Annotated in this window: 818 protein-coding genes, 6 tRNA genes, 1 other RNA gene, 15 pseudogenes and 2 riboswitches (1 of these 842 only partly in view); of the genes and pseudogenes, 449 read left to right on the forward strand and 391 right to left on the reverse strand. The window is 63.6% G+C overall.

Annotated features, from left to right (window positions below; all coding sequences use genetic code 11):
• Positions 1-38, forward strand: the final stretch of a protein-coding gene (locus tag P6U30_RS02140) for an ROK family protein (RefSeq protein ID WP_407167905.1). The gene continues 1105 nt to the left of window position 1, outside the view; only the last 38 of its 1143 coding nucleotides appear in the window; its start codon lies beyond the left edge, outside the window; the stop codon is at positions 36-38.
• A 214-nt stretch (positions 39-252) separates the two neighbouring features.
• Here P6U30_RS02140 and P6U30_RS02145 read toward each other — a convergent pair whose 3' ends face one another.
• Complete coding sequence (locus P6U30_RS02145) at positions 253-1116, reverse strand: alpha/beta fold hydrolase (RefSeq protein WP_407167906.1); 864 nt, start codon at positions 1114-1116, stop codon at positions 253-255.
• Between the two features lie 214 nt (positions 1117-1330).
• On the opposite strand from P6U30_RS02145, the gene P6U30_RS02150 reads away from it, so the two are divergent.
• Positions 1331-1420 (forward strand) — tRNA-Ser (locus P6U30_RS02150).
• A gap of 156 nt (positions 1421-1576) precedes the next feature.
• Here the strand turns inward: P6U30_RS02150 and P6U30_RS02155 are convergent.
• The 5 genes from P6U30_RS02155 to P6U30_RS02175 all read right to left on the reverse strand — a co-directional run bounded on the left by P6U30_RS02155 (position 1577) and on the right by P6U30_RS02175 (position 4459).
• The gene (locus P6U30_RS02155; protein ID WP_407167907.1) at positions 1577-2260 is read right to left on the reverse strand and encodes a hypothetical protein; all 684 of its coding nucleotides are present in this window, start codon (positions 2258-2260) and stop codon (positions 1577-1579) included.
• 140 nt (positions 2261-2400) lie between these two features.
• Positions 2401-2700, reverse strand: coding sequence for a hypothetical protein (locus P6U30_RS02160; protein WP_407167908.1), 300 nt, complete (start codon positions 2698-2700; stop codon positions 2401-2403).
• Positions 2697-3071, reverse strand: a complete 375-nt coding sequence (locus tag P6U30_RS02165; protein ID WP_407167909.1) for a hypothetical protein — start codon at positions 3069-3071, stop codon at positions 2697-2699. Before P6U30_RS02165 ends, P6U30_RS02160 begins: the two co-directional genes overlap by 4 nt.
• Before the next feature lie 16 nt (positions 3072-3087).
• Positions 3088-3849 carry a PP2C family protein-serine/threonine phosphatase gene (locus P6U30_RS02170; RefSeq protein WP_407167910.1) on the reverse strand — a complete coding sequence of 254 codons (762 nt, stop codon included), beginning with the start codon at positions 3847-3849 and terminating at the stop codon, positions 3088-3090.
• Between the two features lie 16 nt (positions 3850-3865).
• The gene (locus P6U30_RS02175) at positions 3866-4459 is read right to left on the reverse strand and encodes a DUF4339 domain-containing protein (protein ID WP_407167911.1); all 594 of its coding nucleotides are present in this window, start codon (positions 4457-4459) and stop codon (positions 3866-3868) included.
• Positions 4460-4606: 147 nt separating this feature from the next.
• On the opposite strand from P6U30_RS02175, the gene P6U30_RS02180 reads away from it, so the two are divergent.
• The 4 genes from P6U30_RS02180 (at position 4607) to P6U30_RS02195 (ending at position 6669) form a co-directional block, all read left to right on the forward strand.
• The gene (locus P6U30_RS02180) at positions 4607-4867 is read left to right on the forward strand and encodes a helix-turn-helix domain-containing protein (RefSeq protein ID WP_407167912.1); all 261 of its coding nucleotides are present in this window, start codon (positions 4607-4609) and stop codon (positions 4865-4867) included.
• 203 nt (positions 4868-5070) lie between these two features.
• Positions 5071-5430 carry a hypothetical protein gene (locus P6U30_RS02185; protein WP_407167913.1) on the forward strand — a complete coding sequence of 120 codons (360 nt, stop codon included), beginning with the start codon at positions 5071-5073 and terminating at the stop codon, positions 5428-5430.
• 106 nt (positions 5431-5536) lie between these two features.
• Positions 5537-5920 (forward strand): hypothetical protein, encoded by a 384-nt coding sequence (locus tag P6U30_RS02190; protein ID WP_407167914.1) that lies wholly within the window; start codon positions 5537-5539, stop codon positions 5918-5920.
• A 233-nt stretch (positions 5921-6153) separates the two neighbouring features.
• Positions 6154-6669 carry a pentapeptide repeat-containing protein gene (locus P6U30_RS02195; protein ID WP_407167915.1) on the forward strand — a complete coding sequence of 172 codons (516 nt, stop codon included), beginning with the start codon at positions 6154-6156 and terminating at the stop codon, positions 6667-6669.
• Between the two features lie 239 nt (positions 6670-6908).
• On the opposite strand, the gene P6U30_RS02200 is transcribed toward P6U30_RS02195, so the two are convergent.
• Both P6U30_RS02200 and P6U30_RS02205 read right to left on the reverse strand, forming a co-directional pair.
• Positions 6909-7250, reverse strand: coding sequence for a DUF2958 domain-containing protein (locus P6U30_RS02200; RefSeq protein ID WP_407167916.1), 342 nt, complete (start codon positions 7248-7250; stop codon positions 6909-6911).
• Positions 7250-8668, reverse strand: a complete 1419-nt coding sequence (locus tag P6U30_RS02205) for a PGN_0703 family putative restriction endonuclease (protein ID WP_407167917.1) — start codon at positions 8666-8668, stop codon at positions 7250-7252. The genes P6U30_RS02200 and P6U30_RS02205 overlap by 1 nt, the downstream gene beginning before the upstream one ends.
• A gap of 18 nt (positions 8669-8686) precedes the next feature.
• On the opposite strand from P6U30_RS02205, the gene P6U30_RS02210 reads away from it, so the two are divergent.
• A complete protein-coding gene (locus P6U30_RS02210) occupies positions 8687-8911 on the forward strand; it encodes a hypothetical protein (protein WP_407167918.1) in 225 nt (74 codons plus the stop codon).
• 82 nt (positions 8912-8993) lie between these two features.
• On the forward strand, positions 8994-9998 hold the full coding sequence (locus tag P6U30_RS02215; protein WP_407167919.1) for a hypothetical protein: 1005 nt from the start codon (positions 8994-8996) through the stop codon (positions 9996-9998).
• A gap of 430 nt (positions 9999-10428) precedes the next feature.
• Here the strand turns inward: P6U30_RS02215 and P6U30_RS02220 are convergent, their stop codons facing one another.
• The 3 genes from P6U30_RS02220 to P6U30_RS02230 form a co-directional block, all read right to left on the reverse strand.
• Entirely contained in the window at positions 10429-10866 is a 438-nt protein-coding gene (locus tag P6U30_RS02220; RefSeq protein ID WP_407167920.1) for a hypothetical protein, read from the reverse strand.
• A gap of 11 nt (positions 10867-10877) precedes the next feature.
• A complete protein-coding gene (locus P6U30_RS02225; protein ID WP_407167921.1) occupies positions 10878-11105 on the reverse strand; it encodes a hypothetical protein in 228 nt (75 codons plus the stop codon).
• 129 nt (positions 11106-11234) lie between these two features.
• A complete protein-coding gene (locus P6U30_RS02230; RefSeq protein ID WP_407167922.1) occupies positions 11235-12440 on the reverse strand; it encodes a tyrosine-type recombinase/integrase in 1206 nt (401 codons plus the stop codon).
• Positions 12441-12540: 100 nt separating this feature from the next.
• Between P6U30_RS02230 and P6U30_RS02235 the strand changes: the two genes are divergently transcribed.
• The 5 genes from P6U30_RS02235 (at position 12541) to P6U30_RS02255 (ending at position 19405) form a co-directional block, all read left to right on the forward strand.
• Positions 12541-12984 carry a hypothetical protein gene (locus P6U30_RS02235; protein WP_407167923.1) on the forward strand — a complete coding sequence of 148 codons (444 nt, stop codon included), beginning with the start codon at positions 12541-12543 and terminating at the stop codon, positions 12982-12984.
• Positions 12985-13565: 581 nt separating this feature from the next.
• Positions 13566-13826 carry a hypothetical protein gene (locus P6U30_RS02240; RefSeq protein WP_407167924.1) on the forward strand — a complete coding sequence of 87 codons (261 nt, stop codon included), beginning with the start codon at positions 13566-13568 and terminating at the stop codon, positions 13824-13826.
• Positions 13827-13853: 27 nt separating this feature from the next.
• Positions 13854-16385, forward strand: coding sequence for a hypothetical protein (locus P6U30_RS02245; RefSeq protein WP_407167925.1), 2532 nt, complete (start codon positions 13854-13856; stop codon positions 16383-16385).
• Between the two features lie 117 nt (positions 16386-16502).
• Complete coding sequence (locus tag P6U30_RS02250; RefSeq protein ID WP_407167926.1) at positions 16503-17564, forward strand: hypothetical protein; 1062 nt, start codon at positions 16503-16505, stop codon at positions 17562-17564.
• A gap of 11 nt (positions 17565-17575) precedes the next feature.
• Positions 17576-19405 (forward strand): hypothetical protein, encoded by a 1830-nt coding sequence (locus tag P6U30_RS02255; RefSeq protein WP_407167927.1) that lies wholly within the window; start codon positions 17576-17578, stop codon positions 19403-19405.
• Here the strand turns inward: P6U30_RS02255 and P6U30_RS02260 are convergent.
• The 5 genes from P6U30_RS02260 to P6U30_RS02280 all read right to left on the reverse strand — a co-directional run bounded on the left by P6U30_RS02260 (position 19377) and on the right by P6U30_RS02280 (position 30464).
• Complete coding sequence (locus tag P6U30_RS02260) at positions 19377-20630, reverse strand: DNA methyltransferase (RefSeq protein ID WP_407167928.1); 1254 nt, start codon at positions 20628-20630, stop codon at positions 19377-19379. The genes P6U30_RS02255 and P6U30_RS02260 overlap by 29 nt on opposite strands.
• Positions 20631-21710: 1080 nt before the next feature.
• A complete protein-coding gene (locus tag P6U30_RS02265; RefSeq protein WP_407167929.1) occupies positions 21711-24329 on the reverse strand; it encodes an MASE1 domain-containing protein in 2619 nt (872 codons plus the stop codon).
• Between the two features lie 249 nt (positions 24330-24578).
• Positions 24579-26171: an ABC-F family ATP-binding cassette domain-containing protein gene (locus tag P6U30_RS02270; RefSeq protein ID WP_407167930.1), complete on the reverse strand. Its 1593-nt coding sequence runs from the start codon at positions 26169-26171 to the stop codon at positions 24579-24581.
• A 138-nt stretch (positions 26172-26309) separates the two neighbouring features.
• A complete protein-coding gene (locus tag P6U30_RS02275; protein ID WP_407167931.1) occupies positions 26310-27629 on the reverse strand; it encodes an Hsp70 family protein in 1320 nt (439 codons plus the stop codon).
• A gap of 459 nt (positions 27630-28088) precedes the next feature.
• A complete protein-coding gene (locus P6U30_RS02280; protein ID WP_407167932.1) occupies positions 28089-30464 on the reverse strand; it encodes a glucose/quinate/shikimate family membrane-bound PQQ-dependent dehydrogenase in 2376 nt (791 codons plus the stop codon).
• A gap of 264 nt (positions 30465-30728) precedes the next feature.
• On the opposite strand from P6U30_RS02280, the gene P6U30_RS02285 reads away from it, so the two are divergent.
• Complete coding sequence (locus P6U30_RS02285) at positions 30729-31478, forward strand: class I SAM-dependent methyltransferase (protein ID WP_407167933.1); 750 nt, start codon at positions 30729-30731, stop codon at positions 31476-31478.
• Here the strand turns inward: P6U30_RS02285 and P6U30_RS02290 are convergent.
• Both P6U30_RS02290 and P6U30_RS02295 read right to left on the reverse strand, forming a co-directional pair.
• Positions 31475-32032: an SRPBCC family protein gene (locus P6U30_RS02290; protein WP_407167934.1), complete on the reverse strand. Its 558-nt coding sequence runs from the start codon at positions 32030-32032 to the stop codon at positions 31475-31477. The genes P6U30_RS02285 and P6U30_RS02290 overlap by 4 nt on opposite strands.
• Positions 31992-32948, reverse strand: a complete 957-nt coding sequence (locus P6U30_RS02295) for a LysR family transcriptional regulator (RefSeq protein WP_407167935.1) — start codon at positions 32946-32948, stop codon at positions 31992-31994. Before P6U30_RS02295 ends, P6U30_RS02290 begins: the two co-directional genes overlap by 41 nt.
• Before the next feature lie 103 nt (positions 32949-33051).
• Between P6U30_RS02295 and P6U30_RS02300 the strand changes: the two genes are divergently transcribed.
• Together P6U30_RS02300 and P6U30_RS02305 are read left to right on the forward strand one after the other, a co-directional pair.
• Complete coding sequence (locus P6U30_RS02300; protein ID WP_407167936.1) at positions 33052-34233, forward strand: MFS transporter; 1182 nt, start codon at positions 33052-33054, stop codon at positions 34231-34233.
• Positions 34234-34256: 23 nt separating this feature from the next.
• Positions 34257-35291, forward strand: a complete 1035-nt coding sequence (locus P6U30_RS02305) for an aldo/keto reductase (protein ID WP_407167937.1) — start codon at positions 34257-34259, stop codon at positions 35289-35291.
• Positions 35292-35584: 293 nt separating this feature from the next.
• Here the strand turns inward: P6U30_RS02305 and P6U30_RS02310 are convergent, their stop codons facing one another.
• The gene (locus P6U30_RS02310) at positions 35585-36955 is read right to left on the reverse strand and encodes a sensor histidine kinase (RefSeq protein ID WP_407170661.1); all 1371 of its coding nucleotides are present in this window, start codon (positions 36953-36955) and stop codon (positions 35585-35587) included.
• A gap of 5 nt (positions 36956-36960) precedes the next feature.
• On the reverse strand, positions 36961-37635 hold the full coding sequence (locus tag P6U30_RS02315) for a response regulator transcription factor (RefSeq protein WP_407167938.1): 675 nt from the start codon (positions 37633-37635) through the stop codon (positions 36961-36963).
• A gap of 332 nt (positions 37636-37967) precedes the next feature.
• Between P6U30_RS02315 and P6U30_RS02320 the strand changes: the two genes are divergently transcribed.
• The 4 genes from P6U30_RS02320 (at position 37968) to P6U30_RS02335 (ending at position 41396) form a co-directional block, all read left to right on the forward strand.
• Positions 37968-38546, forward strand: a complete 579-nt coding sequence (locus P6U30_RS02320) for a class I SAM-dependent methyltransferase (RefSeq protein ID WP_407167939.1) — start codon at positions 37968-37970, stop codon at positions 38544-38546.
• Between the two features lie 11 nt (positions 38547-38557).
• Complete coding sequence (locus P6U30_RS02325) at positions 38558-39217, forward strand: DedA family protein (protein WP_407167940.1); 660 nt, start codon at positions 38558-38560, stop codon at positions 39215-39217.
• A 284-nt stretch (positions 39218-39501) separates the two neighbouring features.
• A complete protein-coding gene (locus tag P6U30_RS02330; RefSeq protein ID WP_407170662.1) occupies positions 39502-40344 on the forward strand; it encodes a UDP-2,3-diacylglucosamine diphosphatase in 843 nt (280 codons plus the stop codon).
• Entirely contained in the window at positions 40344-41396 is a 1053-nt protein-coding gene (locus P6U30_RS02335) for a glycosyltransferase family 4 protein (protein WP_407167941.1), read from the forward strand. Before P6U30_RS02330 ends, P6U30_RS02335 begins: the two co-directional genes overlap by 1 nt.
• 15 nt (positions 41397-41411) lie before the next feature.
• Here P6U30_RS02335 and P6U30_RS02340 read toward each other — a convergent pair whose 3' ends face one another.
• Genes P6U30_RS02340 through P6U30_RS02350 form a run of 3 tightly spaced genes read right to left on the reverse strand, consistent with a single transcriptional unit; the run spans position 41412 to position 45154 of the window.
• On the reverse strand, positions 41412-42686 hold the full coding sequence (locus P6U30_RS02340; protein ID WP_407167942.1) for an MFS transporter: 1275 nt from the start codon (positions 42684-42686) through the stop codon (positions 41412-41414).
• 33 nt (positions 42687-42719) lie between these two features.
• Entirely contained in the window at positions 42720-44177 is a 1458-nt protein-coding gene (locus P6U30_RS02345; RefSeq protein ID WP_407167943.1) for an NAD(P)-binding domain-containing protein, read from the reverse strand.
• The gene (locus P6U30_RS02350; RefSeq protein ID WP_407167944.1) at positions 44174-45154 is read right to left on the reverse strand and encodes a LysR family transcriptional regulator; all 981 of its coding nucleotides are present in this window, start codon (positions 45152-45154) and stop codon (positions 44174-44176) included. The genes P6U30_RS02345 and P6U30_RS02350 overlap by 4 nt, the downstream gene beginning before the upstream one ends.
• Positions 45155-45247: 93 nt before the next feature.
• On the opposite strand from P6U30_RS02350, the gene P6U30_RS02355 reads away from it, so the two are divergent.
• The 3 genes from P6U30_RS02355 to P6U30_RS02365 are packed head-to-tail and all read left to right on the forward strand — an operon-like array spanning position 45248 to position 47447.
• Positions 45248-46396, forward strand: coding sequence for a PLP-dependent cysteine synthase family protein (locus P6U30_RS02355; RefSeq protein ID WP_407167945.1), 1149 nt, complete (start codon positions 45248-45250; stop codon positions 46394-46396).
• Positions 46393-46878: a CMD domain-containing protein gene (locus P6U30_RS02360; protein WP_407167946.1), complete on the forward strand. Its 486-nt coding sequence runs from the start codon at positions 46393-46395 to the stop codon at positions 46876-46878. Before P6U30_RS02355 ends, P6U30_RS02360 begins: the two co-directional genes overlap by 4 nt.
• Positions 46875-47447, forward strand: a complete 573-nt coding sequence (locus P6U30_RS02365) for a peroxidase-related enzyme (protein ID WP_407167947.1) — start codon at positions 46875-46877, stop codon at positions 47445-47447. Before P6U30_RS02360 ends, P6U30_RS02365 begins: the two co-directional genes overlap by 4 nt.
• A 492-nt stretch (positions 47448-47939) precedes the next feature.
• Here the strand turns inward: P6U30_RS02365 and P6U30_RS02370 are convergent, their stop codons facing one another.
• The gene (locus tag P6U30_RS02370; RefSeq protein ID WP_407167948.1) at positions 47940-48842 is read right to left on the reverse strand and encodes a helix-turn-helix transcriptional regulator; all 903 of its coding nucleotides are present in this window, start codon (positions 48840-48842) and stop codon (positions 47940-47942) included.
• A gap of 336 nt (positions 48843-49178) precedes the next feature.
• On the opposite strand from P6U30_RS02370, the gene P6U30_RS02375 reads away from it, so the two are divergent.
• Together P6U30_RS02375 and P6U30_RS02380 are read left to right on the forward strand one after the other, a co-directional pair.
• Entirely contained in the window at positions 49179-50819 is a 1641-nt protein-coding gene (locus tag P6U30_RS02375; RefSeq protein WP_407167949.1) for a flavin-containing monooxygenase, read from the forward strand.
• Positions 50820-50986: 167 nt separating this feature from the next.
• On the forward strand, positions 50987-52243 hold the full coding sequence (locus tag P6U30_RS02380; protein WP_407167950.1) for a serine hydrolase domain-containing protein: 1257 nt from the start codon (positions 50987-50989) through the stop codon (positions 52241-52243).
• 118 nt (positions 52244-52361) lie between these two features.
• Here the strand turns inward: P6U30_RS02380 and P6U30_RS02385 are convergent, their stop codons facing one another.
• Complete coding sequence (locus tag P6U30_RS02385) at positions 52362-53489, reverse strand: pyridoxal-phosphate dependent enzyme (RefSeq protein ID WP_407167951.1); 1128 nt, start codon at positions 53487-53489, stop codon at positions 52362-52364.
• Between the two features lie 43 nt (positions 53490-53532).
• The gene (locus P6U30_RS02390) at positions 53533-55578 is read right to left on the reverse strand and encodes an acetoacetate--CoA ligase (RefSeq protein WP_407167952.1); all 2046 of its coding nucleotides are present in this window, start codon (positions 55576-55578) and stop codon (positions 53533-53535) included.
• Positions 55579-55743: 165 nt separating this feature from the next.
• Here P6U30_RS02390 and P6U30_RS02395 point away from each other — a divergent pair, with 165 nt between their 5' ends.
• The gene (locus P6U30_RS02395; RefSeq protein ID WP_407167953.1) at positions 55744-56751 is read left to right on the forward strand and encodes a glycoside hydrolase family 3 N-terminal domain-containing protein; all 1008 of its coding nucleotides are present in this window, start codon (positions 55744-55746) and stop codon (positions 56749-56751) included.
• A 95-nt stretch (positions 56752-56846) separates the two neighbouring features.
• Positions 56847-57029 carry a hypothetical protein gene (locus tag P6U30_RS02400; protein ID WP_407167954.1) on the forward strand — a complete coding sequence of 61 codons (183 nt, stop codon included), beginning with the start codon at positions 56847-56849 and terminating at the stop codon, positions 57027-57029.
• Between the two features lie 96 nt (positions 57030-57125).
• Here P6U30_RS02400 and P6U30_RS02405 read toward each other — a convergent pair whose 3' ends face one another.
• Positions 57126-57518, reverse strand: a complete 393-nt coding sequence (locus tag P6U30_RS02405; RefSeq protein ID WP_407167955.1) for a hypothetical protein — start codon at positions 57516-57518, stop codon at positions 57126-57128.
• Positions 57519-57908: 390 nt separating this feature from the next.
• Between P6U30_RS02405 and P6U30_RS02410 the strand changes: the two genes are divergently transcribed.
• On the forward strand, positions 57909-58514 hold the full coding sequence (locus P6U30_RS02410) for a helix-turn-helix transcriptional regulator (protein WP_407167956.1): 606 nt from the start codon (positions 57909-57911) through the stop codon (positions 58512-58514).
• 103 nt (positions 58515-58617) lie between these two features.
• Here the strand turns inward: P6U30_RS02410 and P6U30_RS02415 are convergent, their stop codons facing one another.
• From P6U30_RS02415 to P6U30_RS02425, 3 genes are all read right to left on the reverse strand, one after another.
• Positions 58618-58866, reverse strand: coding sequence for a hypothetical protein (locus tag P6U30_RS02415; protein WP_407167957.1), 249 nt, complete (start codon positions 58864-58866; stop codon positions 58618-58620).
• 92 nt (positions 58867-58958) lie between these two features.
• A complete protein-coding gene (locus tag P6U30_RS02420) occupies positions 58959-59681 on the reverse strand; it encodes a Crp/Fnr family transcriptional regulator (RefSeq protein ID WP_407167958.1) in 723 nt (240 codons plus the stop codon).
• A 162-nt stretch (positions 59682-59843) separates the two neighbouring features.
• A complete protein-coding gene (locus tag P6U30_RS02425) occupies positions 59844-60554 on the reverse strand; it encodes a Crp/Fnr family transcriptional regulator (RefSeq protein WP_407167959.1) in 711 nt (236 codons plus the stop codon).
• 543 nt (positions 60555-61097) lie between these two features.
• On the opposite strand from P6U30_RS02425, the gene P6U30_RS02430 reads away from it, so the two are divergent.
• From P6U30_RS02430 to P6U30_RS02455, 6 genes are all read left to right on the forward strand, one after another.
• On the forward strand, positions 61098-62696 hold the full coding sequence (locus tag P6U30_RS02430; protein WP_407167960.1) for a flagellin: 1599 nt from the start codon (positions 61098-61100) through the stop codon (positions 62694-62696).
• Between the two features lie 366 nt (positions 62697-63062).
• The gene (locus P6U30_RS02435; protein ID WP_407167961.1) at positions 63063-65783 is read left to right on the forward strand and encodes a chemotaxis protein CheW; all 2721 of its coding nucleotides are present in this window, start codon (positions 63063-63065) and stop codon (positions 65781-65783) included.
• A gap of 95 nt (positions 65784-65878) precedes the next feature.
• Entirely contained in the window at positions 65879-66352 is a 474-nt protein-coding gene (locus P6U30_RS02440; RefSeq protein WP_407167962.1) for a chemotaxis protein CheW, read from the forward strand.
• A 43-nt stretch (positions 66353-66395) separates the two neighbouring features.
• The gene (locus tag P6U30_RS02445) at positions 66396-66785 is read left to right on the forward strand and encodes a PleD family two-component system response regulator (protein WP_407167963.1); all 390 of its coding nucleotides are present in this window, start codon (positions 66396-66398) and stop codon (positions 66783-66785) included.
• Positions 66786-66821: 36 nt separating this feature from the next.
• Positions 66822-67691 carry a CheR family methyltransferase gene (locus P6U30_RS02450; RefSeq protein ID WP_407167964.1) on the forward strand — a complete coding sequence of 290 codons (870 nt, stop codon included), beginning with the start codon at positions 66822-66824 and terminating at the stop codon, positions 67689-67691.
• Between the two features lie 2 nt (positions 67692-67693).
• Entirely contained in the window at positions 67694-68014 is a 321-nt protein-coding gene (locus P6U30_RS02455; protein ID WP_407167965.1) for a PilZ domain-containing protein, read from the forward strand.
• Positions 68015-68134: 120 nt separating this feature from the next.
• Here the strand turns inward: P6U30_RS02455 and P6U30_RS02460 are convergent, their stop codons facing one another.
• Entirely contained in the window at positions 68135-68320 is a 186-nt protein-coding gene (locus P6U30_RS02460) for a hypothetical protein (protein WP_407167966.1), read from the reverse strand.
• Positions 68321-68468: 148 nt separating this feature from the next.
• On the opposite strand from P6U30_RS02460, the gene P6U30_RS02465 reads away from it, so the two are divergent.
• Positions 68469-69104 (forward strand): response regulator transcription factor, encoded by a 636-nt coding sequence (locus P6U30_RS02465; protein ID WP_407167967.1) that lies wholly within the window; start codon positions 68469-68471, stop codon positions 69102-69104.
• A gap of 54 nt (positions 69105-69158) precedes the next feature.
• On the opposite strand, the gene P6U30_RS02470 is transcribed toward P6U30_RS02465, so the two are convergent.
• A complete protein-coding gene (locus tag P6U30_RS02470) occupies positions 69159-72293 on the reverse strand; it encodes a PAS domain S-box protein (protein WP_407167968.1) in 3135 nt (1044 codons plus the stop codon).
• Between the two features lie 231 nt (positions 72294-72524).
• Between P6U30_RS02470 and araD the strand changes: the two genes are divergently transcribed.
• Complete coding sequence (gene araD / locus P6U30_RS02475) at positions 72525-74267, forward strand: L-arabinonate dehydratase (protein ID WP_407167969.1); 1743 nt, start codon at positions 72525-72527, stop codon at positions 74265-74267.
• 102 nt (positions 74268-74369) lie between these two features.
• Positions 74370-75089 carry a ribonuclease activity regulator RraA gene (locus tag P6U30_RS02480; RefSeq protein WP_407167970.1) on the forward strand — a complete coding sequence of 240 codons (720 nt, stop codon included), beginning with the start codon at positions 74370-74372 and terminating at the stop codon, positions 75087-75089.
• 191 nt (positions 75090-75280) lie between these two features.
• Here the strand turns inward: P6U30_RS02480 and P6U30_RS02485 are convergent, their stop codons facing one another.
• From P6U30_RS02485 to P6U30_RS02520, 8 genes are all read right to left on the reverse strand, one after another.
• Positions 75281-77401: a S9 family peptidase gene (locus tag P6U30_RS02485; protein WP_407167971.1), complete on the reverse strand. Its 2121-nt coding sequence runs from the start codon at positions 77399-77401 to the stop codon at positions 75281-75283.
• Between the two features lie 200 nt (positions 77402-77601).
• A complete protein-coding gene (locus tag P6U30_RS02490; protein WP_407167972.1) occupies positions 77602-79317 on the reverse strand; it encodes an ABC transporter permease in 1716 nt (571 codons plus the stop codon).
• 149 nt (positions 79318-79466) lie between these two features.
• Positions 79467-80519 (reverse strand): ABC transporter ATP-binding protein, encoded by a 1053-nt coding sequence (locus tag P6U30_RS02495; RefSeq protein WP_407170663.1) that lies wholly within the window; start codon positions 80517-80519, stop codon positions 79467-79469.
• 267 nt (positions 80520-80786) lie between these two features.
• Complete coding sequence (locus tag P6U30_RS02500; protein WP_407167973.1) at positions 80787-81104, reverse strand: GIY-YIG nuclease family protein; 318 nt, start codon at positions 81102-81104, stop codon at positions 80787-80789.
• Positions 81105-81384: 280 nt separating this feature from the next.
• Positions 81385-82569 (reverse strand): pyridoxal-phosphate-dependent aminotransferase family protein, encoded by a 1185-nt coding sequence (locus tag P6U30_RS02505; protein ID WP_407167974.1) that lies wholly within the window; start codon positions 82567-82569, stop codon positions 81385-81387.
• A gap of 134 nt (positions 82570-82703) precedes the next feature.
• Positions 82704-83537, reverse strand: coding sequence for an LssY C-terminal domain-containing protein (locus tag P6U30_RS02510; RefSeq protein WP_407167975.1), 834 nt, complete (start codon positions 83535-83537; stop codon positions 82704-82706).
• Positions 83538-83622: 85 nt separating this feature from the next.
• On the reverse strand, positions 83623-84348 hold the full coding sequence (locus tag P6U30_RS02515; RefSeq protein WP_407167976.1) for a thermonuclease family protein: 726 nt from the start codon (positions 84346-84348) through the stop codon (positions 83623-83625).
• A gap of 236 nt (positions 84349-84584) precedes the next feature.
• Complete coding sequence (locus P6U30_RS02520; RefSeq protein ID WP_407167977.1) at positions 84585-86312, reverse strand: hypothetical protein; 1728 nt, start codon at positions 86310-86312, stop codon at positions 84585-84587.
• A 360-nt stretch (positions 86313-86672) separates the two neighbouring features.
• Here P6U30_RS02520 and P6U30_RS02525 point away from each other — a divergent pair, with 360 nt between their 5' ends.
• Positions 86673-87515, forward strand: a complete 843-nt coding sequence (locus P6U30_RS02525; RefSeq protein WP_407167978.1) for a caspase domain-containing protein — start codon at positions 86673-86675, stop codon at positions 87513-87515.
• A gap of 418 nt (positions 87516-87933) precedes the next feature.
• Here P6U30_RS02525 and P6U30_RS02530 read toward each other — a convergent pair whose 3' ends face one another.
• The 4 genes from P6U30_RS02530 to P6U30_RS02545 form a co-directional block, all read right to left on the reverse strand.
• Positions 87934-88806 (reverse strand): efflux RND transporter periplasmic adaptor subunit, encoded by an 873-nt coding sequence (locus P6U30_RS02530; protein ID WP_407167979.1) that lies wholly within the window; start codon positions 88804-88806, stop codon positions 87934-87936.
• 572 nt (positions 88807-89378) lie between these two features.
• Entirely contained in the window at positions 89379-89624 is a 246-nt protein-coding gene (locus P6U30_RS02535) for a hypothetical protein (RefSeq protein ID WP_407167980.1), read from the reverse strand.
• Positions 89625-89904: 280 nt separating this feature from the next.
• Positions 89905-90114, reverse strand: coding sequence for a cold-shock protein (locus tag P6U30_RS02540; protein WP_407149829.1), 210 nt, complete (start codon positions 90112-90114; stop codon positions 89905-89907).
• Positions 90115-90373: 259 nt separating this feature from the next.
• On the reverse strand, positions 90374-92353 hold the full coding sequence (locus P6U30_RS02545; RefSeq protein WP_407167981.1) for an AsmA family protein: 1980 nt from the start codon (positions 92351-92353) through the stop codon (positions 90374-90376).
• Positions 92354-92573: 220 nt separating this feature from the next.
• Here P6U30_RS02545 and P6U30_RS02550 point away from each other — a divergent pair, with 220 nt between their 5' ends.
• Positions 92574-93248, forward strand: coding sequence for a Crp/Fnr family transcriptional regulator (locus tag P6U30_RS02550; protein WP_407167982.1), 675 nt, complete (start codon positions 92574-92576; stop codon positions 93246-93248).
• 175 nt (positions 93249-93423) lie between these two features.
• Here the strand turns inward: P6U30_RS02550 and P6U30_RS02555 are convergent, their stop codons facing one another.
• The 3 genes from P6U30_RS02555 to P6U30_RS02565 all read right to left on the reverse strand — a co-directional run bounded on the left by P6U30_RS02555 (position 93424) and on the right by P6U30_RS02565 (position 99288).
• Positions 93424-96570, reverse strand: coding sequence for an efflux RND transporter permease subunit (locus tag P6U30_RS02555; RefSeq protein ID WP_407167983.1), 3147 nt, complete (start codon positions 96568-96570; stop codon positions 93424-93426).
• The gene (locus P6U30_RS02560) at positions 96570-97487 is read right to left on the reverse strand and encodes an efflux RND transporter periplasmic adaptor subunit (RefSeq protein ID WP_407167984.1); all 918 of its coding nucleotides are present in this window, start codon (positions 97485-97487) and stop codon (positions 96570-96572) included. Before P6U30_RS02560 ends, P6U30_RS02555 begins: the two co-directional genes overlap by 1 nt.
• A 289-nt stretch (positions 97488-97776) precedes the next feature.
• Positions 97777-99288, reverse strand: a complete 1512-nt coding sequence (locus P6U30_RS02565) for a caspase family protein (RefSeq protein ID WP_407167985.1) — start codon at positions 99286-99288, stop codon at positions 97777-97779.
• Between P6U30_RS02565 and P6U30_RS02570 the strand changes: the two genes are divergently transcribed.
• Positions 99287-99424 carry a hypothetical protein gene (locus tag P6U30_RS02570; RefSeq protein WP_407167986.1) on the forward strand — a complete coding sequence of 46 codons (138 nt, stop codon included), beginning with the start codon at positions 99287-99289 and terminating at the stop codon, positions 99422-99424. The genes P6U30_RS02565 and P6U30_RS02570 overlap by 2 nt on opposite strands.
• 217 nt (positions 99425-99641) lie before the next feature.
• Positions 99642-100448 (forward strand): N-acyl homoserine lactonase family protein, encoded by an 807-nt coding sequence (locus P6U30_RS02575; RefSeq protein WP_407167987.1) that lies wholly within the window; start codon positions 99642-99644, stop codon positions 100446-100448.
• A 169-nt stretch (positions 100449-100617) separates the two neighbouring features.
• Here the strand turns inward: P6U30_RS02575 and P6U30_RS02580 are convergent, their stop codons facing one another.
• On the reverse strand, positions 100618-101130 hold the full coding sequence (locus tag P6U30_RS02580; RefSeq protein ID WP_407167988.1) for a MarR family winged helix-turn-helix transcriptional regulator: 513 nt from the start codon (positions 101128-101130) through the stop codon (positions 100618-100620).
• 200 nt (positions 101131-101330) lie between these two features.
• Here P6U30_RS02580 and P6U30_RS02585 point away from each other — a divergent pair, with 200 nt between their 5' ends.
• The 5 genes from P6U30_RS02585 (at position 101331) to fahA (ending at position 106906) form a co-directional block, all read left to right on the forward strand.
• Complete coding sequence (locus P6U30_RS02585) at positions 101331-102959, forward strand: FAD-dependent oxidoreductase (RefSeq protein ID WP_407167989.1); 1629 nt, start codon at positions 101331-101333, stop codon at positions 102957-102959.
• 10 nt (positions 102960-102969) lie between these two features.
• A complete protein-coding gene (locus P6U30_RS02590) occupies positions 102970-103197 on the forward strand; it encodes a DUF2783 domain-containing protein (RefSeq protein WP_407167990.1) in 228 nt (75 codons plus the stop codon).
• Positions 103198-103224: 27 nt separating this feature from the next.
• Positions 103225-104181 carry an MBL fold metallo-hydrolase gene (locus P6U30_RS02595; protein ID WP_407167991.1) on the forward strand — a complete coding sequence of 319 codons (957 nt, stop codon included), beginning with the start codon at positions 103225-103227 and terminating at the stop codon, positions 104179-104181.
• 2 nt (positions 104182-104183) lie between these two features.
• The gene (hmgA, locus tag P6U30_RS02600) at positions 104184-105530 is read left to right on the forward strand and encodes a homogentisate 1,2-dioxygenase (protein WP_407167992.1); all 1347 of its coding nucleotides are present in this window, start codon (positions 104184-104186) and stop codon (positions 105528-105530) included.
• 107 nt (positions 105531-105637) lie between these two features.
• On the forward strand, positions 105638-106906 hold the full coding sequence (gene fahA, locus P6U30_RS02605) for a fumarylacetoacetase (RefSeq protein WP_407167993.1): 1269 nt from the start codon (positions 105638-105640) through the stop codon (positions 106904-106906).
• 171 nt (positions 106907-107077) lie between these two features.
• Here the strand turns inward: fahA and P6U30_RS02610 are convergent, their stop codons facing one another.
• Both P6U30_RS02610 and P6U30_RS02615 read right to left on the reverse strand, forming a co-directional pair.
• Positions 107078-107389: a DUF1272 domain-containing protein gene (locus tag P6U30_RS02610; protein WP_407167994.1), complete on the reverse strand. Its 312-nt coding sequence runs from the start codon at positions 107387-107389 to the stop codon at positions 107078-107080.
• An 86-nt stretch (positions 107390-107475) separates the two neighbouring features.
• Positions 107476-107952: an Lrp/AsnC family transcriptional regulator gene (locus P6U30_RS02615; RefSeq protein WP_407167995.1), complete on the reverse strand. Its 477-nt coding sequence runs from the start codon at positions 107950-107952 to the stop codon at positions 107476-107478.
• Between the two features lie 123 nt (positions 107953-108075).
• Between P6U30_RS02615 and hppD the strand changes: the two genes are divergently transcribed.
• Positions 108076-109194 (forward strand): 4-hydroxyphenylpyruvate dioxygenase, encoded by a 1119-nt coding sequence (gene hppD, locus P6U30_RS02620; RefSeq protein WP_407167996.1) that lies wholly within the window; start codon positions 108076-108078, stop codon positions 109192-109194.
• A 185-nt stretch (positions 109195-109379) separates the two neighbouring features.
• Here the strand turns inward: hppD and P6U30_RS02625 are convergent, their stop codons facing one another.
• From P6U30_RS02625 to P6U30_RS02640, 4 genes are all read right to left on the reverse strand, one after another.
• The gene (locus tag P6U30_RS02625) at positions 109380-110492 is read right to left on the reverse strand and encodes a CaiB/BaiF CoA transferase family protein (RefSeq protein WP_407167997.1); all 1113 of its coding nucleotides are present in this window, start codon (positions 110490-110492) and stop codon (positions 109380-109382) included.
• Positions 110493-110778: 286 nt separating this feature from the next.
• Entirely contained in the window at positions 110779-111579 is an 801-nt protein-coding gene (locus P6U30_RS02630) for an FAD binding domain-containing protein (protein ID WP_407167998.1), read from the reverse strand.
• 13 nt (positions 111580-111592) lie between these two features.
• The gene (locus P6U30_RS02635; protein ID WP_407167999.1) at positions 111593-113932 is read right to left on the reverse strand and encodes a xanthine dehydrogenase family protein molybdopterin-binding subunit; all 2340 of its coding nucleotides are present in this window, start codon (positions 113930-113932) and stop codon (positions 111593-111595) included.
• A gap of 91 nt (positions 113933-114023) precedes the next feature.
• Positions 114024-114509, reverse strand: coding sequence for a (2Fe-2S)-binding protein (locus P6U30_RS02640; RefSeq protein WP_407168000.1), 486 nt, complete (start codon positions 114507-114509; stop codon positions 114024-114026).
• A 194-nt stretch (positions 114510-114703) separates the two neighbouring features.
• On the opposite strand from P6U30_RS02640, the gene P6U30_RS02645 reads away from it, so the two are divergent.
• From P6U30_RS02645 to P6U30_RS02665, 5 genes are all read left to right on the forward strand, one after another.
• Positions 114704-114847 (forward strand): hypothetical protein, encoded by a 144-nt coding sequence (locus P6U30_RS02645; RefSeq protein ID WP_407168001.1) that lies wholly within the window; start codon positions 114704-114706, stop codon positions 114845-114847.
• A gap of 65 nt (positions 114848-114912) precedes the next feature.
• The gene (locus P6U30_RS02650) at positions 114913-116628 is read left to right on the forward strand and encodes a PQQ-dependent methanol/ethanol family dehydrogenase (protein WP_407168002.1); all 1716 of its coding nucleotides are present in this window, start codon (positions 114913-114915) and stop codon (positions 116626-116628) included.
• 101 nt (positions 116629-116729) lie between these two features.
• Positions 116730-117836, forward strand: a complete 1107-nt coding sequence (locus P6U30_RS02655; RefSeq protein WP_407168003.1) for a c-type cytochrome — start codon at positions 116730-116732, stop codon at positions 117834-117836.
• A gap of 137 nt (positions 117837-117973) precedes the next feature.
• Positions 117974-118654, forward strand: a complete 681-nt coding sequence (locus tag P6U30_RS02660; RefSeq protein WP_407168004.1) for a response regulator — start codon at positions 117974-117976, stop codon at positions 118652-118654.
• Between the two features lie 115 nt (positions 118655-118769).
• Positions 118770-119510: a LuxR C-terminal-related transcriptional regulator gene (locus P6U30_RS02665; protein ID WP_407168005.1), complete on the forward strand. Its 741-nt coding sequence runs from the start codon at positions 118770-118772 to the stop codon at positions 119508-119510.
• Here the strand turns inward: P6U30_RS02665 and P6U30_RS02670 are convergent.
• Together P6U30_RS02670 and P6U30_RS02675 are read right to left on the reverse strand one after the other, a co-directional pair.
• The gene (locus P6U30_RS02670) at positions 119505-120878 is read right to left on the reverse strand and encodes a hybrid sensor histidine kinase/response regulator (RefSeq protein ID WP_407168006.1); all 1374 of its coding nucleotides are present in this window, start codon (positions 120876-120878) and stop codon (positions 119505-119507) included. The two genes, P6U30_RS02665 and P6U30_RS02670, sit on opposite strands and share 6 nt — an antisense overlap.
• Positions 120875-122047: an FIST N-terminal domain-containing protein gene (locus P6U30_RS02675; RefSeq protein ID WP_407168007.1), complete on the reverse strand. Its 1173-nt coding sequence runs from the start codon at positions 122045-122047 to the stop codon at positions 120875-120877. Before P6U30_RS02675 ends, P6U30_RS02670 begins: the two co-directional genes overlap by 4 nt.
• A gap of 519 nt (positions 122048-122566) precedes the next feature.
• Between P6U30_RS02675 and P6U30_RS02680 the strand changes: the two genes are divergently transcribed.
• Positions 122567-124600, forward strand: coding sequence for a methyl-accepting chemotaxis protein (locus P6U30_RS02680; protein WP_407170664.1), 2034 nt, complete (start codon positions 122567-122569; stop codon positions 124598-124600).
• A gap of 40 nt (positions 124601-124640) precedes the next feature.
• On the opposite strand, the gene P6U30_RS02685 is transcribed toward P6U30_RS02680, so the two are convergent.
• Positions 124641-125009 (reverse strand): DUF3175 domain-containing protein, encoded by a 369-nt coding sequence (locus P6U30_RS02685; protein WP_407168008.1) that lies wholly within the window; start codon positions 125007-125009, stop codon positions 124641-124643.
• Between the two features lie 182 nt (positions 125010-125191).
• On the opposite strand from P6U30_RS02685, the gene P6U30_RS02690 reads away from it, so the two are divergent.
• The 6 genes from P6U30_RS02690 (at position 125192) to P6U30_RS02715 (ending at position 131889) form a co-directional block, all read left to right on the forward strand.
• Positions 125192-126682, forward strand: coding sequence for an MFS transporter (locus P6U30_RS02690; protein WP_407168009.1), 1491 nt, complete (start codon positions 125192-125194; stop codon positions 126680-126682).
• A gap of 6 nt (positions 126683-126688) precedes the next feature.
• Positions 126689-127504: a trehalose-phosphatase gene (gene otsB, locus P6U30_RS02695; RefSeq protein WP_407168010.1), complete on the forward strand. Its 816-nt coding sequence runs from the start codon at positions 126689-126691 to the stop codon at positions 127502-127504.
• 299 nt (positions 127505-127803) lie between these two features.
• Positions 127804-129255, forward strand: coding sequence for a trehalose-6-phosphate synthase (locus P6U30_RS02700; protein WP_407168011.1), 1452 nt, complete (start codon positions 127804-127806; stop codon positions 129253-129255).
• A gap of 630 nt (positions 129256-129885) precedes the next feature.
• Positions 129886-129975: transfer RNA gene (locus P6U30_RS02705), tRNA-Ser, on the forward strand.
• Between the two features lie 322 nt (positions 129976-130297).
• Positions 130298-130852 (forward strand): hypothetical protein, encoded by a 555-nt coding sequence (locus P6U30_RS02710; RefSeq protein WP_407168012.1) that lies wholly within the window; start codon positions 130298-130300, stop codon positions 130850-130852.
• A gap of 146 nt (positions 130853-130998) precedes the next feature.
• Complete coding sequence (locus P6U30_RS02715) at positions 130999-131889, forward strand: alpha/beta fold hydrolase (RefSeq protein WP_407168013.1); 891 nt, start codon at positions 130999-131001, stop codon at positions 131887-131889.
• Between the two features lie 50 nt (positions 131890-131939).
• On the opposite strand, the gene P6U30_RS02720 is transcribed toward P6U30_RS02715, so the two are convergent.
• From P6U30_RS02720 to P6U30_RS02765, 10 genes are all read right to left on the reverse strand, one after another.
• Positions 131940-132497 carry a winged helix-turn-helix transcriptional regulator gene (locus P6U30_RS02720; protein ID WP_407168014.1) on the reverse strand — a complete coding sequence of 186 codons (558 nt, stop codon included), beginning with the start codon at positions 132495-132497 and terminating at the stop codon, positions 131940-131942.
• 168 nt (positions 132498-132665) lie between these two features.
• Positions 132666-132974, reverse strand: coding sequence for a YciI family protein (locus tag P6U30_RS02725; RefSeq protein ID WP_407168015.1), 309 nt, complete (start codon positions 132972-132974; stop codon positions 132666-132668).
• 13 nt (positions 132975-132987) lie between these two features.
• On the reverse strand, positions 132988-133422 hold the full coding sequence (locus tag P6U30_RS02730) for a hypothetical protein (RefSeq protein WP_407168016.1): 435 nt from the start codon (positions 133420-133422) through the stop codon (positions 132988-132990).
• Between the two features lie 48 nt (positions 133423-133470).
• Complete coding sequence (locus P6U30_RS02735) at positions 133471-133758, reverse strand: GFA family protein (RefSeq protein WP_407168017.1); 288 nt, start codon at positions 133756-133758, stop codon at positions 133471-133473.
• Positions 133759-134122: 364 nt separating this feature from the next.
• Complete coding sequence (locus P6U30_RS02740) at positions 134123-134956, reverse strand: MFS transporter (protein WP_407168018.1); 834 nt, start codon at positions 134954-134956, stop codon at positions 134123-134125.
• Between the two features lie 127 nt (positions 134957-135083).
• Complete coding sequence (gene pta, locus P6U30_RS02745) at positions 135084-136091, reverse strand: phosphate acetyltransferase (RefSeq protein WP_407168019.1); 1008 nt, start codon at positions 136089-136091, stop codon at positions 135084-135086.
• Between the two features lie 14 nt (positions 136092-136105).
• Complete coding sequence (xsc, locus tag P6U30_RS02750; RefSeq protein WP_407168020.1) at positions 136106-137881, reverse strand: sulfoacetaldehyde acetyltransferase; 1776 nt, start codon at positions 137879-137881, stop codon at positions 136106-136108.
• 54 nt (positions 137882-137935) lie between these two features.
• Positions 137936-139330, reverse strand: coding sequence for an NAD(P)/FAD-dependent oxidoreductase (locus tag P6U30_RS02755; RefSeq protein ID WP_407168021.1), 1395 nt, complete (start codon positions 139328-139330; stop codon positions 137936-137938).
• Entirely contained in the window at positions 139327-139746 is a 420-nt protein-coding gene (locus P6U30_RS02760; RefSeq protein WP_407168022.1) for a nuclear transport factor 2 family protein, read from the reverse strand. Before P6U30_RS02760 ends, P6U30_RS02755 begins: the two co-directional genes overlap by 4 nt.
• 339 nt (positions 139747-140085) lie before the next feature.
• The gene (locus P6U30_RS02765) at positions 140086-141603 is read right to left on the reverse strand and encodes a PLP-dependent aminotransferase family protein (RefSeq protein ID WP_407170665.1); all 1518 of its coding nucleotides are present in this window, start codon (positions 141601-141603) and stop codon (positions 140086-140088) included.
• 266 nt (positions 141604-141869) lie between these two features.
• Here P6U30_RS02765 and P6U30_RS02770 point away from each other — a divergent pair, with 266 nt between their 5' ends.
• The 8 genes from P6U30_RS02770 to P6U30_RS02805 all read left to right on the forward strand — a co-directional run bounded on the left by P6U30_RS02770 (position 141870) and on the right by P6U30_RS02805 (position 151973).
• On the forward strand, positions 141870-143465 hold the full coding sequence (locus tag P6U30_RS02770; RefSeq protein WP_407170666.1) for an amidohydrolase: 1596 nt from the start codon (positions 141870-141872) through the stop codon (positions 143463-143465).
• Positions 143462-144412 carry a CobW family GTP-binding protein gene (locus tag P6U30_RS02775; RefSeq protein ID WP_407168023.1) on the forward strand — a complete coding sequence of 317 codons (951 nt, stop codon included), beginning with the start codon at positions 143462-143464 and terminating at the stop codon, positions 144410-144412. The genes P6U30_RS02770 and P6U30_RS02775 overlap by 4 nt, the downstream gene beginning before the upstream one ends.
• Positions 144413-144497: 85 nt before the next feature.
• The gene (locus P6U30_RS02780; RefSeq protein ID WP_407168024.1) at positions 144498-146090 is read left to right on the forward strand and encodes an ABC transporter substrate-binding protein; all 1593 of its coding nucleotides are present in this window, start codon (positions 144498-144500) and stop codon (positions 146088-146090) included.
• A 27-nt stretch (positions 146091-146117) separates the two neighbouring features.
• Positions 146118-147098, forward strand: coding sequence for an ABC transporter permease (locus P6U30_RS02785; protein ID WP_407168025.1), 981 nt, complete (start codon positions 146118-146120; stop codon positions 147096-147098).
• Positions 147095-148006 (forward strand): ABC transporter permease, encoded by a 912-nt coding sequence (locus P6U30_RS02790; protein WP_407168026.1) that lies wholly within the window; start codon positions 147095-147097, stop codon positions 148004-148006. Before P6U30_RS02785 ends, P6U30_RS02790 begins: the two co-directional genes overlap by 4 nt.
• Positions 148006-149004, forward strand: a complete 999-nt coding sequence (locus P6U30_RS02795) for an ABC transporter ATP-binding protein (RefSeq protein WP_407168027.1) — start codon at positions 148006-148008, stop codon at positions 149002-149004. The genes P6U30_RS02790 and P6U30_RS02795 overlap by 1 nt, the downstream gene beginning before the upstream one ends.
• A complete protein-coding gene (locus P6U30_RS02800; RefSeq protein ID WP_407168028.1) occupies positions 149001-150065 on the forward strand; it encodes an ABC transporter ATP-binding protein in 1065 nt (354 codons plus the stop codon). The genes P6U30_RS02795 and P6U30_RS02800 overlap by 4 nt, the downstream gene beginning before the upstream one ends.
• A gap of 378 nt (positions 150066-150443) precedes the next feature.
• Positions 150444-151973 carry an MFS transporter gene (locus P6U30_RS02805; RefSeq protein ID WP_407168029.1) on the forward strand — a complete coding sequence of 510 codons (1530 nt, stop codon included), beginning with the start codon at positions 150444-150446 and terminating at the stop codon, positions 151971-151973.
• 50 nt (positions 151974-152023) lie between these two features.
• Here P6U30_RS02805 and P6U30_RS02810 read toward each other — a convergent pair whose 3' ends face one another.
• The gene (locus tag P6U30_RS02810; protein WP_407168030.1) at positions 152024-153271 is read right to left on the reverse strand and encodes a cytochrome P450; all 1248 of its coding nucleotides are present in this window, start codon (positions 153269-153271) and stop codon (positions 152024-152026) included.
• Positions 153272-153380: 109 nt separating this feature from the next.
• On the opposite strand from P6U30_RS02810, the gene P6U30_RS02815 reads away from it, so the two are divergent.
• Both P6U30_RS02815 and P6U30_RS02820 read left to right on the forward strand, forming a co-directional pair.
• Positions 153381-154646: an alpha/beta fold hydrolase gene (locus P6U30_RS02815; protein ID WP_407168031.1), complete on the forward strand. Its 1266-nt coding sequence runs from the start codon at positions 153381-153383 to the stop codon at positions 154644-154646.
• 173 nt (positions 154647-154819) lie between these two features.
• Positions 154820-155611: an FkbM family methyltransferase gene (locus P6U30_RS02820; protein WP_407168032.1), complete on the forward strand. Its 792-nt coding sequence runs from the start codon at positions 154820-154822 to the stop codon at positions 155609-155611.
• 78 nt (positions 155612-155689) lie between these two features.
• Here the strand turns inward: P6U30_RS02820 and P6U30_RS02825 are convergent, their stop codons facing one another.
• Both P6U30_RS02825 and P6U30_RS02830 read right to left on the reverse strand, forming a co-directional pair.
• Positions 155690-155998, reverse strand: a complete 309-nt coding sequence (locus P6U30_RS02825) for a hypothetical protein (protein WP_407168033.1) — start codon at positions 155996-155998, stop codon at positions 155690-155692.
• A 376-nt stretch (positions 155999-156374) separates the two neighbouring features.
• Positions 156375-159506: a multidrug efflux RND transporter permease subunit gene (locus tag P6U30_RS02830; protein ID WP_407168034.1), complete on the reverse strand. Its 3132-nt coding sequence runs from the start codon at positions 159504-159506 to the stop codon at positions 156375-156377.
• Positions 159507-160421: 915 nt separating this feature from the next.
• Here P6U30_RS02830 and minC point away from each other — a divergent pair.
• From minC to P6U30_RS02850, 4 genes are read left to right on the forward strand one after another with little or no spacing between them, the layout of a single operon-like run.
• Positions 160422-161114, forward strand: a complete 693-nt coding sequence (minC, locus tag P6U30_RS02835) for a septum site-determining protein MinC (protein ID WP_407168035.1) — start codon at positions 160422-160424, stop codon at positions 161112-161114.
• 20 nt (positions 161115-161134) lie between these two features.
• Positions 161135-161950, forward strand: coding sequence for a septum site-determining protein MinD (minD, locus tag P6U30_RS02840; protein ID WP_280975113.1), 816 nt, complete (start codon positions 161135-161137; stop codon positions 161948-161950).
• On the forward strand, positions 161950-162228 hold the full coding sequence (gene minE, locus P6U30_RS02845) for a cell division topological specificity factor MinE (RefSeq protein WP_280978347.1): 279 nt from the start codon (positions 161950-161952) through the stop codon (positions 162226-162228). Before minD ends, minE begins: the two co-directional genes overlap by 1 nt.
• The gene (locus tag P6U30_RS02850) at positions 162225-162527 is read left to right on the forward strand and encodes a hypothetical protein (protein ID WP_407168036.1); all 303 of its coding nucleotides are present in this window, start codon (positions 162225-162227) and stop codon (positions 162525-162527) included. The genes minE and P6U30_RS02850 overlap by 4 nt, the downstream gene beginning before the upstream one ends.
• A 108-nt stretch (positions 162528-162635) precedes the next feature.
• On the opposite strand, the gene P6U30_RS02855 is transcribed toward P6U30_RS02850, so the two are convergent.
• The 4 genes from P6U30_RS02855 to P6U30_RS02870 form a co-directional block, all read right to left on the reverse strand.
• Positions 162636-163439: an NAD-dependent protein deacetylase gene (locus tag P6U30_RS02855; protein ID WP_407168037.1), complete on the reverse strand. Its 804-nt coding sequence runs from the start codon at positions 163437-163439 to the stop codon at positions 162636-162638.
• A 106-nt stretch (positions 163440-163545) separates the two neighbouring features.
• On the reverse strand, positions 163546-164517 hold the full coding sequence (locus P6U30_RS02860) for an amidohydrolase family protein (RefSeq protein WP_407168038.1): 972 nt from the start codon (positions 164515-164517) through the stop codon (positions 163546-163548).
• A 389-nt stretch (positions 164518-164906) separates the two neighbouring features.
• On the reverse strand, positions 164907-165833 hold the full coding sequence (locus P6U30_RS02865) for a LysM peptidoglycan-binding domain-containing protein (protein WP_407168039.1): 927 nt from the start codon (positions 165831-165833) through the stop codon (positions 164907-164909).
• 167 nt (positions 165834-166000) lie between these two features.
• Positions 166001-166465 (reverse strand): Lrp/AsnC family transcriptional regulator, encoded by a 465-nt coding sequence (locus P6U30_RS02870; protein WP_407168040.1) that lies wholly within the window; start codon positions 166463-166465, stop codon positions 166001-166003.
• 160 nt (positions 166466-166625) lie between these two features.
• Between P6U30_RS02870 and P6U30_RS02875 the strand changes: the two genes are divergently transcribed.
• From P6U30_RS02875 to P6U30_RS02885, 3 genes are all read left to right on the forward strand, one after another.
• Positions 166626-167639: a 1-aminocyclopropane-1-carboxylate deaminase gene (locus P6U30_RS02875; protein WP_407168041.1), complete on the forward strand. Its 1014-nt coding sequence runs from the start codon at positions 166626-166628 to the stop codon at positions 167637-167639.
• A gap of 166 nt (positions 167640-167805) precedes the next feature.
• Positions 167806-168015, forward strand: a complete 210-nt coding sequence (locus tag P6U30_RS02880) for a hypothetical protein (RefSeq protein WP_407170667.1) — start codon at positions 167806-167808, stop codon at positions 168013-168015.
• Positions 168016-168242: 227 nt separating this feature from the next.
• Positions 168243-169508: a S1C family serine protease gene (locus P6U30_RS02885; protein WP_407168042.1), complete on the forward strand. Its 1266-nt coding sequence runs from the start codon at positions 168243-168245 to the stop codon at positions 169506-169508.
• A 57-nt stretch (positions 169509-169565) separates the two neighbouring features.
• On the opposite strand, the gene P6U30_RS02890 is transcribed toward P6U30_RS02885, so the two are convergent.
• Positions 169566-170507 (reverse strand): metallophosphoesterase, encoded by a 942-nt coding sequence (locus P6U30_RS02890; protein ID WP_407168043.1) that lies wholly within the window; start codon positions 170505-170507, stop codon positions 169566-169568.
• Between the two features lie 72 nt (positions 170508-170579).
• A complete protein-coding gene (locus P6U30_RS02895; protein WP_407168044.1) occupies positions 170580-172328 on the reverse strand; it encodes a flavin-containing monooxygenase in 1749 nt (582 codons plus the stop codon).
• A 188-nt stretch (positions 172329-172516) separates the two neighbouring features.
• On the opposite strand from P6U30_RS02895, the gene P6U30_RS02900 reads away from it, so the two are divergent.
• Complete coding sequence (locus tag P6U30_RS02900) at positions 172517-172717, forward strand: hypothetical protein (RefSeq protein ID WP_407168045.1); 201 nt, start codon at positions 172517-172519, stop codon at positions 172715-172717.
• A gap of 446 nt (positions 172718-173163) precedes the next feature.
• On the opposite strand, the gene recQ is transcribed toward P6U30_RS02900, so the two are convergent.
• The gene (gene recQ, locus P6U30_RS02905; RefSeq protein WP_407168046.1) at positions 173164-175032 is read right to left on the reverse strand and encodes a DNA helicase RecQ; all 1869 of its coding nucleotides are present in this window, start codon (positions 175030-175032) and stop codon (positions 173164-173166) included.
• A 98-nt stretch (positions 175033-175130) separates the two neighbouring features.
• On the opposite strand from recQ, the gene P6U30_RS02910 reads away from it, so the two are divergent.
• From P6U30_RS02910 to P6U30_RS02920, 3 genes are read left to right on the forward strand one after another with little or no spacing between them, the layout of a single operon-like run.
• The gene (locus tag P6U30_RS02910; RefSeq protein WP_407168047.1) at positions 175131-176474 is read left to right on the forward strand and encodes a c-type cytochrome; all 1344 of its coding nucleotides are present in this window, start codon (positions 175131-175133) and stop codon (positions 176472-176474) included.
• A complete protein-coding gene (locus P6U30_RS02915; RefSeq protein WP_407168048.1) occupies positions 176471-176962 on the forward strand; it encodes a (2Fe-2S)-binding protein in 492 nt (163 codons plus the stop codon). The genes P6U30_RS02910 and P6U30_RS02915 overlap by 4 nt, the downstream gene beginning before the upstream one ends.
• Complete coding sequence (locus P6U30_RS02920; RefSeq protein ID WP_407168049.1) at positions 176959-179184, forward strand: molybdopterin cofactor-binding domain-containing protein; 2226 nt, start codon at positions 176959-176961, stop codon at positions 179182-179184. The genes P6U30_RS02915 and P6U30_RS02920 overlap by 4 nt, the downstream gene beginning before the upstream one ends.
• Positions 179185-179513: 329 nt before the next feature.
• On the opposite strand, the gene P6U30_RS02925 is transcribed toward P6U30_RS02920, so the two are convergent.
• The 4 genes from P6U30_RS02925 to P6U30_RS02940 all read right to left on the reverse strand — a co-directional run bounded on the left by P6U30_RS02925 (position 179514) and on the right by P6U30_RS02940 (position 184500).
• The gene (locus P6U30_RS02925; protein WP_407168050.1) at positions 179514-180734 is read right to left on the reverse strand and encodes a DUF2235 domain-containing protein; all 1221 of its coding nucleotides are present in this window, start codon (positions 180732-180734) and stop codon (positions 179514-179516) included.
• Between the two features lie 378 nt (positions 180735-181112).
• Positions 181113-182492: a vWA domain-containing protein gene (locus P6U30_RS02930; protein ID WP_407168051.1), complete on the reverse strand. Its 1380-nt coding sequence runs from the start codon at positions 182490-182492 to the stop codon at positions 181113-181115.
• A gap of 207 nt (positions 182493-182699) precedes the next feature.
• On the reverse strand, positions 182700-183647 hold the full coding sequence (locus P6U30_RS02935; protein WP_407168052.1) for an AAA family ATPase: 948 nt from the start codon (positions 183645-183647) through the stop codon (positions 182700-182702).
• 220 nt (positions 183648-183867) lie between these two features.
• Positions 183868-184500, reverse strand: a complete 633-nt coding sequence (locus P6U30_RS02940) for an HAD-IA family hydrolase (protein ID WP_407168053.1) — start codon at positions 184498-184500, stop codon at positions 183868-183870.
• A gap of 110 nt (positions 184501-184610) precedes the next feature.
• On the opposite strand from P6U30_RS02940, the gene P6U30_RS02945 reads away from it, so the two are divergent.
• Together P6U30_RS02945 and P6U30_RS02950 are read left to right on the forward strand one after the other, a co-directional pair.
• Positions 184611-185372 (forward strand): S1 family peptidase, encoded by a 762-nt coding sequence (locus tag P6U30_RS02945; protein WP_407168054.1) that lies wholly within the window; start codon positions 184611-184613, stop codon positions 185370-185372.
• 217 nt (positions 185373-185589) lie between these two features.
• Positions 185590-186921 carry an IS1182 family transposase gene (locus P6U30_RS02950; RefSeq protein ID WP_407165344.1) on the forward strand — a complete coding sequence of 444 codons (1332 nt, stop codon included), beginning with the start codon at positions 185590-185592 and terminating at the stop codon, positions 186919-186921.
• A 285-nt stretch (positions 186922-187206) separates the two neighbouring features.
• Here P6U30_RS02950 and P6U30_RS02955 read toward each other — a convergent pair whose 3' ends face one another.
• The 3 genes from P6U30_RS02955 to P6U30_RS02965 all read right to left on the reverse strand — a co-directional run bounded on the left by P6U30_RS02955 (position 187207) and on the right by P6U30_RS02965 (position 192543).
• On the reverse strand, positions 187207-189435 hold the full coding sequence (locus P6U30_RS02955; RefSeq protein ID WP_407168055.1) for an acetate--CoA ligase family protein: 2229 nt from the start codon (positions 189433-189435) through the stop codon (positions 187207-187209).
• Between the two features lie 180 nt (positions 189436-189615).
• Complete coding sequence (locus P6U30_RS02960; protein WP_407168056.1) at positions 189616-190185, reverse strand: class GN sortase; 570 nt, start codon at positions 190183-190185, stop codon at positions 189616-189618.
• A gap of 138 nt (positions 190186-190323) precedes the next feature.
• Positions 190324-192543 carry a marine proteobacterial sortase target protein gene (locus tag P6U30_RS02965; protein ID WP_407170668.1) on the reverse strand — a complete coding sequence of 740 codons (2220 nt, stop codon included), beginning with the start codon at positions 192541-192543 and terminating at the stop codon, positions 190324-190326.
• Positions 192544-192795: 252 nt separating this feature from the next.
• Between P6U30_RS02965 and P6U30_RS02970 the strand changes: the two genes are divergently transcribed.
• Positions 192796-193566 carry a multiprotein-bridging factor 1 family protein gene (locus P6U30_RS02970; protein WP_407168057.1) on the forward strand — a complete coding sequence of 257 codons (771 nt, stop codon included), beginning with the start codon at positions 192796-192798 and terminating at the stop codon, positions 193564-193566.
• A gap of 316 nt (positions 193567-193882) precedes the next feature.
• On the opposite strand, the gene P6U30_RS02975 is transcribed toward P6U30_RS02970, so the two are convergent.
• From P6U30_RS02975 to P6U30_RS02985, 3 genes are all read right to left on the reverse strand, one after another.
• Positions 193883-194593 (reverse strand): DUF1614 domain-containing protein, encoded by a 711-nt coding sequence (locus P6U30_RS02975; protein WP_407168058.1) that lies wholly within the window; start codon positions 194591-194593, stop codon positions 193883-193885.
• Positions 194594-195126: 533 nt separating this feature from the next.
• Positions 195127-196347 carry an ABC transporter substrate-binding protein gene (locus tag P6U30_RS02980; protein ID WP_407168059.1) on the reverse strand — a complete coding sequence of 407 codons (1221 nt, stop codon included), beginning with the start codon at positions 196345-196347 and terminating at the stop codon, positions 195127-195129.
• Positions 196348-196443: 96 nt separating this feature from the next.
• Positions 196444-197985: an acyl-CoA synthetase gene (locus tag P6U30_RS02985; protein ID WP_407168060.1), complete on the reverse strand. Its 1542-nt coding sequence runs from the start codon at positions 197983-197985 to the stop codon at positions 196444-196446.
• A gap of 216 nt (positions 197986-198201) precedes the next feature.
• Here P6U30_RS02985 and P6U30_RS02990 point away from each other — a divergent pair, with 216 nt between their 5' ends.
• The 3 genes from P6U30_RS02990 to P6U30_RS03000 all read left to right on the forward strand — a co-directional run bounded on the left by P6U30_RS02990 (position 198202) and on the right by P6U30_RS03000 (position 201220).
• Complete coding sequence (locus tag P6U30_RS02990; RefSeq protein WP_407168061.1) at positions 198202-199338, forward strand: acyl-CoA dehydrogenase family protein; 1137 nt, start codon at positions 198202-198204, stop codon at positions 199336-199338.
• A 223-nt stretch (positions 199339-199561) separates the two neighbouring features.
• Positions 199562-200218: a glutathione S-transferase family protein gene (locus tag P6U30_RS02995; protein WP_407168062.1), complete on the forward strand. Its 657-nt coding sequence runs from the start codon at positions 199562-199564 to the stop codon at positions 200216-200218.
• A gap of 183 nt (positions 200219-200401) precedes the next feature.
• A complete protein-coding gene (locus P6U30_RS03000) occupies positions 200402-201220 on the forward strand; it encodes a helix-turn-helix domain-containing protein (RefSeq protein ID WP_407168063.1) in 819 nt (272 codons plus the stop codon).
• A 197-nt stretch (positions 201221-201417) separates the two neighbouring features.
• On the opposite strand, the gene P6U30_RS03005 is transcribed toward P6U30_RS03000, so the two are convergent.
• Positions 201418-202641: an ABC transporter substrate-binding protein gene (locus P6U30_RS03005; RefSeq protein WP_407168065.1), complete on the reverse strand. Its 1224-nt coding sequence runs from the start codon at positions 202639-202641 to the stop codon at positions 201418-201420.
• A gap of 216 nt (positions 202642-202857) precedes the next feature.
• Here P6U30_RS03005 and P6U30_RS03010 point away from each other — a divergent pair, with 216 nt between their 5' ends.
• From P6U30_RS03010 to P6U30_RS03020, 3 genes are all read left to right on the forward strand, one after another.
• Positions 202858-203724: a 3-keto-5-aminohexanoate cleavage protein gene (locus tag P6U30_RS03010; RefSeq protein ID WP_407168066.1), complete on the forward strand. Its 867-nt coding sequence runs from the start codon at positions 202858-202860 to the stop codon at positions 203722-203724.
• A gap of 154 nt (positions 203725-203878) precedes the next feature.
• Positions 203879-205507: an acyl-CoA carboxylase subunit beta gene (locus tag P6U30_RS03015; protein WP_407168067.1), complete on the forward strand. Its 1629-nt coding sequence runs from the start codon at positions 203879-203881 to the stop codon at positions 205505-205507.
• Positions 205504-207492, forward strand: a complete 1989-nt coding sequence (locus tag P6U30_RS03020) for an acetyl/propionyl/methylcrotonyl-CoA carboxylase subunit alpha (protein ID WP_407168068.1) — start codon at positions 205504-205506, stop codon at positions 207490-207492. The genes P6U30_RS03015 and P6U30_RS03020 overlap by 4 nt, the downstream gene beginning before the upstream one ends.
• 132 nt (positions 207493-207624) lie before the next feature.
• Here P6U30_RS03020 and P6U30_RS03025 read toward each other — a convergent pair whose 3' ends face one another.
• The 9 genes from P6U30_RS03025 to P6U30_RS03065 form a co-directional block, all read right to left on the reverse strand.
• On the reverse strand, positions 207625-208620 hold the full coding sequence (locus P6U30_RS03025; protein WP_407168069.1) for an ABC transporter ATP-binding protein: 996 nt from the start codon (positions 208618-208620) through the stop codon (positions 207625-207627).
• Entirely contained in the window at positions 208617-209618 is a 1002-nt protein-coding gene (locus P6U30_RS03030; RefSeq protein ID WP_407168070.1) for an ABC transporter ATP-binding protein, read from the reverse strand. The genes P6U30_RS03025 and P6U30_RS03030 overlap by 4 nt, the downstream gene beginning before the upstream one ends.
• 11 nt (positions 209619-209629) lie before the next feature.
• Positions 209630-210523 (reverse strand): ABC transporter permease, encoded by an 894-nt coding sequence (locus P6U30_RS03035; RefSeq protein WP_407168071.1) that lies wholly within the window; start codon positions 210521-210523, stop codon positions 209630-209632.
• A 61-nt stretch (positions 210524-210584) separates the two neighbouring features.
• The gene (locus tag P6U30_RS03040) at positions 210585-211532 is read right to left on the reverse strand and encodes an ABC transporter permease (protein ID WP_407149929.1); all 948 of its coding nucleotides are present in this window, start codon (positions 211530-211532) and stop codon (positions 210585-210587) included.
• A gap of 473 nt (positions 211533-212005) precedes the next feature.
• Positions 212006-213601 (reverse strand): ABC transporter substrate-binding protein, encoded by a 1596-nt coding sequence (locus P6U30_RS03045; protein WP_407168072.1) that lies wholly within the window; start codon positions 213599-213601, stop codon positions 212006-212008.
• Between the two features lie 321 nt (positions 213602-213922).
• Entirely contained in the window at positions 213923-214810 is an 888-nt protein-coding gene (locus tag P6U30_RS03050; protein WP_407168073.1) for a TauD/TfdA dioxygenase family protein, read from the reverse strand.
• A gap of 142 nt (positions 214811-214952) precedes the next feature.
• On the reverse strand, positions 214953-215651 hold the full coding sequence (locus P6U30_RS03055) for a DUF2270 domain-containing protein (protein WP_407168074.1): 699 nt from the start codon (positions 215649-215651) through the stop codon (positions 214953-214955).
• 123 nt (positions 215652-215774) lie between these two features.
• On the reverse strand, positions 215775-217325 hold the full coding sequence (locus P6U30_RS03060; protein ID WP_407168075.1) for an AMP-binding protein: 1551 nt from the start codon (positions 217323-217325) through the stop codon (positions 215775-215777).
• A gap of 77 nt (positions 217326-217402) precedes the next feature.
• Positions 217403-218557, reverse strand: a complete 1155-nt coding sequence (locus P6U30_RS03065; RefSeq protein WP_407168076.1) for an iron-containing alcohol dehydrogenase — start codon at positions 218555-218557, stop codon at positions 217403-217405.
• 507 nt (positions 218558-219064) lie between these two features.
• Here P6U30_RS03065 and P6U30_RS03070 point away from each other — a divergent pair.
• From P6U30_RS03070 to P6U30_RS03080, 3 genes are all read left to right on the forward strand, one after another.
• A complete protein-coding gene (locus P6U30_RS03070) occupies positions 219065-220267 on the forward strand; it encodes an efflux RND transporter periplasmic adaptor subunit (RefSeq protein WP_407170669.1) in 1203 nt (400 codons plus the stop codon).
• Positions 220264-223434, forward strand: coding sequence for an efflux RND transporter permease subunit (locus P6U30_RS03075; protein ID WP_407168077.1), 3171 nt, complete (start codon positions 220264-220266; stop codon positions 223432-223434). Before P6U30_RS03070 ends, P6U30_RS03075 begins: the two co-directional genes overlap by 4 nt.
• 266 nt (positions 223435-223700) lie before the next feature.
• Positions 223701-224891 (forward strand): ABC transporter substrate-binding protein, encoded by a 1191-nt coding sequence (locus tag P6U30_RS03080; protein WP_407168078.1) that lies wholly within the window; start codon positions 223701-223703, stop codon positions 224889-224891.
• 157 nt (positions 224892-225048) lie between these two features.
• Here the strand turns inward: P6U30_RS03080 and P6U30_RS03085 are convergent, their stop codons facing one another.
• The 5 genes from P6U30_RS03085 to P6U30_RS03105 form a co-directional block, all read right to left on the reverse strand.
• The gene (locus tag P6U30_RS03085; protein WP_407168079.1) at positions 225049-225441 is read right to left on the reverse strand and encodes an MAPEG family protein; all 393 of its coding nucleotides are present in this window, start codon (positions 225439-225441) and stop codon (positions 225049-225051) included.
• Positions 225442-225577: 136 nt separating this feature from the next.
• Complete coding sequence (locus tag P6U30_RS03090; RefSeq protein WP_407168080.1) at positions 225578-226687, reverse strand: lipocalin-like domain-containing protein; 1110 nt, start codon at positions 226685-226687, stop codon at positions 225578-225580.
• 177 nt (positions 226688-226864) lie between these two features.
• Complete coding sequence (locus P6U30_RS03095; protein WP_407170670.1) at positions 226865-229267, reverse strand: FtsX-like permease family protein; 2403 nt, start codon at positions 229265-229267, stop codon at positions 226865-226867.
• Positions 229268-229422: 155 nt separating this feature from the next.
• A complete protein-coding gene (locus P6U30_RS03100) occupies positions 229423-230076 on the reverse strand; it encodes an ABC transporter ATP-binding protein (protein WP_407170671.1) in 654 nt (217 codons plus the stop codon).
• A 36-nt stretch (positions 230077-230112) separates the two neighbouring features.
• Positions 230113-230877 (reverse strand): class I SAM-dependent methyltransferase, encoded by a 765-nt coding sequence (locus P6U30_RS03105; RefSeq protein WP_407168081.1) that lies wholly within the window; start codon positions 230875-230877, stop codon positions 230113-230115.
• A gap of 243 nt (positions 230878-231120) precedes the next feature.
• Here P6U30_RS03105 and P6U30_RS03110 point away from each other — a divergent pair, with 243 nt between their 5' ends.
• A complete protein-coding gene (locus tag P6U30_RS03110) occupies positions 231121-232449 on the forward strand; it encodes an MFS transporter (protein WP_407168082.1) in 1329 nt (442 codons plus the stop codon).
• Between the two features lie 197 nt (positions 232450-232646).
• Here P6U30_RS03110 and P6U30_RS03115 read toward each other — a convergent pair whose 3' ends face one another.
• Together P6U30_RS03115 and P6U30_RS03120 are read right to left on the reverse strand one after the other, a co-directional pair.
• Positions 232647-234365: an amidohydrolase family protein gene (locus P6U30_RS03115; protein ID WP_407168083.1), complete on the reverse strand. Its 1719-nt coding sequence runs from the start codon at positions 234363-234365 to the stop codon at positions 232647-232649.
• A 190-nt stretch (positions 234366-234555) separates the two neighbouring features.
• A complete protein-coding gene (locus P6U30_RS03120; RefSeq protein WP_407168084.1) occupies positions 234556-236340 on the reverse strand; it encodes a chloride channel protein in 1785 nt (594 codons plus the stop codon).
• 82 nt (positions 236341-236422) lie between these two features.
• On the opposite strand from P6U30_RS03120, the gene P6U30_RS03125 reads away from it, so the two are divergent.
• A complete protein-coding gene (locus P6U30_RS03125) occupies positions 236423-236875 on the forward strand; it encodes a MarR family winged helix-turn-helix transcriptional regulator (protein WP_407168085.1) in 453 nt (150 codons plus the stop codon).
• A 9-nt stretch (positions 236876-236884) separates the two neighbouring features.
• Here P6U30_RS03125 and P6U30_RS03130 read toward each other — a convergent pair whose 3' ends face one another.
• The gene (locus P6U30_RS03130) at positions 236885-238123 is read right to left on the reverse strand and encodes an MFS transporter (protein WP_407168086.1); all 1239 of its coding nucleotides are present in this window, start codon (positions 238121-238123) and stop codon (positions 236885-236887) included.
• A 171-nt stretch (positions 238124-238294) separates the two neighbouring features.
• Between P6U30_RS03130 and P6U30_RS03135 the strand changes: the two genes are divergently transcribed.
• The gene (locus tag P6U30_RS03135; protein WP_407168087.1) at positions 238295-239542 is read left to right on the forward strand and encodes a hypothetical protein; all 1248 of its coding nucleotides are present in this window, start codon (positions 238295-238297) and stop codon (positions 239540-239542) included.
• 158 nt (positions 239543-239700) lie between these two features.
• On the opposite strand, the gene P6U30_RS03140 is transcribed toward P6U30_RS03135, so the two are convergent.
• Together P6U30_RS03140 and P6U30_RS03145 are read right to left on the reverse strand one after the other, a co-directional pair.
• Positions 239701-239862, reverse strand: a complete 162-nt coding sequence (locus P6U30_RS03140) for a hypothetical protein (RefSeq protein ID WP_407168088.1) — start codon at positions 239860-239862, stop codon at positions 239701-239703.
• A gap of 110 nt (positions 239863-239972) precedes the next feature.
• Complete coding sequence (locus tag P6U30_RS03145) at positions 239973-242249, reverse strand: TonB-dependent receptor (RefSeq protein WP_407168089.1); 2277 nt, start codon at positions 242247-242249, stop codon at positions 239973-239975.
• 111 nt (positions 242250-242360) lie between these two features.
• A riboswitch (cobalamin riboswitch) is annotated at positions 242361-242559 on the reverse strand.
• Positions 242560-242670: 111 nt separating this feature from the next.
• Between P6U30_RS03145 and P6U30_RS03150 the strand changes: the two genes are divergently transcribed.
• The 3 genes from P6U30_RS03150 to P6U30_RS03160 all read left to right on the forward strand — a co-directional run bounded on the left by P6U30_RS03150 (position 242671) and on the right by P6U30_RS03160 (position 245718).
• Positions 242671-243714, forward strand: coding sequence for a FecCD family ABC transporter permease (locus tag P6U30_RS03150; RefSeq protein WP_407168090.1), 1044 nt, complete (start codon positions 242671-242673; stop codon positions 243712-243714).
• A gap of 2 nt (positions 243715-243716) precedes the next feature.
• Positions 243717-244484, forward strand: a complete 768-nt coding sequence (locus tag P6U30_RS03155; RefSeq protein ID WP_407170339.1) for an ABC transporter ATP-binding protein — start codon at positions 243717-243719, stop codon at positions 244482-244484.
• 427 nt (positions 244485-244911) lie between these two features.
• Complete coding sequence (locus P6U30_RS03160; RefSeq protein WP_407168091.1) at positions 244912-245718, forward strand: ABC transporter substrate-binding protein; 807 nt, start codon at positions 244912-244914, stop codon at positions 245716-245718.
• Between the two features lie 158 nt (positions 245719-245876).
• Here the strand turns inward: P6U30_RS03160 and P6U30_RS03165 are convergent, their stop codons facing one another.
• The 8 genes from P6U30_RS03165 to soxX form a co-directional block, all read right to left on the reverse strand.
• Positions 245877-246917 carry an MBL fold metallo-hydrolase gene (locus P6U30_RS03165; protein ID WP_407168092.1) on the reverse strand — a complete coding sequence of 347 codons (1041 nt, stop codon included), beginning with the start codon at positions 246915-246917 and terminating at the stop codon, positions 245877-245879.
• Between the two features lie 157 nt (positions 246918-247074).
• Entirely contained in the window at positions 247075-247533 is a 459-nt protein-coding gene (locus tag P6U30_RS03170; RefSeq protein WP_407168093.1) for a hypothetical protein, read from the reverse strand.
• Positions 247530-249284, reverse strand: a complete 1755-nt coding sequence (soxB, locus tag P6U30_RS03175) for a thiosulfohydrolase SoxB (protein ID WP_407168094.1) — start codon at positions 249282-249284, stop codon at positions 247530-247532. Before soxB ends, P6U30_RS03170 begins: the two co-directional genes overlap by 4 nt.
• 187 nt (positions 249285-249471) lie before the next feature.
• Positions 249472-249777: a hypothetical protein gene (locus P6U30_RS03180; RefSeq protein ID WP_407168095.1), complete on the reverse strand. Its 306-nt coding sequence runs from the start codon at positions 249775-249777 to the stop codon at positions 249472-249474.
• On the reverse strand, positions 249774-250634 hold the full coding sequence (gene soxA, locus P6U30_RS03185; RefSeq protein ID WP_407168096.1) for a sulfur oxidation c-type cytochrome SoxA: 861 nt from the start codon (positions 250632-250634) through the stop codon (positions 249774-249776). The genes P6U30_RS03180 and soxA overlap by 4 nt, the downstream gene beginning before the upstream one ends.
• On the reverse strand, positions 250631-250942 hold the full coding sequence (gene soxZ, locus P6U30_RS03190; RefSeq protein ID WP_407168097.1) for a thiosulfate oxidation carrier complex protein SoxZ: 312 nt from the start codon (positions 250940-250942) through the stop codon (positions 250631-250633). Before soxZ ends, soxA begins: the two co-directional genes overlap by 4 nt.
• Before the next feature lie 225 nt (positions 250943-251167).
• Positions 251168-251659, reverse strand: coding sequence for a thiosulfate oxidation carrier protein SoxY (gene soxY / locus P6U30_RS03195; protein ID WP_407168098.1), 492 nt, complete (start codon positions 251657-251659; stop codon positions 251168-251170).
• A gap of 33 nt (positions 251660-251692) precedes the next feature.
• Positions 251693-251983 (reverse strand): sulfur oxidation c-type cytochrome SoxX, encoded by a 291-nt coding sequence (gene soxX, locus P6U30_RS03200; RefSeq protein ID WP_407170340.1) that lies wholly within the window; start codon positions 251981-251983, stop codon positions 251693-251695.
• A gap of 373 nt (positions 251984-252356) precedes the next feature.
• Between soxX and P6U30_RS03205 the strand changes: the two genes are divergently transcribed.
• The 4 genes from P6U30_RS03205 to P6U30_RS03220 all read left to right on the forward strand — a co-directional run bounded on the left by P6U30_RS03205 (position 252357) and on the right by P6U30_RS03220 (position 256846).
• Complete coding sequence (locus P6U30_RS03205; RefSeq protein ID WP_407168099.1) at positions 252357-253031, forward strand: DUF938 domain-containing protein; 675 nt, start codon at positions 252357-252359, stop codon at positions 253029-253031.
• A gap of 432 nt (positions 253032-253463) precedes the next feature.
• Positions 253464-253961 (forward strand): type II toxin-antitoxin system HicB family antitoxin, encoded by a 498-nt coding sequence (locus P6U30_RS03210; RefSeq protein WP_407168100.1) that lies wholly within the window; start codon positions 253464-253466, stop codon positions 253959-253961.
• A gap of 293 nt (positions 253962-254254) precedes the next feature.
• Positions 254255-255499: an MFS transporter gene (locus P6U30_RS03215; protein WP_407170341.1), complete on the forward strand. Its 1245-nt coding sequence runs from the start codon at positions 254255-254257 to the stop codon at positions 255497-255499.
• 132 nt (positions 255500-255631) lie between these two features.
• On the forward strand, positions 255632-256846 hold the full coding sequence (locus P6U30_RS03220; RefSeq protein ID WP_407168101.1) for an MFS transporter: 1215 nt from the start codon (positions 255632-255634) through the stop codon (positions 256844-256846).
• A gap of 355 nt (positions 256847-257201) precedes the next feature.
• Here P6U30_RS03220 and P6U30_RS03225 read toward each other — a convergent pair whose 3' ends face one another.
• On the reverse strand, positions 257202-257636 hold the full coding sequence (locus P6U30_RS03225) for a helix-turn-helix domain-containing protein (RefSeq protein ID WP_407168102.1): 435 nt from the start codon (positions 257634-257636) through the stop codon (positions 257202-257204).
• Positions 257637-257742: 106 nt separating this feature from the next.
• Between P6U30_RS03225 and P6U30_RS03230 the strand changes: the two genes are divergently transcribed.
• A complete protein-coding gene (locus P6U30_RS03230; RefSeq protein ID WP_407168103.1) occupies positions 257743-258246 on the forward strand; it encodes a DUF2938 domain-containing protein in 504 nt (167 codons plus the stop codon).
• A 216-nt stretch (positions 258247-258462) separates the two neighbouring features.
• On the opposite strand, the gene P6U30_RS03235 is transcribed toward P6U30_RS03230, so the two are convergent.
• Complete coding sequence (locus P6U30_RS03235) at positions 258463-258957, reverse strand: VOC family protein (protein ID WP_407168104.1); 495 nt, start codon at positions 258955-258957, stop codon at positions 258463-258465.
• 136 nt (positions 258958-259093) lie between these two features.
• A complete protein-coding gene (locus P6U30_RS03240; protein WP_407168105.1) occupies positions 259094-259639 on the reverse strand; it encodes a carboxymuconolactone decarboxylase family protein in 546 nt (181 codons plus the stop codon).
• Positions 259640-259804: 165 nt separating this feature from the next.
• Here P6U30_RS03240 and P6U30_RS03245 point away from each other — a divergent pair, with 165 nt between their 5' ends.
• Together P6U30_RS03245 and P6U30_RS03250 are read left to right on the forward strand one after the other, a co-directional pair.
• A complete protein-coding gene (locus P6U30_RS03245; RefSeq protein ID WP_407168106.1) occupies positions 259805-260989 on the forward strand; it encodes an acyl-CoA dehydrogenase family protein in 1185 nt (394 codons plus the stop codon).
• A gap of 154 nt (positions 260990-261143) precedes the next feature.
• Positions 261144-262283, forward strand: a complete 1140-nt coding sequence (locus P6U30_RS03250; RefSeq protein ID WP_407168107.1) for an acyl-CoA dehydrogenase family protein — start codon at positions 261144-261146, stop codon at positions 262281-262283.
• Between the two features lie 233 nt (positions 262284-262516).
• Here P6U30_RS03250 and P6U30_RS03255 read toward each other — a convergent pair whose 3' ends face one another.
• The 9 genes from P6U30_RS03255 to P6U30_RS03295 form a co-directional block, all read right to left on the reverse strand.
• Entirely contained in the window at positions 262517-263554 is a 1038-nt protein-coding gene (locus tag P6U30_RS03255) for an amino acid ABC transporter substrate-binding protein (RefSeq protein WP_407168108.1), read from the reverse strand.
• A 55-nt stretch (positions 263555-263609) separates the two neighbouring features.
• Positions 263610-264203, reverse strand: coding sequence for a L,D-transpeptidase (locus tag P6U30_RS03260; protein ID WP_407168109.1), 594 nt, complete (start codon positions 264201-264203; stop codon positions 263610-263612).
• A 162-nt stretch (positions 264204-264365) separates the two neighbouring features.
• Positions 264366-264494, reverse strand: a complete 129-nt coding sequence (locus P6U30_RS03265) for a DUF2474 domain-containing protein (RefSeq protein ID WP_407168110.1) — start codon at positions 264492-264494, stop codon at positions 264366-264368.
• Complete coding sequence (cydB, locus tag P6U30_RS03270) at positions 264494-265504, reverse strand: cytochrome d ubiquinol oxidase subunit II (protein ID WP_407168111.1); 1011 nt, start codon at positions 265502-265504, stop codon at positions 264494-264496. The genes P6U30_RS03265 and cydB overlap by 1 nt, the downstream gene beginning before the upstream one ends.
• Entirely contained in the window at positions 265501-266907 is a 1407-nt protein-coding gene (locus P6U30_RS03275) for a cytochrome ubiquinol oxidase subunit I (protein ID WP_407168112.1), read from the reverse strand. The genes cydB and P6U30_RS03275 overlap by 4 nt, the downstream gene beginning before the upstream one ends.
• Before the next feature lie 232 nt (positions 266908-267139).
• Complete coding sequence (locus P6U30_RS03280) at positions 267140-267718, reverse strand: redoxin domain-containing protein (RefSeq protein ID WP_407168113.1); 579 nt, start codon at positions 267716-267718, stop codon at positions 267140-267142.
• Between the two features lie 19 nt (positions 267719-267737).
• A complete protein-coding gene (locus P6U30_RS03285) occupies positions 267738-268436 on the reverse strand; it encodes a cytochrome c biogenesis CcdA family protein (RefSeq protein ID WP_407168114.1) in 699 nt (232 codons plus the stop codon).
• A gap of 457 nt (positions 268437-268893) precedes the next feature.
• Positions 268894-269505: a sigma-70 family RNA polymerase sigma factor gene (locus P6U30_RS03290; protein WP_407149978.1), complete on the reverse strand. Its 612-nt coding sequence runs from the start codon at positions 269503-269505 to the stop codon at positions 268894-268896.
• Between the two features lie 244 nt (positions 269506-269749).
• The gene (locus P6U30_RS03295; protein WP_407168115.1) at positions 269750-270817 is read right to left on the reverse strand and encodes an acyltransferase family protein; all 1068 of its coding nucleotides are present in this window, start codon (positions 270815-270817) and stop codon (positions 269750-269752) included.
• Positions 270818-270994: 177 nt separating this feature from the next.
• Here P6U30_RS03295 and P6U30_RS03300 point away from each other — a divergent pair, with 177 nt between their 5' ends.
• From P6U30_RS03300 to P6U30_RS03315, 4 genes are all read left to right on the forward strand, one after another.
• Positions 270995-272314: a UDP-glucose dehydrogenase family protein gene (locus P6U30_RS03300; RefSeq protein WP_407168116.1), complete on the forward strand. Its 1320-nt coding sequence runs from the start codon at positions 270995-270997 to the stop codon at positions 272312-272314.
• Positions 272315-272434: 120 nt separating this feature from the next.
• Positions 272435-274972 carry an ATP-dependent helicase HrpB gene (hrpB, locus tag P6U30_RS03305; protein ID WP_407168117.1) on the forward strand — a complete coding sequence of 846 codons (2538 nt, stop codon included), beginning with the start codon at positions 272435-272437 and terminating at the stop codon, positions 274970-274972.
• Positions 274973-275261: 289 nt separating this feature from the next.
• Positions 275262-276713, forward strand: a complete 1452-nt coding sequence (locus P6U30_RS03310) for an NCS1 family nucleobase:cation symporter-1 (RefSeq protein ID WP_407168118.1) — start codon at positions 275262-275264, stop codon at positions 276711-276713.
• Between the two features lie 188 nt (positions 276714-276901).
• A complete protein-coding gene (locus P6U30_RS03315; protein WP_407149985.1) occupies positions 276902-277417 on the forward strand; it encodes a TIGR02281 family clan AA aspartic protease in 516 nt (171 codons plus the stop codon).
• Between the two features lie 278 nt (positions 277418-277695).
• Here P6U30_RS03315 and P6U30_RS03320 read toward each other — a convergent pair whose 3' ends face one another.
• From P6U30_RS03320 to P6U30_RS03335, 4 genes and pseudogenes are all read right to left on the reverse strand, one after another.
• On the reverse strand, positions 277696-278181 hold the full coding sequence (locus tag P6U30_RS03320; protein WP_407168119.1) for a hypothetical protein: 486 nt from the start codon (positions 278179-278181) through the stop codon (positions 277696-277698).
• Between the two features lie 349 nt (positions 278182-278530).
• A complete protein-coding gene (locus P6U30_RS03325; protein ID WP_407168120.1) occupies positions 278531-278923 on the reverse strand; it encodes a hypothetical protein in 393 nt (130 codons plus the stop codon).
• A gap of 235 nt (positions 278924-279158) precedes the next feature.
• Positions 279159-279592, reverse strand: a pseudogene (locus P6U30_RS03330) (IS701 family transposase); the annotation flags it as partial.
• Between the two features lie 12 nt (positions 279593-279604).
• Positions 279605-280210 carry a hypothetical protein gene (locus P6U30_RS03335; RefSeq protein WP_407168121.1) on the reverse strand — a complete coding sequence of 202 codons (606 nt, stop codon included), beginning with the start codon at positions 280208-280210 and terminating at the stop codon, positions 279605-279607.
• A gap of 643 nt (positions 280211-280853) precedes the next feature.
• Between P6U30_RS03335 and P6U30_RS03340 the strand changes: the two genes are divergently transcribed.
• On the forward strand, positions 280854-282353 hold the full coding sequence (locus P6U30_RS03340; protein ID WP_407168122.1) for a phosphomannomutase/phosphoglucomutase: 1500 nt from the start codon (positions 280854-280856) through the stop codon (positions 282351-282353).
• A gap of 184 nt (positions 282354-282537) precedes the next feature.
• On the opposite strand, the gene P6U30_RS03345 is transcribed toward P6U30_RS03340, so the two are convergent.
• The 6 genes from P6U30_RS03345 to P6U30_RS03370 all read right to left on the reverse strand — a co-directional run bounded on the left by P6U30_RS03345 (position 282538) and on the right by P6U30_RS03370 (position 287637).
• A complete protein-coding gene (locus tag P6U30_RS03345; RefSeq protein ID WP_407168123.1) occupies positions 282538-284004 on the reverse strand; it encodes a methyl-accepting chemotaxis protein in 1467 nt (488 codons plus the stop codon).
• Complete coding sequence (locus P6U30_RS03350; protein WP_407168124.1) at positions 283985-284296, reverse strand: hypothetical protein; 312 nt, start codon at positions 284294-284296, stop codon at positions 283985-283987. Before P6U30_RS03350 ends, P6U30_RS03345 begins: the two co-directional genes overlap by 20 nt.
• A 155-nt stretch (positions 284297-284451) precedes the next feature.
• Positions 284452-284952 (reverse strand): Lrp/AsnC family transcriptional regulator, encoded by a 501-nt coding sequence (locus P6U30_RS03355; protein WP_407168125.1) that lies wholly within the window; start codon positions 284950-284952, stop codon positions 284452-284454.
• Positions 284953-285028: 76 nt separating this feature from the next.
• A complete protein-coding gene (locus tag P6U30_RS03360) occupies positions 285029-285979 on the reverse strand; it encodes a sugar kinase (RefSeq protein WP_407168126.1) in 951 nt (316 codons plus the stop codon).
• A gap of 286 nt (positions 285980-286265) precedes the next feature.
• Positions 286266-287216, reverse strand: a complete 951-nt coding sequence (nudC, locus tag P6U30_RS03365) for an NAD(+) diphosphatase (RefSeq protein ID WP_407168127.1) — start codon at positions 287214-287216, stop codon at positions 286266-286268.
• Position 287217: 1 nt separating this feature from the next.
• The gene (locus P6U30_RS03370; protein WP_407168128.1) at positions 287218-287637 is read right to left on the reverse strand and encodes an HIT domain-containing protein; all 420 of its coding nucleotides are present in this window, start codon (positions 287635-287637) and stop codon (positions 287218-287220) included.
• 111 nt (positions 287638-287748) lie between these two features.
• On the opposite strand from P6U30_RS03370, the gene ffs reads away from it, so the two are divergent.
• The 5 genes from ffs (at position 287749) to P6U30_RS03395 (ending at position 291446) form a co-directional block, all read left to right on the forward strand.
• An RNA gene (gene ffs, locus P6U30_RS03375) (signal recognition particle sRNA small type) lies at positions 287749-287845 on the forward strand.
• Positions 287846-287955: 110 nt separating this feature from the next.
• On the forward strand, positions 287956-289800 hold the full coding sequence (locus P6U30_RS03380; RefSeq protein ID WP_407168129.1) for a DNA polymerase III subunit gamma/tau: 1845 nt from the start codon (positions 287956-287958) through the stop codon (positions 289798-289800).
• 20 nt (positions 289801-289820) lie between these two features.
• Positions 289821-290141 (forward strand): YbaB/EbfC family nucleoid-associated protein, encoded by a 321-nt coding sequence (locus tag P6U30_RS03385; protein ID WP_407168130.1) that lies wholly within the window; start codon positions 289821-289823, stop codon positions 290139-290141.
• Between the two features lie 127 nt (positions 290142-290268).
• The gene (recR, locus tag P6U30_RS03390; RefSeq protein WP_407149998.1) at positions 290269-290874 is read left to right on the forward strand and encodes a recombination mediator RecR; all 606 of its coding nucleotides are present in this window, start codon (positions 290269-290271) and stop codon (positions 290872-290874) included.
• Positions 290875-291017: 143 nt separating this feature from the next.
• On the forward strand, positions 291018-291446 hold the full coding sequence (locus P6U30_RS03395) for a hypothetical protein (RefSeq protein ID WP_407168131.1): 429 nt from the start codon (positions 291018-291020) through the stop codon (positions 291444-291446).
• A 177-nt stretch (positions 291447-291623) separates the two neighbouring features.
• On the opposite strand, the gene P6U30_RS03400 is transcribed toward P6U30_RS03395, so the two are convergent.
• From P6U30_RS03400 to P6U30_RS03415, 4 genes are all read right to left on the reverse strand, one after another.
• Entirely contained in the window at positions 291624-292997 is a 1374-nt protein-coding gene (locus tag P6U30_RS03400; protein WP_407168132.1) for an AmpG family muropeptide MFS transporter, read from the reverse strand.
• 374 nt (positions 292998-293371) lie between these two features.
• On the reverse strand, positions 293372-293677 hold the full coding sequence (locus P6U30_RS03405) for a GIY-YIG nuclease family protein (protein WP_407168133.1): 306 nt from the start codon (positions 293675-293677) through the stop codon (positions 293372-293374).
• 38 nt (positions 293678-293715) lie between these two features.
• On the reverse strand, positions 293716-294891 hold the full coding sequence (locus tag P6U30_RS03410; RefSeq protein WP_407164520.1) for an IS481 family transposase: 1176 nt from the start codon (positions 294889-294891) through the stop codon (positions 293716-293718).
• A gap of 138 nt (positions 294892-295029) precedes the next feature.
• A complete protein-coding gene (locus tag P6U30_RS03415) occupies positions 295030-296238 on the reverse strand; it encodes a DNA recombination protein RmuC (protein ID WP_407168134.1) in 1209 nt (402 codons plus the stop codon).
• 170 nt (positions 296239-296408) lie between these two features.
• Between P6U30_RS03415 and def the strand changes: the two genes are divergently transcribed.
• The 3 genes from def to truA all read left to right on the forward strand — a co-directional run bounded on the left by def (position 296409) and on the right by truA (position 299061).
• Entirely contained in the window at positions 296409-296936 is a 528-nt protein-coding gene (def, locus tag P6U30_RS03420; RefSeq protein WP_407150003.1) for a peptide deformylase, read from the forward strand.
• A gap of 366 nt (positions 296937-297302) precedes the next feature.
• Positions 297303-298238, forward strand: a complete 936-nt coding sequence (gene fmt, locus P6U30_RS03425) for a methionyl-tRNA formyltransferase (RefSeq protein ID WP_407170342.1) — start codon at positions 297303-297305, stop codon at positions 298236-298238.
• Positions 298239-298323: 85 nt separating this feature from the next.
• Entirely contained in the window at positions 298324-299061 is a 738-nt protein-coding gene (gene truA, locus P6U30_RS03430; protein WP_407168135.1) for a tRNA pseudouridine(38-40) synthase TruA, read from the forward strand.
• A 259-nt stretch (positions 299062-299320) separates the two neighbouring features.
• Here the strand turns inward: truA and dapE are convergent, their stop codons facing one another.
• From dapE to rpmH, 10 genes are all read right to left on the reverse strand, one after another.
• Positions 299321-300487, reverse strand: a complete 1167-nt coding sequence (gene dapE, locus P6U30_RS03435; RefSeq protein WP_407168136.1) for a succinyl-diaminopimelate desuccinylase — start codon at positions 300485-300487, stop codon at positions 299321-299323.
• 105 nt (positions 300488-300592) lie between these two features.
• Positions 300593-301438, reverse strand: coding sequence for a 2,3,4,5-tetrahydropyridine-2,6-dicarboxylate N-succinyltransferase (dapD, locus tag P6U30_RS03440; protein WP_407168137.1), 846 nt, complete (start codon positions 301436-301438; stop codon positions 300593-300595).
• A 153-nt stretch (positions 301439-301591) separates the two neighbouring features.
• Positions 301592-302290, reverse strand: a complete 699-nt coding sequence (locus P6U30_RS03445) for a pyrimidine 5'-nucleotidase (RefSeq protein WP_407168138.1) — start codon at positions 302288-302290, stop codon at positions 301592-301594.
• A gap of 162 nt (positions 302291-302452) precedes the next feature.
• Positions 302453-303439, reverse strand: coding sequence for a DUF1036 domain-containing protein (locus tag P6U30_RS03450; protein WP_407170343.1), 987 nt, complete (start codon positions 303437-303439; stop codon positions 302453-302455).
• A gap of 152 nt (positions 303440-303591) precedes the next feature.
• Positions 303592-304485 carry an acetylglutamate kinase gene (argB, locus tag P6U30_RS03455; RefSeq protein ID WP_407168140.1) on the reverse strand — a complete coding sequence of 298 codons (894 nt, stop codon included), beginning with the start codon at positions 304483-304485 and terminating at the stop codon, positions 303592-303594.
• Positions 304486-304687: 202 nt separating this feature from the next.
• Positions 304688-305056: a DUF423 domain-containing protein gene (locus P6U30_RS03460; RefSeq protein WP_407168141.1), complete on the reverse strand. Its 369-nt coding sequence runs from the start codon at positions 305054-305056 to the stop codon at positions 304688-304690.
• Positions 305053-305706 (reverse strand): ribosome biogenesis GTP-binding protein YihA/YsxC, encoded by a 654-nt coding sequence (gene yihA / locus P6U30_RS03465; protein WP_407168142.1) that lies wholly within the window; start codon positions 305704-305706, stop codon positions 305053-305055. The genes P6U30_RS03460 and yihA overlap by 4 nt, the downstream gene beginning before the upstream one ends.
• A gap of 128 nt (positions 305707-305834) precedes the next feature.
• Positions 305835-307685 carry a membrane protein insertase YidC gene (gene yidC / locus P6U30_RS03470; protein WP_407168143.1) on the reverse strand — a complete coding sequence of 617 codons (1851 nt, stop codon included), beginning with the start codon at positions 307683-307685 and terminating at the stop codon, positions 305835-305837.
• Between the two features lie 3 nt (positions 307686-307688).
• A complete protein-coding gene (gene rnpA / locus P6U30_RS03475) occupies positions 307689-308066 on the reverse strand; it encodes a ribonuclease P protein component (RefSeq protein ID WP_407168144.1) in 378 nt (125 codons plus the stop codon).
• A gap of 30 nt (positions 308067-308096) precedes the next feature.
• The gene (gene rpmH / locus P6U30_RS03480; protein WP_008542748.1) at positions 308097-308231 is read right to left on the reverse strand and encodes a 50S ribosomal protein L34; all 135 of its coding nucleotides are present in this window, start codon (positions 308229-308231) and stop codon (positions 308097-308099) included.
• A gap of 364 nt (positions 308232-308595) precedes the next feature.
• Between rpmH and P6U30_RS03485 the strand changes: the two genes are divergently transcribed.
• From P6U30_RS03485 to P6U30_RS03495, 3 genes are all read left to right on the forward strand, one after another.
• Positions 308596-310068, forward strand: a complete 1473-nt coding sequence (locus tag P6U30_RS03485) for a sensor histidine kinase (protein WP_407168145.1) — start codon at positions 308596-308598, stop codon at positions 310066-310068.
• A 268-nt stretch (positions 310069-310336) separates the two neighbouring features.
• Positions 310337-310413: transfer RNA gene (locus P6U30_RS03490), tRNA-Arg, on the forward strand.
• A gap of 228 nt (positions 310414-310641) precedes the next feature.
• Positions 310642-313488, forward strand: a complete 2847-nt coding sequence (locus tag P6U30_RS03495) for an autotransporter-associated beta strand repeat-containing protein (protein ID WP_407168146.1) — start codon at positions 310642-310644, stop codon at positions 313486-313488.
• A 74-nt stretch (positions 313489-313562) separates the two neighbouring features.
• Here P6U30_RS03495 and aspT read toward each other — a convergent pair whose 3' ends face one another.
• Complete coding sequence (aspT, locus tag P6U30_RS03500; RefSeq protein WP_407168147.1) at positions 313563-315236, reverse strand: aspartate-alanine antiporter; 1674 nt, start codon at positions 315234-315236, stop codon at positions 313563-313565.
• A 289-nt stretch (positions 315237-315525) separates the two neighbouring features.
• Between aspT and P6U30_RS03505 the strand changes: the two genes are divergently transcribed.
• Positions 315526-315903, forward strand: a complete 378-nt coding sequence (locus tag P6U30_RS03505; protein WP_407168148.1) for a hypothetical protein — start codon at positions 315526-315528, stop codon at positions 315901-315903.
• A 77-nt stretch (positions 315904-315980) separates the two neighbouring features.
• Here the strand turns inward: P6U30_RS03505 and P6U30_RS03510 are convergent, their stop codons facing one another.
• The 12 genes from P6U30_RS03510 to P6U30_RS03565 all read right to left on the reverse strand — a co-directional run bounded on the left by P6U30_RS03510 (position 315981) and on the right by P6U30_RS03565 (position 327815).
• The gene (locus tag P6U30_RS03510) at positions 315981-317477 is read right to left on the reverse strand and encodes a sugar ABC transporter ATP-binding protein (protein WP_407168149.1); all 1497 of its coding nucleotides are present in this window, start codon (positions 317475-317477) and stop codon (positions 315981-315983) included.
• Positions 317474-318571, reverse strand: a complete 1098-nt coding sequence (locus P6U30_RS03515; RefSeq protein ID WP_407168150.1) for a hypothetical protein — start codon at positions 318569-318571, stop codon at positions 317474-317476. The genes P6U30_RS03510 and P6U30_RS03515 overlap by 4 nt, the downstream gene beginning before the upstream one ends.
• Positions 318568-320691: an ABC transporter permease gene (locus P6U30_RS03520; RefSeq protein WP_407168151.1), complete on the reverse strand. Its 2124-nt coding sequence runs from the start codon at positions 320689-320691 to the stop codon at positions 318568-318570. The genes P6U30_RS03515 and P6U30_RS03520 overlap by 4 nt, the downstream gene beginning before the upstream one ends.
• A gap of 66 nt (positions 320692-320757) precedes the next feature.
• Entirely contained in the window at positions 320758-321774 is a 1017-nt protein-coding gene (locus P6U30_RS03525) for a sugar ABC transporter substrate-binding protein (RefSeq protein ID WP_407168152.1), read from the reverse strand.
• Between the two features lie 35 nt (positions 321775-321809).
• A complete protein-coding gene (locus tag P6U30_RS03530; protein WP_407168153.1) occupies positions 321810-322781 on the reverse strand; it encodes an ABC transporter permease in 972 nt (323 codons plus the stop codon).
• Positions 322782-322800: 19 nt separating this feature from the next.
• Positions 322801-323508 carry a TetR/AcrR family transcriptional regulator gene (locus tag P6U30_RS03535; RefSeq protein ID WP_407170344.1) on the reverse strand — a complete coding sequence of 236 codons (708 nt, stop codon included), beginning with the start codon at positions 323506-323508 and terminating at the stop codon, positions 322801-322803.
• A 331-nt stretch (positions 323509-323839) separates the two neighbouring features.
• The gene (locus tag P6U30_RS03540) at positions 323840-325078 is read right to left on the reverse strand and encodes an MFS transporter (RefSeq protein WP_407168154.1); all 1239 of its coding nucleotides are present in this window, start codon (positions 325076-325078) and stop codon (positions 323840-323842) included.
• On the reverse strand, positions 325075-325404 hold the full coding sequence (locus P6U30_RS03545) for a hypothetical protein (RefSeq protein ID WP_407168155.1): 330 nt from the start codon (positions 325402-325404) through the stop codon (positions 325075-325077). Before P6U30_RS03545 ends, P6U30_RS03540 begins: the two co-directional genes overlap by 4 nt.
• Entirely contained in the window at positions 325391-325969 is a 579-nt protein-coding gene (locus tag P6U30_RS03550; protein WP_407168156.1) for an isochorismatase family protein, read from the reverse strand. Before P6U30_RS03550 ends, P6U30_RS03545 begins: the two co-directional genes overlap by 14 nt.
• Positions 325970-326012: 43 nt before the next feature.
• Positions 326013-326465, reverse strand: a complete 453-nt coding sequence (locus P6U30_RS03555) for a MarR family winged helix-turn-helix transcriptional regulator (RefSeq protein ID WP_407168157.1) — start codon at positions 326463-326465, stop codon at positions 326013-326015.
• A 248-nt stretch (positions 326466-326713) separates the two neighbouring features.
• Positions 326714-327319 carry a hypothetical protein gene (locus P6U30_RS03560; RefSeq protein WP_407168158.1) on the reverse strand — a complete coding sequence of 202 codons (606 nt, stop codon included), beginning with the start codon at positions 327317-327319 and terminating at the stop codon, positions 326714-326716.
• A 184-nt stretch (positions 327320-327503) separates the two neighbouring features.
• Positions 327504-327815, reverse strand: a complete 312-nt coding sequence (locus P6U30_RS03565) for a hypothetical protein (protein ID WP_407168159.1) — start codon at positions 327813-327815, stop codon at positions 327504-327506.
• Between P6U30_RS03565 and P6U30_RS03570 the strand changes: the two genes are divergently transcribed.
• The 11 genes from P6U30_RS03570 to P6U30_RS03620 all read left to right on the forward strand — a co-directional run bounded on the left by P6U30_RS03570 (position 327805) and on the right by P6U30_RS03620 (position 334797).
• Positions 327805-328089, forward strand: coding sequence for a hypothetical protein (locus P6U30_RS03570; protein WP_407168160.1), 285 nt, complete (start codon positions 327805-327807; stop codon positions 328087-328089). The genes P6U30_RS03565 and P6U30_RS03570 overlap by 11 nt on opposite strands.
• Before the next feature lie 12 nt (positions 328090-328101).
• Complete coding sequence (locus tag P6U30_RS03575) at positions 328102-329172, forward strand: sensor histidine kinase (protein WP_407168161.1); 1071 nt, start codon at positions 328102-328104, stop codon at positions 329170-329172.
• A gap of 57 nt (positions 329173-329229) precedes the next feature.
• Entirely contained in the window at positions 329230-329886 is a 657-nt protein-coding gene (locus P6U30_RS03580; protein ID WP_407168162.1) for a response regulator, read from the forward strand.
• Positions 329887-330046: 160 nt separating this feature from the next.
• The gene (locus P6U30_RS03585; protein WP_407168163.1) at positions 330047-330412 is read left to right on the forward strand and encodes a hypothetical protein; all 366 of its coding nucleotides are present in this window, start codon (positions 330047-330049) and stop codon (positions 330410-330412) included.
• Between the two features lies 1 nt (position 330413).
• On the forward strand, positions 330414-332165 hold the full coding sequence (locus P6U30_RS03590; protein ID WP_407168164.1) for an OmpA family protein: 1752 nt from the start codon (positions 330414-330416) through the stop codon (positions 332163-332165).
• Complete coding sequence (locus tag P6U30_RS03595) at positions 332165-332665, forward strand: Rab family GTPase (protein ID WP_407168165.1); 501 nt, start codon at positions 332165-332167, stop codon at positions 332663-332665. The genes P6U30_RS03590 and P6U30_RS03595 overlap by 1 nt, the downstream gene beginning before the upstream one ends.
• Before the next feature lie 319 nt (positions 332666-332984).
• Complete coding sequence (locus P6U30_RS03600; RefSeq protein WP_407168166.1) at positions 332985-333383, forward strand: DUF3597 domain-containing protein; 399 nt, start codon at positions 332985-332987, stop codon at positions 333381-333383.
• Between the two features lie 72 nt (positions 333384-333455).
• Entirely contained in the window at positions 333456-333680 is a 225-nt protein-coding gene (locus tag P6U30_RS03605) for a hypothetical protein (RefSeq protein ID WP_407168167.1), read from the forward strand.
• A gap of 104 nt (positions 333681-333784) precedes the next feature.
• On the forward strand, positions 333785-334048 hold the full coding sequence (locus P6U30_RS03610; RefSeq protein ID WP_407168168.1) for a hypothetical protein: 264 nt from the start codon (positions 333785-333787) through the stop codon (positions 334046-334048).
• Positions 334049-334099: 51 nt separating this feature from the next.
• A complete protein-coding gene (mscL, locus tag P6U30_RS03615) occupies positions 334100-334519 on the forward strand; it encodes a large conductance mechanosensitive channel protein MscL (RefSeq protein WP_407168169.1) in 420 nt (139 codons plus the stop codon).
• Positions 334520-334569: 50 nt separating this feature from the next.
• A complete protein-coding gene (locus P6U30_RS03620) occupies positions 334570-334797 on the forward strand; it encodes a hypothetical protein (RefSeq protein WP_407168170.1) in 228 nt (75 codons plus the stop codon).
• 33 nt (positions 334798-334830) lie between these two features.
• Here the strand turns inward: P6U30_RS03620 and P6U30_RS03625 are convergent, their stop codons facing one another.
• Positions 334831-335793 carry a DUF2380 domain-containing protein gene (locus P6U30_RS03625; RefSeq protein WP_407168171.1) on the reverse strand — a complete coding sequence of 321 codons (963 nt, stop codon included), beginning with the start codon at positions 335791-335793 and terminating at the stop codon, positions 334831-334833.
• A 227-nt stretch (positions 335794-336020) separates the two neighbouring features.
• Here P6U30_RS03625 and P6U30_RS03630 point away from each other — a divergent pair, with 227 nt between their 5' ends.
• Positions 336021-337442, forward strand: a complete 1422-nt coding sequence (locus tag P6U30_RS03630; RefSeq protein ID WP_407168172.1) for a HAMP domain-containing sensor histidine kinase — start codon at positions 336021-336023, stop codon at positions 337440-337442.
• The gene (locus P6U30_RS03635; protein ID WP_407168173.1) at positions 337439-338101 is read left to right on the forward strand and encodes a response regulator; all 663 of its coding nucleotides are present in this window, start codon (positions 337439-337441) and stop codon (positions 338099-338101) included. The genes P6U30_RS03630 and P6U30_RS03635 overlap by 4 nt, the downstream gene beginning before the upstream one ends.
• 10 nt (positions 338102-338111) lie before the next feature.
• Here the strand turns inward: P6U30_RS03635 and P6U30_RS03640 are convergent, their stop codons facing one another.
• The 5 genes from P6U30_RS03640 to P6U30_RS03660 form a co-directional block, all read right to left on the reverse strand.
• On the reverse strand, positions 338112-338933 hold the full coding sequence (locus P6U30_RS03640; protein WP_407168174.1) for a class I SAM-dependent methyltransferase: 822 nt from the start codon (positions 338931-338933) through the stop codon (positions 338112-338114).
• Positions 338920-339384 carry an Rrf2 family transcriptional regulator gene (locus P6U30_RS03645; protein WP_407168175.1) on the reverse strand — a complete coding sequence of 155 codons (465 nt, stop codon included), beginning with the start codon at positions 339382-339384 and terminating at the stop codon, positions 338920-338922. The genes P6U30_RS03640 and P6U30_RS03645 overlap by 14 nt, the downstream gene beginning before the upstream one ends.
• Before the next feature lie 423 nt (positions 339385-339807).
• Complete coding sequence (locus tag P6U30_RS03650; protein ID WP_407168176.1) at positions 339808-340089, reverse strand: multiprotein-bridging factor 1 family protein; 282 nt, start codon at positions 340087-340089, stop codon at positions 339808-339810.
• A complete protein-coding gene (locus tag P6U30_RS03655; RefSeq protein ID WP_407168177.1) occupies positions 340086-340409 on the reverse strand; it encodes a type II toxin-antitoxin system RelE/ParE family toxin in 324 nt (107 codons plus the stop codon). The genes P6U30_RS03650 and P6U30_RS03655 overlap by 4 nt, the downstream gene beginning before the upstream one ends.
• Positions 340410-340472: 63 nt before the next feature.
• Positions 340473-342206 (reverse strand): ATP-dependent Clp protease adaptor ClpS, encoded by a 1734-nt coding sequence (locus P6U30_RS03660; RefSeq protein ID WP_407168178.1) that lies wholly within the window; start codon positions 342204-342206, stop codon positions 340473-340475.
• Positions 342207-342526: 320 nt separating this feature from the next.
• Between P6U30_RS03660 and P6U30_RS03665 the strand changes: the two genes are divergently transcribed.
• From P6U30_RS03665 to P6U30_RS03680, 4 genes are all read left to right on the forward strand, one after another.
• Entirely contained in the window at positions 342527-344869 is a 2343-nt protein-coding gene (locus P6U30_RS03665) for a mechanosensitive ion channel domain-containing protein (RefSeq protein WP_407168179.1), read from the forward strand.
• 424 nt (positions 344870-345293) lie between these two features.
• Positions 345294-346394, forward strand: coding sequence for an LLM class flavin-dependent oxidoreductase (locus P6U30_RS03670; RefSeq protein ID WP_407168180.1), 1101 nt, complete (start codon positions 345294-345296; stop codon positions 346392-346394).
• 83 nt (positions 346395-346477) lie between these two features.
• Positions 346478-347032 (forward strand): flavin reductase family protein, encoded by a 555-nt coding sequence (locus P6U30_RS03675; protein WP_407170345.1) that lies wholly within the window; start codon positions 346478-346480, stop codon positions 347030-347032.
• Positions 347033-347303: 271 nt separating this feature from the next.
• The gene (locus P6U30_RS03680; protein ID WP_407168181.1) at positions 347304-348053 is read left to right on the forward strand and encodes an SDR family oxidoreductase; all 750 of its coding nucleotides are present in this window, start codon (positions 347304-347306) and stop codon (positions 348051-348053) included.
• A gap of 16 nt (positions 348054-348069) precedes the next feature.
• On the opposite strand, the gene P6U30_RS03685 is transcribed toward P6U30_RS03680, so the two are convergent.
• The 3 genes from P6U30_RS03685 to P6U30_RS03695 form a co-directional block, all read right to left on the reverse strand.
• Positions 348070-349935 (reverse strand): sigma-54-dependent Fis family transcriptional regulator, encoded by a 1866-nt coding sequence (locus P6U30_RS03685; RefSeq protein ID WP_407168182.1) that lies wholly within the window; start codon positions 349933-349935, stop codon positions 348070-348072.
• A 411-nt stretch (positions 349936-350346) separates the two neighbouring features.
• Positions 350347-352461, reverse strand: a complete 2115-nt coding sequence (glgX, locus tag P6U30_RS03690) for a glycogen debranching protein GlgX (RefSeq protein WP_407168183.1) — start codon at positions 352459-352461, stop codon at positions 350347-350349.
• Between the two features lie 541 nt (positions 352462-353002).
• A complete protein-coding gene (locus P6U30_RS03695; RefSeq protein ID WP_407170346.1) occupies positions 353003-353692 on the reverse strand; it encodes a hypothetical protein in 690 nt (229 codons plus the stop codon).
• Positions 353693-354023: 331 nt separating this feature from the next.
• Here P6U30_RS03695 and P6U30_RS03700 point away from each other — a divergent pair, with 331 nt between their 5' ends.
• Complete coding sequence (locus tag P6U30_RS03700) at positions 354024-355568, forward strand: aspartate ammonia-lyase (protein ID WP_407168184.1); 1545 nt, start codon at positions 354024-354026, stop codon at positions 355566-355568.
• A gap of 288 nt (positions 355569-355856) precedes the next feature.
• Here the strand turns inward: P6U30_RS03700 and P6U30_RS03705 are convergent, their stop codons facing one another.
• On the reverse strand, positions 355857-357692 hold the full coding sequence (locus P6U30_RS03705; protein ID WP_407168185.1) for a di-heme-cytochrome C peroxidase: 1836 nt from the start codon (positions 357690-357692) through the stop codon (positions 355857-355859).
• 241 nt (positions 357693-357933) lie between these two features.
• On the opposite strand from P6U30_RS03705, the gene P6U30_RS03710 reads away from it, so the two are divergent.
• The 4 genes from P6U30_RS03710 (at position 357934) to P6U30_RS03725 (ending at position 360765) form a co-directional block, all read left to right on the forward strand.
• Complete coding sequence (locus P6U30_RS03710; protein ID WP_407168186.1) at positions 357934-358614, forward strand: alpha/beta family hydrolase; 681 nt, start codon at positions 357934-357936, stop codon at positions 358612-358614.
• Between the two features lie 302 nt (positions 358615-358916).
• Positions 358917-359624, forward strand: a complete 708-nt coding sequence (locus P6U30_RS03715; protein ID WP_407168187.1) for a hypothetical protein — start codon at positions 358917-358919, stop codon at positions 359622-359624.
• Positions 359625-359962: 338 nt separating this feature from the next.
• Complete coding sequence (locus tag P6U30_RS03720; protein ID WP_407168188.1) at positions 359963-360517, forward strand: hypothetical protein; 555 nt, start codon at positions 359963-359965, stop codon at positions 360515-360517.
• The gene (locus tag P6U30_RS03725) at positions 360514-360765 is read left to right on the forward strand and encodes a hypothetical protein (RefSeq protein WP_407168189.1); all 252 of its coding nucleotides are present in this window, start codon (positions 360514-360516) and stop codon (positions 360763-360765) included. Before P6U30_RS03720 ends, P6U30_RS03725 begins: the two co-directional genes overlap by 4 nt.
• A gap of 87 nt (positions 360766-360852) precedes the next feature.
• On the opposite strand, the gene P6U30_RS03730 is transcribed toward P6U30_RS03725, so the two are convergent.
• Complete coding sequence (locus P6U30_RS03730) at positions 360853-361119, reverse strand: hypothetical protein (RefSeq protein ID WP_407168190.1); 267 nt, start codon at positions 361117-361119, stop codon at positions 360853-360855.
• A 733-nt stretch (positions 361120-361852) separates the two neighbouring features.
• Between P6U30_RS03730 and P6U30_RS03735 the strand changes: the two genes are divergently transcribed.
• Entirely contained in the window at positions 361853-363283 is a 1431-nt protein-coding gene (locus P6U30_RS03735; RefSeq protein ID WP_407168191.1) for a hypothetical protein, read from the forward strand.
• A 508-nt stretch (positions 363284-363791) separates the two neighbouring features.
• On the opposite strand, the gene P6U30_RS03740 is transcribed toward P6U30_RS03735, so the two are convergent.
• Both P6U30_RS03740 and P6U30_RS03745 read right to left on the reverse strand, forming a co-directional pair.
• On the reverse strand, positions 363792-364571 hold the full coding sequence (locus P6U30_RS03740) for an SDR family oxidoreductase (protein WP_407168192.1): 780 nt from the start codon (positions 364569-364571) through the stop codon (positions 363792-363794).
• Positions 364572-364611: 40 nt separating this feature from the next.
• Positions 364612-365586, reverse strand: coding sequence for a ketopantoate reductase family protein (locus P6U30_RS03745; RefSeq protein ID WP_407168193.1), 975 nt, complete (start codon positions 365584-365586; stop codon positions 364612-364614).
• 154 nt (positions 365587-365740) lie between these two features.
• Between P6U30_RS03745 and P6U30_RS03750 the strand changes: the two genes are divergently transcribed.
• Positions 365741-366541, forward strand: coding sequence for an enoyl-CoA hydratase-related protein (locus P6U30_RS03750; RefSeq protein WP_407168194.1), 801 nt, complete (start codon positions 365741-365743; stop codon positions 366539-366541).
• Positions 366542-366559: 18 nt separating this feature from the next.
• Here P6U30_RS03750 and P6U30_RS03755 read toward each other — a convergent pair whose 3' ends face one another.
• Complete coding sequence (locus tag P6U30_RS03755) at positions 366560-367444, reverse strand: LysR family transcriptional regulator (RefSeq protein WP_407168195.1); 885 nt, start codon at positions 367442-367444, stop codon at positions 366560-366562.
• A 104-nt stretch (positions 367445-367548) separates the two neighbouring features.
• Between P6U30_RS03755 and P6U30_RS03760 the strand changes: the two genes are divergently transcribed.
• From P6U30_RS03760 to P6U30_RS03775, 4 genes are all read left to right on the forward strand, one after another.
• Positions 367549-368910 carry an FAD-dependent oxidoreductase gene (locus tag P6U30_RS03760; RefSeq protein WP_407168196.1) on the forward strand — a complete coding sequence of 454 codons (1362 nt, stop codon included), beginning with the start codon at positions 367549-367551 and terminating at the stop codon, positions 368908-368910.
• A 54-nt stretch (positions 368911-368964) separates the two neighbouring features.
• Positions 368965-369969, forward strand: coding sequence for an ABC transporter substrate-binding protein (locus P6U30_RS03765; RefSeq protein ID WP_407168197.1), 1005 nt, complete (start codon positions 368965-368967; stop codon positions 369967-369969).
• Positions 369970-370132: 163 nt separating this feature from the next.
• Complete coding sequence (locus P6U30_RS03770; RefSeq protein ID WP_407168198.1) at positions 370133-370906, forward strand: ABC transporter ATP-binding protein; 774 nt, start codon at positions 370133-370135, stop codon at positions 370904-370906.
• Positions 370899-371723: an ABC transporter permease gene (locus P6U30_RS03775; protein ID WP_407168199.1), complete on the forward strand. Its 825-nt coding sequence runs from the start codon at positions 370899-370901 to the stop codon at positions 371721-371723. Before P6U30_RS03770 ends, P6U30_RS03775 begins: the two co-directional genes overlap by 8 nt.
• Positions 371724-371924: 201 nt before the next feature.
• Here P6U30_RS03775 and gtdA read toward each other — a convergent pair whose 3' ends face one another.
• A complete protein-coding gene (gene gtdA, locus P6U30_RS03780; protein ID WP_407168200.1) occupies positions 371925-372965 on the reverse strand; it encodes a gentisate 1,2-dioxygenase in 1041 nt (346 codons plus the stop codon).
• 104 nt (positions 372966-373069) lie between these two features.
• Here gtdA and maiA point away from each other — a divergent pair, with 104 nt between their 5' ends.
• The 3 genes from maiA to P6U30_RS03795 are packed head-to-tail and all read left to right on the forward strand — an operon-like array spanning position 373070 to position 375388.
• Entirely contained in the window at positions 373070-373702 is a 633-nt protein-coding gene (maiA, locus tag P6U30_RS03785) for a maleylacetoacetate isomerase (RefSeq protein WP_407168201.1), read from the forward strand.
• Positions 373692-374204 (forward strand): MarR family winged helix-turn-helix transcriptional regulator, encoded by a 513-nt coding sequence (locus P6U30_RS03790; protein WP_407168202.1) that lies wholly within the window; start codon positions 373692-373694, stop codon positions 374202-374204. The genes maiA and P6U30_RS03790 overlap by 11 nt, the downstream gene beginning before the upstream one ends.
• Positions 374204-375388 (forward strand): 3-hydroxybenzoate 6-monooxygenase, encoded by a 1185-nt coding sequence (locus P6U30_RS03795; RefSeq protein WP_407168203.1) that lies wholly within the window; start codon positions 374204-374206, stop codon positions 375386-375388. Before P6U30_RS03790 ends, P6U30_RS03795 begins: the two co-directional genes overlap by 1 nt.
• Positions 375389-375579: 191 nt before the next feature.
• Here the strand turns inward: P6U30_RS03795 and P6U30_RS03800 are convergent, their stop codons facing one another.
• The 3 genes from P6U30_RS03800 to P6U30_RS03810 all read right to left on the reverse strand — a co-directional run bounded on the left by P6U30_RS03800 (position 375580) and on the right by P6U30_RS03810 (position 379392).
• Positions 375580-377193, reverse strand: a complete 1614-nt coding sequence (locus tag P6U30_RS03800; protein WP_407168204.1) for a benzoate-CoA ligase family protein — start codon at positions 377191-377193, stop codon at positions 375580-375582.
• Complete coding sequence (locus P6U30_RS03805) at positions 377190-378320, reverse strand: FAD-dependent monooxygenase (protein ID WP_407168205.1); 1131 nt, start codon at positions 378318-378320, stop codon at positions 377190-377192. The genes P6U30_RS03800 and P6U30_RS03805 overlap by 4 nt, the downstream gene beginning before the upstream one ends.
• 247 nt (positions 378321-378567) lie before the next feature.
• A complete protein-coding gene (locus tag P6U30_RS03810) occupies positions 378568-379392 on the reverse strand; it encodes a hypothetical protein (RefSeq protein ID WP_407168206.1) in 825 nt (274 codons plus the stop codon).
• Between the two features lie 202 nt (positions 379393-379594).
• Between P6U30_RS03810 and P6U30_RS03815 the strand changes: the two genes are divergently transcribed.
• Entirely contained in the window at positions 379595-380794 is a 1200-nt protein-coding gene (locus P6U30_RS03815; RefSeq protein ID WP_407168207.1) for an efflux RND transporter periplasmic adaptor subunit, read from the forward strand.
• A gap of 9 nt (positions 380795-380803) precedes the next feature.
• A complete protein-coding gene (locus P6U30_RS03820; RefSeq protein ID WP_407168208.1) occupies positions 380804-383974 on the forward strand; it encodes an efflux RND transporter permease subunit in 3171 nt (1056 codons plus the stop codon).
• A gap of 165 nt (positions 383975-384139) precedes the next feature.
• Here the strand turns inward: P6U30_RS03820 and P6U30_RS03825 are convergent, their stop codons facing one another.
• Positions 384140-385141, reverse strand: a complete 1002-nt coding sequence (locus tag P6U30_RS03825) for an NADP-dependent oxidoreductase (protein ID WP_407168209.1) — start codon at positions 385139-385141, stop codon at positions 384140-384142.
• 213 nt (positions 385142-385354) lie between these two features.
• Here P6U30_RS03825 and P6U30_RS03830 point away from each other — a divergent pair, with 213 nt between their 5' ends.
• Entirely contained in the window at positions 385355-386644 is a 1290-nt protein-coding gene (locus tag P6U30_RS03830; protein WP_407168210.1) for a dicarboxylate/amino acid:cation symporter, read from the forward strand.
• 75 nt (positions 386645-386719) lie between these two features.
• Positions 386720-387601 (forward strand): amino acid ABC transporter substrate-binding protein, encoded by an 882-nt coding sequence (locus P6U30_RS03835; protein WP_407170347.1) that lies wholly within the window; start codon positions 386720-386722, stop codon positions 387599-387601.
• A 107-nt stretch (positions 387602-387708) separates the two neighbouring features.
• On the opposite strand, the gene P6U30_RS03840 is transcribed toward P6U30_RS03835, so the two are convergent.
• Complete coding sequence (locus P6U30_RS03840) at positions 387709-388677, reverse strand: RimK family alpha-L-glutamate ligase (RefSeq protein ID WP_407168211.1); 969 nt, start codon at positions 388675-388677, stop codon at positions 387709-387711.
• A 297-nt stretch (positions 388678-388974) separates the two neighbouring features.
• On the opposite strand from P6U30_RS03840, the gene P6U30_RS03845 reads away from it, so the two are divergent.
• Positions 388975-389748, forward strand: coding sequence for a ferredoxin--NADP reductase (locus P6U30_RS03845; protein WP_407168212.1), 774 nt, complete (start codon positions 388975-388977; stop codon positions 389746-389748).
• 294 nt (positions 389749-390042) lie between these two features.
• Here P6U30_RS03845 and P6U30_RS03850 read toward each other — a convergent pair whose 3' ends face one another.
• Positions 390043-391374 carry an IS1182 family transposase gene (locus P6U30_RS03850; RefSeq protein WP_407168213.1) on the reverse strand — a complete coding sequence of 444 codons (1332 nt, stop codon included), beginning with the start codon at positions 391372-391374 and terminating at the stop codon, positions 390043-390045.
• 401 nt (positions 391375-391775) lie between these two features.
• Here P6U30_RS03850 and P6U30_RS03855 point away from each other — a divergent pair, with 401 nt between their 5' ends.
• Entirely contained in the window at positions 391776-393407 is a 1632-nt protein-coding gene (locus P6U30_RS03855; protein ID WP_407168214.1) for an FMN-binding glutamate synthase family protein, read from the forward strand.
• 190 nt (positions 393408-393597) lie between these two features.
• Here P6U30_RS03855 and P6U30_RS03860 read toward each other — a convergent pair whose 3' ends face one another.
• From P6U30_RS03860 to P6U30_RS03870, 3 genes are all read right to left on the reverse strand, one after another.
• A complete protein-coding gene (locus P6U30_RS03860; protein ID WP_407168215.1) occupies positions 393598-395070 on the reverse strand; it encodes an FAD-dependent monooxygenase in 1473 nt (490 codons plus the stop codon).
• A 376-nt stretch (positions 395071-395446) separates the two neighbouring features.
• Complete coding sequence (locus P6U30_RS03865; protein WP_407168216.1) at positions 395447-397438, reverse strand: carbohydrate porin; 1992 nt, start codon at positions 397436-397438, stop codon at positions 395447-395449.
• Between the two features lie 279 nt (positions 397439-397717).
• Complete coding sequence (locus P6U30_RS03870) at positions 397718-398008, reverse strand: hypothetical protein (RefSeq protein WP_407168217.1); 291 nt, start codon at positions 398006-398008, stop codon at positions 397718-397720.
• A gap of 330 nt (positions 398009-398338) precedes the next feature.
• On the opposite strand from P6U30_RS03870, the gene P6U30_RS03875 reads away from it, so the two are divergent.
• Complete coding sequence (locus tag P6U30_RS03875; RefSeq protein WP_407168218.1) at positions 398339-398608, forward strand: metal-sensing transcriptional repressor; 270 nt, start codon at positions 398339-398341, stop codon at positions 398606-398608.
• 37 nt (positions 398609-398645) lie between these two features.
• Here P6U30_RS03875 and P6U30_RS03880 read toward each other — a convergent pair whose 3' ends face one another.
• Positions 398646-399470 (reverse strand): creatininase family protein, encoded by an 825-nt coding sequence (locus P6U30_RS03880; RefSeq protein ID WP_407168219.1) that lies wholly within the window; start codon positions 399468-399470, stop codon positions 398646-398648.
• A 172-nt stretch (positions 399471-399642) separates the two neighbouring features.
• On the opposite strand from P6U30_RS03880, the gene P6U30_RS03885 reads away from it, so the two are divergent.
• From P6U30_RS03885 to P6U30_RS03925, 9 genes are all read left to right on the forward strand, one after another.
• Entirely contained in the window at positions 399643-400662 is a 1020-nt protein-coding gene (locus P6U30_RS03885; RefSeq protein ID WP_407168220.1) for an ABC transporter substrate-binding protein, read from the forward strand.
• A gap of 240 nt (positions 400663-400902) precedes the next feature.
• Positions 400903-401700 (forward strand): ABC transporter ATP-binding protein, encoded by a 798-nt coding sequence (locus P6U30_RS03890; protein WP_407168222.1) that lies wholly within the window; start codon positions 400903-400905, stop codon positions 401698-401700.
• Positions 401697-402485, forward strand: a complete 789-nt coding sequence (locus P6U30_RS03895) for an ABC transporter permease (RefSeq protein ID WP_407168223.1) — start codon at positions 401697-401699, stop codon at positions 402483-402485. Before P6U30_RS03890 ends, P6U30_RS03895 begins: the two co-directional genes overlap by 4 nt.
• Positions 402485-403468 carry a 2-hydroxyacid dehydrogenase gene (locus tag P6U30_RS03900; protein ID WP_407168224.1) on the forward strand — a complete coding sequence of 328 codons (984 nt, stop codon included), beginning with the start codon at positions 402485-402487 and terminating at the stop codon, positions 403466-403468. Before P6U30_RS03895 ends, P6U30_RS03900 begins: the two co-directional genes overlap by 1 nt.
• Complete coding sequence (locus P6U30_RS03905; RefSeq protein ID WP_407168225.1) at positions 403468-404163, forward strand: AprI/Inh family metalloprotease inhibitor; 696 nt, start codon at positions 403468-403470, stop codon at positions 404161-404163. Before P6U30_RS03900 ends, P6U30_RS03905 begins: the two co-directional genes overlap by 1 nt.
• A 270-nt stretch (positions 404164-404433) precedes the next feature.
• On the forward strand, positions 404434-404829 hold the full coding sequence (locus P6U30_RS03910; protein ID WP_407168226.1) for a YciI family protein: 396 nt from the start codon (positions 404434-404436) through the stop codon (positions 404827-404829).
• A 31-nt stretch (positions 404830-404860) separates the two neighbouring features.
• Positions 404861-406141 (forward strand): RNA polymerase sigma factor, encoded by a 1281-nt coding sequence (locus P6U30_RS03915; RefSeq protein WP_407170348.1) that lies wholly within the window; start codon positions 404861-404863, stop codon positions 406139-406141.
• A gap of 62 nt (positions 406142-406203) precedes the next feature.
• Positions 406204-406596 carry a hypothetical protein gene (locus P6U30_RS03920; RefSeq protein ID WP_407168227.1) on the forward strand — a complete coding sequence of 131 codons (393 nt, stop codon included), beginning with the start codon at positions 406204-406206 and terminating at the stop codon, positions 406594-406596.
• 384 nt (positions 406597-406980) lie between these two features.
• Positions 406981-407922, forward strand: coding sequence for an IS110 family transposase (locus P6U30_RS03925; RefSeq protein WP_407168228.1), 942 nt, complete (start codon positions 406981-406983; stop codon positions 407920-407922).
• A 78-nt stretch (positions 407923-408000) separates the two neighbouring features.
• Here P6U30_RS03925 and P6U30_RS03930 read toward each other — a convergent pair whose 3' ends face one another.
• Positions 408001-409707, reverse strand: coding sequence for a Na/Pi cotransporter family protein (locus tag P6U30_RS03930; RefSeq protein WP_407168229.1), 1707 nt, complete (start codon positions 409705-409707; stop codon positions 408001-408003).
• Between the two features lie 225 nt (positions 409708-409932).
• Between P6U30_RS03930 and P6U30_RS03935 the strand changes: the two genes are divergently transcribed.
• From P6U30_RS03935 to P6U30_RS03945, 3 genes are all read left to right on the forward strand, one after another.
• Positions 409933-411771 carry a methyltransferase domain-containing protein gene (locus P6U30_RS03935; RefSeq protein WP_407168230.1) on the forward strand — a complete coding sequence of 613 codons (1839 nt, stop codon included), beginning with the start codon at positions 409933-409935 and terminating at the stop codon, positions 411769-411771.
• 235 nt (positions 411772-412006) lie between these two features.
• On the forward strand, positions 412007-413671 hold the full coding sequence (locus P6U30_RS03940; RefSeq protein WP_407168231.1) for a thiamine pyrophosphate-binding protein: 1665 nt from the start codon (positions 412007-412009) through the stop codon (positions 413669-413671).
• A 20-nt stretch (positions 413672-413691) separates the two neighbouring features.
• Positions 413692-414462 carry an SDR family NAD(P)-dependent oxidoreductase gene (locus P6U30_RS03945; protein ID WP_407168232.1) on the forward strand — a complete coding sequence of 257 codons (771 nt, stop codon included), beginning with the start codon at positions 413692-413694 and terminating at the stop codon, positions 414460-414462.
• Positions 414463-414827: 365 nt separating this feature from the next.
• On the opposite strand, the gene P6U30_RS03950 is transcribed toward P6U30_RS03945, so the two are convergent.
• Entirely contained in the window at positions 414828-415004 is a 177-nt protein-coding gene (locus P6U30_RS03950; RefSeq protein WP_407168233.1) for a hypothetical protein, read from the reverse strand.
• Positions 415005-415343: 339 nt separating this feature from the next.
• Between P6U30_RS03950 and P6U30_RS03955 the strand changes: the two genes are divergently transcribed.
• From P6U30_RS03955 to P6U30_RS03965, 3 genes are all read left to right on the forward strand, one after another.
• The gene (locus tag P6U30_RS03955; protein WP_407150097.1) at positions 415344-415472 is read left to right on the forward strand and encodes a hypothetical protein; all 129 of its coding nucleotides are present in this window, start codon (positions 415344-415346) and stop codon (positions 415470-415472) included.
• Positions 415473-415777: 305 nt separating this feature from the next.
• On the forward strand, positions 415778-417139 hold the full coding sequence (locus tag P6U30_RS03960) for an adenylosuccinate lyase family protein (RefSeq protein WP_407168234.1): 1362 nt from the start codon (positions 415778-415780) through the stop codon (positions 417137-417139).
• Between the two features lie 114 nt (positions 417140-417253).
• Positions 417254-418510 carry an aminopeptidase gene (locus P6U30_RS03965; RefSeq protein ID WP_407168235.1) on the forward strand — a complete coding sequence of 419 codons (1257 nt, stop codon included), beginning with the start codon at positions 417254-417256 and terminating at the stop codon, positions 418508-418510.
• Between the two features lie 7 nt (positions 418511-418517).
• Here P6U30_RS03965 and P6U30_RS03970 read toward each other — a convergent pair whose 3' ends face one another.
• From P6U30_RS03970 to P6U30_RS03995, 6 genes are all read right to left on the reverse strand, one after another.
• Positions 418518-419450, reverse strand: coding sequence for a GNAT family N-acetyltransferase (locus P6U30_RS03970; protein ID WP_407168236.1), 933 nt, complete (start codon positions 419448-419450; stop codon positions 418518-418520).
• Positions 419451-419461: 11 nt separating this feature from the next.
• Positions 419462-420511, reverse strand: a complete 1050-nt coding sequence (locus tag P6U30_RS03975; protein ID WP_407168237.1) for an amidohydrolase family protein — start codon at positions 420509-420511, stop codon at positions 419462-419464.
• Positions 420512-420592: 81 nt separating this feature from the next.
• Positions 420593-421981 carry an MFS transporter gene (locus P6U30_RS03980; protein WP_407168238.1) on the reverse strand — a complete coding sequence of 463 codons (1389 nt, stop codon included), beginning with the start codon at positions 421979-421981 and terminating at the stop codon, positions 420593-420595.
• Between the two features lie 140 nt (positions 421982-422121).
• Entirely contained in the window at positions 422122-422586 is a 465-nt protein-coding gene (locus P6U30_RS03985) for a MerR family transcriptional regulator (protein WP_407168239.1), read from the reverse strand.
• Positions 422583-423578, reverse strand: coding sequence for an aldo/keto reductase (locus P6U30_RS03990; protein WP_407168240.1), 996 nt, complete (start codon positions 423576-423578; stop codon positions 422583-422585). Before P6U30_RS03990 ends, P6U30_RS03985 begins: the two co-directional genes overlap by 4 nt.
• Positions 423579-423763: 185 nt before the next feature.
• Positions 423764-424579, reverse strand: a complete 816-nt coding sequence (locus P6U30_RS03995; RefSeq protein WP_407168241.1) for an MBL fold metallo-hydrolase — start codon at positions 424577-424579, stop codon at positions 423764-423766.
• Between the two features lie 175 nt (positions 424580-424754).
• Here P6U30_RS03995 and P6U30_RS04000 point away from each other — a divergent pair, with 175 nt between their 5' ends.
• Positions 424755-425693, forward strand: a complete 939-nt coding sequence (locus tag P6U30_RS04000; RefSeq protein WP_407168242.1) for an alpha/beta fold hydrolase — start codon at positions 424755-424757, stop codon at positions 425691-425693.
• 4 nt (positions 425694-425697) lie between these two features.
• Here P6U30_RS04000 and P6U30_RS04005 read toward each other — a convergent pair whose 3' ends face one another.
• Both P6U30_RS04005 and P6U30_RS04010 read right to left on the reverse strand, forming a co-directional pair.
• Positions 425698-427218: a permease gene (locus P6U30_RS04005; RefSeq protein ID WP_407168243.1), complete on the reverse strand. Its 1521-nt coding sequence runs from the start codon at positions 427216-427218 to the stop codon at positions 425698-425700.
• Complete coding sequence (locus P6U30_RS04010) at positions 427215-427967, reverse strand: ABC transporter ATP-binding protein (RefSeq protein ID WP_407168244.1); 753 nt, start codon at positions 427965-427967, stop codon at positions 427215-427217. The genes P6U30_RS04005 and P6U30_RS04010 overlap by 4 nt, the downstream gene beginning before the upstream one ends.
• 293 nt (positions 427968-428260) lie before the next feature.
• On the opposite strand from P6U30_RS04010, the gene P6U30_RS04015 reads away from it, so the two are divergent.
• From P6U30_RS04015 to P6U30_RS04040, 6 genes are all read left to right on the forward strand, one after another.
• Positions 428261-429136: a branched-chain amino acid ABC transporter permease gene (locus tag P6U30_RS04015; RefSeq protein ID WP_407168245.1), complete on the forward strand. Its 876-nt coding sequence runs from the start codon at positions 428261-428263 to the stop codon at positions 429134-429136.
• Between the two features lie 133 nt (positions 429137-429269).
• Positions 429270-430421 carry a branched-chain amino acid ABC transporter permease gene (locus P6U30_RS04020; RefSeq protein WP_407168246.1) on the forward strand — a complete coding sequence of 384 codons (1152 nt, stop codon included), beginning with the start codon at positions 429270-429272 and terminating at the stop codon, positions 430419-430421.
• Positions 430418-431176: an ABC transporter ATP-binding protein gene (locus P6U30_RS04025; RefSeq protein ID WP_407168247.1), complete on the forward strand. Its 759-nt coding sequence runs from the start codon at positions 430418-430420 to the stop codon at positions 431174-431176. The genes P6U30_RS04020 and P6U30_RS04025 overlap by 4 nt, the downstream gene beginning before the upstream one ends.
• Before the next feature lie 10 nt (positions 431177-431186).
• The gene (locus tag P6U30_RS04030) at positions 431187-431966 is read left to right on the forward strand and encodes an ABC transporter ATP-binding protein (RefSeq protein ID WP_407168248.1); all 780 of its coding nucleotides are present in this window, start codon (positions 431187-431189) and stop codon (positions 431964-431966) included.
• Positions 431967-432056: 90 nt separating this feature from the next.
• A complete protein-coding gene (locus tag P6U30_RS04035; RefSeq protein WP_407168249.1) occupies positions 432057-433928 on the forward strand; it encodes an AMP-dependent synthetase/ligase in 1872 nt (623 codons plus the stop codon).
• A gap of 50 nt (positions 433929-433978) precedes the next feature.
• The gene (locus P6U30_RS04040) at positions 433979-435178 is read left to right on the forward strand and encodes an ABC transporter substrate-binding protein (RefSeq protein ID WP_407168250.1); all 1200 of its coding nucleotides are present in this window, start codon (positions 433979-433981) and stop codon (positions 435176-435178) included.
• A gap of 174 nt (positions 435179-435352) precedes the next feature.
• On the opposite strand, the gene P6U30_RS04045 is transcribed toward P6U30_RS04040, so the two are convergent.
• Positions 435353-436105: a transglutaminase-like cysteine peptidase gene (locus P6U30_RS04045; RefSeq protein WP_407168251.1), complete on the reverse strand. Its 753-nt coding sequence runs from the start codon at positions 436103-436105 to the stop codon at positions 435353-435355.
• Positions 436106-436694: 589 nt separating this feature from the next.
• Here P6U30_RS04045 and P6U30_RS04050 point away from each other — a divergent pair.
• Both P6U30_RS04050 and P6U30_RS04055 read left to right on the forward strand, forming a co-directional pair.
• Positions 436695-440840 (forward strand): VCBS domain-containing protein, encoded by a 4146-nt coding sequence (locus P6U30_RS04050; RefSeq protein WP_407168252.1) that lies wholly within the window; start codon positions 436695-436697, stop codon positions 440838-440840.
• A gap of 104 nt (positions 440841-440944) precedes the next feature.
• A complete protein-coding gene (locus P6U30_RS04055) occupies positions 440945-443179 on the forward strand; it encodes a CHASE2 domain-containing protein (protein WP_407168253.1) in 2235 nt (744 codons plus the stop codon).
• Positions 443180-443325: 146 nt separating this feature from the next.
• Here the strand turns inward: P6U30_RS04055 and P6U30_RS04060 are convergent, their stop codons facing one another.
• Positions 443326-444933: an ABC transporter substrate-binding protein gene (locus tag P6U30_RS04060; RefSeq protein ID WP_407168254.1), complete on the reverse strand. Its 1608-nt coding sequence runs from the start codon at positions 444931-444933 to the stop codon at positions 443326-443328.
• Positions 444934-445135: 202 nt separating this feature from the next.
• On the opposite strand from P6U30_RS04060, the gene P6U30_RS04065 reads away from it, so the two are divergent.
• From P6U30_RS04065 to P6U30_RS04105, 9 genes are all read left to right on the forward strand, one after another.
• Entirely contained in the window at positions 445136-446791 is a 1656-nt protein-coding gene (locus P6U30_RS04065) for an ABC transporter substrate-binding protein (RefSeq protein ID WP_407168255.1), read from the forward strand.
• Positions 446792-446993: 202 nt separating this feature from the next.
• Positions 446994-447947 (forward strand): ABC transporter permease, encoded by a 954-nt coding sequence (locus tag P6U30_RS04070; RefSeq protein WP_407168256.1) that lies wholly within the window; start codon positions 446994-446996, stop codon positions 447945-447947.
• Between the two features lie 3 nt (positions 447948-447950).
• Positions 447951-448838: an ABC transporter permease gene (locus tag P6U30_RS04075; protein WP_407168257.1), complete on the forward strand. Its 888-nt coding sequence runs from the start codon at positions 447951-447953 to the stop codon at positions 448836-448838.
• A gap of 4 nt (positions 448839-448842) precedes the next feature.
• Positions 448843-449922, forward strand: coding sequence for an ABC transporter ATP-binding protein (locus P6U30_RS04080; protein WP_407168258.1), 1080 nt, complete (start codon positions 448843-448845; stop codon positions 449920-449922).
• The gene (locus P6U30_RS04085; RefSeq protein ID WP_407168259.1) at positions 449919-450128 is read left to right on the forward strand and encodes a hypothetical protein; all 210 of its coding nucleotides are present in this window, start codon (positions 449919-449921) and stop codon (positions 450126-450128) included. Before P6U30_RS04080 ends, P6U30_RS04085 begins: the two co-directional genes overlap by 4 nt.
• Complete coding sequence (locus P6U30_RS04090) at positions 450125-451537, forward strand: amidase (RefSeq protein WP_407168260.1); 1413 nt, start codon at positions 450125-450127, stop codon at positions 451535-451537. Before P6U30_RS04085 ends, P6U30_RS04090 begins: the two co-directional genes overlap by 4 nt.
• Positions 451534-452511, forward strand: coding sequence for an ABC transporter ATP-binding protein (locus tag P6U30_RS04095; RefSeq protein ID WP_407168261.1), 978 nt, complete (start codon positions 451534-451536; stop codon positions 452509-452511). The genes P6U30_RS04090 and P6U30_RS04095 overlap by 4 nt, the downstream gene beginning before the upstream one ends.
• A gap of 521 nt (positions 452512-453032) precedes the next feature.
• Positions 453033-454778, forward strand: coding sequence for a type I secretion system permease/ATPase (locus P6U30_RS04100; RefSeq protein WP_407168262.1), 1746 nt, complete (start codon positions 453033-453035; stop codon positions 454776-454778).
• A complete protein-coding gene (locus tag P6U30_RS04105) occupies positions 454775-456085 on the forward strand; it encodes an HlyD family type I secretion periplasmic adaptor subunit (RefSeq protein ID WP_407168263.1) in 1311 nt (436 codons plus the stop codon). The genes P6U30_RS04100 and P6U30_RS04105 overlap by 4 nt, the downstream gene beginning before the upstream one ends.
• Before the next feature lie 186 nt (positions 456086-456271).
• Here P6U30_RS04105 and P6U30_RS04110 read toward each other — a convergent pair whose 3' ends face one another.
• Positions 456272-456754 carry a CinA family protein gene (locus P6U30_RS04110; RefSeq protein WP_407168264.1) on the reverse strand — a complete coding sequence of 161 codons (483 nt, stop codon included), beginning with the start codon at positions 456752-456754 and terminating at the stop codon, positions 456272-456274.
• Between the two features lie 159 nt (positions 456755-456913).
• Between P6U30_RS04110 and P6U30_RS04115 the strand changes: the two genes are divergently transcribed.
• From P6U30_RS04115 to P6U30_RS04130, 4 genes are all read left to right on the forward strand, one after another.
• Positions 456914-457990 (forward strand): amidohydrolase family protein, encoded by a 1077-nt coding sequence (locus P6U30_RS04115; RefSeq protein WP_407168265.1) that lies wholly within the window; start codon positions 456914-456916, stop codon positions 457988-457990.
• Positions 457987-459096, forward strand: a complete 1110-nt coding sequence (locus tag P6U30_RS04120) for an amidohydrolase family protein (RefSeq protein ID WP_407168266.1) — start codon at positions 457987-457989, stop codon at positions 459094-459096. The genes P6U30_RS04115 and P6U30_RS04120 overlap by 4 nt, the downstream gene beginning before the upstream one ends.
• Positions 459097-459510, forward strand: a complete 414-nt coding sequence (locus P6U30_RS04125; RefSeq protein ID WP_407168267.1) for a Rieske (2Fe-2S) protein — start codon at positions 459097-459099, stop codon at positions 459508-459510.
• Between the two features lie 67 nt (positions 459511-459577).
• Positions 459578-460129 (forward strand): class I SAM-dependent methyltransferase, encoded by a 552-nt coding sequence (locus P6U30_RS04130; RefSeq protein WP_407168268.1) that lies wholly within the window; start codon positions 459578-459580, stop codon positions 460127-460129.
• A gap of 16 nt (positions 460130-460145) precedes the next feature.
• Here P6U30_RS04130 and tcuB read toward each other — a convergent pair whose 3' ends face one another.
• The 5 genes from tcuB to P6U30_RS04155 form a co-directional block, all read right to left on the reverse strand.
• Positions 460146-461261, reverse strand: a complete 1116-nt coding sequence (gene tcuB / locus P6U30_RS04135) for a tricarballylate utilization 4Fe-4S protein TcuB (RefSeq protein ID WP_407168269.1) — start codon at positions 461259-461261, stop codon at positions 460146-460148.
• Positions 461262-461277: 16 nt separating this feature from the next.
• The gene (locus tag P6U30_RS04140; protein ID WP_407168270.1) at positions 461278-462312 is read right to left on the reverse strand and encodes an esterase; all 1035 of its coding nucleotides are present in this window, start codon (positions 462310-462312) and stop codon (positions 461278-461280) included.
• A 187-nt stretch (positions 462313-462499) separates the two neighbouring features.
• Positions 462500-463900, reverse strand: coding sequence for an FAD-dependent tricarballylate dehydrogenase TcuA (gene tcuA, locus P6U30_RS04145; protein ID WP_407168271.1), 1401 nt, complete (start codon positions 463898-463900; stop codon positions 462500-462502).
• Positions 463901-463979: 79 nt separating this feature from the next.
• Positions 463980-465290: an MFS transporter gene (locus P6U30_RS04150; protein WP_407150141.1), complete on the reverse strand. Its 1311-nt coding sequence runs from the start codon at positions 465288-465290 to the stop codon at positions 463980-463982.
• A gap of 176 nt (positions 465291-465466) precedes the next feature.
• Entirely contained in the window at positions 465467-466366 is a 900-nt protein-coding gene (locus P6U30_RS04155) for a transcriptional regulator GcvA (protein WP_407168272.1), read from the reverse strand.
• Between the two features lie 114 nt (positions 466367-466480).
• Here P6U30_RS04155 and P6U30_RS04160 point away from each other — a divergent pair, with 114 nt between their 5' ends.
• A complete protein-coding gene (locus P6U30_RS04160) occupies positions 466481-466684 on the forward strand; it encodes a DUF1127 domain-containing protein (protein ID WP_407168273.1) in 204 nt (67 codons plus the stop codon).
• A gap of 70 nt (positions 466685-466754) precedes the next feature.
• Complete coding sequence (locus tag P6U30_RS04165; RefSeq protein ID WP_407168274.1) at positions 466755-467378, forward strand: GNAT family N-acetyltransferase; 624 nt, start codon at positions 466755-466757, stop codon at positions 467376-467378.
• A gap of 229 nt (positions 467379-467607) precedes the next feature.
• Here the strand turns inward: P6U30_RS04165 and P6U30_RS04170 are convergent, their stop codons facing one another.
• Positions 467608-468438 (reverse strand): enoyl-CoA hydratase, encoded by an 831-nt coding sequence (locus P6U30_RS04170; RefSeq protein WP_407168275.1) that lies wholly within the window; start codon positions 468436-468438, stop codon positions 467608-467610.
• A 161-nt stretch (positions 468439-468599) separates the two neighbouring features.
• Positions 468600-469301, reverse strand: coding sequence for an SDR family NAD(P)-dependent oxidoreductase (locus tag P6U30_RS04175; RefSeq protein ID WP_407168276.1), 702 nt, complete (start codon positions 469299-469301; stop codon positions 468600-468602).
• Between the two features lie 70 nt (positions 469302-469371).
• On the opposite strand from P6U30_RS04175, the gene P6U30_RS04180 reads away from it, so the two are divergent.
• Positions 469372-471153: an acyl-CoA dehydrogenase family protein gene (locus P6U30_RS04180; RefSeq protein ID WP_407168277.1), complete on the forward strand. Its 1782-nt coding sequence runs from the start codon at positions 469372-469374 to the stop codon at positions 471151-471153.
• A gap of 196 nt (positions 471154-471349) precedes the next feature.
• Positions 471350-472438, forward strand: coding sequence for a Zn-dependent alcohol dehydrogenase (locus P6U30_RS04185; protein WP_407168278.1), 1089 nt, complete (start codon positions 471350-471352; stop codon positions 472436-472438).
• Positions 472439-472579: 141 nt separating this feature from the next.
• On the opposite strand, the gene P6U30_RS04190 is transcribed toward P6U30_RS04185, so the two are convergent.
• The 8 genes from P6U30_RS04190 to P6U30_RS04225 all read right to left on the reverse strand — a co-directional run bounded on the left by P6U30_RS04190 (position 472580) and on the right by P6U30_RS04225 (position 481455).
• A complete protein-coding gene (locus tag P6U30_RS04190) occupies positions 472580-472933 on the reverse strand; it encodes a nuclear transport factor 2 family protein (RefSeq protein ID WP_407168279.1) in 354 nt (117 codons plus the stop codon).
• Between the two features lie 118 nt (positions 472934-473051).
• Positions 473052-474524, reverse strand: a complete 1473-nt coding sequence (locus P6U30_RS04195; RefSeq protein ID WP_407168280.1) for an amidase — start codon at positions 474522-474524, stop codon at positions 473052-473054.
• A 305-nt stretch (positions 474525-474829) separates the two neighbouring features.
• Positions 474830-475402 (reverse strand): CAP domain-containing protein, encoded by a 573-nt coding sequence (locus tag P6U30_RS04200; protein WP_407168281.1) that lies wholly within the window; start codon positions 475400-475402, stop codon positions 474830-474832.
• A 158-nt stretch (positions 475403-475560) separates the two neighbouring features.
• A complete protein-coding gene (locus tag P6U30_RS04205) occupies positions 475561-476088 on the reverse strand; it encodes a cytochrome b (RefSeq protein ID WP_407168282.1) in 528 nt (175 codons plus the stop codon).
• Between the two features lie 37 nt (positions 476089-476125).
• Entirely contained in the window at positions 476126-477097 is a 972-nt protein-coding gene (mbfA, locus tag P6U30_RS04210; RefSeq protein WP_407168283.1) for an iron exporter MbfA, read from the reverse strand.
• A gap of 161 nt (positions 477098-477258) precedes the next feature.
• Positions 477259-478422, reverse strand: a complete 1164-nt coding sequence (locus P6U30_RS04215) for an alpha/beta fold hydrolase (protein ID WP_407168284.1) — start codon at positions 478420-478422, stop codon at positions 477259-477261.
• A 147-nt stretch (positions 478423-478569) separates the two neighbouring features.
• Positions 478570-480108: an acyl-CoA synthetase gene (locus P6U30_RS04220; protein ID WP_407168285.1), complete on the reverse strand. Its 1539-nt coding sequence runs from the start codon at positions 480106-480108 to the stop codon at positions 478570-478572.
• Between the two features lie 174 nt (positions 480109-480282).
• Complete coding sequence (locus tag P6U30_RS04225; protein ID WP_407168286.1) at positions 480283-481455, reverse strand: acetyl-CoA C-acetyltransferase; 1173 nt, start codon at positions 481453-481455, stop codon at positions 480283-480285.
• Positions 481456-481575: 120 nt separating this feature from the next.
• Here P6U30_RS04225 and P6U30_RS04230 point away from each other — a divergent pair, with 120 nt between their 5' ends.
• The 8 genes from P6U30_RS04230 (at position 481576) to P6U30_RS04265 (ending at position 490726) form a co-directional block, all read left to right on the forward strand.
• Positions 481576-482283 (forward strand): TetR family transcriptional regulator, encoded by a 708-nt coding sequence (locus P6U30_RS04230; RefSeq protein ID WP_407168287.1) that lies wholly within the window; start codon positions 481576-481578, stop codon positions 482281-482283.
• A gap of 100 nt (positions 482284-482383) precedes the next feature.
• Complete coding sequence (locus P6U30_RS04235; RefSeq protein WP_407168288.1) at positions 482384-483142, forward strand: SDR family NAD(P)-dependent oxidoreductase; 759 nt, start codon at positions 482384-482386, stop codon at positions 483140-483142.
• Positions 483143-483297: 155 nt separating this feature from the next.
• Positions 483298-484104, forward strand: a complete 807-nt coding sequence (locus P6U30_RS04240) for an enoyl-CoA hydratase/isomerase family protein (RefSeq protein ID WP_407168289.1) — start codon at positions 483298-483300, stop codon at positions 484102-484104.
• 41 nt (positions 484105-484145) lie between these two features.
• Positions 484146-486017 (forward strand): AMP-binding protein, encoded by a 1872-nt coding sequence (locus tag P6U30_RS04245; protein ID WP_407168290.1) that lies wholly within the window; start codon positions 484146-484148, stop codon positions 486015-486017.
• A gap of 117 nt (positions 486018-486134) precedes the next feature.
• Entirely contained in the window at positions 486135-487262 is a 1128-nt protein-coding gene (locus tag P6U30_RS04250) for an acyl-CoA dehydrogenase family protein (protein WP_407168291.1), read from the forward strand.
• 119 nt (positions 487263-487381) lie between these two features.
• Positions 487382-488629, forward strand: a complete 1248-nt coding sequence (locus tag P6U30_RS04255) for an acyl-CoA dehydrogenase (RefSeq protein WP_407168292.1) — start codon at positions 487382-487384, stop codon at positions 488627-488629.
• A gap of 139 nt (positions 488630-488768) precedes the next feature.
• The gene (locus P6U30_RS04260; RefSeq protein ID WP_407168293.1) at positions 488769-490013 is read left to right on the forward strand and encodes an acyl-CoA dehydrogenase; all 1245 of its coding nucleotides are present in this window, start codon (positions 488769-488771) and stop codon (positions 490011-490013) included.
• 2 nt (positions 490014-490015) lie between these two features.
• Positions 490016-490726 carry a nitroreductase gene (locus tag P6U30_RS04265; protein ID WP_407168294.1) on the forward strand — a complete coding sequence of 237 codons (711 nt, stop codon included), beginning with the start codon at positions 490016-490018 and terminating at the stop codon, positions 490724-490726.
• Positions 490727-490731: 5 nt separating this feature from the next.
• On the opposite strand, the gene P6U30_RS04270 is transcribed toward P6U30_RS04265, so the two are convergent.
• Complete coding sequence (locus tag P6U30_RS04270; RefSeq protein WP_407168295.1) at positions 490732-491736, reverse strand: helix-turn-helix transcriptional regulator; 1005 nt, start codon at positions 491734-491736, stop codon at positions 490732-490734.
• 81 nt (positions 491737-491817) lie between these two features.
• On the opposite strand from P6U30_RS04270, the gene P6U30_RS04275 reads away from it, so the two are divergent.
• Together P6U30_RS04275 and P6U30_RS04280 are read left to right on the forward strand one after the other, a co-directional pair.
• A complete protein-coding gene (locus P6U30_RS04275) occupies positions 491818-492462 on the forward strand; it encodes a glutathione S-transferase family protein (protein ID WP_407168296.1) in 645 nt (214 codons plus the stop codon).
• Between the two features lie 13 nt (positions 492463-492475).
• Entirely contained in the window at positions 492476-492907 is a 432-nt protein-coding gene (locus tag P6U30_RS04280; RefSeq protein WP_407168297.1) for a DUF6157 family protein, read from the forward strand.
• 290 nt (positions 492908-493197) lie between these two features.
• Here P6U30_RS04280 and P6U30_RS04285 read toward each other — a convergent pair whose 3' ends face one another.
• On the reverse strand, positions 493198-493983 hold the full coding sequence (locus tag P6U30_RS04285) for an enoyl-CoA hydratase/isomerase family protein (RefSeq protein WP_407168298.1): 786 nt from the start codon (positions 493981-493983) through the stop codon (positions 493198-493200).
• 14 nt (positions 493984-493997) lie between these two features.
• Complete coding sequence (locus tag P6U30_RS04290) at positions 493998-495110, reverse strand: cyclic nucleotide-gated ion channel (protein ID WP_407168299.1); 1113 nt, start codon at positions 495108-495110, stop codon at positions 493998-494000.
• Positions 495111-495425: 315 nt separating this feature from the next.
• On the opposite strand from P6U30_RS04290, the gene P6U30_RS04295 reads away from it, so the two are divergent.
• Positions 495426-496094: a Crp/Fnr family transcriptional regulator gene (locus tag P6U30_RS04295; RefSeq protein ID WP_407168300.1), complete on the forward strand. Its 669-nt coding sequence runs from the start codon at positions 495426-495428 to the stop codon at positions 496092-496094.
• Positions 496095-496125: 31 nt separating this feature from the next.
• Entirely contained in the window at positions 496126-497004 is an 879-nt protein-coding gene (locus P6U30_RS04300) for a DUF6537 domain-containing protein (protein WP_407170349.1), read from the forward strand.
• Positions 497005-497338: 334 nt separating this feature from the next.
• Here the strand turns inward: P6U30_RS04300 and P6U30_RS04305 are convergent, their stop codons facing one another.
• The 3 genes from P6U30_RS04305 to P6U30_RS04315 are packed head-to-tail and all read right to left on the reverse strand — an operon-like array spanning position 497339 to position 498050.
• A complete protein-coding gene (locus P6U30_RS04305; protein WP_407168301.1) occupies positions 497339-497560 on the reverse strand; it encodes a hypothetical protein in 222 nt (73 codons plus the stop codon).
• 51 nt (positions 497561-497611) lie between these two features.
• Positions 497612-497827 carry a hypothetical protein gene (locus P6U30_RS04310; protein ID WP_407168302.1) on the reverse strand — a complete coding sequence of 72 codons (216 nt, stop codon included), beginning with the start codon at positions 497825-497827 and terminating at the stop codon, positions 497612-497614.
• 34 nt (positions 497828-497861) lie between these two features.
• Positions 497862-498050 (reverse strand): hypothetical protein, encoded by a 189-nt coding sequence (locus P6U30_RS04315; RefSeq protein WP_407168303.1) that lies wholly within the window; start codon positions 498048-498050, stop codon positions 497862-497864.
• Between the two features lie 301 nt (positions 498051-498351).
• Here P6U30_RS04315 and P6U30_RS04320 point away from each other — a divergent pair, with 301 nt between their 5' ends.
• From P6U30_RS04320 to P6U30_RS04335, 4 genes are all read left to right on the forward strand, one after another.
• Positions 498352-498711 (forward strand): PRC-barrel domain-containing protein, encoded by a 360-nt coding sequence (locus P6U30_RS04320; protein ID WP_407150177.1) that lies wholly within the window; start codon positions 498352-498354, stop codon positions 498709-498711.
• 267 nt (positions 498712-498978) lie between these two features.
• Positions 498979-499740 (forward strand): Crp/Fnr family transcriptional regulator, encoded by a 762-nt coding sequence (locus tag P6U30_RS04325; RefSeq protein ID WP_407168304.1) that lies wholly within the window; start codon positions 498979-498981, stop codon positions 499738-499740.
• A 268-nt stretch (positions 499741-500008) separates the two neighbouring features.
• On the forward strand, positions 500009-500995 hold the full coding sequence (locus P6U30_RS04330; RefSeq protein ID WP_407168305.1) for a cysteine synthase A: 987 nt from the start codon (positions 500009-500011) through the stop codon (positions 500993-500995).
• A gap of 191 nt (positions 500996-501186) precedes the next feature.
• Positions 501187-501885, forward strand: coding sequence for an ABC transporter permease (locus tag P6U30_RS04335; protein ID WP_407168306.1), 699 nt, complete (start codon positions 501187-501189; stop codon positions 501883-501885).
• Here P6U30_RS04335 and P6U30_RS04340 read toward each other — a convergent pair.
• Entirely contained in the window at positions 501859-502671 is an 813-nt protein-coding gene (locus P6U30_RS04340) for an extracellular solute-binding protein (protein ID WP_407168307.1), read from the reverse strand. The genes P6U30_RS04335 and P6U30_RS04340 overlap by 27 nt on opposite strands.
• A gap of 140 nt (positions 502672-502811) precedes the next feature.
• Here P6U30_RS04340 and chrA point away from each other — a divergent pair, with 140 nt between their 5' ends.
• The 3 genes from chrA to P6U30_RS04355 all read left to right on the forward strand — a co-directional run bounded on the left by chrA (position 502812) and on the right by P6U30_RS04355 (position 505957).
• Positions 502812-504011, forward strand: coding sequence for a chromate efflux transporter (chrA, locus tag P6U30_RS04345; RefSeq protein WP_407168308.1), 1200 nt, complete (start codon positions 502812-502814; stop codon positions 504009-504011).
• 1016 nt (positions 504012-505027) lie between these two features.
• Positions 505028-505381 (forward strand): DUF3307 domain-containing protein, encoded by a 354-nt coding sequence (locus tag P6U30_RS04350; RefSeq protein ID WP_407168309.1) that lies wholly within the window; start codon positions 505028-505030, stop codon positions 505379-505381.
• A gap of 171 nt (positions 505382-505552) precedes the next feature.
• Entirely contained in the window at positions 505553-505957 is a 405-nt protein-coding gene (locus P6U30_RS04355; RefSeq protein ID WP_407168310.1) for a hypothetical protein, read from the forward strand.
• Between the two features lie 13 nt (positions 505958-505970).
• On the opposite strand, the gene P6U30_RS04360 is transcribed toward P6U30_RS04355, so the two are convergent.
• Positions 505971-506288 carry a YkgJ family cysteine cluster protein gene (locus tag P6U30_RS04360; RefSeq protein WP_407168311.1) on the reverse strand — a complete coding sequence of 106 codons (318 nt, stop codon included), beginning with the start codon at positions 506286-506288 and terminating at the stop codon, positions 505971-505973.
• Positions 506288-506981: pseudogene (locus tag P6U30_RS04365) on the reverse strand (helix-turn-helix transcriptional regulator). Before P6U30_RS04365 ends, P6U30_RS04360 begins: the two are co-directional and overlap by 1 nt.
• Positions 506982-507135: 154 nt before the next feature.
• Between P6U30_RS04365 and P6U30_RS04370 the strand changes: the two are divergent.
• The gene (locus tag P6U30_RS04370; RefSeq protein ID WP_407168312.1) at positions 507136-507369 is read left to right on the forward strand and encodes a hypothetical protein; all 234 of its coding nucleotides are present in this window, start codon (positions 507136-507138) and stop codon (positions 507367-507369) included.
• A 62-nt stretch (positions 507370-507431) separates the two neighbouring features.
• Entirely contained in the window at positions 507432-508160 is a 729-nt protein-coding gene (locus tag P6U30_RS04375) for a glutathione S-transferase family protein (protein ID WP_407168313.1), read from the forward strand.
• Here the strand turns inward: P6U30_RS04375 and P6U30_RS04380 are convergent.
• Positions 508157-508792, reverse strand: a complete 636-nt coding sequence (locus P6U30_RS04380; RefSeq protein ID WP_407168314.1) for a pyridoxamine 5'-phosphate oxidase family protein — start codon at positions 508790-508792, stop codon at positions 508157-508159. The two genes, P6U30_RS04375 and P6U30_RS04380, sit on opposite strands and share 4 nt — an antisense overlap.
• 118 nt (positions 508793-508910) lie before the next feature.
• Between P6U30_RS04380 and P6U30_RS04385 the strand changes: the two genes are divergently transcribed.
• The gene (locus P6U30_RS04385) at positions 508911-509804 is read left to right on the forward strand and encodes a LysR family transcriptional regulator (RefSeq protein WP_407168315.1); all 894 of its coding nucleotides are present in this window, start codon (positions 508911-508913) and stop codon (positions 509802-509804) included.
• Positions 509805-509891: 87 nt separating this feature from the next.
• Here the strand turns inward: P6U30_RS04385 and P6U30_RS04390 are convergent, their stop codons facing one another.
• Entirely contained in the window at positions 509892-510344 is a 453-nt protein-coding gene (locus tag P6U30_RS04390) for a PaaI family thioesterase (protein ID WP_407168316.1), read from the reverse strand.
• 398 nt (positions 510345-510742) lie between these two features.
• A complete protein-coding gene (gene pobA, locus P6U30_RS04395) occupies positions 510743-511912 on the reverse strand; it encodes a 4-hydroxybenzoate 3-monooxygenase (protein WP_407168317.1) in 1170 nt (389 codons plus the stop codon).
• Positions 511913-512196: 284 nt separating this feature from the next.
• On the opposite strand from pobA, the gene P6U30_RS04400 reads away from it, so the two are divergent.
• The 9 genes from P6U30_RS04400 to P6U30_RS04440 all read left to right on the forward strand — a co-directional run bounded on the left by P6U30_RS04400 (position 512197) and on the right by P6U30_RS04440 (position 521416).
• Positions 512197-513219: a TRAP transporter substrate-binding protein gene (locus tag P6U30_RS04400; protein ID WP_407168318.1), complete on the forward strand. Its 1023-nt coding sequence runs from the start codon at positions 512197-512199 to the stop codon at positions 513217-513219.
• 127 nt (positions 513220-513346) lie between these two features.
• On the forward strand, positions 513347-513913 hold the full coding sequence (locus P6U30_RS04405; RefSeq protein ID WP_280974078.1) for a TRAP transporter small permease: 567 nt from the start codon (positions 513347-513349) through the stop codon (positions 513911-513913).
• A 6-nt stretch (positions 513914-513919) separates the two neighbouring features.
• A complete protein-coding gene (locus P6U30_RS04410; RefSeq protein ID WP_407168319.1) occupies positions 513920-515224 on the forward strand; it encodes a TRAP transporter large permease in 1305 nt (434 codons plus the stop codon).
• Positions 515225-515228: 4 nt separating this feature from the next.
• Entirely contained in the window at positions 515229-515690 is a 462-nt protein-coding gene (locus P6U30_RS04415) for a DUF3237 domain-containing protein (protein ID WP_407168320.1), read from the forward strand.
• A 570-nt stretch (positions 515691-516260) separates the two neighbouring features.
• Complete coding sequence (locus P6U30_RS04420) at positions 516261-517055, forward strand: crotonase/enoyl-CoA hydratase family protein (protein ID WP_407168321.1); 795 nt, start codon at positions 516261-516263, stop codon at positions 517053-517055.
• Entirely contained in the window at positions 517052-518929 is a 1878-nt protein-coding gene (locus tag P6U30_RS04425) for a feruloyl-CoA synthase (protein WP_407168322.1), read from the forward strand. The genes P6U30_RS04420 and P6U30_RS04425 overlap by 4 nt, the downstream gene beginning before the upstream one ends.
• A 20-nt stretch (positions 518930-518949) precedes the next feature.
• Complete coding sequence (locus tag P6U30_RS04430) at positions 518950-519711, forward strand: SDR family NAD(P)-dependent oxidoreductase (RefSeq protein ID WP_407168323.1); 762 nt, start codon at positions 518950-518952, stop codon at positions 519709-519711.
• 47 nt (positions 519712-519758) lie between these two features.
• Positions 519759-520178 (forward strand): acyl-CoA thioesterase, encoded by a 420-nt coding sequence (locus P6U30_RS04435; protein ID WP_407168324.1) that lies wholly within the window; start codon positions 519759-519761, stop codon positions 520176-520178.
• Positions 520179-520264: 86 nt separating this feature from the next.
• Entirely contained in the window at positions 520265-521416 is a 1152-nt protein-coding gene (locus tag P6U30_RS04440) for an ABC transporter substrate-binding protein (RefSeq protein ID WP_407168325.1), read from the forward strand.
• A 72-nt stretch (positions 521417-521488) separates the two neighbouring features.
• Here the strand turns inward: P6U30_RS04440 and P6U30_RS04445 are convergent, their stop codons facing one another.
• From P6U30_RS04445 to P6U30_RS04455, 3 genes are read right to left on the reverse strand one after another with little or no spacing between them, the layout of a single operon-like run.
• Positions 521489-522220 (reverse strand): ABC transporter ATP-binding protein, encoded by a 732-nt coding sequence (locus P6U30_RS04445; RefSeq protein WP_407168326.1) that lies wholly within the window; start codon positions 522218-522220, stop codon positions 521489-521491.
• Entirely contained in the window at positions 522217-523986 is a 1770-nt protein-coding gene (locus P6U30_RS04450) for an ABC transporter permease subunit (protein WP_407168327.1), read from the reverse strand. The genes P6U30_RS04445 and P6U30_RS04450 overlap by 4 nt, the downstream gene beginning before the upstream one ends.
• A gap of 5 nt (positions 523987-523991) precedes the next feature.
• Positions 523992-525032: a branched-chain amino acid ABC transporter permease gene (locus P6U30_RS04455; protein ID WP_407168328.1), complete on the reverse strand. Its 1041-nt coding sequence runs from the start codon at positions 525030-525032 to the stop codon at positions 523992-523994.
• 179 nt (positions 525033-525211) lie between these two features.
• Between P6U30_RS04455 and P6U30_RS04460 the strand changes: the two genes are divergently transcribed.
• Positions 525212-525730, forward strand: a complete 519-nt coding sequence (locus tag P6U30_RS04460; protein WP_407168329.1) for a MarR family winged helix-turn-helix transcriptional regulator — start codon at positions 525212-525214, stop codon at positions 525728-525730.
• Positions 525731-525921: 191 nt separating this feature from the next.
• Here P6U30_RS04460 and P6U30_RS04465 read toward each other — a convergent pair whose 3' ends face one another.
• From P6U30_RS04465 to P6U30_RS04515, 11 genes are all read right to left on the reverse strand, one after another.
• Positions 525922-527205, reverse strand: a complete 1284-nt coding sequence (locus tag P6U30_RS04465) for a glycerate kinase (RefSeq protein ID WP_407168330.1) — start codon at positions 527203-527205, stop codon at positions 525922-525924.
• Between the two features lie 226 nt (positions 527206-527431).
• Positions 527432-528664, reverse strand: coding sequence for an ABC transporter substrate-binding protein (locus tag P6U30_RS04470; protein ID WP_407168331.1), 1233 nt, complete (start codon positions 528662-528664; stop codon positions 527432-527434).
• 211 nt (positions 528665-528875) lie between these two features.
• Complete coding sequence (locus P6U30_RS04475) at positions 528876-530102, reverse strand: ABC transporter substrate-binding protein (RefSeq protein ID WP_407168332.1); 1227 nt, start codon at positions 530100-530102, stop codon at positions 528876-528878.
• A 157-nt stretch (positions 530103-530259) separates the two neighbouring features.
• Complete coding sequence (locus P6U30_RS04480; RefSeq protein WP_407168333.1) at positions 530260-531489, reverse strand: ABC transporter substrate-binding protein; 1230 nt, start codon at positions 531487-531489, stop codon at positions 530260-530262.
• 414 nt (positions 531490-531903) lie between these two features.
• Positions 531904-533130, reverse strand: coding sequence for an ABC transporter substrate-binding protein (locus P6U30_RS04485; protein WP_407168334.1), 1227 nt, complete (start codon positions 533128-533130; stop codon positions 531904-531906).
• A 117-nt stretch (positions 533131-533247) separates the two neighbouring features.
• Complete coding sequence (locus P6U30_RS04490) at positions 533248-534477, reverse strand: ABC transporter substrate-binding protein (RefSeq protein WP_407168335.1); 1230 nt, start codon at positions 534475-534477, stop codon at positions 533248-533250.
• A gap of 31 nt (positions 534478-534508) precedes the next feature.
• A complete protein-coding gene (locus P6U30_RS04495) occupies positions 534509-535552 on the reverse strand; it encodes a branched-chain amino acid ABC transporter permease (RefSeq protein WP_407168336.1) in 1044 nt (347 codons plus the stop codon).
• Between the two features lie 2 nt (positions 535553-535554).
• Entirely contained in the window at positions 535555-536433 is an 879-nt protein-coding gene (locus P6U30_RS04500) for a branched-chain amino acid ABC transporter permease (protein ID WP_407150210.1), read from the reverse strand.
• Between the two features lie 13 nt (positions 536434-536446).
• A complete protein-coding gene (locus tag P6U30_RS04505; RefSeq protein ID WP_407168337.1) occupies positions 536447-537160 on the reverse strand; it encodes an ABC transporter ATP-binding protein in 714 nt (237 codons plus the stop codon).
• A complete protein-coding gene (locus P6U30_RS04510; protein ID WP_407168338.1) occupies positions 537157-537954 on the reverse strand; it encodes an ABC transporter ATP-binding protein in 798 nt (265 codons plus the stop codon). The genes P6U30_RS04505 and P6U30_RS04510 overlap by 4 nt, the downstream gene beginning before the upstream one ends.
• Positions 537955-538023: 69 nt before the next feature.
• The gene (locus P6U30_RS04515) at positions 538024-538890 is read right to left on the reverse strand and encodes an IclR family transcriptional regulator (RefSeq protein ID WP_407168339.1); all 867 of its coding nucleotides are present in this window, start codon (positions 538888-538890) and stop codon (positions 538024-538026) included.
• Between the two features lie 170 nt (positions 538891-539060).
• Between P6U30_RS04515 and P6U30_RS04520 the strand changes: the two genes are divergently transcribed.
• From P6U30_RS04520 to P6U30_RS04545, 6 genes are all read left to right on the forward strand, one after another.
• Entirely contained in the window at positions 539061-541157 is a 2097-nt protein-coding gene (locus P6U30_RS04520) for a 3-hydroxyacyl-CoA dehydrogenase NAD-binding domain-containing protein (RefSeq protein WP_407168340.1), read from the forward strand.
• 167 nt (positions 541158-541324) lie between these two features.
• Positions 541325-543004 (forward strand): dicarboxylate--CoA ligase PimA, encoded by a 1680-nt coding sequence (pimA, locus tag P6U30_RS04525; RefSeq protein ID WP_407168341.1) that lies wholly within the window; start codon positions 541325-541327, stop codon positions 543002-543004.
• A 204-nt stretch (positions 543005-543208) separates the two neighbouring features.
• The gene (gene pimC, locus P6U30_RS04530) at positions 543209-544399 is read left to right on the forward strand and encodes a pimeloyl-CoA dehydrogenase large subunit (protein ID WP_407168342.1); all 1191 of its coding nucleotides are present in this window, start codon (positions 543209-543211) and stop codon (positions 544397-544399) included.
• A gap of 185 nt (positions 544400-544584) precedes the next feature.
• Positions 544585-545730, forward strand: coding sequence for a pimeloyl-CoA dehydrogenase small subunit (pimD, locus tag P6U30_RS04535; protein WP_407168343.1), 1146 nt, complete (start codon positions 544585-544587; stop codon positions 545728-545730).
• 107 nt (positions 545731-545837) lie between these two features.
• Entirely contained in the window at positions 545838-546611 is a 774-nt protein-coding gene (locus P6U30_RS04540; protein WP_407168344.1) for an SDR family NAD(P)-dependent oxidoreductase, read from the forward strand.
• A 46-nt stretch (positions 546612-546657) separates the two neighbouring features.
• Positions 546658-547014 carry an iron chaperone gene (locus P6U30_RS04545; RefSeq protein ID WP_407168345.1) on the forward strand — a complete coding sequence of 119 codons (357 nt, stop codon included), beginning with the start codon at positions 546658-546660 and terminating at the stop codon, positions 547012-547014.
• A gap of 92 nt (positions 547015-547106) precedes the next feature.
• Here the strand turns inward: P6U30_RS04545 and P6U30_RS04550 are convergent, their stop codons facing one another.
• Positions 547107-548300: an O-succinylhomoserine sulfhydrylase gene (locus P6U30_RS04550; protein WP_407168346.1), complete on the reverse strand. Its 1194-nt coding sequence runs from the start codon at positions 548298-548300 to the stop codon at positions 547107-547109.
• Between the two features lie 76 nt (positions 548301-548376).
• Positions 548377-548456: riboswitch (SAM riboswitch) on the reverse strand.
• Between the two features lie 171 nt (positions 548457-548627).
• Here P6U30_RS04550 and P6U30_RS04555 point away from each other — a divergent pair.
• Positions 548628-549686, forward strand: a complete 1059-nt coding sequence (locus P6U30_RS04555; protein ID WP_407170350.1) for a 2'-deoxycytidine 5'-triphosphate deaminase — start codon at positions 548628-548630, stop codon at positions 549684-549686.
• A gap of 255 nt (positions 549687-549941) precedes the next feature.
• Positions 549942-551384, forward strand: a complete 1443-nt coding sequence (locus P6U30_RS04560) for an MATE family efflux transporter (RefSeq protein WP_407168347.1) — start codon at positions 549942-549944, stop codon at positions 551382-551384.
• A 40-nt stretch (positions 551385-551424) separates the two neighbouring features.
• On the opposite strand, the gene P6U30_RS04565 is transcribed toward P6U30_RS04560, so the two are convergent.
• The 3 genes from P6U30_RS04565 to P6U30_RS04575 are packed head-to-tail and all read right to left on the reverse strand — an operon-like array spanning position 551425 to position 553109.
• Complete coding sequence (locus P6U30_RS04565) at positions 551425-551841, reverse strand: SRPBCC family protein (RefSeq protein ID WP_407168348.1); 417 nt, start codon at positions 551839-551841, stop codon at positions 551425-551427.
• Positions 551842-551855: 14 nt separating this feature from the next.
• A complete protein-coding gene (locus P6U30_RS04570; protein WP_407168349.1) occupies positions 551856-552215 on the reverse strand; it encodes a VOC family protein in 360 nt (119 codons plus the stop codon).
• 54 nt (positions 552216-552269) lie between these two features.
• Complete coding sequence (locus P6U30_RS04575) at positions 552270-553109, reverse strand: helix-turn-helix transcriptional regulator (protein ID WP_407168350.1); 840 nt, start codon at positions 553107-553109, stop codon at positions 552270-552272.
• Between the two features lie 247 nt (positions 553110-553356).
• Here P6U30_RS04575 and P6U30_RS04580 point away from each other — a divergent pair.
• Positions 553357-553430, forward strand: a tRNA-Gly gene (locus P6U30_RS04580).
• A gap of 100 nt (positions 553431-553530) precedes the next feature.
• Here the strand turns inward: P6U30_RS04580 and P6U30_RS04585 are convergent.
• Positions 553531-554550, reverse strand: a complete 1020-nt coding sequence (locus tag P6U30_RS04585; RefSeq protein WP_407168351.1) for an LLM class flavin-dependent oxidoreductase — start codon at positions 554548-554550, stop codon at positions 553531-553533.
• Between the two features lie 247 nt (positions 554551-554797).
• Here P6U30_RS04585 and P6U30_RS04590 point away from each other — a divergent pair, with 247 nt between their 5' ends.
• Both P6U30_RS04590 and P6U30_RS04595 read left to right on the forward strand, forming a co-directional pair.
• Complete coding sequence (locus P6U30_RS04590) at positions 554798-555964, forward strand: NADH:flavin oxidoreductase/NADH oxidase (protein ID WP_407168352.1); 1167 nt, start codon at positions 554798-554800, stop codon at positions 555962-555964.
• Between the two features lie 23 nt (positions 555965-555987).
• Positions 555988-556917 (forward strand): dihydrodipicolinate synthase family protein, encoded by a 930-nt coding sequence (locus P6U30_RS04595; RefSeq protein ID WP_407168353.1) that lies wholly within the window; start codon positions 555988-555990, stop codon positions 556915-556917.
• A gap of 16 nt (positions 556918-556933) precedes the next feature.
• On the opposite strand, the gene P6U30_RS04600 is transcribed toward P6U30_RS04595, so the two are convergent.
• From P6U30_RS04600 to P6U30_RS04630, 7 genes are all read right to left on the reverse strand, one after another.
• Positions 556934-558103, reverse strand: a complete 1170-nt coding sequence (locus P6U30_RS04600; protein ID WP_407168354.1) for a cytochrome P450 — start codon at positions 558101-558103, stop codon at positions 556934-556936.
• Positions 558104-558201: 98 nt separating this feature from the next.
• Positions 558202-558996, reverse strand: a complete 795-nt coding sequence (locus P6U30_RS04605; RefSeq protein ID WP_407168355.1) for a helix-turn-helix transcriptional regulator — start codon at positions 558994-558996, stop codon at positions 558202-558204.
• A 362-nt stretch (positions 558997-559358) separates the two neighbouring features.
• A complete protein-coding gene (locus P6U30_RS04610; RefSeq protein ID WP_407168356.1) occupies positions 559359-559721 on the reverse strand; it encodes a nuclear transport factor 2 family protein in 363 nt (120 codons plus the stop codon).
• Between the two features lie 94 nt (positions 559722-559815).
• On the reverse strand, positions 559816-560136 hold the full coding sequence (locus tag P6U30_RS04615) for a cupredoxin family copper-binding protein (RefSeq protein ID WP_407168357.1): 321 nt from the start codon (positions 560134-560136) through the stop codon (positions 559816-559818).
• A 12-nt stretch (positions 560137-560148) separates the two neighbouring features.
• Positions 560149-560670, reverse strand: coding sequence for a DUF4142 domain-containing protein (locus P6U30_RS04620; RefSeq protein ID WP_407168358.1), 522 nt, complete (start codon positions 560668-560670; stop codon positions 560149-560151).
• Positions 560671-560761: 91 nt separating this feature from the next.
• Entirely contained in the window at positions 560762-561451 is a 690-nt protein-coding gene (locus tag P6U30_RS04625) for an RNA polymerase sigma factor (protein WP_407168359.1), read from the reverse strand.
• Between the two features lie 100 nt (positions 561452-561551).
• Positions 561552-562460: a LysR family transcriptional regulator gene (locus P6U30_RS04630; protein ID WP_407168360.1), complete on the reverse strand. Its 909-nt coding sequence runs from the start codon at positions 562458-562460 to the stop codon at positions 561552-561554.
• A gap of 107 nt (positions 562461-562567) precedes the next feature.
• On the opposite strand from P6U30_RS04630, the gene P6U30_RS04635 reads away from it, so the two are divergent.
• Positions 562568-563635, forward strand: a complete 1068-nt coding sequence (locus P6U30_RS04635; protein ID WP_407168362.1) for a Rieske 2Fe-2S domain-containing protein — start codon at positions 562568-562570, stop codon at positions 563633-563635.
• 59 nt (positions 563636-563694) lie between these two features.
• Here P6U30_RS04635 and P6U30_RS04640 read toward each other — a convergent pair whose 3' ends face one another.
• A complete protein-coding gene (locus P6U30_RS04640) occupies positions 563695-564045 on the reverse strand; it encodes a RidA family protein (RefSeq protein WP_407150241.1) in 351 nt (116 codons plus the stop codon).
• A 651-nt stretch (positions 564046-564696) separates the two neighbouring features.
• On the reverse strand, positions 564697-566148 hold the full coding sequence (locus tag P6U30_RS04645) for a CDGSH iron-sulfur domain-containing protein (RefSeq protein ID WP_407168363.1): 1452 nt from the start codon (positions 566146-566148) through the stop codon (positions 564697-564699).
• Positions 566149-566249: 101 nt separating this feature from the next.
• Between P6U30_RS04645 and P6U30_RS04650 the strand changes: the two genes are divergently transcribed.
• Positions 566250-566603, forward strand: a complete 354-nt coding sequence (locus P6U30_RS04650; protein ID WP_407168364.1) for a winged helix-turn-helix transcriptional regulator — start codon at positions 566250-566252, stop codon at positions 566601-566603.
• Positions 566604-566890: 287 nt separating this feature from the next.
• Positions 566891-567121 carry a hypothetical protein gene (locus P6U30_RS04655; RefSeq protein ID WP_407168365.1) on the forward strand — a complete coding sequence of 77 codons (231 nt, stop codon included), beginning with the start codon at positions 566891-566893 and terminating at the stop codon, positions 567119-567121.
• Here P6U30_RS04655 and P6U30_RS04660 read toward each other — a convergent pair whose 3' ends face one another.
• Both P6U30_RS04660 and P6U30_RS04665 read right to left on the reverse strand, forming a co-directional pair.
• Positions 567122-567355: a hypothetical protein gene (locus tag P6U30_RS04660; protein WP_407168366.1), complete on the reverse strand. Its 234-nt coding sequence runs from the start codon at positions 567353-567355 to the stop codon at positions 567122-567124. It abuts the gene before it with no gap.
• Positions 567324-568304, reverse strand: a complete 981-nt coding sequence (locus P6U30_RS04665) for a LysR family transcriptional regulator (RefSeq protein WP_407168367.1) — start codon at positions 568302-568304, stop codon at positions 567324-567326. Before P6U30_RS04665 ends, P6U30_RS04660 begins: the two co-directional genes overlap by 32 nt.
• A 161-nt stretch (positions 568305-568465) precedes the next feature.
• On the opposite strand from P6U30_RS04665, the gene P6U30_RS04670 reads away from it, so the two are divergent.
• Positions 568466-568942, forward strand: coding sequence for an MOSC domain-containing protein (locus P6U30_RS04670; RefSeq protein WP_407168368.1), 477 nt, complete (start codon positions 568466-568468; stop codon positions 568940-568942).
• A 219-nt stretch (positions 568943-569161) separates the two neighbouring features.
• Here P6U30_RS04670 and P6U30_RS04675 read toward each other — a convergent pair whose 3' ends face one another.
• Positions 569162-570820, reverse strand: a complete 1659-nt coding sequence (locus P6U30_RS04675) for an FAD-binding dehydrogenase (protein WP_407168369.1) — start codon at positions 570818-570820, stop codon at positions 569162-569164.
• 276 nt (positions 570821-571096) lie between these two features.
• Here P6U30_RS04675 and P6U30_RS04680 point away from each other — a divergent pair, with 276 nt between their 5' ends.
• The 5 genes from P6U30_RS04680 to P6U30_RS04700 all read left to right on the forward strand — a co-directional run bounded on the left by P6U30_RS04680 (position 571097) and on the right by P6U30_RS04700 (position 575586).
• Positions 571097-571567, forward strand: a complete 471-nt coding sequence (locus P6U30_RS04680; RefSeq protein ID WP_407168370.1) for a hypothetical protein — start codon at positions 571097-571099, stop codon at positions 571565-571567.
• Positions 571568-571674: 107 nt separating this feature from the next.
• The gene (locus P6U30_RS04685) at positions 571675-571926 is read left to right on the forward strand and encodes a hypothetical protein (protein WP_407168371.1); all 252 of its coding nucleotides are present in this window, start codon (positions 571675-571677) and stop codon (positions 571924-571926) included.
• A gap of 18 nt (positions 571927-571944) precedes the next feature.
• On the forward strand, positions 571945-572535 hold the full coding sequence (locus P6U30_RS04690; protein ID WP_407150251.1) for an SCO family protein: 591 nt from the start codon (positions 571945-571947) through the stop codon (positions 572533-572535).
• 148 nt (positions 572536-572683) lie between these two features.
• Positions 572684-573706: a transporter substrate-binding domain-containing protein gene (locus P6U30_RS04695; protein ID WP_407168372.1), complete on the forward strand. Its 1023-nt coding sequence runs from the start codon at positions 572684-572686 to the stop codon at positions 573704-573706.
• A 239-nt stretch (positions 573707-573945) separates the two neighbouring features.
• Positions 573946-575586 (forward strand): lysine--tRNA ligase, encoded by a 1641-nt coding sequence (locus P6U30_RS04700; protein WP_407168373.1) that lies wholly within the window; start codon positions 573946-573948, stop codon positions 575584-575586.
• A 158-nt stretch (positions 575587-575744) separates the two neighbouring features.
• Here P6U30_RS04700 and P6U30_RS04705 read toward each other — a convergent pair whose 3' ends face one another.
• Entirely contained in the window at positions 575745-576230 is a 486-nt protein-coding gene (locus P6U30_RS04705; protein ID WP_407168374.1) for a cupin domain-containing protein, read from the reverse strand.
• A 243-nt stretch (positions 576231-576473) separates the two neighbouring features.
• Between P6U30_RS04705 and P6U30_RS04710 the strand changes: the two genes are divergently transcribed.
• Positions 576474-577259 (forward strand): class II aldolase/adducin family protein, encoded by a 786-nt coding sequence (locus P6U30_RS04710; protein ID WP_407168375.1) that lies wholly within the window; start codon positions 576474-576476, stop codon positions 577257-577259.
• 86 nt (positions 577260-577345) lie between these two features.
• On the opposite strand, the gene P6U30_RS04715 is transcribed toward P6U30_RS04710, so the two are convergent.
• Positions 577346-578002, reverse strand: coding sequence for a S24 family peptidase (locus P6U30_RS04715; protein WP_407168376.1), 657 nt, complete (start codon positions 578000-578002; stop codon positions 577346-577348).
• 202 nt (positions 578003-578204) lie between these two features.
• Between P6U30_RS04715 and P6U30_RS04720 the strand changes: the two genes are divergently transcribed.
• Positions 578205-578549: a DUF952 domain-containing protein gene (locus P6U30_RS04720; RefSeq protein WP_407150259.1), complete on the forward strand. Its 345-nt coding sequence runs from the start codon at positions 578205-578207 to the stop codon at positions 578547-578549.
• Positions 578546-579643 carry a quinone-dependent dihydroorotate dehydrogenase gene (locus P6U30_RS04725; protein ID WP_407168377.1) on the forward strand — a complete coding sequence of 366 codons (1098 nt, stop codon included), beginning with the start codon at positions 578546-578548 and terminating at the stop codon, positions 579641-579643. Before P6U30_RS04720 ends, P6U30_RS04725 begins: the two co-directional genes overlap by 4 nt.
• A gap of 91 nt (positions 579644-579734) precedes the next feature.
• Here the strand turns inward: P6U30_RS04725 and P6U30_RS04730 are convergent, their stop codons facing one another.
• The 5 genes from P6U30_RS04730 to P6U30_RS04750 all read right to left on the reverse strand — a co-directional run bounded on the left by P6U30_RS04730 (position 579735) and on the right by P6U30_RS04750 (position 585127).
• A complete protein-coding gene (locus P6U30_RS04730) occupies positions 579735-581060 on the reverse strand; it encodes an MATE family efflux transporter (protein WP_407168378.1) in 1326 nt (441 codons plus the stop codon).
• 2 nt (positions 581061-581062) lie between these two features.
• Positions 581063-581797, reverse strand: a complete 735-nt coding sequence (locus P6U30_RS04735; protein ID WP_407168379.1) for an MBL fold metallo-hydrolase — start codon at positions 581795-581797, stop codon at positions 581063-581065.
• A 23-nt stretch (positions 581798-581820) separates the two neighbouring features.
• Positions 581821-582126 (reverse strand): DUF6460 domain-containing protein, encoded by a 306-nt coding sequence (locus tag P6U30_RS04740; RefSeq protein WP_407150263.1) that lies wholly within the window; start codon positions 582124-582126, stop codon positions 581821-581823.
• Positions 582127-582224: 98 nt separating this feature from the next.
• On the reverse strand, positions 582225-584072 hold the full coding sequence (locus tag P6U30_RS04745) for a cisplatin damage response ATP-dependent DNA ligase (protein ID WP_407168380.1): 1848 nt from the start codon (positions 584070-584072) through the stop codon (positions 582225-582227).
• Positions 584069-585127, reverse strand: coding sequence for a ligase-associated DNA damage response exonuclease (locus P6U30_RS04750; protein WP_407168381.1), 1059 nt, complete (start codon positions 585125-585127; stop codon positions 584069-584071). The genes P6U30_RS04745 and P6U30_RS04750 overlap by 4 nt, the downstream gene beginning before the upstream one ends.
• A gap of 162 nt (positions 585128-585289) precedes the next feature.
• Between P6U30_RS04750 and P6U30_RS04755 the strand changes: the two genes are divergently transcribed.
• The 4 genes from P6U30_RS04755 to pdeM all read left to right on the forward strand — a co-directional run bounded on the left by P6U30_RS04755 (position 585290) and on the right by pdeM (position 591613).
• A complete protein-coding gene (locus P6U30_RS04755) occupies positions 585290-586216 on the forward strand; it encodes a methyltransferase domain-containing protein (RefSeq protein WP_407170351.1) in 927 nt (308 codons plus the stop codon).
• Positions 586217-586505: 289 nt separating this feature from the next.
• A complete protein-coding gene (locus tag P6U30_RS04760) occupies positions 586506-587732 on the forward strand; it encodes an ABC transporter substrate-binding protein (protein WP_407168382.1) in 1227 nt (408 codons plus the stop codon).
• 252 nt (positions 587733-587984) lie between these two features.
• A complete protein-coding gene (locus P6U30_RS04765) occupies positions 587985-590765 on the forward strand; it encodes a ligase-associated DNA damage response DEXH box helicase (protein WP_407168383.1) in 2781 nt (926 codons plus the stop codon).
• 176 nt (positions 590766-590941) lie between these two features.
• Entirely contained in the window at positions 590942-591613 is a 672-nt protein-coding gene (gene pdeM, locus P6U30_RS04770) for a ligase-associated DNA damage response endonuclease PdeM (protein WP_407168384.1), read from the forward strand.
• 298 nt (positions 591614-591911) lie between these two features.
• On the opposite strand, the gene P6U30_RS04775 is transcribed toward pdeM, so the two are convergent.
• Complete coding sequence (locus tag P6U30_RS04775) at positions 591912-592775, reverse strand: LysR family transcriptional regulator (RefSeq protein WP_407168385.1); 864 nt, start codon at positions 592773-592775, stop codon at positions 591912-591914.
• Between the two features lie 96 nt (positions 592776-592871).
• On the opposite strand from P6U30_RS04775, the gene P6U30_RS04780 reads away from it, so the two are divergent.
• The 3 genes from P6U30_RS04780 to P6U30_RS04790 all read left to right on the forward strand — a co-directional run bounded on the left by P6U30_RS04780 (position 592872) and on the right by P6U30_RS04790 (position 595964).
• Positions 592872-593795 carry a DMT family transporter gene (locus tag P6U30_RS04780; protein ID WP_407168386.1) on the forward strand — a complete coding sequence of 308 codons (924 nt, stop codon included), beginning with the start codon at positions 592872-592874 and terminating at the stop codon, positions 593793-593795.
• Between the two features lies 1 nt (position 593796).
• Positions 593797-594564, forward strand: coding sequence for an MBL fold metallo-hydrolase (locus P6U30_RS04785; RefSeq protein WP_407168387.1), 768 nt, complete (start codon positions 593797-593799; stop codon positions 594562-594564).
• A 62-nt stretch (positions 594565-594626) separates the two neighbouring features.
• Entirely contained in the window at positions 594627-595964 is a 1338-nt protein-coding gene (locus P6U30_RS04790; RefSeq protein WP_407168388.1) for an NRAMP family divalent metal transporter, read from the forward strand.
• Here the strand turns inward: P6U30_RS04790 and P6U30_RS04795 are convergent.
• The 5 genes from P6U30_RS04795 to P6U30_RS04815 form a co-directional block, all read right to left on the reverse strand.
• Positions 595961-596743, reverse strand: a complete 783-nt coding sequence (locus P6U30_RS04795; protein ID WP_407168389.1) for a TIGR02186 family protein — start codon at positions 596741-596743, stop codon at positions 595961-595963. The genes P6U30_RS04790 and P6U30_RS04795 overlap by 4 nt on opposite strands.
• Positions 596740-597669, reverse strand: a complete 930-nt coding sequence (locus P6U30_RS04800) for a sulfite exporter TauE/SafE family protein (protein WP_407168390.1) — start codon at positions 597667-597669, stop codon at positions 596740-596742. The genes P6U30_RS04795 and P6U30_RS04800 overlap by 4 nt, the downstream gene beginning before the upstream one ends.
• A 258-nt stretch (positions 597670-597927) precedes the next feature.
• Complete coding sequence (locus tag P6U30_RS04805) at positions 597928-598752, reverse strand: hypothetical protein (protein WP_407168391.1); 825 nt, start codon at positions 598750-598752, stop codon at positions 597928-597930.
• Between the two features lie 110 nt (positions 598753-598862).
• Positions 598863-602297 carry a hypothetical protein gene (locus P6U30_RS04810; protein WP_407168392.1) on the reverse strand — a complete coding sequence of 1145 codons (3435 nt, stop codon included), beginning with the start codon at positions 602295-602297 and terminating at the stop codon, positions 598863-598865.
• A 689-nt stretch (positions 602298-602986) separates the two neighbouring features.
• On the reverse strand, positions 602987-603574 hold the full coding sequence (locus P6U30_RS04815; protein ID WP_407168393.1) for a PadR family transcriptional regulator: 588 nt from the start codon (positions 603572-603574) through the stop codon (positions 602987-602989).
• A gap of 155 nt (positions 603575-603729) precedes the next feature.
• Between P6U30_RS04815 and P6U30_RS04820 the strand changes: the two genes are divergently transcribed.
• From P6U30_RS04820 to P6U30_RS04835, 4 genes are all read left to right on the forward strand, one after another.
• The gene (locus P6U30_RS04820) at positions 603730-604146 is read left to right on the forward strand and encodes a nuclear transport factor 2 family protein (protein ID WP_407168394.1); all 417 of its coding nucleotides are present in this window, start codon (positions 603730-603732) and stop codon (positions 604144-604146) included.
• A 94-nt stretch (positions 604147-604240) separates the two neighbouring features.
• The gene (locus P6U30_RS04825) at positions 604241-606031 is read left to right on the forward strand and encodes an acyl-CoA dehydrogenase C-terminal domain-containing protein (protein ID WP_407168395.1); all 1791 of its coding nucleotides are present in this window, start codon (positions 604241-604243) and stop codon (positions 606029-606031) included.
• A gap of 137 nt (positions 606032-606168) precedes the next feature.
• Positions 606169-607377, forward strand: a complete 1209-nt coding sequence (locus P6U30_RS04830; protein ID WP_407150280.1) for an acetyl-CoA C-acetyltransferase — start codon at positions 606169-606171, stop codon at positions 607375-607377.
• A gap of 18 nt (positions 607378-607395) precedes the next feature.
• Complete coding sequence (locus tag P6U30_RS04835) at positions 607396-609621, forward strand: FAD-dependent oxidoreductase (RefSeq protein WP_407168396.1); 2226 nt, start codon at positions 607396-607398, stop codon at positions 609619-609621.
• Between the two features lie 244 nt (positions 609622-609865).
• Here the strand turns inward: P6U30_RS04835 and gstA are convergent, their stop codons facing one another.
• The gene (gstA, locus tag P6U30_RS04840; RefSeq protein ID WP_407168397.1) at positions 609866-610483 is read right to left on the reverse strand and encodes a glutathione transferase GstA; all 618 of its coding nucleotides are present in this window, start codon (positions 610481-610483) and stop codon (positions 609866-609868) included.
• 128 nt (positions 610484-610611) lie between these two features.
• On the opposite strand from gstA, the gene P6U30_RS04845 reads away from it, so the two are divergent.
• The 3 genes from P6U30_RS04845 (at position 610612) to P6U30_RS04855 (ending at position 613297) form a co-directional block, all read left to right on the forward strand.
• Positions 610612-611136, forward strand: coding sequence for a MarR family winged helix-turn-helix transcriptional regulator (locus tag P6U30_RS04845; RefSeq protein ID WP_407168398.1), 525 nt, complete (start codon positions 610612-610614; stop codon positions 611134-611136).
• A 90-nt stretch (positions 611137-611226) separates the two neighbouring features.
• Positions 611227-612597 (forward strand): glutamate--cysteine ligase, encoded by a 1371-nt coding sequence (locus P6U30_RS04850; protein WP_407168399.1) that lies wholly within the window; start codon positions 611227-611229, stop codon positions 612595-612597.
• 175 nt (positions 612598-612772) lie between these two features.
• On the forward strand, positions 612773-613297 hold the full coding sequence (locus tag P6U30_RS04855) for a PAN domain-containing protein (protein ID WP_407168400.1): 525 nt from the start codon (positions 612773-612775) through the stop codon (positions 613295-613297).
• Here the strand turns inward: P6U30_RS04855 and P6U30_RS04860 are convergent.
• The 4 genes from P6U30_RS04860 to P6U30_RS04875 form a co-directional block, all read right to left on the reverse strand.
• Positions 613275-613886, reverse strand: a complete 612-nt coding sequence (locus P6U30_RS04860; protein WP_407168401.1) for a nucleotidyltransferase family protein — start codon at positions 613884-613886, stop codon at positions 613275-613277. The genes P6U30_RS04855 and P6U30_RS04860 overlap by 23 nt on opposite strands.
• Before the next feature lie 206 nt (positions 613887-614092).
• Positions 614093-614863: a signal peptidase I gene (gene lepB / locus P6U30_RS04865; protein ID WP_407150286.1), complete on the reverse strand. Its 771-nt coding sequence runs from the start codon at positions 614861-614863 to the stop codon at positions 614093-614095.
• Positions 614863-616287 (reverse strand): metalloprotease TldD, encoded by a 1425-nt coding sequence (tldD, locus tag P6U30_RS04870; RefSeq protein WP_407150287.1) that lies wholly within the window; start codon positions 616285-616287, stop codon positions 614863-614865. Before tldD ends, lepB begins: the two co-directional genes overlap by 1 nt.
• 231 nt (positions 616288-616518) lie before the next feature.
• The gene (locus tag P6U30_RS04875) at positions 616519-617055 is read right to left on the reverse strand and encodes an invasion associated locus B family protein (protein WP_407150288.1); all 537 of its coding nucleotides are present in this window, start codon (positions 617053-617055) and stop codon (positions 616519-616521) included.
• A gap of 488 nt (positions 617056-617543) precedes the next feature.
• Here P6U30_RS04875 and coxB point away from each other — a divergent pair, with 488 nt between their 5' ends.
• From coxB to P6U30_RS04925, 10 genes are all read left to right on the forward strand, one after another.
• Entirely contained in the window at positions 617544-618383 is an 840-nt protein-coding gene (gene coxB / locus P6U30_RS04880) for a cytochrome c oxidase subunit II (protein WP_407168402.1), read from the forward strand.
• Positions 618384-618464: 81 nt separating this feature from the next.
• On the forward strand, positions 618465-620081 hold the full coding sequence (gene ctaD, locus P6U30_RS04885; RefSeq protein WP_407168403.1) for a cytochrome c oxidase subunit I: 1617 nt from the start codon (positions 618465-618467) through the stop codon (positions 620079-620081).
• Positions 620082-620143: 62 nt separating this feature from the next.
• Positions 620144-621082, forward strand: a complete 939-nt coding sequence (locus P6U30_RS04890; protein ID WP_407168404.1) for a heme o synthase — start codon at positions 620144-620146, stop codon at positions 621080-621082.
• Positions 621083-621110: 28 nt separating this feature from the next.
• Positions 621111-621275: a CoxF protein gene (locus P6U30_RS04895; protein WP_066512975.1), complete on the forward strand. Its 165-nt coding sequence runs from the start codon at positions 621111-621113 to the stop codon at positions 621273-621275.
• A 5-nt stretch (positions 621276-621280) separates the two neighbouring features.
• Positions 621281-621919, forward strand: a complete 639-nt coding sequence (locus P6U30_RS04900; RefSeq protein WP_407170352.1) for a cytochrome c oxidase assembly protein — start codon at positions 621281-621283, stop codon at positions 621917-621919.
• A gap of 58 nt (positions 621920-621977) precedes the next feature.
• Positions 621978-622874: a cytochrome c oxidase subunit 3 gene (locus tag P6U30_RS04905; RefSeq protein ID WP_407150292.1), complete on the forward strand. Its 897-nt coding sequence runs from the start codon at positions 621978-621980 to the stop codon at positions 622872-622874.
• 189 nt (positions 622875-623063) lie between these two features.
• A complete protein-coding gene (locus tag P6U30_RS04910) occupies positions 623064-623450 on the forward strand; it encodes a DUF983 domain-containing protein (RefSeq protein ID WP_407168405.1) in 387 nt (128 codons plus the stop codon).
• Complete coding sequence (locus P6U30_RS04915; protein ID WP_407168406.1) at positions 623447-624208, forward strand: SURF1 family protein; 762 nt, start codon at positions 623447-623449, stop codon at positions 624206-624208. Before P6U30_RS04910 ends, P6U30_RS04915 begins: the two co-directional genes overlap by 4 nt.
• 60 nt (positions 624209-624268) lie before the next feature.
• A complete protein-coding gene (locus tag P6U30_RS04920; RefSeq protein ID WP_407168407.1) occupies positions 624269-624520 on the forward strand; it encodes a type II toxin-antitoxin system prevent-host-death family antitoxin in 252 nt (83 codons plus the stop codon).
• Positions 624517-624933: a hypothetical protein gene (locus P6U30_RS04925; protein ID WP_407168408.1), complete on the forward strand. Its 417-nt coding sequence runs from the start codon at positions 624517-624519 to the stop codon at positions 624931-624933. The genes P6U30_RS04920 and P6U30_RS04925 overlap by 4 nt, the downstream gene beginning before the upstream one ends.
• Positions 624934-624976: 43 nt before the next feature.
• Here the strand turns inward: P6U30_RS04925 and P6U30_RS04930 are convergent, their stop codons facing one another.
• A complete protein-coding gene (locus P6U30_RS04930; RefSeq protein ID WP_407168409.1) occupies positions 624977-626566 on the reverse strand; it encodes a DHA2 family efflux MFS transporter permease subunit in 1590 nt (529 codons plus the stop codon).
• On the reverse strand, positions 626563-627849 hold the full coding sequence (locus tag P6U30_RS04935) for an HlyD family secretion protein (protein ID WP_407168410.1): 1287 nt from the start codon (positions 627847-627849) through the stop codon (positions 626563-626565). The genes P6U30_RS04930 and P6U30_RS04935 overlap by 4 nt, the downstream gene beginning before the upstream one ends.
• Before the next feature lie 211 nt (positions 627850-628060).
• Here P6U30_RS04935 and P6U30_RS04940 point away from each other — a divergent pair, with 211 nt between their 5' ends.
• A complete protein-coding gene (locus P6U30_RS04940; RefSeq protein WP_407168411.1) occupies positions 628061-628768 on the forward strand; it encodes a TetR/AcrR family transcriptional regulator in 708 nt (235 codons plus the stop codon).
• A 2-nt stretch (positions 628769-628770) separates the two neighbouring features.
• Here P6U30_RS04940 and P6U30_RS04945 read toward each other — a convergent pair whose 3' ends face one another.
• Complete coding sequence (locus P6U30_RS04945; protein ID WP_407168412.1) at positions 628771-629487, reverse strand: dihydrofolate reductase family protein; 717 nt, start codon at positions 629485-629487, stop codon at positions 628771-628773.
• 362 nt (positions 629488-629849) lie between these two features.
• Here P6U30_RS04945 and P6U30_RS04950 point away from each other — a divergent pair, with 362 nt between their 5' ends.
• From P6U30_RS04950 to P6U30_RS04970, 5 genes are all read left to right on the forward strand, one after another.
• Positions 629850-631412, forward strand: coding sequence for a beta-(1-6) glucans synthase (locus P6U30_RS04950; protein WP_407170353.1), 1563 nt, complete (start codon positions 629850-629852; stop codon positions 631410-631412).
• A gap of 1052 nt (positions 631413-632464) precedes the next feature.
• Positions 632465-633883: a threonine synthase gene (gene thrC, locus P6U30_RS04955; RefSeq protein ID WP_407168413.1), complete on the forward strand. Its 1419-nt coding sequence runs from the start codon at positions 632465-632467 to the stop codon at positions 633881-633883.
• Positions 633880-635169 (forward strand): M16 family metallopeptidase, encoded by a 1290-nt coding sequence (locus P6U30_RS04960; RefSeq protein ID WP_407168414.1) that lies wholly within the window; start codon positions 633880-633882, stop codon positions 635167-635169. The genes thrC and P6U30_RS04960 overlap by 4 nt, the downstream gene beginning before the upstream one ends.
• Positions 635170-635337: 168 nt before the next feature.
• Positions 635338-635925 carry a GNAT family N-acetyltransferase gene (locus tag P6U30_RS04965; RefSeq protein ID WP_407150301.1) on the forward strand — a complete coding sequence of 196 codons (588 nt, stop codon included), beginning with the start codon at positions 635338-635340 and terminating at the stop codon, positions 635923-635925.
• A gap of 124 nt (positions 635926-636049) precedes the next feature.
• Positions 636050-636694, forward strand: a complete 645-nt coding sequence (locus tag P6U30_RS04970) for a hypothetical protein (RefSeq protein ID WP_407168415.1) — start codon at positions 636050-636052, stop codon at positions 636692-636694.
• An 86-nt stretch (positions 636695-636780) separates the two neighbouring features.
• Here P6U30_RS04970 and P6U30_RS04975 read toward each other — a convergent pair whose 3' ends face one another.
• The 5 genes from P6U30_RS04975 to P6U30_RS04995 all read right to left on the reverse strand — a co-directional run bounded on the left by P6U30_RS04975 (position 636781) and on the right by P6U30_RS04995 (position 639374).
• Positions 636781-637266, reverse strand: a complete 486-nt coding sequence (locus tag P6U30_RS04975; RefSeq protein ID WP_407168416.1) for an ATP F0F1 synthase subunit B — start codon at positions 637264-637266, stop codon at positions 636781-636783.
• 4 nt (positions 637267-637270) lie between these two features.
• Complete coding sequence (locus P6U30_RS04980; protein WP_407168417.1) at positions 637271-637837, reverse strand: F0F1 ATP synthase subunit B; 567 nt, start codon at positions 637835-637837, stop codon at positions 637271-637273.
• Positions 637838-637894: 57 nt separating this feature from the next.
• Entirely contained in the window at positions 637895-638125 is a 231-nt protein-coding gene (locus P6U30_RS04985) for a F0F1 ATP synthase subunit C (protein ID WP_016847054.1), read from the reverse strand.
• A gap of 55 nt (positions 638126-638180) precedes the next feature.
• Positions 638181-638930, reverse strand: a complete 750-nt coding sequence (locus tag P6U30_RS04990; RefSeq protein ID WP_407168418.1) for a F0F1 ATP synthase subunit A — start codon at positions 638928-638930, stop codon at positions 638181-638183.
• Between the two features lie 72 nt (positions 638931-639002).
• Positions 639003-639374: an AtpZ/AtpI family protein gene (locus P6U30_RS04995; protein WP_407168419.1), complete on the reverse strand. Its 372-nt coding sequence runs from the start codon at positions 639372-639374 to the stop codon at positions 639003-639005.
• A 275-nt stretch (positions 639375-639649) separates the two neighbouring features.
• Between P6U30_RS04995 and P6U30_RS05000 the strand changes: the two genes are divergently transcribed.
• The 3 genes from P6U30_RS05000 to P6U30_RS05010 all read left to right on the forward strand — a co-directional run bounded on the left by P6U30_RS05000 (position 639650) and on the right by P6U30_RS05010 (position 641509).
• Entirely contained in the window at positions 639650-640279 is a 630-nt protein-coding gene (locus P6U30_RS05000; protein WP_407168420.1) for a 2-hydroxychromene-2-carboxylate isomerase, read from the forward strand.
• Positions 640280-640354: 75 nt separating this feature from the next.
• Entirely contained in the window at positions 640355-640876 is a 522-nt protein-coding gene (locus P6U30_RS05005) for a hypothetical protein (RefSeq protein ID WP_407168421.1), read from the forward strand.
• A gap of 156 nt (positions 640877-641032) precedes the next feature.
• Positions 641033-641509 (forward strand): secondary thiamine-phosphate synthase enzyme YjbQ, encoded by a 477-nt coding sequence (locus P6U30_RS05010; protein ID WP_407168422.1) that lies wholly within the window; start codon positions 641033-641035, stop codon positions 641507-641509.
• A gap of 99 nt (positions 641510-641608) precedes the next feature.
• Here P6U30_RS05010 and P6U30_RS05015 read toward each other — a convergent pair whose 3' ends face one another.
• On the reverse strand, positions 641609-643234 hold the full coding sequence (locus tag P6U30_RS05015; RefSeq protein WP_407170354.1) for an MFS transporter: 1626 nt from the start codon (positions 643232-643234) through the stop codon (positions 641609-641611).
• Between the two features lie 354 nt (positions 643235-643588).
• On the opposite strand from P6U30_RS05015, the gene P6U30_RS05020 reads away from it, so the two are divergent.
• Together P6U30_RS05020 and P6U30_RS05025 are read left to right on the forward strand one after the other, a co-directional pair.
• Positions 643589-644263, forward strand: a complete 675-nt coding sequence (locus P6U30_RS05020; protein ID WP_280982854.1) for a response regulator transcription factor — start codon at positions 643589-643591, stop codon at positions 644261-644263.
• Positions 644264-644448: 185 nt separating this feature from the next.
• Positions 644449-645627 (forward strand): YncE family protein, encoded by a 1179-nt coding sequence (locus P6U30_RS05025; RefSeq protein WP_407168423.1) that lies wholly within the window; start codon positions 644449-644451, stop codon positions 645625-645627.
• Positions 645628-645747: 120 nt separating this feature from the next.
• Here P6U30_RS05025 and P6U30_RS05030 read toward each other — a convergent pair whose 3' ends face one another.
• The 6 genes from P6U30_RS05030 to P6U30_RS05055 form a co-directional block, all read right to left on the reverse strand.
• Positions 645748-649257, reverse strand: coding sequence for a NahK/ErcS family hybrid sensor histidine kinase/response regulator (locus P6U30_RS05030; protein ID WP_407170355.1), 3510 nt, complete (start codon positions 649255-649257; stop codon positions 645748-645750).
• Between the two features lie 115 nt (positions 649258-649372).
• On the reverse strand, positions 649373-650602 hold the full coding sequence (gene hemA, locus P6U30_RS05035; RefSeq protein ID WP_407168424.1) for a 5-aminolevulinate synthase: 1230 nt from the start codon (positions 650600-650602) through the stop codon (positions 649373-649375).
• 185 nt (positions 650603-650787) lie between these two features.
• Positions 650788-651849: an MBL fold metallo-hydrolase gene (locus P6U30_RS05040; RefSeq protein ID WP_407150313.1), complete on the reverse strand. Its 1062-nt coding sequence runs from the start codon at positions 651847-651849 to the stop codon at positions 650788-650790.
• A 202-nt stretch (positions 651850-652051) separates the two neighbouring features.
• The gene (locus P6U30_RS05045) at positions 652052-654196 is read right to left on the reverse strand and encodes a methyl-accepting chemotaxis protein (protein WP_407168425.1); all 2145 of its coding nucleotides are present in this window, start codon (positions 654194-654196) and stop codon (positions 652052-652054) included.
• Between the two features lie 222 nt (positions 654197-654418).
• Positions 654419-655156, reverse strand: a complete 738-nt coding sequence (locus tag P6U30_RS05050; RefSeq protein ID WP_407168426.1) for an outer membrane beta-barrel protein — start codon at positions 655154-655156, stop codon at positions 654419-654421.
• Positions 655157-655391: 235 nt separating this feature from the next.
• Entirely contained in the window at positions 655392-655712 is a 321-nt protein-coding gene (locus P6U30_RS05055; RefSeq protein ID WP_407168427.1) for a hypothetical protein, read from the reverse strand.
• A 275-nt stretch (positions 655713-655987) separates the two neighbouring features.
• Here P6U30_RS05055 and P6U30_RS05060 point away from each other — a divergent pair, with 275 nt between their 5' ends.
• From P6U30_RS05060 to P6U30_RS05085, 6 genes are read left to right on the forward strand one after another with little or no spacing between them, the layout of a single operon-like run.
• Positions 655988-656350, forward strand: coding sequence for a DUF2282 domain-containing protein (locus P6U30_RS05060; RefSeq protein WP_407168428.1), 363 nt, complete (start codon positions 655988-655990; stop codon positions 656348-656350).
• A gap of 58 nt (positions 656351-656408) precedes the next feature.
• On the forward strand, positions 656409-657296 hold the full coding sequence (locus P6U30_RS05065) for a DUF692 domain-containing protein (RefSeq protein ID WP_407168429.1): 888 nt from the start codon (positions 656409-656411) through the stop codon (positions 657294-657296).
• Positions 657280-658062, forward strand: a complete 783-nt coding sequence (locus P6U30_RS05070; RefSeq protein WP_407168430.1) for a DUF2063 domain-containing protein — start codon at positions 657280-657282, stop codon at positions 658060-658062. Before P6U30_RS05065 ends, P6U30_RS05070 begins: the two co-directional genes overlap by 17 nt.
• A 41-nt stretch (positions 658063-658103) precedes the next feature.
• Positions 658104-658574: a DoxX family protein gene (locus P6U30_RS05075; RefSeq protein WP_407170356.1), complete on the forward strand. Its 471-nt coding sequence runs from the start codon at positions 658104-658106 to the stop codon at positions 658572-658574.
• A 28-nt stretch (positions 658575-658602) separates the two neighbouring features.
• Positions 658603-659193 (forward strand): sigma-70 family RNA polymerase sigma factor, encoded by a 591-nt coding sequence (locus P6U30_RS05080; RefSeq protein ID WP_407170357.1) that lies wholly within the window; start codon positions 658603-658605, stop codon positions 659191-659193.
• A complete protein-coding gene (locus P6U30_RS05085) occupies positions 659190-659861 on the forward strand; it encodes an NrsF family protein (protein ID WP_407168431.1) in 672 nt (223 codons plus the stop codon). Before P6U30_RS05080 ends, P6U30_RS05085 begins: the two co-directional genes overlap by 4 nt.
• A 41-nt stretch (positions 659862-659902) precedes the next feature.
• Here the strand turns inward: P6U30_RS05085 and P6U30_RS05090 are convergent.
• Positions 659903-659977: transfer RNA gene (locus P6U30_RS05090), tRNA-Thr, on the reverse strand.
• A 306-nt stretch (positions 659978-660283) separates the two neighbouring features.
• On the opposite strand from P6U30_RS05090, the gene P6U30_RS05095 reads away from it, so the two are divergent.
• The 9 genes from P6U30_RS05095 to P6U30_RS05135 all read left to right on the forward strand — a co-directional run bounded on the left by P6U30_RS05095 (position 660284) and on the right by P6U30_RS05135 (position 666887).
• Entirely contained in the window at positions 660284-660511 is a 228-nt protein-coding gene (locus P6U30_RS05095) for a hypothetical protein (RefSeq protein WP_407168432.1), read from the forward strand.
• 98 nt (positions 660512-660609) lie between these two features.
• Entirely contained in the window at positions 660610-662307 is a 1698-nt protein-coding gene (locus tag P6U30_RS05100) for an FAD-dependent oxidoreductase (RefSeq protein WP_407168433.1), read from the forward strand.
• A 362-nt stretch (positions 662308-662669) separates the two neighbouring features.
• A complete protein-coding gene (locus tag P6U30_RS05105; RefSeq protein WP_407168434.1) occupies positions 662670-663098 on the forward strand; it encodes a DUF2948 family protein in 429 nt (142 codons plus the stop codon).
• Between the two features lie 144 nt (positions 663099-663242).
• On the forward strand, positions 663243-664538 hold the full coding sequence (gene hisD, locus P6U30_RS05110) for a histidinol dehydrogenase (RefSeq protein ID WP_407168435.1): 1296 nt from the start codon (positions 663243-663245) through the stop codon (positions 664536-664538).
• A complete protein-coding gene (locus tag P6U30_RS05115) occupies positions 664535-665038 on the forward strand; it encodes a UPF0262 family protein (protein WP_280982872.1) in 504 nt (167 codons plus the stop codon). The genes hisD and P6U30_RS05115 overlap by 4 nt, the downstream gene beginning before the upstream one ends.
• A gap of 54 nt (positions 665039-665092) precedes the next feature.
• Positions 665093-665557 (forward strand): low molecular weight phosphatase family protein, encoded by a 465-nt coding sequence (locus P6U30_RS05120; RefSeq protein ID WP_407168436.1) that lies wholly within the window; start codon positions 665093-665095, stop codon positions 665555-665557.
• A 228-nt stretch (positions 665558-665785) separates the two neighbouring features.
• Positions 665786-666415, forward strand: a complete 630-nt coding sequence (locus P6U30_RS05125; RefSeq protein WP_407168437.1) for a Maf-like protein — start codon at positions 665786-665788, stop codon at positions 666413-666415.
• Between the two features lie 71 nt (positions 666416-666486).
• Positions 666487-666669 (forward strand): DNA gyrase inhibitor YacG, encoded by a 183-nt coding sequence (gene yacG / locus P6U30_RS05130; protein WP_407150330.1) that lies wholly within the window; start codon positions 666487-666489, stop codon positions 666667-666669.
• A 142-nt stretch (positions 666670-666811) separates the two neighbouring features.
• A tRNA-Phe gene (locus P6U30_RS05135) sits at positions 666812-666887 on the forward strand.
• Positions 666888-667050: 163 nt separating this feature from the next.
• Here the strand turns inward: P6U30_RS05135 and P6U30_RS05140 are convergent.
• Positions 667051-667803: a hypothetical protein gene (locus P6U30_RS05140; protein WP_407168438.1), complete on the reverse strand. Its 753-nt coding sequence runs from the start codon at positions 667801-667803 to the stop codon at positions 667051-667053.
• Positions 667804-668860: 1057 nt separating this feature from the next.
• Here P6U30_RS05140 and P6U30_RS05145 point away from each other — a divergent pair.
• Positions 668861-675604 (forward strand): autotransporter-associated beta strand repeat-containing protein, encoded by a 6744-nt coding sequence (locus P6U30_RS05145; protein ID WP_407168439.1) that lies wholly within the window; start codon positions 668861-668863, stop codon positions 675602-675604.
• Positions 675605-675902: 298 nt separating this feature from the next.
• Here P6U30_RS05145 and P6U30_RS05150 read toward each other — a convergent pair whose 3' ends face one another.
• Together P6U30_RS05150 and P6U30_RS05155 are read right to left on the reverse strand one after the other, a co-directional pair.
• On the reverse strand, positions 675903-676214 hold the full coding sequence (locus P6U30_RS05150; protein ID WP_407168440.1) for a DUF1127 domain-containing protein: 312 nt from the start codon (positions 676212-676214) through the stop codon (positions 675903-675905).
• A 21-nt stretch (positions 676215-676235) separates the two neighbouring features.
• Positions 676236-677651, reverse strand: a complete 1416-nt coding sequence (locus tag P6U30_RS05155) for an MFS transporter (protein WP_407168441.1) — start codon at positions 677649-677651, stop codon at positions 676236-676238.
• Positions 677652-677904: 253 nt separating this feature from the next.
• On the opposite strand from P6U30_RS05155, the gene P6U30_RS05160 reads away from it, so the two are divergent.
• Entirely contained in the window at positions 677905-678684 is a 780-nt protein-coding gene (locus P6U30_RS05160) for an ArsR/SmtB family transcription factor (protein WP_407168442.1), read from the forward strand.
• 369 nt (positions 678685-679053) lie between these two features.
• On the opposite strand, the gene P6U30_RS05165 is transcribed toward P6U30_RS05160, so the two are convergent.
• The 6 genes from P6U30_RS05165 to P6U30_RS05190 form a co-directional block, all read right to left on the reverse strand.
• A complete protein-coding gene (locus P6U30_RS05165) occupies positions 679054-680010 on the reverse strand; it encodes an MBL fold metallo-hydrolase (RefSeq protein WP_407168443.1) in 957 nt (318 codons plus the stop codon).
• Between the two features lie 286 nt (positions 680011-680296).
• Positions 680297-681109 carry an SDR family NAD(P)-dependent oxidoreductase gene (locus P6U30_RS05170; RefSeq protein ID WP_407168444.1) on the reverse strand — a complete coding sequence of 271 codons (813 nt, stop codon included), beginning with the start codon at positions 681107-681109 and terminating at the stop codon, positions 680297-680299.
• 27 nt (positions 681110-681136) lie between these two features.
• On the reverse strand, positions 681137-682342 hold the full coding sequence (locus P6U30_RS05175) for an NAD(P)/FAD-dependent oxidoreductase (protein ID WP_407168445.1): 1206 nt from the start codon (positions 682340-682342) through the stop codon (positions 681137-681139).
• Between the two features lie 43 nt (positions 682343-682385).
• Positions 682386-683216, reverse strand: coding sequence for an alpha/beta fold hydrolase (locus tag P6U30_RS05180; protein ID WP_407170358.1), 831 nt, complete (start codon positions 683214-683216; stop codon positions 682386-682388).
• Positions 683217-683474: 258 nt separating this feature from the next.
• Positions 683475-684428 carry a helix-turn-helix domain-containing protein gene (locus P6U30_RS05185; RefSeq protein ID WP_407168446.1) on the reverse strand — a complete coding sequence of 318 codons (954 nt, stop codon included), beginning with the start codon at positions 684426-684428 and terminating at the stop codon, positions 683475-683477.
• Positions 684429-684490: 62 nt separating this feature from the next.
• On the reverse strand, positions 684491-685240 hold the full coding sequence (locus P6U30_RS05190) for an SDR family oxidoreductase (RefSeq protein ID WP_407168447.1): 750 nt from the start codon (positions 685238-685240) through the stop codon (positions 684491-684493).
• Positions 685241-685384: 144 nt separating this feature from the next.
• Here P6U30_RS05190 and P6U30_RS05195 point away from each other — a divergent pair, with 144 nt between their 5' ends.
• Positions 685385-686962, forward strand: a complete 1578-nt coding sequence (locus P6U30_RS05195; RefSeq protein WP_407168448.1) for a winged helix-turn-helix domain-containing tetratricopeptide repeat protein — start codon at positions 685385-685387, stop codon at positions 686960-686962.
• Positions 686963-687060: 98 nt separating this feature from the next.
• On the opposite strand, the gene P6U30_RS05200 is transcribed toward P6U30_RS05195, so the two are convergent.
• A complete protein-coding gene (locus P6U30_RS05200; RefSeq protein ID WP_407168449.1) occupies positions 687061-688092 on the reverse strand; it encodes a helix-turn-helix domain-containing protein in 1032 nt (343 codons plus the stop codon).
• A gap of 367 nt (positions 688093-688459) precedes the next feature.
• Here P6U30_RS05200 and P6U30_RS05205 point away from each other — a divergent pair, with 367 nt between their 5' ends.
• The 4 genes from P6U30_RS05205 to P6U30_RS05220 all read left to right on the forward strand — a co-directional run bounded on the left by P6U30_RS05205 (position 688460) and on the right by P6U30_RS05220 (position 692401).
• The gene (locus P6U30_RS05205) at positions 688460-688705 is read left to right on the forward strand and encodes a helix-turn-helix domain-containing protein (protein WP_407170359.1); all 246 of its coding nucleotides are present in this window, start codon (positions 688460-688462) and stop codon (positions 688703-688705) included.
• Between the two features lie 200 nt (positions 688706-688905).
• Entirely contained in the window at positions 688906-689577 is a 672-nt protein-coding gene (locus P6U30_RS05210) for a hypothetical protein (protein ID WP_407168450.1), read from the forward strand.
• Positions 689578-689736: 159 nt separating this feature from the next.
• The gene (locus tag P6U30_RS05215; RefSeq protein ID WP_407168451.1) at positions 689737-691170 is read left to right on the forward strand and encodes a DUF1254 domain-containing protein; all 1434 of its coding nucleotides are present in this window, start codon (positions 689737-689739) and stop codon (positions 691168-691170) included.
• Positions 691171-691390: 220 nt separating this feature from the next.
• Positions 691391-692401 carry a transporter gene (locus P6U30_RS05220; RefSeq protein ID WP_407168452.1) on the forward strand — a complete coding sequence of 337 codons (1011 nt, stop codon included), beginning with the start codon at positions 691391-691393 and terminating at the stop codon, positions 692399-692401.
• Positions 692402-692464: 63 nt separating this feature from the next.
• On the opposite strand, the gene P6U30_RS05225 is transcribed toward P6U30_RS05220, so the two are convergent.
• Positions 692465-693712, reverse strand: coding sequence for a class I SAM-dependent methyltransferase (locus tag P6U30_RS05225; protein WP_407170360.1), 1248 nt, complete (start codon positions 693710-693712; stop codon positions 692465-692467).
• A gap of 152 nt (positions 693713-693864) precedes the next feature.
• Between P6U30_RS05225 and P6U30_RS05230 the strand changes: the two genes are divergently transcribed.
• Both P6U30_RS05230 and P6U30_RS05235 read left to right on the forward strand, forming a co-directional pair.
• Positions 693865-694074, forward strand: coding sequence for a DUF2945 domain-containing protein (locus tag P6U30_RS05230; RefSeq protein ID WP_407150352.1), 210 nt, complete (start codon positions 693865-693867; stop codon positions 694072-694074).
• A gap of 12 nt (positions 694075-694086) precedes the next feature.
• The gene (locus P6U30_RS05235) at positions 694087-694635 is read left to right on the forward strand and encodes a DUF488 family protein (RefSeq protein WP_407168453.1); all 549 of its coding nucleotides are present in this window, start codon (positions 694087-694089) and stop codon (positions 694633-694635) included.
• 70 nt (positions 694636-694705) lie between these two features.
• Here P6U30_RS05235 and P6U30_RS05240 read toward each other — a convergent pair whose 3' ends face one another.
• Positions 694706-695764 carry a class I SAM-dependent methyltransferase gene (locus P6U30_RS05240; protein WP_407168454.1) on the reverse strand — a complete coding sequence of 353 codons (1059 nt, stop codon included), beginning with the start codon at positions 695762-695764 and terminating at the stop codon, positions 694706-694708.
• 67 nt (positions 695765-695831) lie between these two features.
• On the opposite strand from P6U30_RS05240, the gene P6U30_RS05245 reads away from it, so the two are divergent.
• Both P6U30_RS05245 and P6U30_RS05250 read left to right on the forward strand, forming a co-directional pair.
• A complete protein-coding gene (locus P6U30_RS05245; RefSeq protein ID WP_407168455.1) occupies positions 695832-696014 on the forward strand; it encodes a hypothetical protein in 183 nt (60 codons plus the stop codon).
• Between the two features lie 58 nt (positions 696015-696072).
• Positions 696073-697332 carry a serine hydrolase domain-containing protein gene (locus tag P6U30_RS05250; protein ID WP_407168456.1) on the forward strand — a complete coding sequence of 420 codons (1260 nt, stop codon included), beginning with the start codon at positions 696073-696075 and terminating at the stop codon, positions 697330-697332.
• A gap of 91 nt (positions 697333-697423) precedes the next feature.
• Here the strand turns inward: P6U30_RS05250 and P6U30_RS05255 are convergent, their stop codons facing one another.
• Together P6U30_RS05255 and P6U30_RS05260 are read right to left on the reverse strand one after the other, a co-directional pair.
• Positions 697424-697717, reverse strand: a complete 294-nt coding sequence (locus tag P6U30_RS05255; protein ID WP_407168457.1) for a hypothetical protein — start codon at positions 697715-697717, stop codon at positions 697424-697426.
• Between the two features lie 158 nt (positions 697718-697875).
• Positions 697876-698100, reverse strand: a complete 225-nt coding sequence (locus tag P6U30_RS05260) for a hypothetical protein (RefSeq protein ID WP_407168458.1) — start codon at positions 698098-698100, stop codon at positions 697876-697878.
• On the opposite strand from P6U30_RS05260, the gene P6U30_RS05265 reads away from it, so the two are divergent.
• Positions 698093-699394: a PQQ-dependent sugar dehydrogenase gene (locus P6U30_RS05265; RefSeq protein WP_407168459.1), complete on the forward strand. Its 1302-nt coding sequence runs from the start codon at positions 698093-698095 to the stop codon at positions 699392-699394. The genes P6U30_RS05260 and P6U30_RS05265 overlap by 8 nt on opposite strands.
• 629 nt (positions 699395-700023) lie before the next feature.
• Here P6U30_RS05265 and P6U30_RS05270 read toward each other — a convergent pair.
• Positions 700024-700977, reverse strand: a complete 954-nt coding sequence (locus P6U30_RS05270; RefSeq protein ID WP_407168460.1) for a LysR substrate-binding domain-containing protein — start codon at positions 700975-700977, stop codon at positions 700024-700026.
• 118 nt (positions 700978-701095) lie between these two features.
• Between P6U30_RS05270 and katG the strand changes: the two genes are divergently transcribed.
• Positions 701096-703273: a catalase/peroxidase HPI gene (katG, locus tag P6U30_RS05275; RefSeq protein WP_407168461.1), complete on the forward strand. Its 2178-nt coding sequence runs from the start codon at positions 701096-701098 to the stop codon at positions 703271-703273.
• A gap of 118 nt (positions 703274-703391) precedes the next feature.
• On the opposite strand, the gene P6U30_RS05280 is transcribed toward katG, so the two are convergent.
• From P6U30_RS05280 to P6U30_RS05290, 3 genes are all read right to left on the reverse strand, one after another.
• On the reverse strand, positions 703392-703559 hold the full coding sequence (locus P6U30_RS05280; protein WP_407168462.1) for a hypothetical protein: 168 nt from the start codon (positions 703557-703559) through the stop codon (positions 703392-703394).
• A gap of 337 nt (positions 703560-703896) precedes the next feature.
• Positions 703897-704916: an aldo/keto reductase gene (locus tag P6U30_RS05285; RefSeq protein ID WP_407168463.1), complete on the reverse strand. Its 1020-nt coding sequence runs from the start codon at positions 704914-704916 to the stop codon at positions 703897-703899.
• Positions 704917-705016: 100 nt separating this feature from the next.
• Positions 705017-705442 (reverse strand): PaaI family thioesterase, encoded by a 426-nt coding sequence (locus tag P6U30_RS05290; RefSeq protein WP_407168464.1) that lies wholly within the window; start codon positions 705440-705442, stop codon positions 705017-705019.
• 79 nt (positions 705443-705521) lie between these two features.
• Between P6U30_RS05290 and P6U30_RS05295 the strand changes: the two genes are divergently transcribed.
• Both P6U30_RS05295 and P6U30_RS05300 read left to right on the forward strand, forming a co-directional pair.
• A complete protein-coding gene (locus P6U30_RS05295; protein WP_407168465.1) occupies positions 705522-706151 on the forward strand; it encodes an NUDIX hydrolase in 630 nt (209 codons plus the stop codon).
• A 176-nt stretch (positions 706152-706327) separates the two neighbouring features.
• Positions 706328-707527 (forward strand): hypothetical protein, encoded by a 1200-nt coding sequence (locus P6U30_RS05300; protein WP_407168466.1) that lies wholly within the window; start codon positions 706328-706330, stop codon positions 707525-707527.
• A gap of 40 nt (positions 707528-707567) precedes the next feature.
• On the opposite strand, the gene P6U30_RS05305 is transcribed toward P6U30_RS05300, so the two are convergent.
• Positions 707568-707867 (reverse strand): hypothetical protein, encoded by a 300-nt coding sequence (locus tag P6U30_RS05305; protein ID WP_407168467.1) that lies wholly within the window; start codon positions 707865-707867, stop codon positions 707568-707570.
• Positions 707868-708061: 194 nt separating this feature from the next.
• Between P6U30_RS05305 and P6U30_RS05310 the strand changes: the two genes are divergently transcribed.
• Positions 708062-708541: a hypothetical protein gene (locus P6U30_RS05310; protein WP_407168468.1), complete on the forward strand. Its 480-nt coding sequence runs from the start codon at positions 708062-708064 to the stop codon at positions 708539-708541.
• 139 nt (positions 708542-708680) lie between these two features.
• On the opposite strand, the gene P6U30_RS05315 is transcribed toward P6U30_RS05310, so the two are convergent.
• The gene (locus P6U30_RS05315) at positions 708681-709898 is read right to left on the reverse strand and encodes an EAL domain-containing protein (protein WP_407168469.1); all 1218 of its coding nucleotides are present in this window, start codon (positions 709896-709898) and stop codon (positions 708681-708683) included.
• Between the two features lie 779 nt (positions 709899-710677).
• On the opposite strand from P6U30_RS05315, the gene P6U30_RS05320 reads away from it, so the two are divergent.
• The 4 genes from P6U30_RS05320 (at position 710678) to P6U30_RS05335 (ending at position 715210) form a co-directional block, all read left to right on the forward strand.
• Entirely contained in the window at positions 710678-711625 is a 948-nt protein-coding gene (locus P6U30_RS05320; RefSeq protein WP_407168470.1) for a TAXI family TRAP transporter solute-binding subunit, read from the forward strand.
• Positions 711626-711821: 196 nt separating this feature from the next.
• On the forward strand, positions 711822-713933 hold the full coding sequence (locus P6U30_RS05325) for a TRAP transporter permease (protein WP_407168471.1): 2112 nt from the start codon (positions 711822-711824) through the stop codon (positions 713931-713933).
• Positions 713930-714307, forward strand: a complete 378-nt coding sequence (locus P6U30_RS05330; protein WP_407168472.1) for a DUF1850 domain-containing protein — start codon at positions 713930-713932, stop codon at positions 714305-714307. Before P6U30_RS05325 ends, P6U30_RS05330 begins: the two co-directional genes overlap by 4 nt.
• Positions 714308-714403: 96 nt before the next feature.
• Complete coding sequence (locus P6U30_RS05335) at positions 714404-715210, forward strand: SDR family NAD(P)-dependent oxidoreductase (protein WP_407168473.1); 807 nt, start codon at positions 714404-714406, stop codon at positions 715208-715210.
• A gap of 23 nt (positions 715211-715233) precedes the next feature.
• Here P6U30_RS05335 and P6U30_RS05340 read toward each other — a convergent pair whose 3' ends face one another.
• Complete coding sequence (locus P6U30_RS05340; protein WP_407168474.1) at positions 715234-716778, reverse strand: cation:proton antiporter; 1545 nt, start codon at positions 716776-716778, stop codon at positions 715234-715236.
• Between the two features lie 134 nt (positions 716779-716912).
• On the opposite strand from P6U30_RS05340, the gene P6U30_RS05345 reads away from it, so the two are divergent.
• Positions 716913-717680: a lysozyme inhibitor LprI family protein gene (locus P6U30_RS05345; protein WP_407168475.1), complete on the forward strand. Its 768-nt coding sequence runs from the start codon at positions 716913-716915 to the stop codon at positions 717678-717680.
• A gap of 181 nt (positions 717681-717861) precedes the next feature.
• Positions 717862-719772, forward strand: a complete 1911-nt coding sequence (locus P6U30_RS05350) for a propionyl-CoA synthetase (RefSeq protein ID WP_407168476.1) — start codon at positions 717862-717864, stop codon at positions 719770-719772.
• A 271-nt stretch (positions 719773-720043) separates the two neighbouring features.
• Here the strand turns inward: P6U30_RS05350 and P6U30_RS05355 are convergent, their stop codons facing one another.
• Complete coding sequence (locus P6U30_RS05355; protein ID WP_407168228.1) at positions 720044-720985, reverse strand: IS110 family transposase; 942 nt, start codon at positions 720983-720985, stop codon at positions 720044-720046.
• Between the two features lie 345 nt (positions 720986-721330).
• Here P6U30_RS05355 and P6U30_RS05360 point away from each other — a divergent pair, with 345 nt between their 5' ends.
• Together P6U30_RS05360 and P6U30_RS05365 are read left to right on the forward strand one after the other, a co-directional pair.
• Entirely contained in the window at positions 721331-721603 is a 273-nt protein-coding gene (locus tag P6U30_RS05360) for a hypothetical protein (protein ID WP_407168477.1), read from the forward strand.
• Positions 721604-721622: 19 nt separating this feature from the next.
• Positions 721623-721829, forward strand: a complete 207-nt coding sequence (locus P6U30_RS05365) for a DUF6494 family protein (RefSeq protein ID WP_407168478.1) — start codon at positions 721623-721625, stop codon at positions 721827-721829.
• A gap of 110 nt (positions 721830-721939) precedes the next feature.
• Here the strand turns inward: P6U30_RS05365 and P6U30_RS05370 are convergent, their stop codons facing one another.
• Positions 721940-722638, reverse strand: coding sequence for a DUF1013 domain-containing protein (locus P6U30_RS05370; protein ID WP_407150379.1), 699 nt, complete (start codon positions 722636-722638; stop codon positions 721940-721942).
• A gap of 217 nt (positions 722639-722855) precedes the next feature.
• Here P6U30_RS05370 and ispH point away from each other — a divergent pair, with 217 nt between their 5' ends.
• Genes ispH through rnhA form a run of 3 tightly spaced genes read left to right on the forward strand, consistent with a single transcriptional unit; the run spans position 722856 to position 725268 of the window.
• A complete protein-coding gene (gene ispH / locus P6U30_RS05375) occupies positions 722856-723830 on the forward strand; it encodes a 4-hydroxy-3-methylbut-2-enyl diphosphate reductase (RefSeq protein WP_407168479.1) in 975 nt (324 codons plus the stop codon).
• 5 nt (positions 723831-723835) lie between these two features.
• Positions 723836-724816, forward strand: a complete 981-nt coding sequence (locus P6U30_RS05380) for a homoserine kinase (RefSeq protein WP_407168480.1) — start codon at positions 723836-723838, stop codon at positions 724814-724816.
• Positions 724804-725268: a ribonuclease HI gene (gene rnhA, locus P6U30_RS05385; protein WP_407168481.1), complete on the forward strand. Its 465-nt coding sequence runs from the start codon at positions 724804-724806 to the stop codon at positions 725266-725268. Before P6U30_RS05380 ends, rnhA begins: the two co-directional genes overlap by 13 nt.
• A 153-nt stretch (positions 725269-725421) precedes the next feature.
• On the opposite strand, the gene P6U30_RS05390 is transcribed toward rnhA, so the two are convergent.
• The 7 genes from P6U30_RS05390 to P6U30_RS05420 all read right to left on the reverse strand — a co-directional run bounded on the left by P6U30_RS05390 (position 725422) and on the right by P6U30_RS05420 (position 734638).
• Complete coding sequence (locus tag P6U30_RS05390; protein WP_407164520.1) at positions 725422-726597, reverse strand: IS481 family transposase; 1176 nt, start codon at positions 726595-726597, stop codon at positions 725422-725424.
• A gap of 265 nt (positions 726598-726862) precedes the next feature.
• On the reverse strand, positions 726863-727348 hold the full coding sequence (locus tag P6U30_RS05395) for a peroxiredoxin (protein ID WP_407168482.1): 486 nt from the start codon (positions 727346-727348) through the stop codon (positions 726863-726865).
• A 108-nt stretch (positions 727349-727456) separates the two neighbouring features.
• Positions 727457-728014: a DUF924 family protein gene (locus P6U30_RS05400; protein WP_407168483.1), complete on the reverse strand. Its 558-nt coding sequence runs from the start codon at positions 728012-728014 to the stop codon at positions 727457-727459.
• Positions 728015-728039: 25 nt separating this feature from the next.
• The gene (locus P6U30_RS05405) at positions 728040-729722 is read right to left on the reverse strand and encodes a long-chain fatty acid--CoA ligase (protein WP_407170361.1); all 1683 of its coding nucleotides are present in this window, start codon (positions 729720-729722) and stop codon (positions 728040-728042) included.
• 160 nt (positions 729723-729882) lie between these two features.
• The gene (locus P6U30_RS05410) at positions 729883-731370 is read right to left on the reverse strand and encodes a serine hydrolase (protein ID WP_407168484.1); all 1488 of its coding nucleotides are present in this window, start codon (positions 731368-731370) and stop codon (positions 729883-729885) included.
• 202 nt (positions 731371-731572) lie between these two features.
• On the reverse strand, positions 731573-733351 hold the full coding sequence (locus P6U30_RS05415) for a glucan ABC transporter ATP-binding protein/ permease (protein ID WP_407168485.1): 1779 nt from the start codon (positions 733349-733351) through the stop codon (positions 731573-731575).
• A gap of 228 nt (positions 733352-733579) precedes the next feature.
• A complete protein-coding gene (locus tag P6U30_RS05420; RefSeq protein WP_407168486.1) occupies positions 733580-734638 on the reverse strand; it encodes an ABC transporter substrate-binding protein in 1059 nt (352 codons plus the stop codon).
• 247 nt (positions 734639-734885) lie between these two features.
• Here P6U30_RS05420 and P6U30_RS05425 point away from each other — a divergent pair, with 247 nt between their 5' ends.
• The 7 genes and pseudogenes from P6U30_RS05425 to P6U30_RS05455 all read left to right on the forward strand — a co-directional run bounded on the left by P6U30_RS05425 (position 734886) and on the right by P6U30_RS05455 (position 741531).
• Entirely contained in the window at positions 734886-735308 is a 423-nt protein-coding gene (locus P6U30_RS05425) for a hypothetical protein (RefSeq protein WP_407168487.1), read from the forward strand.
• A gap of 131 nt (positions 735309-735439) precedes the next feature.
• Positions 735440-735841 carry a phosphoribosyl-ATP diphosphatase gene (gene hisE / locus P6U30_RS05430; protein ID WP_407150391.1) on the forward strand — a complete coding sequence of 134 codons (402 nt, stop codon included), beginning with the start codon at positions 735440-735442 and terminating at the stop codon, positions 735839-735841.
• Positions 735842-735906: 65 nt separating this feature from the next.
• Positions 735907-736488, forward strand: coding sequence for a YqaA family protein (locus P6U30_RS05435; RefSeq protein WP_407150392.1), 582 nt, complete (start codon positions 735907-735909; stop codon positions 736486-736488).
• A gap of 48 nt (positions 736489-736536) precedes the next feature.
• Positions 736537-737109, forward strand: a complete 573-nt coding sequence (locus P6U30_RS05440; RefSeq protein ID WP_407168488.1) for a hypothetical protein — start codon at positions 736537-736539, stop codon at positions 737107-737109.
• Between the two features lie 191 nt (positions 737110-737300).
• On the forward strand, positions 737301-738272 hold the full coding sequence (locus tag P6U30_RS05445; RefSeq protein ID WP_407168489.1) for an NAD(P)H-dependent flavin oxidoreductase: 972 nt from the start codon (positions 737301-737303) through the stop codon (positions 738270-738272).
• Between the two features lie 119 nt (positions 738273-738391).
• Positions 738392-739164, forward strand: a pseudogene (locus P6U30_RS05450) (thioesterase family protein).
• Positions 739165-739407: 243 nt separating this feature from the next.
• The gene (locus tag P6U30_RS05455; protein ID WP_407168490.1) at positions 739408-741531 is read left to right on the forward strand and encodes an ATP-binding protein; all 2124 of its coding nucleotides are present in this window, start codon (positions 739408-739410) and stop codon (positions 741529-741531) included.
• Between the two features lie 289 nt (positions 741532-741820).
• On the opposite strand, the gene P6U30_RS05460 is transcribed toward P6U30_RS05455, so the two are convergent.
• Positions 741821-743383, reverse strand: coding sequence for an AMP-binding protein (locus P6U30_RS05460; protein ID WP_407168491.1), 1563 nt, complete (start codon positions 743381-743383; stop codon positions 741821-741823).
• Positions 743384-743449: 66 nt separating this feature from the next.
• Here P6U30_RS05460 and P6U30_RS05465 point away from each other — a divergent pair, with 66 nt between their 5' ends.
• The 6 genes from P6U30_RS05465 (at position 743450) to P6U30_RS05490 (ending at position 747603) form a co-directional block, all read left to right on the forward strand.
• On the forward strand, positions 743450-744454 hold the full coding sequence (locus P6U30_RS05465) for an NAD(P)H-dependent flavin oxidoreductase (protein ID WP_407168492.1): 1005 nt from the start codon (positions 743450-743452) through the stop codon (positions 744452-744454).
• Positions 744455-744561: 107 nt separating this feature from the next.
• Positions 744562-744807 carry a hypothetical protein gene (locus P6U30_RS05470; protein WP_407168493.1) on the forward strand — a complete coding sequence of 82 codons (246 nt, stop codon included), beginning with the start codon at positions 744562-744564 and terminating at the stop codon, positions 744805-744807.
• Between the two features lie 119 nt (positions 744808-744926).
• Positions 744927-745745 carry a hypothetical protein gene (locus tag P6U30_RS05475; protein WP_407168494.1) on the forward strand — a complete coding sequence of 273 codons (819 nt, stop codon included), beginning with the start codon at positions 744927-744929 and terminating at the stop codon, positions 745743-745745.
• A gap of 4 nt (positions 745746-745749) precedes the next feature.
• Complete coding sequence (locus P6U30_RS05480) at positions 745750-745989, forward strand: hypothetical protein (RefSeq protein ID WP_407168495.1); 240 nt, start codon at positions 745750-745752, stop codon at positions 745987-745989.
• A gap of 130 nt (positions 745990-746119) precedes the next feature.
• Complete coding sequence (locus P6U30_RS05485) at positions 746120-746575, forward strand: hypothetical protein (RefSeq protein ID WP_407168496.1); 456 nt, start codon at positions 746120-746122, stop codon at positions 746573-746575.
• An 821-nt stretch (positions 746576-747396) separates the two neighbouring features.
• Positions 747397-747603, forward strand: coding sequence for a hypothetical protein (locus P6U30_RS05490; protein ID WP_407168497.1), 207 nt, complete (start codon positions 747397-747399; stop codon positions 747601-747603).
• Positions 747604-747751: 148 nt separating this feature from the next.
• Here the strand turns inward: P6U30_RS05490 and P6U30_RS05495 are convergent, their stop codons facing one another.
• From P6U30_RS05495 to P6U30_RS05505, 3 genes are all read right to left on the reverse strand, one after another.
• On the reverse strand, positions 747752-747961 hold the full coding sequence (locus P6U30_RS05495; RefSeq protein WP_407168498.1) for a hypothetical protein: 210 nt from the start codon (positions 747959-747961) through the stop codon (positions 747752-747754).
• 635 nt (positions 747962-748596) lie between these two features.
• The gene (locus P6U30_RS05500; protein ID WP_407168499.1) at positions 748597-749832 is read right to left on the reverse strand and encodes a hypothetical protein; all 1236 of its coding nucleotides are present in this window, start codon (positions 749830-749832) and stop codon (positions 748597-748599) included.
• Positions 749816-751057 (reverse strand): hypothetical protein, encoded by a 1242-nt coding sequence (locus P6U30_RS05505; protein ID WP_407168500.1) that lies wholly within the window; start codon positions 751055-751057, stop codon positions 749816-749818. Before P6U30_RS05505 ends, P6U30_RS05500 begins: the two co-directional genes overlap by 17 nt.
• A 159-nt stretch (positions 751058-751216) precedes the next feature.
• Here P6U30_RS05505 and P6U30_RS05510 point away from each other — a divergent pair, with 159 nt between their 5' ends.
• From P6U30_RS05510 to P6U30_RS05525, 4 genes are all read left to right on the forward strand, one after another.
• Entirely contained in the window at positions 751217-754630 is a 3414-nt protein-coding gene (locus P6U30_RS05510) for a TM0106 family RecB-like putative nuclease (RefSeq protein ID WP_407168501.1), read from the forward strand.
• 317 nt (positions 754631-754947) lie between these two features.
• Entirely contained in the window at positions 754948-758625 is a 3678-nt protein-coding gene (locus tag P6U30_RS05515; protein WP_407168502.1) for a DEAD/DEAH box helicase, read from the forward strand.
• A 35-nt stretch (positions 758626-758660) separates the two neighbouring features.
• On the forward strand, positions 758661-759215 hold the full coding sequence (locus P6U30_RS05520) for a hypothetical protein (RefSeq protein ID WP_407168503.1): 555 nt from the start codon (positions 758661-758663) through the stop codon (positions 759213-759215).
• 17 nt (positions 759216-759232) lie between these two features.
• Positions 759233-760540, forward strand: a complete 1308-nt coding sequence (locus P6U30_RS05525; protein WP_407168504.1) for a hypothetical protein — start codon at positions 759233-759235, stop codon at positions 760538-760540.
• Positions 760541-760689: 149 nt separating this feature from the next.
• Here the strand turns inward: P6U30_RS05525 and P6U30_RS05530 are convergent, their stop codons facing one another.
• The 6 genes from P6U30_RS05530 to P6U30_RS05555 all read right to left on the reverse strand — a co-directional run bounded on the left by P6U30_RS05530 (position 760690) and on the right by P6U30_RS05555 (position 766618).
• The gene (locus P6U30_RS05530) at positions 760690-762912 is read right to left on the reverse strand and encodes a S8 family peptidase (RefSeq protein ID WP_407168505.1); all 2223 of its coding nucleotides are present in this window, start codon (positions 762910-762912) and stop codon (positions 760690-760692) included.
• On the reverse strand, positions 762909-764051 hold the full coding sequence (locus P6U30_RS05535; RefSeq protein ID WP_407168506.1) for an AAA family ATPase: 1143 nt from the start codon (positions 764049-764051) through the stop codon (positions 762909-762911). Before P6U30_RS05535 ends, P6U30_RS05530 begins: the two co-directional genes overlap by 4 nt.
• A gap of 131 nt (positions 764052-764182) precedes the next feature.
• Positions 764183-765082 (reverse strand): HesA/MoeB/ThiF family protein, encoded by a 900-nt coding sequence (locus tag P6U30_RS05540; protein WP_407168507.1) that lies wholly within the window; start codon positions 765080-765082, stop codon positions 764183-764185.
• Positions 765079-765582 (reverse strand): hypothetical protein, encoded by a 504-nt coding sequence (locus tag P6U30_RS05545; protein ID WP_407168508.1) that lies wholly within the window; start codon positions 765580-765582, stop codon positions 765079-765081. Before P6U30_RS05545 ends, P6U30_RS05540 begins: the two co-directional genes overlap by 4 nt.
• Positions 765579-765911, reverse strand: coding sequence for a hypothetical protein (locus P6U30_RS05550; RefSeq protein WP_407168509.1), 333 nt, complete (start codon positions 765909-765911; stop codon positions 765579-765581). The genes P6U30_RS05545 and P6U30_RS05550 overlap by 4 nt, the downstream gene beginning before the upstream one ends.
• On the reverse strand, positions 765908-766618 hold the full coding sequence (locus P6U30_RS05555; protein WP_407168510.1) for a multiubiquitin domain-containing protein: 711 nt from the start codon (positions 766616-766618) through the stop codon (positions 765908-765910). Before P6U30_RS05555 ends, P6U30_RS05550 begins: the two co-directional genes overlap by 4 nt.
• Before the next feature lie 158 nt (positions 766619-766776).
• Between P6U30_RS05555 and P6U30_RS05560 the strand changes: the two genes are divergently transcribed.
• Entirely contained in the window at positions 766777-767166 is a 390-nt protein-coding gene (locus P6U30_RS05560) for a helix-turn-helix domain-containing protein (protein WP_018318206.1), read from the forward strand.
• The gene (locus P6U30_RS05565) at positions 767156-768064 is read left to right on the forward strand and encodes an ImmA/IrrE family metallo-endopeptidase (protein WP_407168511.1); all 909 of its coding nucleotides are present in this window, start codon (positions 767156-767158) and stop codon (positions 768062-768064) included. Before P6U30_RS05560 ends, P6U30_RS05565 begins: the two co-directional genes overlap by 11 nt.
• Positions 768065-768202: 138 nt before the next feature.
• Here P6U30_RS05565 and P6U30_RS05570 read toward each other — a convergent pair.
• The 3 pseudogenes from P6U30_RS05570 to P6U30_RS05580 form a co-directional block, all read right to left on the reverse strand.
• Positions 768203-768687: pseudogene (locus tag P6U30_RS05570) on the reverse strand (DNA polymerase IV); the annotation flags it as partial.
• 56 nt (positions 768688-768743) lie between these two features.
• Positions 768744-769451, reverse strand: a pseudogene (locus P6U30_RS05575) (SOS response-associated peptidase); the annotation flags it as partial.
• Positions 769452-769461: 10 nt separating this feature from the next.
• Positions 769462-769674, reverse strand: a pseudogene (locus tag P6U30_RS05580) (hypothetical protein); the annotation flags it as partial.
• Positions 769675-770001: 327 nt separating this feature from the next.
• Between P6U30_RS05580 and P6U30_RS05585 the strand changes: the two are divergent.
• The 3 genes from P6U30_RS05585 (at position 770002) to P6U30_RS05595 (ending at position 772184) form a co-directional block, all read left to right on the forward strand.
• Positions 770002-770934 carry a Ku protein gene (locus P6U30_RS05585; RefSeq protein WP_407168512.1) on the forward strand — a complete coding sequence of 311 codons (933 nt, stop codon included), beginning with the start codon at positions 770002-770004 and terminating at the stop codon, positions 770932-770934.
• 285 nt (positions 770935-771219) lie between these two features.
• Positions 771220-771723, forward strand: a complete 504-nt coding sequence (locus P6U30_RS05590) for an NUDIX domain-containing protein (RefSeq protein ID WP_407168513.1) — start codon at positions 771220-771222, stop codon at positions 771721-771723.
• Complete coding sequence (locus P6U30_RS05595) at positions 771720-772184, forward strand: metallophosphoesterase family protein (protein ID WP_407168514.1); 465 nt, start codon at positions 771720-771722, stop codon at positions 772182-772184. Before P6U30_RS05590 ends, P6U30_RS05595 begins: the two co-directional genes overlap by 4 nt.
• Before the next feature lie 70 nt (positions 772185-772254).
• Here the strand turns inward: P6U30_RS05595 and ligD (P6U30_RS05600) are convergent, their stop codons facing one another.
• Positions 772255-773202, reverse strand: a complete 948-nt coding sequence (ligD, locus tag P6U30_RS05600; protein WP_407170362.1) for a non-homologous end-joining DNA ligase — start codon at positions 773200-773202, stop codon at positions 772255-772257.
• A gap of 143 nt (positions 773203-773345) precedes the next feature.
• Here ligD (P6U30_RS05600) and P6U30_RS05605 point away from each other — a divergent pair, with 143 nt between their 5' ends.
• Entirely contained in the window at positions 773346-773948 is a 603-nt protein-coding gene (locus P6U30_RS05605; protein WP_407168515.1) for a cell envelope biogenesis protein TolA, read from the forward strand.
• A gap of 91 nt (positions 773949-774039) precedes the next feature.
• On the opposite strand, the gene P6U30_RS05610 is transcribed toward P6U30_RS05605, so the two are convergent.
• The 3 genes from P6U30_RS05610 to ligD (P6U30_RS05620) all read right to left on the reverse strand — a co-directional run bounded on the left by P6U30_RS05610 (position 774040) and on the right by ligD (P6U30_RS05620) (position 775480).
• On the reverse strand, positions 774040-774243 hold the full coding sequence (locus P6U30_RS05610; RefSeq protein WP_407168516.1) for a hypothetical protein: 204 nt from the start codon (positions 774241-774243) through the stop codon (positions 774040-774042).
• A gap of 182 nt (positions 774244-774425) precedes the next feature.
• On the reverse strand, positions 774426-774590 hold the full coding sequence (locus P6U30_RS05615; RefSeq protein ID WP_407168517.1) for a hypothetical protein: 165 nt from the start codon (positions 774588-774590) through the stop codon (positions 774426-774428).
• Complete coding sequence (ligD, locus tag P6U30_RS05620) at positions 774590-775480, reverse strand: non-homologous end-joining DNA ligase (protein WP_407170363.1); 891 nt, start codon at positions 775478-775480, stop codon at positions 774590-774592. Before ligD (P6U30_RS05620) ends, P6U30_RS05615 begins: the two co-directional genes overlap by 1 nt.
• A 131-nt stretch (positions 775481-775611) precedes the next feature.
• Here ligD (P6U30_RS05620) and P6U30_RS05625 point away from each other — a divergent pair, with 131 nt between their 5' ends.
• Complete coding sequence (locus P6U30_RS05625) at positions 775612-775800, forward strand: DUF3606 domain-containing protein (RefSeq protein WP_407168518.1); 189 nt, start codon at positions 775612-775614, stop codon at positions 775798-775800.
• A gap of 23 nt (positions 775801-775823) precedes the next feature.
• Here the strand turns inward: P6U30_RS05625 and P6U30_RS05630 are convergent, their stop codons facing one another.
• Positions 775824-776102 (reverse strand): hypothetical protein, encoded by a 279-nt coding sequence (locus tag P6U30_RS05630; RefSeq protein ID WP_407168519.1) that lies wholly within the window; start codon positions 776100-776102, stop codon positions 775824-775826.
• Between the two features lie 584 nt (positions 776103-776686).
• Here P6U30_RS05630 and P6U30_RS05635 point away from each other — a divergent pair.
• From P6U30_RS05635 to P6U30_RS05665, 7 genes and pseudogenes are all read left to right on the forward strand, one after another.
• Positions 776687-777100, forward strand: a pseudogene (locus P6U30_RS05635) (ArdC-like ssDNA-binding domain-containing protein); the annotation flags it as partial.
• 52 nt (positions 777101-777152) lie between these two features.
• Complete coding sequence (locus P6U30_RS05640) at positions 777153-780146, forward strand: strawberry notch family protein (protein ID WP_407168520.1); 2994 nt, start codon at positions 777153-777155, stop codon at positions 780144-780146.
• On the forward strand, positions 780146-781207 hold the full coding sequence (locus P6U30_RS05645; RefSeq protein ID WP_407168521.1) for a toprim domain-containing protein: 1062 nt from the start codon (positions 780146-780148) through the stop codon (positions 781205-781207). The genes P6U30_RS05640 and P6U30_RS05645 overlap by 1 nt, the downstream gene beginning before the upstream one ends.
• Positions 781208-781575: 368 nt before the next feature.
• Positions 781576-782499, forward strand: coding sequence for a DUF2493 domain-containing protein (locus P6U30_RS05650; RefSeq protein ID WP_407168522.1), 924 nt, complete (start codon positions 781576-781578; stop codon positions 782497-782499).
• Positions 782500-782640: 141 nt separating this feature from the next.
• On the forward strand, positions 782641-783090 hold the full coding sequence (locus tag P6U30_RS05655; protein ID WP_407168523.1) for a hypothetical protein: 450 nt from the start codon (positions 782641-782643) through the stop codon (positions 783088-783090).
• 579 nt (positions 783091-783669) lie between these two features.
• Complete coding sequence (locus P6U30_RS05660; protein WP_006018714.1) at positions 783670-783990, forward strand: DUF736 domain-containing protein; 321 nt, start codon at positions 783670-783672, stop codon at positions 783988-783990.
• 528 nt (positions 783991-784518) lie between these two features.
• Positions 784519-784653: a hypothetical protein gene (locus tag P6U30_RS05665; protein ID WP_407168524.1), complete on the forward strand. Its 135-nt coding sequence runs from the start codon at positions 784519-784521 to the stop codon at positions 784651-784653.
• Between the two features lie 182 nt (positions 784654-784835).
• On the opposite strand, the gene P6U30_RS05670 is transcribed toward P6U30_RS05665, so the two are convergent.
• On the reverse strand, positions 784836-785117 hold the full coding sequence (locus tag P6U30_RS05670; protein ID WP_407168525.1) for a helix-turn-helix domain-containing protein: 282 nt from the start codon (positions 785115-785117) through the stop codon (positions 784836-784838).
• 99 nt (positions 785118-785216) lie between these two features.
• On the opposite strand from P6U30_RS05670, the gene P6U30_RS05675 reads away from it, so the two are divergent.
• The 8 genes from P6U30_RS05675 to P6U30_RS05710 all read left to right on the forward strand — a co-directional run bounded on the left by P6U30_RS05675 (position 785217) and on the right by P6U30_RS05710 (position 789904).
• Positions 785217-785489 carry a DUF2285 domain-containing protein gene (locus P6U30_RS05675; protein WP_407168526.1) on the forward strand — a complete coding sequence of 91 codons (273 nt, stop codon included), beginning with the start codon at positions 785217-785219 and terminating at the stop codon, positions 785487-785489.
• Positions 785490-785654: 165 nt separating this feature from the next.
• Positions 785655-785849, forward strand: a complete 195-nt coding sequence (locus P6U30_RS05680) for a transcriptional regulator domain-containing protein (RefSeq protein ID WP_407168527.1) — start codon at positions 785655-785657, stop codon at positions 785847-785849.
• A gap of 136 nt (positions 785850-785985) precedes the next feature.
• Positions 785986-786426 (forward strand): DUF2285 domain-containing protein, encoded by a 441-nt coding sequence (locus tag P6U30_RS05685; RefSeq protein WP_407168528.1) that lies wholly within the window; start codon positions 785986-785988, stop codon positions 786424-786426.
• 133 nt (positions 786427-786559) lie between these two features.
• Positions 786560-786841, forward strand: a complete 282-nt coding sequence (locus tag P6U30_RS05690) for an AlpA family transcriptional regulator (protein WP_008561544.1) — start codon at positions 786560-786562, stop codon at positions 786839-786841.
• Positions 786842-786863: 22 nt separating this feature from the next.
• On the forward strand, positions 786864-787745 hold the full coding sequence (locus tag P6U30_RS05695) for a replication initiator protein A (RefSeq protein WP_407168529.1): 882 nt from the start codon (positions 786864-786866) through the stop codon (positions 787743-787745).
• Positions 787746-788034: 289 nt separating this feature from the next.
• Positions 788035-788499: a DUF2840 domain-containing protein gene (locus P6U30_RS05700; protein WP_407168530.1), complete on the forward strand. Its 465-nt coding sequence runs from the start codon at positions 788035-788037 to the stop codon at positions 788497-788499.
• Entirely contained in the window at positions 788496-789008 is a 513-nt protein-coding gene (locus tag P6U30_RS05705; RefSeq protein WP_407168531.1) for a S26 family signal peptidase, read from the forward strand. Before P6U30_RS05700 ends, P6U30_RS05705 begins: the two co-directional genes overlap by 4 nt.
• Before the next feature lie 209 nt (positions 789009-789217).
• Positions 789218-789904 carry a lytic transglycosylase domain-containing protein gene (locus tag P6U30_RS05710; RefSeq protein WP_407168532.1) on the forward strand — a complete coding sequence of 229 codons (687 nt, stop codon included), beginning with the start codon at positions 789218-789220 and terminating at the stop codon, positions 789902-789904.
• Between the two features lie 281 nt (positions 789905-790185).
• Here the strand turns inward: P6U30_RS05710 and tnpC are convergent, their stop codons facing one another.
• The 3 genes from tnpC to tnpA form a co-directional block, all read right to left on the reverse strand.
• Positions 790186-791721: an IS66 family transposase gene (gene tnpC / locus P6U30_RS05715; protein ID WP_407168533.1), complete on the reverse strand. Its 1536-nt coding sequence runs from the start codon at positions 791719-791721 to the stop codon at positions 790186-790188.
• Between the two features lie 72 nt (positions 791722-791793).
• Complete coding sequence (gene tnpB, locus P6U30_RS05720; RefSeq protein WP_130231741.1) at positions 791794-792147, reverse strand: IS66 family insertion sequence element accessory protein TnpB; 354 nt, start codon at positions 792145-792147, stop codon at positions 791794-791796.
• Positions 792147-793019: an IS66 family insertion sequence element accessory protein TnpA gene (gene tnpA, locus P6U30_RS05725; protein WP_407168534.1), complete on the reverse strand. Its 873-nt coding sequence runs from the start codon at positions 793017-793019 to the stop codon at positions 792147-792149. Before tnpA ends, tnpB begins: the two co-directional genes overlap by 1 nt.
• Positions 793020-793281: 262 nt before the next feature.
• On the opposite strand from tnpA, the gene P6U30_RS05730 reads away from it, so the two are divergent.
• The 18 genes and pseudogenes from P6U30_RS05730 (at position 793282) to P6U30_RS05815 (ending at position 815908) form a co-directional block, all read left to right on the forward strand.
• Positions 793282-795045 (forward strand): relaxase/mobilization nuclease domain-containing protein, encoded by a 1764-nt coding sequence (locus tag P6U30_RS05730; RefSeq protein WP_407168535.1) that lies wholly within the window; start codon positions 793282-793284, stop codon positions 795043-795045.
• 36 nt (positions 795046-795081) lie between these two features.
• A complete protein-coding gene (locus tag P6U30_RS05735; RefSeq protein WP_407168536.1) occupies positions 795082-797070 on the forward strand; it encodes a conjugal transfer protein TraG in 1989 nt (662 codons plus the stop codon).
• 6 nt (positions 797071-797076) lie between these two features.
• Entirely contained in the window at positions 797077-797502 is a 426-nt protein-coding gene (locus tag P6U30_RS05740) for a CopG family transcriptional regulator (RefSeq protein WP_407168537.1), read from the forward strand.
• Between the two features lie 1332 nt (positions 797503-798834).
• Positions 798835-801699, forward strand: a pseudogene (locus tag P6U30_RS05745) (beta strand repeat-containing protein); the annotation flags it as partial.
• A 9-nt stretch (positions 801700-801708) separates the two neighbouring features.
• Positions 801709-802023 (forward strand): annotated as a pseudogene (locus P6U30_RS05750) (hypothetical protein); the annotation flags it as partial.
• 570 nt (positions 802024-802593) lie between these two features.
• Positions 802594-804435: pseudogene (locus tag P6U30_RS05755) on the forward strand (autotransporter outer membrane beta-barrel domain-containing protein); the annotation flags it as partial.
• 369 nt (positions 804436-804804) lie between these two features.
• Complete coding sequence (locus tag P6U30_RS05760; RefSeq protein ID WP_407168538.1) at positions 804805-806139, forward strand: nitrate/nitrite transporter; 1335 nt, start codon at positions 804805-804807, stop codon at positions 806137-806139.
• Positions 806140-806367: 228 nt separating this feature from the next.
• On the forward strand, positions 806368-807282 hold the full coding sequence (gene trbB / locus P6U30_RS05765) for a P-type conjugative transfer ATPase TrbB (RefSeq protein ID WP_407168539.1): 915 nt from the start codon (positions 806368-806370) through the stop codon (positions 807280-807282).
• A 1-nt stretch (position 807283) separates the two neighbouring features.
• On the forward strand, positions 807284-807607 hold the full coding sequence (locus P6U30_RS05770; protein WP_407168540.1) for a TrbC/VirB2 family protein: 324 nt from the start codon (positions 807284-807286) through the stop codon (positions 807605-807607).
• Positions 807607-807870 carry a VirB3 family type IV secretion system protein gene (locus tag P6U30_RS05775; protein ID WP_407168541.1) on the forward strand — a complete coding sequence of 88 codons (264 nt, stop codon included), beginning with the start codon at positions 807607-807609 and terminating at the stop codon, positions 807868-807870. Before P6U30_RS05770 ends, P6U30_RS05775 begins: the two co-directional genes overlap by 1 nt.
• 10 nt (positions 807871-807880) lie before the next feature.
• Positions 807881-810322: a conjugal transfer protein TrbE gene (trbE, locus tag P6U30_RS05780; RefSeq protein WP_407168542.1), complete on the forward strand. Its 2442-nt coding sequence runs from the start codon at positions 807881-807883 to the stop codon at positions 810320-810322.
• Positions 810319-811047 carry a P-type conjugative transfer protein TrbJ gene (gene trbJ, locus P6U30_RS05785; RefSeq protein WP_407168543.1) on the forward strand — a complete coding sequence of 243 codons (729 nt, stop codon included), beginning with the start codon at positions 810319-810321 and terminating at the stop codon, positions 811045-811047. Before trbE ends, trbJ begins: the two co-directional genes overlap by 4 nt.
• Positions 811047-811415, forward strand: a complete 369-nt coding sequence (gene trbK-alt, locus P6U30_RS05790) for a putative entry exclusion protein TrbK-alt (RefSeq protein ID WP_407168544.1) — start codon at positions 811047-811049, stop codon at positions 811413-811415. The genes trbJ and trbK-alt overlap by 1 nt, the downstream gene beginning before the upstream one ends.
• The gene (gene trbL / locus P6U30_RS05795; protein WP_407168545.1) at positions 811412-812641 is read left to right on the forward strand and encodes a P-type conjugative transfer protein TrbL; all 1230 of its coding nucleotides are present in this window, start codon (positions 811412-811414) and stop codon (positions 812639-812641) included. The genes trbK-alt and trbL overlap by 4 nt, the downstream gene beginning before the upstream one ends.
• A 94-nt stretch (positions 812642-812735) precedes the next feature.
• On the forward strand, positions 812736-813419 hold the full coding sequence (gene trbF / locus P6U30_RS05800) for a conjugal transfer protein TrbF (RefSeq protein WP_407168546.1): 684 nt from the start codon (positions 812736-812738) through the stop codon (positions 813417-813419).
• Positions 813416-814450 (forward strand): P-type conjugative transfer protein TrbG, encoded by a 1035-nt coding sequence (gene trbG / locus P6U30_RS05805; RefSeq protein ID WP_407168547.1) that lies wholly within the window; start codon positions 813416-813418, stop codon positions 814448-814450. Before trbF ends, trbG begins: the two co-directional genes overlap by 4 nt.
• Positions 814447-815658, forward strand: coding sequence for a TrbI/VirB10 family protein (locus tag P6U30_RS05810; RefSeq protein WP_407168548.1), 1212 nt, complete (start codon positions 814447-814449; stop codon positions 815656-815658). Before trbG ends, P6U30_RS05810 begins: the two co-directional genes overlap by 4 nt.
• A 4-nt stretch (positions 815659-815662) precedes the next feature.
• Entirely contained in the window at positions 815663-815908 is a 246-nt protein-coding gene (locus P6U30_RS05815; RefSeq protein ID WP_407168549.1) for a DUF2274 domain-containing protein, read from the forward strand.
• On the opposite strand, the gene P6U30_RS05820 is transcribed toward P6U30_RS05815, so the two are convergent.
• From P6U30_RS05820 to P6U30_RS05855, 8 genes are all read right to left on the reverse strand, one after another.
• Complete coding sequence (locus tag P6U30_RS05820) at positions 815875-816834, reverse strand: LysR family transcriptional regulator (RefSeq protein WP_407168550.1); 960 nt, start codon at positions 816832-816834, stop codon at positions 815875-815877. The genes P6U30_RS05815 and P6U30_RS05820 overlap by 34 nt on opposite strands.
• Before the next feature lie 83 nt (positions 816835-816917).
• A complete protein-coding gene (locus P6U30_RS05825; protein WP_407170364.1) occupies positions 816918-817550 on the reverse strand; it encodes an acyl-homoserine-lactone synthase in 633 nt (210 codons plus the stop codon).
• 84 nt (positions 817551-817634) lie between these two features.
• Complete coding sequence (locus tag P6U30_RS05830; RefSeq protein ID WP_407168551.1) at positions 817635-818363, reverse strand: LuxR family transcriptional regulator; 729 nt, start codon at positions 818361-818363, stop codon at positions 817635-817637.
• A 214-nt stretch (positions 818364-818577) separates the two neighbouring features.
• Complete coding sequence (locus tag P6U30_RS05835; RefSeq protein WP_407168552.1) at positions 818578-819741, reverse strand: epoxyalkane--coenzyme M transferase; 1164 nt, start codon at positions 819739-819741, stop codon at positions 818578-818580.
• A 93-nt stretch (positions 819742-819834) separates the two neighbouring features.
• Positions 819835-820611 carry a cyclase family protein gene (locus P6U30_RS05840; RefSeq protein ID WP_407170365.1) on the reverse strand — a complete coding sequence of 259 codons (777 nt, stop codon included), beginning with the start codon at positions 820609-820611 and terminating at the stop codon, positions 819835-819837.
• 44 nt (positions 820612-820655) lie between these two features.
• A complete protein-coding gene (locus P6U30_RS05845; protein WP_407168553.1) occupies positions 820656-821639 on the reverse strand; it encodes a fumarylacetoacetate hydrolase family protein in 984 nt (327 codons plus the stop codon).
• Positions 821640-821733: 94 nt separating this feature from the next.
• Positions 821734-823158, reverse strand: a complete 1425-nt coding sequence (locus P6U30_RS05850) for an amidohydrolase family protein (protein ID WP_407168554.1) — start codon at positions 823156-823158, stop codon at positions 821734-821736.
• Between the two features lie 111 nt (positions 823159-823269).
• Positions 823270-823959: a TetR/AcrR family transcriptional regulator gene (locus P6U30_RS05855; RefSeq protein WP_407168555.1), complete on the reverse strand. Its 690-nt coding sequence runs from the start codon at positions 823957-823959 to the stop codon at positions 823270-823272.
• Positions 823960-824219: 260 nt separating this feature from the next.
• Here P6U30_RS05855 and P6U30_RS05860 point away from each other — a divergent pair, with 260 nt between their 5' ends.
• The 10 genes from P6U30_RS05860 to P6U30_RS05905 all read left to right on the forward strand — a co-directional run bounded on the left by P6U30_RS05860 (position 824220) and on the right by P6U30_RS05905 (position 836084).
• A complete protein-coding gene (locus tag P6U30_RS05860) occupies positions 824220-825431 on the forward strand; it encodes an ABC transporter substrate-binding protein (protein ID WP_407170366.1) in 1212 nt (403 codons plus the stop codon).
• 440 nt (positions 825432-825871) lie between these two features.
• Entirely contained in the window at positions 825872-826585 is a 714-nt protein-coding gene (locus P6U30_RS05865) for a Crp/Fnr family transcriptional regulator (protein WP_407168556.1), read from the forward strand.
• Positions 826586-827074: 489 nt separating this feature from the next.
• Positions 827075-828664 carry a porin gene (locus P6U30_RS05870; protein ID WP_407168557.1) on the forward strand — a complete coding sequence of 530 codons (1590 nt, stop codon included), beginning with the start codon at positions 827075-827077 and terminating at the stop codon, positions 828662-828664.
• A gap of 553 nt (positions 828665-829217) precedes the next feature.
• Positions 829218-829946, forward strand: coding sequence for a helix-turn-helix domain-containing protein (locus tag P6U30_RS05875; protein ID WP_407168558.1), 729 nt, complete (start codon positions 829218-829220; stop codon positions 829944-829946).
• 209 nt (positions 829947-830155) lie between these two features.
• Positions 830156-831295, forward strand: coding sequence for a CaiB/BaiF CoA transferase family protein (locus P6U30_RS05880; RefSeq protein ID WP_407168559.1), 1140 nt, complete (start codon positions 830156-830158; stop codon positions 831293-831295).
• 148 nt (positions 831296-831443) lie between these two features.
• The gene (locus P6U30_RS05885; RefSeq protein ID WP_407170367.1) at positions 831444-832238 is read left to right on the forward strand and encodes an ABC transporter ATP-binding protein; all 795 of its coding nucleotides are present in this window, start codon (positions 831444-831446) and stop codon (positions 832236-832238) included.
• On the forward strand, positions 832235-832948 hold the full coding sequence (locus P6U30_RS05890) for an ABC transporter ATP-binding protein (RefSeq protein WP_407168560.1): 714 nt from the start codon (positions 832235-832237) through the stop codon (positions 832946-832948). The genes P6U30_RS05885 and P6U30_RS05890 overlap by 4 nt, the downstream gene beginning before the upstream one ends.
• 14 nt (positions 832949-832962) lie before the next feature.
• Entirely contained in the window at positions 832963-833841 is an 879-nt protein-coding gene (locus tag P6U30_RS05895; RefSeq protein WP_407168561.1) for a branched-chain amino acid ABC transporter permease, read from the forward strand.
• A 2-nt stretch (positions 833842-833843) separates the two neighbouring features.
• A complete protein-coding gene (locus P6U30_RS05900) occupies positions 833844-834833 on the forward strand; it encodes a branched-chain amino acid ABC transporter permease (protein WP_407168562.1) in 990 nt (329 codons plus the stop codon).
• Positions 834834-835073: 240 nt separating this feature from the next.
• On the forward strand, positions 835074-836084 hold the full coding sequence (locus P6U30_RS05905; protein ID WP_407168563.1) for an acyl-CoA dehydrogenase family protein: 1011 nt from the start codon (positions 835074-835076) through the stop codon (positions 836082-836084).
• Between the two features lie 316 nt (positions 836085-836400).
• On the opposite strand, the gene P6U30_RS05910 is transcribed toward P6U30_RS05905, so the two are convergent.
• The 4 genes from P6U30_RS05910 to P6U30_RS05925 form a co-directional block, all read right to left on the reverse strand.
• The gene (locus P6U30_RS05910; RefSeq protein WP_407168564.1) at positions 836401-837615 is read right to left on the reverse strand and encodes a PLP-dependent aminotransferase family protein; all 1215 of its coding nucleotides are present in this window, start codon (positions 837613-837615) and stop codon (positions 836401-836403) included.
• 209 nt (positions 837616-837824) lie between these two features.
• The gene (gene gcvA / locus P6U30_RS05915; protein ID WP_407168565.1) at positions 837825-838838 is read right to left on the reverse strand and encodes a transcriptional regulator GcvA; all 1014 of its coding nucleotides are present in this window, start codon (positions 838836-838838) and stop codon (positions 837825-837827) included.
• On the reverse strand, positions 838835-839596 hold the full coding sequence (locus P6U30_RS05920; RefSeq protein WP_407168566.1) for an enoyl-CoA hydratase-related protein: 762 nt from the start codon (positions 839594-839596) through the stop codon (positions 838835-838837). Before P6U30_RS05920 ends, gcvA begins: the two co-directional genes overlap by 4 nt.
• A 27-nt stretch (positions 839597-839623) precedes the next feature.
• Complete coding sequence (locus tag P6U30_RS05925; protein ID WP_407168567.1) at positions 839624-840082, reverse strand: PaaI family thioesterase; 459 nt, start codon at positions 840080-840082, stop codon at positions 839624-839626.
• 321 nt (positions 840083-840403) lie between these two features.
• Between P6U30_RS05925 and P6U30_RS05930 the strand changes: the two genes are divergently transcribed.
• From P6U30_RS05930 to P6U30_RS05960, 7 genes and pseudogenes are all read left to right on the forward strand, one after another.
• Positions 840404-841243: a LysR family transcriptional regulator gene (locus P6U30_RS05930; protein WP_407168568.1), complete on the forward strand. Its 840-nt coding sequence runs from the start codon at positions 840404-840406 to the stop codon at positions 841241-841243.
• Positions 841244-841517: 274 nt separating this feature from the next.
• A pseudogene (locus P6U30_RS05935) lies at positions 841518-842618 on the forward strand (IS5 family transposase).
• A complete protein-coding gene (locus tag P6U30_RS05940; RefSeq protein ID WP_407168569.1) occupies positions 842615-842929 on the forward strand; it encodes a hypothetical protein in 315 nt (104 codons plus the stop codon). Before P6U30_RS05935 ends, P6U30_RS05940 begins: the two are co-directional and overlap by 4 nt.
• A gap of 298 nt (positions 842930-843227) precedes the next feature.
• The gene (locus P6U30_RS05945; protein WP_407168570.1) at positions 843228-843785 is read left to right on the forward strand and encodes a hypothetical protein; all 558 of its coding nucleotides are present in this window, start codon (positions 843228-843230) and stop codon (positions 843783-843785) included.
• The gene (locus P6U30_RS05950) at positions 843778-844323 is read left to right on the forward strand and encodes a hypothetical protein (RefSeq protein ID WP_407168571.1); all 546 of its coding nucleotides are present in this window, start codon (positions 843778-843780) and stop codon (positions 844321-844323) included. The genes P6U30_RS05945 and P6U30_RS05950 overlap by 8 nt, the downstream gene beginning before the upstream one ends.
• A 220-nt stretch (positions 844324-844543) precedes the next feature.
• Positions 844544-844888: a hypothetical protein gene (locus tag P6U30_RS05955; protein ID WP_407168572.1), complete on the forward strand. Its 345-nt coding sequence runs from the start codon at positions 844544-844546 to the stop codon at positions 844886-844888.
• 3 nt (positions 844889-844891) lie between these two features.
• Positions 844892-845425 (forward strand): cupin domain-containing protein, encoded by a 534-nt coding sequence (locus tag P6U30_RS05960; protein ID WP_407168573.1) that lies wholly within the window; start codon positions 844892-844894, stop codon positions 845423-845425.
• A gap of 877 nt (positions 845426-846302) precedes the next feature.
• Here P6U30_RS05960 and P6U30_RS05965 read toward each other — a convergent pair.
• The 7 genes and pseudogenes from P6U30_RS05965 to P6U30_RS05995 form a co-directional block, all read right to left on the reverse strand.
• A complete protein-coding gene (locus P6U30_RS05965; RefSeq protein WP_407168574.1) occupies positions 846303-848384 on the reverse strand; it encodes a DUF4387 family protein in 2082 nt (693 codons plus the stop codon).
• Positions 848385-848587: 203 nt separating this feature from the next.
• The gene (locus tag P6U30_RS05970; protein ID WP_407168575.1) at positions 848588-849853 is read right to left on the reverse strand and encodes an alpha-keto acid decarboxylase family protein; all 1266 of its coding nucleotides are present in this window, start codon (positions 849851-849853) and stop codon (positions 848588-848590) included.
• A gap of 117 nt (positions 849854-849970) precedes the next feature.
• A pseudogene (locus P6U30_RS05975) lies at positions 849971-850045 on the reverse strand (hypothetical protein); the annotation flags it as partial.
• Between the two features lie 54 nt (positions 850046-850099).
• On the reverse strand, positions 850100-850231 hold the full coding sequence (locus tag P6U30_RS05980) for a hypothetical protein (RefSeq protein ID WP_407168576.1): 132 nt from the start codon (positions 850229-850231) through the stop codon (positions 850100-850102).
• Positions 850228-851091, reverse strand: coding sequence for a hypothetical protein (locus P6U30_RS05985; RefSeq protein WP_407168577.1), 864 nt, complete (start codon positions 851089-851091; stop codon positions 850228-850230). Before P6U30_RS05985 ends, P6U30_RS05980 begins: the two co-directional genes overlap by 4 nt.
• Before the next feature lie 318 nt (positions 851092-851409).
• A complete protein-coding gene (locus tag P6U30_RS05990; protein WP_407168578.1) occupies positions 851410-852372 on the reverse strand; it encodes an alpha/beta hydrolase family protein in 963 nt (320 codons plus the stop codon).
• Positions 852317-852586, reverse strand: a complete 270-nt coding sequence (locus P6U30_RS05995; protein ID WP_407168579.1) for a hypothetical protein — start codon at positions 852584-852586, stop codon at positions 852317-852319. Before P6U30_RS05995 ends, P6U30_RS05990 begins: the two co-directional genes overlap by 56 nt.
• Before the next feature lie 288 nt (positions 852587-852874).
• Here P6U30_RS05995 and P6U30_RS06000 point away from each other — a divergent pair, with 288 nt between their 5' ends.
• Together P6U30_RS06000 and P6U30_RS06005 are read left to right on the forward strand one after the other, a co-directional pair.
• Positions 852875-853384: a TetR/AcrR family transcriptional regulator gene (locus P6U30_RS06000; RefSeq protein ID WP_407168580.1), complete on the forward strand. Its 510-nt coding sequence runs from the start codon at positions 852875-852877 to the stop codon at positions 853382-853384.
• A gap of 126 nt (positions 853385-853510) precedes the next feature.
• Complete coding sequence (locus tag P6U30_RS06005; RefSeq protein WP_407168581.1) at positions 853511-854437, forward strand: LysR substrate-binding domain-containing protein; 927 nt, start codon at positions 853511-853513, stop codon at positions 854435-854437.
• A 42-nt stretch (positions 854438-854479) separates the two neighbouring features.
• Here the strand turns inward: P6U30_RS06005 and P6U30_RS06010 are convergent, their stop codons facing one another.
• Entirely contained in the window at positions 854480-854764 is a 285-nt protein-coding gene (locus P6U30_RS06010) for a hypothetical protein (RefSeq protein WP_407168582.1), read from the reverse strand.
• A gap of 571 nt (positions 854765-855335) precedes the next feature.
• Between P6U30_RS06010 and P6U30_RS06015 the strand changes: the two genes are divergently transcribed.
• From P6U30_RS06015 to P6U30_RS06035, 5 genes are all read left to right on the forward strand, one after another.
• Entirely contained in the window at positions 855336-855665 is a 330-nt protein-coding gene (locus tag P6U30_RS06015; protein WP_407168583.1) for a hypothetical protein, read from the forward strand.
• Between the two features lie 108 nt (positions 855666-855773).
• Positions 855774-855965: a hypothetical protein gene (locus tag P6U30_RS06020; protein ID WP_407168584.1), complete on the forward strand. Its 192-nt coding sequence runs from the start codon at positions 855774-855776 to the stop codon at positions 855963-855965.
• Positions 855966-856143: 178 nt separating this feature from the next.
• Complete coding sequence (locus tag P6U30_RS06025; protein ID WP_407168585.1) at positions 856144-857337, forward strand: alpha/beta fold hydrolase; 1194 nt, start codon at positions 856144-856146, stop codon at positions 857335-857337.
• A 13-nt stretch (positions 857338-857350) separates the two neighbouring features.
• The gene (locus tag P6U30_RS06030) at positions 857351-859144 is read left to right on the forward strand and encodes an ABC transporter ATP-binding protein (protein ID WP_407168586.1); all 1794 of its coding nucleotides are present in this window, start codon (positions 857351-857353) and stop codon (positions 859142-859144) included.
• 33 nt (positions 859145-859177) lie between these two features.
• On the forward strand, positions 859178-860167 hold the full coding sequence (locus tag P6U30_RS06035; protein ID WP_407170368.1) for a phospholipase D-like domain-containing protein: 990 nt from the start codon (positions 859178-859180) through the stop codon (positions 860165-860167).
• Positions 860168-860200: 33 nt separating this feature from the next.
• Here P6U30_RS06035 and P6U30_RS06040 read toward each other — a convergent pair whose 3' ends face one another.
• Positions 860201-861127 (reverse strand): LysR substrate-binding domain-containing protein, encoded by a 927-nt coding sequence (locus P6U30_RS06040; RefSeq protein WP_407168587.1) that lies wholly within the window; start codon positions 861125-861127, stop codon positions 860201-860203.
• A gap of 410 nt (positions 861128-861537) precedes the next feature.
• Between P6U30_RS06040 and P6U30_RS06045 the strand changes: the two genes are divergently transcribed.
• The 11 genes and pseudogenes from P6U30_RS06045 (at position 861538) to P6U30_RS06095 (ending at position 877432) form a co-directional block, all read left to right on the forward strand.
• The gene (locus P6U30_RS06045) at positions 861538-861822 is read left to right on the forward strand and encodes a hypothetical protein (protein ID WP_280969714.1); all 285 of its coding nucleotides are present in this window, start codon (positions 861538-861540) and stop codon (positions 861820-861822) included.
• A gap of 61 nt (positions 861823-861883) precedes the next feature.
• Entirely contained in the window at positions 861884-863161 is a 1278-nt protein-coding gene (locus P6U30_RS06050; protein ID WP_407168588.1) for a DUF3300 domain-containing protein, read from the forward strand.
• 53 nt (positions 863162-863214) lie between these two features.
• Positions 863215-864651, forward strand: coding sequence for a DUF4403 family protein (locus tag P6U30_RS06055; RefSeq protein ID WP_407168589.1), 1437 nt, complete (start codon positions 863215-863217; stop codon positions 864649-864651).
• A gap of 291 nt (positions 864652-864942) precedes the next feature.
• A complete protein-coding gene (locus P6U30_RS06060; RefSeq protein ID WP_407170369.1) occupies positions 864943-866070 on the forward strand; it encodes an MFS transporter in 1128 nt (375 codons plus the stop codon).
• 346 nt (positions 866071-866416) lie between these two features.
• A complete protein-coding gene (locus P6U30_RS06065) occupies positions 866417-867736 on the forward strand; it encodes a DUF1254 domain-containing protein (RefSeq protein WP_407168590.1) in 1320 nt (439 codons plus the stop codon).
• A gap of 539 nt (positions 867737-868275) precedes the next feature.
• A complete protein-coding gene (locus P6U30_RS06070) occupies positions 868276-868494 on the forward strand; it encodes a rubredoxin (protein ID WP_407150509.1) in 219 nt (72 codons plus the stop codon).
• 25 nt (positions 868495-868519) lie between these two features.
• Positions 868520-869323 carry a pirin family protein gene (locus P6U30_RS06075; RefSeq protein WP_407150510.1) on the forward strand — a complete coding sequence of 268 codons (804 nt, stop codon included), beginning with the start codon at positions 868520-868522 and terminating at the stop codon, positions 869321-869323.
• Between the two features lie 81 nt (positions 869324-869404).
• Complete coding sequence (locus P6U30_RS06080; protein ID WP_407150511.1) at positions 869405-870052, forward strand: tautomerase family protein; 648 nt, start codon at positions 869405-869407, stop codon at positions 870050-870052.
• 43 nt (positions 870053-870095) lie between these two features.
• Positions 870096-870563, forward strand: coding sequence for a VOC family protein (locus P6U30_RS06085; protein WP_407168591.1), 468 nt, complete (start codon positions 870096-870098; stop codon positions 870561-870563).
• A gap of 752 nt (positions 870564-871315) precedes the next feature.
• Positions 871316-871877 (forward strand): annotated as a pseudogene (locus P6U30_RS06090) (helix-turn-helix domain-containing protein); the annotation flags it as partial.
• 665 nt (positions 871878-872542) lie between these two features.
• Complete coding sequence (locus tag P6U30_RS06095) at positions 872543-877432, forward strand: autotransporter outer membrane beta-barrel domain-containing protein (protein ID WP_407168592.1); 4890 nt, start codon at positions 872543-872545, stop codon at positions 877430-877432.
• A gap of 474 nt (positions 877433-877906) precedes the next feature.
• Here P6U30_RS06095 and P6U30_RS06100 read toward each other — a convergent pair whose 3' ends face one another.
• The gene (locus tag P6U30_RS06100) at positions 877907-878215 is read right to left on the reverse strand and encodes a hypothetical protein (protein WP_407168593.1); all 309 of its coding nucleotides are present in this window, start codon (positions 878213-878215) and stop codon (positions 877907-877909) included.
• A 39-nt stretch (positions 878216-878254) separates the two neighbouring features.
• Here P6U30_RS06100 and P6U30_RS06105 point away from each other — a divergent pair, with 39 nt between their 5' ends.
• The 4 genes from P6U30_RS06105 to P6U30_RS06120 all read left to right on the forward strand — a co-directional run bounded on the left by P6U30_RS06105 (position 878255) and on the right by P6U30_RS06120 (position 880364).
• On the forward strand, positions 878255-878476 hold the full coding sequence (locus P6U30_RS06105; RefSeq protein WP_407150517.1) for a hypothetical protein: 222 nt from the start codon (positions 878255-878257) through the stop codon (positions 878474-878476).
• A gap of 24 nt (positions 878477-878500) precedes the next feature.
• Positions 878501-878902 carry a hypothetical protein gene (locus P6U30_RS06110; RefSeq protein WP_407168594.1) on the forward strand — a complete coding sequence of 134 codons (402 nt, stop codon included), beginning with the start codon at positions 878501-878503 and terminating at the stop codon, positions 878900-878902.
• A 503-nt stretch (positions 878903-879405) separates the two neighbouring features.
• The gene (locus P6U30_RS06115) at positions 879406-879906 is read left to right on the forward strand and encodes a hypothetical protein (protein ID WP_407168595.1); all 501 of its coding nucleotides are present in this window, start codon (positions 879406-879408) and stop codon (positions 879904-879906) included.
• Positions 879907-879956: 50 nt separating this feature from the next.
• Complete coding sequence (locus P6U30_RS06120; RefSeq protein WP_407168596.1) at positions 879957-880364, forward strand: hypothetical protein; 408 nt, start codon at positions 879957-879959, stop codon at positions 880362-880364.
• A 603-nt stretch (positions 880365-880967) separates the two neighbouring features.
• Here P6U30_RS06120 and P6U30_RS06125 read toward each other — a convergent pair.
• Both P6U30_RS06125 and P6U30_RS06130 read right to left on the reverse strand, forming a co-directional pair.
• On the reverse strand, positions 880968-881135 hold the full coding sequence (locus tag P6U30_RS06125) for a hypothetical protein (RefSeq protein WP_407150522.1): 168 nt from the start codon (positions 881133-881135) through the stop codon (positions 880968-880970).
• A gap of 602 nt (positions 881136-881737) precedes the next feature.
• Positions 881738-882178 (reverse strand): hypothetical protein, encoded by a 441-nt coding sequence (locus tag P6U30_RS06130; protein ID WP_407168597.1) that lies wholly within the window; start codon positions 882176-882178, stop codon positions 881738-881740.
• Between the two features lie 44 nt (positions 882179-882222).
• Between P6U30_RS06130 and P6U30_RS06135 the strand changes: the two genes are divergently transcribed.
• Positions 882223-882468 carry a hypothetical protein gene (locus tag P6U30_RS06135; protein WP_407168598.1) on the forward strand — a complete coding sequence of 82 codons (246 nt, stop codon included), beginning with the start codon at positions 882223-882225 and terminating at the stop codon, positions 882466-882468.
• Between the two features lie 20 nt (positions 882469-882488).
• Here the strand turns inward: P6U30_RS06135 and P6U30_RS06140 are convergent, their stop codons facing one another.
• The 6 genes from P6U30_RS06140 to P6U30_RS06165 all read right to left on the reverse strand — a co-directional run bounded on the left by P6U30_RS06140 (position 882489) and on the right by P6U30_RS06165 (position 889284).
• Positions 882489-882731 (reverse strand): hypothetical protein, encoded by a 243-nt coding sequence (locus P6U30_RS06140; RefSeq protein WP_407168599.1) that lies wholly within the window; start codon positions 882729-882731, stop codon positions 882489-882491.
• Positions 882732-884852: 2121 nt separating this feature from the next.
• A complete protein-coding gene (locus P6U30_RS06145; protein WP_407168600.1) occupies positions 884853-885299 on the reverse strand; it encodes an amidase family protein in 447 nt (148 codons plus the stop codon).
• A 3-nt stretch (positions 885300-885302) separates the two neighbouring features.
• Positions 885303-885500 carry a hypothetical protein gene (locus tag P6U30_RS06150; protein WP_407168601.1) on the reverse strand — a complete coding sequence of 66 codons (198 nt, stop codon included), beginning with the start codon at positions 885498-885500 and terminating at the stop codon, positions 885303-885305.
• A 583-nt stretch (positions 885501-886083) separates the two neighbouring features.
• Positions 886084-886293: a hypothetical protein gene (locus P6U30_RS06155; protein ID WP_407150528.1), complete on the reverse strand. Its 210-nt coding sequence runs from the start codon at positions 886291-886293 to the stop codon at positions 886084-886086.
• Between the two features lie 387 nt (positions 886294-886680).
• The gene (locus tag P6U30_RS06160; RefSeq protein WP_407150529.1) at positions 886681-886848 is read right to left on the reverse strand and encodes a DUF2934 domain-containing protein; all 168 of its coding nucleotides are present in this window, start codon (positions 886846-886848) and stop codon (positions 886681-886683) included.
• A gap of 294 nt (positions 886849-887142) precedes the next feature.
• Positions 887143-889284, reverse strand: coding sequence for an autotransporter domain-containing protein (locus P6U30_RS06165; RefSeq protein ID WP_407168602.1), 2142 nt, complete (start codon positions 889282-889284; stop codon positions 887143-887145).
• 43 nt (positions 889285-889327) lie between these two features.
• Between P6U30_RS06165 and P6U30_RS06170 the strand changes: the two genes are divergently transcribed.
• Positions 889328-889738 carry a hypothetical protein gene (locus tag P6U30_RS06170; protein WP_407168603.1) on the forward strand — a complete coding sequence of 137 codons (411 nt, stop codon included), beginning with the start codon at positions 889328-889330 and terminating at the stop codon, positions 889736-889738.
• 940 nt (positions 889739-890678) lie between these two features.
• On the forward strand, positions 890679-890855 hold the full coding sequence (locus P6U30_RS06175) for a hypothetical protein (RefSeq protein ID WP_407150532.1): 177 nt from the start codon (positions 890679-890681) through the stop codon (positions 890853-890855).
• A gap of 9 nt (positions 890856-890864) precedes the next feature.
• Here P6U30_RS06175 and P6U30_RS06180 read toward each other — a convergent pair whose 3' ends face one another.
• The 3 genes and pseudogenes from P6U30_RS06180 to P6U30_RS06190 all read right to left on the reverse strand — a co-directional run bounded on the left by P6U30_RS06180 (position 890865) and on the right by P6U30_RS06190 (position 891752).
• On the reverse strand, positions 890865-891155 hold the full coding sequence (locus P6U30_RS06180) for a hypothetical protein (protein ID WP_407168604.1): 291 nt from the start codon (positions 891153-891155) through the stop codon (positions 890865-890867).
• A 185-nt stretch (positions 891156-891340) separates the two neighbouring features.
• A pseudogene (locus P6U30_RS06185) lies at positions 891341-891493 on the reverse strand (hypothetical protein); the annotation flags it as partial.
• Complete coding sequence (locus P6U30_RS06190; protein WP_407168605.1) at positions 891426-891752, reverse strand: phage portal protein; 327 nt, start codon at positions 891750-891752, stop codon at positions 891426-891428. The pseudogene P6U30_RS06185 and the gene P6U30_RS06190, both read right to left, overlap by 68 nt.
• A gap of 309 nt (positions 891753-892061) precedes the next feature.
• On the opposite strand from P6U30_RS06190, the gene P6U30_RS06195 reads away from it, so the two are divergent.
• Together P6U30_RS06195 and P6U30_RS06200 are read left to right on the forward strand one after the other, a co-directional pair.
• On the forward strand, positions 892062-892412 hold the full coding sequence (locus tag P6U30_RS06195) for a DUF6876 family protein (RefSeq protein WP_407168606.1): 351 nt from the start codon (positions 892062-892064) through the stop codon (positions 892410-892412).
• A 29-nt stretch (positions 892413-892441) separates the two neighbouring features.
• Positions 892442-892696: a hypothetical protein gene (locus P6U30_RS06200; RefSeq protein WP_407168607.1), complete on the forward strand. Its 255-nt coding sequence runs from the start codon at positions 892442-892444 to the stop codon at positions 892694-892696.
• A 67-nt stretch (positions 892697-892763) separates the two neighbouring features.
• On the opposite strand, the gene P6U30_RS06205 is transcribed toward P6U30_RS06200, so the two are convergent.
• From P6U30_RS06205 to P6U30_RS06215, 3 genes are all read right to left on the reverse strand, one after another.
• The gene (locus P6U30_RS06205; protein WP_407168608.1) at positions 892764-894689 is read right to left on the reverse strand and encodes a potassium transporter Kup; all 1926 of its coding nucleotides are present in this window, start codon (positions 894687-894689) and stop codon (positions 892764-892766) included.
• Between the two features lie 60 nt (positions 894690-894749).
• Positions 894750-895136, reverse strand: a complete 387-nt coding sequence (locus tag P6U30_RS06210; protein WP_407168609.1) for a hypothetical protein — start codon at positions 895134-895136, stop codon at positions 894750-894752.
• Between the two features lie 310 nt (positions 895137-895446).
• Positions 895447-896184, reverse strand: a complete 738-nt coding sequence (locus P6U30_RS06215) for a hypothetical protein (RefSeq protein ID WP_407168610.1) — start codon at positions 896182-896184, stop codon at positions 895447-895449.
• 408 nt (positions 896185-896592) lie between these two features.
• On the opposite strand from P6U30_RS06215, the gene P6U30_RS06220 reads away from it, so the two are divergent.
• Positions 896593-896766, forward strand: a complete 174-nt coding sequence (locus P6U30_RS06220; RefSeq protein WP_407150538.1) for a hypothetical protein — start codon at positions 896593-896595, stop codon at positions 896764-896766.
• A gap of 545 nt (positions 896767-897311) precedes the next feature.
• On the opposite strand, the gene P6U30_RS06225 is transcribed toward P6U30_RS06220, so the two are convergent.
• Both P6U30_RS06225 and P6U30_RS06230 read right to left on the reverse strand, forming a co-directional pair.
• Positions 897312-897629, reverse strand: a complete 318-nt coding sequence (locus P6U30_RS06225; protein ID WP_407150539.1) for a hypothetical protein — start codon at positions 897627-897629, stop codon at positions 897312-897314.
• Positions 897590-897931, reverse strand: coding sequence for a ParB/Srx family N-terminal domain-containing protein (locus tag P6U30_RS06230; RefSeq protein ID WP_407150540.1), 342 nt, complete (start codon positions 897929-897931; stop codon positions 897590-897592). Before P6U30_RS06230 ends, P6U30_RS06225 begins: the two co-directional genes overlap by 40 nt.
• 148 nt (positions 897932-898079) lie before the next feature.
• On the opposite strand from P6U30_RS06230, the gene P6U30_RS06235 reads away from it, so the two are divergent.
• From P6U30_RS06235 to P6U30_RS06245, 3 genes are all read left to right on the forward strand, one after another.
• Entirely contained in the window at positions 898080-898772 is a 693-nt protein-coding gene (locus tag P6U30_RS06235; protein WP_407168611.1) for a winged helix-turn-helix transcriptional regulator, read from the forward strand.
• 106 nt (positions 898773-898878) lie between these two features.
• Positions 898879-899325, forward strand: a complete 447-nt coding sequence (locus P6U30_RS06240; RefSeq protein WP_407168612.1) for a YybH family protein — start codon at positions 898879-898881, stop codon at positions 899323-899325.
• 226 nt (positions 899326-899551) lie between these two features.
• Positions 899552-899824, forward strand: coding sequence for a hypothetical protein (locus P6U30_RS06245; RefSeq protein WP_407168613.1), 273 nt, complete (start codon positions 899552-899554; stop codon positions 899822-899824).
• Here the strand turns inward: P6U30_RS06245 and P6U30_RS06250 are convergent.
• A pseudogene (locus P6U30_RS06250) lies at positions 899773-900018 on the reverse strand (class I SAM-dependent methyltransferase); the annotation flags it as partial. The gene P6U30_RS06245 and the pseudogene P6U30_RS06250 overlap by 52 nt on opposite strands.
• Between P6U30_RS06250 and P6U30_RS06255 the strand changes: the two are divergent.
• Positions 899995-900324, forward strand: a complete 330-nt coding sequence (locus P6U30_RS06255) for a hypothetical protein (protein ID WP_407170678.1) — start codon at positions 899995-899997, stop codon at positions 900322-900324. The pseudogene P6U30_RS06250 and the gene P6U30_RS06255 overlap by 24 nt on opposite strands.
• A 326-nt stretch (positions 900325-900650) precedes the next feature.
• Here P6U30_RS06255 and P6U30_RS06260 read toward each other — a convergent pair whose 3' ends face one another.
• Both P6U30_RS06260 and P6U30_RS06265 read right to left on the reverse strand, forming a co-directional pair.
• The gene (locus tag P6U30_RS06260; protein ID WP_407150544.1) at positions 900651-901145 is read right to left on the reverse strand and encodes an Hsp20/alpha crystallin family protein; all 495 of its coding nucleotides are present in this window, start codon (positions 901143-901145) and stop codon (positions 900651-900653) included.
• 82 nt (positions 901146-901227) lie between these two features.
• Positions 901228-901683 (reverse strand): Hsp20 family protein, encoded by a 456-nt coding sequence (locus P6U30_RS06265; RefSeq protein WP_407150545.1) that lies wholly within the window; start codon positions 901681-901683, stop codon positions 901228-901230.
• 863 nt (positions 901684-902546) lie between these two features.
• On the opposite strand from P6U30_RS06265, the gene rpoH reads away from it, so the two are divergent.
• From rpoH to P6U30_RS06295, 6 genes are all read left to right on the forward strand, one after another.
• A complete protein-coding gene (gene rpoH / locus P6U30_RS06270; protein WP_407168614.1) occupies positions 902547-903557 on the forward strand; it encodes an RNA polymerase sigma factor RpoH in 1011 nt (336 codons plus the stop codon).
• Positions 903558-904566: 1009 nt separating this feature from the next.
• Entirely contained in the window at positions 904567-904881 is a 315-nt protein-coding gene (gene groES, locus P6U30_RS06275; protein ID WP_407150547.1) for a co-chaperone GroES, read from the forward strand.
• Between the two features lie 47 nt (positions 904882-904928).
• Complete coding sequence (groL, locus tag P6U30_RS06280; protein WP_407168615.1) at positions 904929-906554, forward strand: chaperonin GroEL; 1626 nt, start codon at positions 904929-904931, stop codon at positions 906552-906554.
• 958 nt (positions 906555-907512) lie between these two features.
• Positions 907513-907962, forward strand: a complete 450-nt coding sequence (locus tag P6U30_RS06285; RefSeq protein WP_407152434.1) for an Hsp20 family protein — start codon at positions 907513-907515, stop codon at positions 907960-907962.
• Positions 907963-908054: 92 nt separating this feature from the next.
• Positions 908055-908573 carry a hypothetical protein gene (locus P6U30_RS06290; RefSeq protein WP_407168616.1) on the forward strand — a complete coding sequence of 173 codons (519 nt, stop codon included), beginning with the start codon at positions 908055-908057 and terminating at the stop codon, positions 908571-908573.
• Positions 908574-909107: 534 nt separating this feature from the next.
• Positions 909108-909326: a Lar family restriction alleviation protein gene (locus P6U30_RS06295; RefSeq protein ID WP_407168617.1), complete on the forward strand. Its 219-nt coding sequence runs from the start codon at positions 909108-909110 to the stop codon at positions 909324-909326.
• 264 nt (positions 909327-909590) lie between these two features.
• Here the strand turns inward: P6U30_RS06295 and P6U30_RS06300 are convergent, their stop codons facing one another.
• The 4 genes from P6U30_RS06300 to P6U30_RS06315 all read right to left on the reverse strand — a co-directional run bounded on the left by P6U30_RS06300 (position 909591) and on the right by P6U30_RS06315 (position 913265).
• Complete coding sequence (locus P6U30_RS06300) at positions 909591-910358, reverse strand: SDR family NAD(P)-dependent oxidoreductase (RefSeq protein ID WP_407168618.1); 768 nt, start codon at positions 910356-910358, stop codon at positions 909591-909593.
• A 24-nt stretch (positions 910359-910382) separates the two neighbouring features.
• Positions 910383-910661, reverse strand: coding sequence for a hypothetical protein (locus P6U30_RS06305; RefSeq protein ID WP_407150556.1), 279 nt, complete (start codon positions 910659-910661; stop codon positions 910383-910385).
• 116 nt (positions 910662-910777) lie between these two features.
• Positions 910778-911053, reverse strand: coding sequence for a hypothetical protein (locus tag P6U30_RS06310; RefSeq protein ID WP_407168619.1), 276 nt, complete (start codon positions 911051-911053; stop codon positions 910778-910780).
• A 1627-nt stretch (positions 911054-912680) separates the two neighbouring features.
• Positions 912681-913265 carry a LysE family translocator gene (locus P6U30_RS06315; protein ID WP_407168620.1) on the reverse strand — a complete coding sequence of 195 codons (585 nt, stop codon included), beginning with the start codon at positions 913263-913265 and terminating at the stop codon, positions 912681-912683.
• A 799-nt stretch (positions 913266-914064) separates the two neighbouring features.
• On the opposite strand from P6U30_RS06315, the gene P6U30_RS06320 reads away from it, so the two are divergent.
• The 4 genes from P6U30_RS06320 to P6U30_RS06335 all read left to right on the forward strand — a co-directional run bounded on the left by P6U30_RS06320 (position 914065) and on the right by P6U30_RS06335 (position 917580).
• Positions 914065-915000, forward strand: a complete 936-nt coding sequence (locus P6U30_RS06320; RefSeq protein WP_407170370.1) for an NADP-dependent oxidoreductase — start codon at positions 914065-914067, stop codon at positions 914998-915000.
• Positions 915001-915075: 75 nt separating this feature from the next.
• Complete coding sequence (locus tag P6U30_RS06325; RefSeq protein ID WP_407168621.1) at positions 915076-915747, forward strand: HD domain-containing protein; 672 nt, start codon at positions 915076-915078, stop codon at positions 915745-915747.
• Positions 915740-916969: an MFS transporter gene (locus P6U30_RS06330; RefSeq protein ID WP_407150562.1), complete on the forward strand. Its 1230-nt coding sequence runs from the start codon at positions 915740-915742 to the stop codon at positions 916967-916969. The genes P6U30_RS06325 and P6U30_RS06330 overlap by 8 nt, the downstream gene beginning before the upstream one ends.
• A 188-nt stretch (positions 916970-917157) precedes the next feature.
• On the forward strand, positions 917158-917580 hold the full coding sequence (locus P6U30_RS06335; protein ID WP_407152436.1) for a cupin domain-containing protein: 423 nt from the start codon (positions 917158-917160) through the stop codon (positions 917578-917580).
• Positions 917581-917753 lie beyond the last annotated feature (173 nt).

A 917753-nucleotide genomic window follows, 5' to 3' on the forward strand; every position in this document is an offset into this window, starting at 1 on the left:
AAAAGCGCGACAAGAAGGCCAAAAAGGCCAAAGTTTGAGGTCCGCGGTCAGCCTCGGCTCTGGGCGCCTGGCGCGGTAAGGTTGATGGGTTAGGTTAAGATCGGCTTCGCGTTGCCGATCCCGGGCCGCTTGCTACCGTTCGTCTGTCGCTCGCGCTGGCTAGCGAAGCCGCACTTCCAGGCCGGCGATTTTTCAAGCAGCGGCAAGGGACCGCCAGTATTTTTTGTCGCGTCTGGCGGTCCCACCCGTCTTCTACCTCCAATTGATTCGCTCGAAGAACCCTGCGATCTCGGAGGCCGCGCGGTCCGGATCCTCACGATGCGGGAAATGCCCGACGTCGGGAAACACCTTCAGGTCGAGATCGGTGAAGGTCTCGCCCAGCCGGTCGGTCCAGGCATAGGGAAACAGCGGGTCGTGCTCTGCCCAGCGGATGCAGGTCGGCACCGCGATCGCAGGCAGTGCCGGGGCCTCGCCCTGCATCATCTTCACCCGCGCCGCATGCGCTGCGCGGTAATACGCGAAGCCGCCGGCGAGGTTGCCGGGCTTGAAGAAGTTGTCGGTGAAGGCCTCGATCGCGTCGTCGAATGGGGCCTTGCGATGCGACCAGTTGCGCAGGAAATGCCCGATATAGCTGCGGCAATTCTCCCGCGTCGCGCCGATCAGCGCGGGCGCCATCTCCATCTGGTGAAACGACTGATACCAGATCTGATTCAGCCGATCGGGCGCGGCCATGCGCGGCCCGATCCCGGGATAGACGAAATCGAACAAGAACAGGCCGGCCAGCCGCTCCGGCGCCTTGCGGGCCAAGGGCTGCATCACCGCACCGCCGACGTCGTGGCCGACGACCCCGGCCCTCTCGATGCCGAGCGCGTCGAGCAATGCCAGCATGTCGTCGGCATGTTGATCGGAGCCGTAAGGACCATCGGGCTTGTCGCTGTCGCCAAAGCCGCGCAGGTCGGGGGCAATCAGCGTGAAGCGGTCGGCGAGGCGGGTCATCACCGGCTCCCAGGTCAGCCAGAATTCCGGCCAGCCGTGCAGCAGCAGCAGTGGCCGGCCGCTCCCGGTCCTCGCCACGTGGAACGCCGCGCCATTGGCTCGAATCGTCACATGCTCCATCGCCCGCTCCCGTTCTGCCAAGCGCGACGCGGCGCTGGCCTGACCAGAACCGCGGCGCTAGCGCTTTGTTTCCCCGCGGTTTCTTCGGCCGCGCCGATGGTCGCCGTGGCTCGACATCGCCGTGACGGAAATATTATTGCAGCGCCTTGTCTGGCTCGCCAACCTCGCCTAGAACACGCCCCGACCGCGGGTGGCGCAAATCACCCGGGCCACTGGAGAGGTGGCAGAGTGGTTGAATGCACCGCACTCGAAATGCGGCATAGGTGCAAGCCTATCGGGGGTTCGAATCCCTCCCTCTCCGCCATACAGGTCGAAAAGCCCTTATCTTTCAGTGCTTCCTGAAGCGGGCCGTTCAATGGCCCATATCTCGGCCCATACTTTTGATCTGACGGCGAATGATCTTTTTTGGTCCCGCCTCGCGGTGTATCCGCTTCGCAACGGACAACCGCTCCGTTGGTGATTATTGCGCCCTATGCGTCAAGCCAATCTGACGGGAGATATCAAGAAAGAATGCAGCTTTGTCGTTGGTCTCTGCTGAGCGCCTCAGATACTTGCCGACCTCATCCCATTGTTCGACATGTCGCTTCTGCTCTGAGTACGCGCGAAATCTTTCCCAAATGAACCCAATGATGTGATCCCAGGTGAGCTGAAGCACCTCCGGATAGCGTTCCCTTAGTTCTGCACTCTCATTGCCCCCAACGGCGACCAGCCGGATCCTCGTTCGTCCGAACACGGCGACACCGTCCTCGTAAATGCACTCAGCAGCCTCTGAAATGCTGGCACGGGACAGACAACCGATGGCCGCTATAACCCGCTGCACGTTCCGTCGATCCGGGTCGGTCCACGGTCCATTCAGCGTACATGGCTGGTTTCGCTTCACCTCAACGATCACAATATCATCGAGGCGAGGAGAGAAACAAAGGCGCGCATCATCCGCCATTGGTGTGTGATCATCAAAGATGAATTCCGCGCGATGTCTGAAACGTACGCCCAGTAAGTCCGCATCGGTTCGCTGACTACCGCGTCGCTCCGGATGTACGACGAAATTTTCGATTTGAAGGAAGCCATTGAGGCGAAAATACCAATAGGCGATCTTTTCGGTACCAAGTGTTTGCGCTACGTGATGGATGGGCTCACGGCTCATTGGTCTTCCTTATCGGCTTAGGCCACGGCATTAGTCTGCCGCCGACTCTGTGGGCTGGTTGTGCCCAACCGCACATACCTTTCCCGATTGTATGCGGATAACGGAGGCGTCGATCATACGGGTCAGGTGAAACAAGACGCTTATCGCCGCTTCAAGTCGCATGGAATTTCGATGCCATTCTGTTCAATGCCGGCGTAGCCCTTCGTGGCCGTACAGAAATTGAAAGAAGCGCCGTCCTTCTCAGCGCGCCAACCAAATTTGGCGCAATCCTCGTTTTCTTTAATTTTGTAGGTGGTCCCTTTCCATTCCAGGGTGTTTTGCGCGTCGTCCACCTTCAGCGGAAAAGACTTCCCGTGGTCCTTGCAAACATAGTTGTAGGTGTTTGCCTGTGCTGAATTGGCGGAAATCGCGATGAGGGCGCTGATGACAATGCGTTTCACTTCTTTGATTTCCCCTTCTTAACCCAGACGATTTTGTCGTCTTCGAAAATGCACACGTCGTCACACTCTCCCTCTGCCGCTGATTTCTTAAGGCGCCGAGCATCTACCTCGACTTTCACTGAGCAGTCAGCCTTCAAATTGCAGACGGACAATATCCTCTTAGCGTTCTCGCTCGATGCATTTCTGATCGAGCATTGACGAATCCCATGCCCAATTTCGAGCCATGTAGGGCCGGCTGAATCGGTCGAAATGTTCCAGAGGTCACCCGAGCAGGTAAGGGTCTTAACTTCTGCCGCTGGGCTGCTTGAGCAGTTGATGGCGGTGTAGATCATCACGACGCAGCAGGTCTTGAAGAAGTGTACCAGTCCCATCCAATCATTCCTTTTGCTACGATTCAGGCGCGTCCAAACAGCGTGCGATCAGCAAGGAGACGTTGTCTCGTGCTCCAGCGCTAAACGCCTCGGCGGCTAGCTTCTTCGCGGCCTGAAGCGGGGTCTTGGTGATTCTGAACAAGTCGCTGATGGCTTGGTCGCTGACCATGTCGGTGAGGCCGTCGCTGCAAAGAAGTAGAGTCTCGCCGGGTGCAAGCGGCGCGTCGATTGAGGTGTGAGGCTCGACGACAAGAGGAAAAGAGGAGCCGCCGAGTGCCTGAGTGAGCGCGTGGGATCGGCGGGGACCGAAGGGGTTCTTCTCGCCTTCGGGTACATCGTCGTGGCTGAGCTGCACCAGTCGGCCTCTGCTGAACAGGTAGCAGCGACTATCGCCAACGTTGAATGTGAGGAGTTGACCGGCCGTCAGAACGGCGCCCACGAGCGTCGAGCCCATGCCGAGCGCTTCCTCGTGCTCGTGCATGAGCTCATAGAGATGTTGATTGGCTTCCTCAATCGCTTGAGCGCAAGAGGCCGGATTTGAAAGCCGAGCGACAGCAGCAACCAGATAATCGAGGACCGCTCGGCTGGCCATCGCGCCGTGCGCGTGGCCACCCATGCCGTCCGCGATCATCAGGAGGCAGCAATCGCTCGGTATCGTCATGCCTGCTGGCGCCGCCATATCGCCAGTGAAGATGCGGCTATCGACCGCGAGTGCATCCTCATTGTCTGGCCGTACGCGGCCGGGATGAGTGAATGCGGCTATGGTCCAGTTAGGCATGGCGCGGGACAGTGCCCTATCGCAGGAAAAAGCCACCCGGGATCGACATCAATAACGAAATGATGAAGCAGACGACCCACACGATCCCGTAGCTCGGAAATTGCCGTAAGCGTTTCGCGCGTAGAAACAAGTAGACTGGAGCCAGAAGAATTCCAAACAGAGTAAGCCACCTATCGGCATAGCCTGCGCGCTTCAGTTGCCGTTCGTCGAGAAGACAGAGCGCGGCATTCAAGACCAGTGGAACTCCAAGGGCGACCAACTGGGCCAAGGAGTGATCCGCGTAGGGATCCTCCATGATTTCAGCATCGCGCCATCCTGTAAGGATTGCATAACCGATGGGCGCAATCGCCAATATCCAGACCAGGCTGTTGTTCACATGAGTCGGGGCGACGGGCGGCGGGGTGTCCTGAAGATACGTGCCAAGATCGGTGGTCCGCAGGGCTTGCCAGTCAGCAAAGCCTTTGCGCCAAACAAGAGTATCGCCGCTGATTTTTTCTGCTTCCAACAGCTCCAACAGATCGGCCCTGGTTACGGGGCCTCTACGCGCTCCGTTCTCGGTGAAATACCAATTGCCGGTGCTTACCTCGCCGGCTTCTATCGTATCGCTCATTCCTGCCCCCGCTTCCTCTTCGGCTCCCAAGGAATGTCGTTGATTCTTCCAAGGTGAGCTGATCTTTCGCCTCAGCCCGAAGCGAATCTCGCAATAGGTGACTTATAGTCCGTGTTTTAACGGGCCGCAAAGCCGTCTGTTCTGCCTATGAAGGCGACGGCTCTGGTGGCTTGGAATCTCAGGCGGCTTCGCGTGAAGCGCGCTCTGTCTCAGGAAGCATTGGCGGTGGACGCCGGTGTTGACCGTTCCTACGTCGGGCGCATCGAGCGCGGGGTCGAAAATCCAACCGTCGAAACCCTGGACCGGCTCGCTGCCGCCTTGGATGTCGCGGTAGCTGAATTGCTGCTGGTGCCCAAGCACGGTGAAAAGCCTCCTGCGACCCTTCGAAAGGGACGCAAGAAGAAGTGACGATTGCGATAGCGAGGCACGGTGTCGTCGTTTGGATCGACGGGCATCGGAGACCCGAGGGTAACTCAACCAGCGATTAATTTTCTGCGGGGCGGCCGCGAGCTGCACTGATTCTTCCTGGAGTCCTTACCAAGAGAATATCCCTTGTTGACCAACAAGGCATTTTGTGACAATAAGGCCTCATATTCAATCGGAGTAGCCGGATGAGCCTCGCAAGATCTTTCGTTCAATATGCGTTGGGTGGCCTTTACGAGAGAAGAAAAGCTGCCAACCCGAAGAAGAAGCTTTGGGTGATCAAGAAGTCCGACCTACAGAAGGTGCTCGGCACGAGCCGCATCGGTTATGCGCAGCGAGAGGAGCTGCGCGAAACCGCCATGAGAGAGGGGATCGGCATGGCTGAGCTTCCCGATCGCTTCTACTTCTTCAATCCAGACGACGTTGAGGAGCTGTCGTTCAACATGACGTCGAAGGAAGTGGCTGAACTTAAGAAATGGACGTCCGACTACGATCGACTAAAAAAAGTCGAAGCTGATCGCGAATGGGAAGCTGAATTCGGATCGTAAAAATCTTGCCGCTGGTCCATCGGTCGGCAATGCTCGCGCTTATATTTCCTGCCGTCCACGCGTTGCGTTCGCTGCCTATTCTTCAATCATTTTCTCGGAGATACCCATGAAGTCGGATCGAAAGCTTCTTTGCGTGAAAGTTCGTGAGCGCCATCCTCTCAAAGGCGACACTCCCGAGGCGGCGATACTGCACGTTCTCTGTGACCGAGAGAACAGACCCCTATCGAATGTGATGATCTTGGGAGTGGGTGGTGAACTTCAGGACTCGGGTAGAGCGCCTCTCGTGATTTTCAAGGATGGGCGCGGGGACTATGGCTCGTTCAACACGGGGGCCGGTCGCTTCTTCCACACCAATCTACGGGACAGAGTAATGCGGCGCGGCGAGCTTTTCTCGGTAGATTACCGCGACGAAGATCGACCCGCGCACGAGGAGGCGATGACTTTTGAGATCACCGAAGTCGTTCCTTTGATTTCGGGCGCCGCAGTATGACCTTGTTGGATAGGCGAGCATTCTTCGGTGCTGCCTTTGCGATCATGGACCCGCCACTGTCTGTGCGCGCTACGTCTCGAACGGAGCTGCGGCGGGTATCGCAAAGAGAGTACGATCGAGCCATTGCCCAGCATGCTGATTGGCTCAGGAACGTGGGGCGGGGCCGACGAGCGGTTTTTTGTCATAGCGACCTATCCGGATTGGTTCTTTCCCGAGACGGGGAAGACGTCGACTTGACCGGTGCAGATTTTACCGGCTGCTCTCTCAGGGGCTGCGTTGCTGATGGGCTGAAGTTTGTGAGTGCGAGTGTCCAGGATTGTGATCTGTCTGGATCACGGTTCAAAAAGCCCGTCTTCGCCAAGTCATCCTTGCGCCGCGCCAACTGCTCCAACATCGTTTGGGGCGCGAGCGACGCTCGGCTCGGATCGACCGCTACAGACGCGGATAGTGCGTCTTTCATGGATTGTTACGCGGGGTTCGCCTGCTTCAATCAAGCCCGGATTGCAGGCTATTTCTTCAATACGACCTTTCACGACAGTGAATTTCTGTACGCGAACTTGTCCGACTCGCACATTGCCGGAAACGGGGTGGGTACCCGCGTTTCTTTCGCTGGTTGCGATTTGACCAGGGCGGATTTCTCGCGTTGTCGGATAAGTGGAACGAGCTTCAGCAATGCCACTCTTGATGGAACGAACTTTTCAGATTGCGACGTGGGCGCCTCGGTCCGTGGGCTCGATCAAATTAGCTGAGGCATTCGCTCTTGGCCCTGAACTGAACAACGAGCCGTCCGCGCCAGTTTCCAAGAGCTTGGCGTGCGGTACGGCCGTCTCGCGCAGCGGACAAGGAAAAGAGCCCCCGATCGAGGGGGGCTCTCGGACTTTCGCACCTTGCGAGTCATCAGGCTACGGAACGCTTTCGCAGTCCCTCACGTGCCGGTACCCCTCGTCGCTGCTCTGGGAAGATTCGCACGAAAGTCGTTGGGTTCGGATCAAGCGACAATGCGTCCTTTGATCCGAGCTTCTTCGGCATACCCGGATAGCGGTTTGTCCGCGACGAAGTGAAGGTCCCGTTCGACGGGAAGGCCCAATCGCCCTCTGACCTCCATGATTTCCGCGAGGCTGACATACCCAAGCTCGGGGTGACCGAGGCCCAAATCGCACAGGCCGAACAACCGATCCGGATTTTCGATATCCGCCTCGGAAATCAGCCACGTCGCGCCGGCATCCGGAGTAAACAGCTTGAGGACCGGAAAGGTATTGGGTTCATCGGCCAGGGCGTTGGCGAACAAGCGAATGCGATCCTCGTCGGTGATGAGTTCTGAGCTGGTCATCACGCTTCCACCTGTTTCGCTGTACCCAGCGTCCGCTTCGCAGGTGAGGACGCCCGGCTCGTTCCGTGTCGGTTGGACTGCCGGAGTGAGCGCCGTGCTGGCGGAAGCGCGCGCCTGTTCGTCGCCCTTGTGTACTGCGGCTGCACGGACGATGAAGCGTTTTCGGCGCCGGCAAGCTCCTGAATCGACAGGCGATAGACCTGATCGAAGTCGCAGTAGCGCCCCCAGAGCGCGTGAGCCGGCTCCAAGGCTCCCGCTGCCGCGATCGCCTCGACCACGGCCTCCAGTGTCAGAGGCGCAAATGCGACTCGATCAGGTTCACGTCGATCGGCATCGATCAATTCGGCTTCATAGAGGCGGAAGGCGGCTTGGACGCGGCGATTGAGGCGCGGGCCGATAGCCATGAAGATGGCACGCGGCGTGACACCATTCTCGACCGCTAGCTGCGCCAGCATGTGTTCGCGCCAAAGCTGTTCGAGCGCGACCGATCGCAACGATGCACTGTCGGCGTCGCGATAGAGGCGAACCTGCTTCGATGCCTCATTGTAGCGGTCGCGCATCCGGGCGGCCGGGCCTTCCATGCTCTCTGAGTATTTCGTCTCGATGAACACAGTGGCCTGTTCGCCATCCGGCGTGATGACTCGCACGGCGAGATCGAAGGCGGTGCGATCGGCGAGGAAGCGGTCATCGCGGCGGCCGGGTGAATGCTCGAAGATGATCCGCTCGACGCTGTGAACGAAGTTAGGAAGCAGGCGACGGAAGACGGCGGTGGCAAGCTCGCGGTCGAGCGCAAGCGGTCCGAAGAGATTAAAGACCAGCGGCATCGAGGACAGCGCATTGCCGAAGAGCCGCTCCTCGTCGATGGCGGCATCGTCTTCGCACAACAGCCATTCCTGAAGTGCGAGACGATGAATGTCGGGATGGAGGAAGTTCTTGCCGGCGTTGGCGGCATCGGCGCTCAGGGTCGAGCCGAACGACGAATGTGCGCTGGCCGCGCTGTGATCGTCGGATGCGGCGGTCGTGATGCCCTGCGCTTTAAGCCAGATGCATTGCAGGGTCCTTGCGCAGGCCCGGAAGCGTGTATCGATGGTGCAATAGGCCCCATGACGCTTGAGCACGGCTTCGGGGACAAGCGGTGTCCGGGAAAGCTGCTTGAAGGTAGGAGCGGATGAAGAGGGGTGATCGGCGGGAAGACGGGTCGTCGAGTCGTTGGGCATCTGAATGTCCGCATTGATGAAGTGCAGAAGATTCAGGGATGGCGGAGCGATGTTGACGGCGTGATCGACGCTCTTCCGGGCGCACGGCGCGATGTTGAGCGGGCCCAGGCATGAAGAATACGCAGGTAAGCCATGCGATAGGTGCATAAATCTCGGCCCTATATAATGGGGGTGCGAGACACATTCCGTGGATCGGCCCATAACTTTGAGGCCGATACTATGTCGAATCTCGATAATCCAAATGAAAACAATGAATTAGCGGAATCGCCGCTCGATCCGGCCATCGCCGGGGACGGTGGTGGTTTCGACGATGAAACGCTGGCTGACTACCTCGCCCGGACCGGCAAGTCTCCGGTCCGCGAGGTGTCGATCTTCGCCGGCGCGAAGAAGCCGAAGCGCCGCAAGCCGACGTTCGTCTTTCCGCGCGTCCCGCCGCTGCTCTGAAAAACCTCCCCGCTCAGGCCCATCGCGTCAGCGCGGTGGGCTTCTTTGCGTCTCCTCAATCACCCCCATCTGGAAATAAACAATGACCAAGCTCTCCGTGCCGAAAGACAACTTCGATCAGAATCTCGCTAGGTTCTTTCACGAACAGGAGAAGATGAAGCTTCTGTCCCCCGCCGATCTCAGAAAGTATCTCAGTAAGAAGGAGGCGATGTTCCGGAAGAACAATCCGTTTCATCAGTCCCGGCAGAAGGCATCCGCGCTGACCGTGGAGGTGCCGCGCCTGTACGCGGCGGTGGCCTACGCGATGTGGCAGTACGGCGTGGTGATGAACACGCATCTGATCATTTGCTGGCGGCTGCTCGGCATCACGCACCATGCCAAGGCTGCGGAGTTGCTGAGTCTCTACAATCATGAAGCGGCGAAGTGGCTCGATGTCGGAACGGGTGACGGCGTTGAACGGCGTCGGGTTACGCGCCGGGCGTCGGGGACGAGTGCGCCGCATGTGTTCGTGTACGTGCACGAGAATGCGCAGGAGAAGGGTTTTCATACACACGAATTGATGGGTCTTCCGGTCAGCAGGGCGCAGGCGTTCGCGGACTGGAGCCGGGATTGTCTCGCCCGGCTCGCCGGGAAGTCCAAGGTTGATGAAGCTGCGGTGTACTTTTCGCCGGCCAGCGCGAAGCTGAAGCGGTTCAAGCCCTATGGAGGGGCGCGGGAGAATTTTCCGATCGAACGGCAATGGACCTGGTTCCGGTATATTACGAAGAGCCTGCACCCCGATCATATGGAGCGTTCGCCTGATGGCGGATTGCGTCCGGCCCGTGAAATCTTCGGGATGACGGATCCGTTTATGGAGACGCCACCGGTCACCTGCACGAAGCTCGCCGGCTATTCGGAGAACATCGGCCCCGGGATGCAGCGTCGCGCGGGCTTCAAGTCGAAGTTCGAGAGCGGAGATTGGGCCAATCTCTACAACGGGTCCGAACTGGATGATTTCAGGGAATGCGTGGCAGAGATCCTGAAGGAGGCGCGCGAAGCGGCGAGGCAGGCGGAAATGAACGCCGTGCTCGATCGCATCACGATCTAGGCGCGGGTATTGGCTAATGTCCCCTTCCAAGTTGGCGACACTGAACTTGGAAGGGGATGGCGGTGTTGTTGGAAATTGAATTTTGCAAGTGATTGAATCTAGGAGGAAATGAGGGTGCGGGTCGGATACTGCGCAAATTTCGGAGGATGAGACCAAACCGGCTTCCCCGGCCCGCCATCGACACGATCGATCAGAACCAAGATGCCGGCCGAGGCGCACGACCTTCGCCGAAAATGAAAGAGGTCACCCGCTGCCGGGTGACCTCAAAACATTCGACCTGTTCACAGCCCTCAGCCGGAAAGCGGCGGGGCAATGTAGGGCGGGTTCTTGGGGAGGCGGGGAGGTCTGACGTTTACATAAGCCTGCGTCAAGACATGTGCAATTTCATTGAGCCGTCATGGTCCCACCAATGCAGGTGATTCGTGAACGGTCACTCCAGCGCATCATCATCCCAGCTATCCGACGGAATGGCGTCGTAGTCTTCCGGCAGGTCCGAATTGTCGAGGCCGATCCAGAAAACCGGAGCCGCCGATGAGGACGAGCTGCCAGAGGTGTCAGAGGTGTTCGCCTCTGCATCTTCATTCCTGCCACGGCGCTTCGGGTATCGCTCGTCCAGCAATGCCAATAGCGCCTGCGCGCCTTTCGCGGGGTGCCGGCCTTCGCCGTCGATGGAGATCGTGCCGGTCGAGGGCCAGAAGTTCACGTCGCGCACCTTGATGTGATATTTCGACTCGCGCCGGACGTAGCGCTTTCGTTTGATCAGCTCCCAGATCAGCTCGCGGACGAAGTCCTGGTCGTCCCGGTAGTAGAGTGGCTTCTTGCCGCTGTTATCGAATCTGGAGCTCTCGTTGTGAGGTGACGTTGTCATGGTGGCCACTCCTATTTGGCGATTGGGGATGGCTGCGCGTTCGGCGCGGGAAGCTGGGGCCGTGTGGCAAGCCAGTTCTCGGCATCTGCGAAGCGGATGATGGTGCGGGCGCTGACCTTGACCGCGCGAAGGTGACCCTCGCGGATTTCCTTCCATGCGCTGGTGCGTCCGATGCCAGCCCAGATTGCGAAGTCGTTGACCGACATCGCGCCCCGGGGCTTTTCGAGTTGTGGTGACATTTGATTCCTCAATGTTCGAAATTCGGAAGCTTTCGGCTTCCGGGCGGATATGGATTGGATGCGGACGGGAGCGGACGGCTGCGCATCGTCTTGATGCGCGGAAGGGCGAGCGTTGCCGAGGGAAAACTATCAGGGCTTGGATAGTGCAGTTCCGCCGCAGAACGTGGCCCATGCTTCCGCAAGCTGACGGCGCTTTTCGAACAGATCGCCGCGCCGATAGGCGGCCTCGACCTTGTTGCTTATGGTGTGGGCTAGCGCCATCTCGACGACTTCGCTCGGGAAGTCGGTTCGCTCCGCTGCCCAGTCTCGGAAGGTCGAGCGGAAGCCGTGGGCGGTGATGCCATCGCATTTGAGGCGGCGCAGCAGCATCAGGAAAGCCATCGAGCTGAGCGGGCGTTCCTGCTTGCCTCCGGGAAACACGAAGTCGCTGGTGCGGATGTCCTGCATCTCGACAAGAATGAGCTGGGATCGTTTGGCAAGTGGGATGCGGTGATCGCGGCCGGCCTTCATGCGGGCGGCGGGCACGGTCCAGAGCTGCGCCTTTTCATCATACTCGGTCCAGCGCATACCCATCGTCTCATTGGTGCGAGTGGCGTTGAGGATGCAGAACTCGAACGCACGGGCGACGACTGTTTCTTCCCGCCGTAGAATCTGGATGAAGGCGGGCGTCTCGTCGATCGGCAGGGCGGCGTGATGGTTGACGGTTGCCACCCGCGAGCGCCTGGGCAGAAGATGGGCGAGATGCCCCTTCCATCGCGCCGGATTGTCGCCGGTGCGGTACTTCATGGTGCGAGCCCAATCGAGAATGCGTTCGATCCGGCCCCGGACGCGGGCGGCCGTCTCGGTCTTCTCCTTCCAGATCGGCTGCAACACCTTTAGCACAAGCGCATCGTCGATCGCGGCGACTGGCCTGTCCTTGAAGATGGGATAGACATACGCCTGAAGCGTCGAGGTCCACTGCTCGGCGTGCTTGCTGTTCTTCCAGCCGTCCTTATGGGCGGCGATGTAGGTCTCGGCGCACTTCTCGAAGGTGACGGTCTCGGCCGCTTCAATGCTCTTTGCTTGCTGCTCTTTGTGGCGTTCTTCCAGCGGATCGAGGCCCTTGAACCGCATCGCCCGGCAGATCTCCGCCTTCTCGCGCGCTTCGGCCAGCGACACGGTGTGAAACGGGCCAAGTCCCATGTCCCGCAGCTTGCCGCCGGTGCGATACCGGAAAATCCAGCTCTTGGCGTTGCCGTCGCGGACCTTCAGGTAAAGCCCGAGTCCGTCGGCATACATTCCCGGTTTGAGATTCTGTCTGATCTTGAGTGCGGTCAGCACTCGTATGCGAGCCATTGCGAAACTTCCGTGTCGTGTCCGAGTCCATATGGAAGGCTGGGTTCGGTCGACGGCCGGAGATGTTTCGAGTGGTGTAGCCGATCGGAGGAGAAGCGCGATGCCGCGTGACGCAAAGAAAAAGACATCGCTGAAACTGCCAGACGTAAGGCCGGGCAACTGGCGCGGTGAAATCCTTGGAGGCTGCACGGTCAATTTCGGGCAGGTCGTCCAGCCCGGCCCACCGAGGCAGTCCGTTGAATTCACCTACATGATAATGCCCGCTGCCTTCACCATGCCGGAGGCGCGCTTCACCTGGCCCGGCGTCATCATGATTATGACGCCGACCCCGATGAAGACGGAGTTTCCGGACGCCGGTCATCTCCTCAAGGCCGAGCACCTTCCGACATTGCACCTCTCGCTTGAGGTTACGCGAGGGCAGTTTTCGGACATGCTGAGGATGCTAGAGGCGAAGCGCCTGAAGGATTTTCATTTCACCGTCGAGGATGCCGCCGATGGCTCATGGCCGGTCTATAGCTGGGGAATGTCGGCGACTTTGAATTAGCAAGTTGCATTCCCGGCATGAGATGTCGCTCTGCATGGACCAAGTTCAGAGCGCGACGCTTCCGCGAAGATCGCTACGTCTTTGAAGTTCGTTTGGGCGAGCGGCGGTCAACGCGCGGTGATCTGTTGTGCGGCGTCTCATTGCAGATGATGTTCCGCCCACCCTGTCCGATCACATCCAGCACCTCCTGGTGAGTGGCTGCGACTGTGGCCGTGTCTGTTTTCCCCCGTTGGTCTGAATGTCCGCGAACTGGTCCGTTGCGCGCATCTGCGCGGACCACGCAGAGCGCGGATCGCGGCGGCCTGAACATCCGCTATTCCCGCATCCGAAAGCAGCTCCTTATGAAATTCACTCGACACAAATTTCTCCGCAAAGGGTGAGCAAGGCGTCGAATCATGTCGCAAGTAATTGAAATTGTTCGATAATAATTGTGCGATCCGAGCAGTCTCGCCCGCAGATGCGCTTCTGCACGAAAAATCCCCTCCATTTCGTGAGATTCTTCTGGACTCAAAATTTCTTGTAATTTAGAAGAAATCCTATCGCCAAATTTGGATCATGTGCGTGATAAGAGGAGCCTAGAAATGCTTGATCAGACAACAAAGGAGGCCCATGTAGCGAAAGCCTCAAAGCGCCAAAAGTTTATTGAATTGGCCGAAAGTCGGACTGTGAATGCCATCAAAGCTATCCGTATAATCGGCAAGCTAGGCAACAAAAACGCGTATCAGTTCGACGATTCGGACGTCCAGAAGATCGTCCGGGCACTCAATAAGGAGGTCGAAGCGCTTAAGGCGCGGATGTCCTCGACGGGTGCCAAAGAGTCGATCGATTTCAAATTGGATTGATAATTCAAACGGGTAGGGGGCGAGGAGATGACGAACGGCCAAATCAGGGACCTGTGCATCGCGCTTCTTCATGCCGAGTCCGAGCAGGCCGCCATGGATGTCCTGAAGGAAGCGGGGTACTGGGACAAGCCCGGCCTCTGGCGGCATTACGGGGACCTTGAAAACAATTGGGGAACAAGCGGCAACCAGCAGAGCCTTGCAGAGGCCGCTCTCGCCGAGAAGCTCGTCAATTCGGTTGACGCCCGGCTTATCAACGAGTGCATGGTCCGCGGCATCAACCCAAAGGACAAGGAAAAGGCGCCGCAGACCATCAGCGCAGCCGTGGCGATGTTCTTCGAGGAGCCGGGAAAAAAGCAGACCAGCGGCCTCCTTGAGAATTGGACCGACGAGCGTATCCGTAAAGTCGCGCAAGGGATCACGCTTACCGCCACCGGCAATCGCCCGACGTTAAACCTCACGATCGCCGACATTGGCGAGGGTCAGACCCCTCGTAGGCTTCCGAGCACGATCCTCTCGCTGAGCCGCTCCAACAAGAACTACATCCCATTCGTCCAGGGCCAGTTCAATCAGGGCGGCACCGGGGCACTGCGTTTCTGCGGCGTGCGTAATCTTCAGCTCGTGATTAGCCGCCGCAATCCAGCCCTCCTTGGGACTGATCCTGACGACACGGATACGCAGTGGGGCTTCACCATCGTCCGCCGCGAGCGGGCATCCGAGGCCACGGATGGCCGCAAGACCTCGGTCTACACGTTCCTCGCGCCGGTCGGCGTCGGTAAGCAGCACGAGCCGCGGCATGGCGAAGTGCTTTCGTTCTCTGCCGCGACGATGCCCCTCTTCCCGAACGATGATGTCCCCTACGGCCGCGAGACCGAGTACGGTACCGCGATTAAGTTGTATGAGTACCAGTATGTCGGTGAGCGCTCAAACATTATCCGCGGCAAGCAGGTTATCCTGCGGCGTCTGGAACTGTTGCTTCCCGAAATCGCACTGCCGGTGCGACTCCACGAGTTCAGGAAGAACGCTGCCGGCAAAATTCTCGCGAAAGGCAGTCGTGAAAACACCCTCGTCGGGCTGCGTCGCCGGCTGATCGATAACGAGAATGTCGAGGATGGCTTCCCGATCTCGATCAACTTTTCGCCCAAGGGTGAGAAGCTGATCGCCGATGTCTTCGTCTTCAAGCCCGAAGGCACCGAGCGCGACGACGATGACGAGGATGATGATGGCAAGGAGCGCAAGAAGCTCGGAGGTATCAAGTCGTACCGCAAGCGCGAAGGTGTTGTCTTTGTCCGCAACGGTCAGACCCAGGGGAGCCTGCCTCGCGATTATTTCAAGCGTGATACGCTCAAGCTCAAGCCGCTCGCCGAAGACATGCTCGTGTTCGTCGATTGCGACAACATGGACCCCGATGTGCGGGAAGACTTGTTTATGCCCTCACGCGACCGCCTCGCCGGCAACGCGTTCAAAGATGAACTGATAGATGCACTGGACCAGGCACTGAAGTCGGACGACACGCTCAAGCAGCTTCGCAATAAGCGGCAACAGGAGCGCGTCAACGAGCAAATGAAGAACGACCGTCCGCTGGATGACGTGCTCCAGAATCTGATCAAGAGCTCGCCCAATCTCACGCAGCTCTTGCAGCTCGGCCAGCGCATCTCCGCGCCCTTCAATACGGTGATGGTGACCAGCGCGCCAGAGGAGCCGTTCAGGGGCGAAATCTACCCGACGTTCTTCAAGATCAAGAATGTCGAATATGGCGAAGTCTACAAGCGCAACGCGCCGATCAACCAGCGCATGCGTCTTACATTCGAGACGGATGCCCGAGACGACTACTTCCGTCGCCGCATCGAGCGGGGCGGCTTCTCGCTGGTGTACCTCGACGAAGCCGGCAATGAACACGACTGCTCCTACGTCGGTCCGAACCTGAAGAGCGGAATCGCGAGCGTTACGGCGAACCTGCCGGATGATTGTGAGATTGGCGACGTAATCAAGCTGATCGCCCGCACCGACGACACACAGCGCAGCTTCGAGAGTGTCGTCGAGGCGACTGTCAAGCCGCCGGCAGAGTCGCACGGTGGCGGCTCAGGCGAGCGTAAGCCACCTCAGAACAAGCCGGGACACGATCGCGAGGCGCCGCGGCAGCTCTCACGGCCCAAGATCGAGCGTGTCTTCCGCGAAGACTGGGAGAAGCAAAAGCCGCCCTTCGATGAGTTTACTGGCATGCGAGCGGAAGTGATCGGATACGACGAGTCTGAGAACGAGATCTACGAATTCAGGGTGAACATGGATAACACGCCCCTGTTGAACGAGATTAAGCTGCGTCGCCTGGAGGACGTCACGGCGCGGAATCAATTCCTATATGCCAATGTCTTGATCGGGCTGTCGTTGCTGCTCCACCAAAAGCAGAATCCAGCCAAGAAAGATCAGGCCCCGATGGTTGACGAGAAAATCGAGGAGACGACGCGGGCGCTGGCGCCGTTCCTCCTTGCTCTCACAACTCTGTCTCAGCAGGACCTATCGGATAGCGAAGACCTTGATGGACTGGAGGCCGCAACGGGTTAGCCGCCGCTGCCCTCACGCAGAGTTCGATACCCAAAAATTTCCCATGTTGCAGGCCGGCTCAACGGACCCTGTGAATTTTACTTTGTGAGGCTCGGCCTCGCATACAAGGAGATTTGAATGCCGCTGAATACTCCCGATCTCTTGCCCCGGCTCCTGAACGCGCGGACCACCGCTCAGACTGAGGCCATCATGGTTGCGCTGCCGATCGTGCCACCTGAGGAATACCAGTGGATTTCCGCGGACGAGCGGTCCGGGACGTGGCAGCCGGGCAAGCTTCATTGGGTGCCAGTAGGGCGTGATCGGGGCAACGGCGGGCGCATCAAGCTGGCCGGCGAGCCGATGAACCCGCTTGCGGAGCGCCTGGTCAACGGCATGGAGGCCCTGATCGAGCTTGAGCGTATTCGGGAGGTCAAGAAGGACCCGAACAAGCCGATGCCGCCGAATCCGCGCGATGCGGTCCTGCGGTATTTCGGCTTCCCGAGGCTCGATCAGATCGAGCGTCTTGAAGATGACGAACGGAAGGTGAAATCTGCGCTAGCCGATAAGGTGCGCAAGAACCTCTCGATCACGCTGGACTTTGAGAAGAAGTCCAAGGAGTTCGCCGTGACGGTGCGCGATCACGGCATGGGCCAAGCGCCGGAGTACGTGCATCGTACGCTCCTGTCGCTTGGCCGCACGGAGAAGGCCGACAAGCCATACCTCATCGGGGTGTTCGGCCAGGGCGGCTCTTCCGCCTTCTCGATCGCGAAGTATTCCGTCGTTATTGCGCGCCGCGCGCCTGACATTCGCAAGCAGGGCGAAGGTGCTGGGGTGGGTTGGACCATCGTCCGCGAGATTCAGCCAAAGGGCCGCCGCGATCCCTATTACGCGTATCTCGCCGCAGCGGAGGACGGCAGCGTGCCGAGCATCGACCCGACGCACGCCGAAAAATTCGGTCAGGGCGCGCAGTTCTGCCATATCGCCTACGACTTCGGCGCGTCCGACTCGTCGATCGCGCGGTTGATGTACCAGTCGCTCAACCACGTTCTGTTCAACCCGGTCATGCCATACGAACTCTACGCCCTAAAGGACACGCCCGATCCGATGAAAGGGAGCGCCCAGCGTCTCGCCCAGCGCGTGCGCCGGTTCGGTCCGGGCGTCGCGCTCGACAAGTCCTTTGCACAGTTGCCGGTGGTCTGAGGGGGAACGTCATGGCCGAAACAGCAGTCAAAGTTGAGCCGCTTCTTTTCGACGATTTGCCCATCGAAGACCTCGGCACAATCTCCATCCGCGTTTTTGTTTTGCCGCCTAAGCCGAAGAAGGGCGCTGAGAAGCAGGCGGCGCTGCCTCTGGACGTAGAGGCGGGCGAGGAGTTCATGCTGGAGTCACAGGGCGCGACCCCAGTCAGCAGCTACCTCGAAGCAAGCCGCGGCAAGCGGTGTGTCGTATATCTGGTCAACGGTCAGCGCCAGGAGTTCGACGACAATACCTTCATCGTGCAGGAGTTGGGTTTTCGCTATCTCCGCTCACGCATGATGATCATGATTGACGTTGATGGCCTTGCGCAGGAAGCGATTGGTCGTCTTATGCAAGGTTCACGGCAGGGCTTCTATCGCGGTGCCGTGCGCGAAGCGATTACAAAGCGTATTGTCTCGACCTTGAAGGGTGACCCCGATCTCGTGCGCCTCGAACAGGAAGCGGAAGAGGCTGTTTCTGAGCTTTCCGCCGGCGACGAGAAGGTCAAGCAAACCCTCGACCAGCTCATTGAGTCGCACCACGACAAGGGGTACTCTTTCGTGGAGGGCATCGGCGCTGCCGGCGACACGCACGGCGGTGATGAACTCGGCTTCAAGACCGTGGTGAAGGGCGGAGTGGTGACACTGTTGCCGCCCGACGTCGGCCAGGCATCAGACTATCCGGTGCTCACGTCTCAGCCGGCGGCGTCGATCATCCGCCTCCGCCCCAATGCGCCACGCGAGATCGCCATCAAGTCGATCCCGTCCGGGCACTGGGCGGCGATCTCGCAGTTCACTGTCGAAGACGATTCCAAGGTTCTCGAACTCAAGGTGAAGCATGAGCGCTTGGAAGATCACGGCAAACTGACGCTCACGTTCAACGAGCCGGAAGACTTCGATAAGGACGAATATCCGGTCCGCGCCACGATCAAGGTTACTGCACGCTTCAACGGTATCGCGGAGCCGCGACGCCTCGAGCTTTCGGTTCTTGTGAAACCCGACGTGGACAAGCCGGACCCGAAGCTCGTTGACGAGCCCATCAAGCTGAAGGTCACATCGCGCCAGCCGGTGCAGATCCGTCGCGGCGAAACCGACTCGCATATCCGCATGAGGTGGGACGGCAAGGACCGCTTGATCACGGATGACGCCGCACCGTGGAAGTTCGCGGCCAAGCTGCTCGGGACCGGCGCGCAGCCGGACATTCACTTCTCTGATCCCGCTGCCGGACGCTTCACGATGTTGGTCTCACCTCTGCCCAAATGGCAGGCGGGTCAGCGCCTGACCTTTGAGGTCACCGCAACCGGCCCGAAGGGCCGCCAGCTCGTGACGTCTTTCGACGCCGACGTGGTCGATCCGCCCGAGCCGACGGTGAAGGACCCGAAGGCGCCGCGGTTGGTCGATAGCGAGTTCAAGACCGGTTCGATGCGCCGGCCGCCCTACGAGCTCAAGACGATAACGCGCGACGAATACGATCAGCCATGCTGGAACGCCGAGGAGTGGACGGACGAGGACGCCGGCGCCTTCCTGAAGCCGACCGAGCGCGCGCCACTCATCCTGATCATCAACCAGGATATGGCAGTGCTGCGGGAGCTCCGGCAGGCCCTCGCGAAGCGCAACACCGAGCAGGACGTGCAGCGCAAGCTGAACAAGTACACGTCGCACATCGCCTTCCACCTGTACCAGATGTATCAGGAGACCATTGGGAAGAAGGACGAGGACGTTGATGCGGCCGACGCAGCCCGTCGCAATGAAGTGCGGCGCGTCGCGATGACAATGATCAAGCTGATGGACGTGGCTGAAAAGTAGCTTCGGCGGCGCGGTAGTCGATCCGGCGGCGGTGGAAAAGTACTACTTCCTGGCTGCCGGGCGTCGTGCCTCGCTGCGCGCTGTACCATCTGCGCCCGGGGACGCTGCGCCAGAGGCGTCCGTCGCGCTCGCCCTTGAGGGATGGCAGGAAAAGTTCGGTCAAACCGGCCTCTTCCATGGCTTCGAGATACCGCGGAAGCTGCCAGTCCGGCGCCGAAAAGGCGACCATTTGGACGACGATGGTATCGCGATCAGCGAGCGCCGCGACGGAGGACATTGAGCCCCTGATGTTGTTGAAATAGGTTTTGAGTCCTGGATACTTGCGGTCGCCCATCGTGTAGTAGCTCAGGCCGGAGCCATCGAGCTTGTTGGCGATCATGAATGGCACGGGCGCCTCTTTGCGGCCGTCTACCTGCCAACGGTGATACAGAACGTGTACGCCGGGATATGGTGGCGATGTCACTACTAGGCGCGGCGGGCGCATCCCGGTCAACTTCTCTTCCTCGTCGATGCCAATCGCACTCCGGCGGAGGATCGTCACGGGCTGGCGCCCGTGTGCCTTGACCAAGGCCCGGAACTCGCGGGCGCCCATCACCATGTCTTGGGCTGTTTCGGTGAGCGTGCGACGGAAGCCTCCCACCGTGGCCTGCTTGCTGCGGCCGTCAAGCGCCCACTGGGCTGTCCGAAGCACAACGCAGCGGCCGAATGCTTCAAGGCGCGGCGTGCCGAGTGACACTGCGCTTGCAACCGATTGTTCAATGGCCTTGCGAAGCCGCCAGCGCGATCGATGGTCCAGGTGCTTGTAGTAGCCCATGTTCTCGTAGTCGGCGATCGGCTTGGACGGTTTGTGAATATCGACGGCGCGGGCCACGCAACCCGACCAGCGCTCAAGGGCATCTAGCTCTGCTTCGGAATACACTGAGCACTTCACCGTCGCGATGAATTCGGCCAGCGAGCTGATGTCCACACCGATAGCTTCGCGACCTGAGGCAAGGGCCTCTACCAGCGTCGTCCCGCCGCCGACGTGCGGATCGAGGACCAGATCGCCAGGTTGGGTGAATGTCTTGATGACGGCGTTGGCAAAAACCGGCGAGAAGCGCGCTGGATATTTGTAGAAGCCGTGCGTCAAACCGCGCACAGGCGAGGTGTCGCGCGCAGCGGCAACAAGCGCTGCTTGCGCTTCCTCCGGCAGATCGAGGTAAGGCTTCTTAATGGATTCATACATCGGTAACGATAAACAGCAGTTTTGGTTAATATTGGCTTACCGGATTCGTCAGAGCGCCTGCGAAGTTTCGGCGGAAGTGCATGGGTGACCAACGAACCTGATTCGGGAGTCGAAATAAGGCCGAGCGCTCTCGGGCCTGGGTAAAGCCTTGGATAGGGCAGGCTCGTTTTCGCGAGGTGATTGTCTGGCTGCGCGCGTCTGCACCGCACTTCGCAGCGAGCTAGCCGGCGAGGTCATGCACGCTGTGGTTACCCTGGATGGAAGGCTCATCGTGAGTAAGGACGGGCCGCACAAGTTCGACATTACTTCGGTGCGAGACCTGATCGAAACGCTGCGAGGGACGATCGTCGCGGAGCATTGGGGCACTCGACTCTCCGGTGGGGGATTCTCTGGCCGATGCCCGGGATGGGTGCCGGCGTTGCCGATTGTAGAACAAAACATGAACATTTGCAATTCATGGTCTGTTTGGCCGGGACAGCTCCCAGCGACGGGGGCCGGTCGAGCTAGATGGAAGCATCACGGGACAGGCGGACTATCGTTCACTAGCGCCGTCATGCGCATGCGCGAACAGAACCGGCTGATAGGCAGGCCCTTGCCTTGTCGAGCTGTCGGCAGCACAACTGCTCCTGAAGGGCCTGGAGGCGGAAGCGGCCGTCATCATGGACGCCGGCTCGTCGATGCGCGCAACCTGTATGTCGCCATGACACGCGGATCGAAATCTGACGGATCCGCCTCGGTGAGCGCGGGCCAAACGCTGAGGTCGCCTATTTACTCACTAGATTATTCCAGCCAACCCCAACCGTCCGTCGAACGTCCTTGCCCATACTCCGGCCCATATTTCCCTGGAGATTGCACATGAATTGGGACGAAGGCGCCTGAGGCTCGGCGCACAGCTTGCACCTTTGGCGCAAGTGTTTCTTGAATGTCGGCGATCATATGCGAATGAGGGCGATACGTGCTAATTTTGTCTCCCTCTCCGCCATTTGGTAGCTGTGCAGCCCGGACATATAGGTGACAGGTTGTACCTGACAGATGGGTGACAACCTCGTGCCGAACGGGTTGTCGAGGGGCTGCCGCTCCTCACGCGAGCGGTGCGCCGGATGATCTCGCTGATCGCGGAGGCGCAATATCCTGGATAAAATCCCTGAGCGCCTCGGTATCGAACGGCTTGCGGAGTATCTTCAGATTTGGTGGGGCTGCCTTGGCAGCATCGCTGTAGCCGGTCGTAAGGGCCACGGGCAGACTGGGATACCGCGACCGGATTTCTCTCGCCAGCCCGACGCCATCGATGGTTCCTGGCATGACGATGTCGCTGAAGACGAGGTCGATCTTTGTGCCGGCTTCGAGCAGCTTTAATGCCGCTTCGGCCGAATCCCGATAAACGGTCTCATAGCCGAGATGCTCGAACAGCGAGGATGTCACATCCGCCACATCAGCGCTGTCGTCGACAACGAGAACCGTCTGCCGCTGCGGATGCTGTGCTCTGGTTCTGGCCGCGGCGAGGGCTTTGCTGGTGATCTGCTCCTCTGCACAGGACGGCAAATAGATCGTGATCGTCGTTCCCTGTCCGACCTTGCTGTCTGCGGTCACCGTTCCGCCGGCCTGATGCGCAAAGCCATAGACTTGAGATAGACCGAGCCCCGTGCCTTTGCCGACCTCTTTCGTCGTGAAGAACGGGTCGAACATCTTGGACAGAAGGTTCGGCGGAATGCCGGTGCCCGTATCGCTGAGCGCGATCGCAAAGAACACCTTCCCACGGCGATCGTCGCCGGTTTTCCGGTCTACAGTTACGGCATGAACGGATAACGTGAACGTGCCGCCGTTCATCATCGCGTCGCGCGCATTGACGGCAACGTTGACGATCGCAAGCTCGAGCTCGGCGAGGTCCACCTTGACTGGCGCAACGTCGCCGCCGACGTTTTCGTTGTACACAATATTCCCGCGCAATGAGCTCTCGATCATGGTCCGCATGTTCTTGATCGACGCATTCAGATCGACGACCGTCGGGCTGAGATGCTGATGGCGAGAGAATGTCAACAGTTGGCGCGTGAGGCTTTCCCCGCGCTTGGCTGCGGTCTGGATGGCTTCGATCGCTCTCGGTAACTTTGGATCGAGCAGGCGTGCAAAGATCTGGGCGCTGCCCCCAATGATCATCAATAGATTGTTGAAGTCGTGTGCAATGCCACCGGTCAGTTTGCCGATTGCCTCCATCTTTTGAGACATCGCGAGCTGTTCGCGCGCTTGCACCAGCTTCTCCTCCGCGTCGCGTCGCTCGGTTGCGTCCCGGAGGATGCTGATAAAACCGATCAACTCGCCTGCGCTATCGCGGCTCGACGAGACTGAGCCGGTGATGAAGAACGGCGTGCCATTTTTTCTGATGCGCCACCCCTCGACGTCGTGCTTGCCTTCTTGAATTGCCAATTCCAGCGCGTGGGCTGGTGAACCGGCGCGGCGTTCATCCGGCCGATAAAAGATCCCGAAATGCTTGCCTATGATCTCTTCCGGGGTGTAGCCGATGATTTTTTGAGCGGTGCTGTTCCAGCTCGTCACGTGCCCTTCTTTATCAAGGGCAAAGATGGCGTAGTCGACAACGCCTTCGATTAGGCTTTGGAAGTGGCGCCTCACGTTGTCGAGCGCCAAGGCTTTCCGTTCAACTTGACGGTTCAGTTGGTCTTGGACAGCCCGCAAATGGGCTTCCGCGGTCTGGTGCGTCGCAATCGCCGCAGCCAAGGCAAGAGGCGGCATCGATGCGCTGATCGAGAGCACGAGCAACGATAATAGTGCTCCATTCAGATCGGCTTTCGGAAATGGATCGTTGCCTAGCGAGAAGCCCCACAGGGCCATTCCGATGAAAACGAGTGCGGCGGTCGCGACGTTGCATCGATTGCCGCGCAACCCAGCCCACATCAAGGGCACCAAGACCAGAAAGCCCAGAAGGCTCCGATGCGGCAGCAGCGTGTTGAGGTCGTTGCCGATGAGGTCACCGCCGATGAGCGGGCCGTAAGCAGCGATCCCGATCACGCTTACCAGAGCGCAGACTGCGATCGTTTCCAATAGAATCCGTTCAAACGACATGCGTAAGGGCATCATTGCCCAGAGCACGACGACCGGAGCAATCACCAAAGTCCCGGCTGCGTCTGCAAGCCACCAGGTTAACCAGGTGACGACGGAATCGGAAACGCCTGGTTCGCCGGCGAGAATGGACCCGGCCACGGCAATGGTTGAACTGATCACCGTGGTCGGCGCAAAGGAAACGATCGCAAACTTCGCGATGCTGGAGGGGCTCGAAAACGTCTGCTGACCGTTCGCCCAGCGACCGATCAGCCATGCTCCGGCAAATGCGGCAAGGAGAGTGCCGATCCCGACCGCGCCAAACTCGAGGATCGATCGGTCGGACATGAGATAAGGAGAAACGGCCCCCACCAGGATCGCGGGCCAAATCCGGTAGCCGCGCAGCATGACCAGCGCGAGCGCAACCCCGGTCGGTGGCCACAACGGTGTCGCGGCCGGGTTTATTGCGGGCAGGAATTGCGCGGACGCGGCGAGGCCAGCGTAAATCGCGGCGACTACCAGAAGTTCCGCCAGGTAGCTTGCAGCGCCCCACGCGCCGCCAAGAGCGAAAAGATCTGCTTTACCAAGCCCTGCGCTTTCCATCACAAGCCTTTGCGGTGGGCCGTCTAAAATGCGCTGGGGACCCATCCGCTGTCCATGTTAGCCCAAGCAGGGCGATCGCGTTTCCAGCACGTCGATACCGCCAAACTCGCAATGCAGTTTTGACCAAAGCATGGCCGCACGATGATCGCTGGAGGGACAGCTTGCAAGTTCGAAACCAACCGCTCGGGCAGAACCGTTGACCTAACGGGCTAACCGCGACCGGCAATGCCCTGTCCGCCGCTGTGGCGAAGCGGCTGGGTCTTTGATCCCGTAGGGAGATTCCGCTGATCTCACTTATCTATCGGGCGTAGGTAGATCGAACCTGCGGGTGACGGCAATGGCCGTGAGAAAGGCCTCATCGTGGCTCACCACCAGCAGCGCCCCGTCATAGGCGCGCAATCCGGCCTCGATCGCTTCCATGGATTCGATGTCGAGATGGTTGGTCGGCTCGTCGAGGATCAAAAGCGGTGGTGGTGCCGCGCCGCCAAGGACACAGGCGAGGCCCGCCCGGAGCAACTGCCCACCGCTGAGGCTGGAGACGGTCTGTAGCGCCGCATCGGCCCGGAACATGAAGCGCGCCAACGCCGCCCGGCACTCGTTCTCCCCGGTATCCGTATTGATGCGCTGGAAGTTGTCCAGGATCGAGGCCGACGCGTCCAGCAGGCTGACCGCTTGATCGAACATCGCAAAACCGTTCGCGACCTGCACCTTACCGCGCGATGGCATCAGGTCGCCGCTGATCAGCTTGAGCAACGTCGTCTTGCCCGCCCCGTTAGGCCCGACGATCGCGACACGCTCCGGTCCGGCGATGGAGAAGGTGAGGCCCCGCAGGACCGGCTTCTCGGCGGTGTAGCCGACATCGGCGGCCTCGATGCTGAGCACCATCCTGCCGATGGGCAGATGTGTCGGCGGCAGTTGCACCGAGAACTGCTGAAGGACCTCGATGCGTTGGCGTGCTGCGGTCGCGTGGTCGAGCGCCTTCATCCGCCTGCGCTCAGCGAGGCGGGCGTTCTCGCCGCCCGTGTCCTCGCTGCGGTCCTTGCGCAGGCCCGCGGCAATGCGCGGCATGTCGCCCTTTGCGCGCTTGCGCTGGCCTGCGCCGTCCTTGCGCGCTTTCCGTTCGATCGTCTCCCGTTCCTTGCGGTCGATCTCGGCCAGGCGCTTGTCGGCGCTCGCCAGGTCATGCCGGGCCGCGGCAAGCTCGATCGCCTTGCGTTCGCGATAGTGGCTCCAATTGCCGCCGTAGCGTCGGGCCTCCAGCGAAGTCAGTTCGACAATTGCATCCATGCTCTCCAGCAGCGCGCGATCGTGGCTGACAATGATCGCGCCACGGTGCCAGCCGATGAGCAGGTCGAGCACAGCCCCGCGTCCCTCGCGATCCAGATTGTTCGTAGGTTCGTCCAGCAACAGGAAGTCGGGCTCTGCGAAAATGAGCGCGGCGAGACGTGCTCTTGTGGCTTGTCCGCCGGACAGTCGCGCCATGGGTGCTTCGAGAACATCTCCCAATCCGACCCGGCCGAGTGCGGATGCAATGCGGACGTCCAGCGTCCAGTCGATATCAGCAAGCTCCTCGGTGGTCGCACGCCCCTGTTCCGCGCGGCGCAGCGCGCCAAGCGCATGGCGAGCCCCGAACAGATCGATGACGCATTCATCCGGCTGCATCTGGACCGTCTGATGCAGCAGTCCGACGCGTCCGCGGACCGAGACCGTGCCGGATTGTGGCGCACGTTCGCCGGCGATCAAAGCAAGCAGCGTCGTTTTCCCGGTGCCGTTGCGGCCGACAAGGCCGGTCCGTTCGGGTCCGAAGCTGAGGTCGATGTTGGAGAGAAGGATCCGGCCGTCAGGCGCGGACAGGGTCAAATTCGAGAGCGTGATCGATGCTGGCATGGCGATGGATGTCTCCGTGGGCAAGGCTGATGGGCGTTGCTGTCCGGATGAAATCCATGGCCGTCGGCATCCTCTCGGATTGATGATGCAGTTGATGTAGTCGCCTATGCACTCAGGATCAAGGCGGGAAATGAAGCGTCACGCCGCCGCGATCACGGTCCAGCGATCGGGGTCCGGCGTGTGGCCGATCAAAGCGAGGCCGTAGGCGATCGATTCGAACTGGTCGGCCGAGGTCAGCCGCGCTTCGCCAAAGCGCTCGGCGAACAGACGCTGCACGGCCGGCACGAACGATGTGCCGCCGGTCAAAAAGACTTTCTCCACATCGCGCGCGGTGATGCCGGCCTTGGCCAGGGCTTCGTCGACCGTGGCTCCCAGCCGTTCGATGTCGTCGGCGATCCAGGCCTCGAAGTCGGCGCGCGTGACGGTCGCGGCAATGTCGATGCCTTCGCGCGCAAAGCGGAACTCGACGCTGTCGCGGCTCGACAGCGCGACCTTGGTATCCGACACCGCGCGATAGAGCGCAAAGCCGAGATCGTGGTCGACGATGGTGATGAAATCATGCAGCGGGGCGGGATCGAGCGCGGTGCGCGCAAGCTGCTGCAGCTCGCGCAAATCGCCGTTGCCCTTCATCATCGCGAGCTGATGCCAGCGGGCGAGGCTCGAATAATAGTGATTGGGAATCGGCAGCACCTTGTCGAACGACCGGTAATTGGTGCCCTTGCCCAGTCGCGGCGAGACGATATGGTCGACGATGCGATAGTCGAACGTGTCGCCGGCGATCCCGATGCCGGCGTGTCCCAGCGGTTCGGCGCGCAGCACGCCGCCCACGCGTGAGAAGCGCATGATCGAGAAGTCGCTGGTGCCGCCGCCGAAATCGGCGACCAGCACGGTCGCATCGTGATCGAGGCTGCGCGCAAAGGCGAACGCGGCGCCGACCGGTTCGTAGACATAGCGCGCGTGGCCGGCCCCGAGCCGGTCAAACGCGGCCCTGTAGCGCTGCATGGCGAGCTCGTCATTGGGATTGCCGCCGGCAAACCGCACCGGCCGCCCGACCATGATGGTCGGTGCGCCGAGATCGAAGCCTCCGCCGGCATGGCGCGCCAGCGTGCGCAGGAACGCCGCCAGCAGGTCCTCGAACTTGTAGCGTTGCCGGAAGATCTGCGTGGTGTTGAATGCCGAGCTTGCGGCAAACGTCTTGAACGACTGGATGAAGCGGTGAATGGTGCGCCCCTCCAGGAACTGCTCGATCGCCCACGGGCCGCCCTCGGCGCGCGGATGCAGGCCGCTGCCCGGCCGCTCCTCCCAGAAGCACAGCGCCGACACAAAGACATTATGTGTGCGGCCGCCATGGTCGAAACGGATCGCTTCGACGCGGCCGTCGCCGTCGGACAATGCGACCACGGTGTTGCTGGTGCCAAAATCGACGCCGATCGAGACGGCGGGCGAGGCGCTCGACATGTCATACTCTGATAGTGGGATGTGAAAGGGGGCGGACGTTTTGCGGCTTTGGCCGCGCTTGCCAACCCGTTTGGACGCTATCCGAGTTGGGCCGGCTGCACCTCCCCTTGCAAAGGGGAGGTCGCTTTGCTCGCCAGAGCAAAGCGGGTGGGGATCCACTCTCTCCGCAGAACGCATCGCCCGCGGGCTGATCCCGACCTTCCCTCTTTCAGGGTAGGGCAATCGCATTTGGGAGCAAACCGCCCTGCGGCATCCTTCGAGACGCCCGCCTTTGGCGGGCTCCTTAAGGATGAGGTCTTGTGTTGCGGCACAATAGTAGACCCTCATGGTGAGGAGCGCCGCTTGCGGCGCGCCTCGAACCACGAGGCCGAGTATGTGCGCAGCCGCCCAAGGCGGCATATGCGATAGCCCTGCCTTTCAGGGGGAAGGGGAAGAAAGATTACGGCCCGATGACGTGGTTCAATCCTTCAAGACGTAGGCGATCACATAATCGCCACGCTTGGTGCCGAACGAGCCGTGGCCGCCGGCTGCGGTGACGACATATTGTTTGCCGTCGGCCTCGTAGCTCATCGGCGTCGATTGGGCGCCGGCGGGCAAGCGATCTTCCCAGACCACCTTGCCGTTACGCACGTCGTAAGCGCGGATCGTGTATTCATAGGTCCCGGTGTAGAACGCGACGCCGCCGGCGGTGGTGATCGGTCCACCCAGCATCGGCACGCCCATCTTGAAGGGGAGCGGCAGCGGCGTGGTGTCCCGGATCGTGCCGTTGGGATGCTGCCAGATGATCTTCATCGTCTTGAGATCGATCGCGGCCATCGAGCCCCACGGCGGCCGGTAGCACGGCACGGCGAGCGGGGAGAGGAAGTTCGAGATATCCACCCCGAACGGCGTGCCGTACATCGGCTGCACTCCGGCCTCGCTGCCGACAGGCTTTTCGGCCGTCGGCGCCGGAGGATTTTGCGGGCCGCGCGGAATGAGCCTCGACACGAACGGCAGCGACATCGGATTGGCGATCGCGATCTGCCTCACAGGATCGATCGCGATGCCGCCCCATTCGAACATGCCGAGATTGCCCGGGAAGACCAGCGTGCCCTGAAGCGACGGCGGCGTGAACGTGCCTTCGTAACGCAACCGATGGAACATGATCCGGCACAGCAACTGGTCGAAGATCGTGCCGCCCCACATGTCCGCGCCGGTCAGTTTTGCCTCCGGGCGGAATGTCAACTCGGAGAACGGCTGCGTCGGTGCAGAGTGGTCGCCGGGCGCGGCGCCCTGCGGCACCGGACGCTCCGGCGCCGGCACGATCAGTTCGCCGTTTCTGCGGTCGAGCACGAAGATGTTGCCCACCTTTGTGGGCTGGATGATCGCGGGCACCACGCCCTTGGCCGTCGTGATGTCGACCAGGCTCGGCTGCGAGGGGACGTCCATGTCCCAGAGGTCGTGATGCACGGTCTGGTACGACCAGGCGCGCTTGCCGGTGTTGATATCGAGCGCAACGATGGAGCTCGAATAGCGCTCGACCAGCGCGTTGCGATTGCCGCCCCAGATATCCGGTCCATTGTTGCCGGTGGGGATGTAGACCAGGTTCAGTTTCGGATCGAATGACGCCGTGATCCAGGAATTCGGCGAACCGTTGGTGTAGTGCCGCGTCGGCGAAGGCAGCGCATTCTCGTCCGCCGCGGCCGAGTCCCAGGCCCAAACCAGCTTGCCGGTGTAGACATCGAAACCGCGCACCACGCCCGAAGGCACGTCGACGCCATAATTGTCGATCACGGCGGCGGCGACGACCAGGATCCTGTCACTCACGACGGGCGGGGACGTCGGCTCGAAGAAGCCGGCCGTCTTGTCGCCCATTCCCTGCTGCAGGTCGAGGATGCCGTGATCGGCAAAGCTCTCGCAGGGTTTGCCACTGTCAGCATCGAGCGCGATCATGCGGCCGTCATTGACAGGCAGGAAGATCCGGCGGGGACATTCGGCGGGCGCAGGACTGCCGCTGCTGTCGACGGCGCCAGGCACGGTCTCATGGTAGGAGACCCCGCGGCAGGTCATGTGCTGGAACGTCTTGTTGAATGTCAGCTTGGGATCGTATCGCCAGCGCTCCGTGCCGGTCTTGGCGTCGAGCGCAAACAGGATCTGGTGCTGCGAGCAGAGATAGAGCGTATCGCGCACCTTGATCGGGGTGACCTCGAAGGTGGTCTCGCCGGAATCGTTTGGTGTCGGCATGTCGCCGGTGCGGAAGGTCCAGGCGACCTTGAGGTTGCCGACATTGTCCGGCGTGATCTGCTTCAGCGGCGAATAGCGCTGTCCGAATTGCGTGCGTCCATAGGCACGCCAATCACCATCCGGTTGCGGATCGGCTTCGCTTTGCGGCACGGGGGAGCCGGCCTCGGCAATCGTGCCGTTGATATCGTGATAGCTGGACAGCAGCCCGACCACGAGCACGGCCGCAGCCGCCACCACTCCGACCCAAAGTGGGGCTGTTGCGCGCGCGTACGATACCGGCTCGCTTCGCACCAGTCCGCGAACGATTATCGGCGTGAGCAGCCACAGCGCCATCGGGAAGATGACGTCGCCGCGCGCCGCGAGCGGCCACCAGTCAAATCGCACCTCATAGACGGCCCACGCCAGCGTGCCGATCAGCACGATCGCAAACAGCCAGAGTGCCGAACGGCGTTGCGCCAGCAACAACGCAGCCGTGGCGATAATGCCGGCGCCGAGGAAAACGTAGAAGATGGATCCACCCAATGCGGCGAGCCAAATGCCGCCGCCCGCCAGGACCAGGCCTATCAAGGCGTAGATGATACCCGTGACGAAGACGGCCCTGGATCGTGGCATGGTTGCTCCGCTGCGGAAGGGGACCGGACCTGTCCGGCGCAAGCGCAACTGACTCCGTCCGCTTTCAAGAAGCTTGGTCCAAATCGCCCATGGCTGGCAACCACAAATTGCGGCACGAACTCCCGTCGCGCGACGCAGTGACGCAAAGGTGACGTATATCAGCGAAACTTGAATCGACACGCTCTTCCAGTTCGGCGTGTCCGCTGCTCTATACCGTCCGGCGAGACTTCACGGCACACAGCAGGCTTACAGGAAGGCGCGGAAATGACACTGAATCCCACGGCTGAAAATTATCGTGTCGCGGTCAACGCTTACGAAACTGGTCGGCCCAGCTATCCGGCCGAGATCGTGGCCGCGCTGCCGCTTCAGGCCGCACATTGCGTCGTTGATCTCGGCGCCGGAACCGGCAAGTTCACCCGCCTCCTGCTTGCGCATTTGTCTTCGACCGCCCGCCTGATCGCCGTCGAGCCCGTGCCGGAGATGTCGGCCAAGCTGGCGAAGGAAGCGATCGTCGAGGTCATCAACGCGCGTGCCGATGCAATCGGCCTGGAAACGGGCAGTGTCGATCTCGTCACCTGCGCCCAGGCCTTCCATTGGTTCGACAACGAGCCGTCCGTCGCCGAGATCGCGCGGCTGCTGCGCCCCGGCGGAACGCTGGCGCTGGTCTGGAACAACAGGGATGACCGCGCGCCATGGGTCGATGCGTTGTCCCGTATGATCGAACACTACGCGGGAGACACGCCCCGGCAACGGACGGGCCGCTGGCGATGGATCCTGAACGATCCGCGCTTCGTGCTCGAGAAGGAAATCGTGCAGGAGCATCCGCATCGGATGCCGCGGCAGGATGTCTTCCAGCGCGTCGCATCGACGAGCTACGTCGCCAACCTTCCGGACACCGCGAAGGCGACCCTTCGTGCAAAGACGGACGACATCCTGCGCGAGGCCGGTCTCGGCGACGCCGACGAGGTGGTGTTTCCTTACGTCACGCACCTCTATTTGCTGAAGCGGGTCTAGATCGGCCCCCGCTCTGGCGAACGCGTGGCAAGCCTTTCCTCAACGATCCGCTTCAGGCGCGGCAGCGCCATGCGCCAGTAGAACGCGGCATGCTTTGCACCGGACTCGGCGCCGATCTCCCACCCGTCCCCGCGGCGTGGCGGTGACGGCGGCACGTGCTGGGTAACCGTCAGCACCGTCTCGTTGCCGTCGGCCGCAAGCGCCATGGTAATCGTCGAATAGGACTCGGGAATATCCGGCAGACCGGACACCCGCGACCAATAGCTGTACGCGAGCCGCGACGGTGGTTCGACGTCGATGACGCGTCCCTTGTCGCGGTAACGCTTTGCGCCAATCACCGCTTCGATCTCGATGGCCGCACCAATGCTCCAATCGGTCTTGAAATAGGCGTTGCGCCAGGTCTCGCCCGCGCAGGGATCGACGATCGCGTTCCAGACATGTATCGGCTCTGCCGCGATGCGGATCGATTCAGTGACCGACTGAAGTGCAGAGGAAACGTCCTTCATTGAATGCTTACCGGCCGGGTATGATCTTCCACTTTCCGTCTGCGCCATGGCGCAGTGCCGGGTCGCCGATGCGGACGTGTTGGGCGAGGAAATCGATGAAGGCCCGCACGCGCGCCGGCAACGGCCCGGCATGGCCGACATAGACCGCGTGGATGTCCTCGCGGTCGCCGGGATTGAGAGTCTGCAATACCGGCACCAGGCGGCCGGCCTCGATGTCGGGGCCGATATGGAATAGCGCCAGCCGTGCGAGCCCGATGCCGCCGAGCGTGAGCTGGCGTGCGGTCTCGCCGTCGCTGGCGCGTGCGACCGGCGGCGGCAGGGCCTCCTCGATCCGCTCACCGCGGCGGAACGGCCAGCCGCGGATGCTGCGTGGAAAGGTCCAGCCGATGCCGCGATGAGCGGCGAGATCGGCCGGCGTCTTCGGCGTGCCGAAGCGGGCGAGATAGGAGGGGGCGGCGACAACGGCCATGCGGCTCGTACCGAGCTTGCGCGCGATCAACCGCGAGGCGCCGAGCGGTCCGACGCGGATCGCGATGTCAGCGCGCTCCTGCATCAGGTCGACCAACGTGTCGGTCAGCACGAAGTCCAGCGTGATGTCGGGATGCTCGCTCATGAAGCGCGGCAATAGCGGCATCACGTGCAGCATGCCGAACGGGATGTTGCTGTTGACGGTGAGGTGGCCGCGCGGCACGCAGGAGGCGGCCTCGCGCTCCGCCTCATCGATGTCGGCGAGGATGCGCTGGGCGCGCTGGTAGAAGGCCTGCCCTTCCTCGGTGAGCTGAAGCTTGCGCGTGGTGCGGTTGACAAGCCGGGTGCCGAGCCGCGTCTCGAGCCGGGAGACCAGCTTGCTGACGCCCGAGGGCGTCAGGCGCAGGCTGTTCGCGGCGGCGGTGAAGCCGCCGAGATCGACGACGCGGACGAAGACATCCATCTCGCCGGAGCGGTTGGTATCGAGGCGAGCCATATTGAATTCATGTCACAAATGATCGGATTGAGGCCATTCTAATCCTTTTGGAGCCGGACCGCTATGTCGCATCCCGGAAATCCCGTTCGTTCCGGAGCGACCCATGCCTGCTGCTGTACTTGCCCTGACCGCCGGTGCCTTCGGCATCGGCACCACCGAATTCCTCATCATGGGGCTGTTGTTGCAGGTCGCCGCCGACATGCAGGTCTCGGTCTCTGCGGCGGGGCTCCTGATCTCCGGTTACGCGCTCGGCGTGTTCGTCGGCGCACCGATCCTCACGCTGGCGACGCGGCGGATGCCGCGCAAGACGGTGCTGCTGGCGCTGATGGCGATCTTCACGCTGGGCAACGCGGCCTGCGCGCTGGCGCCGAGCTATGCGCTGCTGATGGCGGCGCGCATCCTCACCTCGCTGGCGCACGGCACGTTCTTCGGCGTCGGCTCGGTGGTGGCAACGAGCCTCGTCGCCGAAGACAAGCGCGCATCCGCGATCGCGACAATGTTCATCGGCCTGACCGTGGCGACGCTGCTGGGCGTGCCGTTCGGCGCCTGGTTCGGCCTGATGCTCGGATGGCGCGCCGCGTTCTGGGCGGTGGCGGCGATCGGCGTCATCGCCTTCGTCGTGCTGGCCGTGCTGGTCCCCGGCCATGTCGGAGCCAAGGACAAGCCGGCGCCGCTGCGCGAGGAACTTGCCGTGCTGGGGCGTCCGCAGGTCCTGCTCGGGCTGGCGATGACGGTGTTCGGTTTCGGCGGCCTGTTCGCGGTGTTCACCTATGTGCAGCCGATTTTGACGCGGCTCACCGGATTCTCGGATGCCGCGGTCTCGCCGATCTTGCTGGTGTTCGGCGCCGGCCTTGCGATCGGCAATGTCGCGGGCGGACGGCTCGCCGACAAGGGGCTCGCACGTGCGCTGATCGTGACGCTCGGCGGCCTTGCCGTCGTTCTCGTGGCGCTCGCTGCTGTCGTCTCGATCAAGGCAATGGCCGTGACGCTGTTGTTCGTGCTCGGCATCGCCGCGTTTGCGACCGTCGCGCCGCTGCAGCTTCGCGTGCTCGAAGCCGCCGGCGCGGAAGGGCGCACATTGGCGTCGAGCCTCAACATCGCGGCCTTCAATCTCGGCAATGCGCTCGGCGCCTGGGCCGGTGGCGTGACGATCGATCGCGGTCTCGGCCTCAGCGCGCTGCCGCTGGTGGCCGCGCTCATCACCGCGGTCGGACTGCTGCTCGCGTTGTTGAGCCTGCGCCTCGATCGTCCCGCCGTTCTGGCGGCGCAGTGCCCAGCGGAATGAACCGGATCAGAAGGAGTTAAGTCATGAAATATCGCAATCTCGGCGCTTCCGGCCTGAAAGTACCGGTGCTCAGCTTCGGCACCGGCACGTTCGGCGGCGAGGGCCCGCTGTTCTCGGCATGGGGGCGGAGCGGCGTTGACGAGGCACGCCGATTGATCGACATCTGCCTCGACGCCGGCGTCAACCTGTTCGACACCGCCGATGTGTATTCCAACGGCGCGTCCGAGGAAATTCTCGGCGCCGCCATCAAGGGTCGCCGCGACAAGGTGCTGATCTCCACCAAGACCGGCCTGCCGATGGGCGACGGCCCGCTCGATGCTGGCACATCGCGGCATCGTCTCGTTGCCGCTGTCGACGCGGCCCTCCGGCGGCTGGGCACCGACTATATCGATCTGCTGCAACTTCATGCCTTCGACGCCTCCACGCCGATCGACGAGGTGCTGTCGACGCTCGATGCGCTCGTGCGCGCCGGCAAGCTGCGCTATGTCGGCGCCTCGAATTTCTCCGGCTGGCAGTTGATGAAGTCGCTGGCCATCGCTGACCATCATGGCTGGCCACGCTACGCGGCGCATCAGGTCTATTACTCGCTGGCCGGCCGCGACTACGAATCCGAGCTGATGCCGCTCGCGCTCGATCAGGGCGTCGGCGCGCTGGTCTGGAGTCCGCTCGGCTGGGGCCGGCTCACCGGCAAGATCAGGCGCGGCCAGCCGCTGCCGAAGCAAAGTCGCCTGCATGAGACCGCACAGTTCGGGCCGCCGGTCGACGACGAGAAGCTCTATGCGATCGTCGATGCGCTGGACGCGGTCGCTGCGGAGAGCGGGCGCAGCGTGCCGCAGATCGCCATCGCCTGGCTGCTCACGCGGCCCAGCGTGTCGTCGGTGATCATAGGCGCGCGCAACGAGGCGCAGCTCCGCGACAATCTCGGTGCGGTCGGGTGGTCGCTGACACCGGATCAGATCGCGCGTCTCGACAAAGCAAGCGCAGTGATGCCGGGCTATCCATATTACCCCTATCGCATCCAGGAGGGCTTTGCGCGGCTGAACCCGCCGCCGGTCTGACAGCCGAAGACGTTCCACGGATCGGGGGGCAATGCGACAGCCCTGCTCCCCGTATCACGGGTGATGGTAGCGGCGCACGTTTGGCCATCGCTAGAGCAAGATGACTTGAAATGGAATCAGCTCGACCGCAAAGGCGGTTCACCTCTCCCCGACGGGGAGAGGTCGATTTGCGCAGCAAATCGGGTGAGGGGCCGCGGCTCCAATGAGGGACCGTAACCCCTCACCCGGCGCTACGCGCCGAGCTCTCCCAAGGGAGAGGTGAATCGTTGCCGCTCTCGTTCAATCCCATCTCATCACGCCTTAGACGGGCGAACCACCGGAAACACCATTCGCATGCAGGCGCCGCCGGACGGCGCCTCGTCGACCTCGATCCGGCCGCCATGCAGGCCCATGATGGTCTGCACCAGATCGAGGCCGAGGCCGGCGCCGCGTCCGCCCGGATGCAGGCGGTGGAACGGTTCGAATATTTGCTCGCGTTCTTCCCTCGGGATGCCGTTGCCGTCGTCTGAGACCTCGATCCGGCCGGCCTTCATCACCCGGACCAGGATCGTGCCGCGCTGTTGCCCGTGGTCGATGGCGTTTTGCACCAGGTTGGTGAGCGCGCGTTCGAGCGAGGTGTGATCCCCCGTCACGACAATCGACTCGTCCTCGTGCTCAAAGGACATTTCATAACCCGCCGCGAAGGCGAGCGGCGCCAGGTCGAGAACGACCTGCCGAGCGACGCCGACGAGATCGACTGCCGCGAACGTGTCGGTTCGCTGATCGAGCCGTTGCAGATCCAGAAGCTGGCCGGCCATGACGTTGAGGCGGGTCGCGTCCTCGAGCAGACGGGTCTTCTCGGGCCCGGCCTGCAGCGAGGCGACCCGCGTCGACAGGATGGCGATCGGAGTCCGGAGCTCGTGCGCGGCGTCGGCAAGGAAACGGCGATGACGCTCATGGCCTTTGTCGAGGCGGCCGAGGGCCGCATTGATCGCCTTCACCAGCGGAGCAATTTCGATCGGCACCTTGTCGAGCGGCAACTGCACGCCGCGTTGGTCGATGTCGATGCGCTCGGCTTCCGCGGCGGCGTGCTCAAGTCCCGTCATGGTCCGTCGCACCACGAACGGGGTTGCGACCAGCGTGGCCAGCGTCATCAGCACGATGATCGGGAGGATCATGTTCAGGAACACCAGCGGTGTGCTTTCCACCGCGCGCCATATCGATAGTTGGCCATAGGTTCCGGTCAGGATCTGCACCCGCCCTGCCGTTGTATCGACCGATTTGACCAGCCCCGAAGGCGGCCCGCCTTCGGCGGCGTCCCATTTTAGCCGTGCCTCGCTCACCTGACCGAGCACCGAAGCGATCGGCGCAAACCGCGGCGGCACCGTGCCTTCGGAGAGCCGGTGCCCGTCGGCGTCGCGGATGACGAACCAGAGATCGGCATGCTCGGCGCGCAGCGCCGTCAGTTCCGGCGTCTGCCGCAGGATCAATTGGCCCGCAGCATCGCGGGCGATCGCGTCGCGCAGCGCATCGAGCGTGCTGCCCTCGTACTCGCCGATCAGCAGCCCGGCCCGCAGCAGGCCGATCGCGACCAGCCCGATCAGCAGAATCAGGAGGGTCAGCATCACGGCTTGCAACCCTGCGAGTCGTCCGACCAGGCGCCAAGTGAGCGAACGTGGTCGCAGCACGCTCACGGCGTCTCCCGCAGGACGTAGCCGAGGCCGCGCACGCCGTTGATGGTCACGCCGGCATCGGCATCTGCGAGCCGACGGCGCAACCGCGACACGTGGGTGTCCAGCGCATTGGGCTGAACCTCGTCGTCGAGGCCATAAACCGCCTCCATCAACGCGGCGCGCAGCACCATGCGCCCCATGCGGTGCAGCAGCGTTTCAAGCACCAGCCGTTCACGCCGCGGCATCTCCAGGGCATGCTCGCCGACGCTCGCCTCACGATGAGTGAAGTCGAACGACAGGCGGCCGATCCGCGCAACACGGTTCTGCACATTGGCCGGCCGGCGCAACAGCGCGCGGAGCCGCGCCAGCAGCTCCTCGAACGCAAACGGCTTGCCGAGATAATCGTCCGCGCCGCTGTCGAGGCCGGTGACCCGCTCCGCGAGCTCGCCGCGTGCGGTGAGCACCAGCACCGGCACCGCGTTGCCGCTCCCGCGCAACTTCGGGATCAGCGACAGGCCGTCGCCATCCGGCAGTTGGCGATCGAGCACGATCGCGTCGTAGTTGCCTTCCGCTGCGATCGCCTCGGCTTCGGAGAGATCCGGCGCGTGATCGACCAGCATGTCGTGGCGCGCGAGCGCTGCGCGCAGCGCCGCGACCATGTCCGGCTGATCTTCCACCAACAGCACTCGCATTCGCCGCCTTCATCCTTGCATCGGTTCGTTTCCGCCGACTTTACGCCCTCTTCATTGCGGCAACCTTGCGGCTCTCGCCAATCGAATCTGTTGTCGGTCCGCCTTTTTCCGGCGTTCGCGGCCTCGCGACAGGCTCGCGCAAGCTTCGCGTGCGAATCAAGCGGTCGTCCGGGCCAGCGCAGTCGCCATGTTGCCGACGGACTCTGGTCAACCCGGCGGGTGTCTTCCGATCTCGATCGTGGATACGCGCAACGCGAAAGACATGTGAATGGCCTTGTTAACGAATTGCCGCCGCGAGACCGGCACTGCTCTCATCGCGAGGAGATGCCAGCATGTCGGCGGCTGACATCCTGCCGTTCTTCCGCGCATGGGTGCGCAATCCGTTGCAGGTCGCGGCGGTCGCCCCGTCCGGGCCGGCTGTGTCGTCGCTGATGGCGCAGGAGATCACGGCCGACACCGGCCCCGTCCTCGAGCTTGGCCCCGGCACCGGCGTATTCACGCGCGCGTTGCTTCGTCGCGGCGTGCGGCAGCGCGACTTGACGCTGATCGAGTATGGCTCCGAATTCATCCCGCTGCTGCAGCGGCGCTTCCCGGGAGCGCGGGTGCTGTGGATGGACGCGGCCTGGCTGCGGAAGGAGAGACTGTTCGAGGGCGCGTCAGTCGGCGCCGTCGTCAGCGGGCTCGGTCTTCTTGCCATGCCGCAGGAAAAGGTTCGGGCTATCCTCGACGGCGCGTTCGGCTATCTCCGCCACGACGGCGCGTTCTATCAAATTACCTATGGCCCGCGCTGTCCCGTCGCAGGCGCAGTCCTGGATCGCCTTGACCTGCAGGCGAGCTGCATCGGCCAGACCTTTCGCAACCTGCCTCCAGCCTCGGTGTACCGGATCAGCCGGCGCCACCCCAACGCCTGATCGAGAGCGCCATGGATACGTCGAGTACGATCGCAATGTTTCTGCAGTTCGGCCTGCTGGGCGTGGGCTGCTTGGCCCTCGCCGAGAAGTTCGTGCCGCTGCTGCCGTCCTATGTTCTGCTGATGCTGATCGGCCTGACGATTTCCGACGGCACGATGCTGGTCATGACCATCCTGGCGACGAGCGTCGGATCGGTCGTCGGTGCCATCGGCTGGTACGGGCTCGGGCGCGCGCTCGGCTCGCAACGCATCGAGAGCCTGGTGACGCGCTTTGGAAAGTTCGTGTTCCTGCGGCTATCGCTCTACCGCCAGCTCACCGATGCCTATCGCGGCAATCATTTCTGGGTCACGCTGATCGGTCAGACCTTGCCGACAGTTCGGATTTATCTGGCCTTGCCCGCCGGCGTGCTGAGGCTTGAGCCGCGCGCGTTCGTGGCGGCGACCGCGATCGGCACGTTGATCTGGAACATGCCGTTCCTCAGTTTGGGCTATGCGCTGCGCGGCAGCGGCCATGATCCAGTCAGCATCGGCTTCTGGGTGGTCGCCATCCTGATCACCGTGGAGGTCGCGATCGTCCTGGGCATTCGCCTCTACCGCCGCGCGATGGCACCGCCTTGCCTAGCGCCGCCGCGCGCGATGTCGTCGCGCCTGCCCCTGAAGGAAGGCGCATGAGACTATCCCGCTTGACGCCCGGCTCGTATGTCCTCGAGCGCGCTACCGCGGCAGTGCTGACGCTGTTCGCGAGCTATCAGTTTGGTGTCGCGGCGTCCGACGGGCGGCATCGCAGCGCGGAGGTCGCGCTGTTGGTCCTTGCCGCAGGCATTTACTGGCACCGCTCGATCTTAAGGCGATGCGCCAACCGCGATGCGACGAAGGTCGTTGCGGACTTGGCTCAGGCCGTCACGTCAGCATTTGAAGGCAGCAAATGTGGTTGGGACGGCGAGGCCGCGCCATCCATGGCGGATGCACAACGTCGCCCGCATCAGCCGCGCCCCCCCTCGCCGGATGTCGTCAAGGTCAGGAGCCTTTTCATCTCCGACGTCCATCTCGGCACCAGGGGCTGTCAGTCCGAGCAGTTGATCGACTTCCTGCGCCACCACGATGCCGAAACCTTGTTTCTGGTCGGCGATATCATCGACGGCTGGCGCCTGCGTTCGAGCTGGCACTGGCCGAAGACGCATAATGCCGTCGTGCAGGAGCTGGTCGAACTCGCGCGCCAAGGTCGCCGGCTGGTCTACGTCCCCGGCAATCACGACGAATTCCTGCGCGACTACGCCGGTGCAATGTTCGCCGGCATTGAGGTGGTTGAGCGCGCGATCCATCGCGGCCTCGACGGCCGTGACTATCTCGTCGTTCATGGCGATCATTTCGATGTCGTCGTGCGGCACGCGCGGTGGCTCGCTCTGCTCGGTGATGCCGGCTATCGCGCGGCGCTGGCCTGCAACGTCTGGCTCAACTGGATCAGGGCCCGGTTCGGCCTTGCCTATTGGTCGTTCTCATCCTGGGCGAAGCTGCGCGTCAAGAATGCGGTCAATCACATCGGCCAGTTCGAGCAAGTGTTGTCGTCGGAAGCGCGGCAGCACGGCGTGCAGGGCGTGATTTGCGGCCACATCCACCACGCGGCGATCCATGATCAGTTCGGCGTCCGCTACATCAACACCGGGGACTGGGTGGAATCCTGCACCGGTGTGGTCGAGCGCTACGACGGCCAGTTCGAGATCATCCGATGGGTCGACGCGCAACGACGCAGGACATCGGCCGAGTCGGATCTGGTCCCCTTCGTTAAGGCGGTCGCCTGATGCGGGTGCTGATCGCAACCGACGCCTGGCGGCCGCAGATCAACGGGGTGGTTCGCTCGCTGGAATATCTCGCCAGCGAGGCGCCCGCGTTCGGCGCGAACCTTGCGTTCATCACGCCGGGCGATTTCCGCACCGTGCCGCTGCCGGGCTACCGCGAGATTCGCCTTGCGTTCGCATCGATCAGACGCATCGAGCGCGCGATCGCCGCCGCGCGTCCCGACTCCGTGCATATTGCGACCGAGGGGCCGATCGGCTGGATCACCCGGCATGTGTGCCGGAAGCGCGGCTATCCGTTCACGACCAGCTATCACACCCGCTTCCCCGAATATCTGGCGGCGCGGCTGCCGGTGCCGCTGCGGTGGAGCTATGCGGCGTTGCGCCGCTTTCACAACGGCGGCGACGGCACCATGGTTGGCTCTCCATCGCTGGAGCAGGCGTTGAAGGCGCATGGATTCCGCAATCTGATGCCGTGGACGCGCGGTGTCGATGCCGATCTGTTCCGGCCCCGCGCCCGGCGGCCGCTCAATTTCCCGGAGCCGGTGTTTCTTTATGTCGGGCGGGTTGCGGTCGAGAAGAACCTCGAGGCCTTTCTCGCTCTCGATCTGCCGGGCTCGAAAGTCGTGGTCGGAGACGGGCCATTGCGTGGCTGCCTGCAATCGCGATTTCCGCACGCGCATTTTCTCGGCACGCGGACGGGCAGGGCGCTCGCGGATGTCTACGCGTCGGCCGATGTCATGGTGTTCCCCAGCCTGACCGATACGTTCGGAATGGTGCTCCTCGAAGCGCTGGCGTGCGGTCTGCCGGTCGCCGCCTTTCCGGTGATGGGTCCGCGCGACGTCATCGGCGAATCAGGCTGCGGCTGCCTCGATCCCGACCTGCGTCGCGCCGCGCTTGGCGCGCTGCTTGTGCCACGCGAGAAATGCCGCGCCTACGCCCTGACGTTCACCTGGCGTGAGAGCGTGCGGCAATTCCTCGACAATATCGGTCGGGCGCATGGGACGCCACGGTGCAACGACGACCGGCCGGCCGCGGCGGCCAGCGCGGCCACGTAGCGCAGCGCAAATCGCTCATCGTGGCTTGGCGTCAGTAGGCCGCATCGCGAGCACGGAGATCAGGCCGAGGCCCACACCGATCATCACGTAGAAGATCGGTGCCAACGGCGAGGCCGTGAGCGCAATCAGCCAGGTGACGAAGAACTGGGCGAAGCCGCCGGAGATCAGCACCGCGACATTGTTGACGATCGACAGCGAGGTCGAACGGATCCGAACCGGAAACAGCTCCACAAGCGTAGTGCAGTAGACGCCGAGGAAGAACGCGCTGAAGAACCCGATCACGACCTGGGCGGCCAGCAGCTTGAGGATCGTGGGCTCGGCAATCACCCAACTGTACAGCGGGTAGAGCGATACAAAATAGCCGATCAGTGATACCAGCAGGAGCGGCTTGCGCGGATAGCGGTCGGAGACCGCGCCGGCGATCGGGACGACGATCACCATCACGATCGCCGCGATCATCTGCACCAGGAAGCTCTGCATCAACGGCAGCTTCAGCACCTCCTTGGCGTAGGTCACCGTGTATCCGAAGGTGACGTAGAAGGAGACCGCGCTCGCGACCACCATTCCCATCCCGATCAGGTAGTTGCGGCCGGGGCTCTTGAGGTCGTTCGCGAAGGCGGCATTCTGCGCGGTCGCCCGATCCTTGCGAAGCGCATCGGGCTCGACGAGCCTGGCGCGCATGTAGAGCAGGATCGGGACGATCGCGAGGCCGACGAAGAACGGGATCCGCCATGCGCCGGCGATCAACTGCTGCTGCGTGAACAGGAGCGTCAGGCCGGCGCCGAGCGTTGCGCCGAGCACGTTCGCCATCAGTTGCCCCGTGATCTGCCACGAGCCGTAGAAGCCGGTGCGGCCCGGCGGAGCGGCCTCGATCAGGTAGGCGGTGGAGGTGCCGAACTCTCCTCCGACCGAGAAGCCTTGCAGGAGGCGGGCAACCAGCACGATGAGCGGTGCCGCGATTCCGGCGGTGGCGTAGGTTGGCGCCAGCGCCAGCATCGCGACCGCCAGCGCCATCAACGCCATGCCGAGCGTCATCGCCGCCTTGCGCCCTTTGCGATCGCCGAAATAGCCGAGCACGAGGCCGCCGATCGGCCGCATCACAAAGCCGGCGCCAAACAATGCAGTCGTCAGCAACAGCGCGTTGAGGTCGCTACCGGGAATGTTCGGATCGACCGGAAAGAACAGGTTCTTGATGACCGGGGTCATCAGGGCAAAGATCGTGAAGTCGTACCATTCCATCGCATTGCCGGCGATCGCGGCCACGATGGCATTCCTCTTGGTCGTCTGCATTTGCGCTCCCCCGTTCGTTGCTGAATCCGGTCTCTATTCGGCCGGTTGTGTTGCGTCGGCATCGGTCCATTCGTCGCCGAGGATTTCTGGCGTCGCGAACGCCTTGAGGTTCTCGAAATGGCGTTCGCGATCTTCAACGAAGAGCCGGCGAACGAGCCCGCGCGCGAGGCGATCGGCGCCCTCGCTGATCGCCGGGATATCGCCGCTGAGCTTGCCGTGGCTCAGGGTTGCCGGATAGTTGAAGCAGTGCAGGCGTGACAATGCCGGACAGGCACCCGGCACTTTCTCCAGGAACTCGAAGCTGTCGCCGAGATCGGGCGAGGATTCCAGCTCCGGATTGGCCATTCCTTCGGGGGTTGCGAAGCGATCGGACCACAGGCGGATGTGGGGCGCGAATTCGGACAGCTCCGGGCGCAGGCCGAGGTCGACCTTGAAGCCGGTGCCGAAGATGATGAAGTCGGTCGCGTAACGGCCCTTGGGCGTGGTCACCACGAGGTGGTCGTTCTCGACCGCGAGATCGGTGATCGGGCTCGCCAGATGAAAACGCGCCTGCTTATGAGCCGAGATGCGCAGCACGCTCGGCCGCGGCGGCGGCGTCTGCGCCTTCAGCGTGTGATCGAGGAAGCGCCACTTCCAATCGTCGGGCAAGCCGGCAAAGCCGTGCACGACGCCCTGGCTGCCGATTCCGGTGAACTTGTTGATGCGTGGAATGTCCGGTCGCCGGATGAAGAGGTCGAGCCTGGCGGCCCCGGCCTCGAGCGCAGTCGCCGCATTGTCCATCGCGGAGGCGCCGGCGCCCACCACGGCGACGCGCTTGCCGCGCAGGCGCGCGAAGTCGATCGCCTCGGCCGAATGCGCCCAGAAGCGCTTGTCGATGTGATCCGTGATCGGCGGGACATAGGGGCCGCCGAGGCCGTCGCGCCCGGTCGCCAGCACAACATGGCGCGCGAGAAGCTGTCGCGTGCGGCCATCTTCGCGGATGTCGAGCGCCAGCAGATCGTCGGGCCGGGCGTGAATATGTTCGACCGAAACCTCGTTGCGCACAGGCAGGTCGAGCACCTTGCGATACCAGATGAGGTAATCCATCCACATCGGGCGCGGTGCGCGGTCGAGGGCCTTCCACGCCGCCTCGCCGTATTGGGCCTCGTAGAACGCGCGGAAGGTCAGCGCCGGCAGGCCCATCGCCGGACCCGTCAGCTCCTTCGGCGAACGCAGCGTTCGCATCCGCGCAAAGGTGACCCACGGTCCTTCGCGCCCGGCCGGTGCGCGGTCCAGCAAAAGGTGGTTTTCGACGCCAAGGCGCTTCAGCAGGCCTGAGGTGACGAGGCCCGCCATTCCGGCGCCGACGATCACGACGTCAACGACGTCTTGCCCATCGACCACACGGCGCGGCACCCAGGATTTCGACGGGAGCTCGAGCCAGGCGAGATCCTGCTTCAGGCGCGCTTCGAGCGCGGCTAGTCCGATTGCCCCGGCCGCGGTCACTGTCATGAACGTTCTCTCTCGAATGCCTCGGGTGCGCCGGCGGGTTCGGACAGCGCGGCTTCGCCGCCGTGCAGCTTCGCCCCGGGCATCAGCGTGACCGCCGTGCGCAGCGCATCGTTGATTGCCGCGACCGTCGGCGTCAGCTCGCGCCCGGTCGGTGAAACCGCGGCGAACAGGAAAGGAATGGCGATGTCGAGCGGGCGCGTGACGACACCTTCCATCGCAAGGCTCGAGGTCAGCACCGGCTCGACGATCGCAATCCCGAGCGACTGCTTCGCCATAGCGATCGCCGTCAGCGAGGAGTTGGTGTCGATGATCTCCGCCGGCGCAGCGCCGGCCCGCGCGATCGCCTCGTCGACGCGGCGGCGAAGCCGATACGGGTTCGCCATGGTCAGGAGCCGGCGGCCGTCGAGATCCTTCAGGCGGATCACCTTGCGCCGGGCGAGCGGATGATCCGCGGCAAGGCACGCCACGCAGGGCACCTCGCAGACCCATTGCACGTCAAGGCCCGGGTGCTGCACCGGCAGGCTCGCGAGCCCGAAATCCACGGATTGCGACAACACCGACTGCACCACGTTCTCGGCCGAGAGCGCCTGCACGTGGACTTGCCGCGGCAGCAGCGTGTGCTCCACCGTCGCCAGTGCGATCGGCACGATGCCGCCCGCAAGCGCCGGGATCGCGGCGAGGCTGAGCACCGGCAGCGCGCCGGCGCCGATCGCGGCCGCACGATCGCGAATGTGCTTCAGCCCGAGCAGCAGGCGTTCGACTTCGGCGTGGAACAGGATGCCCTTCGGCGTCGGGCTGATGCGCGGCCCGTTCCTGGAAAACAGCAGATAGCCGACGTCGGTCTCCAGATCCTGGATCTGCCGCGTCACCACCGGTTGCGACCGGCCCAGCAGCCGCGCCGCGCCGGTGATGCTGCCGGCCGACATCACGGCGGCGAAGGCCTCCAGCAGGCGGATATCGATCACATCGTCTTGCATGAGCGGATTCTGTATCATCTTATTTTAGAATGATAGAAGATTCTTGATGCAAGATACGAATTATGATTGCATGGCGTCATGTCGAACGGGTTCATGTCCCCCCGCCAATCCGCTTCGGCCGGGCCGAGCTATCGGCGCGGCTGGGTTGACGACGCCGTCGCGGCGATCGAGGCCGATCAGTGCCGGACCGCCGACACGCACCTGATGCGGCTGATCGTGCCGGCGCTCTCGGGTATCGACATCTATCTGAAGGACGAATCGACCCACCCGACCGGCAGCCTCAAGCATCGGCTCGCGCGCTCGCTGTTCCTCTACGCGCTGTGCAATGGGCACATCCGCGAAGGCACCGCGGTTGTGGAGGCATCGTCCGGCTCGACCGCGGTCTCGGAGGCCTACTTTGCCCAGATGATCGGCGTGCCGTTCTACGCGGTGATGCCGCGCACGACCTCGGCCGAGAAGATCGCTGCGATCGAGCATTACGGCGGCAATTGTCATCTGATCGACGACGGCCGGGCGCTCTACGCGGAGGCCGCCGCGCTGGCGGCGCGTCTCGGCGGTCACTACATCGACCAGTTCACCTTCGCGGAGCGTGCCACCGATTGGCGCGGCAACAACAACATCGCCGAGTCGATTTTCACCCAGCTCAAAGGCGAGCAACGCCCGCTGCCTGAATGGATCGTGATGGGCGCCGGCACCGGCGGCACCTCGGCGACGATCGGACGCTATCTGCGCTATCGCCAGTTTCCGACCCGGCTCTGCGTCGCCGATGTCGAGCATTCTGCCTTCTTCGACTGCTTCCGCACCCAGGACCACTCCCATGTCTGCGAGCGGCCCTCGCTGATCGAAGGCGTCGGCCGGCCGCGCTGCGAGCCGTCGTTCGTGCCTGGCGTCGTGGATCGGATGATGAAGATCCCGGACGTCGCATCGATTGCGGCGATGAATGTGCTGTCGCGCCTGTTGCGCCGCGCGGTCGGCGGCTCGACCGGCACCAATTTCCTGGCGCTCTGCCGCCTGGCGTCGGAGATGCGCGACGCGGGCAAGACCGGATCGCTGGTCACGTTGATCTGCGACTCCGGCGAGCGCTACCGCCAGACCTATTATGACCCCACGTGGCTTGCCGCGCGCGGCCTCGATCCGGCCCCGTATGAAGCTGCATTGAATGCGTTCTTCGGCGGTATGCAGCCTCTTGGCGTTGCGGTCGAGGATGTTCCGAACCCACGTGACCCTCGAGAGGCCGCATGACGACGCTGATCGAAACCTTTGCCGGCATCCCGGCCGCCTCGAAGCTTGCTGACGCGCTCAAGATGCGGGCTGAGATCCTGCGCCTCAGCGAAGCCGCCCACGACGCGGTCCTGCTGCCGCGCGATCCCGGCGGGTTGAGCCACGCCCTGCGGGCCGCGCTCGCGGCGCGGATGTGCCGCCACGTCGGCAACGACGAGCTGGCGGGGCATTACGATACTTACCTGGCCCATTCCGGCGATCTCGACGTCGCGCCGCTGGCGCAGCCCGATGGCACCTGCGGCGAGCCGCGGCTGGATGCGGTGGCGCGCCACGCCGATCTCTTGACCGTCGCGCCGCGCGAGGCGACGCGTCAGGACATCGAGCGGCTCAAGGCGGCCGGCGTTGCCGAGCCCGACATCGTGCGGCTCGCCGAGCTCGCGGCCTTTGTCAATTATCAGCTTCGGGTGGTCGCCGGCCTGAAGGTCCTGAAAGGCGTGCAATGAGTGAAGCTGTCCATCACTTCACCGCCAAGGTCCCGACCTGGGTACCCTATGTGAAACCGGTCGATCTGGCGACCGCGACGCCCGAGCAACTCAAGGCGATGAAGGTGACGCCGTCGAACACAGGGTTCTCGCCCTACGTCCTCACGCTCGCGCATGATCCGGAATCGCTCGAGGTACGCTCGCCGCTGTTCAACCAGATCATGTACGGCAAGGACGGACTGTCGTCGGCGGAGCGGGAGCTCGGCGCCGTCGGCGCGTCGGTCGTCAATCGCTGCGTCTATTGCGCCGCCGTGCACGCCTCGCGCTTCATCGGCATCACCCGCCGCACCGACGTCATTGAAACCATCTTCGCCGACGAACGCGCCGCCAGGCTGCCGCCGCGCGACCAGGCGCTGTTCGATTTCGCGACCAAGCTCTCGACCACGCCGGTCGAGATCGGCGCCGAGGATGCCAAGGCGCTCGCGGACGCCGGATTGAGCGAGCTCGAACAGCTCGACCTGGTGCTGTCGGCGGCGCTGTTCGGCTGGGCCAACCGCCTGATGCACACACTCGGCGAGCCGCGCGCTTAACCTCCCCTTGAAAAGGGGAGGTCGCTTTGCTCGTCGGAGCAAAGCGGGCGGGGATCTGGTCTCTCCGCGTGGAGCGTCGCCTGTGGCTGACCCCCATCCCGACCTTCCCCTTTCAGGGCAGGGCTATCGCATATGCCGCCTCGGGCGGCTGCGCACGTACTCGGCCTCGTGGTTCGAGACGCGTCGCAAGCGGCGCTCCTCACCATGAGGGTCTACTATTGTGCCGCAACACAAGACGTCATCCTGAGGAGCCCGCCAAAGGCGGGCGTCTCGAAGGATGGCCGCAGGGCGCTTTTCTCCCAAATGCGATTGCCCTACCTTTCAGGGGGAAGGAGAAGAGGCAAACTCGAAGCGTAATCCGGGACGGTGCATCCACTGGTGAGAAAGCCCCGGATTGCGCGGAGCCTGTCATCGGCCCGCGCATTCGCGCGACCCGTTGGCTTCATCGGGGCTACGCCTCTGCCTCCGCATATGATGGCGCGCGGTTCGGCCTCAGGCGTCGATCGTCGTCCCACACACCTGCCGGCGATATTCCGCCGGCGTCACGTTCATGTGCTGGCGGAAGACGCGGTTGAGATGGCTCTGATCGGCGAAGCCGGCCAGCAGCGCGATCTCCTTCAGCGCCACGCGGTCCCTGCGCAGATGCCGGCACGCATGCTCCACCTTGCGTCGCAAGACATAGGTGTGCGGCCGCATGCCGTAGTGCACGCGGAACTTGCGCGCGAACTGCACTGGTGAGCAGTGACAGACATTCGCCAGCTCCTCCAGCGTGATGTTCCTGAAGATGTTCTGTTCGATATAGTCCTCGATCATCCGGGCATGTGCCGGGCGGAATCGCCCCTGCGCGCAGGGTGTCTTGAACTCGATTGCCGCGTATTTCCGCAGGATGTGCACGCTCGCCTGCAGCGCCAGCGCGTCGTAGCAAAGCCGTCCGCCCGGGCCGCCTGCGGCGATCTCCTGAATCATTTGATCGTTGATCCAGGTGAGGATCGGATCCTCGGCTCCGAGCAGATCGTGCAGCTCGATGGCTTCGGCGTCGCGGTCGAATGCCTCGCCCGCTGTTTTCGTCATCAGGGCCGGCGCAATGTAGAAATGACTGACCTCGATGTCGTTCTTCCATTGCCAGCTTGACGGCTCGGCGCGGGTCAAGAGCGACGTGACCCCGCGACCAACCTGATTCTGTTTCCACGCGCCGGCGACGCGGCGGTTCATTGATGTCGTGCCGTCGCGATAGACCACGAGGAGGAAGTTTTCCGATGGCGGAACCCAGATGTCCGACGGCCCATAGCGGAAGATGCGCAGCCGGAAATCCTTCCGGCCGACCGACAGGCTATCCAATTTCAGCTCGCCGGGAGCGTAGCGCGGCAGTTCCTCGACCGTGATCAACTGGCCCATCGCGCGAGCCTCCTCCCTGGAATCCCCTGGACATCTCTAGGCGCGATTGATCGCTGCTTTTTCTTGGACGGACAACGGGACGTAGAATAGGCCGCTTTCGCGGTTTGCCAAGCGGACCGCCGGCCGGCAACGGCTCCTGGACGGCTGCGTTCAAGAGATTGTCGGTTTCATCCAAGCCCCGCAGATGCGGGTCCTCCTAGCCTCTCCTGCGTCCCGGCGGAATCCGGCCGAAACATAGGCCGGCGCTTCCGGACGGGACCATTTTGACGCAACGCACCGTCACACCGCCGCAGGGCGGATGACAAAGGGCGTGCGAGATCAACACAGGAGGAAGCCATGGGTGAGACCGCCACACGGTCCAATGGAAGCAATGGTGCGCATGCAACGGACAAGCGCGACGCCGTGGTCGTCGGTGCCGGCGTTGCCGGTCTCTACCAGTTGTTCCGCCTGCGCGAGCTGGGGCTGAACGTGAAGGCGATCGATGCCGCATCCGGCGTCGGCGGCACCTGGTACTGGAATCGCTATCCCGGCGCGCGTTTCGATTCCGAGGGCCATACCTATCAGTATTTGTTCTCCGAGAAGCTCTACAAGGACTGGAGTTGGAGCGAGCGGTTCCCCGGTCAGCCGGAGATCGAGCGCTGGCTGAACTACGTCGCCGATCGCCTCGACCTGAAAAAGGACATCCAGTTCGGCACCACGGTGAAGAGCGCGCATTTCAATGAGGCGACGCAACGCTGGCTGGTGACGACGGACAAGGGCGACGTGATCGACACCCAGTTCCTGGTCACCTGCTGCGGCATGCTCTCGGCCCCGCACGTCTCCTTCCGGGGACAGGAAACATTCAAGGGCAAGCTGTTCCACACCGCGCGCTGGCCCAAGGGACCGGTCGAGCTTGCCGGCAAGCGCGTCGGCGTGGTCGGCAATGGCGCGACCGGGATTCAGGTGATCCAGTCGATCGCAGGCGAAGTCGGCAATCTCAAAGTTTTCATTCGCACGCCGCAATACATCATCCCGATGAAGAACCCGAGATGGGACGCTGCGGATGCGGAGGCCTATAAATCGAAATTCAAATTCCTCACCGAACGGCTGCCGAAGACATTCACCGGATTCGAGTTCGACTTCGAGCACGCGTGGGCCGACCTGACGCCGAAGCAGCGCCGCCAGGTGGTCGAGGACTGCTGGAACGACGGTTCGCTGAAATTGTGGGTTTCGTCCTTTGCCGAGCTGTTCTTCGACGAATCCGTCAACGCCGAGATCACCGAGTTCGTGCGCTCCAAGATGCGCGAGCGGATCAGGGATCCCAAGCTGTGCGAGCTACTGATCCCGTCCGACTACGGCTTTGGCACGCACCGCGTGCCGCTGGAACAGAATTTCCTCGAGGCCTTCCACCGGCCCAATGTCGAGATCATCAGCGTCAAGGACAATCCGATCGCGGGCATCACGCCTGACGGCATCCAGACCGCCGATGGCACCGTGTACGAGCTCGACGTCATCATCCTGGCGACGGGCTTCGACGCAGGCACCGGCGCGCTGACGCGGATCGACATCCGCGGCCGCGATGGACGCTCGCTCAGGGAAGACTGGGGCCGGGACATCCGCACCACCATGGGCCTGCAGGTCCACGGCTATCCGAACCTGTTCACGACCGCCGTGCCGCTCGCCCCCTCGGCCGCGCTCTGCAACATGACCACCTGCCTGCAGCAGCAGGTCGAGTGGATCACCGATTGCATCAGATATATGCGCGACAAGAGCCTGAACGTCATCGAGCCGCGCCGGGACACCGAAGATCAGTGGGTGGCGCATCACGATGAAACGGCAAACGCAACGCTGATCGCGAAGACCAATTCCTGGTACCTCGGCTCGAACGTCGCGGGCAAGCCGCGCCGCGTGCTGTCGTATTGCGGTGGCGTCGGCACCTACCGCCAGAAATGCGACGAGGTCGCCGCGAGCGGCTATCGCGGCTTCGCGATGCAATAGGCGCCCGATCAAACCCGTAGCCCGGATGGAGCCAACGGGTCGCGCGAATGCGCGCCCGACGACGGGCTCCGCGCAATCCGGGACCGGTGACGCCACGCTGCATCAGCCCCGGATTTCGCTTCGCTCCATCCGGGCTACGCAGGTCAACAAAACATGGGAGGAACACAATGAGCACGAACTTCACCGCAGCCGCAGATGCAATCCTCGACGGTGTCGTGACGTCCGACCCGCGCGTCCCCGGGGTCGTGGCGATGGTGACCGACCGTCATCGCAACATCTACGAGGGCGCCGCCGGCAAGCGCCGCCTCGACCAGGCCGCCGACATGACGACGGACAGCGTGTTCGCCATCTTCTCGACGACCAAGGCGATCACCGGGACGGCGATCCTGCAACTCGTCGAGGAAGGCAAGCTCGATCTCGACGCGCCGGCCAAGGCTTACGCGCCCGACATCGGCAAGCTCCAGGTCATCGAGGGTTTTGACGACAAGGGCGAGCCGCGGCTCCGGGCCCCGAAGCGCGACATCACCACGCGCATGCTGATGGTCCACTCCGCCGGCCTCGGCTACGATTTCATCAACCACACCTACAACCGGCTCGCGCAGGAGAAGGGGCAGCCGAGCGTCATCACGGCGTCCAAGGCGTCGCTGATGACGCCGCTGCTGTTCGATCCGGGCGAGCGCTGGGAGTATGGCACCAACATGGATTGGTGCGGCCAGATCGTCGAGGCGATCACCGCCGATAGGCTCGGCGAGGTCTTCAGGACGCGCATCTTCGAGCCGCTCGGCATCGAGGACACGACCTTCGAGCTCACCGACGCGATGCGTCGCAGGCTCGCCGGAATCCACGCGCGTAACGCCGACGGCTCGCTGACGCCGATGGATTTCGAACTGCCGGCCAATCCCGAGATCCACATGGGCGGCCACGGGCTCTACGGCACCATCGGCGATTACATGCGGTTCATCCGCATGTGGCTGAATGACGGCGCCGGCGAGAACGGCCGTGTCCTGAAGGCCGAGACCGTGCGGATGGCGGAGAAGAACCACCTCGGCAACAACAAGGTCACGGCGATCACCGGCGTGATCACCTCGCTTGCCAATGATGCCGAGTTCTTCCCCGGCCAGTCGAAATCCTGGGCGCTGAGCTTCATGATCAATGACGAGCAAGCCCCGACCGGCCGCCCCGCCGGCGCGCTGGGCTGGGCCGGACTTGCCAACCTGTTCTACTGGATCGACCGCCGGAACGGCTTTGGCGGATACTGGGCCACCCAGATCCTGCCATTCGGCGATCCGACGTCGTTCATCGGCTACATCAACTTCGAAACGGCCTTCTACGACGCCCTGAAGCTGCGCAAGGCCGGTTGGGGCGGTTATCCCAGCACCCGGTCAAGGAGACCGATCTCTGCGAGTAGAGATCGGTCTCCTTGACGACGACGGTGCGCCTGCCGCCGGCTACTTTGCATGGGGTTGTTTTCGACATTTTTGGCCGTGCGCCCTGCGACGGCAGGTCATCGCATGGGGCGACGTGAAGCTAGCCCGCTCATCGCTACGCCAGCAGCTCGGTGATCGCCCCCGCAGCCTTGATGCCGGTCCCGCTGATGATGACCACGGTGCGCTCATTTGGCCGGATCGCGCCGCGCTCCTTCAGCACGTCGAGGGCGGCTGCGGCCGAGGCCGAGGTCGGCTCGACGAACAGGCCGGTGCGTGCCATCCGCTTCAGCGCGGCGATGATTGCATCCTCGGGAATCGCGACCGTGCCGCCACCGCTCTCCTTCAGCGCCGCGAGGATCTGTTTCAGGCGCAGCGGATGCTTGATCGCGGTGCCTTCGGCGATGGTCTTCTTCACCTCGCGATCGACCGGCGTGTCGACGCCGACGGCGAAGGAGGCATCGACCGGCGAGCAGTTGAGCGGTTGCGCGGCAAACAGGCGCGGCAGCCGCGTGATCTGTCCGGCGGCGAGCAGCTCCTTGAATCCGATGTAGCAGCCGAGCAGGCTGCTGCCGGCGCCGACCGGCATGATGATGTTGTCGGGCGCGGCGAAGTTGAAGTCTTCCCAGATCTCATAGGCAAAGGACTTGGTCCCCTGCAGGAAGAACGGCTGCCAGTTGTGGCTGGAATAGAAGGTTTGCTTCGACTGGCGGATCGCTTCCGCCTCCGATTCCTCGCGCGGACCTTCCACGAGCTGGACTTCGGCGCCGAACGCATGCATCTGCGCGACCTTCATCGGCGATGTGGTGGCGGGTGCGAGAATCTTGACCCGCATCCCGCCAGCGGCGCCGTATGCCGAAACGGACGCGCCGCCATTGCCGGAGCTGTCCTCCAGCACGGCATCGACGCCGAGCTGGCGCAGGAACGACAGCATCACCGTGGTGCCGCGATCCTTGAAGCTTGCCGTCGGATTGAACCATTCCAGCTTGAAGTGAGGTCGCAACTCGCCCCACGCCTTCTCGACGACAGGCGTGCAGCCTTCGCCCATCGTGATTGGCTTGCTGATCTCGAGGGGGAGCGAGGCCCGGTAGCGCCACAGTGACCGCGTCCCGCGATCGATCTCGTCGCGCGAGATGCCTGGGAGCGGCGTCACCAGCAGCGGCGTGCCCTCGTCGGAGCACCAGCGCGGCACATCCAGCGAATAGTGCTTTCCGTTGAGCGGATCGATGTAGCTGGGTGACGGCATGACGTTGAGTCCTGAATGCGGCAGGGTCGATCGGGCGGTGGAATTACGCCGCGCCAGCCTGCTTGGCCAGATAGCTCCTTGCAAAGTCGAGATACCAGCCGAGGCATCCCGGATTGGCCATCGCGTCCTTGTTGATGACCTTCTCCAGGGGGTGACCGAGCAGCAGCTTCTTGATCGGCAGCTCCTGTTTTTTGCCGGACAGCGTGCGCGGGATTTCGGCCACCGCGAAGATGTCGTTCGGCAGGAAGCGGCGCGACAATCCGGCTTCGATCGCCCTGTTGATCTTCGTCTTCATCGCAGCGTCCAGCGCAATGCCTTCGCGCAGCACCACGAACAGCGGCATGTAGCTGTCGCGGCCGAGATATTCGAGGTCGACGACCAGGGAATCCAGCACCTCGGGCAACGCCTCGATCGCCGAATAGAGCTCGCTGGTGCCCATGCGCAGGCCGTGGCGGTTGATGGTGGCGTCGCTGCGGCCATAGATCACGCAGGAGCCGTTGCTGTTGATCTTCAGCCAATCGCCGTGCCGCCACACCGGGCCGCGGCCAGAACCATCGAAGTTGTCCGGATAGGTCTCGAAATAGCTGGCGCGATAGCGCACGTCGTCGGGATCATTCCAGAACCGCAGCGGCATTGACGGCAGCGGCTCGGTGCAGACGAGCTCGCCGACCTCGTCGATCACGGCGCGGCCCTGCTCATCGAAGGCTTCCACCGCGCAACCGAGCAGGCGACACTGCATGGTGCCCGGCATCTGCGGCAGCTCGCGATTGCCGCCGATGAAGGCGCCGGCGAAATCGGTGCCGCCGGAGATGTTCGCCCACCACATGTCGGCTTGTGCGGCGTTGCCGTTGCGTTTCGCGAGCGCGGCAAAGCGGTCGTTGAACCAGGCCTGCGTGTCGGCGCTGAGCGGCGATCCGGTCGAGCCCAACGTGCGCAGGGCGGAGAGGTCGCCGACCGCGGCAAGATCGATCTCCGCCTTGGTGCAATTGGCAAAGAACGCCGCACCCGCGCCGAAGAACGTCGCCTTGGCCCTGGCGACGAAGCGCCACAGCGCGGTCCAGTCCGGCTTGTCCTTGGCGACGCCGGGGCTGCCGTCGAAGATGCAGCAGGTGGTGCCGTTGAGCAGGCCGTTGGCCTGGCAGTTCCACATGATCCAGCCGGTCGAAGAGTACCAGTGGAAGCGTTCGCCGAACGAGTTCTCGTGATAGCTGCAGCCGATGTCGTTATGCAGCGTCGAGAGCGGCAGCGCCACGACGATCACGCCGCCATGGCTGTGCAGGATCGGTTTCGGCAATCCCGTGGTGCCTGACGAATAGACGATCCAGAGCGGATGATCGAACGGCAGCCATTCCGGCTCGAACGCATCGATCTCGGCGCTCTCGCCTGCGAGGATGGACGACAATTGCGTCTCGGTGGACGCCGTCTCGCTGTGCAGGATGACATGCTGCACGGTCGGCAGCGCGCGCCGCAATTCGTCGATCACGCCGCGCCGGTCATGGCGGCGGCCGGCATAGGTCACGGCGTCGCAGGCGATCAGCACCTTCGGCTCGATCTGCTTGAAGCGGTCGATCACCGCCGGCGCAGCCATGTCGGGTGCGCAGAGGCTCCAGATCGCACCGAGGCTCGCGGTCGCAAGAAGCGCGATGATGGTCTCCGGGATGTTCGGCAGGTAGGCGGCGACGCGATCGCCGCGTTGCACGCCCTCGGCCTTCAGGTGCAGAGCCAGCGCGGCCGCCTTGCGCCGCAGCTCCGGCCAGCTCGTCTCGGCAAGCTTGCCGTCTTCGTCGCTCGAGACGAGAGCGGGCAGGCCCGCGGCATGCGCGGGTCCGACGTGGCGAAACACCTGGCGCGCATAGTTCACAGAGGCGCCGGGAAACCACACCGCGCCAGGCATCTTGCGGCTCGCGAGCACGGCGGAATGGGGCGTCGGCGATTCGATGCCGAAATAGTCCCAGATGCTTTGCCAGAAGCCGTCGATGTCGGTGACCGACCAGCGCCGCATCTCCTCGAAGTCGGCAAACGCAAGGCCGCGCGTCTGCTTCAGCCATTGGCGGTAAAGGGCCATTTGCGGGACGTAAGGTGGTGTCATGAGCGTTTCCGGGTCTTCTTTCTTGCTGTCGTGTCGCGTGCGGCAGCTCTAGCATAGGCGCGCGAGTGCGGGGAACGCCGTTCCGGCCGTGTGGTGCGCCAGCATATTCTTACCGCTCTTTCTGCGTACCATGCCGCACCTGATTCAGCGTGCAGGACCCAGCTCATGCAGATGTCCGTCGGCGAACTCTTCATCCTCGGCTTTTACGGCAAGGTCATCCCGGCCTGGCTGAACGACTTTGCGGCACGGTTCGGGCTCGGCGGGGTGATCCTGTTCGATTATTCCTGCCAGACCCGGCAATACGACAACAACATCGCCTCGCCCGCACAGGTTCAGGCGCTCAGCGCCGAGATCGCGGCGCTGCCCTCGCGCCCGCTGGTCTTCATCGATCAGGAAGGGGGTCTGGTGCGCCGGCTCAAGGAGGGCCTCGGCTTTCAGCCGCTGCCGAGTGCGAAGGATTTCAATCTGCTCGCGATCGAGGCGAAGCAGCAAATCCTGGCCGCAAGCTATGCGGAATTGCGCCGGCTCGGCATCAGCTACAATTTCGCGCCGGTCATCGACGTCGATTACAACCCTGACAATCCAAATATCGGTCGCATCAAGCGGTCGTACTCGGCCGACATTCGCGAGGTCGCGGCCAATGCGCGCCTCGTCGACGCTGCGGCGCGGCAAGCGCGGGTCGGCCTCTGCCTGAAGCATTTTCCGGGGATCGGAGGCGCGAACGTCGATTCGCATCTGGAGTTCATGGACATTTCCGACGCGCTGCGGCCAGAGCAGGAGGAGCTGTTCTACGCCCTGGCGCCGCAGACCCACGGCGACGCCGTGCTGGTCAGCCACGCGATCGTCCGGCCGTGGGATGCTGATAACCCGATGACGCTGTCATCCGCCGGGATCGGCCGCCTACGCCGCCGCCTGCCCGAGACGCTCCTGATCACCGACGACATGCAGATGCAGGGATTGCAGAAGGCGCTCGGCACCCACGCCGCCAGCCTGCAGGCGATCGGCGCCGGCATGGATATGATCTGCATCGGCAACAATCTGTTTGATCAGGAACGGGAGATGGCCGCCATTGCGGAGGCGATCGTGGCCCACCTTGCTGATGGCACGCTCGATCAGGTCGGCATCACCCGGTCCATTGAGCGGGTGCGAAAGCGCAAGGCCCTGCTCACCTGATTGAGGCCCTGAAAATCAGCGGAGGCGTCCGCAGGACGCGGAACCAATCTTCCTTACCGCGATTTAACGTAGACGCTCATTGGGGCTCAACAACCATGAAGATGCTCAAGCGTCTCTTCGGATTGATTTGGCTACGCCACATCGCGCGCGAATCGGCCGACCTCCCGCCTGCTTCCATCGATCCCGACGAATTCACGCGCCTGCTGTGCAGCGGGCGCACCGAGGATCTGCGGATTCTGGCCAGAAAGCTCAGCCAACGCTCGCGGGCGCACGCATAGCAAACGGGTCACGCCCGGCTGCGGAAGCTGGCTCTGATCGATCAGGGCCAGCAAATCCGACGCGCGGCCCTTCGCAGTTGAGCGGAGGAATCACCCTCACTTCGCTTTCTCGTGGTTTTCCATCCCGACCGCCTTGTAGTCATAGGTCGGATAAAACTCGGTGTGATAAGCGCCCCAGGCGTTGTTCTCGATGACGCGGTTGACCTCGCGCAGCCGTGCGGCCGGCAGCCGGAGTGTCACGACCTGGCCAATTCCCATCATCACGTACCAGCTAACGACCTCGATGCCTTCGGGCGGAAACGCCTTGTAGAAGCCCTGTCGCTCGAGTTGGGCATTCAATTCGCTCAGCGGCCGCGACTGGTCATGCTTGAAGAAGATGGTGATCATGACCGCGTTGTCGGGCGTCGGCGGCGCATTGGCGCTTGGCGGGCTCTGGGCCTGCACGTCGGCCCCCAATGCCAGCGCCGCGGCCAGTGCCACGATGGCCATCCAGGATCTGCGTCGTGTTCGCATCGTCGCGGCCTCCTTGTTGAGGTCTTGCGGGCTATCCGAGGCGGCGGATCATCGCGGCGGCCCGTGGGGCTGTAAATTGACAATCGCCCAACTCAGTTCCTCCCAGCGAACCGCAATCGCTCGGGGCGGATCGAATGCCGTGTTCCGGGAGGGTAAATGCGGGCCCGTGAAATTACGGGGATGGAGAGGTGCGCCGTCCCGTAAGAATACTGTAACTCGACTCAAATATGCGGGATTCATTGCCAAATCAGCGGCAATCTGTGCCTGCTGGGTTCATCGGTGCGCCAGATCACAGTTGCGTCACCCGTAATTCTACGGGCCTCCGCGTTAACGCAGTCACAAGTTCACCTTCGGTAAACCATATTTATGACGCAACACGACAATCGAGCCGAAGCCCGCCTTCCGACCTGGATCGACGAAGCCACGCCGCTTGAGACCCCCCGGTTTGAGGTCCAGGACGTCGCCCCGCGACCGCAGGTTACGGAGGAGGCTGGTGCCGCGATCGTCCGCCAGTTCAATGGACCCGTGACGGCGCTGCTGCTCTATATGAATGAGCTCAAGCAGCACAGTCATCAGTTCGCGCAGGCACCCGGCAACGGCATTTACCTGCGACAGGTCATCGAGAACGCGCTCGAGCAGACCGAGCGCGTGTCCGCGATGCTGAAGCAGATTTCCGAGCTTTATCCGAGTGCCATTCCGGTCGCCGACTTCAGGCCGCTCCGGGATGACAAGCCGGTCCGGTCCCATTCGCCCGAGGTGATGTTCGCGCCGCAGGCCGGGCGCAAGCCATTGACGAAGCGCGAGCGCGAAGTGCTCAGCCTGATCAGCGACGGCTATTCCAACAAGCAGGGGGCGCTTCACATGAATATCAGCCCGCGCACCTTCGAGAGCCACCGCGCCGAAGCCATGCGCAAGCTCGGTGCGCGCAACACCGCCGACCTCGTGCGCAAGGCTCTGCTCTATACTGCCTGACCCGCCTTTCGCCGGCACAGACGCCGAAAAACGGCTCGCATGCTCCGGCTTGCCTGCGCGCGCGCCGGCTGTCCTGATGGTTGCTGCGGCGGCGGCTGACGTCTCAGAGATAGTCCTCCGCCGCAATGTGCATCCGCGGCGTCAACCGCGTCTTCGATGCGGCCGGCGGGCGCTCTTCGGGAATGATCGTGATCACCCACATCGCCGAGACGCCGGGCTTGCCTTCGACGATCGACCGCACGCGGCCGGTGATCGTCTCGCCGCCGGAGTGAACGGTGGCGGATCTGCCGTTGAACTGCGCAATGCGAAGCCGCCTGGCTTCCTTGTGGTCGGTCGTTTGGTACGTGAACATCGGCCCCCCTCGCGCGTCCACGCAAGTTTGTGAGGTCAACGTTATCCGACGGTGAAAATCATGAGCCGTAGAAGTACGGCTCGAGTGGGCGGTCAGTTGTTGGCGGCTTCCTGTCGCTGAAGCAACTGTGCGTACCGCGCCTTGACCGTGGCGTAGCACTCGCATGTGGTCTTGGTCAGCCCGTCCAGATTGACGATCTCGATGTGACCGCGGCTGTAGTGAATGAAGTTCGCCTGCTGCAACGTGTGTGCGACCAGCGATACGCTGTTGCGTCGCGCGCCGATCATCTGCGCCATTGCTTCCTGCGTCAGGACGAACTTGTTGCTGCGGGCGAGGTCACGCGTTTGCAGCAGGCATCGCGCCAGCCGCGCTTCGACGGTGTGAGCCGCGTTGCAGCCGGCAGTCTGCTGGATCTGTGCGTAGACCGCGAGCCCGTGCCGCGCCAGCGCCGCGCGAAATGTCGGGCTCAGCCCGGCCGCCTTGCGCAACGCCTCGACCTCGATCGTCGAGGCGACGCCCGGCACCAGCACCACCGCGCTGTTCAGCGTGGGAGCCTCGCCAAGTCCGGCGAACGCACCGAAGATGCTGTCGCGGCCGACCATCGCGACCTGCACGTGCTCGCCGCGGGCCAGCTTGACCACCAGCGAGATCACGCCCTTGTGCGGCAGATATGCGCGCTTGAGCAACTCGTCGGCTTCGCTCAGCACCATATCCGCAACCAGATCGACGGTTTGCAGGTGCTGGCGGATCAATTCGAAATCGTTCGCCGACAGTGACGACAGGAAGCCGTTAGGTGACCGCGAAACCGTATCCAAAGCAACCTCCAGCCTACCGGCAAAGCTGTCTCTGGCACCTCGGCCGACGCGTGCAGCCGTACGTCCTTGCAATCTATCTTGCCACGTCTTGAGCTTAATAAAAATAGGTCTATTGCCGCACGCTGTTGATCGCTCCGGTCCGGCGTGCGGGCTCGCGCGCGATCAATCCTCGGACTCAACCCATTGCGCGGCATATGCCTTGACCGTCGCGTAGCACTCGCAGGCAGCCTTCTGCAAAGCGTCGACATCGGTGATTTCGATATGCCCGCGGCTGTAGCGGAGAATGCCGGCCTGCTGAAATCCATGCGCGACGATCGACACGGCATTACGCCGGACGCCGATCATCTGCGCCAGCAACTCCTGGGTCAGTGGCAATGCCTCGCTGCCGCACAGGTCGCGCGCGCGCAGCAGCCACCGCGACAGCCGCGCTTCGACCGCATGCGAAACGTTGCACGCCACCGACTGCTGCGCCTGCGCCATCAACGCCTGCTCATAGAGAGCGACCAGGGCTCGAAACGCGGTGCTGCGCTCGACCGCCGCACGGAAATCCTCCGCCCGTAGCACCGAGGCCGTCCCCGGGACCACGACGATCGCGTCGGTGAGCGGCGAGCGGCTGTAAAGCGCGGCGGATGCGCCGACGACGCCGTCGACGCCAATCGTGGCGATCTCGACAGATTGCCCGTCGGATAGATTGATCATCATCGAGATGATGCCGCCGTGCGGGAAATAGACCCGTTGCACCGGGGCGCCGCTGTTGGCCAGCACCGCGTCCTTGGTCAGTTCGACAGTTTCAAGCAACGGATGGAGGTGCGCGAGCTCTGCCGCCGGCAGCGCTTGCAACAAACGATTGGACGGACGCGGTACCGCAGACATTGAATCTCCTGCCGAGGGCGGGAGCACTACGGTCTCACATCACCTACTCTTGGCGCTTGGCAGCAGCGAACATAACCGCCCTGTTCAATTGCACAAGAGTTGCGGCATTCACATTATACACTCTAGAGGGCAGACAGTCTCGATTGGTTCCCGATTTGCGCAGAATGCGTAGCCGGGGCTGTGATGGAGCTCGCCATTTCGGAGCATCGTTGATTTTCTATTAACGCCGAGCGCGGGCGGACATCGCCTGGTGTCCGCGACTTGAATCCGATCGCGCTCCGATCGATCGGCCCGATAGCGCGCGAAAGCTTGTACGCAGCGCGCGATGTCCGGTGACTTCGCACATGAATGCGATCGCCACATGGACGGCCTTGTGTGACCGCGGCACCGACTCTTCCAGGATGACCTCGCGAGCGCTGTTCTGAGTATTAGTACGGAGAAGCTCCTTAACGAACGGGTAGCGCGGACAGCCCAGTGTGGCACGGTCGCCGTGTGAAATTTGCGGCGTCGCGTCAATCGTGTTCATCCAGAAGGGTATCCAGTATGTCCGGCATCGTCCTTTCGGCTTCGGTCCGCCAGAATCTGCTTTCGCTGCAGTCGACCGCCGATCTGCTCGCCACCACGCAGAACCGCCTCGCCACCGGCAAGAAGGTCAACTCTGCGCTCGACAATCCGACCAACTTCTTCACCGCGCAGTCGCTCGACAACCGCGCCAGCGACATCAACAACCTGCTCGACGGCATCAGCAACGGCGTGCAGGTGCTGCAGGCCGCCAACACCGGCATCACCTCGCTGCAGAAGCTGGTCGACAGCGCCAAGTCGGTCGCCAACCAGGCGCTGCAGGCCGCCGTCGGCTATTCCCAGAAGTCTCAGGTGACGACCGCCGCGATCAGCGGCGCAACGGCCGACAACCTGCTCGGCACCACCACCTACAGCAACGCCCAGCTCACCGGCACCGTCGTCAACAACAACCTCGGCACGCCCGCTCCGATCACGGCGGCCACCAAGCTCGTCACCGCGGCCACCTCCGACACCCTGGCGGCGACGCCGACCGGCGTCCTCACCGTCAACGGCAAGACGATCACGTTCTCGACCGGGCAGACCACCTCGACCACCGATGCGTCGGGCAATGTCACCCTCGGCACCGGCGCAGGCAGCACGCTGACCGTCGGCGACCTGCTCACCGCGATCGACGGCATCACGGGGGCGACCACCGCCTCCTCGGTGTCGGGCGGCAAGCTGCAGATCAGCACCGGCACCACCCAGGACCTGGTGATCTCCGGCACCGGCACCGCGCTGACCGCGTTCGGCCTCACCGCCGGCACCACCGCGCGCACCGGGGCCACCGCGCTCGGCGGCCTGACGCTGACGATCGGCGCGACCGGCAACGGCACCGCCACCAACATCACCTTCGGCACCGGCGCCGGCCAGGTGAAGTCGCTCAACGACCTCAACACCCAGCTTGCCGCCAACAACCTGCAGGCCTCGCTCTCCTCGACCGGGGCGCTCACCATCAGCACCACCAACGACGCCGCCTCGGCGACCCTCGGCACGATCGGCGGCACCGCGGCCGGCGCCGGCAAGCTGTTCAACGGCCTCGCCGGCAGCGCCCCGGTGCAGGATCCGACCGCGCTCGCCAACCGCGCCAACCTGGTCGACCAGTACAACAACATCCTGGATCAGATCACCACGACCGCCCAGGACGCCTCGTACAACGGCATCAACCTGCTCAACGGCGATCAGCTCAAGCTGACCTTCAACGAGACCGGGTCCTCGACGCTGAAGATCCAGGGCGTGACCTTCAATGCCGCCGGTCTCAACCTCACCAAGCTGACCGAGGGAACCGACTTCCTGGACAACGCCTCGGCCAACGCCACGCTGAAGACGCTCAACACCGCGAGCGGGCTGCTGCGGACCCAGGCCTCGACCCTCGGCTCGAACCTGTCGATCGTGCAGATCCGCCAGGACTTCTCCAAGAACCTGATCAACGTGCTGCAGACCGGCTCGTCCAACCTGACGCTCGCCGACACCAACGAGGAAGCGGCCAACAGCCAGGCGCTGTCGACCCGCCAGTCGATCGCGGTGTCCGCGCTGGCGCTCGCCAACCAGAGCCAGCAGAGCGTGCTCCAACTGCTCCGCTAAGCGCAGCTTCGACAGGCATCAATATGAAGGCGGCGGAGGAAACTCCGCCGCCTTTGTCTTGCGCGCCGTCCATCTGAAGCGAGGTCCGGATCTCCTGCACGTCATGACATACTGCGAGGCAGGCTTAACCGTCGCTCGCTGCAATTTGATTCAATCCACGGTCTTCACCGGACGCCGTGCTACCTGCGCGGGCACTAAGTGCCTGTTCTTTCGAGCGTCGCCGCCGTCACAGAATGCATCGTCCAACTCTTTGAAATGCCTCATCATCCGTATTTGCACGGACCCCAAAATTAACGTCGCCGTGAAGCCGGCGAGGTTATCGGGAGGAGGCGACCGTTCCGTAGCACTTTGAGGGGGCCGATTCCGATGGACGATCTGTTGCGCGAGTTCCTGACGGAGAGCAGCGAGAGCCTGGACACGGTCGACAACCAGTTGGTGCAGTTCGAGCAGGATCCGAACAACGCCAAGATCCTGGATAACATCTTCCGCCTGGTGCACACGATCAAGGGGACCTGCGGCTTCCTCGGGCTGCCGCGGCTGGAGGCGCTGGCGCATGCCGGCGAGACCTTGATGGGCAAGTTCCGCGACGGCATGCCGGTGACCGCGGAGGCGGTGACGCTGATCCTGTCCTCGATCGACCGCATCAAGGAGATTTTGGCCGGGCTCGAGGCCACCGAGGCCGAGCCCGACGGCACCGACCGCGATCTGATCGATCAGCTCGAAGCGATGGTCGCGCGCGGCATGGCGGCGATGGCTGCCGGAGAGGGCGCTGCCGACGCTACGGCGGTGCCGGTGGTGGAGGCGCCCCCGGTGCAGCCGGCGCTCGCCACGGGCACGCTGGTGGCGCAGACATTGGAGCGGCCGTTGCGCCCGGGCGAGGTCTCGCTCGACGAGCTCGAGCGCGCCTTCCGCGAGACCGCAACCGAGGTGGTGGCGCCGGTCGCCAGGCCCGCCGCGGCGCCTGCCGCCGCCCCCGCCGCCGAGGGCGCGAAGCGGCCGGCGCGCCGGAGCGCCATCGAGGCCGAGACCGAGGCCGGCGACAAGATCGCCAACCAGTCGATCCGGGTCAATGTCGACACCCTCGAGCACCTGATGACCATGGTCTCCGAGCTGGTCTTGACCCGCAACCAGCTCCTGGAGATCTCAAGGCGCAACGAGGACACCGAGTTCAAGGTGCCGCTGCAGCGGCTCTCCAACGTCACCGCCGAGCTGCAGGAGGGCGTCATGAAGACGCGGATGCAGCCGATCGGCAATGCCTGGCAGAAGCTGCCGCGCATCGTCCGCGACCTCTCCGGCGAGCTCGGCAAGCAGATCGAACTCGAGATGCACGGCGCCGACACCGAGCTCGACCGCCAGGTGCTCGACCTGATCAAGGATCCGCTCACCCACATGGTGCGCAACTCCGCCGACCATGGCCTCGAGACCCCGGCCGAGCGGCTCGCGAGCGGCAAGCCCGAGCAGGGCACCATTCGGCTGTCCGCCTATCACGAGGGCGGCCACATCATCATCTGCATCGCCGACAATGGCCGCGGCCTCAACACCGAGCGGATCAAGGCCAAGGCGCTCTCGAACGGCCTCGTCACCGAGGCCGAGCTGGAGAAGATGACGGAAGCGCAGGTCCACAAGTTCATCTTCGCGCCGGGCTTCTCCACCGCCGCGCAGGTCACCTCGGTGTCCGGCCGCGGCGTCGGCATGGATGTGGTGCGCACCAATATCGACCAGATCGGCGGCACCATCGACATCAAGAGCGTGGCCGGCGAGGGCGCCAGCGTCACCATCAAGATCCCGCTGACGCTGGCGATCGTCTCCGCCCTGATCGTCGAGGCCGCCGGCGACCGTTTCGCGATCCCGCAATTGTCGGTGGTCGAATTGGTGCGGGCCCGCGCCAACTCCGAGCACCGCATCGAGCGCATCAAGGACACCGCGGTCTTGCGGCTGCGCAACAAGCTGTTGCCGCTGATCCACCTGAAGAAGCTCCTGCAGATCGACGACGGCGCGGCCGCCGCGGCCGAGAACGGCTTCATCGTGGTGACGCAGGTCGGCAGCCAGACCTTCGGCATCGTGGTCGACGGCGTGTTCCACACCGAGGAGATCGTGGTCAAGCCGATGTCGACCAAGCTGCGCCACATCGACATGTTCTCCGGCAACACCATCCTCGGCGACGGCGCGGTGATCATGATCATCGACCCCAACGGCATCGCCAAGGCGCTCGGCGCCTCCGGCGCCGCGGCCCATGAGCTGGCCGAGGACACCGCCGCCGCCCATGCCGCAAGCGGCGAGCAACTGACCTCGCTCTTGGTGTTCCGCGCCGGCACCTCGCAGCCCAAGGCGGTGCCGCTCGGCCTCGTCACCCGGCTCGAGGAGATCGCCGCCGACAAGATCGAGCTCTCTAACGGCCGCCACATGGTGCAGTACCGCGAGCAGCTGATGCCGCTGGTGCAGATGGCGGGCGTCGAGGTGCAGCGCCAGGGCGCGCAGCCGATCCTGGTGTTCTCCGACGACGGCCGCTCGATGGGGCTGGTGGTCGACGAGATCATCGACATCGTCGAGGAGCGGCTCAACATCGAGGTCGCGGGCTCCCAGGACGGCATTCTGGGCTCGGCGGTGATCAAGGGCCAGGCCACCGAGGTGATCGACGTCGGCCACTTCCTGCCGATGGCGTTTGCCGACTGGTTCGCGCGCAAGGAGATGCGCCCGTCGGCCAGCGCGCAGTCGGTGCTGCTGGTCGATGATAGCGCGTTCTTCCGCAACATGCTGGCGCCGGTCTTGAAGGCCGCCGGCTACAGGGTGCGCACCGCGGGCGGCGCGCAGGAGGGGCTCGCGGCGCTGCGCTCGGGGCAGGCCTTCGACGTGGTGCTGACCGACATCGAGATGCCGGAGATGAACGGCTTCGAGTTCGCCGAGGTGATCCGCGCCGACGGCAACCTGACCGGGCTGCCGATCATCGCGCTGTCGGCGATGGTGTCGCCGGCGGCGATCGAGCGCGGCCGGCAGGCCGGCTTCCACGACTACGTCGCCAAGTTCGACCGTCCCGGGCTGATCGCGGCGCTCAAGGAGCAGACCGCCGAACTGCGCAAGGCGGCGTAGAGCATGATCCGGACCCAAAGGGCCGCGTTAGCGAAAGGGAACCGGTTTTCCGATCAGATCATGCTCAAAACAAGGGGCTTGAAGGACCAGATGCGATGACCAGCACGAGCGAGATCAGCGACGGCGCGATGGCCGAATACGTCACCGCTGTGATCGGCGGGCAATTGTTCGGGCTGCCGATCTCGCGGGTGCAGGACGTGTTCATGCCGGAGCGGCTGACCCGGGTGCCGCTGGCCTCCGGCGAGATCGCCGGCGTGCTCAACTTGCGCGGCCGCATCGTCACCGTGATCGACATGCGCGCCCGGCTCGGCCTGCCCAAGGCCGACAGCGGCCAGGTGATGATGGCGGTCGGCGTCGACCTGCGCGGGGAATCCTACGGCCTCCTGATCGACCAGATCGGCGAGGTGCTGCGGCTGCCCGAGGCGAGCCGCGAGGACAATCCGGTCAACCTCGATCCCCGCATGGCCAAGCTCGCCGGCGGCGTCCACCGCCTCGACGGCCAGCTCATGGTCGTCCTCGACGTCGATCGCGTGCTCGAATTGATGCCCAAGGCGGCCGCTGCTGCGTAAATCCCAGACCGAAAGACGACTGGTTCAACAAGGAGGCAAATACATGAAGACATGTCTTGTCGTCGACGATTCCGGCGTGGTGCGGAAGATCGCCCGCCGCATCCTCGAAGGAATGGAATTCACCGTCACCGAGGCCGAGGACGGCGAGAAGGCGCTCGAGGTTTGCAAGCGCGGAATGCCGGACGCGGTTTTGCTCGACTGGAACATGCCCGTGATGGATGGCTACGAATTTCTCGGCAATCTGCGGCGCATGCCGGGCGGCGATCAGCCCAAGGTGGTGTTCTGCACCACCGAGAACGGTATCGACCATATCTCGCGCGCGCTGCATGCCGGCGCCAACGAGTACATCATGAAGCCGTTCGACAAGGAGATCGTCACCGCGAAGTTCCAGGAAGTGGGGCTGCTTGCACTCGATCTGCCCACCGAAGCCTGAAGCCAGTCTCATCTTTTTTGTCCTTGCGAGGCTCCAGTGACGCCCCTCGACTACGAGTATCTGTGCAAGCTCCTGAAGGATCATTCAGGGCTCGACCTGTCCGCAGACAAGCAGTACCTGATCGAAAGCCGCCTGCTTCCGCTGGCGCGCAAACACGGTCTGTCAGGGATCCCCGACCTGGTGACGAAGATGAGGGGCGGTTCGCCCTCGCTCATCGTCCAGGTGGTCGAGGCCATGACCACCAACGAAACCTTCTTCTTTCGCGACAAGCTGCCGTTCGATCAATTCCGCGACACGATCATGCCGGAGCTGCTGAAGGCGCGTGCGGCACGCAAGAGCATCCGGATCTGGTGCGCCGCGGGATCGACCGGCCAGGAGCCCTATTCGCTCGCGATGTGCCTGAAGGAGATGGGCGCAGCGCTTGCGGGCTGGCGGGTCGAGATCATCGCGACCGACCTGTCGCAGGAGGTGCTGGAGAAATCGAAGGCCGGTATCTACAGCCAGTTCGAGGTACAGCGTGGATTGCCGATCCAGATGCTGGTCAAGTACTTCAAGCAATCGGGCGAGTTCTGGCAGATCAACCCTGAGTTGCGATCGATGGTGCAGCATCGCCAGCTCAACCTGCTGCACGATTTCTCCCAGCTCGGCACCTTCGATGTAATTTTCTGCCGCAACGTGCTGATCTATTTTGATCAGGACACCAAGATCAACGTCTTCAACCGCCTTGCCAGATCGATGGAAGCCGATGGCTTCCTGGTGCTGGGCGCCGCCGAAACCGTGGTCGGCCTGACGGACGGCTTCAAGCCGTTCCCCGAGCGGCGCGGCCTGTATCGGCCGAGCGCGGCGCGGACATTGGCGGCGGGGGCCGTTCTGCCGAGGGTTGCCGCCATGGCAGCGAGACTTTGACCATGACGGATGACGGCAAACTCGTTGAACGCGTGACGTTCAGCAGGGGCTTCGATGTCTGCATCATGGCGATCGACGGCACTTGGCGGCGCGACTGCCGGCTCAACGCCATCTCCGACACCGATGCGGCTCTGACAGTGGAAGGTTCCATTCAGGGGCTCAATCTGAAGGAGTTCTTCCTGCTGCTGTCGTCGACCGGGCTCGCCTATCGCCGCTGCGAACTGATCCGTGTCAACGGCACCGAGATGGACGTCGGCTTCCTCAAGGGCAAGCCGAGCAAGAAGCGATCAGCCGCCGGCGAAGGCGACCGGGCCGGGGTCTGACCCGGTCTCGCCTCCGCTTAGATCCGCCGCCATCCCGGAGTGTGCGGAACAGATCGCGATCTCATGTGTTGGAGCGTGACAATCGCGGTCCGCAGAATCGGCAGTTTCCGGGCCTGCGGATCAATTCAAGGTGCGTATCGGGGGTTCGGAACTGAGCATCCGGTCAAGCGCGGCACTGTCGCCAATGTCGCTGCTCGGCTGCACATACCCGATCAACGCAACCAAGTCCGCCAAAATGACATTATAGGGATCATCGCTTTCGTTCGAGCGCGTCGCGGCGTCGTCCGCCGCTGCATTTCCATGCATGTTTCTCCACCGCCCCCACCTTCAGGGAATGCGGTGCTACTTGTGCGTTAAGCGGGCGTCCCGTACAAATACGGGTCCATTGATCGATATGCTCGAGAGAGTTCTTGTGCGGCCAAGCACCACGTGTCACCACTGATGGACGATGCATATGACTGAGAATGGCGCTCCCCGTGGGGAGATTTTCGTAGTCGACGACGATCCTGCCGTTCGCGAGACGCTGTCCGTGGTTCTGTCGACAGCCGGTTACAAGGTGATCTGCTTTGCGGACGGAGCCGCGCTGCTTTCCGTTGCGCGAAGCCGGACGCCGGCCTGCATTCTGCTCGACGTGCACATTCCAGGAAAATCCGGTCTCGACATCCTGAAGGAACTGCACGGCGAGGATTATCCGGCGCCGATCTTCATGATCTCGGGGCAGGGCGATATCGCGATGGCGGTGAGCGCCATCAAGAACGGCGCGCTGGATTTCATCGAGAAGCCGTTCCGCGGCAACGAGATCGTTGCCCGGCTGAACGAGGCGATCGAGGCCTACACCAGGCGCCGCTCGGAGAGTTCGGCGTCGCGCGTCGCCTCGCTGCATTTTCCGGGACGCGAGCCGCTGACCCGCCGCGAGCGCGAGGTGCTCGAGCAGTTCACCTCCGGCGCGTCCAACAAGGAGGCCGGGCGTCATCTCGGCATCAGCCCGCGCACCATCGAGGATCACCGCGCCAACATCATGAAGAAGCTCGGCGCGCGCAATGCCGCCGACCTCGTTCGCATCGTGATGACGGCGCAGCGCCAGGCCTGATTTCCCCGCGGCCCGAGTTGCCGCGTGGAATTCGGAGCCGGTGTTCGCGAGCGTCTAGTCGGCGAGCGCCTTGCGGATCATCGCCGCGAGTTCCGACTTGCGATAGGGCTTGGGCAGCAGCAGCACGCCTTCGTCGAGCCGGCCGTGATGGATGATTGCATTCTCGGTGTAGCCCGAGGTGTACAGCACCTTGAGGTCGGGCTTCATCCTGAAAATCCGTTCGGCAAGCTGGCGGCCGTTGAGCCCGGGCATGATCACGTCGGTGAATAGCAGATCGAACGGCGTGCCGGCCTCGACGATCGCGAGCGCTTCGTTGGCAGTCGCGGCGGCCAGCGTCACGTAGCCGAGCCCGTGCAGTTGCGCCAGCACGTAGTCGCGCACCAGCTTGTCGTCCTCGACAACCAGGATGGTCTCGTGGCCACCTTCGAGCTCCAGCGCCGTCGCCTCCTCGGCCGCGATCGCGGTGCCTGAAGCCGCCGGCAGGTACATCCGGATCGTCGTTCCGTACCCTTGCTCGCTGTAGATCTTGATGTGCCCCGCGGACTGCTTGACGAAGCCATAGACCATGCTGAGGCCGAGCCCGGTGCCCTTGCCCGGCCCCTTCGAGGTGAAGAAGGGATCGAACACCTTGTCGAGCATATCGGCGGCAATTCCCATCCCCGTATCGCTCACGGCGATCATGGCGTACGGACCCGGCCGCACGTCGCCGTGCGAGCCGGCATAACTCTCATCGAGCACGACGGATGCCGTTTCGATCGTCAGCCGGCCGCCTTGCGGCATGGCATCCCGGGCGTTGAGCGAGAGGTTGAGCAGGGCGTTGGCCAGCCGATTGGGATCGACCACCGCCAGGCATGTCTTGTCCTCGAAGGTCGATCGGATCTCGACTTGCTCGCCGAGCGTCCGGCGCAGCAGCTTGGTGGTGTCGATGATCAGCGCGTTGACGTCGATCTCGCGCGGCTCGAGCGGCTGTCTGCGAGCGAACGCCAGCAGTTGCTGGGTGAGATCGGCGCCGCGCGACGCGGCCTCGTCGATCATCCGGGTGATCGCCGCGAGCTGCGGCTGGTCCTTTACGGCATCGCCCAGAATCTCGATCGTGCCGGTGATGACGGTGAGGATATTGTTGAAGTCGTGCGCGATGCCGCCGGTGAGCTGGCCGACCGCTTCCATCTTCTCCGACTGTCGGATTCGATCCTCGGCGGCGATCTTTTCGGTCAGGTCGCGGATGAAGCCGTTGAAAAGAAGTCCATCGCGGGTCTTCAGCGCCGAGATGCTCAACTCGGCGGTGAATTCGCTGCCGTCGCGCCGCCGGATCTGCGCCTCGCGGCGGGGCTCGCGCACGCGGTCGCCGCCGGAGCTCAGAAATCCGGCGAGCGCCGTGGCGAGCGGGCCGCCCGGCCGGCCCATCAGCTCGAACGCGTTGCGGCCGATCGCCTCCTCACGGCTCCAGCCGAAGATCGTTTCCGCCTGCGTGTTCCAGTCGCGGATGATGCCGAACTGGTTGATCTGCACAAAGGCATCGAGCGAACCGTCGATGATGCCCCTCGCGAGCTGCGCGCTTTCGCGCAGGCTTTCCTCCGACTTGCGGCTCTCGGTCATGTCGTAGGTCGACTTGGCGATGCCGGTGACGGCGCCCGACAGCGCCTTGATCGGCGTCATCGAGAGCGACACGTCGACCGTGCTGCCGTCCTTGCGCAGGCGCACGGTTTCGTTCTGCTCGATCCGTTCGCCCCGGCCGATCCTGCGAATGATCTCGTCGATCTCGGCGCGCCGGTCCGGCGGCACGATCAGGGCGATGTGTCGGCCGACCGCCTCGTCGGCGCTATATCCATACAAGCGCTCGGCAGCCGGATTCCAACCCGTGATGATCCCTTCGAGCGACATCGTGATGATGGCGTCGCTGGAGGATTCGACGGCTGCTGCGAACAGGCGCTCGCGCTCTGCATGGTGGTCGCGCGCCGCCTCGGTGCGGCGATGCTCGGCGATCTCGCGCTCGAGCGCCACCGTCTTGGCGTTGGCCTCGTCCATCACGCGGGCGAACGCGCGCGCCAGCACGCCGGTCTCGCCGCCGGCGTTGACCGGAATGGCGGCGGTGCCCTTTTCGCCGACGCGCTCCACGGCGGCGGTCAATTGCGTGATCGGCCGGGTCAGCGATCGGGCGATCAGCCAGGCCAGGACGCCCGCGCCGAGCACGGCCAGCAGACCGACCAGGATTGAGCTGTTGCGGATCGCCATCGCCGGCGCCATGAACACGGCGTTGGGCACGATGTCGATCACGGCGACCCATTGATGTGCCGCCAGCAGCGTCGGCGCCAGCGCGACAACGCAGTCCTCCTGTCCGGCCTGACCGACGACGATCTTCGCGACGCCTTGTGTGGTGCCGAGCGCGGCCGCCAGATTGGGCATGTCGCGTTGCCAGTTCGTCGGCTTGCCGAGCTGCGCGCCGAATTCGCGCCCGCGGTCGGGGTTGACGAGATAATTGCCGCCGGCGTCCACCACGTAGACCCGTTCGCCGGGACGCGCCGATGCGCGGACGCTTTCGAGCGTCGGTCGCATGTCGGCATTGATGATGACGATCCCGAACGGCTTGCCGTCTTGTGTCATGACCGGCTTCGCGACCATCATGGTCGCGACATGCGGCGTCTCGACGGCGCCATTCTCCTCGTCCAGGCCGATCGGCGAGACGTAGATGCCGTCCGGTGGCAGATTGATCGTATTGCGGAAATAGGCGACATCGCCGACCTGTTTCAGCTCCGGCTCGGGCACGATTCGCACCGCGCCGTTGGGGCCGGATCGGTCGACCCGCGCGAGTTCGCGATGATTGTCCGCGACGCCGATGAAGCGCAGCGAGTAGGCCGGCTTGAACGCCATCTGCGCGGCCAACTGGGCCTCCAGCCGCTGACGCCAGACCGCTTCCGTGATGCCGTCAACGGGGTCGACCCCACCATTGAGCCGCGCCCGCATCAGCCCGCCGACCGCCGGCAGAACCTGGAAGGTCGTGATGTCGCCGGGTGTCGCACGGGCGCGGGCCTCGAGGACCGAGGCAGCAAAGCGAACTTGGGTTTCGATTCGGTCGAGCACGCGCGGGGCGAGCGCGCGCTCAAGGCTGCGATAGCTGAGCCATCCGACCGCGGAAACCGCGATCGCGACCAGCGCAATCATCGCGATGGCAAGCCTGGTCGTCAGCGTCATCGGTCCATTCGCAACTTTCCGCCGGCCCTGGCGGTCGAGCTGACCGGCCAGCCGATGTTCATTCGAATCCGCGGCCAGTTGCAACGCCGTTTTCGGCCTCCGGACGCGCCGGTCCGCTTGTCCTGGGTTCCTGGAGGCGGGAGGTGAGGCTGAACTTGACTGCCATGTTCAAGCGATCCAGAAACGGAAACACCGGCGTATGCAAGCAATTTCGAGAGCGATGGGGCCTCCATGACAACCCAGAAGACCAAGACCCCCGATCAACTGCGCAGCGCGCGCTGGTTCGCGCCCGACGATTTGCGTGCCTTCGGCCATCGCTCGCGCGCGATGCAGATGGGCTACGCGCCGGAAGAATGGCGCGATCGGCCCGTGATCGCGATCATCAACACCTGGTCGGACGCGCAGCCCTGCCACATGCACTTCAAGAGCCGGGTCGATGACGTCAAGCGCGGCGTGCTGATGGCCGGCGGATTTCCGATGGAGCTGCCGGCGCTGTCACTGTCGGAATCGCTGTTGAAGCCGACCACGATGCTCTATCGCAACATGCTGGCGATGGATGCCGAGGAGCTGCTGCGCGGCCATCCCGTCGACGGCGTGGTGCTGATGGGCGGCTGCGACAAGACCACGCCGGCGCTGCTGCTCGGGGCCACCAGCATGAACCTGCCCGCGATCTATCTGCCGGCCGGCCCGATGCTGCGCGGCAACTGGAAAGGCAAGGCGCTGGGCTCAGGCTCGGATGCCTGGAAATACTGGGACGAGCGCCGCGCCGGCAAGATTTCCGACAGGGATTGGCTCGACATGGAGGCCGGCATCGCCCGCAGCTACGGCACCTGCATGACCATGGGCACGGCCTCGACCATGACCGCGATCGCGGAGGCGATCGGCATGACGCTGCCGGGCGCCTCGTCGATCCCGGCGGCCGATGCCAACCACATCCGCATGAGCTCGGAAGCCGGCCGCCGCATCGTCGAGATGGTGTGGGAGGATCTCACTCCGCAGAAGATCCAGACACGACGAGCTTTCGAGAACGCGATCGCGGTCGCGATGGCGATGGGCTGCTCCACCAATGCCATCATTCATCTGATCGCGCAGGCGCGCCGCGCCGGGCAGGACATCTCCCTCGACGATTTCGAGACGGCGAGCCGTAAGGTGCCCGTGATTGCCAATGTGCGGCCGAGCGGCGACCGCTATCTGATGGAGGATTTCTTCTACGCCGGCGGGCTTCCCGGTCTGATGAGCCGGATCAGGGAGCACCTGCACCTCGACTGCATCACCGTCACGGGCAAGACGCTCGGCGAGAACATCGCCGATGCCGAGGTCTATCATGACGATGTCATCCGCACCGTCGCGAACCCGATCTACAAGGAGGGCGCGCTCGCGGTCCTGAAGGGCAATCTTGCGCCCGACGGCTGCGTGATCAAGCCTTCCGCCTGCGATCCGCGCTTCCTCAAGCACACCGGACCCGCGCTGGTGTTCGACGATTATCCGTCGATGAAGAAGGCGGTCGATGATCCCGATCTCGACGTCACCGCGGACCACGTGTTGATCCTGCGCAATGCCGGCCCGCAGGGCGGCCCGGGCATGCCGGAATGGGGCATGCTGCCGATCCCGACCAAGCTCGTGAAGCAGGGCGTGCGCGACATGGTGCGGCTGTCGGATGCGCGGATGAGCGGCACCAGCTATGGCGCCTGCATCCTGCACGTCTCGCCGGAATCCTATATCGGCGGCCCGCTGGCGCTGGTCAGGAACGGCGACCTCATCACGCTCGACGTCGCCGCGCGCACCATCAATCTCGATGTGCCGGAGGCGGAGCTGGCAAAGCGTCGCGCGGAATGGACGCAGCCCGAACGGCGCTTCGAACGCGGCTATGGCTGGATGTTTTCCAAGCACATCAAGCAGGCCAATGAAGGCTGCGATTTCGATTTCCTCGAGACCGGTTTTGGCAAGCCGGTGGGCGAGCCTTCGATCTATTAACTCCTGTCGTTCCGGGGCGATGCGGAGCATCGAACCCGGAACCTCGAGATCCCGGGTCTGGTCCTTCGGACCATCCCGGAATGACAACCGGGACAAAGCACCATGTCAAAACTCAGCGACACCACCCGCAACAAGCTGAAATCCGTCTCCACCGCGACGGTGGCGACCGCGCTGTTCAAGCGCGGCTTTCGCATCCAGGCCATCCAGGATGTCCGCCCGCTGAGCCCCGATCAGCCGACCATGGTCGGCGAAGCCTTCACGTTGCGCTACATGCCGGCGCGCGAAGACCTCAACAAGATCGAGGTGTTCCGCGATCGCTCGCATCCGCAGCGCAAGGCGATCGAGGATTGCCCTGCAGGCGCCGTGCTGGTGATGGACAGCCGCAAGGACGCGCGCGCCGCATCCGCCGGTGCGATCCTGGTGACGCGGCTGATGAAGCGCGGCTGTGCCGGCGTCGTCACCGACGGCGGCTTCCGCGACGCCGCCGAGATCGCCAGGCTCGGCTTCCCGGCGTTCCATCATCGGCCGAGCGCGCCGACCAATCTCACGCTGCATCAGGCGATCGAAATCAATGTGCCGATCGGTTGCGGCGATGCGCCGGTGTTTCCCGGCGACGTGATCCTCGGCGACAGCGACGGCGTCATCGTGATCCCCGCGCATCTCGCCGACGAGATCGCCGATGAAACCTTCGAGATGACCGCATTCGAGGATTTCGTGACCGAGGAAGTCCGCAACGGCCGCGGCATTTTCGGGCTCTATCCCGCGACCGACGAGCAGACGCTGAAGGATTTCGCGGTCTGGCGCAAGGCGAAGGGGAGGTAGGTCTCCCCCGATTCTCCCGTCGTCCTGGCGAAAGCCAGGACCCATAACCACAGGGAGGAGTTTGACGAAGACTGGTCGTGAACCCGTTGTAGCGTGGGACGCGCAGGGTGCGTCACCGATAGATCACGCGGTATGGGTCCTGGCTTTCGCCAGGACGACGATGGAACCGCGGCAGATCGGGCTACGATGTCCTACGCCTCAGCCTTCTCCGCGATCCCCACCGCCCACAGCGCGAATGCGTAGACGATCGCGACTTCGTCGAGGCGGTCGAAGCGGCCGGAGGCGCCGCCGTGGCCGGCGCCCATGTTGGTGCGCAGCAGCACCGGTCCGCCGCCTGTCATGGTGGCGCGCAGCCGCGCAATCCATTTCGCCGGCTCCCAATAGGTGACGCGCGGATCGGTCAGCCCGCCCATCGCGAGGATCGCGGGATAGTGCGTCGCCGCGACGTTGTCGTAGGGCGAATAGGACAGGATGGTGCGGAAGTCCTGTTCGCTTGCGATCGGGTTGCCCCACTCCGGCCATTCCGGCGGGGTCAGCGGCAGCGTGTCGTCGAGCATGGTGTTGAGCACGTCGACGAACGGCACTTCGGCGACGATGCCGGCGAACAGGTCTCCGGCGCGGTTGGCGACCGCGCCCATCAGCATGCCGCCGGCCGAGCCGCCATGGCCGACGATGCGCTTCTCACTGGTGTAGTTTGCCTCGATCAGTGCGCGTCCGGCGGCGGCAAAGTCGTCGAACGTGTTGGTCTTCTTCTCGCGCTTGCCATCGAGATACCAGCCCCAGCCCTTGTCGGCGCCGCCGCGGATATGCGCGATGGCGTAGACGAAGCCGCGGTCGACCAGCGACAGCCGGTTGGCGGCAAACGATGCCGGCATCGCCATGCCGTAGGAGCCGTAGCCGTAGAGCAGCAGGGGCGCCTTGCCGTCGCGGACAAAGTTCTTGCGGTGCAGGATCGAGACCGGAACCTGCGCGCCGTCATGCGAGGTCGCCATGATACGTGTGGTGACATAGTCGGCCGGGTTGTGACCGGACGGAATCTCCTGCCGCTTGCGCAGCACCCGCGTCCGCTTCGACATGTCGTAATCATACACCTCCGAGGGCGTTGTCATCGACGAATAGGAGAAGCGCAGGTTGGTGGTGTCGAACTCGTAGCTGCCCATCGTGTCGAGCGAATAGGCGGCTTCGTCGAAGGCGATCGCGTGCTCGTCGCCGCTTCCGAGATCGCGGATGACGATCGCCGGCAGCGCGTTGGCGCGCTCCAGCCGCACCATGTGGCCGGCATAGAGCTCGACATCGAGCACGTAGACGCCTTCGCGATACGGGATCAGGTCGCGCCAGTTGGCCCGCTCGGGGGCGGCGAGCGGCGCGGTCACCACCTTGAAGTCGATGGCGTCGTCGGCATTGGTCAGGATGTAGAGCTGGTCGCCGCGGTCGGCGATCGAATATTGCACGCCTTCCTCGCGCGCAGCGACGAGGCGGGGCGGCGCATCGGGATTGGCGAGGTCGATCAGCCGCTGCTCCGAGGTCTCGTGGTCACCTCCCGCGATCACGCAGAACCGGCCGCTCGAGCTTTCGTGCAGGTGGGTGAACCAGCCGGGATCCTGCTCCTCATAGATCAGCGTGTCGTCCGCCTGCGGGGTGCCGAGCCTGTGTCGCCACACCTGCATCGGGCGGTGATTGTCGTCGAGCTTGACGTAGAAGAAGCTCTTCGAATCCTTGGCCCACACCACGCTGCCATCGGTCTCCTCGACGCAATCGTCGAGATCGATGCCATCAGCCCAGTCGCGCACGCGGATGGAAAAATACTCGGAGCCCTTGGTGTCTGCGCTCCAGGCGTGCAGCTTGTGATCATCGGAATGCCGGCTGCCGCCGAACTTGAAATATTTGTGGTCTTTGGCCAGCGCGTCGCCGTCGAGCACGACATGCGTGTCGCCACCGTCGCGCGGCATGCGGCAGAACAGTTCATGTTGGCCGCCTTCGCGGAACTTGCGGAAATAAGCGAACGGGCCGTCGGGTGATGGCACGCTGGAATCGTCTTCCTTGATTCGCCCGCGCATCTCCTTGACGAGCCGCTTCTGCAAGCCACTCGTGTGGCCCAGCAGGGTCTCGGTATAGTTGTTCTCTTCTTCCAGATATTTGCGGATATCGGGATCGAGGATCGAAGGATCGCGCAGCACCTCCTGCCACTTCGGATCCTTGATCCACGCATAGTCGTCCGTCACCGCGATGCCGTGGGTGGTGAAAGCGTGCGGCCGGCGCGGCGCGACGGGCGGGACGTGAACGGCAGCGGTCTTGGTGGCGGATTTGGTCACACGATCCTCATTGTGCAGGGGGCATCGCTTTATATCGGGATGAATGTGGCGATTGCCAGATGGGCGGTGGGCGTTAGTCCGGTAGGGTGGGCAAAGGCGCGGAGCGCCGTGCCTACCATCAAGCGCTGCGCTCGCAATGGTGGGCACGCTTCGCTTTGCCCACCCTACGTGTCACCTCGCAATGACGGGGATGGACGTCGCTACCCGTTCCTCAGCCGCGCAGCGGCATTGCCGCCGGAGATCGGGATCTGGTTCACCGCGAGCACCACCGCGAAGGTGATGATCAGCATCGCGATGCCGAGCACCGCGATCGCGGCGAGATCGCCGCCTTCGTTGAGGTCGTAGATCAGGACCGACAGCACCTTAGTCTGCGAGGTGAACAGCACGATCGCGGCCGACAGTTCCCGCATCACGCCGATGAAGATGAAGCACCAAGTGGCGATCACGCCGGTGCGCAGCAAAGGCGCGGTGATCTGGCGCAGCGCCTGCAGCCGCGTCGCGCCGAGGATGCGGCTCGCTTCTTCCAGCTCGGGATGGATGGTTGCGAACGCGGCCTGCAATTGCTGATAGGCCGACGGCAAGTTGATGGTGAGGAACGCGAGCAACAGGATCCACAGCGTGCCGTAGAGCACGAAGGGCGGCCGCGTATAGCTCAGGAACAGGCCGACACCGAGCACGATGCCGGGCACCGCGACCGGCGCGGTGGCGAGAAAGGCGAGCACGCGATGGCCCGCGATCACCCGCCGCGTCGTGACATAGGCGATCACCAGCGCGAGGATGGTGCCGATCGTCGCAGTCGCGGTGCCGAGGATCACGGTGTTCTTCAGCGCAAGCTGGGTCGACGACAGCTCCGTGAACACGAAGATGATGTTGTGCAGCGTCAGCGTCGACGGCGTCACCAGCGTGGTGGCGTTCGGCGAGAACGCGGCGTTGAGCAATGCAAGATAGGGCAGGAACACCGGATTGAGCAGCACCACGAGGCAGAAGCCGAGCGCAGCATAGCGCCAGCCGCGCAATTCCACCCGGCGCGGCGCGCCATATTTGCCGCCGACCACCGAATAGCTGCGGCGACCGAGCAGCGTCTTTTGCCCCTGCAGCAGCAGGATGGTCAGCAGCAGCAGTGGCACCGCGGCGGCCGCTGCCAATTCCAGTTTCGGCGGATATTGGAACAGGCTCCAGATCTTGGTGGTCATGGTGTGGAAGCCGGCCGGCAGGGCAAGGATCGCTGGCGAGCCGAACAGCGTCATCGCCTGCAGGAACGCGATCAACGCGCCCGCGACCAGGGCGGGCAGGGCGAGCGGGATCGTCACGCGTCGCGCCGTGATCCAGGCGTTGCCGCCGAGGATCGACGAGGCGTCCTCCAGTTCACCCGGCATGGTGTCGAGCGCATTGGCCACCAGCACGAAGACGAACGGAAAGGTGTAGCAGGAGATCACGAAGATGATCCCGGTCAGCGAATAGATGTTGAACAGTGCGTCTGCGTCTTCGCCGGCGAACAGCCGGTAGAGCTGGTTCAGCAGGCCTGAGTTCGGCGCCGCCAGCAGCTCCCAGGCGATCGCGCCGAGGAACGGCGGCGTCACGAAGGACGCCGTCACCAGCGCGCGGATGATCTGCCGGCCCGGCATGTCGCTCCGCGACACCAGCCAGCCGATCGGAGCCGCGACGGCGCAGCAGATCAGTGACGACGTGACCGCGATGATCGCGGTCGTCAGTAGCGGATCGAGGAAATCAGGATTGCTGAACAAGGTCGCGAAGTTCGCAAGCGTGAGATGGCGATCCTTGTCGGTGAAAGCGAACACCGCAAGCCAGGACAGCGGCAGCAGGATCAACAACATCAGCACGGCGGCGAACAGCCAGAGGACGGGCCGCGTCCAGTCGATGCGGGGTTCGGCGGGTGAGGCGGTGGTTGCTGTCATGCTGATCCGGACCGAGCTGTTTCGGCGCCCTCTCCGCGCAAGCGGGGCGAGGCAAAGAAACGCGTCGGCACTGCCGAGCGCGAGCATGGCCCGGCCTTCAGGACATCGCGTCTGGAAGCTGGCTTCCGCATCGCGTCCTCCATTTCTTGCTATCGGCTGAGCGCCCGGCAGCGCTCCGGCGGTAAGGTGAGCCAGACCTCGCTGCCCTTGTCGACCGCCGTCCCGGTCGGCGTGGTGACGCGCAGCGACGTGCCGTCCTCCGTCTCCACCATGTAGTCGCGGTTGATGCCGAGATAGACCTGCCGCGTCACAATGGCCTTCACCGTGTTCTGCTGCGCCGCAGGCGCTTGCGTCGAGAGCTGGATCTCATGCTGACGGATCGCGACCGGCGCACTCTGGCCTGCGACGAGCCTGGCGCCGACCACTTGCAGCGTCGTGCCGGCAAACGCGACATGGCTCTCGTCCCGCGCGGTGCCCTTGATCACATTGGCCGCGCCGATGAAGCGTGCGACGAACTCGGACTCAGGACGCGCATAGATGTCTTCGGGCGTGCCGAGCTGGTCGATCTTGCCGGCGTTCATCACCGCGATCAGGTCGGCGGTGGTCATCGCCTCCGACTGGTCGTGGGTGACGTAGACCGTGGTGTAGCGATATTCGTCGTGCAGCCGGCGGATTTCGAAGCGCATCTCCTCGCGCAAATTGGCGTCGAGGTTGGACAGCGGCTCGTCGAGCAGCAGGGTCTCGGGGCCAACGATCAGTGCGCGCGCCAGCGCGACGCGCTGCTGCTGGCCGCCGGAGAGCTCGCCGGGATAGCGCTGCGCCAGTGCTTCGAGCTTGGTCGTCGCCAGGATCGCGGCGAGCTTCCTTGTGATCGTCGCGCGATCGACCTTGCGTAGCCGCAGGCCGTAGACGATGTTCTCGGCCACCGTCATGTGCGGCCACAGCGCGTAGCTCTGGAAGATCATCGACATGTTGCGCTGCTCGGGCGGCAGGGTGCGCGCCTTGGAGGAGACCACGCGATCGCCGACGCGGATCTCGCCGTCGGACGGCTCGAGGAAACCCGCGATCAGCCGCAGCGTCGTGGTCTTGCCGCAGCCGGACGGCCCGAGCAGGCAGACCAGCCGACCGTGATTGATCGTGAGGGACACATCATCGACCGCGACAAACGAGCCGAATCGCTTGACCAGGCCGTGCAACTCCACCGACGCCAAGCACTCCCTCCATTCTCGTTATTTCGCAGGGATCAGTGCCCGGCTGTTGCCGGCAGTAAAGCGGAAAACGGCGGTGACGAAAAGTGTTGGTGCCGAATTAGCAATGCGTGGCACATGTGCAGCCCGTCATCCGCGCGCTCTTGCGTGCGTCTCGAATGACGCACGGCCCGGATGTCTCTACTTGTCTGTTGTAACAGCGTGGCCGTCGATCCTTCGAGACGGCCGCTCCGCGGCCTCCTCAGGATGACGGGGATGGGATCACTGTGCGTCAGGTGTAACTTGCGCCGCGCCACCGCGACGACGGGCCAGCCGGCTGACGGTGTCCCAATCCGATCGGATCAGCGCTTCCTTCTTCGCTCGGCTCCAGCCTTTGAGCTGCCGTTCCGCGGCGATTCCGTCAGTCACGCGATCGAAGTATTCTGACCAGACGAGGACCACGGGTCGGCGGTTGTAGGTATAGCCTGGAAATGCTCCTGCATTATGCTGTTCGATACGCGGCGCGAGATCGTCGCCCGTGGCGCTGCCGACATAGAACGAGTTGTCGGCGCAGCGAAGCATGTAAACGTGGATACCCATGACGATGATCCCATGTGTACAACGCGGATTGATCATCGAGTAAATTTAGCTGTGGTCAAGCGTCCCATCGGCGTATCGCCATCCTGCGACCCATGACCCGTCATCCTGAGGAGCGCGGAACGCGCGTCTCGAAGGATGCACGGCCCGGGTATTTCCGCGCGTTCAGAGCCGCTCACGGTGACAGCGTGGCCGTCGATCCTTCGAGACGGCCGCTTCGCGGCCTCCTCAGGATGACGGGTCAAGCATGTGCGTCCGCGGCGTTGGACCCGCGCCTCGCCCCCTACGCCTTCACGTTCTCGCCGAGCCACTGCACTGCGGCGTCGGTTCCGCCCTTGCCGTGCGGAATCCCGAGCGCGGTGAGCGCGACCTCGACGACGCCGAGCGTGCCGAGGATCATCGGGGCGTTGACGTGGCCCATATGCGCGATGCGGAAAGCTTGTCCGTGCAGGTCGCCGATGCCGGTGCCGAGCACGACGCCACACTTCTCCTTGGCGTAGCGCTGGATCGCGGCGGGGTCGGCACCCTTCACGGTCACCGTCGTCACGGTGTTGGAGCGCTCGGCGGGCTCGGCGATGTTGAAGCCGAGCACCTGTCCCTCGCCCCAGACCGCGACCGCGCGGCGCACCGCTTCACCGAGCAGCCGATGACGCAGATGCGCATTCTCCAGTCCCTCGGCGTGCAGCATGTTGATTGCCTCGCGCAGCGCGAACAGCAGGTGCACGGGCGCGGTGCCGGCATATTTGCGGTAGTGCTCCGAGCCCTCGCGTTCGGTCCAGTCCCAATAGGGCGTGCGCAAGTTCGCCTTCTTGTGCACCTCCCAGGCGCGGTCGTTGGCGGCGACGAAGCCGAGACCGGGCGGCGTCATCAGCCCTTTCTGCGAGCCGCTCATCGCGACGTCGATGCCCCATTTGTCCATCTCGAACGGCATGCAGCCGAGCGAGGCCACGGTGTCGACCATGAACAGCGCGGGATGGTCCGCGGCCCTGATCGCCTTGCCGATCGCCTCGATGTCGTTATAGGCGCCGGATGCGGTGTCGACCTGCACCGCGAGGATCGCCTTGATGCTGTGCTCCCTGTCGCGCCGCAGCCGTGCCTCGACCTCGGCCGGGCGGATGGCGCGGCGCCAGTCGCCCTTCAGCACCTCGACCTCGGCGCCCATCGCAGCCGCGGCCTGGCCCCAGCCGATCGCGAAGCGGCCGCTCTCCAGCACCAGCACCTTGTCGCCGCGCGACAGCACGTTGGAGAGCGTCGCCTCCCAGGCGCCATGGCCGTTGGAGATGTAGATGTAGGATTTGCCCCTGGTGGCGAACAGCTTCGAGAGATCGCGCAGCAGGCCTTCGGTCAGTTCGACCATCTCGGTGGAGTAGATGTCCAGCGCCGGGCGATGCATCGCCTGCAGCACCTGATCCGGCATCGTGGTGGGCCCGGGGATGGCCAGAAATTCCCGGCCCGCGCGAACGGTCATCTTCTTGGTCCTTATGGGTAAAACGCGCAAATCAAGCGTGTGAGGGGTCAAGCAGGAAGGATATGCGATCGGGCCCGTGATTGCGAGCATGGCGGAGCAATCCAGGGCTTCAAAAACTGCGGGACACGGCTGCCTTATTTGCCGATCGCCTCGACCACGGCGTGCCAGACCTGGTCCTTGAATGCGGTCGCGGCCGGGCTCGGGATCTGCTCGACCGGGCCCTCATGCTTCTTGCAGGCTTCGACCAGGCGCAGCACCCAGATTTCGCCGTCGGTGTAATAGAGATCACCGCCGCCATTGCGGCCGGCGAGCGTGGGACCGATCCCGGTGACCTGATATTTCGCGGTGACCATGCCGGCGGCTTCCAGATCGGTGGCGAGCAGCGCGCGCTCGGCGTCGAGGTCGGGCGCGATGTGATGGGTCACCGCGCCGGTGTAGTGGCTGACGCCGACGCTGCGGTCCAGTGTCGCGGCGCCGAGCCACACCGGGCGCTTCTCCTCGCCTGAATCGAGCACCTTCCAGAAGCGCACATGATTGCGGCGGTCCGCGCTCGATCCGACCGGCTTCTCGAAGGCGAGGTCCTCGCGCCGGCCGAGATAGAACAGGTTGCTGACCGGTGCGTCCCGGTAGGGGCGATCGAGCAGCACGCTGCCGACGATCTCGATCGAGGACTTCAACGTGATCCGATCGGCCGGATACCAGCCGGCCTGATGCATCGCGCAGACCACGTCAGTGAGATCGCCGATCAGGCCGACGTTCATGGGATCGCCGGGGATGCCCTGCGCGGTGCGCGTCACCATCGGCAGGTCAGCGAGGCCCTTCTGGTGCTCGTAGTGCTTCCAGAGCTCCGGCAGCAGCAGATAGGCCGCGATCAAATACGTCGCCACGACGAACAGCAGCGCCATCGCGATGCGCCGGATGCGATGGCGCCTGCGTGCCGCATGCGGATCGGCCGAGGTGCTAGTCACAGCGTTCGGCCGGCTCTCACCTCCCCCGCAAGCGGGAGAGGGGGTGCGCTGCCGATGCCGCAATCGAGCGTCATTCTATGCGTTGTCAGCGTCGCGTCTCGCGGCAGCCGGCGGCCTCGGCGTCCTCGACCGAGCAGAACCAGCGCGTGCCCTTGCTGATCTTCATCTCGATCCGCGCATACCAGCGGCTGGTCGGCTTGTGATAGATGCACTCACCGGAGCGGTTGACGTTGCCCTTGATGGTGCAGTCGGGCGAGGGCGCGACCGGCCCGGAGGCCGACGCGAGCAGGATGGCATGCGCGCTGTCCGGCACCTTGGCCGCGCCGAGCACCGGCGTCTTCTTGTTGCGCACGCGCCAGTCCCATGGTGCGATGAACGCGCCCTGCCACATCCCGACCTTGGCCTCGCGCGCCGCCTTCTGGTCCGCCTCGTAGTCGTGCGACAGGCGGGTATAGGCCAATGCCCAGCCGCTGCCGACCAGCCATTTCTGGATGTCCTCGCCGTCGACCAGGCAGCGCGCGATGGTCCGGCCGTGGCGATCGACCGAGCGGGCGTGGCAGGTCCAGCTCTTGCCGCCGGCATGCTTGATCAGCTCGTCGCGCGCGGCGACGCCGCAGGTCCAGCGCTCGCCCTTGGTGTTGAGGCAGAGCTGGTCGGTCGACGGTGCGTCGATGCCGCCGAGCCGGATGCGGACGCTGCCGATCTGGACCTGGTCGCCGTCGCGGATCTTCGGCACGCCGGTGATGTCGGCGGCGTGCGCCAGCGTCGAGAGCGACAACAGCAGGCCAGCGGTGAGCAACGTCTTGAGCATTGGCAATCCCGGCGCGAACGAAAGCCATTTCTAGTGCCCACAGATTGTGCGGGCAATTGGGCATCGGGGCCAGTGGCGTTGTGTTGCAGGTGATTTCAACTTCGCGTCATTCTCGGTTCTGTAGCATTCGCCATTCGCTTTTTCGTCAGTCCGTAGGATGGGTAGAGCGCAGCGAAACCCATCAGCTGTCCCGGTGTACCGATGGGTTTCGCTTCGCTCTACCCATCCCACGCATTCTACGCATTCGCCATTCGCTTTCGCGCCAGCGCCAGGGCCATCAGCACGAAGGCCGACGTCACCTCCGGCCCGCCGACCAGGATGCGCGTCGGCGTCTTCATCTTGTTCCACTCATAGGCCCTGTAGGGGCCGCGGCGGCCGCCTTCGCCGAAGGTCTGCACGATGCAGTGCAGCGCCGGCGTGAAGCTTGCGACCTCGGCGCCAAGATGCGCCAGCGCCATCAGCGCCAGCGCGGCGTCGAACGGGTTCATCTCATGGCTGATCAGCTCGTTCATGACGTAGCCGAGCACGCGGGCGCGGATCAGCGCGAATACGTTGCCGGGATCGATGATGCGCTGCGCTGTGAGCGGCAGCGCGATGAAGGCGGCGTAGCAGCGGCCGAAATAAGCCGAATAGAGCTCGGGCAGATAGTAGATGTGCGAGCGCGGATTCCTGAACGCGCCGCTCTCGACCAGCCTCTTCTGGAACGCGATGATGCGATGCACGGTCTGAAGCCGCTCTGGCGTCTCGATGACCTTCCAGCGCGCAAGGTTGCGGAACGAGACCTCGAGGATGTCGAGGTTCAAGGTCGGATCGAGGTCGTTGCCATAGGGCCGGTCGCCATCGAGATTGTCGATCCAGGTGACGACGCCGCCCTCATAGTCGATGTTATCGTTGAGCGGCACCGTGACGCGCGGCTCGTTGGCGCCGGCTTGCACCTGATAGCCGCGATAGAAATCGACGAGCGGCTGGGCGAGGATCGGATCGTCGGAGCCGGCCTGCGTCGCCGCCGAGAACGAGCACGCGGTGGTGTCGCAGTCCGGCACGTAGATGCCGAAGCCGAGATCCTGCTTGATCTGGGCGAAGAAGCGCGAGAAGCGCGGATGCCGTCCCGGCGCCAGCGCGGTGATCACCTTCACCAAGGAGCCGTCATGCGATGGCACCTGCTCGGCACTGGTCGTCAGGCAGAACTCCACCATGTCGGCGATCGCGCGCCGCGCGGCAGCGGTCTGATCCGATGACGCGAGCCCGCTCTCGATGAAGCCGAGCAGCGCCTCGGTGAAGAACGCGTCGTAATAGGCCGAACGATGGCGGATCTGCACCGGCTCCCACATCGGCTCGGCGATGCCGCGCCACGGCGGATTGATCAGCGCGCGCGCCGGCGAATGCGCGATGAAGATGCGCGCCAGCGAGAACAGCAGCGTCGAGTTCTTGTAGCCGCGCGCGTTGAGGCCGGTGAGCGCCATCAGCATCTCGCGCCCGCCGATGTCGGCATCGCCGAGCAGGTTGAACGCGGCATAGGTCGGGATGAAGCTGTTCTTCGCGAAAGCGCGCAGCAGATGCGCCCCGCAGGTGCCGATCACCCGGTCGAGCTCGGCCGGCGCCGGCGCGCGGCCGGGCACGGTTGCGGCCGGCGGCTGCGGATGGCGAACGTCGATATCATCCATCAGCTCGGCGACGGGCGCGCCGATCGCGGCCCAGTCCGGGGCGACCTCGTCGCGGGCCGCGATCAGCGCCGCGCGCAGCCGGTCGAGCCGCGCAACATCCTTCAGCGCAGGGACGCCGGTGCGGCGGAGTAGCGTGCGCAGCGCCGGATTGCCGAGCGCGGTCCGGTAGAACTGTCCGAGATGGGGATCGCCGCCTTGGTAGCTCAGCAGCAGCGGATCGCAGACGTCGTACAGCGACGGCCCGTCCTTCTTGGCCGTCAGCGCCCGGCAGACCGTTCCCGCGATCCCGTGAAAGCCCATGAAACCCTTTCCCAAGGAACCGGTTAACGCCGTCAGCCCGGACGATGTTTCGGCGCTCCGCCCCAAGATCTCGCAACCCTTTGGGAAGGCTATATGAATCCGCGGGAAACACAAATGTGATTGGGGTCACATAACGGGTGCTCAACACCGTCAAGAGGCGCGTTCGATCGGCCTCATGCGCCAAACGGGTTGCTCCCGGCGCCCGCTCGGGTTAATGGTTTGTTTGTTGCGATGCCGCAAATAGAGCTGAACTCACCGGCACACACGTAAGCAACCCCATTAAACCCGACCGGATCGAACGCGACTAACTGGCGCGGCCATGTTGAGCGCCTTGAGATAACGACTGGGACTAGGAACGCCATGAACCTTAGGCAGCTTCGCATTTCCCGCCGCACCATTGCGGTCGCCGTGGCGCTGGCCGGCACGGTGTCGCTGGCGATCGGCGCCCATGCCGCGCTGAACAAGCGTTCGCTCGACGCCGGCAAGGCCGTCGCCACCGAGCAGGCCACCGGCGTCGTCAATACCGGCGCGTCCCATCTCGCGCTGATCATCGGCAACGGCCATTATCCGGACGCCTCCGCGCCGCTGGCGCAGCCGATCAACGACGCCCGCACGCTGTCGGCCGCGCTGCGCCATGACGGCTTCGATGTTGACGTCGTCGAGGATGCGACCCGCGACGACATGGTCCGCGCGGTCGAGCGGATGAAGGCGAAGATCCGCCCCGGCACCGTCGTGATGCTGTTCTTCGGCGGCTACGGCGTGCAGGTGGGCCGCGAGAGCTACATGATCCCGGTCGACGCCGCGATCTGGAAGGAAGCCGACGTCAAGCGCACAGGCGTCAGCATCGAGTCCGTGCTCGATGCGATGAACGAGCAGGGCGCCAGCACCAAGCTCGTGGTGCTCGATGCCTCCAGGCGCAATCCGTATGAGCGCCGCTTCCGCGCCTATTCCCACGGCCTTGCCCCGATCAGCCCGCCGGAGAACACGCTGGTCCTGACCTCGGCCGCACCGGGCAAGGTCGCCGACGATTCCATGACCGCGAACAGCGTGCTGGTGTCGGAGCTCCTGACCAATCTCAACACCCAGGCCGGCGTCGAGGCCGCCTTCAACAAGACCCGCGCCGCCGTGTCCCGCGTCAGCGAAGGCGAGCAGGTGCCGCAGGTGTCGTCGTCGCTGCTGGAAGACGTCAAGCTCGGCGGGTGATCCAGCGCGTCACGCGCGGGCGCGCATCCGTATCGCATACGCGATCCGGGTGAGGATCGTGATCCTTTGATACTGAACTGCTTGCGGAGAGAACCCCTCTCCCCAACCCTCCCCCGCAAGGGGGGAGGGAGCTTGAGACGCGTGCCCGCCTCACATGGCGCGGCGGCACTTCATCCCGCATATCGGCCCGGCAATCTCGGCACGTCTACGAAGATCACTGTCTCAGCAACTCGCGTGAGGGAGCCGCCAGCGTCGGCAGCTTGCGTGAGGCAGGCACCGGCGGACGGGTTCCCTCCCCCCTTGCGGGGGAGGGTTAGGGAGAGGGGTGCCGCTTGCCGTGCTGCCTGACGGGAGACGACGTGCGCCAAATTGTCGACGATGTCACTGCTTGAACGGTATGAGGCGTTGATCACACCCCCTACTTCGCGTCGGCATTCTCACCCACCGGCCGCACCGGGTCGCCCTCGCGCAGCAGCGCGCCGGCGCGGGCGACCACGATCTCGCCCTCCTGCACGCCGTCGCGGATCTCGACCTGTCCGGCCGACATCAGCCCGGTCTCCACCCGCCGCGTCTCGATGCGGTCGCGCCGCACCACCTGCACCACGGTGCCGGCGGTGGAATAGAGGATCGCGGTCAGCGGCACCGCGACGCCGCAGCTCTGCCCGGTCTTGATCCGCGCGCGGCCGGATGAATTCACCAGCAGCCGCCGGTCGGTTGTGAGCGCGATGAACACCTGGCCGAGCTGGCTGTTCGGCTCCACCGTCGGCGCGACCAGCCGCACCTTGCCGTCGATCTCGCCGGCGCCGAGCACCGCAACCCGCGCCGTCTGGTCGGCCTTCACCTTGGTGACGTCGCGGGTCGGCACCATGCCGACCAGATCGTACTCGCTTCTGGTGATGATCGTGAACAGCGCCTCGCCCTTGGCGGACGCCGGCGCGCCGACGATCGCCGTGGAGGCCGAGATCGTGCCAGCCACCGGCGCGGTGACGTTGATCGCATTGGCACCGTCCGTCAGCCGCGCAAGCGGCTGCCCCGCGGTGACGGCATCGCCGGGATCGGCCATCACCTGCGCCACCTTCAGCCCGAACCGATCAGGCCGAACCTGCCGCTCATCCCGCGCCATCACGACGCCCGAGACCTCGACGATATTGTCGAAGCAGGATTTCGCAGCCTTCAGCACGGTGACGGCGGCGCCTTTGGGCTGAGCATCGGTGTTGTCAGCGGCAAGTGCCGGCCGCGCCACGAGGAGGAATAGCGCGGCGGCGGTGAGGGTCGAAGAGCGTGGCGGCATCAGCGGACATTTCCAAGATATGCGCTCCCCTGATTAGCAGACGGAGAGCCGAGCAACCAGCGCAGAGCGCTGCTGCTGTGGCGGCTCGCTTTCGTGTCAGTGCGACGTCTCCTGCATGATCCCGGTCAGTTGCGCGATTATTGTTGCGTATCTCACGGAACGCTCGCGCCACTCGTGAGTCAATTTTCAGCATTTCGATTTTCAGAATTCTTCTTGACTCACAACTCAGCTCTACAACTCACCCCGTCACGCCCGGCAAGACGGGCGTATCGCGATCGTCACGAACGTGCGGCGGGATGCGATGGACGCTGGCGGTGCGATCGACGAAGCGCGTAGGCTGGCGGACGGTGAAGTCGGGTGGTTCGGGCGCCCCAGTGGCAGGTGCCCCGTCTGCTTGACGCGAACGCGTCGCGCGGGGGCGGTGACAAGCAAGCCTAGCTGCCCCGCACAACTCGGGCGCAACGCGCGTCGCGAGACCGCGGGCGCACATCCTCGCGCTGTTTGACAATGTTGATCCGCACCAGCCGTCATCGCGGGCCGCCGCGAGTGGCAGTCGCTGAGGCGACGCGGAGCTACCGCACGACGCGTTTGATCCGCTTGATTGCGTTGGCAGCGGGTTGTGCCGGGGCCGCGCTGGCCCGGGCCGCTTCGGCGTCGCGTGCCTCGCGCAAGGCGCGCAGCCGCTCCATGTTCTTGCGCACGGCGAGCGCCTCGCGCTCGACCTCGGCCATCGCTCGCGCACCTTCCTCGGCCGCAATCCGCTGACGGTCGGCTCGCGCGAGGCTCGTGGGTGATAGTTGCTGTGGCTTCGTGGCCATGGCGATCGAACCTCCAAATGCGCCGAAGTCCGCCCGATCCTTTAAGGGATCGGGCAAACTCGACGTCATCCCAGTACATCCGTGGAATGACGACATGGCATGATCCGGAAAAGCAGGTTGCGTTTCCGCGCGACAAACGCGACGCGTTTGCGCAGAGATCATGCCCAAGCAAGAGCATGTTCGGTGCTGATTGAATCAGAACCGAAGCTCTGGATTCACGTTCCGACGCGTTCTCCTGGCGCGGAGTGGCATCCGCGTCGCCTGAAAACGCTGCAGCGTCTTAAACGAGCTGAAGATTCTCGGCGCTGGTCTTGCCACGCATCTTGTCCGTCTTCAGCTCGAACGAGACCTTCTGTCCCTCGGCGAGGCCGGAGAGACCGGCCCGCTCGACGGCGCTGATGTGAACGAACACATCCTTGCTGCCGTCGCTCGGCTCGATGAAACCAAAGCCCTTCTGGCCGTTGAACCACTTCACAGTACCTGTCGCCATTTCTCTTCTCCAAACGCGCATATGCGCATGTTTTGCGCAAAGCTGCGCGTCGACGATTCAACTGATGTTCTTTGGAAAAGGGCCGCTTTGACCATTCAACAAGGCACAACGGCTAATCGAATGGTATGAACATACACATCTTTTCCGCGAATACAAGGTGCGGTCCGGTCTAGGTTCCCGCCGGGAGGAGCGGCGGCGCGATCTCTCGTCGCTCCGCGGCCAGGATCGGGTGATTAAAACTGTTCGGTGTGCGGCACCTTCAGCGGTTGAACAGTTGCCGCAGGATGTCGTTCATCGCCGGATTGTGGTCTTGCTGCGACGGATCGGGCGGCGAGGGTGGCGGTGCGGCTTGATCGGTGCCGCGGCCTTGAGTCGATCCTTGCGTCGAGTCCTGACTCCCCCGCTTCGCATTGCCTTGGTTCAGGGTGGAGAGGCCTTGCTGCAGCAGCTTGCCGATGGTCTCGCCGAGCTGTCCGCCGAGCGAATTGTCCTGGCTCGCGCCGCTGCCTTGGGCCTTGCCGTCGCCGCCAGGCCCGAACAGGCCCTTGCCCATCTCCTTGAGCTTGGCATAGGCCGCCTCGGGGTTGTCGAAGATGCCCTGGATCTCCGGATAGATCCGCGGGTCCGCCCACGGCCCCTCGATCATCACGGGAATGCCGAAGCCGACCGGATTGCCGGCGCGGCCCTGGCCCTCGGTGGTCATCACGAGCTGCGGCTCGACGCGGAAGCCGATCTGCCTGGTGTTGAGGTCGACGGTGCCGGCCCCGGTCATCTTCACCAGCGGACCGACGAGGTCGAGGTCGGTGGTTGTGGCCTGGCCGCGGTCGATCTTGAAGGAGGCCGAGAGCTGACTGAGATCGGTCGAGAGTTCCGCGCTCTCCTGCCAGCCGGACAATGGGCTAGTGGTGAGGTTGCGGATCATCTGCGCGAGGTTGAGGCCGATGATCTTGCCGTCCTGGAATGCGGCGAGCGCGGTGCCGCCGAGGCCGGCGACGATGGCGCGTTCGCTGGTGCCTTGCGAATGCAGGTCGAGCCTGGCCTGCATGCGGCCGTCGAGCTTGTCGAACCCGGCAAGCGTCTTCAGCACCGGCAGTGCGCGGACGCCATTGAGATCGAGCCGCAGTGCATAGGTGGGCGTGTCGCTGCTGGCGTCGATGGTGAGCTCGCCATTGGCATTGCCGTCATAGGCGCCGAGATTGTCGAGCCGGCCCTTCACGACGCCGCTTGTGAGCGAGGCATCGATCGCGGCCGGCGCGAAGCGGCCGTCGCCGATCATAAGCTCCGCCGCCGAGATACGGGCCTGCGCGTCGACATAGTTGAGCAGCTTGAGGTCGATCGGCGCGTTGCTCCAGGTGTTGGTGCCCGCAGGCTGCGCCTCGGCGTTCGGTTGGCTCGGCGTCGCGGCGATGGAGATTCGGCGGAAGTCGAGATCACACTTCACCAGCGGCTTGTTGCTGGCGAAATCGACCGAGGCCCAGCCGGTGAAGCCGCCGTCGCCGAGCGTGCCGGACACGCCGTTGAACATCAGGACGGTGCCGTTCAGCCGCACCTCGGCATTGGCCTTGAGCGCGGCGGGCAACAGGCCGGGGGCATCGATATTGAATTCGGTCGGCGCGTTCTGCCGCTGCGTTGGCGGCGCGGCGGCGCGGATCTCGAACTTCACCGGGTTGTCGCGGGCGCGCGCGTTGCCCGTGACGACGATGCTGCGATCGGCGCCGACCGTCACGTCGGCATTGACCGTCTCGATCCGGTCCTCGACGCGGTCGCGCGGATTGGCGAGCACGATGGTGCCGCCACTGATGCCGACGTGCCTGACCGACATGGTGCTTGGGTTGCCGGGCGAGGCGGATTGCGCCGGCGGATTGTTGTCGCGGGTGCGCTCGCGCTGCAGCGGCAGGTTGACCACGGGCTTGATGATCACGAGGTCGGTGATCTCGGGCCGGCCCGACCACAGGCTCGACAGCGTCGTCTCGGCCTCGATGCTGTCGGCGGTGAAGCGGTTGTCGACCTCGCGCTGCGTCGGGGCCTGCAGCACGACATCGCTCAGCGTGATGTGGACCGTCGGCCAAAGCACGATCCTGCCGCTGCCATTGATCGCAACCTTGTAGCCGGTCTCGCGCTCGACCCGCTCGGCGATCGCCGACGTCAGGACGCCAGCCGGGATGCCGAACGCCCCGAGCAGCGCGATGATCACGGCCACCGCAGCGATCGCGGCTCCTGCAAGTTTCAGTGCTCTCATATCGTCGTTCCAACCGGGCAAACGGCATCGGGTTCGGTTGCGTCGCGGACGGGCAGGGCCGACCAGTCGGGATTATCCCGGAAACGGCAGTTGGCTCCAACCACGGGAAAAATAATCCGTTACCAGCATGAACTTATGTGACCTCTGACACACTCCATTGAGGGTGAATCTTGCTAACCGGCGTTGCGGGACCGCTGGGATTGATCTGGAAGGCAGTACCATGAGCAAACAGGCCGAATTTGCGGTCATTTTGAGGATGAACCCGATGTTCGCGGATCTCGGCGCGGACGAATTGCAGCGGCTTGCGGGCCTTTGCCACACCCGGCAACTCGCGGCCGGTGAGGTGCTGTTCCAGAAAGGCGATCCCGGCGATGCCCTGTTCGGAGTCCGCAGCGGCCAGATCCGGCTCGAGACCGGCGGCTCCGACGGCAACCGGGCGACGGTGAGCTTCATGGGGCCCGGCGATCTCTTCGGCGAGATCGCGGTGCTCGACGGCCAGGACCGCATCGCGGAGGCGACCGCGGGCGAGCCCAGCGAGTTGTTCGTGCTGCGGCGGGGAGATTTCCTCGGCTTCCTTGCGCGCGAGCCGAAGGTCGCAGTGCGGCTGATCGAGCTGCTCTCTCAGCGCATCCGCCGGCAGAGCGAGCGGATGGAAGACTCCGTGCTGCAGCCGCTGCCGGTGCGGCTGGCGCGGCGGCTGTGCGCGCTGGCGGAGGATTTCGGCTCCGAGGTGCACATCTCGCAGGAACAGCTCGGCATCTTCGTCGGCGCGGCGCGCGAAAGCGTCAACCGTCAGCTCCAGAGCTGGCGCAGGGACGGCATTCTCGATCTGCAGCGCGGCCGCATCCTGTTGCACAACATGCCGAAGCTGACCGCGGTGGCGCGCAACGACTAATCGCCATCGCCCAAAAGATGTGCTTGCAGGAACCGGTCGCGGCCGCTTTCATTGCTAGCGCGGGTCCTTGGGGTGACACCCAGCCTTGCTGGCCTCACGCCATCCATCTGCAAACCCCTGCGGTCCTCCCGTTGACCGCAGGGGTTTCGCGTTCAGCGCCGCCGCGATTGCGCCTTCATTCCGCCGCAGGCGACATCGTGTCGGGCGGCCCCTTGGATGGAGGCTTGGATTGACGCTCGTTCGGGGCAAGCTCGTGGTCGGCGTGCGAGACCACCAGGCGCTTGCTGAAGCGCCAGATCAGGGCGCCGATGTCGTCCATCACCATGAACATCGCCGGCACGAACACCAGCGACAGCAGCGTTGAGAACAGCAGGCCGCCGATCACTGCGAGCGCCATCGGCGAACGGAACTCGCCGCCGGCACCGAAGGCGAGGGCCGACGGCGTCATGCCGGCGACCATCGCGATCGTGGTCATCACGATCGGGCGCGCGCGCTTCATGCCGGCGTCGATCATCGCCTCTTCGCGCGTCTTGCCGCCGCGGATCGCCTCGATGGCGAATTCGACCAGCATGATCGCATTCTTGGTGACGATGCCCATCAGCATCAGGATGCCGATCCACACCGGGGTCGTGAGCTGCTTGCCGGTCAGTAGCAGCGCCCCGATCGCACCGCCGATCGAGAGCGGCAGCGAGAACAGGATGGTGATCGGCTGCAGGAAGGTGCCGAATAGCAGCACCAGCACCGCATAGACCATCATCAAGCCGGCGGTGATCGCGGTCGTGAAACCGTCGGACAGCTCGTTGAGGCTTTCGGCATCGCCCGACGGGCTGACCTTCACCCCCTTGGGCAGGCTCTTCATCACCGGCAGGTCGTAGATCAGCTTGGTGGCATCGCCGAGCGCGGCATTGCCGACGAGGTCGGCGGCGACGGTGGCCTGCCGTTCGCGGTCGTAGCGGTTGATGCTGGTCGGCCCCTGGTCGAGCTGGATGTCGGCGACGACAGACAGCGGCACGCCGCCCTTCTCGCCGTGCGAGCCGAGCGGCACCCGAAGCTGCTGCAGCATCTTCAGGTCGCCGCGCGCGGTGTCCTCGAGCTGCACGCGGATCGGCACCTGGCGGTCGCCAGCATCGAACTTGGCCAGCGCCGGGCCGACGTCGCCGATGGTGGCGACGCGGATGGTCTGCGACAGGCTCTCGGTCGAGACGCCGAGCCTCGCGGCGAGTTCCGCGCGTGGGTGGATGCGCAGCTCGGGCCGGTCGAGCGCGGTCTCCGAGATCACATTGGCGATGATCGGGATCCGCTTCATCTGCGTCGCCAACTCGCTGGCGACATTGTTGACGATGTTGCTGTCGGTGCCGGTGACGACAAGCGAGATCGCGCGCAGGCCGTTCTCGTCGAGGAACCAGAACCGGATATCCGGCACGTTCTCGAGCTCCCTGCTGATCGAGAGCTCGAGCTGGCGCTGGGTGATCTTGCGATCGGCCTTTGGCGTGTAGTTGATGATCAGCGCGGCGCGGCGCACCTCCTGGGTGCCCGGCGGCACGCGGCCGCCGTCGACGAACACGCTCCTCACTTCAGGCCGCTTGCGCAGCCGCGCCACGATCTCCTCGGTGACCTTCTCGGTATACGCAAGCTGCGAGCCCGGCGGCAGCTCCATGGCAAGCAGCGAGCGCGCGGTGTCCTGCGCCGGCAGGAAGCCCTGCGGCAGCAGCGTGATGCTCCAGATCGATGCCGCGAAGATCGCAAAGCCGATCAGCACGGTGACATAGTGATGCTTCACCGACCAGGTGACGAGGCTATGATAGCCGCGCAGGATGCGGCCCGGCGGCGGCTCGTCCTGCGAGTGATGCTTGAGGAAGTAGGCGGCCAGCATCGGCGTGACGAAGCGCGCGGCGAGCAGCGAGAAGAACACCTGCACCGAGACGGTAATGCCGAATTGCTTGAAGAACTGCCCGGCGATGCCGGACATGAAGCTTGCGGGCGCGAAGATCGCGATGATCGTCAGCGAGATCGCGATCACCGCGAGGCCGATCTCGTCGGCAGCTTCAAGCGCGGCGCGATAGGGCGTCTTGCCCATCCGCATGTGACGGACGATGTTCTCGATCTCGACGATGGCGTCGTCGACCAGAATGCCGGTCGACAGCGTGATGGCGAGGAACGAGACCAGATTGAGCGAGAAGCCGAGGAGGTCCATCGCCCAGAACGCCGGAAAGATCGACAAAGGCAGCGAGACCGCGGCGATGATCGTGGCTCTGATATCGCGCAGGAACAGCAGCACGATGATGACGGCGAGGATCGCGCCCTCGAACAGGGTCGAGATCGCGGCTTCGTAGTTGCCCTTGGTGAATTGCACCGAAGTGTCGATCAGTTTGAGATCGACGTCGGGATAGGCCGCCTTCAGGGCGTCGATGCGCTTCTGCACGGCGGCCGCGACCACCACGTCGCTCGCGCCCTTGGAGCGCTTGATGCCGAGCGCCACCACCGGCTCGCCATTGAAGCGGGCGAAGGTGCGACGATCGGCGATGGTGTCGGTGACGGTGCCGAGGTCGTCGAGCCGCACCTCGCCGCCGCCGAACAGCGGGATCATGGTGCCGGCGAGCTCGTTCACGGTCTTGGCGCCCGCCAATGTGCGGATCGCCTGGTCGTTCTTGCCGATCTCGGCGCGGCCGCCGGCGAGGTCGACATTGCTGCCGCGCAGGATCTGGCTGACATTGACGGCGGTGAGGCCGACGGCCTGTAGCTTGTCCGGATCGAGCGAGACCAGGATCTCGCGCTCGACACCGCCGATGCGCTCCACCTGCGCGACGCCGCGCACGCCCTGCAGCGCGCGCTTGACCACGTCGTCGACGAAGTAGGAGAGCTGCTCCGGCGTCTTGCCGGGCGAGATCGCGGCATAGGTCACGATTGGCAGGCCGATCACGTCGACGCGCTGGATCAACGGCTCGGTGACGTTCTGCGGCAGGTTGGCGCGCACCCGCGTCGCCGCATCCTTGACGTCGTTCAGCGCGCGGTCGGTGTTGGTCTCCAGCGCAAACTGGATCGTGGTGACGGAGAGCCCGTCGGTGATCGACGATGAAATGTGGCGCACGCCTTCGACGCCGGAGACGCCGTCCTCGATCGTCTTGGTGACTTGCGATTCAAGTTCCGAAGGAGCCGCGCCGAACTGCGAGACCGCAACCGAGATCACCGGAATGTCGGCGCTGGGCAGCCGTGTCACCGCCAGCTTGGTGAACGACACCCAGCCCAGCACGAGCAGGATGATCGAGAAGACGATCGAGGGAAGCGGGTTCCGGATCGACCATGCCGAGATGTTCAAAGCCATTAGCGTGTCCGCGTGCGATCGAGGTCTTCGGCAAACATCGTCTTGATCTGGTCGCCATCATGCAGCGAGGTGCCGGCGTCGGCCACGACGATTTCGCCGACATCGAGGCCTTCAACGATTTCAGTCAAGGTATCGGACGTCAGCCCAACCCGGACCCTGCGCGTTTCGACCGTATTGCCCTTCACGACCTGCAGCGTCTGGCGGTCGATCGCGGTGCGCGGCACCGCAACGCCGCAGGAGCGCTTGGCGTCGATATTGGCACGAGCAAACATGCCGACCTTGAGCGTGGGATTGTTGTTCAGGGTGATGCGGATATGTCCGAGCTGGGTGGTGCGGTCGATCTGCGGTGAGATCAGGCGGACCTTGCCGACCATGTCGGGCGCATCGTCGCGGCTGATCCGCACGGTGGCGCCCGGATTGAGCTTCAGGAGCTGGAAGCCCGGCACCTCGGCGTCGAGCTCGATTTCGTTGTTGACGGAGATCTTGAACATCGGAGGAGCCTGCGGCGACGCCGGCGCGCCAACCGCGGTGCGTACCTCGGTGATGAGCCCGGCTGCCGGCGCACGCAGCACGATCGGCTTGGTGTTGCCCTGCGCGGCCTGCTGCGGCGGCGGAGTAAGCCGGGCGAGTTCCTGGCCTTCGGTGACGCTGTCGCCTTCGCGGACAAGGACGTCGGTGACCTTGGACCCCTCCTGGTCAACGTTCACCTGCGCCTCGCGGCGCGGCACAATGAAACCCGTGACGCGGACCATGTCGGAGAAACAGGCGTTGGTCGATTTCGTCACAACAACCAGCGCCTCGCCCGTTGTTTCCTTTGCTTCGGGGTGGGAGCGGTGCTCGAACGAATAATAGGCGATGCCAAGGGCCACAAGGACGACTGTTCCGAGCGCTGGCTTGAGGTACTGAGGAAGGTTCATCGCTGGATCAATCCAGGACATGGCGCGTCGCAAGTGCTTGCCGAAAATCTCATCTCGCTCGCCACCCTGTTGTCCAGGCCCATGCAGGCCTGGTCTCCATTCTTTCACGCTCTGACGTCATGTGAGGCGGGTCACTGAGGTTTCCCGTCACGGTTGCCCCTTCGTTTGCCTTGGGCTTGCCCCAAATGCAAATGCGTCCCGCCGGGGTGCGGAACGCATTGTAGCCTCAAAAATATGGCATGCCACGTTCATCACCTGGCGGGATGTCCGGACGGCTCGATTTGCCTCGTCACTTCACGCCGTACTCGGCGAACTCCTTGACGATATTCGGGTCCATCGCCTTGGCGTTGGCGATGTCGAGATCGCCCTCCGCGGCCGCGCCGTTGCGTTTCTTGGCAAGACCGCGTCCGTATAGCGAGGACGTCAGCCGCGGATTGATCTTCAGCGCTGCGTCGAAATCGGCGATCGCATTCTTGTTCTGTCCGCCCTTCAGGTTCATCAGGCCGCGGCTGTCGAGCGCATCGACGAAGTTCGGGCGGAGTCGCAGCGCCTCGTTGCAGTCCTTCAGTGCGGCTTGCAGGTCGCCGATCACGGTGCGGACCCAGCAGCGGTTGTTATAGGCCTCGACGTCCTTCGGATTGAGCCGCAGCGAATTGGTGAAGTCGTTGATTGCGAGCTGGTAGGCACCCTTGCTGGCATAGACCTGGCCGCGGCGATACAGCGCCGCCGCATCGTCCGGGTTCTTGTCCAGTCGGTCGCTCAGGCCCTTGATTGTTGGATCGTCAGCAAGCGCGAGTGCTGCTGGACTGGTCGGTGTCGGCGAGGGCTCGATCACCGTCGGCGCCTGAGGGGGCGGTGGCGGCAGGGTGATCTCGGCCTGCTTCGGCGGCGTCGGTGGTGGTGCCGATGGCGGCGGCGGAGTTGGCGCTGTCGCCGTCTGAACGGGCGGTGCCGACGGAGCCTGTGTGGGCTGCGGTGCTGGCGTGGGCTGCGGCGCCGCCGCCTCCGCTGCGGGCGCGGCAGCCGGTGCGTTCGCAGGCTGCGGCGCGCCGGCAGGAATGAAGGAGAAATCCTCCGCCAGCGACGATGAAATCCACGGCACCTGCTCCTGGCGCGAGGCGCGCGTGACACCGACCCGGGTGCGGTTGAGCGTTTCCTCAGCCATCAGGTCGGGGGTACGGATTTCCTTCAGCAATTCCCGCACGAACAGGCTGTGATCGCTGCCGTTGTCGGAGATGACCGACGACAGCGCGGCCGAATACATCACCAACGTGCCGTTGGGGGCGATCACCGGGGCGAGGCCTGCCGAAAAGCTGCGGAAGCGGCGCTCGAACGGATTGCGCCTGGAGGCGTCGATCAGGGCGATCTTGACGCCGGCGCCGCGGCTGTTGATCTCGCCAAGCGCCGTTTCGAGGCTGACGCCGTCGCGGCGAACGTCGGACTCGGCCCAGATTTGCGCATCGACCGGGATCATGTAGCTCTGCCGGTTCGACTGGATGCCGTAGCCCGAGAAGAAGATCAGCGCCACCGAGCCCGGCTTGATCTTGGCGTAGAGCTTGTCGAAAGCGCGGCGCATGCCGTCGCCGGTCAGGTTCTCGCCGATCTCGACCGTAAAGCCGTCGCGCTTGAGCTCGTCGGCCACATCGCGCGCGTCGTTGATCGGCTCCTTCAGCGGCGCATCGGCGTCGGGATATTTGGCGTTGCCGATGACCAGTGCGAAACGGTCACCGGCGGCGAGGGTTGGGATGGGCGAGGCGATCGAAAAAATCAACGTGGCGAGCAAGGCAAGGCGGATTTTCATGATCGCGGCAATCCAGATCGCGGCATTGCAAATGAAATGGCGCCGACCAGTTCGCGGCGCGGCGCCGTCACTCTACGGAAAGATCATTATCAAACCAGCACCCAATCCCGTCAACGCCTTGCCGCAGCGTCGTTGATCGCGACAGGGGTGCAGGTCGGAACGCAATCGCCGCGGTCATGGCGCCATCGTCATCTGAGCATGGTGCAAGTTCCCGCGAGCGGATATCGTGATAGCTCTCACAGGGGGCCGGCCGCCCGGTCATGCGCCTGTCACCGTGCCTGCGGGGGTTTGACCTTTGCGCCGGGTGATGGCTTTGTGCAGGACGGCAAGCCATTCAAACAAGAGCGAAACCGATGGGAAACGCCTACGAGATCTATGCCCTGCGCTACGCGACGATGTCGCCGCGCACCCCCACCATGAACTTCCTGGCGCCTGATCCGCACGACACCACCGCGCAGGATCTGGATTACTTCGTCTGGCTGATTCGCGGCCACGGCCGTGACATCCTGGTCGACACCGGCTTCAACGCCGAGGAGGCCAAGGCGCGCGCCCGCAAGCTGACGCTCAACCCGGTCGATGCGCTGGCCGGCTTCGGTGTAGCCGCCGATACGATCCGCGACGTCATCGTCACGCATCTGCACTACGATCACGCGGGCAATCTCGACCGCTTCCCCAACGCCCGCTTCCATCTGCAGGAGCGCGAGATGGGCTACGCGACCGGCCGCTGCATGTGCAACGGCATGCTGCGCCATCCATTCTCGGTCGAGCATGTCACGCAGATGGTGCGCCATGTCTATGGCGAACGGGTCACCTTCCATTCCGGCGACGGCGAGATCGCGTCCGGCATCACCGTGCATCGGGTCGGCGGCCACTCCGACGGTTTGCAGGTGGTGCGGGTGGAGACCGCGCGCGGCCCCGTCGTGCTGGCGTCCGACGCCGCGCATTACTACGCGAACCTGCACAGACGCAGCCCGTTCCCGATCGTCTACAATGTCGGCGACATGGCGCAGGGCTGGGAGATCGTCGAGCGGCTCGCCGGCCATCCGGATCGCTTCATCCCCGGGCACGATCCGATCGTGAGCGAGATCTACCCGCGCGCCAGCGACAACGTCGATGCCTTCGCCTTGCACCTCGCGCCGTCGCGCTCATTTGCGAAGTAGGCCAGGCGTGGGCGCAGCCACAAATTCGGTGTCGTCCCGGGCTTGACCCGGGACCCATAACCACGACTGCGAATTGTCGTGCGACGTTGGAGCAATAGCTCGCTTCCGCCACACAACGCTGTGATTACGGGTCCTGCTTTCGCCGGGACGACAGTTGGAGAGAGCGTTGCTAATACGATTGCTTAGCGTCGGCTTCTTCGCTGGTCTGTACCAGTTCGAGGCTCTGCTCGATCTTGCCGAGCAGGCGGCCGAGGTCGCGACGTTCCTGGACTGAGAGGCAGGAGAGGATCTCCTGCTCCTTGCGTAGCAGGCGCGGGATCAGCTCCTCGTACAGCGCCTGGCCCTTCTTCGTCAGTTGCAGCCGGAATTCGCGGCGGTCATCCTCGTTCTCGACGCGCTCCACGATCTCGCGCTCCATCAACGCCGAGACGGCGCGGCTGATGGTGGATTTGTGCGTGCGGGTGCAGTGCGCGATGTATTGTGCGCTGCAGGCGTCGGCGCGAAAACCAAGCGTCGCGAGCACGCGCCACTCCGGAATGTCGAGGCCGTAGCGCGCCTGATATTCGCTCGACAGCGCCGAAGAGACCTCGGCCGAAAGCCGGTTCAACCGGAACGGCACGAAGTGGAACAGATCAAGCCGCTTTTTGCCCGGCGCGGCGTCGTCGCGCAGATCGCCGTCCACCGCGCGTGCGCGCGCTGGAGGCTGGCTTGCAGAGGTTCTGGCCAAAAATCCCTCCAATTTGAGTTGACGACGGGCCCGACAGGGAGTTTAAGATAGTTGCAAGTGAGACTAATTTAGCAAGGTCGCGCGCTGGCCGCAAGCTTGTCGTAGGAGTCCGCGGCTGAAGGCCGGCGCGGAAGGGAAACATCCAGGGTCACGCAATGGCACAAGCCGATTCGGCACAGGCCAAAACGCAGTTCGGCTATCGCCGTCATCCCGACCAGGACCGGTCGGGGGCCAATCTGGCGGAGCACCCTGTCGTTGTCGTCGGCGCCGGCCCGGTTGGGCTGTCGCTGGCGATCGATCTGGCGCAACGCGGCCAGCGCGTGGTGCTGCTCGACGATGCCGACCGGATCGGCGAGGGCTCGCGCGCGATCTGCTTCTCGAAACGCTCGCTGGAGTTCTGGGATCGGCTCGGCGTCGGCGACCGCATGGTCGACAAGGGCGTGGTGTGGAGCGTCGGCAAGATCTTCCACGGCGACGCGCAGCTCTACCAGTTCAATCTGCTGCCCGAGGAGGGCCACAAGCGGCCGGCCTTCATCAACCTGCAGCAGTTCTATGCCGAGGCCTATCTGGTCGATCGCGCCGGGCAACTGCCGGAGATCGATCTGCGCTGGCGCAACAAGGTGATCGCGCTCGAGAGCCGCAACGATGGCGTCGTGCTGACGATCGCAACACCCGACGGTTCGTATCAGGTGCGCGCGACTTTTGTCATTGCCTGCGACGGCGCGCGCTCGTCGCTGCGGCAGATGGTCGGCGCTGAGTTCGTAGGCCAGGTGTTCGAGGACCAGTTCCTGATCGCCGACGTCAAGATGACCGCGGCCTTCCCGACCGAGCGCTGGTTCTGGTTCGACCCGCCGTTCCATGCCGGGCGCTCGGCGCTGTTGCACAAGCAGCCGGACGACATCTGGCGGATCGATCTGCAGCTCAACCCGGACGCCGATCCGGTCGCGGAGAAGCGGCCGGAAAATGTGCGGCCACGCATAGCGCGCATGCTCGGGCATGACAAGTTCGATTTCGAGTGGATCTCGCTCTACAAGTTCCAGTGCCGGCGGATGGCCAAGTTCATCCATGGCCGGGTGATCTTCGCAGGCGATTCCGCGCACCAGGTCTCGCCATTCGGCGCGCGCGGCGCCAATTCCGGGCTGGAGGACGCCGAAAACCTGGCGTGGAAGCTCGATCGCGTGCTGCGCGGGCGCTCGCCGGAAGGATTGCTCGAGAGCTATCACATCGAGCGCAGCGCGGCAGCGGACGAGAATATCCGCGAATCGACGCGCTCGACCGACTTCATGGCGCCGGCGACCCGGCAGGAGGCGCGGCTGCGCCAGGCGGTGCTGTCGCTCGCCAAGGAAACCGAATTCGGCAAGCGCATGGTCAATGGCGGCCGGCTGTCGGTGCCGTCGGTCTACGACACGCCGCTGTCGACGGAGGATCGCGACGAATGGCGTGGCGGGCCGCGGCCAGGGGCTTCGATGCTGGATGCGCCCGTTGCTGACCGCGACGGCAAGTCCAGCTTCCTGACCGAGGCCTTCATCAAGCAGGGAACACGATTCACGCTGCTGGCGTTTGGCAATGGAGCGGTCGCCGACGTCCCCGAGGGTGTCGGCAGGATCCAGGTCGGCGGCGAGGGCGGCCTGGTCGATGCCCAGGGTCTTGCCGCCAAGCGCTACGACGCCGCGCCCGAGACGGCCTATCTGTTGCGGCCCGACGGCTATGTCGCGGCGCGCTTCCGCAAGGCACAGCGGCCGGCGCTCGATGCGGCGCTTTCGCGCGCATCCGGCCTGAATTGAGGTGTCGCCGATGACGCTCTCGACCAGCTCGAACTTCGCAAGGCCCGACGATGCCTTCCGCGCCATCGTCGAGGCGCATCGCGGCCTCACCGAAGCCCAGAGCGCCGATTTCGATGCCGCGCTGGTTCTGGTGCTCGCCAACCACATCGGCGACATCGATGTGCTGCGCGAGGCGATCGCGCTCGCGAAGCGACGGACACTGGATGCGAACCAGCAGCAGCAACAGCAACAACAATAGCTCTGATCAACGAACAGGATTGAACTGATGGCCAAAGGTTTCGCCTCAACCACCGACCTCGCGGAGAAGAAGATCACCTTCTCCGAGATCGGCACCGATCTCTATGCCTTCACCGCCGAGGGCGATCCCAACACTGCCGTGATCGTCGGTGACGACGGCTGTCTGGTGTTCGACGCGCAGGCGACGCCGGCGATGGCCAACAAGGTCATCGAGCGGGTCAAGACCGTCACCGACAAGCCGATCAAATATGTCGTGCTGTCGCACTATCATGCTGTGCGCGTGCTCGGTGCGTCCGCCTATCGCGCGCAGGGCATCGTCGCTTCGCAAGAGACTTATCGGCTGATCCAGGAGCGCGGCCAGCAGGATTGGGATTCCGAATACGGCCGTTTCCCGCGGCTGTTCCAGGATGCCGCGAGCATTCCCGGCCTGACTTGGCCGACCCTGACCTTCGAAGGCGAGATGTCGATCTATCTGGGAAAACGCGAGGTGCGCCTGATGCAGCTCGGCGCCGGCCATACCTCCGGCGACATCGTCGCCTGGGTGCCCGATGCCGAGGTGATGTTCTCCGGCGATCTCATCGAATACCACTCGGCATGCTATTGTGGCGACGCGCATTTGCGCGAATGGCCGATGACGCTGAACGAGATCCGCGCCTTCAATCCGAAAGCGATCGCGCCGGGCCGCGGCGATGCGCTGACCGGCCTGTCCACCACGCGCGATGCGATCGCGATGACCCGCGACTTCGTCACCACTCTCTATGGTGCCGCCGAAAGCTCCGTCGCCAAGGGCCGCACGCTGAAGGACTCAATGGCCGCGACGCGCGAGGTGATGGATCCGAAGTTCGCAAGCTTCGCGATCTACGAGCACTGCCTACCGTTCAACGTCTCCCGCGCCTATGACGAGGCCTCGGGAATCGACGATCCCGTGATCTGGACCGACAAGCGCGACCAGGAAATGTGGGCCGCCCTGCAAGGAGGAGGATGACCATGAATATCAACACCTCGCCTGATCAGATCGTGCGCAGCACCGCGCAGGTGACGCCGGGCTACATGTCCGGCTTCGGCAACAGTTTTGAAACCGAGGCATTGCCCGGCGCGCTGCCGATGGGGCGCAACTCGCCGCAGCGCTGCGCCTACGGGCTCTATGCCGAGCAGCTTTCCGGCTCGCCGTTCACGGCACCGCGCGGCACCAACGAGCGCTCCTGGCTCTATCGCATCCGGCCGTCAGTCAAGCATTCCGGCCGCTTCGCCAAGGTCGATGCCGGGCTGTGGCGCACCGCACCGTGCCATGAACACGACATGCCGATCGCGCAACTCCGCTGGGACCCGGCGCCGATCCCGAAGCAGGACCAGACCTTCCTGCAGGGCGTGCAGACCATGACCACGGCGGGCGATGCTAGCACGCAAGCCGGCATGGCCGCGCATGTCTATCTCATCACCCAATCGATGGTGGACCAGCATTTCTACAATGCCGACGGCGAGATGCTGTTCGTGCTGCAGCAGGGCAATTTGCGCCTGGTCACCGAGTTCGGCCACATCGATGCCGAGCCCGGCGAGATCGTGGTGATCCCGCGCGGCGTCAAGTTCCGCGTCGAGATTCCGAACGGGCCGGCGCGCGGCTATCTCTGCGAGAATTACGGTGGCGCGTTCACGCTGCCGGAGCGTGGCCCGATCGGCGCCAACTGCCTCGCCAATTCGCGCGATTTCCTGACGCCGGTGGCGGCTTACGAAGACAAGGACACGCCGACCGAGCTCTACGTGAAATGGGGCGGCTCGCTATTCAAGACCACGCTGCCGCATTCGCCGATCGATGTGGTCGCCTGGCACGGCAACTATGCGCCCTACAAATATGACCTGCGCACCTTCTCGCCGGTCGGCGCGATCTCGTTCGATCATCCCGATCCGTCGATCTTCACGGTGTTGACCTCGCCATCGGAGACCGCAGGCACTGCGAATATCGATTTCGTGATCTTCCCCGAGCGCTGGTTGGTGGCCGACAACACCTTCCGTCCGCCGTGGTATCATATGAACATCATGTCGGAGTTCATGGGCCTGATCTACGGCGTCTACGACGCCAAGCCGCAAGGCTTCGTGCCCGGCGGCATCAGTCTGCACAACTGCATGCTGCCGCATGGCCCCGACCGTGAAGCCTTCGAGCATGCCAGCAACGGCGAGCTGAAGCCGGTGAAACTGACCGGCACCATGGCCTTCATGTTCGAAACCCGTTTTCCTCAGCGCGTGACCAAACATGCGGCGACGTCGTCGACGCTGCAGGACGATTATTCGGATTGCTGGAAGGGACTCGAGAAGAAGTTCGATCCGAGCAAGCGGTAGAATTCACGTCGTCATGGCCGGGCTTGACCCGGCCATCCATCTTTTCAAAGAGCGATGGATCGCCGGGTCAAGCCCGGCGATGACAAGTTAGTCACCGGAGAAGCATCTTGCCCCACCCCAACGACCCCAAACTCCGCTCCTTCATCGACGTCGCGCCGACCTCCGACTTCCCGATCCAGAATCTCCCTTACGGTGTGTTCTCGGCGAACGGATTGGCCCCGCGCGTCGGCGTCGCGATCGGCGACTATGTGCTCGATCTCTGGGAGCTCGAGCAGGACTCGCGGCTCGATGTGGGACCACTCGGCGTGTTCGCGCAACCGTCGCTCAACGCCTTCATGGCGCTGGGGCCGAAAGTGTGGTCGGCGACGCGGGCGCGGATCAGTGAGTTGTTGCGCTCCGATCATCCGGAGCTGCGCGATAACAGGGACTTGCGGGCGCGGGCGCTGGTGCCGATGGCCAATGTGAGGCTGCACATGCCGTTCACGGTCGCGGGCTACACCGATTTCTATTCGTCGAAGGAGCACGCCACCAATGTCGGCGTCATGTTCCGCGGCAAGGACAACGCGCTGCAGCCGAACTGGCTGCACATGCCGATCGGCTACAATGGCCGCGCCTCGACCGTGGTCGTGAGCGGGACCAAGGTGCGCCGGCCACGCGGCCAGCTCAAGCCGCCCACCGCCGACGTGCCGAGCTTCGGCCCGTGCAAGCGGCTCGATTTCGAGCTGGAGATGGGCGTGGTGGTCGGGCAAGCCTCGCCGATGGGCCAGATGCTGACCGAGAAGCAGGCCGAAGAGATGATCTTCGGCTTCGTCATCCTCAATGACTGGAGCGCGCGCGACATCCAGCAGTGGGAGTATGTGCCGCTCGGGCCATTCCAGGCCAAGGCGTTCGCGACCTCGATCAGCCCATGGGTGGTGACACGCGAAGCGTTGGAGCCGTTCCGCGTGCAGGGCCCGGCGCAGCAGCCGGAGCCGCTCGCTTATCTGAAGCAGACGCAGCCGAACAATTACGACATGCAGCTCGATGTTGCGTTGCGCGCCGGATCGATGAACGAAGCGAAGACGATCTGCAGCACCAATTTCAAGTATATGTACTGGTCGTCGGTGCAGCAGCTCGTGCACCACGCCTCCAGCGGCTGCGCCATGAATGTCGGCGATCTCTTAGGCAGCGGCACGATCTCCGGCCCCCAGAAGCACCAGCGCGGCAGCCTGCTCGAGATTAGCTGGAACGGCACCGAGCCGGTCGAGCTTGCTAGCGGCCTCAAGCGCTCGTTCCTCGAAGACGGCGACTCGCTCATCATGCGCGGCTGGTGCCAGGGCGACGGCTATCGGGTCGGCTTTGGCGAGGTCGAGGGGACAATCGTCGCGGCGGAGTGAGACGCGCATCCCGTTGCTTCACCTCCCCTTGAAAAGGGGAGGTCGGTCTGCGCTACAAACGCAAGCCGGGTGGGGATCTCCTCTCTCCACGAGCGCCGGCGTCCGCGGCTTGACCCCCCACCCCGCCCTCCCCCTTGCAGGGGGAGGGGAACGAGAGAGCGGAGCCAAGCATCACCGTTCCTCTGGGCGAATATCCCTCAGCCGTTTCGAATGCGCTGCGACGTCGTCGAGGCTGTATTTCAGATGCACCCGCTTGTCTGACGGCGGCTGCTTTGCCGTGCACACGCCCGGCCGCCACTCCTTCGCGGGCCGGATCGGCCGCGGCGCGAAGCCGCCGCCGCAGTTCGGGCAGACATTGCCGAGCTTGCTGTCGACACAATCCGCGCAGAACGTGCATTCATAGGAACAGATCCGCGCGTCGGTCGCGTTCGGCGGCAAGTCCTTGTCGCAGTATTCGCAGTTCGGTCGCATCTGCAGTGCCATGGTCGTCTCTCGTGCCGGATGGTGAAGGGATGGTCGCAAATCAACCCGCAAAATCGAATGTCGTATTTCCCTCGATTTGCGCCATCTCAACCCCGCAACGCCTGCAGCGGCAGCTTTGAGCTCTCCTTCAGGCGGTCGAGCACGATCGAGGAGCGCACATGGGCGACGCTCTGGTGCGGCATCAGCACGTTGTTGACGATGTCGGACAGGCTCTTCAGGTCGCGCAGCATCACTTTCAGCACGTAGTCAGCATCGCCCGTCAGCGCATAGGCCTCCTGGATGTCGTCGACGCGGTTGACCAGCTCGCGAAACCGCTTGGCGTTGTCGGGCGAATGGGTCGCCAGGGTGATATGGATGAAGGCGATCAGGCCGAAGCCGAGCGCTTCGCCGGCAAGATCGGCGTGATAGCCGGCGATGACCTTTTCCTCCTCCAGCCGCATCCGCCGCCGCGAGCATTGCGAGGCCGACAGCCCGACGAGGTCGGCGAGCTGCTGGTTGGTCAGCCGGCCGTCGTCCTGCAAGGCGGCGAGCATTTTGAGGTCGAAGGCGTCGACTTCAGTCATGCGCGAAATCCCATTTCCTTGCACAGACCATGCGCAATTCTAGCAATTCATGGGTCATTATGCACGCACTTTGCGCAGCAAATGGCGAAAATTCGTCTCCAGACAAATTAAGGAGGTTCCGCCATGGGTCCGTTCCCGCACGATGCGCCGCCGGCCGAGATCAGCGCCGACAACCCGATGGGCACCGACGGCTTCGAGTTCGTCGAATATGCCCATCCCAATCCGGACGAGCTGCACGCGCTGTTCAGGCTAATGGGCTTCGTCGCCGTCGCCCGCCACAAGACCAAGAACATCACGGTCTATCGCCAAGGCGACATCAACTACCTCGTCAATGAGGAGCCCGGCACCCACGGCTTCAACTTCGTCGCGGCGCACGGTCCGTGCGCGCCGTCAATGGCCTTCCGTGTGGTCGATGCCAGGCGGGCCTATGAGCGCGCGCTCTCGCTCGGCGCCGAGCCGGCGGATGCCTCATCCGCGCAGAAGACGCTGGATGTGCCCGCGATCAAGGGCATTGGTGGCAGCCTGCTCTATTTCGTCGACCGCTACGACGCCAAGGGCTCGGCCTATGAGGCCGAGTTCGAGTGGCTCGGCGCGGAGAATCCGCGGCCTGCGGGCTCGGGCCTCTATTACGTCGATCACCTCACCCACAACGTCCATCGCGGCCGCATGGACGTCTGGACCGGCTTCTACGCAAAACTGTTCAACTTCCGCCAGATCCGCTTCTTCGACATTGAGGGCCGCGCATCGGGCCTGTTCTCCCGCGCGCTGACCAGCCCGGACGGCAAGATCAGGATTCCGATCAACGAGGATGCCGGCGATTCCGGGCAGATCGAAGAATATCTCAACGTCTATCGCGGCGAGGGCATCCAGCACATCGCCTGCGGCGCGCGCGACATCCATTCGACGGTCGAGACGCTGCGCGCAGCCGGCCTGCCGTTCATGCCGTCACCACCCGACACCTATTTCGAGCGGATCGATGCCCGCCTGCCGAAGCACGGCGAGGACGTCGCGCGGCTGCGGACAAACGGCATCCTGATCGACGGCGAGGGCGTGGTCGACGGCGGCCAGACCAAGGTGTTGCTGCAGATCTTCTCGGCCAACGCCATCGGCCCGATCTTCTTCGAATTCATCCAGCGCAAGGGCGACGACGGCTTCGGCGAAGGCAACTTCAAGGCGCTGTTCGAATCGATTGAGGAGGACCAGATCCGCCGCGGCGTGCTGAAGGTCGACCACGCGGCGTGAAGACGTTGTAGTGGGCCGCGCTCGCGGACAGCCATAGGTGTCGTCCCTGCGAAAGCAGGGACCCATACCGCGGAATCTATCAGGTGTGTCGCGTAGTAGTCCCGCGGAAAAAGCCCCGCGACACACGACGTCTCGTGGTTATGGGTCCCGGCTCGCGCTTCGCTTGGCCGGGACGACTGCGGGATTTATCTCTCCGCCCTCCACGCGCTGGTCACGTCGCCGAGATCAGCCACCTCCGGCTCTCGGATCGCCGACGGGGTCCGCGAGAAGCGCGGGGCCGGGGCGGGCTGGGTGACGCCGTGGCGCTCCACGAACACCTGGCGCGCTGCCATGTGCGGATGCTTCGGTGCCTCCGCCATGGTGAGCACAGGCGCAAAGCAGATGTCGGTGCCTTCCATGATCTTGCACCAGTCCGCACGGGTCTTGCTCTTGAAGACCCTTGTCAGCTTCTCCTTCAGTGCCGGCCACGCCTTGCGATCCATCTGCGCGTCGAAATCGGCGTCGGTCAGGTCGGCATGCTTGCGCAACAGTGCATAGAACTGCGGTTCGATCGAGCCGATCGAGATGAAGTTGCCGCAGGAGCATTCGTAGACGCCGTAGAAGTGCGCGCCGCCGTCCAGGAAGTTCTGGTCGCGGCCGCCGCTCCAGCGGCCCTGCGCGGCCATGTCGTAGAACATCGACATCAGCGATGCCGCGCCGTCGCACATCGCGGTGTCGACCACCTGGCCCTTGCCGGACTTTTGCGCTTCTAGCAGCGCGGCGAGCACGCCGACGACGAGATAGAGCGCACCGCCGCCGAAATCGCCGACCAGGTTGAGCGGCGGCACCGGCTTCTCCTTAGGTCCGATCGCGGCCAGTGCGCCTGTGATCGAGATGTAGTTGATGTCGTGGCCGGCGGCCTGCGCCAGCGGGCCTTCCTGGCCCCAGCCGGTCATGCGCCCATAGACCAGCTTCGGATTGCGCGCCAGCACGACGTCGGGGCCGAGCCCGAGGCGCTCCATCACGCCAGGACGAAAACCTTCGATCAGTGCATCGGCATGGCTCAGCACCTCGAGCACCTCCGCGATCGCGGCCTTGTTCTTTAGGTCGAGCTCGATCACCTTGCGGCCACGGGTGGCGACCGCCTTCAGGTTCTTGCCGGCGCCGACGCGATCGAGGGTGATGACCTCGGCGCCCATGTCGGCGAGCAGCATGCAGGCGAACGGGCCGGGGCCGATGCCGGCGAATTCGACGATGCGGAAGCCGGCGAGCGGGCCGGTGGTGCGGGTGGCGGTTTGGGAGGCAGATTTATCGAGCACGTTGGTGGTCCGTTGTTGCGGGGTGTTATGAGCCGGCGGAAGTCCGTTGGTCGTGGCGGTCGGGGACGCTGAGCGTCACCTTGGCCGCGACAACTGGTGCTGGCAGGAAATTCGGATGGGCATGCGTTCTCCCGGGCCGTCCGTGCGACGGTATTTTTAATTAGCTGATTAGCTAAATTGTCCCGCCGAACGCGCCGTATGGCAAGCCTCTTTTGCTGGGAAGCGGCGGTAAAAGGCAAACGGCGCGCATCGCTGCGCGCCGTTCCGAACTTGTGTTTAGGCGCTATCAGCCCGCGGCGGTGACCGCGCGCTGTCCCATCACCTTGATCAGGTTGGCACGATAGTCCGCCGAGCCGTGGATATCGGCGAGCAGCCCGTTCGACGGAATTTTGACGCTGTCGAGCGCACTGGGCGACCAATTCGCCTTCAGCGCGCCCTCGATCGCCGGGACCCGCATGACGCCGCTCTGCGATGCGCCCGTCGCCGCGGCACGAACGTCGCCGGCCTTGGTCTGGGCGACGAACACGCCGGTCAGGGCAAAGCGCGAGGCCGGGTTCGGAAACTTCGCATAGCCCGCCTTCGCCGGAATCGGGAACGAGACCGCGGTGATGATCTCGCCATCCTCAAGCGCGGTTGCGAACAGGCCCTGGAAGAAGTCTTCCGCTGATATCGACCGCTTGTTGGTCTTGATCGTCGCGCCGAGCGCCAGCACCGCTGCCGGATAGTCCGCCGCCGGGTCATTGTTGGCGAGCGAGCCGCCGATCGTGCCGCGATAGCGCACGGCGGGATCGCCGATCGTCGACGCCAGATTGGCAAGGGCCGGGATCGCCTTCTTGACCGTGTCGCTTTGCGCCACATCGTAATGCGGCGTTGCGGCCTTGATGGTGACGGTGTCGCCGGACACCTCGATGCCGATCATCTCCTGAACCTTGGAGAGATCGATCACGTCGGACGGCGCGGCGAGACGCTGCTTCATCACGGGGAGCAGGGTCTGTCCGCCGGCAAGGAATTTTGGCTCCTTGCCCTTGGCGAAGGTCGCTGCGGCGTCAGCGACCGAGGAAGCGCGGTGATAGGTTGTCTCGTACATGGCTCTTCCTCCCTCAACCGTGAATAGCGCGCCAGACGCGATCGGGCGTCGCCGGCATTTCCAGTCTGTTGTTGCCGATGGCGTCCGTGATCGCGTTGATCACGGCAGCCGAGGCGCCGATCGCGCCGGCCTCGCCGCAGCCCTTGACGCCGAGCGGGTTGCCCGGACACAGCGTCGTGGTGTGGGAGAGCTGGAACGACGGCAGGTCGTCTGCGCGCGGCATGGTGTAGTCCATGAATGACGCGGTCACGAGCTGACCGTTGCCGTCATAGACCACGCCTTCGAGCAGGGCTTGGCCGATGCCTTGCGCCAGGCCGCCATGGACCTGACCTTCGACGATCATCGGGTTGATCAGCCGGCCGAAGTCGTCGGCCGCCACGAAGTTGACGAACGAGGTCTTGCCCGTGGTGGGCTCGACCTCGAGCTCGCAGATATAGGCGCCGGCCGGGAAGGTGAAGTTGGTCGGGTCGTAGAACGCCGTCTCCTTCAGGCCGGGCTCCATCCCTTCGGGCAGGTTGTGCGCGGTGTAGGCCGCGAGCGCGACCATCGGCAGCGCGATCGACTTGTCGGTGCCGGCGACCTTGAACTCGCCGTTCTCGATCACGATGTCGCTTTCGGCGGCTTCGAGCGCGTGCGCCGCGATCTTCTTGGCCTTGGCCTCGACCTTCTCCATCGCCTTCACGATCGCGGTGCCGCCGACTGCGAGCGAGCGCGAGCCATAGGTGCCCATGCCGAACTGCACCTTGTCGGTGTCGCCATGGACGATCGAGACTTGGCTCAGCGGCACGCCGAGACGCTCTGCGATGATCTGGCAGAACGTCGTCTCGTGACCCTGGCCGTGGCTGTGCGAGCCGGTGAGGACCTCGATGGTGCCGACCGGGTTGACGCGGATCTCCGCGGATTCCCACAGGCCGACGCCGGCGCCGAGACTGCCGACCGCCTTCGACGGGGCGATGCCGCAGGCTTCGATGTAGCAGGAGACGCCGATGCCGCGCAGCTTGCCGTCGGCTTTCGCCTTGGCCTTGCGGGCCGGGAAGCCGGCGTAATCGATCGCCTTCATCGCGGCGTCGATCGAGGCGTGGAAGTCGCCGACGTCATACGCCATGATGACGGGCGTCTGATACGGGAACTGGGTGATGAAGTTTCTCTTGCGCAGCTCGGCCGGATCGACTTTCAACTGCCGCGCCGCGGTCTCCATCATCCGCTCGATCAGGTAGCTGGCCTCGGGACGGCCGGCGCCGCGATAGGCATCGACCGGCGTGGTGTTGGTGTAGACGCCCATCACCTCGGCGTAGATCGCCGGGATCACATACTGGCCCGACAATAGCGTCGCATAGAGATAGGTCGGCACCGCCGACGAGAACAGCGACATGTAGGCGCCGAAATTGGCGTGGGTCTTCACCCTGAGCCCAAGGATCTTGTTGTCCTTGTCGAAGGCCATCTCCGCCTTCGAGACATGGTCGCGGCCGTGCGCGTCGGTGAGGAAGGCTTCGGAGCGGTCACCGGTCCACTTCACCGGGCGACCCACCTTCTTCGACGCCCACAGCGCCACCATCTCTTCCGGATAGATGTAGATCTTCGAGCCGAAGCCGCCGCCGACGTCGGGTGCGATCACGCGCAGCTTGTTCTCCGGCGCGATGTTGTAGAACGCCGACAGCACCAAGCGGGCGACGTGCGGGTTCTGCGACGTGGTGTAGAGCGTGTAGTGTTCGTCGGCCTGATCGTAATGCGCGATCGCCGCGCGCGGCTCCATCGCGTTCGGCACCAGGCGATTGTTGGTGAGCTCGAGCGTCACCACGTTGGCGGCCCTGCTGAAGGCTTCCTTCACCGCGGCTTCGTCGCCGAGATGCCAGTCATACACGACGTTGCCGGGAGCTTCAGGATGAAGCTGCGGCGCATCGGGCTTGATCGCCGCCTTTATGTCGGGCACCGCCGGAAGCTCTTCGTAGTTGACGATCACGGCTTCGGCCGCGTCCCTGGCCTGGTTCTTGGTTTCGGCGATCACGACCGCGACTGCCTGCCCGACGAAGCGCACGGTCTCCGGCGCCATCGCCGGCCACGCGCCCATTTTCATCGGCGAACCGTCCTTCGAGGTGATCGCCCAGCCGCAGATCAGGTTGCCGACCTTGTCGTCGACGAGCTGCTGCCCGGTCAGCACTGCGATTACGCCGGGCATCTTCATGGCCTCGGCCGAATCGATGCCCTTGACCTTGGCATGCGCGTGCGGGCTACGAATGAAGTGAGCATAGCTCATGCCCACCATCTTGATGTCGTCGACGTAACGTCCCTGTCCGGTGATGAACCGGCGGTCTTCCTTGCGCACGACACGTGCGCCAATTCCTTCAACACCCATGGTCTAACCCTCCCGACCGGAGATTTCGATTTGCCGCCGTTTCCATCGAGACCGGCGGTGATGAGCCTGATCGTGCGCGGTCCGCGCGCTGCTATTCGGCGGCCTGCGCGACCTTCATGCGGCCGGCTGCGTCGAGCACCGCCTTGACGATGTTGTGGTAGCCGGTGCAGCGGCAGATATTGCCTTCGAGCTCATGGCGGACCGTTTCCTCGTCGAGCTGGCCTCCGTGGCGATGCACGATGTCGATCGCGGCCATGATCATGCCGGGGGTGCAGTAACCGCACTGCAGGCCGTGATTGTCGCGAAAGGCCGCCTGCATCGGGTGCAGCTCGTCGCCCTTGGCGAGACCCTCGACCGTGGTGACATTCGAGCCCGCCGCCTGGCCCGCCAGCATGGTGCAGGATTTCACCGCCCGTCCGTCGACATGGACAACGCAAGCACCACACTGGCTGGTATCGCAGCCGACATGGGTGCCGGTCAGGTTCAGATTTTCGCGCAAGAGATGCACGAGGAGGGTCCGGTCCTCGACGTCGACCGAGACCGCCCTGCCGTTTACCGTCAGTTTGACTGTAGACACGCGTTCCTCCCAAGTCTCAATTATTGGCCCAGTAGAGCACGCTTCATGGGGGGCGTAACCGCGATCAAAGTCGTAGTCGCGACCCTGTCATGAAGGGTGCCGGGCCTGTGCTTCGATCCTAGCAGGCCGTCTGTGGATGGGCAATTTACAAGCCCGCTCCGATGGTCCCGCGCACATCTGATGCGCCCGCTTCCATGGCGCTTGCGATCGCCAACCTGTCGATCGCTGTGCGCCGTGAAGCGCCGCCGCGATGGCTACTACCTTCCGCCTATAACGACCAAAAAACGTTGCTGTCATTTTCATCGGCGATGCAGCGACGAAAGATCGCGCGTTCATGAATTGGTTAGAGAGCCGCGCCCGCGACGCACCCGTCGCGGCTACGAAACCACATTGGAGGAAACAGATGAAGCTGAGGAGCGGGACTTTCTTTGCCGGCGTGTCGCTGGCCGCCATGCTGATGGCGAGTGTCGGCGTGTCGAGGGCGAATGATTCCGTCGTGAAAGCGGCATCGGATCCCAACGGGTGGGCGATCGCAGGCCACGACTACGGCAACACGCGCTTCAGCCCCTTGAAGCAAATCAACACCGAGAACGTCGGCAAGCTGCAACTGGCCTATTCGATGTCGCTGGCCTCGCTCCGGTCCAACGAGTCCTCGCCGATCGTGATCGGCAAGACCCTCTACGTCTCGACCTCGTGGGGGCCGAAATACGTCTATGCGATCGATGCCGCGACCGGCGCGCGCAAATGGACCTATCAGCCCGATATCCCCGACGACGTGCTTCAATACGCCTGCTGCGACGTCAACAATCGTGGCGTGTCCTACGCCGACGGCAAGATCTTCGTCGGCCGGCTCGACGGCAAGCTGACCGCGCTCGATGCCGAGACCGGCAAGGAACTCTGGACCTCGACGGTCGTCGACTACAAGCAGGGCTCGGTCATCACCTCGCCGCCGCTCGTGGTCCGCGACAAGGTCATCACCGGTTTCGGCGGCGGCGAGTACGGCGTCCGCGGTGCGCTGCAGGCGTTCGACCTCAAGAGTGGCAAGCTGCTCTGGCAGACCTACACGGTGCCGGCGCCGGGCGAGCCCGGCAGCGAGACCTGGAAGGGTGACACCGGTCTGCATGGCGGCGGCGCGGCCTGGCTGGTCGGCTCCTACGATGCCAAAACTGACACAGTCTATTGGGGCACCAGCAATCCGGGCCCCTGGAACACCGGCGTGCGCTCCACCGGAGACGGCAATTTCGGCAAGCTGACCAACCTGTACACCGCGTCCACGCTCGCGATCGATCCCAACACCGGCAAGATCAAGTGGCATATCCAGGGTACGCCGGCCGATGCCTGGGATTATGACGGCGTCAACGAGCTCGTGCTCGGTAACCTGAAGATCAAGGGCGCCGAGACGCCGGTGCTGATGAAGGCGGACCGCAACGGCTTCTTCTTCGTCGCGAACCGCGAAACCGGCAGGGTAATCTCGGCCGAGAAATACGTCTTCGCGAACTGGGCCAAGAAGTGGGACGTCAATACGATGCGGGCCGAAGAGGACGCGGACAAGCGGCCCGGCCCCGGCCATCCCGCCAAGGACATCTGCCCGAACCTGATCGGCGGCAAGAATTGGCAGCCGATGTCGTTCAACCCGCAGACCGGCCTCGTCTACATCCCGACCAACAATGTCTGCATGGACTGGTCGGTCAGTGACGTGAACTACAAGCGTGGCGTGTTCTACCTCGGCGCCGAATTCCCGACCAAGGCGGGCCCCGGTGGGTTCCTCGGCGAACTCGTGGCCTGGGATCCCGTCGCCAACAAGAAGGTGTGGGGTCTCAAGGAAGACCTGCCGTTCAATGGCGGTACGCTGACGACGGCCGGCAACCTGGTGTTCTCCGGCAATCTGCATGGCGACTTCCGCGCCATCGACGCCAAGAACGGCAAGGTGCTGTGGAGCAAGAACCTCGGCAGCGGCATCGGCGCTGGCCCGGTGACCTATTCGGTCGACGGCAAACAGTATGTCGCGATCGTGGTCGGGCGCACGGCGTCGATCCCGGCCTTCCTCGGCGACATCGGCAAGAAGATGACCGCCGCGGCGCCCGAGGGCGGCTCGCTGTTCGTGTTCACCGTGCAGTAACGATCGTCGAGAACGGAGGCAGCATGTCCGTGTTCAGCATGACCCGAAACGAAGTGCGCAGACGTTCGCGTGACGCGCGATTGGGACAGGCGATCCGAGCCGTGCTGCTCTCTGCCATATTGCTGGCGCCGGCCATGTCGGCCGGCGCCGAAGAGACCAAGCCGCTGCGGCTCTGCGCCGATCCGACCAACCTGCCGTTCTCGAGCGATGATCCGGGCAAGCCCGGGCTGTATCTCGAGATCGGCCAGGCGGTGGCCGAGAAACTCGGCCGAGCCGTGAGCTACAACTGGTACAAGTCCTATTTCGGCAAGCGCACGGTTCGCGAAACGCTGCTCAGCAAGCAATGCGATGCCATGGTCGGCCTGCCGCTGGTCGACGATTTCATGGGGCCGGCGGTGATCTTCTCCAAGCCGATCGCCCATGAAGGCTATGCGCTGGTTGGCGCCAGGGATCGCAAGCTCACCGGCATCGACGATCTCAAGGGTTTGCAGGTCGCGGTGCAGTACGAATCGGTGCCACAAAACCTGCTCGCGTCGCGCGACGACATCCAGAAGACCACCGTGCTCAGCCCAGACGAGGGCATGGCGGCGCTCGCGGCAGGCAAGGTGGACGTTGCCTTCATCTGGGCGCCGGTGGCGGGCTGGCTCAACAAGACCAGCTATGGCGACAAATACCAAGTCGTGTCGACCGAAGGCGACGGCCTGCTCTGGAAGACCGCGATCGGCTTTGCCAAGGCGTCCGACGCCCTGCGCAATGAGGTCGATGCCGTGCTGCCGTCCCTGCAGTCCGACATCGATGCCCTGTTCGCCAAATATGGCGTGCCGAACGGCACGCCGGTGAAGTTCGGCCAGGCGGCGACGTTGTCCAGCGGAGCGAGCGAACCCACCACCGTGGGGCAGGCGGCCGCAACCGACAAGCCGGTCCAGACCGCAGCAGTCACCGGGGATATCAAGGCCGGGCGGGAAACCTTCAACGGCACCTGCGCGCATTGCCACGGCCCGGACGCAGTGCAAAGCGAACGGCGCATCGATCTGCGCCTCCTGAAGAAGCGCTACGGTGAGGATATGGAAGCGACCTTCTGGAAGACGGTCCATGAGGGCCGCCCGTCTAAGGGAATGCCGGCGTGGAAGGACGTTTTTAGCGACGACGAGCTCAGAAACGTATATGCCTATTTGCAGACACTGCAGGACTCCAGCTCGTCGAACTAAAGCGCTTTCGAGCGAGGTGGGCGGCGGTTCGCGTGAAGGAAGCGCGTCACCACCGGAACCTGGAGCTTCGGTTCCGATCGGTCAGAGCCGAAAATGCTCCGGAGCCCCACGACGGCAACATCGGTACGAGACCCTTCATGATGGGCTTCCTGATCATCGACGATCACCCATTATTCGGCGAAGCGCTTGGCAACGCCATTCGCATCTCGCATCCGGATGCGCGCATCTACGAGGCGACCTCGATCAAGGGCGCGCTTGGTATCCTTGCCAGCGAGCCGAACATCGACCTGGCGTTGCTCGATTTGCTGCTGCCTGACGTCGTCGGCTTCTCCGGGTTCCAGAAGATCCGGGACCGCTATCCGCGGCTTCCGATCGCCATCGTGTCGAGCGAGGAGGACAAGCATACGATCCGCGAGGCGCTGGAGATGGGCGCGGTCGGCTATCTGCCGAAGTCGACCTCGCTCGGCGAGCTGTCGCAGGCGATCGCGCGGGTGCTGAGCGGTTCGGTTTCGGCGCCGCGAGATTTCGTCGCGGCCGGCGCGTTGGAGCAGTCAGAGACGGCGCGCACGTTGCAGGAACGGATTCAGAAATTGACGCCGCAACAGATTCGTGTGCTGCACCTGATTACCCGCGGCTTGCAGAACCGCGAGATTGCCGCAGAGCTCAAGCTCGCGGAGTCCACGGTGAAGGCGCATGTGACCGAGATACTGCGCAAGCTGAAGCTGTTCAGCCGCAACAAGGCGATCATCGAGCTCGGCAAGGTCCCGCTTCCGATTCCGGAAGCCTGCGCGGGTCCAAAGCCCGAGAAGAGCCCATAGGGTTGCTGCGCTGCAAGACGAGGGCATCGAACGTTCTATAGGCTGCATCCCGGCTTTGAGATAACGTCGTGCCGCAATGCCAGTCATGAGCGACCGGGGAGGAGACGGCGCAGCTTTGACCACAACCGCGCCCCTGGACGAGCCGCCCGTCAACAAGGCGGGTGCCCCTCGGCTACTCATTGTCGAGGATCACCCGCTGTTTCGTGCCGCCCTGGTCGGTGTCATCGAAGCCGAATTTCCCGACGCCGAAGTGCTGCAGGCGACGTCGATCGACGGCGCGCTCGATGTCATTTCGGCCCGCAACGGCCTTGATCTGATCCTGCTCGATCTGTCGATGCCTGGGACAACGGGGCTGTTGGGAGCCTATCGGGTGCGTGCTGCCGTGCCGCGCAGTGCTCTTGTCATCGTATCGGCGCATGACGATTCCCGGATCATCGGCAGCGCGATCTCGCTCGGCATTTCCGGCTATATTCCGAAATCCACGCCGAAGGTCGAGTTGGCGCGTCTGTTGCGCGGCATCCTCGAAGGCGCAGTATGCTTGCCGACGCGTTTCCGCGATGCGGCCGCTGCCCGGAAAGGCCAGGCCGACGCGCGGGAGCTGATCCAGCAGCTTAGCCAGTTCACGTCACAGCAGCTTCGGGTGCTCGACATGATCTGCCGCGGCCTGCAGAACAAGCACATCGCCTATCAGCTCGGTATCTCGGTGACGACCGTGAAGGTGCACGTCTCGGAGATTCTGCGCAAGCTCAACGTGCGCAGCCGCACCGAGGCGATCATCGCGTTGTCGAAGCTCGATTTCGGCAAGCACGATCACGCGCCGATCGCAGCCGCGCCGTCGCGCGACAGTCACTCATAGCCGTGCCGCCGGCTGCTCGGCGGCCAGCAGGAACGACAGCAGTGAGCGCATCTCGGCGGGCTTGATCGGCTTCTTCAACAGCTCGTGGCCGAACGCCGAGACATCGGAGGCCGCCTTGGCGGAGTAGTCGGCGGTGACAATGATCGCCGGAACGCCGGACTTGATTTCATTGCGGATCACGTCGACGGCCTCGATCCCGGTCTCGCCGTTGTCGAGGTGAAGGTCCGCGATGATGGCGTCCGGAATTCCGTCCAGCGCCCGGATGCGCTCGAGCGCTTCGGTCTTGGAGATCGTCACGGCGACGTCGCAACCCCATTTTTCCAGCAGGCTGGCGAGGCCCTCGGCGCTCGACAGATCGTTTTCGATCAGCAGGATCTTGGCGCCTTCCATGCCGCCATATCGGTAATCGACGCTGGCCTGCTCGCGCGCAGGAATTGCGACGGGGTCGGCGGAGCGTGGGAGCGTGACCGAGAACACCGAGCCCTTGCCGGGGCGCGACGTCAGCCTGATGTCATGGCCCAGCACGTCGGCAAAGCGGCGCACGATCGAGAGGCCGAGCCCGATGCCGGCCTTGTCGCCGGCGCTGGTCTCGCCGCGCTGAAACTCGACGAAGATCGCCTCGCGCTGCGTTTCCGGGATTCCGGGACCGGTATCGTGCACCTCAATGCAGATATGGTCCCCGCTGTTACGGCAACCCATCAGCACGCTGCCGCGCTGGGTGTAGCGCAACGCATTGGCCAGCAGGTTCTGCAGGATCCGGCGCAGCATCAACGGGTCCGAGCGGACCGCGCCTGACGACGGCATGATCCGAAGCGCGAGGTTGCGCTTGGCCGCGACCGGGCTGAATTCCTGCTGCAACGGTTCGAACAGTGAAGCGATCGCGACCGGCCCGAACTCCGGCTTGAGCACGCCGGCATCGAGCTTGGAAATGTCGAGCAGCGTGCGCAGCATGTCCTCGAGCGTCGCCAGCGAGCGGTCGATCTGGTCGGTCAGGGCGACACCCTTGGGCTCGGTCGCCATTTCGGTCAGTGCCGACAGCGTCAGCCGCGCTGCGTTCAGTGGTTGCAGCAGATCGTGGGTGACGGAGACCAGCACGGACGATTTCAACGAGCTCGCCGCCTCCGCCTGCTGCTTTGCCTGCAGCAGCCGGCCATTGGTCTTTTCCAGCGACTGCAGCACCTGCTTGAGCTGCTGGGTGCGGTCGCGAACCTGCTGGTCGAGCGCAATCGCCGTCTCGAACAGCGAGAACGCATTGAGCTGCTGGTCGGTCGAACGTTCGACGCGCGACATCAGTGCCGCGTTGATCTTGCGCAGCTTCTCAGCCTCACGCTCGAGCGCTGCAATGCGATTGGTGCCGGCATCAGTCATTGCGGAGCAATGGCCCGCTTGCCGATGGCGACGCCGGTCAGCGTCTGATTTACATGCATGGAGCGATACTGCTCGCCATAGGTCTGGAAGCCGATCACATTGTTGCGGCGGTAGAGCTCCGACATCTCCCGCGACAGTTGGTGCTGCTCGACGTCGAGCCGGCGCAGCACGCATTCGAAACCGATGAAGACCGAGACCTCGCCAAGGTCGTGGGCGATCTCCTCGAACGCGTCCCTCGTCGCATCGATCGGATCGCGCTCGCGCGCCACCGTCAGCACCATTCCCTCGTCGATGGCGCAGAAGAACTGCAATGACCCGTCCGCATTGGTGCGCTGGATCGAGCGTGCGTAGTAGGCGCCGCCGACCCGGACCAGCAAGGGGTGAGCGGCGAAGGAAAACAGTTCGAGCTTGCTGTCGCTGAGGCCGACCGCGCGCGAATATTCCAGCGCCGCCGGCTCGGCATTGATCTCCTTCACGATCCGCCGCTCGATGTCGGCCTCGGTCACGACCATCTTGGTCGCGGTCGGCTCGAAGTGATCGCATTTGAACAGGCGGAACGGCAGCCGGGTCCTGATCAGGATCACCACGGCGGCGTCGGTGTAGGCTTTGCCATTGTGGAAAACCCAGGACTTCTCGAAGCGCAAGCCGTCGCCGGCGGAGCCACCGACGATCGGAATGTCCCCCAGCGAGGCGTAAATCGCCGACATGATGGTCTCTTCGCGCTGGCACATTCCGTCGATGAACAGTAGCCCGAACGAGTCATCGGCAGGGTCGCATTGCTCGGTGCGTTGCGCGAACTCCTGTTGCAGCTCGGTGCAGATCGAGCGGCCGCGATCGACCCGAAAGGTGGAAAGGTCGAGCAGCGGGCGGGCCGCGATCACGAAGTCGGCCGCATCGAAGCCCATTGCGACCACGCTGTCCTCGTCCCAGCCGGCCGGTGAGAGCTCGCCGGCGGTCGTGCAGCCGAAGATCGGGGTGTCCGGCATCCGGCGCGATAGCTCGGCGATGAAGATCTCGGGATCGTAGAACGGCGAGACGAACACCGTGACCATCGCGAGATTGGCACTTGCCAATTGGCGCGCGATCTCGTCCGCGGCTTCCCGCGGTCCGTCGGTCTTCGCCTGTGCCACGACAATACTGTCGGCGGCACCGTTGTGCTTCTCCGCCAAGGGCTCTCTCCCAAACCAGGTCATTTTATTTTTCTTGGCGCAGGTGCTCCCGCGCATATCGCCGCCGGCTCAGGCCGGACGCGATCGAGGTACCCTGGGGCACCGAAATGGAGGGGGAGACATCATTGGCCGACTGAGCTGCCGGCACGCCCGATTGGCGCAGGCGCTGATCGCGCCATCCGCAGCAATGACATGGGACGCCTCCCGATATGTTTGTCCCGATCGCGGGCAGCGGCCGGGACCTGCTTATAACAAGTCTAAACTAAAGGGACCGGCTTTCCCGTCAATCGCGAATGCGGGGGACGAAGGTCGTAGAGGCGCACCCGGCCCGTCTGGAATGCCAGCGGTCGGTGCCCCGCCTGCGGGTCAGGAAACCGACGCCCTCCGTCATTCCCTGTGCTCCGGGACGCATCTGCGTTTACGCAGCTTTATCGATTCTGCCCTAGGTTGCGCGCCGGGTTCGGGGGCCGGGGCGCCGCCGGACGCCGCATGGTTTTCAGAATGAAGACGGGGGCTGGGATGCAGGGGCTTAAGCGATCGCGTTCGATCAAATTCCCAACCCTCAGATTCCGCGCCAAGATCATGCTCGGCTTTGCCGTGACGCTGGCGATTTCCGCGGCCAGCATGGGCTTTGCCTATATGGGGTTCGAGCGGGTCTCGGCCGGCGTCGCCTCCTACCGCCAGAGCGTCGCGGAAGCCGATCTTGCCCGCAACATCGACCGCGAGTTGATCTCCTACGGTTCGCTGGCGCGGTATTTCGTGGTCACCGGCAAGGAGGACGATGCCAAGGCGGCGCTTGCAGCCGAAGCCAGCCTGAAGGATGCCATCCTGGCCGCGATGAAGGGCACTACCAACCCGGCGCGGCTCGATCAGGTCACAAAGCTCGAGCGCGAATTCCGCGCCTTTGCCAAGATTTTCGCCGACATCGTCAAGTTGAAGGACGAGAACACGCGAATCGCGCAGAACAATCTCAATCGCAGCGCAAACTCGATGCGCTACAAGCTCGACGACCTCCCGAGCAATGCCGACGATTCCGAGCTGCAATCGATCCAGTTCGGTGCCAAGAAGGTCTCGGACCAGTTCCAGGCAGCGACCTCGCTCGCCAACATGTTCGTCGTCAATGCCGACAAGTCCGTCGCGACCAGCGCGATGGCGCGGCTGAAGTTCGTGGAGAACTCGCTGCACGCGCTCTCCTCGAAGAACGAGCGGATCAATCAGGGGCTGAAGGAGGTCGCCGGGCTGCTCGACGAGTACCGGCAATCGCTCGCGAAGTTGATCGAGAATTCGAAGTCGATCGATGAGCTGACGGTCGAGATGACGGAATCCGCCACCGCCATCAGCCAGGGCTCGGCCGCGATGAAGTCCGATCTGCTCGCCGACCAGAAGCGGCTTGAGAACGAATCCCATGCCACGATCGGCGCGACCGAGCGGCTGATCCTGATGCTTGCCGCCGGCGGCTTCGTGCTGGGCCTCGCCTGGGCGTTCCTGCTCGGCAAGGGCATTTCCCGGCCGATCGCCGCGATGTGTGCCGCGATGCGCGAGCTCGCCGCCGGCAATTTCGACGTCGTACTGCCCGGCCTCGGCCGGCGCGACGAGCTCGGCGAGATGGCGGGTGCAGTGGAGGAGTTCAAGGTTCAGGCGATCGCCAAGGCCGAGCGCGATGCCGCGACCCAGGAAGCGCAGAACAAGGCGAGCGCCGCCGCGCGGCGCACCGAGCTGATCCGCTTCGCCGACGAATTCGAATCCGCCGTCGGCGCGATCGTCTCCAACGTGTCGGCGTCCGCCGTGCAGCTCGAATCGGCGGCCGGCACGCTGACGCGGACCGCGGAGACCACGCAGAATCTGTCGAGCCAGGTCGCCGGCGCTTCCGAAGAAGCGTCGAGCAACATGCAGTCGGTGGCGTCCGCCACCGAGGAGCTGTCCGCTTCCGTCGACGAGATCGGCCGCCGCGCCAAGGAATCGAGCCAGATCGCCGATTCCGCCGTGCGCCAGGCCGAGCAGACCGATGCGCGGATCGGCAAGCTGTCGCGTGCCGCGCAGGAGATCGGCGACGTGGTCAAGCTGATCACGGCGATCGCCGAACAGACCAACCTGTTGGCGCTGAATGCCACCATCGAGGCCGCGCGCGCCGGCGATGCCGGCCGCGGCTTCGCCGTGGTCGCATCCGAGGTGAAGTCGCTGGCGAGCCAGACCGCGCGGGCGACCGAGGACATCTCCAATCACATCTCGGGCATGCAGGCGGCAACGCAGGAATCGGTCGCCGCGATCAAGGAGATCGGCGGGACCATCTCCCAGATCTCCGGCATCGCCACCAACATCGCAAGCTCGGTCGAGCAGCAGAGCGCGGCGACGCAGGAGATCGCCCGCAGCGTGCAGAATGTTGCGCAGGGCACGCAGGAAGCCGCCGCCAGCGTCACCCAGGTCAACCGGGGCGCGACCGAGACCGGTGCAGCGTCCGAAGAGGTGTTGAACTCGGCCCGCTCGCTGTCGGTCGAGAGCACGCGGCTGCGGGAGGAGCTCGACCGCTTCATGGCAAACATCCGCGCGGCGTAACCACACCGCACGCGTTGCGGCGAAGGTGAGGCCGGCCGAGCTAATCGCGGCCGAACTGGTGCTTCAACTCGACCTTGGCGCGTTCGAGCCGCGCCCGCTGAGCCTGCGGCAGCCCCTTGCCGGCGCGGTTGATGTAGAAGGTCAGCATCGACAACGCGGACCGATAGGCGCCGCTCTTGCGCCGCTTGCTGTGTTCGGCCGACCGCTTCAGCGATGTCGCAATCTTCTTGGCGCTGGTCAGCTTGAACACGCCGCGCTTGAGATCGAGCGCGTCGCTCTCTCGTGTCACGCGCTGTGACCAGCGGCCGGACGAGGTTTTTCGCGTGCCGGTCTTGCGCCGTGCCGTGCCGGTCTTCCGTGTCGCGGACTTTGGTGCCGATTTCCGGGTGGCTCGCTTGTGTGCCGCCATTGTTGGCTCCTTGATCTTTTGCGGGCAACAACGGCCGCCGTGTTCCGTTCCTGTGCACCGAAGCGGGAACCTCTGCGCGACGCGGGCGTTGTCGCCACGTGGCGGGCATCCGGTTTGCCGCAATCCGGGAGTGAGGGCCTTGGAGCGTTTCGTTCCGGGGTTTTTCCCATTAGTCAGGCACGATGACTCTGCAGCAGACACAGCTCAGCACTGCGACAACGGGCGAGGCGGCGGCGCCGGCCGCGGAGGCTGATGACCGCATCATCGAGACCTCGATTCCGCTTCGGCTCGACAATCTGCACTGGAGCGGATTCCACACCCGCGTGGTGCTGGCACTCGGCATAACCTGGATTCTCGACGGGCTCGAGGTGACGCTCGCCGGCGCATTGTCGGGCGCGCTGAAGGACAGCCCGGCGATGCGGTTCTCGAACGCCGATGTCGGCTTTGCCAGCAGCGCCTATCTCGCCGGCGCGGTGCTCGGCGCGCTCGGATTCGGCTGGCTGACCGACCGCATCGGGCGCAAGAAGCTGTTCTTCATCACGCTCGCGCTGTACCTCTCGGCCACCGCCGCGACCGCGCTGTCGTGGAATGTCGCGAGCTACGCACTGTTTCGTTTTTTGACCGGTGCCGGCATCGGCGGCGAATACACCGCGATCAATTCGACCATCCAGGAGCTGGTGCCGGCGCGCTATCGCGGCTGGACCGATCTCGTCATCAATGGCAGCTTCTGGATCGGCGCCGCGATCGGCGCATCCAGCGCGATCTTCCTGCTCGACCCCGCCGTGCTGGCGCCGGATCACGGCTGGCGGATCGCCTATTTCACCGGCGCGGTGCTTGGTCTCGTCGTGCTCTTCATGCGGATGTGGATCCCCGAGAGCCCGCGTTGGCTGATGATCCACGGCCGGCCCGACGAGGCGCACCGGATCGTCGACGGCATTGAGGCTTCCGTCCTCGGCCACACCCAGTCGAGCGGCGATTTTGACAAGATCAGGATCCGGATGCGCGACCACACGCCGCTGCGCGAGGTCGCAACCACATTGTTCTCCACCTATCGGCAGCGTTCGCTGGTCGGGTTGGTGCTGATGGCCGCGCAGGCGTTCTTCTACAATGCGATCTTCTTCACCTTCGCCCTTGTTCTGACCGACTTCTTCGGCATCCCCGCCAATGATGTTGGTTGGTACATCCTGCCCTTTGCCGCCGGCAATTTCCTCGGACCGCTGCTGCTCGGCCGGCTGTTCGACACCCTCGGCCGCCGCACCATGATCACGCTGACCTATGGCGTGTCTGGCGTGCTGCTGGCGCTGTCCGGCTATCTGTTCTCGATCGGCGCGCTGAGCGCGCAGAGCCAGACCATTGCCTGGATGGTGATCTTCTTCTTTGCCTCGCCGGCGGCGAGCGCGGCCTACCTCACCGTCAGCGAGAACTTTCCGCTGGAGGTCCGCGCGCTCGCGATCGCCGCGTTCTATGCGATCGGCACCGGCATCGGCGGCGTGGTGGGACCCGCGTTGTTCGGCGTGCTGATCGACACCGGATCGCGCAACAGTGTCTTTGCCGGCTACCTTCTGGGGGCGGCGCTCATGGTCGTGGCCGCAGTGGTCGCATGGCGTTACGCCGTCGCGGCCGAGCGAAAATCGCTCGAATCTGTTGCGCGACCGCTGGCAGTTGTGGAGTAGAATGACATGAAGCATGACGTAGCCGAAATGCCCTTGGATGATGACATCGCCCCTGGTAGTGCAGCGCCGGGCAGTTCGCCGGCGCCGGCGTCGTTGATTCCGCCGCTGACCGAGACCGCCGTGCTGCTCGATGTTGACGGCACCCTGCTCGATTTCGCACCGACGCCGCGCGAGGTGTGGGTGCCGCCGGATCTGGCGGAGACCATGAGGGGCCTGCACAAGCGCACCGGCGGCGCGCTGGCGCTGGTCAGCGGCCGTTCGCTCAACGACATCGATCTGATCTTCGCGCCGGATCTGTTTCCCGCGATCGGCGGCCACGGTGCCGAGATGCGATTGCAGCCCGACAGCGACGAAGCGGTCGCCGCGCATTCCCCGCCGCTGGACAAGGAGTTGAAGCGCCGCCTTGCCGCGATCGCCAAGCTCAGCCCCGGAATTCTGCTCGAGGACAAGGGTTACTCGCTGGCGCTGCACTATAGGCTCGCGCCGCATGCGGAGAAGGCGATCTACGAAGCTGTATCGCTGATCCGCGCCGATCTGCCGGATGCACCGATCGAGGTGCTGCCGGGCAAGAGCGTGTGCGAGATCAAGATGGCAGGCTTCACCAAGGCGAGCGGCGTGCTCGAACTGATGACCCACGAGCCGTTCAAGGGACGGCGCCCGTTCTTCATCGGCGACGACGTCACCGACGAGAGCGTGTTCGAGATCATGCCCGACTATCACGGCCTGGCCTTCTCCGTAGGCCGTCGCGCGGCCGGCGTCGACGGGTATTTCGGCACACCGACCGACGTGCGCGAATTCCTCGCGCAATTGCTCAACCGGTGACGAAAGGCATGTGAGCCTGTCCTAAAGCGCGATGATCCTTGTTTGCGCATGATCTCCGTGCCAGCGCGGCGCGCTTGTCGCGAGGGAAGACCGTTCCGCACTTTCCGATCGCCGCCTCCGAATCGAATGCGGTGCTTTTGCGTCGCGAGCCATGCCTCGCGCGCATTTTTCTTTTCGCGAGTTCCCGCGAGTTCCGTGCGTCTTCGCCAGAATTTGGTTTCATTTGGGAGATTCCTTGATGAGGAACCATCTTGATGAATGGTTGTTAATACGCGAGTTGACCAATAGGAGGGGACCTGGTGAACCTCGTCGTCGTTTCGAACCGCTTGGCGCGCGGAAAACCTAATGAACCCATGACGGGGGGGCTGGCAGCGGCATTATTGCCGGTGGTGGAAAAGACAGGGGCGATATGGGTTGGTTCCAGCGGCCGGGTCCGCGACGGGAGCCTGAAGGAACCATTTGCAGAGGTTGAAGCGCTCGGCGCCGGTGCGCTGGCGATGCTCGACCTGCCGGCCGCGCACTACGGCGGCTACTACGAAGGCTTCGCCAATTCTGCGCTGTGGCCGGCCCTGCATTCGCGCGCCGATCTGATTCGCGCGTCGCGAGACGATTACACGAGCTATCGCGAAGTGAACGCCTTCATGGCGCGCGCGCTGCTGCGATTCCGCAAGCCCGATTCCGTGTTCTGGATCCAGGACTATCATTTCCTCGCGCTCGGTGCGGAATTGCGCGCGCTCGGCGTTGCACAGCCGATCGGCTTCTTCCTGCATACGCCGTGGCCCACGCGCGCCGTGATCTCCGGCGTACCGAACCATCGCGAGCTGATCGAGGCGATGCTCGCTTATGACCTGATCGGCTTCCAGACCGAAGAGGATTGCGAGAACTTCCTCGCCTATGTGCAGGACGATCTCGATCTCGCGGTTCGGGATGGCGTGGTCACGTCGTCGTCCGGCCGCGCGCGCGCTGCGGTGTTCCCGATCGGCATCGATCCCGAGAGGTTCATGCAGCAGGCGGCCAAGGCGATGACGCATCCCGACGTGACGCGGCTGCGGCGCAGCCTCAACGGCGAGAAGCTCGCGATCGGCGTCGACCGGCTCGACTACTCCAAGGGCCTTGGCAATCGCATCAAGGCGTTCGACAAGATGTGGACGCTCTATCCGCACCTCAAGCGCTCGGTGTCGTTGCTGCAGATCGCAACCCCCTCGCGCGGCGCGATCGAAGCCTATGGCAATTTGCAGAGTGAGATCGCCAAGCTCGTCACCGACGTCAACGGCACCCATGGCGAGGTGGACTGGACGCCGATCCGCTATCTCAACAAGGGATTTGGTCAGGGCGTGCTGGCGGGACTCTATCGCACCGCGCAGGTCGGCGTGGTGACACCGCTGCAGGACGGCATGAATCTCGTCGCCAAGGAATATGTCGCGGCTCAAAGCCCGGCCGATCCTGGCGTGCTGGTGCTGTCGAAATTCGCCGGTGCCGCCAACGAGCTCGACGCCGCGCTCCTGGTCAATCCGCATGACATCGATGGCATGGCGCGCACGATCGCCTCGGCGCTGACGATGCCGCTGACCGAGCGGCGGACGCGTTGGGAAGCGATGATGACGAAGCTCAACACGCACACCATCCAGCAATGGTTCGCCGACTTCATTGACGCGTTGCAGGCCACGCACGACACGGGCGACACCGTGCTGCCCGAGCCGCCAACCGTTTGGCCGCGCCGCGCATCGGATGTCGCGGCGCGGTATCACTGAGCGGCCGCCGTCGTCGCTGGACGGGCAGGCCGCAATCACACTCGCTCACTCCGACGGAATGGAGCCTCCGTCGTTCCCGCGCAACAGCCGGGCTGTTGCAGCCCATTGGCGCGGACCGCGCGTCGCGAGGCATGCGTGTCGCGGCGCGTGGTCATCGTAATCCGGATAGCCGCGTTGTTACCGTCCTCGCCGGTGTGATGGCGGCCAGCCTGATACACAGGTCAAACAGCCGATCTTGCGCCGTCGCCACCCGCCAAGGCGGGTGACCCAGTATTCCAGAGATGCCCGTGCTTGAGCCGAGAGGCCGCAGCGTACTGGATGCCCGCATGCGCGGGCATGACCTAACTCGGTGATTGACGTCAGCACGCATTGGCAAATGGTTTCCGCTCCGCCTGCGGGCGGACCGCGTTGGCAGGCTTGGAGCGATGGGATTACCCGTGAGTCGCGCGCCTCAGCGGTGATCCACGCCGCTCTCCCCCAATCGCGGCCAAAACCTCGCCCATGGCGCCAGCTAAGGCACGACCCCAAGACGGAATTATCCAGCAATCCCAGTAACTTGAGGAAATCTCGCAACCGCGGCCCCACACTCCCTTGCAAAATCCGCCTCGTCCCTTCAAGAGAGGGCCTCCCGGAGAGATGGCCGAGTGGCTTAAGGCGCACGCTTGGAAAGCGTGTGTGCGGGAAACCGTACCGTGGGTTCGAATCCCACTCTCTCCGCCATATCATTGATTCTAATATCAGTTCTCGATTTTTGCCCTCCGGATCCACGGCGATCCGATGCGCGTCACAAAACGCGATATCGGGCGAGCAAACAGACCCTCTGAGAGGGAGCTGACAAACTCTCGCTCCTTCGGAGATCAACGATAAGCTCCGCCTTCTGACGGCCCGAAGCATCAGCCGGCCAATCGTCGCGAATGGCGCCTGACGCGCACGAAGCTGCCAAGGCTTTGCCGTAGCATCTCAACAGGCCTGCCAACCTGCGCAGCGTTCGTGAGCTCTCCTCGAATCCATCTTCGCCAGGCCGATACCTGAAACCTGATCCGTGCGGGAACGTTTTGTTGCAATGACCTCTCGAAGCGCCTTCCTTGATGCACTCGCATGCTCGCGGCGGTCATCCGAACTGGACCACGTCGATGACCTCTTCGGCTTTCTGATCGGAAGCTGGGACATCGACGCGACGATCCACGGCGCTGATGGGCAAGTGCGCCGCACGCGGGGTGAGGTCCACGCATCATGGGTGCTGGAAGGACGCGCCATCCAGGACCTCTTCATATTTCCTCGACCGGCCGACCGGACATCGGGCGGGTCAGCACCAGGAGACCGATACGCCACGACGATACGAACCTACGATCGCGAACGCGCCGCCTGGCGCGTCCTATTCATCAATCCGGCGGCGGTCGAGACAAATGCAGAGCTCACCGCGCGTCGAAATGGACAGGCCATCGCGATGGAAGGACATCTCGCGGATCGCACTCCGATTCGGTGGCGCTACGAAGACGTGACTGAGAAATCGTTCCACTACTCGGCTCACCGGCTCAGTGGTGATGGCCGAACCTGGCAAATGTACTTGGAGATCTTCGGAAGGCGTGTCGGTTAGCGCGAGAGAAAGCAGCGCGGCTGGGCGGGGAAGCGTAGTGGAGGAAAGTGATGACGCCATTGCAGGCATGTGGCGACGACCCTCGACCGCACGTGGGACGCCAAAACCTCAGTCGCCGTAACCTTTTCAAGGCTGGCGCTGTCGCGGTGGCCGGGCCGGCGATCGCCGCCGAGGCAATCGCTGCGCCACAGTCTGCCACTCCATCCGATCTGCCGTCGAAATCGATCAGGGCCGGAGCGTTCAATCAGAACGTCGTGGACGTCGGCTCCGGCCCCGCGGTGCTGATGCTTCACGGCTTTCCCAATGACTCGACCGATTGGCGTCATCAGATTCCCGAGTTGGTCAAGGCGGGCTACCGAGTGATCGCGCCTGACCTTCTCGGCCTCGGGCGATCCGACAAACCACTCGCGCCGGAGAATTACACCACCGCCAAAGATGCCGAACGGGCGCTGGCCCTGCTGGCGTCGCTGGGCATCGAACGAGCGCGGATCGTGGGGCACGATCGCGGCGGCGGAGCTGCCTGGTACATCACGGCGCATCATCCCGATCGCGTCGAGCAGCTCGTCGCGCTCACCGTCGGCCACCCGAACGGCGGGCGAAATCCGACAATCGAGCAGATGGAAAAGAGCTGGTACATGCTTCTGTTCCAGTTTCCCGAAGCCGAGGAGATGCTGAAGAAGGACAACTGGCGTCTATTCCGCAACTGGATGCGAAATCATCCCGACACTGACAGATGGATCGCGGGTTTGGCGCCCGACGGTGCGCTGACTGCGGGCCTTGGATGGTATCGCGCGAACCGCCGGCCCGGCGCGCCACCTGCGCCGCCCCTGCCTGACGTCACCGTTCCGGCTCTGGGGCTTTGGACCGTGGAGGATCACTATCTTCTGCCCGACTACATGCTGGAGACGTATCGTTATATGCGAGCCCCTTGGCGGACCGAGCGCATCGATGGCGCGTCGCATTTCATGATGCTCGATCAACCGCAACGCGTCACGAAGCTTATCCTGGAGTTTTTCGGGGAAGCCAACACCAAATAAGAGAGGGGAACATCACGATGGCTGTCCCGGACCTGAGAGGATGTGTGCGATCAGCGCCTTGCGGTCGCAAGCTCAAACAGGCTCGGCAACCTGCGGAGTGTTTGTGAGCTCCCCTCGATCTTGGCCGCTCCGCTTGCGACGGCCTCGTCGAGTGGCAGATGTCGTCCCAAGATCTGGAGCAGAACGTCGAACTGCGCCTCGATTGCGGCGATGCCCGAACTTTGGCCTTTGGAAACGCGGGTTCCTTCGGAGCCGCCCTCGATGATGAATCCGGCGCTTCCACCCGGATACGGAATACGCAAGCCGATCCGGCATTGCGGCACAGCCGTGCGGCGCGCGATGGCTTCGAGGGCGAGCAACACCCAGTCGGGCTCGAAGGCTTCGCCCTTGCGCATGGGAAAGAGAAAGCGCCCGCCCCAGCGGATCAACTCGCGAATCGCGGGCTGGATCGCGCGGCCGGTTTCGGTGAGCTCATAGACCTGGGCGTTGAAAGGGGCCGGCAGGACCGCACGCTGCACAACACCCGCCTCGATCAAGGCGTTGAGCCGGTCCGTCAATAGCGCTGGACTGACGTCGCCGAGCCGCTCGCGAAGATCGCCGAAGCGCATCGGCGCGAGCAACAGCTCACGGATGATCAGCAGCGTCCAGCGCTCACCGACGATCTCGGCTGCGCGCGCTAGCGCACAAAACTGATTGTAGCGGGTTCCGCTCATTCAGATGACATGACCGCTCCATTCGGACGGGTCAACCGGCTGATCGCGGCGTTCCACTGGTCTTCAGTGCATTTCGATCGCTTCGGCGACTTCGATCGTGCCGATCTCGAGGAAGGGACAGGCTCGCGCGATTTCGAGTGCCGCGTCCATGTCGTCGGCGAGCACGATGGAAAATCCGGTCAGATGGTTCGGCCCGCGTTCTGACAGGCCGTCCATGGTTACGAGCTTTCCCTGCCCCAGCGGCGTGCCAGGGTTGGCCATGCGGTGGCCTAGCCCATCGACCCAGGCCTTCCATTTGGCCATATGCGCGGCCCGCGCTTCCGCGGTCGCCGCTTGCTTGCCGCCGAGATAGGCGATGACATATTTCGGCATCTCGCTCTTCCTCTCACCTTCGGTGGGCAAGCGCCATCAGCGGCCCGACGATTGCGAACTGCAGCACTGTAAATCCTGTCTCCAGCAGCATGTAGGTCGGGACAGAGCTCATCAAGTTCTTCGCGGCGACGGCGAGTGTCGTGAAGGACCACGACAACGCCGCAAGCGCGAATCCGTACGAAAGCCCGGGTTTGAAGATGGCGCTACCGCGCCCGGGAAGCAGCCGCGGGTAGGCCCAGGAGAAAATGACGCCCTGAATGACCATCGAGGCGAAGCCGAACGGAATGATGGGATCAGGGCGATAGATGTCCAGCGCGTCGTAGGCCGGCGCGAACAACACCAAGTGCCAGACATAGGCAATCGGGAATGTCGGCACGAGATAGGCTGCAACGCCCAGCCAGAAGTTGCTCCTGGACACGACACCGCCGCCGGCTTCAGTTATCGCCATCATCTCCTCCTTCGATTAGAGCGCGTTCAGACCTTTCCGGACCTCGCTCTAGTTGCCGAGTGGTGCCTCGGCAAAGGCGGGCAGATGCGAAGGCACGACATCCCAGGCCGGGGCACGGGCGGCCCACACCGCAAGTTGAGGCGTGTACAACGAGGTGTCGTCGAGCGCGGATGCGCGCAGGAAGATGAAATGCGGCATGCCGGCGGTCAGCGAATAAATGCCCGAGCCGCAGGTCGGGCAGAACGCGCGGACGATGTCGTTGCCGCTGTCGGCCTTGGACGTAAATTCTCGCGCACCCGGCGTGATCCGGATCGCGCCGTCGGCAAATCCCATCATCGCGGCGTGACCGGCTCCGCTGGTTCGCCGGCAATCCGTGCAGTAACACGCCACCTGAAACCGTGGCTCGCAGTCCCCTTCGAACCGAATCGCCCCGCACAGGCACCCGCCCGTGACGCGCATGGCGCTTCTCCGTCGATTACTATAAATACGATAGTATCAACTTCATATTATGAAGTAAAGCGCATTTGCGATGGGCTGACGGTTTCTCGTCGTCATGGACCGAGCCCGGCGTAACCTGGAGCAGATCCGGAACAGTGTGCAGCGGCTTTCCCTCGCGGCAAGTGCAGAACGTGTTTGCGCGGAGATCTGCTCAAGCAAGGAGCTAAAGCGCGATGACGATTCTGCTCAATCCGATCGCGCTCTAGCCGCGAGGCTTGGCTCGCCGGTGCAATTGCCGCAGCGACAGCGCGTGCAGCAGGACGGAGCTTGGCACCACGAAAGCAGGGGTCAGCACATCCGGGTAGACGCCGGCGCCGATGCTCGGCACATCCGGAACGATGAGCTGGAAGGGACCGGGCGAGGTGATCGCGCCCATGGCAATCGCGACCGCGAAATCAGCGAGGCCGAAGATATTCCAGGTGATCGCAGCTCTGCGGCCTCGAGCCGTACCGGTCGCTACCGCGATGGCAACCGGTAGGGCGAACAGACCGGTCAGGATGTCGCCGGTGCCCGCCGGCCACGCGAGCAAGCCGGGCAGGGCTCCGCGCAGTCCGGCAACGAGCGCCCAGCTCCCGAAGACCCGGTAGAGCTGAACGGCGACGAGCCACGTCGCCGGCATGGCATCGAGCACCTGTCCCATACGCTTCGACAACAAGAGCAGCGGGACGCCGATGACCATCGGCAGCCAAACCGCCAACAGAAATATTGGCGGTGTGGCGCCCGCGCGGAGGGCGCCATTGATCGCGCCACTCCAGGCGACGGCGAACCAGAGAGTGTAGGGGATCATGACCGTCAGCCAGGTCGTGCGACGCTGGTCCGGCGTCAGCTCGGTGCCTTCGAGGCCAAGCCACAGGCCGACCGCGATAAGCCCGTGCGCTGCCAACTGGTGCACCGTGGTCGGAACACCGCTGGTCTGGATGATCGGCTGCCAGTAGATCGATGCGATCCACAGTGCCGTCGCCGGCGCAAGCCACAGCAGACTGCGCCATTCCTGGGGTGTGGAGCCGGTGTCGGCGTGAACGACCGAGACTGTCATGTTGTCGTCTCCTCGTGCATTGGCGAGCGCGGCCTCTACGAGCCGCTACGTGCAACCGACGATACAGCAGCTTCAGCGGGCGACTATTCGTGCTAATGTTGATGGGGTATGAAGCGGAACTTCACAGTCAGGCACGGGCTGCCCGGCTGGCCTGGACGACCGTCACGGCAATCATGTGATAGACGTCGTCAACGCTGCAACCTCGCGAGAGATCGTTCGCCGGCATGGCAAGGCCCTGCAGAATCGGCCCGATAGCGGTCGCACCGCCGATGCGTTCGGCGATCTTGTAGCCGATATTGGCGGCATCAAGGTTGGGGAAGACGAACACGTTGGCTTCCCCGTTCAGCACCGACCCAGGGGCCTTGGAAGCGCAGACCGCTTCCACGAATGCTGCATCGAATTGCAGTTCTCCATCGATGACAAGCTCCGGATTGGCCTCGCGAGCAAGCCGTGTCGCTTCGGCAACCCTGGCGACACGCTCGTGGGCTGCGCTGCCGCTTGTCGAGAAAGAAAGCATCGCCACCCTGGCCGGCGCTCCCGCGAGCATCTCATAGGATCGTGCAGACATGCATGCGATGTTGGCCATGGTGGCGGCATCGGGCTCGACGACGAGACCACAGTCGGAGAAGACGACAGCTCCCTTCTTCAAATGATGCGGTTGGCACAGCAGCATCAGGAAGAAGCTCGAGACGAGTTGCGAGCCGGGCGCCTTGCCGATCGTCTGCAATGCGACCCGCACGGTTTCAGCCGTCGTTGCGACCGCGCCGCCCACAGTGCCATCGGCTTCGCCCTCTCGCACCATCATAGCCGCGAAGACCAGTGGCCTACGAAGCGCCTCGCATGCGGTTGCGGCATCGACGCCTTTGGCCCTGCGTATGTCGTGAAACGCGGCAGCGAGCCGCGCGGCCAAGGGCGAGGTCATGGGGTCCTCGACGCGAATGGAATTCGGAATCGCGCCGACCATCTTGAGTTTCTCGCCGACAACCTGACGATTGCCGACCAGGATGCTCTCCGCCAAGCCATCACGCTTGGCACGCACCGCTGCCTCGACGATCCGGATGTCTTCTCCCTCCGGCAACACGATCCGCCGGGGCGCTTGCCGGGCGGCCTCAATGATGCGGTTCAGCGGCTTCATCGAGCCTTCCGCCGTTAGGCTGGTTGCTGCGGGCACATATCGGCGCGGCTGATGCCGGCGACCACGACGGGCTTCTTCATGGCGTCGCGACGGAATGGTTCGCCGAGCTCCTGGTTCAGGATCACCTCGATGAAGGTCGTGATCCCCTTTGACTGCTGCTCGACGGCGGCGCGCAGCGCTGCGGTCAATTCAGCCTGGGCGCTAACGGCCACTCCCCTCAATCCGCAGCCTTCGGCGACCTTGGCGTAGCTGAGGTTGGGGTTAAGCTCGGTACCGACAAAATTGTTGTCGTACCACAGCGTGGTGTTGCGCTTTTCCGCGCCCCATTGGTAATTTCGGAAGATCACCATGGTGATCGCGGGCCATCCGTCGCGGCCGATCGACCCCATCTCGTTCATCGAGATGCCGAATGCGCCGTCGCCTGCAAAACCCACCACCGGGACATCCGGGCACCCAATCTTGGCGCCGACGATGGATGGGAAGCCGTAGCCGCACGGACCGAACATGCCCGGTGCGAGATATTTTCGGCCATGCTCGAAAGTCGGATAGGCATTTCCGATGGCGCAGTTGTTACCGATATCGGTGGAGATGATTGCGTTCTTGGGCAATGCCGCCTGGATCGCTCGCCAGGCCTGGCGCGGCGACATGCGATCGGGCTCGCGTCGGCGGACGCCCGCGTTCCACTCGGTCCCGGGATCGTCGTCTTCGTGATCCATCGAGGAAAGCTGCTGCAGCCAAGCCGACCGGGTTTGATGGACGAGCGCGGCACGATCGTCGCGCCCCTTGTCTCCCGCCGATGCCGACAACCGTTCGAGGATTTGACGAGCCACCTGCTTGGCGTCGCCACAGATGCCTACGCTCACTTTCTTGGTCAGTCCGATCCGGTCGGGATTGATATCGACCTGGATGATGCTGGCGCTTCTGGGCCAATAGTCGATGCCATAGCCCGGCAGCGTCGAGAACGGATTGAGGCGTGTGCCGAGCGCGAGTACCACATCGGCTCTGGCGATCAGCTCCATCGCGGCCTTGGACCCGTTGTAGCCCAGCGGCCCCACGGCGAGCCGATGGCTTCCGGGGAAAGCGTCATTGTGCTGGTAGCCGCAGCACACCGGCGCATCGAGGCGTTCGGCCAGCGCGATTGATTCCGGAATGGCTCCGCCGATGACAACGCCGCCGCCGTTGAGGATGACGGGGAAAGTGGCTTTGGAGAGCAGCCTCGCCGCCTCGGCGATCGCATTGGACCCGCCCGCCGGCCGCTCGAGTCGAACAATGCTGGGCAATTCGACGTCGATGACGTGGGTCCAGTAGTCGCGCGGCACATTGATTTGCGCCGGTGCACAGCGGCGCCAGGCCTTTTCGATCACGCGGTTAAGTACTTCCGGAATTCGGGTCGGATCGCGCACCTCCTCCTGATAGCAGACCATTTCCTCGAACATCGCCATCTGATCGACTTCCTGAAAGCCGCCTTGGCCGATCGTCTTATTGGCCGCTTGTGGAGTGACGACGAGCATCGGGGTGTGATTCCAGAACGCGGTCTTGACCGCGGTGATAAAGCCCGTCACGCCCGGCCCATTCTGGGCAATGGCCATCGCCATCCTGCCGGTAGCACGGCTGTAGCCGTCGCACATCAATCCGGCGTTGGTTTCATGAGCACAGTCCCAGAAGGTAATGCCTGCGGTGGGAAAGAGATCAGAGACCGGCATCATCGCTGAGCCGATAATGCCGAACGCATGCTCGATACCATGCATCTGAAGCACTTTGACGAAGGCTTCTTCCGTTGTCATTTTCATCGCAGGTCCTCCCTCAACTGACACTTTCTGGTTGGCAGCAACCGTGCGCGGCCGTTAGGCCACTTCGTCGCGCAGGTGATACCAATGATAGAGCATGCGCTGGCCGAGACGACGGAACGGCGCCAGCGGATGGCCCGGCAGCGGCGACGTAAATATCGGCAGGTCGTCGCCTTTGAAATTGCGACGCGCGATCATCTGCGCCATGCGTCGGCCGGCCTGCGTCGAGTACGATACGCCGTTGCCGCCGTAACCGAGCGCGTAGACGAGATCGGCTTTCGGCTCGGGTCGAAAGATGCGCGGCATCATGTCGTGACTGACATCGACCCAGCCCCACCACGAGTAATCGATCTCGATTCCCTCGAGCGGTGGAAACTTGCGATGCAGGCCGTCGATCAGTAGCTGGAGATGGCGTTCGTGAGCCGCGTCGGCACCGGTGATTGCGCTCCGGCTGCCGATCTGCACCCTGTTGTCGGGAAGCCTTCGGTAGTAGAAGCGCAAGGTGCGGGTGTCGGTGATGACCTGCGTGGTGCGAAAGCCGGTCGCGTCAAGCTCGGCCGCCGTCAGTGGGCGGGTGACGATCGAATTCGAAAGGATCGGCATGCAGCGCCCGCGGAGGTGCGGCGTCAGGCCGGGCGCCGTATACGCGCCGGTGGCGATGCCGACCGCCCGCGCACGCACCGTGCCGCCGGGCGTGCGGAGCCGAAAAATGCCGTTGCGGCTCTCGATTTGCTCGACCGGGCTCGCGGTGTGGATGCGCACGCCGAGCGCGCGGGCCATGCGCTGATAGCCAAACGCAAGCTTCGCCGGGTGAACACCGATGCCGAGCGGTTCATGCACCGCGCCGACCGCTTCCGCTTCATCGACGAAATCGCGCCGCAGCTCGTCTCGAGAGATAATCCTGCTGGCATAGCCAAAGACGTTGTTCAACACATTCGATTCGGCGGCGATCTTTTTGAGATGGCGTTGCCGGTGCGCGATATAGAGATGGCCACCACGCTGTGGCTCGCAGTCGATGGCACCGCTGCGGATGAGTTCATCGAAGGTTTCAAAGCCGTCCTGCACCTCGGCATGCAGCCGCAGCGCCACGTCGCGGCCGTAGCGCGCGATCCATTCCGAGCGGCTGAGACGGCCGGCGGCATTCTGTGCCTGGCCACCGTTGCGGGTGCTGCAACCCCAAGCCACCTGATTGGCCTCAAGCACCAATGCCTTGATGCCAAATTCGCGCGCAAGAAAGATCGCGCAGGCGAGCCCTGTATAGCCGGAGCCGACGATCGCAACATCGGCATCGACATCGCGCGTGATCGGACCATCGGCCGGAGGTGGGTCGCCCGCGGTCGCCAGCCAATATGTCGGCGCGTAAGCGCGGTCCCGTCCCGGCCCGTCGGACACCAGCGGGTCGTAGCGCGGGTCATACTCGGCCGCCGGCGAAAATGTCGATTGAACGTTCATGAACGGACCGGGTCCTTCGGTTGAACGGCAGTCTGCAGCGGTCTTTCCTTGCGAAAGGCGCTCTTGACGCAGATCTTGTCGCCGGAAAACTGGAACAGATCGCAACCCTGGGCTTCGATGCGGCTGCCGTCCTTGGTGGTCGCGCGGAAAATCCATTCCGACAAAGCGCGATTGCCGAACACGGCATGGCGTGTGCACTGCCAGCTCGCATCTGGCATGTCCGCAAACGTCCGCTCGAACGCAGCACGAACGTCCATCGCGCCCGTGATCCGCCGGCCGCACATCTCCGGCCCAGCGGCGGCATCGAAGATGACGTCATCGGTCATGCAAGCCATTACGCCGCCGCTGTCGTGACGGTTAAAGGCCGCGAACAATTGTTGAAGAAGCGCCTGCCGGAACGCATGAAGGTCGGACAATAAAGGGCTCCGATTGGTCTAGCGTGCATGGCGGGGCAGCCCAGCACGGTGGCGCGGGTCCCAGCCTCACCACAACCATGGCACGGGACACGCGCAGCACCTTAGAACCAGACGCCATCATGTCTGTGGCCAGTCGTAGCTCTCCTTGTTGTTCGGGACTGAATACGTGACCGCAACCAGACCTTCCTCCAGTGGCCCGGGCACGCTGATGCGGCCCATTCGACGACATCGGTTTTTGCGAATGGCGTCGGCTCTGCTATCTGCCGGGCATGCGTCGCAAGCCCCGCCGCGATGGTCGTCGGCGGTGCCGCCAAGGGCAGCGAAGTTATCTGAGCCAGATCATCCCGTCTGGGTGATGACCTTGCCAAGCCGCTCGACGCCAGCTTCGATCCGCTCGGTGCGGATCGACGAGAAGCCGAGCCTGAAGCAGTGACGGGCGGAGCCTTCATCGATCGAGAACACATCACCCGGCTCGATCACCACGCCCTGAGCACGGGCGAGCTCAGCGAGCTTCACCGTGTCGGTTCCAGGCCGACACGATACCCAATAATGGGTGCTGCCTGCGCCCCGCGACCAAGTGCAATGCGGCAGATGCTGCGGCAGCAGCCGGTCAAGGATGCGTGCCCGCTCAAGCAGCACGGACCCTACCCGCGCAAGATGCGAACGATAGTGGCCGAGCCCGATGAACAGCGCGGCGACACGCTGGTTGTTGAGCGGTGGATGCCGCAGCATCAACCGACGCAGCGCACGCAATTCGCGGATGACCGGGGCCGGGGCCACCACATAACCGAGCCGCAGGCCCGGTGCCAGCGCCTTGGAGAGCGAGCCGACGTAGAGCACGCTGCTGCCGCGATCGAGGCTCATCAATGGGGGTAGTTCGCCCTCTTCCGGCATTAGCTCCCCGTCGTAATCGTCCTCTATCAGAATGATACCGTGCGACTGCGCCGCCTGCAGAAGCGCATGCCGCCGCGCGAGGGGCATCACCACAGCCGTCGGGCATTGATGACTTGCGGTAACGTGCACCAGCGAGCAATTTTCGAACTCGTCGCCGAGCACCAGGCCGCCGCTGTCGACCCGCAGCGGCACCACATTCGGCGTCAGCAGGCCAAAGATGTTGCGCGCATCGGGATAGCCGGGCTCCTCCACTCCGATTCGCGTGGTCGGAGTGATGAACAGCTTCGCGATGAGATAGAGCGCGTGCTGGGCCCCGATCGTGATCATGATCTCATCGGAGCGCGCGCGGATGCCGCGGCGTGGCAACACTTGAAGCTGAAGTTGCTCGATGAGGGCCGGATCATCGCCGTCGATCAGATCCCGCGCCCAGTTGTTGATTTCCGGTACGCTGAGCGCGGCACGCGCACTCTCCCGCCAGTCGTTGGTTGGAAACAGCCCGGGATCGAACTGCCCGAAGATGAATGGGTACGGATGGGCCTGCCAGTCGAGCGGCTTGACGATGTTGCGGTACGTCGAGGGCCGGTGCGCAAACCGGCTGGTCCAACGACCGTCGTCGCGGGTCGCTCCGCCCGGCTCGCGGGCGGCCGCACCGATGTGCTTGGGCAGACCGGCAACGAAATAGCCGGTGCGTTCGCGCGCGATCAGGAAGTTCTGATCGATGAGCTGCTCGTATGCGATGACAATGGTATTGCGAGAGACCTTGAGCACGGCGGCAAGATCGCGGCTTGAAGGCATGCGGGCGCCCAGCGGCAGCCGGCCGTTTTCGATGGCCGAGACGATGATCTGTCGGATCTGCAACTGCAAGAACGACCCCTCGCGGTCGAGGTCGCGGAACAGTGATCCCCAGAATAGCGCGTCGGTCCCACCGCCTGGTGTCAGGCGACCATCGGCATCCGATTGCATTGGGTCAGCAATTCTTCCCATCGATCCAAAGAGTTCTACTCTTCCAAAGTATTCCCCATCGGACGTTGCGCTGCGGGGGCCTGTCAAGAAAAAATCGTGAAGGGCCGGGCTTCCCCCGCGTCTCTGGCCCCATGCGCACCCCGCATCTGGCGCTGGTCCAATCCTGTCCCGCGCTGCAGGCTCGACCGCAAAGAAATTTGGGAGCGGTGAGCGTGAGCCAGGACAGCAAAGACACAGTCGTCTTTTCGACCCGTTGCATCGTGACAATGAACCCATCCCGGCCGGCGGCGACCCACGTCGCTGTACGCGAAGGCCGCATCGTGGCAGTCGGCACCAGTGAGGAGCTGAACTCCATCCAGGGCACGCGTGACGATCGGTTCCAGGACAAGGTGCTGCTGCCCGGCTTCGTCGAAGGCCACAGCCACATCATGGAAGGCGTCGTGTGGTCGCAACCTTACGTCGGCGCCGGCGATCGCCGTTCGCCGGAAGGCCGCCTGGTGCCTGGTGTTCGCGACATCGATGCGATCATTGCACGGCTGAGGGAGGCCGAGGCCGCGATGACCGACCCGAACGCGACGCTGTTCGCGTGGGGGTTCGATCCCCTGCATATCGGCGGGCGGATGCTTACCCGGCAGCAGCTTGACCAAGTGTCAACGACGCGCCCGATCATGGTCATCCACGCGAGCTTCCATATCATCAATGTCAATACGTTGGTGCTGGAGCGTGCAGAGCTTTTGGCCGCGACCGACATTTCCGGCGTGGTCGCGGGCCGCGACGGGCTCGCGAGCGGCGAATTGCAAGGTATCGCCGCACGCTTCAAGGTATTTCGGGTGTTCGGCAATCCGCTGTCCGGCAACATCACGTCAGCCGACGTCGAACGCTATGCGGCGTCGGCCTGCGTCCAGGGCGTCACCACAATCACCGACCTGCACAACGACCTGAGCGATCAGACGGTCGAGCTTTATCGCGCGGCCACGGCCCGCGACAGTTTCGGTCTTCGGCTGGTTCCGGCGCTGTCGTCCGCTTCACATGCGCCGGACCGGGGCATCGCCAAGATTACGGCGCTGCGTCAGGGCAACAACGAAAAGCTGCATTATGGCATCGTCAAGCTCGTCGTCGACGGCTCGATACAGGGCTTCACGGCCCGGCTCCGATGGCCTGGCTATCACAACGGTGCGCCCAACGGCCTATGGTACATCGCTCCCGAAGAGTTGCCGCGACTCGTAGACGCCTACCACCGAGCCGGCATCCAGCTTCACATCCACACCAACGGCGACGAGGCGACCGCCCTGGCGCTCGACGCGATCGAGGCGGCTCAGACGGCCATGCCGCGTCCAGACCATCGCCACACCCTGCAGCACTGCCAGATGGCCGACGCGGCACAGTTCCGGCGGATGAAGGCACTCGGTGTCTGCGTCAACCTGTTTGCCAACCACGTCTATTATTGGGGCGACTCCCACTACGAGCTGACGATGGGACCCGAGCGCGCGGGTCGACTGGACGCCACCGGCACGGCGCACCGTCTCGGAGTGCCTTACGCGATCCACTCGGATGCCCCGGTCACGCCACTTGCGCCGCTGTTCACCGCGTGGTGCGCCGTCAACCGCACCTCGTCCGGTGGGCGCCAACTCGGACGCGAGACCGAAGCGCTCAGCGTCGAACAAGCGCTCGCCGCCGTAACCATCGGGGCCGCCTACACCCTGAAGCTCGATCATCTCGTCGGCAGTATCGAGACCGGAAAGCTGGCCGATTTCGCTGTGCTCGACGACAATCCGCTCACGGTCAGCCCAGAAAAATTGAAAGACGTGCCGGTCTGGGGAACGGTGGTCGGGGGCCGCGTTCACCGAGCGCCGCGAGCATGACGGCCTCGGCGATCATACCGGTCACCGTGATTGGCGGCTTCCTCGGCGCCGGCAAGACCACGTTCCTCAACCATCTGCTCGCGACAAGCACTACGCGTACGGCCGTTCTGATCAACGATTTCGGCGAGATCAACGTCGACGCAGCCCTGATCGCTGATCACGACGGCACCACCATGACGCTGACCAACGGGTGCATCTGTTGCAGCGCCGGCGATGGCTTTCTCGACACGCTCGGGCGACTTATCGACAACGCAACCACATTCGATCACATCGTGGTCGAGGCGAGCGGGGTCGGCGATCCTTGGCGCATCGCCGAGATCGCGCTGGTGGAACGGGCATTGCGGCTGGATCGCGTCATCGTGCTCGCGGATGCTTCGCGCGTCGCGGAGCTTTCGATCGATGTTCGCGTCGGTGACACCGTCCGCAATCAGTTCGCCCGTGCCGACGTCATTCTTCTCAACAAGAGCGACCTCGTCGACGCCGAAGGCCTCGAGACCGCACGGCGCGCAATCAGCGCGATCCGGCCCGGCGTTCCCGTGCTTGCGACCTCGCGCGACGCGCTGCCGCTGCTCACCTCGATATCGATGCCGTCAGGTTGTCACGGTTTCCGCGCCGATGCGATCGAGCGCGACGTCACGGCTCATGAGTCGGAATTCCGGCGCTGGGCCTATCGCCGCGATGGCGCCTTCGATCGCGTCCGCCTGGCGGATGCAATCGCATCTTTGCCGCCGCAGCTTCTCCGTTTGAAGGGATCATGTCGACTTGTTGGCGAGCGTGCTCCCGCGGTGTTCCAGATGATCGGGAAGTCATGGTCGCTATCCGCGACAAGCACCTCGTTGGCGGAGGAGGGAGACATCATTCTGATCGGCGTCGGCACGCGCGATCTGCCGCCGACAGAAGAATTAGACATCATACTTGATGGCGCGCTTGCCCGGGCTCGAGGGTGAGCCTGGACGCTGATTTCGTTCGACAACGGCGGCAAAGAAACGCCGGATTACACCAAGTCACCATTCCAGGTATGGAGGTTTTCTTATGCGGCTTAATCGGGCAATTCTCCTCACAGCCATCGGCATCCTTGCCACGTATGCAACGCCGCAACGATCGCTTGCGCAGTCTCCCGGCGGGACCGTGGTCATCGCCACCACGCAGGTGCCTCGGCATTTCAATGGCGCCGTACAGTCCGGCGTCGCGACCGCGGTACCAGGCGCGCAGATTTTTGCTAGTCCGTTGCGCTACGACGATAACTGGAATCCGCAGCCATATCTCGCCCAATCCTGGGAGACGTCCCAGGATGGCCTGTCCGTGACATTGCATCTGGTCAGGAACGCGGTGTTTCACGACGGTCACCCCGTCACTTCCGAAGATGTCGCGTTCTCGATCATGGCGATCAAGGCCAATCATCCCTTCCAGAACATGTTGGCAGTGGTCGACAAGGTCGAGACGCCTGATCCGTATACCGCGGTGATTCGCCTGTCGCATCCGCACCCGGCGCTTCTTCTCGCCATGTCGCCGGCGCTCATGCCCATTTTGCCCAAGCACATCTACGGCGACGGCCAGGACTTGAAGACGCATCCCGCCAACCTGAAACCGATCGGTTCGGGGCCGTTCAAGCTGACGGAGTACAAGCAGGGTGAATACATCACGCTTGAGAAATTCCATCGGTTCTTTATTCCAGACCGGCCGAAACTCGACAAGATCGTGTTGCGCATCATGTCGGATCCGAACGCTGCGCTGGTGTCGGCGGAACGTGGCGAGACCAATATCCTTCCATTTGTCACTGGTATTCGCGATATCGAGCGCCTGCAGAGGGCGTCAAATCTCGTTGTCACCAACAAGGGCTACACGGGCATCGGTGCCTTGAATTGGCTCGCCTTCAACACCAAGAAGAAGCCCCTCGACGACGTCAGGGTGCGTCAGGCCATCGCTTATGCCGCCAACCGCGATTTCATCGTCAACAAGCTGATGGGCGGCAAGGCGCAGCCCGCGACAGGACCGGTCGCGCCCGGTTCGTTGCTCGAGGAAAAGAACGTCGAGACCTACAAATTCGATCTCGCCAAGGCGCAGTCATTGCTTGACGCGGCGGGCTATCCCAAGCGGGCGGACGGTTCGCGCTTGTCTTTGACGATCGACTATATCCCAGGTGCGGATGAGCAGCAGCGCAACATCGCCGAGTACCTGCGTTCGCAGCTGAAGCGCGCCGGCATCAACCTGGAGGTCCGCGCCGCTCCCGACTTCCCGACCTGGGCGCAGCGCATCTCGAATCATGATTTCGACCTGACCATGGACACGGTCTTCAATTGGGGCGATCCGGTGATCGGAGTCGATCGCACCTATCTCTCTTCGAACATTCGTAAGGGCGTCATCTGGTCGAACACACAACAATACAGCAACCCCAAGGTCGACGAACTCCTGGCTGCCGCAGCGAAAGAAACTTCGCCGGAGAGACGAAAGGAACTCTATTCCGAGTTCCAGAAGATCGTTGTCTCGGAGGTGCCGATCTATTTCATCGACGTGGTGCCGTACTACTCCGCGTTCAGCAAGGGGCTGGAGCATCTTCCAAACACGATCTGGGGCGTAATGTCGCCGCTCGACGAATTGTCCTGGGCGTCACCGCCGAAGACTTGATCCACCCGGTCGAGGCAGGTCCGTACCATGACCCTCACTGTGCATCTATTTCAGCGGCTAGCCAACGCTGTCGCATTGCTGCTGGCGGTGATCGTCCTGAACTTCTGCCTAATCCATCTTGCGCCAGGTGATCCGGTGCAGGTGATCGCAGGGGAGATGGGTGGCGCCTCCGCGGAGGTGGTGGCGGCGCTGCGGGCGAAATACGGCCTGGACCACAGCCTCCTCGAGCAGCTTGTCACTTATCTCGGCAAAATTGCGACGGGGGATTTCGGCTACTCGTATTATTTCAACGAGCCGGTCCTCAGCCTGATTCAGCAGCGGATACCGGCGACCCTGCTGCTTGCATTCGCGGCCCTCGTCCTCGCCGTCCTGATCGGGACCACGCTCGGCATCATCAGCGCGCGGCGGCCAAACGGCTTGGTCAGCCATGCCGTCACCTTGCTATCGCTCGCCGGCTACTCTGCCCCGATCTTCTGGACCGGGTTGATGCTGTTGCTGTTGTTCGGATCGATTTGGCCCATCCTTCCAGTGTCCGGGATGACCGATGTCGTCAATCCGAAAACCGGTCTCGCCTATCTGGTGGATGTACTACAGCACCTCGTGCTGCCGTCGCTGACGCTCGCCCTGGTTTTTATGGCGCAGTATAGCCGTCTCGCCCGCGTCAACATGATTGACGTGCTGTCGGCAGACTACATTCGGACTGCACGGGCCAAGGGTCTCTCCGAAACGGTCGTGGTGTTCAAGCACGCTCTGCGAAACGCGCTGATTCCCATTGTCACCATCATCGGACTGCAGTTCGGCAACCTGTTTGCTGGCGCCGTTGTCGTCGAAACGGTGTTTAGCTGGCCAGGCATGGGCCGCCTGGTGTTCGATTCCATCCTCCGGCGCGACTATCCGACACTGATGGCAGTGCTATTCTTTTCCGCGTTGATGGTGATGGTCTCGAACATCGTGACCGACCTGGTCTATCGCCTGATCGATCCTCGTATCCGTGTGGGGACAAAATGACCACGCTCGAGACCGGATCATCCCTGATCGCGGCACCGGCCCCCGCAATTCTGCCGTCGCGCCCTGCCGCCTCGCCCGCCAGGGTGGCGCTGCAGCAATTCTCGAAGAGCCCGTCCGGCGTCGTGGGCGCCTTGCTGCTGATTGCTCTGGTGCTCTGCACCATCCTTGGTCCCTTGCTCTATCCGGTCGATCCGCTGGATATCGCTGGCGCGCCGTTCACGCCTCCGTCGGCTGACGCATGGCTCGGGACGGACTACCTTGGCCGCGATGTGTTGGCCGGACTGATCTACGGCGGCCGCGCCACGTTGACAGTCGGCACCGTCGCGGCGTTGATCACCATCATGATCGGGGTCAGCGTAGGCTCGCTGAGCGGCTATTTCGGTGGCGTCATCGACACCACGCTCGTCAAGATCACCGAGTTTTTCCAAATCCTGCCGCCACTGCTGTTTGCCATGGTGCTGGTCACCCTGTTCGGCCAGAAGCTGACCACGATTACGGTCGCGATCGGTGCGGTGAGCTGGACCACGGCGGCACGATTGACCCGCGCTGAGTTCATGCGGCTCCGCAACCTCGATTTCATCAAGGCGTCGCGTGCGGCAGGAGCCGGCAATGTTCATCTTATCCTTCGCGTCATCCTGCCCAACGCGTTGCCGCCGATTATCATCTCCGCGACGCTCGCGATCGGTGTCGCTATCCTGTTTGAAGGCGGTCTCAGTTTTCTTGGCCTCGGCGATCCCAACACCATGAGTTGGGGGCTCATGCTCGGCCAGAATCGCAACTACGTGCTCGACGCCTGGTGGACTGTGACCTTCCCCGGCGCTGCAATCTTCCTGGCTGTCCTGGCAGTCAGCCTTGTCGGCGACGGTGTCAACGATGCGATCAACCCGCGGCTGCGGCGGAGGACCTGATGATTCCGGTATTGGATATCGACCACCTCGGCGTGGCGATCGAGAGCGGCACGGGCAGCTCGGTTCCGGTGCTTGAGGACCTGTCGTTCAAGGTCAATCAAGGCCGGACCATGGCGCTGGTCGGCGAGTCCGGTTGTGGCAAGAGCATGACCGCGCTCGCGATCATGGGGCTATTGCCTCCAGGTTTCGTGGTCACCGGAGGCCGCATCCTGCTCGCCGGCGAGGACGTCTTGGCTGCATCGCCCAAGCGGCTGCGAGCGCTACGCGGCAACGCGATGTCGATGATCTTCCAAGAACCGATGACCGCGCTCAACCCACTCTACACGGTCGGCGACCAGATCGCCGAGGTGTTACGAGCCCACCGTGGACTTGGCCGTGCGGATGCCACCGAGCTGGCCATCGAATTCCTGCGGGCAGTGCAGATTCCCGCGGCGGAGCAACGCGTCAATGCCTATCCACACCAACTGTCCGGCGGCATGCGACAGCGCGTCATGATCGCGATGGCGCTTGCCGGCAAGCCGAAGCTCCTGATTGCTGACGAGCCGACCACGGCGCTGGACGTGACAGTGCAAGCGCAGATCTTTGACCTCCTGGCGCGACTGCAGCAGGAGACCGAGACCGCGATCGTGCTCATCACCCACGACCTCGGCGCGGTTGCCGAGCTTGCCGACGATGTGGCCGTGCTCTACGCGGGACGCTGCATCGAGGCGGGCCCGGCGAAGCGCGTCATCGCACAGCCGCGTCATCCCTATACTCGCGGTCTGCTCGCCTGTGTGCCGCATCTGTCGCTTGGCCACGCGCGGTCAGGCGCCTGGGTCGAGCTTGCCGAGATTCCCGGCATGGTTCCGCCGTTAGGTGCTCGTGGAGAAGACTGCGCCTTCCTCGCACGTTGCACCAACGCCGGTGATATATGCCGCGCACGACGGCAACCGCCGCTCGACCAAGTCGAAACGGGACATGTCGTGTCGTGCTGGCGCCAGGCAGAGATTGCAGCATGAACATGATGACGACGGCCAAGGCTACCGAAATGGCCTACGAAGCCGGGTCTCCGTTGCTCGACGTGAGCGAGCTCGTCGTGCATTTCCCGGCCGGACGCAAGCGCATGTTTGCACGACCATCCCTCGTGCACGCGGTCGACGGCGTCAGCTTCCGGGTTCGTCGCGGCACGACCTTCGGAATCGTGGGGGAGAGCGGCTCCGGAAAATCGACCACCGCGCAGGCGGTGATGCGGTTGGTTCCAGCGACGTCGGGAAAGATCGTATTTGATGGCGAGAACATCATGCAACTCGCGGGTGAGCCGCTGCGACAGTTACGACGCCATCTGCAGATCGTATTCCAGGATCCCTTTTCGGCACTCGATCCACGGCGGCGCGCTGGCGATCAGGTGCGCGAGCCGCTCGATCTTTTGCAGATCGGGAGCAGGAGCGAGCGTGACGAGCGGGTGCGGGCTCTGCTCGCCGAGGTGGGATTGCCGCCGCAGGCCGCCGACCTCTTCCCGCATCAGTTCTCCGGCGGTCAACGTCAGCGCTTGTGCATCGCGCGTGCGCTCGCGCCCGAACCCGACATGATCGTCTGCGACGAGGCCGTCTCCGCCCTCGACGTCGCAATCCAGGCACAGATTCTCAATCTCTTGAAGAAGCTGCAGCGTGAGCGTGGTCTGACCTACATCTTCATCTCGCACGACCTCGGTGTCATCCAGCAGTTCTGCGACGAGATCGCGGTCATGTACCTCGGCAAGATCGTCGAGCTGGCTCCGGCATCGGCGCTGTTCAGCGAGCCACGCCATCCCTACGCTTGGTCGTTGATTGCAGCCGCCGCACCGGCCGGCCCGCTCCGCGACGCGCTAAAGCAACGCTACCTGGTCAAGGGCGATCCGCCGAGCCCGGTCGACCCGCCGCCCGGTTGCCGCTTTGCGCAACGCTGTCCGTTCGCTGTTGAGCGTTGCCGGCAGGCACTGCCGCAGCTCGAAGCGATCGGCTCTGGTCACAGTGTCGCCTGCCATCGCGCCGGTCAGATCGAGGCGCCGGATTTCGGCTCCGCGGCGATTGGTCCGGGATAACGCGGGGCCGCTAGCACGGCGCCAGCGGGCGTCCGCATACAGTTGGGACGATCAAGCAAGGATTTGCGCCGAAAGAACGCCATCCTGTCAGGGAACGTCCAGCGCCTGGCTGTTCCCATCGCTTTAGCAACTGCCGATGGCGGTAACGGGCGAGAATCCGCGGGCGCCGACGGCACATCCGGAGCAGCCCGGGTTTGGGTTTGAGAGTTGACGTCTCGCGGCGACGAGGCCCTTCCGGCCTCGGATATTCGGAACCAGCCGGCTGGCACGAGCTTATTACGGTTCGCCACGAGATCAGACGCGGCGACCCAGGCGGGCCGGCGTTGCCAACGATGGACACGAGCCTGACCTGCGGCAACCGTCCTTCTCGAGCATCCAATGGTTGGATTTACACGGCCGCCCTGCGATGCGGGGCTGATCCAGGCGACAGTCTATTTTGATGCGGACCCGTCGCAACTCCGCAAGCGGCTGACGCTGGCGGCGACCATAGTCGGGTCGAGCATGGCGTTTCTCGACAGCTCGGTCGTGAACATCGCGCTGCCCGCAATCCAGCACAAGCTCCATTCGGATGCGGCAGCAACACAGTGGATCGTCAACGCCTATATGCTGCTGCTGAGCGCGCTCGTGCTGATCGGTGGCTCCGCGGCCGATCTCTATGGTCGACGCCGGATTTTTGTTCTGGGCATCGCGGTCTTCGCGGCGGCGTCCATCGCTTGCGGGCTCTCGCCAAATATTGAAACGCTTATCGTCAGCCGCGCCGTCCAAGGTGTTGGCGCCGCCTTGTTGACGCCGTCCAGTCTCGCCATGTTAGGCGCGACTTTCGACGAGCACGAGCGCAGCCAGGCCATCGGAATCTGGGCAGGCGCAGGTGCACTGATGTTGGCGGCAGGTCCGCCGCTGGGCGGCTGGCTGGTCGATCAAGTCTCATGGCGGGCGATCTTCCTGTTGAACGTTCCACTCGCGCTTGCGGCGGCCGGGCTTGCGCTTCGCTTCGCTTGCGAGAGCAGCGATCCCCACGCAAAGCAACTCGACTGGAGCGGCGCCGTCACCGTCGCGATTGGCCTCGCAGCGATCACGTGGGGTCTCAGTGCCATTCCGGCGGCGGGCGTTCGCGACAAGACGGTGCTCGCCGCCCTCGGAGCGGGAACCGGGTTTGTTGCCTTGTTCGTCGCGATCGAGGCCCGGCTCCACGAATGGGCGATGATGCCGCTGGGGCTCTACCGATCGCGGAATTTTTCCACAACCAATGCGCTGACGCTGTTGCTCTACTTCGCACTCGGCGGCGCGCTCTACTATCTGCCGTTCGGGTTGATCCGGCTCGGGGGCTACTCCGCGACACAGGCTGGATCGGCATTGCTGCCGTTTGCGCTGATCATGGGGTTCGGCGCATCGTTCGCGGGCTCGCTCACCGACCGTTTAGGCCCGCGGTTGTTGCTCACGATCGGTCCCATCATTGCGGGCTGCGGCTTGGCTTTGCTTGCTGTTGTCGATCTCAGGCAATCGTTTTGGGTCGGCGTGCTTCCGTCGATCGTCCTGCTGGGCGTCGGCATGTCGACCACCGTCCCGCCGCTAACATCGACGGTGATGGCTGCTGCCGGCAAAGTCCACGCCGGCATTGCTTCGGGCGTCAACAATGCAGTCGCGCGGATCGCTGGTCTGCTCGCGGTCGCAGCGCTCGGGGCGGTATTGTTTGCAAGCTTTTCGCATGAACTTGTTGGGACAACGCCCTCGCAGGCCAACGAAGCCATGAATGCCGTGATGTCAGGGCAGTCCGGCGTTCAAGAACAGGCGGCTGCCGCATTCGAGCGCGCGCTGCATACGGTCATGCTCGTCACCGCGGCTTGCGCCGCACTCGCCGGCCTGATCGGTTGGCTGGGAATCGAGCCGAACGGCGCGGCTGGAAGCTGAGATGCTTCAACGAAGCTTTCGATAGCCCGTCCGCGGAGCAGAGGCGCCAACTAGTGCAGGCTCTTCACGTCGATGACAAAGCCGCTCTTCGGCGCGGCTGGAATGCGTGACAGGTCGACTGTGAGGTCCTGCTCCGGCACCTCGTATTCGATCTCGCGCACCAGCGTGCACATCAGCGATGTCATCACGGCAATCGTCAGCCATTCCCCCGCGCAGCGATGGCCGCCAAAATCGCCCCCGCCTTGTGGGATCATCGTGAACGCATTGCCACGCCAGCCGATGAAGCGCTCAGGACGAAACGCTTCGGGATCGTCCCATGCCCGGGGGTCGCGATTGGTGCCGTAGAGATCCAGCGCGAAACGGTCGCCTTTGCTGAACCGGTAGTCGCGCCAGTCGAAGTCTTCGCGGGCGATTCCTGCGACCACCGGAAAGAACGGGGTTAGCCGGCGCACCTCCTGTACGAACGGCTCCAGAAAAGCGTCGTCGCTGCGGAGTTGTGCGTGAGCCGCCGAATGCTGATGTAGCGCGAGTGCGGCGAAGGTCATGAAACGTGAGATCGCGACGATCGGGCGCAGGACGTTGAGCAGTTCGACAGCGCAGATTTCAGGCGCGAGCAACTGGCCATTCGGCTCGCGGTGTGATGCGATGATTTCGAGCCCGCTGCCTCCGCGCGGCACGAGCGATCCGGCCCGAACCCGTTCGACCTGCTGCCGCAGAAGCTGTTCTGAATGCCAGCGCCTGATCCGCGCGGTCCAGTTTGCCGGGCCGATCGTTCCGGCATTGTCGATCATTGCGCCGAGCTCGCCGGTTAGCCTTTGTAGCTCGGAGCGCTCCAGCCGGATGTCGATCCAGCGGCAGGCAGCATCGCACAGCACGCCGCGCAAGGCCTGATCGAGGTTGATGACGCCGCCATTCTGGCTTCGCTGGTCGGCGGCGGCATCGAGCAACACCTCGGAAGCGAGCTGCGCGAAGGCCCGCAGGTGCTCCGGCGTCATCAAGGACAGAAACATCTGCTTGCGCTGAGCGTGCGCCTCCGCGTCCAGCACCGCGACGCTGCCTTCATCCTGCAGCAGTTTCAAGGTCGAGCTTGGAAGGGCGCCCTGCCGCGTAAATCGATCCGGCTCATAGAACATCCGTGCGGCATCCTCGCCAAAAACGCAGTTGTAGGTCTTGCCGAGCAGCTTCGCCTGAAAGATGTCCGTGTGAAATTGCCGATGCCGATGGCGAAAAAACTCGTACCCTTCGCGGTAGAAGGCCAGGGAGCTATCCAGGGCATTGTCTTGCGCGATTTGCGGCATCCCTCCTCCTCTTCCCGCCTCCTCTTCGCCAATGAAGCAAAACGCGCTTCAGGTCGCGGTGGTTTCTAGCCATTCAGCGACGACTATCAGACGATCATCAAACGAGAGCGTGCCTGATCTGATCCTGGGTAGCCTGCCGAACGCGCCTTCGAGCGAGGTGGCTGGTTCCATCGCCATCGATGATGCAGCGGAGTTGCTTGGCCATCGCCAACGGTTGACGGCATCCCGCGTCGCGATCAGCGCGGCTGCGTCCACGCCAAAGGGTAGCCGGAAAAGGAACCGAAATACCCTATCGGCGTTCGGCTCGATTGGCACCGAACCGGAGAGGGCCTGTCCGATGCGCAAGACACGAGCCGGTCTTCATCTCATGGCGATTGCGGCCGCTTTGATCTCAGCGGGCGGCGTTTTATCCGCGCTCGCGCAACAGTTGCCCGAAGCGGATGAAATCGACTCCGCGGTCACATCGACCGTCCCCACTGGTCTTCCGGCCGGCTTTCAAGGCAAATTTCATGACGGCTTTGCCCAAGCCAATGGTGTGCGACTGCACTACGTGATTGGCGGGCCCGACAATGCTCCGCTTCTGGTGCTGCTGCACGGCTGGCCGCAGACCTGGTACACTTGGCGCAAAGTGATGCCGTCGCTTGCCCAAGCAGGCTTCCGGGTGGTGGCGATCGACTACCGCGGCGCCGGCGAGTCAGACAAGCCCGCCGGAGGGTACGACAAGGCGACGATGGCGGCGGATATTCGCGCGCTCGTCCACGAGCTCGGGGCAGGCCCTGTGAACCTCGTCGGCCGCGATATCGGCGTGATGATCGCCTATGCCTATGCGTCGCAATGGCCGGGCGAAGTCAAGACGCTCACGATGCTCGACGTCCCGCTCCCCGCGACGAGCGCATGGAACGAAGCAAAGTCAAAGGCTGATCCCGACATATGGCATTTTGGGCTATTCCAGCAGCGCGATATTGCCGAGATGCTCGTCGCAGGACACGAATATCCCTTCATTCGCGACTTCTACAAGAAGCGGGCCTTTCGGCCGATCGCCGACGAGGACATTGCCGTCTATGCAAGAGCCTACGCGGCGCCTGGAGGTTTGCGCGCTGGATTTGAGCTTTACCGCGCGTTTCCGGAAGACGAACGCCGCTTTGCACAGTTCGAAAGCCACAAATTGCCGATGCCGGTGCTTGCCCTCGCCGGCGACAAGAGCAATGGCATGGTTGAAGTGACAATGGCGAAACAGGTTGCCAGCGATGTCCGCGGCGGCGTTGCGCCCGACACCGGTCATTGGCTGCCGGACGAGAACCCGGAGTTTTTGACCGCCCAGCTTCTGACGTTTCTGCAGGGATCGAGCCGTACCCAGGGGCAATCCAACCGGTAACATCGCGAACGCGCTTCCGCCTCAAAAAGGCCACTGGGCCGATCCAAAACCGCTACGCTAATAATGCGTCGGGAATGATCAACGGTTGCAATGGCGGGCAGAGCCGAGCGGCGCTTCGTTGACCGCAGCGATACGCCTGTCTTCAAAGGTGCTCCTTCCGGGAGGAGTGGAACGTGGCTGCTAGCGATCTGATCTATGATGTCGGCGTGAATGACGGCGCCGATTCCGCTTATTATCTCTCGCGGGGATACCGAGTGCTCGGCATCGAGGCGAGTCCGGTGCTGGCTGAAAAGCTGAGGGAGAAGTTCGAGCCGGAGATGCGGGACGGTCGCTACACTCTGTTGGAAGTCGGAGTGGCGGATGACGATGGTACAGCAGAATTCTGGATGTCTGACGTCACCGAGTGGTCATCATTCAACAAGAGTGTGGCGTCGCGCGGGGGGACGCCGCATCGTGCAGTGCAGATCGCAACCAGAAGGTTCTCGTCGATCGTCGCGGAGTTCGGAGTTCCGTTTTACTGCAAGGTGGATATCGAAGGTAATGATCGGTGTTGTGTGAGAGGTTTGACCTCGGACACGGCGCCTCCTTACCTGTCGATCGAAATGTCACATAAGGATGGCGGCGTAGATCTCAATCTGCTCAACGCGCTGGGATATCGGCACTTCAAAATCATCAGCCAGGTGACGCGCGCTCAGCCGGTTCCGTCGTTGATGAAGATTGACGGGTTGCTGTCGGGATTTCCCAAGAAGGCCTTAAGGGCAGCGATCAAGCGGACGTTGGGTGTGCGGTCCTTCCAGGGTCGGAAATTTCCTTTGGGCTCATCCGGTCCATTTGCCGAGGGCACTCCCGGCCGCTGGCGCTCGGTTGGCGAAGTCAAGGAGCTTTGGGCATTCCTGAGGGATTTCGACGAACGCGCGGGCAAGAACCGTCTCGGCGAGTGGTTTGACTTTCACGCCAAGCGATAGATGCCGCCTCTCGCGTTGAGGACGTGACCGGCGCGGTGCCCGTGCGACATGCCACCCGCAACGGCGACCTCCTGCCGCCTATCCCTGCCGGCCGGTCGTACGCATACGCCGATAGTCGCCCGGCATGAACATCGCAAACGTTTCCCTAACGCGCGCGGCGGGCGTCATCGCCGCAGGCGTCGCATGAACTGCATTTGTGGTTAAGCGAAATTCGCCGATGTCCGGCCAGCGGAGCGCGATCACTCCGGTCGGAGACATCAGGTCGTGATCGTGGCCGAAGCAGGCATCGTAAACAAACAACGAAGCAAGTACCAAGGATGAGGGAATAAGCGAATATCGAACGATGGGCATAATGATTTGCGCCTTCCTGGCTGTCTCAATCGACATTGACCAGGCCGCGCTGAACCACGCGTTTAATGCTCGGATCGATCTTTCAACACCGTTCCCGGCGCGTGAATTGGGTTCCAGCTTCTCGACGTGAGCCGTAAACCTCTCGCTCACCAACGCCGTAAAGCTCGCGACAACCAGCTTCTCTCACCTGATGGAAATGAGTCTCTGTCAGGTTGAGGTAAAGACGAGAACAAGAGGGAAGCGCATGTTCGTCGCACTCAGGATCATGATGTTGATCGCCATTGCCTATGCCGGCTCTGCCGTTGCCGGAATGCAGTTCGCGCCGCTGCCGAGCTCTGCGGTTACGTCCCAGCCATAAACCCAACTCGCGCGATCGCGCCGGCGCCATTACCCATGGCTTGGCGCGATCCCACTACTCTGCGGCATCCTTCATCCGATTACGCGTTTCTTCGCGCGGCTTGCCCTGTATCCTGTCCGACAGGAAATTGGAGAGGCGGTCGAGATAGAGATAGACGACGGGCGTCGTGAACAGCGTCAGCGCCTGGCTGACCAGAAGGCCGCCGACCATGGCGTAGCCCAGCGGCTGACGAATCTCGGCGCCGGTTCCTGTGCCGAGCATCAGCGGCACGCCGCCGAGCAGGGCTGCCATCGTCGTCATCATGATCGGGCGGAAGCGGAGCAGCGCGGCTTCGCGGATCGATTGCCGCGGCGTCAGATGCCGTTCACGCTCTGCGGCGATGGCAAAGTCCACCATCATGATGCCGTTCTTCTTGACGATCCCGATCAAGAGGATGATTCCGATCAGCGCGATCAGGCTGAAATCGAATCCGAAGGCCATCAGGATCGCGATCGCGCCGACGCCGGCGGACGGCAGCGTGGAGAGAATGGTCAGCGGATGGATGTAGCTCTCGTAGAGCACGCCGAGGATCAGATACACTACGATCAGCGCCGCAACGATCAGCATCGGCACCGTGCTGAGCGATTGCTGGAACGCCTGCGCCGTGCCCTGGAAGCTCGTCGCCAGCGTGCCCGGCACGCCCATCTCGGCCACGGCGCTTTGCACCGCATTGGTGGCCTGCCCCAGCGCCACGTCCTGGGCGAGGTTGAAGCTGATTGTCACGGCCGGAAACTGTCCCTGATGGGCGATCGCGAGCGGGCGCACCGGGACATCGGTCCATTTGCAGAACACGGACAGCGGCACCTGGTCGCCGGTCGACGGTGACTTGATGTAGATCTTGTCCAGCGTGTCGATCTTGCCTTGCAGCTCGGGCGTGATCTCCAGGATCACGTGATAGCTGTTCACCTGCGTGAAATACTGTGCGACCTGGCGCTGTCCGAAGGCGTCATAGAGCGTATCGTCGATCAATTGCGGCTGGATGCCGAAACGCGAGGCGATGTCGCGATTGATCGTGAGCTGGAGGGTGGTGCCTTCGGTCTGCTGGTCGGTGGCGACGTCGCGCAGTTGCGGCAGCGTCTTCATCTTGGTCAGGATCTTCGGCGCCCAGTCGTTCAGCTCATCGAGATTGGCGTCCTGCAGGGTATATTCGAACTGCGTCCGCGTCGCCCGGCCGCCCAGCCGCACGTCCTGCGAGGCCTGCATGAACAGCCGCGCGCCGATCACCTTGTCGAGCTTGGGGCGCAGCCGCGCGATGATCTGCTGCGCGTCGACATTACGCTCCTCGCGCGGTTTCAGGGTGATGTACATGCGGCCCGAATTCAGCGCCGTGCCGCCGCCGCCGATGAACATCGCGATCGAGGAGACCGCGGGGTCGGCCTGGACGATCTGGCTGAGCTCTTCCTGCCGCCGCTTCATCTCGGCAAACGAGATATCCTGTGGCATCTCGGAGACCGCGGTGAGGAAGCCGTTGTCCTGCTGCGGAAAGAACCCCTTGGGAATGATGACGAAGAGGTAGACCGAGAGCGCGACGGTTGCAAAGAAGACACAGAGCGTGATGAAGCTGTGGCGCAGCGCTCGATCGAGGCCGCGCTCATAAGTGTGGAGCAGGCTGTTGAACATCCGCTCGCTCCACTGATAGAAGCGGCCGTGCCTGACCTCGTGATCGGCGCGCAGGAAGCGCGAGGCCATCATCGGCGTCAGTGACAGCGAGACCACCAGCGACACGAAGATCGCCATCGACAGCGTGACCGCGAATTCGCGGAACAGTCGTCCGATGATGCCGCCCATCAGCAGGAGCGGGATCAGCACCGCGACCAGCGAGACGCTGATCGAGACGATGGTGAAGCCGATCTCGCTGGCGCCCTTGTAGGCGGCGGCCATCGGCTGCTCGCCCTTCTCGACGTAGCGCGTGATGTTTTCCAGCATCACGATCGCATCGTCCACCACGAAGCCGACCGCGATCGTCAGCGCCATCAGCGAGAGATTGTCCAGCGAATAGCCGAACACCCACATCAAAGAACAGGCGCCGAGCAGCGCCAGCGGCACGGTGATGCTCGGAATGATGGTCGCCCAGAAGCTGCGCAGGAAAATGAAGATCACCATCACGACCAGCGCAATGGTGATCAGAAGCGTGATCTGCACATCCTCCACCGCAGCCCGGATCGTCAGCGTGCGGTCGCTGATGATCTTGATCTTGATGGTCGGCGGGATCGAGGCGATTAGCCGCGGCAACTGCGCCTTGATGCGGTCGACGGTATCGATCACGTTGGCGCCGGGCTGCTTGAAGATGACGAGGAACACGCCGCGCTGGCCGTCGGCCCAGGCCGCGGTCTTCATGTCCTCCGGGCCTGCCACCGCCTGGCCGATGTCGCGGACCCGCAGCGGCGCGCCGCTGCGATAGGCGATGATGACGTCGTTCCAGTCTTTCGCCTGCATCAGTTGGTCATTGGCGTAGATCGTGAACGCGTGGCGCTCACCGTCGATATTGCCTTTCGGGCTGTCGGTGGTCGCGATCGCGATCTGGGCGCGGACGTCCTCCAGCGACAGGCCCTTGGCGACGAGCTTCGCCGGATCGACCTGGACGCGGATCGAAGGTTTCTGCTGGCCGCCGACAAAGACCTGGGCGACGCCGGAGATCTGGCTGATCTGCTGCGCAAGCTCGGCATCGGTGCGGTCGCTCACGGTCGTCAGCGGCAGCGTGTCGGAAGTCGCCGACAGGATCATGATCGGCGAATCCGCCGGGTTGACCTTGCGATAGGTCGGCGGCGACGGCAGGTTCTTCGGCAACTGTCCGCCGGCGGCGTTGATCGCGGCCTGAACGTCGCCGGCGGCTGCATCGATCTTGCGCTCGAGGTCGAACTGGATGGTGACCGAAGTCGAGCCGAGCGAGCTCGTCGACGTCATCTGCGCGATGCCGGGGATCTGCGCGAACTGGCGCTCCAGCGGCTGGGCGACGGAGGAGGCCATCGTCTCCGGGCTGCCGCCCGGCAGGCTCGCGGAAACCTGGATGGTCGGAAAGTCGACCTGCGGCAGCGGCGCGACCGGCAACAGCGGATACGCGACCAGCCCCACGAACAGGATGCCCGCCATCAGCAGCGAGGTGCCGATCGGATAGCGAATGAACAGAGAAGAGATGCTGTTCTGCATGCCCTGAAACCATCGGGTGGCCAGCGCATCTTCTCCGCCAAACAATGGCAGCCGCGCTCGTGCGAGCGCGAATGTGCGTTTCCCTGAAGACCGTGAATGTGTTTTTGCGTCCCCGGGACCTTCGATGGTCCCGAGGACGGCGTTGTTATCGCTAAGCTTAGTCAGTTTGCGGTCGGGTGCGAACGGAAAGCCGGGGACCCGAATTAGACCTTTGTCCAACGCGTATCTTCGCGGCCGCGAAATGACACGCGCAGGGACGAATAGGTCGCGTCTTGAGGCTCAGCAGGGCGTCGTGGATTGCCACGATCCAATCCGCCCGGCGTCAGCTATGACGATTTCGCCGAGCTGTTTCGTTTGCTCGATCGGATGTCCTCGCGGGTATCGGAATCGGGCTGCTCCAGCGCGCGTTTCAAGCGCGCTCGGTCCGAACCGCATTGCATCCATAGCAACGAAAAATGCGAATGGCCTCGTGCTTTGCCGTCCTCGGCAGAGCGGCCAGCAAGGTCATGTGATTTCCGCAGGCCTCGCACGAATACGTCGCGGCCTCCGGAGATGGTTTGGCATCCGCCGGCACAACGCACTCCAACCCCTTTTGTCCCGAAGCGGAGTGTGCGCCGCGCAATGGGGCGTAAGCATGATCGTGGTTCCCGTAAGAGTACGGAGACGTGCGCAATTGGTGGTGCCCGTGGCGTTTGCGTCGTGGCCGCTGCAGCACGGAACGCACGATCGGCTGATTCGCAATCATTCGAGACGGCTTTCCGTCCAAACCACGGCTCACAGCCCGGGCCGCGCCGGCCTTCACCCGCTCGGAGGACACGCCCGGTGCAAATCCGTGAAAACCCTGACGGTATTAACCTTTGATTAACCATGCGGACCGATTGTTAACCATTCGAAAAGACAACTGAGTCAGGGGCGATGGACGCTACTCAACAGCCAGCACGTCAGCAGGTTCGCATGCGCGGCCGTTCCTATGTCGCGTTCGTGTTCACCCCTGTCGTCCCGATCGTGTCCTGGCTGGAGGAGATCGACCAGATGCTGGCGCGCTCGCCTGGCTTTTTCACCGGCAAGCCGGTGGTGCTCGATCTGGCGTCCGTGGACCTCAGCGCCGCCGCGATCGCCCACCTTGTCGGCAGCCTGGACCAGCGCAACATCCGCGTGCTCGGCATCGAAGGCGTCGACGAATCAAAGCTCGGCGCCAATTTGCCGCCGCTTCTGACCGGCGGCCGGGCCTGCGCCATCACCCACGTCAACCCGCCGCCGCAACCGAAGTCCAAGGCCAAGTCGCCGTCGCTGCTGCTAGAAAATCCGGTCCGCTCCGGTCAATCGATATTTGCCGAGGGTGACGTCACCGTGCTCGGCTCGGTCGGCTCCGGCGCCGAGATCGTGGCCGGCGGCTCGATTCATGTCTACGGTACGCTGCGCGGCCGCGCGATGGCCGGTATCAACGGCAACTCGTCGGCGCGGATCTTCTGCCAGAGGATCGAGGCCGAGCTGCTCGCCATCGACGGCTACTACCAGACTGCGGAACAGATCTCTGACAGCTTGCGCAACCGGCCCGCCCAGGCGTGGCTCGAGGGCGAAATGCTGCGAATCACAGCTTTGAACTGATCGACCAGAAGGAGAAGAGAATGGCCAAAGTCTTGGTCGTGACGTCCGGCAAAGGCGGGGTCGGCAAGACCACATCCACCGCCGCACTTGGTGCTGCGCTCGCGCAGATGGGACAGAACGTCGTGGTCATCGACTTCGACGTCGGCTTGCGTAACCTCGACCTGGTGATGGGCGCGGAGCGCCGGGTCGTGTTCGATCTCATCAACGTCGTCCAGGGCGTTGCGAAGCTCCCGCAGGCGCTGATCCGCGACAAGCGGCTCGAGAACCTCTGGCTGCTGCCGGCGTCGCAGACCCGCGACAAGGACGCGCTGACGGAAGAGGGGGTCAAGCGGGTGATCGCCGATCTCAGGACCAAGTTCGACTGGATCCTGTGCGACAGCCCGGCCGGCATCGAGCGCGGCGCCACGCTGGCGATGCGCTACGCCGACGAGGCCATCATCGTCACCAATCCGGAAGTGTCCTCGGTGCGCGACTCCGACCGCATCATCGGCATGCTGGATTCCAAAACGGTGCGCGCCGAGCGCGGCGAGCGGGTCGAGAAGCATCTGCTGGTCACCCGCTACGACGCCGCGCGCGCCGCACGTGGCGAGATGCTGTCGATCGACGATATTCTGGAGATCCTGGCGACACCGCTGCTCGGCATCGTGCCGGAAAGCCAGGATGTGTTGAAGGCCTCCAACGTTGGAAGCCCGGTGACGTTGAACAACGCAAACAGTGCGCCGGCCCGGGCCTATATCGACGCCGTGCGCCGCCTGATGGGCGAGACGGTGACGATGACCGTGCCGGTCGAGCGCAAGGGGCTGATGGATCGGTTGCTGCGACGGAGGGCTGCATGATGAACCTGATGCGGCTTTTTGGCGGCCGCGCCGGCTCCGCGCCTGTGGCGCGGGAGCGGCTGCAGATCCTGCTCGCGCATGAGCGTGGCCGGACCGGTGGTCCCGACCTTCTCGAAGTTCTCCGTGCCGAAATCCTCGGCGTGGTGTCCAAGCATGTCGATCTCGACCCCGACAAGGTCGTGGTCAAGATGGACAGGGGCAAGTTCGTCTCGATGCTCGAGGTCGATATCGAGGTGCCCAACGGCGTGCAACGATCAATGATGGTGGCGGCCACATGACAGCAGACAGCAACAGTCACATTGCCTGGCAGCGCGCGCAGCTCAGGAAGCATCGCGCGGCCTTGAAGGCGCTCGAAGTCGACCAGCTCAGGGATCCCACCTGCGGCACCAGCCGGCGGATGCAAAAGACGATCGCCGACTTGGAGCGCAAGATCTGGGAGTCGGGCCGCTGCATCGCCGAATATGAGCGCCGGACCCGGCGTCCGCTGGCAACCGACCGCGGCAGCCTCGCCAGCGTGAGCTGGACGCACTGGAGCACCAGCCCGGTGAATGCCCGGCCGCACCGGCATCGGGCGTAAGGCGCGACGAATCTAGAATTCGTCATTGCGACACGTTGGCTCGCATGACGCGCTGGTACGATGCACGTCACCGCCTGCCAGTGATGCAGCCGGCCACGGTTGTGTCATCTACAGCAGAAACGACAGCGCGGTCTCGCACTGCTCCTCGACCTTGAGCGCGAGCAGCTCATCGGCGCGGGTGCGGCCGAGATTGACCGCGGCAATCGGCAGCCCGCGCTGCTCCGCCATGCGGACGAAGCGGTAGCCCGAGTAGACCATCAGCGAGGAGCCGACGATCAGCATGGCGTCGGCCTGCTCGAGATGCGCTTGCGCTGAAGCAACGACATCCCGCGGCACGTGTTCGCCGAAGAACACCACGTCGGGCTTGAGCACGCCGCCGCACGCTTCGCAAGGCGGCACGCTGAAGGACGAAAAGTCTTGGTCGAGATCGGCATCGCCGTCCGGCGCGTCAGCGGCATCGAACGCAAGCCACGCCGAATTGAGCCGCGCCAGTTCGTCCTGGAATTGCTCACGCGGCATCGTCGCGGCGCAGCCAAGGCAGCGGACCACGTCGAGACGGCCATGCAGGTCGATCACGCGCCGGCTGCCGGCCGCCTGATGCAACCGGTCGACATTCTGGGTGAGCAGCAATTCGCATCTGCCTTGCTCTTCCAGCTTTGCCAGCGCGCGATGGGCGCCGTTCGGCGCGGCACGGCCGAAGCGCCGCCAGCCGACCATGCTGCGCGCCCAATAACGTTGCCGCGTGCCGGCCTCGCCGAGGAAGGCCTGGATCGTGACCGGCCGCGTCCGCTTCCAGTTGCCGTTGCTGTCGCGATAGTCAGGAATGCCGGAATTGGTGCTGCAGCCGGCCCCGGTGAGGATAAACAGGCGCTGGTGACGCGCGACGAATTGTTCCAGGGCGTGCTGCTGCATGCGGGCACATCTAGTGGCTCCGGCACCGCTGCGCCAGACCGGAAAGGCGAAGCCGGCTCCGGCAGATCGGCGCCGCTCGCAGGCCGCGCGGTCGATCCAGGAACGCTCACAGCCCGAGCAATTTCTCGGCGTTGCCATGCGCGATCAGCGCACGGTCGGTGGCGGAGACCGGAATCTGCTCGAGGAACGCACGCGCCTTGGCCATCGAGGCGTAGGGATAGTCGGCCGAGAACATGATGCGGCTGACGCCGATCTCAAGCAGCAGATCGAGGAACGTCGGCGGGAAATTAAAGCCGGCGAAGGTATAGTGCAGATTATCGCGCAGATAGGCGCTGACGGGACGCTTGAGCTTCGTCAGTTCGACCGGCATCACGTCGACCCGTTGCATGAAGAACGGCAGGCCTTCGCCCATGTGGCCGATCACGATCTGAAGCCTGGGGAAGCGGTCGAACACACCGCCCAGCACCATGCGCAGCACATGCACTGCGGTCTCGATGTGCCAGCCGAAGCCGGGGCCGGCCAGCATCTCGGTGACGAGTGGTGCAAAGCCGCCGAACGAGGCGTCGATCACCGGCTTGGGCGGTCTGGTCGGATGCAGATAGATCGGTGCGCCCAGCGATTCGGCGGCCTCCAGCACCGGCCAGAAGAATTTGTCGTCGAGATAGCGTCCGCGCTGATGGCCGTTGATGACAGCGCCCGCGAAGCCCTCCTTGCCGAGGCGACGTTCGAGCTCCCTGGCCGCGTCGTCCGGTGCCGCGATCGGCAGCGCGGCGAAGCCGGACAATCTCGCCGGATGCCTTGCGATCGCTTCGGCCAGCGCGTCATTGGTGTCGCGCGCGAGCGCCACCGCATCACTCGTGTCCAGTTGCTCGAGGCCCGGTGCCGTCAGCGAGAGCACCTGCATGTCGATGCCGGCGGCGTCCATCTGGGCGATCCGGCCTTCGCCGAGGTCACAGAGGTCGCGCATCAGTTGCTCGGCGCGGCTGCCGATCTGGCGCGCCTGCTCCTTGAGCTCGCGGCCCGGACCATCGAGAAAATCGGGCGTGGCGAAATGCTCTTCAAGCGTGATGGTGCGCATGATCTTGCTGCTCCGCTGCCGCCAGATGTCATCGTGACCGGGGTCTCGCCGGTTGCCTGAATCCTCGTGACGAATGTTGGCGATTTTCCGGGCGCGCTCTTCACGACAGCTCGACGCCGTCAGTGCAACCCAAGGGGCTGTCGCATATGCCGCCTTGGGCGGCTGCACACGTCCTCGGCCTCGTGGTTCGAGACGCGCCGCAAGCGGCGCTCCTCACCATGAGGGTCTACTATTGTGCCGCAACACAAGACCTCATCCTTAAGGAGCCCGCCAAAGGCGGGCGTCTCGAAGGATGGCCGCAGGGCGCTTTTCTCCCAAATGCAATTGCCCTACGCGCAGCCCGTTGCAGCGTCGCAAGCCATGGCGGGGTCAGCCGAGAGCGTCCCGCCTCACCGCGACGGCATCACAAAAACCTGGCCGGGGTAGATCAAGTTGGGATTGCGGATGTGCATCTTGTTTGCACGGTAGATGCCGACGTAGCGCGGGCCCGCGCCGAGGGCGCGCTGACTGATGCGCCACAGGCTGTCGCCGCGGGACACGGTGGTCGTTGTGGTCTTCGGCGCGGCCCCCGATGACGGCGAAGGTTTGTCCCGGGTCAGGGCCGCGTCGACGGCTGCCAGTCGCGGCTGCGGGGCGACGGGCGCTGCCGCTTGGCTCGATGCCGGCAATCGATTCGGCACGGCACTGGTCGCCTCGACGACCGCCTTGGCGGCGGCAGGTTCGGACGTCGGAGGTGTGGGCGGAGCCTGGGTCGGCCTATCAGGGCTCATCAGCGCAACGGTCGGCCGCTCGCTCGGTGTGGGGGCGACCGCGACCGGCACGCTGTGGCGGGACACGATCTCCTGGCCGTCGGCTTGCCGCACGCGCAAGGTCAGGTCGTAATTCCCGGGCGGCAGCGCGGGCGGGATCATGGCGAATTGGCCGGCTTGATCGGCGACAACCCGATCGTGCGGCTCGCCATTGCGCAATAATTCCACGGTGGCGCCCGGTGCGGCGCGACCGGCGATCACGGCCTCGCCGTTCGGCTCGACGCGAACGATATCGAATGCGGGTAACGGGTCGCCACCCGGCGTTGGAGGGGCAAGCGCCGCCGAAAGCTGGTCGGCTTCCGACTGTGCCGCAGCGGTGTCGGCCGTGCCCTGATCGCGCGCGCCCGCTGCCGGCGCTGCGGCTGCAGCGTGCTTTGCATCGAGAGCCGCCACATTGGCCGCCGGCTCCTGCATGGAGTGGGGGACGGCAAACATCAATGCCACGCCGCCACCCACCACGAGCGCGATGAACGGCACAATCATTCGCATGATCGATACGGTGGCCATGATTTACGTCCGTTGACGGGCTCGCGCGGCTGTCGAAGGGCGCAGCGGTTCGACCTCCTGTCAAACAGTGCTCCGATTTGGTCGGTCCATCAAGCTCTACTGAATGGGTAGACCTTCGGTCAGTCCAATTGACGCATTGCGGCACAGGCGCCGCGTCCGGCCAGCGCTCAGAACTCCAGCACGGCGTTGTCTACCACCTCCTTCATCACGAAGAAGGTGCGGGTCTGGCGCACGCCGGGCAGCGCGATCAGTTGGTCGCCATGGATGCGGTTGAAGTCCTCCATGTCGCCGACGCGGATCTTGAGGAAATAATCGAAGTCGCCGGCGACGAGATGGCAGTCGAGCACGCATTTCAGTTTCGCCACCGCCTGCTCGAAGCTCGCAAAGCTCTCCGGCGTCGAACGATCCAGTACCACGCCGACCATCACCAGCGTGCCCTTGCCGACCTTGCGCGGCGCAACCATGGCGCGGACGCTGCTGACGAAGCCTTCGTCGAACAGCGCCTGGGTGCGGCGGTGACAAGTGGCGGGGCTGACCCCGACCTGATCGGCCAGCTCGGCATTGCTGAGCCGGCCGTTCTTCTGCAGCAATCTCAACATCTTGAGGTCGATACGGTCGAGTCGGGCGGACATGAAAGAATCTTTCAGATAGAGCCGATTTGGCGAGAGGAAAGATAACAGTGACCGACGCAGATGCAACTTCGCTGGAAAACTCGGTCCGAGTTAGGGAGCACCTTTCGCATCCGGGGTGATAGGTGTTTCGCCGTTTCGAGACATCAACGGGGATGCCAGCATGCTGGAAAAATTCGCGCGCTATCCGCTCACCTTCGGGCCGACCCATATCGAGAAGCTCGATCGCCTCTCCAAACATCTCGGCGGCAAGGTTGAGCTCTATGCCAAGCGCGAGGACTGCAACTCGGGCCTCGCCTTCGGCGGCAACAAGCTGCGCAAGCTCGAATACATCATTCCCGATGCGATCGCCTCCAACGCCGACACGCTGGTCTCGATCGGCGGCGTGCAGTCCAACCACACCCGCATGGTCGCGGCGGTCGCCGCGAAAGTCGGCATGAAGTGCCGGCTGGTACAGGAAAGCTGGGTGCCGCACGAGGACGCCATCTATGACCGTGTCGGCAACATCCTGCTCTCGCGCGTGATGGGCGCCGACGTCCGCCTGGTCGACGAAGGGTTCGACATCGGGATCCGCAAGAGCTGGGAGCAGGCGATCGAGGAGGTCAAGGCCGCGGGCGGCAAGCCCTATGCAATCCCGGCCGGTGCGTCGGTGCACAAATTCGGCGGGCTCGGCTATGTCGGCTTCGCCGAAGAGATGCGCGCCCAGGAAAGAGAGCTCGGCTTCAAGTTCGATTACATCGTTGTCTGCACCGTGACCGGCTCGACCCATGCCGGCATGCTGGTCGGCTTTGCCGCGGACGGGCGTGCGCGCAACGTGATCGGCATCGACGGCTCGTTCACCCCGGATCAGACCAAGGCGCAAGTGCTGTCGATCGCGCAGAACACCGCGAAACTGGTCGAGCTCGGCCGCGATATCGTCGAGGACGATGTCGTGCTGATCGAGGATTACGCCTATCCGGCCTATGGCGTGCCGTCGGAGGCGACCAAGGAGGCGATCCGTCTCAGTGCGCGGCTCGAAGGCATGATCACCGATCCCGTCTACGAGGGGAAATCGATGCAGGGCATGATCGATCTCGTGCAGAAGGGCTTCTTCCCGGCCGGATCGAAGGTGCTCTACGCCCATCTCGGCGGCGCGCCGGCGATCAATGGCTATGCCTACGCATTCAGAAACGGCTGAGCGAGCGGACTTGGTGGCTTCGTTGCCCGGAGCGAAATCCGCGAAACGAAGAGGCCCCGGGGTGACGCTGCGCTCCCTCCGGGCTACACTTCCTCCACGTAAGGTTGGCGTCAGGTTTGCCCGGTAGCTTGGTTCCGCCGGGCGAGTCGGGAGACATCAGGTGTGGATGATGAATGCGTTCGGCCGGGCCATTGCCGCCCTGGCCGCCGGCATCATCGCGGTCGGGCATTGGTTCTGGGCCTGCAACGGCCATCCGTGCCTGTTGCATGGCAGGGTATGGGAGTTCGAACTCTATGCCGGCATCTTCCTGATCGGGGTCGGCGTGCACGCGCTGGCCTCCTGGTACTGGTTCGTCCATCTCAAGCGTCCAAATTAGGCTGCGTCATCGGCTCGGGAGCCGAACGATGGCCCGCCATGACCATGTGTCCGGCTTGACATCGATCGAACAAAATAGGAACTTGCCGCTGTAACCAGAGGATGTGGCGATTGCCTCATCCGCGGCGGTGTGGCGCTGAGCGCCGAGCCCAGCAATGGGTTCGCACTACCTGCGGGTGAATCTTCACGCCCCTCCTGTGGTCGGCGCTGGGCTGGGGAGTGGTGTAGATGAGAGGTGCGATCTGGACGGTCGTCGCGGCCGCGTGGCTGATTGTATCCGCGACACCGTCGCACGCGCGTGGTCCGTATGGATCGATCAGCGTCGGCAACTGGAAGGGCGGCGCCTATACCAACGACCAGAGCGGCGCCTTCACTCATTGCGCTGCGGGCAGCTCCTATCAGAGCGGCATCTATTTCATGGTCTCGATCGGTGCGAACGGCAGTTGGCGGCTGGGCTTTTCGCATGAAAGCTGGCGGCTGACGCCGGGTGAAGCCTTCCCGCTCGCGTTGACCTTCGACGGTCAACCGGCGTTCAACGTCTATGGCATGCCGATTGGGGCTCAGCTCGTGAGTGTCGAGCTGCCGGTGAACTCGGCGCTGGTCAACCAGTTCCGCAAGGCGCGGCAGATGACGGCGTTCGCGCAGGGGCAGTTGTTTCAGTTCAACCTGAATCAAACCGCACAGTTGCTGCCCGCACTGCTCAATTGCGTGATGTCGGTCAAGAAGAACGGCGTCGCCAACGCCGGCGAGTTCGCGGTCACCGCAAAGCCCGCGGCCGCGCCGCCGCAGGCCGCGTCGGCCGCGCCGCCCAAGCAGGGCAAGTCCGGGACGCAGACCGGCACTGGTTTCGTGGTCAGCAGCAACGGTCACGTCGTGACCAATCATCACGTCATCGACGGCTGCGGCGAGATCACCGGCAATCTGAGCGGCGAGGCGCCGGTCAAGCTGCGGCTGGTGTCCGCCGACGAGACCAATGATCTGGCGCTGCTGCAAGCGCCAAGCCCGTTCAAGGACGTCGCGAGCATCCGGCAAAACGCCATCCAGGTCGGCAATGGCGTGGTGGCGATCGGCTTTCCCTATCACGGATTGCTGACGTCGGATTTCACCGTGACCACGGGCATCGTCAGTTCGCTGAGCGGCATCGTCAACGACACCCGGTTTCTGCAGATCAGCGCCGCGGTGCAGCCGGGCAACAGCGGCGGACCGCTGTTCGATCTCACCGGCGCCGTGGTCGGGGTGGTGGCGGCCAAGCTCGATGCGGTCAAGGTTGCGCGGGCAACCGGGACCATCCCGGAGAACATCAACTTCGCGATCAAGACCGGCGCACTGCGGGATTTCCTCGACAACAGCGCGGTGGCGTACCGCACCGCCGAGTGGCGCGACGAGATGAAGAAGGAAACCGCCGAGATCGCCAAGAACGCGCGCGGCTATACGCTGTTGATCACCTGCACGGTGAACGAACAAAGCGCGAGCGCAAAGCGGCCGGGCAATTGAAGCGCCGTCTCCTCTCCCCGCACGCAGCGGGGCGAGGAGAGTATCGGGGCCGCATGGTCAGCCCGGGCGCCTCAGCGTATGCACCGTGATCTCGGCCGGACAGTTGAGCCGCACCGGTGCCAGGCTGGTGCCGACGCCCACCGATGTGTATCCGGCGAGTTTGTCGAAGTGCCAGGCGCCGGCGCCCATCCGGCGCGGCAGCCGCGCTTCCAGCTTGATCGCAATGCCGCCGGGCAGGCACAACTGGCCGCCATGGGTGTGGCCGCTCAGCATGAGATCGAAGCCAGCCTTTGCCGCTTCGCGATATGATTCCGGGGTGTGCGCGAGCAGGAGCGAGAACGCTTCGCGCGGGATCGCCGCCGCGGCCTTTGCAATGTCGTCGGTGCGATAGAAATGGGCATCGTCGATCCCGGCGAGATGGATCGTCTCGCCACCGCGCTCGATCGTCTCGGATTCATTGAACAGCATCCGGATGCCCATCGCTTCCAGCGCCGGGGTCATCCGGATGCTGTCGTGATTGCCGAGGATGCCGTAGAGCGGCCGTTTGATCCGCGCGCAGAGATCCTGCATCGCGGCGAGGCTGGCTTCGATCGGACCGAAGGTCCTGCCGCGATAGTCTCCGGTCAGCACGCAGATGTCGCAGGCGACGTTGTGCACGATGTCCATCAGGTGCCGCATCGCCCCGAGGCTGATATCGGCATGGAGATCGCTGAGCTGAAGGATGGTGAAGCCGTCGAAGGCCGCCGGCAGGCGTGCCGAGATCACGCGGTTGCGCCGCTCGCTGACCCGGTCGGCATTGCGTCGCGCGCGGCCATAGAGGCCGGTGGCCTTCAGCGCGGCCTCGACCAATCTGGGAGCGCGCTTCCAGTTCTCGACATTGACCAGCAGCGTGCCCTGGCCGAATAGCTGTGCCTCATGCCTGGTCTCGACCGCCAGCCGGCGCGCGACATGGTCGGCGCCGATCCGATCGATCAGTTCCTGCAAGTCGGTGTCGATCATCGCCCTCGGTCTGAAACGCGGCGGGTTCGGCGTGATGCTAGCACGCCGGCGCGCGCAAATCGTCGGGATCTCTCAAACCACCGGCACGCGCCTCGCGGCAACGGCGGCCGGCGAGATCACTTCGATGTCGAGTGGCACCTGCCAGCGTTCGGTGAAGCGCACCTGGGGCGCCGCGTTGCCGCCCTGCGCGCCCTGCAGCACGAAGCCGTCATAGCCCGAATTCATCACCTCGTTGCACTTCTGCACATAGACCGGGAAGCCGCCAATATAGGGCATGAACACGCGCGGACGGCCGGGGATGTTGGCCCCGACATACCAGGAGCTGCAGGTCGAGCGTAGCGAGACCGTCGAGACGTCATTGACATGGGCGACCCAGGCGTCCTCGTCGTCGCGGAGCGGCTCGATCGTCCCGGCGCCGACATCGCGCATATGGCCGAGGCAATCCGCCAGCCAGTCGACATGCTGCTCGATCGCCTGGATCATGCTCGCCAGCACCGACGGGCTGCCGGGCCCGGTGATCATGAACAGGTTCGGGAATCCTTCCGAAGCGAGGCCGAGATAGGCGCGCGGACCGGCTCGCCCTTTCTCGGCGAGGGTCCGGCCGCCGCGGCCGGTGATCGCGATTCTGTCGAACGAGCCGGTCATCGCGGCAAAGCCGGTTGCCGAGACGATCGCGTCGACCTCGTATGCGGTGCCGTCGACCACGATGGCATCACGCGTGAAGCGCTCGATCGGCGTCTTCGAGACGTCGACCAGCTTCACGTGGGGCAGATTGTAGGTCTCGAAATAGTTGGTGTCGACGCACAGCCGCTTGCAGCCGAACACGTTCTGCGGACACAGCAGCTCGGCGGTCGCCGGGTCCTTGACGATGCTGCGGATCTTGTTCCGCGCGAAATCGGCGATGGTGTCGTTGGCGGCTTTCTCGAACAGGAGGTCGCCGAATGCGCCGAGGAAGGGCAGGCCGCCGCGCTGCCAGGCTTCCTCATATTGCCGTTCACGCTCCGCCGCGCTCGCTTGCAATGCGGGCTGGGCGTTGAACGGGAAATAAAACCCGGTCGGGCGAGCGCGCGCCTTGGCGCGCAATTCAGGATAATGCGCCTTGGCCTCCTTCAGATACTCCGCCGACAGTGCCTCGTTCCAGGCCGGCACCGACCACGTCGCGGTGCGCTGGAATACGGTGAGTTGCGAGGCCTGCTGCGCGATGATCGGGATCGACTGGATCGCCGACGAGCCGGTGCCGATCACGCCGACGCGCAAGCCGGTGAAATCGACGCCCTCATGCGGCCATTCGCCAGTGTGGTAGATCGGCCCGCGGAAATCGCTCATTCCGGCAAAGGCCGGACGGTTCGGCGCCGACAGGCAGCCGACCGCCATGATGCAGAATCGTGCCGTGACCTTGTCGCCGCGATCGGTCTCCACCGTCCATGTGCCCGCAGCCTCGTCGAAGGTTGCCGCGGTCACGCGGGTGTCGAACACGATCTGGCTGCGCAGGTCGAAACGGTCGGCAACGTGGTTGGCGTAGGCGAGGATCTCGGGCTGCGGCGAATATTTCTCCGACCAGCTCCATTCCTGGTCGAGTTCCTCGGAGAACGAGAAGGAGTATTGCATGCTCTCGACATCGCAGCGCGCGCCGGGATAGCGATTCCAGTACCAGGTGCCGCCGACGCCGCCCCCCGCCTCATACACGCGCGCGGTGAAGCCGAGCCCGCGCAGCCGGTGCAACATGTACATGCCGGCGAAGCCCGCGCCGACCACCACGGCATCGAACGTTCCAGTTTCGGCAGGGCGCGCATTGCCGCGCGCGGCGCTCTCCAGAGCCATGGCCGTCTCTTCCCCTGTGCTTCATTGTCTTGGCTGCGCCTCGTTGGACGCGGCAGCCAAAAGATTAGGGCTGATGCGGCGCGGCCCGCAAGCAAGCGCCTTGCCGCGCAGCGAATGGCACCTATGCCGCGGCGGCGAGCGCTGCGGTATCGGGGCGCTGCCTCAGTTGCTCGACTTTGAGCAGCAACGTGAACAGTTTCATCCAGAGCAACTTCATCCAGGGCGGCGCCACGAAGACTGTGCCGATGCCCGGTCATTTGGGGGGCAAGGTCGACAATATCTGCGGTTTGGAAGCCTCGAAATCTGCCCTGCTGAGAAAGCTCGTGGCTGAAGGACCCGACCGCAGATGCATGGGCTACAAGCTGTTGACGTCGAACGATCCTCGCTGAGACAATACGATCGTAGCCCAACTTGAGAAAGTACGATGAAGCTCGGATGGCGACCGCAAAAATGGCTGGAAAAGAAGAGCAAGGTAGGTTTTCGTGGCTATCCGGTCGGGACTGTCGCGTTTTATGGACCGGATAGCTTGCGCGCCAGCAAGGTTGCCGTGTCCGTGATCACCGCGCCGGACGCTCCGCCGTTCGCGTTGCAAAGGTGGTTTAGCGAGAGCGGAGACGTGCGTAGCGAGTCGGCTACGCTTGAGCAGGTCGCCATCTTCTTGCGAAGTCACGATGTGCGCTCTGTTGCGTTGACGTCGGAGATTATCGGATGTCCGCACGAAGAGGGGATCGATTATCCTCAAGGTGAAGTCTGTCCCCTTTGCCCATATTGGGCTAACCGGGAACGCCCCTTACCTTAGGGAGACAATTAGTCCGCTTTGTTATGCCTGTGATTGCTATCCCTCCGACGCCTTTACCAGCCTGATCAGGTCGTTGCCGTAATGCTCCAGCTTCTTGTCGCCGATCCCGGCGATGTTGCGGAGATCGCCCAGGGTATCCGGCCGCATCGCGGCGATCCCGTCGATAGTCGAATCGTGCAGCACGACATAGGCCGGCACGCCGCGTTGTCGCGCGATCTCCGCGCGCCAGGCGCGGAGTGCCGCATGCAGCTCGGGGTTGGCGGCGGCGCCCTTGCCGTCGGCCGCGGGCGCAAGCTCGCCGCGCCGCGACTTGCCGCGGATCGCGCGATTGCGCGCGCCTTCCGGCTGCTCGCGCAGCATCACCGCGGTCTCGCCCTTCAGCACGCCGCGTGCACTTTCGGTCAGCTTCAGCGCGCCATAGGCGTCGCTGTCGGCGCGCAGATGGCCCATCGCCACGAGCTGGCGCAGCACCGCGCGCCATTGCTTCTCGTTGAGCTCGCGGCCGATGCCGAACACCGACAATTGGTCGTGATTGAACTGCTTGACGCGCTCAGTCAGCCGGCCGACCAGCACGTCGATCAGGTGCATGGCGCCGAAACGCTGCCCGGTACGGTAGACGCAGGACAACAGCTTCTGCGCCAGCACCTTTCCGTCGCGCATGCGCGGCGGCGTCAGGCAGTTGTCGCAATTGCCGCAGCTCTCGCCGGCGCGCGTCTCGCCGAAATAGCCGAGCAGGCGCTGCCGGCGGCAATGCGCGGTTTCGGCGAGCGCAACCAGCGCATCGAGCTTGCCGATCGAGACGCGCTTGAAGGCGTCGGAGCCGTTGGACTCGTCAATCATGCGACGCTGCTGCACGATGTCGGACAGGCCGTAGGCCATCCATGCGGTGGACGGCTTGCCGTCACGGCCGGCGCGGCCGGTCTCCTGGTAGTAGGCCTCGACGCTCTTGGGCAGGTCGAGATGCGCGACGAAGCGCACGTCCGGCTTGTCGATGCCCATGCCGAACGCAATCGTGGCGACGATCACGACGCCGTCTTCGTTGATGAAGCGATCCTGGTGCCGGGCGCGCATGGCAGCATCCAGCCCGGCATGATAGGGCAGCGCCGGAATGCCGGCGGCGCTCAGCGACGCCGCGACGTCCTCGACCTTGGCGCGCGACAGGCAATAGACCACGCCGGCCTCGCCGGCATGCCGGTCCTTGATGAAATTCTTCAGTTGCGTGATCGCATTCTGCTTGTCGACGATCTCGTAGCGGATATTGGGGCGGTCGAAGCTCGCGACGAATTGCGGCGCATCCGTAAGCTGCAGCCGTTCGGCGATCTCCTTGCGCGTCAGCGCATCCGCGGTCGCTGTCAACGCAATGCGCGGTATATCGGGAAAGCGCTCGGCGAGCACCGAGAGGCCGATATATTCGGGCCGGAAGTCGTGGCCCCATTGCGAGACGCAATGCGCCTCGTCGATCGCGAACAGCGCGATCTGCGCCTGGCCGAGCAGATTGAGGCAGCGCTGTGTCAGCAGCCGCTCGGGCGCGACATAGAGCAGGTCGAGATCGCCCGCGATCAGCCGCCGCTCGACCTCGGAGGCTTCCTCGTAAGTCAGCGTCGAGTTCAGCACCGCGGCATTGACGCCGGCCTCGGTGAGGCCCGCGACCTGGTCGCGCATCAGGGCAATCAGCGGCGACACCACGATGCCGCAGCCGTCGCGCAGCAGCGACGGCAACTGGTAGCAGAGCGACTTGCCGCCGCCCGTCGGCATCAGCACCAGGCAATTGCCGCCGTCGGTGACGTGGCGGATGATCTTTTCCTGCGCGCCGCGAAAGCCCTGTAGCCCAAACACGGAATTGAGCATGGACAGCGCATCGCGGGGCTCGGCAGGTGCGCGATCGAGGGCTGGCTGGGCGGTCATGGTCCGAGGGTCAAGAGGCGGTGATCGAAGGCGTGGGCGCCGAACGATCCCGGAGAAGATATGTTATTACACGCGCCAACCATAAACTCGATTCAGGCATGGCCGGTCAATCGCGGATCGTCGCAGGCGTCGTTGTTGTCGTGCTGGTCGTCGCGGCCGCAGGCTTTGCCGTGGCCTGGCGGCCCTCGATCGCGGCCGTTGCGCCGCCGCGCCCGGATACGTTCGATCCTGAAATCGTCAAGCGCGGCCGTGATCTTGCCCTGATCGGCAACTGCAACACCTGCCATACCGTGCGCGGGTCGGCGAATTATGCCGGTGGCGTTCCGGTTCCCACATCGTTCGGAACCGTGTTTTCGTCCAACATCACGCCCGACACCGAGACCGGCATCGGGGGGTGGTCGGAAGAGGCGTTCGTCCGTGCGATGGGATCGGGCGTCAGCCGCGACGGCCACCATCTCTACCCGACTTTCCCCTATGACCACTTCACGCATGTTTCCGATGCGGACGATCGGGCGCTCTACGCGTTCCTGATGACCCGGGAGCCGGTTCGTGCCTCGCCGCCGAAGAACGAGCTGTCCTTTCCTTTCAACTATCGGCCGCTGCTTGCCGGATGGAAGCTGCTGTACCTTCGCAGCGCCGAGGTTCGCCCTGATGCATCGAAGAGCGCGGAATGGAACCGCGGCGCCTACCTGGTCGAAGGACTCGCGCATTGCGGCGCCTGCCACACGCCGCGCAACGCGCTCGGCGCCGAGCGCGTCAATGCGCAGTTCGCCGGCGGCGAGGTCGACAATTGGCACGCTTATGCGCTGAACGATGCGTCGCATGCGCCGGTGCGCTGGGACGCCGACGCGCTGTACGCCTATTTGCGCCGCGGCTGGCACGCCGACCACGGCACCGCGCGCGGACCGATGGCCGAGGTCGTCAGCAATCTGTCATCGGTCGCCGACAGCGACGTGCGCGCCATCGCCGTCTATATGGCCGACATCTCGGGCGCGCCGGCGCCGGATCGTACGCGTCCTGCCGGCGATGTGGTGGCGCCATCGTCATCGGCGGACGCGACGCAGGCGAATGCGGGAGGTGCTGCGATCTATGCCGCGGCCTGCGCCTCATGCCATGAGGGCAGCCGGCCGCTGCCCTTTGGCGGCGTCAATCTCGCGCTCTCGACCGCAATCGCGAGCCCCGATCCGCGCAACCTGATCAACATCGTGTTGTCGGGCGTCCCGGCCGTCGCGGGCGAAGCGAGCCCGATCATGCCGGGCTTTGCCGCCAACATGGATGACGCGCAGATGGTCGCCCTGCTGAGCTATCTGCGCGCCCGCTTCGGCAAGCAGCCGGCGTGGGACGATCTCGACAAGGCCGTGCGCGATGCGCGCGCCAGCCAGACCGCGTCGCTCACGCCACGCGACGCGTCGGCCGACCCCAAACCGGGAGGCAAGCCATGATGACGTTGAAGGTCAATGGCGCGGATCACCAGGTCGATGCCGACCCGGATACGCCGCTGCTTTACGTGCTGCGCGACGATCTCGGGCTGAACGCGGCCAAGTTCGGCTGCGGCCTCGGGCAATGCGGCTCCTGCACGGTGATCGTCGATGGCAAGGCGGTGCTGTCCTGCGTCACGCCGCTGCTTCTGCTCGAGGGCAAGCAGGTGACGACGCTCGAAGGGCTCGGCACCGTCGCCGCGCCGGCGCCGATCCAGCGGGCCTTCATGGAAGAGCAGGCCGCACAATGCGGCTACTGCATCGCCGGGATGATGATGCGTGCACAGGCGCTGCTGCTGCGCAATCCGAAGCCGTCGGATGCGCAGATCCGCGCCGAGCTGGAGCCGAATCTCTGCCGCTGCGGCACCCATATGCGCATTCTGCGCGCCGTGCACCGCGCAATCAGCCTGATGGATACGGCTGATGCCACGAGCGACAGGAGCCGGCGATGAGCGCGCCCGTGGTCCTCGATCGTCGCAGCGTGCTGGCCGGCGGTGGCGCGCTGATCATCAGCTTTGCGCTCCGCCCCGCGATCGCGCAGGAGCAGAAAGCGGGTGAAGGACCGAAGCTGCCGGGCAGCCTCGCGACCTCACCCTATCTGGATTCCTGGATTCGCATTGATGCCGACGGCCGTATCACTGTTTTCACCGGCAAGGCCGAGCTTGGTCAGGGCTTCAAGACCGCGTTCCAGCAGATCGCGGCCGAGCAGCTCGACATCCCCTTCTATGCGTTGACGGTCATCACCGCCGACACCAAGCTCACGGCGAACGAGGGCTACACCGCCGGCAGTCACTCGATGCAGGACAGCGGCACTGCGATCCTGAACGCTGCCGCGCAGGCGCGCGCGCTGCTGGTCGCAGAGGCCGCAAAGCGCTTCGGGCTTCCGGCTGACGGGTTGCGCACGGAGAATGCGGCGGTCGTCGCGCCCGACGGCCGGCGCCTGAGCTATGGCGAGCTTGTTGCCGCTGACATCCTGCACGTCCGGGCAGAGCCGGCGTCGCGTCTGAAGGATCCGGCGAGCTTCAAGGTGATGGGCCAACCGGTGCCGCGGGTCGATATTCCGGCCAAGGTCACCGGCGGCGCGGCCTATGTGCAGGACATGCGGCTTCCCGGCATGGTGCATGCGCGCGTGGTGCGACCGGCGAGTTACGGCGCCCAACTGACCGAATGCGACACCTCCGCAATCGAGAAGATGCCCGGCGTGGTGCGCGTGGTGCGCGACGGCAGCTTCCTCGCCGTGGTGGCGGAGAAGGAATTTCTGGCAGTCAAGGCGATGCAGGCGTTGGCAGGCGCAGCGAAGTGGCAGGAGACGGCAAAGCTCCCGGACCGGAACGATATGGCGAGCGTGCTGACGGCGCTGCCGTCGCAGGATTCCGTGATCCTGCAGCGCCACGATCCCTCGGTCACGGGCACGAAGGCGCTTCAAGCCACCTACACGCGGCCCTATCAGTCGCACGGCTCGATCGGGCCATCCTGCGCGGTCGCGCAGTTCGTCGATGGCGCCATGACGGTGTGGACACACACGCAGGGCGTCTATCCCGACCGGCAGGCGATCGCCGAGATGCTCGGTCTGCCGCAGGACAGCGTTCGCTTGATCCACACCGAAGGCTCCGGCTGCTACGGCCACAACGGCGCCGACGATGCCGCGGCCGATGCCGCCCTGATCGCGCGGGCGATCCCCGGGCGTCCGGTGCGACTGCAGTGGATGCGCGAGCAGGAACATGGCTGGGAGCCGTATGGTCCGGCGATGGTGACCAAGCTGAGCGCCTCGCTGGATGCGAGCGGCAAGATCGCCGACTGGAATTTCGCGGTGTGGAGCAACACCCATTCGATGCGGCCCGGCGGCGCCGGCGCGCTGCTCGCGGCCCAGCACATGGCGCGAGCCTTCGCGGTGCCCGCGCCGAAGCCGTTGCCGCTGCCGGAAGGCGGCGGCGATCGCAATGCGATCCCGCTCTACAACTTCCCGAACGCGCATGTGGTCCATCACTTTATCCCGTCGATGCCGCTGCGGATCTCGGCGCTGCGCGCGCTCGGCGCCTATCACAATGTGTTCTCGCTGGAGAGCTTCATGGATGAAATGGCCGGTCTCGCCGGAGCGGACCCGGTCGAATTCCGCCTGAAGCATCTCGACGACCCGCGCGGCCGCGAGGTGATCGAGAAGGCGGCCGACGGGTTCGGCTGGAAGAGTGGCCAGACGGCAGCGCCGAATCGCGGCTACGGCTTTGCGTTCGCGCGCTACAAGAATCTCGCGGCCTACTGCGCCATCGCCTCCGAGGTGGAGGTCGATCGCGAGACCGGGCGTGCACGGCTGGTGCGTGCGGTCGCTGCCGTCGATGCCGGGCAGGTGGTCAATCCGGACGGGCTCACCAATCAGATCGAAGGCGCGATCGTGCAGTCGGCGAGCTGGACGCTGTATGAAAGCGTCAGCTTCGACGCGAGCAGGATCACCAGTATCGACTGGCAGACCTATCCGATCCTGCGCTTCAGTGCGGTCCCTGACCGCATCGACGTCCACATCATCAACCGCCCCGGCCAGCCGTTCCTCGGCAGCGGCGAGACCGGGCAGGGGCCGACGGCCGCGTCGCTTGCCAACGCGATTGCCCATGCGACGGGTAAGCGGCTGCGTGACCTGCCGCTCAGCCGCAAGCGCATCAAGGACGCGATCGACGCCTAAAGCGTGATGAGATGCGATTGAACTAGAGCGGCAACGGAGATTCACCTCTCCCCGTCGGGCAGGGCAATCGCATATGCCGCCTTGGATGGCTGCGCACGTACTCGGCCTCGTGGTTCGAGACGCGCCGCAAGCGGCGCTCCTCACCATGAGGGTCTACTATTGTGCCGCAAAACAAGACTTCATCCTGAGGAGCCCGCCAAAGGCGGGCGTCTCGAAGGATGGCCACAGGGCGTTTTTTTCCCAAATGCGATTGCCCTACCCCGTCGGGGAGAGGTGAACCGCCTTTGCGGTCGAGCTGATTTCATCCTAGCCCATCTTGCTCCAGCCCGTCAGGCGATCGGAGCGGGTGACGCGGGCGGCGGCGTCAATGGTTCGACCTGGTAGGTCTTCGGCAGGTTGGTCGGCCGATAGGTCGCATCCTTCTCCATGCGCTCCAGCACCGAAGCATGGATGGTCGCCCCTTCCGGAATCGGCCGCGGCTCGCCGCGCGGCAAGTAGAAGCCAAGGAAGGATCTTCGTTCCGGCCATTCCTTCCACTTGTCGCGTTTCGGGATCCACTCAAGGATCTCCCAGGCCGCCGTCAGAGAGTTGTGCAACGGCGCCGTCGCGCTCGGCGCCACGTATTCGTGCGTGTGCGGCGGCAGAGGCAGCCCCCACGCGAGATGATCGATCAGTGCTTGATCCATGACGAGCCCGGCAGCTTTGGCCTGCTCCAGCATCCATATCAGCGGAAACTTCGACGGTCCGCTCTGATCTTCCGGATAGCCGCCGCCGATGTCGGAGTGGACGCCGGCGAACCAGACCTGATGGATGTCCTGGTCCACTTCGGTTGCCGGATCGAATGGATTCGCGCGGTATTTCTGCGGCTCGATCCAGCGGTTGAGGCGGAACATGCGCCGCTGCTCGTCGATTGAGATCGCCTGGCGAAACCGCTTGACGCTCGAATTGGTCCGGGTGAACAGCAGGGTCTGCAGGTCGAACAGGAAGTTGTCCTGCCGCGGCACGATGATCGAGGCCACCGTGTCCCAGACCCCGACGAATTCGATGTCGATGGTGCGTCCGCCGGCGATCTGGCTGAAATGCCAGGCCTCCTTCAAGGGCTCCGGGTCGAAGGTGCCATCGGATTTCTGGCTGTCCGAGCTCGCCTTCTTGTAGGAGCTGAACGCGTAGCCGGCGAGACCGAGCTGATCGACCGGCAGCAGTCCCATCACATGGACGAAGGCGGCCAGCACCCGCACCGTGTAGGCGCCGCGGCTGAAGCCGAACAGCCAGACCCGGTCGCCCGGCTCCCAGGTCCTGCACAAAAAGACGTAGGCACCGAGCGTATCCTCATCGAGGCCGGCGCCGGTGGCAAGCCCGAGCACGCCGCGCACCTGCTGCTTGAAGCGGCCCCAGGTGCTCTGCAGGCCGATCGTGCCGAGACCGGGATGATAGTAGATCCGCTGTCGGTCGCTCTTCTCGGTGACGCGAAACAGCTTCAGCACATTGGAAATATTGGCGCCGATCTCGTTGCCGGTGCCGTCGCAACAAATCACAACATCCTTCGGCATCCGTAGCCCCTGCGGTCGCCGTGAAGTCTCGCGCCTATGTAAGTCAGGATATGATCGGGGTTCAATCCTTAATTGAAGATCGCCGTGCTACACGGGCGGAACGTTGCTCTGCTGAATCCCAAAGCTCCGTCACCTAGTCGGCGCTCGGTCTAGAGCGAGATGAGATTAGGTTGAGCTGGATCGGCAGTGCTTCACCTCTCCCTTGGGAGAGGTCGATTTGCGCAGCAAATCGGGTGAGGGGTTACGGTCTATCGAGAGCGCAAGGCCCATCACCCGGATTGCATCTGACGATGCCATCCGACCTCTCCCCGACCGGAGAGGTAGGCCGAAGCTGCCGCGAGTCGATTCAAACTCATCGCGCTTTGGACGACCGCAGGCCTACTGATATGTCGCAACGATGTCGGAAACGGCGCGTTCGAGCTGCTTGGCGGTGGAGCATTGGCGCACCACGCTACAGAACGTGGCATAGCGTGGCATCTCCGAATCCCCGAAGCCCCAGGTCATGCGGCCCTCGGGATTGAGCCACACCAGCCGCTTGGAGCGTTCGCCGATGCGGCGCAGGATGTCGGCGCGCGGATCGAGATTGTTGCTGCGGGCGTCGCCGAGCACGATCACGGTCGTTTGTGGTGTCACCGTGCTCATCCATTCGTCCTCGAAATCGGCGAATGAGTTGCCGTAGTCGGACGAGCCGAAGCCGACCTTGGCCATGATCTCCTTCATCGCCTCTTCCGGCGACTTAGTTTCGAGAATGCGGCTGACCTCGATCAGGTGGCCGGAGAAAGCGAACGAGCGGACGTCGTCGACGACCTCGTGCAGGCTATGGATCAACAGCAGAAAGAAGTCTGAAACCCGCGCCACCGAGCCGGAGACGTCGCACAGCGCCACGATCTTCGGCCGATCGCGGTGCTTGCGTTTCCAGGCGGTGAGGAAGGGGACGCCGCCCCAGGCCGCGTTCCGCCGCAGCGTGCGGCGGACGTCGAGATGGCCGCGGCGCTGGCGCTTGCGCGGCTTCGAATAGCGCTCGCGCAGGCGGCGCGCGATCTGGCGGATCAGCGCGCGCATCTGCTCGACCTGACGCGGCTCGATCCGCGCCAGCGGCGCGTTGCGCAGGATCTCGTTGCGCAGGTTCTCCGCCTCCTCGCGGCCGTAGAGCAGGAGCGCCTGCGAGACGGCGTCGCGCACGGTGCCGCGCAGGCCGTTGAGCGCGTCCTGCAACCGCTCGGCGAGCGCGGGATTGCTCGCGGTCAGTTCGTCGATGTCGTCGCGCAGGCGCTGGATGCCCATCGCATCGAGGATGCGGGTCTGGAAGATGCCGCGCTGGGTGAAATAGCGGATGTCGGGCAGCGATGCCGCGCCGGAGGCGTTGGCAACGGCGGTCGAGATCGCGCTGCGGTCCTGCGACAGCAGCATCTGCGCCAGCGGCCCGATATTCTCGTTCTCTGCGCCGCCGCCGCTGATGTCGCCATGGGCGTCGGCCGACCGATTTGCGCCGGACGTGTCCGCGTCGTCGGACTTCTGTTGCTCAGAGGCGTCCCGCTGCGGTTCGGGCTGGCTGAAGAACAGGTCGAAGCAGTCGCCAAGCGCGCGCTTCTCGTCCTGGGTCTTGGCGAGCGTCAGCAGGAAGGTGTCGCGCAGGACCGCGCGGTCGGCAAAGCCGACCTTGGCCACCGCGCGCATCGCATCGATGCTTTCGGCAGGCGAGACCCGGACCCCGGCTCCTCGCGCCGCACGAAAGAAGCGATGCAGGTTCTCGCGCATCTTGCTAAATCTGAATCGATCGGACGGCAGGCTCGCTGCACCTCTCCCGCTTGCGGGGGAGGTCGCATCGCATCGAATGATGCGATGCGGGTGGGGGCTCTCTCCACGGTAGGACTCGCGGTGAGACCCCCACCCCGGCCCTCCCCCGCAAGCGGGAGAGGGGGCGGAGCTCGTTCGCGGCTATGGTTCGAACGAAGCGCATCTTGCCTAGCTGAACACGCCTTGCCGCGACGCCTTGGCGATGAAGGTCGAGATCTGGGGCGTCGCGGCCTCTATGTCGGCCTCGTATTTCAGGAGCACGTTGAGGGTGTCCTTGACAATCTCATGATTGAGCTCGTTCGCCTCCAGCAGCACCAGCACGCGCGCCCAGTCGATCGCCTCGCTGACCGAGGGCAGCTTCTTCAGGTCGAGGCTGCGGATCTCATGGATGAAGCCGATCATCTGCTTGCGCAGCGTCTGCGAGATGCCGGGCACGCGGCTCTCGACGATGCGCTCCTCCAGCTTCTGCTCGGGGAAGCCGATATGCAGATGCAGGCAGCGCCGCTTCAAGGCGTCGCCGAGATCGCGCTCGCTGTTCGAGGTCAGGATCACGGTCGGCGGCGCGACCGCCGACACCGTGCCGAGCTCGGGGATGGTGACCTGGAAGTCCGAGAGGATTTCCAAGAGCAGCGATTCGAACTCCGCGTCGGACTTGTCGATCTCGTCGATCAGGAGCACGCAGCCGGCGGGCTGCTCCAGCGCCTGCAACAACGGGCGCGGCTCGACGAACTCCTTGGAGAAGAACACGTCGCCGAAGGTGTGGAGCTGGTCGAGCGCTGCGTGCAGCGTCTGCGCGCCGCCGAGCACTTCGCCGAGCTTGTCCTTCAGGATCTGGGTGTAGAGCAGTTGCTTGGCGTACTTCCACTCGTACAGCGCCTTGGCCTCGTCGAGCCCCTCATAGCATTGCAGGCGGATCATCTTCATGCCGCGCCAGGCGGCGATCGCCTTGGCCAGCTCGGTCTTGCCGACGCCGGCGGGACCCTCGACCAGGATCGGCTTCTCGATCTGCTGGGACAGATAGACGGCGGTCGCGATCTGCCGGCTTGCAATATAGCCTTGCGCGGCGAGGCCGCTTTCCACGGCCTCGATCGAGGCGGTGGGCCTGGTGTCAGCCACGAGGATCAGCTCCGGATTTGCCTTGAACTCGGAGCTGTTCTGCTCCCGTTACGGGCAAAGCACAAGGCTCGTCTGGCCCGCAACGGTGCCGCGTTGGCGCATGGTTCCGGCGTATTCCACTGAGCGCAATACGGTCTTGAGCCTGGTCCGAACGGTCGTGCCAGACCAGGAAGGGCCGACAATTGGGAGCGAGCGTCTGAATGCGCGGTGAATGTGTGCCTTACCTCAGCGTGAGGCCGGTCGCGGCCTCGAGCTCGCCGATCGCCTGCGGCGCATTCACCACCTTGATCGTCGTCATGCCCATCTCCCGCGCCGGCTTCAGGTTGACGCCGAGGTCGTCGAGATAGACGCAGTTCTTCGGGTTCACCTGCAACGTCTCCACCATCATCCGGTAGATGCGCGGATCGGGCTTGCGCAGGCCGATCTTCGCGGACTCGATCACGTGGTCGAACAGCGCCATCACCTCGGCGACATAGAGCGTGCGCCCGCTGTGGCTGCCGATCGCGTTCGACGGCAGATTGTTGGTGATGCATCCGGTCTTGAACTTCGCCTTGATGCGCTTCAACGCTTCGACCATTTCGGGACGCAGGTCGCCGGAGAGCAGCGGCAACACGTCTCTGCCCCGCACCTCGGCGCCGAGTGCCTTCGATTCCACGGCAAACAGTTTGTCAAAGGTCTCGACATCGATCTCGGCACGCTCGAACTTGGCCCAGGCGTTCTCGAGGTGATTGGCGGCGTTGGTGCGGCGGATGATGTCGATCGGCAACCCGCGCTCGGTCTCGTAGCGCGCGAACGCCTCGAACGGCGAGGTGGTCAAGACGCCGCCGAAATCCCAGATCACTGCTTCAATCATCGCTTTCCTGCCCAATGTTGCATGGCTTGGGCAGCGGCTAACACGGATCGGGGATCGGGACCAGCCCGACCCGGCTTGGCGACGAGGACGGCTCAGGCTATTGCTGCGGCATGAAAGTCCGTCGCTTGATTCTCGCGGCCATGGTGTCGCTTGTGTCCGCTCCCGCGTTCGCGATCGTCGGGGGCGGCGCACCGTCGACTGACGGCGTCGCACGCGCCGTCCTCACCATCGTCGGCTCGCGGGGCAATTTCTGCACCGGTGCCTTGATCGCGCCGAAGGTCGTGCTCACCGCGGCGCATTGCGTGCAGCCCGGCGCCGATTACAAGATCGTCGAGTATGGCCCGGACCGGCAGCCGAAACTGCAGGATGTCAAGACCGTCGCGATCCATCCGGGATTTCGGATGCAGGCGATGCTCAATCATGTCGCGACCGCCGACGTCGCATTGCTGCAGCTCGCGGCGCCGGTGGCCGGCAAGGCCCCGGCCGCGCTCGGCATGCCCAACATCCCGATCCAGGTCGGCGGCCGCTTCACCATCGCCGGCGTCGGCGTCACCGTGCGCGGCGACGGCAAGAGCGGCGGCACCATCCGTGTCGCCGGGCTGATCGCGAGCGGCAAGCCCGGCACGCTGCAGATCCGCCTGGTCGATCCGGTCGGGCAGGGCATGCGCGACGGGCTCGGCGCCTGCACCGGCGATTCCGGCGCGCCGGTGTTCGAGGACAAGCAGAGCGGGCCCGCGATCGTCGGCGTGGTGAGCTGGTCGACCGGGCCGAACGGCGCGGCCGGCTGCGGTGGCATCACCGGCGTCACGCCGCTGACGATCTATCGCGACTGGGTGCTGCAGACCGCGCGGCAATGGGGGGCGAGCTTCTAGCGCGCATCGCAGGCCGAGCCCTCTGACACTCCAGATTCCGTCATCCTGAGGAGCGCGGTACGCGCGTCTCGAAGGATGCACGGCCACCGGCTGGGCCGTCGCCCTTCGAGACGGCCGCGTTGCGGCCTCCTCAGAGCCTGTGAATCTTTGTGCAGATTTTGATTGAGTTTGCACGCTTGCAGTGATTCCTGATTGTGGACACTGGAGAGGTGCAACGATGTCCGGCGATGAACTCTTTTCGGATCTTCCGCAGCAGACACGAGCACGTGCGAACGATGCGGGCGAGCCGCGGATGCGAGAGCCGGTGCGCGATCAGATCGAACTTCGGGCGGTCGATCTAGAGGCATTGGTGGCTGCCGACCACCCGGTGCGGGTGATCTGGGCCTACGTTGAGAAACTTGATCTGCAGGAGCTTGAAGAGGCGATCAGAGCCCGCACCCACACGCCGGGACAGGCGCCGGCGAGCCCGCGGCTTTTGCTGGCGCTATGGCTTTATGCGACGAGCGAGGGCGTTGGCAGCGCGCGGGCGCTGGCGCGGTTATGTGAGAGCCACGACGTCTATCGGTGGCTGTGCGGCGGGGTCAGCGTCAACTATCACGGCTTGGCCGACTTCCGCACGGCGCATCCGGAGCTTCTGGATCGGCTGTTGAGCGACACTGTCGCCAGCCTGTCGGTGGCCGGGGTCATCGACCTGGATGAGGTGGCACAGGACGGGGTCCGGGTGCGTGCGTCGGCTGGGACCAAATCGTTCCGTCGCCGCAAGAAGCTTCACAAAGAGCTGCGCAAGGCGCAACGGCTGATCCGCCAGTTGAAGGAAGAAGCCACTGACGATCCGCAAGCCAGCAACCGGCGGATCGTTGCGGCCGAGGAACGGGCCGCACGTGAACGCGAGGCGCGTGTGGCCTCGGCGCTGAAGAAGCTGGCCGAGATCGAGGCCGAGCGCGAACGGCGCAGCACGACCAACAAGAAGCAGGTCGAGAAGCAGAAGGAACCGCGCGCCTCCACCACTGATCCCGATGCTCGCGTCATGAAGATGGCCGATGGTGGCTTCCGTCCCGCCTACAATTGCCAGCTCTCCACTGCCGCCGGTGGTCAGATCGTGCTCGTCACCGACGTCACAACGGTCGGTTCCGACCGCGGCCTGGCCCGGCCGATGCTGGACAAGATCAACCGCCGCTATGGCCGATGGCCGAAGCGCCATCTGGTCGATGGCGGCTTCAACAAGAATGACGATACCGAGTGGGCGGCTGGCCGCGGGATCAAAATCTACGGGCCACCTTCACGCAGCAAGCATCGGCGCGATCCCTATCAGCCGAGCGACAGGGATGGACCGGGTGTCGCCGCCTGGCGCGTCCGCATGAGAAGCCCGCACGGCAAGTCAGTCTACAGGCGTCGCGTCCAGGCAGAGTGCATCAACGCCCGCTTCCGCAACTGGGGCCTGCAGCGGTTTATGGTCCGCGGCCTCGAAAAGGTCCAAACGGTGCTGCGCTGGTTCGCCCTCACCAACAACATCCTGGCCGGACACCGCCTGCTGCAGGCCGCCGCCTAATCAAACAATCACCGCTAGCCTCTGCCCGCCGCAGTCCCTCTCCGCTAAAGCTGCCAACCTTCAATTAGATTCACAGCCTCTCAGGGTGACGGTGATAGAGTGCGCGTGCTTTTGCTACTTGTGAGTCGTAGGGTGGGCAAAGCGAAGCGTGCCCACCATCACGAGCCGTGCAAGGATGGTGGGCACGGCGCAAGAGCGCCTTTGCCCACCCTACGATCTATCCCCTTCGAGACAGCCGCTCTGCGGCCTCCTCAAGGTGACGGTGATGGAGTGCGCGTGCTTTTGCTACTTGTGAGCCACCGCCGCCTTCTTCGCCGCGGCGTTGTTCAGCACGATCAGGCCGTCGACGGCGACGCCGAGCTTGGCATTGATCAGGAAGGGGTTGACGTCGATCGAGGCGATCCGGCCATCGGCATCCGCCATCAGATTGGAGAGGCCGACCAGTGCCTTCACCGCCGACGCTTCGTGCAGCGCCGGCTTGCCGCGATAGCCCCTCAGCTTGATACCGGCCTTGGTCTTCGCGATCAGCTCTTTGGCTTCGGCCGCATCGAGCGGTGCGCCGGCGAGCGCGACGTCCTTCATCAGCTCGATATCGACGCCGCCGGTCCCGAACAGCACCACGGGCCCCATTTCGGCATCGAGCGAGGCGCCAACCACGAGCTCGAGGTCGGCCTTGACCTGCTGCGCGATCAGGACGCCTTCAAGCTTCGGCTTGCCCTTGAGCTTCTTGACCCGCGCCGTGATGTCGTTGAAGGCCTGCTTCACCTCGGCTGCGCTGTTGAGGTTGAGCACCACGCCGCCGACGTCTGACTTATGCAGGATGTCCGGGCTGACCACCTTTGCGACCACCGGAAAGCCGATCGTCTTGGCGATCTTTGCGGCCTCCGCCGCGGTCTGCGCGACCTCTTCCCTGGAGATCGGAATGCCGTAGGCCTTGAGCAGCTTCTTCGAGGCGACCTCGTCGAGCGCGGCGGCGCCGTCGGCGGCCTTCAGCGTCTTCTCCAGCAGAGCACGCGCCGCAGGCTTCGAGCTCGACACGATGTCGGGCACCTCCTTGCGCAGGCCGGCATAGTCGATCAGCGACTTGATGGCGCCGACGGCGCGGTCGAGGCCCTGCAGCACCGCGATATTGGGCAGGCTCTTGCGCAGCCCCTTGGTGAAGTCGGTGAAGCCGATCGACATCGCGCTGATATAGATCACAGGCTTGTTGGCCTGGCCCGCCATCTCATTGACAATGCGCAAATTGCGCTCGCGCAATTCGTGCGGCGCCTTCGGCAGCTCGGCATCGATGATGACGATATCGGTGTCGGGATCATCGATCATGATCTTGATCGACTTCATGTAGACGGACGGATCGACCACCGCGGCGAAGCCGGCATCCAGCGGGTTGCCGACAATGCTGCCGGGGCCGAGCATCCTGGCGAGCTGTTCCGACGCGTGCGGGCTCAGGGCCGCAAAATTTAGGCCGGCGGAATAGAAGGCGTCGATCAAGAGGCCGCGCTTGCCGCCCGACAGGGACACCGCGGCAAGGCGATTGCCCTTCGGTGGATCGGCATGCACGAAGCATTCCGTGGTCTCGATCAACTCGTCCAGCCCGCGCACGCGGATCACGCCTTCGCGGGTCGAGATCGCATCGAAGGTCTCGATCGATCCGGCGAGCGCCCCGGTATGCGCCATCGCGGCGGCCCGGCCGCCTTCGGACGCGCCGAGCTTGAGCGCGATCACCGGCTTGCCCGCCGCGCGCGCCGCCTTGCAGGCGTCGCGGAACACCTTCGTATTCCGGACGCCTTCGAGATACACCACGATGACGCGGATGCTCGGATCGGCGGCGAAATAGGCCATCAGGTCGGGCGTCTCCAGCCCGGATTCGTTGCCCGTCGTGACCATGTAGCCGACGCCGACGCCGCGATCCTCCAGCGCCTGGCGGATCGCCATCACGATCGCGCCGGACTGACCGGCGACGGCGACCGGGCCCTGCGCCATGGTGACGATGCGGTCGTCGATATTGGTGAACAAATTCTCGCCGGCGCTTAAGTTGCCGAGGCAATTCGGGCCGGTGACCGCAAGCCCGGTCTCCTTGATCGCCTGCTTCAGCTCGACCGCAAGCCGCTGGCTCTCCTCGTCCTGCAATTCGCTGAAGCCTGATGTGACGATGGTCGCCGATCGCGCGCCGGCGGCGGCCGCGTCGCGGATCACCTGCACGGCAAAGCGCGCCGGCACCAGCACCAGCACGTGGTCGGGCTTTTCGGGCAGGCTGGCAAAGTCCTTGTAGCAGGTGACGCCCCAGATCGTTTCGCGCTTGGCGTTCATCGGGAACAAGCCGCCCGCATACTTGTACTTGATCAGGTTGTTCCAGATCCGCTCGGCGTAGTTGCCGGGCTTGTCGGTGGCGCCGACCAGCACGATGTTGCGCGGGTGCAGCATCGCGTGAATGCTCTTGACGATGTCGCTGGCATCAAAGGGCGGCGTCCATTTGGAGGAGGGATGAGACGCGGTGCTTGCGAGAGCTTCCATGGAGCCTGCCCTTATCCTTGTCTTTGTTGTCTTTGTTTCCTCTGGCCGACGGTCGATCGCCGTTGGTCCCGATTGTCATTGTTTTTATGGCGCAGGAAAGAGGGGCGTGACAACTCACGCCGGCGCACATCAGGGCATCGCATCGCGATATCCCGGCTGGCGCAAAATTCATGGACTGGATCAGGAACCCGGTTCGATCAGGGTGGCATGCAGCAGATAGCGGTCCGGGCCGGATGTCAGCGCGTCGAACGGCCAGCAGGTCGACAGCACCAGCTCATGCTGATCCGTCAGGGGATCGATCCCGGATTGATCGAAGCGGACGACGGCGCTGCGATCGGCCCGATAGCGGAATGTCCTGCCGTCGCTTCGCGTGACATCGATCTCGTCGCCAATAGCGACATCCTTCAGGAAGCGAAAATGGGTGTCGCGATGCGCGGAGTAGACCGCGACGCCGCGCTCGCCGGCATCGACCGTCTGCTCGAGGTGGCCAGGACCGAAGGCCAGCGCCTGGCCGCTGCTGCCGGCCAGCGCGATCGCGGAGGCGTGGAGGCGCTTCACCTCGATCCGGGCGACCGGCCAGGTATCGGCCCAACTCCACGGCTTCACGGGATGTCCGGTGGCGATGGTTGTTTCGAATGCGCGCTCCAGCAGCACCTGCGCGAGCAGCGCCTTGGCATGGATGTAGGCGCCCTGGCCGAACAGGATCAGGCCGATGAGCGCGAAGACGAGGGAAGGGATGAAGCGGGGCATCCGTGAAGCTCCTCGTCATTGCTTCGCTCGCAATGACGGCTGGAGAGAATGACTGCGCGCGCGGCCCTTGGGGACGGGTGAAGGCCGCGCGCGCTCTTGAAGGAGGAGGTCGGGGGCGCCTCCTCCTTTCATCCGACGTCAGTTGGGCGACATCTGACGCCGGTTGAACACCAGCATGAACAGGCTGACCATGAGCAGGATCACGCCCGCGATCATTTTCAGCTCGGCATCGGTTGCAGTCTTCGGGAGCTGGACCGTGGGGGCAGCAGTGACCACCGGCATCGGCCGCTTCAGCGCCGCAACCTGCACCTTGCCATCGCTTGCGTCGGCGCGGCGTTCGGTCGGGGCGAGCGGAGCGTGCGGACGCTCGCCGAACACCTTGGCGAAGTCCCAGCCGGCGGGCAGGTTGAGCGGCAGGTCGGCGAGCTTCAGCGGCTCATCCTCGGGACGGCTCGGTGTCTTGTCGACGGCGACGAGGCTGGTGAGCCTTGTCACGAGTTGATGCTCCAGCGCGAGCGCCAGGATCGTCTTGTCGGCGTCCTCGGGACTCACTTGGCGCGTGGTGCGCGCGACCTCGGCATCCGCGATCTTGCGGCGCGCCCACAGTTTCGAGAGGCTCTTGCCTTCGGCGGCATTCGCGAGCGGCAGCGTGACGCTCCAGGGACGGTCGCCGATGCGGCCCTTGATCTCGACCGAGCCGGCGAGCCTGTCGAGCTTGGCGGCAAGGACCAGCGGCTCGTCGCGATAGACGTCCGGGATCGCCGAGGGCGTCAGATCGGCGGTCGCCTCGGAGAATTTTGCGGAGAGGTTCGTGATTGCCGGGTTCTCCAGCTTGGCGAACAGGCTGCGCATGCGCTCCTCGACCTGCTCGACCGACCCGATATGGGTGAAGGTGCCGCGGCCGAGCTCGGCGGCGCGCGTCATCAGATAGGTGTTGGGCGCCGAGCCGATCCCGACCATGAACACCCGCGAGCGGCCGCGCAGCGCGCTGATGGTCTCGAACAATTGCTGCTCGTTGCCGACGGCGCCGTCGGTCAGGAACACGACCTGGCGGACGTAGCCGGCATCGTCATGGTTGGTGTCGGATAGCGCCGCGCGCATCGCCGGCAGCATCTCCGTGCCGCCGCGGGCCTGCAACGCGCTGACAAACGACGTCGCGTTGGCGACGTTGCCGCTCGTTGCCGCAACAGGCGTCGGAAACAGCACATCCATGGTGTCGTCGAAGCGGATCACGTTGAAGCGATCGGTCGGCTGCAAGCGGCCGAGCGCGTAAGTGAGGCTCGCCTTGGCCTGGATGATCGAAGTGCCGCCCATCGAGCCGGAATTGTCGATCACGAAGATCACCTCGCGCGGCAGCGGCTTCTCGCTCGCCTGCTCGACCGAAGGCGGGGTGACGAAGGCGAGCAGGTAGTCCGAATTGCCGACATGCTCGCGGAACAGTCCGACCGACGGCGCCGTTTCGGCGGCCGGCTTCCAGGTCAGCTCGAAGTCACGATCCGCGGGCACCGGGCCTTCGGCCAGCTTGATGATGCGCGTGGCGCTGTCGGGGCTCTCGATGTTGACCTTGTGAAAAGCGCTTCTCACCTCGCCGAGCGGAAAGCCTGCCTGCAAATGCACCGTGATGTTGGTCGGATTGATCGGGGCACTCTCGGCGGGATCGAGCACCGGCGGCGAGATGCGGTCGCGATCCGGGACGGGATCGGTCGCAGTGGTGCCCCAGCCATGGCCACCCGCGCGCAGGTCGACGCTCTGCACCACCGGCTGCGGATTGTAGCGCGGGCCGACCACCATCGGCACCCGCAGCGAGAACTCGTTGCCGTTCTGCTGTACCGGCTGCTGATATTCGATCTGCACCAGCACGGTCTCGCCGGGGCCGATATTGGCGACCGAGTTGGTGAAGATGTTCGGCCGTTCCTGTTCGGTGAGCGCGGCTTTCTGACCGTTCTGCTTGGCCTGCTCGTAGATGGCGCGGGCTTGCTGCCGCTCCTTGATGTCGCCGACCACGACGTGGTTGCCGACCACCATCTTCAGCGTGTCTACGGCGCTGCCGGCCGGCAGCGGATAGACATAGGTCGCCTCCATCCAGTGCTGCGTCGGGTTGCGGAAGAGCTGGGTGACGCGGGCGCGCACCGTCGGGCCCGACACCGTGAGATCGACATCGACGCCGAGCCGCATTGCCTCGGCATAGCCGTCGTCGGTCTTGAGCAGCAGCGAGCCGGAGCGTGCATCGGCCGGCCGCAACACGGCCTGCTGCGGCTGTTCCGCCGACCACACCGGATCGAAGCTCAGGAACAGCGCCGCAAAGCCGATCACCAGCGCGGCGACGCCTTCGACCAGGAAGAACAGCAGGATGCGCATCCGGCGCGACAGCCGCATCCGCCGGCTGCTCTGACTTACATCGCAAATCGTCATTTTCATCACTCCCGAGCGAGGTGTTCGCTGCCTCGCAATCATGGAGAGCCGCCGCTTTGGCGCGAGCAGAATGATCGGCAATGATTGGCCGCGGCCCGGCGCGGTCAGCCGGCGGTCGCGACGGGTTTGTGCGGTTTTGTGATGGCTTGTCCGGTCTGCTAGACTGGGACAATCGATCAGGGAATCGAAGGGAATTCGATGTCGACGCCGGACAAGCAGCTTTCTGCCGAGCAAAGCCGGCAAGTGGCGGAGACCATTCGGGAAGAAATCGCGCGCCGCCGCATATCGCGGCAGACGCTGGCCGAAGAGGCAAAGCTCAGCCTCTCCACCCTGGAAAAGGTGCTCGGCGGCCGCCGCCCGTTCACGCTCGCGACCACCGTGCGGCTGGAGCAGGCGCTCGGCGTCTCCCTGCGCAAGCTGCCGGCGGCCAGTGCTCCAGCCCCCATCGTCGAAGCGAATGGCGAGATCGCGCCGGATGCGCTGGGAGCCTATGCGCGCCGCGCGGTCACCTGGATCGAGGGCGTCTACGTCACGGTGCGCCCGTCCTTCGGCGAGAAGGACGCCGTCTATGCCTATCGCACCGAGATCGCCTGGGACGCCGCGGTGTCATCGCTGACCTTCCGCGAGGGCGAGCGCCTCGATGCCACCTACGCGCAGTTCGGCGAGGTCGCCGTCCCGAACCAGTCGGGCTTCATCTATCTCGTCACCAACCGGCACGGCCAGCATCGCCTGATCACGGTGTCCCGTCCGCGCATCACCGGCGAGATGTACGGCATCATCACGACATTGCTTGCTGGCCGCGGTTCGCTGCTGACGCCGATTGCGGCGCCGATCGCGTTCCTGCCGGCGAACAACGTGCCCAATCCAAGCGTCGGCCGGGTCTCGGCCGGCGATCCGAATTACGACGTCTATCGCGAGCATCTGCGGCGGACGATCGATGAGCCGTTTGCGATCTTCATGCCGGGATAAAGGATCGAGCCCAGCGACGGTGGATGGCGCGAGGCTGGAGCGGGATGAGTTTGGGTTGAATCGACTCGCGGCGGCTTCGGTCGACCTCTCCCCGTCGGGGAGAGGTCGGATTGCATCGTCAGATGCAATCCGGGTGAGGGCCCTTGCGCTCTCGATAGACCGTAACCCCTCACCCGATTTGCTGCGCAAATCGACCTCTCCCAAGGGAGAGGTGACCTCCGCCGCTGTTTCAGATCGAGCTAGTCCCATCATGCTTTAAAGCGCGATGAGAGGTGAAGCACCACCCCGCTCCGGCTTAATCGTATCTCATCACGCTTTAGGCCGGCCGCGGGCTCGTCGGTGCGACGATCCCGGCGAGCAGCACGGCCAAGATACCGGTCAGAAAAATGCCGTCGAACGTGCCGGCCCCGCCGATCGAGGCGATCGGCGCGCCGAGGCTGCCGATCTTGCCGAGGTTCAGGAGGTCGGCGCCGAGTAGCGTTCCCATCGAGCCGCCAATATAGGCGAGCGGCGCGGCGTATTCGCGTGACAGCAGCAAGGCGAGGATTGCAGTCGCGATGACGGGAACGAACACGGGCACGGCGATCCCGATTCCCTGCACCGGCGTCGCGCTGACATGCACGATGAACGCAATGACCGCTACGGCGATCGCTGCCCTGAGCCAGAGCTGATAGCGAAGCACGAGATAGGTGGACATCACGGTGGGAATCACCGCGCCGCCGACATTCACGGCGAGGATCGTGCTGGGTGACATCACATAGGGCACGACATAGCGCATGCCGAAGAAGTCGACGATCTCGCCCGATCGCACCGGCGGTCCGGGCAGCACCGTGATCGGAATGTTGAAATAGCTGCCGATCAACGAACCGAACAGCAGCAACAATGCGACCCCCGGACCGACGCCGAGACGCATATAGGCATATCTGAGGATGCGAAGCTGGATCAGGATCACCAGCGCCACGGCCACCAACACCAGGATCGAGAAGAATCCCGGCGTCAGTGGTAGATACTGAACGTTCGAATCCATCGGCTTTGACCGTTGGTCTTGACTTTCTCTGTGTTCTTAGTTGGGAACTCCAACAGCGGATCACAAGGACAGGTCAGAGTCCCGTCATCCTGAGGAGGCGCAGCGCCGTCTCGTAGGATGGACGGCCCCGATGCGTCGACCGGGAGAGAGCCGGGCCGTCGACCCTTCGAGACGGCCGCTACGCGGCCTCCTCAAGGTGACGGGTCTATGTTCGTCATTGCGAGCCAACGGGTCGTGCGAATGCGCGCCGGATGACAGGCTCTCCGCGAAGCAATCCATCGTGCTGCGTATGCGGACGAATGGATTGCTTCGTCGCTTCAGCGCAAAATTGCTTTGCAATTTTGTCGCGAGCTCCTCGCAACGACGGGCTGCAAAGATTCACAGCCTCTCAGGGTGACGGTGAGAGAGCGTCGCTGCGTGGCCATGGCGGCCTAGCCTCAAGCCGCGGCATTACGGGGAGCTCGACAAGAACGAAGCCGCCCGGATAGGCGGCTTCGCGACACTCCGACGTTTGGTCGTTGACCGAATGGCCCCTAGCCGCCGGTCTCCGCGCTGATGATGTCGCCGAACAGCTCCCACTGCCCGTTCTTGAACCGCATCATCTTGAGCTGCTCGATCGGGGCGAAGTCGGTGGCGCTGGTGTTGACCCTGATGCCGGGGATCAGCGTGTCGGGCGTGAAGTCCTTCAGGCTCGCGGCCTGCTTCATCACGTTCTCCCGTGTGAGATTGTCGCCGCACTGCTTCAGCACCTGCACCATGGTCTGCGCCGCGGCGTAGCCATAGACCAGGTTGGCATCGGAGATGTTGGCGCCCGGCATGTACTTCTCGATGAAGGCCATGAACTTCTTCATGCCCGCATCATCCTTCCATTGCGGGTCGGAGGCATCCTTCAGATAGCCGGCCGACAGCACGCCTTCGGATGCCTCGAGGCCGGCGGGCTTCATCACCGCGCCGATCGAGATCGACACGTCGGTCATCACCTGCATCGGCTTCCACTGCAACTCGGCGATCTTCTTGATCGCCTGCGCGGCGAATTTCGGCGTCGAGATGTTGACGAACACGTCGGCGCCGGTCTCCTTCAGCTTGACGATGTGGGAATCGATCGACGGTTCGGTGGTCTCGTAGCTTTCCTCGGCGACGATCTTGGCGGACGACTTGCCGAGAACCTCCTTGAGGCCGGCCAGGTAGTCCTTGCCGAAATCGTCATTGGCATAGAAGATCGCGATCTTGGCGTCCGGCTTGGCCTGGAGGATGTACTTCCCGAAGATCCGCGCTTCGACGCGATAGCTCGGCTGGAAGCCCATGGTCCACGGGAATTCCTTCGGATCGTTCCACTTGCTGGCGCCCGTGGCGAGGAAGAGTTGCGGCACCTTCTTGGCGTTATGATACTTCTGCACCGCGGTCTGGGTTGGCGTGCCCAGTGCATTGAACACCAGGAACACCTCGTCGCTTTCGATCAGCTTGCGGATCTGCTCCACCGTCTTCGGCGGCGAGTAGCCGTCGTCATAGGAGATCCAGTTGATCTTGCGGCCGTTGATGCCGCCCTGATCGTTGATCATCTTGAAATAGGCTTCCTCGGTCTTGCCGATGATGCCGTAGGCGGAAGCCGGACCGCTATAAGCCTCGACATTGCCGATCTTGATCTCGGTGTCGGAGGCGCCGGTGTCGTATTTCTTTTGTGCGAAAGCGGCCTGGGTCGAGAGCAGGCACAGCGCCGTAGCGGCCGCAAGCAGCGACAGTTTCTTGGTTATCATAAAGGCATTTTCCTCGATTTGATTTTGGTTGGGGACTTACGCAACTCGCCCGTGACCGGTCCCGATCGACGGTTACGGGGCAACTCGTTTGCGGGATCATGCCGCCGTATCGGTCGGCTTCGGCTGGCTGAACTGCTGCCGGAGCGTCGGCTTATGGATTTTGCCCGTCGCATTGCGCGGCAGGGCGTCAATGAATTCGATCAGGCGCGGGCATTTGAAGCGCGCCAGATTGGCCTGGCAATGGGCGTGAACCTCGGCCGGTGTCAGCGAATGGCCGGGCTTCACGGCAATGATCGCCATCCCGACCTCGCCCCATTGCTCGTTCGGGATGCCGATCACCGCGGCTTCGGCCACGGCCGACAATTGATGCAGCACGCTCTCGACCTCGGCCGGATAGACGTTCTCGCCGCCGGAGATGTACATGTCCTTCCAGCGATCGACGATGTAGTAGAAGCCATCCTCATCCATCCGCGTGGCGTCGCCGGTATGCAGCCAGCCGTCGGTGAAGGAGGAGGCGTTGGCGTCCGGCCTGTTCCAGTAGCCCGGCGTGATGTTCGGTCCCTTGACCCAGAGTTCGCCGAGCTCGCCAACCGCTGCGTCGGCGCCGTCGGGCCGCACTATTCGCACTTCCGTGTGGAGCACCGGCTTGCCGGACGAGCCGGCCTTGCGTGCAGCATCCTCGCGGTCGAGCACCATCACGGCCGGCGAGGTCTCGGTCATGCCGTAGCCTTGCTGCAACGCGACGCCGCGCACTTCCCAGGTCTTCAGGAGCGGCACCGGCATCGGCGCGCCGCCAACCCCGCCGACGATCAGGCGGCTGAAGTCCGTGGTCGCGAACGCCGGATGCTGCGCCATGAACTGGTAGATCGAGGGCACGCCGAAGAACACGTTGATGCCCTGCGCGGGATCGCTGATCAGCCTGAGTGCCTCACCCGGATCGAACACGCGCATGATCAGCACGGTGCCGCCGGCATGCAGCACCGGATTGGTGTAGCAGTTCAGCCCGCCGGTGTGGAACAGCGGCAGCACCGTGAGCAGCACGGACGACGGCGAGATATAGGCCGGGCCGCCGAGATTGACGCAATTCCAGAACGTCATCCCGTGCGTGATGATCGCACCCTTCGGCTGGCCTGTGGTGCCGGAGGTGTACATGATGGTCGAGATGTCATCGAGCATCACCTCCTCGAACCGCGCGAGCGGCGTCGCTGCTGCGATGCCGGCCTCATACGACCCGCCCGGTCCGAGTCGCAGCGTCGACGTCACATTGCAGAGCTTCGCCACCGCAAGCGCGGTCTCGGCGAGATCGTCGTCGTGGATCATCACCTTCGGCGAGGCGTCGCCGACGATATAGTGCAGCTCGGGGACGGTGAGGCGGGTGTTGAGCGGCAGGAAGATCGCGCCGATCCGGAAGCAGGCGAACTGCACCTCCAGCGTATCGGTGGTGTTCAGCGCGAGCACCGCGACACGGTCGCCGCTGGTGACCTTGAGTTCGTCGCGCAAATGGCCGGCCAGGCGCGAGACGCGCATGTCGAGCTCGGCATAGCCAAAGCGGCGCCCGCTGGCGAGATCGACAAGCGCGATCTTCTCCGGCGTGCGCCTGCAATGATGCGCGATCCAGTCGTAATAACGAACCGGCACGTTTCCCTCCTCCCGGAACGGCAGTCTTGCGCCGCCTGTTCCTGGCCCAATTGATGGCATGGATCGGCAGTGGAGGGGGCTTGGCCGGATACTGTCTTGCGTTTAGTGGCTGGAGATGGCCAGGCTGGCCTCGGCCGTGCCGGGACAGCCACTCGACGCAAGTTAGCGATGAGAAATCCGGACATCGTCGGCTGCGAGAATCAACGGAGCGCGCGGATGGCAAACCCGTTCTATACCAGCGAGCACGAGGCCTTTCGCGAGGTGATGCGCCGCTTCGTGGCGAAGGAGATCGAGCCTTTCGCCCATCAATGGGACGAGGCGGGTGAGTTTCCCCGGGAGCTCTATGCCAAGGCTTCCGAGATCGGGCTGCTCGGCCTCGGTTTTCCGGAGGAATATGGCGGGGTAGCCGCCGATCAATTCATGAAGATCGTGGCCTCGCAGGAGCTCGCGCGTGCCGGCGCCGGCGGCGTCAGCGCGAGCCTGATGAGCCACACCATCGGCTCGCCGCCGATCGCGCGTGCCGCGCGGCCCGAGGTGAAGGCCCGGGTGCTGCCCGAGGTGCTGGCGGGCCGGAAGATCTCCGCGCTCGCGATCACCGAGCCGAGCGGCGGCTCCGATGTCGCCAATTTGCGCACCAGGGCGCGGCGCGAGGGCGATCATTACATCGTCAGCGGCGAGAAGACCTTCATCACCTCAGGGATGCGTGCCGACTATCTGACGGTCGCGGTGCGCACCGGCGGCGAGGGCGCCGGCGGCGTCAGCCTGCTCTTGATCGAGGGCGATACGCCGGGCCTCTCCCGCACCAAGCTGAAGAAGATGGGTTGGTGGGCCTCCGACACCGCGACCTTGCATTTCGACGCATGCCGGGTGCCGGTGGAGAACCTGATCGGCGAGGAAGGCCAGGGTTTCAAGATCATCATGCAGAACTTCAACAGCGAGCGCATGGGCATGGCGGCGGGCTGCACGGCCTTTGCCCGCGTCTGCGTCGACGAGGCGATCGCCTACGCCAAGGAACGCAAGACCTTCGGCAAGCCGATCGCCCAGCATCAGGTGATCCGTCACAAGATCGTCGACATGGCGCAGAGGGTCGCGGCCTCGCAGGCGATGCTGGAGATGCTGGCATGGCGGCTCGGCCAGGGCGAAAGCCCGGTCGCGGAGATCTGCATGATGAAGAACCAGGCGACGCAGACCATGGCTTACTGCGCTTCCGAGGCGGTGCAGATCTTCGGCGGCGCCGGCTTCATGCGCGGCGCCAAGGTCGAGCGCATCTATCGCGAGGTCAAGGTCAACGCCATCGGCGGCGGCACCGAGGAGATCATGAAGGATCTGGCCTCGAGGCAGATGGGATTGTGATCTTTGCGGCCGCGGAACTGCGAGCGAGCGGCTTCCTCCCTGAAAGGCAGCTCGTTCGGCCGCCATCGGCTACTTTGCATGGGGTTGTTTTCGATATTTTTCAGCGCGCCCTGCCCTTTCGGGGGAGCGCGCCTAGGAATGACGAAGGAGAGAGCGTATCACCTCCGGCCATGGACATCCTGCACGCCGGCTTGCGGGGTATGAAGCGAAGGGGGAATGCCTGATGATCACGCTGTACCACTGCGACGCCGCGCGCTCATTCCGCCCGTTGTGGATGCTGGAAGAGCTCGGGCTGCCCTATGAGTTGAAGATGCTGCCGTTCCCGCCGCGCGTCTTCGCCAAGGACTATCTCGGCATCAATCCGCTCGGCACCATCCCCTTCATGATCGACGGCGAGACCAGGATGACGGAATCCTCCGGCATCTGCCATTACCTCGGCACCAAATATGGACCCTCGCCGCTGATCGTCGGCATCGACGAGCCGGCCTATGGCGCCTTTCTGAACTGGATGTATTTCTCCGACGCCACGCTTACCTTCCCGCAGACGCTGGTGCTGCGTTACAGCCAGCTCGAGCCGGAGGAGCGGCGCAATCCACAGGTCTCGGGCGACTATGCAAAATGGTTCCTCGGGCGCCTGCGTGCGGTCGAGGCTGCTGCGGCGAATTCCGAATTCCTCTGCGCGGGACGCTTCACCGCCGCCGATATCGCCAACGGCTATGCACTCAGGCTCGCCAGCAATATCGGGCTTGCCAAGGATTTCGGGCCGAATGTCGTGGCCTACTGGGCCCGGCTGCAGCAGCGCGACGGCTATAAAAGGGCGGTGGCTGCGGAGCAAAAAGCCGGGGTCGAACAGAACGTTGCACCAAGGGTGCGGCCCTGATCCTCACCCCCGTCATTGCGAGGAGCCAACGGGTCGCGCGAATGCGCGCCCTTCTGGCTCGCAATGGCGACATCTCGTATTGGCTCCGTTTCCGGAATTATCTCCTCCAGTGACAGACCTCGAATTTGCGCTATGGTAGCCGCCGTCGCAGTGGCCAAAAGAGCCGCGCGAGGAGGAACCGCCATGGACGCCACCGTGCACGCGAAACACCAAGACTCCGGTCACCGGATGCTGATCACGCCGGAACGGGTGTTCTACGCCGGCCTGCTCGGCCGTCCGCGCGAGCGCTGCCCGGGCGCATTCTATGTTTATGTCGCGATCCGTGACGGCCTACATTTGTCGACCAGCGACGGCCGCCAGTTTCATGGTGAGCTCGCCGTGACCATGCCGAACCTGCGCCACACCATCACCAGCGAATACCGCTCCGCGATCGCCGTGGTGATCGAGCCGGAAAGCGTACCCGACGGGACCCTCGAAGCTGTCGCTCGTCGGCTGCAAGGGCCGGACTCCGGCCTGTTCGCGAGTCGTATCCGCGCTGCCTATGCGACGCTCGCCGAGATGCAATATCGCGATGCGATCTCGAACGCCGAGTTCGACACCATGTGCTTCGGCGACGCGCTGCCGCAGCGCGCGCTCGATCCGCGCGTCGTGCGCGCGATCGCCCGCATCGGCCGGTTTTCCGGCGAGCCGGTGACCGCGGCGGGCTGTGCGGCGGAAGCGGGGCTATCGCCGTCGCGCTTCCTGCATCTCTTCAAGGAGGAGACCGGCATCTCGTTCCGCTCTTTCCGCGCCTGGAAGCGCGCGCGGCATCTGCTGCACTTCGCCAACCAGGACATCAACCTCGCGCACCTCGCACAGGACATCGGCTATCCTGACTCGACCCATTTCAGCCACTCGATCCGCCGCTTCTACGGCCTGAAGCCGCGCGCGATCTTCTCCGGCTCGCGCGATCTCGCGATCTATCGCACCGGGCAGGTGGTGAGCGAACCGGTATTGACTTAGGCCTCCCGCGGCATCCGCTTGCGCAGTCCCGCCTCTCCCCTTGTGGGAGAGGCCGGATTGCATCGTCAGATGCAATCCGGGTGAGGGGTTGCGGTCTATCGAGGGACCTGAACCCCTCACCCGGATTTTCCGCTGGCGCGCAAAATCCGACCTCTCCCACAAGGGGAGAGGTGAAGAGAGCCGCTAACTCGCATTTTTCACAAATTCGCGCCCTCGATCACCTCGCCGAACCGCAGCCATCCGTCGCCCTCGATGCGCTGCAACTGGAGCTGCCGCAGCGGGTGGTGGTTAGTCGGGCTGGTGTTGACGCGGATGCCGGGCAGCAGCGTCGGCACCTCGATATCCTTCAAGCTGTTCGCCTGCGCCATGATGTTGTCGCGGCTGAAGTTGCCCCTGCATTGCTCGAGCACGATCTTGAGCACCTGCGCCACCGTGTAGGCATAGAGGTTATAGCCTTCCTTCGGATTGCCGTCGGCAAAGTACTTCGCCATGAACGCGAGGAAATCCTTCACGCCGGGGTCATTGGCCCAGGCCGGATCGGCCACGTCCTTCACATAGGCCGACGAAATCGTGCCCTGCGCCTTGTCGAAGCCGACCGGTGCGATGGTCGACGAGATCGAGGCGGCGCCGCTGGCGATGAAGTGCATCGTCTTCCAGCCGAGCTCGTGGATCTTGCGGATCGACTGCGCGGCGAATTTCGCTGTCGTGCCCGAGATCAGCACGTCGGGATTGGCGCCGCGCAGGCTGACGATCTGGGAATCGATCGTGGGATCGGTGACCTCGTGCGAGGCCACGACGGCCGAGCTTGCGAACCGCTCGCCCAGCACGTCCTTGGCGCCAGCGACGAAATCCTTGCCAAGATCGTCGTTCTGATAGAGCACTGCGAATTTCGCGTCCTTGTTGCGGCTCAGCGCATATTTGACGAACACCTGCGCCTCGGTACGCGCGCTCGGCGCAAAGCCCATGGTCCAGGGATAGGTCTTGTAGTCGCCCCACTTGTCGCCGTTCACCGACAGGAACAGATGCGGGACCTTGGCGGCATTGATGTATTTGACGACAGCCGAATTCGGCGCGGTGCCGAGCATGTTGAACAGGAAGGCGACATTGTCGCTTTCGATCAGGCGGCGCACCTGCTCGACCGTCTTCGCCGGATTGAACGCGTCGTCGTAATAGATGTAGGTGATCTGCCGGCCGGCGATGCCGCCCTGCTCGTTCAGCATCCTGAAATAGGCTTCCTGGCAGCGCGCCTGCACGCCGAGCGCCGACACCGGTCCGCTGAGTGACGTCGTGCTGCCGATCCTGATCTCCGTCGCGGTGACGCCCGGCGTGTCGTCGGCGAAGGAGGGGCGGAGGCCGGTGAATGCAGTGAGGCTGGTGCCTGCCGCGCCTGCGAGCCATGTGCGCCGGTTGATCGAGACCATGACGTCCTCCCCGCGATGCCGGCTTGTCGTGCCGGGCTTTTGCTCGCCGCAAATCTAACGCGCTGCGTTGCTGTCCGTCTTGTGTTGACCGGCTGGTGACGTGTCGCCGCGCGAGCGCATCGGATTAGCCAGTCAACGCAAGAACGCGCGGAGACAAATTTCTCATCATGAGGAAATCAGCAGCACGCGTGCGCTGCAACCTGGACAAGCGACATCATGAGCGACAAGGCCGTCATCACCTGCGCGCTGAACGGCGTGCTGACCGATCCGAAGCAGCATAACGTTCCGGTGACGCCGGAACAGATGGCGCGCGAGGCGAAGGCCGCGTTCAACGCCGGCGCCAGCATCATGCACATCCATCTGCGCCAGCAGGAGCCGAACAAGGGTCACCTGCCGTCGTGGGAGGTTGGTGTCAGCAAGGAGATCCAGCAGGCGATCCGCGAGGCCTGCCCCGGCGTGATCATCAACCACACCACCGGCACCTCGGGTCCGAACTATCAGGGCGCGCTCAACTGCGTGCGCGAGACCCGGCCCGAGATCGCTGCCTGCAACGCGGGCTCGTTGAACTATCTGAAGGTGAAGGCCGACAACACCTGGGCCTGGCCGCCGATGATGTTCGACAATGCAGTCGAGAAGGTGCAGGATTATCTCGATGTCATGCACGAGGTCGGCACCATCCCCGAATTCGAGTGCTTCGATGTCGGTATCGTGCGCTGCGTCGGGATGTACCGGCAGACCGGCATGTATTCCGGTCCGCTTGAATATAATTTCGTGATGGGCGTCGCCTCCGGCATGCCGGCCGATGCCGAACTGCTGCCGATCCTGCTCAAGTTGAAGGCGCCGGAAGCGCATTGGCAGGTTACGGCGATCGGCCGCGCCGAGATCTGGCCGCTGCACCAGCGCGCTGCCGATCTCGGCGGCCATCTGCGCAGCGGGCTGGAGGACACGTTCTATCTCGGCGATGGCACGAAGGTGACGTCGAACGGACAACTCGTGGAGGCGCTGGCTGGGTGTGCGAGGCGCGCTGGCCGCGATATTGCGAGCCCGGCCGAAGCGCGACAGATTTTTGGGGTCCGGCACTAGCTCTAGGCCGTCGTCATTGCGAGCCAACGGGTCGGGCGAACGTGCGCCCCATGACAGGCTCAGCGAGGTAATCCATCTTGCCGTACGAGGAAAAGAGTGGATTGCTTCGTCGCTGCGCAATGACCGGAACAAGAGGCGCCACGGAGCAAACTTAATGGCCATTATCGAGAACACCATCGCAACCGGCAGTGCCGCCTTCCAGGCCAACCGCGACGGCATGCTGGCGCTGATCGCGCGGATGCGTTCGCTGGAGGAGCGGACGCGCACCGCGTCTGCCGCAGCAAAGGAGCGCTTCCACAAGCGCGGCCAGCTCCTGCCGCGCGAGCGCGTTGCGCTGGTGCTCGATCCCGGCTCACCCTTCCTCGAACTGTCGACACTCGCCGGCTACATGTTCGACGTATCAGATGCCGACAAGAGCGTGCCGGGCGGCGGGCTGATCGCCGGCATCGGCTTCGTCTCCGGCATCCGCTGCATGGTCAGCGCCAACGATGCCGGCATCGATGCAGGCGCGCTGCAACCCTATGGCCTCGACAAGACGCTGCGGGTGCAGGAGCTCGCGCTGGAGAACAAGTTGCCCTATGTGCAGCTCGTCGAGAGCGCGGGCGCCAATCTGCTGCGCTACCGGGTCGAGGATTTCGTCCGCGGCGGCAACATCTTTCGCAATCTGGCGCGGCTGTCGGCGGCGGGGCTTCCGGTCGTCACTGTCACCCATGGCTCATCGACGGCCGGCGGCGCCTATCAGACCGGCCTGTCCGACTACATCGTGATGGTACGTGGCCGCACCCGCGCGTTCCTCGCCGGGCCGCCTTTGCTGAAGGCCGCCACCGGCGAGATCGCCACGGAGGAGGAGCTCGGCGGCGCCGAGATGCACACCTCGATCTCGGGCCTCGGCGACTACCTCGCCGAAGACGATCGCGATGCACTTCGCATCGCGCGCGACATCATGGCCAAGCTGCCTTGGGACCGACCTCGGGACCGTCCGAAGCCGGAACCAGCCGCGGGCAAGCCGCCGCGCTATGAGGCGGAGGAGCTGCTCGGCATCATGCCGATGGATCACAAGCGTCCCGTCGACATGCGCCAGGCGCTCGCCCGCTTCATCGACGATTCCGACTTCACTGAGTTCGGTGCCAATTATGGCCCGGCGACAGTCTGCGGCCACGCCCGAATCGAGGGCCACGCCATTGGGATCATCACCAACAACGGCCCGCTCGATGTGCCCGGCGCCAACAAGGCGACGCATTTCATCCAGGCCTGCTGCCAGTCGCGCACGCCGATCCTCTATATGAACAACACGACCGGCTACATGGTCGGCAAGGCCTATGAAGAGGCCGGCATGATCAAGCACGGCTCGAAGATGATCCAGGCGGTGACCTCGGCGACGGTGCCGCAGATCACGCTCTATTGCGGCGCGTCGTTTGGCGCGGGCAATTACGGCATGTGCGGCCGTGGCTTCCATCCGCGCTTCTGCTTCTCCTGGCCGAATGCCAAGACGGCCGTGATGGGCGGCGAGCAGGCCGCCGAGACCATGGCGATCGTCACCGAGGCGGCCGCCGCGCGGCGCGGCAAGCCGATCGAGAAGGAGAAGCTCGACGCGATGAAGGCGCAGATCACGGGTGTGTTCGACAGCCAGATGGACGTGTTCTCGACCAGCGCGCGCGTGCTCGACGACGGCGTGATCGATCCCCGCGATACAAGGAGTGTGCTCGCCGAGGTGCTCTCGATCTGCCGCGAGGCGGAGGCGCGCAAGCCGCAGCGCATGCAGTTCTCGGTGGCGCGGCCGTGAGCGGGGCAGCAGTGAAGCGGACGCCGTTCTTCAAGATCCTGATTGCCAATCGTGGCGAGATCGCGCTGCGCATCATGCGTAGCGCGCGCCGGCTCGGTTATGGCGTGGTTGCAGTCTATTCGGATGCCGATCGCGATGCGCTGCATGTGCGCGAGGCCGATCAGGCGGTGCGAATCGGCGCGGCACTGCCAGCGCAGTCCTATCTCAAGATTGATGCGATCATCGCCGCGGCGAAGGCGAGTGGCGCCAGTGCCGTGCATCCGGGTTACGGCTTCCTTGCCGAGAACGAAGAGTTCGCGCGGGCCTGCCGCGACGCCGGGCTCGTCTTCATCGGCCCGTCGCCGGAGGCGATCCGGGCGATGGGCAACAAGGCCGGCGCCAAAGCGATCATGCGAGAGGCCGGCGTGCCCTGCGTGCCGGGCTATCAGGGCGCCGACCAGAGCGAAGCCGCCATGCTGGCGGAAGCCAAGGCGATCGGCTTCCCTGTCATGATCAAGGCGGTGGCCGGTGGTGGCGGGCGCGGCATGCGGCTGGTGGCGGATGCCGCGGCGTTCCCGGATGCGCTGCGCAGCGCGCGCTCGGAAGCGCAGGGCGCGTTCGGCGATCCGACCGTGATCCTGGAACGTGCGATCGTCGACCCGCGCCACATCGAAATCCAGGTGTTCGGCGACCGCTACGGCAACGCGATCCACCTCGGCGAGCGCGATTGCTCGGTGCAGCGGCGGCACCAGAAGCTGATCGAGGAGGCGCCGTCGCCGGCCGTGACGCAAGAGCTGCGCGCGCGGATGGGCGCGGTCGCCGTGCAGGCGGTGAAGGCGATCGGCTATGAAGGCGCCGGTACGCTGGAGTTCCTGCTCGATCGCGATGGAAGTTTTTATTTCATGGAGATGAACACGCGGTTGCAGGTCGAGCACCCCGTGACCGAGGCGATCACCGGGCTTGACCTGGTCGAGCTGCAGCTTCGCATCGCGAGTGGCGAGCCGCTCGGCCTGGGGCAAGAGAACATCACCTTCACCGGCCATGCCATCGAGGTGCGGCTCTGTTCGGAGGACGCCGAGCACGATTTCATGCCGCAATCCGGTACGATGGCTTTGTGGCAGGTGCCGGGCGACGCCCGCGTCGAGCACGCGCTGCAGTCGGGCGCGGAGATTCCGCCCTTCTATGATTCGATGATCGCGAAGATCATCAGCCACGGCACCACCCGCGACGAGGCGCGGGGCAAGCTGATCTGCGCGCTGGAGCAGGTCGCGGCGTTCGGCGTCACCACCAACCAGGGCTTCCTGATCGACTGCCTGCGCCATCCGGTCTTCGCCAGGGGCGAGGTGACCACCGCCTTCATCAGCCAGAACCGCGACGCGCTGCTGGTGCCGCGCGCCGATCAAGGCCGCGACGTCGCGCTTGCGGCGCTGCTGCTCTACGTCACCAACCCGCACGCGCCGCCCTGGCAGCGCGGCCGGTCGCTCGCCGCGACCTTTCCGCTCGGCTTGCGGATCGATCTCGGCCACGGGGTGCAGGAGATCGAGATCGTGCGCGAGCGTGACGGCAGCTACGTCGCGAGCCGCAACGGTGATCGCTTCGGCTTCGAGATCGATGAGCTCGGGCCGGACAGCATCCGGTACCGCCGCAACAGGTTGATGGAATCAGCAAGATTCCTGCGGGATGGCGATCGGCTCTTTATCCTGCATCGCGGCGTCACATTGTCGGTCCGCGACCTCACGCTGGCGCCGCCCGAGAGCGCTGCGGCCGCCGGCGGTGACGGCAAGGTCCGCGCCGCCATGAACGGCCGTGTCGTGTCGGTGCTGGTGAAGGCCGGCGACAAGGTCGCCGCCGGCCAGCCGGTGATGACGCTGGAGGCGATGAAGATGGAGCATGTGCACACAGCCGGTGTCGCGGGCACGGTGTCGTCAATCGACGTCGCCGAGGGCGAGCAGGTGACGACAGGGAAGATTGTGGTGGAGATAGAGGCGGCGGAGGCGGCGGCATAAAGATCGTCGTCCCGGCGAAGGCCGGGACCCATACTCTGCGGCTGGCGTTGTGAACGGGACTCGTCGTTCCAGCGGTATGTAGCAATCAACATCGGTGGTTATGGGTCCCGGCTTTCGCCGGAACGACACTGATCATGAGGCCGCACGCCCCGTCCCGTCATTGAGCCAGCACGCCACCTGGTGGCCGGTGCCGGCCTCCTTCAACGCCGGACGCTCGGTCTTGCAGCGGTCGATGGCGAAACGGCAGCGGGTGTGGAAGGCGCAGCCGGAGGGCGGATTGATCGGGCTCGGCACGTCGCCTTCGATCATGGGCGCCAGCCGCTTGGACTTGGGATCGGCGATCGGCACCGAGGCAAGCAATGCCTGGGTGTAGGGATGGCGCGGGTTGGCGAACAATTCGTGCTTGTCCGATATCTCGACGATGCGGCCAAGATACATCACCGCGACGCGATGGCTGATATGGGCGACCACCGCAAGATCGTGGGCGATGAAGAGGTAGGAGAAGTTCTGCTTGCGTTGCAGGTCGATCAAGAGATTGATCACCTGCGCCTGGATCGAGACGTCAAGGGCCGAGACCGGTTCGTCGCAGACGATCAGGCGCGGACCGAGCGATAGCGCCCGCGCGATGCAGATGCGTTGGCGCTGGCCGCCGGAGAACTGATGCGGAAAGTTCTTCATCTGGTCGGGCCGTAAGCCCACCTGCTGGAACAATTCCGCGACGCGTTCCTGCTTTTTCTTTCCGGTCGCGAGGCCGTGCACGGTCAAGGGCTCGCCGACAATGTCGCCCGCCGTCATGCGCGGGTTGAGGGACGCAAACGGATCCTGGAACACGATCTGCATCGAGCGGCGATACGGCCGCAGCGCGGTCTTGCTGAGCGGCGCGATATCCTCGCCATCGAGCTTGATCGCACCGCCGGTCGGCTCGATCAGCCGGAGCACGGTGCGCGCTACGGTGGACTTGCCGCAGCCGGATTCGCCGACCAGGCCGAGCGTCTCGCCCGCGCCAAGCGAGAAGCTGACGCCGTCGACCGCATGCACGGTGCCGATTTGCCGGCGCAGGACGCCGCCGCGCACCGCGTAGTGCTTGACGAGATCGGTGACCTCCAGGAGCGGACGCTGCTCGGTCATGATGCCTCCGCCATCTCGCCGGCGCGCCAGCATGCCGCCCAGTGATTGGGCCTTGCCTCCTCGAGCGGCGGATAGGCCTGGCGGCAGCGATCGATCGCGAGCTTGCAGCGCGGCGCGAAGGCGCAGCCGGGCGGCAGCTTGGTCAGCGACGGCACCATGCCGGGGATTTCGGTCAGCCGCGCCTCGGTCTTTGCGCCGAGCCCAATCACCGCCGGCATGGAGGCCATCAGTCCGCGCGTATAGGGATGCAGCGGTGTTTCGAACAGCGCCTCCACGGTCGCTTCCTCGACCTTCTTGCCGGCATACATCACGATCACGCGCTGCGCGGTCTGCGCGACGACGCCGAGATCATGCGTGATCAGGATCAAGCCTGTGCCGAGCCGCTTCTGCAGATCGACGATCAGGGCCAGGATCTGCGCCTGGATGGTGACGTCGAGCGCGGTGGTCGGCTCGTCCGCGATCAGCAGCGCCGGCCGGCAGGCGAGCGCCATCGCGATCATCGCGCGCTGGCGCATGCCGCCGGAGAGCTGGTGCGGATATTCCTGCGCGCGGCGCTCCGGCTCGGGAATCCGCACCAGGCGGAGCATGTCGACGGCCTGCTTCCAGGCTTCCTTGTGGCTCGCCTTCTGATGCAGGCGCACCGCTTCGATGATCTGGTCACCGATCCGCATCACCGGATTGAGCGAGGTCATCGGCTCCTGGAAGATCATGGAGATGCGATTGCCCCTGATGTCGCGCATCGCGGCCTCATCGAGGGTCAAGAGGTCGGTGCCTTCCAGCGTCACCGAGCCGCCGATGATGCGGCCGGGCGGATCCGGCACCAGGCGCATGATCGACAACGCGCTGACGCTCTTGCCGCAACCGGATTCGCCGACGATCGCCAAGGTCTCGCCGCGGCGGACGGAAAACGAGACGTCGTCGACCGCGCGGAACAGCCCGGAATTGGTGAAGAACACCGTCTGCAGGTTCTTTACGTCGAGAACCGTCTCTGTCGCCATTGGCTCGCTCATCAGCCGCGCTGCCTCGGATCGAGGATGTCGCGTAGGGCATCGCCGAACAGATTGGTGCCGAACACCGCAAGGCTGATCGCAATGCCGGGGAAGATCACGAGCCACGGCGCGGTGCGGACATATTCGGCGGCGGATTCAGACAGCATGCGGCCCCAGGATGGGTAGGGCTCGGGAATACCGAGCCCGAGGAACGACAGCGACGCCTCGGTGAGAATGGTCGAGCCGAGCTGGGCGGTGGCGAGCACGATCAGCGGCGCGATCGTGTTCGGCAGCACGTGCCGCAGCGCGATCCGCATCTCGCTCATGCCGATCGACTTGGCGGCTTCGACGAAGGGCTGCTCGCGCAACGCCAGCGTGTTGGCGCGGATCACGCGGGCGACGGTCGGGATCAGCGGGATCGCGATCGCCAGGATCACGTTCGGCAGCGACGGGCCGAGCGCCGCGGTCATGACCAGCGCGAGCACCAGGAGCGGCAGCGATTGCAGGATGTCGGTGACGCGCTGGAACACCAGATCGACCCAGCCGGAGAGGTAGCCGGAGGCAAGGCCAACCATCACGCCGAGCGACGCGCCCAGCGCCGTCGAGCCGATGCCGACCGCAAGCGAGATCCGCGCGCCGTGGATGATGCGGCTCCAGACGTCGCGGCCGAAGGAGTCGGTGCCGAACCAGTGCAGCGCGGAGGGGGCGGCGAGGCGGTGGGCAGAATCGACACTGAGCGGGTCGTAGCGCGAGATCAGGTCGGCGAACAGCGCCATCCACACGAACATCAGCATGATGGCGAGACCGATCGTGCCGAGCATGTAACGTTGCGCGAGGAAGACCAGCCGGCGCCAGCCGCCGGTGGCGTTGGCGCCGGCGCGTCGCAATTCGGCTTCAAAGTTGATCGTCGCCACGTTGTCTCTCTAGTTGAGCATGATCTTTTCGGAACGCCGGTTCCCACTTTTCCGGATCATGCTAGTCTCCGAACCGGATGCGCGGGTCGATCGCCGCATAGAGCATGTCGACGATGAAATTCACCATCACGACGACGACGGCGATCAGCATCACCAGGTTCTGCACGATCGGATAATCCCGCCAGCGCAGCGCCTCGACCAGGAAGCGGGCGATGCCGGGGATGTTGAACACGGTCTCGGTGACGATCAGGCCGCCGATCAGGAACGCGGCCTCGATGCCGATCACGGTGATGACCGGCAGCACCGCGTTCTTCAGCGCGTGATGGTAGTTGACGGAGGCTTCCGACGCACCCTTGGCGCGGGCAGTGCGGATGTAGTCCTGGCGCAGGATCTCCAGCATCGAGGAGCGGGTGATGCGCATGGTCAGCGCCGCGCTGCGGAAGCCGACCGCCATCGCCGGTACGGCATAGATGGTGAACGCCTCGACCCAGGTCCTCGGGTTCGGATTGAAGATCGGCATGGTGCCGAACATCGAGACCGAGGCCATCAGGATCAACAGACCGAGCCAGAACGCCGGCAGTGACAGGCCGCTCAGGCTGACGACGCGCAAGGTGTAGTCGAGCCGAGAACCCTGATGTACGGCGCTGATCACGCCGAGCGGAATGCCGATCGCGGCGGAGAACAGCAGCGCCAGCCCTGCGAGCCGCGCCGTGATCGGAATCCGGGGCAGGATCTCCTCAAGCGCCGGCTTCTCCGAGACATAGGAATAGCCGAGGTCGCCATGCAGCAGGCCGCCGATCCAGTGCAGATATTGGATCACGATCGGCTGGCTCAGCCCGAGCTCGTGCTCGATATTGGCCTTGTCGGCGGGATCAACGAAGCCCGCGGCGTCGAACAGGATGTCGACGATATTGCCGGGCACCACCCGCAGCAGCACGAAGATGATCACCGAGATCCCGAACAGGGTCACGAGCATCAGGAACAGGCGCCGGACGATATAGGCAAACACCCTTGGATCTCTCCTTTAGTTGCCGACGCGTTACAAGATGACGTTTGCTTGAATTGACACGGACGAGGTCTCCACATCTCCCCAGCGGCGGCAGGGCAATCGCATATGGCGTCTGCGGAGGTTGTCCGCGGGCTCCCTTCGCCTCTCCCGCTTGCGGGGGAGGCCGACGCGTGCGCAGCGCGCGGCGGGTGGGGGCTCTTTCCACGAGACGACTCGCGGAGAGAGCCCCCACCCCAACCCTCCCCCGCAAGCGGGAGAGGGAGCCGACTGCCGATGCCGTTGCGACTCGAATCTCATATGAGATTGCCGCTGCGAGCGGGGAGAGGTCGGCGCAAAGCGCCGGGTGAGGGACCGCAGCTTCCACCGTCGAGCGTAACGCCTCGCCCGCGCCTTCGGCGCGACCTCTCCCGATGGGAGAGGTGCAACACGTCGCACGCCGGGCCGACCAATTCTCATCTCGCCTGTGCTTTGCCTCACTTGTCGAGCCAGACGTCTTCGTAACGATAGCCGTTATAGGAGCTGTTGGACATGACCGTGATGTTCTTCACATAAGGCTGCCAGCAGGTGCCGGTGCGCGCGTGGAAGATGATCGGACGCGCGACGTCCTCCTGCAGCTTCTTGTCGATTTCCCAGACCAGCTTCTTGCGCTTGTTGATGTCGGTCTCGGCCGACTGCTGGTCGAACAGCTTCTCGATGTCCTTGTTGCAGTAGTTGGTGTAGTTCCGCTCCGAGCCGCAGGCGTAGTTCTCGTAGAAGGATTGATCGGGATCGTCGACGGCATTGCCGGTCAGGTTGAGTCCGAGCGTGTAATCCTTGCGCGCGACCTTCGGGAACCACTGCGCGGTGTCGACGACGTCGAGCTCGGCATCGATATAGATGCTCTTGAGCTGGTCGATCAGAATGATGGCCGGATCGCGATAGACCGCGATGTTGCGCGTCGACACCTTGATCTGCAGGTGCTTGTCCGGGCCATAGCCCGCCTTCTGCATCAGCTTGCGCGCTTCCTCGCGATTCTTCTCGATGTCGGGGCCGTAGCCGGGGATCGACTCCAGCATCTCCTTCGGCATCGCCCACAGCCCGGCCGGGGCCGGCTCCATGGTGCCGCCGATGTCGCCCTGGCCCTCGAACATGATCTGGATGAAGGCCTTGCGGTCGAGCGCCAGCGCCAGCGCGCGGCGGACGTCGATATTGTCGAACGGCGGCGCGCTGGAATTGACGATGATGTTGGTGGAGACGTTGTTCGGTTCCACCACACACACCGCATTCGGCGCCTGCGACTTGACGTCCTTGAGCAGCGGGATCGACACCTCGGTCGGGAACGTCATGTCGAACTTGCCGGAGACGAAGCCCAGGATCGCGGTCGAGCGGTTCGGGATGATGGTGAACTCGATGCCGTCGAGATAGGGCAGACCCTTCTTGAAGTAATCGGGGTTCTTGACGAGCTTGATCGACTCGTTGGCCTTGAACTCGACGAACTTGAACGGCCCGGTTCCGATCGGCTTTGTGCGCATCTCCGCCGGAGAGACGTGGCAGGGATAGATCGGCGTGTAGCCGGAGGCGAGCAGCGACAGCAGCGCCGGCTGCGGCCGCTTCAGGTTGAACGAGGCCTCATAGTCGCCGTTGGTGCTGACGTCGTTGACCTGCTCGTACCAGGCCTTGCGCGGGTTCTGCCGGAACTTGTGCGGCGATTTGCCCATCAGCATGTCGAAGGTGCATTTGACGTCGGCCGAGGTGAACGGCTTGCCGTCGTGCCACTTCACGTCCTTGCGCAGCTTGAAGGTCAGCGTCTTGTTGTCGCTGCTCCAGGCCCAGCTTTCCGCGAGCTCGGGCCGGATGGTGTCGACGCTGTTCTGGGCGATGTGCTGATCGAAGATGACGAGATTGCTGAAGATCGGCATGAACGGCACGTTGACCGAATAGGTTGCGCCCTCGTGGATCGAGGCGCTGCCGGGGCTGTCGCGGTGATAGATCCTGAGAATGCCGCCCGATTTCGGCTCGCCGGCATGTGACACGCCGCTGATCGCCAGAACAGACAACACCGCGACGGCCAGCGCTTGCACGCTCCGCATGGTCCCCTCCACAAATTTCGGTCTCAATGGCCGATTGGCATTGACGATACCATGGTGAGGCTGTCGGGCAACCGGCGAGGGACGTGTGGGAATTGGCAATTCGGATGACGCCCTGACATTAAAATTTCCATGGACCGGGAATACTGGCGCCGACGCACCGCGTTTGCGGCTTGTTTGGCCATGCAGCGGTGAATTTCCTTTCGGTTCCTGCGCAAGGCATCGCTGCGCATTGAATGATGTCGCATGCGATCAGCGACAGTTTGTCGCCGAGCTGAATCTTCAACACCGGTCACGGTACCGTCATCAATCTCATTCTTGTCCTCACTCCGCCGCCTGCGACGTCGGCAGGCGCATAGCGGGCACGCCGTCGGCATCGGTTGCCGAGATCGTGGTGCGGATCATCAGGCGGCCCTCATGCGCCGGCCATGGGCGGCCGCGATGCATGGTGGCGCGGTTGTCCCACATCACGACGTCGCCTTGCTTCCATTGATGCAGATAGCTGACGCCGGGCGCCGTCGCGGCTTCGGTCAATTGCTCGATCAGCGCCTTGCCGGCTTCGGCATCCATGCCCTCGACGCCATAGGCATGGGAGGCGAGATAGAGTGCGCCGCGGCCATTGACGGGATTGCGCCAGACCATGCGCCAGCACACCGGCGGCAGCGCATCGACCTCCTCGGATGTTGCGAGGCCCGCGGCGACCTTGCCGCGCGAATGCGCATAGGAGTGCCAGGCGAACGAGTTTTCCAGCCGCTTGGCGAGATCCTTGTCGAGCCGCTCGAAGGCCAGGCGCGTGGAGACGAATTCGGTCTCGCCGCCATGCTCGGGAATGATGCGCGCCGAGAGGATCGAGGTCAGCGCCGGCACGCGCTTGAAGGAAGAATCGGTGTGCCAGAGCTGGTTGGCTTTGGCGCGCAATTGTTGCCGGTGATCCGCCGGCACCACGTTGCCGTCGGGGCCGAAAGTCGAGAGGATCACGAAATGCGAGCCGGTGCCCATCGAGCCGACCTTGGTCACCTCGGGCGGGCCGAAGCGGCGCGAGAACGCAAGCTGGATCTCGTCATCGACCTCCTGGCCGCGGAACACCAGCACCGAATGTTCCTCGAACGCCGCGCGCACCGCCGCATAGGCGGTATCGCTGCTTGCGACATCGGCAAGCGTGACGCCGCGCAGTTCGGCGCCGAAGCCGGCCTCCAGAGGGATCACATCCATCGGCACATCCTCCCTTTTGTTGTTATGGCGAGCCTAGGGGAAAGGCCGGGGCCCGACAATGCGCGCGCCGGTCGGGTCTGGTTTGCAGCGAGCTTGGTGGGTTGCGGCCTGCACTGCCTCCGGCGAAACGCAGCCCGGCGTCTCACCCCAGCGCGATCAATCCGTGCCGCGTGCGACGGTCGGCGATCTCGATGCGATGGGTGATGAATGCGAACAGCGCCCAGCTCGAATGGAACGCGACGCCGGCCAGCACGACGACAGGTCCGGGAATCGGGCCGATCGCGGCGCGATCCCAGATCTCGCTCATCGCGGTGAGCGGCGAGGGGTGGATCGCCAGCTTGCCGTAATAGGCAATGGCCTGGATCGCGAAGATCCAGCCGTAGGTCCGTCGCAGTCGCCGTCCGATCGCTCTGATATAGCTGATGTGGTAGCTGGGGTTGCGGTAATCGTTGGCCAGCAACTCGGTCCAGCCCGAGTTCGGCGAGGGACCTTCGCCCCGGATCATCGGCGCATAGAAATCGGTTTCGAGCAGCCGCGCGCGGGCGCGCCAGACGTTGAAGTAGCGGTAGCGGCGCGCCTCGAACAGCAGGAAGACGGTGACGAGCAGGCCGACCAGCACCATCGGCAGCGGCGATGCTTCCGTGCTGCTGTAGGTCGCCGACAGCGCGATCCCGGTGGTGACCACGGCCCAGTTGGTCGAGCTGTCGAGGCGGGTGCGCCACACCGTGCTGCGGTAGACCTCGCCGCGATAGAGGTGGGCGAGCGCGCCGATCTCGGCGGCGGTGAATTCGAGCCTTCCGGCCTGTAACGGCTCCGGCTCGCGCGGCTGGGGCGACGGCATGGCGGCCTCCGGCGAAGCTGGCTTGCGATTGCAGAGCATAGCCCGAAATCCGCGCGAGGGGCGAGTCCGTTGCGCGCCGCCTTCTGCCCGATCGCATCGGTTGGCTCCGCCGCGCCCCCTTGGTCACACGATCCGCGAGGTCTTGTTGCCCCAATAGCGGTCGCGCAGCAGGCGCTTGTACAGCTTGCCGGTCGGCAGCCGCGGCAGCTCGGCCTCGAAATCGACTGAGCGCGGCACCTTCTGCCGCGACAGCGATTGGGCGCAGAATGCGATCAGCTCCTCCGCCAAGTCTGGTCCGGGCGTAATGCCCTCGATCGGCTGCACTACCGCCTTCACCTCTTCGCCGAGGTCGACATTGGGTACGCCGAACACGGCGGCGTCGGCGACCTTGGGATGGGTGATCAAGAGGTTCTCACACTCCTGCGGATAGATGTTCACCCCGCCCGAGATGATCATGAAGGTGGCGCGGTCGGTGAGATAAAGGAAGTTGTCATCGTCGACATAGCCGACGTCACCGACCGTGCTCATGCTGCCGTCCGCCGACCGTGCCTCGCTGGTCTTGGCGGGATCGTTGAAATATTCGAACGGCGTTGCGGTCTTGAACCACACCGTGCCGGCGGTGCCCTTCGGGCAGGGCTGCATGTTCTCGTCGAGGATGTGCAGGTCGCCGAGCAGCACCTTGCCGACGGTGCCGCGATGCGCGAGCCACTCCTCGCTGTTGCACGCGGTGAAGCCGAGCCCCTCGGTCGCGCCGTAATATTCGTGGATGATCGGGCCCCACCATTTGATCATGTCGTCCTTCACCAGCGCCGGGCAAGGCGCGGCGGCATGGATCGCAACCTCCAGCGATGACAGATCGTAGCGGCTGCGGACCTCCTCCGGCAGTTTCAGCATCCGCGAGAACATGGTCGGCACGAGCTGGCTGTGGGTGATGCCCCATTTTTCGATCAGCGCGAGGTAGCGCTCGGGATCGAAGCTCTCCATGATGACGGCGGTGCCGCCCATGCGGATGGTGAGATTGACCGCCGCCTGCGGCGCCGAATGATAGAGCGGCGCCGGCGACAGGTAGACCATGCCTTCGCGGTAGTGCCAGAGCTTGATCAGGAAATCGAACAGCGGCAGGTTCTCTGACGGCGGCTGCTCCGGCAGCGGCCGCAGGATGCCCTTCGGCCGGCCCGTTGTGCCGGAGGAATAGAGCATCGCCGTTCCCGCATATTCGTCCGCGATCGGCGTGATCGGCAGGCCGGCCGTGGCCTCCTGCAAGCCGACGATGCGCTCGCTTTCGCTTTCGCCATCGACGACGATGCAGAGCTCGAGCTGCGGACATTCCTTCAGCGCCTCGCGCGCGACCTCGAGCTTCAGCTTCGAGGTGATCAGGATGCGCGACTGGCTGTTGGTGAGGATGTAGGCGAGCTCACCCGCGGTGAGGAAGGAATTGACGCAGGTGAAGTAGAGGCCGGAGCGTTCTCCCGCGCCGCAGGCCTCGAGGTAGCGGTTGTTGTTCTCCATGAAGATCGAGTAGTGGTCGAGCCGCCTCAAGCCGCGGTTGCGGAACAGGTGCGCGAGCCGGTTGCTGCGCGCCTCCAGCTCGCGATAGGTGACGGTCTCGCCGGTCCCGGCCATGATGAAGGCGGGTTGCAGCGGGCGCAGGTAAGCGTGCTTGCCGGTGTACATCGAACTCCCAATCCCCCGTCGTGCTCTACATTCTGACGCGTTCTCGTCACTCCAGCTTGCTCGAAAACGCGCTAGCGTTAGGCGGCCATCACCAGAATCTCGCGGACCTGGGACGCACCGTCGATCTTGCGCGGATTGCGCGGTACCCAGGGTGTTCGCATCGCCTGTGCGGCGATGTTGTCGAAATGCTCGGGACCGACGTGAACCTCGCGCAGGCTGCGCGGCATGCCAAGGTCGCGGATGAAGCGGTCGAGCACATCGCCGGCGTCCTCGCCCGGATGACCCATCGTGGCCGCGACCAGCGCCTGGCGGTCGGCGTTGTCGCGCTTGTTCCAGCGCATGACGGCCGGTAGCATCACGCAGGACGTGTAGCCGTGCGGCACGTCGTGCACGGCGCCGAGCACGTAGCCGATGCCGTGGCTCGCGCCCATCGGCACGCCGGAGGCGAGCGGGCCGGTCGACAGCCAGGTGCCGATCTGGCAATCCATCCGCGCCTCGATGTCCCGCGGATTGGCCTTCACCCGCGGCAGACCGCGGGCCAGCATCTCGAGGCCCTTGATCGCCTGCGCATCGCCGTAGGGATGTGCCTCGCGCGAGCAGATCCCCTCGACGCAATGGTCGACCGCGCGGACGCCGGTCGAGAGGAACAGCCAATCCGGCGTGTGCACCGATAGTTCCGGATCGAGGATGGTGGCGCGCGGCATCACCAGCGGATGGCTCAGCATCTCCTTTTGCCGCTTGGCCTCATTGGTAACGCCGGCGATCGAGGAGTACTCGCCGCCGGCGATCGTGGTCGGCACGCTGATCTGGCGCACGGCCGGGGCCTTCATCTCCGGCGAAACGCCGCGGCGGGTGCGGATCCGGTCGATGCCGTCCGACGTGGTGACGTTGTTGGCAAGGCAAAGTTGCACCGCCTTGGCGCCGTCGGTGATCGAGCCGCCGCCGACGGTAACGATGAGGTCGGCCTTCGCGGCGCGCGCCTGTTCGGTTGCCGCGATCACGGCGGCGCGCGGCGTGTGCGCCGGCATCTTGTCAAAAACGCCGACGCAGCGCGGTCCCAGCGCGTTCCGGATCCTCTCGATCTCGTCGGTTTCGCGGTGCAGCGTGCCGGATACCATCAGAAAGGCGCGCCGCGCGCCAAGCCGGTCCAACTGCTCGACGATGGCCTCGCGGGCCGGGCGCCCGAACACCACCTCGTCCATGGCGCCGAATACGACACGGCCTCGATGCACGCGCCTGTCCTCCCTGGAGAGGCCGCCTCTGATGGCGGCTGTTGGCGGCAGGTTAGCGGACCAAATTGCGATCGTCATCAGGGACGGCGAATGGTGTCATCCGATCTGGCGGGGGCGATCTCCGTCGTCCCTTGCGAAAGCGGGGACCCATAACCACGAGCTGTGGCCCCAGCGCCGCACTACAGCGAACATTTGTGGCTATCGGTCCCGGCTCAAGGCCGGGACGACAGCGAGTATGTGGAGCCGTCTCTGAGCCACACGCCCTGCCCATTCGGCTAGTGTCGCAAAGCGTTCAGAATACGCCACTATTTTGCTTGATCCGGCCGCCATCTTGAACAGACTGGGAAGCAGCTACATCTGAGGCGTCCGCCGCGACGACGTCACGGCAATCCACTTTCGTCGAATCACAGCAATTTCATTTGCAACGTTCGAGTCCTTGGGGAGACGGAATTGAGTGCGACTGACAGAGCGGAGCGCCCAGCTCCGGCGACCGGCCGTGAGCGCCGTTTGTTTCAACGCGCGGCACGGCGCAGGCTTGCGCCGATCGGCTTGCTGCTGGCGCTGACGCTCGGAGGCTGCGATGACAAGGCGCAATCGCAGGCGGCGGCGCCTCCGCCGCCGCCGGTGACGGTCGCACAGCCGGCCAAACGCATCGTCACCGACTGGGATGAGTTCACCGGCCGCTTCGAGGCGATGGAGGAGGTTCAGGTCCGCGCCCGTGTCGGCGGCTTCGTCAACAGCGTCGAGTTCAAGGATGGTGCGATCGTCCATGCCGGTGATCTGCTCTACACCATCGACCCGCGCCCGTTCGAGGCGGTCGCGCTGCAGGCGGAGGGGCAGCTTTCCGATGCGCGCGCCAAGGCCGAGCTTGCCAAGCGCGAGCTCGACCGCGGGCTGAGTCTGGTGCAGACCAATGCAGTTTCCGAACAAGTCGTCGACCAGCGCCGTCAAGCCTTGCAGGCGGCGCGCGCCGCCGAGACCCAGGCCGAGGGCGTGCTGAAGGCCGCGCAGCTCAACATCGAATTCACCCACGTGCTGGCGCCGATCACCGGCCGCGTCAGCCGCCATCTCGTGACCCCCGGCAACCTCGTGCAGGGCAGCGAGGGCGGTGCGACGCTGCTCACCTCGATCGTGTCGCTCGATCCGATCTACATCTATTTCGACGTCGACGAGGCGACCTATCAGCGCAACAGCAAGCTCTGGTTCGAAGGCAAGCGGCCGAGCTCGCGCGACACGCCGAACCCGGTGCAGGTGGCGCTGACCGGCGAGACCAAGCCCTCGCACGAGGGCAAGATGGACTTCCTCGACAACCGCCTCGACGTCTCGACTGCGACGCTGCGGAGCCGCGCCATCATCCCGAACAAGGATCTCTCGATCCTGCCCGGGCAGTTCGGCCGCGTCCGGATCATCGGTTCGTCGCCCTACGAGGCGTTGCTGATTCCCGATGCTGCCGTCGTCACCGACCAGTCGCGCAAGATCGTGTTCGTGGTCAAGGACGACGACACGGTGGAGGCAAGGCCGGTCGTGCTCGGGCCGCTCGATGAAGGCCTGCGGGTGATCCGCGAGGGTCTCAAGGCGGAAGATCGCGTCATCGTCGACGGCATCCAGCGCGCCCGCGTCGGCGCCAAGGTGACCCCGCAAACCGCAAAAGCGGCTGACGCCGCCAAGCCCTCTGCAGGTGCCAAGCCCCCGGCAGGTGCGAAGCCATGAATCTCGGCAGGCTTTCCATCAACCAGCCCATCCTCGCGATGGTGCTGTCGATCGTGCTCCTGATCGTGGGCGCGATCGCCTATACCACCCTGCCGGTCTCGGAATATCCGCAGGTGGTGCCGCCGACCGTCACGGTCACCACGCAATATCCGGGCGCCTCCGCGCAGACCGTGTCCGACACCGTCGCCGCCCCGATCGAGCAGGAGATCAACGGCGTCGAGGACATGCTGTACATGTACAGCCAGGCGACCTCGAACGGCCAGCTCACCATCACGGTCACCTTCAAGCTCGGCACCGATCTCGACAAGGCCCAGGTGCTGGTGCAGAACCGCGTCGCGATCGCGCAGCCGCGCCTGCCCGAGGAGGTGCAGCGCAACGGTGTCGTCACCCGCAAGAATTCACCCGACATCCTGCTCGTCGTGTTCATGCTGTCGCCGGACGACACGTTCGACCAGCTCTACATCTCGAACTACGCCTTGTTGCAGGTGCGCGACCAACTGCTGCGGCTCGACGGCGTCGGCGACATCCAGATGTTCGGCGCCCGCGACTACTCGATGCGGCTTTGGCTCGATCCCGACAAGATCGCCAATCTCGGCATGACCTCGAGCGACGTCATCGCGGCGGTCAGGGCTCAGAACCTGCAGATCGCCGGCGGCCAGATCGCGGAGCCGCCGATCGCCGACCGCGCCTTCTCGCCCAATCTCGCCTTCACCGGCCGCCTCAAGGACATCTCGCAATTCGAGGACATCGTGGTCAAGGCGGGCGGCGACGGCCGCACGGTGCGGCTGCGCGACGTCGCCCGCGTCGAGCTCGGCGCGCTGGCCTACACCACCAACAGCTTCCTCCTGAAGAAGTCCGCGGTGGCGTTGCTGGTGACGCAGCGGCCGGGCTCCAATGCGCTGGCGACCGCCAAGCACATCTACGACACCATGGCGCAGCTCAAGACGAGCTTCCCCAAGGGCCTCGACTACAACATCGGCTACAACCCGACCGAGTTCATCGCCCAGTCGGTGCACGAGCTGATCAAGACCATCTATGAGGCGATGATCCTGGTGGTCGTCGTGGTGCTGGTGTTCCTGCAGGGCTGGCGGCCCTCGGTCATCCCGATCATCGCGATCCCGGTGTCGCTGGTCGGCACCTTCGCGGCAATGGCCGCGCTCGGCTTCGGCATCAACAACCTGACGCTGTTCGGCCTAGTGCTCGCGGTCGGCATCGTGGTCGACGACGCGATCGTGGTGGTCGAGAATGTCGAGCGGCATCTCGAGCACGGCTTGAGCCGGCGCGATGCGGCGCTCAAGACCATGGAGGAGGTCGGCGGCGCGCTGGTCTCGATCGCGCTCGTGCTGTGCGCGGTGTTCGTGCCGACCGCCTTCCTCGGCGGCATCTCGGGACAGTTCTTCCAGCAGTTCGCGGTCACGATCGCGGTTGCAACCGCGATTTCCTGCTTCTGTTCGCTGACGCTGTCACCGGCGCTGGCCTCGCAGATCCTGGTGCCGCATGAAGCGAAGCGGCCGCCGGCGCGCTGGAACGTGATCGCACGCGGCTGGTCGGCCTTCACCGGCGTCTTCAATCGGGTGTTCGACCGGCTGTCGCATGGCTATGCGGCGGCGGCGGCCTTCGTGATCCGGCACTCGGTGGTGATGCTACTGGTCTATGTGGCGCTGATCGGCAGCGCCGGATGGCTGCTCGCCACCACGCCGCAAGGCTTCATCCCGGCGCAGGACCGCGGCTATGTCATCGTTTCCGTGCAATTGCCGGGCGCGGCATCGCTCCAGCGCACCACGGAAGTCGTGCGCGAGATCGAGCGGATTGCGCTCGAGGTGCCCGGGATCGTGCGCGTGCCGTCGTTCGCCGGCTTCTCCGGCGCGACCCGAACCCAGGCGAGCAACGCCGCGGCGCTGTTCCCGGTATTCGACGAACCGGAAGAGCGGGCCAAGAAGGGAGAGACCGCGACCAAGATCACCAACGAGCTGCGCAAGCGCCTCGCCTCGATCCAGGGCGCATTCATCATCGTGATCCCGCCGCCCGCGGTGCCCGGCATCGGCACCGGCGGCGGCTTCACGATGCGCATCCAGGACCGCCAGGGCAGGGGCGCGCAACTGCTCGCCTCGGCCACCGACGAACTCGTCGGGGCCGCGCGCAAGGCGCCCGGGCTGACATCGGTGTTCTCGCCCTTCACCGCCAACACGCCGCAGGTGTTCGTCGATATCGACCGCGTCAAGGCGCAGAAGCTCGGCGTTCCCATCGCCAACGTCACCGACACGATCGAGACCTATTTCGGCTCGACCTATGTCAACGACTTCAACCTGTTCGGGCGCACCTATCACGTCACCGCGCAGGCCGATCTGCCGTTCCGCAAGGAGACCACCGACCTCGCCAGACTGCGCACCCGCAATGCAGCCGGCGACATGGTGATGCTCGGCAGCGTCGTGGACTTCAAGGACATCTCGGGTCCCGACCGCGTCGCACGCTACAATCTCTATCCGGCCTCCGAATTGCAGGGCGACACCTTGCCCGGCACCAGCTCGGCGACCGCGATCGACATCATGAAGAAGCTCGCGGCCGAGACGCTCCCGTCGGGCTTCTCATACGAGTGGACCGACCTGTCCTACCAGCAGGTCAACGGCGCCAGTGCGGGCCTCTACGTGTTCCCGATCTGCGTGCTGTTCGTCTACCTGGTGCTGGCCGCGCAATACGGCAGTTGGACGCTGCCCTTTGCCGTGATCCTGATCGTGCCGATGTGCCTGTTCGCGGCCACCATCGGCGTGCGCATCATGGGCCAGGACGTCAACATCCTGACCCAGATCGGCTTCGTGGTGCTGGTGGGGTTGGCGGCCAAGAACGCGATCCTGATCGTCGAGTTCGCGCGTGACATCGAGCTCGAGGGCCGGACGCGGCTGGAGGCGGTGATCGAGGCGTGCCGGTTGCGTCTGCGGCCGATCCTGATGACGTCGTTCGCCTTCATCCTCGGCGTGCTGCCGCTGGTGGTGTCGACCGGCTCGGGCTCGGAGATGCGCCAGGCGGTCGGTGTTGCCGTGTTCTTCGGCATGCTCGGCGTCACGCTGTTCGGCCTGATCTTCACCCCCATCTTCTACATGGTGGTGCGCAACCTCGCGGAAGGGAAGAACGAGGGCAAGCCGAAGCAACCAGCGGCTGTGGTGGGGTAGGCGGCGTATTGGTGCGCTATCGCGCCGAGGCCAGCCCCGTCATCCTGAGGAGCGCGGAACGCGCGTCTCGAAGGATGCACGGCCCTGCTGGTGGCCGTTCGCCCTTCGAGGCTCGCTGCGCTCGCACCTCAGGGTGACGGGTCAAAGACTATGCGCAACTGCCACGAGCCCATACTATTGGCTGAGCCGAAACCGATGGGCAGCAGCCAGGTTATAAAATAATGTCGCGCCGATTTTCCTGATAGAAACTGCTGGGAGAGCATTCAATGAAGTCCGGATTTTTGGCTGCGGTTGCGGTTTGCGGTCTGATGCTTGCGGCGCCGGCATCGGCGCAGGGCGTCAAGATCGGCATCCTGAACGATCAGTCCGGCGTCTATGCCGACTATGGCGGCAAATATTCGATCGAGGCGGCGCGGATGGCGGTCGAGGACTTCGGCGGCGAGGTGCTGGGCCAGAAGATCGAGATCGTCACCGCCGACCATCAGAACAAACCCGACCTCGCAACCGCGATCGCGCGGCGCTGGTACGAGGTCGAGAACGTCGACATGATCACGGAGCTCACCACCTCGTCGGTGGCGCTCGCGGTGCAGGAGCTGTCAAAGGAAAAGAAGAAGATCGATATCGTGGTCGGCGCAGCGACCTCCCGCATCACCGGCGATGCCTGCACGCCCTACAGCTTCCATTGGGCCTATGACACCCGTGCGCTCGCGGTCGGCACCGGCGGCGCACTGACGGAAGCCGGCGGCAACACCTGGTTCTTCCTGACCGCCGACTACGCCTTCGGCTATGCGCTGGAAAAGGACACCAGCGACATCGTCGCCTCAAAGGGCGGCAAGGTGGTCGGCTCGGTTCGTGTGCCGCTCAACTCGTCGGACTTCTCGTCCTTCCTGCTGCAGGCGCAGAGCTCGAAGGCCAAGATCATCGGGCTCGCCAATGCCGGCCTCGACACCACCAACTCGATCAAGCAGGCCGCCGAATTCGGCATCGTCAAGGGCGGTCAGAAGCTTGCCGGCCTGCTGATGACGCTGTCGGAGGTGCACGGCCTCGGGCTCGAGGCCGCCCAGGGCCTTGTCCTCACCGAAGGGTTCTACTGGGATCACGACGACGCTTCGCGCGCCTTCAGCGAGCGCTTCTTCAAGCGCACCGGTCACATGCCGAGCATGATCCATGCCGGCACCTATTCGGCGACGCTGAGCTATCTGAAGGCCGTGAAGGCGGCCGGCACCAAGGACAGCGATGCGGTCGCCAAGAAGCTGAAGGAGTTGCCCGTCGACGACGCCTTCGCCAAGGGCAAAGTGCTCGAGAACGGCCGCATGGTCCACGACATGTATCTGTTCGAGGTCAAGAAGCCCTCGGAATCGAAGAAGCCGTGGGACTACTACAAGCAGCTCGCCGTGGTGCCGGGCGACAAGGCGTTCTTCACGGCCAAGGAAAGCGGCTGTCCGCTGACCAAGTGACGCTAGTATCCAAAGGTGATGTCGTCCTGGCGAAAGCCAGGACCCATTACCCCGATCAGTTGTTGTTGTACCATGTCGTAACCATCAGATTGCCCATGACTACGGCCTGTGGTTATGGGTCCCGGCGTTCGCCGGGACGACAGCGGAATGTGTGGCGTCAGCCGTGAATCACACGCCACACCGCGCCGCCGAACGCGCCGACCCATAGAATGATCGCCGAGATCGCCTGGATGGCGAAGCCGGGGGTGCGCTTGGCCACCGCCTCGCGATAGCCGATGAAGTACACGATGCGGCCGATCACCCAGATCGCGCCGACGGCCGCGGCTGCGGCATCGCCGACATAGATCGCAAACAGCCACAGCGACGGCAGGAAGATCGGCATCCATTCCAGTGTGTTCATCTGGATGCGATAGATGCGCTCGAAATCCGGGTCACCCATGATCGCCGGTAGCTTGACGCCGTAGCGGATGCGGGCGCGTGCGACCTGGGTGGCAAAGAAGAAGTGCAGCGCAACGGCCAGGCAGGTGACGATGGCTGTGTAGTGGTACATGTCGGGCATTTCCTCTCATTCCGTTGGCCCCATAGCATGACGCGGCAGCGGGGGACTGTGTGACAGCGGAATCCATTTTTTGCTTCGACGGTCGCGAGAGCATCGTTTTCGAACAGCCGCGCCGCAACCGCCGATCCTAGTAGCCGGTCATCTCGAGATAGCCCAGCCCGGCGTGGCTGCCCGCAAAGCGGATCGGCCCCTCCCAATAGGGAAAGCTGGTTCCCATCCAGCTCTTCGGATTGAGCGGCGTGGTATCGATGGCGAGCCCATGGGCGGGAAGGGTGACGCGCCACGAGGTCGGCAGGGTGCGGCCGCCGATCTCGGTCGTGACGGTCGGAGTGATGCTGTTGCCGGCGGCGGCGATCTCGGCGGAGCGGCTGTCGGATGTGATCCAGTTGCCGAGCAGGTTTTCACGGCCGTCCTTCTGCCGCAGCCGGTACAGCATCAGTTTCTCGTTGCCGGGCAAATGCAGCGAGAACCAGTCCCAGCCGGTCTGGTCGGATGCCAATGGCTGGCTGCTCCATTCTCGGTCCATCCAGGCCTGCCCGGTGACGTCGATCGGCTTGCCGTCGATGGTGATGGTGCCTGATACGGTGAAGAACGGCTGGCTGTAATAGTAGGAGGCCTGGCCGCGATCCGATTTCCGGCTGTAGCCGTGGTCGCCCTGCAGCACCAGCGGCCGGTCGGCCTGCAGCCGCAGCGCGTAGCTGAAATCGTTGGCCGCAGCCTTCACTTCGAGCGGTGCCACGGTCTGCGCATCGAAGCCGTCGAGCCCGCGCATCTGCCAGGCGTCGATCCAGGCCTGAAACGGCGTCGCCTCGACATTGGCCTGGCCGATGCCGCCGCGGGCAAAGCTTTCGCCGAAGCGATGCGTCGCGGCGCTGGTCACCGCCGCGTGGCCCATCCAGACCTGCTGATTGGCCCAGCCCTCGATTGGTCCGCCCGGCTTCATGGCCTGGCGAAACAAGGTCCACTGCACGCCATAGCCTGCGCCGCTCGTATCCGACAGGTTTGCGGTCACATACCACCACTCGATCCGGAACTCCGGATGCGGTCCGTGGTCGGCCGGGAATATGAACCGCTTGCCCGGCGTGACCGCGGCAAATCCATCAGCGCTCTCGCCGAGTCCGGCAAAGCCCTGCGCCAGGCTCGTGCCGCTAAGGCCGAGCGCCAGCGCGCCGCCGGCAAAGGCGCGGCGTGTGACGGCGCGGTTAGCGATGACTCTATGTCGAATGAATCGGCGCATCCGCAATCTCGCTTCGCCTCTCCCGCTTGCGGGGAGGCCGTATCGCATCGAAGATGCGATACGGGTGGGGGCTCTCTCCACAATATCACTCGTGGTGAGACCCCCACCCTGACCCTCCCCCGCAAGCGGGAGAGGGAACATAGCCTCCTCGCGGCCGCAACCTGCTCTCATCCGATCTCAGCGCTCATTGACGAAGATCCTGATCAGGCTCGCCGGCTGCATGCGCGCCAGTCTAGCGACCGGCAGCGCCGCGGCACAGAGCGCCGCGGCCAGCGCCACCGCCAGCAGCTCGATGAGTTGCAGCGGGAACACGTGGAACGGCAGCCGCCAGCCGAACGCCTTGACGTTGACGATCGCAAGCAGGCACCAAGCCACCAATAGCCCGAGCGGCAGCGCGAACAGCGCGGTGATCAGCGCCACCGCCATGGTCTTCAACAGTTCGAGTGCCGCCAGCCGTCGCCGCGTCAGGCCGATCGCCCACAGCGGGGCGAGTTGCGGCAGCCGCGAATTGGCAAGCGTGAGCAGGCTGGTCAACAGCGCCACGCCGGCGACTCCGAGCGTGAAGGCGTTGAGCGCCGCGGTCACCGAGAAGGTGCGGTTGAAGATCCGTTTTGATTCCGCCTTCATCGTCGCCTGGTCGGCGACGTTGCGGTCGTCGAGGCCGAACGTCTGCTGTAGTGCTGCAATCAGCGGCGCGATCTTGCCCGGCGCGACGCGCAGGCCGATGCGGGTCATCGGAATCTGCGGGAAGTGCCGCGTCAATGCGGCGAAGTTGAGCGCGATCTGGCCCTTGGGATTGCCGTAGTCGGCATAGACGCCGACGATCTCGAGCGGCCAGTCGCCGCCGGGGGCGGGCACCGAGATCCGGTCGCCGATCGCCAGCTTCATCCGCCGTGATAGCTGCTCGCTGACGAGGCAGGCGTCGCCGGGACGCAATCGGATCCATGCATTCGCCGTGCTCTCAAGCAGCGGCCAGTTGTCGCGATAGGTCGCGTGGTCGGGCAGGCCGAGCACCTCGATCGGCGCGCCGCCGAACTGGGTGTCGGCGCGGCCGCCGGGCAGGATCGCCTCCACCTCGGGACGGTCGCGCAGCCAGGCCTTGATCTTGGCCGCCTGCGTATCGCTTGCGGCATTGATGTAGACGTCGGCCGCGAGCCGGCCGTCGAGCCAGACCAGGAAGGTACGGCTGAAGCTCTCCACCATGGTGCCGACGCCGACATTGACCGCGAGCGCGAGCAGCAGCGCCATCAAGGCCAGCGACAGTCCCGACAATTGCTGGCGGCTGTCGGCCCAGAACCAGATGCCGACCGGGCGCCGCGCGCTGCGCTCGCCAAGGGAGAGCGCGATCTCCAGGATCATCGGCAGGATCAGCGCAGCGCCGAGCATCAGCGCGGCGAGCACGGCAAAGCCCGCGAGCAGGGAATCGCCGAACCAGATCAGGCCGCCGGCCACCGCAAACACCGCGATCGCCGCTGCGCTCTGGAGCATGAGCCAGCGCCGCTGCGCCTGCCGCCAGGCCTGCGGTTGCGCCGACGCAAGCACCGGCATCCGGATCGCCTTGGTCAGGCTCGCGGCGGCCGCGGCCAGCGCGCCCAGAATGCTGATCGCGATGCCGGCGAGCCACCAAACCGGCTTGAGCGAGAGCTGGCCCGGGATCTGCGCGCCATAGAGCCCGCGCAGGGAAGCGGCGACGTCGGGCAATAGCGCGGCGGCGATGAAATAGCCGCAGATCAGGCCGATCAGGCCGGCGGCCAGCGCAAGCGACACCAGCTCGACGACCAGCACGGTGTTGAGCATCCGCGCCGACACCCCGCAGGCGCGCAGCGTGCGCAGCATCGGTAGCCGCTGCTCGAAGGCGAGCCCGATCGCGGAGTTGACGATGAACAGGCCGACGAAGAACGACAGCAGGCCGAAGGCGGTGAGGTTGAGGTGGAAGCTGTCGGTCAGCCGTTCGAGATCGGTCTCCGCGTTTGGCTCGACCAGCTTGAGCTTGTCACCGGTGACGCTCTGCAGCGCCGCGTGTGGCATCGTGAACTTGCCGACCAACAACCGCGAGACCTGATCCGGCATCTTCAGGATCTCCTGCGCGATTCCGATATCGACGACCAGCACGCCGGGCGCGAGCTCCGGCTGCACGCGTAACGGCGGCAAGCTCATGCCGTTCGCTTGCGGCCGCACGCCCTCGGTCAAGTCAAGGTCGCGCAATGTCTCCGGCGCCACCAGCATCTCGCCGGGCGGGGTGACGAACGATTGCAGGCTGGCCTTGCCCACGGCCGGCGCGTTGCCGACCTCGGCAGGCAAGGTCACCGGCTCGACGCCGAGCAGGCGATAGCTGCGTCCGTCGATCTGGACGCGGCCCTCCAGCATCGGCGACACCGGCCAGCCGGCGCGGCGCAAATCGACGAACAGCTTCTGCGGGAATGTCGCGCTGTCGTTGCCGACCAGCGTTGCGGTGCGCGAGCCGCCGAAGGTCGCTGCGGCGCGGTCATAAGCGTTGCGCGCCTGCTGGTTCAGCGCCTGCACGCCACTCCATAGTGCGGTCGCTGCGATCAACCCGATCAGCAAGGTCGCGAGCTGCATCGGATGCCGTCGCCAGTGGCTGAGCAGCACGGCGAGGATCCACAGCCCGCGGGAGCCTTTTCCGTTCCGATTGAATCGGAACGGGGCTCCAGGGCCTTGCCTCGACGCGTTTTCTTCACGCGAACCGGTACCCGCTTCGCTTGAAAACGCTCTGGTCATGCGATCACCCCGGCGTGCAAGGTGACCTGGCGGTCCAGCGTGGCGGCGAGCCGCGCGCTGTGGGTGACCATCAGGAAGCCGCAGCCGGTGCGACCAACGAGATCGCGCGCCAGCGCGAGCACTTCGTCGGCCGTCTCCTCGTCGAGATTGCCGGTCGGCTCGTCGGCGAGCAGCAACAGCGGCTTCGGCGCCAGCGCCCGGCCGATCGCGACGCGCTGCTGCTGACCGCCGGACAATTGCTCCGGATAACGCCTGAGCAGGGATTTCAGGCCGAGCCGCTCGACCAGCTCCTCGTGCCATGCCGCGTCGTGGCGCCCGGCGATGCGCGACTGGAACACGAGATTATCGGCAACCGTCAGGCTCGGGATCAGGTTGTATTGTTGGAACACGAGGCCGAGCCGGTCGCGGCGCAGCGCGGCGCGGCCGGCATCGTTGAGCCCGGAGACCACCGTGTCGGCGAGCCTGATCTCGCCACTGTCGGCGGCATCGAGCCCCGCGATCAGATGCAGCAGCGTGCTCTTGCCGCTACCGGATTCGCCTGATAGCGCGACGCTCTCGCCGGTCGCCACCGCCAGATCGACGCCGCGGAGCACAGCGACGTTCTCGCTCGTCGTGCGATAGCTCTTGGTCAGTCCGCTGACGCGGAGCAGCCCGGTGGTCTTTTGGGGCGGAGCGATGGCCGTGCCTCATTGCGGCTTCTGGTACTTCAGGACGAACTCGTCGATCGGCACCGACGCCTTGAAGACGGGCATGTTCCTGGGGTCTTCGGCATGATGCAGGAAATCGCCCTCGGCGACCAGTTTGAAGCCGGCAGCTTCGATCTCCTGCTTCAACGTGCCCTCCTCGATCCGGTGCAGCGTCTTGCCGACGCTCGCGCCGTCGCCCGACTTGGCCGAATGATCCGCGATCACGAGCAAGCCGCCGGGCTTCAGCGCGGCGAACATCTTCTTGTTCATGACGGCACGGTCGACCGGCATGTAGGTCATGTCGTGATAGGAAAAGAAGAAGGTGATCATGTCGAGGTTCGAGACCTCGGGCGGGATCGGGTCGTCATAGTTGCGTACGACATGCACGACGTTCTTCATCGCCGGCTTCTGGGCGCGGGTGTCAAACTTGTCCTTCACATGCTGCGCGATCACGTCGGCCGAGTCCTGCGCGTAGATCTTGCCGGTGGGGCCGACGGTGCGTGCCAGCAGCTCGGTGCTGTAGCCCGCGCTCGCCTCCATGTCGAGGATCGTCATGCCGGGCTTGACCCCGGCGAAGGCGAGCATCTTGGCGGGCTGCCGGCGCTGATCGGTCAGGCGGTCCGCATCCGTGCGATCGGGCGCGGCGACGATCGCAGCATAATCCGGGCTCGGGACGTCTCCCGCGCGGGCAACTTGCGCAATGAGCAGTGCGGCAGCCGCGAGCGCGGTGTTGACGGCGGTGCGGCGGAGGATCGATCCGTTCATGGCATGACCTCGGGTTGGTTGTGGCGAGCATAGCAGCCGCCCCATGACAGATCACCGGTGCAATCGGGCGGCGACGCGATCGTGATCGATGTCCGGACGTGACAGGTGGGCCGCGGACCGTCACGTCGCGCGGGTTACAGCTCCCGCGCAAATGCGGTGTTGCGTTGTCCGGCGAGGCATGGCTAGCATCTTCCGCAGAGGCCGATCTTACGAAGCCGACAAACGAAATACGGGGAGCCAGACATGACGATGCAACCGACGCCCAAGGGAATATCAAAGGGGATATCAAAGGATACGCCCAAGGGCGCCTGGAAAATCACCTTCCTTCTGTTCCTGTTCATGGTGGTGAACTTTGCGGACAAGATCGTGGTCGGGCTTGCCGGCGTGCCGATCAAGACCGACATGGGCCTCACCCAGGAGCAGTTCGGCACCCTCGGGTCATCCTTCTTTCTGCTGTTCTCGATCTCGGCGATCGTGGTCGGCTTCATCGTCAACCGTGCTCCGACGCGCTGGGTGCTGCTCATCCTGGCCGTGATCTGGGCCCTGGCGCAGTTTCCGATGATCGGGACCGTCAGCTTCACGACGCTGGTGATCTGCCGCATCATCCTCGGCGCCGGCGAGGGGCCGGCCTTCTCGGTCGCCGCTCACGCCATCTACAAATGGTTTCCGGATGAGAAGCGCACACTGCCGACCGCGATCCTGTCGCAAGGCTCCGCGTTCGGCGTGATCCTCGCGGTGCCGGCGCTGAACTGGATCATCGTCAATCACAGTTGGCATCACGCTTTCGGTGCGCTCGGCATCGTCGGCCTGCTGTGGGCCGTTGCCTGGTTCGCGCTCGGCAAGGAGGGGCCGCTGGTGTCGACCGCCGCGGTGGCCGCCAACGAGCCGCGGATTTCCTACTGGAAGCTGCTGACGTCGCGCACCTTCGTCGGCTGCGTCATCGCCACCTTCGGCGCCTATTGGGCACTGTCGCTCGGGCTCACCTGGTTCACCTCCTTCATCATCGAGGGGCTCGGCTTCTCGCAGCAGCAGGCCGGCTTCATCTCGATCCTGCCCTGGATCTTCGGCGCGACGATCGTGATCCTCACCGGGTGGATCTCGCAATTGATGCTGGCGCGCGGCTTCACCACCCGAGGCGCGCGCGGCGTGCTGGGTTCGGTGCCGCTGGTCGTCGGCGGCTGCATCCTCGCCTTGCTGCCTCATGTCGCGCCCGGCGCGTTGATGATTGCGCTTCTGGTCGTCGGCTCCGGTCTATGCGGGTCGATCTACGTGGTTTGCCCGCCGATGCTCGGCGAGTTCACGCCGGTGTCACAGCGCGGCGCCGTGATCGCGATCTACGGCGCGCTGTACACGATCTCGGGTATCCTGGCGCCGATGGTGATGGGCAACGTGATCCAGCACTCCGGCGCCGCGCTGGCCGGCTACATGACAGGCTTCACCATCAATGCCGCGATCATGGCCGGCTCCGGCGTGCTCGGGCTGCTGCTGTTGTGGCCGAACACCGAGCGTGCCCGGCTCACGGGCTCGTCTCAGCCGGCGGGCGCGATCAAGGGCGCGGTGTCGCCGACGTAAGCGGCGTCGCGTCCTCCGCAAATGTGTCAGGAATTCGTCTTCTCCTTCCCCCTGAAAGGGGGAAGGTCGGGATGGGGGTCAGCCGCAGGCGACGCTTGCATGTGGAGAGAGCAGATCCCCACCCGCTTTGCTCTGGCGAGCAAAGCGACCTCCCCTTTTTAAGGGGAGGTCAGGGTACGCGCTGATCTCCGCTGCGATCAATTCAAACCCTGCGCGCCGCGCACGAGCTTGCCGGGGCGGGCGCCGGTGGCCTTGCCGTCGCGCCGCGTGATGACGCCAGAGATAATGGTGGCGTCGTAGCCGTCGACCTGCTGCATCAGGCGGCGGCCGCCGACCGGCAGATCGTAATGCACCTTCGGCGGGTGCAGATGCAGCCGGTCGTAGTCGATCACGTTGACGTCGGCCTTGAAGCCGGGCGCGATCACGCCGCGGTCGTGGAGGCCGACCGACAGCGCGGTCTTGCGCGACTGCGCCGCGACCACGAACGGGATCGACAGCTTCTCGCCGCGGCTGCGATCCCTCGTCCAGTGCGTCAGCAGGTAGGTCGGGAAGCTGGCGTCGCAGATGATGCCGCAATGCGCGCCGCCGTCACTCAATCCCGGCACGGCGCTGGGTTCACGCAGCATCTCATGCACGGCATCGAGATTGCCGTCGGCATAGTTCAGGAACGGCACATAGAGCATGCCGCGGCCGTCGTCCGTCAGCATCGCGTCATAAGCGAGTTCTTCCGGCTGTCGGCCCTGTCGGCGTGCCTGCGGGCCAAGCGCGTTCTCCGGCGGCTGCTCGTAGTCCGGCGGATTGCCCAACAGATACATCTTGTCGTAGTTCGGCCGGAAGAACAGCGGATCGTCGGTCGCCGTCGCGCTTTCGCTCAGGATCGCCGCGCGCACCTCGGGCCGGCGCAGATGCGTGAGCCGCTCGGTCAGCGGCAGCTTGGCGATCTCGCGGTAGCTTGGATGGGTCTGGAACGGGTTGCGCGACAATTCCAACCCGAGCAGCAGGCCGACAGGCCGCGCGGCGATCTGGGTGGTGATCGACAGGCCGCGGGCGGCGGCTTCATTGATGGTGTCCATCGTCTGTCGCCAGCGCCGCGGCGCCTTGTCGGCCTGGGCGACGGAAAACGAGATCGGGCATCTGGTCTTTTCGGCGACCCGCAGCATCATCGGCAGATCTTCGTGAACCGTGCTCTGGTCGAGCACGAATTGCAGCACGCTGCGGCCGACGCCGTGCATCGCGCCGGCGATCGCGGTCAATTCATCCTCGCCCGCCTTCAGCGTCGGCGTGTAGTCGCCGGTCGAGGTGCGGTGGTTGAGCGTGCGCGAGGTCGAGAAGCCGAGCGCGCCTGCGCGCACCGCATCGCCGGCAAGCGCCGCCATCGCCTTGTTGTCCTCAGCCGTTGCGGGATCACGGCGCGCGCCGCGCTCGCCCATCACGTAGACGCGCAGCGCGGCATGCGGAAGCTGCGCGCCGATGTCCATGTCGAAATTGCGCTTCGACAGCCAGTCCATGTAGTCGGGGAAGCTCTCCCATTCCCAGGGAATGCCGGCGCTCAGCACCGGCTCCGGGATATCCTCGACGCCTTCCATCAACTGGATCAGCCTGGTGTGATCGCTCGGCCGGCACGGCGCAAAGCCGACGCCGCAATTGCCCATGATCGCGGTGGTGACGCCGTTCTGCGACGACGGCGTGATGTCCTGGCTCCAGGTCACCTGACCGTCGTAATGGGTGTGGACATCGACGAAACCGGGTGTCACCAGCTTGCCCTTGGCGTCGATCTCCTCCTTGCCCTTGGCCTGCACCGTGCCGACTTCGGCGATGCGGCCGCCGGTGATGGCGACATCGGCCTCGTAGAGATCGCCGCCCTTGCCGTCGGCGATGGTCCCGCCGCGGATCACGAGGTCAGGGGTCGAGGTCATGGCATTTCATCCCGTGGCTGTTTTTGATTAGCCGGCATCATGGGTGACCCCCCGATGCTGTCAACCGCTGCCGATGAAGCTCTGGGATGCGCTGGCGGGGTTTTGCCAGCGAAGATCGCGCGAGACCGTGCGACGGAAATTTGTTCCGCGGCGGCAGCGGACGCCCTCCGCCGCGGACGCTGGTACAGACCTATCGTGCGCCGAAGAAGGCTGTCTTCTGGGTCTCTTCCGCCTGCAGCCTGGCGCGCACCCGCATCAAATCCTTCCAGCCGATGTAGCCGACAAGCCGCTGATCCTCGCGCGAGATCACCGGCAGGTGCGAGACGTTGACCTGCATCAGGCGGTCGGCGAGCCGATCAAGATATTCATCGGGATAGGCGACGCTGATCTTGCTTCCCGCCAGGAGCTCCTTGAGCGTCGCGGTGCGATGCTTGCCGGCGCGGCGCCAGCGCAGCACGGATGGCGGGTCGATCACCCCGAGCACGTGATGGTTGGCATCGACGACGGGAAAGCTCGGGTGTCCGGTCTTCGGATTGGTCAGGAAGGCGGCGGCGCCGTGCAGGGTCATCGTGTCCGAGACGGTCTCGACTGCGCTGGTCATCACGTCGCGAACACGTGTCAGCGCGAAGGGATCGACGCGATACTCGCGCACCAGATGATGGCCGCGCCGCGCCACCTTCTCGGTCAGGATCGAGCGCCGCATCAGCAGCACCGTCACGCCATGGGCGGTGCCGCAGGCCGCGATCAGCGGCAGCAGCACGTGGGTGTTGCCGGTGAGCTCGACGGCGAAGAAGGTCGCGGTTAGCGGCGAGCGCATGGTGCCGCCCATCGTCGCTGCCATCGCCAGCAGCGCCCAGAAGCCGGGACTTGCGGCTGGCAGATAGCCGCTCAGCACGGTGCCCATCGCGCCGCCCATGATGAGCAGCGGCGCCAGCACGCCACCCGACGTGCCCGAGCCGAGCGCGACCGACCAGATGACCGCCTTCACCACGAGCAGCAGCAACGCGGCCTTCAGCACCACATCGCCGCGCAGCATGGCGGCAAGATTGTCATAGCCGACGCCGAGCGCCTGCGGCTCGATCAGGCCGCCGAGGCCGACGACCAGGCCGCCAATCATCGGCCACCACATCCAGTGGATCGGCAGCTTCAGGAAGAAATCCTCGCAGCCGTAGACGAGCTGGGTGAGCACGCCCGACAAGAGCCCGGCGAGAATACCGATCAGCATCCAGGCGCCGAGCTGGATCACCGAAATGTCGACGCTGCCGGTGAACGGGAACAGCGGTGCGGGCATGTGGAGGAAGGTGCGTCCGACCGCCGCGACCACGGCGGCGACGGTGACGGGAATGAAGCTGCGCGGCGTCCATTCGAACAGCAACAGTTCGACCGCGAGCATGATGGCGGCGATCGGCGTGCCGAACACGGTGGTCATGCCGGCGGCGGCGCCCGCCACCAGCAGGGTCTTGCGCTCGTTGTCGCTGACGGGGAGCATCTGCGCGATCAGGGAGCCGATCGCCCCGCCGGTCATGATGATCGGGCCCTCGGCGCCGAACGGGCCACCAGTGCCGATCGACACTGCCGAGGACAACGGCTTCAGGATGGCGACTTTGGGGTCCAGCCGGGAGCGGCCGAGCAGGATGGCCTCGATCGCCTCGGGAATGCCGTGTCCGCGGATTTTCTCGCTGCCGAAACGCGCCATCAGGCCGATGATGAGCGCGCCCGCGACCGGCACCAGCACGGCCCAGAGACCGAGCGGCGAGTCCTGCAGCTTCAGGTCGGCGAAGCTGAACTGGCCAAAATAGGCGATATTGGTGGCAAGCCTGATCAGTTGCAGCAGCCCGACACCGGCGATCACGCCGGCACAGGCAACAACGACGGCGATGGCCGAGATCACCACGACGCGCGGGTCGGTGGTGAAGTCACCGAGACGGTGAGCGGTCTTGGCGGGGACGGTCGATTTGGCGGAAAGAACGCTCATGGACGGCGGAAGGCTCGGATCAGTTTTGACAATGGGCGGCCTCATATCGCATTGCGATATAATTACAAGCGGGAGAAATGGAATGGCAGCGTCGAAAAATCCGCCGAAATCGGCTGTCCGGACCCGAAAACGGGTTCCGAGCCAGGCCGATTACGAGGCGCTGTCGCAATTTCGCTACCTGATCCGGTGCTTTCTGGAATTCAGTCAGGAGGCGGCGAAGGCCGAAGGCCTGACGCCACGGCAGCACCAGGCCTTGCTGGCGATCAGGGGTTATCCGGGCGGCGGACCGGTGGCGATCGGCGATCTGGCCGAACGGCTGCGGCTCCGTCACCACACCACGGTCGAGCTTGTCGACCGGCTTTCCGAGGCAGGGCTGGTCGAGCGCGTGCTCGATCCGGCCGATCAGCGGCGGGTGCTATTGAAGCTCACCGGCCTGGCGGCCGGGCACCTCGCCAAACTGTCCGCCGCTCACCTGGACGAGCTGTCGCGGATCGAGCCGCTCTTGAAGCAGGTGCTGTCGCGGCAATCGGAGTGAATGCGTCGCTCAGGCGCGCGGGCTCGTCGCCTCGGCGGCATATTCCGAGGGTTGCGGCTTGCGCTCGGTGACCAGCGCCAGCAGCACGGTCAGCACCATGAACACCACGGAGGCGCCGAACACCCAGTGCGGCATGTGCTGATCCATGATCCAGCCGAACAGCAGCGGGCTCACGATGCCGCCGAAGTTGAAGCCGGTGGAGACGATGCCGAACGCGCGGCCTGCGGCGCCTGATGGTGCGGCGTTGCGCACCATCATGTCGCGGGACGGCGCAATCACGCCGCCGAGGAAGCCGGCAAGCCCCATCGCCAGTGTCAGCAGCGCCGAGGGCATGTTCACCAGCGCGATCAGCAGTACCAGCGCAGCATTGACCGCGAAGCAGGCCGCGGCGACCTGGCTGTGGCGGTGGGTCCAGTCGGCGAGGTAGCCGCCCGCGAGCACGCCCGCGGCGCTGGCGCCGAGGAATGCGGTCAGGGCGACATTGGCGGTCGAGAACGATGCGCCATAGCCGCCCATCAGCGCGACAACGCCGAAATTGTTGATGCCTGATGTCGACAGGCTGAGCAGCGTGAAGAAGACGGTGAGCACGATCAGCGCCGGCGTGATCACGCTGGCTTGTGGCGCGGCGTCGTCCTTGATCTTGTTCTTGTTCGCGCGTGCGTCGGGGATGCCGAGCACGATCAGAAACAACGCCACCAGCGGGCCGACCGCGCCGGCGACGATCAAGGCGCCAAGGCCGCCGATCGATGCGACCAGTGCAGCCATGATCGCCGGTGCCACCGCGCCGCCGAGGAAGCCGGCAAACGTATGGATCGAGAACGCCCGGCCCATCCGCGCCTCGTCCATGTGCGCCGAGAGGATGGCGTAGTCGGCGGGATGATAGACGCTGTTGGCAAGGCCGAGCAGCACGGCGCAGACGATCAGCGCGGAATAGCTGAGGTGCAGGCCGAGCCCGATCAGCGCGCAGCCGCCGACGGTCAGCCCGATCAGCAGGATCTTGCGCGCCCCGATATGGTCGGCGAGATAGCCGATCGGCGCCTGGGTCAGACCGGAAACCACCGCGAACACCGTCAGCGCGAAGCCGAGCTCGACATAGCCGACGCCAAGTTGTTCCTTCAGGAACGGAAACAGCATCGGCAGCACGAAGATATGGAAATGGCTGACCCAGTGGGCGACCGAGATGCCCGTCAGCGTGCGGAGCGCGCTATCGGCTTTCGCTTGCTGCGGTGCGGCCAGAACGTCGACCATCTCAAAGAAAATCCCATTGTGTGACTGCCCGGCAGGGCGTGCTGAAAATAGACATTGACCGATAATTGTCCATGAACGCGGCTGCATGGCTGCCCTCGGGAGCGGGCGCCGGATCGACACATGCGGCATTAAAGGTGGCGACAAAGTGCGGCGGTACGGCGATGATCGGACATGATCGACGCCAGAAAGCCGCTCCGGGTGCTCGTGTCAGAGGGGTCCAGCACCTCTGGCCGTGAGGCGGTCACAATCCTGGGCGCGGCCGGCCATCACGTCGAGGTCTGCGACCCCTCGCGCTGGTGCCTGGCGCGCTACTCCCGCTTTGTCCGCAAATTCCATCACTGTCCCGGCCTGCGCACCGATCCGGCCGGTTTCCTGCGCTTCGTCGAGGGTTTGTTGGCATCGCAGCATTTCGACGTGCTGCTGCCGACCCATGAGCAGGGCTTCCTGTTCACGCGGGCCGAGGCCCGACTAAAGCCGCGCGTTGGGTTCGCGCTGCCGGACTTCTCCAGCTACCGCGCGGTGCACAGCAAGGCGGGTTTCAGCCGGCTGCTCGATCGGCTCGGCCTGCCGCAGCCGCCGACCCGGATCGTGGCCTCGCTCGACGAACTGCGCGAGGCGACGCGGTTTCCGTCCGTGGTCAAGACATCGATCGGCACCGCGAGCCGCGGCGTCTGGATCGTGCGTGATGTGGGCGATCTCAATCTTGCGCTCTACGATCTCCAAGCAAGCGGGGACATTGGTGGCGAACTATTGGTGCAGGACCTCATCACTGGTACCACCGAGAAGGCGCAGTCGGTGTTTTGCCGCGGCGAGCTGCTCGGCTTCCATGCCTATCGGCAGGTCAGTGCCGGTGTCGGCGGTGGCGAGGCGGTCAAGGAGAGCGTCAGCCGGCCGGCGATCCGCGGCTATCTTGAGGCGATCGGCGCGCATCTCAATTGGCACGGCGCGCTGTCGGTCGATGTCATCATGCCGCTCGACAGCGCCACTCCGCTTCTGATCGACTGCAATCCGCGGCTGGTCGAGCCGATGAATGCGTATTGCGCCGGTACCGATCTGGTCGAGCTGCTGCTGCGCCTGTCGCTCGGCGAGACGCCGGCGCCGCTTGCCGAGAGCCGGGCCGGCGTGCGGACCCATCTTGCGCTGCAGGCGCTGCTCGGCAGCGCCTCACGCGACGGCACGCGACGCGACGTCATCAGGGAATGCGGCCGCATCGCCGCGGGCAAGGACCCCTATCAGGGCAGCACCGAGGAGCTGACGCCGATGCGACTCGATTGGCCCGGCGCCGTGCCGCTGGCGATGACGGCTGCGCTGCTGCTGGTCTCGCCGCAGTTCGCATCGTCGCTGGCGCGCGGCGGCTTCGGCGCGCATCTGCTCGACGCGGCGAGCATCCGAATGATCGAGAGTGAGGGGTTTTGCTAAGTCGTCGTCCCGGGCAAGCGAAGCGCGACCCGGGACCCATAACCACCGATGCCTATTGATCTAGCCAGATGGGGGCCACAGCCTTTATCAACGATTGACAGTGGTGGTTATGGGTCCCGGCCCTCGCCAGGACGACGTCTGGATCGACGTGGACCGTCCTACAACGGCTCGTCATCATTGCCGTAGCGGTCGAGCTTCGGCGTGGCGATGTCGCCATCCTCGTAATATTCGTCATCCTGCTGCGATGGGGACGGCGGAGGCTTTTTGGGCGGCTCGCTGGCCTTGGTGGGTGCCTTGCCCTTCTTTCCCGCTTTGCCCATGCATGTCCTCCGCAATCGATGGTCACCGGAAATTCTACCCCAGTTGGCAGGCGCTTGAAATGCGAGGAGAGGACGCAACCGGACGGAGGGCCCCGCCGCGCCGGAGCAGGTCAGAACGTCGCTCCGGCCCGCACCATGTAGGTCCGGCCCGGCAGCGGATAGGCCGAGAAGCGGTCCGCGGTGAACGAGCTCGCGATGGCGTAGTCGTAGTAAAGCGCGTTGAATAGGTTGTTCACGGCGACCGACCAGAAGAAGCGGTCGTATTGTCCGCTGAGCTTGATATCGGCCGTCGCATTGCCGGGAATGCGGCTCTGGCTGTTGGCCTGGTCGTTGTCCATGATGCGCGAGCTCCAGGCGCGGAGCGTAGCGTCGAACACGAGGTAGTTCTGCCAGATGTTCCAGGTGACGCCGACATTGCCGGTATAGCGGGAGACCAGTGGCACATCGTTGCCGGCCCAGATGCCTTCGCGGAAGACGGCGCGGGTGTAGGCCATGCCGCCGCGCAGCGTCACGGTGTCGCTGACGCGCAGCGAGGCATTGGTCTCGCTGCCGTAGCGGCGGGTCGGATCGAGATTGACGTTGTAGAATAGCACTGGGTTGAAGTGAATCTCGTTGTCGAGATCCATCAGGTAGACGCTTGTCTGCACCTGGAAGCGGTTGGTCCTGATCCGGACGCCGCCCTCGACGTCTTGCGAGGTCTGGGTCTTGAGCTGGAAGCTCTGCGGGATTGGCGCGAACGTCAGCGGATCGAATGATGGGCCCGAGGCGACGCGTTCATCGACATCGGGCGTGCGGAACGCGCGCGCAGCACGGCCAAATACCGAGAAGACGTCGGTGAAGCGATGTTCGACGCCGGCATGCAACGCATATTGCGTTTCGTTGCTGTTGAGCGGGGAAGCCTGGATGTCAGAGCCGGGGAATGTGCCCGGCGCCGTGGGATCGTAGCGGTCGGTTGCGTTCACGGCGGTCTTCTGGATGCGCGCCCCATAGGAGAAATCAGTCGTCGGCAGCAGGCCGATGGTGTGCTGCCAGTAGCCGGCAAGTGTCTGCTGTGAGATGTCGTAGGTGTGGATCGGCGCATACCCCTGGAACTGGCTGCGCGCTTCCCGGAATGTCGAATCATAGTAGTCGATCCCGGTCAGGATCGTGGACGGCAGCCCGAGCATCGCGCTCTTGATGTTGAGGCGTGGCGTGATCGACCACGTTTGCAGCGCAGCGTCATTGTAGGTCGAGGCAAAGCTTGGGGTCGGCACCGTGCCGAAGAAGCCGCTCTGCGTGTCCCGCTGCCGCCAGCCGCCGTCGATGATCAGGTCAACGCCGTTCATCAGGGTCTTGGTGAAGCCGGTGGTGACGCTCGCGGTCTGTTGAGTGGCATAATCGTATGGGGTAGCCGCGCCCCTGCGATCGGTCAGCAGCTCATTGACACCGATCGACGGGTCCACGATCCGGCCACCGGGAAGGCCGAGCTTCTGGTCGCTCCCGGTGACGGTCAGGAACGCGGTGAGGTCCGGCGTGGTGTAGCTGATGTTGCCGACACCGTTGCGCTGGTCGAGCGCATTGTTGACGCGATAGCCGTCGGACTTGATGCCGTTGCCGTAGAACGACGTCGACCACGGCCCCGAATTCACCGCGGCGGAGACCGCGGCCATGCGTTGGTTGAACGAGCCGAAGCCGGTTTCAGACTTCACGGAAACCGGCGGTCCGCCGACGCCGGTCTTGGTGACGATATTGACGACGCCGCCGACTGCGTTGTCGCCATAGAGCACGGCGCCGCTGTTGCCGCGCGTGATCTCGATGCGCTCGATCGAATCGATCGGGATGGTGGTGAGGTCGAAGCCGGCCTTGTCGATGTCGTTGAGGCGGCGGCCGTTGAGCAGGAACAGCGTATTGTTGGAGGCGAATGCGCCGAAGCCGCGCAGGTCGACCGAGGTCTTGGCGCCGTTCACGCCGCCATAGAGAGATTCCAACTGCACGCCCGGCACCTGCGCGAGGATTTCGGGCAGCGTCTGCACCGGCGAATGCGCGATGTCATCGGCCGTGATCACCGTCGACGATGCGCCGACGATGCCCGCGAACTGATGCCCGCCGCCGGCGGTCCCGCCGGTCGCGGTTCCGACCGATGGGGCATTCGATCCGGTCCCGGACCCGGTGCTGTTGCTCTGCGTGTTGCCCGGGGCCGGGCGGCGCGGTGCGTGGGACTCGTCGACACTGCCCGGCTTGGCGCGGGTGACGTTCTGGTCACCGGGCTTGGTGACCTCGATGGGCGGAAGCACCTCCGCAGCAGGCGACTGCTGAGCCTGCGCGGCCGAAGCACAGAGCGATGGCGCCGATATTGCGGACGCGAGCAGCAGCGCGCGGCGCAGTCGGATTGAAGCAAGGGACAACATGGGCGAGACTTCGGTAACGTCAGTGGCACGTCACCGCGAACCCAGTCTCACCCCTTGCGCGACGGCACTTCGGGTGAAGCCAATGTCTGTACTCCCCGACCGACATCGTCGCGTGTGACCACGGCTGACGGCAGGTCTCCTGGCTCGCGGGTCGTTACCCTTCGTCGCCTTCCCAGGACCGAGAGTCCCAGTGGCCTGTGACGAAGGATTCACCGCCTACAGTTGCGGGGGCAGCCGCGGCGTTGGGGCAGTTTCCCCGTACCGCATTCCCTTTTCATCTCATGAAAGAACCGTCATGGTCACTAGGGTTCGGTCGGCGACCAAAGTCAATCCCGGCGGAACCAGGGCAGCGGCCGGACGGGTATGGTTTTCACCGAGTGTCGCTTGTCTGCCACGGCGATCGCTGTAAGAGCATGATCCGATGAGTGTGCAGGATTTCGCCTTGGCGGCCGAGGTCGCAGCGCGGCGCCGCCTGGGTGCGACCATAGCGCTCACGGCGCTCGTGGTCTTGCTCGTGCTGATCTCGCTCGGCATCGGGCCGGTGCGGCTGTCACCGCTCAGGGTGATCGCGGCGCTGTTCGGCGGCGGCACCGACGTGGCGCAGGTGATCGTGCGCGAGATTCGCCTGCCGCGAACCATCCTGGCGTTTGCGATCGGCGGCATTTTGGGATTGTCGGGTGCGGCGCTGCAGGGGCTGTTGCGCAATCCGCTGGCCTCGCCGTCGTTGTTCGGCGCGCCGCAGGCCGCCGCGTTCGGTGCGGTGCTGGTGATCGCGCTCGGGCTGGCCGATGTACGCTCGTTCGCGCTGCCGGTCGCGGCGATCATCGCGGCGTTCGGCTCCGTGTTCGCCCTGCTTGCGATCGCCGGGCGCAATGCGGGGCTGTTGATCCTGATCCTGTCGGGGCTTGCGATCTCCAGTTTCGCAGGCGCTGCAACGGCGCTGGTGATGAATCTCTCCAGCAACCCCTTCGTGGCGCTGGAGATCGCGTTCTGGCTGCTCGGCTCGCTCGAGGACCGCAGCTTCCAGCATGTGACGATTGCGCTGCCCTTCATTATCGCCGGCACCGTCATCCTGCTCAGCCAGGCAAGCAGCTTCCGCGCGCTGACACTCGGCGAGGAGGCCGCACAGAGCCTCGGGGTCGATGTCGGGCGGTTGCGGCTGTTCGTCATCTCGGGCGTTGCGCTCGGTGTCGGCGGGGCGGTCGCCGTGACAGGCACGATCGGCTTCATCGGCCTGGTCGCGCCGCATCTGATGCGGCCGGTAATCGGCCACGATCCGGCGCGGCTGCTGGTGCCGAGCGCGCTCACCGGCTCGGCGCTGCTGCTGGCGGCCGATGTCGCGGTGCGCGTCATCCCCTCGACCTCCGACATCAAGGTCGGCGTGCTGACCTCGATCACCGGCGTGCCATTCTTTCTCTATCTGATCATGCGCGAACGCCGCGCGCTCGGCGGAGGCGTGGCGTGACGATGCTGTCCACAACCAACCTCGACGCGTCGCTGGGCAGTCGGAATGTGCTGCACGACATCTCGCTGCAGCTTGCATCAGGGCATCTGGTTGCGCTGGTTGGTCCGAACGGCGCAGGCAAGACCACGCTGCTGCGTGCGCTGGCCGGGCTGATCCCCTCCCGCGGTGACATCAGGATCGGCGGCGATGTGCTGTCGTCGCTGTCGTTGCGCGAACGCGCCAAACGCTTTGCCTATCTGCCGCAGGGGCACATGGTGCACTGGCCGCTGCCGGCCCGCGACATCGTCGCGCTCGGCCGCTATCCGCACGGCGCGACCGATCCCGCCAGGCTGTCGCCCGACGATATGGCGGCAGTGCTGCGGGCGATGCAGGCGGTCGACGTCACCGCGTTCAGCGACCGCCGCGTCACCGAGCTCTCCGGCGGCGAGCGCAGCCGCGTTGCGCTGGCCCGCGTGCTCGCGGTGGAGGCGCCGGTCATCCTGGCTGACGAGCCGACCGCGTCGCTCGATCCGCGCCATCAGATCGATGTGATGCAGCGGCTGCGCGGCGTTGCCGACACGGGCGTGCTGGTCGTCGTGGTAACGCATGATCTCGGCCTGGCCGCGCGCTTTGCCGACCAGGTGCTGGTGCTCTCCGAAGGACGATTGGCGTCGCAGGGCGCGCCTGTCGAAGCATTGTCGGAAGCGGTGATGGCGGAGGTGTTCCGGATCAGCGCCTATCGCGCCGAGTATCAGCGCGAGGCGGTGATCGTACCCTGGGCCGACGTGTGATGTGCGGGTCCGTCTATAGGCAGCGCCGAAGTATCCGCGAGCTCGCTGCACCTCTCCCGCTTGCGGGTGGGGGCTTTCTCCACGATATGATTTGCAGCGATACCCCCACCCCAACCCTCCCCCGCAAGCGCAGGGGCAATCGCATATGAGATTCGAGTCGCAACGGCATCGGCAGTCGGCTCCCTCTCCCGCTTGCGGGGGAGGGTTGGGGTGGGGGTTCTCTCCGCGAGTCGTCTCGTGGAAAGAGCCCCCACCCGCCGCGCGCTGCGCGCGCGTCGGCCTCCCCCGCAAGCGGGAGAGGCGAAGGGAGCCCGCGGACAACCTCCGCAGACGCCATATGCGATTGCCCTGCCCGCGAGCGGGAGAGGGGGCGCAGTTTTCTCGCGGCGGCTATCTCACTTCCAGATATCTCATCGCGATACTCTCGATGCTGTCGTGGGCAATCTCGCCCAGCACCTCCCTCGCCGCCGGGCCGCGCGTCGTCTCGATGAATGTCTGTAGCGACCAGCTCGTGCTGTCGCTGGCCGATCCGGATCAGATCCTCGGTCTCAGCCCGTTTGCGCGCGATGGGTGGCAATCCTGGGCGGCCGAGGCGGCGCGGCGCTATCCCGTGCTGTCTGGCGGGGCCGAGGATGTGCTGGTGCTGAAGCCGGATGTTGTTGTCGCCAGCCGGTTCGACAAGCGCGAGACGCGCGAGCTGCTGAAGGCCAATGGCCTTCGTCTCGTCGAATTCACCGTGCCGCGCACGCTCGACGAGGTGAAGGCGCAAATCCGACAGATGGGCGATGTCGTGCAGCATGCGGATCGCGCCAGCGCTGCGATCGCACGGCTTGATGCTGCGATCGCTCGCGCGCGGGCCGCGGTGACCGCGCATCATTATCGCGTGCTGCCGCTGGAGCGACGCGGCTGGGTGTCGGGAGAGAACAGCCTGGTCAGTGCATTGCTGACGGAGGTCGGACTCGTCAACGCCGCCGGCGAGCTCGGCTTTGAGGCCGGCGGATTTGCCTCGCTGGAGGCGATCGTGAAGTTGCGGCCGGATTTTATCCTGGTGTCGGAAGCCGGCGATCGCGCCGAGGACGAGGGCCGCGCCTTCCTGCTGCATCCCGCGCTGGAGCGCTTCTATCCGCCGGACAAGCGCATCGTGCTGCCCGAGCGGCTCACCGTATGCGGCGGCGTGATGCTCGCCGACGCGCTGGAGCGGTTGACTGCGGAATTGAAGCGGGTGACCCGATAGTCCAAACGCTGTAGGTTCCGTCATCCTGAGGAGCGCGCAGCGCGTCTCGAAGGATGCACGGCCCGGATGCTTCCAAGTGCGGAAATAGCGGGGCCGTCGCCCTTCGAGACGCGCGTTCCGCGCTCCTCAGGGTGACGGTCGTTATATTTACTGCGCTGTCACCCCATCATCACCGGACCGCCGGCCTTCTTCCAGGCGTCGATGCCGCCTTCGATGTGGGCGGTGTTCGCAAGTCCCGCCTTCTTCGCGGCGGCCACCGCCATCGCCGAGCGTTCGCCGAAGGCGCAGAAGAACACGACGCGGCGGCCGGTGGCGGCCGCGACCTCGCGCAGCATCCCGCCGGGCTGCAGGTTCTCGCAGATCCCGGGGTAGGGCGCGTGCATCGCGCCGGGAAGGGTGCCGTGCTTGGCCCGTTCGCCATTCTCGCGCAGATCGACCAGCAAAATGTCAGTCCGGCCGAGGCTCGCGATGGCGTCGCGCGCGGTGAGCGCGAGCCCCTGTTTGGCGAGTTCGTCCTGGTGCAGGCCGACATGCATGTTGGCGGGCACCGCGACGTCCATCATCTTCGGATTCGGCAGATGGAGATTGTTCATCAGCTCGACATAGTCGTCGACCGATTTCACCTGCAGGCGGGGATTGTAGCGCTTCTCCTCGCCGATGGTGGAGACGGTATCGCCCTTGTAGTCATGCGCGGGGAACACCATCGTCTCGTCGGGCAGCTTCAAGAGGCGATTGAAGATCGAGTCGTATTGCTCCCGCGCGCTGCCGTTCTGGAAATCGGTGCGGCCGGTGCCGCGGATCAACAGCGTGTCGCCGGTGAAGACGCGGTCGCCCATCAGATAGCTGTAGGAATCGTCGGTGTGGCCGGGCGTGTACATCGCCTCGAGGCAGAGGCCCTCGATCGTGACCCTGTCGCCATCGGCGACGCGCATCGACACCACGTCGGCTTTGCTCTGCTCACCCATGATGGTGATGCACTGGGTGCGGTCCCGCAGCTCGGCGAGACCGGTGACGTGGTCGGCGTGCAGGTGGGTGTCGACGGCCTTGACCAGCCGCAGGTCGAGTTCCTGCAGCAGCTTGCAGTAGCGGTCGGCTTTTTCCAGCACCGGATCCAGGATCAGCGCCTCGCCGCCGGCGCGGCTGGCGAGCAGATAGCTGTAGGTGCCGGACACGCTGTCGAAGAGCTGGCGAAAGATCATGACGGCTTACCCATTCTCCAGGTCGAGTCTCAAGGAGGAGATTATTCCAAAGATAGGGTGTGTTCAAAGCAAATCCATCCCCATCCGGAAACCTGCGACAAAGCATGGAAGCCTGTCATCGCGCGTTCGCGCGAGCCGTCGGCTCGCAATGACGGCTTCAGGGACGAACCAGCGTGTATCCGTTCTCGGTCAGCCGCAGGATCTGCGCGACGCCGACCTGCACCGGCGTGGCGACGGGGAGGTAGTCCGGCCGCTTGCCGGTCTCGCGCTCGATCGTATCGACGGTGTTGAGGCAGATATCGACCCGCACGCCCTGAGCGACCAGGCTCTCGACCAGCTTGCGGTTCGGATTGTCGGGCTTCAGCAGGTCGATGCCGGGGCCGAAGGCGACGATCTCGATCGCGATCTTGTCGGGATCGTAGCGCTTCATCAGGTTGTTGGCGACGCTGATCACGAGGCCCTGCTTCTTCGGATCGTTGTCGGAGAGCTGCAGCACGATCTTGTGCTCGGCAAACGGCTTGTCCTGCAGCGGAGGCTCCTGCTGGGCGTGCACCACTGGTGCCGCAAGGGCGATCAGCGCGAGGCAAAGCATCGTGGTGATCGCCCGCCGCATCATTGTCCCTTCCTGGCAATACCCGGATTGTCGTCGACCCCCTTCAGCGTCACGCCCGGCGCGTCGCGGTTCGGCGGCCGGCCGGCGCGCAGGTGGTTTGCGACGACATCCCAGATCGGCGGGCCCTTCTGCTCATTGACTGAGGCCCAGCCCGCCACCTTGTAGCTCTTGCGGGCTTCGAGATGCTTGCCGTTGGCGAGCTTCAGTTCGGAGATGCGCTTGCCGACGGTTTCCGTCGGCGCGCAGGTGTAGGCGAGGCCGCCGATGCGGACCATGTCGCCGCCTTGCTGATGATAGGGATCGGCGTTGAACAAATTGTCGCAGATGTCTTCCAGCACATCCTTGATCTGGCTGCCGGTCATGGTCGCGACGTAGGTCTCGGGATAGGTGATCGCGGTTTCCGACAGCACGTCTTCCATGGTCAGCGGCTGGCCGGCGAGCATGGTGAGGCCCCAGCGGAAGCCCGGCGACAGCGCGATCTCGGCATTGAGCTCGTTCAACATCGCGTCGCAGATCAATTGATCGACCGTGCCGGAGAAATTGCCGCGGCGGTACAGCAGGCGGTCGGCGGCGGCGAGCTTGTCGCCCCATTCGCCGACATACGGCTCGCGCACCCGGTCGATCAGCCCCTGCATCGCAGGGTCCGGCTTCAACAGCTCCGAGAACACCGGCAGCAGCCGGTAGCGCACATTGGCGACCTTGCCCTTGGCGAGATCGAGATCGAGCACGCCCAGGAACTTGCCGTTCGAGCCGGCATTGGTGACCAACGTGATGCCGCCACCATTGGTCACCGTGATCGGCAACGGGATCGCATCATGGGTGTGACCGCCGAGAATGACGTCGATGCCGGTGACGCGGCTCGCAAGCTTGAGATCGACATCCATGCCGTTGTGCGACAGCAGGATCACTGCCTCGACCTTGTCGTTGTTGCGGTGAAAGTCGACAAGTCTCTGCAATTCCTCTTCGCGGATGCCGAAGGTCCAGTCCGGCGTGAAGCGCCTGGGATGGGCGATCGGCACATAGGGAAATGCCTGCCCGATGATCGCGATGCGGTGGCTGCCGATCTCCCTGACGACCGACGGTTTGAAGACGCGTCCCGAGGCCGGGTCGAATGCCTTGGCGTCGTTGAAGGCGGCTTCCTCGGTCAGGAACACGTTCTGCGCCAGGAACTCGCCCTTGAAGCGGGCGAGATTGTCGCGCAGCACCTGCTCACCATAGGTGAATTCCCAATGGCCGGTCATCGCCTCGACGCCGAGCAGGTTGGCAGCCTCGACCATGTCGGCGCCCTTCACGGCGTTGGCAAGCCCGGTGCCCTGCCAAAGGTCGCCGCCGTCGAGCAGAATCGAACGGCCATGGCCGACATCGGCGCGCAGCTTGTCGATCAGCGTCTTCAGATGCGCAAAGCCGCCCAGCCTGCCGAAGCGGCCAGCCGCCTTCTCGAACTCGATGCAGGTGAAGGCATAGGCGTCGGCGCTGTCGGGCCGGATGCCGAAGCGGTCGAGAAAAGCCTTGCCGACCAGATGCGGCGGCTGGCCGGCCATCGCGCCGACGCCGAGATTGACGCTGGGTTCGCGAAAGAACACCGGCCGGAGCTGCGCATGCGTATCCGTCATGTGCAGGATGCGCGCATTGCCGAAGCGTTCGAGATCGTAGACGCTGGCCGTGTCGGCACTGCGCGCAAGGCGCGCCGGCAGGCCGGCGGTCAGCGTTGCGGCGGCCGAAGCTTTCAGGAATTCCCGGCGGCGGATGATCATGATTGTCTCCGCCCGACCTTCTTTACCTCTCCCCGTCGGGGAGAGGTCGGCGCGCAGCGCCGGGTGAGGGGGCGCGGACCCCACGGGAGAGTGTAACCCCTCACCCGCGCCTTTGGCGCGACCTCTCCCAAAGGGAGAGGTGCGGCACCGTCGATGCGGAATGAGTTCGTTGTCATCTCAACATACGTCAGCGAATTTCTAGGTCCTTCCAGCGTTCCTTCTCGCTGGTGGCCTGGAAGATCGAGGCCTTTGCCAGTGCTTCCGCTTCCTTGGCTTGCGTGACCGCGGTGTCGAAGTCGCCGGCATCGGCGGCCTTTTTCGCCGCTGCCAGCGTCGCGGCGGTGGTGGTCCACTGGTTGCGCAGGCTGCCCGCTTCCGTGTTGGCGGCTTCGGCTGCGGCATAGGCTGCCTTGTAGTCGGCCTCGGATGCAGCGAAGGCGCTCGCGCCGTTTGCGATCAGCAGCACGGTTGCGAGGATCGTCGTCGTTCTCATGGCCGCGCTCCGGGACCCGAGATCGGCAGACCGTTGCTGACATAGGACAGATAGTATTCGAGGTTGCGATACTCGTCGTCCTGCGGGTTGAGCGGCACGGCGCGGGTCTGGCTGTTGCATGTCGTGAAGCGGCGGCTGGTCGTGCCCATGCCGCTCCATTCCGAGCGATAGATCGGCATCGCGTTCAGGATGCCGAGCGCCGGCGCCAGGACCTCGGCGCGGATCCGCTCGCCCGGGCTCTGCACGTGGCAGGTCGCGCAGGAGAAATTGAGTTGGCCGCGGCGGGTGTAGAAATATTCCTTGCCCTTCTGATAGGCCTCGAGCGCGCGCGGATCGTTCGGGATCTTGATGTCCATCGGCTTGCCGCGCGAGGTGAAGGCCATGTAGGCGGTGAGCGCCGCCATGTCGTCCTTCACATAGGACAACGGCGCCTCGCCGTTGGCCTCGCGGCAGCGATTGAGCGCGAGCTCGAGCGTGACGACCTTGCCTTCCTTCTCGTCGAAATAGGGATAGTTCTGGCGCACGCCGATGCCCTTGTTCGGGAAGCAGTCGGCGTAGCTCTTGCCGTTCTTGAACGGCTTCGAAAACATCTCCTTGCCGGCCTCGAGCGAGAACTCGTAGGGCGGAAACTCTTCCTTTTCTTCCCACTGCTTGTGCAGGTCCTCATTCATCGAATAGGGACCGTTGACGAAATCCTCCAGCTTCAGCTTGGGGAATTTGGTGGTGAAGTAGTTCTGGAAGGCAGCCTTGTCGGCCGCGGGATCGACCTTGTCCGCCGCGTGCGCCGAAGGCGCGAGCGCCAGCACGCCCAGCGCAAGCGCTGCGGTTGCGACATGAACAGGAAGACGCCGCGTCATTGAATCTTCGCCGTGGTGCTGTCGGTCGCGCCCTTGTTGTCGACCCAACTGATCTTGAGATCGTCGCCCTTGTTGCCGCCCTTGAAGGCGAACTTGACATAGGGGTCTTTGGAGACGCCGCCGCCCCAGTCGGCGATGAACACCGGCTTGCCGTCATGCTCGAAGGTGAGCTGCTGGATGAAATGCGGCGGTATGATCTCGCCCTTGGCGTCCTTGACGAAGCCGGAATCCATCGGATGCTGGATCAGCGCCTGCACTTCGGTGGTCTCACCGTTTGATGTGGCGCGCACGCGAATGCTCGATGCCATCGGATTATTCCTCGATGTCTGTTGTCGAAACAGCCTGGCCGCAGGCTCGCTTCACCTCTCCCGCTTGCGGGGGAGGTCGGATCGCATCGAATGATGCGATCCGGGTGGGGGCTCTCTCCAAATGAAGAGTGTCCATCGTGGCGATACCCCCACCCCGACCCTCTCCCGCAGGCGGGAGAGGGGGCGCAGCGAGTTCGCGGGCTCGATCGACGCTCATCATGCCTACTACCCGCCGCAGCCGCCGACGGTGACCTTGACCTCCTTGGCGGCGCTGTAGAGCTTGCCACCGGCCTCGACGATCACGATCACGTTGCTGGTCTTCGCCATCTTGATGCGGTTGGCGACGCTCGGCAGCGTGCCTGCCGGAATTTTGTAGGAGGCGACCAGCGCGATCGGGTTCTCGCTAACCAGGAACGAGATCGAGGTGACGTCGGCGAGCGTCGTGGTGGCCGAGATCGGCACCACCGCGCCGTTCTCGGCGATCTCAGGCGCGTCCATCTTCACCTTGTCGGACGGCTCGGCGGTCTTGCCATAGAGCGCCTTGATCGCGTCGGCCTCGTTCTTCTGCTTGAACGCTTCCGTGGGATAGGGGTCGTTGGCGGCTGCGAGCGCCTGCCGTCCGAACGGGATGACGCCGAGCCCGATCAGCGCGGCGACACCGGCGCCCTTCAGCACCAGGCGGCGCGTCCCGGAAAATTCGTTGGTCGTGATGCTCATCCCAAAAATACTCCTAAAGCAATCGTCGCAGAGTCACAGCGTCTGCAGAAAATCCACCACCGCGCTGATCTCCTTCTCGTTCAAGATCCGGTTTCGTCCGAACGGAGGCATCACGGTCAGCGGATTGCGCTTGGTCTCGTCTGATACGATCGCGGTCAGCTCGTCGCGGCTGTATTTCTTGTTGAGGCCGGTCAGCTCGGGGCCGATCGTGCCGGGCAGATCGCCGCCCTTGATGACATGGCAGGTCAGGCAGTTGCCCTTGCCGCGATCGAAGGCGAGCTTCTGGCCCTCGGCGGCGGACTGGGCCTGTGCGGGCGCAGCCACTGCCGCGCCCGCCAGCAGCGCCAGTACGAGGGCCGGCTTGGAGAAGTTGGCGATCAAGGGTGTTTCCCGGGCTTCAATCTCGATGATCCCATCGCAATATAGAGAGTGGAAAGCACAAAGGCCATCGGCTGGCAACTCGGAGAATGGGCGCGTTGTGACGGGGTTAAGGTCTTACGGATGACATCAGCTCCGTCACACTGAACTGCGAGCGGAGCGAGCCTCGAAGGGCGGACGGCCCGACTGTGGCCGTGCATTCATCGAGGCTCGCTCCGCTCGCGGCTCAGTGTGACGGGGAGGCAACGACGGCGCCTTGCGGTTCCGCTTTTGCCGGTTGCGGTGGCACGGTTTACATACGGCCAAGGGGAGAGGCGCGGTGGCAGGATATGTCGCGGAGTTCGGCAAGAATGGCCGGCCGGTGGAGGCGGACGGGCGGCTCGATGCGGCGGCGTTCCATCGCAACCATCAGCCGATCTGGGCCGTCCTGAAGGATTATCTCGCCGGCCAGTCCGGTGACGTGCTGGAAGTCGGCAGCGGCACCGGCCAGCATGTCGTCTATTTCGCAGGCCGGACGCCCGACATCACCTGGTGGCCGAGCGACCTTCATGCCGCCCATCTGCGCAGTATCGAGGCTTGGCGCACGCATGCCGGCCTTGCCAACATCCAGCCGCCGCAGCCGATCGACCTGTCCGATCCGGCCTGGTCGCCGGCGCCATCGGCAGCCAAAGGTCCGGACAAGCTGCTCGCGATCTTCTGTGCCAACGTGATCCACATTGCGCCCTGGTGCGTCGCCGAGGGGCTGTTTGCCGGCGCCGCCAGGCACCTACGCTCCGGCGGGAAACTGTTCCTCTATGGTCCGTTCAAGCGCGGCGGCAAGCACACAGCGCTCAGCAATGCGGTGTTCGACACCTCCTTGCGCGAGCGCGACGCGGAATGGGGCGTGCGCGATATCGCCGACCTTGAAAAGCTCGCCGACAGCGTCGGGCTGAAGTTGGCCGAGACGTTCGAGATGCCGGCCAACAACATGATCCTGGTGTTTTCCAAGGACTAAGGCGTGATGAGATGAGATTGAGCTGGAGCGGCGGCGGTGCTTCACCTCTCCCTTGGGAGAGGCATAGGCCGCCTTCGGCGGCCGTCCCTAGGAGAACGCCGAAGCGCTGCTTCGGCTACGGCGCAGCGCCGGGTGAGGGATTACGGTCTCTCGTTAGTACCGCGGCCCCTCACCCGATTGGCTGCGCCAATCGACCTCTCCCCGTCGGGGAGAGGTGAACCGAACGCGTGGCTAAAACCTATTCGATCTAAATTCATCGCGCTTTAGCTGCGTTCATCGGTCGCCATCGATCCAGCCGGTCGCTGTGCTTCAGGAGCACGTAGCCATAGGCAGCGCGGATAATACGAAGCTCGGATCGCTGTCGGCCCAGATATGTGTCATTTGACACACCGCTGTGTGTTAAGTAGCATACTCCCACCACGGAGGGCCAGAATGAAGAGGCGGCTTTATCCGGCCGTGCTGGAGCGCGGCCCGCGGGGCGCGTTCGGCGCATGGTTTCCCGATTTTCCGGGCTGCGTGGCCGGAGGCAGATCGCAGGAAGAGGCGATCGAGCGCGCCGAGCATGCACTGGCCCAGGCGGTCGACGGCTGGGTCGAGCAGGGGCGCGCGCTGCCGGAGCCGACGGCGATCGAGCGCATCGTCCCGCCCAAAGGCTCCGACGTCGCCGCGTTCTTTATGGTCGGCGTCGACCCGCCCGATCCGTCCGAGCGCGTCAATGTCTATCTGCCGAAAAGCCTGATCGCGCGGATCGACAAGCGTGCCGCTGAACTCGGCATGAGCCGTTCCAGCTATTTCGGCTTCGCGAGCTCGCTGGCACTCGAATGGCCCGGCGGATTTCCGCGTGGCGCTCCCATCACGCCGCGATCGAAGGTGCACAAGACCGGCGCACTGCGTGCCGAGAGGCGACCGGGCAAGAAACCCGCGCGGTAGGAGACATGCGATGCCGTGCATGTGACGTCGTCCTGGCGAAAGCCAGGACCCATTGCCCCGAATGCCCGTTATTGAGCTTAGCTGGGGCCACGATCCCTCTCGAATAAGGTCCGTTGGTTATGGGTCCTGGCTTTCGCCAGGACGACGCCAGAGTGTGAGTTGTTCGACCCGGCCATCCCTCGTGCGTCTCCCGCATGGCCTACGTCTGTTTGCGTCGGTTGATCGTCCTGAGTCCGCTCTCCATAGTGCCCGCGATTGGAGGCTCCCGCCGGGGCTTCGATGCGGGAATGCCGATGATCGACGTGACAGTTTTGGACGAGGCGGCCGACGATGCGCGGGCGCGCGGCAACGTATTGCGGCTCGCTGCGGCGCAGGCGCTGACCGGCGCCAATTCGGCCGTGATCTTCGCCACCGGCTCGATCGTCGGCGCCACGCTGGCACCTAACATCTCGCTCGCGACCGTGCCGCTCTCGATGTATGTGCTCGGGCTTGCCGCGGGCACGCTGCCGACCGGCGCGATCTCCCGCGCCTATGGCCGCCGCATCGCCTTCATCGTCGGCACCGGTTGCGGCACGCTCACCGGCTTGCTCGGTGCCTGGGCTATCCTGCATTCGTCATTCTGGCTGTTCTGCGCCGCGACCTTCCTCGGTGGCCTCTATGGCGCCGTGGCGCAATCGTATCGCTTCGCCGCGGCCGATGGCGCGAGCGCTGCGTTTCGGCCCAAGGCGGTGTCGTGGGTGATGGCGGGCGGCGTGTTCGCCGGCGTGCTCGGCCCGCAGCTCGTGCAGTGGACCATGGACGTGTGGCCGCCCTATCTGTTCGCCTTCTCCTTCGTGATGCAGGCGCTGGTCGCGCTGGTTGCGATGGCGGTGCTGTCCGGCGTCGACGCGCCGAAGCCCGCCGCGGCGGACCTGCATGGCGGCCGTCCGCTGCTCGAGATCGCGAAGCAGCCGCGCTTCATCGCCGCCGCGCTGTGCGGCGCGATCGCCTATCCGATGATGAACCTCGTGATGACCTCGGCGCCGCTCGCCATGAAGATGTGCGGGCTCACGGTGAGCGATTCCAATTTCGGCATTCAATGGCATATCGTGGCGATGTACGGACCGAGCTTCTTCACCGGCTCCCTGATCGCGCGATTCGGCGCGCCTGTGATCGTGGCGCTCGGCCTCGTCCTCGAAGCGGTGGCCGCGATGATCGGGCTGTCCGGCATCACCGCGCCGCACTTCTGGGCGACGCTGATCGTGCTCGGGCTCGGCTGGAATTTCGCTTTCGTCGGCGCTTCCGCGCTGGTGCTGGAAACGCACTGGCCGCAGGAACGCAACAAGGTGCAAGCCTTCAACGATTTCCTTGTCTTCGGCATGATGGCGATCGGCTCGTTCTCCTCCGGCCAGTTGCTCGCCCATTACGGCTGGAATGCCGTCAACATGGTGGTCTTCCCGCCGGTGGTGCTCGGGCTCGCGGTGCTGTCGCTCGCCTCGGTCGCAAAGCGCCGGGCGCGATTGCGGGCGGGAGACGAGATCCCGGGTCCCATCGGCTAGGCATGAACGCGGTTCCCCGCCGCCAATTGCTGACACTTCGATCTGAATCGAAGTGATTGCCTTGCATGGCTATTTACATCGTCAGAACCGACGATTCCCTGTCATGACGGCGTGAGAAGCAAGAGCAACAAGATGGACGCATCCTCATACGCCCCGCCCGATGAGACTTCGCTGCGCTACGAGGGTTGGCGCATCGTCGTCGTCTGCTTCCTGCTTGCGACCTTCGGCTGGGGGCTCGGCTTCTACGGTCAGAGCGTCTATGTCGCCGAGCTGCAGCGGCTGCACGGCTGGCCGGCCTCACTGATCTCCTCGGGCACCACCTTCTTCTATTTGTTCGGCGCCGCGCTCGTTGCCTTCGTCAGCGAGGCGATCAAGGCGTTCGGTCCACGCAAATGCCTGATCGCGGGCACGCTTGCGATGGCCGCCGCTTCGGTTGCGATCGGCGAGGTGCGCGAGCCCTGGCAGCTCTATCTCGCGGACGCCTTGCTCGCCTTCGGTTGGGCCGGCACCAGCCTCGCCATCATCACCAATACGCTCGGCCTGTGGTTCGACAGGAAGCGCGGCATGGCGATCAGCCTCGCGCTCAATGGCGCGAGCTTCGGCGGCATTGTCGGCGTACCGCTGCTGGTGGCGGGCATCGGGGCGTTCGGCTTTTCCGGCGCGATGATCGCAGCCAGCGCGCTGCTCATCGTGGTGATGGTGCCGGTGATCTTGATCCTTGTCGGCCAGCCGCCGGCGCACCTCCGCGCAGTCTCCTTGGCCGCCGCCGACGCGCCGTCGGCCACGCAGCTCCGTGCCCGCGCGCTGCGCGATATCAACTTCCTGTCGGTCTCGGTTGCATTCGCCCTGGTGCTGTTTGCCCAGGTCGGCTTCATCGTCCACCTGATCGCATTCCTGGATCAGACGATCGGGCGCGAGCGCGCCACGATCGCGATCGCGCTGTTGACCGCGATGGCGGTGGTCGGCCGCGTCTCGTTCTCCTTCGTGATCGACAGGCTGAACCAGCGGCTGGCATCGGCGCTGTCCTTCGCCAGCCAGGCGGTCGCGCTGCTCGTCATCATCAATCTGGACAACGATGTCGCACAGATCGCGGCCTGCGGGCTGTTCGGCTTCTCCGTCGGGAACCTGATCACGCTGCCGTCGCTGATCATTCAGCGCGAGTTCGATCCGCGGGCCTTCGGTGTGCTCGTCAGCCTGCTCACGGCCATCAACCAGGTGACCTATTCCTTCGGCCCGGGCGTGATCGGATTGCTGCACGACCTTTCCGGCAGCTACACATTGCCGTTCTATGGCTGCATCGCTCTCGAGCTGATCGCGGCTGTTGTGATCATGATGAAGAGGACTTAGCTCCGGATAGAGCGAAGCTAATTTCCACCTCCCCTTGAAAAGGGGAGGTCGCTTTGCTCGCCAGAGCAAAGCGGGTGGGGATCCACTCTCTCCGCATGCAGCGTCGCTCGCGGCTGACCCCCATCCCGACCTTCCCCCTTTTTCAGGGTAGGGCAATCGCATTTGGGAGAAAAGCGCCCTGCGGCCATCCTTCGAGACGCCGCTCCGCGGCTCCTCAGGATGAGGTCTTGTGTTGCGGCACAATAGTAGACCCTCATGGTGAGGAGCGCCGCTTGCGGCGCGTCTCGAACCACGAGGCCGAGTATGTGCGCAGCCGCCCAAGGCGGCACATGCGATAGACCTGCCTTTCAGGGGGCTACGATCGCTGTCGTGATTTCCGCACCTTCTTCTCGCCGATCTTGCCGGCCGCCGCAACACGCAGCAGGCGACGGAAGGTCGGGCATTCCATGTGGCTCGGCGCGGGGCAGGCGGCGGCGTGGCGCAAGCCGTCGCGCATGGCGTTGAGCTTGCGAATGGTCCGGTCGAGCTCCTCCGCCTTGGCTGCCAGCTTGCGGCGATCGATCCGTGGCCGGCCATCCGGCGCAAACATCGTCCCGATCTCGTCGAGCGAGAAGCCGGCGGCGCGGCCGAGCGCGATCAGCGAAAGCCGATCCAGCACGGCCGGGTCGAACAGGCGGCGCAGTCCCCGCCGTCCATGCGAAGCGATCAGCCCCTTCTCCTCATAGAAGCGCAGGGTCGAGGCGCGCACTCCCGACATTTGCGCGAGCTCGGCGATATCGATGTCCCTCACGGCCTTGACCTCAAGTTAACTTGAACTGGCAGAGTGCAGCCATCCGCTTGCTCCAGGCAAGCATCACGACGGGCAAGAACGCAAGAAGACATCATGGATGACGTGCATGGCTGAGGCCGCAGAGTATTTGACAGCCGCGGTGCTGATCGGGGCGGGGGCTACGGCCGTGATGGACGTCTGGGGGATCATCCGCGAGCGGCTGCTCGGTATCCGATCTCTGGACTATGCGCTGGTCGGCCGCTGGCTCGGCCATCTCGTGCGCGGGCGCCTCTGTCACGACCGGATCGCCGCCTCACCCGCGATCGCCGGCGAGCGATCGATCGGATGGATCGCGCATTATCTGATCGGGATCGGCTTGGCGGGCCTGTTGCTTGCGATCGTCGGTCTCGATTGGGCGCGTTGTCCAACGCTTGCCCCGGCGCTGATCGTCGGAATTGCCAGTGTGGCCGCGCCGTTCCTGGTGATGCAGCCCGCCATGGGCGCCGGCATCGCCGCGAGCCGGACGCCTGATCCGACCGCCGCGCGGCTGCACAGCCTCGTGACGCATGCGGTGTTCGGCGCCGGGCTCTACATCGCGGCCTGGCTGGCGCGTCCGTTGTTGGCGCCGTAGCCCCGGAGGGAGCCCACGGGTCGCGCGAACGCGCGCCCGCGGACAGGCTCCGCGTAATCCGAACCCCCTTTTTCACCTCCCCTTGAAAAGGAGAGGTCGCTTTGCTCGCCGAGCAAAGCGGGTGGGGATCTGCTCTCTCCTCAAACAGCATCGTTCGCGGCTGACCCCCATCCCGACCTTCCCCCTTTCAGGGGGAAGGGGAAGCCGGCCACGAAGCTAGATCGCGCGCTGCTTCAGGAGATCCTCGAGGTCGAGCCGCCTGGTGAACATCGCGAGCTTGCCGTCGGCCGTGCGCGGCCATTCGGCCTCGGGCCGGTCCCAGTAGAGCTCGACGCCGTTCTCGTCGGGATCGCGCAGGTACAATGCCTGGCTGACACCGTGATCGCTGGCGCCGTCGAGTGGAATGCCGGCGGTGAGCACGCGATGCAGCGCGTCGGCGAGCGCCGCGCGGGTTGGATAGAGGATGGCGGTGTGGAACAGGCCGGTGGTTCCGGGTGGCGGCGGATGGCCGCCCTTGCTCTCCCAGGTGTTGAGGCCGATGTGGTGGTGATAGCCGCCGGCCGAGATGAAGGCGGCGCCGGAGCCCATGCGCTGCTGCAGCTCGAAGCCGAGCACGCCGCAATAGAAGCCGAGCGCGCGATCGAGGTCGGCGACTTTGAGGTGGACATGCCCGATCCGGGTGCCCACGATGATGGGAGGGGTCTGCGACACGTTCCGGCTCCGCTGGCGTACGGCTTCCCGGCCGCGGGAAGCCTTTCAATCTGATATAGTCAGAATCCGCGGATCGTAGAGCGGTCGATCCGGAAACCCAAGGTTTCCGGAAGCGTCTCAGTTGCGGGCCGAAGACTTACGCCAACTCCGACAGTTCGCCGCCGGGCACCTCGAACTCGAACGTGTTCAGCGTCATCGACACCATGGTGTAGTAGCCGCACAACCCGATGATCTCGACCACGCCGCGCAGGCTCAGCAGTTCGACCGCCTCGTCGTACAGCGGCTTGGCCACGCCGTGGCCCTCGTGCAGCGACTTGGCGAGCTCGTAGATCATCTTGGCCTTGGGATCGTCGAAGGTCGGGACGCGCCGCACCCGGATGTCTTCGATGATCTTCGGATCGAGGCCGCCTTTCAGCGCCAGGCGCTTGTGCGCATACCACTCGTAATGCGCGGTCCAGTGCCGGGCGGTGACCAGGATCGCGATCTCCGACAGCTTTGCCGGAAACACCGTGTCGAAACGCAGCACTTCGCCAAGGCGCGTGGCGTGCCGCGCCATCTCCGGGCTGTTGAGCCAGGCCATCATCGGCGCCGGCGGGGCCCCGCGCTTGCCGGCGATAGACTCGTCATAGGTTTCCTTCTGGGCGGCGTTCATTTCGCCAGGCGAAAGGAGTTTGAGCCGCATGTCCGTTTCCTCTTGTTTTTCAATCGTTACCCCATCTCGCGCATACACCCGATCGGGCGGAGTGACCAGCGACGGCTGCGCATGGCGCGCTCGCAAGACATATTGAATTCCACGGGGCGCTGGCTAAGGTCGATTCAATTCATCGATTTTGACCGGAAACGCACCATGGCTGACCTCGAGAAATTCCGCAGTGAGACCCGCGCCTGGCTGGAGCAGAATTGCCCGCCGGAGATGCGCAAGCCGATGACGTCGGATGGCGATACGTTCTGGGGCGGGCGTAACGCCAAGTTCTCCTCCGAGCCGCAGCGCGTCTGGTTCGAGCGCATGCGCGACAAGGGCTGGACCGTGCCGCACTGGCCGACGGAGTATGGCGGCGGCGGCCTCGACGGCGAGGAAGCCAAGATCGTCCGCCAGGAGATGGCAGCAATCGGCGCGCGACAGCCGCTCACCTCGTTCGGCATCTCCATGCTCGGGCCGGCGCTGCTGAAATACGGCACCGAGGAACAGAAGAAGGAACATCTGCCTGACATCACCGCGGGCCTGATCCGCTGGTGTCAGGGCTATTCCGAACCGAACGCCGGTTCCGATCTCGCCTCGCTGCAGACCCGAGCCGAGAGCGACGGCGACGACTACATCATCAATGGCCAGAAGATCTGGACCTCCTACGCCAACTATGCCGACTGGATCTTCTGCCTGGTCCGCACCGATCCGGCGGCGAAGAAGCACGACGGCATCAGCTTCATCCTGTTCGACATGACGTCGAAGGGCGTGTCCACCAAGCCGATCCTGCTGATCTCAGGCTATTCGCCGTTCTGCGAAACCTTCTTCGACAATGTGCGGGTGCCGAAGTCGCACGTCGTGGGTCAGGTCAACCGTGGCTGGGACGTCGCCAAGTATCTGCTGCAGCACGAGCGCGCGATGATCTCGGGGATGGGCGAGCGCGGCGTCGGCCGTCCGCTCGGCCAGATCGCGGCCGATTCCGTCGGCGCGGACGCGCAAGGCAAGCTCGACGATGCGCAGTTGCGCAGCCAGATCGCGACCTTCGAAGTCGACGAGGCGGCGCTCGCCGCCGCCGCGGAACGCGCGGTCGATCTCGCCAAGGCCGGGCAATCGCATCCGGCGTTCTCGTCGGCGATGAAATATTATGGCACCGAGCTCAACAAGCGCCGCTACGAGATCCTGATGTCGGCGGGCGGCATCGACGCGCTGGAGTGGGAAAGCGAGCGCTCCAGGGGCGGCGCCCGGCCGCGCGCCTGGCTGCGCACCAAGGCGAACTCGATCGAGGGCGGCACGAGCGAGGTGATGCTCGGCATCGTCGCCAAGCGCATCCTCGATTTGCCGGGGGCGTGATTGCAAATTCCTCATCCTGAGGAGCGCGGAACGCGCGTCTCGAAGGATGAGGCCCCGATATCGGCCTCATGGTTCGAGACGGCGCCAGAGCGCCTCCTCACCATGAGGGGCAACAGTGAAAATCAATCGAAGATATCTAGAGCGGAATCCACCAATGGCCCTCGTCCTCACCGAAGAACAATCCATGCTGCGCGACAGCGCGCGCGGCCTCATCAGCGACAAGGCGCCGGTATCGCATCTGCGCAGCTTGCGCGACTCCAAGGATGCCACCGGCTTCTCCCGCGAGCTCTGGAAGACCTTTGCCGAGATGGGCTTCTCCGGTCTCCTGGTGCCGGAAAAATTCGGCGGCAGCGGGCTCGGCTGCGTCGAGGCCGGCATCGTGATGGAGGAGATCGGCCGCACCTTGATGCCCTCGCCGTTTCTGGCGACATCAGTGGTGGCGGCATCGGCGCTGTCGCGCGGCGGCAGCGAGGCGCAGAAGGCGCAGCACCTGCCGAAGATTTCCGACGGCTCATTGCTCGCTGCGCTCGCCATCGACGAGGGCGCCAAGCATCGCCCGCTGCAGACCAAGCTGCAGGCGGCGCGTTCCGGCAACGGCTTCAATCTCTCGGGCGACAAGGCGTTCGTGGTCGACGGCCACACCGCTGATCTGCTGATCGTCGCGGCGCGCACGGCGGGCGCCGCCGGCGACAAGAACGGGCTGACACTGTTCCTGGTCGATCCCAAGGCGAAGGGCCTCGCGGTCGAACGTACCGCGATGGTCGATTCGCATAATGCGGCGCGCATCGTGTTCGACAATGTCGAGGTCAATGCCGGCAGCGTGCTCGGTGAGGTCGATCAGGGAAGTGGGCTGCTCGAGGGCGTGCTCAATGTCGGCCGCGGCGCGGTCGCCTCCGAAATGGTCGGCCTGAGCGAAGAGGTGTTCGGCCGCACGGTGACCTACCTCAAGGAGCGCAAGCAGTTCGGCAAGGCGATCGGTGAATTCCAGGCGCTGCAGCACCGGGCTGCCCAACTTTATATCGAGATCGAGATCACCCGTGCCGCTGTGCTGAAGGCGCTGCAGGCGCTCGATGCCGACATCGACAAGGCCGGCACCGCGGTCGCGGTCGCCAAGGCGCGCGCGGGCACCACGGCGACGCAGGCCGTGCAGGAAGGCGTGCAGATGCATGGCGGCATGGGCATGACCGACCAGTTCGACATCGGCTTCTTCATGAAGCGCGCCCGGGTTTGCCAGGAGCTGTTCGGCGACAGCAATTTCCACGCCGATCAATTGGCGCGCTGCAAGGGGTATTGAGGGCAGGTGTCTCGCCGCACACTACACTGTCATCGCCCGGCTTGCCGCCTCCGCTAAAGCTTCGGCGGGCCTGAATCGCAGGCCTCGTCGAAGCCTTGGTGGAGACGGGACCGGGCGACCCAGTATTCCAGAGACGCCAGCACTCGAATCGAGAGGCCGCGGCGTACTGGATCACCCGCTTTCGCGGGTGATGACAGTTGAGGCTGTGGCAGAGCGCGTCCGCTAAACCGTCGTCACCGGATCGGCGGCGCGTATTGGACGCCGCCGGCGTTCCAGAGCTGGTTCATGCCACGCGGGATCTTCAGGTTGGAGCCGCTGCCGACGTTGCGGTCGTAGACCTCGCCATAATTGCCGACGTGGCGGATGATGCGCACGGCCCAGTCCTTGGTCAGGCCGAGATCCTCGCCATAGCTGCCCTCGGTGCCGACCAGCCGCATCACCTCGGGCTTCTTCGACTTGAGCGCCTCGTCGATGTTCTTGGAGGTAATGCCGAGCTCCTCGGCGTTGATCATGGCATACAGCGTCCATTTCACGATCATCATCCAGTCGTCGTCGCGCAACCGCACCACCGGCGCAAGCGGCTCCTTTGAGATGATGTCGGCCAGGATGACCTGGTCGTTAGGCTTGGAAAGGTTGAGCCGCAGCGCGTAGAGCTGCGAGGCGTCCGACGTCAGGGTGTCGCACTGGCCGGAGTCGTAGGCCTTCACGACGTCGTCCAGCTTGTCGAACTTCATCTCCGTGTACTTCATGTTGTTGGCACGGAAGTAGTCGGCAAGGTTGAGCTGGGTCGTGGTGTTGGCCTGCACGCAGACCTTGCTGCCGTCCAGGTCGAGCGCGGAATCGATGTTGCGCGCACGCGGGATCATGAAGCCCTGGCCGTCATAGTAGGCGACCGCTGGGAAATAGAGGTCGTAATTGGTCTCGCGCGACATGCTCCAGGTCGAGTTGCGGGAGAGGATGTCGACCTTGCGGTCCTGCAACTCCTTGAAGCGTTCGCTGGCGTCGAGCGGGACGAACTTCGCCTTCGACGGATCGTCGAAGATGGCTGACGCCACCGCGCGGCAGAAGTCGACATCGAAGCCGGTCCAATTGCCCTTGTCGTCGGGAATCGAGAAGCCCGGCAGGCCCTTGTTGACGCCGCACAGCACCTCGCCGCGGCGCTGCGTGCGCTTCAGCGTGCGGGTGTCGTAGCGCTCGTAGGTGATGGCGGCGGCCGCGACCAGCACGGCGATCGCGAGCCCGATCGTCAGGCCGCCTCGAAATGTACGCATGGATGTATCTCGCCAATGAGGGAAAGTGAGTGGGCTGATGAAGGCGGGCTGGAGGCTAGAGTTGGGGCTTCTGCCGGACGATCACCTTGGTGCCGACCGGGACGCGGCCGTACAAATCCATGACGTCGGCGTTGACGAGGCGGAAGCAGCCCGAGGAGATCGCGGTGCCGATCGTGTCGGGCTGGTTGGTGCCGTGGATGCGGTAGACCGTGGTGCCGAGATACATCGCGCGCGCCCCGAGCGGATTGCCGGGGCCGCCCGCCATGAAACGCGGCAGGTAGGGCTGGCGTGCGATCATCTCCGGCGGAGGCGTCCAGTCCGGCCATTCCGCTTTGCGGGTGATGTTCAGAAGGCCCTGCCACTGGAAGCCTTCGCGGCCGACACCGATGCCGTAGCGCAGTGCGCGGCCGTTGCCCTGGACGAGATAAAGATGACGCTCGGCGGTGGAGATGATGATGGTGCCCGGTGCCTCGTTGGTGCGGTAGTACACGACCTGCTTCTGCCACTCCGGATCGAGCTGGTAGTTTTCGTCGGGGACCAGGCCGGGCTCGTCGACGTCGGGGCGGCTTTGCGCAAAGCCTTGCGACGTCGATAGCACCAGACCGACCACGGCGGTCACCATCCAGACCAGGTGGCGAAGTTTCGTCATGCAAAGCTCCCCTTCTCGGCGCAGGCCAACTGCCTGCGCCACTCAAATCGCGCGAACATCAAATCTCAGTGACAGCTTGATGGCAAGCTTGGGGCACGCACAGGTGGTATCCCGCTGTAATGCTTCCCGTTTTTGGATCGCCGCGTCACCGCTCGACCGAGCTCATCTCGGCGCGATCCAGAGTCGCAGGGCGAAGGAGACCAAGGCGACCGTGCCAACACCGCCGAGCCAAAGCGCAGCGAACCACAGGAGGCGCCGGCCGAGCGGGCGCGGGACAGGATCCGGCGGCATCAGTGGTACCCGTGTCCGGGCCGCACCTTGCCGCGGAATACCCAGTAGGCCCAGCCGGTGTAGCCGAGGATCAGCGGGATCAGCACCGCGACGCCGACCAGCATGAAGATCTGGCTGTTTTCCGGCGCAGCCGCCTGCCAGATCGTGATGCTCTGCGGCACGATATACGGGTACATGCTGATGCCGAGCCCGGCATAGGACAGCGCGAACAGCGCCAGCGACAGGAAGAACGGCTGGTAGTCGTACTTGTTGGTCAGCGCGCGCAGCAGCAGCACGGCAACGGCGGCGACCGCGATCGGCACCGGCGCGGTCAGGATGATATTCGGCCAGGCGAACCAGCGATGGGTGTATTGCACGTGCAGGAACGGCGTCGCGATGCTGACGGCGCCGATCGCGCAAAGCATCGCGATCAGAAGCACCCAACTCAAATGGTAAGCGCGGTCGCGCAAATTGCCTTCGGTCTTCATCACAAGCCAGGTGGCGCCCAGCAGCGCATAGCCGATCACCAGCGCCACGCCGGTCAGGATGCTGAACGGCGTCAGCCAGTCCCACCAGCCGCCGGCATATTGCCGTCCCTCGACATGGATGCCTTGCAGGATCGCGCCGAGCGCAATCCCCTGCGCCAGCGCCGCGAGCAGCGAGCCGCCGGCGAAGGCGATATCCCACTTGTTGCGCGCCTTCTGCGTCCGCCAGCGGAATTCGAACGCGACGCCGCGGAACACTAGGCCAAGCAACATCGCAATGACAGGCGTGTAGAGCGCCGGCATCAGCACCGCATAGGCCAGCGGAAACGCCGCCATCATGCCGCCGCCGCCGAGCACCAGCCAGGTCTCGTTGCCGTCCCATACCGGCGCCACGCTGTTCATGATCACGTCGCGGTCGGCCTTCTGCGGAAACAGCGGAAACAGGATGCCGAGGCCGAGGTCGAAGCCGTCCATCACGACGTAGACGAACACGGCGAAGGCGATGATGAAGGCCCAGATCGTGGCGAGGTCGGCGGCGAAGCTCATCGTGCGCCCTCCACGGCAGCGCCTGCGGCCGGCGTGATGCCGGCGGCGCGCGCCGGCAGGTCATGCGACGGGCCTTGCTCGCCATGATGCGGCGGCTGCGCCATCAGCCGCAGGATGTAGACCACGCCGGCGACGAACACGGCGAAATAGACGATGATGAAGGCGATCAGCGAGGAGCCGACCGCGGGCGCGGCGAGCGGCGAGACCGCATCGGCCGTTCGCAACAGTCCATAGACGGTGAATGGCTGCCGGCCGGTCTCGGTGGTGATCCAGCCGGCGAGCACGGCAATGAAGCCGGCCGGTCCCATCGCGATCGCGAACAGGTGCAGCAGCCGCGTCTCGTACATCTTTCCGCGCAGGCGCATCACGAGGCTGAACAGGCCGAGGCCCAAGATCAGGAAGCCGAGCCCGACCATGACGCGGAACGCCCAGAAGGTGATCGGCACCGGCGGCCAGTTCTCGCGCGGCACGGTGTCGAGGCCGGCCAGCGGAGCGTCGAGCGAGTGCTTCAGGATTAGCGACGACAGCTTCGGCACCTCGATCGCGTATTTCACCCTGGCATCGGCCATGTCGGGCCAGCCGAACAGCACCAGCGGCGCGCCGTCCTTGTGGCTCTGGAAGTGGCCTTCCATCGCCATCACCTTGGCGGGCTGATGCTCGAGCGTGTTGAGGCCGTGCTGGTCGCCGGCGAGGATCTGGATCGGCGCCACCAGCGTCGCCATCCACATCGCCATCGAGAACATCACGCGCGGGCCGGCGAGATGCTGGTCGCGCAGCAGATGAAAGGCGCCGACCGCACCGACCACGAGCGAGGTGGTGAGATACGCCGCCAGCACCATGTGCACGAGCCGGTAGGGGAATGACGGATTGAAGATCACCTTCAGCCAGTCGGCGGCGACGAACTGCCCGTCGGCATTGACGGTATAACCGGCCGGCGTCTGCATCCAGGAGTTGGCCGACAGGATCCAGAACGCCGAGATCAGCGTGCCGATCGCGACCATCAGCGTCGCGATAAAATGCAGCCTGTGGCCGACGCGTTCGAGCCCGAACAGCATCACGCCGAGGAAGCCCGCCTCGAGGAAGAACGCGGTCAGCACCTCATAGGCCATCATCGGGCCGATCACCGGGCCGGTCTTGTCCGCGAACGCCGACCAGTTGGTGCCGAACTGGTAGGACATCACGATGCCCGACACCACGCCCATGCCGAAAGCGACCGCGAAGATCTTCAGCCAGTAATTGAACAGGTTGATGTAGACATCGCGTCCGGTGGCAAGCCACAGCGCTTCCAGCACCGCGAGGTAGCTCGCAAGCCCGATCGAGAAAGCGGGGAACACGATGTGGAACGACATCGTGAAAGCAAACTGTGCGCGCGCGAGTACAACCGCATCCCAGCCTTCGAACATGACGCACCGTCCGTCGTCCATTCGGAGCGCAATCTGTCCGAAGACCGTCTTCCAGGTTTCGGGAGCGCGCCCACTCTGGAAGAACCCTAGCACGGCGGGGATGACCGACAATACGGGGCGGATTGTCCGAGGACGGCGATGCGATGGATACCATCGCATCGCCACCTCATCTCATTGTTCGGGCTCGATCTTTGCGGAAAAAACCATTCCGGTTTGCGCGGATTCAGCCCTCCTAGGCGCCGGCGTTGAGCAGCCGCGCGATGGTGCGGTCGATCTGCTCATACTGCCCTTCGCCGTCATGCTGGAAAACGATCTTGCCGTTCTGGTCGATGATGTACTGCGCCGGCCAATACTGATTGCGATAGGCGTTCCAGGTCTGCGAATTGTTGTCCTGCGCCACCGGATAGAGGATGCCGTGCCGCTTCAACGCCGCCTGCACATTCGAGGCGGAGCGCTCGAACGGGAATTCCGGCGTGTGGACCCCGATCACGACCAGGCCGCGATCCCGATACTTTGAATAAAGTTCGGTGACGTGCGGCAGGGTGTTGACGCAGTTGACGCAGCCATAGGTCCAGAAATCCACCAGCACGACCTTGCCGCGCAGATCGGCGAGCTTCAGCGGCTGTGAATTGAACCAGTTGCTGATGCCGACGAACTCGGGCGCGGTCCGGCTCTGCTCGGCCACCATGGCTGCGGTCATCGCAATGGGCCGCGCCGGCGCATCGGCCTCCGTGCACAGGCCGGGAATGACGGCGCCGCCCAGGCCAAGGCCGGCCACCAGCGCGGACACGGCAATCAAGCGCAGGGACATCGAGATCTCCTTTCGAGACTTACAGGCCAATCTGGCCGTTGGGATAAAAGCGGGTCAGCCACGCCACGATCAGCGTGTCGTATTGCAGGTATGAGAGTGCAGCGAATGCGACGATCACGACGCCGAAGCCCTGCTGCAGGCGCGGCGAAATCCGCGCGATGCTGCGCACGCGGCTGGTAACGGCCTGCCCGCCATAGGCGATTGCAAGCATCGGAATCGCCGCGCCGATCGCATAGGTAACGAGCTGCAGTCTCGCCCACGCGGTGTCATTTGCGGTCGCGATGATGGTGAGGATCGAGCCGAGCACCGGTCCAGCGCAGGGCGTCCACACCAGGCCAAGCGTGCCGCCGAGCAGAAAGCCGCCGAACAGCCCCTGTGACGGGACAGTGCCGGCGAGGTTGCCGCCGGTAGGGCCGGCCAGCCGGATCGACAGCCATTCGAACGGCGCCGGCCAGATCATGAGCAGACCGAAGCCGGCAAGCAGGATCGCAGCTCCCGTCCGCAGCACGTTCGGATCGAAATCGAAGGCGCGCGTGATCGCGCTCAGCAGCAACGCCACGATTGAGAATGACATCACGAAGCCGAGTGCGATCATCGCCGGCCGCGCCTTGCGGGTCTGGCCTATCGATACCCCGAGCAGGATTGGCAGCATCGGCAGGGTGCAAGGCGCGGCGACGGTCGCGACACCGGCGAGCAGCGCGAGAGCGAGACTGAGCATCGTGGTCCATCCGTCAGCAGTCCCGGCCTATCGAACAGTGCCGGGGACCCATGATGCTGTTCGCGGCAATGACTCACGGCGTTACGCGCTTCGCTCGCGCGCGCCGTCACGTCCATGTGAGACCAGCCGCGCTCGGCTTCACGAAGCCGCGCCGGAAGCTTCGTCGGATCCTGACCTGAGGGATCGACCCGCCAGACATAGAGCGACCCGGCAGGGGGGCATCCCGGCCGGGTCGTTGGAGGTCACTTGGGAGGTTAGCTTGGGAGGTTAACTTGGAAAGTCTCGAACCTGATTCACTAGATGGTGGCGTTGCGTCGTTGTTTAAGAGCGTAGCGATCGAATTTTTCGGGCCGATGTCGTGGTGTGTTTCAATTGTTTCGTCGCTGAACTTTTTCGGTTTCCCGGGCCGTCGGTCCGGCCCGCGTGATATTCATCTAATGTATTGAACTTGCTTTATTTACGCAGCGACGCTGTCGACGCCGGCACCCCTGAGGAGATCGGCGAGCTGCTTGCGGGCATAGAACATCCGGGTCTTCACCGTGCTCTGCGGGATCCCGATGATCAGCCCGGCCTCTTCGACCGACTTCTCATGATAGTAGACGAGGTTGATGATCTCGCGGTGGGCCGGCGACAGCTTGGCGACGCAGGCCCGCAGGATCTCACTGGTGGTGGTGCGATCGAGCGAGGTTTCCGGCGTGTCGGCGCCATCGGCGATTTCAAGCACGTCTTCCTGATCGATGTCTTCGTGCTTGCGCTGGCGCAGTGCGGTCAGCGCCTTGAAACGGGCGATCGACAGCAGCCAGGTCGAAACCTGCGAACGGCCCTCGAACTGCGAGGCGGTGCGCCAGACATCCAGGAACACCTGGCTGACCAGGTCTTCGGCGATCGTGCTGTCCCGCACCATGCGCAGCACGAAGCGGTAGACCCGAACGTTGTGACGGGAATACAGGACGTGCATCGCGGTGCGGTCACCGTTGGCGATGCTGGCGAGCAGCATTTCATCCGAGGTCGTGCGGGCAGCGGCAATATGCTTCTTGGCTGCGGCGTTGATGGCGATGACGTTCGGCATGACAGGCTCCCAATTCGCCGTTTGGCGGCGGTTCGTTGGGAGAATTGTTAGTGACTGCCCGTTTCCGGATGTCTGCGCGAAAAGGGGAAAATGGTTTCGTGAGCGGGAGAATTGTTTCGTCGGGCGCTCTGCGACGAAACATTCGGGACCAAAAGGCCAATCATTTCAATATGCGGAAAATTCGATCGGCCGGAGACCGCCCGTTTGGAACGAATCCGGCCGTGACTTTCAGCACTACCGGGACTTATCCGGCCGCTTGCAGCGCGGGCGCGGCCTTTTTTGGCGCAATCCAGAACGCATCGGGCCGCTCGAACAGGAAATTGGCCCGTGCCGCCAGCGCCAGGCGCCAGATCAGGAGGGAGCCGGCCACGCCGGCGGCGGTCACGATCAGCGAGATCAGGCCGATGTCGTGGATCACGTCGATCCGCAGCAGGGCCGTCCGCGTCGCGGCCATCGGCAGGAAGAAGGCGAGGTAGATGACGATGGAGTGCTCACCACAGAAGCGCAGGAAATCGAGCCGATGCGCACGCGCCAAGAGCGTACCGATCACGATGATCGCACAGGCGCCGGAGAGGCCGAGCGCCAACGAGAGAAGCGGCCATTCGCTCACGTCGAGCGCGACTAGCCCGCCATTGACGAGCGCCCAGAGCCCCAGCCCGAGAAGCGCAAGCAAAGGCCGCGCCCGGGCGCGGTCCGACAACGCGAACACATAATCGGCGAGGATGTAGCCGGTGAAGAAATAGACGAAGCGCGCGCAGAACTCGTCGATCGCCGTCCAGCCCGTCGTCAGATGCGTCATCTCGAGCGCCGCGGCGATCAGCCAGATGACAAGCGGGTGAACATTGCGTGTCAGTTTGGTGACGACGAAGAAGATCGGCAGCAGATAGATGAACCACAGCGTGCCGAACGGCTCGATGAAGGATTCGAGATACAGCAGTCCAACCTGACCCCAGCCCGTTTCGGCAGCGAGCGACGGTGCCTTGAAGCCGAACTGGATCGTCACCCACAGCACATAGAAATAAGCGAAGTGCATCACCTTGCGGTCGAGATAGGTGCGCCAATCGCGATCGATCACGACCGACAGGAACAGCCCGGAAATCAGGAAGAAGTCGGGCATCCGGAACGGCTTCGCGAACATCACCACATAATGCATGAAGCCGGTCTGATCGGCGGCTTTCTCCACGCCCAGCACCGAGTGCATCATCACGACCATGACGATGCAGATACCCTTGGCATAGTCGACCCAGTCGACGCGCCCGCCGGCGCCCCTCGTGGAACGGTCTGTCGCAGCGGCTGTGCCGTTTATGGTCATCTTTGTCCTGTTTCGGCGTGATCGGGTGCATCATCGGCCCGATCGGTTGCTTTCTCCTTTATTCATACAAATGACATGCCGCGGGGCCGGTGCTTTTCCACGTTTCCCTTGGCCGGTAAATGTTCTAAGAGGCGCACGAATCCCAGGGGTCGTTAACCATAGAAAGCGGGTTGTTTCATGCGCATTGCCATGATTGGCACGGGGTATGTGGGGCTGGTGTCGGGCGCCTGTTTTGCGGATTTCGGCCACCAGGTGACGTGCGTGGACAAGGATGCCAGCAAGATCGCGGCGCTCCATCGGGGCGAAATCCCGATCTTCGAGCCCGGTCTCGACGCGCTGGTCGCGGCCAATGTGAAGGCCAGGCGGCTCGAATTCACCACTGATCTGGCGGCGCCGGTTGCGGAGGCGGATGCGGTCTTCATCGCGGTCGGCACGCCGTCGCGGCGCGGCGATGGTCACGCCGACCTCACCTATGTCTATGGCGCGGCGCGCGAGATCGCAGCGGCGCTGAAGGGTTTCACCGTCGTCGTCACCAAGTCGACCGTGCCGGTCGGCACCGGTGATGAGGTGGAGCGACTGATCCACGAGGCCAACCCCGCGGCCGACGTCGTCGTCGCCTCCAATCCCGAATTCCTGCGCGAGGGCGCCGCGATCCGCGACTTCAAGTTCCCCGATCGCATCGTGGTCGGCACATCAGATGAACGCGGCCGCAAGGTGCTCGGCGACATCTACCGGCCGCTGTCGCTCAACCAGGCGCCGCTGATGTTCACGGCACGGCGCACGGCCGAGCTGATCAAATACGCCGCCAACGCGTTCCTCGCGACCAAGATCACCTTCATCAACGAGATCGCCGATCTCTCCGAAAAGGTCGGCGCCGACGTGCAGGAGGTCGCGCGCGGCATCGGTCTCGACAACCGCATCGGCTCAAAGTTCCTGCACGCGGGGCCGGGCTTCGGCGGCTCCTGCTTCCCGAAGGATACCCGTGCGCTGATCAAGATCGCGCAGGACCACGACGTGCAGTTGCGCATCGTCGAGGCGGTGCTCGGCGTCAACGACAATCGCAAGCGTGCCATGGCACGCAAGGTTGCGAGCCTCTCCGGCGGCAGCCTGCGCGGCAAGACCATCGCGGTGCTCGGTCTCACCTTCAAGCCCGACACTGACGACATGCGCGAGGCGCCGTCGATCCCGCTCGTCACCGGCCTGCTCGACATGGGCGCCAAGGTGCGGGCGCATGATCCGGTCGGCATGGAGCAGGCACGCAAGGAGCTGCCTGATATCGAGTATTGCGACGATCCCTATGCGTGCGCGAAGGGTGCCGACGCCATGGTCGTCGTCACCGAATGGGTGCAGTACCGCACGCTCGACCTCGATCGGCTCAAGGCGGAGCTGAGGCAGCCGGTCGTGATCGATCTGCGCAACATCTATCGCCCCGAGGATATGGCTGCCCACGGCTTTGCCTACGACAGCGTCGGCCGCGCGCCGTTGCCGCGGGCTTAACCTCAATGCCACTGTCATCCCCGCCTTAGGCGGGGTATCCAGTAGGCCCGGTCTTTGCGGCCGGGCACGACGGTGGTTACTGGATCACCCGCCTGCGCGGGTGATGACGGATGATTGGTTTTGCCGCGCAAGTTTGATACGCCGCTTCCCATCGATGCCGTGCTCGATGAGCTCGACCGCACGCTCGCCGGCCACAACGCCGCGGTGCTGGTCGCTCCGCCCGGCGCCGGCAAGACCACGCGCGTGCCGCTCGCGCTGCTGGATGCGTCCTGGGCGAAGGGCAAGAAGATCATCGTGCTGGAGCCGCGCCGCATCGCCGCGCGCGCCAGTGCCGAGCGGATGGCGAAGACGCTCGGCGAACGCGCAGGCGAGACGGTCGGTTATCGCGTCCGCTTCGGCTCGAAGGTGTCGCGCACGACGCGGATCGAGGTCGTGACCGAAGGCATCTTCTCGCGGCAGATCCTCGACGATCCCGAGCTCAACGGTGTGGCCGCCGTGCTGTTCGACGAATTTCACGAGCGTTCGCTCGACGCCGATCTCGGGCTCGCGCTGGCGCGCGACGCGCAGACCGGCCTGCGCGAAGACCTGCGCATCCTCGTGATGTCGGCGACCCTCGACGGCGCGCGCGTCGCGAAGCTGCTCGGCGATGCACCGGTGGTCGAAAGCGAGGGCCGCGCCTTTCCGGTCGAGACCCGCTATCTCGGTCGCAAGGTCGATGTGCCGCTGGAGCGCCAGATGGCGGACGCGATCGCTACTGCACTGCGTGCCGATGCCGGTTCGGTGCTCGCCTTCCTGCCGGGTGCGGCCGAAATCCGCCGCACCCAGGCCTTGCTCGCCGAGCGTGTGCAGGATCCTTCGGTCGAGATCGTGCCGCTGTTCGGCGCGCTCGAGGCCGGCGTGCAGGACCGCGCCATCGCGCCGGCGCCCAAGGGCATCCGCAAGGTGGTGCTCGCGACGTCGATCGCCGAGACGTCGCTGACCATCGAGGGGGTCCGCATCGTGGTTGACTCCGGGATGGCGCGGGTGCCGCGCTACGAGCCTGATATTGCGCTGACGCGGCTGGAAACCGTTCGCGCCTCGCGCGCAGCGGTCGACCAGCGGCGCGGCCGTGCCGGCCGCATCGAGCCCGGCGTGTGCTACCGACTGTGGGACGAGCCGCAAACCGCGTCGCTCCCGGCCTATACCGCGCCCGAAATCCTGTCCGCCGACCTGTCGTCGCTGGTGCTCGACCTCGCGCAATGGGGCGTCAGCGATCCTGCCGGCCTTGCCTTCCTTGATCCGCCGCCGGCGCCGGCGCTGAAGGAGGCGAAATCGCTGCTGAGCGAGCTCGGCGCGCTCGATCGCGACGGCCGCATCACCGCGGAGGGCAACAGCCTGCGCGCGCTGGCGCTGCCGCCGCGGCTGGCGCGCATGATCGTGGATTCGGCGCGGTTCGGCGCAGCCGAAGAGGCGGCGATGATCGCGGCCGTCCTGACCGAGCGCGGCCTCGGCGGCGACAGCGTCGATCTCGATGTCAGGCTGGATCAGTTCCGCCGCGACCGTTCGCAGCGTGCAACGAGCGCGCGCAGCATGGCGCAGCGTTGGGCCGCGCAGGTCGAACGATCTGAAACACGTCCCTCTTCTCCCTCCCCCCTTGCGGGGGAGGGCCGGGGAGGGGGGCCCACAAAGGCGGCAGCGATTGATGAAGGAGATCTCTCCACCGGCGTGATGCTGGCCTTCGCTTTCCCGGATCGCGTCGCGAAGAATCGCGGCAATGGCAGCTTCGTGCTCGCCAATGGCCGCGGTGCCGCTGTCGAGCAGACCGCGGCGCTGGCGCGGGCACCTTACATTGCCGTCGCCGAGCTGACCGGCACGGCCGCCAGCGGCCGCATCCTGCTGGCGGCGCCGATCACCCAGGACGAGATCGAGCAACGCTTCGCCGACCAGATCGAAGCGATCGAAGAGGTGACCTTCGATCGCAGCGCGATGGCGCTGCGTGCGCGCCGCAGGCGTTCGCTGCATGCGATCACGCTGTCGGAAGCGCCGATGTCGCTGTCGCCATCGGCTGAGACCGCGCGGATCTTCGCCGATGGGCTGATTGCCGCGGGGCTCGACCGGCTGCCCTGGTCGAAACAGGCCAAGCAATGGCGCGACCGCGTCATGTTCCTGCGCAAGGCCGAGGGCGAGAGCTGGCCCGATCTGTCCGATGCCGCGCTTGCTGCCCGCGCCGACGACTGGCTGGCGCCGGCGCTGTACGACAAGATCGCGCTGAAGGATCTCTCCGCCGGCGACCTGTCGGATGCGCTGATGGCGCTGCTGCCATGGGAGCTGCGGGCCCGGCTCGATCGCGAGGCGCCGACGCATTTCGAGGCGCCGACCGGCACGCAGCTTGCGATCGACTATGAGGCCGAGCAGGGGCCGACAATCGCGGTGCGGTTGCAGGAGCTGTTCGGGCTCAACACCCATCCCTCGATCGCGAAGGGCGCGGTGCCGCTGGTGCTGGAGCTGCTGTCGCCGGCACAGCGGCCGGTGCAGGTGACGCGCGACCTGCCGGGTTTTTGGCGCGGCAGTTACGCCGCCGTGCGATCCGATCTGCGCGGCCGCTATCCACGCCACCCCTGGCCAGAGGATCCCGCCAACGCGATGCCGACCCGGCGGGTGAAACCGCGCGGCACTTAGTCTTACTGCGTCACAAACCCCGTAACCCTCATGGTGAGGAGCGCGGAACGCGCGTCTCGAACCATAAGGCCCCATCTGTGGCCTACATCCTTCGAGACGCCCGCTTCGCGGTCCCCCCAGGATGAGGAGATACAACATCTGCAACGCAGTAAGATTAGACCGTGAACTGACGGACCTGCTGCCCCCACTTTTCCTGATCATTCCCGGTTGTGGCGCTGGCGGGCGTCGGCAAACGGTGGTTAGATTTGCGCGTCGGGATCACAGGCTTGCACTTTGTGGGGAGGCTGCCTTGGAGATCAAGAACGCATCGCCGTCGCTTTACAATGAGGATCTGGCGCCGGCCAGGGAGCGCAACTGGGGCGCCTTCAGCATCTTCAACGTCTGGACCTCTGACGTCCACAGCCTCTGGGGCTACTATCTCGCGGCCAGCCTGTTCCTGCTCTGCGGCAGCTTCGTCAACTTCATCCTGGCGATCGGCGTCGGCTCGCTGGTGATCTTTTTCCTGATGAGTCTGATCGGCAATGCCGGCGTGAAGACCGGCGTGCCCTATCCGGTGCTGGCGCGCGCCTCGTTCGGCGTATGGGGCGCCAATATCCCGGCGCTGGTGCGCGCCATCGTTGCCTGCTTCTGGTACGGCGCGCAGACGGCGGCGGCATCGGGCGCGATCGTCGCGCTGCTCACCCGCATCGATGGCTTCAAGTCGTTCCATCAGTCCACCCATGTGCTCGGCCATTCCGGCTTGGAGGTCATCTGCTTCGTCGTGATCTGGGCGCTGCAGCTCCTGATCATCCAGCGCGGCATGGAGACGGTGCGTCGCTTCCAGGACTGGGCGGGCCCGGCCGTGTGGCTCATGATGCTGATCCTCGCGATCTATCTCTGCATCATGGCCGGCGGCATCTCGCTCACCGCACCGATCCCGCAGGACGTGCTGCTGGAGAAGACCAAGGACGCCGGCGTGCCCGGCGAGCCCGGCACGTGGCCCGCGCTGTGCGCGGTCGCCGCGACCTGGATCACCTATTTCGCGGCACTGTATCTCAACTTCTGCGACTTCTCGCGTTACGCGCCTGACGCGGCCGCGCTGCGCAAGGGCAATATCTGGGGCCTGCCGGTCAACCTGATCCTGTTCTCGCTGGTCGCCGGCGTCACCACCATCGCGGCGTTCAATGTCTATCACGAGGTGCTGCTGCATCCCGACCAGATCTCGGCGAAGTTCGATAGCTGGTTCCTGGCGCTGCTGGCCGCGATCACTTTTGCGGTGGCGACGCTCGGCATTAACGTCGTCGCCAATTTCGTCTCGCCCGCATTCGATTTCTCCAACGTGTTCCCGCGGCAGATCGACTTCAAGAAGGGCGGCTATATCGCGGCGCTGATTGCGCTCGTGCTCTATCCCTTCGCGCCCTGGGAGGGCAGCGCAGCCTCGTTCGTCGGGCTGATCGGCGCGACGATGGGGCCGATCTTCGGGATCATGATGGTCGACTATTATCTGATCGCGAAGGGCAGGGTGAACGTGCCGGCGTTGTACCAGGAAGACGGCGAATACCGCTTCCAGAACGGCTGGAACGTCAGTGCACTGGTCGCCGCAGCGGTCGGCGCGCTGTTCTCGTCGATCCTGCCGAACTTCACCTCGCTGTTGCCGTCCTGGTGGGCGGTCTATGGCTGGTTCTTCGGTGTCGGGATTGCCGGTGCGGTCTACTACGCGCTGCGTACGGCGATGCCGAGCCCGGTCGCCAGGACCGCCTGAGACGATGGCAGCGGACGCCGGATCAGGCGGTCGATGCCGGTCGGCCGTCCTGAGCGAGCTTTCCACTGGTTCGCATTAACCCTTCGCTCATCCTTTTCATCAAAATGACAGGCTCGGTCCCATGGCGTCGCTCGCGGCGGGATGTCCGGCGTGGTCAAATTGCATTTTCGGTTTTCCGAGTTGGTGTCATGCGTAACCTGATGATTTTCGCGGCCATCATGATCGGGCTGGGCACGTTCATGGCACAGATGGCCAGCAAGATGACACCAGCCGCGGCGACCACAGCACAAGCGAAGGCTGCAGCCCCCACCCTTACCGTGGCGCAAGCCAGCGCCCGCACGCTGACGATCCCGCCGGACGCCCGCGGTCACTTCGCGACCGACGGCCGCATCGATGGCCAGCGCATCGGCTTCATGGTCGACACCGGCGCATCGGTGGTTGCGCTGAACGAGACCTCCGCGGCACGCTTCGGCCTGCGTCCCGTGCCGGGCGATTACACCGCGCGCGTCACCACCGCCAACGGCACCATCAAGGCGGCGCGCACCCGCATCGCCATGATCGAGCTCGGCGGCCTCATCGTGCGCGACGTCGATGCCATGGTGCTGCCCGACGAGGCGCTGTCGGAAAACCTGCTCGGCCTGTCCTTCCTGTCGAAGCTGAAGCGTTTCGAATACGCCAACGGCAGGCTCGTGCTGGAGCAGTAAGGCCGATTGGCATCAAAGCCCTATCCAAGTCTTCCGCTGGATGTCTTTCTCCGTGATGCGGATGGTCTCCTCAGAACGGCAGAAAATTCGGCCGAAACAGAGCAGGGCGGACATCCAAGTAGCCTCGCGGGAGTTCAGAGCGCTGCTTGTTCACATTTTGGGAATGAGAGGGTAACCGAGTCGATCTTCGCGACGGCGCGGCATTTGCGCCAGACGTTCGCGAGCAACACCAGACCTGAAGCGCTCGCGCAGAGTGTCGAGCCGGTCTCCCGGCGCACCTACTGTAAGTCCCTATTGTACTCCCTAATTTCGTGATCCTGATCGTCGACATTCGGATAGCGCTCTACCTTATAGCAGTAAATCCTGTCACCCAATTTGTATATCGAGCGTTTTACACGCTCGTCGTTGTCCGGCGATTTTCCAATAAGAGATATGCCCAGACCGCGATCGTCACCCTCCAGCGCCAGCCTATCCATCGCAAAAGAAAAACCGGATAGACACGCTGTCGGCACGTCAGTCCATTGCCCATTGTGTTCGATGCGCATCGAGCGTTCAAAGTTTGCTCCAAACCCTTCCTTTTCCGGGTTACGATCGCAAACCGGTTTGAGGGAACGAAGCTCGATCCTTGCAAGATCTTGACCTTTGTAATTTTTGAAACTCAAGATCGCAACATCCGCCGCACACCAGGGACTAGAGTTCGCCATACATAACGTTGAACTGGCAAATAGAAGCAATATAGCTCCGGCGAGCGCGATCGCCTTCATCGACATGACTCAATATTTGTATCGATTCCAATCCGGCATCCGCCCTGCCGTTGGCTTGCCGTTATGCCAATACAACCTGCTCCCATACCAAGTTCCGACCCACGCTTTATAACCTGGAGTTTTCTGAGAATAAGCCTCCGCATTTCTTAGATCTCTCTCACTTTCTCGCTGATCTTCCCAGTGCATATGCCCCCGTGCGACCGCACCGTTATCGCCAAGTCCCACGCCACCGCCGAGCGCTCCGTCTTGGAATCCGCGCGCTATCTGATCGTAGTAATATAGTCCGCCTCGCTTATGAATTTCCACGCCCAACTCGGGCCTGGGCCAGCTTGGCATTTTTCGTAAATGTCTATTGCGGAGTCACCTCTACGCACTGACCAGGGTCTGAAATACAGAACTCAGTTTTCCCGGTAGTCTGATCGATTTTCCAAGAGCCTAACACGGGCAATCCCCCAAAAATGTTTGAAATCCCTCCCTGTACGTTAAGTCCTTCGCCGGTCGATTTATCCGGAAAGCCGGGCCTCTCGGTGCATTGACCGGTTAATTGCTTAGTCTCGGCGTCGAGGACTGCTGTGCAGTGGTGAAGCTTCTGGTTCTTGTGGTCGAGGCGTTCGACAGCATAATGGTTTACCCCAGTCTCCACAGTCGCAAACTCAGCGAAAATTTCGTAATCCGCAGCCAGCCCAACGGTCGCCGTCACGGTTAGCGAAAGTGCGAGTATCCCGGTCTTCAGAAGCTTCATGAGACCTCTCCATGTCTTCCCCTGTGATGCGGACCATGTCCCCATTTCGGCAGAAATTCGGACCACGTCCACTATTGCGTCGAAAGCGAAAGAAGATTCGTCGCGCTAAAGGCCGTGCCGCGGACCATTTGATGGCGCTTCCAGAAGCGTGATCCAAGTTCCAGAACGAAGCCTCGAATCATGCGCTCCGAACTTAGCTATTTGAATGGACCGCCATCACCCCCGATGCTTGCCCGGCAAGGTGCGAGTACTGGAGGAATGGGTACGCGATCAAGGCCATAAGAGCATGATGATGGAGGCCTTTCCGGGACCGTCCCTCGAAGTGATCGGGCCCCGTTCCTCTTTCAACTGCTGATAGGCCCATCCATCGGGCTTTGATCGTGGCGCTAACGTGCGCAGGTCCGATTTGGTCGGCAGATCGGCGAGATACTTCTTCTCTCCCGACGCCCTGTGTTCACCGATGAGGCAGGCTTCGTCCCCCAGAAGATGCTGCTGGCCCATGTCCTTGATCCGCTGAGGAGGTCCATCAGCGAGCGGTCTGCGCGCGAACCGCGGCGAAGCGAGCTTCCAGCCGGCCCTTGGTCCCGTTTCGCCAACTCGCATTTGCCACTCGGCATTGGCCAGCGTGTCTTCGGCCGCCGTCGACAATACATCGGGGATGTGTCGCTCGACTGCGGTTATCTAGTAGCCCTTATACTCTCTGACACTCAGGAGGTTTGGATTACCCTCAACCGGGGTCGCCACTAACAAACCAGTTGGGTCGGCAGCGGTGATTGTTCTCAAATTATTGCTACCGGGTTCTGAGAACGTTAGCGTATGTCCATAAACCCCACCGAAATTCGTAGGTTTGGCATTGTCAGTGGCAGTGATTGTGAGATTGCGGTTGGCAGTAGTAACCTGCGGGCCTTCTGGCGGGGTGCCAGTCGAGTTTTTTGCGTAAAAATAGCTGTCAACTTTACCATGTTCAAGCAAGGGAATTGCGCCACGGTGTGATGGAAGAGAGTCTGTTGGCGTCGGATTAGCGTGGCCGCTAAATGGAGCAGCTTTGGCTGCGCCTTGATCCGAACCGCTGGGATCGCCGCCTGCAGCCGGCGCATCGGCATCGGGCTGACCGGCTCCCGTTGCTGGCTGTCGCTGCGGCGGGCCTTGCGGCTGGGACTGAGCCAGTTGAATCTGCGCCTGTTGAGTTACGCCATCCGCGGCAAACGGATCGTGGTCAACGGGAACGAGCGAGTAGTCATCGAAATCCGGCTGATGGTCCACCGGCACCAGAGAGTAATCAGGCATGGTCATCACCTACAGATATTGCGTATTGCGGACACGTTCGGGTGAGCCCGTGCGTGACCGCACCTCGCGGAGAGGGCTGGGTTGGCTTTCGGTGTTTGAAGGCAAGTGCTTGAAGGATGGCTTGCGCGATGGCGCGGAAGTGTCGCTTCCGGTTCGGCTTGCCCACCGTCTTCGCCGGGCGCCCGTCTATCGGCGGGGTCGGCCCTGGCTGTCGTCACCGGTTCGGTTCGCTGCGGCGGCCAATTTCGGCGCGCTCGGCAGTGCATTGGCCGACAGCGTCTTGTCCGATTCAAAAAGCCCGCAGCGGATTTTCCGGTGCGGGCTTAATTGTTGCGACGATGAAAATGTACCGGTGAGTTGCCCGACGTGTCAACTATTCGACGCGCAGATTGCAGAGCGCCGGCAATACCCGTCCTTGCCTGGCGCCACCCCTGCAGAAACCATGCTGGGTCGGAGCGATTAGCGGTCAAGCAGCTCGTAGGGCGCAACAGCGCGGCGTATTGCGCCGGCGGGCAAGTATTTCGCCGACGCCAAATCTGCCGCAATTATTGGCCAAAAGCCGTCAATCCTGCCTTCCGCTGCGGCGATGCATTCGCTAAAGCCAGCGGCATTGTTCCTCCGCACTCCCACGAGGCCATTCCTGATGTTCCCCAAGCCGAAAGCCGCGCTGGTTCCGAATACCTATGCCTTCGAATCCGAGCCGATGGTGAAGTCGACCGGGTTTCGCGAATACGATGCGCGCTGGCTGTTCAACAAGGAAATCAACCTGATGGGCGTGCAGGCGCTGGGCATGGGGCTCGGCGCGCTGATCGCGGAGCTCGGCGTCCGCCAGGAGATCGTCACCGGCCACGATTTCCGCGGCTATTCGGCCTCGATCAAATACGCGCTGATCTCGGGCCTGATGGCGGCGGGTTGCAAGGTGCACGACATCGGGCTTGCGGTCACGCCGATGTCATACTTCGCGCAGTTCGATCTCGATGTGCCCTGCGTCGCGATGGTCACCGCCTCGCATAACGACAATGGCTGGACCGGGGTGAAGATGGGTGCCAACCGGCCGCTCACTTTCGGCCCGGACGAGATGACGCGGCTGAAGGAGATCGTGCTCAACGCCGAGTTCAGGAACAAGGCGGGCGGCTCCTACCAATTCCACGAGAACTATCCGGCGCGTTACATCGCCGACCTCACCAACCGGCCGAAGCTGAAGCGGAAGCTGAAGGTCGTGGCGGCCTGCGGCAACGGCACCGCGGGCGCATTCGCGCCGCAGGTGCTGGAGGCGATCGGCTGCGAGGTGATCCCGCTCGACACCGAGCTCGACCACACCTTCCCGAAATACAATCCGAATCCCGAAGACATGGAGATGCTGCACGCGATCCGCGATGCGGTGCTGGCGCACAAGGCGGATGTGGGCCTGGGCTTCGACGGCGACGGCGATCGCTGCGGCGTGGTCGACAATACCGGCGAGGAAATCTTCGCCGACAAGGTCGGCGTGATGCTGGCGCGCGACATGTCGGCGATCCACCAGAACGCGCAGTTCGTCGTCGACGTGAAGTCGACGGGACTGTTCGTCACCGACCCCGTACTGCAAAAGCAGGGCGCGACGACGGTCTATTGGAAGACCGGCCATTCCTACATGAAGCGCCGCACCAACGAATTGGGCGCGCTCGCCGGTTTCGAGAAGTCCGGCCACTTCTTCTTCAACAAGCCGTTCGGTCGCGGCTATGACGACGGCCTCGTCTCGGCGATCGCGATCTGCGAGATGCTCGACCGCGCGCCCGGCAAGTCGATGGCCGACCTCAAGAACGCGCTGCCCAAGACGTGGTCGTCGCCGACCATGTCACCGCATTGTGCCGATGAGGCGAAGTATGGCGTCGTCGATGCGGTGGTGAAGCACTTCGAGGCGTTGCAGCAGAAGGGCGGCGAGGTCGCAGGCCAGCCGATCCGCGATCTCGTCACCGTCAACGGCGTGCGCGTCACGGTCGCGGACGGCAGTTGGGGCCTGGTGCGCGCATCCTCGAACAAGCCGGAGCTGGTGGTCGTCGTCGAAAGCCCCGTCAGCGAGCAGCGCATGCGCGACATGTTCGAAGCGATGGATTCCGTGCTGCGCACGCATCCCGAGGTCGGCGAGTACAATCAGAAGATCTGAACGGAATTGCCGCATACAAGCCTGTCATCACCCGCGCATGCGGGTGATCTAGTACGCCGCGGCCCCCGGTCGAAAAACGACCGCCTCTGGAATACTGGGTCGCCCGCCGGAGCCTGTCATCGGGCGCGCGTTCGCGCGACCCGGTGGCGGGCGACGACAGTTGAGTGGATTGGCGACAGGCTCGTCACGCCGCCCGCAGCGAGCCGAGGAAACCGTCGAGCTCGGCCTTCAGCCACTCCGACTGCGACGACAGGCCGTTGGCTGCGTCGAGCAGTTGCGCGGTCGCTTGGCCGGCCTGTTCGGACGCCTGGTTGACGCTCAGGATGCCTTTGTTCACCTCCCTGGTGCGGTCGGCGGCCTGCTGCAGGTTTCCGGAGATCTCGCGAGTCGCGACGCCTTGCTGGTCGACGGCCGCGGCGATCTCGCCGGAGATCTGGTCGATCTCGGCGATGGTGCCGCCGATCGCCTCGATGGCATTGACGGCCTCCGCAGTCGCGGTCTGGATATCCTGAATCTGCGCGGCGATTTCCTCGGTCGCCTTGGCGGTCTGGTTGGCGAGCGCCTTGACCTCGCTCGCGACCACTGCAAATCCCCGTCCGTGCTCGCCGGCACGAGCTGCCTCGATCGTCGCGTTCAGCGCCAGCAGGTTGGTTTGGCTGGCGATGCTCTGGATCAGCGTCACCACCTCGCCGATCTTCTGCGTGCCGGCGGCGAGGCCGTCGACCACGGTATTGGTGCGCCGCGCGTCCCCGGCGGCTTTGGCGGCGATCCGCGTGGAGCGGGTCACCTGCTCGGCGATGTTGTTGATCGAAGCGGTCAGCTCTTCCGTCGCCGACGCCACCGTTTCCACATTGGTCGATGCCAGCGCGGATGCGGAGGCGGCTGCCGTGGCTTGGCGCATGGTTTCCGCGTTGCTGCCGTTCATAGATGCCGACAGGGCCTGCATTGCGCTCGCTGCCGCCGCAACGGCCTCGACGACGCCGGCAATCTTGCGCTCGAAGGCCGCGGCGAGTTCGCCCCTCGCCGCATCACGGTCTCGCTTCGCCTGCTCGGCCTCGAGACGAGTCACGTTGGCGCGCGCCTCCGCAGCACTGGCTGCTTCGGCCTCCGCCGCTTTCTCGGCCGCCGTCGCGAACAGGCGGGCGAGCGTGTGCGCAAGCCAGATCAGAACCCCGGCCTCGATCAGGAGAATGGCGGCATGGAGAACGACGCGGCCAAGGTCGCCGCCGCCCGGGTAGATGGCGGCCGGCAGAATGAAGTTCAGGGTCAGATGATGCAGCGCGACGGCCACCGTGCCCGCGACGATGGGCCGATAGTCGCAATAGGCGACCAGGCATGCCAGCGCGGCAAAGAAGTACATGTGCATGTCGACCTGCCAGGCGTGGCCGACGAACTGGAACACGAACATCGAGACGCCGGCCATCAAGGCCACGGCAACGATCATCTGGGTCGCGGCGCCGCTTCCTGACATGCGCCAGGATATTGTCGCCGACAGCGCCATCGCCACCATGAAGACGGTCGGCGTGAGCCAGTCGGCATGAAGCGAGACGCCGATGAGGGCCGCGATCGGAACATGCAGCCACAGCACTGCGAGCAGTATCCTGCTGGCGGTCTCGCGCAGGGCGGCCATGTCATCGCCTTCGAAGGTCATCCCCAACCCCCACACCGTCATCGGCCTTGATGCAGGCAGCGACCGCCTGCGGGTCAATGGTCAGCCAGGCTCCGGCCTCGTACAGTCGGTTCAGCCCGCCATCGCGGTCGGGCCGCACCACCAGCAGCGTCGGAACGGCCGTCATCCGGACGATCGACGCATGGGCGGATGCGGCGGCCAGAAGCGTGCGCTCCGCCCCCCACCATGGTGGAAAGGCCACGGCGATCACTTCGGCTCCTGCACGGACTTGCAACGACAGTGCTGTGACCGCGATCCAACTCGCGATCAGCAACGCAACCGCCCCCAGCCATGCCGGCCATCGCGTCGTCGGGATGATGTCCCCCGGCTCCATGGCGCGATGATACCGCCGGCGGAACTAACTTCAGGTTAAATGCACTGCCGGACAACTACCTGGGAGCGTGCCGTGGTCGCGGCGAGTGTCGGCGATTACGCCGCCGGCACCGGCAACGCTGTGACCGACTTGATCTTCTCCATCGCGAAGCGCGAGGTGACGTTCTTCAGCGGCACGGCGCTGATCAGCTTCTTGTAGAAGATGTCATAGCTCTGCATGTCGGCGACCACGACGCGCAGCATGTAGTCGACATCGCCGGCCATCCGGTAGAACTCCATCACCTCGGGCATCGCGCTCACAGCGTCGGCGAATTTGCGCAGCCAGGCATCCGAATGGTCGGCGCTTTCGACCGACACGAACACGGAGATGCCGAGCCCGATCTTGTTCTGGTCGACAAGCGCCACCCGGCGCAGGATCACGCCGTCGGCTTCCAGGCGCTGGATGCGCTTCCAGCACGGCGTCGACGACAGCCCGACCCGGTCGCCGATCTCGGCGACGGAGAGCGAGGCATCTTCCTGCAGGACGGTCAGGATCTTGCGATCGATCGCGTCGAGGCGGCGGCTATCCTGGTGAATCGGAACGGCGACGTCTGTCATAGAAGAAAGTTCCATATGATCGGTTGATATCCGTCATATATAGAAAAATCTTCTCAAGCAAGTGGTTCCTCGTCCCCTAAGCCGGCCGTGCGTCCTGCTGCTCCGCCAAAAATCCTTCAACTTCAGCACGTTGCGGTGCGGCATAAGCGCCCCCGAAGCGGGTGCACTTCAGCGCTGCGGCGGCGGAGGCGAATCGCAGCGCCTGCCGCAGCTCCTGCTGCTCGGTGATGGCGAGCGTAAACGCACCATGGAAGATGTCCCCGGCGCCGAGTGTGTCGACGGCGTGGACCGGAAAGGCGCAGGTCTCTTCCAGCTCCCCCTTCTCGTTCAGCCAGATCGTGCCCCGCGGGCCGCGCGTGGCGGCGAGAAAGGATGCGCTGAGCCTGGCTATTTTCCGGAGCGCGGCGCCGTCATCGGTGACGCCGGCCGTCTCTTGCAGCGGTCCGCTGGAGAAGATCAGGTGGGACGAGGCGGACAACAGCCCGTCCTCCAGCGACATCACGCGGTCGACGTCGACGATCACGGGGATCCCGCGCCTGTTCGCCTCGGCGCAAAGCTCCGTGCAGAACGGCGCGCAGCGGCTCTCGGTCAGGATCGCCGCGCAATCCTCCAGCAATAGCTCGGTCGGCGGCAGTTTCACGTTCCACAGCCCGGGATCGCGGAAGGTGACGTTGGTGCGCTCGCCGCCCGAATCGATCATGACGGTCGTGATCGGAGTGGCCAGATCGGGCACGTGCACGATGTGCGTGGTCTCGACGCCCTCCTCGGCGAGCTTGTCGAAGATGAAGCGGCTCGAGGTCTCCAGCGAATCGCCCATCGGCCCGCACAGCGAGGCGCGGCCCCCGAGCCGCACGATGCCGATCGCGGCGTTGAGCCCGTTGCCGCCGCAGATCTCTTCGAAATGCGTGGCGCGCGCCTTCGACCCGCGCGGAGGCACGCCGCTGACGCGGAAGGTGAGGTCTCGCACCGGCATGCCGATGCAGAGAATGCGCGGCGGAGTTTTCGGCGCGCCGGTCTGAAAGTTCATGCGGGGTACGTCATGACGGCTCTGCCAAACCCTGCGTCCGGATCCAATCTAAAGCGCGATGAGATGAAGTTGAACGAGAGCGGCACCGGAGATTCACCTCTCCCTTGGGAGAGGTCGGCGCGTAGCGCCGGGTGAGGGGTTACTGTCTCTCATTGGAGCCGCGGCCCCTCACCCGATTTGCTGCGCAAATCGACCTCTCCCCGTCGGGGAGAGGTGAACCGCCTTTGCGGTCGAGCTGATTCCATCTTAACTCATCTTGCTCTGGCGAGATGATGTCCCGTTTCCGTTATTTGCCGGAAGCATCTCCGTGATGCACCCATCGTCCGAGCAGGTGATGGGCAATCGCAAACGGATGCGGGCCGGCGAGACCCTCGGGATGCTGCCGCTTGATCATCAGCGTCGCTTCGTCGCGGTTGAACCAGCGGGCGTCCTCCAGCTCCGTGCGGTCGACCACGATGTCCTCGTTGGTGGCGCGCGCGGTGCAGCCGATCATCAGGGACGACGGATAGGGCCAGGGCTGCGTCATGTAGTAATTGACGTCGGTGCAGCGGATGCCCGATTCTTCGAAAATCTCGCGCCGCACCGCGTCCTCGATGGTCTCGGCGGCTTCGACAAAGCCGGCGAGGCAGGAATACATGCCGGGCATGAACTGCTTCTGCCGGCCCAGCAGCACCCTGTCACCGTAGGTGACCAGCATGATCACGACCGGGTCGGTGCGCGGGAAATGCTCGGTCTTGCAGCTCGGGCATTCGCGCTTCCAGCCGCCGTCTCGCATCGCGGTGCGGGTGCCGCAGTTCGGGCAGAAGCCGTGGCGCTGATGCCAGGTCACCATCGACTTCGCCATGGCGATCGCCGAAAGCTGCTCGGCCGGGACAGCGCCCTGCATCGCCATGCCGCGCAGCTCGGTCACGGTGACGTCGCTGCGGCCGACCAGCTTCTCGGCTGCCTGGGGCGCGATGCCCATGCCGAAGATCGGCGCGCCGTCGCGCAGACCCAAAAAGATCGTGCCGGGGTTGGCGCCGAAGGTTCGCGCCTCCTCGAACGACAGCAGCGCACGGGGGCCGTCGGCGTCCTGCTTCACGACAAGGGAGTCGCGATAGATCACATAGGCGCGGGCTTCACGGTGGCCTTCGAGCGCGAACAGCTTCTCGTCGCTGGTGCGCAGATGCGCTGCGCGATCCAAGACGTGTGTGACGAAGGCCGGTTGCCCGAGTGGAAACTTGTCGAATGCTGACATCTCAACCCAACCAGATCTTGCGGCGAAGCGCGTTGATGAAATTTTGCACTTCCTCGGCGTCATGCGCCAGCGGCGGCATCACGCCCCAAACGGGACGCGGCCATGCAGCATCGCTCGTACGGCGGGCGATGACATGGACGTGAAGCTGCGGCACCAGGTTGCCGAGGGCCGCAATATTCAGCTTGTCGCACTTGGTGATCTCTTTCAGGGCCCGCGCGACCCGCGAGGTCTCCGTCATCAGTTGCGCCTGCTCGACCTCGTCGAGGTCGATGATCTCGACCGCGCCCTCGCGTCGCGGCACCAGCAGGAGCCAGGGATAATGCGCGTCCTTGATGACGAGCACCTTGCACAGCGGCAGATCGCCGATGTCGATGGTGTCTTTCTTGAGCTGCGAATGCAGCGTCCAGTTGGCGGCGGGCATGAGGGCGAAATAATGCCTTTCCGTGTTCCCTTACAAGTCCCACAAAGCCAGCCTTACAAAGCCGGGTCAGGCCGCTTGCTTTCCGGCTCTTTTGGCCCCAAATAGGGACCGGGAGATTGGCGGTGGACGAGCCACTCGCCAACCGGGTCAGGTCCGGAAGGAAGCAGCCCTAACGAGGTCCGGATCGGGTCGCTCGTCAGTCTCCTACCTGTTTTTCCGAGCGAATCGCGCTGGAATGGCGGTCTCCGCGCCCGGCGCTCGATTTCGGCTCCTATCCGCACGCCGGCTGCAAGAGAAATCCAAGTTGCGGATCGACGCATGAACGACGCTGGCGCCCCCTCCCATCTGCCCGACGGCGCAGGCCAAGCGAGCCTCGACGGCGGCTTTGACCTCGGCGGTGCGCCCGACGCCGCCAAGCCCTACCGTGTGCTCGCCCGCAAATACCGCCCCTCCAGTTTCGAGGACCTGATCGGCCAGGAGGCGATGGTGCGCACCGTCTCGAATGCGTTCGAGACCGGGCGGATTCCGCAAGCCTGGATCCTGACCGGCGTGCGCGGGGTCGGCAAGACCACCACCGCCCGCATCCTCGCCCGTGCTTTGAACTATGAGAAGCCGGACGGTTCGGTGAAGGGGCCGACCATCCACATGCCCGACCTCGGCATCCACTGCCAGGCGATCATGGAAAGCCGGCACATGGACGTGCTGGAGATGGACGCCGCGTCCCACACCGGCGTCGACGATGTGCGCCAGATCAACGACAGCGTGCGTTATGCGCCGGCCAGCGCGCGCTACAAGGTCTACATCATCGACGAAGTCCACATGCTGTCGACCGCGGCCTTCAACGCCTTCCTGAAGACGCTGGAGGAGCCGCCGGAGCACGCCAAGTTCGTGTTCGCCACCACCGAAATCCGCAAGGTTCCGATCACGGTGCTGTCGCGCTGCCAGCGCTTCGACCTGCGCCGCGTCGAAGCCGACGTGCTGATGAAGCACCTCGGCAACATCGCGGCCAAGGAACGCGTCGAGGTCGAGCCGGAGGCGCTCGGCATCATCGCCCGCGCCGCCGAAGGCTCGGTGCGCGATTCGCTCTCGCTGTTCGACCAGGCCATCGCGCACGCCGCAGGCGAGGTGAAAGCCGATGCGGTCAGGCAGATGCTCGGGCTTGCCGACCGCACCCGCGTCATCGATCTCTTCGAGTCGCTGGCGCGCGGCGATATCGCCAGCGCCTTCGCCGAGTTCCGTGCGCAGTACGACGTCGGTGCCGATCCGGTCGTGGTGCTGTCCGACCTTGCCGAATTCGTCAATTTCGTCACCCGCGTGAAGGTCGTGCCGGCCACCGCCGACAACGTCGCATTCGGCGAGACCGAGCGCGTGCGCGCGCGTGAGTTTGCCGCGAAACTCTCGATGCGCGTGCTGTCGCGGATGTGGCAGATGCTGCTCAAGGGCATCACCGAGGTGCAGGCCGCGACGCGTCCGGCCGCCGCCGCCGAGATGGTGCTGGTGCGGATCGCTTATGTCGCCGACCTGCCGACCCCGGACGAGGTGATCCGGATGATCGAGCAGAACGGCGGCGGCGCTGCGCCCGCGACGTCGGGCGCTTCGGCATCCTCCCGTGGCGCACCGACTTCGGCGATATCAGCGATGCCGTCCGCTCCGGTCCGCGCACCCCAGGCAGCGCCGCGTGCCGATTTGGCTGCGCGTCCGCAGATGGCCGCGCCGGCTGCTGACGCTGCGCCCGTGCTGCGGATCGCGAGCTTCCCGCAACTGATCGCACTCGCCGGCGAGAAGCGCGACCTGATGACCAAGAGCGCGCTGGAGGCCGATGTGCGGCTGGTCCGCATCGAGGATGGACAGCTCGAGATCGCGCTCGAGCCGAAGGCCTCGCGCGGCCTCGTCACCGACCTCTCGCGCAAGCTCGAACTATGGACCGGGCGGCGCTGGACCGTGATCATCTCCAACGAGGCCGGCCAGCCCACCGTGCGCTCGCAGAACGAGCTGGCGCGGAACGAGCACCAGCGCGCCGCCGAGGCTGATCCGCGCGTGCAAGAGGTGCTGGCACGCTTCCCAGGCACGCGGGTGGTCGAGGTGCGTCGCCTCGCTGCGGAGCCGCCGGCGTCGGATATGATCGAGGATCCGATTGAAACTTCCGACAGTGACGACGGTTGATCTGATGACAGGATGCTCGCATGGCTGATTTCCTTGGCATGATGAAACAGGCAGCGCAGCTGCAATCCAAGATGCAGGCGATGCAGGACGAGCTCGGCAATGTCGAAGTCGAAGGCATTTCCGGCGGCGGTCTGGTCGCGGTGCGCATGACCGCGAAGATGGAAGTGAAGGGCGTCAGGATCGATCCCTCGCTGATGAAGCCGGAGGAGCGCGAGGTGCTCGAGGACCTGCTCGTCACCGCGCATGGCGATGCCCGCCGCAAGGCCGAGGCCGCCATGCAGGAGAAAATGGCGGCGCTGACCGGTGGGCTCGGCCTGCCGCCGGGACTTGGTCTGACTTGAAGCGCGGCGAGATTAAGATGAAGCATCATCGTGCTCTGGCTCCTTGTTTGAGCATGATCTCCGCGCAAACGCCTTTGGCGTTTGCCGCGAGGGAAAACCGCTTCACACTTTTCCGGATCATGCTGTAATGGCTGCAAGCGTCGCCGGCCCTGAGATTGAGCGCCTGATCCAGTTGCTGGCGCGGCTGCCCGGGCTTGGGCCGCGTTCGGCGCGCCGCGCCGCGCTGCATCTGATCAAGAAGCGCGAAGCGCTGATGACGCCGCTCACTGCGGCCTTGCAGGTCGCGATCGACAAGATTCAGGTCTGCAAGACCTGCGGAAACATCGATACACAAAATCCCTGCACGGTGTGCACCGATCCGCGCCGCGATCCCTCGATCATCGTGGTGGTTGCCGATGTCGCCGATCTCTGGGCTTTGGAACGGGCGAATGCGACCAACGGCCGCTATCACGTGCTGGGCGCGACGCTGTCGCCGCTCGACGGGGTCGGCCCGCAGGATCTCACGATCGATCAATTGGTGGCGCGCGCGCATGCGCCTGAGGTCAGCGAGATCATCCTGGCGCTCAACGCCACCGTCGATGGTCAGACCACCGCGCATTACATCACCGACCTTCTGACAGACGCCAATGTGCGGGTGACGCGGCTGGCGCATGGCGTGCCGGTTGGCGGCGAGCTTGATTACCTCGATGAAGGTACGCTATCCGCTGCCATGCGGCAGCGGACGCTGTTCTAAAACAAGATTCAAACGAGCGCCGCGGCATCGCCATGCGATCAGCGCGGTCGGCAAAGATCGCACTGAAACGACGTGATAGGGTTGGATGACGATTCGGGGACGGTCATTCACGCTCTGACGAATCAGATACGGAACCACTGGACATGACGACACACCGATTTGGCGTAGGCCTGGGCTTTGCGCTTCTGGCTGCGGTCTTGCTCGCGCCCTGTGCCGGGGCGCAGCCGAGCGACGCGCCGCAGAAGCCCGGCAAGCTGATCAGGGCGGGTGATGTGCTGTCGGGCGAACTCAACGCCATGCGGGTGCGCGACGCCAAGAACGGCGGCAAGCGCGTCGCAACCTACCAGATCACCAGCGAGCCGCGCCGCCTGCCGCCGCCGAACGGTCTATGCAACCTCGAGACCGGGCCGGAGACGTTCCAACTGGTCACGACCAGCCAAGCCCAGGCCGCGCAACTCAGGAGCCTCGCCGGCAAGGAAATCTCGGTCAAGGTCGATGAGATCGCCTGCGCGGAGGATGCCGGCCAGATGAGCGAAGCCATCGTCACGAAATGGAGCGTGGTGACGAAGTAAGGTTGTGCCGCAACTTCGGTGTCATCGCCCGGCTCGTCCGGGCGATCCAGTACGCCGCGGCTTCTCTACGAACAACTATCGTAGCCCGGATGGAGCGCAGCGAAATCCGGGACGCTTATCCAAAGCTCAAACGATTCCCGGATTGCGCTTCGCTCCATCCGGGCTACAGACGGTAAACTAAACCCTCACCGGCCCCAGCTCCTCAAAATGCTTGCGCCGCTGCAGCCAGGCGAGCAGCAACAGGCTCGGGATCGCGACCAGCACGCAGATCACGAAGAACACCGGCCAGCCCACGGCCTTGGCCACATAACCCGCGCCTGACGACAGATAGGTGCGGCCGACCGCGGCCAGCGCGGTCAGCAGGGCATACTGGGTCGCGGTGTGCAGCGGGTTGCGGCACAGCGCCGAGAGGTAGGCGACGAAGATCACGGTGCCGATGGCGCTGGTGAAGTTCTCCGCCGTGATCGCCAGCGCCAGCGCCCATTGATTGACGCCGACATGCGCGAGCCAGGAGAACGCGAGATTGGCGATCGCTTGCAGCACGCCGCCGATCCAGAGGCTGGTCGCGAGCGAATAGCGCCGCGCCACGAAGCCGCCGGCAAAGCCGCCGATCAGCGTTGCGGCAAGCCCGACGCCTTTCACGATCGCCGCATAATCGACCTTGGAAAAGCCGATATCGATCACGAACGGCGCGGTCATGGTGCCGGAAAATGCGTCGGTGAACTTGAACAGAACCACGAAGGCCAGCGCCGCGAAGGCGTCCTTGCGGCCGAGGAATTCGGAGAATGCGCCAAGCGCTGCGCGGAGCACGCGCTGGAGCGCAGTCTGCGCATGCGTCGCCGCTTCGGCGTTCCTGGATTGCGTGGGCTCGGTAGCGGCCAGCGCGGTGATGGTGCCGATCAGGATCAGCGCGGCCATCACCACATAGCCCCACATCCAGGCGGATGTGCGTGCGAGCCCGCCCGATTCAAAGCCGCTGACGATGAACAGCGCGCCGGCGGTCGAAACCAGCATGCCGACGCGGTAGGCCGCGACGTAGGATGCCATGCCGGCGGCTTGCTCGGGCTCAGGCAGGCTCTCGACGCGGAACGCGTCGACCACGATGTCCTGTGTCGACGAGGCCGTCGCGACCAGAAGTGCGGCGAACGCCGCAAACCACGGCGATCGCGCCGGATCGGCCATCGCCAGCACGAGGATCGCGGCGATCAACAGCAATTGCGAGAACACCAGCCAGCCGCGGCGGCGCCCGAAGACTTGCGTGAACAGCGGAACGTGCAGCGCGTCGACCAGGGGCGCCCAGAGGAACTTCAGCGTGTAGGGCGTGCCGATCAGCGCGAGCAGCCCGATGGTGCCGAGATCGACCCCGGCCTCCTTCATCCAGACCTGCAAGGTCGAGCCCGACAGCGCCAGCGGCAGGCCCGAGGAGAAGCCGAGCAGCATCACGATCAGCACGCGCGGCTGCAGATACACGGCGAGGCTGTCGCGCCAGGAGACGGCGCTGGGAGCGGATGGCTTGGCGGACGCGTCTGACGAGGTTTCAGGTGCGGTCATAGGCAAGTTGTTACCAGATTCGGCCCCAAAAAGACTGTCATCGCCCGGCGGGGATGCCGCATCAAATTCGGTGTCGTCCCTGCGAAAGCAGGGACCCATAACCACGAATAGTGGTTGGTGGGCGATGTCGGAACAACGAGCTCCTCAACAATGAAAGCCGCGGCGTATGGGTCCCTGCTTTCGCAGGAACGACAAGTGGAGACAATCTCGTTCCCACCCCGTCTTTGGAATACTGGATCGCCCGGTTCACGCCGGGCGATGACACCAAATATGCGGTCACAACCGCGTCCAATACCACTCTCCAGCCTGCGGCTTGCGGCCCAAAAAAGACTGTCATCGCCCGGCTTGACCGGGCGACCCAGTATTCCAGAGGCCTATCCGCCGCCCGCGGCAATCTCCGGGTAAAGATCAATCCAGTCCGGATTATCCTTCTCGATCAGCGAAACCTTCCACGCACGGGGCCACTTCTTCAGCCGCTTCTCGCGCTTAATCGCCTGTTCGATATCTTCGAAGGCCTCGAAATAGACCAGCCGATTGACGTCGTACTGCTTGGTGAAACCCTCGACGAGCTTCAGTTTGTGCTCGCCCACGCGGCGTATGAGGTCATTTGTCACACCGATGTAGAGCGTGCCGCCGATCTGGCTGGCGAGGATGTAGACGTAGTAGCTGCGTGATCCCAACTGCGCCCTCTGGGATACTGGATCGCCCGGTCAAGTGTTTAGCCCGAAGACATGGCTGACACCTGTTCGGACACATCACTGACAGGTTGGCCATCGGTCAAGTCGATTGATGCGATTTGCCAACTGGCGAAGAAGATTCCGTAGTGGCCGTCGCGATCGAGCGGCCGGATAGCAAGACGCTCGCCGAAGAAGGCCTGCGGAACTTTCCAGAACCGTCCCTTGAAGGAGATGTAGCTTCGGGTCGACGAGACGGTCCGAACCGTCTCGCCGACGTCGTATTGCACCTGCGGAAGACGCGCCGGCATCGCGCGTGAACTCGGCCGAAAGCGATCGGCGGGCACCTGCATAGCGAGCCCCTCGTGAGGCCGCTCCAGATTGTAGATCATGCGCCAGGCGTCGAGCGCGCGTTGGACCTCCGGCAAGGTGCGGAAGAGATGCATGGCAAACACTTCCGCGTTGAGGGTGCGATGGAAGCGCTCGTTCTTGCCGCGGCCCTGCGGGTGACACGGTCTGGCATGCACCACCCGGATGCCGAGCTTGAGCAGCCACACCTTCAATCCGGTCCAGCGCACGCCGGATGTGTCGCCCCAAGGTGAGCCATTATCGATATAGAAGGCGTCGGGCAGCCCATAGCGGCGGAACGTGGCCGTCAGATGCTCCTGCACCATGGGTCGCTGCTCGTTCGCACATGCCTTCAGGCACGGGACATAGCGCGAGTGATCGTCGACCACCGTCAGCGGATGGCAACGCATCCCGTTGGCGAGCGGTATGTGGCCTTTGAAGTCCATCTGCCACAATTGATTGGGAGCTTCCTTCTCGAACCGATGTCCAGGGTTGGGCGGCGCATTCTCGCTCGGCTTGATTCTGTCGTTCCGACACAGGATCCGATGCACGGTGGACGGGACAGGCACAGCCTGCCCGCCACGCTTGAGGCAATGGGCGATCTTGCGTGCTCCCCAAGCCGGATGCTTGTCGCGGACGGCGACAACTTCCGCTTCCACCACAGCGGCGCTGCGCTTGGGCATCCTCTTCGGACGGCGCGACTGATCCGCCAACTCCCGATCTCCGGCCTGCCAGCGCCTCAGCCATTTGTAGCCGACGTCAGGGCTGATCCCGAACCGGCGGCATAGCTCCCGCCGGTTCGCTCCTTCCTGCATCGCAAGACGCACGAACTCGCGTCGCTGATCCATGACTGACACCTCGCTCCACGGCATGGACGGCCTCCCGAATCGGACCAATCCAGCCATTCTTGATGTGTCAGCTATGTCTCCGAACACCTGTCAGTGATCTGTCCAGACTAAACATCAAGCCGGGCGATGACAGCGATTATGTGGTGGAATCAGCGCCTCATACTACTCCCCCGCCTGCAGCTTGCGCGGGGCGGGGAACAGCTCGGGCGGCGCGCCTTTGACGAAGCGGGGGACTTCGATCGGGGCCTCGGACTTGCTGAAGTCCAGTTCTTCGATGCGGCCGGCGCGCTTCTCGATCTTGTCGGCGGAGATCAGGATCTGCCTGACGTCCTCGTTCACCTGGCCGAAGTGGTTTTGCAGCTTCACCACACGCTCGCGCAGGCGGGCCAGATCGTCGCCGAGATGCATCACCTCGTTGCGGATCTGGTCGGCGGCGTCGCGGATCCGCGCGTCCTTCAAGATCTGCTGCATCACCTGGATCGCCAGCATCAACAGCGACGGCGATACCAGCACGACACGGGCGCGATAGGCCTTCTGGATCACGTCGTCGAAGCCGTCATGGATCTCGGCATAGACCGACTCCGACGGCACGAACATCAGCGCGGTGTCCTGGGTCTCGCCGGGGATCAGGTATTTTTCGGCGATATCGCTGACATGTTTGAGTACGTCGCTGCGCAGCCGCTGGCTGGCGAATTTGCGTTCCTCGTCGCTGCGCGCGTCGTGCAGCGCGGTCATCGCCTCCAGCGGAAACTTCGCGTCGATGCAAAGCGGCCGCTGGTCGGGCAGGTACACCACGCAATCCGGCCGCTTGCCCGATGTCAGCGTGTGCTGGAACTCGTAGGAGCCCTTCGGCAGGCCGTCCTGGACTATCGCCTCCATCCGCGCCTGGCCGAAGGCGCCGCGGGACTGCTTGTTGGCGAGCACGTCGCGCAGCGTCGTCACCTGGGTGGTGAGCTCGTTGAGGTTCTTGTGGGCATGGTCGATGATGCCGAGCCGCTCGTGCAGCATGCGCAGTGAATCCATCGTGTTGCGCGTCGATTGTTCCATCGACTGGCCGACGCGGTGGGTGACCGAATCCAGCCGCTCGTTGACGGCGCGCGCCATCTCGGCCTGCCTGCCGGCGAGCGCCTGGGCCATGGCGTCGACCCGGCCCGAAGCCTCGCTCTGGGCGCGCAGCATGTCGGCGAGCCGCTCCTCCAACTCGTCGGCGCGGATGGTCTGGGCCATCGCGAGTTCCGCGCCGCGTCGGCTCGCCCGCGCGATCACCAGGGCGATGGTCAGCAGCAGGGCCAGCGCCAGCACGCCAAGGGCGAGCAGCGCGTCGGAGACGCGGATGGGCAGGTCGCCGATGGTCAGGAGGATCTCGTTCATATCAGCAGTTGTAGCCGATTCGCCGGCGAGCGCGAACGAAGAGGGAACGCTTATGGTTAATCGTTCGTTGATTTTCTTGGTTAACCCGAGCTGAAGAAACGTGGTTAAGGCCGCCTTAACCGGTTCCGCAGCGCATTGACCCCCGCAGATCAGCGGCTTAAATCGCGCGCATGGCTATCAGAGAAATCATCATCCTGCCGGACAAGCAGTTGCGGCTGGTGTCGAAACCTGTCGAGAAGGTGACGCCGGAGATCCGCAAGCTCGCCGACGACATGTTCGAGACCATGTATGACGCGCCCGGCATCGGGCTGGCGGCAATCCAGGTCGCGCAGCCGCTGCGGCTGATCACCATGGACCTCGCCAAGCGCGACGAGAACGGCGAGACGACGCCGAAGCCGCGCGTCTTCATCAATCCGGAGATCATCGCACGTTCGGAGGAACTCTCGGTCTACGAAGAGGGCTGCTTGTCGATCCCCGAATATTACGAGGAGGTCGAGCGTCCGGCGCGCGTCCGCGTCCGCTTCCTGGATCTTGACGGCAAGCTGCACGAAGAGGACGCCGAAGGGCTCTATGCCACCTGCATCCAGCACGAGATCGACCATCTCAACGGCGTGCTGTTCGTCGACTATCTGTCCAAGCTCAAGCGCGACCGCGTCCTGAAGAAGTTCACCAAGGCCGCCAAGCGCGTGGCGGAGTAGATCTGGCGTGAAGGGCGTTTTCGCTTGCGCGATATGCCCTCTCCCCCCTTGTGGGGGAGAGCTGGAGAGGTGGGTAGCCGCAAGCACCGCCGTTGCGGCTACCTCCCTCCCTAACCCTCCCCCGCAAGGCAGGGCTATCGCATATGCCGCCGTGGATGGCTGCGCACGTCCTCGGCCTCGCGGTTCGAGACGCGCCGCAAGCGGCGCTCCTCACCATGAGGGTCTACTAGCGTGCCGCAAAACAAGACTTCATCCTGAGGAGCCCGCCAAAGGCGGGCGTCTCGAAGGATGGGCCACAGGGCGTTTTTTTCCCAAATGCGATTGCCCTCCCCCGCAAGGGGGGAGGGAACGCAGCGAGTGCTGGTGATGCCTCTCCGCCTGATCTTCATGGGCACGCCCGATTTCGCCGTGCCGACGCTGCTAGAGCTGGTGGCGCACGGCCATGAGGTCGCAGCGGTCTACACCCGCGCGCCGAAGCCGGGCGGGCGGCGCGGCCTGCAATTGCAGCCGACGCCGGTCGAGCGCGAGGCGCGGCGGCTCGGCATTCCCGTGTTGACGCCGAAGACGCTGAAGACGCCGGAGGCGCTCGAAGAATTCCGCGCGCATGATGTGGATGCGGCGGTCGTGGTGGCCTATGGCATGATCCTGCCGCAGGCCATTCTCGACGCGCCGAAATTCGGCTGCTTCAACCTGCATGCTTCGCTGCTGCCGCGCTGGCGCGGCGCCGCTCCGATCAATCGCGCCATCATGGCCGGCGATGCCGAGAGCGGCGTGATGGTGATGAAGATGGATGTCGGCCTCGACACCGGCGACGTCGCGATGGCCGAGCGGCTCGCCATCACAGACACCATGACGGCATCCGATCTCCACGATGCGCTGGCGCCGCTCGGCGCCGATCTGATGGTGCGTGCGATGGGCGGGCTGGAGCGCGGGGGTTTGCAGCTCACGAAGCAGAGCGAGGACGGCGTCACCTATGCCGCCAAGATCGAGAAGGCCGAGGCGAAGATCGACTGGAGCAAGCCGGCGCGCGCGGTGCTACGGCACATTCATGGGCTGTCGCCGTTCCCGGGTGCGTGGACGGAACTGGATGATGGCGGCACGCCAGTGCGCCTGAAGCTTCTGCGCTGCGAACTGGCCAGCGGCTCGGGCGCTCCCGGCGATGTGCTCGACGACAACCTCGCGATCGCCTGTGGCGACGGCGCGGTCCGCCTGCTCGAGCTGCAGCGTGAAGGCAAGGCCCGGATGCAGGCGGCGGACTTCCTGCGCGGCACGCCGCTGAAGCCGGGGGCGAGGCTTTCGTGAGATCGTCATGCGCGGGCTTGACCCGCGCATCCATCTCGAAAAAAAGCTTGTCCTGAAGACAATGACGGCTCAACCAGATCGAACAATGCCCCGCTACAAGCTCACCATCGAATATGACGGCACGCCGTTTTCCGGCTGGCAGATCCAGGAGACCGCGCCGACGGTGCAAGGCGCGCTGGAGGCGGCGGTCAAGGCGATCTGCGGTGAAGACGTCCGCGTCCACGGTGCCGGCCGCACCGATGCCGGCGTGCATGCGCGCGGCCAAGTCGCGCATTGCGACATTGCCAAGAGCTTTCCGCCGGGCCGTTTACGCGACGGACTGAACGCGCATCTGCGTCCGCATCCGATTGCGATCCTTGCGGCCGATATCGTGCCTGACGATTTCGAGGCGCGGTTCTCGGCAACGAGGCGGCACTATCTCTATCGCATCGTCAATACCCGCGCGAACCTCGCGCTCGACATTGGGCGCGTCTGGCGCGTGCCACGCGCACTCGACGCTGCGGCCATGCACACGGCCGCGCAGCGGCTGCTCGGCAAGCATGATTTCACGACCTTCCGTGATACCGAATGCCAGGCCAGATCGCCGGAGAAGACGCTCGATCAGCTCGACGTCACGCGCGACGGCGATGCCGTGAACATCGTGACCTCGGCGCGCTCGTTCCTGCACAGCCAGGTGCGCTCGATGGTGGGATCGCTGGTCTGGGTCGGCGAGGGCCGCTGGAGCGCGGATGATCTTTCCGCAGCGCTCGCCGCCCGCGATCGCGCCGCCTGCGGCCCGGTCGCGCCGCCGGAGGGACTCTATCTGATGCGGGTGGATTATTAGAGCGGGATGAGTTTGGTCTGAATCGACTCGCGACGGCTTCGGTTGACCTCTGCCCGTCGGGGAGAGGTGACCTCCGCGGCCGGTTCAGTCGTAGGATGGGTAGAGCGAAGCGAAACCCATCACTTTCGAATCCGCGGCGCACATGATGGGTTTCGTTGCGCTCTACCCATCCCGCGGATTGATGCCGGTGGAATACGAGCCCCCAATCCCTACTGTGCATGGGGTTGTTTTCGATGTTTTGTCCAGCCGAGCGGCTGGATTACGCAAAATATCTGTCCAACACGCCCCGATATATCCGCGTCAGCTTCTCCAGGTCGGCCACCGGCGTGCGCTCGTCGATCTGGTGCATGGTCTGGCCGACCAGGCCGAACTCGATCACCGGGCAGTAGCTGGAGATGAAACGCGCGTCCGACGTGCCGCCTGAGGTGGAGAGCTCAGGCCTCCGGCCGGTGACCTCCTCGATCGCGGCGACGGCAAGGTCGGTGAACGGGCCGGGCTTGGTGACGAACACGTTGGAGTTCGACGGCAGCCATTCGATGTGGGCGCGGATGCGGTTGCCGCAGGCTTTTGCCAGACGTTCGTCGACCAACTGCCGCAGGCTCTCCTGGGTGTGGTTGTCGTTGTAGCGGATGTTGAACCTGGCGCGGGCCTGGCCGGGGATCACGTTGCTCGCGCTGTTGCCGACGTCGACGGAAGTGAATTCGAGGTTCGAGGCCTGGAATTGCGCGCTGCCGTGATCGAGCGGCTCGTCGCTCAGCGCCACGATCAGCCGCGAAATGTCCGGCACCGGGTTCGAGGCGCGGTGCGGATAGGCGACATGGCCCTGCACGCCATCGACGACAAGTGTGCCGGATTGCGAGCCGCGGCGGCCGATCTTGATCATGTCGCCGAGCACCTCGACATTCGAGGGCTCGCCCAGCACGCAATGATCGAACTTTTCGCCGCGCTCGGCGCACCACTTCAGGAGCTTGACGGTGCCGTTGATCGAGACGTCTTCCTCGTCGCCGGTGATCAGGAATGAGATCGAGCCGTTGCCGCTTTCGTGCGGCTTGCCGCCATGGTCCTTCAGATATTGTAGCACCGCGGCGACGCTGCAGGCGATGCCGCCCTTCATGTCGACCGCGCCGCGGCCATAGAGGTAGCCGTCCTTCACCTCGCCGGAGAACGCGCCGACGGTCCATGCGGACTCATCGCCGGGCGGCACCACGTCGGTGTGGCCGGCGAAGGTGAGATGCGGCGCCGCGCGGCCGATGCGGGCATAGAGATTGTCGATGTCGGCGGTGCCGGGCTCGGAGAAGGTCACGCGATGGACCTCGAAGCCTGCGGCCTTCAGCAGATTTTCCAAAACGCTGAGCGCGCCGGCATCGGCCGGCGTTACCGAAGGGCAGCGAACGAGATCGCGCGTGATCGAGATGGCGTCAGTCATGCCATCCGCTTAACACGCATGCCCGGCGGCGGGCTAGAGCTTCGGTTCCGATCGAATCAGAACCGAAGCTTTAGATTCAAGTTTGAAGTCTTTGCCGGATGCGGATCAGTCGCGCAGCAGTTCGTTGATGCTGGTCTTGGCGCGGGTGCGCTCGTCGACGCGCTTGACGATCACGGCGCAGGCGGTGGCCGGGCCGGGCTGGCCGTTCTTGAGCGGCTTGGCCGGCAGCGTGCCGGGCACCACGACCGCATATTCCGGGACCTCGCCGAGGAAGGTCTCGCCGGTCTCGCGATCGACGATCTTGGTGGAGGCGCCGAGGAAGACGCCCATCGCCAGCACCGCGCCCTTGCGCACGATCACGCCTTCGGCGACCTCGCTGCGCGCACCGATGAAGCAATCGTCCTCCACGATCACCGGCTCGGCCTGCAGCGGCTCGAGCACGCCGCCGATGCCGACGCCGCCGGAGATGTGCACGCGCTTGCCGATCTGGGCGCAGGAGCCGACGGTCGACCAGGTGTCGATCATGGTCGATTCATCGACATAGGCGCCGAGATTGACGAAGGAGGGCATCAGCACGACGTTGCGCGCGATGAAGGCCGAGCGGCGGACGATCGCGCCGGGCACCGCGCGGAAGCCGGCGTCGCGGAAGCGGTTCTCGCCCCAGCCCTCGAACTTCGAGGGCACCTTGTCCCACCACGAGGCCTTGCCCGGGCCACCGGGAATCTGGCCCATGTCGTTGAGGCGGAACGACAGCAGCACCGCCTTCTTCAGCCATTGATTGACCTTCCACTTGCCGCTGGCCTCGCGCTCGGCAACGCGGGCCTCGCCCTTGTCGAGCAGCTCCAGCGCGTGATCCACGGCGTCGCGGACCTCACCCTTGGTCGAGGTCGAAATGCCTTCGCGGGCGTCGAACGCGGCGTTGACGGTCGATTCAAGGGCGGAGAGGGACATTGGGATATCCTTGGACGTATCGGGAGTATGACGGGAGTTGAGGGGCTTTTTCGGAATTTGCAGCCGCGGAGTCAAGGCAGACCCTTCTCCAGCCGGGGTAGAGTTCTTTCCTCCGTCGTCCCGGCTTTCGCTGGGGCGACGCCTGTTGAGAGACTACGGGTTTGTAACGAGCCGTTGCAAGAATCCGGTCAGATCGTCGGTGACATGATCGACATGGGTGGCATCGCGGCCTTCTAGCTCCCAGGTCTCGCGCACCACCTCCCGGCTGCCGTCGGGCACCACCAGCACGGTGATCATGCCGAGCGCGTGCGGCACCACCAGGTTGCGCGCGAGATCCTCGAACATCGCAGCCTTCATGGGATCGACGTCATGAAGCTTCAGGAACCTCTGGTAAGTCTGCGGTGCGGGCTTCGGCTCGAGTTCGGCGGCGATGATGTCGAAGACGCCTTGGAAATGGTGACCGATGCCGAGCCGGCCAAGCACCGCATCGACATGGTCGGTCGAGCCGTTGGTCAGGATCAGCTTGCGCCCGGGCAGCCTTGCGATCGCTGCCCCCATCGCCGGATTGGGTTCGAGCGGCGAGTGGTCGATCTTGTGCACATAAGCGAGAAAATCGTCTGCGCGCACGCCGTGCTCGGTCATCATGCCGCGCATGGTGGTGCCGTAGCGCAGGTAGTAGTCCTTCTGGATCCGTCGCGCTTCTTCCGGCGTGACGCCCAGCCAGTTGCTGACGAACTCGCCGATCCGAGCATCGACCTGCTGCCACAGATTGACGTGATGCGGGTACAGCGTGTTGTCGAGGTCGAACACCCAGGTGTCGATGTGGCCGAAATCGCGGGGAGTTTTAGTCATGGTTTTCTCCGCGGGTCGTCCCTGCGAAAGCAGGGACCCATCCGCCGTGTCCGCTATTGTTGAGCAAGGTGGGAGTAACCTTCCCTTCGGGATATAGACAACTGCAAAACATCGGCCTGTGGTTATGGGTCCCTGCTTTCGCAGGGACGACGGAGGAAATGATCACGGTATCGCAAAGCGCAGCGTCTTGCCGCCGCTGGTCATGTCGACCGGCGCGAAGCCGATCGCGGTGAGGCCGCGGTTGGCGCAGTCGCCCTGATCGTTGACCTCGAACTTGCTGTCGCGGGTGCAAAGCTCCTGGGTGCCGCCCCAGCTCAGCGGCTTGCCCTTGATGCGGATGGTGCGGTTGTCGCCGTCGACGGCTTCGGCGAAGGAGTAGATCTGCTTCGGTGTGCCCGACACGTCGGGATGCAGGCACTTGCCGGGATCGATGCGATACCAGCCGCGGCTGGTCACCACCTTGCCGTCTTCGGTTGCAACCGCCGCCATCACCCTGTGCGGCGTGTCGTTGCACCATGTCAGTCCCGTTGGCGACGGCTTCTGCACGGCATCGATCATGGTGGCAAAGAAAGTTGGCGACTGCACGACGTCGCTTGCGAGTCCGCGGCTCTTGAGAAATGCGGAGAGCGCAGCCTGTGTCTTCGGGCCGTCGACGCCGTCGATCGGCGCGGCGTCGTAGCCTGCGATCACCAGCAGGCGCTGGATGCCGGCGAGCCGCGCCTGCTCGTCGTCATACTCGCTGTCCTCGGCAAGATACGCGACCAGGTTGCCGTCGTCGGTCTGCGTCGGCTTGATCTGGGTGAACTGCGCCGGCGTCTGGCCCGAACGGCACTGACGGGCAGCCGCGATCACGAAATTGTCCTGCGCCACGCAGAGCGTATCGGTGCCGCTCTGCGGGATCGGCGAGGCGCCGTAGACGCCGAGCGCGCGGGCATTGAGCAACATGCGGTCGGCCGTCAGCGCGCCCTGCATGACGACGCGGCAAGTCGCGGGATCGATACGAAACCAGCCCCGCGTCGCGGTCGCGGCCTTGTCGTCGATGCCGATCGCGGCCTCGATCACGTAGCTCATGCGGTTGCAGAGCTTCAGGTCGGCATGTGCCGGAGCCGAGGAGAACAGCAGCGAAACGATCGCGGCCGGGAGCGACATCATCAGCCGCGCGAGCGGCGATCGCCGCTGCGATCGCGTCAGCGCCGCCGCGATCCGGGCATAGGGCGATGTCTGGCGCTCGCTGCGCAGGCCTGTCATGGCCGGGACAAACCCGGCCGTGATGGCCCTCGATCGCTTGGCCGCGCCCGGCATCACTTGTGGATCAGCGTGCCGGTCCCCTGGTTGGTGAAGAGTTCGAGCAGCACGGCATGCTGCATCTTGCCGTCGATGATCACGACGCCCTGCACGCCCTGTTCGAGCGCGTAGATGCAGGTCTCGACCTTCGGAATCATGCCGCCGGAAATGGTGCCGTCGGCAATGAGCTTGCGGGCGTCCTTGATCGACAGGTCGGGGATCAGCTTCTTGGACTTGTCGAGCACGCCGGGCACGTCGGTCAGCAGCAGGAGGCGCTTGGCCTTCAGCGCGCCCGCGATCGCGCCGGCAAAGGTATCGGCGTTGATGTTCAGCGTCTGGCCGTCCTTCGAGGTCGCCAGCGGTGCCAGCACCGGGATCAGGTCGTAGCCGATCAGTTGGTTGAGCAGCGTGAGGTCGACTTTTTCGGGGTCGCCGACGAAACCGAGATCGATCGCTTTCTCGATATTGGAGCCCGGATCGATCATGGTCCGGGTCGTCTTCGACGCCTTCACCATGTTGCCGTCCTTGCCGGAGAGGCCCACCGCCTTGCCGCCGGCCTCGTTGATGTAGCCGACGATCTGCTTGTTGACCGACCCGGCCAGTACCATCTCGACGATCTCGATTGTCGCGGCGTCGGTGATACGCAGGCCGGCTGCGAACTCGGATTGGATGCCGAGGCGCTGCAGCATGGTCGCGATCTGGGGACCGCCGCCATGCACGACCACCGGATTGATCGCGGTCTGCTCGAGCAGCACGATGTCACGCGCAAAGGCCTTCGCGGTGTCCTCGGCACCCATGGCGTGGCCGCCATATTTGATGACGATGGTCTCTTCGTCATACTGCTGCATGTGCGGCAGCGCTTCGGACAGGATGCGGGCCTGATCGAACGGGCTGATGGGCTGGTCGGTCATGGAGCTGGTCTCGTCGTCGGCGGAGGGGTGGGCGCGGTTCTATCTGATTGCCGGGCAGGGCGTAAAGCGGTGGAGCTATTCGTGGCCTGGATGGAGCGAAGCACAATCCGGGATTGCCGGCCGCGACAGGCTTCCCGGATCTCGTGGAGCCTGTCATCGGGCGCGCATTCGCGCGACCCGTTGGCTCGATCCGGGCTACGGATCAACGTCGTGGCCAGATAGCCGCGAGCGTCAGCACCAGCCAGCTCAGGATCAGCAATGTCCCGCCGGTCGGAGCGGCCATCGGAAACAGGCCGTGGCCGGCATATTGGCGTGCCGTCAGGTCGCCCGCGAACAATGACGCCGCGATGACGAAGCCGCAGGCGGCCACGACCCCGATCCGCGCATGAACGATGGCGCGGTCAGCCAGCGCAACGGTCGCGAGCGCGGCGGTAGCATGAAACAGCAGCATCGAGGACGCGGCGCCCAGCCGCGAGGCGTCCGGCAGATGGGCTGCGGCCGCCGCCAGCATGACGCCGCAGGCGCCCATGACGGCGGCAAGGCCGATCAGGAGACGGTGCAGGCCGTTCATCGGCGCCGTTCCTCGATCAGGCGCACCATTGCGGCGCGCAGCTCCGGCATGCCGTCGCCGGTGCGCGACGACGTCACCAGCACCTCGGGGAACGCTGCGGGATGCCTTGCCAGCGCCGCCGTGGTGTCGGCGATGACGGTCTTCAGCTCGCCGGCCTTGACCTGGTCGGCCTTGGTCAACACCACCTGATAGCTGACCGCGGACTTGTCGAGCGTCTTCAGCACGTCGAGATCGACATCCTTGATGCCGTGGCGGGCATCGATCAGCACGTAGACCCGCGCCAGCGTCGCTCGCCCGAGCAGGAATTTGTGGATCAGCTCGGTCCACGACGCGACCTTGGTCTTGGGAGCCGAGGCGTAACCATAGCCGGGCATGTCGACCAGTCTAACGCCGGCCTTTTCGGGCCCCTCGAAGAAGATCAGCTCCTGGGTCCGCCCCGGCGTGTGCGAGGTGCGCGCCAGATTGCTGCGGCCGGTCAGCGCGTTGATCAGGCTCGACTTGCCGACATTGGAGCGGCCGGCAAAGGCAACCTCCAGCCCCGCCATCGGCGGCAGCGTTGCGATCGAGGGCGACGCCCAGATGAAACGCCAGTCACCGGCGAACAGCTTCCGGCCCTGCTCGATCAGCTTTGCATCGATGTCATCAGTCATGGATGCCAAGCCCGCTTGCAATCCTCATGGTGAGGAGGCGCAGTGCGCCGTCTCGAACCATGAGGCCTGGCCGGTGGCCTCATCCCTCGAGACGCGCTTTGCGCTCCTCGGGATGAGGGGAGGATGAGCTACGTCGCCTTCCTGACGAACGTGGCCTTGAGATTGTCGAACAACTCCACCTTCACGCCGTTGCGGCGCATGATGAAGCTCTGCTGCAGCACCGACAGCGTGTTGTTCCAGGCCCAGTAGATCACGAGGCCCGCCGGGAAGCCCGCCAGCATGAAGGTGAAGATCAGCGGCATCCAGTCGAAGATGATCTTCTGCGTCGGATCCGGCGGCGTCGGATTGAGCTTCATCTGGAACCACATCGTGATGCCCATGATGATCGGCCAGATGCCGAGCGCCAGATAATGACCGAAGATCGGAAGTTGCGTCGGATCGTAGTGCAGCAGGCCGAACAGCGTGAACAGGTTGGTCGGATCGGGTGCCGAGAGGTCCTTGATCCAGCCGAAGAACGGCGCATGCCGCATTTCGATGGTGACGAACAGCACCTTGTAGAGCGAGAAGAACACCGGGATCTGCAGCGCGACGGGAAGACAACCGGCGATCGGGTTGATCTTCTCCTTCTTGTAGATCTCCATCATCTCCTGCTGCTGCTTCACGCGGTCGTCGGGATAGCGCTCCTTCAGCGCCTGCAGTTGCGGCTGCACCGACTTCATCTTCGCCATCGAGGCGTAGGACTTGTTGGCGAGCGGGAAGAACAACAGCTTCACGATCACGGTGACGAGCAGAATCGAGACGCCGAAGTTTCCGAACAGGCGATAGAACCAGTCGAGCGCCAGGAACATCGGCTTGGTAATGAAGTAGAACCAGCCCCAGTCGATCAGCAGATCGAAATGGTTCAGCCCGAGCTCCTTGTTGTAGCCGCCGAAGCCGACCAGCGGGAAGTTGATGCCGACCACGCTGGCTTCCTTGGCGCCGGCGAACAGCCGCGCATTGGCGCTGATGGTGCCGCCGGCCGGCAGCGTCTGCGCTGCCAGCAGATAGTCGGTCTGGTAGTTGTGGGAGTTGCCTACCGCTTCCGACGAAAAGCGTACATGCAGCTTGGCCGTGGTGTCGGGCAGCAGCGCCGACGCCCAGTACTTGTCGGTCATGCCGAGCCAGCCATTGGTGGCGTCGAAGGTGAGCGACTTGGCTTCGTCGATCTTCTTGTAGGCGAACTCCTGCAGGCCGTGCTCGCCGAGATAGCCGATCAGGCCCTCATGCAGGATGTAGTAGCCGGAGACCTGCGGCGTGCCGTGGCGGGAGATCAGCGCGAACGGATAGAGCGTGACCGGCGCGTTGCCGGCATTGCTGACCTCGTCCTTGACGCTGAAGAGATAGCGGTCGTCGATCGAGATGGTGCGGCGGAAGGTCAGGCCCTCGCCATTGTCATATTTCAGCGTCACCGGCGTCGTCGGGGTCAGGCTGCCGGAGCCCTCCTGCTGCCACACCGTGTTCTGGTCGGGAAGGCGTGTGGTCGATCCGGTCGCGGGCACCCAGCCGAACTCCGCGTAATAGGGCGCCGCGGTCTGCGACGGCGAGAACAACACGATCGGCGGCGAATGCGGATCGACCGTCTCGCGGAACTTGACCAGCGCGATGTCGTCGATGCGGGCGCCCTTCAGCGAGATGCTGCCGGTGACGAGCGGGGTGTCGATCTTGACGCGCGGGCCCGCGGCCAGCGCCGCCTCGCGGCTGATGACAGGCCCGGCTGCGGCAGTCGACGGTGTCGTGGTGGGCGTGGCGCTGGCGGACGGTGAGGGAGTCGCGGTGGGCTGGCCCGGGGTCGCATTGGGTGCCGGTTTCTGCAACTCGGCCTGCCGTTGCTGCTCCGCGCGCTGCTTCTCCATCTGCGGCACGTTGTAGAAATATTGCCAGGCGATCAGGACGAGGCCGGACAGAATGACGGCAAGGATCGTGTTGCGGTTGTCGGACATCTCTTAAGGTCTCGTCATTCCGTTCGGATTACGCGCCTTGTTAGGTATCTTGGGCGCAGGCCGGTCGAGGCGGCGCAGCGCCGACCGCAGATCGTCAAGCATGGTCGCAAAGTCACGGGTCAGCGCGTCACGGCGGCCGACTAGCACATAATCATGGTGCGGTCGCATCGATATGACGTCGACACGCTTCACCAGTTCGCGAAGCCGGCGGCGGATGCGGTTGCGCTCGGTCGCGGTGCCGTTTTTCTTGGTGACGGTGAAGCCGACGCGGATCGGGCCATCATCGTCGCGGCGGCGTCCCTGCAGCACAAAGCCTGCGCTGTTCGTCCGCGCGCCATTGGCAACGGCGAGGAAGTCCGCCCGCTGCCTTAGCCGATCCATAAAGAATCTCCGGAGAGGAGATGTCCGGGCTCAGGCGCTCAGGCGCTTGCGGCCACGCGCGCGGCGCGCAGCGAGAACCTTACGGCCGCCGGCCGTGGCGAGACGGGCGCGGAAGCCGTGACGGCGCTTGCGCACCAGTTTGCTGGGTTGATAAGTCCGCTTCACGGGTAATTCTCCGCTGACCGGGCAATTTGCCGTTGAATTGAGATGAAGTCCGGTGATGCCGGCGGGCCCAAAACGGGCCGCTTACGGCCCAAATGAGCCGCCCCCGGTCAAGAACCGGGCCATCGCGGACAGTTGGCGCGGCTTATAAGGGAGTGCCCCGTTTTCGTCAATGTCACAGGGTGACGCAAAAGGCCTTCTTCGAAACGTCGCATTTGCGGCGAATATATCTGTTTTCGCGGGGTTTTTCATGGGGGAGCGGTTGCGGTATCCTGCGGGAACCGGCCGACATTAGCGATCCGTAATTTGACCGGCTTGGGGGCCGGGCCGCATCTTCCGACCCCTGAGCCAAGCAAGGCTTTATCTTGTGGCTGTAACTGACGATCAGGCAACCCCGCTGAAGCAGCGGCCGACGCCGCCTCTGCGGCTCGGGCTGTCCGGCAAGCTTCTGCTGCTGACGATCCCCCTGGTGATGATCGCCGGGCTCCTGATCTATGTGCCGGCAATCGCCAACTTCCGCATGAACCGGCTCAACGACCGCCTCGCAGCCGCCAATACCGCCGCGCTGGTGCTGGATGCGGCGCCCTCCGGCATGGTGCCGGATTCGCTGGCGCGGCAGATCCTGACCAGCATCGGTGCCCGCGCCGTCGCCATCAAGATGGGGCAGCAGCGCCGTCTGCTCGCCAGCGCCGACCTGCCGGCCGCGATCGACCACGACGTCGACATGCGCACCATGACGGTGTGGTCGGCGATCGTCGATGCCTTCGAGCTGATGCTGGAGCACGGCGACCAGACCATCCGCGTGGTCGGGCCGGCTCCCGGCCAGGCGCAGTTCATCGAGGTCGTGATCGACGAAAAGCCGCTGCGGCAGGCGATGTACCGCTTCTCGCGCAACGTGCTGGTCGTCGCGCTGCTGATCGCCGGCCTGACCGCCGGCCTGGTCTATCTTGCGCTCCACTACCTGTTCGTCCGGCCGATGCGGCGGCTGACCGCGAGCCTGGTCGGCTTCCACGAAAATCCGGAAAGCTCGGCGCGAATCATCGTGCCGAGCCAGCGCGGCGACGAGATCGGCGTTGCCGAGCGCGAGCTGTCGGACATGCAGCGGGACCTCGTCTCGATGCTGCACCAGAAGAGCCGGCTCGCCGCGCTCGGACTGGCCGTCTCCAAGATCAACCACGACCTGCGCAACCTGTTGGCATCATCGCAGCTCTTGTCGGACCAGCTCGCCAGTGTGCCCGATCCGCGGGTGCAGCGCTTTGCGCCGAAGCTGTTGCGCTCGCTCGAGCGCGCCATCGCGTTCTGCCAGTCGACGCTGTCCTATGGCCGCGCGCAGGAGGCGGCGCCCGACCGCCGCGTGATGCTGGTCGAGCCGGCGGTGGCGGAGGTGCGGGAATCCGCAGGCCTTGCGACGGACGCCTCGATCACCTGGATCAGTGCGATCGAGCGCGGCCTCACCATCGACGCCGATCCGGACCAGTTGTTCCGGGTGCTGCTCAACCTGGTCCGCAATGCCGTGCAGGCGCTGGAGAGCCATCCCGATGCCTCAACCATGCAGATCCGCATCACCGGCCGCCGCGAGGGCACGGTGGCGATCATCGAAGTCTCCGACACCGGCCCCGGTGTGCCGGCGAAGGCGCGCGAACATCTGTTCGAGGCCTTCCAGACCTCGGGCCGCCCCGGTGGCAGCGGGCTCGGTCTTGCCATCGCCGCCGAGCTGATCCGCGCCCATGGCGGCGCCATCCATCTGGTCGAGGGCACCATCGGCGCCACCTTCCGGATCTCGATCCCGGACCGCCCGGTGGAACTGCTGTCGGTGCGCAACGAGCGGGCCCGGGCGTAAGCCGGGACCTCTCATCGTCATTCCTGATCTCGTTGGCAAATCAGTGCGGGAATCCATGATCGCGGCGTTTCCGGACACCGTCCCGGGCCCCGGAACAACGGAAAAGGCCGCTTCGGGCGTCGCTTTCGGCCTTTCCCCGTCAAATCGATGGTTCGAACATGCCTGCCAGACCTTGCCAACCGGGCCGGGACCCTGTAGCTAAAGCGCTCTTTCGCGACGGTCCGGGCTTTCCCGGTCCTGTGCGGGCCCTAAGCCCTGCCGCGAAAATGCGCCCGTAGCTCAGCTGGATAGAGCATCAGACTACGAATCTGAGGGTCGGACGTTCGAATCGTTCCGGGCGCGCCAGCCTTTTCAAGGATTACATCTGGCTATCTCGATCTCGTCGCTCCGTTTGGAGCAGGACGGGTAAGCGGCCAATCTCACGATCCGAAACATCACTGGCGACGCAGTCGCGCCGAGCGGTCGATCGCGATCGTCATGAAAGCCTCCGCCGCGACGGCGGGCGGGTATGTTGAAGTTCGGCGATGAAACGGAAGCTATGGCATCGAACGTTGCGCCGATCGTCTGCCTTCGGTGAAGCACACCTTCGATGTCCGTCGTCGCGACAAGATCGAGCCACCGCTCGAACGCAACGACCGGGGATGTCAGGCGCGCAGTGGCTCGGATGGCGCGGCCGCCGCGAGAGGGCCCGCCGCACCACGTGTCGTGGTCGCGACGTCGCCATCGATGATTCCGCGAGGGTCGATCCTGGCGCGGAGGATGACCGCGGTCTCTCGTCTGAATCTTATTCGATGTAGAGGACAATTCACTCGATGTCGTTACCTGCTCGGACACCAAAGCATCGAAAGTCCGCGAACTGGGTTGTTGAGAACTCTCCTTCCCGAAAACCGCGCTCGCTTTCGCATATATATTATGCGCAAAGTTCAACCCCAGCGAGATATCGATCGGGAGGAAACTATGCGGCGGATCAGACGGAATCTTCGCGCGGCCGGTCTCGAGCCAATCCCCGCCGGGCTAGAGGCGGGGTTGAGCGACAAGGTCACCACCACGCCGCTGCTTGTTCAGGACGGCTTCGGCTACGGCGGCGCAGAGCTCCCGGCCGATGGCCTGAGCTATTGCGGGCCGACCGCCGCTGCGATGTCGCTGCTTTGGTTGGGCAAGAACGGCTGGCGCCAGATCGGCCCCGCCGCCCCGACGCAGACGGATGCGCTCGACCTCGACCTTCTGCTCGCGGGCCTGGCCGATACCTCTGCCTTAGGCGGCACCTATACCGACAACCTGCAGAATGCGGTTGCGACTTACCTTAACGCTGGTGGAATTGCGTCGAGCGCATTCACCTATCCGACCGGGACCAATCAGCCCTCCGTCGATCTCATCGCCGGGCTCAACCAAAGCCAGACCGTCGTGACCCTGCTGCTTGGCTGGTACACACCGGTCAGCGCCGGCAGCAGCACATATCAGCGTGTCGGCGGCCATTTCGTCGCCATCCTCGGGCAGCAACAACCCAATCCCGAGGATCTCATCATCGGCAACCCGTGCCCGAGCTCTCTCAAATCGGTGCCGGACCTGCCGAAATTCGCCCGCCAGACGCTGCCGACCTCGAATTTCACCGGCACGAGCGCGGACCTTCCCGCTCCACCCGTCCCGGGCACGTATTATCTCCAGTTTCCCGACGTGACCTGGTCCGGCTCGACGCAAGCGGTCACGCCTGTGCTGGAGACCGTCGTTGCGCTGACCGTCGCGATGTCCGAGCAGTCGCGCAACCGGCCCACCCCGGCGTCGTGGAGCCCGACGGCCGCGCAGACCATCGACACCAATGGCGCACCGTTCAGAGTCCTCGCCCCGCTTGCCGGGACGGGCGGCCTCATCAAGCAGGGGGATGGCGCCCTCACGCTGTGCGCGTCCAACGCCACCACAGGTCCGAACCAGATCGCCGGAGGCTCGCTTGCTTCGGCCGAGACCTCAAGCGCGTTCGGCGCTGGCGGCATCGCGATGAGCGGCGGGGCGCTCGTGGCCGATCCCAGCGGGTCGGGAGCCGAGGTCGCACTGGCCGTGGCGGGCGGCCAGAATGCTCAGTTCTCATTCAGCGGCTCGACCGCACTCCAGCTTGTGATCGGCGAGAATGCGAGCCTCGCCGTGACGCTCGGTGGCCCGGCGTCCGGAGATGGCCCCGGGCTCGTGCAGGCCGGTCCCGGCGCACTCGTGATTTCCGTCGATGCCGGCGCCGCTGCGCTCGGTGCCGCCTGCACGTTGTCGGTCCCTGCCGGAATCGGAAACCTCGCGTCGTCCCCGATCGTTGCGCCGTCGATCGTCGCTCAAAGTCCGCAGTCGGCCGGCGCCGTCGATTTCCTCAGCTATGGCGAGAGCGGCTTTGTCCTTCCGAGCTACACGTCATCGACCGAGACAAACATCAACTCCGCTTCCGCGTCGGACGTCTATTCCGTCGATGATGCACAGACCCTCGAAGGCAGCGCGACAGCTTCCGTCTTCGCGCTGAAGGCGGGCCCATACGACGTCGACGCGGCGGGCGCGAGTGCTGTCTTGAAGGTCGGCCCGCAGCAGGCCGGCCAGACGGCGGGCGTGATCCTCAACGGAGCCACCCTTACGGGTTTCGAGCTCGATCTCGGCGCATCGGACGCAGCCGTCTATGCGAGCGGGAGCGCTCTCGTGGGAGCTGTGATCTCGGGCTCCGGTCAGCTCAACTTCTTCGGCCCCGGCACGCTCAATCTGACCGGCGCGAATGCAGGCACCGGCGACGTCCTCGTGCTGTCCGGCACCCTCGGGGTGAATAACCTCGAGGGGTCGGGGACCGGTACCGGATCGGTGACGGTGCAGGGCACCGGAATTCTAAACCTCGAGGGGACCGTGTCCGGAGCAATCTCCGCCGAGAACGGCGCGTCCGTCATCCTGCAATCCGGAACGGCGGCGAGCAGCCTCGATGTCGACGACCAATCAACCCTTGCAGGCGTAGGTTATGTCGCCGGCTCCGCGACCATCGACGGCCAGATCCTTGCCGGATCGTCGCCGGGATCGATCGAGTTTCAAGGCGACGTCACCATGACCGGGACGACCATGTTTGCCTGGACGCTGTTCGCTCTCGAGGACGACTCAACCGTCGGGCAGGATCCTCAGTGGAATTCTCTCGCCTTCACCGGCAATACGCTGAACCTTGGCCAAAAAAACAACGGGGTCGCCGTCATCCTCGACATGACCAAGCTCGGCCCCCGAGATCCCAACTCGGATCACGAGTTCTGGACGTCGTCTCACACCTGGACGCTGTTCCACTCTGAAAACACCGCGTTCGACAGTCTGTGGTACGAGCTTCTCCAGCCCCAATTCAAGGCGGGCTACTTCTCCCTCACGAACGACCCCAATTTCCAATTCATGTATCTGACTTTCACGCCCTCCGTCGTCGGTTGATCGGGAATTGCGAGAACCACGGGGCGTGCGTTCGGCGGTCGCGGCGTGAAGAACTGACAGGCTGCGATCGTGCGTTACGGCGCCAAAGCTCGCGCCATCGCAACCACGATGGAGCCCATCAGCGGCAACAGAACGTTGGAGATGGCATAGGTCACCGTATAGCCGATGACGGGGATCGAATTTCCCGCCTGTGAGACCAGCGCGCTGATTGTCGGCGTGCTGCAGTGCTGCCCGGCAATGATCCCGAGAAGGATGGGGGTCTCGATCTTCATCAGCTTCGAACCAACCAGGAGCGAGACCAGAGCCGGGACAAAGGACACGAGCAGGCCGAGCCCGGGTAGGATCAAGCCATATTGCGTGATGAGCTTGATGGCGTCGGGACCTGCGCCAAGTCCGATCGCGGCGATGAAGATGGCAAGGCCAAAGTCCTTGGCAAACTCGGCAGCCGCATTGGGAAGACTGCCATGGCTCGGGTTGCGCATGTGCAGCCATCCGAAGAAAAGCCCGGAAATCAGCGCGCCGCCGCCGGAGCCGAGCGTCAATTCCATCGCGCCGATCTTGACACTGAGATGTCCGATCAAGAGGCCGACCACGACGCCCAGCCCCAGGAAAATGAAGTCGGTCTTGTCTCCCGGGGGAAGCGCGTTGCCGAGCTGCTGCGCCGCGCGCGCAACAGCCTTTTCGGGCCCGTAGAGCGTCACGACGTCGCCCTGCTGTAGCACCGTGCCGGAGAGCGCGGGGATGTTTTGCCCCATGCGGCGGATGCGGGAAATGAAGATGCCTCGCTGCACATTTGGCGCTGCCATCTGCCTGAGGTCGCGCACCTGGTGACCGAACACGCTCCTCCTGACGAGCACCACATCGCGCGTGGCGAGGGCAAATCCGGTCCCCTGCGGGACCGGGACCTCGTCGCCCAGCTGGTCCGTCACCGCGATCACCGCGTTGCGACGTCCCCTCACGAAAACGATGTCCCCACGCTGCAGAGCAAAAGCCGGCGTTGTTTCGAGAAGCTCGGAGCCACGCTGCACCCGCTCGATGGCGACCGCCCAGTTGCGGCTTTGCTCAAATTCGCCGACCGTCTGGCCGGCTGCCGGGCCCACGTCAAAGGCGCGTCCGACGACCAGAGGAAGGCCTTCCTCTTCTTCCTCGTCGTCATCGGTGGAGCCGAGCGCACGCGCCAGCGCCTGGGCTTCCTTCCGCAGGTCCGCCGCAAGGATCAGGGGCGCAATCTGCGTCGTGAAGATCACGATTGCGATGAGGCCGAACAGATAGGTCAGGCTGTAAGCGGTGGCGATGTTGGCCTGCATCTGGACCATATCGCTGTTCGGCAGGTCCAGCTTTGAGATGGCCTCGGCGGCAGTGCCGATGACAGCGGATTCCGTCGCCGATCCGGCAAACAGCCCGGCCGCCGTACCCGCATCAAAGCCGAACGTCAGAACGGCGGCGGCCAACAGCAATAGCACCGTCACGATTTCGATGATCGAGAAGATGCCGTAGCGCCAACCGCCGCGAATGTTGGCGAAGAACTGCGGTCCCGCCGTGAAGCCGAGCGCGAAGATGAACAGCGCGAACGCGGTGTTCTTGAGGTCAGGGCTGACCCGAACCCCCAACTGCCCGAGCGCGAGGGCTATGAGGAGGGTGCCGCAGATGCCGCCGAGCTGGACAGGCCCGACCCGCAGTTGGCCGATGAAATAGCCGAGAGCCAAGGAGAGGAGGACGGCAACCACAGGGTCGGTGAGAAATGACATGACCGGCTCGGATGTCGGAATGACCGCGACGAAATAGCATCGTGCAAGTTAATTTACAGGAACTGAAAGCGCTGGAGCGGAGATGTTGCTGCGGGCCACAGGAAGAGCGCCCGGCGCCGCGGTCCCGTGGCAGAGGGCCGCGAGCGCCGCTTATGGTCAAGTCCGCAATGCCGCCGCGGCCTGTTCGACATGGTAATTTCGTCGCATCGTCAGAACGTGTGTCCTATGATCGCGACAAACGCCTGAAGGCGACGCTGATCGACGACAGGGCGATCCGGGAGTTGAAATGATGTCAGACAAAGCCATCCTCGCCTGCATCGTCTGCAGTGCCATGATCCTGAGTTCGCTGGGCGCCTCCGTGCGCGCGCAGACGCCGTCGAATTGCAAGGAGCCGCATGCGGGCGCCAGGAATGCGCCCATGTTGTCGCCACCGCTCGCCAGCGTGGTGACGGGGACGAGACGGCTGCAGTTCTATTCGGCGCCGAACCTGCACTGTCCGGTCAGCGGTGTCTTCGTCATTCCGAAGGATGAACTCGTCACCTACGCGCAAACCCGTGATGGCTGGTCGTCCGTGATGTACGTAAATCCCAAGACCGGCGACAACGTCTCGGGCTGGGTGAGGTCGGCGCGGTTGAAGCAAACCGGGACCGTCGGCCCGAAGCAATAGCCTGGCCGCACGATCATGTCCCGCCGCGGACCGGCGAGCCGTTCGAAGCGCGCCGACTCCTGATGCGATATCGACCCTCAATGGATCGCGGCGTACATGATCTTCTCTTCCGTCGCCTCGATGGCGGAGAACTCCTCGACGACCTTGCCCTGGCGCGACACCAGGATGCGATCGGAGAGCGCCATGATCTCGGGCAGGTAGGATGAGATCACGACCACCGCCTTGCCCTCGTCGGCGAGATGGTTGATCAGCTCGTGGATTTCGACGATGGCGCCGACGTCGACGCCGCGCGTCGGTTCGTCGAAGATGATCAGATCGGGCTCCTGCACGAGCGACTTGGCGATCACGACCTTCTGCTGGTTGCCGCCTGACAGCTCGACCACCTTGGCCTCGTCGCCGATGGCGCGAACCTTCAGCCGCTCGGTCCAGGTCTTGCCGGCCGCGTTGGTCTCGCGCCGCGACAGGATCATCCGGCCCTTGGGAAACTTGGAGAGCAGGCCGAGATAGATGTTGCGGGCGATCGAGGCGGTTTCGAAGAAGCCCTCGACCTTGCGGTCCTCGGTCACATAGGCGATGCCGGCTTTGACGGCCGGCGCCGGCACCCGATAACGCACCGGCTTATCGTGCAGCAGGATCTCGCCGCCGTGGAAGAAGTCGCGCTTCAGCACGCCGGAGACGATCTTGAAGGTTTCGGTGCGGCCTGCGCCGACCAGGCCGAACACGCCGGTGATCTGCCCGGCGAACACCGACAGCGAATTGTTCTTCACCATCGGCGCCATCTTGAGGTTCTGCACCGTGAGGACGCGGGCTCCGGCCGGCCGCACGGTTTTCTTCTTCGCGCCGTAAAGCGTGTTGGAAAGATCGCGTCCGACCATCGCCTGCACGATCGCCGCGCGGTCGAACTTCGCGGCATCGTCGGTGACGACGTGCTTGCCGTCGCGCAGCACGGTGATGCGATCGGCAAGCAGCAGGGCCTCCTCCAACGCGTGCGAGATGAAGATGATCGAGACGCCGCGCTTCTTCAGGTCGCGGACGAGGTCGAAGAAATATTTCTTCTCCTCCGGTGTCAGGGTGGCGGTCGGCTCGTCGAAGATGATGACCTTGGCCTTGTGCAGGACGGCGCGGGCGATTTCCACCATCTGCTTTTTGGCGGCACCGAGCCCGCCCACGGTCGCGGTCGGCGTCACGTCGAAATTGAGCGATTGCAGGAACTGTTGCGCGGCGATGTAGATGCCGCGCAGCCGATTGTAGAACTTCTCCTGCCCGAGGAAGAGGTTTTGCGCGACCGTCATGGTCGGCACCAGGCTGTTCTCCTGGAACACCATGGCGATGCCGAGGTTGCGGGCCTCGAGCGGTGTGCGCGGCGCGACGTCGGCGCCGTCGACCATCATGGTGCCCGAGGTCAGCGTCACGACGCCGGCCATCACCTTCGTCAGCGTCGATTTGCCGGCGCCGTTCTCGCCGACCAGCGCGTGGATCTCGCCGCGGCGGAGATCGAAGTCGACGTCCTCGATGGCGGGCACGCCGGCATAGAGTTTGGTCGCCTTGCGCAGCGAAAGCACGGTATCGGTCATGCGCCGAACTCCTCCGCAAGGCTGGCCAGCGGCAGTTTCAGGACGCGGCCCGGCCCCTTGGCGATCAGCAGGAGATCGCCGCCCATCTCCACCGCCGCGACCACGCCGTGGTTGATGCCGTCGACCCGGCTGTGCAGCGAATAGAGCGGATTGCCGTCCGCGCTCAGGCGGATCACGAGCCCGTAGGAGCGCGGCGGCGCCCATGGCTTGATCACGCCCATCGTCTTGATGTGCGCGCCCTGCATCGGCTCCTTGAACGAGAAGCCGGAGCGCAGGCGCGGCGCGACCCAGTAGGCCGGATCGATCTCGGCCATCATGCGCCGCCGGTAGGCCGGCTCGCGGAGCACGAACTCGATGAGCTGGGTGCGTGCGGTGAACGCCGTGAGCCAATAGCCGCCTCCGGCAGCCTTCGACAGCCGCGACGGGTAGACGGGCAGGCGGCCGAGCACGACCCGCGGCGCTTGTCCATTCCTGATCAGGATCAGGCGATGGCGCCAGCTCTCGCTGACCAAAACGCCGTCGCTGTGTGCGCAGGCGCCGAAGGCGTAGCCGAGCCTCGAGGCCAATGGCGTGACCGATCGGGCCTTGGGGTCGAGCCGGAAGGCGCGGCCGCTGCGATTGAGCTGCATCAGGTCGCGCGCCCAGTCGTCGACGCCGCAGGTCGTCGAGCCGTCGGTTGCGACCAGGCTCCCGTCGCCGGCCTGCGCCAGGGCGTTGACCGCGTTGAAGGCGGCGTCGTTGAAGGAGAGGCTTGGTTCGCTCGAGGACGCGTCCGGATAAAGGCGCACCTCGCGCCCGCCGAGCGCAACCGCGATGCCGCCATCCTTCAGCGCGCAGAGAGCCGAGATTGGCTGCTCGAAGCTGCGCAGCTCGGTGGCGATGCTGCCCTCAAGTCGCAACAGGCGACGGCCGTCCGCGACATAGAGGTTGCGGCCGTCGGTCGCGAGGTCCTCTGGCGCCTCGCATTCCAGCACCGTCGTTGCGGCCTCCAGCTTCTGGTTCGGCTTCAGCGCGCCGTCGAACGACGGCACGGTGATGGTGGCTTCGCCGCGCCCAAGGAAGCGGTTGGTGAATTCCCTGACGGCCGCAATCACGACAGCTTCCCCCAGCGCTTGTCATACTGCACGAAGTTCGGATCGGCGTTCTCGAGCTTGTAGCGGCCGATCCGGTTGTTGGCGATGCCGCCGAGATAGAGATAGCCGCGATGCTCGCGCATCGAGGTGATCATCGGATGGTTCTCGCCGCGAAGGTCCCAGAACGATTCGAGGATCTTGCCCTGCTCGTTGAACTTGACGACGCAGCCGGTGTTGATGTTCGGGAACAGCCATTCGTCGACCGGCACCCGCTTGGCCATGCGGCGGCGGAAGCCGGGCATCTTCCAGGCGAGGTCGAGCGAGGGGCTACGCATGCCGACCAGCGCCAGCCAGTAGTTGCCGTCGGAGGCGAGGTTGATGTTGTCGGGGTAGCCCGGCAAATTGTCCATCACGACCTCGACCCTGCCCTTGTTCGGTCCCGCGAACCAATAGCGCTTGATCGAGCAGCCGAAGGTCTCGGCGAACAGGATCGACTGGCCGTCGCTGGCAACGCAGATGCCGTTGGGAAATTTCAGGCCGCGCAGCGCCGTGTGCGTGGCGCCGGTCTTGGTGTCGTAGCAGATGATGCGGCCGTTGCCGCGTGCCTCCAGTCCGTCGATCGGCCATTCGTCCATCTCGTAGCGCACGGTCGCTTCGGAGAAGAAGATCAGGCCGTCGTCGGTGATGTCGAGGTCGTCGGCGAGCCGCAGGCGGCTGTCGTCGTTGACCGAATGCATGCTGCGGTTGGTTTCGTCGGTGGCCTTCTCGACCGTGCCGTCCGGCTTGATGCGATAGAGCCCCATGCCGCCGATGCAGACATAGAGATTGTCCTGCCGGTCGAACGCCATGCCGAGCGGCTGGCCGCCGATATGGGCGAACACCTCCATCCTCTCGTAGTCGGGGGCGAGGAAGCGGATGATGTCGCCGTGGCGCGAGCCGGCATAGAGATTGTCGTTGCGATCGAGGATCACGTCCTCGGGCGCCTCGATGCGGCCGAGGCCGATCAACTGGACGTCGCGCAGCTTGTCGTTCTGCTCGAACGGCCCGCCCTGGCCGATCTCGGTCGGCGGAGGCGGCGGCAGTGCGTGATAGGTCGGCGCGACATAGACCTTGCTGATGATCCGGGTGCGGTTCTTCTGCCAGCGGATGTCGACCATCGCGGCCACCAGCAGGATCCCGGCGAGGGCCATGCGATTGATGCCGCCGCGCGCGTTCAGCGTGGTCAGGCCGTTGGTGATCAGGAGCACGATCAGCACGCCGACCAGCGACTTGGCGACCGAGCCTTTGCCGCCGCCGAGCGTGATGCCGCCGAGCACGGTCGCCGTCAGCACGATCACCTCGAGGCCGACGCCGATGTCGCCGCCGACGGTGCCGAGGCGGGCGGCGAAGAACAGCGCGCCGATGCTGGTGAGCACGCCGCTTGCGACGTAACAGAGCGCGATGGTGCGGCGAACCGGGATGCCGGAGTTGTAGGCCGAGCGGCGCGAGCCGCCGATCGCGGTGATGTGCCAGCCCGGGCGCAACCGCGTCATGAAGATATGGCCGAAGATCGCGATCGCGATATAGACCAGCGCGACGCTCGGAATGCCGAACACGTCGCCGCCGCCGATGAAATTCCAGGACGGGATGTCGGGGAAGGCGGCGGCGATGTCGTTGGAATAGCGCTGGATCAGCAGATCGAAGGTCGAACGGTAGATGATTAGGGTGATCAGCGTGGTGATGAAGGCGCGCAGCCGCAGATAGCCGATCAGGACGCCGTTGACGGCGCCGAGCAGCGCGCCGCAGAGCAGGGTGGCCGCCACCACCGCCGGCACCGGCCATCCCAGCACGTCGAGCAGATAGAGCGCGCAGAAATCGGTCAGCGCGAAGATCGATCCGACCGAAAGGTCGATGCCGCCGACGATGACGACGAGCGCCATGCCGAGCGCGATGAAGCCGATCTCGCCGGCCTGGCGCGCGGTGTCGGCAAGGCTCGACGGCGACAGGAAGTGATCGATGGAGCGGCTGAGCGCGAAGCCGACGATCAGCAGCAGGATCACCGGGATTGCGGTCTCGGTCCACCGCTTGGACAGGATCTCGCCGAGGAGATGGTCCGGCCAATAGCGATAACGCAGGCTCGTCAGGGTGTCGCGCATCGGCATTCCAGCAGGTGTTGGAGTCTGGAGAACGACGCCCCGGGTTCGTCACCCGGGACGTGGCCAATCGAGCTATTTTTTGAGGTCGCTGAGATTCCAGCATGCGGTCTGGCTGTCCGCATTCTCCTTGGTGATCGGGATCAGCGTCGTGTATTCGGAGCCCTTCACCGAGCCGGGCTTGGCGCCGGACGACAGCAGCCACTTGATCGTGCCGGCCATCTGCGCCGCCTGCGTCGGGACGTCGTAGCTGAGGTTGAGGTCGAAGGCGCCGGACTTCACCAGCTCGCAGGCGCCCTTGCGCTCGCCGCCGCCGGAGGTCGCAACGAACACTTTCCCGGTGAGGCCGGCTTCCTTCACCGCCGCCGCGGTGCCGATGTCCATGCCGTCCCAGAAGCCGACGATGCCGCAGAGATCGGGATTCTGCTTCAGCACTGTCTGCGTAATCGCTTTGGCCTTCGCTGCATCCCAATCGGCGGCCTGGCTCGACACCACCTTGATCTCCGGATGCTTGGCGAGAACGTTCTCGACGCCCTTGAGCGTATAGGCACTGGCGGCCGCGGAGAGCGCGCCTTGCACGATGGCGATCTTGTTGGACTTGCCCTGGCAGGCCTTGACTACCGCCTCGGTGTCCTTCTCGCCGATCTCGATCCAGTTGGCGCCGACGAAGGCCGAAGAGCGATAGGCCGAACCCATGTTGATCTGGATGACGTAGATGCCTTCGTTCTCGGCGCGTTGCAGCAGCTTGGCATAGGTCTGCACGTCCGGATTGTGGATCACCATCACGGCGGGCTTCTCAGAGATCAGCGAGGTCACCGCCTGCGCGCCGGCATTGGTGTTCCAGTTGGGATCGCGGATCTCGAACTTCACGCCGAAGGGCTCGAGCTCCTTCTTCAGGCCGGCGTACCAGCCTTCGGTGAGGTCGAAGTTCATGGCGACCGGAACGTAGGCCACCGTCTTGCCGGTCAGGGCTTCCTTGAACGGCTTCTGAAACGGCTCGTCGAGGCCCTTTTGAGCCAGCGCCGGTCCAGCGATGGCCGCAAGCCCGAGCGTGGCAACGAGTATCTTTGCAGTATGGATCACGCGCTTCACTGCTTCCTCCTTGGTTGGTGTCGTTGTCGTTTCACTCATATGTCGCCCTGTTGCGCCGTTTCTTCGTTGCGCGGATTCAGGAAGGAGTCCGTGATGACGGCGAGCAGCAGGACCACACCCTTGATGAGGTTCTGCCCGGCATAGGAAATATCCATGATGGTCATGCCGTTGAGCATCGTGCCGATCAGCAGCGTGCCGATGATCACGTTCATCACGCCGCCGCGGCCGCCGGAGAGCCCGATGCCGCCGAGCACCACGACCAGGATGACGTCGTAGATCAGGGTCGAGTTGAAGATGCGGGTCGGCATCGAATTGACGGAGGCGGCCATCACGAGACCGGCAAAGCAGCCGATCAGCGCCGCGACGACATATTGCAGCACGATGATCGGGCGCGAGGGGATGCCGGTGACGCGTGCGGCGTAGGGATTGTCGCCGATCGCGTAGATATAGGCGCCCCAGCGCGTCCGGCGCAGCAGGAACGCGACCACGATGCAGGCGATCGCGAACATCACGATCGAGCTCGGAATGCCGAGGATGTTGCCTTGCCCGAGCCGCTCGAACCCGGCCATGCCGTCGCTCCACTGCACGACGTCGAGCTGAAACAGCGCAGCCTGGCCGAGCCCGGCGAGCAGCAGGCCGGTTGCCAGCGTCGCAAACAGCGACGGCACCTCGGCGTAGGCGATCAGCCAGCCATTGACCAGGCCGAAGACGACCGTGAGCAGAACGGCGGTCAGCAGCGACGCCGTCAGCGAGTGGCCGTCCTGCACCATCTGCAGCACCAGGCCGGGCGGCACCGCCAGCGCTGCGATCAGCGAGATGTCGATGCCGCGCCCGATCACGACGATCGCCATGGCGAGCCCGAGGATGCCGAGCACGGCGACGTTCTGCAGCAGCGTCAGCATGTTCTCCGGCGTGAGAAAGCCGCGCAGGAAGATCGAGAACGCGAGGAAGAGCACGGCGAAGACGACGAAGACGATCTCCTGCTGATTGAATCGGAATCGCTTCATTGCCGGATCCTTCCTCGGGCTATGAGTGCGCCATCTGTTTCGGTTTGGAGCGGGAACTGGCCGCCATGCGGCCGGGTCGGCTTCGTGCCGACAAGGCAGCATCGATGAAGGTCGTGACGCCGTTGATGTAGGCCTCGATCGAGGTGCCGCGGGTGCGGTACTTGGCGCGTTTGACGTACCAGTCCTGCAGCAGCGGCTTGATCAGCGACGCCGAGAGCGTGACCTGGTCGATCGCGAAGACTCCGCTGGCGACGCCCTGCCTCAGCACGTTGGCGATGATCTTCTCGGTCATGACCTCCATGTCTTTGGCGCGTTGACGCTCCGCCGGGGGAAACGATTTCGCCTCCATGAAAGCGAACACGAACCAGGGCTGCATCGTCTCGCTCATCCGGACATGGGTCGCGATGATCCAGTGCAGATGCTTGCGCGCATCCTCCTTCACGTCGTCGGGGGGCGCGGTGAGAACCTCGGAGACGGTCTCGGCGACCTCGCCGAGGATCATCGAGAGCAGCGTCGGCTTGCTGTCGAAGTAGGTATAGAGCCCGCCCATGCTGAGGCCGGAGGCTTCCGCGAGCTGGCGCAGCGTGGTGGCATGAAAGCCGTGCTTGTTCGACAGCGTCAGCGTAGCGCCGATGATGCGTGTGAGGTTCGGAACGGCGAGATGCGGCTTCTGGACCTTGATGGAATCGCGGTGGCGCTCGAGGATGCGTGCGCACAGCACGTCCATCGAGAACGCATTCGTCCCCGGCCGCTGGCGCGCGAGACGCAACGTTGCCTCCTCCCAATGTAACCCCGACCCTCTTGTGTCGTTGTCGGTCAGGGGCGGGCTCTCGGCCCTTGCATAATTCCTAGCGCAGAGACCGGTCGTCGGAAAAGGGGGGCGATCAAATTTTCTGAGAGAGCGCTCGCTCGTTTTTCCGGGCCCAAGGTCGGGGTTGACGAATGCGTCTCCGTGAGGGCGTCGCGCCGGCACAGGATCGCCGCGGTGTGGCCTCGACGACGAGCCCGGCATCTTCCGGCGAGGACAAGGCCACGGTTCGGCGAGCCGCGGTGACGGATCACTCCGCCGCGTGAGGCACGCCGTCTCGCGTGGCGTTCACCTTGCCTTGAGACAGTGCGGCGATGGCGACGATCGCGGCGGCAAAGCCGGCAGCCGCGCCGACGCCGAGTGCCCAGCGTGGACCGAGATGATCGGCGACCCATCCGACGATCGGCGCGCCGATCGGGGTGCCGCCCAGTGCGACGCCGAGTCGGAGCGCCATCACCCGTCCGCGCATCGCGGGTTCGGTCGAGAGCTGCATCAGCGCGTTCGAGGTGTTGGTGACAGTGAGTGCGGCGACGCCGATTACGACCAGCGCGGCGGCGAACAGCCAGTAGTTCGGCGCCAGCGCCGCCAGCGTGCAGCCCAGCCCGAAGATGGCCGCCCCGAGCAACAGCGCGCCGAAACGTGGCCGGTCGCGGCCCGCGGCGAGCAGCGCGCCGGACATCGTGCCGACGGCCATCATCGACGACAACAGGCCAAAGCCGCGCGCATCGGTGTGAAAGACGCCGACCGCCATGGTCGAGATGAAGATCGGGAAGTTCAGTCCGAAGGTGCCGATCAGGAACAGCATCACCAGGGTCGTCCTGAGGTCGGGGCGCGACCAGACATAATGAAATCCCTGCATGACGCTGCCCTTGGTGCGATGGGCGCGCGCATTCGGGCGAAGCTCGGACTTGCGGAGCAGCGACAGCGACGCCAGCACCGCCAGGAAGGACGCGCCATTGAACAGGAAGGCCCAGCCGGTGCCGACGGAGGCGATGATGAGGCCGGCGACCGCGGGCCCGATCATCCGCGCGGCGTTGAACGAGGTCGAATTCAGTGCAATCGCATTCGACAGATCCCGGTCACCGACCAGCTCGGCGACGAATGTCTGGCGCACCGGGGCATCCAGCGCCGCGCTGCAGCCGAACAGGAACGCAAACATGTAGACATGCCAGAGCTGCACCAGTCCGGTGACGGTGAGAACCCCAAGCACGAGTGCGAGCACGCCCATTGCCGCCTGCGTGGCCATCAACAGCCGGCGCTGGTTGAAGTGGTCGGCGGCAAACCCCGACCATGGCATCAGCAGAAGCTGCGGCCCGAACTGCAGCGCCATGACGATGCCGACGGCGGATGCGCTGTGGTTCGTGAGTTGGGTGAGAACCAGCCAATCCTGCGCGGCGCGCTGCATCCAGGTGCCGACATTGGATACCAGCGCGCCCGCGGCCCAGACCCGGTAGTTGAAGCTCCGTAGTGATCGAAACACACGCCTCATGATTGCTCTTCTGCATTGCCGCCGTGAAACCGTCCGAACCGCCGCGCCAGGAAAAGGCCGAGCAGAAGTCCGCCAAGGCCGAGCGCGGCGACGTGGCTCGTGGTCCGCAGGCCGAATTCACCGACCCGGCAGATCAGCAGATATCCGACGAGCAGGTTGAAGAAGCCCCACAGGATGTTGACCGTCGATGTCGACAATCCCTCGCCCGGTGGCTTCGCGAACGGGCTCTGGAACGGTTCTCCCATCGCGCCGGCCACGACATGGGGAATTGCGTTGGTGAGGAAGGCGCCGCCGAAGAAGTAGGCGATGAGCTCAAGCCAGTTCATGCGCGTGCGTCCTGTCAAGGAGGTCGATGATCGATTGCGTTGACCCGGTCTCTCCCAGTCGAGGGAAGACGTTGGCGAGGCTGTAATCATGCGCTTCCGGCCGGATGTCGGTCATCGCATCGGCGGCGAGCGTGACGTTGAACCCCGCCTCATAGGCCTGCCGCGCTGTCGCTTCGACGCCGGTGCCCGTGGCGACGCCCGTGATCACGACTTGCGTGACGCCGCGCTCCTTGAGCCGGCGCTCGAGATCGGTGCTCGCGAAGGCGCCCCAGGTTCGCTTGGTCACCACGATGTCGCTTGCCTGCCGGTCAAGCTCAGGGAGAAGGTCGGTCCATCCATCCGGAAGCGGACCGCTATGGCGCGGCGCCCGCTCGGTTCGCCCCGGCGCGCTGCCGTCGACATTAACCAGCGCGACCGGCAGGCCGCGCCGGCGAAATGCGGCTGCGAGGGCGCTCGCGCGCGCCACGACTTCTGCGATCGGATGGATGAAGGATGAGCCGAGCAGGCCGTTTTGCAGATCGACTACGATGAGGGCCGTGATCGGATCAAGCGTCGTGAGGGCCATGATCATTTCCTTCCAGCCGGAGGTTGATGTGGCGAAGCCCGCGTCAATCGTCGATGAGCCGCTTCAGGAGCCTGACGGCGGCGGCGAGCTCGTCCTGCTCTTGTGGCGACAGTCGTGCGGTGATGGTGCGCGACAGCCAGTCCTGGCGCGCGGCACGCCCGGCCTGGATCCACTCGCGGCAGGCGTCCGTGAGAGACATGAGGGTTTGCCGGCCATCGCCCGGATCAGGCCGGCCCGTGACGAGGCCGGCCGCCTCGAGTGCGGCGACCGCCGAGCTCATCGATTGCGGACGCATCCCTTCGGCTCGCGCCAGGCTCGAAACCGTCGCGGGTCCGTCCTTCTCGAGCCGAAGCAGCACCGCGACCTGGGACGGCGGCAGGTCTCCGCGGTCGCTCTGCTCGCGCAGCCTGCGCTTCAGTCTTCCGATTAGCAGGCGCAGGTCCTCGGCCAGCGCCGGGACCCGCGCTTGCGGGTGGGATTCCGATGAATTGCTCATGCGGATTTAGTAGATATATACAGGTAAGCTGTAAAGATAGACTGCGCAGTTTATCTGCAGAGCTGGTCTGCTTGCGGCGATGAGCGAACGCACGGCCGGCGTTGGACTGCGATCAAGTTGCGGGCGTATGCGACGACGGCAAACGCGCAAGGTTCGGCAGCCCGGCGCGATCGCGTGAACTCTGAAGAACGACAAAAGAGCAGTGCGCCGGCCCCGAGCCGCGCGCCGGTTCGACGGCGTGCCGGCGGTCAGGCCGAACGTTGGCCGGCCGATGCGTCCTCGTCGTCTTCGGGAAGGGCGGCGAGACGGGCCCGCAGCTCGTCGATCGATGCGAACTCCAGCGTTCGCCCCGGGAGCATCGCAACGATGGTCCCGTCGGCGCGCAATTGGTAGTCCATGTTGTTGACGGTGCCGGAGTGAACGACGGTGGATGCCTGCCGGGCTTCCCTTGCGGGCGTCCTGCGCACGGGCGAAGCGGGCCGGTCGGGCCGCGACGAGCGGCCCATGCGGCGAGGCGTGGTCTCCTGTGATGCGGCCGCGGCGCCGTCCGGCGCGGCGACGTCCTGCTCCGCCGGTCGTTTCGCGTCCTTCGGCCGAAGCGGAGAAGGACGTTCCATCGTCGCGGTCGCAATGGCTGGAACGGGTTCAGCCGGTTCGGCAAGCGCCAGCTCTGCACCGGTCTCGATCGCCATCCGCAGCCCGTCGAGGTGGCGGACCACGAAGCCGAGAGCTGCGATCATGACCCCGGAGGCGATGAGGATCAGTCCGCTGCCGAACAGCGCGCTGCCGAACGGCGTTTCGAGCGAGCTGACACCGAACAGGAGCGCGGCGAGGCCGCTGCCGACGAACGCCAACCCAATGATCCAGAGCGCGAGCATGCATCCTCGTTTCTGTTGCAGCCATTTGTCGCGCAACTTAACGGCGATGGCCGCCATCGCGTTCCGGGTCATTCTACCACTCGTCGCCCGCGAGGGACATACGGTGCCTTTACCCGCGCTTTATTCGCCGGTGGCTCCGCTGCCGGACGTGGTATCCGCCTCAAAAATGATCGCCGGCAGGGTGTCTCGCAACCTGCGGGCCGGCCTGCTCACCGGCTCCGCCGGCCATCGTGCCCGACAACATCTCGCGCGCACGCCTGGTTGCCGAGGCATAACGCATGGTGGCGCTGATGTTGATCAGGCCGGCGCGCGCAAGCCCGAGGACGGCGCGGCGCGAGTGGAATGGGCCCGTCTTGCTTGTGGCATATCCGCGCGGGAAGAGCTGCAAACGACCGGCGAGCGCCGCGTGCAGCGCTGCCTTCTGTGTCGCGCTGAGGCGGCGGCGTTTGGCGGGCTTGGCTGTGTCGCCCAAACTGCGCGGCTCCGTGCGCGACGATTTTCGTGGCGCGACCCTCATCCGTCAGCTCACTCCGGTCGAATGGCGCGGCCTGCCTGAGGCGCGGCCTTTCTGGCATCGCCACGTGCACCCGCATGTGGCACACCGCGGCTTGCACGATTTCACCAACCAGAAACCGTATTTCGGGAGGCGGCGGCATCTGACGAAAGTCAGGATCGATCGTGACGAAAGTCATATTCGTTTGCGGCCGCCGCGGGCTTACGCCAAAGTGGGCGGCTCGCTGAGCTGATTTGGGCAACGAATGATCGACCTGAGCGCGGACCTGCTTCCAGCCGCAAAAGCCGACGTCATCGGCCTCGCCGTCATCGGCGCCGACAGAAAAATGGTGCGGAAGATCGGACGCCTCGTCGAATGGCTTCCCGCGGTAGGCGTTGATTGCTGCGAATGCATGTTGCTGGTCGGGATGGAATCCGAATTGGCGGCGCTCGCGGCGGGAGAGCGCGACACGATCGCGCTTGCCGGCGTTCGCGGCGCGTCGCCGGGGATGGCGCAGCCGGTCACCGCCGTGGTGCTGTGGAATGGCGAGCAGTCGCACTACTTCGTCATCGCGATGCCCGACTTCGCGGCGCGCCAGGTCGAAACGCTGCTCGGCAGCGAGCGTCGGGCGCGCCGGCTGATGGAGCAGCAACTCGAGGCGGCGAGCGCCGAAGTGCGCTTCGCCTCGCTGGCGCGCACCCGCCTTCGCCTGGCGCGCGACCTGCACGATACGCTGGTGCACTCGATCGTGGCGCTGCTGACCCAGATCAGGTTGATCCGGCACTACCTGTCGACCGATCCGGCGCGCGTGGCGGACGGACTTGCGACCGCGGAAGACGCGGCGGCGAGCGGACTTTCGCGCGCCCGCGAGGCGATCGCGCGCCTGCGCATGCCCGACGATCTCGAGCTCGATCTCGACGTTGAAGGATTGCTCGCCGACTTCGCGGACCGCAGCGGGATCGCGGTCTCGACCGACATCGATGACCGCGCGCGCGGCGGATTGCGCGATTGCGCCTTGACCGTGCAACGCATCCTCAGCGAGGCGCTGCGCAACATCCAGGCGCATGCCAAGGCGCGCAATGTCCGGTTTCGTGCGTTCGAGGAGCCCGCCGCGGTCGGCCGCAAGCTGATCGTGGAGATCCGCGACGACGGCCGTGGCTTTGATCCGGCGGTGCCGAAGCCCGGACATTTCGGATTGATCGGAATGGCCGAATTTGCTGAACTTGTCGGCGGAGATTGCGCGGTGGAAAGCGCGCCGGGGCAGGGTACACTGGTCCGGATATCGCTGCCCGTGGGGGTGCCGCCGGCGGCATCGGCGGGCGTGCTGGCCGAGTGAGCAGCCGGTCGCGGCATTGATGATCGTGAGGCTTTCGAGAGAACGATGGAATCGCCCGTGAGTAAGGTCGAGAAAGTGCGGGTGCTGATCGCCGAGGACCAGGCGCTGATCCGCGAAGGCATCGCCACGCTTCTTGCGCAGCAGAACGATGATTTCGATTTGCTTCCTGGCGCGGCCGACGGCGAGCAGGCCATCGAGTTCGCACGGCGATACCGGCCCGACGTCATCCTGATGGATTTGCAGATGCCGCGCGTCGGCGGCATTGCGGCGACCCAGCGAATCCTGCGCGAGCTTCCGAATACTCACATCGTCGTCCTGACGACATTCGAGACCAACGATCTGATCTTCGAGGCGGTGAGCGCGGGCGCGAAGGCCTATCTGCTGAAGGACGCCAGGATGGAGGAGATCGCAGACACGATCCGCGCGGTGATGAACGGCCAGTCCGGGCTGTCACCGGGCGTGGCCGCGCGCATCCTCGACGAGTTCAAGCGCCTGCGCGGCCCGCGCGTTTCGGCGAAGCTGCCGGTTCGCGACGGGTTGACGGCGCGAGAGAATGAAATTCTCACGCTGATCGTCGAGGGCAAGAGCAACACCGAGATCGGCGAGCGGCTGCATCTGGCCGAGGGAACCGTGAAAAACTACGTCAGCACCATCCTGGAAAAATGCCAGGTCAAGAACCGTACAGAACTCGCAATAAAGGCAATAACTTATTAGAAATAATTGCGCGTGAGCGCACGCTGTGCGGCTTCATCCCCTTCTGATTGCTCGCCTTGCTCTGTGCCGAGCCAACGAAATTGGCTATAGGATTGTTCTGGATTTGCTTTTTACAGCAAAGCCGGATTTTGCGTAGCTTCGGACGAGCGGGATTACGACGATGAAGGGCAGCGAGCGCCAGATTAAGGACACGGATGGAGCCGCCAATGCCGCGGCCGCGGGAAACGGCGCGGATGCGGCGGCGCATGCCGCGGCGACGATCGATCAGGTCCGTGACCTCCTGTTTGGCGGCGCACAGCGCTCGATCGAAAGCAATCTGGCCGGCCTGCGCGAGGAGATGCAGGCGTCGCTGAAGCAGATGCAGGCGGACTTCGCCAACGAGATTGCCGCCGTCCAGGCCCGCGTCTCCGACCTCGAGCGCGACACCGAGCAGAAGCGGCTCGACTCGCTGAAGGATATCGGCGCCGCCATCTCGCAGCTCGGCGCGGCGATCAGCGGATTGGGATCCGGCCGCACGGGAAAATAGCATGGCAGCCGCTGCCGGCCAGAACCGCGAGATCGAGCAGCTCAAGACATTGCTGTTTCAGCCCGAGGCGACGCGCCTGCAGTCGCTGGAAGCCGACCTCACCTCGCTGCAGCAATATGTCGGCTCCGCCGATCGTCTCGAGGCCGCAACCGCCGACATCCTGGTCGCGGCCCTCGAGCGTGCCGAGGTCAATCGGCCGCGCGAGCTCGCCAACGCGATTGCGCCCACCGTGGTCTCCGCGATCCGGAGCGAGATCAGGAATTCGCGCGAGCTGATGGTCGAGGCGCTCTATCCGATCGTCGGTCGGCTGGTCAGCGCCGCGGTGGCAAACTCGTTCCGGGAATTGGTCGCCTCGCTCGAGCACCGCATCAATGCGCTGACCTCCACCGAGCTTTGGATGGGGCGTATCAAGTCGCTGGTGACGGGGCGTCCGATCAGCGAGTTCGTGCTGGCCGACAATCCGCCGCGGGTGAACCGCCTGCTGATCATCGAACGCGGCAATGGGCGTCTGGTCGCGGACTGGAAGCGCGACGAAACGCCCGACGAGCGCGCCGACCTGCTCAGCGCGATGGTCGCGGCGATCCTGGAGTTTTCGGTTCAGGCGCTCGCCGGCGAAGGCAATCTGCAGACGCTCGATTTCGGCGGACGGCAGCTCGCGCTGCGCGCTTCGCCGCGCTTCATCCTCGCGGCGGAGTGTCTCGGTCCGCTGCGCCCTGCCGACAATGCCCGGATCAATTCGCTGTTCTTCGATTCGATCGAACGCATCGACCGCGGAGCGAAATGCGATGCCGCGATGCTTGCCTCGCTGGCGGCATCAATCGAAACCGACGACATGCCGCGCAAGGCCACGGGCCGGCGCGGCAAGGTCATTCTGTTCGGCCTGCTCGCGGCCGCGGCCGCCGTGCTGGTCTGGTTTGCGGCGGTATCGGTGAGCCGGAGCCTCGTGGAGCGGCGCACCCATGCGGCGCTGGAGCAGCTCGCCGCGAAGCAGCCGTCGCTTGCCACGTTTCCGCTTCGGCTCGACTTTGATCATCAGAGCCGAACCGTCGCGGTGTCGGGCATCGAGCCGAGCCAGGTGGCGACCGCGCCCTTGATCGATGCGCTCGCCGCGGCCGCATCACCGTACCGGATCGTCGATCGGATCGGCCTCGTGTCCGCACCCGAGCAACTCGCGGCATCGCAGGCCGGGATCAGCAGCCTGCAGCAGAGCCTGACGCGCCTGCAGGCGAGTGTCGACCAGATGCGCGAGGCGATCGCCGAGCAGTCGAAGGCAAGCGAGCGGAAATCCGCCGCGCTGAGCGCGCAATATGACAAGCTCGCCGAGCAGTCCGCGAAATTGGGCGAGCAATATGCCGGGCTGCAGTCGGTCGTCGACGGTCCGGCCGCGCGGCTCGACCGCTTCATCGCCTCAACGGCGGTGTTCTTCGCCAACAATTCCGACGAATTCCTCGATAGCGATCAGGCCGAGCAGCAGATCCATCAGCTCGCCGGATTGCTGGCGGACAACGATTTCAGGGTTCGCGTCGTCGGATATGCTGACCAGAGTGGCACCGAAGGCACCAACAGGACGCTAGCGCGCAAGCGCGCCGAGCAGGTGACGCGGAGACTGACCGCGCTCGGGATCGATCCGTCACGGCTGATCCTGGTGTCGCGCGCCGCGACCATGCCGATCACCGACCGGATCGACACGACGATCGGCGGCAACCGCCGGGTGTCATTCGAAAACGTCTATCGAGCCGAACTGGCGCGCTGATGCTTACCGCAAAGGTCATGCTGCTCGGCGATATGGGTGTCGGCAAGACGTCGATCCTGTACCGGCTGGTCTACGACCGGTTCGAGGGGCAGTACAAGTCGACGCTCGGCGTCGAGATTCTGAGCCATGACGTCGCGCCCGCCGACGGCGGCGAGCCGATGCGTCTGGTGTTGTGGGACACCGACGGCGATTTCGGCACGCAGATATTCGACACCGTCTACGTCACCGGCGCGTCCGCCGCGATCATCGTGTCCGATGTCACGCGACCGCAGACGGTGACCCGCATGGTCGAACTGGTCCGTGGTTTCGAGACCAGGTTTCCGGGCCGGCCCTATCGCGCGCTGTTGAACAAGATCGACCTTCCGGAAGCCGCAGGCAGCGCAAGCGCGATCGCCGAGCTCGCAAGATCGAGCGTCAAGTCGGTGAGCGCAAAGACCGGCGCGGGCATCGCGGAAAGCTTTGCCGAGCTCGCCCAGACCATTCGCCGCCGCCAGCTTTAGTCTCTGCATCAAGTCATTTGGCAGTCACAACCGGCTTCACGCGAAGCGCGCGACCGTGTCAGCCGTCCCGACTTCTCGGGGCTGGCGAATCGGGCCGGGACGGCTGACTTCATCGCACGTGGGGCGTGCGATGAAAGGCGTCGCGACATGCGGCTTGCTTGGTCGCCGCACGCTTGACCGCCGACTTGCAGCACGGGGCCCGTCCTTCTGAAAGTGACGAAGGTCATCTTCCGCCGCCCCGGCGGGCTCCCTATCGTTCGCCCCGTCATGCGATCCAGGAACGAGACAAAGCTGTCTCAGGCGAGCGGAGTGAAAGATCATGAGCATTTTTGGAAGCATCATGGGTGCAATCTTCGGCCACGGTTCGGCCCAGGCCCCGCCGACCGCAACGGCTGGGACGCCCGCGGCGGCGCCGCCGGCTTCGGCTGCGCCCGTAACCGGCGGCGCGTCGACGCCGCCGACGGTCGACGTCGCTGCGATTGTCGACAAGGCCGCGGCCGCCAAGGGCGAGCGGCTCGATTGGCGGACCTCGATCGTCGACCTGATGAAGGCGCTCGGCCTCGATAGCAGCCTGGCCGCGCGCAAGGAGCTGGCGAAGGAATTGAATTACACCGGCGACACCAACAACTCCGCCGCCATGAACATCTGGCTGCACCAGCAGGTGATGGCCAAGCTCGCCGCCAACGGCGGCAAGCTTCCAAGTGACATGAAGGTCTGACGCCGTTCCGGACCAGCACATAGCGGTTTTCGGAACGTTCACGCGCTGCAATGACACACGGGAGAGCGGGAAATGGCAAAGGCACGCACGAAGACACGCAAGAGTCTCGATGGCCGTCATCGCGACAAGAACGGCAGGATCGAAAAGAAGCACGGCAACACCACAGTCGCCGCGCTGCGCAAGAAATACGGCGAGAGCTTTGCCGAAGGGCGCCGGAAGGACATGATGCTCAAGACCCTTCTCAAGGAGACGGATTCGGGCTCACTGCACGAATACCTGCGGCATCACCACCGATAGCGCTGCCGGAAGCCTTGAAGCGAAAGCGGGCTTTGCTGTGAACCGTCGCGCACGCATGCGCGTGTCGCGGGAGTCTTGTATTGATTGCGTGAGGAACAGTTGCCATGGCGCCACGTCACGTCGTCGCGACAAGCAGGCTGTTGTCGGCCGTCTCACTCAGGCTCGCCGTGGCCGCCGTGGCGCTCGCCGCCCGTGCGCCGATCGCGCATGCGGATGAGATGGATAGCAGGGCGCGGCCATCGGATCCGCATGTCCAGCGCACCGCGCAGAATCCGCCGCCGGCCCGTGTCATCCTGCCTGCACCATGGGAGCCCGCAGCGCCCGAAAGGTCGGCCGCCGCGCCGGCCGGGCCGACGGATCACAAATAGCCTAGCCATCCCGTCACGACACCATCAGCGTCCACCTTCGGAGGAGATCACATGCTGAAGGAATTCAGGGAATTCGCCATGAAGGGCAACGTCGTCGATCTCGCCGTCGGCGTGATCATCGGCGCGGCCTTTGGTGCCATCGTCAGCTCGATGGTTGTCGACATCATCATGCCGATCATCGGCGCGATCACCGGCGGTCTCGATTTCTCGAACCATTTCACCGCGCTGTCGAAGTCGGTGACGGCGACCAATCTGGCGGATGCCAAGAAACAGGGCGCGGTGCTCGCCTGGGGCAACTTCCTGACGTTGACGTTGAACTTCCTCATCGTCGCGCTCGTGCTCTTCATCGTGGTGCGGCTGATGAACCAGCTCAAGCGCGAGGCGCCCGCCGCGCCGGCCGAGCCGCCGAAGCCGACCCGGGATCAAGAGCTGCTCACCGAGATCCGCGACCTCCTGAAGGCGCGCGCCTAACCGGCACGATCGACGGGGGCAATCTGCGTCACCAGCTCTGGAGGCTTATCATGCCAGAACGGGTCAAGTTGCCCCGCAAGCTCTCTCAGGAACCAGGCGCGCCGCCGCCGCAACGGCCGAGCCATCAGCGGATCATCGAGGAGCTCGACGACTGGGCCAACAGCCCCGGCCTGCAGCCGCCCACGGACGGTGAAGATAAGAAGCCCGACGACAGGAAGGCGCGCTCGCGAGCGGGACGGAAAGCGGTGATGGCGGGCCCGGACGCAGCCCGGTGTTGAGAACGTCGGCGCTGCACCCGACGTCCCCTGTGCTCAGCGCGAGGCCGGCGTGAGCTGAGGTGCAGGCTCCAGCAGCTTGTCACGGATCAGTCGCGTCGCGCCGCGGCTCCATGAATAATTGGCACCCATTCGCAGCCCGCTGTCGCCCGCAGCGATGACGTTGCCGGTGCCGGTGTCGTGCAGTTGAAATCGCACCAGATATTCGGTGCGGCTGATCCGCCTGATCACGCCGATCAGCGACTGGTCCGCGCCGAAGTTCCGGGCGATCTCCACGTCGCATCCGCCGCAGTCGTGGACGGCGCGCGGCTTCGCGGCATCCGTCTCGGTGCCGCTGACAGATACCAGCGCATAACGCCCGGACTGCTCCAGCATGTGCCTGACGGCGTCGGTCGTATTGGCAAGCTCGGCGCCATCGCTCGCGGTCTCCGAGCCGGCGGCGCTGGCATCCTCGAGCTCGAAATTGAACAATGCGAGCTTGATTGGTGCGCTTGCCGCAACCGGCTGTGGCGGTGCCAGCGCCTCGCGAATCTCGCGGGCCACGAATGTCTCGGCCCGTTGCCACGCCTCGTCATTGTCACCGCGGAACGTATACAGTTTCTCGAAAAGAACCTGATTTCGGTCGAGATCGACGGCGCGAACGCGCGCCCATTGCACCAGCGTGCTCATCTTCTGAACCAGGCCGACGATCAGAACGTTGGCGCCAGCTTGCGCGGCGGCGCGCAGCCGTTCTTCCATCAGGGGCGTATTGGCATCGCAGCTCGAATCGCAGGAGGAGAGGACGACGCGATAGAGCGCGCCGGCCGCCACGTCGCGCCTGAGCGCCGCCATGAAGGCCTGCAGGCGCTGCTGGTGGGAGACGCTCTGGTCGGTGGGCTCGCCCGAAGTATCGAGATAGCCGAAGTCCCGAATTTCCACGCCCACCGGCTGCGCCGCGTGCGCGCCGGAGCAGACGTGGCCGACGCCAAGGAGAAATCCGGCGAGAACTGATGTTTGCAACCTGGAGCGGGAGCGGAGCATGGCAACGGACCTGTCGTGGTGGGGGCGCACGATCGGGCGAGCCTAGCCAGAACCGACGGCTGATCGAAGCCGATCCCGTCACGTGCGGGACCGGGAAATTTTCACGACGTCGCCAAGCCGGAGCCGCGGCGCTTCCCGTCGGGGCGGTTCGGCCGCTAGATTGGCGCGGCGATGTCTCAGGGGCAGCCGAGCAAGGACGGCCACCGATGCAGATGTTTCCCGGAAGCGATCTGAAACTCCGCCTGACGTTGCGGGTGATCGCCGCGTCGGCGTTTTGCTTCGCCGCCATATCGGCCTTCTTCCTGGTCGACGGTGATCGATCGGTGCATGCCAGGCTGGACATGATCGCCTCGATCACGGCGCGGACCCTCGAGCTGCAGCAGAACAAGATGCAATGGATCAACCAGCCGCGCTCCAGCTTTCCCGATCTTCAGGAGATCGCCGGATCGGTGATGACGCCGGGTCTGTGCATCGCCTATCGCGATCAGAGCGGCGCGATGGTGCAGCGCGTCTGCGGCGGACCGCGAGGCGAGGCGGCCGACGCGCCATATGCGTTCGCCATATTCCATCGCAAGCTGTTCGATCCCGAGCGCGAAACGGTCCGGCCAGTGTTCTCGCGCGGCAGCAGGGTCGGCGACGTCGTCGTCTCGGTCGATCCGGCGACGCTTGCCTCGGAGGCCTGGCAGGGCGCCGGCCGCGTGATGGCCGCGCTGGCGCTGGCGCTGCCGCTGCTCGGCGCGCTCGTCTATATGGCGCTGGCGCGCGCACTTCGTCCCACGGGCTTGATCCGCAACGGCCTGGAACGGATCGCGACAGGTGACCTTGCGGCTCGCCTGCCGCCGTTCGACCTCGCCGAGCTCTCCGCCATCCGCGACGTCTTCAACCATCTCGCCGAGCGCCTCGGCACCACGCTTGCCGAACGCAACGAATTGACCCGCCGCCTGATCGCGCTGCAGGATGACGAGCGCATGCACCTTGCGCGCGAGCTTCACGACGAATTCGGGCAGTCGCTGGCGGCGATCCGGGCGCTGGCGGCATCGGCCCGGCAGGGCGCGGCGCAGAACTGCCCCGCCATCCTGCCGGAATGCGACGGCATCGCGCGGACGGCGGCCGAGATGATGGAGCGGCTGCGCGGCGCGTTGTTCCGGTTGCGGCCGCCCGACGTCGAGCAGCTCGGCCTCACTGCAAGCCTGGAAGGCCTGATCGCCGGATGGAACAGCCGCAGCCGCGGGCAGACCCGGTTCGAGATCAGCCTGTCCGGGATCTGCGATACCCTGCCGGCGGAGTTGGCGGCCAATCTCTATCGCATCGCGCAGGAGGCGATCACCAACGCGGCCAAGCACGCGGGCGCAAGCCGGATCAGCCTCGCGATCGCGGTGCGCGATCCGCAGGGCGATTCCGGTGGCGACATCGAGCTTATCGTGGAGGATGATGGTCAAGCGTGCGATCGTCCGGCCGGATCCGGCATGGGCCTGCTCGGCATGCGCGAGCGCGTGGCGGCACTCGGCGGCAAGTTCAGCTTCGCCACGCGGCAGGGCGGCGGCTCCGGTCTGCGCGCCGTGATCCCGATCGTGGGGACGATGGATCGGCCTGATGTTGGCAGCATGGTGACGGAGCACGCGGCGTGAACGACGCTGTCGCGACAGTCATGCTGGTCGACGACCACGCCGTCGTCCGCGAGGGCTATCGCGCCGTGTTGCAGAAGCAACCGGGACTGCGGGTCGTCGCGGAGGCCGCCGACGGCGTCGAGGCGTATCGGTTGTTCAAGGAGATCAATCCCGACCTTGTCATCATGGACCTTGCGATGCCCGGCATCGGCGGCATCGAAGCGATCAGGCGCATCCGGCAATGGGATCGCAATGCGCAGGTGCTGGTCTTCACCATGCACCAGAATGCGGCCTTCGCCGTGCAGGCGATCCGCGCCGGTGCGCGCGGCTACGTCACCAAGACCAGTCCACCCGAGACGCTGGTGCAGGCCGCGATGGATGTCCTGTCCGGCCGGATCGCAATCAGCCCGGATATCGAGCATGAGCTGGCGCTGAGCAAGCTGGCCGGTGAGGTCGTCGCCGCCGACGTGTTGTCGCCGAGGGAGTTCGAGGTGCTGCGCATGCTGCTCGCCGAACGGACCAGCGACGAGATCGCCGACACGCTCCACATCAGTCCCAAGACTGTCGCCAATCTCCACTATCTAATCAAAACCAAGCTCGGCGTCGGCTCCGATATCGAGCTGGTGCGGCTCGCGTTGCGGCAAGGGATTCTGTCGCAGCGCGATTGGGGCGAGGCGTGATCTTGCGCTCTCACGATGGTCGCCGCGCTGTTGTGATCAGCGCCGTTGACGGAATCAGGAAGACATTGCCGCTGCGTCCGCGCTCGACCTCCATTGCGAATTCGCGCGCGACAGCCGCGCGCTGCGCCTCGTTCAGCGTTTGCCATTGCGGGCCGAATTCGAACAGACGATCGGCCCCATGGTCATCTGCGACATCAAGAACGAAGTCGTGGGTGACTTCTGTGATCTTGGGATCGACGAAGCCAGCGGCAATGACGGCGGCGGCAAAGCGGCGGGGATCGGCCAGCGCGGTCAGGCCCGTCGCTGGCGATTGGCCGGCTAGGTCCGGATAGAGCGTCCGGATGATCCGCGACACCATGAGATGCACCGCTGCGCCGTCCGGGCTCTTCCAGACCGCGATGGCTGCCGATCCACCCGGCCGCGTCACCCGCGCCATCTCGCGCAGTCCGGCGCGCCAGTCCACAAACAACATCACGCCGAACACCGACGTCACGGCATCGAACGCGGCGTCCGGCAGATCGAGCGCTTGACCGTCCATCTGCCGTGCCTCGATATTTGCGACACCGTGCGCGCGGACCCGCTGCACCATCCCGGCGGAGAAGTCGATCGCGGTGACCTGCGCCCCGGTGCGGGCGGCGGCCAGCGCGGCGACGCCGGTGCCGGTCGCGACGTCGAGCACCTTCGATGACGGGCCGATCGCGAGCGTCGCTACCGCGGCTTCGGCGAAATGCGCGGTAAACGGCTGCGACTGCGCGTCGTAGGTCGCGGCCATCTTGTCCCAACGTCTGGGGTCGCTGAACGGCAGATGGCCGGTCTGCTCACCGTGCTGCATGAACCTGCTCCTCGAGTGACTGCTTGTGTTTGGCCAGTCGGCGCTTGAAATCCTTGGCCAGCGCGTCGAGCGTGACGGCACCGAGCCGTGTCAGGAAGATCGCTTCGACCTCACGAAACGTATCTCCCAGCGCGTCGTTGACGGCTTGCTCGACCAGGCAGCCGGGGTTTTCCGAGCGATGGCTCATGGCGATGATCGTCGGTGCGCCGACCGCGCGATAGATGTCCGCGAGCGTGATGTCGGATGGTTCGCGCGCCAGCGTCCAGCCGCCGCCATGCCCCTTCTCGGAGTGGACGAGGCCTTGCTCGCGCAGGCCGGCCATGACGCGGCGGACCACGACCGGGTTGGTCGCCATCGCCCGGGCAAGCTGGTCCGATGTTACCGGCTCGGCCGCTCCGATCATGTGGAGAAGCCCGTGCAGCACACTCGATAAACGGCTATCGCGTATCATGTAACATTACATGTTACATGATGGCGACTGTGTCAAGTGCGAGCTCCAAAATCGGTCTCCGCGGAAATTGGCGTGACCGAAACAGTGCGGCCGTCCGTTTAACCCGCATCGAGGTTCTGACGGCGGGCGACCGCCGGCGCTCGCTGGCGAGGAACGCGAGCTGCTATTGCCAACGCAGCAGCGATCCGTTTGTCGTTAGGACGTTCGGCTCAAGCAAGATGAGTGTGAATCGAGTTGGTCTGGCCGCGGACTCCCTTCACCTCTCTCCGATGGGGAGAGGTCGAAGCAAATCGGGTGAGAGGCCACAGTCTTGACGATAGACCATAACCCTCACCAGGCGCCACGCGCCGACTTCTCCCTTGGCAGAGGTGAACTCCGCCGCCGCTCGGGCTCAACCAATCTCATCACGCTCCAGGCAAGGCCTTACGCTGCCGAGAGCCGTATCCGGAATTTGCTGCCGGTTGCCTTGGCAAACCGCAGGAGAGTCTTGGTACTGGGAAGCGTATGTCCGCTTTCGAGGCGGGCGATGGTCGACTGACTCGTTCCCATTCGGGCCGCCAGCTCGGATTGCGAAAGGCCGGCTCGCTGGCGCGCCTTAAGCAACTCGGCGGCGATCTCGAACTCAGGCGCAAGCGCCTCGTATTCCGCCATGACCTTGGGATTGGCGAGCAGGCGGATCTTGAGCTTTTCGAACGGAATGGTCACGTGATCCCCCTTGCTCTCAGCAATGCCAACTCGATCTCACCTGACGGCGTCTTCTGGGATTTTTTCACGAATGCTCGGACGACCACAACGCGGCGGCCAGAGGCTGTCACGTAGAGCGCTCGCACGATTCCGTCGCGCCCGCTCAGTCGTAACTCCCAAAGCTTGCCTATCAAGTGCTTGACATGCGGCTCACCTAAGCTTTCCAGCCCAGTGGCGATAATGCGTTCTGAGAGACGGATGAAACGGGCCTGCATGTCGACCGGCAACGCCGCGATTTGCTTTGCAACGACCTCGTTGAGGATTTCGACGCGCCAAGGCATCGCCTAATTATCCCATTTTTGAGATGATTGGAAGCGGTAAATGCGCCGGGACGCGCTATGCTATTATCGCTGCGTGCTCATGGTCTGTGCGCCGCCGAGCAGTTTGACGTTGAGGTGGCCGCCGTCGAATAGCATCTCGTTCAGCGCTCCCTCGATATCGGCCGACGTGACCCTCTGGCCGCCGTCGCGGGCGATGCTGGCCTGGGCGAGGCGGCGCATCAGTTCCTTGATGAAGGCCGCGCTGACGCCCTCGGTGCGCCGCACGGCGTCGTCGATGACTCCCTGGTCGAGCGGCAGGCCCTTGCCGTAGAGCCGGACCAGCTTGCCGCGGCCGATCTCGTCGGGCAGCGGCACCTCGATCGCCTGGTCGATGCGGCCGGGCCGGCCGGCCAGCGCACTTTCCAGCTCTTCCGGCCGGTTGGTGGTCAGCACGAACAGGATGTCACAGTCCTCCTTCAAGCCGTCCATCTCATTGAGCAGCTTGTTGAGCAGCGATTCCTCGCAAGGGCCGCCCATCTCCTCACGGCTGCGCGCGATCAAATCGACGTCTTCGATCACCACCATGCTTGGCTGCAGTAGGCGCGCAAGACTCATATAGGCGCCGAGCAGGCCGACCTGCTCGGCGGTGATGATCAGCGTCGTGTGACCTGGCAGGTTGGTGGCGAGATAGCGGATGGTGTGGGTCTTGCCGGTGCCGGGCGGGCCGTAGAGCAGAATGCCCTTGCGGGTCGATTGGCCGAGCTTGCGCAGCAGTTCACGGCTTCCGACGAAATCGAGCACGTTGCGCTCGAGCAGCCGCAGCGTCCGGTCCGGCAGGATCACGGCGTCACGATCGACCGTCGGCAGGCGATGCACGGTGACGCCGCGCGAGCGTCCGCGGTAGTCGGCGTCGCCGTCGAGCGAGAGGATCTTGCCGCGATAGGAGCGCGCGGCATGCACCGCCGCTTCCAGCTCGGCAAGGGTCCGTTGCACGAGGGCATTGCCGGCGGCGCCGGCGGGCACCGCGAGTTCGATGCGCAAGGTCGGCTCGTAACCGTACTCGCGATGGAAGCTGAGCAGCACGGCGTAGCGCAGCTCTCCGGTTCGGCACAGCCACAATCCATTGACGAGGCACTTCACCGGTTCGGCCTCGCCGACATCGACGTCGTGATATTGCGGCGGCGCGATTGCCGGCGCATCGCGGCTGTCCTTCATCAGCGCTGCGAACTCGATGGTCTCGTAGCGAGAGGCTTCGTGGATGCCGAAGAAGTGGAGCGGCGTGGTGAACAGCCTGTCGATCGCAATCTGGACGTCGGCGCGCATATGACCCGGAAACTTCCGCGACCGTGTCAGGATCTGGTTGCGCGGTATTCCGGCGAAATGCCATTCGAGCGCGACGAAGGCGTATCTGAACTCGTCGCTCGGCAATTCCTCCGAGCTGCGGCGTGCGGCGAGCAGGCAGTCGCTGCACAGCGAGGCTGTCGTGCCCGACAGAAATATCTCTTTAACCGCCCTCGGCGCTTCGCAGAGATCGCAGGGACGGCTGGCGTCGGCGGATTCGGCGGTGATGAGCAACGGTTGGCCCTTGGAGCGGATCAACCACTTCGCGCTCGTGAGCAATGCACGCGCGACCGGCGCGGGATAGGGACCGCACGGAATTGCGCCGTTGGCCTCGATCAACGCAGCGGAGGCGATCGCATCTTGCTGAGATTTGCCGAACACCGTGCGCAACAAGTCCTGCACGAATTCCAGTGGCGTCTCGCCGTCGTCGTGAATGAAGAGCTGTACCGGACCATCGTCGGCAAAGACGTCGTGCATGAGACCCCCAAACAACCGAAATAAAGGAACAAAATAAGAACATCATAGAGGGCCCAGCGCGTCAAGCGAAAGATTGCCCCACTTCAGCCCTGGCGTGTGGCGAGCCGCTCGGCCGGCGTGCCCACAACGCATCCCGCATGCGTAAACGCGGCTCAACACTTATGACGATTGTGTTGCGGCAAATGCCAAGAGATCGCCGTCACGGCGGCAAACTTCCGACACATCATCAAGGCGAAAAGGATCGATCCGACATGACGCGAGCGCGAGGGCAGATTCCAGGCCTGGGATTTGCTGTCGCGCAATTATTTTAAGAGGCTCTCGTGTCGCACAAACTTCGTTTTGCGATCCTTCTCGTCCTCGCCCTGTTCGTTTCTCCCGCCGTCGCGCAGCCCAGCGCCAAACCGGCACCGCCGCAGCAGCAGGCCAATACCGGCGATACGCTGACGCCGGAGCAGGCCAAGCGCGCGCTCGAGACGCTGCAGGACGACAAGAAGCGCGGCGAGATCATCAACACGCTGCGCGCGATCGCCAATGCCTCGCCGCAGGCGGCGCAGCCCGAGCCGGAGCACCACTCCCCGATCCCGCTCACCGCCGACAGCCTCGGCGCGCAGCTCCTGCTGATGGTGTCGGAGCAGGTCACCGATATGTCGCGCGAGGTCGCCGACATCGCGCGGACGCTGACGCATTTCCCGGCGTTCTATTACTGGTTCGTGCGCACCGCCAATGATCCGGCGGCCTATGGTCTCCTGATCGACATCGCCTGGAAGCTTGCGCTGGTGCTCGGCTGTGCGCTGGCCGTCGAATGGGTGGCGTTCCGCCTGATCAAGCGGCCGGTGGCGTTTTTGGAATCGCGCCTGCCGCAGACCGCGCGCGTGCCGGTGCAGGCGCTCGCGGTCGCCGCTCCGCCGTCCTCGGTCGCCGACGTCACGCCGGAGCCAGAGTTGCAGCGCCGCCGGCTCAGCCTGGCGCGAGCCTGGCAATCTGTGGTCCGGCTGCCTTTCGTGCTGGGGCGCCTGCTGCTCGAACTGCTGCCGGTGGTCGTGTTCGTCGGCGTCGCCACCGCGCTGCTCGGCACCGAGATCGGCGACCAGTCGACCACACGGCTGGTGATCCTCGCCGTCGTCAACGCCTATGCCTTCTCGCGCGTCCTGATCTGCGCAGTGCGGGCGCTGGCCGGGCCGTTCGGCCTGTTCCGCATCCGCGCCGAGACCGCGGCCTATATCGAGATCTGGACCCGGCGCATCGTCGCCGTCGGTGTCTCCGGCGTCTGCTTTGCCAATGTCGCGCTACTGCTCGGCCTGCATCGCGCCGGCTATGCTGCGCTGCTGCGGCTCGTGATGCTGATCGTGCATCTCTTCCTCGTCGTCATCATCCTGCAGTGCCGCCGCCAGGTGGCGGACGCCATCCGCGCCCCGGCCGATCGCGTCGGCCTTGCCGCGCGGATCCGCAACCGCGTCGCCGGCCTCTGGCATGTCTTGGCGATCGCGCTCGACCTCGCGTTGTGGGCGGTGTGGGCGCTCAACATCCGCAACGGCTATTCGCTGCTGCTGCAATATTTCGTCGGCACCATCGCGGTGCTGCTGGTGACGCGCCTCATCACCATGGTGGTGCTGAGCCTGATCGATCGCGGATTCCGCATCAGCCCGGAGCTGCTGCAGCGCTTCCCGGGACTGGAGATTCGCGCCAACCGCTATCTGCCGCTGCTGCGCAAGATCGTCTCGGCGGTGATCGCCTTCATCGGCTTCGTCGCATTGCTCGAGGTGTGGGGCGTCGACGCCATCGTCTGGTTCTATGGCGGCCAGATCGGCAGCCGGCTGATCTCGGCGCTGGTGACGATCGGCATCGCCGCGCTCGCCGCCGCCGTGATCTGGGAGGTCGCCAACGCGCTGATGGACCGGCAGATCAACACGCTGTCGCGCGAGGGACATTTTGCCCGGGCGGCGCGGCTGCGCACCTTCCAGCCGATGCTGCGCACCGCGCTGTTGTGCCTGATCGTCGCGGTGGTCGGGCTGACCGCGCTGAGCGAGATCGGCGTCAATGTCGCCCCGCTGCTCGCCGGCGCCGGCATCGTCGGCATCGCGATCGGCTTCGGCTCGCAGAAGCTGGTGCAGGACCTTATCACCGGGCTGTTTCTGCTGCTGGAGAACACGGTGCAGGTCGGCGACGCGGTGACGGTGTCGGGGCTGTCCGGTGTGGTCGAGAACGTCTCGATCCGCACCATGCGGCTGCGCGCGGGCGACGGCTCGGTGCACGTCGTGCCGTTCAGCGCGGTGACGACCATCACCAATGCGAGCCGCGGTGCCGGCAATGCCGCGGTCAGCGTCAACGTCGCCTTCAAGGAAGACACCGACCGCGCCGGCGAGATCCTGAAGGATATCGTCGCCGAGATGCGCCGCGAGTCCACCTATCGCCCGTTGATCCGCGGCGACCTGGAATTGTGGGGCGTCGACAAGGTCGATGGCTCGGTGGTGACGATCGTCGGCCAGATCCGTTGCACCGATGGCGGCCGTTGGCCGGTGCAGCGCGAATTCAATCGCCGCATGAAGCGGCGCTTCCAGGAGGAGGGAATCGAGATCGCCTCCGCCAGCCAGACCTTCCTGATGCAGATTCCGGCACCGACCGAACCCGAAGCCAACGCGTCGCCGCGCCGCGCGACGGGGTAGGCCGCCAGTTCTGCGTGCATCAATCGCGCAGCGCGGGCTTCGTTTCACCTCGCCCCGCCTGCGGGGAGAGGTCGAAACGCACCGTTAGATGCGTTCCGGGTGCGGGGAGATTCCGCGAACGCATCTATCAGTGAGTATGCGGACGCACCCCCTCACCCCAACCCTCTCCCCGTAAGAACGGGGCGAGGAGTAAACTGCCGGAGCTGAACGCCGGCGGCCCGTCTCACGGCTGCGACACCGTCTCGCGACTCTGAGACGGCCCGCGCATCCCTGTGCCCACACATCGACCGCACCCGGTCGAAAACCCGGCCTTCCCTCGCATTATCGGCGATTCCCGTGCTGGCACGGCGCTTGCTCACTTCGCTTTTCGAATGCGCGGCAAGACGCATTGCACCACTGAATTTCCAGAGAGAAGGAACACGCCATGGAGCTTGGATATTTCACCATGCCCTCGCATCCGCCGGAGTGCGGATTGAAGGAGGGCCACGATTGGGACCTGCAGACGCTGCGCTGGCTCGATGAGCTCGGCTATCAGGAGGCCTGGATCGGCGAGCATCATACCGCGCCGTGGGAGCCGCATCCGTCGCCCGACCTGTTGATCGCGCAGGCGCTCTTGCAGACCAAGACCATCCGCATCGGGCCCGGCGGCTTCCTGCTGCCCTATCATCACCCCGCCGAGCTCGCCAACCGCGTCGCGGTGCTCGATCACCTGTCGAACGGACGGCTCAACTTCGGCGTCGCCGCGAGCGGCCTGCCGAGCGACTGGGCGATGTTCAATGTCGACGGCATGTCGGGCCAGAACCGCGACATGACCCGCGAGGCGCTCGAGATCATCCTGAAGATGTGGACCGATCCGGCGCCGTGGACCCACAAGGGCAAGTACTGGACGGTGACCAAGCCGGACACGATGTTCGACTTCCTCAAGCCGCACATCAAGCCGGTGCAGGCGCCGTATCCGCCGATCGGGGTTGCCGGCCTGTCGAAGAACTCAGATACGCTGAAGCTCGCCGGCGAGCGCGGCTTCATCCCGATGAGCCTCAACCTCAACCCGGCCTATGTCGGCAGCCACTGGGAGTCGGTCGAGGCCGGCGCCGCCAAGACCGGCCGCAAGCCGAGCCGCAAGGACTGGCGAATGGTGCGCGAGGTGTTCGTCGCCGACACCGACGAGGAGGCCTGGAAGCTTTCGGTCGGCGACATGATGGGCCGGATGATGAGCGAATACTTCCTGCCGTTGCTCGGTCATTTCGGCTTCAAGGACTATCTGAAGCACGCGCCCGACGTGCCCGACAGCGACGTTACGGTTGAATATTGCGCGCGCCGGAATTGGATCGTCGGCTCGCCGGCGACCGTCACCGAGAAGATCGAGAAGATCTATCAGGAGGTCGGCGGCTTCGGCGTGCTGTTGGTGTTCGGCTTCGATTACAAGCACAAGCCGGAGGCCTGGCGGCGCTCGCTGGAATTGCTCAAGAACGAGGTGATGCCGCGCCTGAAGCATCTCGGCGCCGAGTTCGAGAAGGCTGCATGACTGGTGCGCAGGGTGCGGGGCTTGCCTCGCACCCTGCGTCGCATATCTTGATGCGAGGTATTTTCGACACCGGGGTTCGCGGCATGACCGTCGATGCACAGAGTTTCAAGCAGGCCATGCGCCATTGCGCCGGCGCCGTCGCGCTGGTGACGGTCGGCTCCGAGCCCGGACGGCGCACCGGCCTCACCGTGACCTCGGCCTGCTCGCTCTCGGACAATCCGCCCTCGGTCCTGGTCTGCGTGAACCGCAATGCCAGCGCGCATGAACGTATCCGCGAGGAGCGGCACTTCGTCGTGAACTTCCTGAACGAGGAGCATGCACTGCTGGCGCTGACCTTCTCCGGCCAGAAAGGCGTCAACGGCGATGACCGGTTTGCGTTTGGGCGCTGGACCATCGGCGCCACCGGAGCCCCCGTGCTGGAAGATGCGGTCGCCGCCTTCGACTGCGTGCTGACGCAGGAGCTCGAGACCAAGACCCATTCGGTCTTCATCGGCGAGGTCCAGCATGTCCGCGCCGCGACCGCGGTCGATCCGCTGGTCTATCTGCGCAGCGGCTTCCACAGCGTCCGCGACATCCGCGATCCCGTCACGCTCGGCGACCTCGACGCGCGGCGCGTGAGCTGGAACGAGTTTTCCTGAAGGTGATATCCCGGCAGCGGCTGACGCTTTCGGTACCCCAGCATACTGGCCGGGACGCACCCGTCAGTCTGCGCGACGGCAAAAGCTTCAGCAAGCGTAGCTCCGGATGAGCCAACGGGTCGATCAAATACACGCCCGATGACAGGTTCCGCGACGTCAGAGCCGCCCGTCGCATGCTACGGTGTGATTGCGTGCGAGGGATCGACGAGACGGTGCGAGGTCACCAATCCTTCTCCGCACGACACCTCGCCACCGACAAGGAGCATCATCCATGAAGATCGTTGTGATCGGCGGTACCGGACTGATCGGCTCGAAGACCACAGCCATTCTGAGTCAGCGCGGCCACGAGGTCGTCGCTGCTTCTCCCAAGAACGGCATCAACGCCATCACCGGCGAGGGGCTCAAGGAAGCCGTGGCCGGCGCGGCGGTCGTGATCGATCTGGCAAATTCGCCCTCCTTCGAGGACAAGGCGGTGATGGCGTTCTTCGAAACCTCCGGCCGCAATCTGCTTGCGGCGGAGTCGGCGGCTGGCGTCGGGCATCATGTCGCGCTTTCGATCGTCGGCACCGACCGCACGCCTGACAATGGCTACTTCCGTGCCAAGGTGGCGCAGGAGAAACTGATCGTGGCTTCCGGCATTCCCTACACCATCATCCGCGCGACGCAGTTCATGGAATTCATCGGCGCCATTGCGAATGCGAGTGCGGATGGAAATACAATTAAGCTCTCGCCGGGCCTGTTCCAACCCATCGCGGCCGAAGACGTTTCCGCCTTCGTTGCCGATGTGGCGCTCGAGCCGCCGCACAACGGCATCGTCGAGATCGCCGGCCCGGAACGCGCGCCGTTCAACGAATTCATATCCCGCTACCTGAAGGCAACCGGGGACCCGCGTGACGTCGTGAGAGACCCTGAGGCCCTCTATTGGGGCGGCCGGGTCGAGGAGCATTCGCTGGTGCCGCTGGGCGAGGCGCGCCTCGGCCGCATCGATCTGAACGAATGGCTGCGCCGCTCACGGGCTTGAGCCTGAACAGGTGACCTCAGTCATCCGGGCCGATCTTCAGCGTCTTGATCTTCCGGTACAGCGTCGCGCGGCTCAGCTTCAACGCTTTCGCCGCCTCCGTCACGCGGCCGCCGCTCGCGCGCAACGCCTCGACGATCGTCGCGCGCTTGCGCGCCGCATGATCGGTCTCGGCGACCCGCGCGCCAAGCGGTGGCAGATCGAGATCTGCCTCGGCGATGACGCCGTTCTCGGCGGTGCAGCCGGCGAGCCGCAGCACGTGGCGGAGCTGGCGCATGTTGCCGGGGAAGGGATAGGACATCAGCCGCGCCCAGGCGGGTTGTGAGATGCGGCAGTTCGGCGCTTCCTCGGCCGCGATCTGCGCGATCACCTCCTGCTTGTCCGCCCGCTCGCGCAGAGCAGGCAACCGCACCTCCATGCCGCGCAGCCGGTAGTAGAGGTCGGAGCGGAAGCTGCCGTCGTCCGCCATCTGCGCGAGGTCGCGATGGGTGGCGCTGATCAGGCGGATGTCGACCGGCACCGGCTTGAGCGCGCCGAGCGGCCAGACCTCGCGGTTCTCCAGCACGCGCAGCAGCCGCGTCTGCAGCGCCAGCGGCATGTCGCCGATCTCGTCGAGGAACAGCGTGCCACCGCTTGCCTGCACGATCAGCCCCTTCGATCCCTCGCGGCGCGCGCCGGTGAAGGCGCCGGCCTCGTAGCCGAACAGCTCGGCGTCGATCAGGCTCTCCGGCATCGCCGCGCAGTTCAGCGCGACATAGTTGTTGCGGGCACGATTGCTTGCCGCATGGATCGCGCGTGCGAACACGTCCTTGCCGGCGCCGGTCTCGCCGTGCAGCAGGATCGGCAGGTCGAGATTGCCGACTGTCATCAGCCGCTTCACGCTTTTCAGCAGCACGGGATCGCCCCCTGCCAGCCGATACAGGCCGTTGAATGGTCCCCCCGACGTGTCGCGCGGCGGCGCAGGTACCGGGCGCGGCGAGCGCGTGCGAAGCGGCGGCGCGACGCGGCCATGTCCCCACGGCGCGCCGTCGGCACGGCGCAGCGCGACGGCCTCTTCGGCGGTCCGCGCCGCGCGATCGTCGAGCTGGATCAGATGCGACAGGTCAATGCCGCCGGATATCATCGCATCGGTCAATCCGAACGCAGCGCGGGCGTGGCGGCAAGCGCCGACGACGCGGCGGTCATCGTCATAGGCGAGCATGCCGTGCCCGTCGCCGGGCAGGGTTGCGATCCAGGAGGCGCGATAGCGCCGGCGAAAGAACGCGCGCTCGATCCGCCGCGTCGCATCTGTGGTCACGGCGAGCGCCAGCTCGTGGGCGCCGCGGCCGAGATCGCTGCGGCACGAGGTGATGTTGACGGCGCCGGCGAGCCGCCCGGCATGATCGAACAGCGGCGACACTGCGCAGGTGAACATGTGCCACTGCTCGCGGAAATGCTCGTCGCCATGCACGAGGATCGGCCGCTGCTCGGCGAGCGCGGTACCGAGCCCGTTGGTGCCCTCGAAGGTCTCGGCGAAGTTCGAGCCGGTGTAGATCTTCCATTCCAGGAACATCCGCGCGTAGTCGCCCTCGGGCAGGCGGCTCACCAGCATGGTGGCGTTGGGGTCGGCGAGATTGACGCAGTAGCCGGAGTCACGCAGCACGCGCGCGAGGTCTTCCAGTTCCGGGATCGCGACCTGGATCAGGTCTTCCATGGGCTCGGCGATGTGCCGGACCTCGGCTTCGGTCAGGGTCTGCGGCGGGCCGCGGCGCGCTGGATCGAGCTTGTGATTGACCAGGCAGCGCCGCCAGGACGTCGCAATGCGCGATTCAGTGTCGACGCCGGCCCCTTGATTGGCCGTCGACAAAACACGGGCGACATGATTCGAGGCCGCAAGATTGGCCATCCGGAGGTCTCCACCCTGTATTTTCGCCGAAGTCTGGCAGCCGGCCCGCGAATGTCAATTGGCGGGCAGGGTCGCAGGGGAGGGGACCTTGGGAGTGAGGCAGGCCCTTTACCCGATCTCCTTCGCCAAGCGACGTGCACGGCTCCAACCTCCCCTTGAAAAGGGGAGGTCGCTTTGCTCGCCAGAGCAAAGCGGGTGGGGATCTTCCTTCTCCGCATGCAGCGTCGCTTGCGGCTGACCCCCATCCCGACCTTCCTCCTTTCAGGGGGAAGGAGAAGAGAGACCTGTAGCGCGGATGGATCCAAATGGGTCGCGTGAACGCGCGCCCGATGACAGGCTCCGCGAATCCAGGACCGCACGATCAATTGGCAATCGCCCTCGGATTGCGCTTCGCTCATCCGGGCGACATGACTACTTCGCCTCACCCGCCGTGAAGAGCACGAACGAACGTCCGGCAGCCCTGTACGTGCTGTCGAACGCAAACTGTGCGCCCGCCGGCTGCTCCGGCGCGTTGGTGTCCAGCAGCAGCGACCAGTGCGGGCCGGCCGAGGTGTGCGGCAGCGTGAAATCGACCTCGCCCTCGTAGCTGTTGAGCACCATCAGCACGGTATCGTCCTCACCCTGGCGCGCGATTGCGGTCTTGCGCGCGCGTCCGTCCAGCACCGCGCCGAAACACCTGATCCAGCCGGTGGTCCAGTCGGATTGAGTCATTTCCGCGCCCGAAGCGTTGATCCAGACCACGTCGCGGACGTCGAGCTGGGGGTCGCGGTCGCCGCTGAGGAAGCGGCTGCGGCGCAGGATCGGATAGTCGCGTCGGAGCTTGATCATGCGCTTGGTGAAGGCCAGCAGCTTCTCGCGGTCGCCGGTGACGTTCCAATCGAGCCAGGAGATGTCGTTGTCCTGGCAATAGGCGTTGTTGTTGCCGTGCTGGGTGCGGCCAAACTCATCGCCGCCGAGCAGCATCGGCGTGCCCTGCGCGGCCAGCAAGGTCGCCAGCATGTTGCGCTTCTGCCGTTCGCGCAGCGCGATGATGTCGGGATTGTCGGTCGGACCTTCGGCGCCGCAATTCCAGGAGTGATTGTCGGACGAGCCGTCGTTGTTGTTCTCGCCGTTGGCCTCGTTGTGCTTGTTGTCGTAGCTCGCCCAGTCGTTCAGCGTGAAGCCGTCATGGGCGGTGATGAAGTTGATGCTGGCCCAGGTGCGCCGTCCCTCGCGGTTGAATACGTCATGCGAGCCGAGCAGGCGCGGCGCCAACGCGGCGGGTGAGGCCTCGGCGCGCCAGAAGTCGCGCACCGTGTTGCGGAATTTGTCGTTCCACTCGGCCCAGCCTGCGGGGAAGCCGCCGACTTGGTAGCCACCGGGCCCGCAATCCCAAGGCTCGGCGATCAGCTTGACGGTTGCGAGCAGCGGGTCCTGGTTCATGGCCTTCAGGAAGCCGGACTGCTCGTCGAAGCCATAGACCTCGCGCGCCAGGATGGTGCCGAGGTCGAACCGGAAGCCGTCGACATGCATGTGGCCGGCCCAGTAGCGCAGGCTGTCCATCACCATCTGGATCACCCGGGGATGCGACAGGTTCACGGTGTTGCCGGTGCCGGTGTCGTTGATGTAGTAGCGCCGCTTGTCCGGCAGCAGCCGGTAGTAGCTCGCATTGTCGATGCCCTTGAACGACAGCGTCGGGCCGCGCTCATTGCCCTCCGCGGTGTGGTTGTAGACGACGTCGAGGATCACCTCGAGACCGGCGCCATGCAGCCGCGACACCATCTCCTTGAACTCGCGCAGGCTGTTCGGCACATCGGAAGCGTAGCGCGGGTCAGGCGCGAAGAAGCCGATCGTGTTGTAGCCCCAGTAGTTGGTGAGGTGCTTTTCCAGCAGGCTGCTGTCGTTGATGAAGGAATGCACCGGCAGCAGCTCCACCGAGGTGATGCCGAGCGCCGTGAGATGGTCGATCGCCGGCTGCGCGCCGAAGCCGGCATAGGTGCCGCGCAGGTGTTCGGGAATGCCGGGATGCTGTTTGGTGAATCCCTTGACGTGAGTCTCGTAGACGACGGTCTCGTCCCAGTGCACGTTTTGTCGCTGCGCCTCCTGGGTCCAGTCGAAGCCGGGATCGACCACCACGCATTTCGGCATGAACGGCGCGCTGTCGCGCTCGTCGAAGGTTAGGTCGTCGCCGGTCTCCATCTTGTAGCCGAACACCGCCGGATTCCAGATGAGATCGCCGGCGTGCGCGCAGGCGTAGGGGTCGAGCAGCAGCTTGTTCGGATTGAACCGGTGGCCGCCGTCGGGCTGGTAGGGGCCGTAGACGCGGTAGCCGTAGAATGTCCCGGGCTGCACGCCGTTGATGAAGCCGTGAAACACCTGGTCGGTATATTCGGGCAACTCGAAGCGGTGGGTCTCGCGCTCGCCATCGAACAGGCAAACCTCGACCTTAGTGGCGTTGGCGGAAAACACCGCGAAATTGGTGCCGTGGCCGCTCCAATGGGCGCCGAGCGGATAAGGCAGCCCTTCTTCGACGAGGTAATCGGACATCGCGTCCCCCTGCCATCAGGTCAACCTGCAACAAACGCCGCTGCGCGGCAAACGTTGCATTGGCCCATTCTAGGTGCGGCGTCCGATGGGCCGTATGACGTGGCCGTGTCATTCTTTCAGCCGTCATTCCGGTGGGCCGTGCCCCCGAGGCCTGCGAAGCGCGGCCCGACAGCTTCCGCATACGCAGTTGCAAGACCCTCGTGCGGATTGCCCGTCGCCTCGCCCCTCGCAATGACGGTGTTCAGACATCGAGTGAGAACCATCCCCAACGTCGTCCCGGCCTAGTGCGCAATTGCGCACGGGGGCCGGGACCCATTACCCCAAATGTCAGTTGTCGCGCGACGCTGGGGTCATATTCCGTTCATCCGCAACTGCGGTGGCAATGGGTCGCGGCCTGCGCTGGGACGACGGCGGTGGATGCGGCTCTGGCTTTCGAAAGGACGACCGAGGGTCTCGCCTGCGATCTGCCGCCGCGGAGTATGGGGCTGTGACCGCTACCTGCAATCGCCCGCCGCGGGTTACGGACCGGCGAAACGCCGAGCTATGTCCGGAACTGCCGGCGATAGAGTCCGGGTTCGCGCGGAATCTTCTTGGTTAGCTCCCGCACTCGTTCCGTTTCCTCCGCCGTCATCGGCGCGGTCCGAGCCACCCACTTGTCCCGCTTCACCGGAATGCACTGCGCGACCGGCGTGCCCCTGGGCAGGACGCCACTGAAGTTGGTGTCGTGCCAGCGCGCCGGGAAGTGAATCCAGCTATCATGGAAGAGATCGCAGTCGACGAGGCCGGTCAGCGTGGTGAACGGCAGGTCGAACCGGTTGACGGGATGGGTGAAGAATACGGAATAGCCTTCCGGCGCCTCGATGGTCCACAGATTGTGAAACTTGATCACATAGCGATCGGGTTCGAACAACGGCGTGCCCGTCACCTGACTCTCGTCATGAAAGCCGATCGGCGATCGCGGGAATTCGAGCACCCTGGACGGAAGGTCATTGTCCCAGGTGATGGCGCCGTTCTCGACCTTGAGATCGCAGATCAGCGGCAGCAGGAATCCGCTGGTCATGGCGTCGACGAAGGGCGGACAGCGCTTGATCGTATCCTCGTCACGCATGTTGGCCGTGTTGAAGGCCTGCGTCGGCATCGCCTTGAGCCAGCCCGGAAGGCCCAGGGTCGCCGGGACCGGCGGCGGAATCTTGCCCTCGAGCTCCGCCGGGCAGCGGAAGGTGAGGGTCATCGGCTCGTTGGAGTTGGTCACCGCTTTCGCCTTGCTTTGTCGTGCGTCGGCGCAGCCTCGCTGCCCGTCGATCGCTGATCTAGCACGCGCCGAGGCCCCCGAGAAAGCCGCTGGCGGACGTGTCGCCGGCTGGAACAATAAGCTCTTGTTATCAGGATGAATAAGACCATGTCCCGATGACGGAATCCTGAAGGCGCAATTCACCGTATCCTCGTGTCACGGTCGCCGTTCGGTGCAAGATTTTGGCGATTGGCATTGGCTTTCGACCACCGCCGGGCGCATCATGTTCGGTGTCGGCAGCGACAGAGCTTCAAGGTGCAGGGAGGGAGCAATGACCGAATCCAAGGTTGAGACCGCCAACGCGGCAGGCGCCGCATTGCCACAAGGCGAGAGCGGCGGCCGCAGCGAGCTCGCGGTCGCGACCGTGCGCACCGTGCCGATCGATAAAGCGAAGGCGCAGTCGCGCACCGAGCACGACCTGCTCGGCGAGGACGATGTGCCGGCCAACGCACTATGGGGCATTCACACCAAGCGCGCGGTAATGAATTTTCCGATCACCGGCGTGCCGGTCGGCCACTTCCCGGAGTTCGTCCGCGCGCTGGCACTGGTCAAGCAGGCGGCGGCGCGCGCCAACAGGCGGCTCGGCTATCTCTCGGCCGAGAAGGCCGACGCGATCGAGGCGGCCTGCACGCAGATCGCAACCGACAAGACCTATGCGGAATCCTTCGTCGTCGATGCGATCCAGGGCGGTGCCGGCACCTCGACCAACATGAACGCCAACGAGGTAATCGCCAATGTCGCGTTGCGGCTGATGGGCCGCAAGCCCGGCGACTACCACGCGCTGCATCCGAACGACGACGTCAATATGGCGCAGTCGACCAATGACGCTTATCCGACCGCGTTGCGGCTCGGCGTGATCTTCGCGACCCAGCCGCTGGTGCGCGCGCTGAGCGATCTCGCCTACGCGCTCAAGGGCAAGGCGGTGGAGTTCGCCGACGTCCTGAAGATGGGCCGCACCCAGCTTCAGGATGCCGTGCCGATGACGCTCGGCCAGGAGTTCGACGCCTTCCACGTCACCGTGAAGGAAGACGTCGCGCGGCTGAACGAGATCGTCAGCCTGTTCCGCGAGGTCAATCTCGGCGCGACCGCGATCGGCACCGGCATCAATGCCGACCCGCGCTACGCCGCGCTCGCGGTCGAGGAGTTGTCGCGGTTGTCGGGCCAGCCGATGGTGCTGGCCTCCAACCTGATCGAGGCGACCTCGGATCTCGGTGCCTTCGTGTTGTTCTCCGGCGTGCTCAAGCGCGTCGCGGTCAAGCTGTCGAAGATCTGCAACGATCTGCGACTGTTGTCGTCGGGGCCGCGCACCGGCATCGGCGAGATCCGCCTGCCTGCGGTGCAGGCCGGCTCATCGATCATGCCCGGCAAGGTCAACCCGGTGATTCCCGAGGTGGTCAATCAGGTCGCCTTCCTGGTGATCGGGCATGATCTCACCGTGACGATGTGCGCCGAAGGCGGCCAGCTCCAGCTCAACGCCTTCGAGCCGACCATCGGCTATTGCGTGCTGAGCTCGCTGCGGATGCTGACCGCCGCAATCGACACGCTGACCAAGCGCTGCGTCGAGGGCATCGAGGCCGACCGCGAGCGTTGCCGCAGTCTGGTGCAGGGCTCGATCGGCCTGATCACGGCACTGGCGCCGACACTGGGCTATGAAGCAAGCTCGCGCGTCGCACGCCGCGCGCTGAAGGAGAATCGCTCGGTCGCCGACATCGTGCTGGAGGAGAAGCTGCTGACGGAAGCAGAGCTCAACCAGCTCCTCGAGCTCGAGGCGATGACGCGTCCGGCGCGCAGGCAGGGGCCGGCGCCGAAGTCGTGAGGGCGCCACGGCGGAATTGCGTTTCCTCTCCCGCTTGCGAGGGAGGGCTATCGCATATGCCGCCTTGGTGGCTGCGCACATACTCGGCCTCGTGGTTCGAGACGCGCCGCAAGCGGCGCTCCTCACCATGAGGGTCTACTAGTGTGCCGCAAATGTGCCGCAAACGAGACCTCATCCCTAAGGAGCCCGCCAAAGGCGGGCGTCTCGAAGGATGGCCGCAGGGCGCTTTTCTCTCGAATGCAATTGTCCCTACCCGCCAGCGGGAGGGGTGCAGTCGCTCGACCGATCTCAAAGTGTCTTGATGAACTCGATCAGCGCGCGCCGCTCGTCTTCCTTCAGCTCCGGCCCGATCACGCCCGGGCGCTTCTCGTTGGAGAATTCGTGTCCGGCATTGGAATTGCCGCGCTTGGAGGTATCGAGCAGGAAGCCGTTCTTGATCTGGTCCTTCCAGACATAGCCGAGGTCCTTGGCATCATACTCCCGGCTACCAAGCCAGAAGGTCTTCGGGCGATCCTTCACCGGCGACAGCAGCGCGTAGATCGTCGGCACTGAACCGTTGTGCAAGTAGGGCGGCGTCGCCCAGATGCCGTTGAGCGGGCGAACCTTATAGGCCAGCGGCGCCTGGATCTTGTTGGGCCGATAGCCATTGATGCGTTGCTGATCCGCAGGCGAGGTCTTGTTCTGGTCGTACCAATAATCAACGGTCTTCTCGACCAGCTCGCCCAGCGCCGGACCGAACGCGCTGTCCTTGATGTTCAGATTGGCCGGCGTCTCGACGGTGCGCGTCGCAAGACCTTCGGCTTGCGCAGGATCGGTGCCGATATGGCTGATCGGTACCAGCTCGACGTCGAGCAGCGGCTGGCCGGCATCGTTCTTGGTCCACCACGCCTTGTTCTTGAACAGCGCAAAGGCTTCGCTCGCGGGCAGCGCCTTGCTGTCGATCGCCGGGCGATGGCACTCCTGGCAATGCGTCTTGTAGAGCTCGGCGCCTCTCTTCGCGAGGTCCATGTTGATGGGCGGCAGCACGTTCTCCGGCCATTTCGGCGAGGCCAGGCCGCCAAAGCCCTTGTCCTCGCTCGGCGGGTCGCCGGCGAGCATGCGCTCCATCTCGTGCAGCACGTCGATCCGGGCGCTCGACTTGAACAGGCCCTTCGACTCGTCGAGCAAATTGAGGTCGGCGCTGACGCCGAGCGCCTCGCCGGCGTTGCGCACCATCGGCTGCATGATCGAGCCGTCATACTGCACCCAGCTAAACCACGGCGCGTTCCAGATCCGCGGGAAATGCACCGGCGCCGAATGCGAGGCATAGTTGCTCGGATTCTTCAGGTCGAGCGCGAACACCTGATTGCCGATCCGGTTCAGGGCGTCGAGCCGCGCGTAGCCTTCCTCGACGCTGTTGGCGGCAACCTTGGTCTCGAGCGCGTTGATCTCCGCATATTGCTTGAGCACCAGGTCGAGCTGGCCGCGCAGCGCCATGCGTTCGTCGAGGCTCGCGTCCTTGCCGAGAATCTCGTCGGCGAAGCGGGCGAAGCGGCCCGGCCAGAACCGCGTCAGCAGCAGCGACAGCCCAACGCTCTTCTGGAATTCGAACAAGTTGGTATTGGCCGGGCCGCCGTCGACCACGACCTCGGTGCCGCGATAGGTGAAGCTGCCGGTGTGGCAGGCGGCGCAGGTCAGGCCGATCCCGGTCATGTCGGCCTTGCTGTGCGGATTGCGCCACGGTGCGCCGTTCGCATCTAGCATCGGGCCGCCTTGCGCGAAGCCGATCGGCAGCGGATCGGGTTTGCCCGGAATCACCGTATCCGGGATGAAGCCGAAGCGGCCGAGATAGTCTGTGTCGCTGAGGCGCGGTGCGGCGGTGAACGGTGGCCAGACCGTCGGCTGCTCCAGCGCCATGAACCATTCATGGGGAACGCCGAAGGTCCGGGTGCCCTGATCAGCGTGGTAGAACCAGCGCAGCCGCTCGGTGCTGACATTCTGGTCCAGCCACACCGTCTTTGCCGCCGGCTGGTAGTCGACAGCCTTGACGTGGAAGCTGCTTACGAGCGTCTCGATATCATCCTTGAAGTAGAACACGCCCGCGACAATCAACAGGCCGATGAGAACGATCGTCTTGCGAGGCATGCCCCGTCCCCCAATTCGCGGTTGCCGCGTGATATTCATCAGATGTTAAAATTCGCCGAAAACCGGTTCGCGTCTGGCGTGTGTCAAGTAACGCGCGATCCTATAATCGCGGCGCTCGGTCTAACAACGGAAATGTGGATCGGCTGTGAGCCAGTTCACTTTCGGCAGCAGGATGGGCGGCATTTGCGCGCATCGCGGTGGAAAGCTAGAAACGACGGATCAATTTGTCTGGAGGCAACGCGTGAACGCGGCCGGCGCGCAACAGCTCACCATCGCAGTCTCCGACGGCCACGCGGTGTCCGCGCTGCTGCTGCGGCCGCCGCGGGCGCGCGCGGCTTACGTGTTCGCGCACGGCGCGGGCGCGGGCATGAGGCATCCGTCGATGGAAACCGTTGCGACGGGCCTTTCCGAGCGCGGCATCGCGACGCTGCGTTATCAGTTTCCCTACATGGAGAAGGGCAGCAAGCGGCCCGATCCGCCCGCTCTCGCTCAAGCCACGGTGCGAGCGGCGGTGGCGGAGGCCGCGCGCCTTTGCGGCGATCTGCCGCTGTTCGCTGGCGGCAAATCGTTCGGCGGACGCATGACCTCGCAGGCCCAGGCGAAGGCGCCGCTCGCAAGCGTGCGCGGGCTGGTGTTCCTCGGCTTTCCCTTGCATGCCGCGGGCAAGCCGTCGAGCGAGCGGGCCAAGCATCTGGCCGACGTGAAGATTCCGATGCTGTTCCTGCAGGGGACGCGCGATGCGCTGGCCGAGCTCGGTCTGCTGGAGCCCATGGTGAAGGGCTTGGGTGGGCGCGCGACGCTGCATCTGGTGCACGAGGCCGATCACTCCTTCCATGTGCTCAAGCGCTCGGGCCGCAATGATGCCGAGGTGATGGCCGAGGTGCTCGATGCATTCGCGGCATGGGTCGAGCAGCATTCGTAGCCGGATGGAGCGCAGCGCAATCCCGGGTACCATTCTCCGCTTGTGACACCCGTCCCGGATTTCGCTGCGTTCCATCCGGGCTCTCATCCGAGGGAATCTCTAGATCGGCTACCCCGGGGGGCGTCATCACCTTCTGCACGGCTCCCGGTTGGACGCAGCAATTTAGGCTGCCCGCAATTATTGACTGGCGCTACATATGCCTCGCGCGATGGGTATTGACGACCTTGGGTTGTGTATGCAGAATTGGCAGGTTTCTTATGTAAATTTGCCTTCTAGTTCATTGTCAGTGAGAGCTACTGAACATGGGACGTTTTTTCTTTTTTTTAGCGACTCTATTCATACTTGGTCCGGCAATCGCGCAAGAGTCTAATGTGCGCGTCTTCCGCTTAGATGGCAGTCTCCAGTGCGGGATGGGGAAGGCGAGGACCTTGGCCGAAGATCGGCAAGCGCTTGAGCAGCTTGGGGCTAAAGTCATCAGCGAAGAAAAGCGCGTCGTTCCCACGGCTATCATTGCCGTTTGCGGCGCTCCGACCGGTACGGCAAATACCTACCTAATCTCAGCCGGTGACTGGTCCAAAATCTTACGGAGCTTTGTCGGACCGGCTGGGTTTGCGTTGTGGGATCCTGGTGCCAGCAATGCTGTGTATGTCTACAAGTACGACGGGTCTGTGCAATGTGGCGGTACAGAGCCGATCTCATTGGACGTTATGGGGAAAGAGCTTACAGACGCGGGCGTCAAGGTCACTTCGCAGCGCAAGGGCACGGACGGACTGATGCATTCGTTCGTCTGCGGCGCAACAACTGGCGCGATCAACGTCTATGAAATTGATAGCGCTGACCTTCAAAAGGCGCGCGACCGCAATTTCAGTGTCCTTCAAGTGAGCGGCCCGACGGGTCCCTCGCGCACAACCTCGGCTTCGGCGATGCGCGTGCAAGCGGCAGATGGACTACCGGTACCTTGGCCATTTCCCTGGGTTGCGGCGCAGTATCCCTGGCCATGGCCTTGGTAGATCATCTTTCAAGGAGTGCAACGGCTATCAAGCCATCGGGAGAAGCTCCATGAGACTACTAGCTGCCACGGGACTATGCTTTACCGTCCTCTTGACGTGCTGGAGTGCAGCGTCGCAAGCCCAACAAGCTCGAACACGAGTTGCACAATCAAAAGAATGTGCCCAAGTGATATCTTGTGGGACGAAGGACGGCAAACGGAAGGAATACCCGACCCCCTGCGATGCCGAAAAAGACGGGGCTACGGATATCAAGCCAAAAACCGGTCCCACATGCGAACAATCTCGGTGAATAGGCGCATTTTTACTGCGCAACGAGCAGCAGAAGCCGAGGAGAGCCAATGCCTAGTGGCGACGCGCTAGTAGCTCTAGTTACGCTGCTGCTTGTCATAGTGACTGTGGCTTCAATCATAGCGACTTGGAAAATCGCAAAGGGCCAGGAATCCCTTCAACGACGTCTTGCAGAAGATCAAAGGCAGATGCAGGAGAGGATTTCTCATGAGACCGTTGAGCGTCATGTTGAGCAGCGACGATTCGAACAACGCGCTCAGCTCATTCCGATCTGGGAGTACATGGCGAGCTTGCGTGAAATTGACCCGACGGACCCCATTACGCCTCAAGTAGTAAAGACGGTTAACACGCTAGAGCTTGTTGCCCTGTGCAAGGAGGCGGAGATCGTTGACGGCGCCGTCATATTGAGAGCCTTCCGAGACAAATACGTTGAGCTCTATGGGGCGGTGAAGAAGTGCGGCCCCCTTAAGGGTTATCCTCGTCGCACCACCGGCGAGGACCTACTTGCTGAAAATCATGCAGCGACCGAGCTTTACAACTGTCTTATTGACGAACGAAATAAGCGAGACAGACCACCTTCGCTGAGGAGGGAGCAAGCTCCATGACACCAGAGAAACGCGCGGAACGAATCGCCTCTGAGCTGACGTATCTAATGCTCACAAATCCCGGAAAATTCAGCGAGTTCGCTTTTGACTTCAAGGGGCAGAAGGCAATTGTGCGAGTTGAGCCTGTGGGTATAGAGGGGGCGAACAAGGCCTATATCAGCCTCGATCCTCCGGGAGAGACATGTGGATGTTGTGATGGGACGGGAGTTCAGGAACGGAAAATAACGCCGCCGTCCGCCGCGATGTGAGGTGGTGACGCCTCAGGAGCGTTGAGCTAGGCGAAGCTTTGGTGGGCCAGACGGCGCAAGTCATGGTGACTACCCTCCTAGCTATAATCAGTTGAGCCGCTGCATCGGAATTGGCGACTTTTCTCGTGTCGTGAGCCGCAGCATGCTTGCCTTGAAAGGCTCCTGCAGCGTCGAGGGTAGTCCTTTTCGCGCGCCAATCCATAGAGGCTCATCGGTGAATCTACGCGGTACAAGTTTCAGTGGTCCCGATTCAACCCTCGTCCCGTTGATCAGCGCAATGGCCTTTTTCTCTATTTCCGACCACCCGGTTTCGCTCATACGATCTTGAGCGTCTGCGCGAATGATCTGCTTCAAGGCGGTAGCGGAGCCGTTCCTGCCCCCAATTCCAGCGATCAAGATTCCGGCAAATATGCTCTCGCTCCGGGACCCAGCCGTGATGTCGATCCCGGACCGGTTCGGCCCAATCCGAACCCGCTGGCCGCGGCCGGGTCAGGAGCAGGTTGCAGCACGCGGTGCACATACCAAGTCCCTGACTCAAGTTGGCGAGTCGCAGCGGCCGTTGGGAATCGGACGGCATGCGCTGTCGGATCAGGCCATTTTGCACGGTGGTGGAGGTACAGCTCGACAGTTGTAACGGGCCATTGATATCGGCCATCACAGTAATCGAGATTATGACCAAGCAGGATCGACCGGGCTGCCTCAATAAAGCGGCCTTGAATATCGGCGAAGTCCCTCACGCCCGCAAAATTCGGAACTGGGGAGGCAATGGAGGATGACCGAATCAACGAGATACTCGGACAGGCGATCGGGAAGCCATAGAAATTCTGAATCTACGTGGCAGTTGCCAACCCGCATTCCTCCTGATCAGGGTCCCGCTCAATGCCCCGCGGCGTGGTCCGCAGATTGAGTACCTAGCCAAGACCTGACGCCCCACGGGGCGTCCAGCGCTTGAAGCAGACGTTGCGACCCATCGACCGATGCGGAGATGTCCGTTACTCATGCGCCACCCCTAAGTTGAAGGATCATAAGTTAGCGTTGAAAGAAACCTATTTTTATAGTTCAGTCTCCCCGGGAGACAGGATTTCCAATGAAAATCATAGTTCGGACGGTGGCCATTATTGCGGTCACATCACTTTGTGCCTGTGTGAAAGTCCCCGCAAACGAGGGGGCTTCTGACGTGCGCTTCAACGAGGTTGTGAAGCGCGTCAAGTGCGAGGTTGTCTACGCCATAGGTCGCAAGCTCGATGAAGACCGGCATAGGTTCGGCTTTCTCTCGCAATGGTCGGCGAAGGTCCATATGACGTTGATCGTCGACGATACTGCCACGGTAAATCCCGGCGTGTCTGTTGTATCACCGCTTTCCGTAGCCGGTACGACTTTTACCTTCGGCGCCGGCGGATCGTTCAGCGGCCAGGCAACCAGGCAGGAGGATTATGAGTTTTTCCTTTCATTCCCAACGGCAATCGATGAACTAACAAGGAATCCCGAGAGAACGTCGGTCGCTTACGATGATTGCCGCTTTCAGCCTGGACTTTTGCTTGAGAGCAGTCTCGGTATCGATTCTATTCTGGAGCGCGCCGTCTCACCCATCCGCGCCGGGACACTTTACACCGGGCATCAGGTCGGCCCGGGTTCAAGTTCATCGCCGGCCGTCCCCGCAAATGAGGCTGCAAATATAAACACGGCCTTCAATGAGCTCAAAAAGCTCGCAAAGCCTGAGGATACTGACGCCAAAAAACTCGTCACGAGCGCGGCCGCGCCAGCTCAAAAAAATTTCATGATCGTTTTGGACCATGTTCCGGGACAGTTTCAGCTACAAGCGCAGTCTCAACGCAATCCAATTCAATTCCTCGACGACAAGAAAGACGAGGTCGCCAGGGCAATCAAGAACGCACCAAAGTTCGAGCATGACACGCAACTTGTGATCAAAACGGTCGTTACACCGGTCTATGATCTTGCTAATACCATCAAGCTGCCGGCCAAATGCCTGTCCGACATGCTCAGCAACCAGATCACTGCCGTCGGCAAGAACGCAGAAGTCACCATTAATAAGGTGAAGATCGACGAAGAGATTGCCAATGCGAAGCCCGGAGACGCGAACCCGAATGGCGATCCTGTAAAGATTTTGGATTATTATGGCAAGGAAACTACAGCCAAAAATGCAGCCTTCGCGGCTGCGGACGCTATGTTGAAATCCTTGAACACGTGCAAGATTCCGCCCGCCAAGCCGCTTGGCCCCGTGCAGCCCTTGTATGACCCGATCGACTTGATCCAGGAAACGGTCAACTTCTACATCACGACGTCCGGGAACATAACGCCTTCATGGAAGCTGGTTCGCGTCACGGCGCCCACGGCCTCACCATTCCTTTCCGGGCAGATTAAGAACACAGACACCATTATTATCACCATGGGTCGGCCGGTGGAGGAAAACGGCAAGATCGTTGCTTCGACCCCAATGATCCTTAGTCAGCAAGCCGCGCTACTCAGTCAAGCCATCAACCAGCGGCTTGTGCCGTAGACCGCGCTTTTCTGGTTAGAACCGTCCATACGATGCTTGGACGGTTCGAGTTCATGAATGGCTGCTGAGCGGCTTCGGCCCAAGCCGCCCCATACGCAGCGAACTGAAAGTGGCACATCGGGCCATTCGCTCTCCGTCTACGTTCTGCTCGATGTAGCGTTGAGTGGTCCCTAGTCTAGGTTCGGGTGGCCAGCTAAGGCTTGTACGTCCCTCAGCGAGCCGCCGACCATCGATATCGTCTGAGCGACTCTTGTGATGACGGTGCTGCGCCCGCAAGGCTTGAGCGTCCGACGAATCCCAGATGCCGGTACTGTCTCTGGAATATGTTCGCGATGGCTTGGGCCGAAGTGGACAGTCCGCGTTTCGTACTGATGACGAGCGGGTCCCACAAAGTGCATCACTTTGGCTCGATATTCGATGAGTGTGCTCGAATATCCGCGTTCAGCGGGATCATCCTGCCCGAGTTGCTCTTGCCCGCTACGTCCTAGAAGCAAATCTGGTAGCGGAGTCAGCTCGGAGCCGCGCCATAGATCCGGTCGCGCAGGCGGCGCATTCCGGCCAGCCAGCGGTCGCGATTGGCCGCCTTGCGCTGCAAGTATTCCTGCACCTGAGGATGCGACAGGATCATGAAGCGCTCCTCGGCCATCGCCTCGATCACCATGCGCGCGACCTCGGCCGGCTGCAGCACGCCGTCGACCCGGGCAGCGCTCGGGCCCGGCGTCGTCATGCCGGTTTGCACCGACTGCGGGCAGAGCACGGAGACGCGGATGCCGCGATCGCCATATTGGATGGCGAGATGCTCGGCGAGCGCGACCGCGGCGTTCTTGGTGACGCCATAAGGCATCGAGTTCAGCGACGCCAACAGTCCCGCGGCCGACGCGGTGTTGAGCAGGTAGCCCGAGCCGCGCGCCAGCATGCCGGGCACGAGCGCGCGGGCTGCGAACACATGGCTCATCACATGCACGCGCCAGCTCACGTCCCAATCGGCATCGGAGGCTGTCTCCTGTCCCTTGCGCGACAGGCCGGCGTTGGAGAAAAACACGTCGACCGGGCCGTATTTGTCCTCGGCGGCGGCGATCAGCGCCTTGACGTCCTCTTCCAGCCCGACATCGGCGGTTACTGCGAGTCCGTCGATCGCGCCGGCGACGCTGGCAAGCCGGTCGCGCGAGGTCTTGAGGTCGGCGACCACGACGCCGCGTGCGCCGGCCTCGGCATACGCCCGTGCCACCGCTTCGCCGATGCCGCTGGCGCCGCCGGTGACGACGCAGACCTTGTCCCTGACTTGCATGATTCGATGTTCCTGCTTGTTGTCGGCCCCGCCCGGATTGTCAGCCCGGATACAGCGCCTTGTCACGCGCCTTCTGGATCGCGAGCGCGGCCATCAGATCCAGCATCGGCGTGGAAAGGCCCGCGGCGCGGGCAAACGCCGCCGGCGCGCGGACCAGCACGTCGATCTCCATGGCGCGGCCGAGCTCGTAGTCCTGCAGGATCGAGGGCTTGTGGTCCGGCGCGGGGCCCGAGCGGGTGACGCGCTTGACCTCGGGGATAAAGCGGGTCGCCACCGCATTGGCCTCGTCGAGCAGGCGCGGGATCACGTCTCGCATCGACGGGTCGTCGCGCACCGCGCGCGCGGTCAGGCCGGTCAGCAGGCAGAGCACCGACAATAACATGTTAGTCAGCAGCTTCGACCAGATCGCCTCGCGAACTTGCTTTACCTCGGGCGAGTCGATCGCCGCGTCGCTCAGCGCATTGCGCAGCCGGGTGATGCGTTCGCTCTGGCGGTCGTCGCACTCTCCGATCAACAGGCGATTGCGGTCCAGCGAGAGATTCGCCACTACGCCGGGCCTGATCACCTCGTTGGAGGAGAAGATCACGCCGCCGATAATGCGCTCCTTCGGTATGGCAGCGCGCAACTGCCCGCCGGGATCAAGGAAGCCGAGATCGGGAATTCTGGGGTGATCGGCCGGCAGGCCGAGATCGTACCACCAGGGAATGCCATTCTGCGCGAACACGACCGCGGTGTCGTCTTTGAGCAGCGGCGCCAGTCCGGTGGCGAGTGCGCCGATGCCGGTCGCCTTCAAGGTGCTGATCACGACGTCCTGTGGCCCCAGCTCGGCCGGATCGGAGGAGGCCTTCACCCGCGCGGTGACGTTGGTGTCTCCAACCTTCAGCGTCAGACCGCCTGTCTTGACCGCGTCGAGATGCGGCCCGCGCATCACGCAGGCTACGTCGTGGCCAGCGCGCGCCAACCGGACCGCAAAATGGCTACCGACGGCGCCCGCGCCGAAAATGCAAATGCGCATGAATGGAACACGTCCCTTGAGTGTCGCGCAAGTTTCCATGAGCACGCGACTTCGCGCAACCGGTCATGCGCGCGGCGCGGCCGCAAAGTGATGGATCAACGTTGGCGCCCGCCATAGTGTGCGCGTCACGAGATGCCGATGAAGGAGAATGTCCATGGCCGCCAGCCCAGTCCTGTGGAGCCTCGATGCACGCGGGGTCGCGACTGTCACGCTGAATCGTCCCGAGGTCAACAACGCCTATGACGGCGCGCTGATCCAGGGGGTGCTCGCGGCAATGGACGATCTTTCCACGAAGCCGGTGCGCGTCGTCGTGCTCAAGGGGAATGGCAAGCACTTCCAGGCCGGTGCCGACCTGAAATGGATCAACGGCGTGCGGCCGAAGTCGTTCGAGGAGAATGAGGCGGCATCGCGCGCGACCTTCGAGGCGGTGCAACGGCTCAATACGCTGCCGGTTCCGACGGTGGCGTTGGTGCAAGGCGGCTGTTTCGGCGGCGGCACCGGCGTGATCGCGGCCTGCGACATCGTGATCGCCGCCGACAATGCGCTGTTCTCGATCACCGAGGTGCGCTGGGGCCTCACGGCCGCGATCATCATCCCGCAGCTTTGCGACGCTATCGGCGTCCGCCAGGTGCGCCGCTACGCGCTGACCGGTGAGCGCTTCGGCGCCGAAGACGCGCGCCGCATCGGCCTCGTCCATGAGGTGGTGCCGCTCGCCGAGCTCGAGAGCGCAGGCACCAGGTTCGTGGAGCAATTGCTGGCCAATGCGCCAGACGCGCTGACGGAAACCAAGCAACTGGCGATGGAGAGCTCGTTCGGCGGCATGGCGGTCGACGATGAAGCCTACAAGCGCCTCGTTCGCCTGCACTCGGCCAAGCGGCAAACCGAGGAGGCCGCTGAGGGCCTTGCGTCCTTCGCCGAGAAGCGCGCAGGCCGTTGGGGTGCCGGCAAGGCGTAGCAGCAAGGCAGCATCACATCACAGTGATTGTGACAGCGACGTCTTCAGCGTCTTCAACAGCGCCTGCACAGCGGCCGCGTCGATGCGGCGCTCGGGAACGGCGGCTTTCACCCACAGTTCGGGAATCGGAAACTCCGTGAGCACCGGCTGTAACGCACCGTCGTGCAGCGCATCCTCGATGAGGTAGTGCGAGATCAGCGTGATGCCGTTGCCGGCGATTGCACTCTGCTTCAGCACGCGGCCCTCGTTCGAGCTGAGACACGGCCGCACCTGGACATCGATGCGTCCGCGCGGTCCCTCGAACGGCCATTCCGGTCCAGTCGGCAAAAAGCTGAGGCAGCGGTGGTCGACCAGGTCGCGCGGATGTTTGGGTGTGCCATGTTTCCGAAGATATGCCGGCGAGGCGCACACCAGCCGCGGCAGCCGGCACAGCGGCTCATCGACGACGCCACCGAAGGAATGCGGAAAGGCGCCGATCGCGATGTCGAACCCTTCGGTCACCGGATCGACCGGGCGATCGATCATCACGATCTCGAGCCTGACGCTCGGGTTCTGGGCCTGGAACGCGGTAAAGGCATCGGCGAGCCGCGCGACGGTGAGCGATGTCGGCGCCTTGATCCGCAGATGATCGGTGAGGTCGCGATGCTTCTCGCCCATTCGCGACAAGAGATCGCCGACATCGGCGACCACGCCGCGGGCGCGGTGGACATATTGCTGCCCGGCTTCGGTGAGCCGCAATTGGCGGGTCGAGCGGTGAAACAGCGCGGCGCCGATCCGGTCCTCGAGCTGGGTGACGCGCTTGGCCACCACCGACGTCGCGACATTGAGCTTGCGCGCGGCGGCGGAGAAGCCGCCGGTATCGGCGGTGGCGAGGAAGGCTTCCAGGTTGACCAGCGTATCCATTGGCCTTTCTCGATTCGAGAAAGCTGATTACATAATTTGATGGATTGTAGTCCAATTCGCATCAATTCATAGTCTGAGCAATCAACTTGTTCAGGGCGGAAATGATGCGGGCAAACGCCATCGAAGAACCTGCGCGGCAGGTCCCGGTCTACGGCGAATATGATGTGGTGGTGCTCGGCGGCGGACCGGCCGGCATCACGGCCGCGGTTGCCGCAGCGCGCGCCGGGCGGCGGACACTGCTGATCGAGCGCTACGGCTTTCTCGGCGGCATGGGCACCGCGGCCGGGGTGACGAATTTCTGCGGGTTGCACGCCAATGTCTTCGGCGAGATGCATCGGGTGGTGCAGGGCATCGCCACCGATCTGCTGGCGCGGATCGATCGGCTCGGCGGGCTCAATGCGCCGCATTTGATCCTCGGCAAGATTCTCGCGCAGGCCTACGACACCGCGGCCTATAAGATCGCGGCCGACGATCTGCTCGCGCATCACAAGGTCGACATCCTGTTCCACGCGCTCGGCGCCGGCGTCGTGATGGAGGGTCCCCGCATCCGCGCGCTGATGGTGGAGACCAAGGCGGGCCGGCAGGCGGTGCTGGCCGGCATCTTCATCGATTGCTCCGGCGACGGCGATCTCGCGGTGTGGGCCGGTGCGTCTTACGAAGTCGGCGACAATGCCGGCAGCATGCTCTATCCTTCGATGATGTTCCGCCTCAACGGCATCGACCCCGCCAAAGCGGGCGATGCGTGGCGGACCATTCCGGAGCGGATGGCACAGGCGGAAGCAGCCGGCACGCATAAATTCCCGCGCAAGGCCGCGATCGTGCGGCCGCAGAAATCGCAGATCGAGTGGCGGGTCAATTTCACCCAGCTCGCACGCAGCGACGGCAGCGCGATCTCCGGCATCGATCCTGATGACATGACCCGCGGCGAGATCGAGGGCCGCCGCCAGGCGGTCGAGGCGTTCGCGTTCCTGCGCACACTGCCCGGCTTCGAAAATTCCTACATCGTCGATCTGCCGCCGCAGCTCGGCATTCGCGAGACCCGGCGCGTGATCGGCGGCTATATGCTCTCCGGCGAGGACGTGCTCGGCTGCGCCTCGTTCGAGGATTCGATCGGCGTCAACGGCTGGCCCAAGGAATCCCACGTTCCGGGCGATGTCGTGTTCGAGTTTCCGCCGATCCCGCAATCCCGCGGCTACAACGAATTGCCCTATCGCATGCTGGTGCCCGAGGGCGTCGATAACCTGCTGATGGCCGGCCGTTGCGCCTCGATGACCCATGAGGGCCAATCCGCCGCGCGCGTCTCCGGGGCCTGCTTCGTGATGGGTGAGGCGGCGGGAACCGCGGCGGCGCTAGCTCTCTCGGGCAATACGATTCCACGCGACATTTCGGTCGAAAAGTTGCAACAACAGCTCACGACGCAGGGCGCCTTCATCGGCCGCGATCAGGCGGTCCCTGCGGGGCTTTAATTTAATATTCGCACATCCGTGGCTTGCGGACGGCGCCGAGGCGGAGGGACGGGAATGAAAGTGTGGGCGCGGCTCGCGGTGGCGGGGGTGCTGGCGTTGTCCGCAAACGGGATCGGGCGGGCCGATGATCTCCTGAAGGCCAAGATCGGCGTGCTGCGCCTGTCGTCCTCGGCGCCGGTCTTCATCGCGCAGGACAAGGGCTATTTCCGCGACGCCGGTCTCGACGTCGAGCTGAAATTCTTCGATGCGGCGCAGCCGATCGCGGTCGCGACCACGTCCGGCGATGTCGATGTCGGCATCACCGCGTTCACCGCGGGGCTCTACAATCTCGCCGGTAAGGGCACGCTGAAGGTGATCGGCGGCATGAGCCGCGAGAAGGCCGGCTATCCGTTGATCGGCTATTTCGCCAGCAACAACGCCTATGCCGCCGGCCTCAAGTCGCCGAAGGATCTGGCCGGTAAGCGAGTGGCGGTGACCCAGGTCGGCTCCAGCTTCCACTATTCGCTCGGCCTGCTCGCCGACAAATACGGCTTCAAGCTGTCCGATGTGAAGATTGTGCCGTTACAGTCGCTGTCGAATGCGGCGGCGGCGCTGAAGGGCGAGACGGTCGACGCTGCATTGCTGCCGGTCTCGACGGCGCGGACGCTGATGGATTCCAACGGCGCGAAGTTCCTCGGCTGGGTCGGCGACGAGACGCCGTGGCAGCTCGGGGCGGTGTTCGCCTCGCCGAAGACGCTCGCCAATACGCCGCTGGTGACCAAGCTGCTCGCCGCACTCGTTCGGGCCGATCACGAATATCACGACGTGATCCTGACCTCGATCAAGGACGAGGTTGTTCCGATCAACGACAAGACAAAGCCGCTGCTCGAGATCATCGCCAAATACACCAACCTGCCGGTCGCGCAGGTGGTCGGCAATTGCGCCTATATCGATCCGGACGGCAAGCTCGACGTGAAGAACGTCGACAACCAGATCAAGTGGCTGCAGGAGCAGGGCTTCGTCGACAAGGGCTTCGATGCGAATGCGATCATCGCCAAGGATTATGTGAAGGCGGATTGATGCTACCTCCAGCGCGCCACTCCTTGCCCGTCATCCTGAGGAGCGCGCAGTTGCGCGCGTCTCGAAGGATGCCCGGCCGAGCTGCTGCATCCGGGCCGTCGATCCTTCGAGACGCGCTTCGCGCTCCTCAGGATGACGGATCGACAGTGGAAAGTGCAGCGGCATGGACCTGATCGCCGACCATATCAGCCATCGCTTCGGCGCGCTCGACGTGCTCGACGATGTCTCCTTCACGGTTCGCGCCGGCGAGGTGGTTGCGATCGTCGGCCCGTCCGGTTGCGGCAAGAGCACGCTGTTGTCGATCCTCGGCGGCCTGCTGCGGCCAGCTAAGGGTGCGGCCGAGCTGCGCGGCGCGCCACCGGCCGACAGCCTCAATCCGCTGACCTTCGTATTCCAGGATTTCGCGTTGCTGCCGTGGAATACCGTGGAGGAAAACGTCGCGTTTCCGCTGCTGCATGCCGGCTTGAGCGCCGGTGATCGCCGCGCCGTGATCGACGATGCGCTGCGTCGTACGGGGCTATCTGATTTCCGCACCACCTATCCGAAGCAGCTTTCCGGCGGCATGCGCCAGCGCGTCGGCATCGCGCGGGCGCTCGCGGTGCGGCCCGCGATCCTGTTGATGGACGAGCCGCTGTCGGCGCTGGATTCGCAGACCCGCGAGCTGCTGATGGAAGATTTCGTCCGTCTGCTCGCCGACGGCGCGATGGGCGCGGTCTATGTCACGCATAATCTCGAGGAAGCGGTGCGGCTCGCCGACCGCGTCGTGGTGCTGTCGCGCCGTCCAGGCCGCATCAGGGAGATCGTGACCGTTACAATGACCCGCGCCGAGCGCGGGCTTTCTGATGCGCGCGGTCATTTGGCGGCGCTGCAGGGCGATCTGTGGTCGCTGATCCGGAAAGAGGCGATCGATGCCGAGCGCGAGGTCCAGCATGCTTGATCGCGCGACGACGGAGACAGCGCAATCCACGGAGGCGTCGCGGCCAGTCGCGTTTCGCGGCGCCGGCTTCATCCCGTCGGGAAGCCGTCATGCCGGGTGGGTTGCGCTCGCGATCGTGATCTCAGCCTGGCAGCTCGCCGGCAGCGCCGGTTGGGTCAATCCGCTGTTTCTGCCGGCACCATCGGCGATTGCGGTGGCGATCTACAAGCTCGCCACCTCAGGCGCGCTGTGGCAGCATCTCTCCTGGTCGATCATGCGGATCGGCACCGGCTGGATCATCGGCACGGTCGCCGGCGTCATCGTCGGCTTTGCGATCGGGCTGTCGACCATGGCGCGTGGGGTCGGCATCACCTTCATCTCCGCGCTGTTTCCGATTCCGAAGATCGCGCTGTTGCCGCTCTTGATCCTGTGGCTCGGGATCGGCGAGGAGCCGAAGATCGCAACCATTGCGCTCGGTGTATTCTTCTCGACCGCGATCTCGGTCTATAGCGGCGTCGATGCGGTGCCGCGCAACCTGATCCGGATGGCGCAGAGCTTCAACGTGCCGTTCCATGCCATTGTTCGCCGCGTGATCTGGCCGGGTGCGCTGCCGTCGATCCTCGCCGGCTTCCGCATCACCGCATCGATCGCGCTACTGCTCGTGGTCAGCGCGGAGATGATCGGCGCGCAATACGGCATCGGCGCCTTCGTGCTGCAGGCCGGCAATCTGATGCAGACCGATCAACTGCTCGCCGGCGTCGTGATCCTGTCGCTGTTCGGGCTTGCGGTGGGAAAGTTGATCAATTGGATGGAAGCGCGTTTGCTGCACTGGCGGTGAATGCGCGCTGCTTACCACAAAAGCGCGCTGTCGTCCCGGCCTTGAGCCGGGACCCATAACCACAGCGTTTGGTTATTGGAAACGGCTGCGGCCCTTGCGCCTCTAGCAACCAAGGCCGGTGGTTATGGGTCCCGGGTCGCGCGAAGCCTGTCATCGGGCGCGCGTTTGCGCGACCCGTTGGCTTGCCCGGGACAACAATACCTACGCGTTCCCCCGATCCTCGCGGAACAGATCGAGCTTCTGCTGCACCGGCCGATCGGAGAACGAGAACAGCACCGAGTCGGTGTCGGCCTCATGCGTAACCCAGTGCCAGCTCGGCACCACGAACAGATCGCGCGGTCCCCATTCGAAGGTCTGGTCGCCGACCCTGGTGCGGCCCTTGCCTTCGATCGCCGCGAACACGGTGGCGTCGGTTGCGCGATAGCGCGCGGTCTTGAAGCCCTTGGGCAAGAGCTGGATGAAGGTGCCGATGGTCGGCATTGCGTAGTCGCCGGTTTCGGGGTTGGAGAATTTCAGCTTGAGGCCGTGGCAGGCGTCCCATTCGTCGCGGGCCCTGGCCTTTTCCAGCGTCTCGCGGGTGTATTCATAGGGGTAGTTGAAGATCGGCGAGGTCTTCGACGCCCGCCTCTGATCGACCGGCAGCAGGTTGCGGCCGTAGCGCGCGAAGCTGTCGCCGGCGGGTTTTGATATCTTCTGCTGATCTTCCTTGGCGCCCTCCGCGAAGGAGCAATCGAAGAACTGCACCATCGGGATGTCGAGCCCGTCGAGCCAGAACATCGGCTCATTGGTCTCGTTGGAATGATCGTGCCAGGTCATCGACGGCGTGATGACGAAGTCGCCCGGCGCCATCGCCGTGCGCTCGCCATCGACGGCGGTATAGGCGCCCTTGCCCTCGAGCACGAAGCGCAGCGCCGACTGGGTGTGGCGATGGGCGGGCGCGATGTCGCCCGGCACCACCATCTGCACGCCGGCGAACAGCGACGTCGTGATCCTGGACTGGCCGCGCAGGCCGGGATTCTCCAGCACCAGCACGCGGCGCTCGGCCTCCTTGGCCGTGATCAGCTTACCGGCCTCGTTCATGTAGTCGCGGATATGGTCGAACTTCCACAGATGCGGGCGGCAGGCGCTCCGCGGTTCTGATGTGACCAGATCGCCCAGCACGTTCCACAGCGCCGAGAGGTTTTCGCCGTCGATCTTCTTGTAGAACGCCTCGCGCTCAGGGGTCTTCTGCACGGCTTCCATGGAGGGCCTCCCATGATTATCGTTGAGATTGACAGCATACTGACAATATGGATAGCGTCAACGTCACGCACGAAATCGAACGAGAAAATTGCAGGGAGGTTCCGATGAAGCTGCATGGCTATTTCCGCAGCAGCGCGTCCTACCGGGTCCGGATCGCGCTTAATCTGAAGGGCCTGACGCCCGAGCACCTGCCGCATCACCTTCGCAAGGGCGAACAATGCGCGCCGAATTATCTCGCGATCAACCCGCAGGGGCTGGTGCCGACGCTGGAGAATGACGCCGGCGCGATCCTCACCCAGTCGCTTGCGATCATCGAATGGCTGGACGAGACCTATCCCAATCCGCCGCTATTGCCGCAGGATCCGCTGCGACGCGCCAAGGTGCGCGCCTTCGCACAGGCGATCGCCTGCGACACCCATCCGGTGCAGAACCTGAAGGTGCTGGCGCGGCTGCGTCAGCTTGGCCTAGCCGAGGAGAAGGTGACGGAGTGGGCGGCCTGGGCCAATCGCGAGGGACTGTCGGCCTGCGAGATCCTGATCGCAGAGGAGGCCGGGCCGTTCTGCTTTGGTGATACACCGACGCTCGCCGATCTCTGCCTGGTGCCGCAGCTCGCCAACGCACGACGCTTCGGCGTCGACGTCGCGGCCTATCCGCGCCTGCTGAAGGCCGAGGCCGCGGCCAGGCAGGTGAAGGCCTTCGCCGATGCCGCCCCGGACAAGCAGCCCGATGCCGAATAACAAGTCATCACCGGTCACGATGGACGCGGTCTACACCGCGCCCGGTTACCTGTTCCGGCGCATGCAGCAGATCGCGGTCGCGCTGTTCGTCGAGGAGTGCAAGGCGTTCGACCTGACGCCGGTGCAATATGCAGCGCTGATCGCGATCTCGACCCATCCCGGAATCGACGCCACCCGGCTCTCCGCCGTGATCGCGTTCGACCGCTCCACGCTCGGCAGCGTGATCGAGCGGCTGGAGGCCAAGGACTTCATCGAGCGCAAGCCGGCGCCCGAGGACAAGCGCGTCAAGCTGCTCTATCTGACGCGCGCGGGCGCGGCAGTGCTGCGCGACATCATGCCTTCGGTCGACAAGGCGCAGGCGCGGATGTTGCAGCCGTTGAAGCCGGCCGACCGCAAGACGCTGCTGGCGCTGCTAACCCAGCTCGTCGATCTCAACAACGAGGCGTCGCGCGTGCCGCTGCGCGCCGAGGACGCGCTCGAGCATCTCGGAAAGCAGGGTTGATGGCGGAGACGAAACCAGTCCTGATCGCGGGCGGCGGCATCGGCGGCCTCGCGGTGGCGCTCGGGTTGGCGCAGAAAGGCATCCGCTCGATCCTGTTGGAAAAGGCCGCCGCGCTCGGCGAGATCGGCGCCGGCATCCAGCTCGGGCCGAACGCGTTCCACGCCTTCGACTATCTCGGTGTCGGCGAGGACGCGCGCAACATGGCGGTCTATATCGATCAGCTCCGGCTGATGGATGCGCTCACAGCCGACGAGATCACCCACATCGATCTCGGCGATGCCTTCCGCGCCCGGTTCGGCAATCCCTATGCCGTGGTGCATCGCGGGGACCTGCATGGCGTGTTCCTGCGCGCCTGCCAGGCCCACGCGCTGATCGAATTGCGCGTCTCTAGCGAGGTGATTGGCTACGAGCAGGATGGTTCATCGGTGACCGCGCAGCTCGCCGGTGGCGAGCATGTCGCCGGACGACTCCTGATCGGCGCCGACGGATTGTGGTCGAACATCCGCAAGCAGGTGACCGCGGACGGCCCGCCACGGGTCTCCGGCCACACCACCTATCGCTCGGTGATTCCGACCGAGCAGATGCCGGAGGATCTGCGCTGGAATGCGGCGACGCTGTGGGCCGGCCCGAAATGCCACATCGTGCATTATCCGCTGTCAGGCTGGAAGGTGTTCAATCTGGTCGTCACCTATCACAACGACGCTCCGGAGCCGGTCGCAGGAAAGCCGGTGTCGGAACAGGAGGTGATGAAGGGCTTCGTCCACGTCCACGAGCGCGCCCAGAACATCATCCGTCACGGCACCAACTGGAAGCTCTGGGTGCTGTGCGACCGCGATCCCACCGAGCGCTGGATCGACGGCCGCGTCGCGCTGCTCGGCGATGCCGCGCATCCGATGCTGCAATATTTCGCGCAAGGCGCCTGTCAGGCGATGGAGGATGCCGTCTGTCTGTCCCACATGCTGGCCAACCACGACGATGAGGCCGCTGCGCTCGAAGCGTACCGTATCAGGCGTTTCCCGCGCACCGCGCGCGTGCAGTTGATGTCGCGCGCGATCGGCGAGCACATCTATCACCCCGCCGGCGACCATGCCCGCATCCGCAACGCGATCATGAGCGCGAAGTCGCAGAACGAGTGGTGCGACGATATCGCGTGGCTGTATGGCGGGACGGGACTGGGCGAGTAGCTGCCGCAACACCGCTCGTCGTCCCGGACAAGCGAGCGGAGCGAGCGCGATCCGGGACCCATAACCACGAATGGCTGTTGTTGCTGCAAGCTGGGGCCCCAGTCTTTGCACCACAAGCATTTGTGGTTATGGGTCCCGGCTTTCGCCGGGACGACGACACTGAGGTTGTGGCGCCGCGTCCGTTCGCAGCTTCACGACATCCGCATCACTGCCTGCCGGTCGATCTTGCCCGTTCCCGTTTTCGGCAGCTCGTCGATGAATTTCACCTCGCGCGGATATTTGTAGGGCAGGAGCTTGGTCTTGACGTAGTCCTGCAGCATCCGCGTCGCCTGATCGGTGTCGAAGCCGGACCGGTTCATCACCACCACCGCTTTCAGCGTCATGCGGCGGTCCGGCAGTTCAGCGGCGTACACCGCGCACTCACGGACATCGGGATGGTCGGCGAGGCAGAGCTCGACCTCCAGCGGATAGACCCACTGGCCGGAGATCTTCACCAAGTCGTCGGCCCGGCCGCGGAAGAAGTGGAAGCCGTCGCTGTCGCGCATGAAGCGGTCGCCGGTGTAGATCCAGCCCTCTTCGCGCACGGTCTCGGCGGTCTTGTCCGGCCGGTTCCAGTACAAAGGCGTCGCGGAATCGCCGCGCACCCAGAGGATGCCTTCCTCGTTGTCGCCGACTGCGCGGCCGTCGCTGTCGCGCAGCATGATCTCGTAGCCGGGCACGCGCAGACCGGCGGCGCCGAGCTTCTTGTTTTCCGCGCGATTGCAGAGATAGATGTGCAGCACCTCGGTGGAGCCGAGGCCCTCGATGATCTCGAGCCCGGTGAGCCGCTTCCAGCCGTTGAAGACATCGGCCGACAGCACCTCCGCCGCCGAGATCGCCATCCGGAGCGAGGAGAAATCGGTTCGCTCCGCACCCTCGGCCTTGGTGAGCGTGATGTAAAGCGTCGGCAAGCCGAAGAATACGGTCGGGCGATAGCTCTCGATCGCCGCAAAGATTGCGGCCGGCTTCGGCTGCCCCGGCAGCAGCAGCGTGGCGGCGCCGACCGAGAACGGGAAGGTGATCGAGTTGCCGAACCCGTAAGCGAAGAAGATCTTCGGCACCGAGAAACAGATGTCGTCGGGCGAAAGCTTGAGCACGCTGCGGGCGAAGGCGCGCTCGCTATAGGCCATGTCGTGTTGCAGATGCACGATGCCCTTGGGGCGGCCGGTCGAGCCCGACGAGTACATCCAGAACGCCATCTCGTTGCGATGGGTGTCGGCTTCCTCGAGCTCGCCGGGAAATCCCGGCAGCCATTCGTCGGCGTTGCGCGCATCCGCCACCGCGTGATCGCCGGCGACGCCATTGACCACGATCAGCGTGCGCAGCGGCGTGTCCTTGCAGGCTTCGCCGTTGAAGCGCGCGCAGAACTCGGCATCGGTGACGGCGACCTGCGCGCCGGCGTCGGACAGATAGAATTGCAGCAGCTCCGGCGTCGTCAGCGTATTGATCAGGAGCGGCACGAAGCCCGCCCGCACCGCGCCGAAGAACGCGGCCGGATAGGCCGGCGTGTCGTCGAGAAACAGCAGGATACGATCGCCGCGCTGTAGCCCCAGCGACAAGAACGTATGTCCCCAGCGCGCGGCGTCAGCGCAGAGCTCGCGATAGCTGCGCGTGCCGGCCGGGCCGGTCAGCGCCATGCGCTCGGCATTTCCGTTCGCGAGATTGTCGAACAGGATGCGGCTCGCATTGTAGCGCTCGGGAACCGCGAAGCCGATTTCGCGCGCGCCGGGATTCTCCACAGGAACCTGGTCGGCGATCTCGGTCATGTCTGTCCTTTCGCAGCTTCGTAGCGCGCCATGAAGGCCGGCGACATCGCGCGCAGCCGCGCGTCGTCGATCCGGCCGGAGCGGGTGATGTAGCTAAAGGCGAAATCCATCAGATCGAGCTTCATGTGCTCGGTGAAATGCTCATACCAGTCGGCGCTGGTGCGCGCGGCGGTCACGAGCTTCTTCACGATCGGCTTGCGCTCGCTCTCGTAGCGTGTCAGCGCGGCGGCAAGGCCGCTCTCTCCCTCCAGCGCCTTGGTCAGCGCGATCGCGTCCTCGATCGCAAGCCGCGTGCCCGAACCGATCGAGAAGTGCGCAGAATGCAGCGCGTCACCGATCAGCACCATATTGCCGTGCGACCAGCGCTCGTTCCAGATCCAGGGGAAATTGCGCCATACCGACTTGTTGGAGATCAGCCGGTGGCCGTCCAGCGTTGCGGCAAACACCTGTTCGCAGATCGCCTGCGATTCTTCGATCGTCTTGTCGGCGAAGCCGTAAGCCGCCCAGGTCGCCGCATCGCACTCGACCAGGAAGGTGCTCATGTCGTTGGCGTAGCGATAGTGATGGGCGTTGAATGTGCCGCGCTCAGTCTCGACGAAGGTCTGTGACAGCGTCGCGAAGGGCTTCGTCGTGCCATACCAGGCGAACTTGTTGGTCGAATGCGAGACGGACGCGCCGAACGCGCTCTCGAAGCTGCGGCGGACCAGCGAGTTCAGTCCGTCGGCGGCGACGATCAGGTCGTAGCCTTCGAGCTGGTCGATCGATGCGACCGCAGTATCGAAGCGCGGCGCGACGCCGACGCTCCGCACCCGCTGCTGCAGGATCGTCAAAAGCGCCAGCCGGCCGATCGAGGAGAAGCCGACGCCGTCGATCTCGACGCTTTCGCCGCGCAGATTGAGCGTGATGTTCTTCCAGCTCTCCATCCGCGGCGCGATCACATCGACCGTGTCGGGGTCGTCGGCGCGCAGAAAGTCCAGCGCCTGCTCGGAGAACACCACGCCGAAGCCCCAGGTCGCATCGGCGGCGTTCTGTTCGAACAGGTCGATCTCGGCGTCCGGATGACGCTTCTTCCAGAGATAGGCGAAGTAAAGCCCGCCGGGCCCTCCGCCGATCACGGCGATCCGCAACGTCTGCCTCCCAGATTGACAGTGTACTTACTATTTGGGGCAGACTAGCCGCCCTCCGGCGGGAACGCCAGAGGGAAAATTGTCATCCCGCACGGCGGGCAGCCTGCGGACCCGCGCAGGCAGGGACCGATGACAGCGATCAAATCATGCGGCTCTGTCCGCCGACTACGTCCTTCGAGACGCCCGCTTGGCGCGCTCCGCAGGACGAGGACCCAGGTCGTGGCATCGTGGCCGTGCTTGGCGTCGCTCAACGTGCCGCAAACGGCGCCAGGACGTCCCGGCAGGCCGGCGAGAGCGATCCGGCGTTGGCTGCGAGGCATCTTGCGATCCGTCCGCCGCCGGGCCCGACGCCGCCGCAGATTGAACGGACGTCGGCCCCGCACGCCGAGCGCAGCACGAACAGTTCCTCGCGTGGCCGCAGTGGCCGGAGCGCCATCGCGGTCGGGGCGGCCGCAGGCGCCGCGGCCGGCGCGGCGGCTTCGGTCGGCGCGGCACCGGCCGGCGTCGCGCCAGCGCCGCCTGCGGCAGCAACCGCCTTGCCGCAAGCCGGCGAAAGCCTCGGCTGGTTCTTCATCAGGCACTGCAGCGCCGGGGCCCCGCCGGTCGGCACACCCGCGCAGACCTTGGTATAATCGGAGCGGCATGCGGTGCGGATCGCGGAGGTCTGCGCGCCGCTCGGCTTCTTGGCCGTCACCGTCGGCGGCGTGGCTGCCGCCGTGGCGGGCTTGGCCGTCGTGGCGGCCGGCGTCGCGTCCGGCTTCGCCGCGGCAGGAACAGGCTCGGTCTTTGGCGCGGCCTCCGCCTTTGGCGCTGCCGGCGCCTCGACGGCACGCACCGCGGTTGCGCAGCCCGGGGCCAGGCTACCCATGTTCTTCTGCAGGCATTGCAGCGACGCTTCGCCACCGGGCGATACGCTGGAGCAATGCGCGATATAGTCGTTGCGGCATTGCGCCTTGATGGCATCGCGTTGGGCCTGGGTGGGCGCCTGCGACAAAGCCGGCCCGAAGCTCATGAAAGTGGCCAGCGCAAGCAATGTCGAAAGCATTGCCGCGCGTGTCAGCGTGGTGCTCATCGAACCAAATCCTCTTGTTGACGCCCGAAGTCGCGTTCAACCGAAATGACGTCTGAATAAATCTTCTATTAACAACCCTGGCGAGCGCCATCATTGGCGCTTTCGCGTCTCGCCGCAAGCGGATTGTTACCCGGCGCGCACCAAGCTAATCTTCTCTCGATACGTCGCCTTCTTCGAATGCATTTGAGATCGAGGTTCGGACATGACGCATGCACGCACTGCACACTCCAGGTCGAGCATCGTCGTGCGGCTACGAACCCCGACATTGGCCCGGATCGGTCTCGCAGCGGCAGCCTTGGCCGGCTTAACGGCCTGCGAGCAAAACAGCTTCGTTCAGCCGCCACCGCCGAAGGTCGACGTGGCGTTGCCGGTGCAGCGCGCCGTCACGCGCTACCTGGAAGTCACTGGCAACACCGCACCGATCAAGAGCGTCGATCTGGTTGCACGTGTGCAGGGCTTCCTGCAGTCGATCGGTTATCAGGACGGCGCGTTTGTGAAGGAGGGAACGACCCTGTTCACGATCGAGCCCGAGACCTACAAGTTGAAGCTCGAGCAGGCGCAAGCCGCCGAAGTCGGCGCCCAGGCGACGCTCAAGCAGGCCGAGACCGACTACAAGCGTCAGGTCGATCTGGTGCAGCGGCAGGCCGTATCGCAGGCGACCCTCGATACATCTACCGCCAATCGCGACAACGCACAGGCCAATCTGCAGCAGGCGCAAGCCAATACCAGCATCGCACAGGTCAATTACGGCTACACCAACGTCACCGCGCCCTTCGACGGTATCGTCAGCAACCATCTCGTTTCCGTCGGCGAACTCGTCGGCGTGGCCTCGCCGACGCAACTTGCGACCATCGTGGCGCTCGATCCGATCTACGTGAATTTCAACGTCAACGAACAGGACGTGCAGCGGATTCGCGACGAAGCGCGCAGGCGCGGCCTGACCCCGAACGATCTCAAGCAGTTCCCGGTCGAGGTGGGCCTGCAGACCGAAACCGGCTACCCGCACAAGGGCAAGCTGGACTACGCGTCTCCGACCATGAACCAGTCGACCGGAACGCTGGCGGTGCGCGGCATATTGCCAAACCCTGACCGGGTCCTGCTGCCGGGCTTTTACGTCCGCGTGCGCGTGCCCTTCGACAAGCAGCAGGATGCGTTGCTCGTTCCCGACGTCGCGCTCGGCAGCGACCAGGCCGGACGCTACGTTCTGGTCGTGGGCGCGGAGAACGTGGTCGAACAGCGCAAGGTGACGACGGGACCTCTTGATGGCGATTTGCGGGTGATCGAGAGCGGGCTGAAGCCGGACGACCGTGTCGTCACCGCCGGCCTGTTGCGTGCGATCCCCGGGCAGAAGGTCGATCCGCAATTGCAGAAGAGCGAAGCGGCAGCGACACCGGCCAAGTAGGGGCGCGCCATGATATCAAAATTCTTCATCGAGCGGCCTGTTCTTTCCAACGTCATCGCGATCCTGATGATCCTGATCGGCGGGGTGGCGCTGTTCAACCTCGCGGTCGCGCAATATCCCGACGTGGTGCCGCCGACCGTCCAGGTGACGACGCGCTATCCGGGCGCATCGGCAAAGACCGTGGTTGACACCGTGGCGCGACCGATCGAGCAACAGGTCAACGGTGTCGAGGACATGCTTTACATGCAGTCCTATAGCGGCGCCGACGGCACCTACACGCTGACAGTCACCTTCAAGATCGGCACCGACCTCAACTTCGCGCAGGTGCTGGTGCAGAACCGCGTCTCCAGCGCGCTGTCGCAGTTGCCGAGCGCCGTGCAGAGCCAGGGCGTCACGGTCCAGAAGATGTCGACCTCGATCCTCTTGTTCGTGACGCTGACCTCGCCGAACAAAACCTACGACAGCCTGTTCCTTTCCAACTACGCCACCATCAACATCCGTGACGAGCTGTCGCGGGTACCGGGCGTCGGCAGCGTCACCGTGTTCGGCGCCGGGCAATATTCCATGCGAGTCTGGCTCGACCCGAACAAGCTGCAGGTGCGCGGGTTGATGCCGCAAGACGTCATCCAGGCGATCCAGCAGCAGAGCCAGCAGGTCACTGCCGGCCAGGTCGGGGCGCCGCCGACGCCGCCGGGACAGGCGTTCCAGTACACGCTGAACGTCAACGGCCGTCTCAGCGACCCCATCCAGTTCGAAGACATCATCGTCAAGTCAGGCGGCGTCGGTGACGTCACCCGTATCCGCGATGTCGGCCGGGTGGAACTGGGCGCGCAGACCTACAGCCAGATCTTCTCGCTCAACCAGAAGCCCGCGACGGGCATCGGCGTGTTCCAGTCGCCCGGCGCCAATGCGCTCCAGGTCGAAAGGGCCGTCGAGAGGAAGATGGCGGAGTTGGCCAAGCAGTTCCCACAGGATGTCAAATACGAAACGCCGTTCGACACCACCAAATTCGTTCAGGCCTCGATCGACGAAGTCTACAAAACGCTGATTGAGGCTGGCCTCCTCGTGCTGATCGTGATCCTGGTGTTCCTGCAGGACTGGCGGGCGATGCTGGTGCCGGCGACGACCGTCCCGGTCACCATCATCGGCGCGTTCGCGGCGATGGCCGCGCTCGGCTTCACCATCAACCTGTCGACGCTGTTTGCGATCGTGCTGGCGATCGGCATCGTGGTCGATGACGCGATCGTCGTGGTCGAGGGCGCGGCGCACAATATCGAGCGCGGCATGTCCGGCCACGACTCCGCGATCAAGGCGATGGACGAGTTGTTCGCGCCGATCATCGGCATTACCCTGGTCCTGATCTCGGTATTCCTGCCGGCCGCCTTTCTGCCGGGGCTGACCGGGCGGATGTACGCGCAATTCGCGCTTGTCATCGCGGCGACCGCGCTACTCAGCGCGGTCAACGCGGCGACATTGAAACCGACGCAGTGCGCGCTGTGGCTGCGCCGTCCGGTACCGCCGGAGCAGCGCAACTTCTTCTATCGCGGCTTCAACGCGGTCTATGACCGGATCGAGCGCGGCTATGCAAGGATAATCGGCGGCATCGCCGGTCACGCCAAGACTGCGGTCGTCATCGCGCTGCTCCTGATCGGGCTCGCCGGCTATGGACTGTCGCGGGTGCCGACCGGCTTTATCCCGATCGAGGACCAAGGCTATCTGTTGGCCGCCGTGCAGTTGCCGGATGGCGCTGCGATCGACCGTACCCAGCGCGTGCTCGACCAGGTCGCCGAGATCGCGGGCAAGACGCCGGGCGTCGATCAGGTGACGACCGTCGCCGGCATCTCCGCGCTCGACAATTCGTCGAGCCTTGCCAATGCCGGCGTCGCCTATCTGACGCTGAAGGACTGGAACGCGCGCGGCCCCGGGGAGGATTTGCGCTCGCTGGTCTATGGCCTCAACGACAAGCTCGCGGTGATCCCACAAGCGCGCATCCTGGTGATCCCGCCGCCGCCAATCCAGGGCATCGGCAACGCCGCAGGCTTCGCCATGCAGGTCGAGCTGCGCGACGGCAACGCTGACTACGGCAAGCTGCAGGCGGTCACCGGCGCCGTCGCTGCCAATGCGCAGACGCAGAGCGCGCTGCAGCGGGTCTCCTCGTCGTTCCGCTCGATGGTGCCGCAGTATGACGTCGAGGTCGACCGCATCAAAACCCAGACCCTGCACGTCACCACCGACCAGATCTTCTCGACGCTGTCGTCCTATCTCGGCGCGAGCTACGTCAACCAGTTCAACAAGTTCGGCCGCACCTTCCAGGTCTACGCCCAAGCCGACGCGACGTACCGCCTGACCCTGCGCGACATCGAGAACCTGATGGTCCGCAACAGCAATGGCGACATGATCCCGCTCGGCACGGTCGCGAAGATCACGCCGTCGGTCGGCCCGTCGCTGATCAGTCTCTACAACCTCTATCCGTCCGCGGCCATCATCGGCCTGCCGGCGCAGGGCTACTCGTCCGGCCAATCGATGAAGCTGATGGAGGAGATCGCGGCGAAGACGTTGCCGCCGGGGACCGGCTATGAGTGGACGGCGATGTCGTACCAGGAAAAGGCGGTCGGCGGCCAGCTCTACTATGTGTTTGCGCTGGCGTTACTGCTCGTCTACCTCGTGCTGGCCGGACAATATGAGAGCTGGTATGCGCCGATCTCGGTGATCCTGGCGGTGCCGTTGTCACTGCTCGGCCCGACGCTGGTGCTGACGTCGTTGCGGATCGAGAACAATCTCTACACGCAGATCGGCATCATTCTACTGATCGCGCTGTCGGCCAAGAACGCGATCCTGATCGTCGAGGTCGCGCTGGAGCGACATTTGCGCGACGGCCGCTCGGTGCTGGAGTCTGCTGTTGATGCCGCGCGCGCCCGGTTCCGGCCGATCCTGATGACCTCGTTCGCCTTCATCCTCGGTGTGCTGCCGCTGGTGTTCGCGACCGGCGCCGGCGCCAACGCCCGCAAGTCGATCGGCATCACCGTGTCCTCCGGCATGATCGCTTCGACCTGCCTCGCCGTGCTGTTCGTTCCGGCGTTCTTTGTCGTCGTGCAGAACTTCGAGAACTGGCGCAAGGCGAGGCAGGAAAAGGCGGTAGAATCGAAGCCGGCACCGCAGGCATCAGGCACGGCGCATTAAGCCCGCACACTGCCAATCTATTCCCGTGACTCTGAGGAGGCCGCGAAGCGGCCGTCTCGAAGGGCGAACGGCCCAGCTTTCGCCGCGGCCAGCAGCCGGGCCCGGCATCCTTCGAGGCTCGCTTCGCGAGCGCCTCAGGATGACGGGATCGATAGCGCCCTGACACTATACCTTCACCATACGCTTGCCGCGGTTCTCGCCGGCGAGCAGCCCGATCAGCGCCTGCGGGGTGTTCTCGAGGCCGTCGATCACGTCCTCCTGCACCTTCAGCGTGCCTGAGGCGACCCAGGACTGCAGATCGGCGAGCGCAGCGTCGCGCTGGTCCATGTAGTCCATCACGATGAAGCCCTGCATGACCAGCCGCTTCACCACGATCAGGCCGGGCACGCCGCGCGGGCCGTGCGCGGAGGGGACCCCGTCGTATTGCGAGATCGCGCCGCAGCAGGCGATCCGGCCGCGGTTGTTCATCTGCGCCAAGCAGGCTTCCAGGATGTCGCCGCCGACATTGTCGAAATAGACATCGACACCCTTCGGCGCCGCTGCGCGCAGCGCCTTGTAGGTGGCGCCGTCCTTGTAGTCGACCGCGGCGTCGAAGCCGAGCTCGCTGGTCAGCCAGTGGCATTTGTCCTTGCCGCCGGCGATGCCGACGACCCGGCAGCCCTTGATCTTGGCGATCTGGCCGACGATCGAGCCGACCGATCCGGCGGCCGCGGACACCACGACCGTCTCGCCTTCCCGCGGCTTGCCGACATGGAGCAGGCCGAAATAGGCGGTCAGCCCGGCAATGCCAAAGACGCTGAGCAGATGCGTCATCGGCTCCAGCTTCGGCATCTTCGACAGATGCTTGGCGAGCACCGCGGCATAATCCTGCCAGCCGGTGTCGCCGAACACGATATCGCCCGGCTTCAAGCTCGGGTCCTTCGACGACACCACCTCTGCGATGCTGCCGCCGGCCATCACGGTGTTGGCTTCGACCGCGGCGCGGTAGGTGGCGCCGTGCATCCAGGCGCGGTTGGCGGCATCGAGCGAGATGTAGCGCGTGCGCACCAGCGCCTCGCCGTCCTTCGGCGCGGGGATCTCGCCCTTGGTCAGACGAAAATGCTCGGCACCAAGTTTGCCGGTCGGCTTTTCGACCAGCAGGATCTGGCGATTGATGGCGTCGGTCATGGCGATGTCTCCCCTCGGTTTGATCGTTCGTCAGGCAACTGACTGCGCCGTAGGCGCGTCGTTGCACGGATTGTGCGCTGCGTGAACGCTAGTCCGCGCGCTGGCATTCCACAACGGGAACATTCCGGCAAAGTCCCGCCCAACGCGAAGCGTGTTGCAAGGGTGCGTAAATCTGCCACACTCGCCGTAGCCGGAAACCGACGGGGGTAGAAAATGTCCAACAGGTTTACGCAGTACATCCTGTTTGCGATGGTCCTTGGCATCGCGATGGGGACCATCGTCTTCAATTATTTTCCCGACAGCCGAGCCGAAATCGCCGCTGACGTCAATCTGATCGCGATGCTGTTCCTGCGGCTGATCAAGATGATCATCGCGCCGCTGGTGTTCGCGACCCTCGTCGGCGGCATTGCCCACATGGGAAGCGGCGCGCGGCTCGGACGCATCTTCGCCAAGACCATGGGCTGGTTCGTCTCCGCCTCGTTCGTCTCGCTGCTGCTCGGCCTCGTCATGGTCAACCTGCTGCAGCCCGGCGCCAACTTCCCGGGCACGCTGCCCGACAAGGCGCAGTCGACGGGCCTGCCGGTGTCGGCCTTCTCGCTCGAAAAATTCCTGATCCATCTCGTGCCGACCTCGATCGCGGACGCAATGGCGCAGAACGAGATCCTGCAGATCGTGGTGTTCGCGGTGTTCTTCGCGGTGGCGCTCGGCGCCATGCCTGAACGGGCGAAGCCGATCATGAGCCTGATCGACGATCTCGCCCACATCATGCTGAAGGTCACGAGCTACGTGATGTTCTTCGCTCCGCTTGCGGTGTGGGCGGCTATCATGGCCACCGTCTCGAAGAACGGCCTCGGCGTGCTCTGGAAGCTGATCGTCTTCATGGGCGGCTTCTATCTGTCGCTGATGATCCTGTGGGGCATCCTGGTCATGGTCGGCTTCATCGCGATCGGGCCGCGCTACAGCCATCTGCTGCGGCTGATCCGCGAGCCGCTGATGATTGCGTTCTCGACCGCCTCCTCGGAAGCGGCCTATCCGAAGACGCTGGAGGGGCTGAACAGGTTCGGCGCCTCGTCGCGGATCTCGGCCTTCGTGCTACCGCTCGGCTACTCGTTCAATCTCGACGGCACGATGATGTACTGCACCTTCGCCAGCATCTTCATCGCGCAGTCCTATCACATCGAGATGTCACTCGGGACGCAGTTCGCGATGCTGGCGACGCTGATGATCACCTCGAAGGGCGTCGCCGGCGTGCCGCGCGCCTCCCTCGTTGTGATCGCCTCGACGCTCAGCCAGTTCAACATCCCGGAGGCGGGCCTGTTGATGGTGATGGGCATCGACACCTTCCTCGACATGGGCCGCAGCGCCACCAACGTGATCGGAAACTCGTTGGCGACCGCCGTGGTCGCGAAGTGGGAGGGCGAGCTGAAGGCCGAGCATGGGCTCGGCCCCGACGACGCCGTGCCGTCGGATGCGGTGCCCGGCGCCGTGATGGCAGGCCATTGACGGGAGGGATGCATGCATCGCGCCCGATGGCGGCCGACACGGGCTGAGCGCCCAGCGCTGTCGGCCTGTCTGCTGATGGCAAATCTGCTGACGGCTGGTCTGCTGGCAACGCCGGCCGCGGCGCAGACGGCCGGCGAGGGGCTCAGCCCCACGCTAGCCAATATCAAGGCCACCCACACCGTGCGGCTCGGCTATCGCGAGAGCTCGCCGCCGTTCTCGTTCCTCGATCACTCCAACCGGCCGATCGGCTATAGCCTCGAACTCTGCGATGCCATTGTCGACGAGATCGGCGTCGAGGTCGACGACGCCAATCTCAAGGTCGAATACGTCAAGGTGACCTCCGACGATCGCATCCCGGCGGTGGTCGACAAGTCAATCGATCTCGAATGCGGATCGACCACGGCGAATGCCGAGCGCAGCAAGCTCGTCGCGTTCTCGCCGCTGATGTTCGTGGCCGGCACCAAGCTGATGGTGCCGAAGGGCTCCGGCGTCACCCAGGTCGCCGACCTCAAGGGCAAGACCGTGGTGGTCACCAAAGGCACCACCAACGAGCTGGCGATGCATAATGTCGACGCCAAGCAGTCGCTCGGGCTCAAGATCGTCACCGCCGAGGATCACGAGCAGTCCTACCAGATGCTGGCGGACGGCAAGGCCGATGCGTTTGCGACCGACGACATCCTGCTCTACGGCCTGATCGCGCGGCACAAGTCGCAGGACAAGTTTCGCGTCACCGGCGATTACCTGTCCTATGATCCCTACGGCATCATGTATCGCAAGGGCGAGCCGCAGATGAAGGACGTGGTCGAGCGCGCATTCCGCAAGCTCGCCACCAACCACGACATCATCCCGCTTTACAACAAGTGGTTCACGGCCCGCCTGCCGACCGGCGAGAAGCTCAACGTCGCGCTCTCGCCGCAGCTCGAAGAGGCGTTCAAGGTGCTCGACGAGAATCAGTAGGGCGGCCCCGCCCTCCACCGTCGTCCCGGCGAAGGCCGGGACCCATACGCCGCGGCCTCTTGAGTGAGGTGGTGGGAGTAACCTTCCGTAACAATAGACCTTTGTGGTTATGGGTCCCGGCCTTCGCCGGGACGACGAGATTGTGCAAACACTTCGTCCAGCGCCGCCCAGTACGCGGCCTCGACCAGCTCCGGATGCCGCCGGCCCAGCGCTTCCATCTTCACCCCGGAATTGACCTCGAGGATCTGCCACGCGCCGTCGGCGCGCACGACATCGATCGAGGCGAAGCGGATGCGCAGCGCCTGCGCGGCCGTGACAGCGAGCGCGATGCAGGTCTCGCGCGTCTCGCCGTCTTCAAGCAGCACCGGTGAGGCACCGGAATCGAGATTGTGCCGCCAGTTGACGATGCGCCGCTCGCCGGCGGCCGGGACAGTGTCGAGCTCGGCGGCATCGAAGTCGTCGGCGATGGTCCTGAGCTGTTCGGCAGTCAAGCCGCCGCGCGCCAACTCGCGCAGCGAATGAACGCCGTCGCCCGTCACCTGCGGGCGGGTCTTACCGTAGACGATAAGCGCGCGCTCATCGAGCAAGACGACGCGAACCTCGTCCTCGATCTCGACATAGGGCGAGATGGCAAGGCTCGGGTGCGCGGCCAGGATGCGCGCGACCGCCTGCTCCAGTTGCGTGTTGGTCGTGACGCGGAGCACCAGCTCGCCCGACGTGCCTTCATTGGGCTTGACCACGAGGCCGCGCGGATGGGCATCGAGCAGCCGCAGCATCGCCGCCATCGATCCCGATCCCGGGATATGCGGGCTGAGCCGCGCGCCGAGAAACAGGGTGTGCGGAATCGCGGCGACGCCGGCCGATGCCAGCACCTCGGCGCAGGCCGACTTGTCGTTGGCGACCTGATGCGCAACCGCGCTGTTCAGCCCGACGTCGTAGCCGATCACAAGCCGCCGCTCCGCGCCCCGCTGCAGGATCACGAGCCAGCCGCCCGATCTGATCTCGATCGCGATATTGTGCGCGAGACAATATTTTTTGATGGTTTCCAGAAAAAGACGCTGGCTGATGAGGATCACTAAATCATTTTCCCTTCGCCGCGGTTTTCGTAGCAATTATTTGCCAGATCAGCGGCGATCGCAGCAAGTAAATTGCGTGGATCACGACGCGTTAACGCTGTCGTCGCTGAACCTATCCGCGAAATCGAGCGACTGCCATTCTGAGATCGCAATTGCACGCCAGGTGATCTTGACTATGTGATGCATCGGCGCGATGGAAACGCGAGATCTTCAATGATTTCGGCCACTTCCGCGCCGTCGCGGGCAGCCTAAAAATCAAACCATTCTAAATCTGGTCAATCGAGAAAACGAAAACACATGAGCGCGTTCTATCGAGAGAAGGTTCTTTCCGTTCGCCATTGGACCGATACGCTTTTCAGCTTCCGAGCCACCCGCGATTCCGGTTTCCGCTTCCAGAATGGCCAGTTCGCCATGATCGGCCTCGAGGTCGATGGCCGGCCGCTGCTGCGCGCCTATTCGATGGCGAGCGCCAATCACGAGGAGGAGCTCGAGTTCTTCTCGATCAAGGTGCAGGACGGCCCGCTCACCTCGAAGCTGCAGAAGATCCGCGAGGGCGACATCATCCTGGTCGGCCGCAAGGCGACCGGCACGTTGATCACCGACAATCTGATCCCCGGCAAGCGGCTGATGCTGCTGTCGACCGGCACCGGCCTCGCGCCGTTCGCGAGCCTGATCAAGGACCCCGAGGTCTATGACCGCTACGACTCGATCGTGCTGGTGCACGGCTGCCGCCAGGTCTCCGAGCTCGCCTATGGCGAGGAACTGGTCGCCAAGCTGCGCGACGACGAGCTGTTCGGCCCGATGCTGTCGGAGAAGCTGCTCTACTATCCGACCGTGACGCGCGAGCCGTTCCGCAACCGCGGCCGCATCACCGACCTCATCACCTCCAACCAGCTCTTCACCGACCTGCATCAGGGCCCGCTCGACATCGAAACGGACCGGATCATGATGTGCGGCAGCCCGGCGATGTTGGAAGACCTCAAGCAGCTATTCGAAACCCGCGGCTTCAAGGAAGGCAGCGGCAACACGCCCGGCCACTTTGTGATCGAGAAGGCGTTCGTCGAGCGCTGACGCTGTCCTCCCGCCGAAGCCGGGACCCATCGCTACCGTTCTCGCTTTTTAAGGCTGGTGCCGCATCGGGCACCAGCCTTTTGCATTTCGCGCCATGTGATATGCCGCCTTGGGCGCGCGCACGTACTCGGCCTCGTGGTTCGAGACGCGCCGCAAGCGGCGCTCCTCACCATGAGGGTCTCCTATTGTGCCGCAACACAAGACCTCATCCTGAGAGGCTGTGAATCTAATTGAAGGTTGGCAGCTTTAGCGGAGAGGGACTGCGGCGGGCAGAGGCTAGCGGTGATTGTTTGATTAGGCGGCGGCCTGCAGCAGGCGGTGTCCGGCCAGGATGTTGTTGGTGAGGGCGAACCAGCGCAGCACCGTTTGGACCTTTTCGAGGCCGCGGACCATAAACCGCTGCAGGCCCCAGTTGCGGAAGCGGGCGTTGATGCACTCTGCCTGGACGCGACGCCTGTAGACTGACTTGCCGTGCGGGCTTCTCATGCGGACGCGCCAGGCGGCGACACCCGGTCCATCCCTGTCGCTCGGCTGATAGGGATCGCGCCGATGCTTGCTGCGTGAAGGTGGCCCGTAGATTTTGATCCCGCGGCCAGCCGCCCACTCGGTATCGTCATTCTTGTTGAAGCCGCCATCGACCAGATGGCGCTTCGGCCATCGGCCATAGCGGCGGTTGATCTTGTCCAGCATCGGCCGGGCCAGGCCGCGGTCGGAACCGACCGTTGTGACGTCGGTGACGAGCACGATCTGACCACCGGCGGCAGTGGAGAGCTGGCAATTGTAGGCGGGACGGAAGCCACCATCGGCCATCTTCATGACGCGAGCATCGGGATCAGTGGTGGAGGCGCGCGGTTCCTTCTGCTTCTCGACCTGCTTCTTGTTGGTCGTGCTGCGCCGTTCGCGCTCGGCCTCGATCTCGGCCAGCTTCTTCAGCGCCGAGGCCACACGCGCCTCGCGTTCACGTGCGGCCCGTTCCTCGGCCGCAACGATCCGCCGGTTGCTGGCTTGCGGATCGTCAGTGGCTTCTTCCTTCAACTGGCGGATCAGCCGTTGCGCCTTGCGCAGCTCTTTGTGAAGCTTCTTGCGGCGACGGAACGATTTGGTCCCAGCCGACGCACGCACCCGGACCCCGTCCTGTGCCACCTCATCCAGGTCGATGACCCCGGCCACCGACAGGCTGGCGACAGTGTCGCTCAACAGCCGATCCAGAAGCTCCGGATGCGCCGTGCGGAAGTCGGCCAAGCCGTGATAGTTGACGCTGACCCCGCCGCACAGCCACCGATAGACGTCGTGGCTCTCACATAACCGCGCCAGCGCCCGCGCGCTGCCAACGCCCTCGCTCGTCGCATAAAGCCATAGCGCCAGCAAAAGCCGCGGGCTCGCCGGCGCCTGTCCCGGCGTGTGGGTGCGGGCTCTGATCGCCTCTTCAAGCTCCTGCAGATCAAGTTTCTCAACGTAGGCCCAGATCACCCGCACCGGGTGGTCGGCAGCCACCAATGCCTCCAGATCGACCGCCCGAAGTTCGATCTGATCGCGCACCGGCTCTCGCATCCGCGGGTCGCCCGCATCGTTCGCACGTGCTCGTGTCTGCCGCGGAAGATCCGAAAAGAGTTCATCGCCGGACATCGTTGCACCTCTCCAGTGTCCACAATCAGGAATCACTGCAAGCGTGCAAACTCAATCAAAATCTGCACAAAGATTCACAGGCTCTGAGGAGCCCGCCAGAGGCGGGCGTCTCGAAGGATGGCCGCAGGGGCGCTTTTCTCCCATATGCGATTGCCCTACGCTTGCGGGGAGGGAACGCAGGTTGCTCGCGGTCGCCGCGTAAGCCCTAAAGCCTCGTCGCGCGCCTACGTTGCATTGCAAAAAAGCGGGCTCAACTTGAGCGATTACGACAGCAATACCGCCCATTCGGGCGGTTGTCATATCTGTGACCGTTCGGCGCTATAACCGTGTGGGACTTGATCCGCGAGTTGGATTAGGCTCACGGCCGACAAGGTGGCCTTGCTGATTGGCTGAGGGGTTCTATGGAAACGCTGCTGCTGCCGTTCTCCCCGCGCTTCATCGTGCTAACGACTTGCGCCGTGGTGACGGCGCTGCTGCTGGCGATCGGCGTGTTCGATCACAATCCGAAAATCTGGAATGTGGTCATGGTGCCGCTGCTGACCTTCGGTGCGCTGACATTGCTCGGCATCCGCGATCTCGTGCAGAAGAACCACGCGGTGCTGCGCAACTATCCGATCTCGGCGCATGTGCGCTTCCTGCTCGAGGAAATCCGCCCGGAGATGCGGCAGTATTTCTTCGAAAGCGAGAAGGACGGCATGCCGTTTTCCCGCGACACCCGCGCGGTGGTCTATCAGCGCGCAAAGGCGGTGCTCGACAAGCGGCCGTTCGGCACCCAGGAGGACGTCTATCGCGAGGGCTATGAGTGGATGCACCACTCGGTGGCGCCGAAACCGCGAGCCGATGAGAAGTTCCGCATCACCATCGGCGGTCCCGATTGCACCAAGCCCTATTCGGCCTCGGTGTTCAACATCTCGGCGATGAGCTTCGGCGCGCTGAGCCCGAATGCGGTGCGCGCGCTCAACGCCGGCGCCAGGAAGGGCGGTTTCGCGCACGACACCGGCGAGGGTGGCGTCAGCCCCTATCACCGCGAGATGGGCGGCGATATCATCTGGGAGATCGGCTCCGGCTATTTCGGTTGCCGCAACCGCGACGGCACCTTTAACCCGGACGAATTCGCCCGCGTCGCGGGCGAAGACCAGATCAAGATGGTCGAGCTCAAGATCAGCCAGGGCGCCAAGCCCGGCCATGGTGGTGTGCTGCCGGCCGCAAAGGTCTCCGAGGAGATTTCCAAAATCCGCGGCGTGCCGCTCGGCGAGGATTGCATCTCGCCGGCCTATCATAAGGCCTTCTCGACGCCGCTGCAGATGATGGAATTCATCGCGAAGATGCGACAACTGTCCGGCGGCAAGCCGGCCGGCTTCAAGATGTGCATCGGCCATCCCTGGGAGTTCCTGGCGATCTGCAAGGCGATGAAGGAGAGCGGGCTCTACCCGGACTTCATCGTGGTCGACGGCAATGAAGGCGGCACTGGTGCCGCGCCGCTCGAGTTCATGGATCATCTGGGCATGCCGATGCGCGAGGGCGTCAACTTCGTCCACAACGCGCTGGTCGGCATCAACGCGCGCGATCGCATCAAGATCGGCGCCTCCGGCAAGATCGCGACCGCCTTTGACATGGCGCGCGCGATGGCGATCGGGGCCGACTGGTGCAATTCGGCGCGCGGTTTCATGTTCGCGCTCGGCTGCATCCAGTCCTTGAGCTGCCATACCGACCGCTGCCCGACCGGCGTCACCTCGCAGGATCCGATCCGCAACCGCGCGCTCTATGTGCCGGACAAGATCGAGCGGGTGTATAATTATCACCACTCGACCCTGCACGCGCTGACCGAACTGCTCGCCGCCGCCGGCCTCGAGCATACCCAGGAGCTGCGGCCGATCCACTTCTCGCAGCGGAGCTCGACCACCGAAGTCTGCTCCTTTGCCGAGCTTTACCCGGCACTACGGCCCGGCGAATTGCTGGAGGGCACGCAGGACCGCCGCTTCCGCGACGCCTGGGCGATGGCGCGCGCGGATTCGTTCCAGCCGGCGGGGTAGGAGTTGCCGCCGCAAAGGCGCGCTGCACTCCCTCTCCCGCTTGCGGGGGAGGGCTGGGGTGGGGGCTCTCTCCGCGAGTCATATTGTAGAGAGAGCCCCCACCCGCCGCGCTCCGCGCGACGACCTCCCCCGCAAGCGGGAGAGGTGAAGCAAGCCTGCGGACAGACCGACTGACCAAGACCATCGCGCCTTAGCTCCGCCATGCCGCGGCTGGTGCGCCGAACCATCTGGTCAGCGCTGCCGTGAGTCCCGGCTCGGCCGCCCCTCCCGCCCATGCTACATATCCGTCGGGCCTGATCAGCACGGCGCGGGGAGCAGGGACCGTGCCGAGCACCGGCAACTCCCACGCGCCGTTGTATCTTGCATCGATCAACTGAACGCGGCCCGCCCACGGCGTGATCTCGATGCCGCCGGGTTCAGCGAGATTGAGCAGCAGGGGCCGGGCATCGTGCAGCAAGGTGAAGACCCGGATCGGCCCGCCCGCCGTGACGAGGTCGAGATCAGGCATGCGGCGTCCGAGCAGCGGATGTCCGTCGCCGATGTCGTAGTGAACGTCGAGGCCGGAGATCATGCCGGCGACGCGTTTGCGCGGCTCGTCGATGTCGAGCAACTCGGACACGATCTCACTTAGGGCCTTGGTGCGATCATCGTTACGACGAAGCGCGACCTGCGCCATCGTGTTGCGCAGCACCCGCGCCGCCACCGGATGGCGTTCGGCATGGTAGCTGTCCAGCAGGCTTTCCGGCGAAATGCCCTTGATCACCTGGGCGAGCTTCCATCCGAGATTCACCGCGTCCTGCACGCCAATATTGAGGCCCTGTCCGCCCATCGGAGGATGGATATGCGCGGCGTCGCCGGCCAGCAGGATGCGTCGTTCGTGGTAGGCTGCGGCCTGACGCGTCACGTCGGTGAACCGGGAGATCCAGGTCGGACTGTGGACGCCAAAGTCGGTTCCGTAGACGGCGACGAGTGCCTCGCTCACCTCGCGCAAGGTCGGCTCGCTTCCCTCGCGTAGGTGCTGCTCGGTCAGCACGATCCGCGCCCGCCCGTCATCGATCCTGCCGATCCCATGGATGCCGGTGGCGTCGTGGCGAAAGCCCCATTCCGCCTCGTCGGATATCCGGGCTTCCGCGATCAACCAACTCGTCGTCGCATTCCAGCCGAGAAAATCGATGCCGGCAACCTTGCGGACCAGGCTACGTCCGCCGTCACAACCGACGAGATATTGCGCGCGCAGCATCTGTCCGTCGGACAGCGCGACGTTCACGCCCGTGTGGTCCTGCGTGAAATCACTGACGTCGCGTGCCCGATAGATCGGCACCGCGAGGTCATGGATCCATCCGGCCAGAATGCGCTCGATGTGGTTCTGCCACAGCGCAAGCACATAGTTGTGCCGGGTAGGGAAGTCGCCGATGTCGAGAGATATCCGGTGGAAATGCAGGACCTTGTGCAACTGTCCCTGTGAGACGAAGCGGTCGGCGATGCCGCGCTGATCGAGCACCTCAATGGTGCGCGCATGCAACCCGCCCGCGCGCGAGCCGACCAGCTCCTGGCTGGCGCGCCGCTCGACGATGGCAACGTCGATACCTGCCAGCTTCAATTCGCCCGCCAGCATCAGCCCCGTCGGACCTCCGCCGGCAATCACCACCGCATGTCCACGCATCCCGCACGCCCTCCGTTTGATCGATTGGGCGCGCGTTCTACGCGATGACCCCGGACTTGCCGCAAGCCCGGGGGGTCTCCATATATCTAAGTGGGGAGAGGCTGCGGGCGTGGTTGCCGTGCCTGTACCAATCGTCCAAGTCGTCATTGCGAGGAGCCAACGGGTCGCGCGAACGCGCGCCCGATGACAGGCTCCGCGACGAAGCAATCCATGCTTCGGCATGCGCGAAGCGATGGATTGCTCGCAGTGGCGTCAAAAGGCTGAGAGCTCGATGGCGCTTCGTAGCCCGGATGGAGCGAAGCGCAATCCGGGATTCACTTGTGCACCGGTAGAGCGCTCCCGGATTTCGCTACGCTCCATCCGGGCTACGTCAGCATCAGAACTCTCCGTGCACCCGGCCGGCGAAGATGTGCACCGGGCCGCGGTCGGCGTTATAGGCGGGGTTGGCGATGAACTGGTAGTCCGCGGTCAGCGTCAGGTGCTTGTTCACCGAGTAGGCGTAGTAGCTCTCGAAGATGCCTTCATTGCGGTAGTTGAGCGCGCCGTCGCCGATCAGCAGGCCGAGGCCGCCGGCCGCGAGGAAATCGCGATGCGAGGCGGAGAGTCCGTTGATCGCGCCGCCGATGCCGATCGTGTCGTCCGGCCGTCCCCAGGTGCTGCCCTTCACCGACACGCCGCCCGAGAGGCTGCGGTCGGCGTCGGTGAATGAGAGGATCTCGTTGCGGCCGTCGTTCCAACTCAGGCGGCCGAACAGGCCGACGTCCTTGGCGATCTGCTGCTCGGCATTGACGTAGAATCCGTACTTCAGATTGTCCTTGCGAATGCTGTGCATCACGCTGTTGATGTCGAGTGAAGGGTCGGTGCCTTCGATCGCCAGCGCCTGGCTGTAATTGCCGGTGTTGCCGCGATTGGCGAATACGCCGACGCGCAGCTTGCCGGGCTGGTCGAAGATCGAGTAGCGACCCTCGAATTCGACGACGGCACCGCCGGTCTTGAAGGTCAGGATGTCGCTGTTCGGCGCATCCGGTACCTGGAACAGGCCGGCGCGCACTGCCCAATCCTTGCGGTTGAGCTCGACCACGGCCCCACGCGTATAGCCGGGGAGGTCGGCAGGGAAATCGTAGGCGGCGGATGCCCACATCGCCCAGTTCATGAAATCAGAGCGCGGATCCTTCGCATAGGAATTGCCGTCGAAGAAATCGCCGACCGCGAAACGACCGACAACCACCGTCAGGCGATCGATGTCGCGCTTGCCGGCCACTTGGTTGGGGCCATCGGAGACGTCTTCCTGCTCGCCACCGAAGCCGAATGTCTGCTTGAAGTAGTAGCGTTGCGGCCGGATCCGCGGATATGCAGCGCCGGCCTTCTGGGCTTCACCGTTCGAGAAACCGGCAAGGCCGAGCGTGCCGTTGAGGCCGAAGCCCTGCGCGGTTTCGGGGTTGAAGTAGAACTCGCCGCCCTCCCACAGCCGCACGCCGAGGAACGCCGTGGTGGTCCAGGTCTGTTGCGCCTGCCCGCCGGGCGGCAGGCTGTTGGTGCCGCTATAGGCGGCGCGAAATGACGGGTAGCCTTGTCCGATCAGCGTCGTCTGCGCATGGACCGACCAATTGTCCGATTCCGGCAATTGCGGCTTGGTTGGCGTTGCCGACCATGGCGAATCGCCCAACTGGTAGTTCAGGCCGAATTTCAGGAGATGCAGGCGCGGCTCGATGGTGACGCCAGGCATGCCGAAGTCGGCAAGGCCGAGGGTCCGCCGCGACACGTCGATGTAGTCGTATTCGATCTTGGCGGTCCAGTTGCCACTCAATGCAAACTCGGCGCCGGCGCCGACGGTCCAGCCGGTCTGGTACTGGCCCGGCTCGGACACGACCTCGCCTGCCGCGTCGTTCACCCTGACCTGCGTACGTCCCCAGGCAAAGCCGCCGGTGACATAAGGCATCCAGCCGCCGAACGCGTAGCCGGCCCGGCCGCGGACGGTGCCGACATAGTCGATCGAGCTGTTGAACGGGCCCGGCGTCCGCCGCACCTGGTCGATGGGACTGACGAAGGTTGCGTCAGCCTCGATGCCGAGCACGAAGCGATTGGCGAACTCGCGATTGTATCCGACCTGGAAGCCGCCGATCCCACCCGTGATGGTGTGCGGAAAGAACACGCCCTGCAGCGGAAGCGGATTGGTGCCGGGCCCAAGACTGCCGTCGCCGTAACCGACATGTCCGCCGACGTAAAAGCCGGTCCAGTTGTAAATCGTACTCATGGCGGGCGATTTGACCGCCATGTCGGCTGCGGCCGCCGGCGCGCCGAAAGCGGCGGCACCGAGCGTCGCCGCACCGGCGGCGATCTGCACCCGGAAGAGGCGGAGGCAGGTCATGACGTGGCGTTGCCCCGCGAGCGGTTGGAGGTATTGCCTGCCATCACTGCAGATTTGGCAGCCACTCGCCACCCCCAGATTTGAAGTCATCGCCCGCCGTCCCCGGTTCCGATCTGTATTGGTTCAACAGAGCCAGATCGGCAGCCTGACACCAGCCTTATTGCAAATGGTTCGCAATTGCAACTGAAGGCCGCCACCTACCCCCTCCGATTTGCACGTCGCGATGACAGCCATGCAACAGCGGGCGGGGCGACCAGGTCCTTCGTCCGTGTCGGCCGCCTAAGCCGGCAACCGCAGCTTCGATGCGGCACGCGCCGCGGTGGCGTGCGGGCAGGAAGGTGAGCCTGCACGCCATCGACGATCGAGATCGCCACTGGTGTCCTCGAGGGTCCACCGGCATTCCAGGTGACCGTCGATCAGGATCCAATGACATGCCGGCGCCGGGGTTGGACGGCGGCGCCGGCCTTCAGGGCGGCGAAAACCCGGAACGTTGTCGTTGGCATAGGGAATCGTCCACGGCGTCATCGGCCGCGGCGCGAACGGCCGAAATTTTGCGAGCTTTTCGAACATCGCTCACCTCCACATCCGCTGGTCGTGCGGCAGGCCGGTGAGGAGCGGACGGTCAGCTAAGGCGCGACCATCCATCCACGCAGCGGGAGCCTGCGCGATCAGTCTTGCTGTCGTGCGGCGGCAGGTGTCCCGTCATCGTCGGGGTACTGTCGCCTGAGTTGCTACTGCCCATTTGCCTTCTATGTTGGCTCGTGGTCGGGGCGGTTGCCCCGGTGCGGAACGGATGTTCCGACGATCGGCCACTACGCCCCGTACAGTGGGCTGTCAAGCCGATTTCTCTATCCCCCAGGGAGGATCGTGCTTATCCTGCCGGGAGGATAGGAGAACCGAATGCCCGACGATCACCCCCACGCCGCCATTGCCCGGCGCCTGAAGCGCGCCAATGGCCATCTCGAGACCATCGTCGAGATGATCGAGCACGGCCGCCCGTGCGCGCAGATCGCCCAGCAATTGCAGGCCGTGGAGGGCGCGATCGAGAGCGCCAAGAAGGCCCTGATCCACGACCATATCGGCCACAGCCTGGAGGATACGCTGAAGGCTGCGGGCCCGAAGGGCCGCGCCGTGCTGAAGGATTTCAGGCTGGTCGCGAAATATCTCTGACCGGCCGCCTGCGGCCGCCGGCTTCCCGCCGATCGCGCTATGGGGCCGGCCAGCGCGGCGTCGCTGTCAGCGCGCTCATGTCGAATTTGTCGACGTCTTCCAGCAGCTCGCAGAATGCGCGCGCGCCGTGGTCGAGCAGCGCCTCACCCTTCTCGGCGGAGGCCTTGGTGGCGTCGCCGATCGCGCCGCTCGGGTGCAGGTCCTGCGCCTGCCAGGCGAACGGCGCCGGCCGTTGTGTCGAGAGATGGCGGTGGTGTTTTTCAATTTGCACGCTCGCAGGGCGGAAGTCCGCGATCGCGCCCTTGCGCACGGCTTGCGGATATTTCGCCAGCATGATCGAGGTCTCGACCGCCCCGCCATGGATGCCGTGACGCAGTTCGGCTGCCTCGAACAATCCGTCCGGTACGCCGAAGCGTGACCAGCTCGTGGTGATCGCGAGCATCCCGTGGCGCGCGCGCAGGTCCTGCGCCACCAGCGACATCGCTGCGGAATTGCCGCCATGGCTTGTCACCATCACGAGCTTTTTCACGCCGGCGCGCGCCACGCACTCGCCGAGCGCGGTCCAGGTGTTGAGCGCGACCTCGTTCGACAAGGTCAGCGTGCCCGGAAAATCGACGTGCTCGGTGGAGATGCCGACCGGCTGCAGCGGCAGAAACGTCACCGGTGCGGCCGCCGGCAGCAGCTCGCGCACCCGCGCCAGGTAGGCTTCGCCGATCATGACGTCGGTTCCAACAGGCAGGTGCGGCCCGTGCTGTTCGGTCGCGGCCAGCGGCAGCACCGCGATCCAGCGCGAGGACGCTGATTTGGCGATGTCGGGCCAGTGGATGGCGGTCCAGTCGCGGGGCGGAAGCTGAGAAGTCATCAAGCGAAGCGTTTCATTGGATGAATTTGCAGGTTAGTTTGTCGATCTTTCGCGGGGATGTGAATCATGCCTCCGGGCGATCCACGCGCCTGGGGCGCGGCTCGGTCCCCGGGGCGCGGTCCACGTCCTCCACCCCTCCATCATGGGCCAGAATGAGCGACGGAGTCCAACCATGAACCCGGCCTTTTTGCCGCGAGCGTTAACCATAGGCCTGCTTGCCGTCCTCACGGTGCTGACCCCGGCGCGCGCACAGACCCTGGACAAGGTTTCGTTCGGCACCAACTGGGTCGCCGAGGGCGAGCATGGCGGGTTCTTCCAGGCGGTGGCCGACGGCACCTACAAACAATATGGCCTCGACGTCACCATCGTGCCCGGCGGTCCCAACGAGAACAACCGCATGCTCCTGATCGCGGGCAAGCTCGACTTCTTCATGAGTGCGAACTCGCTGCAGACCTTCGACGCCGTCACCAACAAGGTGCCGCTGGTCGCGGTCGCCGCCATCTTCCAGAAGGACCCGCAGGTCTTCCTGACCCATCCCGAGGCCAAGGTCAGCAAGATCGAGGACCTTAAGCCGCTGACGCTGCTGGTCTCGAAGGAGGGCATCGCCAGCTACTTCCAATGGATGAAATCCAAATACGGCTTCAGCGAAAGCAAGGTGAAGCCCTATACCTCCAACGCACAACCCTTCCTCGTCAACAAGCAGGTCGCGATGGAAGGCTACGTCACCTCGGAGCCCTACGCGGTGGAGAAGACCGCCGGCTTCAAGCCGAATGTCCTCTTGATCGCCGACTACGGCTTTAGCGCCTATTCGACCCTGATCGAGACCCGCCGCGACCTCGTCGACAAGAAGCCGGACCTGGTGCAGCGCTTCGTCGATGCCTCTATTGTCGGCTGGTATCATTATCTCTACGGGGATAATTCAGCCGGCAATGCGATGATCAAGAAGCTCAACCCGGACATGACCGACGAGCTGTTGGCCTATTCGGTTGCCCAGATGAAGGAGCACGGCATCGTCGATTCCGGCGATACCTTGAAGAACGGCATCGGCGCCATGACCGACGAGCGGATGGCGAGCTTCTTCGAGGCGATGGCCGCCGCCGGTGTGGTCAAGAGCACGGTCGACTATCGCCAGGGCTACACGCTGCGTTTCGTCAACAAGGCGGTCGGGCTCGAGCTCAGGCCGAAGAACTGAGCGGCCCGGAACACGAGTGGTGCGATTGGCTCGAGATATCGCCGCATCGGCGGCCCACCTCTCCCTGCCGGGGAGAGGTCGCGCCGGAGGCGCGGGTGAGGGGGCGCGGGTCCCACGAGAGGGCGTAACCCCTCCCCCGGATCGCATCGTGCGATGCGATCCGACCTCTCCCACAAGGGGAGAGGTCGTGCTCGCGGCACGGCCGCGCGCATCAATGCCGAATTGCGGACGGTAGCCGGCATGGCCGCGCCAGAACCGAATGCCGCCGGCCCTGCCGTTCGCCTGCACGGCGTCACCAAGGTCTATGACAGCGGCGTGACGGCGCTCGGGCCGCTCGATCTCGATGTCGGGCGTGGCGAGTTCGTCTCGCTCCTTGGGCCCTCGGGCTGCGGCAAGTCCACCGCCCTGCGCCTGATCGCGGGGCTATCGGCACCGAGCGCGGGCACGGTCGAGCTGTCGCACCATGACGCGGTCCGGCGCGGCAGCCACCCGATCGGCTTCGTGTTCCAGGAGCCGACGCTGATGCCCTGGGCCACGGTGCGCGACAATGTCCGCCTGCCGCTGAAGCTTGCGCATGCGCCGAGCGCCGAGGCCGAGGGGCGGGTCGACCAGGCGCTCGCGCAGGTCGGGCTTGCGGAATTCACTGATGCCTATCCGCGCGAATTGTCCGGCGGCATGAAGATGCGGGTGTCGCTGGCGCGTGCGCTCGTCACCGATCCCGATATCCTGTTGATGGACGAGCCGTTCGCCGCGCTCGACGAGATCACGCGCTTCCGCCTCAACAACGATCTGCTGTCGCTGTGGCGCAACCTGCACAAGACCGTCATCTTCGTGACGCATTCGGTGTTCGAGTCGGTCTATCTGTCGCAGCGCGTGATCGTGATGACGGCGCGGCCCGGCCGCATCGGCGCCGAGTTTCGTATCGCTGCGGCGGAGCCGCGCGGCGAGGAGTTCCGCACGTCGGCCGAATATGCCGGCTTCTGTCGCGAAGTCTCGAAAGCGTTGGCGCCGTCTTATGCAGGGCAGGCCGGCGCATGAAATCTGCGCAACAGATCGTCCGCTTCGTGCTGCCGGCCGTGGTGTTCGCCGGCGGCCTTGTGCTCTGGGAGATGATCGTCGATGTCAACGACATCCAGCCCTATGTGTTGCCGAGCCCCCTGTTGGTGTTGAAGACGCTGGTGCACGACTGGCCGATCCTGTCGCAATCGCTCGGCGTCACGCTGCTCACGACGCTCGAAGGCTTCGTCGCGGCCGCGCTCGGCGGTGTCGCGCTGGCGCTGCTGTTCAACCAGTCGAAATGGCTGGAATACTCGCTGTTTCCCTATGCGGTCATCCTGCAGGTCACGCCGGTCATCGCGATCGCGCCGCTGCTGCTGATCTATCTGCAGCAGCAGACCGCGGTGATCGTCTGCGCCTGGATCGTCGCATTCTTCCCGGTGCTATCCAACACCACGCTCGGCCTCAACTCGGTCGACCGCAACCTTGCGGGTCTGTTTCAGCTCTATGGCGCCTCGCGACTGCAGAAGCTGATGCTGCTGCAACTGCCCGCTGCATTGCCCTACATCCTCGGCGGCTTGCGCATCGCCGGCGGGCTGTCGCTGATCGGCGCCGTCGTCGCCGAGATCGCGGCGGGCAGCGCGGGCGCCGGCTCGGGCCTCGCGTTCCGCATCGCTGAATCAGGTTATCGCCTGAATATTCCCCGCATGTTCGCAGCGCTGTTGCTGCTGTCATTAGCCGGGATTGTCATCTATGGGTTGCTGGCGCTAATTTCATACCTCTTGCTGCGACGCTGGCACGAAAGTGCGCTTGGAAAGGAAAGCTGATGGCCCCGATGTCTTCCGAAAAGATCGATCTGCTGGTTTACGGACCGATCCGGCCAATCCTTGAGAACGGCTTTCCCGATCAATATGTGCTGCACCGCGCGGAAAGCCGCGGCGATCTTGAGCGGCTGACACCTGAGGTCGCGGGCAAGATCCGCGGCATCGCCGTCACCTATCACACGATGGCGACCGACAAGACCGCGATGGCGCGCTTTCCCAAGCTCGAGATCGTGGCGAGCTTCGGCGTCGGCTACGATCACGTCGATTCCGCCTATGCGCGCGATCACGATATCGTGGTCACCAATACGCCCGACGTGCTGACCGAGGAAGTCGCCGACGTTGCGATGGGGCTGTTGATCGCGACCTTGCGCGAATTCGTCAAGGCCGACCGCTATGTGCGCACCGGTCTGTGGCAGACCCAGAACTATCCGCTCAGCGTCGGCTCGCTGCGCGATCGCAAGGTCGGCATCGTCGGCATGGGCCGAATCGGTCAGGCGGTCGCGCGCCGCCTCGATGCCTCGCGCGTGCCGGTGTGCTATCACTCGCGCAAGCCTGCCGCCGATGTCTCCCACCCGCATTATCCTGACCTGATCGAGATGGCGAAGGCGGTCGATACGCTGATCGTGATCGTGCCCGGCGGCGCCGCGACGGCGAAGATGATCAATGCCGACGTGCTGAAGGCCCTCGGGCCCAGGGGCGTGCTGATCAATGTCGCGCGCGGCTCCGTGGTCGATGAGCCGGCGCTGGTCGCCGCGCTGAAATCGGGCACCATCCTCGCCGCCGGCCTCGACGTGTTCGCGGCCGAGCCGAACGTGCCGGACGAGCTGAAGGCGATGCAGAACGTCGTGCTGCTGCCGCATATCGGCTCGGCCTCCGTGGTCACGCGCAACGCGATGGATCAGCTCGTGGTCGACAACATCAGGAACTGGTTCGCGGGCAAGCCGCCGCTGACGCCGGTGGCAGAGACTCCGGTGAAGGGCCGCTGATGTCGCCGGTCCGCTTCAGCGCCGTGCTCGTTTTGCTGCTCGCCGGCGTGCTGCCGGCGCGGGCGCAGGACGTCACGACGTTGAAGAAGGACATGATCGGGCAGTGGGAGCTTGCCACCACCGACCGCAGCAAGACCTGCGTCGTGACGTTGAAGAGCGATACGACGCCGCAAGGTTTCAAACTCGAGCTCGAGCCGTCCTGCGCCGCCGCGCTGCCCTTCACCAAGGACATCGTCGGCTGGAGCATCAAGGGACTGGGCGACATCGTGCGGCTGCAAAACGCAACCGGCGAGGCCGTGATCGATTTCTCCGAGGTCGAGACCGGCATCTTCGAGGGGCTGCGCACCAATGAAGGCGTCTACATCCTGCAGAACCTCGCCGCCGCCCGCTCGCTCGCCAAGTCGATGGACCAGATGATCGGCGACTGGTCGATGGTCCGCGGCAACGGCCAGGCGATCTGCGGCCTGACGCTGACCAACAACGATGCCGGCAATGACAATTTCCAGGTTTTCCTGAAGCCGAAATGCGACCCCGCGGTCGCGGCCTTCAACCCGACGCAGTGGCGGCTCGACCACGGCCAGATGATCCTGATGTCGGCCAAGGGCGAGACCTGGCAGTTCGAAGCCGACGACAACGCGCAGTGGCGCCGGGTTCCCGACAGCGCCGATCCGCTGATCATGCTGCGCGAGCAGTAGGCTCTCCACACGGCTGCCCACCGCTCCCGCTTGCGGGGGAGGTCGTATCGCATTGAAGATGCGATACGCGTTTGCGGTGATACCCCCACCCCAACCCTCCCCCGCAAGCGGGAGAGGGGGGCCGTACTGGGCTGCGGCCGCATTTGGAGGCTCCTCAACACAAAAATTTCCCCGCTCCATGTCGATCCGGCGCGTCGCGGATCGTCGTCCCCTGTAGCGAGCCGGTCTTGCGGCGATCATCGCCGCGTCTCGCCCAACAGGAGTTTTCCGATGCGGTTCATGTATATCGTCACCTCCCCGCAACCCCCGCGGCCGCCGACTCCGGCCTTGATGGAGGCCATGGGCAAGCTTGCCGAGCGGGAAATCAAGGCGGGCCGCATGATCGACAACGGCGGCCTGCTGCCGGTTGCGATGGGCGCCCAGGTCCGCATCACCGACGGCAAGCTCAACGTCATCGACGGGCCTTTCGTCGAGACCAAGGAGATGATCGGCGGCTACGCGATCTTCGAGCTCCGCAACAAGGAGGAGGCCGTCGCCGCCGCCGTGGAGTTCATGCAACTCCACAAGGAGCATATGCCCGGCTGGGATGGAACCTGCGAGGTCCGTCAATTTGCGACCATGGGTGTCGACGGCGCCTGTCAGATCGATGTCCCCGCCGGCGCTTGATGCGCAGCGCGATGATCTCGGGTCGGCGGCGATGACGGCCGCCGACATCCAGGCCACCATTCTCGCCGTGTGGCGCATCGAGCAACCGCGGCTGATCACCAGCCTGTCGCGGATGCTGCGCGACGTGCCGCTCGCCGAGGACCTGACCCAGGACGCGTTGATCGCGGCGCTCGAGCACTGGCCCGCCAGCGGCGTGCCGGAAAAGCCGGGCGCCTGGCTGATGGCGACCGCAAAGCGGCGCGCGCTCGATCATCTGCGCCGCATCAGCGTGCTCACCCGGACGCACGGCATGCTGGCGCATGATCTGGCGCGAGAGCAGGAAACTATGCCCGATTTCGACGCCGCGCTCGACGACGACATCGGCGACGAGCTATTGCGGCTGATCTTCACCGCCTGCCACCCGCTGCTGTCGCGCGAGGCGCGCGCAGCGCTGGCGCTCAAGATGATCTGCGGCCTCACCACCGAGGAGATCGCACGCGCCTTCCTGCAAGCCGAGGCGACCATCGCCCAGCGCATCGTGCGCGCCAAGCGCACGCTGTCGGAGTCCGGCCTCGGTTACGAGACGCCGCGCGGCGAGGCGCTGTCCGAGCGGCTCGCCTCCGTGCTTGAGGTGGTCTACCTCATCTTCAACGAAGGCTACACCGCCGCGCGCGGCGAGGAATGGCTGCGGCCGCAGCTCTGCAACGAGGCGCTGCGCATGGGCCGCGTGCTGGCCGCGATCGCGCCGCGGGAGCCGGAGGCACATGGGCTGCTCGCACTGATGGAACTCAACGCCTCGCGGATGGCGGCGCGCACCGATGCGGCCGGCGATCCCATCCTGCTGATGGAGCAGAACCGCGCGCTGTGGGATCGCCTGCAGATCCGCCGTGGGCAATTGGCGCTGGCGCGCGCCCGCGAGCTCGGCGGCGCCGGCGGCTTCTATGCGTTGCAAGCCGCGATCGTCGCCTGTCACGCCGAAGCCGATATCCCGGATGCGACGGACTGGCCGCGGATCGCTTCGCTCTACGGCGATCTCGCCGCATTGGTGCAGTCGCCGGTGATCGAGCTCAACCGCGCGGTCGCGATCGGCATGGCGGAAGGGCCGCAGGCCGCGCTTGCGATCGTCGATGGCCTCGCCCACGAGCCCGCATTGAAATCCTATCATTTGCTGCCGGGCGTGCGCGGCGACCTCTTGCAGAAGCTCGGCCGCCACGGCGAGGCGTGCGCGGCGTTCGAGGCGGCCGCCAAGCTTGCCGGCAACACCCGCGAGCGCGATCTTATGCAACGCCGCGTGGCGGCGGCGCGTGCGGCGCGGGATCGCGATCGCGATTGACGCGCTCGTGATTTCGACTCAAATGGGCGGCAATCGACGCTGATTGAGCCGGGAGTGTGATCATGACGAAGCCATCCGTGCTGGCGATCGGCCTCGATCCTGCCTTCGTCGATCTCTCCGCCTTTCCGCAATACACACCGGAGATCGTGCGCGGCTACATCGAGTCGCAGCTCGAAGGTTTGCGCACGCTCGGCTATGAGGTGGAGAGCTGTTTCACCGATCTCGGTGAAACGGCCGAGGCGGTGGCGACGGCGGCACTGACGGCGAAGCGCTACGATTGTGTCATGATCGGCGCGGGCCTGCGCGAGCCGCCGGAGCGGCTGCTGTTGTTCGAGAAAATCCTCAATCTGGTGCACCGGCTCGCCCCGGATGCTTGCATCTGCTTCAACACCAGCCCGGCCGACAGCGCTGCCGCCGTGCAGCGCTGGCTCACGCCTGCGGACACGAACCGATAAGGGCCGAGTGTCGCGGCTGAGCCGCGACCATCATTGCGAACGAGATCAAGAGAGCATCCCTGGTGGGATGAGTTTGGGTTGAAGCGGCCCGCGGCGGCTTCGATCACCTCTCCCCGTCGGGGAGAGGTCGGATTGCATCGTCAGATGCAATCCGGGTGAGGGCCTTGCGTTCTCGAAAGAGCGTAACCCCTTGTATCTGCACGGCCATGATTTGTGCGATGGAAGCGACTTGCGCTTTGGCCGGTGGCCACCGGCCAAAGCGCGTGGCGATGTCGCCCGTTTGCCCCTCCGGCTACAACCGTGGGTGAGCTCTGGGATCTTCGCCATGTCACGCACGACCGAACAGTCGCTTGAGTTCCGATCGCATGGACAAGGCAGGTTACCGTGAAGAAGACGATTTGTGGAGTGGACGTTTCGAAGGCCAGGCTCGATGCCTGTATCGAACCCGGACAACGGTTTGCGAGCTTCGATAATGATGCCGCAGGCATTGCCAAGCTGGCCGCGTTCTGTCGCGAGCACGCCGTCACGTTGGCGGTGATGGAGGCCAGTGGCGGTTACGAGCGAGGGGTGTTCGTCGGGCTCTGGGAGGAGGGGATCAGTTGCGCGCTGACCAATCCCCGCAGCGTCCGGCGCTATGCCGAGGCGATGGGCATTCTGGAGAAGACCGACCGGATCGATTCCTCGGTGATTGCCCGCTTCGCCCATGCCAAGAACTTGGCAGCGACCCCGCTGCCAAGCGAAGCCCAGCAGCGGCTGAAGGCCCTGGTGACAAGGCTCAGACAGGTCACCGACGATCTGACCGTCCAGAAGCAGCGCCGCGCCAGCATGTTCGACAACGGCGAGATGCGTGCGAGCATTGACGAGGTGATCGTCCTGCTGAAGCGCCAATCCCTCTCGCTCGAAGGGGAGATCGCTTCGATGATCGATGACGACCCGCTGTGGGCAAAGCTCGCCGAGACCTGGCGCGAGATGAAGGGCGTTGCCGGACGGACCGTCGCCCGCCTCCATGCCGAGCTGCCGGAGATCGGCACGGTGTCCAACAAGGCCATTGCCAAGCTTGCCGGTCTCGCCCCGATCGCCAATGACAGTGGCAAGCGCAGGGGTAAGCGACCCACCCGCGGCGGCCGCGCCGGCGTCCGCTCCATCCTCTTCCTCGTCGCGGCCATCGCCGCCCGCTACGACAACAGCCTCGGCGAGTTCCGCGACCGGCTGCTCAAGGCTGGCAAGGAGAAAATGGTCGTGCGCATTGCGCTCGCCCGCAAGCTCCTAGTCCGCCTCAACGCCAAAGCACGCGATGCGCGTGCCGCTTACCCCAATGCAACTTGACAATCCAGATAGTCGCTCACCCGATTTGCTGCGCAAATCGACCTCTCCCAAAGGGAGAGGTGACCTCAGGCGTCAATCTCATCCCGTCGTCGTGCGCTCGCCGCGACCGACCAGATGCGCGGCGGACCGCCACGCATGATGCGACAGTGCGTCGAGGCTCCGGACCATCTCGACGCGAACCAGCGCCGCGTCGGCGGTGAGCGTTCCATTGGCCGCCGCTCCCAGCGTTGCGCTGCGGTGGATGGGCAGCATGGCATCGAGTTGGGTCACGCAGCGCTTGAGTTCGGCGATCGCTTCGTCGGCCGGTATCGCGCGCGGACCGGCCAGGGCGTCGGCGCCCTGCGAGGCGGGAATCACCAGCGACGAGCCGGTGTCGCGCGCCGGCGCCACCACACCGCGCGCGATCGCGGCCGCGCTCCGCATCGCCTCCGCACAGAGCTCCGTGGCGCGAATGTCCTCCGGTCCGCCTCCCGGCACATTGAGGCTGATGTCTCCATTCGCCATTTCGGCCAGCCGGGACGCGTGATCGAGTGCGTGCAGCGTGCTTGTCAGGCGCTGCTGGCCGTCTTCGCTGTCAGGCGGTCCGGCCACGTCCGACAGGAATGTCTGGGTCCGACGCAGGGCATCTGCCGCCTCGGGCACCGATACGGCGTCCTTGCCGAGGCGGATCGCGGTCGCACGGCCGGCCAGTGCCGTCTCGATGGAACAGCATAGGGTTGCGAGCGCGCGCGCAATCGTCCGCCGCGCGGCTTCCACCGCCACGATCGGGGTCGCGAGCGCGGAGGGATCGAGGCAGCGGGTGAGCGGCGAGCCGCGTTCGGGCAGAATGCGCTCGACCAGTCGCGCGAACGGGTTGATCAAAGGCAGCAAGACTGCGACGCCGACGACATTGTAGGCGGTGTGATACGCGGCCAGCAAGGTGACGCCGTCGACGGTGTTGGAAGCATGCACGAGCGAAGGGACGACGAAGGGAAACAACACGATCGCAATCAGGGCGGCGATCAGCTTGAACAGGACGTAGGCGATCGCCAGTCGCTTGGCGGTGATGCTCGCCCCGATCGCGGCCAGGGCGGAGCTGGTCGCTGTTCCAATGTTCTGGCCGATGATCAGAGCACAGGCCTGATCGAGCCCGAACGCACCGGCGAAGTAGCCGGACAAGGTGACCGCGATGGCGGCCGTCGACGACTGCATCAGCGTCGTCATCGCCAATCCGACCACGACGAGGGCCAGCACGCCGAACAGCGCCGACCACCACCACATATCCGCACCGGCGAGAACGGCGGGCAGATCCGCCGGGTGCAATCGCTCGGCCAGTCCGCCCATGCCTTGCTGCAGGGTGGTCAGCCCGAACAGCACCAGTCCGAACCCGGCAAGCGCAGCGCCGGCCCCCGAGACGCGCCCGCTTGCGATAAGCTTGGTCAACGCACCGACAAAGATCATCGGCAGCGCCGCGGCCGTGAGCGAGACACGGACGCCGATCAGCGCAACCAGCCAGCCGGTGCCCGTGGTGCCGACATTGGCGCCGAACACAAGCCCCAGCCCTTGCTGGAACGTCAACAGGCCGGCGCTGACCAGACCGATCGTGGTCATCGTCGTCGCGCTGGACGACTGCACCAGCAATGTGACGATGGCGCCCCAGAACGAGCCGTGCAGTGGCGTTGCGGCCGCCTTGCCGAGCACGGCGCGCAGGGCGGAACCTGCCAGCGCCTTCAGGCCTTCCGTCATCACGGTCATGCCCAGCAGGAAGAGGCCGACGCCGCCAAGCGCTGAGATTGCCACCGACATACGGGCTCCTGACGTGAACGACGATCAAGCGAGCTCCGGCACTGTAGCGGAGTTGCGGCGTGGCCGCGAGCCACGCGAGGCGTTCGCCGTGCGGCAGATTATCCTTGGCCGCCGGCGCGATCGGCCCTATGTCTGCCCGGCGCGGTTGGGTGATGCCGTCTCGCAGCGCCGCCTTGTTCGGTGCGCTGTTCGGCGACATCTTTCAGTTTGGACCAGTGACGGGGCATGAACCGAAAAGAACGACGTGCGGCCAGCAAGCGACGCGACGAGCCTGCAAGCAGAGCAGGCGCGCCGACTTCGGCAAGCCTCAGCATTGCTGACCTCGCCGCTGAGGCCCGCCGCTTCTACGGGATGGGCCGCGTCAACGAAGCCGGGGAGATTTGTCGTCAGGTTCTCGTGCGCGAGCCGGCACATGTGCAGAGCCTGAATCTGCTCGGCCTGATGGCGCAGGCAACCGGCGATCACCGGGCTGCCGTGAAGATGTTCGCGAAAGCGCTCGATTCGGATGACGTGAATGCCGCGTGTCATTACAATGCCGGCAATTCGTATCAAGCGCTGGGTCAGCGCACCAAGGCCGTCGCCCATTTCGGCAAGGCGCTTGCGCTCGGCATGGACGCGAAAGCCGTCGCCTTCATCCTGCAGAGCCCTGTCATCGCCACCTATGGCGCGCGGATCGCCAGCAAGTGGCCGCTGGCGGTCACGAACGCCGAATTGTTCGGTGCTGAAAGTGTCGCCCCGCTCGCAAACGACCTCTTCCTCCGCGCGGCGATGGAAGCGACGACGCTGGCAAGCATGCCACTCGAGGCCTTGCTGGGACACGCCCGCGCCGAGCTGCTGCGGCTTGCGGGCGAAGCCGATGCCGAGATCGACGACGATATCGTCGGCTTCGCCTGCGCACTCGCCCGGCAGTGCTTCATCAATGAATATGTCTATGAACAGGCCGACGCGGAGAGCAAGCTTGCGAGCGCCCTGCGCGATCGATTGCTGCACGCCCTGGCATCAGGGGCGGCGATCCCTCCGCTGATGCTGGCGGTCGTTGCGGCCTATGTCCCGCTTCATGCCCTGCCGGCGGCGGACGCGCTGCTGCGCCGGGATTGGCCGGCGGCCGCGGCCGGCCTGCTCCGGGTGCAGCTCCGCGAGCCGCTGGAGGAAGCAGGCGAGCGCAGCGCCATCGCCACGCTCACGCCCGTCAAGGACAGCGTATCACTCGAGGTGATGCGTCAGTACGAGGAAAATCCCTATCCGCGCTGGACCATCAACCCGCTGCACGCGTTTGCGGCCGATCAGGCGCGGGGCAGGATCGTCCCGACCGCGGAATGGCAAGCCGAACTCGACATACTGATCGCGGGGTGCGGGACCGGCTCGCACGCGATTCAGATCGCGCAGGTCTATCCGAACGCCCGTTTGCTCGCGATTGACGTCAGCCTGCCCAGCCTCGCCTATGCGCGCCGGAAGACGCGGGAACTCGGCTTGCGCAATATCGAATATGCGCAGGCGGATATTCTGGAGCTGGGTGCGATCGGCCGCACCTTCGATCATATTGAGTCGGTCGGTGTGCTGCATCATCTGGCCGATCCCGCGGCCGGGTGGCGCGTGCTGGTCTCGCTGCTGCGGCCGGGCGGCAGGATGCGCATCGGGTTGTACAGCAATCTGGCGCGCCGCGTCATCGTCGAGGCCCGCGCCCGCATCGCGGCGCGCGGCTATCGCGCGACGGCAGACGATATCAGACGGTGTCGCCAGGAGATCTTCCGCCAGGCGGACGACTGGAAGCCGCTGCTCGGCGCGAAGGATTTCTACAGCATGAGCGGCTGCCGCGACCTGCTGTTCAACGTCATGGAGCATCGCTTCACGGTTCCCGAGATCGCCGCATTCCTGAACGACGATGGTCTGTCTTTCCTGGGCTTCGAGCCCTTTGATGATCCAACGGTGCTCGAACAATTTTACCAGCAGTTTCCGGGCGCGGCCGATGAGACCAATCTGGATCAGTGGCACCGCTTCGAAGCCGATCATCCGGAGACGTTCTGGGACATGTATGTCTTCATGGCGGCCAAGCACGCGCAGTGAGGCAACGGCGCCTGCTTCTGGCGCAAGGAAGACCAACGCATCGAGCGGTTCACAACATCCGCCTCCGACGCGGCCATTCGAACCACGATAGCGATCCTCATCCGCGGTCTCCGCTCTAAAGCCATGCGGAAGACGCAGCCCGCCGCGCGGACACGAACTGTCTCGCGCGGTTGCCATGGGTCGCTCCCGGGCCGATGATACGCAAAACAAATCAGAACCAATCGCGAGGAAACCAATGCGTGGGCGTCGTGTGCTGATGGAATCGTTCGTGGCGCACGGCGTGCGTCATATCTTCGGCAATCCCGGCACGACAGAAACGCCGCTGCTCGACAGCTTGCCGGCGTTTCCGCAACTTGAATACATCATGGCCCTGCATGAAGGTGTCGCTGTCAGCGCCGCCAGCTTCTACGCGCAGGCGTCGGGACGCGTCACCGTTGCCAACCTGCACGTCGCTCCCGGCCTTGGCAATGGCATCGGTTCGCTCTACGGCGCGCTGAAAGCGGGTTCGCCCGTGGTTGTGACGGCCGGCCAGCAGGACACGCGAATGCGGCTCAAGAATCCGCTGCTCGGCCACGACCTCGTTGCGATGGCCGCACCGGTGACCAAGTGGAGCGTGCAGATCGAGCGCGCCGACGAGATCGCACCAATCATGCGGCGCGCGTTCAAAGTGGCGACCGATGCGCCGCAGGGACCGGTGTTTGTGTCGCTGCCGATCGACGTCATGGAGCAGGAGACCGCGGTCGAGGCGTCGGCGCCGGATCATTTGTGGCGATCGACGCGACCCGACCCGGCAGGCGTCGAAGCGCTGGCCGCGCTGCTCCTGAAGTCGAACAATCCGGCCATCATCGCCGGCGACGAGGTGGCGAGATCGGGCGCCGAACAGGCGCTGGTGGCACTCACGGAAGCGATCGGTGCCACGGTGTGGTTCGAAGGGCTGCGGCATCACGCGCCCTTCCCGACCAACCATCCGAGCTATCGTCAGTCGCTCCCCGGCGACGCCAGGCAGGTGCGTAAGGCGCTCGGGGGCACCGATCTCGTGCTGCTCGTCGGCGGCCCGTTCTTTGAGGACGTCTGGTTTGCGCCGGGCGGTCACATTCCTGACGGCGCGTCCGTGCTCCAGATCGAAGCTTCGGCCGAGCGTCTCGCGCTCAACAACCGGCTCGATGCCGGCATCGTCGGCGACATCGCCGTCAGCCTCGGCGCAGTGACGGACGCTGTACGCGCAAAGGCGGGGGCGGGCTTCAGACAGGCCGTGCAAAACCGCAATACCCGGCTTTCCGATTTGCAGGCGAAGGAGAAGGACGCCTATCGGGCGCGCCTTGAGAAAAGCTGGACCCGCGAGCCGAGCTCGATGCCGCGGGTCACCGCTGAACTTCGCCGCGGTCTGCCCGAGAATGTCGTCATTGTCGATGAAAGCATCACAGCGAGCCTCGATCTCGCACGCGCCTTCGATTATCGCGGCTTCGGCGATTATTTCGGCGGTCGTGGCGGCGGCATCGGCCAAGGTCTTGCCGGCGCGATCGGCGTCAAGGTGGCAATGCCGGACCGTCCGGTTGTCGCCATCTCCGGTGACGGCTCGGCGATGTATGCGATCCAGGCGCTGTGGACGGCCGCGCACCACAAGCTTGCGATCGTATTCGTGGTGCTTGCGAACCGCGAGTACCGCATCCTCAAGCACAATGTGGATGTCTGGCGTCAGAATTTCGAAGCCGGCACCCAGCATCCCTATCAAAACATGGATATCACCGGCCCGGCGCTCGACTTCGTGCATCTCGCAGCCGGCATGGGCGTCGAAGCCGTCAGAGTCGAGAAGGCCGACGACATCGCCGGCGCAGTCGCAAAGGCTGTCGCGGCAAACCGGCCGTATCTCGTCGAGATCGCAATCGAGGGAAAGCGCTGACCGCGCAGGAGGAGTTTCCCATGGCAGGCATTCTGGACGGCAAGGCTGCATTGGTGACGGGCGGCGGCTCAGGCATCGGCCGGGCAACCGCGATTGCCATGGCGCGCGAAGGCGCGCGCGTGGCGGTGTCCGATCTCTCGAAGGATGGAATCGAAGAGACGGTCGCTCGCATCAACGCCGCCGGCGGCCAGTCGATCGCGATACAAGGCGATGTCACCGACGAGGCTGATGTCGCGAACATGGTGGCGCGGACGGTTTCGGCGTTTGGGCGAATCGATTGTGCGTTCAACAATGCCGGCGTGGCCGGGCGCTCCGTCGGCCCGCCCGGCCAACGCATTCATGAACTGACGCAGCCCACCGTGGCGAAGATGTTTTCGGTGAACCTGATGGGCGTGTTCCTGTGTCTGAAATACGAGGTCGCACAAATGTTGAAGCAAGGAGACGGCGGCGCGATCGTCAACACCGCCTCGATTGCCGGGCTTGTTGGCCTCGCCACGTCGGGCCATTATGTCGCGACCAAGCACGGCGTTGTCGGGCTGACCAAGACCGCGGCGATTGAATATGCCCAGGACGGCATCCGCGTGAACTGCGTCAATCCCGGATACATCAAGACGCCGATGACCAAGGAGACGATGGACGAACGTTATGACGAGATCATCGCCAAGGTGCCGGTTCGTCGCTTGGGCGTGCCCGAGGAGATCGCGGAAGCCGTGGTTTGGATGTGCTCGGACAAGGCGTCCTTCATGACCGGCGCATCGCATGTGATCGACGGCGGCTACAGCGCCGCTTGATCTGATCGGATCGATCGCTGCTCTCGCCTTGGTTGGTGATTGCCCGTGGCGCGGTGACGCAAGACAGGGCGGGATGAGCGGCAAAAGCTCGGACAGATCGCGTCGCGAGAATGCAATGCCATATCTCCACGCCTGTCATCGCCCGCGAAGGCGGGCGATCCAGTATTCCAGAGGCGGCAGTGATTGATCCGAGAGGCCGCGGCGCACGGGATCCCCGCATGTGCGGGCCATGACGGCGGAGCGATCGCCGCCGTGCCGTCGCGGCAAGGAGCCCGGCACGCGCAACCCGCCCGCCGTTCAGTGGAACAAGGGAAATTGTTCCGTATACAACTAAAGGTTTAGACGCCGCGCCCGAGGCGGCTGGGCTAGTCCCGCACCCTCGGTGCCGCGGCGCCGATGTCGAGACCAAGCTGGCGCGCGCGGTCGTGGCGCTCCTCGGTCAACAGCCTCAATTCACGTTCCAGCGACCGCGCGACCTCCTCCTGCGATGTCTTGGAGGCGGCGCGTTGGCCGCGCTTGGCGTTTTCAGGCTGAGCGGTCACAGGGGAACCCTTGTCATCGTACTGTCACGGCGATTCTTCGCACGGGTTGATTCCGCCCGACAATCAAAAAGAATTCAGGATCAAAGTTTTGGAAAATCTCACGCGCCGTTGACTTGAAACTAGGCAGAAGATTCTCCAGCGTGCCCGCGGCACGGATCAAATTGTGCCACATCTGCGGAAAATACAGTCGATGCCGGCCATCAGACCTATTTCGCATTGCTGCGAAATCATTTCTGCATTCCGATGAACCCGTCCCGAAACGGACACGCTCTAGCGTTACATGATTCGCGGATGGCCAGCCGTGCGGGTGGTCCGATTGTCCTGAGGATGACGTTACCGATGAAGCCGCCAAAAGCCATGCCGTATATGTGGGCGGCCGCACTGATCGCGGTTGCGATCTGGGGTGCGGTCGGATCGCCGCAGATGGCACATACCTTGGCCAGGCAGCACTACGCCGGCACCCGCTAGCCGATTCGGTATCGGCCGGCGATGACGCCGATGTGGACGGTCATGGCAGGCCGAGGAATTTGAAAGACGTGGCGTCCCCGGGACGCTGCGATGGCCCTGAACACATCCGGTCCTGATCAGATCCTGATCGCGCTTTATGCCCGCCAGCGTGCCTATCAATTGCGCTAAAGCCGCAGCCGCAGCGAGCGCTGCATGTCCATGGTCGAAGCGTCGCGGTTCGGTGCGATACCTGCGAAGGGTTAGGAGCATCCGAGCGGGGCGTGATAGGGACGTTGCGCAAGCTGCGATCGGCCACAGGATACGCCATGCCCACTTTCCCGACCTCGACCACAGTTCTCGATTCCGTGCTGTTCCGCGATGCCTTCGGCACGCGCGAGATGCGCGAGGTGTTTTCCGACCTGCGGCTGCTGCAGCGCTATGCGGAGGTCGAGGTCGCGCTGGCGAAGGCCGAAGCCCGCTGCGGTGTGATCCCGGCGGAGGCGGCTGACGAGATCGCGCGGCGCGCGGATGTCGCGGCGCTCGATTTCGACCTGCTGCGACAGGAGACCGACATTGTCGGCTACCCGATCCTGCCGCTGGTGCACCAGATGGCGAAGCAGTGCGGCGAGGCCGGTCGTTACGTCCATTGGGGCGCGACCACGCAGGACATCATGGATACCGCCGTGGTGTTGCAGGTTCGCGACGGGCTCAAGATCGTCGAGGACGAGATCGCCGCGCTGCGCGGCGTCCTCGCCGGTCTGTCGAAGCGCTATCGCGACACCCCGATGGCGGGGCGGACCCACCTGCAGCAAGCGTTGCCGGTGACCTTCGGCTACAAGACCGCGATCTGGCTGGCGGCGTTCGACCGCCATGCTGAGCGGCTGGCGCAACTGAAGCCGCGCGTGCTGGTCGGCCAGTTCGCCGGTGCCGCCGGCACGCTGGCATCGCTCGGCGACAAGGGGTTCGATGTGCAGCAGGCGCTGTGCGAGGAACTCGGTCTCGGCGTCCCGGTCTCGACCTGGCACGTGGCGCGCGACGGGCTGGCGGAGGCGGTGAACTTCCTCGCGCTGGTGACGGGAACGCTCGGCAAGATCGCACTCGACATCATGATCATGGCGTCCACCGAGTTCGCCGAAGTCTATGAGCCGTTCGTGAAGGGACGCGGGGCCTCCTCGACCATGCCGCAGAAGCGCAACCCGATCTCGTCTGAACTGATGCTGGCTGCGGCAAAGGCGGTGCGTCAGCATGCCGGCTTGATGCTGGACGCGATGGTGCAGGATTTCGAGCGCGCCACCGGTCCGTGGCACGCCGAGTGGATGGCGATCCCGGAGAGCTTCGTGCTGACTGCAGGCGCGCTGCATCAGGCGAAGTTCGCGCTCGGCGGCCTGATTGTCGATGAGAAAAGAATGGCCGACAACCTCAACCTCAGCCGCGGGCTGATCGTTGCCGAAGCTGTGATGATGGGGCTGGCGCCCGCGATCGGCCGGCAGGAGGCGCACGACGTCGTTTACGACGCCTGCCGCGTCGCCAATGACAAGGGCTTGTCGCTGGCCGACGCGCTGGCGGCGGATCCGCGCGTGGCAAGCCGCATCGATCGCGCGACGATCGACCGGCTCACTACGCCGAAGAACTATCTCGGGCTTGCGCCCGAAATGGTCGATCGGGTGCTGGCATCGGCGAACCGGTAAGAGTTCGGCGCATGCGCTCGCCGTCGCGTGACCGGCGGTGCTGGAACCTTGCGGATACGGATCGAATTGGACTACGAATCGGTAAAATCTCAACAGGACACTGCCGGACGCTTCATGACTGCACATCAACGCAACCTTTCCGCCTCGATCGATCCCGTGAAACTCGATCGGCTCGCCGAAGTCGCGGTGAAGGTCGGCCTGCACCTGCAGCCGGGTCAAGACCTTCTGCTGACGGCGCCGGCGGCTGCGATGCCGCTGGTGCGGCGGATCGCCGAGCATGCCTACAAGGCCGGCGCCGGCCTGATCACCCCGTTCTTCTCGGATGAAGAGCTTACGCTCGCCCGTTACCGCTACGCCAATGACGCGAGCTTCGACCGGGCCGCGAACTGGCTCTACGAGGGCATGGCCAAGGCCTTTGGCGCCAACACGGCGCGACTTGCGATCGTCGGCGACAACCCGATGCTGCTGTCGGGCGAGGACCCGACCAAGGTCGCGTGCGCGAGCAAGGCGAATTCGATGGCCTACCAGCCGGCGCTGGAGAAAATCGTCAATTTCGACACCAATTGGAACATCATTGCCTATCCCAGCGCATCCTGGGCGAAGCAGGTGTTTCCCGATGTTGCCGAGGATGTCGCGGTGGCCAAGCTCGCCGACGCGATCTTTTCCGCATCGCGGGTCGATCAGGACGGCGCCGTCGCCGCCTGGGAGAAGCACAATGCCAAGCTGCGCGAGCGCACCGAATGGCTAAACGGCCAGCGCTTCCACGCCTTGAAATATTCCGGCCCCGGAATGGACCTGACGATCGGGCTGGCCGACGGCCACGAATGGGAAGGCGGCGCCTCGACAGCCAAGAACGGGATCGTCTGCAATGCCAACATCCCGACGGAGGAGGTCTTCACCACGCCGCATTGCCGGCGTGTCAGCGGCCATGTCGTCAGCTCCAAGCCGCTGTCCTACCAGGGCACGCTGATCGACAACATCGCGGTGAAGTTCGAGGACGGCCGCATCGTCGAGGCCAAGGCCTCGCGCGGTGAGGAGGTGCTGAAGAAGGTGCTCGACACCGACGAGGGCGCGCGCCGGCTGGGCGAGGTGGCGCTGGTGCCGCACTCCTCGCCGATCTCCAAGAGCGGGCTATTGTTCTTCAACACGCTGTTCGACGAGAACGCCGCCTCGCACATCGCGCTCGGCCAATGCTACTCGAAATGCTTCGTCAACGGCGACAAGCTGACGCCGCAGCAGATCGCCGAGCAGGGCGGCAACAAGAGCCTGATCCATATCGACTGGATGATCGGCTCGGCCCATACCGACATCGACGGCGTCCACGCCGATGGCCGCACCGTGCCGGTATTCCGGCAAGGCGAGTGGGCGTAAGGCGCCGTTAGCGGAACCGGCGCTCGCGCGAGGCGATCAATTCGCCCCGCGTGGCGCTGAAGCGGCAGGTTTCGTACTGCGGCCGGAAGCCGAGGCGGCGATAGATCTTCAGCGCGGCAGCATTCCGGCTGGAGACATTCAGCCAGCAGGGATGCTCGACCGAGACCTCGTGGGCGGTGAGCACATGATAGACCAGGAGCTGGCCGAGCCCGCGGCTCTGGCGCGCCGGGTCGACGGCCACCGATTCGATCCACATCGAGTTCTGCTCCGGCTCTGTCAGGCAGAAGCCCGACATCTGTCCGTCTTCCGACGCCACCCAGACTTCGCTCTCTGTCAGCACCTGCGCCATCTCCTCCGGAGAGTACAGGCGGAACGCCGCATCCGAGGCGTAGGCGGTGTTGTGGATGCGCGCGACCTCGGCGGCGCAGGCCGTCACGTCGCTGGCGCGCTCGATAGCGGCGCGCGCGGCCGCAAGGGTGCGGGCCGGCTGCAGCGGCTCGACGCATTTCATTCCGATCTCGGAGCCGACATGAACGAAGCCGAATGCGGACACGAACGCCATTCCCGCCGGCCAATCGCGACTCACCAGCGTTTGCACGGTGAGATTTGCGTCGGCATCGATGGTGAGCACGTCATCGAACAGAGCGAGGCCGATCCGGCGGCGCCGCACCTCGGGCGCCACAACGATCTTGAGGAACCGGGAATGGTGTGAGCCCTGGTCGCGCAAGGACGATTCGGCGAGCCCGACGAGGCGACCGTCCCGCTCGGCTATACGAAAGTCGCGCCCGCCACGATTCTGCGGCAGCTTCAGGAACTGGTCCCATTGCGGCAGCGTAACCGGGCCGAGCCGCGGTTCCACCGCCGCGGCCTTGCTGTAGAGTGCGACCACCGCTTCCGCATCAGCCTCTCGGAGCGGCCGGATGGTGATGCCGTCATCCATGAGTCGCAAGCTTACCCGATGTCGAGGCGATAAACATCCTTTGCCGTCTTAAAGAACAACGCGGTCTTCTCGACTTCGCTATATTGTGAAGCCAGTCGTTTGAACGCGTTGAAGATCACCTGATAGCTGCATTGACCCTTATCAGGTGGGAAGTTGCTTTCGAACATGCAACGGCTTGGACCGAAGGCCTCAATGCAGGTTTCTATATAAGGCCGCCAAGCTGCGGCAAGTTCCTCCGACGATGGCGGCTTTGGCCGCAAGTGGAAGTCGTAGCCGAGCAGGCACATCGCCAGCCCGCCGAGCTTGACGACGACGTTGTGACACTTGGCGATCTCCTGGATCGACGCCCGCCAGACCGGGAAGGTCTCGCTGCGCTTGCCGGCGAAGCGGCCGATCCCGACCGGACCGCCGCAATGATCGAGCACGATCCGGGTCTCGGGGAAGGCGCGGGCGAGGTCGGTCAGCTCGCCGATCTGCGGATGAAACAGCCAGGCATCGAAGCTTAGACCGAGCGGCGCGAGGCAGGCGAAGCCTCTGCGGAAGCTGGTGTCCAGCAACAGACCCTTCGGCCGGTTCGCGTACATGTGAGCGACGTCGGGGTCCTCGTCCCAGGCCGAGGAGTGACGGATGCCGCGGAACCGGCCATTGCCGGCGGCGATTTCGGCCTCCAGCACCGCCTTGGCCTGATCGCCGATCAAAAGATTGACGTGGCTGACGATGCCGGCGCAGATCGCGGCCTTGCCGTAGCCGCCGCTTGCCGACATCGCGGCAACGCCGTTGGCGAATTCGACCTCGCCGACCGGGCGGTATGCCTCGGGGCCGTCGGCACGGTACATCGAACGGCAATCGACATAGACGGTGGCGACGATGTTATGGCCGGAGGCGATGTCGTCACGCATCTCCTCGATCAGATAGCGCAAGCTGCCGCGGTCCCAGAGATGGTGATGCGGATCGACAATCGGCCTGTCAGGGTCGATGATCGCCTCGGTATATTGCGCAAGCCAGTCTTCGCGTGGATTGGCATAGAGCCCGCTCGCGGAGGCGGGCAGAGTGCTGGCCATGGATGATGCTCCCCGTTCTTGCTCTTGTCGGCCGCCCGTACGATGCCGGCTTCGGGAAGGATAGCGAGGCGAGCGGGCAGGTCAAATCGGTACGCGCTGCGTCCTTTCGCGCGTCACCATCCACGCCACAGCGGCGCCCGCGAATTGAGCGAGGCTGCCCGCAATCATCGACAACAACAGCCCGCGCGCGCCCCCGCCGGCCGTGGCATAGCATGCGCCCAGCACGGCGACCCCGATGGTTGCACCGCTGATGCGGGCGACGTTGATGAGTGCGGCTGCGGTGCCGGCGCGCGTGGCAGTGACGTGGCCGACGGCCATCGCAGAAAGTGGTCCCGCTGCGAGGCCGAGTCCAAGGCCGGTCATCGCCAATCCGAATTCGGCCGGAAGGATATCCGGCTGCAGGCCGCCGACGCCGATCAGCAGGAGGCCGAGGCCCATCAACGCCACGCCGCCGGACGTGACCGTGCGAATGCCAAGCTGCTCGGACAGCGCGCCGGAGAGCGGCGAGGCCACAATAAAGACGAGCGACATCGGCAGCAGGGCCGCGGCGCTCGCGGTGGCGTCGAACCGCTCGCTCGACTGCCACGCCAGGGGCAGCACGAACACCATCCCATACCCACCAAACGTCATGCCCATCGTGGCGATCATTGCGGCCCGAAACTGGCTGATCGTGAAGATCTCGGGCGACACCAGCGCATCGGCGCCCTTCTTCCTTTCGATCACGATGAACAGCGCCGCCGACAGCGCGGTTACGATCAGGGCCGCGACCATTGTGCGGGGGGCCGATTGCGTGCTGATGGCGGCAAAGGTCAGGCCGCCAAGCGCCAGCCCGCCAAAGACTTGCGCCGTGGCGTCGAAGGGCCGCCGTCGTGGGTCCGAGGATTCCGGGATCGTGTAGCCGGCCATGATCAGCGCCAACAGGCCGAACGGCACCACGACCAGGAAGATGCTGCGCCAGCCGAACCAGGGGATCAGCATCCCGCCGAGGCTCGGCCCCAGCGCCATGGCGACGCCGTTGCATGCGGCCCAGACGCCGAGTGCACGGGCGCGCTCACCAGGATGATCCCAGACCACCCGTATGATCGCAAGCGAGGCGGGAATCATCAGCGCGCCGCCGGCGCCCGCGAGCGCGCGTCCCAGGATCAGCACGCGAGCCGAAGGCGCGGCGGCGCACAGCAGCGATGCGAAGGTGAAGATCAGCGCGCCCGACATCAGGATCCGGCGCCGGCCGTAGATATCGGCGAGCATTCCACCTGTCAGCAGGCTGACGGCATAGACCAGATTGTAGCTGTCCACGATCCATTGCAGTTCATCGACGCCCGCGGCGAAATGATCGCCGATCGCGCGTGCGCCGAGATTGACGATGAACGTGTCGATATGCGCGATCATGACGGCCAGGCAAAGCGTGAGCAGCGTGAGCCGCAGCGATGCGCGCATGGCAAAGGGTTTACGCAGAAGCGTATCGGTCATCGCGTGTCCTGTTCTCTGATGTTAGAGTAAGACGAGTTAGGATCGAATCGGTTCGGCCGCGGTTCACCTCTCCCGAGGGAGAGGTGAACCTCCGTTGCCGCTCCAGCTCAACCTCATCTCATCGCGCTTTGGGTGGTCGGTCAGGCCCTGGTTGCAGACTGCTTGGCGCGGGCGCGCTGCTGCGGCGAAACCTTGGGTCGCGTGCCGGCGGCGACCCATTCGTCGTAGAACTCGATCTTGGCATCGACCAGCGCGAGCGCCTCGGTCCATTTGGCGATCATGGCCTGGACGCGGAGCTGGTGTTCGGCGAGCAGCGCGCGGCGCTTGCGCAAGCTCGCGCTACCCTGCTTCACCAGCGTGGTGTATTCGCGAAGCTGCCGGATCGACATGCCGGTCAGGCGCAGCCGCTCCATCAGGTCGAGCCAGCCGATATGGTAGTCGCTGTAGACGCGGCGGCGGCCGTGATCCCTGGTCACGCCGGGCATCAGGCCCTGCGCTTCATACCAGCGGATCGTATGCACGCTGCGTCCGGAGCGACGCGCGATGTCACCGATATAGAGCGCGGTCGGCGCAGCCTGCGGATGCGGCGTTCGCGCGTCCATCATAGATATACCGCCTTCATCGCGCCGGCCGGATAGCGCTCGCCCGCCACGGCTCCGGGCGGGATCGCCGCGGAAATGCGCGCAAGCTCGTCCGGTGAAAGCCTAACGTCGAGCGCGCCGATATTCTCGTCGAGCCGCGCGCGCTGCTTGGTGCCGGGGATCGGCACGATGTCCCGGCCCTGGGCCAACAGCCAGGCGAGCACGAGCTGCGACGGCGTACAGCCCTTCTCACGCGCGATCGCGACGATGCCGCCGACGAGATCGCGGTTGCGGACGAAGTTGTCGCCGGCGAAGCGCGGATGGTCGCCGCGGCGATCGCCTGCGATGTCGGCCTGCGACTGAATCTGCCCGGTCAGGAAGCCGCGACCGAGCGGCGAATAGGCAACGAAGGAGATGCCAAGCGCCCGCGTGGTCTGCAGCGTCTCCTCGGCCTCGCTGCGATAGAGCAGGGAGTATTCGGTTTGCACCGCGGCCAGCGGATGAACCTTGTGAGCACGGCGAATGGTCTCGGGGCGGGCCTCACACAGCCCGAGATGTCGGACTTTGCCTTGCTCGACGAGACGCGCCATTGCGCCGACGGTGTCCTCGATCGGGATGGTGGGATCGATGCGGTGCTGGTAATAGAGGTCGATGGTCTCGATGCCGAGCCGCTTCAGGCTCGCCTCGCAGGCCTGCTGCACATAAGCCGGGCGACCGTCGACGCCCTGGCCGGTCGCGGTCTTGACCTGGCCGAACTTGGTCGCGATCACGACCTTGTCGCGCAGGCCTTTCAGCGCGCGGCCCAGCAGTTCCTCATTGTGACCCCAGCCATAGAGGTCGGCGCTGTCGAGGAAATCGATCCCCTGGTCGATGGCGTGCCGGATCAGGTCGGGCGCCGCCGCGTCGTCGCTGGCGCCATAGACGCCGGAGAGCGACATGCAGCCGAGCCCGATGGCGGAAACCTGCGGGCCGTCATGGCCGAGCTTGCGGTGCGGGAGCTTGCTGGAGGTTGTCATATCGTTGGTCCTCATAGCCGGAGCGTTGCCGGACGATCCCGAGTGAACACGCTAGAGCATACTCTAGGTCAAGCACGAAAAATGCCTCGCTAACGCAATCGTGTCAGGCCAGGCGCTTCAGGATGACGCTCGTCATTGCTGTCGGTTCGTCGCTATCGCCCCTCGCTGGATAGAGTCACAGGCCCTCAGACGCCGTCGAGGATGATCACGGTCGGCGTGGCCGGCAGCGTATCTCGCGAAATCCTCAAGGTGCGCTCACCGCCGCGCCGGTCGATCTCGAACTGCCGGCCGATCAGTTGCATGAATTCGTCGAGCGGCGTCGCGAAGCGGTGCATCGGCAGCACCACCGCGGCGCGCAGCCGTTTGGTGATCTCGGAGATGCCATCGAGCGACATCGTATAGGTGCCGTCGATCGGTACCATCACGATGTCGAGCCGTCCGATCGCCGCGAACTGGCTGTCGTCGAGCTTGACGTGGAGATGACCGAGATGGCCGATGCAGAGGCCGGCGACCTCGAAGATGAAGATCGAGTTGCCGTCCTTGATCATCTCGCCGCCGGGATCTTCGCCCCAGTAGCGGCGGATGTCGGTGGTGACGTTGCGGATGTAGACGTCGCCGATCCGCATCGCGTAGTGCGCGGCCTGGCCGTTCTCGCCCCAGCCATGCAGCACGTGAGGAATCCGTGGATCGGGAAATAACGTATAATGCGTCGAATGCGCCCGGTTCATGGTTACGACGTCGGGCAACCGTCCGGTCTGGTAGACGCCGCTGTAGTCGGTCGCGATGCGGATGCCGCCGGGCGTGTCGATGTAGTAGGTGGAATGGCCGGCATAGGTGATCGCGACCTCGTCGGCCTTCGCTGCCACGCGCCGGAGACTGACCGGCGTCGCCCGCGGCGGCCCATTCGCTATCGCCAGGCACTCGCTGCGCTGGGGCTCCTGGGCTTCGGCGCCAGCGGCGAAAGCCCCGAACAGCACGAGCATCGCGAGCAGTCTGAGCATGACGCGTGTTCCGTCTGTGACGACGTCGGGGCGCAACAGTACCGCCGAATTGACCTTCCGTCATGATGATGCCGGCGCATCGCTCCATGGCGCGCACTGCAACACGATTCCTGCGATAGGATCCGGCCGGCGGCGTTACCATCATGCCGATATCGCCTTGCTTCGGGAGCGAGCCGTGACCGACCAATCCTCCGTGCCGCGTGCACCCTCGACCAAGCGGCTGGAACCGCTGCGTCACGTCGATGCCGACGTGCTCAACATTGCTTATTACGAGGCTGGCCCCGCCGACGGCCCGGCCGTGATGCTGATGCACGGCTTTCCCTATGACATCCACTCCTATGTGGACGTCGCGCCCATGCTGGCGGCGCAGGGGTGCCGCGTCATCGTGCCCTATCTGCGCGGCTATGGGCCGACGACATTTCGCGAGAGGGCGACCCCGCGCTCGGGCGAGCAGGCCGCGGTCGGCGCCGATCTCATGGCGCTGATGAATACACTCGGCATCAAGCGCGCAGTGTTCGCTGGCTATGATTGGGGCGGCCGCGCGGCTTCGGTCGGCGCAGCGCTCTGGCCGGAACGCTGCATCGGGTTGGTCTGCACCAACGGTTACATGATCCAGGACATCGCCAATGCGATGGTGCCGGCACGGCCGGAGCGAGAGGGGCCGCTCTGGTATCAATATTACTTCCAGCTCGAGCGCGGCCGCGCCGGGCTCGCCGCCAACCGGAGCGGCATCGCCAAAATACTATGGTCGCAATGGTCGCCGAGCTGGCAATTCGATGACACCTGCTTCGAGCGCACTGCGGTTGCGTTCGACAACCCAGATTATGTCGACGTCGTGATCCACAGCTACCGCCACCGGTTCGGTCTTGCGGATGGTGATGCGCAATATGCCGAGCTGCAGCGCAGGCTCGCCGCATTGCCGGTGATTACGGTTCCGACAATAACGCTCGATGGGGCTGACGATGGCGTCACGCCAGCCCGCGACGGCAGCGCCAGCGTGGCGAAATACACCGCCCGTCGAGCCTATCGCGTGATCCCGCGCGCCGGCCACAATCTGCCGCAGGAGGCGCCGGAGGAATTTGCCGCCGCGGTGATGGATGTCATGAAAGGATAAGGTGTTACGCCCGCTTCGGGCTGATCCTCCAGACGATGACGAGTGTCGCCAGCGTCAGCACGCCGCTGACAATCGCGGCCGCTGGAATCGTCAGCGCCAGCGCCGCGGTTGCGGCCCAGCCGATCGAGCAGAAGGCTTCCGCGAAGGTTGCGACGCGCGACGAGGTCTGACGCCGGCGGAACTGGCTGCGCCTGGCTTGCGCGCGGAACCAGAGCTGGACCGCGGCGGCTGATCCGGTTGCCATGATGACCGCAAGGGCGGTCACCGCAGCCTGCCATGGCGAAACAAATGCAAGCGCTCCGAGCAGCGGCACGAAGATGACGGCGATCGCGATCAGCACCACCTCGATCTTGGCGCGGACCACGCGCGACGGCGGCAGCGGCGCGGTCGCCACCAGGTCGGCGGCGTCCTCGCCCGATATCGTCAGCCAGGCGAGGCCGCCGGCGAGTTGGCCCGCAGCCATCACCACGACGGGCGTGATCAGCACGATCGCGGTCGACGAGTCCGAGAAGCTTCGCCACAGCATCAGCGCCGGCGGCACCAGATAAAGCATCTGCATCAGGCTCTGCGACAAGAGCCACGGATCGCGACGCAGCAGTAGGAACTCCTTGCGGCGCAGCGCCTGCTGCCGCGAGCCGACCCGGAACGAGCGATCGCGGCTGCGCGTGACAGCCGCGGGATTGGCCGCCACGCTGGTGATCGTGTCGGCAAACCGCGGCGCGAACACCGCCATGACAATGCCGAGCACCAAGAGAGCGCCGGCGATCAGCAGCAGCATTACTTCAAGGTCGCCCAGTGCGGCGCGCGCCGGCCACCAGACGATACTGTCCGGGCCGGGCGCGATGCGCGCCGCGGTGCTGGAGGTCAGTACGGCAAAGCGCGACAGCGTGCCGTAGGACAAGATCGCCACGATCTGCAGTGCGATCACGAAGCCCGCGCCGATGATGGCGGACACGATCTGCGCGACCAGCCGGGTTCGGCTCGGTCCGATCAGGCGGAAGAGCAGGACCGCCGTGGCGATCGCGGCCGCCGCCGCCGACAGGCCGATCGCAACGACGACGCCGAAGCCAGCAAGCCAGCGCGCGCCGCCGAGGATGGCCAGCACGTCGACGAATGGAGCCGATAGCAGCAGCGCCATGCCGGTCACCGACATCCCGATCGCGGCAATACGGACGGAGAAGATATTGGTGAGTTTTGCCGGCGACGACATGATCAGGTCGAGATCGGCGCGCGCATAGAATACGCGCGTCACCGATTCGATCGCCTGCGACAGCATCAGGGCCCAGGACAGCAGGATCGTCGCGGTCAGGACGATCAGCGACGAGGGATCGAGCGGAAACTGCATATCGGCAAAGCGGCCGACCACCGCGTAGGCCGGCAAATGCAGGATCGCGGCGACGATCAGCAGCCCGATCACGGCGCGGTTGCGGCGGCGCCGGCCGCCGGTCATCATTGCCAGCCATTCACGCCAGGCGAGGCGGAATTCGTGGCGAGCGAACCAGGAGAGGTGGGCGGCCGAGCTCACGCGGCCGCCGCTTCGGTATCGACCAGCGCGATGAACATGTCCTCCAGGCTGGTGTCGGTGCGGCCGTTCTGCTGGCGCAGTTCGGCGAGCGTGCCTTCGGCGATCAATTTGCCGGCCGCGATCACGCCGATCCGGTCGGCCATGCGCTCGGCGACCTCGAGAATGTGGGTCGTCATGATCACGGTGCAGCCGGTGCGCACCCGCGCCTGCAGCAACCCCTTCACATGACGCGCCGACAGCGCATCGAGGCCGGTCAAGGGCTCGTCGAGAATGATCAAGCGGGGATCGTGGACCAGCGCGCCGGCGAGCGCCACCTTCTGGCGCATGCCCTTGGAGAAACCCTCGCAGCGTTGGTGCAGATGCGGCTCGAGCCCGAGTGAGACCAAGAGATCGCGCGCCGAGGTCTCGGATTGCCGGGGATCGACGCCCCACAGGCCGGCGACGAATTCGAGGTACTCCAGCGGGGTCAGCTTGTCGTAGATCATCGGCTCGTCCGACACCCAGGCCATCACCTGCTTGGCGGCGACCGGATCCGACAGCGCATCAATGCCGAGCACCGACACCGAGCCGGCATCGGGGCGCAGCAGCCCGGCCACCATACGCAGCGTCGTGGTCTTGCCGGCGCCGTTCGGCCCCAGCAGCGCATAGAACTCACCGACACGCACGGTGAGATCGAGTGCATCGACCGCCGGGCGGTCAAAACGCTTCGTTAACCCTCGCACCTCGAGTGCGGATAGTCCTGCCGTCATGATGTGTGGCGATCCCGAAGTTCGCTCTTCGGTTGCGCACCTTGGACAAAAACCGTTTCGGCGCGGTGAATCGTCTCAGGCAAATCGAGCGCGTTATGAACAAAACTCCACGCGGCGGCATATCTCGGCAATTGTGATGACACCCGGCCACCGCGCCTTTGTTGACAGGGGTCAGGGCTTTTGGCTCAATTGGGGTGGGACATAGGCAGCCTTCAGCGCTCGCGACACGGGGCGCGCAGGCGGGATGCACCAAGACGATCGGCACGAATCGCCAGTGCATCGGGGAGGGAACGATGCTGGACTTTGTTCAGCAGCTCGTCAGCGGCATTGCGCTTGGCTGCGTTTACGGCCTGATCGCGCTTGGCTTCGTGCTGGTCTACAAGGCAACCGAGGTCGTCAATTTCGCGCAAGGCGATTTGATGATGCTGGGCGGCTTCTTCGCCTTCACCTTCATCGGCATGCTCGGGCTGAACTACTGGGTCGGCTTCGCCGGCGCGGTGATCTGCATGGCGCTGTTCGGCATGCTGGCCGAGCGGCTGGTGGTGCGGCCGATCCTGGGCTACCCGCAATTCTCCATCATCATGGCGACGATCGGGCTCGGCTATTTCCTGCGCTCGGTCGCCGGGATGATCTGGGGCACCGACGACTTCAAGATCGACACGCCGTTCAGCCAGGGCGTGCTGCGGATCGGCAGCCTGGTGCTCGCCTATGACAAGCTCTCGGTGATCGCGGCGACCATCATCCTGTGCGCGCTGCTCTACCTGTTCTTCAACCGTACCACGCTCGGCACCGCGATGCGCGCGAGTTCCGAGAATATGCTGGCTGCCTATTACATGGGCATTCCGGTCAAGCGCGTGGTGTCGATCGTCTGGGCGATCTCGGCGGCGGTCGCGACCTGCGCCGGCGTGCTGCTGGCGCCGATTACGTTCATCCATTCCAACGTGGGACTGGTACTCGGGCTGAAGGCGTTTCCGGCCGCGGTGCTCGGCGGCTTCGGCTCGATCCCCGGCGCCGTGGTCGGCGGCGTCCTGATCGGGGTGATCGAGAGCATGGCCGGCTTCTACCTGCCGCAAGGATGGAAGGACGTCGCGCCCTACATCGTGCTGCTGGCGGTGCTGCTGCTCAAGCCGGAGGGCTTGTTCGGCGTCCACGCCCGCAAGAAGGTCTAGAGCATGATCGGGAAAAGTGGAAAGCGGCTTTCCCTCGCGACAAACGCGGAACGCGTTTGCGCGGAGATCATGCTCAAACGAGGAGACGAGATCATGATGCGATCAAGTCGCATCATGATCTAGGGAGCAACCCATGCGCTTTCTCTTCAAGACCGACTACGAGGACGACATCAAGCTGTTCCCGCATTCGGGCTATGTCTATTCCTATGGCCTGCTGCTGGCGGCGCTGCTGATCGCGCCCTACGTGCTCTCCAGCTATCTGATGAGCCAGCTCGTCTTCGTCTGTATCTATGCGACCGTCGGCGTCGGGCTCATGATCCTGACCGGCTTCACCGGACAGGCCTCGCTCGGCCACGCCGCCTTCCTCGCCATCGGCGCCTACACCGCGGCCTGTCTGCAGCAGTTCAATGTGCCGTTCCCCGTCTACTTCCTGGCGGCGGGGCTGTTGACCGGCGTGGTCGGCGCGCTGGTCGGGTTTCCGGCGCTGCGGCTGCAGGGCATCTATCTCGTGATCGCGACGATCTCCTTTGCCTTCATCGTCGAGGAGATCATGGCGCGCTGGGAGAGCGTGACCAATGGCAACGAGGGCATGCGGGTCAAGACCATCCAATTGCTCGGCACCACGGTGTCGCGCGACGGCCCCACCTTCTATTATCTCTGCCTGGCAGTGCTGGTGCTGACCATCGTCGGCACGCTCAACCTGTTGCGGTCGCCGACCGGACGCGCCTTTGTCGCGATCCGCGACAGCGAGACCGCGGCGCGCAGCATGGGCATCAATGTCTCGCTCTACAAGGTGAAGTCGTTCGCGATCTCGGCCGCGATCACCGGCTTTGCCGGCGTGCTGTTCGCGCACAAGCTCTCCTTCATCTCGCCGGAGATGTTCACGCTGCAGCTTTCGATCGAGTTCATCATCGTGATCTTGATCGGCGGCATCTTCAGCCTGCACGGCGCGGTGCTGGGCGCGATCTTCCTCGTCATGATCGATCCGTTCCTGACTTATCTGAAGGACGACGTGCCCGGTGTGATCGCCGGCGTCGCGGCGACGCTTGGCGCGGGACCCGAGCGTGCAGGCCATATCCAGGATGCGGTCTCCGCCATTGCGTCCGCCAATGGGCTGAAGGGCGCGATCTACGGCATCATCATCGTGGTGTTCGTGCTGTTCGAGCCGCTCGGGCTCTACGGCCGCTGGCTGAAGATCAAATTATTCTTCCAGCTCTTCCCGCTCTACAAGCGTGCGACGTTCAAGCGGCAGAAGATCTACGTGAAATCGGAGCGGAACCGATGAGCTATTTCCGCGCCGAGAATCTGTCCCTGCACTTCGGCGGCCTGAAAGCCGTCGACGCCGTCAGCTTCGCGGTCGAGAAGGGCGAGATCCTCTCGATTATCGGGCCGAACGGCGCCGGCAAAAGCTCGATCTTCAACCTGATCTCGCGCATCTATCCGCCGACTTCGGGCCGGATCTTCTTCGAGGAGCAGGACATCACGCAGCAGCCGGCCTACGAGATCGCCGGGCTCGGCATCGCGCGCACCTTCCAGAACATTGAGCTGTTCGAGAACGCCACTGTGCTGAGCAATCTCCTGGTCGGACGCCATCGCCATTCCACCACGCGGCTCTGGCAGGAATTGCTGTTCCTGCCGAGCGTGCGCGCCAACGAGAAGATGCATCGGCGCCGGGTCGAGCAGGTGATCGAATTCCTCGATCTGGAGCCCTACCGCGACAAGCTGATCTCGGGATTGCCCTACGGCGTCCGCAAGGTGATCGAGCTGGCGCGGGCGCTGTGCTCGGAGCCGAAGCTGATCCTGCTCGACGAGCCATCCTCGGGCCTCAATGTCGAGGAGACCGACGACATGTCGTTCTGGATTCGCGACATGAAGAGCGAGCTCGGCATCACCGTGCTGATGGTCGAGCACGACATGACGCTGGTCAACCGCGTCTCGGACCGCGTCGTCGCGCTGAACTACGGCCGCGTGCTGGCGATGGGATCGCCATCGGAGGTGCAGCACCATCCCGACGTCGTCGCGGCCTATCTCGGTGCATGAGGATGATGTGATGAGCTCACCCGACATCATCCTGAAGCTCAGCAACATCGAAAGCTACTATGGGCCGATCATGGCGATCAGAGGCATCAGCCTTGAGGTACCGCGCGGCCGGATCGTCACGCTGCTCGGCGCCAATGGCGCCGGCAAGACCACGGTACTGAAGACCATTTCCGGCATCCTCGATCCGCAGAAGGGCACGATCGAGTTCCTGGGCAAGCCGATTCAGCGCATGGAGGCCGACAAGATCGTGCGGCTCGGCTTGAGCCACGTGCCAGAGGGACGCGAGGTGTTTCCGTTCCTGTCGGTGCGGGAGAACCTGATGATGGGCGCCTATCCGCGCCACGATCGCGACGGCGTGGCGAAGGATCTCGAGCGCGTCTACGGCTATTTTCCACGGCTGAAAGAACGGCTCGATCAACCGGCGGGGCAGCTCTCCGGTGGCGAGCAGCAGATGCTGGCGATCGGGCGGGCGCTGATGAACCGGCCGACGCTGCTGCTGCTCGACGAGCCGTCGCTGGGTCTGTCGCCGATCCTGGTGAAGGAGATCTTCACCATCATCCGCCGCGTCAATGAGGAGCAGGGCATGTCGATCCTGCTGGTCGAGCAGAATGCCAAGATCGCGCTGGAGACGGCGCACTACGGCTACGTGCTGGAGACCGGCCGCGTCGTCATGAACGATAGCTGCGACCGGCTGATGAATTCACCCGACATCCAGGAGTTCTATCTCGGCGCCAAGGAGGCCGGCGCGCGGGGCGAGCGGCGCTGGAAAAAGAAGAAGACGTGGCGTTGAGCGGTAGTTGGAGCTAGATTTTAGGCCTGTTTCGCGAACAAGACCGGCGATCGATCCGGCGCGGGGCAGGCGACAGGGGAGGAAACGCGCATGGCCCGACCGGCGGTGCTGACGGTCGCCGACACGATTGCGAGGAGCTTTCTGCTCGCGGTGGAGACGCGCGGTGACAGGCCCGCGATCCGCGAGAAAGTGTTCGGCATCTGGCAGCCGACGAGCTGGCGGGAATGGCTGCGGATCTCGAAGGACATCGCCTACGGTCTGCATGCGACCGGCTTCCGCCCCGGCAACGTCGCCTCGATCATCGCCAATGCGGTGCCGGAATGGGTTTATGCCGACATGGGCATCCTGTGCGCCGGCGGCGTGTCGTCCGGGATCTACCCGACGGACTCGCCGGCGCAGGTCGAATATCTGATCAACGACTCCCGCAGCAGGATCGTGTTCGTCGAAGACGAGGAGCAGCTCGACAAGGTGCTGGCGTGCTGCGTGCGCTGCCCGACGCTGGAGAAGGTTGTCGTCTTCGACATGGAGGGCCTGAGCGGCTTCTCCGACCCGATGGTGCTGTCGCTCGCCGAATTCATGGCGCTTGGCCAGAACCATGCACAGGGCAACGAGGGCTTGTGGGAGGAGATGACAGGCAGCCGCACCGCCTCCGATCTCGCGATCCTGGTCTACACCTCGGGCACGACCGGCCCGCCCAAGGGCGCGATGCATTCCAACCGCAGCGTCACGCACCAGATGCGCCACGCCAACGATCTGCTTCCCTCGACCGACAGCGAGGAGCGGCTGGTGTTCCTGCCGCTCTGCCACGTCGCCGAGCGGGTCGGCGGCTATTACAACTCGATCGCGCTGGGCTCGGTGATGAATTTTGCCGAGAGTCCCGAGACGGTGCCGGACAATCTGCGCGAGGTGCAGCCGACCGCGTTCCTCGCGGTGCCCCGGATCTGGGAGAAGTTCTATTCGGGCATCACCATCGCGCTGAAGGACGCGACCCCGTTCCAGAACTGGATGTATGCCCGCGCGCTCGCGATCGGTCATCGCATGGCCACGTGCCGCCTCGAGGGCGAGACGCCACCGCTGTCGCTCAAACTCTTGAACCGCGCGGCCTACTGGCTCGTGTTCCGCAATATCCGCCGCATGCTCGGGCTCGACCGCTGCCGGATCGCGTTCACAGGCGCGGCGCCGATCTCGCCGGACCTGATCCGCTGGTATCTCGCGCTCGGCATCGACATGCGCGAGGTCTACGGCCAGACCGAGAATTGCGGTGTCGCCACCATGATGCCGGCGGATCGCATCAAGCTCGGCTCGGTCGGCAAGGCTGCGCCTTGGGGCGAGGTGATGATCTGCCCGAAGGGCGAGATTCTGATCAGGGGCGACTTCCTGTTCATGGGCTATCTCAATCAGCCGGAGAAGACTGCCGAGACGATCGACGCCAAGGGCTGGCTGCACACCGGCGACGTCGGCACGATCGACAACGAAGGCTATGTGAAGATCACCGACCGGATGAAGGACATCATCATCACCTCGGGCGGCAAGAACGTCACACCCTCGGAGATCGAGAACCAGCTCAAATTCTCGCCCTATGTCTCGGACGCGGTCGTGATCGGCGACAAACGGCCGTATCTGACCTGCCTGATCATGATCGACCAGGAGAACGTCGAGAAATACGCCCAGGATCACGACATCCCCTTCACCAATTACGCGAGCCTGTGCCGCGCGCGCGAGATCCAGGACCTGGTCCAGCGCGAGGTCGAGACGGTGAACGCCGGCTTCGCGCGCGTCGAGACCATCAAGAAATTCCATCTGATCGAGCGCCAGCTCACGCCGGAAGACGAGGAACTGACGCCGACCATGAAGCTGAAGCGCAGTTTTGTGAACAAGCGCTACGCGGCCGAGATCGACGCGATGTACGGCGAGCGCGCGGTCGCGCAATCCGTCATGTGCGAGCAAATGGCGAAGGCGTGAGTAAGGCCCGGCCCTTCGCTCAACACGGGCCATCGAAGGAGGAGACTGCAATGTCGAAATCGCTGAAAGCGCTGGGCCTTGCGGTGAGCGCCCTGGCGCTGACCTGCCTGCCGGCCGCGGCCCAGACCAAGGTCACCAACGAGGGCATCTCGCCGACCGAGATCGTGATCGGGACGCATCAGGACCTCTCGGGCCCGATCAAGGTCTGGGGCGTTCCAGTGTCCAACGGCATGAAGATGGCGGTGGAGGAGATCAATGCGAGCGGCGGCATCAACGGCCGCAAGCTCAAGATGATCCTGGAAGACAACGGCTATGATCCGAAGAAGGCCGTGCTGGCCTCGCAGAAGATGGTCGAGCGCGACAAGATCTTCGCCATGATCGGGCCGATGGGCTCCCCGACCGTGCTTGCAGCGCAGGATATCCTGTTCGATGCCGGCGTGCTGCAACTGTTCCCGCTGACCGCAGCCGAGTTCACCTTCAAATTCGATCCGAGCAAGCCGCAGGAGCGGCTCAAGTTCAACAACCTGCTGCCCTACGTCGAGAGCACGCGCGCGGCGCTCAAATACATGATGGACTGGAAGAGCTTCAAGAAGCCCTGCATCATGCATCAGGACGACGAGTACGGCAAAAACGTGCTCGACGGCTTCAACCAGCAGCTCGCGGCGATGAAGGTGCAGCCCGCCTCGATCACGAGCTACAAGCGCGGCGCTTCCGACTTCTCGGCGCAGGTCGCCAAGATGAAGTCCGATGGCTGTGATCTCGTCGTGCTCGGCACGGTGATCCGCGAGACCATCGGCGCGATGAGCGAGGCCAGGAAGCTCGGCTGGGATGTGACCTTCCTCGGCGCCACGCCGACCAACGTGCTCGAAGTGCCGACGCTGGGCAAGGAAGCGGTGGAAGGGCTCTATGCGGCCTCAGGCTTCGAAATCCCCTATGAGGACACCGCTAAGGGCAAGGTGAAGGACTGGCTCGTCAACTACAAGAAGATGTTCGGCACCGACGCCAATACGCAGGCGATCATCGGCTATAATGCCGTGATGACCTTTGCCTTCTACGCGCAGAAGGCCGGCAAGGACCTCACCGGGCAGAAGATGCTGGACTCGCTGGAGTCGGGTGACAAGTTCCTCGACATCTTCAACTCGCCGCCGACCAAGTTCTCCAAGACCGATCACCTCGCCAACACCATTACTCAGGTGCAGCAGGTCAAGAACGGCCGTTGGGTCCTAGTGAAGGACAATCTGATGTTCTGAGCGGTCGGCTCGGATCGAGTTACGGCGTCATTGCGAGGAGCCAAGCGGCCCGGCGTTCGGCCGGCCCGCTGACAGGCTCCGGACAAAGCAATCCACCTTTCCGTGGAGGGATGGATTGCTTCGCTTTCGCTCCCAATGACGTTTCGGCCGTTGCCGTCACGTGGGGATGTCTCGTCAATCCCTTTGCGTCGTCGGCCGGACCGCGGCCTCGATGACGGGCGCAGCGCCGACATATTCGCTGACGCCGTGCTGGTCGATCACGAAGGTCGGCCGAAAATTCCTGATGCCGGAATCCTCGATCATCGCCATGCGGCGGTTGTCGAGCATGAGCCAGCGGCCGTCGAGCCGCGCCGCGACGACGGCGTGATCCTCGCCGCCAAGTCGGTCGTGCAGGATGACGATCCGCAAATCTTCAGGTGCAACGCCGGCCTCTCGCAGCGCCACGAATTTCGCGATGGCATAGTCCTCGCAGTCGCCCGCGCCCTTGGCCAAGGTGGCGAGCGGCGCGGTCCATACGTCGATCTCGCCGTAAAGCGCGAGGTCACTGCCCGGGCGGATCGCAAGATTGACGGCGCGATTGATCTCGCCCAGCCTGGCGCGGCCCTCGCGCGCCCGGCCGGCATCGATGATCGCAAGGAAGCGCAGCGCTTCCGGCGATCGGCAGCTTTCGCGATCATCGTCGCAGAGCGCCAAGCGCACAAGTTCGTCGGCAAGCTGGCGCCGCACACCGAGCCATTTGTCGTGCAGCCCGCCGTTGGTGAGCAGGGTGGTCGGCAGCCCGAACGGCTCGGTTGATTTTCCGATCAACTCCGCCGGACCGGGTGTCAGCAGCGACGCGGCGTTGAGCTCGGCAGCCGGCGTGAGCCAGATCAGGCTGCAGACGAGCATGACGCCGCGCAGCGCGCGGGAACGAAGCGAGACCGGCATGTGACACCCCTGTCCGGGCATCGGCGAGGTGATTTAAACCCTGACGTGACCGGATCGTTCGCGCCGTCACGATGGAACACGATGTTTTGAATCTGCTTAAAAACGATCGAATCACGCGCGATGCACAAAAGACGCTAAAGGCGGCCTCGTCGGTGTCCCGAAAACTTTATCGGTTTTGTGAACCCGTCCGGCGAACCTTTTACCGCCTGCCGGCGCCTTATCCTTGCTTTCTGGTTAATCCGGCGAAGCCGCATGGAATTGTACGATTTTGTAAGCCAATTCACAGCTTTAGCCGGAAACTTGGGCTCAAATCTCTTGTCGGATTTGAGAGAAAATAGAGGCAAGTAAAAATATGCCGGTCAATACCACGAATACGTGGCTCAATACTTATCCCAGCTCGGATCTCACCTCATATCACCCGAAATCGAGCTCAAAATACATGAGATTTGGAGGTAGGAGCGGGATCGAGACCGCGGCTAGATCGCTATTGAGCAAAGACGGGATGGTTTCGCAGGATTCCGTCAGATGATATGCAAGCATAGTCGTTTGCATATTCTATAAATATTTCCCTTACATGCGGTGATCCGCGGTGAACTTTGTCGATAAATTCGACGGCTTCTTGCCGAGCCTGGACGCTCACACCCGGGGGCAAGTCCATGTCGACAGCATTTCGGGACATGCGCCGCTCGGCGCGGTCGTCGTTGACGACGCGCAACTGCTGTTCACCGGCGACTTCAAGCGGTCCGGCCTCGATCTGGTCCTGTCGAAGGACGATCGCGAGCTGGTCCTGCACGACTACTTCAGGGGTGAAAAACGCGCGCCCTTGGCCTCGCCCGACGGCGCCCACCTCACCGGCGATATAGTCAACGCGCTCACCGGCTACACGCAATTTGCCCAGGCCGGCGGTGCTGTCGAGCCACCGAAGGTCATCGGTCACGTCAGCAAGCTTGCCGGCAGCGCCACCGTAGTTCGTAACGGCGTCGCGGTCGTGCTGAACCAGGGCGATAATGTCTACAAGGGCGACGTGGTCCAGTCCGGGGCCAACTCGACGCTTGGCATCACCTTCATCGACGGCACCGTGTTCGGTCTTGGGCCGAACGCGAAGATGGTGCTGAACGAAATGCTCTACGACCCGAACGGGTCGAACAATTCTTCGCTGCTGAGCCTGGTGCAGGGCACGATCTCGTTCGTCGCCGGCGCAACCGCCAAGCATGGCGACATGAAGGTGGATACGCCGGTCGCGACGATGGGCATTCGCGGCACGGCGGTGCTGGTGGAAATCGACTTCGATGTGCAGGGAACGGGCGGTGTACCGCCGGCCAAATTCCAGGTGCTGGTCGAGCCGGACGGTTCAACCGGCTCCTACATCCTGTTCGACAAGACGACGCTCAATCCGATCGCGACCGTCGATCAGGCCGGCACGCAAACCATCGTCAATGGTGCGGGCAGCGTCAGCTTCCTGTCCTCGGCGCAACTGTCGACCGATGCGCAGAAGCTCATCTCCGACGTCTTCGCGCTGAAGTTCACCGACAACACCAACCCCAACACCAAGCTCACGTCGAACTTCACCGATTCGATCGTCCCGACCACGACCGGGTTTAAGCTCGTTGGGGGCGATATCGTGGTGCCGACGATCTTGTTGCTGACCTTTGTCAACGGCCCGGCGCAGGATGTCGCACCCAACGGCAACAACCATGTCGCCGGGGCGCCCGAGACCGTGACATTCAATGCCGCGTTCACGGAGCGGCCGGGGCTGACCCACAGCGCGTCGGCCGACACAGCGTCGAACGTGATCAGATGGATTGATGTCAATCTCGGCGATATACCGAGTGCAACGGTGAGCTTTACGTCGTTCACCTACCAGGACGCGGATCACAACGATGTCACCGCGTCGCTGACGGCCCAGCAACTCGCGGCCATCAAGGCGGTCGAGATCCCGCTGCTCGTTGAGCAGACTCCGCGCAACACCAACATCGGTTCCGCGACCTGGACCTATAGCCTGCCGGACAGCGCTTTCGATTTCCTGGCGGCTGGCGAGACCTTGACGCTGACCTACACGGCGCGTGTCGATAACAATTACGCGCTTCTCAACGAGACCGCGTTCAAGACCTTCACCATCACGATCACCGGAACCAATGATGCGCCGATCGTGACGTCGCTGGCGCAGGCGGCCACGATCACCGAGACTCCATGGACGACGAATTCCGCCGTGGCGGATACGGCGCATGGGACGGTCACCTTCACCGACCCGGACCTGACCGACACTCACACGGTCACCATCACCGGCGTCACCGACTCCGGCGTCACCACCGGTCTCGCCGACCACGCAACGGTGCTGAGCTGGCTGTCGCTCGGGGCACTGACCGATTCGGCCGATGGCGTGACGGGATCGCGCTCCTGGACGTTCTCGGCCGCCGACAAAAGTTTCGACTACCTCGCGGCCGGCGAGACACTCACGCTCACCTACACGATTGAGATTGATGATCATCACGGCGGTGTGGTCACGTTGCCCGTCACGATCACGATCGTCGGCACCGATGACAAGCCGGTGATCACGTCGCCAACCCAGGCTGCGGCGATCACCGAAGCCCCCGGGGTGACCGGCTCGCTGCAGCCCGACGCCGCATCCGGCACGGTAACCTTCACCGACGTCGATCTCAGCGACACCCATAGCGTGACTGTCGCCGATGTGACCGAGTCCGGGGTCACCACGGGACTTGCCGATCGGGCGACCGTGCTGAGCTGGCTGTCGCTGGGGGCGCTCACCGATTCGACCAATGGCGTGACCGGGTCGCGCTCCTGGACGTTCTCGGCCGCCGACAAGAATTTCGACTACCTCGCTGCCGGCGAGACGTTGACGCTCGTCTACAGCATTCAGGTCGACGACCATCACGGCGGCGTCGTGACCCAGCCCGTCACCATCACCATCACCGGCACCAACGACCTGCCCGTCATCACGTCGGCTCCGCAGGCGGCTGCGATCACGGAGATGCTGGATGCGACTGGTTCGCTGACGCCCGATGTGGCTTCTGGCGCGGTGACCTTCACCGACGTCGACCTCAGCGACAGCCACACTGTGAGCATCACTGGCCTGGCCAAGTCCGGGGTCACTACCGGCCTTGCCGACCAGGAGACGGCGCTGAGCTGGTTGTCGCTGGGCCCGCTGGCGGATTCGACCAACGGCGCAACGGGATCGAGCGCCTGGACGTTCTCGGCCGCGGACAACAATTTCGACTATCTCGCCGCCGGCGAGACGTTGACCCTCACTTACACGGTCCAGGTCAACGACCATCACGGCGGGGTCGTGACCCAGCCCGTCACCATCACCGTCACCGGCGCCAACGACGCGCCCATTGTCACATCGGCACCCCAGGCTGCTGCTATCACCGAAAAGCCGGACACGAGCGGCTCATCCACGCCGGACACCGCTGAAGGCACGATCACCTTCACCGATCCCGACCTTAGCGACACGCACACCGTGTCCATCGCTACCGTAACCGAGACCGGGTCAACCTCCGGTCTTCCCGAGCAAAGCGTCGTACTGAGCTGGTTGTCGCTCGGCCACTGGAGCGATTCCACCGGCGGAGTGACGGGATCAAGCGGCTGGACGTTCTCGGCTGCGGACAAGAACTTCGACTATCTCGCTGCCGGGGAGACGCTGACGCTCACCTACACGATACAGATCGCGGACGATCATGGCGGCATGACCACCCAGCCCGTCACGATCACGATTGACGGGTCCAACGACGCGCCGACACTCGCCGATCTCGGGACGGTCCTCGCTCCCGCGGCCGACGGCAGCTTCGGCGAGCTCACTGGCACGCTTCACGGGTCCGATGTCGATCACGGAGAAACCGCAACGCTGATCTATGGTGCGCTCGATGCATCGCATCAGGCGACGAACACGGCGATTCAGGGCCTTTACGGCTCGCTGACGGTGAACGCCGACGGCACCTACACCTATGTTCCCGATGCCGCCGCAATCAAGGCGCTTCCCGCGGGTGCCCACACCGACACGTTCGGCATTGAGACCACCGACGTTCACGGCGCCATGGGCACGAGCACGCTGACGATCGATATTCTCGGCGCCGGCGCCGTTCCGGTGCTCAACGTCGATAATCTCACCGTGACGCACGATGCCGTCAATGGCACCGACACGATTTCAGGTCTGACAGTCACGGATGCCGGAGCCAGCGCCAACGAGGCCTTCACCCTGACGGCTGCAACGGCTAGCTCAGGCAGCAGCGTCGATCCCGCGTCTGACACGGGCGATCTGTCCCACGTCAACGCCACGCTGGCATCCGGCCTCACCTATCACGAAGGCGGTGATGCACCGACGGACACCGTTACGATCTCGGTGGCGGACAGCTACGGGACGGATACGGTTAATCTGATTTTCAATGTCCAGCAGAATCCGACGGCGCCGGTGACGTTGACGAGCACGACCGACAAGGATGTGCTGTTCGGCACACAGGGTCATCAGGACCAGTTCGTGTTCGCGCCGAACTTCAATCACGACACGATCGTGAATTTCACGCCCGGCCAGGACCATATCGACCTGTCCGCAGTCGTATCGACCGCCGACGCGGCCGCCTGGTTCAACCAGCACGTTGCGGTCTCTTCGACGAATTCGGCGGATACGCTGATCACCATCGACGCCGCGGACACGATTACGCTGCACGGCGTCGCCAAGGCGAGCCTGTCGCAGAACGACTTCATCCTTCATATCGCCTGACCCGGCGTGCGGCGCCCTGCTATCGGCCCTGACCGCAAGCCCATCCCGCGGTGCACGCCTCGCGCCCGATTGGAACAAGCCCTCGCGCATGATATCCAGATCAGATGAAACGGCTGTGGGCGATACGGAGATGGTTCGCGCGGCGGTTCGGCTATGCCCGGCTGGCGTGCCTTGCGCTATTGGTCGGCAGCGCCGCGCTCCGCGTCTGGGACCCCGCCCCCGTTCAGGAGCTGCGGGTCAGGACATTCGATACCTTCCAGTTGCTCGAACCCCGGATTAAGACGGCGCGTCCTGTCACCATCGTCGACATCGACGAGAGGAGCCTCGCGGATCCCAAGCTCGGGCAATGGCCGTGGCCGCGGACACGGATCGCCGACATCGTCACCAACTTGACCAGGCTCGGCGCGGTCGTGATCGCGTTCGATGCCGTGTTTTCTGAGCCGGACCGCCTCAATCCGGAAATCGCAGCCGATACGCTCGGCAATCTCGACGAGGAAATGCGCGCCAGGCTGCGGCAGTTGCCGAGCAACGACAGCATTCTTGCCGATGCCATCAAGAACTCCCGCGTGGTGCTCGGCGAGTCCGGTGGTCCTGACGTCCGCGCCGATCTCAACGAGAAGCTTCCCGTCACCGGCCTCGCCATGCTCGGCGAGGATCCGCAGCGTTTCATGTTCCAGTTTCCCGGGCTGCTGCGCAACGTGCCGGTGCTGGAGGAGGCGGCGGCCGGACGCGGCCTGTTCACGATCAGGCCCGAGCGTGACGGCATCGTTAGGCGGGTGCCGATGATCATGCTTGCGCAAGGCGTTACCATGCCGTCGCTGAGCTTCGAAATGCTGCGCGTCGCGAGCGGCTCGGACACCATCTTGATCAAGGCCGACGAGGCCGGCATCCAGAGCATCGGTGTCAGGGGATTTTCGATTCCGACCGATCGCAACGGCCAGCTCTGGGTGCACTATGCGAAGCGCGATCCTTCGATCTATGTCTCGGCCATCGACGTGCTGGAAGGGCGCGTCGCGCCGGACAGGATCGCGGGCAAGCTCGTGTTGATCGGCACCTCGTCGATCGGACTGAACGACATCAAGACGACGCCGGTGGTGCCGGCGATGCCCGGCGTCGAGGTTCACGCCCAGGTGCTGGAGAGCGCGCTGACCGGCGACGTGGTTTCGCAGCCGGGTTACGGCATCGGCGTCGAGTTCTTTGCCGCGCTGATCATGGGTCTCCTGGTCATTGCCTTCGCGCCGAAATTCGGACCGGTGACGCTGGTCGCAGTCGGCGGGTTGTTCGCGTCGGTGCTGGTCGGCATATCCTGGTACTTCTACTCACAACACCGGCTGCTGATCGATTTCACCTATCCGCTGATGTCGACCACGGCGATCTATCTCACGCTGATCTTCTCCGCTTTCGTGCGCGAGCAGCGACAGCGCCGGCAGATCCGGTCGCAATTCGTGCAGTACATGTCGCCCGCGCTGGTCGAGCAGCTCGCGCAGTCGCCGGAGAAACTTGTGCTTGGCGGTGAGGAGCGCGAGATGACCATCATGTTCTCCGACATGCGCGGTTTCACCTCGATCTCGGAGACCTACAAGCGCGATCCGCAAGGCCTCACGGCACTGATGAACCGGTTTCTCACGCCGCTCTCGAATGCAATTCTTGCGCGAAAGGGCACGATCGACAAATATATGGGCGACGCCATCATGGCGTTCTGGAACGCGCCGCTCGACGACAAGGACCACCAGATCAACGCCTGCGAAGCCGCGCTCGACATGCTGGAAAGCGTCGACGAGCTGAATCAGGTCCGCGAGCAGGAGGCGCGTGAAGGCGGTCACGTCTACGTGCCGCTCAACATCGGCGTCGGCCTCAACACCGGCACCTGCGTGGTCGGCAACATGGGCTCCGATGTGCGGTTCGACTATTCGGTCTTCGGCGACAGCGTCAATCTGGCATCGCGCCTGGAAGGGCAATCCAAGGAGTACGGCTTTCCCATCATCGTGGGATCGAAGACTGCGCTCGCCGTGAAGGACAGGTTCGCGATCCTCGAGCTCGACTTCATCATGGTGAAGGGCAAGAAGGAACCCGAGGTGATCTATGCGATCGCCGGCCGCGAGGATGTGGCGAATTCCGGCCGCTTCCAGCGGCTGCGCAACCTGACCATCGAAATGCTCGCCTGCTACCGCACCCGCGATTGGGACGGCGCGCTCGCCGCGATCGAGCGCGGACGCAAGACCGACGATGCGCGGGCGCTGCAACAACTCTACAGCCTTTATGAGGCGCGCATCATTGCTTTCCGGAAGGCGCCGCCGCCGGACGATTGGAATGGCGCATTTGCGCTGCTGACGAAGTAGGCGACGCAAACTCGCTGTCGTCTCGGCGAAAGCCGGGACCCATACGCCGCGGCTGAGGAAATAGGCACGCGGCCAGACGGCCTTCCAACAACACCCATTCGTGGGGTTATGGGTCCCGGCTTTCGCCGGGACGACGGTAGAGAATTTTATTCCAGTCCGATCTGTGTCAGGTCCTGGAACCAGTGTTGCGCCTGGACGAACGTCTTCACCTTCGGCGAGAGCGCGTGCGGATTGGTGTCGTGCACCACCCAGACCAGCGCCGCATCGTCGACGATCAGCGCGTGCGCCTGCGCCAACAGCTCATCTTGCTTGGCGGTGTCGAAAGTCTGCCTGGCCTCGTCGATCAGCGCGTCGACCTTCGGGTTCTTGTAGCCGCCCCAGTTCACCCCGACCGGCGCGACCTGGCCGGAATGGAAGAACCGCACGATGGCGTAAAGCGGATCCGACGTCACATAGGCGATGTTGTTGGCGGTGATGCCGGCGTTCATCTCGTCGGCCGCGCCCTTGCGCCAGTGCGTATATAATGTCTCGAGCTCGACCACCTTGAACTCGACGTCGATGCCGATCTCCTTGAAGCTCTGCTGCAGGAATTCGTTCATCGGCAGCGACAGCATCTGCCCGGTGCCACCCTGCGCGATGATGAAGGTGGTCTTCAGTGGCTTGTCCTTCGAATAACCGGCTTCCTCCACCAGCTTCTTCGCGGTCGCGAGATCATATTTCAGATCGAAGGTCGGTTTGCCGAACCATGGGCTCGACGGATCGACCTGTCCCTTGGCTGGCTTCGCCAGACCATTCATCAAGCCGACCACGGCGTCGCGGTCGATCGCGAGGTTGAGTGCCTTGCGCAGGCGGATGTCGGCCCAGGGCGAGCCCGGCAGCACGCTCAGGTGATAATTCCAGACATGCGGTGTGACGTTGTCGACAATCTTCATGCCGGCGGCCTTGAGCTGCGGCACGGCGTCGGGTGCCGGCGTCTCGATCAGATCGACCTGGCCGGCCAGCAGCGCGTTGGTGCGCGTCAGCGCTTCCGGCATCGGGACCAGGATCATCTTGTCGACCTTCGGAATGCGCTTCTTGTCCCAATAGTCGGGGTTCTTGGTCAGCTCGGCGAGCTCGCGCGGCACCAGCTTGGTCAGTTTGAACGGGCCGGTGCCGGACGGCTGGCTCGCGAACTTGTCCCAGTCCCTGCCGAGCTTGTCGTACTGCGCCGGGCTGGAGATCAGGAACCAGAGCATCTGATACGGAAAGAAGGAGTCGACGGTTTTGGTCGTGATCTCGATGGTCGAGTCGTCGATCTTGCGGTAGCCCGCAACCGAGGGCAGGCGGGTCTTCACCTGCGCGCTCTGCCGCTTGTCGAACTGCGGTGCCTTGTCATTCAGCACCTTATCGAGATTCCAGATCACAGCGTCGGCGTTGAAGTCGCTGCCGTCATGGAATTTGACGCCCTTGCGCAGCGTGAAGCGCCACTTGGTCTTATCGTTGTCATCGACCTTCCATTCGGTCGCGAGTCCCGGCACCAGCCTGCCCGGCCGGTCGGCAACGTCCATCTCCCAGGCGACAAGCGGATCGTAGATCGTGTAGGCGGTGAACTGATAGGCCCCGGCGCCACGGTCGGGCTGGCCGGTCGTGAGCGGGATGTCGGCCATCGAAATGCCGTAGCGCACAATGGATTCGGCGCGCGCTGGCGCGGCCGGCCAGCCTGCGGCCATGGCAAGCACCATTGCCGCCACAAGGATCGAACTGCGCCCGCGCATATGAATGGCTCCGCTCATTGAAAGTTGGAGCCAAGCCTGCAAGCATGGTGCCAGATTAGGCACCATCACCCTGTCTTGCCGCCAAGGTGGGAAGAAATGACGCGCCCAGCGGTTCTATGCCGCAGATTTATTCCCTTTGGCACAGGCATTGCATACGCTTGCCCAAGAAATAATCACGTGAAGTCGAGAAGGGATTGCTCACATGCGTAAGAAGACCAACGCGACAGCGGCGGCGACGGTGCTGGCGCTTGCATTCGCGGCAGGCGTGCCGGCGATTGCAAGTGGCGAGACTGTGCTGCGAATTGGCATGACGGCTGCCGATATCCCGCGCACGCTCGGCCAGCCCGACCAGGGCTTCGAGGGCAATCGCTTCACCGGCCTGACGATGTACGACGGGCTAACGATGTGGGACCTGTCGTCGTCGGACAAGGCGAGCGTGATGATCCCCGGCCTCGCCAGCGAGTGGAAGGTCGACGACGCCGATAAGACAAAATGGATTTTCAAGCTGCGGCCGGGTGTGAAATTCCATGATGGCAGCGACTTCAATGCCGATGCCGTGGTCTGGAACGTCGATAAGGTGCTGAAGCAGGATGCGCCGCAGTTCGACCCGAGTCAGGTCGGCGTCACGGCCTCGCGCATGCCGACGCTGGTTTCGGCGCGCAAGATCGATGACATGACGGTCGAGTTGACCACCAAGGAGCCGGACAGCTTCCTGCCGATCAACCTCACCAACCTGTTCATGGCGAGCCCGACGAAGTGGCGGCAATTCTACGACAAGGCCGAAGGCGCCGACGCCAAGGCGATGTCGCAAGCAGCCTGGGCCGCGTTCGCCAGGGATGCCTCAGGCACCGGTCCCTGGAAGATGTCGAGCTTCACCCCGCGCGAGCGGCTCGAATTGGTGAAGAACGAGAATTACTGGGACAAGGCGCGCGTGCCGAAGGTCGACAAGATGGTGCTCTTGCCGATGCCGGAGGCCAATGCGCGCACCGCGGCCCTGCTGTCGGGGCAGGTCAACTGGATCGAGGCGCCGGCACCGGATGCGGTGCCCGAGATCAAGCAACGCGGCTTCAATATCTACTCCAACGAGGAGCCGCATGTCTGGCCGTGGCAGTTCTCGCGCGTCGAGGGCTCGCCGTGGAACGATATTCGTGTCCGCAAGGCCGCCAATCTCTGCGTCGATCGCGAAGGGTTGAGTGAAGGTCTGCTTGCGGGTCTGATGGTGCCGGCCACCGGCACGTTCGAGCCCGGCCATCCCTGGCGCGGCAAGCCGACCTTCCAGATCAAGTATGATAAGCCCGCCGCGCAGAAGCTGATGCAGGAGGCGGGCTACGGTCCGAACAAGAAGCTGACGGTCAAAATCCAGACCTCGGCGTCGGGGTCAGGGCAGATGCTGCCGTTGCCGATGAACGAATATCTGCAGCAAGCTTTGGCCGAATGCTACTTTGATGTGCAGCTCGACGTCATCGAATGGAACACGCTGTTCACCAACTGGCGGCGCGGCGCCAAGGATCCGTCGGCCAACGGCGCCAATGCGATCAACGTCACCTATGCGGCGATGGATCCCTTCTTCGCGCTGGTGCGCTTCCTGCAGTCGGGCATGGCGCCGCCGGTGTCGAACAATTGGGGCTTCGTCAACGATCCGAAGTTCGATGCGCTGGTGAAGAAAGCCCGCGAAACCTTCGATCCGGTTGCGCGCGACGCGGCACTCGCCGAGCTGCATGCGGCCGAGGTCGACGATGCGGCGTTCCTCTTTGTTGCCCACGACGTCGCGCCGCGTGCGATGAGCCCAAAGATCAAGGGTTTTGTGCAGCCGAAGAGCTGGTTCGTCGACTTCTCGCCGGTCACGATCGTGCCGTGAGGCTGGCGGCATAAATCGATGTCCCCTCTCCCCTTGTGGGAGAGGGGAGCTTCGCGAAGCGAAGCCGGGTGAGGGATTGTCTCCGCGGGTCGGACCTCTCATTTCCCGAATTCACGCTCCGCGGGGACAACCCCTCATCCGGCGCGCATGTCATGCGCGCCACCTTCGCCCACAAGGGGAGAAGGGAAGAAGCGAGTAACTCGTGTTCGCCTACACCGCCAGACGAATCGTCTACGTCATTCCGATCGTGCTCAGCGTTGCGCTGGTGTGCTTCCTGCTCGTGCACATCACACCGGGCGATCCGCTGGTCGCCGTGCTGCCCGCTGACGCATCCCAGGAGCTCGCCGCGCAACTGCGCTCGGCCTACGGCTTCGACCGTCCCCTGCCGGTGCAGTTCGGGCTCTGGCTGTGGCGCGCGCTCCATGGCGATCTCGGCAATTCGATCGCAACCGGCCGCCCGGTGCTGACCGAGGTGGTGCGCGCGGTCGGCAACACCGTGATGCTGGCGATCGCGGCGGCGATCATCGGCTTCACGCTCGGTCTGCTATTCGGCCTGATCGCCGGCTATTTCCGCGATACCTGGGTCGACAAGGTTGCGACCTCGGTTGCGATCGCCGGCGTGTCGCTGCCGCATTACTGGCTCGGCATGCTGTTGGTCATCATCTTCTCGGTGCAGCTCAACTGGCTGCCGGCGGTCGGTGCCGGCCCCGGCGGCTCCGGTGCCTGGGCATGGGATTGGGAGCATCTGCGCTATCTCGTGTTGCCGGCGATCACGACCGCGGTGATTCCAATGGGCATCATCACCCGCACCGTGCGCGCGCTGACCGGCGATATCCTAAGCCAGGATTTCGTCGAGGCTCTGCGCGCCAAGGGGCTGCGCGAGACCGGGGTGTTCCGCCATGTCGTCAAGAACGCCGCGCCGACCGCGCTCGCCGTGATGGGCCTGCAACTCGGCTACATGCTCGGTGGCTCGATCCTGATCGAGACGGTGTTCTCATGGCCCGGCTCGGGCCTGTTGCTGAATTCCGCGATCTTCCAGCGCGATCTGCCGCTGCTGCAGGGCACGATCCTGGTGCTGGCCTTGTTCTTCGTGCTGCTCAATCTCCTGGTCGACATCGCGCAGGCCGCGATCGACCCGCGCATCAAGCGGAGCTAGGCGATGAGTGCGATGACCGATGCCGCACTGCAGGCCGCGCCCGCGACGAAAGCGCGCGGCTATTGGTCGACCGTCGCGCGCCGCATCACCCGCGACAAGGTCAGCATGGCCTGCGCCATCGTCCTGGTGCTGATTTTTGCATCAGCGCTGCTCGCGCCCTGGCTTCATCTCGCCGATCCCTACCAGGGATCGATGATCCGCCGTCTTCGCCATATCGGCACGCCCGGCTACCCGCTCGGCACCGACGAGCTCGGTCGCGACATGCTGGCGCGGCTGATCTATGGCGGACGGCTGTCGCTGATCGTCGGCATCCTGCCTGTGATCTTCGCCTTCGTGATCGGCACCTCGCTCGGCCTCGTCGCCGGATATGTCGGCGGGAAGCTCAACACCGCGATCATGCGCACGGTCGACGTGTTCTACGCTTTCCCCTCGGTGCTGCTGGCGATCGCTATTTCAGGCGCGCTCGGCGCCGGCATTGTCAACTCGATCGTGTCGCTCACCGTCGTGTTCGTGCCGCAGATCACGCGCGTCGCGGAGAGCGTCACCACAGGCGTGCGCAACATGGATTTCGTTGAAGCCGCGCGCGCGTCGGGCGCGGGACCGTTCACCATCATGCGCGTGCATATGCTCGGCAATGTGCTCGGTCCGATCTTCGTTTACGCCACCGGACTGATCTCGGTGTCGATGATCCTTGCTGCCGGTCTCTCCTTCCTCGGGCTCGGCACCAAGCCGCCGGAGCCGGAATGGGGCCTGATGCTCAATACCCTGCGCACCGCGATCTATGTCAATCCGTGGGTCGCGGCGCTGCCGGGTGCGATGATCTTCGCGGTCTCGATCTGCTTCAACCTGTTGAGCGACGGCATGCGCAGCGCCATGGATATCAGGAACTAGAGCGATGACCGGAACAGGAACCGCATCGCTGACCGATATGCTGGAGCCGGTCGCCGACATCGGCGGCGCTGCGCAGCCGCTGTTGCAGGTCAAAGGACTGACCAAGCACTTTCCGGTGCGCGGCGGGCTATTCAGCCCGCGCAAGACCGTGCGTGCTGTCGACGACGTCTCCTTCGCGGTCATGAAGGGCGAGACCGTCGGCATCGTCGGCGAATCCGGCTGCGGCAAGTCGACCACCGCACGGCTCTTGATGCATCTGATGATGCGCGATGCCGGCGAGATCGTCTATGACGGGATGCAGGTCGGCCGCGCGCTCAGTCTGCGCGAGCTGCGCCGCGGCATGCAGATGGTGTTCCAGGACAGTTACGCATCGCTCAATCCGCGTCTCACCATCGAGCAATCGATCGCCTTTGGGCCGAAGGTCCACGGCATGGCCGATGGCGCGGCGCGCACGCTGGCGCGGGAGCTGCTCGGCAAGGTCGGTTTGCGGCCGGAGACCTTCGCCAACCGCTATCCGCACGAGATTTCCGGCGGCCAGCGTCAGCGGGTCAACATCGCCCGCGCGCTCGCGCTATCGCCGCGGCTCGTGATCCTCGATGAAGCGGTCTCTGCGCTCGACAAGTCGGTCGAGGCGCAGGTGCTCAATCTGCTGGCGGATCTCAAGCGCGAGTTCGGGCTCACCTATCTCTTCATCAGCCACGATCTCAACGTGGTCCGCTACATCTCCGACCGCGTGCTGGTGATGTATCTCGGCGAGGTCGTCGAGCTCGGCCCGGTCGATGCGGTCTGGAATGCGCCGGCGCATCCCTATACCCGGGCGCTGCTCGCAGCGATGCCGTCGTCCGATCCCGACCGGCGTACCGAGGTGCCGCCGATCTCGGGCGATCCACCCAATCCGATCGATCCGCCACCGGGTTGCCGGTTTCACACCCGCTGTCCGTTTGCGGAGCCGCTTTGCGCAAACGCAACGCCAAAGCTCAGCGATCTCGATACAATGGGCCACCAAGCGGCGTGCTACATGACCATTCCGGGCTCAGGGCACAGCCGCGCGCCGGCAAAAGCAAAAGGAGAAAACGCGGCATGACCAGACCCACACCCAGGGATGCCAAGGTGATCGCGCACGTCGCCGACGTGCCCGCCGATGATGAGGTGGCCAACCGTATCGCCAATTCGATCGGACCCGCATTCGACGGCTTCGCGCCGATCTCCGGCACGCTGCCGTTCGATCTCGAACCTGCGAGCTTCCTGCTGGCGCAGGTCGCGCAGAAGATCGAGAAGGTGTCGAAATGAGCACCGAACCCGCCTTGATGACCCTGACCGCAGTCGCCAAGGCGATTGCCGAGAAGAAGGTCTCGTCGCACGAGGTAACGCGCGCCGTGCTGCACCGGATCGCGGAGTGGCAGCCTCGTCTCAACGCCTATATGGCGATCGAATCGGAAGAGGCGCTTGCCGCCGCCACCGAGGCCGATGCCGAGCTTGCGAAAGGCAGCAGCCGCGGCGTGCTGCATGGCGTGCCGATGGCGCACAAGGACATGTACTACGACGCCGGCAAGGTGGTGACCTGCGGCTCGCTGATCCGCCGCGATTTCGTGCCGAAGACGACCGCGACCGCGCTGCAGCGGCTGAAGGATGCCGGACAGATCCGGCTCGGCTCGTTGCAGATGGTCGAGTTCGCCTACGGCCCCACAGGCCACAATGTGCACTACGGCCCGGTGCACAATCCCTGGAACGTCGATCACATCACTGGCGGCTCGTCGTCGGGCTCCGGCGCGGCGGTCGCGGCGCGCCTGACCTTTGCGGCGCTCGGCTCCGACACCGGCGGCTCGGTGCGCATGCCCGCGCATTTCTGCGGCGTCACCGGCCTGAAGACCACGGTCGGACGCGTCAGCCGCGCCGGTGCGATGCCGCTGTCGCAGTCGCTCGACACCGTCGGTCCGCTGGCGCAGACCGCGGAGGATTGCGCGCTGCTGCTTGGCCTGATGGCCGGCGCGGATACCGAGGATCTCACCGCCTCGAACCAGCCGGTGCCGGATTACATGGCCGCGACCAGGGAGTCGTTGAAAGGCCTGAAGATCGGCGTGCCCACGGCGTTCTACGTCGACGATCTCGATCCCGAGGTGGCGCGCACCTTCGACGAGACCATTGCGACGCTGAAGAGGGAAGGCGCCGAGATCGTCAAGGTCGAGCTTCCGGATCAGCGCCAGCTCAGTTCGGCCTCGCAACTGGTGCTCGCGGTCGAGGCGGCGGCCTTCCACAAGCGCTGGATGATCGAGCGGCCACAGGATTACGGCGCGCAGGTGCTGATGCGTTTGCAGAATGGCCTGACGATTCCGGCGGTCACCTATCTCGAGGCGATGCGCTGGCGCGGGCCGGCGCTGGCCGCGCACAATGCCGCGGTCAGCGGCGTCGATGCGGTGATCGCGCCGTCGTCGCCGGTGCCGGCGCCGACGATTGCCGAGAGCGATGTCGGCAACGGTCCGGGCGCGGACGCGGTGATCCAGCGGCTGACGCGGTTCACCCGCCCGGTCAACTATCTCGGCCTGCCGTCGCTCTCCATCCCCTCCGGCTTCACGAAGGCGGGCCTGCCGGTCGGCATGCAACTGATCGGCCGCTCCTTCGAGGAGGCCGCGCTGCTTCGGATCGGCGCCGCCTTCCAGCGCGCCACCGATTATCACGCACAGGTGCCGAAACTCGCATGACCGACCTTGTCGAGATCAACAACCTCAACATCCGCTTCACCGGCGATCGGACGGTCCATGCCGTGAACGATCTCAGCCTGTCGCTCGGCGAGGGCGAGGTGTTGGGGCTGCTCGGCGAGTCCGGCTCCGGGAAGAGCGTGACGCTGCGTGCGCTGATGCGGCTGCTGCCGAAGAAGCGCACGCAGATGTCCGGCAGCGTCAAGGTGCTGGGCCGGGAGGTGCTGACGATGGACGACGAGGCGCTGTCCGCGTTCCGCGGCCAGATCGTCTCGATGATCTTCCAGGAGCCGGCGCTCGCGCTCGATCCGGTCTACACCATCGGGCGGCAGATCGCCGAAACCGTGATGCGGCACGAAGGCAAGAGTGAGCGCGAAGCGATGGCGCGTGCGCTCGAGATGCTGGAGGTGGTGCGGATTCCGTCCGCCAAGCGGCGGCTGGAATCCTATCCGCACGAGATGTCGGGCGGCATGCGGCAGCGCGCGATGATCGCGCTGGCGCTCGCCTGCAAGCCGAAGATCCTGCTCGCGGACGAGCCGACCACGGCGCTCGACGCCACCGTGCAGATCCAGATCCTGCTATTGCTGCGCGAGCTGCAGCGCGAGTTCGGCATGTCCGTCATCTTCGTCACTCACGACATCGGCGTTGCCATCGAGATATGCGACCGCGTCGCCGTGATGTATGCCGGCCAGATCGTCGAGCAGGGCGCGTTGCGCGAGATCGTGCGCAGGCCGGTCCATCCCTACGCCAAGGGGCTGCTGGCCTCGACCATCCATGGCGCGAAGCGCGGCGAGCGGCTGGAGACCATTCCGGGCACGCCGCCTTCGCTCGATCGCGCGCCGACCGGCTGCTCCTTCGCGCCGCGCTGCGGCCTCGCCCAGTCGCGCTGCAGCGAAAGCCTGCCGCCCAACGTGCAGATAGCACGCGGGCATGTCGCGCGCTGCGTGCTGGCCGAGCCGGCGGTCGCAGCGGTTTAGCCTGCGCGAGGCGACCGGCGGATTGCGGCCGCGCGACGGGAAGCTAGCGCCCGGTTCCGATTGCACGACCTTGCGATTGCAGGCCTCGGCCCGCTGTTGCGGATCCTTGGTTCCGTCGACTGGACCCACGGCATTGGGTCCCGACGCCGTGGCAGGCCCCCCGAACCTGACAGTCCACTTGTTCCGGCAACCACGGGATGAGTAGATCGGGTCCGGGCCAAGGCCGGCTGCCTGGAGCCCGGGTTCGGCGTCCGGCTGCGGCGCGTTGCTCGATATCCATGGCGAGATCGGCCGGGTCTCGATGGCGGCCGTTCTCGTGCCTTTTCCAAAAACACGGCCCGGTTCGGCGACAAACTAGCCATCATTCCTTCAATTCCCCGTGCCATCACCGACTTGCGGTCGCGAACCGGTCTCTCGGTTAACGCGACTTAAATGGTGGATGGTCACACAAAAATGGACGATGGCCACAAACGTCGGTACAACGTGGCTTTCACATAACCCTTTGGCAGAGACTGGACTTTATGGCAGCCGTTCCCGCCGTCCGGCGTTCCGAACTGGGAGACGCGCTGCGCGCGTGCCGCAGTGCCTTCATTGGCGTTGGTTTCATGAGTTGCATGATCAACCTGTTGTACCTGACAGGTTCGATGTTCATGCTGCAGGTCTACGACAGGGTGCTGCCGAGCCGCAGCGTTCCGACGCTGGTCGGCCTCGTGGTCATCGCCGCCGGCCTTTACATTGCCCAGGGAGTGCTCGATCTGCTGCGCGGCCGGATTCTCGGCCGCATCGGAACCTCGCTCGACGAAGCGCTCAACGCGCGGGTGTTCGACACCATCATCCGGCTGCCCCTGATGGCCGGCAATCGCAGCGAGGGCCTGCAGCCGCTGCGCGACCTCGACAATGTGCGCTCCTTCCTCGGCAGCATGGGGCCCGGTGCATTCTTCGATCTGCCCTGGCTGCCGTTCTACATGGCGATCTGCTTCGCGTTCCATTGGCTGCTCGGCGTCACCGCGCTGGTTGGCGCCATCATTCTGGTGGCGCTGACCCTGATCACCGAATACCTGTCGCGCGCGCCCGCCAAGGATGCGCTGACGCTTGCAGCGCGGCGCAACGATATCGCGGCGTCCAGCCGCCGCAATGCCGAGGTGCTCGTCGCGATGGGCATGGCCGGGCGAATGAATAAGCGCTGGAACGATGCCAACGAGGACTACCTGGCCGGCAACCAGCGCGCGAGCGACGTCGCCGGCGGGTTGGGTGCGGTCGCCAAGGTGCTGCGCATGATGCTGCAGTCGTCCGTGCTTGCGGTCGGCGCCTATCTGGTGATCCACCAGGAAGCCACCGGTGGCATCATCATCGCCGGCTCGATCCTGAGCGCCCGGGCGCTAGCGCCGGTCGATCTGGCGATCGCGCACTGGAAGGGTTTCGTCGCTGCGCGCCAGAGTTGGCACCGGCTCAACCGGCTGCTGCAGCAGATGCCGGCGCGGCCTGAGCAAACCCTGTTGCAGTCGCCGACGAAGAGGCTGTCGATCGAGGGTGTGACGATGGTCGCGCCGGGCGATCAGCGCGTGATCGTGCAGGATGTCAGCTTTACGGTCGAAGCCGGCAGCGGCGTCGGCGTGATTGGTCCGAGCGGTTCCGGCAAGTCGTCGCTGATCCGGGCGTTGGTCGGCGTCTGGACGCCGGTCCGCGGCAAGGTGCGGCTCGACGGCGCCGCGCTCGACCAATGGTCGTCGGACGTGCTCGGACGCCATGTCGGGTATCTGCCGCAGGACGTCGAACTGTTCGGCGGCACGATCGCGCAGAACATCTCCCGCTTCGATCCCGACGCCAAGTCCGATGCCATCATCGCGGCGGCCAAGGAGGCCGGCGTCCACGAGATGATCATCAAGATGCGCGAGGGCTATGACACCCAGGTCGGCGAGCAGGGCAGTGCGCTCTCGGCCGGCCAGGCGCAGCGCGTCGCGCTGGCGCGCGCGCTTTACGGCAAACCGTTCCTGGTCGTGCTCGACGAGCCGAATTCCAATCTCGACAGTGAGGGTGACGAGGCGCTGACCCGCGCGGTGCGCTCGGCGCGGGAGCGTGGCGCGATTGTCGTCGTGGTCGCGCATCGCCCGATCGGCATCGAAGGCGTGGATCAGCTCCTGGTGCTGAAGGACGGCCGCATGCAGACCTTCGGACCCAAGGATGTCGTGCTCGGTCAGGTGCTGCAGCGCGTCGCGCCGCCCGCGCCGGTCAGGATCGTTGCCGATGCGGGAGCAGCCAAGTCATGACCGATCTCCCGCGCAACGCACATCAATCGATCAGGAAGCATCTGATCGTAGGGCTTGCCGTGGTGCTGGTTCTGGCCGGCGGCGTCGGCGGCTGGGCCTCGACGGTGCCGATCTCGGGCGCATTGATCGCGCCGGGCTCCGTGGTCGTCGATACCAACGTCAAGAAGGTGCAGCATCCGACCGGCGGCGTGGTCGGCGAGATCCTAGCGCGTGACGGCGATACGGTGAAAGCCGGCGACGTCGTGGTGCGTCTCGACGAGACGGTCGTGAAGGCAAGCCTTGCGATCGTGGTCAAGACCTTGAACGGTCTTTACGCGCGCGCTGCCCGGCTGGAGGCCGAGCAGCAGGGCCGCGACAAGATCGTCTTTCCACCGCAGCTCGCCGAGCACGCCGACGATCCCGACGTTCGCGATGTCATGGCGAGCGAAACCAAGCTGTTCGAGGTCCGGGTGAATGGCCGCACCGGCCAGAAGGCACAGCTCCGCGAGCGTGTCGTCCAGCTCAACGAAGAGATCGCGGGGCTCCAGGCCCAGGAGCAGGCCAAGGACAAGGAGATCGCCCTGGTTCAGCAGGAGCTGGTCGGCGTCCGCCAGCTCTATGAGCAGCATCTGGTGCAGCTCACCCGGCTGACCACGCTGGAGCGCGACGCGGCCCGGCTCGCCGGCGAGCGTGCGCAGTACATCGCTCAGCGCGCGCAGGCCAAGGGCAAGATCACCGAGACCGAGCTGCAGATCATCCAGGTCGACAAGGATATGCTGGCCGAGGTTTCCAAGGATCTGCGCGAGACCAACGACAAGATCGGCGAGTATGTCGAGCGCAAGGTTACCGCGGAGGACCAACTCCGCCGCATCGACATCCGCGCACCGCAGGACGGCGTCGTGCTGCAGTCGACCGTGCATACGGTCGGCGGCGTCATCACCGCGGGCGACGCGATCATGATGATCGTGCCGAAGGCCGACGCGCTGTCGGTCGAAGCCAAGGTCAATCCGCAGGACATCGACAAGCTGCAGATCGGTCAGAAAACGTTGCTGCGGCTCTCCGCCTTCAACCAGCGCACCACACCTGAGCTCAACGGCGTCGTCACCCGCGTCTCCGCCGACACCACGACGGATCAGCGCACCGGGCAGTCCTACTACACCATCCGCGTCTCGATGCCGCCGGAGGAAGTCGCCCGCCTCGGCAGCGAGGTCAAGATCATCCCGGGCATGCCGGTGGAAGCCTTCGTCCAGACTGGTGATCGCACCATGCTGTCCTATCTGATGAAGCCGCTGAGCGACCAATTCATGCGCTCGTTCCGCGAGAAGTGAGTATCGGGCGCGAGCTCATTGGCCCGTCATCCTGAGGTGCGAGCGGAGCGAGCCTCGAAGGATGCACGGCCCCGCTGGTGGCCGTCGATCCTTCGAGACGCGCTTCGCGCTCCTCAGGATGACGGGGAGAAATCGAGCCCGTGGGCGAATATCCGACGTCGTCGAGTGTAGCGCGGCGTGAGGCGATCACAGCGACAGATTTTTCAGCAGCAACTCCAGCGCCGCCTTGGCGAACGCCCGCATGTTGGCCTGCCGGTCGCTGCCGCCGGTCTCGAGCGTGATCACCTGCTGTTGTGGTCCGGCGACCGCCATGCAGCTATGGCCGGCGGCGTCGCCATAGCGGTTGCCGGTCGGTCCGGCTGCGCCGGTTTCCGACAATCCCCAATCGGTCGAGAGGTGCTCGCGGATCTGCCGCGCGAGCAGTTGCGCGTAGGGCTCCGACGCCGAGCGGATGCCTCGCATGGCATCGTCCGGAATGTCCATCAGCGCGCGCCGGGCGTCGCGGGTGTAGATCACTCCGCCGCCGATGAAATAGGCCGACGCCCCGGGCACCGCGAGCAGCGATGCCGAGATCAATCCCCCGGTCGAGGATTCTGCGACGGCGATCGTCTGCTTGCTCGCGATCAGTTTTTTGGCGATCTGCTCAGCGATGGATACGAGCTCGGTCATCGGCAGCCTTTCTGTTGTGCCATGAAAATTATCCGGGGCGTCCTGCCGTCCTAGCACACCACATCGCCCTCTGCCGAGTTGCCCGCCACCGGCAGGCCTGCTTGAATGCCGTGCAAACAAGTTGGCGTCGCCACGGGCGCGCCGATCAGAGGAAACATCATGACGTTGCCGATCGCGGGCGGCGTGGATTGCGATCTGCATCCCGCCGTGCCTCATCTCACCAGCCTGCTGCCCTACTTGAACGACTACTGGCGCGACCAGGTGACGACGCGTGGCATGACGGACCTGATCTCGCAATCCTATCCGCTCAATTCGCCGATTTCGTCGCGGCCGGATTGGCGGCCGGCGCAGGGCAAGCCGGGCTCTGATATCGCCGACATGCAGCACCAGGCGCTCGACAAGTTCGGCACAGCCTACGGCATCTGCAATCCGCTCTACGGCGTGCAGATGGTGTTTTCCGAGGACATGGCGAATGCATTCTGCCGCGCGCTGAACGACTGGCTGGTAAAGGAATGGCTCGACAAGGATGATCGCCTGCGCGGCTCGATCGTGATCCCAGTGCAAAGCATCGAGAAGGCGGTCGCGGAGATCGAGCGTTGCGCGCAGGACAAGCGCTTCGTGCAGGTGCTCATGCTGGTCATGGGCGACATGCCGCTCGGCAAGCGCCATTATTGGCCGATTTACGCGGCGGCCGAGCGCCTTGGGCTACCGATCGGCATCCATGCCGGCAGCGCCTATCACAATCCGCCGACCTCGGTCGGCTGGGGCTCCTATCACATCGAGGATTATGTCGCGCAGGCGCAGGCATTCCAGACCCAGCTCACCAGCCTGATCGTCGAGGGGGTGTTCGCGCGCCATCCGAACCTGAAGATGGTGATGCTGGAATCGGGTTTCACCTGGCTGCCGCCGTTCCTGTGGCGGCTGCACAAGTTCTGGCGCGGTGTGCGCATGGAAACGCCGTGGGTCGACCGTGCGCCGCTGGAGATTGTGCGCAGCAACATCCGTTTCTCGCTGCAGCCGGTCGACGCGCCGCCGGAACCCGATACGCTGAACCGGCTGTTCGACCATATGCAGTCGGACGAATTGCTCCTATTCTCGACCGACTATCCGCATTGGCAGTTCGACGGCGATGACGTGCTGCCGGAGGGATTATCGCCGGATCTCGTGCGCAAGATCATGGTCGACAATCCACACGCGACTTATACGCGCTTGAAAGTCAAGGAGACGACGCCATGAACGTCCAGCTTCGCGAACCTCCGCAAGCCGCATCGTCCACCGCCATCAAGACCGCGATTGCCGATTGCGACATCCATCCGGCGCGCGCGACGGCGGACGAGCTGTATCCGTTCCTGGCAAAGCGCTGGCACGCGCATCTCGAAACGTTCGGCGTCCATGCCTATCAGGGCATGATGGGCGGACCGCCCTATCCGAAGGCGCAGCCCAACGCCTCGCGCCGCGACGCCTATCCGCCGGAGGGCGGCCCGCAGGGGTCTTCGCTGTCCTTCATGCAGAAGCAGCTTCTCGACCCCAATAATGTCGCGCTCGGGGTGCTCAATCCACTCAACACCGGGCAGGGCATTCGCAATCAGGATCTCGCCGGCGCGATCTGCTCGGCGGTCAACGACTGGCAGATCGAGAAATGGACCAGCAAGGATTCGCGGCTGAGGGGCTCGATCGTCGTCGCCAATGAGGACGGCGTCTCAGCCGCCGCCGAAATCCGCAAGCGCGCAGGCGACAAGAACTTCGTCCAGGTTCTCTTGCTCAGCCGCAACGTCGAGCCGCTCGGTCAGCGCCGCTATTGGCCGATCTACCAGGCCGCGGAAGAGGCTGGCCTTCCGATCGGCGTGCATGCCTTCGGCTTCGGCGGCAATCCGATCACCGCATCGGGCTGGCCGAGCTATTACATCGAGGAGATGGTCGGCCATTCGCAGTGCCAGCAGACCGCGCTGGCTAGCCTCGTGCTCGAAGGCGTGTTCGAGCGCTTCCCGAAATTGAAGATGGTGATGGTCGAAGCCGGCTTCGGTTGGGCGCCGTCGCTGGCGTGGCGGCTGGACAAGGTGTTCGCGCGGCTGCACGCTGAGGTGCCGCATCTGAAACGCAAGCCGTCGGACTATATCCGCGACCACATCTGGTGGACGACACAGCCGATGGAGGATCCGGAAAGTCGTGATCACCTGTTCCAGACCATCGAATGGATCGGTTGGGACAAGCTGTTGTTCGCGACCGACTATCCGCACTGGGATTACGACGACCCGTCGCGCGTGTTGCCGGCCGGCGTCAGCGACGCCAACAAGCAGGCGTTCTATCTCGATAACGCGAAGAAGCTCTACGGTATCGCATAAATGGCGCGTCATGTGGTTGCCCCGGTGGATGAACTGCCGCCGGGTTCGCGAAAGTCCATCGAGATCGATGGACGACCGATCGTGGTCTTCAACGTCAAGGGCGAGTTCTTCGGCCTGTTGAACCGCTGTCCACATCAGGGCGCGGCGCTGTGCGAGGGCCCCCTGATCGGTCTGGCGTCGTCGTCCGATCCCGGCGAAATCGAATACACCAAGCTCGGTGAGATCCTGCGCTGCCCGTGGCACGGCTGGGAATTCGACATCCGCACCGGCCAGTCCTATTGCGATCCCCGCCGCTTCCGCGTGCGCGCCTACCCGGTCAATGTCGAAGCGGGCACGAACCTCGTGAAGGGGCCCTATGTCGCCGAGACCATCAAGGTTGCGGTCGAGAGCAACTACGTGGTGGTCGACCTGTAGCCGCGATCTTCCCGGTATTCGCGTTCACGGGAGTCCGCTATCGATGAGCGTTTCGCGAAACCTCCTGATGCGTGCGTTTGGCCGCCCTCAAGGTCTGCTCGGGAGGTTGGGCGGCACCATCATGGCGCGCATGAATGCGGATTGCGGGGCTTGGGTGGTGGAGCTTCTCGAGGTCGAAGCTGACGACAGCGTGCTTGAGGTCGGGTTCGGTCCCGGCGCCGTCATGCAGCGCCTGTCCGGTCTCGTTTCAGCCGGGAGCGTTGTGGGCGTCGATCCGTCGGCCGAGATGGTGGAGCAGGCGCGGAGCCGGAACGCGGCGGCCGTCCGGAGTGGGCATATCGACCCGCAGCTCGGCTCTGTCGAGCGCCTGCCGTTCGGTAACGACAGCTTTGACAAGGCGCTCGCGATCAACTCGATGCAGGTCTGGCCGGATGCGATCGCAGGTTTGCGCGAGATCCGGCGGGTGCTGAAGCCGCGCGGCAGGATCGCGCTTGGCTTCACCGCCTATTCCGGCCAGCCGAACGAAGGGCTTGCGGAAAAGCTGACCGCCGCCGGCTTTGCGGGGGCAAGCCTGGTGAAAACGGACAAGTGGTTCTGTGCCCTGGCCACAAAGCCATGAGGCGGGGCGACGCGCGCTATTGCGGCCCGCCGCTCGTCATGGCCTGCCGCTCGCGCGCGTAACGCACCAGCGCGACGAAGCGATAGATGCCGTGCACGAACTTGCCATAGGGCATCGTGATGAACAGCGCGAACACCACGCCGAGATGCAGCGCCAACAGCGGGCCCATCGCGCCGGTGTCGCGCCAGAATAGCAGCGCAAGTCCGGTGATACTGGTCAGGAACAGCATCGCGATGAACGCGGTGTCCATGCCCATGCGCTGCTCGTCGACCAGCACGCGGTCGCGCTTCCATTTCTCAGTGAGCAGGCCGATCGGGCCGATCACGAGGCCGATGCCGCCGAGTGTTCCGAGCACGACCGGCAGATCCCACCACGCATACGGCGCCTCGCGCGCCAGCAGATAATGATAGAGCGTGCCGACACAGGTCGCGGCGAAGCACAGGGCGAAGCCGTAGAAGGTGAAATGGTGATACAGCTTGCGGCGATCGGTCGGGCGGTCGTCCTCATTGAAGCAGCCGACCCCGCCGCCGTCGAGATAGCGCAACTCGCCGGCGTCGCGGATCGCTTGCAGCAGCGCCTTGCTGTCGGTCCTCATGCCGACCGGCTCGCCGATGTCGCGCCAGAACGCGCGCACGCCCATGACCAGCGCAAGGATCGCATAGAGGAAGGCCAAGCCGAACAGCAGCGCCATCGCGTTGTGCGGCATCAACCGATAGAACGCGCCGGGGCCGGTGTGGATGCCATAGAGCACGGCGCGGTCGTTGGCCGCGGCGAAGCCGAAGATGAAGGCGGCGACGCTCAACGCCGCGATCAGGCTGATGACGAGGCCGTTGCGCGCAAACGCGCCGGCCAGCGCGCGCGGCCAGGCATAGGCGGCGTAGGATTCGGCGCGGGCGATCGCGAGGGTCTGCGGCACATTGACGTTGAATTCGTGCGGCGGCGAGAACTGGCAGTCGGTGTAGCAGGCGCCGCAAGCATGGCAGAGATTGGCGAGGTAGTTGAGATCGCCATCGGTGAAGGCGCGGCGCATCTCCATCGCGGGGAACACCGCGCACAGGCCCTCGCAATAGCGGCAGGAGTTGCACACCGTCATCAGACGGTCGGCTTCCTGCAAGATCCTGGTCCCGTGCATCGCTTCGTTCGCCTCGCTACTTCCGGGTCAGTCCCTTGCCTTCCAGCCATGTCTGGATCAGGCCGGCGACCTCGGCGTTGTTCTTGTCCATCATCATCATGTGCGAATTGCCCTTGATGCCGACCTTCGGCAGGTCGACGACGTCGACGCTGCCGCCGGCGGCCTTGATGGCGTCGGCAAAGGCGACGCCGGTGGCGCGGATCTTTGGCCAGCGCGAATCGCGCTCGATGTAGTCGCCATAGACGATCAGCGTCGGGATGTCCTTCAGCGCATCGACCTTGGCGGGATCGCCGACGCCGGCCGGCTCGATCGCGATCAGCGCCTTCACCTTGTCGGGCCGTGCCTGCGCGACCTTGAAGCCGAAGGTGCCGGCCTGGCTATGGAACAGGATGATGCAGGGCCCGACGCGATCGATCTCAGCGATATAGGCCGCGATCGTCGCGTCATCGGTGGTGGTCCAGCGCGGCACGTTCTGCTTGACGAAGTTCTCATAGCCCTCGTTCGGGAATTGGCTTCCCGGCATCAGCCTCCGCTTGGCGGGATCTGGATCGTATGAACCCGGACCGTCGCCGATGCGAAAGCGCTCGAACGGATTGGCGGTGGTGAGAAACACCGGCTCGCCCTTGAAGATATCGGGATATTGCGCCCAGCCGGCGCGGCCACGCTCGACAGCGTCCGAATTGTAGACGCTCCAGCCCTTGCGCAGGAAGTAGTTCAGCCAGCCCTCGCGGCCGTCCGGCGTGGTCTCGTAGGTGACGCCGGTCAGTCCGCCGCCGTGCCACAGCAGCAATGGATAGGCGCCCGTCTCGTGCTGCGGCAGGAAGTACTGCACGTACATCTGCTCGACCTGGTAGGTGCCGTTCGGATCGACTTTTGCCGGCACGCCACCCGGCGTGAAGATGACCTCCTTCACCGGCTTGCCTTTGATCTCGACGAGGCGGCCGCCAACATGGAACGAGCCCATGTCGCGCAGCGCGATCGGCTCGGCGGCGTGTGTGGCGGTCGACGCCATCAGGATGGCGGCAGCGGAGATAAGTGCAAATCGCGACATCGGTGCTCCCGCTTTCTGCTCCGTCTTCCCGCTCTTCGCGGGGTCGAGACGAGCGAAGCTCGCTCTTAGAGGGTCGGGGTGATTGGCTCTTTCTATGCACCGAGCTCGCGGAGCGTCCCCCTCACCCGGATTACTTGGCAATCCGACCTCTCCCCGCAGGCGGAGCGGGGTGAGCAGGACGCGGCGCTCAGTTCCGCGCATGCTTCGCCGCTTCCCGGCCGGCGACGCGGCCGAACACGCTGCCGATGGTCATGCCGATGCCGGCGGCATATCCCTTGCCCAGCACGTTGCCGGCCATGATCTCGCCGGCGGCGAACATGTTGGCGGAGGGCTTGCCCTCCTTCATCAGGATCCGCGCCTGCTTGTTCACGCGGGTGCCGAGATAGGTGAAGGTGATGCCAGGTCGTACCGGATAGGCGAGGTAGGGCGGCGTCTCGATCTTGCGCGCCCAATGCGTCTTTGGCGGCGTGATACCCTCGGTGCGGCAGTCATCGAGGATGGTGTGGTCGAAGGTGCCTGATCGCACCGCGGCGTTGAATTCGGTGATGGTCTTCTCCAGCGCGCTCGGATCGAGCTCGAGCTTGCCGGCGAGTTCGGCAATCGTCGCGCCCGCGATAGGCGGAAACAGCGTCGGCATGAAGCTGGTGACCACAGTCGAATCGAAGATTATGTAGGCGATCTGGTCCGGCTGCGCCGCGACCAGTCGGCCCCAGATCGCATAGCGCTTCGGCCAGATGTCCTCGCCCTCGTCGTAGAAGCGTTCGGCGTGCTTGTTGACGACGATGCCGAACACGACCGAGTCGTGCCGCGTGATGATGCCACCGTCGAATTTCGGCGCGCGCGCGTCGATCGCCACCGCGTGACATTGCGTGGGATCGCCGATCTCCTGTACGCCCTTGGCGAGCAGCATCTTCAGGATTGAGCCACGGTTATAGGGCGTGCCGCGGATCAGGAAATTGTCGGCGGCCTCGCCCCAATGTTCCTTCAGCCATTCGATATTGGCCTCGAAGCCACCGGCCGCCGCCACCAGCGTCGAGGCGCGCACCTCGGTCTTGCCGTTCACCGGCTGCTTCAATTGAGCCGAAAGGAACATGCCGTCCTCGATCCTGAGATCGATGACCTCGGCGTCATAGAGGATGTCGACGCCGATCTCCTCGGCGGTGCGATAGAGCGCGTTGAGCATGGCGCGGCCGCCGCCGAGAAAGAATGAATTGGTGCGTCCAAGGCTCAGCGTGCCGCCGAGCGAGGGTTGCCAGCGCACGCCCTGTTCGACGATCCAGTTCAGGATGTCCTTGGACTCGTGGATCATGAAGCGGGCCAGTTCCTCGTCGGTCTGGCCGCCGGTCACCAGCAGCAAATCCTTCCAGAATTCCTCCTCGGTGTAGGGGCCGGTGAGGATCTCGGTCGCCGCGTCGTGGGCGCAGCGCATGTTGCGGGTGTGTCGGGTGTTGCCGCCGCGGTAGAACTTCGGCGCGCCTTCCAGCACCAGCACGGAAGCGCCCGCCCGTCTGGCGCTGATCGCAGCGCAAAGGGCGGCATTGCCGCCCCCGATCACCAGCACGTCGAACCTGCGCGTCAAGTCAACCATGCGCTCTTGTTATCGTTGCTGGCATGGAAAGCAACACGGCCGGGCGGATACCTGATCCGCCCGGCCGTGATGTGGAATATCAGGCCACCACCGTCTCGCGCTGCGCGGCGGTCTGGCCGCCGCGATAGACGATCAGTGCGGCAGTGATGCCGAGCGCTGCGGCGCACATCAGCCAGAAGCCGGGCGAGGCCTTGTCGCCGGTATGCTGGATCAGCCAGGTCGAGGCGAACGGCGTGAAGGTGCCGAACAGCCCCGCCGCCAGCGCGAATGCCAGCGAGAAGCAGGTGGTGCGGACATGCGCCGGCACGATTTCGACCAGGCAGCCCAGCATGGTGCCGCTGTAGACGCCGAAATAGAACGAGAACATCATCTCGACCGCCAGCATCTTGCCGAAGGTGGGATCGGTGACGAGCCAGTGCAGCGCCGGATAGGCGGTCACGAAGGACAGGCCCGCGATCGCCAGCAGCACCGGCTTGCGGCCGAGCCGGTCGGAGACCGCGCCGCCGACCGGATTCCAGATGAAGTTGGTCACCGCGACCAGCAGCGTGACCAGGAGCGCATCGCGGGTCGTCAGCTTCAGCACGCTCTTGCCGAAGGTCGGCGTGTAGACCGTGACGAAGTAGAAGGTCGTGGTAGTCAGCACCGCGATCATCATGCCCAGAATGACGATGCGCCAGTTCGCCATCGCCGATGCGAACACCTCGCTTGCGGTCGGGTGCTTCTTCATCGCCAGGAACGCCGGGGTTTCCTCCAGCGTCCGGCGCAGGAAGAAGATCACGGGAATGATCAGGCAGCCGACGAAGAACGGGATGCGCCAGCCCCAGGCCGCGACGGTGTCGGCCGGCATGCTCTCGTGGAGCACGTAGCCGAGAATCGAAGCGACGAAGATCGCGACCTGCTGGCTCGCCGACTGGAACGAGGTATAGAAGCCGCGATTGCCGGGCGTGGCAATCTCCGCAAGATACACCGAGACGCCGCCGAGCTCGACGCCGGCGGAGAAGCCCTGCAGCAGACGGGCGATCAGGACGATGACCGGCGCGGCAATGCCGATCGTCGCATAGCTCGGGCAGAAGGCGATCACCACGGTGCCGATCGCCATGATCGAGAGCGTCACGATCAGGCCCTGGCGGCGGCCAATCTTGTCGATATAGGCGCCAAGCACGACCGCGCCGACCGGGCGCATCAGGGCGCCGAGCCAGAACACGCCGAATGCATTGAGCAGCGCCGCGGTCTCGTTCTGGGAAGGGAAGAAGGCTTTTGCAATTGCCTGGGCGTAGAAGCCGAACAGGAAGAAGTCGAATTGCTCGAGGAAATTGCCGCTGGTCGCACGCAGAATGGCTCCGATGCGCGACTTGATCTGCGGGACTTGCGGTGGATTCGACTGCGACATAACGCCCTTTCCTCTTGGTGGCAGACGGACCGACGAAAATTGTCCCGCCAGCCAAGGCAGTTAGCTGCCCATGCGGCAATTTGGCACGCCTGTCCGGCGCGACCAACCCGAAAAACGCGCTCAGACCATCGGAAAATAGCCGTAGGGAAGAAAGCCCCGTCGCGGCCTGCGCGACATCAGGCCGTGGCGCGCGCGGTTGTGCCGAGCCAGTTCCGGAACGCCGCGAGCTTGGGTGTATCCGCCCGTCCCTGCGGGGAGACCAGGTAGAAGCCCGCGTCCGCCGGCAGCGTGATCTTGAAGGGAACCACGAGGCGGCCTTTCGCGATGTCGTCCTTCACATAAGAGGTTCGGCCCATCGCAACGCCGATCCCGTCGATCGCAGCCTGGACCGTGACGAAGGTGAGGTCGAAGGTGATGCCCGGCTGCCTGGAGATGTCGTTCGGCAGTCCGGCCGCGGTCAGCCACAGCCGCCAGTCGTCGCTGTTGGTGTTACTGGTGTGCAGCAGCACGTGGTCGCGGAGGTCCTCGGGACATTTCAGCGGCTTGTTTCCCTGCAGCAAAGATGGGCTGCACACCGGAAACAGTTCGTCCGCCATCAGCCACTCGGCGCGCAGGCCGGACCATTGGCCGCGGCCATAGCGGATCGCGGCATCGACCTTGTCGCGCTGGAAATCGACCAGACTGGTCGACGTGGTGATGCGGACGTCGATGCCGGGATGCGCCTCCTGGAATGCCGAGAGCCGCGGCAGCAGCCATTTGGCGGCGAGCGAGGCGAGGGTGGAGACGGTCAGGACGCGGCCATCGTCTCTGCGCAACAGGCGGTCAGTCGCATGCCGCAGATCGTTGAACGCGGCGCGGATGCCGGGAAGGTATTCGGCAGCTTCCGGCGTCAGGCCGAGTGAACGGTTCTGCCGGACGAACAGGCGGACGCCGAGCTCTTCTTCGAGCCGACGGATCTGATGGCTGATCGCGGTCTGCGTCACGTTCAACTCAGAGGCCGCCAGCGTGAAGCTCATGTGCCGCGCGGCAGCCTCGAAGGCGCGCAGTCCGTTCAGCGAGGGCAGTCGGCCGGTCATTCCGAATAGCTCCAATCATGACTTTAATTCATACGAAACGGTACAAAGTGTCGTTTGTGAAAAGCCTCGGCTCCATAGATATTACCGCCAACAGGTTACCGATAGGAGCCGGAAATGTCCATTTTCAGTCATCAGTCGATGACAAATCATCATGGCGATGGCGTTTTGAGCCAGGTCGGCGAGACCCTCCATACCTGGTGGGACCGCTACGAGCGCCGGCGCGAGCTGGCGCAGTGGTCGGACCGCGACCTTCACGACATCGGCGTATCGCGGAGCGACGTGGCTTTCGAAACCGAAAAGCCGTTCTGGCGGGCCTGAGCAGGCCGTCAACGCCGGCGCCGCCTCGGTAGAGGGGCGTCGGCGAATTTCTTTGGCCGAGGAGCGTGTCATGGCTGCGCTGCGTCTCGATGATCTCAAGCAATATTCCGACCTGCTGCGTGCGAAGGACGGCCGCGAGATCAAGGTGCGCTTCGTCGAGCCGCGCGATCGCGAGGAGCTGCAGCACTACATCCGCTCGCTCTCCGCGGGGTCACGCTACAACCGCTTTCTGGGCGCGATCAGCGAGCTGCCGAAGCTGGAGCTCGAGCGTTTCATTCACATCGGCGAGGCCGATCGGTTCACTGTGGTCGCGACGATCGTGGTCGACGGCTTCGAGACTATCGTCGGCGAAGCCCGCTACGCCTTCCATGTTGACACGTCGAGCGTCGAGTTCGGCCTGTCGATCGACGACCGGTGGCAGGGCTACGGCATCGGCAAGGCGCTCTTGAAAAATCTTGAATGCCGCGCGGCGTCCTTCGGAGCCGGGCGCATCTTCGGCGACACGCTTCGCTCCAACGCGACCATGATCGGGCTTGCCCGCAAGTCCGGTTACGCCTTCACGAACAGTCCCGGCGACTGGAAGCTGGTGCGCATCGAGAAGGAGATCGACGTCAAGCCGCAAGAAAGTCCCTGTGCTAGCTGGCGGTTCGCCGCCGCTTCCGGCATGGCCGCGACGTCCTCGCTTGCGGTTTGATCCACTGCGCCCGGTTCTGGCCCCTCCAGAACCGGGCGTTTTTTCTTCTGGCTAAGTTCTTCAACCGGCGCGGCCGTCTTACCTACCTTTGAAAAGGGGAGGTCGCTTTGCTCGCCAGAGCAAAGCGGGTGGGGATCAGCTCTCTCCTTGAGCAACGGTGCGTGCGGCTGGACCCCCATGCCGACCTTCCCACTTTCAGAGGGAAGGAGAAGAGACCGCGCGGGCGCGCCTAATTGCCTCGAAACGCCGGCTTGCGCTTGTCGATGAAGGCTTGCACCGCTTCCTTGTGATCGGTCGTCGTGGTGAGCCGGATCAGCCGCTCGGCCTCGTGGTCCCGCGCAGTGGCGAAGTCGAACAGCAGCGCTTCATCCAGATTGTCCTTCATGTAGCGCAGCGCCAGGGTCGGGCCGTCGGCCATCGACTTGGCGAGCGCGAAGGCCGCGTCCTGCAGCGTCTCGTCCGGCACCACGCGGTTGACGAGACCGATCTGCTCGCATCGCGTGGCGTCGACCTTCTCGGCTGTGAACATCAGCTCGCGGGCGCGCGCAGTGCCGACCAGGCGCGTCAGCAGCCAGGCGATGCCGTAATCGCCGCTCAGCGCCACGCGCAGATAGCCGGTCGACACAAAGGCCGATTGCGCGGCGATGCGCAGGTCGCAGGCCATCGCGAGCGCGAGCCCGGCGCCGACCGCAGGGCCGGGCAGCGCGGCAATGGTCGGCTTGCGCACCGAGGCGAGCGCGCCGGTGAGCAGGCGCTGGCGTTCCTGCAGATCGGCGACCTTGTCCTCATAGGACATGTCGAGCTTCTTCTTGTCGCGATGCGCGCCCATGCCCTTGACGTTACCGCCGGCGCAGAACGCCTGGCCGGCGCCAGTGAGCAGCAGCACGCCGACCTCGGGATTCTCGCCGCAGGTCCGGATCATCGTGCGCAGCGCCGGCGTCAGCGTGTCCGACATCGCGTTGCGCACCTCGGGCCGGTTCAGCGTGATGATGGCGACGCGGTCGCGGATCACGCAGAGCAGTTCGTCGGTGCCAGTCTCGATCTTGATTGCACTGGTCATGTTTCCTCCCGAGGTCGATTTTGCCCGTCATTGCGAGGTGAGCGAAGCAATCCATGTCGCCGCGGGTGGACAAATGGATTGCTTCGTCGCTTCGCGCCTCGCACTGACGAATGCGGCGCTGGTTGGCTCCAGCCTACGCCGCTTACATGATCTTCGTCATCTCAAAACTTCTCGACCCAGGGCCGCAATTCGAGCTCCCAGCTCCAGGCGCTGCGCGGCTGCTGCAGCACATTCCAATAGCTCAAGGCAATCGCGTCGGGATCGAGCATCGAATCCGGGCGGTCGGCGGGCTCGGTGCGAACGGCGCTGCGGATGCCGCCATCGATCACGAAATGCGCGACATGGATACCTTGCGGCGATAATTCGCGCGCCATGCTCTGCGCGAGGCCACGCAACGCGAACTTGCCCATCGCGAACGGCGCCGATTGCGCGTAGCCCTTCACGCTGGCGGATGCGCCGGTGAACAGGATGGCGCCGCTCTTGTTCGGCAGCATGCGTTTCGCCGCCTGCTGCGCCACCAGGAAGCCGCCGAACGCGGAAACCGCGATCGCCCGCTCGACCTCTGCTGGCACCAGCTCGACGAACGGTCCGCGCATGCGGCCGGAGGCGTTGTACACGACAAGGTCGGGCGTCCCGATCTCGCGCTCGACGAGGCCGAACAGTCGCTCCACGTCCTCGGCTTTGGTGGCGTCGCAGGCATAGGCGCGGGCGCCGGTCTCGGTGCAGAGCGCACCGAGCTTTTCGATGCTGCGGGCGGCCAGTGCCACACGAATTCCCTCCCGCGAAAATAGCCGCGCGAGCGAGGCGCTGAGCCCCTCGCCGGCGCCGACGATCAGAGCGATCTTGTACTTTGGCGTGTCCATTGGGCTTTCCTTTGCGCTGCCGGAGGAGGATAGTCTGTCTGAAGAGATGAGTAACGAAGCCGGGAATTCAATGCAGCCGCTCAAGCAGGACCTTAAGCCGTCATCCGTCAGCCAGCCGGGCTTGCTAGCCCCCGACACGGCCGGGATGAATTTCTACCGGGCCGATCCGGCGCTGACTGATCTGTTGAAACTGCATTTGCCGGACGCGCTGTTCCGCCACATCGAACCGCATCTCGACCGGCTCGGCGAACTCGCCGGCGGCTATCTCGATGAATGCGCGCGACTCGCCGACAGGCACACGCCGGTGCTGCACCAGCGCGACAAATTCGGCCGCGACGTGCAGCACATCGAATATCACCCCGCCTATCGCGAGATCGAGAAGGTCGCCTTCGGTGAGTTCGGCATTCACGCGCTGTCGATCCGCAAGGGCATCATGGGCTGGCCGGACAAATATCCCGTCGTGGCCAAGCACGCCTTCACCTTCCTGTTCAACCAGACCGAATTCGGCATGGGCTGCCCGATCAACGTCACCGACGGTTGTGCCAAGCTGTTGGCAAATTTCGGCAGCGAGGCGTTGAAGGCGAAATATCTCGACGGCCTGACGCAAACCGACATGAGCAAGCTGACGCAAGGCGGCCAGTTCATGACGGAGAAGGAGGGCGGCTCCGACGTCGGCACGCTGACCACGCGGGCGGTGCAGGAGGGCGACCACTGGCGGCTCTATGGCGAGAAGTGGTTCTGCTCGAACGCCGATGCCAAGGTGGTGATGCTGCTGGCGCGCCCCGAGGGCGCAGGACCGGGCACGCGCGGTGTCGGCCTGTTCCTGATGCCGCGTTTCCTCGACGACGGTTCGCAGAACCACTACCGGATCGTGCGCCTGAAGGACAAGCTCGGCACCCGCTCGATGGCCTCCGGCGAGATCAAGCTCGATGGCGCGATCGCTTACGCCGTCGGCAAGCTCGATCGGGGCTTCGTGCAGATGGCCGAGATGGTGAACTCCTCGCGGCTGTCCAACGGGGTCAAGTCCACCGCACTGATGCGTCGCGCCTGGCACGATGCGATCACGGTGGCGGAAGGACGCGTGGTGTTCGGCCAGCGCATCATCGATCTGCCGCTGGCGCGGCGGCAGTTGATGAAGATCATGCTGCCGACCGAGCAGGCGCTGTCGTTGAGCTTCCTGACCGCGGATGCGCTCGACCGCGCCGAGGCTGGCAGCCAGGATGCCGCGGCGCTGCTTCGCATCCTGACGCCGACCTTGAAATTTCGCGCCACGCGCGATGCAAGGAAGGTCTGCGGCGACGCGATGGAGATGCGCGGCGGCATCGGCTACATCGAGGAATTCGTCACGCCGCGGCTGTTGCGTGACGCGCATCTCGGGTCGATCTGGGAGGGCACCGGCAACATCGTCGCGATCGACGCGCTCAAGCGCGCGGTCGGCCGTCATGGTGCAGATAGTGCGCTGGCTGCCGATTTGCACGCGCGGCTCGATGACAGCCCGAATGTGCCGCAGGCCTGGCGCAACCGGCTGCGCGATCTCAGCGACCGCGCGGTGGCGTTTGCGCGCGAGGTCGCCAGCCGCATCGACAACGAAGGTGATGCGCGACGCGCCACCAGCCTGCTGTACCATGTCGCAAGCGCGGTGGCGCTGGCGTGGGAGGGCGGACGCATCCACGAGATGCGCGGCGATGCGCGCCGGTTGTTGCTGTCGCGGATGGTGATCGATCACCGCGTGATGCCGGGCGATCCGTTCCGGCTAACGGAAAATTCCGTTCAGCGCAGGATGACCGAGCATCTGCTCGGCGATCGCGCCGTCGGCATGGCCGAGGTTGGCGAACTGCTCGCCGCAGCGTAGGCTCGTTCGTAGCCGCTTGCGCAGTCTCACCTCTCCCATCGGGAGAGGTCGGATCGCGCCGGCGATCCGGGTGAGGGGCATCGCTCTATCGATCGATATCAACCCCTCACCCGGACCGCATCTTCGATGCGCTCCGACCTCTGCCCTTGGGAGAGGTGGAGAGCGTACGCAACGATAAACATGAGAGGAAATTCCGATGAAGGCCGCCGTCCTGCATGAAGTCAACAAGCCGCTGGTGATCGAGGACGTCAGCGTGCCCAATCCGGGGCCGCGCGAGGTGCTGATCCGCACCGCGGTCGCAGGCCTCTGTCACTCCGACCTGCATTTCATGGAGGGGCTTTACCCGCATCCATTGCCGGCCGTGCTTGGCCATGAATCGGCTGGTGTGGTCGAGAAGGTCGGTTCCGACGTCAACTACGTGAAGCCCGGCGATCACGTCGTCACCTGCCTGTCGGTGTTCTGCGGCACCTGCGACAACTGCACCACCGGCCGCACCGTGCTGTGCACCGATACCACGGTGAAGATGCTGCCCGGCGCATCCAACCGCCTGCACTGGAACAGGAAGGAGAAGCTCAACCAGTTCCTCAATCTCTCGTCCTTCGCCGAGCAGATGCTGGTGCACGAGAACGCCATCGTGAAGATCAAGAAGGAGATGCCGCTCGATCTCGCAGCCCTGATCGGCTGCGGCGTGATCACCGGCTATGGCGCCGTGGTGAACACCGCGAAAGTGACCGCCGGCGAGACCGTGGCGGTGATCGGCTGCGGCGGCGTCGGCATGGCCGCGATCAACGGCGCACAGATCGCGGGTGCCGGCCGCATCATCGCGATCGACACCAATCCGGCGAAGCTGCAACTCGCCACCAAGCTTGGCGCCACCGATATCGTCGATCCCGCGAACGGCGACGTCGTGCAGCAGGTGCGCGAGTTGACCGGCGGCGGCGTGCAGCACTCGTTCGAAGTGCTCGGCCGCAAGGACACCGCCGAGCAGGCGTTCGGTATGTTGGCGCCCGGCGGCGCCGCGACCATCGTCGGCATGATCCCGTTCGGCCAGAAGATCGAGCTGCATGGCTTCGACTTTCTGCGCGAGCGCCGGATTCAGGGCTCGTCGATGGGCTCCAACCACTTCCGCGTCGACATGCCGCGCCTCGTCGATTTCTACATGCGCGGCAAGCTGCATCTGGAAGACTGGATCTCCGCCAAGCTGAAGCTCTCGGAAATCAACGAAGGCTTCGCCAACATGAAAGCCGGAAAGACGCTGCGCAGCGTGATCATGTTCGATAGTTAGGGAATTTGTCGTCGCCCGGCTCGACCGGGCGACCCAGTACGCCGTGGCGGAAGTTGTGTGAATCAACTGCGGCCGCGGAGTACTGGATGCCCCGCATGAAGCGGGGCATGACGGCGGAGAGTGTCGCTGCGAGCGTGACCCTTACCGCGCCACGTGCGCCGATACCGCGAGCCACTTGCCGTTTCGCCTCGCCCAGCAGTCGGTGTAACGGCCATGCGCCGGCTGGCCGTCCGCGCCGATGTAACTCGTTTGCGCGTGGATGATGGCGAAATCGCCGAGGATGCGGATCTTGACGTCCTCGGCCTTCAGGCCCTTGATCTTCGCCGGGATCGCGGTCTGCTTCAGGAACGCGGCACGATCGACAAGGCTCTTGTCGGGATTGGTGCAGTAGAAATCCTCTGCCAGGATTTCATCGAAGCGCTTGACGTCGCAATTCTGAACGGAATCGACATAATCCTTGTTGAGCTTTGTCAGCTCCTCGAGGTCTGTGCCCATTGTTATCCTCCCGTTTTCTCTCGGCCGAGCGAAGCGAAGCAATCCATCGTTCCGCATGCGTGGAAGGATGGACTGCTTCGTCGCTTCGCTCCTCGCAATGAGGTTCGTTCCTCGGAACCTAATCATCAAACATCTTCGGCGGCGCGAAGCCACCGAATTCGCGCTCGATCAGTTCGGCGAGCTTGAGCGGCGTGCGGTCTTCCAGCCACGGGCCGACGATCTGCACGCCGATCGGCAAGCCGTCGGGCGCGAAACCGGTCGGGATTGCAGTCGAGGGCAGACCGGGCAGGGTCGCGATCCCAGGCCAGGCGAGTTGGTCGGTGTAGACGCGCGGTTCGCCGTCGATCATGATCCGCCGCTGTTCCTGGTCGGGCGCATGATCGTGCGGATAGGCCGGCGTCGGCATGATCGGGCAGATCACCGCGTCGAACGACTTGAACAGCTCGCGCCATTGCGCGCGCAGCCGCGAGCGGCCGGTCGTCGCCTGCACCCAGTCGCGATGGCTGAGCGCGATGCCGCGCAGCCGCTCGGCCTGCAGACTGGTATCGCTCGCCGCCAGTGCGGCCGCCGCCGCGCAAGCGCCGGCATAAACGTCCGGCGGAAAGGTCGCGGCGAGGAACGACAGCAGCATCCGCATGTAGAGCCGCGAGGACGCCGCGAAATCGGGCAGCAGCGGGCTCGATCGCGAGACCTTGGCGCCGGCCTTGTCGAGGTTGCTGGCGAGCTTGTCGATCATGCCGCGGATCGTCCGATCGGTCGGCAACACCGGATCGGTGTCGATCACGAGAATACGAAAATCCTTCAGCGACGTATGCCGTGCCGCCGGCAATTCGAGGCGATAGGCCTTGCCGGCATCGAGCGGATCGGGGCCGGCCATCACGTCGAGCAGCAGCGACAGGTCGGCCGCGCCGCGCGCCATCGGGCCGATCACTGCAAGGTCGCGCTCATAGATGATGGGGGGCGCCGGCGGCGCAGTGTGGCCGCGCGACGGCAGCAGATTGAAGGTCGGCTTGTGCGCATAGATGCCGCAGTGAAACGCCGGCACCCGAAGCGAGCCGCCGATGTCGGAGCCGAGCGACAGCGCGCCATAGCCCGCGGCCAGCGCCGCTGACGATCCGCCGGAGGAGCCGCCCGGCGTGCGGCCGAGATCGTAGGGGTTGTTGGTGGTGCCGTAGACGTCGTTGTAGCTCTGCCAGTCGGCGAGGTTGAGCGGCACGTTGGTCTTGCCGAGGATCACGCCACCGGCATCTTTCACCCGCGTGATCGAGAGCGCGTCTTCGGCCGGCGTGAAATCCTTCTGGGCGGGGTTGCCCCAGGTTGTCGGCAATCCCGCGACGTTGAAGGATTCCTTCACCGTCATCGGAATGCCGAGCAGCGGCCGGTGCTCGCCACGCGCGATCGCGGCGTCGGCGGCGCGGGCTGCGGCAAGGCCACGCTCGAAATCGCGCACGCAAATCGCGTTGATCTTGCCGTCGTGGCGTTCGATGCGGCCGATCGCATCCTCGGCCAGTTCGACGGCTGACACTTGCTTTGCCTGCAGCGCCGCCGACAATTCGACGGCGGTCTTGAAACTCCATTGCGATTTGGCCACGGTGCGCTCCATTGTTCGGGCGTGATCATGCTCAGAATGGAGCAGCCGGGCAAGGCCGGCTTGATCGCAATTGCGCGGCCGGTCCGGGGGCGTGCACTCTTAAAGATACAGATGCAAGGTACAGATTCGCCTTGCAGGCTGTCCGTCTGTGGCGCTTAGGCGCCCCTTTCCCAGCTCCAACGTCAACTTTGCGCCAGCGGCCGCCGCGTCTCGCAAGATCGCGTTGCGATCCAACAATGCACGCTCAGCAACGTGCTAGGGTGCCGCAGTTGGGCCCTCGCTCAGCGCTTCCGGACCGCTTCACCTCAGATGCAAAGGCCGAGCAACCTGATGTGGCAGCCGTTGGATTTCGGTCGGCCTGAGGGAGCGGCCTCGCGTTTCACAGCGACAAGAGGCTCCTTGTCTTTCTTGCCCTTGCTCTTGCCCTTACCCAGCTTCGGCTCGTAATCGCCTGCGATCACCATGGCCCAATAGGTGCGCTTGCCGCTGGCATCCTTGGCGCTCGCGACCCCGACGCGGGAGGCGTTGTGCAACAGGAGGTTCTTGCGGTGCCCGGACGAGTCGATCCACTGGCCGAGCGTTTTCTCAAAACTCTCGTAGCCGTAGGCAATGTTCTCGGCAGCGCGCCCCGCTCGCGCAGGTGCGATCCGTCTGGCGAACGGACCGAGCACGTCATGACTGAGATCATCCTTCGCCGCCATGGCGTGCGCCTGCTCGAGCGCAATGCGATCGAGAGTTGCATCACGTACGACGCGGACCTCGCCGTGCTTAAGGCGGAAGCTGGAGATCAGTTCGGCCGGGGACTCGGTTGCCATTGCAGGCGCGGCTAGCAGCAGCAGAATGCCTGCGGTCACTCTCCCAACTGCACGACGTGTCATGGTCCCCCAGCCGTCCCTTGCTCACCAGCCAACGCGATACCCTGCCGCTTCTCCATCCGCAATATGGACGCTTCAAGGCGCGGCCCCCTTCTCGCGGCTGGCAAGGGCCTGGCAGACCCTGATCCGCCGTGCCCCCGATTGATTTGTGAGGAAACGCTCTAATTCGGGAGCATGCGCTGCATGATGCGATCGCGGTAGATCAGGAGATGCGCCAGCGCCGCAGCGATGTGGAGGCCGATCAGAACCAGCAGGGACCATTCTGCCACCTGGTGCAGGCCGTCGATCGCCTTGCCGGCCGCGGCATTGTCCGAGGCGAGCATCGGCAGCGGCACGATGTAGAACAACGACACTGACCAGCCCCGGAACGACGCGAACAGCCAGCCGGTGACGGTCGTTGCCAGCACCAGCAGATAAAGCATCCAATGTGCGACCTGCGCACCGATCCGCTGCCACGGCGGTAGTGACGGCTCGGCCGGGACCGGGTGGGTCAGCCGCCAGATCAGTCGCAGTACGATGAGAATAAGGATCAGGATGCCGAACGAGATGTGGAACGTCATCGCGGCACCTGGAGACTGGCCGCGATGAATATCCGGCATCAGCCAGCCGATCGGATACTGCACGGCCAACAGGCCCACGATCACCCAGTGGAAGAGTTTTGCGATGCTGTCGTAAGGCGAGCGGGTCATGGGTATCCCCGGAAGCGTGAACGGATCGACGCCGATCCTACGCCGCCCCGATCAATATGCCGACGGCAAGCACGATCGCGCCGCCCAGCACGATCTGGAACACGGCCTGCAGGAACGGCGTGTCCATGTAGCGTGCGCGGATGAGGGCGATCGCCCACAGTTCGAAGAACACGACGATGCCGGCGATCACAGTCGCGATCCAGAATGCGTTCGGCCAGGAATCGGGGACCAGATACGGAATCGTGTGGCCCAAGCCGCCGAGCGTCGTCATCAATCCGCAAGTCAGCCCGCGCAGCCAGGGCGATCCGCGCCCGGTGAGCGAGCCGTCGTCGGACAGCGCCTCCGCAAAGCCCATGCTGATGCCGGCGCCGATCGAGGCGGCAAGCCCGACCAGGAAGGTCTGGAAGTTGTGATGGGTGGCGAAGGCGGCGGCGAACAGCGGCGCCAATGTCGAGACCGAGCCGTCCATCAATCCGGCGAGACCCGGCTGCACATATTGCAGCACGAACATCCGCCGCCGTGTGCGATCTTCCTCCGCGCGCACCTCGGGCTTGAGGATGTCGCCGGTGAGCTTGACCGCGAGCTTCTCGTGGCTCCTCTCCTCCTCGGCGAGATCGCCGAGCAGGCGGCGCACCCCGACATCCTCGGCCTTTTCGGCGGCCTTGGCGTAGAAGCGCTCGGCCTCCAGCTCCATGGTCTCCACCTCCTTGCGGATGGTGTCGAGCGGCAGGTTCTTGGTGAGCCAGATCGGGCGGCGGCGCAGGAATCCCTTGACGTCCTCGCGCCGGATCGGCGGCAGATGCGGGCCGAAGCGTTGCTCGTAGATTTCCAGCAATCGGTGACGATGGCCGCGCTCCTCCTCGGCCATCTCCTCGAAAATCTTCGCGGTATCGGGATATCGCTTGGCGAGGTCCTCGGCGAACGTCATGTAGATGCGGCTGTCCTCCTCCTCGGAGGCAATCGCGACCGCCAGCACCTCGCGCTCGGTCAAATCGGCGAAATTCTTCACGGCAACCCTCTGTCCCGGCAGTTTAGAATTAGAATAGTTCTAATCTATAAGAGGCTGTCACCGCGGGGTCAAATGAGGGCGGTCGCCGCGGCTGAGCAGGTCCGCGACGGATGCGAGCCAGGAATACATGTCCGAACAATGAGATAAGCCGGCAGGCGTCGTTATCCCGCGGTGCCGGCTTCTCGCAGGAATGTGAGCAGCAGGCGGCTCACCTCCGCGGGTTGCTCCTGCTGCACCCAATGACCGGCGCCGTCGACCAGATGGCAGCCGATCATGTTCGTGCAGGCTTTGGCCTGCATCGCCTCGAAGACGCCGGGCCGCTGATAGGTGCCCCAATCCTGCTTGCCTGAGATGAAGGCGGAGGGTTGGTCGATGGTGCGTCCGCTCCAGGTCTGCAATTCCGGCACGAACGCGGCCGACGTGCCGCAGCGATACCATTGCAGCCCGCCCTGGAAGCCGGTGCGCTGATATTCGGCGCTGTAGTAGGCGAGCTCATGGTCCGGCAGCCAGGTGTTGGCGGCGATCGCCTCACGCGAGGGCATCTCCTCGGCGACGGTCGCCGCCATGTCCTTGGCGAGATCCATCACGTAGTAGGTCGGCAGCTTGGCGAGCTCACCCGCCGACCAAGATTGCAGCGGAGTGGGTTGGTTGCTGATCCAATCCGCGCTCTTGTGGTGGTAATAAGCGCGCAGAAAATCATGCACGCCCTGCGGTGCGCGATGCATGTCGGCATTGGCCGCACGCGTAGAGTAGTACCATTGGTAATGCTTGCGCGGCCGCGGCAGCGCCGCCAGCTCGCGATGCACCGGGTCCTCGCCTGACGGTTGCGATGGCGCGTTCGCGATGTTGAACGGCAGTGACGGCGGCCCGGCGAACGGCGCGCTCATCATCACGACCGCGCGGAACACATCGGGCCGGATCAGCGCGCACCATGCCGCGACCGACGAGCCGAAATCGTGCCCGATCACCGCATCGACGTGCGTGTGGCCGAAGGCCGCGACCAGCCCCAGCGCGTCGCGCACCAGATTGGGCAGGCGGAACGGGGCGAGATCACCGTCATAATCGGGATTCCATCCTGTCGTGCGGCTATAGCCGCGCTGATCCGGCGCAATCACGTGATAGCCGGCCGCGGCGAGCGTCGGCATCACCTTGCGCCAGGAGAAGGCGAGTTCGGGAAAACCGTGCAGCAGCAACAGGCACGGCCGGCCCGGCGTCTCGAAGCCGGCCTCGAGCACGTGCATGCGAAGGCCGTTGATCCCGTCGACATAACGCGAGCGGATGGTGGAGGGCAGCGGGACGTCGGGAAGATCGGTTGTCGTGTTCATTGCGCGCACACTCACCGCGTCGTCCCGGCGAAGGCCGGGATCCAACCACTGATGTCTATGTCATGCAAACCAGGGGCCGCAATCCCATTCATCTCGGGCAGCGGTGGTCATGGGGCCCGGCTTTCGCCGGGACGACAATGGTTGGAGTTACGCCTTCGGCTTCGGCCAGTAGCGATCGCGCAGATGCCGCTTCACCAATTTTCCGGTCGGCGTTCTCGGCAACTCGGCCTCGAAGTCGATGCTCTTCGGGCACTTGATCGGCGACAGATGCGTGCGGCAGAACGCGATCAGCTCGGCCTCCAGCGCCTTGCCGGCTTGCGTCATGTCGTGCGGCTGCACCACGGCCTTGACCTCTTCGCCCATCTCCTCGTTGGGCACGCCGAACACCGCGACATCGGAGACGGCGGGGTGCGTGATCAGCACGTCCTCGGTCTCCTGCGGATAGATGTTCACGCCGCCGGAGATGATCATGTAGCTCTTGCGGTCGGTGAGATAGAGGAAGCCCTCCTCATCCAGGTAGCCGACGTCGCCGAGCGTCGACCAGCCCTTGGTGTTATAGGCCTTCTTCGTCTTCTCGGGATCATTGTGATAGGAGAACGCCGGCGCGTCCGCGAAATAGACCTGACCGATCTGGCCGGTCGGCGCCTCCTCGTCGTTCTCGTCCAAAATCTTGACCTTGCCGACCACGGCGCGGCCGACCGTGCCGCGATGCGTCAGCCATTGCTGCGAGGTCGAGACCGTGACGCCGTTGCCTTCAGAACCGGCGTAGTACTCGATCAGGATCGGTCCCCACCATTCGATCATCTTTGCCTTGACGTCGACCGGGCAGGGCGCAGCCGCATGGATCGCGCCTTTCAGCGACGAGACGTTGTAGCGCGCGCGCATCTCGTCAGGCAGCTTCAGCATGCGCACGAACATCGTCGGCACGAGCTGCGACTGGGTGACCTTGTACTTCTCGACCAGCTTCAGGAATTCCTCGGCGTCGAAATGCTCCATGATCACGGAGGTGCCGCCGAGCACGATCGCCATCATGTTGAAGCGCAAGGGAGCCGCATGGTAGAGCGGCGCCGGCGACAGGTAGATGCTGTCCGCATTCATGCCGCACATATCGGCGGTGAGGATGCGCAGGAACGGGTTCGGTACGTCGATCCGATTGCCCTCGAACTCCTTCTTGATGCCCTTCGGCCGCCCGGTGGTGCCGGACGAATAGAGCATGTCGTAGCCCGCGACCTCGTCCGCGATCGGTGTGGTCGGCTGCGCCGCGGCCTCCTTGTCATAGGACCGAAAACCCGGCGCCGGCTCGTCCATCATGTAGAACAGCGGTTCGCCCGGCTCGCCCTTGATCAGGCCCTTGACCTTGTCGGCGCATTGCGGCGTGGTGATGAAGACCTTGGCGCCGCAATCCCTGATGATGTAGGCGATCTCCTCCTCGGTGAGGTAGCGGCTGATCGCGGTGTAATAGAGTCCGCTCCGCTGCGCCGCCCAGCATAGCTCCATGAAGGCGAGGCGGTTTTCCATCAACAGCGCGATGTGGTCGCCGGCTTTCAGGCCGAGCGAGCGGAACAGATGCGCGCCCTGGTTCGAGAGCTCGTCGAGCTCGCGATAGGTGATCGCCTTCCCCGTCGCCGCCATCTGGTAGGCGACCTTGTCGGGCGTGGTGCGTGCGTGGACGGACGGATGGGTCACGGATGTTTCCTCAAGCAAGATGGTCGTCCCGGCGAAGGCCGGGACCCATAACCACTGATCTTTGTTGTTGGACTGGGCTGTGGCCCCAGCCGGGCCTAACCACAAACGGCTGTGGTTATGGGTCCCGGCCTGCGCCGGGACGACACTATTGTCGTGGCCGTCGACGCGGTCTTCTTACAGCCGTTCGACGATCGTGACGTTCGCCATGCCGCCGCCCTCGCACATGGTCTGTAGGCCGTAGCGCTTGTTGCGCTGCTTGAGGGCATGCAGCAGCGTCGTCATCAGCTTGGTGCCGCTGCCGCCGAGCGGGTGGCCGAGCGCGATCGCGCCGCCATTGACGTTGAGCCGGGCCGGATCGGCGCCGGTGGTCTTCAGCCAGGCGGTCGGCACCGAGGCGAACGCCTCGTTGACCTCGAACAGGTCGATGTCGTCGATCTTCATGCCGGCCTTCTTCAGCGCGCGTTCGGTCGCCGGCAGCGGCGCTTCCAGCATGATCACGGGATCGCCGCCGATCATGGTCATGTGGTGGATGCGCGCCATCGGCTTGACGCCGAGCGCCTTCAGGCCCTTCTCGTTGACGACCATCACACCGGAGGCGCCGTCGCAAATCTGGCTGGCGCTGGCGGCCGTCAACTTGCCGTTTTCGGCGATCAGCTTGACGCCCTTGATGCCCTCGAGGCTGGCGTCGAAGCGGATGCCTTCGTCAATATAGTGAGTGTCGGTCGAGCCGTCGGCGCGGGTGATCTTGACCGGTACGATCTCGTTCTTGAAGTGGCCCGCCTGGGTCGCCGCGATCGCGCGCTGATGGCTGCCAAAGGAGTATTCGTCGAGCTCATCCTTCGACAGGCCGTACTTCTCCGCCATCATTTCCGCGCCGGTAAACTGGCTGAACACGATGTTCGGATACTTCGCCTCGATCCCAGGGCTCTTGTAGTGGCCGAAGCCGTTCTTGGCCGGCAGCGAGGAGGCGAGCCCCATCGGCACGCGGGTCATCGATTCCACGCCCGCGGCGATCACACAGTCCATGGTGCCAGACATCACCGCCTGCGCCGCGAAGTGCAGCGCCTGCTGCGAGGAGCCGCACTGGCGATCGATCGAGGTCGCGGGCACGCTCTCCGGCAGCTTCGAGGCCATCACCGCATTGCGCGCGATGTTGTTGGACTGCTCGCCGGCCTGCATCACGCAGCCCATGATCACGTCCTCGATCTGCGCCGGGTCGGCGCCGCTGCGCTCGACCAGCGCGTCGAGCACGGTCGCGGCCAGGTCGGCCGGATGCCAGCCGGCAAGGCGCCCTCCCTTGCGGCCGCCGGCGGTGCGGGCGGCGGCGACGATATATGCCTCGGCCATGTCTGATCTCCCTGGTGTTCTGAATTGGATGTGCCTTCAAGGTTGGGCCGGATTTAAGGGGCGGCCCGGCATTTAGTCAATCAATCAATTAACTCTTGAGTGCAGCCCCGCCATGGGCTTATGTGCGGTCCCGACGTTCCGACCAGCTCCAGGACCAGAGTGCCGTTGAATACCAGCGTACCGACGAAACTGCCGGCCGGCAAAAATGCCACCGCCGACAAGCTATTGGTCGCAGCCAGCGAGCTGATGATCGAGCGCGCCTCGATCGAAGTCTCGCTGTCCGACATTGCGCAGAAGTCGGGCGTCAATGCTGCGCTCGTCAAATATCATTTCGGCAACAAGGATGGGCTGTTGCTGGCGCTGCTGGCGCGTGACGCCGCGACCGAGATGTCCCAGCTCGAATACCTGCTGGCGCAGCCGATCACTCCGACCGCGAAGCTCCGCCTGCATATCGGCGGCATCATCCGCGCCTATCACCAGTTCCCCTATATGAACCGGCTGATCCATTATTTGCTGCACGAAAGCACGGCGCAGGCCGCCGACGAGGTGTCGAAGTTCTTCGTCGCGCCGCTGCTCGAATTTCACCGCCGCTTGCTTGCCGAGGGCATCAAGGCCGGCGAATTCCGCAAGATCGATCCGGTGCTGTTCTACACCAGCCTGATCGGCGCCTGCGATCATCTGTTCTTCGGCCGCCACGCGATGTCGCGCGCGGTCGGCGTCGGTCCGGTCACCGACGAAGTCTGCCGCGACTACATCAAGCACATGGAAGCCTTGATCTTCGGTGGCGTGCTGGAACGGAAGGAAACTCGAATGGCGAGTGGCGAGTAGCGAATCGTCACGAACGGGCCAATGTCCCGTTCCCAATTCGCCACTCCCTATTCGCCATTCGCAAGTCTAGAGAAGAAACGCTCAAGGAAAGGTCATTCTCATGCAGTTGAAAGACGTTGCTGTTCTCATCACCGGCGGCGGCTCCGGCCTCGGCGCCGCGACCGCCCGCGCCATGGCCGCCAAGGGCGCCAGGATCGGCGTGCTCGACCAGAACAAGGAGAATGCCGAGAAGGTCGCCGCCGAAGTGAAGGGCGTTGCGCTTCATGCCGACGTCACCAGCGAAGAGCAGATGAAAGCCGCGATCGCCAAGGCGGAGGCCGCCCACGGCGTTGCGCGTGTGCTGATGAACTGCGCCGGTATCGGCGGCTCGCAGCGCACCGTCGGCAAGGATGGTGTCTATCCGCTGGACAAGTTCACCCGCATCATCAACGTCAACCTGATCGGCACTTTCAACGCGCTGCGTCTGTTCGCGGAGCGTGCGGCCACCGTCGAGACCATCGGCGAGGAACGCGGTGTCATCATCAACACCGCCTCGGTCGCGGCCTATGAGGGCCAGATCGGCCAGATCGCCTATTCGGCCTCGAAGGGTGGCATCGTCGGCCTCACGCTGCCGGCCGCGCGCGACCTCGCCAGCCTGAAGATCCGCGTCAACACCATCGCGCCCGGCATCTTCTTCACGCCGCTGCTGATGGGTCTCAACGAGGAAGCCCGCAAGAGCCTCGGCGCCCAGGTGCCGCATCCGGCCCGCCTCGGCGAACCCGCCGAATACGGCGCGCTCGCTGTCCACATCGTCGAGAACCCGATGCTCAACGGCGAAACCATCCGCCTCGACGGGGCCATCCGCATGGCGCCGCGGTAACAATCGGTTGTCGTCCCCGCGAAAGCGGAGACCCATAGCCACAACCTTCTCCATTGAAGCGCGATGGGGCCCGAGCCTACTGCGACAACTCTCGCCGGTGGTTATGGGTCCCGGCTCGCGCTTCGCTTGGCCGGGACGACGGTGAGGAGAGTTGCGTGACTCAACCGCTGCTAATCGAACATCATGACGGAACAGATTGGGTCACGCTCAATCGTCCCGACAGCCTGAACGCGCTCGATCCCTCGCTGATCGACGCGCTCAACACTTACTTCCAGGGCCTGCAGCGCAACCGCGACACGCGCGTCGTCGTGCTCAAGGGCGCCGGCGCCAATTTTTGCGCAGGGCTCGACCTCAAGCATGCGATGGCCCGCCGCGGTGGACAGACAGAGCCGCCCGGCGTCACAGAATCCCTGGACTCGCAGCGCCGCATTGCCGACATCGTGATGCTGATGCGGCGTTGCCCGCAGCCGATCATTGCGCTGGTGCAGGGCGCGGCGGCCGGCGGCGGCTTTGCGCTGGCGCTCGCCGCCGACATCCGCATCGCGGCCAAAAACGCGCGGATGAACTGCGCCTTCATCAAGCTCGGCTTAGGGGGCTGCGACATCGGCACCAGCTATTTCTTGCCGCGTCTGGTTGGCGTCTCCGTTGCCTCAGAGCTGATCCTCACCGGACGCTTCATCCACGCCGATCGCGCACTCGCGGTCGGTCTTGTGTCTGAAGTTGTCGAGGCCGGTGACCTCGACGCCGCCGCCAATCCCTACATTGATGCGATGATGACAGCCTCTCCGGTGGGCCTGCGGCTGTCGAAGGAATGCCTGAACATGAGCGTCGATGCCGGCTCGATCGAGGCCGTCATCGCGATGGAGGATCGCAACCAGGTGCTGTGCAGCCGCTCGGAAGATTTTCAGGAGGGCATCAAGGCCTTTCTCGAGAAACGAAAGCCTGTCTATATCAGGCGGTGAGAACAGATCCTTCAAAGGACAAGAATTCCGGGAGACGCAAAATGGATGGGAGTGCAGCGGCGATGCTGACGAAGCCCGCCTTTCGCAAGGTGAACTGGCTGGCGCGAGACATCGCGGTCGAGCGACGCGACGACGGCACCGTCGTCCTGAAGTCGCGCATTCCGCTTCAGGCCTATGAAACGCATATTCCGGCCTATCTCGCCAAATGGGCGCAGCAGGCGCCGGAGCGGATCTGGCTCGCGCAACGCGGCGGTCCCGACAGGCAGTGGCGCAAGGTGTCCTACGGCGAGGCCAAGCGCACCGTCGATGCGCTGACGCAAGGGCTGCTCGATCTCGGCCTCGATGAAGGCGGCCCGGTCGCGATCCTCTCAGGCAATTCGATCGAGCACGCGTTGATGACGCAGGCCGCGATGCAGGCGCGGCTACCAGCGGCGCCGGTCTCGCCGGCCTATTCGCTGATGAGCCAGGATCATCTCAAGCTCAAATATCTGTTCAACCTGATCAAGCCCGCCGTCGTGATGGTGCAGGACGGCCCAGCCTTCGAGAAGGCGCTGAGAGCGATCGATCTCACCGGCATCACGGTGATCCACGTGCTGCGTCCCTGCGACGGCATCAGGAGCGTCGCCTTTGCCGATCTCGCCGCGAAGCCGGTGACGGCTGATGTCGCGCGGTCGATTGCGAAGATCACGCCTCAGACCGTCGGCAAATTGCTGTTCACCTCCGGCTCGACCGGCATGCCCAAGGCCGTCATCAACACGCAGGAGATGATGTGCGCCAATGCGGCGATGATGATGCAGGTCCGTCCGCGCGAAGCCAATGGTCCGATCCCGACCATGCTCGACTGGATGCCGTGGAATCACACCATGGGCGGCAATGCCGCGTTCCATCCCATCCTCGTCGACGGCGGCACGCTCTATATCGACGACGGCCGGCCGATGCCCGGCCAGTTCGAGGAAACGCTCAGAAACTTGCGCGAGGTGTCGCCGACCTACTACGCCAATGTGCCGGCCGGCTATGCCGCGTTAGCGGCGGCGATGGAGAAGGACGACGCGTTGTGCCGCAGCTTCTTCAAGAACCTCTCGATCATGGCCTATGGCGGCGCGCGGCTGCCCGACGATCTCTACGACCGCATGCAGGCGCTCGCGGTGAAGACATCGGGCGAGCGCATCGTGTTCTACACCGGCTGGGGATCGACCGAGACTGCGCCGACCTCGACCGGCACCTATTGGGACACCGAGCGCGTCGGCCTGATCGGCCTGCCGTTCCCCGGCGTCGAGCTGAAGATGGTGCCGTGCGGCTCGAAGTATGAATTGCGGCTGCGCGGCGTCAACGTCACGCCGGGCTACTTCGGTCAGCCTGAGCTCACGAAGAAGATGTTCGACGACGAGGGCTTCTACTGCATCGGGGATGCCGGCATGTTCGTCGATCCCGATGATCCATTGCAGGGCATCATCTTCGCCGGCCGCGTGGTCGAGGATTTCAAGCTGACGACCGGCACCTTCGTCCATGTCGGTTCGCTCCGCACCGACGCGATCGCGGCGGCGACACCGGTGGTGCATGACGCGCTGGTCACCGGCCAGGATCGTCCGTTCATCGGCCTGCTGTGCTGGCCGAACCTGCACGCATGCCGCCAGATCGTCGGCAATGCGGATGCGACGTTCGAGGATGTGATCCGGCATCCCGAGGTGATCGCACGGCTCAGGGCAGGCCTGGAGGCGCATAATTCCTCGACCACCGGCAGCAGCATGCGCATCGCACGCGCGATGCTGATGGCCGAGCCGCCGTCGATCGACGGCAATGAACTCACCGACAAGGGATACATCAACCAGCGCGCCGGCCTCGAGCGCCGCGCCGCGCTGGTGGAGAAGCTTTATGCCGACAAGCCCGGCGACGAGGTGATCATTTTGAACTGACCGTAGGATGGGTAGAGCGCAGCGAAACCCATCATCTCCAACCAAGAAATTGATGGGTATCGCTTCGCTCCGCCCATCCTACGAAGCCAAGTAACAACAGCAACGCGGGTAAGCGCCATGAATTTCGATTTCTCCGACGAACAGAAGCAGATGCGCGACGAGGCGCGGAAGTTCCTTTCCGAACAGTGCCCGCCCAAGGCCGTTCGCGAAGTGCTCGACGGCAAGGCTCCTTATGACAAGGCGCTGTGGAAGGGGCTCGCCGAGATGGGCTTCCTCGGGGTCGCGATCCCGGAAAAGTTCGGCGGCGCGGGTGCCGGCCATCTCGAGCTCTGCGTCATCGCGGAGGAAATGGGCCGTGCGCTGGCGCCGGTGCCGTTCTCGTCGACCGTTTATCTTGCGGCCGAAGCGATCCTGATCGCCGGCTCGGATGCGCAGAAGCAGAAGTGGCTGCCGAAGATCGCGAGCGGTGAGGCGATCGGCACGCTGGCGCTGTTCGAGGGCAAGGGAAATCCGTCGCCGAAGGCGATCAAGCTCACTGCCGGCGGCGGTGCGCTCAATGGCGTCAAGAAGCCGGTGCCCGACGGCGCAATCGCCGACTTCGCCGTGGTCGCCGCGCGCACCGGATCGAGCGGCCGCGACTCCGATATCTCGCTGTTCATCGTCGATCTCAAGACCGACGGCGTCGAGGTCAAGCCGCTGACCAATATCGATCTCACGCGCGGACAGGCCGAGATCACGTTCAAGGATGCCAAGGCCGAGCCGCTCGGTGCTGCCGGCGAGGGATGGGGCGTCGTCACCCAGGTGCTCGATCGCGCTGCGGTGCTGATGGCATTCGAGCAAGTCGGCGGCGCCGACCGCGCGCTGGAGATGGGCCGCGACTACGCGCTCGACCGTATCGCCTTCGGCCGCCCGATCGGCTCGTTCCAGGCGGTCAAGCACATGCTCGCCGACATGTATGTCTCGGCGACGCTGGCGCGTTCCAACTGCTACTATGGCGCCTGGGCGCTCTCGACCAATGCCGGCGAGTTGCCGGAAGCCGCTGCCGCCGCGCGCATCAGTGCGACGCAGGCGTTCCAGCACTGCGCCAAGAACAACATCCAGGTCCACGGCGGCATGGGCTTCACCTGGGAGTTCGACTGCCACATGTACTATCGCCGCGCCAACGCGGTGGCGCTCGGCCTCGGCAGCCTGTCCTATTGGGAAGACGCGCTGATCGATCGCATGCGCAAGAAGAACGCGGCGTAACACTTGGTGATGTGTAAGATGGGTAGAGCGTAGCGAAACCCATCATGACGCGGGTGGTCCAAGAGATGGGTTTCGCTTCGCTCGACCCATCCTACGACGCCGGCGAAGGATGAGAGACCATGAATTTCGACGACACCCCCCAGGAGGCCGCGTTCCGCGCCGAGGCGAAAGCCTGGATCGCGGCCAATGCGCCGAAGCAATATGAAGACGAGTTGCGCAAGGCTTCGCTCGGCCGCGTCCAGCTCAAGGGCGCCAATATCCTCGAGGTCGCCAAGGCCTGGCAGAAGAAGAAGGCGGATGCCGGCTGGGCCTGCCTGCATTGGCCCAAGGAATATGGCGGCCGTGGCGCCTCGCCGATCGAGCGCGTGATCTGGCAGCAGGAGGAGGGCCCATTCGGTCGCCTCAGCGCGATGTTCATCATCGGCCACGGCATGTGCGGCCCGACCATGATGGCGTTCGCCGGCGAGGAGCAGAAGCGCAAATATCTGCCGCCACTCGCCTCCGGCGAGAAGATCTGGTGCCAGCTCTTCTCCGAGCCCGCCGGCGGCTCCGATGTCGCGGGCCTGCGCACCCGCGCCGAGAAGCAGGGCGACGAGTGGGTGATCAACGGCCAGAAGATCTGGACCTCGGGCGCACATTATTCCGACTACGGCATCCTGCTCACCCGCACCGATCCGACGGTGCCGAAGCACAAGGGCCTCACGATGTTCTTCCTGGACATGAAGAGCCCGGGTGTCGAGGTCAGGCCGATCAAGCAGGCGAGCGGGGCGTCGGACTTCAACGAGGTCTATTTCACCGACGTTCGCATTCCCGACTCGCAGCGGCTCGGCAATGTCAATGACGGCTGGAACGTGTCGCTGACCACGCTGATGAACGAGCGCATGTCGATTGGCGCCGGTGTCGCGACCGGCTTCCCCGAGTTGTTCGACTTCTGCAGCAGCCTGATGCTGGAGGATGGTCCGGCGATCGAGAACCGCGCGGTGCGCTCCAAGCTCGCGAACTGGGCAGTCAAAGCCAGCGGGTTGAAATACACCAGCATGCGCGCGATCTCCGCGTTGTCGCGCGGCGAGCGTCCGGGACCGGAGAACTCGATCGGCAAGCTAGTCGCCGGCTCGATGATCCAGGATGTTGCGGCTTATGCGCTCGACCTGCAGGGCGCTGCCGGTGCGCTGAACGGGCCAGAGGATGCCGAGGTCGCGGGCAAATTCCAGGCGATGCTGCTGCGTGCGCCCGGCACCCGCGTCGAGGGCGGCACCGACGAGATCATGCGCAACATCATCGCCGAGCGCGTGCTGGGCCTGCCCGGCGACATCAGGGTCGACAAGGACGTTCCCTTCAACAAGATCCCGACCAAGGGGAGAGCCTAGAGACCCTCATCCTGAGGAGCCGCGAAGCGGCGTCTCGAAGGACGAGGCCACGGTCGGGCCGCATGGTTCGAGACGCAGCAAGCGCCTCCTCACCATGAGGGGAGAGAGCGACACAAGGATTGAAAGCAAGAGGTTCGCCATGAATTTCGATGACACGCCGCATGAAGCTGAATTCCGCAAGCTCGCCCGCAACTGGATCGCCGCCAACGCGCCGAAGGAGTTCGAGGAGGAGCTCTCGAAGTCGTCGCTCGGTCGCATCAAGCTCGCCAAGCACGACATGGTCGAGGTCGGCAAGGCCTGGCAGAAGAAGAAGTCCGAAGGCGGCTGGGCCTGCCTGCACTGGCCGAAGGAATATGGCGGCCGTGGCGCCACCCCGATCGAGCGCGTGATCTGGCAGCAGGAAGAGGGCGTCTACGGCAAGCTGACGCAGCCGTTCCAGATCGGCGAGGGGATGTGCGGCCCGACCGTGATGGCCTGGGGCTCTGAGGAGGCCAAGCGCCGCTACCTGCCGAAGCTCGCTTCCGGCGAAGAAATCTGGTGCCAACTGTTCTCCGAGCCGTCGGCCGGCTCCGATGTCGCCGGCCTTCGCACCCGCGCCGAGAAGAAAGGCGACAACTGGGTCGTCAACGGCCAGAAGATCTGGACCTCGGGCGCGCATTATTCCGACTACGGCCTGTTGATCGCGCGCACCGATCCGAACGTGCCCAAGCACAAGGGGCTCACGATGTTCTTCCTGGACATGAAGAGCCCGGGCGTCGAGGTCAGGCCGATCAAGCAGGCCAATGGCATGCAGGAGTTCAACGAGGTCTATTTCACCGACGTCGTGATCCCGGATAGCCAGCGGTTGGGGGCGGTCGGCGAAGGCTGGAGCGTCTCGCTGACCACGCTGATGAACGAGCGCATGTCGATCGGCGCGCGGCTTGCGACCGGCGTGCCTGAAATGTTCGAGTTCTGCTCCAATCTGATGCTGGAAGATGGCCTCGCGATCGACGATCCGGCGGTGCGCTCCAAGCTCGCAAGCTGGGCGGTGAAGGCGAGCGGGCTGAAATACACCAGCTACCGCGCGATCTCGGCGCTCTCGAAGGGCGAGCGGCCGGGACCGGAAAACTCCATCGGCAAGCTCGTCTCCGGCATGATGCTGCAGGATATCGCGACCTACGCGATGGATCTGGAAGGCGCGGCCGGCAGCCTCACCGGCGACAGCGAGGAAGTGGCGCGCGGCCAGTTCCAGCAGATGCTGCTGTCGTCGCCCTCGATGCGCATCGCCGGCGGCACCGACGAGATCCTGCGCAACATCATCGCCGAACGCGTGCTGGGCCTGCCCGGCGACATCCGCGTCGACAAGGACGTGCCCTACAACAAGATCCCGACCAAGGGGCGCTGAGCATGGACGCCGCGACGAAGCCGCGTGACGCGACGGATGATCGCATCGGCGCGCTCGAGGAACTGCTCAACGAGCGCTACTCGGTGCGCGCCTTCCTGCCGCGCGAGGTGCCGCGGGAAACGATCGAGCATGTGCTCAACGTGGCGCAGCGCACCGCCTCCTGGTGCAACAGCCAGCCCTGGCAGGTGCTGATCGTCTCCGGCGAGGCCAAGGAGCGCTTCCGCAAGGCGATCTATGCGGAGGCGTCACGCGGCCTCGGCGAGGACTACGACTTCACGCCGCCACGCGAATATGTCGGGGTCTATCTGGAGCGCCGCCGCGAGAGCGGCTTCCAGCTCTACAACACGCTCGGCATCGGGCGCGGCGACAAGGCGGCCTACGCCAGGCAGGCGCTGGAGAATTACAATTTCTTCGGCGCGCCGCATGTCGCGGTGATCCACAGCAACGAGCCGCTCGGCATCTATGGCGCGATCGACTGCGGCGGTTATGTCGCGAACTTCATGCTGGCGGCACAGGCGCTCGGGCTCGGCACCATCCCGCAGGCGGCGCTGGCCCGTCACTCCGGCCTGATCCGCCGCCATTTCGGTCTGCCGGACGATCGCCGCGTGGTGTGCGGCATTTCGTTCGGCTATGCCGATCATGCCCACAAGGTGAATAGTTATCGCACCTCGCGCGCCGCCGTGGCCGACAGCGCGACGTTCGTGAACGAATAAGACGTTCAGGCTCGCCGCGCCGCGACCGCCCGGCGCTTCGGCACCGGTGCGTAGCGCGCGGCCATCGCACCCGTCATCTCCGCCATCTTCTCGCGCAACTCGGCCGGCTCGATCACCTCGGCCTCGGCGCCGAGCCGCAACAGTTCAGTCGCGGCGTGCCACAGCGTCTTGCCGACCGGCATGGTGGCGGTCCGCCAGCCGTTCGCGTCGGCGCTCTCCGCAAGCTGCATCCGCGCCTTCACGTAAGGATGGGCCAGCGCATCGAACAGCTCCAGCCCGAACGGCGACAGCCGCACCGTGGCCCGGTTCGGATGCAGCTCGGCCTCGAGCCGTTCGGTCGAGGCGCGCCAATAGCTGGCAAGGTCGAAGTCCGCCGGCCGCGTGAACGGCGCGTCGAGCACCAGGCAATCCAGCACGCGCGCGACGCGATAGGTGCGCACATGGCCGTCGATGAGGCCGGCGAGATACCAGCTCCCGCCCTTCAGCACGAGCCCGAGCGGCGCCACGCGCCGGCGCTTCTCGGCCTTCCAGCTCTGGTAGCGGATCTCGATCAGGTTTTCGCCCAGCACCGCGCCGGCGATGGCGCGCAGATGCGTCGGCTCCTCGGTCTCGCCGAACCAGCCGGGCGCGTCGAGATAGAAGCGCTGCTGCATCCCCCTGGCATTGGGGCGCAGATGCTCCGGCAGCGCCGCCATCAGCTTGGCCTGCGCCGCCATCATCGCCGGCTCGAGGCCGAGCGCGGCGGCGGGCCCGGGCAGTCCCGCCATGAACAGCGCCTCGGCCTCGCCCCGCGACAGGCCGTTGACCCGCACGCGATAGCCGTCGAGCAGCCGGTAGCCGCCCTCGGCGCCGCGGTCGGCATAGACGGGGACGCCGGCGGCGGCGAGCGCATCGATGTCGCGATAGATGGTGCGTACCGAGACCTCGCAAGCCTCGGCCAGCTCGGGCGCGGTGACCTGGCCCCGCGCCTGCAGGGTGGTGAGGATGGAAAACAGCCGGCTCGCGCGCATGGGCGGATCATACCTGACACAAGATGTCAGGTATAGGCGCCCATAGTCGGCCGCGACCCGCACGGCCAAGGAGACCTGTCCATGACCACCACCGACCGCATCACGCTGTATTATTCGCCGCAGAGCCGCGCCACCGGAGCGAGGGTGCTGCTGGAAGAACTGGGCGCGCCGTACGACCTGCACGTCCTCAACATGAAGGCCGGCGAGCAGCGCCAGGCCGCCTATCTCGCCGTCAATCCGCTCGGCAAGGTGCCGGCGATCCGCCATGGCGACGCGCTGGTGACCGAGCAGGTCGCGATCTTCATCTACCTCGCCGACCTGTTCCCACAGGCGGGCCTGACGCCCGCGCTCAACGACCCGCGCCGCGGCCCTTACTTGCGCTGGATCGCCTATTACGGCTCGTCGTTCGAGCCGGCCTTGATCGACAAATTCATGAAGCGCGAGCCCGCGCCGGTCTCGCAGTCGCCCTATGCCGATTTCGACACCATGCTGGGCGCGCTGGAAGCCCAGCTTGTCAAAGGACCCTATCTGTTTGGCGAAGAGATCACGGCAGCCGACATCCTCTGGGGCATCGCCTTCAACTGGACCATGACGTTCGGCCTCGTGCCGAAAAAGGACGTCTTCGCCCGCTACGCCGAGCGCGTCACCGCGCGTCCCGCCTTCCAGCGGATCACGCAGGCCGATGTCGAGATGGCGGCGCAGCATGCGGCGGCCGCCGGCGTGTGATACGAGCTTGCCGATGCCGAAGCTGTACACCACCAATTGCGTCAACACCTTCATCAGCGTCGCGGAGGACTGTCCGGCGCGCACCGGCGAGGAGCCGCGCCCGCGCGGCGGCGGTCCGACCGTCGCCACGCTGCAATATCAGATGATTGCAGCCGCGCCGTACAAATACACGTCCGACGACGTGGTGTTCGCGACCTCGGCGGCCGGCCGCGCGCTCGACGCGAAGGCGGCGAAGCAGGAGCGGAGCCGCGCCCGCGAGATGTTCTTCTCCAGGGGGCAGGCCTGCATGCGGGCCTCGCCACTCGGCAAGCGGTTCGGCTGGGGCGTCCATGCAGATGCCGAGGGTCGCATCGCGATCTACGCCGTCGACAGCAAGCGCTACCAGGCGCTCGCGGGTGATCCCAAGCTCACCCAGGTCCGCGCGATGCGGTCAAAGCGGGCGTGAGACGGGAGGCTTTTTTGGGCCGTCATTGCGAGGAGCGATAGCGACGAAGCAATCCATGTCACCGCGCATGTGGTGCGATGGATTGCTTCGTTTCGCTCGCAATGACGGCGGAGCGGTTGCACGTCTGCTTAATCCGTCATCCCCGCGCAAAGGCTTCGCCTTTGTCGCCTGAGGTGCGAGCTCTTGCGAGCCTCGAAGGATGCTCGGCCACCAGCCGGGCCGTCGACCCTTCGAGACGGCCGCTTTGCGGCCTCCCCAGGGTGACGGTACTGGCAGCACGGCGCACCGAACTAAAACCTTGGTGCCCGCTTCTCCGCGAAAGCCTTGATGCCTTCCTTGATCTCGGACCCGCGCATGCTGTCGCGGTGGCGGGCGTTGGCGGCGGCTTCGTCGAGCTCGCCGCGGGCGAACTCGTTGATGGCGCGCTTCATGCCGGCCATCGCCTCGGGTGCGTTGCCGGCCAGCATCGCCGCGAGTTTGTCGACTTCCTCGTCCAGCAGATCGACCGGCACCATGGCGGTGAGATAGCCGATCCGCAGCATCTCGGGTGCGGTGATCTTCTGCGCGGTCAGAAACAGCATCTTGGCATTGTCGACGCCGAGCCGGGTCACGTAGCGTTTGATGCCGCTCGGATAGTAGTGCAGCCCGAGCCGCGCCGCCGGCATGAACATTTCCGCGGTGTCGATGCCGATGCGGAAGTCGCAGGCGAGCGCCAGGTCGGTCGAGCCGCCGTAGACGCCGCCATTGAGCCGGCAGATCGTCGGCACGGACAGGTCTTCCAGCCGGTTGACCACGACCTCGAACGCCGAACCCGCGCTCTGCTGCTCGTTCGCGCTCACCGCGCGCTCGGCCACCGAGTTGAGGTCGTAGCCGGCGGAGAAGGCGCGTCCCGTGCCGGTCAGCACCAACACGCGGACCGCCGGATCGGCCTCGATCCGGTCGAACAGATTGAGAAGCTCGCCGAGATCCTCGGCCTGCAGGCGGTTGAGATGCCGCGGTCGGTTGAGGCGGATCGTCGCGCGCGCGCCCGAGATCTCGAGCACGGGTGAACTGCCGGTCTCGGCGGCATCAGGCATGGTTGTCTCCATCATTATTGGTTCTCGAGTTCGCGCCGCTTCGCCTCGGCGTCGATGGTCGCGGCGAGATCGGGATGCCTTGCCATCAACAGGCGGAAATCGACCAGGTCAAGCACCAGCAGCCGGGAGACCTTGGTGGTCGTGACATCGGCGCCGCGCATGGTGTTGCCGAGCAGCGCCATCTCGCCGAAGAACGCGCCTTCGCCGAGCCTCACCTCGCGGCCGGGCAGGTCGACCGCCACCTCGCCGGCGGCGACGAAATACATGCAGTCGCCGCTGGTGCCCTTGCGGATGATCGTGGCGCGCGGCGGCAGGTCGATGGTGCGCAGCATCTGGGTGACGTCGGCGATCGCGGCGGGGCCGAGATGCGTGAAGAACGGCACCTTGCCGACCGTCTCCCAGGTTTTCAGAAAATTGTCGCGGCGGGTTTCCGCGGCGAAACCGGTCGCGAGAATGCCGGTCCACAGCCCGAACACGCCGAGGCCTGCGATCATGACGAGGGCAGCGACTATGCGGCCGAGCGGGGTGATCGGCACCACGTCGCCATAGCCGGTGGTGGTCAGCGTCACCACCGCCCACCACAGCGCCGCCGGCACGCTGCCGAAGGTCTGCGGCTGCACGTCGCGCTCCAGCCAATATTCCGCGACGGAAGCGAGGAACACCACCATCAGGAAGATCACCAGCACGCTGATCAGCGGTCCGGATTCCTGCACCAGCACGCGCCGGAGCTGCCGCAGGCCGGGGATGCCCGGCACCACCTTCAGCGTCCACAGGATCGCGAGCAGCCATGCCGTCTTCGGCTCGATACCGGCGAGCAGGGCGGCCGGCACGGCCAGCGCGCCGATCGCGTCGACCACTCCGGCGCCCGACAACGCATAGAACCAGAACCGGCCCTGCCGTCCCATGTGGCGCAGCCGCACCAGCCACTCGAAGATGAAGTAGGCGAGGCAGCCCCACAACAGCGCGTCGACCCAGCGCGCGCTTGCGTCATAGGCCGGCTCCACCGTCAGCAGCGTCATCATCGCGACGCCGATGGTCACCGCGACGTAGGCCACCGTGGTCATGTTGCGGCCGGCGGTGGCAGACACGAACTGTGTCAAAACCGGAAAGGCGAGCCGCTTGAACATCGGACGTACGTTGCCTGTCGACGAATGGCGTGAAACGGGTCCTGCCGGAAAGCGAGGACCAAGGCCACAACCTGCCCCGTCCCGGGTCAGGCCGTCAACGCGTGCGGGTCGGCGCGCTGCGGCGGCCGAGCTCCCGCCTGTTCGACGAACGTCCGGCTATACTGCCCTGATTTTGCTTCCACAAATGTGAGAATCCCGACAAAACGTCGCGTTTTCCCCGTATACCAAGGGAGCGGTTCGGACATGCGACCTTCACCGCACTGCAGCGACTAATAGGGTGAATGTATTCACTTCTTGAGAACTGGTTGGTTTCCGATGGATACCTCGCATCTCGTGGAGCACGCCGGCGCCGCCGGCAGTTTCTTCGCATCGATCTTCGTGGTCGCCACGCTGTCGATGCGGACCATGATTCCGCTGCGCGTCTTCGCCATCCTGACCAACATCATCCTGATCGCGACCGCGATCCCGACCCATAACTATGCGACGCTGATCCTGCATTCCGTGCTGTTGCCGCTGAACACCTACCGCCTGCACCAGATGCTGCAATTGGTCCGCAGCGTGAAGAAATCCGTCAACAGCGATCTGTCGATGGATTGGCTGAGACCGTTCACGACCGAGCGCAAATGCGCCTCCGGAGAGGTGCTGTTCTACAAGGACGAGAGGGCCGACAGCATGTTTTACATCGTCAGCGGGCGCTTTCGTCTGGTCGAGTCGGGCATCGAGCTGCCGGTCGGCGCTATCGTCGGCGAGTTCGGCATGCTGTCGCCGTCGAACACGCGGACGCAGACGCTGGAATGCGTGGAGAGCGGCATGGTGCTCTCGGTGACCTACGACCAGGTCGAGCAGCTCTACGTCCAGAATCCTGCGTTCGGTTTCTACTTCCTGCGGCTCGCCAGCGCCCGCCTGTTCCAGAACATCGCGACGCTCGAGCAGCAGCTGGCGCAGCACGCCACCCCCCAGGTCGCGGAGCCAAAACCCGCTTGAGCCCGCCGTGACGAGTTCTGGAGACGCCGTAGTGCCGGACGACGACAGTCTGCTGGCTTCGCTCCGTTACCTGTTCGCCGATATCATCGGTGACGAGGACGATGGACCGCTCGTGCCGCCGGATGCCTGCTCCGCGCAGCTCAGCCCGGTCGTCAGCGACGCCATTCATTTGCTGACCGAGTATCAGAGCGCCGGCTACGCCAGGCTCTATATCGAGCGGCTCGGACGCTTCGTCGGCCGGCGCGGGGTCGACGACGCCATGCTCGCCGACATCGCGCGGCTGATGGGCCAGCGCATGGCCTATGAGGATCCGATCCGGATCGCGCAGCTCAAGCTGCGCGAGGTCAACGCGGCGGGCGGCCTTGCGCCGCGCTCGGTCGACGATGTCAAGATCTTCCGTATCGATGAACTGATCGACGCCTTGCCGGTGGTGGTCGGCGACCCCGTGCTGGGTGTGCTCGAACGCTTCGGCTGGCGCCGCCGAAGGATCTCGATCCGCTTCAGCGGCCACACCCGTTTCAGCGTTCGCCGGCTTCGGATCGAGGCGGGGCTGAAGCGGTGGCGGCTGTTCTCGGCGCGCTATGCCAAGGAGCGCGTCTGGGTCGAACGCTGGCTGCATATGATCGACCGCAGCCTGACCAAGCAGCCGAGCGCGACGGTCGCGGTCATCCAGACCGCGACCATGATCCGCGGCTACGGCGATCCGTATCGCCAGGGCCTCGCGGACTGGCACGCGATCATCGACGGGCTCGCCAAGCCCGTCTTCGACGGCACGCTTGCGCTCGCCGATCTCGCCGGCGCAATCGCAGAGGCACGCGCCGCCATCATGCCCGATCCGCGCCAGGCATCCTTGAAGCGCAAAATCGCGGAGATCCGCGCACGGATGCCGGCGGCCGCGTCATCGCGTTGAGATTCTACCGCCGTCACCCTGAGGAGGCCGCGCAGCCGGTGGCCGTCCATCCTTCGAGACGCGCGTGCCGCGCTCCTCAGGATGACGGAGAAGGTGCGTGCGCTCCCCGTCATTGCGAGCCAACGGGTCGGCGCGAAGCGCCGCCCGATGACAGGCTCCGCGAAGCAATCCAACGCGCCGCGTGCGCGGAAGCATGGATTGCTTCGTCGCTTCAGCGCAAAATTGCTTTGCAATTTTGTCGCGAGCTCCTCGCAATGACGGCCACATAGTTTCACAGCCTCGCAGGGTGACGGGCTTAACTATATCTCGACCGGTGATGGCGAGCCCACGCGCCCTATCGCTTGATATGCGGAGGTTCATCGTAGCCGTGGCGGCTCGAATAGAACAACAGGCCCATCAGGCCGACGCCGACGACGACCAGGACGACGGCTCCGACGGCGAATGCGACGACACCATAGGTCGGCACCGGTGCATCGGATACCATCAAGCCTTCATAGGCGTAGGCGCCGACGGCGACCAAAAAGGCCAGCAGGCCGACGCTGATTGCGACGCGCATGCGTATCTGCCTCTGTTCAAGGCCGGGAGCAGCAGGCGCTCATGATGGCGGCTATCCCGCCGCAGCGGCAACCTTGACCAGCGCCTGGTGTCCGGCTTCGGTCAACTCTGTAAGGGTTGTCCTGCCGCTCTTGGCGCATTTGATGATGTATCTGGCAACGCGCTTGCGGGTGGCGTGTTCCTCGCCGCGAAGAGCATCGGCGCAGACGTGGTCGAGCGCTGCGTTCATGATGGCGAGCGTGCGTGAATCAAACTTCTCCTCGATCATTCGGAGCCCTCCCTGTAGGCCCGTTCGGGCGCGCTTATTCGTGGAGAATCAGCAGGTCACTGACCTCCATCACCGCCTCGGTCTGCCTGGCCTTCCTCATCAGCATTTCACGTTCCCGTCCCGCAGGCATCTTGCGAGCCGCGATACGGTCGTCGTCGGCGAATTTCTGGAGACGATGCTCGAACGATCCAATCGGACGCGATCTGCTGCGTTTCTTCTTCATGCCCGCCTCCGAGGTGGGAACAAGATGCTAGGCAGGTTCCTGCGGACCGTCGTTAACCTATGACATCGGGCCGATCGAAAAACGCGCCCGAGATCGCAGGAACGATCTTACCGGCCGCGCGTAACATCCGTGCGTTCGCTGCTTTGCTCCCCGAGAGCAGTGGACCACTCCGGTGACGGGCTCCGGCGAATTTCGTCGCCGGGGCCCGCATGCGTCAGGGGGCATGCGCTGCAGCAATTGTCGCGGGAACGATGATCTTGCGCGGTCGTTGACGAAGCCGGACACTCAGGGAGAACTGGCAATGAGAGGTGAGAGGGAGAGCGGAAATCTCATCGGCAGCGACAAGGTGGAGGGCACCGCCGTTTACGGCGCTGACGACCGCAAGATCGGTTCAATCGAGCGTGTCATGATCGACAAGAAGAGCGGGCGCGTTTCCTATGCAGTGCTTGGTTTCGGCGGTATTCTCGGGCTCGGCAACGACCATTATCCGCTGCCCTGGGAATCCCTGAAGTACGATACGCGGCTGGGTGGCTATGTCACCGGTATCACCGAAGACCAGCTTCGCGAGGCGCCGAGATACGGCCGCGAGCGGGACTGGAATTGGGATGATGTCGGCGCCACGCGGGCGGTCAACGACTACTACGGTGTGCCGTTCGTGTGAGCGGTGCTGGCAGCCCGCGCAGTCTCGGTGGTGCACTGCGAGACGAAGCGAGGCGAGGTTGTTGAAGGAGAGCTGTCGAAGAAGTCGTGCCTCTAGAGCAGAGCATGATCCGGAAAGTCTGAAGCGGCCTTCGAAAAGATCATGCGCGAACCAAGAGCCAAAGCGCGATGACGGTTCATCGCGACTACATTCGCCAATACTTGTGCAATGTAATATACGTGATTGAAATCAGCCCGGCGGTTACCCGATGAACGTGCGGGGAGACCAATGTCGTCGGCATCGTTAGTTCGAAAGCTTGAGCAATTCGTACGGCTTTCGCCGGTGGATCATGCCATTCTCAATCGGGCAGCGTCCGAGCGTGTGCGCCGGTTCGGGGCGCGCGTCGATATCGTGCGCGAGGGCGACAGGCCAAAGGATGTGCATCTGATTCTGTCCGGCTGGGCCTGCCGCTACAAGCAGCTCGAGGATGGTCGGCGGCAGGTGGTGTCGTTTTTCCTGCCCGGCGACATTTGCGACGTGAACATCTTCATCCTGCGCGAGATGGATCATTCGATCGGTACCATCACGCCGGTGTCGATCGCCGATCTCTCGCGCGAATTCTTCGATGACATCGCCGTGCGACATCCGCGCATCGTGACAGCGTTCTGGTGGGAGACCCTGGTCAACGCCGCCATCCAGCGCGAATGGACGATGAATCTCGGCCAGCGCACCGCCTTGGAGCGTACCGCCCATTTGCTCTGCGAGGTTTGGCTGCGCCTGCGTCTGGCCGGGCTGACCAAGGGAGACAGTTGCGACTTTCCGTTGACCCAGGCCGATCTCGCCGACGCCACCGGCCTGTCCAAAGTCCATGTCAACCGCACGCTGCAGGAGCTGCGCGCCGAGGGGCTGATCGTCCTCAAGGGCAAAACCTTGTCCGTTCCCGACCTCGACCGCCTGATGCGCGCAGGCCTGTTCAATTCGAACTACCTGCACATGGATCACGAGGGTCAGCAGCTCGATGCCGCGGTGACCGACGCGGCGGCTGGATAAGGTGAATGGCCTCTCCGACGTGCGCCGGTGGCTTCGTCGTCGCGCGCGTGCTGCACGACGTCCGATATCCGCTGCACCTCGCGAGCCGACGTTCCGATGGTGAGAGGGAGGTTTGGTTAAGGGCCACAAACGGAAATGAAACACGGCGCAGAATAGAATTGCCGATTGGGTGGGCTGGACGCCAAATTCGTTGCCTATGTCGCCCAAACTACATGACGAAATTGTCCGTTGAGCAGCCTAAAGTTGCTGGGGTCGAGGTGGGCAGGTGATGAACGGCATCCGAACGGGATTTTTGGACTCCATCGGCAATACACCATTGATCAGGCTGCGAATGGCGTCAGAGGCCACCGGCTGCGAGATCTACGGCAAGGCCGAATTTCTCAATCCTGGTGGGTCGATCAAGGATCGCGCGGCCCTGGCCATGATCACTGATGCTGAGCGAAGCGGCAAGCTCGAGCCTGGCGGTATCATCGTCGAGGGCACGGCGGGAAATGTCGGCATCGGCATTGCCCTCGTCGCTAATGCACGCGGCTATCGAAGCGTAATCGTGATGCCTGACACCCAAAGTCAGGAGAAGAAGGACATGTTGCGGTTGTGTGGTGCGGACCTGCGACTGGTCCCCGCCGTTCCGTATGCGAATCCCGGTCATTATGCTCGCTATTCCGGTCAGCTCGCCGAAGAACTCGGTGCCTTCTGGGCTAACCAGTTCGACAACGTTGCCAATCGCGAGGGCCATTACCGCACGACTGGGCCGGAGATTTGGGAACAAACTGCCGGAAAAGTTGATGGCTTTACCTGTGCTGTCGGCAGTGGCGGGACATTGGGTGGGGTGGCGCGAGCCCTCAAGGAGCGCAATCCAGCGGTCAGAATTGCGCTCAGCGATCCCATGGGCGCCGCTCTCTATAACTGGTTCACCAAGGGAGAGCTGACGACCGAAGGAGACTCGATCACTGAAGGGATAGGACAAGTGCGCGTGACCAGGAACCTCGAAGGGACGCCAATTGATGTAGCGTATCAGATCACGGATGAGGAAGCGTTGCCCATTCTCTTCGATCTGATCGAGCATGAGGGGCTGGTGCTCGGTGGATCGAGCGCCATCAACGTTGTTGGAGCTATGCGACTTGCGCGCGACCTTGGTCCGGGCAAGACCATCGTGACCATCCTTGCGGATGGCGGACAGCGCTATCAATCCAAGCTGTTCAACCCGGAATTTCTGCGCAAGAAAAATCTGCCCACCCCACATTGGATGGGATAGCAACCCGTCATCTGAGCTGGTTGCATCCCGACGCGGCGGCCGGATGACGGCCGATAGCGATAGATCGCGCGGCTTCAGCGACCGCAAGTCTTGACCCTCCATGGCAAGGGTGCGCTATGCTGCACCGCAGCCGGCGATGCGGGTTTCACCGATGTCGAGACGTTCTGCCGGACGCTGCAATGCAGAGGCGGATGGACGACTTCGTACGATCGGTAAGCGCAGCCCTGTCCTTGATCGGTGATGCGGATCCCGAACTTCTGGGGATCGTCGCGCTGTCACTGCGGGTCAGCCTGACCGCGAGCATTCTCGCCTTGGTGATCGGGGCCCCGATCGGCGGCTGGCTGGCGATTGTCCGTTTTCGAGGCCGGCACGTCATCATCGTACTAACCAATGCCCTGCTCGGGCTCCCGCCAGTCGTCGTTGGCCTCGCGCTCTATCTGCTGCTGTCGCGATCGGGGCCCCTCGGGCCTGCCGGACTGCTGTTCACGCCGACCGCCATGGTGATCGCCCAAATGCTGCTTGCGACCCCGATCGTGGTCGCGCTGGTGCATCGGCCGTCATCGCTGCTGTGGATGGAGTACGGCGATCTTGCGCGCACCGACGGCCTGTCGCGCCTGCGCAGCATTGCCTTGCTGTTCGCGTTGGGCCGGGCATCGTTGTTGACCGCCTTTCTCGCCGCCTTCGGCCGGGCCATTGCCGAGGTCGGGGCCATCCTCATCGTGGGCGGCAATATTCGCGGCTATACGCGGACGATGACGACGGCGATTGCGCTCGAAACCAGCAAGGGCGACCTGCCGCTGGCGCTCGGGCTCGGTCTGATCCTGCTGGCCCTGAGCGTCGCGGTCTCGACGGTCGCGTTTCTGCTAGTGGGACGCATTGGGGAAAAATAGCTGCTCGCCGCCGACCTTGTAGCCGGCGATCGCTGTCTGCCCGGCCGGCGAAATCAACCAGTCGATGAAGGCCTGGCCGTCCTGGGCCTTCACGTTCGGATGCTTCGCCGGGTTGACCAGCATCACGCCGTACTGGTTGAACAGCCGCCGGTCCCCTTCGGTCAGGATGGCGAGATCGCCCCGGTTCTTGAACGACAACCAGGTGCCGCGGTCCGACAGCACATAGGCATTGGATGAGGCCGCCATGTTGAGCGCCGGTCCCATTCCCTGACCGATCTCGCGGTACCAACTGCCCTTTGCCGCGGCAAGGTCGATGCCGGCCTCCTTCCAGAGCCGCAGCTCGGCCTCGTAGGTGCCGGATCGATCGCCGCGCGAGATGAAGGGTGCCTTTGCCGCCGCGATCTTTCTCAGGGCATCGGCGACGTCCTTGTCGCCCGCAATGTGAGCCGGATCCGCCTTCGGACCGACGATGACAAAGTCGTTGTACATGACGTCGAAGCGCTTCACGCCCTGTCCCTCGGACATGAACTTGTCCTCGGCGGGCCGGTCGTGAACGAACACCACATCGGCATCGCCCCGTCTGCCGATGTCCAGCGCCTGACCGGTGCCGACGGCGACGACCTTCACGCTAATGCCCGAAGTTTTGGTGAACTGGGGGAGCAGATAGCCGAACAGGCCGGACTGTTCGGTCGACGTCGTTGAAGCAACGGTGATGGCATGGTCTTGCGCCATTGCGGACGAGCCCCAGGCCAGGATGGCCGCGAGCGCAATGAAGAGTTGCCGCATTTCGTCTCCTTGTCGTTTCCCTGGATGCCGGCGCGAATTTGCCGGCTGTCGGGGACCTCGCGTACCTTCTGCGATATGATCGTCGGCGAACATCCAACGACCGCGGGGTTTCCAATGACGCGCTTCCGGTGGCAAGGTCAATGACGGACGTCAGGCAGCCTGCGGGCAGCGCAGCCGAGGTTTTCGCCGCATTCCTGAAACTAGGCTTGAGCTCGTTCGGCGGGCCGATCGCCCATATCGGCTACTTCCGGCATGAATTCGTCGAGCGCCGCAAATGGCTCGACGAACTGGCGTATGCTGATCTCGTGGCGCTGTGTCAGTTCCTGCCTGGGCCGGCAAGCAGTCAGGTCGGCTTCTCGCTCGGTCTGATGCGCGCAGGCTATCCCGGTGCGCTGGCGGCGTGGACCGGATTCACGCTGCCGTCGGCCATCGCGCTGGTGCTGTTTGCCTATGGCGCCAGTGCGCTGAGCGGACCTGCCGGCAACGGCCTGGTGCACGGGCTGAAGCTTGTCGCGGTCGCCATCGTCGCGCAGGCGGTGTGGGGCATGGCGCGGACGCTGTGTCCCGACCGGGCGCGCGCGTCGATCGCCGTGGTCGCGGCACTGCTCATTCTGTTCAGCGCCTCGTCGATCGCCCAGATCGGCGCCATCCTGTTGGGCGGCCTTGCCGGCCTTGTGCTGTGCCGAAACGAGCAGACCAACGGGGGCGGTCACTTCGCCATGTCGGTGTCGCGCCGGATGGGGTTGGTCGCGCTGGCGGCGTTCTTGCTCCTGCTGATTGGTCTGCCGGCGCTGGCGCGATTGGCGCCGGGCTCCGGCCTTGCGCTGTTCGAGGCCTTCTACCGCTCCGGCGCCCTGGTGTTCGGCGGTGGCCACGTCGTCCTTCCACTGCTGCGCGAGGCCGTCGTCGCGCCTGGCTGGGTCAGTGACGACGCGTTCCTGACCGGCTATGGCGCCGCGCAAGCCGTGCCGGGCCCGCTTTTCACCTTCGCGGCCTATCTTGGCGCCGTGGTCAACATCGAGCCGCATGGCGTGGCTGGCGCGGTCGTCGGACTGCTTGGCATTTTCCTGCCCGGCGTTCTGATCCTGCTCGCTGCGCTGCCGTTCTGGGAGACGTTTCGGAAGCGATCCGACGCGCAGGCGATGATGCGTGGCGTCAACGCGGCAGTCGTCGGCATCCTCGGCGCGGCGCTGTATCATCCGGTGTGGACGAGCACGGTCGTTGCGCCCCGCGATTTCGGCATCGCGTTGGTCGGGTTCGTGCTGCTCTCGGTCTGGCGCGCGCCGCCGCTTGTGGTTGTTGTCTTCAGCGCGCTCGCCGGAATGGCGACGGCGCTGTGAGCTCCGATGGACGGATTTCCTGTCCTCTTGGCGTGCGCGCAGAGGCTAATTTCATTAATATTTTCAATGTGATTTTGGCTGTCCAGTCCTCAGGGGAGAAATATTCCGCTTCCCTCGTCGGGCAACTCAGTGGCACGAATCCGCTCGTCTCACCCGCTTGAGGGGCGCTTCGCGATCGTCACGAGTGCTGGGTGAGATGCGGTGGACGCCGCTTGCGCAACTGACGAGGGCGCATGAGGCGGACGGCGAAGTCGTGCAGGCCTGACGCCCTAGTGGCAGGTGTCCTGTTGCAAGACGCTATTGCGTCTTGCAACGGCGGTGACAACCAAGCCCAGTCTCGCCGGGGCGAGCACGTATAAGCCGTAACCCATCGCGCAGGGAAAGCCGGGATGCTCCGGTTACACCTGTGGTCCTACCCCCGAGCTTTCTACCATTGCTCGGGGCCCATAGGTGCGATCGGCACCCGAGAGGCCGCAGCGTACTGGATCCCATGCGCGGGGATGCCGGCGGAGAGATGGGGTGCGTCGCGGAGCCTGTTATCGGGCGCGCGTTCGCCCGACCCGTTGGCTCCTCGCAATGACGGGGTTGAGACAGCGCGTGAGAACTATCCCCAGCGTCGTCCCGGCCGAGTGCGCAATTGCGCACGGGGGCCGGGACCCATTACCCCAAATGTCAGTTGTCGCGCGATGTCGGAATGACCCGCACGACCTATAACCTTCGCCGCGGCCTCTCATTTCAACCGCTGGCGCCGCTGGAATGTTGGCCGATCTCGGTCTGCGCCCCGATGCCGCATGACGATCGCCACTGTCGCCGGAGGGGCGCCCATGTGATTTTCAGACGCCGCAGGTGCATTTCACCGCCGGAGATGTCATAAATGCGACACGCCTTGGTTTGCGGAATTGTGCTGACGGTCTGATCCGGATTTTCTTGCAATTGCATTCATCGCAGTAAAGGGCGTCAGCTTGTTGTTTCCTTCCATGTCATCGTCGGTTGCGGTTGGCGCCCTGGTCGGATGGATGTTGCTTCTCACCGCGAAGCACATCATCGCCGACTTCGTGTTGCAGAATGCCTGGATGGCGATCGGCAAGGACCAGAAGACCGGCTGGGCAATGCCGCTGCTGGCACATTGCCTCGTCCACCTCGCCGTGGCGCTGGTGCTGATCCTGGCCGTCGCGCCGCGCTTCTGGTACGTCGCCTTCGTGGATTTCGTCATCCACATCACCGTCGATCGCGCCAAGGGATACTGCGCCTCGCATTACGGCGTGACACTGGAATCGGGACATCCTTGGTTCTGGACCCTGATCGGCATCGACCAGGCCCTGCACCACCTCACCGGCTTTGCGCTGTCGATCTACATGGCCGCGAACTGAGCGGCTCGCACCACCCATCCTCCCTAGTCTCTCGGAACGTGAACCCACCGCTTTGCGGCGCGGATGTGATTCGCGTGCAACGGGCAAGCACCCCCGGAAACGACCGGAAGCCGTGGTTAACCTTTCGTTAGAGAATTGCGCGGCATCTTCGCGATCGAGGGGGATTTGCAAATGTTTTCAAGCCGCGACGCCTTCGAGAACGATGCCTGCCCGGTTGCCGACGACCTGCTCGGCCAGATGTACCGCGCCAATCCCAATGGCCTGTCGCTCCTGGTCGCCAACGTGTCGCCGGACGTCCGGGCGAGGCTGGCGCTGTTCTGTTATCGCCGCAGCCATCTGCACGCGCTGGCGCTGGCAATTGCTTCGAGCTGCACCGAGCGTGAGCTGATCCATTTCGGCGGCCGCGTCGGCTCGACCCTGTATGCGCTGTCGCGTCAACCCGCGCGTGCCGCTGCGGCCTCGCATGGCGGACGCAAGCCGATCACGCTGTCGACCAAGCCGCTCTCGACCTTTGCGCCGTTGGTCGACGAAGAGCTCGATGAGCAAGAAGACGTCACTCAGACGGTGACGGCCTGAGGCAAGCCCAGCCTCAGATCGCCGGCAGTCCGTGGCGCCGCCGCGCCATTGCGCATTCCGCGTCGCCGGGCATGCAGGTCCGGCACACCTCCGGCCGCACCGCATAGACCTCGCAGCGCGTCGCCACCCCGATCTCGCCTGATAGTGCCGCGCAGCGGTCACCGACGCAGCGCATGCCGGACAGCCGCGCATTGACGAACTGCTCCGGGATCAGGTCGAGCTGGTCGTCGTCCTCGACGGTGAACCGCGGCCAGTTCTCCGAATAGCTGCAGCAGGCGCCGCAGGACTGGCAGGGGCTGCTCTCCGCCGCGCTGGCATTGTCCGCGGCCATCATGTGTCCTTCGGTGCTTCCCAGACCAGGCTGCGCCGCCAGCGTGCCCTGAGCAGGTCGCGCCGCTCCGGGTATTTCTCGTCGTGATAGATCGCGGCCACCACGCGGTCGGTGCGGAAGCTGCGGAAGTCCCTGCGCAGCTCGCACCAGGCGGCGAGCAGCCGCACCGCTTCGTGATAGCCGACCGCGATCGGCCAGATCGTGCGCTCACTGTCGCGGCCGTGCTCGTCGCGATAGTTCAGCGTGATCTTCTTGCCCTCGTGAATCTGGCTGCGCGTCTTGACCATATCAATGCGGTCCGGCTCCCGGTTCCAGGCCGACCGTGCGCGGCTTGCCGGTTCGAGCACGAACGGCCGTAGCCGGTCGGGCACGGTCTCGGCGATCTTGGCCATCAGGTCTTCGGCGGCGCGCGCCAGTGCCGGATCGGCGTGGCCCACCACCCATTGCGCGCCGAGCACGCAGGCCTCGATCTCGTCGGGTGTCAGCATCAAGGGCGGCAGATCGAAACCCTTCTCGAGGATGTAGCCCATGCCGGCCTCGCCGCGGATCGGCACCCGCTGCTCGATCAGGGTCGCGATGTCGCGATAGATCGTGCGCTTGGATGTCTCGAGCTCCGCCGCAATCCGCGGTCAAAGGCTTTCGGGTGCGGCGGAGCACCTGGATGATCTGAAACAGCCGGTCGGCGCGTCTCACGGCAAGTCTCTTCGCAAGTCTCGTTCGCGGTCGGCGGATCCCGGGCCTCGCGGCCCGTCGCCTTTTTGTGCCCCGGTGTCGCTGCTGCTGACAGAATGTTGGCAGCAGGTGGGGGCTATACCAGGACAACAGCTCAAGTGAAGGGAATTTGTCCATGGCAAATCTAGACGAACTCGGTTTTCGGCACGCGCAGACGTTCGCGCTGGAACAGCTTGTCACAGTCTACTCCACCTCCGGCGATCTGCGCTGGGCCCTGGTTGCGCTGATCGCGCAGTCGGTCGTTGCCGCCTGGTCATACGGGCGGGCGCGGGTGGTCAAACGGGTTCGCGAGGCGGTTCGCCGCCTCGCTCCCGTTGGTCCGCTCGACGGTGAATGCCACTGCTGCTGACACCATGGTGGCAGCAGGGGGGCGTTAGCCTCCACCCACGATCAGGCAATCGGGAGCTTCAGATGATTACGCTTTTTGGCTTCGGTACGGGGTTCGGCTTGCCGGAAATCAGCCCGTTCGTGACCAAGACCGAGGTCCAGCTCAAGATGGCCGGGCTCGACTATCGCAAGGAGAAGGCGATGCCGCCGGCATCTCCCAAAGGGCAGTTGCCGTTCATCTCGGATGACGGCGAGACGATTGCCGATTCGACCTTCATCCGCGCCCATATCGAGGGCAAATACGGCTTCGACTTCGATGCGCCGCTGAGCCTGCAGGCGCGCGCGCAGGCCTGGGCCTTCGAACGCATGATCGAGCATCACGTCTACTGGGCGCTGGTCGGCGCACGCTGGGTCGATGATACCAATTTCGCCAAGGGACCGGCGCATTTCTTCGACGGCGCGCCCGATCACATGCGCGACAAGATGCGCGAGGATGCACAGTTCCGCGTCGCCGAGAATTATCTGCTGAGCGGACTTGGCCGCCACGCCCCCGAGGAGGATATCGATCTTGCGATGCGTTCGTTGTTCGCACTGTCGGTGCAGCTCGGCGACAAGCCTTATTTGATGGGCGAGACGCCTTGCGGCAGCGATGCTACGGCATTCGGCGCGCTTGCCGGAATCCTGACGCCGTTCTTCGAATCGCCGTTGCGCGAACGCACTGAGAAATTCGAGAATCTCACCGCCTATGTCGACCGGATGATGCTGCAATATTATCCCGAGTTCGCCTGGGCGCCGTTGCAGCAGGCGGCTTAGCCGGCGCCGGCCGGAGCGGGCTGGCCTTTCAATGCGGCGAGTTCAGCCTCCAGTTCAGCGATGCGTTCGTCACGCGAGGCCAGCGCCGCGGCGACATCAGCCGCGTCGAACTTCTGCGGAATATGTTGCGGGCAGTTGGTATCCCACGCCGCGATCTTGAACAGGATCACTTGTTCGGGCCGCGCCCGGTAGCCTTGCGGCATCAGCGCCTCCGTCAGCGCCGGATCGTCCTCCACCACGCGCGCCTCGCCCCAGAGCTTGACGCGGCGGCGATGCGCGTAGTCCATCACGAAGATATACGCCTTGGCATTCTCCGACAGATTGCCCTGCGTGATGTACTGCCGGTTGCCGCCGAAGTCGGCGAACGCGAGCGTGCGCTTGTCGAGAGCCTTGATGAAGCCCTTCGGCCCGCCGCGGTGCTGGATATAGGGCTGGCCGTCGGCCGAGGCGGTGGCAAAATAGAAGCTGTTGGCATTGGCGAGGAACGCGGCGAGGTTCTCGTCGATCTCGGTGCGAAAGCCGCCGCGCTGCTCTCGCTCGGCGTAGGCCTCGCGCGAGCCCTTGCGGGTCTGGATCGCCTTCACGGCCGGGCTGAATGCAACATCGCTGGAATAGGGGTGAACGTCTGACATCTGAGCCTCCCGTCATGGGCGCCGAAGCGGTCGTCCTTGTTGGGAAAGATGGTCGTTTCCGCGACGTAAGCAATCTTGTGAATTGACACTTCACTGTTGCGGAATATGCAATATTGGCATGGATCGTCTCGACGCCATGCAGGCCTTCGTCGCCGTGGCCGACCTCGAAGGCTTCGCGCCTGCCGCTCGCAAGCTCGGCCTGTCGCCGTCAGCGGTGACGCGGCTGATTGCGGCGCTGGAGGAACGGCTCGGTGCGCGGCTGTTGCAGCGGACCACCCGGCAGGTGACATTGACCGACGCCGGCTCGCGCTACCTGGAGCGGGTGCGGCGGATTCTCGCCGACGTCGAGGAGGCCGAGGATGCGGTGGAGGGCGAGCGCACGCGCCCGGAGGGCCGGTTGGTGATCTCGGCCCCTGTCGGCTTCGGGCGGCTGCATGTCAGCCCGATCGTGACCGCCTACCTCAAGCGCTATCCCGACGTCGGCGTCGACCTGCGTCTGACCGATCGTGTCGTCAACCTCGTCGAGGATGGCGTCGATGCCGCGGTCAGGATCGGCCATCTGCCCGACTCGACGCTGGTGGCGCGGCATGTCGGCGAGATGCGACGCATCGTGGTGGCCTCGCCGGGCTATCTTAGGGCACGCGGCGAGCCGAAGCGGCCCGCTGACATCGCGGCGCATGACATGATCCAGTTCGGCGCCATGACCGCGGCGCCCGACTGGCGCTTCGTGGAGAACGGTCGCGAGATCAGGATCGCGAGCTCGCCGCGCTTTGCCAGCAACAGCTCCGATGCCGCGATCCAATATGCTGAACAGGACGGCGGCCTGACGCGGGTGCTGGCCTATCAGGCGGCCGCGTCGCTGAAGGCCGGGCGGCTCAAAATCGTGCTTGCGGAGTTCGAGCAGCCGGCGCTGCCGATCCACATCGTCTATCCGACCTCCCGGCTATTGTCGGCCAAAGTGCGTACCTTCGTCGATCTCGTCACCGAGATCGATGACTGGCATTTCGGCTAGGAGTGTCATTCCGGAGCGATGCGCGGCGTCGAACTATGGTCTCGAGGTTCCCCCGATGCGCAATTGCGCGTCTGAGGTTCGTTCGTTTCACGCGCGCCCTGGAACGACATTCTCCTTCTTCGGTACCACGCGGAAGGTGCCGTTGGCACGTGCGATCGCCACGTCGTCGGCCTTGATCAGGCTTTGCGCGAAGCAGATCGTGCTGCCGGTCTTGATCACCTCGCTCTCGACCGCGAGCCATTGCCCGATATTGGCGGTGCCGACGAAATCGACCGCCAGCGAGATCGTGACAAACGTGGTGATCCAGCCTGTCGCCTGCCCGCAGCTATAGCCCATCGCGTTGTCGGCAAGCGCGGCGATCAGTCCGCCATGGATCAGTCCGCGCGCATTGGTGTGCGGCTTGGCCAGCCGCAGGCCGATGATGACGGCTCTTTCGGTCCTCTTGGCGTAAAGCGGCTCCCAGGGATCGGTGAGCGGGCTCTTGCGGAAATGCGGCTCGAAGCCGGCAGGGATGTCGAGGATCGGCGTATCGGTGCTCATCTGAGGCTCGCGCATTGGCATTTCGTTTGCGCCATTGAACGCGATGTCGATGACAGTTTCACCGCCTACAAAGTTTTAAACGGGATTCGCGGGCGTGTTTGAAAAGCGCGCGCCAATCTTGATCTTGTTGGGACGGCATAGCCCATCACCGTCACCCTGAGGAGCGCGCACTTGCGCGCGTCTCGAAGGGTCGACGGCCCGGCTGGTGGCCGTGCATCCTTCGAGGCTCGCTCCGCTCGCACCTCAGGATGACGGGTCGGGAGCTGTAGGGTGGGCAAAGGCGCGTCAGCGCCGTGCCCACCATTCCTGGCGTGCTCTCGAAGGTGGGCACGGCGCAAGCGCGCCTTTGCCCACTCTACGGCTGCGGCTCCTGCGCTTTGCCCACTCTACGGATCCCGCTAGAACGGCAAGCCCACATAGTTCTCCGACAGCGACGTCGATGCCGCCTTCGAGCTCACGAGATAATCCAACTCGGCGATCTGGATCCGCGCGGCGAATTCGCCGTCGTCGGGGAACTTGTGCAGCATCGAGGTCATCCACCAGGAGAAGCGCACCGCCTTCCAGACCCGCGCCAGCGCTCGCGCAGAGTAACCGTCGATGCCGGCCGAGGACTTCTCGTCGTAATATTCGCGCAACGCCTGCGACAGGTAATGCACGTCGCTGGCGGCGAGGTTCAGGCCCTTGGCCCCGGTCGGCGGCACGATATGCGAGGCGTCGCCGGCCAGGAACATCCGGCCGAATCGCATCGGCTCGGCGACGAAACTGCGCAATGGCGCGATGCTCTTCTCGATCGAGGGGCCGGTGACCAGCTCGTCGGCGGCCTTCTGGTCGACGCGGCGTTTCAGCTCGTCCCAGAACCGCTCGTCCGACCACTGATCGACATGATCATCGAGGGGACATTGTACGTAATAGCGGCTCCGATGAGTTGAACGCATGGTGCAGAGCGCGAAGCCGCGCTCGTGGTTGTTATAGATCAGCTCCGGCGACACCGGCGGCGTTTCCGAGAGGATGCCGAGCCAACCGAATGGATACACCCGCTCATAGCTCGTGATCGCCGACGCCGGCACACTGGCGCGGCTGACTCCGTGGAAACCGTCGCAACCGGCGATGAAGTCGCAAGCAATTTCATAGCTGACTCCATCCTTCACATAGGTGACGCGCGGTTGCTCGGTGTCGAAATCATGCGGCTTGACGTCGCTGGCCGAATAGATGGAGGTCAGCCCGGCGGCCTTGCGGGCGTTCATCAGGTCGAGCGTGACCTCGGTCTGGCCGTAGATCGTTACGGTCTTGCTGGTCAGGCCATGCATGTCGATGCGGTGCCGTGCACCGCCGAACGCCAATTCGACGCCGTGATGGACCAGACCCTCGCGATGCAGGCGGTCGGCGGCCCCGACCTTCTCGAGCAGGGACACCGTGCCTTCTTCGAGCAGGCCGGCGCGAATACGCCCGAGCACATATTCCGGGGTCTGGCGCTCAAGGATCACGTTATCTACGCCAAAAGTATGAAGTAGTTGCCCAAGCAACAGTCCGGCCGGACCTGCGCCTATGATTGCTACTTTTGTCCGCAATACCCGCTCCTCCCGATAAGGTAGGCTTGATCATCGCCCGTGCGTCGCGGGCTGCCGTCGCCGGCTTGCCATGGTGATTATATCATATAACAGTCTTCGCAAAGCGCGTTTGATCAGCGTAGGGACTTCGCCGCAATGCAAGAGACCGATTCGGCCGGATGACCTCCGGTGCGGCGCGGTGTCCGCCCGGCGCATTTCGTCTTGAACAAACGCGCGAATTATATAACATGTTAAGTAATGAGACCGGGCGCGAAGCCCGCCGTCATGGAGAGGGAGGATATTCGATGAGGAAGGCGTTGTTGGCGCTGCTCGTGGCTGCGGGCGTCACGCCGGCTGTTGCCCCTGCCTTGGCGCAGGACAAGACCGTCAATCTCAAAGTATCGCTGTGGGTGCCGCCGGCGCATCCGCTGGTCCCGGCGACGCAGGCCTGGGCCGCCGACATCGACAAAGCCTCGGGCGGCACCATCAAGGTGACCGTGTTCCCGTCCGAGCAGCTCGGCAAGGCGTTCGATCACTATGACATGGCGCGCGACGGCATCGCCGATGTTACCTACGTCAATCCCGGCTATCAGCCCGGCCGCTTCCCGATCGCGGCCGCAGGCCAGCTTCCGTTCGTGTTTGCCGACGGCAAGAAGGGCACGCTGGCGCTGAACGAGTGGTACCACAAATACGCGCCGACCGAGATGAAGGACACCAAGCTCTGCTTCGCCTTCATCCACGATCCGGGCGCGTTGCACGGCAAGAAGAAGATCCTGCTGCCGAGCGACCTCAACGGTGTGAAGGTGCGCCCGGCACAGAGCACGATCGGCGAGATGGTCAAGATGTTCGGCGGCACCAATGTGCAAGCGTCCGCGCCGGAATCGCGCGACGCCATCGAACGCGGCGTGGCCGACGAGATCACCTTCCCCTGGGGCTCGATCTTCCTGTTCGGTATCGACAAGGTGGTGAAGTACCACATGGACGTGCCGCTCTACACGACCGTGTTCACCTACAACATCAACCTTGCCAAATATAACGCGATGTCGGCTGCCCAGAAGAAGGTGATCGACGATCACTGCACTCCGGAATGGGCGTCCAAGGTCACCGATCCCTGGACCGAGTTCGAGGCCAACGGCCGCACCAAGATGAAGGCGCTATCCGGGCACGAGGTCTATCAATTGACCCCGGATCAGCTCGCCGAGTGGAAGAAGGCGGTCAAGCCGCTGCACGACAGTTGGGCCGAGGCGGTGAAGAAGGCCGGCGGCGATCCTGAAAAGATCGCCGGCGATCTGCAGGCGACGCTGAAGAAGTACGACGCCGGATTGTAATTTCGTCATTCCGGGGCGCGTGTCAGCGCGACCCCGGAATCTCGTGCCACGATCTCCAGATTCCGGGTTCGCTCGCGCTGCGAGCGCCCCGGAATGACACCCCGGCTGACAGCGATAGTCCGACATCATGGCTGCCAATCCCGAAGTGACTCAAGACGGCGTCATCACCGGTCCGCCCGAGCCGGCCCGCAAGAATTTCATGGACCGCTTCATCGATTCGATCGAATGGGTCGCTGCGTTCTTCGTTGGCGTCGTCGCGCTTAACACCTTCACCGCGGTGTTCATGCGCAAATTCTTCTCGGTGACGATCCCCGACTACTACAATTTCGGGCAGTTCCTGCTCGGCATCCTGATCTTCTGGGGCATCGCGGCGACCAGCTATCGCGGCACCCACATCACCGTGGACCTGGTGTGGGCCAATGCCTCGCCGCGCTACCAGCGCTGGATCGACATCTTCGCGACGCTGGTGCTGCTGTTCGTCGTCACGGTCCAGACCTACACATTGGTCGACAAGGTGATCGACACCAGGAACAGCCACATCGTCACCATGGATCTCGGCGTGCCGGTCTGGCCGTTCTTTCTGGTGTCGTGGATCGGCGACGTCTCCGCGGTGCTGTTGATTGCGATCCGCACCTACCGGCTGATCTTCCATCCGGAAGACATCCACGATGCCAAGATCAAGACCGCGGAGTAGCCGGCGATGAGCAGCGAGACCGTAGCCGTCATCGGCTTTGTCAGCCTGTTCGTGCTGATGCTGCTGCGCGTGCCCGTCGGCATGGCGATGGGCCTCGTCGGCATCACCGGCTTTGGCTACCTCACCGGCTTCGAGCCGGCGCTGAAGCTGGTCGGCCAGACCACGATGCGCACGGTGACCGATTATTCGTTCGGCGTGATTCCGATGTTCCTGCTGATGGGTGCCTTCGTGTCCGTTTCCGGCATCAGCCGCGAGCTGTTCCGCGCCGCCAACACCTTCGTCGGTCACTGGAAGGGCGGGCTCGGCATTGCCACCATCGCCGCCTGCGGCGGCTTTGCCGCGATCTCCGGCTCGTCGGTCGCGACCGCCGCGACATTCTCCGCGGTGGCCTATCCCGAGATGCGCCGCTTCGGCTATCCGCAATCGTTCTCGACCGGTGTGATCGCGGTCGGCGGCACGCTGGGGGCGATGCTGCCGCCGTCCACCGTGCTTGCGGTCTACGGCATCATCACGCAGCAGGATATCGGCAAGCTGTTCATCGCCGGCGTTGTCCCGGGCCTGCTCGCGATCGTCATGCACATGATCACGATCGGCATCATCGGCGTGACCCGGCCAGGATTCCTGCCGGCGGGGCCGAAGGCCAAATGGCCGGAGCGCATCCTGGCGCTGCGCGATGTCTGGGCGCCGTCGCTGCTGTTTCTGTTCGTGATCGGCGGCCTCTATGGCGGCTTCTTCGTCCCGACCGAAGCCGGCGCCGTCGGTGCGGTCGGCGCCTTCATCATCGGCGTCCTCCGCGGCAGGCTCTCGAAGGACGGCATCCTGCAATCGCTGTTGCAGGCGACCCGCACCGCGGCCGCCGTGTTCACCGTGCTGATCGGCGCGCTCTGCTTCGGCTATTTCCTCACCATCACCCAGACGCCGCAGAACGTCACCGCCTTCCTCACCGGGCTCGGCATTGGCCCTTATGGCGTGCTGGCGCTGATCCTGCTGATGTACATCGTGCTGGGCTGCCTGATGGATGCGATGGCGATGGTGATCCTCACCGTGCCGATCGTATTCCCGGTCGTCACCTCGCTCGGCTTCGACCCGATCTGGTTCGGCATCATCATCGTGATGACGGTCGAGCTCGGCCTGATCCATCCGCCGGTCGGCATGAACGTGTTCGTGATCAAGAGCGTGATCAAGGACGTCAACATGTCGACCATCTTTGCCGGTGTGCTGCCGTTCGTGATCACCGATCTGATCCGGCTGGTGATCCTGATCCTGTTCCCGCTGCTCGCGACCTGGTTGCCGCAGCGCATGATTGGCTAGACCGATGCCGCCAGATCTCCAGACCAAATTTGTCTTCACCATCACCGCGCGGATCGCCGACGTGACCTCCGCCGGCGACATCGGGACCGGCGTCCGCCGCATCATCCCGATCATCGGCGGCGAGGTGAGGGGCGAGCAGGTCAACGGCAGGGTGCTGAGCTTCGGCGCCGACTTCCAGATCATCCGGCCCAACGAGCTGATCGAACTCGAGGCGAAATATGCCTTCGAGACCGACGACGGCGCCGTGGTCTATGTCGAGAACAAGGGCATCCGGTTCGGGCCGGTTGATCTGCTGCAGAAGCTGAAGCGCGGCGAGCCGGTTGATCCGAAGCTGATCTACTTCCGCACCGTGCCGAAGTTCGAGACCGGCGCCGAGAAATATCGCTGGCTGATGGAGCATATCTTTGTCGCTTCCGCCGCGCGCCACGCCGACCGCGTCGTGATCGACGTGCATCAGGTACTCTGAGCCGCTGTCGCACACTTGCGCGTTTCACCCGCCGGAATCCGCCAACGTTCGGTGTCGTCCCTGCGACAGCAGGGACCCGTACTCCGCGGCCTGTGTCGTGAACGGGACTCGTCGTTCCGTCATTGTTCAACAATAATCATTTGTGGTTATGGGTCCCTGCTTTCGCACTAGGGCATCTACATGTCTTCCGGAGTCTTCTCAACGACTTAGCTTAGCAACGCAGAGAAACGCCGCACTTTTGCTAAGCTCTGCTCGCGAAATGGCGTCATCGAGTGGCAAGCAAGTCCTTGATCGAGAGTCACTTTTCGGTCCGGAAAAGATGTGTAGATGCCCTAGTGCTTTCGCAGGGACGACGGGTGGAGAGAGTCATGCGTATCAACTCCATCACCGTCACCCTGAGGAGGCCGCACAGCGGCCGTCTCGAAGGGTCGGCGGCCAACATCCGGGCCGTGCATACTTCGAGGCCCGCCTGCGCGTGTACCTCAGGATGCGATGGTCGTGAGCAGCTATATTGACTCCTGCGCTAATCGTTATAAAACATAACTATTCTGAACAGGAAGCAATAACGCCATGGGAAACGCCTCCGCCGCTGACGACGCGGCGCTGCTCAAGATCGAACAGTCCGGCGCGGTGCTGACCGTGGGCCTCAACCGTCCCGCTAAGCGCAACGCGCTGAACGACGGCATCATCCTTGCGCTGCAGGACTGCTTTTCCGCCATTCCCGATACGATCGGTGCCGTCGTCATCCACGGCATCGGCGATCACTTCTCGTCGGGGCTCGATCTGTCCGAACTGACCGAACGCGACGCGACCGAGGGCCTGGTCCATTCCCAGATGTGGCATCGCGTGTTCGACCGCATCCAGTATTGCCGCGTGCCCGTGATTGCCGCGCTGAAGGGCGCGGTGATCGGCGGCGGCCTCGAGCTTGCCTGTGCTGCGCATATCCGCGTCGCCGAGCCTTCTGCCTATTTCGCGCTGCCGGAGGGCCAGCGCGGCATCTTCGTTGGCGGCGGCGGATCGGTGCGGCTGCCGCGGCTGATCGGCGTGCCCCGGATGGCCGACATGATGTTGACCGGCCGGGTCTATTCCGCGACCGAAGGCGCCTCCTACGGTTTCTCGCAATATCTCACCGAGGCCGGCGGCTCGCTGGCAAAGGCGCTGGAGCTTGCCGAACGGGTGGCGGCGAACGCGCCGCTGACCAATTTCGCCGTGCTGCAAGCATTGCCGATGATCGCGGAGGCCAATCCGCAGACCGGGCTTTTGATGGAATCCCTGATGGCAACCGTCGCGCAGAGCGACAAGGAAGCCAAGCGGCGCATCCGCGAATTCCTTGACCGCAAGACCGCCAAGGTGAAGCCGACATGAGCGCCAAGCCTGATACGTCTGCGACCGCCGCCAGCGCGCATCCGTTGCGCCCGATCTCGTTCGGCAATCCCGAGGTCACCGTCGAGCGTCGCGCCGACGGCACGATCTATCTTCGCCCGAGGGTGAAGCTTGCCGACTATCCCGTTCGCATCACCGACCGCCTGCATCACTGGGCCAGGGTCGAGCCGAACCGCGTGTTCATGGCCGAGCGCAGGGCCGACGGCGGCTGGCGCCAGATCACCTACGCGCAATTGCTTGAGACCACCAGGCGTCTTGCGTCGGCCTTGATGGCGCGCGGGTTGTCCGCCGAGCGGCCGATCGTGATCCTGTCGGGCAATTCCATTGATCATGCGCTGATCGCGTTCGGCGCGCTCTATGCCGGGATTCCGTTTTGTCCGGTTTCCCCTGCCTATTCGCTGGTGTCCCGCGATTACGGCAAGCTCAATTTCCTGATCAAGCTGCTGACGCCGGGCCTCGTCTTCGTTGACGACGCCGACAAGTTCGCCGATGCGCTGATCGCCAATGTGCCCACGGGTATCGAGATCGTGGCCAGCCGCGGCGCGGTGCCCGGCCGTGACATTGTCAGGCTCGCCGATCTCCTCGCGACGCCCGAAGATCCGCGCCTTGACGCGGTCCATGAGGCAATCGGCCCGGACACGATCGCAAAATTCCTGCTCACGTCGGGGTCGACCGGCAACCCCAAGGCCGTCATCAATACCCAGCGCATGATCTGCGCCAACCAGGTGATGTTGCGCGAGACGCTGGCGTTCCTGAAGGACGAGCCGCCGGTGATCGTCGACTGGCTGCCGTGGAATCACACCTTCGGCGGCAACCACAATATCGGGCTGACGCTCTACAACGGCGGCTCGATGTATCTCGACGAGGGCAAGCCGATGCCGGGCGGCATCGAGGAGACCGTGCGAAACCTGCGCGAGATCTCGCCGACGGTCTACTTCAATGTTCCTAAGGGCTACGAATCGCTGCTGCCCTATTTGCGCGACGATGCGGGCTTGCGGGCGAAATTCTTCGACCGGCTGCATGCGATGTTCTTCTCGGGCGCGGCGCTGTCGCCGTTCGTCTGGAACAGCCTCGACGAGCTTGCGGTGCGGGAGAAGGGCTATCGGGTGCCGATGCTGACAGGCCTCGGCGCCACCGAAACCTCGCCGTTCTTCATGTCGGTGCGCCCCGACACCAGCCGCTCCGGCCACGTCGGGCTTCCGGTGTCGGGCAATGATGCCAAGCTGGTGCCGAACAACGGCAAGCTGGAGGTCCGCGCCAAGGGGCCGAACGTGACGCCGGGCTACTGGCGCCAGCCGGAGTTGACCGCCAAGGCGTTCGACGAGGAAGGCTTCTACAAGTTCGGTGACGCGCTGAAGCCCGCCAGTTCCGGCGATTTTGCTGCCGGCTTCGACTTCGACGGCCGTATCGCCGAGGACTTCAAGCTGGCGAGCGGCACCTGGGTCAGCGTCGGCCCATTGCGGGCGCGCTTCGTCGGCACCTGCGCGCCGCTGGTGCGCGACGTCGTGATCGCGGGTCTCAACCGCGACGAGATCTCGGCCATCGTCATCCTCGATCTCGATGGTTGCCGCCTGATCAATCCTAATCTTGCGGCCAACGACATCGCCGCGGCGGCCGCCGATCCCCTGGTGCGCGCAGCCTTCCGCGAGCGCTTCGCCCGATTCCTCGCTACCGCCACTGGCTCATCGAACCGAATTACCCGCGCGGTCCTGCTCGACACGCCGCTGTCGATCGATCGCGGCGAAGTCACCGACAAAGGTTCGATCAACCAGCGCGCGGTGCTGGAGCATCGCAACTTGCTGATCGAAACACTCTATGCGCCGGTGCCGCCGGCATCCGTGATCACGCTCACCTGATTTCCAAGAGGAGAACCGCCATGCAGTTGAAGGACCAGGCCGCCATTGTCACCGGCGGCGCATCGGGATTGGGAGCCGCGACCGCGCGGCGGCTGGCCGTGCAAGGCGCCAAGGTCGCGGTCTGCGACCTCAATGCCAAGCTCGCCGAGAGCGTGGCGGCCGAGATCGGCGGCATTCCATTGGTCTGCGATGTCGCCGATGCGGCCGCCGCCGAAGCCGCGGTCGCGCAGGCTGCCAAGGCGCATGGCCCGGCGCGCGTACTGGTGAACTGCGCCGGCATCGGGGTGGCAAAGCGCGTGATCGGGCGCGAGGGGCCGATGGCGCTTGGCGATTTCGACAAGGTGATCAAGATCAACCTGATCGGCTCCTTCAACATGCTGCGGCTTGCGACTGCTGACATGTCCAAGCTGGAGCCGCTTGCGACCGGCGAGCGGGGCGTCGTGATCTGCACCGCTTCGGTTGCCGCCTATGACGGTCAGATCGGGCAGGCGGCGTATTCGGCCTCGAAGGGCGGTATCGTCGCGATGACGCTGCCGATCGCGCGCGAGCTCGCGCAGTTCGGCATTCGCGTGCTGACGATCGCACCGGGCCTGTTCCTCACGCCGCTGCTCGCCGGCCTGCCGCAGGAAGCGCAGGATTCGCTGTCCGCCGCGATCCCGTTCCCGCGCCGGCTGGGACAAGCCGACGAGTTCGCCTCGCTGGCGCTGCACATGATCGACAATCCCTATCTGAACGGCGAAGTGGTGCGGCTCGATGCCGCGCTCCGGATGGCGCCACGCTAAAGCATGATCGGGACCGACAAGATCGTAGTGTGATCGAGGACAGAACCATGTTCGTTCATCGACGCGACGTGCAGATCCAATGGGGCGACTGCGACCCCGCGAATATTGTCTATTACCCGCGCTACTTCGCGATGTTCGACGATTCGACCTCGATGATGTTCGAAGCCGCCGGTTTCTCGAAGCAGGACATCATCCACAAATACGGGCTGGTCGGCATTCCCATGGTCGACACGCGGGCTAAATTCCACATCCCGTCGACCCATGGCGACTGGATCACCATCGAGAGCCGGATCGAGAGCATCAAGCGCTCGAGCTTCGAGGTGGTGCACCGCGTGTTCAAGGGCGAGGCGCTTGCGATCGAGGCATTCGAGACCCGGGTGCTGGTCGGCCGTCACCCGGATGATCCCGGCAAACTGAAATCGGCGCCGTTTCCGCAGGAGATCGTTGACCGCTTCATGAAGGGCTGATCCGCAGCCCTCCATGACCTAAAGAAGGGGCTGAATTTGCCCGCAAAATTGGTTTAAACCCAAAGACTATCCGCAGGGAGGAATAGATGAGGAAGGCCACTTTCGCCGCCGCGGCGCTCGCGGCGGCCGTTGCGCTGCCGGGTTCGCCGGTGCTGGCGCAGACCAACGAAATCACCATCGGTATCTCGATCTCGACCACGGGCCCCGCCGCAGCGCTTGGCATCCCCGAGCGCAACGCGCTCGATTTCGTGCCGAAGGAGATCGGCGGGGTGCCGCTGAAGCTGATCGTGCTCGATGACGGCGGCGACCCGACTGCTGCAACCACCAATGCGCGGCGCTTCGTCACCGAGTCCAAGGCCGACATCATCATGGGCTCCTGCACCACGCCGCCGTCGATCGCGGTGTCGACGGTCGCCAACGAAGCCGGCATTCCGCATCTTGGCCTGGCGCCGTTCCCGATCAACGAGGCGCGCGCCAAGTGGTCGGTCGATCTGCCGCAGTCGATTCCGATCATGGGCAAGGTGCTCTACGAGCACATGAAGGCGCACAACATCAAGACCGTCGGCTATATCGGCTATTCCGATTCCTACGGCGACCTCTGGGTCAACGACTTCAAAAACCAGGCGGTGCCGATGGGCCTGACGATGACCGACGAGGAGCGCTTCGCGCGTCCCGACACGTCGGTCGCGGGCCAGGTGCTGAAGCTCGTCGCCGCCAATCCCGATGCGATCCTGATCGGCGCCTCCGGCACCGCCGCGGCGCTGCCGCAGACCGCGCTGCGCGAGCGCGGCTACAAGGGCTTGATCTACCAGACCCACGGCGCCGCCAGCATGGACTTCATCCGTATCGCGGGTGCGGCTGCCGAGGGCGTGATCATGTCGGCAGGTCCGGTGATGTCGCCGGAGACGCAGCCCGACAGCGCGCTGACCAAGAAGCCGGGCCTCGCGCTCAACACCGCCTATGAGGCGAAATACGGCCCGAACAGCCGCAGCCAGTTCGCCGGCCATTCCTACGACGCCTTCGAGGTGCTGAAGCGCGTCGTTCCGGTGGCGCTGAAGACGGCCAAGCCCGGCACGCCGGAATTCCGCGATGCGATTCGCAAGGCGTTCATCTCGGAAAAGGAAATCGTCGCCACGCAAGGCGTCTATAACTGGACCGAAAAGGATCGCTACGGCCTCGACGACCGCTCGCGCATCCTGCTGACGGTGAAGGACGGGAAATACGTCCCGGCGATGTGAGCTGGTTGCCGACTTGTGAAACGAAGAAGCCGGCCGCGTCGAGGCCGGCTTTTTTGCTGCGATGATTTGCGCCTAAATTGCGGTCTCGCCTTCGTGCTGGAAGCCGAGATAGCTCGCCGCGACGCCCTTGTTGGCCGCGATCTCCTCGGCCGAGCCGCTGAGCACGAACTCGCCGAGCTCCATCACATAGGCACGGTCGGCGATCTGCAGCGCCGCCTGCGCGTTCTGCTCGACCAGCAGCACCGAGACGCCGGCGGCGCGAAGCTCGCCGACGATGCGGAAGATATCGGCGACGATAATCGGGGCCAGCCCGAGGCTCGGCTCGTCCAGCATCAAGAGCTTCGGCGTGCCCATCAGCGCGCGGCCCATCGCCAGCATCTGCTGCTCGCCGCCGGACAGCGTGCCGGCGAGCTGCCTGCGTCGCTCCTTCAGGCGCGGAAACAGCGTGTAGACCCGCTCGAGCGAGGTTGCCGCGGTCGCCTTCGGGATGCGGAAGGCACCGAGCTCGAGATTGTCCTCGACATTCATGGTGCCGAACAATTCGCGATGCTCCGGCACGAGGCTCAGGCCGGTGGCGACGCGGTCCTCGATGTCGAGCGGGGCCAGGTCGGTGCCGGCGAATGTCGTGCGTCCTTTTAGCGGCAGGATTCCCATCACGGCGTTGAGCAGCGTGGTCTTGCCGGCGCCGTTGGCACCGATGATGGTGACGATCTCGTTCTCGCCAACATCGAGCGACACGCCGCGCACGGCCTCGACCTTGCCGTAGGAGATGTGGACGTCGGCAACCGATAGCAGCGCGCTCATGCGGCGGCTCCGAGATAGGCCTTGATCACGGCGGGATTGGTCTTGATCGCGGCCGGCGTGCCTTCGGCGATCTTGGTGCCGAAATCGAGCACCACGATACGGTCGGCGAGATCCATCACAAAGCCCATGTCGTGCTCCACCAGCAGCACCGACATGCCGCCGTCGCGCAATTGCCGCAGCAGGGTGGCGAGCCGCTGCTTCTCCATGTGACGCAGGCCCGCAGCCGGCTCGTCGAGCAGCAGCAGCATCGGATCGACGCACAGAGCGCGCGCGATCTCGACGATGCGCTGTTGTCCAAGCGAGAGTGAGCCCGCAAGCTGGTCGATCTGGTCGGACAGGCCGACCCGTTCGATCTGGCGGGCGGCCTCGGCCAGCAGCTTCGCCTCATCGGTGCGGTCGAGCCGCAGCATGCTGGAAATCGCGCCGGAATTGCCGCGCAGATGCGCGCCGATCGCGACGTTCTCGAGCACGGTCATGTCGGGCACCAGCTTGACGTGCTGGAAGGTTCTGGACACGCCGAGCTTGACGATCTCCTGCGGCGGCGCGTTCTCGACCTTGCGGCCGAGCACCGAGATCGCGCCGCTGGTCGCGGTCAAGACGCCGGTGATCAGGTTGAAGGTCGTGCTCTTGCCGGCGCCGTTGGGGCCGATCAAGGCGACGATCTCGCGGGCATTCACGTCAAAGGAGACGTCGTTGACGGCGATGACGCCGCCAAACTGCTTGCGGGCCTTCTCGATACGCAACAGCACTGACGACGACCCGGGCGCCCGTTCGCGGTGCTCCAGCTTCAGCGAGGTGTCGGGCGCCTTGCGAGCCGGCTTGAACGGCAGCAATGATATCAGCCACGGCCAGACGCCTGAGGGCGCGAGTTGGAGCAGCAACACCAACATGATACCGAACACGATGGTCTCGAGCTGGCTCTGGCCGCCGAAGATGTAGGGCAGGTAGCTCTGCAGCACTTCCTTGAGCACCACGACGATGCCGGCGCCAAGCACGGCGCCCCAGACATAGCCGGCGCCGCCGACGACCGCGATGAACAGATATTCGATGCCGGCCTGCGCGCCGAACGGCGTCGGGTTGGCGGCGCGCTGGAAATGCGCGTAGAGCCAGCCGGACAGGCCGGCCAGCACCGCGGCATAGATGAACACCAGGAGCTTGGCGCGCGGTGTCTGCACGCCGAATGCTTCGGCGGCGATATGTCCGCGCCGTAGCGCGCGGATGGCGCGTCCGGTGCGGGAATCCAGCAGGTTCATGGTCAGGAGCGCGGACAGCAGCACCGCAACCCAGATCGCGTAATAGATCGCATCCGGGCTCAGCATCTTGAACGAGCCGATCGAGAGCGGCGGAATGCCGGAGATGCCGTCGTTGCGGCCGAGGAATTCCAGCTTGCTGAACAGGTAGAACAGGCCGATTCCCCAGGCGATGGTGCCGAGCGGCAGGTAGTGGCCGGAGAGTCGCACCGTGACGATCCCGAGCAGCACGGCCGCAATGCCGCTGACCAGCAGCGAGGCCGGCAGTGTCAGCCATGGCGACATGCCGTAGGCGGTGGTGAGCACCGCGGTGGTATAGGCGCCGAAGCCGCAGAACGCGGCCTGGCCGAACGAGGTGAGGCCGCCGACGCCGGTGAGCAGCACCAGCCCCATCGCGACCAGCGCGGCGAGGCCGATATTATCGAGCAGCACGATCCAGAACGGCGGGATGCCCGGGATGAGCGGGATCGCCGCCATCACGAGCGCGAAGATGATGAGGGGAAGCCGCTGCGTCATCGCGCTTAATCCTTCTCTTCTTCGACCTCTGGCGCTGCGAGCGAGCGCAGCACCAGTACGGGAAGGATCAAGAAGAACACGATGACTTCCTTGAAATTGCTGGCGTAGAACGACGAGAAGGCCTCGACGATGCCGACCAGGATCGCAGCCACCGCGGTCAAGGGATAGCTGACGAGGCCGCCGATGATGGCGGCGATGAAGCCCTTCAGGCCGATCAGAAAGCCGGTGTCGTAATAGAGCGTGGTGATCGGCACGATCAGGATGCCGGAGATCGCGCCGATCACGGAGGCGAGCAGGAATGCGATCTGGCCGGATAGCGTGGTGCGGATACCGACGAGGCGGGCGCCGAGGCGGTTGACGGCAGTGGCGCGCAGCGCCTTGCCGGTCTTGGTGAAGCCGAAGAACAGCCACAGCGCGACGATGGCGGCCACCGTCAGGCCATACACCGCGAGGCTCTGGCCGGTGAAGCGCAGCGGCCCCGCGGTCACCGCGGCATTCGACAGCGCCGGCCCGCGCAGGCCCTCGGCGCCGAAGAACACCAGGCCAAGACCCTGCAGCGCGAGGTGGCAGCCGACCGAGGCGATCAAGAGTACCAGCACCGAGGTGTGGGCGATCGGCTGAAACGCGATGCGATAGAGGAACAGTCCGATCGCCGCCACGATCAGCAGCGCCAGGGCGATGTTGATCGCGACCGGCGTGTTGGGTCCGACCAGCGCATAGGTAAGGCCAAGCAGCGCGACGGGAAAGGCGACGTTGAGCGCGGCGGAGCGCATGACGAGCCGCGCATGCAGCGACTTGCGCGCGAAGAACAGGTCGAGCGCGAAGGCAACGAGGCCCATCACGACGGCGAGCTGCACCGTGCCCGGCACCTGCCCGGTTGCCAGCATCGCGTAACTCAGCGCGCCATAGGTGACGAATTCGCCCTGCGGGATCAGGATCACCCGCGTGACCGCAAACACCAGCACCAGGGCGAGCCCGAGCAGTGCGTAGATCGCGCCGTTGGTGATGCCGTCCTGCAGCAGGAACAGCATGATCGTTGTGTTCAAGGCCGAGCGCTCCCCCTTAAGCGTCGGGCCGCCGCAACCGTTGATGCCGGTCAGGTCGGCCGATATCGGCTGTTGATGGCGGCCGATATTTGATATAGTGGATAACAATTATCGAATATAATCTCAAGATCCCCGAACGTCGCGCGGGATCCTTGTAGCGGGATTGCGAGCCTGGAGCGATGACTGTTTCCAAGACCGCCTCCGATGCCGTCAGACTGCCGCGCTCCCTGCGCAGGGAACCGGTCGACCCTGTCGGGGACGACAGCATGCTGCAACTGGGCGAACTGTCCGGGCTGCTCGGCTATTCGCTGAAACGCGCGCAGCTCAAGGTGTTCGAGGACTTCCTGCGCTGCGTCGCGCCGCTGCAACTGACGCCCGCGCAGTTCTCCGTGCTGCTCCTGCTCGACAAGAATCCCGGCCGCAACCAGACCGAGATCGCCAATACACTCGGCATTCTCAGGCCGAACTTTGTCGCGATGCTCGATGCGCTGGAGAGCCGCGACCTCTGCGCCCGGATGCGCTCCACCAACGACCGCCGCTCGCACATCCTGGTGCTGACCGACAAGGGCCGCGCGGTGCTGGCGCGCGCCAAGAAGCTGGTCGCCAACAAGCACGAGGCGCGGCTGATCGAGGTGCTCGGCCCGGCCAACCACGCCGCGCTGCTGGAAATGCTGGCCAAGCTCGCGCAGGAGTTTTGAACGGGCGCGACGGTCCCTCAGCCGTCATTGCGAGCCAACGGGTCGCGCGAATGCGCGCCCGATGACAGGCTCCGCGAAGCAATCCACGGGACCCGCATGTGTGGATGTATGGATTGCTTCGTCGCTTCAGCGCAAAATTGCTTTGCAATTTTGTCGCGAGCTCCTCGCAATGACGGTGAGAGAGCCGCCGATCAGTCGACCAAAATCACACGCACATCGTTGACGTTGGTCAGCGTCGGGCCGGTCAGCAGCAGATCGCCGGTCTGGGCAAAGAAGCCGGTGGCATCGTTGTTGTCGAGATACGCTCTGGGATCGAGGCCCATCGTCTTCATCTTCGCGAATGTCGCCTGGTCGATCATGGCGCCGGCCGGATCGGTGGCGCTGCCGGCGCCGCCATCGGCGCCATCGGTATCGGCAGCCAGCGCCGATACGTTGGGTGTGTCCTTCAGCAGGTCGGCAAGCGCCAGCGCGTATTCCTGGTTGGGACCACCATGGCCGTTGCCGCGCACGGTCACCGTGAGTTCGCCGCCGGACAGGATCGCAACGCGGCTGCCTTCGCTGCGGGCCTTAAGCGCGAGGCGCGCATGTTCGGCGGCAACCTCGCGGGCCTCGCCCTCGAGATCGGCGCCGAGCGCAATCGTCGCGTAGCCGGCGTCCTGCGCGACCTTCACCGCGGCATCGATCGAGGCTTTCGGCTTCGCCAGCAGCTCGAAGGTTGCGTGGGCGAAAGCGGGGTCCTCCGGCTTGCAGCTTTCATTGCCGGCATCGTCGAGCGCGCGGCGCACGGCATCGTCGACCGAGAGATTGTATTTGGCGACCAGAGCGCGGGCGTCCGCCAGCGTGGTCGGATCAGGAACCGTTGGTCCCGACGCGATCGCGGAGGGATCGTCATGCGGAACGTCGGAGATCGCGAGCGTGACGATCTCGGCGGCGTGCTGGCCGGCGCGAGCCAGCCGCCCGCCTTTGATGCGCGACAAATGCTTGCGGACGGTGTTCATCTCGCCGATCGGGGCACCCGAGCGCAACAGCGCCCGGTTGACCTGCTGTTTCTGCGCAAAGCTCACACCCTCGACCGGCGCGATCCAGTTCGCCGAACCACCGCCGGTCAGGAGCACCAGCAGCAGATCGTCAGGCGTCGCCTCGGCGGCGAGCCGCAGCGTATCGTCGGCCGCCCTCAGGCCGGCTTCATCGGGCACCGGATGGCCGGCCTCGACCACCTTGATGCGCCGCGTCGGCACGCCATGACCATGGCGGGTGGTCGCGATGCCGACCAGCCGCGCCGGGTCGAGGCCGAGCGCATCGAGGTAGTGGCGCTCGGCCGCCGCGGCCATCGCGCCGGCGCCCTTGCCGGCGGCGAGGACGATCACACGTCCCTTCGGTGCCGGCCGCAGCCGCGGCGCCAGCACGACGTCGGGATGCGCAGCGGCGACCGCCGCATCAAAGATCGAACGCAGGAAGGGACGTCGGTCGGTCATGGTTATGCTTTCGCGAGAGCCGAGGCGTGAGTGAGGTCGGGCCGAATTGCACGCTGCATTCCCTCTCCCGCTTGCGGGGGAGGGTTAGGGCGGGGGTGTTGCCACGAGCCGTATTGCGTAGAAAGCCCCCACCCGGATCGCATCCTTGATGCGATCCGACCTCCACCGCAAGCGGGAGAGGTGGGGGGGATTGCGACGCTTGGATCGAAACAAGAGCCATCTCGTCTCAATTGCCGGCGATCTCGCCGCTGATGACGTCACCGAACAACTGCCAGCGTTCGCCCTTGAACTGCATGAGCTGGAGTTGCTCGATCGGCTGGAAGTCGCTGGGTCCGGTGGTCAGCGTCACGCCCGGCAGCAGGCCTCCTTGCGCGAACTGCTTCAGGCTCGCTGCCTGCGCCATCACGTTGGCGCGGGTGAGGTCGTCGCCGCAGCGGCGCAGCACCTCAACCATGGTGGTCGCCATGTTGTAGCCGGTCATCGCCGAGGAATCGACACGGTTGGTGTCGGGCATGTATTTGGCGAGCAGTTCGTCGAAGGCCTTCATGCCGGCATCGTCCTTCCACTGCGGATCGCTGGCATCCTTGGCGTAGGCCGCCGAGATCACGCCCTGGGCGTTATCGAGCCCGGCCGGCCGCATCACCGTCGCGGTCGAGGCCGAGACGTTGGAGACGATGGTGACCGGCTTCCAGTTCATCTCGCCGAGCTTCTTGATCGCTTGCGCGCCGAACTTCGGCGTGGTGAAGAAGATGACGACGTCAGGATTGTAGGATTTGAGCCGCACCACGTGGGAGTCGATGGTGGGTTCGGCAACCTCGTAGCTCTCTTCGGCGACGATGCGCGAAGCGTCGCTGGCGAAACCGTCCTTCAGGCCCCTGAGATAGTCCTTGCCCATGTCGTCGTTCTGGTAGAGCACCGCGACCTTGGCGGCCGGCTTTTCCTTGAGCAGGTATTTCGCGTAGATCAGCGACTCGCTCTGGTAGCTGGGCAGCCAGCCCATGGTCCACGGGAAGGTTTTCGGGGCGTTCCACTTGGTCGCGCCGGTCGCGACGAATAGCTGCGGCACCTTCTTGGCATTGAGATATTTCTGGATCGCGGTGTTGGAGGCGGTGCCGAGCGTGCCGAACAGCAGCAGCACCTCGTCGCTCTCGACGAGCTTGCGGGCCTGCTCGACTGCCTTCGGCGGCGAATAGGCGTCGTCATAGGAGATGAAGTTGATCTTGCGTCCGTTGATGCCGCCGTCGTCGTTCACCTTCTTGAACACAGCAGCCATCGCCTTGCCGACCACGCCATAGGCCGAAGCCGGGCCGCTATAGGGCACGATGTTGCCGATCTTGATCTCGGTGTCGCTCGCACCCGTGTCGTATTTCTTCTGCGCCAGCGCGGCGCTCCCGGTCGCGGCGGCGACGGCAAGGCCGAGTAGGGCGGTTGCGACAAGGTGTCGGATCGGCATCGGCATGTCCTGAAAGCTCCTTATTTGCTGCCGCCTTGCTGAAGCGGCTGGTTTCTTGTTGGTCTGCCGCCGGTTACCTAGCGCATTGCCAGGCCAAGTGTAAGCGGGCAACGTCCCTGGCCGGCTTTTTCCGGGTGGGCGGACGGGGCTTATAGCTAACGAAAAGCCCCCCGCGACGGTATCGCGGGAGGCTGCATCATTCGACTCGGGCAGGAGGTCAGCCGCCGACGTCGGCGCTGATGACGTCGCCGAACAGTTCCCATTTCTCGCCCTTGAACTTCATGAGCTGAAGCTGGCTGATCGGGGCGAAATCGGTCGGGCCGGTGTTGATCTTGACGCCGGGCAGCAGCACCTCGGTGCGGAAGTCCTTGAGGCTCGCGGCCTGCTTCATGACGTTCTCGCGGGTGAGGTTGTCGCCGCACTGCTTGAGCACTTGCACCAGCGTCTGCGCCACGCCGTAGCCGACCACGGTGCCACCGTCGAGCTTGTCGCCTTCAGGGAAATCCTTGGCCATGAAGGCGTAGAACTCCTTCATGCCGGGGTCATTGTCCCACTGCTTATCGGACGCATCTTTCACATATGCCGCCGAGATGATGTTCTGGGCGTTCTCGAAGCCGGCCGGCTTGAGCACGCTGCCGACCGAGGCTGACACGTTGTTGAGGAAGTGGGTCGGCTTCCAGCCGACCTCGGCGACCTTCTTGATCGCCTGTGCCGCGAATTTCGGCGTCGCGATGTCGATGAAGACGTCTGCGTTGCTGGCCTTCAGCTTGACGATGTGGCTGTCGATGGTCGGCTCGGAGGTCTCGAAGCTCTCCTCGGCAATGATCATGCTCGCGGCCTTCTGGCCGAGCCCGTCCTTCAGACCCTTCAAATAATCCTTGCCGTAGTCGTCATTCTGATAGAGCACGGCGATCTTGGCGTTCGGCAGATTCTTCAGGATGTATTTTGCGTAGATCTGGGTCTCGCTCTGGTAGTTGGGCTGCCAGCCCATGGTCCAGGGGAAGTCCTTCGGATCGTTCCACTTGGTCGCGCCGGTCGCGACGAACAGTTGCGGCACCTTCTTGGAGTTCATGTATTTCTGGATCGCCGAGTTCGACGGCGTGCCGAGCGAGTTGAAGATCAGCAGCACCTCGTCGCTCTCGACCAGCTTGCGGGCCTGCTCCACGGCTTTTGGCGGCGAATAGGCGTCGTCGTAGGAGATGAAGTTGATCTTGCGGCCGTTGATGCCGCCGGCGTCGTTGATCTTCTTAAAGTAGGCGGCCTCGGTGCGGCCGATGATGCCGTAGGCGGACGCGGGGCCGCTGTAGGGCATGATGTTGCCGATCTTGATCTCGGTGTCGCTGGCCCCGGTGTCGTATTTCTTCTGGGCAAGCGCCGCACCACCTGATGTGGCGACAAGCGCAAACGCGGCCGCAAGGACCGCAAAACCTCTGGTAGCGGACATTAAGTCTCTCTCCCTGTGATCAGACTGATGTGTCGCGGCCTCCTGTTTCGAAGGCTCTTTTGTTGTTCGCCGTGATTATCATCTTACCCCGGCCGCCTCAACGAAAAGCCCCTGCGACATTGCCGCAGGGGCTGCGTCTTTAGTCTGCCCTCAAGGCTTAACCACCGACGTCGCTGCTCAGGATGTCACCAAAGCGCTCCCAGGTCTCGCCCTTGAAACGCACCAACTGGAGCTGCGACAGCGGCGCGAAGTCGGTCGGCGATGTGTTGACCTTGACGCCCGGCAGCAGTCCGCCGAGCTCGAGGTCGTGGATGCTCGCCGCCTGCTTCATGACGTTCGCGCGGGTCAGGTTGTCGCCGCAGGCCTTCAGCACATGCACCAGCCCCTGCGCAACCGTATAGGCATACATCACCGAGGCGTCGGACCGGTTGGCATCCGGATAGTACTTATCCAGGAACTTGTTCCAGGCGATCATTCCGGGATCGTTCTTCCACTGCGGATCGGTCGGGTCCTTCAGGTATTGCGATGAGATGATGCCCTGTGAATTCTCGAACCCAGCCGGCTTGATCACGCTGCCGATCGAGGCCGAGACGTTGTTGAGGAAGTGCAGCGGCTTCCAGCCGAGTTCTGCGTTCTTCTTGATCGCCTGTGCGGCGAACTTCGGCGTCGTGATGTTCACGAAGACGTCGGCGCCGGAGGCCTTGAGCCTGACGATGTGGGAGTCGATGGTCGGCTCCGTCACCTCGTAGGCGTCCTCCGCGACGATCATCGACGCAGCTTTCTGGCCGAGCCCGTCCTTCAAGCCCTTCAGATAGTCCTTGCCGTAATCGTCGTTCTGGTAGAGCACGGCGATCTTGGCATTCGGATGGTTCTTCAGGATGTCCTTTGCATAGATCTGGGTCTCACTCTGATAATTGGGCTGCCAGCCCATGGTCCAGGGGAAGTCCTTCGGATCGTTCCACTTGGTCGCGCCGGTGGCGACGAAGAGCTGCGGCACTTTCTTCTGGTTCATGTATTTTTGGATCGCCGAGTTCGGCGGCGTGCCGAGCGAATTGAAGATCAGCAGCACCTCGTCGCTCTCGACCAGCTTGCGCGCCTGCTCCACCGTCTTCGGCGGCGTGTAGGCGTCGTCATAGCTGATGAAGTTGATCTTGCGGCCGTTGATGCCACCTTCGGCATTGATCATGCGGAAGAAAGCTTCCTCGGTCTTGCCGATCACCCCGTAGGCGGACGCCGGACCGCTGTAAGGCATGATATTGCCGATCTTGATCTCGGTGTCGGAGGCGCCGGTGTCGTATTTCTTCTGTGCGATGGAGGGGGTCGTGGTTGCTGCGAGCAGCGCGAGGGCAGCCGAAACAGCCCCCAATCGCAAATGGATAGCAGGCATTTTGATCTCCCTTGGATCACGGTGAATGTGTCATGTTTGTTGGATTGGGAGCACTTCGCGGCTCCTTGCGGCATTGAATACCTTTCGCCTGGCACCAGCAACAAAAAGCCCCCCGCGACCGGATCGCGGGGGGCGTCATTTAGTCGAAGGTGCAGGCTTGGGAACGCCTGGCCACTTCACTCGAAAGCGCTCTAAAGCACGATGGGATTGGCTTGATCTGAAACAGCGGCGGAAGTCACCTCTCCCCGATTGGGAGAGGTCGATTTGCGCAGCAAATCGGGTGAGGGGTTACGGTCTATCGAGAGCGCAAGGCCCTCACCCGGATTGCATCTGACGATGCAATCCGACCTCTCCCCGACGGGGAGAGGTAGACAGAAGCCGCCGCGAGTCGATTTAACCCAAACTCATCCCGCTTTAGTTGCTCATGTCACCCGACATGATGTCGCCGAACAGTTCCCACTTCTCGCCCTTGAAGCGCATCAACTGGAGCTGCTTGATCGGCGCAAAATCCGTCGCCGACGTGTTGACGGTGATGCCCGGCAGCAGCGTGTCGGGGGCGAAGCGCTTTAGGCTCGCGGCCTGCTTCATGATGTTGGCGCGGGTGAGGTCGTCACCGCACATGTCCAGCACCTTCACCATGGTCTGCGCCGCAGCGTAACCGAAGGCGGTCGCACCATCGAGCTTGTTGGCTTCGGGATAGTCCTCCTTGAGGAAGGCGAAGAACTTCTGCATGCCCACGTCACTGTTCCATTGCGGATCGGATCCGTCCTTGAGGTAGGCGGCCGAGATGATGCCTTGCGTGTTCTCGAATCCCGACGGCTGCATCACGCCGCCGACGGAAGCCGAGACGTTGGCGACGAATTGCAGCGGCGTCCACGCGATCTCGGCGACCTTCTTGATCGCCTGCGCCGCGAATTTCGGCGTCGCGATGTTGATGAAGGTGTCGGCGCCGGACGCCTTCAGCTTGACGATGTGATTGTCGATCGCGGGCTCCGAGGTCTCGTAGCTCTCCTCGGCGACGATCATCGCGGCCTTGTCGCCGAAACCATCCTTGAGGCCCTTGAGATAGTCCTTGCCGAAATCATCGTTCTGGTAGAGCACGGCGACCTTGGCGTCCGGCTTATGCTTGATCACGTACTTCGCGTAGATGTGCGCCTCGTCCTGGTAGCTTGGCTGCCAGCCCATGGTCCAAGGGAATAGCTTGGGCGCGTTCCATTTCGAAGCGCCCGACGCGACGAAGAGCTGCGGCACCTTGTTCTCGTTCATGTATTTCTGGATCGCGGAGTTGGTCGCGGTGCCGAGCGAGTTGAACACCAGCAGCACTCCATCGCTCTCGACCAGCTTGCGCGCCTGCTCCACCGTCTTCGCCGGCGAGTAGCCGTCGTCGTAGGAGATGAAGGTGATCTTGCGGCCCCGGATGCCGCCGGAATCGTTGATCATCTTGAAGTAGGCGGCCTCGGTCTTGCCGATCACGCCATAGGCCGAGGCGGGACCGCTATAGGGCATGATGTTGCCGATCTTGATCTCGGTGTCGCTGGCCCCGGTGTCGTAGGTCTTCTGGGCCATTGCGACATTAGAGCTCGTCACGATCAGCGCGAGCGCCGGCAAGAGCGCCGCCAGCGACAGGCGTACTGCTGTCATGGTTTCCCCACCTCGCTTTTTTGGTTCATGTATTCAATACCATCGGCACCGGCCGTCAACAAAAAGCCCCCGCGATACCAGTCGCGGAGGCTTGCCGTTTGTTTCTGCACTGCAGCGTTATTCCGAGGGAACGTCGCCGGAAATGATCTCGCCGAACAGCTCCCACTTCTGACCCTTGAAGCGCTGCATCTGCAACTGGGCGATCGGGGCGAAGTCGGTGGCGGAGGTGTTGATCTTGACACCAGGCAGCAGCGTGTCGGGCGTGAAGTCCTTCAGGTTCGCCGCCTGCCTCATGACATTGGCGCGGGTGAGGTCGTCACCGCACATCTCCAGCACCTTGGCCAGCGTTTGCGCGGCGCCATAACCGTAGACGACGCCGTTGTCGGTCTTGTCGACGCCCGGCATGTACTTGTCGAGGAATGCGTTCCACTTCTTCATCCCGGGATCGTTGGCCCATTGCGGATCGGAGCCGTCCTTGGCATAGGCCGCCGAGAGCACGCCCTGGGCATTCTCGAAGCCCGCCGGCTGCATGACGCTGCCGACCGAGATCGCGACGTTGGTGATGATCTGCAGCGGCTTCCAGCCGAGCTCGGCGGTCTTCTTGATGGTCTGCGCTCCGAACTTCGGCGTGGTGTAGATCAGCAGCACGTCCGGATTGGCGGCCTTGATCTTGACGATGTGGCCGTCGATCGAGGGCTCGGACACCTCATAGCTTTCCTCCATGATGATGCTGGAGGCCGCCTTGGCGCCGAAGCCGTCCTTGGTGCCCTTGAGGTAGTCTTTGCCGAAGTCGTCGTTCTGATAGAGGATCGCGACCTTGGCGTCGGGCTTTTCCTTCATCAGCCATTTGGCGTAGATGTGCGCCTCGCTCTGGTAGCTCGGCTGCCAGCCCATGGTCCACGGAAAGCTTTTCGGATCGTTCCACTTGGTCGCGCCGGTGGCGACGAAGAGCTGCGGGATCTTCTTGGAATTGAGATACTTCTGTATCGCGGTGTTCGATGGCGTGCCGAGCGGATTGAACACGACGAGCACCTCGTCGCTCTCGACCAGCTTGCGCACCTGCTCGACCGCCTTCGGCGGCGAATAGGCGTCGTCATAGGTGACGAAAGTGACCTTGCGGCCGTTGATGCCGCCTTGGTCGTTGATCATCTTGAAATAGGCTTCTTCGGTCTTGCCGATCACGCCATAGGCGGATGCGGGTCCGCTATAGGGCATGATGTTGCCGATCTTGATCTCGGTATCGCTTGCCCCGGTGTCGTATTTCTTCTGGGCAAACGCGGCAGGGGACGACGCGGCAAAAGCGATGACCGCCGCGGAAGCCGCGGCGATCCGTAGTGCAAAAATCATAATATCTCCTGGTTGATCTTCCTGGGGTTTCTTAGTTCTTCTTGAGCTTCCCGATCAGTTGCTGGGCAACGATCGCAACTTGCCTGGCGCCGTGCGGCACGAGGAAGATGACGAGGAACAGCAGCACGCCGAACACCGCGCCGGAGAGCCCCTTGGAGACGCTCTCGGCGATGTTCGGCACGAAGATGATAAAGGCGCTTCCCACGATCGAACCGGGCAGCCAGCCGACGCCGCCGACCACCATGCCGAGGAACAGCGAGATCGCGAGCTGGATCGTGTAGCCGTCGGGCGCGACGAACTGCACGGCAATGGCTCCGAGGCCGCCGGCCACGCCGGTGATGCCGGCGGACACGCCGAACGCCAGCGTCTTGTAAAGCGAGACGTCGACGCCCATCGCAGAGGCCGCGATCTCGTTGTCGCGGATCGCCATGAAGGCGCGGCCCGAGCGCGAACGCAACAGGTTCACCGCGGCGACGTAGATCGCGATCGTGATCGCCAACGTGAAGTAGTAGAGCCACACGTCCTGCGAGATCTTCAGGTGGAGGCTCGACAGCAAACTTTGCAGGTATTCGGGCGCATCCGGCTTGGTCACGACAAGGCCCTGCACACCGCCGGTCCAGTCCTCGAAATAACCGAGCTTCAGGAGCTGCGGCATCGCGGTCGCGAGCGCGAAGGTCGCCAGCGCCAAATACACGCCGGACAGCCGCAGCGCGGGCAGGCCGAATAGGAAGCCGAACCCGAAGCAGATGATGCCGGCGATCGGCAGCGTCAGGGCATAGTTCATACCCGCATGCTCCATCAGGATCGCCGATGTGTAGGCGCCGACCGCGTAGAACGCGCTCTGTCCGAGCGAGAACTGTCCGCTGCCTCCGGTCAGGATGTTCAGCGCGAGCACCGCCAGCCCGTAGATCAAGAGCATCGTCAACTGGAAGATGATGAAGTTCTTGACGAACAGCGGAATGACGAGGAGCGCGACGAGCACGACAAGCGAGGTGCCATAGCCGAGCGTCATGGCGCGCTTGGGCACGGCCTCGACGGCTGGGGCTTCCGTGACGACTTCTTCAGCAGCGCTCATGATCAAACTCGCTTCACGATGGCGCGGCCGAACAGGCCTGCCGGTTTGACGACCAGGACGACGATGATCAGCGCAAGCGCGATCGGAAGTTTCAGCTCATTGCCGACGCCGGGGATGTAGGTGCCGACAAGGTTCTCGAAGATTCCGACCAGGAAGCCGCCGATCACGGCGCCGAACGGGCTGCTCAACCCGCCGAGCACCGCCGAAGCAAATCCATAGATCAGCACGCCCAGCATCATGTTGGGCTCAAGGAACACCACGGGCGCGATCAGCATGCCGGCGATCGAGCCGATCGCAGCGGCCATGCCCCAGCCGAGCGCGATCATCCAGGAGGTGTTGATTCCGACCAGCCGCGCCGATTCAGGCAGCGAGGCGGCGGCCCGCATCGCCAGGCCGATCCGGGTGAAGCGGAAGAAGAAGAACAGCAGGAGCAGCAGCAGGATCGTGACGCCGATCATGCCGGCCTGGTGGGTCGAGATCAGTTGACTGCCGAGGAACGGCGAGGAACCGAACGGCGTCGGGTATTGCTTGATGGTGAAGTCCCAGATCAGGCCGGCGACCGAGTTGATGATCGCATACAGCGCGATGAAGCCGGCGACGTTGGTCAGCACCGGCGCCTTCGCCAGCGGTTTGAACAACAGCCGCTCGATCACGATGCCGGCGGCGAACGAGAACGCGACCGTGATGACGAAAGCGCCCCAATAGGGCACGCCCCACTGCATGAGCTGCCAGGATACGAAAGTCGAGAACATCGCCATCTCGCCCTGGGCGAAATTCAGGTGGTCGATGGCCTGGTAGATCATGACTACCGCGAGCGCCATGCAGGCATAGATCGCGCCGGTGGCGATGCCGGCCAGGACCTGGTTGGCAAAAAGCTCCATTGTGCCAGCTCCTTTAGTAGCCGAGATAGGATTTGCGGACGTCTTCGTTGTTCGCGATGTCCTTGGCATTGCCCGACATCACGATCCGTCCGGTTTCGATCACATAGGCCTGGTCGGCAAGTTCGAGCGCGAGCTGCGCGTTCTGCTCGACCACCAGGATCGTCACCTTTTCCTCACGATTGATCTTGCCGAGGATTCCGAACAGGTCGCGCACGATCAGCGGCGCGAGCCCGAACGACGGCTCGTCGAGCAGCATCAGCCGCGGCCGCAGCATCAGCGCGCGGGCGACCGCGAGCATCTGCTGCTCGCCGCCGGAAAGCGTGCCGGCCTGCTGCGAATAGCGTTCCTTCAGCTTCGGAAAGTGGTCGTACATCCGCTCGATGTCGGTGACGATGTTCTTCTTGTCGGTGCGGGTGATGGCGCCGAGCTGCAGGTTCTCCTCCACCGTCATGGTGGTGAAGGTGCCGCGGCCTTGCGGCACATGCGCGATGCCGAGACGGACGACGTTCTCGGTCGAGCGGGTGCCGATCGGCTTGCCCTCGAACTCGATCGACCCGGTCGAGCGCACCATGTTGCAGATCGCCCGCAACGTGGTGGTCTTGCCGGCGCCGTTGGCGCCGAGCAGCGTGGTCAGCGATCCCTCGTTGAGCGAGAAGTTGAGGCCGTGCAGGGCCTGGACCTGGCCGTAATAGGCGCGCAAGTCCTTGACGTTGAGCATCGCGGTCATTGGTCCTTGCTCCCCAGATAGGCTTTGATGACATCCGGGTCGGCCTGGATCTGGGCCGGCGTTCCCTCGGCGAGCTTGCGGCCGAAGTTGAGCGCGACGACATGGTCGGCGATCGACATCACGAGGCCCATGTGGTGCTCGACCAGCAGCACGGTGATCCTGCGGTCGGCGCGGATTTTGCGGATGAGGTCGCCGAGCACATGGACTTCCTCATGGTTGAGGCCGCCGGCCGGCTCGTCGAGCAGCAGGATTTTCGGATCTGCGGCCAAAGCGCGCGCCAGCTCGACCCGCTTCTGGGTGCCGAACGGCAGGCCGGAGACCACGGTGTGGGCGACATTCTCGAGGTCGAGATAGCCGAGGATCTCGTGCACCTTCTTGTTCATGTCGGCCTCGCCGCGGCGAACCCAGGCAAGGCGCAGCGAGTCGCTGACGATGTCGCTCGAGGTGCGCGCATGGGCGCCGACCCGCACGTTGTCGATCACGGAGAGATTGGGAAACAGGGCGACGTTCTGGAACGTGCGCCCGATCCCGATCTCGGCGATCCGGTGCGGCGGACGCGTCAGGATGCTCTTGCCTTCCATCAGGATGTCGCCGGATGACGGCTGATAGAGCCGTGACAGGCAGTTGAACAGCGTGGTCTTGCCGGCGCCGTTCGGTCCGATCAGTCCGAGGATGTTTCCCTGATGCATGTCGAAGGACACGCCGTTCAGCGCGATGATGCCGCCGAACACGACGCTGACGTCGCGAACCGCGAGCAGGGGCTGCTGTCCCTGCGCGAGCTGTGCCTGCGTCATCTCGTCTCGCCCGCCATCAATTCGCGGTGCGAGCGACCTTGCGACGTGGTTCGCGGGTCGTGATGGAGGCTATCTGATCCCCTCGGCCAAACGTGCAACTTTCCCTCCTACTCTGGACTTTTTGCTTGCTTCTTTTTTTGATTGCGGCGCCATCCCACCGAGCGCCTGCTCGATGTTCCTTACCATCGCGACAAGACGAGGTCCAATGTCGTTGCGCAATCTATCTTCCGTGAAGCGGAATGCCGGTGCGCCACAGTTGAAGGCATAGGGACCGGTTCCGTCATTCAACTTCAATCCAACGCCCACCGCTGCGACATCGTTCTGCCAGTCGCCGGTGGACATCGCGAATCCGTACTTCGCCACCATCTCGCCAGAGCGTTCGATGCCGTCGCGCATCTTGGCCCAGCGGCTGCCGTAGTGGTCCCGCAGCTCGCGCAATAATGCCGCACGCTCGTCCGGCGGCAATGCCCAAATATAGGCACGTCCCATCGCGGTGGTTGCGATGGGTATCCTCGAACCGACGTCGAGTTGCACGCCGAGCGTCAGGCCGTTCCGGCTTTGACCGAAGTAGATCATGCTGTGGCGGTCGCGGCCGCCGACCGCGACCGCACCACCGGTCGCGCGCATCACGTCTTCTCGATATGGCTCGGACAGATGCCGAACGCCGAGATTTGCAAGGGCTGCATAGCCGAGTGCCATCGCCGACGGCGCAAGCTGGTACTTCTCGAATTTGGGAACGGGTGTAAGGTAACCGAGCTTGGTCAAGGTATAGGTCAGCCGGGAAATGGTCGGCTTCGGCAGCTTGGTGCGGGCCGCGATCTCCTGATTGCCGAGAAGTCCGTCGTTGGGCTGGAATGCACGCAAGACTTCAAGTCCGCGGGAGAGCGCGACGACGAAATTGCGATCGGTCGCAACTTTCTTGCCAGAACGTTTCATTCCCTGTCGCTTTGTCATGCTCGTTGACAAGGCTCGTGCTTCAAAATAACCCTCGCTGTCAAGATGTGGAATTTAATTTCGCAGTGCGAAATTAGTCGAAACTGGTGGCGTGACGCAAGTTGCGTAGCCACTCAACACAAGTTCAAGAACAGCATCCAGGGAGAGTGCCTGTGAGTGAAGTCGTCAAGCTCGAGCGTCATGACAACATTGCTGTCGTCACGGTTAACAGCCCCCCTGTGAATGCGCTGAGCGCTGCAGTGCGCGGCGGTATTTTCGAATGCATGAAGAGCGCGATTTCAGATCCGCAGGTGCAGGGCATCGTGCTGACTTGCAGCGGCCGCACCTTCATCGCCGGTGCCGACATCACCGAGTTCGGCAAGCCGCCGAAGCCGCCCGGTCTCGCCGAAGTGTTGAGCCTGATGGACGACTCCCCGAAGCCGATCGTCGCCGCGATCCACGGCACCGCGCTCGGCGGCGGCCTCGAGGTCGCGCTGGCCTGCCATTATCGTGTTGCCACCAAGGATGCGAGGCTCGGCCTGCCCGAGGTCAAGCTCGGCCTGCTGCCGGGCGCGGGCGGCACCCAGCGGCTGCCGCGTGCGGTTGGCCCCGAGCTCGCGGTCAAGATGATCGTCGGCGGCGATCCGATCAGCGCCGATGCGGCGCTGAAGGCCGGCCTGATCGAGGAGATCGTCGAAGGCCCGGCGTCGGGCGGTGAGGCATTTGCGCGCAAGGTGGTCGCCGAGAAGCGTCCGCTGCGCCGGCTGCGCGACGACGACTCCAAGCTCGCCGCGGCCAAGGCCGACCGTTCGATCTTCACCAATGCCGTTGCCGCGATGACCAAGAAGGCGCGCGGGCTCGAGGCGCCGTTCGCGGCGGCCGACGCCGTCGGCGCCGCGATCGATCTGCCGTTCGACGAGGGCCTGAAGAAGGAGCGCGAGGGCTTCCTCAAGCTGGTCTCGAGCGACCAGTCGAAGGCGCAGCGCTACGCCTTCTTCGCCGAGCGCGAAGCCGCCAAGATTGCCGGCGTGCCTGACGGCACCAAATCGCGCAACGTCTCGCGCGTCGCCATCATCGGCGCCGGCACCATGGGCGGCGGCATCGCGATGTCGTTTGCCAACGCCGGCATCCCGGTCACGCTGATCGAGACCGGCGAGGAGCAGCTCAAGCGCGGCATGGGCATCATGCAGAAGAACTACGAGGCGACCGCGGCGCGCGGCGGCATCCCGGCCGACGCCCCGGCCAAGCGGATGGCGTTGATCAACGGCGTGGTCGGTCTCGAGAACGTCAAGGATGCTGACCTGGTGATCGAAGCGGTGTTCGAGACCATGGCGGTCAAGAAGGAAGTGTTCGGCAAGCTCGATCAATACGCCAAGCCCGGCGCGGTGCTTGCCTCCAACACCTCGTATCTGAACATCGACGAGATCGCGAAGGAAACCAAGCGTCCGCAGGACGTGCTGGGCATGCACTTCTTCTCGCCGGCCAACGTGATGAAGCTGTGCGAGATCGTGCGCGCCGACAAGACCGCGCCGGACGCGCTGGTCACGGCCGTCTCGATCGCCCGCAAGATCGCCAAGGTGCCGGCGGTGGTCGGCGTCTGCGACGGTTTCGTCGGCAACCGCATGCTGGCGCAGCGTGGCAAGCAAGCCGAGAAGCTGTTGTTCGAGGGCGCGTTGCCGCAGCAGGTCGACGCCGTCGTGACCAAGTTCGGCATGCCGATGGGCCCGTTCGCGATGGGCGATCTGGCCGGCCTCGACATCGGCTGGCGCTCGCGCAAGGACCGCGGCATCAAGTCCGAGATCGCGGATGCGCTGTGCGAAGCCGGCCGCTTCGGCCAGAAGACCGGCAAGGGTTACTACAAGTACGAGCCGGGCTCGCGCGCGGCGCTGCCTGATCCGGAGGTTGAGAAGCTGATCGACGAGACGCTGGCCCGCCTTGGCCGCAAGAAGCGCGTGGTGACCGACGACGAGATCCTCGAGCGCATGATGTACCCGATGATCAACGAGGGCGCGAAGATCCTTGCCGAGGGCATCGCGGCGCGGCCGAGCGACATCGACGTGGTCTGGTTGTACGGCTACGGCTGGCCGATCTATCGCGGTGGCCCGATGTTCTGGGCCGACACCGTGGGCCTGAAGCATATCGCCGATCGTCTCGCCTTCTATGCCAAGGAGACCAACGATCCTTCGCTCGAGCCGGCGCCGCTGCTCAAGAAACTCGCGGACGAGGGCAAGACCTTCGCCTCGCTCGCCGCGCCGTCGAAGGCGGCTTGATGCCGACATGCGGCTCTGTCTCTCCGTCCCTCCCCCCTTGCGGGGGAGAGGCAGGGAGAGGGGTGGCCGCAACGGGACTGCCCGTGTGGGCCCCCTTCCCCAACCCCTCCCCGCAAGGGGGAGGGGAGCCCGCGCAGCGGGGTCCCCTCACGGAATTTAGAAGCTTCATGATCTATCCCGGCGAACAGTATTATCCGAAGGGCGTGCACTGGAGCGACGAGATCGCGCGCGGCACGCTGCCGGACCTGCTCTCAACTGCAGCCGGCGAATTCGGTGCGCGTCCTGTGATCGAATTCCGCGACCGGCCGATTAGCTACAGCGAGCTGGAGGCTCTTGTCGAAACCGCCGCCAGCGCCTTCCTGCGCGCGGGCTACGGCAAGGGCGCATCGGTCGCGCTGTTTCTCGGCAACACGCCCGATCATCCGATCAATTTCTTCGGCGCGCTGAAAGCAGGCGCTCGCGTCGTGCATCTGTCGCCGCTCGATGGCGAGATCGCGCTGTCGCACAAACTGTCCGACTCCGGCGCGCGGGTGCTCGTCACCAGCAATTTGTCGGCGCTGTTGCCGACCGCGCTGAAGTTCCTCGCCAAGGGTCTGCTCGACCGTCTGATCGTCTGCGAGGACGATCATTGGGGCAAGGTCGGCACGGCGCAAACCGCGTTGCCCGACAATCCCGCGATCATTACTCATAAGCAATTCATTGAGGGTGCGACCAAGCCGGCGCAATGGCCCGCGGTCGACGTCGAGGACGTCGCGCTGCTGCAATATACCGGCGGCACCACTGGTTTGCCGAAGGGTGCGATGCTGAGCCACGGCAATCTCACGGCGGCGGTCTCGATCTACGATGTCTGGGGCAAGCCGGGCCGGCTCGAACGCAATGCGATCGAGCGCGTGATCTGCGTGCTGCCGCTGTTCCACATCTACGCGCTGACCGTCGTGCTGCTGTCGGTGATCCGCCGCGGTCATCTGATCTCGCTGCACCAGCGCTTCGATGTCGAGGCCGTGATGCGCGACATCGAGGTCAAACGCGCGACTGTTTTCCCCGGCGTGCCGACGATGTGGATCGCGATCGCAGCACTTCCCGATCTCGACAAGCGCGATCTGTCTTCGCTTGTGGTCGCCGGCTCCGGCGGCGCGCCGCTGCCGGTCGAGGTCGCCAAGATCTTCGAGCGCCGCGTCGGCATGAAGCTGAAGAGCGGCTGGGGCATGACCGAGACCTGCTCACCCGGCACCGGCCATCCGAAGGAAGGGCCGGAGAAGCCGGGCTCGATCGGGCTGATGCTGCCTGGCATCGAACTCGACGTTGTGTCGCTCGAGGACTCCACCAAGGTGATGCCGGTCGGCGGGGTCGGCGAGATCCGCATTCGCGGTCCGAACGTGACCAAGGGTTACTGGAACCGGCCGCAGGAGACTGCGGAGGCCTTCGTCGGCGACCGCTTTCTCACCGGCGACATCGGTTACATGGATGCCGACGGCTATTTCTATCTGGTCGATCGCAAGAAGGACATGATCATCTCCGGCGGCTTCAACGTCTATCCGCAGATGATCGAGCAGGCGATCTACACGCATCCGGCCGTGCAGGAGGTGATCGTGATCGGCATATCAGACGATTACCGCGGCGAAGCGGCAAAGGCCTTCATCAAGCTGCGCGACGGCGAAAAGCCGTTCTCGCTCGACGAGCTCCGCGCGTTCCTCACTGGCAAGGTCGGCAAGCACGAGCTGCCGGCCGCGCTGGAATTCGTCGCCGAATTGCCGCGCACGCCGGTCGGCAAGCTGTCGCGCCACGAACTGCGGCAGCAGCAGCCGAAGACGTCTCAATCGCAGCACGCATCGGTGTCTCGCTCATGACCGGGCCTGTTCGAGCTGTTGCAGTCATTCCGTCGTCCCGGCCAAGCGAAGCGCGAGCCGGGACCCATACGCCGCGGCCCCTGCAAAAGGCACAAGCGGCAGCCGGCTTTGCCAGTTGCGATGGCCGGCGGTTATGGGTCCCTGCTTTCGCAGGGACGACGGCGAGCGAGTTGCGAACTTATTGAACTTTCAAAGGAGGATCCGATGGATCTCGCTTTTACCAAGGAAGAGATAGCGTTTCGTGAGGAGGTGCGGGAGTTCTTCAAGAACAACGTGCCGCCGGAAACGCGCCGCAAGCTGCAGGAAGGCCGCCATCTGTCGAAGGACGAGATGGTCACCTGGTGGCGCATCCTGAACAAGAAGGGCTGGGGCGTCACCCACTGGCCGAAGGAATACGGCGGCACCGGCTGGACCTCGGTGCAGCATTACATCTTCAACGAGGAGCTGCAGTCCTATCCGGCGCCGCAGCCGCTCGCCTTCGGCGTCAGCATGGTCGGCCCGGTGATCTACACGTTCGGCAATGAGGAGCAGAAGAAGAGGTATCTGCCGCGTATCGCCAATGTCGACGATTGGTGGTGCCAGGGCTTCTCGGAGCCGGGCTCGGGCTCGGACCTCGCCTCGCTGAAGACCAAGGCCGAGCGCAAGGGCGACAAGTGGATCATCAACGGCCAGAAGACCTGGACCACCCTGGCCCAGCACGCCGACATGATCTTCTGCCTCTGCCGCACCGATCCGACGGCGAAGAAGCAGATGGGCATCTCCTTCATCGTGTTCAGCATGAAGTCGAAGGGCGTCACCGTACGTCCGATCCAAACCATCGACGGCGGCCATGAGGTCAACGAGGTGTTCTTCGATGATGTCGAGGTGCCCTATGAGAACCTGATCGGCGAGGAGAACAAGGGTTGGGATTACGCCAAATTCCTGCTCGGCAATGAGCGTACCGGCATCGCCCGGGTCGGCGTGTCGAAGGAGCGGCTGCGCCGCATCCGCGCGCTGGCATCCAAGGTCGAGGCCGGCGGCCGTCCCGTCATCGAGGATCCGGCGTTCCGCGAGAAGCTCACCGCGTGCGAGATCGAGCTGAAGGCGCTCGAGCTCACCCAGCTCCGCGTCGTCGCCGACGAGGGCAAGCACGGCAAGGGCAAGCCCAATCCGGCGTCCTCGGTGCTCAAGATCAAGGGCTCGGAAATCCAGCAGACCACCACCGAGCTTCTGATGGAGGTGATCGGTCCGTTCGCTGCGCCCTATGACGAGCATGGCGACGCCGGCTCCAACGAGAGCATGGATTGGACCGCGCAGATCGCGCCGAGCTACTTCAACAACCGCAAGGTTTCGATCTACGGCGGCTCCAACGAGATCCAGCGCAACATCATCAGCAAGGCGGTGCTGGGGCTTTAAGCCACACGTTAGCTGTCGTCCCCCGCCTTGCGCGCAATTGCGCACTGGTGCGGGGGACCCAGTACGCCGCGGCGGTCGTGATTTCCCAATGAGCGTCGCGGAGTACTGGATCCCCGCCTTCGCGGGGATGACGAGGGGAGATCCGGGCCGCAACTGCGCCCGCGTGATTTTGGAGAGATGGAAAAATGGATTTTGATCTGACCGAGGAGCAGCGGCTTCTCAAAGACAGCGTCGACGGGCTTCTTGCCGACGCTTACGACTTCGATGCACGCAAGAAGTACATGAAGGAGAAGGGTGGCTGGAGCAAAGCCATCTGGGGCCGGCTCGCCGAGCAGGGGCTGCTCGGCCTGCCCTTCGCGGAAGCCGATGGCGGTTTCGGCGCCGGCGCGGTCGAGACCATGATCGTGATGGAAGCGCTCGGCAAGGCGCTGGTTGTCGAGCCCTATCTTGCGACGGTTGTGATCGCCGGCGGCTTCCTACGCCATGGCGGCTCGGCCGAGCAGAAGGCGAAGTACATCCCTGGCATCATCGACGGCAGCAAGACCTTCGGCTTCGCGCAGCTCGAGAAGAATTCGCGCTACGACCTCTATGATGTCGTTACGACGGCGAAGAAGAAGGGCGACGGCTGGGTGATCGACGGCGAGAAGTTCGTCGTGCTCAACGGTGAAAATGCCGACACGCTTGTTGTCACCGCGCGCACCAAGGGCGGTCAGCGCGACAAGGCCGGTATCGGTGTCTTCCTGGTGCCTGCCGACGCCAAGGGCGTCACGCGGAAGGGCTATCCGACGCAGGATGGCCTGCATGCAGCCGACATCACCTTCACCAATGTCGAGGTCGGTGCGGATGCTGTGATCGGCGATCCCGAGAACGCGTTGCCGCTGATCGAGCGCGTCGCAGACGAGGCCCGCACTGCTCTCTGTGCGGAAGCCGTCGGCGCGATGGATGAATCGCTGAAGACCACCGTCGAGTACATCAAGACGCGCAAGCAGTTCGGCGTCGCGATCGGCACGTTCCAGAGCCTGCAGCACCGCGCCGCCGACATGTTCGTGGCGCTGGAGCAGGCCCGCAGCATGTCGATGTTCGCGACCATGGCGTCCGACTTCGACGATGCCAAGGAGCGTTCGTCCGCGGTCGCCGCGGCCAAGGTGCAGGTCGGCAAGTCCTTGAAGTTCGTCGGCCAGCAGTCGATCCAGCTCCACGGCGGCATCGGCATGACCATGGAGGCCAAGATCGGCCACTACTTCAAGCGGCTGACCATGATCGAGAACACGCTCGGCGACACCGACTACCACCTCCGCCGTGTCAGTGAGGGTGGCGGGCTGCTGACCTGAGCTGTCGTTGCCGGGCTTGACCCGGCAACCCATCGCTTTTCAAAAAGATGGATGCGCGGGTCAAGCCGCATGACGTGTCATTTGCAGTCGTCAGGGAGGCATCAACAATGAAGAACACGCCATTCGATCTCACCGGCCAGGTCGCCGTCGTCACCGGCTCGAGCCGCGGCATCGGCCGTGCGTCGGCCGAGCTGCTGGCGCAACTCGGCGCCAAGGTCGTGATCTCCTCGCGCAAGGCGGATGCCTGCAAGGAGGTCGCCGACGGCATCAACAAGGCCGGCGGCGATGCGATCGTCATCCCCTGCAACATCTCGCGCCGCGAAGAGGTCGAGGCGCTGATCTCCGGAACGATCAAGCACTACGGCAAGATCGACACCCTGGTCTGCAACGCCGCGGTGAATCCATATTACGGCCCGCTGCTCGACATCAAGGACGAGGCCTTCGACAAGATCATGGGCTCCAACGTCAAGAGCAACATCTGGCTCTGTGCGCTCGCAGTCCCGCAGATGGCCGAACGCGGCAAGGGTTCGGTCGTGATCATCTCCTCGATCGGCGGCCTGCGCGGATCGACGGTGATCGGCGCCTACGGCATCTCCAAGGCGGCGGATTTCGCGCTGTGCCGCAGTCTCGCGGGCGAGTGGGGTCCGAAAGGCGTGCGCGTCAATTGCGTGGCGCCGGGCCTGGTGAAGACCGATTTCGCCCGCGCGCTGTGGGAAGATCCGGACAACCTCAAGCGCCGCACCGCGTCGTCGCCGCTGCGCCGCATCGGCGAGCCGCACGAGATCGCGGGCGCGGTGGCCTATCTTGCCTCCGACGCCTCGACCTTCATGACGGGGCAGACCATCGTGATCGACGGCGGCGTCACGACGGCTGCGACGTAAAGCCCCATTCGTTGTCTTTGGCTATGCTAACTGGCATACTGTCAGCATGGCAAAGAAGGATAACCATGACGCCTATATAGCTGCCGCACCGGCACCGTTTCGCGCCATGTTGGGCCAACTGCGTGCACAGCTATCGCGGGCACTGCCAGACGCCAAAGAAGTGATGAAATACGATATGCCCGGATTTCAGATCGAAGACACGATCATCGCGGGCTATGCGGCCTTTAGCAAACAATGTGGCCTATATGTCGACCCGGGTGCGATTGCTGCGCATGCGGACGAGATTGCTGCTTTGAAACTCAAGGCAACCAAGACCGGCGTTACGTTCTCGGTGAGTAACCCTATCACGGGTGAACTGGTTGAGAAATTGGCAGTCAGTTCGCGCAGGAAAAAGGGGCTTTAGCAGCCCGGCCGCTACAAGATCAGTGTCGTCCCTGCTTTCGCATGCTTTCGCAGGGACGACGGTTCGCGAGAGGGAGGGTTGCTACGTCAGCCTCACACCTTCTCCAGCGCCTGCTCGAAATCCTCGATCAGGTCGTCGGCATGCTCCAGCCCGGCCGAGAAGCGGATGAAGCCCTCGCTGATGCCGAGCTCGGCACGGGCTTCCGGCGCCAGGCGCTGATGCGTCGTGGTCGCCGGATGCGTGACTAGGCTCTTGGCATCGCCGAGATTGTTGGAGATGCGCGAGATCTTCAGCGCATTGAGGCAGCGGAAGGCACCGGCCTTGCCGCCCTTCACCTCGAAGCCGACCAGCGTCGAGCCGGCTCCCATCTGCTTTTTCACCGTCTCGGCCTGCGGATGGTCGGCGCGGCCGGGATAGACCAGCCGCGTGATCTTCGGATGCCTCGCCAGCGCTTCGGCGATCTTCGCTGCGTTGTCGGTCTGCGCGCGGACGCGGATGCCGAGCGTCTCGAGCCCCTTCAGCAGCACCCAGGCGTTGAACGGCGACAGCGATGGGCCGGTCTGGCGCATGAAATTGTGAATGTGCTCGGCGATGAAGGCTTCCGACGACAGGATGATGCCGCCGAGACAGCGGCCCTGGCCGTCGATGTGCTTGGTCGCGGAATAGACCACGACGTCTGCGCCGAGTGACAGCGGGCTCTGCCAGATCGGGGTGGCGAACACGTTGTCGACGATGAGGCGGGCGCCGCCGCTGTGCGCGATCTTGGCGATTGCGGAAATATCCAGCACGTCGAGCGTCGGATTGGTCGGGCTCTCCAGGAAGAAGGATTTCGTGTTCGGCCGCAGGGCGCGCTGCCACTGATCGAGATCGAGCCCGTCGACCAGTGTCGTCTCGATGCCGTAGCGTGGCAACAGGTCCTGCACCACGTAGAGGCACGAGCCGAACAGCGCCTTCGATGCAACCACGTGATCGCCGGCCTTGAGCGGCGCCAGGATCGCGGTGGTCACCGCGGCCATGCCGGTCGCGGTCGAGCGCGCGGCTTCCGCGCCCTCGAGCTCGATCATGCGACGCTCGAACATCGCGAGGGTCGGGTTGGAATAGCGCGAATAGATGAAGCCGGGGTCCTGGCCCTTGAAGCGTGCCTCGCACTGCTCGGCGGTGTCGTAGACGTAACCCTGGGTGAGAAACAGCCCCTCCGACGTCTCGCCGAATTGCGAGCGCAGCGTGCCGCCATGGACCAGGCGGGTTTCGGGGCGATAGCGGCGGGTAGCTTCAGATTCAGACATGTGACCTCCGACGTGGCCATTTCCTCAAGAAAATGGCCACAAAAAAACCGGCCTGGAGCAATCTCCACAGGCCGGGATCACACTGTCCCCGGCCTGTTTAGCGACTTATTTTACGTGGCTGCAAGCCGGCCGGCTCAAATCACCACGGGATAACTGCTGCTGATATTCCCTCGTGCCCTTTCCGTCAAGGCGGTCATCGGATAACCCCTAAAAGCCCAGTTTTTGGGGCTTTGGATGGCCGTTCAGGATATGATCAGGCCATCCTAGGGGACCCGTACCGTGTCATTCGAGCTGGAAGACGAAGCCAATGGAATCCTGCCCGACCGCATGATCGCGGAGATGGCGGATGCCGGGCTCATTCTGCCCGCCTATGACTTTGTCGAGAGCCAGATCCAGCCGGCGAGCCTCGACCTGCGCCTTGGCGATATCGCCTACCGGGTCCGTGCCAGCTTCTTGCCCGGGCCCGACTCCACCGTCGCCGAGCGCATCGACGAGTTGAAGCTGCACGAGATCGACCTTTCCGATGGCGCGGTGCTGGAGACCAATTGCGTCTATATCGTTCCGCTGCTGGAGAGCCTCGCGCTGCCGCCGCAGATCGTCGCTGCGGCGAACCCCAAGAGCTCGACCGGCCGGCTCGACGTGTTCACCCGCGTGATTGCCGACGGCACCCGACGCTTCGACGTGATCGGCGCCGGCTATCACGGCCCGCTCTATGCCGAGATCAGCCCAAAGACGTTTCCCGTGTTGCTGCGCGAAGGCTCGCGGCTCAGCCAGGTCCGCTTCCGGATCGGCGATGCGGTGCTCGATGCCGACGAGCTCGACGCGCTGCATGCCGCCGAGCGGCTGGTCGATATCGACGATGCGGATCTCACCCAGGGGGTTGCGCTCTCGGTCGATCTGTCCGGAGAGAGTTCGAACGGCTTCGTCGGCTACCGCGCCAAGCGCCATACCGGCGTGGTCGACATCGATCGCCGCGGCGGCTATCCGGTCGATGATTTCTGGGAGCCGATCAAGGCGCGCCCCGACGGCAGCCTGATCCTCGATCCCGGCGAATTCTATATCCTGGCGTCGAAGGAAGCCGTGCAGGTGCCGCCGGATTACGCCGCGGAAATGGTGCCGTTCGATCCCCTGGTCGGCGAATTCCGCGTCCACTATGCAGGCTTCTTCGATCCCGGTTTCGGCTACGCCGGCGCCGGCGGGAAGGGCGCGCGTGCGGTGCTCGAGGTCCGCTCGCGCGAGGTGCCGTTCATCCTCGAGCACGGTCAGATTGTCGGCCGTCTCGTCTATGAACGCATGCTGGAGCGTCCCGACGCATTGTACGGCCAGCGCATCGGCTCGAACTACCAGGCGCAGGGCCTGAAACTCTCGAAGCATTTTCGCGCGTAACGAAATTCCGCTAGCCGGATTTCGTATCGTGCTGTGATCGACAGACGCGCGCGAAGGTTCACCCGCAATCGCGCAGGCCCCCCTTGCGTCTTGCGCACGTGGAATTGGCATCCGTCATGGTAGGGAAACACCATGGCGCGGCTCCCGAAGATCGCGCAGAGCGCGATCAGCAAAAGTGGTTACCGGTTTTGCGTCCGATCGCGCTCTGAATCATAAATTCAGCGCACGACCTTGGTCATGCGCCGTGGAGATGAAATGTCCGATCTCGGCCTTGCCGAAATACCTGTCGATGAAGACGAGCGGCCGCTGCCGCCGCCGGTAACGAGGCCGGCGCGCAACGCGCTGCTCGATGGGCCGATCCTGCGCACGCTGCTCTGGCTCGCCTGGCCGAACGTGATCGCGCTGTCCGCCGGCACCTGCGTGGTGATCGCGGAGACTTCCTATATCGGCCGCCTCGGTGTCGAGTCGCTCGCGGCGATGGCGCTGGTGTTTCCCTGCGTGATCCTGACCATGACGATGTCGGGCGGCGCGATGGGCGGCGGCGTCGCCTCCTCGATCGCGCGGGCGCTCGGTGCCGGCGAGATCGAGCGCGCCTCGACGCTCGCGGCACATGCGCTGCTGATCGGCCTGACCTTCGGCGTCAGCTTCATGCTGGGCATGCTGATCTTCGGCCCGCGCCTGCTCGAGCTGCTCGGCGGCCGCGGCAACGTGCTGGCGCAGGCGATCGCCTATTCGCAAGTGTTCTTCGGCGGCGCAATCCTTCCTTGGCTGATGAACACCATGGCCGGCATCCTGCGCGGCACCGGCAACATGAAATTGCCTTCCACGATGATCCTGTCGTCGGCGGTCTGGCAGATCATGCTGGGCGGCACGCTCGGGCTCGGCCTCGGCCCGGTGCCGCAATTCGGCATGCGCGGCGTCGCCGCAGGTGCGCTGATCGCCTATTCGATCAGCATCAGCGTGATGGGCTGGTACCTGTTCTCCGGCCGCGCCCGCGTCAGGCCGAAGCTCAGGGGGCTGCGTGTGCAATGGGCGATGTTCATCGACATCCTCAAGGTCGGCGCCGTCTCCTGCTTCTCGCCGCTGCAGTCGGTTTTGACGATCTCGATCTTCACCCACATGCTGGCGCAGTTCGGCACCGCGGTGCTTGCCGGCTACGGCATCGGCGCGCGGCTCGAATTCATGCTGACCTCGGTGGCTTTCGCCGTCGGCATCGCATCGGTGCCGATGATCGGCATGGCCATAGGTGCCGAGCGCGTCGCGCGCGCCCGGCGCATCGCGTGGACCGCAGGCACCGTGTCGTTCCTCGCGGTCGGCGCGGTCGGCAGCTTCATCGCGGTCTTCCCGGATCTCTGGGTCAATCTCTTCACCGACGATCCGCATGTGCGGAGCACCAGCCATCACTATCTCTCGACCGCGGCACCGATGTACGCCTTCATCGGGCTTGCGATGTCGATGTACTTCTCCTCGCAAGGAGCGGCCAAGGTGCTGGGCCCCGTGCTGGCGCAGACCGCGCGGCTGATCTTCATCGGCACCGGCGGCTGGTGGCTCACGACGCACGAGGCAACGGCACAGAATTTCTTCGCGCTCGCAGCCGCCTCGATGGCTGTATTGGGCGTGCTCTCCTGCCTCAGCGTGATCCTGACGCGCTGGGGCAAGACGGCACCGGTCGCCAAGGCGCAGCCGGCACTATCGTAAGATCTCTCAACCCGTCATCAGGATGACGGTGATGGATGTCTCAGGCCATATTCTTCGCGTTCGCCGATTGCTTCAGCGCGGTCTGCATCGCCGCTGCGCCGAGGTCCATCTGGGCGTCCATGTAGGGCGCGATCTCGTGCGGCAGCACGTCGGCGATCCACACCACCCGGCACCGGCCGTCGCCCTCCGCGAACACCTGCACGGAGGCCGAATGCTGTTTCAGCCGTTCGCTGGTGATCGCATAGACCAGCCGTCGGCGGCCGTCGTCGCGATCGACCAAGGTCTCGCGCGCCATCGTGCCATTGGCAAAGCTGACGATGCGTACGTCGCCGTCGAGCTTGGTGTCGGTGACGAAGCCCGGCACCAGCCGGGTGTGCAGGGCGCCGAAATCACGCAGCGCATCCCAGACATGGTCGGCCGGCGCGTCGATCGGGATATCCTTGTGAATGGAAGCCATAGGAATTCTCCTCGTCAGGTGCACACCGCCTCGACATTGTTGCCATCGGGGTCGATCAGAAACGCGGCATAATAGGTGGGGCTGTAGTCCTTGCGGTGGCCAGCGGCGCCATTGTCCTTGCCGCCGGCCTTCATGCCTTCGGCGTGGAACGTCTTGATCGCTTCGTGGCTCGGGGCCCGAAAGGCGACATGGGCTCCGCCTGGCGCCTTGCCCTTGTGCAAATGCAGCCAGAGCGCCGGCTGACCCTTCGGGCCGAAGCCGGCGCCGCTGTCGTCGCGCGAGCAGAGCACGAAGCCGAGCGGCGCCAGCGCTGCGGTGTAAAAGCGCACGCTGGCGTCGAGATCGGCAACGCGCAATCCAATATGGTCGTACATGATGGTCTCCAGATGATGGGCGCGTCGGTGACGCGCGACCTGGAGAAACCCTAGCTATTGCAGTGCAAGGCGTTCTTGGAAAATCTTGCGGTCGCCCCGCGAGGCCTGACGAAACTTGAGGGGCGAGGTTCCCGCGGCGCGATGAAAACTGCGCACGAAATTGGAAAGATCGCCGAAGCCGACGTCATAGGCGATGTCGGTGATCGGGCTGTCGTCGTCGGCCAGCCGGCGCGCGGCATGGCGCAGCCGCGAGCGCACGAGATATTGATGCGGCGTGACGCCGAGCACGGCGGAGAACAGCCGCAGGAAATGGAATGTGCTGAGGCCGGCCTGCTTCGCCGCGTCATCCAGATCGATCGCGCGATGCGAATTGGCGTCGATCCACAGCGCCGCCTCCACCGCACGGCGGCGGTCCCGCTGGCCGGCGGTGAGGGGTTTTGCCTTGCGGTCGGACACCACCTCGACGAAGCGGTGGGCAAGCAGATGTCCGACCTCGTCGAGGCCGACATCGCTGTTGCCATGTGCCGCCGTTTGCGCGAGCTCGCCGAGCACCATCAGTTCCGGCAGCGGCGGCACCGAGCCGACCTGCCAGACCGCCGCGCGGTCGCCGATCGTCTCCACCAGCTCCGGGTCGAGGAAGAACGACAGGCACTCATCGCCGACGACATGCTCGTGGGTGCAGGTGTATTCGTCGCCGGGATGGCCAATCAGGAATGAACCGGCCACCAACTCGTGGAAGCGGCCGCGGCAATGGCAGCCGAAGCTGCCCTTGAGCACATACGACACTGAATGGCAGTCGAATTGCTCAGCGAACGGCTTATCGCCCGGCTCCGCCGTGCAGCGAAACTGGTTCACGGTGATGCGATCGTGCTGCAACAGCGTGGTGCGGTTCATATCCTGAATCTAGGGGTCGGGACGCGGCGGCGCAACGGACAGCAGCACGCCGAACGGACTTACCCGCGCTCCGGCTATCGGCCCTCGATCGGACGCGCGCAAGGCGCTGGCCACTTCGCCCGCTCGAGAACGCTTTGGCCAGGGGAGACCTGCGGGCCAACGCGAATGCATGCTTGATCCGTTGCCGCGTGCCGGGCTATGGTCCGCCGGGTCTCGCTAGGCGAGACCGACCTAAGCGATTGAGATCGCGGGCGTAGTTCAATGGTAGAACGGCAGCTTCCCAAGCTGCATACGAGGGTTCGATTCCCTTCGCCCGCTCCAACGCGCATTTCATGCATCGAGGTCCGCGCACCGACATTCGGCCGCATCCGCCCGTGCTCGCGCCGGTTACCGGGGGCTGACTGTTGGAGGCGTGAACCGGTCAGCGCCACCCGAGGGCGGGTGCGATCTGGGTCAGGATGGTCTCGATCACATGTGCGTTGTAGGCGACGCCGAGCTGATTGGGGACCGTCAGCAGCAGGGTATCGGCTTCCGCGATGGCCTCGTCGGCCTTGAGCTGCTCGATGAGCTTGTCCGGCTCGGCGGCGTAGCTGCGGCCGAAGATCGCCCGCGTCCTCTGGTCGATAAAGCCGATCTGGTCTTCCGCCTGGTCGTTTCCGAAATAGGCGCGATCGCGATCGTCGACCAGCGCGAAGATGCTGCGGCTGACGGAGACCCGGGGCTCGCGTATATGACCGGCCTCCTTCCAGGCCGCGCGATAAGCGCGGATCTGGGCCGCCTGCTGGATGTGGAAGGCCTCGCCCGTTTCATCGTTCTTGAGGGTGGAGCTCTGCAGGTTCATGCCGAGCTTCGCCGCCCACACCGCCGTGGCATTCGAGCCGGCGCCCCACCAGATCCGCTCACGCAGGCCGTCCGAATGGGGTTCGAGCCGCAGCAAGCCGGGAGGATTGGGAAACATCGGCCGCGGATTCGGCTGCGCAAATCCCTGTCCACGCAGCAGGTCGAGGAAGATCTCGGCGTGACGTCGCCCCATGTCGGCATCGCTCTCGCCCTCAGGCGGCTGGTAGCCGAAGTAGCGCCAGCCATCGATCACCTGTTCGGGTGAGCCGCGGCTGATGCCGAGTTGCAGCCGGCCGCCCGCGATCAGGTCCGCTGCGCCGGCGTCCTCGATCATGTACAGCGGGTTCTCATAACGCATATCGATCACGGCGGTGCCGATCTCGATGCGGCTGGTTTTCGCTCCGACCGCCGCCAAAAGGGGGAAGGGCGAGGCAAGCTGGCGGGCAAAGTGATGGACACGAAAATACGCGCCATCCGCACCCAATTCCTCGGCGGCGACAGCGAGATCAATGGATTGCAAGAGCGTGTCCGCGGCCGTGCGCGTCTGCGATTGCGGTGAGGGCGTCCAGTGCCCGAACGAGAGAAATCCGATCTTCTTCATGCGGCCAATGTAGTGATGTCCGGGATGATTTGCGATCGTCGATGTGCCTCCATCAGGAAACACAGCGTTTACCAACCGGCCAAGTTTGCTGGAGCCGCGGCTTCGATTCCATTGCGGTTGACCGCCCTGTTACCGCCCGTATGCCTCCAGCTCCTATCGCCTGCGTCGTTGGGCGGCTTGCGATGAGGCGGCTAGCCGCCTAGCTTTCCGGCATCATTTTGCCCGCCCTACGCTCCCGCAGGTACCAATGTCGCAGCCGCTTCTGTTTCAACCGATCACGCTTCGCGGCGTGACCTCCCGCAATCGTATCCTGATTTCGCCGATGTGCCAGTATTCGGCGATCGACGGGCTTGCCAGCGACTGGCATCTCGTGCATCTCGGCAAATTCGCTCAGGGCGGTGCCGGGCTTGTGATGATCGAGGCTGCGGCCGTCGTGGCCGAAGGCCGCATCACCCATGGTGACGTCGGAATCTGGAATGACGATCAGATCGCGCCGCTCGAGCGCATCGCCGCCTTCCTGAAGGACAACGGTGCCGTGCCGTCGATCCAACTCGCGCATGCCGGTCGCAAGGCCAGCATGCAGCGCCCGTGGCACGGCAACGCCGCGCTCGATGCGGCCGATCGTGCACGCGGTGATCTGCCGTGGCGGACGGTTGCGCCGAGCGCGATCCCGATGGAGGAAGGCTGGCTGATGCCACATGCGCTCGAGATCGATGAGCTCGCCGCGCTCCGGGAACACTGGCGTCTCGCCACCTTGCGCGCGCTGGAGGCCGGGTTTGAATTCGTCGAGGTGCATTGCGCGCACGGCTACCTCCTGCACGAATTCCTGTCGCCGCTGTCGAACCGCCGCACCGACGCCTATGGCGGCGATCGCGCCGGACGCATGCGCTATCCGCTCGAGATCATCGAGACCGTGCGCGCCGCCTGGCCCGCGGAGCGGCCGCTGTCGGTGCGGATTTCCTCGGTCGACGGCATCGACGGCGGCTTGCAGCTCGACGACCAGATCGCGTTTGCCCGCGAGGCGAAGGCGCGCGGCGTCGATCTGATCGATTGTTCCTCCGGTGGGCTGCTCGGCTCGGCGACCGCGGCGCGGATTCCGCGCGGCTACGGCTTCCAGGTGCCCTATGCCGATGAGATCCGCCGCGCCGCCGATATCGCCACCATCGCGGTCGGCCTGATCCTGCACCCGCAGCAGGCCGAGGACATTCTGGCCAATGGCCACGCCGATGTGATCGCAATCGGCCGCGAGGCGCTGTTCGATCCGAACTGGCCGCTGCATGCCGAGCTTGCGCTTGGCGGCGGAAGCGGCGAGATTTTCGCGTCCTGGCCGAAGCAATATGGCTGGTGGCTGGAACGGCGCGAGCCGGGGCTGCGCAGGCTCGAAGGGCCGCCGTTGCCGTTCCGCAAGGTGTAACAGATCGCGAGCGAGGTTCTGGCATGACTGTTTCCGTAAAACGCCCCTATCGCGGCGTCTTCCCTGTGGCGCCGACCATCTTCGATGCCAACGGCAATCTCGATCTCGACGGGCAGCGCCGCTGCATCGATTTCATGATCGATGCCGGCTCCCATGGCATCTGCATCCTCGCCAACTTCTCCGAGCAGTTCGTGTTGACCGATGCCGAGCGCGAGACCGTGATGCATGCGGTGCTCGAGCATGTCGCCGGTCGCATCCCGGTGATCGTCACGACGACGCATTTCTCTTCGGTAGTGTGCGCCGCGCGCAGCCGCCAGGCCGAGGCCGCCGGCGCCGCGATGGTGATGATCATGCCGCCCTATCACGGCGCGACCTTCCGCGTGCCGGAGGCGAGTATCTATGAATTCTATCGGGTGGTGTCGGATGCCATCGGCATTCCGATCATGATCCAGGATGCGCCGGTCGCGGGCACCCCGCTCTCGGTCGATTTCCTGGCGCGGATGGCGAAGGAGCTCGCCAACATCAGATATTTCAAGATCGAGGTGCCGATGGCTGCGAACAAGCTGCGCGGCCTGATCGAGAAGGGCGGCAGTGTGATCGAGGGGCCCTGGGATGGCGAGGAAGCGATCACGCTGATGGCGGATCTCGACGCCGGCGCCACCGGTGCGATGACCGGCGGCGGCTATCCCGACGGCATCCGGCAGATCATGGATCCGTTCTTCGCAGGCCGCCGCGACGAGGCGATGCAGGCCTATGCGCGTTGGCTGCCGCTGATCAATTACGAGAACCGCCAATGCGGACTGCAGGCCTGCAAGGTGCTGATGCGCGAGGGTGGCGTCATCAAGTCGGACATGGTCCGGCATCCGCTGCAGCCGCTGCATCCGGCAACGCGCGCCGGCTTGATCGAGATCGCGCGTCAACTGGATCCGGTCGTGCTGCGCTGGGACCGCTGATCACGCCGTTTGGCGGCTATGCATCCCACGTCACCGGCAGATCCAGCAGTCCGCGGAACGCCCAGCCGCCGATCCGCGGCGGCTTGTCCGCAGCCAGCCGCAGATTGTTCAGGCGCCCGAAGATCTCCGGCAAGGCAACATCGGCCACCATAGCGCGCGAGGCCCATGCGCCGGCGCAGAAGTGCGGACCTGCGCCAAACGCGATGCTCTTGCTGGCATCGCGGCGGACATCGAATTTGTCGGGCTCGTCGAAATGCTTCTCGTCGCGGTTCGCCGAGCCGAACATCAGGAATACGCGCTCATTGGTCTCGAAGGCGATGTCGCGGATCGCCCATGGCTTCGCGATCCGGCGTGGCGACATGCCGATCGGCGAGATCCAGCGGGCATATTCCTCGAAGGCCTGCAGCCACGGGATGGCGCCGCTCCTCGCCAGTTCGAGCTGGTCGGGATGCGTCAGCAGCGCCCAAACCGTGCCGGCGATCGCGTCGCGTGGCTCGTTCTGGCCGCCGGAGATCGCAAGCTTGATGTTGGCGCGCACGCTCTCCATCGGCATGTCGGTTTGCAGCAACACGCCAAGCAGGCTGAGGTCGGGCGTCTTGCGCAACACCGGCGCCATGTCGTCGATCGCGGCGTCGATGCCCGAGGTCGCGGCGTGGCAGCGCGCTTCGACGGCGGCATCGCCGATATAGTTGGCGATGCCGTCGATCATGCCCTGCGACCAAGCGTTCATGTCCTGGTAGCGCATGTTGGTGAGGCCGGTGATCGATTTCAGGCATTCGGCCGAAAACGGCAGCGCGAAGGCCTGCACGAAGTCGATTACGCCGTCGGGATCCAATTCGTCGAGGATGCGCGTCGCGTGTCCTTGGAACTGCGCGGTCCAGTGTGACCGCACCGTCTTCGGCGAGATCGCCGGGAAGATCGCCTTGCGCTCGTTCATATGCGCATCGCCGTCCTTGCGCATCATGTTGTGGCCCATCAGCTTGTTCATCAGCCCTTCGGGCTGGTGCGAAGAGAATACGTCGATCTGCTTCTCCGAGATGAAGATATCGTCGCGGCTGCACAGCAGCGTGCTGCCGAGTTGCGGCACGAAGGCGATCGGCGCCTCTCTGCGCATCCGCGCAAGGGTGGGGTAGGGATCCTGCCAGAAAGTGGCGACATCGATGTCGAAATGCGGCGCGGTGCTCACGGCTGTCCCCTCAAGGCTCGATCCGCGCGCCAGAATAGGTCGCGGCCCGCCCGCTGTCTGTCCCTACGGTTTGGGACAGGCGCCGTCCGGCCGCTTCATCAGTTCAGCCGGTGAGGCGATGCCACGAGGCGCAGCGCGATCGCGAACAGCTCGTTCTGTGAGGAGATGCCGAGCTTGTCGTAAGCGCGCTTGCGGTAGGTGAGGGCCGAATGCAGGCCGATGCCGAGCTCGGCGGCAATCGCTTCCGAGCTGAGGCCCGAAAGGATGCGCAGGCAGACCTCCTTCTCGCGCCCGGTCAGCCTGACGAATGGCTCGGCGGCCGCAAACAGGGTCTTCAGCCGGCCCATCGGATCGGTTTCGATGGCGTCGTGCTGGAAGTGGCGTGCCACGGCCGCAGTCACCACCGGCGCGATCGCGGTCAGTCGCGCGATCTGGTCGCGGCTGAAGCGGCCTTGCGATGTGATCTGATAGAAGTTGACGTAGAAGCAGGTGTCGTCGACCCAGATCGCCGATGCGAATTTGTCGACGATGTCGGAGTCGTCGAAGAAGATCTTGCGATAGCTGTCGCTGTACATGCGGCGGGCAAAATTCGGCAGTACGATCGGCGTCGCGTGTGACTGTCCCTCGAACACGGCATCGCGGTTCGGGTCTGACAAGTGGAAATGCTCGGAATAGGCGATACCGAGGTCGCCCCCGATCGGGATATTGCCGACGTCGAGCAGACATGCGGCGGACCGCGCACCCGCAAACGAGAACACCATGCAATGACCGACGCCGGCGGCGCGGCGCAGTGCGCCGATCAGGGCTTGTGGAAAGCTGTCGCGGCCGATCGCCAGCAGCGCCGGTGTGATGTCGCTGACGGCAGACGTCTTGAAGGCGATAGCTGCCTTCATGGTGTCCTCCCGAGTTGTTTCGCGAAGACTATCAGCGACGTCGCCGGCGTGGAAGCCACGGCGTTTCCGAGCGAACTGAATACCGGTTCGCGTGCAGAAACCGCGTCAAACAAGAATCCCGCTGCTAAGGCAGGCTGAGTTTGGGTTGAATCGTCTCGCGGCGGCTTCTGTCGACCTCTCCCCGTCGGGGAGAGGTCGGATTGCGCTCGGCGATGCGAAGCATCGTCCGGTGCAATCCGGGTGAGGGGCTTGCGCTCTCGATAGACCGTAACCCCTCACCCGATTTGCTTCGCAAATCGACCTCTCCCAAGGGAGAGGTGACCTCGGACGCTGTTTCAGGTCAACTTAATCTGATCAGTGCGCTAGGCGCCCGGCACCTGGTCGAGAAAGCCGGTGATGCTCCTGATCCGGCCGTCCTTCAGCGTGGCGAAATCGGTGCCCTTGATCGGGCTGTCGACGCCATCAGGTCCGAGACCCCAGGAGAAGCGGACGTGATCGCCGAAGCCGTTCGGCTCACCGATCAGCTTGAACCTGAAGTCTGGAAATTTTTGCTGCACGCCGGCGATCAGCGCATCGACGCCCTCGTGACTGTCGCCGCTCATCAGCGGGTCGATATAGCGGGCGTCCGCGGTCCAGTTCTCGCTCAGCATCTCGCGGCGGCGGCTCGGCGTGCGTTCGTTCCAGAGATCGATGTAGCGGCGGGCGACGGTTGCGTGGTCGGTCATGGTTGTCTCCTTCGATGGTGCCGGATCATTCGGCTGTCCGGACTATCGAAGGTTTGCAGCGCCCGCTCGATTACCTCTGACGTCATGCGGCGCGCTACGGTGCGATCTTCAGCACCGCTTTCATGTTGGGATGGTAGCGGCAGTAGTAGTCCACTGTGCCCGCCTTCTTCAGCACCAGGCTCGCGGATTGCTTCGGCGCAAGCGTCACGTCGAAGTTGCCGTTCCGGGCGGTCGCGGTGTGGGCGAAGACGTCCTTGTTGACCCATTCGATGGTGTCGCCGACCTTGGCCGAGACTTCGGCCGGCGAGATCACGAGGTTCTCCATCACGATCTGGATGGTGGCTGCATGCGCCGGGACGGCCATCGCACCGAGCGTGAGCAGAGCAAGCATTGCGAGATGGCGTCCCGACGACATCAGGGAAGCTCCCTATTTCAGGCTGGCCGCGACGTGCTCGGCGTGCTGCTCGTGGCCCTGGAAGATCTTCAGGCCGGTCTGCAGCAAATTCTTCAGCTCGGGGTTGCTCGCCGACGGGATCAACTGGGTCTCCAGCGCCGTATTGACGGTCTTGTGATAGGCGACCTCGTTGTCGACATAGGCCTTGTCGTACGCGGCGCCTTTCAGCTTCGCGAGCTCGGCGAGCTTGTCGGCCGCCTGCTTCGACAGCGCCTTGCTGGTATCGTTGTCTTCGGGCGTGACCTTCAGCTTCTTGACGAGGTCCAATGCCTGCTTGTTAACCGCCTCATGGTCGCGCACCATGTCCTTGGCGAATGCCTTGACCTCCTTGTTGGACGCTTTCGATTCCGCCTGCTTGGCGGCCTTGATGTCGATCACGCCCGCCGTATAGGCGATGTGCGCGATTTGCGGATCGGTGAGCTTTGCATTCTGGGCGAGCGCAGCGCTGCCCAACAGGCTCAGCGCGGCGACCGCGATGCTCAATCGAACGAACATGATTTGACACTCCTGTTGCGCAGGCAGGGGCCGGCGCGGGTTGATTGCACAGGAGTTGGATGGTGCAGAAACGCGGAGGTTCCCGAAATTCTTACGCGGTATGGCCGAGCCGTTTCAGCACCGCGTCCGTCAACCGCTCGCAGCGCCGGCCGGCGAAGGGGAAGGCCTCCATCACCACCGGGCCGATCTTCCGCTCGACATTGTCCCGCAGCATGGTTCGGGCCCGGTGCAGGCGGGTCTTCACCGTCTCCGGCTTGAGGCTGAGAATTGCGGCGGTTTCCTCGATCGTCATGCCCTCGATCACGCGGGTGATGAAGACGAGGCGGAACGCCTCGGGCAACTCATCGATCGCATGCTCAACAACATGCTGGATTTCGCGCTGGGCCATGGATTTTTCCGGATCGTCCATTGACGACAGGGGGAACTGGATGATTTGCGCCTCGAGGGAGGCTTGTGGCAGCTCGGACCATTCCACACTGGCCGATTTGTGGCGCACCCGGCCTAGCGCTTCGTTGATCGCGATTCGCGACAGCCAGGTCGACAGGCTGGAGTCGCCGCGAAACTGGTCGAGATGGGTGAAGGCGCGGACATAGGCGTCCTGCACGACGTCCTCGGCTTCGCCGTCGTTGCGCAGGATGCCGCGCGCCAGCCGGAACAGCCGGCGATTGTTGGCCTGCATGATGGCGCGCACCGCGGACTCGTCCCGGGCGAGCGCCCGTTGCACCAAACCGGCGTCTTCTGTGGCGATCGGGGTGGTGGTCGTGACCTGGGCCTGGCGCATGAGGGCTCTCACTCTCGCGGCTGATGAGCATTTGATGCCGCTTGCGCGAATAGGTTCCCGGCAGGGCGTTGTTTCGGGAAAATCGGCATCCGGACGGATCCTATGGCTTGATATACGCCTCGGGATCGCCGCGCGCATGGGCCTCCATGGCGTCGAGGAAGCAACGCACCTTGGCGGGGACGAATTGTCGCGCCGGCAGCAGCGCGTGCACGTTCAGCGGCTCGCAGGCATGATCCGGCAGCAGCCGCAGCAACTGGCCGGCCGCGACCGCCGCGCGGGTGTAGCTCGCGGTCACCCGGAGCACGCCGTGACCGGCGAGTGCCGCCTGGAGACGGACGTGGGCGTTCGAGCTGGTGAGGCGCGCGCGATCGACGGCGAGATGCTCGACCGCCCCGCCGGGCGCGGTGACGGCCCATGGCGGATCGCTGGGGCCGGTCAGCAGCGGGAGCTTCTTCAGTTCTTCGAGCGTGCGCGGCTCGCCGAATTTCTCCAGCAGCGCCGGGGCTGCGAACAGGCCGCGCTCAAGCGTGAACACCCGGCGGATCACGATGCCGGCCGCCGGCAGCGGCGCCTCCAGCATCGCGAACACGATGTCGTAGTTCTCGGCGATCGGGTTGACTATGTCGTGCTCGACGTCGATGCGGATCGACAGCTCGGGATAGTGGCTCATCACCGCGCAGGCCACCGGACCTGCGTGATGGGCGCCGAATTCGTAGGGAGCCTTGATGCGCAAGGTGCCGGCGACGGCGCTGCTCATCGCCAGCGCCTCGCTGTGGGTGTCGTGCAGCGCGGCGAACAGCGGGCGCACCTTGCGATAGATGGTCTCGCCGACGTCGGTCAGCCGCAGGTGCCGCGTGGTGCGCTCGATCAGCCGCAATCCGAGATTCGCTTCCAGGCGCTGCACCGCAGCACTGAGGCTCGATTTGGGGTGCCCGAGCACACGCGCGGCAGCCGTGAAGCCGCCGTGCTCGACAACTTCGCAAAACAGCTCCCAGTCGCGCCACTCCATGGCTGGATTGTCCATCCCCCGGTACAGTGTGTCCAGCCAAATCGGATTATCCTGGACGTCGCGATCACCTAACCTCGCTGCAACCAACATTGCACCGGGAGGGTGACTTGACTGACCATGACGGAATTTTCCTGCGCAACGCCTGGTACGTGGCGGCGCTGAACCAGGAACTGATCGACGGCAAGAAGCTGGCACGCACCATCCTGGAGCGGCCGATCGTGCTCTATCGCGGATCGAGCGGAAAGGTGGTCGCGCTGGACGACCGCTGCTGTCACCGCGCCGCGCCGCTTTCGATGGGGCGCATCGAGGGCGATGATATCAGGTGCATGTATCACGGCATGAAGTTCGCCGCCGACGGCAGGTGCATCCAGATTCCGGGCCAGGACGCCATTCCCGCCAAGCTCGGCGTGCGCAGCTATCCCGTGGTCGAGCGCTACAACATGATCTTCATCTGGACCGGCGACCCCGAAAAGGCCGATCCGAAACTGATCCTCGATTATCCGCCGCTCGAAGATCCGAAGTGGCGGGGACTTCCAGGCTACATGCACTACAAGGCCAACTGGCTGTTGATCGTCGACAATCTCAGCGACTTCGCCCATCTCGCCTTCGTCCACACCAATACGCTCGGCGGATCCGAGGAATACGCCTACAAGACCAAGCCGGTCGCGATCGAGAAGCTGGATGACGGTTTCCGGGTCGAGCGCTGGCACATGGGCGCCGAGCCGCCGCCTTATCACCGGAAGGTCATTCCGAACAAAGCCGACCCGGTCGACCGCCGCAATATCGGCCGCATGATCATCCCGGGCATCTTCACGCTCGACACCACCTTTGCGCCGGCGGGGCAGGGCGTGGAGAAAGGCGTTCAAGTTCCGGGGACGCGGCAATATCGCAACGCGCAGTTCATGACGCCGGAGACGCGCTCGAGCACCCACTTCTTCTGGAATTACCTGCACGACTTCGACATCGACAATCCGAACATCGCGCTGTCGCTGCGGCACTCCCTTGAGGAGGGCTTCAACGAGGACAAGGACTTCATCGAGGCGCAGCAGAAGGTGCTCGATGCCGATCCGGATTATCAACTGCTGGCGATCGGCGCCGATGCGCCGCTGACCTATTTCCGCTGGCTGTTTGCCCGCAAGCTCGACGCGGAGAAGGGGACGGCACGCGCCGCATAAATGCGAATGGCGCGGCTGCCAGCGGCTGCCGCGCCATTCCAGGCCGTCAATCGTCGCGTCTACTTCGCGGCGACCACCATGATCTCGACGCTGTATTGAGGAGCCGCGAGCTTGGCCTCGACGGTTGCGCGCGCCGGCGTGTTGCCGGGCGAGACCCAGGCATCCCACACCGCGTTCATCTCGGGGAAGGTCTTCATGTCGGTGATGTAGATCGTCGCGCTGAGGAGCTTCGACTTGTCGGTACCGGCTTTCGCGAGGTGACCGTCGATGATCGACAGGATGTCCTTGGTCTGATCGGTGACGTTGCCGCCGGCGGCCTTGCTGGCGACGACGCCGGCCAGATAGACGGTGTTGCCGTGCACGACGGCCTGGCTCATGCGCGGGCCGGTTTCGAAACGCTGAATGCTCATTTGGCTCTCCACTTCAATGGCGGGCACTGTCTATAGCGTTTCCAGCGACGCCGCCACTGCGCAGTTTGCAGCACGGCTGATGGAAACCGCTTGAATTGCACCGAGATGTGGATGCGTGACTCGCCGGCCGCGCAACACATTCAGTGTCGTCCCTGCGAAAGCACTAGGGCATCTACATGTCTTCCGGAGTCTTCTCAACGACTTAGCTTAGCAACGCAGAGAAACGCCGCACTTTTGCTAAGCTCTGCTCGCGAAATGGCGTCATCGAGTGGCAAGCAAGTCCTTGATCGAGAGTCACTTTTCGGTCCGGAAAAGATGTGTAGATGCCCTAGTGCGAAAGCAGGGACCCATAACCACGAATGGTCATTGTTGAGCGACCCTGGAATGACGAGTCCCATCAACAACATCCGCCGCCGAGTATGGGCCCCTGCTTGCGCAGGGGCGACAGCGAGTTTGTGGTGTGAGCTGCGGAAATGTGGGACATTTGCTGACCGACAAGGCGGTGTCGTCCCTGCGAAAGCAGGGACCCATAGCCACAGAATTGAGTAGTGGAGCACACTGCGGCACCAGCGCACTCAACCATTGGAGCGGTCGGTATAGGTCCCTGCTTTCGCAGGAACGACAGCGGAGATCGCCTCGGCGCGATCGCGATCAGGTCTGCGGCTTCAGCGCATTGGCCCAGCGCGCGAACAGCGCGATGTGCTCGGCCGGCCATGCACCGTCGCAAGGCATGGTTCCGGCCTCGAGCCGCCTCAAGATCTGCTGACGATGCTTGCTGACATCTGCCTCCTTCCAGAGGTCGAACGCGAACAGCATCGAGTTGCGGTCCATCGGACGGAATAGCGGCCGGATGTGCTGTTCGAATTGCACGACCTCGTCAGGACCGGGCAGCGCCGGATTGACCTCGCTTGCCGCCGATGCGTCGGCAGCCATGGCGGACGGCCGCGCACCGGGCGTCGCGTTGCAGACCCACCACCATCGCGGCACCGGCATGTTCGGCGGCGGCTTGGCGTCGGCAGACGAATTCTCCACCGCGATCCGCGAGCCCCATTCAATATAGGCGATAAAGGCGGCGCGGAATTCGGGATCGGACGGCAGCCCGGCATCGTCGGCGCTCTGCATCATGTAGGTGGCCCACAGCGCACGCTGCTCCGGCGTGATCTCCTTGCCGATATGCTGCGAGATCATCCGCCGATAGCCGCCATAGCGCTCGGTGTAGAAGCGCGGGCCGCCGAACACTTCGCTGAGCCAGGCAGCGACGCGTTCGGGATGATCCGGCGACATCTCGGCGAACAGCGGCCCGAGCAGCGGGTCGTCCGGCACGTAGCGGCTGTAGAAGATCCGCGTCATGTCGAGCAGCGCCGGATAGCCGCCCGCCCATTCGAACAGCGTCGGCTCGCGCGAGGGATCGGGGACGGGATCGCGGAATGCGACGTTCCAGTGCATGCCGCTGCAGAACGGCTTGTTCAACGACGAACCGCAGCGGCACAGGCTGACATGCTCGCGCGATGCGCCAGCATTCTGCACGATGGCGACGCCGTCCTCATCGATCAGCTCCACATGGCCGGTGACGCGATAGGGGCCGTCCTTCGACACGTCGATCTGCGGCGGCCTGATGACGTCGGACAGGTTGGCCTCGCGCACGGGGCCAAGGCCGATGCCGAGCGCGCCTGACGGGCACTTGCGCACCGCGTTGACGATATCGTCGAGCCGCGCGCCGCTTGGCGTGATGAACGGCTCCTCGCCGAGATGAAACACCGATCCGAGCCGGTCGGTGCAGAAGGCTGAATGCGCGCAGGTGCCGCGGTTGTCGAAGATGAACGCCTGTTGGCCCTCGTAGACATCGAGCTTGTCGGGCACGCGCCGCGGATCCCTGGCATCGGAGAAGCCGTGCCTGAGGTGGCTGTCGTCGCAGAACGGCTTGGTCTGCGATTGCCCGCAGCGGCACAGTCGCACCGGCGCTTCGGTTGCGATGGGAACACCGAGATGATCGACGATCGGAATGCTGCCGTCGGGTTCATAGGGCCCGTTGCGCCTGACGACGATGCGCGGACGTGTCGTGCGTGCGTCGCGCGCGGCCGGGGTGGAGCTGTCCTCTGTCATGCCTTGCCGGTCCTGCTGTTCTCCCAACCCCGCGAAGCGTGCTTAGATGCATCGATGGCCGCTCTCAACGAACCAGATGGAAAGTGCGGCGGGAGAACAAGATGATACGCAAGACCAAGCGGAAGTATGGTTGCCCGGTCGAGTTCTCGATCGACCAGCTCAGCGGCAAGTGGAAGACCGTGATCCTGAGCCGGCTGAAGATCCGCCCGATGCGCTACGGCGAATTGCGCCACGACATCCCGCAGCTCAGCGACAAGATCCTCACCGAGCGCTTGCGCGATCTCTGCAATTCAGGCTTCGTCAGGCAGGAGCGCGCCGGCAGCTCCTCGCGCTACCGCCTGACGGGGCGCGGCGAGGCGCTGAAGCCGATGCTGCAGGCGCTCTACGATTGGGGCGAGGCCAACGCCGATACGTTCGGCGTCCGCTTTGCGAGCGCGGAGGCGGATGAGAGATGAGGGCGCTGTCAAAATATCGAAAACAACCCCATGCAAAGGTGCCGGCGGCGCCCAGCGTTCGACGGCCATCTTGACACGTCGGGCAACTCAGCAATATATTTCGAATATTCCGAAATCATGCAAACGTCCCTCGCAAGCGGAGCGGGGCAGCCCTTTCGCTGATCGGACGAAGGAAGGCGGTTTCCCGCAAGCCGGTTGCTTGATGGATGTGGACGCGAGTTGAAGTGCAGTTCACAATTTAGGATTGAGAATAATCGCAGCGATTGGATCATTATTGGATCGTTGATATGTCCGGCACGCCCAAAGCGAACGACTACTTGGAAATCTACGAATCCCGCGTCCGGCTCGCAATTTTCGTTGCCATGGGCACGATTATGACCGCCGCTGCGCTGTTCATGACCGGAGCGTGTATTGGCGTTCTTTTTGGCTTCCTTGTTCCTCCTCCATCAACGGTTCGCGCGTTTGTTGCACCTATTCTGGTATCGCTGATGGGGATCGCCGGCGTCATCCTGTTCTGATCAGCGGCCATTCACGCCGGTGTCAGGTGGTTCGGCTCGCGCGAACCCGGGCTCTTCATGACGCGTGACGGCTTCAAAGACATTCGGATCAGCGCCGATTGGATTCCATGGTCCGCGATTTTGTCTTTGAAGAATTACCGCGGCAAAGGCGTCGTTGTCGACGTTGATCCGGACTTCCTCAAGGAGCATCTGCGGCTGGGTGCTAACGCGATTGGCGCAAGCGCGGTTGGGCATCCATCTCCTTTGCGACGTCCTCGGCGCACCGGATGAAGCGGTGCACGATCGGACTCAATGAACGGTTCTTCAGGGTGATGATTGACACAGGCCACGGTCGGGCGGGGAGGTCGACCGGCAGCGCCTTTAGCGAATAGCGTTCGGCGTACAGGTGCAATACCGAGCGCGGCAATGTGGTGATGAAATCCCCCGTCGCGATCAGTTGGGTCCGCATATGCACCGAGAGCGTTCGCATGCTGATATTGGGCACCTCAAGTCCCTGTGCCGCGAAGGCCTCCGTGACCACCGAGTGATTCCATATCCCTGGCTCGGTCAAGATCCAGCGTTCGTGAACGATGTCGGCAAGTTCAATTTTGCGACGATTGAACCAGCGGTTGTTCGGCCCTGCGGCGACAACAAGCTCGTCCTCGAACAGTGTTCTGACATCGACTTCATCTGGAATCTCCGGCGCGCCAAAACTGCGGTTGCCCCGGGCGATCACGAGGTCGATCTTGCGGTCGAGGAGAAGCGACAGCCGACCGAGATTAATGTGCTCGACGTCAAGAACGGCGCGCGGGTATTGCCGGAAGAATAGATTGGCAATCCGCGGCAACACGGCAGATGAAATGGACTCGGGACAACCGACGCGCACCTCGCCCGTTGTTTGATTGCTGAGGAATGAAATTTCCTCCATTCCATGACGCAACTCGTCGAGGGCCGCGCGGCTCCGTCGGAGGAGAACGTCCCCAAACACCGTGGATGCGACACCACGGGTGCTGCGGTCGAGCAGTCTGACCTGCAGAGTGGCTTCGAGATCCGCAATCATCTGCGATATCGCCGACTGGGTAACGCCGAGCTTCACAGCCGCCTTGGATATACTCCCAGATTGAATCACGGTCGCGAACGCGTGCAGGTCGTGCAGACGTATGCGCCGGCCGATGCGAGCTTCCCAGTTGGAGGGCTTTGCCATCGCCAATCCTAATGCAGGTAGTAGCAAATTCTCCCTTCTGCTTATGACGCCTTCAGGGCAGTTTCAACGCTGAACTCATCCCCGGGCGCCGCGAATGCCACGTGGAAACTCGGATGGCCATCGTTCCGGGGAACATGTGCATCAATCACAGGAGGTTGGCCATGGCGAGCGTTGTTGGTCTGTTTGTCGCCTCCGCCATTGGACAGCCTATGCAGACGTGCACCTCAGTGCGGGTTTTTGCCGGTCGCGGGCTGGAAGGGGATCGGTACGAACGTGGTGAGGGCTCTTACTCGAAATTGCCGCGCGCGGCAGCACGCCATGTTTCCCTGATCGCCTGCGAAGCCATCGAGGCCGCGAATAGAGAGTTGGTCCAGCGAGGTCTCATTCCCTTCGAAGCGAATGAAACGCGACGCAACATCGTCGTCGACGGTATGGACGTCTATGGATTGCTGGGCAAGGAATTCCGCATCGGCGCCGTGCGCCTGCGCGGCTCCGAACCGACAAGGCCATGCCATCTCCCGTCCGCAGTCACTGGCAAGATGGGATTTGCGGAGGCTTATCGCGATCGAGGCGGCGTGCGGGCCGAGGTTCTCTCGGATGGAATTATTTCGATCGGCGACCTCATTCAAACGGATTAATGGAGCGGGTCTGCTCTTGGCCCCCCCCCAAGCCGACCTTTTCTCAGGGGGCGCAATTTCCGCTTTCGGGACAGAAGCCGACCATGGTCAAATTGCGTCGTGGCCGGCTTCTGGCCCATCGCGAACATAACTGCGCTCAGGTGCGGACTTGGTCGCCGTAGGAGCAAAGCGGGCGTAGTCACCAGTCACATGACGCCGCCGGTTTCATAGGTACATGCCCTACCCCACCGCCTTCGCCGCCGCGCGGCCCGCATTGCGGCCCGAGAACAGGCAGCCGCCGAGGAAGGTGCCCTCCAACGAGCGATAGCCGTGCATGCCGCCGCCGCCGAAGCCGGCGGCTTCGCCTGCGGCATAGAGCCCGCGGATGATCTGGTGGTCGTGTCCGAACACACGCGAGTCGAGATCGGTCTCGAGGCCGCCGAGCGTCTTGCGGGTCAGGATGTTGAGCTTCACCGCGATCAGCGGGCCGTGTTCGGGATCGAGGATACGGTGCGGCTTTGCGGTGCGGATCAATTTGTCGCCGATATAGCGGCGCGCATTGTGCAGGTTCATCACCTGCGCGTCCTTCACGAAGGGATTGGCGATTTCGCGGTCGCGCGCCTCGATCTGCGCCTTGATGTGGTCCAGCTTCAACAGCTCATTGCCGGCGAGCGTGTTCATCGCGCCGACAAGATCGGCGAGATTGTCGCGCACGATGAAGTCGGCACCATGTCGCTTGAATGCTTCCACCGGCGCCGGCGCGCCCTTGTTGGTGGCGCGCTTGATGGTCATGCGCCAGCTCTTGCCGGTCAGATCGGGATTCTGCTCCGAGCCGGAGAGCGCGAATTCCTTCTTGATGATGCTCTGGGTCAGGATGAACCACGAATAGTCATAGCCCGTGCCCATGATGTGGTGCAGTTGCCCGAGCGTGTCGGAGCCCGGAAACAGCGGCGCGGGCAGCCGCTTGCCCGTGGCGTCGAACCACAGCGATGACGGCCCCGGCAGGATGCGGATGCCATGGCGCGGCCAGATCGGATTCCAGTTCTGGATGCCTTCGACGTAGTGCCACATCCGGTCGCGGTTGATGATGCGTCCGCCGGCGGCCTCGGTGATGCCGATCATGCGGCCATCGACGTGCTCGGGCACGCCGGAGATCATGAACCTCGGCGGCTGGCCGAGCCGCGTCGGCCAGTTCTGCCGCACCAGATCATGATTGCCGCCGATGCCGCCGGAGGCGACGATCACCGCCGGCGCGCGCAGCGAGAAGTCGCCGATCACCGTGCGCGAGGAGCTCTTGCCGCGCTCGACGGTGGTTGGTTCCAGGATGGCGCCGCTCACGCCGTCAGCGGTGCCATTGGTTACACTTAGCGCGTCAACACGGTGGCGGAACTTGAAGGTTAACCGTCCGTTGTTCGCGGCCTCACGCGCCCGCCGCTCGAACGGCTCGACGATGCCGGGTCCGGTGCCCCAGGTGACGTGGAAGCGCGGAACCGAGTTGCCGTGGCCCATCGCGTCGTAGCCGCCGCGCTCGGCCCAGCCGACGATCGGGAAGTTGCGATGGCCCATCGCGCGCAGCCAGGCGCGCTTCTCGCCAGCGGCGAAGGCAACGTAGGCCTCGGCCCATTTGCGCGGCCAGTGATCCTCGTCACGATCAAAGCCCGCGGTTCCCATCCAGTCCTGCAGTGCAAGGTCGACGGAATCCTTGATGCCGAGCCGTCGTTGCTCCGGCGAATCGACCAGGAACAGTCCACCAAACGACCAAAAAGCCTGCCCGCCGAGGCTTTGCTCCCCCTCCTGATCGAGCACGATGACGCGCTTGCCGGCATCCGCGATCTCTGTTGCCGCGACGAGGCCGGCGAGCCCGGCGCCAACCACGATCACGTCTGCATCGTCAGCCATTTTCGTTCTCCCCGGCCCGCGGCGATTCAAGACCGCCTCATTGCGCGCGGTCAACATCGAGCGGCGCTTGCCGGTGGCGAGGAGCGACCAAGTGGTTGCGGCAAGTTGTTCCAGTTTGGGACCTTGCAGCTTTTCGACTGCAGCGTGCGCGCAACACCCAATTTGAATTTGATTTGAAGAGCCGCGCTCGTCTGGACAAAAATTCAGTCTCGCAACACGCTCTCGCCCATCTTGCATCACAAGACAATCAGATTCGGTTTCGACTGGGGCTGGCCAATGAAGTTGATGACGGGGTTGCTCGCTGCGGTTCTACTGCTGGCGGGAATGGGGGCGTCGCATGCCGTGGTCAGGATCGCCGACGATCGCGGCGGGCGGATCGGAACCTACGTCGACAGATATCAAAATCTGCGCTCGTCGGGCGAGACCGTGATCATCGACGGGCTCTGCGCATCGGCCTGCACCATCGTGCTCGGCGCGGTTCCGCGCAGCCGGATTTGCGTCACCTCGCACGCCACGCTCGGCTTTCATGCCGCCTGGGATTTCGGTGCCAACGGCCGTGCCGTCACCAATCCTGAAGCGACCCATATGCTCTATTCGATGTACCCGCCCGCGGTGCGTAGATGGATCGCCGCGCGCGGCGGCTTGACGCCGCGGATGCTCTTCCTCCGCGGCAAGCAACTACAGGCGCTCTACAAGCCCTGCTATCTCGACGCCCAGGCGTCGGCGGGCAGGCCCAGTTCGCACTGACCGCCGCCGACGTGGTTGGCCTCGCCCCGCAATTTGCCGGGAAGTAAGGACGGGGATCGAGTGTCGAGAGAGCCGACGCGTCCTTCGGGCCGCAGCCTCCGCATGACGTGATCGCGCCGACAGCCATCGTGCTTGCCGGCCGGCGGAACCCGCCTTATCTCAAAGCCATGGTTCAGCCGATCTCCGCCCGACTTCACGATATCGCCGGCCCGGCGCAGGGCCGAGTGGCGTCTGCGATCCTCTGGGGCGCTGCCGGTATCGGCGGGCTGGCCCTGCTTGCCGCTGCCGTGCTCTGGTTCCATTACGGGACTGCGGTGTTTTTCGAAATGATCACCGCCGGCATCTCCGCCTGCCTCTAAGAGAGGACGTTCGCCATCATGCCTCGGACCACCCGCCCGCTGGTGATCTTTGCCGCCTTCGCCGTCAGCCTGGCGGTCGGCCTCGCCCTCATGCTGTGGGCGGTCGGGGGCTTACGCACGGTCGCCGCGCCGGCCGCGATCGGCGGCCCGTTCCAGCTCACCGATCAGTCCGGCCGGACGGTCACCGACAAGGACCTCAAGGGCAAGCCGACGCTGATCTTCTTCGGCTTCACCCATTGCCCTGACGTTTGCCCGACCTCGCTGTTCGAGATCTCGGAGGTGTTGAAGGCGATGGGCAAGGATGCCGACCGGGTGAACGCCTACTTCGTCTCGGTCGATCCCGAGCGCGACACCGCAGCCGCGATGAAGGATTACCTCTCGAGTTTCGATCCGCACCTGAAGGGCCTCACCGGCGATCCCGCCGCGGTTGCGAAAGTGCTGTCCGAATATCGGGTCTACGCCAAGAAGGTGCCGCTCAAGGATGGCGACTACACAATGGATCACACCGCGCTGATCTATCTGATGGATCGCGACGGTAATTTCATTTCGCCGTTCAATCTGAAACGGACGCCCGACGAAGCGGCGGCCGACCTGAAAAAGTATCTCTGAGCCAGCGGCTCGGGCAAGATCCTTGCGAGGAGCCGATCTCCGCTGTTCGCGCCATCCGCCAATTCCGGGGCAGAATTAACCCATTCGGCGCTCGCTTCGGGCGTCGGATGGTCTATAAGCCCAGCCAATTCCTTTTAAATTGCCGGTCATGTCCGATCAGTCCGCCCGATCCGTTGCCGCCTCGTTGCGCCCAGCCGTCCGGCTGGCCGGGTGGGTGGTCGCGGGCGCGTTGCTCGGCTTGACCGTGCCGGTGGCCGCGCAGACGCGGTCGGAGCAGCCGGCGCCCGCGGAGACCTCGCCGGCAAAGCCGGTTCCGGCGCCGGTGCAAGCGGCTCCGGCAGCCCCCGCGCCCGCCGCCCCGCCAGTCGCGGCGCAGAGCCCGGCGCCGAAGGCAGCCCAAGCCGCACCGCAGGCGGTGCCCGGCTTCTGGGACCCGCGGCGGCGCCCGGACCGGCCGGACCTGTCGCGCCTCACCGTGATCCGCTTCCTGACCGAGACCGATTACCCGCCGTTCAACTTCACCGGCCCCGACGGCAATCCGGCCGGCTTCAATGTCGATCTGGCCCGCTCGCTCTGCGACGAGATCAAGGTCACCTGCACCATCCAGATGCGCCGTTTCGAGACCCTGATCGATGCGCTCGCAACCAATCGCGGCGATGCCATCATCGCGTCGATGGCGGTGACGCCGCAGCTCCGCACCAAGGTCGATTTCACCGATCCCTATTACCGTGCACCGGCGCGCTTCGTGTCGCGCCGCGACAACGTGATGCCGGAAATCCGTCCCGAATATCTCGAGGGCAAGAAGGTCGGCGTGATCGCCGGGACCTCGCACGAGGCCTATCTCAAGGCGATGTTCACCGACGCCGAGATCCATTCCTATCCCAACGACGACGCGCTGCGTGCGGCGCTGCGCCGCGGCGACGTCGACTTCATCTTCGGCGACGCGATCTCGCTGGCGTTCTGGATCAACGGTACCGATTCAGCAGAATGCTGCGCCTTCTCCGGTGGTCCCTTCGTCGACAGCCGCTATTTCGGCGAGGGCATCGGCATTGCCGTGCGCAAGGGCAACGACCTGCTCCGGCAATCGTTGAACTGGGCGCTGTTCCGGATCTGGGAAAAAGGCCGCTTCACTGATCTGTGGCTGCGCTACTTCTCGATCAGCCCGTTCTGACGCGGAGTCCTTCACCTCGCCCCGCCTGCGGGGAGAGGTCGGAATTCAAGCGCAGCTTGAAGTCCGGGTGAGGGGGAATCTCCGCGAATCCGTCTCTTGCCGATGAAGCGGATCGACCCCTCACCCCAACCCTCGCCCCGCAAGAGTGGGGCGAGGGAGCCAGTGCCGGCTTCGCCCTTGTTTTGCATTTTGCCGTGGAAGCGTTAGTTTTGCGGCCTTTTTTGGAGAGAGTCTGAGGAATGTCCGTGATTGATCTTGCCGCCAGCCCGAGCGACCTGCGCGCGCTCGCCGAACAATCCAACGCCTGGCCGTTCGAGCAGGCGAAAGCGATCGTGGCGCGGCTGAAGAAAAATCCGAAGGACGAGGTGCTGTTCGAGACCGGCTACGGCCCGTCGGGCCTGCCGCATATCGGCACCTTCGGCGAGGTCGCGCGCACCTCGATGGTGCGCCACGCCTTCCGCGTGCTCACCGAGGACAAGATCAAGACGCGGCTGCTTGCGTTCTCCGACGACATGGACGGCCTGCGCAAGGTGCCCGACAACGTGCCGAACAAGGAGATGCTGGAGAAGCATCTCGGCAAGCCGCTCACCAAGGTGCCCGATCCGTTCGGCACCCATCCGAGCTTCGGCCAGCACAACAACGCCCGGCTGCGCGCCTTCCTCGACCAGTTCGGCTTCGACTACGAATTCGCGAGCTCGACCGAGTATTACACCTCGGGCCGGTTCGATGCGGCGCTGCTGCGCATGCTGGAGCGGATCGAGAAGGTGATGGCGATCATGCTGCCGTCGTTGCGCGAGGAGCGCGCGGCGAGCTATTCGCCGTTCCTGCCGATCTGTCCGCGCACCGGCCACGTGCTCTACGTGCCGGTGACGGCGCACGACGCCAAGGCCGGCACGATTTCCTACGACGATCCCGAGACCAAGGAGAGCGTCACCGTCCCCGTCACCGGCGGCCGCTGCAAGCTGCAGTGGAAGCCGGATTGGGCGATGCGCTGGTTCGCGCTCGGCGTCGACTATGAAATGGCCGGCAAGGATCTGATCGACTCGGTCAAGCTGTCCGGCAAGATCTGCTCGGCGCTCGGCGGCACGCCGCCCGAGGGATTCAACTACGAACTGTTCCTCGACGAGAAGGGCCAGAAGATCTCGAAGTCGAAGGGCAACGGGCTGACCATCGACGAATGGCTGCGCTACGCCTCGCCGGAATCGCTGTCGCTGTTCATGTATCGCGAGCCGAAGGCGGCAAAGCGGCTGTTCTTCGACGTCATTCCGCGCAATGTCGACGACTACCAGCAGTTCCTCGACGGCTTCCCCAGGCAGGAGGCGCGCCAGCAGTTGCAGAACCCGGTCTGGCACATTCACGCCGGCAAGCCGCCGCAGGCCGACATGCCCGTCACCTTCCAGCTCCTGCTGACGCTGGTGTCGTCGTCGAACGCCGAAAACGCCGAGACGCTGTGGGGCTTCATCGGCCGCTACCGGCCAGGCGTGACGCCGCAGACCCATCCGAAGCTCGACGCGATGGTCGGCTACGCCATCAACTACTATCGCGACTTCGTGGCGCCGACCAAGCAGTTCCGCGAGCCGACCGAGAGCGAACGCGCAGCGTTGCAGGACCTGCGCGATGCGCTCGCCAACATGGCGCCGGACGCCACCGCCGAGGACATCCAGAACGTGGTCTACGAGATCGGCCGCCGCGAGCCGTTCCTCGACCTGAACAAGAAGGGCAAGGACGGCCGCCCCGGCGTCTCGCTCGACTGGTTCAACATGCTCTACCAGGTGCTGCTCGGCCAGGAGAAGGGCCCGCGCTTCGGCTCCTTCGTCGCGGTCTACGGTGTGACGAACGCGGTCAACATGATCGACGGCGCGCTGGCGCGGTCGTCGTAGTTGGGGTGAGGTCGCGTAGGTAGGCAAAGGCGCAAGCGCCGTGCCCACCACTCACCTGACGTGCAAGTAAAGGTGGGCACGCTTCGCTTTGCCCACCCTACGGAACATCCGTAGCCCGGATTGCGCTGCGCTGCATCCGGGCTACCGTTGTGCGGTGCCTACAGCGGTTCACCCTTCTTCGTCGTGAATTTGTAGGCGCCGTCGGCGCCGAGCACGGCATGCATGTCGACGTCGGGATAGCTGATCTCGTCGCCTGCGGTGCGATCGCCGACCACCAGCAGCTTGACGTCCTTGTCGGTGCGATTGACGAAGCGGTGCGCGTCGCCGCAGCCGGCAGGGAAGCCGGCGCACATGCCCGCTGTCAGCACCTGCGCCCCGGCATTGGTCTCCATCACGACTTCACCCTCCAGCACGTAGACAAATTCGTCCTGTCGCGAATGCGCGTGACGATAGGAGGACTGACCGCCGGGGATGATCCGCGTCAGGGTGACGCCGAAGTTTGTGAGGCCGGCATGATCGCCGAGCCGCCGGTTGTAGCGCGTCTGGTTGACGGCGCGGTGCAGCGGCGGATAGCTGGTGTAGTTGCTCTCCCTCACCTCGGCCGGATCGAACGCCCTCGGCTTGGGTCCCTGTGGTTTGTTCATTCCCGTTCTCGTCGTGCTTCGTGCAAGTCGTCACTGGTGGCGCGCAGCGGCGGCGACACTAGGTCGTTACCGCCGAAGCAGCCGCCTTCGCAGTGCATCATCCCATAACCCGGCCGGTCCGCAAAATCCGGATGGCAGGCCAGCGGCAATTTCACCCGAGCTTACCGCCGGATTGCGTTACAATCCCGCTCATAAAATCAACCTGGCCTCCATCGAGAGGCCGGCATAGACGGGAGCACGCGCATGCAGTTCAGGGTTTCGCCGACATCGCTGCGGGACAGCTCGAGCGCCGAGGAATGGCAGGCGCGGGTCGATCTCGCGGCAGCGCATCGGCTCGCCTACATCCACGGCTTCTCGGAAGGCATCTTCAACCATCTTACCTTCGTGGTGCCCGGCCGCACCGACCGCTACTACCAGATCCCGTTCGGCATGCATTGGTCGGAGGTGACCGCATCGTCCTTCATGGAAGTCGGCCTCGACGATGCCGAGGTGAAGCGCGGCGAGGGCGAGGTCGAGCGCTCCTGCTATTGCATCCACGCACCGATCCACAAGGCGCTGCCGCAAGCGAAGGCGGTGTTCCACACCCACATGCCGTTCGCCAGCGCGCTGACCCGGCTCGAGGATCCGCGCATCAAGGAGATCGGGCAGACCGAGGTCGGGCTGTCGGAGGCGATCGCCTATGACGATCTCTACACCGGTCCCGCACTCGATCCGGCCGAAGGGGCGCGGCTCGCCAAGGTGATCGGCAACAAGACCATTCTGTTCATGGCCAACCACGGCATCTCCACCGTCGGCGAAACCATCGCCGATGCCTATGACAGGCTGTATTACATCGAGCGCGCCGCGCAGGTGCAGATCTACGCGATGTGGACCCATCAACCGCTGAAGCAACTGCCGGCGCAGGTGGTCGAGAAGACCAAGCGCGATTTCCGCGACGACCACCTCTACAACGGCCCGAGCCCGTCGCAGCGGCATTTCGACGCGCTGAAGCGAATGCTGGACCGCAAGGAGCCCGACTACGCGACGTGAGGGGGCCGCGAGCGCACCACAATCTCCGCCGTCGTCCCGGCCTGCGCCGGGACGACACTGATTATGCGGCCGTCGGCTCGCCCTACTTATTGGCTTGCCCACACAATGCGCGCGATCCACTCGACTTGGTCGGCCTCGAGCGTGCGGTCAGGATGCGCTGGATTGAGCGAAGCGAGCTCCAGCACCTTGGCGGTGCGCCGCCTCAGCTCCTTGACCATCACCTCGCCGCCTGTGGTGCGCACGACGACGCGATCACCGCGGCGGATCGGGGTCCCCGGTGAGACCACGATGATGTCGCCCTCGCGAAAGGCTGGCTTCATCGAATCGCCCTCGATCTCCAGCGCATAGGCATGCTCGTCGTTGGTCGCGGGCAGCGCCACCTCATCCCAGCCCTTGCCGGAGGGAAAGCCGCTGTCGTCGAAATAGCCGCCGGCGCCGGCCTGGGCGAAGCCGATCAGCGGCACCGACTGGCCGCCACCGCGTCCGCCGTCGCCGAGCAACTGCACGAAGGTTTCCATGCTGGAATTGGTCGCCGCCAGCGCCTTGGAGACCGATTCGGTGGACGGCCAGCGCTCGCGGCCATCGCCGGTGATGCGCTTGGACCTGTTGAAGGTGGTGGGGTCGAGGCCGGAGCGCTTGGCGAGACCTGAGGGAGACAGGCCAGCGCGTTCGGCGAGCCGGTCGAGGGCGGCCCAGACCTGGCTGTGGGTCAGCGGTCGAGCGGCTTTCGGCTGTTTGGCCATCGCGAGGATCCGGTGTGGAGACCTAGGAATTATTACCCCAAAACGGGCATCGTCCGCAATTCTGCTGCGGTGTTGCACCGCGCCGCTTGAGTTGCGCCGCCGCCGCCGATACGGTCGCTGGCTCGCCCGGTGGCATCTGGGGCCACCGCCCCAAACCGGACAAAACCCCAAGAGACTCAAGGACAAAAGGGAAGGCCGGCACGTGCCTATGATCTACAAAATCACCCCTGCCTCGGCCTGGCGCGAGGCCGAGCGGCAGGGCGTGTATCGGGGCAGTGCGGACGACAAACGCGACGGCTTCATTCACTTCTCCACCGCGTCCCAGGTCGCCGAGACCGCGCGCAAGCACTTCTTCGGGCAGACCGGCCTGTTCCTGGTCGCGGTCGATGCGGACGCACTCGGCGACGCCCTGCGCTGGGAGCGGTCGCGCAACAACGAGCTGTTCCCGCATCTCTATGGCGAACTCGACCTCGGCGCGGTGGTCGAAATCCTCGATCTGCGCGCGCGGTCCGATGGCGGTCACGACGTTCCGGAGCTCAAGCCGTGATCCGCGCCTTCGACACTTTCTCGCTGCCGCTGCTGCGCTGGTTCGATCCCGAAGACGCCCATCGCATGGCGATCCAGGGATTGAAGCTGCTGCCGCCGATCCGGCAGCGGCCGGATGATCCGAAGCTCGCGGTGCGCGCCTTCGGCCTGAACTTTCCGAACCCGATCGGGATGGCGGCGGGCTTCGACAAGAGCGCGGAGGTGCCTGACGCTCTGCTGCGGCTCGGCTTCGGCTTTGTCGAGATCGGCTCGGTGACGCCGCGCCCTCAGAGCGGCAATCCGCGGCCGCGGCTGTTCCGGCTCGAGCGCGACGAGGCCGTGATCAACCGGATGGGCTTCAACAATGACGGCGCGGAAGCGGTGCTGCGGCGGCTTGCCGCGCGCGCCAGCCTCGGCGGCGTCATCGGCGTCAATGTCGGGGCCAACAAGGATTCGCCGGATCGCATCGCCGATTACGTCAAGCTGATCGAGACTTTCGCGCCGGTCGCGAGCTACTTCACCGTCAACGTCTCCTCGCCGAACACGCCGGGCCTGCGCAATTTGCAGCAATCGGCCATGCTCGACGACCTGTTGTCGCGGGTCATCGATACCCGCGAGCGGGTGCGCAGGAACGCCGGCGATTCGCCTGTTCTGCTCAAGATCGCGCCGGACCTCAGCCTCGCCGAGCTCGACGACGTCGTCCACATCGCACGCTCGCGCCGGGTCGACGGCATGATCGTCGCCAACACCACGCTGGCGCGCCCCTCGACCTTGCGCGAGGAAAGCCGGGCCAATGAGCAGGGCGGCCTATCGGGCCGTCCGCTGTTCCGCCTGTCGACGCGGATGGTGGCCGAAACCTATGTGCGCGTCGAAGGCGCGTTTCCGCTGATCGGCGTCGGCGGCATCGACTCGGGCGGCGCCGCGCTGACCAAGATCCGCGCCGGTGCCAGCCTGATCCAGCTCTATTCGTCGCTGGTCTATAAAGGCGTCGGGCTGATCGACGATATCAAGCGCGACCTCTCCTCGACCTTGCTGCGCACCGGGCGCGACTCGCTGTCCGAAATCGTCGGCGCCGACGCCGCGACCATCACCGCCGAAGACTGGCCGGTGCGATAGGCGCCTGCAGCCCGGATGGAGCGAAGCGAAATCCGGGATCAAGATTCGCCGCGTGCACCGGCCCCGGTTCGCTGCATCCGGGTTACAAATGCTACGCAGGCTTGAACGTCTTTCTCAGCATCGCCGGATAGCGCAGTCCCTGCAGCCCGCCGCGCGCGACGTAGAAGCCGAGCAGCGCCGTCCAGAGCCCGGCGTTGCCGAACGCGCTGAACGCCCACCAAGTGACGAGGAAGATCGCAAGCGAGGCCAGCATCAGGTTGCGCATCTCGCGCGCCCAGGTCGCCCCGACATAGATGCCGTCGAAGCCGAACGCGAAGACGCCGGGCAGCGGTGCCAGGATCACGAATAGCAGGAAGTCGCGCGCGCTCTGGCGGACGCCGTCGCTGGTCGTCATCAGGTCGATCAGGGTCGGGCCGAACAGCGCGAACAGCGCCGAGACGGCCAGCGCGAAGCCGATCCCCCATAGCAGCACCAGCCGGGTCGAGTCGGCAAAGCCCTTGGCGTCGCGCGCGCCGAAGGCGCGGCCGCAGAGCTGCTGTGCGGCATTGGCGAGGCCGTCGAGGAAGAACGCCGAGACCAGCAGGAAATTGTTCAGCACCGAGTTCGCCGCCAGCGTCACGTCGCCTTCGCGCGCGCCCTTCGCGGTGAAGAACAGGAACACGATGATCAGCGCCGCGGTGCGGATCATGATGTCGCGGTTGACCGCCAGCATCCGCGTCAGCTTGGCGCGATCGAACAGCGTGGCACGCGGCACCGCGAAGCCGCCTCCGGCGAGACGCCACGCCACCACGATGCCGAGTGCGAAGCCGGTCGCCTCCGCCAGCACGGCGGCGATCGCAGCACCCGCGATGCCTGCGCCATAGACCAGCACCAGGAGCACGGTGGCCGCCATATTGATCAAGTTGATCGCGATCTGCAGCATCAGCGCCAGATTGGGACGGGCCTGTCCGACCAGCCAGCCGAGGATCACGTAGTTGCCGAGCGCCAATGGCGCCGACCAGATCCGGATCATGAAATAGGTCCTGGCCGCGTGTGTCACGCCCTCGCTGCCGCCCATCACGCTGAACGTAACAGCCGCCAGCGGCACCTGCAGCGCGATCAAGGCTGTGCCGATCAGGCCGGCGACGATGAAGCCGCGCACCAGGATCGCGGCGAACTCCTGCGTCTCGCCGGCGCCCTGCGCCTGCGCGGTGAAGGCCAGCGTGCTCATGCGCAGGAACGCGAACAGCCAGAACAGGCAGTCGAAGATGACAGAGGCCATCGCCACGCCGCCGAGCAGCGCGGCGTCATCGAGCCGGCCGATCGCCGTGGTCGAGACGATGCCGATCAGCGGCGTCGTCAGGTTGGCGACCATCGCCGGGCCGGCGATGGCGAACACCTGGCGTGTCGCGATCTTGGGATGAACGGGTGCGTGCATGGTCAGAGGTCGAGCGTCATGCCGTCGCTGGCCGCGGTATAGGGCAGTTCGCCGACACGGCCGAGCATGTCGTCGCTCAGATGGGTGAGCACAACGCGCTTGGCGTTGATGGCGGGCAAATGCGTTTCCAGCGACTTCAGGCTGAGATGGTTCTTGACCATCTTGTCGTAGGTATAGGCTTCCGCGATGAAGAGGTCGGCATTCTGGGCGGCCGGGATCAGCGCGTCGGTCCATTCGGTGTCGGCGCTGTAGGTGATGATGCGGCCTTCCGCCTCGATGCGATAGGCCAAAAACGGCCCGCCGGATTCGCCGTGCACGACCGGGTAGGGCGTCACGGTCACGTCGCCGAAGCGGCTCACTTGCTCGGGTTCGAGCGTGACCACCGAGAGATCGAAGCGCTGCCTGGTCTTCGACGAATGCTCGAACATCACCTCCATCACCTGTGGCAGCTTGGTCGCGATGCCCTGGGGCCCTGCGATGGTGAGCGGCCGGGTGCGGCGGGAGAACTGCGCATCGAGCAGCAGGAACGGCAGGCCGGCGAAATGATCGCCGTGGAAATGCGTGATCAGGATCAGGTCGATCGCGTTGCGGTCGACCCCAAGCCGCTTCATCGCGGGCAGCGAGGACGCGCCGCAATCGATCAGCAGATTGGCGCGCTCGCCGGTGAGATGAAAGCAGGTGTTGAAGCGGCCACCGGAGCCGAACGCATCGCCGCAGCCGACAAATCGCAATTGCATCGGCTGCCAGCGCTCCCCCTCGATCAGCGGCCGCGCGGCGCGCCGAACAGGCGCGACAGCAGCCAGACCGGAATCACGACCACGGCGCCAAGCAGGAAGTAGCGCCAGGCCCAGTTGATCGCGTCGAAGCCGAAATCCCAGATATTCTGGAACAGCTTGCGAATGCTGTAGAGGATATTCCAGGGATCGAAGCCGATCGCGGCCAGCACGACGCCGACGAGGATCGAGAGCAGGATCAGCCGGAACGCCACCGAAACCGGCGATCCGCCGAGGAAGCGGTACAGACCGTCGTTCTGGCTGGCCGGCAAATCCCGGACGTCGTTGGGCATCACTGTCTCCTTGCGGAATCGCCCCGCATTATATGTCACGGCCGGGCAGATGGGGAACCCGGGAACCGCGATCAATGGCTGCCATGCATTAGCGGGATTTAATTTCCTGTCATGCTCATTAACAGCCGTTCAAGCGTCTCCAAGCGGTCGGCTTCGCGCGGTGGTTTGTCCCAGCGCAGCCGATTGATGCGCGGGAAGCGCATCGCGACGCCGGATTTGTGACGCGGCGAGCGCTGCAATCCCTCGAAGGCGACTTCGAGCACGAGGCCCTGATCCGGCTCGTGCACGACATGGCGCACCGGGCCGAACTTCTCCGTCGTGTTGCGGCGGACGAAGCGGTCGATCTGCAACAGCTCCTCGTCGGTGAAGCCGAAATAGGCCTTGCCGACCGGCACCAGCTCGTCGCCGTCGGTCCAGACGCCGAACGTGTAATCGGAGTAATAGGACGAGCGCTTGCCGTGACCGCGCTGCGCATACATCAGCACGGCGTCGATGATGTGCGGATCGCGCTTCCACTTCCACCACGGTCCCTTCGGCCGCCCCGGCAGATAGGGCGCATCGCGCCGCTTCAGCATTACGCCCTCGACCGCATCGGCATCCTCGCCCGCGCCGGCGCTGCGCGGGTCGGCGCGCGCCGCCGCGAGCTCTGGCCAGCTCGCAAACGGAATCATCGGCGACAGATCGATGCGCGGGTCGTTCAGCTTGGCGATGAAAGCCTCGAGATGCGCGCGGCGCTCGACGAACGGCAGCTCGCGCAGATCGTTCTCGTCGTCGCCGAGCAGATCGTAGGCACGCAGATGGATCGGGAATTCCTTGATCAGCTTCGGCGACACCACTTTGCGGTTCAGCCGCTGTTGCAGCACGTTGAAGGTCTGCACGCGCCCCTCGCGCAGCACCAGCAATTCGCCGTCGATCGCGCCGGGCAGATGCAGCGACGGCACGAGGTCCGGGAAGCTCCCGGTGATGTCCTCGCCGGTGCGCGAATAGAGCCGCGCCTGGATGTGGCCGTGCTCGTCGGGGCCGGACACCGCCTGCACGCGGATGCCGTCCCACTTCCACTCCGCGCTGAAATCGGCGGCGTCGAGACTGGCGAAATCCGCATCCTCGATCGCATGCGCCAGCATCACCGGGCGGAACGGCGCAGGATCACGATTGATCGGCTTGTCGCCGCGGCCTTCGAGCCAGGCGAATAGATCGAGATAGGGCGGTGACAGCCCCGGCCAGATCAGCTCGATCTCGTGCGGGTCCTTATTGCCGAGCGCAGCCGCCGCGGTCTTGGCGAGCCGCGCCGAGATCCCGATCCGCATCGCGCCGGTGACGAGCTTTAGCAGCGCCCAGCGTCCGGTCTCGTCGAGCTCATCCAACCAGCGCGCGAGCTGCGCCGGCAGCTCGGTCTTGCCGAGCGTGCGCAACGTGGTGACGACCTCGGTGAGGGTGGGAGGAGGCGGGTTGTTGTGGGCGCACGGAGTTTCTCTAGCATCTCGCCCGCGGTACCCCTCTCCCTGCCCCTCCCCCGCAAGGGGGGAGGGAACCCATCCACCGGTGCGTCCCCCACCGACGTCGATCACTCCAAGGTTGTTGTGAGGTGAGCAGGCCGGTTGGGCTCCCTCCCCCCTTGCGGGGGAGGGCGGGGGAGAGGGGTGGCCCTGGAAAGATTCGCTGTAAGAGGCACCAGCCTTCGGCCACATCAGCGCCACCGTCTCGGAGAGATCGCCGACGTAGTCGTAGGAGTAGCCGAACAGCACGGGATCGGCGCGCTCGGTGATCAGGTCGCGGATCAAACCCGGCTTGGCGTGCTTGAACGAGAGCGCGCCGGTCAGCGCCGCCAGCGCGTAGCCGCGGTCGGGGTCTTCGGTGTCGCGGAAATAGGCTGAGAGCAGCTTGATCTTGTTGTTGCGGCCGGGCTCGTAGGCGAGGCGGTCGAGCAATTGAGCGAAGCGGTTCATGATGTTGCCCCGCCGGCGGGCTGGGCCTCGCCGGTCAGCGCCGCCGTCTCGCCTTCGTCCTCGTCGCCATAGCCGACAAGGTCGAGCGGCCGCGCCGCAAGGCCGTTGGTCTTGCACCAATGCACCAGCGCGTCCTCCTGGCCGTGGGTGACCCAGATCTCACCGGCGCCGGTCGCGGCAATTGTTGCCGTCAGCCCGTCCCAGTCGGCGTGATCGGAGATCACCAGCGGCAGCTCGACGCCGCCCTGGCGGGCCCGCGCGCGCACGCGCATCCAGCCTGAGGCGAAGGCGGTGACGGGGTCGGGGAAGCGCCGCGTCCAGATATCGGAAGTCGCGCTCGGCGGCGCCAGCGTGATGGTGCCGGCAAGGTCGGCCTTCTTCATGCCGCGCGCGGGCCGGAGCTCGCCGAGCGGGACGCCGCGCTCCTGATAGTAATAGGTGATCTTCTCCATCGCCCCGTGCAGATAGATCGGCGCGTCGTAGCCGGCTTCGCGCAGCAACGCGATCACGCGCTGCGCCTTGCCGAGCGAATAGGCGCCGACCAGATGCGCGCGCTCCGGAAACAGCTTCACCGAGTCCAAAAGCTTGTTCACCTCGTCGGCCGCATCGCCATGGCGGAACACCGGCAGTCCAAAGGTCGCCTCGGTGATGAAGACGTCGCAGGGCACGAGCTCGAACGGCGCGCAGGTCGGATCGCGTGCGTCCTTGTAGTCGCCGGAGGCGACGATCCTTGTGTCCTTGCAGGTCACCGCGATCTGCGCCGAGCCCAGCACGTGGCCCGCGGGGTGGAACGTGGCCGTGACGTCGCCGAGCCTGATCTCCTCGCCGTAAGCGATCGCCTGGGTCGAGCCGGCGAAATTGTCGCCATAGCGGAGCCGCATCATGTCGAGCGTCTCTTGGGTGGCAAGCACGGCACCATGGCCGGAGCGCGCATGATCGGAATGGCCGTGGGTGATCAGTGCACGCTCGACCGGCCGGACTGGATCGATATGGAAGCCGCCGGGCTTGCAGCAAAGCCCGGCCGGGACGGGCATCAGGATGTCTTGCGGGCGCATGGGCCGTATATAGGTACTGATCTGGCAAATCTAACCGTCATGCGCAGACTTGACCCGCGCATCCATCTTCGGAAAAAGTCACTGCTTTGATGGCTGGCCGGCGCTCCCCCGATCGGGGGCGGGACCGTACCAGGCCATGGCAAGATCGGTTTCTTGAGACGTATGCCTGCGCGCCTGTTCCTGACTTCCGGCGATCTCGTTGCCGACCGCCGCTTCGAGTTCGCGCGTGACCTGCAATTGAAGGGCGATCTGCCCGCCGCCGCCGAGCTGCTCGAACAGGCGGTCGAGATCGCGCCGAAATTCGCCTCCGCCTGGTTCGCCCTCGGTGAGATCCGCCGGCAGCTCGGCCGCGAGGAGGCGGCAATCGCAGCCTTCCGTGCCGCGCGCGATGCCGACCCTGAGGACCGCCACGGCGCCGGCCTGCGTCTGATGCATCTCGGTGCGGAGGCCGTGGCGTCGATGCCGCCGGCCTATGTGCGGACGCTGTTCGACCAGTATGCGCCGCGCTTCGAGGCCGCGCTGGTCGGTGATCTCGGCTATCGCGGCCCGGCGCTGTTGTTCAAGGCGGTGCTCTCGGTGCGGGCCGCTGCGAGGAAGCCCGCCTTCTTCAAGCGCGCGATCGATCTCGGCTGTGGCACCGGGCTCGTGGCCGGCGCCTTCGCGAAGAATGTCGACCGCTTCATCGGCATCGACCTGTCGCCGCGCATGATCGAGAAGGCGCGGGCCACCGGGCACTATGCCGAGCTCGAGGTCGACGACATGGTGCGGGGCATCCGCAGCAAGCCCGAGGCCAGTGCCGAATTGGTCCTCGCCGCGGACGCGATGATTTACGTCGCCGATCTCGCGCCCGTGCTCGCCGAGGCGAGTCGCGTGCTGGTCGCCGGCGGCGTGCTGGCCTTCACCACCGAGACCCATGACGGCGAGGACGTGATCGTCGGCGAAGGCCTGCGCTACGCCCACAGCGAGGCTTATGTGCGTGCGGCCGTTGCTGCCGCCGGTCTGACATTGGTGCAGCTCGAAGATCTCTCGGCGCGCAATGAAGACAACATTCCGGCCCCCGGACTTGTCGCCGTCGCGATCAAGCCATGACGCTTGTCGCGCTCGCCCCTTATGGGAGCGGGCTGCTTCGCGCAGCGAAGCGTGGGTGAGGGTTTTTTCCGCGGAGAGAAACCCTCATCCCGCTTCGATGCTGCCGCCTCGAATCCACCTTCTCCCACAAGAGCAGAAGGGAAGAGAGAACCGTGTTCGCGTCTCACAACTTGAGTCTACACGCTACGCATTTGCCGTCGCGCGGCATTGCGTCGCGCGCTTGCGACTTCCCGCTTGCCCGGCGCGAAGCGGAATGCGAGAGCTGTCGCTCCAGGGAGAGAAAACCAAAATGAAGAAGCAAACACGGCGCGAGTTCGGCGCCACCGCGTTGTCGGTCATCGCAGCCTCCATCCTGCCGGCGCCGTTCGTCCGGGCCGCGGACAAGACATACGATCCCGGAGCGAGCGACACCGAGATCAAGCTCGGCCAGACCGTGCCGCATTCCGGCCCCGGCTCGCTCTATGGCGTGTTGGGGCGCGTCGGCGAAGCCTATTTCCAGATGCTGAACGAGAAGGGCGGTATCAACGGCCGCAAGATCAAATTCCTCACCATGGATGACGCCTACAGCGCGCCGAAATGCGTCGAGGCGACGCGACGGCTGGTCGAGCAGGAGGAGGTGCTGGCGCTCTACGGTTCGCTCGGCACCGCGCCACAGACCGCTGTGCACAAATACCTCAATTCCAAGGGCGTGCCGCAATTGCTGCTCAATACCGGCGCCTCGAAATGGAATGATCCGAAGAACTTCAAATGGACGATGGCCGGCCTGCCGCTCTATCCGACCGAGGCGCGCATCCTGGCCAAGCACGTCGTCAGCGTGAAGCCGAATGCCAAGGTCGGCATCCTCTACCAGAACGACGATTTCGGCCGCGACTTCCTCGGTCCTTTCAAGAAGGTGCTGGCCGATGCCGGCGGCACCGCGAAGGTGATCATGGAGCAGACCTACGATCTCACCGATCCGACGGTCGATTCTCAGCTCATCAATCTCTCGAAGTCGGGCGCCGACGTCTTCTACAACATCACCACCGGCAAGGCGACGTCGCAGTCGATCCGCAAGGTCGCCGAGCTCGGCTGGAAGCCGCTGCAGCTCTTGTCGGCCGGCTCGACCGGTCGCTCGATCCTCAGCGCCGCAGGATTGGAGAACGCCAAGGACATCGTCGCAATCCGCTACAACAAGGAAGTCGGCGTGCCCCGCTACGAGAAGGACGCCGACGTGATCGCGTTCGAGGAGCTGCGCAAGAAGTATCTGCCGAACATCGATCCGGACAACACGATCGCCTTCGCCGGCTACGGCCAGGCCGCGACGATGGCGGAAATCCTGCGCCGCTGCGGCAACGACCTGACCCGCGCCAACGTGCTGAAGCACGCCACGACGCTCGCCGGCTTCCACTCGCCCTATTTCCTCGACGGCATCAACTACAGCTACACGCCCGACGACTACACGCCGATGAAGACGCTCTACATCGCGATCTTCAACGGCAGGGACTGGGACCTCTCCGGCGAGCCGATGACGGAGTAGGGACAGGCTCCCGCTCTCTCGTCTCCCTCGCCCCGCTCTTGCGGGGAGAGGGCGGGGTGAGGGGTTCTCTCCGCGAGTCGGCGCGAGCCGAGAGACCTGTACCCCCTCACCCGGATCGCATCTTGCGATGCGATCCGACCTCTCCCCGCAAGCGGGGCGAGGTGTGGTCTGAGTGCCGCGATCGTTTGTGCCACCTGCTGCCATCCAGCCCGCCCCTCGACGAAACCGCCTGAACCGCCTACCTCTTGGGGCGTGTCGTCGCTCGATCTCTTCTCCGTCACGCCGTCGGAAACGGCCGACCCGCTGCCGCGCCGGTTTCGCGACTGGTTCGCTTCTCGTGGCTGGTCGCCGCGCGAGCATCAGCTTGCGCTGTTGGCAAAAGCGCGCGAGCAGCGCTCGGCGCTGCTGATTGCCCCGACCGGCGCCGGCAAGACGCTGGCGGGATTCCTGCCGACGCTGGTGGAGTTGAGCGGAGAAGGACCTGATCGCGGTATCCCTGTTCACCTCCCCCTGAAAGGGGGAGGTCGGCGCGCTGCGGCGCGCGCCAGCGCGGCCGAGCGCGACGGGTGGGGGTCAGCCGCGAGCACGGAGCAAGCGGCTGACCCCCACCCCAGCCCTCCCCCTTTCAGGGGGAGGGAGCCTGACGAGATCAACCGGACGTCAGAAGAATTCGCGAGCGGCGGGATCGCGCAAGTATCGCGCCCTAGCCTCATCTCCACGGGTCGCAGTGTCCGCCGCACCGGTGGGCTGCACACGCTCTATATCTCGCCGCTGAAGGCGCTCGCGGTCGACATCGCGCGCAACCTGGAAACGCCGGTTGCCGAGATGGAGCTGCCGATCAAGATCGAGACCCGCACCGGCGACACGCCGGTGTCGCGGCGGCAGCGACAGCGGCGCTATCCGCCGGATATCCTGCTCACCACGCCGGAGCAGCTCGCGCTGCTGCTGGCCTCCGACGATGCGCCCTATCTGTTTTCCTCGCTGAAGCGCGTCGTGCTCGACGAGCTGCATGCGCTGGTCACCTCCAAGCGCGGCGACCTGCTCTCGCTGGGGCTCGCACGGCTCTGGAAGATCGCGCCGGAGCTGCGCGCCATCGGGCTCTCGGCGACGGTCGCCGAGCCCGAGCAACTTGCACGTGTCCTGGTGCCGCAGGCGAACGGTGAGAGCGCATCCGCCGACGTTGTCATCGCCGGCGGCGCCGCGCCGCCGGTCGTCGATATGCTCGATACACGGGAGCGGCTGCCGTGGTCCGGCCACAGCGCGCGTCATGCGCTGCCCGAGGTCTACGAGCTGATCAAGCGCAACAAGACCACGCTGGTGTTCGTCAACACGCGCAGCCAAGCCGAGATGCTGTTCCAGGATCTCTGGCGCATGAACGACGACGGGCTCGCGATCGCGCTGCATCACGGCTCGCTCGACGTCGCGCAGCGCCGCAAGGTCGAGGACGCGATGGCGGCGGGCCGCCTGCGCGGCGTGGTCTGCACCTCCTCGCTCGACCTCGGCGTCGACTGGGGCGATGTCGACCTCGTCATCAACATCGGCGCGCCAAAAGGCTCGTCGCGGCTGATGCAGCGGATCGGCCGCGCCAATCATCGCTTCGACGAGGCCTCGCGCGCCGTGCTGGTGCCGGCGAACCGCTTCGAGGTGCTGGAATGCTCTGTTGCGATCGACGCCATCGCGGAGAACGCACAGGATACGCCGCCGCTGCGATCCGGTGCGCTCGATGTGCTGGCCCAGCACGTGCTCGGCTGCGCCTGCGGCGAGCCGTTCCTCTCGGACGAGCTTTACCAGGAGGTCAAAACCGCCGCGCCTTACGCCAGTCTCGCGCGCGCCGATTTTGACGACGTCGTCGAGTTCGTCGCGACCGGCGGCTACGCGCTGAAGACCTATGAGCGCTTCGCCCGCATCAAGCAGGACAAGCAGGGCCGTTGGCGCGTCGCCAACCCCAAGGTGCGGCAGAGCTATCGCCTCAACGTCGGCACCATCGTCGAAGAAACCATGCTGAAGGTGCGGCTGGTGCGCTCGCGCGCCGGCGGTAGCGGCTCGACCGGTGCGATCGCGCGCGGCGGCCGCATGCTGGGGCAGATCGAGGAGGTCTTCATCGAAGGTCTCGTGGTCGGCGACACCTTCGTGTTCGGCGGCGAGGTGGTGCGCTACGAGGCCCTGGTCGAGGACCAGGTCTATGTCTCGCGCGCCAACGACAAGGACGCCAAGGTGCCGTCCTATATGGGCGGCAAGTTCCCGCTCTCGACCTATCTCGCCGAGCGCGTCCGCAAATTGCTCGACAACAGCCGCGCCTGGAAGGCGCTGCCCGAGCAGGTGCATGACTGGCTGTCGCTGCAACGGAAGTTCTCGCGGGTGCCGGCGGTGCGCGAGCTCCTGGTCGAGACCTTCCCGCGCGGCGGCAGCCACTATCTGGTGTGCTATCCCTTCGAGGGCCGGCTCGCGCACCAGACGCTCGGCATGCTGCTGACGCGTCGGCTGGAGCGTGCCCGCGCCCGCCCGCTCGGCTTCGTCGCCAATGAATATGCGCTGGCGGTGTGGGGCGTCGGCGATCTCTCTGCCATGATCAGGCAGGGCAGGCTCGATCTCAACGCGCTGTTCCATCCCGATATGCTCGGCGACGACCTCGAGGCCTGGCTGGAGGAATCCGCGCTGATGAAGCGGACCTTCCGCAACTGCGCCATCATCTCAGGCCTGATCGCGCGTCGCTTCACCGATGAGGAAAAATCCCGCCGCCAGGTGCTGTTCTCGACCGACCTGATCTACGACGTGTTGCGCAAGCACCAGGCCGACCATGTGCTGCTGCGTGCCGCGCGCGCCGATGCCGCCACAGGGCTGCTTGATCTTCGCCGCCTCGGCGACATGCTCTCGCGCATCCAGGGCCGGATCACCCACAAGGATCTCGACCACGTTTCTCCGCTTGCCGTCCCCGCGCTGCTGGAAATCGGCCGCGAGTCGGTCTATGGCGAAGCATCCGACGAGCTGCTGGCCGAAGCGGCCGAGGAACTCGTGCGGGAGGCGATGACATAACGCTGAAGCGCGTTCGAGCGAAGCCTGTCCCGGACTCGATCCGGGATGGATGGCGGTTCGCTTGAAGAAGACGCGACCAGGCAAGAGGCATACGAGTATGATGCGATTGGATCGAATCATACTCCGGGGAACAAGACGTGACGGCGGGCGCGCGGGCTTCGGGAGACAATAACGACATGCGCGTTTCGAGGGTCACCGTCGCGGACGTCGCCTTTGTCGCCGATTTCTCCGGCGCGTTGTTCTGGGAAGAGCAGCGCCTGCTCGTCGTGTCCGACCTGCATCTGGAAAAGGGCTCGAGTTTCGCCGCGCGCGGCGTGCTGCTGCCGCCCTATGACACGGTGGCGACGTTGAGCCGGCTGGCTGCCGTGATCGCGCGTCACGATCCAAGCCAGGTGATCGCGCTCGGCGACAGCTTTCACGATCGCTGCGCGCATGAGCGCCTGTCGGAGGCCGATCGCGAGGCACTGTCTGCGCTGCAGGCGCGGCGCAACTGGATCTGGATCGCCGGCAATCACGATCCGGCGCTGCCCGCGGATCTCGGCGGCGTGGTCGCAACCGAGGTCGCGATCGGGCCGATCGTGTTCCGGCACGAGCCGACGGGGGCAAGCGGCGAGATCGCCGGCCATCTGCATCCCAAGGCGCGCGTGCCGACCCGTGGCCGCTCGATCGAGCGCCGCTGCTTTGCGAGCGACGGCGAGCGCGCGGTGATGCCGGCTTTCGGCGCCTTTACCGGCGGCCTGAGCATCCGCGACGCCGCCTTTGCCAGGATCTTCGGATCGCCGGGCTTCATGGCGCACGTGCTCGGCGACAACCGCGTGCACGCCTTCGCCGCCGCCCGATGTTATTGAAGCCGGGCGGCTCGGGCACCGTCGTCAATCCACTCCCCGTCGTCCCCGCACGAGGGCTTCGCCTCTATCGCTGAAGGCGCGCATCGTCTCGAACGACGCATGTCGCGAGAATGCGGATGTGCGACCCACCAGTGGTGCAGCAAATTCAGTGTCGTGCCTGTGAAAGCAGGGACCCATAACCAAAAATGCCGAACGTTGCGCGATGCCGGAATGACGAGTCCCGTCTACAACATCCGCCGCGGGATATGGCTCCTTGCTTTCGCAGGGACGACATCAGAGTTTGCGACGTGATCGTTCCCTACGCTGCCTTCGCCTGCACCGTGTCGCAATACTCGGCGAGCCGATCAGCGAGCCGCAACGTCGCGGGGCTGGCTGCGGGGGCCGCGACGAGGGCGACCTCGGTTTTGTCAATCGGCACAAAGCCGTCTTTCGCCGTCAGCACGCGATGATCGGCCTGGATCGACATCTCCGACAGGATGCTCAGCCCCAGGCCTGCGGCGACAGCGGCCTGGATGCCGGCGAGGCTGGAGGAGGTGTAGGCCATGTGCCAGTTGCGGCCGGTGCTCTCCAGCGCATGGATGGCGCGGGCGCGATAGAGACAGCCCGAGGCGAAGCCGATCAACGGCACCGAGCCGATCGAAACGTCGCGCGGATGGCTCTTGCTGGTGACCCAATGCACGCGCTCCGGCCACACCGCGATGCCGCCCTTCTCGCTGGCATCGCGCTTGATCAGCGCAAGATCGAGATCGCCGCGCTCCAGATCGCGGTACAGAAACAGGCTCTGGCCGGTATGCACGTCGAGCCGCAGGCTCGGATGGCTGCGCGAGAACGTCGCGAGCAATTTTGTCAGCCGATACGCCGCAAAATCCTCGGTGATGCCGATCCGGATCGCGCCTTCGCTGCCGGGACGCGAGAGCACGTCGCGCGCTTCCTCCGCCAGCGCCAACAGCCGCCGCGCATAGCTCAGCAGCCGTTCGCCGGCTTCGGTCGGGGTGACGTCCTTGCCGCTGCGGATCAGGAGCGGCTGGCCGACATCTTCCTCCAGCCGCTTGATCTGCTGGCTCACCGTCGATTGCGTGCGGTGGACGCGTTCGCCCGCGCGGGTGAAGCCGCCAGCATCGACCACCGCCACGAAACTGCGCAGCAGCTCGAGATCGAGCATCGCAGCCTCCATTCGAAAATCAACTGAATGATAGTTTATCATTTAATTTCCAAATATCAAGGCGCAGGCCTAGATCATGGGCATAAGGAGACCCCCATGTCAGTCGCCCCTGCCGACGCGATGCCCCGCACCCGCTTCAACACGCTGCCGTTGCTGATCGCCCTGTTCTGCCTGCTCTGGAGCTTCGCCTTCGTGGCCGGCAAGATCGGCGTCACCGATTGCCCGCCGCTGATCCTGCTCGCCGCGCGGTTCTCGCTCGCCGGCGTTCTGATTCTCGCGATCTCCTGGCTGCGCAGCGACGCGTGGGACCTCAGTTGGCGCGATGTCGCGGTGTTTGCCGTGCTCGGCGTCGCCAACAACGCGCTCTATCTCGGCCTCGGCTACACCGGGTTGAAGACGGTCTCCGCCGGTCTCGGCGCGTTGATCGTGTCGGCCAATCCGGTGTTCACCGCCGTCCTGGCGGCGCTGTTCCTCGGCGAAGCGCTGACCTGGCGCAAGGTCGCGGGCCTATTGCTCGGCATTGCCGGCGTCGCCTTCATCGTCTGGCATCGCATGTCGGTTGGCTCGGACAGTGCGCACGGCATCCTGTTCACCCTGGCCTCGCTCGCCTCGATCGTCGGCGGTACCGTCCTGTTCAAGCTGCTGGCACCCAAGGGCAGCCTGTGGATCGGCAACGGCATCCAGAACATCGCCGGCGGTCTTGCGGTGATGCCGTTCGCCTTCGTGTTCGCCAGCGCCGGCGATATCGTGCCGAGCGCGCGGCTCGCCGGCGCCTTCGCCTTCCTCGTGCTCGGCGGATCGATCCTCGCTTATCTGCTCTGGTTTCATCTTCTGAAAGTGTGTGGCGCCACCGCCGCAAGCGCCTACCACTTCCTGATGCCGCCGCTCGGCATGCTGTTCGCGTTCCTGGTGCTCGGCGAGCACGTCGAATTCCGCGACCTGGTCGGGATCGTTCCGGTGGCGCTCGGCATTTATCTGGTGACCCGCCCCGCGGCCGCGGCATCGTCCAAGAGGAGTTGACATGAGCATCACCATCACCCTGATCGGGGGACCCACGGCATTGATCGGGATCGACGGGTTCCGCCTGCTCACCGACCCGACCTTCGATGCGCCCGGCGACTATCAATTGCCGCATGTGAAGCTGGAGAAGCTGACCGGTCCCGCGCTCGGCGCGCGCGACATCGGCGAGATCGATGCGGTGCTGCTGAGCCACGACCAGCATTCCGACAATCTCGACCATTCCGGCCGCGATTTCCTGAAGCAGGCGAAGCGCGTGCTGACCACCGAGGCCGGCGCCAAGCGGCTCGGCGGCAACAGCGAAGGCTTTGCGCCTTGGGGCTCGACCGTGTTGAAGAAGGGCGATCGATCACTGACCATCACCGCGACGCCGGCGCGGCACGGGCCGGCGGGGATCGAGCCGCTGTCCGGTGACGTCATCGGTTTCGTGGTGGAATCGAGCAGGACGGGCAGCCGGCCGGTCTATGTCAGCGGCGACACCACCTGGTTCGACGGCGTCGCCGAGGTCGCGCGTCGCTTCGACTGCGGCGTGGTGCTGCCTTTCGCCGGCGCAGCGCAGACCCGCGGCCCGTTCCACCTCACCATGGATATCAATGACACGATCGAGACCGCGCGCGCCTTTGCGGATGCGGTGATCGTGCCGGTTCACACCGATGGCTGGGCGCACTTCCGGCAGAACGCCAACGACCTGCGCATGTCCTTCGACACGCTCGGCTTCGGTCGTCGCCTGCGCATCCTCGAGCCCGGCGAGGCCACCATCATCGAGCCGTAGGTTTCACTGCTGGAACAATGGCGGCATCGGGTTCGTTGTCGCAGCGGCGGCTGGAACCGGACATGACGCGGCACAGGCAGACCTCGCGAAAACATCACGGCAAGTCCGGCGGCACGCCAGCCGCAAAGGCGAGGCAAAAGCCGTTCAGTCTCGGTCGCATCCTGAAGGCGCTCGGCCCAGGCCTGATCACCGGCGCCTCCGACGACGATCCGTCGGGCATCGGCACCTACAGCCAGGCCGGCGCGCAGCTCGGCTACGGCATGGGCTGGACCATGCTGCTGACCTTTCCGCTGATGACAGCCATCCAGGAGATTTCCGCGCGGGTCGGCCGCGTCACCGGGCATGGTATCTCGGGCAACGTTCGCCGGCATTATTCCCCCTGGCTCCTGGTGGTCGTGGTGACGCTGCTGTTCACCGCCAACACCATCAACATCGCGGCCGACCTCTCGGCCATGGCCGATGCAACCAAGCTGCTGATCGGCGGTCCGGCCATCCTCTATGTCGTGTTGTTCGGCGTGACCTCGGTGGCCGCGCAGATCTTCGTGGACTACAAGCGCTATGTCGCGATCCTGAAATGGCTGACGCTCAGCCTGTTCGCCTATGTCGCGGCGCTGGGTTTCGCCGACGTGTCATGGACGGAAGCCGTGGCCGGTGCGCTCGTGCCGCGCCTGACCTGGAGCGCCGACTATTTCACCACCATCGTCGCGATCCTCGGCACCACGATCTCGCCCTATCTGTTCTTCTGGCAGGCCTCGCAGGAGGTCGAGGAGCAGCGTCTCGATACCAGAAAGCATCCGTTGATTGCCCGGCACTACGGCGCGCGGCGGGAATTCTCCCGCATCCGTGCCGACACCATCACCGGGATGGCATTCTCCAATCTGATCGCGCTGTCGATCATCATCACCGCCGCGGCGTCGCTGCATGCTGCGGGCAAGACCGACATCCAGACCTCGGCGCAGGCCGCCGAGGCGCTGCGTCCGATCGCCGGGCCGTTCGCCGAGGCGGTCTTCGCAGCCGGCATCGTCGGCACCGGCCTGCTGGCGATCCCGGTGCTCGGGGGCGCCACCGCCTACGCGGTCGGCGAAGCGCTGCGCTTGACCGTGGGGCTCGGGCGCAAGCCGAAGCAGGCGATCGCGTTCTATTCCGTGCTGGTGCTGTCGGGCGGTCTCGGCATCGCGCTCAACTTCACGTCGATCGACCCGATCGCGGCGCTCTATTGGAGCGCCGTCGTCAACGGCGTGCTTGCCGTGCCGGTGATGGTGCTGCTCATGGTCATGGTGCGCCGCCGGGATGTGATGGGCCTCTTCGTGATCCGCGGCCCGCTCTACTGGGTGGGCTGGCTGTCGACCGGGACGATGGCGCTCAGCGTGATCGGGATGGGAATCGGATACTTGCTCTAATCCTTGCGAAACACGATCGAGGCCATCCAGCCGGTCATCAGCGCCATGAACGCCGTGACGAGGCCGTAGGCGAAACCGTTTTGCCGCGCGGTGGTGGCGACGAACTGCTCGAAGCCGATCTTGACGATCTCGAAGGCGGTCTCGGTCTTGGTCACCAGCGCGCCGTCGCTGAACAGCTTGATCTCGACATTGTAGATGCCGATCGGCACCTCCGCGGGCAGTGGAATGCCGGTGCGGAACAGGGTCGGCGTCAGGAACGTCACCGCCGAGGTCGCCTCGCGATAGAGACCATGCTCGGAGCGCAGCCGCACGAAGGCGCTGCGGAAGGCGTCGTTCGGCACCACGTCGCCATAGTCGGAGCCGACGCGCTGCATCAGAAGCACGTTGTTGAGCCCGAGCTGCTGACGCCGCTGCACCTCCGGAGATGCGATCGCGTCAAACGGGCGGTTGGAGAACAGCGCGAGATAGCCCGGCACCTGCAGGAACTGGCGGGAGTCGGTGTTGATCCAGATGCCGAACCGGCGCTCCTTGCGGCGCGTGACCATGTCGGCGCGCGGACCGGAGACGGTGACGACGAGGTCGTAATTGCCGCGATCCGGCGGCGTGCTGGCGTCCTTCTCGACCGAGCCGAACAACACGAGCTCGCCGCCGGAATAGTTCGGCGTCACGGTGACGCGGTGGTTGGAGACCGAGACGATCAGCCGCTCGGCACGGGCCGGCACTGCCGTCAACGCGGCGGCGAAGAGACCGACGATCGCAAGCCGCGCGCACCATCTCATGGCGGAACTCCGCCGCTTTCGCGGATGCTGTAGAGGTCCTGGGGCCGGATCACCAGCTCGACCGCAAAGCGGATGCCGACCGCGAGCACCAGCAGGCCGAGCAGCAGCCGCAGATGCTCGCCGCGGATCTTCTGACCGGCGCGCGCGCCGAACTGCGCGCCGGTGACGCCGCCGACCATCAGGATCAGCGCCAGCACGGCGTCGACCAGATGGTTGGTCATGGCGTGCAGCATGGTGGCGAACACCATGGTGACGAGGGTCAGCACCATCGAGGTGCCGATCACGGTCGAGGTCGGCACCCGCAGCAGGTAGATCATCAGCGGCACCAGGATGAAGCCGCCGCCGATGCCCATGATCGCGCCGATGAAACCGATGACGAGGCCGACCACGATGATGGGAATGACGGAGAGGTAGATCTTGGAGCGCTTGAAGCGCAGCTTCAGCGGCAGGCCGTGGATCCAGCCATGGCTGCCGGGCTTGCGCAGCGTGACCGCTCCGCCGCGGCGGGTGCGCAGCATCGCGCGCAGGCCTTCCCAGAACATCAAGCCGCCGACGGTGGTCAACAGCACGACATAAGACAGCGCGATCATCAGGTCGAGCTGGCCGAGCGAGCGCAGATAGGTGAAGGTCCACACCCCGAGCGCGGTGCCGAGCGTGCCCCCTATCAGCAGCACCGTCGCCAGCAGCGGATCGATCGCGCGTCTGCGCCAATAGGAGATCGCGCCCGAGAACGACGAGGCCGCGATGTGGCTCGCGACGGAGGCAACCGCGACCGCAGGCGCAATGCCGACGAAGATCAAGAGCGGCGTCATCAGGAATCCGCCGCCGATGCCGAACATGCCGGAGACGAAGCCCACCGCCGCGCCCATCGCCAGGATGAGGAAGACATTGACCGGAATGTCGGCGATCGGGAGGTAGAGCTGCACGCGCGTCGCTTCTTCTCGGTTCGCCGCAGGCAGCCGCAAGACTGCGCCACGGCGTGGTGTCCTGGTCGGGCATTCTCCGGCAGAGCAATCCGGTCGGCGCTGCGGAGCAGGCGGACGCGGGTCGAGTGCCGGGTCCTCCATAACCGAAATCGGCCGGGGGCGGGACTAAAGAATTGGCGTCCCGCGGCTTTTTTGCCGCAGGGGCCCTCCGGTCCTGCGGATATCGTTGATGATTTCGGATTAGTGGCAGAAGCCGGGTCAGCGCGGGTCGACCGGCGTGGTGACGAGGTTCATCGCGAGTGCTTGTTGCTGGCTCAGCCAGCGAATCTCTGCGGTTTGCGACATCGCCTCCACGATTGCAGAGGAGACGCCCATATCGGTCATGTAGCCAAGCACCATGCCTTGCATGCGCTGGGCTTCAGCGACGGGATTGTCGATCGGCTCCTTCCAGGTGAAGCGGTGGACGCCCAGCATCGCACCCTTGATGCCGTAGCGGGGCTTGCCGCCCGCATAGACCAGCACGCAGGCGCTCGCGCAGGAGGAGGCCCGCACACTGCCGGACATGTCGGCCGTGCCTACGGCCGTGGCAAGCCCGCGCGCCCGAATGGTCTCGCCCATGATGCCGGCCTGGTCCATCGAGCCGCCCTTCGACGATAGCAGCACGACATCGCCGTTCGACAGGTGAGCCTTGTCGAGCTGGTCGCGAAACCAGCCTGCACTGGCGGGGCCGATCCTGCCGCTGATCGCAAGTGCACGGCGAGTCTGGCCCGATCCATCGATATCGATCGCAGGAATCACGGAAGCCGTCATGCTCGCCGAAACATAGGTCTCGCGCCAATAGTCCCAGGCGTCCGGTCGCGATAGGTCCCGATAGGCGCGAACGCCGATGCCCGACAGCAGCAGCGCAAAGATCGTCACGGACCAAAACGAGGGCCTGAAGAGGCCCTGCGAAGGGTGGCCGCCGACCCAGCGCCGCGAAGCCTCCGGCGGCGGTGTGCCGCCCTGCGGCGCCATGACCCGGGGACCGGTTGGCGACGAGCGATGCACTCCGGCTGCTCCGTCCTGGCAGTCATCGGCAGACAAACGCGATCCTCCGGGCGGCAAGCGCTGTTCGCGCGCCGCGTGCCTGTCTACACGGTTGTATCGCTGAGGTATAGAAGCGCGAAGCCGGGATGCTGCCCGGCTGCGCGGCGTTAGCGCGCGACCAGCGCCGCGGTTCGCTTCGCCGGCTGCCTGACCGCCTTTGCTGCCGAGGGCTGCGCGGGAGCGGCGTCCCAGCCGCCGGGCGGCGCCGGCACGTTGACCGCATCACTCGGCTGCGGCTCGGCAGTGAAGGTCTGGATCGCGAGCTTCGCCGCCGCCAGCGACTGCGGGTCGAGCCGCTTGGCGATGTCGTCGCGCTTGTGGCCGGCATCGGCGTCACCCTGCGCCGCTGCCAGGCTGAACCATTTGAAGGACTCGGCGAGGTTCTGCTCGACGCCGATCCCGCGGGCATAGAGGATGCCGAGATTGAACTGGCTGTCGGGCACGCCGCGGTCGGCGGCCTTGCGGAACCACTGCGCTGCGCTCTTGTAGTCGGCGCCCTTGCCGCCGCCGTCGGCGTCGAGCACGGCGAGATTGTGCATTGCCTTGGCGTTGCCGCGGTCCGCGGCCTGCACGTAGTAACGCCGCGCGATATCGACGTCGCGCTTCACGCTGAGGCCCTTCTCATAGAAGGTGCCGAGCCGAAAGATCGCGGGTATCAGGCCGGCCTGCGCCGCACGGCCGTACCATTTGGCGGCTTCGTCGAGATTGGCGGCCACGCCCTTGCCCTCGGCATAGCGCATGCCGACCTCGTAGGCCGCGGCCGGGTCGCCCTTCATCGCAGCGGCGCGCAGCGTCGGCCCGCCGATCGCGTCGGGCAGCTTCTCACCGGGCGGAATCTGGATCGTGCCGAGCTTGCCCGGAATGGGTGGCGGCGCCGATGTCGCCGCCGGAATTGTACCGGTGACGTCGTTGTTGACCGGCGGCGTTGCGACCGGGGCTGCGGCAGGTGCCGGAGCGGACGGGATCGTCACCTGCGCGCTGTCGAGCGTGTTCGGCGCCGTGCTGTTGTTGGATTGCCGGCCGAGCGGCGTCGGCGAGGTCATCGACGGTCCGGGGGCCGCCGACGGCGCGGCCGGCGCCGGCTTGATGGAGCTCTCGGCGGGCGGTTGCACTGTCGCTGCGGCCGGCTCGTTGCTCTCCATCGCCGGCAGTTGCGGCGCCGAGCCGGTGTCGAGCAGGTTCATCGCCATCTTGAAGGTACCGAGCACGATCACAACCACGCTCGCGCCGACCAGCAGCGAGCGGATCTTGGAGGTAATGGTCGACGGCTGAGCTTCCGGCGCGCCGGCCTTGATCGCGGCCTTGGCTCTCTCGGCCTTGTCCGCCTTCTCCTTGGCCTTCGCCGCGGCCTTGCTGGCCGCACGTGCCGCCTTGTCGTTGACCGGTTGGGCGGCCGCGGCTTGTGCGGCGCGGCGCGCGGCGGCGATGAAGCTCGACGTCGACACCGGCTCCTTCTTGCCGGCCGGGAGATCGCTGATCGCGCTTTCTGACGCCGCGATCCGCTCCGACGGCGACGACATGCGCCCTGCGGGACGTGTGCCGGGCTCGAGCGGATGATCCGGTGGCAGTTCGGGTGCGATCGCAGCGCGCGCTGGCGCCGCATGCGGCTCGAGGATCTCGCTGATGGCGCGCGGCGGGGTCGGCGGCAGCGGCGGCGCAACTGCGGCCTGTGGCTCCGCAGCGTGGAAGTCGCGCGGTGCGGCCGCAAAATGCTCCTGCGCAAGAGCAGGGTTGGGCAGCTCGGGCTTGTACGGCTCAGGCTTGTATTGCTCTGGCTTGTACTGCTCGGGTGCCGCCTGCGCGATCGGCTGCGGTATCGCCGCGCGCGATTCGGCGGCAGCGGGCGCCGGCGATGGCGACGCGGGGCGAACCGTGCGCAAATCGTTCTCGATCATCGCCAGCCGATCGACGACATGACCGAGCGTGTTGTGAACCGTCTCCAGCGAATCCTGGGTGCGGCGATCGGTTTCCGCCTGGCTGAAGCGGATGTCGGACAGCTCGCGCTTCATCATGTCGACGATGCCGCTGTCCATCATCGGCTGCGGCGACGACGCGCCGTTGAAGCTTCGGGTGGCGTCGGCGAGCGAGGCGATGTGGGCATGCTGGGCCTCGAGGTGCCGCATGATGTCATGCAGTCCTTCCTCGACCCGGCCGAGATTGCCGGTCCGCTGATCGGCGGCTTCGAGACGTTCCAGCAGATACGATACGCGCTGCTCGAGATGGGCGAAGGCCGACGCGCTGTCGTTGCCGACCTGCAGGCGGTCGATCCGCTCCGACAGGGTGCGCACCGCGTTTTCGATGGCGTCCGTATTGTCGTGGCCCGGCGGCCGTTCGCGGCTGTCCAGCGTCGAGGTCAGCGCGGCGATCCGCTGTTCGAGCACCGCGAAAGCATCGCTCTGACCGTCGGCGCACGCCACCTGCGAGAGCTGGTCAACCTTGGCGGACAGTGCGTGCACGTCCTCGGAGAGCCGCAGCAGCGCGTCGTTGGAGGCGACGTTGGACACGATGGCGCGCAGCGCCGCAATCGCGCTCTCGAGCTGATGCACCGTCGACGGATCGTCGTTGGCGCGCAGGATCATGTCGAGCTTGGCGCCAAGATTGCGGATCGCCTCGTCGTAGCCGGTGAGTTGCTCGGCCGGGGTCAGCGTGCGCAGCACCTCGCGGATCTCGGACAAGGCGCGCTCGATGCCGGCGATCGCCTGGCCGTTGCGGTTGTTGCCCTCGACCCGGATCTCGTCGATCCTGTGGTGCAGCGAGCGGATCTCGTTCTCGATCGATTCGATCGCCCGGCGTGGCATCGCTTCGGTGATGGCCTGGCGGATTTCCGTAAGCTCGCCGCGGAAGGCTGCGATCGATTGCTCGACATGGTCAGGCCGCTGCAGCGCCTCGATCTGGCTGGTGATCTTGAGCAGATGCCGTTCCAGCGAGGAGAAGTCCGGTCCGCTGGGCGCGGCCGGCGGCGGCGCATTGCGTGGCGGCGTCTGCGCGGGGGCGGGAGCATCGAGCTCGTTCTGGCGCGCGGCGATCTCCGCGATCGCGGAATCGAACGAGGCCGGGCTCAGCGGCGGCGAGGGGCGATAGACCTGCGCAGCCGCACGCTCGACCGCCGCGGCCTGGCGCCGGCGCTCCTCCTGCATCTGCTCCTGCATCTGCGGCTCGCGGGCCGGCTGCGGCCTGGAGATTTGCGATAGTCGCGCATCGAGGCGCGAAATGGCGTCGTTCAACTGCCGGGCGACGGCGGGTTGGCCGCGCGGCACCTCAGCGCGCACGGCCTCGCCGCGCGACATGGGCCTGGCAATCTGCTCGATCTGGCGGGTGATCGCATCGAGCCGCTGATGGATGTCGGCGACCTCGCGGCTCTCTCGGCTCGGCATCGGCGGCCGTTGCTCGTAAGACGTGCGCCAATCCGGCGGCGTCGCATCGCCGACGGTGGAATTCAGCCAGTCGTTCAGCGACATGCCGGCGCGGCGTGCTGCCGCCTCGGCCCTGTCACGGACGGAGGGATCGATGCCGTCAACACTCCACGATACGCGCGAATTCATGATTCCGTCCGGTCCCGACTCCGGCGCCACACCCTGCGCCCACAGCCTCCCCGCGCATTCCTGTTAAGAGACAATCGAATTCTGCGTGGGGCGTCTGCCTCAGATGCCGACTTTTTCCCGTCACGGTAAATAACGGGTTAAGGAATGCGGCTAACGGATCTTAAAGTTCGGGAATCGCGGAACCGGTTGCGCCGGATCAGGACAGCGCTTTGCTTGTTGCTCGAATAACGAAAATGGTGCGTTTCTCCTTCCCCCTGAAAGGGGGAAAGTTGGGATGGGGGTCTACCGCAGACGCCGCTGCTCGTGGAGAGACATGATCCCCACCCGCCTTGCTCTGCGAGCAAAGCGACTCCCCTTTCAAGGCAGGGCTATCGCATATGCCGCCTTGGATGGCTGCGCACGTACTCGGCCTCGCGGTTCGAGACGCGACGCAAGCGGCGCTCCTCACCATGAGGGTCTACTATTGTGCCGCAACACAAGACGTCATCCTGAGGAGCCCGCCAAAGGCGGGCGTCTCGAAGGATGGGCCACAGGGCGTTTTTTCCCAAATGCGATTGCCCTACCCCTGAAAGGGGGAAGGTTGGGACGGGGTCAACCACAGACGCCGCTGCTCGTGGAGAGACATGATCCCCACCCGCTTTGCTCTGCGAGCAAAGCGACCTCTCCTTTTCAAGGTTGGGCGCTTGCTTCTAGCCGCCGCTCTCGCGCTTGCTGTCGTCGAGCGGCAGCACGTTGCCGCGACCGGCGATCGCGGACAGTGCGTCGAGCGCTTCCTCGCACCACTCCACCACCACGCGCTCGTGCCGCATCCCGATGCGCAAGCCGAGCATCTTGCCGAGATCGGCGGGCGGCGCGATGCCGTCGGGAAAGCGCTTGTTGAGCAGGCGCTCGTAGCGTTCGTAGCGGTCGCGGTGATGTTCGAGCCGCGCCATCAAATCGGTGCGCAGCGGCTCGATGTCGACGCTGTCGAGCGCGTAGAGTCGGACCAGCAGGTCATCCTTGATCGAGGGCGGCACGCTCGGCCGCGCCGCCCAGTGCTTCAGCGCCGCACGGCCCTCCGCCGTCAGGGTGTAGACCAGCTTGTTGGGTTTGCCCGATTGCACCACCTCGCGGCCCTGGACATGACCCTTGTCGCGCAGCCGCGACAGCTCGCGATAGATCTGCTGATGGTCGGCTTTCCAGAAGAAGCCGATCGACGCATCGAACGTCTTGGCGAGCTCATAGCCCGTCATCGGACGTTCCGTGAGACAGGCGAGGATTGCGTCACCGAGCGCCAACGCCCACCTCCATCTTGGTTCCCCATCTGCGTTCTGAACTCCGCTTGACTTTATGCATCATCGTGCATATGCGTCAATGTGCATATGGCGATCGGCCCAGTGTTTTGGAGACCGATCGATCGCCAGGCTCCTCATTCCACAGCAGGAGACGTCCGATGACCAGACCGGGCCTCGACAAGTGGTACGCCTACATGAAGTCCCACGATACCGCGGCGCTGTGGGACCTCCTGCATCCCGACGCGGTGTTCGAAAGCCCCGTGGTGCACACGCCGCAACGCGGCCGCGACATCACCTTCAAATACCTGACCAGCGCCGCCAAGGTGCTCGGCGGTCCGACCTTCAGATATCTGGGCGAATGGACCAGCGAGACCGGCGCCGTGCTCGAATTCGAGAACGTCATCGACGGCATCAGGATCAACGGCGTCGACATCATCAGCTTCGATGCCGATGGCCGGATCACGCATTTCAAGGTGATGGTGCGTCCGCTCAAGGCCATCAACATGCTGCATCGGCTGATGGGCGATGAATTGATGAAGCAGGGCGGCGCAACGCCGCAAGCTCAGTCTCAATAGTGTCACTGCCGCGGACCTTCGGAACCGGATAAGGTCCATTCCAACGAACCCAAGGACAAGCTGCGCTGCCGACGCCGCCAGCCGGGAGAACACCATGCCGACCTACAAAGCCCCTGTCGAAGACGTCAGCTTCCTGCTCAACGACGTCTTCCAAATCGACCGCTACGACAATCTTCCCGGCTTCACCGATGCATCGGCCGACGTGCGCGAAGCGATCCTCGGCGAGGCCGCCAAGCTCAGCGAGGAGGTGCTGCAGCCGTTGAATCGCACCGGCGATCTCGAAGGCTGCAAGCGCCATGACGACGGCAGCGTCACCACGCCGAAGGGCTTCAAGGACGCGTTCAAGCAGGTCGCCGAAGGCGGCTGGCTCGGGCTCTCGGCGCCATCGGAATATGGCGGGCAGGGTCTGCCGGTGGTGCTCAGCCAGGCGGTCAACGAATTCCAGATCTCCGCCAACATGGCATTCTCGATGTATGGCGGACTGACCATGGGCGCGACCGCGGCGCTGCTGGTGCACGGCACGCCGGAACAGAAGAAGACCTACGTGCCGAAGATGGTCGCGGGTGAATGGACCGGCACCATGAACCTGACCGAGCCGCATTGCGGCACCGACCTCGGTTTGCTGCGCACCAAGGCGGTGCGTCAGGCCGACGGCAGCTTCAAGATTTCGGGCACCAAGATATTCATCTCTGCCGGCGAGCACGACCTCGCTGACAACATCATCCATCTGGTGCTGGCGCGGATCGAGGGCGCGCCGGCCGGCATCAAGGGTGTCTCGCTGTTTGTCGTGCCCAAGGTGCTGGTCAATGCCGACGGCTCGCTGGGCGCGCGCAACGGCGTCTCCTGCGGCTCGATCGAGCACAAGATGGGCATTCACGGCAATTCCACCTGCGTGATGAACTACGACAACGCCACCGGCTGGCTGATCGGCGAAGAGAACAAGGGCATGCAAGGCATGTTCGTGATGATGAACGAGGCTCGCCTTGGCGTCGCCGTGCAGGGTCTCGCGCAGTCCGAAGTCGCCTATCAGAACGCGGTCGCCTATGCGCGCGAGCGTCTGCAGGGCCGTTCGCTGACCGGACCGAAGGCGCCGGACAAGCCGGCCGATCCGATCATCGTGCATCCCGACGTGCGCCGCGCGCTGCTCTCGATTCGCGCCTTCAACGAGGGTGCCCGCGCGATGGTGATCTGGACCGCGCTGAAGAGCGACGTCGCCCACCGCTCCAACGACGCCAGGGATCGTCAGGAAGCCGACGATCACATGGGGCTGATGACGCCGGTGCTGAAGGGCGTCCTGACCGATACCGGCTTCGCCAACACGGTTGCCGCGCAGCAGGTGTTCGGCGGCCATGGCTATATCGCCGAGCACGGCATGGAGCAGTTCGTGCGCGATGCGCGCATCGCCATGATCTATGAGGGCGCCAACGGCATTCAGGCGCTGGATCTGGTCGGCCGCAAGCTGCCGCGCGACGGCGGCCGCGCCGTGATGGCGTTTTTCAGCGAGGTCGGCGCCTACGCCAAGGAGCATGGCGGCGACGAGGCGATGAAGCCGTTCATCACGCCGCTCTCCACTGCGCTCGGCCATCTGCAGCAGGCGACCGGCTGGCTGATGCAGAACGCGCTGACCAAGCCCGACAATGCCGGCGCGGCGGCGACCGACTACATGAAATTGTTCGGCCTCGTCGCGCTGGCGTATATGTGGGCCAAGATGGTCAAGGTGGCGCAGGACAAGATCGCCGCGGGCACCGCGACGCCGCACCTGACCGCCAAGCTCGTCACCGGCCGCTTCTTCATGGAGAAGCTGCTGCCTGAGACCGCCGTGCACCTGGCGCGCATCCAGAGCGGCAGCGCCACCACGATGGAACTGGCCGCCGAAGCGTTCTAAAGCGTTTTCCAGCGAAGTGGATACCGGTTCGCGTGAAGAACACGCGTCAAACAAAAAGCCCCGAAAATTGCCGCCGCACCCTCTGCGGCGGCGCTCCGTTCGGCTATATATTATGATCCTCATATAAGGAGGGCATCATGCCTGAGGCATATATCTACGATCACGTTCGCACCCCGCGCGGCCGCGGCAAGGCCGATGGCGCGCTTCACGAGGTCACGGCGCTGGCGCTCGCCACCGTGCCGCTGAAGGCGCTGAAGCAGCGCAACAACCTTCCCGAGGATTCCGTCGACGACGTCGTGCTCGGCGTGGTCGATCCGGTCGGCGAGGCGGGCAGCGACATCGCGCGTTTCGCCGCGCTGAATGCCGGCTTGGGCGAGAAGGTGCCGGGCGTGCAGATCAGCCGCTTCTGCGCCTCCGGTCTCGACGCCGTGAACTTCGGCGCTGCGCAGATCATGAGCGGCCAGCATGAGCTCGTGATCGGCGGCGGCGCGGAATCGATGAGCCGCGTCGGCATCGGTGCCTCCGGTGGCGCCTGGCCGATGGATCCCTCGATGGCGGTGCCGGCCTATTTCATGCCGCAGGGCGTCTCGGCCGACCTGATCGCGACCAAATACGGTTTCTCGCGCGATGACGTCGACGCCTACGCCGTGCAGAGCCAGCAGCGCGCGGCCAAAGCCTGGGACGAGGGCCGCTTCAAGAATTCGGTGGTGCCGGTCAAGGACATCAACGGGCTGACCATCCTCGCCAAGGACGAGCACATGCGGCCCACCACGACGATGCAGTCGCTGGCGCAACTGCAGCCGTCATTTGCCGCGGTCGCGGCGATGGCCGGTTTCGATGCGGTGGCGGTGCAGTCGCATCCCGAGGTCGAGAAGGTCAACTACGTGCACCATGCCGGCAACTCGTCCGGCATCGTCGACGGTGCCGGCGCGGTGCTGCTCGGCAGCAAGGAGGCGGGAGCCAAGCACGGTCTGAAGCCGCGCGCCAAGATCCGCGCGTTTGCCAATATCGGCTCGGAGCCGGCGATGATGCTGACCGGTCCGGTCGACGTCACCGAAAAGCTGTTCGCGCGCTCCGGCATGACCAAGTCGGATATCGACCTGTTCGAGCTCAACGAGGCCTTCGCCTCGGTGGTGCTGCGCTACATCCAGGCCTTCGACATCGACAACGCCAAGATCAACGTCAATGGCGGCGCGATCGCGCTCGGCCATCCGCTCGGGGCGACCGGCGCGATGATCCTCGGCACCGTGCTCGACGAGCTCGAGCGCACCAACAAGGAAACCGCGCTGGTGACGCTGTGCATCGGCGGCGGCATGGGCACCGCCACCATCATCGAGCGGGTGTAAGGCGAGGGAGCGAACAACATGACTTACAAGAATTTCAAGTTCGAAACCGACGCCGACGGCATTGCGCTCGTCACCTGGGACATTCCGGGCCGTTCGATGAACGTGCTCGACGAGACGTCGATCCTGGAGATCGAGGAGATCGTCAAGCAGACCACGAACGATCCCGCGATCAAGGGCGTCGTCATCACCTCGGCCAAGGAGGCGTTCTGCGCCGGCGCTGATCTCTCGATGCTCGAGACCATGAGCCGCACCTATGCGGGCCTGCTGAAGGAGAAAGGTGAGGAGGCCGCCAACCAGGTGCTGTTCGACCAGAGCCGCCGCTTCTCGCAGGCGTTCCGCTCAATCGAGGTCTCGGGCAAGCCGTGGGTTGCCGCGATCAATGGCCTGGCGCTCGGCGGCGGCTTCGAGATCACGCTCTCCTGCCACTATCGCGTGGCGGCCGAGAATCCGAAGACTCGGCTCGGCCTGCCCGAGATCAAGGTCGGCCTGTTCCCCGGCGCGGGCGGCACCCAGCGCGTGCCGCGCATCGTGCCGCCGCAGGACGCGATGACGTTGCTGCTGAAGGGTGAGGCGGTCAATCTCGCCCGCGCCAAGGCGCTCAATCTGATTCACGCCATCGTTCCGGCGTCCGACCTGATCAAGGCCGCGAAGGACTGGATCAAGGCCGGCGGCAAGGCCGTCGCGCCGTGGGACGAGAAGGGCTTCAAGCTGCCCGGCGGCCCGGTGTTCTCGAAGGCCGGCATGCAGATGTTCCCCGCCGGCAATGCCATCTATCGCCGCGAGACCTACGACAATTATCCGGCCGCGCGCGCCATCATGAGCTGCGTCTATGAGGGCCTGCAGCTACCGATCGACGCCGCGCTGCGCGTGGAGTCGCGTTACTTCGCAAAGATCCTTCGCTCGAACGAAGCGGCCGCGATGATCCGCTCGCTGTTCTTGTCGATGCAGGAATTGAACAAGGGCGCGCGGCGTCCCGTGGGCGTGCCGCCGACCAAAGTGAAGAAGCTCGCCGTGATCGGCGCCGGCTTCATGGGCGCCAGTGTCGCCTACGTCTCGGCGCAGGCCGGCATCGACGTGGTGCTGGTCGACCGCGACCAGGAGAGTGCCGACAAGGGCAAGGCGCACGCCAAGACCGTGATCGACGGGCAGGTCGCCAAGGGCCGCATGAAGCAGGAGGCGGGCGACGCCATCCTGTCGCGCATCACCGCAACGGCCGATTACAACGCGATCAAGGAGTGCGACCTCGTCATCGAGGCCGTGTTCGAGGACCGCAAGGTCAAGGCGGATACCTTTGCCAAGGCGCAGCCGCTGTTGAAGGAGGGCGCGATCTTTGCGTCCAACACTTCGACACTGCCGATCAACTCGCTGGCCGAGGAGTTCAAGGACCAGGGCCGCTTCCTCGGCATCCACTTCTTCTCGCCGGTCGAGAAGATGATGCTGGTCGAGATCATCCTCGGAAAGAATACCGGCGATGTCGCGCTGGCGACCGCGCTCGACTATGTCCGCGCGATCGGCAAGACGCCCATCGTCGTGAACGACTCCCGCGGCTTCTTCGCCAACCGCTGCGTGATGCGCTACATCGCCGAGGGCAACGAAATGCTGCTCGAAGGCGTGCCGCCGGCGATGATCGAGAACACCGCCAAGATGGCCGGCATGCCGGTCGGCCCGTTGTCGCTGCAGGACGAGGTCGCGCTCGACCTCGGCCTCAAGATCACCAAGGCGACCGAAGCCGATCTCGGTCCCAACGCCGTCAACCAGGCGCAGAAGAAGCTGATGGTCGAGATGGTCGAGAAACAGGGCCGCTTCGGCCGCAAGAACGGCAAGGGCTTCTATGACTATCCCGAGAAGGGCAAGGGTCAGAAGAGCCTGTGGCCGGGCTTGGCCAGCCTGCAGCCGAAGCATCTCGACCCCGATACGCTCGACGTCGAGGAGCTGAAGCAACGCTTCCTGGTGGCGCAGGCGGTCGAGGCCGCGCGCACGGTGGAGGACCGCGTCATCACCGACGTGCGCGAGGCCGACGTCGGCTCGATCCTCGGCTTCGGCTTCGCGCCGTTCACCGGCGGCACGCTGTCCTATATCGACTTCATGGGCACGAAGACGTTCGTCGATCTCTGCCACAGATTCGAGAAGAAGTACGGCTCGCGCTTCACGCCGCCGAAACTGCTCGAGGAGATGGCAGCCAATGGCGAGACCTTCTACGGCCGCTTCCCGCCGAAGAAGCCGGCGGCACAGGCCGCGGAGTGAAGGGCGAGCGTAGCGCCCAGAACTCTGATGTCGTCCCGGGCAAGCGCAAGCGCGACCCGGGACCCATAACCACCGGCGCGGGTTTGTGAGCAAGCCGTGGCCCCAGCGTTCGCAACAACAGCTTCCTGGGATTATGGATCCCTGCTTTCGCAGGGACGACAGGGGTGAACGGACGACGTCTCGTTATAAACAGAAAGGGCCGGATCGACGATCCGGCCCTTTCGCTAGCCATGCGGTGCAAGCCTCACGCTGCCTTAAGCAGGCCTTCCTTCTTCAGCGCTTCCTGCACCTTCGGACGCGCCGCGACGCGGGCCTTGTAGGCCATCAGGTTGGGCAGGCCGGAGAGATCGAAGCCGAGCCGGTCGGTCGCCCACATGATCATCGTGAAGAGATAGCCGTCAGCGACCGTGAACTGGCTGCCCATCAGGTAGTCGCGGCCGGCGAGCTGGCTGTCGACATATTTGAACTTGCCGGTCGCGCGGTCCTTGAAGAACGCCTTGGCGTCGTCGGCGAGCACGGGCGAGAACATCGGGCCGAGGTTCTTGTGCAGCTCGGTCGTGATGTAGTTCAGCCATTCCAGCAGCTTGTAGCGCTCGTTGGAATCGCGCGCCGGGGCCAGCTTCTTGTCGGAAACCTTGTCCGCAATCATCTGGACGATGATCGGCCCTTCGGTGACCAGTTCGCCGGAGTCCAGCGCCAGCGCGGGCACCTGGCCCTTCGGGTTCACCTTCAGGAAATCGTCACCGTTTTCGAGCTTCTTGGCGCGCAAATCGACCTTCACCAGGTCATAGGGCAGGCCGGCTTCGAGCAGCGCGATATGGGGCGAGAGCGAGCAGGCGCCGGGGGAGTAATAGAGCTTCATGGGTAATTTCCTTCCCTTGTTCTTGGCGGCGGGAGAGGGATTGCCTACATGCACCTGCATGGAATAGTCAAGATTGATGCAGATGCATTTAGTGCGGTAGACTTGTTCCGGGAGCTATAGGCCAGACCATGAAACGCAAGCTATCGAGCGAGGCAACTGCGGCCTGGATCCGCCTGATGCGGGTGCCGAGCCGCGTGCTTGATTGCGTCGAGCACGATCTGAAGAAGGCCGGCTTTCCGCCGCTGGCCTGGTACGACGCGCTGCTCGAGCTGTCGCGCGCGCCGTCCGGCGAGCTGCGCCCGGTCGAGCTCGAGCGCCAGATGCTGATCCCGCAATATTCCACCTCCCGCCTGATCGACCGCCTGGTCGACGAAGGGCTTGCCGCGCGGCGCGAATGCAAGATCGACAAGCGCGGCCAGTTCGTCGAGATCACCGAGGCGGGCCGCGAACTGCAGAAGCGGATGTGGAGCGCGTATTCCGCCGCGATCGACAAGCATGTCGGCTCCAAATTGTCCGACGCCGAGGCGGCCAGGCTGTGCGGCCTGCTCGACCGGCTGGGCTGCTCCTGCAGCGACGCCAAAGGCGAAACCAAGGGCGAAACCAAGACCGACACCAGGGCGGCCCCCGCGCGAGACGGTGTGGTCGCCCGATGATATCCTTGATCCCACCAACCGCGGCCCTTCGGGCCTGCGGACCCTGCCACCGCGCGCATTCGATCGAAGCGCCCTTGAGTTGGATTTCGTATGGCGCGTGACCAGATCGATATGACGCCGCTGCAATCGCGCGACGAACTCGTGGCGTGGCTTGAAGCCGGCGTGAAGCCCGAATCCGAATTCCGGATCGGCACCGAGCACGAGAAGACGCCGTTCACGCTCGAAGGCCACCGGCCCGTGCCTTACGAGGGCGCCAAGGGCATCGGTGCGCTGCTCGAGGGCATGAAGCTCCTGCTCGGTTGGGAGCCGATCATGGAGCGCGGCAACATCATCGGGCTTTATGATGTCACCGGCGGCGGCGCGATTTCGCTCGAGCCGGGCGGGCAGTTCGAACTGTCCGGCGCGCCGGTGGAGACCGTGCATCAGACGCAGTCCGAGCTGATGGCGCATCTGGCGCAGGTGCGCGAGATCGCAACTCCGCTCGGCATCGGTTTCCTCGGGCTCGGCATGACGCCGTCGTGGTCGCGGGCGCAGATCCCGATGATGCCGAAGGGCCGCTACAAGATCATGACCAACTACATGCCGAAGGTCGGCAAGTACGGCCTCGACATGATGTACCGGACCTGCACGGTGCAGACCAATCTCGACTTCGCTTCCGAAGCCGACATGGTGAAGAAGCTGCGCGTGTCGCTGGCGCTGCAGCCGGTCGCGACCGCTCTGTTCGCCAACTCGCCGTTCACCGAAGGCAAACCCAACGGCTTTTTGTCGTTCCGCTCGGAGATCTGGCGCGACACCGACAATGCGCGCAGCGGCATGTTGCCGTTCGCATTCGAGGACGGCATGGGCTTCGAGCGCTATGTCGACTACGCGCTCGACGTGCCGATGTTTTTCGTCAAGCGCGGCGACGAATATATCGATGTCTCCGGCTCCTCGTTCCGCGACTTCTTCGCCGGCAAGAATCCGGCCTTTCCCGGCCAGCGTCCGACGCTGTCGGATTGGGCCAATCACCTCTCGACGATCTTCCCCGAGGTCCGGCTGAAACGTTATCTCGAGATGCGCGGTGCCGACGGCGTGCCGTGGGGCCGGCTGCCGGCGCTGCCGGCGTTCTGGGTCGGGCTGCTCTACGACAACGACAGTCTCGACGCTGCCTGGGACATCGTCCGCCACTGGACTGCGCCGGAGCGGCAGGCGCTGCGCGACGACGTGCCACGGTTCGGCTTCAAGGCGCGGATCAAGGACCGATATCTGTTCGAGATCGCCAAGGAGTGCCTCATCCTGTCGCATGCCGGGTTGCGGCGGCGCGGCCGGATCGATCATCTCGGGCGCGATGAAAGCCGCTACCTCGAGCCGCTGGAGCGGATCATCGAGGCCGGCCGCTCGCCGGCGGAAGAGATGCTGGAGAAGTTCAACGGTCCCTGGAATGGCTCGGTGGAACCCGCGTATCGGGAATACGCGTTCTAGCAATCTGGCTTCATCCGATTCCAGGCAGTGCTGGGCTCCCCATCCCGGCCCGCGGTTCCGCGCCGTTCATCCGCCGTACAGGTTCATGGCGCTCAAATGACTGCCCGCGAACGTCGCGGGGCTGCGCGAATTTGAGAGCAATCTCATGGGGATAGACCGCCTCTTTCGGGCGTGTATGGTGACGTTCGCTGTTTTGGCGGCAATGGCCGTGGCGCGCCCCGCGTCAGCGCAGACCAACTTCGACCGGCCCGGTGGCGACTATCTGAACTCGCCGGTGACGTCGGGCGACCCCGCCGATTGCGCACTCGCCTGTGAGCGCGACCGCCGCTGCCGTGCCTGGAGCTTCAACTATCCGACCGACGCCAACAATGGCGCGGTGTGCTGGCTGAAGAGCACGGTGCCGCTGCGCGTGCAGGACACCTGCTGCGTCTCCGGCGTCCGCGGCGCCGGCGTGGTCGAACCGCGCAACGGCGCGATCGAGACTTCGATCGACCGGTCGGGTGGCGACTACAAGTCGCTTGAACTGAAGAGTACCGACGGGACCGAAGCCTGCCAGGCTGCCTGCACCGCCGACAACAAGTGCCGCGCCTGGACCTACGCGCGGCCCGGCTATGCCGGTCGCAATGCGCACTGCTTCCTGAAGAAGGAGATCAAGCCGCCACGCCGCAAGGCGGGATTCATTTCGGGCGTGGTGCGCTGAGTCCGGCCGACGTTCCTGGAATTCGCCCAGCCTCCAGCACTGCAACCTCCGGCCACAGCGCCTTCCAGCGCGCCGCCTTCTTCGCATAGTTCGCCGCGGAGAAGTTCGCGGTGAGATTCGGCCGTACGATCATGCCGGCGATATCGTCGAAGCCGTTCGGGGCATAGACATCGTAGCGCTCAGCGGTACGGCGGATGCCGACCTGAGTGGTCGCTGTGAGGAAGCGGTCGATGCCGTCGGTCGAGCACGACAACGGCGGATAGGGCACGCCGTTCTTTTCGGGGTACCAGAGATGCACGCGCGCCTGATTGCGCGCCTCGATCACGACGTCGAGTTCGCCGAGACGCGCTTGCAGGTTGCGGATCACGGCATCCTCGGCGTCCCATGATGTGTCGAGGTCGAAATAGAAGATGTCGTAATCGCTGATGCCGTAGTCGACCGGCCGGTTTGTCTGCACGTTCCACACGGTCTGGACCAGGCAGCCGGAGACGATCCATGCGTCAGGTAAGGCGAGACGGAACAATTCGTCGGCGATGATGCGATTGGCCGGATTGCTCAGCGCTGCGGCGAGGAATTGATCTTGGGTCATGAAGAGAAGCGCAGGGGTGGGCGAAGCGAAGCGTGCACGCTAATTCAGGTCACCGCAGGCGATGGTGGGCACGTCGCTGCGCTGCTTTGCTCACCCTACGGCTCGCTGAGAATGTCGCCCGGATGCAGCGAGCGAAATCCGGGAGCACACGATCCGCGGCTGGATGGCCGCGGATTTCGCTGCGCTCGGTCCGGGCTGCGTCCGTGTCAATGCACCGATGTGAAGAACCGTGCCAGGCGGAAGCCGGAGAGCCAGGTCCAGACTGGCTGGCTGCGCATGCCCATATCCCAGGAGCCGACCACCGCATCGGCGCGGCCGATCAGATTGTCGATCGGCAGCAAGCCGACGCCGCCGTCGCGCACCGGCACGCGGCTGTCGGCCGAGTTGTCCCGGTTGTCGCCGAGCACGAACAGCTTGCCTGGCGGCACCGTCACCTCCGTCGTGTTGTCGAGCGGGCCGTTGTCGCGCATCTTGAAGATCGCGTGGCTAACGCCGTTCGGCAGCGTCTCGACATAGCGATACGCGTCTTCGCCGCCGCCGCGGTCGTCCTCGGCAAAGCCGGTGCCGTCCGCCTTCAGCGCCGCCGGATGATCATTGATGAAGAGCTGGCCCTGCCGCATCTGGATGCGATCGCCGGGCAGCCCCACCACGCGCTTGACCCAGGCCTGCGAGCGGTCGCCCGGCCAGCGGAACACCACGACATCGCCGCGCTTCGGCGTCTCGCCGAACAGGCGGCCGGTTTCCGGCAGCGTGATCTGGATCGGCAACGAGGCCGCGCCGTAGCCGTAAGGATACTTCGAAGCGACCAGCGCATCGCCGATCAGGAGCGTCGGCTCCATCGATCCCGACGGCACGTAGAACGGCTCGGCGATCGCACCCTTGGCGAGGAACACGACGGCGACGATCGCGGCCAACTGTGCGGCTTGTGAGCGCCAAGTCGACGGCTTGGCCGTCACGGTTTCGTTTCCGCTGCTCACTAGCCTGTACCTCCGACCGTAATCCGTTCCATCCGCAGCGTTGGCTGGCCGACGCCGACCGGTACGCCCTGACCATTCTTGCCGCAGGTGCCGATGCCGGTGTCGAGCGCAAGGTCATTGCCGATCATCGTGATCCTGTGGAGATCGGTCGGTCCGTTACCGATCAGCATCGCGCCCTTCAGCGGCGCGCCGAGCTTGCCGTTCTCGATTTTGTACGCCTCGGTGCACTGGAACACATATTTGCCCGAGGTGATGTCGACCTGGCCGCCGCCGAAATTGGCGGCATACATGCCGTTCTTTACCGATGCGATGATCTCGGCCGGGTCGCGGTCGCCGGCCAGCATATAGGTGTTGGTCATGCGCGGCATCGGCACATGGGCGTAACTCTGGCGTCTTCCGTTGCCGGTCGGTTTCATGCCCATCAGCCGTGCGTTCTGGCGGTCCTGCATATAGCCGACCAGGATGCCGTCCTCGATCAGCACGGTGCGGTTGGTCGGCGTGCCCTCGTCGTCGATCGAGAGCGAGCCGCGCCTGGATGCCATCGTGCCGTCGTCGACCACGGTCACGCCCTTGGCGGCGACTTGCTGGCCCATCAATCCTGCAAAGGCGGAGGTCTGCTTGCGGTTGAAATCGCCTTCGAGCCCGTGGCCGACCGCTTCATGCAGCATCACGCCGGGCCAGCCAGCGCCGAGCACCACGTCCATCTCGCCGGCAGGGGCGGGCACCGATTCGAGGTTGACCAGCGCCTCGCGCAGCGCGCCATCGGCAGCGTCGCGCCAAGCCTTGGTCTCGATGAAGCGCGCGTAGCCCTCGCGGCCGCCATAGCCCTTGCTGCCGCTCTCCTGCCGGTCGCCTTGGCCGGCGACCACGGAAATATTGACGCGCACCAGCGGGCGGATATCGCGATAGCTCTCGCCGTCCGGCCGTAGGATCTCGACCACCTGCCAGGTCGCGGTGAGGCTGGCCGAAACCTGCCGCACCCGCGGATCCTTGTCGCGGATATAGGCGTCGATCTCGCCGAGCAGCTTGACCTTGGCCTCGAATGCCGGCCCATCCAGCGGGTTCTCGTCGCCATAGAGCTTGAGGTTGGTGTGGGCCGGCGCCGGGGCGAACGTCCCGGCGTAGCCGCCGCGCACCGCCGCCACGGCGTCGGCGGCGCGGATCAGCGCCGGGATCGAGACGTCGGAGGAATGCGCATAGCCGACTGCGTCATCCTTGACCGCGCGCAAGCCGAATCCTTGCGAGGTGTCGTAGGTCGCCTGCTTGAGCCGACCATTGTCGAACACCAACGCCTCGGTCTGCCCGAATTCCAGGAACAACTCGCCGTCATCGGCGCCCGCAAGTCCCCGCGCCACCTCGCGGCGGACGGTATCGCGGTCGAGATTGGCACGGTCGAGCAGGGAGGTCGTGGCGGGATTGGTCATGGTCACTCCAGCGAACTGCGAATTCTTGCCATCCCTGCTTCGGGCGCAACCAAATACCGGCGCGAGGGAACCTGCAGCCAGCATTTGCGCGATCTAAGCAGAGATGAGCCTGAAACTCATCTTACATCCCGGAAACCTCGGGCTGCCGGTCCCGGGTTAAGCCCCGGACGCTCGTCGTCAAAGATAGTGCTTATGGCTGCAAATCGGGAGAGGCCGGGGCGGTGCGGTCGATCACGGCAACTTGTCATATCCTTCCGCCAGTCCGTTCAAGCTGAGCGGAAAGCCGATGCCTTCTTCCGGCGTCTCGAAGATGATGAAGGTGGCGGTCTTGGCGTTCTTGAGCTGACCCAGCAGCTTGTCGTCCAGCACGACCTCAGCCACGCAGCCATTGGGCAGGCAGCGGACGAAGCCGGCGCGGCCGACATCCTGATTGTCGAGCTTCAGCCCGAGGCCTGAAGGCAGCAGCACGCCGAGCGGCGCAACCACCCGCATCAGGCGGCTCTTCTGGTCCGCAGTCTTCAACACGATCACGGTCAGGCCGGCATTGGAGCGGTCCTCCGCCACCACGCTCTGGATCAGGGCGCATTGCTCGGCCTGCGCGCCCGGCGGAGTGTCGCAGCGGATCTGCCAGTCGCCATGAACCGAGCGCACCGCCCCTTGTGCGTTCGCCGCCTGGGTCAGGCCCAGACACAGGGCGGCCGCCAGCAGGCCTCCCAGCCAACCTGCCTGCGTCTTTCGCCTTGTAGGCTGAATGTTCGAAGCGCCCATCCGGGTCGATCCTTTGAATGTTCGGTCGGGCCCGGCCGTCCGTTCGGCCGCCGGTCGCACGCACCCGTCGACTGTATCGCAATGACGGCGCCTTGAAGGCGATCTTGCAGCCATTTCCGCGCCGGATCGGGGCATCCATCAGCGAATCAGGTTCCTGCGGAGCACCCGCCTGTGGGTACATCCGGCAATCCCCCTGTCAAGCAGCGTGGACAATTCGTCCAAGGGCTTTCGCTTGATTTTGCGGGAAAAATCGAGGTCGGCAGGTTAGTCGCAGGCGCATGGCGTTCGGCCGTACTACTGCATTGCGAGCGCCTGCGAATTATGGTTTGAGAGGCTGGATTTCGACGCGTTCTAGCGATCTGGCTCCCGTACCCTCCTTGACTCAAGGACGGGTACGTCCGGTAGGCCGTTTGTCAGGGCGGATCGTGCCGCATTCCCGGCCATGTGCCGGGGGTGTGTTGGGGAAATATCTAGGGAGCGCGAGCGGCATGAAGATGTCGATTGGCCGGATTGGCCGACAATTGCTGGGGTTTGCGGTAGCGGGCATGGCGTCGATCGCCGCGGGATCGGCCTTCGCCGAGATGGGGCAGCCGGCACCGTGGGAGCACACGCTGCAGGAGGGCGCGACCCCGGTGATGGAAAACATCATCTGGTTTCACAATTTCCTCCTGGTGCTGATCACCCTGATCGTGCTGTTCGTGCTGGCGCTGCTCGTCATCGTGGTGGTGAAGTTCAACGCGCGCGCCAACCCGGTCCCCTCCCGGACCACCCACAACACCTTGATCGAGGTGGCCTGGACGCTGATCCCGGTTCTGATCCTGGTCGGCATCGCCGTGCCGTCGTTCCGCCTGCTGTTTCTCGAGCTCGACGTGCCGAAGCCGGATCTCACCGTCAAGGTGACCGGCAAGCAGTGGTATTGGTCCTACGCCTACCCGGATAACGGCAAGTTCGAATTCGATTCGCTGCTCGACAAGGAGAAGCAGCCGCGGCTGCTCGGCGTCGACAACGAGATGGTCGTTCCGGTCAACAAGGTGGTGCGGATCCAGACCACCGGCGCGGACGTGATCCACTCCTTCGCGGTGCCGGCCTTCGGCATCAAGATCGACTCGATCCCCGGCCGCCTCAACGAGACCTGGTTCAAGGCCACCAAGACCGGCATGTTCTACGGCCAGTGCTCGGAGCTGTGCGGCAAGGACCACGCCTTCATGCCGATCGCGGTGCGGGTCGTCAGCGACCAGGACTTCGCAGCCTGGGTTGACGGCGCGAAGAAGAAGTTTGCGGCTAACCCGGCGAATACCTACGCCTCGGCTGGTCAGGCGGCGCAGTAAGCGGACGGCTTTCGGCGATTGGAAGAATAAGGGCGACGGGACCGCAAGGTCCAAGAGGGACTGCAAGGCAGGATTTGGAACATGGCTACAGGCGCAGCGACACACGACGATCACGCCCATGATGATCACGCCCATCATCCGACCGGATGGCGGCGCTACCTCTACTCCACGAACCACAAGGACATCGGTACGATGTACCTGATCTTTGCGGTGATCGCGGGCATCATCGGCGGCGCGATGTCGATCGCGATCCGCGCGGAGTTGATGTATCCGGGCGTCCAGATCTTCCACGAGACGCATACCTACAACGTGTTCGTGACCTCGCACGGCCTGATCATGATCTTCTTCATGGTCATGCCGGCGATGATCGGCGGGTTCGGCAACTGGATGGTGCCGCTGATGATCGGCGCGCCCGACATGGCGTTCCCGCGCATGAACAACATCTCGTTCTGGCTGCTGCCGGCCTCGTTCGCGCTGCTGGTCATCTCGACCTTCGTCGAGGGCGAGCCGGGCGCCAACGGTGTCGGCGCGGGCTGGACCATGTACGCGCCGCTCTCGACCTCGGGTCATCCGGGGCCGGCAGTCGACTTCGCGATCCTGTCGCTCCATCTGGCGGGTGCCTCGTCGATCCTCGGTGCCATCAACTTCATCACCACGATCTTCAACATGCGCGCGCCGGGCATGACCCTGCACAAGATGCCGCTGTTCGTGTGGTCGATCCTGGTGACGGTGTTCCTGCTGCTGTTGTCGCTGCCGGTGCTCGCCGGTGCGATCACCATGCTGCTGACCGACCGCAATTTCGGCACCACCTTCTTCGCGGCTGATGGCGGCGGCGATCCGGTGCTGTTCCAGCACCTGTTCTGGTTCTTCGGCCACCCCGAAGTGTACATCCTGATCCTGCCCGGCTTCGGCATGATCAGCCAGATCGTCTCGACCTTCTCGCGCAAGCCCGTGTTCGGCTATCTCGGCATGGCCTACGCCATGGTCGCGATCGGCGGCATCGGCTTCGTGGTGTGGGCGCACCACATGTACACCGTCGGCATGTCGTCGGCGACGCAGGCCTATTTCGTCGCCGCCACGATGGTGATCGCGGTGCCGACCGGCGTGAAGATCTTCTCCTGGGTCGCCACGATGTGGGGCGGCTCGATCGAGTTCAAGGCGCCGATGCTGTGGGCGATCGGCTTCATCTTCCTGTTCACCGTCGGTGGCGTCACCGGCGTCGTACTGGCCAACGCCGGCGTCGACCGCGTGCTGCAGGACACCTATTACGTGGTGGCGCACTTCCACTACGTGCTGTCGCTCGGCGCCGTGTTCGCGATCTTCGCGGGCTGGTACTACTGGTTCCCGAAGATGACCGGCTACATGTACTCGGAGACCATTGCGAAGGCGCACTTCTGGGTCACCTTCATCGGCGTGAACCTGGTGTTCTTCCCGCAGCACTTCCTCGGTCTGTCGGGCATGCCGCGCCGTTACGTCGACTATCCGGATGCCTTCGCCGGTTGGAATCTGATCTCCTCCTGGGGCTCCTACATCTCCGGTTTCGGCGTGCTGATCTTCATCTACGGCGTGATCGATGCCTTCGTCCGCAAGGAGCAGGCCGCGAACAATCCGTGGGGTGCGGGTGCGACCACGCTCGAGTGGACGCTGACCTCGCCGCCGCCGTTCCACCAGTTCGAAGTGCTGCCGCGCGTGCAGTAACCGAGACAGCGCGGCGCACCCCCAAAGTGCGCCGCGCTTTTTGAGAGAAGTGAGACCAGATCTTGTCGGTTATCGATCACAACGCCATTGAGCTGCCCCGGATCTCCGAGGCCGGAGTGGGCGACTACATCGCGCTGTTGAAGCCGCGCGTGATGTCGCTGGTGATCTTCACCGCGCTGGTCGGGCTGATGATCGCGCCGGTTCACGTCCACCCGGTGCTGGCATTCACCTCGATCCTCTGCATCGCCGTCGGTGCCGGCGCGTCCGGCGCGCTCAACATGGCCTATGAGGGCGATGTCGACGCGTTGATGACGCGCACCGCCAACCGGCCGATCCCGCGCGGCCGCATCGCGCCGCCGGAGGCGGCGGCGTTCGGCATCACGCTTGCCTTCTTCTCGGTCATGACCCTCGGCATCCTGGTCAACTGGGTGGCGGGCGCGCTGCTCGCCTTCACGATCTTCTTCTATGCCGTGGTCTACACGATGTGGCTGAAGCGCTGGACCGCGCAGAACATCGTGATCGGCGGTGCTGCCGGCGCGCTGCCGCCGGTGGTGGCGTGGGCCGCGGCGACCGGCTCGCTGTCGGTGGAGCCGGTCCTCCTGTTCCTGATCATCTTCTTCTGGACGCCGCCGCATTTCTGGGCGCTGGCGCTGTTCCGCAGCGACGACTATGCGCGCGCCGGCATCCCGATGCTGCCCGTCGTCGCCGGTCCAGATGTGACGCGGCTGCAGATCCTGCTCTACACCATCGTGCTGGTCGCGATTGCGCTGGCGCCGTGGCCGCTCGGCTATTTCGACTGGATCTACGGCGTCACTTCGCTGGTGTTGGGCGCTGGCATGCTGTGGCTCGCGATCGAAGTCTATCGCCGCCGCGAGGGGGTTGCGGCCAATCGCGCCACGCGCCGGCTGTTCGCCTTCTCCATCCTTTATCTGTTCGCGCTGTTCGCCGTTCTCCTGGCCGAGGTCGCCGTCCGCGCGATCGCGCCTGTCATCATCGGGTAGGGGCGAGATGGGGGCGCTTGGGTACCAAATGGACGAGAAGCAGGAACCAGAAGGAATCGTCCTCACCGAGGCGCAGCTCAAGAGCCGCCGCCAGCGCTCGATCGCCACGGCGCTCGCGCTCGGCGTGCTCGTCTTGCTGTTCTTCGCCGTCACTCTCGTCAAGGGGCCGGCCGTGCTGGTGCGGCCGCTGTGAGCGAGATGGCGAACCAGCCGGTTACCCCGGATCCGCAGGGCGACAACGCCAAGGTCACGCGGCGCGTGCTGACGCGCGACGCGATGGTCGCCTCGATCTGCGGGTTCGTCGTGGTGCTGATGGTCGGCGCATCCTACGCCGCGGTGCCGTTCTACAACTGGTTCTGCCGCACCACCGGCTTCAACGGCACCACCCAGGTCGCGACCTCGGCTCCGACAAGCGCGCCGCTCGACCGCACCATCACCGTCAGCTTCGATTCCAACGTCGCGCCGGGCCTGCCCTGGAAGTTCGAGCCGGAGCAGAACAACATCGACGTCAAGATCGGCCAGGTGGTCACCGTCTACTACACCGTGACCAACCAGTCGGCGCGGACCACCACCGGACAGGCCGCCTACAACGTGGCGCCGCTGACGGTCGGCGCCTACTTCCAGAAGATCAACTGCTTCTGCTTCACCGAGCAGACCATGGCGCCCGGCGAAAAGCGTGAGATGGCCGTGGTGTTCTATGTCGATCCGGCGCTGGCGAAAGACAGCGAGAACGACACGCTGAAATCGATCACCCTGTCCTACACGTTCTTCCCCGTGCGCGATCCGGCGCCGAAGCCCGTTGCGGCGGGCGAGGCGGAGCAGCGCAAGGGCGGTTAGCGGTTTTTGGAATTTGAGACGAATACGTGCCTGACGGCACGCGAATGGAGAGACTGCAATGGCTGAGGCGCAAGTCAAGCATCACGACTACCATCTCGTCGACCCGAGCCCGTGGCCCGTGGTCGGCTCGATCTCGGCCTTCATCATGGCGTTCGGTGCGATCGGCTGGATGCATCACATGTATTCGGCGGCGCCGATCGTGTTCGGCGTCGGCACCGTCGGCGTGCTCTACACGATGGCGAGCTGGTGGGGCGACGTGATCAAGGAAGCCCAGTACAAGGGCGACCACACCCGCGTGGTGCAGATCAGCCACCGCTACGGCATGATCCTGTTCATCGCCTCCGAGGTGATGTTCTTCGTCGCCTGGTTCTGGGCGTTCTTCAACTCCGCGCTGTTCCCGGCCGATGCGGTGCACGCCACCCGCGACGCGGTGTTCGGCTGCGGCCCCGGCACGGCGATGGGCGCCTGCAACGTGCCCGGCACCTGGCCGCCGAAGGGCATCGAGACCTTCGATCCCTGGCATCTGCCGCTGCTCAACACGCTCTTGCTGCTGACCTCGGGCACGACGGTGACCTGGGCGCACCACGCACTGCTCGAGAACGACCGCCAGGGCCTCAAGCAAGGCCTGATCCTGACCGTGATCCTCGGCGCCTGCTTCACCTGCGTGCAGGCCTATGAGTACGCACACGCGACGTTCTCGTTCGCCGGCAACGTCTATGGTGCGACCTTCTTCATGGCGACCGGGTTCCACGGCTTCCACGTGCTGGTCGGCACCATCTTCCTGCTGGTCTGCCTGATCCGCGCCTATAAGGGACATTTCACCCCGAAGCAGCACCTCGGCTTCGAGTTCGCCGCCTGGTACTGGCACTTCGTCGACGTGGTCTGGCTGTTCCTGTTTATCTGCATCTACGTCTGGGGCCGCGGCGCCGAGACCATGGCTCACGGCGCGCACTAATCGCAGGTCCGATGTGCTAAAGAGGGGGCGGCCGCACTGGCCGCCCCTTTGCTTTCAAGAGCATGATGCGGAAGACTGGAGGCCGGTTTTCCTCTCGACCACGCGGAGCGTGCGCGGAGACCGTGCTCCAACAAGGAGATGAGATCGTGATGCGCTTGCTCGTCATCGCATCATGATCGAAGAGAACTGATGACGGATACACCACCCACCGTGACCGAGAGCGCCTTGCGCGGCATCGCCTGCAGATGTCCGCGCTGCGGCCAGGGCAAGCTCTACTCAGGTTTCCTCACGCTCGCGCCGCGCTGCGAGAATTGCGGCCTCGACTACGCCTTCATTGATTCCGGCGACGGTCCGGCAATCTTCGTCATCATGCTGGCGGGTGCGATCGTGGTCGCGGCCGCGCTGATCGTCGAGGTGAAGTACCAGCCGCCGTTCTGGGTGCATGCGGCGCTATGGCTGCCGCTGATCATCGTCACCACGATCCTGCCGTTGCGATCGATGAAGTCGCTGCTGATCGCGCTGCAATTCCACCACAAGGCCGCCGAAGGCCAGTTGATCCGCCGCGACCCGTCATGAGCAGCACAGCTATGCGCCGGCCCGGCGCCGCCGGCTTCGGCATCTTCACGCTGATCCTGATCGTGGTCTTTGTCGGTCTCGGCATCTGGCAATTGCAGCGACGGGTCGAGAAGCACGCCCTGATCGCGCAGCTCGACACCCGGCTGGCGGCGGCGCCGGAAGCGTTGCCGCAGCCGTCGTTGTGGCCAACATTGACGTCGGCCAAGGATGAATTCCGTCGCGTCACCTTCACGGCAACCTACACGAAGTTGCCGGATGCGATGGTCTACAGCTCCGGCTCCGCCGTCCGCGCCGATATCAGCGGCCCCGGCACCTGGGCGTTCCTGCCGGCGAAGCTGCCGAGCGGCGAAACCATCGTGATCAATGCCGGTTTCGTGCAGAACACGATGCAGGACCGTTCTGTCGAGGACCGCGTCGTCGGCGGTCTCGTCACCGGCCAGCCGGTCACCCTGACCGGTTACATTCGGTTTCCCGAGCGCCCCGGGCGGCTGACGCCGGCGGCAGACGTGCCGAAGCGGCTGTGGTTTGCGCGCGATCATCGCGGGATGGCGCAGGCGCTCGGCTGGGGCGAGGTGGCGCCGTTCTACATCGACCTCGAAGCGCCGGTGCCGGACAGCGCGACGCCGAAGCCAGGTCCGCTGCAGGTGCATCTCAAGGACGACCACATGCAGTACGCCATCACCTGGTTCTCGCTGGCCGCCGCCGTCATCATCGCCTTTGGCCTGTGGTGGCGCGGCCAGCGGCGCAAGGGGGCCTGAAACCCTCCTTGCAGCATTTACATAATTACTGTATATTACAGCAATTATGGAAGGCCAGCCATGACCGAGTACTCGACCAGCGATCTCTCGCGGAAGTCGGGGGACATTATCGCTGAAGCGCTTCGGCGCCCGGTGACCATCACCCAGCGGAGCAAGCCGCGCTTGGTGCTGCTGAGCATTGAAGACTACCGACGCCTCGTTACCCGGGCAGATACGCGGAGCGCCGGGCGGCTCGAGACCATGCCCGACGACGTGTTTGAGGGTCTCAAGCAAGCGGTCAGCGCCTATGAGCAAGAGAGCGACGAGACGTGACTCTCGACGATCTTCGCACCGGCAGCGTGATCCGATTTCCTTATCTGTGGATGCGCGAGGCTGAACGCGGCGAGACCGAGGGCCGTAAACCTCGCCCCGTCGCAGTCGGCGTCAGGATCGCCCGCGCAAAGGGCGGCGACCTGTTGGTGCTATTCCCGATCACCAGTCAACCGCCGGCACCCGATCGCTTCGCGATCGAGATTCCCGAGATCGAGAAACGTCGTGCCGGGCTTGAGGCGACACTGCGTCTCTGGATTATCCTTGATGAATACAACCAGGACCTTGTCGACCAATCATTCTATCTTGAACCGGCGCCGCCGCTGGGCCGGTTCAGCAAGGCGTTCTTTCTTCCAGTGATGAAGCAGTTCATTGCACGCCGTGCCAGCATCCGCGGCGTCAACCGCCATCGCTGAAGACGCGCGCTGCCGGGAGAGACGCGCGCGTTCGTCGGCCGGCTCAATGGCCAACAGGAGCAGCACCGCCGAGCTTGATCTTGCGCAGCGTCAGCGCGAGCGGGACGGCGGAGAGCGAGATCAGCATCAGCACCCAGAATGCGTCCATGTAGGACAGGAACGACGCCTGGGTCTGCACCTGCTGGCCGATCCACTGGATCGCCTGATCGTGCGCATGCGCCAGCGAGCTGCCCTGAGCGACGAAGAAGTTGGTGACCTGATGCAGCGTATCCTGATATTGCGGGCTTGACGGCGTCACCTGCTCGACCAGCCGGCTCTGGTGGAACTGGGCGCGATGCGCCAGCACGTTGGACACGATCGAAACGCCGATCGAGCCGCCGGTGTTGCGCGCGGCGTTGATCAGCGCGGAGGCCTGGTCGGTCTTGTCAGGCGGAATGCCGTCATAAGACGCGGTCATGATCGGCACGAAGATCAAGGGCAGGCCGACGCCGATCAGCATGCGCGTGCGCGCCATGAACCAGAAGCCGAGGTCGCCATACACGTTGGTCATGCCATACATCGAGATCGCGATGATCACCGCCCCGACGACGATCAGATATTTCGGCTGCACCTTGGCGGCGAGGCGGCCGACCACGAACATCATCAGCATGGTGACGACGCCGCCGGGCGACAGCACGAGGCCGGCCCAGGTCGCGGTGTAGCCGAAATCCTGCTGCACGAGCTGCGGCAGGAACTGGGTGGTCGCGAGCAGGATGGCACCGGTCGCCAGCATCACCAGGAAGCAGGCGCCGAACTGGCGGGTTGCCACCATCCGCAGGTCGATCATCGGATTGCGCCGGGTCATCTCCCAGGGGATCATCAGCACGAACGCCGTGGCGCAGATCACCGCTGACGTGACGATGAAGGAGGAGGCGAACCAGTCGTCCTCCAGGCCGCGGTCGAGCACCACTTCGAGCGCGCCGAGGAAGGTCGCAACCAGCGCGAAGCCGATGAAATCGAATCTGTTGTCTGGCTGCTCCGCGCCCTTGGCTTGCTCGGCAGGCTCATGCAGCACCGCCGCGATCAGCGCGATCGCAAAGGCACCGACCGGGGCGTTGATCAGGAAGCACCAGTGCCAGGAGAGATTGTCCGACAGCCAGCCGCCGAGCGTCGGCCCGACCACCGGCGCAACCACCACGGCGACGCCGAACACCGCGAAGGCCTGGCCGCGCTTCGCCGGCGGAAACGCATCGGCGAGAATCGACTGCGCGACCGGCACCATGCCGCCGCCGCCGAGGCCTTGCAGAATCCGGAACAGCAACAGCGCGTTCAGGCTGGGCGCGAACCCGCACAGGATCGAGCTCACGGTGAAGATGCCGAGACAGATCAAGAAGAACGTCTTGCGGCCCAGCATCCGCGCAAGAAAGCTGGAGGCGGTCAGGATGATGGCGTTGGAGACCAGATAGGTCGTCACGACCCAGGAAGCTTCGTCCTCGCTGACCCCCATGCCGCCTGCGATATAGGGCAGCGCCACATTGGCGATCGTGGTGTCGAGCACCTCCATGAAGCTCGCCAGCCCAACCACGATGGCGATCAGCCAGGGGGTGGCGCTCGGCGCCGGGGCGCTTCTGGCATCGATCGCAGCGGCGCTCATGGCAGCCTCCCGTCACCCAGCTTTCCAAGGCGCTCGAGCAGCGACGGCGAGGGATCGATGCGCACGGTCGGGACCACGGACATGCCCGGGCCGAGCGCGACGTCGGCCGGCGGGTTGTCCATCACGATCTTGACCGGCACGCGCTGCACGATCTTGACGTAGTTGCCGGTGGCATTCTGGGCCGGCAGCAGTGAGAACGCGGTGCCGGATCCCGGTTGCACGCTCGCGACATGGCCGTTGATCGTGCGTCCCGGATAAGCGTCGATCTTCAGCGTCACCTTCTGTCCCGGCCGCATCCGGGCGAGCTGGACCTCCTTGAAGTTGGCGGTGACCCAGATCTCGTCAGGCACGAACATCGTGAGGTTGGTGCCGGTCTGCGCGAGCTGGCCGACGGCGGCCGAGAGGTTGGCGACGCGCCCCGACTGGGCGGCCGTCACCGTCGTGTATGACAGATTGAGTTTGGCCTGGTCGCGTTGGGCCTCGGCCTGCGCGAGATTCGCGACCGCGCTCTTGCGTTGCGCCTTCAGCGCCTCGATCTGCCGCTGCGCCAGGTTGAGCGTCGCCTTCGCGCTGACCAGTGCGGACTGCTGCTGATGCAATTGCGAGGTATACTGCTGGGAGTTCTGAACCGTACCGTAGCCGGTCTGCTCCAGGTGCTGGTAACGCGCCGCCTGCTGCTGGGCGAACACCAGCGCCGCCTGGCTCTGATCCACCTGTGCCTGGTTGGCGCCGATCTGTGCCTGCTGCACGTCGAGTTGCGCGTCGATGTTCTCGATGCTGGCGCGCGCCGCCGCGACCTGGCCCTCGGCTTGCGCGAGCGCGACGCGGTAGTCGCGGTCATCGAGACGGGCGATCACCTGGCCGGCGGCGACGTGTTCGTTGTCGGTCACCGGAACGGCGGTGATGTATCCGGCCACTTTCGGCGCGATCGCGGACTGCCGGGCCGCGATGAAGGCGTCGTCGGTGGATTCGAAATGCCTTGAATAGTCCATGTAGAGATAGCCGCCGCCAAGCGCGGCAGCGACCAGCACGGCGCCGATCGCGGAGACCGCGGGGCGGCGGCGCAGGAAGTTGTTCCCGGGCGCCTTGGCAGGGGCCTGTGGCGCGGCCGTCTCGGACTGCGGTGCTTTGCCGGAAGGAGGGTCTTTCGCTGCGGGAGCACGCGCGGTGGGTTCCGGCTTGCGGGATTCGACGCTGGGCTCATGCGAGGTCGCATCAGCAGGTGGGCTTCCAACGCCCTCCAGTCCCGGTGCGCCTCGTTCCAAAACATGGTCTTCGAACATGATCGCTGCTCCTGCTTCCGCGAGGTCCGCGAGGACCTCGCATCTGCGAGAGCCTCGCATAAAGGAACGATATCGTTTCCTTCTGTGCGGCAAATAGTCTCGCTTCGGCGCTGCGTCAATAGGAACGGTACAGTATCGTTCTATTTACAAGTAGATTTGATGGAGGTAGGCTGATCCGCAACGCCGCTCATCGGCGATGGAACCCGATGTAATGAGCACCAGCATTTTGAAGAAAACACCATCATCGCGGCCCAAGCGGGCCGAGGTGCGCCTGGGACGCCCGCCGAAGGAACTGATCGGGGAGGTGGATGAGCGCATCCTCGACGCCGCCCGTACGGTGTTTTTGCAGCGCGGGTTTGAAGGCGCGAGCATCGACGAGATCGCCGAGGTCGCCCGCTCCGGAAAGCGCACGATCTATGCCCGCTTCGAGGACAAGCGCGCCCTGTTCACCGAAGTGGTGACGCGGGACATCCTGGCGCGCATCGCGGAGTACAAGGTCGAGGCACCGACCGGCGCCACGGTCGAGGAGCGCCTCACCAGCGCGGCATCCACCATGCTGCACTGGGGGCTCGATACCGACAGGATCGGACTGATGCGGCTCGCTATCGCGGAGGCGCGCCGCTTTCCGGATCTCGCCGCCACGGTCAATCGTCGGGCACGCGAGCTCAGCACCGAGCTTGGCGTCCACCTGTTGCGCGACCTCACTCGGTCCGACGAGATCGCGACGCTGCCCGCGTTCGCTCCCGAGAATCTGCCGACGACCGCGCGGCTATTTCTTGACCTCGTCGCGGTGCCGATGCTGCTCAGGGCGCTGTATGAGGTCGACCTCAAGGTGCTTGACCCCGAGATCGACGCGCATGTGGCGCGCGCCGTTGCGTTCTTTCTCGCGGGCTGCCGGAACGGCGAAGCTCGCAGGTAAGCTCAATCCGGTGCGCGCTCGACGGCATGACGCAGCCAGACCATGCCGCCCTCGAGCGTTTCGCAGTGGGTCAGCCGAAGCGATTGCCCGGCACCGGGCCGATCGCCTTCCGGCCCGTGATAGTCGACGATGCTTTGCGCGCCGGCGACGCCGTCAACGGCCGGCTGAATCAACGTGCTGAATTCGTCGATCAGCCCATGCTTGAAGAAGGCGCCGTTGATGCCACCGCCGCCCTCGAGCAGCAGCGTCTTGGCGCCGAACAGCGTAGCAAGCTGCGCCATCGCGCCCGGCAGATCATCGCCCCTCGGCCCGGCAAAGATGTAGGACGCGCCGTCCTCGCGCAGTTCGGCGAGATGGGCGTCGGAGACCTGCTCGCCCAGCACCGCAACGGCGTGATCACCGCCGACATTGTCTTTCCCGAAATGCACGCGGCCCGCGGGATCGATGCCGACCGCCAGCTTGCGGCCGTTGCGTTTCGCAAGGTGCGGCTCCCGCGGCAGCTTCGGCGGGTTGGCGATGTGCCGTTCGGACCCCTTGGCCATCTCGTTCATGGTCACGCGGCCGATGATCCATCCGTCGGCATTGAAGCCGTCATGGATCCTCTCGTAGTGCGAGCGCAGGACGTCGGCGGAGATGCCCGCAGCCGGCTTGGTGAAGCGGCTGGGATGAAGCTTGCCGTCGATGGACGTGCCCATATGGCAGATGATGTGAGGTCGCATGAGCCTACTCGTCGGTGGAGGTTTGCAAGGACAAGCCGCTGTCGCGGATTGGGAGGCGCGGTCTCATGTGGAGGGCCGGCGGCCCATTCTCAACTCCGGTAACAGTGCGGTGTTTCAACTTCGCCGCAGAGCAGCTTTAAGTCCTCAAAATCCGCCACGCCCACTTTCCTCTCGAACACCCACGCCAAATCTCGGTGAGCAAGAAAAACACACTTGCGGCGTGATCGCATGATATATGCTTGGCCAGCACGCATTTCCCTAAGTCGCCAGCCTCGCGCATCGAGGACGCCCAGCAAGTCATTCCTGCACGGAGGACGGAACTGGTTTCGCCCCGCATCCCGCTGACGCTCCTCCTGATATCGCTGGGCGCCATTGCCGCGGTGTGGTGGTGGTTGGGCCTGCCAGCCGACCTAGCCTACGCACCGATCGATCCCAATCATAAAGTCCAGTGCATCTCATACGCCCCCTTCCGCAGCAATCAGACGTCGCTTTCGCCGGCGACGCAGGTGTCGCGGGAGCAGATCGCGGAAGATCTCGCCCAGCTTGCGAAGATAACCGACTGCATTCGTACCTATGCGACCGATCTTGGGCTCGATCAGATTCCCGAACTGGCGGCCAGGGTGGGGCTGAAAGTCATTCAGGGCATTTTTCTTGATCGTGACCGGCGAAAGAATGCAACGCAGATCTCGGCGGGGATACGGCTCGCCAAGCAATATCCGGAAACCATCATCGCGCTCGTGGTCGGCAACGAGGTCTTGTTGCGTAAGGAAATGTCCGTTTCCGATCTCGCCGCCACGATCCGCTCCATCAAGGCGCAGGTCACCGTCCCCGTCACTTATGCCGACGTCTGGGAGTTCTGGCTGAGCAATCGCGAGCTTGGTGACGCCGTCGATTTCGTCACGGTCCATATCCTGCCCTATTGGGAGAATGTCCCAATCCCGGCAGAACATGCCGCGGCTCACGCCGACACGATCCGCCGACGGGTCGCGGCGGCTTTTCCGGGCAAGGAAATCCTGGTCGGAGAAATAGGTTGGCCGAGCGAGGGACGAATGCGCGGGTCGTCACTGGCGTCGCCGGTCAACCAGGCGCGGGTGGTCTCGGAGGTGCTCGAGCTGGCGCGGCGCGAACATTTCCGCGTCAACCTGTTCGAGGCCTATGATGAATCCTGGAAGCGGGAGATCGAGGGGACGATCGGCGGATATTGGGGCTTGTTCGATTCCGAGCAGCGTACGTTGAAGTATCCGCCCGGCGTCCCGATCAGCAACTTTCCGTTCTGGAAGCTGCAAATGTGCGGCGGAATGGCGCTGGCGGTCCTGGTATTTGGCGCGGCATGGCTGACCTTGCGCGGAAAGCCGGGAGAGCTCGACTTCGGCTTGTGGATTGCGCTCGCGCTATCGGCGACGACAGCAGGAATCCTGTTTGGGGTCGCCGCTCAAAAAATGGTCTATGAGAGTTATGGAGCAGGTGGCTGGCTTCTCTGGGGCTCGCTTCTGGCGGCGGCAACGGCCTCGCCGCTGTTTGGCGCCAACGCCCTGATGTCGGGCCGCGCACCGCCCAGCTTTCTGGAGTTGTTGGGTCCGCAGGGCCACCAGACCGAATCGGTGCTCGCGACCATGCACGGATTGGCCTGGATCGTCACCGTCGTGATCGGCACGGCGATCGCACTCGGCCTTGTGTTTGATCCACGCTTCATTGATTTTCCCTACGCGGCTCTCACCATGGCAGCGGTGCCCTTTGCGGCTGCGACGCTGCTCAATCCTCCGAAGAAAGGACTCCGCCCGATGGCGGAATCGCTATTCGCAGGCATCTTTTCTGCAGCGGCAATCTATGCAGGGTTCAACGAAGGACCGGCCAACTGGCAGTCGCTATGGACCTGCGCTGCGTTCATCCTGCTTGCGGCCACGCTGTGGCGGGCCCGTGCCTGAGCTCACACCTAGTGGCAGGTGTCTTCCGCGAGATGCGCAGCATCTTCGCGAGACGGTGACAACCAAGCCCAGTCTCGCCGGGGCGAGCACGTATAAGCCGTAACCCATCGCGCAGGGAAAGCCGGAATTGCTCTGGTTACGCCCGAGCTTTCTACCACTGCTCGGGGCCCATGGGTGCGATCGGCACCCGGCTTTCCCTGCGCCCTCTGCTCACGAGAGGGCGGATAAGATGCAAAGCTCGCACAAAATATGTCACGAGAATGCGAATGTATGACTCACAAGCTGCGCCACATACTCGCTGTCGTCCCGGCCTTGAGCCGGGACCCATAACCACGACTGCGCACTGTCTTGCGAGGTTGGAGCCACAGTGCGCTTCAACAGCGCAATCCTGTGGTTATGGGTCCCGGCTTTCGCAGGGACGACAGCGGAGAACTTGGCACGGTCGCGAGGTTATCCCGGACTTTCGCGGGTGATGACAGTGCGCTGCTTGAGATGTGAACCTGGAGCTATCCCCGTCATTTGCGAGGCGCGTAGCGCCGCGGCAATCCATGGTCCCGCATATGAGGAGCGATGGATTGCTTCGTCGCGGAGGCTGTCATCGCGCGCGCGTTCGCGCGACCCGTTGGCTCCTCGCAATGACGGCGTTGAGGCATCGAGCGAGACCTATCCCCACCGTCGTCCCGGCGAAGGCCGGGACCCATTACCCCAACTGCTCATCGTTGCGGGACGCTGGGGCCACCATCCCGTTCATCATCAAGCGCGGTGGTTATGGGTCCCGGCTTTCGCCGGGACGACGAACAGAGAGTCCCGTTCACCACACCCGCCGCGGAGTATGGGTCCCGGCCTTCGCCGCGACGACGACGCAGGGTGGTCCTTCACTTCATTTCGGTCATGGGCCGCTGGCCGTTTCAAGCGGCCTCTCGAACCCGTCGTTCGGGCTACCCTTTGTCGGCCCGATCTTCTATGGTGGCCCTTCGGTTCGCAGGCGGCGAACATGATAATTCCATGATATCAAAGGCTTAGGGCTCGGATCGAAGCCTTTGGAGGGCAGTTTGACGCGTTATATTTCGACCCGGGGCGAAGCTCCGGTTCTGGGCTTCTGCGATGTGATGCTGACCGGGCTCGCCCGGGACGGCGGGCTTTACGTGCCCGAGGCCTGGCCGCAGCTCACGCCCGAGGCCATCGCCGCCTTGTTCGGCCGGCCCTATTGGGAGGTCGCGGTCGAGATCATCCGTCCGTTTGCCGCCGGCGAGATTTCGGATGCCGATCTCGGCCGCATGGCAAACGAGGCTTACGCCACCTTCCGCCACCCGGCGGTGGTGCCGCTCCGCCAGATCGGGCCGAATCAATTTGTGCTCGAGCTGTTCCACGGTCCGACGCTGGCGTTCAAGGACGTCGCGATGCAGTTGATCTCGCGGCTGATGGATCACGTGCTCGCCAAGCGCGCGGAGCGCACCACCATCGTGGTCGCGACCTCGGGCGACACCGGCGGTGCCGCCGTCGAGGCGTTTGCGGGTCTCGACAACGTGGATCTCGTCGTGCTGTTCCCGAATGGGCGCATCTCCGAGGTGCAGCGTCGCATGATGACGACGACCGGCGCTGCCAACGTGCACGCGCTCGCGATCGAGGGCACCTTCGACGATTGCCAGGCGATCGTGAAGGAGATGTTCAACAATCACCGCTTCCGCGATGCGGTCTCGCTGTCGGGCGTCAATTCGATCAACTGGGCGCGTATCGTGGCGCAGGTGGTCTACTACTTCACGTCGGCGGTCGCGCTCGGCTCGCCGCAGCGGACGGTCGACTTCACGGTGCCGACCGGCAATTTCGGCGACATCTTCGCCGGCTATGTGGCGAAGCGGATGGGGCTGCCGATCCGCTGGCTGCGCATCGCCGCCAACGTCAACGATATCCTGCCGCGCACGCTCAAGACCGGCAATTATGAGGTGCGCGAGGTCCACGCCACGACATCGCCATCGATGGATATCCAGGTGTCGTCGAATTTCGAGCGGCTGTTGTTCGAGGCGAGCGGCCGCGACGCCGCCCAGATCCGCCGCCTGATGGCCTCGCTGAAGCAGTCCGGCCGGTTCGCGCTGCCGGATGCGACGCTCGCCGCCGTGCGAAAAGATTTCGACGCCGGCCGCGCCGACGAGACCGAGACGGCGGCGGCGATCCGTGCCGCCTGGCGCGAGGCGGGCGATTTGGTCGATCCCCATACTGCGGTCGCGTTGGCGGTCGCGGACCGCGACACCTCGGACTCGAAGATTCCCAACATCGTGCTGTCGACCGCGCATGCGGCGAAATTCCCCGACGCGGTCGAGGCCGCCTGCGGGGTGCGCCCGCATCTGCCGGCCTGGCTCGGCGGCCTGATGACCAAGTCAGAACAGATGACTGTCATGAAGAATGATGCCGCAGAGGTCGAGCGCTTCGTGCTGTCGGTCAGCCGTGCCGCCAAGCAGGGAGCTATCGGATGAGCGTTGAAGTCACCAAACTTCCGAGCGGCCTGACCGTCGTCACCGACACCATGCCGCATCTGGAAACCGCGTCGCTCGGCGTATGGGCCGGCGTCGGCGGCCGCGACGAGAAGCCGAACGAGCACGGCATCTCGCATCTGCTGGAACACATGGCGTTCAAGGGCACCGCGCGGCGCTCCTCGCGCGAGATCGTCGAGGAGATCGAGGCGGTCGGCGGCGACCTCAATGCCGGGACCTCGACCGAGACCACGGCCTATTATGCGCGGGTGATGAAGGCCGACGTCGCGCTGGCGCTCGACGTGCTCTCCGATATCCTCGCCAACCCGTCCTTCGTGCCTGATGAGCTGGAGCGCGAGAAGAGCGTAATCGTGCAGGAGATCGGCGCGGCGCAGGATACGCCCGACGACGTCGTGTTCGAGCATCTCAACGAGCTCTGCTATCCGGACCAGCCGATGGGCCGCTCGCTGCTCGGAACCGCGAAGACGCTGAAGAGCTTCGACCGCGACATGCTGCGCGGCTATCTCTCGACGCATTACCGCGCGCCCGACATGGTGGTGGCCGCCGCCGGCGCCGTCGATCACAAGCGCATTGTCGAGGACGTCGCGCGGAAGTTCGCCGGCTTCGACGCCTCGCCGGCGCCGAAGCCGCAAGTCGCGACGTTCGGCAAGGGCGGATCGCGCGTGGTGCATCGCGAGCTCGAGCAGGCGCATCTGACCCTCGCGCTCGAAGGCGTGCCGCAGACCGATCCCTCGCTGTTCTCGCTCCAGGTATTCACCAACACGCTGGGCGGCGGGATGTCGTCGCGGCTGTTCCAGGAGGTGCGCGAGAAGCGCGGGCTGTGCTACTCGATCTACACCTTCCATGCCCCCTACACCGACACCGGATTCTTCGGCCTCTACACCGGGACCGATCCCGCCGACGCGCCTGAAATGATGGAGGTCGTCGTCGACGTCATCAACGACGCGGTGGAGACGCTGACGGAAGCCGAGGTGGCGCGGGCCAAGGCGCAGATGAAGGCCGGCCTGCTGATGGCGCTGGAAAGCTGCTCGGCCCGGGCCGAGCAGTTGGCCCGCCATGTGCTTGCCTACGGCCGGCCGCAGACCGTGGAAGAGCTGGTGGCGCGGATCGATGCGGTCAGCGTCGAATCGACCCGCGATGCTGCCCGCGCCCTGCTGTCGCGCAGCCGTCCCGCGGTTGTCGCCTTGGGCAGCGGCAGGGGTCTGGACACGGCGGTGTCTTTTGCGGAAGGATTGACGCAGTCGAAGGCAAAGACGCTGCTGCATTAGAAGGAGTTTCACCTCGCCCCGCTCTTGCGTGGGGGAGGTCGGCGCGAAGCGCCGGGTGAGGGGGTCGGGCCGCAAAATCGAAGCTGCGGAGAGCCCCCTCGCCCCGATCCTCTCCCCGCAAGGGCGGGGCGAGGGAGGAGAGGTGGTCCGGCGGGGGAGTATTGGGCTATGGCCCTGTTTCGTTTGCCATCCAGCGGACCGGCCGCGCTGATGCCGCGCGGCCACGGGCTGCTGCTGCGGGCGCCGCAGATGTCGGACTTCCCGCAATGGGCGCAGTTGCGCGAATTCAGCCGGGCCTATCTGACGCCGTGGGAGCCGATCTGGCCCTCCGACGATCTGACCCGCTCGGGCTTCCGTCGCCGGCTGCGCCGCTACGCCGAGGACATCGCGACCGACCGCTCCTATCCGTTCATTATCTTCCGCGAATCGGATGGGGTGATGATCGGCGGCATCACGCTCGCCAATGTCCGCCGCGGCATCGTGCAGGCCGGAACCATCGGCTACTGGGTCGGCCAGCCCCATGCAGATCGCGGCTACATGACGACCGCGCTGCGGGTGCTGCTGCCCTCGCTGTTCGGCGAGCTCAACCTGCATCGCATCGAGGCGGCCTGCATCCCCTCCAACGCCCCGTCGATCCGGGTGCTGGAGAAGTGCGGCTTCACCCGCGAGGGCCTGGCGCGGCGCTATCTCTGCATCAACGGCATCTGGCAGGATCATCTGCTGTTCGGCCTGCTGCACGAGGATTTCCGCGGTTGATCTCAGTCTTTTGGCTGATGCCATAACCGCCCCGACGACTCCCGACATGCCTTGGGTTCGCCGCCATTGCCTTGCTATAACGCCCGCGCAACAGGAACCTCGATGGGAGGCTTTGAGGATATCGATGGGTGACAGGGTGATCAGGCTCGCGATCGCGGCGGCGGTATCGATTGGTCTCAGTGCAACCCTGCTGCCGTCGGCAGCGCCAGCGCAGTCCCTGAGCGATCGCTTCAAGAGCCTGTTCGGCGGCGGTTCGGACTCCTCGAAGCCGGCCACGCCCGCCGCACCGCCCGTGCTCAACGAGAACGATGCCGAGCTGACGTGCCCGCCGGTCCAGGTCCGCTCCGGCGCTTCCACCTACGCGGTGGCCGCGCCCGGCAAGCAGCCGATCGGCAATGACATCAAGTTCCAGGCGTCGATCTCGCGTATGGCGCGGCAATGCAACCTGGACCATGGTCAGATCACCGCAAAGATCGGAATCCAGGGCCGCGTGATCGTCGGCCCCTCGGGTGCGCCGCCGACGGTCGAGGTGCCGCTGCGCGTTGCCGTGGTGCAGGGCGGCGTCGGCGAGAAGACGATCATGACCAAGGCCTACACGACCACGGTCCAGATCGACGAGACCGGCAGCGTGCCGTTCAGCCTCGTCGCGGAGGATGTCGTCTATCCGGCGCCGTCGCCTGCGGACAACGACAACTACGTCTTCTACATCGGCTTCGACCCACAGGCCTTGAAGCCCGAACCCAAGCCGCGCGGCCACAAGAAGCGATAGCGGGCCGCGGCTGAGAGAGCTGACCATCCAAACAAAAAGCCGGCGCGATCATCTCGCGCCGGCTTTTGTTGTGGATGGTGTCGGCTTCAGTTCAGCTTGGAGCGAACTTCTGCGATGCCCTTGCTGACGAGGTCGTCGGCGACCGAGCCCTTGACCGACTGCGACAGGATGGTCGAGGCGGCGGTGACCGCGGCGTTCGCCGCGGCGGCACGGACGTCGGCCAGGGCTTGCGCCTCAGCCAGGGCGATCTTGCTCTCGGCGGTCTTGGTCCGCCGGGCGACAAAATCCTCCATCTTGGTCTTGGCCTCGGCTGCGATTCGCTCGGCCTCCGCCTTGGCGCTGGCGATGATCTCCTCGGCTTCGCGCTCCGCGCTGGTCCGGCGGGCCTTGTACTCGCCGAGCAGCTTATTTGCCTCGTCCTTCAGACGGCGGGCGTCCTCGAGCTCGGCCTTGATGCGTTCGGCGCGGTGGTCGAGCGCCGTCAGCAGCGTGCGATGGACGCCGAAATAGCCGAACACGATCATCAAGATGACGAACGCGATCGCAACCCAGGTCTCCGGTTCATAGAACATCGATCTATCCCTTCAGCGAAGCGTCGACGGCGCTGTTGACCGCATTCGCGTCCGGCGAGACGCCGGCCAGCCGCTGAACGATGGCGCCGGCCGCATCGGCCGCGATGCCGCGGACGTTGCTCATGGCGCTCGCCCGGGTCGCCGCGATCTGCTTCTCGGCGTCGGCAAGCTTCACCGCCAGTTTGTCTTCCAACGCCTTGCGCTCGGCTTCGGAGGCCGCGTTCAGCTTCTCGCGGGTCTCGTTGCCGATCGCCTGCGCGCGGGCGCGGGCGTTCGCCAGTTCGCTCTCATAGGCCTTCAGCGCAGCGTCGGACTCGTCCTTCAGCTTCTGCGCCTGGGCCAGGTCACCTTCGATCTTGTTCTGGCGTGCATCGATCGTCCCACCGACGCGCGGCAGTGCGATACGCGACACGATCACGTAGAGCGCGACGAACGCAATCGCCAGCGACACAAGCTGCGAGGCGAAATTGGAGGAATCGAACGGCGGAAAGGTTCCGCCGTGAGCTCCCCCATCGGCCTCGGTGTGGCCACCGGCATTCTGGCCTTTTGCCTCGCCATGACTCTCAGCCATGGTGTTCTCCTGTTGCAGTCATGCGCGCCGCCCGAAGGCGGCGCGAAGGGGTGCCGCTCAGAGCGGAACGAACAGCAGCAGCAGCGCGATCAGCAGCGAGAAGATGCCGAGCGCTTCGGTCACGGCGAAGCCGAAGATCAGGTTGCCGAACTGGCCCTGCGCGGCCGACGGGTTACGCACCGCAGCGGCAAGGTAGTTGCCGAAGATGATGCCCACGCCGACGCCCGCACCGCCCATGCCGATGCACGCGATGCCCGCGCCGATAAGTTTAGCTGCTGCCGGTTCCATTTTTAGCTCCTTGAGGAAGATAGACAGATTGGTGGGTGGAGATTCCCCGGACCGCTTAGTGTCCCGGATGAATGGCGTCGTTGAGGTAGATGCAGGTCAGGATCGCAAACACATAGGCCTGCAGGAACGCGACCAGGATTTCGAGAGCGTACAGCGAAATCGTGAGCGCCAGCGGCAGCACGCCGCCGACCCAGCCGAGCGCACCGAGCGAGAAGCCGAGCATCGCGACGAAGCCCGCGAACACCTTCAGCGCGATGTGGCCGGCGAGCATGTTGGCGAACAGTCGGACGCTGTGAGAGACCGGCCGCAGGAAGAAGGACAGGATCTCGATGAACATCACCAGCGGCAGGATGTAGATCGGAACGCCGGAGGGAACGAAGATCTTGAAGAATTTCAGACCGTTCTTGTAGAGGCCGTAGATCAGCACCGTGAAGAACACCATCAGCGCCAGCGCCCCGGTGACGATCAGGTGGCTCGCCACCGTGAAGGTGTAGGGGACGACGCCGACCAGGTTCGAGACACAGAGGAACATGAAGATCGAGAAGATCAACGGGAAGAACTTCATGCCTTCCGCGCCGGCCGTGCTGCGAATCGTCGAGGCGACGAACTCGTAGGAAATTTCGGCGATCGACTGCAGCCGTCCCGGAACCATATCGCGGCCGGTCGCCAGCATCAGCAGCGCGGTCAAGAGAACCGCGATGAACATAAAGAGCGACGAATTGGTGAAGGCGATCGTGTGATTGCCGATGTGGCCGAGCGTGAAGAGGGGCTCGATGTTGAACTGATGGATCGGGTCGATTTTCATCCGCGCGGCTCTTGGTCCACCGGCCATCCTGCCGGTTATCGAATTTCAAATGTCATGACTTCCCGCCAGCGCTCAACGCTTGCCTGAGGCCACGCCCGCAGACCTCACCACGTTGACCACGCCGGCGACGAAGCCGAGCAGCATGAACACGATGAAGCCGAATGGCGATATCGACAGCCAACGGTCGATTCCCCAGCCAATCGCCGCCCCGACGGCAACGCCCGCGATCAGCTCCGAGGAAAGACGAAAACCGAGCGCCATCGCCGAAGCTCTGGCCGCACTGTCCCCGCCTTCAGTACCGGATTGATCAGTCTTGCTCTTCCGGCTGTCGCGAATTTCAGACAACCGATGATCGAGACTTCCGAGCCTTGCGGAAAGCGCAGCTTCGTCGGGAGGCGATTGATCGCGACTTCCATCTGCGCCGTGGTTATTGTTTCCAGCCATGCTGCAAACACTAACCGATGCCGCGGATGATGGAAATTGCGCCCGTCCCCGTCAAAAGCCGCGCGGACCATACTTACCGCGTCTAATCAAGTCAAGATTGCGTCGTCACGGGTTATTGCTTTGATTTCGCTGGATTTATTTGGAGATATTCAAGGTCAGAGTGACGCAGTGATCGCAGCGCAACAGCTTGTATGCAATGAAGCGATCTTGTGCCGGTTTCGCAGCTCTGTTGGGATGGCGAAAACGCCCCTCCTCGTTTGCAATCGGAAATTCGCATGGCGCGCCAGATCGACTACTACTTCTCGCTGCAATCACCGTGGGCCTATATCGGCCACCGGCCGTTTGTTGAACTCGTAAGTGCCTATAATCTTGAGGTAAATTACCGGCCGGTCTTGTTGGTCGATCTGTTTTCGGAGACTGGCGGGCTGCCGCTCGCGCAGCGCCATCCGGTGCGCCAGCGCTATCGGATGATCGAGTTGCAGCGCTGGCGCGATAAGCGCGGGCTGAGTTTCCATCTGCAGCCGGCGAACTGGCCGTTCAATCCACGCCTCGCCGATGGCATCGTGATCGCGGCGCTCGAGGCGGGCCTTAATCCCCAGCCTTATCTGCAGAGGGCCTATCCCGCAGTCTGGGAGCTCCAGCTCAATCTGGCCGATCCTGCGACTCTGGTGAAGCTCGCTGACGAGGCCGGTCTGCCCGGCCAACGGCTCGTAGAGCGCGCGGGCACAGAGGCGATCAGCGCGGCCTATGAGCAGAACCGGCAAGATGCGCTGACCGCCGATGTGTTCGGCTCGCCGGGCTATGTGCTCGACGGCGAAGTGTTCTGGGGCCAGGACCGGATCGAATTGCTGGAAGATGCGTTGAAGTCAGGTCGCAAGCCCTATAGCTCGAACGTTGAAGCATGATCGGTGGAATGGGCAGTGATGTTCGAGGCGGAGCATGCCCAGGCGGTGCGGGATCAGGTTGAGGCGGAGCAAGCCATGCCGACAGCGGCGCCTTCCTCGAAATTCTCCGTCGCGATTGCGGCGGCCGCGTTGCTGATCGGCAGCGCGGCAGCAGCGCAGCCGGCTGCCGCGCCCGACACCGAGAACGGCCGCTACGCGCTGTCTCCGGCAGGTGATGGCTTCCTGCGGCTCGACACGCGCACCGGCGCGGTGTCGACTTGCACCAATTCCGGCTCCGGATGGTCCTGCTATGCGGTGCCGGACGAGCGCGCCGCGATGGATGCCGAGATCGGGCGGCTGCAGGCCGACAATGAGAGATTGAAGGCCGAGCTTGCGGCGCGCGAACCGGCCACGGGCAAGACCGACGAGGCATTGCCGAAGTCCGACTCGCTGAAGAAGGCGGAGCCGAAGACGGCGGAGGGCGAGCGCAAGATCGAGATTCCGCTGCCGAGCGATCGCGACATGGATCGCGTGATGTCGTTCCTGGAGCGGGCATGGCGGAGGCTGATCGAGATGGCCAACCGCGTGCAGCGCGACGCCAACGGCGGCAAGATTTGAGGCGGCTCTCTCCGCTGCGTCGTCCCGGCGAAGGCCGGGACCCATAACCACCGCTGAGAGTTGGGTGGCTGAGCTGGCAACTCCAAATCTTCGTAACTGGGGGCCGCGGCGTATCGGTCCCGGCTTTCGCCGGGACGACGGGTTGAAAGAGTTCAAATGACGACACCGAAGACCGTCACGCGCTCGGCACCGTCCTCCATCGCGGCAACCAGCATCGTGTCGTCGCGATTGATGGTCGAAACGTCGGGCGCCGGCTTCACCGACATCACGCGCGAGGTTGCAAAATTCCTGCGCGAGGCGCGTGCGACCGAGGGCGCGGTGACGCTGTTCATTCGGCATACCTCGGCGTCGCTGACGATCCAGGAGAATGCCGATCCGACTGTACTGATCGACCTGATGACGGCGCTCGACCGCGTCGCGCCGGAAAATGGCGGCTGGCGTCACGACACCGAGGGTCCCGACGACATGCCCGCACACATCAAGACCATGCTGACGGGGACCTCGCTGCAGATCCCTGTGCTCGACGGCGAGATGGCGCTCGGCACCTGGCAGGGCATCTATTTGATCGAGCACCGCGCCCGCCCGCACCGGCGCGAGATCGTGCTGCAATTCATCGGCACGACGAGGGCATGACCTTATCGAGGCCGGCTCGAGCGTTCGCGCCTTGCCCGAAATGACGTTGGCCGCGGATCGCTCCGCGGCCGATCGATCAAGATGGCTACGTCAGCCCGATCAGGTCCTGCTGATATCGACGTCCTTGGTTTCCGGCAGGAAGATCGTGCCGACCACCGCGGTGATCGCCGCGAAGATGATCGGGTACCAGAGGCCGGCATAGATGTCGCCGGTCGAGGCCACGATCGCGAACGCGGTCGCGGGCAGCAGACCGCCGAACCAGCCGTTGCCGATGTGATAGGGCAGCGACATCGAGGTGTAGCGGATCTTGGTCGGGAACAACTCGACCAGCATTGCGGCGATCGGGCCGTAGACCATGGTGACGAAGATCACCAGGATGAACAGCAGACCGATGACCGCAGCGACCTGCGGGCGGAAGATGTCGAACGGATGTGCCATCTTCACGATGCTGGCGTCACCTGCTTTGGGGTAGCCGGCGGCCGCGATCGCCGCGGAGACTGCGGGATTGCCGGCCTTGGCGTCGGGATAGGGGACATCCTTGCCGTTGACGACGACCTTCACGCCCGACCCGGCCGCGCCGGATGTCGTCGAGTACTTGACCGATGACTGGGCGAGGAAGGCGCGAGCGACGTCGCAGGGCGCGGTGAAGACGCGGGTGCCGACCGGATTGAACAGGTCGCCGCAGCCCGCGGGATCGGCGACCACCTCGACCTTGGTGGCTTCGATCGCCTTTTCCAGCGCCGGGTTGGCGTTGGTCGTGATCATCTTGAAGATCGGAATGAAGGTCAGTGCGGCGATGGCGCAGCCCGCAAGAATGATTGGCTTGCGGCCGATCCGGTCCGACAGCGCGCCGAACACGATGAAGAAGCCGGTTCCGAACAGCAGCGACCAGGCGATCAGCAGGTTCGAGGTGTAGCCGTCGACCTTCAGGATCGATTGCAGGAAGAACAGCGCATAGAACTGGCCCGTGTACCAGACCACACCCTGGCCCATGGTGCCGCCGAGCAGCGCAAGCAGCACGATCTTGGCGTTGGACCAGTTGGCGAAGGCTTCGGTCAGCGGCGCCTTGGAGCTCTTGCCCTCGTCCTTCATCCGCTGGAACACCGGCGATTCATTCAACCGCAGACGGATCCAGACCGAGATTCCGAGCAGCAGCACCGACACCAGGAACGGGATGCGCCAGGCCCATTCGGCAAACGCCTTTTCGCCGGTGATGCTTCGCGTGAACAGGATCACCAGGAGCGAGAGGAACAGGCCGAGCGTCGCCGTGGTCTGGATGAACGAGGTGTAGTATCCGCGCTTGCCCTGCGGGGCATGCTCGGCGACGTAGGTCGCCGCACCGCCATACTCACCACCGAGCGCAAGGCCCTGCAGCAGGCGGAGGCCGATCAGGATGACCGGCGCCGCGAACCCGATGGTCTTGGCGTTGGGCAGCAGGCCGACGATGAAAGTCGACAGGCCCATGATCAGGATGGTGACGAGGAAGGTGTATTTGCGGCCGACGAGGTCGCCGACGCGACCGAACACGATGGCGCCGAACGGGCGGACCAGGAAGCCTGCGGCAAAGGCCAGCAGCGCAAAGATGTCCCGGGTTGCCGGCGGATAATCGGAGAAGAACTGTGCGCCGATGATGCCAGCGAGGGATCCATAAAGATAGAAGTCGTACCACTCGAAGACGGTACCGAGCGACGAGGCCAGGATGACGAAGCGTTCGTCCTTCGTCATGCCGGCGGACCGCCCGGAAGTTGCAGTCATTGTGGACATCTGGATTAATCCCCCCGATTTTATCGCTGCCGTGATGCCCCACCTGCCGGGTTCGGTCAGATCAAGTCATAGGCCTAATTTCAGGGTAACATCGCAGTGAAACCCCTCCCAATAAGACTTTTGGCTTTCCCACGCCTTCGGCTTATCGTCGGGAAGCTGAGCGGGATGGAACGCATCCGCGTAGTTCTATTGCAGCGCACAAGCTCAGCGGGTTAACTGCGTTGGCATCTGGCATTATCAAGCACTTGCGTGATACTGCCGCGCGGGGGACAACCAAGTTGCGCGGGTTGGCCAACACCCGCTTATGGGATTGAGATGACTGCTGTTGCCAATTCTCATCTTGTCATTGCCGACGACCATCCGCTGTTCCGCGATGCGTTGCGCCAGGCGGTGTCGAGTGTCGTGAGTTCGGCCACGATCAGCGAGGCTGGATCATTCGAGGATCTGACCGCGCTGCTGGAGCGTGACTCCGACGTCGACCTGATCCTGCTCGACCTGACAATGCCGGGGATCAGTGGCTTCTCCGGCCTGATCTATCTGCGGGCGCAGTATCCGGCGATCCCGGTGGTCATCGTCTCTGCCAGCGATGATGCCGGAACCATCCGTCGTTCGCTCGATTTCGGCGCCTCGGGTTTTATCCCCAAGCGCTTCGGCGTGGAGACGCTGCGTGATGCGATCATGAAGGTGATGGAGGGCGACGTCTGGGTTCCGCCGGACACCGATCTCTCCGCGGCCGGCGATCCCGACATGACGCGGCTGCGCGACCGCCTCGTGACGCTGACCCCGCAGCAGGTGCGGGTCCTGATGATGCTGTCGGAGGGGCTGCTCAACAAGCAGATCGCCTACGAGCTCGGCGTCTCCGAGGCGACCATCAAGGCTCACGTCTCGGCCATCCTGCAGAAGCTCGGCGTCGAGAGCCGGACGCAAGCCGTGATCGCTGCCGCGAAGATCGCCGGCGGCCAGTGGCGCCAGGGCACGCCGACGACGTAGTCAACTCCAATTCCGATTGCCGGGCTCGAACCAAGGCGTTGCGCCGAGCGAAGGCGGGAATGCGTGGCCGATCGCAGGCTTCCGCCAAGTGTCCGGATTTTCCCTCAAAGTGCGCGGGGCTCGAAAACCGGCTATCCTGCCCGGCACCGGCCCGTGAGAGGCTGCGTGCTTTTGGGGAGAACGCCATGATCTCTGCAACTCGTGTCGCCGGATTGTCGCTGGCTGCGGCAATCCTGCTCGGTGCCGGCTCTTTTAGCTGTGCTCGGGCCAAGCCGTTGATGATCGTCGGCCTCGACGAGAAGTTGTTGTGGGACGACGACGGCAAGCCGGTGCTGTCAGCGCCGGGCAAGGATCAGGTGCTGATCGTTGATCTCGCCGACCCCGAGAACCCGAAGATCGTAGCTGCTCTCCCATTGAAGAATTCGGTGGTCGGCCCGCCCGTCAATGTCGATATCGATCCGAGCGGGACGGTGGCGCTGGTCGCGGACTCGGTCGACGTGGTGAAGGACGGCGACGCTCTGAAGCAGGTGCCGGACAACAAGATCTATGTGATCGATCTCAAGGCGACCCCGCCCAAGCTGGCAGCGACCATTCCCGGCGGAAAGCAGCCATCGGGGTTGAGCTTCAGTCCCGACGGCAAGATGGCGTTGGTTGCCAACCGCGGAGACAATTCGATCAGTGTGCTTTCGGTCAACGGCACCGACGTGAAGATCGCCGACACGGTCTCGATGCCTGACAGCGTCGCGCATGTCGCGTTCGCGCCGGATGGCAAGCACGCGCTGGTCGCGCGCTTTCCCGCTCACAAGATATCGGTGCTCGATATCGCCGGCGACAAGGTCACCTACAGCAAGGTCGACCTGCCGGCCGGTCAATGGCCTTACAACGTCGCAGTGACGCCGAACAGCAAGATCGCGCTGACGTCGGATAACGGCAACGCGGGCGCGTCGGACGGCAGCGTCGACACGACCAGCGTCATCGATCTCGAAGCGAAGCCGCCGCGCATCATCGATCGCGTGGTGGTCGGCGACGGACCGGAAGGGCTTGCCGTCAGCCCGAAGGGCGATCTCGCGGTCTCGGTGATCCTGCGCGGCTCGAACATGAAGAATGCGTTCTTCCATGAGAAGAACGGCAGCGTCTCGGTCCTGAAGATCGATGGCAAGAAAGTGACCAAGATTCGAGATATCGACGTCGGCGGACTGCCCGAGGCTGCCGTCTTTACGCCTGACGGAAAATATATCCTGGTCGGGAACTACCTCAGCCAGGACTTCTCGATCCTCAAGGTCGACGGAACTGATGTCACCGACACGGGCAAGCGCTTTCAGGTGCCAGGGCATCCTGCGTCGGCCAGAATGGGACCGAACTGAACTGGAGCGCAAATGCGGATCACCTCTCCCACGGGAGAGGTGATCTTTCGATGCCGCGCCGCTCGACCAATCTCATCGCGCTCTTAGAGCGAAACGCTCGCCCGGACCGCGCCGTCGCACTCACTCCGCAGCGACCATCTGCTGGGTGCGCCATTGCCCGAGCAGCGCCCGTAGCGACGCCGGTTTGACCGGCTTGTTCAGCACCGCGATGCTCTCCTCGCGCGCGGCGGCGCGCACCGCGGGGCTGCGGTCGGCCGTGATCAGGATCGCGGGGATGTTGTCACCGAAGCGGCGGCGGATCTCGCGGATCGCGGCAACGCCGTTGCCGCGGTCGAGATGATAGTCGACCAGCACGCCGGTGACGCGACCGCCGGCCGTCTCGATCGCGCCGATGGCGGCATCCGAATCGGTCACCGCGATCACCTCGGCGTCCCACGCCGTCAGCAGTGTCTTCATGCCGTCGAGGATGGCGGGATCGTTCTCGATGCAGACGATCCGCGCGCCGCTCATCGGCGTCTTCGACAGCGGCGTGGCGCTGGTGACTGCCGCGGTGTGGTTGATCGCAGTCGCAACCGGCACGCTGACCGAGAACACCGAGCCGCCGCTGGTATTGGCATCGATCGCGATGCGGTGGTTGAGCACCCGCGCCAGCCGCTCGACGATCGACAATCCGAGGCCGAGGCCGCGCGCGATCCGGGCGCCCTGTTCGAGGCGATGGAACTCCTTGAAGATCTCGCCGCGCTTCTGCACGGGGATGCCGACGCCGGTGTCGTAGATGCCGATCTGGAGCCGATCGCCGCGGCGACGGCAACCGACCAGCACGCGGCCGCGCGGGGTGTATTTGATCGCGTTGGAAATGAAATTCTGCAACAGCCGGCGCAGCAGCGAGCGGTCGGATTCGACCGGCAGCGAGCAGGGCACGAAGCGGAGATCGAGGCCCTTGTCGCGGGCGATCGGCGCGAATTCGATCTCGAGTGAACGCATCAGGTCGGCCATCCTGAAGCTCGAGATCGACGGCGTCATGGCGCCGGCGTCGAGCCTGGAGATGTCGAGCAGCGCGCCCAGAATGTCCTCGATCGCCTCGAGTGAATCGTCGATATTCTCGACCAGGCGCGAATCCTCGCCGCCGTTCTGGCGCTCGACCAGGCTTGTCACGTAGAGCCGCGCCGCGTTGAGCGGCTGCAGGATGTCGTGGCTCGCGGCGGCGAGGAAGCGGGTCTTGGACGCGTTGGCGTCCTCGGCGGCGCTCTTGGCGAGCGCGAGCTCCGAATTGAGCTGGGTCAGCTCCTCGGTGCGGTCGCGCACCCGCTTTTCCAACGTCGCATTGGCGCGCTCGAGCGCCTCGGCAGCCTCGAAGCTCGGCGTGACATCGGAGAAGGTGATGACGAGGCCGCCGCCCGGCATGCGGTTGGCGCGCACCTCGATCACCAGATGGCGATCGGTGAAGCGCTCCAGATAGGGCTCGCCCTCGGTGGTGTAGGCGCGCAGCCGCTGCTCCAGCAGGTTGTCGCTGTCGCCGGTTGCCGGCGGGCTGACCGCCCCCATGCATTCGAGGATCTCCGGCAGCGGGATGCCAAGCTGCACCAGGTGCGGCGGCAGTGCCAGCAGCTCACTGAACTGGCGGTTGGAGCAGATCAACTGCAGGTCGGCGTCGAACACAGCGATGCCCTGGCGCACATGGTTGAGCGCGGTCTGCAGGATCTCGCGGTTGAAGTGCAGCGCGGCGTGGGAGTCGTCGAGCAGCTTCAGCGCGGCCTTGGCCGACACGGTGCGCCGCTGCAGCATCAGCGACATCACGAGACGCGACGACGCCGCGCCGATCGACGAAGCGATCAACCGCTCGGCATGCTGCAACAATTCGAAGTCAGCCGGCGCCGACGGATCGAGCGCGCCGTTGCGATCGGCCGCGAAGGCGGCGAATGCCTCCCGGGCGCGATCGGGGCCGAGATATTGTGCCACCGTGCTCTGGATGTCTTGCACCGTCACGGTGCTGCGCCAGCGCCGGAACGTCGGCGCGATCGGAGCCAGCGCATTGGGCACGAACACGTCGGCCTGCAGCAGCTCGATCGATGATGGCGCGCGTGCCAGCGAGAACAGCACGTAGCTGAGGATGTTGAGCCCGAGGCTCCACAGCACGCCGTGCAGCAGCGGCGGCAGGTCGGCGTCGAACAGCGCCTGGGGTCGCAGCGCCTCGATCCCGAACGGCCCATGTTGCAGCAGCATCAGGCCGGTGGTCGAGGTTTCGAGGAAGCTCGGCGCGAACAGCGTGTAGAGCCACATCGCGAAGCCGACCAGCATGCCCGCCATCGCGCCGCGGGCGGTGGCGCGGCGCCAGAACAGGCCGCCGAAGAATGCCGGCGCGAGCTGCGCGATCGCGGCAAAGGACAACAAGCCGATCGCGACGAGCTGGGTGTTGCCGAGCGCGCGATAGTAGAAATAGGCCATCACCATGATGGCGAAGATCGAGAAGCGCCGCGCCTTCAGGAGGAAATCGCCGAAATCCTTCTGGCCCGCGCGGGCATCGTCGCTGCGCGGCAGCACCAGCGGCAGCACGATGTCGTTGGAGACCATGATCGACAGCGCCACGCATTCGACGATCACCATCGCGGTCGCGGCCGACAGGCCGCCGACGAACACGGCGAGGCTGAGCAGCGGCGAATTGCCCTCGATCGGCAGCGCCAGCACGAACATGTCGGCGTCGACGGCGCCGAACGGGAACACGATCAGGCCGGCGATCGCGATCGGAATCACGAACACGTTGATCACGACGAGATAGAGCGGGAATAGCCAGCGCGCGCGGCTGACATCTGCGCTGGTCGAGTTCTCCACCACGCTGACATGGAACTGGCGCGGCAGCAGCATGACGGCGACGAACGACAGCAACGTCATGATCAGGAAGTTGCCGATCGATGGCACATACTCGATCGCGCGCAACGCCTCCGGCGTCTTCAGGGCGCGCTCGTAGAGCTCGACCGGCGAGAACATCCAGAAGGTGACGAAGGCGCCGGCGGCGATGAAGGCAACCAGCTTGACGATGGATTCGGCGGCGATCGCCAGGATCAGGCCGTGCTGGTGCTCGGTCGCGTCGGTGTGGCGGGTGCCGAACAGCACCGCGAACACCGCCATCGCGAGCGTCACCATCAGCGCGATGTCGCCGAGGATCGGAACCTTGGAGAAGGCCTGATCCTCGCTCAGGATCGTCTCCAGCGAGGAGGCCATCGCCTTCAGTTGCAGCGCGATATAGGGCACCGAGCCGATGATCGCGATCAGCGCCACCGTGGCGGCCACCGCCTGGCTCTTGCCGTAGCGCGCGGCGATGAAGTCGGCGATCGAGGTGATGTTCTGCGACTTGGCTAGCGCGATCACGCGGCGCAGCAGCGGCGTGAACAGCCCGACCATGACGATCGGACCGACATAGATCGCGAGGAAGTCGACGCTGGTGCGGGTCGCGAAGCCGACCGAGCCGAAGAAGGTCCAGGAGGTGCAGTAGATCGCGAGCGACAGCGGATAGATCCACTGGCTGGCACGGCCGCGCTCGTCGGGCGACATCCTGTCGCCGCGGCTGGCCACGAAGAACAGCAATCCGATATACGCGAACGCCGTGACGATCACGCCCCAGTCGTGCAGCATTGGCTGCTCATCTCCCTTCCCGGCCCTGGAGAGGGCCGCGCGCCGGATTATAGACGCAATGGGCCGGCCGCGCACTGCACGACCGGCCCGATTTCGGGATCAGGACGGAGTAGGGTTACTCGGCCGCCAGCGCCTTCTTGCCGAGGGGCAGGCCAAGCCGCTCCCAGACCTGCAGCAGCGCGTCCGCCAGCGCGTCGATCAGGCCGTCGTCATGGTAGGGCGAGGGCGTGATGCGCAGCCGCTCGGTGCCCTTGGCGACGGTCGGATAGTTGATCGGCTGGATATAGATGCCGTGCTCCTCCAGCAGCAGGTCGGAGGCGCGCTTGCATTTCTCGGGATCGCCGACGAACAGCGGCACGATATGGGTGTCGCTCGACATCACGGGCAGGCCGGCGGCGGTCAGGATCGCCTTGGTGCGGGCGGCGCGGTCCTGATGGCGCTCGCGCTCCCAGTTCGAGGTCTTGAGATGACGGATCGCGGCGGTCGCAGCCGAGCAGATCGCCGGCGGCAGCGCGGTGGTGAAGATGAAACCCGGCGCGTAGGAGCGCACCGCGTCGATGATCTCGGCCTTTCCGGCGATATAGCCGCCGAGACAGCCGAACGCCTTTGCGAGCGTGCCCTCGAGGACATCGATCCGGTGCATCACGCCGTCGCGCTCGGCAATGCCGCCGCCGCGCGGGCCGTACATGCCGACGGCGTGAACCTCGTCGACATAGGTCATGGCACCGTATGTGTCGGCGAGATCGCAGATCTTCGCCAGCGGCGCGACGTCGCCGTCCATCGAATACAGGCTCTCGCAGGCGATCAGCTTGGGCCGGGCAGGGCCCGCGGCAATCAGCAGCTCTTCGAGATGCGCGACGTCGTTGTGGCGGAAGATCTGGCGCTCGCAGCCGGCCTGGCGAACGCCCTCGATCATCGAGTTGTGGTTCAGCGCGTCGGACAGGATCAGGCAGTTCGGGATCAGCTTCGCGATCGTGGAGATGCCGGTCTGGTTGGAGACATAGCCCGAGGTGAACAGAAGCGCAGCTTGCTTGCCGTGGAGATCGGCGAGCTCGGCCTCGAGTTGCACCAGCGGATGGTGGGTACCGGCGATGTTGCGGGTGCCGCCGGCGCCGGTGCCGACCCGGGTCGCGGTCTCGACCATGGCGCCGACCACTTTTGGGTGCTGACCCATGCCGAGATAGTCGTTGGAGCACCAGATCACGACATCGCGCTGGCCCTTCGGCGAATGCCATGTCGCGTGCGGGAAGCGACCCGCAATCCGCTCGAGGTCGGCGAAGACGCGATAGCGCCGCTCGTCATGCAGGCGGTTGAGGGCGGCGTTGAAGAACTGGCTGTAGTCCATCGGCGAACCTGGAACCTGACCGGAATTGTTGCTTCTTCTTAGAGCTTTTCCAGCTCCAATGTCCATCTGCCCGCCCATATTTGGCCACGCGGGCGCCTTGGGCAAATTGCCCTAGCCGAGCCGGTCAGGCTTGGTTTCGATCAAATCGGCGCGATGCCGGCGCAATTTGCGCGCGCCGCCGACGCTCAGGTGGTGCGGAAGCGCAGCATCCCGTCGGCCGTCTCGGCCGTCAGCCGACCTTCGACCAGCATGTAATTGACGTGGGCGATCAACTCGCCGGCGGCAAAGCCCATCTGGTGAGCGTCCAGCACGTGCTTATGGAACACGACCGGCACCAGCTCCTTGGAGGTCTGCGGCACCTCGCGGCAGGCCTCCGCGATCAGCCGGCAGCGCTCCTCGTGGTGATCGGCGAGCTGCTTGATCCGGGTCTTCAGCCCGTAGAACGGCACGCCATGGCCGGGCAGCACCATCACGTCGTACGGCAGCGTGGTGGTAAGGCTCGCCAGCGAGGCCAGATATTCGCCGAGCGAATTCTGCTCGGGCTCGACCGCCCAGACGCTGACATTGGGCGAGATCTTGCTCAGCACCTGGTCGGCGGAGAGGAACAGCTTGTCGGCCGCGCAATACAGCATCACCTGGTCGAGCGCGTGCCCGCCGCCGGTGATCACCTTGAACCGCCGCGCGCCGATCACGACCTCGTCGCCATGGGTGAGGCGGTGATAGGACGGCGGCAGCACCGACACCCGCTTCAGATAGTCCTGGCCGCGGCCGAGCAGCTTTTCGGTCAGGTCCTCGTCCATGCCGTGGCGGCGGAAGAACAGCCGCTGCGCGTTGCGCCGCTCCTCGGTGCCGCGGTTCTGGTGATAGACCGATTGCAGATATTCGACCTGCGACATGAACAGCGGGCAGTCGAAGCGCTCGGTGATCCAGCCGGCGAGACCGACATGATCGGGATGCGAATGCGTCACGATCAGCCGGGTGACCTTGACGTGCCTGAGCGGTCCCTCGAACAGCGTGGTCCAGGCGGCGATCGATTCCTCGTTGCCGAAGCCGGAATCCACCATGGTCCAGCCGTCGCCGTCGGCGAGCAGGTAGATGTTCACGTGGTTGAGGCGGAACGGCAGCTTCAACCGTGCCCAGAGCACGCCGGGCGCCACCTCCACGACCTGGTCGTGGCCGGGATGGTTCTCCCAGGGGTATCTCAGTGCCTCTGCCGAGGAGTGGATGCTGTCGGTCTTTGAATGCATGCTACCGGCTTAGCGGGACACGGGCGGCCGCGCCAGCCGAAAATCGGGATGGCGGTCCCCGGAAATGGTGTGTGTCAGAAGCGAGAATTCCGCGGCCCGGATGAAGCCGCCACGTCATTCCGGGGCGATGCGCAGCATCGCACCCGGAATCTCGAAATTCCGGGTGCGGTTCTGACGGACCGCCCCGGAATGACGCGCTCGCCTACGCCGCGCGGATGTTCGACAGGAAGCCGTCGATCTCCGAGCGCAGCACGTCGGCCTCATGGCGCAGCGCGTCGGAGGCGTTCAGCACTTCGCCCGCGGCAGCGCCGGCCTCCGAGGAGGCGTTGCTGACGCCGACGATGTTGCTCGACACCTCGCTGGTGCCGCCGGCGGCGTGCTGGATGTTGCGGGCGATCTCGCGGGTCGCCGCGCCCTGTTCCTCAACCGCGGCGGCGATCGCGGTGGTGACGTCGTTGATCTCGCCGATCGTGCTCGAGATGTTGCGGATCGCGGAGACGGCCGTGGTCGTCACCTCCTGCATGCTGACGATCTGCTGGCGGATCTCCTCGGTCGCCTTTGCGGTCTGGCTGGCGAGGTTCTTCACCTCGGAGGCGACCACCGCGAAGCCGCGGCCGGCCTCGCCGGCACGCGCCGCCTCGATGGTGGCGTTGAGCGCAAGCAGGTTGGTCTGCGAAGCGATGGTCTGGATCAGATCGACCACGACGCTGATGCGTGTTGCGTTGTCCGCCAGCCCCTGCATCGTGGTATCGGTGGCGCGGGCTTCCTCCACCGCCTTGCGGGCGATCTCCGCGGAAGTGACGACCTGGCGGCCGATTTCGGCGATCGATGACGACAGCTCCTCGGTGCCGGCCGACACCGTCTGCACGTTGACCGAGGTTTCCTCCGCCGCGGACGCAACCGCGCTCACCAGCGCGCTGGACTGATCGGCGGTCGCCGACATGCTCTGTGCGGTCGACTGCATCGAGTTCGCCGCGGACTGCAGGCTGCCGAGCGCGGCGCGGACCGTGGATTCGAACTCGGCGATCTGCGTCTCCATGCGCGAGGCGCGCTCGGCCTTGGCGATGCGATCCTGGTTCTGGCTGGCCGTAAGCTCGCGGCCCTCCAGCATGCTCTCGCGAAACACTTGCAGCGCATCGGCCATCACCGCGATCTCGTCGCGCTGGCGGCTCTGCGGGATTTCGGTGTCGAGGTCGCCGTCGGACAGCAACTGCATCGAGCGCTGCAGGCCGCGGATGCGGCGCAGGATGTTGCGCCCGACATAGAGCCAGACGAACAGGAATGAGCCGACCAGCGTCAGCGCGCCGAGGCCGATCATCACCATGGTCGCGAGCGAGATCTGCTGCCGTGCCTGGAAGGTCGAGCTGTCCGTCTCCTTCTGCACGCCGTCGACGAGCTGCTGGACGCTGATGCCGAGCCCGACATTGAGCTTGCGGGTTTCCTCCAAGATGGTCTGACCGTAGTCGATCGAATCGAGTTCCTTCTGGCGCACCTTGAACACGCCGGTCTTGCCTTCGCCGAGCGCCAGCAGCTTCTGCGCGGTGTCGCGCACCGCGACGATCGCCGGGTTGTTCGGCAGGTCTTCCAGATTGGACTTGACGCGTTCGCGCCCGGCCTTGAACTCGGTTTCGATCGCATCCAGCGTCTCGCTGGAGCTGGCCGAGAGCGCCGCGGTCATGTCGGCCGCCATCAGATTGCCGGCGGCGAGCACATTGCTGATCTGGCCGACGGTGCGGGCCGCCTCGGTGGCGTCATCCGCTGACACTTCGGCCGATGCGAGGATGGCGTTGAGCCGCGTCTGCGCGTCGAGCATCGCAGGATTGGCGGCGGCGACGAACGCCGCCTGGGCCTTGCGCAGCGCGTCGTATTGCTTGCCGCGCAGCGCGCCGACGTCGAGCCGCTCGCGTGCCGCCGCGATCAGGCTCTTGGTTGCCTCGTCGATGTTCTTGACCGTCTCCTGAAGCGCGCTGACGACGGATTTGTCGGCGCCAAGCTCGATGATCTCGCCAAGCTTGGCATTGGTGAGCTGAGCAACTTCCTGCACCTTCTTCGTGTGCTCGGCGAGTGCATCATCGCTCTGCACGGCGAGCAGGCCGGGTCCCTGGGCGGCAAGCGCGGCGCTCTGCGCAGCGAGTTGCAGGCTGGCGGCAAGCCGCGGAATGTCGCGGCCGCTGAGATTGGTCATTGTGCTGCCGAGCTGGTGCAGGACCACGCCGGCGCCGGCGCTGATGACGAGCGCCATGCCTGCGATGACGGCGAACGCCGCGAACAGGCTGCCCCCGACGCCCATCTGCGGAAGGCGGATACGCTTGAGATTGAGTTTGCCGAGCTTGAACCGAAACGCCATTGCCCCGTGTCCCCGTGGTCACACTACCCTTGGATGTTCCTCGCGCGGCAGTATCGTTGTGGCCGGTTAACAAAATCGGGCAAATTGCGGCAGCCTGCGCGATTTTTGGGCGACGGAGGTCCGCTGCCGCTTTCTTCCGCGTACCGGGATCGACGCACGTATGCGAACCAAAAAAGGCCGGCGTGAGCCGGCCTTTTCCACGCCTGGTTGTGGCGAGTGGTCTCAGTACGGGGCGACCGCCGGGCCGCCGAAGTTGAAGCGGTAGTTGAGACCCGCCTTCACCGTATGCTCGTCATTGTGGAAGCTGCCGAATGGCGCCAGCGATGCCGGGCTGGTGAACCGGCTGTCGCCGAAGTCGTAATACTGGTACTCGACCTTCGCCGACCAGCTCGGGGCGAACATGTATTCGGCGCCTGCGCCGACGGTCCAGCCGTTGTTGTGATTGTCGCTGAGCGTGAAGGCGACCGGCACGCCGCCTGACGTCACGGACTCGTTGTTGTCGGAATAGGCGTAGCCGCCCTTCACGTAGATCAGGCCCGGACCCCAGGTGTAGCCGACGCGGCCCGTGACCGACGCAATGCCGCGCTGGTTGTTGTTGTAGACGAGGCCGTTCGGGAAGATCGCGTTGAGCTGGTGGCTGCCGATCCAGGAATACTGGCCTTCAAGGCCGATCACCCAATTGGTCGACAACTGCCAGTCGTAGCCGGCCTGCACGCCGCCCATGAAGCGGGCGCTGGAGTCGGTGAGCGCGAGCCCGTTGAAGGTGTTGTCGCTGCCCGAGAACACGCCGCCGAGATGGCCGCCGATATAGAAGCCGGTCCAGTTGTAGAGCGGTGCGGCGTAAACAGGGGCGGGCGGCGCCTTCTGATAATAGGGCCGGGCGCCGAGGTCGGCGGCCTGGGCGGTCGCGCCCAAGGCGACGACGGTGGCGGCGACGGTTGCGAGCAAGAACTTCTTCATTGGGTCAGTCTCCGGACAAGTCATGGGGAGACGCCGCTTGGTGGCGCCATCCTTAAGGCCATGCAGCTAGACCCAATTTGAATAAAATGCTGTCACTCGAAGACGACAGCAGCCGTTAACCCAACCCATCGGCACGGAAACGCTTTCTTGTGCCTAACGGACGCTTAACGGGAAGAGTGAAGAGAGGCTTAACGCAAAGCTTGCGTGAAGGCTCTGTCAACCAGGCAGGCCTTGCTCAGCCAAGCCGGCGCCGCACGTCGTCGCGGATCTGTTCGCGGAATGCGAGCCGTCGTGCCGGGCGATCCTGTTCGGCGACGTCGTGGCGATTGAAGATGTCGAACTTCTCAAGGATCGGATAGCGCTCGCTCGCCATCGCCAGCACGCGCAGCAATTCGGTGGCCTGCGGGCTCGGACCACTGACCTCCCATCGGCGGATGGTGTCGGCGCCGCCGCCAGCCGGCAATCCGCACAACTTCGCCATGTCAGCCGCCGTCAGCTTCCGTCCGATCGCCTCGCCGAGATCGTCGCGCAATTTCTTGAGTTCAGGACCGGTCAATTTGCTTCTGCTCCGGGGTAACGACGGGCGAGCGCGGTCATGTGGGCCACCATCCCGTCAGCAATTCGATCCTGCACCTATCTCCCTGCAGTTGGCCACGAGTGCGGCGGATGCGATGCATCGTGCTGACGCGGGGCTGCCTGCGGGGCCGCTGCCGAGAATCTTCCATTCCAGGTAACCTTTCTGCTCTCCGGCCGAACCTTCCTTAGGCGGCCGCTTCGGTGCGCCGCAAGCAACCTTGCATCGGCTCGCAAAGCAACCCCGGAGGAACCCATATGTCCAATCGCACGCTATCGGCACTTGTTACCGGCGCCTTCGTCACGGCCATCGCATCGCTCACCGTTACACCGGCCACCGCACAAGGTGGCATGGAAAAAATGGGGAAGGGCGACATGGAGAAAATGATGAAGGAAAAACAGGCCGAAACCGCCAAGGCGGTGAAGTCCGGCAAGATGGAGAAGTGCTACGGCGTGGCGCTGAAGGGGCAGAACGACTGCTATGCGGGACCCGGTACGAGCTGCGCCGGCACCAGCACGGTGAACTACCAGGGCAATGCGTTCAAGCTCGAGCCGAAGGGCACTTGCACAACCGTTCAGACACCGAGCGGACCGGGAAGCCTGACCCCGAAGAAGGCCTGAGACGTTGGCTTGGGCGGACGACGCTCTCGCCCGCCCCCTCTCCATCTCGAGGTCCGCCGTGTCGCTTCCATCGTCAAGCACCCCTGACCGCATCCCGGCGCGTGGCGGCGTCGGGCTGAAGGCAGAGCACTACCGCACGATCGTCGAGCAGCGGCCCGACATCGGATTCTTCGAGGTCCATGCGGAAAACTACATGGGGGCGGGCGGCCCGCCGCACCGCTATTTGTCGGCGATTCGCGAGCGATATCCGCTCTCGCTGCACGGCGTCGGGCTTTCGATCGGCGCCGACCGGCCGCTTGATCAAGAGCATATCCAGCGTCTCAAGCGGCTGATCAGCCGCTATGCGCCCGGACTGTTCTCCGAGCATCTGGCCTGGTCATCACATGACAGCGCGTTTCTCAACGATCTGCTGCCTGTCCTCTATACCGGCGAAGCCCTGGCTCGCGTTGTCGAGCACATCGACGAGGTCCAGGATGCCCTTGGCCGGCAGATGCTTCTGGAAAATCCATCGACATATCTCGCATTCGCCGAGAGCACCTATTCGGAGATCGACTTCATCGCGGAGGTGGTGCGGCGCAGCGGATGCGGCCTGCTGCTCGACGTCAACAACGTCTACGTCGCCTCGACCAATCAGCAGTGCGATCCATTCGCCTATCTCGACGCCTATCCGCTCGTCCATGTCCACGAAATTCATCTCGCCGGCCACACCAGCGATGCCGATGACAAGGGCCGCCTGCTTCTGATCGACACCCATAATCGCCCGGTCGATGACGCGGTCTGGGACCTCTACGCCCATGCTGTCGCGCGGACGGGGCCGATTGCGACGCTGATCGAGTGGGATGCAGAGGTGCCGCCGTGGCCCGTGCTCAAGGACGAAGCCGATCGCGCCGAGGCGATCATGGTCGCAGCCCAAGCCAAGGCCGTCGGTCATGCGACCGCTCGCTGAACGACAGGCCGACTTCGCGGCGGCTCTGCTGAACGCTGCGCTGCCGACTCCCCATGGTTTGGTCGGTCCGGATGGCGAGCCGGACCCCAAGCGCTTTGCCGTCTATCGAAACAATGTGATGGCCGGCCTGATCGAGGCCCTCAAGGATGGCTTTCCGGCGGTGCGCCGGCTGGTCGGAGACGATTTCTTCTGCGCGATGGCGCGGGCCCATATCGCACTCGAGCCGCCGCGCTCGCCGATCATGCTCGCGTATGGCGCGGGCTTTGCGGATTTCATCCGGACCTTCGAGCCGGCCGCCGCGCTGCCCTATCTCGCCGATGTTGCGCGCATCGAGCGTGCCTGGACGGAGGCCTATCACGCGCCCGAGGCCTCGCCGATTGACCCCGAGGTGCTTGCGACAATAGCGTCCGATCAGCTTCCGGCGATCCGGCTTGCGCTGCATCCCTCGCTGCGCCTCGTCCGCTCGCAATTCCCGGCGCTGACGATCTGGCGGATGAATGTCGGCGATGGCATTCCGGCTGCGGTCGATCTCGCGGCCGGCGGCGAAGACGCACTGATCGTTCGACCGTTCGCCGATGTTGAGGTTCGGTCGATTCCGGGCGGCAGCCTCGAATTCATTCAGGCCTTGGCTGACCAGGAGCCGGTTGTCGCGGCTCTCGAAGCAGGCCTCATTGCCGATCCCAGTTTTGACTTGGCGGCCAACCTGTCTGATCTGATGCGGGCAGGTGCCCTGGTTGGTTTCGGCCTTGCTTCGGATCGAAGGTGAACATGACCGGCGCCGCGATCATTGCCAATTTCGATCGTGCCATGCGAGCGATCGCGGGATACCTGGCCCGCGTCGCTCTGGTCATCGCGCCTCCGGTGCTGCGGGTCGCGCTTGCCGTGCCCTTCTTCAAATCGGGGCTGACCAAATGGGCTGGCTTCCTCTCCCTTTCGCCGGCCGCGGAATATCTCTTCGAGGACGAATTCAAGCTGCATATCTTTGGTCAAGCCTACGACTTTCCGGCGCCGGCCGTGTTCGCCTATGTCGACGGTATTGCCGAGATCGTGCTCCCTGTGCTGCTGGTGGTGGGGCTTGCAACCCGCTTCTCCGCACTCGGGCTGCTCGTCATGACCGGCGTCATCCAGCTCGTGGTGCCGGAGGGCTGGGCAAACTTTCACCTGCCCTGGGCGGGGCTCGCACTCGCCATCATCGCACTCGGCCCAGGGACGCTGTCCCTTGACCATTGGCTCGATAGACGATGGCTGAAGCGGGGAGGCGCACGTGACGTCGCATGATCCCCGCGGCGGCGGACCATCGCTTCGACTGGTCGGGAGAGACGAAGACGGCCGGCATGCGGCGCCAGTCGCGCGAGATGTCGATTGGTCCATCCTGATGGCTCATGCGCAGGACGGTGACCGAGCCGCCTATCATCGGCTGCTGCAGGAGATCACACCCTATCTGCGCTCGCTTGCGGCGCGAAGGCACCGGGACCCCAGCGACGTCGAGGATGCCGTCCAGGACGTGCTGCTGACCGTGCATGCGATCCGGCAGACCTACGACCCCACTCGGCCGTTTGCACCGTGGCTTGTCGCGATCGCCAACCGGCGCTTCATCGACCGGCTGCGCCGCCAGGGCCGCCGGCGCGAGCGGGAAGTCGTCTTGACCGCCGAGCATGAAACCTTTTGCGAGCCGGAAACGAACCTGGATGAGGACCGGGACCGTCATGAGCTCGAGAGCATGGTCGACAATCTTCCGCCGGCGCAGCGATACGCCATCCGGTTGCTCAAGCTCAGGGAGATGTCATTGAAGGAGGCCGCGGTCGTGAGCGGCATGTCCGTCACATCGCTCAAGGTGAACGCCCACCGCGCCCTCAAGAGGCTCAAGAAGATGCTGGTCGATCGGAGCGCGCCGTGATCAAGACATCCGATCTGATTGCTTCGCTTGCCGCGAACGCCGCTCCGGTCCGGCGGTTGCGACCGCCTGTGATGCGAGCGGCCTGCTGGCTCGTGCTTGCCGTCACGGTGCTGGCGCTCCTCGCCGCCAATCAAGGCATCCGCCCCGATCTGGTTCAGAAGCTGCATCAGCCGGCATTTGCTGTGAGCTTGGCGGCCTCGGCCTTGACCGGCATGCTCGGTGCTGTCGCCGCCTTTCTTGTCAGTCTGCCCGATCGATCGCGTCTCTGGCTCTTTCTGCCGCTGCCGGCGCTGGTGCTGTGGCTGTCGAATATCGGCTATCAGTGCCTGACAGACTGGGTCTCGATCGGCCCCGACGGCATGAGCTTTGGCGAAGCCGCACAATGTTTTGCAACGCTGGTGCTGACCAGTTTGCCACTGTCACTCGCCATGCTGGTCATGCTGCGCTACGCGGCGCCGCTCCGTCCGACCGCAGCGACCATGATGGGCAGTCTCGCCGTGGCCGCGATCACGGCAACGGCGCTGTCGCTGTTTCACGTGATCGACGCGAGCGTGATGGTCCTGATGTGGAATCTGGGGACGGCGATCGTGTTTGTCGGACTATCAGTTGCGTTCGGCCGGAGCATTTTCCGTTGGGTCGCGCCACGAATGCTCTACCCGCGGGATTGACCCAGCGCACCGCCGAACAGCCGCCAGTATCGAGAAAAGACTGGTGCTGCCAGACAGGATTGAACTGTCGACCTCTCCATTACCAATGGAGTGCTCTACCACTGAGCTACGGCAGCATGCCCGGGAAATAGAATCGGCCCGCACGGGGCCCGTCCAAGCGGGCGGTTCTTGCCACAGGCCTCCCTTTGGCGCAAGCGAAAGAGCGGCCTCGAAACCTGCAAATGCGGCCGGGATTAGCATTTTGTGCCATGAACCGCTGCAATCCGGTCGATTTCGGGCCGGTTTGGTTCCCGATTCGCTCTGTCGGTCTTTTGCGCGCCAATTGAACCCGGATCGTACCCCTAGCCGGCCGGGTGGGTGCGCGGCGTTCAGACATTGTTTATGGTCGCTGCCGGAAGGCATTGGCGACGAGTGTTCGGGGAATGACAGGCGATCAGGACAAGGGCCGCGGCCGGGCCGGACCCCGCGTGAAGGGGGCACGGCAGGACCGGTTGAAGCTGGCGCTGCGCGAAAATCTGAAACGGCGGAAATCGCAGGCGCGTGGCCGGGGCGAGGCCGCGCCTTCAGAAGCTGCGGATGGCTCCTTGGAGCATGATCCTGAAAAACGGGAATCGGCTTTCCGAAAAGATCATGCTCAAACGAAGAGATGAGATCATGATGCGATTTAATCGCATCGTGATCGAGATGACGCGAGCGGGCCGAAGCACTGGCCGGTGCGTGAATTGGTTTGGGGAAGCGGGTGGCGGATATGGCTGCGGACGAAACAACGATCGATCGACTGAACGCCACGGCTTACGCCTTTCCACGTCATGAGCAGACCTTCCCGACGCTGACGGCGCATGAAATCGAGCGCATGCGCCGCTTCGGCGAGCTGCGCTCCTACAGGGACGGCGAGGCGCTGTTCGAGACCGGCAAGCCGGGGCCCGGCATGTTCGTCGTGCTGTCGGGCTCGGTTGCGATCACCCAGCGCGACGGCCTCGGCCATGTCACACCGATCATCGACCAGGGCGAAGGCCAATTCCTTGCCGAGATCGGCCAGCTCTCGGGGCGCGCCGCGCTGGTCGACGGTCATGCCGACGGCGATGTCGAGACCTTGTTGCTTCCCCCGGACAAATTGCGTGCGCTGCTGGTTGCCGAGGCCGATCTCGGCGAGCGCATCATGCGCGCGCTGATCCTGCGCCGGGTCAGCCTTATCCAGGGCGGCGCCGGCGGGCCGGTGCTGATTGGCCCCGGGGCGGTCGGCAACATGGCGCGGCTGCAGAACTTCCTGTCGCGCAACGGCCAGCCGCATCACTTCCTCGATCCCGAGACCGACAAGGACGCCGCCGACCTCGTCGCGCGCTATTCGGCCTCCCGCGCCGAGCTGCCGCTGGTGGTCTGCCCTGACGGCGCAGTGCTGCGTAATCCGTCGGAAACGGCGCTGGCGATGGCGCTCGGCATGATCGGCAGCCATGCCGACGACAAGCTCTATGATGTCGCCGTGGTCGGCAGCGGTCCGGCGGGGCTTGCCACCGCGGTCTATGCGGCCTCCGAAGGACTGTCGGTCGCGGTGTTCGATTCGCGGGCCTTTGGCGGCCAGGCCGGCGCCAGCGCGCGCATCGAAAACTATCTGGGCTTCCCGACCGGCATCTCCGGTCAGGCGCTGGCCGGGCGCGCCTTCAACCAAGCGCAGAAATTCGGCGCGGAGATGCTGATCCCGGTCTCGGTCAGATCGCTCGACTGCTCGAAAGCGTCGGGTGTGTTCGCGCTCGCCACAGAATGCGGCCACACGCTGCGCGCCAAATCCATCGTGATCGCGAGCGGCGCGCGCTATCGGCGGCCGGCGATCGACAATCTCGATGCCTATGAGGGCCGCGGTGTCTGGTACTGGGCCTCGCCGATCGAGGCGCGGCTGTGCGCCAATCAGGAGGTCGTGCTGGTCGGCGGCGGCAATTCCGCGGGCCAGGCGGCGGTGTTCCTGTCGGCGCATGTCCGCAAGGTCCATATGATGATCCGCGGCGGCGGGCTGGGCGCCAGCATGTCGCGCTACCTGATCGAACGCATCGAGGCGACGCCGAACATCGAACTGATGTTCAACACCGAGGTGATCGGTCTCGAAGGTGCCGAGACGCTGGAGCGGGTGCGCTGGCGCAGCCGGCTCGCACCCGACGAGTTCACGCTCGACATCCGCAATCTGTTCCTGTTCGTCGGCGCCGATCCGGCCACCGGCTGGCTCGATGGCTGCGGCGTGCAGGTCGATCGCGGTGGCTTCGTGCTGACCGGCGTTCAGGACGGCGAGGGCGCGCGGTTCGTGCCGCAACTCGAAACCTCCGTGCCCGGCGTGTTCGCGGTCGGCGACGTCCGCTCCGGCTCGGTCAAGCGCGTCGGCGGCGCGATCGGCGAGGGCGCGCAGGTGGTCGCCGCCCTGCACGGCTATCTCGCCGACGAGGGCAGCCCGACGCTCTAGATGCGGGCCGCAACGCGCAAAAGCGGGATGAGTTTGGGTTGAACCGACTCGCGGCCGCTTCGGTCGACCTCTCCCCGTCGGGGAGAGGTCGGATTGCATCGTCAGATGCAATCCGGGTGAGGGCCTTGCGCTCTCGATAGACCGTAACCCCTCACCCGATTTGCTGCGCAAATCGACCTCTCCCAAGGGAGAGGTGACGTCCGCCGCTGTTTCAGATCAACCTAATGCCATCATGCTCTCGGTGCGGCAGCTCGCGCGCGCGAGGATCCTGCGGGAATCGGGTTCCGCTGCTGCGACATCATCGGGCATTTTTGTCCTGGACGCCGGTACCTCCCGCGCCGGAAGTCACTATATCTCCGGTCATGTCGACGACGGCTCCGTTGAAACTGATCGCGCTTGACGCCGACGACCTCGCGGTGATCTCCGCCCATGTGCAGGACGCCCGCGTTCAGGCCTGCGACATCGTCTGGCGCCAATGCGAGAAACGCCTGGTGGTCGGTCTCAACCGGCTGGACTGGGAGCAAACCCTGTCGGGCGGGCCCTGCTCGCGGCGGCTGATCGCCGCGTTACGTTTCGACCGGGTGCTGGCCTGCAAATCGCGCAATATCGACCATGAGGCGCCCGAGGCCACCCTGGAACTGGTCGGGATCGAATTCTGCGCCACCGACCCGCCGGGCGGCAGCGCGATCCTGATATTCGGCGACGGCGCCGCGCTGCGGGTGGATGTCGAGTGCCTGGAGTGCGAGTTGACCGATCTCGGGACCGACGATCTCGGGACGGCACGGGGATGATTGTTGGTCGTCCCGGCCCCCGTGCGCAATTGCGCACTAGGCCGGGACGACGGCGGACTGTGTCCCTCCAAGGGTTGACGGCCATAATCCGCCGCGCCATTGAGCAGGGGACGTGATCCTTCGAACCATCCTCAGAAAGCCGCCATGCCCGTTCGCCTGGACCGACAGAGCGCCGATTTCGACCAGCGATTCCGCGATTTCCTGGCCGCCAAGCGCGAGGTATCGGCCGACGTCGAGCGCGCCACCCGCGCCATCGTCGACGACGTGGTGGCCCGCGGCGATGCCGCGCTGATCGAGGCCACAAAAAAATTCGACCGGCTCGAGCTCGATGCCTCCGGCCTGCGCGTCACCGCGGCCGAGATCGATGCCGCGGTGAAGGCTTGCGATTCCAAGACGGTCGACGCGCTGAGATTTGCCCGCGACCGGATCGAGACCTTCCATCGCCGCCAGATGCCGAAGGACGAGCGCTTCACCGATGCCGAAGGCGTCGAGCTCGGCTGGCGCTGGAGCGCGGTCGATGCGGTCGGGCTCTACGTGCCCGGCGGCACCGCGGCCTATCCCTCCTCGGTGCTGATGAACGCCGTGCCGGCCAAGGTCGCGGGCGTGCCGCGGGTGGTGATGGTGGTGCCGGCGCCGGACGGCAGGTTGAACCCGTTGGTGCTCGCCGCCGCCCATCTCGGCGGCGTCTCCGAGATCTACCGCGTCGGCGGTGCCCAGGCGGTGGCGGCGCTCGCTTACGGCACCGCGACGATCGCACCGGTCGCCAAGATCGTCGGCCCGGGCAATGCCTATGTCGCAGCCGCCAAGCGGCTGGTGTTCGGCAAGGTCGGCATCGACATGATCGCCGGCCCGTCCGAAGTGCTCGTCATCGCCGACGACACCGGCAATGCCGACTGGATCGCGGCCGATCTGCTGGCGCAGGCGGAGCACGACGTCAGCGCGCAGTCGATCCTGATCACCGACAGTCCGCGGCTCGCCGCCGATGTCGAGCGCGCGGTCGAGGCGCAGCTTGCGACGCTGCCGCGCGCCGCGATCGCGCGCGCCTCGTGGAACGACTTCGGCGCGGTGATCCAGGTCGCGAAGCTCGACGACGCGATCGAGCTCGCCAACGCGATCGCGGCCGAGCATCTGGAGATCATGACCGCGGACGCCGAGGGCCTGTCGCGGAAGGTGCGTAATGCCGGCGCGATCTTCTTGGGCACGCACACCCCGGAGGCGATCGGCGACTATGTCGGCGGCTCCAACCACGTGCTGCCGACCGCGCGCTCGGCGCGGTTCTCCTCGGGCCTCGGGGTGCTTGACTTCATGAAGCGAACCTCGATCCTGAAGTGCGGGCCAGATCAGCTTCGTGCGCTCGGGCCCGCCGCGATGACGCTTGGCCAGGCCGAGGGTCTCGATGCCCATTCACGCTCCGTCGGATTGCGCCTCAACCTCTCATGACCAAGCCACCCGCCGACGAGGATTCCAACAATCGCATCGTCGCGGTGACGCTCGACGAGGAATCGATCGGCCGTTCCGGGCCCGACATCGAGCATGAGCGCGCGATCGCGATCTACGACCTGATCGAGCAGAACCTGTTTGCCCCCGAAGGCACCGAGCCCGGGCCCTACACCCTGCACATCGCCATCACCGGCAACCGGCTGATGTTCGATATCCGGAAAGAGGACGGCACGCCGGTGGTGGCGCATCTATTGTCGCTGACGCCGTTCCGCCGCGTCGTGAAGGATTACTTCATGATCTGCGACAGCTACTACCAGGCGATCCGCACCGCGACCCCGGACAAGATCGAGGCGATCGACATGGGCCGCCGCGGCATCCATGACGAGGGCTCGCGCACGCTGCAGGAGCGGCTCAAGGGCAAGGTGCGCGTCGATTTCGAGACCGCGCGGCGGCTGTTCACGCTGATCACTGTGCTGCACTGGAAGGGTGAAGGCGCATGATCGTCAACGCGAATCTTGACGGGGGCGCGCCCCGGTCGAAAAAAGCCTGATCGCATGGAGGCGCCGCGCGCGCGCAATCCGCAGGCCGTGCTGTTCGCATGCGGCCACAACGCCGTGCGCTCGCCGATGGCCGAAAGCCTGCTGCAGCATATGTTTCCGCAGGGTCTCTATGTGCGCTCGGCCGGCGTGAAGAAGGGCGAGCTCGATCCGTTCGCGGTCGCCGTGATGGCCGAGCTCGGCCAGGACATCTCCGGCCACAAGCCCGTCACCTTCGAGGAGCTCGAGGATTGGGAAGGGCTGAACTTCGACCTCATCATCACGCTGTCGCCGGAGGCGCACCACAAGGCGCTCGATCTCACCCGGACGCTCGCCGCCGACGTCGAATACTGGCCGACGCAGGACCCGACTGGCACCAACGGCAACCGCGAGCAGAAGCTCGCCGCCTATCGCGAGGTCTGCGACGGCCTGCTGCTGCGCATTCGCCGCCGCTTTGCGCAAGCGGGGGCGGCAAGCATATAGTGAACCTCGACAGCGGCCGCGCGGCCGGCTTCGCCTCTTCAAGGAAGAGGTGAAGCATGCTCCGGCTCGCAGAACCGCCCCTTGTCGCCAGACTGACAAACGGCTGTGCTTATGGGGCCTTGCCTTCAAGGAAGCGCGATTCGCGGCCGGTTCCAAGGTTGTGCATCGATCCCCCATCCGATAGGTTCCGCGCGCGTTCGTCCCCCCAATTCCAGCCCAAAAACCCGCATGCTTGGCCGTCCCAAATTCGTTCTTGCTTCCGGTTCGCCGCGGCGGCTGGCGCTGCTCAACCAGGCCGGCATCGAGCCCGATGCGCTGCGCCCGGCGGATGTCGATGAGACCCCGCGGCGGGGCGAGTTGCCGCGCGCCTGCGCCAACCGCCTGGCGCGCGCCAAGGCCGATGCCGCGCTAAAATCGGTGCATCTCGACGATGATCTGCGCGGCTCCTTCATCATGGCCGCCGACACCGTGGTCGCGGTCGGCCGCCGCATCCTGCCCAAGGCCAATCTGGTCGATGAGGCCGCGCAGTGCCTGCGGCTGCTCTCCGGCCGCAACCACCGCGTCTACACCGCGATCTGCGTGGTGACACCCAAGGAGGCGTTCCGCCAACGCCTGGTCGAGACGCGCGTTCGCTTCAAGCGGCTCAGCGAGGACGACATCCAGGCCTATATTGATTCCGGCGAATGGCGCGGCAAGGCCGGCGGCTATGCCGTGCAGGGCATCGCCGGATCCTTCGTGGTCAAGCTGGTCGGCTCCTACACCAATGTCGTCGGCCTGCCGCTCTACGAGACCGTGACGCTGCTCGGCGGCGAGGGCTTTCCGATCCGCTACGGCTGGCTCAATTCCGTCGCGGTCTGAGGCCGCCTGGCGAGGAACCTCGCGCCCTGCCGCGCCCTTGAGTCTCCAATTGGAGTAGGCTCGATCCCGCCATGGATGACCAAGCACAAAAAAACCCGGGCCCGACGCGACGCTGCCCGATCTGCGGCAAGCCTGCCGAGCAGGCCTTCCGCCCGTTCTGTTCCGCGCGCTGCCGCGACGTCGACCTGAACCGCTGGCTGAGCGGCACCTATGTCGTCCCCGGCCGCGAGGACGACGAGGAGGACCCGGAATAGCCCCGATTTCCCAACAAGTTGGGGAAACGTTTGATCCTGGGCTGCGCCCGGCGAAGCCTTTGGCGAAGCCGGGTGGACACGGCGCCTCGACCTCTCTATAAACCGCCCGCTCGCTTCGGCCTTTTCGGCCCAAGCCGGGTACGCCCAGGTAGCTCAGTTGGTAGAGCATGCGACTGAAAATCGCAGTGTCGGTGGTTCGATCCCGCCCCTGGGCACCATACGCCTTCCCACGCCGGAGCTTGATCCAATACGATTGCGTGCTCGATGATCGGCGCGAGGGGCGTTCGCGGAATTCTCTTCCCAGACCTCGCCAAGGTCACCTGCGTTCCAATCCAGCTCCGGCAGCGCTTGAGTTCTTCTGGCCAGGCTCGCCTCTCGTGCCTAGTTCGCGATGAGACTCTGGAAGGCAAGCGGCTTGATTGAGATCGAGCCGATAAACGGCCGGTCGTGTGCCAGAATCACGAAGTAAGCGGCGGACGCTACCAGCACATATAGGTGCGTGGCTGTCACCTGCATGCGCAGCGAATGTGTATTGCAGATGGCGATCGCCGTCAGCGCCGATGTCGATATGATGACCATCGCGATCCATTGCGCCCAGGTAATGCCGGCATTCGATGCGGCGATACGCGCGATGCGTGCATTGCGAGCCACAAGAACCTGGTTCAGGAGCGCCGAGAATATTGGCTGCTGATCGAGCGAGGTCGGCTGGTGGGAAAGGAATTCGATCAGGGTGACCAGAATGCTTTCCGATGTGTTGAATACCGGATCCTCAAGAGTGCCGCCCTTCGCCATTTCGGGCCAATCGACCCTGATCACGCTCGTTGCATAGTCGCGGATGTTGGTACGAATCGCGGTCCGAACCTCGGCAGGAAGGCCCGCGGCGAGCACCGATGCATTTTCCAATGCATCCGCTTCTCGTTGCACCGTGTTGCGGGCGTTGAGTGCGTCGTTCCAAATACCGGCGGCGGAGAATGCCACGATGAGGGCAAAGATCGTGGTGCAGGCGCCGATGATCGAATCGCGGATCGGCAACATCTCGGTCGGTCCGAACCCGGCGAGGCGGACGAGCGTGCGGATTGCGCCGATGACCAGCCAGCAGACCGTAAGGCTGACGAGAAGGACCGCGACGAACATTTGCGGCAGCGGCAATTGATGAAAGAAAATGAACATGGCAGCGATTTTGCGTGGGTGAGGTTCGAGTGACGGGACCGGCTGGGAATTCGACCGCGCTGCGCGTTGTGGATGCCGAATGGACGAGGGACGTTCCTCGTCCGGTTTTGCACTCGCGTGATTAAGGATTCTTGTACGAATCGAGTTAACACTGTGCCGACGAGCAGTCGCGCCGTCGCCGCAGGACGGCGCAGGAATGTGTGGCGGGGGGCAATGTGGCTGCGAGGACGCGTGAGCATGGCATCGCCATGCTCACGATTGGAATGTTTCGTTCAGGACGCTCGGTGGCGGAAGACCTCGCCCTGCGGGTTGTGGTGACGATGACCGGCACCGCCACGTACCTCAATCCCGACGCACCAGGGCACGCCGTCGTGCGCGGCGACGACGGTGTCGTTCAAGGCGTCCGCGAGACCGCTCCGGTTCACGAAGTCGAACCAGATGCGCGATCGCTCATCCGGCTCGAATCATTTCCAAGGTATTCGCCACCGACCTTCCGGCAACGGCTGCCGCGGAGGAACGCCTCAGTCTCACAGTCGCGCTAGGCGGAACTCGCGGGCTGGGCCGTGAAATGACGGGTGCAATGAGGATGCGGACGGGTTTTCGAAACAGCGCGGCCGGCGCACCCCATCTCTCCCGCTTCCGCCGGCTGAGCGTTCTCATCTGCTCGACGGTGATGGCGCGCGCTTTGCTGGCGCTGGCGACGCCGGCGACGTTCGCTCTGGTGGCAATGCCAAGCCGCCCGGCATTTGCGCAAGCATCGGGAAGCGGCGGAAACGGCGGAAATCGCTTCGATATTTACGGCAACATGTACGCGGCCGGTGCCGGCGCGGCCAGCCCGAGCCCCACCTTTGGTGGCGGTGGCGGCGGTGGGGGTGGCAACGGCTTCTCAGGCGCGGTTCAATCCACTGGCGGTACCGGCGGGACCACTAACGATTTTGCTACAACCCCTGGAGGGGGGCCCGGGGCGATCGGATTTGATGGGTCGGGAGGGGGGACGATCCTGGGAGGCAACTGGATCGGCGTGGCTGGCTCGCCTGGTACTCCCGGACAAACCGCGCCGACCGACCGCACCAATCCGTTTGCCTCTGGTACGGACGGCAGCAGCGGCGGCGGCGGCGGCGGTGGTGGTGCCGGCGCGCTCCTTGGCAACGTCGACGCCACAACAGGAAACGGCGTCACTATTCAGGGAGGGGACGGCGGCGCTGGCGGTGTCTCTGGCAATGGTTCGTACTCGTACGCGGTGTCCTCAAGCGGAGGTATGGGTGGTGGCGGTGGTGGCGGCGGCGGTGGTGCGGCCGGTGTCCTGCTTGAGAGCGGTACCCTCAACGTTGGCACGAACGCGGTGGTCTCCGGCGGCAAGGGGGGCAACGGCGGCGACGGCGGAAGCGGTGCGGACGGCGGTCCCGGCGCAAGTACGATGGTTTGCACCGATTTTGGATGTCGTGTGGTCGGGTTGCCCGGAGGCATCCAGGGCAACGGCGGCGATGGCGGCGGCGGCGGCGGCGGTGGCGTCGGCATTTTTGCCGGCGCGTTTTCGTCCGTGACGATCGGCAACAACGTCAAGGTAAGTGGCGGGAAGGGAGGCGACGGGGGCCTTGGTGGCTACACTGGCGCTAACGGCGAGACCGGTCTCGCTCAGGGGATACCAAGCGGCAATGGCGGCAACGGCGGCAAAGGTGGCGATGGCGTGCATCTCGGGACAGGCGCCATCCTTCAAGTTGGCGCCGGGGCAAGCGTGCTCGGCGGCGACGGCGGCAAGGGGGGAATCAGCCTCTACAATATGAACGATTCCTCCGCCGTGCCTGGAGCGACGGGCCTCAATGGACAGGCTGGCGTCGGCATCTCCAGCGTCTCCGGCGGTACGATCATCAATGCCGGCACGATCGAAGGCGGCCTGAATCCCGACGGCTCGCGAGCCAATGCGATCACCTTCGGCGGCGGCAACAACTGGTTGGAGCTTCAGGCCGGCTCGAACATCATCGGCAACGTCGTCGCGAGGCCGGATCCGAACAATCCTAACACATTCGCGCTTGGTGGAAACCAGAATGCCAGCTTCGATCTGTCGGGGCTCGGCCATCAGTATCAGGGCTTCACGAACTTTGCGAAGGACGGAGCGAGCATCTGGACGCTGTCCGGGTGGAGTACGGTTGCCGGAAGTGTCACGGTGGACCAGGGCGGCCTGACGTTGGGCGCCGCTGCATTTCTCGAAAGCCAATCTCTCGACATGTCCGGGACCGGCGCGATTCATGTCACGAGTGGCGGGCGCTTCATGGTCGACAGTCAAGCAACCATTGACCCAGGTACCGGCAATCAGCCTGCCATGATCGATGTGAACGGTGTGAACGCGGCGTTTGTCGCCGGCAGGCTTGATGTCGAGGCCGGTACGGTGAGCATCGCCAATGGCGGCAGCGCTAGGATCAATTCGGATTTTGTGCTTGCCGGTGCCGCCGGCAGTTCGGCGGCCCTTCACGTCAGCGGTGTTGGATCGTACCTGCAGGGCAATTTGAATATCGGGGCCTTGGGCTCAGGCGACGTCATGATAGACGGCGGCGCCGGGGTCGAGGCTGCCAATGTCAACATCGGCAATATCACCGACCTCAGCACGACAAGCACCGTGACGGTGACGGGCGCGGGGTCAACGCTGAAATCGGACCAGATATCGATTGGAAACGGGGCGCTGACCCTGTCCAATGGCGGTGAGGTCTTCGGCGGCAGGAATCCGATCGTTGTCTCGCAGGCGGGAGGCTATGCTTCGTTGAATATCGGCGCGGCCGCCGGCGCCGCAGCGGTTGCACCCGGCACGCTGTACGGGACCGATACCCTCGCGATCAACAGCCACGGAACGCTGGTCTTCAACCACACCAGTAGCAACTACGCCTTCGCCAACAAGGTCACTGGGAACGGCGCCATCAACCTTCTGGCCGGCACCACCATCTTCTCCGGAGACGACAGCCAATTCACCGGGAATACGACAGTCTCGGGCAGCACGCTGCGGATGGCCAGCACCGGCAACCTCGGCGGCGCCCTCGCGGTCAATACGGGAGGCCGTCTCGAAGGTCTCGGCGCGGTCGGCTCGACCACGATCAACAGCGGCGGCACCATCGCGCCGTCCAGCGGCGGCGCCATCACCATCAACGGCAATCTGGCGCTGCAGTCGGAATCGGCGTTCGAGTATCATCTCGCCGATCCGTCATCGTCGCTGTCCGTGATGCCGGTACCGGGCACGTCGGTCATCAACGTCATCGGGAATCTCGCGCTGAACGGCGCCAACCTCGACATTCTCGGCAACGGCGCGGCCCCGAGCATCGGCTATCACCGCCTGATCTCATACACAGGTTCATTGTCGGGAACGAATTGCCCAACGAATTGCGGGCTGAAGGTCAGAAGCTCTCCCCCGAGCAGCCCGATCGCCTACTCCTATACGGTCGACACCACGACCTACCACAATGTCGATTTGCTGGTGACGCCCGATGGCCTCAATGTCCTGCAGCTATGGGGCGGCGGCACCAATGGTGTCGGCATGGGCAGCGGCACCTGGAATGCCGGCAACGCCAACTGGCTCAATCCGATCGGCGGCATCGTGCCGTCCAACTGGGGCAGCGGCTATGGCATCTTCCGTGGCCCCGGCGGCACGGTCACGGTCGATGGCGCGCAAACGTCGGTCGGGCTGCAATTCGCGGGCGGAGCGTATACGCTGGCGCCGGGCACGGCCGGATCGCTGAACCTGGTCAACAGCACGGCAGTCGGGATTGCCGTTCCCGGCATCGACGTCCTCGCCGGCGAGACCGCGACCGTCGACGTGACGATCACCGGCACCGACGGACTGCAGAAGACCAGCGATGGCACGCTGATCTTGAGCGGAGCCAACACCTATACCGGTGGCACCATCATCAGCGGCGGCGTGCTGCAGATATCCTCCGACGCCAATCTAGGCGCCGCGGGCGGCAGCCTTACCTTCGATAACGCGACCTTGCAGACCACGGCGAGCGTCGTCTCCGGGCGCGCGGTCAATCTCCGGGGAGCCGGCGCGTTCGACATCGCATCTGGCACCACCTCTGTCTTCGGCGGCGCCGTGACCGGTGCGGGCAGCCTCACCAAGCTCGGCGACGGCACGCTCGAACTCCAGGGCAACAATAGCTGGACCGGCGGCACCCAGGTCACCGCCGGCACCCTGCGCGCGGATACGCCGGGTGCGTTGCCGGCCTTCACTGATTACGTGCTCACCGGCGGCACGCTCGATCTCAACAACAACAACCTGACCGTTCGTTCGCTGTCGGGCACCGGCGGCCAAGTGGCGCTTGGCACCGCCACATTGGGTATCAATCAAACCATCGACAGCTATTTCGGCGGCGCTATCTCCGGCGCCGGCGGGCTGACGAAAAGCGGCTCCGGCCTTCTGATCTTGACCGGCAGCAGCAGCTATAGCGGTGGCACCAACATCATGGGCGGTACGATCGGGATCGTATCCGACAGCAATCTGGGCGCCGCCACCGGCGCGGTCACGATGTGGGACGGCACCACGCTGGCAATCCTGGACGACGTCGCGACGACACGCAATATCGGCATCACCGGCACCTCCACTCTGTACACCCTCGCCGGCACGACGCTGGGCGTTGGGGGCCAGATTTCCGGCGGCGGCACGCTCGTCAAGGACGGCGGTGGCAAACTGATGCTGACCGGAGCCAACAATTACAGCGGCGGCACCACCATCAATGCGGGTACCCTGCAACTCGGTAATGGCGGTCCTTCCGGTTCGATCACCGGCGACGTCCTCAACAACGGCATCCTCGCCTTCTACCGTGTCGACACGTCGGCGTTCGCCGGCGCGATCTCCGGTACCGGCTCGGTGCAGCAGATCGGCGCGGGCACCACGATACTGACCGGCAACAACAGCTATTCCGGCGGCACCACCATTGCCATGGGCACGCTGCAGCTCGGCAATGGCGGCACGTCGGGTTTGATCACCGGCAATGTGACCAACAATGGTACGCTGGCGTTCAACCGCTCGGACGCGGTGACTTTTGATGGCGCGATCACCGGTGCGGGCGCGCTGAACCAACTCGGTTCCGGCACGACGATTCTTACCGCCAATAATAGCTATAGCGGCGGCACGACGATCACCGCGGGCACGCTGCAGCTCGGCAACGGCGGCATGTCGGGCTGGATCCACGGCAATGTGACCGACAATGGTGTGCTGGCCTTCAATCGGTCGGATACAATGATCTTTGACGGTACGATCACGGGCGCGGGCAGGCTGGTTCAACTTGGTCCTGGCACGACAGTTCTCACCAACAACAGCAGCTATCTCGGAGGCACCACCGTCGCAGGAGGCGTGCTGATGCTCGGCAATGGCGGCGCCTGGGGCGCCATCACCGGCAACGCCACCAACAACGGCGTCCTCGCCTTCAACCGATCCGACACTTCGGTGTTCGCAGGCAACGTCACCGGCACCGGTTTGCTGCTGCAACTCGGCGCGGGAGCCACGGTGCTGACCGGCACCAGCAGTTACGGCGGCGGGACGCTGATTGCCGCCGGCACACTGCAGCTTGGCAATGGCGGCACCACGGGTTCGATCACCGGCAGCGTCACCAATAACGGCGTGCTCGCCTTCAACCGCACCGACAGTTCGGTGTTTGCCGGTGCGATCTCCGGCTCAGGTTCCGTGCAGCAGCTCGGCGCGGGCACCACGGTGCTGACCAGCGCCAACACGTATGGCGGGGGCACGACGATCGCCGCCGGCACGCTGCAACTCGGCAATGGCGGCACCTCCGGATCGATCCTCGGCAATGTCCAGGATCAGGGCACGCTGGCGTTCGATCGCGCTAACACCGTGATCTTCGCCGGCAGCATCAGCGGCGCAGGCGCGCTCGCACAGATCGGGTCGGGCACCACCGTCCTGGCCGGCAACAACACCTTCACCGGCGGCACCACGATTTCCGCCGGTGAACTCATCGTCGGTAACGGCTTTGCCTCCGGAACGCTCGCCGGCAACGTTGCCAACAGCGGCATCCTCGCCTTCTACCGGGCCGATACTTCCGAGTTCACGGGCGCGATCTCCGGCGCCGGGTCGGTGCAGCAGATCGGCTCGGGCACCACCTGGCTCAACGGCACCTCCAGCTACACCGGCCCGACCGACATCTATGCCGGGCGCTTGTCCGTGAACGGTTCGATCGCAGCGTCCTCGCTCACCACCGCGCATGCGGGCGGCACGCTCGGTGGCAACGGTATCGTTGGCCATACTCTGATCGATGGCGGCACGCTGTCGCCGGGCAACTCCGTCGGCTCGCTCACCGTGCAGGGCAACCTGACGTTCACCGCGGCCGCGACCTATCTCGCCGAACTCAATTCCGTCACCTCCGATCGCGTCAATGTCAGCGGCACGGCGACGCCCGCCGGCGCGACCGTTGTCGTCGCGGTCTATCCAGGCAGCGACTACGTGAAGACCCGCTACACGCTGCTGAACGCCGCCGGTGGCGTCCAAGGCACCTTCGGCGGACTGGTCAACACCAACCTGCCGGCGAGCTTCAATCCGTCGCTGAGCTACGACCCCAACAACGTCTACCTCGATCTCAAGCTCACCTATGCCGGCGGCATGAACATCAACCAGCAGAGCGTGGCCAATGGGCTGTCGAACGGCTTCAGTGCCGCCGGCGTCATTCCGCTGGCGGTCGGCGGCTTGACGCCCGCGGGCCTCACGCTCGCGTCGGGCGAACTCGCCACCGGCATCCAGCAGACCACGTTCGACGCCATGGGGCTATTCATGACGACGATGACCGATCCATCGGTGGCCGGCCGCACCGGATGGTCGTCGCTCGACGGCCGTGCAGCTTTGGCCTATGGACCGGTGACGCCGGACAAATTGGGCGGCGCGCGCGACGCGTTCGCGGCGCTTCCCGGCGCGGCGGCGGCCGCCTCGTTCGATCAACGCTGGAGTGTCTGGGCGGCCGCCTTCGGCGGCGGGCGCAGTACTAGCGGCAACGACATCATCGGATCGCACACCCTCACCGACCGCATCTATGGCGGTGCCGTCGGCGCGGATTATCGGCTATCGCCGGACACTCTGCTCGGCTTCGCGATGGCTGGCGGCGGCACGGGCTTCGGCCTCGCCAATGGTCTCGGCAGCGGGCGCTCCGATCTGTTCCAGGCGGGTGTGTACGCCTATCACCGCATCGGCACCGCCTATCTGTCAGCGGCGCTCGCCTGCGGCTGGCAGGACGTCACGACTGATCGCACGCTGGCGCTCGCCGGCAGTGATCGCCTGCGTGGCACCTTTCAGGCCAACGCGTTCTCCGGTCGCCTCGAAGGCGGGTACCGGTTTGCGACGCCTTTCGCCGGGCTCACACCCTACGCGGCTGGGCAGTTCGTGACGCTTGATCTGCCGTCCTATGCCGAAGGCGTGCTTGCCGGAGACAACATGTTCGCCTTGAACTATGCATCCCGCAGCGAAACGGCGAGTCTGTCTGAACTCGGCGTGCGCACCGACAAATCGTTCGCGCTTGACGGTGCGCTCCTGACGTTGCGGGGGCGCGCCGCATGGGTGCACAATTTCGACACTGGACGCAGCGCCGCTGCGACTTTCCAGGCGCTTCCGCAGGCGAGCTTCCTGGTCCGCGGCGCGACGCTGGCGCCCGACGCCGCGCTCGCCACGGCCTCCGTCGAGATGAAATGGATCAACGGTTGGTCGGTTGCCGGAACCTTTGAGGGCGAGTTCTCAGGTCCCAGCACCAGCCTCGCCGGCAAGGGGACCGTTAGCTACCAATGGTAAGGGTGCATCGTGCGACACGCCGGCGGCTGCGGCAGGAGCGGCAGACTACCGAAATGCCATCAAGTGAATTAGACCGCTCGCTGAAAGCAGAGCTCGCGAGGTCGCGGGTTTTGCGATGCACCGAACCTGCGCGGCGCTCATGCCATCATAACAAGCACAAACAGCGGTTCGCCGTGTCGGTGATTGGGCATGATTCCCTCCCTGGGCACCATGAGCCTTTCCGCGATCTTGTACGATTGCGTTCGCCAGATGATCGCCGCGAAGGGCGCTCGCGTTCGATTAGCGCGCGATCACAGGCTCACTCGCCGTATGTCCGAATATGGCGCTCAGATGACCCCGAGCTTTCGTCAGACTTCCGCTTTGCGCAATAGGGGTTCGGGCGCTGTCTCGACACACGATAGCTGGCGGCATCCTGCAGAGCTGAGCCTATCAGACCGCGATGAAGGCCGATATCTCGCAGCTCTTCATCGCTGAGACTCTGCAAGAAGGCCAAACTCGCCTGGTATTTGCGCTGAGTGATGAAGGCCGCGATCCATTCACTGACGAGACTGAAAAGCCATCTGCCGATGGTCCCGAAGGGAGGACGTGCTGCGGCCCCTCGGGGCACCACATGAACTCGACCTGCCCCCCTTCATCGTTCTTCCTTTGCTCGGCCATGCCAGATCGCGACCGCACCTGCGAGCAACACGGCGGCCGATATCACCAGCGAGGTATGTGCGCCTGCAATGAACGCTTTGTCCCCTCCGACGAGCGAGCCGAACAGGGCAACACCAAGCACGCTGCCGGTTTGCCGCGTCGCGTTCAGTACGCCCGCGGCGATGCCGGATCGCGACTTCTCGACACTGCCGAGCAGAGTCGAGGTCAAGGACGGCACGAGCAGGCCGAGCCCGCCGCCGAGGACGATGAGCTGAGCGCCGATCGCCCCGTAGCTGGTGCCTGAGGCCATGGGCAGCAGCGCAACGCAGCCCGCGGCAGTGATCACACAAGCCAGCGCAATGGTTTGCGGCGCGCCGAGGCGCTCGCTGACCGACGCGGTGATCAGGTTGGCGGGCAGCACCATGGCCATCATGGGCACGAAGGCGAGGCCCGTTGCGAACGGCGACCAGCCATTGACGTTCTGGAAGTAGAGACTGAGCACGAAGATCAGGCCGTAGAAGGCGATGTTGAAGAGAAGCCCGACCAGCGCGGTCAACGCGAACATGCGATGGCGGAACAGCGACAGCGGCAGCATCGGTTGTGGCGCGCGCGCCTCGCGCCATACGAACAGGAGTCCGATCACGGCCGCCCCCGCGAAGCCCATGATGACGAGCGGATGGCTCCAGCCGAGCGCGCCGCCCTCGATCAGGGCGCCGGCCAGCGCGCCAAGCGCTGTGGTCGCCGCGATCTGTCCCGGCAGATCGATTTCGCGCTGCGCGAGCCGCGGCGTCTCCTCGGCATAGCGCCAGGCGAGCCAAAGGCCGGCGGCGCCGATCGGCAGGTTGACGAGAAAGATGGCGCGCCATCCGACCAGCGCGATCAGCACGCCGCCGACGAACGGCCCCGAAGTCAGTGCGACGCTCGCACCTGCGGCCCAGAAGCCGACCGCGCGGCCGCGCGCCTTCGGATTGGTATAGGCGTGATTGAGCAGCGTCAGCGAGTTTGGCACCAGGATCGCCGCCGCCAGGCCCTGCACGGAGCGCGCAGCGATCAGGAACATCGCTGACGGGGCCAGTGCGCAGGCGAGCGAAGCCAACGTGAAGATTGCAAAGCCCCCGATGAATATCCGTTTGGCGCCAACACGGTCGCCGAGCGCGCCGGCGGTCAAAATGAAGGCAGCGAACGCGATGGTATAGGCGGTCACCACCCATTGCAGCTCGGCGACGCTGCCGCCGAGCGAGGTGCCGATGCTGCTCAGCGCAGTGTTGACGATGGTGATATCGAGTTGCACCACGCCGAGGCCGAGGCTCGTGGCGGCAAGCGCCAGCGCCGTCGCGAGAGGCGAACGGGATGACGCGTTGTGGGAGCGGGCTTGTTCCGGCCGCCTTGTGTTGAGCGAAGCTGTTTGCATTGATCACACTCAGTTGTCCGTGAGAATTTGACGGCTCGGATAAGCCTGCTTTGCGATCATCATTCGATACAAATCGAATATTCGGAGCCGCGGGGATGATATCTTTCGCCCATCGCGGCGCTTGCTTTCGCGGAGCTTGTTGCTGTCCAGGCAACCTATGTCCGGCGATCGAACCAGTCTTGCGGAACTGCTACGGTCTCGGCCGAAGCATTTGCGCTTGGCACTGCGTCCTCGTCGGCGTTAGGAGAAAGACATGGACACGGGACCCAAAATCGCCCAAGTCGCGGCGCTCATCGGCGATCCGGCGCGCGCCAACATGCTGAGCGCGCTGATGGATGGCCGAACGTTGACCGCCTCGGAGCTTGCCTATGTGTCTGGCGTGGCGCCGCAGACAGCGAGTGGCCATCTTGCGAAACTCAGCGACGCCGGATTGCTCGCGCTCGCACAGCAGGGCCGACGACGATATTTCCGCTTGGCCTCTCCGTCCGTCGCGCGCGTGCTGGAAGGTCTCATGGTCGTGGCGCAGGAAGGCCCCGCCCGGCAGCGCAATCTCTGGCGCGGCGGAGAGATGCTCCGACACGCGCGCACGTGCTATGACCACATGGCCGGCCGTATCGCTGTCGCAATCGCCGACCGGCTGGTCCAACAGTCATTTGTTCTGCTCGACGAGGATGGCGGACAATTAACCGATGCCGGTCGGTCATTCTTCGATGAGTTGGGCGTCGATCTTCGCCTCGCCTCCAGGCGCCGCGTGTTCTGTCGCCCCTGTCTCGACTGGAGCGAGCGGCGGCCGCATCTGGCAGGGGCGGTCGGCGCTGCCATTCTTCATCACGCGCTCGAGCACGATTGGGTCGAGCGTGTCCGGGATAGCCGCGCGCTCGTCGTGACTCCGGTTGGCGTTAGAGAACTCGCCACAACGTTCGGCATCGAGAGCGCACCCCCGACGGACGGCTGCGAAGGGCCTGTTGCATCACTGTCCCGAGGCCGGGTACCGGTTATCCCGGTTGAGTCAGCGTTCCCCGGCCGGAGGTAGCACTGCGATCAGCCGCTTCGGCCGAGAGTGCTGTCCGTTTGACATTCAGAATCACGGTGACAGTGCACTTGGTTCGCACTCCGTCAGCGCAATTTGCCGTTTGCTCTCTTGCATCGGGTAACCGGCGCATTTTGGCGGCGATAGCGCATTGCGAAGTGGCGCGCCCGACCCGATTCGAACGTGTGGCCCCCACCTTCGGAGGGCAACGGTCCTAAGCCCACAATCGCGGAACGATTTGTTCAATCGCAAGAATCGGGTGTTGCGAGCGCTGGATTTGAACCTCGCCAGGGGTTCGAATAAGCGGCGCTAGGGCGCGAACTCATCGGCACAACGAGTACGCGCCCCAGTTCGATTTAAACCGACAACCGGTCAGTAGTCCCAGAAGACCGGTACCCATCGAAACGCGTCGCCCTCCACAGCGACCCGTCCGACGGACGGGAATGGCAGGTGAGTGGCCACCAGCATCTCGCCAGTCTCAGCCAGGTCCCGCAAAAGACGGACCCGAACGCGCGCCGCCTCCTCGGGGTCGTGCTCGAAACCGTTATGCCAGTCGGGTTGCTCAAAGCCGACCGTAAACACGGCATCGCCTGCGAACGTCAGCGCCTCGCCGCCGGACGCCAGGCGGACCACGCTATGCCCGGGGGTGTGGCCGCCGGTGCGACGCACGACGACGCCTGGTGCCACCTCGTGCTCCTCATCGAACTGCCGGAGCTGATTGTGGTATTCTTTTGCGAACCGCTTGGCGGCCGACCGAAGCGCGTCCGGGAAACCCGGCGGCATGGCGGTATGGGAGAAATCGGGCGACTCCCAGAATTTGACCTCGGCGGCCGCGACATGGATCAGCAGGTCCGGACGCAGACGCTCCTTCACTCCGTCGACGAGCAGCCCGCCAATATGGTCCATGTGCATGTGGGTCAGCACCACGTCGGTTACGGACGCAAGATCGATCCCGGCGGCGTCCAGTCGCTTGATCAACTGCCCGGCCCGCGGCAAGTGCAAGTCCGGGTCGCCTCCCAATCCTGCGTCGATGAGGATGGTCCGACCGCCGCTGCGCACCAGGACTGCGTTCAGCGCCCAGTCGAAAGCGTCCTGCGGCAGGAACATATCCTTCAGCCAGGCTGCCCGGATGGCCGGGTCGGTGTTGTGTCCCAACATTTTGGTCGGCAGCGGTAGTACTCCGTCGCTGACCACCAGCACATCAATCTCGCCGACCTTCAGCGCGTAGCGCGACGGAACCAATTCGTCAGGCTTCGATCTAACGGGGTGCGCGGCAATATCGAGGTCCATGTTTGTCTCCGGCTGAGTGTTGCGGGTCATCTGGTTCATCTTTGAAAACTCCTGCGTTTGATCTGGGCGTTCTTCTGGACGGATCGCGCTTCTCGCGTGCGAAGTGCGGTCGGCGTGGTGAGGTGTTCAGAGATCGATGACACTCTCGGCGTGTCACCGTGATGATCTATCGAAGTTGACGTGCGACTGCCCCAGAGCGGTTGCGGTCCCTATCGGGCGATTGCTGCTAAGCATGCGCCAGCGCCGATTGTTGAGGCTGTCGCAGGACAAAGGCTCGCTCGCGCAACGATGGTCGGCGTTGCAAAGCGGCCGTACCGTCCTGCAACTAGGACAGTCCCAAGCCACCATCGATAGCGACGACCTGGCCTGTCATCCATTCCGAAGCTGGACCGGCAAGCCGCACGATCCACTCTGCGACGTCGTCCGGAATACCGCGCCGCCCGAGAGGGATGCGCGCGCGTTCCTGCTCCTTGACGGCAGCAGCCTGTTCCAGGGACAGCCCCATCATGCCGGTCAGAGCGCCTGATTCCGTTGGCCCCGCGGCGACGGCGTTTACCCGTACGCCAAGTGGCGCAAGCTCCAGCGCCCAGCAGCGGGTCAGGTGCTCCAAAGCCGCCTTACTGGCTGCGTAGTGGGACAGTCCAGCCGCCGGCTTATGACCGAAGGTGCTTGAGATATTGATGATCGTGCCCCGGGTTGCCTTCAGGTGAGGAAGAGCAGCGGAGGCAAGCAGAGTCGGGCCGATCACATTCACGGAGAAAATCTCCACGATCCGATCGGCTGTCGCATCGGCCAGCGGAAGGATTGCCCCTGCTCCCGCGTTGTTGACCAAGGCATCGACTTTGCCCCAGCTATCGACCGCCTTGGCGATTGTGCGCCTGGCATCTTCGGCGGAGGCGACATCTGCAACCAGGCCGGCAATGTTCGCATGTTCGGCAATCGTTTCTTCGACGGGACCGGGACGGCGGCCGGTCACGAGCACCTTATCGCCTTGTCTGGCGAACCGTAGTGCCGCCGCCCGCCCGATGCCGGAGCTGCCACCCGTCACGATGACGACTCTTTCTCTTCTCATGTTCAATTTCCTTCTTTGGTTGACTGGGCAGCCGCTATCGACCGAGGCCACCTTGCGCTCGCGCATGAGTGCGCTGCCGACGTCGTGAGCTGCCTAGAGGGCCGTTACGCGCTCCGGATCGGCCGAGGCGAGCGCGGCGGCACGCTCGGCGCACGGCGGATAGATCCACACGGTGTTGATCTCTTGCTTGGTCCTCTTGGCTGCGTCGCCGACCATTTCCACCTTGCGGTCCCAGCCGCGCGTGAAGAGTGCGCCGGCTTCTCCAAGATCGAGGCAGGTGACGTAGGCCTTCTGGTGATATGGCTTGGTCGACACGCCCAGCAGCTCCGCGGCGGCATTGTTGCCGGCGAAGGCGCCCATCCGCGTGGCGTGCTGGCACGACATCAGCGCATAGTTGCCGACGTCGTCGCAGGCCGCGCGTGCGGCATCGCCGGTGGCGAATACGCCGGCAACTCCCGGCACGCGCAAATCGCGGTCGACCAGCAACCGGCCGAAATTGTCGCGCTCGGCGGGGATTTGCTGTGTCAACGGCGCGGCGCGAATTCCCGCCGCCCAGATGACGGTCTCGGCTTCGATGTGCTCTCCGTTGGAAAGCGTGACGCCGGATTTGTCGAGCGAGGCGACGCCGGCGCCGAGCCAGGTCTCCACGCCGAGCTTGCGCAGCGCGTCCTCGATGATGGGGCGGGGGCCTTCACCCATATCGGGGGCGATTGCATTGTTACGATCGACGATGATGACGCGGGGCCTGGCATCCTTGCCCAGGACCGCACGAAGCCGTGTGGGCATTTCCGTCGCCGCCTCGATGCCGGTGAATCCGCCGCCGGCGACGACGACCGTATCGCGCCCGTTCTTTGCCGGCCGTTCGGCCAGACTGTGCAGATGACGGTCGAGCGCAACGGCATCATCGAGTTGATCGACGCTGAAGCCGTGTTCGGCAAGACCGGGAACGTTCGGACGGAACAGCCTGCTGCCGGTGGCGACGACCAGACGATCGTAGGACAGCGTCTTTCGCGTGCCCTTGGCGGTCGCGATCTGCACCATGCGCGACTTGGTGTCGACCGTCTCGGCGCTGCCCTGCACGTAGACAACGTCGATCGCCTTGAGGACGTCAGAGAGCGGTGCCGTCAGTGTCTCAGGCTTCGGTTCGTAGAGCCGCGGGCGCACCACGAGCGTTGGCTCGGGCGCGACCAGCGCGATCTCGAGTTCCTCGGGCGAAACGCCCTGGATGTCGCGCAGGCGCGCAGCGGAAAGGGCCGCGTACATGCCGGCGAAGCCGGCGCCGATGATGACTAAGCGCATGTGGTTTTCCTCACTGGTTTGTGTTTCTTCCGGTAAAAAGGAGCTAGACAGCCATGAACGAGAGCAGCGCGTCATTGACGAGGTCGGCATGAGTTGCGCACATGCCGTGAGGTAGCCTCTCGTAGATCTTGAGTGTGCCGCGCTTCAGAAGCTTCGCTGACAAAGCAGCGGAGTCGGCGACGGGCACGATTTGATCATCGTCGCCGTGCAGAACGAGCGTAGGTGCGTCGATGCTCTTCAGATCTTCGTTGAAGTCGGTCTCTGAGAACGCTTTGATGCCGTCGTGGTGCGCCTTCGCGCTCCCCATCATGGCTTGGCGCCACCAATTCCAGATAACCGCCTGCGATACCTTGGCGCCCGGACGGTTGTAGCCGTAGAACGGACCGCTCGCGAAATCGATATAGAACTGTGACCTGTTAGCTGCGAGCTGGGCGCGCAAGCCGTCGAACACTTCAGTGGGCAAGCCGCCCGGATTGGCGTCCGTCTTCAGCATCAGCGGCGTCACGGCGCCGATCAGGACCAGCTTGGCCACGCGATCCCTGCCATGACGCGCCACATAGCGCGTGGCCTCGCCGCCACCAGTGGAATGGCCGACGTGGATGGCATTGCGAAGATCAAGATGCTCAACGACCGCTGCGACATCGGCTGCGTAGTGATCCATATCGTGGCCGTCACTCACCTGGCTCGAGCGACCGTGACCGCGGCGATCGTGGGCGATGACGCGGTAGCCTTTCTCGACGAAGAAGAGCATCTGGGTGTCCCAGTCGTCGGAGCTGAGCGGCCAGCCGTGATGAAAGACGATCGGCTGGGCGAACTTCGGCCCCCAGTCTTTGTAGAAAATCTGGGCGCCGTCCTTGGTGGTGATAAAGGTCATGGGGTCGGTCCTTTGAGCGGGGTGGGTCGAAATCCTCGTTTCTTTGCCGGCGGCCGAGGTGGAGCGAACGGTTAGCGAAGTCGCATACATGAGCGTGGTCGCGAGCACCTTCCGCCGCGATGCGTTGGCAAGCCGGCTGACGGAGTTATTCCAGGCCATTCGTTTCTCTCCGTGTCGTTGGCGTGGTCACGACGAGTTGTAACAGGCCAAGTGACCCGTTGCCCCAGAGCGATTGATGTGCCTGTAGTGCGATTGCTGCTAACGTACGCGCCGCCGCCACTCGCTGGGCGTCTCGCCGGTCAGCTTCCTGAACGCCGCGGCGAAAGCGGTCTGCGAGGAATAGCCAAGCGCCGCCGCGATCGCGACGATCGATGCGTCGCTATCGCGCAGCATGTTCATCGCCTGCTCCAGCCGATATTGGCGCAGCCAGGCATGGGGCGACAGGCCAGTGCTCTCCTTGAACGCACGGCAGAAATGAAAGCGCGACAGACCGGCCTCCGAAGCAAGCGCTGCGAGCGAGACGTCCGTATCGACATCCGAACGCAAGCGTTCAATGGCGCGGACCAGTACCTTCGGCGACAGCCCGCCCATGACCGGCTGGAACGTGGTTGGCGATCCGGCGTGCGCAGCCAAAAGACGCGTGGCCAGGAGATCTGTCACTTGCTGCCTGAACAGCGCATCCAACGCCTCGTTGCCCTCCAGGACATCCGCCGCACTCAAGAGCAGTCGGGATGTGATGGTGTCGGCGTGCCCTGTTCGCTCCAGGAGAGTGCCGGGACCGGCCATATCGGCTTCGCTCGCAACCCGCTGGAGCGTTGTGTGGGGAAGATAGAGCTGAACGACGTTGACAAGCCCGGGAATATCCCATCGGGCGCTTGAGCCGGCCGGGATGATCGTCACCACACCGGAACGCGCCGTTCCGATCGCAACCGATCTCCCTGAGCGCCGCTCCAGTCGCTGCATGGAGCCGGTGTACGTCATGATGACATGATCAGCCATGGGCTCGACGACATCGTGCAGAGCTCCATGTTTCCAATGGGCGATCGTGCCGCTGGACGGATCGGAGGCCATGCGAAGTGGTGCGGTCTTGAGTACGCGCGCCATTTCCATACCTGCGGGACGCCGATCGGGGTCGGGCGGAGTCCCTTGGCGTTCGTCAGACGCGGCCGGCGGATCCTCCTGCGGAGGATCACGCAAGATAGACTTGCTCATGAGTTCGTGCTCGCAGCGGGAAGACCGTGTATGCGATGAGGAATTAGCGGCAGGCGGGCTTGTTACTTGCGGAGCCCAGCCAACCAGTCCTCGAAGCGCACTGAGCCGAGCCGAGCGTTGCCGCCAGGCGTGAGTGACCGATCATCGAGCTCTGCACCGAAATAGCGGGCGTGGATATCGGCGACGACCTTGCGTGGGTCCTTCGTCGCGACCAGATATTTTCGGGCAAAGTCATCGAGGCTGAATCGCTCCGGGCCGGCCAGTTCAACGATGCCGTTGACGGGAGCGCCGAGCGTAACGTCGGCCAGTGCGGCGGCGACGTCTTCCGATGACACGGGCTGAATCAGAGCGGGTGAGAGCCTGACGATCTGCCCATCCGCGGAAGTATCGACGATTCCGCCAATGAACTCGAAGAACTGCGTGGCGCGCAGGATCGTGTAGGGGATCCCTGACGCCCTGATCAGGTTTTCCTGCGCCAGCTTGGCGCGGAAGTAGCCGCATTCCGGAAGGCGATCGGTGCCAACAACGGACAGCGCGACATGGTGCCGCGCTTTGGCCGCGACCTCCGCAGCGAGCAGGTTGTGCCCCGAGGCTTCGAAGAACTTGAGAACCTGCCTCTCCTCGAAGGAGGGCGAGTTGGCGACATCGATGACAATTTCCGCACCCGATAGCGCCTTCTCGAGACCCTCGCCCGTAATGGTGTTGACGCCGGTGCTGGGGGCTGCTCGAATCACGTCATGGCCCTTCCGAAGCAGCCTGTCCGCAAGCTTCGTCCCGATGAGGCCAGTACCGCCAATGACGACAATCTTCATGACCCTCAACTCTTTTTCCAAGCCACCAATGGCCTTGCTGCTAAAAGCAGCGGGAGAATGCGCCCGTGCCGGCGGGAAGACCTTGCAGTCAGCTTGAATTGCCGTTGAATTTTCCTTGGACCGTTGTCCAAGTGGAGCGCGAAGGTGCAGTTTCTATTCGAGGATTATTGCCTGGACGCCGATCTGCGCGAGCTCAAGCGGGACTCAGAGCTCATCCAGATCGGCCCGAAAGTGTTCGACCTGCTGCTCTATTTGATCCGCAACCGCGAGCAGGTGGTGACCAGAGACGATCTCCTGCAGGCCGTGTGGAACGGTCGGATCGTCTCCGAGTCGACGTTGACAAGCCACATCAACGCGGTCCGCAAGGCGATCAATGACACCGGTAAAGAGCAGCGCTTGATCCGCACGGTCTCTCGCAAAGGCGTTCGGTTTGTCGGCAAGACCCAGGAGGTGAAGCCGTCCGCGAACATCTCGATCACGGATTCGACCAGCGGCGGTGAAATGCTCGGCCCCGTTCTGACCCTGCCGGACTCTCCGTCGATCGCGGTCTTGCCGTTCCGCAATCTCAGTGGCGATGTTGAGCAGGATTATTTCGCCGATGGGGTCGTCGAGGACATCATTACGGCCTTGTCGCGCATTCGCTGGCTGTTCGTGATCGCGCGTAACTCAAGCTTCACCTACAAGGGCAGGACGGTGGACGAGAAGCAGGTGGGACGCGAGCTTGGCGTGCGTTATGTCGTCGAAGGCAGCGTACGCCAGTCCGAAGGTCGGATTCGTATCACGGGCCAGCTCGTTGATACGGCAACCGGCACCCACGTTTGGGCCGAGAGATTCGAAGGCACACTCGACGACGTCTTCGAGCTTCAGGACCAGATCGCCACCAGCATCGTCGGAGCGGTCGCCTCCCAGCTCGAGCGAGCGGAGATCGAGCGCGCCAGGCGGAAACCGACCGGCAGCCTCAGTGCCTACGACAACTATTTGCGGGCCATGCCTCATTTGCATAGCGGAACGCGGCAGGCGATCGATGAGGCGCTACCGCTATTTTACAAGGCGATACAGCTCGATCCGAGGTTTGCCTCTGCCCATGCCATGGCAGCGTGGTGTCATTTCTGGCGCAAGCTAAATGGCTGGATGGCCAACCGGCCCCAGGAAATCGCGGAAGGGGTTCGATTGGCGCGCCTTGCGGTGGAATTGGGCAAGGACGACGCCGTCGCGCTCACGAGGGCTGGGCACGCGCTTGCTCATCTTGCCGGCGACCTGGACGGTGGCATCGCGCTGCTCGATAAGGCACTGGTGCTCAACCCGAACCTGGCGGCCGCCTGGTTCCTGGGCGGCTTTCTCAGAACCGAGCGCGGTGATCCCGATACCGCGATCGAATTCTTCACCCGCGCGATGCGTTTCAGTCCGCTGGATCCGGAGATGTTCCGGATGCAGGCAGGTATGGCCATGTCGCATCTGTTTGCGGGGCGCTATGATATGGCCTCGTCATGGGCCGAACAATCTTTCCGGCAATTGCCGAGCTTCTTGTTCGTGGTCGCCATCAGCGCCGCAAGTCATGCGCTCGCCGGTCGAACCGACCAGGCGGGCAGCGCACTCCAACATTTGCGGAAGCTGGATCCCACGTTTCGTATTTCCAGCCTGCAAGGTTGGATTCCTATCCGGCGACCCGAGCATCTCGCGAGATTCGTAACCGGGCTGCGCGAGGCGGGGCTGCCGGAGTGACCTCCCGGGGCCTCCGGGATGACCTCGTCCTTTGACGATTCCCGAGATGCCGTCCGCGAGGCTTGGCCGGACGGCGCAACGCTTTAGACAATCATCATCTAGCTGGGCTGCGAAGGGTCGACGTCGGCCTGTCCGTGCCTCGACCTTTCGCGAAACTCGCGCGGGCTGAATCCCGAAATCCGTCGGAAAGCGCGAGCGAAGTGGGCGGGGTCCGCATAACCCGATGAGAATGCGACATCGATGATCTTGTTCTCGGTGTCGCTGAGAAGCCGCATCGCATTGCTGAAGCGGACCTGCTCGAGCAGGCCCGAATATGTCAGCCCGGCCAGCGCCAGCTTCCTCTGCAGGCTCCTCACGCTCAGTCCAACCATCTCAGCGGCCTGCACGATCGCCGGGCCTCCTTCGTCAAGATATGACGGCAAGGTCAACTTGAGAATGCCGACGACGTCGTTGCTGAAAGGCTGTCGCTCCGTCTCGGGTACACTGGAGCGGACAACATCTGCGCGATTGGGATAGCTCAAGAATTGCAGCGGTACTTCGATCCAGGAGGCCTTCTGGCCTGACATGAAACGGGTGTCCGGCCAATGCGATTCTACTTCCTTGCTCGGTGCATAGTCGGCTTCAAACGCGATCAGTTTCGGAGTCCAGTTTGCGCCCGCGAACTGACGGACAATGTGCACGACGAATATGTTCTGAAGCCATTGGGATATCTCAAGATGCGAGATGCCCTCCGTCCCGATGAGCCTGCTGCAGATTTTCACGCGTTCGTCACATGGCTCCAGCCATAGACGCAGATTTGTATCTTCGACCGGCGCCCACTTGCACATCTGCTGAAGAGCAGCCAGCAGGGTCGGTGAATGCCGGATGCGAACCCGCATCGCATCGCTCAGATGATCGAATGAGAGCCTCTGGGCTGCGCGAAAGGCGATCTCCGACAACCCCTGCTTTTCCTGAGCGGCCATCGCAAAACGAACGGCCGGCAGCAGCGGCACGTAGTGATCCGCTTTCTCCTCCAACGACGTCGGCAGCCGAAATTTGGCGAGAAGCGCCGCCGTAGGTCCGCCGACCTCTGAATGAATTTCAGCAAATGGCATAAGAAATTGACAACGGGTCAAAGGACTGAGGGGCATTATCACCTACCCAAGAATTCTGACGCGGAGGCAGCCTAGCAGGCTGCCGAGCTTCTTGCGTTCTCGATTGTCGCGTCATGCCCGGCGTTGCGTGCAAGGTGCTCGAATATTTCCATCTGACAAAAAGCCTGGCGGCTGATGGCCAGATTGGTCTTGCAGATGTGTGTAGCCTCGCAGCATCGGTTTTCTTTCGAGGGAACATGGGCTTCACGCCTCACACAAACCGATGAGAGCTGTCCTGTTGCCTTCATCTCGGGCGGTCCGCGCGGCCATTGTCGCCTCGCTGCGACATGGTGACGCAACCCTCGGTAGCGCGGCTCGCGCCTGCAAAGTCAGCACCCGGACGTTGCAGCGTCATCTCGGCCGCATGGGCACAAGCCACAGCGCGATGCTTGCGGAGGTTCGCTTGGCCATCGCTTGCCGCATGCTCGTGGATTCAAGCAAGCGCCTGTCCGATATCGCAAAATTCCTCGGCTATACCAATGCAAGCAGCTTCAGCCGCACTTTCGTGCGTTTGATGAAAGTTCAACCCATTGTTTACAGACAGCAGCAACTCGCCCGTAAGCAGGAGCGGGCACGCCATCGCAGAGGCACGCGTGTGATTGATGACTGAAGCAATCGCCGACCATTGGCGCGAAATGGCAAGACGCGCGATCTGAATTGGCGCGAAATGCTTAGCGAAGCTGCTTGTTGAAGTTACTCAGCTCCCGAGGAGTCATTTTGAGACATGACGCAGCAGGCGCGCGAGGCGCGCCTGGAAGGCTATAGGAGCCCGCCGAGAACAACAATCCACTTTTCAGCGGAGAGAATAACATGAAACTTCGTGCTGCTCTGTTTGTATTTTGCGCCGGCGGCTGGCTCATCTGCCCCCAAGACCTTTCCGCTCAAACGGCATCCGAGCAGAAGCCGCACGTTCCGCTCGAGAAGTCGATAGGCCAGGCAAAGCCTGAAGTCGTGCCTTCCCTCTTCGTCCTCAATTCGCGCAGTGCCAGCCTGAAGGACGGCAAGCTTGTGCTGACGGGGCTTTCGCCGAATGCCATCGTGTTTGCCGATCGACCTGTTCGGGCCGCTGGTCACGATCTCACGTCTCGAATCATCGAGGACTGGGGCAACGGCAGCGACAACTTCGCCAAGGATCCTCCAAACGCGACGGTTTCCGGATTCAGGAAGGACGGATCATCGGTGGCCGACGCCGTCGTCGTGCTCAAGTCGCCCAAGCTTGAAGGCGACAAACTCACTTTCGATGTCGATGTGCTCGAGGGAGATCTTGCCGGCGCTGATGGACCGGCGTCGATCTTTATCGACATCATTGGCCGGCCATTCACGCCGTTGTCCTTCGCCGGTGTCGCCCGCCGAACCGCTTGGCGCGGTGCTTACTACCGCGGCGCGGCCATTGCAGGAGCGGCTGCTCTTGGAGCTGCGGCAGCCTATCCGTACTACTACGCGCCCCGATGCGGATACTATCCCTATCCTCCTTGCTACTGAGCAATACGGATCGAGCGCGTTCAATGACATGAGAGCCCAACTTGGAATCAAGATGCAGCCATAGCTGCGGACAGAACGCTCGACGGGTGGCGCCGAACGTCGGCGCAGCCCTCTCTGCCTCGATTTTCAAGACCATCAAATATGTAAAGGAGAGAAAAAATGAAGATCACGCGTCGCGATCTTGCGCTTGGTGGAATGAGTCTGCTCACCGGAGCGGCGATGGGACGATCGGCTGTCGCCCAGGACGGCTCTTTCGTCGGCATCGGTCAGGGCTTGGAGGACTTCTGGCTCGCGAGCGATGCTTACATCTTCGGCTATCCACTGGTGACGATGGAGATGACGCGCCGGGTCATCACCAACGTGGCTGAGCCGGTTGGAACGCGAGGGCCGATGGGCCATATCATCAAGCTGCGCCAGTATCCGGACGCTTCGTTCAGGGATGTCACCGCGCCGAACGCGGACACTCTGTACACGACGTCCTTTTTCGATGTCGGGAAAGAGCCGTGGGTGCTCAGCATCCCGGACATGAAGGGACGCTATTTCTTGATGCCGATGCTCGACGGCTGGACCACGGTGTTTCAGGTCCCAGGGAAACGTACCACCGGCACCGGGGCGCAGACTTACGCGATTACTGGACCCGGGTGGAAAGGCACGCTGCCGGCCGGCGTGAAGGAATACAAGTCAGCCACCAACATCGTATGGCTGCTCGGCCGCATCTATTGCACCGGCACGCCGGAAGACTATGCGGCGGTCCACAAGTTGCAGGACGAGTGCAGCCTCGTCCCGCTCAGCGCTTACGGCAAGCTGTATACGCCACCCGCCGGAAAAGTGGATCCCTCGATCGACATGAAGACGGCCGTCCGCGAACAGGTCAATCGCATGGACGCCGTTTCATATTTCAAGCTGCTGTGCGAGTTGATGAAGACCAATCCGCCATACGCCGCAGACGCTCCGCAGCTTGCCAAGTTTGCCCGCATCGGCATTGTGCCCGGACAGGATTTTGATGAGAGCAAGCTCAAGGCGGACTTCCTGAAGCGCGTACCGGAGGTGTCGTTCGACAGGATCATGCTTCAGTTCAAGATCAACAAAGCCATCAAGGATGAGAACGGCTTTGCCTTCACAACCAAGACCGGCATCTATGGCACCGACTATCTGATGCGGGCGCTGGTGACCGCGATCGGACTCGGCGCCAATCGTCCGCAGGATGCGGTGTACCCGGTCTCGCAGAAGGACGCGGAGGGCCAGAAGTACAATGGCGCGAACAAGTACGTCATGCGGTTTCCCAAAGGCCAACTGCCTCCCGCGGAGGGTTTTTGGTCGCTCACGATGTACGATAGCGGCTACTTCTTCGTGAAGAACCCGATCAACCGCTACTCGATCAGCGCTCGTGTAGACCTGAAGGAAAACCCGGACGGCTCGACCGATCTCTACATTCAGAAGGATTCTCCGGGCAAGGACAAGGAGTCGAACTGGCTTCCCGCGCCGGAGGGCGATTTCATACTGATGCTGCGCATGTACTGGCCGCAGGAAACGGACCCGTCGATCATCAACGGCACATGGACGGTTCCTGCCGCCAAGAAGGTCGGAGCTTGAGAGGTTGAACCGATGCCGGCCTTCAGGGGTCGGCATCGGCTCAAGTGAGCGTGCGCCGCCGAGGGGTAGACCTGTGCGGCAGACCAGATCGTTACGCGATACGCTTGGAAGGGCGGGGTGTGAGATGGGCATAGTTGGTCTTTCGAGAAAGGGGCTGCCCGGCAGGCGAAGCAAAGCAATGCCAGGAATCCGTTTCCCATTCAGAAGCTCAGTCATCGCGATGGCGATGATGATAACGTCAATCCCGTCTGGAGCCGTCCGCGCCGACGAGGGTGGCGTTTCATATTGGCTTCCCGGCCGCTTCGGCAGTCTTGCAGCGACCCCTCAGGTGCCAGGCTGGTCGATGGCGGAAGTTTACTATCACACCAGTGTAAGTGCCTTCGGCAATGCAGCGGCCGCAAGGGAGATTCAGGTCGGCAGAATCCCTGCGACGGTGAACGTCGATCTGAACCTGCATTTGAACGCACAGGCGGATCTCGTGCTGCTCAACCCGACCTACACTTTCGCAACGCCGGTGCTGGGCGGACAGCTTGCCATTGGCGTAACCGGACTGTTCGGGCGGTCGAGCGCTAACCTTGACGGAATACTGACGGCGGCAGTCGGCCCGCTGGCGCTAACGCGCACGGGCAGCATCGCCGATTCAATTACGTCGGTCGGCGATCTCTATCCGCAGGCGACTCTCAAGTGGAACGCGGGCGTCCACAACTTCATGACCTATGTGACGGGAGATATTCCGGTTGGGGCCTATAGTCCGACCCGCCTCGCCAATCTCGGCATTGGGCATGCTGCCATCGATGCCGGCGGCGGCTATACCTATTTCAATCCGCAGGCGGGACATGAGTTTTCTGCTGTCGCGGGCTTCACCTACAATTTCAAGAATCCGGATACGCAGTACCAGAACGGCATCGACTTCCACGTGGATTGGGCTGCTTCCCAGTTTCTATCCAAGCAGCTCTTCGTTGGCCTGGTGGGCTATGGCTACCAGCAGATCACCGATGATTTTGGTCAGCATCCTGCCCTGGGAGGCTTCCGGTCCCGGGTATTCAGCGTCGGCCCACAGATCGGCTTTCTGTTCCCGGTAGGCGACATGCAGGGCTTCCTGAACCTGAAGGGGTACGGAGAGTTTGCGGCGGAGAACCGCCCGGCCGGCTGGAACACGTGGCTGACGTTCTCAATTTCGCCGATGGCACCCGCCACCGTGGCCGCCACTCGACGTTCGACAACGAAATAGCTGCGCCGTCGCGGCACAGCGTGGCCGCTGCGGTCGGACTGATCGGCGCCTTCCGACGAGTGTCTATGGCTGGTGCGACGTATCGAACACCACCTGATCGTGATGCCAAAGGCGCTGAAACAACACCCGGCTCGGTTCTGTTCCGATCTTGCCCTTCACCAGGGCCGCGATCGAAAGCTCGCCGTCGATTGCCTCCACGACGCGCTTCTCGGGTGCCGTGATCGGCAAATAGATATCGGTATCGGTGTGGTGCGAGTTGATGAGGACTCCCGCTTTGCCGGGCGGTAATCGCTCCTCAACGCACAACGTTCCCGGCATGCGGATCGGCACATAGCCCAACCATGCCTCGCCCTCGAACGTGACCGCTTCATCATGATCGGCCTCGTCGTCACGATAGAGGATTGCGCTGTGTCGTAACATCGTCCCGCGAAACAGCTCCATCGCGGCGTATTGCGCGGACGGGGCAAGATCGGCCAGGCGTGGCTGGTGCGGTGTACCCCGCGGCGCGCCGCAATAGGGCAGGTAAGGCGCCTGCCGCATCCAGCGTCCGAAGCGCAATCCATTTCGGGCTGCAAAGGCGAGAAATTGCGGAACAGAATACGGGCGGTCCTGTGGATGCAGCAGGGCGTCGGCGATGCCTGAATCATACTGGAAATCGGGAGACTTCTGCAGCAGCGGCCACAATGGGTGACCTTTCGGGAGGTTCTTCAACGCGGTCATGAGATCGCGGATCTCGGACGGCGTGGAGCCGAGACCGAGCAAACGGCCATATTGCTGGATCAGATAGATCCCGGCCCGTCCGTACGGGGCGTACACCATCAGATGCATGGCTCCACGCGGAGCCAGCACGCTCCGCAAGGCGCGGAGGCCCGCATCCGGATCGGGCAGGTGGTGCAAGACGCCCGTGCAGATGATCTGGTCGAACTGCTCCGCAAGTTGCTCAGCCTGTTCGACGGGCAGTCGCTTGAGCTCGAGGTTGTCAAGTCCGTGCCTCTCGCGCAGAAGCCTCGTCTTATCAAGGCTCGCTTCGCTGACATCGATCCCGACGACCCGCGCGCGCGGCCACCGGCGCGCATGTCTCGCCGCTTGAATGGTGCCGCATCCTGCAATCAGGATCGACCGGTCTTCGCGAAATGGCTGCTTCGGCCAGAACAGATGGTGCTCGCTCTTGCGGGCCTGCCGCTCAGGCGTTTCGGCCTGATCTTCGCCGAGCTGGTCAACGGCGCCGGGGTAGGGGTGACGCTCGTAGAAATCATGCACCGCCGCGGCGACCCCGTCCGTGGGACCGTCAGTCCAATTCGCCTGCTTCACGATCAATCCGGCTCCTGCTCGAGTTGGCTGTCGCGGAGCATAGCATGATCCCCGCGGGAACTCCGCAGGCCCCCGGGTTGTTTGCAACGGCGGACGTTTCCGTGTTGCCGTTCGTGCAGTATGACAGCCAGCTATCCGAAGGACGTCTCGACATGGCCAGGAAGTTCAAGGTCGGCGATCATGTGAGCTGGAATTCCGAGGCCGGCCGAGTCTCGGGCACCATCATTGCGGTGCATACCAGCGACTTCGACTACAAGGGCCACACGCATCGTGCCTCGAAGGACGATCCGCAATATGAGATCAAGAGCGACAAGACCGATCATGTCGCGGCCCACAAGGGCAGTGCCCTTCATCCGGCGTAGTGCAGGCGGAGCGTGACGCGTCCGTTCTACACGATCGGCCACTCCACCCGAAGCCTCGAGGATTTCATCGCGCTCCTGACTGGGCCGGGGATCGAGCGCGTTATCGACATCAGGACGGTGCCGCGGTCGCGAACCAATCCGCAGTTCAACAAGGATGCGCTTCCCGAACCGCTGGCGGCCGCCGGCATCTCCTATGAGCATGTCCCTGCTCTCGGTGGGCTCCGCGGCAAGGCGCGAAGCCTGCCGCCGTCCGTGAACGGCTTCTGGAGCAATGAGAGCTTTCACAACTACGCTGACTATGCGCTGTCGGCGCCGTTTCACTCAGGTCTGCAACATCTGCGCGAGGAGGGGCACCGGCAACGCTGCGTGATGATGTGTTCGGAGGCGGTGTGGTGGCGCTGCCACCGTCGCATCGTCTCCGATTATCTCATCGCGGCTGGCGAGACCGTCATCCACATCATGGGGCAGGGCCGGCTGGAGCCGGCCCGCCTCACCGAAAGCGCGGTCGTCCGCGACGACGGCACGGTGGTCTATCCGCCAACGAGCCGCTCCGATACGTGAGACCGAACGCGAAAATCCCCTCGGCGGTTGCCGCCTCGGGGACTTCCATTCAGCAAGCTCAAGCCCGGGGTTACGGCCGCGCTTCCAGGATCAGGTTGAACGGAGTCTCGGTGGCGCGGCGGAAGCGCGTCAGGCCGCCCTGACGGGCGACATCACGCAGCCGCGCTTCGCCGGCCTGGGCGCCGAGCGCGAGGCCGACCTCCTGATCCAGCGAGGCCGGCGTGCACACCATCGTCGATGCGGCGTAGTAGAGCCGGCCGACCGGATTGAGATTGTCCTGCAACCGATCGTTAGCGAACGGCTCGATCAGCATGCAGGTGCCGTCGTCGGCCATGCTGTCGCGCGTGTGCTGGATCGCGCCCACTGGATCGCCCATGTCGTGCAGGCAATCGAAGAAGCAGACCAGGTCATAGCCGCGCTTCGGGAACGTTTTGGCCGAATGGACCTCGAAGTGCACGCGGTCGGCCAATCCTTCGGCGCGTGCGGTCTCGCGCGCGGTCGCGATCGAGCCGTCATGATAGTCGAAGCCATAGAATGTCGAGTTCGGAAAGGCCTTCGCCATCAATTGCGTCGACACGCCATGGCCGCAGCCGACGTCGGCGACAACGGCGCCGCGCTCGAGCTTCTCGGTGACGCCTTCGAGCGCAGGAAGCCATTCTTGCACCAGGTGATGCTTGTAGCCGGTGCGGAAGAAGCGCGCCGTCCCGCAGAACAGGCATTCGCTCCGCCTGTTCCAGCCGACGCCCTTGCCGGATTTGAACGCGTCGGAGATTTTCGGCTCGTCCAGAAAGGCCGCCGCGATGATGTTACCCGCGGCGCCGAGGAACACTGGACTATCCTCGTCCGCCAGTGCCATCGCCTGCTCCGGCAGCATCGAGAACGTCCCATTGACGGGATCGTATTGGACATAGCCGGAGGCCGCCTGGGCGGACAGCCATTCGCGCACATATCGTTCGCTCGTTCCGGTCGCCTTTGCAAGCTCGGCGGAGTTCATCGAGCCGCCCTTGGCGAGCGCGCGGTATAAACCGAGCTTGTCGCCGAGCAGTATCAGCGAAGCATTCATTGCCGCGCCGACGTCGCCGATCATTTTTCCCATGAAAGAGTTCAGGCGGTCGCTATCGATTTCCATCTTACTCTCCGTTGAAAAGTCAGTGGTACAGACGCAATTCCCTTCCAGGCGCTATCATAGACCCCTCGTGTTGCGGCTCGATTTCGTCGCCGGCGCAAAACAGTTTCGTCACGAGCACAGTTTTGTTACGCGGCCCGCCGCGCTCACGACGTTCGCGCATGAGGTCGAGCCGTTCTTCGCGGAAGGCATGCGCGCGTGTGACGCTGCCCACGCAAGGCCAAGCCTTGCCGCTGCTGGCAGCGTGATCTAAGCCTGCGGCCGGCGGGCAGCGCATCGAACAACAATCGCCCGCGATCCTGGGAGGAACGATGAGACGATTCATCATGGCTGCCGCGGCTGTCTTTGTCGCCGGCATGAGTCACGCGGCCCCGTTGCCCGAGGCAGAGCCCAGTCAGGTCGGCTTTTCGAAACAAGGCCTCGCGCGGCTCGACGATTTCTTTGCGCGCGAGATCGCGGCCAAGCGCGTGCCGGGCGCCGTGGTGGCGATCGCGCGCGACGGCAGGCTCGTGCATTACAAGGCTTATGGCCAGCTCGACCCGGCGAAGGACACGCCGATGCCGATTGACGCGGTGTTCGCGCTGGCGTCGATGACCAAGCCGATGACAGCGGTCGCGGGTCTCACGCTGATGGAGCAGGGCCGCCTGCCGCTGCAAGCGAAGCTCACCGAATATTATCCGGCGTTCGGCGAGATGAAGGTGGGCGTGCCGCAGCCGGACGGCTCGCTGAAGATGGAGCCGCAGGCCTCCCCGATCCACATTCACGACCTTTATCGTCACACCTCCGGCCTGATGTATGGCGGGCGACCCGACAGTTCGAGCCCGCTGGTGCGGCTCTATCCCGACGGCATCGCGCCGGCGCTCGAGGGCGACACCCAGGCCTTCATTGAGCGCATCGCCAAGCTGCCGCTGGCGCACCAGCCGTCGACCGCGTTCGAATACGGCTTCTCGATCGACGTGCTCGGCGCGGTCGTCGAACAGGTCTCCGGCCAGCGGCTCGGTGATTACCTCGCAGCCAATGTCTGGGGGCCGCTCGGCATGAAGGATGCGACCTTCCATCCGTCGGAGGCGCAGCGCGAGCGTCTTGCCCATCCATTCGCCAACGATCCACTCACCGGCAAGCCGCAGGCGATCAAGCTGCTCGATGCGCAAACCAGGTTCGATTGCGGCGGCGCCTGCTCGTTCGCCACCGTCGGCGACTATCTCCGTTTCGGACAGATGCTGCTCAACGGCGGCGAGCTCGACGGCAAGCGTATCCTGAGCCCCAAGACGGTGCATCACATGACGTCGAACCATCTCGGGCCCGAGATCAAGAACAACGTCGCCAACGTCGAGCCGCATCGCGGCGGCTTCGGTTTCGGTCTCGGGGTGGCGGTGCGGACCAGCGAGGGCCTGTCGTCGGTGCCCGGCAACCCTGGCGAGTTCACCTGGAATGGCGCCTATGGCACGCAATTCTTCTGCGATCCGCAGGAGCGCCTCGTCGTGGTGGTGGGAACGGCAGCCCCGGGCGAGCTGCGCAAATATTATCGCGAGAACGTCCAGGACATCGTCTATGGCGCGATGGTGAAGTGAGCGGCATCACTGCATCGACGTCGCTTGTGCCGGAACATGAACAAGGCCCACCGCTGGACGAGCGACGGGCCTTGGTTCTGGTCTGGGTGAATTACCACTGGCCGTAATAGTAGGGGCCGGTCAGCGTACCGTTGTTGTTGCCCTCCGGACCGACGTCGCCTTGCGTCGAGCTGGGCGTCGGGTGGTTGGCGCCATTGAGGGAACCATACCAGCCCGGTTGCGCCGGATAGTACATCACGTTTGGCTGCACGGCCTCGTAACGCGGGCCACCCCTATAATAGGGTCCGGAGTTCCCGTAGGGATAGTAGCCTTGCGCAAATGCACCTGCCGTCGTTGCGAACAGCGTGGCTGCGGCCAGTGACACAACTTTGATCTTCGTTTGCATTGCGAGCTCCTTGCTGGTGTCGCGACCAACGACCTCAATGGGCGAGCGTTCCCGCTTTTCCGATCAACTCCGATGTGAGCGAGGGCTGCGAATATCGTTCCGGGGCGTACGATCTGCACCACGTGACGAGCAGCCGCACATGAGCTGCATGGCTGGGATCAGGAAAAGAAGCCCGCCAGTGCGGCGGGCAAGGTCTCAGGGAGGAAGCGCTCACGAAGAACGCCCACCTGCAGGCTCGCCGATTCGATGAAGCCTGCGAAGATCGTATAATTACTGTCATCGGCGCCGGCATTATGCCAATGCTCGCAGGTGCCGGCGGGCCGGCCAGGGCGCGCCGCGACTGCGGTTGCGCGCGATCGGAAATGGGGGAGTTTGATGAGCATGTCCGGAATGTTTGCGCGCGTGGTGGCGGGCATCGGCGCAGTCGCGCTGGCGTGGCGGCGAATGCAGGGCGAGACGCCCAAGCCCGCCTGGGGCAGCGCGCCGGAGATTCCGACGGCGAAATCGCAAGGTGCGATTCCGACGCTCAAGATGCCGACCGCGCGCGGCTGGGACCGTGGACAAAAGCCGACCGCGGCGCCCGGGCTCAAGGTGAACGCATTCGCAGCCGGGCTCGATCACCCGCGCTGGATCAACCTGCTGCCCAATGGCGATGTGCTGATCGCCGAGGCAACGCAGATCGCGGGCACGCCGCGCACCGTGTTTCACTATGCGATGCAGGCGACGATGCGACGCGCCGCGGCGCTCGGCGTCAGCGCCAACCGCATCACGCTGCTGCGCGACCGTGATGGCGACGGTGTCGCCGAAGTGCGCGGCGCCTTCATGGAGGGCTTGAGCCAGCCGTTCGGCATGGCGCTCGTCGGCGACACCTTCTACGTCGGCAACACCGATGGCGTGGTGGCCTTTCCCTACACCGCAGGTGCGGATCGCATCACGGCGCAGGGACGCAAGCTCGTCACCTTCAAGCCCGCCGGGCACTGGACCCGCAGCCTGTTGCCGAGCGCCGACGGCAAGAGGCTCTACGCCGGCGTCGGCTCGCTGAGCAACATCGCCGAGAGCGGCTTCGAGGTCGAGGAAGGCCGCGCCGCGATCTACGAGCTCGATCTCGCCGCCGGCACCAGCCGTATCTTCGCAAGCGGCTTGCGCAACCCGGTGGGGCTCGCCTGGGAGCCGACCACCAACGTGCTCTGGACCGTGGTCAACGAGCGCGACGGCATCGGCGACGAGACGCCGCCGGATTACCTGACCTCGGTGCGCGACGGTGGCTTCTACGGCTGGCCCTATTGCTACTGGGGGCAGACCGTCGACGACCGCGTGCCGCAGGATCCGGCGATGGTCGCCGAGGCGATCCAGCCGGACTACGCGCTCGGCGGCCACACTGCCTCGCTCGGCCTGTGCTGGATGCCTTCAAATACGTTGCCGGGCTTTCCCGACGGCATGGTGATCGGCCAGCACGGCTCGTGGAATCGTTCGACGCTGTCCGGCTACAAGGTCGTGTTCGTGCCGTTCGAGAACGGCCGGCCCTCGGGTCCTGCGCGTGACATCCTGTCGGGCTTTCTCGCGCCCGATGAGAAGGTATCCTACGGCCGCCCGGTCGGCGTCGCGCTCGGCCCGGACGACTCGCTGCTGGTGGCCGACGACGTCGGCAACGTGATCTGGCGCGTGACCGGCGCATAGGTCGCGCCGCGACATTCGGCCCAGGCTGCCAACCAAGCCCAGTCTCGCCGGGGCGAGCACGTATAAGCCGTGACCCATCGCGCAGGGAAAGCCGGGCTTGCTCCGGTTTCACCTGTGGTCCTACCCCGGTGCTATTTTTACTGCACCGGGTCTATGTGCGATCGGCACCCGGCTTTCCCTGCGCCCTCTACCTGATGAGGGCGAAACGAACAGCAAAGCTCGGACAAAACATGTCGCGAGAATGCGAATGTGACTCAAACGCTGCGCCACATACTCGCTGTCGTCCCGGCCTTGAGCCGGGACCCATAACCACGACTGCGCATTGTCTTGCGAGGTTGGAGCCACAGTGCGCTTCAGCAACGCAATCCCATGGTTATGGGTCCCTGCTTTCGCAGGGACGACAGCGGAGAACTTGGCACTGTCGCGAGGTCATGCCGGACTTTCGCGGGTGATGACAGTGTACAGCTTGAGACGCGAACTCGGAACTATCCTTGTCATTGCGAGGCGTGCGGCGCCGCGACAATCCATGGTCCCGCATATGCAGAGCAATGGATTGACGGCGTGAGACATCGAGCGAGAACTATCCGCGGCGTCGTCCCGGCCTGCGCGGGACGACGGAACGAGCAGCGCTACTTTCGCCGCATCGCGCGCTTGGTCGCCTCCTTCACGCCGCCATCCGCCTTCGGTGCGTGCAGCGCGTCGGCGGCGAGCGAGACCACTTCGGCAATCTGCTGGAGCTGTGCGGCGAGCGGGCTGGTCTTGCGCCAGACCATGCCGATGGTGCGCGAGGGCTGCGGATTCCTGAAGCGCGAGACCACGACCGGCGCCGAGCGCGTTTCCACCGCAACCGCCATTTCCGGAATCAGGGTGACGCCGATGCCGGCGCCGACCATCTGAACCAGAGTCGACAGCGAGCTCGCATCCAGCACCTCGCGCGGCGGCGAGGACTGCATGTTGCAGAACGACAGCGCCTGGTCGCGGAAACAGTGGCCTTCCTCGAGCAGCAAGAGCCGCATGTCGCGCAACCGTTCGCTGCTCGGCACCGGCGTTCCGGCCTCGGCACCCGGCCGGACCAGCAGGAAGTTTTCAGAGAACAGCGCGACCTCGGTCAGCGACGGCTCCGACACCGGGAGCGCCACGATCGCGGTATCGAGCCGGCCCTCGGAGACCTCCTTGATCAGCTTCGGCGTCAGCGTCTCGCGGACATGGATGTCGAGCTCGGGATGCAGCCGCGCGAGATTTTCGATCACCCTGGGCAGAAGATACGGCGCGATCGTCGGAATCATGCCGACGCGCAAGCGCCCGGCGAGCCGGTCGCGCGAGGCGCGCGCGAAGTCGCCGAGCTCGTCGACCGAGCGCAGGATGTCGCGCACGCGATGCAAGAGTTCCTCGCCGAATTTGGTCAGCGTCACCTGTCGCGCGCCACGCTCGAGCAGCACGCCGCCGAGCGCCTGTTCCATTTCCCGGATCTGCATCGACAGCGCCGGCTGCGAGATCGCGCAGGCGTCGGCGGCGCGCCCGAAATGACCGTGGCGGGCCAGCGCATCGAAATATCTGAGTTGCCGGAGTGTGACGTTTATCATCAGATTATCTTATCGATGCGATCATTAAAGTCAATTTCACCTGATGGAATCGGACGCGTAGACTCATTCTTGGAAGAGCTCCAGCAGATTCCAGAATCCATCACCTCGGAGAAGAAACATGGACGCAAAAACCGACGAAGGCGCGGGCAAATGCCCATTTACGGGCACCCGCGGACACACGAATCGTGACTGGTGGCCCAACACGCTCGACGTCCAGGTCCTGCATCACAATTCCAACCTGTCCGACCCGATGGGTAAGGAGTTCGACTACGCGAAGGAGTTCAAGACTCTCGACCTCAACGCGGTCATCAAGGACCTGCACGCCCTGATGACGGAGTCGCAGGAATGGTGGCCCGCCGACTACGGCCACTACGGCGGCCTCATGATCCGCATGGCCTGGCACAGCGCGGGCACCTACCGCATCACCGACGGCCGCGGCGGCGCCGGTGCCGGTCAGCAGCGCTTCGCCCCGCTGAACAGTTGGCCTGACAACGCCAACCTCGACAAGGCGCGCCGGCTGCTGTGGCCGATCAAGCAGAAATACGGCCGCAAGATCTCCTGGGCCGACCTGATGGTCCTGGCAGGCAATGTCGCGCTGGAGTCGATGGGCTTCAAGACCTTCGGCTTCGCCGGCGGTCGTGCCGACGTTTGGGAGCCGGAAGAGCTGTACTGGGGTCCGGAGGGCACCTGGCTCGGCGACGAGCGCTACAGCGGCGAGCGTCAGCTCTCGGAGCCGCTCGGCGCCGTGCAGATGGGCCTGATCTACGTCAACCCGGAAGGCCCAAACGGTAATCCGGACCCGGTCGCTGCGGCGAAGGACATCCGCGAGACGTTCTTCCGCATGGCGATGAACGACGAGGAGACCGTCGCGCTGATCGCCGGCGGCCACACCTTCGGCAAGACCCACGGCGCGGGCGATCCGTCGCTGATCGGTCCGGAGCCGGAAGGCGCGGCACTCGAAGACCAGGGCCTGGGCTGGAAGAGCAAGTTCGGCACCGGCGTCGGTGCTGACGCGATCACCGGCGGTCCGGAAGTGGTGTGGTCGCAGTCCCCGACCAAGTGGAGCAACTACTTCTTCGAGAACCTGTTCAAGTACGAATGGGAGCTGACGAAGAGCCCGGCAGGTGCGCAGCAATGGGTGGCGAAGGGCGCGGACGCGATCATTCCGGATCCGTTCGACCCGTCGAAGAAGCGCAAGCCGACCATGCTGACCACCGACCTGTCGCTGCGCATGGACCCGGCCTACGAGAAGATCTCGCGCCGGTTCTACGAGCATCCTGACCAGTTCGCGGACGCTTTCGCCCGCGCCTGGTTCAAGCTCACGCACCGTGACATGGGCCCGATCCAGCGCTACCTCGGCCCGCTGGTGCCAAAGGAGACGCTGATCTGGCAGGACCCGGTCCCGGCGCTCGATCATGCCGTGATCGACGACAAGGATACCGAAGCGCTCAAGGCGAAGATTCTCGCTTTGGGTCTGTCGGTGTCCGAACTGGTGTCGACGGCCTGGGCGTCGGCGTCCACCTTCCGCGGTTCCGACAAGCGCGGCGGTGCCAACGGTGCGCGCATCCGTCTCGCTCCGCAGAAGGACTGGGACGTCAACGAGCCTGCGCAGCTCAAGGGAGTGCTCGGCAAGCTCGAAGCCATCCAGAAGGAGTTCAACGCCGGCGGCAAGAAGGTCTCGCTCGCCGACTTGATCGTGCTCGGCGGCGTCGCTGCCGTCGAGAAGGCGGCGAAGGATGGCGGCACCGACGTGAAGGTTCCCTTCACGCCCGGGCGTACCGATGCGTCGCAGGAGCAGACCGATGCTCCGTCGTTCGCGCCGCTCGAGCCGCGGGCTGACGGCTTCCGCAACTATATCAGCGGCAAGCCGCAGTTCATGACGCCCGAAGAGGCGCTGGTGGACCGCGCGCAGCTCCTGAAGCTGACCGGACCGGAGCTGACCGTTCTGGTCGGCGGCTTGCGCGTGCTCGGTGCCAACGCCAAGAAGTCCAAGCACGGCGTCTTCACCGGCAAGCCGGGCACGCTGACCAACGACTTCTTCCTCAACCTGCTCGACATGGGGACGAAGTGGAACGATGTCGGCGAGGGCGTCTACGAGGGCCGTGACCGCAAGAGCAATGCGCTCAAGTGGACCGGCACCCGCATCGACCTGGTGTTCGGCTCGCACTCGCAACTGCGCGCGTTCGCGGAGGTCTACGGCTCCGCCGACGCCAAGGAGAAGTTCGTCAAGGACTTCGTCGCGGCGTGGACCAAGGTGATGAACGCCGATCGCTTCGACCTGGTCGGCCACAAGTAAGCGGCCGGCAATGACGATCCTTCAGGGCGGCGCCTCGGCGCCGCCCTGATTCATTTCGAGGCTGAATTTGAAGACGAAAGGCTTTCCGCGCTTCGCCACTCCGCTCAGTCGTGGAGCTTCATATCCCGATCATCTCGTCGAACTCCGCCTGCGTCGGAATCGCCGGCGTGGCCTGGGTCACGCGGCTCGCGTAGCTGCTATCGCACTGCGCGGCCTCGCGCCGAGGCTCGAAGATCGCGGTCAGGCTTGCCCAGCACACGAGCAGCGCCACGATCCAGTCGAGCATCTTGGATGCCGTCATTGCAGCACCAGCGTCCGCATTGTCATGCGCTGATGGTGCAGCCGGGCAGAGGCGCGCGCAATTCGGAAGCTGCGAAACGTAGCTTCGGCAAGACCGAGCGGAGTGCCGGTTCAAGACCGGTGCCAGACGCCGTCATTGCGAGCTACCGGGTCGCGCGAATGCGCGCCCGATGACAGGCTCCGCGAAGCAATCCATCGTGCCGCGAGCGGAGAGATGGATTGCTTCGTCGCTTCAGCGCAAAATTGCTTTGCAATTTTGTCGCGAGCTCCTCGCAATGCCGGCGATTGGGACCGCGCGCCAGTCCCAGGTCGCGCGCCTGCTGTCAGAGCGGCCGCTCCGTGCGTGCCCGGCGTCCCTCGATCGGATAGGCCGGATCGTTGAATCCCGGCGTCGAGGGATGACCGCTCGCGACGAGGCGGTCGATCAGCGCTTCGTCGTCCGCCGTGAAGCGATAGTCGAGCGCGCGGAGATACTCGTCCCACTGCGCCTCGGTGCGCGGGCCCGCAATGACCGAGCTGACGAACGACGAGTTCAGCACCCACGACACCGCGAACTGTCCCGCGGTGATGCCGCGGGCCTCGGCGTGGCGCTTGATCTCCTGCGCGAGCTGCAGGGATTCCGGCCGCCATTCGGTCTGCATCATCCGCTTGTCGTTGCGGCCGGCGCGGCTGTCCGCGGCCGGCGCCGCGTCGGGCGCGTATTTGCCGGTCAGGACGCCGCGCGCCAAGGGGCTATAGGGCACGATGCCGAGGCCGTAATAGCCGCAGGCCGGGAAGTGCTCGACCTCAGGCATCCGGTTCATCGCGTTGTAGTAGGGCTGGCTCGCGATCGGGCGGTCGATGCCGAGCCGGTCGCAGATGTTGCAGATTTCGGCAACGCGCCAGGCGCGGTAGTTGGAGACGCCGAAGTAGCGCACCTTGCCGGCGCGGATCAGGTCGCCCATCGCGCGCAGCGTTTCCTCGAGCGGCGTCGCGTGGTCTTCCTTGTGCAGATAGTAGATATCGATGTGGTCGGTGCCGAGCCGCTTCAGGCTCTCGTCGGCCGCCTGCAGCACCCAGCGCCGCGACAGTCCGCCATGGTTGGGATCGTCGCCGATCGGATTGGCGAGCTTGGTTGCGAGCATCCAGTTGGAGCGATGGTTGGAGATGGCGCGGCCGACCACCTCCTCGGACTTGCCGCCATTGTAGGCATCGGCGCTGTCGATGAAGTTGATGCCGGCGTCGCGCGCCTTGGCGACGATCCGCGCCGATGTCGCCTCGTCGGTCGGTCCGCCGAACATCATGGTGCCAAGGCAGATCGGAGAAATCTTCAGGCCGCTGCGGCCGAGCTGGCGGTAGTGCATCGATCGTTCCTCCCGGGTCATTCCGGGGCGATGCGTTAGCATCGAACCCGGAATCTCGAGGTTCCGGGTCGTCCTTCGGACCGTCCCGGAACGACGATGGTCAACTCTCGCTCTTCAGGATCTTGAATACACCATTGGCCATTGCGATGCAGCGCTTGTCGACGGTCACCTCGGTGGTGATGAAGATCAGGCTGCGGGTCGAGCGCACCACGCGCGGACGGGTGATCAGGATCTCGCCGATCTTGCCGGCTTCAACGAAATGGGTGTCGAGTTGCACCGTCGCAAGCGTCGGCTTGCCCGAGACGTGGCGCGCGGTCATGCCGCAACAGCGGTCGGCGAATGTCATGATCACGCCGCCCTGCACGAGGCCGCGGCGGTTGTGATGCTTGTCCTCGGTCACGAGCGCGTATTCGGGGAGGTCGTCGTTCATCCGCTGCCACAGCGGGCCGACCAGATGCAGGAAGCCAGTGGTGTCGACGATCTTCCAGCCGTCGGATTTGAGTTTGTCCGCGGCCTTCGCCGTCATGTGATGGGGTCCATTGGTTGCAGGCGGGTATGTGCCAAGCGTCATTTCATCAAACGCTGTTGTGTTGTAGTCAAGATCAATGGCCCGCACATTTGACGATGCCACCCGGCGGAATATCGCAGAGCTCTGCGCCGCGTTCACGCGGCTGGCGCCTATGGATGCCGCGCCGACACTGAAGCGTGCGGCGGTCGCGATCGCGCTGACCGAAGGCGACGATGGCAACGACACGGCGTTTCTGCTGACCCGTCGCAGCGCCAGCCTTCGCGCGCACAGCGCGCAATGGGCGCTGCCGGGCGGGCGTTGCGATCACGGCGAGACGCAGGCGCAGGCCGCGCTGCGCGAGCTGCACGAGGAGCTCGGACTGTCGCTCGGCAACAGCGCCGTGCTCGGCGTGCTCGATGATTACCCGACGCGATCCGGCTATCTGATCACGCCGGTGGTGGTCTGGGCAGGCAGCCAGGCCGAGATCGCGCCGAACCCGGACGAGGTCGCCTCCGTGCATCGTATCGCCCTGGATGCGGTCGAGGCCGCCGATGCTTTCACCTTTGTCTCGATCCCGGAAAGCGTGCGGCGCGTGATCCGCTTCCGCCTCGGCGGCCAGCTCATCCATGCGCCGACGGCGGCGCTGATCTATCAGTTCAGCGAAGTGCTGGCCGGGCGCGCGACCCGTGTCGCCGATCTGGAGCAGCCGGTGTTTGCCTGGAGATAGCGGGGCTCGAATTGTGCCGGCGAAACTGTCTGTTCATCTTTCGGGCAAGGGGGGCCACATGCCTCTGCGCGAGGGGGCAAAGATGTTGTTTTCGCGGCGCAACTCCGCGGCATCACAACGCGCGGCCCCGCGGAATTCCGGGCTGACTTCGCGCCGGTGCTTGCTACAAGGGGCTCATGCGCCCGCAATTGATTCGCCCGTGCCTTGGACTTGTCGCGCTCGCGCTGACCGCGGCGGCGCCGTCCGTATCGGCGAACGAGGCTCGCGCCTTGCCGCCGGCCACCGCGAACGCGATGGCGCAGGCGGTGTCTCCGTTCGCGATCGCCGAATATCGCCGCAAGCTGAAGGAATATCTGGAGGCGCGCGCCGCCTTCGAGCAGGAGGCGGACGCCTACTGGAACGCGATTGCCGACAAGCGGCGCACCCGCAATGTCAAGCGCCGCGACCGCGTGCAGGTCACGCTCGACGACTACGTGCTGGAGCAGCCGCCGATCTATCAGGGGCCGAAGCGGCCAGTGAACCCGGCGCCGGAGGAGGAAGAGGAGCGGCCGCGGCCGCCGCGCAAACCGATCCCGGTGGTCGCGGATTTCGTCCGCGCGGCAGCCGAGCAATTCCAGTTCACGCCGCAGCGTCCTGCCTCCGAGATGGAGTTCAAGCGTGCCTATGCCCGGTATGCTCGCGCGGCGGGCCTGACCCCGGAACAGGCGGTGCGGGTCTATTCGTTCGAGACCGGCGGCACCGGCAGTTACGACGTCCAGTCGGGCATTGAGCATGGCGGCAAGCGCGCCATTTCCACCGCAGTCGGCTACAACCAATTGCTGACCACCAACAGCGTTGAGCTGATGGCCGAGCAGGGCCACGAATTCGTGCGCGAATTGACACAGCGGGTTGCGGCCACGTCGGGTCCGGCGCGCAAGGCCATGGAACAGAAGCTCGCGGTGCTGAAGAAGATGGTCGCGTTCACGCGCACGGTGCCGGACGACTGGTCGGCGCATGCGCGGCTCGCCGACACGCCGCAGGGCTGGGCGGTGCACGCCATGGTGCTCGACATCGACGTCGGCCCGATGTTGCAGACCCACAAGCTCCTGACCTCGGTGCTCTTCGCGCGTGCCAAGGGCTACAACCGGCCGCTCACCGCAGCCGAGCTCGAGATGATGAACCTGACCGGCGACGGGACCGGCTTCGATATGGTGACCATGCCGCAGGGGCTGCGCGAGCAGGTGCCGACCTCGAACTTCTTTCAGCGCTCCGGCTACGAGCGCAACCCGGTGGCGATCCGCCACAACACGGTGGCGAAGCTGCTTGCCGTGACCAACGAGCGGATGGACTACAACAGCAGCAAGCCCGGTGCGAAGGAGCTCGCTTCGGCGTTCTGACCCTCACCTGCCGCCACGGTGGATCGATGTGGCTGGAGTGCTACTCGGATCCGAACATGAACTTGCCGTCGCCCTCGAGATAGGGACCGGAGCGCATGTAAAGCTGGCCGTTCTGACCGATGAAGAACAGCGTGCCCTTCGGCACCTTCTTGGCCCCCTTCAACAGCGTGCCGGCATTGTTGGTGCCCATCTTGTAGGACCAGGTCTTGCCGTCCTTGCCATAGGCATAGCCCATGTCGGGCTTCAGCTCCCACGGCGTCGCCGCTTGAGCGAAGGCGGATGTCGATAGCGCAGTGAGGGCTATTGTCGCGAAAAAGGTCTTGGTTGAAAAATGCGTCATGATCCACCTCCGGCCGAAAAATGGCGTCGTATCAGTGCCTTGAACAAATCACGAACGTCGCCGCGCCGTCAATACGACAATGGGCGCGGCTCATTCGCGCATGTCGGCGACTTTGTGATTTCCTGCTGCGCGACTATCTTCGCGTTTCCGTCTACAAGCATTTCATTGCCAGAACACAGCTTGGGATGATTCGCATGCACCACGTCGTGAAGATCGGTTTCGGTGTCGCTCTGTCGTTGATGATGCTGGCTTCGGTCGCACAGGCGGACGAATTCAAGCTCTCCAACAACCAGCGGATTTCCTGCAGCCGCGGCCTCTCGGCCGGCAAACTCAACACGGCGACCTGCAGGTCGTATGCGTATCTTTTCAACGCCAAGACCTCGGAATACTTCCGCTGCCAGGTGTCCCTGGCGCTGACGCGGGACAACAAGGAGGTCATCAACGTTCAGGCCGACGGCGGCTGCACCAAGAAGCCGCGCATCTTCGACACCGACGGCAACTATTCGTTCGACGCCACCGAGACCGAGCCGCCGAACACCAACTCGTTCTTCGGCCCCGGTGGCTATGCGATCTGGGCGAGCGACAACAACACGCAGAAGATCCGCGGCTGCATCACCATCTCGTCGGGGCTCGGCTCCGACATCTCGAAGTGCCTCGATATGACGTTCCAGTGATGGCGGCGCGGTCTTGCACGGGTCGAACTCGGCGGCGCTGCTCGAAGTCCCGACCTATTCGAACGTCAGGCGGCTGATCGCGCGCGGCGAGGCGCTGCGCGGAATCGGTCGCAGCGCCCGGACCTGACGCGATCCAGGCTCAGGACGCGACGTTCCTTTCCGCCGGAAGCTGCAGGCGCGATCTCGCGAACTTCCTGAGACCCATCGGCTTTCCGAACAGGTATCCCTGGACCAGATCAAAATCCATGTCGTGCGCGGCAAGGAAGTCCGCGCGCGTCTCGATCCCTTGCGCGACGACGCGCGCGCCGTTGTCGTGGGCCAGCTCGACGATCCGGCGGCACACCGTCTGCTTCAGACGCTGATCGGCGCTACCGGTGACGAACTGATGATCGACCTTCAGCTCGACGAAGGGAAAGGTCTCGAGTCCCATCAAGGACGGCCAATTGGCGCCGACATTGTCGATCGAGATCGCGATGTTGTGCAAGCGCACGCGCCTGGCGACGTCGATCGCGAGATCGAGATTGTCGATGAGCTCGGCGCTGTCGATCTCGATCAGCAGGCCCGCGAACGCCGGGTGATCGGGCATCCGGCGGCAGAGCTCGCCCACCGCATCGGCGTTGGCCAGGAAGGAGATCGGCAGGTTGATGGAGAAATCAACCGGCCCCTTCTGCTCCAGCAGATATCGCCAGTCCTCGATCGCCCGCTCGATGACGAATTCCGACAAGGCCTGGAAGTGCGGGTCGTCGTCATCGGGAATGAAATATGCGGGCGGAACGATCCCCCATGCCGGATGGCGCATCCGGATCAGCGCCTCGGCCCCGCTCGGAACGAGCGTACGGAGCTGGATCTTCTGCTGATACCAGAGCTCGAGCCAGCCGGCCTTCAGCGCTTCGGGGACGTCAACCGCCGGGCTCGGCGCAGGCTCGACCGGAAGCAGTGACGCAAGAGTGTCACGAAGGGTTGCCGCGCTGAACGGTGTCGGCAATGCCGGCAGCATCGCGATACCGTACTCGTCGCCAATTTGTCTGACGGCCTTGACGATGATCGAGTCCGGCAGGCCGATGACCAGGACCTTGCCGCCGTACTCCTTTCTCACCAAAGTCTCGAGAATTTTACTGACTTCGATCCCGTCCACGGACACGCCGAGCACCAGCAGGTCGGGTCGTTCCGCGTCCAAGACGTTGTCGAGCTCGTCGGCTTGACCGCATTCGCTGGTGATGAAGCCGAGGTCTTCGAGTGCCTCCGCAAGGAAGGTGCGAAGGTGTTTTTTGCTGTCCGCGATGCATGCGCGCGGCGTCAGCTTGCGCTGCCCGAACCAGCCGGCTCGTGCGCGTCCGATATGACTGATGTGGTTCATGCTCGCCCTATTCCGAGTAGCCCCGAGCGAGTCGTACATCGGAGCGGCGGGGGCAATCATGGAAATTTTGGGATCATACATGCGTTGCTTCGCTAACCTTAAGGCCGCAAATTCGAATCAAATTGCGAGCGAAAGGGCGCGTGACGTGGCATCTTTGACTGCAATAAATGCGTCATCCAGCGTTCATAAGCGCGATTGACGCGGGCCACGATCGTCGCCGGATGTGACGACGTCGTGTTTCATCAAGGGACGCCGTTAATGTCTGTGTTGATGCGCTCACGCCGGCGCGTTTCTGCACCATTGTCGGACATCAAGCCGGGTGGCTCGACACGAATCAGACGCGAATCAATCGCGCGCGCGGATGGTGCTCCCGTCGCGCTGTGATCTCTCGAGAGAGGGTGGGAATGCGTCGGCCATCTGCTTGGCGCGGCCCGTGCAGCCGAGCCCCGCGTCACGCTTGCTGCTCGCAACGTCTCTCCCATCGGCGCGCAGTCGCTGATCGATCCGATGCACGCGACGGCAGCGACGACGAGCAAGGGGGCATCAGAGCAGCCATGACGATCTACGCGCGTTTGGTGTGGCTGCTGTCGATCAGGACGGCCGCAAGTAATACCTCGCGGGCAAGGCTCATCCTCAATCGACTCGCGCGGGCCGGGTTCCCACATCCGGCGGGTGACGGCCATGGCGGGCGCGTGCGACAAGCATGCGTCGTTTGGATGGGTTGACCCGGCGGGGGTGTCCGGCCAATTTCCGGCCGGCTCAAGTGGAGAATAATACTCATGAATTCGAAGTTGGTGGCTGCTGCGGTTGTGGCAGCCAGCGTTTTGTCGGCGCCTGTCGCACGGGCCGAGCAGTTCATTAACGTACTGACGGGTGGGACGTCCGGCGTCTATTATCCACTCGGCGTCGCGATCGGCAAAATCTACGGCGACAAGATTCCCAACGTGAAGACCCAGGTACAGGCCACCAAGGCGTCGGTGGAGAATCTGGTGTTGCTGCAGCAGGGCCGCGGCGAGCTCGCATTCACGCTCGGCGATTCGCTGAAGGCGGCCTGGGAAGGCGATGCGGAAGCTGGCTTCAAGAACAAGCTCGACAAGCTGCGGACCATCGGCGCGATCTATCCGAACTACATCCAGATCGTCGCGACCAGCGAAAGCGGCATCAAGACGCTGGCCGATCTCAAGGGCAAGAGCCTGTCGGTGGGAGCGCCGAAATCCGGAACCGAGCTCAATTCGCGCGCGATCCTCGCGGCCGCGGGCATGAGCTACAAGGATCTCGGCAAGGTCGAGTATCTGCCGTTCGCGGAATCCGTCGACCTGATGAAGAACCGTCAGCTCAACGCGACCTTGCAGTCTGCCGGCCTCGGCGTCGCCTCGCTGAAAGACCTCTCGACCTCGACCGATATCACCGTGGTCGCCGTTCCGAAGGAGACCGTCGACAAGATCGGTCCGCCCTTCGTGTCGGTGATCATCCCGGCCAACACCTATACCGGCCAGGACAAGGATGTGCCGACCGCGGCGGTGGTGAACTATCTCGTCACCTCCAGCGCCGTATCGGACGATCTCGCCTATCAGATGACCAAGCTGATCTACGAATCGCTGCCGGAGCTCGCCAATGCCCATGCCGCGGGCAAGGAAATCAAGCTCGAGACGGCTGCGAGCGGCAGCCCGGTGCCGTTGCATCCCGGTGCAATCCGCTATTACAAGGAAAAGGGCCTGATCAAGTAAGAGACGGCATGGATAAATGCGTCATGGCCGGGCGCCTGTCCTCGACTCGATCGGGGATGACCCGGCCATCGATGTTTCTAAAGACGTTGATTTTTTGATGGATGCGCGGGTCGAGCCCGCGCATGACACACGGTGAACGCGGCCCAAGCGCCACCCAGGCGCTTGCCGCGCCGCGGGGACGGCGGGGGACACATTCATGCAGCAGCAGGCCGAGGGCGCTCAGCAGCCTGACAAGGTTGAATTCGACAATTTCGAGCACGGCTTTCCGGAAGGCTTCGGACCGGGCGGCTGGGGCTATCTGGCCTACGCGATCGGTCTCGCCTTTGCAGTGTTCCAGCTCTATGTCGCAGCCTTCAACTACCTGCCGAGCCAGGTGGTGCGCGGCGTCCATGTCGGCTTCCTGATCCTGCTGACCTTCGGTCTGATCGGCAATTTCACCGCGAAGACCAATTTCGGCCGCGCGATGAGCTGGATCGTCGGTGCCGCCGGCTTCCTCTGCGGGCTCTACCAGTGGATCTTCTACGCCGACCTGATCGCCCGCGACGGCGACCCGACCACCACTGATCTTGTTGTGGGTACGCTGCTCGCCGTGCTGATCTTCGAAGGCACGCGGCGGCTGATGGGCGCGGCACTGCCGCTGATGTGCGGCGCCTGTCTGCTCTACTGGTTCTTCGGGCAGTACCTGCCGTCGCCGCTCAATCATCGCGGCTACGATTTCGACCAGATCGTCACGCATCTTTCCTTCGGCACCGAAGGTTTCTACGGCGTGCCGATCTACGTCTCGGCGACGTACATCTTCCTGTTCATCCTGTTCGGCTCGTTCCTCGAGCGCGCCGGCATGATCCAGCTCTTCACCGATGTCTCGCTCGGCCTGTTCGGCCGCACCCGCGGCGGACCGGCCAAGGTCGCGGTGTTCGCCTCGGGCATGATGGGGACGATCTCGGGGTCCGGTGTCGCCAACGTCGTGACCGTCGGCCAGTTCACGATTCCGCTGATGATCAAGTTCGGCTATCGCCGCGCCTTCGCCGCCGGCGTCGAGGCCACCGCCTCGATGGGCGGGCAGATCATGCCGCCGGTGATGGGCGCGGTTGCCTTCATCATGGCGGAGACGCTTGGCGTTCCTTATTCGGAGATCGTCAAGGCCGCGGTGATCCCGGCGGTCCTCTACTTCGCCTCCGCGTTCTGGATGGTGCATCTGGAAGCCGGCAAGCACGGTCTGGTCGGCATGAAGCGCTCGGAAATCCCTAGCGCCTGGAAGGCGCTGGTGGCGCGCTGGTACCTGGTGCTGCCGCTCGCAGCGCTGGTCTATATGCTGTTCGAGGGATTCACACCGCTCTACGCCGGCAGCATGGGGCTTGCGCTGACGGTCGCGCTGATCCTCGGCGCCAGCATCACGCTCGGCTTCTCCAACACCGCGTTGCGTTACATCTTCTGGATCGGGCTCGCCCTGGTGGTCGCGGCGGTCTCGCGCAACGGGCTCGAGATCGTTTCCGTCGCCTGCATCGTCGCCGGCCTGATCGCGATCGCGGCGATCACCCGCGGCGGTCGCGCCACGCTCGCCGCATGCCGTGATTCGCTTGCCGACAGCGCCAAATCGGCGCTCACCGTGGGCATGGCTTGCGCCATCGTCGGGACCATCATCGGCATGATGACGCAGACCGGCGTCGGCACCATCTTCGGGAGCTGGATCATCGGCCTCGGCGCCAAGAGCCTGTTCCTGGCGCTGATCATGACCATGCTGCTGTCGATCCTGCTCGGCACCGGCATCCCGACCATTCCGACCTACATCATCACCGCGGCACTCGCCGCGCCCGCGCTGGCGAAGCTCGGCGTGCCGCTGATTGCGAGCCATATGTTCGCGTTCTACTACGGCATCATGGCCGACCTCTCGCCGCCGGTGGCGCTTGCAGCCCTTGCGGCGGCGCCGATCGCCAAGGAGAATCCCGACAAGATCGGCTGGGAGGCGATGCGGATCGCGCTTGCCGGCTACGTCATTCCCTTCATCTTCGTCTATTCGCCGGCGCTGATGCTGCAGACCAGCGATCCAATGGTCGCGCAACTCGGCTTCTACGGCGCGGTGGCGCTCGCGTCCTTGAAGGCGCTGGTCGCGATCGCCCTGTTCGGCGTGGTTGCGATCGGCTTCCTGTTCACGCGGCTGGCGCTGATCGAACTGGCCGTGGCGTTTGCCGGTGCGCTCTGCCTGCTCGGCGACTTCCCGTTCTCGGATACCGCGGGCTTCACGCTCGCCGCGGCGGTCCTGCTCTGGCAGTGGCGGCAGCGGTCGCGCAATGCGGTGGCGGCGGCTTGAGCCTCTGCCTCGCCTCGGCAGGTGTCGTGAAGGCGCTGTCGATCGCCGCCTTCACGCTGGCCTGGACGCATTCGATCGAGAAGACGGCCTGGCAGGAAGACTGGCGTGTCACGGACGCCGGGCTTGACCTCGTCGAGGCTCGCATCAAGGGCTTCGGCGCCGGCATGGAGCCGCCGCCGGAGGCACGCCTCGTCGACGGCTGGTTCCAGTGGACGCCGCCGCGGGCGCCACGGCCCCAGGTCGTGCTCGGCAATTCCGGTGCCGCCGGCGAATGGCATCTATGCCATGAGGGACACTGCCAGACGCTATCGGAGATCTTCGGGCATCCGATCGGTGCTAATGTCACCACGATGAGTGTGTGTCACGATCGGTAGCCCCGGATGGAGCGCTAGCGAAATCCGGGACCAGCGTTCCCGGATTGCACTCCGCTCCATCCGGGCTTCAAGAAACAATAAAGGAGAGAACAATCGATGGATCGGCTCAAGGGCAAGGTTGCGATGGTGGTCGGCGCGGGCTCGATCGGACCCGGCTGGGGCAATGGCAAGGCGACCGCCGTCACCTTCGCGCGCGAGGGCGCCAGCGTGTTTTGCGTCGATCGCAACGGTGAGGCTGCGGAAGAGACCGCAGGAATCATCGCCGGCGAGGGCGGCAGGGCGACCGCATTCACCGCTGATGTCTCACGCGCCGGCGAGGTTGAAGCAATGGTCGCAGCCTGCCTGCAGACCTATGGGCGCATCGACGTGCTCGACAACAATGTCGGCATCGCCGAGGTCGGCAGCGTGGTCGAGGTCGGCGAAGCCGAATGGGATCGCGTTTTCGCGGTCAATCTCAAGAGCGCCTATCTGGCGATGAAGCACGTCATTCCCGTGATGATCAAGCAGGGCGGCGGCTCGATCATCAACATCTCCTCGATCGCCTCGATCCGCCATGTCGGCATTTCCTATGTCAGCTACAACGCGAGCAAGGCCGCGATGAACCAGATGACGCGCTCGACCGCGGTCGAGTTCGCGCCGAAGCATGTCCGCGTCAACGCGATCCTGCCCGGACTGATGAAGACCCCGATGGTCGCGCATTCGGCGGGGCTGGCGCAGAGCTACGCCAAGGGCGACGTGGAGGCGATGTGGCGCGCCCGCGACGCGCAGGTACCGATGGGGCACATGGGCGACGCCTGGGACGTCGCCAACGCCGCTCTGTTTCTGGCTTCCGATGAATCGAAATATGTCACCGGCATCGAGCTCATCGTCGATGGCGGCATCACCTCAAAGTCGGGTGCGTGAGAGGCTGTTGCGGGGGCGACGGATCACACTTCCGCGCTGAGCTCGGCGCGGTCGAGTTCTTCCTCGACCAGATGGAAGGCATCGTCGCCGATCACTTCGATGCTCCGCAGATTGAGCAGCGCCAGGCGGGCGGCGGCGATGGCGCGGCGGCGCAGCGGATCGGCCGGCAGTTCGCTCGTCGCCACGCCGCCGTCGGGTTCGGTTTCGGCGCGCAGCAGCACGGCGCGATATTCGAGACGGAGGATCTCGGCTTCCTCGGATGGATCGCTCTCGACCGCATCGAGCGCGGCGCGATAGGCGACGGCGCGGGCGTGCGCGGCTTCGCGCGCGACCGGATCATCCTCCTCGAATTTCAGCGCCAGGATCAGCGGCCGCAGCGTCAGGCCCTGCAGCACCAGCGAGCCCAGCACCACGGCAAAGGCCGTGAGCAGGATGAGATCGCGATAGGGGAAGCTTTCCGGCAGCGCAAAGGCGGCCGCCAGCGTGACGATGCCGCGCATCCCGCACCAGGACACGACGATGCCGCGCCGCACCGTGGGCACCGCCATCTCCACCCGCGGTGAAAGCAGGCCGTGCGCCTTCAAGGCGCGCAGGAAGACGCCATAGGGCATCACCCAGGCGATGCGGACGACGATCACGACGGCGAGGATCGAGGCGGCGAACGTGCCGTATTGGAAGCGCACGTCGGCGTCGAGACCAGACCAGATCGGACGCAACTGCATGCCGATCAGCATGAACGCCAGCACGTTGAGCACGAAGACGACGGTGTCCCATACCGCATAGGAGGACACGCGCAGCCGTGCCGGGGTGCGGGCCGGCGCGGTGCGGGCGATGGTGGTCGCGTAGGCGACGATGGTGAGGATGCCGGACAGCCCGACATGCTCGGCGACGATCCACACCATGAAGGTGCCGCCGAATTGCGTGATGATCGCGCTCGGCGCCTCGGTGATGCGGCGCGTGATCAACGTCCAGACTTGCGCGAACAGATAGCCCGCGGCGAGGCTTCCGAGCAGCGCCACCGCGACCGAGGGGACGAATTCCCGCACCTTCATGTGTTCGGCGGCAACCAGGCCGACGGCGACGCGATAGATCAACAGCGCGCTGGCATCGTTGAGCAGGCTTTCGCCCTCGAGTATTTTCTGGATGCGGTAGGGCAGATTGACCTGGCGCAGGATCGCGGTGGCGGCCGCGGCATCGGGCGGTGCCACGATGGCGCCGAGCGCGATCGCAACCGCCCACGGCATATCCGGGCGCAGCCAGTGCGCGACCGCGGCGACGGCAGTGGTCGTGATGCCGACCGCCGCGAGCACCAGCGTCGAGACCGGTAGCCAGTTGTTGCGAAGGTCGCGCAGCGAGGTGTCGAAGGCGGCATCGAGCAGCACCGGCGCGACGAACAGCGCCAGCGCCAGCTTCGGTTCCAGCGTCCAGGACGGGCCGGACGGCAGCAGGGCCAGCAGCATGCCGCCGATCGCAAGGAACGTCGGATAGGGCACCTTGAGCCGCCGGGCCAGCGCCGACAGCGCAACGGCCGCCAGCAGAAGGCCGATGATCCATTCGAATGTCAGCAAGATGAACCCCGTGCAGCCGATCGTCGCAATTGACGTATAATCCAGCGTGTGGTTTTGCCGCAATTGCGCGTGCTGAAGGACGGTGCGCCTGGTTGGTTCGAGCGCTGGAGAGGGGCGCCCTGTCGGCGATTGTGATGCGACGCAACTCTGGACATCTGGCCCTGGCGCTCAGTGTTTCGCTGTCATGCATGGTCGTGGCCGGTGTCGCAGGCGCAACCGGCAGCGAGCCGGGCAAGGATGTCGAGGTTGATCCGGGGCCTTGCCTGGCAGCGGCCGCCGCGGAGGACGACGACAAGACGATCGACGTCTGCGGCGGGTTCATCGACAACGAGAAGGCGGCGAAGTCCGACCGCATCAAGGCCCTGATGGCGCGCGCCGCAGCCTATGACCGCAAGCAGACGATCGATCGCGCAATCACCGACTACGACACCGTGCTGCGGCTCGATCCGGCGCAGGCCGATGCGCATAACGCGCGCGGCGAGCTGTGGCGCCGGAAAGGCGACCGGCCCAAGGCGATCATGGATTTCGGCGCCGCGCTCAAGCTCAATCCAAATCACGCCGCGGCGAAAGCCAACTACAAGTCGCTGTCGCTCGAGCTGGAGCGGATGGGCGCCATGATCGCGGTTGCCGGCAAGCCGAGCTTCGATTGCCGCAAGGCGCGCCGCGCGGTGGAAAAAGCCATCTGCGCCAATTCCGAGCTCGCCGACCTCGATCGCGAGATCAACGCATCGACCGTTCGTGCGATCCGCGAGACGCAAGATCCGCGCCGGGCACGCGAGCTGCAACGCGAGCAGGATCAGTTCATCGCCCGCCGCAACGGTGAGTTCGGCAAGCCGGGCTACGATTTGCAGAAGGCGATGCGCGAGCGCCTGCAGCGGCTGAATGGCGCAGACGGATACTAGTGCTAACGTCGGTCAGTTTGCGGCTTGAATTATCGGGTGAGCCCGTGACAATGACTTCCAAGAGAGCCAACCATCCGTAGTCCGCATGCCCGGCCCTGAACGTGGATGGCCGGGTCGTCCCCGATCGGGTCGGGGACAGGCGCCCGGCCATGACGACGGAGAGCGGCGAGGGAGAAACGCGATGAACATTCAGCAGAACAGCCGGTATCATGAGGAGTATGCCCGTTCGCTTCGGGACCCCGAAGGCTTCTGGGCCGAAGCCGCGCGCGAGATCGATTGGATCGAGCCGGCGAAGAAGATCTTCGATCCCGCGATCGGGGTGTATGGGCGCTGGTTCGCGGGTGCCGTCGTCAACACCTGCTACAACGCGCTGGATCGCCATGTCGCCGGCGGTCGTGCCGACCAGCTTGCGCTGATCCACGATTCTCCGCTCACCAATACGGTTACGAAGTACACCTATTCCGAACTGCTGGCGGAGGTGCAGACGCTGGCCGCGGTGATGCAGGATTTTGGCGTCACCAAGGGCGATCGCGTGATCCTCTACATGCCGATGGTGCCGGAGGCGGTGGTCGCGATGCTCGCTTGCGCGCGGATCGGCGCGGTGCACAGCGTGGTGTTTGGCGGCTTCGCGGCCAAGGAGCTGGCGAGCCGGATCGACGACGCCAAGCCGAAGCTGATCTTCTCGGCAAGCTGCGGGCTCGAGCCGGGCCGCATCGTGCAGTACAAGCCCCTGCTCGATGAAGCGATCCGCATCGCGAGCGCGAAGCCGGAGACCTGCGTCATCCTGCAGCGGCCGCAGCACGGTTGCGAACTCACGGCCGGCCGCGATCATGATTGGGCCAATCTGCGCCGTGCCGCCTTCGACGCCGGCAAGGCCGCGCCCTGCGTGCCGGTGCTCGCGACCGATCCGCTTTACATCCTCTACACGTCGGGCACGACGGGTATCCCGAAGGGCGTGGTGCGCGACAATGGCGGGCACCTCGTCGCGCTGAAGTGGTCGATGTACAATCTCTACGGCGTGAAGCCCGGCGAGGTCTGGTGGTGCGGCTCCGACATCGGCTGGGTGGTCGGTCACAGCTACATCGTCTATGGCCCGCTGATCCACGGCGCGACCACGATCATGTATGAGGGCAAGCCGGTCGGCACGCCCGATGCCGGCGCGTTCTGGCGCTTGATCTCCGAGCACAAGGCGGTGGCGCTGTTCACGGCGCCGACCGCGTTCCGCGCCATCCGCAAGGAGGATCCGGACGGCAAGTTCATCCGGCAGTATGATCTCTCGAACTTCCGTACGCTGTTCCTCGCCGGCGAGCGCGCCGATCCGCCGACGGTGGAATGGGCGGAGCAGCAGCTCAAGGTACCGGTGATCGATCACTGGTGGCAGACCGAGACCGGCTGGTGCATCGCCGGCAATCCGATGGGTCTCGGCATGCTGCCGGTCAAGCACGGTTCGCCGACGGTGTCGATGCCGGGCTATCAGGTGGATGTGGTCGACGAGTCGGCAAAGCCGGTGCCGGCGGGCACCATGGGATCGATCGTGATCAAGCTGCCGATGCCGCCCGGCTGCCTGCCGACGCTGTGGCAGCAGGACGAGCGCTTCAAGGAAGCCTATCTCTCGGAATTCCCCGGTTACTACAAGACCTCGGATGCTGGCTACAAAGACGAGGACGGCTACGTCTGGGTGATGGGTCGCACCGACGACATCATCAACGTCGCCGGTCACCGGCTCTCCACCGGCGGCATGGAAGAGATCCTGGCGTCCCATCCCGACGTCGCCGAATGCGCGGTGCTCGGCATCAAGGACGCGATCAAGGGCGAGGTGCCCTGTGGCTTCCTGGTGCTGAAGGCTGGCGTGGCCAAGGGGGCGCCTGACGTCGAGAAGGAAGTCGTGACGCTGGTGCGCGACAAGCTCGGTCCCGTCGCCGCGTTCAAGCTCGCGATCACGGTGGCGCGGCTGCCGAAGACCCGCTCCGGCAAGATCCTCCGCGGCACCATCAAGAAGATCGCCGACGGCGAACCCTGGACCATGCCGGCGACGATCGAGGATCCCAAGGTGCTCGACGAGATCGGCGCTGCGCTGAAGGGGAAGGTGTAGGCGTTCGTCATTCTGGCTGGCGATGGAGAGAGCACGCCGTGTGGCCACCCCTCTCCCTATCCCTCCCCCGCAAGGGGGGAGGGAACCCTTCCGCCAGTGGCTCCCGCACATCAGCGGCGCTGATGGCGCTGCATGACCAGCGTCTCCAAACGACCACAGCAATTCCCCTGAAGCGCTCGTTCGTGCGGATCCTGCGACGTGAGGTGAGCACGTCGGTCAGGCTCCCTCCCCCCTTGCGGGGGAGGGTTGGGGAGAGCGACTATCTGGATTGTCAAGTTGCATTGGGGTAAGCGGCACGCGCATCGCGTGCTTTGGCGTTGAGGCGGACTAGGAGCTTGCGGGCGAGCGCAATGCGCACGACCATTTTCTCCTTGCCAGCCTTGAGCAGCCGGTCGCGGAACTCGCCGAGGCTGTTGTCGTAGCGGGCGGCGATGGCCGCGACGAGGAAGAGGATGGAGCGGACGCCGGCGCGGCCGCCGCGGGTGGGTCGCTTACCCCTGCGCTTGCCACTGTCATTGGCGATCGGGGCGAGACCGGCAAGCTTGGCAATGGCCTTGTTGGACACCGTGCCGATCTCCGGCAGCTCGGCATGGAGGCGGGCGACGGTCCGTCCGGCAACGCCCTTCATCTCGCGCCAGGTCTCGGCGAGCTTTGCCCACAGCGGGTCGTCATCGATCATCGAAGCGATCTCCCCTTCGAGCGAGAGGGATTGGCGCTTCAGCAGGACGATCACCTCGTCAATGCTCGCACGCATCTCGCCGTTGTCGAACATGCTGGCGCGGCGCTGCTTCTGGACGGTCAGATCGTCGGTGACCTGTCTGAGCCTTGTCACCAGGGCCTTCAGCCGCTGCTGGGCTTCGCTTGGCAGCGGGGTCGCTGCCAAGTTCTTGGCATGGGCGAAGCGGGCAATCACCGAGGAATCGATCCGGTCGGTCTTCTCCAGAATGCCCATCGCCTCGGCATAGCGCCGGACGCTGCGGGGATTGGTCAGCGCGCAACTGATCCCCTCCTCCCAGAGCCCGACGAACACCCCTCGCTCGTAACCGCCACTGGCCTCCATCACCGCCAACGTGACGGCGTGCTCGCGACAGAACGCGGCCAGCTTGGCAATGCCTGCGGCATCATTATCGAAGCTCGCAAACCGTTGTCCGGGTTCGATACAGGCATCGAGCCTGGCCTTCGAAACGTCCACTCCACAAATCGTCTTCTTCACGGTAACCTGCCTTGTCCATGCGATCGGAACTCAAGCGACTGTTCGGTCGTGCGTGACATGGCGAAGATCCCAGAGCTCACCCACGGTTGTAGCCGGAGGGGCAAACGGGCGACATCGCCACGCGCTTTGGCCGGTGGCCACCGGCCAAAGCGCAAGTCGCTTCCATCGCACAAATCATGGCCGTGCAGATACAAGGGGTGAGCCGCGGACGAGATGATTGACGATCGCACAACCGCTCTGCTCGCCGCGGAAACGCATCCGGAAGCAAAACCGCCTTGATTTTGATGGAATGCCGGGTCATTCCCGGCATCACACGCCCTGTCGTCACCAAATACGGACTCACGGATGCGAATGATTTCCGCACGCGCGCCCTTCGCACTGCTGCTTGTGCTGCCGCTGCTTGCGGGCTGCCTGGAGCGCGGCCGCTCGCCGGTCGCGGAGAGCATGGGCGATGACGATCAGTACTGCCAGGCCAACGGCACGGTGAAGGTCGGCTCGCCCGAATATGTCGCCTGCCGCAAAGACCGCGACGTGCAGCGCCAGAACGCCGAGGCCCGCTCGGATCGCCGCCAGCGCGATCTCGGCGAATACATGATGAACCATCCAGACGTGCATTAGACGCCATGAGGAGGCGACGATGAACGAGGACGCCTTCAACGCCAGCCTTCGCGGTTTCCTCAAGAAGGTCGGCATTACTTCCCAACGCGAAATCGAGAAGGCCGTGCGCGAGGCCGTCGCGAGCGGGCGGCTCAAAGGCAACGAGAAGCTTCCAGCGAAGGTTGTGCTGACCATCGCCGGCGTCAATCTCGTTCACGACATATCGGGTGAGATCGAACTCGGCTGACATAGGTCGACGCTTCTTGCGATGTTCCTGGCGCCGCTTATGCGCAAACGAAAACGCGGCGGGTTGCCCCGCCGCATTTCGCAGTCCAGTCATCGCAGCGCCTGACGCGCTTACTCTTCCTCGTCGTCGATCTTCTTGCCGCCGATCGTCTTCAGCTTGGCGAACACGGCGTCGACGTTGAGATCGTCGTGCCGTTCGGTCGGCTGATCGTCCAGCTCGTCCTTGCGCGTGGTCTCGGAGGCCGGCAGCAGTGTGGCGCCGCCATAGACGGTGGTGGTCGGCTTCTCCTTGGCGGCGCGCTGCACCTCGAAATCGAGCTCGATCTGCGAGCACAGGCCGAGCGTCACAGGGTCCATCGGCGTCAGCGTCGAGGCGTTCCAGTGGGTGCGGTCACGCACGCTCGCGATCGTGGTCTTGGTGGTGCCGACCAGGCGCATAATCTGCGCGTCCTTGAGCTCCGGATGGTTGCGCACCAGCCAGAGGATCGCGCTCGGCCGCTCGTGGCGGCGCGACACCGGGGTGTAGCGCGGGCCCTTCTTCTTGGCCGCAGCCGGCAGCACCACCTTGCTCTCCTGCAGCTTGAGGCGGTAGTTCGGGTCGCTTTCGCCCTTTTCGATCTCCTCGCGGGTAAGCTGGCCGTTCGAAATCGGGTCCATGCCCTTGATGCCCTGGGCGGCGTCGCCGTCGGCGATGGCGCGCACCTCCAGGGGGTGCATTTTGGTAAAATCGGCCACCTGATCGAAGGTCAGGGCGGTATTGTCGACCAACCACACGGCAGTCGCCTTCGGCATCAGCGGTGCGTTGCTCATGGCAAATCTCCTTTGTGCTTCGCCCACCTCTGTCGAGGCGAAGCTGGTAGTCATCGGCGATGACGGGAATTCTGACCCTATATAAGCCCTCAGGGGGGAATGGCGCAATGGGCCAGCAAAATCGCCTTGACAGAGCCCGAAAGCAGTCCCAAGTCCTTACTCAAATTGACCGTTCCCCGCCCGGCGGCGAGGGGTGATTCGGTCCCGAGATGGCCTTATGTCAGCGAAAAAACCCGACCTTAGAATCGTGCTTTGTTCCCCGCGTGGCTTCTGCGCCGGGGTGGTCCGTGCCATCGATACGGTGGAACGGGCGCTCACGATCTATGGAGCTCCGGTCTATGTCCGGCACGAGATCGTCCATAACAAGTATGTGGTGGACAGCCTGAAGACCAAGGGCGCCATTTTCGTCGAGGAATTGGCCGAGATTCCCGACGACACCAACGCGCCGGTGGTGTTCTCGGCCCACGGAGTTCCGAAATCGGTTCCGGCCGAGGCCAAGGCCCGCAATTTCTTCTCGCTGGATGCAACCTGCCCGCTGGTGACCAAGGTGCACCGGGAGGCTGCGATCCACTTCAAGCGCGGCCGGGAGATCCTCTTGATCGGGCATTCGCACCATCCCGAGGTGGTCGGCACCCTGGGTCAGCTCCCGCCGGGAGCCGTGACCCTGATCGAGACCGCCGAGGATGCGAAAACCTTCACGCCGAAGGATCCGGACAACCTCGCTTTCGTGACCCAGACCACGCTGTCGATCGACGACACCGCCGAGATCGTGGCGCTGCTCAAGGAGCGCTTCCCGAACGTCAACGGTCCGCACAAGGAAGACATCTGCTACGCCACCACCAACCGCCAGCTCGCGGTGAAGAAGGTGGCTCCGGTGGTCGATGCCCTGATCGTAGTCGGCGCGCCGAACTCGTCGAACTCGCAGCGCCTGCGCGAGGTCGCCGAGCGCGAGGGCTGCCCTATTGCCGTGCTCGCCCAAAGGGCGAGCGACATCGACTGGAAGCGCTTCGAAGGCATCACGAGCCTCGGCATCACCGCGGGCGCGTCCGCGCCGGAGGTGATCGTCGAGGAGATCATGGGCGCCTTCGCCGAACGCTACGAACTTCATGTGGAGACAGTCTCGGCCGCGGAAGAGAACGAGTTCTTCCCGCTGCCGCGTTCGCTGCGGCCTGACGCTGCCGTCGCGGAATAAACCATATGGCGGTCTACACTGACGTTGCCGCCGAAGACCTCGCGGAATTCCTCAAAAGCTACGACATCGGCGAACTGCTCTCCTACAAGGGCATCGCCGAAGGCGTCGAGAATTCGAACTTCCTGCTGCACACGAGCCAGGGCGCCTACATCCTCACGCTCTATGAGAAGCGTGTGGCGGAAGACGACCTGCCGTATTTCCTGTCGCTGATGGCGCATCTCGCCGAGCGCGGCGTCTCCTGCCCGCAGCCGGCGCGCAATCGCGAAGGCGAGGTCTATAGTCGGCTGGCCGGCCGGCCGGCGGCGGTCATCAATTTTCTCGAAGGCCTCTGGCCGCGGCGGCCGAACGTGGCGCATTGCGCCGGCGTCGGCCAAGCGCTCGCAAAGATGCATGTTGCCGGCCTCGACTTTCCGCTGGTGCGCAAGAACCCGCTGTCGGTTTCCGGCTGGCGGCCGCTGTTCGATCTCGCCGCGGCGCGGGCCGACAGCGTGCAGGCGGGCCTGTCCGACTTCATCGCGCGCGAGCTCGATCATCTCGAAGCAAGCTGGCCGACCGATCTGCCGGTCGGCGTGATCCATGCCGATCTGTTTCCCGACAACGTTTTCTTTCTCGGCGACAAGCTGTCGGGGCTGATCGACTTTCCGTTCTCCTGCAACGACATTCTGGCCTATGACGTCGCGATCTGCCTCAACGCCTGGTGCTTCGAGCCGGATCATTCCTTCAACGTCACCAAGGCCCGCGCGCTGCTCAATGCCTACCGCCGCGAACGGCCGTTGTCGGTGGCGGAAGAGGCCGCGATGCCGCTGCTGGCGCGTGGCGCTGCGATGCGCTTTCTGCTGACGCGCCTGGTGGACTTCCTCAACGTGCCGGAAGGCGCGCTGGTGCGCCCGAAGGACCCGCTGGAATATGTCCGCAAGCTGCGCTTCCAGCAGAATGTCGCTGGTCTCAACGACTATGGCGTCACGCCGGCGGGATGCGCGGCGTGAGCGACAAGCCGCATGTCACTGTATTCACCGATGGCGCCTGCTCCGGAAATCCCGGACCGGGCGGCTGGGGCGCGATCTTGAGGTTCGGCGACGTCGAGAAGGAATTGAAGGGCAGCGAGCCGCACACCACCAACAACCGCATGGAGCTGATGGCAGCGATCTCGGCGCTCGAAGCCCTGAAGAGGCCTTGTATCGTCGATCTCATCACCGACAGCCAGTATGTCCGCCAGGGCATCACCGGCTGGATCTATGGCTGGAAGCGCAACGGCTGGCGCACCGCCGACAAGAAGCCGGTCAAGAATGTCGAGCTGTGGCAACGGCTCGACGCCGCAATGAAGCCGCACGAGGTACGCTGGCACTGGATCAGGGGCCACGCCGGCCACGCCGAGAACGAGCGCGCCGATCAGCTCGCGCGCGAGGGCGTGGCGATGGCGAGGCTCAAGGAGCTGTAGCGCGCTGGCCGGCGCCGTGTCGTAGGGTGGGTCGCGCGCAGCGAAACCCACCAATTGGCTCGCGGCACGAAGGTGATGGGTTTCGCTTGCGCTCTACCCATTCTACGATTCCCTGCTAACGCATTCCCAACACTGTCATCGCCCGCGAAGTGTTTAGCCCGAAGACATGGCTGACACCTGTTCGGACACATCACTGACAGGTTGGCCATCGGTCAAGTCGATTGATGCGATTTGCCAACTGGCGAAGAAGATTCCGTAGTGGCCGTCGCGATCGAGCGGCCGGATAGCAAGACGCTCGCCGAAGAAGGCCTGCGGAACTTTCCAGAACCGTCCCTTGAAGGAGATGTAGCTTCGGGTCGACGAGACGGTCCGAACCGTCTCGCCGACGTCGTATTGCACCTGCGGAAGACGCGCCGGCATCGCGCGTGAACTCGGCCGAAAGCGATCGGCGGGCACCTGCATAGCGAGCCCCTCGTGAGGCCGCTCCAGATTGTAGATCATGCGCCAGGCGTCGAGCGCGCGTTGGACCTCCGGCAAGGTGCGGAAGAGATGCATGGCAAACACTTCCGCGTTGAGGGTGCGATGGAAGCGCTCGTTCTTGCCGCGGCCCTGCGGGTGACACGGTCTGGCATGCACCACCCGGATGCCGAGCTTGAGCAGCCACACCTTCAATCCGGTCCAGCGCACGCCGGATGTGTCGCCCCAAGGTGAGCCATTATCGATATAGAAGGCGTCGGGCAGCCCATAGCGGCGGAACGTGGCCGTCAGATGCTCCTGCACCATGGGTCGCTGCTCGTTCGCACATGCCTTCAGGCACGGGACATAGCGCGAGTGATCGTCGACCACCGTCAGCGGATGGCAACGCATCCCGTTGGCGAGCGGTATGTGGCCTTTGAAGTCCATCTGCCACAATTGATTGGGAGCTTCCTTCTCGAACCGATGTCCAGGGTTGGGCGGCGCATTCTCGCTCGGCTTGATTCTGTCGTTCCGACACAGGATCCGATGCACGGTGGACGGGACAGGCACAGCCTGCCCGCCACGCTTGAGGCAATGGGCGATCTTGCGTGCTCCCCAAGCCGGATGCTTGTCGCGGACGGCGACAACTTCCGCTTCCACCACAGCGGCGCTGCGCTTGGGCATCCTCTTCGGACGGCGCGACTGATCCGCCAACTCCCGATCTCCGGCCTGCCAGCGCCTCAGCCATTTGTAGCCGACGTCAGGGCTGATCCCGAACCGGCGGCATAGCTCCCGCCGGTTCGCTCCTTCCTGCATCGCAAGACGCACGAACTCGCGTCGCTGATCCATGACTGACACCTCGCTCCACGGCATGGACGGCCTCCCGAATCGGACCAATCCAGCCATTCTTGATGTGTCAGCTATGTCTCCGAACACCTGTCAGTGATCTGTCCAGACTAAACACTTGACCGGGCGATCCAGTATTCCAGAAGCGGTGGTTTTCGAAACGGGGGCCACGGCGTACTGGGTCGCCCGGTCCGTCTCCGCCAAGGCTTCGACGAGGCTTGCGATTCAGGCGCGCCGAAGCTTTAGCGGAGGCGGCAAGCCGGGCGACGACGGTGTGCGCGTGACGTTCAGCTCAGAGCTGACCGAGCAGCGTGTCGCCGCCGGAGACCTCGACCTTGCCCGGGGCGGGCTCGAGGTTGAGCTTCCTCACCACGCCGTCCTCGACCAGCATCGAGTAGCGCTTGGAGCGGATGCCGAGGCCGTTGGCGGAGGCGTCGAGCTCCATGCCGATCGCCTTGGTGAAGTCGGCATTGCCGTCGGCGAGGAAGGTGGCTTCGTCGCGCTGGTCGGTGTCGCGCTTCCAGGCGTTCATCACGAAGGCATCGTTGACAGAGACGATCGCGATGGTGTCGACGCCCTTGTTCTTGATGGCGTAGGCGTTGAGGAAGATGCTCGGCAGGTGCATCTTGTGGCAGGTGCCGGTGTAGGCGCCGGGCACCGCGAACAGGGCGACCTTCTTGCCCTTGAAGATATCGTCGGTGCTTTTGACCTGCGGCCCTTCGGCCGTCATCACGCGAAACTTGGCTTCCGGCAGCTTGTCGCCAACCTTGATCGTCATCATTGTTCTCCCTCGGTGAAGCGGAACTGTCTTAACCCCGGTGGTCGCACGGCACAATACGAGCTGGTGGAGGAACGGCAATGCCGGAGGCTGGTCACTGTTCCGTCATCAGCCGGAAAAGCCTCCAGCGTCGAGGAAAGCCTGCTCCTCCGGCGTCGTCGGCCGGCCCAGCACGCGATTACGATGCGGGAAGCGGCCGAAGCGGCGGATGATGTCGGCGTGGTCCTCGGCATATTTCAGATTGTCGGGATGGCCGCCGGCCCGCCGGATCAGCGCGACACAACGCTGCTGGTCGGCCAGATGCTCCGAATGCATGAAGGGCAGATAGAGGAATTCCCGCAACAGCGGATCTATCCGTCCGTCGACGCCGCGGTCGATCGCGCGGCCCGCGACCTCGCGCGCCAGCGCGTCGCTGGCATAGGTCCGGGCATGCCCGCGAAACATGTTGCGGGGAAACTGGTCGAGCACGATGGTGAGCGCCAGCGCGCCATCGTCGCTCGCCTCCCATGAGGAGAGTTCGCCGGCGGAAGCCTTCTGCCAGGTGGCGAGGAAGCGATTGCGGATCTCGGCATCGAAGGCGTCGTCGCGCTCGTACCAGCGGTCGCGTCCGGCCCCGCGCCAGAACGTGAGGACGTCGGCCGCCGTCGCGAGGCCCGCGTCAGTCATTGTTCGATGCCCGCCGTGGCTCGCCTCACGCCGCGGCCTTCTTCTCGTCGCGCAGCTCGCGGCGCAGGATCTTGCCGACATTGGTCTTGGGCAGGTCGGTCCTGAACTCGATCTGCTTCGGCACCTTGTAGGCAGTGAGTTCGGTGGCGGCGAATTTGATGATGTCCTCGGCCGTGACGTTCGGATCTTTCTTGACCACGAACGCCTTCACCGCCTCGCCGGACTTCGCGTCGGGCACGCCGATCACGGCGCATTCCAGCACGCCCGGATGGCTCGCGAGCACTTCCTCGATCTCGTTCGGATAGACGTTGAAGCCGGAGACCAGGATCATGTCCTTCTTGCGGTCGACGATCTTGGTGAAGCCGTTCTCGTCCATCACGCCGATGTCGCCGGTGCGGAAGTAGCCGTCGGCAGTCATCACGCGCGCGGTCTCGTCGGGCCTGTTCCAATAGCCGGCCATCACCTGCGGGCCCTTGGCGCAGATCTCGCCGGCCTGACCGATCGGCAGCTCGTTGCCGTCGTCGTCGCGGATCGAGAGCCAGGTCGAGGGCACGGGCACGCCGATCGAGCCGGTGAAGCGATCGATGTCGGCGGGATTGCAGGCCAGCGTTGGTGAGGTCTCCGACAGGCCGTAGCCTTCCGACAACGCGCAGCCGGTCACCTTCAGCCATTTGTCGGCGACCGGCTTCTGCGTCGCCATGCCGCCGCCGAACGAGGTCTTCAGCTTGGAGAAGTCGAGCTTGTCGAAGCCGGGCGTGTTCAACAGGCCGTTGTAGAGCGTGTTGACCGCCGGGAAGCTGTTGATCTGGTACTTCGCCAGCTCCTTGACGAAGCCCGCCATGTCGCGCGGATTGGGGATCAACAGATTGACGCCGCCAGCGCGGACCGCGAGCAGGTAACAGGCGGTCAGCGCGAAGATGTGGTACAGCGGCAGCGCGCAGACGATGAAGAGCTGCTCCACATGCGGCGGCTTCTTCAGCGCCGGCTGCAACCAGGCGTCGTTCTGCAGCACGTTGGCGAGCACGTTCTGGTGGATCAGGGTCGCGCCCTTGGAAATGCCCGTGGTCCCGCCGGTGTATTGCAGGAAGGCGACGTCCTGGCGTGTCAGCACTGGCTTGTCGAGCTTCATGCCGCGGCCCGCCGCCAGCGCGTCGTTGAACCAGACGGCGCCGGGAATCGACCAAGCCGGCACCATCTTCTTCACGCGGCGCACCACCAGGTTGACGATCACGCCCTTGAAGCCGAGCAGGTCGCCCATGCTGCCGACAATGACGTGCTTGACGGATGTGTTGGCGAGCACCTTCTGCACAGTGGTGGCGAAATTCTCCAACACGACAATCGCCTCGGCACCGGAATCCTTGAGCTGATGCTCGAGCTCGCGCGGCGTGTAGAGCGGATTGACATTGACCACGGCGTAGCCGGCGCGCAGCACCGCGGCGGTCGCGATCGGGTATTGCAGCACGTTCGGCATCATCAGCGCGACGCGCGCTCCTTTCTGGAGCCCCTTGCTCTGCAGATAGGCGCCGAATGCCGTCGACATCTGGTCGAGGTCACGATAGGTGATCGACTTGTCCATGCAGATGAAAGCCTTGCGGTCGGCAAATTTCGCAAAGCTTTCTTCCAGCAGCTCGACCAGCGACGAATACTGCGTGACGTCGATATCAGCGGGCACGCCGGCCGGGTATTGCTTGAGCCAGATGCGCTCCATGGTGGTCATTCCCCTCTCATGACGTTGCCGCTTGTCCCGGATTTCTTTCCGGGTTTTCGGACTTGGCCGCGTTGTTTTGGGCAGTATTGAGCAATGCCGCGGCCAATGGCAAGCCGCTGCGCGCTATCGACGCATTGGGCGGAGAATCGCAGGGAGCCGGTTAGCTGGCCGGCTGCTTGGCGTCGCTCTTCGGCTTCGTCGCTGCCTTCGGCTTCGCCGCGGGCTTTGCGGCGGCCTGCTTGTCGGCGGGCTTGGCGGCGGCCGACTTTGCGCCGGCTGGCTTTGCGCCGGCGTTGTCCGGCTTCGCATTGGCGTGGCGCGCCGGCTTGGCTGTGGCCTGCTTGCTGTCGGACTTATTGCCGTCCTTCTTGGCGTCACCCTTAGCCTCACCCTTAGGCTCACCCTTGGCCTCGCTCTTGGCGTCAGCCGCGGTGTCGGACTTCTTGTCGACCTTGATGACGACACGCGTGCGCTTGCCGCGCTTGGCGGCCGGCTGCATCTTCTCGCTGTCGGCCTCGACCGCGGCGGCCAGCGCAGCGCCGGTCTTGGTCGGGCCGGTATAGACTACGACCGGCTCCGACGGCGCAGCCGGAAGCCCCAGCAGCTCGGAGGGTTTCGGCATCGCCGCCTGCAGGCCGGTGGCGAAGAAGGACATGCTGCCGCCCTCGCCGTTGGTGGCCGAACCGCCGGCGCTGCTGGCAATGGTGTCCTCGTCCTCGTCGCTAGCGGGCCGCTTGCGCTTGGGGCCGCACATCTCCTCGTGCAGATTGGGCGGCGAGGCATCGATCGGCGCAAGATTTTCGACGGTGCCCAGCGAGGGACGCAGCCACGCCAGCCCGTTGCCGGCAAAGCCGCGGTCCAGGAGCTGTGCAGCGCGCACCGCGCGCATGCGGCCCGAGGAAGCGCCGAGCACCACGGCGATCAGCCGCTTGCCGTCGCGCGTTGCCGAGGCCACGAGATTGTAGCCGGAGGCGCAAATGAAGCCGGTCTTGAAGCCGTCGGCGCCCGGATAGCGGCCGATCAGCTTGTTGAAGTTCTGCGTGATCCGGCGACCGAAGCGGATGGACGGAATGTGGACGAAATATTCGTATTCGGGCAGGTCGCGGATGATGGCGCGGGCAAGGATCGCCATGTCGCGTGCCGAGGTGATCTGGCCATCGGCCGGCAGGCCGTTCGGGTTGACGTAGCTCGTCTGCGTCATGCCGAGCTTGCGCGCGGTCTGGTTCATCATCGCCGCGAAGCCGTCGATCGAGCCGCCGACGCCTTCAGCGAGCACCACGGCCATGTCGTTGGCCGATTTCACCAGCATCATCTTCAGCGCGTTGTCGACGGTGACCTGGGTGCCGGGCCGCAAGCCCATCTTCGAGGGCGACTGCGAGGCCGCAGTCGGCGACACCGTGAGCAGCGTGTCGAGCGACACGCGACCTTCCTTGACCGCCGTCAGCGTCACGTAGGCCGTCATCAGTTTGCTGAGCGATGCCGGGTACCAGGGCATCGTCGCATTGTCGGCCTGCAGCACCTTGCCGCTGTCGGCCTCGATCAGCAGCAGCGCCTCGGCCTGCGCCGTGCGCGGCGCCGCAACCGCGAGCAGCGCGACGGCAAGGATCCACTTCAACGACGGGTTGCGCAGCAGGCGGAGGAAATGCACGAGTCCGGTTCCGGTCCTTTGAGACCCGCCTTCAACAGGAGGGCTTTGCAAATGTGACGTTCGGGTTTCAAGCGTGTCCGGGGGCCGCGGTGCGGCGATGCAAACCCTATACCGGCTTGCCAGCGGAGAACAGAGCCCGCCGAACTAAATCGTGGACGAAATCGGCTGAATTTCGGCAGCCGCCTCAATTGGAAAGCGGAGATTATGGCGCCTCGAGATCGGCGCGTTGCTGTTCCTGAATCATGAACTGGGCGCGCGCGAGGTCGGCAAAACGGCCGCCTTTCGCCACCAGTTCATCGAAAGTTCCGCTTTCGATCACGCGTCCCTGGTCGAACATCAGGATGCGGGTGGCGTGGCGGATCGTGGAGAGACGGTGTGCGATCACAAACGTGGTCCGTCCCTTCATCACTTCATCGAGAGCAGCGTTCACCTTGGCCTCGGTGACGGCATCGAGCGCGCTGGTCGCCTCGTCCAGGATCAGGATCGGCGGATCTTTCAGCAATGCGCGCGCGATCGACAAGCGCTGTCGCTCGCCGCCTGACAACATGCGGCCGCGTTCGCCGGCATGGGTATCGAACTTCTTTTCGCTGCGTTCGATGAAGTCCAGCGCCTGCGCGCGCGCTGCGGCGGTACGCAGTTCCTCGTCGGTGGCGTCAGGTTTGCCGATACGCAGGTTCTCGGCGATCGACCGGTTGAACAGTAGCGCCTCCTGGAACACCACGCCGATATTGCGTCGCAGCCCGGTCAGCTTCAGCGCGCGTATGTCCATACCGTCTATCTTGATGACGCCGGATTGCGGGTCGAAGGCGCGATGCAAAAGCGCGATCGCAGTGGATTTGCCGGCGCCGGTCGGCCCGACCAGCGCAATGGTCTGGCCGGGCAGCGCGGTGAAGGTGAGATCCTCGATTGCCGGGCGCTTGCCGTCATAGGAGAACGAGACGTCGTCGAACTCGACCAGGCCGGAGAGCCGGCCGGGATCGACCGCGCCCGGCCGGTCGCGCACCGCCGGCACCGCGTCGAGCACGTCGAAGAATTCCTTCAACCGCGGCGCTTCCATGAACACGTTGTTGATGAAGCTCACCACCTGCTCGAGCTTCTGGATCAGCATGGTGGCGAACGAGACGAACATCACGATCTCGCCGACCGTTGTCAGGCCCTGGCTGTTGAGCGCGATGCCGACGGTGAAGATCGCGAGCACGGTGATCGTGGTCGACGCGCGGGTGATGACGGTGACGATCGCCCACCACGACAGCACCGGCATCTGCGCGGCGAGCAGCTTGTCGGCGACGAAGCGCAGCCCCTGCACCTCGGAATCGATCCGCACGAAGCTCTGCACCAGCGCGACATTGCCGAGTGCGTCGGAGGCGCGCGCCGAGAGGTCGCTGTAATATTCCTCGACCTCGCTCTGCATGCCGTAGGTCTTGCGTACCACCATCGTGGTCAGGATGGTGAAGACGACGCAGAGCGCGAACAGCAGGATGGCAAGCCGCCAGTTGATGTAGAGCGACAGCGGCAGCAGCACCACCAGCGACATGATCGCGGCGAAATGCTCGCGGAAGAAACCGAGCCATAGCCGCCACAGCGCGTCGGTGCCGTTCAGCATCACCTTCATCAGCCGTCCCGAATGGGTGCCGGAATGGAAGGTCAGCGGCAGTTGCAGGACGTGCTCGAAGTAATCGGTCAGCACCGCCTGGCGCTGGCGATGCGCCAGCCGGTCGGCCTGCAGCGCAACCACCGCGCTGCAGGCGATCGTGAACAGCCCGAATGCCACCCAGGCCCCGAGCAGCGGCCACGGTGACGTGGTGGCGAACATCCCGGTCACCGGCCGGCCCGACAGCACGTCGACAATCTTGCCGAACAGCACGGGCTCGGCGAATTGCGCGCCGGCGAGCAGCAGATTGGCGGCGGCGAGAATCCAGCCGAGCCGGGCCTCCTTGCCGAGCAATTCCAGGACGCGAGTATAGAGGCGGAGCATGGACATGCCGGCGGGACCCTTGAGCGGTAGATGCGCCCGATCAGGCGGGATGCAATCTAATCAGGGTTCGCGACGAAGGGCCAGCAGGTGAAGGTACAGCACACATTCCGTCGTGGCTGGGACAAGCCCGGCCGTGACGAACGTAGGGACGTCTGCGTCAAGCTTCCCCGTGCCAGATGCGATGGCCCGCGGGGCGAGCCTGGGCATGACGAACACGTCCGGGGAGCAGGTGCCTCAATTGATCAGCCGGTCGTCACGCGGGGGCAGGAAGGACTCATCGAAAATGTCGGATACGTGCGGCCGCTTCTGGAATTTGAAATCCTCCGCGAGCTGGTCGATCGATCGCTCGAAGCGCGCCGGGTCGATGCCGCCGATGCCGTTACGCTTCACCTCGCCGGCGAGGATGTTGTCGTGGATGATGGCGCGCAGCCGCTCCAGCTCCAGCTCGCGCGAACCGCCGTCCATCCGGTTCGCGACCTCGGTCGCGGCGCGGGCAGGGTCCTTGATCGCGAGGGTGGTGCCGCCGATCACCGCGCGCACGAAGCCTTTCACGGCGTCCGGCTTTGCCGCAGCGAAGCGCGGGTTGACGATGACAGCGAAGCCATAGGCCTCGCAGCCGTAGTCGGCGAAGCGCAACACCGCGAGATCGTCGGCCGGCACGCCGCGATCCCGCACGTTGATCGCGGACAGATAGGAGAAGCCGGTGACGGCATCGACCTGTCCGGCGGACAGCATCGGCTCGCGCACGGCGGCGCTGATGCTGATCTGCTTCACGCTCGAGAGCTTGATGCCGTTTTGCCTGGCGATCGCCGGCCACAGCCGGATCGAGAGATCGCCCTCGGCGACGCCGAGGTTCTTGCCCTGGATGTCGGACAATGCGTTGATGCCGCGACTCTTGCGTGCCACGATCGCATAGGGCGCCTGGTTGAATAGCACGAACACCGCCTTTATCGGCGCGGCGCCCGGCTTGTCGCGAAACCGCACCAGCGAATTGATGTCGATCAGCGCGAAGTCGCTCGCGCCGTCGGCGACGCGCGCGATCGCGTCCGCTGAGCTGGTGGCGATGTTCGTCGTGACAGCGAGGCCCTCGGCGCTGAACAGGCCGCCGACCGTGGCCATCACGAACGGGGTTGCGGCGGCATCGAGCGGACGGTCGAGCGTGAACTGGATGGCGGTTGGCTGGGGCGGATCGCTCGCGGCGCGGAGCCGCGTCGTGCCCGGCCCAATGCCGCACGCGAGGCCGATCACGGCAGCCAGCATGAAGCGGAGAAGGGTGGTTCGACTTACGTGCATCACGACTTCCGGGAGGCGAGACAAAGTGCCGCGCCCGCGCTTGCTTCAAGCATCGAATGCGCCAAGACAAGCAGCATTTTCAAGCGTCAGTTTGGCCGACATTCTGCCTCATGCAAGCTGAATGTCTGATGACTGGCATGCACTTCGCCCGAGCTCGCTCAGCTTGCACCCGGCTCGCGGAACCGAATGTGAAACCTGTGGTTAGCTATCCATGGGCCCGTGGGGCCCTTCCATAAGGATGACTGCAATGTTTGCGCGAAAGGGTATCTTTTCGTCCATTGGCCGGGCAGCCACGCTGGCAACCGTTGCCGTGGTGGGGTTGACCGCCGTTGAGCCGACGATGGCATTCGCTGGCTCCGCTGCTGCGGGCAAGGCTGCCGCGGTGACCACGTCGCACGGGACCAGCGATGCGACCGATATCAGCGCGCGCCGCCGATACTATCGGGGCGGTGGTGCAGCGGCCGCAGCCGCTTTCGCCGGCATCGTCGGCACCACGCTTGCGATTATTGCCGCGCAGAACCGCTACGACTCGTATGCCTATTACGGCGGCCCGGGTTATTACGGGGGCCCTGCCTATTACGGCGGTCCGGTTTATTACGGTGGTGGACCGTATTACGGCTATCGCGGCTATTATGGGCGCCGGTCGCAACTGCCCTATGTACCGTACTGACGTTTGGCGGTCGGCGCGTCGTAGAACTGTCATGGAAGAATCGAATCCGCCGGCTGCACGCCGGCGGATTTTTTCGTGGTCGGCTGCGCCGTTAACACGCTGGCGACGCGTTTCGACTAGGCTTGCGAGCCATGGGTGATTCGATCGATCGGCTTTATCGGGCGGTGATCGCGGCCAGGGATCTTGATCCGGCAACGTCGCGCACGGCACGGCTGTTTCAGCGCGGTCCGGCCAAGATGGCCAAAAAGCTCGCCGAGGAAGCCATCGAGGTCGTGATCGACGCCGTCAGCGGCAAGCCCGATGCCGTCGTCCGGGAAAGTGCCGATCTGCTCTACAACCTGACCGTTCTGTGGGCCGAGGCCGGCGTGAAGCCGGAGGACGTCTGGCGGGAGATGGAACGGCGCGAGCGCCTGCTCGGGATTGCCGAGAAGCTGCCGAAGTCCCCGGTCAAGCTGCCCAAAACCGCGCCCGTTCCGGTCGTTCGGCGCCGCATCGTGGCACTGGAAAACCGCCTGCGCAAACGGCAGTCTTAAACCGCCCGAAAATCAACTCAATTCCCGGCATGGACAAATGCGCTCCATGATGGTTCATCGCGCTCATGCTGAAACGGATTTACGACTGGTGCATCGACGCCGCCGACAAGCCCTACGCGCTGTGGCTTCTCGCGGCGATCGCGTTTGCTGAGAGCTCCTTCTTCCCGGTCCCTCCCGATATCATGCTGCTGCCGATGTCGCTGGCGCAGCCGCGGCGGGCGTGGTGGTTCGCGACCGTATGCACGATCGCGTCGGTCGCCGGCGGCGTGCTCGGTTATGCGATCGGCGCGCTGCTCTACGACTCGCTCGGGCAATGGCTGATCCATCTTTACGGTCTCTCCGACAAGGTCGACGCATTCCGCGCGTCCTATGCCGAATGGGGCGCGGTGATCATCCTGGTCAAGGGCCTGACGCCGATTCCCTACAAGCTGGTGACGATCACCTCGGGCTTCGCCGGCTACAACATCTGGCTGTTCATCCTGTGCTCGATTGTCGCGCGCGGCGGTCGCTTCTTCTTTGTCGCAGTGCTGCTCAACCGCTACGGCGATTTCATCCGCAAGGAGCTGGAGAAGCGGCTCGGCACCTGGGTCGCGATCGGCGCGATCGTGCTGGTGTTGGGCTTTGTTGTCGCATTCAAGCTGATCTAGCCGCTAGTCGGCTTTGCCGAGCGCTGGCTTCGGGTTACGCTCGTCGCAATGGCTGATGGAATCGACGATCTGCGGCATCGCGCCAGGCTGCGGCCCGTCAGGGTTCGCGTGGTGATGGCAGGGCTTGCTCTATCGATGGTCATGGCAACGATCGATCGAGCCTGGGCACAGGCTGGGGCACCGGCGCTCGGCGTGCAGCCGTCGGCGCAGCAACCGTTGCCTGCGCAGCCGCAGCCGTCGCAGCAGATCGAATTGCCGCCTGCGCCGGTCGAGCATGAGAACCCGGGTCTGATCAACGAAATCGGAAAGCTGTTCGAGAAGTCGAAATCGATCCTGCCGTCGTTGACGAGCCCCGGCGAGACCATGAACGGCCTCTCCGATCTCGCGCGTCCCTCATCGATGGTCACGGGACGCGCGGCCTGCGTGATGACCTCGAACGGCGCGCCGGACTGTAAGCTCGGCGCCGACAGGCTGTGCCAGAGCAAGGGGTTCAAGGAAGGCAAAAGCCTCGATACCGATGCCTCCGAGAAGTGCTCGCCGCTGGTCTATCTGCCGGGCCACAAGCGCGGCCCGAACGACTGCAAGACCGAAAATTTCGTAATACGGGCACTCTGCCAGTGACGCGGCTGACTCCTTGTCTGGGATGCCAGCAGGCTAGCATGAATGCCGCGTCGGGATGAGGTTTTGTCATCCATTTCGCAGCGCCAAAACGCAATACTTGACACTGGAAAGATTGCCTTGTTGGTATGATGGCCGGCCCTTGAGGCCATCAGCTATTCCGTCCCGGCAGCAACCCGAAGGATCCGTTTTCAATGTCCATGCCTGCTCTGTTCAAGGGCCGCCTGTCTATCCCCGTGATTGGGTCTCCGCTGTTCATCATTTCGGTGCCTGATCTGGTCATCGCGCAGTGCAAGGCCGGCGTGGTCGGTTCGTTTCCGGCGCTGAACGCGCGGCCGCCGGAACTGCTCGACGAGTGGCTGTACCGGATCAAGGAAGAGCTCGCCGCTCACGACAGGGCCCATCCGGAGCGGCCGTCGGCCCCGTTCGCGGTGAACCAGATCGTGCACAAGTCCAACAACCGGCTCGATCACGACATGGCGCTTTGCGAGAAGCACAAGGTGCCGATGATCATCTCCTCGCTCGGCGCGCGCGAGGAGCTCAATCAGGCCGTCCACGGCTGGGGCGGCATCGTCTTCCATGACGTGATCAACCAGAAGTTCGCCCACAAGGCGATCGAGAAGGGCGCCGACGGCCTGATCCTGGTTGCAGCCGGCGCCGGCGGCCATGCCGGCACGATCTCACCGTTCCCCTTCGTCGAGGAGACCCGGCAGTGGTTCGACGGGCCGATTGCGCTGTCGGGCACCATCGCCAACGGCCGCGCGATCCGCGCCGCCCGCATCATCGGCGCCGACTTCGCCTATATCGGCTCGGCCTTCATTGCGACGCAGGAAGCGAACGCGGTCGAGGGCTACAAGGCCATGATCACCAATTCGTCGGCCGAGGACATCGTCTATTCCAACCTGTTCACCGGCGTGCACGGCAATTACCTGAAGCCCTCGATCGTCGCGGCCGGCATGGACCCGGACAATCTGCCGACCTCCGATCCCTCGAAGATGAGCTTCGGCACCGACGCCTCCGGCGAGCGTGCCAAGCCGAAGGCCTGGAAGGAGATCTGGGGCTCGGGCCAGGGCGTCGGCAGCATCTCCAAGGTGGTGCCGGCGGCCGAGCTGATCGCGCGGTTTAAGAAGGAATACGAGGAAGCGATCGATCCGGCGCTGGACTGAAGCGCGATGCTCAGAATGAACCATCGCGCCTTAGCTTTCTGTTTGAGCATGATCTCCGCGCAAACGCATCGCGTGTGTCGCGCGGAAAACCGCACCACACTTTTCCGGATCATGCTTTGATGGAGCCGATCTTTCGCGTTGACGGCGAGCGCGTCGTCACCAGTCCGGATGCCGCGGGTCCATGGGATCCGCGGATGCAGCACGGCTCCGCGCCGGCGGCACTTGTGGTGTGGGCCGCCGAAGCCGTTTCCACGCCTGTGCCGATGCGGATTGCACGCGTGACCATCGACCTGATGCGGCCTGTGCCGGTGGCGCCGCTGACGGTCGAGCGCGAGGTCCTCCGCGAGGGTCGCAAGATCCAGCTCTGCGGCATCAGGCTGAAGGCCGATGGCGTCCTCGTGGTCTCCGCGAGCGTGCTAAAGATCAAGCAGCAGGCCGCGGAGCTGCCGCCCGGGATCGCCGACCTGCCGGCCGGGTTCCCGGCCCCGACCAATGTGTGGTCGAGCCGGGGAATCTCGCCAACAGTCCGTTCGTGAAATGCATCTCGATGCGGGCCGCGCGCGGCCGGTTTGGCCAGCTTGGCCGCGGCGCGATCTGGTTCCGCATCGACCGGCCGTTGATCGCGGGCGCGGCCGTCTCGCAGGCAATGCGCGCGGTGGTCGCCTCGGATTTCTCCAACGGCACTTCGCCAGTGCTGGATTTCAGCGAATGGACCTTCATCAATGCCGACCTGACGGTGAGCCTGGCGCGAGAGCCGGTCGGCGACTGGATCCTGCTCGACGGCGAATCCTGGATCGGGCCGGACGGCGCCGGGCTCGCAATGTCACGCCTTGCCGACCAGCGCGGCTATTTCGGCCAGGCGATCCAGAGCCTGGTGATCGAGCGGCGCTAGACTAGCCCCGCCCGCCGCTTTCCAGGAGCGGCCGGGCAGGGCAGCGCGGCCGCGACGGCCGGCCTATGCCTGAAAATTAATCCGGCTTGCCGGGAACGGTTGGCGGCGCAAACGAGTTTTCGCCCCGTAAGGGGCCTTCATGACACGTGTCGATCTCACCGCCGGCGTCCTGGCTCTTGGGGCCGAGCGATTTTGCGGCTTGGGCTCGGTCCGCGAAGCGCTGCGGGTGGAAAGGCAGCCGCGGTGAAGCCCGGCCCGTCCTCCGAACGCGCGGTCATCCTCGCCGCGAGCGAGTGGGACGCTGCCAGGACCGCCCATTTGATCAAGGAGGCCGGCTACTACGCCAACATCTGCGGCAATCTTGCCGAGTTGGAGCGCCAGATCGCTAGCGGCGCGGGCCTTGCGATCATCGCGGACGAGGTGATCAGGCATGCCGATCTCTCCAGCCTCGTGCGCTGGTTGAACGAGCAGCCATCGTGGTCGGACTTCTCCATCGTGCTGATGAGCGAAGCCGGCGGGCCCGGGCGCAATCCGGAACTGGCGCGGCTCGGCCGGCAACTCGGCAACGTCACCTTCATCGAGCGTCCATTCCATCCCACGACCCTCGTGAGCCTGGTGGCGGCAGCGGTGCGCGGCCGGCGCCGCCAGTACGAGAGCCGCGCGATCCTTGAAGACCTGACCGAGAGCGAAGGCCTGTTGCAGACTGCGCTCAATGCAGGCCATCTCGGCGCGCTGGAGCTCCATCTGCCCGACTTCGAGCTCGTGGCATCGGCCACCTGCAAGCGCTTCTTCGGGCGTGGGCCCGACGAGCCCTTTACCTATCAGGATCTGCTCGATTCGGTTCATCTGGATGATCGCGAGCGCCGTCGCGACACCATCGAGCATACGCTGCAGACCGGACTGGACTACAAGATCGAGTACCGCAACATCTGGCCCGATGGCACCCAGCACTGGGTCGACGTCCGCGCCCGCGTGGTGCGCGGGCCCGAGGGCAACATCAAGTCGCTGGTCGGCGTCTGCTCCGACATCACCGCGCGCAAGACCGCGGAGATCGAACGCGAGGCGCTGCTGGCGCAGCTCGCCGCCGAGCGCACGGCGCTCGCCGAGCTGACCGCGACGTTGGAGCAGCGTGTCGAGCAGCGCACCGCCGATCTCATGAAGGAGGTCGCTGCGCGCGAACGGGCGCAGGAGCAGCTCCGCCACGCGCAAAAGATGGAAGCGATCGGCCAGCTTACCGGCGGCGTCGCGCACGACTTCAACAACCTGCTGATGGCGGTGATGGGTAATCTCGATCTGCTGCGCAAGCGGCTGCCGGAGGACCCGCGCCTGCATCGCCTGGTCGAGGGCGCCTTGCAAGGCGCCCAGCGCGGCGCGTCGTTGACCCAGCGGCTGCTGGCATTTGCGCGGCAACAGGATCTGCGCGTGGTGCCGGTCGATCTCGGAACGCTGGTGCGTGACATGAGCAACCTGCTCGAGCGCTCGTTGGGGCCGCGCGTCACGCTGCGGCTGAATATCCCCGAGGGACTTCCGCCGGCCTATGTCGACACCAATCAGGTCGAGCTTGCGATCCTCAACCTCGCGATCAACGCGCGCGATGCGATGCCGGAGGGCGGCGTGATCGAGATCAGGCTCGCGGCATGGAAGGCGAAGAACGATCCAATGCTGCGCCCCGGCAATTACCTGAAACTGTCCGTGGTCGACACCGGCACGGGCATGCCGCCTGACGTCCTGAAGCGGGCGATCGAGCCGTTCTTCTCGTCCAAGCCCGTGGGGAAGGGCACCGGTCTCGGCCTGTCGATGGTGCACGGACTGGCCGTGCAGCTCGGCGGTGCGCTGCAGCTTTCGAGCACGGTCGGCAAGGGCACCAACGCGACCTTGGTGTTGCCCGTTGCGACCGCCGCGGCCGAGCTGGAAGGCCCCGCGCCCGCGCGGCAGAACAAGAAGCGCTCAGCGGTGATCCTGTTCGTCGACGACGATCCGCTGATTGCGACGTCGACCACGGAAATGCTGGAGGATCTCGGCCATCACGTGATCGGCGCCAGCTCCGGCCAGCACGCGCTCGAAATTCTCAGGAGCGAGCAGCCGGTCGACCTGATGATGACCGATCACATGATGCCCGGAATGACCGGTATTGAGCTCGCTGCCGCCGCGCGCGAGATCCGGCCGGAGCTTCCCGTCCTGCTCGCCACCGGCTACGCGGAATTGTCCGAAGGCATCCAGGTCGATCTGCCGCGGCTGGCAAAACCCTACGACCAGGATCAGTTGCGCGAGCGGCTCGATCAGGTGCTGGGGCAGGGCGCCTCCGAGCTTCCGGGGCAGACACGTCCGCTCTCGCCGTCCTCCGGCGTTGTCTCCCTGCCACCCTGAGAAGACAGGCTCGCGCGGTGTTCTGAGGCTGTGAATGTATGCAGTCTCCCGGAGCAATTTGGTGGCCGGTGCGCATCGCTCCATCCCCGTCATTGCGCGCCAACGGGTTGCGCGAATGCGCGCCCGATGACAGGCTTCCGCGAAGCAATCCATCGCGCGGCGTACGCGGAAGCATGGATTGGTTCGTCGCTTCAGCGCAAAATTGCTTTGCAATTTTGTCGCGAGCTCCTCGCAATGACGAGCTACATAAGTTCACAGCCTCTCAGGATGACGAAAGCGGTCGCTGCGCTCACCCCACCATGCGGTCGCGGCCGGACCAGAAGGCGGCCTTCAGCGCTTTCTTGTCGACCTTGCCGACGCCGGTCATCGGCAGCTCCTTGACGAACTGGATCTGCTTCGGCGCGTGCGCCGAGCCTTTCTTGGCCTTCACCAGTGCGATCAGCTCGTCCGGGTTCGGCATCGCGCCATCGCGTGCCACCACCACCGCGGTGACTGCCTCACCCCATTTGTCGTCGGGCACACCGACCACCGCGACCATCGCGACATCGGCGTGTTGCGACAGCACATCCTCGACCTCGCGCGGAAAGATGTTGAAGCCGCCGGAGACGATCATGTCCTTCTTGCGATCGAGGATGAACATATAGCCGCGCTCGTCGATGCGCGCGATGTCGCCGGTATGCAGCCAGCCGTTCTTCAGCGTCTCGGCCGTGATGTCGGGCCGCTTCCAGTATTCGGCCATCACGTGGCTGGCGCGCACGCAGATCTCGCCGGCTTCGCCGGTCGCGACCTCCCGATCGTCCTGATCGAGGATCTTCACCTGGCAGGCCGCGATCGGGAAGCCGCAGGACAGGAACAGCTCCGGTGTTTTCGGGTCGTGATCCCCCTTGCGCAGCACCGACACCGGATAGCACTCGGTCTGGCCATAGAGCTGCGAGAACACCGGACCGATCCGCTCGATGCCCTCGACCAGCCGGCTCGGCGACATCGCGGAGGCCCCATAGAGCAGGAGCTCGAGCGAGGACAGATCGGTCCTGGAAAGCGCCGGATGATCCAGCATCACGTAGATCATGGTCGGCACGAACAGCGTGAAGTTGATCTTCTCGCGCGCGATGGTCTTGAACACGACTTCCGGATCGAAGCCCTTGAGCATATGCACGGTGCCGCCGCGCATCAGCGTCGGTAGCACCTTGGTGCCGGCCACGTGGCTGATCGGCGCCACCGTCAGATAGCGCGGTGTGTCGGGAATCTCGAAGTCGGCGAGGATCGCGTTGGCGAAGCCGCCATATTCGCGATGATAGCGCAGCGCGCCCTTGGATTTGCCGGTCGTGCCGCCGGTGTAGTTCAGCGTCGCGATGTCGTCGGCACCGGCGAAATTGCGCGGGCTCGCGCTGCCGGCGGCCTCGACCGCCTGCAACAGGTCCACACCGTAGCTCGCCGGGCCCAGCGTGAACACGCTTCCGAGGCCGGGCGCCTTCGCCGCAAGCTCGCCGCCGCGATCGCGGAAGGTGATGCCGTCGACGACGAGCATCTCGGCCTCGGAGTCCTCGATCTGGAATAGCTGATCGTCGAGCGAGCCCAGTGGATGCAGCCAGGTGATGGCCAGCCGCGACAATTGCGCGGCGACGCCGGCGCACCAGGTGTCGGCGCGGTTGGCGGTGAGGAAGGCGACCCGGCTGCCCGGCGCAAAGCCCAGCCGCATGAACACACTCTGCATCCGTCCGATCAGGTCGGTCGCGCCCTGATAGCTCAGCGAGCCGCCCGGCCAGGCGAACGCGGTGCGCGACGGATAGCGCGCCAGCGCCCGCAAGGTCTGCTCGCACACCGCCGGAAATGCATAGAGCGGATTGCTCATCTCGCCGTCTCCTCCCACTTTGTGTTTGGCCTCTCGCGTGCCAATGTTGGCGACAACGCTAACACAATGATGCGGGGAAGGAACAACTTGCCAAATGCCGATCCTCTTGCGCGCGTCCGCGATCGCCTTCGACTGCCGCTGATCGCCGCGCCGATGTTTCTGGTGTCCGGTGTCGAGCTGGTGGTAGCGGCGTGCCGTAACGGCGTGATCGGTTCGTTTCCGACGGTGAATTGCCGCGAGACGGAACAGCTCGAGGCCTGGCTCACCGAGAGCGAGGGCCGCCTGCGGGCGCATGAGGATGCCAGCGGAAAACGCGCGGCGCCGGTCTGCCCGAACCTGATCGTGCATCGCTCCAACACGCGTCTCGCGCAGGACCTTTCCGTGCTGCTGCGGCACCGTCCGGAGCTGGTGATCACATCGGTCGGCTCGCCGGCGCCGGTGCTCGCGCCGTTGCATGATGCCGGCGCGCTCGTATTTGCCGACGTCGCCTCGATCCGCCATGCCGAGCGCGCTGTCGCGGCCGGTGCCGACGGGCTCGTGCTGCTCACCGCGGGCGCCGGCGGGCAGACCGGCTGGCTCAATCCGTTCGTGTTCGTGCGCGCGGTGCGCGGCTTCTTCGACGGCCCGATCGTGCTCGCCGGTGGTATCAGCGACGGCTATGTGCTGCGCGCGGCGGAAGCGCTCGGCTGCGACCTCGCCTATATGGGCACCAAGTTCATCGCGACGCGCGAGAGCATGGCCGATACCAGCTACAAGCAGATGCTGGTCGACAGCACGGCCGACGACATTCTGCTCACCACCGCGTTCACCGGCCTGCAGACCAACATGCTGCGGCCTTCGATCGAGGCCGCCGGTCTCGATCCCGACGATTTGCCGGCACGCGGCGCGATCGACATCGGCAAGGACATCGACGTGGGCGCCCGCGAAAGCCGCCCCAAACGCTGGCGCGATATCTGGAGCGGGGGGCATTCCACGTCCGGCGTGACCGATGTGCTCGCGGTCGATGACCTCGTGGCGCGAACGGCTGCGGAATACGCGGCCGCAGCGGCGCGGGTGAAGATCCACCGCTAAAGCCTTGCCTGCCGCCTTAACGCGCCATTAACCACGATCGCCGCAACAATGGTGCCACAGGATGGTCCGCCGCCACGGCCGGCCGCCCGGCATCATGGGAATGCGACATGGCCTTTGAGGCGCTCCTTGCCAAGACCCCGGCAACGCTCGACGAACTCAGGATCCGGGTCTTCCACGCCCTGCAGCGGCATCCGCTGTGCAGGCAGGTCGAATTCGACATCGTCAGCACGCCGCGGACACGCCGGACCAACTGGACCGTCAGCATGCGTACGGTCCAGCCGGGCGCCCTGTGGACCGCCCATGAGATCGTGGCCGACATCCAGGAAGCCTACGAGCTCGCCGCAGCGGCCTGAGTCAGGGCCGCTCCGGCGCGATTTTACCCAATGTGGCAGCCCCTTGCCGCCGTAGGGGCACGCTAAGGCCTCATTTGGCCTTCACCCTGCGACGACACCGGCCGGGCATGGAGACGTTTTTGACCAGAGCCATTACCCTTGCCGCGCTGACCAGTGTGCTCCTCGCCGGCGCGGCAATTACCGCCATTCTCGGCCGCGACAGCCTGCCGTCGGCGCGGTCCGAGGTTGCCGTGGCGCCTGCTGAAGCTCCAGTCGCCAACAGGGCGAGCAAGCAGGACAAGCTCGCGGTAGTTGCGCTGGCGGCCGCCGCCTTCGAGCCGCCGCAGCCGGCCGAGCCGCCCGCCGCGCCCTCAGCGCTGCTGTTGCGCGCGCAGGCGGCCATCCCGGGCGCGCCCGAGACGGTGCGTCAGGCCTATGCCTCCGTCGAACCCACTGACGTCATTCCAAGCACCGAGCCCGTGGACGGCGGCCAGCCCAGCGCCGCCGAGGCCAAGACCGCTGAACCAAAGACTGCGGAGCCAAAGAGTGCTGAGGCCAAGAGTGCCGAGCCCGACGGCGCTGAATCGAAGACCGCCGAGCCTGCGGCCGCACCGCCGAAACCGAAGGCGGCCGCCAAGCCGGCGCCGCAGAAGAACTACGCGCTACTGAGTGACGCGCAGATCGCCAGCATCAAGCAGCGGCTCAGGCTGACCTCGGACCAGGAATATTATTGGCCGGCGGTCGAGAGTGCGCTGCGTGCCGTTGCGCGCAAGATCCACGCCAAGCACCAGGGCCAGCCCGCGCCGGGCAACATGCCGATTGATCCCGACTCCGAGGAAGTCCAGCAGCTCAAATCCGCCGCGATGCCGCTGCTCTTCCAGCTTCGCGAGGATCAGAAGAGCGAGGTGCGCTCGCTGGCGCGCCTGATCGGATTGGAAAAAGTCGCCGCGATGATCTAGCTCTTTGCGTGCTGCAGGTTGCGCAGTTCGCGAAGCCGATGCGCCTGACATCGTGCTGATCGAGTACGGCGGCGATGTCGGCATCGCACAGGCATGCGGCGTCGCTTGCGCGCAACTGCGCGAGACGCCGGATAGTCATAGCCCGCAGATTCAGAACGACACGCTCTCGATCAATGTTGCATCGGGGCAGGTGCCCTTGCGGTTGAAGTCGATCTTCTGGTTCCAATACGTCACGCCGATTTGATGTTGCACGCGAGGCAAGTTGGAACCTCTCCCTGAAGTTGCATTTAGCTAACTGCGGGAAAGCGGGACCTTCCCGACGTGGCGTCAGCCATGGTTCTCAAGCGTCGCAACCAAATCGTAGGGAGTAAGCCATGACCAATCTGAAAGTGTTCGGCGCGGCCGTGATAATGGCATCCGCGCTGTGGAGCCCTGCGCATGCGCAGGCGGTCTTCTCCAATCCGGCGGCCTGCGAATCTCAATTTGCCAGTGCCAACTGCCTGAATAGGGGAGCTGGCAGTCCGTATGATTCCAGGCGCTCTTATCATCGGCGCGCGGGCTATTACCGCCACCCGGTAGGGCCAGTCGCAGGTGCGGCCGGTGCAGCCGCCGGCGTGGCGGGTGCTGCCGTCGGCACGGCCGCGGCGGTCGCGACCGCGCCGTTCCGCGGCTGGGGCAATTCCTACGCCGCCTACGGCCAGCCCGCCGCCTATGGTGACTACTACGGCTGGTCCGGCGATTGGGACAGCTATGCCGCGCGCAACGGCATCGTCTGCAAGCCCGGCACCTATTACAAGGCCGGCGACGGACTCCGGCATATGTGCCAATAGATCATCTGATCTTCAGGCAAGCACACAGGCGGCCCCAAAGGGCCGCCTGTGTGCTGCCGAACCGTGGTCTCTCACCGAGCTAGTGGACAGCAAAGCACTGACTTGATGCCGCCGTATTGAAGGCAGCGTCAACAACGCGCGCCATTGTGCGCCAGCCGATATCAAGAACGCCGTACTCGTGCAGCACGATCGCAAATTGATGGAGTGGCTCAAGAGAGAGGAGCCGGTCGATGATTGAGTTGGCAATGAATGCGCAGGGTATGGCGATCTGCCAAAGATAGGAGAATTGGCGGGAGCTGAAGACTGCTCGACCTTCGCCGGAGACGCTTCGTCCTTGCAGCTTTCGCCTAGCCGCGCCACGCGAAGCCCGCGACGGCGAAGCGTGGTGCCCCTGGCCGGCAATCACCTAATCACATAACTATTTGAATTTGAAGTAATTTTCGTCGTCGATTGCTGCCGATACCAGCAGAAATACCAGCAACATGACGCTTGGTATTAGCTCGCAAGAATAAAACAGCAGGCTCCTCGGCAGCAGGCAGGGCCCATGCCGTTCCGGTCTCCATAATCGCCCCGACCGGAATCGAACCCGGCTCGACTCGAAATTGTTGCGGGATCGACCTAACCCAATATCGGGAGGTCAAGGGCGAGTCTTGTCATAGGTACCCCATCCTTTAGCCCCGACGATCCCGAGCGAGATACTTACCTCGTACCGGACGACTTCGGCGGTCGACTCGGTTGCGCTGGCACGAGACTGACGTCGAAAGCGCTGATCGCGCGACGCCCATCCGCGATCTGCTACCTCCAATGACGATGGTGTGCCAATGTCCGACAACACACTAAACAAGCCGCTGCAGATTTTGGGTTGCGGTACTGGGCCCCGGCGGCGACCACTGCGCGCACGGCCGCTTGACTGCGTCGACCTGCTCGACGACCAGCAAGGCGCGTTCGACGGCGATGTAGTGGAAGTCCAACTCGCTCACGACACGGAGAAAAAGCGCCGGCGCCCCGACGAGGTGGTGGGGCGCTAGCTTGGCAAGGACGACGAGAACAAGCCCCGCGCATCTGTAAGCTTGCGGCCTATTGGCCTGAATGCGTGCATTTAATGTAGCGTTGCTCTGATCGCCTCGACGGTCCACCCGACGGTTTGTCCGCCGTCTCGCTGCGGAGATCGGCGGCCTAGCTCGCTCTCGCTTCAACCCTTGGCAGCGAAGCGTGATATTCGTCCACGCTGTCGAGGTCGATCAGGGTCTTGCCCCCCATCTTGTACGCCCTGATCCTCTCGTGGGCGATCAGTTCATAAGCCTTGGTCTTTCCGAACTTACCATAGCGACAACCGTCCTTGAATTCGACGAGCCGGCGCCGCTTGTTCTCATCATTTTCAACCATGGGTCCCTGCACGTGCTTCGATGATCTCCGCCACAAGGGTCAAGCCCCTCTGAGCAAGACGGGCTTTTCCACGCCGCGGCTTGGCGTCGACGCGGGCTTACCAGGAAGGCGCTGCGTTTGTGGTAGCTGACGAGTTCCTGCTGACCTGTTTCGACGTCATCTGCGGGTAGCCCAATTGTCAGGATGCGCCGATCTATATCGCCTACGTTGCCAAACAAAAGCCTCTCTGGTGCCGCCGCTAACTCCTGCGCGCCGTAGCGCGCAAATCGGACAAACCCGAAGCGCTGTTGGCAAGCTCGCCTGCCGTCCCCGTGCTCAATGGGCCCCGTTTGGCAATTCCGATGTACAAGCGCCGTTCAACTCTTTCGAGCCCTGGTGCGCCCACCCGATAAAATCGTTTGAGGTCGCCGAACTAAGGCGGTTTTTCAAACGGTGTATTTTTGGATCCTCCCCGACGTTTACTCCCGACGATGTGATCGGAGGACAAAGCGGTTCGACAGGCGGCTCCCCGGCCACGCAAGCCACGTCTCGCGCAGCAGCCCCAGGCCCACAATCTATTTCTCCGACCTCGACGACCTGTTGGCAGAGACCAGGAAAGGCCAGACGCTGATGAATCGGATGTTCTTCGAGCGGATTTACCCGTCGTCGCCTTTGCCCTTCTCGACTTCCTCGATGGCCTTCTTGATTGCCTGGCCCCGTGCCCAAGCATTGCTGGCATCACCCTGGCGCCTCGCACGGTATTCCTCTGGCGTGTACATAATGGTGGAGAGCCCCGCCTCGATATTCCGTTGGTACTCGCCGGACTCGAAGTGGTCGAGCCTGAAATTCTCGTAAGACGTCCGTCCTCCTACCGGCTTCCTAGGCACCAGCTTCAAATCCAGATAGGCGGTCAATATCATCCGGTATAGGGGCGCCGCAAACATGTGGAGCGGCTGCTTCGCAGGAGCGACGATCAATCGGCCTGGCGGAATCGGATTGCCGTGCAGGGCGTCATTCCGCAGCGAGTTGATTTCGCCGAACAGCCAAACCGGCAAGCTGCGGCGCTGACCGTTCTTGTCGCCGAACACCTGGTACTTCTTCTCCGAGCAGGCTGACAGATTCCATGTGATGCTTTCGAGCGCGGCATAGACGCCCTTGAAGGCCTGATTCTTCGCCGGATAGAGGATCTCAAAAGCGCTCGCCCACAACGCCGCTGATCGGACGACGTCGTAGAGGTTAGTATCTGCGCCAGCCGGGAGCTTGGCGGCGGCGTTTGCCATGTTGAGCGAGCGAAACAGCCGCTCATCCTCAACAGCCGGGCTGTCGGTCGAGAAGCACCGCTCCCAGCGCTTCAATAGTTCATTCAGTAGCAGCATATCGACGTCGCGGCGGTCGAGCCGATGAAAGGAAAGGGCGGCCATTGTCTGGCCGCGGAGCAGCTTCACTTCGTGGTATCCGAGAAGCGATGGTGTCTGCGTGATGAGACCTTCTCCTCGGTTGTCCACCATCCAAGGATAAACCGCGAAGGTGTCGGAATACATCGGCCCCTGGCCGTGGCCGAACCTATGCGTCTTCGCCCAGCTCAGGGGAATGACCGACATCGATACGAGGTCGCGAAAACCGGATATGGCGCTGATGGAGCGATAGCTGTCGGGCTTGTCCTTGCGCCAGATGATGGTGCTCGGGTCGACGGCGTCGCCGAATTCTGTCTTGAACCGCTTTAGGAAGCTGCCCAGGCGAGGCTGCTTCTTCTTGATGGCTTCGATGCGGAAGTCATTGGCGGGCACCAGCGCAAATCCCTCGACTTGGATCGGGAATTTGACCTGGACGTTCGGCAGGCTAAACATCGGCCACCAGAGCGGCGGCTCCTTCGCTTTAGGTGCTCGGGACATTGAATGTCATAATTGTCAAAAATACTTCGCGGTTATGGTCGGCGGGATTGCCAAAAATGTATCTTAGACGAGTGTCACCATCCTCGATCGGCCCGCGTTTCTTGTGAGGATGAGCGTCCGTTGTTTCCTGAATGCTCTTCAGGATGCTGGAAAAGTCCTTATTGCGGCTGAAGATAATTACGGCGGCCTTAGTATCTCGCCAGCTCAAATACCCAAGCAGTTGGTCGATCGTCTCCGTGAACGCCTTCGGACCGCTCCAAAACTTACATTCAGCGATGAAGATGTTGCGCCCTTCGACCCGGATGAGTATGTCGGTCTTGCCGGTGAAGTTAAATGTCTCGCCTGAAGCCGCACCCTCGAACTGACCGTTCAACTGGACCAGGAAGTGTTGCCGGATATCTTCTTCGCCCATCGATGCGAAGGCAAACGGGCTGCGCTCCATAACGAGCGTCATGTTCTCGATGATCTTCAGTATTTCAGAATAGGTCTGGTCATCGAGCATCGGCTCGGGCTTAAACGTAGCCTGGGCTGCCGGTTTCGGAATGGTCGGCACAATCTTCTTGCGCACCACTGGGGCGACATAGGTCTTGGGAGCGTCCGCGCGACCCTTCAGCTTGAATCCGAGGTTCGCAACCGAGTTGCGGTCCTTCAGGACTTTGACCTTCTGGGCCTCAATAGCCTCGCGCAAGCGCACCTTGATCCGCTCATTGAAGGGCTCGGCGGTAGCTCGCTGCCAAGTCAAGTATCGCTCGATGTCGTCCAGCATCCCATTCAAGGCTTTATTAGCCTCTTCGGGCTTCAACTCACGATCCGAATGCCTGACGACAACGTGGTTCCCATCGATTTGTGCGCGCGGCGGACCGCTGTCGAAAGTCGTCGGCTGGACGTCGAAGAGTCCTCGGTCCCCCGTGTAGGGAACGGTCAGTTCGACGATGCTGCCCTGTACCGTGCGGCGCCCGTCGCTCCCACCATAGTCGCGAGAAAAGTAGTCGTAGACCTCAACAGGCCCTTCGGAGTGCTCAGCCTCGGCGTTGGCGCGATCGAGGACCGGAACGTTGAGGCGGTATCTCTGCGCTAATTCGTCAACCAGGTCCTCGGTGGGAGTGTTGAGAAGAACGTTATCGTTGATACAAGCGGGCGCTGCCGTGGCACTCTGCTCCTGGCGGTACATGAGATCGTGCATGCCAATTTTATTGAACAACAGCTCGGGTTGGCCGTAACGCATCTGGGAGTCCGCTAGCGAATCAAGGAGCCTCCAATATACTCCTCCGCAATCGTCAATGGACTTGGGGTTGCGAGGTATCTGTGGGTTGGGCGTACAATCGGGCGTGGCCAAGCGCGGGCGCGTGTCCGATTACCTTCGCGCCTTTTGGGGGCTTGGATCATGCAAAGAGTCGGCACCGCTTTAGTGCTCAGCGCCCACGATCTCGTGGGCAATCTCTATTGTGCGCATTTGACCAGCGTCGATCTCAAGGTCGCACAGGGTTTGCTGCCCAAACCTGCGCGCTGGGACCCGCTCCTCGACATATTGCGCGAGCGCGGCCAGAAGCACGAACAGGCCTTCCTCTGTCACCTGAGGGCTAACGGCTTCGAGCCGTTCCTGATCGAGGGCGTCGATGTTACGGATGATGCCGTGACCCAAACGCGCGAGGCGATGCAGGCTGGTCACGCAATCATCGTCCAGGCGGCCGTGCGTGACGGGGACTGGGTGGGACGCGCCGACATTCTGCGGCGAGTGGAAACACCGAGTGACCTCGGGGACTGGTCCTACGAGATCATCGATACCAAGCTTGCCCGCGAAACTAAGGGCGGCACCATCTTGCAGCTATGCCTCTACGCGCAGCTCCTCGCTGCCATGCAGGGCGTCGAGCCGGAGTTCGTCTACGTCGTCGCGCCGTGGTCTGACTTTCATCCGCAGCAATTCCGGATTGCCGATTATATGGCGTTCTTTCGCAAGGCGCAGCGCGCCGCTCAGACGGCGGTGGACGGCGGTATTGACACTGCCAACACTGTCTATCCTGATCCGAAGACCCATTGCGACGTATGTCGCTGGGAGCCGCAATGCGACGCGCGCAGGCGTGCCGACGACCATCTCTGTCTGGTGGCTAACGTGTCCGCGTTACAGATGAACGAGCTGCGCACCAATGGCATCGCGACGGCCAAGGCGCTCTCTGCAATGCCCGTTCCTCTGTTGTGGAAGCCGAAGCGGGGGTCTATTGCCAGCTACGTTAAGGCGCGGGAGCAGGCGCGTGTTCAGGTCGAAGCGCGTGAGACCGGCACTTTGCGCCACGAACTGCTCGATTTTATCCCTGGAACGGGCCTCTACCTTTTGCCTGCACCGTCTCCGGGCGATGTCTTCTTTGATATCGAGGGAGACCCGTTCATCGGCGAAGGCGGTTTCGAATACCTGTTCGGCTTTCGCTACCGCGACGCGGCGGGCAGCGACCATTACGAAGCACAGTGGGCGTTCGACCGTGCGTCCGAAAAGGTGATCTTTGAGACGTTTATGGACTTCGTCACGGCAAGGCGCGCTGAGTTCCCGGAGATGCACGTCTACCACTACGCGCCCTATGAACCCGGTGCGTTGAAGCGCCTTATGGGGCGCTATGCCACACGGCAAACTGAGGTGGACGATCTCCTGCGCGGCAAGGTTATGGTTGATCTCTATGCCGTCGTGCGCAATGCGATCAGGGCAAGCGTCGAGAGCTACTCGATCAAGAAGCTGGAGCCGTTTTACGCCTTTACGCGCATGATGCCTCTCCAAGATGCAAACGTAGCGCTGGCGGCTATTCAGGCGGGTCTGGAACTGGGCGACGCTCAGTCGATCGATGAGGCGGCACGCCAGGCTGTGGCCGCGTACAATCAGGACGACTGCAATTCCACGGCGGCCTTGCGGGATTGGCTGGAGCATCTGCGCGCGCAAGCGATTGCAGATGGTGCTGCGATTGATCGGCCTGCCCGTGGAAGCGATGGTCCAAGCGACGATATTGCTGAGCGTGAAGCGCGTATCAACGAGCTGATCGAGCTGCTGACGCACGATGTTCCGATCGACCCTGTCGAACGTACGCCGGAGCAGCAGAGCCGCTTTATTCTGGCTCATTCACTCGACTGGCACCGGCGGGAGGAGAAAGCGATCTGGTGGGAGTATTTCCGGCTGGCGGCGCTGACGGCCGAGGAGCTGCTTGATGAAAAGGCGGGCCTGAGCGCCCTAGAATTCGTAGGGACGGTAGAACGGACCAAACAGGGCATTCCCACAGATCGGTACAGGTTTGCCCCGCAGGATACCGATATTCGCGACGAAGCTGACCTACATGCCCTGGGAGGAGAGAAGTTCGGGTCAGCCGCCGCCATCTCACAGGACGACCTCACGATCGATATCAAGAAGTCCAAGAAAACGGCGGATATCCATCCGGACGCCGTCTTCGAGCACACGCATATTCCCACGAAGGAGCAGCAGGAATCGCTTCTGCGCCTTGGCACCTACGTCGCCGAACACGGCATCGAGGGCGTGGGGGAATATCAGGCGGCGCGTGACCTTCTGCTTCGATTGCCGCCGCGGCTTGGTTCCGCGCCGTTGCGCATCGAAAGTGAAACCACCCTGGAGAATGCCCTGCGGATCACTCCTGCGCTTTCAGGCGGTATTCTACCGATGCAGGGGCCGCCCGGCACCGGAAAGTCCTTCACCGGTGCGCACATGATTTGCCGCCTGCTCACGGACGGCAAGCGCGTCGGCGTCACCGCCAACAGTCACAAGGTCATTCGCAATCTGATCGACAAGGCGATCGAAGTGGCACTGGCAGCAGGACAGGCCATCAAGGCCGGGCATCGATGCCCGGACAAAGGCTCTGAAACCGATCACGTACGTGTTTATCCTGATAATCCTAAGGCGATTGCGGCGATCAGCTCCGGCGAAATCGCTATCTTGGGCGGCACGTCATTCTTCTGGGCGCGCGAGGATGTGGCGAACAGCGTTGACGTTCTCTTCGTTGATGAAGCCGCGCAGATGTCGCTGGCCAATGTCCTCGCCGTTTCGCAGGCCGCTCCCCAGGTCATTCTGCTGGGCGACCCCCAACAGTTGGACCAGCCCATGCAGGGATCACATCCGGACGGGACAGGCGTATCGGCGCTTCATCACATCCTCGCCGGTCGCCAGACGATTGCCCCTGATCAGGGACTCTTTCTGGAAGAGACCTGGCGGATGCACCCGGCGATTACCGCCTTCAATTCGGAACTGTTTTACGACAGCAAACTGCACGCGGTGCCCAACTGCGCGCAGCAGAACGTGACCTCCACCGGGGTATTCCTCGGAACCGGGCTGCGGTACCTGCCGGTTACTCATACCGGCAACCAGTCTAGTTCGATTGAAGAGGCCGACGCCGTTGCGCGGATCGTGACCTCTTTGCTGTCTTCAGAAACGCAGTGGACGGACAGGGACGGCAAAACGAAAGTGCTGGAACTTTCTGACATTATCATCATCGCTCCCTACAACGCGCAGGTTTTTGAAATTCAGCAGCGCATTCCCGGTGCGCACGTCGGCACCGTCGACAAATTCCAGGGGCAAGAGGCTGCCATCGCGATTTATTCTCTAGCGACATCATCCCACGCCGATGCGCCGCGCGGAATGGAATTTCTCTACAGCGCCAATCGCCTGAACGTTGCGATTTCTCGTGCCAAGTGCCTCGCGATCATGGTCGCGTCTCCGGCGATCTTTGAGGCCGAATGCAAAACACCGCGCCAGATGCAACTGGCAAATGCGTTCTGTCGTTACCTCGAACTGGCACAGACGATCACACTTTAGTCGAGAGAACGCGCCTCCCGACCCTTCCGCATAATCAAAATTGATGCCGACGCATGGACTGCGAGCGCCGATTTCTAGATATTTAGGCATTCGTCCGTGGCCCTGCACTCTGTAAGCACCTGTACAGGGTACGCGGCCTACTCGACACTCATCCTGGCCGAATTGTCGCCGTGCGCGCGCCACCAAGTGGCCAGCTAGGCCGCGCCTGCAGAGGAGGCCGTACGGCGTACAGACTTAAGTCTTTGGAAGGTTTGGCGAAAGAAGGGCTTGCCGCGGCCCGCGCCTAGCGTCACTCTGGTTGTAAAAGGGGCGGGTGCATGGCGTCGGGGCAGGGGCTACAGACCAAGATTTTGCGGCGAGCGAAATCGCCAGAAGACTATACGGTGTATCGGGCCGCGCTGGAATGGGGGCTGACCGACCCGATCGTGATTGAGAGCCGAGACGATTTTAAATCGGAGTTCCGCTGGAAGGAGCGCCTCGATCCTTTCCATCACCAAGTCCAAAACCTCATCACCTTCTGCCGGCGTCTCCCGGTAACCCTGCTGGCGGACGATGTCGGTCTCGGCAAAACCATATCGGCGGGACTTGTGGCGAGCGAGCTAATCGCCCGAAATCGCGTTGCTAAGATCCTAATAGTCGCCCCCAAACTGCTTGGCCCTCAATGGAAGGACGAGCTTGGGACGAAGTTCGATATCCCGGGTGAGGTTGTCACCGGAAGCAAACTTGTTTCCGCTGAACCTGACGACGTCGGGGCCGTCATCACGACATATCATTCGGCGCGCTCGCACTTGGACAAGATTCCCGACGACCGCTTTGACATGTTAGTGCTGGACGAAGCCCATAAGCTTCGCAATCTCTATGGTGTCGATCCCACACCGCAGGTCGCAAAGGTCTTTCATCGAGCTCTTCAGCAGCGCCGCTTTCGCTATGTGTTGATGCTGACGGCGACTCCGATCCAAAATCGGCTCTGGGACCTCTATTCATTGGTCGATCTGCTTAGCGTTGCGCGCGGTCACGAAAACCCCTTCGGCAATGAAGGTATGTTCGCCCGCCGTTTCATCGAGGACAAGCGCGAGAGCGCGCGGGTCCTGAAACCTGACGCGCGTGAGGAGTTTCGAAAGATCGTTTTTGGTTACATGTCGCGCGTGCGGCGGGGCGATGCCAATCTGGATTTTCCCGAGCGAAAGATTCAGCTGCACAAGGTCGATCCTTCTGCCGATGAGCTTGCCCTTATCGAGGCTATCGCCAAGCCTATCCAGAAGCTAAATCGGCTAGCGCAGATAAGCATTCTCCAAGCGCTGACCAGCAGCCCGCATGCGCTTATGGCCCAGCTTCAGACTATGGCTCGCAACGAGACGGTGCCGATGGAGCTCGCGGAGACTGTCAAAACCATCGTCACACCCATGAAGACGAGCGCGAAGCTTGAAGGGCTGCGTCAACTCGTTTCGTTGCTCAAGCAGGAAAATCCGACCGGCTGGCGTATGGTCGTATTTACTGGGCGGCGTGAAACTCAGACCACGATTCAGGTGTTTCTCGAGGAGCTCGGTCTCAAGGTCGGCATCATCAACGGATCATCCGGCCAACGCAACCAAGAGACCATAGCTCGTTTCCGTGCTGATCCGCCTGAAATCCGTGCCATTGTTTCAACCGAAGCTGGATCGGAAGGTGTCAATCTTCAAATCGCGAACGTGTTGATTAATTTCGATCTGCCTTGGAATCCAATGATCGTGGAGCAGCGTATCGGTCGCGTTCAGCGTCTCGGCTCTCAGCATAGGAACGTAATCATCTACAATGTGATGCTCGCCGGCACGTTCGAAGAATATATTGTCGGCCGTCTGATGACCAAGTTGCAGATGGCGACCGATGCCATCGGCGATATCGAGTCCTTGCTCGAAGCATCGGGCGTCGGCGACGGGGAAGAGGGTACCGGTTTCGACGAAAAGATCCGCGAGCTTGTGGTTGCGGCACTTGCTGGCCGCGACATGAAAGCTGCCGCAGAGAGGATCGCCCGCAGCATCGAAGCTGCCAAGAAGACCCTCGAAGAAGAAAAAGAGAATATCGAGCAAACGCTAGGGTCGCAGGATGGCTACGGCTATGTCGGCCCCCAGACGCCGACGCTCGAAAAGATCAAGCCTTCCATGGATCTCGAGTCATTCGTGCGCGCGGCGTTCACAAGTCTAGGCGGAACTGTCAATGATATCGCTCCTGGTGTTCTGCGCATCACCGGCAAGGGTGGGCCAGAATTGGCGCGCCTCACAGAGGATGCCGGGTCCGATTACGCAAAGGTACCGCTCTATAGGCCAGGGAGTCCCGCCTTTCTTCGTCTTATTGATCGCGTCACGGCTTCCGGCCTTCATGACGTTCAGGATACCGATCATGAGCCGCGGCAGCGGATAGAGGCGCTTGTCAGCGACTGGGTCTCTGTTTTTAAGGGAACGAAGCCGGAGGTGACAATCGTGAGCGTGCAGCGCGGGTTCGCAGGTAATGCTATTGCCCGCGTACGCGCGACAACTGCCCATGATAGTTACGAGCGCATCGTGACGATTACGTGCAATCCCAGCGAGCACACTCAGGCGGCCGCTACGCTCGACGCTATACCGGATCTACTTCAGCAGCCCGCGGTCGCTGGTCTCAATTCAAATCTCGTTCTGGATGAAGCCAATCGCGACCCAAACATCGTTGAATTTAACCGCTTCTATCTCGAGCGGCGCGACACTGAACTGAGGTCGGCCGGTAAAGATGCTCGGAAGCGCAAAAAGCTGGAAGATGAATTCACGCCACAGATTGACACAACACTTGTGGCCTTGGACGGCCAGCTGAGCCGGCGGGCAAATCTAAAGGTACGATACCAGCTGGATGGCGCGTCATATGAAAGCGACCTCGTCATCACGCCTTCCGCCGATCGGATCGACACTGCGCCGGCGCTGGAGCCATGCGCGCTGACGCGCGTAGAGGTGCCTGCCGACTGCCTCGCCGCCTGTGAACTGTCGGGCGTGCGCGCGTTAAAAAACCGGTTGGCGCGCTCGGAGGTGAGCGGACGTTATGGATTGCCTGAACATCTCCTTCGTTGTTCGCTTTCTGGGAAGTCGCTCCTCGTTGACGAAGCTGGCATGTCCGACATCACGAATGCTGTCGTTGATCGGACATTGCTCAAATCTTGCGCCATCACCGGCAAGAAGGGAGAGCCTGCCCATTTTGGGCAATGCGCTTTCACAAGCGCCAATGTACTGTTGGAGCACCTTGGCAGAAGCGAGGTTTCGGGCAAGCCCTATCGGCTTGATCAAGAGGCGTCCTCCGTGGTCTCCGGCAAGCGCGGACATGTTCGGGAATTTGTCCGCTGCCAGGAAACGAAACGCACGTTGCTGCCGCGTGAGGCCGAACGCTGCGCCAAGACTGGACGGATCGTTGCACCAGACGTCCTTCGACCCTGCGCGGTCACAGGCAAGCGCGTGCTGCCCAGCGAGCTTCGGACATCGTCCGTCAGCGGCAAACGTGTGCTAGCGGAGCATTTGGTCTCGAGCAATCTGTCCGACGCTATTTTCCTAGCAGATGAGGGCATCCGCTCCGCTTACGGGAAGTTCTGCGCGCCAATCGAAGCGAGGCACTGTCAGTGGAGCGGTGCCGCTACCCATCCGGATGATCTCAAGACCTGCACCCTCTTGGGGCTCTCTGTTCATTTCCAGTATCTGTCAGACGAGTCGCCTCGTCTTCGGCCTGTTGAAGAACTCCTCGCCGGCAGGCTTCGCGCCGTGGATGCACGAGATCGTTGGGACATCATCCTTCCTTTGGTGTCGTCAGCAGTAAACACGAAGAAGTGCCAAATCGAGTCTGGACAACTCTCGCCTGATGGTCAAAAGCTCGCCCTTGCCGTCGAGATCAAGTCCTTGCTTGGGCTCAGAACGCAACATGCGGCGATGCTATACTCACTCAAAGACAATGCGATCCTCGGCAATATTGCGATTGTCAAGCGAGACGGGCATGGCGGTTTCCGCTAGAGCATACTTCAATTCCATTGAACGGATGTCTAACGATGGCAAATATCGAAACTATCAAGTGCAACTTCATCGGTGACTTCAAGGTAGGCGACAACATTCTGGCCAATGGCAAGGCTCTGTGTCGTTTAAGTGCGACCAACGAAGCCAATACGTTCAACAAGCTCATGGTGGTCCAAGCGGGCTCTATTGTTGAAGCCGCGCTTGATCAGATTATCTATCGAGCACAAAATTACACTACGGAAGGGGTGCCCAACATTCCGGCTGAAGTCCTCAAAAAAATCCGTGACACTCAGATCGAGCGATTTAACAACATCATTCAGGCCATGAAGACCCACAAGCTTCTCGATGGTCTGGGCGCGACCATTTACGACGACCTGCATCGCCTGCGCGAGCTTCGCAACCGCGTACATATTCAATTCGACGATAAGCCCGAGGAATTGGGCCGGAACGACCATGACGCTTTTACCAGCAAGAATGTCGCATGGTCGCTTGATCTGTGCATCAAAACCTTGAAGCATTTGAGCGAGAAATTTCCGAGGCCCGAAAGGCTGGGCATGTTTACCCACGACGTTTCCATTCCGAGAAATTAGGTAATAGTAGGCAAGACGTGTCATCCGCATTCAGTGAAAAACAGGTTCACGACGCTTTGTGTGCCAAGGGCGGACTTGAATCGATCGTTCAGGATAGTCCGGAGATTGAGAAGGCGCTCGACGAAGCGGATTACACGCCGCCGAAGATTGTTCCAGCGGAGTATCCCGGACCTGATTTCGAGCTTTGGAAATTTGTGAAGTCGCGCGCCCTGCAAAAGATCGGTCGATTGCATCGGACCGTACGTTACGGCGATTTTATCGGCAGCAAAATCAATCTTCGCACCGACGATACGAAGCCAATGCAGCTCGACCTTTTGGGACAGCACGAACTTGGCTTATTCATTCTGGAGCTGAAGGTCGATAAAACGGCGGAGCGCAACGCGTTCTCTGAGCTGTTCGCATACAGCAATTACATCGCCGAGATGTTCGCTCTGTCGGGCAGCAAGGATATCACGAATGTTCTGGTAGCCAACCTGGACAACAAGATCACCACGCAAGCCTACCTGTACGATCTGCTGATCGCCGATCGCAATGTGATCGTCTACCGGCCCGAGTTCCCGACCGCTTCATTGGACGATCTCACCCTTCACCTGCATATTCCTGACGACGAGGATTTTAAGCATCTCACCAATCGTTTGCTGTCCCACGAGTCGATGGACTGCGTTGTCGTTTCCTTCGATGACATGGAGGGATGGTTCGATAGCAATGAAGATGGCGGCGAGCTCAACGAGCACACGATCGAGCATCTGAGCAAGCTAAGTACCTACGCAGCGCAACTCATGGAAGCCGAGCGGCTTCACGGATTTTGCTTTGTCCGGAAGCGTTGGAAAGAGGTCCAGATGGGCGATGGCAATAGCCTGATCTTTTGCGCGATCAATCCGTTTCGGATCGCTGGCCGCGAGCAATCAAATGACATTTTGGAGCAACTGGACGAAAAGCACCACTACGCATTCTTCGAAGTTCCTGAAATGGGGTTCGGCAGTCGCCTTTTCGCGCTGGCGAAGCGTACGATCAAGGATGGCCTCACCCACGATTACGACTGTGAGTTGGAAAGCGCGGTATGGAGCGCGATGGTAGTCTCGATGATCGAAGTTGTTTTTACGCACAACTTTGCTTTCCGGCCTACTGGAATTTTTCGCGAGGCCTACTCAAACTATCTGAACATGCTCTATGCCGATGAAAATGCAGGCCTGTGCGACGAGGATATCTCGGTGCTCAAGGTCAACGAGCTGTACAGCTGGTTCAACGCTTGGCAGTTCATGGAGCGGTGCGGTTTCACGGAGCCCGATCACAAGAACGGGTTGGAAGATGAGAGCGTGGGATAGCCGGGAGAGCTTTCGTTACGTGCTTCTCATCACCTTATTCTAAAGCTCAACGACGTCAGCCTGGACTGTAAGGGCGGAAGCCGATGGTCTCGTCGATCGTCATCAGGATGCGTTTGATTAGGCCAATGTAGTTCTCCGCACCATGGCTGCTATGTCATGACCGGAATCTCGATGACTGGCCGGAGCGCTTCGAGCTGGCGTGCATATTTGCGAACGATCTTGTCGTAGAGGTCACCAAGGTGCTTGGCGTGGACACTGACGACAAGTGCGTACGGCAGATCCTCCTTCGGCGAGAAATTACGCCCGCCGAGACGCGCATTGTAATGAATGTCGAGAACAGGATTGCGCAGCGTCTTGCCCATGAACGTAACGCGGGTGTGGAGGCAGTTCTCCCATTTCCAGGCATCGCGGCGGAGCTCATCCTCCATCAGGCCGCTCTGTGTCTTGCCGAAGAAACTCTTGCTGTCGGCGTGGACCTGGTTCGGATCCTTGCGCTTCTGGTCATGTGGCCTGAAGGTCGGCTCGAGGCCGGCGCGGGTGTAATTGCCGGGATGGTGCGGATCGACGCCAGTCGGATAGCAAAGCGTCGCGGTAATCGTGACCTTGCCGGGTACGGTGCCCGATGGCATGGGGATCGGGGCGCGAATATAGCGGGTCGGCGTAATTTTGCCCTGGTAGACGACGCGCACCGTGTCGTCGTCGCATAGGACGACGTCCTGTACGGATCGCGCGACACGGCCGCGGCCGACATCCTCGGCGGGATAGTCTGACGGTTCGGCCGTGTGGATGAGCAGCGCCCGGATCGCAAGCATGTCCAGGCCGTCACCGAAATGCGCGCGAACACCGGCGCCAAGGCGTAGGACCGACGGCGCGGAGAAGGACGTGCCCTCCGTAGCTTCGAATGCCGCTGCCGGTGTCTCGCTGACGACGATGAATGGCCGTTGCAGGCAACCTCCGAATTCCACGAAGTCGGGTTTGACGACACCGGGGCTGCGTCCCGGACCAACCGAGCTGTAGCCGCTGCGCTGCCACGGGGTCTCAGGGCTGTCGCAAGATCCGACCGCGAGGGCATTCACGCAATCTGACGGGACCTGGATGCGGTTGAAGCCGCCCTTGGCCGGTCCGTCTCCATCGTTGCCGACGGCGATGGTCGCCAGAGTGGTGCCCGCTGACAGTCGGTCATCGAGGACCGCGGTCCACGCATGAACGTCATCGTCTTCGATTGGAAGCCGGGGGCCGATGCTGAGGTTGATGAAATGGTAGTGCTTCTCGACCAGGACCTGGTCGATACGAGAGAGCACCTCGTAGAGCTCGTGCGGATTCTGTTTTGGGGCGGTATCGAGAACGCGATAGTGGTCGACCGCCGCATACGGGCGCGGAACAGGGCTTGCGGGATCGATATGCCCGAACAGGAATGCGGAGCTGACCCCCACGCCGTGCTTCTGCAAATCGGGAATGGTGCCGCCGATACCGGGGGGATCGATGGGCTTGACCCATTTGGTGATCGGATGGTTTTTCGGCATGCCACCATCGAAGATCGCGACGCGGATCTTTGGATCGATCGGACCGACAGTCGGCAACACGATGTTTTCCATCGGGACGCGCGACGAACGGAATGTCGGGCGCAGCATGCGCAGGCTCGGCATCTGCCGCAACGCGCGGACTGGCGTGAAGGTGGCGATTTCGTCGGCGAGCTCCACGGGGGCCTCGAGTTCGACAAAACACAGCCCGCCGGCCGAGAACCGTCGGCCAAGGGCCTGATCAATGCCGATCTCCTCGAGATATTCGCTGAACAGCGGAATGATCCCGTTGGAGCCGGTGCCCGCGTCACTGTGCAGGACGACCTCGAAGACAGTCTCGCCGGTTTTCGGCAGCCTGCCCTTGATCTTGTCGCGCGGCGTTGGCGCTGCCACCTGCTCGATGGTCGGCAGCTCATCGGCACCCTTCACCTCCTCACCCCACCGGGGCAGTGCGCTGCGCCAGGCGCGAAAGGCGTCGCGGCTGCCTGCAACGAACAGCTCCGTGGTGATGGTCTCTTCGGGTTCGCGACCCTTCGAGCGCTTCTGCGGCTTGATGCGCCGCGGGCGGCTTCCGATCGGCTCTAGCCCGACGGATTCGAGCAGGCGTTCGGGGAAATACGATTTTGCAATGTATTCGGGGTTGAGCGTGACCGTTGCAACGGCGCGATTGTCCGGACAGGCCGCGTCCGGCAGCTGGTCGATGCCGCGGACCACGCGCGCGAGCATGGGCGCAATGCGCTCCCTCGCCTCGGAGAACGTGTAAGGATGGCTCTTCGGCGCGCCGCCGCGGACGCCTGCGACATCTTCGACAAGGCGTTCGCCCTTACCCAATAAAAAATTGCGTTTGGTCATGACGTATCTCCGCCGTTTTTCCGTTTCGTCATTTTCTTAGATTTGCCGGCGCGGCTGCGGATGGTGTCACGCGCCACGCCGGTAAGCTCGCCCGCCTTGCGCTGCGAGAGGAGGCCGCGATTGACAATTGCTGTCGCCAGTTGAATGCGTTTGGCTTTGACAATCGATTTGTTGGTGAGCAGCCCGGCCAGTTGCTCTTCGAGTGGGACATTGCCTAGCGCTGCGCCACGTCTCGCGGCAGATAGGTCGCGCTCGATGTCGCTGAAGGATCGGCCGGCGAAGCCCGTAGCAAGCAGACCGCTCCACTGTTTCGTTGCCGGAAAATAAGGGGCGAGTGTCGCCTCAATGAAGCGGGCAATCGCCTCGTGGTCTGGCAAAGGGAATTCAACGTGCAGCTCGAACCGGCGCCATATGGCGGGATCGAGAAGATCGGGATGGTTGGTTGCCGCAAGGAGCACACCCGAGGTCGGCCAGTCGTCGATTTGCTGAATGAGGACCGTGACAAGCCGCTTGAGCTCGCCGATCTCACCGCGATCATCGCGGCGTTTGGCTATGGCGTCGAATTCATCGAGAAGCAGGACACAGTCGATGGTCTTCGCGTATTCCAGAACATGGCGCAGATTGCTGCCCGTCCTGCCGAGCAGGCTGCTCATGACAGCGGCCAGGTCCAGGATGAGGAGCGGGCGCTTGAGCTCGCGCGCCAGCCATCGCGCCGCCATAGTCTTCCCGACGCCGGGAGGCCCCACGAACAAGGCCGCCCGTGTGGGATCGAGACCGGCACGGGCCAGTGCCTGCGGATTGCGACGCTCTTCCACGACCTGACGCAAGGCGCGTTCCAGCTCGGGTGAAAAGATCGGGTCGTGATCAAGAACAGGCTCGGATTCGACCTGCATCAGGTGAAGCCGGGAGTCGATGTCGACCGGCAGCGGCACTTCGGCCTGCCGGCGCAAGGGGGAAGCCGGAGAGGGCGATTCGTGAAGCAGGCTGGTGAGCGCCTCGGCGAACTGAGGCACGCGCTGGTGATAGCGCTTGGCCGCGCGTCGCAGGACGACCTGGACGTCCTGTATGCGGCCCGAAAGGGCAGTCCGGGCAAGTTGGAGAAAATCGGCTTCGATATTGGTCTTCGCAGGTTCTGGCATGTCTCATTCAGTACAACGGTTCAGCGAGCCTGCACGCTAGCAGGGGTGGACGAGTTTTTCACATGAAAAATGAAAACTCGTCCACAATACCATAAAATAACGTGATTACAAATGGATGTGCGTGGACGAAATTATGAGCCTTGTCCGTTCAGCCAAATCCAGAGGCGGCGCCACCACGGCAGCCCCTCGCTCTCCGATACCGGCGCCGGCCGCGGTGCAAAGGCCTGCTTGCGGATGTCGAACAGCGGATCTCCGGCCTCGTCGTGCGGGTGGTGGGGGCAGATGTGATCCTTGAGCAAGTCCATGCGGGCGTTGCGGGTGACCGTTCCCTTGTTGCCGTCGTAGTCGAGGAACACGAAGGACGGCGGGTTCTGGTACCAAGGCGTAAGCACCTGGGTCAGCAAGCCGACCGCCGTCGACGCGAGCACGCCATTCGACCAGACCACTTGGGGGCGTGAGCCTGCAGCACCGTACTTGCGGGCTTCCTGCTCGAGCCTCTCGTCGGTGATGAAGCCGCAGCAGCGCATGCACGGTGCTCCCGGCATCGAGAGGATGACTTGGCCGCTGACCAGGTACCCATCCTTGCCGAGATCGTGCACATCCATGCCGATGTCGATGTACGGGATGAGGTGACGGCGGGCGAAACGCTCAAGTTGTTCGCGCTCGCGGAAGCCGTCGACCGCGCCGACGATGATGTCGCAGCGCTTGAGATCATCGACTGCGTTTTGCCAGTCGTCCTGCACCGAGATGATCCGCGCTCCGGGATTGAGGCCGCGGATGAGGCGCGCGGCGATCGCGACCTTGGGCATGCGCGCGTCCACGTCGGCCAGCGTCCCGCCGATCAGGCGGTTGGTGTTCGTGTCCTCGATCACGTCTGGGTCGGCGTTCACATACCCACCCACGCCCATATGCGCCGTCTGCTGCGCCACATGCGACCCGCCGCCGCCGAGGCCGATGATGCCGATGGTCGCACCTTCCAGGATTGCGTCACTGTTGGGCCCCAGGAAGCTTTGTCGATCGAGGCGGCTCATGCAGCCCTCCATGTGTGAACGGGCATGCCGACCTCGGTGAAGCGGGCGATAAAGGGCTGTGGCGCGTCGCGACCAAGCCAGACCTGGCCGAACGCGGCCGTGTCACTGAGAACGATCGCGCCGTGGACTGCATGGGGCGCGACCGACACGAAATTCGGGATGAACTTGGCGTTCTCGCGGTTATCGACGCCGCTAAACCCCGGCACGCCATGGCCGCCATGCGTATGTACGTGGAAGATGGCGGCGCGGTCGTTCATGGACCACTGGCGCGCGCGGCGGATCGCCGCGGCGCTCATCATCGCGCCGACGCTCGGGTCGCGCAGATATTCTTCATCGAGTACGGGACGGTATTCCCGCGCGAGAATCAGGAGATCGTCGTGCGCGGCAGCGAGGCCGGCGGCGATGAACCCGACCCGCTCGTGCGCAAAGGCGTGGGGGCGGCGCAGATCGGCGCGGATGCCGGCCAGCAAGGCCTTGTTGATCTTGAAATGAATGTTCATGCGACGGCCCTCAGATGCGCCAGCAACATCTGCGTCCATCGCAGCGAGGCGGGCACGTGATTCCAGGACGGCGCCCACCAGTTGCGCTCGACCACGCGGTGCGGGTTCCAGTTCGCGCCGCGCCCTTGGATCTTGGTCTCGAAGAACAGGCGGGTGTCGTAGCCCGAGTGCGCGAACGGCACGAGCAGCAGGTCCATGCGGTACGGAATGTCGCCCGCCATGAAACCGAAGGAGGGCAGCAGCGCGACGGGTTGGCCGCCCTCCTTGAGGAGGACGGCCTCACGGTGCATCGCCTGCAACCCGGCGAAGTTCGCGGAGGCGTCGGTCACGAGGAACCTCCGCAGGGCACCTGCTCGAAGAAGCGCATCCCGTCCTTCACCCGGAGCTTCTGGCCGGGCTTGAGCTCGGTGAGATTGCCTTCCTCGTTGATGACCTCGAGGACGTAGCCCTGCTGCACGCCGAACAAGTCCTTGAGCTGCTCCGTGGTGTAGGTCCCACGGGGCATTTCCCAGGGATTGTTCTCGAAGAACACCGTGATGAGCCGCTTCTCGGTGTGCAGGTGCTCCGTGCCGGCCTCGCCAAGGTCGAGCTCGTCTCCCGGCTTGAGCTCGACGTCGTCGCCGTCGCGGTCCTGGATGATGACCTCGTCGTTGCGGACGTGGCCGATGACGCGCAGCTCCGGCTCCCCGATCTTGCGGACCCCCCATTCGAAGCCGTGGTCATCAAGAATGAACCGGAAGATGCGGTCGCTCTTGAAGGCCCGGAACGTTTCGGTGCCCGGCGCGGTCAGGTCGACGGTCTCGTCGAGCCCGATCGAGCGGGTCCCGTGGCGCATCAGTTGGATCAGCACGTAATCGCCGGCCGGCTTGAAGCCCGCCTTCTCCAGGATGCGGTCGCCCTTGGGCTGCGCATCGCCGAATTCGACCGTGGTGCCATTCACGGTCGTCGAGAACTTGCCGTCCGGCCCGGGGCGGCGCGCCGCTTCGGCCTCGACATGTTGATTGCGGCCCTGGCCGCCGGTCTGGGTATTTTCCATCGTCCTAGTCCTTCTTTCTGCCAGCCCATCGCCAGCTCGGTAGCGATAAGATAAGGCGGCATGCAAAGAACGTCAAGCATTTTACGCGCACGCTTGACGTTCTTATCGACTTGCGCTAAATACACTAACGGAATCAAGTGGTTTGGAGGATGATAGACATGATCAAGAAGAGCGCTGAGCCAGAGGTCAAGCTCACGCTTGGACAATATCTCGCCTCAATTCGTGAAGACCGCGACCTCTCGCAGCGCGATGTCGAGAAGGCCACCGGCAAAGTCGTGTCCAATGCGTACTTGTCCCAGATCGAAAACGGTCTGATCAAAAAGCCAAATCCGAACATCCTGCATGCGCTCTCGGAGCTCTACGCGATCAGCTACGAGGATCTGATGGAGCGTGCGGGCTACATCGTGCCCACGCGTTCGCGCAGCGCAGGGCAGCGCCACGGGCGCGTCGCGACCTTCGCAGGACATAACCTGACGGACGAAGAGGAAGCGAAGCTCGTCGAGTTTCTTGGATATTTGCGCAGCAGGAAGAAGCCCGGTGAAAGCTGACGATAGTAGTCTCGATCCCGAAGAGGTGCGCGCCGTGTATGCCGCTGCACGGCGCGCACTGGACCGGGCGTCGGCATGGGGGATCTATCCCACGCCAACTTCTGTGATCCTTGAAGCGGCGAGCCTAAAGATCGCACCAAAGAGCGCATTTGACCCGCGCCGGATTACGGAATTTCTGCTCGATAAGGCCGAGAGCGCTGCCACTGCTCTCAAGTCCGCAATCGCAAAGGTGTTCGGCATCTACGACGCCGACGAGCAGCTGATTCATATCGACGACAGCGTTCACAAATCCAAGCAGAACTTTCTTAAACTGCATGAAGCGGGGCATCACGAGCTCCCTGCTCATCGGAGTGCCTTCCGGCTGTTCCACGACTGCGAAAAGACACTCGATCCGGAGATTTCCGATCTCTTTGAACGGGAGGCAAACAACTTTGCCAGGTTTGTCCTGTTTCAGGGGGATGGCTACGCGTCGATGGCCGTCGATCACAAGTTCGAGCTGCGCACGCCGATCAAGCTGGCGGGAAAATTCGGGGCGTCGGTCTATGCCTCTTGCCGCGAGTTTGTGCGGACGCATCACCGGGCATGCGTCATCTACATCCTCGAGCCGGTCACGTACTGCGAACGCACTGGCGCCCGCGCCGAGGTACGCCGGATCGAAGCGTCGCCGGCCTATCTGAAGCAGTTTCGCCGGCCAGATGAGGACGTGATAACCCTCGATCATTCGCTCGGACGCGTATTACCGATCGGCAGGAAAATGACCCGTCCGACGACGGTTTCAATCACGGACCGTAACGGTCAGGCCCACGAATGCATTGCAGAGGCATTCAATACGACCTTCAATATCCTAGTGCTGGTCTACCCGGTGAAGGCCCTTACGAGCACCACGATCATCTTTTAGGGATAAGGCGCTCGCAGCGCGGCCGCGGCTCGCCCCGCGATTGAAGATCCTAATCGGTACAGACTGAGCTCGACGACCAACTTGAAAAGGCAGTGACGTGACGCGATTACATCGGCAGCGCCAGCTGAAGTTGCGCGTCGGCCCCATCTCCGGAGTGGTGATGTACTGGCCGTTCGGCTTGCGGTGGTCTGATGCGAGCTTCGCCAGAAATTTGTTGTAGGAAATACCGGCGGATGCATTGAGGCCGGTTACCTCCTTGATCTTCGCGCGGATCGCCAACGCCACGTCCCGCGCAACTGAATGCGTCTGCAGATTTTAGGTCACGTCGAGGTAAGCCTCGTTCAGTGACAGCGGCTCGATGATCGGAGTGTGCTCAGCGAAGATCTCGCGGATCTGCTGGGAGACTGCCTTGTAGACCTCGAAGCGCGGCTTCACGAGAAAATCAGGTCTGGGCATTGCTGCTTCGCAGTAACTGATGGCATTGCCGATCGGACACCGAATTTGCGGGCTTCGTAGCTCGCGGCAGCCACGACACCCCGCTCGCGGGATCCGCCGACGGCAATCCGCTTGCCGCGAAGATCCGGATTGTCCCGCTGCTCGACGGACGCAAAAAAGGCGCCCATATCGACGTGGATGATCTTGCGTTGGCGAGGCGAGGGCTGTGCCTGGTCGTTGGCCACGTTATTTGCCCGGCTTGGTCTTCCTTGACGCCGCGGGCCACAATCCGGAGGCTCCTGTCCGGAAGCGGCCGCTGCAGCTTCAGGGCCTCGTCTGGAGGAGCCGTCATCCAGGTCTCGACTTCTTCCGGCGTTGTCAGGATGACCGGCATTGCCTTGGGATGGATGGCACCGACCTCGGCGTTCGGCTCCGTCGTGAGGAACGCGTAGAGGTCGTTGGTCGTCTCGCGTTCCTTGACCTTTCGCACGGACGTCCAGTTGGTCCAGATACCGGGGAAGCAGGCGAGGGGACGGGTCTCATCGAGCGCGAACCATATGTCACCGCCCTCGGGCTTGTTGAATTCGCTGAACGAATTGAACGGCACCACGCAGCGATGCTCGACGCCGAGCCAGCGGGACCAGTATTTGCTCTTCACATTACGGATGTTGGTCGTCCCGCCGTCCGGCTCCATTCTGAGCAATTCCTTGAAATCCACTGCCTTGCCTTTGGCCTGCAGCTTTTCGGCTCGCTTCTTCGTGGCGTCCATCAGCGCTTTTGACGATGGCATGCCCCAGCGCGCCGTGGCGAGCTCGTGGCCCTGGGCTCCGTTGCGCACGATCGGTGCCTTGTAGTCCGGAAAAACCCCCGGCATCGGCGCCAGATCGCCGACGTATCGGTTCACCACGCGAAATAGCGCGCTGATGGCAGCCTGGTTGGTCGTGATAGAGATTGCACATCAGTCAGGACTCGGTTCGAGGGTGGCGCGGCTGCCACGTCAACTGTAGCAGAGTCGCGGATGGACGCCGGCCCGCCTTGGCGCATTTACGGCAGCGCAGCCGGCTGGCGAGATCGTGCACGAAGGTGGTCGGCGGGTGCTTCATCGCCGCGAGGTCCACGTCGCTCGGCGTCTTGCAGCGCGCGCACCTGATCTCCAGCCAGGGAAAGACGTCGTTGCCGGATCTCGGTTGCGGGTGTGCCGGCGCGAGGATCTTTGAGCACCGAGGCCCAGTATTCGGCCGGCAGCGGTGCATCCGGAGCCGCAGCGGAAGGTGTCGGCCTGCGGGCCGCCTCGGCGGCCAGTTTTTCCATCTGCTTGGGGGTCGGCATGCGCCAGCTCGCGGGTCGGTCGGTCATGCCTGAATTAGAACATAACAAGAACAAATGTCGAGTCCGTCACAAGCAGCTGCCGTAAAAAATCGTCCTGTGGGACGGGTCGCGATGTCGGAACCAAGCCCGGTCGTTCGTCTTGAATCCGGTATTAGTATCGGAGTTCCCCCGGCATGGTCCCCCGCGCTAACTGGAAAGGCTTCCTGCGCCTTTCCCTCGTCACCTGTCCGGTCGCGCTCTATCCGGCCACCTCGGAATCCGAAAAGGTCTCGTTCAACCAGCTGAACCGAAAGACTGGCCATCGGATCAAGTACGCCAAGGTCGACGCCGACACCGGCGAGGAGGTCGACAACGAGGACATCGTCAAGGGCTACAAGGTTGATACCGATACCTTCATCGAGGTGACCAAGGAGGAGCTTGAGAACGTCGCGCTGGAATCGACGCGAACCATCGAGATCGACGAGTTCGTTGACCGCAGCGAGATCGATCCGCGATATCTCATTCGCCCCTACTACCTGCGTCCCGACGGTAAAGTCGGGCACGATGCCTTCGCCGTCATTCGGGAAACCATCCGCGAGATGAACAAGGTCGCAATCGGCCGTGTGGTCCTGACCAATCGCGAGCACATCATCGCGCTGGAGCCGCTCGACAAGGGCCTGATGGGAACGCTCCTGCGCTACCCCTACGAAGTCCGTTCAGCTGATGAGTATTTCGACGATATCCAGGACGTCAAAGTCACCAAGGACATGCTCGATCTCGCCAAGCACATCGTCAATCAGAAGGCGGGCCATTTCGAGCCGGACAAGTTCGAAGACCAGTACGAGACTGCGCTCATTGATCTGATCAACCAGAAGCGCGCCGGCAAAGCCATCACCGCGAAAGTGCGTCCCCGCGGCGAGAACGTGGTGGACCTGATGGACGCGCTGCGCAAGAGCATCGGAAGAGAGGGCGCGGCCGCGACAGAGGCACCCAAGAAATCAGGAAAAAAGCCGCGCAAGGCGGCGGCCGGGCAGAAGGAAATGCTGATGCCGATCGCAGGCAAGAAGCCGGCGAAAGAGACCGCAGCGAAGAAGCCGGCGGCCAAGCCGCAGCGGAAGTCGGCTTAGGTGTCGTGAAGCATCCGGTGACGCCGGACGACCACTACTTCGTCGTCCGCGGCAGGCTCTGGCGAATGGCAAATCCCATCTCGACGAGGTCACGCGAGATCATCTCGTCGGCCGTCTAATGGCGGCTCGGCGGGTCGGTGCGCGCGCCAGGAAGGGCCGACCGCGAGGCCGAAATAACGGTGCATAGGACCGTGGACGAGGCTAAGCAGGCGCTCGGCGAGCGCGGTCCGTTATGGCGGGACGGCGGCTCGCCGGCTCTCGATTGCTCTGCAAAGTAGGAGCGATATGGCTGCGGTGAAAAAGACTTCCAGGAGATCGGCCTTGAGCGCGGGCATTCTCGTATACCGCAAGGACGCTCGTGGGCTCGATGTACTGCTCGTTCATCCCGGCGGTCCGTTCTGGCGTAAGAGAGATGATGGCGCCTGGTCCATTCCGAAGGGCGAAATCGATGCCAATGATGCTCCGGAGAACGTCGCTCGACGCGAATTTGCCGAAGAACTCGGCCCGAGCGCTTCGATTGGTCCACTCCAGGCGCTGGGAGAAGTCCGACAGCGAGGAGGGAAGCGCGTCATCGCATTCGCCGGCGAAGGCCAGTTTGATCCCGCAGCGCTGACCAGCAATACCTTCGACATCGAATGGCCGCCCCGAAGCGGTCGACGGCAGAGTTTTCCCGAAGTGGACCGCGCGGAATGGTTTGAGATCGAGCTCGCGCGGACCAAGATGCTGTCCGCTCAGGTAGAGTTTCTCGATCGTCTTTTGGCAATCGCATTTGAGAGCGTCGGGAAATGATCTTCAGGATCGGAATCATTTCGGACACGCACGGCCTGTTGAGGCCCGAGGCGGAACGAGGCCTGGCGGGCGTCGATCACATCATCCATGCCGGCGACATCGGGCGCCCCGAGATCATCGACGCGCTTCGCCGGATCGCGCCCGTCACGGCCATTCGTGGAAACGTGGACGGTGGCGAGTGGGCTCGCGACTACCCCGACACGAACCTTGTGCGCTTGGCGGGAAAGTCGATCTACGTTCTGCACGACCTGAAGACGCTGAAGGCCGATCCCGGTGGCGGCACCGATGTCATCGTCTCCGGGCATTCCCACGTGCCGAAGATCGACACGGTCGGTGGCATTCTCTACCTGAATCCCGGCAGCGCGGGACCTCGGCGTTTCAAGCTGCCGATCACGTTTGCGACGCTCGAACTCACGCCTGACGGCATGCGACCAGAAATCCACGACCTTGGAGGCGACTGAGTGCCCACCGCGGAGGGCCGGAGGAGGCGAGTGCGTCAAACTTCCGTTTGCCGGGTTACGCCCGGAAGCGCTATTTGCGCGGACGTTCTCGCTCGCGCACGACCTCCTTCGCCCGTTTGTCGGACCTGAGCCCCAGGTAGACGGGCTGGCGCAGTTCGCCCTTACTCGTCCACTCCGCAAATTTGACCTCGGCGACCAACGAGGGCTTGACCCAAGTCGTGGCGGCCTCGTCCTTCACTTTGGCAAGGAAGGGTGATTTCGGGGTCGTCAGCTTCACGAGCTTGGCGTGGAGGTCTTCCAGGACCTTGTGGCTGAAGCCAGTGCCAACATGTCCGATATAGCGCCATGTGTCGTCTTCCCGCACGGCGAGGACCAGGGCGCCGAAGTATGGTCTTGTACGCCTCGGCGCCGTGAAGCCCGCGATCACCACTTCCTGCCGCTTTGCTGTCTTGATCTTCAGCCAATCCGCCGTCCGGCTTCCGGACGCATACGCGCTGTCGGCGCGCTTCGCCATGACGCCTTCCAGACCCTTCCGCTCGGCCTCGGCGAAGAATTTCATGCCGTTCGCTTTGCGGTGATGGCTGAAGGCGATCAGCTGGTTGCTCGGCAGGATCGCTTTCAGCCGCTCCTTGCGCTCGAGAAGAGGCCGTTTGCGCAAGTCAACTGCGTTCTGAAACATGAGATCGAAGGCGCAATACAGGAGCTTGGCTTCATGACGCAGCGCGCTTTGCAGCAGCTGGAAATGCGAGACGCCGTCCTTTCCGATCGCGACGAGTTCGCCGTCGATCACGGCGTCGCCCTTCACACCCTCGAGCGCTTTGGCGACCTCGATATAGCTGCGGCTGATGATCTTGCCGTTGCGGCTATAGAGCGCAACTTTGCCCCGCCGGATTTCCGCAATCATCCGGAAGCCATCGTACTTATCCTCGAAAACCCAGCCGGGGTCGTCGAACGGCGCATCAGTGAGCGTAGCGAGCATCGGCTGCAGGCGCTTGGGCAGGGTCGACGTCCGGCTCATTCGAGGCCAATCCTTAAGAGCACGTTGCGAAATGCATGGACGTCCTTCACTGATTAGGGAACGCTTTGGGACCACGTCGTGTTCCGCAGGCATCGTGGCGTGCGAGACGTTGAGGATCGACCGGGCGAGCGCGGATCAGACCTATGGCCAGAAAACTCAAGACCTATCAGACCTCGCTGGGCTTCTTCGATCTGGCGATCGCCGCTCCCTCCATGAAAGCGGCCCTCGAAGCCTGGGGCGCTGACAGCAATCTCTTCCACCAGGGCGCGGCGAAGGAAAGCGACGATCCGGACGTCATCGAGGCAACTACGGCTGCGCCGGGCGTCGTTCTGAAGAGACCCGTCGGCTCCAACGGGCCATTCAGGGAGCATGCCGAGTTACCTACCGACCTTGCCAGCGGCAGCTCAAAGAAGACAGGCCGCCGTCAACCGCGGAAGCCTTCCAAGCGGGCCCACGACGATGCGGCCGACCGGAAGGCTGCAGTTGCTTTCGAGAAGGAGCAGAAGCGACGGGAGCGCGAACGTGCCAAGGAGGAGGCCGTCCGGCAGAAGGAGCGTGAGCGACGGCAGCACGCCGTCGACAAGGCGCAAGGTGCTTTGGACGCGGCCCGTCGCAAGCACGAAGAAAAGGCCGCTGACATTCAACAACAGCTCGAAGTTCTTGAGGAAAGCGCGCGGGACGAGGAGGGGCGTTGGGAAAAGGAGAAGGCCCGGTTGGAAGACGCGTTACGACGGGCGCGAGGTTAGGTCTCGAAGTGTGACCATCTCGAGTCTCAGCATCAACGCATGATTTGCCGCTGAGATCGGAAATCGCCAATAAACTGCCAGGTCTCCAGTCTTAGCCGTTGCGCTCTTCCCGCAAGATGCGCTCCAGATCATCCTCGAAGATGTTCTGCGTTGCTTCGAAGAAAGCCAGGAGCTTCAGAGCCTCTGCGGCATTTGCACCGCCCTTGCTGACCATCCGTTGCTGCCTTTCGACGATCTGACGTCCTTTGGCAACATGGCGACGGGCAAGGATGACACGTTCGGAATCATGAGACATTGGTGGCTCCTGCTGCAGGCGGGAGCGCGATTGGTCTCTCAGCCACCGGTGCCCGCGGCAGAGTGCCTTTGCCGGTGATGACCGGATTATACTCCGTTTCGCGAATTTGGACACTGTCCAATTCAAGCCGGCAGCGTTGAATGGTGCGGTGGGCGTGCTCAGACTGCGCGATCGCTTGTAAACTATCGGTCGGAAACCGCCCGCGCTGCGGCCTCATTGAGCTTTGCGCGGTCGCGCCTGTTCTCCGGAGGCAGCTCCATCACCGCTCGATGGAGCTCCGCAGGGATCGTCAGCGGACTATCGAGCGGCTTTTCGGCCCACTCCCAGAAGCGGTCAAAGGCATCCATTACAGATCGTCCCGAAGCCCCCTGAAGAAGGGATGACGGACTTTCCCCTCCGCTGATTTGGCGCGGTACTCTATCTCGGCCAGCAGCTTGGGTTCGACCCAGATTCCTTTGTGTGCAATCCGCTTTGCATAAGGCTGCGTCTTGCGGATCAGCGGCTTCAGACGCTCCCGAAGGTCGGCGGCTGACGCCTTGTCAAACCCATGGTCCACCTTCCCGGCGTAGACCAGATCGTTGCCCTTGCGCCGGCCGACGTAGATCCCGTCCCACTTCGTCCCATCAAGTGCGAAGCCCGCAATGGTCAGCGTCTCACGCTGCACGCAGGTCTTCTTGACCCAGTCATTCGTGCGTCCCGCCGGATAGGCACTGCCGCGGACCTTCGAGACGACGCCTTCGAGGCCGAGCTTGCACGCGTGCGCAAACATCTGGCGGCCGTCTATCTCGAAGCTTTCGCTGAACTGGATGTCGGTGCCGCCTAGGATCTTCTTGAGTTCGGCCTTGCGCTGAAAGAGCGGTAACTTCCGGATATCTCGGCCGTTCAGATAGAGCAGGTCGAACGCTACGAGCACGATACTCTTCGACTTACCCTTGAGCTCGTTCTGCAAGACCGAGAAGTCGGTGGTGCCGTCGGCGGCCGGTGCCACGATCTCGCCGTCCACCACCGCCGAGTTCGCCTTGATCCGCCAGGCGTCATGAACGACCTTCTTGAAGCGGTGCGTCCAATCGTGGCCGCGCCGGGTGAAGATCTTTGCCGTCTCGTTGGCCAGATGGACCTGAACGCGGTAGCCGTCGAACTTGATTTCGTGAATCCAGCGCTCTCCGGATGGCACCTTCTCTATCGAGGATGCCAGGGCCGGCTCGATGAAGCCGGGTAAGGGCGCCTTGACGCCGATCGCCTCCGGCTTTTTACGCTGAAACGCCGAAGAACTCCACGCTACAGCCGATTCAAATTGGCACAGTTCGAATCGTTCCGGAACCTGCGAATCCCCGTCGCGTTGCTTCGATGTCACGACAGGAGGCACCGATGGCGGTAGCGAAGAGGAGCAAAACGGCGCGCGGACGAAAGCAGGACCGGGCGCGGGTGGCCGGCGGGCAGGACTATGAAGTGCAGTACGAGGCGAAGAAGACCGGGAAGTCGGCGCCGGCGGTGAAAAAGGCCGTCAAAAAGGTCGGCAACGCGCGCAAGCGTGTGGAGAAGCGGCTGGGCCGCTGAATCGGAGACGGTCGCGTCGATACTTAGCTCCGGTCCTCCTCGTCAGGGGAGCATTCTGGGCAGGTGTCACCAATCGAGTCGAGCACGTCGCGAATCGCAGTCTCCGCTACATCGGGGGACACGTCTGCTGGCGGGTCTCGACGGGCAATATCGAAGGCTCGCTCCCGCGCATGCGGATCGGCTCGGTCCTGCATCCAACCGTGCTCCTCGCACTCGCGGATGGCGCCGACTTCCTGTAGCACGTGGATCGCCCATCCCTGCAGCGTCCGTATTGTCGCCCTTCGTTCACTGATCATCAGCATTGAAATAGACTCCGGATACGACGAATCCTGTGCTCCGACGTTGGTTCCGGCTGCTAGCACAAGGCTGGGATTCCGGCTCAGCAGAGGACAAGCTTTCCCCAATTCTGAGACCCTGTAAAAAGCCGGGCTGCTCTCACAGGATTGCCAGCATCACGTTCGTTCAGGTCTTTTAGTGAGTGGGCGCGTGCGGCCAGGGCCGCACCGGGCTCTCGTGAACCGAGCCGCGCAGCGTCTCGGCCTCGCGGCTTCGATCCCTCGCGCGAGAGCTTTGGTGCTCCTCGCCGGGGGCACTCGGAAAAGGGGCTCGCCTGCGGCGATCGCTATCACTGCCCCGTTCCCGGGTGCCGCTATTGAACCGGTCTCGTCGCTGCACTCGGTCCCGCGTGCCGCCTTCGGCGTCGCTATGCTCACGCTCCTGCGGGTGCCATTTCTCTTAAGGCGATGCGCCCCTGGCGCACGCCGGATCAGGCCTGCGGCCTAAGGCAGATTGCTCAGGAAGCTGAGAGTAAGAGTGCAGGCTGGGTTTTCCGTGACGGGTTACAAGCTGCGAGAGAGGCTCGTGGCGCCCGTCGCGGAGACCCGCGATGTCAAATCCTACTGCTCGCGCGCGCACCGGCCAGGACCGGGCGAGCCTTTACACTGAAATCACCGACAAGATCATCGCCGAGCTTGAGGCCGGACACATCCCCTGGGTTCAGCCCTGGGGTACGGCCGCGGCGAAAGCGCCGCTGGCCATTCCGAAAAATGCGTCGACCAACCGACAATACAGTGGCGTTAACATCCTCATTCTCTGGGGAGCCGTGATCGAACGCGGATTTGCCGGTCAAAGTTGGCTCACCTTCCGTCAGGCGCTCTCGCTTGGCGGCCACGTTCGCAATGGAGAGCGCGGGACTACCGTCGTCTACGCGGATCGTTTCGTGCCGAATGACGAAAAGCGCCGCGCCGCCGAGACCGGTGAAAACGCGCAGGCGATTCCATTCCTCAAGCGATTTACCGTCGTCCGTTGCGCCACCGAAGGCGTCCTACCGGCCGCACCTGCCTTCGAGTCTGGTGGCGGATGGACTTCTGTCGGACGCTCAGCTCGAGAGCATCATCTACGCCGGCGAAGCGCATTCCGAATTCCTGGCAGGCTCCTGGACGGTCGACACGACCTTTGATGTTGTGGCAGCCGCGCGCGACGACGCAGAGAACGCCATCCGCTTTCGCCGCGGCTGGTTTTTGGGCGATGGCACCGGGGCGGGCAAGGGGCGGCAGGTCGCCGGGATTTTGCTCGACAACTGGTCCAAGGGCCGTCGTCGTGCGATCTGGGTCAGCAAGTCCGACAAGCTGATCGAGGACGCGCAGCGTGATTGGTCCGCGCTCGGCATGGAGCGGTTGCTTGTTACGCCCTTGTCTCGGTTTCGCCAGGGCACTCCGATCCGGCTCTCGGAAGGCATCCTTTTTACCACCTACGCTACGCTACGGACCGACGAGCGCGGCGAAAAGCTTTCGCGTGTCAGGCAGATCGTCGAATGGTTGGGCTCGGACTTCGACGGAGTGATCGTCTTCGACGAGAGCCATGCCATGCAGAACGCGGTCGGGGGCAAGGGCGAGCGCGGCGAGCAGGCAGCCTCTCAGCAGGGACGGGCGGGCCTGAGGCTCCAGCACGCCTTGCCCAACGCTCGCGTGGTTTATGTGTCGGCAACGGGCGCCACCACGGTCCACAACCTCGCTTATGCCCAACGCCTCGGCCTTTGGGGTGGTGCCGATTTCCCATTCGCCACACGCGCCGAGTTCATCGAGGCGATCGAGGAGGGTGGCGTCGCGGCGATGGAGGTGCTGGCGCGCGACCTCAAGGCGCTCGGTCTCTACGCGGCCCGCTCATTGTCCTATGAGGGCATCGAGTACGAGCTCGTCGAACACCAGCTTACACCGGAGCAGGTTCGCATCTACGACGCTTATGCAGATGCGTTCAGCATAATCCATAACAACCTCGACGCGGCGATGCGGGCCGCCAACATTACCGGCGAGACCGGAACGCTGAACGGGCAAGCAAAATCCGCGGCCCGATCCGCCTTCGAGAGCGCCAAACAGCGCTTCTTCGGCCATCTGCTGACCTCGATGAAGACGCCGTCGCTCATCCAATCGATCGACCGCGATCTCGAAGCCGGCCATGCAGCTGTCATCCAGATTGTTTCAACGGGCGAAGCGCTGATCGAGCGTCGGCTCGCCGAGATCCCGACCGAAGATTGGGGCGACGTCCAGGTCGACATTACCCCGCGCGAGTATGTGCTCGACTATCTCGCCCATTCCTTCCCGGTCCAGCTCTACGAACCCTTTACAGACTCGGAGGGCAACCTCTGCTCTCGGCCTGTCTATCGCGATGGCCAGCCGGTTGAGAGCCGGGAAGCCGTAGCACGACGCGGCCGCCTCATCGAGAAACTCGCCTCGCTGCCTCCGGTACCCGGCGCGCTGGATCAAATCGTCCAGCGCTTCGGCACCGACATGGTCGCCGAAGTGACCGGCCGCTCGCGCCGCGTCATTCGTAAGGGCGACCGATTGGTGGTCGAAAACCGCGTTGGTTCGGCCAATCTAGCTGAGACATCGGCCTTCATGGACGACGTCAAGCGTATCCTCGTGTTCTCCGACGCGGGCGGCACGGGGAGGAGCTACCACGCCGAACTCTCGGCCCGGAATCGCCGTTTGCGGGTCCACTACCTGCTCGAGCCCGGCTGGAAGGCCGATGCCGCGATCCAGGGACTTGGCCGTACCAACCGGACCAATCAGGCGCAGCCGCCCCTGTTTCGTCCCATCGCGACCGACGTGAAGGCCGAAAAGCGCTTTCTCAGCACCATTGCCCGCCGGCTCGATACATTAGGAGCCATTACCCGTGGCCAACGCCAGACCGGAGGGCAGGGGCTGTTCCGGTCCGAGGACAATCTCGAAAGCCAGTACGGACGTGATGCGTTGCGTCAGCTCTACACGCTGCTCGCGCGAGGCAAGGTCGACGGCTGCTCGCTTGGGAGGTTCGAGGATGCGACCGGTCTGAAGCTCATGGATGTCAATGGGCTCAGGGATGACCTGCCGCCGATCACGACCTTTCTGAACAGGTTATTGGCGCTCACCATCGACCTACAGAATGTGCTGTTCACCGCCTTCGAGCAGCTCTTGACCGCTCGGATCGAAGGCGCGGTTGCATCCGGCACCTACGACGTGGGGTTGGAAACCCTCCGCGCCGAGAGCTTTGTCGTCACCGACCGGCGGACGATCTATGACCATCCGGGGACCGGCGCCGAGACCCGGCTGCTCACGGTCGCCCAGCGCCAGCGCAATCATCCGGTGAGTCTGGATGACGCTCTTGCTCATCTTTCCGATCGTCAGGCCGTCCTGCTCGTCAATGAGCGCTCGGGACGAGCCGCCGTGCAGGTCCCCGCGGCGAGCGTCATGCTCGATGACGGCGAGATCGAGCGGCGCGTCCGTCTGATCCGGCCGATGGATCAGCACACGGTCCCCTTGACCACCATGGTCGAGAGTCATTGGCACGAAGCGGATCGTGAACGTTTTGCTACGACCTGGCTGGCGGAGCTTGCCGAGGTGCCCAAGTTCACGGAAAGCACCATCCACATTGTGGCGGGCTTGCTGCTCCCCATCTGGAAGCGGCTGCCGAACGAATCGACCCGTGTCTATCGGCTTCAGACCGATGCGGGCGAACGCATCATCGGCCGCAAGGTTTCGGCCGCGTGGGTCGCAAACGTCGTTACGACGGACGCGCCTTCGCTGACGCCGGACGCTGCGTTTGCAGCACTGATGGAAGGACGGACCGTGCTCGACCTCGCGGAGGATCTCCAGCTTCGTCGCGTCCGGATGATGGGTGCCTACCGCATCGAGCTGTCAGGCCTCAACGACACGATGCGCGATCGCCTGCGGGCCTACGGACTCTTTGGGGAGATCATCTCCTGGAAGCTGCGTATGTTCGTGCCTACCGACTTAAGCGGCATCGAGGTCCTGTCGAGGGTGCTCAACACCTATCCGGTTGCGGGCATCAGTGAGCGGGAGGCCGCGTGATGTCCCGCGATGCCTCCGAACTGGCACGCCGCCTCGCGCGCGAGGCCGAGGCGGTGTGCCGACACTATCTCTCCAATGGCAAGCGGGCGGGGCGGTACTGGGTGGTCGGCGACGTCTACAACACGCCGGGCCGCTCGTTGTTCGTGCGGCTCCAGGAATCGCCGAAGGGACCCGCTGGGAAATGGACCGACGCCGCGACCGGAGAACATGGCGATCTCCTCGACATTATCCGCGAAACTATGGCGTTGCGAGACTTTCGCGAGGTCGCCAAGGAGGCGAGGCGGTTTCTAAAGCTGCCTCGTTCAGAACAGCAATTCGCTCCGAAACCCATTCGTTCAGTCGCGCCGGCCGGATCGCAGGAAGCCGCTCGTCGGCTCTCTGCGCTATCCAGCCCGATTGAAGGGACATTAGCCGAGGCGTACTTGCAGCGTCGCGGAATTACTTGCATCAACCATGGTGGCAGCTTGCGCTTCCATCCTCGTTGCTACTATCGACCGGATGAGCATTCGTCGACCGAAACCTGGCCGGCGATGATAGCCTCTGTCACGGACCTCGAGGGACGCATCACCGGCGTACACCGCACCTGGCTCGATCCAGACGGCTTTGATCGCCTGCGGCTCGGCAAGGCTCCGATCGACACGCCACGACGCGCCATGGGCGACTTGCTCGGCAATGCTGTCCGTTTCGGCGTGGTCGATGACGTGCTCGCCGCCGGCGAGGGCATCGAGACCATGCTGTCATTGCGTTACGCACTGCCGACCCTGCCCATGGCCGCTGCGCTCTCGGCCAATCACCTCGCAGCCATGCTGCTGCCATCTGGTCTGCGTCGGCTCTATATCGCCCGCGATGACGATGCTGCCGGAGATGCCGTGCAGACTATTCTGACCCAGCGCGCGGAAGCCGTCGGCATTGAAGCGATCCCGCTGTCGCCTCAACTGGGCGACTTCAACGAAGATCTGCACATCTTCGGGATCGATGCTCTCCGAGCACGCTTGTGGCTTCAACTCGTACCAGAGGACGTCGCGCGCTTCCTGCATTCTCCGGCGGTAGCCGCGGAATAGCCGGGGCGCTTCCATCGGCGTCGAGATCGATCACGCCGAGGCCAATGCCGGGAGAGACGCGACCACGGCCTTCTAGTGGGCGATCGGACGGCAAGCGGCTCGGGCCGGCAATGGCTACGTCCGGCTATTTTCCGCCGCGCGCCGGCGACGCGAATGGCAGATTAGCCATCTGGCGGGCGCGCTTTGCATCGCGAAGCAAAATAGCCGGCCTCCGCCATCCTCCGCTGCGCTTCGGCCCTCCGCTTCCGCCTACGCCCTGCGGGCTTCGGCGGACAAGCCGCTCCGGGTTCTGGCCCGTTCCGCCTGCCGTCTGAGTGATCGCCACGAAGGCCGCGATGGTCGCGGCCGATCCGGCAAGGACCTCTCTCATGACCGATCACGACGACATCGAACCGCCGCACGCCACGTCTCCAACCGACCATGCTCTCACCGAATTGCAGCTCTTCGGTTACCGCCCCTTCGACGACCAGCCCGATCCACGGCCACTCCCCGAGGGCAAAATCGTTGCTGGCGCGGTTGCTGACATCTTCGATGCCCTGGTCGCGACGTTGAGCGACACTCGGCTCGAGCCAGACCTTGACGATCTGCTGTGGTCGACCGTCAACCTGTTCCATCGTGCCGTCGACCGCATCGAACGTCAGCTCGACGACAACGAACAGGCGCAGCAGAAGAGCCAGCGCGAGCAGAACGGCTCCGAAGTTCGATCGGTTGAACTCGAGCGCCTGACGGCTGAAGGCATCACACTGATCGAGCGCCGCAACTGCCTGGAGCTCTTCCGCGACCAGGCCATCGAGCGCTTTGAGACACACACAGGCTCATTCTGGCGCCCCCGATCGGGATCGCTGGTGAACCACCGTACCCTGACCGCAGCGATGATCGACTCCCGAGACTTCGTCGCGGCGAAGCGCCGCGCCGAGACCGAGGTCCTGTTGCCGGCAGGACCGAAGATCGCGCTTACCGGAGGGCTCGACTTCAACGACCACCGCCTCATCTGGGATCGTCTTGACAAGGTTCACGCCAAGCATCCCGACGTGGTCCTGCTCCATGGCGGCTCCCCGAAGGGGGCCGAACTGATCGCCTCCAAATGGGCGACCACTCGCAAGGTGGCCCAGATCGCTTTCAAGCCCGACTGGACGAAGCACGCCAAGGCGGCACCCTTCAAGCGCAACGACGCCATGCTCGAACTCCTGCCGATCGGCGTCATGTACTTCCCCGGCACGGGAATTCAGGACAACCTTGCCGATAAGGCGAAGCGCCTCGGCATCCCCGTCTGGAGGTTCGGCGGCGCGTGAGCGCCGTCTTCCAGCCCTCTAAACGACGAGACGGAGTTGCATGCGTCGCAACTCCGCCTCGTTTCGGTCTCATATCTAGGGTTGCGCCGTGGTGGTGGTGGAAGGCGCGACCGGTACATCTATGCACATGGAGCCACCACCATGCTCGCTATTGGGCTTGTTCTCAACACACTCGGCATAGGCCTATTCTGCTGGGCGATTTTCGCGCTCGCAGTGTATGCCCTGCCGTTTTTCGTCGCACTGAGTATCGGAATGACGGCGTTTCAGAGCGGTGCCGGCCTCATCGGCGCTCTTCTTCTTGGAACGGCCGGCGGTGCGTTGACTCTCGTCCTCGGCCAGGTTGCCTTTGCTGTTACTCGGTCCTCGGCCTTGCGCATTGCGATCGCGATAGCATTCGCTGTTACCGCCGCCGTCGCCGGCTATCATGTGGTGTTCGTCGTGTCCCAGATCGGGGTGCCTTCGCTGGCTTGGCGTGAGGTCTTCGCTTGCCTGGGCGCGGTTTGCATCGGCCTTACATCATGGACGCGCTTGATGGTTTTGGCGGAGACCCGCCCGTTCGAGCCGGGTGGGGTGGTGGAGAACCCGTCCTGACCAGTTCTTACGGCCGCATGGCCCGAGGGATGACCGTTTCCCGTCGTCATCGTCGAACAGGTGCGCGTAGATCGGCGCTGTGAACGGGGGATGATCGAAACCTGAGCGCGGGCGAGGCAGGCCTCCTCTGACCTCCTCGATCAAGCTGCCGGCATTCGGCGTGGCCCACCGCATCCGCGGCGGAGCCGCGTTAACCTCGATCGGTCGTTGGGAGACGATGCCGCCTTTTGCAGGAGATTGTTTCTCTTTCCCCGCTGAATCGTTCCGACCTCTTGTTCGACAAAACGAGATAGCCACGCTTCTCCGTAAGATTGTGGTTCAGCACGCGGACGCACGTGGCCTCGTTGATGGCTTGATCTGGCCGAAAACCGGCTTTGCCTCGATCGTCTGAGCCGCAACGCCGTTGATGCGACTTTCTTCCCCTGGGCTACGCCCATTCCTCGCGAGACAAGAAAGTCGCCACAACGACGTCCTCCGCTGCGCTCCGGCCCAAGCGGGTGCGTCGCCGATCGTCCTCGGCCCTAGATCGCCATCGAGGCCGCGGTGGTCGCGGGCTCGAAACACAACAGGAGAAGTGACATGGCTAACATCGGCTCTTTCAAGAAGGTCGGGAACGAATTCCAGGGCGAGATCGTGACCCTGAGCCTGAAGGCCAAGGGCGTTCGCATCGTCGCCGAGACCAACCGATCCAACGACAACGCTCCCAGCCACCGCATCTACGTGGGCCGAGCCGAGATCGGGGCAGCCTGGTCGAAGCGTTCCGAGGAGGGCCGCGACTACCTCTCGCTCAAGCTCGACGATCCCTCCTTCAACGCGCCGATCTACGCGAACCTGTTCGACGACGAAGGCGGTGAAGGCTACACCCTGCTGTGGTCGCGGCCGCGCAAGACCGGCGAGTAAGAGCGCACCATCAAGCCTCGTCCGACCAAATCGGGCGGGGCTTGTTCAAAGCCTACAAGGCACTTCGCAGCTGCCTGGTCCGCCCGCGCAACTGCGCTCTGTCTCTCATAGATCCTCTCATCGTGACCGAGCGGATCAGAGTCTGATCCTGAGCGGACCCTTGGCCTTCCTATTTCAACCGAGGGCGCCGGGCTGTTTCCGACCAGCGGAGTGTTTTGTTCTTTAGAGTGACCTGATTAGGCGTATGCTATGCGGATGGACTTTCGACTTATCCGGGCACACCTAGCTCAGGCTGAGCGCCACGTTGCGCTGAGTGACAAGCATATTGCCCGCCAGATCGAAATCATTGACAAGCTAGAACACGCGGGCCAATCTACCGAACTCGCCCTAGACATTCTAGCCACGTACCGCCTGCTTCGCGCCTCGCATGTTGAGCACAGGGACATGATCCGGAGAGAGCTGGGAATGTGAGGTGCCTTCCTTGATCTATCTCAAGAGGACGCACGCTCCACACCTGACCATCGGACCATGGCCGAACCTGACAAACAGACCGAGGACAAGGAAGCCAAGCCCTCACGGCTGGATGAGGCGCGACGCATCATCGAGGAGTATGCCGCTGGGCTGAGGGAGATCATCCAACAGCTCCGGCGCAAGATGAACTAGGAGCCGCACCTAGCGGCCTCTCTCATTTCAGCCCATGACTTCCGCTTCCTAGCCGTTTGATAATCTCGGCCAGACTGGCAGACCTGAAATCTGAACCCTTGTCCGCTTCGGCCAGCACGGGGTGTCCCTTGGAATGCATCTGGTACCCCCGATGACCCGCTGAGTACACGGCCGTGCAGCGATTACTTTCTCTTAGGGCTGGGACGAATCCGTTTCCGGCCCTTGGCCAATGGCTTTGGCGTGGCGGCTCCCTTGGGCGGTTCAAGAAAAAATTCTGAGAGCCGAACACCTAGCGTCTCGGCGAGTCGCTCGAGCAGATCAATGGTCGGATTCTCGGTTTGTCGCTCCAAGCCGCTCATATATGAACGATCAATCTCAGCATCATAAGCCAATTGCTCTTGCGGAATACCGCGAGCGACGCGGATTCGGCGGACATTCCAGGCCACAAGCGCACGAGCTTTCATGCGCAAAAGCAGCCACCGTGTAGACCATCAAACCACTGGCTATAACCAATCTATTCAGATACTTTGATCCTGGGTTTCCATCGAAGGCCACGAATAGATATGAATGGGCCGCCATTAGATCCTGATGTCGCGGATGTCGCGCCGAGCGAGCCGACGCTGACGACCTACGACGAACAGCATGTCGTCACATACATGCGTCTTCTGCAGGCTGAAGGTGAGGGGGCGGACTGGCGCGAAGTGGCTCGAGTGGTCTTGCATATGGACCCCGAGCGAGAGCTGGACCGTGCGCGGAGCGCATATCAGAGTCACCTTGCGCGTGCCAAATGGGTGACCGAGCAAGGGCGCCTGTTACGCGGCACCGCCTCGAAATAGAATAAGACTGCGGGCTGGCGTCTTGCGGGCAGAATTGTTTTCTTTTGCTAATTGGTGGTCATTCCGGGGCACCACGTGGTGCCAAACTAGGGGCTTCCTACAACCGCTTCGTTCATACCTATTGCGCTGCAATCGTTGTTAGCTGCGTGCAATGGGGCGGAAGCAATGCCTGAATTCGACTGGCGGTCGCCGGAATCCTACAAGAGCCTACAAGACGCGGAAGTCACCGACATCACCTGGGAATGTCTCCGCCGCAACGCCGACTATCGGCGTGAGTACAAGATGATGATTGCCAACAGTCCGAACGGCGAAGTGACTGACGAATTCAGGAGGAAATGGGGTATCTGCTTTCGCCCATGACCCGCAGAGGTCCTTTGACGAGCAGACGATCTTTTGGGCGCCTGAGGTTTTAGCGGCGGTCGTTCCGGTCAAGGTTGCCTCGACGGCCGACGTCGTGTTGGCGTCTCAGCCACTGCTTGACCTTACAGCTGGCCAGGTGCGCCGCGCTGTCGACGGCTGGCACGCCGTGCTGCGCATCGGTGCGGTAGATCACCGTGTCTGGTCCAAAGAGCCGCCGGTGCTCGGAGCGTCCTATACTGCCGAATTGCCGTTTGACGGCGATTTCGGCGCACGTGCCTATGCAGCCCGACGGCTGTGGCGCGCGATGAATGGACGCGTGCCAGGTCCGGCATTTCATAGGCTATCCAGACAGCGGCGCGAACGTCTGAGCGCCGCGATCCGCGCGCTCGATGCGCATAGCGCTGGCGGCAGTTATCGCGTTATCGCCGAAGCGCTGTTCGGCAAAAAGCGCATCCCCGACCGCGCCTGGAAAACGCATGATCTGCGCAATCGAACAATCCGCCTGGTGCAAGGCGGCCTCGCGTTGATGCGCGGTGGTTACCGCAAACTCCTGCGGCCCGGGCGCAAGGACGAGTAGCGCAGAACCCAAGGGGTGCCGAAAATCGCCCCCTCGATGTTCGGCATCCCCCTCCGAAACCGCGCTCCTCCATGATGACCGCACACACGCCGGCCTGGCCGAGCGTAGTGCGATGTCCTCCTGGAGCTCTCAAATGCCCGATCCGATGGCCGGTCTTCCCCCGCGATTCCTGCGTACACCTGAGGCCGCGCGCTATCTTGGCCTGTCCGGCCGCACGCTGGAGAAGCACCGCACCTACGGTACTGGGCCGACGTATAGGAAGATCGGCGGACGTGTTGTCTACGCCGTCGATGATCTGAAAGCATGGGCCGACCGGGGCGCCAAGACCTCGACGTCCGACCCCGGGAAGGGAACGGTGCTGCCGGCCAAGAAGCATCCCGCGCTGCGCCCCTATGCGGGCCAGGAACGTCGCTGATTGCCGCGCGAGAGCAGTGACCATGCGGCGCAAGCACCATTCTGAGCGTGAGCAGCTTGAGCTCTTTCGGGCTTTGCCCGGCGATCTTGCTCCGCGCGACGCGCAGGATCTGATGGCTTACCCGTTCTTTTCGTTGGCAAAAACCAAATGCATTGTGCCGATCGATTTCCGCGCGGGTGCGATCGCAATTCGGGTCGAAGCCGTTCCGGAACACGGCATGGCGACCATTTGGGACGCGGACGTTCTGATCTGGGCCGCCTCCCAGATCGTGGAAGCCCGTGACGCAGGCTTGAAGACGTCGCGCCTCATGGCTGCAACGCCTTACGAAATTCTGACGTTCGTCGGCCGCGGCACCAGCGCACGTGACTACGACCGGCTGAAGGCGGGTCTCGACCGACTTCAGTCAACAACTGTGCTGACATCGATCCGCCAGCCGGCAGAACGGCGACGGCATCGCTTCTCCTGGATCAACGAGTGGAAGGAGACATCCGATGCAAACGGACGTCCATTTGGTCTCGAATTAATCCTGCCCGATTGGTTCTATGCTGGCGTGATCGACGACGCGCTGGTGCTGACGATCGACCGCGCTTACTTCGATCTAACGGGCGGCCTTGAGCGGTGGCTTTACCGGCTCGTCCGCAAGCACGGCGGTCGGCAGGATGGCGGCTGGAGCTTTGACCTTGTGCATCTCCATGCCAAGTCCGGCATCCTCTCGCCGCTCAAGCACTTTGCTTACGACGTGCGCCAGATCGTCCAGCGTCAGACATTGCCCGGCTATCAGCTCGTGCTCACGCGCGACCCGAACGGCATCGACCGGCTGAACTTCACGCCAACGCCTGTTGCTCCCTTAACGGCACGTCTGCGTAGGCGCGGTCTCATTCCAAGTTGGGAGGACAACCTGTGAATCAGCTCGTGCTATCGGGGACCGCAACCCTCGTGCTATCGGGGACCCAATCCTCGTGCTATCGGGGACCGGAATCGAGCTTAATAGCTTGTTTTTCCGCGCTTTCCAGCCGCTCTAACTTTACTAACCAGAAATCCTTCGGATTTCTTCTAACGGACCAGGCGAAAAGCCACATTGGCGGCACCCGGAAACGGCGGTCCGCTAGTCTGGCCTGCCATTGCTGGCCACGCACACTCTCCACTGCACCCCAAGCTGACGCTTGCCAGCTCCAGCGTCATGGAGCCGCCGCATGAGCGATCTCACGGAAGTGGAAGTATTGTGGCTCGAGAAGCGCATCGAAAACCGCGTTCGGTTCGGTCGCATTGTCAAGGAACGGAAGCTTGATCGCCATCGGCGCGTCCTGTCATTTGCGCCAGGTAGCATCTTTGCCTTCGTCCGGTGGACCTCCAACGACTTTGGCACGATCATTTCGCGGATCGACATCTTGCGCGCAGTCGCGCCGGGACAGCGCTGTTCGACTGTACCGTATGTAACACCCGGCGGTGAGATTCTGCTGCGCCTGTCAGGTTGGCCGAAGGTCGAGCGCGTGCTGCAGATGATCGATGCTATTGAGGCACTCGGCATCGATCCGGCCGACGTCGCGCCTGATCATTGGCATCACGTTCACAACCGCCTGTCCGTCAACGAAAACCCGCGCCCGTATACGAAAGCGCGCCATCAGGCCTGGCTCCATCGTCAAAGGGCGATGAGATGACAGGACGCTTAATGATGCTGGCCGTGACGATTGGGGCCGCTGCTGGGCTCATCGCGACGATCGTCCTGGAGCCGCTTCCGATTTACATCTGGAACGCATCCGCGAGCGTGCAGATCGGTCTCTACCGCCTCCGATCGGCGGACCAATTCCAGGTCACTGAATTGGTGGCCGTGCAGCCGCCGGAGCCGCTCGCGACCTTCCTCGACCTTAACGGCTATTTGCCCATTGGCGTGCCCATGCTGAAGCGCGTGCTCGCCCTTCCGGGCCAGAGTGTTTGCCGAACCGGCCTCACGATTTCAGTCGATGACATCGCGGTGGGCGAGGCGAGGGACCGCGACGGACGCGGCAGGCCGCTGCCGAAATGGCAGGGCTGCCGCGTCGTCGGCGATGGCGAGCTGTTTCTGATGAACTGGCAGTCCGACGACTCCCTGGATGGCCGATATTTTGGATTCTTGCCTGCGTCGGCGGTCATCGGCCGTGCGCTCCCGGTGTGGACGTGGGAGGAGTGATCGTGCGTATTCTACGCTCTTACCCCGCCATTCCTCTCTTCGATCGATCGCGAGACCATTCCTCCGTCCCGGCCAACGCCTGCAGGGCCGGCGCGCGCCGCGGCAGTCCAGGGCGGCCGCACGGCCGGCGCGAAGCGGCTCTACCCTGGACAGGCGCGAGCACGACGGCAGGCCTGGCTCGGTCGGGCGTGGGTGTTTGGGCTGTCGCGTTGCTGTTGCTTGTTTTCGCTGCGTCGGACGGTGCTGCTCTAGCCGAGAGTGGATCGGCGCTAGCTCGAGCAGCTGCTCAAGCAAGCAACCCGTTTGCAGCTTTCATCGACGAAGCCTCGCAGCGTTTTGCAATTCCGGTGAACTGGATCGGTTCGGTCATCAGCATCGAAAGCGCTGGGGACGTGCACGCCAAGTCGCCCAGAGGAGCAATGGGCCTGATGCAAATCATGCCGGCGACTTGGGCGGACCTCCGCGAGCGCTATCATCTCGGCAACGACCCCTACGATCCGCACGACAACATTCTGGCCGGTACGGCCTACCTGCGCGAACTGCTGGATCGGTATGGCTCGCCTGGCGTGTTTGCCGCGTACAATGCGGGACCAGCACGCTACGAAGACCATCTCGCAGGCGCCTCTCTGCCAGACGAGACGCGTGCATACGTCGCAAAGCTTGCAAATCTGCTTGCCGACGAGCTGCCGCCGAGATGGCCGTCCAGCGGACAGTCATCAGCAGTTGCGACTCTATTCGTCTCACGATCCGATCTCATGAAAACGCGCGATCGGTTGCCGGCGCTCATGCCGTCCAGCCGTGTCACGACCTCAATTTCGGCGGGCGATGTTTCGCCCACGGTTCCTCGGTCATTTGGCGTGTTCGTCCCTCGATCGGATTCGGGAGCATCGCAATGATCAGGTGTGCGGGTTCTCAAGCCTTGTCATGCTTCACCATGCAAGTGGCACGTGCTGATGGCGTATGGGCGATGCCTTCGGCCCGCGCTCTACTCGTCGCTTCGCTCCTCACCGAGCCACCCTTCGGGTGTCTCGGCCCTTCGGGTAACGATCGCTATCGCAAGCGCTCGGAAGCAGTGGGGGCTTCGCGAACTGGCTACCAGCTCGCGGTGGCTCTGTCGGGATTCGGCGACCGGCAGACCACGAGACCACGACGTATGCGTCCACCTGCTGCAGGTTAGTCAGGTCTTGACATGATTGTTCGATCTCCAGGCCCAGGGCAGCAGTTCGTCGAGTCGGTTGATGGCGTGGCCGTGCACCATTCGAGTGAGCACGTCACGCAGGTACTCGTAGGGTTCAACATCGTTGAGTTTGCAAGTTTCGATCAGCGAGCAGAGAACCGCCCATCTGTCGCCGCCGCCATCGCTGCCGGCAAACAGGTGGTTCTTACGGCCGAGCGCCACGGGTCGGATCGCGCGTTCGACTGGATTTGTGTCGAGTTCAATGCGACCGTCCTGCAGGAAGCGCGTCAATCCCTCCCAACGCGAGAGGGCATACCGGATCGCCTCAGCAAGTGTGCTTGTTGCGGGCAGGCGTGGAAGGTGCGCTTCGAGCCAGGAATGAAGTGCCTCTACGATCGGTTTCGAGAAGGAGCGCCGCTCAGCGAGTCGATAGGCAGGAGATTTTCCGCGGACCCGCGCATCAATTGCATAGAGTTCTCCGATCCGACGCAAGGCCTCCGCTGCAACAGGCGATCCGGTAGCTTCGACGATCTCGTAAAACTTGCGTCTCGTGTGCGCCCAGCACGCAGCAAGTACGACGTCACCATTGCTGGTCAAATGTTCGAAGCCGGCATAGCCGTCAACGTGCAGGACCCCTTTGAACTGCGTAAGATGGGATACAGGACGCTCCGCCCTGCGATCCGGCTCGAACAGATACACTGCCGCCGGCGGCTCTGGTCCGCTCCAGGGTCTTTGCTCTCGGACGTACACCCACAGTCGTCCGGTCTTTGTTCGTCCGCGACCAGGATCGAGCACCGGAACCGGTGTGTCGTCGGCGAACAGATGACCGGAGGCAAACACGTTTTTGCACAGTCGCTCGTGCAGAGCTTCCAGCCACCAGCACGCGCCGCCAACCCATCCGGCCAGCGTCGAACGACAGAGATCAACACCGTGTCGAGCGAAGATCTGCGACTGTCTGTAGAGCGGGGTGTGATCGCAGTACTTGCTGACCAGCACGTGGGCGAGCAGGGCTGTTGTTGCCAATCCGCCAGCGATCGGTCTCTCCGGCGCCGCAGCTTGCACGACCTTGTTGCAGGTACGGCAGGCATATTTCGGGCGTGTGATCCGCACTACGCGAAGCTGAGCCGGCACCCAGTCCAGCATCTCGCTGACACTCTCGCCAATCGCATGCAGAGGGCCGCCGCAGCACCCGCAGCTTTCACAATCGACATGGAGCACCACGTCTTCGCGCGGCAGATGCTCGGGCAGTGGTTTGCGCTTCGGACGCGGATTCGGAGGCCGCGGGACGGCAGTCGCCGAACCCTGATCGGCCTCGACGGCGGCAACATCGACGCCAAGATCTTCAAGCCCAAGGGCGAGTTGACCAGCATCGAGGCGCTCGGAACGACGCCCATATTGTGCTCGTTGAAGCTGTTTGATGATCGACTGGAGACGCTCGATCTCGCTGTCTCGATGCTGGACAGTCTCTGCAATATCCCGCACCAAACGATGAAGAAGCGTTGTGTCCGATGGCAAGTTATTGAGATCGAGCTGCATGTCCGAATCTACTCGAACATGCCGATTCGAGGAAGCAACTTCGCTATATTCTATGCGGGTTTCTGTGATTTCTTAGCCTGCGATTGCAGGTCGCCATCGACGCTCCGGCGTGCGCCAATCGATGCCTTCGATCAACATCGCAAGCTGCGCTGGAGACAACGTCACGGTGCCGCCAGGATCGGTCATTCTCGGCCAGATGAAGCCACCTTGATCGATGCGCTTGGTGAACAGGCAGAGCCCATTGCCATCCCAAAACAGGATCTTCAGTCTGCTCGCATTCCGGCCACGGAAGGCGAACAGGTGGCCAGAGAACGGGTCCTTCTTGAGGTGTTCCTGGATCAGGGTAGCGAGCCCATCAAGGCCCTTGCGCATGTCGGTATAGCCCAAAGCCAGGTGCACTTTCACGCCGGCCGGCACGATCATCATCATGCCGTCTCCTGTTCGGCAACATGTCGCCGCACCGCATCCGGATCGCAGCCGATCGGTGCGAACACGCGGCGCCCATCGTCCAATTCGATAACCTTCATGCCGTCGGGCGGCTGCAACAGATCGTTCAGGACGAGCGTTGCGGATTGCGCTCCTGCGACCGTCACAGCCGCCAAGTTCGCCCGCCCTCGCTTGCTGAACCCGAACTGTACCCGCCACCGGAACAACATGCTGGTGACGATGTCATGGCGCCGGCAAACCTCGGCGGCGGTGGCGCCGGGGAGCTCGGACTCGGTCACGATCGCGACCTTTTCCTCGTCACTGAAGCGACGTCGGATGGCGCGTCCGTCGTTCGGCGGATCGACAGTTGGTGCATCTGTCAAGCGGCTCCCGACGCGAGACCCCTTAGCAGCGCTGCTAGCACCAATGCTTATTAGTGGGCGGGCGCTCGGATGAAGTTGCGCACGCCAGTCGATTTCGACCTCGTCGGCGTCGATCAAATCGCGCCATCGCTTCAGGCTGTACTGCGATATGCCATGTGCTCTGGCATATGCTTGCGCGCTCAGTCCGCACCATCTCATTGCTTCAACATGCATCGCCCAGAACGCTTGCACGGCTCTGCAGCGGAGGTCCTTCGATACTGGAGCCCGCTTCTTGCGGAGCCGCTCCCGACATTCTTCCCGATGCAATTCCGCGCGTATTTTCAGAGCTTCGGCGTCAATCAGATGCCGCAGCCACCGATCAAATGTACCGCCACTGAGACGATGCTGACGACAATATTTGCGCTTGCTGAGACCGCTTCGTCGCCAGGCTTCAACGTGTACCGACCAAAAAGAGCGACGCGCTTCGTTCTTGAAATATTCCGTACCCACCGGAGATCCTCCAATGCAGCAAGGAACCCGATATGGAACGCCAACGCACTCTCGGGAAGTCGTGCAAGATTCCGACGCTTACAACCACGACGGCAGGACGGCGAGATAAAAGGGGCTCGCCGGGCGAACCGCAAGCCATTGGCATGGCTTGGGTTCTGGCGTGCCGGTCGGTCGGGGCGCGTGCCGCGCCTTGCATTTTGACGAATGCAATCAAGGGCGTTTTCGGCACCGAGTGCGCTTTTGATGGTTGGGAGGCCTCGCCATGACCGTGGGCGACAGCGATCTCCGTGTTCGGCCCGGGCGAATCCGCAGTACCCGCGCGCCGAAGCAAAAGAGCTTCCTCAACCAGGTACTGCGCGCGGCGAAGAGGGCCGGGCACACTTCGGGTCAGGCCGCGGCTGCCAGGCGTTCCGCGGCGTATGGACGCTCGACGTTTGGCCGCGGGCGGCTCGCCTTTAGCCGCGCCAGATTGTTCAGCCCAACGCGGCGCGTCGTGGTGAAGGCGCGCGTGGTTCGTCATAAGGGGCGAGCCTTCCGTTCAGCACCGCTGACCGCTCATCTCTCATATCTGAAGCGCGACGGCGTGACCCGAAGTGGTGAGCGGGCCGAGATGTTCGATACCGGCAGTGACCACGCCGATAGCGCGGCTTTCGCTGAGCGTTGCAAGGACGACCGGCATCATTTCCGGTTCATCGTCTCGCCGGAGGACGCCGGCGACATGGCGGACCTAAAGGCGTTCACCCGCGATCTCGCCAAGCAGATGGAGACCGATCTTGGCACGCGGCTCGATTGGGTGGCCGTCGATCATTGGAACACCGACAACCCTCACGTCCATCTTCTCGTCCGAGGAGTAGACGAGGAAGGGGCGGATCTCGTGATCTCCCGCGACTACATCAGCCAGGGCCTGCGCTCCCGGGCCGAGGAACTGGTCGCCATCGAACTGGGCCCCAAACCGGAGCACGAGATCCGCAATTCGCTGGTAAGGGAAGTCACGGCGGAACGATGGACGCGGCTCGATCGGGAGATCCGGCTGGCGGCAGATGAGACCGGCTATATCGATCTTCGCCCGGAGAATCCCGGAAGCTCTGATCCCGAGATCCGGCGCCTGATGGTCGGTCGCCTTCAACATTTGGAGAAGATGGGCCTTGCCGCATCCGCTGCCCCGGGGGAATGGATGGTCGGGCTCGAGGCCGAGCGCAGCTTGCGCGACCTCGGCATGCGCGGCGACATCATCAAGACAATGCACCGCGCCTTTACCGAGCGTGGGGAAGCGCGTGGCGTCGCCGACTTCGTCATCGAGGGTGGACAGCCGACGTCCCAAATTATCGGACGGCTGGTCGGCCGTGGATTGCATGACGAACTGACCGGCGAGGCTTACGCCCTGATCGACGGAACAGACGGACGTGCGCACCATGTGCGCTTCCGCGGGCTCGAGGCTTTCGACGAGGCACCGGCGCTCGGCGGCGTCGTCGAAGTCCGACGCTTCGGTCAAGCCGGCGAGCCGCGGCCGACCTTGGTTCTCGCGACACGCTCCGATCTCGATCTCGGGAGCCAGATCACGGCACGAGGGGCAACCTGGCTCGACCATCGGCTGGTTGAACGGGACCCCATGCCGCTCGCCATGGGCGGATTCGGCCGCGAGACCCGCGACGCTCTGGAATCCCGCACCGAGCATTTGATCCAGGAGGGCCTGGCGCGGCGGCAGGGCCCACGCATCATCTTGCAGCGCGATCTCTTGAACACATTGCGCCGGCGTGAACTGGACGAGGTGGCCGCAAAGGTCTCGGCTGAGACCCGGCTCCCTTACGTTAAGCCTGACTCCGGGGAGCATGTGGCGGGTACGTATCGCCAGCGGCTGACCCTCGCCTCGGGACGCTTCGCCATGATCGACAATGGGCTTGGCTTCCAGCTCGTCCCTTGGTCGCGCGAACTCGAAACGAGGCTCGGCCAACACGTCACCGGCGTCGTGAAGGATGGCGGCGGCATCGAATGGGGCTTTGGTCGCAAGCACGACCTTGGCCTGTAGCTATCTCGCCAATTGAGTTGCGGAAGGACGTTCGGGATGTCCGGAACCAAGATCCTCTGGGGACAGGTAATCGTTGTCGGCCTGATCGTTCTGCTCGCCATCTGGGGAGCAACCGAGTGGACGGCTTGGAGACTTGCCTGGCAACCGGAGCTCGGGCGGCCCTGGTTCGAACTGTCCGGCTTTAAGATCTATTACCCACCGATCTTCTTCTGGTGGTGGTTCGTCTACGACGCCTATGCACCGCAGGTCTTTGTCGAGGGCGCTTTCATCGCAGCGTCGGGGACCTTCGTTTCGATCGCGGTAGCGATCGGCATGTCGGTGTGGCGGGCGCGTGAAGCCAAGAATGTCGAGACCTATGGTTCGGCGCGCTGGGCTGGGCTGGAGGAGGTGCGGGCGGCTGGACTTCTCGGTCCTGACGGTGTGGTGCTGGGTAAGCTCGAGCGCGACTACCTCCGCCATGATGGACCGGAGCACGTATTGTGTTTTGCACCCACCCGATCCGGCAAGGGCGTCGGTCTTGTGGTCCCTTCGCTATTGGCTTGGCCTGGCTCGGCCATCGTTCACGACATCAAGGGCGAGAACTGGCAACTGACCGCGGGCTTCCGCTCGCGGCATGGCCGCGTCCTGTTGTTCGACCCCACCAACCCAAAGTCCTCGGCCTACAATCCGCTCCTCGAAGTCCGGCGCGGGAAGTGGGAGGTTCGCGATGTTCAAAACGTCGCCGACGTCCTGGTCGACCCCGAAGGCTCGCTCGACAAGCGGAACCATTGGGAGAAGACCAGTCATTCGCTCCTGGTCGGCGCCATCCTCCACGTCCTCTATGCCGAGGCGGACAAGACCTTGGCCGGCGTGGCGGCCTTTCTGTCCGACCCGCAGCGGCCGATCGAGGCAACGCTAAAGGCGATGATGACCACGGCACATCTTGGCGAGCAGGGGGCCCATCCCGTGGTCGCCTCGACGGCGCGCGAGCTCCTCAACAAATCCGAGAATGAGCGATCCGGCGTCCTGTCTACCGCGATGTCCTTCCTCGGGCTGTACCGTGATCCGGTCGTGGCCCAGGTGACCTGTCGCTGCGACTGGCGGATCGCCGATCTGATCGCAGATGGCCGCCCCACGACGCTTTACCTCGTGGTGCCGCCCTCCGATATCTCGCGGACCAAGCCCCTGATCCGGCTTGTGCTGAACCAGATTGGTCGGCGGCTGACCGAGGACTTGCAGGCGCGCGACCGCCGGCATCGAGTCCTGATGATGCTCGATGAGTTCCCGGCGCTGGGACGGCTTGATTTTTTCGAGTCCGCGCTTGCCTTCATGGCGGGGTACGGCATCAAGAACTTCTTGATCGCGCAGTCGCTTAATCAGATCGAGAAGGCCTACGGCCCCAACAACGCTATCCTCGATAACTGCCACGTCCGCGTCAGCTTCGCGACCAACGACGAGCGGACCGCCAAGCGCGTATCCGATGCGCTGGGTACGGCGACGGAGATGCGCGCAATGAAGAACTATGCCGGGCACCGGCTGAACCCATGGCTGGGGCACCTGATGGTCTCACGGCAGGAGACTGCAAGGCCGCTGCTGACCCCAGGCGAAGTCATGCAGCTTCCTCCGATGGATGAGATCGTCATGGTGGCGGGCACGCCGCCGATCCGGGCCAAGAAGGCCCGCTATTACGAGGATAGGCGGTTCACCGAGCGGGTTCTGCCGCCGCCAGATCCGGCGAGCGCCGGCCGATCATCGCGAACGGACGGTTGGTCAGCGCTAAGACCATTGAAGCCGACGGCGGGTCCAACTGACAAAGCCGCGGAGGCCGAGGAGGACACGGCGAACAGCGGGCTCCGTCGCGAGCCCGAACTCCCCGATCACGTGCCGATCGCCAAGGAGACAACCGAACCGACACCGGCAGAGGAATTTGCCGCCGTTCTCGACGACGACGAGGATGCGGTCCGCCAGTCCCGGCTCATACGCCAACAGATGCGCGGTGTCGCCCGTCAGGCCGCCCTGGACCCGAATGACGGTATGGAGCTCTGAGGCGATATGCGCGACCGGATGAACGTCTATTTCCCGCCAGAACTTCTGAAACAGATCTCGGAGCTCGCCGATCGCAAGAAGCTTTCCCGCTCTGCGATCGTGGAAGCGGCGGTTGCATCGTTTCTGTCACCTGATGGAGCGGACAGGCGGGAGGCGGCGTTTACCCGTCGCCTCGATCGGCTATCGCGTCAGATGCAGCGACTGGAGCGTGACGTTGGTCTGACGGCTGAGACTCTGGCCCTCTTCATCCGCTTCTGGCTGGCGATTACGCCACCGTTGCCGAACGACGCGCAGGCGGCCGCGCAGGCAAAAGGCCGGGAGCGGTTTGAAGGATTTGTTGAGGCACTCGGGCGCCGCTTGCAGAAGGGGCAAAGCTTTCTCCGCGAGATTCCAGAAGATATCCGTCGTCAGGAACCGGCCGCCGAAACCTGACTGAGAGTCCTACGGTCTGTTATCATAGCGATCGGTTTTCGAAGCGAAGCGGAAGTCAACAGGTGCAGCTAAGATCAACAGCTTGTGGCCCTACGCAGACATTCGACTTGATGGCCGGCATCTCAATTGCGCGCGTCGACTCGACGGGGATCTTCGCCAGCCTGTGCTTGGTGACTTCTTCGCCAATGTCGGCGTTGACTCCTAGGTAGCGGATCCGGTGGTCGGCTTTCCTGATTGTCTGTTTGAAGCTGATTTGGCCGGATTCAGATGGCGAGCCAAACGGCAACCTCGACCAGCCGGAGGCCCACGACGCGCTTCAACTCCACCCGGCGTCGCTACCACGAGGGCCTGATCGATCGATGATTTCGGGACGTTTGTCAGCGACGTCTGCGACGATCACCACCCCTCAAAATGTGCAGAGCTTCGACTATCGCGTCATCATTTAGTCGTAGATAGACATCGATCCAGGCGCGCCGAAATTGTCGCTTGCACTCCGCAAGAGTCGCAGCGTTCCCGCTCCAACGAGTTTGCTTGGGCACGTTGGGAAGTATCACGCTCCAGTTCCAAGCTGTGTAGTCGGGTGACAAATGGCGGCGTCTTCGGATCCAGCCGATGGGAGCGCCCTCCCAAATCACCCGATAGTCTTCAGTGTTTGTTTCACTGACGACGAAGGTGAGGCGAGGTAACATCAGTCGGTCACCGCTTGATGAACCACTGGAACAGCTCTGGCACGGCGGTGGCATCCAGATGGTGATCGCACAGAACTGGGGAATGGACGACGAAATCTTCGGATGAATCCGGTGCGCGCGTCTCGACGTGATCGATGCGGGAGTGTGAACAATCTGTTAAAACGATTATGTCGCGATACGACGTGGTGTCGCAGAGGTGCTGAGGCTACGGACTGCGCGGAACTGACGGCGCCAGCACGTTCCTCAAAGCTGAGCCCGATTTGTTAGAGTTTTATCGTCGTGTTGCCGCGACGACACGTCCTGTCGGCGTTTTGCAAGCTAACTCGTTTTCCTATTTTGTCTACAAGCCTTCTATGTATGATTGTGAAAGGTAGGTTCGGCAACGAGTCTGCACGGAACTGCGGTCGGGCTGGCCGATGGAGTGGGAATGAGCGATAAAGCCAACAACGGCATTATCAGCCGTGGCATCGTACTACTTGCAACCAGCTCAGCCCATTCAAACAGATCAAGCCTGATGCAGGCCAATACGGCCCCGGATTTGAGCGCGCGGCAAGATCGCTCGCGTAGTTTCCGGAGACTCGTTGTGCCGAGTTGGCTGCTGAGGACAACGTCGGCCTTGGCGCTAGCCGAAGCCGTGATGGTTATGACGACCGATCCTGCTGCTGCGCAGACGTGGACCGGCGCGACCAGCACCGACTGGACAAATGCCGCCAACTGGACCGGCGGCGTGCCGACGAACGGCGCCGTCATCATCAACACGCCATCCAATCCGGCCGTTTTGGGCGTGAACGGCGCCGCGACCGGCACGACCGGCGATTTCTCTCTTAGCACTGCCGGCGGATTGGGCAGCCTGACCATCCAGAACGGCAGCACGCTCACGACGAGCCCGTCCGGCTATGTCTTCATTGGACGAAATGCGGGGTCCACCGGCGTCCTAAACGTGACCGGCGCGGGGTCGACCTGGAACATCAATGGCGTGGCCAACTCCCTTATCCTGGGCCAGATTCCAATTGGGACCGGTACTGCGCCCACCGGCACGCTGAACATCAGCAATGGTGGCACAGTCAACACGGGTGGCGACATCGTCGTCGGCGAGACCAGGGCCAGCGGCGTTCTGTCGGTGACAAGCGGCGGCAAGCTTACAACAGGGCGAGATGCCTATATCGGCCGCTTCATCGGTTCGGACGGAACCGCGACGATCACCGGGACCGGTTCATCCTGGGCGATCGCCAATCGGCTGTTCATCGGCAATGGCGGCCCTGGTGCGCTGACAATCAGCAACAACGCCATGGTCGACGTCGGGACCTCCACGACGGTTGGCGACTCCGCGAGCCAAGGCACGCTCAACGTCACTAGCGGCGGCGTGTTGCAGACCCAGACGCTTGTTCGCGGCACCGGTCCCGTTCAGGTCAATTTCGACGGCGGCACGCTCCGCGCGAAGACAAACACCACGAGCTTCGTCAGCGGCTTTTCCGGCACTGAGCTCAACATCGCCTCCGGCGGCCTGACCGTCGATACGGCCGGTTTCAACGTCACCGCGTCCTCACCCTTCAGCGGTGCCGGCACGTTCACCAAGATCGGCGTCGGCACGCTGACGCTCACCGGTGCCAACAGCACCAATTTTTCCGGTGTGATGGCGATCAATAAAGGGACGCTCTCAGTCGGCGCCGCGACCAATCTGGGGACCGGCGGATTGAGCTTCGACGGCGGGACGCTCCAGAACACCGGCGCGTTCACGACCGCGCTTCCGGTCACGCTCAATGCGGGTGGCGGCACGTTCCAGACCGACGCCGGTCTGACGCTGGGGGGGATTATCGGCGGCACCGGCGCGCTCACCAAAACCGGCGCCAGCGCGCTCACGCTGACGGGCGCCGACACTTACAGCGGCCAGACCTGGATTCAGTCGGGTACGCTCGCGCTGTCGGGCAGCGGTGCGATCGCCAATTCCAGCCGCGTGGTCGCCGACGGCACGTTCGATATTTCCGCCGTCACGCCGACGGGCGCAAGCATCCAGAGCCTTGCCGGCGCAGGCAGCGTCGCTCTCGGCGCCAAGACGCTGACTTTGACCAATGCCAACGACACGTTTGCGGGTGCGATCACCGGCACTGGCGGCCTGACCGTCTCGGCCGGCACCCAGACCCTCACCGGCTCGAGCAACTACACCGGCATCACGAGCGTGACGGGCACTGGCAATCTGCAGCTTCTGAACGGCGGAAAGATAACCGGCACCAGCAGCACCACGCTGGACGGAGCGAACGCGGTGGTCACGGCGACGGTGAGCGGCGCCGGCTCGCTCCTGCAGACTGGGACGCTGACTTTGGCCCCGAACGCTGGAAGCGACGTCACGTTAAACGTTCTGAACGGCGGCGCCGTCACCAGGACCAGCATCGGCACGACCTTGATCGGCGGCCCTGGTGGCAGTGCGACCGTCAACGTCGACGGCGCGGGATCCAGCCTGAACCTCGCTGGAGCGCTCAACGTCTCAAGTTCCAACACGGCCACAAACGGATTTCTGAATATCACCAATGGCGGCGTCGTCCAAAGCGCTGGTGGAAGTGTTGGGACCTTTCTTCCCGCAACCGGTACGAAGTCGGTTGTGATCTCGGGGGCGGGATCGCGCTGGACGGCGAACGGCGCGTTCAATCTTCAGAGCAATGCATCGGTGTCGATCCTCAACGGCGGCGCCGCGAGCGCAATAACGTCGATTGTGGGCACGTCGGGGAATGGTGGTACCGCTAATCTTCTGGTGTCCGGCGCCGGCTCAACCTATTCCGTCACCGGCAACCAGGTGGTCGGCGCCACCAGCGGCAAAGGTTTCATCACGCTGGCGGATGGCGCCGTCATGAGCGTCGGCGGCCAGCTCACCTTGGCGAGTACCGCGACAGCGACGGGTGTCCTCAACATCGGCGGCGCCGAGGGCCAAGCGGCCACCGGCGCCGGCACGCTTACAACTTCGAAGCTAGTGTTCGGGTCCGGGACGGGGCGGGTCAACTTCAATCATACCGATCCGGCTTACGTATTCTCCACAGTGATGAGCGGGGGCGGCGTGGTCAACCAGACCGGCCCCGGCACCACGATACTGACCGCCGACAACACGTACACCGGGGGCACCGCCATTTCGGCGGGAACGCTGCAACTCGGCAACGGCGGAACGACCGGCTCGATCGTCGGCAATGTCGCCGATAACGGCGCGCTCGCCTTCAACCGCTCCGACACATATACTTTCAGTGGCCTGATCTCCGGCGCCGGTGCGGTATCGCAAATCGGCTCAGGCACGACGATTCTAACCGCTGACAATACCTATACCGGGCCGACGACGATCTCGGCGGGCACCCTGCAGCTCGGCAATGGCGGCGCGGCAGGCTCGATCGTCGGCAATGTGACCAACAATGGCGCGCTCGCCTTCAACCGCTCCGACACATATTCCTTCGGCGGCCTGATCTCCGGCAGCGGCGCGCTCAACCAGATCGGCTCCGGCACGACGGTGCTGACCGGCAACAACAGTTACACCGGAGCGACCACGATTTCCGCCGGCACGCTGATCGTGAACGGCGATCAGTCTGCCGCCACGGGACCGACGTCCGTCGCCAGCGGAGCCACGCTTGGCGGTAATGGCATCATCGGCGGCAGCGTCGCCGTGGCAAATGGCGGCACGCTCTCGCCGGGCAATGCCGGCAATGTTCCGGGCACACTGATGATTCAGAACGACCTGGTGCTGAACGGCGGATCGGTGCTGAACTACAATTTCGGCCAGGCCAACGTGGCGGGCGGTCCGCTGAACGACCTGACCAAGGTCAACGGCAACCTGACGCTGGCCGGCACGCTCAATGTCAACACTTCACCCGGCGGCAGCTTTGATCCCGGCGTCTACCGCGTGATCAGCTACGCCGGCACATTGACGAACAATGGCCTCGCTGTCGGCGCGATTCCATCCCCGGACTATTACGTGCAGACCTCGATCGCCAATCAGGTCAATCTGGTCAACACGACGGGGGTGACGCTCAACTTCTGGGATGGAGCTGCGGGTCCAAAGAACAATGGCGTGATCAACGGCGGCGACGGTGTCTGGCAGAACGCCGCCGGCAACGACAATTGGACGACCGCGGACGGCACAATCAACGCGCCCTACAGCAACGGCGCGTTCGCAGTCTTCGCCGGCGCCCCGGGCACGGTGACCGTCGACAACAGCCTCGGCCAGGTCAGCGCCTCCGGCATGCAGTTCGCGGCCAACGGCTATCATCTTGTCGGTGGCGCCATCGCGCTCAATGGCGCGCCGACCATTATTCGCATCGGCGACGGCACGGCGGCCGGCGCGGGCTATGTGGCAACCATCGACAATGTGCTGACCGGCAATTCGCAGCTGGTGAAGGCCGATCTCGGCACCCTGGTGCTGAACGGCGTCAACACCTACACCGGCGGCACCACCGTGACCGGCGGCACGCTTTCGATCTCAAGCGATGCCAATCTGGGCGCCGCGGGCACCGCGCTCACGCTCGACACGGGCACCCTGCAAACCACAGCCAGCATGACCACCTCGCGCAACGTGGCTGTGCCGACCACCGGCAGCTTCCTGACCAATGCCGGCACCACGCTGACGTTGAACGGCACGATCTCCGGCGCCGGCGGCGTCGTAAAGGCTGGCGGCGGCACGCTGCTCCTGAATGGTGTTGCCGCGAACACCGGCAGCACCACGATCGCCGGCGGCACGCTGCGGACGGGAGCAAGCAACGTCTTGAGCTCGGCCTCCAGCTTTTCCATCCTGAGTGGCGCGACACTCGATCTGAACGGCCATGACCAGACGGTCGCGAGCCTCGGCAATGCCGGCACCGTCAAGCTGGGTGCGGCACCGGGCACGGCCCTGACGGTAACTGGCAATTACACCGGCAATGGCGGGGTCCTTGCGCTCAATACGACCCTTGGCAGTGATGCGTCGGCGACCGACAGATTGCATGTGCGAGGGAGCACGTCCGGCACCACCTCCGTCAAGGTGACCAATGTCGGCGGCCTTGGCGCGCAGACCGTTGAAGGCATCAAGATCATCGATGTTGCAGGGGCGTCAAACGGCACGTTCTCGTTGCTTGGTGACTATGTCTTCCAGGGGCAGCAGGCATTGGTCGGCGGGGCGTATGCCTACACGTTGCAGAAGAATGGCATCAGCACGCCGACAGATGGCGATTGGTACCTGCGGTCGAGCCTGACCAATCCGCCGGACTCCGGTTCAACGCCGCCCGCCGCACCGGCCGGCCCGCTCTACCAGCCGGGCGTGCCGCTCTACGAGAACTACGCCCAGGTGCTGCTCGGCATGAACGAGGCTCCCTCGCTGCAGCAGCGCGTCGGCAACCGCTACTGGGGAGGCGGCCCGAGCGAAGCGATGGCGCGCATGACTGTGACGCCCGCGGCAGAGGCCGATCGGGCGGCGGCGCAGTCGGCGTTCTGGGGCCGCATCGAGGGCGGCCAGGCGAACTTGCAGCCCTCCAACACCACCGGCTCGACCTACAATGCCGACCAGATGAAGGCGCAGGCCGGGCTCGACGGCCTTGCGCTCGAAAATGCCTACGGCCGGCTGATCGTCGGCCTCACCGCGCAATACGGACTGACCACGGCTTACGTCAATTCATTCTTCGGCAATGGCACGATCCGCGCGTCCGGCAGCGGCGTCGGCGCCACCGCGACCTGGTACGGCGACAACGGGTTCTATGTCGACGGCCAGGCGCAGACGATGTTCTACCGCGCCGATCTGTCGTCGGCGCTGACCGGCAGCATGACCCATGGCAACGAGGGCTTCGGTTATGCCTTCAGCGTCGAGGGCGGCAAGCGGATCGGCGTCGGCAACGGCTTCTGGCTGACGCCGCAGGCGCAGCTCGCCTATTCCAAGGTCGATTTCGATCCGTTCGTGGATCGCTTCGGCGCGCAGGTCTCGCTCGGCAATGCCGACAGCCTGCTCGGTCGCGTCGGGCTCGCCCTCAACCACCAGCGCACCTGGAACGACGGCAGCGGCATCGTGCGCTCCGACGTCTATGCGATCGGCAATCTGCACTACGAGTTCCTGAACGGCAGCAGGGTCGACGTCGCCGGCACCAACTTCGCCAGCGCGAATGACCGGCTGTGGGCCGCATCGGCGGCGGTGGCACCTATAGCTGGGCGAGCGGCCGCTACGCGGTGTATGGCGAGGTCAGCTACCGCGCCAGCCTCGACAATCCCACTCAGAACCACGGCTACAAGGGCACCGGCGGCTTCCGCGTGACGTGGTAGGGCCCGCAGAGTGTCTCATCAACTCATCGAGCTTGTGACTACAACCAGTACACAACTTGCGCTGTATATTTGAACTCTAAGAAGAACGTCCATAAGAAATGGTGCATGCAGAAGCACATGCGGTAAGGGCTGAGGGCCCTGATGTCCGCATCGGGCCCTGAGCCGGCATGCATGAGTGTCCGGTTGACAGTCGCCTTCCAAGGGCAAAGCGGACCTGACGAATTTTTGCTTTTGTGCCCAAACACAAATGGCGTCGACCTTTCTTTTTCTACGCCTGCCTACGACCGCAGCAATTTAGCCGAACTGACAAAAAGCCGGACGCGCTATCGGCTCGCACGAGCCGAGAGCAAAAGGGACCAGCATGCAAGTCTCAGGGACATGGCGTCTCACCGCGCGCGTCTTTCTCCCGTTTGCTGTCGGATACTATCTTTCGTATCTGTTTCGAACGATCAACGCTTTGATCGCCAGTCATCTCAGCTCGGATACCGGCTTTGGGACTGCCGACCTCGGGTTGCTTACGTCAGTCTATTTCCTTGTTTTCGCGACGGCTCAGATCCCCGTCGGCATATTGTTGGACCGATTTGGTCCGCGTCGCGTCCAAAGTGTGCTGCTATTGCTCGCAGCAGCGGGCGCCGGACTGTTCGCGGTATCGACCAGCTTCCTGTCACTTTTGATCGCGCGTGCAATGATCGGGCTTGGTGTGGCGGCGGCGCTCACGGCAGGACTGAAGGCCATCATCCTTTGGTTCCCCAGGGAGCGAGTTGCATTGCTGAACGGCTACATGATTATGCTGGGATCGCTCGGAGCCGTAACCGCTACGGCTCCCCTCGAACATCTGCTCACTTGGATGAGCTGGCGTCAGCTCTTTGAGATCCTGGCGGCCACGACCGGCGGCACGGCCATTTTGATCTATGTCGTGGCGCCCGAACGAGGCATTGTCCCATTGATAGCGTCAACCCCCGCGACCCTAAGCTCTGTTTTTAGAGATCCACGCTTTTGGCGAATGGCCCCGTTGTCGGCGACTTGCGTTGGATCAGCTTGGTCCCTGCAGGGATTGTGGGCATCGCCGTGGCTGACCGACGTGGAGGGGCTTGATCGCTCGAGACTCGTCAGACAGCTTTTCATGATGTCGATCGTGCTCAGCGCCGGCGCCTGGTTGTTTGGTATAACGGTCCATCACATCAAACGAAGGGGAATCGGGGCAGAGACGATATTGGCCTTGGTTACAGTGCTGTTTATCGCAGCCGAACTAGCCTTGATCCTGCGAGCGCCTCTACCGTCCATCTTGCCCTGGTCCGTTGTCGCAATTGTCGGAACGGCAACCGTAGTCAGCTTCGCGGTGATTTCGGATTACTTTCCTCCGGAGCTTGCCGGTCGTGCCAATGGTGCCCTGAACGTCCTGCACTTTGGTTGGGCATTTCTGGTACAATCCGCGACAGGTCCCATCCTCGAGCAATGGCCTGCGAATGATGGCCATAGGCCCGTCCAGGCCTATCAAGTTGCGTTCGGCCTCAGCGTAGCACTGCAGATCGCGGCGCTGGTCTGGTTCGTGCTGCCTTCGCGACGATCCTTCTCCTCATGGATGAGTTCAATCCTCTTCTTCAAGCCGGCTGATGTTTCCTACGCTGTCGAGTCAGTCGGGTTGTATGAGGATTCGGTCATACTCGTGCCCCCGGATGACGATGCGGAGTGGTGAGCGGTAGCTCGCCGAGTACGATACGATTGAGTAGGCCTAAAACATCAGTTCTCACTCTTTCTTTTTCTACGCCAGCCTACGATCACGGAAGCCGCTTGTTGCGCCAAGTCCATTGGTGCCTTTTCTAATGATCCCCATCTGAGGCGCTCTTTGGGCGTCCTCATCCGGTGGGGGCGAACGGTGGCAATCCATTCCATTCAATCGGAAGCGAGTTCGCGCGGTGCGCGAATGCTGCGCAGTGCGCTTGGTTCTGCGATTACCGGCTACCTCGAAGACGAAGCGATCATCGAGGTGATGCTCAACCCGGATGGGCGGCTGTGGATCGACCGGTTGTCGAATGGCCTGATCGACACAGGCGAAACGCTGTCCGCGGCTGATGGCGAGCGCATTGTTCGCCTGGTCGCGCATCACGTAGGTGCCGAGGTGCATGCCGGCGCGCCGCGGGTCTCGGCCGAACTGCCAGGGACCGGCGAGCGCTTCGAAGGTCTCTTGCCTCCCGTCGTTGCAGCACCGGCCTTTGCTATCCGCAAGCCCGCCGTCGCTGTGTTTACGCTCGACGACTACGTCGCCAAGGAGATCATGACCTCGGCGCAGGCCGGGATCCTGAAGAACGCGGTCGCTGCACGGAAGAACATCCTCGTCGCCGGTGGGACATCGACCGGCAAGACAACATTGACGAATGCGCTCCTGGCCGAGGTGGCAAAGACTGCCGATCGGGTCGTGCTGATCGAAGATACCCGCGAACTTCAGTGCAAAGCGCCCAATCTTGTAGCGCTCCGGACCAAAGACGGCGTGGCCACGCTATCGGACCTCGTTCGGTCCTCGCTGCGCCTACGACCTGATCGCATCCCGATTGGCGAAGTGCGAGGTGCCGAGGCGCTCGATCTGCTCAAGGCCTGGGGTACGGGCCATCCCGGCGGCATCGGCACTATTCACGCGGGCACCGCGCTCGGTGCGCTGCGGCGGCTCGAGCAACTCATTCAGGAAGCCGTCATCACGGTGCCGCGTGCCCTGATCGCGGAGACCATCAACCTCGTCGCTGTCCTTGCGGGCCGCGGCGCTGACCGCCGCCTCGCTGAGCTCGCCCTCGTTTCGGGGCTTGGCGCCGCCGGCGACTACCACCTTTCATCAGCAGGAGACTGACATGCGTCAGCAATTTCGCTTTCTTCGAGGTGCATCGTTAGCCGCCTTCGGCATGATGGTTTTGGGAGTGGCGCCGGCATGGGCGGCTGGCTCGAACATGCCGTGGGAGCAGCCACTCAATCAGATCCTGCAGTCGGTAGAAGGTCCGGTCGCCAAGATCATCGCCGTCATCATCATCGTGGTGACTGGGCTCACGCTTGCGTTCGGGGACTCGTCCGGTGGTTTCCGCAGGCTGATCCAGATCGTGTTCGGTCTGTCGATCGCGTTTGCCGCGTCGAGCTTCTTTCTTTCGTTCTTCTCCTTCGGCGGCGGCGTGGTGATCTGATGGATGATCAGGTGGCAGGCTTTGTCGTGCCCGTTCATCGCGCGCTCGCTGAGCCAATCCTGATGGGCGGCGCGCCGCGGTCGGACGCGATCGTCAACGGCACGCTTGCCGCAGCCCTGGGGCTGGGACTTCGGCTCTGGATCGCGGGCCTCGTCCTCTGGTTCATCGGCCACATGGCCGCCGTCTGGGCCGCCAAGCGCGATCCCGCCTTCGTCGATGTGGTGCGCCGACATCTGCGCATTCCCAGTCATCTCAACGCCTGAGCTCTCGGTTATGATGAATCTTGCCGAATATCGTCATTTCAACGCGCGTCTCGCCGACTTCCTGCCTTGGGCAGCCCTCGTTGATGAGGGAATCATCCTGAACAAGGACGGCTCGTTCCAACGGACAGCAAAGTTCCGCGGGCCGGACCTAGATAGCGCAGTGCCGGCTGAACTCGTCGCCGTCGCGGGTCGCTTGAATAACGCCCTGCGCCGTCTGGGGTCTGGTTGGGCCGTAGTCGTTGAGGCGCAGCGTCATTTTGCTGGAGCCTATCCTCCGGGCACATTTCCGGATGTCGCATCCGCACTGGTTGACGCAGAGCGCAGGGCCCAGTTCGAAGAGGCGGGCGCCCATTACGAGTCCAGTTACTTCCTGACCTTCCTCTATCTGCCTCCAGAGGAGGGAGCGGCCAAGGCGGAGCGATTGCTCTATGAAGGTCGCGACCGCACCGTTGGAGCGGATGCCTGGGAGGTGCTGCGCGGGTTTGTTGATCAAACCAATCGCGTGTTGCAACTCGTTGAAGGGTTCATGCCGGAATGCGCCTGGCTCGATGATCAGGCTACGCTGACTTACCTGCACTCGACGATCTCGACCAAGCGTCACCGCGTTCGGGTGCCAGAAATTCCGATGTATATCGATGCGCTGTTGGCCGACCAGCCGCTGACCGGCGGGCTGGAGCCCATGTTGGGCTCAGCCAATCTTCGGGTCCTGACGATTGTCGGCTTTCCGGGCGCCACGACCCCGGGAATCCTGGATGACCTTAATCGCCTGGCGTTTGCATATCGGTGGTCGACCCGAGCAATCATGCTCGACAAGACCGACGCCACCAAGCTGCTGACCAAAATCCGCCGCCAGTGGTTCGCGAAGCGAAAATCCATCGGCGCCATCCTCAAGGAGGTGATGACCAACGAGGCATCGACGCTGCTTGATACCGACGCCCACAACAAGGCGCTCGATGCCGACGCCGCCCTGCAGGAACTGGGGTCCGATCAGATCGGGCAGGCCTTTGTCACTGCGACCATTACTGTCTGGGACCGTGATCCCAATGCTGCAGATGAAAAGCTGAGGCTGGTCGAGAAGGTTATCCAGGGCCGCGATTTCACCTGCATGATCGAGACGGTGAACGCCGTCGAAGCCTGGCTCGGCAGCCTGCCGGGGCATGTCTATGCGAATGTGCGGCAGCCTCCGGTCTCGACCCTCAACCTCGCCCACATGATTCCGATGTCGGCCGTGTGGGCGGGCGAAGCGAGGGACCTCCACTTCAAAGGTCCGCCTTTGTTGTTCGGCAAGACAGAGGGATCGACGCCGTTCCGCTTCTCCCTCCACGTCGGCGACGTCGGTCACACCCTGGTGGTGGGACCGACCGGCGCTGGCAAGTCGGTGCTGCTCGCTCTGATGGCTCTGCAGTTCCGCCGTTACCCGAACTCTCAAATATTTGCGTTCGATTTCGGCGGTTCGATCCGGGCGGCCGCGCTCGCCATGGGTGGCGACTGGCACGATTTGGGTGGTGCCTTGTCAGACGGGGATGAAAACCCCGTCGCCCTGCAGCCGCTGGCTTGGATCGACGATCCTTCCGAGCGGGGATGGGCGACCCAGTGGATCGGCGCGATCCTGGCACGGGAAAAGATCGAGATCACCCCGGAGGTCAAGGATCATCTGTGGTCGGCGCTGACATCCCTCGCCTCGGCGCCGAGGGAGGAACGCACCCTCACGGGCCTGACAGTCCTTCTTCAACTGAACTCCCTGAAGCGCGCCTTGCAGCCTTATTGCCTCGGCGGTCCGTCCGGGCGCCTGCTCGATGCCGAATTCGAACGACTCGGTGAGGCGTCGGTCCAGGCGTTTGAGACCGAAGGGTTGATCGGAACGAGTGCGGCGCCGGCCGTGCTGGCCTACCTCTTCCATCGTATTGAGGACCACCTCGACGGCCGGCCGACACTTCTTATTGTCGATGAAGGCTGGCTTGCCCTCGACGACGAGGATTTCGCCGGCCAGCTCCGGGAATGGCTCAAGACACTTCGGAAGAAGAACGCGTCCGTCATCTTCGCCACCCAGTCGCTGTCGGACATCGATGGCTCTTCGATCGCGCCGGCGATCATCGAAAGCTGCCCAACGCGATTGTTGCTGCCGAACGAACGGGCGATCGAACCGCAGATCACCGGCATCTACCGCCGCTTCGGCCTCAATGACCGGCAGATCGAACTTCTGAGCCGGGCAACGCCAAAGCGCGACTACTACTGCCAGTCGCGTCGGGGCAACCGGATGTTCGAACTTGGTCTTGGTGAGGTTGCGCTCGCATTCACCGCAGCCTCTTCCAAGACAGACCAGGCTTCAATCGCGCAACTCCTCGCCGAACATGGACCTGACGGCTTCATCCCGGCCTGGCTCCAGCATCGCGGTGTCGCCTGGGCGGTAGACCTGATCCCTAATCTCGTCAATCTGGAGAAATCGCTATGAAGCGTCTTGGCCTGTTCGCCGCCGCTGGCACTATCGCGCTGGTGCTTGGCGTCGCGGTGCCCGCACGGGCGCTGATCGTCTTTGATCCCAACAACTACGTCCAGAACGTCCTGACTGCCGCGCGAGAGTTGCAGCAGATCAACAACCAGATCACCTCGTTGCAGAACGAGGCGCAGATGCTGATCAATCAGGCGAAAAATCTGGCAAGCCTGCCGTATTCGTCGCTTCAGCAGTTGCAATCATCGATCCAGCGGACCCAGCAATTGTTGGCGCAGGCTCAGCGGATTGCCTACGACGTCCAGCAGATCGACCTCGCCTTCTCAACCAGCTACGCGCCAGCTACCAGCAGCCAGTCGAACCAGTCGCTGATCTCCAACGCTCAGGCACGTTGGCAGAATTCCTATGCCGCAACTCAAGACGCGCTTCGCGTCCAGGCGGGTATCGTTGGCAACCTCGACACCAATCGCATCCAGACATCCGCGCTTGTAACGTCAAGTCAAGGCGCCAGCGGCGCGCTGCAGGCAACGCAGGCCGGCAACCAGATTCTTGCACTGAACGCGCAGCAACTCGCCGACCTCACTGCTGTCGTGACGGCGCAAGGTCGCGCGCAGAGCCTCGAAGCCGCTCAGCGCGCCTCGGCCCAGGATCAGGGACGAGAGCAACTCAGGCGATTCCTGACGCCAGGACAGGGCTATCAATCCTCCAATGTGCAGATGTTCCACTGATGACCGACGTAAAGGCATTCAAGGCGCTGTCGCTGCTTACAACAATCGGCCTAGTGACCGTCGCTGCCTGCACGATTCAACTGCGTGGCGGAGACGGTTCTCCGCCGACACCAAAGGCGGAGCAGACGACCGATGCAACCAGCTCCGACCTCGCACGCTGCCGCAGCGTTACTCCTGAGGAAACAGCGGGCTTTCGGCATTGTAAGCGCGTTTGGGACCAAAACCGGCGTCGCTTCTTTGGCAGGAAGGACAGCGCCACAGCTTCCGGCCACGATGACTCAACCAGTTCGATACCTGTCCCAAAAGATCAAAGCCGAATTCCACAGGGATATCCGAACCTGACGACACCCGAGGCGAGCGAGCCATGACTGGTACAGGGATCATCGACCAGTTCCTGGAAACATTCACGCGTTACATCGACAACGGCTTCGGGCTGCTGGGTAGCGACGTCGGATATCTCGCAACGACGCTTGCGGCGATCGATATCACGCTCGCCGCGTTGTTCTGGAGTTGGGGAACGGACGAGGACATCATCGCGCGCCTCGTCAAGAAAACGCTCTTCGTCGGCGTTTTTGCCTATCTCATTGGTAATTGGAACAGCTTGGCGCGCATTGTCTTTGAGAGCTTTGCTGGTCTTGGGCTGAAAGCATCGGGCGCAAGCCTGTCCGCGGCAGATTTCCTGCGACCGGGAAAGATCGCTCAAGTCGGGCTCGACGCCGGCCGACCGTTGCTCGACTCGATCTCCAACCTGATGGGCTACATCAGCTTCTTCGAGAATTTCGTCCAGATCAGCGTTCTCCTGTTTGCCTGGATCGTGGTGCTGCTCGCCTTCTTCATTCTGGCGATCCAGCTCTTTGTCACCCTGATCGAGTTCAAGCTAACGACGCTGGCCGGCTTCGTGCTGATTCCCTTTGGGTTGTTTGGCAAGACAGCTTTCGCGGCAGAGCGGGTTTTGGGTAACGTCATCTCTTCAGGGATCAAGGTCTTGGTCCTGGCCGTCATTGTCGGCATCGGCTCGACTTTGTTCTCGCAGTTCACCGCTGGCTTTGGTGGCAATCAGCCGACCATAGAAGACGCGATGACCCTGGTTCTTGCGGCGCTCTCCTTGCTGGGCCCCGGTATCTTCGGTCCTGGAATCGCCAACGGCCTGGTGTCAGGTGGACCTCAGCTCGGTGCCGGTGCCGCGGTTGGAACAGGCCTTGCTGCCGGTGGCATTGTTGCGGCGGGCGCGGGTCTTGCCGCCGGTGGTGTTGGTCTCGCTGGCGGCACGATTGCAGGCGCAGCGCGTGGTGGCGGCGCTGCCATGAGCGGAGCATCAGCCGCCTACCGGAGCGGTGGCCTTGCGGGCGTCGCGGAGGCGGGCGCTTCCGCTGCCATGAGCCCGTTGCGTCGTGCAGCGGCTGCGCTCGGAGGAGGTGGGCAAGCCGGCGTGCAGGCGGCCAGCACTTCGGCCGAAGGGCAGCCCGATTGGGCGCGGCGCATGAAGCGTGCCGAGACTATTCGACACGGTGCGTCGGCAGCCGGCCACGCGGTCCGCTCAGGCGATCACGGTGGCAGCGGCTCTTCCGTCGATTTGTCTGAAGGAGAGCGCTGACACGCAGCCACTGCATCTCCGCCGCACAGCAGTACCTCGATCCCTTCCCATCGCACTGCTTGCAACGATCACTCGATACCAGGGGCAATCCTCGATGTTTAAACGACCTTCCGTTCATTACGGGCGCATGCCCGAGCCGGTTACGCCGTATCAGAAAGCAGCGCAGGTTTGGGACGAACGCATTGGATCGGCGCGCGTGCAGGCCAAGAACTGGCGCTTGATGGCGTTCGGCTGCTTGATGTTATCAGCCGGTCTCGCAGGTAGCCTTGTTTGGCAATCGAGCCAAGGCTCGATCACGCCGTGGGTGGTTGAAGTCGATCATCTCGGCCAAGCCCAAAGGGTTGCGCCGGCCAACATAGACTATCAACCTACTGACGCTCAGATTGCCTACCATCTGGCGCGCTTCATTGAGGACGTCAGAGGCCTGCCGGCCGACGGTATCGTTCTGCGCCAGAATTGGCTTCGTGCCTATGATTTTACGACCGATCGTGGCGCGGCAGCGCTCAATGACTACGCGCGCAACGATGACCCTTTTGCCAAGTTGGGCAAGGCCCAAATCTCAGTCGACGTCTCGAGCGTCATCCGCGCGTCCTCTGAAAGCTTTCGGGTCGCGTGGACCGAGCGCATCTACGACAACGGCTCGCTGAGCTCGACCGAGCGTTGGACTGCGATTCTCACCGTCGTGATTGAGACGCCGCGCGATGCCGAGCGTCTGCGCAAAAATCCGCTTGGCGTCTATGTCCGCGCTATCAACTGGTCGAAGGAGTTGAGTCAGTGACCAAGACGCCATCTAACGTTCATTCGAAACTTCCCATCTCGCACAGCAGGCTAAATTTGCCTTGGTCTGAGTTCGTCACATCGAAGCGAGCAATTCTGTCCGCTCTTCTCCTTTGCTCGTCGGCGCTCGGTGGGTGCGCGACCTACATTCCGCCGGAGATCAGCTATGACGCCGAAGTTCCTCCGTTGCCGGCGACTCCAGTGGGTCTCGACGACAGACTGCGACCGCTTCACGTTCCACCGCTCTGGAAGCCGGCTCTCGGCGGTAAGGCGGGAGAAAAGGAAGACGCTGAACCCGTGAGCCGGGTCGAGACGGCAAACAGCGCGGCCCGGGTCGAACCGCGCAAGCGGGGGTATTTCAACGCGGCGCAAATCTACGCCTACAGTCCCGGGGCGCTTTATCAGATTTACGCTGCACCGGGGCAGATCACGGACATCGCGCTCGAGGAGGGAGAACAGTTGACGGGATCAGGGCCGATCGCGGCCGGAGATACCGTACGCTGGGTCGTAGGCGATACCGAGAGCGGAAGCGGCGACACACGCCGCGTCCACATCCTGGTCAAGCCGACCCGAGCGTCGATCGAGACCAATCTGGTGGTCAATACTGACCGGCGCACCTACCTAATCGAGCTCCGCTCGCGCGAGCGGCCATACATGCCGTCTGTTGCCTGGTACTATCCAGAAACTGCACGGGAACGATCGCGTTCGGTCGCTCTGAAGCCCGTTATTCCGGAGCCGGCGCAGCGCATCTCCCGCTATGCCATCGAAGGGGACAGTCCTCCCTGGCGGCCGCTCGCCGCATATGACGATGGCCGCAAGGTCTATGTCGAATTCCCGCGAGGCATCGTGCAAGGTGAGATGCCGCCGCTCTTCGTCATTGGCCCTGACGGCAAGACCGAACTCGTCAACTATCGCGCTTACGGCAACGTATTGATCGTCGATCGGCTGTTTGCTGCCGCCGAACTGCGGCTTGGCGGCGAGCACCAGCAGAAGGTCCGCATTGTCCGGACCGACGGGAGGCCGTCGTCATGAAAACCCGGAATGGAAACGATCGGGAGCAAGCGGCTCCGCCTGAGAGACAAGAAGATCAGTCCAGGAACTTCCGCTTGAGAGCGGAGCACCCGCGCGTGACACGGTTGTCACGGAAAGTACTGGCAGGAGTGAGCGCGGTCGCCCTGCTTGTTATCGGCGGAGCGGTGCTGTGGTCGCTCCAGAAGAATCGTCCTCGAGACCAGACGGCCGATGAGCTTTACAGTACCGACCATCACAATGTCGCCGACGGCGTTACGGCGCTGCCGAAGGACTACGCTGGCATTCCACGCCAACCAATCCCGCAACTGGGTCCGCCGCTTCCCGGGGACCTCGGTCGGCCGATCCTTGCGGCCCAAGGCCAGTTGCCGACGATCGGCGCTGATCCGGAACAGCAGCGCCGGGATCAAGAGACCGAGGCAGCCCGCACCAGCCATTTGTTTGCTCCGGCCAATGGGAGACAAGTGCGTGAGCCCACGGCTGCAGGTGTAGGGGGCGATCGCATCGCATCACCAAGCCCGACGAGTACTAATGACGACGGATTTGCGCAGAACGGTCAGGACCGCAAGCTTGCCTTTGTGAACGCCTCCGTGGACCGTCGCACAGTCAGTCCTGATCGCGTCGCCAAGCCAGCTTCACCGTACATCGTGCAGGCTGGGACGGTTATTCCGGGAGCCCTGATCACCGGAATCCGGTCGGACCTGCCAGGCCAAATTACGGCGCAGGTAACCGAGAATGTCTATGACACGCCGACTGGCCGCTTTCTGCTTGTGCCTCAGGGAGCGCGTCTGATCGGAATTTACGATAGCCAGGCCACGTTCGGCCAGTCCCGTGTGCTGCTCGTTTGGACCCGGCTGATCATGCCGAACGGACGTTCACTCGTTCTCGAGCGGCAGCCCGGCGCTGATAGCGCAGGATATGCGGGCCTCGAAGACCAGGTCGACAATCACTGGGGTGAGCTCTTCAAGGCTGCGGCACTATCGACCTTTTTGGCTATCGGGACCGAACTGGGTTCCGGCTCGGACACCAACAGCAACGACAGCGCAATCATCCGAGCGTTGCGACACGGCGCCTCGGACTCACTAAACCAAACCGGCCAGCAGGTCATCCGTCGGAGTCTTAACATCCAGCCAACTCTAAACGTACGACCTGGTTTTCCAGTTCGCGTTCTCGTCAATCGCGACCTCATACTTGTGCCATATGGAAGGTGACAACATGCCAAAGCTCAAAATTGGAGCGCTGCCCGACGACAAGCCGGTCAAAATCACCACTGAGCTTCCAGCATCAGTGCATCGGGATCTAGTTGCTTATGCAGAGGCCTTGGCGCGCGAAAATGGGGAGCGTATCGATCCCGTGAAGCTGATCGCGCCCATGTTGGCGCGCTTTATGGCTACGGACCGCGGATTTGCAAAGGCGCGACGAACCAATCATTCTCCTAGAGCCGGCGGAGGTGAGGGATAGCGTTCCGTTAACAGATTGAGGAAACGCTTCAGAGCCGGATTCTCATTGTCGTCGCGCCAATGGGCATAGAAGTCCACCCGGCTTGGTCCCGCTCCGTCCTGCAACTCCCGGTACACAAGACCAGCGAAACTTGCACCAATATCCGACTCCATCACCAGACTGAGCCCCATGCCCATACTCGTCAGACTCTTGATGATGCCACGGCTTACGTCATGGCGCTCTACCTTGGGGCGATCGTCAGGTAATACGAGCTTCGAAATCAAGAGATCTTCGAGCTCTCGTCCGGGATCATACTCACTTAGAAGGATCTTTTCGTTACGCAAATCGGTCCAATAGATGATCTCGCGTGCCGCCAGGCAGTGATCCTGAGGCAGCGAGATCAGAATGCGTTCGCTCCAGAGCAGTAGTGATCTAGTGTCGTTTGAAGGTAGACGTCCAGGGCTAACGACAACGTCGGCCGTTCCGTTACGGAGGGCAGTCATCAGACGGAAACGAGAGCGTTCCATCGTTGCCAATTCGAGGCGTGGTAGCAGCTTCTTGAGTTCACCTAACGTTGCTCGCAAATTGCCGGTGGACATTGATGTGAAGAAGCCGATGACAAGATGGCCAGTATCGCCGCGACCACTGGACCTTCCTGTGTCGACGAGCATGTCAACTTGTTCGAGGATCAACCGCGCAATTCGCAGAACCGCTAGGCCAGCCAGAGTAGGCTTGATTCCCCCGCTCGAGCGCTCAAACAGTGAAGTTCCCACCAGGTACTCAAGCTGACCGATAGCGCGGCTGAAGGCGGTATGCTTGATCGAAAGCGCTTCTGCGGCCCGCCGAAAGCTCCCGTAGTCGCAAGCGGCAACCGCTTGTCGAAGCTGTTGCAGGTCAATGGCTCTCGCTGCGTTTCGTTGATCGTTCTTGGTCTCAATTACGGTCATGTTCATAGCTCGTCAGCAAACCGCAAGAACGACGTCCCCGCTCCATGCGAGGACGTATGTCTCGGTTGTTTGGCTGGATGATTCTAGGCAGCAGCGAAGACTACCGGCGCCCAAAGAACCGGCTTCGAAAGACCGCCGGCCTTACGAAGGCTGGCCAGAGTCTCGCGCGAAATCTCGAGGTAACCCGCCACGGCCAAGGTATTGCCAATTGCAAAAGGATCGCCAATACGCCGCAGGGGCCACCCGGCTCGTCGAAGGATTCTCTCCATACGGACATCCGTGACGGTAACGATGTCAGTGAGTTTTCGTGAGAGCCCGAACTCGATCATTCCCGCAAACAGCTCGTAAGCGGCACGAGTGATACCGTGATCCCCTTTCGGAGCGTCCGCAGCAACATCGATTGCGAATCTACTACTTTCCCAAACGAGAGGGGTGGCCGGCGCGAGCTGGCCTTCGAGAAGCGCGGGAAAGGTATCGCGAAGCATGGTCGGGCCAAGCGTGGGAAGCAGGCGAACCGAACCTTGCACTTGGCCGTTTTCAGCTGCCTGGATTAAGTAGTGGGGATGCAGCGCATCGAAATCGTCAATCTCCATGTCGCCGCTGGTTTGAACGTCCCAGGCCATGCGGAGCTTAAAGACACGATGGCGTAACCGATGCATATCAACGAGAGTGTCGGAAAACTCTCCATACGAAGATGGCGTAATCAGCTGAATCATAATCCCTCCAAAGGTGTTCACCACCCTTTTTGAAGCGAGATTATTGACCTGAATCATTACCTTTAGTTGTAGGGGAGGTTTGTCCTAATTCCGCTTTCTTTTATTTGCAGCGGCAAGGTGCGTCACCGCTTGCGCGATCGTGCGAACGCCCAGCTTTTCCTTCGCGTTCTCTAAGTAATATGCAACTGTGTTGCGCGAAATGCCGAGAATGCATCCGATCTCCCAAGCGCTTTTCCCTCGTGATGCCCATTCCAGACATTCGAGCTCACGCGGCGACAAAAGTACCCCTGAGATTCTACGCCCACTTGTGAGTTTGCGGCGCACGTGAGCATGAAAATACATCGCCATGAGTTGAAGCACGCGCCCCTGCGACTTGGTGAAGTTCTCGAAGGTGCAATTGCGCTGAGATGTGGCGAACGTCAGTGCGGCGATCGGTCCGTGACCATCGTGAATGGGGACGGTAAAGCCAATCCGAATCCCGAATTCAGCCGCTTCGTCGAGAAGCTGTTGCTGGACCGCGGACCGCCGGACTGACCGGAAGCCAATGCCCCACTCGAACGGTTCGACTGTCTGAAGAGCTTGAGTAATGACCGGATCGATGACCTCATAGCGGCTCCGCAGGTAATGAGAGGTCCATTCCTCCGGGTATGTTGAGATCAGGCGCGGCTTGTTTTCTGGCTTGCTGGGAAGGCTAAGATAAGCGAAGCATGATAACTCAATGGCGCTGGCAGTTAGCGTCATAGCCTTCGAGAAATCGGCCACGTTTTCCGCGCAAGCCAGCAAATCAATAAAATCCTGAAATATGCGGTGCATTGGAAGCAATATGACGAGTCAGCGCAAATGTCGTTGAAGGTAGGCCTTGATGGCGCCCGTCCGTACAGCCACTTTTGCAATGGTGGCTAAGTGCTCATTGGCAAGAAGCAGCTTCCAAGGCGATGTCGGAGCTTGTCGTTCCATATCGCAATTGGAAGTGCTCCTGGTCGAGCGGAGATGTCTAGCCTTCATGGGAAAAATGGCTCGGGCTAGTCTAGCGACCCCAAAGGAGCTTGGTTGCCAATTTCGCGCCGTCAGATAGCGCGCGTAGCTTAGCCCAGACGATTGAACCGGCGACAAATTCATAGCCGGTGAAGGTGCCGAAACCGCAATCAACACCCGCGATAATTCGCGATCGCTCGCCTATCGCATTGACCACATCGCAGATCCGATCTGCGACGAGTTGCGGGTGCTCGATATAGTTGGTTGTGGAATCGATCACTCCGGGTATGAGTACTTTATCATCTGGAAACTTTAGCTCGCCAAGCCGCCTAATTTCGTGCTGGTGTCTGGGGTTTGCAAATTCAATAGCTAGAGCGCCTACATTCGCTTGCTTGAGAAGAGGAAAGATCTCCACCAAGGGAACATCGTGCAGATGTGGTCCTTCCCAGTTGCCCCAACAGCAGTGCAGCCTAATCCTGTCCTTCGGCAATCCTTCCAATGCATAGTTGATGGCGGCGACATGCATTTCAACGACGCTGAGAAACTCTCTTTGCGATGAACTTTGAAACATGATCGTCCTCTCCATTGCGAGGTCCGGCGCATCGAGTTGCAAGATCAGGCCGCGATCAATGATTAGTCGATATTCCTTTCGCATCTCGCGAGCCAGCGCGAAGACATAGTTCTCGTGAGTGTCATAGTAGTCATTGATCATGGTTGTGGCGATAATGCCGGGCGATGCCGCAGTCATGAATCCTTCTACGAATTGGTCGGTATGGCACACAGACGCGTCGAAAAAAGCATCGATCTCTGACTCGGCGTCCGAGAGATCGTCATAGCTGACTGTGGTAATGGCTTTCGGAGCGGACCGGGACTTCGACCTGTTTGGAAATCGGCGTGCTGCCATTTCTGCAAAATCGGGAAATTCGAGGTAGTCCAGAGGTGTCGCTCGATTGGAGACGCCGTCAAATCCCCGCATGCGCCGGGGCACATAGGTCTGAAAGCCGACACGCGGTTGTTCGCCATTATTGATGACGTCGATACCTGCGTCGACCTGTTGGCGGACTACGTCAACTACGGCTTGTCGCGTTTCAGCCTTCAATCGCGCGCTGTCGACCTCTTCACCGCGCTCTTGGCGGATTAAAAGATCTGAAAGCACCGAATTTCGCGGTAAACTTCCAACATGTGTTGTCAGAATCCGATCAACAGAGACCTGCATTGTGGAGCCTCCTGTTTCTTATGCGAGCGGTTGGCCATAGCACCGTCGAGGAACCGAGCGTGGGCGGTCTGACTGATGGTTTGTCTTGGCCACTCATTCGTCGAGGATTGCGACAGCGCGGGTCCACCCGGCCGACGCTCGCTCAATCTTGACTGGGAAGCACGAGACCATGAACCCGGACGTAGGTAATAGTTCTAGGTTATGCAGCTTTTCCAAGTGGCAATAACCGATGTGACGGCTCGCCTTGTGGCCCTCCCAGATGAGGCTAGCATCGCCTGTTTCAGCATATTTCTTGGCCGTATGAAGAAAAGGGGCGTCCCAACTCCAGCCGTCCGTACCCGTCAATCGGATGCCGCGCTCGAGAAGATACATTGTTGCTTCATACCCCATGCCGCAACCGGAAGTGATGTAATCCTTGCTGCCGAATTTGGTGCTGGCGCCCGTGTTGACGACGACGATCTCAAGAGGTTTGAGAACATGACCGATGCGCTTCAGTTCGAGTTCGACATCTCGCGCGGTAGCGACATAGCCATCGCAGAAATGGCGGAAGTCGAGTTTCACGGCTGGCTGGAAACACCATTCCAAAGGGACTTGTTCGATTGTCCAAGACACCTCACCGTTGTTCATGGTTGGGTGAAAGTGCCAAGGGGCATCAAGGTGCGTACCGTTGTGAGTAGACAGTCGCACATGCTCTACTGCCCAGCCCTGGCCGTCGGGTAGATCCTCCGCCTTTAGCCCTGTGAAGAATTGCAGCATGCGTGGCAGGGCCTGTTGATGATTGATATACTCGATAACGGGCTGACCCCCCGGTGGATCAGCAGGCACATCATTTTGCAGCGGGACGGAAATATCTATGAAGTGACGCGCCACACCTTTTGATTTCCTCGCTTCTTTGGTGCTCGCCGGCTCGGAGTTCATTGTCGTTCGACCCGGTTTCTCAGGATGCCAATTTTCTCAATTTCTAGTTCGACCACGTCGCCATGCTCGAGATACCTACACAGTTCGAGCCCGCAGCCATTTCCGACCGTTCCAGAGCCAATGAACTCGCCTGGCATCAAGGTCTCATCTTGAGTAATATGAGCGATCATTTCCTCGAAGGAAAACAGCATTCCATCGGATAGGCTCGTAGAGCGCGTCTCGCCATTGACGCGAGCTTCCATTTTCAAGCGATAGGGGTCATCGATCTCGTCAGGGGTTACGATCCATGGGCCGATCACATTGCCCCCATCGAAACTTTTGCCCTTGGCAGGGCCTAACCGACCCTGCATCTCAATCTCCTGAACATCACGCGCGGAAAAGTCGTTGAAGACCGTATAACCGAAAATATGTTCTTTTGCTCTTTGCGCGCTTATGTTCATTCCTCTGTTCTTTGTGACTATGCCGAGTTCAAGTTCGTAGTCCATTGTCTGGCTGTATCGAGGCCATTTTATCGTGGTGTTAGTACCGCGCACGCTGAAGCGATTCGTGATGTAATAAATTGGCTGTTTGCGATAGACTTCAGGCAAGTCGCCCAGCGGCTCAGATTCGATCCGTGCAAGTTCTTCTACGTCGCCCTTGGCGCGTGCTGAAAACTTGCGCCGCCCGCGTGGGGCCTGCAGAATATGTAGCGGAAACGCCATGCCGTCGCGCATCTGTCGCGGCACGGGGAGCGGAGCCAGGATTTCCGCATCAGCAACTCGAATCGACAAGTCGTCGCTCATCCTGTGCGTTTGGAATAAATTGGCCGCTAAATCGAGTGCTCGCTGACCCGCGTCAATCAGCGCGAGCATTGAAACAAACGCTGGCTCGTTCCGGCCGATGCGGTCGGCAGCTGCGGCAACGTCGAATAGTTGTTCGTCGTTTCCATGGACGATACCGATCTTTTCACGCCCATTCTCCCTGAATGTAGCGAGCTTCATGCACTTCGACTCCTTCATTTTTGTGAGGTGTTCACCGCACGCCGAACCGTCGAACTCGGTTGGAGCGTCACAGCCTATTTGGCAAGACATTCAGCTATTCGCGAGAGCTTCGTTCTGAATGACGTCCAATGCGATCTTGAAGAAGATTGCGCAGAGTTATGTGTGATTGCCCGTCGCCGTAAGAACTCGCGGATGCGAGAACATGGTCGCGTGATGCTTCCATCTGCTGATTCAGCGCTCCCAGATCAAACTTCTGGAGTCTTCCATCGCGCTTGCGAACCACACCTGCGACAATGACGGTGCTGATGTCGCCAGGCCGCGCTTGCAGGAGGAGGCTAGGTGCGCTTTGGCAGGATGGCGTCAAATGCCAACCGTGCTGCTTGACAATGATTATGTCAGCGCTCTTGCCTACCTCGAGTGTGCCCGTGCTACTCCCGAGCCCGATACTTTCAGCCCCTCCTCTGGTTGCAATACGAAACGCGTCATTGCAATTCATATCGATTTTGTCGACGGTGCTACCTCGATCGATTGCTGGTTGATTCTCGAAGGCCCGAGCCACTTGCAATGACAGCCGCGCTTGAGTCAGAAGATCGCCGGAACAAGCGGACACAATATCGGCGCCGAACGCCATGTTGACGTTCAATGCCCGACATCGATGGGTCATCGGGAACCCCATACCCATCTGCAACTCTGTTTCAGGGGTAATGCAGATGGCGCCGCCAGCGTCGCGAACCGCCACCAAATCATTGTCTGTGAACCGGTTCGCATGCACGTGCAGGATATCAGGTCCTAGGAGCCCTTCAGATACAAACCATGCCGTACCGCCCTGATAGCCCACGCCGGAATTGTGAACCGAAATGTGGCGACCAATTTCCCTTCCGACTTCAATCTCGGCCCTTGTCTCGGCCCAATCGACGATTCCCAGCTCAGAAAGCGCAACGCCCATGGTTACCCTCGCGTCCTGCGCGCCAAATCGCAGTTTTCGCAGGTTCTTCGCATAGATCAATCTGTCGCGATGCGACGGAAAGGCCGCGTGTCCACCAGGAACATCGTAAAATCCATGAGCATAGACGGCTCGTATACCCGAATCGTGAAGGCCGCGGATCGCCGCCTCAGCGTGCTCGGGCGAACTGACAATATGAGAATGGTCGCAGACAGTCGTTACCCCCGCGTCGATCATTTCCAGGGAGCCGAGCAAATTACCCAAATAGACATCCTCTGGCCGATACGCGCCCGCAATTCGCATTCGAATCTCATGCAAGTATTCGAAGAGGGACCAGTCGGCAGCAATTCCTCTGATGTTAGTTTGCCAAACGTGTCGATGACCATCTACGAAGCCGGGCGAAACAATCGCGCCAGAAGCATCAATTATCTCGTCGACGTCAGAAATTGATATTGTCGGCGCAATTTCTGCGATTTTCTCGCCGTCAATCAACAAGTCGCCTACAGCCGCGTCCCGTCTTGACGTTGGATCAAATATCCGCCCCTGGCGAACTAAGATACGCGGGCTAGATACCATACGACGAACTCCAATCGACGATTGTTAAACGTCAATTTCAAACGCCCATTTGACTTTTGTCAAGGCTTTGAATGCCGGAGTGCGGCCCTAATCCAAGGCCAGGTCGCCTATCTACTTCGCTTTGTAGGCTACTGACGCCCGGCGCCGCGAGTCGGCGCGCATGCCTGCGACGAGAAAATTGAGCATCGCAGTCTTAATATCCTTGGGGTCCTGAGCGCTTATCTTCCCGCCTGACAATTGGACGGCCCGTTCAGCAACGCCGATGTCCGACATGCTGTAGACGACGGCACCTACCATAAACATATATCGAAAGTAGAGCTCGCTCGAGTCCAATGGCGGGCAGGCTTCCGATATTGCCGCGATGAACCGCTTGGCCATTGGATCAAAATGCTGATCGACTATCGTTTGCGTCAAGTCAGTCGGTGAGAGCCGGTGCTGCATTATAAGCCTTGCAAAGAGCCGGCCGAATTTGCCCTCTTCTACATAGGGGCGAACGAATATCTCCAGAACAGTACGCAAGTCAGGAGGGGCACCCTTCTTTTGGGCCAACAAGATGCAGCTCTCTAGGTCAAGCAAGCGCCGTTCGTTTATCCTTGAGGAGAGCTCATCAAACACGGCAAGGGCCAGTTCGGATTTTGACCCAAAGTAGTAGCTCACGGCGGCAACGTTCACCTCCGCTCGGTCGGTGATTTCTCGCAGTGTTGCTCTTTCTATTCCCTTTTCCGCAAAGACCAGTTCAGCCGCGGAGAGAATCCGGCGGGTAATCTCCTGATCCCTATGATCGAGGTACTTGAGGCGCATGCCGTTGGACTACGGTATCAAGAATTGTTGGTCAACATGGACGGATTGGGACTGTTATCGGACCATGGCCCCTTTGCGCCAAGTCATCAACCGTTCCAAGACAAAATTTCGCTTGACGAAAGTTAAACGGACATTTTAAATTCTCATTTAAGTCACGAAGACCGGCAGTCTAGCCCGGCAGCCAATGGGACGGTTGTTGCAAGGAGGGGATTGGCGTGAGAAGCCAAAGGGAAGCACATGTCACCGCGCCGGCGCGCCGGATGGGTCGATTCGCGTCGCTGCTGGTTGCTGGGAGTTTCTTGGCGCTCACGGTCGCTCCCGCGGCCGCGCAAAAGAAATATGATGATGGGGTCACCGATAGCGAAATAAAGATCGGGAACACGACTCCCTATAGCGGGCCTGCCTCAGCATACGCCATCATGGGCAAGACCTATGCCGCCTACTTCCAGATGATCAATGACGGCGGCGGCATCAATGGACGAAAAATAAACTTTATTTCCTATGACGACGCTTATTCGCCTCCGAAGACGGTCGAGCAGGTCAGGAAATTAGTTGAAAGCGATCAAGTATTTCTCGTATTCGCTCCACTCGGGACGGCGCCCAACGCAGCAATTCAAAAAACTCTAAATCGCCAACGAGTACCGCAGCTCTTCGTCGGAAGCGGCGCCTCGCGCTGGGCTGACCCGGATCATTTTCCCTGGACGATCGGCATCCTGCCTAGCTACCGGAGCGAAGCGCGCGTCTATGCCACGTACGTTTTGAAGAATTATCCGGACAAGAAGATTGGAATTCTTTTCCAGAATGATGACTTTGGAAAAGATTATCTTCAGGGCTTGAAAGACGTTCTCGGCGACAAGTATCGGACGCTCGTTGTGAGCGAAGTCTCATTTGAAGTCACGTCTCCAACCGTTGACTCTCAAGTCGCAACGATAAAGGCGGCAAACCCTGATATTTTCATTGATCTCGGTGCTCCCAAGTTCACGGCGCAGGCGATCAAGAAGGTGGCTGAACTCGCGTGGCACCCAATTCACATTATCAGCAATGTTTCAACTTCGATAGCGGCGACGTTGAACCCCGCGGGGCTCGATAATTCAAGGGATATTCTCAGCGCGGGTTACCTGATGAACGTCTCGGACCCAAAATCCGAGAGCGCGCCAGGAATGAAGCGGTTTCGAGCATTCCAGGAAAAATATCTTCCCAATGTCGATAAGGGGGAGAGCCTGGTGCTCTCTGCGTACAATGCAGCCGTTGTCCTTATCGAGGTGTTGAGGCGATGCGGAGACGATCTCACTCGCGAGAACGTAATGAAGCAAGTGGCGAATCTCGATCTTGAGGTCGATACCTATCTTCCGGGCATTCGCATCAAGACGTCTCCCACAGACTTTGAGCCAATCGAGCAACTTCAGATGATGAAGTTCGACGGCTCCAACTGGGAGCTATTTGGGCCAGTCATCGATACTCATAGAGAATAACCTGAGCCTATCCCAACAGCGCGAGTTGCATCGCGCGCTGCCGGGGCCAGACCATCTTGAGGGCCGCTCGCTGGGGTCTTGGGATACGGAGTGGGCGGGTGCTCGGGTCAGCGCAATGAGGGGCCGGCGAGAGCGAGTCAATGCAGAGAACAGGCAAGCTTCCTCAACAGCGCTGTACGATGGAGCACTGCTGTTAGATTTCGCGTGCACGGCATTGGGTCCGTAGCGGCCCAGGCGGTCCGCGGGAGCGTTGGTACGGTTCTGGTCGCGCGCCATGGCGCATCTGTTGCAAACGGTCAGAGCCCAATCTTGAACCACGGTGCGCATGGGGAGGCGAGGTGCATAGACAACGGCTAGAGCGATTTCGAAGTCAGACCCGGGTAAATCACTTGGCAAGGTTTCCGCTACCGACGCATTGAGAATTATCAGCGGAACGATCGATGCTCTTACATTGGCGCAGACCGACTCAACTTCGCAACCATATTTTGGCGGGTCTCCCGCCCGATGATCTCGCTTATATACGCCCGCTTCTCGAGCCTGTCGTTCTGAAGGAACGCTCGGTGTTACAGGAGCCGGTTCGGCGCATCGAGTATGTCGATTTTGTTGAGACAGGTATTATTTCGCTCATGACGCTAGCGAGGGGGAGTGTGCTTGAGACCGCTATGGTGGGGTCTCAAGGTTTTACTCCAGTATCAGTCGCGCTCGGCGCACCTGCATCTGAGCATCGCTCTGTTGTCCTGGTCTCGGGAACTGCATCCAGAATAGGTGCAGACGCTCTTCGCCGTACCATGTGTGAGCGGCCCCAGATCCGTGAGCAGTTATTAAGATATGTGCAGTCAGTCATGACCCATGGTTCGCAAATCGGCTTGTGCGGCGTATGGCACCGACTTGAGCAGCGTCTTGCGTGCTGGCTATGCTTGGCTTGCGACGCAATCGAGAGCAACGTATTGCCGGTAACGCATGACAATATCTCTGCCGTGTTGGGTCTGCGTCGCGCGGGTATTACCGAAGCGCTCAATCGTTTCGAGGAAGAAGGCCTCGTCAGCAAGATGCGCGGATTGTTGGAAATAAGGGACGCCGCGAAATTGAGGCAAAAGGCCTGCTGCTGCTATGGGACGATAGCGGCGGCATATGGTCGAGCAAGAACCCAATAGCGAGTTCTTGCGCGCATCGCGACGCTGTCAACTGGGCTATCCAAACGATCAATGCGCCCGAGGGACAAGGGCGAACATGCGCTTGGTTGTCACTGGCGCATCTACTTGCAACCTGCGCATCAGACCGCTCGGAAACTGCGACGCGTTAGCGAAGGGCGGATCCCTACTAAGAGTCCAACTCAGCTCATTGAGGTTGGAGACGTTGGCTGTCGCCGCGTCAACCAATCGTACGCTGCTGCACGCTTCTGAGCTTCGAATGTCACAGCGGGGTACGCGAAGGCATCATTCGTCCGATGCCGTACAGTGTTTTCCAACGCAACGCGTGATCGACGCGTCAAAATGCGCAGGCGAATAGGGAGCCGTTCCATTATCGCAGCGCTCGCCGATCCAAGGCCGATCAAGTGCGATTGTCAGGATCCGCGAGAGCGATTTGGGGGCGAGAAGTCCATTCAAAGGGATTTCTTGCGAGGCACAAACTTGGAGGTTTAGATGAAGGTGATTATGAATTTGGCCATCGGTTCCGCGGCGAGCCTGGTCGCCTTAGGCGGAGCACAGGCGGCCGATCTTCCCATGAAGGCCAAAGCGGTCGAGTATGTGAAGATCTGCTCCCTGTATGGAGCTGGATTCTGGTACATTCCTGGAACGGACACGTGTCTGAAGCTTGGGGGCTATCTGCGCGCCGACGTCCTGGCGAACACGAATACGGATAACGTGGGCAACGTATCGGGCCAGGGCGGTGCAAAGAATCGTTTCACCAATGCTTATACGTGGCGCTCCCGTGAAGATCTCTCGATCGACACGCGTACTGCGACTGAATATGGCGTGGTGCGCACCTATGCCGACGTGGTCTTCACCTGGACCACAGACAGCTACGGGAATAACCTCGCTGTACCCGGCTCAACCGTCTATTCACCGATTGGTGGCAGCGCGCTTGTCTCTCCGGCCCAAGCGCCGAACAATGCCAATGCGGGCGCCGTTGCTTACGGCACCCTGGGCGTCTATGCCGCCTTCCTCCAGTTCGCCGGCTTCACGATTGGCAAGGCCACCTCGCAGTTTAGTGCGCCTTGGGCGAACTATCCGGGCAACAACTTCGACGGTCTGGTCGGCGGTGGTGGCGCGGTCACCGGTGTGAACCAGTTTTCCTATACCTGGGACTTCGGCACTGGCACGTCGGTCACAGTGTCCGCTCAGGATCAGGCCCCTTATTATCAGGCCGGTGTACAGAATCTCAGTGCCGGCGGAGCTTTCGGTGCCAGCGACTACGCGGGAACGGCTGCACCTGATCTGGTCGCCATGGTCCGCGTTGATCAGGCTTGGGGCGTGTTCCAGGCGTCGGTCGCTGCGCACGACAACCACGCTGCATACTACTCCTGTTCCGCCGGTGGCGGCACGGAGCCTTGTGGCCATCCCAACGACGTGTGGGGCTATGCGGGTCAGTTGGCCTTGTCGATCAAGAATATCCCGACAGGCGCGGGGGACAGCATAAACATCCAAGGCGTGTATACGGATGGTGCGACGCGTTACAATATCCAAGACCTCGCGTTGGCGTACGGTGCGGCTACGCTATTCGGTGGCACAAATAACCCGTTCGCCTACCAGAGCGTCGCCTTGAACGCCGCGCCTGATACGGTGTTCGTTACAGGAGGCAGTCAGCACACAATCAAGACCTTCGGCATGAATGGCGCCTTCAATCACAACTGGGATCCGTACTGGAGCTCCAGTCTGTATGGCGCCTACGCTGCCGTTCGATATGACAACTTCTCAAAACTTGCGATCTGCGGCGCTGGAGGTAACGGCGTTCTCAGTGGCGGAACGTTCCCGACCGTCAGTGCCGGCGGTGTGGCGGGAGCAGGCGCCTGCAACCCTGACTACAATATTGCGCAACTTGGTTTCATCACGCGGTGGACGCCAATAAAGAATCTGACCTTCTCGGGGGATTTCACTTGGAGCCACATCGATCAGAAGAACTCCGGGTACATCACGACTGCGAGTGCATCGGTTGGTAAGCCAGCAGCCACGTACGAGTTGAAGGACCAGAGCAACGTCCTGCTCATGCTCCGCGCCCAGCGCAACTGGTGACGGTCCGCAAACAGCCAGGAGGATGCTCTAACCACCTCTCGACGAGTTCATTGCAATTCTGAGGCCAAGCCAGCAAAGGAGAACCTGTACTTTAATGTAAACCTCCAAGGACCTCCGGCCATGCCCGGCCGGAGGTTCTTCCCTTAACCGAAGCTGCAGTCTCCATATGGTCGACCAATATATCGTTCGAGAAGAGAGCTAGGGTCATGGGTCCTCTACGCCTCAGTTGCGAACCGTCTCTTATTTTGAGCCGTCCCCTTCCGCTGGCAGGCCGGTAGTCTGCTTCCTCCCTCACTCGGCCGCCGCCCAATGGCGGCGGCCGTCCTTTGCAGGCTACGTTGTTGCTCCAAGCATTCGAAGTACCTCAAGCGACGGAAGTGCCGCGAGCAGAGATTGACGTGTTCTTGAGCGGTATGCGTGTCGGCGTGCAAGAACGTCGGCGTGTCGGATGATGCTGGGAGATCTCAGGTTGGAGAAAACGCGATCGTGGGTAACAGCGCCAATGCTGCAGGACGTAAGCTCCTCGCCATCGGCTGTGAAGTCGGCGGTGCGAGTGCTACGAATTATCGAGTTTTTCGACGAGATTCGACGCCCGGCTCGGGCCAACGAAGTCGCTGAACGGCTTGGCTTTCCTCAATCTTCAACATCAGTGTTGCTCAACAGTCTTGTGGGCCTTGGCTATCTTGACTTTGATGGCAGATCGAAAACGTATTTGCCGTCAATACGGATTGCAGTCCTTGCGACTTGGCGAGATACCGGCTGCTTCCGCGACGGATCAATGCTGGCGGAACTCGATCGACTGGAAGCCGAATCTGGCTTGGCGGCTTGCCTTTCCACGCGTTCAGGTATCTTCGTGCGGTATCTCAACGTCGTTCAGCACGTGCGACCAGGCGACGTCCACATCACCCTGTCGGCGAAGCGCTATGCGGTTCGCAGTGCGGCCGGAATAGTGCTGATTGCAGATCTATCTGAAGCAGAAATCAAAAGACTGATCCATCGCACTCGTGCGGAAGGTGATCGAGCGATCGCGGATCTCTCCGGCCGTGAGGTGATAGCCCGCGTTTGTTGGGCGAAGCAGCATGGGTATTATTTTTCGGCCGGCCTCGTGGATCCGAGAAGCGGAGCTGTGGCTATAGGCTTGCCAAAATCGATTACAGGCGGATGGCAGGAAATGGCTCTGTCGTTAGCGGGCCGCTTAGAGTTGGTCGACAGCAAGCTCAAGGAGCACGTTAGGTTGCTGCGGCACTCAATTGAACGGCTCATCCGCACGACTGAGCGATGAGCGAATCAAAAATCACAGGTGTGATCTTTTGCCGAGTGCCTGGTTTGTTTGACGATGTCGTTCTAATGCTTGCTCGCAGAGGAAAAGAACAATCGGTGGAGGAACGAGGAGTGGTCGTTGAGCTGCAATTGGTCGCGGTAACCTCGATCTAGCCCACATCAAAGGCCTACCGCATGGTCAACATCTTAGATGGTATTAGAATTGTCGACTTGACCTCAGTAATCATGGGGCCGTTCGCGAGCCGCACTCTGGCCGATCTCGGTGCTGACGTTATCAAGGTGGAGCCACCTGGCGGCGATAGCGTTCGGAAACAAAAGCCGTGTCTGGCTTCCGACATAAGTGGTATGTTTCTCAATCTGAACCGTAACAAACGTAGCATTGTTCTCGATCTGAAAGTCGAGCGTGATCGTGAGGTTCTAAAGCGTCTTATTGCGGGCGCAGACGTCTTTATGCACAATTTGCGGGCGCCAGTAATGGCGCGCCTTGGCTTCGACTACGATTTCTGTCGATCAATAAGAGAAGACATAATCTATTGCGCAGCCTACGGTTTTGGCGCCAAAGGCCCCTATGCGCCTAAACCGGCCTACGACGATTTGATCCAAGCCGCGTCTGGCTTCGCTTCATTGTCCGAAGAACTTGTGGGCGCGCCAACTTACGCGCCCTCTGTCATATACGACAAAGTCGTTGGGCAGGCCATCGCTATTGCCGTTCTCGCAGCCATAGTTCATCGCTTGAGAACGGGGCGGGGCCAGACGGTCGAAGTGCCGATGTTCGAGGTGGCGATCGACTTCAATCTTGTCGAGCACTTTGGTGCTGCGGTCTTTCAGCCCCCCCGTGGACAGCCAGGCTATCCTCGGATTCGGAGCGCAGATAGAAGGCCGTTTGCCACCGCGGATGGTTTCGCTTGCATTTTGCCCTATTCCGATCGGAACTGGCGAGATTTCTTCCATTTTACGGGACGAAACGACCTACTAGCCGACGCTCGGTTCAGGAGCCTCGAGACGCGACAGGAATACTTGGGCGAGCTCTACGCCGAGGTTCGCAAAGAAGCCCCGCGTTGGACCAATGCCGAATGGCTCGCGTTTTGTGAACGGGCGGACATACCCTGCATGCCCGTGCTCGGTCTCGCTCAAATCTTCCATGACCCTCACGTCAAGGCGGTCGAGCTTTTCGAAACCGTCGAACATCCAAGGGGAGGTTCATATCGATTGATACGCAGTGCGGTCACTTATGGAGCTGCACCATTCAGTCTACGACATCACGCTCCAGGTCTCGGTCAGCATACCGCAGAAATTCTAAGTGAGCTTGGCGCCGCTCAATTCCGAGAGATATCCGACTTGCCGGAGTGATGATCCCAAGTACTCCGCTCCAAAGGCCTCAACACTCTCTCGGCTCCGGAGTCGGAGAGCAGCAAAGCTAGTGCATTCGGCAACCGTTTGGCACGAAGTAGTGAGATCCAGCTACATTCTGAGCATGACATCATCAAATCGCAATCACTTGTCGACCAACTCTGCTCTTGCGTCGGATCAGATAATAAAAATCAATGAGTTGACGGTCTTGTTCGGCGGTATCATCGCGCTCAACGGCGTGACCTTCGACATGCACAAGGGCCAGATCCTGGGGCTGATCGGCCCCAATGGCGCCGGCAAGACCACCCTCTTCAATTGCCTGTCCCGGCTCTATCAGCCGTCGTCCGGCGACATCCTGATGGAAGGCGTCAGCATCCTGTCGCGTCCGCCGCATCGCATTGCCGAGATCGGCATCGGCCGCACGTTCCAGAACGTCGCGTTGTTTCCGAATCTCTCGGTGATGGACAATGTGCGGGTCGGCACACATGCCCGCACCTCCAGCGACATCATCTCTGACTCGTTGCGGTTGGCATGGGTTCGCCGCAGTGAGACGACCGTGAACAAGAAGATCGAGGAGATTCTCGCCTATCTCGATCTCGAGGACGTCGCCCACACCGTGGTCTCCGGCCTGCCATTCGGCACCCAGAAGCGCGTCGAGCTGGCGCGAGCTCTCGCCGCGGACCCGAAGATCCTGCTGCTCGACGAGCCGGCCGGCGGCCTCAACCACGAGGAAGTCTACGTGCTCGGCGACCTCATTCGCCGCATCCGCGACGACCGCCACATGACGGTGCTGCTGGTGGAGCATCACATGGGCCTCGTGATGTCGATCGCCGATCACGTCGTCGCACTGAATTTCGGCAAGAAGCTCGCGGAAGGCACGCCCGCCCAGGTGCAGGCGGACCCCGACGTCATCAAGGCCTATCTCGGGAGCAAGGACCAATGACGACGCTGCTCAACGTCAAGGACCTGCGCGCCTATTACGGCCAGGTCCAGGCCCTTCATGGCCTGTCCTTCTCGCTCAACGAGGGCTCGCTGACGACGCTGCTGGGCGCCAACGGCGCCGGCAAGACCACGACGCTGCGGGCGATCTGCAACATGGTGCGCTCGACCGGCGCGATCGAGTTCGACGGCAAGCCGCTGAACAACCGCTCGACCGAGAACATCGTGCGCTTCGGCATCGCGCATGTGCCGCAGGGCCGCGGCACGTTCACCAACATGACCGTGGAGGAGAACCTCCAGCTCGGCGCCATCACCCGCAAGGACAACGCCGGGATCGTCTCCGACATCGAGCGCATGTATGCGCATTTCCCGGTCCTGAAGCAGCGGCACACCCAACAGGCCGGCACGCTCTCCGGCGGCGAGCAGCAGATGCTCGCGGTCGCGCGTGCGCTGATGCTGCGGCCGCGCCTGATGCTGCTGGACGAGCCGTCGTTCGGGCTCGCGCCCCTCGTCGTGCGCGACCTCTTCGGCATCCTCGGCAAGATCAATCGCGAGGACAAGGTGTCGATCCTGGTCGTCGAGCAGAACGCCCAGCTCGCGCTGGAGCTCGCCGACCAGGCCTATGTGATCGAGACCGGGCGCATCGTGATGTCGGGCAACGCCAAGGACATCGCGAACAACGAAGACATCCGCAAATCCTATCTGGGCTACTAACGGAGCCGGCGACAATGGAGCTTTTCACCAACCAGGTCCTGGCCGGCATCGCCACGGGAGCGATCTACGCCTGCATGGCGCTCGCCGTGGTCATGATCTACCAGGCCATCGACCATCTCAACTTCGCGCAAGGCGAGATGGCGATGTTTGCGACCTTCGTCTCATGGCAGCTTATGCAGTGGGGCGTGCCCTACTGGGCGGCCTTCGTGATCACGCTGGTGTTCGCTTTCGTCGGCGGTGTCGCGCTGGAGCGAATCCTGTTCAAGCCGCTGGCCAAGGCGCCGATCCTGACCAATGTCGCCGGCTTCATCGCGCTGTTTGCCATCATCAACTCGTCGGCCGGCCTGATCTGGGACTTCACCATCAAGCAGTATCCGACCCCGTTCGGCTCCGCGCCGTTCCTCGGCAGCCAGCTCATCTCGACCCACCAGGCCGGCATGATCGGCGTCACCGTGCTGCTCCTGATCGGCCTGTTCTTCTTCTTCCAGTACACGCGGATCGGGCTTGCGATGCGGGCGGCCGCCTCGCTGCCTGAATCGGCCCGCCTCGTCGGCATCAACACGAGCTGGATGATCGCGCTCGGCTGGGGCATGGCTTCCGCCATCGGCGCCATCGCCGGCATGCTGATCGCTCCGGTCGTGTTCCTCGAGCCCAACATGATGGGCGGCGTGCTGATCTACGGCTTTGCCGCCGCCGTGCTCGGCGGGTTGACCAGCCCGTTCGGCGCCGTCGTCGGCGGCTTCCTGATGGGCATCTTCGAGAACCTCGCGGGTACCTACATTCCCGGGGGCGGCAACGAGCTGAAACTCCCGATCGCGCTCGCGCTGATCATTTCCGTCCTGGTCGTCAAACCCGCTGGCCTGTTCGGCCGGCAAATCGTCAAGCGAGTTTGATCATGAGCGCCATTGAACAAGTTGCCCAGGAAGACCAGGCGGTCGAGGCCGTTCCGAAGCGGGCCATGACGCTCGGCAACGGCACCTCCTACGTCGTGCTGCTGCTCCTTTTGATCGTGCCGCTGTTCGCCAAGAACTTCATCATCTTCCAGATGACGATGCTGCTGATCTACGGCCTGGCGGTGCTCGCGCTCAACATCCTCACCGGCGGCTCGGGCCAGTTCTCGCTCGGCCAGAGCGCGTTCTACGCCATCGGTGCCTACACCACGGCGGTGCTGATGGAGCAGTTCAACGTCAACTATGCGCTGTGCCTGCCGATTGCCGGCGTGCTCTGCTTCGGCGCGGGCTTCCTGTTCGGCCAGCCGGCGCTGCGGCTGTCGGGCGTCTATCTTGCGCTCGCCACCTTCGCGCTCGCGACCGCCATGCCGCAGCTCCTGAAGCTCAACTTCCTCGAGCACTGGACCGGCGGGGTGCAGGGCCTCGTGGTCACCAAGCCGGACGCGCCGTTCGGCCTGCCGATGTCGCAGGACATGTGGCTTTATTACTTCACCCTGGTGATCTCCATCGCGATCTACATCTTCTCGGTGAACCTGTTGCGCTCGCGTTCGGGCCGCGCCTTCATGGCGATCCGCGACAACGAGATCGCCGCCTCCGCCATGGGCGTGGACGTTGCGCTCTACAAGACGCTCGCTTTCGGCGTCTCGGCCGGCATCACCGGCGTCGCCGGCGGCCTTGGTGCGATTGCCGTGCAGTTCGTGGCGCCCGACAGCTACACCATCACGCTCGCGATCTCATTGTTCCTCGGCATGGTCGTCGGCGGCGTCGGCTGGCTGCCCGGATCGATCGTCGGCGCCGCCTTCATCATCTTCGTGCCGAACATCGCTGAAGGCATCTCGAAGGGCCTATCCGGCGCCGTGTTTGGCGTGCTGCTGTTCCTCGTCATCTTCCTCGCTCCAAATGGAGCGCGTCATCTGTTGACTACACAACGGTAGGCAACGAGCAACTCTGCTGGAATCCGGAAAGGAAATTCAAGATAGCTGGCAGGCTCCCCCTGCGCGGCGGGGGCACTTCTGGAAGAACGCGTTTCGAAATTGGAGTTCGTTTGACGGGGGAATTGTTGTCACTCGGCCGCGGGCAATTGGTTGAAGAGAGTTGCGATCGCATTGCCTGCTAGCGGGACAGCAGCCCAAACATGAAAGACATAAGTGATGCTCTTGGACGACGAAACCAAAATGATCCAGCAGACGGTCGCCAAATTTGTGGACCGTGAGCTCGTCCCGCTCGAAAGTGATGTGCTCAACAGGCGGATGGCCGGTGATAGCGAACGATCTCTCACGGAGCCACAGTGTGAGCGCTTGCGTAGCGTGTCAAAAGAACTGGGCCTGTGGGGCCTGGACGCCCCGGTGGAGCTTGGCGGTCAAGATTTGCCAGCCGTAACGATGGCTACGGTGAAGGAGGAGATGGGTCGCACGTGTGTCAATTTCACGCTGCCCCCGGATTCGCCGAACTTGCGCATGCTAAACGCAATCGGCTCCGAGGCACAGAAGCAGCGCTATCTAAGGCCCTACATCGAGGGACGGATGCAATCTGCGATAGCAATTTCCGAACCCGGCGCTGGCGGCGATCCCGCGGCGTTGAAGACACGTGCCGTACTAGACAGCGGACAGTGGGTAATCAACGGACGCAAAATCTGGATCTCCAATGCTAAGCACGCTGACTTCGTCATTGTCATGGCTCGTGTCGGCGAGGGTAGTCGCCGGAATGGCATTACCTCGTTCATCGTCGAGAAGGGCGTAGCTGGCTTCATTATTGAACGCGAAATTCCGATGATCGGCGGATCGTCCACATATGAAATTTTGTTTGATGACTGCCGAGTTTCAGAGGACGCAGTGCTCGGGATTGTGGGGCAGGGCTATATACCGATGCAGCTTCGCCTGCTGACACGCCGACTCGAGATGGGCTCAACGGCGATCGGCATAGCAAGGCGGGCCCTCGACTTGATGTGTGAGTATGCGAAGCAGCGTGAGACCTTCGGAGTGAAACTCGCGGACCGACAGGCTATCCAGTGGTGGATCGCCGACATCTCGACGCGTATTCATGCTTGCCGTCTGATGGTTCATGACGCCGCTGAAAGACTTGATCTGGGCGAAAATCCCGTTCAGGAAGCGTCGATGATCAAGGTGTTTGCCACGGAAATGGCCGTTGTATTGGGAACCGTGCCTGGTTTCGCGCTGGTACGTTGATGCTGTCCAAGCACTTGCCCGTTGGAAAGTGCCGAAAGTCACGCTGCGGAAATGGTGACATGCGAGAGATGCTCCACACCTCTCGGCTGCGGTAGGTGCCTAGCCAGGCTTTCCCCTTGGTGGCTTTCGGACGCCAGCCGCCGAACGCGCGGCCTGTCCCTCAACCGGCCAGCATCCGAAATCTTCCACAGAAGCGGATATCAACTGTCGACAAAGCCTGAACTCTAGCGGCGGTCTCGCTACTCGTTCTCCATGGGGCAGCAGCACATCAGAATGCAGACGTCCGAGTGGCCACTGAAGCACTTCAGCTTGGTGCTCAATGCGCCAACAGATGGGAAAGCCTCTGAATAGCCGTGGTGATCTCTTCCTCATCGGGCAGAGAAAAAGATAATCGTATCGTGTTGCGACCGCGCTGGCTTGCAAAGAATGCTGCTCCTGGGACGAACGCAACTTTGGCCTCGGCGATGGCACGCTCCAGCAAAGCGGCACCATCAGTTCCGTCCGGCAACGTCACCCAGATGAACAAGCCGCCCTCGGGCCGTGTCCATGTCACGCCGGTTGGCATATAGGTTTCCAGAGCTCGCAACATCACGTCACGCCGTCCACGATATTGCGCGATAGCCTTTTCCACCTGCCGGTCGTACACGTCCTCTACCAACCGGTGCATCACCATCTGATTGAGTAGCGGGCTGTTGAGGTCGGTTGCTTGCTTCACCAGGACGAGGCGACGGATTATCTCGCGAGACGCACACAGCCAGCCGAGCCGCAGCCCGGGAGTGACTGTCTTCGAAAAGGTGCCGCAGTACACGACCCGGGATGCATCGATGCTGCCCATGCATCGAATATCCAAAGACTGCAAGCTTGGCATCGGCGTACCTTCGAAGCGCAACGCAGCATAGGCACTATCTTCAAGCACGGGTACCTCAAGCTCTCGTGCGAGAGTCAATAAGTTCTCGCGTGCAGCACGAGAAAGCGTCAGACCGGTCGGGTTCGCAAAATCGGGCACGACGTAAGCGAACTTCACTCGCCCGCCAGCCGCTGCTGCGCTGGCCGCATAGGCTTCAGGAGTGTGGTTGCCGCCCTCAGGCCGAAGTTCGTCGTAGTGTGGTTCAAAGGCGGAAAAGGCCTGCAGAGCACCGAGATATGTGGGCATCTCGACCAAAGCAGTATCTTTCGGTGATAAGAGTAGGCGGCCGAGGAATTCGAGTCCCTGCTGTGAACCCGAAGTGATTACGATGTTGTCCACCGTGCATGGCACACCTCTCGTCATCATGTGCGACACGATCCATTGCCGCAATGGCAAATAGCCTTCGCTTACCGAGTACTGCAGTGCTTGCGATCCAAGCGTCACATTGCCGAGAACTTCTGCATACGCCGCCTGAGTCTCTGCTATCGGGAACAACTTTGGATCGGGAATACCGCCAGCAAAAGAAGTGATGCCGGGCTGTTCCAAGAGCTTCAGCAACTCACGAATTTCCGAGGCCTTCATTCGGTCGACTCGGCCAGCATACGCGGGTTCGTAGAAGGACATGGCCAACACCCTTGAGCTGTTATGGTACCCTGAACCTGCAGCAACGCCAGCTCCTAGTTGCCGAGATGGACCTGCCTGATCTTGGGGCTGCTTGGATTGACCCGACGTTGCCTGAAGCAATGATCTTGCCGAAATACAGCACGTGCGTCTTCTCCGTGACGCGGATGAATTCCAACTCATGGGAGACGGCCAGCACGGCAATGTCGTCGTCACGCGCGCGCTTCAGCAGACTTGCTGGGATCGTGCGCGCAGCGTTCTCGGGCCGCTTCCTCCAGCGCCCAATTCCGGAAGGCGACGATCTTGTCGTGATCGGCAGTGGCCAGGGGGCAGACGATGAACAGCCCATAGGGGCCCCGCACGGAAAGGTCGCCAAACGGCCTAACGAGCCTCCCGATGCTCAAGTCATCGGAGATCAATGCCGAGCTGCCAAGCGCGACGCCCTGACCTGTGCCGGCAGCTTGCAACGTCAGGTGCGAGAAGGAAAAGCGTAGTCCTCGCTCGGCGTTGATGTCCTTCTCGCCGGCAGCGGCCAGCCAGCGTGTCCAGTCAATCTGATCGGGGGTTTCCGAGCATTCGCTGTGCAGCAACGTGTGCTGCGAAAGGTCCGAAACCTGACGCAGCCTCGGCGCACACGACAGCAGCGCGGGGCTACAGACGGGATAGAAATCTTCCTGCACCAGCAAATCGCTGTGCAGGTGGTCTTCGATCCTGATCGCCTGACGGATGGCTAAATCTACTTGATCCCGGGTGAAATCTGTGTGCGACGCAGATGCGTGCAGCCGTACGTCGAGCCCCGGATATCGGGTAGTCAAATATTGGAGGCGCGGAACCAGCCACCGCACCGCGAAAGAGGGGGCGGCACTTATGGTCAGCACGCTTGCATTTTTGCGGCGTTGCAAATCGATTGTCGCCTCGGCGAGTTGATCAAAGAGCCGTTCGAGCTTCGCAAGATAGGTCCGCCCTGCCTCCGTCAACACGATGCCACGCGGGAGTCGAGTAAAGAGTGTCACCCCAAGCCAATCCTCCAGCACCTTTACTAGGCGGCCCACCGCGTTTGCCGACACGCTGAGTTCGGCTCCAGCCGATTGGAAACCACCTGTTCGCGCCGCTACCTCGAAGGCACGAACAGCATTGAGCGGAGGCAGCTGATGATGTTTGCCACGGCTAATCTTTGCTGACGCATTGCCGCAGCCATTTCGATGGGTCCTGGGCAAGTTATTCATTTACTGGTCTTTGTCCTTGCTTCACGTCTAGCAAGAAATGACGCGGTGCCCCCATGCAACTCTCCTGTCGCGAACGTCAGATGAAAGAGTCGCCGCTCGAGTCTGAGGCCTTCCTCAAGCCCGACCGAGACGGCACGGTCCACTGCTTCCTTGGCGAACTTCAAAGCGAGCAGAGGTCGGCTTGCAATGGCTTCTGCAATATTGAGCGCAACGACCAACGCTTCCCCAGCGACGACCACCCGGCTGACTAAGCCAATCTTTTCTGCCTCCGACGCTTCGATAAGCCGGCCGGTCAGCACGAGATCCATGGCCCTGACACGGCCGACCATTCGGGCAAGACGTTGTGTACCGCCTGCACCCGATAGCGTTCCAAGCGTAATCTCGGGATGCCCAAGACGCGCTTTGTCGCCTGCTACGACGATATCGCACATTTCAACAAGTTCGCACCCAGCGCCAATGGCAAAGCCCTCGACCGCGGCAATCAGCGGCTTGGAGAAGCTCGCGAGACAATCGCAGCAGCCGGAAAAGTCCTCGTTCAACGCGGTTTCGAGAGAAAGTTCACTCATCTCAACTATATCGGCACCGGCGCAAAAGGTCGGTCCTCCGGTCAGGACGACGGCTCTGATCGCTGGGTCCCGATCAAGATCATCGACTGCATCCGAGAGCCGCGCGATCAAAGTACGCGACAGGGCATTGTGGGCCGCCGGCCGGTTGAGAGTAACAGTGGCGATTGCGCCGGAGCGCCGAACCTCGATCATCTGCTATCCTCGAAGATAAGAGAGACGCTAGATTTTGAAATGGCGCGCGGGCTCCGTCCCCGGGAAATCGACGGCACGCATCGTGGCCGTAATGACCGCGCAGATTTCCTCTTTACCTGCACAGACGCTATAGACGTCGACATGAGAGACACCGATGGTTCCACCAACCCGCAGGGCCTTAGCTCTCGCAATAAGCGAGTCCCCGAGCGCCGGCGCCAGGAAGTTGACATGAAGATCAACAGTCACCGCGAATTTCCCCTCCGGGAAAGCAGTTGTGACGGCAGCTCCCGCGGCATGATCTGCCAATCCAGCGATGACGCCCCCGTGAAATTGGCCATGTACCTGTTGAAGGTCGGACCGGCGATCGAGCGCCATCGTCACTTCGCCGCGCCGGACCTCGAGTACACGCGTTCCAATGCTACTTGAATATCCTGCGCGAGCGGTAACGCCCTCGACCAACTCCTTGAGTCGTTCAACAGTCGCCATCTAGTGCCTCCCAAGCGCGTCATGATTTCAAGCCGCCCCATACTTGACGTGAATAGCTCACGATTGCAGGACTCCAATCCAAGAACTTCACGGGATACGGAGTGATTTTGATGGCGCGCCGGCTCGTTGTAGGGGTTAGCGATTGATTATGAGCCTGAACGACAGCGCCGACTGCGCGCTACCCCGCTCCGCGAGCCTTTTTTGTCTATTTTGCCAGGTTCGACATCTTTGGATTCCTCTCTGCTGTCCTTTATACTGCGGCAATCCCGATGTAGCGCAATGCCCGTCGGCTCTATGCGATCATATAGATGGCTTTTATAGATGCAGATTCATCAGCTCAGATACCTCATTGCTATCGCCGAGGCGGGAAGTTTTAGTGCCGCAGCGAGACGGGCGTTTGTCACGCAGCCGACCCTGTCTGCCGCAATCGATAGTCTCGAGATTGAGCTGGGTCGAAAGCTGTTTGAACGACAAGCGCGTGGCGTAGTGCCGACAGCCGAATGTGCTCGTATTCTCGAGCACGCGCGATCGGTGCTGAGAGAGATTGAAAACATAAAGTCACTGCAGTCACTGACTGCAACAAGGCGCCCCATCAGGATCGGCGTGCTCGTCAGTATTCCCGCTGCGTTGCTTTCTGAGTTGCTAGCCCCGCTCAAGCAGATGCTGGCCGATCGCCCGAGCAGGATAGAGATTGCGCCGCTCGCCAAGTTGCGCGAGCGCCTAGGGACAGGACGCTATGACGCAATCATCACGAATCTTCGCGAGAGGACCGATCGTAGTTACAGACAGCTGGAATTCACGAGAGACAGACAAGTTTTGGCCTTTCCAAAGTCGACGGTTGCCCCGGTCCGTCCTACACCGAAAATCCTGCAGCTGCGCCCAATCATCGTGCGAACGCATTGTGAATTTCTCCAAAGGGCGTCACGGATTTTGGACGAGTGGCATGTCAGACCTATCGTCGTAACGAAAACCGACAGTGACAGCTTAGCTTTGGCAATGGTGGCTGCCGGGTTCGGCGCATGCCTTGTTCCTGATAGTATGCGGGACAGCAGGGTTGATTTCATCAAAATCGATGGTGTCGAACTTGAACGGCGTATCGGTATCGAGTGGATCAAGGGCGCAGCGGGCGGACTATTCGATGTCCTGTCGAAGATCCGATGAACGCCCCTCTCGGTGCGACGCGAAGCGACGAGCTCAGGAAATCGCGAGGCGCGCAACTCGGTACCTCGGGCGGTGCTCGGACTTTTTGCCGCAACTCGACGGTAGCTGCGGTGAGTTCGGCCGTTTGATCGAGGAGATGTTCGACATTAGGAACATAGGCGGCCACGCCTAAGACGACTCCACGCGCGAGCCGTCTAACAGGCTGTTGAAGAAGTTGGTGGCGGATCGTTTCGCATCGTGATTCTCTAGGACCCGGATTTAACTGGGGGGCGCGATGCGGGGGAGTGACGAACGGTCCGGCTCACTTTTCAGTTATGTGGACCTGGAGGCTCGAGTTCGCGCCGACCATCCGCTACGGGTGATCGGAGACTTGGCGAATGCGGCGCTGGAAGGCCTTTCTGGCGAGTTCGGCAAACTTTATACGAACTTCGGCCGCCCCTCGATCGCACCGGAGAAATGCTTCGGGCGATGCTCCTGCAAGCGTTTTATGGGGTTCGCTCCGAACGGCATCTGATGGAACGGATGGAGTTCGATCTCCTGTTCCGCTGGTTCGTTGGGCTGGGGGTGGACGATGCGGTTTGGGACCATTCGACCTTCTCGAAGAACCGCGACCGGCTGTTTGAAGGCGAGATTGCGGCCAAGTTCCTGAACGCGCTTTTGGCGCGGCCAAACGTCAAGCGTCTGCTATCGAGCGATCACTTCTCGGTGGATGGTACGCTGATTGAAGCCTGGGCTTCGATCAAGAGCTTCCGGAAGAAAGATGGTAGCGATAAAGACGAGGATGGTCCGGGACGCAACGCCGAGCGAAGCTTCCACAAGGAGAAGCGACCCAACGAGACCCATGCGAGCACGACCGATCCTGAGGCGAGGCTCTACAAGAAGGGTGATGGCCAGCCGGCTAAGCTGAGTTATATGGGCCATGCTCTGATGGAAAACGGTAATGGTTTAGCGGTTTTGGGTGAGGTGGGCCAGGCGACGGGCACCGCCGAACGGGAGATTGCGCTTGCCATGATCGACAGGCGAGAAGCGCGAAGCGGATCACGCTGGGGCGGATAAAGCCTATGATGTCACGCAATTCGTGCACGAGCTGAGAGATCGATCGGTTACCCCGCATATCGCGATTGATGGACATCTGAGTAAGACCGGCAAGCGGCGCAAGACGGCGATCGACGCACGTACGACGCATCACAGCGGCTACGACGTCAGCCAACGCTGCCGCAAACGCATCGAAGAAGTCTTCGGCTGGATCAAGAGTTCCGCTGGCTTGGCCAAGGTCAAGCTGCGAGGCCGCCACCGCGTAGATGCCGTCTTTGTCCTGGCGCTTGCAGCCTACAATCTGATCCGGCTGCCCAAGCTTCTGGCGGCACCGGCATGAGCATTCGGGGCAGATGGCAGGTCGTCGAGACGCCGGGCTACGACATGGCCTTGGCGGGCGCCTACATCCTGTTCGATGAGGCCGGCGGCGAGTTCGCCTTCGATTGCCTCACTGGCTCCATTCATGGAGCCTGCCGCGGCGATGCTGTCGAGTTCGGCTGGCAGGGAAACGACGAAATGGAGCCAGCCGAGGGTGACGGCTGGGCCGAACTAAAGGATGACGGCTCACTCCAAGGCGAGATCTGCCTCATCAACGGCGACAACGTCCCGTTCATCGCACGACGTTCAAAGGCTTCTTCAACAGCCTGCTAAAGGTTACTACGCCCAAGCTGCTCTTCCAGCACTTTTCCGCGGAGAAGTACGGCGTTTGCCGACACGTTGAGTGCGGCCCACCCGACCGGAAAACCGCATGTGCAAGGCACTGACACCGCCGATCCCTTGTCACGCCTCATCTTTGCTGACGCATTGCCGCAACTATTTCGATTTGTCTTTGGCAAGCCGTTCATCGATAGAGCAAAGGATGTGTTGAAGTCTCGTGGGTTGGCGAACTGTTTCGATAGGCGCCGCGCGCAGTAGGACACGTGCCAAAGAACAAGCTTGGAGTGCAGCCATGCCGAAAGCAGATCGCATCCCGACATCGGCTCAATTTCGTCAGCGTCGGAAGAGTTGTGTACTTCTCAAGTTGAATTGTTCGCATCGTCTTCTGCCATCGATTTTCCGATCTCGCTCGCCGCAGCCATTCTCGGGTAGCATCGCAACGGCGCAAACCGGCAAGGCGCAGGTGTCCATGCAACTATGGATCGCAGCAGGTCTCGGACTGCTCAATATCGCCAACGGACTGGCGATGTTGATTGCAAGCTCGATCTGGTGGGCAGTGGTGCCCGGGGTGCAGGATACGGGACCATTTAACCGCCATTTTGTCCAGGATGTCGGAGCGGCTTTTGTCGTTGCCGGCGTCGCGCTTGCCGCTCGGGCCTGGCGGACCGAGTATTGGCCGGCTTCCTTGGCAGGTGCGGGATTTCTGGGCATCCACAGTGCCCTTCATCTGGCAGAGATCGTTGCTGGACACAACCATCAAGCCGCGGCGGATCTCGCAACCATAATTCTCCCCGCGGCGCTCGCGGTTTACGCAGCCTTGCCCAATAAAGGAGATAGACGCTGTGCGTAGCTTTATCGCGCGATATCTTCTGTGCCAGGTGAGCAGGCGTTACGCTTACGACACGAGCTATCTCGAAATGATGCTCAAGACCTCGCCCGCGGCTTTCTTCAAGTTTGCGGCGCTCATGAAGGCGGCGAAACACCGGGAAGCGGTCGCAGTGGAGCCTTGGTTTGCCGCAAAATTAACCGGGGCAATGGCTGAGGATTGTGGGCCATGCACGCAGCTGTGCGTGGACATGGCGCTGGAGGCCGGCGTTCCCAGAGATCAAATCGAAGCAGTATTGCGTCGCGATTTGCGAGCGATGAACCCAGACACGGCGTTGGCTTTCCAATTCGCGGATGTGGTGGTGGGTCGCTCGGCGGATCATGGCGCATGCCGCAATGCTGTTCGCAAGCGCTGGGGCGATAGAGGCGTTATCGATCTCGCCATGGCACTGCAGATGGGCAGGATCTTTCCCATGCTCAAGTCGGCGCTGGGATATGCCAGCGAGTGTCGCTGTGTCAGAATCGAAGGCGATCAGGTCGACGTCGCCAAGCGGGTCGCTTGAAGCAACAATCCGATAGTCCAGGGTGGCAGGGCTCCCCATCGTTGGTGATGGCAATGGGATCTGCGAGACGATGAAACTGGATCGATAGGGGACATCTATATGACGGCATCAGGCCAATAGGCATTGCTTTGTATCGTCATCGTCGCAGTATTGAAAAGATGTCGAACGTAGCAAAGCCAAGCAAGCTGGCTGCGGGGACCGCAACGATCCGGAGAATTGCATGACGGTCGCAGATGTCACTCTTGCCGTATTCACATTGTTTAACAGTCTTCGTTTTTTGGCGTACGTCCCGCAAATCGTCAGGGCGATTAACGACCAGGGCAGTGCCGAGGCCATTTCGTTTGGAACATGGAGTCTGTTTCTCGCATCGCATGCGTCGGCAATGGCCTACGCGATCGAGAATCAAGGGGATTGGAAGATGGCATCCCTGTTTATGAGCAATGCCATCGGCTGCGGCGCGATTCTGTTGATCGTGGCCTGGAAGCGCTCTCGACAGCGCAGGTGTAGGGCGAGGCAGATCGGAGACAAACTTGGCAGTACAGGCACCGCGTCGTCCGGCGTCTGAAGAATGAGACAGATCGTCGATCTGTCCCAAGGGCGATTGACTGCCAGCAAGATAAACCTAGGAGAGCAAACGATGCGTATAGGGTGTATGACGGCAGCAATGGCCTATGCATTGACATGCGCGGCTTCGTGGCCCATCGCGCAACAAGCTTTGGCTCAGAGCAACGAGGAGGTTGTCGTCTGGCTTCCGGAAGACATGGTCTACAAAGGGCCTCCCGGTGCTCCCCAGCATATCACATTGATCGGGGACCCATCAAAGGCTGGCCTCTATGTCGATCGAATAAAGTTCACCAGTGGAACCAAGGTGATGCCGCACTGGCATCCGGATTCGGCCCGCACCGTCTTGGTCATGTCAGGGACATTCTATTTCGCGGTCGGTGAGACGTGGGACGAATCCAAGCTCAAAGCTTATCCGGCCGGCACAGTTTATTCGGAACCGCCCAACACGCCACACTACGCTTGGGCCAGAAACGGCGACGTCATCCTTCAAGTTACAGCTATTGGCCCAACTGGCAGCACGCTGGTGCAAGGCCGATAGCGGCGGAAAGGTTGGTCTGCACGGGCTTATCGGGTTGCGATGACCGCAGTGCCATTCCGAGTCCTTGTCGGGGTTGATGTGCCGCTAGGCCTACCGAGAACGCCGTCGACGGAGATGATGATGGCGAAAACCAGCTACCACAAGCAATCAGGCGGCTTTCTGGCATCTTCTTCAGTTTGCATCGATCCGGGAAGTCGAGCTTTGGAGTAAGATGAATGAAGCTATTCCCCCAGCGTGCTTCACGTTTGCTGCACTAGCTCTTTATGCGCTGAGAGCCACAGAACTTGCAGCGCTCGTCCATGCTGTTGACGCGGCAAGGACGACCGGCATGGTGACCGCGAGAACGGGCAATTCCAGCGATAGCGATGGGTCATGTCAGTATCCGTGACCCTCTAAACCGGCTGGTTCTGTCGGACATGCGCTTGCCTCGCCGATGAACCTTTACCTCTGTTGATCGACCCATGATCGGATGGAAACGTGGAAACAATGGAGTTTCCCATGCTGATGCGTCTAGCGATCGTGGCAGTCGCCGCCAACCAGATTGCTGCGCGGCTTTTCCTCTTTCTATATCTTCACCCCATTTGATACTGCTTGCGGATCCGACGGTGTAGGCCGATTACGCGCACGTCGTAGAATTGGATATTGAGGCGAGCAAACGGACAATCTGCCCCGCCTGCCGCGCACGATGCTGCTTGCTGCACCAGACCGGGTTGTTCCAGGCGGGAGGATCGATTCGGCCCCCACGATGCGATTTGGTTCGCCAAACGGCGATTTGCCGCGATCGCAACGAATGACAGCCACCGGCGGCCGGGCTGAGCCGCTGCTCTACGCGTTACGCTGCCCGGCTGAAACGCAGTGAGCCGGCCAAATAGTATGCTCACAACGACGAGGCCTTGGCGAGCATGGTCCCGTAGATCGGAATGCTGAGCCCCTCGATGGCGGCCTGCTGCTGCGCTCCGAAAACGTCCCGCTCGTCCGCCGACGCCGAGATGTTCGGCCGGTCGATCGAGATCTTGATGGCGTTACACGTGTCGACGAAGAAGGTGCCGACGACCCGCTCACGGGGCAATCCCAGAAGCTTGGCAATATTACAGCTCGAAAAGACGTTCGAGTGCAGTGCGGCTTCATAGTTCTCGGCCGACGTGAAGATGATGTCGAACGTCAGGCGGTTGATTCCTGCGTCCTTGCTGCGGATCACGACGGCCATGTCGAGCAGGCGGTTCGACTTGAGCAGCACACCCGTCGGCGGCGCATCGGCGATCAGCGATAGTGTGCGATCGTCGAGATTGCCGGTATAACTAGTTTCCCCGATGTCCTCATAATGCGGACGAGCGTCACCTTCCCGCGTCCACGACGCGCCGTCCGCTCGGAAATAGGTGATGTCGAACATCACGTTCTTGATGACGTGCTCGTTCTGCAGCAGATGATAGAGCGACCATTCGTACGCGTCGGGCGCATCCAAATGGAGCCGCGAGGTCGATTTCGGCTTTGCAAGCTTGGTGATGCGGTCGATCTCGACGGCGTGCCGCGCGGCCAGCCGCTGCGGATCGCGGTCGACGGTCCGCAGCAGGATGGCCGGATTGGCTGCGTCCGCATCCGTGATGGTGAAGGTCGCATTCTTGATCGCATCCGGGAATTCGTGCTGAATCAGGTTGATGACAGCCTCCTTGATCTTCGGATAGTGCTCGAAGAACACCGGATCGCGCGTTCCGCTCGGCACAATTGCACCGAACAGCCCATCGTCACGGCGGAAGCTCACGAGATTAGGAGACAGAGGATAGGCAATGTTGCCGGCCGTGGCCTTGCGGCCCGGATAGCCGTAGTGAATCAGATAGTGTGTCAGCAGGCTCGCCAGCAGAACCGCCGCTTCCTGTGTCTTGGCCGAGGTTTCGATGATGATTCCGAGCTCGCGCTGACTATCCTGGACCGGCTTTGCCTGCACGCCGTTCCGACCATAGATCAGTACGTCGGCTGGGATCTTCTCTAGGTCGGCCGGATCGATATAGATCACCGAGACCTTGCGGGCGCCAAGCCTCCGCGATCCTTCCAGCTTGATGCTCCACGGCCAGGGTTTGCCTGCACGAACGAACCTGCTGTTGCGGATGCCGGCGACACCAGAGTTGCGCGAGAAGAACTCCGTCTTCTCCATCGCAAGCACGCCTTCGGGATAGAACTGGAGTTGCGGATGGCTCTCCTCGTACAGCGAGTGCGCCGCAATCGAATACGCGGTGCAGCGTCGTGCCGGATTGGGCGCGACGAACAGCGCCGAGCCATCGTCATAGATCTCGGCGACGAGGCAGTCCGACGGTGAGCCGGGATCACAGGCAAGCGCGCCGCATTCCAGAATGTGGCCGACATGGTAGGCGAGGCCTGCATCGATGCCGCGACGGATCATGTCGGAGGCAAATAGTGCCACATCGCAGGAACGACCGGCCAGCACGTATTGTGCGCCGTCCTCGAGGGCGGTGATCAGGGGGTGGATGCCCATCTGCCCGACGATGGCGCTTTCGCGCAGCGCTTCCTCGCTGAGCTCGGGGCCGGCGCCCGTTGCGCGCAGGGCTCCCTTGCGAAATTCCTGGATGACGAATTCCGGATCAAGTTCGGCACGGATGACGGCGACCTTCGCGTTAGTCACCTCAAGCTCACCGAAGACTTCCTTGGCGAGGCCGATCATCCAGTCGAGGTTGCGGTTGCCGCCCGCCATGCCGCTGGATCCCAGGATCACCGGGCAGCCGAGTTTCTTGCCGGCCTCGACCATGTGACGGAAATCCGCCTTCACGGCTTCGTGCTCAAAATACTCCGTCCCGGTGCCAAGATAGAAAGGCCCGGCATCCATCGAACCGCCATCGCAGATGATCGCATCGACGCGGCCGCGCAACGCGTTTTCCAGAGACTCCTTTGGATAGCCGTAACCAAGAGCGCCGCAGGCGGAAACGACCCGGTAGATGAGCTTTGCCATGATGTATAACTTTCCTGAAGGGGGGTGAAGCCTTCTCGGTTCACCACTGGTGCTGGCGGCCACTCTGGTCGAGGAACTCGGCGAAAACAAATACGGCTTCAGTATGCGGGTATCGGTGCCAGCTATGGCCGACGTCTGTTCAGCGATTGTCGTAAAAGGCGGCTGCCGCCGCGATCACCGCGGCGGCAAATTCCCGGTAGAGCCTATGATTTGTAGAGGGTTGCCACCGCATCGTGGAGCTTCAGCGCCAGCGGCGATGCAGCGTAGGCATCCGTCACGACCTCGATGTAGGCACCGGTTTTGGACCTGCCGGCGTCTTCCAGCGCCCGGTCGAATTCGTCACAGGTGGTGACGCGCGCCGTGAGCCAATCGTCGTTCCCGAAGGCCTTCGCCAGGTCAGCGTAGTGCCACGGGGCGATGTCGTTGTAGGCGATGCTCGGCTCCCTGCAGAGCAGCCGTTCGATCAAATAGCCGTTGTTGTTGAGCACGAAGATGATCGGCGCCAAGCCCAGGCGGCCAAACTGGCTGATCTCCTGCACGGTAAGCTGATGCGCTCCGTCTCCCGTCACCAAAACGACTCGGCTGTCCGGTGCGGCAACTGCGGCGCCGAATGCCGCCGGCGTCGCCCAGCCGATCGAGCCCCAGAGAGTCTGGTTGTGGAAGGTCGCGCCCTGCGGCAGCAACGCAAACCCCAGGCCCATCGAGACGGTACCCGTTTCAACGACGAGGATGTCATCCGGCTTCAGGAAGCGTTCCCACCGCGAATAGAGGGCGGGGGCGTCGATTGGGTCGTTGTCCTTGCCACTCACTTTGCCGAGGGATTTCGCCTTGATTCTGGCCCAGCCGCGTTTCGGCAGGTGATCCACGAGAGCAACGAGCAGATCGGCCATCTCAACATCGTTGAATCTCCTGCCGCCGATCTGAACATGGTGATGATTGATCGCGATGGTCTTTTCCGGCGAAAGCCGTGCGGTGAAGGCGCCGGTGTTGAAATCGGTCAGGGGTGCACCGACCAGCATGACGCAATCGCAAGCTTCGACGAAGGTACGCACCTCGTCATTCATCAACGCTCCATTATAGATGCCGACATAGGACGGATGCTGCTCGTCGAGCACGGACTTGCCCATGAGCATGGTGCTGAACGGCAGTCCCGATACATCGATCAAGCGCTGCAGCACCTCGCGCTTGCCGGTCCGGCTGACGAGAATACCGGCGATCACGCAGGCCGTGCGCGCCATGTCGAGTGTCGTCGCAATGGCCTCGACGGCGGCAGCGAGATTGTCGGGATTGCTGCGCGGAGGCGAGATAGGCGTCACCTCACCAAGCACCGGCTGATTGGCCAGATCGGCTGGAAAAGCCATGTACACGGGGCGGCGGTGATAGAGCGCTTCCGCGATTAGCCGCTCGGTCTCGTAAACGGCATTTTGCGGCGTCATCACGGCATGTCCACAGACGACCGGTTCTGTCATCCGGCGGAAGAGCTCATATTCGCCGTTACCCAGCGTATGATGCATCGGTGCCCGAGCAGCCCGCGTTGTCATGTTCGGACTGCCCACGAGGTGAAACACGGGCAGATGCTCGGCATATGCGCCCGCGATGCCGTTGATCGCGCTGAGCTCGCCGACGCCATAGGTCGTGCACAGCGCCGCCGCTCCCTTGATGCGCGCATAGCCGTCCGCCGCGTAGGCCGCGTTGAGCTCGTTGCAACATCCGACTCAGCGCAAGTTTGGATCGTTGCAGATCGCATCGTTGATAGAGAAGGCATAGTCGCCGGGCACCCCGAACACGTCGGTGATACCGATGTCGTGAAGGCGGGAGAGAACGTACTGGATGACGGTCTTGGTCATGATGAGCTCCGATTGGCTTCAAAGGGAAGGAGGCGATTGGAATTGGGCTGGAGGATCGGTGCGCCGCGGCAGTGCAGCAGGAACAGGCCTGTATTCCACAAGGCCGAGAACGTCAGGCCGAAGGCGAGGGCGGTCCATTTCCCGAGCGGTACCGCAAGCAGGTAGACGATCACAAACGCCAGCGATATGCCGAGGAAACCTGCGAGGCTGTTGGCGATCACGGCTGCTGCCGCCCGCCCGCCGAGCCGGCGCTGCAGGATGATCATCAGCGAGAGATAGAGAACAGGCGCAGCAGCCAGTACGCCCGTCCACATGGGGGTGGCCAAAAGGCCAAGGACCTCGATCGCACCTACCAGCAGTGCAACGGCGAGACCTCGCATGATCAGATCACCTGCGTGCTGTCCTGGCGCTGACGCCGTTGCGTGACGATATGGCCTGACGAGGACGATGCAGAGCGGGAAAACGCATGCGCCGAGTAGGAGCGCAGTGGGCAAGCCCGAGTCTCCCCAGAGCGATAGCGCGAGATAAACGAGCCAGATGCACATTGCCCCGCCGACGCTAATAGTCGTCGATAGACGTTGTGCAAGCAGCACGTAGGACGTTGCGAAGATGGCGGTCGGAATGTTCTGGGCAAAGGTCGACAGCGCTGTCTGAGAAATGAAGAGAGCGTCATGGTCCTGCGCCAGAAAGAAGAAAGCCGGCCCCGACGTGACGGGCAGCGTTGCGAGCAATGCGCCGATGACGGGGCCTGCCTTTTCGGCAAGTACGGTGACGGATACGGCGATCAGCGCCGAAAGCCCCATCTTGAGCAGCAGCGCGAACACGAATCCTTCATGGATGTGAACAGCAGCGAATGGCATGTGGTCGCCTCCGGAATGGTGTGCACTCGCCGCCGCGTGCGAGCGGCGGGACCATCTCTCAAGCGCGGCCCGGTAACAAATACGGTTTGGCTATACGGCTATTGGTACGCCAGATGGCCGGCGTTCTGCCGCCCAGCGTGCGCGGCGAAGCTAGCAAATCCATCGCAGTAGTTTTGAAGAGCTAGCTTGCCGTGATCTGGCAGACCGTATTGATGATCCTGCCACGGATTCACGCGATCACTTCGGCGATCGAGCCGCCGATCGGATCTACCGCGACTCGCGTCGCATGGGCCGCGCAGCCAAAAGAGAGGCTTCAAATCAGAGGTGGAAGATATCGTCCATCCAGCCTGTGGCCTCCTGGGCCAAGCGAAGTCGGTTGTTGACCTGTACGTGGCCGTCGGCCCCGGAAGCTGCGTCCAGCAGAACGAACGCCTTCCGGCTCGATTTGATGTCGCGGTGCCACGCATGAGCTTGTGCCGCGAAGACGGGCGAGTCGCCCGCGCCGAGGATTGAGAGGAATGGGACAGTGACCAAGGCAGGATCGGCGATCATGTTCGATGTGCGCGCCAGGAAATCCTGTGGGTTGCTCGCACCTGCTTTCCATAACGTGACTTGCGCGCTGCGCAGGGCCGATGCCGAAGGCGTCTGCGATGATTTCGCTTTCTCTTTGACCGCCAGCGCGAACATCTCGGCCGGGTTCGGAAACGGCGTGCTGGCGATCACGGTGGCAAAGCGTTCATCATGGCCCGCCGCGCGTGCGGCGAAGTACCCGCCCAGACTGAACCCGATCAAAGCAATACGGCCGGGCTTCGCGCCGAAACGGCTGACGAGCAGATCAACAATCGCAGCGATGGGCTTCTCCGCTTCAGCTTGCCAATAGAGTCCGTCCGCCTGCGTGATGCCCTGTCCTGGGAGATCGGCCAGGGCGACGGAGTAGCCGCGGTCGAGAAGGTTGCGGCCGACGGTCAAGAACAGATCTTCAAAGCAAGTGTCGGCACCGCCTATCACGAGCACCACGGGAGCATTCGGATTCGCATTCTGGAAATAGGCGCCCGGCAGTTGCTTGCCGGCGAAAGGCACCCCGAAATGAGACGAGGGGAGCGCAAGCTCCTTCATGGCTGCGACAAAGGCAGTCTTGTGTTTGACCACGAGGGACCTGAACAGATCGCCGGGGCCTGCGAATTGCCAGGCCGAGCGGTAGCTGGCGAACGCCTTGAGCCGGGCCTCACCGGCGGCACGCTTTCGCCCGTGCACATTCCAGCTGTCCGCCTGGGCGTTCATGGCGTCGCCGTAGTGAGAAGGCGCGCACCCAGCTGTCCGCATCGCCATCTGTAATCTGCGAAGCGATGTAGAAGGCCTGCCCGATATCAAGGCCGCCCGCGGGACCCCAGCCGAGCGCCGCAACGAAAAAGAGGTCCATATCCGGATCGGCAAAGCGATAGGTTTGGCCAAGACGCTGATCGGGCCGCTTGTCGGTCGCAGTGGATTGCGCCATTGACCCCTCCGTGGCCAAAGTTGCAGCAGCGAGGCTCGCTCCAGTGACGATTATCGTTCTCCTATCCATTGCTCAACTCTGTTCTGAGAAAGGTCTCTGAAACTGACGACCGTTGCGATAATATGAGTATTGCTCACATCCTCAACTCGCGTTTGGCGCCACGGGCGATTCCCAGTGAAACCGACATCAAAACAATCAGTTAGACGCAGGACGCCGCAGCAGGCTCGTGCCCAAAACAAGGTCGACCTCATATTGGAAGCTGCCACGCGGCTCATTCAGCGAGGCGGCATGGACGGCCTGACGACGAATGCAATTGCTGAAGCGGCCGGAGTCAGCATCGGCACGCTGTATCAGTATTTTGATAACAGGGGCGCGGTCCTCGAAGCGTTGTCGGGGCGAGAGCTGGAAGGACTGTCAAATCGTGTGATGCAGGCGATGACGACTGCACGCGCCGGGGCGACAGGAGAACGCATTCGGATCATCGTGCATTCCATACTGACGAGCTATGGCGGGCGGCGTCGGGTCCACCGAGTTCTGCTTGAACATGCGTTGTCGCGCGGACCTGCTACCAGGCTGAACCCGCTCCTCAAGAGCCTGACCGACATGCTGACGACAGCCGGCCCGGACGGCTCGGGTGGCGTGAGAAGACCTATGCGCCCGGCGGACGCATTCGTTCTTGTCTACGCCTTCGCCGGCGTGATGCGCGCGGTGGTGGCGACGGAAAATAAGCAGGTGCCACAGCACGAGCTGGAGCAATCGCTGACCAGGCTCATCGCCGGCTTTGTCGAGGGCAGCTAGAGGAGGCTTGCTCGCGGCTCGGCGCGGGTCTCGCCGTTTCCATGACGCGACACCAGCGAACTTGACAGCTCGGCGTCTTTGTTAGCACTTTGCAACCATCGGTTTACCGCTGCAGGAAGACGGAGGATGCAGTACCGCCATCTCTATTATTTCGTGAAAATCGTCGAAGCCGGCAGTTTCTCTCAGGCTGCCAGGACCATTCACGTGGCGCAGCCGGCCTTGAGCCAGCAGATCGGCGAACTGGAAGCGTCGCTAGGCGTCGCATTGCTGCATAGAAGTGCACGGGGCATCAAGCCGACGGCTGCCGGGCAGCGGTTCTATGACGAAGCATCCTCGATCCTGCGCCGATACGAGAATCTGCCGGCCCTGGTGCACTCCAAGATCGGTGAAATCGAAGGGCCGGTCAGCCTCGGGATGCCGGCATCTCTTTCCACGACCCTGGTCGGGCCGTTCATTGAGCTGTGCCGGGCTACTCATCCGAAAATCACGCTTAGATTCGTCGACGGCGATAGCGAATTCCTGCGCGAGGAGGTCGAGAAGAGTCGCCTGGACCTGGCTCTCATTTTTGAAGATGAGTTCTTTCCCACGGTGCAGCGGCAGCCGCTGTTCCGGCAGGACCATTATCTCGTCCGCAGCAAGCAATCGGCTCCGATCGCCGGCTCAACAATCCCGATCAACGAACTTTCGGAGATCCCGCTGATCCTTCCGGGTCAATCGAATGCGCGGCGAATCGTTATCGACCGCGCTTTCGCAAAGGCTGGAATCTCGGTGCAGCTCGCCGCGGAGGCGGCCAATATCTCGAGCGAACTTTCGGCGGTGCGCTCCGGCGCTGCCAGCACCATCCTGAATCTGGGTGACATGTCAGGTTTCTCGCTCGCCGACTTTGCCGAGCCTGTGCTGATTACACCGACATTCCATCTTACCTGCTGTCTGGTTTGGTCAAATCAGTTCGCGCTGACGCTGGGCGCCGAAGGCGTGAAGAAACTCCTGATCGACTTTCTGAGAGAGCAGATCGAGGGCGCCCGGAAGCCGGGAGCGGTTTGGGTTGGCTAAATACCGATGGGCAGGCACCGCAAGGTGCCTGCCGTTCGTCCGCTAACGGCCGGCCCCGCCATGCCCCGCTGCAAATGCTATGCCTGCCTCGGTCTCTTCGATGGCCTGGCGGACCAGCTCCGCCGCGCGTGCTCGGTGGCCACCCTTGTTCGGCGTCGCCTCCTGTAACGACTGCAAGGCTTGATGCAGCGATGCAAGCGCACGCTCCATGTTGCCCTGATAAGCCTTGGCCGATTTTGCTGTGGCCGCTAGCAACCCGATGCTCGCAACGCCGGTTGCGACAGTCGCGGCGAAGCCGCGGCGCGTGAACTGAGAATCGATTTTCATGCTGTGTTCCTTCTCTCGATGCGGAAATGCCAGGCGGCTGATCGTTCGCTCATGATGAGGCGACAGGCGCCGTGCGCCACTTCCGTGGTCGATCCATCGCTCCGCGGCAAATACGGTTTGAATATGCGGGCATAGCCCTCGCCGATGGCGACGGATCGGCGTGCCGATGTCGTGTTCAGTGATGAAGGTCGTAGACCGTAACGACTTCGTGAAAGCGCGCGCATCGAAGCGACATCGACGCAACAAATGGTCGTCGTTGCCGAGGCGCGGATACGAAGCGTAACGCTTTGATAGGCCGTACCAAAGGCCAGTCGCGCGGGCAGCTTCAGGACGAGCCGGTCGGCATCAAAGAACTAACCTATAGGCCGCGCAGATACCTGCATATGGAAGCTGTATTTGTCCGGGATGCCAGCGTGGATCATTAGTCGCGCCCGTTAAGTGGCGGCCGGAGCGGAGCACTCGCTCGTGAATCTTTTTCGGCGAGACTGAGAAAGAGTCAACAAGCTAAGCTCTGGACTGAAAAGTGAATGCCAGCAGATGAGGGGCTCCCTGAGGAGCCAAGCAATGAGCCATGTCGAATCGACTGTCGATAAGAGCACGAAGCCAAGCGCTCGCATCCCACATCCTGCCGGTCTCGGCGACGATGATCGGCGTTTGCGCGACGCTGATCGGCCTGGTCAAGCTTGCCGAAGCAAAGCATGGATCGTCGCATGTCGACGAATACGCCGCTCTCGCATCGGTCATGTTCCTGGCGAGTGCGCTGACATCTTACCTCTCAATTCGATATTCCCAGCGCGCCGGCCTGAGCTATCGCATCGAGCAGATCGCAGACCTGATCTTCCTTGCCGGTCTGATCGGGATAACGCTCGTTGCGACGCTGTTTGCCTATGAAGTGATCTGACCAACAAGGCTTCGCCAAGGGACCGCCTGGCGAGCTGACGCGGTGGTGCGTCCGACGATGCACTCAGAAAGAGAATAGATTCGTTCAATCAACCAGAAGAGAAGGCCAATGTATCGCAAATCAATCAAGCTCGCCGCCGTTGGCGGCATCGTCCTGACGCTCGCCAGCAGCGCGGCGTTCGCGGAAGGCACAGCAGCTCAACGGCAGGCCTGCACGCCGGACGTGTTCGGCTGTGCAGCCATTTCATCCCGAATGTCGGCGAGATCGTCGCTTGTTTGCGAGGCAATGAAGCCCGGCTGAGCGAGGCGTGTCATGAGGTGATGTTCGGCGGCCAGGTTGAGCCGGAAAGATACTCGCCGGCTCGCTCGCAAGCGGCATGGACCCGATGAACGGCCCGGGCGCTGGCAACCAAGATACAAGTGAGGCTCTCATGAATATGTTGAAGCAGATGAAAGCACCGTCGGTCCTGAGGCGCTGCTTGGGTGCAATCGCTGGCGCGGCCGCATTGGCGCTTTCAGTCGTCGCCGCAGATGCGCAAACCTCTTTCTATGACGCATCGCGCCAGGAGATTGCCGGACGTCCGGGAACGCTGATCCGCTCAGAGCCGATTAGCTTCGCGCCTGCGGGCGCCAAGGCCTATCGCGTGCTCTATCGCTCGACCGGCATGCACGGTGAGCCGATTGCGGCGTCCGGTGTCATCATCGTCCCACCGGGCCCGGCGCCCGCAGGCGGGCGGTCCGTCGTTGCCTGGGCGCATCCGACTACAGGCGTGGTGCCGCACTGCGCGCCGTCGCTGGCGATTTTCGTGTTCCAGCAAATGGCGGGCCTGCGTCAGTTGATTGAGCAGGGCGTCGTGGTCGCGGCCACAGACTATCCAGGCTTGGGGACGCCAGGCCCTCATCCTTATCTCGTCGGCGACAGCGAGGCGCGAGCGGTGATCGATTCCGTGCGCGCTGCGCGCAACATGCCAGGCGCGGAGACCGGCAACAGCTTTGCCGTCTGGGGGCATTCGCAGGGCGGACAGGCCTCGCTCTACACCGGTCTGATTGCCAGGACTTATGCGCCCGAGCTCAACCTGGTCGGTGTTGCCGCGGCGGCGCCCGCAACTTCGCTGGTCACCTTGATGGGTGACGATTTCAAGACGTCCGGTGGCAAGAACCTGACCGCGATGACATTATGGTCGTGGTCGCGCGTTTATGGCGCGCCGATCAACAAGGTCGTGTTGCCGGAAGCCATGCCGGCAGTGGACCAATTGGCCAACGAATGTATCGAATCGATCTTCGATATCCTGGCCCGACGCCGGACGGAGAAACCGCTCGAGGAGCACTTCCTCTCGGTGCCCAACATCGCCACCGTCGAGCCCTGGCGTTCGCTGGCGGCCCGCAACACCCCGGGCGCGCTGCCGTCGAGCATTCCGCTCTTTCTCGCGCAAGGCACGACCGACGATATCGTGCGCCCTGAAGTGACCGCGAGCTACATGCAGCGGCAATGCAAGGCAGGCAGCAAGGTGCGGATGATGTGGGTGCAGGGCGTCGGACACGGATTCGTCGCACGCGACAGCGCCGATGCTGCCGTCACCTGGATGATGGATCGCTTTGCCGGCCGGCCAGCGCCGACCGACTGTGGCAAATCGCTGTCCAGCACCGCTGATGCGGAATCACCGGCTCAGTAATCGGAGAAGAAGGATGTCCCGTCTTGTGATCGATCTGCTGAGACCATATCGCGGCCGGCTGACAATCGTATTTCTCGCCATGCTGATCGAGATTGCGATGAGTCTGGCCGCGCCCTGGCCGTTGAAGCTTGTCCTGGACGACGCGCTCGGCAGTCACCGCTTGCCCGAATGGTTGAGCTGGGCCCACGAATATGGCGGCTTCGGCAAGCATACGCTGGGCGTAGCGCTTTTTGCCGGCGCGGCGACTCTGGCGATCGCAGTCGTCGCGGCGGTCGCGAGCTATTTCGACAGCTACTTCACGACCAGCGTGGGGCAGTGGGTCGCCAACGATTTGCGGCTGCGCATCTACGAGCACCTGCACCGGCTCTCGCTCCGCTACTACGATCATGCCAAGATCGGCGCGCTGGTATCGACCATTACCAGCGACGTCGCCACGATCCAGGATTTCGCGTCCTCATCCACGCTCGAAATCGTCATCGATCTTCTCACCATCGTGTTCATGGTAGGAGTGATGTTCTGGCTCGACTGGGACTTCACGTTGATCGCCGTTGCCTTCACACCTGTCCTTCTGCTCTTCGCCTTCCATCTCAAGAGAGCCGTGAAGGCCGCCACCCGCGCGCTCCGGCACCGCCAGGCAGAGGTGCTCTCGATCGTGCAGCGCGGACTTGGCTCGATCCGCTTGACAAACGCTTTCGGAGGCCAGGCTCTGGAGATCGCGCACCTGGAAGCCGCAAGCCACGCTTCCGTCGCTGCAGCGCTTCGCGCGCGCGGCATCAAATCGCTGATGTCACCCATGGTCAGCATCGTGGTCGCGATCTGCACCGCCGTCGTGCTCTGGAAGGGAACGTCACTGATCATCGCGGGAACGATGACGGCGGGAGCGCTGACGGTCTACCTCGCTTATCTCAAGAAGTTCTTCAAACCGGTGAAGGATCTCGCCAGCATGACCAGCACCATCGCGCAGACGACAGTCGCGCTGGAGCGGATTCAGGCGATCCTCTCGGCTGACGAAATCGTCCGCGAGCGTCCGGGCGCGATCGATCCGGGCCGGGTCAGCGGCGCGATCCGCTTCGACCGTGTTAGCTTCGGCTATGAGGCGGACAGGCTGGTGCTGCACGAGGTATCCTTCAGCATCGAGCCGGGAGAGGTCGTCGGTATTGTCGGCCCGACCGGCTCTGGAAAATCGACCGTGCTGAGCCTGCTTCCACGCTTCTACGAGCCCATGCTGGGCCGTGTGCTGATCGACGGCATCGACATTGCAGACTACAAGATCGCCGCGTTGCGGTCGCAGATCGGCTTCGTCTTGCAGGATACCGTGCTGCTTCACGGTACGATCAGGGAGAATATCGCGTATGGGCGGCCCAATGCGACAGAAGCTGAGATCATCGAAGCCGCCAGGATCGCAAATGCCGATGAGTTCATCAGCCGGATGCCACAGGGCTATGATTCGGTTGTTGGTGAACGGGGCGAAATCCTGTCGGGCGGCCAGCGTCAGCGCATCGCCATCGCACGTGCAGTGATCCGCAACAGCCCAATCCTGATCCTGGACGAGCCGACGGCTGCTCTCGACACGGAATCCGAGCACCTGGTGATCGAGGCGCTGCGGCGGCTGATGAAAGGCCGGACCGTGATCATGATCGCGCACCGTCTCAGCACACTCGTCGATGCAGACAAGATCATCGTGCTGAAGGACGGCGTCGTGGTCGAGCAGGGCACGCATGAGGCGCTGATTGCCGGAGGCGGGCTGTTCTCCGAACTCCACCGGATCCAGTTTCAGGCGGCGCGACACGTTGCCGACGCTGCCTAGAGGAGGACAAGCCAGATGTCACATCGATTGATCGTGCTTCCGGATGACACCGCGGGCGCGATCGTGGACCCGATCATGTCGGCGCAACACACGCTGAACATCCGCATGTTCCTGTTCACAGATCCGTCACTGCTCAATGCCGTCATCGCGGCGCGGCGCCGCGGCGTGCATGTTCGGGTGATGCTCAATCCGGCCCGGCGTGATGGAACGAGCGACAATGACGCGACGAGGGCCATGCTCCTCCAGGCGGGTGTGGACGTGCGCGACAGCAGCCCACAATTCGCCGTTACCCACCAGAAGTCGATGGTGATCGACAACCGGATTGGTGTTGTCGAATCCCTGAACTGGGAGACACGCGATCTCACCGAGACGCGTGACTACGCGGTCGTATCCACGGACGCGGCGGAAGTTGCGGAGATGGTGCGATGCTTCGATGCCGATTGGGAGCAGCGGCCGTTCGAGCCGACACCGGGCTCCAGCCTGATCTGGTGTCCAAACAACGGTCGGCAGCGTATCGCGAGCTTCATCGACGGCGCCACGGAAACGCTGTGGCTGCAGAACGAGCGCTACCAGGACATGGTGATCATCGAACGCCTGGTCCGCGCGGTCAAGCGCGGGGTCCGCGTCCGGATCATGTCCCGTGCGCTTCACAAGCTCAAACGCAAGAAGCTGTTCGAGGGTGTCAGCGGGCTGCGCATCGTTCACGACGTCGGCGCCAAGGTTCATGCGCTCAGGAAGCTCAAGCTGCACGGCAAGATGATGATTGCCGACAACAGGCGTGCCGTCGTCGGTTCGATCAATCTCAGCCCGGGCAGTTTTGACGACCGTCGCGAGCTTGCCATCGAAACATCATCGGCTCACGTGGTGAGACGGCTCGTCGAGACGGTTGAGCACGATTGGAAGCATTCGTGCAAAACGCCATTATCCGATGAAGCCGTGTTCGCTGATTTGACGGGACACGGAGTGAAGGACGTGAGCCGGCTTGCTCTGGCTCAAAAGGACCGATATGAACCGTATCCTTGAAGCGTACTTCAGTCGTTCACGCCGTTCCGGACGTCACCGTTCCGGTAGGCGCTCCGCTCCCACTATACTGCCCTCGCTGAGCCGGCGTTCAAGGAACTTGGCGAGCGCATCGCGGACCGCTTCGCTGGCGGCAGTGAGTGGAAAATCGGCAGAATAGGCAATGGAGCAGGTAAAATAGATCGGTGGCTCGATCAACGTCGGCTTGGCGAAAGCGTGAGGCCCAAAATTGGAGAGATCACCTACCGGAAGTATGGTGCAACCCACCCCATTTCGCACCGACCACATTTCACTTACCAGCGAATCTGCTTCGAGAACGACGTTTGTCTTTAGCTTCGCTTCGGCGAATACGTGTTCGATCAAGGCACGACGGCCCTTGACGTTCCCCGGCAGCACGAGGGGCAGCTCCGCGATGCGCTCAAGAGAGATCGGGTCTCCGTTGGTTGTTATCGGCTGACGCGAGACAACGAACAGCTTCTGCCTATACAAGGGTTTGCGCATCAAAGCCGTCGTAAATTCGACCTCATGAAGGACGGCGAGATCGACCAATGACGAGGCGATCTTGTCTTCAAGGCCGAGGCTGTCTCCATCCGAGAACCGGATCACGACCTTCGGAAATGCTTCCCGGCACTCATCTAGAAAGCCTACGAGTACCGGCGCGAGGGAGGATATGAAACCAACGTTGACCACCCCTTCTGGCTGGTCACGGTCCGAACGAACGACTGCGGGCAACTGGTCGAGTTGATGCAAGATCGCGGAAGCTTCCTTGTAGAAGATTTCCCCTGCTGCTGTGGGCCTAACGCCCCGCGCACTGCGCTGAAGCAAGGCCACTCCCAGCCTTACCTCCAATTCGGCAACCTGCTGGCTCAGCGCAGGTTGGGCAACATGAACAATGGAGGCTGCGCGGGAGAAGCTGCCTGCCTCGACGATCTTGACGAAATATCGAAGTTTACGGAACTGCATTTTGTCCTGCCCATACCGGGGCCGCACATCATCGATGAGATCGCCGCTTTGGGCAACCCGCTCTGTGACCCATCAGCCTGATGCTAGCGGTCGGAGAAGGTGGCGGGTGCCGGTTGTGGTACACGATCATGTGAGGCGTCCGAGTATACTAGCTGAGGTTGCGCCGTCCAGAGCCTCCGTTTCCTTGCTTTTTCCGCCTGATTTTGGAGTTGCGCGGCCGGCCATATGACGAGGCGATACCTGCATATTGAAGCGGTATTTGTTTTTGAATCGTCGCCGAGCCATTTCTCCTCGTGTTGAGGACGGGGCAAATCGCAGCCCTTGAGTCCAGCTTCCACCTTCGCATGGCGACCCTCTGCCGGGGCATCGAACGATGTCGCGCGCCGATTTGTCGCGAAAGGAGACTTCCCATGAATACCATCACGACGAACTCCCGCATCTCCGCGCTCGCGCGTTTCAAGCCGAAATATGCGGCCGTCGCAGTGGCGAGTGCCCTCGGCGTCCTTCTCACGGTGTCCGATGCCAGCGCAATGAGCTGCGTCAGGGGCGTGTATCGCGCGGCTTGTACGACCCGGTACGGCAGTTTCGCCGTAGGTCCCAACGGTGCCGTCGGCATTGGACGCTACGGCAACGTTTACGCCTACCGCCGCGGCTCCGGATGCTTCTGGCGCAACGGTCAGCGCATCTGCCTCTGAGCGCCCGCGCCCATCAATGCAGCCGCGCGCAGACGCGCGGCTGCAAACAAGGAGAACAGAGATGTCCAACAGGATTGCAATGACAATGCGCGGTTTCGCGCTGTGTGCCGCGCCGCTCGTGCTGGTTTCGAACCTCGCAACCGCACCCGCCCGCGCGCGGGACGCGACTGCTGCTGCTCCAGTGCAGGCGGAGACCCAGGACCAGGCGGTGTTCTCGCAGGCGCAGATCGCACAGCTCGTTGCGCCGATCGCCCTCTATCCGGATTCGCTGCTCACGCAGATCCTGATGGCTTCGACCTATCCACTGGAGGTGGTCGAGGCGGCACGCTGGTCACGGGAGAACCCGACGATCAAGGGGCAGGCGCTTGAGAATGCGATGCGGACCCAATCCTGGGATCCGAGCGTCAAAGCCCTGACGGCAGTGCCGCAGACGCTTCAGATGATGAACGACAAGCTGGACTGGACCCAGCAGCTCGGCGACGCCTTTCTGGCGCAGCAGCAGGACGTGCTCAACGCGGTGCAGCAGCTGCGCGCCGAGGCGCAGGCTGCCGGCAATTTGCAATCGACGCCGCAGCAGATTGTCACCGTCGCGCCGGCCCCGGCAGACGGGGCCAATTCGGGAGTGCGGCCGATCGTGATCGAGCCGGTGAACCCCGACGTCTACTACGTTCCCGTCTACAATCCAGCCCAAGTGTATGGCGGCTGGGATTACCCGGGCTATCAGCCGTTCTACTGGTCGCCGCCTGGCTTCGTCGCCAGCAACATCATTTCCTTCGGTGCGGGCATCGCCGTCGGCGCAGCGATCTGGGGCGGTTACGACTGGTGGCACAACAACGTCATCATCGACGTCAACCGATATAACCTCTTCAATCACGCCAGCATGAACATCGGGAACAATGTGTGGGTCCACAATCCCGCGCATCGCGGCAACGTTCCCTATGCCAACGCTGCGCTGACGCAACGCTTTGGCCGCAACAGCGACGTGGCCGTCCGGGATGCCTTGCGCAGCGATCTGGGACACGACGACTTCCTGCGGGATCGCTCTGCCTTGGAGCAACGCGACGTCCTTGGGGATCGGATCGATGCGGCACGTCCCGAGGCGTTTCATCGCCCTGAGGGTGACGTCGCGAGGAGGATCGAACCGGCGATGCCCGATGCGCGTGAATCCGAGATCCGACGCGATGCGGGCGAAGCGTTCGAGCGGCATGAGGCGCCTCCGCAGCGTGATTTCAGCCGCCCGCGAATCGAGGACGGCGCAAACCTCCCGCGCTGGCGCTCGATTGGCGAGGACCGGCCGCGCGCCGGCGCCTTCGGCGACTTTCGCCGGCCCAGGCTCTGATCTCCAGACTGCCAACATCTCCAAACCATCGAACAACTGTTGAGGTAAAGGTCATGAATCTCCATCTGAAAGCTTCAGGTAAACGCCCCGGTCTCGCCTTTCGATCGGCGCGTGCAGGTCTCGCTGCGCTCGGCGTGGTCGGGCTCTGTTCGTCCGCGATGGCGGCGGAGAAGCCGCCTCTCGCTCCCGATACGGTAGCGCCTTTCAGCACGCAGTCGCGCATTGCAGCGACGATCGAGTTCGATCTGCCCGCCCTGGCAAACGATATCGAGAAGGTCATTCCCCGGCGGCTTGCGACCATCGACGAGCGTATGAGCTGCGTGCATCGCCGGGTGCTGTTCTTCCAGATCAACGCCAATTGCGACATCTATGGCTACGTGGAGAGGTCGGGGCCGGTCTCGCTTTACGGCCGCGGCGGTCGTCTCTATGGTTCGGTGCCGATCTACGGCGCGTTGGAAGGGCAGGGCGCCAATCGATTCACGGCCCGCATCCATGGAGAGACCGAGGCCAGTGCCACGATCGAGGCCGAAGCGCGGCCGGAACTCACACGTGACTGGTCGCTCGACCTGAACTTCAGCGACGGCTTTCGCTGGAGTGAGCCGCCCATTCTGCATGTGATGGGCCGCGAGATTCCGCTCGCCAACTATGCGGAGCCGCGGATCAGGACGGAGCTTGTGCAGGTGAGGGGACGTGCGCTTGCAGCGGCCCGCCGTCTCGATCTGCACGACAAGGCCGCCACGGCCTGGCGGCATGCGTTTGAGCCAGTTCAGCTCTCGGCGGATCCTGAAGTGTGGCTGCAGTTGACGCCGCAAAGTGCCGCGTTTGCCGGCGTACATGCCGAAGGCAAGGTGCTCAGCGGATCGCTCGAGCTGTCGGGCGCCGCCGAAACCGTGATCGGACAGCATCCGGCGGCGGTGACGCCGACCGCACTTCCGGCCCTCGGGCGGGAGGTCACCTCGCCCGGCCAGTTTGACGTGATCCTGCCCGTCCGCGTCAGCTACGACGTGCTGAAGGGCAAGATCCAGCAGGCCCTCGCCTCGATCGCACCGGCGGCCGGCATGTCGGTCCGGGATGTTGAAGTCTATCCTTCGTCCGGCAAGCTCGTGATCGGTCTGCGCGTCGCCAAAGCATCCGATGCAAATCCGACTGACGGCGAATGGACCTATCTCACGGCTGGTCTGCAGGCGGATGAGGACGGTCATGCGGTTCGGCTTTCCGATCTCAGCGCCTCGACCGCCAATGAGGGCTTGGCCGCGATGATCGATCCGATCGTGAGTGGACTGCGCGACAAGATGAGCGTGGACTATGGCGTCGCCTATGAGAACCTGCTCAATGCCGCGAACGCGAAGTTGAACAGGCCGCTGAAGGACGGCTTCCGCATGGAAGGGCATCTCTCCTCGGCCAAGCTCGAGAAGCTGTATCTGCCTGCGGACGGAATAGAGATCGCCCTTCGCGCCAGCGGCGAGCTGAAGATCCTGTATGGCATGTGAGTGAATGGCGATCTGCAATCGAACCCGTCGTCCTAGACCCGCCGCAGGTCGTCTCTTGCGGCGTATCGCTCAGATATTACAGGCGTCGTGGCTCGCGTCAGCGCCTTTAACGCGACCGCCGGCATCTTAGTGCCGACGGAACCGGAATATGAGGAGACCCCGACGATGACTGACCTGGCGAACTGCACTCGCGCTCACACTGTGCGTATCGACCGAACTGTCCTAGCTCGCATTCTCCCGCTCCTGCCGCTGTATCTGCTGATCTTCATTGGTTTCTGCGGCTACTCGCTCATGATCACTTTGTTTGCGCCCATGCTGATGGGAAACAATGGCTTTGTGCCGGACGGCGCCAGTCTCGGGCAGCGGAGCGTCGTCCTTGGGCTGCTGCTTGCGATCTACCCGCTCGGTCAATTCGTGGGATCTCCGATCCTTGGCGCCTTGTCCGATCGCTACGGTCGCAGGCCTGTCCTGGTCGTCTCGCTGCTGGTGACGGTGCTTGGATATGCTGTGATAGCTCTCGGCATCGAGTGGCGATCGATTGTCCTGCTGGGATCGGGGTGCCTGATTGGCGGACTGGCAGAATCGAACATCGCCATCGCGCAGAGTGCGATTTCCGACATGAGCAGCCCCGATGAACGTCCGCGTCTGTTTGCGTGGACGTACTCCAGCTCCAGCCTTGGCTACATCGCCGGCCCGGTCGTCGGCGGCCAGATGGCCCTGCATCTCGGCTGGAGTGTTCCGTTCTGGTTGATGGTGCCGCTCCTTGTCGCCACTCTTATTTGGACATGGTTCCGCTTCGCCGAAACGCACGCGGCTGACAGGCAGGCCGATTTCAGCCTGTTTGCTGCCATGACAAATCTCAGCACCGTCTTCACGGATGAATCAATCCGGCGGCTCTATTTGCTCAATTTTCTGATCTATCTTGCGCTGTTCGGCTACTTCCGGATGGTGCTCGTCTATTTGGTCGATCGCTGGGACACTGGCGTCGATCAAACCACCTTGATCTATTCGGGGCTGGCTCTGATCTCGGCAATCACGAGCTTCTTCATCATGGCCCCATTGACGCGCCGTATGGGTTTGAACCGCCTCGCCATCACCGCCTGCATTGCCGCCGGGGCTGCCATGATTGCGATCACAGTGCCCTCTCAGATAGGTTCGATCTGGATCACCGGCGGTCTCACAACGATGATGGGAACGATCGCACTTGCCGCATGCCCGACGATCCTGTCCAACGCTGTGTCCTTGGAGCGGCAAGGCCGCGTGATGGGCAACAACCAGGCAATCCGGGTGGGTGCAGAGTCCCTGAGCGCCATGATCGGAGGGGCGCTAGCTGCTGTCACGATCCCGCTTCCGCTGATCGTGTTCGGGATTTTCCTTATCATCTGCGGAGGCTTGTTGCTCCGGGATTTCGCGGCTTGAAACCGGCAGGCGAGCGGGAGACTGGCGAGGAACGAACGCTCCGGTATCGCCTTCGCCGAATGGAGGTCTCGGAGCTGGTAGCGTGATGACGGACAGCGCTAAAATTCACGTCACGAGCCTATCGGGAGAGATCTCGCCGATTTCGAGGGCGCCAACTTTCGAACAGCAAAGTAAACTCAAAATCGATTTTGGGAATTGGAGGCAACTCGTGTTTGGACAGGTAAAGAAGGGCTTTGCGGCACTCGTACTCATCTGTTGGTTCGTCCCGTGTAGCCCGGGCGGAGCGCAAGCATTCGACACTAGTGCCGCAACGGATACGGCAGCGCCCAGCGAATCCAGAGAGCAGTTGAAGCCGGTCGACATCGTCACTGAAGCGATCATCTACGGTTTGCCGCTGGTCATGATGGACCTGACGAGGAGGCGGATGACCAATGTTGCCCGTCCGAATGCCATGGCAGCGCCTGTGAACCAGTTCGCTCATGCACCCATTTTTCCGCCGGCCACGTTCAAGAACGTGGTACGCGCCAACGTGGATACGCTGTACTCGTCCGCCTTCCTTGATCTTTCATCGGAGCCGATGGTCCTGTCGGTGCCCGAAACCGGCGGCCGCTACTATCTCCTACCCATGCTCGACGCATGGACCAACGTGTTTTCCAGTCCGGGGCCGCGCACAACCGGAACAAGGGCTGGCAACTTCGCTATTACCGGACCCGGCTGGAGCGGGAAGCTCCCGGCTGGGATGGAGCAGATAAAATCGCCGACGAATATGGTCTGGATTCTCGGGCGTACTCAGACAAATGGCCCTGCGGACTATTCAGCCGTGCACGCGATCCAAGCGGGATACACCCTTACTCCGCTATCGAAGTTTGGTCAGCCGTATTCGGCTCCCGAGGGAGCCGTCGATGCGCAAGCCGACATGAAGACGCCGCCTGTTGAGCAACTCCGGCGCATGAGCGGCGCCGATTTCCTTGGCGCGCTGGCTAAGCTGCTGACTGCGAATCCCCCGCCCTCAGCCGACGCGGCGATGCTGGAGAAGCTGTCGACGATCGGGATCGTCCCGGGACAGCCGTTTGACCCGTCGAAACTCGATCCCGACGCGGGCAAAAGCCTGGACGGAGCGGTAGGGCGGACGCTCGCCTATTTGCAAGAGCAAGCCAAGCACATGGGTACGTCAGTCAACGGCTGGCACATTCCCAAGAGCAACATCGGAGCGTTCGGGACGGATTACGAGACTCGGGCTTACATCGCGCTCATCGCGCTGGCTGCGAACCTTCCCGCAGATGCCCTCTATCCGACAACGTTCGTGGACGGAGACGGCAAACCTCTGAATGGTACTAACCGATATGTCCTGCACTTCGGGCCTGGGCAGATGCCGCCGGTCAACGCATTCTGGTCGGTGACCATGTACGACCCGCAGTCCTTCTTCGTCGAGAATGCAATTCATCGCTACGCAATCAGCAGCTGGATGCCGCTGCAGCAGAATAGTGACGGCTCAACGGACATTTATATCCAGCACGACTCGCCAGGACCCGGCAAGGAAGCAAACTGGCTACCAGCTCCGGAGGACGGCTTCAACCTGACCATGCGGATGTACTGGCCCAGACAGCAGAGCCCCTCGATCCTTGACGGAAGCTGGAGCCCGCCCGCTGTGACGAAAGCGCCGTGACGTAGGCAAACGCCCGAAGAGTACTAGGATGCTTCCAAGTGCCGGGCTCACGTCGGCGGCTGACGAGGTCTCGATAGGCGAGACTTCGAGATCCTGAGCTTAGGACCGTGGCAGCTAGGTGCTCCGGCAGGCCGGCGCGGGATCTTGTGGCAAAAGCTATCCTGCTTGCATTCCGCTGAATGCCAGCGTCGACACGATCTTCTGAGTTCAGCTGTCTACATCCGATCCAGGAGCGTTCTCCTGCCAAATTCGGCGGTCGGAGTACGTGGAAACGAAGGATACTCCTGGGGGCGCGCTTCACTACTAAGCGCGGTGTCCACGTTAAGCGGAAAAAAGGGACGCGGCACGTCGCATCCGCTTGTCGCGCCACACGAATCTCCCGACCATATCGCTCGCCGATACCTGCATATTGAAGTTGTATTTGTATTCGTACACCGCCACGCGCATACCTCGCGCCATCAGATCACGCCTGTCCGACACACAACTCGATACTTGCAATCCGGGGTCGGAGGGAGGTCAGGCAACGCATGGAGTCAAAGATGGCTGACGAACCTTTCAAGCGGCTGATGTGCCTCGGCTGCGGCTTTTCGTACGACGAAGCTCTTGGCCTGCCTGAGCACGGCTTGGCTCCCGGCACCCGCTGGGCGGACATTCCGGAAGACTGGGTGTGCCCGGACTGCGGCACGCCAAAGCACATGTTTGAGATGGTCGAGATCGGCTACGCCTCCGGCGGCCCCGATCTGGCCCGCGTCGCCTGACGCGCCAACACAAGGACACACGGCCATGAGCAATTCATTCATCATTCGCGAAGCGGAACGTGGACACGACCTCATCAGATCCGATGGATCGCGATCTTCCTACATCGCCGGCCATCCCGACGGGTTCGTCACGCGGGCGTCCAGCTTCAACTTCCATGAATATCAGGCCGGACGGCCAGGCTTCGGTCCGGTCCGTGTTTTCGGCGACGAGATCTTCCACGGCGCGGGCTGCGGCTACAACATGCATCCGCACCACAACTTCGTCATCTGCGCCTTCGTGTTCGAGGGCGAGCTCACACACATCAACACGGCTGGCGAGGGCATGGTCGACCGGCTGCAAGCCGGCGACTATTACGTCTTCTCTGCAGGCTCGGGCGGCAAGCATTCCGAGCTTAGCGTCACGCCGGAGGACATGCATGCCATCTATCTTTGGCTGCTTCCCGAGCAGCTCTTTCTTCCACCGACCTATCACCGTGCCCATTTCGATTATCGCCGCCGGCGCAACGAAATCGTGCAGCTCATCGGCGATGCCGACGGCGCGCTGCCGATCCCCCAGGATCTGCGTGTCTCCCGCCTGATGGCCGACAAGGGCCGCTCGTTTTCGTACAAGCTGCGCACCGCATCGCACGGCGCGTACGTGTTCGTGCGCGAAGGATCGATCCGCTGCGGCGGCGCCGTGCTCGGCCGACGCGACAGCATCGGGCTTTGGGCGACGGGCTCGATCAATATCGAGGTCCTTCAGGACGACACCGACGTGATGATCGTCGAGACGATCATGATCGATGATGCAAATATCAAGAAGTGGGAGAGCGAGCATGCCGGCCACTGATGACGCGCGCGACGCCGCCACCCCGAGCCCACAACGCGCGCCCGCGGCGGTCGCTGGAATCGCGGAGCTTACAGAACGGCCTTGCAGCTCGCCGCAACATCTGCCGATCACTCCTCTGTCAATCCAACCGCACCGACATCAGCTGCCTCGGCAGCCGACGAGGAAACTGACATGCCTATCATGAATGTTTGTTATGGTGCCGGCGATCTCGACGACACCGCGAAGGCCAATCTCGCCAAGAAACTCACCGACGTGATGATCCGGATGGAAGGCGGAGCGAATACGCGAGGCGGCCGCGCGTTTGCCTGGGTTCTGTTCAATGAACTTGCCCAGGGCGACTGGTGGGCCGGCGGGGAGGCCGGAAACGGTTACGTCTCGCCGCCCGGACGGTTCCTCGTTCGCGTCAATATCCCTGAGGGCTACATGAACGCCGAGCACAAGAGCGAGGTGCAGGCATGGGTGACCGAAGCGATCCTCGCCGCTACGGCAGCCTCGGGACAAGATGTGGGCCGCAGCATTCAGGTCATCATCGACGAGGTGCCTGAGGGCAACTGGGCCGCCGCCGGGCACACGATCAGCCTCGCTAGCATCGCCGACAGCGTCGGCCTCTCCAAAGCAGGCAGCCGGTTTGCGTGGTCGAAAAACTACTTCGCAGCCAAAGCCCGCGCTCATGCCGCTGCCGGCTTCCCTGCCGATACCGGAGGCCTGTGGACCGATCGAGCCAGCTGATTGGGATTCCTATCAATTAACGAGCCACAAGAGAACGATTCCCATGCCTTGCCATGACGATCTAACATGGAACTGCGAAGATGCTGGCAACACTTCCCTTCAGCAGGAAGACGAGAGGATCAGTATTGACCCGCCGATTTGTACCGCCAAGACAGTCAATCACATCGCGATCTCCGTCTCCAACCTCCAGCGCTCTAAGGATTGGTACTGCCGTGCATTCGGGGTGCGGATCATCCAGGAGAGCGCGACAAGCGTGCTGCTCGGCTTCGGGGAAAGCATGCTGGTGCTGCGCGAAGAAGGGCAGCCCGGCACGATCTCTCATTTTATGTTCGGGATCGACGGCTACAACACCGCCTGGCTGCAAGCTCGCCTTGCCGCGATGGGGCTGGACCCGCAGCAGGATAGCAACAGTTTCCACGTGCGGGATCCGGACGGGCTAAACGTTCAGGTCGGCGACCGCGATCTCGGCCTGTCTTCCGGTATCATCGAGAACGGCTTCACAATGCGGTAGACTCTCTGGGTCGTAGGTTGGGTTGGTGTGTGTGTAAAAGGCGTAGACGTTTCGGATGTGTCGATCCGACAACATGACGCGCTCTTGTGGTTGGATGTTTCGTTGTAACCCATTGATCTCAAATAGTCGGATCTTGGCTCAGGTCGAGAAAATCGGTTGAGAAATCAATAGTCGCAGCGTGTCTCTTAATTAGCCGCTCGGTCGATTCAGGGGGCTTGCTTCAAGCTGCCCCAGGTCTCGAGCAGTTCTCGTTCACGTCCAGGACGCCGCAACGAAGCGGGATGAAACGACCGTGAACAGAACGCGGTCGATGCGTCCATTACCTAAAGAAAATCAATATGTTATAGTAAACTCACTGCGTTTGGGACGCAAGGGACACTCAGATCACAACTTGAACCGAATGTCGGTATCGGTGGTTGCGTCTCCGCGATTTGAACCTGCAATCTAGGTCGGAAGGAAGCCGACGAGGAGCACCACGTGCCTTATGGTACGATCTCGGCACCGAATATGGGCCGTTTTCGATTTTCCACGACAGAGGCCGCTTTCGCCTGACCTGCAGCTGGAGGTCTTTCAACTTTCGCGATTGTGAGGGTAAATCTGCGCTCGCCGACGGGCTCACGAACTGCCCTGTGCGAAGGCTTGGATAAGGTATCGTAGGTTTGGTTGGTGTGGTGAGCGGCCCGAGACATCGGTGACAAAACGTACCGGACACATGGGTTACACTTTCCGCTTTTGTTCTGCGGAAGGCGTGGATGCCGTGGAAAGCGAGTTCGGTGATCGAAGAGCGCCTGCGCTTTTTCGCCCGTCTGTTGGACGGGGAAGCCATGACGGATGTGTGCCGGGAGTTCGGCATCTCCCGCAAGACCGGCTACAAGATTTTCGATCGCTACAAGGAGCATGGCCTGGAGACGCTGAGCGACCGCTCCAGGCGCCCGGTTCGCTACGCCAACCAGCTGGCGGCCCAGATCGAGACTCTGATTGTCCAGCTCAAGGCCGAGATGCCGCACTGGGGCGCGCGCAAGATCCGCGAGCTGCTGGTGCGGCGGCTCGACGACGACGGTGCCGGCCAAAAGCACCATCCATGCAATCATCGACCGCCACGGCCTCGTCAAGCGCGGTGGTGGGCTGCGGCACCGCGTGCGCGGCACGCCGCTGTGCCCGGGACTGGCTCCCAACGATCTCTGGTGCGCCGACTTCAAAGGCGAGTTCAAGCTCGGCAATAGCCGCTGCTGCTTCCCGTTGACCGTCAGCGATCATGCCGCGCGCTTGCTGCTGCTGTGCGAGGCGCTCGACTCGCCGCGGGAAGACCCAGCAACGAGCCCAATCTATCTGGGCAACGCGTCAAGAGACGCCGACCTGTGGCAGACCGATTTCGGTTCCTTTGCGAAATGCCCCAACAAAGATCGCGACCCAAAAGAGGGCGCTATTGGCGCGACATCGCGCGGCGCCCATACTTGTTCGCAGGTGCCCTGCTTCAATAGCTGTTGAAATTTGCTAGGGAACACGCATGTCGGGCTTGGGCGAAACGCGGACGTGAGGAATGCTCACGATTGCTGCGTTCTGCAGAAGTTAATACCTGCTTAACCAAATCCAGGCAGTTGTTGCTCGCAAAGCAGACCTCTGGTTGGTCCATCATTTACAACACGAAAGTGTCGTTGACGACATCGTCACGACTCCCGTAGCGTCGCGCTGGAGTGGATTCGAACGCTCGACCTCAAACAGTTGAGCTAATGCTCTTATCAGCTCACGGTAGCAGTTGCCACTGGAGCACACCTCTGGTTATTCGACAACCACTGACTGCCCCGTCGTTGACGTCGCAGTCACGATCCTTCTAGTGTGAAGCGCAGGGGTCGATCCGCGTTGCTCGCTCGCTACGACCTTTCGGACGTTTCGGGCAAGGCGCGGCAGTTGATGCTGTCGGCGCGCGATTAAAGTCGTTGCGGCGACAGTCTCGTGTGCGGCTGCGCTGGGAAACTGGAATGGGAATGCAAGTGCGGCGATGGCCTGCTACCGCTGTCGTACACGCCTCGCACGAGGCAAAAGCGCCCCGCAGAACGACGCTGCAAACGTGTATCAGCAGGCTGATACATCTGCTCCCAGGCCGCTCTTACCGGTCCATCGTCGTTCGCTGCCTCCTGTTGTCAGGCACATCGAGCCTAGCGCTGAGCGTTGTCATTTGCGAACGAGCCACGGCGCAGACCCTCAGTTGGGGTTCAAGCGGCGCGGGCGGCTCGGGCACTTGGGACAATACCACCGTCAATTGGTTCAATGGCTCGACCGCAGTGCCGTGGGCCAGCGGAGGAACCGCCGTCTTTGGCGGGAGCGCGGGCACCGTGACCGTGAACGGTACGGTTGCAGCGGGAGGCGCGACCTTCAACACTGACGGCTATACGCTCACTGGCGGTACGCTGGCCCTGAGCGGGGCCACGCCGACGATCACGACGAATGCCGGGGTTTCGGCGACGATCGGTTCGGCGATCTCCAACTCCACCACCCTGGTGAAATCAGGAGCGGGGACGCTCACGTTTGCCAACGCCAAGACTTACACGGGGACGACCATCGTTGATGCCGGACGGCTGGTTCTGAACAATGCATCCGGCTTTGTTTCCGCAACCACAGTCAATTCGGGCGCCACGCTGACGTTCACCGGCACCACGAACGTGAACGCCGCCGCCCCCGTCACGCTCAAAGATGGCGCGGTGCTGGAAAACATCAATGCGTCGGGCTTCACAGTGTTGACCGGGAACGTGACCAGCACCGGCAACACTACGATCAATGACAATCACACGCCCGGCGTGGGCCGAGGGCTTTACCTGGACGGTGGCTTGAAAGGCAGCGGGACGGTCACCATCAACGCCGTCAATGCGGGCGACGCCGTGAAGCTGCGCAACAACAACAGCACCTTCAGCGGCACGCTGGTCATCAACGGCATTGCCAATGCCACCGCCGGCCAAGGCAGCGGTCTGGCCCTTGGGGGATTAGCCACAAGCAACGCGCTGATCAATGCGAATGTCGTGCTCAACGGCACCATCGAACTGGCCGATCAGGGAATGGGTTCGGGGTTCGGCACGGCCGTCTTCAATCTGGGCGCGCTATCCGGAACCGGCATCATCGTCGGCAACCGCAATCCGATCGGCAACTTCGGCGCGACCATCGTACTGGGGAACACCAACGACAGCGGCGTTTTCAGCGGCCGGATCGTTCGTGGCAGCGGCGTCACCAACGTGGTCGGCGTCACCAAGGTGGGCGCCGGGACGCAAGTTTTGTCCGGTGCCAATACCTATACGGGGCCTACGAGGATCAATGGCGGCGTGCTGAGCGTGTCGAACCTCGCGAATGGCGGATTGGCGAGCAGCGTCGGTGCGTCCAGCAACGCGGCGGCCAATCTCGTCCTCGACGGCGGCGCTTTGCAGTACACCGGCGCCGGGGCGAGCACGGACCGCCGGTTCACGCTGGGTCTAGCTGGCGGCACAATCGATGCGTCCGGCTCCGGCGCGCTGAATTTCACGAACACGGCTGCAATTGCCTTCAGCGGTGCGGGTTCTCATTCCCTGACTCTAACCGGCAGTAACACCGAAGCGAATACGCTGGCCGCCGTCCTTGGCGACAGCGGCGGTGCATCCTCCCTCACCAAGACAGGTGCAGGCACATGGGTGCTGACGGGGAACAACAGCTACACGGGCGGCACCTTGCTTAATGGCGGCACGCTCGCGGTCGCCAATGACGGCAACCTCGGCGCCGTATCGGGAACGCTGACCTTCAACGGCGGCACGCTGGAGAACACGTCTGCGTTCGCCACCTCGCGTGGTGTCACCCTCAATGCCGGCGGCGGCACGTTCCAGACCGATGCCGATCTGACGGTTTCCAGCACGATCGATGGGGTCGGCGCCCTCGCGAAGACCGGCGGCTCGACGCTGGCCCTCACCGGAAACAACACGTACGGGCGCGGCACGACCATCTCGGCTGGCGCCCTTCAGATTGGCAACGGCGGCACGACGGGCTCGATCATCGGCAATGTGCTCAACAACAGCGTTCTTGCGTTCGATCGTTCCGACACCCTCACCTTCGGTGGCCTGATCTCGGGCTCCGGCTCGCTGAACCAGCTCGGCAGCGGCGCGATAGTGCTGACCGGCAACAATACCTATACAGGCGCAACCACGGTCTCCGCCGGCACGTTGATCGTCAACGGCAACCAGTCCGCGGCCACGGGGCCGACCTCGGTTGCCACCGCCGGCGCGCTCGGCGGCACTGGCATCATTGGCGGCAGTGTCGCTGTTGCGAATGGCGGCATCCTGTTGCCGGGCGATCTCGGCAGCAATCCGGGCACGCTGACGATCCAGAACGATCTGCTGCTGAGCAATGGATCGATCCTGAACTACAGCTTCGGCAAGGCCAACACGGCTGGTGGTCCCTTGAACGACCTTATCCAGGTCAATGGCAACCTGACCCTCGCCGGTACCATCAACGTCGCCACCTCCCCTGGGGGCAGTTTTGATCCGGGTGTCTATCGCGTGATCAACTATGCGGGCGCGCTCACCAACAACACGCTTCAGACCGGCACCATCCCGTCGCCGGATTATTTCGTTCAAACCTCGATCGACAAGCAGGTCAACCTCGTCAACACCGGTGGCCTGACGCTGAACTTCTGGGACGGCAACGCAGGCCCGAAGAACGACGGTGCCGTGAACGGCGGCGATGGCGTGTGGCATGCCGCCGGTGTCGATAACAACTGGACGGACATCAGCGGCGTCGTCAATGCGCCGTATGCGAACGGGTCGTTTGCGATCTTCTCGGCAGCACCGGGCACAGTGACCGTGGACAACAGCCTTGGTCAGGTCACGGCCACCGGCATGCAATTCGCTTCGAGCGGCTATCATCTCGTCGGCGGCGAGATCGCGCTGGTTGGCTCACCCACGTCGGTCATCCGGGTGGGAGATGGCACTCTGGCGGGTACGAGCTTCGTTGCGACGATCGACAACGTATTGAGCGGCAACACGCAGCTTGTGAAGACCGATTCCGGCAAGCTGGTGTTGAACGGGATCAACACTTACACCGGCGGGACCGCAATCAACGGCGGCACGCTTGTCATCTCGAGCGATTCCAATCTCGGCGCGACGGGCACCGGGCTTACGCTCGACACAGGCACGTTGCAGACCACGGCCAACATAACCAGCGGCCGTAACGTCCTCGTTCCGACAAGCGGCACCTTCCTAACCGATTCCGGTACCACGTTGATCTTGAACGGCACGATCTCCGGGGCCGGCAACGTGATGAAGGACGGTAGCGGCATGCTGCTCCTCAATGGCGCTGCCACGAATATGGGCAGCACCACGGTGGCCGGCGGTACGCTGCAGGCAGGGGCAGCCAACGTATTTAGCGCGCTCTCCGCCTTCTCGGTTCTGCGCGGCGCTACGCTCGATCTCGGCGGTCGGGACCAGACGATCGCGAGCTTGACCAATGCCGGGACCGTGAAGCTGAGCGGAGCGCCGGGTACGACATTGACGGTGAGCGGCGACTACGTCGGCAATGGCGGGCTGCTTGCGTTCAATACAGCGCTCGGCAATGACGCATCGGTGACGGACAAGCTTGTCGTCAATGGGGGCACCGCGGGCACGGGGTCCGTCAAGGTGACCAATGTCGGCGGGCTTGGCGCGCCGACGACTGAAGGCATCAAGATCATCGACGTTGCCAATGCCTCGAACGGTGCGTTCTCTCTGCTCGGCGATTACATGATCCAGGGCCAGCAGGCTGTGGTCGGTGGCGCCTACGCCTACACCTTGCAGAAGAACGACACTAACGGCGACTGGTACCTGAAATCGAGCCTGGCCAATCCGCCCACCGTTGTCCCTCCCCCTCCGCCGCCGGGGCCGCTGTACCAGCCAGGCGTTCCGCTTTACGAGTCCTATGCGCAGGTCCTGCTTGGACTGAACGAACTGCCGACCCTGCAGCAGCGCGTCGGCAACCGCTATCGGGGCGGCAGCGACGCCACCGCGCGCGCTGGCATGGCCGATGCTCAATTGGACGGCGCCGTGCCGGAGTCGCCGGTCTGGGCCCGCGTCGAGGGCAGGCACGCGACGATGCAGCCCTCCACGACCAGCGGGTCAACCTATCAGGCCGATCAGCTCAAGGTGCAGACCGGCATCGACGGATTGGCGCTCGAGAACGACAAGGGCAGGCTGATCATCGGGCTCACCGCGCAGTACGGCACGGTGGCGGCGGATGTCGCTTCGTTCTTCGGCAATGGAAAGATCCGCACCGATGGTTACGCCAGCGGTGCGACGCTGACCTGGTATGGCGACAATGGCGTCTATGTGGACGGCCAGGCGCAGACCACGTGGTACAACAGCAATCTGATCTCGGCGCTCACCGGCGCGATGGCCCATGGCAACGATGCCTTCGGCTACGCATTCGGCATCGAAAGCGGCCGCCGTTTCGCTGTTGGCAACGGCTTCTCGCTGACACCCCAGGCGCAGCTCGTCTATTCGGTGGTGAACTTCGATACGTTTTTCGACCGGTTCGGCGCACGGGTGTCGCTCGGCCGCGGCGACAGCCTGCTCGGCCGCGCCGGCCTCTCGCTCGATCATCAGCGGACGTGGCGCGACGAGGCAGGCCGGCTGACGCGCTCGGACGTCTACGGCATTGCCAACCTGCATTACGAGTTCCGCGACGGCACGGTCGTCAACGTCTCCGGCACGCGCCTTGCGAATGCCAATGATCGGCTGTGGGGCAGCATCGGTGCCGGTGGCACCTATAGCTGGGCGGACGGCCGCTACACGGTCTATGGCGAGGTCTCTTACAACACGAGCCTCAGCCATGCGGGTGACAGCTACAGCTACAAAGGCACTGGAGGCTTCCGGATCGTATGGTGATGTTTCTCCAAGGCAGGCGACCGGTTCCCATTCGAGCCTTCGATGTCACGACTCTGGTGTTGAACGAGCGGAGCAATGGAGTTCGCCGATCGGATTGGGAGCGAATTGGGCGAATGGCCTGCCGACAACGAAACAGGGCCCCACGATTGTGGGTTTCGTGATGTAGCGAACCGCTGCCCCCAGTGCCAAGGGCTCACGCCTCCACACTAAGGACAAACAACGGTTCGGCGCGTCGGTGGTTGCGTTTGATTCCCTCCCTGGGCACCAAATCCACGCCTTTCCACGCGCAAGCACGATTTTGTACGATTCATTAGCGGACAGCGTATAGAGGCGTTCTGACCGTCAGTTGATAGGCTGGCTTCGGCAACCAAGTGATGTCTGCTGTAGCGCCAAACAGCCGATTGTCGTTATCGTCCATCCGATCCGAGATCGAACCGCACGATGGGTGGGTGAAGGGCTGGATGGACGCGAGGGTTAGAAGCTGCGTTCCTTCGAACGATTGCACGCCCAAGCGGCCAGTGAATTTCCAGTTGTTGGACCATCGATAGTAGCCGCCGACATAGGGAATCGTGTTCCGACTGATCCTCCGCAGCGCACCCCCCAGTCAGTACGCGTATCCTGGAAACCGGCGAGGAGGCCCTCGGTCTCAACAGGATCGAGAGCATAGTCGAACTCAAGGATGTTGTTGAAGGATGTGGTGGTCAGCGGACCATTGGGGGTCGACTGTGTGATGGTCGATTGCAGCGTCACGGCAGGAAATGTTCCGCCGTTCTGTATCACCATCAGACCGCCGATGGCGGAGCGACGTGGACGCGGCAGCGGGTGAGCGCCCTGGCGAACGAGAATGTGCGGCCGGTTGTGTCGGTCAACCGCACCGACAAATATTCGGTGCTCTGGCTCAACGGCGCGTATCACTATTTCGATTTCAGCACTAGCCCGGCAGCAACCGATATCGGTTATACGGCCCGGGTCAATGGCGCGTCTCGCAACTATGCCGTTGCCGGTGCGAGCCCGGCGAATATCGCCGCTCCCACGGTCTTGTGATCGAGCGGGACCGCAGGCAATGTCTTGAGCGCAGCGCTCAGCACATGGACCGGCGATCTCCCGATTGCGTACAGCTATCAATGGGCCAAGGGCGACGCCGATATCCTCGGCGCGAATGATTCGACATACATCGTGCTTGCGGGGGATGTCGGCGCGTCGACCGTGCGCGTGATGACGACGCATGCGCAAGGTTCGAGTTCCGTCACATCGGCGCCAGCATCCACGCTGCCGACCAATCCCGTGCTGCATTCGGATACGCTCGGCCAGTGGACGATTAACTCGTTCGCGCAAACGGCGAATGTTGCCGTCAACAATGCGATGACTGCCGATCGTCTTACCGAGACGGCGGCGGCCGACACTCAGAGCGAGGCATCGAACGCCATCATTTCGTCGCGGGGGCGAGCTACATGTTCTCGCTGTATGTAAATACGAAACGGCGCAATTTCTGCAAATGCTGTTCGGGAGCGCAGCATTCGGCGCCATCGCCTATGCGAACTTCGATGTCCAGAATGGTGGTGGTCCAGACCGTTGGGGCGGGAGTCACCGCCTCGATCGTCAATGCGGGCAACCGCTGGTATCGGCTGACAACAACGGCAGCGGCGACCGTCGCGGCTCAGGTGGCCGCCTATGGCATCACGGCGGACAATCGGCGCGCGCTCAGAGCTATCTTGGCGTCGCCTCGAACATCCGCTTGTGACGGACATTCAAGTCGAAACCGGCGTTAACGCGAACCAGTATGTGGCGGTGGCGTGATCGGCGCTGCAGTGACCGCGCTTGTCGGCGCGGCATTCTTTATTGTGGCGGCGTCATCATGGCGAAGAACGCGACGACCACCGTCGGCATCGCGACCGGCCTTCTGTTCGTGATCGTCGGCGGCGTGATGCTCGTGCTAACCGTGGGGCTGTCAATCGACATAGGTTTGCGCTGAAATGCCAACCCGGAACGGCGACTATGATGCGCGCTTCGAGCCCGCAGCGCTTGAGCAACGGGTTCGCGGCCTCAAGTACGGCATCAAGGACCTCGCGGCGAATACGACCAGCCAAGTCAGTTCGCTGTCGAACCAGATCAGCAATCTTGGGACCAAGCTGGACGAGCGGGCGAAAATCCCGTGGCCGGCACTCGGCGTCATGCTGTCGTTTCTTACCATCGTTGGCGGTCTCGTCTGGTATCCGGTCAAGGAGGGACAGGAGCGGCAGCAGCGGGTCATCGAGAAAATGGCCGAGGCGACTGTGACGCAGAAGGATTTGGACATCCGCTTGGCCGCGACGACTGACGACGGGCCTCGGAGGAGCGAAGCAAACGCAATGCCGAAGCAATCGACGAGCTATCGAAGGCCAATGTTCCGCGTGGTGGGCATGAGACGAAGTGGCGCACCATCGACGATGCGATCAAGCGCAACCAGTCGCGGCTCGATGAAATCGCAAAAATGATTGTGCCCCGAGGTGAGCACGAGGAGAAATGGCGCGGCAACGACGGGCGCATGGCCGATGTCCAGCGCCAGATTGACGAGATCAAGAAGGCCTATTCGGAGCTATACTCACCGAGGGACGCGCTCACCAACATGCAGCGCCGCCTTGAGGATGTGGAGCGGCGTCTCGCCCTGGCGCAGCAGGAAACGCTGCAGCGGCGGCAACCGTCGGACGACCCACGCCGTGATCGTGATCAAGCGCTGGGCTGGAATCCGGCGCTCCCTGCGAACGCTGGCCGTCGAAATTGCACGCCAAAGCAAAAGCCCGGCTGCCAATTGAGGCAGGCCGCGCGCGATCGGAAATATGAATTGATGAACGCCGCGAGTTTACTGCGGTGCAGTAGAGTTTTCCATCAGCAACGCTTAGGCGCGCCCTTGCACTCGGTCCCACATCGCTTCCCGTCGGACCACCAGTTGTAGGGTGGAATGGCAGACTGGACATTCAAATGACTGGAGGTCGTGATCCTTGGTGAAAGGTGCGACGACGATAAGCTTCCGTTCCACGTGGCATGCGGAGCACACGGGCCGCGACATGGCGTCTCTCCCTTTGCTATCGAAGCTGCGTCGCGATCTTACGGCCGGCCGGCCGGGCCGCGGTCGCTTTTTCAAGCCGTAGTAATACTGTCCGTCATTCTGTCCCGCCTACGGTGGAAGCGGCGGATTTATTTCTTGCGTGATCACCGACCGAGCTATCGACGGCGTACTGAAGCCGAGCTAGCGTGTCGCTTTCTGCCTAGCTCCCATTTCACCGGAGAAAGTAATCGCTCGGGAGGTCAATCATGCTCATTGCAGACCGGTTTGACAGTCGGACCTTCGCCAACATGGATGTCGCGCTGGAAAGGGCCTGTCAGCATCTACCGAAAGGTGCCGATAACCATAAGTCCCGCCGACACATCGCGCGCCGGATCATCAAATGCGCAGAGGATGGCGATCGAACCCTTGGCGGCCTCACCGAAGCCGGTCGATCGGCTGCATTGGAGCTAACGTCAAAGTCAAGAAAGGCTGCCTAGCCCGGGGACCGTCTCAACGCTCGCGGCCGGAGACTCCGGTCCGATGGGGCAGAGTCGCTTCTAATTCTGCAACGATGTCGTGGATCAGGCGGAACGCGAGCGGATCAGTCACGTCACGTTCCGTCAATCGGTAGAGCATGATGCGGTCTTGAAGCTCTTGTTGTTCCTCGTCGTTGTCCATGACGCGCTCTACACTTGTGCAATGACGCCGAACACGGTCGATCGTTGCGAGGAACTTGGAAAACTTTAGTCGGAGCGTCAGCCGGGAGGCTTAATTGGGCGGCTGCAAGTCAGCCGATGCCGGCCATCGGCTGGCTCGAAGCGCCGCTTCGATCTGGCGCAGCCTTCGCTCGATCAAGTCTCGTTCTTGTCCCTGCCGGGCTGAGTTCAATTGTTCTTGGAGCCGCGCCCTCTCTGCGGAAAGAAGATCGAGGAACGTGGGGACAGAGCGTTTGCTTGGCATCGCTCTCTCCTGTGTGGCGTTTGGCGAGAGGGGCATTGTTGGTTTTCTCTCACCGCCGGCGCCGGGGTAGTTTGCCGGTGGCGATGATTAACGAATAAGTCGCTGGGGTGGTTCAGACGGGGATCCGCGATCCCCTAGTTCCGCCGCGATGTTCGCTTAAAACATTCCGATCAAAGCGAAAAAGCAACCTCGATCAGGAAGATGACAGGTGACGGTGAGAAATACGTCGCTCGGCGGCAGAGGAGTCATAGCGTGCCCCGCAATTGCGCTGCCCATGAGCCAAAAACCACCCGAGGATGGAAATGTTTCGGGGGGACGCCTCACCGCATTTCGAGCTCGAGGATCGCAAGAGCTGAAATCTCGGCGGCATCTTTGATGCCGGTCTGCGCAATCTTGATGATCTTCTTTGCGATCATTTCCGTGAGTGGGTCATCGCGGTCTTTGACGCATAGCTTGTGCAACGCTTGCTCGTAAGCCTTCGTCACGAGGCTGGCCTGTTTCGGTGCCATGGCGTCCGTATGCAAGTGCAGGTAGATCGACATTTGCTTGCCTCTAGCCCGGTTCCAAGGGAACTTTAGCACGGGAACTGCTGTCATGCGAAAAATCGGCAGGCGTTTGTTTCGCCATTGGCGGTTCCCGGTGATCACTTTCCAAACGGTCGCGGGAGAGGCGGCCACGGCCTTTGCGTTCGGTGTTTCGCGGCATTCTTCGGGGCGATGCGCAGCATCTACCAACCGAGGCGCCTTGCTCTGCTCACTCACTGGCGCTAACGCTAGCTCTTGGGTTGGTGGGAGTTGAATATACGGTGAGCAAGGCCCGCGAGTTTATCGAGTTCTGGATTAAGAACAGCATTCACCCTGTCGAGCAATATCGGACTGTCGGCGCGTCGCAGGATGTGGCCGAGTTGACCCGCCGTCTTGTCGTGGCCGCCAAGGAGCAGGGTTTCTCGGAGGCCGACTTGCAAACTGAGATCGGCGACATCTCCGACTACGTCGGAGACCGGCTTAAGGCAGCAAACAAGGCTGAGAGCGAACGGCGTAAGCTTTCCTAGGCGCGTACAATGCAGGCGCCCTACTTTGTCAATCTGTACACATCGCCGGGCTTGAGGTTGAGTCCCTCGAGCATTCGTCGCTGCTTGTCCGTCAATTCCATGTCCAAAATCTCCGCTGTCCAGCCTTCCGGGACGGCGGTGAGCACCAGCGTCAAAGCCTGACTTGGCTTAGCTAATGCGATCCAAATTTGTGGCCGGTCCAGCGAAGCATCGTCCGCCGCTACTACAACGACAGTAAAGGAGTTGCCGAAGGACTCTCCCATGGTCGTTCAATGCACTGGCGGGCTGGCTTGTTTCGATCTATGGGCCTGGGGTTGTACGATAAATCGAGCCTATTGTTCGAAGAACCGGCCGGTAGGCAAGGTACTTGGGGCCTGCCCTCGGTACTGAAGCCGAGTTAGCGTATCGCCTTCCGCCTAACTCCTCATTCCACCGAAGTAAGTAATTGCTTGGGAGGTCAATGATGCTCATTGCAGACCGGTTTGACAGGCGGACCTTCGCCAATATGGACGTTGCGCTGGAAAGGCCTGTCAGCATCTTCCGAAGGGTGCCGATGACCATAAGGCTCGCCGGTCCATAGCTTGCCGGATTATCAAACGCGCCGAGGGCGACGATTGGACCCTTGGCGGCCAACGGATGCCGGGCGAGCGGTCGCCTCAGAGCGTCGAGCAATGCTGCCTAGCCGTGAATTTCTTGCTTGTTGCTGGAACGGTCTTAGCCGGCCCGAAACCGCAGGGTAGAAGTTTCGCCACATTTCCCCGGTCTGCATGATCGAGTGTTCAATATGGAATGGGATGCCCATGCGCAAATTGCTTCTTGGAATAGCGCTCGCCCTGCCGATCGCCTTCATGACTTCGCCGGTGTCGGCCTTCCCGCGATCGCCTGCTCATCTGCCTGCGCTGGGCACCACGAACAGCACTGACTTAATCCAAGTAAGAGGTGGTCACGGCTGGGGGCATGGCGGCTGGGGTCATGGACACGGTTATCGACCATTTGGCTGGAGTCGCGGTCGCAAGGTTGGCTGGCGCGGACGTGGATGCCCGCCCGGTCTCTGGAAGCAGGGCCGGTGCTGATCCAAAGGACCGAGTTCGTGACGGGTTGCTAATTGAAAGTTGGTGACCCGTTTCGGCTAGTGAGCCATGAGGACAGCCGCAATGCTGAACGCGAACACGCACGCGGCGGCCAAACTCATGAGAGTGATTGCGACGGACCTAGGCATAGCGGATCAAGTCGGCCAATTCGCTGCTTGAATTCTCCGATCAGGCGATCGCCGTCACATAGTTTAATGTGACAGTCGGCGAACGCTTTGGCGCGCTCCCTGTCTGCTTGCTCGTCATGACAGAGCAAGTCTAAGCGAGTGACAATGCAGTCATTGGCACCGAGAATGTATGCCGTGTAATTGTGCGCGCTCGCGACGGCGCACCAAGGTTCCGACAATCAACGGTTTTTGGAACCCTTAGTTCCGGCTGTACTACGGAAGAGGCGCTGGCCTTTGGGCGCTGGCCGAACGGCGGCCCGCGATCGCTGGGGCGAAGGGATGAGCCTGAGGAACGGGTTCGGGTTTTGGCGGGCGAGCCCAAGGCCGGGTCGGTCTCAGTGCCTCTTTCCACCCGGAATGGTTATCAACTCTACCCAGTTCGCATCACGGACGGTCACTTCACGGCCGGTGCTCTCAGCGATCCGTCGTGCGACGGCGAAGGTCGGCAACTTCCAGAGCAACGAACGCGCGCGTATCCGTAGATACGCCAGCGCCTGTAAGTATCATGGAACACATATCGATCTCTTTCGGTTCGGCGGGCATCAAGCACGATCTAACGTCGGACCGGTCACTGGATTTCCAGTTCCTTGATCGCCTGCACCGAAATCTCTGCCGGTCTTTGATAGTTTGGGAACGACCCTCACCAGCCAATGGCTTCGGCCTTATCTTGGGGACGGTGAAAGCTCACGGGCGTGTTGACGTTCCCTGCCGCACGGTCCCGATTTCTCCAGTTCGGCGATCCGGAGGATATGAAGGCCGCGCTTGCGCAAGTGGACTTCTCCGATGTCGCTGCAATTACTGTGGCTCAGACCCTGCTACTGAAAACTGCGACTGGGTTGGTGAATCTGGCATTGCAGGGAGGGGTAAGGATAAGGGCTCTTCTTCTTGCTCAAGACAGCGCTGCTCTCTCGGCAATCAACGTCGCCGTCGCTGAAGGCGTGGATCAGCTGTTCCGAAACGGGGACCGCTTCCGGGTCCCCATGCCTGCCATTCTTGGAAGCGGGGTAAAGCCGCGACAGTAATAGATCCGATCTGTTTCCGATGGAGCAACGTGATGCCGGTCGCTTGGCATAGCATTTCGTTGGGTCGATCGTGGAGACTTACAACGATCCATGCGGCGAGGCGGCTACCCCAACAGAGGAGGCCGGTTGGCGCGGCCCAACGTTGCCTCAAGCGACAAGCCGACGGACAGCAGCTCCCGGTCCTGTCCGCTCAATGCGTCAAATTCCAATCCGACAGGCAGACCACTGGGGGTCTCACCGGCTGGCAGAACCAAGCTAGACATGCTTGCACAGCCTCCCAAGGCGATGTTGCGCCCGATCGCGACTCGGAACGGAATCTTTTGTCCGCCGACCTCGGTTTCAATTCCGTCAGACAGCTTCGGTGGGAGACCCATGATCACGGGATGTGCAAGCATCAGAATATTGTGTTGGCTGTACCAATCGCGGACGGTAGCCTTCAGTTGATCGCGCCTGGCCAGCGCTGCCTCATAAGCCTCACGACTGGGTCTGCTCGGTGGCAGCGCTCGAGTCTCGATGTATGTTTTCATCGAAGGGCCGACTTGCGCAAACATTGCCTAGAAGGTCAGGCCGGTCCCCTGCTCCTGCAAGTACCTCGCGATCCCCCGGGCCAGTTCGCTGACCAGGATCGTCCCTCCAATGTCCGTAGCCGCTCGCACAACATCGGGGGTGGCGACCTCCACCAGCGTCGCGCCGGCCTCATGGAGCTTGCCGAATGCTTCAGTGTCTGAGGAGATGATCGTACGACAGGCCAATTCTGACACCACGCAAAGGCGTCGCGGTCGGCGTCGTGTCGTCGCCGGTCAGGACGCGATCGAACAGAGATCCACGACCGCACGCGCCAGCGGACCGACCTGATCAAACTTGTTGTCAGTTAGCGCCGCCGCTATCGTCGCGGTGTTCGATATCAAAGCGGCATGGGAACGAAGGCAGTTACAACGGCGAACCCTGGATCAAGGCCGCACCGAATTAACGCTGTGAGCTCGCTACCTGGCGCTCGGTGCGTCGAAATCATGTTGCGTCGAGCCACTGCGGAGGTGCCTAAGTACTCGCGACGCTAGGCGAGCGCCATGTATGGATGCGCGCGCCATGGGATGAAGCCAAAGCAGCTACAAGGTCCTAGAGTTTCGCGGGCCGAAGCCGAGGGCGCGGAGTAACATTCCATTAACGACCCACGATCACCATTACCCCGTCCAACCAGCGGGGTCTCAGGCATGGTGAAAGTTGTGCTGTTCATCCTGGCGAGTGCTTCGCTCTACGGCCTGATCGGCGTGCTCTTTCGCGATGCGGCAGATAAAGTGATGAAAGTCATCGACTAGCATGAGCACGCCCCACCCCTCAGCACTTTCCCGTCAGGACGTAGCGGACGGTGCGCCCAACGAGCAAGATCGGCGGAGCACCTGCGATGGCAATGGCAGCGCACAGACGTAAATCATCAGGGGATGGCGAGTACTGTTGAACCCGCGGCAAGACAAGAAACAGCGCCAGCCAGCCGATGGCACCTGCGATAGACGCCCAATAGACGATGTCGCCGAAACGGTTGAGCATGGCGGTTGAAGCCCTCGCAGCGTGTAGCGAGGTCCGCCCCGCGTCTAACGACTTGGCAGATGAAATAGGGCTTAGTAAGGCAGAGGCTCGGGAACTGGTGGCGTATTCGGTGGGACTGTCGTCGTACCGACGTAAAAAACGCGCCACAGTTGCTCGCAGCGTCCCGAGTGTCCCCTTCTAGTCTAGAGCCATCCGGACACGCGTTGGCTATGACCTACGGTTCTGTGCCGCTGTGATGGCGTTGCCCGCGGCACACTCCGACCACGGGTATCTTCGCCGCTCCCTGGAGCACCACGGTTGGACGCGATCGGGCGCGCGCCATCGTCTCAGGCCTCACGGATCCGATGCTGATTTGGACCGAGTGCCGCCGCGGTGTAACCCCCAGGCTTATGAGCTGCGGCGCGTCTCATGGACTCCCGACGCCGCCCGCTCGCGTAGCAGCTCTTTCTCGGCTTCGTACCAGAAGTAGTCCATTTTGGTGTCGGCGGGTTCGCCTGCAGCCTGCCAGAGCGCATAGGCCCGGCTTCGGATGTCTTGCTCGGTCAAGTTACGCATAACCTTTTCCCCGACCTTCTCGAATGAGAAACCCGTTGCTCCCTCCGACGCGGACTTGGAACGGGCCAAGTCGCTGTGTTCATCATACCCCTTAGCCCCAACCTATTGATAATTTGCATAGTTGGTCGGGCTCCGGTTGGAATGGCTCGCAAATACCTCTTCGGCGCTCGGGTCCGACACCTCGCCGAGCCGGCCGTCGAGGCGCTCCGGAATGCACATCATCTACACGAACTCGAAATGGCGCCCGCTGCGTGCTCGAACCATTGAGCAGTCGTTGCCGAAATAAACTTGGCCTTACCATTGATAGCTGACGGTGCCCTTGCCGGCCAGGCTGGTGCTGAGATCGGAAAACTCGCCCTCAAAGGTTCCGGCAACCGACCAACCGTTGACCCATTTCATCTCGACGGAGGCCGTGGCGAGCGCGGCGTCGGGCGCCAGCGTCGCGCCGCGGACCAGGAAGCTCGCCTGCGGAAGCGCCTGGAAAGTCGCAGCGGCGCTGCGTCCAGTGTCGAAATTGTGCACCCATGCGGCGCGCCCCCGCAACGTCAGGAGCGCACCGTCAAGCGCGAACGATTTGTCGGTGCGCACGCCGAGTTCAGACAGACTCGCCGTTTCGCTGCGGGATGCATAGTTCAAGGCGAACATGTTGTCTCCGGCAAGCACGCCTTCGGCATAGGACGGCAGATCAAGCGTCACGAACTGCCCAGCCGCGTAGGGTGTGAGCCCGGCGAAAGGCGTCGCAAACCGGTACCCGCCTTCGAGGCGACCGGAGAACGCGTTGGCCTGAAAGGTGCCACGCAGGCGATCACTGCCGGCGAGCGCCAGCGTGCGATCAGTCGTGACGTCCTGCCAGCCGTAGGCGAGCGCCGCTGACAGATAGGCGGCGCCGATGCGGTGATAGGCGTACACACCCGCCTGGAACAGATCGGAGCGCCCGCTGCCGAGACCATTGGCAAGGCCGAAGCCCGTGCCGCCGCCAGCCATCGCGAAGCCGAGCAGAGTGCCCGGCGATAGCCGATAATCCGCGCCGACGGCACCGCCATAGATGCGGTCGGTGAGGGTGTGCGATCCGATGATGTCGTTGCCGCTGGTACTGCGCCCGCCGCCGAAGGCGGCCGCCCAGACACTCCAGCGTTGATCGAACGAGGCGGCCGCCGCCGCGCCGGGAAGCGCCGCGAACGCGTCGCGCGCGCCGCCCAATTTGTCCGGCGTCACCGGTCCATAGGCCAAAGCTGCACGGCCGTCGAGCGACGACCATCCGGTGCGGCCGGCCACCGATGGATCGGTCATCGTCGTCATGAATAGCCCCATGGCGTCGAACGTGGTCTGCTGGATGCCGGTGGCGAGTTCGCCCGACGCGAGCGTGAGGCCCGCGGGCGTCAAGCCGCCGACCGCCAGCGGAATGACGCCGGCGGCACTGAAGCCGTTCGACAGCCCATTGGCCACGCTCTGCTGGTTGATGTTCATGCCGCCGGCATAGGTGAGCTTGAGATCGAGGTAGACGTTGTTGGGGTCGTAGCTCAGCGACGGATTGAAGCTCGCCGGCAGGTTGGTGTTGACCAGTCCGCCGAAGGTGCCTTGGACGCCACCGGCGGCGTTGAGCAGCGTGTAGCGGGTCTTCACGTAGTCGCTGCCTGGATAGACCGCGACGACAACGGTCGCGCCGGCGGGCGTCGCCGTGCCGCTGACATTGACGCGATCGGAGGTGACGGAATTGAGTTCGGCGAGATAGGTCGCGGCCGCGGTGAACGTCAGGCTGCCCTGCACGGTGAGCGTGCCGACGGAGTTGCCCGGCGACAGCGTGCCGCCATCGATCAGGGTCTGGCCAACGATACCGTTGCCACCGAGCGTGCCGCCCGCATGCGCGGTGGTGAGCGAGGACGCTGCGATCGAACCGTTCACGGACAAGCGCCCGGCATAGATGTCGGTCGGGCCGGTGTAGCTGGAGGTGCCGTTGAGCCAGGTGGTGCCCGAGCCGATCTGCTGCACCGACCCGACGCCGGAGATTGCGCCCGCGAATACGGAAGTATCGGCCCGGTAGAAGGCGAGGATGCCGCTGTTGGCAACGTTGCCGGCGAGCGTTCCGGAGGCAAAGCCGTTACCGACGATGAGTTCACCGGCCGAAATCGTGGTGCCGCCGGTGAAGGTGTTGTTGCCGGCCAGGACGGTGGTGCCCGACCCGATCTGTGCGAGCGCGCCTGCGCCGCTGATGCTGCCGGCGAAGATCACGGTGTTAGCGCGATCGAACGCCAGCGTGCCCTGATCCTGGACATTGCCGAGGATCGATCCGGAGGTGCCGCCATTGCCGAGTTGCAGCGTGCCGGCGGCGATCAGCGTGCCGCCGCCGTACGTGCTGGTGCCGGATGCATTGGAAAATGCATCGGTGCTCGCCGCGGGCCTTCCTGCCGAGGTTCGAACCGCGATTCGTACCAACATCCGCGACTATGTAACGAGCGTGATCAGGGTCGATTGGCCCGAAATGGCGAAGGGCGGCACTCTTGAGGATCCGGTATTCAACACATCGGAAAGCATTCTGGTCACCCTGATCGAATTCCTTTCCCACCAGCCGACCTCGCTCGATCAGCAGCCAATATTCTCGGCGCTCCTGAACCAGGTTCTTGTGGCTCGCAATGCACGCATCGCGCGTATCGCCGCATCGAATGCCGGCATTACCTGGGCGCAATGGATCGCGATGGTCATCATATCGACATCGGCGCTGACGGCGATCGCCATCTGCAATACACATTCGCTGCGCATGCAGGTGACAGCCACGCACCTATATGTGCTGGTAGCGTCCGCCGCTTACTTCGTGATTCTGGCACACGACCGGCCGTTTATCGGCTCGATCTCAATCAAGCCGCTTGCCTTCCAGAGTCTCATCGCGAACTAGAACCGTTTTTTGAGCGAAGTGGGCTCGCGGTCATCACATTCTCCTTGCGCTCAGCTCGTCATGATTGCCGTCGACCGTTCGGGGTGATTAATGGGACGGGCTTATCCGTATGTCGCAACGAGTCGTGCCCCAGACGACGAGCACGATCCTGCGGCTCGGGACAGCCGCACGTCGTTTCGTGACAAGGCCAGTCCAAACCTTCGCGGAGCGGTTTCGCCGTCAGATGATTCTCGATCTATTCCAATTCCACCCAGCCGAAGCTGCTGCGATGTTGGACAAGGGTAACGCCAGGGGGTGCTCATGCTCAGCCTGTCACGATCCGAAGGCGCGAAGCTGCAGGCTTCAGCCATCGGTCCCTTTTTCCAACATCATACATCCGGCATCGAAGCGCGCGGCGGATCGGATGAGGAGCTATCAATGCCGTTAGCCGTCTGCGCCGCAAAGCATCAAGGGCGATAAGCATCTTCGGGAGGTGGTCAACCGGCCATCAAGGCGAATAACGACAAGATCGCCGAAACGTCGTGTGGCCGGATGGAGAGTAACCGCATAATCGCGGAGGACGATGCTTAGGGCGCGTCATCGCGCTTTCGGTTTCCGAATATCGAGTATGCCTTGTTCAGGAAACACTCACGATTTTCCCCATCGCGGCTTCGGCTTACTGGTCAATCGCCATCGTCTTGCGCGGAGACGGCAACGCGTGGCGTGGCGCCGCGGTCCAGCGTCTCACGCAATGACATCGCACCAAATCGTAGTTCAGCGTGGAAAAGCGTGGAATGGTGCCAGGGAGGGAATCATACGCAATCACCGACACGAAGAACCGCTGTTTGTCCTTCGTATGGTGGCGTGAACGCTTGGACGGGGGGAGCTTCGGTACATCGCGAAACCCGCAATGGCGTGAGCCGCTTTGCCATTGGCAGCCTAACTAGCCGGGAAGCACCTTATGCCCGCCGGAACCCGCTGGATTGACGTTCGCCACAGCGCCCATCGCCTTCAACTCGTCGTCGAAATCTTTTGCCGACAGGGCATCGTCATTCCAGAACGACTTGCCGATCTCGTCATAGATCAGGGTTTCGCCGGTTGTCGTCCAGCTTTCGCATCGAAAACCAACGGCGCATGATCGTTTCTCCTAGGCTGCCTCAGCGTCATCGTCAGATAAGTTCCCTTGCGCGTCCGCTTGCTCTTGAGGATCGGATGCATTCGGATCGGTCTGCATTGCGGATGCGGTCTGGATCTTGACCTCAAGCCCAAGGCGTTTCTCGCGCTTCTTGTCGGCCGCGATCTGCTCGTCGGTTTCCTCGGGGTCGTAGCCTTCCGCCTCGATGACATCGCTGCGCGACTTGAACCCGGAATCCACCGCCAGCTTTTCGGCTTGGCGATCCTTGAGCGGTCGACCCACTCGAAGCGCGGCGCAATCCATTTCGCGCTCGAGAGCGCGTGGAAATCGCCCGCGAAGCCCGGCAGTGAGATCGTGCCGGCGAGCGCCGCGTCGTTCATCCAGCGTTGCCAGACCGGCCGGCAGAACTGAAAGACCATGACACTATGCTGCAATTGCTCCAGCCGGCGGCGATATTCGACGATCACGCCGCGCAGTGACGAATAGGACGCGCGCCGGGTATCACTGGTCCCTAGCATGTAGGGCACGCCCAGCACCGAAAACGTCGCAAGCTGATTGCGATACTGGAAAGCTTCATAGGCGCCGCCGACATCGGCCGGTTCGGAGAACGTGATCTGCTCGCCCGGCCGCAGCGCTTGGATCGTGCCGGTTCAAGCGGCGCGATCCCGATCGAGCCGCTGTCCGAATTATCCGCGTCGGTGGCATGGGGCAGAATGTCCTCGGGGCGCCGACGAGGTGATGAACGCGGCGAACATCGGCCAGCTTTTTGCGATCAAGCTCGGCGTCGTCGTATTGATCGAGGAAGTACAGCTTGACGAGCGCGGGCGTCACTAACGAAACGTCCCGGACTTGGCCGAGGCGCGTGGGACGGAAAATATGGAGGACCTGGTTGGCGGGCACCCGGACCTGTTCGGTCGTGAAGCCGGCCCCCGGCCGGCCCCGCCATCGGCCGCCGATCCGGGCGCCAGGGGTGCGTTTTTCCCGCCCGCCTGACCGGAGGGCCCTAGCCTTCCCCCACCAGTGGCGCCCCTACGGCCGTTTCCGGACATCCGTACCCTTTGATCTTTCGCCATTATTCGCCCCGGAATTGGACAAGAAGGATCTTCCAACCACCGACCAGTGGCCTAGTTCTGGGCCACTTCCCCGGGTTTTGGCCCCCTTTCCGGGCCGGCCGATGAGGGAAGCGAAAAAAGAAAAAACGTATGTGAAATGACGAAGCTGACCCCGGGGGACCTCGCCACCGGCACGGCCGAATGGTATCGGGACGGCCTCAATCGGCACATGCTCTACACCGACGGCGTGCCGTATCTCGCCGAGAAGGACGGCGCGTATTGGCTGCTCGATAAGATCGCTTGTCTGCAACTCGAACCGAAGATTGGGGCCGAGGAATTTCAGGTTTGGCGATTGCAGGTCATGGATAACCGCAGCGCGCGCCTCGTTTGCGATGACGGCAACGCCACCGATGCGGTCCTGCATTCCGAGGACATCGATTTCACCGATTTCCCGCTCGACGACATCGCCATCTGGGGCAATGTCATCCTTCTGCCGAGCGAGCACTGATCATGACATTTGCCGCTGGGGATGCCCGCATGACGTTTGACGCGATCGAGTCCCGTGCCATTGCAGCCATCCGGAGCGCTGACCATTTCACCGCGTCTCTGTTTATCGGACGCGGTCAATATCGGATCGAGAAGCGCTATGCCGTACTGGCAGCCGCCCGCGGCCTTGAATATGATTCGCGCGCCCATACCCGGCGCGCGCTCATTTACGCAATTGCGCCCGACGGCCATGCCACGCCGCTGACCGCCGCGCTCATCGTTTCCCTCAAAAGGATGTCCGTTTAGCGACCACCAGGCAACATAATAGCTGGCGCTTTCTAACGAACGCGATGGGCGAAGGGGAAGTCGGCGCCTAGATCGCCACCTGCGCGCCAATCTCCACAACGCGTTCGGTCGGAATCCCAAAATAGTTGGTTGCGTCACTGGCTCCCGATGCGAGAGCAATGAATAGCCGATCTTGCCAGTGCGGCATTTCCGAGCTGGCGGCGATCCTGAGCGAGCGCCGTGACAGATAGAACGACGTCGACATGATCTCGAACTGCCATCCCGCCTTGCGGGCGATGGCAAGCGCCTGCGGGATATTCGGTACATCCATGAACCCGAACCGCAGCATGAGCTGCAGAAATCTGTCCCCAAGACGCTCAAGGCGAACGCGCTCCTCCGGCGAAACATGCGGTCGCTGGGCATATTCGACCGTCAGCACAACATTCCGGTCGTGTAGCACCTTGTTGTGCTTGAGATTGTGCACAAGCGCAGTCGGTGCATGCTTCGGATCGCCGGTGAGAAAGACAGCTGTACCTGATGCGCGAGGCGGCGGCGAGCGCTCGAGCATCTTCACCAGCGTATCCAACGGTGTTTGAAGCCTCGCGGTCTTTGCCGCCAGAACCGCCGTACCGCGACGCCAAGTATACATGATTGTCACCATGGCGGTCCCGAGCATCAGCGGCATCCAGCCGCCTTCCAGTACCTTCAGGAGGTTGGCGCCAAGGAAGGTGAGATCCAACATCAGGAAGGGCGCGACCAATGCCGCGGCCGCCACGGACGACCAATTCCATACCTTCCAAATCACGACAAAGGCGAGCATCGCCGTCACGACCATGGTGCCGGTGACGGCGATGCCATAAGCGGAGGCCAGGGCGTTCGACGAGCGAAACACGAAGACGAGCACCAGAACACCAACCAGCAGGAATCCGTTTACGCGCGGCATGTAGATCTGTCCGACGAGGGCCTCGGAGGTGTGCATGATCTCCAGGCGCGGCAGTAGGCCCAGCTGGATGGCCTGTTGGGTCACGGAATAGGCGCCCGTAATGACGGCCTGGCTGGCGATGACGGTCGCACCGGTGGCGAGCACTACCATCGGTATCAACGCCCATTGCGGGTAGAGCCGAAAGAACGGATTCTCGATCGCGGCCGGATCAGCCAGAATCAGAGCGCCCTGGCCGAAATAATTGATCGTCAGTGCCGGCAAGGCGACGAACAGCCATGCAGTCCGGATCGGCCCGCGACCGAAATGGCCCAGGTCGGCATAGAGCGCCTCTGAGCCCGTTACGACCAGGAATACCGCACCCAAGGTCAGCAGCCCGACCATGCCGTGCTCGAGAAGGAAGCGCACGCCGTGAAGGGGATTGAACGCGAGCAACACCGACGGATTCTGCGCGATGTGCCACACGCCCGCGAGCGCGAGTGCGATGAACCACACCAGCGTGATCGGGCCGAAGAACGCGGCAACCCGCGCGGTTCCACGGGACTGCACCGAAAACAGGCCGAGCAGAATCGCGGCCGTTACCGGGACCACGTAAGGTTCAAACGCCGGCGTGATGATCTTGATGCCCTCGATAGCCGATAGCACAGAGAGCGAGGGGGTGATGATCGCATCGCCATAGAACAGGCCGCCACTGATGATGCCTAACAGTACGATGATCGGTGCTCGCTCGCCCATGGCCTTGTTGGCGAGCGCCATCAAGGCGAGCGTCCCGCCCTCACCATGGTTGTCGGCGCGCAGAAGAATGACGACGTACTTTAGAGTGACAACCAGCAGCAGGGCCCAGAAAATCAACGAAAGGATTCCCAGCACGGCTTCGTGGCTCGCCGGCTTTCCGGGGCCGACCGCCGCCAGCACCGATTCATGCACCGCATAGAGCGGACTCGTTCCGATGTCGCCATAGACGACGCCGATGGCGCCAAGGGTTAAGCCCCAGAAGCCGGCATGTTGCCGACTATCGACAGTTTGCGAGGCTTGAATCGGGCCTGCAGCTTGATCGACATCATTCGCTGGCATGTTCTTTCAAGTACCTCTGTTGCGATGCATGCAGGAGGCGTCGAACCGATGCATGAAAATTTACCTGAAGTTATCGCAGCAAAATGGGTCTGCTGTTACAGGCCGTGCCTCCGGCACGGATGGTGTGCTAATCGGCTCACTCGACGCGAGAAGCCACTTTGCCTCTACTAAAGACAACAGAATCGCAACTGCAATGGTTTCATGCCGTCCTTCGGTCGGCTCGTCGAACTCAATCGGAACATCGGGATGGCGGGACAGCGAACAGAGCCGCTCACCGTCATCGTAAACCAGTCGGCGACGCTGCCACATCGGCAGCTCCAACTCGATCAGCGAGAGCGTCGCCTCCGTCCAAGCCTCCGCAAGGATCAGGCGATCGAAAACCTCGGTCCTGCCTGCTCTCGTCAGGCTTGAGACGCGCGTGCAGGCACCTGCAACAATCCTGGACATCAGATTCGCCGTGAGACCGGCGTCACGCGAAGCTTACCGGCTACCCGATCCAACCTTTCCGTGTCGTCGCTTCTGGTTGACAACATACACACCATCGATTGAATGCGACTGCGTCTGAAGGATGGCTGCAGAGGCATAGGGAAACCAGAGTTATCGGGGGCTTCGGATATAGGAATCCCATAAAGAACTTGCCCGCTGGTATAAAAGTCGTCCTCCGCTACCCGCAGACGCTACAAGCGTAAGTGGTCACGATCAGGAAGGCTCGGACCGCGGTCTCGTCTTCCGAAAATCCGACACGTCGGTCAAACTCTCAAACTGGAGCGTGGCGGTCGCCGCTGCCGCGCCGCTGTGCCGATTGGTCGTCGGCCATCGCCTGCTTGCCACGCGCAATTCCGCGATGCATGCCCGCGCCGCGCCGATCGATTTCCGCATACGGGATTTCTTGCGGCACGAACCGCGCACGCGCTTCGAGATTGAGAAAATAGATACACCGCATCTGGTAGCCGTCGAGCGGCGTGCCCTGGCCCGACCATGATCCGCCAGTCTTGGCGAAATGCGCAACGCGGTTCTTGCCGGTGACTTGCGTCATCTTGTGCGTCACCGAGCCATCGGGCAATCGCAGCAGGCTTTTGTTCAACTTGAGCCCCGTAAGCGTGACGCCGGACGCGCGATAGATCGTCGCGCCGCCGCACTGACATCCATCGGCGAACGAGATCACCCATTCGATGTGCGGATAATGCTTTTTGATCATCCGCAGCGCGATCGAGAGTGCGCGGCTTTCGGAATTGCGCGGTAGCGCTGCTGAGAACGCCAGCCGGTTCAATTCGAGAAAACCGTTCCATGCGGTATCGCGCACCAGCCCGAGGATGTTCGACTTATCCATCGACGGGCCAAACGTCATCGCGCCTTCAGGCCGCCCGCCGATAAAGACGCCCACCGCAAGGAACGCATTGTTGATGGTCTTGTGGCTGTAATGCAGCCGTGTGATCAGCGCGTCGGCGTCCTTCTTTGCGATCGGCGCAAGGCGGATTTGTTTAGCCTGTCCCATGGTTAGTCACCGAGTTTCGGAAGCGCATGATCCGAGGCTCCGGTTCGGCTGTCGGGGCGGTACATCAACCCAAAACGGCCCACCACCGAGGCGCCAATGCTCTGAATTCACTTCCGCTTTTGGCGCAAGGCCGATATTGCCGGGCTTGCCGCTGGTGCGACCCGTCAAGAATGACCCATCCCGGGCTGCCTCCTTTCCGCAAGGCGCAGTCGAGCGTAACTTAAGCGGTCGACCTTCAATAGAAGGAGACGACCATGTGGCAGCCGGACGGTTGGGGACAAACGCATTGGCGTTCTCACACCCCATGCAGACATCGTTCCGGAAACGGAATTTAGCGCACTCGCTCCTGATGGAATTTCGATCCACGCCGCGCGTGTGCCTTTTGGTGGCTACAAGCCGGGCAGAACGATGGATCCGACCATTGCCGATAACCCGGTACGCGCTTTTGCGGACCCGCCTGCGGTGGATGACGCCGCGGAGATGCTTGCAATGGCCCCATTGAATGCAATTGTTTTTGGCTTCACCAGCAGCAGTTATGTCCGGGGCGCAGGCGATGACGCAGTGCTCAAATCTCGTTTGTAAGCTCGCACGCGAGGTATCCCAGTCATTATCCCGTGCGCGGCGGCGATCACCGCACTAGCTGCACTCACCGTGACGCGGGTTGCACTAATCAGCCCGTCTTGGTTCTCGGCCGAAATGGATCAGCAGGCGTCCGCTACTTCGAGAGCCAGGGGGTCGAAGTCGTTTACAGCGGAGTTGCAGGTTTGCCATCGGACCAGCAAGCTATTCAGCCAGGGGAGCTCTACAATTGGGTGCGCTCGAACGTACCCTCGAGTGCCGAAAGCGTTTTCATTGGTGGCAACTGCTTTCGTGCAACTGGCGTGATCAAGGCGCTTGAGATCGCCCTGTTCTGACTGCGAACCAAGTCGCGTTTTGGTGTGCTCTGCGCCGATCCGGCACGCGAGCGTCAGTTACCAGCTACGGCCGGATATTCGAGTTTGGCCTACAACCTTCATAACGTTGGTGTTTCTTCCATAATGTTTGAGTTTCTTCGTGACTTCCAACTCTGGCCCACCGCGTCATTTCGCTGCGCTGCGGTATTTGGTCGGCGTCGGGGATAGCGGACATCAAGCAAGCCGCACCAAGCAAACTCGATTGACGCGCACTAGAAATTCGGCGCAGATCGCGGCGAGCGCATTGCCTTGCGGCGATCGATTGGGATTATTCGGCTCACATGGTTTGGTCGCCCCGGCTATCGCGCGCTCGACGGTCCCGAATTGATCCCCATACAGGATGAATGTCATATCGCGGAATGGCGACCGATCGCCGTCCGGCAATTCGGGCATCTGCTCTAACTCGCCGACCTCCACCGATAGCTTTGAAAGCTCGTCCTCGGTGATGCCGATCAGCGCGATCTCGAAACCGCCCTCCACGAGGTCGGCCAATTCGAGCCTCTGTCATCCCAATCACTGGCATCGGTCAGGCGATTGTTGGCGATGACGTAAGCGCGCTTCTGCTGATCGGTCCAACCGCGCACAACGATGACCGGGACATCCGTCATTCCGAGCAATTTGCCGGCGGCTAGGCGGCCGTGGCCGGCGAGAACCATGCCGTCCTCGGCCGCGAGGATCGGCATCGTCCAGCCCCATTGCCGGATCGACGCCGCAATCTGCTCGATTCGCTCGGGCGAATGCCGGCGCGAATTGCGCTCATAGGGCCGTAAACGGTCAATGGGCCATGTTTCCACGGCCGGCTTGCTAGGGTCATTGCATCCATGGTTTGCCGCTCGTATAGGCCGTTTACGAACCGCAAGAAAGCCTCGATATTGGCACGCCCTGGGAATAGTCCAGAAACTGGACTACTTTGGTGGCCCTCGTGACGCTAAAGTTATGGTCATGAAAGGCTATGGATCATTTTGCCCCGTAGCCAAAGCTGCGGAAATTCTCAAGGAGCGGTGGACGCCGCTTGTGCTCCGCGAGCTGTTGCTCGGGTCCCGCCACTTCAACCAGCTTCGCCGCGGCATCCCCCAGATATCGCCGACCCTCCTCTCCAAGCGCCTGCAAACGCTAGAAGAGGCCGGGCTAATCTTACGCCGATCAGCCGATAATGGGCATTCGGAGTACCATCCAACCCAAGCGGCCAAAGAAGCCTGGCCAATTATCGATGCATTGGGCTATTGGGGCCACAGGTGGGCGCGCAGCCAGCTCACGCCGAACGAACTCCACGCGGGCCGGCTGATGTGGAATATGCGCCGTTCGTTCGAACTAAAGCACATTCCATGCAACTTCGTGCTGTACATCGAGATTGCGGACGCTCGGCCGAAGCGCTGGTGGTTTGTTGTGAACAAGGAAGAAGCCGATCTCTGCTGGGATGATCCCGGCTTCGTGGTCGATATCAGCGTCTGCTCGAGTCTGCTGACGCTTGTGCAGATTTTCACAGGCGAGCTGCCGCTGCGACGGGCGCGTGAGCTTGGCAAAATCGAGATCGACGGTCCTAAGCATCTTGTGAACAGCATGCCCAGTTGGTTCCCACGCAGCAAATATGCCAATGAGGCGCCTGCAGTAGCAGATCCAGTCTCAGCTAGCTGACGACATTCTCTCCGGTCCACTTTTTGAACTAGCGGCCCAGCTTCCCTCAGCGGTAGCGTTTGCGAATTCGCTCATGCGCCAAGCATCTCAGCTAAAGGAGGCAAAGATGAGCCGCCACTCTCTTCTTTCATACGCCGTGCTGCTGATCTTTACCTGTGCCTGCGTTGGTCATGCAGGGGCAGACCCGCTTGCCGACGAACTTTCCTCGGCGGCTGCCAAATGGGATGCCGCCATCAACAACGCGGACTTCGATGCCCTATTACCATTGTATACCGCTGACGCCAGATTGATGCCCCCTGGCGCGCAGCCTGTCACGGGCCCTTTGGCAATCCGTAATTTCTTTGCTGGGCGGGGAAGAAGCGTAAGAGATCACAAAGTTGAGCTGGTCGATGTGTTGCCCATCGGGACCTACGCTTATACCGCCTCCCATTTCACGGCCACGCTAGTGGTAAATGAAAAGGCGGCGCCAATTTCTGGCAGCACCGTGAGACTACTTGAACGCCAACCCGACGGACAGTGGAAGATAAAGTCTCATATCTTCGTTAAGGAATAAATTCGGCTTACGGTGCAGGCGGAAAGCGCCCCAGCGCGAGCGGGGCCACTCGGCCGCGCAAATGATTGACCCCGCCCTACCTCGCGCTGGTGGTCCGACCAAGTTAAACGGGGTGACATTTTCACCAACGATGCATTGCAGTTTCGTGACACCGACTCGCTGTCCACAGCGCCCAGGCCCGTTCTCGATCTGGACCGGCAATCTCGATCTGGGCTGAGAGGAAGAAATGTCCACCTACCTCCGCTCGCAGATCGATGCCATGGCGCCGAACGATGCCAACCTTATTGCTAAGGCCTACGAGCAAACGTTGCGCATGCTCTCCGTCAAGGACGGCGACGATCCCCTGACGGAATTGATCGCAAAAGCCGTTATCTTATCAAGGTCGATCTTATCAAGGTCGCGCAAACCGGTGCTGATCGCCACGCGGCCGCCGGGACGAAGCACTCGACGCATTTCCGCCAAAGCGCGGTCCGGCTCGGGTACATGGAGGACGCCATAGCCGCAAATGACGGCATCGAACCTATCATTGGGATATGGCAAATCTTGCGCGTCCCCCTGGCGACAATCGACCGAAGGAGCGTTCCGGCGGGCGGCGGCGACCATGGCCTCTGAAAAATCGACAGATGATACCTTCGCACCGCGCTCCGTAGCAGCCAGCGCGAGCACGCCGTGTCCCGTGCAGACATCGAGCACGTCACATCCGCGAATGACCCCAGCTGCATCGAGCGTGACATCAACCGACTGCGCCGTCAGCGGACCAAAGACAGCTTCGTTCCCATCCTTGTTGGACTGTGGCCGGCAGACGAGGAGGTGCTTCAAAACGACAGGACGAAGGCGGAGGTCGGCGCCGACTACTACGTCACTTCGCTCCGAGAGGCTGTTGATGCATGCGTGGAAGAAGCGGAGAAAGGCACGAAGGCGCGTCCTCGCCTGGTGCATCCGACGCCTTCCTCGGCCGACAAAGAGATGACAAGGACTGACGAACCTGAGATCTACTGATAATGGGCAGCACGATCGAGCGCCGATCCGTTCGTCAGGGTCGAGCCTAGCCAATCACCTGGCTCTTCGCCTGTCCAGGCTTCGCCTCACTCTGCTCGACCGGTTCAAGATGGTGGACACTCTCGCCAGAATCCGACAGCTACGCTCCAGTATCTCCAATGATATCAAGAGAACGAGTCGATGGTCTTCAGCTTTGCCGCCCGATATGGGTCTTAGGTCCCCTGAGAATGGTTTGACCGTGGACAAGAAACGTCGATCCAGCTTTGCCGGTGCAGCGGAGCTCGACCGGGTGGAGAGCGGGAGCGAAATGCGCTCCCGCCCTGTTCTTATTTCCCGTTGATAGCGATGCGTTTCACTTTCGACTGAGCCTCTGGAAGCTTCGGCATCGTTACGGTCAGTACCCCGTTCTTGAACGCGGCGGACACCTTGTCCTGGTCCACATTGTCGATCGGTATGCGCCGTTCGAAGCGACCGTAGTAGCGTTCGCTGAATCGTCGATCCTTGTCTTCCGTTTCGGTCTTCTTCTCGCCTTTGATAGACAGTAGGCCGTTAGCAAGCTCGACCTCAACGTCTTTCTCCTCGAGGCCCGGCAAATCCGCCGCAACCTTTATGTCCTTGTCGGTTTCGCTGACCTCGATGTTTGGCCAGCCCATCGACCGCTCAAGGAATTCGCCAAAGGGCGCGTGATCGAAGCCCCGAAAGACGTCGTCGAACAGACGATTCATCTCACGATGCAGGGCCAGAAATGGGTTCACGTCTCCGCCGCGTTGCGCCGGAACGTTCCGACCGCGGCCCCAGGGAATGAGATCAGTCATGGCCATGATTTTCCTCCTTGTATTCGACAATCGCCCGCGTCGCGGCGCTAACCGCCGCGGGTCGAACCCCACCCGTGACAGCAGACGCTCAGGCCGCTTGCTTGTGCTCAAGCTGCCGGTTGTCGTTGCCGACGTTGATGGGGATCTGGCGTGGTTTCATCGCCTCCGGAACCTCACGCACAAGATCAATCTTGAGCATACCATTCTTAAACGAGGCGCCCTTCACCTGCACGTAGTCCGCGATGTTAAAGACCCGCCGGAAGGGACGTGCAGAGATGCCCCGATACAGGTACTGATGCGCGCCCCTATCCGCTTTTCGGCCTTCGACCGTCAACACGTTCTGCTCTGCAGTGATGGTGACCTCGTCGGGCGTGAAGCCAGCCAATGCCAGCGAGATCTGATAGTGGTCCTCACCGGCCCGCTCGACGTCGTGAGGTGGGTAGTTGCCGCCGTTCGTCCATCGGACCGAATCCTCGATGAGGTCAGCCAGGCGATCGAACCCGACTGTCGACCGCCACGGGGTAGCAAGATCAAAGATGGTCATAGCCACATCCTCCTTTCGAGCAACATGGTTACGAGCGCACGGACACCGTGTCCGGCGCTCCGGGGAGCCGGACCCTTAAAGGCGCCCGGCGCAGGGCGGCGTGCCGCGCCTGCACCCTTCGAATTAGAAGTGGGCTGCTGTTTTTCAAGAGGTTTTCCTGTCGTCGCACGCAAACCCATCTTCTTGCCGCGCACTGAATCGCGGACGGCGCGACCGCCTGCAGCCGGCAGATGATGGATCACCGGAGGTCCAGCGCGAGCTGCCTTACTTGAGAGGCCGGCATGCGGTGCGCTACTCGAAATCCCCGAGACAGGGCGCTGCCCGCGTTGCGGAAGCGCCGAGCTCAATCCCGTCGATGACTTGGTGGACGCCCGCCCTGCAGCACGCATTCGATCGAAAGGCAGACGTGCGTTCATTCGCGATCCAGAGTGCCGACAAGCCTTAGCCGCGATGGACCCCTCGTTCGGCCTGCTTCGATACTGATTTCGGTGGACACACGGTCGGAACAATTTTGCTGAACTGGAGTTCTGTGATCGCCTTTTTGCCATCGGACGCCTGAAGGGGTCCATCGATGCAGGAAGGCATTCTCTCGTACCAACCCAACTTGCTCTTGAAGGATTTGGCTATGGGACGTATTTCCGCCTTTGTCCGGCGATTCAGCCGGAGGTTCGATCATCTCATGAATTCACTCGACCAGCGGTCGAGTCGTCTCCGCTTTTCCGCGCGATGCTTTGCGAGAGTCTACCTGAAGCAGGTTCCGCAATTGCGGAGCAGGCTGAGGTCTCTCGCTAGCAAGGTTGCCAGGGCGGCGACCATCTCTCGGTAAGCTTTCGCGCACGTGAGTGAAGGAAGGAGCGACCGCCATGGCGACCATCACGGCACTGCCATCCCTCTCCGAGGGAGGGCTTTCCCGCTATCTTGTCGAGGTTCGGAAATTCCCACTTCTCACCGCATCCGAAGAGGTCAGCTACGCAAGGCGTTGGCGTGAGCACGGCGACCGCGAGGCTGCATACCGTCTTGTCACGAGTCATCTTCGGCTGGCAGCCAAGGTTGCGATGGGGTATCGCCGATACGGCCTGCCAATCGCCGACCTCATTTCGGAAGCCAATCTTGGTTTGATGCAGGCCGTTAAGCGCTTTGAGCCGGAGAGGGGCTTTCGGCTGGCCACCTATGCGATGTGGTGGATCAAGGCATCGGTCCAGGAATACGTTTTGAGGTCGTGGTCGCTCGTGAAGATGGGGACCACAGCTGCCCAAAAGAAACTATTCTTCAATCTTCGCACGCTCAGGAGCAGACTATCCGCCTTTCAGGAAACGGATTTGGGCGTCGATCAGATAAGCTACGTCGCGGCGCAACTGAAGGTTACTCCCCCGGAGGTGGTCGAGATGGATCGGCGGCTCCGCGGCGATATCTCACTTAACGTTCCCATCAGCGATGAGGAGACCACGGAGGACTGGCAAGACCGGCTGGTCGATCCTTCACCTGATCCCGAACGCCAGCTGATGGACATGGATGACTACGGGCGACGAGAGGCGGCTCTCTCGGAGGCACTTGAGCTATTGTCGGGGCGCGAACGAGAAATCCTCGAAGCTCGGATGCTCGCGGACGAGCCGAAGACGCTGGACGAACTGGCGCGGCAGTTTCGTATTTCGCGCGAACGAATCCGGCAGATCGAGCAACGTGCGTTTCAGCGAGTGAGGAACGCAGTGCGCGCCCGGGTCGCGAGCTCTTCTCATGTCGCGGCGGTCTCGGCCAAAACAGCCTCCTCTGAAACAGTGGATTCCAGCGGCAAAAAAAGGCGTGGCTCTATCGACATTGTCGTGGGAGGTCACCATCATGTTCACGGAAGCGATCTTGGGCATCATGCTCGCTAACATCCTGATCGTGGCAACCACTGCCGTTCATTGCTGCGCAGCGCTCATTGGCTAGAGACGGAAAAAGCTCGTGGGCATCACCGTTGGAGGACAGACAGCCCTTACCGCCTACGCGACCTGCTCGTCGTTGAAGTCAGATCGAAATGCGCCGCATACATCGGCATCGGATCTCTCGGCGGCAGGCCGCCAAAAGCGCGCATGGTGGGGAGCTGTTAAGGCACGCCGTCATGCAAGCGCAAGCGGAAGCCGCGGTGCTTGAGACGAAGTAAAGCTAAACCGATGAAATCTGCACCAGGTGCGTGCTTGAGACGAAGCAAAGCTAAACTGATGAAATCTGCACCGGCTGCATGAGCAGCCGATGCAGATTTTGGGTGTTCTAACCTAGACTTTTTCTCCACTAGCGGAAGCACCTCAACCGTCACGCTTTCGCGTCCGTAGGCTTGCTCAACGAGAGCAGATGCACCTGTTGGTCAACCGGCGTAGGCCCAATCAGATTCCGCACCTGCGTCGCGCTCCGGATCAGGAGGTCGTTGGCCTTCACGATGATGTCGCCTTTGGGCGAGGCCCGCACGCTCGGCTGAAGAGCCTGAGCTGATCTCCTTGATTCTCGTCCTTCGAGGTGACCGGCGGCTGGGGCATCTTTGGCGCCATGCCTGTTGGGCCCGCTCAACGCGGCCCGTCGCAATCAGCTGATCATGGCTTTCTTTGGCATGTTGATGGGGCACGGCGAAGCCAATCCCGACGTTGCCGCCGCCCGGCGATGTGATCGCAGTAGCGACCGCGATATTATTTTCTCATTATATTACAATGAATTATATGGATGCGCGTCCGCTTAACTGGGTGGCTAGGGCCCGCCCTCAAGTCCGTCCGGCAGTCATTGGATGAGAGTGCCAAAATTTTTTGTTCCGGGTCTTGAAACCAAGTCCCTCTTCCCTAGGTGGAACTTTCGCCGGGAGCTCGTTATCGGCACCGGTCAAATGACATCGCTAGACTATTAAGGAGGATGTTCATGCATTTCCGTCCGTTGCACGACCGTGTGCTCGTGCGTCGCATCGATGCCGAGGAGAAGACCGCCGGCGGCATCATCATTCCCGACACCGCAAAAGAGAAGCCGCAAGAAGGCGAGATTATTGCCGCCGGCCCTGGCGCGCGGAATGAGCAAGGCCAACTGGTCCCGCTCGATGTGAGGGCTGGGGATCGGGTTCTGTTCGGCAAATGGTCGGGGACCGAGGTGAAAATTGACGGCCAGGATCTGCTGATCATGAAGGAGAGCGATTTGCTCGGCATCGTCGAGCACACAGGCAAGTTGAAGAAGGCGGCCTGACGCCGCCGGGAAGCTGACAGTCATCGAACAGAAAGGAGATTTAGAACATGGCTGCCAAGGACGTAAAATTTTCGACCGAGGCCCGCGAGCGCATGCTGCGGGGAGTGGACACACTGGCCAATGCGGTGAAAGTCACGCTCGGTCCCAAGGGACGCAACGTGGTGATCGAGAAATCATTCGGCGCGCCGCGCATCACCAAGGACGGCGTCACCGTTGCCAAGGAAATCGAGCTGGAGGACAAGTTCGAGAATATGGGCGCCCAGATGGTGCGCGAGGTCGCGTCCAAGACCAACGATCTCGCTGGCGACGGCACTACCACCGCGACCGTCCTGGCGCAGGCGATCGTCAAGGAAGGCACAAAGTCGGTCGCGGCCGGCATGAATCCGATGGATCTCAAGCGCGGCATCGATCTTGCGGTTGAGGCGATCGTCGGCGACCTGAAAGCGCACGCCAAGAAAGTCACTTCCAATGACGAGATTGCGCAGGTCGGGACGATCTCCGCGAACGGCGACACCGAAATCGGCCGTTTCCTCGCTGACGCCATGCAGAAAGTCGGCAACGAGGGCGTCATCACGGTCGAGGAAGCCAAGAGCCTCAACACTGAGCTCGAGGTCGTCGAAGGCATGCAGTTCGACCGCGGCTATGTCTCGCCATACTTCGTGACCAACGCCGAAAAGATGCGCGTCGAGCTCGAGGATCCCTACATTCTGATCCACGAGAAGAAGCTGTCCGGACTGCAGACTATGCTTCCGCTGCTGGAGGCGGTGGTGCAGACGGGCAAGCCGCTCCTGATCGTCGCAGAGGACGTCGAAGGCGAAGCCTTGGCAACGCTTGTCGTCAACCGGCTGCGCGGAGGACTGAAGGTCGCTGCCGTGAAGGCGCCGGGCTTTGGGGACCGGCGCAAGGCCATGCTCGAGGACATCGCCATTCTCACTGGCGGCACGGCGATTGCGGAGGACCTCGGCATCAAGCTCGAAAATGTAACCTTGAATATGCTCGGCCGCGCCAAGAAGGTGGTGATCGACAAGGAGAACACCACGATCGTCAACGGGGCTGGTGCCAAGAAGGACATCGAAGCCCGCGTCGCCCAGGTCAAGGCGCAGATCGAAGAAACGACGTCGGACTATGATCGCGAGAAATTGCAGGAGCGACTCGCAAAACTCGCCGGCGGCGTTGCGGTGATCCGCGTCGGCGGCGCCACCGAGGTCGAGGTCAAGGAGAAGAAGGATCGGGTTGACGATGCGCTCCACGCCACGCGCGCAGCAGTGGAGGAGGGAATCCTTCCCGGCGGCGGCGTCGCGCTACTCCGCGCGCTTAAGGCGCTTGATGGGGTCAAGACTGCCAATGCCGATCAGAAGGCAGGCGTCGACATCGTACGCCGCGCTATCCCGGTTCCTGCGCGGCAGATTGTCCAGAACGCTGGCGAAGACGGCTCACTGATAGTTGGTAAGCTCCTTGAGAATGGCAGTTACAACTGGGGCTTCAACGCTGCAACCGGCGAATACCAGGACCTGGTGAAGGCTGGTGTGATCGATCCTGCGAAAGTCGTTCGTACTGCCTTGCAGGACGCCGCCTCGGTCGCGTCTCTGCTGATCACCACGGAAGCGCTGGTCGCCGACAAACCCAAGAAGCCGGACGCTCACACTTCGGCCGCGCCGCCGATGGACTTCTGACAAGACTGCGCCCGGCCGCCTGACGGCCGGGTGCTCCCTCAAGTGCTGCACAAGGAGCCGACCAACACACAAGGGGAACTGAGACCACAATGAGCATGCAGATCGAAGCCGGGCTGCTCTGAACTGGTTCATGCTGGCCTCGAGCTTCGCAACCATCGCATGATTTCGAACGATAGGAGGATGAGATGATCAGAGATCACACCATTGACTCCGCTCGTGCGGGGAAGCACACAAATCGCATCTTCCGAAATCTCATGACAGCGTTGCTGGCGTCGGTCCTAACGCTACCCTCGCTGGCCGCATGGGGAATGGAGAGTTCACCGCAACAGGCAGCTACGAAACCCGGCGGCACCCTGACGCTGCCACCGATCCGTTATCTCGACGCGACACCCTGGATGAAATGGAGCGCTTCACGCCGACGATGAGGATCGATACGCTCGTGTCCCCGAGCGTTACGCCGTGGGGTGTCCTGCAAACTCCCCAGAATCGGGCAAAAGCCTCGCCGAACTTCAGCTGACCGATCCTGTTGGTGGCGCAATGCGGGCTGCGAAATGCGGCCGTCTCCGCCTGGTTGACCTGTCCGGACTGTGGACGATCCCATTCGAAGCTTCGTGATCGAAAGCGAACGGCGGGTCCCTTTCCCATTGCGGAGCGGCTTGAAGGTCCAAAACTGCCCACCGAAGACCATCGGCGGCTGACGCGCCTCCTCACCGAGGCTGAAGTCTGTCTGCAAGGCGTAGCTTCGCGAGCAATCCAAAATTAACCGAGAGAAGATCCTGACAAAATGTTTTGCGGAGGCTCTTGAAATCGACTTCGACTCTTCTATTTCGATTTTTGCCGCCTGCGGCGGTGCCGGTCGCCAGCTCTGGGTCCGGCAGACTGAACAGGGCGCCAGACAGGTGTCTTGCAACATGTCTTGCGCTTCTTCGTACCGTCTTGCTCTTACGAGGACCTGGCTATGAGGACTTACGATTTTGCTCCCTTGTGGCGCTCGACCATCGGCTTCGACCGTCTTTTCGATCTCCTCGACGAAACCCAGCATCGGACCGAGGACAACTACCCGCCCTATAACATCGAGCGACTTGGCGAAGATCGGTATCAGATCTCACTGGCACTGGCTGGTTTCAGTTCGGATGAGATCACGGTGACCGCCGAGCAGAACGTGCTGACGGTGGAAGGCCGCAAGGGCGATAAGGACCAGCACGAATATCTCTACCAGGGCATCTCAGCTCGCCCATTCAAGCGGCAGTTCAACCTTGCAGACTACGTCCAGGTGAAGAATGCGGCGCTCGACAAGGGCCTGCTTCGGATCGAACTTGTCCGCGAAATTCCGGAGGCCATGAAACCCCGGCGCATCGCGATCGGTGGTGGCGCTTCTAGCGCGCAAATCACGCAGAAGGCGGCCTAAGCCTCGAAGGCGGCGATGTCATTGTTGCCGCCTTTGTCCCCAGACTCATATCAACCCGTCTCTCGACGAAAGGAGTAGAAAGGAGACAAAGGATGAGCCAGGTCAATCGTACCATCAAGAATGTTGAGCCCTTCTTCCACCCGGTATCGCACTACAATTCACCCCACGATGTCTTGAACGATCCCAAACTCTCGACGGATGAGAAACGAGTGATCCTGTCGTCGTGGGCGTCCGATATGTACGTTGTCGAATCCTATCCGGCCTTGCGCGAAGTCCCCGGCATTCCGCACAGGTTGCGGCTGGACGATATTCTGGCGGCGCTGAAGCAGCTGGATGGTGAAGATAACCCGCCGCCACGCGGGGGATTGGCGATGCGGCAGCCTCGTTTCAGCAAGCTCGATTGCATTGCTCTCGACCAGGCGCAGCGTTCGATCGGTCAGCAAGCGACGACGAGACGGTATCGGTCAATGCAAGCCTCACGCACACAGAAGCATTCGCGGTGGACGCGCGAGACAAATGTGAGGCGATACCGCAAACTCCTAAACACGCAGCTGACGGACCTCGAACGCAACTTCATAGAGCGACGGCTCGCTGAAGAATTGCGAGGTTGAGCATTGTTAAGCTCTACTTTGGCAGCTGCGATGAAGAGAGAAAGGACTTCTCTCGTGAGCGATGTTAGTGGAGCGAAGCGCAGAACCGCAAATCAAGCCGGGAGGACGCGATGACTTCCGCCTCCTTGGCTCAGGTTAAGATGGGGACCGAAGCCCTCGCTCTCTGTATTGCAGGAGTTCTGTGCGAGCGGGATCCATCGCTTTTGGCCGCCTTCCGAGATAGAATGGAATTGCTCTATCACGTCCTGGACGATCGCGGAGAGCATGAAGCGGCGGCGATGGTTCTCGCGTTTGGGAGAGCTCTGGTTGACCCGGCTTTCAAGCGTTCCTCGAACTAGTGGATACAGCGTGCGAAGCGAGCAAATGACCGGCCTGCAGCGAAGCCGCTAATACGATGGAATAGTGTACCAGATTAATCATCAAACCTGGGAAGCCGTTAGAGATTGTATTGCGGCTTCCGATGCCGGCCCGATGATCAGCCAAGCATAGCCAGCGCCGACGGCGCCGTGGCTGCGAACTAGAACCAGCCTAGTGATGGCAGGAAAACCCGGAGAAAAGCCTGTTTCCGATCGAACCCCCGGTTTCGTCAGTTCCGGGACGTTGCAACCATGCCCTTTCTGCGCCTCATCGAATCTTTGGATCAGCAGTGACCTCGAGACGAAGTTCGTTGCCTGCAACAATTGCGCGGCGTTCGGCCCTACCGCGCCGACGATCACCTTGGCCACGGAGCGCTGGAATATCCGCAAAATCTGAGTGAGTTGTCCACTTCACCTCGGATGCGTAGGTACGCTGGCTCGAAGTAAGACGTCCGGAGAAGTGATCGGGCTGGGCGAGCGCCGGCCACATCCGTGCGGCCCACGGGCGACAGCAGAAGCTGCCCCGGAGGCCGTCGAGACGGCGGCCCGCAACATCGGAAAGGTCTGAAGACGGACCGGATCGAGATCACGCTGCTGTGCAATAGCTTCCAGCTCGAGATGAAACTGGATCCGGGCAGCGCCCTTCGCGTTACGGCGCTTGCTACTGCTGCGGCGGCTGTCCGTTCGACGCGGAGACGCCGCCGTCCACGGCGACGTTCGCGCCGGTCATGAAGCTGGCGTCGTCGCTCGCGAGAAAGGCGATGACCGCCGCGACTTCCCGTGGTTCGCAGACGCGCCCCAGCGGAATCCTCTCGGCGAACTTCGACAGCAGCTTCTTGTCTTCCATCATGTCGGCGGTCATGCCGGTGCGCGTCAGACTGGGGCAGACCGAATTTACGCGTACGCCTTTCTTTCCAAGATCCATCGCCAGTGCGCGCGTGAGATTGACGACGGCGCCCTTCGCGGCGTTATAGGGACTCATCGACCAATCGCCGCCAGTTCCGGAGACGGAGGCGGTGTTCACGATCGAGCCCTTAGTCTTCTCGAGATGGGGAATGGCGGCCCGGCAGCCGAAGAACACGCCATCGGAATCGGTCGCCATGACCTTCCGCCACTCCTCGTCCGTGATCTTGGACGGATCGCCGCCTTCATGGACGCCCGCATTGTTCACAAGCACGTCGAGTCGGCCGAAGCGCTTCACGGCTGATGCTACCATGCCGTCGACGGCCCGCGAGTCCGACACGTCCGCGACATGGGAGAGCGTGTGCTCGGGCGGGAGCTCTGCAGCGACCTTTTCGAGGGCCTCGCGTTGGCGGTCGACGAGCACGACATTCGCGCCTTCGGCCGAGAAACGACGTGCGGTCGCTTCGCCGATGCCTGATGCTGCTCCGGTGACGATGACGACCTTGTCTTCGAAGCGATCCTTCATGTCCGCAATCCTAATCGTCCTGGTTCAGATTTTCGGTATCTCGTCGAGTCCGAGCGTGCCGTCCACCTTCAATGCGGCACGCCCGAGCAGGGAAGCGAACTGAGTTTCGTCCATGTGTGGCGACTCCGATCGGGATGTGGTGCTCGGCGGCAGCGTCGACGGCCCCTGCGGCGGACCGACCTTGGTGGCGGGGCCGCTTGCCGAGCGGACTTGGCGCGCGCCTTCCTCGGCAAGTCTGCCGTCTCCTACGATTTCGGCGACGATCCGCTTGGTCGTCCCGACGAAGGTGTCTTTCGTGCTCACGTCGCAGTCTCCCAGGCTGGTCGGGAACAAACCGACGAGGCGCGTTGCCGTTCCTCAAGTGCGGTCCGACTGCCATCGGGCGTGACCTCGTTGCCTGCAGCGCTTTGTTCCGGGCACTACATCTTTTCCTTCAGACCCGTCTTCAGCAGCCACCGGTTGGCGGGATAGGAACCCAGGAAGCCGCCCTCGGCCTGGTGGCCGGGCGAACGATAGAGGGAAGCCCGGTGACAGCGGCGCGCGAACGCGAAACACCAAGCGCGCGAGATTATGAAGATCGCCAAAGGACTCGATATGGACGGTCGGCTGCTGGTTGAAGCCAACGACCCGATGCCCTCCGAGTTCGAGGTAGTGACGGCCAAATGGAAGGCGCGATCGACCACATCGTCGAGCACGGTTAGCTCATCCCTTTTTCGGGCGCAACGCCCTACCTCTTTAGGTGTAAGCCCGACTTTGGAGTGAGGTGCAACTTCCAGCTGGGAACGAATGTCCGCTTTTTGCACTTGTTATTCGATCTCTCATCCGCGCCGGTGCACCACCATGAATGCGCATAAGGCAGGCCCGCTGCCAACGCTCCAAACGCAGGAGAGTGGCCGCCGCTGTCCCAAGTGTGCGGGCTTTCTCCGTCTCGCACATTCCGTGCTGGATAGCACCAAAGGCGAGACAATACACATTCTCCGATGCGGCTGCGGCGCGATTGTATGGGACAATGGGGGAGTTGACCTGGTTAGGCAGCAGTGGCAGACGCGAATGCTACCGCCGACAAGCGGAGGACAGCCGCAGGCGAGCGGACCAAGCGATCAGTCCTCTAGATAAGCAGGCATGGCTAAAGCTGGCTGCGGATTGGCTCAGGCTCGCTGAGGACTTGAGGCGAGACGCGGGTACGTCCTTTTCTTTCCTCCCGCGACGAAGCCATTCACCCAGCTTCGAACTGGTCGGTGACAGTCCCGTCGAGATCGGCACGCGGTCCAGATGATCGCCAAGCTAACGATACGGATTCACCTGCGATGGATAAGGGGATTGAGTATCGAGGTCATCGACTCGCGGTGGTCGAGCAACCCCCGGCGGCGGCTCGTTGGTTGAGATCACGCGCCTGGCCGGGGAGCTGACAGTCCGGACATTGACTTACCAAACCAGTCAGGAAGCGCTGTCCGCGGCAAGAGCGAACGTCGACGGTCATCCCGAGGCCAAGAGGTGACTGAATTCGCACCTCGACAAACTAATGGCTGCCTTTTTCGATCTGGATGATCCTAGCGCCGCTCGATCCGCTTCCGGCTGCTGCCGACCTTCTTTACCGAGGCGGCTGACCTGATTGTCTAAGGTTCATAGCGGACTTCATAGTCCTAGCCGCCAGCGACAAGAGCGCGATCCTGTTCGCGTCCGCGGGCAGTCTGCTTCTTCGCCTTTGCCGTTCCTCCCTCCCTCTGATGAACGCGAACGCGCGGTAGGACCGACAGTTCCACGTCCCGGCTATCGCGCTGTCAGCATGAATGTGAGTCATAAAGAATAAGACCTCAGTGCGGGCGGCTGAAGCCTTGAAGTGGAGACCTACTCAAACTCCCGAAAAAACGGAGAACGTGCACACAGGTTCCCGTCAAGGATACTGCGACCATCGATCTCAATCGATCGATCAACATCCATTGAACGGAGTATGCTCAGGAAATCCCGTACGGCAGCGAGTTCACGCCAGCCAACGACAGGAACGGGAAGCCGCCGAGCGCTAACGCCAGCTCACGGAACGACCATCGCTTCTCGACGCACTGTTCAAGGCAATCGAGCGCCAGGGTGGCAAAATCAAGCAGAGCGACCGGCGCGAACTCTTTCCCTGCGCAATCTCCCTGAAATACCGCCAGCGGTTGGCGTCACGTTTTCTTCTTTGTTGCTCCTCGTACCGGCGGGCGTAAAGCGGCTCTCGCCCAAGCCTCACGAACTGCCCTATGAGGAGAAAGGCGTCTGACGCCACCGCGCTGGAGCCAGACTCGCGGCCAATAATCTTGATGTGAAGATGATAGATCGCTCGCTCTAAGTTAAGTAGCCCAGTGCGCCGATCGCGCTTTTGGAAAGCGCGGCGAGGCCCAGCCCTACGAGGATGAGACTGGCCACTTTGTTGCTCAGTTCGAGACGCCTCTTGCTTAGTCGCGAGCGTGCCGCGACGACGACGGTGGTCAGGACGGTCCACCACATGACTGATCCAAGAAACACACCAACCATAACGGATGGCACTGCGGCGATACCGGCCGAAGCATGCAGGACCGCGAAGAACAACACAATCGTGAGAGGATTGGCCATGCCCAGAACCAGAGCGCTCAGATAGGTATCCGCAAAACGAGATCGACCCCCCTCGGCCGTCGTCGGAAGTCTAACGTCATTCCGCCAGATCCTGATCGCGAACCAGATAAGACTGATGCCGGAGATGGCGCGGAGCAGAAAGACATTCGCAGCTATCCAGGGCTGGGTCAGCGCGCCCGGCCCCAGCACTATGAACGCACTGTATCCGAGGTGTACTGTCGCGGCTCCTAGTCCGGTGGCGAGGCCCCCCGCCATCCCACCGCCGAGTGTTCTCTGGATGCACAATACACCCATCGGACCAATCGGTGCTGCGACCATGGTCCCAGCCGGCCTTCATTTTGGCGGCTGGAACAGTCAGCGTTCGGCATCCCGATCGACCTGGGCACCAAACCACGCTCTATGTCATTGCGTGAGATGCTGGACCGCGGCGCCACGCCGCGCGCTGCCGTTTCCGCGCGGGATGACGGCGATTGACCAGTAGGCCGAAGCTGCGATGGGAAGACTCGTGAGTGCTTCCCGAACAGGGCGTACTCGATATTCGGAAACCCAAAGTGCGATGACGCGCCCTAAGCATCGTCCTCCGCGGTTATTCGGTTGCTTTCCGGCCCGCTCTACATCCGGCCACACGACGCTTCGGCAATCTGTCGTCCTGCGCCTTGATGGTTGACCACCTCCCGAAGATGCTTAGCGCCCTTGATGCTTTCGCAGCGCAGACCGCCAACGGCATTGAAATCTCCTCATCCCGCAGCTTCCGATCGCACCTTCGGATCGTGAGGATGAGCACCCGCTTTCACGTAACATCGCAGCAGCTCCGGCAGGGTGGAATCGGAATAGATCGAGAATCATCTGACAGCGAAACCGCTTCTACTGCCGCGAAGACTCCGACGGGTCTTGTCAGGAAACGACGTACGGCTGTCCTGATCCGCGGGATCGCGTTCGTTGTCCTGGACACGACCGGTTGCGATATATTGACGAGCGAGGCCTCGCCCTGGGATTGGCCGGCGAAGGCAACTTGAAGTCGTCGGCACAACCCGACGAACGAGCTGAGCGCAAGGAGAATGTGATGACTGCGAGCAGCACGGTTCCTCAGGCAAACGAAGAGCGAACTCATTCAACAATGATGGCCTGGCGCGTACACGAATTTGGATCGCCAGACGTTATGAAGTTCGAGCGCGTGCCGCGACCCGAGCCAGGTCCTGGCGAGGTCCTGGTCAAGGTTGAGGCCGCTGGAGTTGGCCCCTGGGATGGCTGGATCAGATCCGGCAAGAGCGCTTTGCCGCAACCGGTCCCCCTCACTTTGGGCTCGGATCTGTCCGGTGAAATCGTCGCGATGGGGTCCGGGGTTTGCGAACTGCGTGTGGGAGATCAGGTTTATGGTGTTACGAATCCGCAGTTTGTCGGGGCCTACGCCGAATACGCTCTAGCGTCCGCAGGCATGGTCTCGAACAAGCCGACCTCGTTAACCCACGTTGAAGCCTCGTCCGTTCCTGTCGTCGCCGTGACGGCATGGCAGGCGTTGTTTGATCGCGCCCAACTCAAAGCAGGTCAAACGGTGGTCATTCACGGCGCGGCCGGCAACGTTGGATCCTATGCTGTTCAACTGGCCCGTCACGCGGGTCTACAAACCATCGCAACCGCATCGACGGGCGATATTTCCGCTGTGCGTAAGTTTGGCGCAAACACGGTGATCGACTACCGGACGCAGCGCTTCGAGGAAGAAGTTCAGAACGCGGACGCTGTGATTGATCTGGTCGGCGGCGAAACCCAAAGCCACTCGTTCCGGGTCGTTCGTCGCGGCGGCAAGCTGATCTCGGCAGTGTCCCGTCCGGATCAGGATCTTGCAAAGCGCTACGGTGTTGAAGCCACCTTCTTCTTGGTCGACGTCACGAGCCAGTATCTGGCGAAGATCGCTCGCTTCATCGATGGTGGAAACCTGCGAACAAACGTCGGGGCAGTCTTGCCCCTCGCGGATGCGCGCGAGGCTCATTTGATGCTGGAACGCGTGCGGCCTCCGCCGAAAGGAAAGATCGTGCTCGACGTCGGAGCGAGTTGATCAGCATAATTTCGTCGTTGCGCTCGCGTGCAACGCGCAGCCAAGCCCCACAGCAATTCTTGAAAGGACGCAACAATGACAACCCGAAATCTCGCCCAGGCTCTCGTCATTCCCGATTCCTTGCTCGCGAAAGAGGCGACAGACATCCTGCGCGAACATTCCACCGATCTGCTGTTCAATCACTCGATCCGCGTCTACCTGTTCGCTGCTGAGCAGGGTCGTCAGAGGAATCTGCGCTTCGACTCCGAGCTCCTTTACGTTGCCGCCGCATTTCACGATCTCGGCCTGATCAAGAAGTTCTCGAGCCCAGACGAGCGCTTCGAGGTCGATGGCGCAAATGCCGCCCGGCAGTTTCTTTCTACCCACAACATTGCTGAAAATCAGGTACAGACCGTCTGGGAAGCAATTGCGCTGCATACCACCCCCGGCATCCCGAAGCATATGGGACCCGAAGTGGCGCTCCTCAACTCCGGTGTGCTCCTCGATGTCATCGGGGTGGGCTTCGATCAGTTTCCCGCGGACCTGCGCGAGGAAATCGTCGCCAAGTACCCGCGCACAAATTTCAAAGAAGGCTTCATTCAGGAGTATTTCGCCGGTTTTGCGCACAAGCCGGCGACGACGTATGGCACCGTCAACGCCGCCGTCTGCGAACGTTTCATCCCGGGGTTCAAGAGTCCCAACGCCTGCGACCTGATCGCTGCTTCGCCCTTCTCGGATACCCAGCACAGGGCTCACCATCATGACTAGGACCTATCCTGTGCTCCAGGAGCCCAATCTCGATCGCGCGCAGGCTACCGGCGCCGACTCGCTGGCCTCTCTCATTTGGCTAACCCTCGGCGCTTTTGCCATCGGCACCGAGGGGTTCATGATCGCCGGGCTGCTCCCGGCCCTGGCGCGAGATCTGAACGTCAGTCTGCCAGCCGCCGGTCATTTGGTTACCGCCTTCTCCCTCGCTTATGCCATCGGCGCGCCGGTCATGGCCGTGTTAACGGCCGGGCTGGAACGGCGTCGGCTGCTGGTCGTCGCCATGGGCGGCTTCGCCCTGGGTAACCTGCTCGCCGCGCTGGCGCCGGGCTATGCCGGGCTGTTGGCCGCGCGGCTCCTGTTGGCCCTGTCCGCAGCAAGCTTCATGCCGGCGGCCAGCGGATATGCCGCCGCATTGGGCGGTCCGGAGCGGCGTGGCCGCGCCCTGTCCACCATCACCACCGGGTTGACTCTGGCCATCATCGCCGGAGTGCCGCTGGGTGTACTGGTGGGGCAGGGCTTCGGCTGGCGCGCCACCTTTTTCGGTGTGGCGGGGCTGGCGGTGTTCTCGCTGTCAGGGATTCTCATCCGGCTGCCGCGCCAACGGCCCGGCGTCACGGCCGGCCTGGGTGAGCGCCTGGCGCTGGCTAAGCGTCGCGATATCCTGGGCGTGCTGGCGACGAGCGTGCTGACCGTGGCCGGCACTTTTACGGTCTACACTTATCTCAGTGTGTTCATAGCCGCCGTCGGCGGCCTTGGCCCGCAAGCGCTGGCACCGGTGCTGCTGGGCTTTGGCCTGGCCAGTGCGGTCGGCACCCAGCTCAGCGGCAGCGCGGCGGACCGTTGGGGCGCGCGCAGTGTCGTGATCGTTGGTGGATGGCTTGCCCTGCTGGCCTATCTTGCCTTCTCGCTCAGCGCGGCCCTCGAGCCGGCGCGGGCAATGCCCGTCCTGCTGCCGGCCATCCTGATTTGGGGGTTCGCCAGTTGGGGGCTGATAACGGCGCAGCAAGCGCGGCTGGTGACGTTGGCTCCGGCGCTGGCGCCGATCAGCCTCTCGATGAATTCATCGGCGATCTACCTCGGCAGCGCGATGGGTGCCGCGGCGGGCGCTGTGGTCATTGCCAATGGCGCGATGGAGCGGCTCGGCTGGGTGGCTGCGGGATTCGCTCTGGCAGCTCTATTATCGGTGCTGCTCAGCGGCAGCAGCACATCAGGCCGAAGGTAACGGCGGCGGCGATGGCTCACATCGGAAGCGTCACCATGACCATCAGCTCGGGTCTGCGTCCTGGTTTCAAACAGTTGCGTGAGCTCGTTAGAAGAGGAGGTGCGATGATGTCGATCAGTGGTTTTGCCTATCGGATTGGTGCTTTGTCCAACCCTCGAGGTATAGCGGCAAAGGCAGCGAGACGAGCAATGCGAACGGCCGCCGTCCCGCTGATAGCAGCAGCGATCGCCCTGGGAGCTTCGCCGGCGATCGCGCAGGACCGGGAGCAGGTGAAAGTCGCCTTCGCGCACGCACTGCCGAATGTCGAAGGAAAGAGGCTGGTTGCCGTGACGGTGACTTATCCTCCGGCAGCCAAATCGCTCGCTCATCACCACGCGGCGTCAGCATTTATCTACGCCTATGTGCTGTCCGGCGCCATCCGCAGCCAGGTCGGCGACGAACCCGCGAAGGTCTATCACGCAGGCGAAAGCTTTTACGAAATGCCCGGTTCACATCACAGGGTCAGTGAGAACGCGAGTGACAAGGAATCCGCCAGCTTGCTGGCGGTCTTCGTTGTGGATTCCAAGGACGAGCCCTTGACGACGCCAGACAAGGCGCCGGGATCGCAATAATGGCGACAAATTCGCCTGTTGTCGTGACGATTTTTTTTGGACCTGCATGGGCCGCCTGGTTGGCCGCTGGGAGAGCAAAATCGACCAATAGAAGTCCATAGCCCGCGGGGGGCCCCGAATGCACGGATGTTCGTTCTGTCGCCTCCCGGATTCACGCCAGGCCTTTTGCACCG

This window comes from Bradyrhizobium sp. ORS 111, from assembly GCF_045571485.1.
Classification (GTDB): Bacteria; Pseudomonadota; Alphaproteobacteria; order Rhizobiales; family Xanthobacteraceae; genus Bradyrhizobium.

Excerpts from the sequence above, each read along its gene's own strand:
- P6U30_RS03460 (WP_407168141.1), bottom strand. The coding sequence starts at position 305,056 with ATGAACGGCCTGCACCGTCTCCTGATCGGCCTTGCCGCCGTCATGGGC.
- P6U30_RS04165 (WP_407168274.1), top strand. The coding sequence starts at position 466,755 with ATGGCTGCGCTGCGTCTCGATGATCTCAAGCAATATTCCGACCTGCTG.
- P6U30_RS03025 (WP_407168069.1), bottom strand. The coding sequence starts at position 208,620 with ATGACCGAGCAGCGTCCGCTCCTGGAGGTCACCGATCTCGTCAAGCAC.
- P6U30_RS02490 (WP_407167972.1), bottom strand. The coding sequence starts at position 79,317 with ATGACAGCAACCACCGCCTCACCCGCCGAACCCCGCATCGACTGGACG.
- P6U30_RS02525 (WP_407167978.1), top strand. The coding sequence starts at position 86,673 with ATGAACCTTAGGCAGCTTCGCATTTCCCGCCGCACCATTGCGGTCGCC.
- P6U30_RS04295 (WP_407168300.1), top strand. The coding sequence starts at position 495,426 with ATGGATACCTCGCATCTCGTGGAGCACGCCGGCGCCGCCGGCAGTTTC.
- soxY (WP_407168098.1), bottom strand. The coding sequence starts at position 251,659 with ATGAGCATCACGACCAACGAATTTTCCGGGACGCGCCGCCTGGTGCTG.
- P6U30_RS03640 (WP_407168174.1), bottom strand. The coding sequence starts at position 338,933 with ATGCAGCACGGTGAGCAGACCGGCCATCTGCCGTTCAGCGACCCCAGA.
- P6U30_RS04245 (WP_407168290.1), top strand. The coding sequence starts at position 484,146 with ATGGATGGGAGTGCAGCGGCGATGCTGACGAAGCCCGCCTTTCGCAAG.
- P6U30_RS06120 (WP_407168596.1), top strand. The coding sequence starts at position 879,957 with ATGGCCGATGTCCAGCGCCAGATTGACGAGATCAAGAAGGCCTATTCG.
- P6U30_RS05345 (WP_407168475.1), top strand. The coding sequence starts at position 716,913 with ATGCGACGCAACTCTGGACATCTGGCCCTGGCGCTCAGTGTTTCGCTG.
- P6U30_RS04265 (WP_407168294.1), top strand. The coding sequence starts at position 490,016 with ATGGACGCCGCGACGAAGCCGCGTGACGCGACGGATGATCGCATCGGC.
- P6U30_RS05300 (WP_407168466.1), top strand. The coding sequence starts at position 706,328 with ATGCGCCCGCAATTGATTCGCCCGTGCCTTGGACTTGTCGCGCTCGCG.
- P6U30_RS05190 (WP_407168447.1), bottom strand. The coding sequence starts at position 685,240 with ATGAAGATTGTCGTCATTGGCGGTACTGGCCTCATCGGGACGAAGCTT.
- P6U30_RS05555 (WP_407168510.1), bottom strand. The coding sequence starts at position 766,618 with ATGGAAAATACCCAGACCGGCGGCCAGGGCCGCAATCAACATGTCGAG.
- P6U30_RS04350 (WP_407168309.1), top strand. The coding sequence starts at position 505,028 with ATGTTGCTTCTCACCGCGAAGCACATCATCGCCGACTTCGTGTTGCAG.
- P6U30_RS05020 (WP_280982854.1), top strand. The coding sequence starts at position 643,589 with ATGACTGCTGTTGCCAATTCTCATCTTGTCATTGCCGACGACCATCCG.
- P6U30_RS05760 (WP_407168538.1), top strand. The coding sequence starts at position 804,805 with ATGCAAGTCTCAGGGACATGGCGTCTCACCGCGCGCGTCTTTCTCCCG.
- P6U30_RS05280 (WP_407168462.1), bottom strand. The coding sequence starts at position 703,559 with ATGCTCGACTGGATCGTGGCGCTGCTCGTGTGCTGGGCAAGCCTGACC.
- tldD (WP_407150287.1), bottom strand. The coding sequence starts at position 616,287 with ATGACCAATCCCGCCACGACCTCCCTGCTCGACCGTGCCAATCTCGAC.
- P6U30_RS06040 (WP_407168587.1), bottom strand. The coding sequence starts at position 861,127 with ATGCAGTTCCGTAAACTTCGATATTTCGTCAAGATCGTCGAGGCAGGC.
- hemA (WP_407168424.1), bottom strand. The coding sequence starts at position 650,602 with ATGGACTACAGCCAGTTCTTCAACGCCGCCCTCAACCGCCTGCATGAC.
- P6U30_RS03575 (WP_407168161.1), top strand. The coding sequence starts at position 328,102 with ATGATCGACCTGAGCGCGGACCTGCTTCCAGCCGCAAAAGCCGACGTC.
- P6U30_RS05435 (WP_407150392.1), top strand. The coding sequence starts at position 735,907 with ATGCTGAAACGGATTTACGACTGGTGCATCGACGCCGCCGACAAGCCC.
- P6U30_RS03050 (WP_407168073.1), bottom strand. The coding sequence starts at position 214,810 with ATGGATGTGATCCCTCTGGAGGCCGGCTTCGGCGCCGAACTGCGCGGC.
- P6U30_RS02865 (WP_407168039.1), bottom strand. The coding sequence starts at position 165,833 with ATGGCCACCGTATCGATCATGCGAATGATTGTGCCGTTCATCGCGCTC.
- P6U30_RS05850 (WP_407168554.1), bottom strand. The coding sequence starts at position 823,158 with ATGGTATCTAGCCCGCGTATCTTAGTTCGCCAGGGGCGGATATTTGAT.
- P6U30_RS02805 (WP_407168029.1), top strand. The coding sequence starts at position 150,444 with ATGGTTGGATTTACACGGCCGCCCTGCGATGCGGGGCTGATCCAGGCG.
- P6U30_RS04335 (WP_407168306.1), top strand. The coding sequence starts at position 501,187 with ATGGACGACTTCGTACGATCGGTAAGCGCAGCCCTGTCCTTGATCGGT.
- P6U30_RS04975 (WP_407168416.1), bottom strand. The coding sequence starts at position 637,266 with ATGTTCTATGAACCGGAGACCTGGGTTGCGATCGCGTTCGTCATCTTG.
- P6U30_RS03085 (WP_407168079.1), bottom strand. The coding sequence starts at position 225,441 with ATGTACCACTACACAGCCATCGTCACCTGCCTGGCCGTTGCGCTGCAC.
- P6U30_RS02220 (WP_407167920.1), bottom strand. The coding sequence starts at position 10,866 with ATGACAACGTCACCTCACAACGAGAGCTCCAGATTCGATAACAGCGGC.
- P6U30_RS05175 (WP_407168445.1), bottom strand. The coding sequence starts at position 682,342 with ATGCGCTTAGTCATCATCGGCGCCGGCTTCGCCGGCATGTACGCGGCC.
- P6U30_RS02410 (WP_407167956.1), top strand. The coding sequence starts at position 57,909 with ATGACGCAACACGACAATCGAGCCGAAGCCCGCCTTCCGACCTGGATC.
- P6U30_RS04905 (WP_407150292.1), top strand. The coding sequence starts at position 621,978 with ATGGCTGAGGCGCAAGTCAAGCATCACGACTACCATCTCGTCGACCCG.
- P6U30_RS03655 (WP_407168177.1), bottom strand. The coding sequence starts at position 340,409 with ATGCCTTGGCGCGTCGAAATCCTCAACGAGGTCGTTGCAAAGCAAATC.
- P6U30_RS05960 (WP_407168573.1), top strand. The coding sequence starts at position 844,892 with ATGAGACAGATCGTCGATCTGTCCCAAGGGCGATTGACTGCCAGCAAG.
- P6U30_RS02330 (WP_407170662.1), top strand. The coding sequence starts at position 39,502 with ATGGCGGATGCACAACGTCGCCCGCATCAGCCGCGCCCCCCCTCGCCG.
- P6U30_RS03080 (WP_407168078.1), top strand. The coding sequence starts at position 223,701 with ATGAAGTCCGGATTTTTGGCTGCGGTTGCGGTTTGCGGTCTGATGCTT.
- P6U30_RS02375 (WP_407167949.1), top strand. The coding sequence starts at position 49,179 with ATGGGTGAGACCGCCACACGGTCCAATGGAAGCAATGGTGCGCATGCA.
- P6U30_RS03885 (WP_407168220.1), top strand. The coding sequence starts at position 399,643 with ATGAACCCGGCCTTTTTGCCGCGAGCGTTAACCATAGGCCTGCTTGCC.
- P6U30_RS02855 (WP_407168037.1), bottom strand. The coding sequence starts at position 163,439 with ATGCAGCAGCACGCCCTGGAACAATTCGTCGCGCGTCACCAGCGCCTG.
- P6U30_RS05680 (WP_407168527.1), top strand. The coding sequence starts at position 785,655 with ATGCCTGAATTCGACTGGCGGTCGCCGGAATCCTACAAGAGCCTACAA.
- P6U30_RS02735 (WP_407168017.1), bottom strand. The coding sequence starts at position 133,758 with ATGATGGGATTTGCCGACGGCGCGATCCGGATCACGCCGGGTGCGCGA.
- P6U30_RS03860 (WP_407168215.1), bottom strand. The coding sequence starts at position 395,070 with ATGCGTGGACATGCGGTGGTGATTGCCGGCGGAGGTCCGACGGGGCTG.
- P6U30_RS03765 (WP_407168197.1), top strand. The coding sequence starts at position 368,965 with ATGAAAGTGTGGGCGCGGCTCGCGGTGGCGGGGGTGCTGGCGTTGTCC.
- P6U30_RS05420 (WP_407168486.1), bottom strand. The coding sequence starts at position 734,638 with ATGCACGTAAGTCGAACCACCCTTCTCCGCTTCATGCTGGCTGCCGTG.
- P6U30_RS04020 (WP_407168246.1), top strand. The coding sequence starts at position 429,270 with ATGCGCTTTCTCTTCAAGACCGACTACGAGGACGACATCAAGCTGTTC.
- P6U30_RS04230 (WP_407168287.1), top strand. The coding sequence starts at position 481,576 with ATGTGCGGTCCCGACGTTCCGACCAGCTCCAGGACCAGAGTGCCGTTG.
- P6U30_RS03705 (WP_407168185.1), bottom strand. The coding sequence starts at position 357,692 with ATGCCTCGCAAGACGATCGTTCTCATCGGCCTGTTGATTGTCGCGGGC.
- P6U30_RS02535 (WP_407167980.1), bottom strand. The coding sequence starts at position 89,624 with ATGGCCACGAAGCCACAGCAACTATCACCCACGAGCCTCGCGCGAGCC.
- P6U30_RS05690 (WP_008561544.1), top strand. The coding sequence starts at position 786,560 with ATGCCCGATCCGATGGCCGGTCTTCCCCCGCGATTCCTGCGTACACCT.
- P6U30_RS02280 (WP_407167932.1), bottom strand. The coding sequence starts at position 30,464 with ATGCCACGATCCAGGGCCGTCTTCGTCACGGGTATCATCTACGCCTTG.
- P6U30_RS04155 (WP_407168272.1), bottom strand. The coding sequence starts at position 466,366 with ATGACCGGCCGACTGCCCTCGCTGAACGGACTGCGCGCCTTCGAGGCT.
- P6U30_RS05155 (WP_407168441.1), bottom strand. The coding sequence starts at position 677,651 with ATGCAAACAGCTTCGCTCAACACAAGGCGGCCGGAACAAGCCCGCTCC.
- P6U30_RS03555 (WP_407168157.1), bottom strand. The coding sequence starts at position 326,465 with ATGAGCAATTCATCGGAATCCCACCCGCAAGCGCGGGTCCCGGCGCTG.
- P6U30_RS05230 (WP_407150352.1), top strand. The coding sequence starts at position 693,865 with ATGGCCAGGAAGTTCAAGGTCGGCGATCATGTGAGCTGGAATTCCGAG.
- P6U30_RS04175 (WP_407168276.1), bottom strand. The coding sequence starts at position 469,301 with ATGGACACGCCAAAGTACAAGATCGCTCTGATCGTCGGCGCCGGCGAG.
- P6U30_RS03095 (WP_407170670.1), bottom strand. The coding sequence starts at position 229,267 with ATGCAGCTCGCGACCTTGCTGATCGGGTTGATCGCAGCGACCGCACTA.
- P6U30_RS02975 (WP_407168058.1), bottom strand. The coding sequence starts at position 194,593 with ATGGATTCGAACGTTCAGTATCTACCACTGACGCCGGGATTCTTCTCG.
- P6U30_RS05010 (WP_407168422.1), top strand. The coding sequence starts at position 641,033 with ATGACGACACCGAAGACCGTCACGCGCTCGGCACCGTCCTCCATCGCG.
- P6U30_RS04110 (WP_407168264.1), bottom strand. The coding sequence starts at position 456,754 with ATGACCGAGCTCGTATCCATCGCTGAGCAGATCGCCAAAAAACTGATC.
- P6U30_RS05465 (WP_407168492.1), top strand. The coding sequence starts at position 743,450 with ATGATGCGGGGAAGGAACAACTTGCCAAATGCCGATCCTCTTGCGCGC.
- P6U30_RS04500 (WP_407150210.1), bottom strand. The coding sequence starts at position 536,433 with ATGGAGCTTTTTGCCAACCAGGTCCTGGCCGGCATCGCCACCGGCGCG.
- P6U30_RS04625 (WP_407168359.1), bottom strand. The coding sequence starts at position 561,451 with ATGCGCCAGGCCCAGGTCACGACCACCACCCCGATCGCCACAGAAGAC.
- P6U30_RS03135 (WP_407168087.1), top strand. The coding sequence starts at position 238,295 with ATGATCGACGCCAGAAAGCCGCTCCGGGTGCTCGTGTCAGAGGGGTCC.
- P6U30_RS03130 (WP_407168086.1), bottom strand. The coding sequence starts at position 238,123 with ATGGTCGACGTTCTGGCCGCACCGCAGCAAGCGAAAGCCGATAGCGCG.
- P6U30_RS03260 (WP_407168109.1), bottom strand. The coding sequence starts at position 264,203 with ATGACGAAACTTCGCCACCTGGTCTGGATGGTGACCGCCGTGGTCGGT.
- P6U30_RS04045 (WP_407168251.1), bottom strand. The coding sequence starts at position 436,105 with ATGCCGGTCTCGCTTCGTTCCCGCGCGCTGCGCGGCGTCATGCTCGTC.
- P6U30_RS02555 (WP_407167983.1), bottom strand. The coding sequence starts at position 96,570 with ATGGCTTTGAACATCTCGGCATGGTCGATCCGGAACCCGCTTCCCTCG.
- P6U30_RS02425 (WP_407167959.1), bottom strand. The coding sequence starts at position 60,554 with ATGTCTGCGGTACCGCGTCCGTCCAATCGTTTGTTGCAAGCGCTGCCG.
- P6U30_RS05735 (WP_407168536.1), top strand. The coding sequence starts at position 795,082 with ATGTCCGGAACCAAGATCCTCTGGGGACAGGTAATCGTTGTCGGCCTG.
- P6U30_RS05360 (WP_407168477.1), top strand. The coding sequence starts at position 721,331 with ATGCGAATGATTTCCGCACGCGCGCCCTTCGCACTGCTGCTTGTGCTG.
- P6U30_RS02350 (WP_407167944.1), bottom strand. The coding sequence starts at position 45,154 with ATGCAAGACGATGTGATCGATATCCGCCTGCTGGAGGCCTTCGCCGCC.
- P6U30_RS03795 (WP_407168203.1), top strand. The coding sequence starts at position 374,204 with ATGGCGGAGACGAAACCAGTCCTGATCGCGGGCGGCGGCATCGGCGGC.
- P6U30_RS04875 (WP_407150288.1), bottom strand. The coding sequence starts at position 617,055 with ATGGGCGCTTCGAACATTCAGCCTACAAGGCGAAAGACGCAGGCAGGT.
- P6U30_RS04185 (WP_407168278.1), top strand. The coding sequence starts at position 471,350 with ATGAAGGCCGCCGTCCTGCATGAAGTCAACAAGCCGCTGGTGATCGAG.
- P6U30_RS04785 (WP_407168387.1), top strand. The coding sequence starts at position 593,797 with ATGAGCATCACCATCACCCTGATCGGGGGACCCACGGCATTGATCGGG.
- P6U30_RS02960 (WP_407168056.1), bottom strand. The coding sequence starts at position 190,185 with ATGCCCCGCTTCATCCCTTCCCTCGTCTTCGCGCTCATCGGCCTGATC.
- P6U30_RS03645 (WP_407168175.1), bottom strand. The coding sequence starts at position 339,384 with ATGATACGCGATAGCCGTTTATCGAGTGTGCTGCACGGGCTTCTCCAC.
- P6U30_RS03800 (WP_407168204.1), bottom strand. The coding sequence starts at position 377,193 with ATGACCGAGATCGCCGACCAGGTTCCTGTGGAGAATCCCGGCGCGCGC.
- P6U30_RS02545 (WP_407167981.1), bottom strand. The coding sequence starts at position 92,353 with ATGAGAGCACTGAAACTTGCAGGAGCCGCGATCGCTGCGGTGGCCGTG.
- P6U30_RS03320 (WP_407168119.1), bottom strand. The coding sequence starts at position 278,181 with ATGAAGGCGATCGCGCTCGCCGGAGCTATATTGCTTCTATTTGCCAGT.
- P6U30_RS03960 (WP_407168234.1), top strand. The coding sequence starts at position 415,778 with ATGCCCACTTTCCCGACCTCGACCACAGTTCTCGATTCCGTGCTGTTC.
- P6U30_RS06285 (WP_407152434.1), top strand. The coding sequence starts at position 907,513 with ATGAGGACTTACGATTTTGCTCCCTTGTGGCGCTCGACCATCGGCTTC.
- P6U30_RS05515 (WP_407168502.1), top strand. The coding sequence starts at position 754,948 with ATGGCGTCGGGGCAGGGGCTACAGACCAAGATTTTGCGGCGAGCGAAA.
- P6U30_RS04630 (WP_407168360.1), bottom strand. The coding sequence starts at position 562,460 with ATGGAGTGGCGCGACTGGGAGCTGTTTTGCGAAGTTGTCGAGCACGGC.
- P6U30_RS03075 (WP_407168077.1), top strand. The coding sequence starts at position 220,264 with ATGAATCTCGGCAGGCTTTCCATCAACCAGCCCATCCTCGCGATGGTG.
- P6U30_RS02505 (WP_407167974.1), bottom strand. The coding sequence starts at position 82,569 with ATGACCGTTCGCGCGGGCCGGGAATTTCTGGCCATCCCCGGGCCCACC.
- P6U30_RS05865 (WP_407168556.1), top strand. The coding sequence starts at position 825,872 with ATGCTCTTACATTGGCGCAGACCGACTCAACTTCGCAACCATATTTTG.
- P6U30_RS05405 (WP_407170361.1), bottom strand. The coding sequence starts at position 729,722 with ATGGAGCGCATCTGGCTCAAGCAATACCCGGCCGGCGTGCCCGCTGAT.
- P6U30_RS05200 (WP_407168449.1), bottom strand. The coding sequence starts at position 688,092 with ATGCCCCTCAGTCCTTTGACCCGTTGTCAATTTCTTATGCCATTTGCT.
- P6U30_RS03395 (WP_407168131.1), top strand. The coding sequence starts at position 291,018 with ATGACGACACACCGATTTGGCGTAGGCCTGGGCTTTGCGCTTCTGGCT.
- P6U30_RS05285 (WP_407168463.1), bottom strand. The coding sequence starts at position 704,916 with ATGCACTACCGCCAGCTCGGCCGCAGCGGCCTGAAGATTTCTCCGATC.
- P6U30_RS04385 (WP_407168315.1), top strand. The coding sequence starts at position 508,911 with ATGGATCGTCTCGACGCCATGCAGGCCTTCGTCGCCGTGGCCGACCTC.
- rpoH (WP_407168614.1), top strand. The coding sequence starts at position 902,547 with ATGGCGACCATCACGGCACTGCCATCCCTCTCCGAGGGAGGGCTTTCC.
- P6U30_RS04425 (WP_407168322.1), top strand. The coding sequence starts at position 517,052 with ATGAGCGCCAAGCCTGATACGTCTGCGACCGCCGCCAGCGCGCATCCG.
- P6U30_RS03180 (WP_407168095.1), bottom strand. The coding sequence starts at position 249,777 with ATGAGAACGACGACGATCCTCGCAACCGTGCTGCTGATCGCAAACGGC.
- P6U30_RS04465 (WP_407168330.1), bottom strand. The coding sequence starts at position 527,205 with ATGACCGACCGACGTCCCTTCCTGCGTTCGATCTTTGATGCGGCGGTC.
- P6U30_RS02345 (WP_407167943.1), bottom strand. The coding sequence starts at position 44,177 with ATGACAGTGACCGCGGCCGGGGCAATCGGACTAGCCGCGCTCGAAGCG.
- P6U30_RS06005 (WP_407168581.1), top strand. The coding sequence starts at position 853,511 with ATGCAGTACCGCCATCTCTATTATTTCGTGAAAATCGTCGAAGCCGGC.
- P6U30_RS05250 (WP_407168456.1), top strand. The coding sequence starts at position 696,073 with ATGAGACGATTCATCATGGCTGCCGCGGCTGTCTTTGTCGCCGGCATG.
- P6U30_RS02585 (WP_407167989.1), top strand. The coding sequence starts at position 101,331 with ATGGCACAAGCCGATTCGGCACAGGCCAAAACGCAGTTCGGCTATCGC.
- P6U30_RS05310 (WP_407168468.1), top strand. The coding sequence starts at position 708,062 with ATGCACCACGTCGTGAAGATCGGTTTCGGTGTCGCTCTGTCGTTGATG.
- pta (WP_407168019.1), bottom strand. The coding sequence starts at position 136,091 with ATGAAGCCGCTGAACCGCATCATTGAGGCCGCCCGGCAAGCGCCCCGG.
- P6U30_RS04460 (WP_407168329.1), top strand. The coding sequence starts at position 525,212 with ATGACTGTTTCCAAGACCGCCTCCGATGCCGTCAGACTGCCGCGCTCC.
- P6U30_RS02295 (WP_407167935.1), bottom strand. The coding sequence starts at position 32,948 with ATGGCTCGCCTCGATACCAACCGCTCCGGCGAGATGGATGTCTTCGTC.
- minD (WP_280975113.1), top strand. The coding sequence starts at position 161,135 with ATGGCCAAAGTCTTGGTCGTGACGTCCGGCAAAGGCGGGGTCGGCAAG.
- P6U30_RS05220 (WP_407168452.1), top strand. The coding sequence starts at position 691,391 with ATGGCGATGATGATAACGTCAATCCCGTCTGGAGCCGTCCGCGCCGAC.
- P6U30_RS04485 (WP_407168334.1), bottom strand. The coding sequence starts at position 533,130 with ATGACAGCAGTACGCCTGTCGCTGGCGGCGCTCTTGCCGGCGCTCGCG.
- P6U30_RS04325 (WP_407168304.1), top strand. The coding sequence starts at position 498,979 with ATGTCGTCGGCATCGTTAGTTCGAAAGCTTGAGCAATTCGTACGGCTT.
- P6U30_RS06075 (WP_407150510.1), top strand. The coding sequence starts at position 868,520 with ATGAGCAATTCATTCATCATTCGCGAAGCGGAACGTGGACACGACCTC.
- P6U30_RS06335 (WP_407152436.1), top strand. The coding sequence starts at position 917,158 with ATGCGAACGGCCGCCGTCCCGCTGATAGCAGCAGCGATCGCCCTGGGA.
- P6U30_RS05970 (WP_407168575.1), bottom strand. The coding sequence starts at position 849,853 with ATGACAGAACCGGTCGTCTGTGGACATGCCGTGATGACGCCGCAAAAT.
- P6U30_RS05095 (WP_407168432.1), top strand. The coding sequence starts at position 660,284 with ATGACAGGCGATCAGGACAAGGGCCGCGGCCGGGCCGGACCCCGCGTG.
- P6U30_RS02670 (WP_407168006.1), bottom strand. The coding sequence starts at position 120,878 with ATGACTGATGCCGGCACCAATCGCATTGCAGCGCTCGAGCGTGAGGCT.
- P6U30_RS05645 (WP_407168521.1), top strand. The coding sequence starts at position 780,146 with ATGTCCCGCGATGCCTCCGAACTGGCACGCCGCCTCGCGCGCGAGGCC.
- P6U30_RS04285 (WP_407168298.1), bottom strand. The coding sequence starts at position 493,983 with ATGCCTGATGCCGCCGAGACCGGCAGTTCACCCGTGCTCGAGATCTCG.
- katG (WP_407168461.1), top strand. The coding sequence starts at position 701,096 with ATGGACGCAAAAACCGACGAAGGCGCGGGCAAATGCCCATTTACGGGC.
- P6U30_RS02250 (WP_407167926.1), top strand. The coding sequence starts at position 16,503 with ATGCCGCTGAATACTCCCGATCTCTTGCCCCGGCTCCTGAACGCGCGG.
- P6U30_RS05990 (WP_407168578.1), bottom strand. The coding sequence starts at position 852,372 with ATGAACGCCCAGGCGGACAGCTGGAATGTGCACGGGCGAAAGCGTGCC.
- P6U30_RS02480 (WP_407167970.1), top strand. The coding sequence starts at position 74,370 with ATGTCAAAACTCAGCGACACCACCCGCAACAAGCTGAAATCCGTCTCC.
- P6U30_RS02575 (WP_407167987.1), top strand. The coding sequence starts at position 99,642 with ATGGGAAACGCCTACGAGATCTATGCCCTGCGCTACGCGACGATGTCG.
- P6U30_RS04705 (WP_407168374.1), bottom strand. The coding sequence starts at position 576,230 with ATGAACAAACCACAGGGACCCAAGCCGAGGGCGTTCGATCCGGCCGAG.
- P6U30_RS05605 (WP_407168515.1), top strand. The coding sequence starts at position 773,346 with ATGGCCAGAAAACTCAAGACCTATCAGACCTCGCTGGGCTTCTTCGAT.
- P6U30_RS02910 (WP_407168047.1), top strand. The coding sequence starts at position 175,131 with ATGGCCGGTCAATCGCGGATCGTCGCAGGCGTCGTTGTTGTCGTGCTG.
- P6U30_RS04730 (WP_407168378.1), bottom strand. The coding sequence starts at position 581,060 with ATGCACGCACCCGTTCATCCCAAGATCGCGACACGCCAGGTGTTCGCC.
- P6U30_RS02145 (WP_407167906.1), bottom strand. The coding sequence starts at position 1,116 with ATGGAGCATGTGACGATTCGAGCCAATGGCGCGGCGTTCCACGTGGCG.
- P6U30_RS04900 (WP_407170352.1), top strand. The coding sequence starts at position 621,281 with ATGGCGAACCAGCCGGTTACCCCGGATCCGCAGGGCGACAACGCCAAG.
- P6U30_RS03170 (WP_407168093.1), bottom strand. The coding sequence starts at position 247,533 with ATGATGCGGCGGGCGATCACCACGATGCTTTGCCTCGCGCTGATCGCC.
- P6U30_RS03845 (WP_407168212.1), top strand. The coding sequence starts at position 388,975 with ATGAGCGCGTTCTATCGAGAGAAGGTTCTTTCCGTTCGCCATTGGACC.
- P6U30_RS05855 (WP_407168555.1), bottom strand. The coding sequence starts at position 823,959 with ATGCGCCTCAAGTACCTCGATCATAGGGATCAGGAGATTACCCGCCGG.
- otsB (WP_407168010.1), top strand. The coding sequence starts at position 126,689 with ATGAAGCATGACGTAGCCGAAATGCCCTTGGATGATGACATCGCCCCT.
- P6U30_RS02780 (WP_407168024.1), top strand. The coding sequence starts at position 144,498 with ATGCGGCTTAATCGGGCAATTCTCCTCACAGCCATCGGCATCCTTGCC.
- P6U30_RS05585 (WP_407168512.1), top strand. The coding sequence starts at position 770,002 with ATGGTCCCCCGCGCTAACTGGAAAGGCTTCCTGCGCCTTTCCCTCGTC.
- P6U30_RS05535 (WP_407168506.1), bottom strand. The coding sequence starts at position 764,051 with ATGCCAGAACCTGCGAAGACCAATATCGAAGCCGATTTTCTCCAACTT.
- P6U30_RS05590 (WP_407168513.1), top strand. The coding sequence starts at position 771,220 with ATGGCTGCGGTGAAAAAGACTTCCAGGAGATCGGCCTTGAGCGCGGGC.
- P6U30_RS04930 (WP_407168409.1), bottom strand. The coding sequence starts at position 626,566 with ATGAGCGCCGCTGCGATCGATGCCAGAAGCGCCCCGGCGCCGAGCGCC.
- P6U30_RS06320 (WP_407170370.1), top strand. The coding sequence starts at position 914,065 with ATGATGGCCTGGCGCGTACACGAATTTGGATCGCCAGACGTTATGAAG.
- P6U30_RS02740 (WP_407168018.1), bottom strand. The coding sequence starts at position 134,956 with ATGACAGTCTCGGTCGTTCACGCCGACACCGGCTCCACACCCCAGGAA.
- P6U30_RS03215 (WP_407170341.1), top strand. The coding sequence starts at position 254,255 with ATGATCGACGTGACAGTTTTGGACGAGGCGGCCGACGATGCGCGGGCG.
- P6U30_RS03790 (WP_407168202.1), top strand. The coding sequence starts at position 373,692 with ATGCCGAATAACAAGTCATCACCGGTCACGATGGACGCGGTCTACACC.
- P6U30_RS04640 (WP_407150241.1), bottom strand. The coding sequence starts at position 564,045 with ATGAGCATTCAGCGTTTCGAAACCGGCCCGCGCATGAGCCAGGCCGTC.
- P6U30_RS02270 (WP_407167930.1), bottom strand. The coding sequence starts at position 26,171 with ATGCCAGCATCGATCACGCTCTCGAATTTGACCCTGTCCGCGCCTGAC.
- P6U30_RS04515 (WP_407168339.1), bottom strand. The coding sequence starts at position 538,890 with ATGAAACGTTCTGGCAAGAAAGTTGCGACCGATCGCAATTTCGTCGTC.
- recQ (WP_407168046.1), bottom strand. The coding sequence starts at position 175,032 with ATGACCGCCCAGCCAGCCCTCGATCGCGCACCTGCCGAGCCCCGCGAT.
- P6U30_RS03265 (WP_407168110.1), bottom strand. The coding sequence starts at position 264,494 with ATGCCGCCGGATCCTGTCCCGCGCCCGCTCGGCCGGCGCCTCCTGTGG.
- P6U30_RS02315 (WP_407167938.1), bottom strand. The coding sequence starts at position 37,635 with ATGCGAGTGCTGTTGGTGGAAGATCAGCCGGACATGGTCGCGGCGCTG.
- P6U30_RS04735 (WP_407168379.1), bottom strand. The coding sequence starts at position 581,797 with ATGCAATTGCGATTTGTCGGCTGCGGCGATGCGTTCGGCTCCGGTGGC.
- P6U30_RS02210 (WP_407167918.1), top strand. The coding sequence starts at position 8,687 with ATGTCGAATCTCGATAATCCAAATGAAAACAATGAATTAGCGGAATCG.
- P6U30_RS05350 (WP_407168476.1), top strand. The coding sequence starts at position 717,862 with ATGAACATTCAGCAGAACAGCCGGTATCATGAGGAGTATGCCCGTTCG.
- P6U30_RS06100 (WP_407168593.1), bottom strand. The coding sequence starts at position 878,215 with ATGGTGATACAGAACGGCGGAACATTTCCTGCCGTGACGCTGCAATCG.
- soxZ (WP_407168097.1), bottom strand. The coding sequence starts at position 250,942 with ATGGCATCGAGCATTCGCGTGCGCGCCACATCAAACGGTGAGACCACC.
- P6U30_RS04960 (WP_407168414.1), top strand. The coding sequence starts at position 633,880 with ATGAGCGTTGAAGTCACCAAACTTCCGAGCGGCCTGACCGTCGTCACC.
- ctaD (WP_407168403.1), top strand. The coding sequence starts at position 618,465 with ATGGCTACAGGCGCAGCGACACACGACGATCACGCCCATGATGATCAC.
- P6U30_RS04690 (WP_407150251.1), top strand. The coding sequence starts at position 571,945 with ATGCCTCGGACCACCCGCCCGCTGGTGATCTTTGCCGCCTTCGCCGTC.
- P6U30_RS03550 (WP_407168156.1), bottom strand. The coding sequence starts at position 325,969 with ATGGCCCTCACGACGCTTGATCCGATCACGGCCCTCATCGTAGTCGAT.
- P6U30_RS05370 (WP_407150379.1), bottom strand. The coding sequence starts at position 722,638 with ATGAGCAACGCACCGCTGATGCCGAAGGCGACTGCCGTGTGGTTGGTC.
- tnpB (WP_130231741.1), bottom strand. The coding sequence starts at position 792,147 with ATGATGATCGTGCCGGCCGGCGTGAAAGTGCACCTGGCTTTGGGCTAT.
- P6U30_RS03505 (WP_407168148.1), top strand. The coding sequence starts at position 315,526 with ATGTCAGACAAAGCCATCCTCGCCTGCATCGTCTGCAGTGCCATGATC.
- P6U30_RS04995 (WP_407168419.1), bottom strand. The coding sequence starts at position 639,374 with ATGGCTGGAAACAATAACCACGGCGCAGATGGAAGTCGCGATCAATCG.
- P6U30_RS05545 (WP_407168508.1), bottom strand. The coding sequence starts at position 765,582 with ATGAACATTCATTTCAAGATCAACAAGGCCTTGCTGGCCGGCATCCGC.
- P6U30_RS05170 (WP_407168444.1), bottom strand. The coding sequence starts at position 681,109 with ATGCGCGAGCGCAAGGTGGCCTCGGTCGATAGCGGCTGCCCAGTCAAC.
- P6U30_RS05325 (WP_407168471.1), top strand. The coding sequence starts at position 711,822 with ATGCAGCAGCAGGCCGAGGGCGCTCAGCAGCCTGACAAGGTTGAATTC.
- P6U30_RS04450 (WP_407168327.1), bottom strand. The coding sequence starts at position 523,986 with ATGACGCAGCGGCTTCCCCTCATCATCTTCGCGCTCGTGATGGCGGCG.
- P6U30_RS04680 (WP_407168370.1), top strand. The coding sequence starts at position 571,097 with ATGAAGTTGATGACGGGGTTGCTCGCTGCGGTTCTACTGCTGGCGGGA.
- aspT (WP_407168147.1), bottom strand. The coding sequence starts at position 315,236 with ATGTCATTTCTCACCGACCCTGTGGTTGCCGTCCTCCTCTCCTTGGCT.
- P6U30_RS03450 (WP_407170343.1), bottom strand. The coding sequence starts at position 303,439 with ATGTCGCTCCCGGCCGCGATCGTTTCGCTGCTGTTCTCCTCGGCTCCG.
- P6U30_RS02965 (WP_407170668.1), bottom strand. The coding sequence starts at position 192,543 with ATGCGCATCCTGCTGTTCTTCCTGGTCGAAGGCGTCGCCGCGCTGGTG.
- P6U30_RS02395 (WP_407167953.1), top strand. The coding sequence starts at position 55,744 with ATGCAGATGTCCGTCGGCGAACTCTTCATCCTCGGCTTTTACGGCAAG.
- P6U30_RS04330 (WP_407168305.1), top strand. The coding sequence starts at position 500,009 with ATGAACGGCATCCGAACGGGATTTTTGGACTCCATCGGCAATACACCA.
- P6U30_RS04645 (WP_407168363.1), bottom strand. The coding sequence starts at position 566,148 with ATGACAGAGGACAGCTCCACCCCGGCCGCGCGCGACGCACGCACGACA.
- P6U30_RS02685 (WP_407168008.1), bottom strand. The coding sequence starts at position 125,009 with ATGGCGGCACACAAGCGAGCCACCCGGAAATCGGCACCAAAGTCCGCG.
- P6U30_RS05440 (WP_407168488.1), top strand. The coding sequence starts at position 736,537 with ATGGCTGATGGAATCGACGATCTGCGGCATCGCGCCAGGCTGCGGCCC.
- P6U30_RS04180 (WP_407168277.1), top strand. The coding sequence starts at position 469,372 with ATGCAGCCGCTCAAGCAGGACCTTAAGCCGTCATCCGTCAGCCAGCCG.
- P6U30_RS06210 (WP_407168609.1), bottom strand. The coding sequence starts at position 895,136 with ATGTCCAGGATTGTTGCAGGTGCCTGCACGCGCGTCTCAAGCCTGACG.
- P6U30_RS06145 (WP_407168600.1), bottom strand. The coding sequence starts at position 885,299 with ATGTTTGCGCAAGTCGGCCCTTCGATGAAAACATACATCGAGACTCGA.
- P6U30_RS04595 (WP_407168353.1), top strand. The coding sequence starts at position 555,988 with ATGACTGTTTCCGTAAAACGCCCCTATCGCGGCGTCTTCCCTGTGGCG.
- P6U30_RS04935 (WP_407168410.1), bottom strand. The coding sequence starts at position 627,849 with ATGTTCGAAGACCATGTTTTGGAACGAGGCGCACCGGGACTGGAGGGC.
- P6U30_RS04605 (WP_407168355.1), bottom strand. The coding sequence starts at position 558,996 with ATGAAGGCAGCTATCGCCTTCAAGACGTCTGCCGTCAGCGACATCACA.
- P6U30_RS04445 (WP_407168326.1), bottom strand. The coding sequence starts at position 522,220 with ATGAGCGCGCTGCTATCGGTTGCCGACGTCCACATCTCCTACGGCAAG.
- P6U30_RS03220 (WP_407168101.1), top strand. The coding sequence starts at position 255,632 with ATGGACGCATCCTCATACGCCCCGCCCGATGAGACTTCGCTGCGCTAC.
- P6U30_RS02880 (WP_407170667.1), top strand. The coding sequence starts at position 167,806 with ATGATGAATGCGTTCGGCCGGGCCATTGCCGCCCTGGCCGCCGGCATC.
- yacG (WP_407150330.1), top strand. The coding sequence starts at position 666,487 with ATGGATGACCAAGCACAAAAAAACCCGGGCCCGACGCGACGCTGCCCG.
- P6U30_RS03820 (WP_407168208.1), top strand. The coding sequence starts at position 380,804 with ATGATATCAAAATTCTTCATCGAGCGGCCTGTTCTTTCCAACGTCATC.
- P6U30_RS06010 (WP_407168582.1), bottom strand. The coding sequence starts at position 854,764 with ATGAAAATCGATTCTCAGTTCACGCGCCGCGGCTTCGCCGCGACTGTC.
- P6U30_RS03935 (WP_407168230.1), top strand. The coding sequence starts at position 409,933 with ATGAACCGAAAAGAACGACGTGCGGCCAGCAAGCGACGCGACGAGCCT.
- P6U30_RS04860 (WP_407168401.1), bottom strand. The coding sequence starts at position 613,886 with ATGACCCAAGATCAATTCCTCGCCGCAGCGCTGAGCAATCCGGCCAAT.
- P6U30_RS03140 (WP_407168088.1), bottom strand. The coding sequence starts at position 239,862 with ATGGGCAAAGCGGGAAAGAAGGGCAAGGCACCCACCAAGGCCAGCGAG.
- cydB (WP_407168111.1), bottom strand. The coding sequence starts at position 265,504 with ATGAGCTTCGCCGCCGACCTCGCCACGATCTGGGCCTTCATCATCGCC.
- P6U30_RS03610 (WP_407168168.1), top strand. The coding sequence starts at position 333,785 with ATGGCGCCACGTCACGTCGTCGCGACAAGCAGGCTGTTGTCGGCCGTC.
- P6U30_RS05240 (WP_407168454.1), bottom strand. The coding sequence starts at position 695,764 with ATGGAAATCGATAGCGACCGCCTGAACTCTTTCATGGGAAAAATGATC.
- P6U30_RS05770 (WP_407168540.1), top strand. The coding sequence starts at position 807,284 with ATGCGTCAGCAATTTCGCTTTCTTCGAGGTGCATCGTTAGCCGCCTTC.
- P6U30_RS05495 (WP_407168498.1), bottom strand. The coding sequence starts at position 747,961 with ATGGTTGAAAATGATGAGAACAAGCGGCGCCGGCTCGTCGAATTCAAG.
- P6U30_RS04560 (WP_407168347.1), top strand. The coding sequence starts at position 549,942 with ATGTCCGATCTCGGCCTTGCCGAAATACCTGTCGATGAAGACGAGCGG.
- P6U30_RS05305 (WP_407168467.1), bottom strand. The coding sequence starts at position 707,867 with ATGACGCATTTTTCAACCAAGACCTTTTTCGCGACAATAGCCCTCACT.
- P6U30_RS02850 (WP_407168036.1), top strand. The coding sequence starts at position 162,225 with ATGACAGCAGACAGCAACAGTCACATTGCCTGGCAGCGCGCGCAGCTC.
- truA (WP_407168135.1), top strand. The coding sequence starts at position 298,324 with ATGCCCCGCTACAAGCTCACCATCGAATATGACGGCACGCCGTTTTCC.
- P6U30_RS04215 (WP_407168284.1), bottom strand. The coding sequence starts at position 478,422 with ATGAACACGACAACCGATCTTCCCGACGTCCCGCTGCCCTCCACCATC.
- P6U30_RS05835 (WP_407168552.1), bottom strand. The coding sequence starts at position 819,741 with ATGCAGGTCTCTGTTGATCGGATTCTGACAACACATGTTGGAAGTTTA.
- P6U30_RS02790 (WP_407168026.1), top strand. The coding sequence starts at position 147,095 with ATGACCACGCTCGAGACCGGATCATCCCTGATCGCGGCACCGGCCCCC.
- P6U30_RS02755 (WP_407168021.1), bottom strand. The coding sequence starts at position 139,330 with ATGAACGTTCAATCGACATTTTCGCCGGCGGCCGAGTATGACCCGCGC.
- gtdA (WP_407168200.1), bottom strand. The coding sequence starts at position 372,965 with ATGGAAGCCGTGCAGAAGACCCCTGAGCGCGAGGCGTTCTACAAGAAG.
- P6U30_RS03735 (WP_407168191.1), top strand. The coding sequence starts at position 361,853 with ATGAAAATCATAGTTCGGACGGTGGCCATTATTGCGGTCACATCACTT.
- P6U30_RS05165 (WP_407168443.1), bottom strand. The coding sequence starts at position 680,010 with ATGAACCAGATGACCCGCAACACTCAGCCGGAGACAAACATGGACCTC.
- chrA (WP_407168308.1), top strand. The coding sequence starts at position 502,812 with ATGACGGACGTCAGGCAGCCTGCGGGCAGCGCAGCCGAGGTTTTCGCC.
- P6U30_RS05965 (WP_407168574.1), bottom strand. The coding sequence starts at position 848,384 with ATGGCAAAGCTCATCTACCGGGTCGTTTCCGCCTGCGGCGCTCTTGGT.
- P6U30_RS05675 (WP_407168526.1), top strand. The coding sequence starts at position 785,217 with ATGAATGGGCCGCCATTAGATCCTGATGTCGCGGATGTCGCGCCGAGC.
- P6U30_RS04115 (WP_407168265.1), top strand. The coding sequence starts at position 456,914 with ATGACGTTGCCGATCGCGGGCGGCGTGGATTGCGATCTGCATCCCGCC.
- P6U30_RS03720 (WP_407168188.1), top strand. The coding sequence starts at position 359,963 with ATGCCTAGTGGCGACGCGCTAGTAGCTCTAGTTACGCTGCTGCTTGTC.
- P6U30_RS02390 (WP_407167952.1), bottom strand. The coding sequence starts at position 55,578 with ATGACACCACCTTACGTCCCGCAAATGGCCCTTTACCGCCAATGGCTG.
- P6U30_RS03280 (WP_407168113.1), bottom strand. The coding sequence starts at position 267,718 with ATGTCCCTGCGCTTGATTGCCGTGTCCGCGCTGGTGGCCGGCCTTGGC.
- P6U30_RS04695 (WP_407168372.1), top strand. The coding sequence starts at position 572,684 with ATGTCCGATCAGTCCGCCCGATCCGTTGCCGCCTCGTTGCGCCCAGCC.
- P6U30_RS02875 (WP_407168041.1), top strand. The coding sequence starts at position 166,626 with ATGCTGGAAAAATTCGCGCGCTATCCGCTCACCTTCGGGCCGACCCAT.
- P6U30_RS04505 (WP_407168337.1), bottom strand. The coding sequence starts at position 537,160 with ATGACCGCGATGCTCAACGTCAAGGACTTGCGCGCCTATTACGGCCAG.
- P6U30_RS02930 (WP_407168051.1), bottom strand. The coding sequence starts at position 182,492 with ATGCGCGAGAACCTGCATCGCTTCTTTCGTGCGGCGCGAGGAGCCGGG.
- P6U30_RS05695 (WP_407168529.1), top strand. The coding sequence starts at position 786,864 with ATGCGGCGCAAGCACCATTCTGAGCGTGAGCAGCTTGAGCTCTTTCGG.
- P6U30_RS05700 (WP_407168530.1), top strand. The coding sequence starts at position 788,035 with ATGAGCGATCTCACGGAAGTGGAAGTATTGTGGCTCGAGAAGCGCATC.
- P6U30_RS02370 (WP_407167948.1), bottom strand. The coding sequence starts at position 48,842 with ATGGGCCAGTTGATCACGGTCGAGGAACTGCCGCGCTACGCTCCCGGC.
- P6U30_RS04760 (WP_407168382.1), top strand. The coding sequence starts at position 586,506 with ATGAAGAAGCAAACACGGCGCGAGTTCGGCGCCACCGCGTTGTCGGTC.
- P6U30_RS05395 (WP_407168482.1), bottom strand. The coding sequence starts at position 727,348 with ATGACGATCAAGGTTGGCGACAAGCTGCCGGAAGCCAAGTTTCGCGTG.
- P6U30_RS02300 (WP_407167936.1), top strand. The coding sequence starts at position 33,052 with ATGCCTGCTGCTGTACTTGCCCTGACCGCCGGTGCCTTCGGCATCGGC.
- P6U30_RS02925 (WP_407168050.1), bottom strand. The coding sequence starts at position 180,734 with ATGCCGAAGGATGTTGTGATTTGTTGCGACGGCACCGGCAACGAGATC.
- P6U30_RS04405 (WP_280974078.1), top strand. The coding sequence starts at position 513,347 with ATGGCTGCCAATCCCGAAGTGACTCAAGACGGCGTCATCACCGGTCCG.
- P6U30_RS03010 (WP_407168066.1), top strand. The coding sequence starts at position 202,858 with ATGAGCGACAAGGCCGTCATCACCTGCGCGCTGAACGGCGTGCTGACC.
- P6U30_RS03535 (WP_407170344.1), bottom strand. The coding sequence starts at position 323,508 with ATGGACGTGCTGTGCGCACGCATCCTCGAGCGCCACCGCGATTCCATC.
- P6U30_RS05705 (WP_407168531.1), top strand. The coding sequence starts at position 788,496 with ATGACAGGACGCTTAATGATGCTGGCCGTGACGATTGGGGCCGCTGCT.
- P6U30_RS03685 (WP_407168182.1), bottom strand. The coding sequence starts at position 349,935 with ATGGCCAATCTTGCGGCCTCGAATCATGTCGCCCGTGTTTTGTCGACG.
- P6U30_RS02630 (WP_407167998.1), bottom strand. The coding sequence starts at position 111,579 with ATGTACGAGACAACCTATCACCGCGCTTCCTCGGTCGCTGACGCCGCA.
- groES (WP_407150547.1), top strand. The coding sequence starts at position 904,567 with ATGCATTTCCGTCCGTTGCACGACCGTGTGCTCGTGCGTCGCATCGAT.
- P6U30_RS03740 (WP_407168192.1), bottom strand. The coding sequence starts at position 364,571 with ATGCAAGTCAGGGACAAGGTCTGCGTCGTCACCGGCGGCGCCAGCGGC.
- P6U30_RS03760 (WP_407168196.1), top strand. The coding sequence starts at position 367,549 with ATGCGGGCAAACGCCATCGAAGAACCTGCGCGGCAGGTCCCGGTCTAC.
- P6U30_RS04650 (WP_407168364.1), top strand. The coding sequence starts at position 566,250 with ATGATACGCAAGACCAAGCGGAAGTATGGTTGCCCGGTCGAGTTCTCG.
- P6U30_RS04085 (WP_407168259.1), top strand. The coding sequence starts at position 449,919 with ATGACCAGACCCACACCCAGGGATGCCAAGGTGATCGCGCACGTCGCC.
- P6U30_RS02285 (WP_407167933.1), top strand. The coding sequence starts at position 30,729 with ATGACACTGAATCCCACGGCTGAAAATTATCGTGTCGCGGTCAACGCT.
- yidC (WP_407168143.1), bottom strand. The coding sequence starts at position 307,685 with ATGTCCGACAACCGCAACACGATCCTTGCCGTCATTCTGTCCGGCCTC.
- P6U30_RS05810 (WP_407168548.1), top strand. The coding sequence starts at position 814,447 with ATGAAAACCCGGAATGGAAACGATCGGGAGCAAGCGGCTCCGCCTGAG.
- P6U30_RS04480 (WP_407168333.1), bottom strand. The coding sequence starts at position 531,489 with ATGCCTGCTATCCATTTGCGATTGGGGGCTGTTTCGGCTGCCCTCGCG.
- P6U30_RS05365 (WP_407168478.1), top strand. The coding sequence starts at position 721,623 with ATGAACGAGGACGCCTTCAACGCCAGCCTTCGCGGTTTCCTCAAGAAG.
- P6U30_RS02590 (WP_407167990.1), top strand. The coding sequence starts at position 102,970 with ATGACGCTCTCGACCAGCTCGAACTTCGCAAGGCCCGACGATGCCTTC.
- P6U30_RS06015 (WP_407168583.1), top strand. The coding sequence starts at position 855,336 with ATGTCGAATCGACTGTCGATAAGAGCACGAAGCCAAGCGCTCGCATCC.
- coxB (WP_407168402.1), top strand. The coding sequence starts at position 617,544 with ATGAAGATGTCGATTGGCCGGATTGGCCGACAATTGCTGGGGTTTGCG.
- P6U30_RS04655 (WP_407168365.1), top strand. The coding sequence starts at position 566,891 with ATGTCCGGCACGCCCAAAGCGAACGACTACTTGGAAATCTACGAATCC.
- mscL (WP_407168169.1), top strand. The coding sequence starts at position 334,100 with ATGCTGAAGGAATTCAGGGAATTCGCCATGAAGGGCAACGTCGTCGAT.
- P6U30_RS03230 (WP_407168103.1), top strand. The coding sequence starts at position 257,743 with ATGGCTGAGGCCGCAGAGTATTTGACAGCCGCGGTGCTGATCGGGGCG.
- P6U30_RS03000 (WP_407168063.1), top strand. The coding sequence starts at position 200,402 with ATGGACGCCACCGTGCACGCGAAACACCAAGACTCCGGTCACCGGATG.
- P6U30_RS05320 (WP_407168470.1), top strand. The coding sequence starts at position 710,678 with ATGAATTCGAAGTTGGTGGCTGCTGCGGTTGTGGCAGCCAGCGTTTTG.
- P6U30_RS05270 (WP_407168460.1), bottom strand. The coding sequence starts at position 700,977 with ATGATAAACGTCACACTCCGGCAACTCAGATATTTCGATGCGCTGGCC.
- P6U30_RS04355 (WP_407168310.1), top strand. The coding sequence starts at position 505,553 with ATGTTTTCAAGCCGCGACGCCTTCGAGAACGATGCCTGCCCGGTTGCC.
- P6U30_RS04555 (WP_407170350.1), top strand. The coding sequence starts at position 548,628 with ATGATCGCGGAGATGGCGGATGCCGGGCTCATTCTGCCCGCCTATGAC.
- P6U30_RS06125 (WP_407150522.1), bottom strand. The coding sequence starts at position 881,135 with ATGGACAACGACGAGGAACAACAAGAGCTTCAAGACCGCATCATGCTC.
- P6U30_RS03105 (WP_407168081.1), bottom strand. The coding sequence starts at position 230,877 with ATGAACGGATCGATCCTCCGCCGCACCGCCGTCAACACCGCGCTCGCG.
- P6U30_RS03675 (WP_407170345.1), top strand. The coding sequence starts at position 346,478 with ATGACCGTCGATGCACAGAGTTTCAAGCAGGCCATGCGCCATTGCGCC.
- P6U30_RS05105 (WP_407168434.1), top strand. The coding sequence starts at position 662,670 with ATGTCGACGACGGCTCCGTTGAAACTGATCGCGCTTGACGCCGACGAC.
- P6U30_RS04970 (WP_407168415.1), top strand. The coding sequence starts at position 636,050 with ATGGGTGACAGGGTGATCAGGCTCGCGATCGCGGCGGCGGTATCGATT.
- P6U30_RS05985 (WP_407168577.1), bottom strand. The coding sequence starts at position 851,091 with ATGCCATTCGCTGCTGTTCACATCCATGAAGGATTCGTGTTCGCGCTG.
- P6U30_RS04745 (WP_407168380.1), bottom strand. The coding sequence starts at position 584,072 with ATGAACCGCTTCGCTCAATTGCTCGACCGCCTCGCCTACGAGCCCGGC.
- P6U30_RS04065 (WP_407168255.1), top strand. The coding sequence starts at position 445,136 with ATGCGTAAGAAGACCAACGCGACAGCGGCGGCGACGGTGCTGGCGCTT.
- P6U30_RS05890 (WP_407168560.1), top strand. The coding sequence starts at position 832,235 with ATGACGACGCTGCTCAACGTCAAGGACCTGCGCGCCTATTACGGCCAG.
- P6U30_RS02995 (WP_407168062.1), top strand. The coding sequence starts at position 199,562 with ATGATCACGCTGTACCACTGCGACGCCGCGCGCTCATTCCGCCCGTTG.
- P6U30_RS03695 (WP_407170346.1), bottom strand. The coding sequence starts at position 353,692 with ATGACCCTCACCTTCCGCTGCCCGGCGGAGCTCGAGGGCAAGATTCCG.
- P6U30_RS02950 (WP_407165344.1), top strand. The coding sequence starts at position 185,590 with ATGTCCGGCGATGAACTCTTTTCGGATCTTCCGCAGCAGACACGAGCA.
- dapE (WP_407168136.1), bottom strand. The coding sequence starts at position 300,487 with ATGACTGACGCCATCTCGATCACGCGCGATCTCGTTCGCTGCCCTTCG.
- P6U30_RS02360 (WP_407167946.1), top strand. The coding sequence starts at position 46,393 with ATGACGACGCTGATCGAAACCTTTGCCGGCATCCCGGCCGCCTCGAAG.
- P6U30_RS02500 (WP_407167973.1), bottom strand. The coding sequence starts at position 81,104 with ATGGGTATCCACGTTTACATGCTTCGCTGCGCCGACAACTCGTTCTAT.
- P6U30_RS05650 (WP_407168522.1), top strand. The coding sequence starts at position 781,576 with ATGACCGATCACGACGACATCGAACCGCCGCACGCCACGTCTCCAACC.
- P6U30_RS03115 (WP_407168083.1), bottom strand. The coding sequence starts at position 234,365 with ATGACCTCGACCCCTGACCTCGTGATCCGCGGCGGGACCATCGCCGAC.
- hisD (WP_407168435.1), top strand. The coding sequence starts at position 663,243 with ATGCCCGTTCGCCTGGACCGACAGAGCGCCGATTTCGACCAGCGATTC.
- P6U30_RS04550 (WP_407168346.1), bottom strand. The coding sequence starts at position 548,300 with ATGTCTGAATCTGAAGCTACCCGCCGCTATCGCCCCGAAACCCGCCTG.
- P6U30_RS05485 (WP_407168496.1), top strand. The coding sequence starts at position 746,120 with ATGACCAATCTGAAAGTGTTCGGCGCGGCCGTGATAATGGCATCCGCG.
- P6U30_RS05315 (WP_407168469.1), bottom strand. The coding sequence starts at position 709,898 with ATGAACCACATCAGTCATATCGGACGCGCACGAGCCGGCTGGTTCGGG.
- P6U30_RS02945 (WP_407168054.1), top strand. The coding sequence starts at position 184,611 with ATGAAAGTCCGTCGCTTGATTCTCGCGGCCATGGTGTCGCTTGTGTCC.
- P6U30_RS05040 (WP_407150313.1), bottom strand. The coding sequence starts at position 651,849 with ATGCATTCAAAGACCGACAGCATCCACTCCTCGGCAGAGGCACTGAGA.
- P6U30_RS04125 (WP_407168267.1), top strand. The coding sequence starts at position 459,097 with ATGGCGCGTCATGTGGTTGCCCCGGTGGATGAACTGCCGCCGGGTTCG.
- P6U30_RS06240 (WP_407168612.1), top strand. The coding sequence starts at position 898,879 with ATGAGCCGCCACTCTCTTCTTTCATACGCCGTGCTGCTGATCTTTACC.
- P6U30_RS03880 (WP_407168219.1), bottom strand. The coding sequence starts at position 399,470 with ATGACTTCTCAGCTTCCGCCCCGCGACTGGACCGCCATCCACTGGCCC.
- P6U30_RS02635 (WP_407167999.1), bottom strand. The coding sequence starts at position 113,932 with ATGGGTGTTGAAGGAATTGGCGCACGTGTCGTGCGCAAGGAAGACCGC.
- gstA (WP_407168397.1), bottom strand. The coding sequence starts at position 610,483 with ATGAAGCTCTATTACTCCCCCGGCGCCTGCTCGCTCTCGCCCCATATC.
- P6U30_RS02810 (WP_407168030.1), bottom strand. The coding sequence starts at position 153,271 with ATGCCGCAAATCGCGCAAGACAATGCCCTGGATAGCTCCCTGGCCTTC.
- P6U30_RS03530 (WP_407168153.1), bottom strand. The coding sequence starts at position 322,781 with ATGAAGCGATTCCGATTCAATCAGCAGGAGATCGTCTTCGTCGTCTTC.
- P6U30_RS05445 (WP_407168489.1), top strand. The coding sequence starts at position 737,301 with ATGTCCATGCCTGCTCTGTTCAAGGGCCGCCTGTCTATCCCCGTGATT.
- P6U30_RS03045 (WP_407168072.1), bottom strand. The coding sequence starts at position 213,601 with ATGCGGAGCGTGCAAGCGCTGGCCGTCGCGGTGTTGTCTGTTCTGGCG.
- P6U30_RS05595 (WP_407168514.1), top strand. The coding sequence starts at position 771,720 with ATGATCTTCAGGATCGGAATCATTTCGGACACGCACGGCCTGTTGAGG.
- glgX (WP_407168183.1), bottom strand. The coding sequence starts at position 352,461 with ATGTCCGATTACCTCGTCGAAGAAGGGCTGCCTTATCCGCTCGGCGCC.
- P6U30_RS03125 (WP_407168085.1), top strand. The coding sequence starts at position 236,423 with ATGGCAGCGTCGAAAAATCCGCCGAAATCGGCTGTCCGGACCCGAAAA.
- P6U30_RS04790 (WP_407168388.1), top strand. The coding sequence starts at position 594,627 with ATGACGCGGCACAGGCAGACCTCGCGAAAACATCACGGCAAGTCCGGC.
- P6U30_RS03915 (WP_407170348.1), top strand. The coding sequence starts at position 404,861 with ATGACGGCCGCCGACATCCAGGCCACCATTCTCGCCGTGTGGCGCATC.
- P6U30_RS04375 (WP_407168313.1), top strand. The coding sequence starts at position 507,432 with ATGATTACGCTTTTTGGCTTCGGTACGGGGTTCGGCTTGCCGGAAATC.
- P6U30_RS04920 (WP_407168407.1), top strand. The coding sequence starts at position 624,269 with ATGACCGAGTACTCGACCAGCGATCTCTCGCGGAAGTCGGGGGACATT.
- minE (WP_280978347.1), top strand. The coding sequence starts at position 161,950 with ATGAACCTGATGCGGCTTTTTGGCGGCCGCGCCGGCTCCGCGCCTGTG.
- P6U30_RS05215 (WP_407168451.1), top strand. The coding sequence starts at position 689,737 with ATGAAGATCACGCGTCGCGATCTTGCGCTTGGTGGAATGAGTCTGCTC.
- P6U30_RS06325 (WP_407168621.1), top strand. The coding sequence starts at position 915,076 with ATGACAACCCGAAATCTCGCCCAGGCTCTCGTCATTCCCGATTCCTTG.
- P6U30_RS04250 (WP_407168291.1), top strand. The coding sequence starts at position 486,135 with ATGAATTTCGATTTCTCCGACGAACAGAAGCAGATGCGCGACGAGGCG.
- P6U30_RS03965 (WP_407168235.1), top strand. The coding sequence starts at position 417,254 with ATGACTGCACATCAACGCAACCTTTCCGCCTCGATCGATCCCGTGAAA.
- P6U30_RS03850 (WP_407168213.1), bottom strand. The coding sequence starts at position 391,374 with ATGTCCGGCGATGAACTCTTTTCGGATCTTCCGCGGCAGACACGAGCA.
- nudC (WP_407168127.1), bottom strand. The coding sequence starts at position 287,216 with ATGTCAGCATTCGACAAGTTTCCACTCGGGCAACCGGCCTTCGTCACA.
- P6U30_RS05045 (WP_407168425.1), bottom strand. The coding sequence starts at position 654,196 with ATGGCGTTTCGGTTCAAGCTCGGCAAACTCAATCTCAAGCGTATCCGC.
- P6U30_RS04850 (WP_407168399.1), top strand. The coding sequence starts at position 611,227 with ATGGCGCGTGACCAGATCGATATGACGCCGCTGCAATCGCGCGACGAA.
- trbJ (WP_407168543.1), top strand. The coding sequence starts at position 810,319 with ATGAAGCGTCTTGGCCTGTTCGCCGCCGCTGGCACTATCGCGCTGGTG.
- P6U30_RS03595 (WP_407168165.1), top strand. The coding sequence starts at position 332,165 with ATGCTTACCGCAAAGGTCATGCTGCTCGGCGATATGGGTGTCGGCAAG.
- P6U30_RS03090 (WP_407168080.1), bottom strand. The coding sequence starts at position 226,687 with ATGCGCCGATTCATTCGACATAGAGTCATCGCTAACCGCGCCGTCACA.
- P6U30_RS06315 (WP_407168620.1), bottom strand. The coding sequence starts at position 913,265 with ATGGTCGCAGCACCGATTGGTCCGATGGGTGTATTGTGCATCCAGAGA.
- P6U30_RS04575 (WP_407168350.1), bottom strand. The coding sequence starts at position 553,109 with ATGAACCGCACCACGCTGTTGCAGCACGATCGCATCACCGTGAACCAG.
- P6U30_RS05820 (WP_407168550.1), bottom strand. The coding sequence starts at position 816,834 with ATGACCGTAATTGAGACCAAGAACGATCAACGAAACGCAGCGAGAGCC.
- P6U30_RS04390 (WP_407168316.1), bottom strand. The coding sequence starts at position 510,344 with ATGAGCACCGATACGCCGATCCTCGACATCCCTGCCGGCTTCGAGCCG.
- P6U30_RS03290 (WP_407149978.1), bottom strand. The coding sequence starts at position 269,505 with ATGCCGAACGTCATCGCCATCAACGCCGCAGCCAAGAAGCATATTGCC.
- groL (WP_407168615.1), top strand. The coding sequence starts at position 904,929 with ATGGCTGCCAAGGACGTAAAATTTTCGACCGAGGCCCGCGAGCGCATG.
- P6U30_RS06070 (WP_407150509.1), top strand. The coding sequence starts at position 868,276 with ATGGCTGACGAACCTTTCAAGCGGCTGATGTGCCTCGGCTGCGGCTTT.
- P6U30_RS03600 (WP_407168166.1), top strand. The coding sequence starts at position 332,985 with ATGAGCATTTTTGGAAGCATCATGGGTGCAATCTTCGGCCACGGTTCG.
- P6U30_RS02265 (WP_407167929.1), bottom strand. The coding sequence starts at position 24,329 with ATGGGTCCCCAGCGCATTTTAGACGGCCCACCGCAAAGGCTTGTGATG.
- P6U30_RS03385 (WP_407168130.1), top strand. The coding sequence starts at position 289,821 with ATGGCTGATTTCCTTGGCATGATGAAACAGGCAGCGCAGCTGCAATCC.
- P6U30_RS03355 (WP_407168125.1), bottom strand. The coding sequence starts at position 284,952 with ATGACAGACGTCGCCGTTCCGATTCACCAGGATAGCCGCCGCCTCGAC.
- P6U30_RS04060 (WP_407168254.1), bottom strand. The coding sequence starts at position 444,933 with ATGCGCGGGCGCAGTTCGATCCTTGTGGCGGCAATGGTGCTTGCCATG.
- P6U30_RS02255 (WP_407167927.1), top strand. The coding sequence starts at position 17,576 with ATGGCCGAAACAGCAGTCAAAGTTGAGCCGCTTCTTTTCGACGATTTG.
- P6U30_RS02920 (WP_407168049.1), top strand. The coding sequence starts at position 176,959 with ATGAGCGCGCCCGTGGTCCTCGATCGTCGCAGCGTGCTGGCCGGCGGT.
- P6U30_RS03995 (WP_407168241.1), bottom strand. The coding sequence starts at position 424,579 with ATGCTCAGACTGCTCGCGATGCTCGTGCTGTTCGGGGCTTTCGCCGCT.
- pimA (WP_407168341.1), top strand. The coding sequence starts at position 541,325 with ATGATCTATCCCGGCGAACAGTATTATCCGAAGGGCGTGCACTGGAGC.
- P6U30_RS05730 (WP_407168535.1), top strand. The coding sequence starts at position 793,282 with ATGACCGTGGGCGACAGCGATCTCCGTGTTCGGCCCGGGCGAATCCGC.
- P6U30_RS03725 (WP_407168189.1), top strand. The coding sequence starts at position 360,514 with ATGACACCAGAGAAACGCGCGGAACGAATCGCCTCTGAGCTGACGTAT.
- P6U30_RS04255 (WP_407168292.1), top strand. The coding sequence starts at position 487,382 with ATGAATTTCGACGACACCCCCCAGGAGGCCGCGTTCCGCGCCGAGGCG.
- P6U30_RS04470 (WP_407168331.1), bottom strand. The coding sequence starts at position 528,664 with ATGCCGATGCCGATCCGACACCTTGTCGCAACCGCCCTACTCGGCCTT.
- trbL (WP_407168545.1), top strand. The coding sequence starts at position 811,412 with ATGACTGGTACAGGGATCATCGACCAGTTCCTGGAAACATTCACGCGT.
- P6U30_RS03990 (WP_407168240.1), bottom strand. The coding sequence starts at position 423,578 with ATGACAACCTCCAGCAAGCTCCCGCACCGCAAGCTCGGCCATGACGGC.
- P6U30_RS02980 (WP_407168059.1), bottom strand. The coding sequence starts at position 196,347 with ATGATAACCAAGAAACTGTCGCTGCTTGCGGCCGCTACGGCGCTGTGC.
- P6U30_RS06045 (WP_280969714.1), top strand. The coding sequence starts at position 861,538 with ATGAATACCATCACGACGAACTCCCGCATCTCCGCGCTCGCGCGTTTC.
- P6U30_RS02175 (WP_407167911.1), bottom strand. The coding sequence starts at position 4,459 with ATGAGCGATACGATAGAAGCCGGCGAGGTAAGCACCGGCAATTGGTAT.
- P6U30_RS03830 (WP_407168210.1), top strand. The coding sequence starts at position 385,355 with ATGTCCAACAGGTTTACGCAGTACATCCTGTTTGCGATGGTCCTTGGC.
- def (WP_407150003.1), top strand. The coding sequence starts at position 296,409 with ATGGCTATCAGAGAAATCATCATCCTGCCGGACAAGCAGTTGCGGCTG.
- P6U30_RS04430 (WP_407168323.1), top strand. The coding sequence starts at position 518,950 with ATGCAGTTGAAGGACCAGGCCGCCATTGTCACCGGCGGCGCATCGGGA.
- P6U30_RS03145 (WP_407168089.1), bottom strand. The coding sequence starts at position 242,249 with ATGTTGTCCCTTGCTTCAATCCGACTGCGCCGCGCGCTGCTGCTCGCG.
- P6U30_RS04660 (WP_407168366.1), bottom strand. The coding sequence starts at position 567,355 with ATGCCCAACCGCGCTTGCGCCAATCGCGTTAGCACCCAGCCGCAGATG.
- P6U30_RS05860 (WP_407170366.1), top strand. The coding sequence starts at position 824,220 with ATGGGTCGATTCGCGTCGCTGCTGGTTGCTGGGAGTTTCTTGGCGCTC.
- P6U30_RS05265 (WP_407168459.1), top strand. The coding sequence starts at position 698,093 with ATGAGCATGTCCGGAATGTTTGCGCGCGTGGTGGCGGGCATCGGCGCA.
- P6U30_RS03300 (WP_407168116.1), top strand. The coding sequence starts at position 270,995 with ATGCGCATTGCCATGATTGGCACGGGGTATGTGGGGCTGGTGTCGGGC.
- P6U30_RS04340 (WP_407168307.1), bottom strand. The coding sequence starts at position 502,671 with ATGCGGCAACTCTTCATTGCGCTCGCGGCCATCCTGGCCTGGGGCTCG.
- yihA (WP_407168142.1), bottom strand. The coding sequence starts at position 305,706 with ATGACTGATGACATCGATGCAAAGCTGATCGAGCAGGGCCGGAAGCTG.
- P6U30_RS03810 (WP_407168206.1), bottom strand. The coding sequence starts at position 379,392 with ATGAGCACCACGCTGACACGCGCGGCAATGCTTTCGACATTGCTTGCG.
- P6U30_RS02355 (WP_407167945.1), top strand. The coding sequence starts at position 45,248 with ATGTCCCCCCGCCAATCCGCTTCGGCCGGGCCGAGCTATCGGCGCGGC.
- P6U30_RS02595 (WP_407167991.1), top strand. The coding sequence starts at position 103,225 with ATGGCCAAAGGTTTCGCCTCAACCACCGACCTCGCGGAGAAGAAGATC.
- P6U30_RS04910 (WP_407168405.1), top strand. The coding sequence starts at position 623,064 with ATGACGGATACACCACCCACCGTGACCGAGAGCGCCTTGCGCGGCATC.
- P6U30_RS04490 (WP_407168335.1), bottom strand. The coding sequence starts at position 534,477 with ATGATTTTTGCACTACGGATCGCCGCGGCTTCCGCGGCGGTCATCGCT.
- P6U30_RS06050 (WP_407168588.1), top strand. The coding sequence starts at position 861,884 with ATGTCCAACAGGATTGCAATGACAATGCGCGGTTTCGCGCTGTGTGCC.
- P6U30_RS02565 (WP_407167985.1), bottom strand. The coding sequence starts at position 99,288 with ATGAAAATCCGCCTTGCCTTGCTCGCCACGTTGATTTTTTCGATCGCC.
- P6U30_RS04120 (WP_407168266.1), top strand. The coding sequence starts at position 457,987 with ATGAACGTCCAGCTTCGCGAACCTCCGCAAGCCGCATCGTCCACCGCC.
- P6U30_RS04945 (WP_407168412.1), bottom strand. The coding sequence starts at position 629,487 with ATGCGACCTCACATCATCTGCCATATGGGCACGTCCATCGACGGCAAG.
- P6U30_RS02895 (WP_407168044.1), bottom strand. The coding sequence starts at position 172,328 with ATGGCTCTGGAGAGCGCCGCGCGCGGCAATGCGCGCCCTGCCGAAACT.
- P6U30_RS03315 (WP_407149985.1), top strand. The coding sequence starts at position 276,902 with ATGCGTAACCTGATGATTTTCGCGGCCATCATGATCGGGCTGGGCACG.
- P6U30_RS02380 (WP_407167950.1), top strand. The coding sequence starts at position 50,987 with ATGAGCACGAACTTCACCGCAGCCGCAGATGCAATCCTCGACGGTGTC.
- P6U30_RS03715 (WP_407168187.1), top strand. The coding sequence starts at position 358,917 with ATGGGACGTTTTTTCTTTTTTTTAGCGACTCTATTCATACTTGGTCCG.
- P6U30_RS03970 (WP_407168236.1), bottom strand. The coding sequence starts at position 419,450 with ATGGATGACGGCATCACCATCCGGCCGCTCCGAGAGGCTGATGCGGAA.
- P6U30_RS02690 (WP_407168009.1), top strand. The coding sequence starts at position 125,192 with ATGACTCTGCAGCAGACACAGCTCAGCACTGCGACAACGGGCGAGGCG.
- P6U30_RS04855 (WP_407168400.1), top strand. The coding sequence starts at position 612,773 with ATGGTGACGTTCGCTGTTTTGGCGGCAATGGCCGTGGCGCGCCCCGCG.
- P6U30_RS02215 (WP_407167919.1), top strand. The coding sequence starts at position 8,994 with ATGACCAAGCTCTCCGTGCCGAAAGACAACTTCGATCAGAATCTCGCT.
- hisE (WP_407150391.1), top strand. The coding sequence starts at position 735,440 with ATGGGTGATTCGATCGATCGGCTTTATCGGGCGGTGATCGCGGCCAGG.
- P6U30_RS02245 (WP_407167925.1), top strand. The coding sequence starts at position 13,854 with ATGACGAACGGCCAAATCAGGGACCTGTGCATCGCGCTTCTTCATGCC.
- P6U30_RS05615 (WP_407168517.1), bottom strand. The coding sequence starts at position 774,590 with ATGGATGCCTTTGACCGCTTCTGGGAGTGGGCCGAAAAGCCGCTCGAT.
- P6U30_RS06170 (WP_407168603.1), top strand. The coding sequence starts at position 889,328 with ATGGCGAAGGGCGGCACTCTTGAGGATCCGGTATTCAACACATCGGAA.
- P6U30_RS02990 (WP_407168061.1), top strand. The coding sequence starts at position 198,202 with ATGGCAAACCCGTTCTATACCAGCGAGCACGAGGCCTTTCGCGAGGTG.
- P6U30_RS02560 (WP_407167984.1), bottom strand. The coding sequence starts at position 97,487 with ATGAACCTTCCTCAGTACCTCAAGCCAGCGCTCGGAACAGTCGTCCTT.
- P6U30_RS03590 (WP_407168164.1), top strand. The coding sequence starts at position 330,414 with ATGGCAGCCGCTGCCGGCCAGAACCGCGAGATCGAGCAGCTCAAGACA.
- P6U30_RS04415 (WP_407168320.1), top strand. The coding sequence starts at position 515,229 with ATGCCGCCAGATCTCCAGACCAAATTTGTCTTCACCATCACCGCGCGG.
- P6U30_RS04275 (WP_407168296.1), top strand. The coding sequence starts at position 491,818 with ATGACCACCACCGACCGCATCACGCTGTATTATTCGCCGCAGAGCCGC.
- trbB (WP_407168539.1), top strand. The coding sequence starts at position 806,368 with ATGCTGCGCAGTGCGCTTGGTTCTGCGATTACCGGCTACCTCGAAGAC.
- P6U30_RS04140 (WP_407168270.1), bottom strand. The coding sequence starts at position 462,312 with ATGTCGCGATTTGCACTTATCTCCGCTGCCGCCATCCTGATGGCGTCG.
- P6U30_RS05425 (WP_407168487.1), top strand. The coding sequence starts at position 734,886 with ATGTTTGCGCGAAAGGGTATCTTTTCGTCCATTGGCCGGGCAGCCACG.
- tcuB (WP_407168269.1), bottom strand. The coding sequence starts at position 461,261 with ATGCACGGGACCAGGATCTTGCAGGAAGCCGACCGTCTGATGACGGTG.
- P6U30_RS04775 (WP_407168385.1), bottom strand. The coding sequence starts at position 592,775 with ATGCTCGATCTCGAGCTGCTGCGCAGTTTCGTGGCGGTGGTCGATGCT.
- P6U30_RS06265 (WP_407150545.1), bottom strand. The coding sequence starts at position 901,683 with ATGACCATCTTTGATCTTGCTACCCCGTGGCGGTCGACAGTCGGGTTC.
- P6U30_RS03955 (WP_407150097.1), top strand. The coding sequence starts at position 415,344 with ATGAAGCCGCCAAAAGCCATGCCGTATATGTGGGCGGCCGCACTGATC.
- P6U30_RS04710 (WP_407168375.1), top strand. The coding sequence starts at position 576,474 with ATGCAGTTCAGGGTTTCGCCGACATCGCTGCGGGACAGCTCGAGCGCC.
- soxB (WP_407168094.1), bottom strand. The coding sequence starts at position 249,284 with ATGATCATCCGCCGCCGGGAATTCCTGAAAGCTTCGGCCGCCGCAACG.
- P6U30_RS04540 (WP_407168344.1), top strand. The coding sequence starts at position 545,838 with ATGAAGAACACGCCATTCGATCTCACCGGCCAGGTCGCCGTCGTCACC.
- P6U30_RS05870 (WP_407168557.1), top strand. The coding sequence starts at position 827,075 with ATGAAGGTGATTATGAATTTGGCCATCGGTTCCGCGGCGAGCCTGGTC.
- P6U30_RS05115 (WP_280982872.1), top strand. The coding sequence starts at position 664,535 with ATGACCAAGCCACCCGCCGACGAGGATTCCAACAATCGCATCGTCGCG.
- P6U30_RS04435 (WP_407168324.1), top strand. The coding sequence starts at position 519,759 with ATGTTCGTTCATCGACGCGACGTGCAGATCCAATGGGGCGACTGCGAC.
- P6U30_RS03775 (WP_407168199.1), top strand. The coding sequence starts at position 370,899 with ATGCTTGATCGCGCGACGACGGAGACAGCGCAATCCACGGAGGCGTCG.
- P6U30_RS04130 (WP_407168268.1), top strand. The coding sequence starts at position 459,578 with ATGCGTGCGTTTGGCCGCCCTCAAGGTCTGCTCGGGAGGTTGGGCGGC.
- P6U30_RS03870 (WP_407168217.1), bottom strand. The coding sequence starts at position 398,008 with ATGTTCGAAAAGCTCGCAAAATTTCGGCCGTTCGCGCCGCGGCCGATG.
- P6U30_RS02770 (WP_407170666.1), top strand. The coding sequence starts at position 141,870 with ATGAACCCATCCCGGCCGGCGGCGACCCACGTCGCTGTACGCGAAGGC.
- P6U30_RS04810 (WP_407168392.1), bottom strand. The coding sequence starts at position 602,297 with ATGAATTCGCGCGTATCGTGGAGTGTTGACGGCATCGATCCCTCCGTC.
- P6U30_RS03750 (WP_407168194.1), top strand. The coding sequence starts at position 365,741 with ATGGCCGCCAGCCCAGTCCTGTGGAGCCTCGATGCACGCGGGGTCGCG.
- P6U30_RS05295 (WP_407168465.1), top strand. The coding sequence starts at position 705,522 with ATGGCCCGCACATTTGACGATGCCACCCGGCGGAATATCGCAGAGCTC.
- P6U30_RS04150 (WP_407150141.1), bottom strand. The coding sequence starts at position 465,290 with ATGTCGCAGTCGAATCCACCGCAAGTCCCGCAGATCAAGTCGCGCATC.
- P6U30_RS04105 (WP_407168263.1), top strand. The coding sequence starts at position 454,775 with ATGACCGATCTCCCGCGCAACGCACATCAATCGATCAGGAAGCATCTG.
- P6U30_RS06300 (WP_407168618.1), bottom strand. The coding sequence starts at position 910,358 with ATGAAGGATCGCTTCGAAGACAAGGTCGTCATCGTCACCGGAGCAGCA.
- hmgA (WP_407167992.1), top strand. The coding sequence starts at position 104,184 with ATGAATATCAACACCTCGCCTGATCAGATCGTGCGCAGCACCGCGCAG.
- P6U30_RS02455 (WP_407167965.1), top strand. The coding sequence starts at position 67,694 with ATGACGGATGACGGCAAACTCGTTGAACGCGTGACGTTCAGCAGGGGC.
- P6U30_RS05980 (WP_407168576.1), bottom strand. The coding sequence starts at position 850,231 with ATGACCAAGACCGTCATCCAGTACGTTCTCTCCCGCCTTCACGACATC.
- xsc (WP_407168020.1), bottom strand. The coding sequence starts at position 137,881 with ATGAAAATGACAACGGAAGAAGCCTTCGTCAAAGTGCTTCAGATGCAT.
- minC (WP_407168035.1), top strand. The coding sequence starts at position 160,422 with ATGGACGCTACTCAACAGCCAGCACGTCAGCAGGTTCGCATGCGCGGC.
- P6U30_RS02275 (WP_407167931.1), bottom strand. The coding sequence starts at position 27,629 with ATGTCGAGCGCCTCGCCCGCCGTCTCGATCGGCGTCGATTTTGGCACC.
- P6U30_RS05825 (WP_407170364.1), bottom strand. The coding sequence starts at position 817,550 with ATGATTCAGCTGATTACGCCATCTTCGTATGGAGAGTTTTCCGACACT.
- P6U30_RS05925 (WP_407168567.1), bottom strand. The coding sequence starts at position 840,082 with ATGGCGACTGTTGAACGACTCAAGGAGTTGGTCGAGGGCGTTACCGCT.
- P6U30_RS02570 (WP_407167986.1), top strand. The coding sequence starts at position 99,287 with ATGATCGCGGCAATCCAGATCGCGGCATTGCAAATGAAATGGCGCCGA.
- P6U30_RS05290 (WP_407168464.1), bottom strand. The coding sequence starts at position 705,442 with ATGACGGCGAAGGCCGCGGACAAACTCAAATCCGACGGCTGGAAGATC.
- P6U30_RS02660 (WP_407168004.1), top strand. The coding sequence starts at position 117,974 with ATGATGGGCTTCCTGATCATCGACGATCACCCATTATTCGGCGAAGCG.
- P6U30_RS02610 (WP_407167994.1), bottom strand. The coding sequence starts at position 107,389 with ATGGCACTGCAGATGCGACCGAACTGCGAATACTGCGACAAGGACTTG.
- P6U30_RS03545 (WP_407168155.1), bottom strand. The coding sequence starts at position 325,404 with ATGAACTGGCTTGAGCTCATCGCCTACTTCTTCGGCGGCGCCTTCCTC.
- P6U30_RS05005 (WP_407168421.1), top strand. The coding sequence starts at position 640,355 with ATGCCGACAGCGGCGCCTTCCTCGAAATTCTCCGTCGCGATTGCGGCG.
- P6U30_RS04190 (WP_407168279.1), bottom strand. The coding sequence starts at position 472,933 with ATGGGCACAGACCTCGAGGAGCTGACAAAGCTCAACAAGGATTATGTC.
- P6U30_RS04830 (WP_407150280.1), top strand. The coding sequence starts at position 606,169 with ATGCCTGAGGCATATATCTACGATCACGTTCGCACCCCGCGCGGCCGC.
- P6U30_RS05160 (WP_407168442.1), top strand. The coding sequence starts at position 677,905 with ATGGACACGGGACCCAAAATCGCCCAAGTCGCGGCGCTCATCGGCGAT.
- P6U30_RS03360 (WP_407168126.1), bottom strand. The coding sequence starts at position 285,979 with ATGAACTTTCAGACCGGCGCGCCGAAAACTCCGCCGCGCATTCTCTGC.
- P6U30_RS02205 (WP_407167917.1), bottom strand. The coding sequence starts at position 8,668 with ATGGGCCGATCCACGGAATGTGTCTCGCACCCCCATTATATAGGGCCG.
- P6U30_RS04090 (WP_407168260.1), top strand. The coding sequence starts at position 450,125 with ATGAGCACCGAACCCGCCTTGATGACCCTGACCGCAGTCGCCAAGGCG.
- P6U30_RS02680 (WP_407170664.1), top strand. The coding sequence starts at position 122,567 with ATGCAGGGGCTTAAGCGATCGCGTTCGATCAAATTCCCAACCCTCAGA.
- trbF (WP_407168546.1), top strand. The coding sequence starts at position 812,736 with ATGTTTAAACGACCTTCCGTTCATTACGGGCGCATGCCCGAGCCGGTT.
- P6U30_RS02955 (WP_407168055.1), bottom strand. The coding sequence starts at position 189,435 with ATGGAAGCTCTCGCAAGCACCGCGTCTCATCCCTCCTCCAAATGGACG.
- P6U30_RS03275 (WP_407168112.1), bottom strand. The coding sequence starts at position 266,907 with ATGTTCGAAGGCTGGGATGCGGTTGTACTCGCGCGCGCACAGTTTGCT.
- P6U30_RS02470 (WP_407167968.1), bottom strand. The coding sequence starts at position 72,293 with ATGACGCTGACGACCAGGCTTGCCATCGCGATGATTGCGCTGGTCGCG.
- P6U30_RS02550 (WP_407167982.1), top strand. The coding sequence starts at position 92,574 with ATGAGCAAACAGGCCGAATTTGCGGTCATTTTGAGGATGAACCCGATG.
- P6U30_RS03295 (WP_407168115.1), bottom strand. The coding sequence starts at position 270,817 with ATGACCATAAACGGCACAGCCGCTGCGACAGACCGTTCCACGAGGGGC.
- rnpA (WP_407168144.1), bottom strand. The coding sequence starts at position 308,066 with ATGGATCGGCTAAGGCAGCGGGCGGACTTCCTCGCCGTTGCCAATGGC.
- P6U30_RS03150 (WP_407168090.1), top strand. The coding sequence starts at position 242,671 with ATGAGTGTGCAGGATTTCGCCTTGGCGGCCGAGGTCGCAGCGCGGCGC.
- P6U30_RS02320 (WP_407167939.1), top strand. The coding sequence starts at position 37,968 with ATGTCGGCGGCTGACATCCTGCCGTTCTTCCGCGCATGGGTGCGCAAT.
- P6U30_RS04095 (WP_407168261.1), top strand. The coding sequence starts at position 451,534 with ATGACCGACCTTGTCGAGATCAACAACCTCAACATCCGCTTCACCGGC.
- P6U30_RS05920 (WP_407168566.1), bottom strand. The coding sequence starts at position 839,596 with ATGATCGAGGTTCGGCGCTCCGGCGCAATCGCCACTGTTACTCTCAAC.
- P6U30_RS06175 (WP_407150532.1), top strand. The coding sequence starts at position 890,679 with ATGCCCGCCGGAACCCGCTGGATTGACGTTCGCCACAGCGCCCATCGC.
- P6U30_RS03940 (WP_407168231.1), top strand. The coding sequence starts at position 412,007 with ATGCGTGGGCGTCGTGTGCTGATGGAATCGTTCGTGGCGCACGGCGTG.
- P6U30_RS04280 (WP_407168297.1), top strand. The coding sequence starts at position 492,476 with ATGCCGAAGCTGTACACCACCAATTGCGTCAACACCTTCATCAGCGTC.
- P6U30_RS03770 (WP_407168198.1), top strand. The coding sequence starts at position 370,133 with ATGGACCTGATCGCCGACCATATCAGCCATCGCTTCGGCGCGCTCGAC.
- P6U30_RS04825 (WP_407168395.1), top strand. The coding sequence starts at position 604,241 with ATGCCGACCTACAAAGCCCCTGTCGAAGACGTCAGCTTCCTGCTCAAC.
- P6U30_RS02235 (WP_407167923.1), top strand. The coding sequence starts at position 12,541 with ATGCCGCGTGACGCAAAGAAAAAGACATCGCTGAAACTGCCAGACGTA.
- P6U30_RS05845 (WP_407168553.1), bottom strand. The coding sequence starts at position 821,639 with ATGAAGCTCGCTACATTCAGGGAGAATGGGCGTGAAAAGATCGGTATC.
- P6U30_RS04780 (WP_407168386.1), top strand. The coding sequence starts at position 592,872 with ATGTCAGTCGCCCCTGCCGACGCGATGCCCCGCACCCGCTTCAACACG.
- P6U30_RS06295 (WP_407168617.1), top strand. The coding sequence starts at position 909,108 with ATGGCAGGAAAACCCGGAGAAAAGCCTGTTTCCGATCGAACCCCCGGT.
- P6U30_RS04670 (WP_407168368.1), top strand. The coding sequence starts at position 568,466 with ATGGCGAGCGTTGTTGGTCTGTTTGTCGCCTCCGCCATTGGACAGCCT.
- P6U30_RS03005 (WP_407168065.1), bottom strand. The coding sequence starts at position 202,641 with ATGGTCTCGATCAACCGGCGCACATGGCTCGCAGGCGCGGCAGGCACC.
- P6U30_RS06165 (WP_407168602.1), bottom strand. The coding sequence starts at position 889,284 with ATGTTGGTACGAATCGCGGTTCGAACCTCGGCAGGAAGGCCCGCGGCG.
- P6U30_RS04620 (WP_407168358.1), bottom strand. The coding sequence starts at position 560,670 with ATGTTCGTTCGATTGAGCATCGCGGTCGCCGCGCTGAGCCTGTTGGGC.
- P6U30_RS05000 (WP_407168420.1), top strand. The coding sequence starts at position 639,650 with ATGGCGCGCCAGATCGACTACTACTTCTCGCTGCAATCACCGTGGGCC.
- P6U30_RS03325 (WP_407168120.1), bottom strand. The coding sequence starts at position 278,923 with ATGAAGCTTCTGAAGACCGGGATACTCGCACTTTCGCTAACCGTGACG.
- P6U30_RS05520 (WP_407168503.1), top strand. The coding sequence starts at position 758,661 with ATGGCAAATATCGAAACTATCAAGTGCAACTTCATCGGTGACTTCAAG.
- P6U30_RS04715 (WP_407168376.1), bottom strand. The coding sequence starts at position 578,002 with ATGGCCAAACAGCCGAAAGCCGCTCGACCGCTGACCCACAGCCAGGTC.
- P6U30_RS04665 (WP_407168367.1), bottom strand. The coding sequence starts at position 568,304 with ATGGCAAAGCCCTCCAACTGGGAAGCTCGCATCGGCCGGCGCATACGT.
- P6U30_RS02460 (WP_407167966.1), bottom strand. The coding sequence starts at position 68,320 with ATGCATGGAAATGCAGCGGCGGACGACGCCGCGACGCGCTCGAACGAA.
- ligD (WP_407170362.1), bottom strand. The coding sequence starts at position 773,202 with ATGAGCCGGACGTCGACCCTGCCCAAGCGCCTGCAGCCGATGCTCGCT.
- P6U30_RS04610 (WP_407168356.1), bottom strand. The coding sequence starts at position 559,721 with ATGACCGACCACGCAACCGTCGCCCGCCGCTACATCGATCTCTGGAAC.
- P6U30_RS06055 (WP_407168589.1), top strand. The coding sequence starts at position 863,215 with ATGAATCTCCATCTGAAAGCTTCAGGTAAACGCCCCGGTCTCGCCTTT.
- P6U30_RS02335 (WP_407167941.1), top strand. The coding sequence starts at position 40,344 with ATGCGGGTGCTGATCGCAACCGACGCCTGGCGGCCGCAGATCAACGGG.
- P6U30_RS05625 (WP_407168518.1), top strand. The coding sequence starts at position 775,612 with ATGGCGGTAGCGAAGAGGAGCAAAACGGCGCGCGGACGAAAGCAGGAC.
- P6U30_RS05830 (WP_407168551.1), bottom strand. The coding sequence starts at position 818,363 with ATGCACCGCATATTTCAGGATTTTATTGATTTGCTGGCTTGCGCGGAA.
- P6U30_RS06260 (WP_407150544.1), bottom strand. The coding sequence starts at position 901,145 with ATGGCCATGACTGATCTCATTCCCTGGGGCCGCGGTCGGAACGTTCCG.
- P6U30_RS04080 (WP_407168258.1), top strand. The coding sequence starts at position 448,843 with ATGACCGGAACAGGAACCGCATCGCTGACCGATATGCTGGAGCCGGTC.
- P6U30_RS02970 (WP_407168057.1), top strand. The coding sequence starts at position 192,796 with ATGTCGACGCCGGACAAGCAGCTTTCTGCCGAGCAAAGCCGGCAAGTG.
- P6U30_RS03680 (WP_407168181.1), top strand. The coding sequence starts at position 347,304 with ATGAAGATCGTTGTGATCGGCGGTACCGGACTGATCGGCTCGAAGACC.
- argB (WP_407168140.1), bottom strand. The coding sequence starts at position 304,485 with ATGACCGACCAGCCCATCAGCCCGTTCGATCAGGCCCGCATCCTGTCC.
- P6U30_RS02720 (WP_407168014.1), bottom strand. The coding sequence starts at position 132,497 with ATGCGCTTCGGCGATCTTCGCGAGCGGCTCGGCGACGTCAGTCCAGCG.
- P6U30_RS04100 (WP_407168262.1), top strand. The coding sequence starts at position 453,033 with ATGGCAGCCGTTCCCGCCGTCCGGCGTTCCGAACTGGGAGACGCGCTG.
- P6U30_RS04795 (WP_407168389.1), bottom strand. The coding sequence starts at position 596,743 with ATGAGATGGTGCGCGCGGCTTGCGATCGTCGGTCTCTTCGCCGCCGCG.
- P6U30_RS03835 (WP_407170347.1), top strand. The coding sequence starts at position 386,720 with ATGGCAAATCTGCTGACGGCTGGTCTGCTGGCAACGCCGGCCGCGGCG.
- P6U30_RS02225 (WP_407167921.1), bottom strand. The coding sequence starts at position 11,105 with ATGTCACCACAACTCGAAAAGCCCCGGGGCGCGATGTCGGTCAACGAC.
- P6U30_RS02725 (WP_407168015.1), bottom strand. The coding sequence starts at position 132,974 with ATGCCGAAATATGTCATCGCCTATCTCGGCGGCAAGCAAGCGGCGACC.
- P6U30_RS03670 (WP_407168180.1), top strand. The coding sequence starts at position 345,294 with ATGGAGCTTGGATATTTCACCATGCCCTCGCATCCGCCGGAGTGCGGA.
- P6U30_RS03855 (WP_407168214.1), top strand. The coding sequence starts at position 391,776 with ATGGAAACGCTGCTGCTGCCGTTCTCCCCGCGCTTCATCGTGCTAACG.
- P6U30_RS04160 (WP_407168273.1), top strand. The coding sequence starts at position 466,481 with ATGTCCATTTTCAGTCATCAGTCGATGACAAATCATCATGGCGATGGC.
- P6U30_RS04675 (WP_407168369.1), bottom strand. The coding sequence starts at position 570,820 with ATGGCTGACGATGCAGACGTGATCGTGGTTGGCGCCGGGCTCGCCGGC.
- P6U30_RS02830 (WP_407168034.1), bottom strand. The coding sequence starts at position 159,506 with ATGCAGAACAGCATCTCTTCTCTGTTCATTCGCTATCCGATCGGCACC.
- P6U30_RS06290 (WP_407168616.1), top strand. The coding sequence starts at position 908,055 with ATGAGCCAGGTCAATCGTACCATCAAGAATGTTGAGCCCTTCTTCCAC.
- P6U30_RS02530 (WP_407167979.1), bottom strand. The coding sequence starts at position 88,806 with ATGCCGCCACGCTCTTCGACCCTCACCGCCGCCGCGCTATTCCTCCTC.
- P6U30_RS05025 (WP_407168423.1), top strand. The coding sequence starts at position 644,449 with ATGATCTCTGCAACTCGTGTCGCCGGATTGTCGCTGGCTGCGGCAATC.
- P6U30_RS03250 (WP_407168107.1), top strand. The coding sequence starts at position 261,144 with ATGGCCCTCGTCCTCACCGAAGAACAATCCATGCTGCGCGACAGCGCG.
- P6U30_RS02915 (WP_407168048.1), top strand. The coding sequence starts at position 176,471 with ATGATGACGTTGAAGGTCAATGGCGCGGATCACCAGGTCGATGCCGAC.
- P6U30_RS06030 (WP_407168586.1), top strand. The coding sequence starts at position 857,351 with ATGTCCCGTCTTGTGATCGATCTGCTGAGACCATATCGCGGCCGGCTG.
- P6U30_RS05015 (WP_407170354.1), bottom strand. The coding sequence starts at position 643,234 with ATGACGAAGGACGAACGCTTCGTCATCCTGGCCTCGTCGCTCGGTACC.
- P6U30_RS03210 (WP_407168100.1), top strand. The coding sequence starts at position 253,464 with ATGAAGAGGCGGCTTTATCCGGCCGTGCTGGAGCGCGGCCCGCGGGGC.
- P6U30_RS05530 (WP_407168505.1), bottom strand. The coding sequence starts at position 762,912 with ATGACCAAACGCAATTTTTTATTGGGTAAGGGCGAACGCCTTGTCGAA.
- P6U30_RS02415 (WP_407167957.1), bottom strand. The coding sequence starts at position 58,866 with ATGTTCACGTACCAAACGACCGACCACAAGGAAGCCAGGCGGCTTCGC.
- P6U30_RS04915 (WP_407168406.1), top strand. The coding sequence starts at position 623,447 with ATGAGCAGCACAGCTATGCGCCGGCCCGGCGCCGCCGGCTTCGGCATC.
- P6U30_RS04895 (WP_066512975.1), top strand. The coding sequence starts at position 621,111 with ATGGACGAGAAGCAGGAACCAGAAGGAATCGTCCTCACCGAGGCGCAG.
- P6U30_RS04360 (WP_407168311.1), bottom strand. The coding sequence starts at position 506,288 with ATGGCCGCGGACAATGCCAGCGCGGCGGAGAGCAGCCCCTGCCAGTCC.
- P6U30_RS05560 (WP_018318206.1), top strand. The coding sequence starts at position 766,777 with ATGATCAAGAAGAGCGCTGAGCCAGAGGTCAAGCTCACGCTTGGACAA.
- P6U30_RS03540 (WP_407168154.1), bottom strand. The coding sequence starts at position 325,078 with ATGAGGCGTGTGTTTCGATCACTACGGAGCTTCAACTACCGGGTCTGG.
- P6U30_RS02190 (WP_407167914.1), top strand. The coding sequence starts at position 5,537 with ATGAAGTCGGATCGAAAGCTTCTTTGCGTGAAAGTTCGTGAGCGCCAT.
- P6U30_RS06245 (WP_407168613.1), top strand. The coding sequence starts at position 899,552 with ATGTCCACCTACCTCCGCTCGCAGATCGATGCCATGGCGCCGAACGAT.
- P6U30_RS06180 (WP_407168604.1), bottom strand. The coding sequence starts at position 891,155 with ATGGATTGCGCCGCGCTTCGAGTGGGTCGACCGCTCAAGGATCGCCAA.
- P6U30_RS05540 (WP_407168507.1), bottom strand. The coding sequence starts at position 765,082 with ATGAGCCGCCTCGATCGACAAAGCTTCCTGGGGCCCAACAGTGACGCA.
- maiA (WP_407168201.1), top strand. The coding sequence starts at position 373,070 with ATGAAGCTGCATGGCTATTTCCGCAGCAGCGCGTCCTACCGGGTCCGG.
- P6U30_RS04570 (WP_407168349.1), bottom strand. The coding sequence starts at position 552,215 with ATGTACGACCATATTGGATTGCGCGTTGCCGATCTCGACGCCAGCGTG.
- P6U30_RS04305 (WP_407168301.1), bottom strand. The coding sequence starts at position 497,560 with ATGCGCGTCGCAATCAGCGTCGGCCTGCTGGCCTTTTTGGTCGCCGTC.
- P6U30_RS03520 (WP_407168151.1), bottom strand. The coding sequence starts at position 320,691 with ATGCCGATGCGCGACACCCTGACGAGCCTGCGTTATCGCTATTGGCCG.
- P6U30_RS02185 (WP_407167913.1), top strand. The coding sequence starts at position 5,071 with ATGAGCCTCGCAAGATCTTTCGTTCAATATGCGTTGGGTGGCCTTTAC.
- P6U30_RS03660 (WP_407168178.1), bottom strand. The coding sequence starts at position 342,206 with ATGCACGACGTCTTTGCCGACGATGGTCCGGTACAGCTCTTCATTCAC.
- P6U30_RS06330 (WP_407150562.1), top strand. The coding sequence starts at position 915,740 with ATGACTAGGACCTATCCTGTGCTCCAGGAGCCCAATCTCGATCGCGCG.
- P6U30_RS04965 (WP_407150301.1), top strand. The coding sequence starts at position 635,338 with ATGGCCCTGTTTCGTTTGCCATCCAGCGGACCGGCCGCGCTGATGCCG.
- P6U30_RS04315 (WP_407168303.1), bottom strand. The coding sequence starts at position 498,050 with ATGAAGAAGAAACGCAGCAGATCGCGTCCGATTGGATCGTTCGAGCAT.
- P6U30_RS02340 (WP_407167942.1), bottom strand. The coding sequence starts at position 42,686 with ATGCAGACGACCAAGAGGAATGCCATCGTGGCCGCGATCGCCGGCAAT.
- P6U30_RS04055 (WP_407168253.1), top strand. The coding sequence starts at position 440,945 with ATGAAACGGCTGTGGGCGATACGGAGATGGTTCGCGCGGCGGTTCGGC.
- P6U30_RS02800 (WP_407168028.1), top strand. The coding sequence starts at position 149,001 with ATGAACATGATGACGACGGCCAAGGCTACCGAAATGGCCTACGAAGCC.
- P6U30_RS02155 (WP_407167907.1), bottom strand. The coding sequence starts at position 2,260 with ATGAGCCGTGAGCCCATCCATCACGTAGCGCAAACACTTGGTACCGAA.
- P6U30_RS02385 (WP_407167951.1), bottom strand. The coding sequence starts at position 53,489 with ATGCCGTCACCCAGCTACATCGATCCGCTCAACGGAAAGCACTATTCG.
- P6U30_RS02260 (WP_407167928.1), bottom strand. The coding sequence starts at position 20,630 with ATGTATGAATCCATTAAGAAGCCTTACCTCGATCTGCCGGAGGAAGCG.
- fmt (WP_407170342.1), top strand. The coding sequence starts at position 297,303 with ATGCCTCTCCGCCTGATCTTCATGGGCACGCCCGATTTCGCCGTGCCG.
- P6U30_RS05510 (WP_407168501.1), top strand. The coding sequence starts at position 751,217 with ATGCAAAGAGTCGGCACCGCTTTAGTGCTCAGCGCCCACGATCTCGTG.
- P6U30_RS05910 (WP_407168564.1), bottom strand. The coding sequence starts at position 837,615 with ATGTCCTTCTACGAACCCGCGTATGCTGGCCGAGTCGACCGAATGAAG.
- P6U30_RS05895 (WP_407168561.1), top strand. The coding sequence starts at position 832,963 with ATGGAGCTTTTCACCAACCAGGTCCTGGCCGGCATCGCCACGGGAGCG.
- P6U30_RS03980 (WP_407168238.1), bottom strand. The coding sequence starts at position 421,981 with ATGACCGATACGCTTCTGCGTAAACCCTTTGCCATGCGCGCATCGCTG.
- P6U30_RS05955 (WP_407168572.1), top strand. The coding sequence starts at position 844,544 with ATGACGGTCGCAGATGTCACTCTTGCCGTATTCACATTGTTTAACAGT.
- P6U30_RS05775 (WP_407168541.1), top strand. The coding sequence starts at position 807,607 with ATGGATGATCAGGTGGCAGGCTTTGTCGTGCCCGTTCATCGCGCGCTC.
- P6U30_RS04980 (WP_407168417.1), bottom strand. The coding sequence starts at position 637,837 with ATGGCTGAGAGTCATGGCGAGGCAAAAGGCCAGAATGCCGGTGGCCAC.
- P6U30_RS04420 (WP_407168321.1), top strand. The coding sequence starts at position 516,261 with ATGGGAAACGCCTCCGCCGCTGACGACGCGGCGCTGCTCAAGATCGAA.
- P6U30_RS05500 (WP_407168499.1), bottom strand. The coding sequence starts at position 749,832 with ATGTCCCGAGCACCTAAAGCGAAGGAGCCGCCGCTCTGGTGGCCGATG.
- P6U30_RS03030 (WP_407168070.1), bottom strand. The coding sequence starts at position 209,618 with ATGGCGACAGAGACGGTTCTCGACGTAAAGAACCTGCAGACGGTGTTC.
- P6U30_RS03055 (WP_407168074.1), bottom strand. The coding sequence starts at position 215,651 with ATGCCGTCGCCCCAGCCGCGCGAGCCGGAGCCGTTACAGGCCGGAAGG.
- P6U30_RS04205 (WP_407168282.1), bottom strand. The coding sequence starts at position 476,088 with ATGACCCGCTCGCCTTACGACAGCATCGCAAAACTCTTCCACTGGGTG.
- P6U30_RS02405 (WP_407167955.1), bottom strand. The coding sequence starts at position 57,518 with ATGGCCATCGTGGCACTGGCCGCGGCGCTGGCATTGGGGGCCGACGTG.
- P6U30_RS02870 (WP_407168040.1), bottom strand. The coding sequence starts at position 166,465 with ATGTCCGCCCGACTCGACCGTATCGACCTCAAGATGTTGAGATTGCTG.
- P6U30_RS04755 (WP_407170351.1), top strand. The coding sequence starts at position 585,290 with ATGCCTGCGCGCCTGTTCCTGACTTCCGGCGATCTCGTTGCCGACCGC.
- P6U30_RS04025 (WP_407168247.1), top strand. The coding sequence starts at position 430,418 with ATGAGCTATTTCCGCGCCGAGAATCTGTCCCTGCACTTCGGCGGCCTG.
- P6U30_RS03240 (WP_407168105.1), bottom strand. The coding sequence starts at position 259,639 with ATGCGGCTCAAACTCCTTTCGCCTGGCGAAATGAACGCCGCCCAGAAG.
- P6U30_RS04585 (WP_407168351.1), bottom strand. The coding sequence starts at position 554,550 with ATGAAGAAGATCGGATTTCTCTCGTTCGGGCACTGGACGCCCTCACCG.
- dapD (WP_407168137.1), bottom strand. The coding sequence starts at position 301,438 with ATGTCCCTCTCCGCCCTTGAATCGACCGTCAACGCCGCGTTCGACGCC.
- P6U30_RS05400 (WP_407168483.1), bottom strand. The coding sequence starts at position 728,014 with ATGACTGACGCGGGCCTCGCGACGGCGGCCGACGTCCTCACGTTCTGG.
- P6U30_RS03945 (WP_407168232.1), top strand. The coding sequence starts at position 413,692 with ATGGCAGGCATTCTGGACGGCAAGGCTGCATTGGTGACGGGCGGCGGC.
- P6U30_RS05490 (WP_407168497.1), top strand. The coding sequence starts at position 747,397 with ATGTCCGACAACACACTAAACAAGCCGCTGCAGATTTTGGGTTGCGGT.
- P6U30_RS04225 (WP_407168286.1), bottom strand. The coding sequence starts at position 481,455 with ATGGCCGAGGCATATATCGTCGCCGCCGCCCGCACCGCCGGCGGCCGC.
- P6U30_RS02435 (WP_407167961.1), top strand. The coding sequence starts at position 63,063 with ATGGACGATCTGTTGCGCGAGTTCCTGACGGAGAGCAGCGAGAGCCTG.
- P6U30_RS03165 (WP_407168092.1), bottom strand. The coding sequence starts at position 246,917 with ATGATCTTTCGCCAGCTCTTCGACAGCGTGTCCGGCACCTACAGCTAT.
- P6U30_RS04510 (WP_407168338.1), bottom strand. The coding sequence starts at position 537,954 with ATGACGCAGGCACAGCTCGCGCAGGGACAGCAGCCCCTGCTCGCGGTT.
- P6U30_RS04380 (WP_407168314.1), bottom strand. The coding sequence starts at position 508,792 with ATGTCAGACGTTCACCCCTATTCCAGCGATGTTGCATTCAGCCCGGCC.
- rnhA (WP_407168481.1), top strand. The coding sequence starts at position 724,804 with ATGCGCGGCGTGAGCGACAAGCCGCATGTCACTGTATTCACCGATGGC.
- P6U30_RS03865 (WP_407168216.1), bottom strand. The coding sequence starts at position 397,438 with ATGACCTGCCTCCGCCTCTTCCGGGTGCAGATCGCCGCCGGTGCGGCG.
- P6U30_RS06060 (WP_407170369.1), top strand. The coding sequence starts at position 864,943 with ATGATCACTTTGTTTGCGCCCATGCTGATGGGAAACAATGGCTTTGTG.
- P6U30_RS03415 (WP_407168134.1), bottom strand. The coding sequence starts at position 296,238 with ATGAACGAGATCCTCCTGACCATCGGCGACCTGCCCATCCGCGTCTCC.
- pimD (WP_407168343.1), top strand. The coding sequence starts at position 544,585 with ATGGATTTTGATCTGACCGAGGAGCAGCGGCTTCTCAAAGACAGCGTC.
- hppD (WP_407167996.1), top strand. The coding sequence starts at position 108,076 with ATGGGTCCGTTCCCGCACGATGCGCCGCCGGCCGAGATCAGCGCCGAC.
- P6U30_RS03985 (WP_407168239.1), bottom strand. The coding sequence starts at position 422,586 with ATGATGGACGCGCGAACGCCGCATCCGCAGGCTGCGCCGACCGCGCTC.
- P6U30_RS05335 (WP_407168473.1), top strand. The coding sequence starts at position 714,404 with ATGGATCGGCTCAAGGGCAAGGTTGCGATGGTGGTCGGCGCGGGCTCG.
- P6U30_RS02305 (WP_407167937.1), top strand. The coding sequence starts at position 34,257 with ATGAAATATCGCAATCTCGGCGCTTCCGGCCTGAAAGTACCGGTGCTC.
- P6U30_RS02825 (WP_407168033.1), bottom strand. The coding sequence starts at position 155,998 with ATGTCGATTGAGACAGCCAGGAAGGCGCAAATCATTATGCCCATCGTT.
- P6U30_RS03875 (WP_407168218.1), top strand. The coding sequence starts at position 398,339 with ATGCCCGACGATCACCCCCACGCCGCCATTGCCCGGCGCCTGAAGCGC.
- P6U30_RS05060 (WP_407168428.1), top strand. The coding sequence starts at position 655,988 with ATGTCCAATCGCACGCTATCGGCACTTGTTACCGGCGCCTTCGTCACG.
- P6U30_RS04845 (WP_407168398.1), top strand. The coding sequence starts at position 610,612 with ATGAAACGCAAGCTATCGAGCGAGGCAACTGCGGCCTGGATCCGCCTG.
- P6U30_RS05945 (WP_407168570.1), top strand. The coding sequence starts at position 843,228 with ATGCCGAAAGCAGATCGCATCCCGACATCGGCTCAATTTCGTCAGCGT.
- P6U30_RS04370 (WP_407168312.1), top strand. The coding sequence starts at position 507,136 with ATGGCAAATCTAGACGAACTCGGTTTTCGGCACGCGCAGACGTTCGCG.
- P6U30_RS05415 (WP_407168485.1), bottom strand. The coding sequence starts at position 733,351 with ATGTCCATGCTCCGCCTCTATACTCGCGTCCTGGAATTGCTCGGCAAG.
- P6U30_RS06085 (WP_407168591.1), top strand. The coding sequence starts at position 870,096 with ATGCCTTGCCATGACGATCTAACATGGAACTGCGAAGATGCTGGCAAC.
- P6U30_RS03110 (WP_407168082.1), top strand. The coding sequence starts at position 231,121 with ATGACGATGCAACCGACGCCCAAGGGAATATCAAAGGGGATATCAAAG.
- P6U30_RS02230 (WP_407167922.1), bottom strand. The coding sequence starts at position 12,440 with ATGGCTCGCATACGAGTGCTGACCGCACTCAAGATCAGACAGAATCTC.
- P6U30_RS04565 (WP_407168348.1), bottom strand. The coding sequence starts at position 551,841 with ATGGCTTCCATTCACAAGGATATCCCGATCGACGCGCCGGCCGACCAT.
- P6U30_RS02645 (WP_407168001.1), top strand. The coding sequence starts at position 114,704 with ATGGCGCTTGCGATCGCCAACCTGTCGATCGCTGTGCGCCGTGAAGCG.
- P6U30_RS04940 (WP_407168411.1), top strand. The coding sequence starts at position 628,061 with ATGAGCACCAGCATTTTGAAGAAAACACCATCATCGCGGCCCAAGCGG.
- P6U30_RS03410 (WP_407164520.1), bottom strand. The coding sequence starts at position 294,891 with ATGCCGTGGAGCGAGGTGTCAGTCATGGATCAGCGACGCGAGTTCGTG.
- P6U30_RS04495 (WP_407168336.1), bottom strand. The coding sequence starts at position 535,552 with ATGAGCGCTGCTGAAGAAGTCGTCACGGAAGCCCCAGCCGTCGAGGCC.
- P6U30_RS04260 (WP_407168293.1), top strand. The coding sequence starts at position 488,769 with ATGAATTTCGATGACACGCCGCATGAAGCTGAATTCCGCAAGCTCGCC.
- P6U30_RS04700 (WP_407168373.1), top strand. The coding sequence starts at position 573,946 with ATGTCCGTGATTGATCTTGCCGCCAGCCCGAGCGACCTGCGCGCGCTC.
- P6U30_RS04035 (WP_407168249.1), top strand. The coding sequence starts at position 432,057 with ATGGCCCGACCGGCGGTGCTGACGGTCGCCGACACGATTGCGAGGAGC.
- P6U30_RS03285 (WP_407168114.1), bottom strand. The coding sequence starts at position 268,436 with ATGCTCAGTCTCGCTCTCGCGCTGCTCGCCGGTGTCGCGACCGTCGCC.
- P6U30_RS05660 (WP_006018714.1), top strand. The coding sequence starts at position 783,670 with ATGGCTAACATCGGCTCTTTCAAGAAGGTCGGGAACGAATTCCAGGGC.
- P6U30_RS06000 (WP_407168580.1), top strand. The coding sequence starts at position 852,875 with ATGGACGGCCTGACGACGAATGCAATTGCTGAAGCGGCCGGAGTCAGC.
- P6U30_RS04835 (WP_407168396.1), top strand. The coding sequence starts at position 607,396 with ATGACTTACAAGAATTTCAAGTTCGAAACCGACGCCGACGGCATTGCG.
- P6U30_RS05120 (WP_407168436.1), top strand. The coding sequence starts at position 665,093 with ATGGAGGCGCCGCGCGCGCGCAATCCGCAGGCCGTGCTGTTCGCATGC.
- P6U30_RS03700 (WP_407168184.1), top strand. The coding sequence starts at position 354,024 with ATGACCGAATCCAAGGTTGAGACCGCCAACGCGGCAGGCGCCGCATTG.
- P6U30_RS02730 (WP_407168016.1), bottom strand. The coding sequence starts at position 133,422 with ATGGCGATAACTGAAGCCGGCGGCGGTGTCGTGTCCAGGAGCAACTTC.
- P6U30_RS05070 (WP_407168430.1), top strand. The coding sequence starts at position 657,280 with ATGCGACCGCTCGCTGAACGACAGGCCGACTTCGCGGCGGCTCTGCTG.
- P6U30_RS03155 (WP_407170339.1), top strand. The coding sequence starts at position 243,717 with ATGCTGTCCACAACCAACCTCGACGCGTCGCTGGGCAGTCGGAATGTG.
- P6U30_RS05030 (WP_407170355.1), bottom strand. The coding sequence starts at position 649,257 with ATGCTGCACGACTGGGGCGTGATCGTCACGGCGTTCGCGTATATCGGA.
- P6U30_RS03890 (WP_407168222.1), top strand. The coding sequence starts at position 400,903 with ATGGCCGCGCCAGAACCGAATGCCGCCGGCCCTGCCGTTCGCCTGCAC.
- P6U30_RS04170 (WP_407168275.1), bottom strand. The coding sequence starts at position 468,438 with ATGACCAGTGCAATCAAGATCGAGACTGGCACCGACGAACTGCTCTGC.
- P6U30_RS05125 (WP_407168437.1), top strand. The coding sequence starts at position 665,786 with ATGCTTGGCCGTCCCAAATTCGTTCTTGCTTCCGGTTCGCCGCGGCGG.
- P6U30_RS05185 (WP_407168446.1), bottom strand. The coding sequence starts at position 684,428 with ATGAGCAAGTCTATCTTGCGTGATCCTCCGCAGGAGGATCCGCCGGCC.
- P6U30_RS02430 (WP_407167960.1), top strand. The coding sequence starts at position 61,098 with ATGTCCGGCATCGTCCTTTCGGCTTCGGTCCGCCAGAATCTGCTTTCG.
- P6U30_RS04075 (WP_407168257.1), top strand. The coding sequence starts at position 447,951 with ATGAGTGCGATGACCGATGCCGCACTGCAGGCCGCGCCCGCGACGAAA.
- soxA (WP_407168096.1), bottom strand. The coding sequence starts at position 250,634 with ATGACGCGGCGTCTTCCTGTTCATGTCGCAACCGCAGCGCTTGCGCTG.
- P6U30_RS05940 (WP_407168569.1), top strand. The coding sequence starts at position 842,615 with ATGAGCATTCGGGGCAGATGGCAGGTCGTCGAGACGCCGGGCTACGAC.
- P6U30_RS02240 (WP_407167924.1), top strand. The coding sequence starts at position 13,566 with ATGCTTGATCAGACAACAAAGGAGGCCCATGTAGCGAAAGCCTCAAAG.
- P6U30_RS05390 (WP_407164520.1), bottom strand. The coding sequence starts at position 726,597 with ATGCCGTGGAGCGAGGTGTCAGTCATGGATCAGCGACGCGAGTTCGTG.
- P6U30_RS04270 (WP_407168295.1), bottom strand. The coding sequence starts at position 491,736 with ATGCGCGCGAGCCGGCTGTTTTCCATCCTCACCACCCTGCAGGCGCGG.
- P6U30_RS04010 (WP_407168244.1), bottom strand. The coding sequence starts at position 427,967 with ATGACGGCAGGACTATCCGCACTCGAGGTGCGAGGGTTAACGAAGCGT.
- P6U30_RS04310 (WP_407168302.1), bottom strand. The coding sequence starts at position 497,827 with ATGATCGAGGAGAAGTTTGATTCACGCACGCTCGCCATCATGAACGCA.
- trbE (WP_407168542.1), top strand. The coding sequence starts at position 807,881 with ATGATGAATCTTGCCGAATATCGTCATTTCAACGCGCGTCTCGCCGAC.
- P6U30_RS03900 (WP_407168224.1), top strand. The coding sequence starts at position 402,485 with ATGGCCCCGATGTCTTCCGAAAAGATCGATCTGCTGGTTTACGGACCG.
- P6U30_RS05995 (WP_407168579.1), bottom strand. The coding sequence starts at position 852,586 with ATGGCGCAATCCACTGCGACCGACAAGCGGCCCGATCAGCGTCTTGGC.
- P6U30_RS04040 (WP_407168250.1), top strand. The coding sequence starts at position 433,979 with ATGTCGAAATCGCTGAAAGCGCTGGGCCTTGCGGTGAGCGCCCTGGCG.
- P6U30_RS03930 (WP_407168229.1), bottom strand. The coding sequence starts at position 409,707 with ATGTCGGTGGCAATCTCAGCGCTTGGCGGCGTCGGCCTCTTCCTGCTG.
- P6U30_RS02290 (WP_407167934.1), bottom strand. The coding sequence starts at position 32,032 with ATGGCGCAGACGGAAAGTGGAAGATCATACCCGGCCGGTAAGCATTCA.
- P6U30_RS04545 (WP_407168345.1), top strand. The coding sequence starts at position 546,658 with ATGGCAAAGAAGGATAACCATGACGCCTATATAGCTGCCGCACCGGCA.
- P6U30_RS03755 (WP_407168195.1), bottom strand. The coding sequence starts at position 367,444 with ATGGATACGCTGGTCAACCTGGAAGCCTTCCTCGCCACCGCCGATACC.
- P6U30_RS05930 (WP_407168568.1), top strand. The coding sequence starts at position 840,404 with ATGCAGATTCATCAGCTCAGATACCTCATTGCTATCGCCGAGGCGGGA.
- P6U30_RS05815 (WP_407168549.1), top strand. The coding sequence starts at position 815,663 with ATGCCAAAGCTCAAAATTGGAGCGCTGCCCGACGACAAGCCGGTCAAA.
- P6U30_RS04030 (WP_407168248.1), top strand. The coding sequence starts at position 431,187 with ATGAGCTCACCCGACATCATCCTGAAGCTCAGCAACATCGAAAGCTAC.
- ispH (WP_407168479.1), top strand. The coding sequence starts at position 722,856 with ATGTCAGCGAAAAAACCCGACCTTAGAATCGTGCTTTGTTCCCCGCGT.
- P6U30_RS06020 (WP_407168584.1), top strand. The coding sequence starts at position 855,774 with ATGTATCGCAAATCAATCAAGCTCGCCGCCGTTGGCGGCATCGTCCTG.
- recR (WP_407149998.1), top strand. The coding sequence starts at position 290,269 with ATGGCTGCAAGCGTCGCCGGCCCTGAGATTGAGCGCCTGATCCAGTTG.
- P6U30_RS04740 (WP_407150263.1), bottom strand. The coding sequence starts at position 582,126 with ATGCCCAACGACGTCCGGGATTTGCCGGCCAGCCAGAACGACGGTCTG.
- P6U30_RS03585 (WP_407168163.1), top strand. The coding sequence starts at position 330,047 with ATGAAGGGCAGCGAGCGCCAGATTAAGGACACGGATGGAGCCGCCAAT.
- P6U30_RS06200 (WP_407168607.1), top strand. The coding sequence starts at position 892,442 with ATGACGTTTGACGCGATCGAGTCCCGTGCCATTGCAGCCATCCGGAGC.
- P6U30_RS06215 (WP_407168610.1), bottom strand. The coding sequence starts at position 896,184 with ATGGGACAGGCTAAACAAATCCGCCTTGCGCCGATCGCAAAGAAGGAC.
- P6U30_RS06095 (WP_407168592.1), top strand. The coding sequence starts at position 872,543 with ATGGGAATGCAAGTGCGGCGATGGCCTGCTACCGCTGTCGTACACGCC.
- P6U30_RS05205 (WP_407170359.1), top strand. The coding sequence starts at position 688,460 with ATGGGCACAAGCCACAGCGCGATGCTTGCGGAGGTTCGCTTGGCCATC.
- P6U30_RS04475 (WP_407168332.1), bottom strand. The coding sequence starts at position 530,102 with ATGTCCGCTACCAGAGGTTTTGCGGTCCTTGCGGCCGCGTTTGCGCTT.
- P6U30_RS02515 (WP_407167976.1), bottom strand. The coding sequence starts at position 84,348 with ATGCTCAAGACGTTGCTCACCGCTGGCCTGCTGTTGTCGCTCTCGACG.
- P6U30_RS03605 (WP_407168167.1), top strand. The coding sequence starts at position 333,456 with ATGGCAAAGGCACGCACGAAGACACGCAAGAGTCTCGATGGCCGTCAT.
- P6U30_RS03630 (WP_407168172.1), top strand. The coding sequence starts at position 336,021 with ATGCAGATGTTTCCCGGAAGCGATCTGAAACTCCGCCTGACGTTGCGG.
- P6U30_RS06140 (WP_407168599.1), bottom strand. The coding sequence starts at position 882,731 with ATGGGAGAGTCCTTCGGCAACTCCTTTACTGTCGTTGTAGTAGCGGCG.
- P6U30_RS03340 (WP_407168122.1), top strand. The coding sequence starts at position 280,854 with ATGTTCCCCAAGCCGAAAGCCGCGCTGGTTCCGAATACCTATGCCTTC.
- P6U30_RS05610 (WP_407168516.1), bottom strand. The coding sequence starts at position 774,243 with ATGTCTCATGATTCCGAACGTGTCATCCTTGCCCGTCGCCATGTTGCC.
- P6U30_RS02885 (WP_407168042.1), top strand. The coding sequence starts at position 168,243 with ATGAGAGGTGCGATCTGGACGGTCGTCGCGGCCGCGTGGCTGATTGTA.
- P6U30_RS02465 (WP_407167967.1), top strand. The coding sequence starts at position 68,469 with ATGACTGAGAATGGCGCTCCCCGTGGGGAGATTTTCGTAGTCGACGAC.
- P6U30_RS03400 (WP_407168132.1), bottom strand. The coding sequence starts at position 292,997 with ATGACCGCACCTGAAACCTCGTCAGACGCGTCCGCCAAGCCATCCGCT.
- P6U30_RS05665 (WP_407168524.1), top strand. The coding sequence starts at position 784,519 with ATGGCCGAACCTGACAAACAGACCGAGGACAAGGAAGCCAAGCCCTCA.
- P6U30_RS03445 (WP_407168138.1), bottom strand. The coding sequence starts at position 302,290 with ATGACTAAAACTCCCCGCGATTTCGGCCACATCGACACCTGGGTGTTC.
- araD (WP_407167969.1), top strand. The coding sequence starts at position 72,525 with ATGACAACCCAGAAGACCAAGACCCCCGATCAACTGCGCAGCGCGCGC.
- P6U30_RS03160 (WP_407168091.1), top strand. The coding sequence starts at position 244,912 with ATGCTGTCGTGGGCAATCTCGCCCAGCACCTCCCTCGCCGCCGGGCCG.
- tcuA (WP_407168271.1), bottom strand. The coding sequence starts at position 463,900 with ATGGTTGACTTGACGCGCAGGTTCGACGTGCTGGTGATCGGGGGCGGC.
- P6U30_RS04590 (WP_407168352.1), top strand. The coding sequence starts at position 554,798 with ATGTCGCAGCCGCTTCTGTTTCAACCGATCACGCTTCGCGGCGTGACC.
- P6U30_RS03370 (WP_407168128.1), bottom strand. The coding sequence starts at position 287,637 with ATGCCCGCCGCCAACTGGACGCTGCATTCGCAGCTCAAGAAAGACACC.
- P6U30_RS03015 (WP_407168067.1), top strand. The coding sequence starts at position 203,879 with ATGGCCATTATCGAGAACACCATCGCAACCGGCAGTGCCGCCTTCCAG.
- P6U30_RS03620 (WP_407168170.1), top strand. The coding sequence starts at position 334,570 with ATGCCAGAACGGGTCAAGTTGCCCCGCAAGCTCTCTCAGGAACCAGGC.
- P6U30_RS04290 (WP_407168299.1), bottom strand. The coding sequence starts at position 495,110 with ATGTTCAAGCGGCTCGCCTTTCCGGTTTTGACACAGTTCGTGTCTGCC.
- P6U30_RS03245 (WP_407168106.1), top strand. The coding sequence starts at position 259,805 with ATGGCTGACCTCGAGAAATTCCGCAGTGAGACCCGCGCCTGGCTGGAG.
- P6U30_RS05630 (WP_407168519.1), bottom strand. The coding sequence starts at position 776,102 with ATGCTGATGATCAGTGAACGAAGGGCGACAATACGGACGCTGCAGGGA.
- P6U30_RS03920 (WP_407168227.1), top strand. The coding sequence starts at position 406,204 with ATGACGAAGCCATCCGTGCTGGCGATCGGCCTCGATCCTGCCTTCGTC.
- P6U30_RS02795 (WP_407168027.1), top strand. The coding sequence starts at position 148,006 with ATGATTCCGGTATTGGATATCGACCACCTCGGCGTGGCGATCGAGAGC.
- P6U30_RS05050 (WP_407168426.1), bottom strand. The coding sequence starts at position 655,156 with ATGAAGAAGTTCTTGCTCGCAACCGTCGCCGCCACCGTCGTCGCCTTG.
- P6U30_RS05460 (WP_407168491.1), bottom strand. The coding sequence starts at position 743,383 with ATGAGCAATCCGCTCTATGCATTTCCGGCGGTGTGCGAGCAGACCTTG.
- P6U30_RS05100 (WP_407168433.1), top strand. The coding sequence starts at position 660,610 with ATGGCTGCGGACGAAACAACGATCGATCGACTGAACGCCACGGCTTAC.
- P6U30_RS02650 (WP_407168002.1), top strand. The coding sequence starts at position 114,913 with ATGAAGCTGAGGAGCGGGACTTTCTTTGCCGGCGTGTCGCTGGCCGCC.
- P6U30_RS02170 (WP_407167910.1), bottom strand. The coding sequence starts at position 3,849 with ATGCCTAACTGGACCATAGCCGCATTCACTCATCCCGGCCGCGTACGG.
- P6U30_RS02165 (WP_407167909.1), bottom strand. The coding sequence starts at position 3,071 with ATGGGACTGGTACACTTCTTCAAGACCTGCTGCGTCGTGATGATCTAC.
- P6U30_RS06155 (WP_407150528.1), bottom strand. The coding sequence starts at position 886,293 with ATGCTCAACCGTTTCGGCGACATCGTCTATTGGGCGTCTATCGCAGGT.
- P6U30_RS06115 (WP_407168595.1), top strand. The coding sequence starts at position 879,406 with ATGCCAACCCGGAACGGCGACTATGATGCGCGCTTCGAGCCCGCAGCG.
- P6U30_RS05670 (WP_407168525.1), bottom strand. The coding sequence starts at position 785,117 with ATGAAAGCTCGTGCGCTTGTGGCCTGGAATGTCCGCCGAATCCGCGTC.
- P6U30_RS04235 (WP_407168288.1), top strand. The coding sequence starts at position 482,384 with ATGCAGTTGAAAGACGTTGCTGTTCTCATCACCGGCGGCGGCTCCGGC.
- P6U30_RS02890 (WP_407168043.1), bottom strand. The coding sequence starts at position 170,507 with ATGATCGACACCGACTTGCAGGAACTGATCGATCGGATCGGCGCCGAC.
- P6U30_RS03975 (WP_407168237.1), bottom strand. The coding sequence starts at position 420,511 with ATGGCCAGCACTCTGCCCGCCTCCGCGAGCGGGCTCTATGCCAATCCA.
- P6U30_RS02775 (WP_407168023.1), top strand. The coding sequence starts at position 143,462 with ATGACGGCCTCGGCGATCATACCGGTCACCGTGATTGGCGGCTTCCTC.
- P6U30_RS02520 (WP_407167977.1), bottom strand. The coding sequence starts at position 86,312 with ATGGGCTTTCACGGGATCGCGGGAACGGTCTGCCGGGCGCTGACGGCC.
- P6U30_RS06160 (WP_407150529.1), bottom strand. The coding sequence starts at position 886,848 with ATGCGTAACTTGACCGAGCAAGACATCCGAAGCCGGGCCTATGCGCTC.
- P6U30_RS02445 (WP_407167963.1), top strand. The coding sequence starts at position 66,396 with ATGAAGACATGTCTTGTCGTCGACGATTCCGGCGTGGTGCGGAAGATC.
- P6U30_RS02400 (WP_407167954.1), top strand. The coding sequence starts at position 56,847 with ATGAAGATGCTCAAGCGTCTCTTCGGATTGATTTGGCTACGCCACATC.
- P6U30_RS02200 (WP_407167916.1), bottom strand. The coding sequence starts at position 7,250 with ATGACCAGCTCAGAACTCATCACCGACGAGGATCGCATTCGCTTGTTC.
- P6U30_RS04410 (WP_407168319.1), top strand. The coding sequence starts at position 513,920 with ATGAGCAGCGAGACCGTAGCCGTCATCGGCTTTGTCAGCCTGTTCGTG.
- P6U30_RS02540 (WP_407149829.1), bottom strand. The coding sequence starts at position 90,114 with ATGGCGACAGGTACTGTGAAGTGGTTCAACGGCCAGAAGGGCTTTGGT.
- P6U30_RS03335 (WP_407168121.1), bottom strand. The coding sequence starts at position 280,210 with ATGCCTGATTACTCTCTGGTGCCGGTGGACCATCAGCCGGATTTCGAT.
- P6U30_RS03825 (WP_407168209.1), bottom strand. The coding sequence starts at position 385,141 with ATGACCGACGCCATCAATCGCCAGATCCTGCTGGTCGAAAAGCCGACC.
- P6U30_RS04320 (WP_407150177.1), top strand. The coding sequence starts at position 498,352 with ATGAGAGGTGAGAGGGAGAGCGGAAATCTCATCGGCAGCGACAAGGTG.
- P6U30_RS04990 (WP_407168418.1), bottom strand. The coding sequence starts at position 638,930 with ATGAAAATCGACCCGATCCATCAGTTCAACATCGAGCCCCTCTTCACG.
- P6U30_RS03910 (WP_407168226.1), top strand. The coding sequence starts at position 404,434 with ATGCGGTTCATGTATATCGTCACCTCCCCGCAACCCCCGCGGCCGCCG.
- P6U30_RS03895 (WP_407168223.1), top strand. The coding sequence starts at position 401,697 with ATGAAATCTGCGCAACAGATCGTCCGCTTCGTGCTGCCGGCCGTGGTG.
- P6U30_RS05900 (WP_407168562.1), top strand. The coding sequence starts at position 833,844 with ATGAGCGCCATTGAACAAGTTGCCCAGGAAGACCAGGCGGTCGAGGCC.
- P6U30_RS02325 (WP_407167940.1), top strand. The coding sequence starts at position 38,558 with ATGGATACGTCGAGTACGATCGCAATGTTTCTGCAGTTCGGCCTGCTG.
- P6U30_RS05655 (WP_407168523.1), top strand. The coding sequence starts at position 782,641 with ATGCTCGCTATTGGGCTTGTTCTCAACACACTCGGCATAGGCCTATTC.
- P6U30_RS03345 (WP_407168123.1), bottom strand. The coding sequence starts at position 284,004 with ATGACCTTCGAAGGCGATGACATGGCCGCCCTGCGCGAGACCGCCAGC.
- P6U30_RS02785 (WP_407168025.1), top strand. The coding sequence starts at position 146,118 with ATGACCCTCACTGTGCATCTATTTCAGCGGCTAGCCAACGCTGTCGCA.
- P6U30_RS03120 (WP_407168084.1), bottom strand. The coding sequence starts at position 236,340 with ATGAGCGTTCTTTCCGCCAAATCGACCGTCCCCGCCAAGACCGCTCAC.
- P6U30_RS04820 (WP_407168394.1), top strand. The coding sequence starts at position 603,730 with ATGACCAGACCGGGCCTCGACAAGTGGTACGCCTACATGAAGTCCCAC.
- pimC (WP_407168342.1), top strand. The coding sequence starts at position 543,209 with ATGGATCTCGCTTTTACCAAGGAAGAGATAGCGTTTCGTGAGGAGGTG.
- P6U30_RS06235 (WP_407168611.1), top strand. The coding sequence starts at position 898,080 with ATGAAAGGCTATGGATCATTTTGCCCCGTAGCCAAAGCTGCGGAAATT.
- P6U30_RS05260 (WP_407168458.1), bottom strand. The coding sequence starts at position 698,100 with ATGCTCATCAAACTCCCCCATTTCCGATCGCGCGCAACCGCAGTCGCG.
- P6U30_RS03060 (WP_407168075.1), bottom strand. The coding sequence starts at position 217,325 with ATGTACACCGGCAAGCACGCTTACCTGCGCCCGCTGCAACCCGCCTTC.
- P6U30_RS02860 (WP_407168038.1), bottom strand. The coding sequence starts at position 164,517 with ATGCGCACCATCACGCTTGAAGAGCATTTCGCCACGCCCGATTTTCTC.
- P6U30_RS02940 (WP_407168053.1), bottom strand. The coding sequence starts at position 184,500 with ATGATTGAAGCAGTGATCTGGGATTTCGGCGGCGTCTTGACCACCTCG.
- P6U30_RS03510 (WP_407168149.1), bottom strand. The coding sequence starts at position 317,477 with ATGACCGATACCGTGCTTTCGCTGCGCAAGGCGACCAAACTCTATGCC.
- P6U30_RS04440 (WP_407168325.1), top strand. The coding sequence starts at position 520,265 with ATGAGGAAGGCCACTTTCGCCGCCGCGGCGCTCGCGGCGGCCGTTGCG.
- P6U30_RS05075 (WP_407170356.1), top strand. The coding sequence starts at position 658,104 with ATGCGAGCGATCGCGGGATACCTGGCCCGCGTCGCTCTGGTCATCGCG.
- P6U30_RS02440 (WP_407167962.1), top strand. The coding sequence starts at position 65,879 with ATGACCAGCACGAGCGAGATCAGCGACGGCGCGATGGCCGAATACGTC.
- P6U30_RS02180 (WP_407167912.1), top strand. The coding sequence starts at position 4,607 with ATGAAGGCGACGGCTCTGGTGGCTTGGAATCTCAGGCGGCTTCGCGTG.
- P6U30_RS03905 (WP_407168225.1), top strand. The coding sequence starts at position 403,468 with ATGTCGCCGGTCCGCTTCAGCGCCGTGCTCGTTTTGCTGCTCGCCGGC.
- P6U30_RS06195 (WP_407168606.1), top strand. The coding sequence starts at position 892,062 with ATGACGAAGCTGACCCCGGGGGACCTCGCCACCGGCACGGCCGAATGG.
- P6U30_RS04615 (WP_407168357.1), bottom strand. The coding sequence starts at position 560,136 with ATGTCGTCGGGACGCCATCTCGCAATGCTTGCTCTGCTCACGCTCGGT.
- P6U30_RS05470 (WP_407168493.1), top strand. The coding sequence starts at position 744,562 with ATGGCCTTTGAGGCGCTCCTTGCCAAGACCCCGGCAACGCTCGACGAA.
- pdeM (WP_407168384.1), top strand. The coding sequence starts at position 590,942 with ATGCGCGTTTCGAGGGTCACCGTCGCGGACGTCGCCTTTGTCGCCGAT.
- P6U30_RS04985 (WP_016847054.1), bottom strand. The coding sequence starts at position 638,125 with ATGGAACCGGCAGCAGCTAAACTTATCGGCGCGGGCATCGCGTGCATC.
- P6U30_RS05505 (WP_407168500.1), bottom strand. The coding sequence starts at position 751,057 with ATGCGTTACGGCCAACCCGAGCTGTTGTTCAATAAAATTGGCATGCAC.
- P6U30_RS05740 (WP_407168537.1), top strand. The coding sequence starts at position 797,077 with ATGCGCGACCGGATGAACGTCTATTTCCCGCCAGAACTTCTGAAACAG.
- P6U30_RS04200 (WP_407168281.1), bottom strand. The coding sequence starts at position 475,402 with ATGACACGTCGTGCAGTTGGGAGAGTGACCGCAGGCATTCTGCTGCTG.
- P6U30_RS05380 (WP_407168480.1), top strand. The coding sequence starts at position 723,836 with ATGGCGGTCTACACTGACGTTGCCGCCGAAGACCTCGCGGAATTCCTC.
- P6U30_RS04750 (WP_407168381.1), bottom strand. The coding sequence starts at position 585,127 with ATGCGCCCGCAAGACATCCTGATGCCCGTCCCGGCCGGGCTTTGCTGC.
- P6U30_RS02615 (WP_407167995.1), bottom strand. The coding sequence starts at position 107,952 with ATGACTGAAGTCGACGCCTTCGACCTCAAAATGCTCGCCGCCTTGCAG.
- P6U30_RS05210 (WP_407168450.1), top strand. The coding sequence starts at position 688,906 with ATGAAACTTCGTGCTGCTCTGTTTGTATTTTGCGCCGGCGGCTGGCTC.
- P6U30_RS05255 (WP_407168457.1), bottom strand. The coding sequence starts at position 697,717 with ATGCAAACGAAGATCAAAGTTGTGTCACTGGCCGCAGCCACGCTGTTC.
- P6U30_RS05140 (WP_407168438.1), bottom strand. The coding sequence starts at position 667,803 with ATGTTCGTCGCGGTCCTTCTCGTCAGCCTTACGGTCTGCTGGCTGGTC.
- P6U30_RS04015 (WP_407168245.1), top strand. The coding sequence starts at position 428,261 with ATGCTGGACTTTGTTCAGCAGCTCGTCAGCGGCATTGCGCTTGGCTGC.
- P6U30_RS06205 (WP_407168608.1), bottom strand. The coding sequence starts at position 894,689 with ATGCCAGCGAATGATGTCGATCAAGCTGCAGGCCCGATTCAAGCCTCG.
- P6U30_RS06220 (WP_407150538.1), top strand. The coding sequence starts at position 896,593 with ATGGATCCGACCATTGCCGATAACCCGGTACGCGCTTTTGCGGACCCG.
- P6U30_RS03380 (WP_407168129.1), top strand. The coding sequence starts at position 287,956 with ATGAACGACGCTGGCGCCCCCTCCCATCTGCCCGACGGCGCAGGCCAA.
- P6U30_RS03745 (WP_407168193.1), bottom strand. The coding sequence starts at position 365,586 with ATGCGCATTTGCATTTTCGGCGCGGGCGCCGTCGGTAGCCATTTTGCG.
- trbK-alt (WP_407168544.1), top strand. The coding sequence starts at position 811,047 with ATGACCGACGTAAAGGCATTCAAGGCGCTGTCGCTGCTTACAACAATC.
- P6U30_RS02365 (WP_407167947.1), top strand. The coding sequence starts at position 46,875 with ATGAGTGAAGCTGTCCATCACTTCACCGCCAAGGTCCCGACCTGGGTA.
- P6U30_RS03815 (WP_407168207.1), top strand. The coding sequence starts at position 379,595 with ATGACGCATGCACGCACTGCACACTCCAGGTCGAGCATCGTCGTGCGG.
- P6U30_RS02765 (WP_407170665.1), bottom strand. The coding sequence starts at position 141,603 with ATGCAATCGGATGCCGATGGTCGCCTGACACCAGGCGGTGGGACCGAC.
- tnpC (WP_407168533.1), bottom strand. The coding sequence starts at position 791,721 with ATGCAGCTCGATCTCAATAACTTGCCATCGGACACAACGCTTCTTCAT.
- P6U30_RS05180 (WP_407170358.1), bottom strand. The coding sequence starts at position 683,216 with ATGACCTTTATCACCACCAAGGACGGCGCCCAGATTTTCTACAAAGAC.
- P6U30_RS05905 (WP_407168563.1), top strand. The coding sequence starts at position 835,074 with ATGATCCAGCAGACGGTCGCCAAATTTGTGGACCGTGAGCTCGTCCCG.
- gcvA (WP_407168565.1), bottom strand. The coding sequence starts at position 838,838 with ATGAATAACTTGCCCAGGACCCATCGAAATGGCTGCGGCAATGCGTCA.
- P6U30_RS04400 (WP_407168318.1), top strand. The coding sequence starts at position 512,197 with ATGAGGAAGGCGTTGTTGGCGCTGCTCGTGGCTGCGGGCGTCACGCCG.
- P6U30_RS03255 (WP_407168108.1), bottom strand. The coding sequence starts at position 263,554 with ATGCGTACATTTCGAGGCGGCCTGACGATCGGGCTCGCGATCGCCGTG.